The 908,349-nt window shown below is 64.3% G+C and carries 830 protein-coding genes, 15 tRNA genes, 10 pseudogenes and 5 riboswitches (1 of these 860 cut by a window edge); of the genes and pseudogenes, 405 read left to right on the top strand and 450 right to left on the bottom strand.

The genetic code is table 11. The features are described 5' to 3' along the window. Both AC2TZ7_RS11925 and AC2TZ7_RS11920 read right to left on the bottom strand, forming a co-directional pair. Positions 1-923, bottom strand: partial view of an NUDIX domain-containing protein gene (locus AC2TZ7_RS11925; RefSeq protein WP_489864391.1) — the 5' portion only. It extends 211 nt beyond the left edge of the window; 923 of the gene's 1,134 nt are visible here — the first part of the coding sequence; its start codon is at positions 921-923; the stop codon falls past the left edge of the window. Positions 924-1,010: 87 nt separating this feature from the next. Next, positions 1,011-1,496 carry a TrgA family protein gene (locus AC2TZ7_RS11920; RefSeq protein WP_489864390.1) on the bottom strand — a complete coding sequence of 162 codons (486 nt, stop codon included), beginning with the start codon at positions 1,494-1,496 and terminating at the stop codon, positions 1,011-1,013. A 760-nt stretch (positions 1,497-2,256) separates the two neighbouring features. Here AC2TZ7_RS11920 and AC2TZ7_RS11915 point away from each other — a divergent pair. The 3 genes from AC2TZ7_RS11915 to AC2TZ7_RS11905 all read left to right on the top strand — a co-directional run bounded on the left by AC2TZ7_RS11915 (position 2,257) and on the right by AC2TZ7_RS11905 (position 5,470). Next, positions 2,257-3,252 carry an ABC transporter substrate-binding protein gene (locus AC2TZ7_RS11915; RefSeq protein WP_098410880.1) on the top strand — a complete coding sequence of 332 codons (996 nt, stop codon included), beginning with the start codon at positions 2,257-2,259 and terminating at the stop codon, positions 3,250-3,252. A gap of 114 nt (positions 3,253-3,366) precedes the next feature. Beyond that, positions 3,367-4,410 (top strand): ABC transporter permease, encoded by a 1,044-nt coding sequence (locus AC2TZ7_RS11910; RefSeq protein ID WP_489864389.1) that lies wholly within the window; start codon positions 3,367-3,369, stop codon positions 4,408-4,410. A gap of 10 nt (positions 4,411-4,420) precedes the next feature. Then, positions 4,421-5,470, top strand: a complete 1,050-nt coding sequence (locus AC2TZ7_RS11905) for a quaternary amine ABC transporter ATP-binding protein (protein ID WP_098410879.1) — start codon at positions 4,421-4,423, stop codon at positions 5,468-5,470. A gap of 299 nt (positions 5,471-5,769) precedes the next feature. Here AC2TZ7_RS11905 and AC2TZ7_RS11900 read toward each other — a convergent pair whose 3' ends face one another. From AC2TZ7_RS11900 to AC2TZ7_RS11880, 5 genes are all read right to left on the bottom strand, one after another. After that, positions 5,770-6,186 (bottom strand): universal stress protein, encoded by a 417-nt coding sequence (locus tag AC2TZ7_RS11900; protein WP_078520990.1) that lies wholly within the window; start codon positions 6,184-6,186, stop codon positions 5,770-5,772. 199 nt (positions 6,187-6,385) lie between these two features. Next, positions 6,386-6,562 (bottom strand): ThuA domain-containing protein, encoded by a 177-nt coding sequence (locus tag AC2TZ7_RS11895; protein ID WP_489864388.1) that lies wholly within the window; start codon positions 6,560-6,562, stop codon positions 6,386-6,388. A 71-nt stretch (positions 6,563-6,633) separates the two neighbouring features. Next, positions 6,634-8,280, bottom strand: coding sequence for a BCCT family transporter (locus tag AC2TZ7_RS11890; RefSeq protein ID WP_489864387.1), 1,647 nt, complete (start codon positions 8,278-8,280; stop codon positions 6,634-6,636). 160 nt (positions 8,281-8,440) lie between these two features. Next, the gene (locus AC2TZ7_RS11885) at positions 8,441-10,951 is read right to left on the bottom strand and encodes a CoA transferase (RefSeq protein ID WP_489864386.1); all 2,511 of its coding nucleotides are present in this window, start codon (positions 10,949-10,951) and stop codon (positions 8,441-8,443) included. A gap of 37 nt (positions 10,952-10,988) precedes the next feature. Further along, entirely contained in the window at positions 10,989-12,653 is a 1,665-nt protein-coding gene (locus AC2TZ7_RS11880) for a GMC family oxidoreductase (RefSeq protein WP_489864385.1), read from the bottom strand. 185 nt (positions 12,654-12,838) lie between these two features. Here AC2TZ7_RS11880 and AC2TZ7_RS11875 point away from each other — a divergent pair, with 185 nt between their 5' ends. After that, positions 12,839-13,744, top strand: a complete 906-nt coding sequence (locus AC2TZ7_RS11875) for a LysR family transcriptional regulator (protein WP_489864384.1) — start codon at positions 12,839-12,841, stop codon at positions 13,742-13,744. Positions 13,745-13,938: 194 nt separating this feature from the next. Here AC2TZ7_RS11875 and guaB read toward each other — a convergent pair whose 3' ends face one another. Further along, on the bottom strand, positions 13,939-15,387 hold the full coding sequence (gene guaB / locus AC2TZ7_RS11870) for an IMP dehydrogenase (protein ID WP_489864383.1): 1,449 nt from the start codon (positions 15,385-15,387) through the stop codon (positions 13,939-13,941). A gap of 301 nt (positions 15,388-15,688) precedes the next feature. Further along, complete coding sequence (locus AC2TZ7_RS11865) at positions 15,689-16,651, bottom strand: SLAC1 family transporter (RefSeq protein WP_489864382.1); 963 nt, start codon at positions 16,649-16,651, stop codon at positions 15,689-15,691. 107 nt (positions 16,652-16,758) lie between these two features. On the opposite strand from AC2TZ7_RS11865, the gene speB (AC2TZ7_RS11860) reads away from it, so the two are divergent. Continuing rightward, on the top strand, positions 16,759-17,748 hold the full coding sequence (gene speB, locus AC2TZ7_RS11860) for an agmatinase (RefSeq protein ID WP_489864381.1): 990 nt from the start codon (positions 16,759-16,761) through the stop codon (positions 17,746-17,748). A 38-nt stretch (positions 17,749-17,786) separates the two neighbouring features. On the opposite strand, the gene AC2TZ7_RS11855 is transcribed toward speB (AC2TZ7_RS11860), so the two are convergent. Beyond that, positions 17,787-18,680, bottom strand: a complete 894-nt coding sequence (locus AC2TZ7_RS11855) for a GNAT family N-acetyltransferase (RefSeq protein WP_489864380.1) — start codon at positions 18,678-18,680, stop codon at positions 17,787-17,789. 489 nt (positions 18,681-19,169) lie between these two features. Here AC2TZ7_RS11855 and AC2TZ7_RS11850 point away from each other — a divergent pair, with 489 nt between their 5' ends. From AC2TZ7_RS11850 to AC2TZ7_RS11820, 7 genes are all read left to right on the top strand, one after another. After that, complete coding sequence (locus tag AC2TZ7_RS11850) at positions 19,170-20,264, top strand: hypothetical protein (RefSeq protein WP_489864379.1); 1,095 nt, start codon at positions 19,170-19,172, stop codon at positions 20,262-20,264. Between the two features lie 118 nt (positions 20,265-20,382). Next, positions 20,383-21,288 carry a DMT family transporter gene (locus AC2TZ7_RS11845; protein WP_489864378.1) on the top strand — a complete coding sequence of 302 codons (906 nt, stop codon included), beginning with the start codon at positions 20,383-20,385 and terminating at the stop codon, positions 21,286-21,288. 50 nt (positions 21,289-21,338) lie between these two features. Then, positions 21,339-22,193 carry an ATPase gene (locus AC2TZ7_RS11840; protein ID WP_489864377.1) on the top strand — a complete coding sequence of 285 codons (855 nt, stop codon included), beginning with the start codon at positions 21,339-21,341 and terminating at the stop codon, positions 22,191-22,193. Between the two features lie 54 nt (positions 22,194-22,247). Then, positions 22,248-23,168 carry a homoserine O-succinyltransferase gene (locus AC2TZ7_RS11835; RefSeq protein WP_489864376.1) on the top strand — a complete coding sequence of 307 codons (921 nt, stop codon included), beginning with the start codon at positions 22,248-22,250 and terminating at the stop codon, positions 23,166-23,168. After that, positions 23,143-24,126, top strand: coding sequence for an alpha/beta fold hydrolase (locus AC2TZ7_RS11830; protein ID WP_489864375.1), 984 nt, complete (start codon positions 23,143-23,145; stop codon positions 24,124-24,126). The genes AC2TZ7_RS11835 and AC2TZ7_RS11830 overlap by 26 nt, the downstream gene beginning before the upstream one ends. 135 nt (positions 24,127-24,261) lie before the next feature. Beyond that, entirely contained in the window at positions 24,262-25,158 is an 897-nt protein-coding gene (ppk2, locus tag AC2TZ7_RS11825) for a polyphosphate kinase 2 (protein WP_489864374.1), read from the top strand. Next, complete coding sequence (locus tag AC2TZ7_RS11820) at positions 25,151-25,759, top strand: TetR/AcrR family transcriptional regulator (RefSeq protein ID WP_489864373.1); 609 nt, start codon at positions 25,151-25,153, stop codon at positions 25,757-25,759. Before ppk2 (AC2TZ7_RS11825) ends, AC2TZ7_RS11820 begins: the two co-directional genes overlap by 8 nt. Before the next feature lie 100 nt (positions 25,760-25,859). Here AC2TZ7_RS11820 and AC2TZ7_RS11815 read toward each other — a convergent pair whose 3' ends face one another. After that, positions 25,860-26,453, bottom strand: coding sequence for an outer membrane protein (locus AC2TZ7_RS11815; protein WP_098410863.1), 594 nt, complete (start codon positions 26,451-26,453; stop codon positions 25,860-25,862). Positions 26,454-26,702: 249 nt separating this feature from the next. Between AC2TZ7_RS11815 and AC2TZ7_RS11810 the strand changes: the two genes are divergently transcribed. The 3 genes from AC2TZ7_RS11810 (at position 26,703) to AC2TZ7_RS11800 (ending at position 29,059) form a co-directional block, all read left to right on the top strand. Then, entirely contained in the window at positions 26,703-27,449 is a 747-nt protein-coding gene (locus AC2TZ7_RS11810) for an SDR family oxidoreductase (protein ID WP_489864372.1), read from the top strand. Between the two features lie 109 nt (positions 27,450-27,558). Continuing rightward, positions 27,559-27,648: transfer RNA gene (locus tag AC2TZ7_RS11805), tRNA-Ser, on the top strand. A 139-nt stretch (positions 27,649-27,787) separates the two neighbouring features. After that, positions 27,788-29,059, top strand: a complete 1,272-nt coding sequence (locus AC2TZ7_RS11800) for a DUF6538 domain-containing protein (RefSeq protein WP_489864371.1) — start codon at positions 27,788-27,790, stop codon at positions 29,057-29,059. A 626-nt stretch (positions 29,060-29,685) separates the two neighbouring features. Here AC2TZ7_RS11800 and AC2TZ7_RS11795 read toward each other — a convergent pair. The 3 genes from AC2TZ7_RS11795 to AC2TZ7_RS11785 all read right to left on the bottom strand — a co-directional run bounded on the left by AC2TZ7_RS11795 (position 29,686) and on the right by AC2TZ7_RS11785 (position 32,270). Continuing rightward, positions 29,686-31,356, bottom strand: coding sequence for a hypothetical protein (locus AC2TZ7_RS11795; protein ID WP_489864370.1), 1,671 nt, complete (start codon positions 31,354-31,356; stop codon positions 29,686-29,688). Beyond that, complete coding sequence (locus AC2TZ7_RS11790) at positions 31,353-31,700, bottom strand: plasmid mobilization protein (protein WP_489864369.1); 348 nt, start codon at positions 31,698-31,700, stop codon at positions 31,353-31,355. The genes AC2TZ7_RS11795 and AC2TZ7_RS11790 overlap by 4 nt, the downstream gene beginning before the upstream one ends. A gap of 324 nt (positions 31,701-32,024) precedes the next feature. Next, positions 32,025-32,270: a hypothetical protein gene (locus AC2TZ7_RS11785; protein WP_489864368.1), complete on the bottom strand. Its 246-nt coding sequence runs from the start codon at positions 32,268-32,270 to the stop codon at positions 32,025-32,027. 139 nt (positions 32,271-32,409) lie between these two features. Between AC2TZ7_RS11785 and AC2TZ7_RS11780 the strand changes: the two are divergent. The 4 genes and pseudogenes from AC2TZ7_RS11780 to AC2TZ7_RS11765 all read left to right on the top strand — a co-directional run. After that, positions 32,410-33,164 (top strand): annotated as a pseudogene (locus tag AC2TZ7_RS11780) (IS5 family transposase); the annotation flags it as partial. Positions 33,165-33,314: 150 nt separating this feature from the next. Continuing rightward, positions 33,315-34,550, top strand: a complete 1,236-nt coding sequence (locus tag AC2TZ7_RS11775; RefSeq protein WP_489864367.1) for a metallophosphoesterase family protein — start codon at positions 33,315-33,317, stop codon at positions 34,548-34,550. Further along, positions 34,550-37,987 carry an ATP-binding protein gene (locus AC2TZ7_RS11770; protein ID WP_489864366.1) on the top strand — a complete coding sequence of 1,146 codons (3,438 nt, stop codon included), beginning with the start codon at positions 34,550-34,552 and terminating at the stop codon, positions 37,985-37,987. The genes AC2TZ7_RS11775 and AC2TZ7_RS11770 overlap by 1 nt, the downstream gene beginning before the upstream one ends. Positions 37,988-38,014: 27 nt before the next feature. Next, positions 38,015-39,355 (top strand): anti-phage deoxyguanosine triphosphatase, encoded by a 1,341-nt coding sequence (locus tag AC2TZ7_RS11765; RefSeq protein ID WP_489864365.1) that lies wholly within the window; start codon positions 38,015-38,017, stop codon positions 39,353-39,355. Positions 39,356-39,556: 201 nt separating this feature from the next. Here the strand turns inward: AC2TZ7_RS11765 and AC2TZ7_RS11760 are convergent, their stop codons facing one another. Both AC2TZ7_RS11760 and AC2TZ7_RS11755 read right to left on the bottom strand, forming a co-directional pair. Next, positions 39,557-40,180, bottom strand: a complete 624-nt coding sequence (locus tag AC2TZ7_RS11760; RefSeq protein WP_489864364.1) for a transmembrane anchor protein — start codon at positions 40,178-40,180, stop codon at positions 39,557-39,559. Between the two features lie 13 nt (positions 40,181-40,193). Then, complete coding sequence (locus tag AC2TZ7_RS11755) at positions 40,194-40,886, bottom strand: HupE/UreJ family protein (RefSeq protein WP_489866810.1); 693 nt, start codon at positions 40,884-40,886, stop codon at positions 40,194-40,196. Between the two features lie 529 nt (positions 40,887-41,415). Between AC2TZ7_RS11755 and AC2TZ7_RS11750 the strand changes: the two genes are divergently transcribed. Beyond that, positions 41,416-41,673 carry a metal-sensing transcriptional repressor gene (locus AC2TZ7_RS11750; RefSeq protein ID WP_489864363.1) on the top strand — a complete coding sequence of 86 codons (258 nt, stop codon included), beginning with the start codon at positions 41,416-41,418 and terminating at the stop codon, positions 41,671-41,673. Positions 41,674-41,680: 7 nt separating this feature from the next. Next, on the top strand, positions 41,681-43,000 hold the full coding sequence (locus AC2TZ7_RS11745; RefSeq protein WP_489864362.1) for an MFS transporter: 1,320 nt from the start codon (positions 41,681-41,683) through the stop codon (positions 42,998-43,000). Between the two features lie 2 nt (positions 43,001-43,002). Here AC2TZ7_RS11745 and AC2TZ7_RS11740 read toward each other — a convergent pair whose 3' ends face one another. Beyond that, entirely contained in the window at positions 43,003-44,379 is a 1,377-nt protein-coding gene (locus AC2TZ7_RS11740; protein ID WP_489864361.1) for an ATP-binding protein, read from the bottom strand. Continuing rightward, on the bottom strand, positions 44,376-45,101 hold the full coding sequence (locus tag AC2TZ7_RS11735; RefSeq protein ID WP_489864360.1) for a response regulator: 726 nt from the start codon (positions 45,099-45,101) through the stop codon (positions 44,376-44,378). The genes AC2TZ7_RS11740 and AC2TZ7_RS11735 overlap by 4 nt, the downstream gene beginning before the upstream one ends. Before the next feature lie 173 nt (positions 45,102-45,274). On the opposite strand from AC2TZ7_RS11735, the gene AC2TZ7_RS11730 reads away from it, so the two are divergent. From AC2TZ7_RS11730 to AC2TZ7_RS11720, 3 genes are all read left to right on the top strand, one after another. After that, entirely contained in the window at positions 45,275-45,802 is a 528-nt protein-coding gene (locus AC2TZ7_RS11730) for an EF-hand domain-containing protein (RefSeq protein WP_489864359.1), read from the top strand. Between the two features lie 57 nt (positions 45,803-45,859). Then, positions 45,860-46,348, top strand: coding sequence for a cytochrome b (locus AC2TZ7_RS11725; RefSeq protein WP_489864358.1), 489 nt, complete (start codon positions 45,860-45,862; stop codon positions 46,346-46,348). Positions 46,349-46,425: 77 nt separating this feature from the next. Further along, positions 46,426-46,854, top strand: coding sequence for an EF-hand domain-containing protein (locus tag AC2TZ7_RS11720; RefSeq protein ID WP_489864357.1), 429 nt, complete (start codon positions 46,426-46,428; stop codon positions 46,852-46,854). Between the two features lie 336 nt (positions 46,855-47,190). On the opposite strand, the gene AC2TZ7_RS11715 is transcribed toward AC2TZ7_RS11720, so the two are convergent. From AC2TZ7_RS11715 to AC2TZ7_RS11670, 10 genes and pseudogenes are all read right to left on the bottom strand, one after another. Beyond that, positions 47,191-48,927, bottom strand: a complete 1,737-nt coding sequence (locus AC2TZ7_RS11715) for a UvrD-helicase domain-containing protein (protein WP_489864356.1) — start codon at positions 48,925-48,927, stop codon at positions 47,191-47,193. Beyond that, complete coding sequence (locus AC2TZ7_RS11710; protein ID WP_489864355.1) at positions 48,924-50,981, bottom strand: ATP-dependent nuclease; 2,058 nt, start codon at positions 50,979-50,981, stop codon at positions 48,924-48,926. Before AC2TZ7_RS11710 ends, AC2TZ7_RS11715 begins: the two co-directional genes overlap by 4 nt. Before the next feature lie 257 nt (positions 50,982-51,238). After that, positions 51,239-51,679: pseudogene (locus tag AC2TZ7_RS11705) on the bottom strand (integrase core domain-containing protein); the annotation flags it as partial. Between the two features lie 38 nt (positions 51,680-51,717). After that, the gene (locus AC2TZ7_RS11700) at positions 51,718-52,320 is read right to left on the bottom strand and encodes a plasmid pRiA4b ORF-3 family protein (protein ID WP_489864354.1); all 603 of its coding nucleotides are present in this window, start codon (positions 52,318-52,320) and stop codon (positions 51,718-51,720) included. After that, positions 52,317-53,942, bottom strand: a complete 1,626-nt coding sequence (tnpC, locus tag AC2TZ7_RS11695) for an IS66 family transposase (RefSeq protein ID WP_489864353.1) — start codon at positions 53,940-53,942, stop codon at positions 52,317-52,319. Before tnpC (AC2TZ7_RS11695) ends, AC2TZ7_RS11700 begins: the two co-directional genes overlap by 4 nt. 60 nt (positions 53,943-54,002) lie before the next feature. Continuing rightward, positions 54,003-54,353: an IS66 family insertion sequence element accessory protein TnpB gene (tnpB, locus tag AC2TZ7_RS11690; RefSeq protein WP_009803441.1), complete on the bottom strand. Its 351-nt coding sequence runs from the start codon at positions 54,351-54,353 to the stop codon at positions 54,003-54,005. Beyond that, the gene (tnpA, locus tag AC2TZ7_RS11685; RefSeq protein WP_489864352.1) at positions 54,350-54,775 is read right to left on the bottom strand and encodes an IS66-like element accessory protein TnpA; all 426 of its coding nucleotides are present in this window, start codon (positions 54,773-54,775) and stop codon (positions 54,350-54,352) included. Before tnpA (AC2TZ7_RS11685) ends, tnpB (AC2TZ7_RS11690) begins: the two co-directional genes overlap by 4 nt. Before the next feature lie 57 nt (positions 54,776-54,832). Then, positions 54,833-55,503, bottom strand: a pseudogene (locus tag AC2TZ7_RS11680) (transposase); the annotation flags it as partial. A gap of 372 nt (positions 55,504-55,875) precedes the next feature. Then, positions 55,876-56,343 carry a DUF2269 family protein gene (locus tag AC2TZ7_RS11675; RefSeq protein WP_489864351.1) on the bottom strand — a complete coding sequence of 156 codons (468 nt, stop codon included), beginning with the start codon at positions 56,341-56,343 and terminating at the stop codon, positions 55,876-55,878. Next, positions 56,340-57,635, bottom strand: a complete 1,296-nt coding sequence (locus AC2TZ7_RS11670) for an SDR family oxidoreductase (protein WP_489864350.1) — start codon at positions 57,633-57,635, stop codon at positions 56,340-56,342. The genes AC2TZ7_RS11675 and AC2TZ7_RS11670 overlap by 4 nt, the downstream gene beginning before the upstream one ends. 457 nt (positions 57,636-58,092) lie before the next feature. On the opposite strand from AC2TZ7_RS11670, the gene AC2TZ7_RS11665 reads away from it, so the two are divergent. From AC2TZ7_RS11665 to AC2TZ7_RS11655, 3 genes and pseudogenes are all read left to right on the top strand, one after another. Continuing rightward, a protein-coding gene (locus tag AC2TZ7_RS11665) for an IS3 family transposase (RefSeq protein WP_489864349.1) occupies positions 58,093-59,246 on the top strand; the annotation gives its coding sequence in 2 pieces (ribosomal slippage) (positions 58,093-58,345 and positions 58,345-59,246; 1,155 coding nt in all). Between the two features lie 126 nt (positions 59,247-59,372). Then, on the top strand, positions 59,373-59,822 hold the full coding sequence (locus AC2TZ7_RS11660) for a hypothetical protein (RefSeq protein ID WP_489864348.1): 450 nt from the start codon (positions 59,373-59,375) through the stop codon (positions 59,820-59,822). Positions 59,823-59,895: 73 nt separating this feature from the next. Then, positions 59,896-60,063 (top strand): annotated as a pseudogene (locus AC2TZ7_RS11655) (transposase); the annotation flags it as partial. 267 nt (positions 60,064-60,330) lie between these two features. On the opposite strand, the gene AC2TZ7_RS11650 reads toward AC2TZ7_RS11655, so the two are convergent. After that, the gene (locus tag AC2TZ7_RS11650; RefSeq protein WP_489864347.1) at positions 60,331-60,858 is read right to left on the bottom strand and encodes a GNAT family N-acetyltransferase; all 528 of its coding nucleotides are present in this window, start codon (positions 60,856-60,858) and stop codon (positions 60,331-60,333) included. Between the two features lie 294 nt (positions 60,859-61,152). Here AC2TZ7_RS11650 and AC2TZ7_RS11645 point away from each other — a divergent pair, with 294 nt between their 5' ends. Then, positions 61,153-61,710, top strand: coding sequence for a nucleotidyltransferase family protein (locus AC2TZ7_RS11645; protein ID WP_489864346.1), 558 nt, complete (start codon positions 61,153-61,155; stop codon positions 61,708-61,710). A 49-nt stretch (positions 61,711-61,759) separates the two neighbouring features. Here AC2TZ7_RS11645 and AC2TZ7_RS11640 read toward each other — a convergent pair whose 3' ends face one another. Further along, positions 61,760-62,371 carry a LysE family translocator gene (locus AC2TZ7_RS11640; protein ID WP_489864345.1) on the bottom strand — a complete coding sequence of 204 codons (612 nt, stop codon included), beginning with the start codon at positions 62,369-62,371 and terminating at the stop codon, positions 61,760-61,762. A gap of 239 nt (positions 62,372-62,610) precedes the next feature. Between AC2TZ7_RS11640 and AC2TZ7_RS11635 the strand changes: the two genes are divergently transcribed. Beyond that, entirely contained in the window at positions 62,611-63,108 is a 498-nt protein-coding gene (locus AC2TZ7_RS11635; protein WP_489864344.1) for a P-loop nucleotide/nucleoside kinase family protein, read from the top strand. 62 nt (positions 63,109-63,170) lie between these two features. Further along, positions 63,171-63,928, top strand: a protein-coding gene (locus AC2TZ7_RS11630) for an IS5 family transposase (protein WP_489864343.1) whose coding sequence is annotated in 2 segments (ribosomal slippage) — positions 63,171-63,492 and positions 63,492-63,928 — 759 coding nt in all. Because the reading frame shifts where the segments join, the coding sequence is not laid out codon by codon here. Between the two features lie 438 nt (positions 63,929-64,366). Here AC2TZ7_RS11630 and AC2TZ7_RS11625 read toward each other — a convergent pair. Both AC2TZ7_RS11625 and AC2TZ7_RS11620 read right to left on the bottom strand, forming a co-directional pair. Then, positions 64,367-64,933, bottom strand: a complete 567-nt coding sequence (locus tag AC2TZ7_RS11625; RefSeq protein WP_489864342.1) for a hypothetical protein — start codon at positions 64,931-64,933, stop codon at positions 64,367-64,369. Positions 64,934-65,558: 625 nt separating this feature from the next. Beyond that, positions 65,559-65,750: a ribbon-helix-helix protein, CopG family gene (locus AC2TZ7_RS11620; protein ID WP_489864341.1), complete on the bottom strand. Its 192-nt coding sequence runs from the start codon at positions 65,748-65,750 to the stop codon at positions 65,559-65,561. A 122-nt stretch (positions 65,751-65,872) separates the two neighbouring features. Between AC2TZ7_RS11620 and AC2TZ7_RS11615 the strand changes: the two genes are divergently transcribed. The 11 genes from AC2TZ7_RS11615 to AC2TZ7_RS11565 all read left to right on the top strand — a co-directional run bounded on the left by AC2TZ7_RS11615 (position 65,873) and on the right by AC2TZ7_RS11565 (position 80,944). Then, the gene (locus tag AC2TZ7_RS11615; RefSeq protein WP_489864340.1) at positions 65,873-66,364 is read left to right on the top strand and encodes a hypothetical protein; all 492 of its coding nucleotides are present in this window, start codon (positions 65,873-65,875) and stop codon (positions 66,362-66,364) included. A gap of 127 nt (positions 66,365-66,491) precedes the next feature. After that, positions 66,492-67,487: a GIY-YIG nuclease family protein gene (locus tag AC2TZ7_RS11610; protein ID WP_489864339.1), complete on the top strand. Its 996-nt coding sequence runs from the start codon at positions 66,492-66,494 to the stop codon at positions 67,485-67,487. Between the two features lie 78 nt (positions 67,488-67,565). Further along, positions 67,566-69,641, top strand: a complete 2,076-nt coding sequence (locus AC2TZ7_RS11605) for an AAA family ATPase (protein ID WP_489864338.1) — start codon at positions 67,566-67,568, stop codon at positions 69,639-69,641. A gap of 736 nt (positions 69,642-70,377) precedes the next feature. Then, positions 70,378-71,481, top strand: a complete 1,104-nt coding sequence (locus AC2TZ7_RS11600; protein WP_489864337.1) for a transporter substrate-binding protein — start codon at positions 70,378-70,380, stop codon at positions 71,479-71,481. Further along, the gene (locus AC2TZ7_RS11595) at positions 71,478-72,086 is read left to right on the top strand and encodes an ANTAR domain-containing response regulator (protein ID WP_489864336.1); all 609 of its coding nucleotides are present in this window, start codon (positions 71,478-71,480) and stop codon (positions 72,084-72,086) included. Before AC2TZ7_RS11600 ends, AC2TZ7_RS11595 begins: the two co-directional genes overlap by 4 nt. Then, complete coding sequence (locus AC2TZ7_RS11590) at positions 72,064-72,951, top strand: ABC transporter permease (protein ID WP_489864335.1); 888 nt, start codon at positions 72,064-72,066, stop codon at positions 72,949-72,951. Before AC2TZ7_RS11595 ends, AC2TZ7_RS11590 begins: the two co-directional genes overlap by 23 nt. Next, positions 72,951-73,871, top strand: coding sequence for an ABC transporter permease (locus tag AC2TZ7_RS11585; RefSeq protein WP_489864334.1), 921 nt, complete (start codon positions 72,951-72,953; stop codon positions 73,869-73,871). The genes AC2TZ7_RS11590 and AC2TZ7_RS11585 overlap by 1 nt, the downstream gene beginning before the upstream one ends. An 81-nt stretch (positions 73,872-73,952) precedes the next feature. Then, positions 73,953-75,584: an ABC transporter substrate-binding protein gene (locus AC2TZ7_RS11580; RefSeq protein ID WP_489866809.1), complete on the top strand. Its 1,632-nt coding sequence runs from the start codon at positions 73,953-73,955 to the stop codon at positions 75,582-75,584. A gap of 6 nt (positions 75,585-75,590) precedes the next feature. Continuing rightward, on the top strand, positions 75,591-76,550 hold the full coding sequence (locus AC2TZ7_RS11575; protein ID WP_078523181.1) for an acetamidase/formamidase family protein: 960 nt from the start codon (positions 75,591-75,593) through the stop codon (positions 76,548-76,550). Positions 76,551-76,555: 5 nt separating this feature from the next. Further along, positions 76,556-78,370 carry an ABC transporter ATP-binding protein gene (locus AC2TZ7_RS11570; RefSeq protein WP_489864333.1) on the top strand — a complete coding sequence of 605 codons (1,815 nt, stop codon included), beginning with the start codon at positions 76,556-76,558 and terminating at the stop codon, positions 78,368-78,370. 354 nt (positions 78,371-78,724) lie between these two features. Next, a complete protein-coding gene (locus AC2TZ7_RS11565) occupies positions 78,725-80,944 on the top strand; it encodes a choice-of-anchor F family protein (protein WP_489864332.1) in 2,220 nt (739 codons plus the stop codon). A 111-nt stretch (positions 80,945-81,055) separates the two neighbouring features. Here AC2TZ7_RS11565 and AC2TZ7_RS11560 read toward each other — a convergent pair whose 3' ends face one another. Then, a complete protein-coding gene (locus tag AC2TZ7_RS11560; protein ID WP_489864331.1) occupies positions 81,056-81,916 on the bottom strand; it encodes a polysaccharide deacetylase family protein in 861 nt (286 codons plus the stop codon). A gap of 12 nt (positions 81,917-81,928) precedes the next feature. Continuing rightward, positions 81,929-82,561 (bottom strand): TetR/AcrR family transcriptional regulator, encoded by a 633-nt coding sequence (locus AC2TZ7_RS11555; protein ID WP_489864330.1) that lies wholly within the window; start codon positions 82,559-82,561, stop codon positions 81,929-81,931. A gap of 137 nt (positions 82,562-82,698) precedes the next feature. Between AC2TZ7_RS11555 and AC2TZ7_RS11550 the strand changes: the two genes are divergently transcribed. The 7 genes from AC2TZ7_RS11550 to AC2TZ7_RS11520 all read left to right on the top strand — a co-directional run bounded on the left by AC2TZ7_RS11550 (position 82,699) and on the right by AC2TZ7_RS11520 (position 90,078). After that, on the top strand, positions 82,699-83,760 hold the full coding sequence (locus AC2TZ7_RS11550) for an ABC transporter substrate-binding protein (RefSeq protein WP_489864329.1): 1,062 nt from the start codon (positions 82,699-82,701) through the stop codon (positions 83,758-83,760). 58 nt (positions 83,761-83,818) lie between these two features. Continuing rightward, positions 83,819-84,619, top strand: coding sequence for an ABC transporter permease (locus tag AC2TZ7_RS11545; RefSeq protein ID WP_098410854.1), 801 nt, complete (start codon positions 83,819-83,821; stop codon positions 84,617-84,619). Positions 84,620-84,621: 2 nt separating this feature from the next. Continuing rightward, complete coding sequence (locus tag AC2TZ7_RS11540) at positions 84,622-85,416, top strand: ABC transporter ATP-binding protein (protein ID WP_489864328.1); 795 nt, start codon at positions 84,622-84,624, stop codon at positions 85,414-85,416. Next, a complete protein-coding gene (locus AC2TZ7_RS11535; RefSeq protein WP_489864327.1) occupies positions 85,413-86,180 on the top strand; it encodes an SDR family NAD(P)-dependent oxidoreductase in 768 nt (255 codons plus the stop codon). The genes AC2TZ7_RS11540 and AC2TZ7_RS11535 overlap by 4 nt, the downstream gene beginning before the upstream one ends. Beyond that, positions 86,177-86,908 (top strand): SDR family NAD(P)-dependent oxidoreductase, encoded by a 732-nt coding sequence (locus AC2TZ7_RS11530; RefSeq protein ID WP_489864326.1) that lies wholly within the window; start codon positions 86,177-86,179, stop codon positions 86,906-86,908. The genes AC2TZ7_RS11535 and AC2TZ7_RS11530 overlap by 4 nt, the downstream gene beginning before the upstream one ends. 13 nt (positions 86,909-86,921) lie before the next feature. Further along, complete coding sequence (speB, locus tag AC2TZ7_RS11525; RefSeq protein WP_489864325.1) at positions 86,922-87,890, top strand: agmatinase; 969 nt, start codon at positions 86,922-86,924, stop codon at positions 87,888-87,890. Positions 87,891-88,116: 226 nt separating this feature from the next. After that, positions 88,117-90,078: an acyltransferase family protein gene (locus AC2TZ7_RS11520; protein ID WP_489864324.1), complete on the top strand. Its 1,962-nt coding sequence runs from the start codon at positions 88,117-88,119 to the stop codon at positions 90,076-90,078. 53 nt (positions 90,079-90,131) lie between these two features. Here AC2TZ7_RS11520 and AC2TZ7_RS11515 read toward each other — a convergent pair whose 3' ends face one another. Continuing rightward, positions 90,132-90,488 carry a hypothetical protein gene (locus tag AC2TZ7_RS11515; protein ID WP_489864323.1) on the bottom strand — a complete coding sequence of 119 codons (357 nt, stop codon included), beginning with the start codon at positions 90,486-90,488 and terminating at the stop codon, positions 90,132-90,134. A gap of 547 nt (positions 90,489-91,035) precedes the next feature. On the opposite strand from AC2TZ7_RS11515, the gene AC2TZ7_RS11510 reads away from it, so the two are divergent. Further along, a complete protein-coding gene (locus AC2TZ7_RS11510; RefSeq protein ID WP_489864322.1) occupies positions 91,036-91,455 on the top strand; it encodes a CBS domain-containing protein in 420 nt (139 codons plus the stop codon). A gap of 77 nt (positions 91,456-91,532) precedes the next feature. On the opposite strand, the gene AC2TZ7_RS11505 is transcribed toward AC2TZ7_RS11510, so the two are convergent. Next, a complete protein-coding gene (locus tag AC2TZ7_RS11505) occupies positions 91,533-91,949 on the bottom strand; it encodes a c-type cytochrome (protein ID WP_489864321.1) in 417 nt (138 codons plus the stop codon). A 533-nt stretch (positions 91,950-92,482) separates the two neighbouring features. Between AC2TZ7_RS11505 and AC2TZ7_RS11500 the strand changes: the two genes are divergently transcribed. From AC2TZ7_RS11500 to AC2TZ7_RS11490, 3 genes are all read left to right on the top strand, one after another. After that, positions 92,483-93,361, top strand: coding sequence for a Crp/Fnr family transcriptional regulator (locus AC2TZ7_RS11500; protein WP_489864320.1), 879 nt, complete (start codon positions 92,483-92,485; stop codon positions 93,359-93,361). A 160-nt stretch (positions 93,362-93,521) separates the two neighbouring features. Next, positions 93,522-93,956: a hypothetical protein gene (locus AC2TZ7_RS11495; protein ID WP_489864319.1), complete on the top strand. Its 435-nt coding sequence runs from the start codon at positions 93,522-93,524 to the stop codon at positions 93,954-93,956. Between the two features lie 158 nt (positions 93,957-94,114). After that, positions 94,115-96,073 carry an ATP-binding protein gene (locus AC2TZ7_RS11490; protein WP_489864318.1) on the top strand — a complete coding sequence of 653 codons (1,959 nt, stop codon included), beginning with the start codon at positions 94,115-94,117 and terminating at the stop codon, positions 96,071-96,073. Here AC2TZ7_RS11490 and AC2TZ7_RS11485 read toward each other — a convergent pair. From AC2TZ7_RS11485 to AC2TZ7_RS11445, 9 genes are all read right to left on the bottom strand, one after another. Further along, complete coding sequence (locus AC2TZ7_RS11485) at positions 96,066-96,761, bottom strand: response regulator transcription factor (RefSeq protein ID WP_176535995.1); 696 nt, start codon at positions 96,759-96,761, stop codon at positions 96,066-96,068. The two genes, AC2TZ7_RS11490 and AC2TZ7_RS11485, sit on opposite strands and share 8 nt — an antisense overlap. A gap of 130 nt (positions 96,762-96,891) precedes the next feature. Continuing rightward, positions 96,892-98,172, bottom strand: a complete 1,281-nt coding sequence (locus AC2TZ7_RS11480; protein WP_489864317.1) for a hypothetical protein — start codon at positions 98,170-98,172, stop codon at positions 96,892-96,894. A gap of 52 nt (positions 98,173-98,224) precedes the next feature. Continuing rightward, complete coding sequence (locus AC2TZ7_RS11475) at positions 98,225-99,262, bottom strand: helix-turn-helix transcriptional regulator (RefSeq protein WP_489864316.1); 1,038 nt, start codon at positions 99,260-99,262, stop codon at positions 98,225-98,227. Positions 99,263-99,498: 236 nt separating this feature from the next. Beyond that, entirely contained in the window at positions 99,499-99,900 is a 402-nt protein-coding gene (gene csgH, locus AC2TZ7_RS11470) for a curli-like amyloid fiber formation chaperone CsgH (RefSeq protein ID WP_489864315.1), read from the bottom strand. Positions 99,901-99,973: 73 nt separating this feature from the next. Continuing rightward, positions 99,974-100,387: a hypothetical protein gene (locus tag AC2TZ7_RS11465; protein ID WP_489864314.1), complete on the bottom strand. Its 414-nt coding sequence runs from the start codon at positions 100,385-100,387 to the stop codon at positions 99,974-99,976. Positions 100,388-100,480: 93 nt separating this feature from the next. After that, a complete protein-coding gene (locus AC2TZ7_RS11460) occupies positions 100,481-100,837 on the bottom strand; it encodes a hypothetical protein (RefSeq protein ID WP_489864313.1) in 357 nt (118 codons plus the stop codon). 686 nt (positions 100,838-101,523) lie between these two features. Continuing rightward, complete coding sequence (locus AC2TZ7_RS11455; protein ID WP_489864312.1) at positions 101,524-101,898, bottom strand: hypothetical protein; 375 nt, start codon at positions 101,896-101,898, stop codon at positions 101,524-101,526. A 106-nt stretch (positions 101,899-102,004) separates the two neighbouring features. Then, positions 102,005-102,439 carry a host attachment protein gene (locus AC2TZ7_RS11450; protein ID WP_489864311.1) on the bottom strand — a complete coding sequence of 145 codons (435 nt, stop codon included), beginning with the start codon at positions 102,437-102,439 and terminating at the stop codon, positions 102,005-102,007. Positions 102,440-102,447: 8 nt separating this feature from the next. Then, positions 102,448-103,287 carry a universal stress protein gene (locus AC2TZ7_RS11445; protein WP_489864310.1) on the bottom strand — a complete coding sequence of 280 codons (840 nt, stop codon included), beginning with the start codon at positions 103,285-103,287 and terminating at the stop codon, positions 102,448-102,450. A gap of 203 nt (positions 103,288-103,490) precedes the next feature. Here AC2TZ7_RS11445 and AC2TZ7_RS11440 point away from each other — a divergent pair, with 203 nt between their 5' ends. The 3 genes from AC2TZ7_RS11440 to AC2TZ7_RS11430 all read left to right on the top strand — a co-directional run bounded on the left by AC2TZ7_RS11440 (position 103,491) and on the right by AC2TZ7_RS11430 (position 104,543). Continuing rightward, a complete protein-coding gene (locus tag AC2TZ7_RS11440; protein ID WP_489866808.1) occupies positions 103,491-103,577 on the top strand; it encodes an Hsp20 family protein in 87 nt (28 codons plus the stop codon). A 79-nt stretch (positions 103,578-103,656) separates the two neighbouring features. Then, positions 103,657-104,079, top strand: coding sequence for a c-type cytochrome (locus AC2TZ7_RS11435; RefSeq protein WP_098410836.1), 423 nt, complete (start codon positions 103,657-103,659; stop codon positions 104,077-104,079). A gap of 38 nt (positions 104,080-104,117) precedes the next feature. Beyond that, positions 104,118-104,543, top strand: a complete 426-nt coding sequence (locus AC2TZ7_RS11430; protein ID WP_489864309.1) for a DUF2267 domain-containing protein — start codon at positions 104,118-104,120, stop codon at positions 104,541-104,543. Between the two features lie 13 nt (positions 104,544-104,556). Here the strand turns inward: AC2TZ7_RS11430 and AC2TZ7_RS11425 are convergent, their stop codons facing one another. Next, entirely contained in the window at positions 104,557-105,228 is a 672-nt protein-coding gene (locus tag AC2TZ7_RS11425) for a phosphoribosyltransferase (RefSeq protein ID WP_489864308.1), read from the bottom strand. A 356-nt stretch (positions 105,229-105,584) separates the two neighbouring features. Here AC2TZ7_RS11425 and AC2TZ7_RS11420 point away from each other — a divergent pair, with 356 nt between their 5' ends. After that, positions 105,585-106,322, top strand: coding sequence for a sulfite exporter TauE/SafE family protein (locus AC2TZ7_RS11420; RefSeq protein ID WP_489864307.1), 738 nt, complete (start codon positions 105,585-105,587; stop codon positions 106,320-106,322). On the opposite strand, the gene AC2TZ7_RS11415 is transcribed toward AC2TZ7_RS11420, so the two are convergent. From AC2TZ7_RS11415 to AC2TZ7_RS11405, 3 genes are all read right to left on the bottom strand, one after another. Then, on the bottom strand, positions 106,323-107,021 hold the full coding sequence (locus AC2TZ7_RS11415) for a DUF2927 domain-containing protein (protein WP_489864306.1): 699 nt from the start codon (positions 107,019-107,021) through the stop codon (positions 106,323-106,325). Between the two features lie 62 nt (positions 107,022-107,083). Beyond that, entirely contained in the window at positions 107,084-107,521 is a 438-nt protein-coding gene (gene aroQ / locus AC2TZ7_RS11410; RefSeq protein WP_489864305.1) for a type II 3-dehydroquinate dehydratase, read from the bottom strand. 222 nt (positions 107,522-107,743) lie between these two features. Further along, positions 107,744-109,402, bottom strand: coding sequence for a BCCT family transporter (locus AC2TZ7_RS11405; protein ID WP_489864304.1), 1,659 nt, complete (start codon positions 109,400-109,402; stop codon positions 107,744-107,746). Positions 109,403-109,748: 346 nt separating this feature from the next. On the opposite strand from AC2TZ7_RS11405, the gene AC2TZ7_RS11400 reads away from it, so the two are divergent. Then, on the top strand, positions 109,749-110,951 hold the full coding sequence (locus tag AC2TZ7_RS11400; protein ID WP_489864303.1) for a M24 family metallopeptidase: 1,203 nt from the start codon (positions 109,749-109,751) through the stop codon (positions 110,949-110,951). A gap of 121 nt (positions 110,952-111,072) precedes the next feature. On the opposite strand, the gene AC2TZ7_RS11395 is transcribed toward AC2TZ7_RS11400, so the two are convergent. Continuing rightward, positions 111,073-111,162, bottom strand: a tRNA-Ser gene (locus AC2TZ7_RS11395). A 179-nt stretch (positions 111,163-111,341) separates the two neighbouring features. On the opposite strand from AC2TZ7_RS11395, the gene AC2TZ7_RS11390 reads away from it, so the two are divergent. The 7 genes from AC2TZ7_RS11390 to AC2TZ7_RS11360 all read left to right on the top strand — a co-directional run bounded on the left by AC2TZ7_RS11390 (position 111,342) and on the right by AC2TZ7_RS11360 (position 118,329). Then, positions 111,342-112,442: an AI-2E family transporter gene (locus AC2TZ7_RS11390; protein ID WP_255266445.1), complete on the top strand. Its 1,101-nt coding sequence runs from the start codon at positions 111,342-111,344 to the stop codon at positions 112,440-112,442. Positions 112,443-112,511: 69 nt separating this feature from the next. Next, entirely contained in the window at positions 112,512-113,942 is a 1,431-nt protein-coding gene (locus AC2TZ7_RS11385) for a protein adenylyltransferase SelO (protein WP_489864302.1), read from the top strand. Between the two features lie 27 nt (positions 113,943-113,969). Continuing rightward, complete coding sequence (locus AC2TZ7_RS11380; RefSeq protein WP_078523140.1) at positions 113,970-114,689, top strand: endonuclease/exonuclease/phosphatase family protein; 720 nt, start codon at positions 113,970-113,972, stop codon at positions 114,687-114,689. 64 nt (positions 114,690-114,753) lie between these two features. Further along, positions 114,754-115,650: a DMT family transporter gene (locus AC2TZ7_RS11375; RefSeq protein WP_489864301.1), complete on the top strand. Its 897-nt coding sequence runs from the start codon at positions 114,754-114,756 to the stop codon at positions 115,648-115,650. A 104-nt stretch (positions 115,651-115,754) separates the two neighbouring features. Further along, positions 115,755-117,029 (top strand): phosphopyruvate hydratase, encoded by a 1,275-nt coding sequence (eno, locus tag AC2TZ7_RS11370; protein WP_098410826.1) that lies wholly within the window; start codon positions 115,755-115,757, stop codon positions 117,027-117,029. Between the two features lie 200 nt (positions 117,030-117,229). Further along, positions 117,230-117,904 carry a haloacid dehalogenase type II gene (locus AC2TZ7_RS11365; protein ID WP_489864300.1) on the top strand — a complete coding sequence of 225 codons (675 nt, stop codon included), beginning with the start codon at positions 117,230-117,232 and terminating at the stop codon, positions 117,902-117,904. Then, positions 117,901-118,329 (top strand): cupin domain-containing protein, encoded by a 429-nt coding sequence (locus AC2TZ7_RS11360; protein WP_078541337.1) that lies wholly within the window; start codon positions 117,901-117,903, stop codon positions 118,327-118,329. The genes AC2TZ7_RS11365 and AC2TZ7_RS11360 overlap by 4 nt, the downstream gene beginning before the upstream one ends. Here AC2TZ7_RS11360 and AC2TZ7_RS11355 read toward each other — a convergent pair whose 3' ends face one another. Continuing rightward, complete coding sequence (locus AC2TZ7_RS11355; RefSeq protein ID WP_489864299.1) at positions 118,330-118,776, bottom strand: DUF4405 domain-containing protein; 447 nt, start codon at positions 118,774-118,776, stop codon at positions 118,330-118,332. Positions 118,777-118,854: 78 nt separating this feature from the next. Continuing rightward, positions 118,855-119,964, bottom strand: coding sequence for an anhydro-N-acetylmuramic acid kinase (locus AC2TZ7_RS11350; RefSeq protein WP_489864298.1), 1,110 nt, complete (start codon positions 119,962-119,964; stop codon positions 118,855-118,857). Between the two features lie 59 nt (positions 119,965-120,023). Between AC2TZ7_RS11350 and tyrS the strand changes: the two genes are divergently transcribed. The 3 genes from tyrS to AC2TZ7_RS11335 all read left to right on the top strand — a co-directional run bounded on the left by tyrS (position 120,024) and on the right by AC2TZ7_RS11335 (position 121,749). Then, positions 120,024-121,271 carry a tyrosine--tRNA ligase gene (gene tyrS / locus AC2TZ7_RS11345; RefSeq protein ID WP_489864297.1) on the top strand — a complete coding sequence of 416 codons (1,248 nt, stop codon included), beginning with the start codon at positions 120,024-120,026 and terminating at the stop codon, positions 121,269-121,271. Between the two features lie 74 nt (positions 121,272-121,345). Beyond that, entirely contained in the window at positions 121,346-121,528 is a 183-nt protein-coding gene (locus tag AC2TZ7_RS11340; RefSeq protein WP_078523133.1) for a DUF4169 family protein, read from the top strand. Beyond that, positions 121,525-121,749 carry a ribbon-helix-helix domain-containing protein gene (locus AC2TZ7_RS11335; protein ID WP_078523132.1) on the top strand — a complete coding sequence of 75 codons (225 nt, stop codon included), beginning with the start codon at positions 121,525-121,527 and terminating at the stop codon, positions 121,747-121,749. The genes AC2TZ7_RS11340 and AC2TZ7_RS11335 overlap by 4 nt, the downstream gene beginning before the upstream one ends. On the opposite strand, the gene olsA is transcribed toward AC2TZ7_RS11335, so the two are convergent. The 3 genes from olsA to AC2TZ7_RS11320 all read right to left on the bottom strand — a co-directional run bounded on the left by olsA (position 121,725) and on the right by AC2TZ7_RS11320 (position 123,674). After that, positions 121,725-122,552, bottom strand: coding sequence for a lyso-ornithine lipid O-acyltransferase (olsA, locus tag AC2TZ7_RS11330; protein ID WP_489864296.1), 828 nt, complete (start codon positions 122,550-122,552; stop codon positions 121,725-121,727). The genes AC2TZ7_RS11335 and olsA overlap by 25 nt on opposite strands. After that, a complete protein-coding gene (olsB, locus tag AC2TZ7_RS11325) occupies positions 122,549-123,325 on the bottom strand; it encodes an L-ornithine N(alpha)-acyltransferase (protein ID WP_232621755.1) in 777 nt (258 codons plus the stop codon). Before olsB ends, olsA begins: the two co-directional genes overlap by 4 nt. Before the next feature lie 169 nt (positions 123,326-123,494). Continuing rightward, positions 123,495-123,674, bottom strand: a complete 180-nt coding sequence (locus AC2TZ7_RS11320) for a DUF3553 domain-containing protein (protein WP_093477165.1) — start codon at positions 123,672-123,674, stop codon at positions 123,495-123,497. 25 nt (positions 123,675-123,699) lie between these two features. Here AC2TZ7_RS11320 and AC2TZ7_RS11315 point away from each other — a divergent pair, with 25 nt between their 5' ends. Next, entirely contained in the window at positions 123,700-124,314 is a 615-nt protein-coding gene (locus AC2TZ7_RS11315) for a histidine phosphotransferase family protein (RefSeq protein WP_489864295.1), read from the top strand. A gap of 25 nt (positions 124,315-124,339) precedes the next feature. Here the strand turns inward: AC2TZ7_RS11315 and AC2TZ7_RS11310 are convergent, their stop codons facing one another. The 11 genes from AC2TZ7_RS11310 to AC2TZ7_RS11260 all read right to left on the bottom strand — a co-directional run bounded on the left by AC2TZ7_RS11310 (position 124,340) and on the right by AC2TZ7_RS11260 (position 133,152). After that, complete coding sequence (locus tag AC2TZ7_RS11310) at positions 124,340-125,605, bottom strand: glutamate-5-semialdehyde dehydrogenase (RefSeq protein ID WP_489864294.1); 1,266 nt, start codon at positions 125,603-125,605, stop codon at positions 124,340-124,342. After that, the gene (locus tag AC2TZ7_RS11305; protein WP_098410819.1) at positions 125,602-125,862 is read right to left on the bottom strand and encodes an RND transporter; all 261 of its coding nucleotides are present in this window, start codon (positions 125,860-125,862) and stop codon (positions 125,602-125,604) included. Before AC2TZ7_RS11305 ends, AC2TZ7_RS11310 begins: the two co-directional genes overlap by 4 nt. Before the next feature lie 80 nt (positions 125,863-125,942). Then, a tRNA-Asp gene (locus AC2TZ7_RS11300) sits at positions 125,943-126,019 on the bottom strand. 28 nt (positions 126,020-126,047) lie between these two features. Continuing rightward, positions 126,048-126,124, bottom strand: a tRNA-Asp gene (locus tag AC2TZ7_RS11295). Between the two features lie 360 nt (positions 126,125-126,484). Then, positions 126,485-127,426, bottom strand: coding sequence for a pirin family protein (locus AC2TZ7_RS11290; RefSeq protein WP_489864293.1), 942 nt, complete (start codon positions 127,424-127,426; stop codon positions 126,485-126,487). A 135-nt stretch (positions 127,427-127,561) separates the two neighbouring features. Continuing rightward, positions 127,562-127,637 (bottom strand) — tRNA-Val (locus AC2TZ7_RS11285). Positions 127,638-127,679: 42 nt separating this feature from the next. Further along, positions 127,680-128,393, bottom strand: a complete 714-nt coding sequence (locus AC2TZ7_RS11280) for a dimethylsulfonioproprionate lyase family protein (protein WP_489864292.1) — start codon at positions 128,391-128,393, stop codon at positions 127,680-127,682. 137 nt (positions 128,394-128,530) lie between these two features. Further along, positions 128,531-128,605 (bottom strand) — tRNA-Val (locus AC2TZ7_RS11275). A 14-nt stretch (positions 128,606-128,619) separates the two neighbouring features. Continuing rightward, entirely contained in the window at positions 128,620-129,081 is a 462-nt protein-coding gene (locus AC2TZ7_RS11270; protein ID WP_489864291.1) for an HU family DNA-binding protein, read from the bottom strand. Positions 129,082-129,192: 111 nt separating this feature from the next. Then, positions 129,193-131,607: an endopeptidase La gene (lon, locus tag AC2TZ7_RS11265; protein ID WP_098410815.1), complete on the bottom strand. Its 2,415-nt coding sequence runs from the start codon at positions 131,605-131,607 to the stop codon at positions 129,193-129,195. Positions 131,608-131,817: 210 nt separating this feature from the next. Beyond that, entirely contained in the window at positions 131,818-133,152 is a 1,335-nt protein-coding gene (locus AC2TZ7_RS11260) for an ATP-binding protein (protein WP_489864290.1), read from the bottom strand. A 36-nt stretch (positions 133,153-133,188) separates the two neighbouring features. On the opposite strand from AC2TZ7_RS11260, the gene AC2TZ7_RS11255 reads away from it, so the two are divergent. From AC2TZ7_RS11255 to AC2TZ7_RS11240, 4 genes and pseudogenes are all read left to right on the top strand, one after another. Then, complete coding sequence (locus tag AC2TZ7_RS11255) at positions 133,189-134,061, top strand: MBL fold metallo-hydrolase (RefSeq protein ID WP_489864289.1); 873 nt, start codon at positions 133,189-133,191, stop codon at positions 134,059-134,061. Positions 134,062-134,132: 71 nt separating this feature from the next. After that, a tRNA-Asn gene (locus AC2TZ7_RS11250) sits at positions 134,133-134,207 on the top strand. A gap of 148 nt (positions 134,208-134,355) precedes the next feature. Continuing rightward, positions 134,356-134,544, top strand: a pseudogene (locus AC2TZ7_RS11245) (DUF6538 domain-containing protein); the annotation flags it as partial. Positions 134,545-134,638: 94 nt separating this feature from the next. Next, positions 134,639-134,791 carry a hypothetical protein gene (locus AC2TZ7_RS11240; RefSeq protein ID WP_489864288.1) on the top strand — a complete coding sequence of 51 codons (153 nt, stop codon included), beginning with the start codon at positions 134,639-134,641 and terminating at the stop codon, positions 134,789-134,791. Positions 134,792-134,819: 28 nt separating this feature from the next. Here AC2TZ7_RS11240 and AC2TZ7_RS11235 read toward each other — a convergent pair whose 3' ends face one another. The 3 genes from AC2TZ7_RS11235 to AC2TZ7_RS11225 all read right to left on the bottom strand — a co-directional run bounded on the left by AC2TZ7_RS11235 (position 134,820) and on the right by AC2TZ7_RS11225 (position 137,200). Continuing rightward, positions 134,820-135,227 (bottom strand): DUF4345 domain-containing protein, encoded by a 408-nt coding sequence (locus AC2TZ7_RS11235; protein ID WP_489864287.1) that lies wholly within the window; start codon positions 135,225-135,227, stop codon positions 134,820-134,822. 35 nt (positions 135,228-135,262) lie between these two features. Beyond that, positions 135,263-136,090 (bottom strand): NAD(P)H-binding protein, encoded by an 828-nt coding sequence (locus AC2TZ7_RS11230; protein ID WP_489864286.1) that lies wholly within the window; start codon positions 136,088-136,090, stop codon positions 135,263-135,265. 105 nt (positions 136,091-136,195) lie between these two features. Then, positions 136,196-137,200 carry an AraC family transcriptional regulator gene (locus tag AC2TZ7_RS11225; RefSeq protein WP_489864285.1) on the bottom strand — a complete coding sequence of 335 codons (1,005 nt, stop codon included), beginning with the start codon at positions 137,198-137,200 and terminating at the stop codon, positions 136,196-136,198. Between AC2TZ7_RS11225 and AC2TZ7_RS11220 the strand changes: the two genes are divergently transcribed. Beyond that, entirely contained in the window at positions 137,192-137,467 is a 276-nt protein-coding gene (locus AC2TZ7_RS11220; RefSeq protein WP_489864284.1) for a response regulator transcription factor, read from the top strand. The two genes, AC2TZ7_RS11225 and AC2TZ7_RS11220, sit on opposite strands and share 9 nt — an antisense overlap. Before the next feature lie 71 nt (positions 137,468-137,538). Here AC2TZ7_RS11220 and ppsA read toward each other — a convergent pair whose 3' ends face one another. Continuing rightward, a complete protein-coding gene (ppsA, locus tag AC2TZ7_RS11215) occupies positions 137,539-139,926 on the bottom strand; it encodes a phosphoenolpyruvate synthase (protein ID WP_489864283.1) in 2,388 nt (795 codons plus the stop codon). 191 nt (positions 139,927-140,117) lie between these two features. Then, the gene (locus AC2TZ7_RS11210) at positions 140,118-140,660 is read right to left on the bottom strand and encodes a flavin reductase family protein (RefSeq protein WP_489864282.1); all 543 of its coding nucleotides are present in this window, start codon (positions 140,658-140,660) and stop codon (positions 140,118-140,120) included. Between the two features lie 284 nt (positions 140,661-140,944). On the opposite strand from AC2TZ7_RS11210, the gene AC2TZ7_RS11205 reads away from it, so the two are divergent. After that, positions 140,945-142,774, top strand: a complete 1,830-nt coding sequence (locus tag AC2TZ7_RS11205) for an SLC13 family permease (RefSeq protein WP_489864281.1) — start codon at positions 140,945-140,947, stop codon at positions 142,772-142,774. 54 nt (positions 142,775-142,828) lie between these two features. On the opposite strand, the gene AC2TZ7_RS11200 is transcribed toward AC2TZ7_RS11205, so the two are convergent. From AC2TZ7_RS11200 to AC2TZ7_RS11180, 5 genes are all read right to left on the bottom strand, one after another. Then, positions 142,829-143,071, bottom strand: coding sequence for an acyl carrier protein (locus AC2TZ7_RS11200; RefSeq protein ID WP_489864280.1), 243 nt, complete (start codon positions 143,069-143,071; stop codon positions 142,829-142,831). Beyond that, positions 143,068-144,249: a dihydrolipoamide acetyltransferase family protein gene (locus tag AC2TZ7_RS11195; protein ID WP_489864279.1), complete on the bottom strand. Its 1,182-nt coding sequence runs from the start codon at positions 144,247-144,249 to the stop codon at positions 143,068-143,070. Before AC2TZ7_RS11195 ends, AC2TZ7_RS11200 begins: the two co-directional genes overlap by 4 nt. 4 nt (positions 144,250-144,253) lie before the next feature. Next, entirely contained in the window at positions 144,254-146,251 is a 1,998-nt protein-coding gene (gene pdhA / locus AC2TZ7_RS11190; protein WP_489864278.1) for a pyruvate dehydrogenase (acetyl-transferring) E1 component subunit alpha, read from the bottom strand. Continuing rightward, positions 146,248-147,987, bottom strand: coding sequence for an acetate--CoA ligase (gene acsA, locus AC2TZ7_RS11185; RefSeq protein ID WP_489864277.1), 1,740 nt, complete (start codon positions 147,985-147,987; stop codon positions 146,248-146,250). Before acsA ends, pdhA begins: the two co-directional genes overlap by 4 nt. A 119-nt stretch (positions 147,988-148,106) precedes the next feature. Beyond that, positions 148,107-150,743, bottom strand: a complete 2,637-nt coding sequence (locus tag AC2TZ7_RS11180; RefSeq protein WP_489864276.1) for a cation-translocating P-type ATPase — start codon at positions 150,741-150,743, stop codon at positions 148,107-148,109. Positions 150,744-150,977: 234 nt separating this feature from the next. On the opposite strand from AC2TZ7_RS11180, the gene AC2TZ7_RS11175 reads away from it, so the two are divergent. The 10 genes from AC2TZ7_RS11175 to nrdF all read left to right on the top strand — a co-directional run bounded on the left by AC2TZ7_RS11175 (position 150,978) and on the right by nrdF (position 161,316). Beyond that, on the top strand, positions 150,978-152,237 hold the full coding sequence (locus AC2TZ7_RS11175; protein ID WP_489864275.1) for an ABC transporter substrate-binding protein: 1,260 nt from the start codon (positions 150,978-150,980) through the stop codon (positions 152,235-152,237). Positions 152,238-152,266: 29 nt separating this feature from the next. After that, positions 152,267-153,148, top strand: coding sequence for a carbohydrate ABC transporter permease (locus AC2TZ7_RS11170; protein ID WP_098410785.1), 882 nt, complete (start codon positions 152,267-152,269; stop codon positions 153,146-153,148). Then, positions 153,145-154,038, top strand: coding sequence for a carbohydrate ABC transporter permease (locus AC2TZ7_RS11165; RefSeq protein WP_098410784.1), 894 nt, complete (start codon positions 153,145-153,147; stop codon positions 154,036-154,038). The genes AC2TZ7_RS11170 and AC2TZ7_RS11165 overlap by 4 nt, the downstream gene beginning before the upstream one ends. 2 nt (positions 154,039-154,040) lie before the next feature. Then, a complete protein-coding gene (locus AC2TZ7_RS11160; protein ID WP_489864274.1) occupies positions 154,041-155,162 on the top strand; it encodes an ABC transporter ATP-binding protein in 1,122 nt (373 codons plus the stop codon). Between the two features lie 172 nt (positions 155,163-155,334). Then, a riboswitch (cobalamin riboswitch) is annotated at positions 155,335-155,537 on the top strand. A 126-nt stretch (positions 155,538-155,663) separates the two neighbouring features. Continuing rightward, a complete protein-coding gene (locus AC2TZ7_RS11155; RefSeq protein WP_489864273.1) occupies positions 155,664-155,969 on the top strand; it encodes a hypothetical protein in 306 nt (101 codons plus the stop codon). 131 nt (positions 155,970-156,100) lie between these two features. Further along, positions 156,101-157,150 (top strand): homocysteine S-methyltransferase family protein, encoded by a 1,050-nt coding sequence (locus tag AC2TZ7_RS11150; RefSeq protein WP_489864272.1) that lies wholly within the window; start codon positions 156,101-156,103, stop codon positions 157,148-157,150. Between the two features lie 77 nt (positions 157,151-157,227). Beyond that, a riboswitch (cobalamin riboswitch) is annotated at positions 157,228-157,422 on the top strand. A gap of 95 nt (positions 157,423-157,517) precedes the next feature. Next, positions 157,518-157,739, top strand: a complete 222-nt coding sequence (nrdH, locus tag AC2TZ7_RS11145; RefSeq protein ID WP_489864271.1) for a glutaredoxin-like protein NrdH — start codon at positions 157,518-157,520, stop codon at positions 157,737-157,739. 15 nt (positions 157,740-157,754) lie between these two features. Continuing rightward, positions 157,755-158,177, top strand: a complete 423-nt coding sequence (nrdI, locus tag AC2TZ7_RS11140) for a class Ib ribonucleoside-diphosphate reductase assembly flavoprotein NrdI (RefSeq protein ID WP_489864270.1) — start codon at positions 157,755-157,757, stop codon at positions 158,175-158,177. Next, positions 158,159-160,318 (top strand): class 1b ribonucleoside-diphosphate reductase subunit alpha, encoded by a 2,160-nt coding sequence (gene nrdE, locus AC2TZ7_RS11135; protein ID WP_489864269.1) that lies wholly within the window; start codon positions 158,159-158,161, stop codon positions 160,316-160,318. The genes nrdI and nrdE overlap by 19 nt, the downstream gene beginning before the upstream one ends. A gap of 8 nt (positions 160,319-160,326) precedes the next feature. Continuing rightward, positions 160,327-161,316: a class 1b ribonucleoside-diphosphate reductase subunit beta gene (gene nrdF / locus AC2TZ7_RS11130; RefSeq protein WP_489864268.1), complete on the top strand. Its 990-nt coding sequence runs from the start codon at positions 160,327-160,329 to the stop codon at positions 161,314-161,316. A gap of 79 nt (positions 161,317-161,395) precedes the next feature. On the opposite strand, the gene AC2TZ7_RS11125 is transcribed toward nrdF, so the two are convergent. Together AC2TZ7_RS11125 and AC2TZ7_RS11120 are read right to left on the bottom strand one after the other, a co-directional pair. Beyond that, on the bottom strand, positions 161,396-161,914 hold the full coding sequence (locus AC2TZ7_RS11125; protein ID WP_489864267.1) for a hypothetical protein: 519 nt from the start codon (positions 161,912-161,914) through the stop codon (positions 161,396-161,398). Positions 161,915-162,128: 214 nt separating this feature from the next. Beyond that, on the bottom strand, positions 162,129-163,034 hold the full coding sequence (locus AC2TZ7_RS11120) for a LysR family transcriptional regulator (RefSeq protein WP_078545613.1): 906 nt from the start codon (positions 163,032-163,034) through the stop codon (positions 162,129-162,131). A gap of 225 nt (positions 163,035-163,259) precedes the next feature. Here AC2TZ7_RS11120 and AC2TZ7_RS11115 point away from each other — a divergent pair, with 225 nt between their 5' ends. From AC2TZ7_RS11115 to AC2TZ7_RS11070, 10 genes are all read left to right on the top strand, one after another. Continuing rightward, complete coding sequence (locus AC2TZ7_RS11115) at positions 163,260-164,048, top strand: 5-oxoprolinase subunit PxpA (RefSeq protein WP_489864266.1); 789 nt, start codon at positions 163,260-163,262, stop codon at positions 164,046-164,048. A 12-nt stretch (positions 164,049-164,060) separates the two neighbouring features. Further along, complete coding sequence (locus AC2TZ7_RS11110) at positions 164,061-164,294, top strand: acetyl-CoA carboxylase (RefSeq protein WP_078540022.1); 234 nt, start codon at positions 164,061-164,063, stop codon at positions 164,292-164,294. A 4-nt stretch (positions 164,295-164,298) separates the two neighbouring features. Beyond that, entirely contained in the window at positions 164,299-165,672 is a 1,374-nt protein-coding gene (locus tag AC2TZ7_RS11105; protein ID WP_489864265.1) for an acetyl-CoA carboxylase biotin carboxylase subunit, read from the top strand. A gap of 9 nt (positions 165,673-165,681) precedes the next feature. Beyond that, positions 165,682-166,557 (top strand): 5-oxoprolinase subunit B family protein, encoded by an 876-nt coding sequence (locus AC2TZ7_RS11100; protein WP_078540024.1) that lies wholly within the window; start codon positions 165,682-165,684, stop codon positions 166,555-166,557. After that, entirely contained in the window at positions 166,547-167,515 is a 969-nt protein-coding gene (locus AC2TZ7_RS11095) for a 5-oxoprolinase subunit C family protein (RefSeq protein ID WP_489864264.1), read from the top strand. The genes AC2TZ7_RS11100 and AC2TZ7_RS11095 overlap by 11 nt, the downstream gene beginning before the upstream one ends. Before the next feature lie 82 nt (positions 167,516-167,597). After that, complete coding sequence (torT, locus tag AC2TZ7_RS11090) at positions 167,598-168,668, top strand: TMAO reductase system periplasmic protein TorT (RefSeq protein ID WP_489864263.1); 1,071 nt, start codon at positions 167,598-167,600, stop codon at positions 168,666-168,668. Between the two features lie 65 nt (positions 168,669-168,733). Further along, complete coding sequence (locus AC2TZ7_RS11085; protein WP_489864262.1) at positions 168,734-170,260, top strand: sugar ABC transporter ATP-binding protein; 1,527 nt, start codon at positions 168,734-168,736, stop codon at positions 170,258-170,260. Continuing rightward, positions 170,257-171,264, top strand: coding sequence for an ABC transporter permease (locus AC2TZ7_RS11080; protein WP_255266439.1), 1,008 nt, complete (start codon positions 170,257-170,259; stop codon positions 171,262-171,264). Before AC2TZ7_RS11085 ends, AC2TZ7_RS11080 begins: the two co-directional genes overlap by 4 nt. A gap of 281 nt (positions 171,265-171,545) precedes the next feature. Further along, the gene (locus tag AC2TZ7_RS11075; RefSeq protein ID WP_489864261.1) at positions 171,546-172,958 is read left to right on the top strand and encodes an efflux RND transporter periplasmic adaptor subunit; all 1,413 of its coding nucleotides are present in this window, start codon (positions 171,546-171,548) and stop codon (positions 172,956-172,958) included. Continuing rightward, positions 172,955-176,098 (top strand): efflux RND transporter permease subunit, encoded by a 3,144-nt coding sequence (locus tag AC2TZ7_RS11070; protein WP_489864260.1) that lies wholly within the window; start codon positions 172,955-172,957, stop codon positions 176,096-176,098. Before AC2TZ7_RS11075 ends, AC2TZ7_RS11070 begins: the two co-directional genes overlap by 4 nt. 31 nt (positions 176,099-176,129) lie before the next feature. Here the strand turns inward: AC2TZ7_RS11070 and AC2TZ7_RS11065 are convergent, their stop codons facing one another. Beyond that, on the bottom strand, positions 176,130-177,029 hold the full coding sequence (locus AC2TZ7_RS11065; protein WP_489864259.1) for a LysR family transcriptional regulator: 900 nt from the start codon (positions 177,027-177,029) through the stop codon (positions 176,130-176,132). Positions 177,030-177,132: 103 nt separating this feature from the next. Between AC2TZ7_RS11065 and AC2TZ7_RS11060 the strand changes: the two genes are divergently transcribed. From AC2TZ7_RS11060 to AC2TZ7_RS11030, 7 genes are all read left to right on the top strand, one after another. Further along, positions 177,133-178,308 carry a cytochrome P450 gene (locus AC2TZ7_RS11060; RefSeq protein ID WP_489864258.1) on the top strand — a complete coding sequence of 392 codons (1,176 nt, stop codon included), beginning with the start codon at positions 177,133-177,135 and terminating at the stop codon, positions 178,306-178,308. Between the two features lie 40 nt (positions 178,309-178,348). Further along, the gene (locus AC2TZ7_RS11055) at positions 178,349-178,672 is read left to right on the top strand and encodes a 2Fe-2S iron-sulfur cluster-binding protein (RefSeq protein WP_098410769.1); all 324 of its coding nucleotides are present in this window, start codon (positions 178,349-178,351) and stop codon (positions 178,670-178,672) included. After that, positions 178,669-179,844: an NAD(P)/FAD-dependent oxidoreductase gene (locus AC2TZ7_RS11050; protein ID WP_489864257.1), complete on the top strand. Its 1,176-nt coding sequence runs from the start codon at positions 178,669-178,671 to the stop codon at positions 179,842-179,844. Before AC2TZ7_RS11055 ends, AC2TZ7_RS11050 begins: the two co-directional genes overlap by 4 nt. A gap of 63 nt (positions 179,845-179,907) precedes the next feature. After that, on the top strand, positions 179,908-180,897 hold the full coding sequence (locus AC2TZ7_RS11045) for a TRAP transporter substrate-binding protein (RefSeq protein WP_489864256.1): 990 nt from the start codon (positions 179,908-179,910) through the stop codon (positions 180,895-180,897). Then, positions 180,897-181,409 carry a TRAP transporter small permease gene (locus tag AC2TZ7_RS11040; RefSeq protein ID WP_489864255.1) on the top strand — a complete coding sequence of 171 codons (513 nt, stop codon included), beginning with the start codon at positions 180,897-180,899 and terminating at the stop codon, positions 181,407-181,409. Before AC2TZ7_RS11045 ends, AC2TZ7_RS11040 begins: the two co-directional genes overlap by 1 nt. Beyond that, the gene (locus AC2TZ7_RS11035; protein ID WP_489864254.1) at positions 181,406-182,704 is read left to right on the top strand and encodes a TRAP transporter large permease; all 1,299 of its coding nucleotides are present in this window, start codon (positions 181,406-181,408) and stop codon (positions 182,702-182,704) included. The genes AC2TZ7_RS11040 and AC2TZ7_RS11035 overlap by 4 nt, the downstream gene beginning before the upstream one ends. A gap of 83 nt (positions 182,705-182,787) precedes the next feature. Then, positions 182,788-184,236, top strand: a complete 1,449-nt coding sequence (locus AC2TZ7_RS11030) for an aldehyde dehydrogenase (protein WP_489864253.1) — start codon at positions 182,788-182,790, stop codon at positions 184,234-184,236. Positions 184,237-184,329: 93 nt separating this feature from the next. Here the strand turns inward: AC2TZ7_RS11030 and AC2TZ7_RS11025 are convergent, their stop codons facing one another. Together AC2TZ7_RS11025 and AC2TZ7_RS11020 are read right to left on the bottom strand one after the other, a co-directional pair. Beyond that, positions 184,330-185,013, bottom strand: a complete 684-nt coding sequence (locus AC2TZ7_RS11025; RefSeq protein WP_489864252.1) for an SDR family oxidoreductase — start codon at positions 185,011-185,013, stop codon at positions 184,330-184,332. A 66-nt stretch (positions 185,014-185,079) separates the two neighbouring features. After that, complete coding sequence (locus AC2TZ7_RS11020; protein WP_489864251.1) at positions 185,080-185,763, bottom strand: type 1 glutamine amidotransferase domain-containing protein; 684 nt, start codon at positions 185,761-185,763, stop codon at positions 185,080-185,082. Between the two features lie 143 nt (positions 185,764-185,906). Between AC2TZ7_RS11020 and AC2TZ7_RS11015 the strand changes: the two genes are divergently transcribed. Beyond that, positions 185,907-186,815: a LysR family transcriptional regulator gene (locus AC2TZ7_RS11015; protein ID WP_489864250.1), complete on the top strand. Its 909-nt coding sequence runs from the start codon at positions 185,907-185,909 to the stop codon at positions 186,813-186,815. 94 nt (positions 186,816-186,909) lie between these two features. On the opposite strand, the gene AC2TZ7_RS11010 is transcribed toward AC2TZ7_RS11015, so the two are convergent. The 8 genes from AC2TZ7_RS11010 to AC2TZ7_RS10975 all read right to left on the bottom strand — a co-directional run bounded on the left by AC2TZ7_RS11010 (position 186,910) and on the right by AC2TZ7_RS10975 (position 195,566). After that, positions 186,910-187,389: a GNAT family N-acetyltransferase gene (locus AC2TZ7_RS11010; protein WP_489864249.1), complete on the bottom strand. Its 480-nt coding sequence runs from the start codon at positions 187,387-187,389 to the stop codon at positions 186,910-186,912. Between the two features lie 254 nt (positions 187,390-187,643). Then, the gene (locus AC2TZ7_RS11005; RefSeq protein WP_489864248.1) at positions 187,644-188,087 is read right to left on the bottom strand and encodes a GNAT family N-acetyltransferase; all 444 of its coding nucleotides are present in this window, start codon (positions 188,085-188,087) and stop codon (positions 187,644-187,646) included. Positions 188,088-188,246: 159 nt separating this feature from the next. Then, positions 188,247-189,290: an ABC transporter ATP-binding protein gene (locus AC2TZ7_RS11000; protein WP_489864247.1), complete on the bottom strand. Its 1,044-nt coding sequence runs from the start codon at positions 189,288-189,290 to the stop codon at positions 188,247-188,249. Between the two features lies 1 nt (position 189,291). After that, positions 189,292-190,560 carry an MGH1-like glycoside hydrolase domain-containing protein gene (locus AC2TZ7_RS10995; RefSeq protein ID WP_489864246.1) on the bottom strand — a complete coding sequence of 423 codons (1,269 nt, stop codon included), beginning with the start codon at positions 190,558-190,560 and terminating at the stop codon, positions 189,292-189,294. Between the two features lie 6 nt (positions 190,561-190,566). Then, entirely contained in the window at positions 190,567-191,781 is a 1,215-nt protein-coding gene (locus AC2TZ7_RS10990; RefSeq protein ID WP_489864245.1) for a carbohydrate ABC transporter permease, read from the bottom strand. Then, positions 191,778-193,013 (bottom strand): carbohydrate ABC transporter permease, encoded by a 1,236-nt coding sequence (locus tag AC2TZ7_RS10985; protein ID WP_489864244.1) that lies wholly within the window; start codon positions 193,011-193,013, stop codon positions 191,778-191,780. Before AC2TZ7_RS10985 ends, AC2TZ7_RS10990 begins: the two co-directional genes overlap by 4 nt. Positions 193,014-193,094: 81 nt before the next feature. Further along, complete coding sequence (locus tag AC2TZ7_RS10980; protein ID WP_078520997.1) at positions 193,095-194,456, bottom strand: ABC transporter substrate-binding protein; 1,362 nt, start codon at positions 194,454-194,456, stop codon at positions 193,095-193,097. Positions 194,457-194,486: 30 nt separating this feature from the next. After that, the gene (locus AC2TZ7_RS10975; RefSeq protein ID WP_489864243.1) at positions 194,487-195,566 is read right to left on the bottom strand and encodes a LacI family DNA-binding transcriptional regulator; all 1,080 of its coding nucleotides are present in this window, start codon (positions 195,564-195,566) and stop codon (positions 194,487-194,489) included. A 519-nt stretch (positions 195,567-196,085) separates the two neighbouring features. On the opposite strand from AC2TZ7_RS10975, the gene AC2TZ7_RS10970 reads away from it, so the two are divergent. Next, a complete protein-coding gene (locus tag AC2TZ7_RS10970; RefSeq protein WP_489864242.1) occupies positions 196,086-197,393 on the top strand; it encodes an MATE family efflux transporter in 1,308 nt (435 codons plus the stop codon). A 467-nt stretch (positions 197,394-197,860) separates the two neighbouring features. Beyond that, positions 197,861-198,115, top strand: a complete 255-nt coding sequence (locus AC2TZ7_RS10965; protein ID WP_489864241.1) for a hypothetical protein — start codon at positions 197,861-197,863, stop codon at positions 198,113-198,115. A gap of 65 nt (positions 198,116-198,180) precedes the next feature. Here AC2TZ7_RS10965 and AC2TZ7_RS10960 read toward each other — a convergent pair whose 3' ends face one another. Both AC2TZ7_RS10960 and AC2TZ7_RS10955 read right to left on the bottom strand, forming a co-directional pair. Further along, positions 198,181-198,963 (bottom strand): lysophospholipid acyltransferase family protein, encoded by a 783-nt coding sequence (locus AC2TZ7_RS10960; RefSeq protein ID WP_489864240.1) that lies wholly within the window; start codon positions 198,961-198,963, stop codon positions 198,181-198,183. Further along, positions 198,953-199,222 (bottom strand): DUF982 domain-containing protein, encoded by a 270-nt coding sequence (locus AC2TZ7_RS10955; protein WP_489864239.1) that lies wholly within the window; start codon positions 199,220-199,222, stop codon positions 198,953-198,955. The genes AC2TZ7_RS10960 and AC2TZ7_RS10955 overlap by 11 nt, the downstream gene beginning before the upstream one ends. A 1,162-nt stretch (positions 199,223-200,384) precedes the next feature. On the opposite strand from AC2TZ7_RS10955, the gene AC2TZ7_RS10950 reads away from it, so the two are divergent. Then, positions 200,385-200,546: a hypothetical protein gene (locus AC2TZ7_RS10950; RefSeq protein ID WP_176535989.1), complete on the top strand. Its 162-nt coding sequence runs from the start codon at positions 200,385-200,387 to the stop codon at positions 200,544-200,546. A 191-nt stretch (positions 200,547-200,737) separates the two neighbouring features. Here the strand turns inward: AC2TZ7_RS10950 and AC2TZ7_RS10945 are convergent, their stop codons facing one another. Continuing rightward, on the bottom strand, positions 200,738-201,685 hold the full coding sequence (locus AC2TZ7_RS10945) for a 1-phosphofructokinase family hexose kinase (RefSeq protein WP_489864238.1): 948 nt from the start codon (positions 201,683-201,685) through the stop codon (positions 200,738-200,740). 121 nt (positions 201,686-201,806) lie between these two features. Then, positions 201,807-202,997 carry a kynureninase gene (kynU, locus tag AC2TZ7_RS10940; protein WP_489864237.1) on the bottom strand — a complete coding sequence of 397 codons (1,191 nt, stop codon included), beginning with the start codon at positions 202,995-202,997 and terminating at the stop codon, positions 201,807-201,809. 175 nt (positions 202,998-203,172) lie between these two features. Here kynU and AC2TZ7_RS10935 point away from each other — a divergent pair, with 175 nt between their 5' ends. The 4 genes from AC2TZ7_RS10935 to AC2TZ7_RS10920 all read left to right on the top strand — a co-directional run bounded on the left by AC2TZ7_RS10935 (position 203,173) and on the right by AC2TZ7_RS10920 (position 208,942). Further along, positions 203,173-203,985 carry an alpha/beta hydrolase gene (locus AC2TZ7_RS10935; protein ID WP_489864236.1) on the top strand — a complete coding sequence of 271 codons (813 nt, stop codon included), beginning with the start codon at positions 203,173-203,175 and terminating at the stop codon, positions 203,983-203,985. A 150-nt stretch (positions 203,986-204,135) separates the two neighbouring features. Further along, positions 204,136-205,281 (top strand): alpha/beta fold hydrolase, encoded by a 1,146-nt coding sequence (locus AC2TZ7_RS10930; protein WP_489864235.1) that lies wholly within the window; start codon positions 204,136-204,138, stop codon positions 205,279-205,281. Beyond that, a complete protein-coding gene (locus AC2TZ7_RS10925; protein ID WP_489864234.1) occupies positions 205,262-207,670 on the top strand; it encodes a plasma-membrane proton-efflux P-type ATPase in 2,409 nt (802 codons plus the stop codon). Before AC2TZ7_RS10930 ends, AC2TZ7_RS10925 begins: the two co-directional genes overlap by 20 nt. Positions 207,671-207,697: 27 nt before the next feature. Beyond that, positions 207,698-208,942, top strand: coding sequence for an MFS transporter (locus tag AC2TZ7_RS10920; RefSeq protein WP_489864233.1), 1,245 nt, complete (start codon positions 207,698-207,700; stop codon positions 208,940-208,942). A 54-nt stretch (positions 208,943-208,996) separates the two neighbouring features. Here AC2TZ7_RS10920 and AC2TZ7_RS10915 read toward each other — a convergent pair whose 3' ends face one another. Then, positions 208,997-210,730: an AMP-binding protein gene (locus tag AC2TZ7_RS10915; RefSeq protein WP_489864232.1), complete on the bottom strand. Its 1,734-nt coding sequence runs from the start codon at positions 210,728-210,730 to the stop codon at positions 208,997-208,999. 242 nt (positions 210,731-210,972) lie between these two features. On the opposite strand from AC2TZ7_RS10915, the gene AC2TZ7_RS10910 reads away from it, so the two are divergent. The 7 genes from AC2TZ7_RS10910 to AC2TZ7_RS10880 all read left to right on the top strand — a co-directional run bounded on the left by AC2TZ7_RS10910 (position 210,973) and on the right by AC2TZ7_RS10880 (position 217,507). Continuing rightward, complete coding sequence (locus AC2TZ7_RS10910; protein ID WP_489864231.1) at positions 210,973-211,278, top strand: hypothetical protein; 306 nt, start codon at positions 210,973-210,975, stop codon at positions 211,276-211,278. 188 nt (positions 211,279-211,466) lie between these two features. Further along, positions 211,467-212,390: a histone deacetylase family protein gene (locus tag AC2TZ7_RS10905; RefSeq protein ID WP_489864230.1), complete on the top strand. Its 924-nt coding sequence runs from the start codon at positions 211,467-211,469 to the stop codon at positions 212,388-212,390. Between the two features lie 64 nt (positions 212,391-212,454). Continuing rightward, entirely contained in the window at positions 212,455-213,444 is a 990-nt protein-coding gene (locus AC2TZ7_RS10900; protein WP_489864229.1) for an MBL fold metallo-hydrolase, read from the top strand. Between the two features lie 137 nt (positions 213,445-213,581). Next, the gene (locus AC2TZ7_RS10895; protein WP_489864228.1) at positions 213,582-214,220 is read left to right on the top strand and encodes a TetR/AcrR family transcriptional regulator; all 639 of its coding nucleotides are present in this window, start codon (positions 213,582-213,584) and stop codon (positions 214,218-214,220) included. Then, a complete protein-coding gene (locus tag AC2TZ7_RS10890) occupies positions 214,217-215,521 on the top strand; it encodes a phenylacetate--CoA ligase family protein (RefSeq protein ID WP_489864227.1) in 1,305 nt (434 codons plus the stop codon). Before AC2TZ7_RS10895 ends, AC2TZ7_RS10890 begins: the two co-directional genes overlap by 4 nt. Next, positions 215,518-216,279 (top strand): enoyl-CoA hydratase/isomerase family protein, encoded by a 762-nt coding sequence (locus AC2TZ7_RS10885; protein ID WP_489864226.1) that lies wholly within the window; start codon positions 215,518-215,520, stop codon positions 216,277-216,279. The genes AC2TZ7_RS10890 and AC2TZ7_RS10885 overlap by 4 nt, the downstream gene beginning before the upstream one ends. A 151-nt stretch (positions 216,280-216,430) precedes the next feature. Further along, entirely contained in the window at positions 216,431-217,507 is a 1,077-nt protein-coding gene (locus AC2TZ7_RS10880; protein WP_489864225.1) for a site-2 protease family protein, read from the top strand. A 21-nt stretch (positions 217,508-217,528) separates the two neighbouring features. Here AC2TZ7_RS10880 and AC2TZ7_RS10875 read toward each other — a convergent pair whose 3' ends face one another. Both AC2TZ7_RS10875 and AC2TZ7_RS10870 read right to left on the bottom strand, forming a co-directional pair. Then, positions 217,529-218,269, bottom strand: a complete 741-nt coding sequence (locus AC2TZ7_RS10875) for a sulfite exporter TauE/SafE family protein (protein ID WP_489864224.1) — start codon at positions 218,267-218,269, stop codon at positions 217,529-217,531. A 4-nt stretch (positions 218,270-218,273) separates the two neighbouring features. After that, positions 218,274-218,939, bottom strand: a complete 666-nt coding sequence (locus AC2TZ7_RS10870; RefSeq protein ID WP_489864223.1) for a TetR/AcrR family transcriptional regulator — start codon at positions 218,937-218,939, stop codon at positions 218,274-218,276. Between the two features lie 64 nt (positions 218,940-219,003). On the opposite strand from AC2TZ7_RS10870, the gene AC2TZ7_RS10865 reads away from it, so the two are divergent. The 7 genes from AC2TZ7_RS10865 (at position 219,004) to AC2TZ7_RS10835 (ending at position 224,774) form a co-directional block, all read left to right on the top strand. Continuing rightward, the gene (locus AC2TZ7_RS10865; protein WP_489864222.1) at positions 219,004-220,323 is read left to right on the top strand and encodes a flavin-containing monooxygenase; all 1,320 of its coding nucleotides are present in this window, start codon (positions 219,004-219,006) and stop codon (positions 220,321-220,323) included. After that, positions 220,320-221,222 carry a bile acid:sodium symporter family protein gene (locus tag AC2TZ7_RS10860; RefSeq protein ID WP_489864221.1) on the top strand — a complete coding sequence of 301 codons (903 nt, stop codon included), beginning with the start codon at positions 220,320-220,322 and terminating at the stop codon, positions 221,220-221,222. The genes AC2TZ7_RS10865 and AC2TZ7_RS10860 overlap by 4 nt, the downstream gene beginning before the upstream one ends. Beyond that, complete coding sequence (locus tag AC2TZ7_RS10855) at positions 221,219-222,157, top strand: SDR family oxidoreductase (RefSeq protein ID WP_489864220.1); 939 nt, start codon at positions 221,219-221,221, stop codon at positions 222,155-222,157. The genes AC2TZ7_RS10860 and AC2TZ7_RS10855 overlap by 4 nt, the downstream gene beginning before the upstream one ends. Next, a complete protein-coding gene (locus AC2TZ7_RS10850; protein WP_489864219.1) occupies positions 222,154-222,924 on the top strand; it encodes an SDR family NAD(P)-dependent oxidoreductase in 771 nt (256 codons plus the stop codon). The genes AC2TZ7_RS10855 and AC2TZ7_RS10850 overlap by 4 nt, the downstream gene beginning before the upstream one ends. Before the next feature lie 253 nt (positions 222,925-223,177). Continuing rightward, positions 223,178-223,468: an ArsR/SmtB family transcription factor gene (locus AC2TZ7_RS10845; protein WP_078570415.1), complete on the top strand. Its 291-nt coding sequence runs from the start codon at positions 223,178-223,180 to the stop codon at positions 223,466-223,468. Continuing rightward, positions 223,465-224,526 (top strand): permease, encoded by a 1,062-nt coding sequence (locus AC2TZ7_RS10840; protein WP_489864218.1) that lies wholly within the window; start codon positions 223,465-223,467, stop codon positions 224,524-224,526. The genes AC2TZ7_RS10845 and AC2TZ7_RS10840 overlap by 4 nt, the downstream gene beginning before the upstream one ends. A gap of 11 nt (positions 224,527-224,537) precedes the next feature. Further along, positions 224,538-224,774 carry a thioredoxin family protein gene (locus tag AC2TZ7_RS10835; RefSeq protein WP_078546966.1) on the top strand — a complete coding sequence of 79 codons (237 nt, stop codon included), beginning with the start codon at positions 224,538-224,540 and terminating at the stop codon, positions 224,772-224,774. Positions 224,775-224,853: 79 nt separating this feature from the next. On the opposite strand, the gene AC2TZ7_RS10830 is transcribed toward AC2TZ7_RS10835, so the two are convergent. From AC2TZ7_RS10830 to AC2TZ7_RS10805, 6 genes are all read right to left on the bottom strand, one after another. Further along, entirely contained in the window at positions 224,854-225,924 is a 1,071-nt protein-coding gene (locus AC2TZ7_RS10830) for a TRAP transporter substrate-binding protein (protein ID WP_489864217.1), read from the bottom strand. 30 nt (positions 225,925-225,954) lie between these two features. Beyond that, positions 225,955-227,244, bottom strand: a complete 1,290-nt coding sequence (locus AC2TZ7_RS10825; RefSeq protein WP_489864216.1) for a TRAP transporter large permease — start codon at positions 227,242-227,244, stop codon at positions 225,955-225,957. Then, positions 227,244-227,831, bottom strand: coding sequence for a TRAP transporter small permease (locus AC2TZ7_RS10820; protein ID WP_489864215.1), 588 nt, complete (start codon positions 227,829-227,831; stop codon positions 227,244-227,246). Before AC2TZ7_RS10820 ends, AC2TZ7_RS10825 begins: the two co-directional genes overlap by 1 nt. Before the next feature lie 82 nt (positions 227,832-227,913). After that, entirely contained in the window at positions 227,914-228,435 is a 522-nt protein-coding gene (locus tag AC2TZ7_RS10815; protein WP_489864214.1) for a flavin reductase family protein, read from the bottom strand. Beyond that, on the bottom strand, positions 228,432-229,322 hold the full coding sequence (locus tag AC2TZ7_RS10810) for an aldo/keto reductase (protein WP_489864213.1): 891 nt from the start codon (positions 229,320-229,322) through the stop codon (positions 228,432-228,434). Before AC2TZ7_RS10810 ends, AC2TZ7_RS10815 begins: the two co-directional genes overlap by 4 nt. Beyond that, the gene (locus tag AC2TZ7_RS10805; protein WP_489864212.1) at positions 229,322-230,476 is read right to left on the bottom strand and encodes an LLM class flavin-dependent oxidoreductase; all 1,155 of its coding nucleotides are present in this window, start codon (positions 230,474-230,476) and stop codon (positions 229,322-229,324) included. Before AC2TZ7_RS10805 ends, AC2TZ7_RS10810 begins: the two co-directional genes overlap by 1 nt. A 92-nt stretch (positions 230,477-230,568) precedes the next feature. Here AC2TZ7_RS10805 and AC2TZ7_RS10800 point away from each other — a divergent pair, with 92 nt between their 5' ends. From AC2TZ7_RS10800 to AC2TZ7_RS10755, 10 genes are all read left to right on the top strand, one after another. Further along, on the top strand, positions 230,569-231,285 hold the full coding sequence (locus tag AC2TZ7_RS10800; protein ID WP_489864211.1) for a GntR family transcriptional regulator: 717 nt from the start codon (positions 230,569-230,571) through the stop codon (positions 231,283-231,285). Positions 231,286-231,295: 10 nt separating this feature from the next. Further along, complete coding sequence (locus tag AC2TZ7_RS10795) at positions 231,296-232,420, top strand: Gfo/Idh/MocA family protein (protein WP_489864210.1); 1,125 nt, start codon at positions 231,296-231,298, stop codon at positions 232,418-232,420. Between the two features lie 133 nt (positions 232,421-232,553). Next, complete coding sequence (locus AC2TZ7_RS10790) at positions 232,554-233,069, top strand: DUF2946 family protein (protein WP_078603664.1); 516 nt, start codon at positions 232,554-232,556, stop codon at positions 233,067-233,069. 111 nt (positions 233,070-233,180) lie between these two features. Beyond that, positions 233,181-233,795 carry a nitrous oxide reductase accessory protein NosL gene (locus AC2TZ7_RS10785; RefSeq protein WP_078570514.1) on the top strand — a complete coding sequence of 205 codons (615 nt, stop codon included), beginning with the start codon at positions 233,181-233,183 and terminating at the stop codon, positions 233,793-233,795. 65 nt (positions 233,796-233,860) lie between these two features. After that, entirely contained in the window at positions 233,861-234,445 is a 585-nt protein-coding gene (locus AC2TZ7_RS10780; protein WP_489864209.1) for a nitrous oxide reductase accessory protein NosL, read from the top strand. Then, positions 234,445-234,768 (top strand): hypothetical protein, encoded by a 324-nt coding sequence (locus tag AC2TZ7_RS10775; protein ID WP_489864208.1) that lies wholly within the window; start codon positions 234,445-234,447, stop codon positions 234,766-234,768. The genes AC2TZ7_RS10780 and AC2TZ7_RS10775 overlap by 1 nt, the downstream gene beginning before the upstream one ends. Beyond that, positions 234,765-235,907 carry an ABC transporter permease gene (locus tag AC2TZ7_RS10770; protein WP_489864207.1) on the top strand — a complete coding sequence of 381 codons (1,143 nt, stop codon included), beginning with the start codon at positions 234,765-234,767 and terminating at the stop codon, positions 235,905-235,907. Before AC2TZ7_RS10775 ends, AC2TZ7_RS10770 begins: the two co-directional genes overlap by 4 nt. A 10-nt stretch (positions 235,908-235,917) precedes the next feature. Beyond that, the gene (locus AC2TZ7_RS10765; protein WP_347429545.1) at positions 235,918-236,616 is read left to right on the top strand and encodes an ABC transporter ATP-binding protein; all 699 of its coding nucleotides are present in this window, start codon (positions 235,918-235,920) and stop codon (positions 236,614-236,616) included. Beyond that, positions 236,613-237,611: a hypothetical protein gene (locus AC2TZ7_RS10760; protein ID WP_489864206.1), complete on the top strand. Its 999-nt coding sequence runs from the start codon at positions 236,613-236,615 to the stop codon at positions 237,609-237,611. Before AC2TZ7_RS10765 ends, AC2TZ7_RS10760 begins: the two co-directional genes overlap by 4 nt. 105 nt (positions 237,612-237,716) lie before the next feature. Next, positions 237,717-238,412, top strand: coding sequence for an SDR family NAD(P)-dependent oxidoreductase (locus tag AC2TZ7_RS10755; protein ID WP_489864205.1), 696 nt, complete (start codon positions 237,717-237,719; stop codon positions 238,410-238,412). A 12-nt stretch (positions 238,413-238,424) separates the two neighbouring features. Here the strand turns inward: AC2TZ7_RS10755 and AC2TZ7_RS10750 are convergent, their stop codons facing one another. Then, positions 238,425-240,101 (bottom strand): thiamine pyrophosphate-binding protein, encoded by a 1,677-nt coding sequence (locus AC2TZ7_RS10750; protein ID WP_489864204.1) that lies wholly within the window; start codon positions 240,099-240,101, stop codon positions 238,425-238,427. A gap of 109 nt (positions 240,102-240,210) precedes the next feature. Then, on the bottom strand, positions 240,211-241,125 hold the full coding sequence (yghX, locus tag AC2TZ7_RS10745; RefSeq protein WP_489864203.1) for a YghX family hydrolase: 915 nt from the start codon (positions 241,123-241,125) through the stop codon (positions 240,211-240,213). A gap of 317 nt (positions 241,126-241,442) precedes the next feature. On the opposite strand from yghX, the gene AC2TZ7_RS10740 reads away from it, so the two are divergent. Together AC2TZ7_RS10740 and AC2TZ7_RS10735 are read left to right on the top strand one after the other, a co-directional pair. After that, on the top strand, positions 241,443-242,510 hold the full coding sequence (locus AC2TZ7_RS10740; protein WP_489864202.1) for an HlyD family secretion protein: 1,068 nt from the start codon (positions 241,443-241,445) through the stop codon (positions 242,508-242,510). Between the two features lie 12 nt (positions 242,511-242,522). Beyond that, positions 242,523-244,511 (top strand): glycosyltransferase family 2 protein, encoded by a 1,989-nt coding sequence (locus AC2TZ7_RS10735; RefSeq protein WP_489864201.1) that lies wholly within the window; start codon positions 242,523-242,525, stop codon positions 244,509-244,511. 18 nt (positions 244,512-244,529) lie between these two features. Here AC2TZ7_RS10735 and AC2TZ7_RS10730 read toward each other — a convergent pair whose 3' ends face one another. Continuing rightward, positions 244,530-245,108, bottom strand: coding sequence for a hypothetical protein (locus tag AC2TZ7_RS10730; protein WP_489864200.1), 579 nt, complete (start codon positions 245,106-245,108; stop codon positions 244,530-244,532). 300 nt (positions 245,109-245,408) lie between these two features. On the opposite strand from AC2TZ7_RS10730, the gene AC2TZ7_RS10725 reads away from it, so the two are divergent. Further along, positions 245,409-246,530 carry a cache domain-containing protein gene (locus AC2TZ7_RS10725; RefSeq protein ID WP_489864199.1) on the top strand — a complete coding sequence of 374 codons (1,122 nt, stop codon included), beginning with the start codon at positions 245,409-245,411 and terminating at the stop codon, positions 246,528-246,530. A 69-nt stretch (positions 246,531-246,599) separates the two neighbouring features. On the opposite strand, the gene AC2TZ7_RS10720 is transcribed toward AC2TZ7_RS10725, so the two are convergent. After that, positions 246,600-247,166, bottom strand: coding sequence for a PAS and helix-turn-helix domain-containing protein (locus tag AC2TZ7_RS10720; protein WP_244176527.1), 567 nt, complete (start codon positions 247,164-247,166; stop codon positions 246,600-246,602). A gap of 94 nt (positions 247,167-247,260) precedes the next feature. Between AC2TZ7_RS10720 and AC2TZ7_RS10715 the strand changes: the two genes are divergently transcribed. The 3 genes from AC2TZ7_RS10715 to AC2TZ7_RS10705 are packed head-to-tail and all read left to right on the top strand — an operon-like array spanning position 247,261 to position 250,729. Further along, complete coding sequence (locus AC2TZ7_RS10715; protein ID WP_489864198.1) at positions 247,261-248,427, top strand: acetyl-CoA acetyltransferase; 1,167 nt, start codon at positions 247,261-247,263, stop codon at positions 248,425-248,427. After that, positions 248,424-249,926, top strand: coding sequence for a class I adenylate-forming enzyme family protein (locus tag AC2TZ7_RS10710; protein ID WP_489864197.1), 1,503 nt, complete (start codon positions 248,424-248,426; stop codon positions 249,924-249,926). Before AC2TZ7_RS10715 ends, AC2TZ7_RS10710 begins: the two co-directional genes overlap by 4 nt. Continuing rightward, on the top strand, positions 249,926-250,729 hold the full coding sequence (locus tag AC2TZ7_RS10705) for a 3-hydroxybutyrate dehydrogenase (protein ID WP_489864196.1): 804 nt from the start codon (positions 249,926-249,928) through the stop codon (positions 250,727-250,729). Before AC2TZ7_RS10710 ends, AC2TZ7_RS10705 begins: the two co-directional genes overlap by 1 nt. Before the next feature lie 107 nt (positions 250,730-250,836). On the opposite strand, the gene AC2TZ7_RS10700 is transcribed toward AC2TZ7_RS10705, so the two are convergent. The 3 genes from AC2TZ7_RS10700 to AC2TZ7_RS10690 all read right to left on the bottom strand — a co-directional run bounded on the left by AC2TZ7_RS10700 (position 250,837) and on the right by AC2TZ7_RS10690 (position 253,849). Then, on the bottom strand, positions 250,837-252,375 hold the full coding sequence (locus AC2TZ7_RS10700) for a tripartite tricarboxylate transporter permease (RefSeq protein ID WP_489866807.1): 1,539 nt from the start codon (positions 252,373-252,375) through the stop codon (positions 250,837-250,839). Positions 252,376-252,384: 9 nt separating this feature from the next. Beyond that, entirely contained in the window at positions 252,385-252,816 is a 432-nt protein-coding gene (locus AC2TZ7_RS10695) for a tripartite tricarboxylate transporter TctB family protein (RefSeq protein ID WP_078599173.1), read from the bottom strand. 67 nt (positions 252,817-252,883) lie between these two features. Further along, positions 252,884-253,849, bottom strand: a complete 966-nt coding sequence (locus tag AC2TZ7_RS10690) for a Bug family tripartite tricarboxylate transporter substrate binding protein (protein WP_489864195.1) — start codon at positions 253,847-253,849, stop codon at positions 252,884-252,886. Positions 253,850-253,964: 115 nt separating this feature from the next. Here AC2TZ7_RS10690 and AC2TZ7_RS10685 point away from each other — a divergent pair, with 115 nt between their 5' ends. Genes AC2TZ7_RS10685 through AC2TZ7_RS10675 form a run of 3 tightly spaced genes read left to right on the top strand, consistent with a single transcriptional unit; the run spans position 253,965 to position 257,099 of the window. Continuing rightward, entirely contained in the window at positions 253,965-254,645 is a 681-nt protein-coding gene (locus tag AC2TZ7_RS10685; RefSeq protein WP_489864194.1) for a response regulator transcription factor, read from the top strand. Beyond that, a complete protein-coding gene (locus AC2TZ7_RS10680; RefSeq protein WP_489864193.1) occupies positions 254,632-256,050 on the top strand; it encodes a sensor histidine kinase in 1,419 nt (472 codons plus the stop codon). The genes AC2TZ7_RS10685 and AC2TZ7_RS10680 overlap by 14 nt, the downstream gene beginning before the upstream one ends. After that, positions 256,047-257,099, top strand: a complete 1,053-nt coding sequence (locus AC2TZ7_RS10675; RefSeq protein ID WP_489864192.1) for an ABC transporter substrate-binding protein — start codon at positions 256,047-256,049, stop codon at positions 257,097-257,099. Before AC2TZ7_RS10680 ends, AC2TZ7_RS10675 begins: the two co-directional genes overlap by 4 nt. A 7-nt stretch (positions 257,100-257,106) precedes the next feature. Here AC2TZ7_RS10675 and AC2TZ7_RS10670 read toward each other — a convergent pair whose 3' ends face one another. Genes AC2TZ7_RS10670 through AC2TZ7_RS10660 form a run of 3 tightly spaced genes read right to left on the bottom strand, consistent with a single transcriptional unit; the run spans position 257,107 to position 259,822 of the window. Next, the gene (locus tag AC2TZ7_RS10670) at positions 257,107-257,580 is read right to left on the bottom strand and encodes a flavin reductase family protein (RefSeq protein WP_078519234.1); all 474 of its coding nucleotides are present in this window, start codon (positions 257,578-257,580) and stop codon (positions 257,107-257,109) included. Beyond that, the gene (locus AC2TZ7_RS10665; RefSeq protein ID WP_489864191.1) at positions 257,567-258,196 is read right to left on the bottom strand and encodes an FAD synthetase; all 630 of its coding nucleotides are present in this window, start codon (positions 258,194-258,196) and stop codon (positions 257,567-257,569) included. Before AC2TZ7_RS10665 ends, AC2TZ7_RS10670 begins: the two co-directional genes overlap by 14 nt. A 60-nt stretch (positions 258,197-258,256) precedes the next feature. After that, complete coding sequence (locus tag AC2TZ7_RS10660; RefSeq protein WP_489864190.1) at positions 258,257-259,822, bottom strand: 4-hydroxyphenylacetate 3-hydroxylase N-terminal domain-containing protein; 1,566 nt, start codon at positions 259,820-259,822, stop codon at positions 258,257-258,259. A gap of 159 nt (positions 259,823-259,981) precedes the next feature. Between AC2TZ7_RS10660 and AC2TZ7_RS10655 the strand changes: the two genes are divergently transcribed. The 4 genes from AC2TZ7_RS10655 to AC2TZ7_RS10640 all read left to right on the top strand — a co-directional run bounded on the left by AC2TZ7_RS10655 (position 259,982) and on the right by AC2TZ7_RS10640 (position 263,637). Then, positions 259,982-260,728: an IclR family transcriptional regulator gene (locus AC2TZ7_RS10655; protein WP_158522059.1), complete on the top strand. Its 747-nt coding sequence runs from the start codon at positions 259,982-259,984 to the stop codon at positions 260,726-260,728. 129 nt (positions 260,729-260,857) lie between these two features. Next, a complete protein-coding gene (locus AC2TZ7_RS10650) occupies positions 260,858-261,727 on the top strand; it encodes a dioxygenase family protein (protein ID WP_489864189.1) in 870 nt (289 codons plus the stop codon). 88 nt (positions 261,728-261,815) lie between these two features. Beyond that, positions 261,816-262,997 (top strand): muconate/chloromuconate family cycloisomerase, encoded by a 1,182-nt coding sequence (locus AC2TZ7_RS10645; protein WP_489864188.1) that lies wholly within the window; start codon positions 261,816-261,818, stop codon positions 262,995-262,997. A gap of 4 nt (positions 262,998-263,001) precedes the next feature. Continuing rightward, positions 263,002-263,637: a glutathione S-transferase family protein gene (locus AC2TZ7_RS10640; protein ID WP_489864187.1), complete on the top strand. Its 636-nt coding sequence runs from the start codon at positions 263,002-263,004 to the stop codon at positions 263,635-263,637. A 27-nt stretch (positions 263,638-263,664) separates the two neighbouring features. Here AC2TZ7_RS10640 and AC2TZ7_RS10635 read toward each other — a convergent pair whose 3' ends face one another. The 3 genes from AC2TZ7_RS10635 to AC2TZ7_RS10625 form a co-directional block, all read right to left on the bottom strand. Then, the gene (locus AC2TZ7_RS10635; protein WP_489864186.1) at positions 263,665-264,552 is read right to left on the bottom strand and encodes a LysR family transcriptional regulator; all 888 of its coding nucleotides are present in this window, start codon (positions 264,550-264,552) and stop codon (positions 263,665-263,667) included. Positions 264,553-264,729: 177 nt separating this feature from the next. Next, positions 264,730-265,344, bottom strand: a complete 615-nt coding sequence (locus AC2TZ7_RS10630; protein WP_489864185.1) for an acetylating acetaldehyde dehydrogenase — start codon at positions 265,342-265,344, stop codon at positions 264,730-264,732. A 22-nt stretch (positions 265,345-265,366) separates the two neighbouring features. Continuing rightward, complete coding sequence (locus AC2TZ7_RS10625) at positions 265,367-265,819, bottom strand: fumarylacetoacetate hydrolase family protein (protein WP_489864184.1); 453 nt, start codon at positions 265,817-265,819, stop codon at positions 265,367-265,369. A 581-nt stretch (positions 265,820-266,400) separates the two neighbouring features. Between AC2TZ7_RS10625 and pcaD the strand changes: the two genes are divergently transcribed. Next, the gene (pcaD, locus tag AC2TZ7_RS10620) at positions 266,401-267,183 is read left to right on the top strand and encodes a 3-oxoadipate enol-lactonase (protein WP_489864183.1); all 783 of its coding nucleotides are present in this window, start codon (positions 266,401-266,403) and stop codon (positions 267,181-267,183) included. Positions 267,184-267,359: 176 nt separating this feature from the next. Here pcaD and pcaF read toward each other — a convergent pair whose 3' ends face one another. Genes pcaF through AC2TZ7_RS10605 form a run of 3 tightly spaced genes read right to left on the bottom strand, consistent with a single transcriptional unit; the run spans position 267,360 to position 269,960 of the window. Further along, on the bottom strand, positions 267,360-268,565 hold the full coding sequence (gene pcaF / locus AC2TZ7_RS10615; protein ID WP_489864182.1) for a 3-oxoadipyl-CoA thiolase: 1,206 nt from the start codon (positions 268,563-268,565) through the stop codon (positions 267,360-267,362). Next, positions 268,558-269,241, bottom strand: coding sequence for a CoA transferase subunit B (locus AC2TZ7_RS10610; RefSeq protein ID WP_489864181.1), 684 nt, complete (start codon positions 269,239-269,241; stop codon positions 268,558-268,560). The genes pcaF and AC2TZ7_RS10610 overlap by 8 nt, the downstream gene beginning before the upstream one ends. Beyond that, complete coding sequence (locus AC2TZ7_RS10605; protein ID WP_489864180.1) at positions 269,238-269,960, bottom strand: 3-oxoacid CoA-transferase subunit A; 723 nt, start codon at positions 269,958-269,960, stop codon at positions 269,238-269,240. Before AC2TZ7_RS10605 ends, AC2TZ7_RS10610 begins: the two co-directional genes overlap by 4 nt. Positions 269,961-270,064: 104 nt before the next feature. On the opposite strand from AC2TZ7_RS10605, the gene AC2TZ7_RS10600 reads away from it, so the two are divergent. Continuing rightward, positions 270,065-270,826 carry an IclR family transcriptional regulator domain-containing protein gene (locus AC2TZ7_RS10600; protein ID WP_489864179.1) on the top strand — a complete coding sequence of 254 codons (762 nt, stop codon included), beginning with the start codon at positions 270,065-270,067 and terminating at the stop codon, positions 270,824-270,826. A 3-nt stretch (positions 270,827-270,829) separates the two neighbouring features. Here AC2TZ7_RS10600 and AC2TZ7_RS10595 read toward each other — a convergent pair whose 3' ends face one another. From AC2TZ7_RS10595 to AC2TZ7_RS10585, 3 genes are all read right to left on the bottom strand, one after another. Continuing rightward, positions 270,830-271,591 carry a DeoR/GlpR family DNA-binding transcription regulator gene (locus AC2TZ7_RS10595; protein WP_489864178.1) on the bottom strand — a complete coding sequence of 254 codons (762 nt, stop codon included), beginning with the start codon at positions 271,589-271,591 and terminating at the stop codon, positions 270,830-270,832. A gap of 96 nt (positions 271,592-271,687) precedes the next feature. Further along, positions 271,688-272,323: a DUF3047 domain-containing protein gene (locus AC2TZ7_RS10590; protein ID WP_489864177.1), complete on the bottom strand. Its 636-nt coding sequence runs from the start codon at positions 272,321-272,323 to the stop codon at positions 271,688-271,690. Between the two features lie 156 nt (positions 272,324-272,479). After that, positions 272,480-273,703 carry a M20 family metallo-hydrolase gene (locus tag AC2TZ7_RS10585; RefSeq protein WP_489864176.1) on the bottom strand — a complete coding sequence of 408 codons (1,224 nt, stop codon included), beginning with the start codon at positions 273,701-273,703 and terminating at the stop codon, positions 272,480-272,482. 102 nt (positions 273,704-273,805) lie between these two features. Between AC2TZ7_RS10585 and AC2TZ7_RS10580 the strand changes: the two genes are divergently transcribed. Further along, positions 273,806-274,561 carry a FadR/GntR family transcriptional regulator gene (locus AC2TZ7_RS10580; protein WP_098410692.1) on the top strand — a complete coding sequence of 252 codons (756 nt, stop codon included), beginning with the start codon at positions 273,806-273,808 and terminating at the stop codon, positions 274,559-274,561. 40 nt (positions 274,562-274,601) lie between these two features. On the opposite strand, the gene AC2TZ7_RS10575 is transcribed toward AC2TZ7_RS10580, so the two are convergent. After that, the gene (locus AC2TZ7_RS10575) at positions 274,602-275,309 is read right to left on the bottom strand and encodes a DUF1028 domain-containing protein (protein ID WP_489864175.1); all 708 of its coding nucleotides are present in this window, start codon (positions 275,307-275,309) and stop codon (positions 274,602-274,604) included. A 101-nt stretch (positions 275,310-275,410) separates the two neighbouring features. On the opposite strand from AC2TZ7_RS10575, the gene AC2TZ7_RS10570 reads away from it, so the two are divergent. From AC2TZ7_RS10570 to AC2TZ7_RS10555, 4 genes are all read left to right on the top strand, one after another. Next, positions 275,411-277,000 carry an ABC transporter substrate-binding protein gene (locus AC2TZ7_RS10570; protein ID WP_489864174.1) on the top strand — a complete coding sequence of 530 codons (1,590 nt, stop codon included), beginning with the start codon at positions 275,411-275,413 and terminating at the stop codon, positions 276,998-277,000. A gap of 77 nt (positions 277,001-277,077) precedes the next feature. Next, positions 277,078-278,025, top strand: a complete 948-nt coding sequence (locus AC2TZ7_RS10565; RefSeq protein WP_489864173.1) for an ABC transporter permease — start codon at positions 277,078-277,080, stop codon at positions 278,023-278,025. Beyond that, positions 278,022-279,908 (top strand): dipeptide/oligopeptide/nickel ABC transporter permease/ATP-binding protein, encoded by a 1,887-nt coding sequence (locus AC2TZ7_RS10560; protein ID WP_489864172.1) that lies wholly within the window; start codon positions 278,022-278,024, stop codon positions 279,906-279,908. The genes AC2TZ7_RS10565 and AC2TZ7_RS10560 overlap by 4 nt, the downstream gene beginning before the upstream one ends. Further along, positions 279,905-280,867 carry an ABC transporter ATP-binding protein gene (locus AC2TZ7_RS10555; RefSeq protein ID WP_489864171.1) on the top strand — a complete coding sequence of 321 codons (963 nt, stop codon included), beginning with the start codon at positions 279,905-279,907 and terminating at the stop codon, positions 280,865-280,867. The genes AC2TZ7_RS10560 and AC2TZ7_RS10555 overlap by 4 nt, the downstream gene beginning before the upstream one ends. 149 nt (positions 280,868-281,016) lie before the next feature. Here AC2TZ7_RS10555 and lipA read toward each other — a convergent pair whose 3' ends face one another. Beyond that, on the bottom strand, positions 281,017-281,967 hold the full coding sequence (lipA, locus tag AC2TZ7_RS10550; RefSeq protein ID WP_489864170.1) for a lipoyl synthase: 951 nt from the start codon (positions 281,965-281,967) through the stop codon (positions 281,017-281,019). A 264-nt stretch (positions 281,968-282,231) separates the two neighbouring features. Between lipA and AC2TZ7_RS10545 the strand changes: the two genes are divergently transcribed. Beyond that, on the top strand, positions 282,232-282,780 hold the full coding sequence (locus AC2TZ7_RS10545; protein ID WP_489864169.1) for a peroxiredoxin: 549 nt from the start codon (positions 282,232-282,234) through the stop codon (positions 282,778-282,780). Between the two features lie 54 nt (positions 282,781-282,834). On the opposite strand, the gene AC2TZ7_RS10540 is transcribed toward AC2TZ7_RS10545, so the two are convergent. Together AC2TZ7_RS10540 and AC2TZ7_RS10535 are read right to left on the bottom strand one after the other, a co-directional pair. Continuing rightward, a complete protein-coding gene (locus AC2TZ7_RS10540; protein WP_489864168.1) occupies positions 282,835-283,728 on the bottom strand; it encodes a LysR substrate-binding domain-containing protein in 894 nt (297 codons plus the stop codon). A 291-nt stretch (positions 283,729-284,019) separates the two neighbouring features. Next, positions 284,020-285,143: pseudogene (locus tag AC2TZ7_RS10535) on the bottom strand (DUF6456 domain-containing protein). A gap of 215 nt (positions 285,144-285,358) precedes the next feature. Here AC2TZ7_RS10535 and AC2TZ7_RS10530 point away from each other — a divergent pair. Beyond that, positions 285,359-285,775 carry a DUF6477 family protein gene (locus AC2TZ7_RS10530; protein WP_489864167.1) on the top strand — a complete coding sequence of 139 codons (417 nt, stop codon included), beginning with the start codon at positions 285,359-285,361 and terminating at the stop codon, positions 285,773-285,775. On the opposite strand, the gene AC2TZ7_RS10525 is transcribed toward AC2TZ7_RS10530, so the two are convergent. Further along, positions 285,762-287,342 (bottom strand): helicase HerA-like domain-containing protein, encoded by a 1,581-nt coding sequence (locus AC2TZ7_RS10525; RefSeq protein WP_489864166.1) that lies wholly within the window; start codon positions 287,340-287,342, stop codon positions 285,762-285,764. The genes AC2TZ7_RS10530 and AC2TZ7_RS10525 overlap by 14 nt on opposite strands. A 562-nt stretch (positions 287,343-287,904) precedes the next feature. On the opposite strand from AC2TZ7_RS10525, the gene AC2TZ7_RS10520 reads away from it, so the two are divergent. Further along, positions 287,905-288,606, top strand: coding sequence for an invasion associated locus B family protein (locus AC2TZ7_RS10520; RefSeq protein WP_489864165.1), 702 nt, complete (start codon positions 287,905-287,907; stop codon positions 288,604-288,606). 72 nt (positions 288,607-288,678) lie between these two features. On the opposite strand, the gene AC2TZ7_RS10515 is transcribed toward AC2TZ7_RS10520, so the two are convergent. From AC2TZ7_RS10515 to AC2TZ7_RS10500, 4 genes are read right to left on the bottom strand one after another with little or no spacing between them, the layout of a single operon-like run. Further along, on the bottom strand, positions 288,679-289,884 hold the full coding sequence (locus tag AC2TZ7_RS10515; RefSeq protein ID WP_489864164.1) for a beta-ketoacyl-[acyl-carrier-protein] synthase family protein: 1,206 nt from the start codon (positions 289,882-289,884) through the stop codon (positions 288,679-288,681). Then, complete coding sequence (locus AC2TZ7_RS10510) at positions 289,884-290,165, bottom strand: acyl carrier protein (RefSeq protein WP_078519276.1); 282 nt, start codon at positions 290,163-290,165, stop codon at positions 289,884-289,886. Before AC2TZ7_RS10510 ends, AC2TZ7_RS10515 begins: the two co-directional genes overlap by 1 nt. 8 nt (positions 290,166-290,173) lie before the next feature. Continuing rightward, positions 290,174-291,274: a UDP-3-O-(3-hydroxymyristoyl)glucosamine N-acyltransferase gene (locus tag AC2TZ7_RS10505; protein WP_489864163.1), complete on the bottom strand. Its 1,101-nt coding sequence runs from the start codon at positions 291,272-291,274 to the stop codon at positions 290,174-290,176. Between the two features lie 56 nt (positions 291,275-291,330). Next, complete coding sequence (locus AC2TZ7_RS10500; RefSeq protein ID WP_489864162.1) at positions 291,331-292,971, bottom strand: L,D-transpeptidase family protein; 1,641 nt, start codon at positions 292,969-292,971, stop codon at positions 291,331-291,333. A gap of 369 nt (positions 292,972-293,340) precedes the next feature. On the opposite strand from AC2TZ7_RS10500, the gene mepK reads away from it, so the two are divergent. Next, entirely contained in the window at positions 293,341-293,895 is a 555-nt protein-coding gene (mepK, locus tag AC2TZ7_RS10495; protein WP_098410680.1) for a peptidoglycan L,D-endopeptidase MepK, read from the top strand. 146 nt (positions 293,896-294,041) lie between these two features. On the opposite strand, the gene AC2TZ7_RS10490 is transcribed toward mepK, so the two are convergent. Together AC2TZ7_RS10490 and AC2TZ7_RS10485 are read right to left on the bottom strand one after the other, a co-directional pair. Beyond that, a complete protein-coding gene (locus tag AC2TZ7_RS10490) occupies positions 294,042-294,692 on the bottom strand; it encodes a cytochrome b/b6 domain-containing protein (protein ID WP_098410679.1) in 651 nt (216 codons plus the stop codon). Next, positions 294,685-296,406, bottom strand: a complete 1,722-nt coding sequence (locus tag AC2TZ7_RS10485; protein ID WP_489864161.1) for a tetrathionate reductase family octaheme c-type cytochrome — start codon at positions 296,404-296,406, stop codon at positions 294,685-294,687. The genes AC2TZ7_RS10490 and AC2TZ7_RS10485 overlap by 8 nt, the downstream gene beginning before the upstream one ends. An 84-nt stretch (positions 296,407-296,490) precedes the next feature. On the opposite strand from AC2TZ7_RS10485, the gene AC2TZ7_RS10480 reads away from it, so the two are divergent. Continuing rightward, positions 296,491-296,622: a hypothetical protein gene (locus tag AC2TZ7_RS10480; RefSeq protein WP_489864160.1), complete on the top strand. Its 132-nt coding sequence runs from the start codon at positions 296,491-296,493 to the stop codon at positions 296,620-296,622. Positions 296,623-296,723: 101 nt separating this feature from the next. On the opposite strand, the gene AC2TZ7_RS10475 is transcribed toward AC2TZ7_RS10480, so the two are convergent. The 6 genes from AC2TZ7_RS10475 to AC2TZ7_RS10450 form a co-directional block, all read right to left on the bottom strand. Beyond that, complete coding sequence (locus tag AC2TZ7_RS10475) at positions 296,724-297,077, bottom strand: cytochrome o ubiquinol oxidase subunit IV (protein ID WP_078539402.1); 354 nt, start codon at positions 297,075-297,077, stop codon at positions 296,724-296,726. Then, positions 297,077-297,691, bottom strand: coding sequence for a cytochrome c oxidase subunit 3 (locus AC2TZ7_RS10470; protein ID WP_165756923.1), 615 nt, complete (start codon positions 297,689-297,691; stop codon positions 297,077-297,079). The genes AC2TZ7_RS10475 and AC2TZ7_RS10470 overlap by 1 nt, the downstream gene beginning before the upstream one ends. An 8-nt stretch (positions 297,692-297,699) precedes the next feature. Continuing rightward, positions 297,700-299,763, bottom strand: a complete 2,064-nt coding sequence (locus AC2TZ7_RS10465; protein WP_489864159.1) for a cbb3-type cytochrome c oxidase subunit I — start codon at positions 299,761-299,763, stop codon at positions 297,700-297,702. After that, entirely contained in the window at positions 299,760-300,617 is an 858-nt protein-coding gene (locus AC2TZ7_RS10460; protein WP_078519285.1) for a cytochrome c oxidase subunit II, read from the bottom strand. The genes AC2TZ7_RS10465 and AC2TZ7_RS10460 overlap by 4 nt, the downstream gene beginning before the upstream one ends. A 601-nt stretch (positions 300,618-301,218) precedes the next feature. Then, positions 301,219-301,779: a Crp/Fnr family transcriptional regulator gene (locus tag AC2TZ7_RS10455; protein WP_489864158.1), complete on the bottom strand. Its 561-nt coding sequence runs from the start codon at positions 301,777-301,779 to the stop codon at positions 301,219-301,221. 301 nt (positions 301,780-302,080) lie between these two features. Further along, complete coding sequence (locus tag AC2TZ7_RS10450; RefSeq protein WP_489864157.1) at positions 302,081-302,809, bottom strand: Crp/Fnr family transcriptional regulator; 729 nt, start codon at positions 302,807-302,809, stop codon at positions 302,081-302,083. 418 nt (positions 302,810-303,227) lie between these two features. Here AC2TZ7_RS10450 and AC2TZ7_RS10445 point away from each other — a divergent pair, with 418 nt between their 5' ends. Both AC2TZ7_RS10445 and scpC read left to right on the top strand, forming a co-directional pair. Continuing rightward, entirely contained in the window at positions 303,228-303,614 is a 387-nt protein-coding gene (locus AC2TZ7_RS10445) for a response regulator (protein WP_489864156.1), read from the top strand. Between the two features lie 205 nt (positions 303,615-303,819). Next, on the top strand, positions 303,820-305,337 hold the full coding sequence (gene scpC / locus AC2TZ7_RS10440) for a succinyl-CoA:acetate CoA-transferase ScpC (protein ID WP_489864155.1): 1,518 nt from the start codon (positions 303,820-303,822) through the stop codon (positions 305,335-305,337). 275 nt (positions 305,338-305,612) lie between these two features. Here the strand turns inward: scpC and AC2TZ7_RS10435 are convergent, their stop codons facing one another. Beyond that, complete coding sequence (locus tag AC2TZ7_RS10435) at positions 305,613-306,533, bottom strand: manganese-dependent inorganic pyrophosphatase (RefSeq protein ID WP_489864154.1); 921 nt, start codon at positions 306,531-306,533, stop codon at positions 305,613-305,615. 141 nt (positions 306,534-306,674) lie between these two features. After that, positions 306,675-307,676 carry a TraB/GumN family protein gene (locus AC2TZ7_RS10430; protein WP_489864153.1) on the bottom strand — a complete coding sequence of 334 codons (1,002 nt, stop codon included), beginning with the start codon at positions 307,674-307,676 and terminating at the stop codon, positions 306,675-306,677. A 198-nt stretch (positions 307,677-307,874) separates the two neighbouring features. Between AC2TZ7_RS10430 and groES the strand changes: the two genes are divergently transcribed. The 18 genes from groES to AC2TZ7_RS10340 all read left to right on the top strand — a co-directional run bounded on the left by groES (position 307,875) and on the right by AC2TZ7_RS10340 (position 324,637). Further along, positions 307,875-308,162 carry a co-chaperone GroES gene (gene groES, locus AC2TZ7_RS10425; RefSeq protein ID WP_075774612.1) on the top strand — a complete coding sequence of 96 codons (288 nt, stop codon included), beginning with the start codon at positions 307,875-307,877 and terminating at the stop codon, positions 308,160-308,162. A gap of 65 nt (positions 308,163-308,227) precedes the next feature. Next, complete coding sequence (groL, locus tag AC2TZ7_RS10420; protein ID WP_078519292.1) at positions 308,228-309,871, top strand: chaperonin GroEL; 1,644 nt, start codon at positions 308,228-308,230, stop codon at positions 309,869-309,871. Between the two features lie 177 nt (positions 309,872-310,048). After that, positions 310,049-311,188 (top strand): DUF8173 domain-containing protein, encoded by a 1,140-nt coding sequence (locus tag AC2TZ7_RS10415; RefSeq protein ID WP_489864152.1) that lies wholly within the window; start codon positions 310,049-310,051, stop codon positions 311,186-311,188. 75 nt (positions 311,189-311,263) lie between these two features. Next, the gene (locus AC2TZ7_RS10410; RefSeq protein WP_489864151.1) at positions 311,264-311,932 is read left to right on the top strand and encodes an HAD family hydrolase; all 669 of its coding nucleotides are present in this window, start codon (positions 311,264-311,266) and stop codon (positions 311,930-311,932) included. A 5-nt stretch (positions 311,933-311,937) separates the two neighbouring features. Then, positions 311,938-312,885 (top strand): sugar-binding transcriptional regulator, encoded by a 948-nt coding sequence (locus AC2TZ7_RS10405; protein WP_083075274.1) that lies wholly within the window; start codon positions 311,938-311,940, stop codon positions 312,883-312,885. Between the two features lie 137 nt (positions 312,886-313,022). Continuing rightward, positions 313,023-314,342 (top strand): ABC transporter substrate-binding protein, encoded by a 1,320-nt coding sequence (locus tag AC2TZ7_RS10400; protein ID WP_489864150.1) that lies wholly within the window; start codon positions 313,023-313,025, stop codon positions 314,340-314,342. Between the two features lie 88 nt (positions 314,343-314,430). Then, complete coding sequence (locus AC2TZ7_RS10395) at positions 314,431-315,303, top strand: carbohydrate ABC transporter permease (protein WP_489864149.1); 873 nt, start codon at positions 314,431-314,433, stop codon at positions 315,301-315,303. 4 nt (positions 315,304-315,307) lie between these two features. Continuing rightward, the gene (locus tag AC2TZ7_RS10390; protein ID WP_274962219.1) at positions 315,308-316,138 is read left to right on the top strand and encodes a carbohydrate ABC transporter permease; all 831 of its coding nucleotides are present in this window, start codon (positions 315,308-315,310) and stop codon (positions 316,136-316,138) included. A gap of 12 nt (positions 316,139-316,150) precedes the next feature. Beyond that, entirely contained in the window at positions 316,151-317,146 is a 996-nt protein-coding gene (locus tag AC2TZ7_RS10385; RefSeq protein WP_489864148.1) for an ABC transporter ATP-binding protein, read from the top strand. After that, positions 317,143-317,907, top strand: coding sequence for an L-iditol 2-dehydrogenase (locus tag AC2TZ7_RS10380; RefSeq protein ID WP_489866806.1), 765 nt, complete (start codon positions 317,143-317,145; stop codon positions 317,905-317,907). The genes AC2TZ7_RS10385 and AC2TZ7_RS10380 overlap by 4 nt, the downstream gene beginning before the upstream one ends. 1 nt (position 317,908) lies before the next feature. After that, positions 317,909-319,375 (top strand): mannitol dehydrogenase family protein, encoded by a 1,467-nt coding sequence (locus tag AC2TZ7_RS10375; RefSeq protein WP_489864147.1) that lies wholly within the window; start codon positions 317,909-317,911, stop codon positions 319,373-319,375. Positions 319,376-319,502: 127 nt separating this feature from the next. Beyond that, the gene (locus AC2TZ7_RS10370) at positions 319,503-320,648 is read left to right on the top strand and encodes an acyl-CoA dehydrogenase family protein (RefSeq protein ID WP_489864146.1); all 1,146 of its coding nucleotides are present in this window, start codon (positions 319,503-319,505) and stop codon (positions 320,646-320,648) included. Further along, entirely contained in the window at positions 320,645-321,691 is a 1,047-nt protein-coding gene (locus AC2TZ7_RS10365) for an enoyl-CoA hydratase/isomerase family protein (protein WP_489864145.1), read from the top strand. The genes AC2TZ7_RS10370 and AC2TZ7_RS10365 overlap by 4 nt, the downstream gene beginning before the upstream one ends. After that, positions 321,688-322,560 carry a 3-hydroxyisobutyrate dehydrogenase gene (gene mmsB / locus AC2TZ7_RS10360; protein WP_078519304.1) on the top strand — a complete coding sequence of 291 codons (873 nt, stop codon included), beginning with the start codon at positions 321,688-321,690 and terminating at the stop codon, positions 322,558-322,560. The genes AC2TZ7_RS10365 and mmsB overlap by 4 nt, the downstream gene beginning before the upstream one ends. A 101-nt stretch (positions 322,561-322,661) precedes the next feature. Continuing rightward, positions 322,662-322,859 (top strand): YgaP family membrane protein, encoded by a 198-nt coding sequence (locus AC2TZ7_RS10355; RefSeq protein ID WP_078519305.1) that lies wholly within the window; start codon positions 322,662-322,664, stop codon positions 322,857-322,859. A 176-nt stretch (positions 322,860-323,035) separates the two neighbouring features. After that, positions 323,036-323,461, top strand: a complete 426-nt coding sequence (locus tag AC2TZ7_RS10350; protein ID WP_489864144.1) for an excinuclease ABC subunit A — start codon at positions 323,036-323,038, stop codon at positions 323,459-323,461. A 244-nt stretch (positions 323,462-323,705) separates the two neighbouring features. Further along, the gene (locus tag AC2TZ7_RS10345; protein WP_489864143.1) at positions 323,706-324,053 is read left to right on the top strand and encodes a hypothetical protein; all 348 of its coding nucleotides are present in this window, start codon (positions 323,706-323,708) and stop codon (positions 324,051-324,053) included. 140 nt (positions 324,054-324,193) lie between these two features. Beyond that, complete coding sequence (locus tag AC2TZ7_RS10340; RefSeq protein ID WP_489864142.1) at positions 324,194-324,637, top strand: hypothetical protein; 444 nt, start codon at positions 324,194-324,196, stop codon at positions 324,635-324,637. Between the two features lie 36 nt (positions 324,638-324,673). On the opposite strand, the gene uvrA is transcribed toward AC2TZ7_RS10340, so the two are convergent. After that, positions 324,674-327,535, bottom strand: a complete 2,862-nt coding sequence (uvrA, locus tag AC2TZ7_RS10335; protein WP_489864141.1) for an excinuclease ABC subunit UvrA — start codon at positions 327,533-327,535, stop codon at positions 324,674-324,676. A 288-nt stretch (positions 327,536-327,823) separates the two neighbouring features. On the opposite strand from uvrA, the gene AC2TZ7_RS10330 reads away from it, so the two are divergent. Both AC2TZ7_RS10330 and htpX read left to right on the top strand, forming a co-directional pair. Then, on the top strand, positions 327,824-328,192 hold the full coding sequence (locus AC2TZ7_RS10330; RefSeq protein WP_098410661.1) for a rhodanese-like domain-containing protein: 369 nt from the start codon (positions 327,824-327,826) through the stop codon (positions 328,190-328,192). 131 nt (positions 328,193-328,323) lie between these two features. Beyond that, a complete protein-coding gene (gene htpX / locus AC2TZ7_RS10325) occupies positions 328,324-329,265 on the top strand; it encodes a zinc metalloprotease HtpX (RefSeq protein WP_489866805.1) in 942 nt (313 codons plus the stop codon). A 219-nt stretch (positions 329,266-329,484) separates the two neighbouring features. Here htpX and lpdA (AC2TZ7_RS10320) read toward each other — a convergent pair whose 3' ends face one another. From lpdA (AC2TZ7_RS10320) to AC2TZ7_RS10300, 5 genes are all read right to left on the bottom strand, one after another. Further along, positions 329,485-330,879, bottom strand: coding sequence for a dihydrolipoyl dehydrogenase (gene lpdA / locus AC2TZ7_RS10320; protein WP_078539426.1), 1,395 nt, complete (start codon positions 330,877-330,879; stop codon positions 329,485-329,487). A gap of 36 nt (positions 330,880-330,915) precedes the next feature. Next, positions 330,916-331,500, bottom strand: coding sequence for a DUF924 family protein (locus tag AC2TZ7_RS10315; RefSeq protein ID WP_489864140.1), 585 nt, complete (start codon positions 331,498-331,500; stop codon positions 330,916-330,918). An 86-nt stretch (positions 331,501-331,586) separates the two neighbouring features. After that, positions 331,587-332,918 carry an MFS transporter gene (locus tag AC2TZ7_RS10310; protein ID WP_489864139.1) on the bottom strand — a complete coding sequence of 444 codons (1,332 nt, stop codon included), beginning with the start codon at positions 332,916-332,918 and terminating at the stop codon, positions 331,587-331,589. A gap of 88 nt (positions 332,919-333,006) precedes the next feature. Beyond that, positions 333,007-334,068 (bottom strand): tRNA preQ1(34) S-adenosylmethionine ribosyltransferase-isomerase QueA, encoded by a 1,062-nt coding sequence (gene queA, locus AC2TZ7_RS10305; protein ID WP_489864138.1) that lies wholly within the window; start codon positions 334,066-334,068, stop codon positions 333,007-333,009. Positions 334,069-334,076: 8 nt separating this feature from the next. Continuing rightward, positions 334,077-337,469, bottom strand: a complete 3,393-nt coding sequence (locus AC2TZ7_RS10300; protein ID WP_489864137.1) for a YhdP family protein — start codon at positions 337,467-337,469, stop codon at positions 334,077-334,079. A 177-nt stretch (positions 337,470-337,646) separates the two neighbouring features. Between AC2TZ7_RS10300 and AC2TZ7_RS10295 the strand changes: the two genes are divergently transcribed. The 3 genes from AC2TZ7_RS10295 (at position 337,647) to AC2TZ7_RS10285 (ending at position 340,365) form a co-directional block, all read left to right on the top strand. Further along, positions 337,647-338,150, top strand: a complete 504-nt coding sequence (locus AC2TZ7_RS10295) for a peroxiredoxin (protein WP_489864136.1) — start codon at positions 337,647-337,649, stop codon at positions 338,148-338,150. Between the two features lie 363 nt (positions 338,151-338,513). After that, positions 338,514-339,830: a DUF5930 domain-containing protein gene (locus tag AC2TZ7_RS10290; protein ID WP_489864135.1), complete on the top strand. Its 1,317-nt coding sequence runs from the start codon at positions 338,514-338,516 to the stop codon at positions 339,828-339,830. Beyond that, on the top strand, positions 339,820-340,365 hold the full coding sequence (locus AC2TZ7_RS10285; protein WP_078519318.1) for a bactofilin family protein: 546 nt from the start codon (positions 339,820-339,822) through the stop codon (positions 340,363-340,365). Before AC2TZ7_RS10290 ends, AC2TZ7_RS10285 begins: the two co-directional genes overlap by 11 nt. Before the next feature lie 324 nt (positions 340,366-340,689). On the opposite strand, the gene AC2TZ7_RS10280 is transcribed toward AC2TZ7_RS10285, so the two are convergent. The 5 genes from AC2TZ7_RS10280 to AC2TZ7_RS10260 all read right to left on the bottom strand — a co-directional run bounded on the left by AC2TZ7_RS10280 (position 340,690) and on the right by AC2TZ7_RS10260 (position 347,082). Next, entirely contained in the window at positions 340,690-342,078 is a 1,389-nt protein-coding gene (locus AC2TZ7_RS10280; protein WP_098410656.1) for a TRAP transporter large permease, read from the bottom strand. A 3-nt stretch (positions 342,079-342,081) separates the two neighbouring features. Next, on the bottom strand, positions 342,082-342,765 hold the full coding sequence (locus tag AC2TZ7_RS10275) for a TRAP transporter small permease (RefSeq protein ID WP_489864134.1): 684 nt from the start codon (positions 342,763-342,765) through the stop codon (positions 342,082-342,084). Positions 342,766-342,879: 114 nt separating this feature from the next. Continuing rightward, positions 342,880-343,890, bottom strand: coding sequence for a TRAP transporter substrate-binding protein (locus AC2TZ7_RS10270; RefSeq protein WP_489864133.1), 1,011 nt, complete (start codon positions 343,888-343,890; stop codon positions 342,880-342,882). A 220-nt stretch (positions 343,891-344,110) separates the two neighbouring features. Then, entirely contained in the window at positions 344,111-345,337 is a 1,227-nt protein-coding gene (locus AC2TZ7_RS10265) for a sigma-54-dependent transcriptional regulator (RefSeq protein ID WP_489864132.1), read from the bottom strand. Further along, complete coding sequence (locus AC2TZ7_RS10260) at positions 345,334-347,082, bottom strand: ATP-binding protein (RefSeq protein ID WP_489864131.1); 1,749 nt, start codon at positions 347,080-347,082, stop codon at positions 345,334-345,336. The genes AC2TZ7_RS10265 and AC2TZ7_RS10260 overlap by 4 nt, the downstream gene beginning before the upstream one ends. Positions 347,083-347,202: 120 nt before the next feature. On the opposite strand from AC2TZ7_RS10260, the gene AC2TZ7_RS10255 reads away from it, so the two are divergent. Next, positions 347,203-348,393, top strand: a complete 1,191-nt coding sequence (locus tag AC2TZ7_RS10255; RefSeq protein ID WP_489864130.1) for a cytochrome P450 — start codon at positions 347,203-347,205, stop codon at positions 348,391-348,393. 4 nt (positions 348,394-348,397) lie between these two features. Here the strand turns inward: AC2TZ7_RS10255 and AC2TZ7_RS10250 are convergent, their stop codons facing one another. Next, on the bottom strand, positions 348,398-348,859 hold the full coding sequence (locus AC2TZ7_RS10250; protein WP_078519325.1) for an Lrp/AsnC family transcriptional regulator: 462 nt from the start codon (positions 348,857-348,859) through the stop codon (positions 348,398-348,400). 141 nt (positions 348,860-349,000) lie between these two features. Here AC2TZ7_RS10250 and cobA point away from each other — a divergent pair, with 141 nt between their 5' ends. The 6 genes from cobA (at position 349,001) to AC2TZ7_RS10220 (ending at position 353,811) form a co-directional block, all read left to right on the top strand. Further along, a complete protein-coding gene (gene cobA / locus AC2TZ7_RS10245) occupies positions 349,001-349,753 on the top strand; it encodes a uroporphyrinogen-III C-methyltransferase (RefSeq protein ID WP_274963803.1) in 753 nt (250 codons plus the stop codon). Beyond that, positions 349,750-350,052, top strand: coding sequence for a DUF2849 domain-containing protein (locus AC2TZ7_RS10240; RefSeq protein ID WP_489864129.1), 303 nt, complete (start codon positions 349,750-349,752; stop codon positions 350,050-350,052). Before cobA ends, AC2TZ7_RS10240 begins: the two co-directional genes overlap by 4 nt. Positions 350,053-350,055: 3 nt before the next feature. Then, positions 350,056-351,723: a nitrite/sulfite reductase gene (locus AC2TZ7_RS10235; RefSeq protein WP_489864128.1), complete on the top strand. Its 1,668-nt coding sequence runs from the start codon at positions 350,056-350,058 to the stop codon at positions 351,721-351,723. Then, entirely contained in the window at positions 351,692-352,480 is a 789-nt protein-coding gene (locus AC2TZ7_RS10230) for a phosphoadenylyl-sulfate reductase (RefSeq protein ID WP_489864127.1), read from the top strand. Before AC2TZ7_RS10235 ends, AC2TZ7_RS10230 begins: the two co-directional genes overlap by 32 nt. Then, complete coding sequence (locus AC2TZ7_RS10225) at positions 352,477-352,848, top strand: DUF934 domain-containing protein (RefSeq protein ID WP_489864126.1); 372 nt, start codon at positions 352,477-352,479, stop codon at positions 352,846-352,848. Before AC2TZ7_RS10230 ends, AC2TZ7_RS10225 begins: the two co-directional genes overlap by 4 nt. Before the next feature lie 144 nt (positions 352,849-352,992). After that, positions 352,993-353,811: a ferredoxin--NADP reductase gene (locus AC2TZ7_RS10220; protein WP_489864125.1), complete on the top strand. Its 819-nt coding sequence runs from the start codon at positions 352,993-352,995 to the stop codon at positions 353,809-353,811. 36 nt (positions 353,812-353,847) lie between these two features. On the opposite strand, the gene AC2TZ7_RS10215 is transcribed toward AC2TZ7_RS10220, so the two are convergent. Then, positions 353,848-354,525, bottom strand: a complete 678-nt coding sequence (locus AC2TZ7_RS10215; RefSeq protein WP_489864124.1) for a hypothetical protein — start codon at positions 354,523-354,525, stop codon at positions 353,848-353,850. 169 nt (positions 354,526-354,694) lie between these two features. On the opposite strand from AC2TZ7_RS10215, the gene trhA reads away from it, so the two are divergent. After that, complete coding sequence (gene trhA / locus AC2TZ7_RS10210) at positions 354,695-355,357, top strand: PAQR family membrane homeostasis protein TrhA (protein WP_489864123.1); 663 nt, start codon at positions 354,695-354,697, stop codon at positions 355,355-355,357. A 7-nt stretch (positions 355,358-355,364) separates the two neighbouring features. Here trhA and tgt read toward each other — a convergent pair whose 3' ends face one another. Continuing rightward, entirely contained in the window at positions 355,365-356,492 is a 1,128-nt protein-coding gene (gene tgt, locus AC2TZ7_RS10205) for a tRNA guanosine(34) transglycosylase Tgt (RefSeq protein ID WP_078519331.1), read from the bottom strand. A 124-nt stretch (positions 356,493-356,616) separates the two neighbouring features. Here tgt and AC2TZ7_RS10200 point away from each other — a divergent pair, with 124 nt between their 5' ends. Beyond that, a complete protein-coding gene (locus tag AC2TZ7_RS10200; RefSeq protein WP_489864122.1) occupies positions 356,617-357,432 on the top strand; it encodes an MBL fold metallo-hydrolase in 816 nt (271 codons plus the stop codon). Between the two features lie 3 nt (positions 357,433-357,435). Here the strand turns inward: AC2TZ7_RS10200 and AC2TZ7_RS10195 are convergent, their stop codons facing one another. From AC2TZ7_RS10195 to AC2TZ7_RS10185, 3 genes are read right to left on the bottom strand one after another with little or no spacing between them, the layout of a single operon-like run. Continuing rightward, entirely contained in the window at positions 357,436-357,975 is a 540-nt protein-coding gene (locus AC2TZ7_RS10195) for a GNAT family N-acetyltransferase (protein WP_489866804.1), read from the bottom strand. Between the two features lie 5 nt (positions 357,976-357,980). Then, entirely contained in the window at positions 357,981-358,439 is a 459-nt protein-coding gene (locus tag AC2TZ7_RS10190; protein WP_078519333.1) for a DNA polymerase III subunit chi, read from the bottom strand. 10 nt (positions 358,440-358,449) lie between these two features. Beyond that, the gene (locus tag AC2TZ7_RS10185) at positions 358,450-359,919 is read right to left on the bottom strand and encodes a leucyl aminopeptidase (protein ID WP_489864121.1); all 1,470 of its coding nucleotides are present in this window, start codon (positions 359,917-359,919) and stop codon (positions 358,450-358,452) included. A gap of 180 nt (positions 359,920-360,099) precedes the next feature. On the opposite strand from AC2TZ7_RS10185, the gene lptF reads away from it, so the two are divergent. The 7 genes from lptF (at position 360,100) to AC2TZ7_RS10150 (ending at position 368,230) form a co-directional block, all read left to right on the top strand. After that, entirely contained in the window at positions 360,100-361,245 is a 1,146-nt protein-coding gene (gene lptF / locus AC2TZ7_RS10180) for an LPS export ABC transporter permease LptF (protein WP_489864120.1), read from the top strand. Beyond that, complete coding sequence (gene lptG / locus AC2TZ7_RS10175) at positions 361,242-362,360, top strand: LPS export ABC transporter permease LptG (RefSeq protein ID WP_489864119.1); 1,119 nt, start codon at positions 361,242-361,244, stop codon at positions 362,358-362,360. Before lptF ends, lptG begins: the two co-directional genes overlap by 4 nt. Then, positions 362,360-364,588: an LPS-assembly protein LptD gene (locus tag AC2TZ7_RS10170; protein ID WP_489864118.1), complete on the top strand. Its 2,229-nt coding sequence runs from the start codon at positions 362,360-362,362 to the stop codon at positions 364,586-364,588. Before lptG ends, AC2TZ7_RS10170 begins: the two co-directional genes overlap by 1 nt. Positions 364,589-364,680: 92 nt before the next feature. Next, a complete protein-coding gene (locus AC2TZ7_RS10165; RefSeq protein ID WP_176535983.1) occupies positions 364,681-365,910 on the top strand; it encodes a peptidylprolyl isomerase in 1,230 nt (409 codons plus the stop codon). Then, complete coding sequence (gene pdxA, locus AC2TZ7_RS10160) at positions 365,907-366,929, top strand: 4-hydroxythreonine-4-phosphate dehydrogenase PdxA (RefSeq protein ID WP_489864117.1); 1,023 nt, start codon at positions 365,907-365,909, stop codon at positions 366,927-366,929. Before AC2TZ7_RS10165 ends, pdxA begins: the two co-directional genes overlap by 4 nt. A gap of 9 nt (positions 366,930-366,938) precedes the next feature. Beyond that, positions 366,939-367,784 (top strand): 16S rRNA (adenine(1518)-N(6)/adenine(1519)-N(6))-dimethyltransferase RsmA, encoded by an 846-nt coding sequence (gene rsmA / locus AC2TZ7_RS10155; RefSeq protein ID WP_489864116.1) that lies wholly within the window; start codon positions 366,939-366,941, stop codon positions 367,782-367,784. Further along, positions 367,781-368,230, top strand: a complete 450-nt coding sequence (locus AC2TZ7_RS10150; protein ID WP_489864115.1) for a GNAT family N-acetyltransferase — start codon at positions 367,781-367,783, stop codon at positions 368,228-368,230. Before rsmA ends, AC2TZ7_RS10150 begins: the two co-directional genes overlap by 4 nt. Positions 368,231-368,303: 73 nt before the next feature. Here the strand turns inward: AC2TZ7_RS10150 and AC2TZ7_RS10145 are convergent, their stop codons facing one another. The 3 genes from AC2TZ7_RS10145 to prfA all read right to left on the bottom strand — a co-directional run bounded on the left by AC2TZ7_RS10145 (position 368,304) and on the right by prfA (position 371,266). Then, positions 368,304-369,086, bottom strand: a complete 783-nt coding sequence (locus tag AC2TZ7_RS10145; protein WP_489864114.1) for a DUF4167 domain-containing protein — start codon at positions 369,084-369,086, stop codon at positions 368,304-368,306. A gap of 270 nt (positions 369,087-369,356) precedes the next feature. Then, complete coding sequence (gene prmC, locus AC2TZ7_RS10140; protein ID WP_489864113.1) at positions 369,357-370,214, bottom strand: peptide chain release factor N(5)-glutamine methyltransferase; 858 nt, start codon at positions 370,212-370,214, stop codon at positions 369,357-369,359. Further along, the gene (gene prfA / locus AC2TZ7_RS10135) at positions 370,211-371,266 is read right to left on the bottom strand and encodes a peptide chain release factor 1 (protein WP_489864112.1); all 1,056 of its coding nucleotides are present in this window, start codon (positions 371,264-371,266) and stop codon (positions 370,211-370,213) included. The genes prmC and prfA overlap by 4 nt, the downstream gene beginning before the upstream one ends. Before the next feature lie 381 nt (positions 371,267-371,647). On the opposite strand from prfA, the gene AC2TZ7_RS10130 reads away from it, so the two are divergent. From AC2TZ7_RS10130 to AC2TZ7_RS10075, 12 genes are all read left to right on the top strand, one after another. Beyond that, positions 371,648-372,013: a DUF59 domain-containing protein gene (locus AC2TZ7_RS10130; RefSeq protein WP_093476840.1), complete on the top strand. Its 366-nt coding sequence runs from the start codon at positions 371,648-371,650 to the stop codon at positions 372,011-372,013. A gap of 209 nt (positions 372,014-372,222) precedes the next feature. After that, the gene (locus AC2TZ7_RS10125) at positions 372,223-373,296 is read left to right on the top strand and encodes an alkene reductase (RefSeq protein WP_489864111.1); all 1,074 of its coding nucleotides are present in this window, start codon (positions 372,223-372,225) and stop codon (positions 373,294-373,296) included. Between the two features lie 81 nt (positions 373,297-373,377). Further along, positions 373,378-373,983 carry a MarR family transcriptional regulator gene (locus tag AC2TZ7_RS10120; RefSeq protein ID WP_489864110.1) on the top strand — a complete coding sequence of 202 codons (606 nt, stop codon included), beginning with the start codon at positions 373,378-373,380 and terminating at the stop codon, positions 373,981-373,983. Further along, on the top strand, positions 373,980-374,723 hold the full coding sequence (locus AC2TZ7_RS10115; protein ID WP_489864109.1) for a DUF3307 domain-containing protein: 744 nt from the start codon (positions 373,980-373,982) through the stop codon (positions 374,721-374,723). Before AC2TZ7_RS10120 ends, AC2TZ7_RS10115 begins: the two co-directional genes overlap by 4 nt. 24 nt (positions 374,724-374,747) lie before the next feature. Then, positions 374,748-375,119, top strand: coding sequence for a HesB/IscA family protein (locus tag AC2TZ7_RS10110; protein WP_078519348.1), 372 nt, complete (start codon positions 374,748-374,750; stop codon positions 375,117-375,119). Between the two features lie 88 nt (positions 375,120-375,207). Beyond that, positions 375,208-375,951, top strand: a complete 744-nt coding sequence (gene tpiA, locus AC2TZ7_RS10105) for a triose-phosphate isomerase (protein WP_489864108.1) — start codon at positions 375,208-375,210, stop codon at positions 375,949-375,951. Positions 375,952-376,101: 150 nt separating this feature from the next. Beyond that, positions 376,102-377,226, top strand: a complete 1,125-nt coding sequence (prfB, locus tag AC2TZ7_RS10100; RefSeq protein WP_078539462.1) for a peptide chain release factor 2 — start codon at positions 376,102-376,104, stop codon at positions 377,224-377,226. Between the two features lie 6 nt (positions 377,227-377,232). Next, complete coding sequence (locus AC2TZ7_RS10095) at positions 377,233-377,778, top strand: AAA family ATPase (RefSeq protein ID WP_489864107.1); 546 nt, start codon at positions 377,233-377,235, stop codon at positions 377,776-377,778. Between the two features lie 36 nt (positions 377,779-377,814). Then, positions 377,815-378,561, top strand: coding sequence for an SDR family NAD(P)-dependent oxidoreductase (locus AC2TZ7_RS10090; RefSeq protein ID WP_489864106.1), 747 nt, complete (start codon positions 377,815-377,817; stop codon positions 378,559-378,561). Positions 378,562-378,667: 106 nt separating this feature from the next. Further along, the gene (locus AC2TZ7_RS10085) at positions 378,668-379,441 is read left to right on the top strand and encodes a DUF2189 domain-containing protein (RefSeq protein WP_489864105.1); all 774 of its coding nucleotides are present in this window, start codon (positions 378,668-378,670) and stop codon (positions 379,439-379,441) included. Positions 379,442-379,534: 93 nt separating this feature from the next. Continuing rightward, positions 379,535-380,770, top strand: a complete 1,236-nt coding sequence (locus AC2TZ7_RS10080) for a putative DNA modification/repair radical SAM protein (protein WP_489864104.1) — start codon at positions 379,535-379,537, stop codon at positions 380,768-380,770. Continuing rightward, positions 380,770-382,194: a UdgX family uracil-DNA binding protein gene (locus AC2TZ7_RS10075; RefSeq protein ID WP_489864103.1), complete on the top strand. Its 1,425-nt coding sequence runs from the start codon at positions 380,770-380,772 to the stop codon at positions 382,192-382,194. The genes AC2TZ7_RS10080 and AC2TZ7_RS10075 overlap by 1 nt, the downstream gene beginning before the upstream one ends. Before the next feature lie 4 nt (positions 382,195-382,198). On the opposite strand, the gene AC2TZ7_RS10070 is transcribed toward AC2TZ7_RS10075, so the two are convergent. Beyond that, positions 382,199-382,942, bottom strand: a complete 744-nt coding sequence (locus tag AC2TZ7_RS10070; RefSeq protein WP_489864102.1) for a cytochrome c biogenesis CcdA family protein — start codon at positions 382,940-382,942, stop codon at positions 382,199-382,201. 94 nt (positions 382,943-383,036) lie between these two features. On the opposite strand from AC2TZ7_RS10070, the gene AC2TZ7_RS10065 reads away from it, so the two are divergent. The 3 genes from AC2TZ7_RS10065 to AC2TZ7_RS10055 all read left to right on the top strand — a co-directional run bounded on the left by AC2TZ7_RS10065 (position 383,037) and on the right by AC2TZ7_RS10055 (position 384,412). Continuing rightward, positions 383,037-383,264: a sulfurtransferase TusA family protein gene (locus AC2TZ7_RS10065; protein WP_083075169.1), complete on the top strand. Its 228-nt coding sequence runs from the start codon at positions 383,037-383,039 to the stop codon at positions 383,262-383,264. After that, positions 383,264-383,713 (top strand): GNAT family N-acetyltransferase, encoded by a 450-nt coding sequence (locus tag AC2TZ7_RS10060; protein ID WP_489864101.1) that lies wholly within the window; start codon positions 383,264-383,266, stop codon positions 383,711-383,713. Before AC2TZ7_RS10065 ends, AC2TZ7_RS10060 begins: the two co-directional genes overlap by 1 nt. 36 nt (positions 383,714-383,749) lie before the next feature. Then, positions 383,750-383,896, top strand: a riboswitch (FMN riboswitch). Positions 383,897-383,977: 81 nt separating this feature from the next. Further along, positions 383,978-384,412 carry a 6,7-dimethyl-8-ribityllumazine synthase gene (locus AC2TZ7_RS10055; RefSeq protein ID WP_489864100.1) on the top strand — a complete coding sequence of 145 codons (435 nt, stop codon included), beginning with the start codon at positions 383,978-383,980 and terminating at the stop codon, positions 384,410-384,412. Between the two features lie 72 nt (positions 384,413-384,484). On the opposite strand, the gene AC2TZ7_RS10050 is transcribed toward AC2TZ7_RS10055, so the two are convergent. From AC2TZ7_RS10050 to purC, 7 genes are all read right to left on the bottom strand, one after another. Continuing rightward, positions 384,485-387,448 carry an Rne/Rng family ribonuclease gene (locus tag AC2TZ7_RS10050; protein ID WP_489864099.1) on the bottom strand — a complete coding sequence of 988 codons (2,964 nt, stop codon included), beginning with the start codon at positions 387,446-387,448 and terminating at the stop codon, positions 384,485-384,487. Between the two features lie 445 nt (positions 387,449-387,893). After that, positions 387,894-388,394, bottom strand: a complete 501-nt coding sequence (locus tag AC2TZ7_RS10045; protein ID WP_489864098.1) for a hypothetical protein — start codon at positions 388,392-388,394, stop codon at positions 387,894-387,896. Further along, positions 388,391-389,722 (bottom strand): sigma-54-dependent transcriptional regulator, encoded by a 1,332-nt coding sequence (locus AC2TZ7_RS10040; RefSeq protein WP_078539470.1) that lies wholly within the window; start codon positions 389,720-389,722, stop codon positions 388,391-388,393. The genes AC2TZ7_RS10045 and AC2TZ7_RS10040 overlap by 4 nt, the downstream gene beginning before the upstream one ends. Positions 389,723-389,725: 3 nt before the next feature. Continuing rightward, positions 389,726-391,468: an ATP-binding protein gene (locus tag AC2TZ7_RS10035; RefSeq protein ID WP_134333011.1), complete on the bottom strand. Its 1,743-nt coding sequence runs from the start codon at positions 391,466-391,468 to the stop codon at positions 389,726-389,728. Positions 391,469-391,585: 117 nt separating this feature from the next. After that, positions 391,586-392,254, bottom strand: a complete 669-nt coding sequence (gene purQ / locus AC2TZ7_RS10030; protein ID WP_078519362.1) for a phosphoribosylformylglycinamidine synthase subunit PurQ — start codon at positions 392,252-392,254, stop codon at positions 391,586-391,588. A gap of 129 nt (positions 392,255-392,383) precedes the next feature. After that, positions 392,384-392,623, bottom strand: a complete 240-nt coding sequence (gene purS, locus AC2TZ7_RS10025; protein ID WP_078519363.1) for a phosphoribosylformylglycinamidine synthase subunit PurS — start codon at positions 392,621-392,623, stop codon at positions 392,384-392,386. Positions 392,624-392,637: 14 nt separating this feature from the next. Then, entirely contained in the window at positions 392,638-393,399 is a 762-nt protein-coding gene (purC, locus tag AC2TZ7_RS10020) for a phosphoribosylaminoimidazolesuccinocarboxamide synthase (RefSeq protein ID WP_098410619.1), read from the bottom strand. Positions 393,400-393,669: 270 nt separating this feature from the next. On the opposite strand from purC, the gene AC2TZ7_RS10015 reads away from it, so the two are divergent. After that, positions 393,670-393,987, top strand: coding sequence for a DUF1476 domain-containing protein (locus tag AC2TZ7_RS10015; RefSeq protein WP_098410618.1), 318 nt, complete (start codon positions 393,670-393,672; stop codon positions 393,985-393,987). A 187-nt stretch (positions 393,988-394,174) separates the two neighbouring features. Beyond that, positions 394,175-395,197 (top strand): betaine--homocysteine S-methyltransferase, encoded by a 1,023-nt coding sequence (gene bmt, locus AC2TZ7_RS10010; protein ID WP_489864097.1) that lies wholly within the window; start codon positions 394,175-394,177, stop codon positions 395,195-395,197. Positions 395,198-395,317: 120 nt separating this feature from the next. Here the strand turns inward: bmt and AC2TZ7_RS10005 are convergent, their stop codons facing one another. Next, positions 395,318-396,412, bottom strand: a complete 1,095-nt coding sequence (locus AC2TZ7_RS10005) for a PA0069 family radical SAM protein (protein ID WP_489864096.1) — start codon at positions 396,410-396,412, stop codon at positions 395,318-395,320. A gap of 169 nt (positions 396,413-396,581) precedes the next feature. On the opposite strand from AC2TZ7_RS10005, the gene AC2TZ7_RS10000 reads away from it, so the two are divergent. The 4 genes from AC2TZ7_RS10000 to AC2TZ7_RS09985 all read left to right on the top strand — a co-directional run bounded on the left by AC2TZ7_RS10000 (position 396,582) and on the right by AC2TZ7_RS09985 (position 399,851). After that, positions 396,582-397,283, top strand: coding sequence for a corrinoid protein (locus AC2TZ7_RS10000; protein ID WP_078599260.1), 702 nt, complete (start codon positions 396,582-396,584; stop codon positions 397,281-397,283). Positions 397,284-397,400: 117 nt separating this feature from the next. Continuing rightward, positions 397,401-397,559 (top strand): hypothetical protein, encoded by a 159-nt coding sequence (locus AC2TZ7_RS09995; RefSeq protein WP_165756922.1) that lies wholly within the window; start codon positions 397,401-397,403, stop codon positions 397,557-397,559. Then, positions 397,556-398,233, top strand: a complete 678-nt coding sequence (locus AC2TZ7_RS09990) for a DUF1638 domain-containing protein (protein ID WP_489864095.1) — start codon at positions 397,556-397,558, stop codon at positions 398,231-398,233. The genes AC2TZ7_RS09995 and AC2TZ7_RS09990 overlap by 4 nt, the downstream gene beginning before the upstream one ends. 139 nt (positions 398,234-398,372) lie before the next feature. After that, complete coding sequence (locus AC2TZ7_RS09985; protein ID WP_489864094.1) at positions 398,373-399,851, top strand: SulP family inorganic anion transporter; 1,479 nt, start codon at positions 398,373-398,375, stop codon at positions 399,849-399,851. A 177-nt stretch (positions 399,852-400,028) separates the two neighbouring features. Here the strand turns inward: AC2TZ7_RS09985 and AC2TZ7_RS09980 are convergent, their stop codons facing one another. The 3 genes from AC2TZ7_RS09980 to AC2TZ7_RS09970 all read right to left on the bottom strand — a co-directional run bounded on the left by AC2TZ7_RS09980 (position 400,029) and on the right by AC2TZ7_RS09970 (position 402,146). Beyond that, positions 400,029-400,628, bottom strand: coding sequence for an HNH endonuclease (locus AC2TZ7_RS09980; RefSeq protein WP_078539481.1), 600 nt, complete (start codon positions 400,626-400,628; stop codon positions 400,029-400,031). A gap of 226 nt (positions 400,629-400,854) precedes the next feature. Further along, positions 400,855-401,517 carry an alpha/beta hydrolase gene (locus AC2TZ7_RS09975; RefSeq protein ID WP_489864093.1) on the bottom strand — a complete coding sequence of 221 codons (663 nt, stop codon included), beginning with the start codon at positions 401,515-401,517 and terminating at the stop codon, positions 400,855-400,857. Next, positions 401,514-402,146 (bottom strand): DNA-3-methyladenine glycosylase family protein, encoded by a 633-nt coding sequence (locus AC2TZ7_RS09970; protein WP_489864092.1) that lies wholly within the window; start codon positions 402,144-402,146, stop codon positions 401,514-401,516. Before AC2TZ7_RS09970 ends, AC2TZ7_RS09975 begins: the two co-directional genes overlap by 4 nt. A gap of 65 nt (positions 402,147-402,211) precedes the next feature. Here AC2TZ7_RS09970 and AC2TZ7_RS09965 point away from each other — a divergent pair, with 65 nt between their 5' ends. Continuing rightward, positions 402,212-403,435 carry an MFS transporter gene (locus AC2TZ7_RS09965; RefSeq protein ID WP_489864091.1) on the top strand — a complete coding sequence of 408 codons (1,224 nt, stop codon included), beginning with the start codon at positions 402,212-402,214 and terminating at the stop codon, positions 403,433-403,435. A gap of 257 nt (positions 403,436-403,692) precedes the next feature. Here AC2TZ7_RS09965 and AC2TZ7_RS09960 read toward each other — a convergent pair whose 3' ends face one another. Further along, complete coding sequence (locus AC2TZ7_RS09960) at positions 403,693-404,193, bottom strand: Lrp/AsnC family transcriptional regulator (protein WP_078519374.1); 501 nt, start codon at positions 404,191-404,193, stop codon at positions 403,693-403,695. 168 nt (positions 404,194-404,361) lie between these two features. On the opposite strand from AC2TZ7_RS09960, the gene trxB reads away from it, so the two are divergent. Genes trxB through AC2TZ7_RS09945 form a run of 3 tightly spaced genes read left to right on the top strand, consistent with a single transcriptional unit; the run spans position 404,362 to position 406,394 of the window. Continuing rightward, on the top strand, positions 404,362-405,312 hold the full coding sequence (gene trxB, locus AC2TZ7_RS09955) for a thioredoxin-disulfide reductase (RefSeq protein WP_134332097.1): 951 nt from the start codon (positions 404,362-404,364) through the stop codon (positions 405,310-405,312). Beyond that, positions 405,309-405,788, top strand: a complete 480-nt coding sequence (locus AC2TZ7_RS09950; protein ID WP_489864090.1) for an RES family NAD+ phosphorylase — start codon at positions 405,309-405,311, stop codon at positions 405,786-405,788. Before trxB ends, AC2TZ7_RS09950 begins: the two co-directional genes overlap by 4 nt. Before the next feature lie 60 nt (positions 405,789-405,848). Then, entirely contained in the window at positions 405,849-406,394 is a 546-nt protein-coding gene (locus AC2TZ7_RS09945) for a VOC family protein (protein ID WP_489864089.1), read from the top strand. 14 nt (positions 406,395-406,408) lie between these two features. On the opposite strand, the gene AC2TZ7_RS09940 is transcribed toward AC2TZ7_RS09945, so the two are convergent. The 8 genes from AC2TZ7_RS09940 to AC2TZ7_RS09905 all read right to left on the bottom strand — a co-directional run bounded on the left by AC2TZ7_RS09940 (position 406,409) and on the right by AC2TZ7_RS09905 (position 414,007). After that, positions 406,409-407,458: a threonine aldolase family protein gene (locus AC2TZ7_RS09940; RefSeq protein WP_489864088.1), complete on the bottom strand. Its 1,050-nt coding sequence runs from the start codon at positions 407,456-407,458 to the stop codon at positions 406,409-406,411. Continuing rightward, on the bottom strand, positions 407,455-407,904 hold the full coding sequence (locus tag AC2TZ7_RS09935; protein WP_075774736.1) for a YcgN family cysteine cluster protein: 450 nt from the start codon (positions 407,902-407,904) through the stop codon (positions 407,455-407,457). Before AC2TZ7_RS09935 ends, AC2TZ7_RS09940 begins: the two co-directional genes overlap by 4 nt. A 262-nt stretch (positions 407,905-408,166) precedes the next feature. Next, positions 408,167-409,105 carry a bifunctional riboflavin kinase/FAD synthetase gene (locus AC2TZ7_RS09930; protein WP_489864087.1) on the bottom strand — a complete coding sequence of 313 codons (939 nt, stop codon included), beginning with the start codon at positions 409,103-409,105 and terminating at the stop codon, positions 408,167-408,169. Between the two features lie 29 nt (positions 409,106-409,134). Beyond that, a complete protein-coding gene (locus AC2TZ7_RS09925; protein ID WP_075774735.1) occupies positions 409,135-409,578 on the bottom strand; it encodes a MaoC family dehydratase in 444 nt (147 codons plus the stop codon). Between the two features lie 141 nt (positions 409,579-409,719). Then, positions 409,720-410,598, bottom strand: a complete 879-nt coding sequence (locus tag AC2TZ7_RS09920; RefSeq protein ID WP_489866767.1) for a TIGR01459 family HAD-type hydrolase — start codon at positions 410,596-410,598, stop codon at positions 409,720-409,722. A 112-nt stretch (positions 410,599-410,710) separates the two neighbouring features. Beyond that, positions 410,711-411,562 (bottom strand): CpsD/CapB family tyrosine-protein kinase, encoded by an 852-nt coding sequence (locus AC2TZ7_RS09915; RefSeq protein WP_489866766.1) that lies wholly within the window; start codon positions 411,560-411,562, stop codon positions 410,711-410,713. Positions 411,563-411,578: 16 nt separating this feature from the next. Continuing rightward, positions 411,579-413,087 carry a GumC domain-containing protein gene (locus AC2TZ7_RS09910; RefSeq protein WP_489866765.1) on the bottom strand — a complete coding sequence of 503 codons (1,509 nt, stop codon included), beginning with the start codon at positions 413,085-413,087 and terminating at the stop codon, positions 411,579-411,581. Then, positions 413,087-414,007, bottom strand: a complete 921-nt coding sequence (locus AC2TZ7_RS09905) for an ExeA family protein (protein WP_489866764.1) — start codon at positions 414,005-414,007, stop codon at positions 413,087-413,089. The genes AC2TZ7_RS09910 and AC2TZ7_RS09905 overlap by 1 nt, the downstream gene beginning before the upstream one ends. Before the next feature lie 249 nt (positions 414,008-414,256). On the opposite strand from AC2TZ7_RS09905, the gene AC2TZ7_RS09900 reads away from it, so the two are divergent. Then, positions 414,257-416,773, top strand: coding sequence for a tetratricopeptide repeat protein (locus tag AC2TZ7_RS09900; protein WP_489866763.1), 2,517 nt, complete (start codon positions 414,257-414,259; stop codon positions 416,771-416,773). A gap of 80 nt (positions 416,774-416,853) precedes the next feature. Next, the gene (xrtD, locus tag AC2TZ7_RS09895) at positions 416,854-418,434 is read left to right on the top strand and encodes a VPLPA-CTERM-specific exosortase XrtD (protein WP_489866762.1); all 1,581 of its coding nucleotides are present in this window, start codon (positions 416,854-416,856) and stop codon (positions 418,432-418,434) included. Positions 418,435-418,440: 6 nt separating this feature from the next. Here xrtD and AC2TZ7_RS09890 read toward each other — a convergent pair whose 3' ends face one another. Next, positions 418,441-418,710: a hypothetical protein gene (locus AC2TZ7_RS09890; RefSeq protein WP_489866761.1), complete on the bottom strand. Its 270-nt coding sequence runs from the start codon at positions 418,708-418,710 to the stop codon at positions 418,441-418,443. A gap of 183 nt (positions 418,711-418,893) precedes the next feature. Next, positions 418,894-420,090 carry a glycosyltransferase family 4 protein gene (locus AC2TZ7_RS09885; protein ID WP_489866760.1) on the bottom strand — a complete coding sequence of 399 codons (1,197 nt, stop codon included), beginning with the start codon at positions 420,088-420,090 and terminating at the stop codon, positions 418,894-418,896. A 223-nt stretch (positions 420,091-420,313) separates the two neighbouring features. Between AC2TZ7_RS09885 and AC2TZ7_RS09880 the strand changes: the two genes are divergently transcribed. Beyond that, the gene (locus AC2TZ7_RS09880) at positions 420,314-421,003 is read left to right on the top strand and encodes a metallophosphoesterase (protein ID WP_255266432.1); all 690 of its coding nucleotides are present in this window, start codon (positions 420,314-420,316) and stop codon (positions 421,001-421,003) included. 77 nt (positions 421,004-421,080) lie between these two features. Here the strand turns inward: AC2TZ7_RS09880 and AC2TZ7_RS09875 are convergent, their stop codons facing one another. Continuing rightward, positions 421,081-421,764: a sugar transferase gene (locus AC2TZ7_RS09875; protein ID WP_489866759.1), complete on the bottom strand. Its 684-nt coding sequence runs from the start codon at positions 421,762-421,764 to the stop codon at positions 421,081-421,083. A gap of 410 nt (positions 421,765-422,174) precedes the next feature. On the opposite strand from AC2TZ7_RS09875, the gene AC2TZ7_RS09870 reads away from it, so the two are divergent. Further along, positions 422,175-422,489 carry a TM2 domain-containing protein gene (locus tag AC2TZ7_RS09870; RefSeq protein ID WP_075774515.1) on the top strand — a complete coding sequence of 105 codons (315 nt, stop codon included), beginning with the start codon at positions 422,175-422,177 and terminating at the stop codon, positions 422,487-422,489. On the opposite strand, the gene AC2TZ7_RS09865 is transcribed toward AC2TZ7_RS09870, so the two are convergent. Both AC2TZ7_RS09865 and AC2TZ7_RS09860 read right to left on the bottom strand, forming a co-directional pair. After that, complete coding sequence (locus AC2TZ7_RS09865; protein WP_489866758.1) at positions 422,486-423,301, bottom strand: heme-dependent oxidative N-demethylase family protein; 816 nt, start codon at positions 423,299-423,301, stop codon at positions 422,486-422,488. The two genes, AC2TZ7_RS09870 and AC2TZ7_RS09865, sit on opposite strands and share 4 nt — an antisense overlap. A 52-nt stretch (positions 423,302-423,353) precedes the next feature. Continuing rightward, positions 423,354-423,764 carry a DUF6314 family protein gene (locus tag AC2TZ7_RS09860; RefSeq protein WP_489866757.1) on the bottom strand — a complete coding sequence of 137 codons (411 nt, stop codon included), beginning with the start codon at positions 423,762-423,764 and terminating at the stop codon, positions 423,354-423,356. Between the two features lie 71 nt (positions 423,765-423,835). On the opposite strand from AC2TZ7_RS09860, the gene purB reads away from it, so the two are divergent. From purB to AC2TZ7_RS09825, 7 genes are all read left to right on the top strand, one after another. Beyond that, a complete protein-coding gene (gene purB, locus AC2TZ7_RS09855) occupies positions 423,836-425,140 on the top strand; it encodes an adenylosuccinate lyase (protein WP_489866756.1) in 1,305 nt (434 codons plus the stop codon). A 100-nt stretch (positions 425,141-425,240) separates the two neighbouring features. Beyond that, complete coding sequence (locus AC2TZ7_RS09850) at positions 425,241-425,393, top strand: chitin-binding domain-containing protein (protein WP_098410593.1); 153 nt, start codon at positions 425,241-425,243, stop codon at positions 425,391-425,393. Positions 425,394-425,528: 135 nt separating this feature from the next. Next, positions 425,529-426,566, top strand: coding sequence for a flagellar motor switch protein FliG (locus AC2TZ7_RS09845; RefSeq protein WP_489866803.1), 1,038 nt, complete (start codon positions 425,529-425,531; stop codon positions 426,564-426,566). 178 nt (positions 426,567-426,744) lie between these two features. Further along, positions 426,745-427,746 carry a type I glyceraldehyde-3-phosphate dehydrogenase gene (gene gap / locus AC2TZ7_RS09840; RefSeq protein ID WP_078519392.1) on the top strand — a complete coding sequence of 334 codons (1,002 nt, stop codon included), beginning with the start codon at positions 426,745-426,747 and terminating at the stop codon, positions 427,744-427,746. 31 nt (positions 427,747-427,777) lie between these two features. Next, positions 427,778-427,921: a glyceraldehyde-3-phosphate dehydrogenase gene (locus tag AC2TZ7_RS09835; RefSeq protein WP_078546665.1), complete on the top strand. Its 144-nt coding sequence runs from the start codon at positions 427,778-427,780 to the stop codon at positions 427,919-427,921. A 107-nt stretch (positions 427,922-428,028) separates the two neighbouring features. Beyond that, positions 428,029-429,030, top strand: a complete 1,002-nt coding sequence (gene gap / locus AC2TZ7_RS09830) for a type I glyceraldehyde-3-phosphate dehydrogenase (protein ID WP_489866755.1) — start codon at positions 428,029-428,031, stop codon at positions 429,028-429,030. 243 nt (positions 429,031-429,273) lie between these two features. Further along, positions 429,274-430,074 (top strand): YfdX family protein, encoded by an 801-nt coding sequence (locus AC2TZ7_RS09825; RefSeq protein ID WP_489866754.1) that lies wholly within the window; start codon positions 429,274-429,276, stop codon positions 430,072-430,074. Here the strand turns inward: AC2TZ7_RS09825 and coaD are convergent, their stop codons facing one another. From coaD to AC2TZ7_RS09810, 3 genes are all read right to left on the bottom strand, one after another. Continuing rightward, on the bottom strand, positions 430,075-430,572 hold the full coding sequence (gene coaD / locus AC2TZ7_RS09820; protein WP_098410590.1) for a pantetheine-phosphate adenylyltransferase: 498 nt from the start codon (positions 430,570-430,572) through the stop codon (positions 430,075-430,077). Between the two features lie 90 nt (positions 430,573-430,662). After that, positions 430,663-431,097 carry a CBS domain-containing protein gene (locus AC2TZ7_RS09815; protein WP_098410589.1) on the bottom strand — a complete coding sequence of 145 codons (435 nt, stop codon included), beginning with the start codon at positions 431,095-431,097 and terminating at the stop codon, positions 430,663-430,665. 90 nt (positions 431,098-431,187) lie between these two features. Further along, a complete protein-coding gene (locus tag AC2TZ7_RS09810; RefSeq protein WP_078519397.1) occupies positions 431,188-432,087 on the bottom strand; it encodes a LysR family transcriptional regulator in 900 nt (299 codons plus the stop codon). Between the two features lie 114 nt (positions 432,088-432,201). On the opposite strand from AC2TZ7_RS09810, the gene AC2TZ7_RS09805 reads away from it, so the two are divergent. Next, positions 432,202-433,704, top strand: a complete 1,503-nt coding sequence (locus AC2TZ7_RS09805; protein WP_489866753.1) for a CoA-acylating methylmalonate-semialdehyde dehydrogenase — start codon at positions 432,202-432,204, stop codon at positions 433,702-433,704. 97 nt (positions 433,705-433,801) lie between these two features. Here the strand turns inward: AC2TZ7_RS09805 and AC2TZ7_RS09800 are convergent, their stop codons facing one another. The 7 genes from AC2TZ7_RS09800 to AC2TZ7_RS09770 form a co-directional block, all read right to left on the bottom strand. Continuing rightward, positions 433,802-434,152, bottom strand: a complete 351-nt coding sequence (locus AC2TZ7_RS09800; protein WP_078546656.1) for an H-type lectin domain-containing protein — start codon at positions 434,150-434,152, stop codon at positions 433,802-433,804. 106 nt (positions 434,153-434,258) lie between these two features. Then, positions 434,259-434,660, bottom strand: a complete 402-nt coding sequence (locus AC2TZ7_RS09795; RefSeq protein ID WP_078519400.1) for a F0F1 ATP synthase subunit epsilon — start codon at positions 434,658-434,660, stop codon at positions 434,259-434,261. 9 nt (positions 434,661-434,669) lie between these two features. Next, entirely contained in the window at positions 434,670-436,088 is a 1,419-nt protein-coding gene (gene atpD / locus AC2TZ7_RS09790) for a F0F1 ATP synthase subunit beta (RefSeq protein WP_098410587.1), read from the bottom strand. Positions 436,089-436,109: 21 nt separating this feature from the next. Continuing rightward, a complete protein-coding gene (locus AC2TZ7_RS09785; protein ID WP_078570272.1) occupies positions 436,110-436,988 on the bottom strand; it encodes a F0F1 ATP synthase subunit gamma in 879 nt (292 codons plus the stop codon). 21 nt (positions 436,989-437,009) lie between these two features. Further along, entirely contained in the window at positions 437,010-438,539 is a 1,530-nt protein-coding gene (gene atpA, locus AC2TZ7_RS09780) for a F0F1 ATP synthase subunit alpha (protein ID WP_083075114.1), read from the bottom strand. After that, complete coding sequence (locus AC2TZ7_RS09775) at positions 438,540-439,100, bottom strand: F0F1 ATP synthase subunit delta (protein WP_078519403.1); 561 nt, start codon at positions 439,098-439,100, stop codon at positions 438,540-438,542. It lies immediately after the preceding gene. A gap of 402 nt (positions 439,101-439,502) precedes the next feature. Continuing rightward, the gene (locus tag AC2TZ7_RS09770) at positions 439,503-440,261 is read right to left on the bottom strand and encodes a class I SAM-dependent methyltransferase (protein WP_078539508.1); all 759 of its coding nucleotides are present in this window, start codon (positions 440,259-440,261) and stop codon (positions 439,503-439,505) included. A gap of 62 nt (positions 440,262-440,323) precedes the next feature. Here AC2TZ7_RS09770 and gloB point away from each other — a divergent pair, with 62 nt between their 5' ends. Beyond that, a complete protein-coding gene (gene gloB / locus AC2TZ7_RS09765; protein ID WP_489866752.1) occupies positions 440,324-441,094 on the top strand; it encodes a hydroxyacylglutathione hydrolase in 771 nt (256 codons plus the stop codon). 3 nt (positions 441,095-441,097) lie between these two features. Here the strand turns inward: gloB and AC2TZ7_RS09760 are convergent, their stop codons facing one another. From AC2TZ7_RS09760 to AC2TZ7_RS09750, 3 genes are all read right to left on the bottom strand, one after another. Further along, a complete protein-coding gene (locus AC2TZ7_RS09760; RefSeq protein ID WP_489866751.1) occupies positions 441,098-441,730 on the bottom strand; it encodes a LysE family translocator in 633 nt (210 codons plus the stop codon). Positions 441,731-441,792: 62 nt separating this feature from the next. Further along, positions 441,793-443,592 (bottom strand): tetratricopeptide repeat-containing sulfotransferase family protein, encoded by a 1,800-nt coding sequence (locus AC2TZ7_RS09755; RefSeq protein ID WP_489866750.1) that lies wholly within the window; start codon positions 443,590-443,592, stop codon positions 441,793-441,795. A 133-nt stretch (positions 443,593-443,725) separates the two neighbouring features. Beyond that, entirely contained in the window at positions 443,726-445,519 is a 1,794-nt protein-coding gene (locus tag AC2TZ7_RS09750) for a tetratricopeptide repeat-containing sulfotransferase family protein (protein ID WP_489866749.1), read from the bottom strand. A 207-nt stretch (positions 445,520-445,726) separates the two neighbouring features. Here AC2TZ7_RS09750 and AC2TZ7_RS09745 point away from each other — a divergent pair, with 207 nt between their 5' ends. The 3 genes from AC2TZ7_RS09745 to AC2TZ7_RS09735 all read left to right on the top strand — a co-directional run bounded on the left by AC2TZ7_RS09745 (position 445,727) and on the right by AC2TZ7_RS09735 (position 450,672). Continuing rightward, on the top strand, positions 445,727-447,112 hold the full coding sequence (locus AC2TZ7_RS09745; protein ID WP_489866748.1) for an HPP family protein: 1,386 nt from the start codon (positions 445,727-445,729) through the stop codon (positions 447,110-447,112). A 261-nt stretch (positions 447,113-447,373) separates the two neighbouring features. Then, positions 447,374-449,692, top strand: a complete 2,319-nt coding sequence (gene clpA, locus AC2TZ7_RS09740; protein WP_134332065.1) for an ATP-dependent Clp protease ATP-binding subunit ClpA — start codon at positions 447,374-447,376, stop codon at positions 449,690-449,692. Between the two features lie 56 nt (positions 449,693-449,748). Then, entirely contained in the window at positions 449,749-450,672 is a 924-nt protein-coding gene (locus AC2TZ7_RS09735; RefSeq protein WP_489866747.1) for a M23 family metallopeptidase, read from the top strand. Positions 450,673-450,675: 3 nt separating this feature from the next. Here the strand turns inward: AC2TZ7_RS09735 and AC2TZ7_RS09730 are convergent, their stop codons facing one another. Then, on the bottom strand, positions 450,676-452,556 hold the full coding sequence (locus AC2TZ7_RS09730; RefSeq protein ID WP_489866746.1) for a cation:proton antiporter: 1,881 nt from the start codon (positions 452,554-452,556) through the stop codon (positions 450,676-450,678). Positions 452,557-452,840: 284 nt separating this feature from the next. Between AC2TZ7_RS09730 and AC2TZ7_RS09725 the strand changes: the two genes are divergently transcribed. Then, positions 452,841-454,424 (top strand): DEAD/DEAH box helicase, encoded by a 1,584-nt coding sequence (locus AC2TZ7_RS09725; protein WP_489866745.1) that lies wholly within the window; start codon positions 452,841-452,843, stop codon positions 454,422-454,424. Positions 454,425-454,558: 134 nt separating this feature from the next. Here the strand turns inward: AC2TZ7_RS09725 and AC2TZ7_RS09720 are convergent, their stop codons facing one another. The 31 genes from AC2TZ7_RS09720 to AC2TZ7_RS09570 all read right to left on the bottom strand — a co-directional run bounded on the left by AC2TZ7_RS09720 (position 454,559) and on the right by AC2TZ7_RS09570 (position 484,042). Then, a complete protein-coding gene (locus AC2TZ7_RS09720; RefSeq protein ID WP_489866802.1) occupies positions 454,559-456,181 on the bottom strand; it encodes a ribonuclease J in 1,623 nt (540 codons plus the stop codon). Positions 456,182-456,228: 47 nt separating this feature from the next. Continuing rightward, positions 456,229-457,005, bottom strand: coding sequence for a type III pantothenate kinase (locus AC2TZ7_RS09715; protein ID WP_078599292.1), 777 nt, complete (start codon positions 457,003-457,005; stop codon positions 456,229-456,231). A 16-nt stretch (positions 457,006-457,021) separates the two neighbouring features. Then, positions 457,022-457,774 (bottom strand): biotin--[acetyl-CoA-carboxylase] ligase, encoded by a 753-nt coding sequence (locus AC2TZ7_RS09710; protein WP_489866744.1) that lies wholly within the window; start codon positions 457,772-457,774, stop codon positions 457,022-457,024. Continuing rightward, positions 457,764-459,203, bottom strand: a complete 1,440-nt coding sequence (gene nuoN, locus AC2TZ7_RS09705; protein ID WP_489866743.1) for an NADH-quinone oxidoreductase subunit NuoN — start codon at positions 459,201-459,203, stop codon at positions 457,764-457,766. The genes AC2TZ7_RS09710 and nuoN overlap by 11 nt, the downstream gene beginning before the upstream one ends. A gap of 11 nt (positions 459,204-459,214) precedes the next feature. After that, positions 459,215-460,753 carry an NADH-quinone oxidoreductase subunit M gene (locus AC2TZ7_RS09700; RefSeq protein ID WP_098410570.1) on the bottom strand — a complete coding sequence of 513 codons (1,539 nt, stop codon included), beginning with the start codon at positions 460,751-460,753 and terminating at the stop codon, positions 459,215-459,217. Beyond that, complete coding sequence (gene nuoL, locus AC2TZ7_RS09695; protein ID WP_489866742.1) at positions 460,753-462,942, bottom strand: NADH-quinone oxidoreductase subunit L; 2,190 nt, start codon at positions 462,940-462,942, stop codon at positions 460,753-460,755. The genes AC2TZ7_RS09700 and nuoL overlap by 1 nt, the downstream gene beginning before the upstream one ends. A gap of 6 nt (positions 462,943-462,948) precedes the next feature. Then, positions 462,949-463,254, bottom strand: a complete 306-nt coding sequence (nuoK, locus tag AC2TZ7_RS09690) for an NADH-quinone oxidoreductase subunit NuoK (RefSeq protein ID WP_098410568.1) — start codon at positions 463,252-463,254, stop codon at positions 462,949-462,951. A gap of 49 nt (positions 463,255-463,303) precedes the next feature. Then, on the bottom strand, positions 463,304-463,912 hold the full coding sequence (locus AC2TZ7_RS09685; protein ID WP_489866741.1) for an NADH-quinone oxidoreductase subunit J: 609 nt from the start codon (positions 463,910-463,912) through the stop codon (positions 463,304-463,306). After that, entirely contained in the window at positions 463,909-464,319 is a 411-nt protein-coding gene (locus AC2TZ7_RS09680; RefSeq protein ID WP_078519420.1) for a carboxymuconolactone decarboxylase family protein, read from the bottom strand. Before AC2TZ7_RS09680 ends, AC2TZ7_RS09685 begins: the two co-directional genes overlap by 4 nt. After that, positions 464,316-464,807, bottom strand: a complete 492-nt coding sequence (gene nuoI, locus AC2TZ7_RS09675) for an NADH-quinone oxidoreductase subunit NuoI (protein ID WP_075774482.1) — start codon at positions 464,805-464,807, stop codon at positions 464,316-464,318. The genes AC2TZ7_RS09680 and nuoI overlap by 4 nt, the downstream gene beginning before the upstream one ends. Positions 464,808-464,810: 3 nt before the next feature. After that, positions 464,811-465,848, bottom strand: coding sequence for an NADH-quinone oxidoreductase subunit NuoH (gene nuoH / locus AC2TZ7_RS09670; RefSeq protein WP_098410566.1), 1,038 nt, complete (start codon positions 465,846-465,848; stop codon positions 464,811-464,813). Between the two features lie 15 nt (positions 465,849-465,863). Continuing rightward, a complete protein-coding gene (locus tag AC2TZ7_RS09665; RefSeq protein WP_208409817.1) occupies positions 465,864-466,274 on the bottom strand; it encodes a hypothetical protein in 411 nt (136 codons plus the stop codon). Positions 466,275-466,288: 14 nt separating this feature from the next. After that, positions 466,289-468,322, bottom strand: a complete 2,034-nt coding sequence (nuoG, locus tag AC2TZ7_RS09660) for an NADH-quinone oxidoreductase subunit NuoG (protein WP_489866740.1) — start codon at positions 468,320-468,322, stop codon at positions 466,289-466,291. Between the two features lie 53 nt (positions 468,323-468,375). Beyond that, positions 468,376-468,681 carry a hypothetical protein gene (locus AC2TZ7_RS09655; RefSeq protein WP_489866739.1) on the bottom strand — a complete coding sequence of 102 codons (306 nt, stop codon included), beginning with the start codon at positions 468,679-468,681 and terminating at the stop codon, positions 468,376-468,378. Then, entirely contained in the window at positions 468,678-469,178 is a 501-nt protein-coding gene (locus tag AC2TZ7_RS09650; RefSeq protein WP_489866738.1) for a DUF3291 domain-containing protein, read from the bottom strand. The genes AC2TZ7_RS09655 and AC2TZ7_RS09650 overlap by 4 nt, the downstream gene beginning before the upstream one ends. Then, positions 469,175-470,470: an NADH-quinone oxidoreductase subunit NuoF gene (gene nuoF, locus AC2TZ7_RS09645; RefSeq protein ID WP_078539526.1), complete on the bottom strand. Its 1,296-nt coding sequence runs from the start codon at positions 470,468-470,470 to the stop codon at positions 469,175-469,177. Before nuoF ends, AC2TZ7_RS09650 begins: the two co-directional genes overlap by 4 nt. Positions 470,471-470,480: 10 nt before the next feature. Next, positions 470,481-470,696, bottom strand: coding sequence for a DUF5337 family protein (locus AC2TZ7_RS09640; protein ID WP_078570253.1), 216 nt, complete (start codon positions 470,694-470,696; stop codon positions 470,481-470,483). A gap of 10 nt (positions 470,697-470,706) precedes the next feature. Next, entirely contained in the window at positions 470,707-471,591 is an 885-nt protein-coding gene (locus AC2TZ7_RS09635; protein ID WP_489866737.1) for a helix-hairpin-helix domain-containing protein, read from the bottom strand. Between the two features lie 50 nt (positions 471,592-471,641). Continuing rightward, on the bottom strand, positions 471,642-472,868 hold the full coding sequence (locus tag AC2TZ7_RS09630; RefSeq protein WP_489866736.1) for an NADH-quinone oxidoreductase subunit E: 1,227 nt from the start codon (positions 472,866-472,868) through the stop codon (positions 471,642-471,644). Continuing rightward, on the bottom strand, positions 472,868-474,112 hold the full coding sequence (locus AC2TZ7_RS09625) for an NADH-quinone oxidoreductase subunit D (RefSeq protein WP_134332052.1): 1,245 nt from the start codon (positions 474,110-474,112) through the stop codon (positions 472,868-472,870). Before AC2TZ7_RS09625 ends, AC2TZ7_RS09630 begins: the two co-directional genes overlap by 1 nt. Continuing rightward, positions 474,109-474,720, bottom strand: a complete 612-nt coding sequence (locus AC2TZ7_RS09620; RefSeq protein WP_098410559.1) for an NADH-quinone oxidoreductase subunit C — start codon at positions 474,718-474,720, stop codon at positions 474,109-474,111. The genes AC2TZ7_RS09625 and AC2TZ7_RS09620 overlap by 4 nt, the downstream gene beginning before the upstream one ends. A 12-nt stretch (positions 474,721-474,732) precedes the next feature. After that, a complete protein-coding gene (locus tag AC2TZ7_RS09615) occupies positions 474,733-475,257 on the bottom strand; it encodes a NuoB/complex I 20 kDa subunit family protein (RefSeq protein ID WP_075774728.1) in 525 nt (174 codons plus the stop codon). Then, positions 475,257-475,622 (bottom strand): NADH-quinone oxidoreductase subunit A, encoded by a 366-nt coding sequence (locus AC2TZ7_RS09610; protein WP_078519432.1) that lies wholly within the window; start codon positions 475,620-475,622, stop codon positions 475,257-475,259. Before AC2TZ7_RS09610 ends, AC2TZ7_RS09615 begins: the two co-directional genes overlap by 1 nt. Before the next feature lie 297 nt (positions 475,623-475,919). Further along, complete coding sequence (locus AC2TZ7_RS09605) at positions 475,920-476,702, bottom strand: crotonase/enoyl-CoA hydratase family protein (protein WP_274962648.1); 783 nt, start codon at positions 476,700-476,702, stop codon at positions 475,920-475,922. Continuing rightward, complete coding sequence (locus tag AC2TZ7_RS09600; RefSeq protein ID WP_489866735.1) at positions 476,695-477,558, bottom strand: hydroxymethylglutaryl-CoA lyase; 864 nt, start codon at positions 477,556-477,558, stop codon at positions 476,695-476,697. Before AC2TZ7_RS09600 ends, AC2TZ7_RS09605 begins: the two co-directional genes overlap by 8 nt. Continuing rightward, a complete protein-coding gene (locus tag AC2TZ7_RS09595) occupies positions 477,551-478,219 on the bottom strand; it encodes a glutathione S-transferase family protein (RefSeq protein WP_489866734.1) in 669 nt (222 codons plus the stop codon). Before AC2TZ7_RS09595 ends, AC2TZ7_RS09600 begins: the two co-directional genes overlap by 8 nt. Next, complete coding sequence (locus AC2TZ7_RS09590) at positions 478,216-480,132, bottom strand: acetyl/propionyl/methylcrotonyl-CoA carboxylase subunit alpha (protein ID WP_489866733.1); 1,917 nt, start codon at positions 480,130-480,132, stop codon at positions 478,216-478,218. Before AC2TZ7_RS09590 ends, AC2TZ7_RS09595 begins: the two co-directional genes overlap by 4 nt. 130 nt (positions 480,133-480,262) lie before the next feature. Continuing rightward, entirely contained in the window at positions 480,263-481,867 is a 1,605-nt protein-coding gene (locus tag AC2TZ7_RS09585; RefSeq protein WP_489866732.1) for a carboxyl transferase domain-containing protein, read from the bottom strand. Beyond that, positions 481,864-482,328 (bottom strand): lysozyme inhibitor LprI family protein, encoded by a 465-nt coding sequence (locus tag AC2TZ7_RS09580; protein ID WP_489866731.1) that lies wholly within the window; start codon positions 482,326-482,328, stop codon positions 481,864-481,866. The genes AC2TZ7_RS09585 and AC2TZ7_RS09580 overlap by 4 nt, the downstream gene beginning before the upstream one ends. A 47-nt stretch (positions 482,329-482,375) precedes the next feature. After that, positions 482,376-482,882, bottom strand: coding sequence for a lysozyme inhibitor LprI family protein (locus AC2TZ7_RS09575; protein WP_489866730.1), 507 nt, complete (start codon positions 482,880-482,882; stop codon positions 482,376-482,378). Beyond that, a complete protein-coding gene (locus AC2TZ7_RS09570; protein ID WP_098410551.1) occupies positions 482,882-484,042 on the bottom strand; it encodes an isovaleryl-CoA dehydrogenase in 1,161 nt (386 codons plus the stop codon). Before AC2TZ7_RS09570 ends, AC2TZ7_RS09575 begins: the two co-directional genes overlap by 1 nt. Before the next feature lie 190 nt (positions 484,043-484,232). Between AC2TZ7_RS09570 and AC2TZ7_RS09565 the strand changes: the two genes are divergently transcribed. Together AC2TZ7_RS09565 and AC2TZ7_RS09560 are read left to right on the top strand one after the other, a co-directional pair. Next, positions 484,233-485,474: an FAD-dependent oxidoreductase gene (locus tag AC2TZ7_RS09565; RefSeq protein ID WP_489866729.1), complete on the top strand. Its 1,242-nt coding sequence runs from the start codon at positions 484,233-484,235 to the stop codon at positions 485,472-485,474. 25 nt (positions 485,475-485,499) lie between these two features. Then, positions 485,500-486,423 (top strand): ornithine cyclodeaminase family protein, encoded by a 924-nt coding sequence (locus tag AC2TZ7_RS09560; RefSeq protein WP_489866728.1) that lies wholly within the window; start codon positions 485,500-485,502, stop codon positions 486,421-486,423. A 3-nt stretch (positions 486,424-486,426) separates the two neighbouring features. On the opposite strand, the gene AC2TZ7_RS09555 is transcribed toward AC2TZ7_RS09560, so the two are convergent. Genes AC2TZ7_RS09555 through AC2TZ7_RS09545 form a run of 3 tightly spaced genes read right to left on the bottom strand, consistent with a single transcriptional unit; the run spans position 486,427 to position 489,558 of the window. Then, positions 486,427-487,605 (bottom strand): DegT/DnrJ/EryC1/StrS family aminotransferase, encoded by a 1,179-nt coding sequence (locus tag AC2TZ7_RS09555; protein WP_489866727.1) that lies wholly within the window; start codon positions 487,603-487,605, stop codon positions 486,427-486,429. Then, positions 487,605-488,828 carry a TCR/Tet family MFS transporter gene (locus AC2TZ7_RS09550; RefSeq protein WP_489866726.1) on the bottom strand — a complete coding sequence of 408 codons (1,224 nt, stop codon included), beginning with the start codon at positions 488,826-488,828 and terminating at the stop codon, positions 487,605-487,607. Before AC2TZ7_RS09550 ends, AC2TZ7_RS09555 begins: the two co-directional genes overlap by 1 nt. A 58-nt stretch (positions 488,829-488,886) precedes the next feature. Continuing rightward, positions 488,887-489,558 carry an HAD-IA family hydrolase gene (locus tag AC2TZ7_RS09545; RefSeq protein ID WP_489866725.1) on the bottom strand — a complete coding sequence of 224 codons (672 nt, stop codon included), beginning with the start codon at positions 489,556-489,558 and terminating at the stop codon, positions 488,887-488,889. A gap of 107 nt (positions 489,559-489,665) precedes the next feature. On the opposite strand from AC2TZ7_RS09545, the gene glmU reads away from it, so the two are divergent. Genes glmU through AC2TZ7_RS09530 form a run of 3 tightly spaced genes read left to right on the top strand, consistent with a single transcriptional unit; the run spans position 489,666 to position 493,678 of the window. After that, a complete protein-coding gene (gene glmU / locus AC2TZ7_RS09540; RefSeq protein ID WP_489866724.1) occupies positions 489,666-491,012 on the top strand; it encodes a bifunctional UDP-N-acetylglucosamine diphosphorylase/glucosamine-1-phosphate N-acetyltransferase GlmU in 1,347 nt (448 codons plus the stop codon). Between the two features lie 3 nt (positions 491,013-491,015). Then, positions 491,016-492,830 (top strand): glutamine--fructose-6-phosphate transaminase (isomerizing), encoded by a 1,815-nt coding sequence (gene glmS, locus AC2TZ7_RS09535; protein ID WP_489866723.1) that lies wholly within the window; start codon positions 491,016-491,018, stop codon positions 492,828-492,830. Continuing rightward, the gene (locus AC2TZ7_RS09530) at positions 492,827-493,678 is read left to right on the top strand and encodes a DNA alkylation repair protein (RefSeq protein WP_078570236.1); all 852 of its coding nucleotides are present in this window, start codon (positions 492,827-492,829) and stop codon (positions 493,676-493,678) included. Before glmS ends, AC2TZ7_RS09530 begins: the two co-directional genes overlap by 4 nt. On the opposite strand, the gene AC2TZ7_RS09525 is transcribed toward AC2TZ7_RS09530, so the two are convergent. The 3 genes from AC2TZ7_RS09525 to AC2TZ7_RS09515 all read right to left on the bottom strand — a co-directional run bounded on the left by AC2TZ7_RS09525 (position 493,673) and on the right by AC2TZ7_RS09515 (position 496,347). Then, complete coding sequence (locus AC2TZ7_RS09525; protein WP_489866722.1) at positions 493,673-494,362, bottom strand: D-lyxose/D-mannose family sugar isomerase; 690 nt, start codon at positions 494,360-494,362, stop codon at positions 493,673-493,675. The genes AC2TZ7_RS09530 and AC2TZ7_RS09525 overlap by 6 nt on opposite strands. A 26-nt stretch (positions 494,363-494,388) precedes the next feature. Then, the gene (locus AC2TZ7_RS09520; RefSeq protein WP_078546578.1) at positions 494,389-495,162 is read right to left on the bottom strand and encodes a gamma-glutamyl-gamma-aminobutyrate hydrolase family protein; all 774 of its coding nucleotides are present in this window, start codon (positions 495,160-495,162) and stop codon (positions 494,389-494,391) included. A gap of 123 nt (positions 495,163-495,285) precedes the next feature. After that, entirely contained in the window at positions 495,286-496,347 is a 1,062-nt protein-coding gene (locus AC2TZ7_RS09515; RefSeq protein ID WP_489866721.1) for a Hint domain-containing protein, read from the bottom strand. A 207-nt stretch (positions 496,348-496,554) separates the two neighbouring features. On the opposite strand from AC2TZ7_RS09515, the gene AC2TZ7_RS09510 reads away from it, so the two are divergent. Next, positions 496,555-496,791, top strand: a complete 237-nt coding sequence (locus AC2TZ7_RS09510; RefSeq protein WP_098410540.1) for a hypothetical protein — start codon at positions 496,555-496,557, stop codon at positions 496,789-496,791. An 11-nt stretch (positions 496,792-496,802) separates the two neighbouring features. Next, positions 496,803-497,147 (top strand): hypothetical protein, encoded by a 345-nt coding sequence (locus tag AC2TZ7_RS09505; RefSeq protein WP_489866720.1) that lies wholly within the window; start codon positions 496,803-496,805, stop codon positions 497,145-497,147. Positions 497,148-497,488: 341 nt separating this feature from the next. Here AC2TZ7_RS09505 and AC2TZ7_RS09500 read toward each other — a convergent pair whose 3' ends face one another. From AC2TZ7_RS09500 to AC2TZ7_RS09385, 24 genes are all read right to left on the bottom strand, one after another. Further along, positions 497,489-498,727 (bottom strand): aminopeptidase, encoded by a 1,239-nt coding sequence (locus tag AC2TZ7_RS09500; RefSeq protein ID WP_489866719.1) that lies wholly within the window; start codon positions 498,725-498,727, stop codon positions 497,489-497,491. Between the two features lie 80 nt (positions 498,728-498,807). After that, a complete protein-coding gene (gene galE, locus AC2TZ7_RS09495) occupies positions 498,808-499,779 on the bottom strand; it encodes a UDP-glucose 4-epimerase GalE (protein WP_489866718.1) in 972 nt (323 codons plus the stop codon). Next, complete coding sequence (locus AC2TZ7_RS09490) at positions 499,780-501,084, bottom strand: tetratricopeptide repeat protein (RefSeq protein ID WP_489866717.1); 1,305 nt, start codon at positions 501,082-501,084, stop codon at positions 499,780-499,782. It lies immediately after the preceding gene. Between the two features lie 20 nt (positions 501,085-501,104). Continuing rightward, positions 501,105-501,584 (bottom strand): A24 family peptidase, encoded by a 480-nt coding sequence (locus tag AC2TZ7_RS09485; RefSeq protein WP_489866716.1) that lies wholly within the window; start codon positions 501,582-501,584, stop codon positions 501,105-501,107. Continuing rightward, on the bottom strand, positions 501,581-502,306 hold the full coding sequence (locus AC2TZ7_RS09480; RefSeq protein ID WP_489866715.1) for a helix-turn-helix transcriptional regulator: 726 nt from the start codon (positions 502,304-502,306) through the stop codon (positions 501,581-501,583). The genes AC2TZ7_RS09485 and AC2TZ7_RS09480 overlap by 4 nt, the downstream gene beginning before the upstream one ends. Positions 502,307-502,684: 378 nt before the next feature. Beyond that, positions 502,685-503,686, bottom strand: coding sequence for a type II secretion system F family protein (locus AC2TZ7_RS09475; RefSeq protein WP_489866714.1), 1,002 nt, complete (start codon positions 503,684-503,686; stop codon positions 502,685-502,687). A 16-nt stretch (positions 503,687-503,702) separates the two neighbouring features. Next, on the bottom strand, positions 503,703-504,674 hold the full coding sequence (locus AC2TZ7_RS09470; protein WP_489866713.1) for a type II secretion system F family protein: 972 nt from the start codon (positions 504,672-504,674) through the stop codon (positions 503,703-503,705). A 3-nt stretch (positions 504,675-504,677) separates the two neighbouring features. Next, on the bottom strand, positions 504,678-506,108 hold the full coding sequence (locus tag AC2TZ7_RS09465) for a TadA family conjugal transfer-associated ATPase (protein ID WP_489866712.1): 1,431 nt from the start codon (positions 506,106-506,108) through the stop codon (positions 504,678-504,680). Positions 506,109-506,121: 13 nt separating this feature from the next. Next, positions 506,122-507,021: a CpaE/TadZ family protein gene (locus AC2TZ7_RS09460; RefSeq protein ID WP_489866711.1), complete on the bottom strand. Its 900-nt coding sequence runs from the start codon at positions 507,019-507,021 to the stop codon at positions 506,122-506,124. An 18-nt stretch (positions 507,022-507,039) separates the two neighbouring features. Further along, a complete protein-coding gene (locus AC2TZ7_RS09455) occupies positions 507,040-507,690 on the bottom strand; it encodes a TadE/TadG family type IV pilus assembly protein (RefSeq protein ID WP_489866710.1) in 651 nt (216 codons plus the stop codon). Continuing rightward, positions 507,687-508,196: a TadE/TadG family type IV pilus assembly protein gene (locus AC2TZ7_RS09450; protein ID WP_489866709.1), complete on the bottom strand. Its 510-nt coding sequence runs from the start codon at positions 508,194-508,196 to the stop codon at positions 507,687-507,689. Before AC2TZ7_RS09450 ends, AC2TZ7_RS09455 begins: the two co-directional genes overlap by 4 nt. 5 nt (positions 508,197-508,201) lie before the next feature. Next, complete coding sequence (locus AC2TZ7_RS09445) at positions 508,202-509,737, bottom strand: pilus assembly protein TadG-related protein (protein ID WP_489866708.1); 1,536 nt, start codon at positions 509,735-509,737, stop codon at positions 508,202-508,204. 12 nt (positions 509,738-509,749) lie between these two features. Beyond that, on the bottom strand, positions 509,750-510,556 hold the full coding sequence (cpaB, locus tag AC2TZ7_RS09440; protein WP_489866707.1) for a Flp pilus assembly protein CpaB: 807 nt from the start codon (positions 510,554-510,556) through the stop codon (positions 509,750-509,752). 67 nt (positions 510,557-510,623) lie between these two features. Continuing rightward, positions 510,624-510,842 (bottom strand): Flp family type IVb pilin, encoded by a 219-nt coding sequence (locus AC2TZ7_RS09435; RefSeq protein ID WP_489866706.1) that lies wholly within the window; start codon positions 510,840-510,842, stop codon positions 510,624-510,626. 430 nt (positions 510,843-511,272) lie between these two features. Next, positions 511,273-512,670, bottom strand: a complete 1,398-nt coding sequence (gene murD / locus AC2TZ7_RS09430) for a UDP-N-acetylmuramoyl-L-alanine--D-glutamate ligase (RefSeq protein ID WP_489866705.1) — start codon at positions 512,668-512,670, stop codon at positions 511,273-511,275. A gap of 243 nt (positions 512,671-512,913) precedes the next feature. Beyond that, on the bottom strand, positions 512,914-513,504 hold the full coding sequence (locus AC2TZ7_RS09425) for a hypothetical protein (RefSeq protein ID WP_489866704.1): 591 nt from the start codon (positions 513,502-513,504) through the stop codon (positions 512,914-512,916). A 178-nt stretch (positions 513,505-513,682) separates the two neighbouring features. Continuing rightward, on the bottom strand, positions 513,683-514,765 hold the full coding sequence (mraY, locus tag AC2TZ7_RS09420) for a phospho-N-acetylmuramoyl-pentapeptide-transferase (protein ID WP_078539566.1): 1,083 nt from the start codon (positions 514,763-514,765) through the stop codon (positions 513,683-513,685). Next, a complete protein-coding gene (locus AC2TZ7_RS09415) occupies positions 514,765-516,213 on the bottom strand; it encodes a UDP-N-acetylmuramoyl-tripeptide--D-alanyl-D-alanine ligase (RefSeq protein ID WP_489866703.1) in 1,449 nt (482 codons plus the stop codon). Before AC2TZ7_RS09415 ends, mraY begins: the two co-directional genes overlap by 1 nt. Then, the gene (locus AC2TZ7_RS09410) at positions 516,213-517,694 is read right to left on the bottom strand and encodes a UDP-N-acetylmuramoyl-L-alanyl-D-glutamate--2,6-diaminopimelate ligase (protein ID WP_489866702.1); all 1,482 of its coding nucleotides are present in this window, start codon (positions 517,692-517,694) and stop codon (positions 516,213-516,215) included. Before AC2TZ7_RS09410 ends, AC2TZ7_RS09415 begins: the two co-directional genes overlap by 1 nt. 134 nt (positions 517,695-517,828) lie before the next feature. Continuing rightward, positions 517,829-519,643, bottom strand: coding sequence for a peptidoglycan D,D-transpeptidase FtsI family protein (locus AC2TZ7_RS09405; RefSeq protein ID WP_489866701.1), 1,815 nt, complete (start codon positions 519,641-519,643; stop codon positions 517,829-517,831). Further along, the gene (gene ftsL, locus AC2TZ7_RS09400) at positions 519,643-520,020 is read right to left on the bottom strand and encodes a cell division protein FtsL (RefSeq protein WP_078519471.1); all 378 of its coding nucleotides are present in this window, start codon (positions 520,018-520,020) and stop codon (positions 519,643-519,645) included. Before ftsL ends, AC2TZ7_RS09405 begins: the two co-directional genes overlap by 1 nt. Then, positions 520,017-521,024, bottom strand: coding sequence for a 16S rRNA (cytosine(1402)-N(4))-methyltransferase RsmH (gene rsmH / locus AC2TZ7_RS09395; protein WP_489866700.1), 1,008 nt, complete (start codon positions 521,022-521,024; stop codon positions 520,017-520,019). The genes ftsL and rsmH overlap by 4 nt, the downstream gene beginning before the upstream one ends. A gap of 3 nt (positions 521,025-521,027) precedes the next feature. Beyond that, the gene (gene mraZ, locus AC2TZ7_RS09390) at positions 521,028-521,513 is read right to left on the bottom strand and encodes a division/cell wall cluster transcriptional repressor MraZ (RefSeq protein ID WP_098412458.1); all 486 of its coding nucleotides are present in this window, start codon (positions 521,511-521,513) and stop codon (positions 521,028-521,030) included. 728 nt (positions 521,514-522,241) lie between these two features. After that, positions 522,242-523,330, bottom strand: coding sequence for an Mrp/NBP35 family ATP-binding protein (locus AC2TZ7_RS09385; protein ID WP_489866699.1), 1,089 nt, complete (start codon positions 523,328-523,330; stop codon positions 522,242-522,244). A gap of 339 nt (positions 523,331-523,669) precedes the next feature. Between AC2TZ7_RS09385 and AC2TZ7_RS09380 the strand changes: the two genes are divergently transcribed. Together AC2TZ7_RS09380 and AC2TZ7_RS09375 are read left to right on the top strand one after the other, a co-directional pair. Further along, positions 523,670-523,873 carry a DUF1127 domain-containing protein gene (locus tag AC2TZ7_RS09380; RefSeq protein WP_078519474.1) on the top strand — a complete coding sequence of 68 codons (204 nt, stop codon included), beginning with the start codon at positions 523,670-523,672 and terminating at the stop codon, positions 523,871-523,873. Between the two features lie 683 nt (positions 523,874-524,556). Next, the gene (locus AC2TZ7_RS09375; RefSeq protein WP_489866698.1) at positions 524,557-525,339 is read left to right on the top strand and encodes a 23S rRNA (adenine(2030)-N(6))-methyltransferase RlmJ; all 783 of its coding nucleotides are present in this window, start codon (positions 524,557-524,559) and stop codon (positions 525,337-525,339) included. On the opposite strand, the gene mntR is transcribed toward AC2TZ7_RS09375, so the two are convergent. Beyond that, on the bottom strand, positions 525,322-525,747 hold the full coding sequence (mntR, locus tag AC2TZ7_RS09370; RefSeq protein ID WP_098410516.1) for a manganese-binding transcriptional regulator MntR: 426 nt from the start codon (positions 525,745-525,747) through the stop codon (positions 525,322-525,324). The genes AC2TZ7_RS09375 and mntR overlap by 18 nt on opposite strands. A gap of 203 nt (positions 525,748-525,950) precedes the next feature. On the opposite strand from mntR, the gene AC2TZ7_RS09365 reads away from it, so the two are divergent. From AC2TZ7_RS09365 to AC2TZ7_RS09350, 4 genes are all read left to right on the top strand, one after another. Further along, positions 525,951-527,252, top strand: coding sequence for an Nramp family divalent metal transporter (locus tag AC2TZ7_RS09365; RefSeq protein ID WP_489866697.1), 1,302 nt, complete (start codon positions 525,951-525,953; stop codon positions 527,250-527,252). A 102-nt stretch (positions 527,253-527,354) separates the two neighbouring features. Then, positions 527,355-528,950 (top strand): peptide chain release factor 3, encoded by a 1,596-nt coding sequence (locus AC2TZ7_RS09360; protein ID WP_078539575.1) that lies wholly within the window; start codon positions 527,355-527,357, stop codon positions 528,948-528,950. Continuing rightward, positions 528,947-529,414, top strand: a complete 468-nt coding sequence (locus AC2TZ7_RS09355; RefSeq protein ID WP_078539576.1) for a DUF6869 domain-containing protein — start codon at positions 528,947-528,949, stop codon at positions 529,412-529,414. The genes AC2TZ7_RS09360 and AC2TZ7_RS09355 overlap by 4 nt, the downstream gene beginning before the upstream one ends. A gap of 98 nt (positions 529,415-529,512) precedes the next feature. Continuing rightward, the gene (locus AC2TZ7_RS09350) at positions 529,513-530,229 is read left to right on the top strand and encodes a C40 family peptidase (RefSeq protein ID WP_489866696.1); all 717 of its coding nucleotides are present in this window, start codon (positions 529,513-529,515) and stop codon (positions 530,227-530,229) included. Between the two features lie 87 nt (positions 530,230-530,316). On the opposite strand, the gene AC2TZ7_RS09345 is transcribed toward AC2TZ7_RS09350, so the two are convergent. Beyond that, on the bottom strand, positions 530,317-530,646 hold the full coding sequence (locus tag AC2TZ7_RS09345; protein WP_078519481.1) for a HesB/IscA family protein: 330 nt from the start codon (positions 530,644-530,646) through the stop codon (positions 530,317-530,319). A 93-nt stretch (positions 530,647-530,739) separates the two neighbouring features. Here AC2TZ7_RS09345 and AC2TZ7_RS09340 point away from each other — a divergent pair, with 93 nt between their 5' ends. Both AC2TZ7_RS09340 and AC2TZ7_RS09335 read left to right on the top strand, forming a co-directional pair. Continuing rightward, complete coding sequence (locus tag AC2TZ7_RS09340; RefSeq protein WP_098410508.1) at positions 530,740-531,951, top strand: deoxyguanosinetriphosphate triphosphohydrolase; 1,212 nt, start codon at positions 530,740-530,742, stop codon at positions 531,949-531,951. Positions 531,952-532,011: 60 nt separating this feature from the next. After that, the gene (locus AC2TZ7_RS09335) at positions 532,012-532,434 is read left to right on the top strand and encodes an OsmC family protein (protein WP_489866695.1); all 423 of its coding nucleotides are present in this window, start codon (positions 532,012-532,014) and stop codon (positions 532,432-532,434) included. Between the two features lie 69 nt (positions 532,435-532,503). Here AC2TZ7_RS09335 and AC2TZ7_RS09330 read toward each other — a convergent pair whose 3' ends face one another. Next, on the bottom strand, positions 532,504-533,193 hold the full coding sequence (locus tag AC2TZ7_RS09330; protein WP_489866694.1) for a glutathione S-transferase N-terminal domain-containing protein: 690 nt from the start codon (positions 533,191-533,193) through the stop codon (positions 532,504-532,506). 34 nt (positions 533,194-533,227) lie between these two features. Further along, positions 533,228-534,145, bottom strand: coding sequence for an alpha/beta fold hydrolase (locus AC2TZ7_RS09325; protein ID WP_489866693.1), 918 nt, complete (start codon positions 534,143-534,145; stop codon positions 533,228-533,230). 208 nt (positions 534,146-534,353) lie between these two features. On the opposite strand from AC2TZ7_RS09325, the gene AC2TZ7_RS09320 reads away from it, so the two are divergent. The 3 genes from AC2TZ7_RS09320 (at position 534,354) to AC2TZ7_RS09310 (ending at position 539,363) form a co-directional block, all read left to right on the top strand. Further along, entirely contained in the window at positions 534,354-535,529 is a 1,176-nt protein-coding gene (locus AC2TZ7_RS09320; RefSeq protein ID WP_078546520.1) for an aminotransferase class I/II-fold pyridoxal phosphate-dependent enzyme, read from the top strand. Positions 535,530-535,626: 97 nt separating this feature from the next. Then, a complete protein-coding gene (gene folE2 / locus AC2TZ7_RS09315) occupies positions 535,627-536,721 on the top strand; it encodes a GTP cyclohydrolase FolE2 (protein WP_489866692.1) in 1,095 nt (364 codons plus the stop codon). Between the two features lie 191 nt (positions 536,722-536,912). After that, a complete protein-coding gene (locus AC2TZ7_RS09310) occupies positions 536,913-539,363 on the top strand; it encodes an ATP-dependent helicase (protein ID WP_489866691.1) in 2,451 nt (816 codons plus the stop codon). A 663-nt stretch (positions 539,364-540,026) separates the two neighbouring features. Here the strand turns inward: AC2TZ7_RS09310 and AC2TZ7_RS09305 are convergent. The 17 genes and pseudogenes from AC2TZ7_RS09305 to AC2TZ7_RS09225 form a co-directional block, all read right to left on the bottom strand. Continuing rightward, a pseudogene (locus tag AC2TZ7_RS09305) lies at positions 540,027-541,028 on the bottom strand (recombinase family protein); the annotation flags it as partial. A 497-nt stretch (positions 541,029-541,525) separates the two neighbouring features. Further along, positions 541,526-541,840 carry a ribosomal subunit interface protein gene (locus tag AC2TZ7_RS09300; protein ID WP_078601416.1) on the bottom strand — a complete coding sequence of 105 codons (315 nt, stop codon included), beginning with the start codon at positions 541,838-541,840 and terminating at the stop codon, positions 541,526-541,528. A gap of 357 nt (positions 541,841-542,197) precedes the next feature. Next, complete coding sequence (locus AC2TZ7_RS09295; RefSeq protein WP_489864691.1) at positions 542,198-542,815, bottom strand: ABC-type transport auxiliary lipoprotein family protein; 618 nt, start codon at positions 542,813-542,815, stop codon at positions 542,198-542,200. After that, positions 542,812-543,714 carry an MlaD family protein gene (locus AC2TZ7_RS09290; protein WP_489864690.1) on the bottom strand — a complete coding sequence of 301 codons (903 nt, stop codon included), beginning with the start codon at positions 543,712-543,714 and terminating at the stop codon, positions 542,812-542,814. The genes AC2TZ7_RS09295 and AC2TZ7_RS09290 overlap by 4 nt, the downstream gene beginning before the upstream one ends. Next, a pseudogene (locus tag AC2TZ7_RS09285) lies at positions 543,714-544,019 on the bottom strand (ATP-binding cassette domain-containing protein); the annotation flags it as partial. The pseudogene AC2TZ7_RS09285 and the gene AC2TZ7_RS09290, both read right to left, overlap by 1 nt. 37 nt (positions 544,020-544,056) lie before the next feature. Further along, positions 544,057-544,659 carry a plasmid pRiA4b ORF-3 family protein gene (locus AC2TZ7_RS09280; protein ID WP_098410084.1) on the bottom strand — a complete coding sequence of 201 codons (603 nt, stop codon included), beginning with the start codon at positions 544,657-544,659 and terminating at the stop codon, positions 544,057-544,059. After that, positions 544,656-546,281 carry an IS66 family transposase gene (gene tnpC / locus AC2TZ7_RS09275; protein ID WP_489864353.1) on the bottom strand — a complete coding sequence of 542 codons (1,626 nt, stop codon included), beginning with the start codon at positions 546,279-546,281 and terminating at the stop codon, positions 544,656-544,658. The genes AC2TZ7_RS09280 and tnpC (AC2TZ7_RS09275) overlap by 4 nt, the downstream gene beginning before the upstream one ends. A 60-nt stretch (positions 546,282-546,341) precedes the next feature. After that, positions 546,342-546,692 (bottom strand): IS66 family insertion sequence element accessory protein TnpB, encoded by a 351-nt coding sequence (gene tnpB, locus AC2TZ7_RS09270; RefSeq protein ID WP_009803441.1) that lies wholly within the window; start codon positions 546,690-546,692, stop codon positions 546,342-546,344. Further along, positions 546,689-547,114, bottom strand: coding sequence for an IS66-like element accessory protein TnpA (gene tnpA / locus AC2TZ7_RS09265; protein ID WP_489864689.1), 426 nt, complete (start codon positions 547,112-547,114; stop codon positions 546,689-546,691). The genes tnpB (AC2TZ7_RS09270) and tnpA (AC2TZ7_RS09265) overlap by 4 nt, the downstream gene beginning before the upstream one ends. A gap of 58 nt (positions 547,115-547,172) precedes the next feature. Then, positions 547,173-547,649: pseudogene (locus AC2TZ7_RS09260) on the bottom strand (ABC transporter ATP-binding protein); the annotation flags it as partial. After that, positions 547,649-548,725, bottom strand: coding sequence for an MlaE family ABC transporter permease (locus tag AC2TZ7_RS09255; RefSeq protein ID WP_489864687.1), 1,077 nt, complete (start codon positions 548,723-548,725; stop codon positions 547,649-547,651). The pseudogene AC2TZ7_RS09260 and the gene AC2TZ7_RS09255, both read right to left, overlap by 1 nt. 8 nt (positions 548,726-548,733) lie before the next feature. Next, on the bottom strand, positions 548,734-548,925 hold the full coding sequence (locus tag AC2TZ7_RS09250; RefSeq protein WP_489864686.1) for a Thivi_2564 family membrane protein: 192 nt from the start codon (positions 548,923-548,925) through the stop codon (positions 548,734-548,736). Between the two features lie 1,179 nt (positions 548,926-550,104). Beyond that, positions 550,105-550,440 carry a hypothetical protein gene (locus AC2TZ7_RS09245; RefSeq protein ID WP_489866690.1) on the bottom strand — a complete coding sequence of 112 codons (336 nt, stop codon included), beginning with the start codon at positions 550,438-550,440 and terminating at the stop codon, positions 550,105-550,107. A gap of 107 nt (positions 550,441-550,547) precedes the next feature. Continuing rightward, the gene (locus tag AC2TZ7_RS09240) at positions 550,548-550,988 is read right to left on the bottom strand and encodes a hypothetical protein (RefSeq protein ID WP_489866689.1); all 441 of its coding nucleotides are present in this window, start codon (positions 550,986-550,988) and stop codon (positions 550,548-550,550) included. Positions 550,989-551,099: 111 nt separating this feature from the next. Then, entirely contained in the window at positions 551,100-551,588 is a 489-nt protein-coding gene (locus tag AC2TZ7_RS09235; protein ID WP_489866688.1) for a hypothetical protein, read from the bottom strand. Between the two features lie 729 nt (positions 551,589-552,317). Further along, positions 552,318-553,049 carry a DUF6602 domain-containing protein gene (locus AC2TZ7_RS09230; RefSeq protein WP_489866687.1) on the bottom strand — a complete coding sequence of 244 codons (732 nt, stop codon included), beginning with the start codon at positions 553,047-553,049 and terminating at the stop codon, positions 552,318-552,320. Further along, on the bottom strand, positions 553,046-553,705 hold the full coding sequence (locus AC2TZ7_RS09225; protein WP_489866686.1) for a nucleotidyltransferase family protein: 660 nt from the start codon (positions 553,703-553,705) through the stop codon (positions 553,046-553,048). The genes AC2TZ7_RS09230 and AC2TZ7_RS09225 overlap by 4 nt, the downstream gene beginning before the upstream one ends. 1,072 nt (positions 553,706-554,777) lie before the next feature. Here AC2TZ7_RS09225 and AC2TZ7_RS09220 point away from each other — a divergent pair. After that, the gene (locus tag AC2TZ7_RS09220) at positions 554,778-555,671 is read left to right on the top strand and encodes a 3'-5' exonuclease (protein WP_489866685.1); all 894 of its coding nucleotides are present in this window, start codon (positions 554,778-554,780) and stop codon (positions 555,669-555,671) included. Here AC2TZ7_RS09220 and AC2TZ7_RS09215 read toward each other — a convergent pair. Both AC2TZ7_RS09215 and AC2TZ7_RS09210 read right to left on the bottom strand, forming a co-directional pair. Further along, positions 555,668-556,297, bottom strand: coding sequence for an SLATT domain-containing protein (locus tag AC2TZ7_RS09215; RefSeq protein ID WP_489866684.1), 630 nt, complete (start codon positions 556,295-556,297; stop codon positions 555,668-555,670). The two genes, AC2TZ7_RS09220 and AC2TZ7_RS09215, sit on opposite strands and share 4 nt — an antisense overlap. Further along, entirely contained in the window at positions 556,294-557,880 is a 1,587-nt protein-coding gene (locus tag AC2TZ7_RS09210; RefSeq protein ID WP_489866683.1) for a reverse transcriptase domain-containing protein, read from the bottom strand. Before AC2TZ7_RS09210 ends, AC2TZ7_RS09215 begins: the two co-directional genes overlap by 4 nt. A gap of 569 nt (positions 557,881-558,449) precedes the next feature. Here AC2TZ7_RS09210 and AC2TZ7_RS09205 point away from each other — a divergent pair. Next, positions 558,450-559,196, top strand: a complete 747-nt coding sequence (locus AC2TZ7_RS09205; protein WP_489866682.1) for a hypothetical protein — start codon at positions 558,450-558,452, stop codon at positions 559,194-559,196. 424 nt (positions 559,197-559,620) lie between these two features. Here AC2TZ7_RS09205 and AC2TZ7_RS09200 read toward each other — a convergent pair whose 3' ends face one another. Both AC2TZ7_RS09200 and AC2TZ7_RS09195 read right to left on the bottom strand, forming a co-directional pair. Next, entirely contained in the window at positions 559,621-559,758 is a 138-nt protein-coding gene (locus AC2TZ7_RS09200) for a hypothetical protein (protein ID WP_489866681.1), read from the bottom strand. 266 nt (positions 559,759-560,024) lie between these two features. Further along, positions 560,025-561,308 (bottom strand): DUF4238 domain-containing protein, encoded by a 1,284-nt coding sequence (locus tag AC2TZ7_RS09195; protein WP_489866680.1) that lies wholly within the window; start codon positions 561,306-561,308, stop codon positions 560,025-560,027. A gap of 307 nt (positions 561,309-561,615) precedes the next feature. Between AC2TZ7_RS09195 and AC2TZ7_RS09190 the strand changes: the two genes are divergently transcribed. From AC2TZ7_RS09190 to AC2TZ7_RS09180, 3 genes are all read left to right on the top strand, one after another. Continuing rightward, positions 561,616-562,905, top strand: a complete 1,290-nt coding sequence (locus tag AC2TZ7_RS09190) for a plasmid recombination protein (protein ID WP_489866679.1) — start codon at positions 561,616-561,618, stop codon at positions 562,903-562,905. A gap of 97 nt (positions 562,906-563,002) precedes the next feature. Continuing rightward, positions 563,003-563,416, top strand: coding sequence for a hypothetical protein (locus AC2TZ7_RS09185; RefSeq protein WP_489866678.1), 414 nt, complete (start codon positions 563,003-563,005; stop codon positions 563,414-563,416). 310 nt (positions 563,417-563,726) lie between these two features. After that, on the top strand, positions 563,727-565,031 hold the full coding sequence (locus tag AC2TZ7_RS09180; protein WP_489866801.1) for a DUF3422 family protein: 1,305 nt from the start codon (positions 563,727-563,729) through the stop codon (positions 565,029-565,031). On the opposite strand, the gene ybaK is transcribed toward AC2TZ7_RS09180, so the two are convergent. From ybaK to AC2TZ7_RS09160, 4 genes are all read right to left on the bottom strand, one after another. Beyond that, positions 565,025-565,504: a Cys-tRNA(Pro) deacylase gene (ybaK, locus tag AC2TZ7_RS09175; RefSeq protein WP_489866677.1), complete on the bottom strand. Its 480-nt coding sequence runs from the start codon at positions 565,502-565,504 to the stop codon at positions 565,025-565,027. The genes AC2TZ7_RS09180 and ybaK overlap by 7 nt on opposite strands. 8 nt (positions 565,505-565,512) lie before the next feature. Further along, complete coding sequence (locus tag AC2TZ7_RS09170; RefSeq protein WP_489866676.1) at positions 565,513-566,340, bottom strand: aldo/keto reductase; 828 nt, start codon at positions 566,338-566,340, stop codon at positions 565,513-565,515. Between the two features lie 131 nt (positions 566,341-566,471). Then, entirely contained in the window at positions 566,472-568,016 is a 1,545-nt protein-coding gene (gene betC, locus AC2TZ7_RS09165; RefSeq protein ID WP_489866675.1) for a choline-sulfatase, read from the bottom strand. 81 nt (positions 568,017-568,097) lie between these two features. Next, a complete protein-coding gene (locus AC2TZ7_RS09160; RefSeq protein WP_489866674.1) occupies positions 568,098-570,248 on the bottom strand; it encodes a Hint domain-containing protein in 2,151 nt (716 codons plus the stop codon). Positions 570,249-570,925: 677 nt separating this feature from the next. Between AC2TZ7_RS09160 and AC2TZ7_RS09155 the strand changes: the two genes are divergently transcribed. After that, positions 570,926-572,079 (top strand): IS3 family transposase gene (locus AC2TZ7_RS09155; protein ID WP_489864349.1). Its coding sequence is split into 2 segments (ribosomal slippage): positions 570,926-571,178 and positions 571,178-572,079, totalling 1,155 coding nucleotides; the frame shifts between segments, so codons are not numbered across the junction. 43 nt (positions 572,080-572,122) lie between these two features. Here the strand turns inward: AC2TZ7_RS09155 and AC2TZ7_RS09150 are convergent. Beyond that, on the bottom strand, positions 572,123-573,004 hold the full coding sequence (locus AC2TZ7_RS09150) for a DMT family transporter (RefSeq protein ID WP_489866673.1): 882 nt from the start codon (positions 573,002-573,004) through the stop codon (positions 572,123-572,125). Between the two features lie 84 nt (positions 573,005-573,088). Beyond that, positions 573,089-573,248, bottom strand: a riboswitch (FMN riboswitch). Positions 573,249-573,424: 176 nt separating this feature from the next. On the opposite strand from AC2TZ7_RS09150, the gene AC2TZ7_RS09145 reads away from it, so the two are divergent. Beyond that, entirely contained in the window at positions 573,425-573,871 is a 447-nt protein-coding gene (locus tag AC2TZ7_RS09145; RefSeq protein WP_489866672.1) for an NUDIX domain-containing protein, read from the top strand. Between the two features lie 2 nt (positions 573,872-573,873). Here AC2TZ7_RS09145 and AC2TZ7_RS09140 read toward each other — a convergent pair whose 3' ends face one another. Then, positions 573,874-574,212, bottom strand: a complete 339-nt coding sequence (locus AC2TZ7_RS09140) for a hypothetical protein (RefSeq protein WP_489866851.1) — start codon at positions 574,210-574,212, stop codon at positions 573,874-573,876. On the opposite strand from AC2TZ7_RS09140, the gene AC2TZ7_RS09135 reads away from it, so the two are divergent. After that, positions 574,129-574,392, top strand: a complete 264-nt coding sequence (locus AC2TZ7_RS09135; protein WP_489866671.1) for a GNAT family N-acetyltransferase — start codon at positions 574,129-574,131, stop codon at positions 574,390-574,392. The genes AC2TZ7_RS09140 and AC2TZ7_RS09135 overlap by 84 nt on opposite strands. Positions 574,393-574,598: 206 nt before the next feature. Further along, on the top strand, positions 574,599-575,261 hold the full coding sequence (locus AC2TZ7_RS09130; protein ID WP_489866670.1) for a DUF2268 domain-containing putative Zn-dependent protease: 663 nt from the start codon (positions 574,599-574,601) through the stop codon (positions 575,259-575,261). A gap of 336 nt (positions 575,262-575,597) precedes the next feature. Here the strand turns inward: AC2TZ7_RS09130 and AC2TZ7_RS09125 are convergent, their stop codons facing one another. The 5 genes from AC2TZ7_RS09125 to AC2TZ7_RS09105 all read right to left on the bottom strand — a co-directional run bounded on the left by AC2TZ7_RS09125 (position 575,598) and on the right by AC2TZ7_RS09105 (position 580,513). Next, the gene (locus AC2TZ7_RS09125) at positions 575,598-575,801 is read right to left on the bottom strand and encodes a DUF6525 family protein (protein WP_489866800.1); all 204 of its coding nucleotides are present in this window, start codon (positions 575,799-575,801) and stop codon (positions 575,598-575,600) included. A gap of 47 nt (positions 575,802-575,848) precedes the next feature. Further along, complete coding sequence (locus AC2TZ7_RS09120; protein ID WP_489866669.1) at positions 575,849-577,045, bottom strand: GTP-binding protein; 1,197 nt, start codon at positions 577,043-577,045, stop codon at positions 575,849-575,851. A gap of 388 nt (positions 577,046-577,433) precedes the next feature. Continuing rightward, positions 577,434-578,654 (bottom strand): amidase family protein, encoded by a 1,221-nt coding sequence (locus AC2TZ7_RS09115; protein ID WP_489866668.1) that lies wholly within the window; start codon positions 578,652-578,654, stop codon positions 577,434-577,436. A 175-nt stretch (positions 578,655-578,829) separates the two neighbouring features. Then, positions 578,830-579,426 carry a LysE family translocator gene (locus AC2TZ7_RS09110; RefSeq protein WP_489866667.1) on the bottom strand — a complete coding sequence of 199 codons (597 nt, stop codon included), beginning with the start codon at positions 579,424-579,426 and terminating at the stop codon, positions 578,830-578,832. Between the two features lie 229 nt (positions 579,427-579,655). Beyond that, on the bottom strand, positions 579,656-580,513 hold the full coding sequence (locus tag AC2TZ7_RS09105; RefSeq protein WP_489866666.1) for a LysR family transcriptional regulator: 858 nt from the start codon (positions 580,511-580,513) through the stop codon (positions 579,656-579,658). Between the two features lie 86 nt (positions 580,514-580,599). On the opposite strand from AC2TZ7_RS09105, the gene AC2TZ7_RS09100 reads away from it, so the two are divergent. From AC2TZ7_RS09100 to AC2TZ7_RS09070, 7 genes are all read left to right on the top strand, one after another. After that, the gene (locus tag AC2TZ7_RS09100; RefSeq protein WP_489866665.1) at positions 580,600-580,980 is read left to right on the top strand and encodes a tautomerase family protein; all 381 of its coding nucleotides are present in this window, start codon (positions 580,600-580,602) and stop codon (positions 580,978-580,980) included. 608 nt (positions 580,981-581,588) lie between these two features. Further along, complete coding sequence (locus AC2TZ7_RS09095) at positions 581,589-582,362, top strand: DeoR/GlpR family DNA-binding transcription regulator (RefSeq protein WP_489866664.1); 774 nt, start codon at positions 581,589-581,591, stop codon at positions 582,360-582,362. Next, positions 582,359-583,417, top strand: a complete 1,059-nt coding sequence (locus tag AC2TZ7_RS09090) for an ABC transporter ATP-binding protein (protein ID WP_489866663.1) — start codon at positions 582,359-582,361, stop codon at positions 583,415-583,417. The genes AC2TZ7_RS09095 and AC2TZ7_RS09090 overlap by 4 nt, the downstream gene beginning before the upstream one ends. A gap of 89 nt (positions 583,418-583,506) precedes the next feature. Continuing rightward, the gene (locus AC2TZ7_RS09085; RefSeq protein WP_489866662.1) at positions 583,507-584,790 is read left to right on the top strand and encodes an ABC transporter substrate-binding protein; all 1,284 of its coding nucleotides are present in this window, start codon (positions 583,507-583,509) and stop codon (positions 584,788-584,790) included. Positions 584,791-584,861: 71 nt separating this feature from the next. Beyond that, positions 584,862-585,737 carry a carbohydrate ABC transporter permease gene (locus tag AC2TZ7_RS09080; protein WP_489866661.1) on the top strand — a complete coding sequence of 292 codons (876 nt, stop codon included), beginning with the start codon at positions 584,862-584,864 and terminating at the stop codon, positions 585,735-585,737. After that, positions 585,734-586,543: a carbohydrate ABC transporter permease gene (locus tag AC2TZ7_RS09075; protein ID WP_489866660.1), complete on the top strand. Its 810-nt coding sequence runs from the start codon at positions 585,734-585,736 to the stop codon at positions 586,541-586,543. The genes AC2TZ7_RS09080 and AC2TZ7_RS09075 overlap by 4 nt, the downstream gene beginning before the upstream one ends. Positions 586,544-586,553: 10 nt before the next feature. Beyond that, on the top strand, positions 586,554-587,372 hold the full coding sequence (locus tag AC2TZ7_RS09070; RefSeq protein ID WP_489866659.1) for a sugar phosphate isomerase/epimerase family protein: 819 nt from the start codon (positions 586,554-586,556) through the stop codon (positions 587,370-587,372). A 31-nt stretch (positions 587,373-587,403) separates the two neighbouring features. Here AC2TZ7_RS09070 and AC2TZ7_RS09065 read toward each other — a convergent pair whose 3' ends face one another. Continuing rightward, the gene (locus tag AC2TZ7_RS09065) at positions 587,404-588,879 is read right to left on the bottom strand and encodes a pyruvate kinase (RefSeq protein ID WP_489866658.1); all 1,476 of its coding nucleotides are present in this window, start codon (positions 588,877-588,879) and stop codon (positions 587,404-587,406) included. A 416-nt stretch (positions 588,880-589,295) separates the two neighbouring features. Beyond that, a complete protein-coding gene (locus tag AC2TZ7_RS09060) occupies positions 589,296-590,117 on the bottom strand; it encodes an SDR family oxidoreductase (protein WP_489866657.1) in 822 nt (273 codons plus the stop codon). Positions 590,118-590,154: 37 nt separating this feature from the next. On the opposite strand from AC2TZ7_RS09060, the gene AC2TZ7_RS09055 reads away from it, so the two are divergent. Further along, the gene (locus AC2TZ7_RS09055) at positions 590,155-591,042 is read left to right on the top strand and encodes a LysR family transcriptional regulator (RefSeq protein WP_152844903.1); all 888 of its coding nucleotides are present in this window, start codon (positions 590,155-590,157) and stop codon (positions 591,040-591,042) included. 103 nt (positions 591,043-591,145) lie between these two features. Here AC2TZ7_RS09055 and AC2TZ7_RS09050 read toward each other — a convergent pair whose 3' ends face one another. Continuing rightward, complete coding sequence (locus AC2TZ7_RS09050) at positions 591,146-592,045, bottom strand: LysR family transcriptional regulator (RefSeq protein ID WP_489866656.1); 900 nt, start codon at positions 592,043-592,045, stop codon at positions 591,146-591,148. A 116-nt stretch (positions 592,046-592,161) separates the two neighbouring features. On the opposite strand from AC2TZ7_RS09050, the gene AC2TZ7_RS09045 reads away from it, so the two are divergent. After that, positions 592,162-593,025: an SDR family oxidoreductase gene (locus AC2TZ7_RS09045; RefSeq protein WP_489866655.1), complete on the top strand. Its 864-nt coding sequence runs from the start codon at positions 592,162-592,164 to the stop codon at positions 593,023-593,025. Positions 593,026-593,304: 279 nt separating this feature from the next. Further along, complete coding sequence (locus AC2TZ7_RS09040; protein WP_489866654.1) at positions 593,305-593,751, top strand: GNAT family N-acetyltransferase; 447 nt, start codon at positions 593,305-593,307, stop codon at positions 593,749-593,751. Between the two features lie 254 nt (positions 593,752-594,005). Here AC2TZ7_RS09040 and AC2TZ7_RS09035 read toward each other — a convergent pair whose 3' ends face one another. Beyond that, on the bottom strand, positions 594,006-595,070 hold the full coding sequence (locus AC2TZ7_RS09035; protein WP_489866653.1) for a reverse transcriptase family protein: 1,065 nt from the start codon (positions 595,068-595,070) through the stop codon (positions 594,006-594,008). Next, positions 595,048-595,383 (bottom strand): helix-turn-helix domain-containing protein, encoded by a 336-nt coding sequence (locus AC2TZ7_RS09030; RefSeq protein WP_489866652.1) that lies wholly within the window; start codon positions 595,381-595,383, stop codon positions 595,048-595,050. The genes AC2TZ7_RS09035 and AC2TZ7_RS09030 overlap by 23 nt, the downstream gene beginning before the upstream one ends. Before the next feature lie 871 nt (positions 595,384-596,254). Here AC2TZ7_RS09030 and AC2TZ7_RS09025 point away from each other — a divergent pair. Beyond that, on the top strand, positions 596,255-598,096 hold the full coding sequence (locus AC2TZ7_RS09025; RefSeq protein ID WP_489866651.1) for a TniQ family protein: 1,842 nt from the start codon (positions 596,255-596,257) through the stop codon (positions 598,094-598,096). A gap of 153 nt (positions 598,097-598,249) precedes the next feature. Here AC2TZ7_RS09025 and AC2TZ7_RS09020 read toward each other — a convergent pair. Next, a tRNA-Ile gene (locus tag AC2TZ7_RS09020) sits at positions 598,250-598,326 on the bottom strand. 135 nt (positions 598,327-598,461) lie between these two features. On the opposite strand from AC2TZ7_RS09020, the gene purM reads away from it, so the two are divergent. From purM to rnd, 4 genes are all read left to right on the top strand, one after another. Continuing rightward, on the top strand, positions 598,462-599,508 hold the full coding sequence (purM, locus tag AC2TZ7_RS09015; RefSeq protein ID WP_489866650.1) for a phosphoribosylformylglycinamidine cyclo-ligase: 1,047 nt from the start codon (positions 598,462-598,464) through the stop codon (positions 599,506-599,508). Continuing rightward, positions 599,505-600,092, top strand: coding sequence for a phosphoribosylglycinamide formyltransferase (gene purN / locus AC2TZ7_RS09010; protein ID WP_489866649.1), 588 nt, complete (start codon positions 599,505-599,507; stop codon positions 600,090-600,092). Before purM ends, purN begins: the two co-directional genes overlap by 4 nt. A gap of 94 nt (positions 600,093-600,186) precedes the next feature. After that, positions 600,187-600,939 carry an acetyltransferase domain-containing protein gene (locus AC2TZ7_RS09005; protein ID WP_489866648.1) on the top strand — a complete coding sequence of 251 codons (753 nt, stop codon included), beginning with the start codon at positions 600,187-600,189 and terminating at the stop codon, positions 600,937-600,939. A gap of 121 nt (positions 600,940-601,060) precedes the next feature. Continuing rightward, positions 601,061-602,224 carry a ribonuclease D gene (gene rnd, locus AC2TZ7_RS09000; RefSeq protein WP_489866647.1) on the top strand — a complete coding sequence of 388 codons (1,164 nt, stop codon included), beginning with the start codon at positions 601,061-601,063 and terminating at the stop codon, positions 602,222-602,224. Between the two features lie 257 nt (positions 602,225-602,481). On the opposite strand, the gene AC2TZ7_RS08995 is transcribed toward rnd, so the two are convergent. Continuing rightward, complete coding sequence (locus AC2TZ7_RS08995) at positions 602,482-602,979, bottom strand: hypothetical protein (RefSeq protein WP_489866646.1); 498 nt, start codon at positions 602,977-602,979, stop codon at positions 602,482-602,484. A 138-nt stretch (positions 602,980-603,117) separates the two neighbouring features. Here AC2TZ7_RS08995 and AC2TZ7_RS08990 point away from each other — a divergent pair, with 138 nt between their 5' ends. Further along, on the top strand, positions 603,118-603,546 hold the full coding sequence (locus AC2TZ7_RS08990) for a SufE family protein (protein ID WP_489866645.1): 429 nt from the start codon (positions 603,118-603,120) through the stop codon (positions 603,544-603,546). Positions 603,547-603,793: 247 nt separating this feature from the next. Here AC2TZ7_RS08990 and AC2TZ7_RS08985 read toward each other — a convergent pair whose 3' ends face one another. From AC2TZ7_RS08985 to AC2TZ7_RS08970, 4 genes are all read right to left on the bottom strand, one after another. After that, positions 603,794-605,227: an NAD(P)(+) transhydrogenase (Re/Si-specific) subunit beta gene (locus AC2TZ7_RS08985; RefSeq protein WP_489866644.1), complete on the bottom strand. Its 1,434-nt coding sequence runs from the start codon at positions 605,225-605,227 to the stop codon at positions 603,794-603,796. A 15-nt stretch (positions 605,228-605,242) separates the two neighbouring features. Beyond that, complete coding sequence (locus AC2TZ7_RS08980) at positions 605,243-606,817, bottom strand: Re/Si-specific NAD(P)(+) transhydrogenase subunit alpha (RefSeq protein WP_078546494.1); 1,575 nt, start codon at positions 606,815-606,817, stop codon at positions 605,243-605,245. A 287-nt stretch (positions 606,818-607,104) separates the two neighbouring features. Continuing rightward, positions 607,105-607,551 (bottom strand): methyltransferase family protein, encoded by a 447-nt coding sequence (locus AC2TZ7_RS08975; RefSeq protein ID WP_489866643.1) that lies wholly within the window; start codon positions 607,549-607,551, stop codon positions 607,105-607,107. Positions 607,552-607,561: 10 nt separating this feature from the next. Next, complete coding sequence (locus tag AC2TZ7_RS08970; RefSeq protein WP_489866642.1) at positions 607,562-608,047, bottom strand: D-galactarate dehydratase; 486 nt, start codon at positions 608,045-608,047, stop codon at positions 607,562-607,564. 133 nt (positions 608,048-608,180) lie between these two features. On the opposite strand from AC2TZ7_RS08970, the gene moaA reads away from it, so the two are divergent. The 3 genes from moaA (at position 608,181) to AC2TZ7_RS08955 (ending at position 610,112) form a co-directional block, all read left to right on the top strand. Continuing rightward, the gene (gene moaA / locus AC2TZ7_RS08965) at positions 608,181-609,188 is read left to right on the top strand and encodes a GTP 3',8-cyclase MoaA (protein ID WP_489866641.1); all 1,008 of its coding nucleotides are present in this window, start codon (positions 608,181-608,183) and stop codon (positions 609,186-609,188) included. Further along, the gene (locus tag AC2TZ7_RS08960) at positions 609,185-609,640 is read left to right on the top strand and encodes a hypothetical protein (protein ID WP_489866640.1); all 456 of its coding nucleotides are present in this window, start codon (positions 609,185-609,187) and stop codon (positions 609,638-609,640) included. Before moaA ends, AC2TZ7_RS08960 begins: the two co-directional genes overlap by 4 nt. Positions 609,641-609,704: 64 nt before the next feature. Next, positions 609,705-610,112: a universal stress protein gene (locus AC2TZ7_RS08955; RefSeq protein ID WP_098410480.1), complete on the top strand. Its 408-nt coding sequence runs from the start codon at positions 609,705-609,707 to the stop codon at positions 610,110-610,112. A 3-nt stretch (positions 610,113-610,115) separates the two neighbouring features. Here AC2TZ7_RS08955 and AC2TZ7_RS08950 read toward each other — a convergent pair whose 3' ends face one another. The 7 genes from AC2TZ7_RS08950 to AC2TZ7_RS08920 form a co-directional block, all read right to left on the bottom strand. Then, entirely contained in the window at positions 610,116-611,288 is a 1,173-nt protein-coding gene (locus tag AC2TZ7_RS08950; RefSeq protein ID WP_489866639.1) for a M20 aminoacylase family protein, read from the bottom strand. A 57-nt stretch (positions 611,289-611,345) separates the two neighbouring features. Next, positions 611,346-612,188, bottom strand: a complete 843-nt coding sequence (locus AC2TZ7_RS08945) for an energy transducer TonB family protein (RefSeq protein ID WP_489866638.1) — start codon at positions 612,186-612,188, stop codon at positions 611,346-611,348. Then, a complete protein-coding gene (locus AC2TZ7_RS08940; RefSeq protein ID WP_489866637.1) occupies positions 612,185-612,598 on the bottom strand; it encodes an ExbD/TolR family protein in 414 nt (137 codons plus the stop codon). Before AC2TZ7_RS08940 ends, AC2TZ7_RS08945 begins: the two co-directional genes overlap by 4 nt. Next, positions 612,595-612,978, bottom strand: a complete 384-nt coding sequence (locus AC2TZ7_RS08935; protein WP_489866636.1) for an ExbD/TolR family protein — start codon at positions 612,976-612,978, stop codon at positions 612,595-612,597. Before AC2TZ7_RS08935 ends, AC2TZ7_RS08940 begins: the two co-directional genes overlap by 4 nt. Before the next feature lie 10 nt (positions 612,979-612,988). Next, entirely contained in the window at positions 612,989-613,678 is a 690-nt protein-coding gene (locus AC2TZ7_RS08930) for a MotA/TolQ/ExbB proton channel family protein (RefSeq protein ID WP_489866635.1), read from the bottom strand. 36 nt (positions 613,679-613,714) lie between these two features. Further along, a tRNA-Thr gene (locus tag AC2TZ7_RS08925) sits at positions 613,715-613,790 on the bottom strand. Positions 613,791-613,838: 48 nt separating this feature from the next. After that, a complete protein-coding gene (locus tag AC2TZ7_RS08920; protein WP_489866799.1) occupies positions 613,839-615,437 on the bottom strand; it encodes an ABC transporter permease in 1,599 nt (532 codons plus the stop codon). Between the two features lie 242 nt (positions 615,438-615,679). Between AC2TZ7_RS08920 and AC2TZ7_RS08915 the strand changes: the two genes are divergently transcribed. Continuing rightward, on the top strand, positions 615,680-616,555 hold the full coding sequence (locus AC2TZ7_RS08915) for a hypothetical protein (protein WP_489866634.1): 876 nt from the start codon (positions 615,680-615,682) through the stop codon (positions 616,553-616,555). A 48-nt stretch (positions 616,556-616,603) separates the two neighbouring features. Here the strand turns inward: AC2TZ7_RS08915 and AC2TZ7_RS08910 are convergent, their stop codons facing one another. Continuing rightward, positions 616,604-616,855: a DUF2312 domain-containing protein gene (locus AC2TZ7_RS08910; protein ID WP_078519510.1), complete on the bottom strand. Its 252-nt coding sequence runs from the start codon at positions 616,853-616,855 to the stop codon at positions 616,604-616,606. Positions 616,856-617,061: 206 nt separating this feature from the next. Between AC2TZ7_RS08910 and AC2TZ7_RS08905 the strand changes: the two genes are divergently transcribed. Further along, entirely contained in the window at positions 617,062-617,277 is a 216-nt protein-coding gene (locus tag AC2TZ7_RS08905; protein ID WP_075774390.1) for a hypothetical protein, read from the top strand. 29 nt (positions 617,278-617,306) lie between these two features. On the opposite strand, the gene AC2TZ7_RS08900 is transcribed toward AC2TZ7_RS08905, so the two are convergent. Together AC2TZ7_RS08900 and AC2TZ7_RS08895 are read right to left on the bottom strand one after the other, a co-directional pair. Continuing rightward, positions 617,307-619,328, bottom strand: coding sequence for an enoyl-CoA hydratase/isomerase family protein (locus tag AC2TZ7_RS08900; protein ID WP_489866633.1), 2,022 nt, complete (start codon positions 619,326-619,328; stop codon positions 617,307-617,309). A gap of 131 nt (positions 619,329-619,459) precedes the next feature. Continuing rightward, positions 619,460-619,798 (bottom strand): TraR/DksA family transcriptional regulator, encoded by a 339-nt coding sequence (locus AC2TZ7_RS08895; RefSeq protein ID WP_489866632.1) that lies wholly within the window; start codon positions 619,796-619,798, stop codon positions 619,460-619,462. A 194-nt stretch (positions 619,799-619,992) separates the two neighbouring features. Between AC2TZ7_RS08895 and AC2TZ7_RS08890 the strand changes: the two genes are divergently transcribed. Together AC2TZ7_RS08890 and AC2TZ7_RS08885 are read left to right on the top strand one after the other, a co-directional pair. Further along, positions 619,993-620,418 carry a YeeE/YedE family protein gene (locus tag AC2TZ7_RS08890; RefSeq protein ID WP_078519514.1) on the top strand — a complete coding sequence of 142 codons (426 nt, stop codon included), beginning with the start codon at positions 619,993-619,995 and terminating at the stop codon, positions 620,416-620,418. Continuing rightward, the gene (locus AC2TZ7_RS08885; protein ID WP_078539606.1) at positions 620,418-620,918 is read left to right on the top strand and encodes a DUF6691 family protein; all 501 of its coding nucleotides are present in this window, start codon (positions 620,418-620,420) and stop codon (positions 620,916-620,918) included. The genes AC2TZ7_RS08890 and AC2TZ7_RS08885 overlap by 1 nt, the downstream gene beginning before the upstream one ends. A 44-nt stretch (positions 620,919-620,962) precedes the next feature. On the opposite strand, the gene AC2TZ7_RS08880 is transcribed toward AC2TZ7_RS08885, so the two are convergent. From AC2TZ7_RS08880 to AC2TZ7_RS08855, 6 genes are all read right to left on the bottom strand, one after another. After that, positions 620,963-622,189, bottom strand: coding sequence for a FliM/FliN family flagellar motor switch protein (locus AC2TZ7_RS08880; protein WP_489866631.1), 1,227 nt, complete (start codon positions 622,187-622,189; stop codon positions 620,963-620,965). 90 nt (positions 622,190-622,279) lie between these two features. Then, positions 622,280-625,006, bottom strand: coding sequence for an ATP-binding protein (locus AC2TZ7_RS08875; RefSeq protein ID WP_489866630.1), 2,727 nt, complete (start codon positions 625,004-625,006; stop codon positions 622,280-622,282). 1 nt (position 625,007) lies between these two features. Beyond that, a complete protein-coding gene (locus AC2TZ7_RS08870) occupies positions 625,008-625,346 on the bottom strand; it encodes a hypothetical protein (RefSeq protein WP_255266426.1) in 339 nt (112 codons plus the stop codon). Then, entirely contained in the window at positions 625,346-625,741 is a 396-nt protein-coding gene (locus tag AC2TZ7_RS08865) for a response regulator transcription factor (RefSeq protein WP_098410468.1), read from the bottom strand. The genes AC2TZ7_RS08870 and AC2TZ7_RS08865 overlap by 1 nt, the downstream gene beginning before the upstream one ends. Before the next feature lie 51 nt (positions 625,742-625,792). Further along, complete coding sequence (locus AC2TZ7_RS08860) at positions 625,793-627,151, bottom strand: short-chain fatty acyl-CoA regulator family protein (protein WP_489866629.1); 1,359 nt, start codon at positions 627,149-627,151, stop codon at positions 625,793-625,795. A 74-nt stretch (positions 627,152-627,225) separates the two neighbouring features. Next, positions 627,226-627,393 (bottom strand): hypothetical protein, encoded by a 168-nt coding sequence (locus AC2TZ7_RS08855; protein ID WP_176535975.1) that lies wholly within the window; start codon positions 627,391-627,393, stop codon positions 627,226-627,228. 171 nt (positions 627,394-627,564) lie between these two features. On the opposite strand from AC2TZ7_RS08855, the gene AC2TZ7_RS08850 reads away from it, so the two are divergent. Continuing rightward, positions 627,565-628,728 (top strand): mechanosensitive ion channel family protein, encoded by a 1,164-nt coding sequence (locus tag AC2TZ7_RS08850; protein WP_489866628.1) that lies wholly within the window; start codon positions 627,565-627,567, stop codon positions 628,726-628,728. 44 nt (positions 628,729-628,772) lie between these two features. Here the strand turns inward: AC2TZ7_RS08850 and AC2TZ7_RS08845 are convergent, their stop codons facing one another. The 8 genes from AC2TZ7_RS08845 to AC2TZ7_RS08810 all read right to left on the bottom strand — a co-directional run bounded on the left by AC2TZ7_RS08845 (position 628,773) and on the right by AC2TZ7_RS08810 (position 636,223). Beyond that, positions 628,773-629,237: a hypothetical protein gene (locus AC2TZ7_RS08845; RefSeq protein ID WP_489866627.1), complete on the bottom strand. Its 465-nt coding sequence runs from the start codon at positions 629,235-629,237 to the stop codon at positions 628,773-628,775. Between the two features lie 108 nt (positions 629,238-629,345). Then, positions 629,346-630,332, bottom strand: a complete 987-nt coding sequence (locus tag AC2TZ7_RS08840) for an ABC transporter substrate-binding protein (protein WP_098410464.1) — start codon at positions 630,330-630,332, stop codon at positions 629,346-629,348. Positions 630,333-630,403: 71 nt separating this feature from the next. Continuing rightward, entirely contained in the window at positions 630,404-631,252 is an 849-nt protein-coding gene (locus tag AC2TZ7_RS08835; RefSeq protein WP_078519524.1) for an ABC transporter permease, read from the bottom strand. Then, positions 631,249-632,112, bottom strand: coding sequence for an ABC transporter permease (locus AC2TZ7_RS08830; RefSeq protein ID WP_489866626.1), 864 nt, complete (start codon positions 632,110-632,112; stop codon positions 631,249-631,251). The genes AC2TZ7_RS08835 and AC2TZ7_RS08830 overlap by 4 nt, the downstream gene beginning before the upstream one ends. A gap of 93 nt (positions 632,113-632,205) precedes the next feature. Beyond that, positions 632,206-632,994: an ABC transporter ATP-binding protein gene (locus tag AC2TZ7_RS08825; protein WP_489866625.1), complete on the bottom strand. Its 789-nt coding sequence runs from the start codon at positions 632,992-632,994 to the stop codon at positions 632,206-632,208. After that, positions 632,991-633,413 carry a VOC family protein gene (locus AC2TZ7_RS08820; protein WP_098410463.1) on the bottom strand — a complete coding sequence of 141 codons (423 nt, stop codon included), beginning with the start codon at positions 633,411-633,413 and terminating at the stop codon, positions 632,991-632,993. The genes AC2TZ7_RS08825 and AC2TZ7_RS08820 overlap by 4 nt, the downstream gene beginning before the upstream one ends. A 6-nt stretch (positions 633,414-633,419) precedes the next feature. Continuing rightward, positions 633,420-634,871 carry a dihydropyrimidinase gene (gene hydA, locus AC2TZ7_RS08815; protein ID WP_489866624.1) on the bottom strand — a complete coding sequence of 484 codons (1,452 nt, stop codon included), beginning with the start codon at positions 634,869-634,871 and terminating at the stop codon, positions 633,420-633,422. Between the two features lie 101 nt (positions 634,872-634,972). Continuing rightward, complete coding sequence (locus tag AC2TZ7_RS08810; RefSeq protein WP_098410462.1) at positions 634,973-636,223, bottom strand: Zn-dependent hydrolase; 1,251 nt, start codon at positions 636,221-636,223, stop codon at positions 634,973-634,975. Between the two features lie 127 nt (positions 636,224-636,350). Between AC2TZ7_RS08810 and AC2TZ7_RS08805 the strand changes: the two genes are divergently transcribed. Further along, a complete protein-coding gene (locus tag AC2TZ7_RS08805) occupies positions 636,351-637,013 on the top strand; it encodes a TetR family transcriptional regulator C-terminal domain-containing protein (RefSeq protein WP_489866623.1) in 663 nt (220 codons plus the stop codon). Between the two features lie 4 nt (positions 637,014-637,017). On the opposite strand, the gene AC2TZ7_RS08800 is transcribed toward AC2TZ7_RS08805, so the two are convergent. Continuing rightward, positions 637,018-637,869, bottom strand: coding sequence for a hypothetical protein (locus AC2TZ7_RS08800; RefSeq protein ID WP_489866622.1), 852 nt, complete (start codon positions 637,867-637,869; stop codon positions 637,018-637,020). Between the two features lie 173 nt (positions 637,870-638,042). Here AC2TZ7_RS08800 and AC2TZ7_RS08795 point away from each other — a divergent pair, with 173 nt between their 5' ends. After that, positions 638,043-638,642, top strand: a complete 600-nt coding sequence (locus AC2TZ7_RS08795) for a VOC family protein (protein WP_489866621.1) — start codon at positions 638,043-638,045, stop codon at positions 638,640-638,642. Positions 638,643-638,875: 233 nt separating this feature from the next. On the opposite strand, the gene aptA is transcribed toward AC2TZ7_RS08795, so the two are convergent. Continuing rightward, the gene (aptA, locus tag AC2TZ7_RS08790) at positions 638,876-640,201 is read right to left on the bottom strand and encodes an omega-aminotransferase AptA (protein WP_489866620.1); all 1,326 of its coding nucleotides are present in this window, start codon (positions 640,199-640,201) and stop codon (positions 638,876-638,878) included. A gap of 202 nt (positions 640,202-640,403) precedes the next feature. Here aptA and AC2TZ7_RS08785 point away from each other — a divergent pair, with 202 nt between their 5' ends. Together AC2TZ7_RS08785 and AC2TZ7_RS08780 are read left to right on the top strand one after the other, a co-directional pair. Next, positions 640,404-641,054 carry a TetR family transcriptional regulator C-terminal domain-containing protein gene (locus tag AC2TZ7_RS08785; protein ID WP_489866619.1) on the top strand — a complete coding sequence of 217 codons (651 nt, stop codon included), beginning with the start codon at positions 640,404-640,406 and terminating at the stop codon, positions 641,052-641,054. Between the two features lie 112 nt (positions 641,055-641,166). After that, the gene (locus AC2TZ7_RS08780; RefSeq protein ID WP_489866618.1) at positions 641,167-641,808 is read left to right on the top strand and encodes a hypothetical protein; all 642 of its coding nucleotides are present in this window, start codon (positions 641,167-641,169) and stop codon (positions 641,806-641,808) included. A 10-nt stretch (positions 641,809-641,818) separates the two neighbouring features. On the opposite strand, the gene preA is transcribed toward AC2TZ7_RS08780, so the two are convergent. Both preA and AC2TZ7_RS08770 read right to left on the bottom strand, forming a co-directional pair. Beyond that, positions 641,819-643,120: an NAD-dependent dihydropyrimidine dehydrogenase subunit PreA gene (gene preA, locus AC2TZ7_RS08775; RefSeq protein WP_489866617.1), complete on the bottom strand. Its 1,302-nt coding sequence runs from the start codon at positions 643,118-643,120 to the stop codon at positions 641,819-641,821. Between the two features lie 3 nt (positions 643,121-643,123). Next, positions 643,124-644,467 carry an NAD(P)-dependent oxidoreductase gene (locus AC2TZ7_RS08770; RefSeq protein WP_489866616.1) on the bottom strand — a complete coding sequence of 448 codons (1,344 nt, stop codon included), beginning with the start codon at positions 644,465-644,467 and terminating at the stop codon, positions 643,124-643,126. 294 nt (positions 644,468-644,761) lie between these two features. Here AC2TZ7_RS08770 and accB point away from each other — a divergent pair, with 294 nt between their 5' ends. Further along, positions 644,762-645,268, top strand: a complete 507-nt coding sequence (gene accB / locus AC2TZ7_RS08765) for an acetyl-CoA carboxylase biotin carboxyl carrier protein (RefSeq protein WP_098412453.1) — start codon at positions 644,762-644,764, stop codon at positions 645,266-645,268. 10 nt (positions 645,269-645,278) lie between these two features. Further along, a complete protein-coding gene (gene accC, locus AC2TZ7_RS08760; protein WP_098410454.1) occupies positions 645,279-646,622 on the top strand; it encodes an acetyl-CoA carboxylase biotin carboxylase subunit in 1,344 nt (447 codons plus the stop codon). Positions 646,623-646,667: 45 nt separating this feature from the next. Here accC and AC2TZ7_RS08755 read toward each other — a convergent pair whose 3' ends face one another. Next, a complete protein-coding gene (locus AC2TZ7_RS08755; RefSeq protein WP_489866615.1) occupies positions 646,668-647,378 on the bottom strand; it encodes a DUF1698 domain-containing protein in 711 nt (236 codons plus the stop codon). Positions 647,379-647,449: 71 nt separating this feature from the next. Between AC2TZ7_RS08755 and aat the strand changes: the two genes are divergently transcribed. Then, a complete protein-coding gene (aat, locus tag AC2TZ7_RS08750) occupies positions 647,450-648,088 on the top strand; it encodes a leucyl/phenylalanyl-tRNA--protein transferase (RefSeq protein ID WP_489866614.1) in 639 nt (212 codons plus the stop codon). Here aat and AC2TZ7_RS08745 read toward each other — a convergent pair. The 6 genes from AC2TZ7_RS08745 to AC2TZ7_RS08720 form a co-directional block, all read right to left on the bottom strand. After that, complete coding sequence (locus AC2TZ7_RS08745) at positions 648,052-648,462, bottom strand: DUF2155 domain-containing protein (RefSeq protein WP_098410451.1); 411 nt, start codon at positions 648,460-648,462, stop codon at positions 648,052-648,054. The two genes, aat and AC2TZ7_RS08745, sit on opposite strands and share 37 nt — an antisense overlap. Further along, positions 648,459-648,929: an outer membrane lipid asymmetry maintenance protein MlaD gene (gene mlaD, locus AC2TZ7_RS08740; RefSeq protein ID WP_098410450.1), complete on the bottom strand. Its 471-nt coding sequence runs from the start codon at positions 648,927-648,929 to the stop codon at positions 648,459-648,461. Before mlaD ends, AC2TZ7_RS08745 begins: the two co-directional genes overlap by 4 nt. Before the next feature lie 12 nt (positions 648,930-648,941). Continuing rightward, a complete protein-coding gene (locus AC2TZ7_RS08735; RefSeq protein WP_489866613.1) occupies positions 648,942-649,316 on the bottom strand; it encodes an NADH:ubiquinone oxidoreductase subunit NDUFA12 in 375 nt (124 codons plus the stop codon). Positions 649,317-649,387: 71 nt separating this feature from the next. Continuing rightward, the gene (locus AC2TZ7_RS08730; protein ID WP_489866612.1) at positions 649,388-650,458 is read right to left on the bottom strand and encodes an acyltransferase family protein; all 1,071 of its coding nucleotides are present in this window, start codon (positions 650,456-650,458) and stop codon (positions 649,388-649,390) included. Positions 650,459-650,589: 131 nt separating this feature from the next. Next, positions 650,590-651,855: an ATP-dependent Clp protease ATP-binding subunit ClpX gene (gene clpX / locus AC2TZ7_RS08725; RefSeq protein ID WP_489866611.1), complete on the bottom strand. Its 1,266-nt coding sequence runs from the start codon at positions 651,853-651,855 to the stop codon at positions 650,590-650,592. Positions 651,856-651,973: 118 nt separating this feature from the next. Continuing rightward, positions 651,974-652,603, bottom strand: a complete 630-nt coding sequence (locus tag AC2TZ7_RS08720; RefSeq protein ID WP_489866610.1) for an ATP-dependent Clp protease proteolytic subunit — start codon at positions 652,601-652,603, stop codon at positions 651,974-651,976. A 221-nt stretch (positions 652,604-652,824) separates the two neighbouring features. Here AC2TZ7_RS08720 and AC2TZ7_RS08715 point away from each other — a divergent pair, with 221 nt between their 5' ends. Then, positions 652,825-655,431 carry a methyl-accepting chemotaxis protein gene (locus AC2TZ7_RS08715; RefSeq protein ID WP_489866609.1) on the top strand — a complete coding sequence of 869 codons (2,607 nt, stop codon included), beginning with the start codon at positions 652,825-652,827 and terminating at the stop codon, positions 655,429-655,431. 42 nt (positions 655,432-655,473) lie between these two features. Here AC2TZ7_RS08715 and AC2TZ7_RS08710 read toward each other — a convergent pair whose 3' ends face one another. Together AC2TZ7_RS08710 and uraH are read right to left on the bottom strand one after the other, a co-directional pair. Beyond that, positions 655,474-656,772: a urate hydroxylase PuuD gene (locus AC2TZ7_RS08710; protein ID WP_489866608.1), complete on the bottom strand. Its 1,299-nt coding sequence runs from the start codon at positions 656,770-656,772 to the stop codon at positions 655,474-655,476. 122 nt (positions 656,773-656,894) lie between these two features. Next, positions 656,895-657,251, bottom strand: a complete 357-nt coding sequence (gene uraH / locus AC2TZ7_RS08705) for a hydroxyisourate hydrolase (protein ID WP_489866607.1) — start codon at positions 657,249-657,251, stop codon at positions 656,895-656,897. 326 nt (positions 657,252-657,577) lie between these two features. On the opposite strand from uraH, the gene AC2TZ7_RS08700 reads away from it, so the two are divergent. The 5 genes from AC2TZ7_RS08700 to AC2TZ7_RS08680 are packed head-to-tail and all read left to right on the top strand — an operon-like array spanning position 657,578 to position 662,296. Continuing rightward, positions 657,578-658,381 (top strand): UDP-2,3-diacylglucosamine diphosphatase, encoded by an 804-nt coding sequence (locus AC2TZ7_RS08700; RefSeq protein ID WP_098410443.1) that lies wholly within the window; start codon positions 657,578-657,580, stop codon positions 658,379-658,381. Beyond that, positions 658,378-659,517, top strand: a complete 1,140-nt coding sequence (locus tag AC2TZ7_RS08695) for a ceramide glucosyltransferase (RefSeq protein WP_489866606.1) — start codon at positions 658,378-658,380, stop codon at positions 659,515-659,517. The genes AC2TZ7_RS08700 and AC2TZ7_RS08695 overlap by 4 nt, the downstream gene beginning before the upstream one ends. A 4-nt stretch (positions 659,518-659,521) precedes the next feature. Then, a complete protein-coding gene (locus AC2TZ7_RS08690) occupies positions 659,522-660,097 on the top strand; it encodes a DedA family protein (protein WP_098410441.1) in 576 nt (191 codons plus the stop codon). Beyond that, positions 660,094-660,837, top strand: a complete 744-nt coding sequence (locus AC2TZ7_RS08685) for a glycosyltransferase family 2 protein (protein ID WP_489866605.1) — start codon at positions 660,094-660,096, stop codon at positions 660,835-660,837. The genes AC2TZ7_RS08690 and AC2TZ7_RS08685 overlap by 4 nt, the downstream gene beginning before the upstream one ends. Positions 660,838-660,871: 34 nt before the next feature. After that, complete coding sequence (locus tag AC2TZ7_RS08680; protein ID WP_489866604.1) at positions 660,872-662,296, top strand: dihydrolipoyl dehydrogenase; 1,425 nt, start codon at positions 660,872-660,874, stop codon at positions 662,294-662,296. Here the strand turns inward: AC2TZ7_RS08680 and AC2TZ7_RS08675 are convergent. Next, positions 662,293-663,045: a beta-keto acid cleavage family enzyme gene (locus AC2TZ7_RS08675; RefSeq protein ID WP_489866603.1), complete on the bottom strand. Its 753-nt coding sequence runs from the start codon at positions 663,043-663,045 to the stop codon at positions 662,293-662,295. The genes AC2TZ7_RS08680 and AC2TZ7_RS08675 overlap by 4 nt on opposite strands. Then, complete coding sequence (locus AC2TZ7_RS08670; RefSeq protein ID WP_489866602.1) at positions 663,042-664,364, bottom strand: aspartate aminotransferase family protein; 1,323 nt, start codon at positions 664,362-664,364, stop codon at positions 663,042-663,044. The genes AC2TZ7_RS08675 and AC2TZ7_RS08670 overlap by 4 nt, the downstream gene beginning before the upstream one ends. A 141-nt stretch (positions 664,365-664,505) precedes the next feature. Between AC2TZ7_RS08670 and AC2TZ7_RS08665 the strand changes: the two genes are divergently transcribed. From AC2TZ7_RS08665 to AC2TZ7_RS08650, 4 genes are all read left to right on the top strand, one after another. After that, complete coding sequence (locus AC2TZ7_RS08665) at positions 664,506-665,369, top strand: MurR/RpiR family transcriptional regulator (protein WP_489866601.1); 864 nt, start codon at positions 664,506-664,508, stop codon at positions 665,367-665,369. Positions 665,370-665,426: 57 nt separating this feature from the next. After that, a complete protein-coding gene (locus AC2TZ7_RS08660; RefSeq protein WP_489866600.1) occupies positions 665,427-666,401 on the top strand; it encodes a TAXI family TRAP transporter solute-binding subunit in 975 nt (324 codons plus the stop codon). Positions 666,402-666,509: 108 nt separating this feature from the next. Then, positions 666,510-669,125: a TRAP transporter permease gene (locus tag AC2TZ7_RS08655; protein WP_489866599.1), complete on the top strand. Its 2,616-nt coding sequence runs from the start codon at positions 666,510-666,512 to the stop codon at positions 669,123-669,125. Then, the gene (locus AC2TZ7_RS08650) at positions 669,122-669,553 is read left to right on the top strand and encodes a universal stress protein (protein ID WP_489866598.1); all 432 of its coding nucleotides are present in this window, start codon (positions 669,122-669,124) and stop codon (positions 669,551-669,553) included. Before AC2TZ7_RS08655 ends, AC2TZ7_RS08650 begins: the two co-directional genes overlap by 4 nt. Positions 669,554-669,624: 71 nt before the next feature. Here AC2TZ7_RS08650 and AC2TZ7_RS08645 read toward each other — a convergent pair whose 3' ends face one another. Together AC2TZ7_RS08645 and AC2TZ7_RS08640 are read right to left on the bottom strand one after the other, a co-directional pair. Then, on the bottom strand, positions 669,625-670,290 hold the full coding sequence (locus AC2TZ7_RS08645) for an acyl-homoserine-lactone synthase (RefSeq protein WP_489866597.1): 666 nt from the start codon (positions 670,288-670,290) through the stop codon (positions 669,625-669,627). Between the two features lie 73 nt (positions 670,291-670,363). After that, on the bottom strand, positions 670,364-670,939 hold the full coding sequence (locus AC2TZ7_RS08640; protein ID WP_489866596.1) for a helix-turn-helix transcriptional regulator: 576 nt from the start codon (positions 670,937-670,939) through the stop codon (positions 670,364-670,366). Between the two features lie 126 nt (positions 670,940-671,065). Between AC2TZ7_RS08640 and AC2TZ7_RS08635 the strand changes: the two genes are divergently transcribed. The 5 genes from AC2TZ7_RS08635 to AC2TZ7_RS08615 all read left to right on the top strand — a co-directional run bounded on the left by AC2TZ7_RS08635 (position 671,066) and on the right by AC2TZ7_RS08615 (position 676,162). After that, a complete protein-coding gene (locus tag AC2TZ7_RS08635) occupies positions 671,066-671,497 on the top strand; it encodes an autoinducer binding domain-containing protein (RefSeq protein ID WP_098410431.1) in 432 nt (143 codons plus the stop codon). Positions 671,498-671,813: 316 nt separating this feature from the next. Then, complete coding sequence (locus tag AC2TZ7_RS08630; RefSeq protein WP_489866595.1) at positions 671,814-672,866, top strand: UDP-glucuronic acid decarboxylase family protein; 1,053 nt, start codon at positions 671,814-671,816, stop codon at positions 672,864-672,866. Continuing rightward, positions 672,863-674,674 (top strand): glycosyltransferase family 2 protein, encoded by a 1,812-nt coding sequence (locus tag AC2TZ7_RS08625; protein WP_489866594.1) that lies wholly within the window; start codon positions 672,863-672,865, stop codon positions 674,672-674,674. The genes AC2TZ7_RS08630 and AC2TZ7_RS08625 overlap by 4 nt, the downstream gene beginning before the upstream one ends. A 32-nt stretch (positions 674,675-674,706) precedes the next feature. Further along, entirely contained in the window at positions 674,707-675,618 is a 912-nt protein-coding gene (locus tag AC2TZ7_RS08620) for a glycoside hydrolase family 26 protein (protein ID WP_489866593.1), read from the top strand. Between the two features lie 253 nt (positions 675,619-675,871). After that, a complete protein-coding gene (locus AC2TZ7_RS08615; protein ID WP_489866592.1) occupies positions 675,872-676,162 on the top strand; it encodes a hypothetical protein in 291 nt (96 codons plus the stop codon). Positions 676,163-676,210: 48 nt separating this feature from the next. Here AC2TZ7_RS08615 and AC2TZ7_RS08610 read toward each other — a convergent pair whose 3' ends face one another. The 13 genes from AC2TZ7_RS08610 to AC2TZ7_RS08550 form a co-directional block, all read right to left on the bottom strand. After that, positions 676,211-677,017 (bottom strand): efflux RND transporter periplasmic adaptor subunit, encoded by an 807-nt coding sequence (locus AC2TZ7_RS08610; RefSeq protein ID WP_489866591.1) that lies wholly within the window; start codon positions 677,015-677,017, stop codon positions 676,211-676,213. Positions 677,018-677,029: 12 nt separating this feature from the next. Next, positions 677,030-679,024, bottom strand: a complete 1,995-nt coding sequence (locus AC2TZ7_RS08605) for a preprotein translocase subunit SecA (RefSeq protein WP_489866590.1) — start codon at positions 679,022-679,024, stop codon at positions 677,030-677,032. After that, positions 679,017-681,167 carry a peptidase M50 gene (locus tag AC2TZ7_RS08600; protein WP_489866589.1) on the bottom strand — a complete coding sequence of 717 codons (2,151 nt, stop codon included), beginning with the start codon at positions 681,165-681,167 and terminating at the stop codon, positions 679,017-679,019. The genes AC2TZ7_RS08605 and AC2TZ7_RS08600 overlap by 8 nt, the downstream gene beginning before the upstream one ends. Position 681,168: 1 nt before the next feature. Beyond that, entirely contained in the window at positions 681,169-683,010 is a 1,842-nt protein-coding gene (locus tag AC2TZ7_RS08595) for a GAF domain-containing protein (protein ID WP_489866588.1), read from the bottom strand. Positions 683,011-683,169: 159 nt separating this feature from the next. Further along, complete coding sequence (locus AC2TZ7_RS08590) at positions 683,170-721,872, bottom strand: matrixin family metalloprotease (RefSeq protein WP_489866587.1); 38,703 nt, start codon at positions 721,870-721,872, stop codon at positions 683,170-683,172. A 337-nt stretch (positions 721,873-722,209) separates the two neighbouring features. Next, positions 722,210-725,623, bottom strand: a complete 3,414-nt coding sequence (locus tag AC2TZ7_RS08585) for an error-prone DNA polymerase (protein WP_489866586.1) — start codon at positions 725,621-725,623, stop codon at positions 722,210-722,212. Continuing rightward, the gene (locus tag AC2TZ7_RS08580) at positions 725,620-727,095 is read right to left on the bottom strand and encodes a Y-family DNA polymerase (protein WP_489866585.1); all 1,476 of its coding nucleotides are present in this window, start codon (positions 727,093-727,095) and stop codon (positions 725,620-725,622) included. The genes AC2TZ7_RS08585 and AC2TZ7_RS08580 overlap by 4 nt, the downstream gene beginning before the upstream one ends. A 96-nt stretch (positions 727,096-727,191) precedes the next feature. Beyond that, a complete protein-coding gene (locus AC2TZ7_RS08575; protein ID WP_489866584.1) occupies positions 727,192-728,418 on the bottom strand; it encodes a glycosyltransferase in 1,227 nt (408 codons plus the stop codon). Further along, a complete protein-coding gene (locus AC2TZ7_RS08570; protein WP_489866583.1) occupies positions 728,415-730,025 on the bottom strand; it encodes an ABC transporter ATP-binding protein in 1,611 nt (536 codons plus the stop codon). Before AC2TZ7_RS08570 ends, AC2TZ7_RS08575 begins: the two co-directional genes overlap by 4 nt. Next, positions 730,022-731,134, bottom strand: a complete 1,113-nt coding sequence (locus AC2TZ7_RS08565) for an ABC transporter permease (protein ID WP_489866582.1) — start codon at positions 731,132-731,134, stop codon at positions 730,022-730,024. The genes AC2TZ7_RS08570 and AC2TZ7_RS08565 overlap by 4 nt, the downstream gene beginning before the upstream one ends. Further along, entirely contained in the window at positions 731,134-732,291 is a 1,158-nt protein-coding gene (locus AC2TZ7_RS08560) for a microcin C ABC transporter permease YejB (protein WP_078539650.1), read from the bottom strand. The genes AC2TZ7_RS08565 and AC2TZ7_RS08560 overlap by 1 nt, the downstream gene beginning before the upstream one ends. A 32-nt stretch (positions 732,292-732,323) precedes the next feature. Further along, the gene (locus AC2TZ7_RS08555) at positions 732,324-734,189 is read right to left on the bottom strand and encodes an extracellular solute-binding protein (RefSeq protein ID WP_489866798.1); all 1,866 of its coding nucleotides are present in this window, start codon (positions 734,187-734,189) and stop codon (positions 732,324-732,326) included. Between the two features lie 203 nt (positions 734,190-734,392). Then, positions 734,393-734,941, bottom strand: coding sequence for a c-type cytochrome (locus AC2TZ7_RS08550; RefSeq protein WP_489866581.1), 549 nt, complete (start codon positions 734,939-734,941; stop codon positions 734,393-734,395). 204 nt (positions 734,942-735,145) lie between these two features. Between AC2TZ7_RS08550 and AC2TZ7_RS08545 the strand changes: the two genes are divergently transcribed. Continuing rightward, positions 735,146-736,003, top strand: coding sequence for a prephenate dehydratase (locus AC2TZ7_RS08545; protein WP_078519578.1), 858 nt, complete (start codon positions 735,146-735,148; stop codon positions 736,001-736,003). Between the two features lie 11 nt (positions 736,004-736,014). Here AC2TZ7_RS08545 and AC2TZ7_RS08540 read toward each other — a convergent pair whose 3' ends face one another. Both AC2TZ7_RS08540 and nudC read right to left on the bottom strand, forming a co-directional pair. Further along, a complete protein-coding gene (locus AC2TZ7_RS08540) occupies positions 736,015-736,482 on the bottom strand; it encodes an SRPBCC family protein (protein WP_098410420.1) in 468 nt (155 codons plus the stop codon). A gap of 64 nt (positions 736,483-736,546) precedes the next feature. Then, complete coding sequence (gene nudC / locus AC2TZ7_RS08535; protein ID WP_489866580.1) at positions 736,547-737,578, bottom strand: NAD(+) diphosphatase; 1,032 nt, start codon at positions 737,576-737,578, stop codon at positions 736,547-736,549. A 233-nt stretch (positions 737,579-737,811) separates the two neighbouring features. Here nudC and AC2TZ7_RS08530 point away from each other — a divergent pair, with 233 nt between their 5' ends. The 9 genes from AC2TZ7_RS08530 (at position 737,812) to AC2TZ7_RS08490 (ending at position 745,149) form a co-directional block, all read left to right on the top strand. Beyond that, positions 737,812-739,728, top strand: a complete 1,917-nt coding sequence (locus tag AC2TZ7_RS08530) for a 5'-nucleotidase C-terminal domain-containing protein (protein ID WP_489866579.1) — start codon at positions 737,812-737,814, stop codon at positions 739,726-739,728. A 174-nt stretch (positions 739,729-739,902) separates the two neighbouring features. Next, entirely contained in the window at positions 739,903-740,916 is a 1,014-nt protein-coding gene (locus tag AC2TZ7_RS08525) for an ABC transporter substrate-binding protein (protein WP_489866578.1), read from the top strand. A 73-nt stretch (positions 740,917-740,989) separates the two neighbouring features. Next, positions 740,990-741,778, top strand: a complete 789-nt coding sequence (locus tag AC2TZ7_RS08520) for an ABC transporter ATP-binding protein (protein WP_078546376.1) — start codon at positions 740,990-740,992, stop codon at positions 741,776-741,778. Then, positions 741,778-742,539, top strand: coding sequence for an ABC transporter permease (locus AC2TZ7_RS08515; protein ID WP_078519584.1), 762 nt, complete (start codon positions 741,778-741,780; stop codon positions 742,537-742,539). The genes AC2TZ7_RS08520 and AC2TZ7_RS08515 overlap by 1 nt, the downstream gene beginning before the upstream one ends. A gap of 420 nt (positions 742,540-742,959) precedes the next feature. Next, positions 742,960-743,034: transfer RNA gene (locus AC2TZ7_RS08510), tRNA-Gly, on the top strand. Between the two features lie 22 nt (positions 743,035-743,056). Next, positions 743,057-743,131, top strand: a tRNA-Gly gene (locus tag AC2TZ7_RS08505). Positions 743,132-743,258: 127 nt separating this feature from the next. After that, positions 743,259-743,846 carry an imidazoleglycerol-phosphate dehydratase HisB gene (gene hisB, locus AC2TZ7_RS08500; protein ID WP_489866577.1) on the top strand — a complete coding sequence of 196 codons (588 nt, stop codon included), beginning with the start codon at positions 743,259-743,261 and terminating at the stop codon, positions 743,844-743,846. Beyond that, positions 743,846-744,484: an imidazole glycerol phosphate synthase subunit HisH gene (gene hisH / locus AC2TZ7_RS08495; RefSeq protein ID WP_489866576.1), complete on the top strand. Its 639-nt coding sequence runs from the start codon at positions 743,846-743,848 to the stop codon at positions 744,482-744,484. Before hisB ends, hisH begins: the two co-directional genes overlap by 1 nt. After that, positions 744,484-745,149, top strand: coding sequence for a Dph6-related ATP pyrophosphatase (locus AC2TZ7_RS08490; RefSeq protein WP_489866575.1), 666 nt, complete (start codon positions 744,484-744,486; stop codon positions 745,147-745,149). Before hisH ends, AC2TZ7_RS08490 begins: the two co-directional genes overlap by 1 nt. A 52-nt stretch (positions 745,150-745,201) precedes the next feature. On the opposite strand, the gene AC2TZ7_RS08485 is transcribed toward AC2TZ7_RS08490, so the two are convergent. Next, positions 745,202-745,588 carry a DUF2147 domain-containing protein gene (locus AC2TZ7_RS08485; protein WP_098410354.1) on the bottom strand — a complete coding sequence of 129 codons (387 nt, stop codon included), beginning with the start codon at positions 745,586-745,588 and terminating at the stop codon, positions 745,202-745,204. A gap of 145 nt (positions 745,589-745,733) precedes the next feature. Here AC2TZ7_RS08485 and hisA point away from each other — a divergent pair, with 145 nt between their 5' ends. Then, positions 745,734-746,453, top strand: coding sequence for a 1-(5-phosphoribosyl)-5-[(5-phosphoribosylamino)methylideneamino]imidazole-4-carboxamide isomerase (gene hisA / locus AC2TZ7_RS08480; protein ID WP_489866574.1), 720 nt, complete (start codon positions 745,734-745,736; stop codon positions 746,451-746,453). Between the two features lie 102 nt (positions 746,454-746,555). Continuing rightward, a complete protein-coding gene (locus AC2TZ7_RS08475; RefSeq protein ID WP_489866573.1) occupies positions 746,556-747,008 on the top strand; it encodes a hypothetical protein in 453 nt (150 codons plus the stop codon). 67 nt (positions 747,009-747,075) lie between these two features. Here AC2TZ7_RS08475 and AC2TZ7_RS08470 read toward each other — a convergent pair whose 3' ends face one another. Continuing rightward, a complete protein-coding gene (locus tag AC2TZ7_RS08470) occupies positions 747,076-747,663 on the bottom strand; it encodes a TetR/AcrR family transcriptional regulator (protein ID WP_078539730.1) in 588 nt (195 codons plus the stop codon). A gap of 114 nt (positions 747,664-747,777) precedes the next feature. Between AC2TZ7_RS08470 and AC2TZ7_RS08465 the strand changes: the two genes are divergently transcribed. The 4 genes from AC2TZ7_RS08465 to glpX all read left to right on the top strand — a co-directional run bounded on the left by AC2TZ7_RS08465 (position 747,778) and on the right by glpX (position 750,856). Then, positions 747,778-747,981 (top strand): hypothetical protein, encoded by a 204-nt coding sequence (locus AC2TZ7_RS08465; protein ID WP_489866572.1) that lies wholly within the window; start codon positions 747,778-747,780, stop codon positions 747,979-747,981. A 100-nt stretch (positions 747,982-748,081) separates the two neighbouring features. After that, positions 748,082-749,383: a homoserine dehydrogenase gene (locus AC2TZ7_RS08460; RefSeq protein WP_489866571.1), complete on the top strand. Its 1,302-nt coding sequence runs from the start codon at positions 748,082-748,084 to the stop codon at positions 749,381-749,383. Between the two features lie 4 nt (positions 749,384-749,387). Next, on the top strand, positions 749,388-749,789 hold the full coding sequence (locus AC2TZ7_RS08455) for a VOC family protein (RefSeq protein WP_489866570.1): 402 nt from the start codon (positions 749,388-749,390) through the stop codon (positions 749,787-749,789). 101 nt (positions 749,790-749,890) lie between these two features. Continuing rightward, a complete protein-coding gene (gene glpX, locus AC2TZ7_RS08450) occupies positions 749,891-750,856 on the top strand; it encodes a class II fructose-bisphosphatase (RefSeq protein WP_098410349.1) in 966 nt (321 codons plus the stop codon). Positions 750,857-750,938: 82 nt separating this feature from the next. On the opposite strand, the gene gcvP is transcribed toward glpX, so the two are convergent. From gcvP to gltX, 4 genes are all read right to left on the bottom strand, one after another. Further along, the gene (gene gcvP, locus AC2TZ7_RS08445) at positions 750,939-753,779 is read right to left on the bottom strand and encodes an aminomethyl-transferring glycine dehydrogenase (RefSeq protein ID WP_489866569.1); all 2,841 of its coding nucleotides are present in this window, start codon (positions 753,777-753,779) and stop codon (positions 750,939-750,941) included. Positions 753,780-753,784: 5 nt separating this feature from the next. Then, positions 753,785-754,144 carry a glycine cleavage system protein GcvH gene (gene gcvH, locus AC2TZ7_RS08440; RefSeq protein WP_489866568.1) on the bottom strand — a complete coding sequence of 120 codons (360 nt, stop codon included), beginning with the start codon at positions 754,142-754,144 and terminating at the stop codon, positions 753,785-753,787. 22 nt (positions 754,145-754,166) lie between these two features. Further along, positions 754,167-755,270 (bottom strand): glycine cleavage system aminomethyltransferase GcvT, encoded by a 1,104-nt coding sequence (gene gcvT / locus AC2TZ7_RS08435; RefSeq protein WP_489866567.1) that lies wholly within the window; start codon positions 755,268-755,270, stop codon positions 754,167-754,169. Between the two features lie 156 nt (positions 755,271-755,426). After that, positions 755,427-755,517: riboswitch (glycine riboswitch) on the bottom strand. 166 nt (positions 755,518-755,683) lie between these two features. Beyond that, positions 755,684-757,012: a glutamate--tRNA ligase gene (gene gltX / locus AC2TZ7_RS08430; protein WP_489866566.1), complete on the bottom strand. Its 1,329-nt coding sequence runs from the start codon at positions 757,010-757,012 to the stop codon at positions 755,684-755,686. 97 nt (positions 757,013-757,109) lie between these two features. On the opposite strand from gltX, the gene AC2TZ7_RS08425 reads away from it, so the two are divergent. Further along, a complete protein-coding gene (locus AC2TZ7_RS08425) occupies positions 757,110-757,526 on the top strand; it encodes a metallopeptidase family protein (protein ID WP_078520024.1) in 417 nt (138 codons plus the stop codon). Between the two features lie 97 nt (positions 757,527-757,623). Further along, entirely contained in the window at positions 757,624-758,556 is a 933-nt protein-coding gene (locus tag AC2TZ7_RS08420; RefSeq protein WP_489866565.1) for an MBL fold metallo-hydrolase, read from the top strand. 132 nt (positions 758,557-758,688) lie between these two features. Here AC2TZ7_RS08420 and AC2TZ7_RS08415 read toward each other — a convergent pair whose 3' ends face one another. Next, positions 758,689-759,687: a DUF6976 family protein gene (locus AC2TZ7_RS08415; protein ID WP_489866564.1), complete on the bottom strand. Its 999-nt coding sequence runs from the start codon at positions 759,685-759,687 to the stop codon at positions 758,689-758,691. Between the two features lie 19 nt (positions 759,688-759,706). Beyond that, positions 759,707-759,916 carry a hypothetical protein gene (locus AC2TZ7_RS08410; protein WP_078599473.1) on the bottom strand — a complete coding sequence of 70 codons (210 nt, stop codon included), beginning with the start codon at positions 759,914-759,916 and terminating at the stop codon, positions 759,707-759,709. 116 nt (positions 759,917-760,032) lie between these two features. Between AC2TZ7_RS08410 and AC2TZ7_RS08405 the strand changes: the two genes are divergently transcribed. From AC2TZ7_RS08405 to AC2TZ7_RS08360, 10 genes are all read left to right on the top strand, one after another. Continuing rightward, positions 760,033-760,980: a 1-phosphofructokinase family hexose kinase gene (locus AC2TZ7_RS08405; RefSeq protein ID WP_489866563.1), complete on the top strand. Its 948-nt coding sequence runs from the start codon at positions 760,033-760,035 to the stop codon at positions 760,978-760,980. 62 nt (positions 760,981-761,042) lie between these two features. Continuing rightward, the gene (gene hisF, locus AC2TZ7_RS08400; RefSeq protein ID WP_098410342.1) at positions 761,043-761,804 is read left to right on the top strand and encodes an imidazole glycerol phosphate synthase subunit HisF; all 762 of its coding nucleotides are present in this window, start codon (positions 761,043-761,045) and stop codon (positions 761,802-761,804) included. Further along, on the top strand, positions 761,801-762,112 hold the full coding sequence (locus AC2TZ7_RS08395) for a phosphoribosyl-ATP diphosphatase (RefSeq protein ID WP_078519676.1): 312 nt from the start codon (positions 761,801-761,803) through the stop codon (positions 762,110-762,112). The genes hisF and AC2TZ7_RS08395 overlap by 4 nt, the downstream gene beginning before the upstream one ends. A 182-nt stretch (positions 762,113-762,294) precedes the next feature. After that, the gene (locus AC2TZ7_RS08390; protein ID WP_489866562.1) at positions 762,295-763,326 is read left to right on the top strand and encodes an NADP-dependent oxidoreductase; all 1,032 of its coding nucleotides are present in this window, start codon (positions 762,295-762,297) and stop codon (positions 763,324-763,326) included. Between the two features lie 72 nt (positions 763,327-763,398). Next, positions 763,399-763,842 (top strand): tellurite resistance TerB family protein, encoded by a 444-nt coding sequence (locus AC2TZ7_RS08385; RefSeq protein WP_489866797.1) that lies wholly within the window; start codon positions 763,399-763,401, stop codon positions 763,840-763,842. A gap of 163 nt (positions 763,843-764,005) precedes the next feature. After that, positions 764,006-764,800: an amino acid ABC transporter ATP-binding protein gene (locus tag AC2TZ7_RS08380; RefSeq protein ID WP_134331839.1), complete on the top strand. Its 795-nt coding sequence runs from the start codon at positions 764,006-764,008 to the stop codon at positions 764,798-764,800. Between the two features lie 32 nt (positions 764,801-764,832). Continuing rightward, positions 764,833-765,555 carry a transporter substrate-binding domain-containing protein gene (locus AC2TZ7_RS08375; RefSeq protein ID WP_098410339.1) on the top strand — a complete coding sequence of 241 codons (723 nt, stop codon included), beginning with the start codon at positions 764,833-764,835 and terminating at the stop codon, positions 765,553-765,555. 55 nt (positions 765,556-765,610) lie between these two features. Next, positions 765,611-766,489: an ABC transporter permease gene (locus tag AC2TZ7_RS08370; protein ID WP_098410338.1), complete on the top strand. Its 879-nt coding sequence runs from the start codon at positions 765,611-765,613 to the stop codon at positions 766,487-766,489. Beyond that, on the top strand, positions 766,486-767,313 hold the full coding sequence (locus AC2TZ7_RS08365; RefSeq protein ID WP_489866561.1) for an ABC transporter permease: 828 nt from the start codon (positions 766,486-766,488) through the stop codon (positions 767,311-767,313). The genes AC2TZ7_RS08370 and AC2TZ7_RS08365 overlap by 4 nt, the downstream gene beginning before the upstream one ends. 3 nt (positions 767,314-767,316) lie before the next feature. Beyond that, on the top strand, positions 767,317-768,648 hold the full coding sequence (locus AC2TZ7_RS08360) for a glutamine synthetase family protein (RefSeq protein ID WP_489866560.1): 1,332 nt from the start codon (positions 767,317-767,319) through the stop codon (positions 768,646-768,648). Positions 768,649-768,742: 94 nt separating this feature from the next. Here AC2TZ7_RS08360 and AC2TZ7_RS08355 read toward each other — a convergent pair whose 3' ends face one another. The 5 genes from AC2TZ7_RS08355 to AC2TZ7_RS08335 all read right to left on the bottom strand — a co-directional run bounded on the left by AC2TZ7_RS08355 (position 768,743) and on the right by AC2TZ7_RS08335 (position 771,918). Next, positions 768,743-770,050 carry an MATE family efflux transporter gene (locus tag AC2TZ7_RS08355; RefSeq protein ID WP_489866559.1) on the bottom strand — a complete coding sequence of 436 codons (1,308 nt, stop codon included), beginning with the start codon at positions 770,048-770,050 and terminating at the stop codon, positions 768,743-768,745. Continuing rightward, positions 770,043-770,567, bottom strand: a complete 525-nt coding sequence (locus tag AC2TZ7_RS08350) for a PaaI family thioesterase (RefSeq protein WP_489866558.1) — start codon at positions 770,565-770,567, stop codon at positions 770,043-770,045. The genes AC2TZ7_RS08355 and AC2TZ7_RS08350 overlap by 8 nt, the downstream gene beginning before the upstream one ends. Further along, positions 770,564-771,022, bottom strand: coding sequence for a PaaI family thioesterase (locus AC2TZ7_RS08345; protein ID WP_489866557.1), 459 nt, complete (start codon positions 771,020-771,022; stop codon positions 770,564-770,566). The genes AC2TZ7_RS08350 and AC2TZ7_RS08345 overlap by 4 nt, the downstream gene beginning before the upstream one ends. A 65-nt stretch (positions 771,023-771,087) precedes the next feature. Then, a complete protein-coding gene (locus AC2TZ7_RS08340; RefSeq protein WP_489866556.1) occupies positions 771,088-771,363 on the bottom strand; it encodes a peptidase in 276 nt (91 codons plus the stop codon). A 105-nt stretch (positions 771,364-771,468) separates the two neighbouring features. Continuing rightward, positions 771,469-771,918: a nucleoside deaminase gene (locus tag AC2TZ7_RS08335; protein WP_078599482.1), complete on the bottom strand. Its 450-nt coding sequence runs from the start codon at positions 771,916-771,918 to the stop codon at positions 771,469-771,471. Positions 771,919-772,041: 123 nt separating this feature from the next. Between AC2TZ7_RS08335 and AC2TZ7_RS08330 the strand changes: the two genes are divergently transcribed. From AC2TZ7_RS08330 to AC2TZ7_RS08305, 6 genes are all read left to right on the top strand, one after another. Further along, positions 772,042-773,676, top strand: coding sequence for a pseudouridine synthase (locus AC2TZ7_RS08330; protein WP_489866555.1), 1,635 nt, complete (start codon positions 772,042-772,044; stop codon positions 773,674-773,676). 253 nt (positions 773,677-773,929) lie between these two features. Further along, the gene (locus AC2TZ7_RS08325; protein ID WP_489866554.1) at positions 773,930-774,841 is read left to right on the top strand and encodes a 5-bromo-4-chloroindolyl phosphate hydrolysis family protein; all 912 of its coding nucleotides are present in this window, start codon (positions 773,930-773,932) and stop codon (positions 774,839-774,841) included. A 61-nt stretch (positions 774,842-774,902) separates the two neighbouring features. Further along, positions 774,903-776,081: a toxic anion resistance protein gene (locus AC2TZ7_RS08320; protein ID WP_489866553.1), complete on the top strand. Its 1,179-nt coding sequence runs from the start codon at positions 774,903-774,905 to the stop codon at positions 776,079-776,081. Positions 776,082-776,086: 5 nt separating this feature from the next. Then, on the top strand, positions 776,087-777,046 hold the full coding sequence (locus AC2TZ7_RS08315) for a DUF2927 domain-containing protein (protein ID WP_489866552.1): 960 nt from the start codon (positions 776,087-776,089) through the stop codon (positions 777,044-777,046). Positions 777,047-777,068: 22 nt separating this feature from the next. Then, positions 777,069-778,196, top strand: coding sequence for an SPFH domain-containing protein (locus AC2TZ7_RS08310; RefSeq protein ID WP_489866551.1), 1,128 nt, complete (start codon positions 777,069-777,071; stop codon positions 778,194-778,196). Between the two features lie 4 nt (positions 778,197-778,200). Further along, positions 778,201-779,334, top strand: a complete 1,134-nt coding sequence (locus AC2TZ7_RS08305; protein WP_489866550.1) for a TFIIB-type zinc ribbon-containing protein — start codon at positions 778,201-778,203, stop codon at positions 779,332-779,334. Between the two features lie 5 nt (positions 779,335-779,339). On the opposite strand, the gene AC2TZ7_RS08300 is transcribed toward AC2TZ7_RS08305, so the two are convergent. Continuing rightward, positions 779,340-779,516 carry a hypothetical protein gene (locus AC2TZ7_RS08300; RefSeq protein ID WP_158522074.1) on the bottom strand — a complete coding sequence of 59 codons (177 nt, stop codon included), beginning with the start codon at positions 779,514-779,516 and terminating at the stop codon, positions 779,340-779,342. Between the two features lie 68 nt (positions 779,517-779,584). On the opposite strand from AC2TZ7_RS08300, the gene AC2TZ7_RS08295 reads away from it, so the two are divergent. The 7 genes from AC2TZ7_RS08295 to AC2TZ7_RS08265 all read left to right on the top strand — a co-directional run bounded on the left by AC2TZ7_RS08295 (position 779,585) and on the right by AC2TZ7_RS08265 (position 784,267). Beyond that, a complete protein-coding gene (locus tag AC2TZ7_RS08295) occupies positions 779,585-780,037 on the top strand; it encodes a thioredoxin domain-containing protein (RefSeq protein WP_078569482.1) in 453 nt (150 codons plus the stop codon). Between the two features lie 86 nt (positions 780,038-780,123). Next, a tRNA-Ala gene (locus AC2TZ7_RS08290) sits at positions 780,124-780,199 on the top strand. Positions 780,200-780,483: 284 nt separating this feature from the next. Beyond that, positions 780,484-780,987 carry a type III secretion system chaperone family protein gene (locus AC2TZ7_RS08285; protein ID WP_078519694.1) on the top strand — a complete coding sequence of 168 codons (504 nt, stop codon included), beginning with the start codon at positions 780,484-780,486 and terminating at the stop codon, positions 780,985-780,987. A 27-nt stretch (positions 780,988-781,014) separates the two neighbouring features. Continuing rightward, on the top strand, positions 781,015-781,827 hold the full coding sequence (gene proC, locus AC2TZ7_RS08280) for a pyrroline-5-carboxylate reductase (RefSeq protein WP_489866549.1): 813 nt from the start codon (positions 781,015-781,017) through the stop codon (positions 781,825-781,827). Continuing rightward, positions 781,824-782,159, top strand: a complete 336-nt coding sequence (locus AC2TZ7_RS08275) for a tRNA-binding protein (protein WP_078519696.1) — start codon at positions 781,824-781,826, stop codon at positions 782,157-782,159. Before proC ends, AC2TZ7_RS08275 begins: the two co-directional genes overlap by 4 nt. Next, entirely contained in the window at positions 782,159-783,106 is a 948-nt protein-coding gene (locus AC2TZ7_RS08270) for a 2-hydroxyacid dehydrogenase (RefSeq protein WP_489866548.1), read from the top strand. The genes AC2TZ7_RS08275 and AC2TZ7_RS08270 overlap by 1 nt, the downstream gene beginning before the upstream one ends. A 42-nt stretch (positions 783,107-783,148) precedes the next feature. After that, positions 783,149-784,267, top strand: a complete 1,119-nt coding sequence (locus AC2TZ7_RS08265; protein WP_489866547.1) for a beta-ketoacyl-ACP synthase III — start codon at positions 783,149-783,151, stop codon at positions 784,265-784,267. Positions 784,268-784,270: 3 nt separating this feature from the next. On the opposite strand, the gene AC2TZ7_RS08260 is transcribed toward AC2TZ7_RS08265, so the two are convergent. The 7 genes from AC2TZ7_RS08260 to AC2TZ7_RS08230 all read right to left on the bottom strand — a co-directional run bounded on the left by AC2TZ7_RS08260 (position 784,271) and on the right by AC2TZ7_RS08230 (position 793,159). Next, positions 784,271-784,852 (bottom strand): thymidine kinase, encoded by a 582-nt coding sequence (locus AC2TZ7_RS08260; RefSeq protein WP_078519699.1) that lies wholly within the window; start codon positions 784,850-784,852, stop codon positions 784,271-784,273. A 51-nt stretch (positions 784,853-784,903) separates the two neighbouring features. Continuing rightward, the gene (gene dtd / locus AC2TZ7_RS08255) at positions 784,904-785,353 is read right to left on the bottom strand and encodes a D-aminoacyl-tRNA deacylase (RefSeq protein WP_489866546.1); all 450 of its coding nucleotides are present in this window, start codon (positions 785,351-785,353) and stop codon (positions 784,904-784,906) included. Beyond that, entirely contained in the window at positions 785,350-786,273 is a 924-nt protein-coding gene (locus tag AC2TZ7_RS08250) for a carbohydrate kinase family protein (RefSeq protein ID WP_489866545.1), read from the bottom strand. The genes dtd and AC2TZ7_RS08250 overlap by 4 nt, the downstream gene beginning before the upstream one ends. 73 nt (positions 786,274-786,346) lie before the next feature. After that, on the bottom strand, positions 786,347-788,488 hold the full coding sequence (locus AC2TZ7_RS08245) for a hypothetical protein (protein ID WP_489866544.1): 2,142 nt from the start codon (positions 788,486-788,488) through the stop codon (positions 786,347-786,349). Next, positions 788,485-791,226, bottom strand: coding sequence for a DUF4159 domain-containing protein (locus tag AC2TZ7_RS08240; protein WP_489866543.1), 2,742 nt, complete (start codon positions 791,224-791,226; stop codon positions 788,485-788,487). The genes AC2TZ7_RS08245 and AC2TZ7_RS08240 overlap by 4 nt, the downstream gene beginning before the upstream one ends. Continuing rightward, positions 791,226-792,146, bottom strand: coding sequence for a DUF58 domain-containing protein (locus tag AC2TZ7_RS08235; protein WP_489866542.1), 921 nt, complete (start codon positions 792,144-792,146; stop codon positions 791,226-791,228). Before AC2TZ7_RS08235 ends, AC2TZ7_RS08240 begins: the two co-directional genes overlap by 1 nt. After that, positions 792,143-793,159 (bottom strand): AAA family ATPase, encoded by a 1,017-nt coding sequence (locus tag AC2TZ7_RS08230; RefSeq protein WP_489866541.1) that lies wholly within the window; start codon positions 793,157-793,159, stop codon positions 792,143-792,145. The genes AC2TZ7_RS08235 and AC2TZ7_RS08230 overlap by 4 nt, the downstream gene beginning before the upstream one ends. A 73-nt stretch (positions 793,160-793,232) precedes the next feature. Between AC2TZ7_RS08230 and AC2TZ7_RS08225 the strand changes: the two genes are divergently transcribed. Further along, positions 793,233-793,826: a DUF1285 domain-containing protein gene (locus AC2TZ7_RS08225; RefSeq protein WP_489866540.1), complete on the top strand. Its 594-nt coding sequence runs from the start codon at positions 793,233-793,235 to the stop codon at positions 793,824-793,826. Position 793,827: 1 nt separating this feature from the next. Next, positions 793,828-794,580, top strand: a complete 753-nt coding sequence (locus tag AC2TZ7_RS08220; protein ID WP_489866539.1) for a hydroxypyruvate isomerase family protein — start codon at positions 793,828-793,830, stop codon at positions 794,578-794,580. Between the two features lies 1 nt (position 794,581). Here the strand turns inward: AC2TZ7_RS08220 and AC2TZ7_RS08215 are convergent, their stop codons facing one another. After that, on the bottom strand, positions 794,582-795,556 hold the full coding sequence (locus AC2TZ7_RS08215; protein WP_489866538.1) for a cation diffusion facilitator family transporter: 975 nt from the start codon (positions 795,554-795,556) through the stop codon (positions 794,582-794,584). 267 nt (positions 795,557-795,823) lie between these two features. Between AC2TZ7_RS08215 and AC2TZ7_RS08210 the strand changes: the two genes are divergently transcribed. Continuing rightward, on the top strand, positions 795,824-796,060 hold the full coding sequence (locus tag AC2TZ7_RS08210) for a DUF2798 domain-containing protein (RefSeq protein ID WP_489866537.1): 237 nt from the start codon (positions 795,824-795,826) through the stop codon (positions 796,058-796,060). Here the strand turns inward: AC2TZ7_RS08210 and polA are convergent. After that, positions 796,054-798,879, bottom strand: a complete 2,826-nt coding sequence (gene polA, locus AC2TZ7_RS08205) for a DNA polymerase I (protein WP_489866536.1) — start codon at positions 798,877-798,879, stop codon at positions 796,054-796,056. The two genes, AC2TZ7_RS08210 and polA, sit on opposite strands and share 7 nt — an antisense overlap. 393 nt (positions 798,880-799,272) lie before the next feature. On the opposite strand from polA, the gene AC2TZ7_RS08200 reads away from it, so the two are divergent. Continuing rightward, positions 799,273-799,431, top strand: a complete 159-nt coding sequence (locus tag AC2TZ7_RS08200; RefSeq protein ID WP_176535967.1) for a hypothetical protein — start codon at positions 799,273-799,275, stop codon at positions 799,429-799,431. Positions 799,432-799,453: 22 nt separating this feature from the next. On the opposite strand, the gene AC2TZ7_RS08195 is transcribed toward AC2TZ7_RS08200, so the two are convergent. Beyond that, positions 799,454-799,897: a globin domain-containing protein gene (locus AC2TZ7_RS08195; protein ID WP_489866535.1), complete on the bottom strand. Its 444-nt coding sequence runs from the start codon at positions 799,895-799,897 to the stop codon at positions 799,454-799,456. Then, complete coding sequence (locus AC2TZ7_RS08190) at positions 799,884-800,090, bottom strand: zinc-finger domain-containing protein (RefSeq protein WP_078519710.1); 207 nt, start codon at positions 800,088-800,090, stop codon at positions 799,884-799,886. Before AC2TZ7_RS08190 ends, AC2TZ7_RS08195 begins: the two co-directional genes overlap by 14 nt. Before the next feature lie 80 nt (positions 800,091-800,170). On the opposite strand from AC2TZ7_RS08190, the gene AC2TZ7_RS08185 reads away from it, so the two are divergent. Then, entirely contained in the window at positions 800,171-801,103 is a 933-nt protein-coding gene (locus AC2TZ7_RS08185; RefSeq protein ID WP_489866534.1) for an ABC transporter ATP-binding protein, read from the top strand. Here the strand turns inward: AC2TZ7_RS08185 and AC2TZ7_RS08180 are convergent. Together AC2TZ7_RS08180 and AC2TZ7_RS08175 are read right to left on the bottom strand one after the other, a co-directional pair. Beyond that, positions 801,100-801,957 carry an urea carboxylase-associated family protein gene (locus AC2TZ7_RS08180; RefSeq protein WP_489866533.1) on the bottom strand — a complete coding sequence of 286 codons (858 nt, stop codon included), beginning with the start codon at positions 801,955-801,957 and terminating at the stop codon, positions 801,100-801,102. The genes AC2TZ7_RS08185 and AC2TZ7_RS08180 overlap by 4 nt on opposite strands. A gap of 82 nt (positions 801,958-802,039) precedes the next feature. Beyond that, a complete protein-coding gene (locus tag AC2TZ7_RS08175; protein ID WP_489866532.1) occupies positions 802,040-802,615 on the bottom strand; it encodes a TetR/AcrR family transcriptional regulator in 576 nt (191 codons plus the stop codon). Between the two features lie 100 nt (positions 802,616-802,715). Between AC2TZ7_RS08175 and AC2TZ7_RS08170 the strand changes: the two genes are divergently transcribed. After that, positions 802,716-803,180: an MAPEG family protein gene (locus AC2TZ7_RS08170; protein ID WP_489866531.1), complete on the top strand. Its 465-nt coding sequence runs from the start codon at positions 802,716-802,718 to the stop codon at positions 803,178-803,180. A 69-nt stretch (positions 803,181-803,249) separates the two neighbouring features. Here AC2TZ7_RS08170 and AC2TZ7_RS08165 read toward each other — a convergent pair whose 3' ends face one another. The 10 genes from AC2TZ7_RS08165 to AC2TZ7_RS08120 all read right to left on the bottom strand — a co-directional run bounded on the left by AC2TZ7_RS08165 (position 803,250) and on the right by AC2TZ7_RS08120 (position 810,229). Then, the gene (locus AC2TZ7_RS08165) at positions 803,250-803,426 is read right to left on the bottom strand and encodes a hypothetical protein (RefSeq protein ID WP_158522076.1); all 177 of its coding nucleotides are present in this window, start codon (positions 803,424-803,426) and stop codon (positions 803,250-803,252) included. A 190-nt stretch (positions 803,427-803,616) separates the two neighbouring features. Then, positions 803,617-804,393 (bottom strand): succinate dehydrogenase iron-sulfur subunit, encoded by a 777-nt coding sequence (locus tag AC2TZ7_RS08160; protein WP_075776181.1) that lies wholly within the window; start codon positions 804,391-804,393, stop codon positions 803,617-803,619. 17 nt (positions 804,394-804,410) lie between these two features. Continuing rightward, the gene (locus AC2TZ7_RS08155; protein ID WP_078539772.1) at positions 804,411-804,698 is read right to left on the bottom strand and encodes a hypothetical protein; all 288 of its coding nucleotides are present in this window, start codon (positions 804,696-804,698) and stop codon (positions 804,411-804,413) included. Then, on the bottom strand, positions 804,698-806,503 hold the full coding sequence (gene sdhA / locus AC2TZ7_RS08150) for a succinate dehydrogenase flavoprotein subunit (protein WP_472157654.1): 1,806 nt from the start codon (positions 806,501-806,503) through the stop codon (positions 804,698-804,700). Before sdhA ends, AC2TZ7_RS08155 begins: the two co-directional genes overlap by 1 nt. A gap of 13 nt (positions 806,504-806,516) precedes the next feature. Continuing rightward, positions 806,517-806,909 (bottom strand): succinate dehydrogenase, hydrophobic membrane anchor protein, encoded by a 393-nt coding sequence (locus AC2TZ7_RS08145; protein WP_075776184.1) that lies wholly within the window; start codon positions 806,907-806,909, stop codon positions 806,517-806,519. Positions 806,910-806,920: 11 nt separating this feature from the next. Continuing rightward, complete coding sequence (sdhC, locus tag AC2TZ7_RS08140; RefSeq protein ID WP_075776227.1) at positions 806,921-807,310, bottom strand: succinate dehydrogenase, cytochrome b556 subunit; 390 nt, start codon at positions 807,308-807,310, stop codon at positions 806,921-806,923. A gap of 255 nt (positions 807,311-807,565) precedes the next feature. Then, complete coding sequence (locus tag AC2TZ7_RS08135) at positions 807,566-808,600, bottom strand: MaoC family dehydratase (protein WP_489866530.1); 1,035 nt, start codon at positions 808,598-808,600, stop codon at positions 807,566-807,568. Beyond that, positions 808,600-808,803 (bottom strand): DUF1737 domain-containing protein, encoded by a 204-nt coding sequence (locus AC2TZ7_RS08130; RefSeq protein ID WP_098410303.1) that lies wholly within the window; start codon positions 808,801-808,803, stop codon positions 808,600-808,602. Before AC2TZ7_RS08130 ends, AC2TZ7_RS08135 begins: the two co-directional genes overlap by 1 nt. A gap of 1 nt (position 808,804) precedes the next feature. Beyond that, positions 808,805-809,356 (bottom strand): NnrU family protein, encoded by a 552-nt coding sequence (locus AC2TZ7_RS08125; protein ID WP_489866529.1) that lies wholly within the window; start codon positions 809,354-809,356, stop codon positions 808,805-808,807. Positions 809,357-809,368: 12 nt separating this feature from the next. Further along, on the bottom strand, positions 809,369-810,229 hold the full coding sequence (locus AC2TZ7_RS08120) for an HpcH/HpaI aldolase/citrate lyase family protein (protein ID WP_489866528.1): 861 nt from the start codon (positions 810,227-810,229) through the stop codon (positions 809,369-809,371). Positions 810,230-810,405: 176 nt separating this feature from the next. Here AC2TZ7_RS08120 and AC2TZ7_RS08115 point away from each other — a divergent pair, with 176 nt between their 5' ends. Then, positions 810,406-810,738: a hypothetical protein gene (locus AC2TZ7_RS08115; protein ID WP_489866527.1), complete on the top strand. Its 333-nt coding sequence runs from the start codon at positions 810,406-810,408 to the stop codon at positions 810,736-810,738. A gap of 9 nt (positions 810,739-810,747) precedes the next feature. On the opposite strand, the gene AC2TZ7_RS08110 is transcribed toward AC2TZ7_RS08115, so the two are convergent. Then, positions 810,748-811,491 (bottom strand): sulfite exporter TauE/SafE family protein, encoded by a 744-nt coding sequence (locus AC2TZ7_RS08110; RefSeq protein ID WP_489866526.1) that lies wholly within the window; start codon positions 811,489-811,491, stop codon positions 810,748-810,750. Positions 811,492-811,716: 225 nt separating this feature from the next. On the opposite strand from AC2TZ7_RS08110, the gene mdh reads away from it, so the two are divergent. Continuing rightward, on the top strand, positions 811,717-812,679 hold the full coding sequence (gene mdh, locus AC2TZ7_RS08105) for a malate dehydrogenase (RefSeq protein WP_078539780.1): 963 nt from the start codon (positions 811,717-811,719) through the stop codon (positions 812,677-812,679). Between the two features lie 150 nt (positions 812,680-812,829). Beyond that, positions 812,830-814,008, top strand: a complete 1,179-nt coding sequence (locus tag AC2TZ7_RS08100; protein ID WP_489866525.1) for a hypothetical protein — start codon at positions 812,830-812,832, stop codon at positions 814,006-814,008. Here AC2TZ7_RS08100 and AC2TZ7_RS08095 read toward each other — a convergent pair. Continuing rightward, on the bottom strand, positions 813,995-815,059 hold the full coding sequence (locus AC2TZ7_RS08095) for a glycosyltransferase family protein (protein WP_489866524.1): 1,065 nt from the start codon (positions 815,057-815,059) through the stop codon (positions 813,995-813,997). The two genes, AC2TZ7_RS08100 and AC2TZ7_RS08095, sit on opposite strands and share 14 nt — an antisense overlap. A 235-nt stretch (positions 815,060-815,294) precedes the next feature. On the opposite strand from AC2TZ7_RS08095, the gene sucC reads away from it, so the two are divergent. The 7 genes from sucC to AC2TZ7_RS08060 all read left to right on the top strand — a co-directional run bounded on the left by sucC (position 815,295) and on the right by AC2TZ7_RS08060 (position 825,077). Beyond that, positions 815,295-816,488, top strand: coding sequence for an ADP-forming succinate--CoA ligase subunit beta (gene sucC, locus AC2TZ7_RS08090; protein WP_489866523.1), 1,194 nt, complete (start codon positions 815,295-815,297; stop codon positions 816,486-816,488). A gap of 5 nt (positions 816,489-816,493) precedes the next feature. Then, the gene (gene sucD / locus AC2TZ7_RS08085; RefSeq protein WP_075776193.1) at positions 816,494-817,381 is read left to right on the top strand and encodes a succinate--CoA ligase subunit alpha; all 888 of its coding nucleotides are present in this window, start codon (positions 816,494-816,496) and stop codon (positions 817,379-817,381) included. 573 nt (positions 817,382-817,954) lie between these two features. Beyond that, on the top strand, positions 817,955-820,912 hold the full coding sequence (locus AC2TZ7_RS08080; RefSeq protein WP_489866522.1) for a 2-oxoglutarate dehydrogenase E1 component: 2,958 nt from the start codon (positions 817,955-817,957) through the stop codon (positions 820,910-820,912). A 4-nt stretch (positions 820,913-820,916) separates the two neighbouring features. Then, positions 820,917-822,449: a 2-oxoglutarate dehydrogenase complex dihydrolipoyllysine-residue succinyltransferase gene (odhB, locus tag AC2TZ7_RS08075; protein WP_098410295.1), complete on the top strand. Its 1,533-nt coding sequence runs from the start codon at positions 820,917-820,919 to the stop codon at positions 822,447-822,449. A 111-nt stretch (positions 822,450-822,560) separates the two neighbouring features. Then, complete coding sequence (locus AC2TZ7_RS08070) at positions 822,561-822,953, top strand: MAPEG family protein (protein ID WP_489866521.1); 393 nt, start codon at positions 822,561-822,563, stop codon at positions 822,951-822,953. A 49-nt stretch (positions 822,954-823,002) separates the two neighbouring features. Continuing rightward, positions 823,003-824,391, top strand: a complete 1,389-nt coding sequence (lpdA, locus tag AC2TZ7_RS08065; RefSeq protein ID WP_078599512.1) for a dihydrolipoyl dehydrogenase — start codon at positions 823,003-823,005, stop codon at positions 824,389-824,391. Between the two features lie 167 nt (positions 824,392-824,558). Then, entirely contained in the window at positions 824,559-825,077 is a 519-nt protein-coding gene (locus tag AC2TZ7_RS08060; RefSeq protein WP_489866520.1) for a hypothetical protein, read from the top strand. On the opposite strand, the gene AC2TZ7_RS08055 is transcribed toward AC2TZ7_RS08060, so the two are convergent. The 3 genes from AC2TZ7_RS08055 to AC2TZ7_RS08045 all read right to left on the bottom strand — a co-directional run bounded on the left by AC2TZ7_RS08055 (position 825,062) and on the right by AC2TZ7_RS08045 (position 828,848). Beyond that, positions 825,062-825,565, bottom strand: a complete 504-nt coding sequence (locus AC2TZ7_RS08055) for an acyl-CoA thioesterase (protein ID WP_489866519.1) — start codon at positions 825,563-825,565, stop codon at positions 825,062-825,064. The two genes, AC2TZ7_RS08060 and AC2TZ7_RS08055, sit on opposite strands and share 16 nt — an antisense overlap. Before the next feature lie 72 nt (positions 825,566-825,637). Continuing rightward, complete coding sequence (hrpB, locus tag AC2TZ7_RS08050) at positions 825,638-828,124, bottom strand: ATP-dependent helicase HrpB (RefSeq protein ID WP_489866518.1); 2,487 nt, start codon at positions 828,122-828,124, stop codon at positions 825,638-825,640. Beyond that, a complete protein-coding gene (locus AC2TZ7_RS08045; protein WP_489866517.1) occupies positions 828,096-828,848 on the bottom strand; it encodes a DUF3108 domain-containing protein in 753 nt (250 codons plus the stop codon). The genes hrpB and AC2TZ7_RS08045 overlap by 29 nt, the downstream gene beginning before the upstream one ends. A gap of 130 nt (positions 828,849-828,978) precedes the next feature. Between AC2TZ7_RS08045 and meaB the strand changes: the two genes are divergently transcribed. After that, on the top strand, positions 828,979-829,965 hold the full coding sequence (meaB, locus tag AC2TZ7_RS08040; RefSeq protein WP_078539792.1) for a methylmalonyl Co-A mutase-associated GTPase MeaB: 987 nt from the start codon (positions 828,979-828,981) through the stop codon (positions 829,963-829,965). Positions 829,966-829,987: 22 nt separating this feature from the next. Here the strand turns inward: meaB and AC2TZ7_RS08035 are convergent, their stop codons facing one another. The 5 genes from AC2TZ7_RS08035 to AC2TZ7_RS08015 form a co-directional block, all read right to left on the bottom strand. Next, positions 829,988-830,548, bottom strand: coding sequence for a copper chaperone PCu(A)C (locus tag AC2TZ7_RS08035; RefSeq protein ID WP_489866516.1), 561 nt, complete (start codon positions 830,546-830,548; stop codon positions 829,988-829,990). A gap of 39 nt (positions 830,549-830,587) precedes the next feature. Then, positions 830,588-830,941, bottom strand: coding sequence for a hypothetical protein (locus tag AC2TZ7_RS08030; protein ID WP_274962756.1), 354 nt, complete (start codon positions 830,939-830,941; stop codon positions 830,588-830,590). Positions 830,942-831,053: 112 nt separating this feature from the next. Then, the gene (gene rpmB, locus AC2TZ7_RS08025) at positions 831,054-831,341 is read right to left on the bottom strand and encodes a 50S ribosomal protein L28 (RefSeq protein ID WP_098410287.1); all 288 of its coding nucleotides are present in this window, start codon (positions 831,339-831,341) and stop codon (positions 831,054-831,056) included. Between the two features lie 182 nt (positions 831,342-831,523). Continuing rightward, on the bottom strand, positions 831,524-832,180 hold the full coding sequence (locus AC2TZ7_RS08020; protein WP_489866515.1) for a GntR family transcriptional regulator: 657 nt from the start codon (positions 832,178-832,180) through the stop codon (positions 831,524-831,526). Between the two features lie 31 nt (positions 832,181-832,211). Then, on the bottom strand, positions 832,212-832,907 hold the full coding sequence (locus AC2TZ7_RS08015; protein WP_098410286.1) for a M48 family metallopeptidase: 696 nt from the start codon (positions 832,905-832,907) through the stop codon (positions 832,212-832,214). Between the two features lie 143 nt (positions 832,908-833,050). On the opposite strand from AC2TZ7_RS08015, the gene AC2TZ7_RS08010 reads away from it, so the two are divergent. Continuing rightward, entirely contained in the window at positions 833,051-833,377 is a 327-nt protein-coding gene (locus tag AC2TZ7_RS08010) for an FYDLN acid domain-containing protein (RefSeq protein WP_098410285.1), read from the top strand. Positions 833,378-833,623: 246 nt separating this feature from the next. Then, positions 833,624-833,699: transfer RNA gene (locus AC2TZ7_RS08005), tRNA-Ala, on the top strand. A 409-nt stretch (positions 833,700-834,108) separates the two neighbouring features. Here the strand turns inward: AC2TZ7_RS08005 and AC2TZ7_RS08000 are convergent. Beyond that, a tRNA-Arg gene (locus tag AC2TZ7_RS08000) sits at positions 834,109-834,185 on the bottom strand. Between the two features lie 146 nt (positions 834,186-834,331). Next, a complete protein-coding gene (locus AC2TZ7_RS07995; protein ID WP_489866514.1) occupies positions 834,332-835,756 on the bottom strand; it encodes a sensor histidine kinase in 1,425 nt (474 codons plus the stop codon). Between the two features lie 306 nt (positions 835,757-836,062). On the opposite strand from AC2TZ7_RS07995, the gene rpmH reads away from it, so the two are divergent. The 8 genes from rpmH (at position 836,063) to yihA (ending at position 843,058) form a co-directional block, all read left to right on the top strand. Continuing rightward, positions 836,063-836,197, top strand: a complete 135-nt coding sequence (rpmH, locus tag AC2TZ7_RS07990; protein WP_075776231.1) for a 50S ribosomal protein L34 — start codon at positions 836,063-836,065, stop codon at positions 836,195-836,197. 130 nt (positions 836,198-836,327) lie between these two features. After that, positions 836,328-836,756: a ribonuclease P protein component gene (rnpA, locus tag AC2TZ7_RS07985; protein WP_098410283.1), complete on the top strand. Its 429-nt coding sequence runs from the start codon at positions 836,328-836,330 to the stop codon at positions 836,754-836,756. Then, positions 836,753-837,043, top strand: coding sequence for a membrane protein insertion efficiency factor YidD (yidD, locus tag AC2TZ7_RS07980; protein WP_489866513.1), 291 nt, complete (start codon positions 836,753-836,755; stop codon positions 837,041-837,043). The genes rnpA and yidD overlap by 4 nt, the downstream gene beginning before the upstream one ends. Continuing rightward, positions 837,036-837,917, top strand: coding sequence for a tRNA 2-thiocytidine(32) synthetase TtcA (gene ttcA, locus AC2TZ7_RS07975; protein ID WP_078539799.1), 882 nt, complete (start codon positions 837,036-837,038; stop codon positions 837,915-837,917). The genes yidD and ttcA overlap by 8 nt, the downstream gene beginning before the upstream one ends. Positions 837,918-838,091: 174 nt before the next feature. Beyond that, positions 838,092-839,618, top strand: coding sequence for an EAL domain-containing protein (locus AC2TZ7_RS07970; RefSeq protein WP_489866512.1), 1,527 nt, complete (start codon positions 838,092-838,094; stop codon positions 839,616-839,618). A 178-nt stretch (positions 839,619-839,796) separates the two neighbouring features. After that, positions 839,797-841,644, top strand: coding sequence for a membrane protein insertase YidC (yidC, locus tag AC2TZ7_RS07965; protein WP_489866511.1), 1,848 nt, complete (start codon positions 839,797-839,799; stop codon positions 841,642-841,644). Further along, positions 841,641-842,408: an MOSC domain-containing protein gene (locus AC2TZ7_RS07960; protein WP_489866510.1), complete on the top strand. Its 768-nt coding sequence runs from the start codon at positions 841,641-841,643 to the stop codon at positions 842,406-842,408. The genes yidC and AC2TZ7_RS07960 overlap by 4 nt, the downstream gene beginning before the upstream one ends. After that, positions 842,408-843,058, top strand: coding sequence for a ribosome biogenesis GTP-binding protein YihA/YsxC (gene yihA / locus AC2TZ7_RS07955; protein WP_489866509.1), 651 nt, complete (start codon positions 842,408-842,410; stop codon positions 843,056-843,058). Before AC2TZ7_RS07960 ends, yihA begins: the two co-directional genes overlap by 1 nt. A 21-nt stretch (positions 843,059-843,079) precedes the next feature. On the opposite strand, the gene argF is transcribed toward yihA, so the two are convergent. From argF to AC2TZ7_RS07940, 3 genes are all read right to left on the bottom strand, one after another. After that, entirely contained in the window at positions 843,080-844,006 is a 927-nt protein-coding gene (argF, locus tag AC2TZ7_RS07950) for an ornithine carbamoyltransferase (protein ID WP_098410278.1), read from the bottom strand. 88 nt (positions 844,007-844,094) lie between these two features. Then, positions 844,095-845,273: an aspartate aminotransferase family protein gene (locus tag AC2TZ7_RS07945; RefSeq protein ID WP_489866508.1), complete on the bottom strand. Its 1,179-nt coding sequence runs from the start codon at positions 845,271-845,273 to the stop codon at positions 844,095-844,097. 221 nt (positions 845,274-845,494) lie between these two features. Then, positions 845,495-846,241 (bottom strand): ZIP family metal transporter, encoded by a 747-nt coding sequence (locus AC2TZ7_RS07940; protein ID WP_489866796.1) that lies wholly within the window; start codon positions 846,239-846,241, stop codon positions 845,495-845,497. A gap of 154 nt (positions 846,242-846,395) precedes the next feature. Here AC2TZ7_RS07940 and AC2TZ7_RS07935 point away from each other — a divergent pair, with 154 nt between their 5' ends. After that, positions 846,396-847,559 (top strand): alpha-hydroxy acid oxidase, encoded by a 1,164-nt coding sequence (locus AC2TZ7_RS07935; protein ID WP_098410276.1) that lies wholly within the window; start codon positions 846,396-846,398, stop codon positions 847,557-847,559. On the opposite strand, the gene AC2TZ7_RS07930 is transcribed toward AC2TZ7_RS07935, so the two are convergent. Then, a complete protein-coding gene (locus AC2TZ7_RS07930; RefSeq protein ID WP_489866507.1) occupies positions 847,550-848,428 on the bottom strand; it encodes a bifunctional helix-turn-helix transcriptional regulator/GNAT family N-acetyltransferase in 879 nt (292 codons plus the stop codon). The two genes, AC2TZ7_RS07935 and AC2TZ7_RS07930, sit on opposite strands and share 10 nt — an antisense overlap. A gap of 185 nt (positions 848,429-848,613) precedes the next feature. Between AC2TZ7_RS07930 and AC2TZ7_RS07925 the strand changes: the two genes are divergently transcribed. The 3 genes from AC2TZ7_RS07925 (at position 848,614) to pth (ending at position 850,527) form a co-directional block, all read left to right on the top strand. After that, positions 848,614-849,249: a 50S ribosomal protein L25/general stress protein Ctc gene (locus AC2TZ7_RS07925; protein WP_098410274.1), complete on the top strand. Its 636-nt coding sequence runs from the start codon at positions 848,614-848,616 to the stop codon at positions 849,247-849,249. Positions 849,250-849,438: 189 nt separating this feature from the next. Further along, positions 849,439-849,729: a hypothetical protein gene (locus tag AC2TZ7_RS07920; RefSeq protein ID WP_489866506.1), complete on the top strand. Its 291-nt coding sequence runs from the start codon at positions 849,439-849,441 to the stop codon at positions 849,727-849,729. An 87-nt stretch (positions 849,730-849,816) separates the two neighbouring features. Continuing rightward, positions 849,817-850,527 (top strand): aminoacyl-tRNA hydrolase, encoded by a 711-nt coding sequence (gene pth / locus AC2TZ7_RS07915; RefSeq protein WP_489866505.1) that lies wholly within the window; start codon positions 849,817-849,819, stop codon positions 850,525-850,527. On the opposite strand, the gene AC2TZ7_RS07910 is transcribed toward pth, so the two are convergent. Continuing rightward, positions 850,528-850,962, bottom strand: a complete 435-nt coding sequence (locus tag AC2TZ7_RS07910; RefSeq protein WP_078519753.1) for a VOC family protein — start codon at positions 850,960-850,962, stop codon at positions 850,528-850,530. It abuts the gene before it with no gap. 154 nt (positions 850,963-851,116) lie between these two features. Here AC2TZ7_RS07910 and thyX point away from each other — a divergent pair, with 154 nt between their 5' ends. From thyX to AC2TZ7_RS07895, 3 genes are read left to right on the top strand one after another with little or no spacing between them, the layout of a single operon-like run. Continuing rightward, on the top strand, positions 851,117-852,031 hold the full coding sequence (gene thyX / locus AC2TZ7_RS07905) for an FAD-dependent thymidylate synthase (RefSeq protein WP_489866504.1): 915 nt from the start codon (positions 851,117-851,119) through the stop codon (positions 852,029-852,031). Then, positions 852,028-852,831 (top strand): capsular polysaccharide synthesis protein, encoded by an 804-nt coding sequence (locus AC2TZ7_RS07900; protein ID WP_489866503.1) that lies wholly within the window; start codon positions 852,028-852,030, stop codon positions 852,829-852,831. Before thyX ends, AC2TZ7_RS07900 begins: the two co-directional genes overlap by 4 nt. 8 nt (positions 852,832-852,839) lie before the next feature. Next, a complete protein-coding gene (locus tag AC2TZ7_RS07895; protein ID WP_489866502.1) occupies positions 852,840-853,253 on the top strand; it encodes a DUF1810 domain-containing protein in 414 nt (137 codons plus the stop codon). On the opposite strand, the gene AC2TZ7_RS07890 is transcribed toward AC2TZ7_RS07895, so the two are convergent. From AC2TZ7_RS07890 to AC2TZ7_RS07850, 9 genes and pseudogenes are all read right to left on the bottom strand, one after another. Next, complete coding sequence (locus AC2TZ7_RS07890) at positions 853,242-854,153, bottom strand: ABC transporter permease (protein ID WP_078539814.1); 912 nt, start codon at positions 854,151-854,153, stop codon at positions 853,242-853,244. The genes AC2TZ7_RS07895 and AC2TZ7_RS07890 overlap by 12 nt on opposite strands. A gap of 12 nt (positions 854,154-854,165) precedes the next feature. Continuing rightward, positions 854,166-855,446 (bottom strand): ABC transporter permease, encoded by a 1,281-nt coding sequence (locus AC2TZ7_RS07885; RefSeq protein WP_078519758.1) that lies wholly within the window; start codon positions 855,444-855,446, stop codon positions 854,166-854,168. 17 nt (positions 855,447-855,463) lie between these two features. Continuing rightward, positions 855,464-855,955, bottom strand: a complete 492-nt coding sequence (locus AC2TZ7_RS07880) for a YegJ family protein (RefSeq protein WP_489866501.1) — start codon at positions 855,953-855,955, stop codon at positions 855,464-855,466. Between the two features lie 68 nt (positions 855,956-856,023). Beyond that, entirely contained in the window at positions 856,024-857,100 is a 1,077-nt protein-coding gene (locus AC2TZ7_RS07875; RefSeq protein WP_489866500.1) for an ABC transporter substrate-binding protein, read from the bottom strand. Positions 857,101-857,215: 115 nt separating this feature from the next. After that, on the bottom strand, positions 857,216-858,316 hold the full coding sequence (locus tag AC2TZ7_RS07870) for an ABC transporter ATP-binding protein (RefSeq protein WP_078519761.1): 1,101 nt from the start codon (positions 858,314-858,316) through the stop codon (positions 857,216-857,218). A gap of 109 nt (positions 858,317-858,425) precedes the next feature. Beyond that, entirely contained in the window at positions 858,426-858,755 is a 330-nt protein-coding gene (locus AC2TZ7_RS07865; protein ID WP_489866499.1) for a Hint domain-containing protein, read from the bottom strand. 70 nt (positions 858,756-858,825) lie between these two features. After that, positions 858,826-861,069: pseudogene (locus AC2TZ7_RS07860) on the bottom strand (Hint domain-containing protein); the annotation flags it as partial. Between the two features lie 403 nt (positions 861,070-861,472). After that, positions 861,473-861,559 (bottom strand) — tRNA-Leu (locus tag AC2TZ7_RS07855). Between the two features lie 142 nt (positions 861,560-861,701). Continuing rightward, on the bottom strand, positions 861,702-863,360 hold the full coding sequence (locus tag AC2TZ7_RS07850) for a peptidoglycan-binding domain-containing protein (protein ID WP_489866498.1): 1,659 nt from the start codon (positions 863,358-863,360) through the stop codon (positions 861,702-861,704). A 146-nt stretch (positions 863,361-863,506) separates the two neighbouring features. Here AC2TZ7_RS07850 and lipB point away from each other — a divergent pair, with 146 nt between their 5' ends. The 4 genes from lipB to AC2TZ7_RS07830 all read left to right on the top strand — a co-directional run bounded on the left by lipB (position 863,507) and on the right by AC2TZ7_RS07830 (position 867,367). Then, entirely contained in the window at positions 863,507-864,235 is a 729-nt protein-coding gene (lipB, locus tag AC2TZ7_RS07845) for a lipoyl(octanoyl) transferase LipB (RefSeq protein ID WP_489866497.1), read from the top strand. 114 nt (positions 864,236-864,349) lie between these two features. Next, the gene (locus AC2TZ7_RS07840) at positions 864,350-864,781 is read left to right on the top strand and encodes a c-type cytochrome (protein ID WP_078599890.1); all 432 of its coding nucleotides are present in this window, start codon (positions 864,350-864,352) and stop codon (positions 864,779-864,781) included. A 286-nt stretch (positions 864,782-865,067) separates the two neighbouring features. After that, a complete protein-coding gene (gene ctaD, locus AC2TZ7_RS07835; RefSeq protein WP_098410264.1) occupies positions 865,068-866,738 on the top strand; it encodes a cytochrome c oxidase subunit I in 1,671 nt (556 codons plus the stop codon). A 92-nt stretch (positions 866,739-866,830) separates the two neighbouring features. Then, entirely contained in the window at positions 866,831-867,367 is a 537-nt protein-coding gene (locus tag AC2TZ7_RS07830; RefSeq protein WP_134331767.1) for a DUF2244 domain-containing protein, read from the top strand. Here AC2TZ7_RS07830 and AC2TZ7_RS07825 read toward each other — a convergent pair whose 3' ends face one another. The 3 genes from AC2TZ7_RS07825 to AC2TZ7_RS07815 all read right to left on the bottom strand — a co-directional run bounded on the left by AC2TZ7_RS07825 (position 867,368) and on the right by AC2TZ7_RS07815 (position 868,580). Further along, entirely contained in the window at positions 867,368-867,784 is a 417-nt protein-coding gene (locus AC2TZ7_RS07825) for a hypothetical protein (protein WP_489866496.1), read from the bottom strand. Positions 867,785-867,847: 63 nt separating this feature from the next. Beyond that, the gene (locus AC2TZ7_RS07820; RefSeq protein WP_078519769.1) at positions 867,848-868,033 is read right to left on the bottom strand and encodes a DUF3008 family protein; all 186 of its coding nucleotides are present in this window, start codon (positions 868,031-868,033) and stop codon (positions 867,848-867,850) included. An 82-nt stretch (positions 868,034-868,115) separates the two neighbouring features. Beyond that, complete coding sequence (locus AC2TZ7_RS07815; RefSeq protein WP_078519770.1) at positions 868,116-868,580, bottom strand: GatB/YqeY domain-containing protein; 465 nt, start codon at positions 868,578-868,580, stop codon at positions 868,116-868,118. 170 nt (positions 868,581-868,750) lie between these two features. Here AC2TZ7_RS07815 and carA point away from each other — a divergent pair, with 170 nt between their 5' ends. Together carA and AC2TZ7_RS07805 are read left to right on the top strand one after the other, a co-directional pair. Then, on the top strand, positions 868,751-869,914 hold the full coding sequence (gene carA / locus AC2TZ7_RS07810) for a glutamine-hydrolyzing carbamoyl-phosphate synthase small subunit (RefSeq protein ID WP_489866495.1): 1,164 nt from the start codon (positions 868,751-868,753) through the stop codon (positions 869,912-869,914). Positions 869,915-870,019: 105 nt separating this feature from the next. Then, the gene (locus AC2TZ7_RS07805) at positions 870,020-872,074 is read left to right on the top strand and encodes a glycosyltransferase family 2 protein (RefSeq protein WP_489866494.1); all 2,055 of its coding nucleotides are present in this window, start codon (positions 870,020-870,022) and stop codon (positions 872,072-872,074) included. Here the strand turns inward: AC2TZ7_RS07805 and AC2TZ7_RS07800 are convergent, their stop codons facing one another. After that, positions 872,075-872,728, bottom strand: a complete 654-nt coding sequence (locus AC2TZ7_RS07800; protein ID WP_078519773.1) for a GntR family transcriptional regulator — start codon at positions 872,726-872,728, stop codon at positions 872,075-872,077. Positions 872,729-872,824: 96 nt separating this feature from the next. Between AC2TZ7_RS07800 and AC2TZ7_RS07795 the strand changes: the two genes are divergently transcribed. The 3 genes from AC2TZ7_RS07795 (at position 872,825) to AC2TZ7_RS07785 (ending at position 875,285) form a co-directional block, all read left to right on the top strand. Beyond that, a complete protein-coding gene (locus AC2TZ7_RS07795; RefSeq protein WP_489866493.1) occupies positions 872,825-873,526 on the top strand; it encodes a pyrimidine 5'-nucleotidase in 702 nt (233 codons plus the stop codon). A gap of 114 nt (positions 873,527-873,640) precedes the next feature. Then, entirely contained in the window at positions 873,641-873,868 is a 228-nt protein-coding gene (locus AC2TZ7_RS07790; protein WP_078519775.1) for a hypothetical protein, read from the top strand. A gap of 205 nt (positions 873,869-874,073) precedes the next feature. Continuing rightward, the gene (locus AC2TZ7_RS07785) at positions 874,074-875,285 is read left to right on the top strand and encodes a UbiH/UbiF family hydroxylase (RefSeq protein ID WP_078599542.1); all 1,212 of its coding nucleotides are present in this window, start codon (positions 874,074-874,076) and stop codon (positions 875,283-875,285) included. On the opposite strand, the gene AC2TZ7_RS07780 is transcribed toward AC2TZ7_RS07785, so the two are convergent. The 5 genes from AC2TZ7_RS07780 to ppk2 (AC2TZ7_RS07760) all read right to left on the bottom strand — a co-directional run bounded on the left by AC2TZ7_RS07780 (position 875,282) and on the right by ppk2 (AC2TZ7_RS07760) (position 879,758). Then, positions 875,282-876,640, bottom strand: coding sequence for an MATE family efflux transporter (locus tag AC2TZ7_RS07780; protein ID WP_489866492.1), 1,359 nt, complete (start codon positions 876,638-876,640; stop codon positions 875,282-875,284). The genes AC2TZ7_RS07785 and AC2TZ7_RS07780 overlap by 4 nt on opposite strands. A 103-nt stretch (positions 876,641-876,743) precedes the next feature. Next, on the bottom strand, positions 876,744-877,340 hold the full coding sequence (locus tag AC2TZ7_RS07775) for a cytochrome b/b6 domain-containing protein (protein ID WP_489866491.1): 597 nt from the start codon (positions 877,338-877,340) through the stop codon (positions 876,744-876,746). A 6-nt stretch (positions 877,341-877,346) separates the two neighbouring features. Then, positions 877,347-877,790: a c-type cytochrome gene (locus tag AC2TZ7_RS07770; protein ID WP_078519779.1), complete on the bottom strand. Its 444-nt coding sequence runs from the start codon at positions 877,788-877,790 to the stop codon at positions 877,347-877,349. 262 nt (positions 877,791-878,052) lie between these two features. Further along, complete coding sequence (locus AC2TZ7_RS07765; RefSeq protein WP_489866490.1) at positions 878,053-878,655, bottom strand: SAM-dependent methyltransferase; 603 nt, start codon at positions 878,653-878,655, stop codon at positions 878,053-878,055. 92 nt (positions 878,656-878,747) lie between these two features. Beyond that, the gene (ppk2, locus tag AC2TZ7_RS07760) at positions 878,748-879,758 is read right to left on the bottom strand and encodes a polyphosphate kinase 2 (protein ID WP_489866489.1); all 1,011 of its coding nucleotides are present in this window, start codon (positions 879,756-879,758) and stop codon (positions 878,748-878,750) included. A gap of 140 nt (positions 879,759-879,898) precedes the next feature. Between ppk2 (AC2TZ7_RS07760) and AC2TZ7_RS07755 the strand changes: the two genes are divergently transcribed. The 6 genes from AC2TZ7_RS07755 to AC2TZ7_RS07730 all read left to right on the top strand — a co-directional run bounded on the left by AC2TZ7_RS07755 (position 879,899) and on the right by AC2TZ7_RS07730 (position 885,634). Then, entirely contained in the window at positions 879,899-880,558 is a 660-nt protein-coding gene (locus tag AC2TZ7_RS07755; RefSeq protein ID WP_489866488.1) for a glutathione S-transferase family protein, read from the top strand. Positions 880,559-880,771: 213 nt separating this feature from the next. Continuing rightward, positions 880,772-881,113 (top strand): hypothetical protein, encoded by a 342-nt coding sequence (locus tag AC2TZ7_RS07750; protein WP_489866487.1) that lies wholly within the window; start codon positions 880,772-880,774, stop codon positions 881,111-881,113. Between the two features lie 122 nt (positions 881,114-881,235). Continuing rightward, entirely contained in the window at positions 881,236-883,191 is a 1,956-nt protein-coding gene (parE, locus tag AC2TZ7_RS07745; RefSeq protein WP_489866486.1) for a DNA topoisomerase IV subunit B, read from the top strand. Next, a complete protein-coding gene (locus AC2TZ7_RS07740) occupies positions 883,184-883,645 on the top strand; it encodes a hypothetical protein (protein ID WP_489866485.1) in 462 nt (153 codons plus the stop codon). Before parE ends, AC2TZ7_RS07740 begins: the two co-directional genes overlap by 8 nt. A gap of 637 nt (positions 883,646-884,282) precedes the next feature. Further along, positions 884,283-885,134, top strand: coding sequence for an aldose 1-epimerase family protein (locus AC2TZ7_RS07735; protein ID WP_489866484.1), 852 nt, complete (start codon positions 884,283-884,285; stop codon positions 885,132-885,134). Then, entirely contained in the window at positions 885,131-885,634 is a 504-nt protein-coding gene (locus AC2TZ7_RS07730; protein WP_489866483.1) for a gamma-glutamylcyclotransferase family protein, read from the top strand. The genes AC2TZ7_RS07735 and AC2TZ7_RS07730 overlap by 4 nt, the downstream gene beginning before the upstream one ends. On the opposite strand, the gene pdeM is transcribed toward AC2TZ7_RS07730, so the two are convergent. Both pdeM and AC2TZ7_RS07720 read right to left on the bottom strand, forming a co-directional pair. Further along, positions 885,607-886,254, bottom strand: coding sequence for a ligase-associated DNA damage response endonuclease PdeM (gene pdeM / locus AC2TZ7_RS07725; protein WP_489866482.1), 648 nt, complete (start codon positions 886,252-886,254; stop codon positions 885,607-885,609). The two genes, AC2TZ7_RS07730 and pdeM, sit on opposite strands and share 28 nt — an antisense overlap. Further along, positions 886,251-888,656 carry a ligase-associated DNA damage response DEXH box helicase gene (locus AC2TZ7_RS07720; protein ID WP_489866481.1) on the bottom strand — a complete coding sequence of 802 codons (2,406 nt, stop codon included), beginning with the start codon at positions 888,654-888,656 and terminating at the stop codon, positions 886,251-886,253. The genes pdeM and AC2TZ7_RS07720 overlap by 4 nt, the downstream gene beginning before the upstream one ends. A gap of 227 nt (positions 888,657-888,883) precedes the next feature. On the opposite strand from AC2TZ7_RS07720, the gene ilvD reads away from it, so the two are divergent. Next, positions 888,884-890,719: a dihydroxy-acid dehydratase gene (gene ilvD, locus AC2TZ7_RS07715; RefSeq protein WP_134331738.1), complete on the top strand. Its 1,836-nt coding sequence runs from the start codon at positions 888,884-888,886 to the stop codon at positions 890,717-890,719. 54 nt (positions 890,720-890,773) lie between these two features. Here ilvD and AC2TZ7_RS07710 read toward each other — a convergent pair whose 3' ends face one another. The 12 genes from AC2TZ7_RS07710 to AC2TZ7_RS07655 all read right to left on the bottom strand — a co-directional run bounded on the left by AC2TZ7_RS07710 (position 890,774) and on the right by AC2TZ7_RS07655 (position 907,937). Continuing rightward, the gene (locus AC2TZ7_RS07710) at positions 890,774-891,604 is read right to left on the bottom strand and encodes a fructosamine kinase family protein (protein WP_489866480.1); all 831 of its coding nucleotides are present in this window, start codon (positions 891,602-891,604) and stop codon (positions 890,774-890,776) included. Positions 891,605-891,946: 342 nt separating this feature from the next. Next, positions 891,947-893,662, bottom strand: a complete 1,716-nt coding sequence (locus tag AC2TZ7_RS07705) for a thiamine pyrophosphate-dependent enzyme (protein ID WP_489866479.1) — start codon at positions 893,660-893,662, stop codon at positions 891,947-891,949. A 1-nt stretch (position 893,663) separates the two neighbouring features. Further along, on the bottom strand, positions 893,664-895,319 hold the full coding sequence (locus AC2TZ7_RS07700; RefSeq protein ID WP_489866478.1) for an FMN-binding glutamate synthase family protein: 1,656 nt from the start codon (positions 895,317-895,319) through the stop codon (positions 893,664-893,666). A gap of 25 nt (positions 895,320-895,344) precedes the next feature. Further along, entirely contained in the window at positions 895,345-895,530 is a 186-nt protein-coding gene (locus AC2TZ7_RS07695) for a PLDc N-terminal domain-containing protein (RefSeq protein WP_078519794.1), read from the bottom strand. Positions 895,531-895,702: 172 nt separating this feature from the next. Then, positions 895,703-898,789, bottom strand: a complete 3,087-nt coding sequence (locus AC2TZ7_RS07690) for an efflux RND transporter permease subunit (RefSeq protein WP_489866477.1) — start codon at positions 898,787-898,789, stop codon at positions 895,703-895,705. Positions 898,790-898,796: 7 nt separating this feature from the next. Next, positions 898,797-899,993, bottom strand: a complete 1,197-nt coding sequence (locus AC2TZ7_RS07685) for an efflux RND transporter periplasmic adaptor subunit (RefSeq protein WP_489866476.1) — start codon at positions 899,991-899,993, stop codon at positions 898,797-898,799. A gap of 339 nt (positions 899,994-900,332) precedes the next feature. Further along, positions 900,333-902,300, bottom strand: coding sequence for a bifunctional 2',3'-cyclic-nucleotide 2'-phosphodiesterase/3'-nucleotidase (locus tag AC2TZ7_RS07680; protein WP_489866475.1), 1,968 nt, complete (start codon positions 902,298-902,300; stop codon positions 900,333-900,335). A gap of 150 nt (positions 902,301-902,450) precedes the next feature. Continuing rightward, on the bottom strand, positions 902,451-903,464 hold the full coding sequence (locus tag AC2TZ7_RS07675) for an oligopeptide/dipeptide ABC transporter ATP-binding protein (RefSeq protein WP_078539849.1): 1,014 nt from the start codon (positions 903,462-903,464) through the stop codon (positions 902,451-902,453). Beyond that, positions 903,461-904,438, bottom strand: a complete 978-nt coding sequence (locus AC2TZ7_RS07670; protein WP_078604030.1) for an oligopeptide/dipeptide ABC transporter ATP-binding protein — start codon at positions 904,436-904,438, stop codon at positions 903,461-903,463. The genes AC2TZ7_RS07675 and AC2TZ7_RS07670 overlap by 4 nt, the downstream gene beginning before the upstream one ends. Before the next feature lies 1 nt (position 904,439). Further along, the gene (locus AC2TZ7_RS07665) at positions 904,440-905,363 is read right to left on the bottom strand and encodes an ABC transporter permease (RefSeq protein WP_098410238.1); all 924 of its coding nucleotides are present in this window, start codon (positions 905,361-905,363) and stop codon (positions 904,440-904,442) included. A gap of 1 nt (position 905,364) precedes the next feature. Beyond that, entirely contained in the window at positions 905,365-906,288 is a 924-nt protein-coding gene (oppB, locus tag AC2TZ7_RS07660) for an oligopeptide ABC transporter permease OppB (RefSeq protein WP_098410237.1), read from the bottom strand. 65 nt (positions 906,289-906,353) lie between these two features. Beyond that, positions 906,354-907,937 (bottom strand): peptide ABC transporter substrate-binding protein, encoded by a 1,584-nt coding sequence (locus AC2TZ7_RS07655; protein WP_489866795.1) that lies wholly within the window; start codon positions 907,935-907,937, stop codon positions 906,354-906,356. Positions 907,938-908,349 lie beyond the last annotated feature (412 nt).

The following is a 908,349-nucleotide window of genomic DNA, read 5'->3' as shown; positions in this document are numbered from 1 at the left end:
GAATAGACGAATTCGCTTTTCGCACCGGGCGACGGGTAATAGCGCGGCGCCTCGATCAGGCGCGCAATCGTGATCCCGGCCTCCTCGCCCGCCTCGCGCAGCGCCGCCTCTTCGGGGGTCTCGCCGGGATCGACCCGGCCCGCGATCGCCTCGATCATCCACGGGTTCGGCTCGCCGCGCGCCAGCGGCCCGGTGCGGATCTGTTCGATCAGCATCACCCGGTCGCGCACCGGATCGTAAGGCAGAACGACGCTCGCATCGCCCGAGACGAAAGCCGCCCGGTCGAGCTTGGCGCTCATCCCGCCCGCGAAAAGCCGATGTTCCAGTTTATAATCCTCGACTGCGAAAAACTTCGCATAAGCAGTCTGTTGCGCGTCGATCTTGATGTCGCCTTCATGCAGATCCCGGCGCAAATGCTGCGCCATCGGGGTCGCGCGCGCGCGTAAGGTAGAAGCCGCGCGCACGAGGATCGCGTGATAGCGCGCATTGGCGGCGTCGGGCCCCACGGCCTGCGCCTCGGCGATGAAGAGCCGCGCGGCCTCGGTCTTCAGAGCGGCCCATTTCGGCGCCCAGTCTCCGAGGGTCCACGCGTCGCCCGCGTCCCAGCGCCCCGCTTTCGGTAGCCACAGCTTCGCCTCGCGCGGCCCCGTTCCGGTCTCGAGTTCCCGGAAATCGGCGTCATAGCCATCCTCGTACCATGCGATGCGCTCGGCCTCGGCCTCGGTCAGATCGGCCACGACGCCGCGCGTCACTGCGCCGGGCGTCGCGATCAGGATCGGAAAGCCCAGGCCCTGCCCATCGCGACAGGCCTCATGCGGGGCGAAGCCTTCCAGCCGCGCCGGAACGAGCTGCGGCACACGTCCGATGACCGCCTCCAGCAGAGGCGGATGACACAGCGTGCCGTAAAAGAAATGTGGTTGCATGACCGTCCCCGCAGCTTGGCGCATCATGCGCCTCAACCTGCAAGGCAGGCGCGCGATGTCAAGCGGAGGGAATGGTGAGACCGGCGATCAGCGGCCGAAGCGGCGATGCGCGAACTCCGACAGGAGCCCCGCCCCCACAGCGCCCAGGCCCAGCGTCGCGACCGGCATGATCCCGAGCGACGCGACCCCGATCGCCGCGCCCTGCCCGATGACGTCGGTCACCGCGGAGAGCACATCGTCATAGCGCATACGCAGCGCCAGTTTCAGCATCTGCATCGCGCCGAGGAAGGAGAAGGTCCACAGCAGGACGTAAATCCCGCCGCGCAGCCCGTCATTGATCGCATCGACCCAGCGTCGTCCCGCCGACAGGCCCACGACGCGCCAGCCGACCAGAAGCCCGAAGGAACCCATGATCAGCCAGAGCTCTTTCGCCCCGTCGACACCGGCCGGGATCGCAGGCGTGATCTGTTGCGCCGCGAAGACCCCGGTCGCCCCAAGCGCCAGCGCCGCGAAAAGCTTCGCGAGAGTTGGGATTTGCGCCTGAGAATTGCGCACCGCGATTCGTTGCATCATGCCGGGCCTCCATCTCGAAACCGTCGAGGGCTGAGGGTGATCCCCTCTGGTTAACGCCGGATTACGGCGAAACTATGAAAAGATGACGTTGCGTAACGTGCGACAAAACCGACCCACGCGCCCCCAATCCGCCGCGCCCGAGAGCACGGATTGCCACCCCCGGTGAGAGCTTTGCCGATCTACTACGATCCGCGTGGCGCCCGCAAAGCCTGATTTCCGCGAAAACAGTGGCACGGTGACACGTCGAAAACAGGGCCGGTTTTTCGCGCCTCGCTTCCCTGCCGCCGCGCCGAAGCTGAGTTCTCGAAAATGACCGCATTGGAGGAACTTGAGGACTGGTGACCTGTCGCAAAGCCGCAGATCGAAGCGATGTAGCCCGTCGCAAAACCCGAGCCGGGTGATGCGCCCGCACCCCCAATCAGACGCCGTCGCGAGGGGCAAGCCGTCGCGCCGCTCGATGGTCGACGTCGCGCCGCGATTAACAGGTTTTCCTTAAGTATTCATTGGGTTCCATGACGCTTTTCTCAAATTAATGTGACTGGCGGACGATTGCTGATCGGGGATGCGGACGATACCGTTTGCGGCAATCGTCGAGAGGGCGCATTCGCGTGCACTGCGCAACCTGAAGATCGACGATGAGCCGCGACGCTCCCCCGGGTGGATGCACGCCCGCGCGAGGAGGTCTGACGGTCTTATCACGCGCAACGCGAATGCGATCCGAGCACGATCGTAAACAATCCAACGGATGAGAGGAAAACATATGCGGAAGACGACACTTCTCGCGGTCGCCGGTGCGACGGCTATGGTGACTGGCTTTGCGGCACAGACGGGCACCGCCCGCGCTGCCGAGCAATGCGGTGACATCTCGATCGCCCAGATGAACTGGGCTGCCGCCGAGGTCACCACCAACATCGCGAAGTTCATGCTGGATCAGGGCTATGGCTGTAACACCAGCCTCGTCAAATCCGACACGATTCCCGCGATCACCTCGATCGCCGAAAACGGCCGCCCCGACGTCGTCACCAACCTGTGGCTGAACTCGGCCGGCGACGCCTACAAGAAGCTCGAGAGCGAAGGCAAGATCAAGCGCGTCGCCAAGACGCTGCAGCCGGGTGGCGTCGAAGGCTGGTGGATCCCCACCTACCTCGCCAAAGAGCACCCCGAGTTGAAGACCATCGAGGGCGTCATGGCGCACCCCGAATGGGTCGGCGGCACGTTCAACAACTGCCCCGACGGCTGGGGCTGCCGCGTCGTGAGCGACAACCTGATCAAGGCGCTCGATCTCGAGAGCTCGGGCATCAAGGTGTTCAACCACGGCTCCGGCCAGACGCTCGCCTCGTCGATCGGTTCGGCCTTCGCCGACAAGAAGCCGTGGTTCGGCTACTACTGGGGCCCGACCGTGGTCATGGGCAACTACGACATGACCCGCGTGAAGCTGGGTGATTACGACAAAGCCAAGTTCGACAATCTCCAGAACAAGGACGCGTCGAACCCGCAGGTTTCGGACTTCCCGGCCGCTCCGGTGCTGACCTCGGTGACGAGCGACTTCGCGAAGACCCACCCGGCCGAGACCGAGTTCTTCTCGAAGATGAGCTTCAAGACCGACACCATGTCGAAGCTGCTCGCCTGGCAGGACGAGAACAAAGCCTCGGGTGAAGAGACGGCGGTCTACTTCATCAAGAACTACCAGGACACCTGGAAGAACTGGCTCGATGCCGATGCCCAGAAGAAGCTTTCGAAGCTGATCGGCGGATGATCGTGACGCGCGCCTGACGCGCAACACATGGACGGGGCCGGGACAGGCCCCGTCCTTTTTCGATCAATCACGCAACAATATGGGACGGGTCTCGCTGAGCGACCCGGAAAACCAATGGCAGCTTACGAGAATTTCTTCAACGCGGTGGGGCTGAAGGACTGGTGTTCGGCCGGCGGCGACGGTGGCGGCGGCATGACGTCGATGGCCGACCTGATCGCGCAGACCGACGGCACCACGACGCAGGGCCCCAGCCTCTGGAACTGGCCCTTCCCCTCGCTCGACGCACTCAACAAGGCCTGCGGGGCGATCCCGCCCTCGCGCGATGTGACGCAAGGCCTCGAGGACGGGTTCCTCGCGATCCGTGGCGGGCTGCGCGCCGTCGTGGACCCGCTCACCCAGCCGCTGAGCTGGGCCCTGCGCGACATGCTCTGGATCATGACCAACACGCCGTGGTGGCTGATGGTGCCGATCCTGATGCTGATCACCTGGCTGGTGACGCGGTCCTGGAGACTGGTGGTCTTCGTGCTGGTCTCGATCGCCTTCCTCGCCTTCATCAATCACTATGAGGCGGCCATGCAGACGCTGGCGATCATCTTCGTCTGTGCCTTCATATGCGTCCTCTTCGGGGTGCCCATAGGCATTGCGATGTCGCGGAGCGACCGGCTCCAGCGCACCGTGATCCCGATCCTCGACATGCTGCAAACGCTGCCGCCCTTCGTTTACCTGATCCCGTTGATCTTCCTGTTCTCGGTCACCGAGCCGAAGCTCTACGGCATCGCGATCATCCTCTATGCGATCGTGCCCGTGGTGCGCCTGACCGATCTCGGTATCCGTCTGGTCGATCCCGACGTGATCGAGGCGGCCGACGCCTTCGGCATGACCAAGCGCCAGAAGCTCTTCGGCGTGCAGATCCCGCTCGCGCTTCCCAACATCATGGCCGGCGTGAACCAGACGATCATGATGAGCCTCGCCATGGTGGTGATCGCCTCGCTCGTCTCGGCCCCGGGTCTGGGCGTGCTCGTGCTGCGCGGCATCCGGTCGCTCGAACTGGGCACGGGTCTCGTGGCTGGCTTCGGCATCGTGATCCTCGCGATCCTGCTCGACCGCGTGACGAAAGCGTCGCTTGCACGCATCGACACCAGCAAGAGCCGGAAGTGAGGAGACAGGCATGACGAAAGATATCAAAGTCTCGATCCGACACCTCTACAAGATCTTCGGGTCGGATCCGCAAGCGGCGCTCGAAGACGTCAAGGCGGGCATGGGCAAGCCGGAACTGCTCGAGAAGCGCAATCATGTGCTCGGGCTCAACGACATCAACGTGGACATGAACGAGGGTGAGATCACCGTCATCATGGGGCTTTCGGGCTCGGGTAAATCCACGCTGATCCGGCACCTCAACCGGCTCATCGAGCCGACCGCGGGGGAAGTTCTCGTCAATGGCGAGAACATCCTCGACTATAACGAGGCGCAGCTGCGCACGTTGCGGCGCGAGCGGATGTCGATGGTGTTCCAGAAATTCGCCCTTCTGCCCCACCGCACGGTGGCGGAGAACACGGCGATGGCGTTGGCCACCCGCGGCTTCCCGGCCTCCGACTATGTCGCGGAGGCCGAGAAATGGCTCGACCGCGTCGGGCTCGGGGGCTACGGGGATCACCACCCGCACCAGCTCTCGGGCGGGATGCAGCAGCGTGTGGGCATCGCCCGGGCGCTGGCGTCGAACTCGGACATCATGCTGATGGACGAAGCCTTCTCGGCGCTCGATCCGCTGATCCGGACCGACATGCAGGATCTGCTGCTCGAGCTTCAGGCCGAGCTGCACAAGACCATCATCTTCATCACCCACGATCTGGACGAAGCGCTCAAGCTTGCCGATCACCTGGTGATCCTGAATGACGGTCGGGTGGTCCAGCAGGGCGAGCCGCAGGAGATCCTGCTGAACCCGGCGGATCCCTACATCGAGGACTTCGTGGCCGACATCAACCGCGCCCGCGTGCTGCGCGTGCGCTCGGTGATGGAGCGCGGCGCGCCGGAGGGCGAGATGTCGGGCGACATCGACGGCAACGACAACCTCGAGAGCGTCATCGCCAAGGCCGAAGGGGCGCTCGACCGCCGCTACCGCGTGGTGATGGGGGGCGAGCCGGTGGGCAGCCTCACCATGCCCTCGATCATGCGCGCGCTTGTGCCCGCGCAGTCCTCGGGCGAGACCGCCAAGAGGTAAAAAGAAACGGATCCGCCCCTGCATTGGGGCGGGTCCGACCCGCCGCGCGACAGGCGCGGGCTTTTCCCCAAATATCAGCTTGAGCTGCCGCAGGAGCGGGGCGCGCGCCGGTCCGTGGGATGGCGCAACGAGAGGGCAGCGCCCGACCTCGGGTGGGCGCATATTCCCGACCTAGGTGGTCTACGCTTTATCCCGCCGCCCCCTTCCGACATTCATCCGCGCGCAGGTGGCGCAAAAGCGCCCTCCCGGGGGGAGGTCGGGCGCTGCCCGGTGTGCTGGTCGCACCCCGAGCCGTGTCCTTAGCTGCGCACGACGTAGACCGAGCACTCCGCATGGGTCACGACATGGGACGCCGTGGTGCCGAGAAGGTAGTCCTGCACCTTCGGGTTGGCCGCTTCCATCACGATCAGGTCCACCTTGCGCTCATCCGCCAGCTTGACGATCTGACGATGCACCGCGCCCTTGCGCACGACCATCTCGACCTCGGTCACCCCGCTGGCTGGATTGTCGTTGAGGAACTTGCGCAGCTGCTGACCCCAATAGGTATCCGAGTTGTAGATGTTGAGGTTACGCTCGATCTCGGGTGCGATCGTCGCCACGATCAGCTTCGCACGGCGGCGCCGCGCCATCTCGACGGCTTCCATATAGGCATGATGCTCGACCTGAGCGTGGCGCAGGTTGATCGGGCAGAGGATGAGCTTTGTCTGGCGTGCCATGATGGCCTCCGGGGGAAATTCGAAGCGGAGAATGAACCGCGTGGCGGCCGGGCGCAAACCCGGATTGAAGATGCCCCGCCCCTACGACGATTTTTAGCCCTCCAATCGAGCACATACGTCGCTCCAATGCCTCGATGCGACATCGACGAGCGCGTATTCCCGCAGCGCATAGCACGGCTCTGGCCCGGCTTGCTCCGGGTCAGATCGGTTGTGCAGACCCGCGCGCCGCCCACCGCATCCCGCGCCGGATGATCTCGGTCACCTGATCGACCCGCAGATCGTCGAGCGTGTGGCCGATCGAGCAATAGAAGATGCGTCCCTTGTCCCAACGCCGTTTCCAGACGACCGGGATCACCGTGCCCACGGTCCGGAACACCCTGCCTCTTTTGACAATCGCCCGCCGCGCCGATCTCTGGTCTGGCGTAGTGCGGCGGGCGATTGCGGTGCTTAGCTTGCTAGGTGGATGCTCTGCACCCCGTTTCTTTCGCGGATGCCGTCCCGGATCACCGCTTTGACGAGCGCGATGCACATCAGGAACATCACGAAGCTGAACGGCAATGCGCCGATCACCATCGCCGTTTTGATCGCCTCGAGCCCTCCGACAAGAAGCAAGGCGCCCACGACGAAGCTGAGCGCGACGCCCCAGAAGACGATATGACCACGGCCTTTCGGGCTTTCCTCACCCGCGGCATTGATCGTGTTGACGATCAGGATCGCCGAGTCCGCGGTCGTCACCAGATAGGTCAACAGCAGGACCACGACGATCAGGGCCATCGCCCAGGCCACGCCGCCATGCAAGATCAGGTCGAGCATCACGAAAAGCTGGCTTTCCTGACCCGCGCTGGAAATCGCGTCGCCTGCGGTGCCGTTCAGCGTCATGTCGATCGCCGTGCCGCCCACCAGCGTAAACCAGACGAAGCACATCAGAGACGGCACGATGACCGCGCCCATCACATACTCCCGAATGCTTCTGCCGCGCGAGATCCGTGCGAGGAAGACACCGACGAAGGGCGCGAAGGCGATCCACCACGCCCAGTAGAAGACCGACCAGCTGCCCTGCCACGCGGCCAGCGCATCCCCGGTCTTGGTGCCGTCGGGATGCCAGACGGTGAAGAGCAAGCGCGGAAGCTGTTCCACATAGGCAAGCAAGCCGGAGAAAAGCGCATGTAGACCGAAGAAGGTCGACCCAAAGAGGATGAAGAAGGCCAGCAGGAAGAAGCTGAGGCCCATGTTCAGGTTCGACAGCCATTTGATGCCCTTGCCGACCCCCGAGAGTGCGGAAAGCGTCGAGGCCCCGAGAATGATGACGAGGGCGACGACAATGCCGGCGGTGCTGGGGCTCCCATCCGCCTTGAGGATCCAGCTGCCAAAGCCCACGCGATCGAGACCGGCGACGAATTGCTCGACGCCGAAGCCCAGCGTCTGCGCGACCCCAAGGATCGTCGCGACCACCGCGACCACATCGACGAAATGGCCGCCAAAGCCGGACAGCCGCGAGCCGAAGAGCGGCGTCAGCGCGGAGCGCACGGTCAGCGGCAGGTTCCGACGATAGGAAAAATAGGCCAGACACAGACCGACGAGCGCATAACAGGCCCATGCGGAAAAGCCCCAGTGCAGGAAGGACCAGACATAGGCGGCCGTTACGTTATCCGCACCCGAGCCGGTGGTCTGGCCCGTGATGACATTGGGGTTGTTCGCGAAATGATACATCGGCTCGGCGGTGGCGAAGGTGAGCATCCCGATCCCGATGCCCGCCCCGAACATCATCGAGAACCATGAGAACCGCGAGAATTCCGGCTCATCGCCCGGCCGTCCGAGCTTGAGCTTGCCGGTGGATGGCATCAGCGCCAGACCGACGCACAGGATCAGGAAAGAGGCCGCGACATAGATATACCAGGTCGCGAAACTCTTCAGGATAGCCCCGTTGAGCGCATTGAGAACCGCGTCGGCAGTCTGAGGCACTGCGAGCGCCCAGACGATCAACGCGCTGACAAGAATCTTCGACGGGATCGCGACGCTTTTGGAAAAGCCCGAATAGAACCCGCTGCTCGCGGTTGGGATATGCAAATCCATCAATGGGGGTGTCTTGGCCATGTTTCCTCCGTTCTGGCACTTGAGGTCCGGGCAGCCTCCTCCGTTTGCTGAACCTGCGTTCAACATGACCAACCCGAACAATTGTAAAACGTCCCTTTGCGCTCAGCTTCTTAGAGCGCAAAAAAGAGGCGCCCTTCGAGCGGACGCCTCTGAGCTGCCCTTAGCTGGGCAGGTATTCCTCACTCCAGCTTTCGCTGAGCTGACCGGATTTCAGCATCCTCTCCACAGCGGAATCCGAATAGCCCAACTCATTGAGAATCTGCCGCGTGGACGCCCCGAATTTCTCCGTCGGCGCCAAGGCGAAGACACGGCCGCGCGTGGGTCTCACCGCGTAGGGATCGAGTTGGATGACCTGATGGCCGCTCGGGTGATCGTCATAGAGCGAGAAGGAATAGCTGCCCCGGTCGGTGCCCGGCGTCCCATCGGGCTCGCGCAGGTTCTCGGCGCGAAGCGCGTCGATATTCTGGCAGATCGCACAGCCGATATCCGCTGCGCGCAGACGCTCGATCCATTCGGTCGCCGGAAGCGACTGGAAGGCGCCCGCGAGGAATGCAGCGCGCTCTTCCTCGGGGACATCCGGGAAGTCCTCGAGCCCTTCGACATTGCGAAAACGCGGCAGATCCGTCTCGTAGGCGCTGAGCAGGATATAGATACCCGATGCCGTGCTGTAGAACCGGCTAAGCGGATCGTAGCCGTTGACCTCGGGGCCCGAGGGTTCGTCGAAAAGCCCCCGCCCCCGGAAATCATAGGCGAAGGGGATCTGCAGCAGCCCGCTATTCGCGCTGAGCGACGTGCGCCCCCGCCCGATCCGGCCAAACCGGTGTTTCTGGTAGAGCGCCGCGGCCACGGCCAGCGCCCCGCCAAAGCCGCACATCACGTCGATCGTGCCGACATGCGCGTGCTCTTCGGGCCGGTCCATAGCCCCGCCGAAGCGCAGCATGATGCCGGTGGTCGCCTGCACCAGATCGTCATAGCCGATGTAATCGCTGCGCACCCCGCGCCGCACGCCGCTGAAGCAGTCGAGCTTGCAGAAGATCGCCTCCGGGTTCAGCTTGCGCAGACTGTCGGCATCCAGACCCATCCGCTTGATCTGGCTGTCGGGCGCGTTCCAGAAAATGACGTCGACGGATTTCACCAGATCTTCGAAGGCCTTGCGTCCATGCTCGGATTTCACATCGGCCAGGATCGACCGTTTGCCGCGCCCCTGGCTCAGGCCATAGACCACGGTGTTCCAACTATCATAGAGCGGATGGGCCGGATCGATCTTGATCACCTCCGCCCCGAAGCGCGCAAGATAGCTGGCCGCATGCGGCCCTGCGATCACGTTGCACATATCCAGCACGCGCACGCCCGACAGCCAGCCCTCCTGAGCGATGCCGTCCTCGGGGTCAGGAATGTCGGTGCGCAGCTTGCGCAGCACCTTCAGCGCCTCGTCGAACTCCACCCACCGGCGCGGCTCGGGGGTCAGGGCTTCCTCGCCGCTCTCCTCCATCCAGACCACCGGGCCGGGCTGGGTCATCTCGCCATATTCGGGATCCCAGACGTCGATCATCAGCCCGGAAGCCTCCGCGAATTCGTCGTTGATCCACTCCTGCAGCCAACGCTGCGGCGCGCCCGGCACCCCGGCCCGCCCGAACATGCGCTTCCACTCATGCGAGGTGCGGGTCATGAACACCTCCTTCATCCGCGCGGCGAGCTTGTCGGCCCAGAACTTCGGCATCGGATAGACGCCAAGCGAGGTATCGGTCTTCCACTCCGCCTGCGGCTTGTAGGTGTTTTCCTCTTCCTGCAGGCCTTCGGCGATCATCTCCTCGTAGATGCCCAGAACCTCGAGGCAGCGGCGCGCGTGGTTCTTGTGGCTGGGGCAGACGACGTAGAACATGCGCCCGTCCTTGCACATGTAGCTGCGGAAGAACGGGTCGAGCAGTTCCTGAAGGTCCTCGTAAGAGACGTTCATCGGCAGGCCTTCGATCCGGCGCCGTTCGATCTCGTTCTCGCGCTGGGTGAGGTAGCGCTTGGGCATGTCGGAGACCTGAATGGAGTTGTAGCACAGACCCTCCATCACCGCCGCCGCGAGCGGCACCTCGATCTGATCTCCGAGCCCCGTCAACTGGCGCGACTGCAACGCCAGAACCGTCGCGGAGGCGGCGATCTGCGCCGCATAGGACGACGACAGTGGCAGTGGCGAGAAGGACGGGTTCAACCCCATCAGAACCCGGTTGAGCCCCATGTCGGTGAACACGCCCGAGCTGGCCGCCACGACGCTCTCGAAGGCGCGCTGCTCGCGTCGAAGTTCGTCATTCGAGGCAAAGCCGGGAATGGAAATCGTGATCAGCTCGGGCCGCTCTTCGCGCATCGCGGCGAAATCGATCCCGAGTTTCGCAAGCTTCCCGGGGCGGAAGTTCTCGACGATGATATCGGCCTCGGCACAAAGCGCGCGCGCCTTTTCCAGACCGTCTTCGGATTTCAGATCCAGATTCACGATCAGCTTGTTGCGCATCAGCGCGGCATTGGCCGGGCTGTCCCACATCGGGCCGTCGGGCGGGTCGATATGCACGACCGTGGCCCCCAGATCGCCCAGCAGCATCGCGACTGCGGGCCCCGCTATATACTGCCCGAAATCGACGACTTTGACGCCGGTCAGAGGCAGATTGGAAAACGATTTACGCATGTTCTCTCCAGAGGGCAAAAAGACGCAAGGCAACGGCCTATCGGCCGGCAAGAACCCAGCGGGCCGCTTTTTCGGCGATCATCAGGGTCGGGGAATTGGTGTTACCGCTGGTGATCTCGGGCATAACACTGGCGTCGACGACGCGCAGACCGGTGACGCCTTTGACGCGCAGATGCGGATCGAGCACCGCGGTTTCGTCATCTGCGCGCCCCATCTTCACCGTGCCGACCGGGTGAAAGATCGTATTCGCGATGTCGCCGGCCAGTTTGGCGAGCTCTTCATCGCTTTGATATTGCGGCCCGGGTTTGAATTCCTCGGGCTCGTAGGCCTTCATCGCGGGCTGCGACATGATCTCGCGCACCTGCCGCAGGCTGTCGGCGGCAACCTTACGGTCATCCTCGGTGGCGAGGAAATTGGGCGAAATCATCGGCGCATCCCGGAAATTCGCCGACCGGATGCGCACATGGCCCCGGCTCGTCGGGTTGAGGTTGCACACGCTGACCGTCATCGCCGGGAAGTCATGCAGATCCTCGCCGAAGGCTTCGAGGCTGAGGGGCTGCACGTGATATTCGAGATTGGCGTGGCTGCGCTCGGCATCGGAGCGCGTGAAGGCGCCAAGCTGGCTGGGCGACATGCTCATCGGTCCGGAGCGTTTCAGCAGATATTCCGCGCCGATCATCGCCTTGCCCCAAAGGTTTCCGGCGAGGGTGTTGAGCGTGCGCGTGCCTTTGACCTTGTAGACGGCACGGATCTGCAGGTGGTCTTGCAGGTTCTCTCCCACAGGCGCATCCCGCAGCACCTCGATCCCATGCGATTGCAGCAGTTCCGCGGGCCCGATGCCCGACAGTTGCAGGATCTTCGGCGAATTGATCGCGCCTGCCGACAGCAGCGTTTCGGTCTTCGCGCTGACGGTCGTGCTCTGCCCGTTCCGATTGACGCGGGCGCCGGTGCAGCGCGGCGTGCCGTTCGCGTCGTTTTCGAAGGTGAGCTTTTCGACCTGCGCCTCGGTCCAGACCGTCAGATTGGCGCGGGCTTTCGCAGGTCTCAGAAAGGCTTTCGAGCTGTTCCACCGCCAGCCCGAGCGCTGGTTCACGTCGAAATAGCCGACGCCCGCATTGTCGCCGCTGTTGAAATCGTCCGTCTTCTCGACCCCGGCCTCGACCGCCGCATCCGCGAAACTGTCCAGCACGTCCCAGCGCAGGCGCTGCTTCTCGACGCGCCATTCCCCGCCATGGCCGTGCATATCGGAAAAGCGGCCATTCTCTCCGGTCGCCGGATCGGCACCGTCATCGAGCTTGCAATGATCTTCATGGGCCTTGAAGTCGCGCAGCGAGGCCTCCCAGCCCCACTCCTCCTCACCGCTCAGCCGCGCCCAGTTGTCATAGTCACGCGACTGGCCGCGCATGTAGATCATGCCGTTGATCGACGAGCACCCGCCCAGCGTCTTGCCGCGCGGATACCGCAGGATACGTCCGTTGAGCCCCTTGTCGGGCTCGGTGTTATACATCCAGTCGGTGCGCGGATTGCCGATGCAATAGAGATAGCCGACCGGGATATGGATCCACGGATAGGTGTCCGCTTTCCCCGCTTCGAGCAGCAGCACCCGGTTGGCCGGATCCGCGCTCAGCCGATTGGCCAGAAGACATCCCGCAGAGCCCCCACCGATCACGATGTAGTCAAACTCCGTCTGAGTATTCGGCATGGCTATGTCCTCCTGGTCTGTCCCGCAGCACCAGAGATGACAGGACACCCGGAAAAACGCCCTGCACGCAGGGGCCTTTCGAGTGCCATACGCTCCTCCCAGCGCAGCAACTTCGCAAAGGCCTAAGAAGCTTATGTGGAATTAGCTAATGACAAATTTTTCAGCGTGATATTAGGTTTCCTAATATGGAAAGATTCTCGAACCTAAACAGTATTCTGGCCTTCGCGACGGTGGCCCGCGAGGGCAGCGTCTCTCGCGCGGCGGAGGTGCTCAACCTCACGCAGCCAGCGATCAGTCATCAGATCAAGCGACTGAGCGAAGAGACCGGCATCACGCTGTTCAAGCGCACGCCACGCGGTCTGGACCTCACTCCGGACGGAATCGCGATGCTGCCAAAGGCCGAACAGGTGCTGAACGCAATGGCCGAGTTCCGCCGCTGCGCCAGCAAGCAGTGCGGTCAGGTGTCGGGCAAGCTCAAGATCGGCACCATCGTCGATCCGGAATTCATTCGCCTCGGTCGCCTGCTAAGCCGTCTTGGCGCAGAGCACCCCAATATCAGCACGGAACTGATACATGGGGTCAGCGGGGAGGTCCTCGAGAAACTGACGCGTCAGCAGATCGATGTCGGTTTCTACCTGACCTCGCCCGACGCGGTGGACAGCATCCCCGCAGAGCGACCGCTGCATTCCAGAAAACTGGCTGACTTCGACTACCGCGTCATTGCGCCGGTCGGGTGGGACGCGCGTGTCGCCGGTGCAGACTGGGCTCAGCTGGCCAGCCTGCCTTGGATCGGCACCTCCCCGACGTCGGTGCATAATCGGCTGCTGAAACGAATTTTCGACGCGCATGGCTGCGTGCAGAATTCGGTGGCGATGGTCGATCAGGAAGCCTCGATGCTCGAGATGGTCCGCTCGGGCGTCGGACTGAGCCTGTGCCGAGAGTCGGTCGCCTTGCATCAACGGCAAACTTTCGGGCTCGCCGTGTGTGAGGAACTGCGCGTCCCCGCGTGTCTCGTCATCCAAACGTTGGAAGACCGAAAGGATCACCCGGTAATTGCCGCCCTCTTCGAACAGCTTTCGAGCGTTTGGTGATGGCTGCGCAGAGGACGGCGCATCCGAGCCGTCCTCCATCGCTGTAAGATCGCATTTCGCAAAACTGATGCAGACGTCCCAACGCCGCATCAGCTTGCTTCAGTGACTGCCGCTCTGTTCCGGGCATCTCCCTCTTCAAGGCGACAGCCGAAACTGACGCCCCGAGAGGAGGTTACCCTTCCGCAATCGACCCCTTAGCCGATCCGGTAATTCGGGCTCTCGCGGGTGATCGCGACGTCGTGGACGTGGCTCTCCTTGAGGCCCGCGCCGGTGATGCGGACGAAATTGCAGTTCGTGCGCATCTCGGCGACCGTCGCGGAGCCGGTATAGCCCATCGCCGCGCGCAGACCGCCCACGAGCTGGTGGACCACCGCGCCTGCGGGGCCTTTGTAGGGCACCTGCCCTTCGATGCCTTCCGGCACGAGCTTGTCGTTCGCCGCATCCTTCTGGAAGTAGCGATCCGCCGAGCCGCGCGCCATCGCGCCCAGAGAGCCCATGCCGCGATAGGATTTGAACGAGCGGCCCTGATAGAGGATCACTTCGCCGGGGCTCTCGTCGGTGCCCGCGATCATCGAGCCGACCATGGCGCAGCTTGCGCCTGCCGCGATCGCTTTCGCGAAATCGCCCGAGAATTTGATGCCGCCATCGGCGATGATCGGCACGTCGCCGGCAGCCGCCACGCAATCCATGATCGCGGTCAGCTGCGGCACGCCCACGCCCGCGACCATCCGCGTCGTGCAGATCGAGCCCGGGCCGATGCCGCATTTCACCGCGTCGGCGCCCACGTCGATCAGAGCTTTGGTGGCGTCGGCGGTGGCCACGTTGCCCGCGATCACCTGCACGTCGTTCGACAGTTGCTTGATGCGTTTCACCGCGTCGATCACGCCTTGGCTGTGACCATGTGCGGTGTCGACCACGACGATATCGCAGCCCGCGTCGATCAGCGCCTCGGAGCGCTCGAAGCCCGCATCGCCCACAGAGGTCGCAGCGGCCACGCGCAACCGGCCCAGATCGTCCTTGCAGGCGGTCGGGTTGAGCACGGCCTGCTCGGTGTCGCGCAGTGTCAGCAGGCCCGTCAGCTTGCCTTCGTCATCGGTCACCAGCAGCTTCTCGATCCGGCGCTCGCGCATCATCGCGATGGCTTGGGCGCGGTCGGCGGGCTCTTGCAGGATCGCGAGACGGTCGGTGGTCATCATCACCGAGACCGGGGTCTCGTCCTTCTGCGCGAACCGCATGTCGCGGTTGGTTACGATGCCCACGACGCGGCGGTTTTCATCGACGACCGGGAAGCCGGAGAAACCGTAGCGCTCGGTCAGAGCCTTCGCATCCGCGAGCGTCTGGTTGGGGCGCAGCGTGATCGGGTTGTAGACGATGCCGCTCTCGAAGCGCTTCACGCGGCGGACCTCGTCGGCCTGCTGCTCGACGGTGAGGTTCTTGTGGATCACGCCCACGCCGCCCGCCTGCGCCATCGCGATCGCCATGCGCGCCTCGGTGACGGTGTCCATTGCGGAGGACAGAAGCGGGATGTTGAGCCGGATTTTCTTCGTCACCTGGGTCGAGACATCTGCGGTTGCAGGAAGCACCGAAGAGGCTGCGGGAAGAAGAAGAACGTCGTCGAAGGTGAGCGCCTCGCGAATCTGCATGGGGGGTCTCCAGTGTCCAGATGCGTTTGGCAGTTTGCTGTTTCACGCAATGGACGCGAAGGCAACCCCTCGCGGACGCGAGCACAGGGCGCTGTGCGCAAACGAGGGGTATAGCGCCATCGTGTCAGCCTCCTACGGTGGCGCGGGGCGACCAGCCCCGGGCCGCGCCCGACCCTCCCCCCGGGAGGGCGCATTGGCGATGTCAGCGCGGGAACGACCGACTTACGGGCTTGCGAGATAAAGCACCCAGCCCCCTTTGCCTGAAAGCGCCCACCCGAGGCTCGGGCGCGGCCCTCTCGCCTCACGCAATCGCGGCGTTGGTCTTCATCGCAAGCTGCCCCTTCGCCCAAAGCTGCAGCACTTTCAGCGCAATCGGCACCACGATCAGCGTCGCCGCCGTCAGCATCAGCGCGCCGGGCAACGCCCAGACTCCGCCAAGCGCGAGCCAGCACCCCGCCGTCGCCGCTGCCGGGAATGTGAACGCCCCCCAGAGCGGCGAGAAGCCTCCTGCGAGCAGCCAGCGTATCGACACGACGAGCGCCAGAAGAAAGGCCGCCGCGAGGATCGCCATCGCCTGTGCGATCCCCATCGCGCCGAACGCGCTCGCCACGGTGCCGATCAGCGCGGCTGGCGCTAGGTGAATGGCGAGCAGCGGACGCAGCGGTGCAGGCACGCGCTCGCGGGAGAATTGCTGCAGCGAGATCATCCAGATCACGACCGCCGACAGCATTGCGACCCAGAACATCACCAGCGCCACCATATCGAGCCCGAGGATCACGCCCGCCACTGCGCCCACGATCCAGCCCGAGAAGGTCAGCTGCCATGTCGGATTGACGCGGCGCTGCTCCGCCGGGCCGGTTGCGAGCGTGTAGATCACCGCCGCGATCAGCCCCAGATGGACGACCACGCCCAGCCAGAAGATGATCGCTGCCAGCCCACCATAAGGCGCAAGCGAAGCCGCGATCAGGTAGATCGTCAGCGTTCCCGCGGCGAGCCCCGCACGCCCCGGCAGCACGCGCAGATCCTCGAACACCACGCCCGGACGCCGCACGACCTTCGCGCCGTAGGCTATCAGCGTGAACAGCGCGAGCAGCGTCACCGCGCCCAGGAACAGCTCCGCCAGATCGGGCGGCAGCGCGAATTGCCCGACGCCGCGCCGCCACGCGACCCCGAGGCCCATCAGCCCCAGCACGGGCGGGAACATCGCGGGCGGGGTGCGGCGAAACAGGCCCTTGGGCGTCATCTTGGGCGGGGCGAAGGACATGCGCTCTCCTCGGGCAATCGGCAAATCATTTCGGTCGCGCAGAAGCTTGCAATATTTCGCGCGCGGCGAAAAGCTGTCCGAGGTGCGACAGGGTGTCAGGAGGCAAAATGGCGGGACATGGATATGAATCGGGGCGGCTGAACCTGCCCTTCGTGGGGATCTCCACTTTCGGCAAGCGCGCATACGTAGCCGACTGGGATGCGATCGAGGCGGATGTGGCGGTGATGGGCGCGCCCTTCGATTTCGGCACGCAGTTCCGCCCCGGCGCGCGGTTCGGGCCGCGGGCGGTGCGCGAGGCCTCGACCCTGTTCTCCTTCGGTCATGCCGGGGCTTACGATCACGAGGACGACGCGACCTATCTCGGGCCGGAGGTCACCATCGTCGATATCGGCGACGCGGATATCGTGCATACCGACACGGTGAAGAGCCATGCCAATATCGAGACCGGCGTGCGGGCGATGCTGAAGGCGGGCGCACTGCCGGTGGTGATCGGCGGCGATCACTCGATCAATATCCCCTGCATCCGCGCCTTCGAGGCCGATTGCGCCGAGAAGGGCCCGATCCATATCCTGCAGATCGACGCCCATCTCGATTTCGTGGACGAGCGCCACGGCGTGACCGAGGGCCACGGCAACCCGATGCGCCGCGCCGCCGAGAAAGGGTATGTCTCGGGCATCACCGCGCTCGGCATTCGCAACGTCTCCTCAACCTCGAAGGAGGGCTATGACGCCGCCCGCGCGATGGGCGACGATTTCCTGAGTGTGCGGCAGGTGCGCAAGCTGGGGGCCGAGGGCGTGCTGGCCCGCATCCCGGAAGGCGCGCGGATCTATGTCACGATCGATATCGACGGGTTCGACCCCTCGATCGCGCCCGGCACCGGGACGCCGAGCCATGGCGGGTTTCTCTATTACGAGGTGTTGGAGATCCTGCAGGGCGTGGCGAAGACGCACGAGGTGGTGGGCATCGATCTGGTCGAGGTCGCCCCCGATTACGACCCCACCGGCTCGACCCCGATCCTCGCGGCGCAAGTGCTGCTGAATTTCCTCGGCTTCATCTTCCACACGCGACAGTCAGGCGGTGCGCCTGCGGCGGGCTGAGAAGCCGCCGGCGGGGATATTTTCCTCAAGGGGAAGGGTTAACCGGGCAGCACCCACAGGGTCGCCCCGAGGCTATGCGGCTGCGCGCCGGTGCCCAGCTTGAAGCGCATCCGCCCTGCCCCGTCCTCGCTATCCACCGCACCCAGATCGAGCTGTCGGATGCCGCGCGCCTTCAGCCGCAGCGCCGCGTGCCAGAGCATCAGATTATGCGCGCCCGAAGCGCGCCCCTGCGGCCCGGTCCAGCCGATATGATAGCTCGCCCCGTCGCCATGAAGCAGGAAGATGCCGCCTGCGAGGCGCTCTCCCTTGGCATCCTCGATGCGCAGCGCGAGGAGGTCATCCGGACTGCGATCTGCCCAGGCGCGGGTGAAGCCGGGCGGCAAGGCGCGGTAGCCACGCGCCCGTTGCTGCGCATGATCGGCGGCGAGGAGCCAGTCAATCTCGGGGTCAAAACTCACCTGAAGTCCCGCGCGCTCCGCCGCCGCCAAGCGATTGCGCCATTTCCCCGCCAGCCCGGCGCGCAGCGCCTTCGTCTCGGGCTGCAAGGACCAAAGTGCGTGGTGGCGGGGCGTGATCAGCGGGACCAGCCCGATCCCGGTCAGCGGCGCGTCCGGCGTCGCGAGGATGATCCCCCATCGGCGCGCAATCCGGCGCAGCACCGCGATTTGGAGAGAGCGACCAAGGCCCGGAGCGAAGACCGGCCCGCGCGACAGAAGCCACAGCCCGCCGCGCCCGATCATTTGGGCCAGTGCGATCCGCCTGCCCGCCTCCGTGATCTCGAGCCGCAGAACGCGCCGCCCCCGCGCGGCAGCAAGCGTCCCATAGAGCGCCGCTTGCTGAAAGGCTGGCGGGCGCCCCGGCGCAAGCGCGCGCAACGCCCGATCCCAGCCCGCATCGGGGCCTGACAATTGCGTGAGACGGACAGGTTTCATCGCCGCCATTAAGGCTTGCTTTACCTAAGCTGGGGTTAATGAAGACGCGAAACATGACAACCCTGAGGCGAAATGACCCGCGCTCCTGAAAATCCCCCGCGTGCAAAGCGCAGACAGCCTCTGCCTGCCGGGAAATCGTTGCAGGCGCGCAAGACCGACGGGCCGCCACATCTGCCAGCTCCGCACGCCACGCTTTGGAGTGCGTTTTTGGTCGCGCTTTTCGGCGCGGCTCTCTGGCTCGGCCTTCTTGCGATTCTCAAGTTTTCCAACGGCTTCTAAACGCTTCAGTTCAGAACTTGACGCGAACGTCACCTTTGAGTGGCTCCGAAGACACGTTTTTGATGGCAAGCCGGCAACAGAACGTGACGTCACCGCGATGCGCCGATTGATTTACACCTTCCGGGTGATAGCGTCTTCAAAAGGAATTCCTTCGAGACGTTTGTATCTCTTTTGGATCTCCTTCGGGACACGTTAGGGAAGAGGAACATTATGAAACGTGTGATGACTTCGATGGCCGCACTCGCGATTGGCGCAGGCGCGGCCCATGCGGGCGGCGTGGAGCGCTCGACGCAATCGGTCGGCATCCTGTTCGAACAGGGCAATTACGCAGAATTCAGCGTGGGCGGCTTCAACCCGGATGTGTCGGGCACCTACCCGCTCAACAACTCGAACTCGGGCGACATGGCTCCGGGTTACGGCACGGTGAGCCTTGGTTACAAGCAGCAGCTCAACGACCAGTGGGATCTCGCGGTCATCTTCGACCAGCCCGTCGGCGCGAAAGTGAACTACCCCGCAGGCGCCACCGGCATTCCGCTTGCAGATTACCCGATCGCAGGCTCGAAGGCCTCGATCAAATCGTCCGCAGTCACCGCCCTCGTGCGCTATAAAATGCCGAACAACGTCTCGGTTTATGGCGGCCTGCGCAGCGAAAGCGTCCAGGGGCACGTGACCCTGCCGGCTCTCGGCTACTCCATGTCCACGTCGGACGAGACCGATTTCGGCTATGTGGTCGGTGCGGCTTGGGAGAAGCCCGAGATCGCCGCCCGCGTGGCGCTGACCTACAATTCGAAGATCGAGCACGAGTTCTCCGTGACCGAGAATGGCTCGCCGAGCGCCCCCTTCACGACGACGGTTCCGGAATCGGTGAACCTCGAGTTCCAAACCGGTATCGCGAAAGATACGCTGGTTATGGGCTCCGTGCGCTGGGTCCATTGGAAGCAGTTTGACATTACCCCTCTCGGTTATTTGGGTACGACCGGCGACCCTCTAGTCAGTTACAACGACAACACGATCACCTACAACATCGGCCTGGGCCGCCGCTTTACCGACCAATGGTCGGGCGCGATCATGTTCGGCTACGAGAAGCACCAGGGCGGCACCGTCGGCAACTTGGGCCCGACCGATGGTTACAAATCGGTGTCCTTCGCTGCGAGCTATCAGGCGACCGACAACATCAAGATCACTGGCGGTCTGCGCTACGTCGATATCGGCGACGCGAAAACCACGCTTCCGCCGGGCGTCCAAACCGACTTCTCCGGCAATGACGGCTGGGGCGCGGGTCTGCGCGTTGGCGTTAGCTTCTGATCGCAAGCCTCTGATACTTCAGGAAAAGCCCCGCCTCGTGCGGGGCTTTTTCTTTGGGCCTCGGCAATGCCGCAAGTTCCGGGTGGTGCGCGTCGCTGCCGCCCGCTAGATCGAAGCGATGAAACACGCACCCGCCCCTTTATCCCTCACCCCGCTCGCCTGGGCGCTGCTCGCGGCGCTGGCGCTGATCTGGGGCTCGTCCTTCCTGTCGAACCGCGCAGCGTTGGAAGGCGCGGGCGTCTTTACCGTGGTCTTCCTGCGCGTGGCCTCGGGAGCGGTGCTGATCTGGGCCTATGTCGCGCTGCGCCGCATGCCGGTGCCGCGCCACCCGATCTATCTCGGGCATTTCCTGATCATGGGGCTGCTAAACAACGCCATTCCCTTCTCGCTCATCGTCTGGGGGCAGAAGCATATCGATAGCGGGCTGGCCTCGATCCTGAACGCCTCGACCGCGATCTTCGGGGCGCTGGTCGCGGCTGTTGTCTTCACCGACGAGCGGCTGAGCGCGCGCAAGGCCACCGGCATCGCGGTGGGCTTTGCGGGCGTCGTCGTGGCGATCGGACCGGATGCGCTGAAAGGGTTCGACCTGACTTCGGCGGGCCAGCTCGCCGTGCTGGGCGCGGCGCTGAGCTACGGGTTCGCCGGAGCCTATGCGCGCTTTGCAATCAGGGGGTTACGACCCGAAGTTGCCGCGGCCGGGATGCTCACCGGCGGCGCGATCTGGACCCTGCCGATCCTGCTTGTCACCGAAGGCGTGCCGAGCTTCGATTACGCGCCCTCGGTCTGGATCGCGATGCTCTGGCTCGGCTTCGGCTGTTCGGCGCTGGCCTACCTTCTCTATTACCGCATCCTCGCGCTGGCGGGGGCGGCCAACCTCGCGCTTGTGACGCTTCTAATCCCGCCCGTCGCGATCCTCGCGGGCTGGGCGGTCTATGGCGAACGTCTGGGCTGGGCGGAGGCCTTGGGCTTCGCGATCCTCGCCCTCGGCCTGATGATCCTGAACCGCCGCCCCAAAACCCCGTGACGCGCGCGCCTTGCCGGGCTACACCGGGGCGAAAGACCAATGGGGACCACATGATCTATTCCAATCGCGCCGAGTGGCTGGCCGCCAAATCGAGGAAGGTTGCGCTGTTCGGCATGTCCGGCCTCGGCAAGACCTGGGCTGCGAACCTCCTGCGCGACGGGGGCTGGTTCCACTACTCCGTCGATTACCGGATCGGCACGCGCTACATGGGCGAATATATCGCCGACAACTTCAAGCGCGAGGCGATGAAGAACCCGTTCCTGGCGGAGCTTCTGCTGTCGGACTCGGTCTATATCGCGTCGAACATCACGTTCGAGAACCTCGCGCCGCTCTCGACCTATCTCGGCAAGCCGGGCGATCCGGCCAAGGGCGGGCTGCCCTTCGAGGAATATCTGGAACGGCAGAGCCAGCACCGCACGGCGGAGATGGCGGCGCTGCTGGATACGGCGCATTTCATCGACCGCGCGAAGCAGATCTACGGGATCGAGAATTTCCTGTGTGATTCCGGCGGCTCGATCTGCGAGGTGGTGGACCCCGACGATCCCGAGGATCCGATCCTGACCTCGCTGTCGCAGAACCTTCTGATGGTCTGGATCGAGGGCTCCGAGGCGCATACCGAGGAGCTGATCAACCGCTTCTCGCGCGCGCCGAAGCCGATGTATTATCAGCCCGAGTTTCTGGCCGCGAAATGGGCCGAATATCGCGATCTGAAAGGCGTGGCGGAGGCGCAGGTCGACCCCGATGATTTCGTGCGCTGGACCTACGCACAGGCGCTGGCGCATCGTCAGCCGCGCTATGCAGCGATGGCGAAAAACTGGGGTGTGACGATCCGTGCCGAGGATCTCTACCTTGTCCGCGACGCGAAAGATTTTACATCGCTGATCGCTGATGCTTTGCCCGCGTGAGACGAGACGCTTCGCGCATCACTTTAACTTCGCCTTGTAAGAGATTGAGAAACAATGCCGATCAAGCTTCCTGAGAACCTCCCCGCCTTCGACATCCTGTCGCGGGAAGGCGTGATGGTGATGTCGCCCGAGCGCGCATCCCGGCAGGAAATCCGCCCCATCCGGATCGGTCTTCTCAATCTCATGCCGAAGAAAATCCAGACCGAGAACCAGTTCGCCCGGCTGATCGGGGCGACGCCGCTGCAGATCGACTTCCAGCTGATCCGCATGAGCGAGCACCAGACGAAGAACACCGCCGCCGCGCATATGGAAGAGTTCTACCGTCCGTTCGAGGAGGTCGAAGCCACCGGCGAGAAGTTCGACGGGCTGATCATCACCGGCGCCCCGATCGAACATTTGCCTTTCGAGGACGTGACTTACTGGGAAGAGCTCAAGCGGATCTTCGACTGGACCCAGACCCATGTCTTCTCGACCTTCGGCGTGTGCTGGGGCGGGATGGCGATGGCCTATTACTTCCACGGCGTGAACAAGCATATGCTCGATCACAAGGCGTTCGGCTGCTTCCGGCACCGCAATTGCGCGCCTGCCTCGCCCTATCTGCGGGGCTTCTCGGACGATCTGCTGATCCCGGTCAGCCGCTGGACCGAGATGCGGCGCGACGAGCTGGAAGCGGCGGGCATGACGACGCTGATCCATTCCGACGAAACCGGGCCCTGTCTGGTCGAAGATCGCGCCCATCGCGCGCTCTATATCTTCAACCATCTCGAATATGACAGCGGCACGCTGAAGGAAGAATACGATCGTGACGTCGCGTCGGGGAAACCAATCAACGTCCCCGCGAATTACTATCCTGAGAACGACCCGAGCCGGGTGCCGACCAACAGGTGGAAAAGTCACGCCCACCTGCTTTACGGCAACTGGATAAACGAGATTTATCAGGAAACGCCGTATGATCTGGCCGAGATTGGTAACTAGCCTTGTCGTGCTGCTGCTCATCTTGGGCGGCGCGACATGGGGGTTGGAGAGCTGGCGGGCCCGCATGGCTGAGCAGCGCTATCCCCCCAACGGCATCTTCGTCGATGTCGGCGACCAGCGCGTTCATATGGTCATCAAGGGCGATCACGGCCCGGCGGTGGTGTTGATCCACGGCGCGTCGGGCTCTGCCCGCGACCTGACCTTCGATCTCGCGCCGGAACTGGCGAAACGCTATCGCGTCTTCGTGCCCGACCGTCCGGGCTTCGGCTATTCCGACCCGCTGCCGGCGGATCAGGACACGATCGAAAATCAGGCCAAGCTGCTTCAGGAAGCGACCAAGCTCGCGGGCGCGGACGATCCCATCGTGCTTGGCCATTCCTATGGGGGCGCGGTGGCGATTGCCTGGGCGGTGTATCAGCCCGGCACGCTCTCGGGTCTGGTGCCGGTCTCCGCGCCTTCGCATAGCTGGGATAGCGGGCTGCCGCTTCTCTATGAGATCACTTCGCCGCCGCTGGGTCAGGCGGTTGTGGTGCCGCTGATCTCGGCCTGGACCCCGCCTGCGATCATCCGCTCCGAGGTCGAAAGCGTCTTCACGCCGCAGGAGATGCCGATCGGCTATCTGCACTGGTTCGGCCCCGGCATGACGCTGCGGGTGGAAACGATGCGGGTGAATGCCCGTCAACGCGCCAGCCTGAAGCCGGAAATTCAGGCGATGATCCCGCATTACCCCGATCTCGACCTGCCGGTGATCTCGGTCCATGGCACGGCCGATACCATCGTGGGAGAGCAGATCCACGCGGTGCCGTTCACGAAAGAGGTGCCGGGGGCGGAGCTGATCTCGCTCGACGGGATCGGTCATATGGTCCCGCATGTCGCGTTGCAGCAGACGGTCGCTGCGGTAGATCGTGTGGCCAAGCGCGCGGGCTATTCGATCCCGATGCGCCCGGCTGCGGAATGAGGGCCGCCTGAGCGCCCGCCCCCCGGCTTTGCACGCAGATCACAGACGCGCGGTCGCCGCCCCTTGCGGATGCGGCGCCGCTTGCACCGCCTCGGCCCGCACAGCATACTGCCGTGAAACGACAAAAGGCAGATCATGGCCAAGGACAAGAGCGACCCGCCGTTCGACATCCCCTTCGTGGGCGACATCACCCGCTACCTTGAAACCGAAGCGCCCGACGCCGTGCGCGAGGCGATCGAAGAGGCGGGCAAGGATGACATGCTCTCGCCCTCCTACCCCTATGACGAAGAGATGAAGCGCAAGAAATACGACCGCCAGATGGAGGCGCTTCAGGTCGAACTGGTCAAGATGTTCTGGGACGCCAAGGAAACCGGCAAGCGGATCGCGGTGATCTTCGAGGGGCGCGACGCGGCGGGCAAAGGCGGCACGATCGGGCGGATGCGGCAGAACCTGAACCCGCGCTCGGCCTATGTCGTGGCGCTGCCGAAACCCACCGAGACCGAAGCCACGCAGTGGTATTTCCAGCGCTATATCGACTGGCTGCCCGCAGCGGGCCAAATCGCGATGTTCGACCGGAGCTGGTATAACCGCGGCGTGGTCGAGCATGTCTTCGATTTCTGCACGCCCCAGCAGCGCGAGCATTTCTTCTACCAGCTTCCCGATTTCGAGAAGATGCTGGTCGATGACGGGGTCATCCTCGTGAAGCTCTGGCTGAACGTGGACCGCGCCGAGCAGCTGCGCCGCTTCCTCAAGCGCGAGAAGGACCCGCTCAAGCAGTGGAAGCTGAGCTGGATCGACGTCGAGGGGCTCAAGCGCTGGGATGCCTATTCCGAGGCGATTCAGGAAACGCTGGAGCGCTCCGACACCGACCATGCACCCTGGACCGTGATCCGCTCGGACGACAAGAAACGCGCCCGGATCGCCGCGATCCAGACGGTGTTGAACGCGGTCGATTACGCGCATAAGGACCCCGAGGCGATTGGCGAAATCGACGAGAAAATCTGCGGCGGCATCGACGTTCTGAATGTCTAAGCAAGGCTATCATCACGGCAATCTGCGTCAGGCGCTCGTCGCCTCCGCGCTGGAGCTGATCGAGGAGAAGGGCCCGACCGGGTTCACGCTCTCGGAGGCGGCGAAACGCGCAGGCGTGACCCCGGCTGCGGTCTATCGCCATTTCGAAGGGCGCGAGGACCTGATCGCGGAATGCGCGCGTCAGGGCTATCTGATTTTCGGCGATCTTCTGGATCATGTGTGGAACGGTGGCAAACCCTCGGCGCTGGCGGCGTTCTCGGCGGTGGGCCGGGCCTATCTCGCCTTCGCCCGGAAATATCCGGGGCACTACATGGCGATGTTCGAAAGCGGCATCTCGCCCAACCGCTCGCCCGATCTGGCAGCGGTGGCGAGCAAATCGAGCACCGCGATGGAACGTGCGACGCGCGCCCTGATGGAACATGTGCCGCCGGAAAAACGCCCGCCCGTCGCGATGGTCGCAGCGCATGTCTGGGCGATGAGCCACGGTGTGGTGGAGCTCTATGCGCGCGAGGGAAACCGCTCGCCCTATGCCCCCGAGGATCTCTTGGAAAGCGGCATCGGCGTCTATCTGCGCGGCCTCGGCCTGATCGCCCCGGATTGAACCGCCCTGCCCCGATTTTGCCGCGCCGCGGCATGCCCCCTGCATAGAAAAACGGGCGGAGGTTTCCCCCGCCCGCGTAGATCAGACGATCCGCCTGAGATCAGAACTTGTAGGACGCGGTAAGGTTCAGCGTCGTGGTGTTCAGATTGTTGGTGGTGCCGTCGAAGTTGTTGCCGTCACGATAGTCGAGCTCGGTCCCGACGGTCCACTTCGGGTTGATGGCATATTTCATGCCGATGCCAACCAGCGGAACGGTGTCGGAATAGCCGTTGCCCGCGCCGTCTTCGGCGTCGACATAGGACGCACCGAGCGTGCCGTAGAACAGCATGTTGTTGTAAGGCGCACCGGCGATCATCTTGAGGTCGGTCATCGAGTTGACCTTCGCACCGGAGTTGCTGTCGTCGATATTCGCAGCGTTATAGGCCAGCTCGCCACCGAGGACATAGTTGCCGAAGTCATAGAGGTAGCCAGCGTGGGCACCACCGACGACGCCGTCGCCGTCGATCGACTCGTTCGCTTTGCCGTAGCCGAGCTGAACACCGGCGTAGAAGCCGTCCCAGCTGAACTGCGCGGGCGCCACTGCGACCGGAGCCGGGGTGACCTCGGGGGCCGGTGCCGGGGTGGTGTAACCGCCCGCCATTGCGGCGGAGCCAGCGAGTGCCAGAATGCTCGACGTAACGATAATACGTTTCATGTTTCTCTCTCCTGTCTTGGGGGTTCATCCCCCGTTGAGACGTTTTGGATCAGATCCGTTGCCCGGACCTATGCCCCCTGAATGCGAAATCAATCCGGTTGGTTCCAAGCATGAGCGGCGCTTTGCCGAACATGTCGCAAGACGTGATCGAAGCGACAAATGCTGCAGGCGCAAAATGCATTGGCAAGACTAGACAAAGCGGGGGTTCCTTTGGTTAATGAACACACGTTCATTTCCAGGGAGGATCACATGGAGTTGAGTGAAATTCGTGCCGTCATCACCGGCGGCGCCTCGGGTCTCGGGGCCGCGACCGCCCGGCACTTCATTGAGTCGGGGGCGCAGGTGACGCTCTTCGACCGCGACCGCGCGGGCGGTGAGGCCTTTGCCGCCGAGATCGGCGCGACCTTCGCCGAGGTCGACGTGACCTCCGAGGACAGCGTCGCCGCCGGGATCGCCACCGCCGTCGAAGCGATGGGCGGCATCAATGTCGCCGTCAATTGCGCGGGCATCGCCACCGGAGAGCGCGTCGTGGGTCGCGAAGGGCCGCACCGGCTCGAGAGCTTCGCGCGCACGATCGACATCAACCTCGTGGGCAGCTTCAACGTCGCCCGCCTCGCCGCCGCCGAAATGGCCCGCAACCCCGGCCCCGAGCGCGGCGTGATCGTCAACACGGCCTCCATCGCCGCCTTCGACGGGCAAAAGGGCCAGGCGGCCTATGCGGCCTCGAAAGGCGGTATCGTCGCGATGACCCTGCCGCTGGCCCGCGATCTCGCCAGCCAGGGCGTGCGCTGCTGCGCGATCGCGCCGGGCATTTTCGCGACGCCGATGATGAAGGGCCTGCCGCAAGAGGTGCAAGACAGCCTTGCCGAGGAAGTGACCTTCCCGAAACGGCTCGGCGATCCGTCGGAATACGCGAAACTCGCCGGTTTCATCGTCCAGAGCGGCTATCTGAACGGCGAAGTGATCCGCCTCGACGGGGCGCTGCGGATGCGTTGACCTCACGTTTATGAAGGCTTTGCGAAGGATCTGAAAAAATCCGCGAAAAACGGGTTGCAAGGGCGCGCGAGGGCGGCTAAATCCCGCCCTACAAGACGACCCCTGATGCGGAGAGGTGGCAGAGTGGTCGAATGCGGCGGTCTCGAAAACCGTTGTCGGTGAGAGCCGACCCAGGGTTCGAATCCCTGTCTCTCCGCCACTTCCCTTGGATGTCCACAGGGAATTTTGACGTTTAATCAACGCCTTAAGCAAAACCCCTCACTAAGTAGCTGGCATCTGCGTCGTGTTTTGCACCACAAAATGATACACGTTTTGCACCACAGCGAAGGGTGCGCTCTATGACGATCTCCAAACGCGGGAAGGTATGGCACCTCAGACGGCGCGTGCCTGCAGCCTATGCTTCGGTAGATAAACGCCGAGAAGTTGTATTGTCGTTGAAGACCGACTCCGAGACGATCGCGCGGCAAAAGGCTGCAACCGTCTGGCAAAGTAAGATCGAAGCTTGGGAGGCGAAGCTCGCTGGTGACAGCGCAGATGCGGAAAAACGCTTCGAGGCAGCCAAGCGGCTTGCCAGTGCGCGCGGCTTCCGCTTCTTGGAGGCACCCCGGGTCGCAGACCTTCCTTTGGCCGAAATTGTCGACCGCGTGGAAGCCGTTCCGGAGACTGCAGGACAATTCGACCAGGAAGAAGCGCGCGCCATGCTTGGCGGAGCCGTCGCACCTGCCATTACGGTGACGCGCGCTCTGGATCTGTTCTGGGAGTTGGAGCGTGACCGCGTTCTTGGCAAGAGCCACGACCAGAAGCGCCGCTGGAAGAATCCGCGCCGGAAAGCCATCGCGAACTTCATCGCCGTAATCGGCGACAAGCCTATGCAGGAGATCACCCGCGACGACATGCTGGAATTTCGCGATTGGTGGATGGAGCGCCTTGAAACTGAAGGGCTGACCGCAAACAGCGCCAACAAGGATCTCACTCACCTCGGCGACATTCTCAAAAGCGTGAATGCGAAGAAAAAGCTTAAGTTGGATCTTCCGCTTTCCGATCTGAAATTTAAGCAGGGCAAGGCGCGAGAGCGCCCTCCATTCTCCGATAGCTGGATCCGGGAAAAACTTCTGGCCGAGGGCGCCTTAAACGGTCTCAACGATGAGGCGCGAGCAATTTTTCTGGGCATGGTAAACACTGGGATGCGCCCGAGTGAACTCGCCGCCCTTCACCCGGAAGAGATCGTGCTGTCGGCTGACATCCCTCATCTGAACCTGCAACCGCTCGGCCGTGCGCTGAAATCGAACAATGCCGAGCGGATCATCCCGCTGCTCGGCGTCTCGCTTGAGGCCATGAAGGAGTTTCCTGACGGGTTTCCGCGCTATCGTGGCGGCTCGGCTTCGCTCAGCGCGACCGTCAACAAGTTCCTGCGTGAAAACGGTCTTCTTGAAAGCACGGAGCACACACTTTATTCGCTTCGGCACAATTTCGAGGATCGGATGCTCGAAGCCGATATCGATGAGCGAATCCGGCGTGACATCATGGGGCATGCACTTGGGCGACAGCGTTACGGCAAGGGCGGTCGGCTATTGAAGATCAAGCGACTGCTTTCCCCGATCGCCTTCTGAGCAACGATCGCCCTCGCTCTCTCCAGCGGGTCCCCGGATTGACGCGCGCGTTCGAGAGCAACTTCCCGATCCAGCCTAGCGAAGATCGGCGCATAAACGGGATCCTCTGCAACCATCAACGCGACCTTGTCGCGCGCCGCGACCAGCCGCGCAAGCCAGCGCGCGGCATCGCTCGGCGAGCGAAGGGCCTGACTGGGTATGTGGTGCGAGGTAGGCACTAGGCAACAGTTCTCGGTGCCGCGCGAGCGCAAGCTCGGCGGAGGAAGGGTTTTGCGGCCCGATTGGGTTCGCGGCTGGTGATACCAAGTATAGGGAGCGTGACGCCGCAACTCACGGCAAACCGCGCCGTAATCCACAGAAAACTTAGACCGGAAGCGCTCTAACCGACTATAATTGCGCATTTTTGTCCGGTTCCGGACGAGAGCGACTAACATCCTGCGATAAGTCAGGCTTTTTTGAAGCCGGCGGGCTGATGGCTCACGCCACCCAACGGGATGTTCCGAAAGCTCCATCGATACCAAAGCCGTGAACAAATCATTCGCTGGCTCGCTTGCAGGCGCGAATTTGGTCCGCCCCTCAGGTCTGGCCATTCAGTGCGAAGGCTAGCGCGCAGACGCCCGAAGCGCTCACGGCCCGTCGGGTAGAATTTCGTGGTAATCCTCGGACGCGCCGATCTCTGCCGGCTCGAGCGCGTCTTCGACCCTTTCATCCTCATCACCCTTGGAACCCCCAAGGCGGTCGAGAAGCGCTTTGATCCGCAGGTCCAACTCGTTCAGCCCACACGCCGCAAGCGTTCGTGCACGAGTGCCATCAATTCGATGACCTCCATCTCTCGTTTCTCGCGTTTCTGCGCGTCCTTTTGAAACGCTTCGATCGCGTCGCTCATCATACCCGCGGCTCCCGCGATCTGCTGCGATATTGCGCTGAGATCCTCGATCATCTGGTCCAGTCGCTCGACGACCCCACGGTCTTTCTCGATGGCCAGGAGCGCTTGGAGGTCTGGAATGAGCGCTGCGATACGTCTGTTCGACTCGATCAGATCCAGGATGTCCTGACGTTTCACTTGGTTCGTGTTGCTTTGTGTATCGGGCATTCAGGGCCTCCAATTTTTTGCGTGCTTCGAAGAAGAGATTTTCGGGAAGTGCGGTGACGAGACGCGCGACGAGCCCGCCCATCAGGTGCTCGGTTACAAGACGATGGAGCAGACCGGCAATCGGCCTCAGCCCATGCGTCGTTCGGCGAAAAACCGTAGGTCGAGGCCTTGGCATCGCCTCGAGAAACTCGGAGAGATCATAGAATTTCTCGGGCGCCTCGAAACGGTGCCGAGCTGACATATCTCGGGCAACAGATAGCCAAAGCTCTTCCAGTTTGGCAGGCGCCTTCGCCAGCTGGATTTTCCGCTCTCGTCCGATCCCGTTAAAGCGCTGGAAAAGTTGCTCGAACTGATCTGTCATCAGGGGACCGCGAAGCGTGACACTGCGTTGAGTTTCACCATTCCGAAACCGGAAAGTCGTGCCGTTTGCGGTGGCGGTCTCAAAGGTCAAACCAAACTGCTGCGCCAAGGGGCGCAAGCCCTCGAGCAAAACATCTCGCTTTGGAATGCCGGGCTTTGCGAGCAAAATACCCGCACGGACCTCCGCAGCCTCCACAAACGCCTCCAGCGGCTCAAAACGGGACAACTGATTGTTCCTCCGTGCCTCTGCGATCTCCTTGAGAACTGCGTCCGGTGATTTGATCAGACGCATCCGCTCAAAAGCGCCCGGGTCATCAAATCCGAAGGTCATGTTGATCGTATCGACGAAGGCCCGCCAAAGTTCGGTCGCGCGCCTGCCGGGTGGGCTTGGGTTGAAAGCGCGAACCGATCCATCAGGCCGGATCACGCAGCGCGGAATTGCGAAGTTCAGCTCCAGCCTGTTCGTGTGAGTGTGGGTCGAGACAAGAATAGCGGGCCTCTTCTCGACCGGCACACCCGGAAAAGCGAGCGCGAGCGCGAAATCGAGGATACGGCTCACTTTCTCGCGCTCCTCGGAACCGCCAGCGTTGAACTCCCGAACCGAGATATCTGCCTCGGTGAAAGTCAGTGTTAAGGCGGTCAACCTGTGCCGCTGCTCAAGGTTCTCGATAGTTCGAATGACTCGTGTCGGGCACCCCATCAGAACTTCCGGCGCGGGGTATCTGCGCACCGAAATGTATTTCCCGTTCACCAGCTTAGGGACTTCCTCGGCGACGAAGTAGTCCACGACATTCTCGTAGTCGGCCTTTTCCTTTTTCTTGAACCGTGTCCAGCCGAGGATCATTTTTTCCCCTCTCCGAACAGTGCGTCATACATCCGGTCGAGCTTGGCTTCGACCGTAGCGATCAACCGCAGATCATCGGGAGCGACAGTTCTTCGCCAGACCACTTCCGTTGCGATCAAGCGCAAGCTTTTCTCGATGAGATTGAAGGCGGACAACACCTGCACTGCGGCATCTTCTTTCTTGGTCGATCCATCTGACAGATCCAAATGAAAGGCGCAGCGGCGGACAAACTCGGAAACCGGAACGCCCAACTTGTCGGCCGCCGATTTGATCACCTGCCACTCAGCGTCGGTCGCCTGAATTTCTCGCCGTTTTCTCCGCTCGGCTTTCGTCTTCCTTGCCATTCTGATCCGCTCCTCTCCGCGCGTTTGCGGGACTTTGGGTAGACTTGATGGGAGGAGTATGGAGACCGGACCTGAAAAACCGGCAGACAGAATCACACAAAATGAAAAGCTGGCCGTTGATCGAGAAAAGCCTGTGCCTCGCCCTGCCCCGGACACGCACCCAATTGCGCCTTGCACTGGAACCGGCGAAAGAACATCCTGTTCGCGAATTTCGAGGGATCCATGAGCAACAACGACATCAAAGGCTTAAGCAGTTTTGTCGGGTCAATTGGCAGAGAAACGACATCAACCAACCCGGTCAGCAGGCGCCACGATTAGCTTAAATTACGCCGGATTCTGTCCAATGATCGAGGAGTAGCTCACATTGCCCAGACTATCCGGATGACCATCGATGGAAGACGGCCAGTAGTGTGCAACCTTGACCTGACGTGCCTCCAACACCGCAACATCGTCCTGCAGGAGATGGCTGATACCGTGCTCTTTAGGACTGTTGCTATTGCGAGCGCCGATCACAAAGGCAGCTCCGCCTGTTAAGCTGCCGTTCGCTGTGGCTGGCATGCAGGTCAGCATTGCACCCCAAAGCCGCCGCTCGTGTGTCGCGCGGCACCTCTCGCCGGCCTAGGCTCAGTCAGGCATAAGGTGCCTAGGTTCAGGACCCATTGATTTCAGCAGAAGGGCATGATTCACCGCACGAAAACAGAGCGGTGACATGTCTGATCTATTCTGGCTGAGCGATGCGCAGATGGCGCGTCTGGAGCCCTACTTTCCGAAGTCCCATGGTAAGCCGCGCGTCGATGATCGGCGCGTCCTGAGCGGTATTATCTTCATCAATCGTAATGGGTTGCGATGGCGAGATGCGCCGAAGGAGTATGGCCCCCACAAGACGCTCTATAACCGTTGGAAGCGTTGGAGCGACAAAGGCATCTTCGCGAAGATGATGGCCGGACTGGCTGCCGGGCATGGCGAGAAGAAGACCGTGATGATTGACGCCACTTACCTGAAGGCCCACCGCACGGCGTCCAGTCTGGGCGTCAAAAAGGGGGGCGCGGCCGCCTGATCGGACGGACCAAGGGCGGGATGAACACGAAACTGCATGCCATCTGCGACAGCCAGGGACGCCCTCTCAACCTGTTCGTAACGGCAGGACAGGTCAGCGATTACATCGGTGCCCGGGCGCTTTGCGACAGTCTTCCGGATGTCGACTGGCTGCTCGGGGATCGCGGTTACGACGCCGACTGGTTCCGCGAAGCGTTGAAAGACAAGGGGATACGCGCCTGCATCCCGGGCCGTAAGCAGCGGAAGACACCGGTGAAGTATGACAAGCGCCGCTATAAACGCCGCAACCGGATCGAGATTATGTTCGGCAGACCCAAGGACTGGCGGCGGGTAGCCACGCGATACGATAGGTGCCCGAAGGTCTTCCTCTCGGCCATCGCTCTCGCCGCCACGGTCATCTACTGGCTATGTGTCCTGAGCCTAATGTCCGGTGGCAGAAATCGTGTTTCAGAAACTTCACCATCGGCCAGCGACATTCATCTGAACACAAAGCGAGGTTTTCCCTGTTGTTCAGAACGTAAAATCTTGGTTCATTTGATATAAGTAAGGGGTTCGATATTGATCAAAATTCTTCACACCGCCGACGTCCATTTGGATTCACCTCTTCGATCTCTCGCCTTGCGAAATTCTGAGCTTCGCGACATAATTGCAGCAGCCTCTCGGTCCGCTTTCAGCCAACTTGTCGATCTCGCCATTTCCAAAGAGGTCGCCGCAATTCTGATTGCCGGAGATCTCTTCGACGGGAAAGAACGCAGCGCCAGAACGGGCGCCTTCCTGACGAGTGAGCTAGAACGCCTCGGCAAAGCCGGGATCAAGGTATTCTACATAAGGGGCAACCATGACGCGGAGAACCCGATCACCGGGACGCTCGATCTGCCCTCCCACGTTCACGTCTTCGATGCACGCGGAGGCAAGGAACAGTTGGCCGACGATGTCTGGATTCACGGTGTCAGCTTCGCAGACCGCCACGCGCCCGACAGCCTTCTGCCACGCTTCAAGGCGCCGGTCCAAGGCGCGCTGAACATCGCCATGCTGCATAGCTCGCTTGGCGGTGCGGCCGGCCATGACATCTACGCCCCCTGCAGCGTCGCAGATCTTGCCGGCATGGGCTTCGACTACTGGGCGCTCGGGCACATCCACAAACGGCAGGTCCATTCGCAAGCGCCATGGGTTGTCATGCCGGGCATTCCGCAGGGGCGCGACATCGGCGAGTCCGGACCCAAGTCCGTGACACTGCTGACGATCGAGCAAGGCGTGATCGAGGTGACCGAAGTGCGCACTTCGATTGTTGAATTCGCCCAGTCCGAGGTGGACGTCACAGACGCGGACAGCGACGAGGCCCTTCGCGGGACGCTGAAGCGCCACCTGACCGCGATGCGCAGCAAGATCTCTGCGCCTGTCGGCGTGATCCGTTTGACCATGACTGGCAGGCCGGTGCGCCATTGGCAATTCCTGAGGGATCGGGATTTCTGGGTCGAACAGGTGAACGAACTCGCCCGTGCCGCCGGTGATCTCTGGCTCGACAAGCTTCTGCTCGACCTTTTGCCGCCGGAAGCGGACGAAGACGCAAGCGGCGCCGCCGATGAGCTGGCGACAACGATGGCAACGATCCGCGGAGAACCCGGTTTCGCTGCCTTGGCCCGGGAAGAGGTCGAGTCCGTCATGCAAGATCTGCCAGTTGGACTGCGCGACAGGTTGATGGCGGACGAGGCCGCGCGAGATGCACTGGTGAACCGGTTGACCAAGGCTGGTGCCGATCTCGTCTTGGCGCAGATGAAGGGGTCCGGAAACTGATGCGGATCCAATGCCTCAACCTAGAACGTTTCGGTCAATTCACCGACAGGGCGTTCGACTTTGGGTCCGCGGGCGACGGCCGTGACTTCCATATCATCTACGGCCCGAATGAAGCTGGGAAGACGACCACGATGGAAGCAGTCCTGCGGCTCTTCTATGGCTTCCCGCTGCGCGAGGGTTACGCCTTCAAACACCCGCGCAACAATCTTCAGGTCTCCGCCACACTGGATGTCGACGGCGCCATGCGCAGCTTCACGCGCCTGCCCACGCGCAGCGGCTCTCTGGTCGATGAGACGGGTAATGCGCTGCCGGAGGCCGCCCTTTCCGCACATCTCGCGGGCTTTTCGGAGGAGGACTACCGTCGCCTTCTTTGCCTGGACGATGTGACGATCGAGCGTGGCGGTGAAGAGATCGCGAATGCCGAAGGAGACATCGGCCGCCTTCTCTTCTCGGCCGCAGCAGGCGTCGCCGACCTCAGTGGCGTTCTGGACGGCGTTCGCGAGCGAGCCGACGAGCTCTGGAAGAAACGTGGGCGAACAACCCGCGTCGCAGAACTGAAGCGCGACCTTGCCGAGGTGGAAAGAGAGATTAAGGACCTCGATATCACTGCCAGCGCCTGGAAAGCCCTCAAGCGGGATCTGGCGAAAGCGCAGAAAGCCGAGTGGGTCGCCCGCACGGGGCGAGATGAACTGAACACGGCCAAAACGCGCGCCGAAGCGCAAAGGCGCGCGTTGCCGCTGATGGCTGAAATTTTCACCCTCGAAGCGGCGATTGCCCCCTTCTCGACCTATCCCGATCAACTCGATTTCGATCCAGAGCGTCTGATCGAGCTTCGCAGCGATCGGGGTATCGCCACACAGAATGTCGAGCGCCTGACCAAGGAGATCGCGGGACTTCAGGATGAGCGCAAAGGAATCTCCATCGATCCCAGGTTCCTTGATCTCTCGACAGCGCTTGATGTTCTCGAGGACCTCAGTGCGAGGGATCGTAGCGCACAACTCGATCTCGGCAGACGTAAGGACGAACAGCTGGCGGCAGAGGCGTCCATGAAGCAGGCCGCGCTAGACCTTGCCGTCGACTCGCCGGACGTCGAGCTGCAAAGCCTAGTTCTGTCGACCGCAGATATCGCTACACTGGAGGGCGCCAGGGAGACCCTAGGTGCGGCCATTTCCCACGTGGAATCCGAAGCCCGAGAAGTCTCTGAGCTGCAGGACAAGGTGACGGTAGCGACAGAAGCCGTGCAGGACAGTGCGCCCGCGGCGAATGGTGCCCCGCGGGTTGCAGATGTCCTGCTGCGCTTCGATGCGGATCACCTGGCCCCCGCCCATGCTGCTGCGCTTCAGGCCATCGAGGCCGCGAAAATCAAGGCCGACCGGTCTCTGGCGGCGCTCTCCGTAGGAGGCGTCATCTTCGACCATTTGCCCGCCTGCCCCACGTCCCGCGTTCAGGCTACAGGCTGGGCCGAGCGCCACCAGGAGGTGGTCGGCGATCTGCGCACAACGACGGATAAACGCGACGAGCATCTGGAGGCCATGGCGGCGCGCAGCGCACAGGCCGAGGCGCTGGCCAAGGGCGCGAAGATCGTCTCCGACACCGAAGCCTCGGACCTGCTTGCCAAGCGCGATGCTCGGTGGTCAGAGCACCTGACAGCCCTGGACACCCGGACCGCCACCGCCTTCCACGAGGCGTTGCGCCAACACGACACCGCTGCAGAGGCGCGCCTAGCCCAGTCCCGCGAACTGGCGCAGCTGCGCGAGATCGGGCAAGCCGAAGCCGAAGCCCGCGCACGGGCCGCTCAGGCAAACCAGCGCCTCGACGCCCTACAGCAGGAACGCAACGGCATAGAAGCCTTGGTAAGCGCGGCGGCCGCGCAGGTCGGGCTGCCGACAAGCATCCCCCCAGCCGCGTGGCTAGAGTGGGTGCTCCGTCACGAGGCGGCCGACGATGAGGCGCTGGCTCTGCGCGAAACAGACGAGGCTCATCGTTCGATCCTCCAACGCGCCGACGCCTTGCTGGCCGAGCTTGCGGGGCTCTTGCCCTATCAGCCGACAGACCTGGGCAGTGCCCTGAACGCGGCACGGCGCGCTGCCGAAGAAGAGCGCAAGCAGGCAGACACCCGAAAGAAGGCCGAGGACTCCCTGCGACAGGCGCAGCGAGATCTCGCCCGGCGCGAAGACCGCCACGAAGAAGCGCTGAAGGCCAGGAACGACGCAGACACGGCCTGGCAAGAGCTGATCCACGAGCTTCTCGGAGCGGCGCTTTCGCCCGAGCGCCTAGTGGCCTCGCTGGAGCCGCTACGCGAGTTGCGCGAACACGAAAAGACACGCGCCGCCGCGGAGCGCAGGGTCAACACGATGCAATCAGACCAGGAGCAATTTGCCCGCGAGGTCGACGCCTTGGCACGTGCCCACGACCTAGAACCCCAGGCGACGGCTGCCCAGACATATGCTGCTCTGAAGACCTTGGCAGAACAGGCCCGCGCGACCCGGGAGGCGGTCGAGAAGCTCGACCGGGCGATCGAAACGGCCAACATCGAGAAGGTCCGAAACAAGGAGAAGCTGCAAGGCATCGACCAGGAGATAGACGCGATCGCCGCGAGCTTCCCAAACGCTGGCGCCCTCAGCGACATCGACGAACTGCGCCAGGTCGCAACCAAGGCTCAGCAGGTCATCGAGGACCGCGTCTCGCTCGACAAATTTAGGCGCAATGTCCTGTCCGAGTTGAACCTCGATGACATCGCCTCGGCCCGGGAGCAGTTGGCGAATCTCTCGGCAGCCGCGCTGGATGCCACTCTCGAGAGCATTCGATCGGATCTCACCCACGCAGAGGAGAATCTAACCCAAGCGATCCAGACCCGCACCACGGCTGAGCATGCACTTTCGGACGTCAAAGGGGATGACCAGGTTGCAGCGCTAGTCGAGCAGAAGGCGACGTTGGAGTTACAACTCGAGGAGGTTGCCTTGAAGCACCTCGAGCTTTCCCTGGGTCATTCCCTCGCCTCCGACGCCATTCGGCGCTACCGCGACAGCCATCGCAGCGGGATGTTGACGGCGACGGAAGGCTGCTTTGCGAGCCTTACTAAAGGGGCCTACCCGTCGCTGAGCACCCAGATCGAAAAGGACGCCGAGGTCTTGCTGGCTGTAGACCGGAACGGCGTTAGCAAGCGCGCCGCCGAGATGTCGAAGGGCACGCGGTTCCAGCTCTACTTAGCCCTGCGCGCAGCAGCTCATGAACAGCTAGTCGCCCAAGGCACGAAGCTCCCGTTCTTCTGCGACGACATCTTCGAGACCTTTGACGAGGCGCGCACCAGCGCCGCCTGCCGCGTGATGGAAACCATCGGTGGTCGTGGACAAGCTATCTACCTTACTCACCATCTTCATGTGGTCGAGATCGCTAAGAGTGTCTGCGATGCGCCCCCTATTATTCATGAGCTTTAAAAGATTGTACCACCGAGGAGACCTGGCTTGAACGAATGGAACGCTCGCCGAGAGGCTTGGAATCCGCAGGGGGAAGACGCCCGGGATATCGGGGATGTCGACTATGGCCGGGTGATCCATTCGGCATCATTCAGACGGCTGCAGGGCAAGACCCAAATCCTGAATCTCGGAGACAGTGACTTTTACCGCTCCCGCTTGACACATTCTCTGGAAGTGGCTCAGATCGCGGGAGGGCTCGTGATCCAGCTCGCTAGAAGTTTCACCGATCACCCCGCCACGGCCGTTCTCCCAGACCGTAGCCATATCCATGCCATTGCCTGCTCACACGACCTAGGCCATCCCCCCTTTGGTCATGGCGGCGAAGTTGCGCTGAACTACTGCATGCGCGATGCACATGGGTTCGAGGGCAACGGTCAGACCTTGCGCCTATTGGCGCGGCTCGAGAACTTCTCTGCCGCTGCAGGTGCGAACCTGTCTCGGCGCTCCATGCTTGGCGTCCTGAAATACCCTGTCGCACTATCAGGGTTGCTGAACTCCGAGCTGCGCCCTCAGTTGCAGGATGGGCTTTCGGTTGTGCCGACCATTGACCTGAAAGCCTCGACACCGCCCAAGGGCTATCTTGATTGCGAAACAGATGTGGTTGACTGGATCTTGGATCCCCTAACCGATCCTGATCGGAAAGAGTTCACCCGCATCGAGAAAAGTGAAGGCAAACACGCCCGAACCCTGCACAAGTCGCTCGACTGCAGCATTATGGATCTCGCAGACGACATCGCCTATGGGGTTCATGATTTGGAAGACTCGATTGCCCTGCGGCTCGTTACGGAGCATCAGTTCAGGAAGCGAGTTCCCGAGGACGCCTGCGGCAGCTTTGTCGAAGAGCGGCGTCGGAAGGCCCAGACCGATAGCAATGCCCCTTATGAGGCCATGGTGGACGGGCTGTTTGGCGACAGTAATACACGCAAACGCTGGATCAGTCGGTGGGTAAACCATCTGATCACTGCCGTCAGATTTGTCGAGACGCCTGAATTCCAAGAGCCGTTGCTGCGCTGGCGCGTTGAGTTGCCGGAATATCATGCTCGCTTCCTGAGCGCTCTAAAGGATCTTGTCATGCAGGAGGTCATTCGCAGTCCGAGTGTGCAGCATTTGGAATTCAAGGGACAATCCATGGTCGTCTCGGTGTTCGAAGCAATGCAATCGGACCCGGAGCGATTACTGCCAATCGATGCCAATGTGGGTTTCCAGGCGTCAGGTGGCGACCTGCGCCACATCAGCGACTTCGTGGCAGGCATGACGGACACCTATCTGCTCAAGACCTATGAAAGGCTGTTCGCGCCAAGGATGGGCTCTGTGTTCGACAAACTCTAAGGCCTTCTCGTCCGCTTTCCGCCCATCGTGTCGATCGAGCGAGTTCCGGTCTCGGTTCCCGGCTGAATGTCCGCTTCCACGGCGCGGCCGGGATGCCTTTGCCACCGCGGCGGACGATCGCTTCCCGCCCTATTGGGCAGAAGAACGTTCTCGGCCCAAAGCTGCCATTCGCCGCTGATCGCGGGAATGGCAGCTCTTGGTTTAACTCGCGTCGATCAGTTCGGCATATTCGCCGCGCAATTGAAGCTTCACCGTCACGGGGCTTCCATCGCGGTTACGCCAGAACCAGCCGTGTTGGCCGTCGAAATCTGCGAGGATGCCCCCCTCTGATCCTGTCGAGCCACGTGCTTTCTCGTAGGTCGCCGACTCGCCCGAACCATGCCCGTGCATGTCGAAGTTCACGCGGCCACCTTCGACGATCATCCGGTATTGCGCGGTCTGCCCCTTGGTCATCAGCAGCTTCCACTCGGCCGACTGCCCGGGCTCCAGAGTGAAACTGATTTCGTCGCGCCATGGTTCGGCCTCTTCTGCATATGCCGCGCTCACGAAAAGGCCGAGAATACCGTCGATTAGGTTCGACTGGTCCTCGACGGCCGGGACCATGATGCGGTCCGCTTCGGCTTCTTCAGCCAACTGGGTCTTGATCTCTCCCATCTCGGTCAGTCCCAGCAAGCGTCCTGCACGGGTCGGATCGATCCCATATTCTGCCGGCAGGACGACGGTCACCAGAATGACCACGGCGGAGATGCCCGCGATGAGAGACGATTTGAGGAGCTGAGCCGAGCTCGGCAGCTCTTCGAGGGAAGGTCGATTTGAATTGAACATGTCAGGTCTCCTTTCAGGCGACGAAATAGCCGGTGATCTGGTAGCCCATGAGCACGAAGCCCAGGGTCATCATCACGACGTTTGCGGTGTAGGCTTGGCGCAGGAAGGCGGGGCTGCGACGCCAGTAGCCCATGACGATAAGGATCATGGCGAGCGCCATGATTTGGCCGATCTCGACCCCGACGTTGAAGGCGAGCAGATTGGGCAAAAGCCCGTCTTGCGCGATGTCATAATCGAGAATCTTCGTGGCGAGCCCGGTGCCGTGGAAGAAGCCGAAGATCAGCGTGGCGAGCTTGGTATTCGGCTGGAAACCGAACCAGCGCTGATAGGCGCCGAGATTGTCGAGCGCCTTGTAGGCCACCGAAAGCCCGATGATCGCATCGACGACATAGGCATTCACGCCCCAACCAAACCACACGCCCAGCAGCATCGTCGTCGAATGACCGAGGGCGAAGAGGCTCACGTAGAGGCCTACGTCTTTCATCCTGTAGAGGAAGAACACGACGCCGAGCAGGAAGAGGATATGGTCATATCCGGTCACCATGTGTTTGGCGCCCAGATACATGAAGGGGATCAGGTTCACGCCCCAGATTTCCTGGATATAGCCCGCGTCGCCTTCGGTGACGTTATGGGCCGAGGCAGCGCTCGCCCAGAGGCTCAGAGCCAAGTGGGCCGTAAGGATGGCGGTCGCGCGCCCTATGCGCATACGTCCGTCATCCGCAAAAGCGGAAGTCATTTCAGTCTCCTTGGATTGTCCGCGTTGTCAGTTAGGGATGGCCCGCGAGGAGCCAGCCTCACGCCCGCGGCGGACGATCCAGTCGGAAAACCGGTGGCGACCAATGAGACCGCGCAATCCCGCGCCAGGTCGCAAGGCGCGTGTGCTCTAATTGGCTGGAAGGACCACTCGGCAGAACGGCGTGACCGTGATCATGGTCAGCGCCCTCATGGTCATGGCCATGCAGAGCCCATGCGAGATCTTCTTCGAATCCGTGCGAGTGGCCGTGCTCTGCGATCATTTGCGCGTGATCTTGCAAGGTCTCGACGATCCTGGGGATGTGAGAGGCGCTCGGCATCACTGTCCAGAGGACGAGAGAAAGGCAAGCAGCCACGGCCGCAAGCCGTGCCGCGATGCGCGCTCCTCTTTCTTTCCAGCTCATCTTCGACGCTGCCTCACTCTGCCGATGCATCTTATGCGATGTCTTGCACTATCCTCCCGGGGAGGTTAGCCCATTGCTATGACAGAACCGCACCTCCACGCAAGTCATTCGAAAGTCGTAACCCGGCTGAAACGCGCCGAAGGGCACTTGCACTCGGTCATCAGCATGATCGAAGACGGGCGGCCTTGCCTTGAGCTTGCCCAGCAATTGCAGGCTGTAGAGCGTGCAATCCGGAGCGCCAAGCAGGCTCTGATCCATGATCATCTGGATCACTGTCTCGACGCAGAGGACGAAGCAGAGCGGGCGGAACGCAAGGCCATTTCCCGATATCTATGAGTGCCCCATGCTCTCCATCCTCGCTGACAGAACCTATCGCCATCTCTTCGCCGCGCAGATCGTAGCGCTTCTGGGCACCGGGCTCGCCACGGTGGCGCTCGGGCTGCTCGCCTATGATCTTGCAGGGGACAAGGCGAGTATGGTGCTGGGCAAGGTCTTTACGATCAAGATGGTTGCCTATGTCGGCATCGCGCCGGTCGCGGGGGCGTTTGCCGACCGGGTGAACCGGCGGGCGCTGCTCGTGACGCTCGATCTCGTCCGCGCCTGCGCGGCACTGGCACTGCCCTTCGTGACTGAAGTCTGGCAAGTCTACGTGTTGATCTTTCTCCTGCAATCGGCCTCGGCGGCCTTCACTCCGACGTTTCAGGCGACGCTGCCGGATGTGCTGCCGGAGGAAGAGCGCTATACTCGCGCGCTGTCTCTTTCCCGACTGGCTTACGACCTCGAGAATATCGTCAGTCCCACTCTCGCCGGGCTCCTCCTCGCGGTGATGAGCTATAACAGCCTGTTTCTCGGCACGGTCGCGGGGTTCGTAGGCTCGGCGCTGCTGGTCGTGTCGGTGATCCTTCCGAGCCCACAGGCTGCGACTCGGCGTGGTATCTACGATCGGACCACGCGCGGCATCCGGATCTACCTTGCGACGCCCCGGTTGCGGGGGCTTCTGGCTGTGAACCTGGCCGCGGCAGCAGCGGGCGCGATGGTGCTGGTGAACTCGGTGGTTCTGGTGCGCGGTGGCCTCCACCTCTCGGAAAGCGATCTGGCGTGGACGATGTTCGCCTTTGGGGCGGGGTCGATGCTGGCGGCTCTCGGCCTGCCGCGCCTCCTTGATCGTGTGGCGGATCGCCCTGTGATGCTGTCCGGCGCAGGAGTGATGATCGGCGCGCTCCTCGGCCTTGCCTTGGCCATCTCGGCGGTCGGGCTGAGCTGGCCCTTGCTTCTCGCCGCATGGCTGGCGACGGGCGTCGGATATTCAGCGGTGCTGACACCGTCGGGCCGACTCCTGAAGCGCTCGTCGCATTCCGAAGACCGTCCCGCGCTCTTCGCCGCGCAGTTCGCGTTGAGCCATGCCTGCTGGCTGGTGGCCTACCCGCTGTCGGGCTGGCTGATGACCGAATTCGGCGCGGTCCCGGCACTGCTCGGGCTGGCGGGGCTGGCAGCGCTTGGGCTGATCGTGGCGCTGCGGGTCTGGCCCTCTGGCGATCCGGTCACGCTGGAGCATCGCCACGACAATCTCGCGCCGGATCATCCGCATCTTCAGGGCCAACGCACGCATAGCCACGCGCTGGTGATCGACGACCTTCACCCGCATTGGGGCACCCGGTTCTGAGCTCAGGCGGCCTCGAGCGGCAGTTGCACGCGGGCGCGCAAGCCTCCTTCGACGCGGTTCTCCAAGGTGACATCGCCGCCATGAGCGCGCAGGATCGCCCGCGCGATCGACAGCCCCAACCCTGTGCCGCCGGTCTCGCGTGAGCGCGACGCCTCGAGCCGCGTGAACGGGTCGAAAACGCGCTCGAGGTCCTCGGGCGGTATTCCGGGACCGTCATCCTCGATGACGATCTCGATGGACTTGCCCATCGGGCGCAGCGTCACCTGCGTCGCACCGCCATAGCGTTGCGCATTCTCGATCAGGTTGCGCAAGGCACGCCGCAGCGGCGTGCGCTTGATCTCGGCGCGCAAGGGCGCGGCCTGTGTCAGCTGCACCTCCGGCCCCTGCGCGGATAGATCGCGCACCAGATCCGTGAGCAGCTCCGACAGGTCCACGCTTTCCAGAGGTTGGTCAGGGGAGACACCGCGTGCATAGGCCAGGGTCGCCTCGACCATCTCCTGCATCTCGTCGAGCGCCACCACCATGCGCTCGCGGGTCTCATCGTCATCCACCATCTCGGCGCGTAGGCGCAGCGCGGTGATCGGCGAGCGTAGATCATGGCCGAGCGCTGCGAGCATTCGAGTCCTGTCCGCGATCATCGCAGACAGCCGCGCCTGCATGCGTTCCAGCGCTTCCGAGAGCGCCTGAACCTCGCGCGGGCCATCGCGCGGCATTTCGGGCGGGGCCGCGTCGAGCCCGAACCCATCCGCGGCGGTTGCGAGCCTGCGCAGCGGGTCGGTGATCCGGCGCAGTCCGAACCAGAGCGCGGCAAGGATCAACAGGAGCGACAGGAAGGTGGTGCCGAGGATCACGGGAGGAAGCTGGAAATCGGGACGCTGAAACTCGGCGCGGGTGTTGAGCCACTGGCCGTCCGACAAGGCGATTGAGATCCGCAACTCCTCGGGCGCGATCCCGGCCGCCATCATCCGGTCGCGCAGCCAGGACAGCGCCTGAGGAGGCTCGGAGCGGCGCGCGCCATGGGGTGAGAGCGCCACTTCCTCGACTTGCAGGTTTCGATCCGTCCCGACGAGTTGCGTCAACTGGTTTGCCAGCGTTGGGGCGTTGCCGCGCGTAGCAAGCGGCGCGGGATCGGTGCTGAAGCGCACCAGCCGCGAATTGGCTGCCGCGAGAATGCCCGCGCGGCTTTCCTCTTGCGCGGCCTCGATGGCGTCCAGCACCACCGCGCTGCGTTCGAGAATCTCGGCCTGCTGCGCCGCCCGAACCGCCGCGCCGCGCTCGTCGGCGAAAAGCCAGAGGCTGAGCACCTGCGCCGCGACGAAGGCCACGATCACGAGCAGCGCAAGCTGACCGGTCAAAGATTTCGGACGGGGCGGTCTCATGTCACCTCGTGCACGTCGGCAGCAAGGCTGTAGCCCCCGGCGCGGATCGTCTGGATGATCTGCGGATGGGCCGGGTCAGCCTCGATCTTGCGCCGCAGCCGGCTCACCTGATTGTCGATGGTGCGATCAAAGACATCTGCCGTGCGCCCGCTCGTGATGTCGAGCAACTGATCACGCGAAAGCACGTAGCGGGGACGTTCGAGAAAGGCGGTGAGCAGCTTGAACTCGGCTGTCGTGAGCGAAACCGGATCGCGCCCCGCGCTATGCGTCAGCGCGCGCGTATCGGTATCGAGCACCCAGCCTGCGAATTCCAGCTTGCGCCCGCCAAGGCTTCCCGCCATCGGCTGGGCGCGCTCGGAACGGCGCAGGATCGCCTTTACTCGGGCCAGCAATTCGCGCGGATTGAAGGGCTTGGGCAGGTAGTCATCGGCCCCAATCTCGAGCCCGATGATGCGGTCAGTCTCTTCGCTGAGTGCGCTGAGCATCAGGATCGGCGGACCACCCGCTGCCGAGAGCCTGCGCGCGGCCGACAGCCCGTCCTCGCCCGGCATCATCACGTCGAGGATTACGAGGTCGAAGCGCCCGGCCTTCAGCGCCGCGTCCATCTCGGTCACGTCGCGCGCGGCCTGCGCGCGCATCCCGTTGCGTTCGAGATAGCGCGTGACGGCATCGCGGATCTCACGGTGATCGTCGACGACGAGGATATGGGGTTGCTCGCTCATGGCCCCGTCATAGCGCGATTTTGGACGCTGAGGTAAGGATTTGCGTCACGCTTCGTCGCAGGCGGCAGGTTTTGCGACAAACGGATACAAATCTCCCCCCGAACTGGCACACCCCTGCGACAGAGCTGCCCCATCTTGGCCTCATCGAAACGCGAAACCGAAGAGGCAAGACGATGAAACGCAAGACGATCCTGACCCTTGGTGCTGCCGCCACCGCCGCCGTGATCGGCGCCCTGTCCATCCCCGCCATAGCAGGGGGTTTCGGCCCGAACGGCAACTGGGGCCCTCAGCAGATGATGCGCATGATGCATGACAAAGGCGGTCCTGCGATGATGCAGCGCGCATCGTTCGGAAGCCACGGCCCGATGGGCGGCAATCCGATGACCGATAGCGCGCTCTACAAGTCTTTCGACACCGATGCCGACGGCGCGGTAAGCCCCGAGGAAGCCAAGGCAGGCATCGCCGCACTGCAGGCCAAGCATGACGCGGATGGCAATGGCACGCTGTCGCAGCCCGAGTTCGAGGCCCTGTTCGCCGAGGCGACCCGCGGCGTTGCCGAGCGCCCCTTCGCCATGCTCGACTCCGACAAGGACGGACAGCTCTCGGCCGAGGAACTGACCTTCCCGGTGCAGATGATGACCCGGATGCAGGCGATGCAGGCGTCCATCGCCGCGCCGACAGCTCCTGAGACCGCGCAATAAAACACCCTGAGAGCGGGCCGGATTGGCCCGCTCCACGGCTCAGAGAGGATGTGAAAGATGACAGTCAAAGGCTATTCCGTCACCCAGATCGCGCTCCACTGGGGCGTGGCCGCGCTGATCGCGGGGCAATATATCTTCAAGGACTCCATCGCAGGTGCCTGGAGCAAAATCCGCCAAGGCATCAGCTATGACTTCGAGCCGCTGATCCTCGCGCATGTCGTGGGTGGCGGGCTGATCCTCGCGCTGGTTGTCTGGCGTTTCGGGTTGCGGCTCAAGCGTGGCGCACCGCCCCCGCCCGAAAACGAACCCGGTCCGCTCAAGACCCTGTCGCATCTCGCACATTGGGCGTTCTACGCCTTGATTGCGGCAATGTCGGTCACCGGTCTTGCCGCTTGGTTCGGCGATATCGTCGTGGCCGCGCAGATCCATAACGTGCTCAAGGTCGCGCTGCTCGCGCTGATCGTCCTGCATGTGCTTGCGGTGCCGTTCCACCGCCTCGTTCTCAAGAACAACGTGATGGCGCGGATGATCCGTCCCGCACTCTGATCCCGACGACGCCCGTGCCCTCCACGCAGCGCTGTGGCGCGGGCCAATTGCCCCTGAAAAACAAAGGACACTTCCCCATGAAACTCCCGCTTCTCACCGCGACTTTCCTTCTTGCCGCAAGTGCAGCCCTCGCCCAGACCACGCCCGGCGATCAGTTCATGCAAGCCTGGGATCTCGACGGCAACGGCACCGCCACGCTCACCGAACTGCAAGAGATGCGCGGCAATGTCTTCACCAGCTTCGACGCCAATGATGATGGCGCTCTCGATGCCGAGGAATATGTGCTTTTCGACGAGGCGCGCGCGGCGGACGTTGCAAATTACCAGAACGCGCAACGCGCTCAGATGCAGAAAGTCGCCGATGGGATGAGCCTGCCGAACAGTGACCTCGACGGCGATGGCCGTGTCAGCCGTGACGAGTTTCAGGAGGGCACGAAGGCCTGGTTCGTGAAACTGGACAAGAACGGTGACGACGGCATCACGCTCTCGGATTTTGGGATAAAGTGAATGCCGAAGACGGGGCGAGCGCCAACACTGACGCACAGGCGCTCCCTCCCGACTTTAGCTCGAACCGGACTTTCGAGGCGAGCGCAGCGAATGTCCGGTTCCCGCCCTGAGCCGACCTTTAGCCCTGGATCAGAATGTTGCAGCGCAGCTGACCTGCCTCGTGTTCCGCCAGGGCGCACAGCCCGATACTCTGATGCCAGTCGAGGCATTCAGATTAACAGCTTAACCCGAGCAGATCCCGATGGGCGATACAGCCCCGCCGGCCCCAATAGTTATAAAGGCTGGCGGTTTCTGCCCGCCAGCCGCTTTGCCGCTAGTCTCGGTCCGGCGCTTGCCTCAGACCTCAAAAGGCAATCCTAATACCATATCTGTGGTGAAGAGGCTTTCGGCTGCACATAGTGCGTCCGCGTTCAACTCTTGCGTAGCGAGAACAGCTAGACGCTTCTTCGGTCGCGACAGCGCGACGTATAAGAGGTTGCGGGCGCGGTAGTAACCGGCTTGCTGCGCCGGTGGAATCTTGCCTGTATGGATTTGTTCAAGCAACCTAGGCCAGTTGTACTGGTTCCAGCCACCGCTCAAGATTACAAGAACATTTGTAAACTGTGCTCCCTTGACGCTGTGCTGCGTCGCGAATGGTGTCGAGCCACTCACATACCGTTCAACCGCCAAGATTTCTGAGTAGCTTGTGTTACGAAGTTCCCGCTGCCGTAGCGAGGAGGCGGATTCTTCTTCCTCTCCATCGGGATCGAATTCGTTCAACGCGTTCTCTTTGGCAATAATCTTATCATTGAGACGCGGGCGACGCGTTTCCTTCAGGTGGTCTAGGACTTGACCGACTGTTCCATGCTGCCTCAGGGCGATCAATGTCTCCATGTCATTGCGCCAAGCTTCTTTGTCAGCAACCGATTGGATGGTGGGAGCCTTCCCCAAGAGACGAAACATTTCGCCAAAACGACGCTCGGAAAATGAAACGCAAAGAGGTTCAACAACATCAATTAAAAAGGAAATAGTAGCATCTTCTTTCTTGGCGAAAGCTTCGTTTCTTTTAAATATGCGTGCTATATTTGGATAACCCTGCTTTGCTGCAATTGAATTGTGCGTGAGCATCAAAACCTTGGTGGTCTTAGGAGAAAAATCCCAGCCTTCTTTGATGAGCATTGCCCGCACTCTCTCAATGGCCTGAGCGTGTTCTTCTTCTGGAAGTTCGTTCTTCGCGTGAGCTGAACTCACGCGATCGCCAGTGTAGCCGTTGCAATGAAAGAAGCGCGCCTCTCCGGTCGCTTGCGGGTCTTCCACCTCTTGAGCCAATTCCGGACGGAGGCGGTTAAGAACGTTGACGATAGGAGGCACTGATCTGAAGTTTGACTTCTTATCAATACCCACAACATTTTCGAATTCAGCGAGCTCGAAGTCCTTCCTATAAATCGTCTGCCAGTGATCGCCGAAAAGGCCGACAATCGGGCCCGATCCGACCTTGAAGAAGTTCTCCGACAGTGACTCCATTATTGCAGGATCGGTGTCCTGATATTCATCTATAAATAGGATTGGGTAGTTGCTCTTGAAAATCTTCTTCGTCTTTTCATTGCTGAGGATAGCCGCGAGGAGCCGCGGAACGTCGTCGTGACTTAGCATGATTTTTTCGTCATCAATGCTGAAAAAGCCAAAGCTGTAGTCCACTCGCTGCCCGGATATCCCCCCGGCTTCCTCGATCGCTTCCTGGCGCTCAGGCAGCGCTGCGACGAGAGACCGAAGCTCCTTTTGAAAGCGCGATATGAACGACCAGCCAAAACCATGGATGGTGTTCACCAAGATTGCCGGGTGTTCCGCGATGTCTCGCGCAATCTCGTCCCTTGCGACCTCTGTATATGTAATACAAGCAACCTGTTGCCCGGCTTGTATGAGGGATTTGCCTCGCTCGGAGATGATCTTCTTGAGCGCTTCCACTAAGGAATAGGTTTTACCCGCACCTGCGCCGGCTTCGAGGCGAAAGCTTCGTTTCTCTTCCAAGCACTGTTCGACGCGCGCCTGCGCTTCTTGCGCCGCCTTAACCGCGGGTGACAGTTCTATGGTCATGCCACTTCCTCTTCCGCTCGCGGAACTTCTTGAGGCTCGGCAGCGGGAGGTGGGGGCAAGGCGAGCCAAGCGAGGCCGTCTCTGATATACTTAGGTATCGCCCAATCGACCTCCATGAGTGCGAAGCGGATGGCCTCTTCCGATTTTCCGAAGCGTTTCGCTTTGTCCCACGCATTGGCAGCGGCATGCTCATCATCGGCGATCGCGAACTGCTCCAAATTCGCCAAAATGAGAGCGTCTTCATAGCTTCTTGCGCAGTGCTCGGAGTCATCTTCCGGGGTTTGGTACGCAATACGGTAGAAAGCTCGAGTTTTTTCTTCTGGTGTTTTGGAGAGGAGCTTTGCTACGGAAATTTCATTGTCGCCAAACCAGTTTTTAAGCGAACTGTTGGAAGTCCTCTCGCCCTCAATACAAAGACATTTTCGATATTTACTGTCTTCTAGACGGACTGCGTCGATATCCGTTATTATCAAAGACTTAAGCTCCAAGTACTCTATGAGCGGGAAGAACTTTTGTGCATACGCTCCGCCAATTTCCATCGTCGTGATGTATTGGCTTCCGAGCTTAGCGGATTCTTTCGCGCCCTTGTCGGTCATTTCAATAATGCGGGGCATAAGGATTCGCTCAGTTGCACCTTCAACAAGAATGGCTTTGTCAGCAAAGTAGAGATCGCATTTTGTAAGCGTCATGTACTGCTGTAGGAACTTTCTATCGTCCGCAGGTATCGTATTGGCGCCTTTACGAAAATCCTTTACTTTCGTGCGGCGGAAACCGTCAGTGTCAGACGGTACACTCAGGAAATAACGAATTGCGTCAAACTGGGCGGCGTTTGCCAGGTGAGAGGAGTGTGTCGAGACGATAAACTGAACCTGCCACGCAGGTTCTTCAGGGAACTTTTTCGAGAGCTCTGATACTGCCTCATTCAACTTGGCGATGAAGACTTCTTGCATCTGTGGATGCAAGTGGGCTTCAGGTTCCTCGATGAACACTATGTGCGAAATCGGTCTAGTGGGGGTCGCCCGGTAGGATTTGTGAAGTGCTTCGAGCTGCAAGAGGATATAGATGAGGTTGCGGGTTCCCAAACCATTGTAACCCTCTGGCAAGTGTACGCCGTCGGCCCCAGTGTAGAGAATCTTAGTGTTGTCGGTGAGCAGCTTTTCAGCATCGATACTGGTCTGAGGCATCAGTTCGGTATCGTTTAGGCTTGGGAATCCAAAGAGACTCAGAGCCGGAAGTAGACCTTTGAGTTGCGTGTCGAAGCCGCCTTGAACCGCTCCCTCGAGCTTGCTGACCGAAGCCTTGAGTTGGGCAACAATGTCCTTGTCATCCTGCGATGCTTCGAGGTGACTAGCTGTTTTGAACAGTTGGCTCAGCAGCTTCCCGATTACGTCGGGGTCGTGCTTCGTCGTCACATCAAGAGTGCGTTGTGCCTTGACGAAACCAGCTTGAATTAGCTGTGCGAGAGCAGATGTATTTTCGAACTTTCGTACATTGGTGTCGTCTGTCGGATCTACAGCAAACACTTGGATCGAATACGCGACAGAAATCGCGTCGCGCAAATGGCTGAATAGCGCAACAGTCGCACTCTTTTCTTCGGCTTCAGCTTGCTCAATTAGCGGGGCGGGGACATCCAAAAGGTTAGTAGAGGTCGCTAGACTGGCAGAGTAGACGATTCGAACAATCGAAGTCGTGCAGGCCGGATCGAGATCAATAATAAACGGAGATAGTGGGCCGAGGTCGCCATCATGGTTCTCGTAATTGAAAACAAGCTCTAAGGTGATACTTGGCAGAGCGTTGAGGATATCAACCGGTTGGGATTGTCCCTCGTCGTAGAGGCGTTTGGCTTCAGTGAATTTTGATCGCAAAGCGCCTGAAAAGTCTTCAAGTCGAAACTGACCTGCGCTGTTTCCCAAAAATTTTTCAAAAATTTCGGTTAGTGAAGTCTTCCCGCTGTTGTTCCTTCCCACAATCACAGTCGAACCAGATTCAACGGCAATTTCGGCGTCTTCGAGGAGCCGGAAACCTTGTACGCGGATATTTGAGAGCTTGATCATAAAAACCATCCAAATTTTGTCCCGGCAGAATTGCAGCCCGACACGATGCATGTCACCCCTGAGCTGTTAGGTTTCTGCAGCCTTCTTGCAGTGAGGGTTTATGGATGTGGTTCTGATGCAACACCGCTCTTGGCATGGAGAGCGCAGTGCTACTGACCTGCCCCCCTTGGGTCCCTCGTTCATAACGAGAGTCTGCAGGTTTGTGTGCTCCGCTCCCCAAGGTTGGATCACCGGAAGCTAGAATTTCCCGGCTCTGATCACGATGGCGGGCTGGCTGCGCCATCGGGAAAATGCATGGCGATCGGGACGTTGTATCCGATCGCGCTGTGAGGTCGGTCCTCGTTGTAGTGTCGACGCCAATCCTCCAGCTTTTCGCGGGCGTCGGCAAGGCTCATGAACCAGTGGGCATTCAGGCACTCCGCCCTGAGCTTGCTGTTGAATGCCTCGATGAACCCGTTGTCGGTGGGTTTGCCGGGCCGCGAGAAGTCCAGAATGACCTCGTTGGCATAGGCCCAGAGATCGAGGTCGCGGGAGATGAACTCGCTGCCGTTGTCGACCCGGATCGTCCTGGGATAGCCGGTGCGGGCACAGACGCGTTCCAGGGTCTGGACAACGTCCTCGCCGCGGTAGGCGAAGCGGGGATCGGTCGCCGGACTGAACCTCGAATGGGTGTCGACAATGGTCAGGATGCGGAGCTTCGTAACCATCCGGCGTGGACCGCACATGGGAGCAATTCTCAGGTCGTGCCCTTGGGGGCTTTGGGTTTGCGGGCCCGCGGGGCCCATTTCTTGGCAAGCCGGTTGAAGCGTTCAAGGATGCTGTCGATCCCGGCATCTTCGGCGTCGAAGTCCCCACCGGACCAGTGGAGCATGTCCTCGTGTTGCTCGTGATCGGGATCGGCGAGGGCTTCGAGGAACTCCTCGTAGCCCCAGGCACCGCCGACGTCCTCGGGTGGACAGGCACCGGTCTCCTTGAGAAGCCGTGGGTAGATCATGCCGGGGATGGCCTCGTAGACCCGCTCGATACGGATGCTGTGGTCCCAGTCATCGCCGAAGTCATAGATATACTGGATCGTCCTGGCACCGGTGTCCTCGAGCACCTTTTCCAACGTCGTCTTCTTCGCGTCCATGGGGCCGTCGTAGAACCCGTCCGGGTCGGGCACGCCCCAACCGGCATCACCGGCGCGGAACTCGTAGAGGTGGGTATCTGTCCAGCCCATGGCAGCCTGTATGACCGCATGCAGCCGGTCGAGCCTGATCTTCAGCGGCACCTCGATATGGCGCATCGGCTGCGGGTCGACGTCGTTCAGGATGATCCGGAGGCGGGCGATCAGGGTCATGCGGCTATCCTTTGCTCAGCCCGGGCCCAGTTCCAGGGCAATAGATCCGGCACCCGGGAGGCGGTCGTGCCAGGCAACCGGACGAGGACATCGGCGAGCCAGGCCTGAGGGTCGACATCGTTCATCTTGGCGGTGACGATCAGGGAATACATGAAGGCGGCGCGGTCCCCGCCGCGCTCGGAGCCGGCGAAGAGCCAGGACTTGCGGCCAAGGGCGATGCCGCGCAGCGCCCGCTCCGCGGCATTGTTCGTCAGGCAGATCCTGCCGTCCTCGAGGAACCCGGTAAAGGCTGGCCAGCGCTCCGCCTTGAACATGTAGTCGATCGCCTTGGCGACCGGGTTGTGCTTCGACAGCCGGTCGCGCTCGGCACGCAGCCAGTCATGAAGCTCCTCGACCAGAGGCCGGGACAGCTGGTGCCTGGCCGCCTGCCGTTTTGCAGCCGTCAGCCCGTTGATTCCGCGCTCGATGCCGAAGATCGCGTCGATACGGGCCACGGCCTCCAGCGCGACGGGGGAGATGTCATGGGCCGGCTTGCCCTTCCGGGCGTTCCCCTTGATATCGGCGAGCTCGAAGAACTTGCGCCGGGCGTGGCTCCAGCATAGCGCAGACTCGACCGGCCCCGGGTCACGGTCGGCGCGGTAGAGGTCGTTGTAGCCCCCATAGGCATCGGCTTGCAGGATACCCTGCCATCCGGCGAGATGCCGGTTCGGGTTGGTCATTCCTCGGTCGCGGGAGAACTGGAACAGCGCGGCAGGTGGAGCCCCGCCGCCGAAGGGTCGGTCATCCCTGACATAGGTCCAGAGCCGGGCGGTTTTTGTCCCGCCCTTCGCCAACAGCGGCACTGTCGTATCGTCGCCATGCAAGCGGTCGCCATCCAGAACATGGGCACCGATCAACGCATGGATCGGCTCCAGCGCGGCGGCGCAGGCGCCAACCTGGTCGGCGAGCGTCGACAGGCTGAGATCGACGCCTTCCCGGGCATAGCGTTCGGCCTGGCGATTGAGCGGCTGATGCTGTCCGAACTTCTCAAAGAGGATCGTCGCCAGCAGGTTCGGGCCAGCCCATCCGCGCGGCGTGGCGTGGAAGGGCGCCGGCGGTTGGCTGATCTTCTCGCAGGTCCGGCAGGTGAACTTCTCGCGGACGGTCTGGATCACCTTCCACTGCCGCGGGATCACCTCCAACGTCTCGGTGACGTCTTCCCCCATCTTCACGATGCGATCCGAGCCGCAGCAGGAACAGGCCGTGGGCGCCGCGATCACCACGCGCTCGCGCGGCAGATGCTCCGGGAAAGGCTTGCGCGCCGGGCGGCGACGTTTGAGCCCCGCGACGATCGTGGTCTTCGCCAGCTTCTCGGCGGCAATCTCGTCTTCGGTGGCCGCGGCTTCGAGTTCCTCGAGCTGCAATTCCATCTGGTCGATCAGTCGGGCGCGGCGTTCCGAGCTGTGGCCGTATTGCTCGCGTCGGAGCTTGGCGATCTCGAGCCGGAGATGCTTGATCATCGCCTCGGAGGTCGAGACCACCGCCCGGGTCTGCGCTAGCTCGCTCTCGGCGGCCTCGGCACGGGCCTCGGAGGCCGCGAGCGCGGCGCGCAATCTGGCAATCTCGGAAGCGTTGTTCGACATGGCCAAGACCTACCATGCCGGCATCGGAAAGCCCATGCAAATAGGGTCGATGAGGCCAATTTATCCCGCCTTTGCAGGGCGTTGGGTCCAGCGTGGATTGCGCCAGTCGATCCCCTCCAGAAGATAACCGAGCTGGGCCGCGGAGATCTGCACCGCCTCGCCGCTTCCACTGGTCGGCCAGATGAACTTCCCCGCCTCCAGCCGCTTGGTATAGAGCGACATGCCCACCCCGTCGTGCCAGAGAAGCTTGACCAGGTCGCCCTTGCGCCCGCGAAAGCAGAAGATCTCGCCGGCATGCGGATCGCGCCCCAGACCCTGCTGCACCGTCAACGCCAAGGTGTTCATACCGCGCCGCATGTCAGTCACTCCGCCCGCGATCCAGACGCGCACCCCCGCCGGGAACGCGATCATGACGGATCCAGGGCTTGCACGAGGCGCGCCAGCACCATCGGGTCAATCGTGGCCGCCACAGACAGGCGACGGCCATTCGCGAGGGTAATATCTGCCATCAGGACCTCGGCTGTCTCTGGCGTCGGAACCGGTGCAAACGGTCCGCCTTGATCCTCAGCTCCCTCAGGAGCGGCGATGGCCAACGGTGTGAACTGCGGTCGTGCATCGCCGCTCGTCAGCCTGCCTTCGCGGTATTGGCGACGCCAGCGCACCAGCAGGGTGCGGCCAATATCATGACGTCGGGCTGTCTCGGCGACACGCCCTCTACCGCCAAAGCTTTCTTCAACGATGCGCACCTTCTCTTCATCCGTCCAACGCCGACGGCGCCCGGTATCGGTGACAGAAAGGATCTCAATGTCGGGTCTGTATCTATGGTCGGACATAGCTCCGGACCTACGCCGCCTGCCTCAAGTCCGAAAGACGGTCCTCCCCGGAGCCTTACGGAGCTTCTTGCCCATGGCGAGTTGGTCGTGGACGAAATCCATCGCCCAGACATCGTTCGGGCCGACGGCTTCCTGACGGTCCTCGCGCAGCTTTGCCTTCACCCGCCGCTTGGGGCGCTTGTTGCGGAGCTGAAGCCCCAACTCGTTGTAAATCCTGCGGGTCTTCTTGATGTTCACCTGCCAACCCTCCCGGCGCAGCAGCACATGCACCCGTCGATAGCCGTAGCGAATACGGGTCTCGCAAATCTCCTTGATCCGTCGTTCGAGGCCGGCCTGTCCGGTGCGGCGGGATTTGTAATGGTAGGTCGAGGTGTCGAACCGCAGAGCCCGGCAGGCCCGGCGGATCGACACGCCCCAATCGACCAACATCCCGTCGACCAGCTGTCGCTTCCGGACAGGCCTCAGAGCTTTCGGCGGATGACGTCCTGCAACATCTCGCGGTCGAGCGTCAGGTCGGCCACGATCTTCTTCAGCCGGGCATTCTCGTCCTCGAGCTGCTTCAGCCGCCGCATCTCGTCCGGCAGTAACCCGCCGTATCGCTTCTTCCAGTTGAAGTAAGTCGCCTGACTGATCCCGGCCTTGCGGCAGATCTCCGCGACCGGCGTGCCTTCCTCGCCCTGCTTCAGGATGAACGCCTTCTGCGCCTCCGTGAACTTCGATGCCTTCATGCGATTCCGCTCCTCTCCCAGCCAGGAAAGATTAGCCGAAAACTCCAGCTTCAAACGATCCAGTTTTCAGGGGGCAGAGCAACCTCGAGACGCATATTTTTGTATCCTGCGGACTTGAGGCAATATGCGTGCTCTTCACTGGACCAATTGCGTGGGAAAAGCTGCGCTTTGGCAGTGGTAGTTAAAGGCTCGTAGCAGACTTGCGGCAGCGCGGCGTACTGGAGGCCCAGGTGAGTGGGGTTGCCCGGCATAGACGGTCCATTGCGGCCATTCACATGCAGTCTGGCAAATGGCTGGAACTCGCTCAATCTGCCCCTCATGCACGTGCGTGCGCATCAGTTTCTCTTGGGCACGGCGCGGTCCAGACACCTTTCAGGCGGACGGCTTGGTCAGCATCAGCCAGATGATCGCGAGCACTGCCGCGAATGCAGGGAAGCCGAAGGCAAACCACCAGCGATAGAGGCGGTGGTAGAGCGCGGGCAGCGGCGCGCCGGCATCACGCGCAGTGATCGCAAGATCGCGCATCCGGATCTGCATCCACACGACCGGTAGCCAGAACAGTCCGACGAAGACATAGAGCGCGAGCGACCAGGCGACCCAGCCCTGCAGGATTGGCCAGCCGGTCTCGCGTGCTAGAAGGTAGCCGGTCATCGGCTGGAAAAGCGCCGCGGTCGCGGTGAACACGGTGTCGGCAAGCACCACGATCCCAGCGACATGGGCAATCAGCCGCGCATCCTTGCTGCGGTTGGAGATGACCATGAAGAAGGCGATCCCCGCCCCGGTGCCAAGCAGGACCGTCGCACCGATGACATGTAGGAACCGGAGGAGGTCGTAGGTCACCTGTCCTCCATCAGCAGCCAGACCAGCACGGCCAGCGCCATCCCGGGAAGAACCTTGACCATCGGGCCCAGGGGATCGGCCCAGAGATCGGGCGCAACGACAAGGCTGCCGACCAGATAGGTGCCGGAGAGCGCCAGCATCCCAAGAGCGGCCGGTTTCGTCCAGCGCCGCCAGAGGATCGCGAGGCCGAGCGCAAGGTCGGCCAGCGCGCCGCCGTATACCGTAGCGCCCGAGAGCCAACCCGAGATCGCGCGCTCCTCAAGGACCGAGATCGCGTGCGACGGCTCAAGAAGCGTGACCAGTCCCGACAGGCACCAGAAGACGGCGAGTGTCCCGATGGCCAGAGGCAACCCGAGATAAGCCCGCGCGAAGAGCCTTTCCTGCCGTGTCGCGGTCAGGTTTGCGAGCGTCTGTTCCAACGATTGGCAGGGCGCGCCTCCCGCCCTCTCCCAAGATGTGGGATCACCCCGGATGCCGTCCGCAAGGGCCCGCAATGCCGTCGTCCTGAGCGGCGAACGCCATCCCAGATGGCCGAGAAGATCCGCGCCCTTGCCAAGGGCCGAGACCAGGAGCGCAGGAATGGCCGGGTGAAAGACTGCCGGCGCCCACCCCTGCCAGCGCCGAACCTTGGTAAGAAGCTCGGGGAAACTGCGCGCCTCGTGTTCCGTTAGATCCGCGACGGTGCCTGAAGGCACCTCTCCCCTGGCTGCGGTCACGACGGCGGAGGCGACATCGCCGACATTCACCGTCTGGACCTGTGCGTCGGGAAGGATCCGGGGCAGGATCAGGGGCAGAGCCGCCGCGGCGCGTAGCAGAGCTGTGCCGCCATAGGCGTCCGGCGACAGCACCAGCGTCGGGCGGAGAATGATCCAGTCCTCTGCACCAGAGGAAAGGATCTCGTCCCCCCGCGCCTTGGTGCGGAAGAAGGCCGTCGAGGCCGATTTTGAGACGCCCGCGGCAGAGATCTGGACGATCCGGACCGGCCGTCCAGCGGCAGCCTCGACAAGACGCGAGATCATGGTCACATGGATGGCCTCGAGGTCATCCCGAGCGCCGTCCTGCAGCGCGCCCGAGGCGTTCACCACGACATCGACGCCAGTGAGTAGCGCGCGCCATTCGTCCGTCGTGATCGTTGGAATGTCCCGGATTACCCAATCGGCAAAGGGGGCTGCTGCCATGGCGGCCTGACGTGATCTTCCGACTCCTACGACCTCGAAACCGGCATTTGCCAAGGCCCGCATGCACGTGGATCCGATGAGACCATAGCCACCAAGAACAACCGCCTTCGGCACACCAATTCACCCTGCATCCGTTGCCACTTGAAGAGTATTCCGAATGCTTCCCGGGTGCGACCCCCAATCGGACGGTGCTCAGAACAGGGTAGAAAGCGCCGAGGCAGGTCAGTTCGCATACACATAATTGAGCGAGGGCAGATCACGCCTATAAAAGAAATCATGAACACTCACAGCAAAGATAGCCCGGAGGGACACAATTGAAACTTCGACTGACGCTTGGGTTTCTCCTTAATTGGGGCCTCACTGCTTCTGTCTCCTTTGCGGGAACTGTTAGTGAATGCCCACCTCCACGCGTAATCATCGACGCGGCCCCTCTGACCTACCAAGTCGACAATTTCCGTGTGCGAACGTGCTATAACCGATACAGAAATTTCTGAGCTACCCCCTGAAATTCGGACACTGACATAAGCTACGATTTGCAGTCTGCTGATCTTCGACGAGAAGGAGATCAGAGATGTCGAAACGCAAGCAGCACGCGCCCGAGTTCAAGGCAAAGGTCGCGCTGGAAGCCCTGAAGGGTGAAGAGACAGCGGCCGAACTGGCGAGCCGGTTCGGGGTGCATCCGACGATGATCCATCAATGGAAGCGGGCCCTGCTCGAAGGCGCGTCCGGCGTGTTCGAGCGCGGGGGCCGCAAGAAGCCCGAGATCGACGAGGAGCAGGTGAAGGAGCTCCACGCCAAGATCGGGGAGCTGGCGGTGGCCAACTCTTTTTTGGAACGAAAGCTGAAGCCCTGGGGCGGGAAGTGAGGCGCGGCATGATCGAGCCTCACCACCCGGACCTGTCGATCGGCCAGCAGTGCAAGCTGCTGTCGATCGCGCGCTCGTCTTTCTACTACACCCCCAAGGGCGAGACCGAACAGAACCTCGGCCTGATGCGACGGATCGACGAGCAGTTCCTGGAGACCCCGTTCTTCGGCGTCCGGCAAATGACCTGGCATCTGCGTAACGACGGACACTTGGTGAACGAGAAGCGGATACGGCGACTGATGCGCCTGATGGGGCTGATGCCGATTTACCAGAAGCCCAACACCAGCAGGCCCGCAAAGGGCCACAAGACCTATCCCTACCTGCTGCGAGGTCTGCGAGTGGATCGCCCGAACCAAGTCTGGTGCTCGGATATCACCTACCTGCCCATGAGGCGCGGATTTCTATACCTCGTTGCGATCATGGACTGGCACACGCGAAAGGTCTTGGCCTGGCGGATCTCGAACACGCTGGAGGCCGACTTCTGCGTCGAAGCGCTGAACGAAGCCGTCCACAAGTTCGGCCCGCCCGAGATCATGAATACCGATCAAGGGTCTCAGTTCACGTCCTTCGCCTGGACGGACACGCTGCGTCGATCCGGCGTGCGCATATCGATGGATGGGAAAGGCCGCTTCCTGGACAACATCTTCATCGAGAGGCTGTGGCGCACCCTGAAATACGAGTGCGTCTACCTGCACGCTTGGGAGACAGGATCGGAGACGAAGGCGGCCATCCGGAAATGGATGACCTTCTACAACCACCAGCGCCCTCACTCAGCCCTCGGCGGCAAGCCACCGGCGCTGGTGTATTGGCAGAGAAATGATATCAACCAACCCGGTCAGCAGGTGCAACGAGTAGCTTAATTTACGTCAGATCCTGTCCAAGAGATGGGGAGTAGCTCATTCACCGGGCCTATAGACTCTACCCTGATCTTTGCGAATCCTGAGGCCATCCCTGACCTTGGCGAGGCAGAGATCCCTCTTAGAGGAATGTTTTTTTACGCAGATAGAGGCTTTGAACTGCCCCCGCCGTGGAACCTTGATGGTTTCCTCGGCCCAGTTGTGGGCACGGAGATCGCAGGAAGTGTCAAGTTTGACATCCGTTTCAAGGGCGCGCCGTCACAATCCGTTTACTGGCTGTCGGACGATCCACCGATGCGTGTTGCCTTCAGTTTCACGACCGTCCCAGATCCTTTGAAGGCAGACTACAACCACGTTTCCTACATCAACATTCAACAACCTTGGAAAGGTGGAGTGATTGCCTTTATGTTCAATTTTCCAGGAAAGAGCCCATATTTTAAAGGCGATGCGTCCCGTCGTGCTCGAGCAATCGGAGCCACTGAGGCTGCGCTAGATATGCGACGGCTGATGAACTGGGCGGATTTGACCGAGACACTGAACGATGAGAAGGATTTTGAATCCGGCTCCACGAAGCCCTAGGGACTGGACCCATTGATTTGGCTGCGATTGACCTCGGCTGCATGTTTCACGCTCCCGAACTGATGGGGGCATGATGGGCAATCTTTTCTGGCTGACCGACGAACAGGTGGCGCGGTTCCGCCCGTTCTTATCCACAAGTCATGGCAAGCCGAGGGTCGATGACAGCCGCATGGAAAGCGGCACTATTTTCATTAATCGCAATGGGTTGCGATGGCCCGAAGTGCCCAAGGAGTATGGCCCGGTGACCTGCCGCGGGTCTTTCATCCAGCCGCGACCGAAGCCCGGTTGGTGTTGCTCTGCCTACGTTTTTTAGACCGCCGGACGTCGGAGTTTCCGGCCCGGAGCTGCCGTTTATCATTGACGCCTTTGCCGCGATGCAGCTTCACCAAATCAGTCATTCGTGCATCGCGCAGCATCTTCGCATGGGGAAGGTCAGCAGTGCGGACAAAGCTGCCGGATGCAGGGGTTCTGACCGGGGACCGATGATCGGCGGTCGAGTCGCATAGACCTACGCGTGGTTGGGAGCCTCACGCAGTCGACCCATGACGTTTGCGTCAATCAGCATGCCGTCTCTCATGGCGTCGCCCCGCTTGGTCCCCTCAACTTCGAAACCGTGCTTCTTGTAGAGGTGAATGGCGGCAACGTTGTCCACGTTAACGTCGAGTTCTAACCGCCTAAGCCCGAGCCAGTTGTCCGCGATATCAAGAAGAGCACGAAGAATGGCGCCACCATATCCCCGGCCGAGATGATCGTCGTGGACAATGAGAAATACCTCTCCCACGTGAGCGCGGCGCCTTTCACCGGGCGAAAGCCCGCCATAGGCAACGATTTTCTGTTCGTTCTCTTGAAGTTGGAGCCAGCCAACCAGAAGATGTTCACGCGTGTTCTCGGAGATTCGATGTCCCACCCTTTCGCTCGAAGCGTAGGGCATCTGTAAGGTTCCTCGACGCACGTTTGGCAAGTTGACCATCGCGGTAATGGCTGAGGCGTCTGCGGGTTCCGCCGCGCGGATATGTAGAGGAGGGGCTATTGTCATTGTTCATACTTAGTGGATATGGCGAATACCGCAAATGGGGGCCGTCGAGCCTTCGGGAGTGATCATAAATGCCTCGAAGCCGACGACCAACTGCCGCGGCGACACGCTATGATGCTCGGATTATCTCTGCCGATCGCATACCCGCCAGCGGAGATTGTCCGCGCATCGTAAACCAAGTGTCGCGCAGAGGTCAGCGTTGAGCCCACTAAGGACATGCATCCTGTTGCGAAGGTTGGAGCGTCATAAATCTTGGCCTAACTTGGCTGAGTGAGCCGGAATACCGCGAGGGCATCAGTGCTTCAGTCCGACGACATCGCTTCTCTCCTGCGCGAGAACCGACAGCGATGGGAGCTTCTTGAGTTGGTTGAATCACTCAATCTGCTTCAGGGAAGCATCGGTGCGGGCTTTGTCCGAAACTTCGTGTGGGACGCCCTTCACGGTCGGGCTTCGGATTGCAAAGATGAGGATATAGACGTTCTCTACTTCGACGATAAAGACCTCGATCCAGCGTCGGACGAAGCTTTTGAGCATTGGCTTCAGCAAGCAGCGCCGGAGTATCAATGGTCAGTGAAAAACCAGGCGAGAATGCACCTGCGAAACGGAGATTCACCATATTGTTCAGTGGCAGATGCAATGCGCTACTGGCCAGAAACGGCGACGGCAGTCGCGGCCCAAAGGTCGGGGTCAGATTGTCGGATCCTTGCACCCTTCACGCTCAACGACCTCTGTTCAATGATTTTGCGCCCAACATCGAGCCTGCCACATAAACGCGAAGCCTTCCGGACCAGAGTACAGAGTAAAGGTTGGCTGGAACGATGGCCACTGGTGCGGGTAGTAGAAATGTCCGCATAACGGACTAAACCGCCGTCCAGCCAAATGCTGAGAATGTCTGCTCGCGGCGCTAAGCGGCCTTTTCCGTTCGCGCAAGAAGAAGCGCGGCGGTCCCCATCAGACCAGCCGAGGCGCGGTTGATGATCCTGCGCCGAAGAGGGGTAAGGGCACGCGCTCCGACCAGAGTTCCTGCCGACACCCACAGAAGCGCGGCCACGCCTTCGACCAGCAAATAGAGGGTGCCGAGTACAAAGAGCTGCGGCATTAACGCAGCGCCATCATTCACAAATTGCGGAATGAAAGCGGTGAGTAGGAGGTAAGCCTTGGGATTACCCATCAGCGTGAGAAATTCCCGACGTATCAGCATCGAAACCTCGGGAGCTTCGATCTCGGTCGAGACATCCGCAGTCCAGAACTGCCACGCGAGGTAAAAAAGATACGCAACGCCGACCCACTTCAGCGCGACAAAAGCGAGTTCGGAAGTGCGGAGCAAGACATCGAGGCCCAGAGAGACCAACACAACAAGGACTGCCCACGCGGCCAGACGACCGAAAATACCCTTAGCGGTCCGCAACCAACCGGCCTTGGTTGCAGAAATGAAGGCCAGAAGGTTATTGGCTCCCGGTGAGGCACCTAGAAGCAGCGCCGCCGGAAGGAAGATCAGTAGCTGTTCTAGCGTCATTGGCGCCCCTTTCTGTCTCTAAGGTTAGTATAGGGCATATCGCCCGAAAGGCATCGTTTTGCCAAAGCCGACATTCATGCGTCGCGCAGCATCCGTTAGAATGGGCTCGAAGCGGACCTGCGGCGTCGCGGAAATTTTTGGGGGTGTCCGCAAAACGTGTTGGTCAGCTATGCGGGACTTTTCGGTCATTCAGCCATTGGCTAAATGAACACCATCAACAGTTAGTAACAGGCCCAATTTTGGCTACTCTCATTTCGTTCGCAGGCTTGCCGGGGACTGGTAAAAGCACAATTTCACGCGCGCTGTCGGTCGCGACAGGGGCCGTATATCTGCGGATTGACGAGATCGACGCCGCGATCTGGGCGATTGATCCTGACCGGGACATAGGCCCGGAAAGCTACCATATCGCAGCAGCCCTTGCGGCCTCAAATCTTGATCTGGGGCATACGACAATCATCGATTGCGTGAACCCTTGGGAGATCACTCGCGAGATTTTCACGGCTGCAGCAAAGCGGTCCAAGGCGAGTTTTCTTGGCGTTGAAGCCATTTGCTCTGACCCGGTGACGCATCGGGCGAGAGTTGAAGGGCGCGAGATGGATGTGCCCGGCCTCGAAAAGCCTGATTGGCAAAAGGTGCTGTCGCGCGACTACACGCCATGGGCTGCAGCAGATGTGAAGCTCGACATGGCGAGGCTTCCTGCCTCAGACGCTGTGGCAGAAATCGAGCGGCATCTCTAGGTTCAGGACCCATTGATTTCAGCAGAAGGGCATGATTCACCGCACGAAAACGGAGCGGTGACATGTCTGATCTATTCTGGCTGAGCGATGCGCAGATGGCGCGTCTGGAGCCCTACTTTCCGAAGTCCCATGGTAAGCCGCGCGTCGATGATCGGCGCGTCCTGAGCGGTATTATCTTCATCAATCGTAATGGGTTGCGATGGCGAGATGCGCCGAAGGAGTATGGCCCCCACAAGACGCTCTATAACCGTTGGAAGCGTTGGAGCGACAAAGGCATCTTCGCGAAGATGATGGCCGGACTGGCTGCCGGGCATGGCGAGAAGAAGACCGTGATGATTGACGCCACTTACCTGAAGGCCCACCGCACGGCGTCCAGTCTGGGCGTCAAAAAGGGGGGCGCGGCCGCCTGATCGGACGGACCAAGGGCGGGATGAACACGAAACTGCATGCCATCTGCGACAGCCAGGGACGCCCTCTCAACCTGTTCGTAACGGCAGGACAGGTCAGCGATTACATCGGTGCCCGGGCGCTTTGCGACAGTCTTCCGGATGTCGACTGGCTGCTCGGGGATCGCGGTTACGACGCCGACTGGTTCCGCGAAGCGTTGAAAGACAAGGGGATACGCGCCTGCATCCCGGGCCGTAAGCAGCGGAAGACACCGGTGAAGTATGACAAGCGCCGCTATAAACGCCGCAACCGGATCGAGATTATGTTCGGCAGACCCAAGGACTGGCGGCGGGTAGCCACGCGATACGATAGGTGCCCGAAGGTCTTCCTCTCGGCCATCGCTCTCGCCGCCACGGTCATCTACTGGCTATGAGTCCTGAGCCTAAGCCGACATTCAGGCTTAGAGCAGCGTTTGCTCGGCCCCAACTTCGACGCTGACGATTCAGTGTTCAATTTATGAATTCTGCGAAAATCAAAAAGCAGACCACCAAGCCGAGAATAGAAATCAACAGGCTTTGCATAAATCTTTTTGCAGTAAACATTTCCAGATACCATGTCTCATACCACCATCTCAAGTATCTCTTAAGCAAGCCATCCTCCCCATTTCCGAATTATTCCTCCGCGCACTGACAGCGCTACTATTCTCGTTATCCCCAAGTAGCGAACGGCACATCAACATGCCCACATCTTGTATCGCATGAAAACATTTGCACGCCTAGTAAAAGTCATAAAACTTACTTATAAAATTAAAAACAGCAAACGACTGCCGGGAATTCATCACGGAGCAAAATAAATCATGCACATCAAATCCCTATACATTCATGCTTTCCAAAACTAACTTCGGCTTTCTAATCGCAACGAACAAGACAGAAGGCAAGGCAGACCACATACATGTCGTAATTAGCATCACCCACCAAAGGGGCATTCCGCGGAATCTGCGATCAGAATTAGCAAAGCTCGAATGAGCGTCGGAAAGCATAAAATAAGATCCCAACACTATTACGAAACCGGCGACAAAAAAGAACTTGACGCTCAGTCGATCTTTGCTCGCAAACACCCGAGATCTAATCAAAACCTCTCGTATGGCGGCGACTAAAAATAGAAAAATTGAAACAAGCATGTAAAGAAATGAAATAATCATATGCCCCGCATATGACTCCGCGACATTACGCATGCTGGGATTTTCGCGGAGAAGTAAGACATCGTTAAAAAAACCAACGCCAGAAAAAAAATCTACGATTGATGCCGGCAATAAATGAAATCCCGCTGAATGAAACACGAGACTTCCGAACCAGAACGCGACCACCACTCGATGAAATGTAATTTCTGATCTCTTTAGAAAAACGGGATCATTCTTCAAGCTTGATACATCACTCATAGTCAATTCCTACTTTCAAGAAATAGATCAGCCTCTTCCGTGTTTTAACATCTTGCCATCTTTCTTATGCTGTATATCATTCTAAAAATAAAAACTAGCGGCCACAACAATAGAAAAATCAGCATCCCGTTGGTAAACCTTGATGGCTCAGTCTGCCTCATGAATGCTAAGTAAAGAAGCAAACCAACAGCCCAAGGAACCAACTCTTCACGATGCTTCTTCCAAGCGGTCGAGGCTGAATTCGAAATGCATCTTCTCTTCACCACCTAAATCCTCTGAGCAATGCCCTTGATGATCAGTAAATATTACCGAATTCAAGCTTAATTGACAGCATTCATGCATCAACAAAAAATTTCGTTCATGTATCGCAAAACGTGTTGCACTGCTCTCCGCCCTTCCAGCTGCGAGGCTGAAAAACAGCAGAAAGCCGACATTCGGCAGAAGCGCAGCGAACGACTGCTCTCCGCCCTTTCGGCAGCAAGGCTGGAAACGGCTGGAACCGGCCCTTCGCCAGGCCTGATGGGGACGACCGCCATTGGCCGTTCGCTACATCCAGCGAGTCTCCCGGACCGTCAGGCTCTTGCTAATTCGCCGGATTGCCGCTTCTTGACAGAACAGCAGCCCACTATTCGCCGCGCTCTTTCATTTTCTTGTCCAAGTATGCCTCGACCGCCCGCCGAATTACCTCGGGTCGTGTCGGCAAGTCTTCCGCGATGCGCCGATAGGCGTCGATCGCTTCGACCATTTCGTGGGTCATGCGGACCATGACGGGTTCCGTGCCCGCAGGCGGTCGGCCCATCTTTTTCTTCTCTGACATGAAAACTCCTCACAAAGGGGATTGACTTTGTGATTACACAATTACATGTTATGCGAGCGAAGGCAAGAGTTGCAGCTCCCGCCAACGCTCTGACCACAGCCATCTCGGACAAGGAGACAACCATGGCTACTTTCCCGCTTATCATGCAGCTTCTGGCAAAAGAAGATGCGACCGACGATCAGAATCCGCGGATCCTGACCCTCTTCCCGCAGTTCTTCGAGGCCCTCACCGATTTCCTCGACTACGAACACGACCTGTCCCGCACCGAGAGCTGGGATCCGTCATTCGCGGGCTGGCAGAGGGCCTCCGACGAAGCCCAGGGCACGATGCTGGAACTGCAGGATCAGATCCTAGAGCTTACGCCGCGCGTGCCGGTCGAGAAACCGCTCAAACTGCTCACTTTCGGCATTCGCCTCGCGCTTCTGGACGAGGTCGGCGAACACCGCGAACGCTTCCGCGACCTCGTGCGGCGGCGCGGGTGCGACCTTCTCGTGCCCGAAGTCTTCGACACCGATCGCGAAGTGAATTTCCTGCTCAAGCGGACGCTGATCCTTTTCGATCAACTGCTCGACCTCTATACCGACGAGCCGGTCGAAGCCTCCGCGACACTCTGAGCCGATTGCATTCCCGGCGCTATTCCGGACCGGGATGCATGCCTCTCTCAACCAGAGATCCCACGAAAATGCCGAGCGCGGGTCACCGCGCCCGTTTCCCCCTGCACGTTCACAAGGAGGGTCGACCATGACCCAGCATCAACCGATCATTCTGCACATTCGCGGCGAAGACCATTCAGTTCAACCAGGCCAAATCCACGCGCACTGGCGCGAAGCCGCCGAGGCAAAGGGTTATAGCATCGTCGCGCGGGTGAAGGACAGATACAGCCTCGCGCTCGAATGCAAGAGCTGCGGTGGTCTTCACGTCAGCCGTTTCTATGTCGTGCTGAACTTCCAGCCAGAATGCCCGCATTGCGTCGAGGCGCGCTGGCGCGAGACCGCGAAACGCGCCGGGCTTGAACTGCTCCGCCGCGATCCCGGTGATCGAAAATACGCTTTCTACCGGGCGCCCTGCGGTCACGAAATCCGTCGCCAGTTCGAACTCGTCGAGCGCATGGCGCAGGGCGAAACCGGCGTGCGCTGCGAGATCTGCCACCACGCGCGAGAACAGGAAGAAGCGGCATTGGAGGGCTGGGAGCTGGTCGGACCGGACCCGCAGGGCAATCAGAACTATCGGCTCTATCGCCATGCCGAAGGGTGTGGAGCCGAGGCGCGAATGGCCCGTGTCAACATGCAGACCGGGCGTTTCACCTGCCCCGGTTGTGGCGAGAGCTGGTCAACAGGGCCGAGCTTCCTGTATGCGATGAAGCTCAAGCTCGAGACCGGGACCACGGCAATCAAAGTTGGCTTCTCGCGCAACCCGGACTCGCGCTTGAAATACCAGCTTCACCGCCAACCTGAGCTACCGCGCGAGCTGCTCCTAAAGGTGCCGATGCGAACCGGGCGTCACGCGCAGCGCGTCGAGAAGCGTTTGCACAAGTGGCTCATGGCCGAATTCCCCGACGAACTGGTGGCACCGGAGGAGTTCACCGATCTGCTTAAGGTCAAGTCTGAGCTTTATCGAGCCGGTCTCGAAGAGACGATCCTTCGCCAGATGCATCGCATCGCGCGGAAGGAAAACCGCGCGGCCCAACGCAGCCGGACCCGCAGCCGGTCGCGATCCAAGCGCATGCGCAAGACCTGAACCACGCCGACAGCTCATCGCGACACAGCTTCCCGCTCCGGTGGGAGGCCTCCCCTACCCCTTCAAAGGACTGATCCTATGACACTCCCTACTCTTACACCCAGTTGGGGTCCGCTCGCGCGCTCCGCCATCCGCCGCCTTCAGGAACAAGCCGCTGCAAACGTGCGATCGGCCAAGGCCTCAACTCCTACTCGCAAACGTAAAATGAGTGACTATGGCGATGTCTTCGACGATTTCGATGCCTTCGAGGCGGCCGAGGCGCTAGTCGATGCTGATCTCAGCGCAGATGAGGAAGCGGCTCATGAGGCGCTCGCCGCCCTGCCCGGCGCGATCCTTCCCGCCCGAGACCTGAGCCTGGCGCTGCAGCTCGCCGCTACCTTCGAGAGCGCCGAACGGATCGACGCGCTTTTCGCGCCGAAAGCGCTCACGATCCTCGAGGCCCCGCCTGAGATGATCGACCCGCTCGCGACGGTCATCCGAAACGGCTTCATCCCCGCGCATGTCACCTGTCTGGGTCGCAACATGGACGCGAGCCGCTCCGGCTCAAACCTGCGCATCGTCACGCTCACGGACCGCTCCGATCTCTCGGACTTGCTAGCAAAGCCCGAACCGATCCTTCTGCTCCTCGCCCAAGGGAAATCGGCGCCGCCCAATCTGAGCGGAACGACCCAGCTAAGCCTCGCCTTTTTCGATCGCCAAATCGCTGTCGCACAGGTTCTGATGACCTATGCCGATACCCTGACCGTCTCGGCCCTATTCTCTGCTCTGCACGACGACGCAACGCTTGCGGAAATCTCCCCGCTCGCCTGGGCCTTTGCTTTTCGCGCACCCTCCGCCGACGAAGCCTTGAGCCGCCTCGATGCCGCCCTGCCCCGCCCCGTCGCGGGCGCCCCTTCGCTCGACTCGATCCTAGGTGAAGGCATTGCCTTGCGCACAGCACGGCGCATGGTCGCAGACCTTCAGCTTTGGAAAGACGGGAAGGTCGCGTGGAGCGAACTCACAAGATCTTTGCTCCTTTACGGCGCGCCCGGCACCGGCAAGACCCATCTGGCCCGCGCGATGGGCGTGAGCGCCAACGCGCCTTTCTTCCAAAGCTCGCTTGCAGAATGGCAAGCGGCCGGACACCTGGGCGATATGCTTGCAGCGATGCGCGAGACATTCGCAAAGGCCTGCGCCGCCGCTCCTTCGATCCTGTTTCTAGATGAGATCGACGCCGCTGGCTCGCGCTTCGATCGTGACCGGCATGGCCGGACGTATCACCGTCAAGTCGTGACAGGCCTTCTCGAAGAAATCGACAAGGCCGCCCGCACCGAGGGCGTGTTGTTGATCGGCGCGACGAACGATCGTGCAGCGATCGACCCGGCGCTGCTGCGCCCCGGACGCTTCGATCTTCATCTCGAAATGCCTCTGCCTGATGCAGAGGCGCTGCTCGGCATCCTGCAGACCCACTGCGCTCACGACGAGGCCGATTTGCGCCCTCTGGCCCGACAGGCGGTCGGGCTAAGCGCGGCCGATCTCGATGCCGCGATCCGTGCTTCCCGGTCCGAAGCGCGCGCGAATGATCGCCCTTGGCAGCCCACCGACCTGAGCCCGCATCTGAACCACGCTTGCGCCACACCCGATGCTGATCGCCGCATCGCGCTTCATGAATGCGGCCACGCGATCGTCTTCGATGTGCTAAAGCTCGGCAAAGTCGAGCGCATCCTGATCCGACACGGCGATGGCGGCGAAGTGCATACCACCGCAACTCGCCCGATCCACACGGTCAGCGACTATGACGATCAAATCGCCTACATGCTCGCCGGGCGCGCCGCCGAGGCTCTGATCCTCGGCGAGGTCTCGAGCGGCGCGGGCGGCACACAAGCTTCAGATCTTGCCCAAGCAACGCGATTGGCTATCGCCATCGAAACCCGCCTGGGCCTCGGCCATCACGAACAGCTCTGGCTGGATCAACCCGACCATCTCACGCTTCAGAACCAGACCGTCTACGCGAAGGTGCGCCGCCGCTTGAGCAAGGCGGAAGCCCGCGCCGCGCAAATCCTCAACGAGCGGCGTGAGGTGTTGGAAGCGATGGCGCGGACCTTGGTCGAACAGCTGGAATTGGATGAACGCCAATTGCATCGAACATTTGGCTTGCTCAAAGCGATGCCATAATGATGCTGACCAAGATGAGAGATATCGAATGAAGGAGCTCCCGTTTTTGATACACAATTTGCTACACAATTTGCCCCGCCGAATTTCCTCTAGATATTGTTTTTATTATGCTTTAAGTCAGATACCGAAAGCAATGCCGGACTGTCTCTCCGCCACTTTCCCCTAACTGGGGCGTGGGCAAAGTTTCCAAAGAAATCAGTATCGCTTAGCTTGATGCGGGATGTCAGCTGTCCTTTTGCGCCGGTTTTCTGCGTCTTCGACTTTAGACGCGGAAACAGGTCCGCGGGCCGTCACGCCCGGGCGGGAGAGCGCCCTTTCCCTGACCGGTGGACGAAGGGCGCCCAAACGCCGAACGTCACCGTCGAGACCGTGACACGCTCAGACCAGGCAACCTGCCCCGTCAGAGGATGCCTCACCATCGGCCCTCACGCGCCGCCATGTCCGAAGACACCGCCCGGTTCATCACGGACGATTCTCACCACCCCGTGAGACAAACACGCCCTCCAATGACGCATTTGTGCTTAATTTTTATGCACGCCACCCCGAAAATCCCGTTCTGACTCCCGATCCCGGCGTGGTTTCGCAATTTGCGCTTGTCGGCTGACGGGCGCGCTGCAAACCTTGAGACACATCGGAATAACCCGAACGGCATTCGCGCCTCGCTTTGACACCGCACATCCGCGGCAAGTCAGCGGGGCGTTTTGCGTTTTGGCTCAAAGGGTCTGCAAGAGTGGAAATGAAGAAACGGATCGAACTTGGCCTACTGTATTCCCGCTCGGGAAGCTACTCGCTGATCTCCGAGGCCTGCCGGACCGGGGCGCTCAGCGCGATTGCCGAGATCAATTCGATGCCCGATCTCCCGATCACCTTCGCCCCGATCGAACGCGACCCGCAGGGCAATATCGACGCCTATGGCCCGCTCTGCGAGGAAATCCTGCGCGACAGCGACGCGCGCCATGTCGTCGGCTGCGTCACCTCGTGGAGCCGCAAGGAGGTGATCCCGACGCTCGAGAAAGCGGGCGGGACGCTTTGGTATGCGGTGCCCTATGAGGGGTTCGAGGCGTCCGATCACGTCGTCTACACCCATGCCTGCCCGAACCAGCATCTGCTGCCGCTGCTTGGCTGGGCCTTTGCGCGGCTCGGGCGGCGGGGCTTCCTGACCGGCTCGAATTACATCTGGGGCTGGGAGATGAACCGGCTTGCGCGGGACGTGATCCTCAGCGCCAGCGGCGAGGTTCTGGGCGAGCGTTACCTGCCGCTCGGTTCGCTGGATGTCGAGCGGATGATCAATGAGATCCGCGCGACCCGGCCCGATTTCATCCTCAACAACCTGATCGGCCCGTCGCAATACGCCTTCCTCGAAGCCTATCACAAGCTCGGACAGGAAGACGCGCATTTCCGCCCCGAGACCTGCCCGATCCTGTCGTGCAATCTGACCGAATGCGAGCTGCCCGCCATTCACCCGGACGCGGTCGAGGGGCTGGTCGCCGCCGGGCCCTATTTCCGGGGCGCGACCGGCTGGCCGCAGGCACAGCGCAATTTCGGCTCCTCGCATGAAGCCGCCGCGTGGTCGTCGGTCTATCGCCTCGCGATTTTGCTGTCAGGGCATGACGACGCCGCCGAGCAGAGCCTCGCGCAGCTGTTGCACGATGCGCCGCAGGGCTCGGAAGGGATCGACCTGTCGACCCATCACACCGCCCTGCCCGTCCTGATCGCGCAGGTCGAGAATGGCGCTTTCGCGGTCCGCGAGCGGTTCGAGGCCGTCGCGGGCGATCCCTATCTCGCACGCGGTCGCAATCCGATCGCGCCCGGTGCGCCCCGGCTGAAGGTGGTCTCATGAAGCGCAAGATCCGCATCCCCGATCTCGGCGGCGCGCGCGCCTATATCCTGCATCGCCCCCACGCGACCGTGCAGGCGCTCGAGCGGCAGTTGCGCGCCATCGGCCTGACGGTCGTGCATTGCTGGCCCGAACTGCCTGCCGAGGCCCTGTCGGGGGATTTCGTCTTCTTCGACGCCGATCAGGGCTATGACGAGCAATTCCCGTGGAGACCGGGCGAGAGCCCGATGCCGATGATCGCCTTGATCGGCACCGAAGCGCCCGGCCGGATCGAATGGTCGCTGGAGGCCGGCGCGCATGCGCAGATCCTCAAACCCGTGGGCGATGGCGGGGTCTATTCGGCGCTGCTGATCGCGCGGATCGCCTTCGAGGCGCGGGCGCAGCTCTCGGGCGAGATCGCGGATCTGCGTCGCAGGCTCGACGAGCGCCAGACGGTGGTGCGGGCGGTCACGCTGCTGGCCGCGCGCGGCAAGAGCGAGGCCGAGGCCTATGACCAGCTGCGCCAGATGGCGATGGCCTGGCGCGTGAATTTCGAAGATGCCGCGCGCCGCATCGTCGCCAACCATGACGAACAAAGGAAGACCGATGACCGACGCGACCTTGGCTGAGGGGCCGGCCCGACCGCAAAGCGCCCTGCGCCGCCTGATGCGCCGCAAGCTCGCGCTTCTGGGCTTTGCGATCATCGCGATCGTGACGCTCGGCGCGATCTTCGCGCCGTGGATCGCGCCTTTCGAGCCGCAGGAGCAGATGTTCGACGGGCTGTCGCTGCTGGGTGCGCCGATGCCGCCGGGCGAGAAGTTCTGGCTGGGCACCGACCTGCTGGGCCGCGACCTGTTCTCGCGCATCCTCTATGGCGCACGGACCTCGCTGATCATCGGCGTCGTCGCGAACGGTCTGGCGCTGATCATCGGCACGCTGATCGGCGTCACCGCGGGTTATTTCCGCGGCTGGATCGGCGCGGTACTGATGCGCTTCACCGATCTGATGATGGCGTTTCCGGCGCTTCTGCTGGCGATCTGCCTTGCCGCGATCTTCACGCCTTCGCTGTGGATCGTCGCGATGGTGATCGCGCTGGTGAACTGGGTGCAGACCGCCCGCGTGGTCTTCACCGAGACCTCCGCGCTGGCCGAGCGCGAATTCGTCGCCGCCGAGCGCACGCTGGGCGCAGGCACGCTGCGCATCCTGTTCCGCCATATCCTGCCGCACCTGGTGCCGATGATCATCGTCTGGGGCACGCTGGGGATTTCGACCACCGTGCTGCTGGAGGCGACGCTGTCCTATCTCGGCGTGGGCGTTCAGCCGCCGACGCCAAGCTGGGGCAACATCATCTTCGAGAACCAGACCTATTTCCAGGCGGCCCCGTGGCTCGTCTTCATCCCGGGCGCCGCGATCTTGCTGCTGGCGCTGTCCTTCAACCTCGTGGGCGACGCGCTGCGCGACGTGCTCGACCCGACGCAGAGAGGGCGTGAGTGATGCTGGCCTATCTGATCCGCCGCCTGATCCAGGCCGCCCTGATCCTGCTGGGCGTGTCCTTCATCACCTTCTTCCTGCTCTTCGTGCTGCCGGCCGACCCGGTGCGCCAGATCGCGGGCCGCTCGGCCACGCCCGAGACGGTGGCCAATATCCGCCACCAGCTGGGCCTCGATCAGCCCTTCATCGTGCAATACTGGCACTATCTGACCGGGCTGGTCCAAGGCGATATGGGGCGCAGCTATCTGCAGAAGACCGAAGTCGCGACCCTGATTGCCGCGCGTCTGCCCGCTACGCTTCTTCTGATGCTGGGCGCGATCGTGGCCGAGCTGATCATGGGGCTCACGCTGGGGATCGTGGCCGCGATCCGCCGCGGGGGCGCGCTCGATCAGTCGCTGATGATTACCTCTTTCGTCGCGGTCTCGGCGCCGCAATTCGTGGTCGGCCTGCTCCTGCTTTACGTCTTCGCGGTCAAGCTGAGCTGGTTCCCGATCGGCGGCTACGGCAGCTTCTCGAACCTCGTGCTGCCCGCGCTGACGCTCGGGATCATGGGCTCGGGCTGGTATAGCCGGATGATGCGCTCGAGCATGATCGACGTGCTGCGCTCGGACTATATCCGCACCGCGCGCGCCAAGGGGCTGCGCCGCTTCCGGGTGCTGGCGCTGCACGCGATGCCCAACGCCATCCTGCCGATCATCGCGATGATCGGGATCGATATCGGCATCTTCATGTCCGGCATCGTCGTGGTGGAAAGCGTCTTCGGCTGGCCCGGTATCGGGCAGCTCGCCTGGCAGGCGATCCAACGCGTCGACATTCCGATCGTCATGGGCGTCACGCTCGTTTCCGCCTGCGCCATCGTGCTGGGCAACCTGCTGGCCGACCTGATCACCCCTTTCATCGATCCGCGCATCAAGCTGCGCTGATCGCAATCAGATACCCCGGGCCAACCGGGGAGCGAACCAAAAGAAAAGTCCAACTGACGGAGAACACCTCAAATGAGCCTGATGAAAAACATCCTTGCCACCAGCGCACTGTCGCTCTCGCTGGGCCTCGCCAGCTTCGCCTCGGCGCAGGACTACCAGCCTGACCCGAACGCCAAGCCCGGCGGCAACATCATCGTGACCTACAAGGACGATGTGGCCACGCTCGACCCGGCGATCGGCTATGACTGGCAGAACTGGTCGATGATCAAATCCGTCTTCGACGGTCTGATGGATTACGTCCCCGGCACCACCGAGCTGCGCCCCGGTCTTGCCGAGAGCTACGAGATTTCGGACGACGGCACGACCTTCACCTTCAAGCTGCGCGAGGGTGTGAAATTCCACAACGGTCGCGAGATGACGGCCGAGGACGTGAAATACTCGCTCGACCGCGTCACCACCCCCGCGACCCAGTCGCCGGGCGCTGGCTTCTTCGGCTCGATCAAGGGCTATGACGCGATGGCGGACGGCTCGGCCAGCAGCCTCGAAGGCGTCACCGTCGTCGATCCCTACACCGTCAAGATCGAGCTTTCGCGCCCCGACGCGACCTTCCTGCACGTGATGGCGCTGAACTTCGCCTCGGTCGTGCCAAAGGAAGCGGTCGACGAATACGGCACCGATTTCGGCAAGCATCCCGTGGGCACCGGCGCGTTCAAGCTCGCCGACTGGACCATCGGTCAACAACTCGTGCTGGAGAAGAACGCCGATTACTGGCGCTCGGGCGTGCCCTATCTCGATAGCATCACCTTCGAGGTCGGTCAGGAGCCGATCGTGGCGTTGCTGCGCCTGCAGAACGGTGAGGTGGACGTGCCCGGCGACGGCATTCCGCCCGCGAAGTTCAACGAGGTGATGGGCAATCCCGACGAGGCCAAGCAGGTCGTCGTGGGCGGCCAGCTGCATACCGGCTACATCACGCTGAACGTCCAGATGGAGCCCTTCGACAAGGTCGAGGTGCGTCAGGCGGTCAACATGGCGATCAACAAGGATCGCATCGTGCAGATGATCAACGGCCGCGCGACGCCTGCGACCCAGCCGCTGCCGCCGTCCATGCCGGGCTATACCGAAGGCTACGAGGGCTATCCCTTCGATCCCGCCAAGGCCAAGGAAATGCTGGCCGAAGCCGGTCTGCCCGACGGGTTCGAGACCGAGCTCTACGTGATGAACACCGACCCGAACCCGCGTATCGCGCAGGCGATCCAGCAGGACCTGTCGCAGATCGGCGTGAAGGTCGACATCAAGGCGCTGGCGCAGGCCAACGTGATCGAGGCGGGCGGCACGCCGAAAACCGCGCCGATGATCTGGTCGGGCGGCATGGCGTGGATCGCCGACTTCCCCGATCCGTCCAACTTCTACGGTCCGATCCTGGGCTGCGCGGGCGCGGTCGAGGGCGGCTGGAACTGGTCGTGGTATTGCAACGAGGAACTCGACGCGATGGCCACCGAGGCGGACTCGATCACCGATCCGGCCATGCAGGACGAGCGCCTGCAGAAATGGTCCGACGTCTACATGAAGGTCATGGAAGACGCGCCGTGGGTCCCGGTGTTCAACGAGAACCGCTACACCATGAAGTCGGGCCGTATGGGCGGCGAAGATGCGCTCTATGTCGACCCGGTCTCGATCCCCGTGAACTACGACTACGTGTACGTGACGGAGTAAGCGCGCATGTGCAAAGCCTGTGACTATACGATCCATGGCGCACAGCACCATTTCGGCTGGGACAACTCGTTTGTCCCGGCCGAGACGGTGGCCCCGGGATCGACCATCGAATTCCACTGCCACGACAGCTCGGCCGGACAGCTCGGGCCGTCCTCGACGGTGGAAGACGTCAAGACGCTCGATTTCGGCAAGATCAATCCGGTCTCCGGCCCGATCTATGTCGAAGGGGCGAAACCCGGTGACGTGCTGAAGGTCACCATCGACAGCTTCACCCCGCGCGAGCAGGAAGGCTCCGCATGGGGCTGGACCGCGAATATCCCGGGCTTCGGCCTGCTGGCGGATCAGTTCGAAGATCCGGCACTGACGATCTGGAAATACGACGCGGCCTCGCCCGACAAGGCGCTTTGGGGCAGCGAGGGCAAGGTCGGCCTCAAGCCGTTTTGCGGCACCATCGGCGTCGCCCCGGCCGAAAAAGGCCTGCATTCCATCGTGCCCCCGCGCCGCGTGGGCGGAAATCTCGACATTCGCGATCTGGCGGCGGGCACCACGCTCTATCTGCCGGTCGAGGTCGATGGCGCGCTGTTCTCCGTAGGCGACACCCATGCCGCCCAAGGCGATGGCGAGGTCTGCGGCACCGCGATCGAGAGCCCGATGAACTGCGTGCTCAGCTTCGATCTGATCAAGAACGAGACGCTGAAATTCCCGCGCTTCACCACGCCGGGGCCGGTCACGCGCCATCTCGATACGGCGGGCTACGAGGTCACGACGGGCATCGGCCCCGACCTGATGTCGGGCGCGCGCGATGCGGTCTCGGGCATGATCGACCTTCTGTGCGCACAGCGCGGCATGTCGGCGGTCGACGCCTATATGCTCGTCTCGACCTGTGGCGATCTGCGCATTTCCGAGATCGTCGATATGCCCAACTGGGTCGTCAGCTTCTATTTCCCGAGAAACGTGTTCGAATGATCGAAATGCAACAAACGCAAGCCGGGGCCGTCACGGCCCCGGAGCCCGCCCAGCCGGTGCTGTCCGTCGAGGGTCTCACGATCTCGGTGCGCTCCGAGGGGCACGAGCGGGCGCTGGTCAGCGATCTGAGCTTCACGCTCGCGCGCGGCGAGACCATCGCCATCGCGGGCGAGAGCGGCTCGGGCAAGTCGCTCACCTCTCTGGCGATCATGGGGCTGTTGCCGCCCCCTGCCCTGCGGGTCAGCTCCGGCGCGATCCGCTTCCATGACGAAGACCTCACCCGCCTGCCCGAAAGCCGGATGCGCGCCATTCGCGGCAACCGGATCGCGATGATCTTTCAGGAGCCGATGACGTCGCTCAACCCGGTGCTGACGATCGGCCTGCAACTCTCCGAGGCTATCCGCGCGCATGAGCCGGTCTCGAAACGCGAGGCCCACGCCCGCGCGCTCGAGGCGCTGCGCCGCGTGCGCATCTCCGAACCCGAACGCCGGATGACCCAATATCCGCACGAGCTATCCGGCGGTATGCGGCAGCGTGTGATGATCGCAATGGCGCTGGCGCTGCGCCCCGACGTGTTGATCGCGGACGAGCCGACCACCGCGCTCGATGTGACGGTGCAGCGCGAGGTGCTCGACCTGCTCCGCGATCTGCAAAGCGAGATGGGCACGGCGATCATCCTGATCACCCATGACATGGGCGTCGTGGCCGAGATGGCCGAGCGCGTCATCGTCATGAAACAGGGTCAGGCGGTCGAGACGGGCGCTGTCTCGCAGATTTTCACCGCCCCGCGCGAGGCCTATACGCAGGACCTTCTGGCCGCGGTGCCGCGTATGGGCGATGGCAGCGGTGCTGCGGGCGCGTCCCCGGATGCGAAACCCGTGGCGCGGCTGCGCGACGTGAAGGTTCATTTCGACATTCGCGGCGGGATCCTGTCGCAGGTCACCCATCGCGTCCACGCGGTCGAGGGCGTCAGCTTCGACATCATGGAGGGCGAGACCTTCTCGCTGGTGGGTGAAAGCGGCTGCGGCAAATCCACCATCGCGAAGGCGCTGACCGGCCTCGTGCCGCATCAGGGCCGCATCGAGGTCGCGGGCCACACGATGGGCGGGCTGAGCGGCGCGAAGATGAAAGAGATGCGCCGCGATGTGCAGATCGTGTTTCAGGACCCGATGGCCGCGCTCGATCCGCGGATGCGCGTGGGCGATCTGGTGGCCGAGCCGCTGGTGATCCACGAAATCGGCACGCCCGAGGAGCAGCGCGAGAAGGTCGCGGGCCTGTTCGAGCGGGTGGGCCTCACCCGCGATCAGCTCGACCGTTATCCGCATGAGTTTTCGGGCGGTCAGCGTCAGCGGATCTGCATCGCCCGTGCGCTGGCGCTGCAACCCAAGCTGATCGTCGCGGATGAAAGCGTCTCGGCGCTGGATGTGTCGGTGCAGGCGCGGGTGCTGGACCTGCTCGAAGCGCTCAAGCGCGAATTCGGCATCGCCTATCTGTTCATCAGCCATGACATGGCGGTGGTCGAGAATATCTCGGACCGGATCGCGGTGATGTATATGGGCCAAATCGTGGAGATGGGCACCCGCGCGCAGATTTTCGGCGCGCCGCAGCATCCCTACACCAAGCGCCTGATGGCTGCCGTGCCGGTTCCCGACCCCGACAAGGTGCGCGAGCCCACCCCGCGCCTGTCCGGCGAGGTTCCGAGCCCGGTCTACAAGCTGGGCACGGGACCGCAGCGCCTGATGCTGCGCAATCTCGGAGACGGGCATCTCGTGGCGGATAGCGACCTTCCCGCGATGCCGACCGAGACGGCGGCTGAATAACCCGAAGTCGCGCACAGGGCGGGCGGAATTCTCCGCGCCGCCCTGTGCTTTCAGGGCCGGTTTCGCCCCCGAAACCCACCGCTCGCGCGCGAGGACGCGCATCCGCGAGAGAGCAAAAGCGACATCTACTCCGTAGCTTTTCCGCAACACCCCAAACACCCCACCAACTCATTGATGCAAATCAAAGAAAGCATCCGGGCAGACGTTTAGCGCGGGAGCTGAAGTCCGTGCGAGGGAACTTCAGAAACGCGCCGAGGCAAACGCACGGACATTTCGTCAGTACGATCGAGTGAAGAGTCGCTTGTTTCGCGTGCGAAATTTATCGTGGCGATCGCCTTGGGAATGGGACAAAAAATGACACATACTCTGCTCACCAATTTGAAAAGAACCGTAGCGCCGGCGGCTTTGCTGCTGTGCCTCGGGAATCCGGCCTGGTCGGGCACATTTGATGACGCGCCCGTCATCAGCGTGACCGGCGACGGGCTTATCTTCTCCGATCCGACGGAAGGTGTCCTGCCTCCCGGGCTCAAGGCCGTGACGGGCGATATCAACGCCGACTTTCCCAACACGAACAATCCGAAGGACATCACCAACTGCCTGATGTCGAACACGCCGGACTTCACCTGCACGGCCCCTCCCGGCTCGGGCAAACGGGTGAAGACGCAGCTGACCGGCCCGACGCCGATGGATATCATGCTCTCGACGCAATCGAGCAGCGGCACCACCGAATACTACACCTACGGCAAAACCTCGAACCTCACCGGCGCCCGCATTCTGGCCTTCAAGGTCCAGCTCGGCACTGGCTCGGGTGACAGCTTCACCCCCTTCGATACGGCCGAACCCGCGACCGCAGCGCTGTTCGATCAGGATTACAACTCGAAATTCAACCTGCCCGACGGGCTCTTCGGGGATGGCGGTCAGGAAGAGGCGGGCATCGGCTTCTTCGACAGCACCTCCGCCGAGATGACCATTGCGAACACCGACAACACGCTCGACGCGACGAACCTGTCGAACAGCGTTCTGGCCACCTATTTCGGCGAGTCGCTGATCGACAACAGCATGCTGCCGAAAGCCTTCTTCTGGGACGCGACCGGCACGCCTGTCGCCTCGGACGAGGCCCAGCTCATCGCGTGGTACAACCTGAGCGCCGGCCAGTGGCAGTATGGCAATCTGGGCGTCGACAGCTCGACCTATCTGGATGACAAGCTGCAGGCGATGGCCGACTCGCTGGGCGTGACGGTCGCGGATCTCGGCTATACCGGCGGCGGCGCCGTGCCTGCCGATATCGTCGCGGCGATGCAGGCCAATGGCCTCTATACGCAGGACGTGGTCGAGGATCTTCGCAACCTGAACCTGAACTACATCATCGATCTCGGCGATGTTGCGGGCAACAACGTCACGATGCGCATCGCGCCGATCTTCGCGCCGATCGTCGAGCAGACCGCAACCTCCTACCAGTTCGCAACCGCCGGGCGCCTCGATGCGGCCGCCAACATCCCCTATCTCGATATCGGGAACGCGGCGACCTATCAGACCGCGATCAGCGACATCATGGCGATCACGGATCCGGTCGCGCGCAACGACATGCTCGAGACGACGGGCTACAGCTTCCTGCCCGCCTTCAGCGCTGTCGGCTTCGAGTTCGGTCAGAACATCACGAATGGGATCGGTCGTCCGGTTGCGCAGAAGCAGAACGGATCGGTCACGCTTTCGACGATGGGCGGGCCGACCTCGTGGAAGATCGGCGACGACACCTATGCCTTCGTCTCGGCGGGTGCGCAGAAAGCCAATTACGACCGCACCACCAATGCGATCGGCTATGACGTCAACTCGCATTACATGATGGTCGGCGGCGAGAAATTCGTCGACAATCAAGTCTCGGTGGGCGTCTTCGGCGGCTACTCGGACGGCACGTCCGACGCCGATCAAAACCGTGGCAGCGTCGATGGCTCCGGCGGCTTCGTCGGTGGCTTCGCGCGGACGGCCTTCGGCAATGGCGGCGCGGCGCAGTTCATGATCGGCTATCAGGATCTTTCCTACGACATGAGCCGCAATGTCATGGGATCGACCGCACGGGCGAGCACGGATGGCCATCAGGTCTTCGGCGCGGTCGATGCCGAGTACATGTTCGGACAAGACCGCTTCCGCTACGGTCCGACCGGTTCGTTCGAACTGTATCACCTCTCGGTGGACGGCTTCGACGAGACCGGCGCGGGCGCGTGGAACCTGTCCGTCGGGGATCAATCCGGGACCGTGATCGTCGCCTCCGCCGGGATGCGTGGCCAATATGCGCTGTCTTCGAGCGCACAGGCCCCGACCCTGTCCGGCGCGATCAAGTACAACAAGGTCAGCGGTGACGATCAGCTCGTTCAGACCGCCTTCGTCGGGCTGCCTTCCAGCGCAACCCCGGTCGACGGCTTCAACATGAACTGGGTGACTGCGGACCTCGGGATCGATGTGCCGCTCGGCCAGACCGGGAAATTCTCCTCCAGCCTGCATGCCGGGATCTCGGGGACCTTCTCGAACAATTATGAGAGCCACGCGCTGCAGGTTTCCTTCAACGCGAAGTTCTGAGCGCGAATCTCTGAGCGCTCATAGCCTAAACAAAGACACCGCGGCGCTTTTCGGCGCCGCGGTGCATTTATATTCGCAGGTCGATAACGGGTATCCCGCACCGAGCGGGCGTTACCCCTCCATCCCGATCCGTTCCCGGCGCAGCGTCGACGCCCCGGATTTCGCATGGCTGGCGATCTCTTCCATCGGCGCGAACCAGACGTCGCCCGCTTCCACGGCACGCTCCAGCAGACGCTCCATCTCGCGCCAGCGCGCCAGACGGCCCGTCAGGAACGGGTGCAGCACCGGCATCCAGAACCCGCCCGCCTCGTGCATCGCGTCGAATTCCTCGGCGAAGGCGCGGATGCCATCGGAGGGCGCGCGGATCGGCATCAGGTAGTCGATCTCGCCGAAATGCGCGAAGGGCGGCCAGTCGTCAGTGCCCCAATGCGGCGGGACCTCGATCAGGCTGCCTTTCGGCGTCTCGACCAGATAGGGCAACTCGTCGGCCATCATCGAGCTGTCATAGAGAAAGCCGTGCTCGATCAAACGGTTGAGCATCGCAGGCGTGAAGGAATAGACCGGGGCGCGATAGCCGCGCGGCTTGCGCCCGGTCATCGTGACATGGACATCGAGCGCGCGTTCGAACAGCTCCGCCTCGCGGTCGTCGGAATGCTCCATCGGGTCTTCGTGCATCCACGAATGATGCCCAATCTCGTGCCCCGCTTTCAGGATCGTCTCGACCGTCTCGGGGTAATTCTGCATCACCCAGGCGGGCATGAAGAAGGTCTGGGTCAGCCCCAGACGGCGATAGGTCTCGAGGATGCGCGGCACGGCGACCGTCGGACCGTAGCGGCCCATCGAGATCGGCTGCAGACGCAGCTCGGCGTCCTCGGGCCGCGCCGTGCGGATCAGCGAATCCGCGTCGATATCGAAGGTCACGCAGGCGGCGCTGCGCTTGCCCTCGGGCCAGGTGATCGGGTTGAGAAACATGTCACTCTCCGCTCAGGAAGGATCGGCGGGCACCGGGAGCATCACCGAGAACAGCGCCACGAGATCGTTGCGCAGCCAGGTCTCGATCTCGTCCCGGCGCGCGGCGTCGGTGGAAATGAACTGGATGAAACGGGCGTTTTGCAGCTGGAACAGCGCCCGGCCCAGGTGAAGCGGGTTCAGATCGGCGCTGAGCCGCCCGTCCCGCTGCATCGCCTCGATCCGGCGCACCAGCACCGAGGCGAGCTGTTCGTCGAGCTTGAAATAGGCCTTGGAGAGCTGCGTTCCCGCCTCGATCGTCACCGCCGCGATGACCTGACGCCAGATGTCTTTCTCCAGCGTCTGCATCGCGTGAACCATGATCTCGTGCGCGAAGGCCACCGTCAGCTCGACGAGCTCGGACTCTGGCCCGGGCAACGTCGAATCGAGCCGCTCCAGCAGCTGTTTGTCGCTTTCGATCACCAGCGCGAGCAGCACCCCGGCCTTGGTTCCGTAGTAGTTATGGACCGTCACGCCCGAGACGCCGGCAGCCACCGCGATCGCCTCGATCGTCGTCTTGTCATAGCCCTTCTCGCGAAAAAGCTCTTTGGCCGATGTGACGATGCGGTTGCGACGGTCTTGTTTTTGTTGGGCGCGCAGGTTGCTCACTGAGTCCTCCTAGGGTTGCGAACAGTTTTCGGCGATGGGTCGTTTTTGGTCAAGACAAATTTTTATTGCATAAAAGTTTTTATCGAATAAAGTTTTTGCACAAGATCAAGAATTCATACCAACAGCGAGGTCCGCATATGCGCTCCGTACTCAAACTCGCCGCCGCCTCCGCGGTCGCCCTCTCCGCGGGCAGCCTCTCCGCTGCCGCCGCTGAAACCGTCAACGTCGGGGTCTGCGTCTCCTGGCCGGGCTATGCCATGCTCGAAGTCGCCAAGGAAAAGAACCTGATCCCCGATTACGACCTGAACATCACGATCTTCGAAGATCCGCTGGGCGGTCATGCCGCCCTCGCCGCGGGTCAGCTCGACGTCTATGGCTGCACCGCCGATTACACGCCTCTGGTCGTGGATCGCGGCACCGATGTGGTGAACGTGGCCCAGCTCAACCCCTCCTACGGGGTCGATCACGTCATTCTCGCGCCCGACACCGAGCCCGCCGACCTGCCCGGCAAGAAGGTCTCGGCCCCGCAGGCCTATATCGGTCAGCTGCTGATGGGGATCTGGCTCGATTCCGAAGGCATCACCCCCGATCAGGTCGAGTGGGTGAACCTCAATGCCGATGAAGCCGTCGGTCCGATGATGTCGGGCGATCTCTCGGCTGCCTACATGTACGAGCCGTGGATCTCCAAGGTCCTCGAAGCCAAGCCCGGCGCGCGCTCCATCGTGAACACCGCCGATCCGGAGATGCTGAAGACCGGGATCTTCATGGACGCGCTCTACATGAACAAGAACTTCATCGCCAATGACCGCGAGGCGGCTCTGGCCGTGCTGAAGGCGCGTTGGGAAGGGCTGGCCTACTGGAACCAGAACACCGAGGAGACCAACAAGTTGCTCGCGTCGTTCCTGCAGTGGCCCGAGGAAGATATCGGCTACGTCATCGGGACCAACGGCAAGTCCTTCGAGGGCGGCATCTACATGATGGACTTCGACGAATCCGCCCGCCTGTGCGGCGTGCTCGACGGCGAAGGCCCGCTCGGCATGGCCAACGGTTCGATGGTCGACTCGATCGCGATGACCAATGACTGGTGGATCAAGCTCGGTCTGATGGAAAACAAGATCGACGCGTCGAAAGGCATCGACTGCTCGCTTATGGGCGATCTGGTCGAAGCCGGTTACCGCCAGAGCCTGAGCGCTCACTAAACCCTTCGGGAAGCGCCGATCCCCGGCGCTTCCCTTTCCCCAAGCCGGAGCATCTACCTTGAGCGCCCGACCCACCCCCTTTCTCCAGCTGCGCAAGCCCGTGAGCCGCCGTCAGAAGCTGCTTTCCGCGCTCGCCATCTGGGTGCTGTTCTTCGGCATCTGGATCGTCGCCTCGGCCAGCGGCTTGGTGAACCCGCTTCTCGTCCCTGCCCCGCAGCAGGTCTTCGCGACCACGTTCGATCTGTTCTTCAGCCGTGCCTTTGGCGGAGACGTCCTGATCTCCATCAGCCGCGTGCTGATCGCCTTCGCGCTGGCCAGCGCCGTGGCGGTGCCGCTGGGCGTGATGATGGGCTCCTTCCCCGCGATCGAGGCCTTCTTCGCCCCCTTCGTCTCGGCCTGGCGCTACCTCCCCGCGCCGTCCTTCATCCCGATCCTGCTGATGTGGTTCGGGACCGGCGAGGCGCCGAAACTGGCTCTGCTGTTCCTCGGCGTGATCTTCTTCCTGATCACCCTGATCATGGATCACACCAAGAATGTGCGCGAGGAACTGGTCGAGACCGCCCTGACGCTGGGCGCGCCGCGCCACAAGGTCGTGGCCCGGGTGATCTTCCCCGCCGTGCTGCCCGATATCGTCACCGCGATGCGCCAGATGCTAGCGATGACCTGGACCTATCTGGTGATCGCCGAGATCGTGGCCTCCACCACCGGTATCGGCGCGATGATGATGCGCGCGCGGCGCTTCCTGAACACCGATGAGATCCTGTCGGGGATCGTCGTGATCGGGGTGCTGGGGCTGCTCTTCGACCTCACTTTCTCCGCCCTGCACCGCTGGGCCTTCCCCTATCTGAGAAAGGCGTGACCATGAGTGCCGAAACCGCATTGGAAATCCGCGAAATCTCGAAGGAGTTCGAGCTCTCGGGCGGGCGCAAGCTGGTCGCCGTCGAAGGCGCGGGCTTCACCGTCGAACGCAACTCCATCTGTGTCCTGCTCGGCCCGTCGGGCTGCGGGAAATCGACGATCCTGCGCATGATCGCAGGGCTCGAGACCCCGAGCGGCGGCGAGATCGTCATCGGCGGCCGCCGCGTCGAGGGGCCGGGCCGCGACCGGGGCATGGTCTTTCAGGCCTATACCTCCTTCGACTGGCTGACGGTGCGCAAGAATGTCGAGTTCGGGATGCAGATCAACGGCGTCCCGGCCGCCGAGCGCCGCGAAAGCGCGGAACGCTTCATCAATCTCGTGGGGCTCGGGAAATTCGCCGAGGCCTACCCGTCGCAGCTCTCGGGCGGGATGCGCCAGCGCGTGGCGATCGCGCGCACGCTGGCCAACGACCCGGAAGTGCTGCTGATGGACGAGCCCTTCGGCGCGCTCGATGCCGAGACCCGCTGGCTGATGCAGGAGCTGATGATCGACGTCGCCGAGAAGACCAACACGACGATGGTGATCGTCACCCACGATCTGGAGGAGGCGATCTTCCTCGCCGACAAGATCGTTTTCCTGTCGAGCCATCCGGGTCGCGTGAAAGAGGTGATCGTGCCGGAGTTCAAGCAAGGCGCACGCATCGCCGACAAGGAAAGGGCCGTGAAACTCGACGGCTATTCCGATCTGGAGGCCCATCTGATGCGGCTGATGCGAGAGGAAGGACGCGGCAAGGAATGAGCGTGACATTCGACTTCACCGGCAAGACCGTTCTGGTCACCGGCGCTTCGAGCGGGATCGGCTACGGCATTGCCGAAGGTTTCGCGCGCGCCGGCGCCGATCTGATCATCCTGTCCGAGACCGAGACTATCTATGAGGCTGCCGAAAGCCTGCCCGGCAAGGTCCGCGCGATCCGCTGCGACATCGCAGACGCCGCGATGGTGACCGAAGCGCTGGCCGAGATCGAACGCGTCGATGTGCTGGTGAACAATGCAGGCCTCGAACGTCCCACCCCGCTCAACGGTGCGAACCCGTTGGGCAATACGACCTTCGAGCGGATCGTGGCGATCAACATCACCGGCACGCAGAACGTGACCGACGCGCTGATCTCGCGCATCCCCGAAGGCGGGCGCATCCTGAACACGGCCTCGATCTGGGCACGCACCGCCGTGCCGGGCTTCTCGGCCTATGTTGCCAGCAAACACGCGCTTCTGGGCCTGACCCGGACATGGGCGCAGGAACTGGGCCCCCGCGGCATCCGCGTCAACGCGATCTGCCCGGGCTGGGTGAAAACCGGACCGGCGGCCAATTCGCTGCGGGAACTGGCGGAGTCCAGCGGCCGCAGCGAGGCCGAGGTCGAGGCCGAGATCATGGCCGCGCAAGCGATCGACGGGCTGATGGTGCCGGCCGATATGGCCGACCCGTATATGTTCCTCGCGTCCGAGGCAGGCGCAAATATCACCGGTCAGGCGCTCAACGTCGACCGCGGCGAGGTAATGTCATGAGCCTTCAGGGGAAAGTCGCACTGGTCACCGGCGGCTCGCGCGGGATCGGGCGCGCCATCGCGCTGGCGCTCGCCGAACAGGGCGCGAAAGTCGCCTTCTGCCATCCCAACGACGCGCAGGCGCACGACACGCTGGCCGAGCTTCAAAAGCTGACCGAGGCGGAATCCCTACCCGCCGATGTTTCCGACGAGGCGCAGGTCGAGGGGATGTTCGACGCCGTCATGTCCCGGTTCGGGCGGCTCGACATCCTCGTGAACAACGCGGGCATCCTGCGCGAAGGCCCGATTGCCGAGACGAAGATCGACGAATTCGACCGCGTGATCGCGGTGAACCTGCGCGGCACGTTCCTCGCGTCGCGCGCCTTCGTGCGCCGCACCGAGGAAGGCCGCATCATCAATATCGCGAGCGATCTTGGCTATCTCGGGCGCGAGGAAATGTCCGCCTATACCGCCTCGAAAGGCGCGATCATCGCGCTCACCCGGACGCTGGCGCGCGAGCTGGCGCCGAAGATCCTCGTCAACGCCATCGCGCCGGGCTCGATCGAGACCGATATGACGAGCCCCGCCTCGATGAGCCCCGAACAGCTGGCAATCGATATGGCGACGCCGCTCGCCCGGTTCGGCCAGCCCGAGGATATCGCCGCGATGGCCTGCTATCTCGCGGGCCCGCAGAGCAATTTCATCACCGGTCAATGCTTCGGCGTGAACGGTGGCAGCGTCATGACCTGACAGGAGCGACCCCATGTCCAGCGATCCCCTTTTCCACCCGGTTTCCGGCTTCGATCTGCCGCGCTTCGCGGGCGTGCCGACCTTCATGCGCCTGCCGCATGTCGAACTCGACGACCCGCGCCTGAAGGATGTGCAGGTCGGGTTCATCGGCAGCCCCTGGGATTCCGGCACCACCAACCGTCCCGGCCCGCGCCACGGGCCGCGCCAGCTGCGCGATCTCTCGACGATGATCCGGGCGCAGAACGGCGCGACCGGCGTGCGCCCCTTCGAGATGGTCAACTGCGCCGATCTCGGCGATGTCGCCCCGAACCCCGCCGACATTCAGGATGCGATGGACCGGATCACCCGGTTCTTCGAGACCGTCCGCGCCCATGGCATCCGCCCGATCACGGCGGGCGGCGACCACCTCAATTCGCTGCCGATCCTGCGCGCGCTGGGCACGCCCGAGCCGCTCGGCATGGTGCATTTCGACAGCCATACCGACCTGTTCCACAGCTATTTCGGCGGCAACATGTACACCCATGGCACCCCATTCCGTCGCGCCATCGAAGAAGGCCTCCTGGACCCGAAACGCGTGGTGCAGATCGGCATTCGCGGCTCGACCTATGACAGCGAGGACCGCGATTTCGCCGATAGCGTCGGCGTGCGCGTGATCCCGATCGAGGAATTCCATGCCCGCGGCGTCGAGGATGTGATGGCCGAGGCGCGCGAGATCGTCGGCACCAAGCCCACCTATCTCTCCTACGATATCGACTTCATCGACCCGGCCTTCGCCCCCGGCACCGGCACGCCCGAAGTGGGTGGCCCGAATTCCTATCAGGCGCTGCAGGTGATCCGCCTGCTCGACGGGGTGGAAATCGTCGGCGCCGATCTGGTCGAGGTCTCCCCGCCCTTCGACCCGTCCGGCGCGACCGCTTTCCTCGGCGTCTCGGTGATGTTCGAGATCCTGTGCCAGATGGCGGTGCGCATGACGCGCGGGTGACGGACTTCGTTCAAATCCCCAATAAACAAACCTTCGGCAGCGCGTAATTTCTATTCCGCGCTGCCGAAGAAATCAGCGCGAGCCAGCCCGCCTGGGAAATGGTGTCCGGATTTCCTCACCTTTTCTTGCTGCACCGCAGCATCCCCATTGACCCAGCGTTATCAACTCCAAACCCTGACCTTGGGGTCTGTCGGAGCATGTCCGGCGCAGCACCGGGGGCAGATATATGGGGCCACGCTTCGGGGTAGCGAGGTCGCTGCACAGCGATAAATATCGTCCGGATATCGACGGATTGCGCGCGGTCGCAGTCACCTCAGTCGTGATCACGCATGCCTTCCCGGAACTCTGGCCTGCGGGCTTCATCGGGGTCGATATCTTCTTCGTCATTTCCGGCTATCTGATTTCGACGTTCCTGATGCGCGATCTCGCCGAGGGCCGCTATTCGATCGCGCGTTTCTACCAAAGGCTCATCCTGCGGATTTTCCCGGCGCTGATCGTGGTGCTTGCCGCGATCTTCGCGATCGGCTGGTATCTTCAATTGAAGAGCGAGTTCGCCTCGCTCCTGAAACACATCCTCGCGTCGATCTTCTTCTCGGAAAACCTGCTGCTCTGGAGCGAGGCGAGCTATTTCGACATCTCCTCCGCCTTCAAGCCGACGCTGCATTTCTGGAGCCTCGCGGTCGAAGAGCAATTCTACATTGTCTGGCCGCTACTGCTCGCTTTCATCTGGCGCGGGCGTGGGAGCCTGCCGCTCGTTCTGGCAGGGCTGACGCTCGCCTCTTTCGCCTATGGTCTGTTCGAAACCTACCGCGATCCGACCGCCGCCTATTACTCGCCCTTCGCGCGCGGCTGGGAGCTGCTGATCGGCGCGGGTCTCGCCTATCTCAAGCGTCATCACGCCGCCCTCACCGCACGTCACACTCATCTGCAATCGCTGATCGGGGCGGGACTGATCGCGGTGGCCTTCATCTTCATGGAAGACGGCAGCCCGTTCCCCGGATGGTGGGCGCTGTTCCCGGTGCTGGGCGCAGCCTTACTGATCTCTGCCGGTAGCGAAGGGATGGTCAACAAATACCTGCTCTCGCTCAGAATTCCGGTCTGGATCGGGGTGATCAGCTATCCGCTCTATCTCTGGCACTGGGTGTTTCTGAGCTACATGCACATCACCTTCCGCCATGTCTATTTCAAGATGGGTCTGGTCGCGATCGTGCTGTCGCTGATCGCGGCCTGGGCCACCTTCCGCTTCGTGGAATTGCCGATCCGGCGCAAAGGGCGTGACCGGGATAAAACGCGGGCGCTGGGCCTCGCAATGGGCGGCTTGGCGGGGTTTGTGTTGCTCGCCGCGCTCATACAACTGCCCCCACGGTTCCGGATCGACCTGCCGATGCCCGACAAGACCGAATGGTCCTTTCTGCTGAGCAAGATCGACGCGCCCAAACCGAACGAGACCGGCATCTATCGACTTGGCCCCGCAAGCGCGCAGGAGGTTCTGTTCATCGGCGACTCGCATGTCGCGCAATATGCGACGCGGATCGAGAAGCTCGTCTCCGCGGGCGAAAAGCCAATCGGCGCGACGCTTGCGATCGGGAGCGGCTGCGCCCCGATCCCCGAAATCAAGACCGAAGCCCCCAACCGGGCTCCGTGTCGTAACAACACGGTCAATGCTTGGCGGCTCGCGAGTCTGCCGCGCTATCACACCGTGGTCATTGGCGGCGCGTGGAATTTCTACGCCGGAAGCCCGGCCTTCTATGTCGAGCGCGCCGACGCGCGCGTCCCGCTCGTCGAAGCACCGGGGCGCCGCGCCGCTTTGTCACGCCTCGCTGAATCTGTCCGCGAACTCAGCGCCGCCGGAAAGAGCGTATTCGTTCTTCTCGACAACCCGCGCCTGCAGGATTTCACCAATATCGCGCCGGAGATGCGTCTTGGATGGGGGCCGGTGTCGGATGCGCACGCCTTGCTACGCGAGCAACCGATCCCCGCGAAAGACAAGGCGCTGACGGAAGAGATGAAAAACGTCTTGGCAAAGTCCCAAGCGGTTGTGATCGATCCAGCATTTGCCTTCTGCTCCGACGACCACTGCCGCGTCCGCGAACCGGATTTGACGACCGTCTACAAGGACAACAACCATTTCAACCCGGATTGGGTGGCGCAACACGCGCGCTTCCTCGATCCGATCTTCGCGAAATAGGCTGTGATGTGCGCGGGACCGCCTTGAAGGGCAGCCCGCGCCCCCCGATCGTCTCAGCCCACGTGGCGGATCGCATCGAGGCGATAGACCGGGGTCATGTTGTTGACGAGGCTCGCACCGAGATCGAGCTCCACGCTTTTCAGCCGCATCACCTCCTGCAGGGCGAGGCCGAGATAGCGCGCGATTTCCCGCGTCGAGAGGCCGAGATCGAGCAGCGCCGAAACCTCCAGCGCACGATCCGGACCCGTCGTCGGAGCGCGTGCGCCCCGGGGGACCGCCGTGGTGCAAGGCTGGGCCTGCGCGCTCGACAGTGGCCAGGGAACGGTCTCCGGCGCGAGGCCGTCATCCTCTGCCTTTCGCGGCAGCGGGAGAAGGTCAGGATTGTTTTTGGGGGTGATCCAACGAAACATCCGCACACTCCTTCGATGCGTGGCTATGACGTCCGAACAGCTAAACCGCATTCGGCCCGCCGCGCCATTGATCTCCGTCAATGAGACGCGCACAAAGCCTCTCGGGCGCGCGATCTGAGCAGGCATTCGCCAATCCTGACAAGGCGGCGGTCGGCACGAGAGCGTGGTCAAACTTGCGAGACTGCATGTGATCCGAGCGGGCCGGACCCGCCACGCAGATGCTCGGAAAATGGCGAAGGGCCATCGCCCGAAATGCGAATTCCGCGTTTTCACATCGCAATTCGCACAGCAACGATGACCCTTCGATCGATGGAGCTCTCCGTGTCACGGCGGGCCGACCATCGGGCAGCAGCGCGCAGCACATCCATATGGCGCTCACCGTTTCGACTCCTCCCATCGATCTCACCAACCTGACTGAATTTTCCCGCGCCGCATTGACCGGCGACAATCGCGCGGGCGTCCAAAGGCTGGCAAAGGCTGATTGCGGTCAATGCGCACCTGCGCGGATCGGGCAGACTGAGACGATGTCTACACTCGGGAGGATGCCATGAAGATCAGTGACGCGATGCACAAGCCAGCCGCATGGGTCGATGCCGATACCCCTGTGAAGGAGATCGCGGACCAGATGAGCAAGGACGATATCGGCGCGGTCCCGATCGGCAAGGATGACAAGCTCATCGGGATGATCACCGATCGCGACCTCGCGCTGCGGGTGGTGGCGCAAGGGCTCGACCCGGCCAAGACCCGCGCCGAGGAGGTGATGACTCCGGGGATCGTCTATTGCCGCACCGATGAGACGGTGGAGGATGCGGTGCACCTGATGGATCAGCGCAAGATCCGCCGCCTGCCGGTTCTCGACGACGAAAAACGGTTGGTCGGGATGCTCAGCCTCGGGGACGTGGCCCACGGAACCTCGCTCGAACTCGTGGGAGAGATGACGCGCGCCGTCGCCAATCACCACCGGTGAGCTGCGCCACCTTCGACGCGTCTGGTCTTCGCGTCTTCGCGCCGCCCGACCCGCTCGGGCCAGGCGGCGCGGGTCCGTCATTGCTGCAAGGTCCCGACATGCTCCGCGATGGCCAGCATCCGCCCGCGGATCAGCGCCTCGGTTCCGAACCGCCCAACCATCGGCTCCAGCTCGTTGCGGAAAAGCGCACCGAAGACCGGCATCGGCCCGCCATGCCCGCGCACTTCCGTCCGCCCGTCGAGGATCTGGATCACGTTCAGCAACGGGAACTCCCCGTCATTGGCCGCCGCCAACCCGGTGAGCGAAGGAATGTCCTGAATGAACGCATCCGCGAGCGGGCCATCGCCCTGCCCGCTCATGCCGTGACAGGCGGCGCAATTGTCCGCGTAAAGCTGCGCGCCCATCTCGTCGGATGTCATGGCGTCCTGCGCCGCGAGCGGCCCCGCCGCACCGATCAGGAAAAGCGCGAGCAGGAAAGGTCGATACTGTGTCATTTGGTGTCCTCCGATGTCCATGACCCAGCTTTCCCGCGGCGCGCCCCGGCGGCATTGTCGGCGGTCAATGCCACCGCGGCCGAAAGCGGGCGGCGCAGGGTGTTCCGGCGGGTCCCGGAGCCACCGCCCGCGCGCGCGATCTTTGCCGCGATTGACGCCCGATAATGGCACGGGGGCGGTTCGGGCGTATCATTTGGGCATTCGCGGACGTTCGGGTGACCTCACCCACTCGACCGTGGTCGAAGAGCGTTTCGCGATACCCGTCGGCCACCGCGCGCCTGTCCTCAAGGTGTGGTCGGCGGGGCCATATCCACCCCGTTTCAGGGGTTTGACGGCACTGCGCCAAACGGCCTGTGACCGCAAAAAACACCCGCGAAATCGCCGGGCGCGCCCCCGTTTCACCTGTCAAAGGTCACATTTCTCTACAATTTGCCGCCTGACAGACGCGCTCCGAGACGGCAAGCTTCCTTCAGTCACGCTATGCGACCGTTCCCCGAACGTTGCCAGAGCTCGGGGAACTGAAGGGGGGGAACATGTTCAATTCACAGGGTTTTCGGCTGGAATATGACGCGAAATGCGAGGATTGCGTTGCGCGCCAGACCGGACTTTGCAGCGCTTTCGGCGGCGGGGCGCTCCTTGATTTCGCCCATCAAAGCTATCGCGAAAGCTATCACCAAGGGGCCGAGATTGCGGCTCAGGGCGAGGTGGCGGAGCGGGTCGGGATCGTCTCCTCGGGGCTGGTCAAGGTCGTCGTGCTGACCGAGGGCGGCGACGAATACGTGCTGCAGATCCTGCGCGCGGGCCATCTGATCGGCGACCCCGACCGCGAGGTGAACGGGTTCTCGAGCGAGGCCGCCACCGACACCGCGATCTGCTGGATGCCACGCTCGACATGGCACGGCTTCCTGCAAACGCATCCGCAGATTTTCCGGGGCTGCCTGTCGGCGCTGAACCGTCAGTTCGAGGAGCTGCAGTTGAGCGTCGTGAAGATGCGCGGGCGCAGCACCGTGCAGCGGCTCGCGCTTTGGCTGATCGAACAGCTCCCCGGTGCGCCCGAGGACAGCACGCCGCAAATCCGCATCGTACTGACCCGGCGCGATCTCGCCTCGCTGTTGGACATGACGGTGGAGACCCTGTGCCGCGCGCTGCACCAGATCGAAGAGCGCGGCGCGATCCGCCTGATTGCGCCCGATCATCTCGAGGTCAGGGATCTCGGTCGGCTGCGGCGGCTTGCGAAATACCAGAACGAGCGGATCGGTGCGGCCCTCGCCCAGCCCGATCCCGCACCGCGCCTGTCCGAGCGCGACGGGTGGTCCGGGGGCGCGAAAGCTTCCGGCACGCGCACGTCGCGCTGGCAAACCGACGAGCAAACGCCCGCCACCACAACGCGCGCCGCATCAGGCCGGACTTGAGACGCGCGTTTCGGGCACAAGGCAACACGAAGCCTGAACACCCCGTGATCGCCGCCGATCGGAGCGGCATGAAACCGCGCGCATTGACCTCCATCAATGCATCCGGCCCCGCGCGCGACAAAGGTCGGGACGATATCATCGCAACTCATGGGAGGCCCAGATGCCCAGCAAGACAGACGCGACCGCGCGCACCAGCGCGGGCTATGCCGAATTGGTGAAACGCCTGCTTCCTTCGGACGGGCCGGACCCGGCGATGCTCGGCCCGTTCGTTGCACTTCACACACAGGCGGCGGATCGGGTGTTGCAACACAATCAGGAATGGCTGCGCTTCACCGCCGATCGGATCACCTGCGACCGGGCCCTGCTCGCCAATCTCTCCAATCCCGGCGATCCCGCCGCGATCGCCTCCGCCTGGTCGGAGTTCTTCTCCGGTGCGATCGACGATTATTCCGCGCTCTATCGCCGCCTCTGGGGGCAATATGCCGAAGAGCTGACGGCGGCGGTGTTCGACAGCCAGAAACAGGCGCAGGACTTCTTCATGACCGCGATGCAAGGCGGGGGTTTCGGCGAGAAACGCCACGCGACGCCGGTCTGAGCGACCGCGACGAAAGGCCGGATCTGCCGCCAATGGTTGGCCCGGCATATATAGTTTTGTGCGATTTTTCGTTTTTTCCTCCACTGCCGGACACGAAACCGAGTATGATTTCCTGATTGATGGGGGCGTGGTGCCAAGCGCGAAATGAGGTGGCGCCAGTGGTGAATTCCGAACGCGAAGAGACCGGACCGAAGACGCATGCCTGCCGCGCAGCGCTCGCCGACGGTCTGGAGGACATGATTGGCGTGATGCCGATCCCGGTCGCGGTGTTCGACACTGCGGCGCGCTTGGTCATGGCCTCCGCGACCTTTCAGGAGAGTTTCGGCGTCGACATCTCCAGCGCCAATAAGCCGGGTGACTGTGACCTGCTGCCGTGGTTGCCAGCGGGCTTCCCCGCCGCCCGCGACAAGGCGCTTACCGGTGAGACCGTGCAATGCGACGAGAGTCAAACCACGCTCCCCGACGGGCGCGTGATCTGGAACCGCTGGCTCACCGCGCCGATCCGCCATGAGGGCCGCGTCGCGGGGGTCATCCTGATCATCGAGGATATCAGCGCCGAGAAAGACTTGCCGCAACCTGCCGAACTGCGTGCGGAGCGGGTCGTCGAGGCGATGGATGCCGCCGGGATCGCGCTCTTCGAGATGGATTTCGACCGCGACACGTTCTTTTCGACCGAGTCCGCCCGGCAGCTTCTGGGCACCGATGACGTGCCCGACAGCTACGAGAAATGGATCGCCCTCGCCGCCCCGGAGGATCGCGCGCGGCTCAAGGAGGTGCATCGCGCGGCAATCGATCCCGCGGGCAGCCGGAAGTTCTCGATCGAGTTCAAGCTCGCCGACAGTAGCGAGCCCAAAGTGATCGAGTTGCGCGGCGATATCCGGTTCGACGAGACCTACGAGCCGCCCCGTCCACAGGGCGCGCTCGGCGCGCTCCTCGACCGCACCGAGCGCGCGCAGATTGCGGCGGCTCTGGTGCGGGCGCAGCGACTGGAGACCGTGGGCCGGATGGCGGGTCTGATCGCGCATGATTTCAACAACCTGCTGACGGTCATCCTGTCCAATCTGGAACTGGCCTCGCGCGCCGAGATGGCCGAGGTCGCGCGCGACCATCTGAAACGCGCCATCGACGCGACGCGGATCGGCGCGGGGTTCAACCAGCGACTTCTGGCGCTGGCTGGCGCGCGGACGCCCAAACCGGTGTGCTTCGACCTCGATGCCCAGCTTGCCGAGACATGGACGCTGCTGGAGCGGGTCTTGGGCGAACAGGTGCATCTGCGGCTTCTGCCGGGGGCGGGAGAAGGCCAGATTTTCATGGATCGCGGCGAATTGGACGGGGCGTTGCTCAATCTCGTCATCAATGCGCGCGACGCGATGGCGACCCCCGGCACCGTCACCATTGCGACCGGTCGTGCGCAGCTCGACGCGCATCAGGCCACCGAGATCGACGGGGCGCGTCCGGGCCGCTTCCTGACGGTGCGCGTGAGCGATACCGGGCAAGGCATGACCCCGGACGTGCGCAAGCAGGCTTTGGACCCGTTCTTCACGACGAAGGATGCGCGGGTCGGGAGTGGGCTCGGACTGACCAGCGTCGAGAGTTCGGTGGCGCGCGCGGGCGGGTTCTTACATATCGACACCGCGCCGGGACAGGGTACGACGATCACGCTCTATCTGCCCGAGACCGAGGGAGAGCCTGCGCCCGCGCCTGCCGACCACCGCGCCGCGCTGCGGATGGGCGATGGGCAGCTCGTGCTGGTGGTCGAGGATGATCCCTTCGTGCGCGAGGCGGTGCTCGACCGGTTGGAGGCGCTCGGCTACGCGGTGATCGAGGCGGGGAACGCGAGTGAGGCGCTGGAACAGATCGAAGCGGGCGAGCCGGTCGATTTGCTGTTTTCCGACGTGGTGCTGCCCGGCTCCAGTTCGGGGTTCGACCTCGTCGATCAGGCCCGCGCCCGCGATCCCGCATTACCGGTGCTTCTGACATCGGGCCACGCGTCGGAACATTTCGCCCAGCGGCCCGAGGCCGAGCGTGAGGTGGAACTGCTGATGAAACCCTATTCGCTTGCGACGCTGAGCGCGGCGGTCGCGCGCGCGCTCAAGCCCGACGCCCCGCCTATGTGATCTGCCCGGTGAAGACATAGCCCACGCCGCGCACGGATCGGATCATCCGATTGGCATCATCCGACGGTTCGATCTTGCGCCGTAGCCGGGCGATATGGGTGTCGATGGTGCGGTCATAGGGCGACCAGTCGCGCCCGTGCAGCGCCCGGTTGATATCATCGCGCGAGAGCACCTGCGCCGGGCGGCTGAGGAACAGTTCGAGCAGCTTCGCCTCTGTTCCGGTCAGATCCTCGCGGCGACCGTCGCGATGCTCGATCACGCCCTGGCGCAGGTCGATGCTGCTGTGATCGATGCGCAGGCGGTCGAGCGGGACATTCCGCGCCCGGTAGCCATCGAGCACCCGGCGCACGCGGATCGCCACCTCGCGGGTGTCAAAGGGTTTGACGATATAGTCATCCGCCCCCGCCTCCAGACCGCGCACGCGGTCGAGCGGCTGGCCATGCCCGGTGATGAAGATGACGGGGATATTGCTGCGCCGTCGCATGACGCGCGCCAGCGCCAGCCCGTCATCGGCCCCCAGCCCCAGATCGAGGGTCACGAGGTCGATGCCGCCCGCCTCAATCTGCTGCATCATGCCAGCCGCGTCCTGCGCCTCGCGCACCGCCCAGCCTTCCGCCTCAAGGCAGTCCCGCAGCGCCTCGCGCACGTCCTCATGATCCTCGACGACGAGAATTGTCTGCTGTTCCAAGGCGCGACCTCCTTGCCCCTCCGCACCTATCGGGGCGCCGTGCGGTGACGCTGCCGACGTCACAAAGCGCTGTCCCGAAGTATGTCATGATCCAATTTCTCTGTCCGCTCTGTCTTTGACGGCGATCAAACTAGAAAAGATGGACGAAATTGACCGAGATCGTCCCCTCAAACCCGTGCCGCCATCGGATTTCGTCATGCCGGACGGTCTCGCCCGTGCTCGAAAGCGTGGCGCCGGATGCCGATGCAGAGCCGAGCGCCGCCTGTCCTGACAGGCGCGAGACGAGAGCGGTTTGCCCCGTTTCCTGCACTCCCAGAGAGAGCGCGAAGAAGCTGTTTTGGCCGAGGCGCTCCTCGAACACCATGCCCGCGCGCAGGATCGGTTCCAAAGCGGAAAACCGTGACCGCTCGGGCGCGCTGCTGGCCGAGGCGAGCCCCGGGATCGAGAGTACCTCCTCACTGCGCCCGCTTGCCGACACCGCCTTCGCGCCGAGGTCGAGATAGAGGCCGAAGGACAGGTCCTTTGACAGCAGCCGCCGCCCGCCCAGCCCCAAGGTGAGGCTCTCGCTGCGCGCGTGCAGGCGCGTGCGGCGGGTGGTCTCGATGGCCGGAAGCGCCCTGCTCGCCGTCAGGGACGCCGTGGTCGTGTAGGTTTCGCTCGTGTGGCGCGAGAGGTCCCCGAGACCGAGCCTTGGGCCCCAGCTCCAGTCGTGGCTACGCCCCAAGGGGCTCGCGATCACCCCGCCCAGCTCGCGCACGCGGCTGTGGGTGCTGACCCGCTGCTCCACCCGCGCGCTGTCCGGCGCACCGAGGCCAATGACGGAAAACCCGCCCGGATCGAACACCGCCGCCAAGGCCGATGCCGTGCCCGTCGCCCCGTCGAGGCTAAGCTCCGCGAGACCGCCCCCGCCTGCAGCGGGCGAGAACGCATAGGTCTCGATGCGATTGCCGGTGACAGCGGGCGAGAAGGACTGTTGCGCGATATGGAGGGTGCCGCCCTGCCCGTCCGGGATGGTCAAGGAGGCGGCCGCATGCGCGCCCGAAAGCGCGCCTCCCGCGCCGAGCGCCGGGCTGAGGTCGACCGAGATATCGCCGCGCCCCGCACGCGGCCCGGTCATCACGAGCGGGCCGGACTTGGGCAGCCCCGAGACAGCCTGCGCCTGCCCGAAACCGGAGCCGCGACCGAAATTCAGACCAAGCTGAGGTCGCGCCGAGAAATCCGGTATCCAGCCCGCCTGCGGCAACAGCCCAAGCGGACGCACGGGCCCGAGCAACCCGAAGTCCAGACCGCGCCCGTCCTCTCCTCTGATCGGCGTCCCAAGCCCCGGCAGGAACGGCCCGCGCGGCTGCCGCGCGAGCGACCAGCCTTGCCACGCCACAGGCGGCTGAGCCTGTGCCTGCGGCGCCAGCATAGTAAGCGCGACCAGCCCGCCAAGCGCACAGCAGAAAGCGCGACCTATGGGGTCACGCCGTCGCATTGAGCGTGGCAAGGCGGCCGAGAAGGGCGACCAGCTCCTGTTGGCGCGACGTCTCGGTCTTGCGCATCACCGCCGCGAGCTGATTGCGCAGGGTTTCCTTCGACATCCGCCGGCGCGAGGCCAGCTCGCCGATCGACTCCCCTGCCAGCAGCGCCAGGGCCAGATCGGCCTCCTTCGCGTTCATGCCAAAGAGCCGCCAGAGCAGATCCTGATCCAGTTCGAGCGGCATATCGAGGTCTTCGTAGATCACCGCGAAACTCGGCCCGCCGCCCGGCAGACCGATCGCCTCGCCCGCGGCCAGCCGGATGACGGTGAGGATTTCACGCGTCTCGCCGCAGGTTCGCGGCACGGTCATGATCGCGACGCGCTGGCGCAGGCTGCCTTGCAACGACTGGAGGAGCGTCGCGAATTCGTCCTCTGCCACGGGATCGGAGAGCCGCAGCGTCCCGTCGGGCGAAACCTGCAAGGCGCGCCCGTTGCGCAGGATCGCCCGCGCCCGCCCGTTCATCCGCGAGACGTTGCGCCGCTCGTTGCACAGCACCACCGAGAAGGGCAGAATCTCCAGAAGGTTGCCGCTGAGCCGTTCCGCCGCATCGAGCCGCCGGCGCAGCTCCATGATCCGCGTCGCCACATCGAGCTGCCGCGCGAGCCGGGTCAGAAACTCCTTCAACGGTCGGTGCAGCTCCGCCTCCAGATGGCGCGGATAGCGCAGTTCGATCCCCATGAGGTGACGCTCGCCGCGATCGAACAGCACCCCGGCGAGACAGGTCCTGGGCGGGCGCGTCCGGCGTAGCACCTGACCCAACGGCCCGCCAGACACCGCATCCGCCCCCAGATCGCCATCGTCATAAACCCGGCCGATCTCCTGCTCGCGCAGCCGGTGCGCCCAACCTTCGGGGGCGCGCATTTCCTCGGCGAAAGCCCGTCGCAATTCGGGATCCGGCACGTCGAGCAGCATGAAATTCCCCGCCCCCGGCGCGGCTTCCAGACCGACGATCATCGCCGTCGCTTCGGGAAAATTCATCGAAACGACCGCGAGCACAGACCGAAATAGATCCCCTTCGATAGCAGATGTGAAAATTTGTTCGACCGCAGCCCCGTTCTCAGCATGCGTGTTCCAAGACATGGCACACCCCTTGATTTCCCAATGCCGGAAATCCTCTGCCTAGGGGCGATGTGGACAATGACAGCCGTCAAGGCTGCCTATGCGCGCCGACAATGAACGGCGCGCGCAATGGAGGATTCACGCAGTCCGGGCGATCACTTTGTCGCGTGACAGGTCAAGCCGCCCTCGCCTTCGACCTCCAGCCGGGCCGAGACGACCGCACCCGCGCCGGCGGAGACATAAACCTTGGACAGGATCTGCGCCGCGTTCGCGCGGGTGGTGAAAGCGCCGCCCTGTGTGGTGCTGGAGGTTCCGCCCGCGCCGCTCGAGATCACGGTGAAGGAGTAGCGTCCGCGCATCGCGCGCGCCGATTGCACCCGCGCGGTCAGTTCCAGCTGCGGGTCGACCGTGCGCTCTGCGATCTCGCAGCTAAGAGAGGCTGCGCCTTTCGCGTTTTGCGCGGTCATTGCGAGCGCCATGCCGACGGGCGTGCCCCCGGCGACGACAAGCAATGCGCCGCCGCACAGATAATCGAGGAGTTGCAGCTTCCGAGGCATGGCGTGCCTCCTTTCTCGTCTCCCTGCCCCGCACGCGGTACGACGGGCGGGGCTGCACGGACGGCTATCGGTTTCATTTCAGCTCGAATTGAATACCGATCGAGCCGTTTCCGCCGGTACGGCTCCCGCTTCGGGTCACGCCCAGCCGGGTCTCGCCCTGGAAATGGGTCTCGGTCTGGTTGTTACCGATCTGCGAGATCGAGCTGCTGAAACCAGAACCCGCTTGAACCGTTCCCGCGACATTGTTCTGGCCGCTCTGCGTGGTGGAGGCGTCGTTATAGCTGCCCTGCTGCTGCGTGACGGCCACATTGCCGCGTGAAGGCTGCGGGGCGATAGATGCAATGGGTGCGCTGCTCGGATCATAGAAAGGACGGCTCTGCGCCGCGGCTTCCTGAGTGAACATGCCCAATGCGAGAGCGGCCAACACCCCGAACGCGAGGATCGCGGGGCGCGCCGCTGCGGGTCTCATCTGTGTTGCGATACTCATATCCCTTCTCCTTGTTGCTATCGCGACTGCGCAGCAGCCGTATTCGGGTCGTGGATCGGGCGGGTCGCGACCCGCCCGATCATCCATTGGAAGTCAGTTCTGAATGGTGCCCGACACGTTGCCGACGCCGGTCTGGATCGTGGACGACGAGTTGCCGACATGGCCCTGAAGGGTGGTCGAATAGTTCCCGTGGCCCAACTGGTCGGTGATCGACGAGTTGAAGGCGCCGGTCTGGCCGGTGCCCGAGAAGTTGGCACTCCCGCGCTGAACGGTGATGCTGGAATTGGCCAGATCGCGCTGCACGGTGATGGCCGCGTTATTGTGGCCAAGCTGCGTCGTGCTCGACCCGTTGAACCAGCCCATCTGGTCGGTGACCGAGACGTTGCCGCCTGCGAGGGCGGCCCCGGCGCCGGAGAGAACGACAGCGGTGGCGAGAAGCAGATGTTTCATGGTGATGGTCTCCAGGCTAAAGAAGTTGACCGATCAGGATCCGCGCCCTGATCGTGCCACCACGCTACGCCGGAGCTGCGCGGGGATCGGCACCGCAAACGCAACCGAATCTGGCCCATTCGCCATCACCCTCGGTCTGAAAGTCGCCCGGACGGCACTGCCAGACCGCGCGCCGCCCGGGATCGCCCGCCCGCCGACGCAAGTGGCGCATCAGACGCGAAATCCTTGCCCGGTGCGCGCGGATGGCCATGCGGGTGACCCGAACGGGCCATGTCCTGCCCCTCGCAGGCAAAGGAGCGCGACGCTTGGGGCGCGGCGCGTGCCGGTCGCGCTTGCGCCCGCGCAATGACGGGCGGCATTATCCGGGGGACTCAGGCCGAGATGTGGGCGGGCATCCGGTGGCAAGCGCCTCCCCGCGGGGTGACGCATTACCCCACCGGGAGAAAGCCACGTCGGATCTGCACTTCGGAGATCGGGAAACCTGACCGCACAGGGCGGCTCGGGCGAGACCGCTGCAGGGCGCGTAACAAGCTGCGACGAAACGCGGGGTGCGAGAATGTGCAACGCGCGCTCCCGCTCGATGCGGAAACGCGCGCTGCTCCCCCCGACAGACCCTGCGAGCGGCGTCTTTTATCGACCCCAACCGCTCATGCGGCCTGCCCCCACACTCGTACCAATGGCGATCGTCAACTGCGCCGCTCCATCAACAGAGCGACGAGGAGCCCTGCCCCGACCATACCCAGAATAGCCCCGGCCCACGGCACCGGATGGCTGCGCACATTGCGGCTCAGCTCATGCTCGGCCTCGCTCAGCGAGCGGCGCATTTCCAGAACCGCGTCGCGGGTCTCATCCACGAAATCATGCCCACGCCGCGACGCTTCTGCGCCCAGATCGGTGGCGCGCAGACGACCGTAACGCTGCACCGCCTGCGCCAAGGCTTTCACATCGTAGCGCAACTCCTCGAGATCGGTCTGGATTGCCTCCGCGGCCTTACGCTCGCGCTCCTTGAGGGCGGACGTATCGACATGCTCGGAACCGACGGTGCTGGATGCATGGCTCATGGATTGTCTCCTGTGATCAGGTTGGACTCCGTTCGACTGGTCCAGAATGCGAAGCCCCGAAGCGGATCGCATTGACGGCGGTCACTGCAGGCGAAAATTGCACCGCTCAGGTCACCTTCAGCGCCTCTTGCAGCTTTTCGCGGAAATGGCGCGGCGAGAGGCTCGCGAGATTGGAGTGGATTTCCCGGCTCACCCGCGCCGCCAGCGCCGCGGGCATCGCCTCGCGCATCGCACCCAGCATGCGCGGCGGCGCAACGAGGACGAGCGCGTCGAACTCCCCTTGCCCAAGACTGCGTTCGAGACGTTCGCTCAGATCACGGGCGAACGCGATTTCCTGCGCGTGATCGGGATCGCCATGCGGTGCCATCGCGGCGCGCCGCCCCGGCGACCCGGTCGCAAAACTCCGCCCGGCCCGGTCGCGCGGGGTTGGATGCGGCGCTTCCAGCTCGAAGACCATTGCACTCGCATCCGCATCCGCCAGCACATGCGCGCTGGCGGCGTTCATCACAACGATCCATTCGGTTTTCTTCGGCTGTGGCATCGGCTCACCTATTTTGAGAACAGCACCGGCAGATGGGATTTTTCCAACAGGCGCGTGGTCACCGCGCCGATCACGAAGTCATAGAGCCGCGAATGGCCATAGGCGCCGACCGCGATCATCTCGGCCCCGCGTTCGCGCGCGGTATGGAGCAACGCATCGCCCGCTTCCGAGGTCGTCTTCATCCGGTCCAGAAGCGTCACGTCGAAGCCGCGCCGGTCCAGCGCCGCCGCGAGGTCGTCGCGCAGATCGTCCACGGCCTCCCGCTCTCCCTCTGAGGGTGAAACGGAGAGCAGATCGATCCGCGCGCCGTGCGCCGCAAGATAGAGCATGTCATGCACCGCCCGCATCGCCTCGCGGCTGCACGAAACCCCGACGAGGATATGCTGTGCGGGCTTATTGAGTTGCGCAGCCTCGCTCACCACCAGCACCGGACGCCCGGCCTGGCGGATCAGTTGCTCTTGCATACGCAGATCGCCCGCGCGCCCGGCATGGGTCGGCACCTGCGCGGACAGGACGAGATCGGCGGCGCGGCAGCTATCGACGAGGAAATCGATCAGCGCGTCGCGCACACCGCTCGGGCTGCGGAACGCGCCCTGAACATCCTCGGCCTTCAGCGCATGCTCGAAGGTCTCGCGGATCGCGGCCGCCTCCTTGCGTTGCCAATCGACGAATTCGGGATAGACGATCGGATCGCTCGCAAGATCGCCGCCCAACAGCGGCAGCGGCTCGACGCCATGCGCTCCGATCAGATGCGCCTCGAAGCGGCGACACAGCGCGGCCGCCATCGGGGCGAGCCAGCGCGCTTCATCTGTGTCGAGAAAGGCAGCGGCGAGGGTGCGCGGAATCATCTTGGGGCTCCTGAGTGGGTGGCATCGCGCCAAGACTGCGCCGCTGCGCACGCGGCGGCATTGATCACGCGCAACGTCCAAGCGGTTCATGCGCCTCGGGCCGCTGGTCGCCGCTATGCGCGCCGTCAATGCGGGTGTCGCGCCGGTCGTGAGAGGCTTGAACTCGTTCCACCGAGACCCTTCGCACGGGAGATCCAGCATGTCTGAGCGACGGGGTCCTGACCGTGACCCTGCCGAAAACCGCCGAAGCGCGCGAAAAAGATCGCCGCATCGACGTCAAGGCGCGATGAGCGCGCATCAACCGGGCGGCCCTTCGCGCCCCGAACTTTCAGCGCGACGGACCGCCCCCTGAACCGGAAGAACAGTCCGATGACCAGAGCCATTCTTGCAACCCTCGCAGCCCTCGCATGGGCCTTGCCCGCCAGTGCGGAAGAGGCCTCGAGCAGCCCGATGACCGCGGCGCAGATGGGGGCCGATCTTTACCAGAATTACTGCGCCACCTGCCACGGCAAGAGCGCGGCCGGCGACGGGCCGCTCAGCGAATATTTCACCACTCAAGTGCCGGCGCTGACCCAGCTTTCGGCGAATAATAACGGGGAATTTCCGCTCGCGCGGGTCGTGCATCTGATCGACGGGGGCCAGCAGATGCCCTTCCACCGGGGCGCGATGCCCAGCTTCGGCTCGACGATGATGGAGGAGACCGCAGGCACGGTCGGCGCGCTCAACGCGGAGGTCTACACGCGCGGGCAAATCCTGCTGATCGCGGAATATCTCGCAAGCATCCAAAGCTGAGGCAGCGTCCTGAGCAATCCATCCGGGAGGTATGACCGATGAAAGTGACCGGCCTGAGTGCCATCGACCACGCCCCGCAGATCGTGGCGGAATGGCTCAACGATCTGGAATATCGCTTGGACAACAAGGACCGCAGCCACGCCTATCTGCTGCTGCGCACGACCTTGCACGCGATCCGCGATTTCCTGACCACCGCGGAAGCTGCCGATCTCGGGGCGCAACTTCCGGTGCTGCTGCGCGGGATTTACTACGACGGGTTCGTGCCCTCGCGCCAGCCGGCCCATCCGCGCAATCGCGACGCCTTTGTGGGACGGGTCAACGAGGCGTTTGGCGACCGACCGCTCGACGATCCCGAAGCGGAAGTGGCGGCGGTGTTCGATCTGCTGCATGAACGGATTTCCGAGGGCGAATATCGGCAGGTGACGCAGGCGATGCGCCATTCGTTGCGCAGCCTGATGGCCTGACCGGGCGGGGCCGCTAGGCCCGATCCTTGCGCGACGGTCGCGCCTGCGCCGTGGCGAGGATTTGTGCGACCTCCGCATCGGGAACCTGCCCGAAATAGGTGTAATAGGCCCCGACCGCCCCAAAATACGACGGCACCAGCGGGCAGATCACGCGGTCGGCCTCGGTGCGGATCGCCTCCAGAGCGTCCTCTGACGCGACCGGGATCGCGCAGACCAGCTCTTCGGGACCGGCGGCCCGAACCGCCCGCAGCGCCGCGCGCATCGTGGCCCCAGTCGCCACCCCGTCATCCACGATAATCGCGACCCGCCCGGCGAGCGGCAGTCCCGGTGCGCCGTAGCGCTTGATCCGGTCCGCGATCACCTCGCGCTCGCGGGTGGCAAGGCCCTCCAGTGTCGCCTCGTCGCAGCCGCTGGCGCGGATCACATCGGCATTGCGCACCAGCACCTCGCCACGCAGCCCGGCGATCGCTGCAAGCGCCACTTCGGTATTGCTGGGCGCGCCGAGCTTGCGCACGAAGACAAGATCCAGCGGCAGATCGAGGCGCTCCGCCACCTCCCACGCGACCGGCACCCCGCCACGCGGCAGCGCAAGAACCACCGCATCGCGCCCGCGATAGGCGTCAAGCTGACGCGCGAGGACGACCCCCGCCTCGGTCCGGTCGGTATAGCCTTCGAGATCGCTCATGCGGGCCTCCCCTGCCCATGGGTGCAGTCGGAGGCCAGCGTGCCGTGCCATAGAGGGCGCGGCATTGATCGCGAACAAGTCCGAGGCGACGGCTTTCGCCCCCAAGCCCCTGCCCGCTCCCCAGATCGTGAAAAGAAATTCGGGACCGTCGCGCGGGCGGCCCTATGTCGACTTCAGGCGGTCGCCGCATGGCTGAGCGCAGCGGGCCAGAAGCAGGAGATCAGTGCCATGAGCTTGAAAGACAACCGTATTCTCGTCGTGGGTGACGGGTGCCACGCGCTGTCCGACACTGCGGCCGAGCGTCTGCCCGTGGGCGGTTGCGCCCGATCCTCCCCTCCCGACCGGACCCCGTTTACATGTATGAAATCGTTTTGCTGATCGTGGCGGCCCTGATCGTCGGGATGTCGAAGGGTGGGCTGTCGACCGCCGCGGCCATCGCGGTGCCGATGCTGGCGCTGTTCATGAACCCGGTTAAGGCGGCGGCGACGCTGCTGCCGGTCTATATCGTGACCGATTGGGTGGGCGTCTGGCTCTACCGCCACCATTTCTCGAAGCGGAACCTGTTCATCCTCGTGCCTTCGATCCTCGCGGGCGTCGCAATCGCGACCCTCATCACGCCCTACACACCCGAATGGGCGCTGCTGATCTTCACCGGGTTGATCGGGATCTGGCATGTCGCGCGGGCCTGGCTGAAACGCCATGACGAGAGCCAAGCCGAGGCCCGTATCGTACCAGGGCTGTTCTGGGGCACGCTGACCGGGATCGCGAGCTTCATCACCCATTCCGGCGCGCCGCCCGTGCAGGCTTACCTGTTGCCGCAGAAGCTGCCCAAACTGGAATTCGCGGGCACCATCGCCATTGCTTTCGCGATCGGCAATATCGTGAAACTGCCCGCCTATTGGGTGATCGGTCAGCTCGACGGGTTGAACTGGTCGCTGGTTGCGGGGCTTGCGGTGGCAGGCATCGCGGGCACCGTCGCGGGGCGCTGGCTGACCGCGCGGCTGTCGCAGCAGCTCTATATGCGGGTCATCCAGATCATGCTGGCGGTACTGTCGGCTCTGCTGCTGATCCGCGGCGGGATGCAGGTGATGTGATCAGCGCGGCGGGTAATGGCTGCGCAGGGTCATCGCATCCTGCCCGATCAACCGCGTGACCGAATTCCCGTTCTCCGAGAAGATCGAACTTTGCGTATAGTACGGGTCTTCCAGATCGGTCGAAAAGCCCAGCGACTGCACGATTTCCTCCAGCACGACCGAGCGGATATCGCGCATCTGGATGTCCCGGCTGAAGGCGATATCGGCATCGGTGATCCGGCCCGTATGCGTCTGCCAGTAGAAGGTCACTTTCGCGACCGTGCCCCGACCGAGCCGCCTGCCGTTGAGGCGGTGCGAGGGCGTTCCCCGCACGGTGCCGCCCACGGGCGTGTCGGTCAGATAGAGATTGATATCCGCGGGACGCGCCCCGGCATAGCTCAGGTGCAGCGCGGCGCCGGTCTTGTTGATCTGCTCGATCGCTGCGCGGGCGGCCTCTTCGATGGCATGGGCGCGCTTGGCGGGGAAATGCTTTGAGCGGAAGGCGAGGCCCACCGTCAGATCGCGGCACTTGCTGGCGGCCCATCGGCGATAGGGCAAGGTGCAGGCGCCCCCGGGACGCGCGGCGCAGGCCATCGCCCGGTAGAAGTCGCGATCGCTCATCTTGCCGGAATTGGCGATGTTGCGATCAGCGCCGGTGTCGCGCGCCTGCGCGGGGAGCGCGACGCTCAGCGCAAGCGCGATACTGGCTGCACCGGACATCACCCGGCGAGAAATTCCTATTACCTTTTCAGACCCTTGCAGACCGATCTTAAAGCCCTCTCTTAACTCAGAACCGAACAGGCGCGGCGGGTGGCGAGGGCGTAACCCTCTATCCCGAAGCCCGCCAGAACCCCCTCCGCCCGCTGCGAGATGAAGGAATGATGGCGGAAGCTTTCGCGTTTGTGAACATTCGAAATATGCACTTCGAAGACCGGCCCCTCGAAGGTGTTGAGCGCATCGAGGATCGCGACGGAGGTGTGGGTATAGGCGCCGGCATTGATCACGATGGCGCAGGCCGCGTCGCGCGCGCGGTGGATCTGTTCTACGATCTCGCCTTCGAAATTCGACTGAAACAGCGCGACCTCGAAGCCTCGGGGCTGCGCCTCCTCGCGGCAGATCCGCTCCACATCCTCGAGCGTGTCCGAGCCGTAGATCTCGGGCTGGCGCTTGCCCAGAAGGTTCAGGTTCGGGCCGTTGAGGATATGGATGGTCTTCGACATTCTGCGCTCCGGATGGCGCGTGGGGCGGGCGCGCCCTGCCCCCAGCGCGGATCATTTCCTCAAGCTATAGGGCCTTGCGCGGGTTCGCGTCCAGCAAAAGCGGGGCGATCCTCGACCAACTCACCGCGATCAAGACATCCCGGACGCTGCCTCACCCCGGTCTTTCCCGCATGAAAAGGCCGGGCACTGTGGCCCGGCCTTCTCTCGTCTTCGGTCTTGCGATCACTCCGCAGGGTTGGCTTGCGCGCCTTGCGGCGCCGGCGGCGGGGTCGGATCGGCCCCGTAGAGATCGCCCGGCAATTCGGAGGGCATCGCGTTATCGGCCTCCTCGTCGCTCCGGTAGCGCTGGTTGTGGCGATAGAGCATCAAGGGGTCCCATCGCAGCGCTTTCAACAAGCCGATGAGGATGAAGAAGCACACGATCGCGAAGGGAAAGCCCGCGACGACCGCCGCGGCCTGCAGCGCGTTCAGCCCGCCTGCAAGCAGCAGCACCGAGGCCACCGCGCCTTCCGTGATCGCCCAGAAGATCCGCTGCACCTTCGGCGGATCGGCATCGCCCCCCGCGGTCAGCATGTCGATCACGAAGGAGCCCGAATCCGAGGAGGTCACGAACCACATCACGATCAGGATCACCGCGAAGCCCGAGGTCAGGCTCGCCAGCGGGAAATGCTCGAGCAGCGCGAACATCGCATCGCCATAGGCGTTCTTCGTCGCGTCCACGATGGTGCTGTCACCGCCGAGCGAGATGTCGAGCGCGGTGCCCCCGAAGGCGCAGAACCAGAAGAACATGATCGTCGTCGGCAAGAGCATCACGCCGACCACGAATTCGCGGATCGTGCGCCCTTTCGAAATGCGCGCGATGAAGACGCCGACGAAGGGCGACCAGGAAATCCACCACGCCCAGTAGAAGATCGTCCAGCTATTCTGCCACGAGCCGTCCTTCTGCCACGCCTCGGTCCAGGAGCCCCAGCTGACGAGCTCCGCGAAGTAGTCGCCATAGCTCTGGACGAAGAGGTCGAAGATGAAGACCGACGGGCCGACGATCACCATGAAGGCGAGGAAGACGATCGACAGGCCGATATTGAGGTTCGACAGCCGCTTGATCCCACCATCGAGACCGGCCACGACCGACAGGGTCGCAGCCGCGGTGATGCAGGCGATGATGATGATCTGCACGGTGGTCGACTGACCGATGCCGAAGACGGTGCCGAGGCCCGAATTGATCTGCATCGCACCAAGGCCCAGCGAGGTCACGATGCCGAACATGGTGCCGAACACCGCGAGGATATCGACCGCAGAGCCCCACGGCCCGTAGATCTTCTCGCCCAGAAGCGGATAGAGCGCCGAGCGGATCGTCAGCGGCAGGCCCTTGCGGAAGTGGAAATAGGCCAGCGCCAGCGCCACGACCGCATAGATCGCCCAGGCCTGAAAGCCCCAATGCATGAAGGCGATGGTCATCGCTTGCCGGGCGGAGGCCGGGGTTTCCGCCTCGCCGATGGGTGGGGCGAAGAAGTGATAGAGCGGCTCCGCCACGCCCCAGTAGATCAGGCCGATCCCGATCCCGGCGGAGAACAGCATCGCCGTCCATGAAAAAAGCCCGTAAGCGGGCTTGTCGGTCATGCGACCCAGTCGGATATCGCCGTAAGGCCCGAAGGCGAGAAAGACGGTCGCGGCGAGGAACAGGTTCACCTCGACGATCAGCGCCCAGCCTAGATTGGTCGCAAGCCAGCCCTGCAGCCCGGTGAACAGCGCCTTGGCCTGATCGCTGAACATCGCGCCGAAGACGATGAACCCGACGATGAGGACCGCCGAGACGAGGAACACCGTCTTGTGGACCTTGGGGAATATGAACAGCCGTTCTTGCGGCATCTTATCGTGCATTGGTCTCCCTTTCTGAGGGCGCGGCGGCGCGTCGATTGACGCAAACGGGGCGCCTGCTCCTCACAGTTTCCGGCGAGGTTCCCTCGGATCGATCAATGTTCCACGCGTGCGCCGGGTTCCGCCGATCGGGAAAAAGAGCAAATCGCACGCAGCTGAATGTAAGGACTTGGCAGTGGCGACATTTTCGCCCAATCTGCCGCGCAGGGCTTGAGGCGATGGCGTCGCCGGCGCGTGGCGCGCCCGCCCGATCACCCATCCTGCACGCCGGGATCTTGCTTTGTCGTAGCGCGCGACGGGGGAAGATCGACCCTCGGCGCGGTACGGCCTCTGAGAAGGAAGAGTGCCGATGGACCGTCCTGCTTTTTACCGATTTCACCAAGGCGAGCGCATCCTGCCTTTCGCCGCCACCGAATACGAGGCGCGGCTCGCGGGTCTCCGCGCGGCGATGAGCCAAGCGGGCATTGATGCCTGCCTGTTCACTTCGATGCATAACATCGCCTATTACTCGGGCTTTCTATACTGCGCCTTCGGGCGGCCCTACGCGCTTGTGGTGACGCCAAGCGACAGCGTGACGATCTCGGCGGGGATCGATGCCGCGCAGCCGTGGCGGCGCTGCCATGGCGACAACATCACCTATACCGACTGGGCGCGGAACAATTACTGGCGCGCGATTGCCTCGGTGACAGGCAAGCGCCGCGTGCTGGGCGTCGAATCCGATCACCTGACGCTGGCGCAGGCGGCGCTCTTGCAGGATTTCCTCGAGCCGTCGGTGACCCATGACATCGCCCCCGCCACGATGCGGCAACGGATGCACAAATCGCCCGCCGAGATCGCGCTGATCCGGCAAGGCGCGGCGGTCGCCGATGTGGGTGGCTACGCGATCCGCGAGGCGATCCGCGAAGGCGTGCGCGAGATCGACGTGGCGATGGCGGGTCGCGACGCGATGGAGCTGGAGATCGCCAAGCGGTTTCCCGAGGCCGAGTATCGCGACACCTGGGTCTGGTTCCAATCGGGTATCAACACCGACGGCGCGCATAACCCGGTGACGGGGCGCGTGTTGCAGCGTGGCGATATCCTGTCGCTGAACACCTTCCCGATGATCTCCGGCTATTACACGGCGCTGGAACGGACGCTGTTCGTGGGCGAGGTCGATGACGCCTCGCGCGCAATCTGGGAGGCGAATGTCGCCGCCCATGAATACGGGATGAGCCTCTTGAAGCCGGGCGCGAGCTGCGCCGACGTGACCGAGAAGATCAACGCCTTCTTTGCCGAGCTCGATCTGCTGCAATACCGCACCTTCGGCTATGGCCACAGCTTCGGGGTGCTGTCGCATTACTACGGGCGCGAAGCGGGGCTGGAGCTGCGCGAAGATATCGACACGGTGCTGGAGCCCGGCATGGTGATCTCGATGGAGCCGATGCTGACGATCCCCGAGGGCCAGCCCGGCGCAGGCGGCTACCGCGAGCACGACATCCTCGTGATCACCGAGGTCGGCAATGAGAACATCACCGGCTATCCCTACGGGCCCGCGTTCAACGTAGTGGGCTGACGTGACCGACGCGCGGGCGGCCTTGCTGCCCGCGTGACTACCTGCCCGCATGGACATGACCGAAAAGAGATCGCGCGCGGCCTGCGCAAAGCGGGTATTATTGGCGAATGCTGGGGAATTGTGGCGGAGCGGAAGGGATTCGAACCCTCGAGACGGTTCCCCGCCTACACACTTTCCAGGCGTGCGCCTTCGACCACTCGGCCACCGCTCCGCCGGCGGGTTTATCCGCAAATCCGGGCGGGATGCAAGACCCGATCCGGAATAATGCGCAGGTCATGAAAAAGCCCTGAAATCACGCGGGTTCGGCGCTTGCGCGCCTGCGCGGCGGCTCCTAGCATAAGAAAAACCGGTTACGACCCCGTCAGGGTCAGGCACAGGAAGATGATGAAGATGAAGGACACTCCCGATGAGGGCCGCCCTGCCCTGATCGATGGGCGCGCGTTCGAGCCGCGTGCGCTCACCAATGTGCTTCTGGGCATCATCGCCTTTGCGCTGGCGCTGTTCCTGATGGTGCAGGCGAAGTTCATCCTGATCTCGCTGGCCATCGCGATCATCCTGTTCTCGCTGACCTCCGAGGCGATCAACGCGGTCGGACGGCTGCGCATCGGGCCGGTCTCGATTCCGCCGCGTCTGGCCTCGCTGGTGGCGCTGGCGCTGATCGCGGGCAGCCTTCTGACGCTGAGCGCGGTGCTGATCTCTCAGGTGAACACGGTCGTGACGATGGTGCTCAACTATGCGGGCCCCGCGCAGCAGGCGATCGCGCAGCTCTTCGGCTGGATGGGCCCCGAGGTCGAGCAATCGGTTCTGGAATCGATGCAGAGCATTCAGGTCGCGGGCTATCTGACCACCTTGGCGGGTCAGGCCTCGAACCTGCTGTCGGCCACGATCCTGATCATTCTCTTCGTGGGCTTCCTCTTTGCCGAGCGGATCTGGTTCGACGCCAAGCTCAACTCGCTGATGGGTGATTCCGAGAGCGCCGAGCGGATCGCGCGGATGGTCGGCACGATCATGCGCCGGGTGAACCACTACCTTCTCGTGAAAGCCATCGTCAGCGCGGTCACCGCCGTCGCGGTCTATGGCGTGTTCACCGTGGGCGGGTTCGATCTGGCGCTGCCGGTCGCGATCATCACCTTCGCGCTGAACTTCATCCCCTCGATCGGCTCGATCATCGCAACCGTCATCGCGACGCTCGCGGTCTATGTGCTGACCCAGAACCCCTATACTGCGGGCACGGTGCTGGTCGCGGTCGGCATCCTGCAATTCGTGATCGGCAACGTGATCGACCCGATGCTGATGGGCCATGCGCTGCGGCTGTCGAGCTTCGGGATCATCATCTCGCTCGCCTTCTGGGGCGCGGTCTGGGGTCTGCCGGGGATGTTCCTCGCCGTGCCGATCATGGTGGCGCTGATGATCATCTGCGCGCAAAGCCCGCGCCTGAGGCCCCTGGCGGTGCTGCTATCGCGCGAAGGTCTGCCCGATATGGACCATTGAGGGCTGCGGGTCATGCGCAGGGATTGGATTGACCGGCACATGGCTTAGATAGGGAGGCAAGGAGACCCCATGACCATTCCCTTCGACAACAGCTATGCCCGCCTGCCCGACTGCTTCTTCGAGCGTCAGCCGCCCCAACCGGTGAAAGCGCCGGAACTGGCGCTGCTGAACCGCGACCTTGCCGAGCGTTTGGGCTTGGATGCCGATTGGCTGGAAAGCCACGAGGGGCTCGCGATGCTTGCGGGCAACACGATGCCCGAAGGCGCCGAGCCGATCGCGCAGGCCTATGCAGGCCACCAGTTCGGCGGCTTCGTGCCGCGTCTGGGCGACGGGCGCGCAGTGCTGCTGGGCGAGATCGTGGCGCCGGACGGAGCGCGGTTCGATCTGCAATTGAAAGGCGCGGGGCGCACGCCGTTTTCGCGCGGCCGCTCTGACGGGCGGGCGTGGATCGGCCCGGTGCTGCGCGAATATGTGCTCAGCGAAGCGATGGCGACGCTGGGCGTGCCGACGACGCGCGCGCTGGCCGCCGTGCGCACGGGCGAGACCGTGGTGCGCGATGCCTCGGGCCGCCCCGGCGCGATCCTGACCCGCGTCGCGCGCAGCCATATCCGCGTCGGCACCTTCCAGTATTTCGCGGCGCGCAACGACCGCGATGGATTAAGAACGCTTCTCAACACATTGATAGAGCGTCACTATCCAGATTGCGAAACGCCGCTTGAGGTGCTGCGCGCGGTCGCGGCGAAGCAAGGCGAGCTGGTCGCGAAATGGATGGCAATCGGCTTCATCCACGGCGTGATGAACACCGACAATATGGCGCTTTCCGGGGAGACGATCGATTATGGCCCCTGCGCTTTCATGGACCATTACCATCCGGGGCGCGTGTTCTCTTCCATCGACCAGCAAGGGCGTTATGCCTATGCGCGCCAGCCACAGGTGGCGGTCTGGAACCTCGCGCAGTTCGCGACCTGCCTGATGCCATTGATCGGTGACGACGATGCCGCCATCGAGCAGGCGAGCGCTGCGGTCGACAGCTTCATCGGGGTCTATCAGCGCGAATGGCTGCGGCTGATGGGTCGCAAGATCGGCATCGCGGAGGCGACCGAAGACGATCTGCCCCTGATCGAAGACCTGCTGAACCGCATGTCGACCGAGAAAGCCGATTTCACGCGCGTCTTCAGTGCGTTGCGGCGCGATCCTAAGGCAGCGGGGCAGGAATTCACCGAGCCGATGGCCTTCGATCTCTGGCGCGAGGGTTGGGAAAAGCGGATCGCCAGCGAGGACGATCCGCGCTCCGTCATGGCCGCCGCGAACCCGCTGCGCATCCCGCGCAATCACCGGATCGAGGAAATGATCGCGGCGGCGGTCGAGGGCGATGACGGCCCGCTTCACACGCTCATGGCCGCGCTTGCGGACCCCTATGCAGACGATCCGCGTTACGCCGCGTATGAAGCCGCGCCGAAATCCGATGAGCGGGTTTTCCGCACCTTCTGCGGCACATGAAGACCACCCTGTAAGGCACTCAGAACAATGACACTTCGGATCGCTTCCTACAATCTGCACAAATGCGTGGGGACCGACCGCAAGCACGATCCGGCGCGGGTCGTGAACGTCATCAATGCGCTGCATGCCGATGTGATCGCCTTGCAGGAGGTCGACAAACGCATGGGCGAGCGGCCGGCTGCGCTGCCGCAGAAGCTGATTGAGGAAGAGACCGACTTCATCCGCCACGACATGCCGCGCACCACCGCCGCCTCGCTGGGCTGGCATGGGCAGGTCGTGCTGGTGCGGCGCGGCTCGCGGGTGCTGGGGGTCGAGCCGGTCACCCTGCCCGGCCTCGAGCCACGCGGCGCCATCGCGGTGAATATCGCCCCCGACAGCGGCGCGCCCTTCCTGCTGATCGCCGCGCATCTGGGACTGCGGCGCACGGATCGGCGCGCGCAATGGGCGCGGATCGCGGAGATCATGGCCGGGGTGAAACCGCACCCCGCCCTCGCCATCGGCGATTTCAACGAATGGCGCGCGCGGCACGGGTTCGAGGCGCTGACCGGGTTTCACATCCACGCGCCGGGCGCGACCTATCCTTCGCGCGCGCCGATCGGCCAGCTCGACCGGATCGTGACTTCGCCGGGGCTGCGGGTGGTCCGCAAGGGCGTGCTGGATACGCCGCTGGCGCGGGTGGCCTCGGATCACCTGCCGATCTGGGCCGATATCGGCGGTATCGTCACCCGGGCGCATCCCAGTTCGTGACGCGCCTTGAAGGCCGATCACGCGCGCGCTAGGTGGGCTCTGACCACCCGGTCAGGAGCGCCCTATGACACCCGATACCAGCGAAAACGACAACCTGCGCGGCTCGATGCTGATGATCCTCGCGATGGCGGGGTTCGCGCTGGAGGACATGTTCATCAAGATGCTCGCGGGCGACTGGCCGGTGGGGCAAATTCTCGCCGCGGTGGGGCTTGGCGGCGCGACGATCTTCGCGGTGCTCGCCAAGCTGAAGGGAGAGCGCATCTTCACCCGCTCGCTGCTGTCGCGGGCGCTGTGGCTGCGCAATCTGGGCGAGATCGTCGGCACCGGGTTCTTCGTCTCCGCCGTGGCCTTCACGCCGCTGGCCCAGGCCACCGCGATCCATCAGGCGACGCCGCTTGCGACCACGCTTGGCGCGGCGATCTTCCTCAAGGAGAGGGTCGGCTGGCGCAGGCTCTCGGCCATTCTGATCGGCTTTCTGGGCGTGCTGGTCGTGATCCGCCCCGGCACCGAGGAATTCTCGATGCTCTCGCTTCTCGCGGTCGGCGCGGTCATCGGCCTGTCGATGCGCGACGTCACCACGCGACGCGTGCCGCGCGACGTGACCTCGCTGCAGGTGGCGACGCTCGGCTTCTTCTGCGTGTTGCCGCTGGGGCTGGTTTTGCTGGCCGTGCTGCCCGAGCCGATCGTCACGCCCGCGCCGATGGATTGGCTCTACCTCGCTGGGGCGCTCGCAATCGGGCCGGTGGGCTATTACGCGCTGATCGCCTCGGTGCGGCTGGGCGAAATCGCGGTCATCATGCCGTTCCGATATTCGCGCCTCGCTTTCGCCGTCGTGATTTCGACCGTCGTTTTCGCCGAGCCGCCGGATCGCTGGACACTGATCGGCGGGGCGGTGATCGTGGGCTCTGGCCTCTACGCGCTGTGGCGTCAGGCCAAATTGCGTCGTGAAGGCCGCCGTTAGCGGTAACATTTCTTCCAGAAATCGCCCTTACGGCCTTTTCGCAGGCGCAGCACGGGTGTATGCACCTAGCCAAGCATCAACCGGAGCCCGAGGAGAGCGCCCCCATGAGCACCATCATCGACATCCACGCCCGCGAGATTCTCGACAGCCGTGGCAACCCCACCGTCGAAGTCGACGTGATCCTCGAAGACGGCACGATGGGCCGGGCGGCCGTGCCGTCGGGCGCCTCCACCGGCGCGCATGAAGCGGTCGAGCGCCGCGACGGCGACAAGGCCCGCTACATGGGCAAAGGCGTTCTGGAAGCGGTGATGGCCGTGAACGGCGAGATCGCGGAGAACCTCGTCGGCGAGGACGTCACCGAGCAGGTCGAGATCGACCGCGCGATGATCGAACTGGACGGCACCGAGAACAAGGGCCGCCTCGGCGCCAACGCGATCCTCGGCGTCTCGCTCGCCTGCGCGAAAGCGGCTGCCGATTTCTCGACCCTGCCGCTTTATCGCTATGTCGGCGGCACCTCGGCCCGCGTCCTGCCCGTTCCGATGATGAACATCATCAATGGCGGCGAGCATGCCGACAACCCGATCGACATCCAGGAATTCATGATCATGCCGGTCTCGGCGGGCAATATCCGCGACGCGGTGCGCATGGGTTCGGAAGTGTTCCACACGCTGAAGAAAGAGCTCTCGGCGGGCGGCATGTCCACCGGTCTGGGCGATGAGGGCGGCTTCGCGCCGGAACTCAGCTCGACCACTGCCGCGCTCGACATCATCCTGAAGTCGATCGAAAAAGCGGGCTACAAACCGGGCGAGGACATCTACCTCGCGATGGATTGCGCCTCGACCGAATATTACAAGAACGGCAAATACGAGATGACCGGCGAAGGCCTGTCGCTGACCTCGGAAGAGAATGTCGACTATCTCGAAAAGCTGCTGGGCGCCTATCCGATCATCTCGATCGAAGACGGTATGGCCGAAGACGACTGGGAAGGCTGGAAGCTCCTGACCGAGCGTCTGGGCGACAAGGTGCAGCTGGTGGGCGACGATCTCTTCGTGACCAACCCGACGCGTCTGGCCGATGGCATCAAGCAGGGCGTCGCGAATTCGATGCTGGTGAAGGTCAACCAGATCGGCACGCTGACCGAGACACTGCAGGCGGTCGATATGGCGCATCGCGCGGGCTACACCAACGTGATGAGCCACCGTTCGGGCGAGACCGAAGACGCGACCATCGCCGATCTCGCAGTCGCCACCAACTGCGGTCAGATCAAGACCGGCTCGCTGGCACGTTCGGACCGGCTCGCGAAATACAACCAGCTGATCCGTATCGAGGAATCGCTGGGCGAGACCGCGGAATATGCCGGGCGTTCGATCCTGCGCTAAACGCGTCTTGACGTGAGACACCCAAGCCCCCGGCGGAGCACGCGCTTCGCCGGGGGTTTTCTTTTGCACCTCGCCCGGATCAGCCGCACAGCGGCCCGGGCAGCGCCCACCCGGCGGTCGCGCGCAGACCTCGATCACAGCATCTGGCGCGAAGATGCGGAACGATTGCGCTGTGCCCTAATCCGGGTCAGTGTCGGGCCATGATCAAGGCTCTGATTTTCGATGTGTTCGGCACCTGTGTCGATTGGCGCAACTCGGTCGCGCATGAGGTGGAAATCGCCTTTCCCGGGATCGAATCCCTTGCCTTTGCCGATGCGTGGCGCGCCGAATACGATCCCGCGATGCGGCGCATTCGCGACGGCGGGCGCGGCTATGTGGCGCTCGACGATCTGCATCGCGAGAACCTGTACCGGGTGGCCAAGCGCTTCGCGGTCTCGGCGCCCGATAGCCTCTCGCATGTCTGGGAGCGGCTGAACCCGTGGCCCGATGTGGTCAGCGGTCTTCACGCGCTGCGGCGCCATGCGATCATCGCGCCATGCTCCAACGGGTCCATCGCGCTGATGACGCGGCTTGCGCGCCATGCGGGGCTGCCGTGGGATTGCATTCTCGGCGCGGATATCGCGCACGACTACAAGCCCAAGCCAGAGGTCTATCTGGCCTCCTGCGCCGCGCTGCGCCTGCCGCCCGAAGAGGTGATGATGGTGGCCGCGCATAATGACGACCTCGCAGCCGCCCGGGCGCTGGGGCTGCAGACCGCGTTCGTGCCGCGCCCCACCGAATACGGGCCCGCTCAGGACAAGGACCTTTTGCCGAGCGAGGAATGGGATGCGATTGCGCCCGATTTCGAGACGCTGGCGAAGGAGCTTTTCGCATGAGTGAGGCCGACGCAATCATCGAAGCCCTCGGCCTCGCGCCCCATCCCGAGGGCGGGCATTACCGCCAGACCTGGGAGGCGGAGGCCGCAGACGGCGCGCGCCCTTCGGGCACCTGCATCTATTTCCTGCTCAAAGCCGGCGAGCGCAGCCATTGGCACCGGGTGGACGCGACCGAGATCTGGCATTTCCACGCAGGCGCGCCGGTGCAGCTCGATATCGCGCCGCAGGAGGCGGGGCCGGTGCTGGAATTGCTGTTGGGCCCCGACGTGCTTGGCGGCGATCAACCGCAGGGGATCGTGCCCGCGGGCCAGTGGCAATCGGCGCGCTCGACCGGGGCGTGGAGCCTCGTCAGCTGCACCGTCTCGCCGGGCTTTCGCTTCGAGGGGTTCGAGCTGGCCCCGAGAGGATTCGACATCCCCCGCTGATCACCAGAGCCCGATGCTCGCCCAGCGGGCCAGCTGATCGAGCCAGCTGATCGGCGGCCACCAGAGCAGCGTCAGCACGATCACCGCGCCCACCAGCCCGACCGCCAGCGCCAATTCGCGCCGGTGACACAGCGTCTGCGCCGCCGCGGACCACAGCAGGTTGCGGATCACCGGCCAGTGCAGCTTGATGTGCCAGATACCGGCGAAGATGAAGAGCACCCCCATCGCAAGGTGCAACAGCTCCCAATTGGCGCGGTTCAGCGCGAGGAGCGACCAGTCGATATCCCGCGCCACCCGGCCCGAGGGCGCGATGCTGACGACGAGGCCGGAGACGACCATGACGACGAAGCTGAGCCCCGCGAGGAAGACCGCGGCGGCCCGGTTCGAGAACGGGGCCTGCTTGCGCGCCTGCGGCGTGGGACAGGGATCGGTTGGAGTTTCAGACATCGGATACCCCTCTTCAATGAGGCCGATCCTAGCGCCCCGCGCCGCGGCGCGGCATGATCGGCATCAAGTGATGTGAATTTAGCCGGGGCGCGAGACCTTGCCGCCGCCGATCAGCGCCGGAACCCCGGTCGTGGACGGCCCGGAGGTCGCCATGCCGCGCGCGACCCGCACCGCGAGATAGGCGAAGGCCTGCGCCTCAAGCATGTCGCCGTCGAGCCCGAGATCCTCGACCGGCTGCACCGGCACGTTCATCCGCCGCTGCAAAGCCACCATCAGCGCGGTGTTGAGCCGCCCGCCGCCGCAGACATAGATCGCTTTCGGCGGCGTCGGGTAATGCTCGCCCGCGCGCGCGACCGAGGCTGCCGCACAGGCCGTCAGCGTCGCCGCCGCATCCGCATCATCGAGTTCCGCGACGCGGGTCAGGATGTCGTGGAAATCGTTCCGGTCGAGCGATTTGGGCGGCATTTTCAGGAAATAGGGATGCGTCAGGAAGGCCTCGACCACTGCGTCATCGACTTTACCCGCCAGCGCCAGCTCCCCGCCCGCATCGAACTCGGCCTTGCGCCGCAGCCGCATCAGGTCGTTGATCGGCGCGTTGGCGGGGCCGGTATCGAAGGCCAGAACGGCGCCGGGCACTTCTGCCGAAGGCTGGCGCGGATCGACCCAGGTGACATTGCCGACGCCGCCGAGGTTCAGAAACACAGCCGGCGCATCGAGCTTGGCGTATTTCGCGCAGGCGAAATGGAAGAACGGCGCGAGCGGCGCGCCCTGCCCGCCCATCTCCACATCGGTGGAGCGGAAATCCCAGACCACCGGGCGCGACAGCACCTCGGCCAGAACCGAGCCGTCGCCTGCCTGATGGGTGCGGCGCGGGCCCTGCATCCCGTAGGGATCATGGGCGAGCGTCTGGCCGTGAAACCCCACGACCTGCGCCTCTCCCAATCCGCTGAGCAGTTCCGCATGGGCGGTCTCGACCACCTCGCAGGCCTCTTCCACACCGGGCTCTCCGGGCCAATGCCCAAGAGCTGCGTGAAGCGTCGCGCGCTCGGCCTCGGTATAGGGGCGGTAGTCGCTGCGGCCGAAATCGAGAATGCGGGTTCCGTCGGTCAATACGAGCGCCGCGTCCACCCCGTCCAAGGACGTGCCCGACATGGCGCCAACTGCCCAGACCGGCCCGGATTTCAACATGGCTTCCCTCTCGTCGCCTGCCCCGATATACGCACGCTCAGACGAAAGGAACAAGCACGATGACCTACCATCCGAAATCAGACTTCATGCGCGTGATGATCGAGCGGGGCTTTCTGGCCGACTGCACGGATTATCAGGGGCTGGACGAGGCTTTGGCGAAGGGCACCGTGCCGGGCTATATCGGCTTCGATGCGACGGCGAAGTCGCTGCATGTCGGCTCGCTGATCCAGATCATGATGCTGCGCTGGCTGCAAAAGACCGGCCACCAGCCGATCACCCTGATGGGCGGCGGCACGACGAAGGTGGGCGACCCCTCCTTCCGCGCCGATGAACGCCCGCTGCTGACGCCCGATCAGATCGACGACAATATCGCGGGCATCAAGCAGGTCTTCGCGAAATACCTCGATTACGAGGCCGAGACGCCGGCGCTGATGCTGAACAATGCGGAATGGCTCGACGGGCTGAACTACCTCGATTTCCTGCGCGATATCGGGCGGCATTTCTCGGTCAACCGGATGCTGTCCTTCGAGAGCGTGAAATCGCGGCTCGATCGCGAGCAGAGCCTCAGCTTCCTCGAATTCAACTACATGATCCTGCAGGCTTATGACTTCCTCGAACTGAACCGCCGCTACGGCTGTCTGCTGCAGATGGGCGGCTCGGATCAGTGGGGCAATATCGTCAACGGGATCGACCTGACGCGCCGCGTGCTCGATTCCGAGATCTTCGGGCTGACCTCGCCGCTCTTGACCACCTCGGACGGCAAGAAGATGGGCAAATCGGCCTCGGGCGCGATCTGGCTGAACTCCGACATGCTGAGCCCTTACGAGTTCTGGCAGTTCTGGCGCAACACGACCGATGCCGATGTGGGCCGCTTCCTGAAGCTCTATACCGAGCTGCCGGTGGCGGAGTGCGAGCGTCTGGGCGCGCTGGAAGGCTCCGAGATCAACGAGGCGAAGGTGCGTCTGGCCAATGAGGTCACCGCACTCTGCCACGGCTGGGACGCCGCGCATGCCGCCGAAGCGACCGCGCGCGAGGTCTTCGAAAAAGGCGGCGTGGGTGACGATCTGCCGACACTCACGCTGACGGTCGAGGAACTGGGCGACGGGATCAGCCTCGCGCAGCTCGTGGTGCGCTCGGGCCTTGCGAAATCGGGCAAGGACGGCAAGCGGCTGATCGCGGAAGGTGCGCTCAAAGTCGACGACGAGACCTGCGCCGATCCGGGCCGCATGTTCACTGCCGCCGATCTGGAGACCCCGGTGAAGCTGAGCGCGGGCAAGAAGCGCCACGCGCTGGTCGAAGTCGAGTAAACCTTTCGGGCGCGCCTCATGCGGGCGCGCCCAAGCCCCTTTCCCGAACCGATCGGCTGTGGCACTCTTTGCTTATGAGCAAGGTCACCAATCTCAACCAATTCCGCAAGCAGCAGGCCCGCGTGAAGAAACGCGAGCAAGGCTCTGTGAACGCTGAGAAATTCGGGCGCAGTAAGGCCGAGAAAACGCTGCAGGAAAGCCGCGCCACGAAAGAGCGGCGCGATCTCGACGGGCATCAGCGCGAGCACGACGAATGAGCCGACCGAAGAAACGCTCCCTGACGCTGGGCGGGCACCGCACCTCGGTCACGCTGGAGGATGAATTCTGGCGTGCCTTCCGCGACATCGCGACCGAAAAAAACCTTGGCCTCAATGAGTTGGCGGCCGAAATTGATGTGGATCGCGGCACCGAGACGGGCCTTGCCACGGCAATCCGCCTCTATGTTCTGGCCTATTACCGGGCGCGCGCGATCTCGTAAGGCAGGCCGCGGCGCACGGCGCTTTCCGCCGCCCAAGCCAGCTCCTTGCGCGAGCGATAGTCGGAGACCGAGAGCGGCGTGTGGAACACCACCTCGACCGCGCCCTGCCGCTTCTGGGCCAGCACCTTAATCAGATGCGGCCCGAAGCCCATATCGCCCCACCAGCCATAGAACCGCACGTCCTCGCCCGCAGGGGGCGTGTAGACGACGGTGACCGGCTGGATCTGCATCACGCGCTCCAGCCCGTGACTGTAGAAGGCCTGAAACAGCGTCGGCTTGAAGGGCATCACCCGGCGCGCATCGGTCGAGGTGCCTTCGGGGAAGAACAGCAGGTGATGGCCCGCGCGGATGCGATCTTCGAACAGCCCCTGCTGGGTCTTGGCCTCGCGCGGATCGCGCTTGATGAAGACGGTGCCGGTGGCCCGTGCGAGCCAGCCGACGAAGGGCCATTTGGCGACCTCGGCCTTGGAGACGAAATAGACCCGCTGGCAGGCGTTGAGCGCGAAAATATCGAGCCACGACCCGTGATTTGCGACCACCGCGCCGATCTTGGTCATCGGACGCCCGGTGACGCGGTAGGAGATCCCGAGGATCGGGAAGCTCATCCGACACACCACCTGCGTGATCCACGGCGTCCAGGGCCGCGCCAGGCCGTGAGCCGGGCGCTCTACCAGACGCACCAGAAGCAGCACGATCAGCCCGATCAGCAGCATCAGCCCCCAGATCAGACCGCGCAACACAGCCCGCGTCCAATCGAGCGCGCCAAGCGGTTTGGGATCGGGCTCGTCCTCGATCCAGCTCACGCGCGGCCCTCGAAACGGCGGGTGTAGAAGCTGCGATGCTTGTCGCTCATCGCCTTGGTATCCATCAGCAAAAGGACATCGGTGGTGTTGAAGGGACGGTCGATGAAGGCCCCCTCGCCCACGAAGCCACCAAGCCGCAGATAGGCCTTGATCAGATTGGGCATCTGAGCCAGCGCCGCGCGCCGATCCAGCGCGTCCTCGGGCACGAGGTCCATTGGCTGATAGGCTTCGGGCCGTGCGCGCGGGCGCATATGTTCGGGCGCAAGGTGATGGTGATGCAGCCAGGAGAGCGGCGCTTTCAGCGTCTCGGCATCGGTGCCGTGGAAAGAGGCCACGCCGAAGAGAATCTCGATGTCATGGGCGAGCACGTAGTCGGCGAGCGCGTTCCACAAAAGCAGCATCGCCGCACCGCCGCGATAGTCCGGATCGACGCAGGAGCGGCCCAGCTCCAAGAGCTTGCGGCCCGTGCCGATCAGCGGCGCGAGGTCATATTCGCTGTCGCAGTAAAACTGCCCCGCCCGTTCCAGCCGATCCGAGGGCAGAAGCCGATAGGCCCCCACCACATGCTCGCCTTCCGCGCGTGCCGGATCGACCAGCAGCAGGTGATCGTAGACCGGATCGAGCCGGTCGCTTTCGAGACGATTTTCATGATCGACCGTCTCACCGCCGCCGCCGAGCTCTTCGACGAAAACGCGGTAGCGGAGCCGCTGCGACGCCACGAGATCGGCGGCATCACGGGCCAGCCTGATTTCGAATGCGGCGCTGTCGATCACGGGCGTCCTCCTGCCGATCTTCGCTGGCCCGGTTTAGAAAGCCGCGCCCGGATTGGCAATATCGCGCGGCGCGACCGGTGGCATCGGCACCAGGAGCGTGACGGGAAAATATCACACCCTGAAGTTGCAAGTTTTTCTCCTGCCATTCGAAGAAGATGTTAACCTTTCATCAACTTTGTTCAGAGAAAACCAATTCCAGCGCTACCCGTCGACCGTCCAGGACAAGCTTGCCTTGATGCTCAAAATTTACCGTCACTTTTTCACCGATACGCGATTGCACCTGTCCGGTGCCCCAGTCCGGCTGGGCCGGGTTTCTGACCAGCATGCCGGGTTCGAGAATTTCATAGATCACATTTCACCTTTTGGAGATTTTAATGCCATTCGAGACCGCCAATGCGGCTACGGACGACGATGATTTGACCGCCCTTGTGGGCTCGCGCCTGTGTCATGACCTTATCAGCCCGATCGGGGCGATCGGCAATGGGGTCGAATTGCTCTCCATGACGCGCGATACGCCCGGCCCCGAGCTCGAGTTGATCACCCAAAGCGTGGCGGCGGCGAATGCGCGCGTCAAGTTCTTCCGGGTGGCCTTCGGGCGGGCCGGCGCGGAACAGCAGCTTGGCGAGGCGGAAGTCGCCGGAATGTTGGGCGAATTATCGGCGCAGACCCGTCTGGACTACGAGTGGAAAGTGCCGGGCGATGCGCCGCGCACCGAGGTAAAATTGGCGTTTCTCGCGATGCTCTGCCTGGAGACCGCGCTGCCCTTCGGCGGCACACTGCGCGCGTTGCCCTGCGGCGATGGCTGGATGATCACCGCGCGCTCCGAAAAAGCACGGCCTAATCGGGAGGTTTTCGCCGTACTCGACGGCGCCCAGATGGAGCTGACGCCGGCGCGGGTGCAATTCGCAATGCTGCCGCGCGAGGCGGCCCGGCAGGGCCGCAGGCTCGACTGGTCTGTCGATGCCGAGGGCGGCACGATCGCGTTCTGAGCGCTTCGGGGTGGTCGGGTGCGCCTTAGGGGCGCACCGTGCCCTGCCCTGTCACCAGATATTTGAACGACGTCAGTTGCTCGGCGCCCACCGGGCCACGCGCATGCATCTTGCCGGTCGCGATCCCGATCTCGGCGCCCATCCCGAACTCGCCGCCATCGGCGAACTGGGTCGAGGCGTTGCGCATCAGGATCGCGCTGTCGAGCCGCTCGAAGAAGCGGTCGGCGGCGGCGTCATTCTCGGTCAGGATCGATTCCGTGTGCTGGCTGCCATAGCGGCGGATATGTTCGATCGCGCCATCCACGCCATCCACGATTTTGGCCGCGCAGATCATATCGAGGAATTCGCGCCCGAAATCTTCCGCGCTCGCCTCGGTGACGCCCTCGATCGACAACAGCTCGCCGGTGCCGCGCACCTCGACTCCTGCCTTCAGCAGATCTTCGATCAGCACGCCGCCATGGGTGTCCCAGAAAGCGCGGTCGATCAGCAGACATTCCATCGCACCGCAAATCCCGGTGCGCCGGGTCTTGGCGTTCACCACCACGGCCCGCGCCTGTTCCAGATCGGCGGCCCCGTCGGCATAGATATGACAGATGCCCTCGAGATGGGCGAAGACCGGCACGCGCGCCTCGGCCTGCACCAGCCCGACGAGCCCCTTGCCCCCGCGCGGCACGATCACGTCGATGAATTCGGTCGCACGCAGCATCTCGGCCACGGCGGCGCGGTCGCGGGTGGGCACAAGCTGGACCGCCGCTTCGGGCAGGCCCGCGGCGCGCAGCCCTTCGAGCAGGCAGGCATGGATCGCGCGGCTGGAATGGAAGCTCTCCGAGCCGCCGCGCAGGATCACCGCATTGCCCGATTTCAGGCACAGCGCGCCTGCATCCGCGGTCACGTTGGGCCGCGATTCATAGATCACGCCGATCACGCCAAGCGGCGTGCGCACGCGTTTGATATGCAGCCCCGAGGGCATGTCCCATTCCGCGATCGTGTCGCCCACCGGATCGCGCTGCGCCGCCACCGCCCGCAGACCTTTGGCGATCGCCTCGATCCGCGCGTCGTCCAGCATCAGCCGGTCCATCATCGCGGGGCTGAGCCCCTTCTCGGCGCCGTAGGCCATATCCTCGCCATTGGCGGTGATGAGCTCGCCCTTGCGCGCGAGCACCGCATCGGCGGCCGCTTCCAGCGCCTTTTGCTTCACCTCGGCGCTGGCGAAGGCCAGCTCCGCGCTCGCCGCGCGCGCCGCCGCGCCCATCGTCTCGATCAGCCCCTTGGCGTCCATGTCGTCTTTCATTGCGCACCTCTACCGGATTTCCCGGTCTGTCCCGTCTTCACCCATTGCGCCAGCTTCACCGCCAGCACGATCCACGGCAGCCCGTGCATCACCAGATCGAACCAGTCGATCGGACGCACCAGCGTGCCCGCCACCAACATCTTCAGCTTTTCCCAGATATGTGGCTCTGGGGTGAATGGCGCGAGACCGAGCAGCGCTGCCAAAAGCACCGCCTGCAGAAGGGTGATGTGGTCGAAAACCTGTTTGATCCAGCGCATGCGCTCCTCCCGAAACTTCGCCCGGATATAAGCGATGGGAGCGCGGTTCACAAACGCAACTTTACCGTAAAAGGGGAAAGTGGCGCGGTTGACGGGGCTCGAACCCGCGACCCCCGGCGTGACAGGCCGGTACTCTAACCAACTGAGCTACAACCGCGCATCTGCGCTCGGGGCGATCCGGATGATGGCGCGGTTGACGGGGCTCGAACCCGCGACCCCCGGCGTGACAGGCCGGTACTCTAACCAACTGAGCTACAACCGCTCGCATCATCTGCCCGGATCGCCGTCCGAGCGTGGGGAGGGTATTACGCGGGCGACCTGCCCCCGTCAAGCGGCCTAAGAGCAAAAAACCGACGAATTTTCACCTGCCGTTCGGGCAAGCAAATCGCGGCTCAGCGACGCACGACCGCAGGAGCCTCCGGCGGGGATATTTGGAGCAGTTGGAAGGGTGCGCGCTCGGCTCTTCCAACTGCATGAAATATCCCGGGGGCGACCGAAGGGCGGGGGCGGAGCCCCCTCTTTTTTCGTTTTGTCACCGTCCGGCGACGGGGGCAGCGCCCCCTCTTCATTTAGTTTTGTCGCCATCCGGCGACGGGGGCAGAGCCCCCTCTTCACTCCGAAATCAGCGTTCGGGAGCAGGAATGAACTCCGCATCGTCTGCGGGCGGGAGCTGGAATCGGCCATGTGCCCAGTCGCCCGCGCGCCATGCCTCTTTCGCGGCGTCGATCTTGTCGCGTGAGGAGGCCACGAAGTTCCACCAGATATAGCGCGGCCCGCCCATGGTCGCACCGCCCAGCACGATCAGCCGGGCACCCTGCCCGCCCGCCTTCAATGAGACCCGGTCGCCGGGGCGGAACACGAGCATACGGCCTTCCTCATAGATCTCGCCCGCCACCGTGACAGAGCCGTGCAGCACATAGACGCCGCGATCTTCGTGATTGTCGGGCAGCGGGAGCTGCGCGCCCGGGTCGAGATTCGCGTCGGCGTAGAACATCTCGGAGGGCAGATCGATCGGCGCATGCGCGCCCCAGGCATCGCCCAGCACGAGCCGCACGGTCTTGCCCTCGGCCTGCAGTTCGGGAAGCGCCTCGGCGCCCACATGTTTGAACGCCGCCTGCCCCTCTTCGCGATCCTCGGGCAGCGCGACCCAAGTCTGGATGCCCGCGAGATGCTGGCCGGTGTCGCGCACCTTGCCGTCGGTGCGCTCGGAATGGGTGATGCCGTAGCCCGCATTCATCCAGTTCACCGCGCCCGGCGTGATCCACTGATCGGTGCCCAGCGAATCGCGGTGATGCAGGCGGCCCTGCAGAAGGTAGGTCACGGTCGCGAGGCCGATATGCGGATGCGGGCGAATATCGATGCCACGGCTTCCCGAGAGGAATTCCACCGGGCCGATCTGGTCGAAGAAGATGAAGGGCCCGATCATCTGCCGCGCGGCCGAGGGGAGCGCGCGGCGCACCTCGAATCCGCCGAGGTCACGCGCCCGCGGCGCGATGACGGTCTCGATGGCGTCGACGGCGTCGCCGATCGGAATTTCGGGGTCGAGGGCGGGGTTCCAGCTCATCAGGGCGCTCCTATCCTGTGGTTGAGGGAAAGTTAGCATCGTGGCGCGCATATCATAGAGCCATGCGCGAACAGAGTCTGAGCGCGGCCGCGCAACGAGGCGCAAGACTTTGATATCGTTATACTTAAGGGAGACTGGTGGGCGGTGAGGGGCTCGAACCCCCGACATCTTCGGTGTAAACGAAGCGCTCTACCAACTGAGCTAACCGCCCCCGGCCCTTCCTCTAGCCTCGCCTTGCGCGGGGATCAAGACCTCAGATACCCTCGCGCATCCGCACCTTGCGGGTCGAGGAAAGTTTCATCCCCGGTGCAGTCAGCCGCGACTCCGGTCCGACCCAGGCATAGGCCAGCAGGCAGGGATCGAGATCGGCGGTGGTGATGCGGTGTTCGTGATCGGGACGGTTCAGGATCAGCGAGCCCGGCGCATGCACGGCAGTGTCATTTTCCGACCATGGGCCCGCGACCGAGATGTAGCTCTCCTCGATCTCCTTATGGCTGTGCTGCGGATAGGTCGTGCGCGGCGCGAAGAGGACGAATCCCAGCACCAGCCGATCCGAAGCCACCGGCCCGCGCGGGCCCAGCACCTCGCAATAGGCGTATTTGCGCGCCAGCGCCTTCGGCACTTTCTCGTAACCGTATTCCCAAGTCAGCTGCCCCGTCACGCGCGAGAGCGCCCGCGCCATGCCCGCGACCGCGCCGCGCTCTCCAAGATCGAGCGCGCGCGACAGATGCGCCGTCACCGGTTTCGGCTGCGGCTGGCGCGGCGTCACCGGGGGATTGGTGTCGATGATCTGCGAGAGCGTGTCGCGCACCCGTTTGCGATGGCTGCGGATCAGGCGGCTGCCACCTGCGGAGCCGTGCCGGTAGAGCGTGTCGAATTCGCGCAGCAGATACAGCCAGTCCGGGCAATCGGAGACGCGCAGCCCCTCGTCGGGCCGGGCGTCGGACATCGGCGTGGTCTCGGTCATCGCATCCTCCGCATCTTGCGCATGGGGCGCGCATCTCTGGCATGCTGTCTGGCTCATAATCTGACGCCGGAGGGCGCAGAAAACCAACCGGAAAACGACAAAGGCGCGTCTGTTCAAGACGCGCCTTCGTAGGAAGATGGTGGGCGATGAGGGATTTGAACCCCCGACATCATCGATGTGAACGATGCGCTCTACCACTGAGCTAATCGCCCTCCGTGGCGGGCTTTTAGCGCCCCTCTTCTGGCTCCGCAAGAGGGTTTTCGTCGAAATCTCCACCGTCCTGCGCAGGGTCATCTCCACCCGCTTTCGTCTCTGCCGCGACCGCTTCGAGCATGCCCGAGGGGCGGCGCAGTTTGACCACGAGAATCTCGTCTCCGTTCTTCTCGAACTGGCGGTTGATCTTCAGCTTGCCGAGCGGCGGGATGCTGAGTTCCTCGCCTTCCGAGAGCGCCTCGCCCAGAACCTTGAGGACCGCTTCCGACATGGCCTTCGCCTCGCCGCGCTTCACTCCGGCCTCGACCATCACCCGATCCACGAAGCTTTTCTTGCGCACGAGCGCCTTCGCCTCGCTCGGCTCAGGTGCCAGGTCGGGCGCGGCAGGCGTGAGCGTCGCGGCGGAGGCCGGCGGCGCCTCGGGCGAAGCGACGGGCGGCTTGCGGGTCGATTTCGGTTTCTGGCTCTTGGCCATAGCGGCTCCTTTTTTGACCGTAATAAAAGGAGGTTACGTGCAAATGCCCTCAGATGCAAAAACGCCCGCCGCGATATGCGACGGGCGTTCTCGTTTTCGATCTCAAGACGATCAGTGCGCGGTTGCGCCCTGCCCGTCCGACTTGGCCGCGGCGGCGGCAGCGGCTGCTGCCTCTTCGGCCTCCTCGTCCCAATCGACCGGCTCGGGCTGGCGAACCAGCGCGCGGGCGAGGACTTCGCGAACGTGGGTGACCGGCACGATCTCCAGCCCCTCCTTCACGTTGTCCGGGATATCCGCGAGGTCTTTTTCATTCTCCTCGGGGATGAAGACGGTCGTGATCCCGCCGCGCAGCGCCGCGAGGAGTTTCTCCTTAAGACCACCGATCGGCATCGCGTTGCCGCGCAAGCTGACCTCGCCGGTCATGGCGATATCCTTGCGCACCGGAATACCGGTCAGCACCGACACGATGGAGGTCACCATCGCCAGACCCGCAGAGGGGCCGTCTTTCGGCGTCGCCCCGTCGGGGACGTGGACGTGGATGTCCCACTTCTCGAAGCGCGGCGGCTTGATGCCGAATTGCGGCGCAACCGAGCGGACGTAGCTGGACGCCGCGTCGATCGATTCCTTCATCACGTCGCCCAGCTTACCGGTGGTCTTCATCCGACCTTTACCCGGCAGGCGCAGCGCTTCGATCTGCAGCAGGTCGCCGCCCACGGAGGTCCAGGCGAGGCCGGTCACGACGCCCACCTGATCTTCCTTCTCGGCCAGACCGTAGCGGTGCTTCTTGACGCCCAGATAGTCGCCCACCTTCGCCTCATCGACGGTGATGTGCTTGATCTGACCCTTCGACTTGATGATCTCGGTCACCGCTTTCCGGGCGAGCTTCGCGATATCGCGTTCGAGATTCCGCACGCCCGCCTCGCGGGTGTAGTAGCGGATCACGTCGGTCAGCGCGCCATCGGTCAGTTCGAACTCGTTCTTCTTGAGCCCGTGACCCTTGATCTGCTTCGGGATCAGGTGCTGCTTGGCGATCTCGGCCTTCTCGTCCTCGGTGTAGCCTGCGAGCGGAATGATCTCCATCCGGTCCAGAAGCGGGCCCGGCATGTTGTAGGAGTTCGCCGTCGTCAGGAACATCACGTTCGACAGGTCGTATTCCACTTCGAGATAGTGGTCCACGAAGGTCGCGTTCTGCTCGGGGTCGAGCACTTCAAGCATCGCCGAAGCCGGGTCGCCACGGAAGTCCTGACCCATCTTGTCGATCTCGTCGAGCAGGATGAGCGGGTTCGTGGTTTTCGCCTTCTTCAGCGCCTGAATGATCTTGCCGGGCATCGAGCCGATATAGGTCCGACGGTGGCCACGGATCTCGGATTCGTCGCGCACGCCGCCCAGCGAAATGCGGATGAATTCGCGCCCCGTCGCCTTGGCGACAGACCGGCCGAGCGAGGTCTTACCCACGCCGGGCGGACCGACGAGGCACATGATCGGGCCTTTGAGCTTGGCCGAGCGCGCCTGCACCGCGAGATATTCGACGATACGTTCCTTGACCTTCTCGAGACCGTAGTGATCGGCATCGAGCACGGCCTCGGCCTTGCTGAGGTCTTTCTTCACGCGGGATTTGGTGCCCCACGGGATCGACAGCATCCAGTCGAGATAGTTGCGCACGACGGTGGCTTCCGCCGACATCGGCGACATCGACTTGAGCTTCTTCAGCTCGGCCTCGGCCTTTTCCTTGGCCTCTTTCGAGAGCTTGGTGTTCTCGATGCGCTCTTCGAGCTCGAGGATCTCGTTCTGGCCGTCTTCGCCATCGCCGAGTTCCTTCTGAATGGCCTTCATCTGCTCATTCAGATAGTACTCGCGCTGGGTCTTCTCCATCTGCGTCTTCACGCGGGATTTGATCTTCTTCTCCACTTGGAGAACCGAGACCTCACCCTGCATGAGCCCGTAGACCCGCTCCAGCCGTTCGGAGACGTCGAGCGTTTCCAGAAGCTCCTGCTTCTGGGCCACTTCCAGCCCCAGATGGCCCGAAACGAGATCGGCCAGCTTGTCCGCTTCGGTCGCATCGGCCACGGCCGACAGCGCCTCTTCGGGGATGTTCTTCTTGATCTTCGCGTAGCGCTCGAATTCCTCGGCGACCGAGCGCAGCAGCGCGCGGATCGTCTCCACATCGCCTTCGGTCTCGATCAGCGGTTCGGCATTCGCTTCGAAATAGTCGTCATTCTCGACGAAATCGGTGATGCGCACGCGGCTCTTGCCCTCGACCAGCACCTTCACGGTGCCATCGGGCAGTTTCAGCAGTTGCAGCACGTTGGCGAGCACACCAACGCGGAAAATTCCGTCCGTATCGGGGTCGTCTTGCGACGGATCGACCTGGCTTGCGAGCAAGATCTGGCGATCCTCCGCCATCACCTCTTCCAGTGCGCGCACGGATTTCTCGCGCCCGACGAAGAGCGGCACGATCATGTGGGGGAAAACCACGATGTCGCGCAGCGGCAGGACCGGATGGGTGACAGAGCTAAATTCGGTCATCGGCGTTCCTCTCTTGGCAGGAGGGTCCGGCCCCGTTTTCGGCGACCACGTCCCTCCCCTGTTCAACCCAATATCTAGGAGCCGTGAAGCATCCGTTCAACTAGGGCATGTCACTCACCCGTCACAATGCGTGGCCCCGGGACAGGCCGCAAGGGGCGATCTCGCTGCCGTGAGCAGTTCGTGCGCGCGCGTGAACGAACGTGTAGCCGCTCAGCGCGGCAGGATCATCTCGGCCATCAGGCCGCCAAGCCGTTCGGATCGCCCGAGTTTCAGCGATCCACCGTGGCGCCGCAGGATGTCGGCGGTGATCGAAAGCCCCAATCCGACGCCCTGCCCGCGATCTTGATTGCGCGCCGGGTCGAGCCGGGTAAATGGCCGGATCGCCTCTTCGCGGCGCTCGGGCGGGATGCCCGGCCCGTCGTCATGCACCGCGATTCGCCACCCCGTGCGCGCGATCGAGACGGTGATCTCCGCGCGCGTGCCGTAGCGCACCGCATTGCCGATCAGATTCGCCAAGGCGCGCTTGAGCGCATCGGGGCGGAAGGTCGCCTCCTGTTCGCTGTCGCAATCGACCAGCGTCACATCGCGCCCCATCCGGCGCATGTCTTCCACCACGCCCGCGACGAAGCCGCAGATCGGCAGCGTCTCCGGCTCGCCATGCGACGCCCCGTCGCGCGAGAAATCGAGAAACGCATCGACAAGGCGCCCCATCTCGTCGACGTCACGCTCCATCGCGCGGACCTCGTCGTTTTCCTCCATCATCGACAGGCCGAGCCGCAGACGCGTGAGCGGCGTGCGCAGATCGTGACTGACACCCGAGAGCATCAGCGTGCGCTGTTCGATCTGCCGCTCGATCCGGTTGCGCATATCGAGGAAGGCGCGGCCCGCGGCGCGCACCTCCGTCGCCCCCGAGACGCGGTAATTCAGGTTGCGCCCCTTGCCGAATTCCTCCGCCGCGTGGCTCAGCCTGCGGATCGGACGCAGCTGATTGCGCAGGAAGATATAGGCGATCAGCGTCATCAGAATGGAAACAAAGACCATCAGAACGAGCAATTGGTGCGGATTTGACGCCGAAACCCGGCTGCGCCCGAAGGTCACCGCCAGCGGCCCTTTCGGCGTCTCCTGCACCACGCGCACCGTGTTCGTGTCATTGTCGAGATCGATGGAGCGGATCTGTGACAGGTTCGCCCGCAGCGTCGAGATCACCACGATCCCGGTCAGATCGAAGAAACTGCGCGCATCGCCCCGCTGCGACGCAAGATCCGTGGGCGCGGGAAATTGCGAGGTAAAATTCAGCGTCTTGTCGAGCACATCGAGCCGTTCGCGTGCAACCTCTGTCGTCGGCGCATTGGTCGCGACCTGATCGAGCAGCGCGATCTCGCGCACCATCCCTTCGGTCATCTGCTGCGTGACGCGTTCGAAATGGCGCTGAATGAAGACGATCGAGACCACGAGCTGGATCGTCACCACCGGCAGAATCAGGATCAGCGCGGCCCGCCCATAGAGCCCGCGCGGCATCATCTGTTTCAGCCAGCGAAATTTCATGCCAGAACCCTAACGATGGCCGCGATGGAGGGAAAGATGGAAGAATTGCAGCCCGGCTTGCGCCGGATCATCGCACCGAACCCGTCCCCCATGACCTATACCGGCACCTGCACCTATGTCATCGGCACGGGCGAGGTCGCGGTGGTCGATCCCGGTCCCGCCGATCCGACCCATCTGCAAGCGCTCCTGGACGCGCTCGCCCCCGGAGAGCGCGTCAGCCATATCCTCGTCACCCATGCCCATCTCGACCATTCCCCCGGCGCACGGCTCTTGGCCGAGGCCACGGGCGCGCCGATCCTCGCCTTCGGCCCCCCCGAATCCGGGCGCGCGCCGGTGATGGCTGAACTCGCGGCGCGCGGCCATGCGGGCGGCGGTGAAGGTGTCGATCATGCGTTCGACCCGGACATCCTCATTGAGGATGGAGAGACGCTGAGCCATGGCGACTGGTCGCTCACCGCGCTGCACACGCCCGGCCATTTCTGCAACCATCTGAGCTTCGCGCTCGGCGATGCGCTTCTGACCGGCGATGTGGTGATGGGCTGGTCCTCGACGCTGATCTCGCCACCCGACGGCGATCTGGGCGACTATTACCGCTCGCTCGCGCGGATCGAGGCGCATCGCCCGCGCATCCTATACCCCGGCCACGGCGACCCGGTGACCGACCCCCAGGTCCTGATCGCGAGTCAGCGCGCGCATCGCGACGCCCGCACCGAGCAGATCCGAAGCGCCCTCACCGAGCGCCCCGCCACCCCGCAGGGCCTCACCCGCGCGATCTACACCGACGTCCCCGCAGCCCTCCTGCCCGCGGCCGAACGCAACGTCTTCGCGCATCTCGTTGAAATGTCAGTGCAAAACCAAGTCATCGCCGCGCCGGACCTGCGCCCAGAGGCGCTATTTTCGCTGACGTGACGAAAGCCTGAAATTTTTCGCCAGAACCCTCTGGACATCCCAATTTGAGATTCATATACACCCTCACATGTTCCGGCGTAGCTCAGCGGTAGAGCAGTTGACTGTTAATCAATTGGTCGTAGGTTCGATCCCTACCGCCGGAGCCAAATCTCTCGCAAGAGACTGATTTCAAAGAGAAAAGCCCAGAGTTCGCTCTGGGCTTTCTTTTTCCGGCTTCCCGAAGGCACAAACGCGGCACGCTCCGAGGCACATTTGGGGCACGGACCGACGGAGCCGCGCCCGGGAGACGGAGCGATGAGCAGACGGAGCGGCATTCCATATCTCGAATATCGAAGCGGGGGATTCTTCTGGCGCAGGCGCGTCCCGAGCGACTGCTACAGGTTTGACCTAACTTTCCTACTTCGATTTTCCATGCATACACATGACCCAGCTATCGCGAGACCGCTGGCCCTGCTCATCACACGGCTGACGGATCTCGCATTCGAATTCGCGAGGGTCAGTCCGATGCTTCACACGGACATGGAACAGGTAGTCACGGGGATCGTGCAGTGGAAACTGCGCGACGAAGACCGGCGCCGTGCAATCGGCTTGCCGCTATCGGGTGCAGGCGGCAGCCCAGCAAAGCCAGGTGCCGATCATCTTCGCCCTGTCCTCCCTCGTTTTGCTGGTGACGCTGCCGCTTCTCAGCGCGATGTTCTGGCTGCTGTTCGTGCGGCTGAACCGGACCTGACTGTCCGGCCTCCCGCCACGGCCCTAGGTCAGCCGAGAGACACGCGGGCCCGCACACCCGCGCCGGGCCGGAAAGCGAGGACGCAGAGCGCGGCGATCACCAGTTCGAGGACAAGCGCCACAAGGATGCCGCTCGAGGGCATCCCGTCCGCGACGATCCCCAGAATGCGCCCGACCGGAAAGGCGAGGAAGACGGTCAGCGCCGCCACGACAGCGGCTTGGCTCATAGCCGGTCGGATGATGCCGAGAAGCATGACCACACCAAACCCCGCGAGACCGGCACCGGGGGCACGCTGCTCGCTCAGAAGGCTCGGATCGGGCCCGAGCGCGATGCCATAGCTCGCGTAGAAGCTCTGCGGGGTGGTCAGGATGAGAGCGCCGATGCTGATTGCGGTGACGCCGGAGATGGCCAGCGCAAGTTTCTGAAAACGTGTCATTGGATTTCCCTTTTCGTTGAGATTTCGCGCGGAACTCACGCGGCGGCGCGCCATGCGCCCGCCGTGGCCGCGGCGCGAGCGAAGTCGGCGAAATCGCGCGGGGGACGACCGAGGGCGCGCTCGACGCCGTCGGTGACATGGGCGTTGCGCCCGTCCAGTGTCTCGCGGGCGATTGCGGTGAAGACATCGGCCACGAAATCCCCGCCGACACGGGCGATTTCGGCATGGAATGCCTCGAACGAGATCGGAAGGTGCTGGATGGGTCGACCGATGGCCGGCGACAGGTCTGCCGCCATGTCGGCGAAGGACATCAGCCGCGGCCCCGTCACCTCATAGAGCGCCCCCTTGTGGCCCTCTTCGGTCAGCGCGGCCACTGCGACATCGGCAATATCGTCGATGTCGATGATCGGCTCGACGATATCGCCTCCGGGCATCGGCAGGACACCGGCGAGGATGGGATCGCGCAGATAGCCTTCGCTGAAGTTCTGCGCGAACCAGGCCGCGCGCACGATGGTGAAATCGACGCCGGAGCTGCGGACGACCTCCTCCCCGAGACGGGCGTGATGCTCGCCACGGCCCGAGAGCAGGACGAGGTGGGAAAGCCCCGCGCTCTTCGCGGTCGCGCAGAGCGTGTCCAGCTTATCGACGGCGCCGGGAAAGGCGAGGTCCGGGAAATAGGTGACATAGGCCGCGCGGGCGCCTTCGAGCGCGGGGGCCCAGGTCTCGGGCGCGTCCCAGTCGAAGGGCGTTGCGGACTGCCGCGAGCCACGGCGCACCGCATGGCCCTTGGCGTCCAGCCGGGCGGCGACGCGCGCGCCGGTCTTGCCGGTGGCGCCGATGACGAGGATGGGATCGGGGTGCATGGGGCTTCCTCCTTGGTTCGGATGTGACCCAGAGGATAGGCCGCTGAAAACAGCCCGGTCTTGACCGGCGCCGCCACGGTTTTGACCGAGCCTGCCAATTGGCGGTCAGCGCACCGAGAGGTCCTTTCGGCAACTGGCCGGGGTCCGCCCGACCCAGCGTTTGAACGCACGGGTGAACGAGCTTTGCTCGGAGAACCCGGTCAAGAAGGCGATCTCGGCGAGCGAATAGCGCGCGTCGCGCAGGAGCCCCTCGGCCAGTTCCCGGCGGGTCTCTTCCGTGAGGGTCTGGAAGCTCATGCCCTGTTCCGACAGGCGCCGGTGAAAGGATCTCGCGCTCAGGCCCAGACCGCGCGCGACATCTGCCATCCGTGGCGTGCCTTCACTCAGCGACTGTGCGATCGCGTCCTTGGCCTGCGCCACAAGGGACACTTCGTCGGCGATCTCTGACAGTTCGGCATCGAGATGCGAGATCAGGTAACTCGAGATCCCCGCATCGCCGAGGATGTTGGGTTGCGCCAACGTCTCGGGCGACAGCAAAAGCGCATCCAGCTCGGCATCGAACCGAACCGGGCAGCCGAACCAGTCCTCGTGGGCGGCCACCGATCGCGGTGCGCGATGCCGGATCTGCACCTCGAGCGGCGCGAAGGGCACCGGGCAGACCTGCCGGGCCAGCGACACCGCGCTGGCGAGCGTCGCCTCGTTCGACAGCCGCATCCCCAGTCGCCGTTCCCCCTCCCGGTGCAGGATGAACAGGATGCCACGCGGATCGGGGCGCAACTCGTAGCGAACGACGCTCGTCCAAAGCCGCGAATAGCGCTCCACCCGCGAAAACGAGCCGCCGAGGTCGATCGCGGCCTTCCAGGCAAGCCCGAGCGCGCCGTAATCGTCGCACCGCATGGACGCCCCTCCGCGCACCGGAAGATCGGTCACGTCGGTCTGCTCGGCGATGCGTTCCAGCATGTCGTAATAGATGGTGGCGGGGATCATCACCTTCGGATCCCAGGCGTCATCGGGATCCAGCCCCGCGCCCGCCAGAAGCGCGCGCGCATCGACAGCTTTCCCCGCTGCGGCAACCATCTTTCGGGCAAAGAGCGATGTGACATGTCCCATACCATCAGCTTAGGCAGGACCGTCGCGATGTCCATGCGGGTGTGGCGCTATCAGCGCGGCGTCTGCTGGCGCCGAGTTGCCGTCAATCGGGAACGCGGCAAGACCAACCGCGAAATCGCCAAGCGGCTCGCGATCAGCGAGAAGACGGTGAAGTTCTACATGACGAATATCATGCAGAAATATGGGGTGAAGAACCGGCTGGAGGCGGTGATTGCGCATCGTCAGGCGCATGAGCGCGCACTCTCCGGGCAGGCGCGCCTGTCATAGGCGCCACTGGCCCCGAACGCGCAAAGGCGATGTCGGGGATCTGTCGCGGTCAGATCCCCGACGAAACACCGTCACTTTTTCCCTTCGGCCTCCGCGACGTGGCCTTTGACCTTCAGGAAGCTGTCCGGCGTCACCGAGATGGAGTCGATGCCGAACTCCACCAGCCTTCGGGCAAACTCCGGGTAGTTCGACGGCGCCTGACCGCAGAGCCCGACCTTCGCGCCCACGCCATGCGCTCTTTCGATGACGGTTCGGATCATCCACTGAACGGCGGCATGCCGTTCGTCGAACAAGGGCGCGAGCCGGTCGCTGTCGCGGTCGATACCCAAGGTCAGCTGCGTCAGATCGTTCGACCCGATGGAGAAACCGTCGAACCGCTTGGCGAATTCCTCGGCGAGGATGACATTCGAGGGCACTTCGCACATTACGTAGATCTGCAGCCCGTTCGATCCGCGCACGAGCCCTTCTTCGGCCATCACCGCCAGCACGCGGTCGGCTTCCTCTGGCGTGCGACAGAACGGAACCATCACCAGCACATTGTCGAAGCCTGCCTCTTCGCGCAGCCGCCGGATCGCCCGGCATTCAAGCCGGAACCCCTCGACATAGGCGGGATCGTAATAGCGCGAGGCCCCGCGCCAGCCGATCATCGGGTTGGATTCCACCGGCTCGAATTGCCGCCCGCCCAGGAGGTCTGCATATTCGTTCGTCTTGAAATCGCTCAGCCGCAGGATCATCGGGTTCGGATAGGCCACGGCGGCGATCCGGGACAGCCCGAGCGCCAATTGATCGACGAAATACTCGGCCTTGTCCTCGTATCCCCTTGTGAGCGTTTCGATTTCCTCCCGCACCTCCGTCTCCCGGATATCGGAGAAATGCAGAAGCGCCATCGGATGGACCCGGATCGTGTTCGAGATCACGAATTCCATCCGCGCCAGACCGACACCGTCGATCGGCAGCCGCCACCAGCGCGCCGCAATGGCCGGGTTGGCGAGGTTGAGCATGACCTTGGTCTTGGTCTCCGGTACCGCGTCAAGGTTCAAGTCTTCGACCGAGAACTCGGCAAAGCCGTCATAGACGAGACCTTCATCCCCTTCGGCGCAGCAGACGGTCACCTCCTGCTCATCATGCAGCACATGGGTCGCGTCGCCACAGCCGACGATGGCGGGCACGCCCAACTCGCGGCTGACGATGGCGGCGTGGCTGGTTCTGCCGCCGTGATCGGTGATGATGGCCGAGGCGCGTTTCATCACGGGCACCCAATCGGGGTCCGTCGTCGAGGTGACAAGGACCGATCCGTCCACGAAATCGTCGATATCCTTGACGTCTTCGATCAGGCAGACCCGCCCGGTCGCGATCTGCTCGCCGACCGACAGACCGCTGACGACGACCGGACCGTGCGCGCCGATGGTATAGCGCCGCAGTGACCCAGCGGAGACCCGCGACTGCACGGTTTCGGGGCGCGCCTGCACGATGAACAGCTTCCCCGTGACGCCGTCTTTCGCCCATTCCATATCCATCGGCTGGCCGTAATGCGCTTCGATGGTCGCCGCCTGCTGCGCGAGGTCGAGCACCTCGTCATCCGACAGGACGAACCTCCCGCGCTCGGCTTTCGATGTCGGCACGTTGCGCACCGGGTTCGGCGCGTCCGGCCCGGCATAGATCATCTTGATCTCTTTCGCCCCGAGCTTCTTCTCGATAATCGGTTTGACGCCCGCCTTGCCAAGGAACGGTTTGTAGACCTGAAACTCGTCGGGCGTGACCGCGCCCTGCACGACGTTTTCGCCCAAGCCCCAGGCCGCGCTGATCAGCACGACCTTGTCGAAGCCGGTTTCCGTGTCGATCGAGAACATCACCCCCGACCCGCCAATATCGGAGCGCACCATCTGCTGGACGCCCACGGAGAGCGCGACATCGAGGTGATTGAACCCACGGAGCTTGCGATAGGTGATCGCGCGGTCGGTAAAGAGCGAGGCGTAGCACTTGCGACACGCCGTCAGAAGCTCCTCTTCGCCCGCCACGTTGAGATAGGTCTCCTGCTGACCGGCAAAGCTGGCATCGGGGAGGTCTTCGGCCGTCGCGCTCGAGCGCACGGCGACGGAAACCTCGGGCACCCCTGCCCGCTTCGACAGATCGCGGTAAGCCTCCCGGATCGCGGCCTCGGTCGAGGCGGGCCAGTCCCCGGCCACGATCGTGTCGCGAATGCTCTGCCCCGCGACGTGAAGGCTGATCTTATCGGCATCGTAATCCGCGAGATAGCCCGCGATGGCCTCGGTCAGATTGTTTTCCTCGAGAAACATCCGATAGGCGTCGGAGGTGGTGGCGAAGCCCGGCGGGACCTGAATGCCCTTGGCGCCAAGTTCCTGCACCATCTCGCCAAGCGAAGAGTTCTTGCCGCCCACAAGCGCGACGTCCTCTCGGCGTAAACTATCGAAAGGAATGACTTCTTTCTTCGTGGTCATGGGCTCGCCTCCCCTGTTTGCTCCTGCGGGCACTCTATCTGAGGGGCGCGTTGGAGCCTTGATCTCTGTCAACGCGGATCGTCGGAGGTGGTGCGCCGTGTTCACAAACCGGAGAATGGAGTGCGGAACGCTGCCGGAGGGCACGCAAGCCGGGCGGAGCCTGCCGCAAGGCGACATCGGTTCGCGTCGGCCTAGAGCCCGGCGGGGAGTTTTCCGCGCATCGCCGCGCTTCGGTCGAACCGCTCGCCATCTGCGATGAAGGTCCCGTCGCCCACCGCATGAAGCAGGCGCGTGTCCTTGCGGTCGATGTCGATATGGGCATCGACGCCCTGCAGCAATACGAGGTTGAGACGGTCGACGATCTCCTCGACGCGGCATTCGATATTGGCGAGACATTCGCCGATCAGCGGCGCACGGACATGATGCGCGGGCAATGGGGTAAGACCGAAACGCGCGAATTTGTCGGTATCGGCCCCCGAACACATCCCGATGCCGACGACCGTGTCGATCATGTCGGCCGTGGGAATGGCGAGGACACAGTCTCCGGTCTCGCGCAACGCGCTCCAGGAATGGTTCCACGGCCCGGTCGTGAGCGCGAAACTGGCGTCGAACCCACGGACCATCGTCCAGGTGATGGTCATGATGTTGGGCTTCGTCCCGTCATGGGTCGTGACCAGCACCACCGGTCCCGGTTCGATCAAGGTGAAAGCGCGCGAAAGCGGTAGCGGGGTCATCGGCATCTTCCTTTCCGTCCTCAAAACCTTAGTCCCGCTGACGAATTTGACCACCTGAAATGCCGCACCCTGCCCCGCGAAAGCTCCGCCGGTGAAAAGGGAACCGACGCGTGCTGGTTTTTTCTCCTCACAGGCGCTCCGACAGGCTCGATGTGCTCAAAACCTGATCCGTTAGGGTCCCGAGCTAACGGTCTCGTCATGTGACCTTTCATCTGCTCGCCAAGATTTGCAGTATGGGCGCGAATAGACCCTGCCTGCCCATTGGAAGTGATCTTGGAAACCGAATGACATTCGAGCTCGCCTCCGTTCTCGTTCTTCTCATTGCATCGCTCGTACTGTTCGTGCTGGGCAAACCGCGCATGGATGTGGTTGCGGTGATGCTCGTCATCGCGATGCCGTTCACCGGGCTGATTTCGGTTTCCGAAGCGCTCAAAGGGTTTTCCGATCCGAGCGTCATTCTCATCGCGGCGCTGTTCGTCGTCGGCGAAGCCCTCGTGCGAACGGGTGTGACCCAGTGGATCGGCGATCAGCTCAGTCTCCGCTCCGGCGGCAGCGAGGCCAAGATGCTCGTGCTCTTGATGCTGTTTGCCGCCGGGCTCAGCGCCTTCATGAGTTCGACCGGCGTCGTCGCGATCTTCATTCCGATCGTGCTGAGCGCGGCGCGCAAGATGCATATCCGGCCGAACCGGCTGATGATGCCACTCTCGATCGCGGCGCTGATCTCGGGGATGCTCACGCTCGTCGCGACCCCGCCGAATATGGTGCTCAACGCCGAGCTGATCCGGCAAGGCTATGACGGGTTCGGCTTCTTCGAGTTCTCGCTTTTCGGCGTGCCGGTCCTGATCTTCGCGATCCTCTACATGCTGTTCATGCGGCGTTTTCTCGGGCCCGGCGAACAGGCCGCCACTGCCGACAGCCTGCGGCCGAGATTTCCAAACCTGCTCGAACGCTACGGGCTGACGGATCGCATCGCGCGCATTGCCGTTCCGGCGGGCAGCAACGTCACCGGGCAAAGGCTCGATGAACTCGGGCTTTTCGCGCGCGACGGTGTCGCCATCTTCGCGATCGAGCGACGCACACGGCATGGAAGCGAGTTTCTGCTCCCCCAAGCCCATGAGCCGATCGTCGCGAATGATCGTCTCATCGTCATCCTGTCCTCGCCCTCCTTCGACATCGACGGCTACATGGCGGTGCATGATTTACAGCGATGCGCCCCCATCAAGACTTCCACCCCGCTTCCGAACCGCGACGTGGGGCTCGTCGAAGCGATGGTGCCGCCGAACTCGCCTCTGGTCGGCAAATCGCCGGTCGAGGCGCAGCTCCGGACGATTTCGGAATTGAGCGTTCTGGGGATATGCCGCAGCCAGCAACCGCTAACCGGCGACGTCGCGGATACGCAGATGAAAGCCGGGGACACGCTGTTGCTGAGCGGGCCGTGGACGACGATCCAGCGCCTGCAGGGGCATCGGCGCGATCTCGTCCTTCTCGAGCTGCCGGAGGAAGCCGAAGACTATGTGCCCGAACGCAAACGGGCGAAAACCGCCATCGCCATCCTCGCCGCGATGGTGCTCGCGATGACATTCGGAGTTCTGCCGAACGCGCAGATCGCGCTGATCACCTGTGTCGCCCTCGGCGTTTTCGGCTGCATCGATCTTCAATCGGCCTATCGTGCGATCAACTGGCAGACCTTGGTGCTCATTGCGGGCATGATCCCCTTCGCCTTGGCGCTCGAACGCGCAGGCGGTGTCGATCTCGCCGCGACGACCGTCCTCGACACCTTTGGAGAGAGCGCCCCACGCGTCGTTCTGGGAACGCTGTTTCTGGTGACGATGACACTGAGCCTCTTCATGTCCAATACCGCGACCGCCGTGCTGATGGGCCCGATCGCGCTCGCCATCGCCAAGGGGATGGGCGCCTCGCCCGAACCCTTCATGATGTGCGTGGCATTGGCCGCCTCGACGGCCTTCATGACCCCCGTCGCCTCGCCGGTGAACCTACTCGTGTTGAACCCCGGCGGATACCGGTTCGTCGATTTCCTGAAAATCGGGGCGCCCCTCGCGCTTTTCACGATGATCGTCGCGGTCGGGCTTCTGCCCATCGTCTATGCGTTCTGACCGCGCCCGCCAGCCATCAGGCGGCGCCCACCGAACCAGACCGGTCGCGCCCCGTCACATTTTCTGCGCGAGAAACGCCGCCGCAAGATCCGGGGTGGCGATCTGGGGATAATCCGCCTCGGCAATCGCGACGCCGAAGCGCTGGTTGAGCGCGATCACGAGGTTCAGGATATCCATCGAGTCGAGCTCGAGATCGTCCTGAAGATGGTCCGATCCCGCGATTTCGGCGGGATCGAGATCAGGGGCGACGCGCACGAGTTCCTCGATATAGGCGCTGCGGATTTCGTCTTCGGTCATAGCTCCTCCGGGGTTTGCAGCTTCGCGTCGATCGCGGTCAGGAATTTCGAGCCCAGCCGCCCGTCGCTCACGCGGTGATCGGCGGCGAGGGTCAGCGTGACGGCCTGCGCGGCGATCACCTTGCCGTCGCGCACCAGCGGTTGCGGGCCGGGCGCACCGGCGGTGACGATGGCTACCTGCGGCGGCACGATGATCCCGGCCATCGCCTCGACCCCGCTTTCGCCGAGCGCCGAGAAGGTCAGCGTCGCCATGCTCATCTCCGAGCTTTTGAGCCGCCCGGCACGGGCGCGCATCGTGAGGTCGCGCATCGCCTCCATCAAATCCTGCAGGCGCTTCTTGTCGGCATCGAGGATCGCGGGCGCGACAAGCCCGCCGCCCCGAAGCGCGATGGCGAGCCCGAGATGGATCGCCGCGGAGGGCGTAAACCCATCCTCGCCATAATGCCCGTTCACCGCCTTTTCCTCCTGTGCCGCCAGCGCCATCGCCTTCATCAAGAGCGCGCCCATCAGGATGCGCTCTTCGGGCGGGCGGTCCGCATTGGCGGTGCTCAGCCAATCGCTCGCGGCGCTGAGGTCGACCGTGTGGGTGACGTAGTAATGCGGGATCTCACGTTTCGACCGGGCCATCGCGGCGGCGATCGCCTTGCGCATCTCGGCGAGATAAGCACCGCGATCTTGCGCCGGGGTGGGTGCAGCGGCGGGCTTCGCCGCCCCTACATCGGCCAGAACGATCGCACCGCCCGGACCGCTGCCGGTGATATTCTCCAGCGCGATCCCCAATTCCGCCGCGCGCGCCTTGGCTGCGGGTGATGCGGCGATCCCCGACGGGGTCGCTGCGGGCGGAGCACTTGGCGGCGCCGCTTCCGCCACAGGCGCGGCAGGTTCGGTCGCGGTCTGCGGCGCAACTGGTGGCGCTTCCTCCGTGGGTTCCGCCCGCGCCTCCCCCGGCGCCTGAATAACGGCAAGCGGCGCGCCGACGGGCAGGTCTTGCCCAAGCTCTGCCACCAGCTTTTCGACCACGCCATCCTCGAAGACCTCGATCTCAATCGCGCCCTTCTGGGTCTCGACCACCGCGACGATATCGCCGTGCTTGACCGTATCGCCGGGCTTCACCAGCCATTCGACCAGCTTGCCCGCCTCCATATCCGCGCCGAGCGAGGGCATCTTGAAAACGGCCATCGCGTCACCCTTTCCCGAGCGCCGCCTTCACGGCGGCCACGATGGCGGGCACCTGCGGAATGGCGGCGTCCTCGAGATGTTTTGGATAGGGGATCGGCACCTCGGCCGAGCACACCCGCCCCACCGGCGCATCGAGATGCCAGAAGGCCTGCTCGCCGATCCGGGCCGCGATCTCGGCCGAGAGCGAACCGGACCGCCAGCCCTCGTCGACGATCACCGCGCGGCGTGTGCGCGCAAGCGAGGCCATGATCGTCTCGTCATCGAGCGGCCGCAGACAGCGCAGGTCGATCACCTCGGCCTCGATCCCCTCGCCTGCCAACCCCTTGGCGGCCTCCAGCGTCTTCCAGAGCGATCCGCCATAGGTGATCAGGCTAATATCTTTGCCCGCACGCCGGATCGCGGCCTTGTCGATATCGACCGGCCCGGCATTCGCCGCGATCTGCCCGGTCATGTTGTAGAGCATGACATTCTCGAAAATCAGCACCGGATCGGGATCCGCGATCGCGGTCCAGAGCATCCCGCGCGCATCTTCAAGCGTGGCAGGCGCGAGGATGCGCAGCCCCGGAATATGCGCGTACCACCCTTCAAGCGAATGGGAATGCTGCGCCGCCAGTTGCTTACCCGCGCCGGTCGCGAGCCGGATCACCACGGGCGCGCCGAACTGCCCGCCCGACATGTGCCGGATCGTGGCGGCGGTGTTCATGATCTGGTCGAGTGCGAGCAGCGAGAAATTCACCGTCATCACCTCGACGATGGGCCGCATCCCGGCCGCCGCAGCGCCAATCCCCGCCCCGGTGAAGCCGGACTCCGAGAGCGGCGTGTCGCGGATACGGTCTTCGCCGAATTCGTCCATCAACCCTTTCGAGACCGCGTAGCAGCCGCCGTAAGCGCCCACATCCTCGCCCATCAGGAAGACCCGCTCATCACGGGACATCGCGTCGCGGATGCCCTGCTTGACCGCCTCGCGATAGGTCATCTCGACGGTCTCGGCGCCGGGTTCGGGCGGCGCGGGCGGCGCGGGGCGCTCCTCGGCCATGACATGGCGGGTGAGCGTCTCGAGCGGCTCCCACTCGCTCGCCTCGGCATAGGCCACGGCGGCGGCGATCTCGTCTTCAACCCCGGCCTCGATCTGCGCGACCTCTTCGGGATGCATCAGCCCGGTCTCGTAAAGCCACGTCTGGAACCGCACGATCGGCCCCTTCTCGCGCCACGCGGCCACCTCGTCCTTGTCGCGATAGAGCTGGGCGTCGAACATCGAATGCGCCCGGAACCGATAGGTCAGACATTCGAGGAAATAGGGTTTGCCGGTCTCGCGGATCGCGGCGAGCGCGCGGCGGGTGGCCGCCTCGACCGCGACCACATCCATCCCGTCCACCTGTTCCGTCACCGTGCCATAGGCCGCCGCCTTGCGCCTTATGTCGGTCTCGGCCTCGGTCCGCGCCAGGGCCGAGCCCATCGCGTAGCCGTTATTCTCGCACACGAACAGCACCGGCAGCGACCAGAGCTGCGCGAGGTTCATCGACTCGTGGAATTCACCCTCGGCCACAGCCCCTTCGCCGAAGAAACAGGCGGTGACATTGGGCGCACCCATCATCAGGTCGCGCAGCGCGAGGCCCACGGCCAGCGGCAGCCCGCCCCCCACGATCGCGTTGCCGCCGTAGAAATTACGCTCGGCGTCGAAGATATGCATCGAGCCGCCCCGCCCGCCCGAGGCGCCGGTGGCCTTGCCATACATCTCGGCCATCACGCGTTCCATCGGCACGCCGCGCACCAGCGCGTGGCCGTGCTCGCGATAGGTCGTCACCACGCGATCCTCGGGGCCAAGCCGCGGGATCACGCCCGAGGCCACCGCCTCCTCGCCATCGTAGAGATGGAGGAAGCCGCGGATTTTCTCCTGCGTGTAAAGCTCGGCGCATTTATCCTCGAAATGGCGCACACGGATCATCGCCGTGAGCAATTCGCGGATGTGGTCATGGGTCAGGTGCGGTTTGTCGGCAGTCATGTCTCGTCACTCTCCAGCGTCGAAATATCGCCTTCCGGCAGGCCCAGCTCGCGCGCTTTCAGCAGACGGCGCATGATCTTGCCCGAACGGGTCTTCGGCAGGGTTTTGCGGAATACCACCTCGCGCGGGGCGACCGCCGCGCCGAGTTTCTTGCGCGCGAGGCCCCGGATGTCGCGTTCGAGGTCTTCCGATGGCTCGAAGCCCGGATTGAGCGCGACATAGGCCTTCACGACCTCGCCCGCGGTCTCGTCGGGCAGCCCGATCACGGCGGCCTCGGCCACAGCCGGGTGTTCGATCAGCGCGCTTTCGACCTCGAAGGGGCCGATCAGATGCCCGGAGGATTTGATCAGATCATCGGCGCGACCGACGAACCAGAAATAGCCCTCGCTATCGCGCATCGCGAGATCGCCCGAGAGATACCAGCCATCCACGAAACACTTCTTGTAGCGCGCCTCTTCATGCAGATAGGCGCGCATCATCGAGGGCCAGCCGGGGCGCAGCGCCAGTTCGCCGATCTCGCCGGGCTTGCAGTCGCGCAGCCCCTCATCGACACGCTCGACGATCCCCGCCTCGATCCCCGGCAGCGGCTTACCCATCGAGCCGGGATGCACATCCATCGCGCGGGTATTGGCGATCATGATCCCGCCGGTCTCGGTCTGCCACCAGTTGTCGTGGAAGGGCTTGCCGAAGACCTCGTTGCCCCAGACCACGGCCTCGGGGTTGAGCGGCTCGCCCACCGAGGCCATGAAACGCAGCGTCGAGAAATCGTAAGGCTCAGCCGCCTCCTTGCCCGCGCGCATCATCATGCGGATCGCGGTGGGCGCGGTGTACCAGACCTCGATCTGCTCGCGCTCGAGAATGCCATACCAGCGGTCGAGATCGAAATCGGCCTCGTCGATGACCATCCGCACCCGGTTCACCAGCGGCGAGATGATCCCGAAGGACGTGCCCGTCACCCAGCCCGGATCGGCGGTGCACCAGTAGCGCGTGCCCGGCGTCAGTTCGAGCGCGTAGCGGCCTGCGGCGGCATGCATCACCACCGCATTATGCACATGCACCGCGCCTTTGGGGCGCCCCGTGGTGCCGGAGGTGAAATGGATCAGCGCGGGATCTTCGGGGGCCGTGCGGACCGTCTCGAATTCTTCGGAGGCCGCCGCCATCGCGGGACCGAGGGCTACGCAATCGTCGGGCGCCTCGTCGCCGATGATCAGAACCAGCTTCAGCGACGGGATTTCGTCCCGCCAGGCGGCAATCTTGCGGCGATAGATCGAGGCGGTGGTGATCAGCGCATTGGCCTCGCCGATCTCGAGCCGGGTGCGCAAGGGCTCAGGCCCGAAGGCGGAAAAGAGCGGCGAGAAGATCATCCCCGCTTTCAGCGTGCCCAGCGCGGCTACGTAGAGATCGGGCACACGCCCTGCAAGACCGAAGAGCCGGTCGCCCGGTTCCAGCCCGTGGCTTGTCAGCACATTGGCGAAGCGCGCGGTCCGGGCGGCGAGGTCACCATAGCTCAGGCTTTCTCGCGCGCCGTCCTTGCCGAGCCACAGGATCGCCTCGTCTGCCCCATGGCCCGAGGCGACATGGCGATCCACCGCCTCATAGGCGATGTTCAACCCGCCATCGGGAAAGCCGTCGAGCATCGCCCGCGCGGTGTCCCAAGTGAACGCCTCGCGGACCTCATCGGTCAGCGTGGCGGCTGCCCGTTCGGCGGCCGGCTTCCGGATAATCGCCCAAGTCATCACGCCTCCTCCCATGGTGATGCCAGTCGATGGGCCGCCCCTGTCACGAACGGCCATGACCTTCCCTAGGCGAAGACAGGAGGCAGTTTCATTGATGTGGCTCAACGCGGGAGCGGAAATTATCTGCGGGTTGCGCGCGATACGACCAGATGCCCCAGCAGCGGCGGCAGCAGGCTCATCGCCCCGGCGAGCGCCAGCCCCGCGATACCGGGCGACGGCAGCTGCAGCACATCGGAGAGCCCCGGCAGCCACAACGCCCCGGCGATCAGCACGAGACATAGGACAAGCGCCCCCCAGACATAGGGGTTGCGCGTCACATCGTTGCGCAGGGCGTGGGTGTCGGCCTCGCGCATGTTGAACACGTTCCACAGCTGGCCCAGCGCGAGTGTGACGAAGGCCACGGTGACGGCGGCGGCGGGATCAAGCCGCAGACCGTAGAGCGCGCCCCCGAAAGCCAGCATCGTCGCCAGCGTGACGATCGCCCCGAGCGCCACGATACGGCCCCATTCCCTGCGCGCGAGGATCGGCTCGGCGCGGTCGCGGGGCGGGCGGCGCATCTCATGGCCGTCCCCATGCCCCAAGCCGAGCGCCAGCGCGGGGAAGACATCGGTGACGAGATTGAGAAACAGGATCTGCAGCGGCAGGAGCGGTGAAGGAAGCCCCACTCCGACGGCGATCCCGACCACAAGGATCTCCGAGAGATTGCACGACATCAGGTAGACGATGAATTTGCGAATATTGCCGAAGATCACCCTGCCCTGTCGCACCGCCTCGACGATGGTCGCGAAATCGTCGTCCTTGAGCACCATATGCGCCGCCTCGCGGGCGACCTGGGTGCCGCGCTGTCCCATCGCGATGCCGATATCGGCTTTCTTCAGCGCCGGCGCGTCATTCACCCCGTCGCCCGTCATCGCGACAGTCTCGCCCTCGCGCTGATAGAAGCTGACGAGGTCCAGCTTCGTCGCCGGAGCCACGCGGGCGAAGACGCTGGCCTTGCGCAGGCGGTCGAGCGTTTCCTCCGGGGCGTTTCCCAGATCGAGCCCTGTGAGGTCTCGCCCCTCGATCGCCACCGCACCGTTTCCGCTGATCCCGGCATCCTTCGCGATGCGTGCGGCGGTCTCGGCATGATCGCCCGTCAGCATGATCACCCGGACCCCCGCGCTCTGGCAGGCCGCGATCGCGGGGGGCACATCCTTGCGCAAGGGATCGGCAAGGCAGGCAATCGCGACAAGCGTCAGCTCCTCATAGGGCGCGTCCTCCGCCCCGTCCGTCCGCTTCATCGCGAGGCCGATCCCACGCAGCCCCTCGCTCGCGGCGTCCGCGTTCCGCGCGATCCAGTCGGCCTTGTCTTCGGCGCTCAGAGGGCGCGGGCCTTCCGGTCCCAGAACCTCGGAGCAAGAGGCGATCACCGCCTCGGGGGCGCCCTTCACCGCATAGAGCGCGCCCCCGTCCGGCAACGCATGGACGGTCGCCATCATCAGGCTGTCGCTCTCGAAAGCATGTTGGAGCAGGCGTGGCTCCGCTTCTTCCTCGGTCACCCCCGCCTGTCGCGCGGCACTCAGCAAGGCCAGTTCGGTCGGGTCGCCGATCCGGCCCTCATCGCCGTCGCCCAGCTCGGCATTGTTGCACAGCATGCCGATCTTCAACGCGGCGCGCAGACGGTCCTCCGCGAAAGCGGTCTCCGGCCCATCCAGATCCACGCTCCCCCCATCGAGCAAGACCTGCACCACGCTCATCCGGTTCTCGGTCAGGGTCCCGGTCTTGTCCGTCAGGATCAGCGTCGTCGCCCCGAGCGTCTCGACCGAGGACAGGCGGCTGATCAGGGCATTGCGCTGCACCATGCGCCACATCCCGCGCGCAAGCGACAAGGTGGCCACGACGGGGATGCCTTCGGGGATCGCCGCCACGGCAAGGGCGACCCCGGTCTGGATCATACTGGTGAGCGGGTGGCCCTGCGCCAGCCCCGTGACGATGATCGCGACGGCAAGAACGATCGTCAGCCAGACCAGTCGCTGCCCGAGCCGCGTCAATTGATGTTCGAGCGGTGTGGGTTCCGTGCTGGCCGCCATCGCAAGCTGGCTGATCTTGCCGATCTCGGTCTCCATGCCGGTCCGCACCACCACGCCGGTCCCGGCTCCCCGCGTGACGGCCGCGCCCTTGAACGCCATATTGGTGCGATCCCCCAGCACCGCATCGGATAGCAGCGGTTCGGTGGTCTTGAGCACCGGAAGGGACTCGCCGGTCAGCACTGATTCGTCGCAATGAAGCCCCGACGCCTCGACGAGCCGCAGATCGGCGGTCACCACATCGCCCGCTTCGAGCATCACGAGATCGCCCGGCACGAGATCGCGGGCATCCACCTCGATCAGCACCCCGTCCCGACGGACGCGGGTGCGGACCTCGGCGACGCTGAACAGCGCCTCCATCGAGCGGGTGGCGCGCAACTCGGTGAAAAACCCGATCGCGCCGTTCAAGAGCAGCACGACGAGGATCGCCAGCGCCTCGACGATATCGTTAATGACCAGCGAGAACACCGTTGCCAGAACGAGAAGCGCGACGATCACCCCCTGAAACTGATGCAGCAGGATGCGCAATGCGCTTCGGGGCTTGGGACGTCGCAGAGCGTTCGGGCCGTGGCGCGCGAGGCGCGTGGCGGCCTCCTGAGCGCTCAGCCCGTTCGGAAAAGGGACGGACAGACGCGCGATCACCGCCTCGGCGGTTTCGGCAAAAGCTGGCGCGGCGTCGGTATCCTGCATCACGGGGCCTTCAGTCATCCCGCGGCGATGGTAAGCCTTTCGGCAGGCAGCGCAATCGCCCGGACTTGGGTAAGGATGCCGCGGGTCAAACTCGCCTCTGTGCCCGTCCGCCTCACCCGTGATTCACAAATCGTTGATCGAGATCAATGACGTTCTGCGCCTGTCGTCTCAGCCTAAATCTCGTGTCGGGCTGCGATCATGGACCGCGAACTCGACCGGGAGGAGGAGGAAAACATGCACATTTGTAAAGCCATGATGGCGGCGGCAAGCGTCGCCGGCGCGCTCTGTGCGAGCGCGGCGCGGGCGGATGGCACGGTCGAGGTCCTGCACTGGTGGACTTCGGGCGGCGAGGCCAAGGCCGTCGGAGAACTGAAGAAAGCCTTCGAAGCCGAGGGCGGCGAATGGATCGACTCGCCGATCGCGGGCGGTGGCGGCGATGCCGCGATGACGGCGCTGCGCGCCCGCGTCGTGGCCGGCAATCCGCCGACGGCTGTCCAGCTCAAGGGGCCGGGCATCCAGGAATGGGCCGAGCAAGGCGCGCTCAACGACGTCCAGTCCGTGGCGGATGCGGGCAACTGGGACTCGGTGCTGCCGCCGGCGCTGGCCGAGATCATGAAGTACCAGGGCAAATACGTCGCCGCGCCGGTCAATATCCACCGCGTCGACTGGATGTGGGCCAACCCAGAGGCGCTGAAGAAGGCAGGCGTCGAGGAGATGCCCACGACTTGGGACGAGTTCAACGCCGCCGCCGACAAGCTGCAGGCGGCGGGCATCGTGCCGCTCGCCCATGGCGGTCAGCCGTGGCAGGACGCGACGCTGTTCGAAGACGTCGTGCTCGGGATCGGCGGCGCCGATTTCTTCCGCAAGGCGTTGGTGGAGCTCGACCCGGAGGCTCTGACCTCGGACATGATGGTCAAGTCCTTCGACCAGCTGCGCAAGTTGCGTGGCTATGTCGATCCGAACTTCTCGGGGCGTGACTGGAACCTCGCGACCGCGATGGTGATGCGTGGCGAGGCCGGTTTCCAGATCATGGGCGACTGGGCGAAGGGCGAATTCCTTGCCGCCGGTAAAGTACCAGAACAGGATTTCCTGTGCTGGCCCACGCCGGGCAAGGGCTTCGTGCTGAATTCGGACAGCTTCACCTTCTTCAAGGTGGAGGGCGAAGACCGCATCGAGGGCCAGAAAGTGCTCGCACGACTGATCATGTCGCCCGAGTTCCAGAAGGTGTTCAACCTCGCCAAGGGGTCGATCCCGGCGCGCACCGACGTGCCGCTCGACGATTTCGACGCCTGCGCCAAACGCTCGCATGCCGATCTGCTGGCGGCGATCGAGAACGACACGCTGGTGCCGTCGATGGCACATGAGATGGCGGTGCCGCGCTCGGTGCGGGGCGAGTTCCTCGACGTCGTGACCGCTTTCTTCAACTCTGACATGAGTTCCGAGGACGCGGTCAAGCAACTCGCAGCCGCGATCAAGCGCGCGCAGGAAAACTAGGGCCTGCAATGCCCGGAGGCACGGGGCCCATGGCAAGGTTCGGGCGGGCGCTGGAACGGCGCCTGCCCGCGATCGTGGTCTCGCCGCTTTTCGCGGCGAGCCTGTTCTTCGTTTACGGCTTCATACTCTGGACAGCCTATATCTCGCTGACCCGGTCGGGGGTGATGCCCAACTACCAATTCGACGGTGTGAGCCAATATGTCCGGCTCTGGGAGACGCCACGCTGGTATGTGGCGATCCGCAACCTCTTCGTCTTCTCGGGCCTGTTCATCTCGATCTCGATGGCGATCGGCATCCTTCTGGCGATCCTGCTCGACCAAAAAGTGCGCATCGAGGGGGTGATCCGCACGATCTACCTCTACCCGATGGCGCTCAGTTTCATCGTCACCGGCACGGTCTGGAAATGGATGCTGAACCCCGGCCTCGGGCTGGAGCGGCTGATGCATCAGGCGGGCTTCGAGAATTTCAGTTTCGACTGGCTGGTGAACTCTCATTACGCGATCTACACGGTGGTGATCGCGGCCGTCTGGCAAAGCTCCGGCTACGCGATGGCGCTGTTTCTGGCCGGGCTCCGCTCGGTCGATGACGAGGTCCTGAAAGCGGCGGCGATCGACGGCGCGGGGCTGTGGCGCACCTATACCGGCATCGTGCTGCCGATGCTGCGGCCGGTGTTCCTGTCCACCGTCATCATCCTCGCCCATCTCGCGATCAAGAGCTTCGATCTGGTGATCGCGCTGACCGGCGGGGGGCCGGGCTATGCCACCGACATGCCCGCCACCTTCATGTATTCCTTCGCCTTCCAGCGCAGCGAGCTGGGCGTGGCGGCGGCGAGCGCCACGATGATGCTGATGACGGTCATAGCGATCATCGTGCCCTATCTCTACTCGGAACTGAGGAAGACAAGCGGATGAGCGGGCGGAGCAAAAGCGGGATCGTCCAGCGCCGGGGGCTGCATCACAGCCTGATGCGCGCCGTACTGTTCGCCGTGCTCGGGGTGTTCTGCATCTACTACCTGATCCCGCTTCTGGTGATGATCTCGACCTCGCTGAAATCGCTGGCCGAAATCCGGGAAGGCTCGCTGATCAGCCTGCCGAAAGAGTTCGACTTCAGCGCCTGGGAGAAGGCGTGGAACGGCGCCTGCGTGGGCGTGCGCTGCAATGGGCTCGCGCCCTATGTCTGGAACTCGGTGATGATGACCGTGCCGGCGGTGGCGATCTCGACGATACTGGGGGCGCTGAACGGTTACGCGCTGACCAAATGGCGCTTTCGCGGCGCCGACACGATCTTCGCGTTGATGCTGTTCGGCGCCTTCATCCCGTTTCAGGTGATCTTGCTGCCGATGGCGCGGGTGCTGGGCCAGCTTGGCCTTGCGGGCACGATCCCGGGGCTGATCCTCGTGCACACGGTCTATGGCCTCGCCTTCACCACACTGTTCTTTCGCAACTTCTTCATCGGGGTTTCCAGCGGCATCATTCAGGCGGCGAAGGTCGACGGGGCGGGCTTCTTCGGCATCTTCTTCCGGCTCGTGCTGCCAATGTCGCTGCCTGCCATCGTCGTCACCGTGATCTGGCAGTTCACCCAGATCTGGAACGACTTCCTGTTCGGCGTGGCCTTCACCATCGGGGACAGCAACCCGGTGACGGTGGCGCTCAACAACGTGGTGAACACCTCGACGGGGGTGAAGGAATACAATGTCGACATGGCCGCGGCGATCATCGCGGCGCTGCCGACGCTGGCGGTTTATGTCGTCGCCGGAGCCTGGTTCGTGCGCGGGCTCTCGGCCGGAGCGGTGAAAGGGTAGCAATGGCAGCGGGAATTTCCCTTCAGGGCGTGCGCAAACGCTTCGGGACGAACGAGGTGATCAAGGGCATCGACCTCGAGATCGAGGCGGGCGAATTCATCGTCCTCGTCGGGCCTTCGGGCTGCGGCAAGTCCACCCTGCTCAACCTGATCGCCGGACTCGAGACGCTGAGCGACGGCCATATCGAGATCGCCGGGCGGCTGGTGGACGACACCCCGCCGCGCGACCGCGACATCGCGATGGTGTTCCAGTCCTACGCGCTCTATCCGACCAAGACGGTGCGCGAGAACATCACCTTCGGGATGCAGACTCGCCACGTCCCGCGCGCCGAACAGGCCACCGCGGTCGAGGAGTTCAGCACGCTTCTGCAGATCCATCCCTATCTGGACCGCAAGCCCGGTCAGCTTTCGGGCGGCCAGCGCCAGCGCGTCGCGATGGGCCGCGCGCTGGTGCGCAAGCCCGAGGTCTTCCTGTTCGACGAGCCCCTTTCGAACCTCGACGCCAAGCTGCGGATCGAGATGCGCACCGAGATCAAGAAGCTGCACCAGCGGCTCGGCAAGACCGTCGTCTATGTCACCCACGACCAGATCGAGGCGATGACGCTGGCGACCCGGATCGCGGTGATGGATAACGGCCATATCCGTCAGGTCGCCGAACCCGGAGAGATCTACGACGATCCGGTGGACCTCTTCGTCGCGAGCTTCATGGGGTCGCCGTCGATGAACATGCTGCCCGGCGCCCTGCGGCGCGATGGGCAGACGGGCGCGCTGTCGGTGGAGGTGGCCGAGGGCACGGCGGGGGCGCTTCGCTTCCCCCTGCCCGCGCGGTTCACCGAGCGGGTCACAGCCCCCGACGGGCACAAGGTCGTTCTGGGGCTCCGGCCCGAGGCGATCTTCATGGCCGGGACCGAATTGCCCGGCCCCGACCGTTTCGTCTTCGAACGCCCGGTCGATCTGGTCGAGCCGACGGGCCCCGACACGATGATCGTCTTCGCCCTTGGCGAGACCGAGGTGATCGCCCGGGTCCGCCCGGAAGACGCCCTGCCCCCGGGCGCTCCGTTCAGCTTCGAGGTCGATATGGGTAAGGCCAAGGTCTTCGATGCCGAGACCGGCCTGCGGCTGTAAGGCTGTACGGCGGAAACGCGGGACATCGCCGGGCCTCTTGTCCGGCCGCGGGTTGGAGACGGGCGCGCTCTGTTTGCGGGCAAGCTCAAGCCCCCTCCCGACCGACACCAGCGCCGCCACATCTGCATCTTCGTCTCTCCCCCAATCCGATCTGGACAGGGCCGGATTTTCCTGCGATCAAATCCGGGATGGTGTCCGGCCCCAAAGGGTCGGCTGAAAAGGGAACACGGTGCGGGCGATGCCCAACTCCGTGACTGCCCCCGCAACTGTAAGCGGCGAGCGCCACCGGAAACGCCACTGACCTGCAAAGGTTGGGAAGGTCCGGTGAAGCCACGACCCGCGAGTCAGGAGACCTGCCATCTCGGATGCGCGCCCGCGCGCATCTCGGTCACCTTAAACCCGGGCGGGGTGCCTTGGGACGGAGAGACGAGAGATGGACCAGATCGGACCTCGCATATCGCCGTGCCGCGACCACTTCCGCCCTTTTGCGCGGAGGGCGCGATGCTTTTGGAACGAACGCTTTCACTCTTACAACTCGATATAGGACCGATCTCGCCGCTGCGTGCGCGTGAGCTGGGCACGCTGGGCTACATGGAATGGCTCGGCGGACTGCCGGGCGACATGCCCTATGCGAAGGCGGCGATCATCGCCCATACGCAGGCCTATCCGTTCGGCGCAGCCTCGCCTGCCGTCGCGGTGTTCTGCGAGTTGCTGCTGGACTCCCTGAGCCCGCAGCCTTTCGCCCTGCCGATCGAGATGCCCCCGCCGCTCCGGCGCGGCGGGGCACGCGCCCGGCGCGGCCTCTGAGCCTGTTTTTCGTCTTGCGGTCGCATCCTGCGGCCCGGCCGAGGACCATTGCAGCAGGGAACGGCAGCCCCGTTCCCTGTGAGGCTCGGCACTCCAAACGATGGTCATGGATGAACTGAGAGGATCTCTCCATGAATGACAACAAACTGACCCGTCTGCTCGACGCGCGCCCGGTGATCTGCGCCGAGGGCTTCCTGTTCGAACTGGAACGGCGCGGCTATCTGACCGCCGGGGAATTCGTGCCCGAGGTGGCGCTGGAATACCCGCAGGCGCTGCGCAATCTGCATGTCGATTTCCAGCGCGCCGGCAGCGATATCGTCGAGGCCTTCACCTATAACGGCCACCGCGAGAAGATGCGCGTGATCGGCAAGGAAGACCTGCTGGAGCCGCTCAACCGTGCGGCGCTGAAGATCGCCCGCGAGGTCGCCGATGCGAAGACCGGCAACCTTATGGCGGGCAATATCTCGAACACGAACATCTGGGATCCAGCCGATCCGGCGCGGCAGGCCGAGGTGCGTGCGATGTTCGACGAGATGGTCGGCTGGGCGGTCGAGGAAGGCGCGGATATCCTCATCGGCGAGACCTTCTACTATGCGGGCGAGGCGCTGTGTGCGCTGGAGGCCGCGAAGGCGTCGGGACTGCCGGTGGTGCTGACGCTGGCGCCGATGGCGGCCAATGAGATGATGGACGGGGTCGGCATCGTCGAAACCTGCCAGCAGCTCGAACAGGCGGGCGCCGATGTCGTCGGGCTGAACTGCTTCCGCGGGCCGCAGACGATGATGCCGTGGCTGCGCAAGGTGCGCGCGGCGGTGAGTTGCCATGTCGGCGCCCTGCCCGTGCCCTACCGGACCACGAAGGAGGAGCCCACCTTCTTCAACCTGTCCGATCACAACGGCTGCACCTGCCCCTCGCCGCATGGCCGGACCTTCCCGACCGCGCTCGATCCGCTGGCGTGCAACCGCTACGAGATCGGCGCCTTCGCGCGTGAGGCGCAGGCGATCGGGGTGAATTATCTCGGCGTGTGCTGCGGGGCGAGCCCGATGCATATCCGCGAAATGGCCGAGGCCGTGGGGCGCGAGACCGAGGCCAGCCGCTTCTCGGAACGCATGGAAAACCACTTCATGTATGGCCAGAGCGCCCGCCTCCCGGCGCATATCCGTGCGCTTGGCGACGGCGCCTGAGGCAAGACACGCTCCTGTCGCGCGAGAGTTTCGTGCGGCAGGGCAATCTATATATTGACACCACTACACCCTGCATCCCAATATGATGTTGCTTTGGTTCCTGCGAGTCACTCCGCAGGCGAAGAGGGAAGCCGGTGAGATTCCGGCGCTGCCCCCGCAACTGTAAGCGGCGAGCCTTAGGTCCGAATGTCACTGGTGCGATGCGCCGGGAAGACGGACCCCGAGGCGCTCGAGCCGCGAGCCAGGAGACCTGCCAGAGCAGATAGACGACGACCGCGGCGGAGGGCCCGGGCGCGTGGCTATGTGCTGCGGCACCTTGCCCACGAGCCTTGTCCCGCGCTGCCGACAGCAAACAAAGGGACAGAACATGACCATCACCGTCTATTCGAAACCGGCCTGCGTGCAATGCACCGCGACGACCCGCGCGCTCGATGCCAAGGGGATCTCCTATGACGTGATCGACCTCACCGAGGACGCCGCCGCGATGGAGATGGTGCAGGATCTCGGCTACCGGCAGGCGCCGGTCGTGATCGCGGGCGAAAATCACTGGGCGGGCTTCCGGCCCGACATGATCGGACAGCTCAGCTGAGCGCGGGCCCGGATCATGGGACAGGCACGGCTGATCTATTACTCCTCGGCATCGGGCAACACGCAGCGCTTCGTGGAGCGGCTGGGCCTGCCCGCGCTGCGCTTACCCGTCTCGGCGGAAGCAGAAATGCCAAGCCCGCCCGGCCCCTACGTCCTGATCTGCCCGAGCTATGCCGACGGCAAGGGGCGCGGCGCGGTCGCGAAACCGGTCATCGCCTTTCTCAACAATCCCACCCGCCGCGTGGGTCTGCGCGGCGTGATCGCCAGCGGCAATCGCAATTTCGGCGCGCTCTTCGCCTGCGCGGGCGATCTGCTGGCGCGCAAGTGCAATATCCCCGTGCTCTACCGGTTCGAACTGGCGGGCACGGACAGTGACATCGACCGCGTGCGCGCGGGTCTCGAAACCTTCTGGAGGCAGGAATGCTCGATAGCGACGTGACACCGAGCGGGGCCGCGGCCTCGGAATTCGCGGGGCTTGATCACCACGCGCTCAACGCGATGCTCAATCTCTATGACGCGGAGGGCAATATCCGCTTCGACGCCGACCGGATGGCGGCGCGGCAATATTTCCTGCGCCATGTGAATCAGAACACGGTGTTCTTCCATTCGCTGGATGAAAAGCTCGGCTATCTGGTGGAGGAAGGCTATTACGACGCCGCCGTGCTCGATCAGTATTCGCGCAACTTCCAGCGCGCGATCTGGGAGGCGGCCTTTGCCGCCAAGTTCCGCTTTCCGACCTTCCTCGGCGCGTTCAAATATTACACCTCCTACACGTTGAAGACCCGCGACGGGCAGCGCTATCTCGAGCGCTACGAGGACCGGGTGGTGATGGTGGCGCTGACGCTGGCGCGCGGCGACGAGACGCTCGCGATGCGGCTGATGGAAGAGATGCTGGCAGGCCGCTTCCAGCCAGCGACGCCCACCTTCCTCAATTCGGGCAAGACAGCACGGGGCGAGTTCGTCTCCTGTTTCCTGCTGCGGCTGGAAGACAACATGGAAAGCATCGGGCGCGGCATCAACTCGGCGCTGCAACTGTCCAAACGCGGCGGCGGCGTGGCCCTGATGCTGACCAATATCCGCGAATATGGCGCGCCGATCAAAGGGATCGAGAACCAGTCCTCGGGCGTGATCCCGGTGATGAAACTGCTCGAAGACAGTTTCAGCTATGCCAACCAGCTGGGCGCGCGGCAGGGCGCGGGCGCGGTCTATCTGCACGCCCATCACCCCGACATCCTGCGCTTCCTCGACACCAAGCGCGAGAATGCCGACGAGAAGATCCGGATCAAGACGCTGAGCCTCGGCGTGGTGATCCCCGACATCACCTTCGAGCTCGCGAAGAAGAACGAGGAGATGTATCTCTTCTCGCCCCATGACGTGGAGCGGGTCTATGGCTGCGCCTTCTCGGAGATTTCGGTCACCGAGAAGTATCACGAGATGGTCGACGACGCGCGCATCCGCAAACGCAAGATCAATGCCCGCGCCTTCTTCCAGACACTGGCCGAAATCCAGTTCGAGAGCGGCTATCCCTACATCATGTTCGAGGACACGGTGAACCGCGCCAACCCGATCGCGGGCCGGATCACCATGTCGAACCTGTGCTCGGAGATTCTGCAGGTGGCCGAACCCTCCGAGTTTGACGAGGATCTGGGCTACGCGCGGATGGGCACGGACATCTCGTGCAATCTGGGCTCGCTCAACATCGCCAAGGTGATGGATGGCGGAGATCTGGGCGCGAGCGTCGGGGCCGCGATCCGCGCGCTCTCGGCGGTGTCGGAGATGAGCGCGATCAACGCCGTCCCGTCGATCCGCAAAGGCAACGAGGAAAGCCACGCGATCGGTCTGGGCCAGATGAACCTGCACGGCTTCCTCGCCCGCGAGCGCATTCATTACGGCAGCCCCGAGGGGATCGAGTTCACCTCCGTCTATTTCGCCGCCGTGGCCTATCACGCGTTGGCGGAATCGAACCGGCTGGCCGCCGAGCACGGGCGCAGTTTCAAGGGGTTCGAGGCGTCTGCCTATGCCGATGGCAGCTTCTTCGAGAAATACGTCACCCGCGACTGGCAGCCTGAGAGTGAGGCCGTGGTGGCCCTGTTCGAGCGCTTCGGGATCACCCTGCCCTCGCGCGCCGACTGGGCCGCCCTGCGCGACCGGGTGATGGAAACCGGCCTGTGGAACCGCAACCTGCAAGCCGTGCCGCCCACCGGCTCGATCAGCTATATCAACAACGCCACCGCCTCGATCCACCCGATCACCGCGAAGATCGAGATCCGCAAGGAAGGCAAGATCGGCCGGGTCTATTACCCCGCGCCCTACATGACGAACGACAATCTCGAGTTCTACCGCGACGCCTATCAGATCGGCCCCGAGGCGATCATCGACACCTATGCGGCGGCGACCGAGCATGTCGATCAGGGCCTGTCGCTGACGCTGTTCTTCCCCGCCGAGGCCACGACCCGCGACATCAACCGCGCCCAGATCTATGCATGGCGGCGCGGCATCAAGACCATCTACTACATCCGCCTGCGCCAAGCGGCCCTTGAGGGGACCGAGGTGCAGGGCTGCGTTTCCTGTTCCCTGTGAGGCCCGCCATGAAAGATCTGCACACGCCCCGCCCCGTACCCCGGCCCGTTCCGCGCGCCGTCAACTGGAACCGCCTTCAGGACGACAAGGATCTCGAAGTCTGGAACCGGCTCACGTCGAATTTCTGGCTGCCCGAGAAGGTGCCGCTGTCGAACGACATTCAAAGCTGGTCGCAACTGACCGAGGACGAACAGACCCTCACGATCCGGGTCTTCACCGGGCTGACGCTTCTGGACACGATCCAGAACACGGTCGGCGCGCCCGCGCTGATGGCCGATGCCGCGACGCCCCATGAGGAAGCCGTGCTGTCGAACATCGCCTTCATGGAGGCGGTGCACGCGCGCAGCTATTCGTCTGTCTTCTCGACACTGTGCAACACCGCAGAGGTCGACGAGGCTTTCCGCTGGTCGCAGGAAAACCCGCATCTGCAGGCGAAATCGCGGCTGATCCTCGACGAATACGACGCGACGGCGAGCCCGCTGAAGCGCAAGGTGGCGAGCGTCTTCCTCGAGAGCTTCCTGTTCTATTCGGGCTTCTACCTGCCGATGCACTGGTCGAGCCGCGCGCGCCTGACCAACACCGCCGACCTGATCCGCCTGATCATCCGCGACGAGGCGATCCACGGCTATTACATCGGCTACAAGTTCCAGCGCGCGCTGGAGCGGGTGAGCGAGCCCGAGCGCGCCGAGATCAAGGATTTCGCCTTCTCGCTGATGTTCGACCTCTATGACATCGAGGGCCGCTATACCGAGCAGCTCTATGACGGTCTGGGTCTGACCGAGGATGTGAAGCACTTCCTGCATTACAACGCCAACAAGGCGCTGCAGAACCTCGGCTACGAGGCGCTGTTCCCTGACGAGGCCACCCGCGTGAACCCAGCGATCCTCGCCGCCCTCTCGCCCGGATCGGACGAGAACCACGATTTCTTCTCGGGCTCGGGGTCGAGCTACGTGATCGGCAAGGCCGTCGCGACCGAGGATGAGGACTGGGCGTTCTAAGAGCGCGCCTGCCACAGAAATGCGAAAGCCCCCTGCCGCGTGCGACAGGGGGCTCCGGGACGATCCGTTTCAAAGGCGATCAGGCTTGGCCGTCGACCACCACGACCAGATTGCCGTCGGCGTCGATATAGGCGGCGGCGACATCCTCGGCCGTGTAGCCGGTGCCATCGAAGACGCTGCTGGGAAGCTGGCTGTAATCGGCATCCACGTCAGCGCTCATCGCGTTTTCGAGCGCGGCGGAGCCGTTCTCTGCGCCTGCGCCTTTCAGGTCGGAAAGCGCGACGATCTCGGCATTGCCATCGGTGCCCACTTCATAGTCGGCGAACTGCTCGGTGGAGGCTTCTCCGTTTGCCTTCAGGCCCGCGATGAGCTGCCCATAGGTCGTCACCGACCCATCTTGACCCATGTCGGCATTGGTTCCGGCATCTGCCGAAGCGCCCATATCCGCGCTCGCGCCGACCTCAGCGCCTGCACCTTGTGCCGCAACCGATGCGGCGCCGTTCGTTTCCGTCGAGACGTCAGCCTGAGCGAGGGCCGCAACGGGCGCGGCACCGGCCAGAAGTCCTGCGATGGCGATCGACTTGATGGTGTAGGTCATAGTGTTCTCCTTCCATTATATGCGCCGACCGTCGGCCGGCAGACAGAGAACACCGCGGGGTGAGGACCGTTCCTGAGCCTTCGCGGGCTCGGAGAAACCCCGCTCAAAGGTCGAAAATCCTGCGCACGATCATGCCGGGGAACCGGGCGGCACTCTGTTTGGCAGGAACAACTTCCGGAGCCGCGATTACGCGCGGCCCCTCGATCGCCTTGGCTCAGCTGTTCAGCGTCAGCGAGCTGTCGAAGGTCAGCCGGAAATAATCGTAGAGCGCGACGGCGCCCGGAGACAGCTCGGCCCCGCGTCGCCAGGCCAGACCGACATCCATCGTCGGAACCGGCGGATCGGTTTCGACCGTCACGATGCGTTTGCCCTCGAGAGACCAGGGCCGATAGACCATGTCGGAGAGCACGGTCACCCCCTGTCCGTTCGCCACGATCGAGCGCACCGCCTCGATCGACGAGGTGCGCAGCTTCACGCGCGGCTGGGTCGAACCGAAGTTCCAGTATTTCATCGTCGTGTTCGCCGCCTCGTCGACGGTGAGCATGATATAGTCCTCGTCGGCGATCTCCTTGAAATCGACGCTGCGCAGGTTCGCCAGCCGATGGCCCTGCGGCAGCCAGAGCCTGCGGGGCGAGCGCATCAGCGTCTCGCTCTCCAGTTCCGGGTTCATCACGTTCGAGGTCAGCACGATCGCGATGTCGAAGCGGTTCGACAGCAGCCCTTCCTCCACCGCCTCGCGGTTCAGCTCGTGGAGCTGAATATCGAGATTGGGATGCAGCCGCGCCAGCCGCCCCAGATGATAGGGCAGGAAATACCCGATCACCGTGTAGGTGGTCGCGACGAGAACCCGCCCGGTGACGCCGGAGCTGCGCTCGCGGATATTCACTGCTTCGTCGAGCTTGGTGAGGATATCGTAGGACAGGCCCAGCAACTCGCGCCCCGACTGGGTCAGCTCCATCCCGTGCGAGGTCCGGGTGAAAAGCTCGGTATCCATCTCGGCCTCAAGCTCTCGGATCGCGGTCGTCACCGAGGACTGCGAAATCGAGAGTTCGTTCGCCGCCCGGCTGACCTGACCGGTCTCGGCGGTGGCCACGAAATACTTGAGCTGACGGAAGTTCATGCCGCCTCCTTTCGGTTTTTCCGATAATGGCATCCCGTCATTTCAGATACCCAACGTTCGCAATCTGCTCAGCACAAAATCAACGTTCTATTTTTCAATGGGTTACGCCTGACGTCGCGACCCACCTTTATCGGATAACACGATAAAGCTGTCGGTGATATTAGAATTTTACATGTCGTTCACATTATCGAAAGCTGATCTTGCAACAGAGATCTGGAAAGAGACATGCCGAAACTCATCGACCTGAACTGTGACCTCGGAGAAGGCTTCGGCCATTGGGGCATGGCTGGCGCGCCGGATGATCAGCTGATGCCGCTGATCTCCTCGGCCAATGTCGCGAACGGTTTTCACGCCGGTGACCCGATGCAGATGAACCGGGTCGCGAAGCTCTGCCATCAGCATTCCGTCGGTCTCGGCGCACATCCCGGCTATCGCGATCTCGTAGGCTTCGGGCGCCGCCACATCAACGCGAGCTCCGAAGAGCTGGTGAACGACATCATCTACCAGGTGGGGGCGATGCGCGAATTCGGCCGCCGCTACGGGGTGCCGCTGCAGCACGTCAAACCGCACGGTGCGCTCTACATGGAGGCCGCGCGCAACGAGGACCTCTCGCGCCATCTGGTCGAGACGCTGCAACGCTACGCGCCGGGGCTGATCCTGTTCTGCATGGATATCTCGAAGACCTACGCGGTCGCCAAGCGCCTCGGTCAGCCGGTCGTGCGCGAGTTCTATGCCGACCGTGACTATGACGACAGCGGCTCGATCGTCTTCGCCCGCCACGTCTCCGCCCCCGACCCCAAGAAGCTCGCGGCGAAATGCGTGCGCGCCTGCCTCGAGAACACCGTCGAGACGGTCACCGGAAAGACGATTACGGTGGAGTTCGAGTCGATCTGCTTCCACTCGGACACGCCCGGTGCGCTGGAAATCGGCCACGCGATCAAGACTGCACTGCAAGAAAACGGCGTTACCATTGCCCCCGCGGCGATGGTTCTCGCTGAAAATGAAAAGACCTGACAGGAGAGAGCCATGACGGATATCGTTTCCCCGCTTCCCGGAACTTTCTACCACAAGCCCGACCCGAATTCGGCGCCGTTCAAATCCGCGGGCGACGCGGTCGCGGTCGGCGACACGATCGGGCTGATCGAGGTGATGAAGACCTTCATCGAGGTGAAAGCCGAGGCCGCGGGCACCTTCTCGGACTATGTCGCGGCGGATGCGACGCCGGTTTCGGCGGGCGATGTGCTCGCGAAGATGGGCTGATCCAATGGCGATCGAAACTCTCTTCATTGCAAACCGGGGCGAGATCGCCGTGCGGATCATCCGCGCTGCGCAATCGCTCGGCATCAAGACGGTGCAGGCCTATTCCGAGGCCGATGCCGAGATGCTGGCGGTCAAGCTCGCCGACGCGGCGGTCTGCGTCGGGCCCGCCCCGGCTGCGAAATCCTACCTGAACATCCCCGCCGTCGTGGCGGCCGCGAAAGACGCGGGCGCCGATGCGGTCCATCCGGGCTACGGGTTTCTCGCCGAGAACGCCGATTTCGCCCGCGCCGTGGAAGACGCCGGGATGATCTTCGTCGGCCCCAAGGCCGAGACGATCGAGCGGATGGGCGACAAGGTCGCCGCCCGGATCGCCGCAAAAGAGGCGGGCGTGCCGACGGTGCCCGGCTCTGACGGGCGCATCACGGCCGACGAGGCGCTGAGCGTGGCGGACGAGATCGGCTACCCGGTGATGATCAAGGCCGCCGCCGGTGGCGGTGGGCGCGGCATCCGGATCGCGCAGGACGCGGCCGAGCTGGCCCGTCTCGCCCCGCAGGCCCGCGCCGAGGCCGAAGCGGCTTTCGGCGACGGTGGCCTCTATCTGGAGAAGGTGATCGTCAATCCGCGCCATATCGAGGTGCAGATCCTCGGTGACGGCACGGGGGCCGCGGTCCATTGCTACGAGCGCGAATGCTCGCTGCAGCGCCGCCGCCAGAAGGTCTGGGAAGAAGCCCCCGCTTTCGGCCTGCCGGACGCCACGCGCGAGGCGATGTGCAACGCGGCGGTCGCGCTGGCCGAAGCCGTGAACTATCGCGGCGCGGGCACGATCGAATATCTCTACGATGCGGCCGCTGATGAATTCTACTTCATCGAGATGAACACCCGCATTCAGGTCGAACATCCCGTGACCGAGATGATCACCGGGCTCGATCTGGTCGCGATGATGCTGCTGATCGCGGGCGGCGAGACGCTGCCTGTCACGCAAGATCAGATCACCTGCACGGGCCATGCGATCGAGGTGCGCCTCAATGCCGAGGATCCGCTGATGCAGTTCCTGCCCTTCCCCGGCAAGGTGGCCTCGCTGTCGATCCCCGAAGGCAACGGGCTGCGCTTCGATCACTTCCTCTATGAGGGCTATCAGATCCCGCCCTTCTACGACTCGCTTCTGGGCAAGATGATCGTGCATGCGCCGACCCGCGAGGCCGCGATCGACCTGATGGCCGAGACGCTGAAAGACCTGGAAATCGGCGGTCTGAAGACCACCACGCCCCTGCATCTGGCGCTTGCCGCCGATCCGGGCGTGCGCGCCGGCGACTTCCATACGCAATGGCTCGAGCCGTGGCTCGATGCCGGCAACCTCACCGCAACCGACGCAGCATAGGAGATCCCCATGAAGACAAGGTATTCCTTTGGCGGCGACGAGCACGTCTATGTCGAGGTCGACGAGGAGATGTCGCTCGAAGCCTTCTTCGTAGCACTGTCGCTGCGCAACGCCGTGGCCGAGGCGAACATTCCCGGTGTGACCGAGATCTGCCCCGCCAATGCCAGTTTTGAAGTGCGCTTCAACCCCGACGTGATCTCGCCCGACGAGATGATGGCGCGGATCAAGGAGCTCGAGCACAAGGCCGAGGCCGGCGAGAAGCGCCTCGACACGAGGATCGTCGAGGTCCCGGTCTATTTCCAGGACCCCTGGACCCACGAGACCCTGATGCGGTTCCGCGAACGCCATCAGGACCCGGAGGCAACCGATCTCGAATATGCCGCGCGGATCAACGGTTATGACAGCGTGGAAGCCTTCATCGAGGCCTATCACTCGCAGCCGTGGTTCGTCTCGATGGTGGGTTTCGTGGCGGGCTTGCCCTTCCTTTACCAGCTCGTCGAGCGCGAGAAGCAGATCGAGGTGCCGAAATACCTGCGCCCCCGGACCGATACGCCCAAGCACACGGTCGGTATCGGCGGCTGCTTCGGCTGCATCTACTCGGTGCGCGGCGCGGGCGGCTACCAGATGTTCGGCATCACCCCGATGACGATTTTCGATCCGACCCAGACCGTCTCCTATCTGCAAGACTTCATGGTCTTCTTCAAACCCGGCGACATCGTGAAGTGGAAACCGATCGACCGCGCCGAGTTCGACCGGATCGAGGCCGCCGTGAAAGACGGCACCTATACCCCCCGCATTGCCGAAGTGACCTTCGATCTCGAAGCGTTCAACGCCGATATGGCGGGCACCAATGCGAAACTGATGGAGGCCCTCAATGGCGTTTAAGGTTGTCAAACCCGGCCTGTCGACGACGATCCAGGATCTTGGTCGTCCGGGCTATTTCCATCTCGGCATTCCCGAAGGCGGCGCGATGGATCGCTTCGCGATGCGGGTCGCCAACATGCTGGTCGGCAATGACGAGGCCGAGGCCGGTCTGGAAGCCGTCTTCATGGGCCCGGAACTGACGTTCGAGGATGACACGCTCGTGGCCGTCACCGGTGGCGAGATGCCGATCATGGTCGATGGCGAGCCGCGCGAGAACTGGTCCTCCTTCGTCGTGAAGGCCGGTCAGACGCTGAGCTTCGGTTTCCTGAAATCCGGCGCACGCATCTACATCGCCTTCGGCGGCGGGATCGACACGCCGAGCGCGCTCGGCTCGCGCTCGACCTATCCGATCGGCGCACTTGGCGGGGTCGACGGCCGCGCCATTGCGGCAGACGACGTGATCCCGGTCGGCAAATCCAAGGACATGACCGAGCGCACGCTCGACAAGGCGCTGCTCGCCCCGGTCGAGACGCCGGTCAGCCTGCGGGTTCTCCCGGGCCTCTACTGGCACCGGCTGACCCCGGCGTCGCAGGCGCAGTTCTTCGCCGACGAGTGGACCGTCGCCCCCGAGGCAGACCGGATGGGCTATCGCTTCCGCGGTGGCGCGCCGATGGAATTCGTCGAGCGTGAACAGCCCTTCGGCGCGGGCTCCGACCCGTCGAACATCGTCGATGGCTGTTATTCCTACGGCTCGATCCAGGTGCCGGGCGGACAGGAGCCCATCGTGCTCCATCGCGACGCGGTCTCGGGCGGGGGCTACTTCACCCTCGGCGCGGTGATCTCGGCCGATATGGACCTGATCGGGCAGCTGCAACCCAACACCAAGGTGCGCTTCGTCGAAGTGACCATGGAACAGGCACTGGCCGCGCGCACCGCACGCCGCGAACGGCTCGACAAGATCCGCGCCGCGCTCGGGTAAATCCCGGGCGCCCCGCGCCGAAGCTATTCCACAAGCGGGGACAACCCGCGATCAAACCAAGCAACAGAGAGGTCTCTGAACAATGAAACATGTCCTGACATCCGTCGCGCTTCTGGGCGCTACGTGTGCCGCGTTCCCGGCCATGGCCGAGGATGCGTGGTTCCCCTACCCCGCCGAAGAGGTCGTCCCGGCCTTCTCCGCCGACGGCACCGCCCAGCCCATCGAATATGAGGCGCTGGCCAAGGCCGACAAGGATTACAAGATCTGCGTCTCCTTCCCGCATATGAAAGACGCCTATTGGCTGGGCGTCGATTACGGCGTGACCGAAGAGGCCAAGCGCGAAGGCGTCAGCCTGAACGTCGTCGAGGCCGGTGGCTACACCAACCTCGCCAAGCAGATCAGCCAGATCGAGGACTGTGCCGCCGGTGGCGCGCAGGCGGTCATCATCGGGGCGATCTCCTATGACGGTCTGAACTCGGTCGTGAAGGAACTGGCCGACAAGGACATCCCGGTCATCGACCTCGTCAACGGCATGTCCTCGCCCGACCTCGCGGCCAAGTCGCTCGTCTCCTTCGAGACGATGGGTCGCGAAATCGGTGCCTACCTCGCGCAGAAGCACCCCGAGGGCAGCGACGAAGTGACCGTCGGCTGGTTCCCGGGCCCGGCAGGCGCAGGCTGGGTCGAAGCCGCGAACAAGGGCTTCATGGAAGCCGTGAAGGGTTCGGCCGTCAAAGTGCTCGAGCCGCGCTATGGCGATACCGGCAAGGAAGCCCAGCTCAAGCTCGTCGAAGACGTGCTGCAGGCGAACCCGGAAGTGAGCTACATCGCGGGCACCGCAGTGACCGCGGAAGTGGCACAGGGCCTGCTGCGCGAGCGCGGCCTGACCGACAAGGTCGGCAACCTCGCCTTCTACCTGACGCCCGGCGTCTATAGCGGCATCCAGCGCGGCTTCATCGAGGCGGCCCCGGCAGACTCGATGGTGATCCAGGGCCGGATCGCGGTCGATCAGGCGGTGCGGATCCTCGAAGGCAAGGACTACGTGAAGCATGTCGGTCCGAAGATCTTCGTCATCACCAAGGACAATATCGAAGACACGCCGCGTTCCGCGGTGCTGCCCCCGGACGGCTTCCAGCCGGTCTTCTCGGTGAACTGACGAAGCGCGGCGCCGGCCCTCCCCCTTCCGCCGGCGCCGCCAATTCCTGCCCTGGGAGACAGCAAATGACGAGCAAACCGCTTCTACAGGCGCATGGGCTGAGCAAGGCCTATCCGGGCGTCCTCGCCCTCGATGCCGTCGATTTCGACCTCTATGCGGGTGAGCTGCATGTGCTGTTCGGTGAGAACGGCGCGGGGAAATCGACGATGATCTCGCTGCTGGCGGGCGCCAACACCCCGACCTCCGGCACGATCGAGATGCGCGGCGGGCCGGTCCAGTTCGCCTCGGTGGCCGATGCGCAGGCCAAAGGCATCCATACCGTTTTTCAAGAATTCTCGCTGATCCCGACGATGAGCGTGGCGCAGAACATGTTTCTGGGCCACGAGCCCGGCGTCGGCCCCTTCCTGTCGCCGCGCGCGATGCGCCAGCGGGCAAAGCAGATTCTGACCGATCTGAACTTCGACATCGACCCGGACCTGACCGTGGCGCGCCTGTCGCGGGCGCAACAGCAGATGGTCGAGATCGCCAAGGCGATGCAGGGCGATCTGTCGGTCCTTATCCTCGACGAGCCCACCGCCTCGCTGACCGATCGCGAGGTCGATCAGCTGTTCGAGGTGATCGGGCGGCTCAAATCCGAGGGCGTGGGGATCATCTATATCTCGCATCGCGTGCACGAATTCGAGCGCATCGCCGAGCGCGTCACCGTGCTGCGCGACGGCGCGCATATCGGCACCGCGCCGATGGCCGAGATGACCGAGCAATCTCTCGTGGACATGATGGCCGGGCGCGAGATCCGCGACATCTACCCGACGATCGCCCATAAGCCCGGCGAAGTCGTCCTCGACGTGCAAAACCTCAGCGCCCCCGGCATAGATCACGCCTCCTTCGAGGTGCGCCGGGGCGAGGTTCTGGGCGTCGCGGGCCTCGTGGGCTCGGGTAAATCGCGGCTGTTCCGATCGGTGATGGGGCTCAACCCGACCCATGCCGGACAAGTGCGCTTCAAGGGCCGGGACGTCACCGGCGCGCAGACCCGCAAGCTGGTGAAAGCGGGCGCGTGGTATCTCTCGCCCGACCGCAAGCACGAGGGCCTGATCCTCGCCGAGACGCCGCGCGGCAATCTGGTGATGGACCTGATGGCCGAGGGCGGCCCACTGCTGCGCTCGCGTCAGCTGAGCACCCGCGCGGGCGAAATCTTCGGCCATGTCGAACTGCACGAAAGCTACCGCGCGCGTGTCGTCGGCAAGCTCTCGGGCGGCAATCAACAGAAGGTTCTGTTCGGCAAGGCTTTCGGGCATGAGGCCGATCTCTACATCTTCGACGAGCCGACCGTGGGCGTCGACATGGGTACCCGCGCGGCGCTCTACCGGCTGATCGCGGAACTGGCCGAGGCCGGAAAGGCCGTGGTGGTGATCTCGTCGGACCTGCCTGAGGTGATGAACCTCGCCCACCGCGCCATCGTGCTCGCCAATGGCAAGATCACCGCCGAGCTGCCGCGCGAGGATCTGCGCGAGGACATCGTCCTTCGCTATTTCTTCGACCAGCCCGGCGCCTCCCAACTGACACTCCAAGACACAGAAGGAAGCCCCGCATGATGCAGGCCAATTCCAAGCCTTCGCTGGCGGCGCTGCCGCTGCGTATCTTCATCAAGCTCGGCGTGCTGCCGTTCTTCCTCATCGCGGCCGTCGTGATCTTCACCCTCGCCGCGCCGAACTTCCTGTCGCCGCAGAACTTGATCAACGTGGCACGGCAATCGGTCTATCTGGTGCTCGTGTCGCTGGGCCAGATGCTGGTGCTGATCTCGGGGGGCTTCGACCTTTCGGTGGGCACGGTGATCGCGCTCAGCTCCGTCGTCTCGGCGCTGGCGATGACATGGGCCGCGCAGATCTTCCCCGATGCGATCTGGCTCGTGATCCTGATCGGCGCCTTCGCAGGCTTCGCGGTCGCGCTGATCGTGGGCGCGGTGAACGGGATCGGCGTCGCGCTGTTCGACGTCTCGCCCTTCATCATGACGCTGGGTGTCTCGTCTGTCGGCACCGGGCTTGCGCTGTTCCTGACCGGGGGCGTGCCGGTCTCGGGCCTGCCCTTCGCCTTTGGCGACACGTTCGGCTTCGGTCGGGTGTTCGGAGTTCCCGTGCCCGTGGTGATCGCCGTGATCGCCATCATCGTGATGTGGGTGCTGATGGCGCGCACCCGCGTCGGCGCCCGGATCTATGCCGTCGGCGGCAACATCAAGGCGGCGCATCTGTCGGCGATCAACACCCGCGGCACACTGATCCTCGTCTATGGGCTTTGCGCCGTGATCGCGGCCCTGACCGGCCTGCTGCTGACCGCGCGCGTCGAGAGCGGCGATGCGAACCTTGGCGGCACGATCGCAATGGAGAGCATCGCGGCCTGCGTCATCGCCGGGGTCTCGCTGCGCGGCGGGATCGGCCGGGTGGAGAATGTCGTGCTCGGCGCGTTCTTCATCATCCTGATGCAAAACGGGATGAACCTCGCGCAGGTCAGCTCCTACATGCAGATGGTTCTCATCGGCCTGTTGCTCATCTTCGCGGTGATCTTCGACCAGCTGCGCTACCGGATGATCGTGAAAGGCTAAACCGCCTTGCCCCGCCGGGTGCGCGTCCTGCGCGCCCGGTTTTTCCTTTTCCGCCTCGGCGGCCCTTTCCCAAACCATGATCGACGCACGCCAAGCAGGCGCCCGCAGAACGCCTGCGCCAGAGCGCCCCCCCCCCCGTGCGAAGCCGTCTTCCCGGAAAACACTGAAAGCCAACAAAGTTCGCCGCATATGGGCGCGATCCCCCCTGCGTCACATTTGCGCTAGCTACCGGCGCTCAGGTTTGCAAAAGTAGTCAAAAGACATGCGCGAAGAGGGACGTCATGGTTGGAATTGGAACGGGCCTCGCACGGCTCGCGATGGTGGCGGTTCCGACCGCACTCGGTGTTGCCGCGATCGTTTTCGCGGGCGATCTGAAATCTCTGCCCAGCCCGAACGAGGCGAACCGCCCCGCTGCGCTGGTGCGGGTGATCACGCTCGCCCCGATCGAGATGATCCCGCGCGTCACCGGCTATGGCACGGTCGCGCCGGTGCGCGAATGGCGCGCCGTCGCCCGGATCGAGGGGGAAATCCGCGACATCGCCAAGCCGCTCGCGCCGGGCGATATCGTGGCCAAGGACACGCCGCTTTTCACCATCGACGACAGCGATCTGAAGTTGCAGCGCGCCAGTCTCGAGGCGCAGGTCGCGGCCTCCAAGGTCAAGGATGAGACGGTGCGCACGAGCCTTGAACTCGCGCGGTCCGATCTCGCGCTCGCCCAGGACGAGCTCGACCGCCAGAAGACGCTGCACGATCTGGGCCGGATCACCCAGCCCCAGCTCGACGCGGCGCGCCGCCAGCAGCTGACCGCGCAGACCAAGGTGACCGATCTCGAAAGCCAGCTGAAGCTGAACGAGGCCGAACGCGAGGTGCTCGATACGCAGGCGGCGACGATCGACCGCTCGATCGGGCTGTCGACGATCACCGCGCCCTTTGAGCTGCGGGTGAACGCGCTCGACGCGGATCTCGGCCAATATGTCAATCGCGGTCAGGTTCTGCTGAGTGGCGAAGGCGTCGCGGCGGTCGATATTTCTGCGCAATTCCCGATCGGGCGGATGGGCCCCCTGCTCCGGCTCGCGGGCGACGGCACCGAGGTCACCGATCTAAAGGCGCGCGTCACCCTGCCCGAGCCCGAGCACCCCATTGTCTGGAAGGCCAAGGTCGAGCGGATGGGCGAGGCGATTGACGAGACCACGCAAAGCGCGCCCGTCGTGGTGCGGGTCGACGATCCGCTGGGTCAGGCACAGGCGGGCGAGCGCCCGCCCCTGCGGCGCAACATGGTCGTCGCGGTGGAACTCGCCGCGCCGAAGCAGAGCCTGCTCGTCGTGCCCGCCGAGGCGGTCGCGGGCGGCACCGCGATGGTGGTGTCCGAGGATGGCACGCTGGAGAAGCGCGCGGTGAAGACCAGCTTCGTCTCCGGCGATCTGGCGGTGATTGCGCAGGGCCTCAAGGCGGGCGACAAGCTGGTCGTCACCGATCCCTCCATCGCCGTGCCGGGCATGACGGTCAAGGCGGCCGAGGATGAGGCGCGCAAGGCCGAGATCGCCGCCGAGGCGCTTGGCCAGACGGCCACCAGCCCGCAACCGGGCAGCGGTGGCGGTGGCGGAGGTGGCGGCGGCGGCAAGGGCACCGCGCCCGAAGGCGACGCCGCACCGAGCGGAGACAGCGCCACCAAGCCCGCGGGAGATGCGCAATGATCGCGCTTTTTGCTGGTCATCGCACGGCGGCCAATATCGCGATGATCGCGATTGCGGGCCTCGGGCTGATGGCGCTGCCGAGCCTGCAGCGCGACACCTTCCCGGCGACGCCGCCCTCGGATGTCTCGGTCCGCATCACCTATCCCGGCGCCGCGCCTTCGGAGGTCGAGACCGGCATCTGCACCGTGACCGATCCGGTCCTGACGCGGGTCGAGAACCTTGCGAAACTGACCTGCCTTGCGCGCGACAACAGCGCCCAGATCACCGCCGAGATGATCGAGGGCGCGGACATGACGCGCTTCTACAACGACATCAAGGATGCGGTGGACGGGATCAATTCCTTCCCCGACAAGGCCGACGATCCGGTGGTGCAGATCGTCGAGCGCACCGCCTCGGTCTCGTCGGTGGCGGTGACCGGGCCGGACGATCCGGCGGTGCTCTACGCCTATGCCCAGAGCTTCGCCGATCAGCTGCGCGCCGATCCCGCGATCTCGCTGGTCTCGGTGAACGGCTTTTCCGACCGCGAGATCGCCATTGAGTTCGACCGCGCCGCGCTGGAGCGCTTCGGGCTTAACCTGAGTTCCGTGGGCGCGACGCTGGCGCGCTACAGCCTCGATATGCCCGCAGGCTCGATCGAGGGGCGGTCTGGCGAAGTGGCGCTGCGCTTCCTCGGCGAAAAACGCACGCCCGCCGAGCTGGCGCAGATCCCGATTGCGGGAAGTGCCGCGGGCGGCGAGGTGCGCCTGGGCGATGTCGCCAAGATCCGCGAAGGCTTCGCCGACCCCTCGCAGGCCACCTATTTCGACGGCAAGCGCGCCGCCATCGTCACCGTACAGAAGACCGCCTCGCAGGATGCGCTGCGGGTGCGGGCCGCGCTCGACCGCGAAATGGCACAGGCGCAGGCCGAGGCGCCGGGCAATATCCAGCTCGCGATCTCGGCGGATTCCACGCGCAACATCGTCGAACGCCTGCGCATCATCGGGGTCAACGGGCTGCAGGGCCTGATCCTCGTGCTCGTCGCGATGTGGCTGTTCTTCGGGCTACGCATGTCCTTCTGGGTCGCGATGGGCCTGCCGATCAGCTTCCTCGGCGCGATCTTCGCGATGCAGATGCTGGGCTACACGATCAACATGATGACGATGGTGGCGCTGTTGGTCGCCACGGGTCTGTTGATGGACGATGCGATCGTGATCTCGGAAAACATCGTGCGCAGGCGACAATCGGGAGAGCCCGCCCGTGTCGCCGCCGTCAAAGGCACCATGCAGGTCTTTCCCGGCGTTCTGGCGTCTTTCTTGACCACGGCGATGGTGATCGGGCCGCTCAGTTTCCTGACCGGCAATATCGGCGCGCTGCTGAAATACATTCCGATCGTGCTGCTGATCACGCTGACGGTCAGCCTGATTGAGGCCTTCCTGATCCTGCCCGCCCATATGCGCCACTCGCTCAAACACGACATGCGCCCCGGCCCCGTGCAACGCGCGGTCAACGGCGCGTTCGAGCGGCTGCGCGACCGTGTCATCGTGCCGCTTGCCGGGGTCGCGCTGCGCTGGCGCTACCTGACGCTGGGGCTCGCGATCTTTGTCGTGGCGCTCTCGGTCGCGCCCTTCACCGGGGGCTTCCTGAAATACCAGAGCTTCCCGACGCTGGAGAGCGACACGGTCGAGGCGCGGCTTCTGCTGCCCGCGGGCGCGCCGCTCTCGCTGACCGAGGCGCGGGTGAGCAAGGTCGTCAAGGCGCTCAAGGAGATGGATGCCGAGCTGAGCCCCGCTCAGCCGGACGGCCAGCCCCTCGTCAGAAGCTACACGATCACCTATGGCAGCAATGCCGACAGCCCGACCACGGGGCCGAACATGGCCACGGTGAGCGCCTCGCTGCTGCCTGCAGGGACCCGCACCACCGAGGTCGGCACGGTGCTCGATCGCTGGAAGCAGTTGGTCGGCAAGATGCCCGACATGGCCGCCTTCCGGATCACCGACAAGGAGCGCGGCGCGGGTGGCAAACCGATCGACCTGCTGGTGACCGGCCCGGATCTTGCCGATCTGGCGACCACCGCGCGCGAGCTGCGCCGCTTCTTCCGCGGCTTCGACGGGGTGCGTGACGTGACCTTCGATCTGCAGCCGGGCAAGCCCGAGCTGGTGGTGCGGATGAAACCGGCGGTCGCCAACCTCCTGGGTGTGACGCCTGCCGCGCTGGCGGGTGAGCTGCGCGCGGCCTTCCGGGGCGACAGTGCCGTCAGCTTTGCCGATGCGAGCGGTCAGGTCGATATCGTGGCCCGGCTCGCGCCCTCCGAGCGGCGCGCTATCGGCGATGTTCTGGCGCTGCGGGTGCCCGGCAAGAACGGCGCGCTGGTGCCTCTGTCTGCAGTGGCGACGGTCAGCGAGACGCGCGGTTACACCACGATCACCCATGTGAACGGGCAGCGCGCGGTCTCGGTGCAGGGCACGATCGACCCGACGCGGGCCAATTCGCGCGAGCTGATGGCGGCGATGCGGGCGGATTACCTGCCCGAACTTGCGCAAAAGCGTCCCGACGTGAAGGTGCAGGTTCTGGGCGAGGAACAGGACACCGCGACCACCGGCGCCTCGCTTGCGCGCTTCATGACGACGGGCGCGCTCGGGGTCTACCTGTTGCTGGCCTTCTACATGGGCAGCTTCATCCGCCCCATCGCGGTGATCGCTACGATCCCGCTCAGCCTGATCGGAGTGATGTGGGGGCATGTGCTGCTTGGCCTGCCGCTCTCGCTGCCGAGCCTCGTGGGGCTGGCGACGCTGGCGGGCGTGGTGGTGAACGATGCGATCCTGCTCGACGCCTTCATCGGAGAGCGGCGTGCGACCGGAACTCCGATGCTCGAGGCCGGAAAGGAGGCCGTGCGCGACCGCTTCCGCGCGATCTTCCTGACCTCGCTGACGACGGTGGTCGGGCTTGGCCCGCTCCTGCTGGAGACCTCGACGCAGGCGCAATTCCTGCGCCCGATCGTGGCGAGCCTCGCCTTCGGTCTGAGCGCGGCGACGGTGCTGTCGCTCTTCGTGACCCCGGCGATCCTCGCCGTGCTCGAAGATTTCGGCATCCGCACCGCCGAGCCCGAGCCCGAGGAGACGGCCCCCTCAGTCGAGCACCCCGCCGACGCCATGCGCGTCTGAGGCCCGCCCGCGCCGGGGCGGCGCGGCGGTCCTATCCGCGGCAGGTCTCGACGATCACCTCGCGCAGCCAGCGATGGATGGCGGAGTCGTTCTTGCGCGCGGTCCAGACGACCGACAGGTCGAACGGACCGGGAAACGGGCTTTCGTTGAGCACGAGCCCCTCCATCGTCTTGCCGAGGCGAATGGGCATCGTCGCGACAAGGTTCGACTGGGCAAGCAGCGAGGCCAGCCCGGCCGGGCTTGGCACCGTGATCGTCGGCCGCAGCGAATGGCCTGCGGCTTCGAGTTCATGGATATAGGCCGATTTCCAGCCGCCGCCGTAATTGATGTAGACATGGTTGAGCGCAAGGTAGCTGTCCACATCGAGCGCCCGCCCCGCCATCGGATGCCCCGGATCCATGAAACAGGCATATTCCTCGGTATAGAGCCTGCGCGAATGGAATCCGGACTCGCCGCGCGCGAAAGGTCCGACCAGAACATCGGCCTCGCGTCGCAGAAGCCGCAGATGGCCGTCGCCCAACGCATTCACCACCCCGACCTCGAGATGCGGCGCCTGTTTGCGCAGGGCCGAGACGATCTTCGGGATCATCAGGATGCGCTCGTAATAGTTGCAGGCGATCGTGACCTTGGCGCGCGACTGCGCGGGATCGAAATCCTCCGGCTGCGCGATATCGTCGAGCTTCTCGAGAATCTCGATCACCTGCTGGAGGATATGTTCGCAGCGCTCCGTCGAGACCTGCCGCCCGCCCTCGCGCACGAAGAGCGGGTCCTGAAAATAGTTGCGCAGCTTGGCGATCGTGTAGCTCACCGCCGACTGGTTCACGTCGAGCTTTTCGGCCGCCGCCGTGAAAGAGCCCAATTCATGCACGAGCCGCAGCGTCTCGAGCGCGGCGATATCGATCCTGCCGGTGAACGTGGTTGATTGTGACATGAGGCCCATCAAATTATTTGATGATATATACTAAGTTCATCTTATTGTTACAAGTTGCTGCGGCCTTTAGTCAGGACCCCGGAGGAGATTTCGGGAGGAAACTATGGCGCTCGCACCGCTGGACGAGGAGATTACGCTCGCGCAACTGACGACGGATCCCTATCCGATCTATCGCAGATTACGCGCTGAAAGCCCGGTTCTGCGGGTCGCCTCTGCCGGGCGCACATTCCTGACGACGGCAGAGCTGACCAAGCAGGTGAAGGACAATCCGACGCTGTTCAGCAGCGACGATCCCAACACGCCGATGAAGCCCGCCTTCCGGGCGCATACCCTGATGCGCAAGGATGGCGAGGAGCATCTGCGCGAGCGCATGGCGATCGCGCCGGCGCTGACGCCCAAGAAAATCCAGTCGGACTGGGGGCCGCTCTACCAGAAATTCGCCGAGGAATATGTCGGACGGCTGCCGCGTGGCGAGACGGTCGATCTGTTCTCAGAGCTGTGCGGTCCTCTGGCCGCGCGCATCCTCGCCCATGTCCTCGGCATCCCCGAGGCCAGCGACGCGCAAATGCAGCGCTGGTCGCAGCACCTGATCGACGGGGCGGGGAATTTCGGCTGGCAGCCCGAGCCCTTCGCGATCTCGGACAAGGCCAATGACGAGATGGACGCGCTCTTTACCGAGCTGCGCGAGAAGCGGATCGCGGAGCCCGACGGCTCGGCCTATTCGGTGATGCTCAATGCCGAGAACCCGATCCCGATGAGCCAGATCTGGGCCAATATCAAGATCGCGATCGGCGGCGGCATCAACGAGCCGCGCGACGCGCTGGCCACGATCCTTTACGGGCTGCTGACCAATCCCGATCAGCTGGAACAGGTCCGTGCCGAGGGCGCGTGGAGCAAGGCTTTCGAGGAAGGCGTGCGCTGGGTCGCGCCGATTCAGGCCAGCTCGCGGCTGGTGACAGAGGATACCGAGCTTGGCGGCTTCGAGATCCCGAAAGGCGATACGGTGATGACGATCCAGGCCTCGGCCAATCGCGACGAGAGCATCTTTGAGAACGGCGAGGAGTATTTCGTCTTCCGCGACAAGAACCCCCATCAGGCCTTCGGCAACGGTCCCCACCATTGCGCGGGCGCCCATATCGCGCGGCGCACGGTGGGCAAGATCATCCTGCCGCTGCTGTTCGACCGCTTCCCCGATATGCGCCTGCCCGACCCGGACGCGGTGATCTGGCGCGGCTTCGGGTTCCGCGGGCCGATCAACCTGCCGGTGGAGCTGAACTGACCCGACCCCACGCGGATCGGAGAGAGGAGGAGGAATTTCTATGGTTAAAGTGACTTACGTCGCACAGGACGGCACCCGCACCGATATCGACGCTGACGAGGGCGACAGCGTGATGCATGCGGCGGTCTCGAACGATGTCGACGGGATCGTCGGCGAATGCGGCGGCTCGATGATGTGCGCGACCTGCCATTGCTATGTCGACGAGGCATGGGCGGACCGGGTCGGACCGCGCAGCAGCGGCGAGGAGGACATGCTCGAAGGCGCGGCCTCGGAAGTGACCGACCGGTCTCGCCTATCGTGCCAGATCAAGCTGACGCCCGAGCTTGACGGGCTCGTGGTCCATCTGCCCGAGGAACAGTTTTGACCGCCGAGAGCGTCACGATAATCGGCGCGGGCCAAGGCGGTCTGCAGGCGGCGATCAGCCTGCGGCAGAACGGCTTCGAAGGCGCGATCACCCTGATCGGCGACGAGCCGGGCCTGCCCTATCAGCGCCCGCCGCTTTCGAAGGTCTATCTGCAGGACGGCAAGGCCGAAGCGCTCTACCTGCGCCCCGAGAGTTTCTTCGACACCAAGCGGATCGACTACCTGCCGGGCGCGCGGGTGGAGGCGATCGACCGCGTGGCGCAGCGGCTGAGCGTCCTGCGCGACGGGGCCGAACACTCCCTGCCCTATGACCATCTGATCCTCGCGACCGGGACGCGCAACCTGCGCCCGCCGATCGAGGGGATCGCCCATGCCTGCGACCTGCGCACGCTGGCCGACGCGCAGCGCCTGCGCGAGAAACTCGACCAGCCGACCCGCATCGCGGTGATCGGCGGCGGTTTCATCGGATTGGAATTCGCAGCCGTCGCGCGCAAGCTCGGCCATGAGGTCGCGGTCATCGAGGCCGCCCCGCGCCTGATGGCCCGCGCGGTGTCGCAGCGGATGTCGGAGCATTTCGCCGACCTGCATCGCGGCTGGGGCAATGCGCTTTATCTGGGCCAGCCTGCCGTGGCAGTGGAGCCGACCGGCGTGACGCTGGCCGACGGGACCGGGATCGCCGCCGAATTCGTGCTGGTGGCAGCTGGCGTGCGCCCGAATGTGGAACTGGCCGAGGCGGCAGGACTCGCGATAGACAATGGGGTAAAGACGGATGCCCGGCTTCTGACCTCGGACCCTGCGATTTCGGCGCTCGGCGACTGCGCGAGCTTCCCCGATCCGCGCGGCCGTGGACATATCCGGCTCGAAAGCGTGCAGGCCGCGACCGATCACGCGCGGCTCATCGCGAAGCGGATCGCGAAAGGCGACACCGACGTTTACGGCGCGCTGCCATGGTTCTGGTCGGATCAGGGCACGTGCAAATTGCAGATCGCAGGCTATGCGACCCCCGATGCGGCGGAGGAGGAGATCGCCGCGGGGATCGTGGGCCGGTTCGACGAACGCGGGCTTGCCGCGATCGAGACCGTCGACAACGCGCGGGCCCATATGCGAGCACGCAAACTCATCGCGTCGCCGGAGCCGGTGACGCGCGCAGATCTGGAGGAGATCGCCGCCTAGCGCGGCACATGAACGACAGGCCCTCGGAGGAGGGGCTCAAACGGTCCAAAGGGAGGAGAGACCATGAAACACACGACCCTTAGCGTCGCCACCGCCATCGCGGTCGGTGCCACGATGAGCATCGCGACTGGCGCTGGCGCGCAGGAGCTGAAATACGCGAACTGGGCGCCGCCGACCCACACGATCAACGCGGCCCAGATCGAGCCTCTGGCCAAGGCGCTCTCCGAGGGCACCGACGGGGCGGTAACGCTGCGCGGCTATCACGGTGGCGAGCTGGGCGCGGGCCCAGCCGATCAATATGTGCGCGTGCTGCAAGGCACCGCCGATATGGGCTGGGGCGTTCAGGGCTATACCTCGTCGCAATTCCCGAAAAGCCTGATTGCGGAACTGCCGGGCGCGCTGCCGCTGGATGCGCCGGGCTACAAGGCGCTCTGGCAGGGCTTCGATCAGATCAAGGGCGAATACCCGCAGACCGAAGTGATCGCGCTGTGGGGCTCAGAACCCAACGTCCTGATGATGCGCGACAAAGAGGTGCGCACGCCTGCCGATCTGAAGGGCCTCAAGATCCGCGTCGCCGGGTCGATTTCGGCCGCCGCGATGGAGGCGCTTGGTGCAACCCCGGTGCAGATCCCGATGACACAGGTCTATAACGGGCTGCAAACCGGGTTGATCGACGGCGTGGTCAGCGGCGCCTCGATCCTGTCGGATTTCAAGCTCAACGAGGTCGTGGGCAGCGTGACGACGGGTCCGAACCTTGGCCGTCTCACCTTCTACACGGTGATGAACAAGGCGGCCTATGACGGGCTGTCGCCCAAGGCCAAGGCAGCGCTCGATGCGATGAAGGGCGAGAAGATCTCGAAGATGACCGAGGAGGCGTGGATCGCCACCGCGAACAAGGCGCTGGAGGCCGCGCGGGCCTCCGACAGCACCACGGTGATCGATCTCGACGCGGCTGGCTCGAAACCCTTCGACGACGCGCTTGCCGACGTGACCGACACCTATGTGAGCAAGGTCGGCGGAGAGGCGACGCTCGCCGCGATGCGGGGCGAGTGATGCTCGCGCGCGCGCAGAAACTGGCGGACAGGCTGATCGGCCTGTCCGCGATCATCGGCACGACGGGGTTGATCTTCGTCGTGGCCGTGATCGTCATCGACGTGATCGGGCGCAATTTCGGCACGCCGCTTTACGGCTCGCAGGACCTGCTCACGATGACGATGGTGCTGATCGTCTTCGGCGGCATGGCGCTTTGCGATCGCCGCGACGGCCATATCGTCGTCGACATCTTCGAGAGCGCCTTCCCCCCTGCCCTCAACCGCGCGATCGACATTTTCTCGGCGCTCCTGGGCGTCGCGATCTTCGTGCTGATCGCGGTGACGGTCTACAAGAGCGCGCAGCTGAGCCAGATGCTCAACCTCTCGACCAATCTTCTGAACCTGCCCAATGCGTGGTTCCAATATGCGCTTTGCGTGCTCTCGCTGGTGGGCGCGCTGACGATGGTCCTGCGCGCGCTGCGGCTCATGTCGCGCCACGGCTATGAGCATCACTCCGAAAGGGACGTAATATGACCCCCGCTCTCACCGGATCGGTCGGGCTCGCGCTGCTTCTCGGCATGCTCCTGATGCGCGTGCCGGTGGCCTTCGCGATGTTCGCGGTGGGCTTCGTCGGCATCTGGATCCTGAACGGGCTGCAGGCCGCGACCGGGCTTCTGGCGTCGGAGACCTTCTCGCTCGCGTCGAATTCCGAGCTGATCGTGGTGCCGCTCTTCATCCTGATGGGCAATGTCGCGAGCGTCACCGGCATGAGCCGCAAGCTCTATGACGCGGCCTATGCGACCGTGGGCCAGGTGCGCGGCGGTCTGGCGCTGGCGACGGTCGTGGGCTGCGGCGGATTTGCGGCGCTCTCGGGCTCTTCGGTCGCCTCGGCGCTGACGATGGGCCGCACCGCGCTGGCCGAGATGGACCGCTACGCCTATAGCCCGCGCCTCTCGACCGGGGTCGTGGCCGCGGGCGGCACGTTGGGCATCCTGATCCCGCCCTCGACCGGCTTCGTGATCTACGCGATCCTCACCCAACAAAGCATCGGGCGGCTCTTCATGGCGGGCATCCTGCCGGGCCTTCTGCTGCTGAGCGCCTTCATCCTGACCATCGCGATCCTCTGCGTGCTGCGCGCCGAGATGGGACCGAAAGGCCCCGCGACCAGCGCCGCCGAGAAAGGCCGCGCATTCCTCGGTGCGATCCCGATCCTCATGGTGATCGTGCTGACCATCGGCGGCATCTATTCGGGCCTGTTCTCGCCCACCGAAGCGGCGGGCGTCGGCGCGGCCTTCGTGATCGCGATCGGGGCTTTCAGCGGCACGTTGAGCCTGCGCAGCTTCTGGCGCGCCGCGCAGGACAGCATCGTGACCACCGCCTCGGTCATGCTGATCCTGATCGCGGCGCATCTGATCAACCCCTTCGTGGCGCTGAGCCACCTGCCCGCCGAGGTGAGCGACCTTCTCGTCTCGCTCGATCTGGGACGTATCGGCACGCTGGTCCTGATCCTTGCGATCTACATGGTTCTCGGCTGCTTCCTCGAAGGGCTCGCGATGCTGGTGCTGACCCTGCCGATCTTCCTGCCGGTGATCCTCGATCTCGGCATCGACCCGATCTGGTTCGGGGTGCTGGTGGTGCTGACGCTCGAAATGGGGCTAATCTCGCCCCCGGTGGGGATCAACGTCTTCATCGTGAAATCGGTCGCGCAGAACGTGCCGCTGATCGAGATCTTCCGCGGCGTCCTGCCCTTCTGGTTCGCGATGTTTGTGACCCTTGCAATCCTCGTCGCGGTGCCCGGAATATCGCTGTGGCTGCCCGGGATGATGTGAGGCACAAAGGTCTGGAACGGTGCCGATCCGGCACCCGCCGCGCCGCGTCACGCAAGAGCGAACACTCAAAGGGAGGACATTTCATGAAAGAGATCGGATTGCTGCTGGACGGGGCCTCCGCCCCCGCCGCTTCGGGCGCGAGTTTCGACCGGATCGATCCGGTCACCGGCGCGGTCGCCACCCGCGCCGCCGCGGCGGGGCGTGACGATGTCGAGACGGTCGTGGCTTCCGCCGCGCGCGCCTTTCCCGGCTGGTCCGCGACCGGGCCGAACGGGCGACGCAAGATCCTGTCGAAAGCAGCCGACGTGATGGACGCGCGCGTCGACGATTTCATTCAGGCGGTTATTGCCGAGACCGGCGCGACCGGGCCCTGGGCCGGGTTCAACGTGCATCTCGCCGCGGGCATGATCCGCGAGGCTGCGGCAATGACCACCCAGATCGGCGGCGAGATCATCCCCTCCGACAAGCCCGGCACGATGGCGATGGGCGTCGCGCGCGCCAAGGGCGTCTGCCTCGGCATCGCGCCGTGGAATGCGCCCGTCATCCTCGGCACGCGCGCGGTCGCGATGGCGCTCGCCTGCGGCAATACGGTGGTGCTGAAAGCCTCGGAAATGTGCCCCGCGACGCATCGCCTGATCGGGGAATGTTTCGCGGAAGCCGGGCTTCCCGACGGCGCGCTCAACGTGGTGACCAACGCCCCCGAAGACGCGGCCGATGTCGTCGAGGCGCTGATCGCGCACCGGGACGTGAAGCACGTGAACTTCACCGGCTCTTCCGCCGTCGGCCGTATCATCGGACGGCTTGCGGGCGAGCATCTGAAGCCCTCGCTGCTGGAGCTGGGCGGCAAGGCGCCGCTGATCGTGCTCGACGATGCCGATCTCGACGGGGCGGTGAATGCCGCGATTTTCGGCGCCTTCATGAACCAGGGCCAGATCTGCATGTCGACCGAGCGGATCATCGTCGACGAGAAAGTGGCCGACGCTTTCGTCGAAAAGCTCGCCGCGCGCGCCAGTGCCCTGCCCGCGGGCGACCCGCGCGGCGAGGTTGCGCTGGGGGCGCTTGTCTCTGAAGCGGCGGCCGAGAAGATGGATGCGCTGATCGCCGATGCCACCGGGAAAGGTGCGAAGCTGGTCGCGGGCGGGTCGCGCGAGGGGACGATCGTTGCGGCGACGCTGCTCGACGGGGTCTCGGAAAGCATGCGCATCTATGCCGAGGAGAGCTTCGGCCCGGTCAAGTCGATCATCCGCGTGAAGGGCGACGAAGAGGCGCTGAAAGTCGCCAATGACACTGAATATGGGCTATCGAGCGCGATCTTCAGCGCCGATGTCTCGCGCGCGATGGCGCTGGCCAACCGGCTCGAGACCGGGATCTGCCATATCAACGGCCCGACCGTCGGCGACGAGCCGCAGATGCCCTTCGGCGGGGTCAAGGCCTCGGGCTACGGGCGGTTCGGCGGGCGCGCGGCCATTGCCGAGTTTACCGATCTGCGCTGGATCACCGTCGAGGACCCGAAACAGCATTACCCGATCTGAACCGGGCTCTCAGAGGATCGAAACAGCAAGGAGCCGGCCCCGATGGGCCGGCTCCTTTCAATGTCGGATCGCCGCAGAGGCGGCCCACCCGGATCAATCCGTCTTCGGTTTGGGATAGACCGGCAGATGCGGGATCAGAACGTGATCGGGCTGGTCGATCGCGAAGAGGAAGGCCCGCGCGACATCGTCGGGGCGCAGCGCATCCGGTTTCGCCTCGTCGAAGAACGGCGTGTCGACCATGCCCGGATGCAGGCAGGTGACGCGGCCACCGGCCTCGCCAAGTTCCTCGCCGAGATTGTCGGCATAGCCGCGGATGAACCACTTGGTCGCCGAATAGACCGAACCGAACATCGCGCCCTGCGACGCCTTCGAGCCGGTCAGCACCATATGCCCCTTGGAGGCGCGCAGATGCGGCAGCGTGAATTTCGCGGTGTAGGTCACGGCAAGGCAGTTCACCTCGATCATCTTCTGGAAGCTCTCGACCGATCCGGCCTCGGTCCCGCGCGCCGAGGCGCCGACGCCCGCATTGGCCAGCACCACGTCGAGACGTCCGTAATGCTCGACCGCGCGCGCGACCATGCGTTCCTGAGCGTCGGGGTCGGTGACATCGGTGGGCAGCGCGAGGGCGTTGTCGGTGCCCAGATCCTTGACCAGCGCTTCGAGCTTGTCCCCGGAGCGCGCGGCCAGCGCCACTTTGTGACCCGCTTCGACCGCATGGCGCGCACAGCTCTCGCCGATGCCCGTGGATGCGCCGGTGATTAGAATGACTTTCGACATGTCAGCCTCTTTGAATTTGGTGGGAACGAAGACGGCGCCGCCCGGACTGGGCGGCGCCTCTCGATATCAGCCCAGCAGAGCCAGCACTTCTTTCGCAGCCGCCTCGGACGACGCCGGGTTCTGGCCCGTCACCAGACGCCCGTCGGCCACGGCATGGGGCTGCCAGTCGTCGGTGCTCTCGAACTTCGCGCCCAGTTCGCGCAGGCGGGTTTCCAGAAGGAAGGGCACCGCGTCTGCAAGACCCACGCCACGCTCTTCGCTATCGGTGAAGGCAGAAACCTTGCGGCCTTTCACGATGGGATCGCCGTTCTTGTCCACGACCTTGTCGAAGGCTGCGGGACCGTGACAGACCGAGGCGACCACCTTGCCGCTATCCCATGCCGTACCGATCGCCTTGGCGGAGATATCGCTCTCGGCGAGGTCATACATCGCGCCGTGGCCGCCGGGGATGTAGAGCGCGTCATAGGCGGTCACGTCTTCGTCCTCGATCCGCGACGGGTTTTCCAGAACCGCCTTGGCCTCCGCATCGTCGCGGAAGCGGGTGACCGAGGCCGGGGCGTCATCGCCGGTCACGTCGGAATTCGGGTCGATCGGGATCGCACGACCGCCGATCGTGGCCACTTTCACCTCGTGGCCTGCGTCGAGGAAGGCGTAATAGGGCGTCGCCAGTTCCTCATACCAGACGCCGGTCTTTTTGCCGGTGTCGCCCAGAGCGTCGGCTGCGGTCGAAAGAATAAGAATACGTGCCATGGGTTTGGCCTCCTTCGTCATGAATGTGAGGGCATTTCCGGCCCTGTTCGTCTCGGGCCGTCAACGCGTCCCAGCAGAGATAGGTTGCGTTTACTGATCGAGAAATTGATACAGACAACGTCAGAAATCGATAATTCAAAGACATGACACCCGATATCTCGCTTCTGCGCGTGTTCCATGCGGTCATGGAAGAACGCAATGTCACCGCCGCGGCCCAGCGGCTCGGCCAATCCCAGAGTACCGTGAGCGCGGCGCTGTCACGTCTGCGTGCGGCGCTGGGTGACGAACTGTTCCTGCGCGCCCGCTACGGCGTGGAGCCGACCGAGAAGGCGCTTGAGATCGCACCCGACATCGCCGCCGGGCTGGAGCGGCTGGAACAGGCCTTCCGCGCCGCCGAGCCCTTCGATCCCGCGCGCACCACGCGCCGCTTCCGGCTGTTGCTGGGCCCCTATGCCGAGATCGTTCTCGCGCCGGAACTCGCGGCGGCCTTTGCGGACAGGGCCCCGTCGGCCCGTCTCGAAATCTCGCCGATCGGGCCCGATCTGGACCCCCGCGCGCTTGCCGGGCGGGCCTTCGATCTGGCGGTCGGGCGGTTCGACGCCCCGCCCGAGGATCTCGTGGTCTCGGACCTGTTCGAGGACGGGTTCCGCTGCATCGTCGCGCCGCAGGCGCTACCCGAGGGCGTGTCGCTCGACCGGAACCTCTATGAGACCCTGCCGCATGTCGTCGTCGCCCCGCCCGGCAAGTGGCGCACAGGGGTCCATAAACGCACCGAGGCGACGGGGTTGCACCGGAATACGGCTGTCGTGGTCACGCATTTCCTGACCGCCGCACCTGCGGTCGCGCGTCTGGGCGGCATCGCCACGGTGCCCGCGCGGGTCGCCGCGATGACCGCCGGACCTTACGGCCTGCGCAACGCGCCCGTGCCGATAGACCTCGGAACCTTCCCCAGCCAGATCGCGTGGCACCCGCATCTGCGCCGGGATCAGGGCCATGTCTGGCTGCGCGAGCTGATCCGCGAAGTCGTCGCCGGGTTCACCTCGCCGGGCTGACTGGCGCATACGACGGAAAGGCGGGCGCAAAAGGGCGTTGGTTCGCTGTGCAGGACTGATCGGACTTCGTTGCCCCACCAAAGCGCGTATAGCGCTACGTGCGTTCTATCGGCTTTCGCATGTTGATGCCTGTCGGAGCGAAACCCGCCGACAGGTATAGGTTCTTTGCAATACTGTTGCCTGCTGCGACACGGAGGCGAAATTCGACAAACTCGGTTTCTGAGAACCACTCATTCAGCGCTGCCAATGCAAGACGCGCAAACCCTTTCCCCCGAAAGGGCAGCAGAATGCAGAAGTCGCTGATGAACACGGTTTGATTGTCCGCGTTCGGCTGGCACCAGAAATACCCGACCAGAGTGTCCGCCCCGTCCCGTTCTGCGACGATGCATAACAAGAGCTGACCGGGCGTTTCGACGCCCTGTGCCAAGCTATCCGCAACCGCCTGCTCGGCTCGTTTCGTGGCGGTCTGGATATCCACGTCATAATTTGCAGAGATGTCTGCGGCATAATCCGGAACGAAATAGTCAACGTAGGCTGGAAATTCGTCAGCCCTCATTCTCCGAAGCTTAACCATCGTAGTGCCAATCTCCTGTAGAATGAGCGCGCCGTAGGGGCAGCGTTGGTCGTGAAAACCGACTACGTGCCGCACGCTGTCGGTTCAAGTTCAAAACAGAATCCAAATGTCGTGGGCGGGCTATAACAGACTTACGACAGCGCGGCTCGCGCGAAAGGGATCGCGCTCGAATGACGCCAGCAGACAATCCGTACCTCTTGGAACGGGCTTCGTGGCAGCCAGTTGTCCGCGCCGAGCCCTTTAGAGCCCCGCAACTACAGGGATTTCGAGAGCAGGTGCGCGTCACCGTCTCCTGACCGGAAGCCGCAGCCTTCGTAGAATGATCGGGCCGTAACGGTGCTTTCCAAACGGCAGCGCCGGATGCCACGCGCGCGCAAGACGTCCTCCAAGCCTGAGAGAATAGCTTTGCTGACGCCACCAAAGCGGACATCGGGATGGACATAGTTCAAGAGGATGTCACCGCTCAGGCTGGCCATCCCGACCCCTAAGATCTTCCTGTCCCGCTCGGCCACCAGCACCACGGCGTCATCCCGCGCGATCCACTGTCGCCAGGTCTCGACCGTCTTGTTGCCAAGCCAGTCTTCGATTTCGGACGGATCGTTCTGATGATCTGCAACACAGAGTTCGGTGATCGAGCGACGCAGGGTGTTTACCGCCTCGACAGGATCGGCATCTATCGCTTGCCTGATCTCGATCATGCTTCCTCACTCTCCGCCTCTAGCTTACCGACGCCGCGTTTGTCCGCAACAGCGGCTTTGTCCGCTTAACCGACCAACAGGCATTGCGCCCTCCAAACGAAAAACGCCCGACCGGGATGCGGTCGGGCGTTGTCTGGGTGGGTCTTCCGGCGCTCGGGATCACACCGCCATGCCGTCGGCGTCGAAGAAGACCGTGCGCTCGGCCTCGAAGCTCAGCCCCGCCACATCGCCCGGACGCAGATCGGTATCGCCTGCGACGCGCACGTTCACGGCGCCCAAGGGGCCGCAATCGAACAGGATGAACGTGTCCGCGCCGAGGAATTCCACCACGTCGACGCGCCCGTCGCATTGCCCCTCGCCCTCGGCCACCAGCGAGATGTGCTCGGGCCGGATGCCAAGCTGCGTGGCTTGCGGCGCAGGACAGGCCCCGCCGCGCCCGCCTTCGAGGCTGTAGCTGTCGCCCGAGACCGCGCAGGGCATCACGTTCATCTTCGGGCTGCCGATGAATTGCGCCACGAACAGGTTCGCGGGTTTCTCGTAGAGCTCGCGCGGGGTGCCGACCTGCGCGATCCGACCGTATTCCAGCACCACGATCCGATCGGCGAGCGTCATCGCCTCGACCTGATCGTGGGTGACGTAGATCATCGTGCGCTGGAGGTTGCGGTGCAGCCGCGCGATCTCCAGCCGCATCTCCACGCGCAGCGCCGCATCGAGGTTCGACAGCGGCTCGTCGAAGAGGAACGCCGTCGGGTCGCGCACGATCGAACGCCCGATCGCGACGCGCTGACGCTGGCCGCCCGACAGGTCCTTGGGGCGCCGGTCGAGGAAGCTCTGCAGCTTCAGGATATCGGCCGCCTCGTCGACCTTGGCGCGCCACTCGTCCTGCGGCGAACCGGCCATCTTGAGCGAGAAGCCCATATTCTCGGCCACCGACATATGCGGGTAGAGCGCATAGGACTGGAACACCATCGCGAGACCGCGCTTGGAGGGCGGCTGATCGGTCACATTCGCGCCGTCGATCTCGATCGCCCCGCGCGAGGTATCCTCAAGCCCGCCGATCATCCGCAGAAGCGTGGACTTGCCGCAGCCCGAGGGCCCCACAAAGACGACGAATTCGCCATCCTTGATCTCGAGGTCGATGCCCTTGATGACCTGGACGTCGCCGAACCACTTCTCGACACCGTTTAGCGTGATCGAACCCATTTCACCCCTCCTTGCCGGCCCAGGCGAGCCACACGGCCGCCGTCCAGGTAAATGCCTTGCCGCCCGCGGCCGCGCCCGTCATCGGGTCGAAATACTCGACGAAGCCGTAGCGCCCGATCACCTCGCGGGTGCGCTTGCGCACCTCCTCGCCAAGCGCGACGCCCCGCTCGGAGGCGCCCTCGCCGATCATCATGTTCATCATCCCCCAGGTCGGGCCGCGCCAGTAGCGCTTGGCGTCGAACCGCGGATCGAAAGGCGCGAGCGAGGGCACGCCATAGGGGGCTGCGTCGAGCACTCGGGCCAGATGCTGCTCCATATGCGGCGCGTCGAGCCCGCCGAACCAGCACAGGAAGGAGGCGTTGCTCAGCGCGTTCGACCAGATGCCGTTGTTGCAGTTGTAGCTGTCGTAATAGCCCATGCCGGAGTTCCACAGCGCGTCTGCACCGGCTTCCAGCTCGGCCAGCTGCGTGGCCATATCGCCGGTGTCGAGATCCTGCGCCTCGCCAGCCGCCAGCAGGTCGCGCAGGCCGCGCATCAGGATGAAATGCATGGTCGGATCGGCCACCTTGAACGGGTTGCCCTCGGCGACTTTCGCATCGTCCCAATCGAGCGCCTTGGCGCGCTGCACCAGCCAGATATAGCGGTCGTAATCGTATTTCGTCGGGCGCATCGAGGCGTCGACATGCTGGGTGTCGCGGCGCTCGTAATGGCCCACGTCCTGCGGGTCGATCCCGCTCATCGCGTCATCCCAGTCAGGCGCGTTGTCACGCCCCGATTCCCAGGGATGGATCACGAAGATCGCGCCCTTCTCGTCGCGGCGCCATTTCAGGAACCACTCCGCCCATTTGCGCATCTTCGGATAGAGCGCCGCGAAGCGGGCCGCGCCTGCCTCCGGGTCAGCCGCCAGAAGCCGCGTCGCGAAGCTGAGTGCGACCGGCGGCTGGGTGATGCCCGAGGACGCGATCGGCCCGTTGCAGCCCCAGACGTCGGGGCCGGGGAAATAGCCCGGATCGGGCTTGTGGAAGATGATATGCGGGACCATGCCGTTGTCCCATTGCCCCGAGAACAGAGTCTCGATCTCCTGCCAGGCCCGGTTCAGGTCGAACTCGGCGAAGCCGAGGCTCGCGAAGGCGCTGTCCCAGTTCCACTGGTAGGGATAGAGGCCGTCGGTCGGCACCGTATAGCCGCCCCGGTCGTTCTGGGTGAGAATTTCGCGCGCCGCGGCATCCCGGTCGGAGAAGTCGTCTGCGGCAGCCAGAGTTTCGGTCATCATATCTTATCCTTTCACCGCGCCGGCCGTCAGGCCGCGGGTCATGAAACGTTCTAGCCCGAGGAACAGCGCCATGATCGGCACCGTCGCGATGACGGCGCCCGCCATCAGGTGCTGGCGCGGGATCTCGGAGGAGTTGAGCGAGGCGATGCCCCGCGTGAGGGTGAATTTGCTGGGATCGTCGAGCAGCATGAAGGCGAGCAGGAACTCGTTCCATGCGATCATGAAGACATAGAGCCCGACCGAAGCCATCGCGGGCAGCGCCAGCGGCAGCGTGATCTTCCAGATCACCTTGAGCCGCGAAAGCCCGTCCATCAGGCCCGCCTCCTCGACCTCGACGGGGAGGCCGCGGAAATAGCCCTGCAGCATGTAGAGCGCGACGGGGATCGTGGTGACCGGGTAGATCATGACGATCCCGAGGATCGAGTTGCGCAGACCGACCATCGAGTAGGCGATATAGATCGGCAGCGCGAGCACGATCATCGGCACCATGTAGATCAGCAGGATGCCGCGCGAGAACACTTTCTGCCCGCGGAAGCGCAGCCGCGCCACCGCATAGGCGCCAGGCACCGAGAACAGAAGCGTCAGCAGAACGGTGAGCACCGAGACATAGAAACTCGTCCAGAGGTAGCGGCCGAAATGGAACCGCGTCATCAGCTCGTAATAGCTGTCGAACAGGTGCCAGCCCCGGCTTAGGTCGATGGTGAAATCGAGCGGGTTGAGCATCAGCTGCTGCTGCGACTTCATCGAGGTCATGACCATCACGTAGAACGGGATGACCACGATCGCGGTGAAGAAAATATAGCCGAAGCCGGTGAGGAAGCGGATCACCGCATCCTCGAACTGGTGGCGCGTGAGCGCGCCGAACTGCAGCTCGCGCAGGATCGAGCGGAGCGGGATCGAGACCGTTCCCGCCAGAACCACGCTGAGCACGACACGCGCAACAAAGCTGAAGCTGTCGTCGAATTGCAGCGCGCCGAGGCCCACCAGCATCAGTGCAAGCGCCACGACCACCGCCACCGCATCCGCAGCCCAGCGATTGGCGATGCGCACGCGGGCAAACCCGGTCGCGAGCCCGAGGATCAGCGACCCGATCAGAGCGGGCTTGGCCGCAGCGCCGGTGGCAAAGGAGATCGCAACCCCCAGCGTGACCGAGATGACCAGCGCCCAGAGCGCTCCGATGATCGGCCCGGTGAGATAGCCTTTATGCAGGATTTTCATAGCCCTTCCTCCCGGCTCATGGTGCGGAAGAACAGCCCCGAGAAGACCAGAAGGCAGGCGAAGATCACCACGGCGACCGCGGCACCCGCACCGATATTCGACACCGCGAAAGCCTGTTCGTAGACATTGACCGTCAGGACCCGCGTGCCGGCATTACCGCCGGTGAGCAGGAAGATGTCGTCGAACTTGTTGAAGGTCCAGATGAAGCGCAGCAGGAACAGGACCGACAGGATCCCCAGCAGCTGCGGCATCGAGAGATACCAGAATTTCTGGAACGGCGAGGCCCCGTCCATATCCGCCGCCTCATACATATCCGTGTCGATGCTCTGCATCCGCGCGAGGATGAAGAGGAACGAGAGCGGGAAATAGCGCCAGATCTCGAACACCGTCACCATGATGAGTGCGAGCGGCTTGGCCCCGAAGAAGTTGATCGCCCCTTCGCTCACGCCCATCTGCACCAGCAGCGCGTTGGCGGAGCCCGAATAGGGGTCGAACAGCGTGATCCATGTGAAGGCCACGGCGATCACCGGGGCCACATAGGGAAAGAGATAAAGCCCGCGCAGGATGCCCTGCCCGCGGAAGCTCTTGTTCAAGAGCAGCGCCGCGAACAGCCCCACGACCAGCGCGCCCAGCGTGCCGAAGACCGTGTAGAACAGCGTGACACCCAACACGCTCCAGAACTCGCTGCCCGAAAAGAGCTGGCGGAAGTTGTCGATCGTGAAGGTGGAATTCGTCAGAACGTTCGAGACGTGACCGGTCGCTTTGACCTCGGCGTCACGCATCGCGCGCTCTGCCTCGCGGGTGTCCCCCGTCACCTGCGCATCGACGCGGAAGCGTTCGTTCGAGCCGGGCTCGAGCGTGCCGAAATCGCAAGACAGGTCCTGCCCGTCCATCGCGCAGCCCTGCGGCAGATCGCCGGTCAGCGTCACGCCCTCGGGCAGGGTCACGTTCAATCCCGCCTTGGTCATCTCCTGCTCGCGCGAGGGGTTGATCACGCGCAGTTCAAGAAGCGCCTGATCGCCGCGGTCGCGCAGCGCCACCCGCGTGCGGATCTCGGCCGGACGCAGATCGCCCAGCGTCACTGGCTTCACGGAGATCCAGAAGATCGCCAGCAGCGGCACGATCACGACAAGCGCCACGATCGCGATGGTCGGGAACAGCAGGCCCCAGGCCAGACGCGCTTCGCGACGGGCAAGCGCGCCGCGCCCCTTGGGCGGCGATATGTCAGTCATGACAGTCTCCAATCCATGCAGTCAGAGCGGGCTTTGGTCCCGGGGCAAGGCGCAACCGCCCTGCCCCGGCCAGAGGTCGGATCAGTTGATCTTGCCCAGCTCGTCGTTCATCTTCGCGACCGCATCCTCGGCCGAGATGTTGCCGTCGATGAAGTCGCGCACAACCCGGTTGATGACCTGGCTGTTGAGCATCTTCGAGGCCAGCGCGAGCTGCCCGTCCTTCACACCCCAGCGCTGCGCGGTGTCGAGACCCTTGGTGATCTCGTCGACCACAGCCGGCGCGTAGAGATCCTTGAGCGGCGCCTTGCGATCCACGCCCACCGGCAGGGTCGCCCAGAGCTTGGTGAACTTCTCCGGATCCGCATCGGTGCCGCGACGGGTCGGGAACTTGCCCTCCGGCGCGATCGACAGCGTCTGCTCGTAGCCGTCATTCATCGAGTAATCGACGAATTGCTCGGCCGCTTCGGTGTCGGCATCGGCGGTGATGGTGAAGTAACGCAGGTCCGCCCAGCTCGCACCGTCGGGGTTCGACGGGCCCGCGAGGTTGGTCACGACGCCGGTATCCTTCGACAGCTCGGTCGAGGTCGGATCGTCGTTGATCATCGGCGGAGCGCTGTCACGCAGGCCGGCCAGCTCGTCGAGGATGAAGGGCGACCACATGATCATCGCCGCCTTGCCCGCGAAATACAGCTCGCGCGACTGCTTCCAGTAGTTCTCGCCGGGCGGGGAAGCGTCGGCCAGCTTCTTGTAGAAGTTCAGCACTTCGACCGTCTTCTTCTCGTCGAGCGGCTTGAAGCCGTCCGGTCCCACCGGCGAGACGCCGTTGGCGAGGAAGATCTGCTCGAGAATCTGGCTCATGTAGTTCTCGTCGACCTTGGTCGCGGCGACGAAGCCATACATGCTCGGCGGATTGTTGAGTTTGTCGAGCGCGGCTTCGATCGACTTGAAATCGGTCGGCGGCGCGAGACCCGCCTTGTCGAACAGATCCTTGCGATAAAGGATCATCTGCGTCCAGCCATCGACCGGCACGGCGGCGTAATCGCCATCCGTCTCGACCATCTTCAGCGCGCCGGGCGCGAAGGTCGCCGGATCGAGCTTGTCGACCACATCGGTGCTTGCCAGCGTGTCGACGATGCCCGCATCGGTCCAGGGCAGCACGTTTTGCAGCGGCGTGTAGATCACGTCGGGCAGATCGCCTGCCGCGAAAGCCGCGGTGGCGCGCTGGTTCAGGTCGCTTTCCGTCACCGGGATCACGTCGACGGTGATGCCGGTCTTGGCCTTGAAGTCGTCGGCCATCTGCTGCTGCTTGGCCAGACGCTCGGGCTGTTCCTCGGTGGTCCAGAACTTGATCGTCTCGGCCTGCACCGCGACGGCGCCCGCCATCAGCGCCAACACGGTCGAGCCCATCAGCATCGCCGTTTTATGTCCTCGAATTAGCTTCATTTACTTTCCTCCCAGTAGATTGCGTTTCTCTTATGGGTCGACCGGCGGCCCGTCGGAGCCTCCCGGTTCCAGTTGCGCCGCCACCAATTCCGTCAGCTCTCCGGGCGGCGCACCGCGGAGCTGCGCGATCAGCAGTGACGCGAGACGCGCGCCCGCGTGCTGGCTGTCGACTGCAAATGTCGTGAGGGGCGGATCGACCATCCGGCCCTCGGGAATACCGTCATAGGAGATGATCGACAGGTCGCGCCCGATCGTCAGCCCCCGCTCGCGCGCCACGTCATAGGCCCCCAGCGCGGTCGCGTCGGTGGAATAGACGATCGCGGTCGGGGGATCGGGCAGATCGAGCAGATCGCGCGCCGCCTGCGCCCCTTCCGCGCGGTCGGAAATCTCCATCAGCTCGAGCGCGGGATCGAAGGGCAGACCGGCCTCTTCCAGCCCCTCGCGGTAGCCGTCCCGGCGCAGCAGCGCGAAATTGTAGCTCGCATGCGACCCGGCGAAGGCGATGCGGCGATGACCGAAGCCCGCCAGCCGCGCGACCGCGGCGCGCATCGCGCCCTCGCCATCCACGTCGTACCACGACAGGCCCGGATCGGGCTGACCGTGACCGGTGCGGCCGAACAGCACGAAGGGCACGTGTTTCGCCTGCAGGAACTTCACCCGCGGATCCACGACCTGCGTCCGCGGCAGGATGAAGCCGTCGACCTTGTGCTCCTGCAAGAGCCGCGTGACCGTGTCCTCCATCTCCTCGCGCGAATTCGACGAGGCGATCGTCAGGGTCCAGCCTTCGAGCGAGGCTTCCTGCGTGATCCCGCCCAGGAAATCCGTGAGAAACGGCCCGTAGCGGTCCGGCGCGTCGAGTTCGAGCACCAGACCCAGCGCCCGCACCCGCCCCGTGCGCACAGCCTGCGCATAGGGCATCGGCGCATAGCCCATCTCGGCCGCCACCCGCGCCACGCGCTCGCGGGTCTCGGGAGAGATGTCGGAATAATTGTTGAGCGCCCGCGACACGGTGCTCTTGGTCAGCCCCAGCGCCTGCGCAAGATCAGAGATCCGCACCCGGCGCGGCGCCGGTTCGGACGGTTGCTGATCGGTATCGCGAATCTCCTCCATGGCCAGAGACTAGGCCTGCGAAACCGGTTTCGTAAAGCCGAAACCGGTTTCGAAACACCGAACGGCGGTCAAGACGCTGTGTGCCGCACCGCGGCATCGCGCGCGCAGCCTCACCCGACCGGGGCCGTCGCATGTCGGAAAATGTGAGAAAAACTGGGATTCGGGCGCGGCTCGCGCGCCCCGCCACTGGCCGGGCTTTGCGCCGTCGCCATTGGGCATCCCGAAACCGAAATCTCGCGGGACCGCCCTCATACCGTATTGCCCGAGCAGTTTTTTTCTCGTAACGACCGGGACAGGTGCCGGGCACCTGCCGCCTGCAGACGCAAGTCACGGTGAAGCCCGGAGCGATACGACATCTCACCCTCGAAGCATTTCGCAGGTGGGCAATGCAGGCTCCCCCCAATTCGAAATGCCTCTCCGGAGGAATGAGCGATGTCTGTTGGACCCGCCTCAAATACTGTTGAAAACCGCTTTTTGACCCGCCCAATCGGGCGATTGTTCCTGTCGAATGCGCTCCCGATGGCCGTTGTGATGTCCACGGGCGGCCTGCTGAACGTGATCGACGGCATCTTCGTCGGGCGCTTCATTGGCGCTCAGGCGCTGGCTGCGGTCAGCCTGGCCTTTCCCGTCGTCATGTTGCTCACCGCGCTGACCGCCCTGAGCGGCGGCGGCATGTCGAGCCTGCTCGCCCGGCATCTGGGGGCCGGGCAACGCCGGGAAGCCGGCGCCGTCTTCGCAAGAGCCCACGGCCTGGCGCTCGCCCTGAGCGCTGTGCTGATCATCTTGGCGCTGACGGTCGGCCCTGCCCTCATCTCCACCCTCGCCGCCGGGAACGACGCGGTCGCGGGTCCGGCGCAGAGCTATCTGCTGATCCTGATCCTTGGCGCGCCGGTCCAGTTCGCTCTGGGGCTGCACGCCGATGCCCTGCGCAACGAAGGGCGCGCCGGGCTCATCGCCGCGCTCTCGGTGCTCGTGAACCTGCTCAATATCGGGGCAAATTACGTGGCCATCGTGCTTCTGGGGCTCGGCGTGGCGGGCTCCGCCCTCGGCACCGTCAGCGCACAGATCCTCGGCCTGACGCTGGTGCTGGTCGTGCGCGCGCGGGACCGCGAGCTTCTGCCGGTTGGGGCGCTTTGGCAGTCCAGCTGGCTTTCGGGATGGGGTCGTATCCTCGCGCTCGGGCTGCCCCTGTGTCTGAACTTCATCGGGATGGCGCTGGTGAGCAGCACGGTCCTTCTCGTCATCGGCACCACCGCCGCGGGGCATGCGAGCTATATCGCCGCCTACGGGGTGGTGACGCGCCTTCTCGGGCTCGCCTATCTGCCGCAGATGGCGATCGCGCTGAGCACCCAGAGCATCACCGGCAACAACGCCGGTGCGGGCCGCATGGATCGCGCCAGCGCGGCCCTGCGGATGGCCATCTCCGTCGCGTTTCTGTGGTGTGCCGGCGTGGCGCTGACCTGTCTCGTCGCGGGCGGCGCGCTCGGGGCGATGTTCTCGAAGGACCCCGAGGTCGTCGCGGCGGTCGCCACGATCTTGCGTCCGATGGTGGCTCTCTACGTCATCACCGGACCGATCCTTGTGCTCGCGATGCATTTTCAGGCGATGGGGCATCCGCTTCGGACCGCGGCGCTGACCTTGGTCAAGCCGTGGCTGCTGGTGCCTGCCCTGCTCGTCCTCCTGAATGCGCTGGCGGGGATCGAGGGCTTGTGGTTCGCCTTCCCGATTGCGGATGCGGTGCTGCTCATCCTCGCCCTGACGCTCATCTTGCGGGGGCGCCTGATCGCGCCTGTCTCGGCAACACCCGCTGCGGAGAAGGCGGCCTGAGATATTCGCCCCTCACACGCGGCGCCCGGTAAAGCGCGGCGTCCGGTCGGAGCCGCCTGCACCTGCGGGCGGCTCCGTCGCGTTCACGATGCTTTGCCAGATGAAATCTCTATGGAACGAGGCGTTGCAGGACGCGTTTTCTTCGTAGACATGACGACCCTCGCGTGCAGCACCGCACGGGTCTCACGCGGGGGCTCGCTTTGAACGAAGGAGGCCCAACATGTTGACCAGACTACTTCTTGCCGCTTCGGCCCTCGGCGCCTTGGGGTATCTCCTCAGGCAGCGCCGCGCAGCCGGCACGCATCATGTGCGCCCTGCAGGGCCCGGGCAGATGCGGAACCCGCCCCGGCAATGGGACCGCGTCGACGAGGAGATGGACCAGAGCTTTCCCGCGAGCGACCCGCCCGCGAATTACTGACCTCCCCAGCCCAGGCCCCGCAACGGAAAGAGGCGAGGAGAGCGACCAGATGAGCTACCTGGACGAGACATTGATAACGCTGGAGGCGCGGCTGATCGCGCAACGCCGCATTCTGGCACGGCTGGTTACGGAGATGCCGCCAGAGCGGCGCGAGGCCCTTCTGGCGTGGATCGCCGAGCGCGAGGTGATGCATGACGGGCAGGAAGATCCCGGGGCCGTGCCGGACGCGACCGACACGCTGCCGCTGAGCATCGCCGACGAATTCCGCCAGATCGCCGCGCTCGCGCGCCGCAACGCAGCTTGATCCGCGCGACCTGAGTGGCGCAGGGCAAGCTGTGGGCGAGCTGTGCGCATTGGCGGCGCAGGCTCTCAGAGGTGGACGGGCGGCAGCCGGTCTTTCTCGACATTGAGAAGCGCTTCGACCTGCGCGCTCACCTCCGCGCCCGGAAGACCGGGCGGGATTGCCGGGAAATAGGCGACGGTGATCGTGCCGCCGGTTTTCACGTCCTTGCGCCAGACATGGCCCGCGTTGTGCGCGACCGGCACGATCGGCAGGCCCAGCTTGCGATAAAGCGCGATGAGACCCGGCTGGAATTCGCAGCGATCGGTCACACCGACCCGCGTGCCTTCCGGGAAGATCAGGATCGAGCGGCCTTTGGCGGCCTCTTCGCGCGCCTGAGTGATCATCCCGGCAAGGGCACGCCCGCCGCCGCTGCGGTCGATCAGGATCATCGGCGAATGTTCGAGGAACCAGCCGAAGATCGGGATGCGCCGCAATTCGCGTTTCGCGATGACGCAGACATCGGGCACGAGCTGGTTGAAGGCCAGCGTCTCCCAGGTGGATTGGTGGTTGCAGACATAGATGCAGGGGCTGTCGAGATGTTTGTTCTCGAGCCCTTGTTCGCGCACGCGCAACCGCAGGATCCCACGTGCGAGCGCGAAGACCCCGCCTGTCCAGACCCGCACGGCGGCGCGTACGAGCCGGGGGCGCCGCGCCAGTGCAAGGACCGGGATCATCGGCGCTTGCAGAGCCGTCCACGCCCCGAAGGCCGCGTCGAAGAGCTTCGAGCGCAGGCCCTCGAACCGCGGCGTCGACCGGGCCTGTTCGCGTCGCGCGCGCGGCGCCGTATGTGCTGTATGATCAGGCTGCAATCGAGTGATCCATTGTGTCAGATGGCGAGAAACCGGCGGTGGTCGCGGCTGCGAGGAACGCACGACGCGCATCGCCCACTGTGCCCAGACACTCCATCGCCGCTTCGACGCGGTCAATTGCACGGATCCGTGCGGTGTCACTGACCGGCCATTTCTCGCGCAGCCAGTAATGCACCTGTTCGATGGTGCTGAAGGTTTTCACGTCGCCGTCCGGCGACACGACGAGGGAGATGGGTTTGCCCCAGTAAATTTCGATCAAGGTTCGTATCTTTCTAAGCGTTCGTGACGGCTCCGATTTGGACGGTTGCGCGATCACGGAGGCATAGTGCGGGCCACGCCGCTACCATGCGGTGAATTGGGTCTGCGCGCGCGGGCGCGCCGGTCTGGTATCCCGAGCGGATCGCGAGGCGTCAGCGTCCATGCGCGCGGATCGCGGTCCGGTCCCTGAGGCATACGAAGCTCCGTGGAGGTCGCTCGGGACAGAAATTGCGGTATCGACCAGTTCAGCCCGGTAGGAGGGTTGAGGGGTTGGTCTGCTCGAACGGTGTCACGGCACGATGGGCCGATATGAGGCTCCTTTTCCTTAGTGCCGCCTTTGAAAAGCTGCGGCCCGACAAAGCTCAAGATCGTCGCTGAGCCGGGAGGAACAGGGTCCGAGAATTAAGATATGCGAGTGCAGACATAAGGGTTTTGCACCGAAATTACGAGGATTTTGCAGACGCAGGCCGGAGTTTTCGCGCAACGGCTTGATTGTGCGCGATATAAACCCTGTGCGCCCGCAGGCGGGGTCGCGGGCGCCGATCTCACAGCGCTTATTTCCTTTGCAAAACGGGCCGAGTTCGCGTAGGAAGACCGGACTACGCTATTCCCTTCTGCAACCTGTTCCCTTTGTCGGCTTCCGTCAGACGATTGAATTGACCGAGCCTGACTGCCGCATTCTGCGGGTGGGATATTCTCGTCCACATTTCGGACCTTGCGCGCGCGGGCATCTCGCAGCGCGAAGACGGACAGGCCGTCACCTACGAATTCGAAGCCGGCCGCGACGGGCGCAAGCCCGCCTGCGATCTGGCACTTAACTGATTTGAATGGTTCCGGGTCCGGCTCCAAAAGGCCGGTTCCTGCGAACAGCGAGGGCCTGTGCCCCGCAACCACGACTTGGGCGGCGTCTTCCGTGACCTGCCCCCGAGAGCCGCGACGGCTCAGGAAAAGTCGACTGCCGCAATGCGCCTCATTCGCGAGGCCGACACCGGGAAACGAGCGCTCTGACCGCCAGTTTGCGCGCGGCACGATTGGAACGGAACGCGGGCGAACGCACCGCAAAACCGCCTTCTCCCAAGGAGAAGCCGGGACGCTGGCCGGAGATTTCGGTCATTCAGAGGAATTTCCCGAATATCTCTCGGGACAAAAATGGAGGGCCGAACATGGCTGTCGAAAAAATGCCAACGGGCAAGAAGCCCCAGACGAATGAAATCGCGAACAACAAGGGCCATGCCGCCCTCGCCTGGCCTCATTTCTTCCGGACTCTGACCGAAGAGAAAGCTGCGAACGCGGAAAGCACAGCGCCGCGCAGCGCCCAGAAATAGTCCTTACCCGAAGATCGGGATCGGAATTCCCGGCATGAAGGCTGAGCGATGTGAGGTTCCACGCGAACCGGCCGACGCTCGCCACACGACTTGCCGGGAGGCGAAGCGGCAGGAGGAAACTCCTGCCGTTTCTCTTTGAGAGGGCCGCGCTGCCGATCTCGGCCATCGGCGCAACGCACGCGGCTTTCTACCTAGCAAATCTCCAACCTGCATTGGGGTATCAGGGCTTCGGTCTCGGGCGCGTCGAGAAGCGCCGTTCCCTCTGTCCCGACTGTCGCAGCCGCCGCAGCGACGCCCCATGTGAGGGCCTGCTCGGGCGCCTCGCCCCGCGCAAGCGAGAGCGTGAAAGCGCCGAGAAACGCGTCCCCTGCCCCGATCTTGCTGCGCACCGGCACCTTGGGCGCATGACAAAAGACCCTCTGATCGCCCGCGACCATCGCGGACCCCTCCGAGCCATGACCGGAAATCACGATCCGCGCGACGCCGCGGCGCACAAGCTCGTCCGCGAAGGCAAGGCTGTCTGCAATCGACCGTATCTCGCGACCGGAGGCCGTCTCCATTTCGCCGCGATCGAGCCGCAGGACATCCAAAGGGGCCGCGGGGCGATGGATCAGGTGCTGAAGCGGCGCCTTGGAGGTGTCGACGACCAGACGCCCGTTTCGCTCCGCGACCACCGCCTGCACCTGCTGCGGAAAATCAACGGGAAGCCCTTTCGGGACACCGCCGCTCAGCACGACGAAACCGTCCTGCGGCACGGCCTGCGATATCCGCTCCAGGATCATGCGGGCGTCGGTGTCGCTTAGCGGCCCGCCCGGCAGGGTGAACCGGAACTGCTCGCGCGTCTCGGCATCGGTCACCGCAAGGCTGTACCCCGTCTCCGCCGCCACCCGACCTTCCAAGACAGGGACGTTTTCTGCCGCCAAGAGTGACAATAGACGATCTCCCATGGTCCCGCCGACCACGACAAACGCGCGCACCTCTCCGCCCAGCTTCGCGATCGCGCGCGCGACATTGACGCCCCCTCCGCCCGGATCCATCCGCGGTTCGCGGCAATAGAGTTTGGGACCGGCCTCGACATGGTCGGTCGCGGTTGCGTAATCGACGGCAGGTTTGAGCGTGATCGTCAGAATGTCCGGCATGACGCACCTTTTCCGCAAATCAGTCTTCCGCCCTATTCTAGACGACAGCGATGCCTTGGTGGAAATTGACCTTTGCGACCGCCTCGCCCTTAGCCCTCATTCCCGCGATGGCATTGCCCGGTCAAGTCACCCGCCCGCGCGCCTTGAAGGCGGGCGTGTCCCAAGCCCGCTGCGCCATCACATCGCCAAGGATTTCGGCGGCGCGGATCACGTCGCTTTCATCGAGATAAAGGGGCGTGAAGCCGAAACGCATCGCGTCGGGGGCGCGGAAATCTCCGATCACGCCGCGCGCGATCAAGGCCTGAACGACGGCGTAGCTATCTGCGAAACCGAACGACACCTGACTGCCGCGGGCCTCCGGGTCGCGCGGACTGAGCAGCGTGAGGTCTGGGCAGCGCGCCTCGACCTCGCGGATGAAGAGCTCCGACAACTCGACGGAGCGCTTACGCACCTCCGCCATCGTCAGCCCGTCCCAGACCTTGAGCGCCTCTTCCAGCGCGGTCATCTGCAGGACCGGCGGCGTGCCGACGCGCATCCGCTCGACCGCGCGGCCGGGGCGATAGTCGAGATCGAAAGCGAAGGGCGCCTCATGGCCGAGCCAACCGCTGAGTGCCGGGCGCACCGTGTCAGCGATGTCGGGGCGGACATAGATGAAGGCCGGAGCGCCGGGGCCACCGTTGAGATATTTGTAGGTGCAGCCGACGGCGAATTCGGCCCCGTTCGCCGTCATGTCCACCGGCACCGCGCCCGCGCTATGGGCGAGATCCCAGATCATCACCGCCCCGACCGCGTGGGCCTTGCGGGTGATCGCCTCGAAATCATGCATCCGTCCGGTGCGGTAATCGACCTGCGTCAGCATCACCACCGCCACCTCTTCGGTGATCGCGTCGGCCACATCCTCGGGGGCGGGCGTGCGCAGCTCGTGCCCGCGACCTAGCGAGCGGATCAACCCGTCCGCCATATAGAGATCGGTCGGGAAATTGCCCTTGTCCGACAGGATCACCTTGCGGTCGGGCCGCATTTCCAGCGCCGAGGCCAGCGCCTGATAGACCTTGATCGAAAGCGTGTCGCCCAACACGACCGAGCCTTCGGGCGCGCCGATCAGCCGACCGATCCTATTGCCGACGCGGGCGGGCTGATCCATCCAATGCGCCTCGTTCCAGCCCCGGATCAACATCTGCCCCCATTCGTCGCGCGCGCAGCTCTCCAGCCGCTCCGCCACGCCGCGCGGCAGCGGCCCGAGCGAGTTCCCATCGAGATAGATCACCCCCTCGGGCAGATCGAAAAGATGCTTTCTCGGCAGGTTCGTCATGGTTCACTCCGTCAGATAATCGCGGCCTTGTCGGCGCGTCTCGAAACCCGGCAATCGGCTGATGGATCACGAGAGTTTCGGCTCCGGCGCACGCTACCCGCGCAACCATGCCCTCGCAATATCCCGCGGGATATGCTCTGTCTCCGAATGGGACGCGAAACGAGCGGGAGGGAACATGGAAGACCTGAGCGGGATCGACTGGGAAGACGCTTTCGAGAACGGCGGCTATATCGAGAATGGCAGCAGCTACCCCGATCTCTGGGCCAAGCGCGCCGCGGAATTCCGGTCGCGCCATGCCGATCGAATGAGCGAAACTGCTTATGGCGATGCGCCGCGCGAAAAGATCGACCTCTTCCGCCCCGAAGGCGCGTCCAAGGGGCTCGTGGTCTTCGTCCATGGCGGCTACTGGCTGAAATTCAGCAAGGACATGTGGTCCCATCTGGCAGAGGGCGCGCTGTCTCAGGGCTGGACCGTCGCCCTGCCCGGCTACACGCTCGCCCCCGAGAACAGCATTCCCGGCATCGCGCAGCAGATCGCGCGGGCCATCGATCACGCAGCAGAGCTGGTGGAGGGCCCGATCCATCTCGTCGGCCATTCCGCAGGCGGGCATCTCGTGACGCGGTCGGTGTCGCAGGGCAGCGCGCTCTCCGACGAAACCGCGGCGCGCATCCGGCGGGTGATCTCGGTGAGCGGCGTGCATGATCTGCGCCCGCTGCAGATGCATTCGATGAACGCGCGGTTGGGGATCACGCCCGAGATCGCCGCGAGCGAGAGCCCCGCGCTGCTGAAGTTGCGCCCCGGCGTGAAAGTCACCGTCTGGGTCGGCGCGGCGGAACGTCCGGAATTCCTGCGTCAGTCCTCCCTGCTCGCCGAGCACTGGCCGGAGGCAGATCTGGTCGCGGCCTATGGGCGGCACCATTTCGACGTGATCGAGGAGCTGTCCGACCCATCCAGCGCGCTGGTCACGGCGCTTCTGAGCACGGCTTAAGAAAGCGTCACCCGCCGCCAAAACCGCCTCACCGCTCCACACATCACCTTCACGTTCGCGCGCTCGGGCTATGCTGCGCTTGCATTCTAACTGGCCTTGGGGTCTCAAAAGAGTGCATCTGTGCACCAAAGCGTCTTGCGAGTGTCGAACATGAGCGATGCCAAAAACACCTACGAACACAGCGTTCCCTTCTTCTGGCCGATGGCGGCGGCGATGGAGTGGCAGAAGATCGGGCTCGACGCGGTCGAGAAGGGGCTGACCTATCTCGACGAGGCGGCGAAGATCACGCACCCGCCCGACCCGGACTGGGCCACGAAGAACGACGTTCTGCTCGATCTCGACACGATGCGGCTGCGCGATTTCGGCGGCACGGGCGGCGGCATTCCGGTGATTGTCGATGCGCCCTATGCCGGGCATTCCTCGACCATCGCGGATTACGCCAAGGGCCAGAGCCTGATCGAGACGCTTCTGGAGGCAGGTCTCGGTCGCGTCCTTTGCACCGACTGGAAAAGCGCGACGCCCGAGATGCGCGATTTCGACATCGACAAATACCTCGCCGAGATCAATGTCGCGGTCGATGAGCTCGGCGGGCGGGTGATGCTGGTGGGGCTGTGTCAGGGCGGCTGGATGTCGGCGATGTATGCCGCGCGTTTCCCCGAGAAGGTCGCGGGTCTCGTGCTGGCGGGCTCGCCCATCGACACCGATGCCGGGCACGGTCCGATCCGCAAGCTCGCCCATGAGATGCCGCTTTCGGCCTATCAGGAAATGGTCGAGGCCGGTGAGGGCCGGATGCCGGGGCGGTTCATGCTCACCGGCTGGAAGAACATGCATGCCGATCAGCAGTATTTCGGCAAGTTCGTCGATCTCTACGAGCATATCGACGACCGCAATTTCATGAAGCGCACCGAGCGGTTCGAGAGCTGGTACGAGAACCCGATCGACCTGCCGGGGCGCTATTACCTGCAGGCGATCGACCTGCTGTTCAAACAGAACCTGTTCGCCAAGGGCGAGTTCGTGGGCCTCGGGCGCAAGCTCGATCTGGGCGCGATCACCTGCCCCGCCTTCCTGCTTGCGGGCAAGGCGGACAACATCACCACGCGCGAACAGGTCTTCGCCGCCGAGACGCTGCTCGGCACGCCGCGCAAGGATATCGTGAGCCGCCTCGTCGAGGGCGGGCATATCGGCCTCTTCATGGGCAGCCGCACCCTCTCGAATGTCTGGCCGGAAATCGGCCAATGGCTCGGAAAGCTCGGGGCCAAAGCTGGAGACACGAACAATGGACCAGACCGTCGCTGAACCGATGACGCAGGATGTGCCGCAAACGGACCGCAAGACAGGTCTGAGCGCGGCAGAGGCGGCACAGAGGCTCGAGCGATACGGTCCGAACGCGCTCCAGAGCGACGAAAAAACCCTGCTGCAACGGATCGCGGGTTATTTCTGGGGGCCGATCCCGTGGCTGATCGAGCTTGCGGCGCTGTTGTCGCTCGTGCTGCGCGACTGGTCCGATTTCGCGGTGATCTTCGTGATGCTGCTGCTCAACGCCGCCGTTGGCTTCAAGGAAGAGAGCAAGGCGAGTTCGGCCATCGCGGCGCTCAAGGCGCAGCTGGCCCCAAATGCCCGCGTCAAACGCGACGGGCAATGGCAGGAGATCGCCGCGCGCGATCTGGTGCCCGGCGATATCGTGCGCCTCTCGATTGGCCAGATCGTGCCGGCTGATCTGACGCTGTTCGAGGGCAAATATCTCTCCATCGACGAGGCGGCGCTGACGGGGGAGTCCCTGCCCGTCGACAAGGCGGTCGGTGACAGCGCCTATTCCGGCTCGGTCGTTAAGCTGGGCGAGATGACCGGCGAGGTCACGGCGACCGGGATGGAGACCTATTTCGGGCACACCGCCTCGCTCGTGCAGAGCACGAATGGCAAATCGCATTTCCAGAAGGCCGTGATGCAGATCGGGAATTTCCTGATCGCGGCGGCGCTGGTTCTGGTGGCGATGATCGTGATCGTCTCGTTCCAGCGGCACAACCCGCCGCTCGAGGTGATCCAGTTCGCGCTGATCCTGACGGTCGCGGCGATCCCCGTCGCGCTGCCCACGGTTCTGTCGGTGACGATGGCGGTGGGCGCGGAACGGCTTGCGCGGATGAAGGCGATCGTCTCGCGGCTGGTGTCGATCGAGGAACTGGCGGGCGTCGATGTGCTGTGTTCGGACAAGACGGGAACCTTGACCCTGAACGAGTTGACGGTCGAGGACCCGCGCCCGGCAGAGGGCATCGCGGTCGACGATCTGCTGCGCGCGTCGGCGCTTGCCTGCGACCGGGACGCGCCCGATGCGATCGACAAGGCGGTGCTGGCGGCGGCGGAGGGCATTGCGCTCGACGCCATCGAGACGCTCAGCTTTACCCCCTTCGATCCGGTGAGCAAACGCAGCGAGGCGGAGGTCCGGCAGGAGGCCGATCACTGGCAGGTCGCGAAAGGTGCGCCGCAGGTGATCGTGGAGCTTGCAGCCCTCACAGATGACGCGCGCAAGGCGGTGGAGGACGAGGTCGAAACCCTTGCGCAACAGGGCTACCGTGCGCTCGGGGCCGCGCAAAAACGTGCTGGGCAGGATTGGGAATTCCTCGGCCTGCTACCGATCATCGACCCGCCGCGCCCCGATGCCGCCAGCACCATCGCAGAAGCCCGCAACATGGGGATCGACGTCAAGATCATCACCGGCGACCACGAGGCCATCGCGCGCCAGATCGCGGGCAAGCTGGACCTCGGACAGAAAATCTATCCCGCGGGCCAGTTGCTCGATGGCGACCCGGCGACGGTGGAGGCCAATGTCCGCGCCGCCGACGGCTTCGCGCGGGTCCTGCCCGAGCACAAGTTCCGCATCGTCGAGGTGCTGCAGGCCGGGCATTCCATCGTCGCGATGACCGGGGACGGGGTGAACGACGCCCCTGCCCTGCGCAAGGCCGATGCCGGGATCGCGGTGAGCGGGGCGACCGATGCCGCGCGTGCCGCCGCCGATCTGGTGCTGACCGACAAGGGGCTGTCGATCATCACGACCGCCATCGAGGAAGCGCGGCGGATATTCGAGCGGATGACGAGCTACGCCACCTTCCGCGTGGCCGAGACGATCCGGGTTCTTCTGTTCATGACGCTCTCGATCCTGATCTTCGATTTCTACCCCGTCACCGCGATCATGATCGTGCTGCTGGCGGTGCTCAACGATTTCCCGATCATGATGATCGCCTATGACAATGTCTCGGTCTCGCCACGCCCGGTGCGCTGGGACATGCGCCGCGTGCTGACGGTGGCGGCGACGCTGGGCGTGACCGGGGTGATCGAGACCTTCGTGCTGTTCTGGTTCGTCGATGCCTATCTGGGTCTTCCGCGCGAGCAGATCCAGACGATCATCTTCCTGAAGCTGTTGGTTTCAGGGCATATGACGCTGTTCGTGACGCGCCACCAAAGCTGGTTCTGGCGCCGCCCCTTCCCGGCGCTGCGGCTGTTTGCGACAACGGAGGCCACGCAAGTGCTGGGCACGTTGATCGCGGTTTACGGGCTCTTCGTGACGCCGATCGGCTGGGGGCCCGCGCTGCTGGTCTGGCTCTATTGTCTCGTCTGGCTCCCCCTCGAAGGGGCGATGGCCTTGCTCATACGCGCGCTTTATGATCGCAGGACACAGGCGCGCGGGCACTGAGCCCCTCACGGCGCACGCAGGAGGCACATGACGGACGACGCGCAAGAGGCACAGGACACGCCAGCGGGCAAGTTTGGACGCGGATTGCCGGTGGGCATCTGGGCGCTGGGGTTCGTCTCGCTTTTCATGGATATCTCCTCCGAGATGATCCACGCGCTGCTGCCGGTCTATCTGATGACCGGGCTCGGCGCGACGGCGCTGGCGGTGGGCGTGATCGAAGGGATCGCCGAGGCTACCGCCGCGATCACCAAGGTTTTCTCGGGCGCGCTGTCGGACCGGATCGGGCGGCGCAAGGAGCTGGCCGCGCTCGGTTACGGGCTGGCGGCGGTGACGAAACCGATCTTTCCGCTCGCCCCGACATTCGACTGGCTGGTGGCCGCGCGATTCATCGACCGGGTGGGCAAAGGCATCCGCGGTGCGCCGCGCGATGCGCTGATCGCCGATCTCGCGCCGGGCAAGATGCGCGGTGCAGCCTTCGGGCTGCGGCAATCGCTCGACACGGTGGGCGCCTTTATCGGGCCGCTCGCCGCGATCGGGCTGATGTGGCTGTTCTCGGATGATTTCCGCTCGGTCTTCTGGGTCGCGGTGATCCCCGCCTTCCTGTCGCTCGGGCTGATCCTGTTCGTGGTCAAGGAGCCCGCCCATCCCCGCACGCAACGCCGCGTGCGCAACCCGCTCGCCCGTTCGGAACTCAAGCTCCTGGGCCCTATGTTCTGGTGGGTCGTGGTGGTCGCCACGCTCTTCACCATCGCGCGGTTCAGCGAGGCCTTCCTGATCCTGCGCGCCAATGACGACGGCATCCCGGTGATGCTGGTGCCGCTGGTTCTGGTGGGCATGAACGCGGTCTATGCGCTGATCGCCTATCCGGTGGGCGCGCTCTCCGACCGGGTCGGGCGCGTGGGGCTACTGCTGGTCGGGCTGGGCCTGTTGATCGCGGCGGACCTGACGCTGGCGCTGGTCGGCGGGATCGGCGGGCTTGCGGTTGGCGTGCTGCTCTGGGGGATGCATATGGGCTTCACCCAGGGGCTGCTGGCCGCGCTGGTGGCCGAAGCGGTCCCGGCAGAGCTGCGCGGCACCGCCTTCGGCATGTTCAACCTCGTGACCGGCGTGGGGCTGCTGATTGCAAGCGTGCTTGCCGGGGCGCTCTGGGAAATCGGCGGCGCGCAATGGACGTTCCTGGCCGGCGCGGGTTTTGCGACGACGGCGGCGCTGAGCCTGCTGCCACTGCGCTCGCGGTTCAATGGCACGCATAAACCCAAGGACGCGGCCTGACGCAGAGAGCGCCGCGCGGAGCCCCCGCGCGACGCTCGCAACGCTTGAGACGGCTCAGGCGGTCGCCTCGACCTCCAGTTCCAGCTCCTCGATCATCGCATCGCGCATGACGAATTTTTGCGGCTTGCCCGAGACCGTCAGCGGCAGGCTGTCCTTGAAGCGGATCACCGCCGGGACCTTGAAATGCGCGATCTCGTCGCGGCAGAACGCGCGGATAGCGTCCTCGGTCAGCTCGGCGCCGTTGCGCGGCACGATCCATGCGGCGACGATCTCGCCGAACTTGTGATCCGGGATGCCGAAGACCTGCGCCTGACTGATATCGGGATGGGTGTAGAGGAACTCCTCGACCTCGCGCGGATAGACGTTCTCGCCGCCGCGCACGATCATGTCCTTCACCCGGCCCGTGATGTTGCAATAGCCCTCGCTGTCGATCCTGGCGAGATCGCCCGTATGCATCCAGCCGTCGGCATCGAGCGCCTCATCCGTGCGCTCGGGCTCGCCCCAATAGCCGCACATGACCGAGTAGCCGCGCGTCAGCAGCTCGCCCTGCTCGCCCACATTGGCAAGCGAGCCATCCTCGCGCACGATCTTCACCTCGAGATGCGGCTGCACCAGCCCCACAGAGGAGACACGTTTTTCCAAAGGCGTATCGGTGGCCGACTGGAAGGACACCGGCGCCGTTTCGGTCATGCCGTAAGCGATGGTCACTTCGGACATGTGCATCTTCGACTGCACCTGCTTCATCACCTCGATCGGACAGGGCGCGCCCGCCATGATGCCGGTGCGCAGCGAGGACAGATCGTGGTTCGCGAAATCGGGATGCTCCAGTATCGCGACGAACATGGTCGGCACGCCGTAAAGCGCGGTGCAGCGCTCGGCGGCGACGCATTCCAGCACGCTCTGGGGATCGAAGCCTTCGCTGGGGACGACAATGGTCGCGCCCTTGGTGACGCAGCCCAGCGTCCCCATCACCATGCCGAAACAGTGGTAGAACGGCACCGGGATGCAGACGCGGTCCGCTTCGGTCGCCAACATCGCGCCGGTCACGAAATGCGCGTTGTTGACGATGTTGCGATGGGTCAGCGTCGCGCCTTTCGGCGACCCGGTCGTGCCGGAGGTGAACTGGATGTTGATCGGCTCGTTCGGGTCCAGCTGTGCGGTGATCGGATCGAGCGCGCTACGGTCCTGCGCCTCGCCCAGCGCCTCGACATCCGAGAAGCGATGGCACCCGGGATGCTGGGTCTCTCCCAGAGTGATGATGTCGCGCAGATCGGGCAGCTTCATGGTTTCCAGCTGTCCGGGTTCACTCTTCGCAAGTTCCGGCAGCAGGCGCTGGATCATCGACAGGTAATCCGAGCTCTTGAAGGTCTCCGCCAGCACCAGCCCCCGGCAGCCCGTCTTGCGCAGCACGAATTCCAGCTCGTGCAGACGATAGGCCGGGTTGATGTTCACGAGGATCACCCCGATCCGCGCCGTCGCGAATTGCGTCAGCAGCCATTCCGAGCGGTTGGGCGACCAGATGCCGAGCCGGTCGCCATGCCGCAGACCGAGCGCGAGCAGCCCCGAGGCGAGCCGGTCGACCCGTTCCGCGAACTCCGCCCAGGTCCAGCGGATTCCTTCCGAGGTAAAGATGGCGGCCTCGCGATCGGGCCAGCGCGCGGCGGTGCGCTTGAGCACGGTCGGGATCGTGTCCTCGATCAGCGGGGTATCGGTCGGCCCGGCGACATGGGCCAGACCGCGTTTCGGGGCCACACCGAGTTCAGGGTGCGGGTTCGTCTCGCTATGCATGATTTCCTCCTCTGACACCCCATCGCCGGCAAATCGGGCCAACGATCCTCCATGGGGGCGCTCATATTAAATGAACGATGGTTCATTTAATGCAACCCTAAAGCGTCGAGACAAGGAATTCCTGCCCTGCTCGCGAAACCGTGTTCGAGACGGTGATCGCCGCGGAGCCCAGCAAAATCTGACGACTCGCCGCGTTTCTGCTATAATCAAAAGACGTCGAATCTTCTGGGGGAGGAGAGAAAATGCGACCGGAACTCACGACGCGCCGCCGCGCCTTGCGTCTTGCGTTCGAGCGTTACATCGAGGCGGACAGAGCGTGGCGAGACGCGCTTGTGGCCTTGAACGACTGGTTTCCGCCAAGCGCGGACCGCCGTCCGGGAATGATCGGAAATCCCGGTTCACCGATACGGCGGCTCTATGACGCGCGCAGCCGGGCGCTGGTGCGCCTCGAGGTCACGCAGGTCAAGCTGGCCACCGCGAAACAACGGCTGGCAGAGCGCCGCGCGCGCGAGATGCCGCCCGTGTTTCTTATCGGGCCGCCCTGCTGACAGCAATGCGCCGCGTCTAGGCGACGTCTCTTCAAAGTCACGGCGGACGCGCGTTTCCTCCGTCGGGGGTGCTTGTCATTTCCCCAAGGCTGACGCAGCTTCGCAACGGGCAGCACCGGACTTGCAACGGTGCGGCGGGGTCCGACTCGCGCCTATAGCCCCGATACGCCCCTTCTCTGGAGAACTTCATGAGCAGTTTCGTCACGATCACCCATGCGGATTGCCTCGGTCACGATACCGGGCCTCATCATCGCGAACGTCCGTGGCGGCTGGAGACGGTGCGCGGACTGATCGACGAGATCGAGCTGCCCGTCATCGAGGCACGCGAGGCCAGTGACGAAGATCTCCTGCTGGGCCATGATCCGGCCTATCTTGCCGCACTCGAAGAGGTCTTTGCGCGGCAAGAGCATGCCGATCTCGACTCGGACACCCACGTCTCGCCCGGCTCGCGCCGTGCGAGCCGTCTGGGCGCGGGCGGAGCCTTGCAGGCCGTCGACCTTGTCCTGTCGGGCGAGGCCAAGCGCGTCTTCGTCGCGACCCGCCCGCCGGGGCACCATGCGACGCGGACGCGGGCGATGGGGTTCTGCATCTATGGCAATACCGGGCTTGCGGCACTGCATGCGCTTGAACGGCATGGCCTGTCGCGCGTCGCGGTGCTCGATTTCGACGTGCATCACGGCAATGGCACGCAGGATATCCTCTGGGACGAGCCGCGCAGCCTGTTCATCTCGTCGCATCAGGAGCCCAAATCGCTCTGGCCGGGCACCGGGGCGCGCTCGGAGACCGGGGCGCATGACAACGTGCTCAATCTGCCGCTGGCCAGCGGAAGCGGCGCCTCCGAGATGAAGGTGGCGTGGGAGGACGGGCTGGCGCGGCTCGAGGCGTTCAAACCGGAGCTGATCATCGTCTCCGCCGGGTTCGACGCGCATCGCGAGGACGATATCTCCGGGCTGCTCTGGACCGCGGGCGATTACTGGTGGCTGACCAATGCGATCCGGGGCGTCGCGCGCCGCTGTTGCGACGGGCGCCTCGTCTCCTGTCTGGAGGGCGGCTATAACCCGACCGCGCTTGCAGAGGGGGCCACCGCCCATCTCGAGGCCTTGGCGCGCTGATATCCCGGGACGCGACAGGTCGGGTCCGGTCCGCTCCCCCCCGAAAGACAAAGGCAGGCACGAGATGGCACGTAACCGCTACTATTCCGGCCCGGTCACCGACCATTTCGACGGCGAGCGTTTTCACCCGCATGGCCAGCCCTCTACCGACCGCTCCTTACGCGACATTCTGAAATGGCACCGCGAAGGGCAGCGGGCGCGCTGGCCCAAGCATGTCCCCATCGAGCCGAGCGTGCCGCCGGAGCGTAGCGACACGGCGCGGCTGACCATGGTCGGCCATGCCTCGGTTCTCATTCAGGTCGCGGGGCTCAACCTGCTGACCGATCCGGTCTGGTCGGAGCGCGCGAGCCCGCTGCGCTTTGCCGGGCCCCGGCGGGTGACCGCGCCCGGTATCGCCTTCGACAAGCTCCCGCCCATCGACGCGGTTCTGATCAGCCACAACCATTACGACCATCTCGACACCGTGACGCTACGCAAGCTGCACGCCCGCCACCGCCCGAAGATGGTGATGCCGCTGGGCACGGATGCGACGGTGCGACGGGCGGTCCGCGGAGCGCAGATCGAGACCGGGGATTGGCACGACCGCATCGCGCTGGCCCCCGGTGTCACCGTCACGCTGACGCCTGCGAACCACTGGTCGGCACGGGGTCTCGGGGATCGGCGCATGGCGCTCTGGAGCGGTTTCTGGATCGACACACCGCAGAGCCGAATTTGGTTCGCTGGCGATACCGGCTATGGCGACGGGGCGCTCTTTCGCGATATCCGCGCCCGGCACGGCGCGCCGGACATCGCGGTGATCCCGATCGGGGCCTATGAGCCGCGCTGGTTCATGCAGCCCCAGCATGTCGCGCCCGAAGAGGCCGTGCGCATCTTCACCGATATCGGCCCCACGCAGGCGCTTGGCTGTCATTGGGGGACGTTCCAGCTGACCGACGAGCCGCGCGAAGAGCCGCCCGCCCTGCTGGGGCGCAGCCTTGCGGCCTCCGGGATCGCGGCGGAGCGCTTCCTCCCCTTTGCCCCCGGCGAGGTCTATCTGGCGCCCTCTGGGATCTGAGGACGCCACCCCGACGAAACGCAGAGTCACGCCAGCGTTGACGGGTTCGCTTTCCCTAAATATAAAACTGACGTCAGTTTCATTTTTGGAGCAGGAACGTGAAGCCCTCTCTCGCAAATGCGTCGCAGGACGCCGCCATGTTCTCTTTCCCGGAGCATCTAGCCACGACCAGCGCCGGACGCCCGAAGGGAGAGCGCACCCGCGCCCAGCTGCAAATCGCCGCCTGCAAGGTTTTGCAAGACGGCGGGCCGCAGGGGCTGACCGTCGCGGAGATCTGCAAGGAAGCCGGCGTCTCGAACGGCACGTTTTACCTTTACTTCAAGGATCGTAACGCCCTGCTCGACAGCCTGCTTCGGGGGTTCGTGGCCTTCCTTCAACTGGCGATGAGGGCGGCGAGCGAGCGCGAAGGCCATGATGCGCCACGCGCGGCGACCCGTGCCTATCTCCGTCTGTTCGAGCAAAATAGCGGGTTGATGCGCAGCTTGATCCACCCGACCGACGGCTTCCCCGAGGCGCAGGCGGCGTTTCAGACGCTCAACCGGGAATGGATCGAGGCGGTGGTCGCCTCCGTGGAACGCAGGCAGCGGCAGGAGGGCAAGACGGCACCCTCGCGCGACGAATTGCTGCGCCGCGCCTATGCGCTGGGGGGCATGGTCGATCAATACCTCTCCAACCTTCTGCTGGCGAAGGACCCGGCCGTGATCGAGATATCGCAGGACCGCGACGCGGTGCTCGAGACGCTCTCGCTCCTCTGGGACCGGGGGATGACGGCATGACCACCATTCCCGGCGCCGAGAGCCTCTCCCGCGCGGAGCTGCAGCCCGAGATCGAACGCCGCTGGCAGGCGCAGCGCGCCCATGTCGCCGCGCATTCTGCCTTCTACCAAAGGCTCTGGCAGGGGCGCATGCCGCCCGAGGACCTGCGCGACCTGCCCGAATTGCCGCTCTCCGACAAATCCCAGCTGCGGATCTCGCAGGCCGAGCATCCGCCCTTCGGCGACTACCTCGCCGCCACGCGCAGCACCGCCAACCGCCTGCATCGGACGTCGGGCACCACCGGTCAGGCGATGAACCTCGCCCTGTCGGCCCGCGACGCGTTGGTGACGCAGGAGGTCGGCGGGCGCTGTCACCGCTCTGCAGGGCTGACGCCCGAGCACACGGTGGTGCATTGCCTCAATTACCAGATGTGGATGGGCGGGCTGACCGATCACATGACGCTGGAGGCGACGGGCGCGCTGGTCGTGCCTTTCGGCGTCGGCTCGACCGAGTTGCTGATCCAGACGATCCGCGAGGTCGGCATCACCGCGATTTCCTGCACGCCTTCCTACCCTTCCGTGCTCGAACGGGTCATCGCCGAGAAACACCCCGGACTGACGCCACGCGATCTGGGCCTCAAACTGGGCTTGTTCGGGGGCGAGCCGGGCCTTGACGACACCGCCTTCCGCGACCGCCTGCGCGAGACCTGGGGAATGGAGCCGCGCAACGCGAATTACGGCGTCTCGGATGTCTTCTCGAACTTCGCGGCGGAATGTCCGCATGACACGAAGCTGCATTTCATGGCCGCCGACGTGCTGCATCCCGAGCTGATCGACCCCGATACCGACGCGCCGATCCCGCTGGAGGCCGGGGCGCGCGGCGAATTGGTCCTGACCCATCTCGTGCGCGACTGCCAGCCGCTGGTGCGGTTCCGCACGGGCGACATCATCACCATCGGCGAGACCGAGCCCTGCGCCTGCGGCTGCACCGGGTTCCGTTTCTCGGTCGTCGGGCGCTCCGATGACATGGTGGTCGTGCGGGGCCTGAACATGTTCCCTTCGATGGTCGCCGCCGTGCTCAACGAAATCCCCGAGCTTTCGGGCGACTATCGCATCACCCTCGACACGCCGCCGCCCTATGACACCCTGCCCGTCAGCGCGGAACTGGCGGAAGGCGAGCACGCCACGCCCGATCTTGCGCGCAAGGTGGAGCAACGGATCAAGTCGAAACTGGGCGCGACGGCGAGCGTCACCCTCCTGCCCGCCAACAGCTTCCCGCGCACCGAGGGCAAAACGAAACGCGTCATCCGGAGTTTCCAATGAGCCATTTCAGCTACGACACCGTCCTGAGCCAGCTTGGCGCCAAGGGCGTGCGCACGATCACCCTCAACCGCCCCGAACGCCTCAACGCGATGAACCGGCAGCTGGTCGTCGATGTCGCGCGCGCTTTCGAGGACGCCAATGCCGACCCGGCCACCAAGGTGATCATCTTCACCGGGGCGGGCAAAGCGTTTTGTGCGGGCGATGACCGCAAGGCCCATACCCATCCCGAGACCGAGGAAGAGGCGCGCGAGATCGTGCACGCGATTCAGCGCGCGACCCATGCGATTACGCTGGGCGCGAAGCCGGTGGTCGGCGCGATCAACGGCTGGGCCGTCGGCGGCGGCTTGGAATGGGCGATCAATTGCGACTTCCCGATCTGGGCGGAGAGCGCGAAGGGCTTCTTCCCCGAGGTCTCGCTGAACCTCTTCGTCACCGGGGCCGTCACCTCGCTCCTGCCCGCGCTGGTCGGGCTGAACAAGGCGCGCGAGATGCTGATCTTCGGCGACCGGTATTCCGCGCAGGAGATGGGCGAGATCGGCGTGGCCTGGAAGGTGGTCGACGATGCCGCGCTGATGGCGGTGGCCGTCCAGACCGCCGAACGGCTCGCCGATCTTCCCGTCCTGTCGGTGCGCGCGATGAAACGCGTTCTCAATCACGCCGCGGTGCCGGATCTGCACCGCGCGCTGCAGCTCGAGACCGATGCCACGGTCGCGGGGTTCCTCGACCCGGAGACGACGCGGCGCGTGACCGAGTTCTGACCTGCGCGGGCAGAAGCTTTTTCAAACTCCGTCACTTATTGGGATTGCTTCCTTGTGGTGACCGGGACGAAGGGTCAGATTGAGGGCGGCGGACATCCATGTGCCGCGCCCCGCTTTCGGGGCAACCGCACGGCGGAAAGAGAGGGATGAAATGAGCTGGTCCTATTCACTCGGCAAGATCGGCGGCACGGTTCTCAGGGTGCATGTCACCTTCGTTCTGCTGATCATCTGGATCACCGCTTCCGCCTGGGCGGCGGACGGGCCGCAGGCCGCGCTGATCAACATGCTCTTCATCCTGTCGGTCTTCGCCTGTGTCGTGCTGCATGAATTCGGCCATGCGACGATGGCGGCCCGGTTCGGCGTGCGCACCCCCGACATCACCCTTCTGCCGATCGGCGGTCTGGCGCGGCTGGAGAGGATCCCGGAAAACCCCAAGCAGGAAATCCTGATCGCGGTGGCAGGTCCCGCCGTCAATGTCGTGATCTTCCTGATCCTGACGATCTTTCTTGGCGGCAGCGGCTGGCTGAGCGACCTGCAATCGCTCGACAATCCGGGCCAAAGCTTCTGGGGCCGGCTTGCGCTGGTGAACGCGCTTCTCGTCGCGTTCAACCTGATCCCGGCCTTCCCGATGGATGGCGGGCGGGTGTTTCGCGCCGTGCTTGCGCTGTTCATGGACCGGGTGAAAGCCACGCAGGTCGCGGCGCGGACCGGGCAGGTCATCGCCGTGCTCTTCGCCTATTGGGGGCTGACGAGCGGCAACCCGATCCTCGTGCTGATCGCGGCGTTCATCTTCTTCGCGGCCGGGGCGGAAAGCTCGGATGCGGCGATGCGCGGCCTCGCCCATCGTTCGGCCGCGCGTGACGCGGTCATCACCTCCTTCGTGTCGCTGACGCCCGACGATACGCTCGACACCGCCGCTCAGGCGATCCTGCACAGCTCGCAATCGGAGTTCCCCGTGCTCACGCCGGACGGGCAGTTCGTGGGCTTCGTCACCCGCGAGAGCGTGCTGGCCCGGCCCGACCCCGAGTTCCGCCAGCGCCCCGTCTCCGAGATCATGTTCGACAATGTGCCCGTCGTGTCGCTGAAGACGGGGATGGACGATGTGCTCGACGCGTTCGCGAAAGGGCGCATTCCGGCCGTGGCGGTAATCGGCAAGACCGGCAATTTCGTGGGCTTCATCAATCGCGAGAATATCGGCGAGTGGTTCATCCTCGCCCGCGGCAGCTAAGACGGGCGCTCGCGCCCTGCCCTAGAGATAGACCGACAGCCCCCGCCAGCCCGCCAGCACCGCCGAAATCGCCATGACCACGATGGCGATCGTCCGGTATTGGGCGTTGTCGAGCCGCGCGAAGGCCGTGGTCCCCGCCCATGTCCCCAGCGCCAGCGCAGGCACCGAGACCAGCGTCAGCCAGAGCGCGTCGCCATTCACCGCGCCCGCCCAGATCAACCCCGGCGTCGCCAGCAGCGAGGCCACGAAGAAGAACAGAAGCAAAGAGGCCCGCGTCTCCACCGCGGTGGTGCCCGCGCCCAGATAATAAGCCACCGCAGGCGGGCCCGGCATCGCCGCCAGTCCGGAAAACGCCCCCGAAGCGACGCCCGCCAGCAGCGCGAGCCCGCCATGAGGATGCGGGCGCGCAGGCTTGTAGCGCAGCAGCAGCGCCAGCCCCGCCAGAACGGCGAGCGCGATCATCATCCGCGCGGCATCGGCGCTGACGGCAGTGAGCGCGAAAATCCCGACCGGCGTTCCGACAATCGCGCCCAGCGACAGCCGCGCGAGCGAGGGTTTGTGCACATGCCCATGCAGGGTGAAAAGATCGCGGCACCCGACCACGACCTGCAGCAGCACCGCCAGCGTCACTGCCTCTATCGGCGGCACCATCAGCGAGACGATCGGCACCGCAGCCAGCGCGAAGCCGAACCCCGCGATGCCGCGCAGGAAGGCGGAGAAGAACACGGCGGTGATGACCAGCAGGGTCGTTGTGCTCAACATCCGGTCACGTCTCGGCCTGCGCGATCCGCGCCGCACAGCCCGCCGCGCAGAAGGCGACCAGCCCCTCGATCGAGGCTTGCGCATCGGACTGCGAGGCCAGTGCCGCGATCCGCCATTCCGAGGTCAGGAAGGCCAGAAGGGCCGCGACCGAATAGACGAACCCTTCGGCGACGACCGCCCGGCTGACCTTGGGATGCAGCGCGCAGATCTCATCCATGAACCGCTGCGCGGTCGGGTCGAACAGATCGGTCGAGATATCCGCCCAGGCCGGATCGGCCGAGACCATCGCCACGAGCCGCGCATAGGCCAGCCATTGCGGATCGCTGCCCGCCGCCTTCGCCAGATAGGGCCGGAAGAAACAGCCGAGGATCGCCGTCAGATCAAGCGCCCCCTGCCCCTTCGCCTGCGCAAGCGCCTCGAGACGCAGACGCGCCAGCTCTTCGGCGCGCCGCTCCACCACTTCGCGAAACAGCGCCTCTTTCGAGCCCCCGTGATGGTTCACCAGACCCAGCGGCACTTCGGCCAGCGCGGCGATGTCGCGCACCTTCGCGCCTTCGAATCCGTCCCGTGCAAAGACGGTTTCCGCCGCATCGAGAATCCGTGAACGACTCGCGAGAGAGCGCTTCGACGGCGCTCTAAGCCTTTGTTTCTCGGACGTCTTTTTCGTCATCAGATCGGGGCTTGCTTATTTTGAACAATGGTTCAATTTAAGAATGTCTGGGAGGAGACGCAACATGACAAATACGAAGGGCACGTTCGCCCTGATCGGTGCGGGCCCGATGGGTCTGGCCGCAGCCAAGGTGCTGGGCGAACAGGGAGTGGACTATCAGGGCTTCGAGCTGCACAGCGATGTGGGCGGGCTCTGGGATATCGAGGGCGCGCATTCGACGATGTATGAAAGCGCGCATCTGATTTCCTCGAAACGGATGACGGAATTCACCGATTTTCCGATGCGCGACGAGGTGGCGGAATATCCCAGCCACCGCGAGATGGCGCAGTATTTCCGCGATTTCGCCGATCATTTCGACATTCGCCGCCATTACCGTTTCGGCGCCGAGGTGACGAAGGTTGAACCGCTGGGCGGCGATGGCGAGGGTTGGCGGGTCAGCTGGCGCGATGGCGAGGGCGAGCATTCGGAGGTCTATGCCGGCGTTCTGATCGCCAATGGCACGCTTTCCGAGCCGAACATGCCGGACTTCCCCGGCCAGTTCGACGGCGAGCTGATCCATTCCTCGGCCTATCGCGATCCGTCGCAATTCGCGGGCAAACGGGTGCTCGTCGTGGGCGCGGGCAATTCGGGCTGCGACATCGCGGTGGACGCGATCCACCACGGCAAGAGCTGCGATCTCTCGATGCGGCGCGGCTATTACTTCGTGCCGAAATACGTCTTCGGCAAACCCGCCGACACGCTGGGCGGGGCGATCAAGCTGCCGATGTGGCTCAAACGCAAGATCGACGGCGCGCTGCTGAAATGGTTCGTGGGCGATCCGCAGAAATACGGGTTTCCCAAGCCCGATTACAAACTCTACGAGAGCCACCCGATCGTGAACTCGCTGGTGCTGTTCCACGCAGGCCACGGCGATCTGAAAGTGCGCCCGGATATCGAACGGCTGGACGGTAAAACGGTGCATTTCAAGGATGGCACGCAGGCCGAGTATGACATGATCCTCGCGGCCACCGGATACAAGCTGCATTACCCGTTCATCGCGCCGGAGCTGCTGAACTGGCAGGGCGATGCGCCGCATCTGTACCTGAACGCGATGCATCCCAAACGCGATGATCTCTTCGTGCTGGGAATGCTCGAGGCGAGCGGGCTTGGCTGGCAGGGCCGTCACGAGCAGGCAGAAATGGTGGCGCGCTACATTCGCGGGCTGCGCGATGGCGCCGAGGCCGCGAAGCGCCTGCAGGCGAAGAAGGCCGAAGGGTTCGAGCGTGCGACCGGCGGCATGGCCTATCTCAAGCTCGCGCGGATGGCCTATTACGTGGACAAGGCGACCTATCGCAAGGCGGTCACCGGCTGGATCAAGGCGCTCGGCGGGAAGGCGGCGGCATGACGGGGCTCGACGCGGTCCGGCTGAATTTCAGCCCCGGCGCCCTGCATCTGCTCAATGCGATCCTCGGCATCGTCATGTTCTCGGTCGCGATCGACCTGTCCCCGCGCGATTTCCGCCCGCTGGTGCGCAGGCCCTGGGCGCTGATCGTGGGGTTCACGTCGCAATTTCTGGTGCTGCCCGCGCTGACCTTCGGGCTGGTGCTGGCGCTGAAGCCGAGCCCCTCGATTGCGCTGGGGCTGATCCTTGTGGCGGCCTGCCCGGGCGGGAATGTCTCGAACTTCTTCACCCATCGGGCGGGCGGGAACACGGCGCTGTCGGTCTCGCTGACCGCCTTCGCCACGGTGGCGGCGATCGTGCTGACACCGCTCAATATCGCCTTCTGGGGTAGCCTTTATGAACCGACGCGGGCGCTGCTGCACGAGACCCATATCGACCCGGTGAGCGTAGCGATCACCGTGGGCGTCATGCTTCTACTGCCGCTGATCGCCGGGATCGCGCTGAACCATTACCGCTACGATCTGACCACGCGCCTTCGCGATCCGCTGAAATGGATCTCGATGGCGATTTTCGTGGCGTTCGTCGCCCTTTCGCTGAGCGCCAACTGGCAGTATTTCGTGCAATTCGTCGGGCTGATCGCGGGGATGGTGGTACTGCATAACGCGCTGGCCTTCGCGGGCGGCTATGGCACCGCGACGCTTGCGCGGCTGTCGCCCTTCGACCGGCGCGCGATCACCGTCGAGACCGGCATCCAGAATTCGGGCCTCGGCCTCGTGCTGATCTTCGCCTTCTTCGGAGGTCTGGGCGGCATGGCGATCGTCGCGGCTTTCTGGGGCATCTGGCACATCATCGCGGGATTCGCGATCTCGACAATCATGAGACGAAAGGAGGCCGCGCGATGACCCGGATCCTGATCACTGGTGCGGGCGGCATGATAGGCCGCGTACTCACCGCCGAACTGTCTGAGAGCGGCCATGAGGTCATCGCGACCGATCTCGCGGCCCCCGATACGCTCCCCGAGGGCGTGCGCTTCGTGGCGATGGACGTGACCACCGACGCCCCCGGCAAAGTCATCGCGCGGGAGCGCCCCGAGGTGATCGTCCATCTCGCCTCCATCGTGACCCCCGGCCCCGGCATGGGGCGCGAGTTGGCCTACCGGGTCGATGTGGAGGGCACGCGCAAGGTGCTGGATGCGGCGCTGAGCACGGGAGTACGGCGGCTCGTCGTGACTTCGTCGGGCGCGGCCTATGGCTATCACGCCGACAATCCCGTGCCGCTACGTGAAAGCGATCCGGTGCGTGGCAATCCCGAGTTCGCTTATGCCGATCACAAGCGGCAGGTCGAGGAGATGCTGGCCGAGGCGCGCACCGCCCACCCTGCCCTCGAGCAAGTCGTGCTGCGGGTCGGCACGGTTCTGGGCAAGGGCACCGACAACCAGATCACCGCGCTTTTCCGCAAGCCGCGTCTGCTCGCACTGAGGGGCTGCGAGAGCCCCTTCGTCTTCATCTGGACCCGCGATCTCGCGCGCATCCTGATCCGCGCCGCGACCGATGGGCCGCCGGGCATCTTCAACGTAGCGGGCGACGGCGCGCTCGGGGTGACGGATCTCGCACGACGTCTGGACAAACCCGTGCGCCGCCTGCCCGCGCTTGGCATCAAGGCCGCGCTGGCCCTCGCCCATCCGCTGGGGCTGAGCCGCTACGGGCCCGAGCAAGTGCGCTTCCTGCAATACCGCCCCGTTCTGGCGAATGACGCGCTGAAGGAGGTGTTCGGCTACACGCCCGAGCTGACCAGCGCCGAGGTCTTCGATCTCTGGGCCCGCGAGGCCGGACTATGAGCGCGCACGTCGCGGTGATCTCGGGCGGCGCCGGGGGGCTTGGGCAGGCGCTCTCGGCGGGGCTGCGCTCCGAGGGCTGGCAGGTCGTGCTGCTCGACCGGGAGATCTCCGGGCTCACAGCCAAGCCGAACGAAGAGGCCATCGCCTGCGACCTGACCGACGCGGATCAGCTTGCCAGCGCCTGCAAAGACATCCTGTCGCGTTACCCCAGTATCGATCTGGTGATCTATAACGCAGGCGTCACCCAGATCGGGCCGTTCTCCGCGCTGACCGAAGCGGCGCATCGCAAGGTCTTCGAGATCAACTATTTCGCGGCGACCGCGATGGCGCGGCATTTCCTCGAACCCGTGCGGGAAAGTCACGGCACGCATCTGGCGATTTCCTCGGTCGCGGGGTTTTCGCCGCTCTATCACCGCACGGCCTATGCGGCGTCGAAACATGCACTGGAAGGGTTCTTCAAATCATTGCGTTCGGAGGAAGCGCCGCATGGCGTGCGCGTGCAGATCGCAGCCCCCTCCTTCGTGGCGACCAATATCGACCGCGCCGAGCGGCAATCCGACGGCATCGCGCGGCCCGGCGCGGCTGCGGACGGCGTGGATTACATGACGCCCGAGGCTGCCGCACAGGTGATCCTCGCCGGGCTGAAACGCGGCCGCCCGATGATCCCGGTGGGCCGCGTCGCGCGGCTCGCGTGGTGGATCAACCGCGCCTCGCCCCGGCTGTTCCAACGGCTGATGGAGCGCAACATCGCGAAGGGCCAATCCTGACGACCGGCACCGCGACCTTTCGCCAAAAATATCTCGAAAAATCGCGCCCGATTTGATCGAGCGCATTGAAGCGACTCGTCCCCTCAGCGCTAATCTGGCCCCGATCCCGTGAAGGTCGGAGGCCCGTGATGCGATCAGTCTTATCGATAGATTCCCGCACCCCGGAGGACGGGTGCGACCGAATGCTCCACCTCGGGCGCGTTGACTCCATTTGCGCGAATGCGCATATGCGAATTCAGAAATGGAGGCACCGATGATCGTAACTATTCTTTCCGCACTTGCCGAACCCACCCGGCTGGGGGCGATGCAGCTTTTGCATGATGGGGGCGAGCATTGCGCCTGCGAGTTGATGGCGCGTCTGGATGCCACCCAGTCGCGCATGTCGCGCCATATGGGCGTGCTGAAAGCCGCCGGGCTGGTGGTCGACCGGCGCGATGCGCAATGGGTCCGGTATCGGGTGAACCCCGACCTCTCCCCGGAAATCCAGCAGATCCTGAGCGCGGTCATGAAAGCCAGCGCCAACACGGAAAGGACCGCGGCATGAGTGTGACGCAGCATGAAACCCCGCATGGCGGGATGCCCGGCTGGGCATGGAGCGCAGTCGTCGCGGCAGGCCTCGTCGCTTGGTGGGTGGTCTACCACCAGCTCCCGGCCCTCTCCGAATGGATCGTCTCGCTGCTGCCGGTCGCCCGCGACACCCATACCGGCGAGGCGCTGGCCTTCTTCTTCTACGACGTGCCGAAAGTGATGATGCTGCTCACCCTGATCGTCTTCGCGATGGGGGTCGTGCGCAGCTTCTTCAGCCCGGAAAAGACCCGCGCGCTTCTCTCGGGCAAGCGCGAGGGCGTCGGCAACGTGATGGCGGCGGGCTTGGGCGTCTTGACCCCGTTCTGCTCCTGCTCGGCGGTGCCGCTGTTCATCGGCTTCGTCTCCGCGGGCATCCCGCTGGGCGTCACTTTCTCTTTCCTGATCGCCGCCCCGATGGTCAACGAAGTGGCGCTGATCCTGCTGGTCGGCCTCGTCGGCTGGTCCGTGGCGCTGGTCTATCTCGCCTTCGGCCTCGCCATCGCGATCGTCGCGGGCTGGGTGATCGGTAGGCTCCATGTCGAGGGTTGGCTGCAGGACTGGGTGCGCGACATCCATTCCGGCGCGACCACGCCGGGCGCGGTCGAGAGCGACGATCTGAGCATGACCGACCGCTATCGCCTGGGCCTCGAGGCCGTGCGCGAGATCTTCGCCAAGGTCTGGATCTGGATCATCATCGGGATTGCCATGGGCGCGCTGATCCACGGCTATGTGCCGCAGGACCTGATGGTGCGCATCATGGGCTCGGGCACGTGGTGGTCGGTGCCGGCAGCCGTGCTGATGGGCGTGCCGATGTACACCAACGCCGCCGGCGTCATCCCGATCGTCGAGGCGCTTCTGGGCAAGGGCGCGGCGCTCGGCACGGTTCTGGCCTTCATGATGTCGGTGATCGCGCTCTCCATGCCCGAGATGATCATCCTGCGTCAGGTCCTGAAACTGCGCCTGATCGCGGTGTTCATCGGGGTCGTCGCCAGCGGCATCCTCGCCGTCGGCTTCCTGTTCAACGCATTGTTCTAAGGAGAAAAGAGATGAAGGACGTCAAGGTTTACGGCCCCGGCTGCAAGCGCTGCGAAAAGACCGAGGAGATGGTCAAGGAAGCGGCCGCCAAGCTCGGCATCGAGGTCTCGGTCGAGAAGGTGACCGATCCCCGCGCCATCGCCATGGCGGGCGTGATGTCGACCCCGGGTGTCTCGGTCGACGGGAAGCTGGTCCACACGGGCGGCCTGCCCGACAGCGGCAAGCTCGAAGGCTGGCTGTCGGCCTGAGCGGCCCCCACCGAAAGTTAGCTAAAAAGAAGACCCCGCGCCGGGTGGCGCGGGGTCTCGCATTTCAAAGCGCCAAGGCTCAGTTCAGCTCGCTCGCGCGTTCCGCATCGACGGTCTTCGAGGCCTGATCGACCGCAGATTGCAGGTCGTCGAACACTTCGCCACCGTTCTGGACGTTGTCCTTGAACCAGCCATAGACCGGCTTCGCCGCATCCTGAAACGCCTGCTTCTGCTCGGGCGTGGGCACGTAGATCTCGCCGCCGTCCTTCTTGAACTCCTCATAGGCGGCGATGGATTTGCGCTTGGGCGAGGCGAAAGTCGCCTGCTGGAGCGCCGCGAACCCATCCACGATCACACGCTGCATGTCGGGCGACATCTCCTTGAACTTCTGGTTGTTCATCCACCACAGCGCCGCCATGTAGGCATGCCCGTCGAGCGTCACATGCTTCAGCCCGGCCTCGGGGAATTTCATGTTCATGATGTCGGTGATGCCGTTCTTGGTGCCGTCCACGACGCCGGTCTGCAGCGCGGTGAACAGTTCCGGCCACGGGATCGGGGTCGGCGACGCGCCCATCGCCTTCACCAACTCCTGCGGCAGGTCGGCGACGATGGTGCGGATCTTCATGCCCTTCAGATCGGCAGGCGTCTTCACCGTCTTCTTGGTATTGGCGAAGTTGCGCCAGCCGCCAGTGTTTCCGATCGTCATCAGGCGGATCATGTTGTCGCTATCGGCGAGCGCCATCTTGCGCAGTTCGGAGGTGAAAGCGGTATGGGTCAGCACTTCTTCGGCGACCCGGTCGTTCGGCATCAGATACGGCAGGTCGAGCACCTGCACGTAAGGGAAGATCCCAGCCGCGCCGCCCGAGGTCGAGATGTAGATATCGAGCGAGCCATCCGCGATGCCCTGCAGGCACTCCGCCCCGTTCGAGCAGAGCTGCGTGCCGATGAAAAGGTCGACCTTGATCTTCCCGTTGGAGGCATTCTCGACATAGTTCTTGAACACGACGAGACCGTCGTAATCCTCGTCATTGGTGTTGGAGTTGGCGACCGCGCGCAGCGTGATCGTATTGTCCTGAGCCTGCGCGGCCATGCCGAGCCCCGAGGCCAGCACGGCCCCCAGCGCAAGCGATTTCACAAAAGTTCTGAGCATCGTTTCCTCCCTATATGCTTCAGTCTTGTCTTAGTTGGCGAACCCCGTCAGGCGGGGGATGGTCATCGAAATCGCGGGGAAATAGGTGATCAGGAAGATCACGGCCACTTCGACCGCAAGGAAGGGCAGGATCGCGCGGGCGATGGTCTCGACCCGCTCCTTCGACACGGCGGCGGCGACGAACAGCACCAGCCCCATCGGCGGCGTCGCGAGGCCCACGGTCAGGTTCACGCTCATGATGATCGCGAAATGGATCGGATCGACGCCGAGCCCGGTGAAGATCGGCGCGAGGATCGGCCCCAGCACGATGATCGCGGGGCCTGCGTCGAGGAACATGCCCACGATGAACAGAAGGATGTTGATCAGGAACAGCAGGATCAGCGGGTTCTGCGACAGGCCGAGGATGAACTCCGCCAGCGCCTCGGGGGCGTGCGACAGGCTCACCACCGTCTTGAACGCCATCGCCGCACCCACGAGCAGCAGCACCACCGAGGAGGTCAGCCCCGCCCGCATCAGGATATGCGGCAGGTCGCTCCAGCGCAGCGTGCGCAGGATGAAGAGACCGACGATCAGCGCATAGGCCACGGCGATCGCGGCGGCCTCGGTGGGCGTGAAGACACCGCCCAGAATACCGCCAAGGATGATCACCGGCGTCATCAGCGGGAAGAAAGCGCGCAAGCTCGCCTGCCCCCGCTCGGGCCATGTATGTTTCTTCGAGGCAGGCGGGAAGCCATGCTTGTTGGCCATGAACTTGACCATCAGCATCAGCCCGATACCGACGAGCGCCCCCGGCACGATCCCCGCGAGAAACAGCGCCGCAACCGACTGGCCCATGACATAGGCGTAGATGATCATGATCCCTGAGGGCGGGATGATCGGGCCGATCACCGAACTGGCCGCGGTGATGGCGGCTGCGAATTTGCGCGTGTAGCCCTGCTGCTCCATCGCCGGAATCAGCATCGAGCCCAGTGCCGATGTGTCGGCCACCGCCGAGCCCGAAAGCCCGGCGAACAGCATCGAGGACAGGACGTTCACATGCGCGAGCCCGCCGCGCAGATGGCCCATCATCGCTTCCGAGAACTCCACGAGACGGCGCGTGATGCCGCCCGAATTCATCATCTCGCCCGCGAGCATGAAGAACGGGATCGCGAGCAGCGGAAAGCTGTCCATCCCGTTGTAAAGATTGCGGTAAAGCAGCGCGAAATCGCGCTCTTGCCCGTTCAGGAGCAGCATCGCGCCCGGCGCTGCCAGAAGCGCGAAGAAGATCGGGAAGCCGATCAGGATCAGGACGAGGAAAAGGGGCAGGAACCAGACCAGCATCACTCGGCCCCTCCGGCCACGGACCAGACCGGCGGCAGAGGATCGTCCCCCGTGCGGAAGGCCAGCAGATTGCGCAGGATCAGCTCGATATTGACCAGCACCAGAAGCGCGAAGCCCACCACGAGCGAGGCCATCATCCAGCTGCGCGGCACGCGGATCCAAGCGTCGAGGGCCAGATTTTCCGGCACCCAGAGCGAGGCGGTCGCGAATTTCCCGCCAAAGCCGGTGATCCCGGCCCAGCCGAGTTTCAGTGCCGCGACCGAGACCAGCAGCGAGAACACCCAAAGCACCAGCGTCAGTGTGCGCCCCACCAGCTTCGGCAGCATCACCGCCAGCATGTCGATCGCCACGAAGCCGCCCGAGCGAAACGCCGAGGGCGCCATCAGCCCCGCCATCCACAACATGCAGAACCGTGCCGCCTCATCGGGCCAGGGCAGCGCACTGTTGAGCACATAGCGGAACCAGATCTGGATCAGGATCGCGATGACCATCGCCGCCACGGCGAAAACACCCGCCCACCGACCGATGGCGAGCAGTATGTCGTTCAGCCGGACCAGCGGTCTGGCCAGAATTGTCAGCAGGGTCATGCGCGCGTTTCCTCCCTCGCGATCCCTTGAAGGCCCGGCGCCACGCTCCTCCTGCGCGGTCCGGGCCGGATATGTCAGCGCCTCAGTTCATCTCGATCCGCCGCACCTGCCCGCGGAAAAAGGCCAGCGCATCGCCATCGTCGCGCATCACCGCGCGCTCGACCTGTCCCAGCACCAGCAGGTGATCGCCGCCCTCGTGGCAGGCAACGCGATGACACTCGAACCGCGCAAGGCAGCCGTCGATCAGCGGCACACCGTGATCGTTGAGGTGATAGGCGTGATCGAGCAGCGCATGAGCGTTCTTCGTCGTCGCGAAACACAGATCGTCCTGATCGGCGGCCAGCACGTGGATCGCGTAATGCTCGGCCTTTTCGAAATGCACGAAGCGGCGCGAGTTGCGATCCGGCGCCCAGATCACCAGCGGCGGATCGAGCGAGACCGACGAGAAACTGTTCGCCGTGATCGCGACCGGGCCGTTCTCGCTGGCGGCGGTCACGATGGTGATCCCGGTCGCAAAGCGCCCGAAGGCGTCACGCAGCAGGCGGGTATTCTCCGGCCCCGGCACGAAGGTGCGCGGCGTGAACTGGCGGGTTGCGTTCATCATGGGACCTCCTGACCGAGCCCCGCCTCGTAGAGGCGGAACCACGTCTCCCTGTCGATCTGAACCTTCAAAGCATCGGAGAGCTTCGCGATCCGCTCGAGGTTATTCGTCCCCATCACCGGGATGATCCGCGCGGGATGCGCCAGCAGGAAGGCCGTCGCGACAGCCGCCCGATCCACGCCCTGCGCCTGCGCGATCTCGTCGAGAACGCTCTGCACCCGGCCCTCTCCCGTCATCAGCGCGCCGCCGCCCAACGGCGACCACGCCATCGGGGGCTGCGCCTGCCGCTGATGGAAGGCCAGATCGCCATTGGTGAAGGGCTGCAGGCAGCCAAGGCTGATCTCGATCTGGTTGGTCACCAGCGGCGCCTTCATCCCCGATTGCAGCAGCTCCCAGTCCCACGGGCGGAAATTCGACACGCCGACCGCGCGCACCTTGCCCGAGGCAACCAGATCGTCGAGCACCGCTCCCGTCTCGTGGTGATCCATCAGCGGATCGGGGCGGTGGATCAGCAGCAGATCGATCCGGTCGGTCGCCAGCTCCTTCAGCGAGGCCTCGACCGAGGCTTCGATATGCGCGCGCGAGGTGTCGTAATGCTTCACCTTGCGATGCGAATGACGGCCCGCCGAGACGATGATGTCGCATTTTGTGACGATCTCCATCTGGTCGCGCAGCGACGGGTCCTCGCGCATCGCCGCGCCGAAGACCCCCTCCGCCGTGTAGCCGCCATAGATATCGGCATGGTCGAACGTGGTGATCCCCTGCGCCAGACAGGCGTCGATCTTGGCACGCACATGGGCGGGCGAGGTATCGGCATCGTCGGCCAGCCGCCACATGCCATAGACGATCCGGCTGAGCGCCACGTCGGAGGTGAGATCGATCTTTTCCATTAGCGACGTTCCCCTTCTGCGAGCGGTGTTGCGGGCGATCCCATCGGGACGCGGCCGTAGATTTCGGGCAGCGAGACCGTGTCGAGATGCGGCATCACGAGACGGCCGAACTGGCGAGCCTCGTCGATATGCGGATAGCCCGACAGGATGAAGGCGCGAATGCCCATCTTGCGATATTCTTCGAGCTTCGAGAGCACCTGATCGGCCGAGCCCACCAGCGCCGCACCGCAGCCGGAGCGCGCGCGCCCGACCCCGGTCCAGAGGTTCGGCTCGACATAGCCGCTCTCATCCGCGATCTCGCGGTTGCGCGCCTGTTTCGACACGCCGAGCGAGCCCGCATCATGCGCCCGTTCGCGGATCTTGCGCCCCTCTTCATCGTCGAGCTTGGACACCAGTTCCTGCGCGTATTCCTTCGCCTCTGCCTCGGTGTCGCGCACGATCACATGGACCCGCAGCCCGTAATCGAGCACGCGCCCATGCCGCTCGGCCGCCTCGTTGACGACCTTCATCCGGCCTTCCAGCTCGTCCTTTGTCTCCGGCCACATCAAGTAGACGTCGCAATGCTCGGCACACAGCTCGACCGCAGCCGGGGAATAGCCGCCGAAATAGAGAAGCGGGCCGCCCTGCTGATAGGGCTTCGCCGGATCGGTTGTGAGGTCTTTGAAATTGTAGACCTGACCTTCGTAATTGATCTCGTCTTGGGTCCAGGCCTGCTTGAGGATCTCCACCACCTCGCGCGAGCGCTGGTAGCGGAACTCACTCTCCTCCTTTTCGCCCGGGAAGTCGGACGAGATGATATTCACCGTCAGCCGCCCTTCGAGCATGTGGTCGAGCGTAGCGATGGTGCGCGCCAGCATGATCGGCTGCATCTCCCCGCAGCGCACCGCGGCGAGGAAATTCATCCGGTTGGTGATCTGGCTGGCGCCGGCGACGAAGCTCAGCGTGTCTTGTCCCACCTGATAGCTCGACGGGCACAGAATGTTGCGAAAGCCTTGCCGTTCGGCCTCACGCACGATGTCGGAACAATGCGCCCAGCTCGAGCGCAGATCGCCCTCGGGCTGGCCGAGATAGCGGTAATCATCCGAACACAGGGCAGAAAACCAGGACACCTCCGCGGCATCGAGATCACCCGATCTCACCGGCACAACAGTCATGCGTTCCTCCCTCGCGATTCCCGTTCGATTTCCCTTCACTTAGCAGCCGCCTTGATATAGATCAATGATGTATCAATTTTTGAGGCGACCAAGTGACACAGGCAAATCAAGGATCAGAGCGGACCGGACTGCCGATCTATCAGCAGGTTTCCGAGATGCTGATTCGAGATATCGCGGCGGGCCGATTGACCGATGGGGAACGCCTTCCCCCGGAACGCACGATGGCCGCGCAGTTGACGATCGCCGTGGGCACGCTGCGCCGCGCGCTGGAGGATCTGGAAGAAAAAGGCCTGCTGGAGCGCGTGCAGGGTTCGGGCAACTACATCCGCACCCGCAACCTGCGCGACCATTTCTACTCCATGCTGCGGATTGAACTGCTCTCGGGCGGCGGCTTTCCGAATGCGCGCATCCTCTCGGTCGATGTGATGGACAAGCCTGCCGACCTGCCCGAATTCGGCACGTCTACCCGCGCAAGCCGGGTGCGCCGCCTGCGTTTTCTCGACGAGACGCCGGTCGCGGCGGAGGAAATCTGGCTCGACGCGTCGAAAGGCGAGGTGAAGGCCGAGGATCTCGAAGACTCGCTCTACGCCTATTACCAACGCGCGCTTGGCTTCTGGATCGCGAGCGCCGAGGACCGGGTCAGCTTCGCGCCGATGCCGGACTGGGGACCGTCGGAACTCGCCTGCCGCCCCGGTGAGACCGCAGGCTATATCGAGCGCTTCAGCTGGGCCGACGGCCCTGCCCCGGTCGAATTTTCGCGCACATGGTTCGACACCAGCCGCGCACATTACGTTCAACGCATGAGATGAGGAGGCTCGGATGAGCGCCACCAAGACAGGCCCCGTTCGCTACGGCATGATCGGCTGCGGCATGATGGGACAGGAACATCTGCGCAATATCGCGCTGCTCGACGGGGCCGAGGTCGCCGCGATCTTCGAGCCCGACGCGGAGATGGCGCAGGCGGCGCAGGCGCTCGCCCCCGGGGCGCAGATGGTGGGGTCGGTGGCGGAGTTGCTGGCGGTTGAAGCGCTCGATTGCCTCGTGATCACCAGCCCGAATTTCCGCCATCTCGAACAGCTCGAAGAGATCGCATCGACCCGCCCGCTGCCGGTGCTCGTGGAAAAGCCGCTTTTCACCGATCCGACCCATGCGGACCGGCTGCAAGCCTTCCGCGACAGCTATCCGGCCCCGGTCTGGGTGGCGATGGAATATCGCTACATGCCGCCGATCGCAGCTTTCCTTGATGAGGCCGACGCGGCAACGGGCGGGATCACGATGCTCACCGTGCGCGAACACCGCTTCCCCTTCCTGTTCAAGGTCGGCAACTGGAACCGCTTCAACCGCTACACGGGCGGCACCTTCGTCGAGAAATGCTGCCATTTCTTCGACCTGATGCGGCTTACCCTGAAATCCGAGCCGGTGCGCGTCATGGCCTCCGCCCCGCCCCCGGTGAACCACGTCACCGAGGCCGACGCGCCCGATATCCTCGATGCGGGCTTCGCCATCGTTGAATTCGAAAACGGCGCACGGGCGATGCTGGAACTGTGCATGTATGCCGAGGGCGCGCGCTATCAGGAGGAGGTCACTGCGGTCGGCCCCAAGGGCAAGATCGAGGCGCTGGTGCCCGGCCCGACCCGCTTCTGGCCAGCGCATCTTGGCGCGCCGCCGGTACCGAAACTGGTGATCTCTCCGCGCGATCCAAAAGGCCCGGTGGAGCGCGAACTGCCCGTCCCCGAGGAACTGCTCGCCGCGGGCGATCACAACGGGTCCACCTATCACCAGCATGTTGGCTTCCTCGCCCTCGTGCGCGGGGACCGAGCCGCGCCGGAGGTCACCTTGGAAGACGGCTGGGCGGCGGTTGCGATCGGTCAGGCGGTGCAGCGCTCGATCGAGACCGGCGAGGCCGTACGCTTTCCCGCACAACCTTGGCGGCGCGTGGCCTGAGGGCAAAGGGTCAGGTCGGGCCGTGGCCTGACGCCCGCGCTCTGGGCGCGCGGGACTGCGACGCTGAGTCACCCCTCAAGCGTTTGACGCGGATCAATTCTCGGCTCACCCTCGTGTGATACGAGCTTGAGTGATGACCCGACCCCAACGCGCCTCCAGAGCCTTTGACGGCAAGATCGACCGCGGCCCGCGCCTGCACGCGCCGCGCTTCGCTGGATTGCGCCGCGCGCAATCGGCGCTGCTGACCGCGCTCGTCGCGATTCTGCTGCAGGTCGTCCTGCTGACCGATCATCTGGGCGCGGCCGCCATCGCCGCCACCGGCCGGGCCGCGCCCGGCGCTCAGATGGGGCTGCTGCAGATCTGTACCGGCGAGGGCATCGTCTACATGACCCCGCAGGGCGAAACGGTCGCCGCGCCGGATGGGGCCGCGCCCCTGCCCGGCCAGACCGCACCCACGGGTCAGGTCCACAGCCAATGCGCAGTCTGCGGCTCGGCCTCGGTCTGCGCGTTTGAGGCCCCCGACACCATCGTCACCCCGGCCCGTCTCGACCGCGAGATCGCCCCGCTCCACGCGTCCCTTGAGCGGCTCTCTCTCCCGGTGCAGACCGCGCCCCGTTTCCGGCACGCCCGCGCCCCTCCTGTCGTCTGAGTGCGTCCCTGCACGTCGATCCGGACGTGCCTTTTTCCAAACCAGACACATGGCTCGCGACTGCGCCCGTCTCTCGATGGCGGTGCGTTGCGATATGACAGGATGTTCCCAATGAAACGACGCGACTTTCTTCTGACCTCTTCGACCGGCCTCGCGCTGGTGGCTTCCGGCGCCGCTGCCGAGGATATGAAACCGATGGACGGCATGCCGATGTCGCCGATGGACTGGACCGACCAGAACGGGCTGACCCGCTTTCTCAAGACCGACACCGCGCCGCTCGAGAACGAGTTCGAGAAATACCCCCGCTGCCCCTATTGCGGCATGATGCGGCAGATGTTCAGCCAGACGCGCCACCTGATCGTCTATGACAACGACACGGTCGACGGCACCTGCTCGCTGCATTGCGCGGCGATCAGCCTCGCGCTGAACGTGGATGCGGGCCCCAAGACGATCTATGCGGGCGATGCGGGGGCCACCGCCAAGGTCAAGCCGCTCGCGGTGGTCGACGACATGACCTATGTGATCGACGCGAAAAAGCCCGGCACGATGACCGGCACGTCGAAATACGCCTATGCCGATCCGGCCAAGGCGGATGCGGCGGCCAAGGACGGGGGCAAGCTGGCGAGCTTCGACGAGGCGCTGGTCATGGCCTATGCCGATATGGCGCGCGACACGATCAACATTCGCAAACGCCGCGCCGAGCGTCGCGCCCGCGCCGGTCAGTGATCGCCTCAAGGCGGGGCCCGCGCGGCCCCGTCCTTTCCGACCTCTATTCAAGGAGTTGCAAGACGATGTGCAACCATCCCTGCCATCACGGGGGCACGCCCGCACGCCCCCCGGCGCGCCCCCAGTCGCGCCCGACGCGCCGCCAGATGCTCCAACGCGCGGCAGGCCTCGCCGCTGCCCTCTCGCTCGGCCCGGGGCTCAGCGCTGCGCGCGCCGATGCGCCCACGCTCGACCTGCCCCCGCCCGGCCCCGGCGACACCTGCCCGGTCTGCGGCATGTTCGTCTACAAATATCCCGAATGGGTCACCACGGTGCTCTACGCGGATGGCTATGCCGATCATTTCGACGGCGCCAAGGACTACTTCAAATACATGTTCGACATGGAGAAATACGCCCTTGGCCGGACCGCCGATCAGATCACCGGAATGGGCGTGACGGAGTATTACGGGCTCAAGCTGATCGACGCGCGCGAGGCGCTTTATGTCGTGGGTTCGGACGTTCTGGGCCCGATGGGCCATGAGCTGGTGCCGCTGATGAACGCGGTCGATGCGCAGGATTTCATGCGCGACCACAAGGGCCAGAAGCTGCTGCGCCATGACGAGGTCACGCCGGAGCTGCTCGACGCGCTCGATCAGGGCGGCCCGTTCTGATGCGCCGTTCGAGTTATGTATTTGCGGGGCTGGGCGCCCTGACGCTGCTGCTGGCGGTGGAGCTTTATTACCCCGTCTTCGCGCGTCCCCATCGTGATGGGCGTCTGCTGGAGGAGCGCACGTTGGTCGCGCGGCTGGGGCTGACCGATCCGGCGCTGTTTACCGAGGCGCGCTACACCCGCAACCCGAGCCTCGCCGATCTGAACACGCCGTTTCAGGACCACCCGGGCAGCTTCGACCACTTCCCCTCCGGCACCTTCGTGCCGCCCCCCGCCACGCCCGGCAAGGGCTGGCTCCTCTTCCAACCCGAGGCCGCGAAATGACCCCATTCCTGCGCCGCCAGCGCGCGCTGGCCGATTTCACCCTCGCCGCTCTCGCCCGCCGCAAGGGCAAGAATATCGCCCTGATCGCGGTCTATTCCGTGGTGGTCTTCGTGCTCGCCTCGGCGATGTTCTTCGCCGCCAGCCTGCGGTTCGAGACCACGACCGTGCTCGAAGGCGCGCCCGAGATCACCGTGCAGAAGATCACGCTGGGCCGTCAGGACCTGATCGACGGATCGGTCGCGGACGAGATCGCCGCAATCCGCGGTGTGACCGAGGCCCATCCCCGGCTCTGGGGCTATTATTACGACCGGATCAATGGCGCGAATTACACCGTCATGGTGCCCGACGACCCCGAGATGATGCCCGACCCCGGTCAGATCGCGATTGGCGAGGGCATCCCCCGCACACGCGGCCTCGAATGGGCGGGTGCGCCGGTTTTCCTGTCGCGCTACGAGGGCGATCTGAAGAAATTCGATGTCGCCAGGATCTTCAGCCGCGACTCCGCGCTGATGACCTCGGATCTGATGCTGATGAACGAGGCTGATTTCCGCGACTTCTTCGACATTCCCGAAGGCCGCTACACCGATGTCGTGGCGCGCGTGCGCAACCCCAACGAGGTCGCCACGATCGTCCAGAAAGGCTCGAACGCGCTGCCGCAGATGCGATTCGTCACCCGCGCCGATATCGCGCGCACCTATCAGAAACTGTTCGACTGGCGCGAGGGGCTGCTGACGGCGCTGGCCTTCGCGGGCATCCTCGCCTTCGTCATCTTCGCCGCCGAGAAAGCCAGCGGGCTCTCGGCCGAGGAAGCGCGCGAGATCGGCATCCTCAAGGCGGTGGGCTGGAACACGCGCGACGTGATCGCGATGAAGATGTGGGAAGGCGGGCTGATCTCGCTCGCGGCCTACCTGATCGGCACCGTCGCGGGCTTCGCCCATGTGTTCTTCTTCGGCGCCCCGCTCTTCGCGCCGATCCTGAAGGGCTGGGCGGTGATCTATCCCGATTTCCCGCTGAGCCCGCATGTGGACGGTCTGCAATTGCTGACGCTCGCGCTGCTGACCACCCTGCCCTATATCGCCGCGACCGTGGTGCCGATCTGGCGCACGGCCTCGGCCGATCCCGATGCCGTGATGCGCTGAGGAGGCCCCAATGATCACTCTGCAATCCGTGACCAAGACCTATAATGCGGGCCGCCCCAATGCCGTGACCGCGCTGGACGGGATCGACCTGACCATCGAGGGCCGGGCCGTCACCGTGCTCAAGGGGCCGTCCGGCTCGGGGAAATCCTCGCTCCTGTCGGTCGTGGCCTGTATGGCGCGCCCCTCCACGGGCCGCGTCAGCCTCGATGGCGAGGTCGTCTCGGGCCTGCCCGAGCACTTCCAGACCGAACTGCGGCGCGAGCGGTTCGGCTTCATCTTCCAGCGGTTCAACCTCGTGCGCGGCCTGACCGTGCTGGAAAACGTAATGCTGCCGGCCGCGCCGCTGGGTCAGCCCTTCGGAGAGTTGCGCGCGCGTGCGATGGACCGGATCGAGGCGCTGGGTCTGGGGCCGCGCGCCCAGACCCGGATCGAGCTGCTCTCGGGCGGCGAGGCGCAGCGCGCAGCGATCGCGCGGGCGCTGATCAACGATCCCCCGATCCTGATCGCGGACGAGCCCACGGCCAATCTCGACAGCGCGCTCTCCGAGACCTTCCTGCAGATCGTCGCCGAGGAGAAAGCGCGCGGGCGCACCGTCATCATGTCGAGCCACGACCCCCGCGTCTGGGGCGCGGACTGCGTCGACCGGGTGGTTTCGATGCGTGACGGGCGGATCGAGGATGCGCCTGCCCAGCAGGAGCCGCAGCCATGATCTTTCAAACGCCGATCATGGCCCTGTTGCTGGTGGCGGGTCTGGCCGCGCTGACGGCCCTCTGGGCGGGCGGTTTCGCCGTCACCGTGCTGCGCCGCTGGGATCTGACCGACATGGGCGCGCGCCAGCTGCGCATGGAGCGGATGACCGAGCTGGTCTCGACCCTCTTCGCCGCCGTCATGCTGGCCGAGCTCGCCGCGCTTTTGCTCTTCGTCTTCAATGCCGACCGGATGTCGTCGCTCTTCGTCGGCGCGATGTGCGCCGTCGGCACGCTCAACGTGAACGATTACGGCTTCCCCGCGCTCTATCTCAAGATCGGGGTGTTCTTCGCCGCCGTGATCTGGCTGATCCTCGACCGGGCCGACAGGCTGGGACGGGACTACCCGCTGACCCGCGTGAAATACGCAGCCCTTCTCGCGATCACGCCGCTGATCCTTGCCGATGGCGCGGTGGAGCTGAGCTATTTCCTCGACATGCAGACCGATGTCATCACCTCGTGCTGCTCGAAGCTGTTCACGCCGAACAACCCCAATCTCGCGAACCAGATGGCGGGCGTCGGCGAGGCGCAGGCGCTCTGGCTGCTTGGCCTCACCGCGCTGATCGCGTTGGCTGCGGGGATCGCGGCGCTGATCCGCAAGCGCGGCTACGGGCTATACGCGCTGGCCTCGGCGCTGATGTTCGGGATGGGGCTGACCGCGATCGTCGCCACGATCTCGCTCTATATCTATGAAAACCCCAACCATCATTGCCCGTTCTGCATCCTCAAGCCCGAATACGGTTATGTCGGCTACGCGCTTTATGTGCCGCTGTTTCTGGCCACCGCAGCCGGGCTTGGGGCGGGCGCACTCAGCCCGTTTCAAAAGCGCGCCTCGCTGGCGGGGCCCCTGCCGGGTCTGATGCGGCGTCTGCTGATCTGGTCGATGGCCGGGTTCGCAAGCTTCGGGATCGTCTGCCTGATCGTGATCTGGCGCTCGCATCTGATCCTCTTCGGCTAAGCTGTCCGCGATGCGGGCAGCCCCGATTTGGGCCAGTGTCGCGCCGGGCTATGTCGTAAGGCATCCGCGCCGGGCGCGGGAACGCGAACTGGAGGAGGACAGACCATGAGCAAGGCACAGGCGGTGATTATCGGAGTGGGCGACGGGCTTTCCGCCGCAGTGGCGCGGGAGCTCGCGCCCGATTATGACCTGACGCTGGCGGCCCGCAGCGCCGAGAAGATGCAGGCACTGGCCGAGGAGACCGGCGCGCGCATGGTGCAGCTGGACGCAACCGACGAGGCCGCGATTGCCGATCTGTTCGATGCCCTGCCCGCGCCGCCGCGCGTCGTCATCTACAACCCGTCTGGCCGGGTGCGCGGCCCGGTGGCGGAACTCGATGCCGACGAGGTTCGCGCCGCCGTCGAGATCACCGCAATCGGGGCGTTTCTTACCGGCAAGCACGCCGCGCGGCGGATGCTCGAATCCGAGCCCGCCGAGGGCACTCGCGGCACGATCCTCTTCACCGGGGCCTCCGCCGGGGTGAAAGGGTTTGCACGCTCCGCCCCTTTCGCGATGGGCAAATTCGCGCAGCGTGGACTGGCCGAAAGCATGGCGCGCGAGTTGCACCCGCAAGGCATCCATGTGGCTTGGGTGAATATCGACGGCATGATCCTCAATCCGGGCCGCAGCGAGGCGCCCGACAAGCCCGGCTCGATGCTGCGCCCCGCGGCGATTGCGAAAACCTATCGCCAGCTGATCGAGCAGGATCGCAGCGCCTGGACGAACGAGATCACGCTGCGCCCCTGGGTCGAGACGTTCTGAGGCGGCGGGCGCTCAGCGCCCCTTGCCCGCCTCCAGCGCCGCCGCGCGCATCGCCGAGAGCGACTGCCGCGGGGTCAGCGCCTCGGGCGAGATCACGAGATCCAGCACCGCGCCGGTCTCGGACGCCCGCGCACGTTCAAATGCGGCTGCGAAATCCTCCGTCCGCTCGACCCGTTCGCCGTGGAAGCCATAGGCCTTCGCCAGCGCCGAGAAATCCGGGTTCACCGCCATCGAGGTGCCCGACACGCGGGTCGGATAATTGCGCTCCTGATGGGCGCGGATCGTGCCGTAAATCCCGTTATTGAGGATCAGGATGATCGGCTGCGCGCCCGCCTGCGCGGCAGTGGCAAGCTCCTGCGAGGTCATCTGGAAATCGCCGTCGCCTGCGAAACAGACCACCGTCTTCTCGGGCTGCGCCACCTTGGCCGCGATGGCCGCCGGCACCCCGTAGCCCATCGCGCCCGATTGCGGTGCAAGCAGCGTGGCGTTCGGCCCGAACCGGAAGAACCGCCCCGGCCAGACCGCGAAATTGCCCGCCCCGTTGGTCAGGATCATGTCCTCGGGGAGTTCCTCGCGCAGATAGGCGCAGACCTTGCCCATATCGACCGGCGAAGGCAGATCGGGCAGATCGAAGCCGGCCTCATAGGCCGCGCGACCCGCGGCCCGCCAGTCGGCCCAATCGCCCTGAACCGGCTCCAGCGCGCCGAGCGCTGCCGCAAAGGCGTTCGGTCCGGCTTGGATGCCCAGTTCGGGACGGTAGATCTTGCCGATCTCCAGATCCGAGCCGTGGACATGGATCAGCCGCTGCGCGGGCTGCGGCACGTCCAGCAGCGTGTAGCCATCGGTCGTGTTCTCGCCAAAGCGCGCATTGATCGCGAGGATCACGTCGGCCTCGCGCATCAGGCGCTTCACATGCGGCGCCATCCCGACACCCGCATCGCCGCAAAAGACGGGCGAATTATTGTCGAACTGGTCCTGATAGCGAAAGACGGAAAGCACCGGAATATCAGAAGCTTCCGCGAAGGACTTAATGTGCGCAGTGCCGTCCCCGCGCCAGTTGCACCCACCATAGAGGATCAGCGGACGCTTGGCCCCGGCCAGCATCTCGCGCAGCTCGCCCATCGCCGCCGGATCGGGCTGCGGCTCGGTGATCCGGACGGGCGCGCCAAGCGGCGCGACCTCGGTCATCGCGGTCAGCATATCCTCGGGCAATGCCACCACGACCGGACCGGGCCGCCCGCTCACCGCCATCGTCCAGGCGCGCGAGAGGATTTCGGGGATGCGCTCGACCCGGTCGATCTCGACCGCCCATTTCGCCATCGTGCCGAAGACCGCCTTGTAATCGAGTTCCTGAAACGCCTCGCGGCCCTTCATATCGGTGCCGACCTGCCCCACGAAGAGGATCATCGGCGCGGAATCCTGCATCGCCGTATGCACCCCGATCGAGGCATTGGTGGCCCCGGGGCCGCGCGTGACCATGCAAATGCCGGGCTCCCCGGTCAGCTTGCCGTAAGCGGCGGCCATGAAGCTCGCCCCGCCTTCCTGACGGCACAGCACGAAATCCAGCGTGCCTTGCGTGTCGTGCAGCGCGTCGAGCACCGCGAGATAGCTCTCCCCCGGCACCCCGAACGCCTTGCGCGCACCAAGCCCCACAAGGCTTTCGACCAGAACCTGACCACCGTTTCTCATGCGCGTGCCTCTCTCCCCTCGTGCCGCACCGCGATCGGCGCGGCGCTTTCGAGAGGCCTAGCACGCGCCCAATCCGAGCGCACCCCCGGCAGGTCGCGAGCGCGCCAGATCACCCGGCGAGATAGGTCCGGAACCACGCGATCATGCGCTCCTCGGCCAGCTTGGCGGCGGCCTCGTCGTAGCGCGGCGTCGTGTCGTTGTGGAACCCGTGGTTCACGCCAGGATAGATATGGGCCTCGTAGCGCTTGTCGTTCTCCTCGAGCGCCTTCTGGAACTCCGGCCACATCGCGTTGATCCGCTGATCGAGCGCTGCGAGCTGGATCATCAGCGGCGCCTCTATCATCGCGACCTGCGCAGAGTCGGGGGCAGCCCCATAGAATGGCACGCCCGCGCCCATCTCGGGATAGGCGACGGCGAGCTTGTTCACCACGCCCCCGCCATAGCAAAACCCGGTCGCGCCGACCTTGCCGTTGGTGCCGTCGAGCGTCTGGAGATACTCGAACCCGGCGAAGAAATCATTGAGCAGCGCGCCCTGATCGAGGCTGCGCTGCATCGTGCGCCCCTCGTCATCATTGCCCGGATAGCCCCCTAGCGAGGACAGCCCATCGGGCCCCATCGCCACGAAGCCCGCCTTGGCGAGTCGCCGTACCACGTCGCGAATATAGGGGTTGAGGCCGCGGTTCTCATGCACGACGAGGATCGCGGCTGGCGGGCGGTCCGGGTCGATCTGGGTTGGGCGCACCAGATAGGCGGTGATCTCGCCGGTGCCGTTCGGGCTGGAATAGCTGATATCCTCGCCCAGAATGTCGGGATCGTCTTCGGCCACCTGCTGGGCCAGCGCATAATCGGGCGCGAGCGCCCCGAGTATCGCCAGCGCGGTCACGCCGCCCACTGCCCATTTCCCCGCCCGATCAAGAAATTCGCGTTTCGAGATCTTGCCATGGACATAGTAATCGTAAAGATCGAGAAGTTCCTGGTCGAAATCGGCCGCCGTCAAGCGACGCGCATTGGCTGGGTCGGTCATGGTGAATCCTCCTCTTGAACTGGAGGAGTATATCACGAGCGCGCGCGTTTCCGTTGCGTTATCGACGGACCTCTCGGGCGCGGTGCAGGGCCCGAAACCGCCACGTCCAACACGGGCCGCTCCGCATCACAAACCAATTTTTCGACCTTGGTCCCCGGGTTGTATCTTGCAATTAAGGTACGTTTATAGGTTGTTTAAAATCTAGGCCCCGCCGCCCGGAAACGTGCAATCTCGAGGAGCTCAAATTGAAAACTGTTCGCCCTGTTATCGGTATTGTTTTGGTTGCGGGCGCTCTTTGGGTGATCGTCGGAGAGCAGATGTCGGGCGTCAGCGCGGATGCCGTGGTCAATGCGCCCGTGGTCACGGTGCGCAGCAGCACCGCCGGCAAACTGTCGATGCCGAAACGACCGCTTGGCGCCCATGTCGACAAGGGCGAGCGGCTGGCCACCGTCGATGATATCCTCGTGGACACGATCCGTCTCAGCGATTTGCGGATGGAACAGACGAATGCAGAAGCAAATGTCGCGCGGATCAAAAGCGACCTCGCTGCCAAACGCACGCAACGCGACGCCTATAGCGCGCGCAGCAAGCTCTATCGCGCGCATCGCATCGCCGAAATCGAGACGAAACTGAAATTCGCCCGCGCGCGGCTCGACCGGCTGCAGCCCGATGCACAAAGCTCGGAAACGAGTGCCACGAAAGTGGCGCAGACCGCCCCTGCCGCCCCGGCGGAGAATGGTCCCGTGACGCAGGCGCGCGAGGACGTGGCGCTGCTTGAAAACGCGCTCGATGCCGCCAAGTCCGGCGTCTATCTGGGCGACGGCTATAACGACGCCCCGAGCTCCGAACAGCGCGGCGCGCTTCTCGACGAGGAGATCGCCTCGCTCGAGGCGGACCTCACCGAGGCCGAGGCCCGCGTCAAGACGCTCGACGCGCGCCGGTCAAAGGAACAGACGCGGGTGAACACGCTGACATCGAGCCAGGTGACATCACCTGCGAACGGGATCTACTGGGAGACCCTTCAGGCGGATGGCGTGACGGTGCAGCGGGGCGACCCGATCATGTCGATTGTCGATTGCGATGTCTCGCTCGTGACCGCCTCGGTAAGCGAAGGCGTCTATAACGGCCTCAAGGTGGGCGATTCCGCGACCTTCAAGCTGGCCTCGCGCGACAGGATCTACGACGCGACGATCGCCCGGCTCGCGGGAACCGGTGCGGCGCGGATCTACCAGAATCTCGCCATCGCGCCGAGCCAGAAACATCTCGAGCGCTACGATGTGACCCTTCTCGTCCCGGACCTGAAATCCGATCCCGATCTCGATTGTCCCGTGGGGCGGACCGGGCGGGTGTTCTTCGAGCACCGCCCCCTCGACTTCCTGCGCTGAGGGCGGGGCGGCATGTCCTACTATCCGCAACTGGGAGGGCTTGGCTCGGCGGCGATGCAGCTCATCCTCGTGGTGGGTATCACCGCCATTCTGCCGAGCTTCGTCAAACCGCGGCGCAACTGGCACCGTGCGGTGCTGCTGGGGATCGGTGCGGTGCTGGCGCTGCGCTATATCTGGTGGCGCGCGACAGAGACCCTCGCCCCGCCCGGCCTGACGCTGGATGCCCTGGCGAGCTGGTCGCTCTTCGGTCTCGAAGCCTTCACCATGATCGGCTCGCTCAGCGCCTTTCTGGTCCTGTCGCGGATCAAGCTGCGCAGCGAGGAAGCGGATCAATACGCCAATCTCCCGACCGAGAAAGAACCGCTCGTCGCGATCCTGATCGCCACCTATAACGAGGATCGCGACGTTCTCGAACGCACCATCGTCGGCGCGAAATTCCTGCGCCATCGCAACAAGATGATCATGGTCTGCGACGACAGCCGCCGCGACTGGCTGCGCGATTTCTGCGAGACCAAGGGCGTGCGTTACATGCGCCGGGCCGACAATGAGGGGCAGAAGGCGGGCAATATCAACCACGCGCTGGACCGGCTGGCCGAGGAAGAGGTGCAGCCCGATTTCGTGGCGATCCTCGATGCGGATTTCGTGCCCCATCGCGGCTTCATCTCGCGCACGCTGGCGCTGTTTCACGACCCCGAGGTGGGCCTCGTGCAGACGCCGCAGCATTTCTTCAACTCCGACCCGATCCAGCACAATTTCAAGCTCGACAGCTCCTATCCCGACGAGCAGCGCTTCTTCTTTGACCAGATGCAGCCCGCACGCGATGGCTGGGGGATCGCCTTTTGCTGCGGCACCTCCTCGGTCTGCCGCTGGAGCGCGCTGCGCGAGATTGGCGGCTTCAACACCGAGAGCGTGACCGAAGATTTCATGCTGACGTTGGCCTTGCAGAACGCAGGCTGGCGCACCGTCTATCTGGCCGAGCCGCTGACCGAAGGGCTCGCCCCGGAAGGCCTCAAGGAATACATCACCCAGCGCGCCCGCTGGTGTCTCGGCCTGATGCAGATCGCACGGTCCTCGCTCGGCCCGTTCTCGAAAAGCAATCTGCGACTGCGCGACCGCTGGAGCGTTATCGACTCGATCTTCTACTGGACCACGACCTTCCCCTTCCGGATCGCGGCGATCTGCTACCCCCTGCTCTACTGGTATTTCAACATCACGGTGGTGAATGCGGGCCTCGCGGATGTGTTGAGCTATTTCGGGGTCTATTACCTGTGGAGCCTGATGACGCTGAACAGGCTCAGCCGCGGCATGGTCGTGCCGCTCCTGAACGACGTGAGCCAGCTGATCGGCGCGATCCCGATCGCCCGCGCCGCCTTCACCGGCTTGCTGCGCCCCCATGGCCACCCGTTCTCGGTGACCGCGAAAGGTGGGGATCGGTCAAAAGTCGTCGTGCAATGGCGGATCATGATGCCGTTCCTGATCCTGTTTTTCCTGACGCTGGGTGGCCTTCTGATCGGGATCATCTGGGACCGCTTCGCCTATTTCGACGCGGGCGACGGCAAATGGGTGATCCTGTTCTGGACGATCTATAACCTGTTCCTTCTGGCCGCGACTTGCCGCGCCTGCGTCGAGCTGCCCCGGCGCGAAATCCATGTGGCCGATGAGCCCGAGCGGATTTCCTTCGAATCCGACGGCACGGAATACTGGGTCTGGATGACCTCGTTCACGATGGACACGGTGCGCCTGCGCGGCCTGACTCTGCCGGAACAGACCCGCGGGATGCTGACGATCGACCAGATCACCGACCCGATCGAATGCTACGTCATCGCGAAGACCCGCGACGGCGCACGGCTCCAGCTTCTGCCGACCGAGGAGCAGCGCGAAGAGTTGTTCGTGCGTTTCTATGCCGAAGGGAACGAGCCGGGCGTCAGCCATGTTCGCCCGGGCGCGCTTCTGCACGACATCTACCGCCGGTTCTTGCCGAAATTCTCCTCGGACGAGTGAGCCTGCGGGCGCCGCGAATTAATAGGTGTTAATGGAAAGGCCGACGAAGGCTTCCTTGGCCAAGGCGCGCCAGCCCGCCCGGATCGAGACCGGCCCGCCGTCGATTTTCTGGGTCACTGCGATGGTGCGCTCGGAATAGGTGTCGCTTCCGCCCGCCGACAGTTCCAGCCCCAGCCCGGAGCGGTTCCCGGCCTGAAACAACGCAAACCAGTCCTGATCGATCGTGTTGTATTGCCCCAGCATGAAGACATGCCCGAAGCTGGTCGGCGTATAGCGCTCCAGCCCCACGCGCGCGCCGAGTCGCCAGTTATCGTCCGCCAAGGTGCGACCGATGCTGGGGCCGAGTTTCAGCGTGCCGATTCCCTCGAGCGCGAAGTCCCGCGTCACGGCCGCGCCGGTGGACCAACCGCCTTCGTAGTCAGAGAAATTCGCGCTGAAACTCACCTTCCCGCGCGACATCGAAAAGACCGTGTCGGAGGTGTTCTTCGCCGCGTCGAACTGCAGAAAAGTTCCGTCCGCGCGAGCCTGCGACCCCGCCCCCAGCGTTAGTGCCAGACAGGTCGCGATCGCGACGCTCACCCCGTAATTCTTGTGCATTTAGCGCTTCCTGTAAGCCTGTACCTAGACCTTTGCGGCCTTCATTTTCTGCTCTGCTTTTCCGCGCCGCGGCGCAACCGGTTCATACTGCCACGCCCCGAAATTCGCGGGGCGTCCCTGTCAGCGCGGAGCCTCAAAATCGAGTGTTCGGCATCGCCCTGGACTTTGCAAGCGCGCCCCGTCCCGGCATCAGCAAAATTTAACCAAGAAGTGGGCGCCCACCATTTTCTCGCCGTATTTACTCAGTAACCATGATTTAAATCGGACCCCTTCTACAATTAGCGTAGGATTGAAGCGAAGATGACCATTCGGCGACAACACAATCTCGGGGGCATTTTCCGACGCACCGCTCTGGCGATGGTGCTCGTCGTGGCAGCGACGGCCGTCTTCGTCGCCAAGGTTGTCTCGGATCAGGCCCATGAATTTCAGTCCGCGATCGAGCACAAACTGGTCCTCAGAGGCTCCGACGCGATCGCGCTCAGCTTCAACACGGCCCTGATGCGCGAATGGGACAGTATGCATGCCGTTGCGCGAAGCATCGGCACCGCGTCGCAAGACGACATCAACAAGTTCATGGACGCCGTCGCCCGCACCGGGGGTCAGGTCGCCTGGGCAGGCTTCGCCGCGCCCGATGGCACGATCATCTCCGGCTCGAACGGCTATGAGGTCGGCAAGAATGTCAGCTCCAAGCGGTGGTTCCGCGATGGTATCCGCGTGCCGTCGGTCGACTCGATCACCGAGACGGCTACGAATGCGCAGACCGGCAAGATGGAGTATTTCCTGAACCTCTCGACGCCCGTGAAGGGCGCGAACGGCCAGAAGATCGGCGTGCTGGTCTACCGCGTGCGGATCGCATGGGTGCGCAGCTTCCTGTTCGAGGCGAGCAAGGAGCTTGGCATCGACGTGGTCGTGCAGGACATCAACGGCGACACCGTCATCGACACCCGTCACGAGACCACGCCCCTGCCCAAAAGCCTGACGTCGAGCGCGAGCCTGCGCAGTAAGTCTTCCGGCGTCTTCCACCTTGTCGACGGCAAGGACGGCGGAACCTATGCCTTTGCGCCGGATTTCGTCTGGAACAAGCTGCCCAACTTCGGCTGGCGCGTCTTCGCGGTTCTGCGCCGCGACAACATCTCGAACGATCTGCCGGTTTTGACGCAAGTGACGCTGGCGACGGTCGCTGCCGCGGCGCTGTGCCTGCTCGCCGTGACGCTCGTGTTCCTCAAGCTGCTGCTGCGCCCGGTCGAGCGGCTGGCGGAGGATGCCAAGAGCATCGCGAGCGGCAACTACGTCTTCCCCGAAGAAGCGACGAGCTCTCAGGAAGCCGCCTCGCTGTCGAGCGCGCTCGCGATCATCCAGAGCAAGCTCACCCCGCAGCGTAGCGAGCGGCCGCCTCGGTCGACACCTGAGCCGCATTCGTGATCTGGGCCAGACCTGGAAATGAGACAAGAAGGGGCGCATCGGCGCCCCTTTTTCCTTGCGGCGACGCGTCTAGAGCGGCAGCCCCGTCAGCCGCGCCACCAGTTCGGCGGTGTTGCGCGCGCCGAGTTTCGCCTGCAGCCGCGCGCGATGCGCCTCTGCCGTGCGCGGTGACAGTTCCAGCACCCGCGCGATCTCCTTGTTCGTCTGCCCCTCGGCCAGAAGGGCCGCCACCTGCCGCTCGCGTGCGGTCAGATCGACGACGGGCCGCAATTCCGAAAGATCGGCAAAGCTCCAGACAGCGCGCGCAAAGGGGTCGTCGGGCGTCAGCGATTGCCCCCGCACCCGGCACCAGAACAAAGACCCGTCGCGGCGCTGCATGATCCGCTCATCCGCGTAGCGCCCGGTCTCGCGCATCCGCCGCAACCCGATCTCCCCGATGCGCAGAAACTCTTCCTGCGACGGGTAAAGCACTGCGAGCGAGCGCTGCGGCAACTCGTCTTCGCGGTAGCCGAAACTCTCGCAAAACCGCGCGTTGCACCGCTCGATCACCCGGTCGCGGGTGACCGCCAGCCCGACCGGCGCATGCTCGAACGCCAGCAGCGCCATCTCATCGCTGTCCAGCAGATCCTGCTCCATCCTCTTCTCCCGATAGCGTAGTTCTACGAATAGAGGTCGTGCCGCCCCTGCGCTAGTCTCCCCCGCAACGGAGGATCATTGGGAGGAGACCCGCATGGACGCGAAGATCGTCGGCTGGGGCCATACGAAATTCGGCAAGCTGGAAGAGCGCACGCTCGAGGATCTGGTTCTCGAAGCGGGCGGCGGCGCGCTGGAGCACGCAGGGATCGACCCGGCGGAGATCGACGGGATCTGGCTGGGGCATTTCAATTCCGGACTGGTGCCGGACGGGTTCGCAAGCTCGCTGGCGCTGGGGATCGACGACAGGCTGCGCTTCACGCCTGCGACCCGCGTCGAGAACGCCTGCGCGTCGGGCTCGGCTGCGATCTATGCTGCGCGCGACGCGATCCGTTCGGGCCGGGTGAAGGCCGCGCTGGTGATCGGGGCCGAGAAGATGACCGCGAAGGACACCGCAGGCGTGACCGAAGCGCTCGCTGGGGCGTCTTACCAGATGGAGGAAGCGGGCGTTTCCTTCCCGCAGATTTTCGCACGGTTTGCGCAGGCCTATTATCAGGCGCATGGTGACCGTTCGGCCGCGCTGGCCCGGATCGCGGCGAAGAACCACCACAATGCGCTCGCCAATCCGCTCGCGCAGATGCGCAAGGATGTGGGCTTCGAGTTCTGCAACACGGTCAGCGACAAGAACCCGATGATCGCCCCGCCCCTGCGGATGACCGATTGCTCGCTGATTTCCGACGGGGCGGCGGCGCTGGTCATGGTCGCCGACGACCGCGCGGGCGATTTTGCCAATTCCATCGCTTTCCGCGCCGCCGAGCAGGTCAGTGACTACCTGCCGATGTCGCGCCGCGATCTGCTGGCCTTCGAGGGCCCGGCAGAGGCCTTCCGCCGCGCCTATGCGGCGGCAGGCGTGAGTGTCGACGATCTCTCCTTTGCCGAGGTGCACGACTGTTTCACCATCGCGGAATTGCTCGTCTACGAGGCGATGGGGCTTGTGCCGCAAGGCGCGGGCGCGCGGGCCATCGACGACGGGCTGGTGCTGCGCGACGGGCGTCTGCCGGTGAACGTCTCGGGCGGGTTGAAGGCCAAGGGTCATCCCGTGGGCGCGACCGGCGTGTCGATGCATGTGCTGGCCGCGATGCAGCTCACCGGTCAGGCGGGCGAGATGCAACTGCCCGGTGCCGAGCTGGGCTGCGTGTTCAACATGGGCGGCTCGGGCGTCGCGAATTACTGCTCGATCCTCGAAGCGGAGCGCGCGGCATGAACCCGGCGGAGTGGCTGATCCGCAGCGCGGTCCGCACCCCCGACGCCCCCGCGCTGCTGCAGGGCGAGGAGTTGCGCGCCACCTATGCGGAGTTCGCCGACCGCGCCGCCCGGATCGGGGCCGCGTTGGTCGCGAAAGGGATCGCGCCGGGCGACCGCGTGGCGATGTTCGCCAAGAACTGCCCCGAATATCTCGAGGCGATCTATGGCATCTGGTTCGCAGGCGCGGTGGCGGTGCCGATCAACGGCAAGCTGCACCCGCGCGAGGCCGCATGGATCGTTGAGGCGTCTGAGGCGAAGCTCGCCTTCACCGGCGATCCGAAGACCGATCTGGGCGTCGAAACGGTGGACCTCAAAGGCCCGGCCTATGCCGATCTTCTGCGCCATGATCCGATGCCCGCCCCGGTCGAGGTCGCTGAGACCGAGACGGTCTGGCTGTTCTACACCTCTGGCACGACCGGGCGACCCAAGGGCGTGTGCATCACCTCGGCCAATGTGCAGGCGATGTGTCTGGGCTATTTCTCGGATGTCGACAGCGTGGAACCGCAGGACGCGATCCTCTACGCCGCGCCGATGTCGCATGGCGCGGGGCTTTACAACTTCGTCCATGTGATGCGCGGGGCGCGCCATGTGGTGCCGCGCTCGGGCGGGTTCGAGGCCGACGAAATCCTCGACCTCGCGCCGAAGCTGCAACATGTGTCGATGTTCGCCGCCCCCACGATGATCCGCCGTCTGGTGGACCGCGCCCGCGCCACGGGCCAGACCGGCGAGGGCATCAAGACCATCGTCTATGGTGGCGGGCCGATGTATGTCGCCGATATCATCGACGCGGTCGAGGTGATGGGGCCGCGCTTCGTCCAGATCTACGGCCAGGGCGAGAGCCCGATGACGATCACCGCCCTGTCGCGCGAGCTGGTCGCCGACCGCACCCATCCGCGCTGGCGCGAGAGGCTGGCCTCGGTCGGTCAGGCGCATAGCCCGGTCGCGGTGCGCATCGCCGACAGCGAGGGCCGCGCCCTGCCCGCGGGCGAGACCGGCGAGATTCTCGTGCGCGGGGCCGCGGTCATGGGCGGCTACTGGCAGAACCCCGAGGCGAGCGCGAAGGCGCTTCGCGACGGCTGGCTCTGGACAGGCGATCTGGGCACGATGGATGCGGACGGCTTCGTCACGCTGCAGGACCGCTCGAAGGACGTGATCATCTCGGGCGGCACGAATATCTACCCGCGCGAAGTCGAGGAGGCGCTGCTGCTGCACTCTTCGGTCCACGAGGTCGCGGTGGTCGGAAAGCCCGATCCGGAATGGGGCGAGAGCGTCGTGGCCTTCGTCACGCCCGCGCCGGGATCCGAGATCGACCCCGCCGCCCTAGACCAGCATTGCTGCGAGCAGATCGCGCGGTTCAAACGCCCCAAGGCGTATCGCGTGGTGACGCAGCTTCCCAAGAACAATTACGGCAAGGTCCTCAAGACCGAGCTGCGCAAGAAAGTGACGGAGGAGGACTAATGTCGCGACTGGATGGAAAGACGGCTCTGGTAACGGGTTCGGTGCAAGGCATCGGGCTGGCTATCGCGAAATCGCTGGCCGAGGCGGGCGCGCGCATCGCGCTGCATGGGCTGGCCGATGCGGCGCAGGTCGCCGAGGCGACAGCGGTGCTGGAGAAGGCCGGTTCGCCCGAGGTGAAGTTCTTCGACGCCGACATGGCCGATCCGGCGCAGATCGATGCGATGATGGATGCGGTCGCGGATTGGGGCGGCGCGGATATCCTCGTGAACAACGCAGGCATCCAGCGCACGGTCAGCCTCGCCGAAGCCACGCCCGAAATCTGGAACGCGGTTCTGGCTGTGAACCTGTCGGGCGCGTTCCACACGATGCGCCGCGCGATGCCGGGCATGGCCGAGCGCGGTTATGGCCGTGTCGTGAATATCGCCTCGGTGCATGGGCTCGTGGCCTCGGCCAACAAGGCGCCCTATGTCGCCTCGAAATTCGGCCTCGTCGGCATGAGCCGGGTCGCCGCGCTGGAATATGCGCAGGCGGGCACGCGCGAGGCGGGCGGCGTGACGGTGAACTGCATCTGTCCGGGCTGGACCGAGACCGACATTCTCGGACCCCAGATCGCGGAGCGCGCAGCAGCGCATGGTGGCGACCGGGCGGCAGGGATCGCGGATCTTCTGGCGGAAAAGCAGCCCACCCGGCGCATGTCCGACCCCTCCGAGATCGGGGCGCTCGCGCTGTGGCTCTGTGCGCCGATCGCGCACAACGTGACCGGCACGTCGATCCCGGTCGATGGGGGCTGGACCACGCAATAAGGCTCGGAGGTAAGAAAGGGGCGGCGGATTGACCACCGCCGCCCCTGCCTTCGATCCGGCGCAGGCCCCGCTTGGGAGGAGCGGGGCCTGCGTTTGGGGGTGCGGTCTCAGTCCGAGATCGCACCCTCGTCATCGCGGCGCTCATGCATCCGCGCCTTCACGAAGCGGCTCAGGAACAGCGGCAGGATGAAGCCCACGATCGCCACGGTCCACAGACCGATCGCCAGCGGGCTGCCGACCAGCGTCCAGTAATCGCCGTTCGAGATCGTGACCGCCCGGCGCAGGTTGTTCTCCATCGTATTGCCGAGGAGCGTGCCGAGAATGATCGGCACCAGCGGCACGTCGAGCTTGCGCAGCACCCAGCCCATCACGCCGAAGCCGATCATCACCAGCAGATCGAAGCTGGAGCCGGAGATGCCGTAGATCCCCACGAAGGACACCATCGCGACGATCGGCATCAGGATGCGCGGCGGGATCATCAGCACGCGGGTGAAGATGCCCACCATCGGGATATTCATCGCGAGCAGCATGAAGTTGGCGATAAACAGCGCCGCGATCAGGCCCCAGACCACGTCGGGGTTGTTCTGGAACAGCAGCGGTCCGGGCGTGATGTTGAGCGACAAAAGCACCGCCAGTAGCACCGCCGTGGTGCCCGAGCCCGGCACGCCAAGCGCCAGCATCGGCACAAGCGCCCCGCCTGCGGCCGCGTTATTGCCCGCCTCGGGGGCGGCCACACCACGCGGATCGCCCGTGCCGAAGGTGTTCTTGCGGTCCACCAGCTTCTTCTCCATCGAGTAGGAGATGAAGGAGCCCAGCGACGCCCCTGCCCCCGGCAGCACGCCCGCGACGAAGCCGAGGAAGGACGAGCGCAGCATCGTCGGCGTCGTCTCTTTCACCATCTTCCACGGCGGCGTGATACGCCCGACCGAGACCTTGTGACCCGCGCCGGTGGCCGAGCCGTGGCGGTGCTCGAGGAAGATGAACACTTCCGACAGCGCGAAGAGGCCGACGATGGCGACGAGGAAATCGAGCCCGTCATAGAGGTGGACCTCGCCGAAGGTCAGACGCGGCACGCCGGTCTGGGTATCCACCCCGATCACCGACAGGCCGAGGCCCAGCATCGCGGCAAAAGCCGATTTCGCCTGATTGGTCGAGGAGACCCCGCCCAGCGTGGCAAAGGCCAGCGCAAACAGCGCGAAATACTCCGCCGGTCCGAACAGCAGCGCGAATTTCACCAGCTGCGGCGCCAGCAGGATCAGCCCCCAGGTCGCGAAGAAGGCGCCCACGAAGCTCGCGATGCCCGACAGCGACAGCGCCTCGCCCGCAAGGCCCTTCTTGGCCATCGGATAGCCGTCGAGGCAGGTCATCATCGCAGGCTCATCGCCCGGAATGTTCAGCAGGATCGAACTGATCCGCCCGCCATACATCGCCCCGTAATACACGCTCGTCAGCAGGATCAGCGAAGGCGTGGCCCCCAGCCCCAGCGTGAAGGCCAGCGGGATCAGGATCGCGACGCCGTTAGACGGCCCGAGACCGGGCAGTGCGCCCATCATGGTGCCGAGGAACGTGCCCAGCAGGGCGAGCAGCAGGTTCTCGAAGGTCAGAGCGGTGTGAAAACCGTCTGCGAGTGACATTAAGGTGTCCATCATTTCACCTCAGAAACCGAAGGGGCCGCTGGCGAGCGAGAGGCCCAGAACCAGCTTGAAAATTACGTAGATACCGATCGAGGTGGCGACGCCGACGACGACGGATTGCAGCGGCCCTGTGCCCAGCCGCCAGGTCAGGTAGGCGCTGGCAAAAGCGGTCGCGATCAGGAAGCCCACGACGGGCAGAAACTCGGCATAGAGGATCATCACCACAACGGCGGCGAGGATTTCGGCGAGCCGGGCGAGGCTCGGCCAGACCGGGTCGGGATCGGGGCGCAGCAAGATCACGAGCGAGGCCAGCCCGAGGATCACCGCGATCACCAGCGGGAAGGTTTTGGGCCCCACCGCATCCGACAGGAAACTTTCTTGGATTTGCAGCGTCGCCCAGCCGTAGAACAGCGCGAGGCACAGGCCGACGGCGCCGAAGATGCGATCACTCATGATCCCCTCCCTTGGTATGAAGGCGCGGCGGCGCTCGAAAGCCCGCCGCGCGCATGGGTTGTCTCGCTTACTCGATGATGCCGATCTGGCGCGAGATATCCTGAATCTGCTGGACCGAGTTCTGCACGAAGCTCTCGAATTCAGCGCCCTGCAGGTTGAGCGGGGCCAGACCGTTGGCCGCCATCACCTGCTTCCACTCGTCGGAGGCGTAGAGCTGGCCGACCTTGTCGACCCAAGCCTGATAAGCCTCGTCGGACATGCCGCCCGGCGCGTAGAAACCACGCCAGTTCGCGCCGATCGCATCGATGCCCTGCTCTTTCGCGGTCGGGAATTTCGAGAATTCACCCTCCAGGCGCTCGGGCGCAAGCACCGCGATCACGCGGATATCGCCGGAGTCGACGAAGCCCTTGGCTTCCGACAGATCGCCGGTGAAGGCCTGCACCGAACCGGCCAGAAGCTGGGTCACCGCTTCGCCGCCACCGTCGAAGGCGATGTACTTGACCTGACGCACATCGTCGATGCCGTACGCGTCCGCCGCGATCAGCACCTTGAGGTGATCCCAGCCGCCCACGGCCGAGCCACCCGCGACCGAGACGCTGGTCGGGTCGGCCTTGATCTTGTCGAGCAGTTCGGGAAGCGTCTGGATGTCGCTGTCGGCTGCCACGGCGATCACGCCGTAATCCGCGCCGATCGAGCCGATCCAGCGGACCTGATCCATCGAGTTGCCCGGATAGGCGCCTTGGGCCAGACGGGTCGCGGTGGCCGAAGAAGCCGCAACGATCAGGTTGTCGTCGTCATTGCGCTTGTTCACCACTTCGGCGAAGGCCACGCCACCGCCGCCACCGGCGAGGTTCACGACCTGCATGGTCGAGTCGATGAGGCCCAGATCCTGCATGGATTTGCCGACCTGACGGCAGGTGAAGTCCCAGCCGCCGCCGGGGTTCGCGGGTGCGATACATTCTTGCGCCGAGGCGCCGGTCGCAACGGTGAGCGCCGCGGCAGCAATCGCCGCGCGCATGAGTTTAAAAGCCATGATATGTCCTCCACTGTCTGCCCGTTGCCTCCCGCAGCGGGCTATGGACCGGGGTTTTACCGCTTGAACCTGTCACGAACCTGTCACAGGCTCAGAGCCGGAATAGGGAGGACGGATGCGGCTCTTGCTTGTCGAAGATGCCGAGGAGCTGGCCGAGGCCACGCAGCGCAGGCTTGCGCGCTCGGGCATGGCCTGCGATCTCGCCGCCACCGTCGAGGAAGCGCGCGACTTTCTGGAGGTGCAGGCCTATGACGCGGTGATCCTCGACATCAACCTGCCCGATGGCACCGGCACCGACCTCTTGCGCGAGATGCGCGCGCAGGCCGCGATGATGCCGGTGTTGATGCTGACCGCGCAGTTCTCGGTCGATGACAAGATCTCCGCCTTCCAGCTCGGGGCGGACGACTATCTCGTAAAACCCTTTGATCACCGGGAGTTGGAGGCAAGACTTCATGCGATCGGGCGGCGGCAGACGGCGGATCGCTCCGCCGATCTGGAACTCGGCCATCTGCGCTACAACGCGACGGCGGGCAGCGCGACGGTCGGGGATCAGCCGCTGAAACTGACGGGGCGCGAATTCGCGCTTCTGGGCCTGCTGATGCGCAATGCGGGGCAAGTGATGTCGAAGGACCGGCTGCACGAGGGACTCTACGCCTTCGACGATGCGGTGCCGGGCGACAATGCGATCGAGCTTTATATCGCGCGGCTGCGCAAGAAGATCGCGGGCAGCGGGGTGGAGATCGAGACCCTGCGCGGACGCGGCTACCGTCTGGCGGCGCGCGATGGCGATGTCTGACGGCGCGCGCTCCCGCGAGATCGGCATTTCCGCCACGCGCTCGCTGACCGCGCGGCTTGTCACCGGGCTGTCGGGGCTGATGATCATCGGCGGGTTGATCCTCGCGCTGGCGGCCTTCGCCTATGGGCGCGCAGCGGCGCGCGACGCCTTCGACCGGCTGCTGGTGGGCGCGGCCAATGACATCGCCGCCTCGATCTCGATCCGCGACGGCGCGCCGGTGGTCGATCTGCCGGTCTCGGCCTTCGAGCTGCTGGCCCTCGCCCCCGACGACCGCATCGCCTATCAGGTCAGCGGCCCGAAAGGCGCTGTGCTCACGGGCTACAAGGACCTGCCCCGCCCCGGCACGACCGCACAGGATTCCGAGCTTTACGATGCCCGCTTCAAGGGAGAGCCCGCGCGCTACATCCGGGTCACGCGCCGTTTCGCGGAACGCCAGTTCTCCGGCACGGTGGAGGTGATCGTCGGCCAGACCCTGCGGGCGCGCACCCAGCTTGCGCTCAGCATCACCCGCAACGCGCTTGGCGGGCTGGCGGTCGGCGGCATTGCGATGCTCGCCTTCGCGATCATCATCGTGCATAGCGCTCTGCGCCCGCTGGAGCGGCTGGCCCATCGCATCTCGAAACGCGATCCGCAGGACCTCACCCCGATCCGCGCCGCCGTGCCGCGCGAGGTCGATGTGCTGGTGCAGGCCACGAACGGGTTCATGGGGCGGCTGGACCGGCAATTCGCCACGATGAAAAGCCTGATCTCGGACACCGCGCATCAGTTGCGCACCCCCGTTGCGGCCCTGCGCGCGCAATCCGACCTCGCCGCCGAGGAAGACGACCCGGCGCAGCGCGCGCAGATCGTCGCGAAGATGCATTCCGGCACGGTGCGGCTGAGCCGCCTGCTCGATCAGATGCTGTCGCGCGCGCTTGTGATCCACCGCGCCGACAGTGCGCGGCGCGCGCGGGTCGATCTGCGCAACATTGCCTTGGATATCTTCGAGGAAGGCGATCACGCGGCCCTCGCGCCGGGGAGCGAAATCCAGCTGGAGATCGCCGAGGCGGAGGTACCCGTGCTGGCCGATGAGCTTTCGCTGTCGGAGGCCGCGAAGAACCTGCTGGGCAATGCGCTGTCGCATGGCGAGGCCCCGGTCACGATCGGCGCAGAGTTGCGCGACGGGCGCGCCCGGCTGTGGGTGCGCGACGCAGGCCCCGGACCCACGCCCGAGCTGCGCGCGCGTCTGGGCGAGCGTTTCGCGCCGGGACACCCGGACACGCGGCGGCGTGGTGCGAGCAGCGGGCTGGGCCTCGCCATCGCGCAATCGGTGGCGGAAACCTATGGCGGCACGCTCGAGATGGAGAGCGATGCGGCAGGCTTCACCATCGCGATCACCCTGCCCCAGGCCGAGGAGACCACATGATCCGCGCGCTCCTGTCCCTGACGCTCTGGCTGAGCCTGAGTGCCGCCCTCGCGGCCGCCGAGCCCGAAGCCGTCCGCACCTTCGGCCCCGATCAGCCCGCGCGCGAGATCACCCTGCGCACCACGACCGATGTCGGCATCCTCGCCCCCGCCGTCGAGGCGTTTCTGGACACCCAGCCCGGCCTCGCGATCCGGTTCGAGCAATGGGGCTCGAACGATCTCTACGAGATTTCCGAGGCCGATTGCGCGTCCGGCAAACCCGGCGCCGATCTGGTGATCAGTTCCGGCGTGCAGCATGTGGTGAAGCTGGTAAACGACAATTGCGCCGCTACCTGGGTCTCGCCCGAGACCACGGCGCTGCCGAAGGAGCTGCGCTGGCGCGATCAGGTCTGGGGCATCTCGCGCGAGCCTGCGGTGATGATCTACAACCGCGCGCTGGTCCCGCCCGAGGACGTGCCGCGCACGCGCTTTGATCTGGTCGACCTGCTGCGGCCTGCGCAATCGCCCTACAGGGGCAAGGTCGCGACCTATGATATCGCGGATTCCGGGCTGGGCTTCCTCTTCGCCTTTCTCGACAGTCAGGAGGCCAGCACGTTCGGCGCGCTGATGGAGGCCTTTGCGCGCTCCGGCGCGGTCGCCACCTGCTGCTCAGCCGAGATCATCGACGGCGTGGCGGGCGGGCGCTACCTGATCGCCTATAATATCCTTGGCTCCTATGCGGCGCAGGCGGCGCGCGACAATCCCGATCTGGGCATCATCGCGCCTGCCGATTACACGCTGGTTCTGTCGCGTGCAGCCTATCTGCCGGGGCGCGAGCCCAATCCCACCGCCGCGAAACTGCTGGATTTCCTGCTCTCGCCCGCAGGCAAGCGGGCGCTGGCGGAGACCAAGCTGATCGACCCGATCACGCGCGACGGCGGCGGTAGCGACAGCGACGAGACGCTCGCGCTGCAACGCCTCATCGCGCTTGGCCCGCCGCTTCTGGTCGCGACCGACACGATGAAAGCCGCGCGTTTCCTCGAACGCTGGCGGGACATCTTCGCGCAATAGCGTTGGCCTAGCTCGCCAGCGCGCCGAACTTGCCGCCGCAGAACAGAAGCGGCCGGGCCTCCAAATCGCGCTCGATCTCGACGACCTTGCCGATGAAGAGCGTGTGATCGCCCGCCTCCACCTCCTGCGCGACCTCGGTCACGAAAACGCAGGCAGCCCCCGGCACCACGGGCATCCCGGCGCGCTCGATGAAGGGATCGTTATGCGCCGGATCGTGGCGGCCCGCGAAATGCATCGCCAACCCTTCCATCTCGTGATTGAGCACCGAGACCGCGTAGCGCCCCGAGGCGCGCACCTTCTCGCGCAGCTTGCAGTTATGATCGAGCGAGATGGTGATCAGCGGCGGGTCGAGAGAGACCGACATGAACGCATTCGCCGTCATTCCGTGATCGCCATCTTCGGTGCGCGTCGAAATCACCGTCACGCCGGTTGCGAAACTGCCGCAAGCGTCGCGCAGATCGCGCGGATCAATTCCGGACATCGAATTCCTCCCCAAATCTCATATCCTGTGTCAGAAGCGCGCCGGACATCAGTGCGGCGGCATCCGTCGAGCCTTGAAGCGCCACGGCCTCGCGCGACCGGCCTTCGGCGCGCAGGCCCCGGATGCGCGTCGACGAGATGACCTCGCCCCCTTCGCACAGCACCGCCGGCGCCAGCGTCACGTCGAAGCGCTCGGCCAATGTCGTCACGCAGCCCGCCTGTTTCGCGCCGAAGCGGAAATCCGCGCCGACATGGATGCGGGCCGGGTTGATCCGCGCCAGATCGTCCAGAAAGGCTTGCGGGCTGCGCGCCGCGTAGCTTTTGCAAAACGACGCCAGCACGATGTAATCCGGCCCGAGCCGCGCGATCCGCGCGAGTTTCTCCGAGACCGGCGACAATTGCTTGGCGCGCCCGAAGAACGCTTTCGGCGGCGGATCGAAGGTCCAGACGACCGACGCCACGCCTGCCGCCCGCGCCTCGGCCACGGCGCGCGAAATCAACGCCTGATGGCCGCGATGGACGCCGTCGAAAGCGCCGATGGTGAGGACGCTCGCGGGCAGCGCGATCTGATCGTCGCGCAGTACCTGCGTCTTCATCCCTGTGAAATCCAAACTCATGGGGCTCCTCCTTCCCCGGGGTCGTGGGCCGCGCGAGGATCCCGCGCAGCCCCTTCAGTCTCAGGCCTGGAACCCGCCCTTGAGGCGGTTCACGTCCCAGGGGTTCACGAGATCCTTCGACACCCAGCCGTCGAGGTCGTATTCGCTCATGAAATTGTCGACGAGGCCGCGCATCATATCCAACTCGCCCGTGGCCTGAGCGGTGAACATCGTCTCCATGCGGATCGCTTCGTAATTGCCCGCATAGTTGCTCTCGTAGAGCTCGTGACGGCCACCGAATTCCGAGCCGATCGCGTCCCAAAGAAGCTTCAGCAGCTTCACCCGGTCCACCGCGACCATCCCGTTCGAGCCGCGCACGAAGCGGTCGAGATAGGGGCGCACGTCTTCCGATTGGAAGTCGAGCGTCGAGGACGGCAGGTAGATCAGACCCGAGGCCACGTGGCGCTCGATCAGTTCCTTGATCCGGGAATAGGCCATCGGCGCAAAGACGCGGTAAGCCATCGCCGAGGACGATTTCGGCGCGAGATAGCCATCGGTGCCGACCCAGTCGTCGGGGTTCATGACCATCGCGTCCGAGAGCCCCCAGAACAGGTTGCGCCAGCCGATCACCTCGCCCACCGCCGTTTGCGGGCCGCGGAAGCCGCCTGCCCCGGTCGCGTCCAGCGCCTTGGAGAACAGACCCGCGATGAAGTCGAGCTTCACCGCCAGACGGGTGCAACCATGCAGCGTGAAGCGCGGCACGAAGCCGGACGCCGGGAAGAAGCCATTCACCTTCTCGATATCGCCATAGAGGAACAGGTTTTCCCACGGCACGAGCACCTTGTCGAAGACGAGGATCGCGTCGTTCTCATCGAGGCGCGAGGACAGCGGATAGTCGAAGGGCGTGCCCATGACGGCGGCGTTCAGCTCGTAGGACGCGCGCGAGATCAGCTTCACGCCGGGGCTGTCCATCGGCGCGGTGAAGGTCAGCGCGAACTTCTTGTCTTTGATCGGCACGCCGTAATAGCCGATGAAGTTGTAATGCGTCAGCGCCGAGCCGGTCGCGACCACTTTCGCGCCCGAGACCACGATGCCCGCATCGGTCTCCTTCTCGACCTGCATGAACACGTCGCCGGTCTCCTCAGCCGGCAGGTGACGGTCGATCGGCGGGTTGATGATCGCGTGGTTCCAGTAGTCGAGACGCTCCTGCGACTTGGCATACCAGTTCTTCGCGTTCTGCTCGTATTCTCCGTAATAGCCGGAATTCGCGCCCAGCGTGCCAAGGAAGGCCGCCTTGTAATCCGGCGCCCGGCCCATCCAGCCATTTGCGACGCGCTGCGTCTCTGCGATGGCGTCGCGGCCCGCGATCAGGTCTTCCTTCGTCTTCGCGCCCTTGAAGAACGGGTGCGTCCATCCGCCCGAGCCGGTATCGGTGGGCCGCCCGATCGTATCCTTCTCGGCATGGAGCTTGTCATACCAGCGCGCCACCATGCGCGACGAGTTGCGAAACGCCGGGTGCTTGGTGACATCCTTGACGCGCTCGCCATGGACATAGACCTCACGGGCGTCCTGCAGACTGCTGAGATATTCGTCACCGGTATAGGGGGTCGTGACGCCGCTCTGGGCGTCTTTCACTTGGTCTTTCATGGTTCCTCCTCCATCAGGTCGGATGAACGAAAGACATGTCCGACCTGTCCCCTTCACGGTGCCGGAGCCGGGCTGATACCGAAAGGTATCGACAAATACCGCGACTTTTTCCGGCAATACCGGAATTCTGAGACCCGAAATCACCGCGGGAGGGTCCAGATGAAGACATTACGCAAGGTCGGGGAGCTTTTGCGCCAGTTTACCGCCGCTCAGCCGGAGCATTCGGTCACGGATCTGTCGCGCGCGATCGGCAATTCCGTGAGCGGCACGCATGACCTCGTGAACGGTCTGGCGCGAATCGGATTGCTGCGAAAGGTCGAGCGCGGGCGCTATCGGCTGGGTCCGCTGGTCGCGACGCTGAACCGCGCGCTGGAAGATAGCTCGGCGCTGACGGAGGCCGCGCGGCCCGTGCTGGCGGCGCTCTGGCGCGACTATGGCGAGACGCTGCACCTGACCTTGCACGATCACGGGCGGCTTCTGGTGCTCGACGCGCTGGAGGGCACGCAGGCGCTGCGGGTCTCGCGCGAGGCGCTGGGGTCGTGGATCGCGCTGCATGACAGCCCGCCGGGGATGCTGCATCTGGCGCAGTTCTCCCCGGCCCAGCTCGATGAATATCTCGACCGGCACACGCGGCCCGGCTCGCGGCTGGAGGATCGCGCACGCCTGCGCGCGGAGTTGGATGCGCTCGCACGCGACGGGTTCAACGCAGGCGCGCCGAAGGACGAGGCGGATGTGATCTGCGTCTCGGCGCTGATCCGCGACCACATCGCCCAGCCCGTCGCGGTGCTGGTCATCTCGGTCCCCCGCTCGCGCCACGAGGTCCAGCCGCGCGCTTTCCGCAATATCGCCCTGGGCGCCGCACGGACGATTTCCGAACGCCTAGGGTATGAACTTCGGCCAAACTGAACCTTTGAGGTATCACAGGATACCGCGCACCCGTCTGGTCCAAGCCGCGTGCGCCATGCAAATCTCTCCTTATCGAATTGAAGGCGCCGCCCGGAGGAGGGCCGCCCACCGCATCCGAGGAGGAGACTTATGCGCAACGTAACCGTGGATAATGTGACCGATGTGGTCATCGACTCGCTGGGCCAGCACGCCACGCTCGAGCCGCGCCAGCGCGAGATCATGGAAAGCCTGATCAAGCATCTGCACGGGTTCTGCAAAGACGTGAACCTGACCCATGACGAATTTCTCTATGCCTGCGACTATCTCGGCCGCGCCGGTGCGCTGTGCTCGGATAAGCGTCAGGAATTCATCCTGCTGGGCGACATCCTCGGCGTCGAAGTGCTCGTCGACATGCTCTCGAACCCGATCTCGGGCGACGAGACCGTCTCGACCGTGCTGGGGCCGTTCTTCCGCGAGAACGCGCCGGTGATGCCGAAAGGCGCCTCGACCATTCAGAAGAACTTCGAGGGTCAGGAAACCGTCTATGTCGAGGGCTATATCCGCGACAACAAGGGCAACCCGATCCCCGGCGCGATCATCGACGTCTGGGAAGACGCGCCGAACGGTCTCTACGAGAACCACGACCCCGATCAGCCCGAATATAACCTGCGCGGCCGTTTCGAGAGCGACGAGAACGGGCATTACGCCTTCACCGCGATCCGCCCCGTGCCCTACCCGATCCCCGGCGACGAGACCGCGGGCGAGCTGATCCGCTACATGGGCCACCACTGCATGCGCCCGGGCCATATCCACATGATGGTCACGCGCGAGGGCTACCGCCCGCTGATCTCGCAGATCTACGACGCCGATAGCGATTATCTCGACAATGACTCGGTGTTTGCCGTGAAAGAGGACCTGATCGGCAAGTTCGAGAAGGCGCCCGAAGGCTCGGACACCGATCTGGTTCTGCGCTTCGACTTCACGCTGGGCAATCAGGCTCAGGCGATGGCCGCGGAATGATCCCGATGATGTAACGAGTTCCCGGCGCCGCAAGCGCGGCGCCGGATTTACCTTGAAGACCAATGACATATTTCGAAGGACAGAGCCGATGACTACGCCCGGCGTTGCGAAACTCGCAGATCATTTTCAGGGCGCGGACGCCCATGCGGGTCGCCAGATCGCGAAGATCGAGACTATGATCGTCGATTGCCCGACGACCCGGCGTCACAAGCTGTCCAACACGGAAATCAACTTCCAGTCCTATGTGATCGTGCGCGCCGAGCTGGCCGACGGATCGGTCGGCTGGGGCGAGGCTTCGACGCTGGGCGGTCCCCGTTGGGCCGAGGAGAGCGTCGAGGCGATGAAGGCCAATATCGACACCTATCTCGCTCCGGCGCTGGCGGGTGCGAATGCGCTCGATTTCGAGCTGAACGCCGCCAAGATGGCCAAGGCCGCGAGCCGCAACAACGCGGCGCGCGCCGCGGTGGATGCTGCGCTTTACGATGCGGCCGGGCACTCGCTCGACCTGCCGGTCTCGGTCCTGATGGGGGGCGCGGTGCGCGACAAGATCGAGGTGATCTGGGCGCTGGCCTCGGGCGATGCCGATCAGGAGATCGAGGAAGCCAACCGCAAGTTCGACGCACGCGAGCATCGCCGCTTCAAGATCAAGCTAGGCTTCAACACCCCCGATCAGGACATGATCCGCCTGCGCAAGATCGTCTCGGCGCTGGAGGGCAAAGCCACCGAGATCATCGTCGACGTCAATCAGGGCTGGACCGAGGCGGTCGCGATCCGCTACCTGCCGCAGCTGGCCGAGATGGGCGTGTCGCTGATCGAACAGCCGCTGCGCCCGGGTCTGATTGCGGCCACCGCGCGCGTGGCCGCGCGCGCCGCAATCCCGATCATGGTCGACGAAGCCGCCTTCACCGGCCCCGATATCATCGCCAACGGCATCGCTGCAGCCGGTTCCGTCTATTCGCTGAAACTGGTGAAATCGGGCGGTCTGAACGAGATCAAGCGCGCCGCCGGGATCGCGCAGGCCTGCGGGATGGAGCTGTATGGCGGCTGCCTGATCGAAAGCGGCATCGGCGCCGCGGCGCATCTGGCGGTTTTCTCGACCCTGCCCCGGCTCGAATGGGGCTGCGAGCATTTCGGCCCGAAGATCCTGAAAACGGACCTCACCGGCGGAGAGATCGGCTTCGCCGATTTCCACGTCCATTGCCCGGCCGGCCCCGGCCTCGGGATCACGGTGAACGAGGACGTGCTGGCCTCCGTCGCGCGGAAAGGCTGAGCCGATGCCGATCCTGCACTGGTCCCCGCGCTCGCCTTACGTCCGCAAAGCAATGGTCGCGCTGCATGAGAAAGGTCTCGCCGATAAGGTCGAGACCGTGCGCACCCATGCCGATCCGGTGATCCCGCATGAGGGGCTGATGGCGATCAACCCGCTGTCCAAGATCCCGACGCTGGAGCTGGAAGACGGCCGCGTGCTGTTCGACAGCCATGTGGTCTGCGAATGGGCCGATCTGGAGAGCGCAGACGGCCCGCAGCTTTTCCCCGCCGATCCCGCCGCGCGGCTCGAGGCCGAGCGCGACGAGGCGCTGGGAACGGGGCTTCTGGATGTCGCGCTGCCGTGGCTGGTGGAGCTGAAGATGCGCCCCGAGGAACAGCGGTCCGAGCAGATGCTCGCCGTCTACCGGACCAAGATGAACCGGGTTGCGGATTGGCTGGAAGGTCATGCCCCGCGGCTGACCGAGCGCCCCTTCGACATCGGTCATCTGAGCATCGGCGTCGCGCTGTGCTATCTCAATTTCCGCTTCGACGGTGAGGGCTGGCGCGAGGGGCGTCCGGAGTTGGCCAATTGGCATGCGGGCTTTGTCGAACGCCCCTCCGTGCAGGCCACGACCTTCCGCGACGACCCGCGTCCGACTTAATGCATCGCTTTAACTTCGCGCCGCAACCTACTGTTTGCGCGCGAATTTCCGTGTCACTTCCAGAAAGTGCATCACCTGCGGCGCGCGATTGTCGAGCCGCGCATGCACGGTCAGACCGGTCCCCGGATTATAGCCCTTATAGGGCCGGAAGATCACGCCGGGGCGCTGCGTGCGCGACACCGATTGCGGCACAACCGCGATCCCCACGCCCACTGACACAAGACTGATCGCGGATTGGAAATCCTGCGCCAGATCGACGGCCTTCGGCTTGAACCCTTCGCGCGCGCAGATATCGAGCACGACATCGGCATAGCTGGGCCGGGGCTTGCGCGGATAGAGCACGAAGGTCTTGTCGGCGAGGTCGGCGAAATGGATCTCGGCGCGGGTGCCGAGGTCGGAATTGTCGGGCAGTGCGAGGATCAGCGGCTCGGTGCAGAGCGGCTCGCGGCGGAACTCCTCGTCGTCGAGGATCGGCCGCGCCACCGCGATGTCGATCTCGCGGCTCACAAGCGCAGTATGAAGCTCGGCATTGTTCATCGCCGAGAGCTGCAGCTCGACCTCCGGATAGAAGGATCGGTAGGATTTGATCAGCGTCGGCAGCACCCCATGCGAAGCCGATCCGACAAAGGCGATCCGCAGCCGCCCGCCCGCACCGGAGCCCACCATCTTCGTCTCGCGATAAGCCGCATCCAGCCGTTCGAGCAGTTGCCGCGCGTGATCCTGCAACACCTCGCCCGCCTGCGTCAGCCGGATCTGACTGCGCGAGCGGTCGAAAAGCTGCACCTCCAGCTCGGCCTCCAGCGCCGCGATCTGGCGCGACAGCGGCGGCTGCGCGATATCGAGCCGGTTCGCCGCGCGTCCGAAATGCAGTTCCTCGGCCACTGCGAGGAAATATCTGAGCCGCTTGAAGTCCATTCCCACGCCTCCTCCCGTTGATACCATATAGGTCATAACGGAACCCTCCTCACTATCGCAAAAGGTATTGGATAATGCCGGGCACGAATGAGGGCTCGCGCCCGGCCGGGGAGGATCAGAAGACCTTCAGGAAACGCAGCTCCGCGACCACGTCGTTGCGGAACCCGCCATCGCTGTTCACGTCCTTCGCCAGCATCCCCTGCACCTGGACGGTCGGGGTGACGAAGGTATTGGCATAAAGGCGGAGCTGATCGCGTTCGAGGTGGTGAAGGTGAACTCGTCGAGGTTCGCCCGCGTGCCCGGCCCGATGGATTTCGAGCTGAGCGAGGCGATGATCTCGGCATATTCGACCGTTTGCACCGCGCCCACCGCCGAGACGATCGGGATCGTCGCCTGACCCGCGCAGGAGATCATGTTGACGTTCATCGGCGTGGCCTTGGCCAGATCGCCAAGGTTCACCGGCGGCACGCAAAGCGGGCCGATCGCGGCGGGCGTCAGGTCGACCATGAACACGCCCACCTCGTTGATCTTGCGCGAGTTTTCGGCGCGGACATAGGCCGAGGTGGCATCGAATGCGATCTGGATACCGTCTGCCTCGACATGGGGCAGCAGCCCGTCGACGCCTTCATGGGTGACCTTCAGCCCCTTGTCTTTGGCCCGCTTGAGGCCGTCGGAATTGGGATCGATCCCGACCATCCAGACCGGCTCCAGCACCTCCGAGCGCAGCAGCTTGAACATCAGGTCGGTGCCGATATTGCCCGATCCGATCAGGGCACATTTGATCTTGTTCATCTTGAACCTCCTTGGCTCGGGATCACTCGGTGAAACTCACCGTGATCGAGCCCATCTCGTAAAATCTCGCGGTGATGGAATCGCCGGGTCTGACGACCACGGCGGCGGTGATCGCGCCGGCCATCACGAAGCTGCCCGCGGGCAGAACCTCGCCCATGTCGTCCAGAACGCCGACCAGCATCGCGATCGCCTCGGCGGGGTGGCCCAGCACCTCGGCGCCCGCGCCGATCTGGGCGATCTCGCCGTTATGCTCCAACACGACACCCACGGTCCGCAGATCGAGCGCATCGGGGCGGATCATCCGCCCGCCCGGCACGTAGCGGGCCGAGCTGGAATTATCGGCCAGCACCGTTTCCAGATCGAACTTAAACCCGGTGAAGCGCGAGTCGATCACCTCCAGCGCGGGCTGGACGTAATCGGTGGCGGCCAGCACCTCGTCGCGCGTAACCTTGCCCGACAGTTCCTTGTTGGTCACGAAGGCGACACCGGCTACCTGATCTTCGATCCGGACTGGAAGACGCTGACCTGGGACGAGAGCAACTTCTTCAACGGCGGCGGCGTCTGGTTCGGCGGCGAGCTTCCGCAGGACTTCTTCGTCTATGGCACGCCCATCGTCGAGGCCGCGATGGCCGAGGCGGAGACCAAGGACGAAGTGGCCGAACCGGCCGAGTAATTCCTCTCCGCAGTTTCGGAGGCTGGCCATCCCCTCGGGGGTGGCCTTTTTGGTTTTGGGGATGGCGCCGACCTCAGGTCCCGTCCGGGGCGACCAGCCCCGGGCAGCGCCCGACCTCCCCCCGGGAGGGCGCTTTTGCGACGCCACTGCGCGCACCGATCACTCTCGGATCTTGCGAGATAAAGCGCGGACCACGACCGTCGTCACGCGCCCACCCGAGGTCGGGCGCCGCCCTCTGGCGCGGCCCGGGGCTGGTCGCCCCGCGCCAAGTAGCTCCCGGCGCCCCCACTTCAGGTATCACCCGGGTAATCCCCGATACCTCCGCGGTATGTTTTCCTTCCCCCACCTCGCGCGCTACAACCTCCTGCAAAGAGGAGGCTTTCATGCACGCACTGACCCATGACGGGGTGACGCTCCACATTCTCGACCAGGGCCCGCGCGACGGGCGCGTGGTGATGTTCGGCAATTCTCTGGGCAGCGATCTGCGGCTCTGGGAGACGCTGATCCCGCATCTGCCCGAGGGGCTGCGGCTGATCCGCTTCGACAAGCGCGGGCATGGGCTGTCCGACTGTCCGCCCGGCCCCTACAGCATCGAGGACCTCTCGGGCGATGCCGCCGCGATCTGCGATACGCTCGGGCTTCGGGACGTGACCTTTATCGGCCTCTCGATCGGCGGGCTGATCGGCCAGAGCCTCGCCGCGCGCCGTCCCGATCTTCTGCGCGCGCTGGTCCTGATGGACACCGCCGCCAAGATCGGCACGCCCGAGATGTGGAACGAGCGGATCGCCAATGTGCGCCGCGACGGCATCGCGAGCATCTCGGATGCGATCCTTGCACGCTGGTTCGCGCCCGGTTTCGCCGAAGCCCACCCTGCGGAGTTCACGCTTTGCCGCAACATGCTCGAACGTGGCCCCGACGAGGGCTATGCGGGCTGCTGCGCGGCGATTGCCGGAGCCGATCAGACCGAGGCGACGCGGGCGCTGACGCTGCCAGTGATGGCGATGACGGGTGCGGATGACGCCTCGACCCCGCCCGATCTGGTGCGCGCCACGGCGGAGCTGTGCGGCGCCGAGTTCCACGAGATCGCGAATGCGGGCCACCTGCCCTGTTACGAGCAGACCGAGGCTGTTGCGGCGCTGTTGAAGGATTTCTTGGACAGGACCTGAGCCAAGCAGGGCGCGCGCCGGTCCGTGGGATGGCGCGTGCCCCTTATCCGCTCAAGCGATTGATGCCTGCCACGCCCCTCCATCAGTGACGCGGCGTGCCCGGTTGCAGATGCGCCAGCCCGTCGGGACGGACCGGCGCGCGCCCTGCGCCTTCGGCGCGTAGCGGGCGCAGCTCTCTAGACCGCCTCCAGCGCCACGGCGATACCCTGACCCACGCCGATGCACATCGTGGCAAGCGCCCGTTGGCCCTTGCGGCGCACCAGCTCCAGCGCCGCCGTGCCGGTGATCCGCGCGCCCGACATGCCTAGCGGATGGCCAAGCGCAATCGCGCCGCCATTGGGGTTCACGCGGGCATCGTCATCCGCAATGCCAAGGTCGCGCAGCGTGGCCAGACCTTGGCTCGCAAAGGCCTCGTTGAGCTCGATCACGTCGAAGGCGTCCTGCGTCAGCCCCAGCCGCGCCATCAGCTTCTTGCTGGCAGGCGCGGGCCCGAAGCCCATGATCCGCGGCGGCACGCCCGCTGCGGCCCCGCCGGAGATCTTCACCAGCGGCGTCAGCCCGTGTTTGCGCACGGCGTCCTCGGAGGCGATGATCAGCGCCGCTGCGCCATCGTTCACGCCGGACGCGTTGCCCGCCGTGACCGTGCCGTCAGGCCGCACGATGGGGCGCAGTTTGGTCAGCGCGTCCAGCGTGGTGCCGGGGCGCGGGTGTTCGTCAGTGTCGACCACGACCGGCTCGCCCTTGCGCTGCGGGATCGTGACCGGCGTGATTTCCTCGGCCAGACGGCCCGCTTCCATCGCCTTGGCCGCAGCTTCCTGCGAGCGCAGCGCGAACGCGTCCTGATCTGCGCGGCTCACGCCGAAATCGTCGGCCACGTTCTCCGCCGTCTCGGGCATCGAGTCGACGCCATGAGCCTCTTTCATCAGCTTGTTCACGAAGCGCCAGCCGATCGTCGTGTCGTAGACCGCATTGGCGCGGCTATAGGCGGCCTCGGCCTTGGGCATCACGAAGGGCGCGCGCGACATGCTCTCGACACCGCCCGCGATCATCAGATCGGCCTCGCCGGCCTTGATCGCGCGGGCGGCGGTGACGATGGCATCCATCCCCGAACCGCAGAGCCGGTTGATCGTGGTCCCCGGCACGTTCACCGGCAGACCCGCGAGCAGCGCCGACATGCGCGCCACGTTGCGGTTGTCCTCGCCCGCCTGATTGGCGCAGCCGTAGATCACGTCCTCGACCGCCTCCCAATCGACGCCCGTGTTGCGCGCCATCAGGGCTCTCAAAGGGATCGCCCCCAGATCGTCGGCCCGGACGGGCGCCAGCGCACCGCCGAAACGGCCGATCGGGGTTCGGATATAGTCGCAGATATAAGCGTCACGCATCGGCCAACTCCTCGGGACAGATCAGGTCACCCACCGCGCCCTCGATATGCAGGGTCGCACCGGTGATGGATTGCAGCTCCTCCATCGAAATCGCGGGGAGCTTTTCGCGCAGGACGAAGCGGCCATCCACCACATCCACCACGGCGAGCGAGGTATAGACGCGGGTCACGCAGCCCACACCGGTCAACGGGAAGGTGCAGCTCTCGACCAGCTTCGGCTGGCCCTTCTTGGTGACGTGATCGGTGATGACGGCCACGCGCTTCGCGCCATGCACGAGGTCCATCGCCCCGCCCACGGCGGGCACGCCCTTCGGCCCGGTCGACCAGTTCGCCAGATCGCCCGTTTCGGCCACCTGATAGGCGCCTAGGATCGCCACGTCGAGATGCCCGCCGCGCACCATCGCGAAGCTGTCGGCATGGTGGAAGAAGGCGGTGCCGGGCTTCAGCGTGATCGCCTTTTTCCCGGCATTGATCAGGTCCCAGTCCTCCTGACCGGGCTCGGGCGCGCGGCCAAAGCCGAGCACGCCGTTTTCCGTGTGGAAGATCGCCTCGCGGCCTTCGGGCTGGAAGCGCGCGACCATCTCGGGAAAGCCGATCCCGAGGTTCACATAGGCGCCATCCTCGATGTCCTGCGCGGCGCGCCAGGCGATCTGTGCATTGCTCAGTTTCTGGGTCATGGGTGATGGGCTCCGGCGCGGTTCAACTCTTCTTCCTGGGCGGGATTGGCGACCTCGACGATCGCATCCACGAAGATGCCCGGGGTGACGATGACTTCCGGGTCGATCTCGCCCGGCTCCACCGCTTTCGTGACCTGCACGACGACCCTTGAAGCCGCCGTCGCCATCAGGGGCGAGAAGTTGCGCGCGGCCATCCGGTAGGTGAGATTGCCAAGCGCGTCGCCCTGCTCGGCCTTGATCAGCGCGTGATCGGCCTTGAGCCAGCGCTCCATCACGTAGTCGCGGCCATCGAATTCCTGCACCGGCTTACCCTCGGCCAGATCGGTGCCAACGGAAGTCGGCGTAAAGAAGCCCGGAATGCCCGCGCCGCCTGCACGGATACGTTCGGCCAGCGTGCCTTGGGGCACCAGTTCCAGCTCGATCTCGCCCGCAAGGTAGCGTTCGGTAAACACCGTCGGGTCGGCCGAGCGCGGGAACGAGCAGATCATCTTCTTGACCATACCCTGCTCGATCATCGCGGCGATGCCGACATGGCCGTTGCCCGCGTTGTTGTTGATCACGGTCAGCCCCTTGGGCGATCCGGTTTCGAGAAAGCGGTCGATCAGGGCGTGGATCAGTTCGATCGGGGCCCCCGAGCCGCCAAAGCCGCCGATCATCACCGTGGCGCCGTCTTGAATATCGGCCACGGCCTCGGTCAGCGAGGAAAGTCTCTTGTCCATTTGCGGTCCTCCTGAGGCCTCGGATTTAGACCTGAGTGGGACGGCTTTCCACGGATTTCGTGCGCATCTTGACATTTGTTCGCATCGCGAGAAAACCTGTTCGCATGTTGAACAAACCGACCGATTTCATCGCCTCTTTCGCGAAAGGCCTGCGCGTCATCGAATGTTTCGGGGCGGAGACGCCGCGGCTCTCGATTGCCGAGGTGGCGCAGGCGACGGGCTTCGACCGGGCCACCGCGCGGCGCTGCCTACTGACGCTGAACGCGGAGGGCTATGCGGAATACGACGGCAAGTTCTTCACGCTGACGCCGAAGGTCTTGCGGCTCGGGATGGGGGCGCTGGCCTCGCTGCCGCTGCCGCAGATCGTGCAGCCGTGGCTCGACCAGCTGACCGACCGGATCGGGCAAAGCTGCTCGGTCTCGATTCTCGACGGGACCGAGATCGTCTATCTTGCGCGGGCGGCCCAACGCCGGGTGATGTCGATCGGGCTGATGCCGGGCTCACGGCTGCCCACGCATTGCACCTCGATGGGGCGCGTGCTGCTGGCCGCCCTGCCCCCGGAGGAAGCCCGCGCGGCGGTGGAGGCCTCGGATCTGACGCCACGCACGGCCTATAGCCTGACCGATCCGGGCGAGATCCTCGCGCGCATAGATCAGGTGCGCCGCGACGGCTATGCGGTGATCGATCAGGAGGTGGAGATCGGGCTGCGCTCCATCGCGGTGCCGCTTTACGATATGCATGGCCGGGTCGTGGCCGCGCTCAATACCGGGATGGCGGCGAGCGCCGATCCGGCGGAGACGCTGATCGAGACCTATCTGCCGGAACTCACGCGGGTGCAGACCGGGCTGCGGCGGGTGCTGCGCTGAGCCTCACTCCGCGACCGTAATCTCGGTATCCCATTGCGCGCAAAGCGCCATGAGCGCGTCCGGCAAGGGCTTGTCGATGAAAACCCGGTCGATATCGGAGAGCGAGGCGAGCCGCACCGGCGCGGAGCGTTCCAGCTTCGACGCGTCGGTCACCAGAAAGCTCTGCCGAGCCTGCCGCAAGATCCGGCGGCTCACGCGCACTTCGGCCAGATCGTAATCGAGCATGTCGCCGTCGGAATCGAGCGCCGACGTCCCGATCACCGCGAAATCGGCTTTGAACTCGCCCATGAAATCCGCCGTCAGGTCGCCCACCAGCCCGCCATCCGAGCGGCGCAGGTTGCCGCCCGCCACGAGAATATCGCAGCTCTCATTGGCCATCAGGATATTGGCGACATTGATGTTATTCGTGACCACGGTGATGTTGCGATGATGCAGAAGCTCGCGCGCCACCGCCTCTGTCGTTGTGCCAAGCGTCAGCACGATCGAACTGTTGTCGGGGATCGCCTGCGCACAGGCCCGCCCGATCGCCGCCTTCGCCGCCTCGTTCATCCGGCGACGCTCTTCATAGGCGAAATTCACCACGCCGGTGCGGATCACCGCCCCGCCATGCACACGTTCCAGATGCCCCGCCTCGGACAGCTCTGTCAGGTCACGCCGGATCGTCTGGACCGAGACATTGAAGCGTTCGGCCAAGGCCTCGACCACGACGCGGCCCTCGTCGCGCGCGATTTCGAGAATTTCGGACTGTCGGAAATTGAGCGCCATCCTGCCCCCCTTTTGGGCCTTGCTGCCACAGGTTACCGACAAAGTCATGTCTTGGCAGTGTTTTTGTGTGAAATCACCGGGGACGGTGTGGCGCGGTCAGTTCAGGCTCAGCCCCTCGATCCGGGCGCGGATCGCGCTGTCGGTGTCGTCGCTGTCTCCTGACAGAGCCAGCCCCACAAGCTGCGTCGGCTGCCCCCCGAAAGCGCGCTGGTAGTCGCGCGCCAGATCAACGCTCTCGGAATGCGATCCAGTGCCCGCCGGGCGCAGCACCACCGTTTTGCCGCGCGCGCCCAGATAGGGCGAGGGCAGCAGCGCCCCGCGCCCATGTGCGCCACCCCAGACATACATCAGCACGCGCGCTTCCTTCACCGCGAGGAGCTTGCGGATGCTGGCCCCTTCATTGGCGCGGGCGACGGCCTCGGGCATGAAGACGAAATAGAGCGACAGATCGCGATCGTCCCCGCCCTTGCGGTCGAGCGGCGTCGGCGGGACGCTCTGGCTGACCGACCATTGCCACGCGGCCTTGCGCGTGCCCCAATCGGCGCGCGGTAACGCCCGCCAGATCAGCGACACCGAGCCGTCCGAGCGCATCTCCACGCCATCGCGGGACTGCTGCCAGTCGTTTGAGGAAAACAACGAAAACCGCTGCTCAGCCCAACCGCCGAAGATCGAGGCCGCGGCGAGGCCCGGCATCGCCCCCGACAGGATCAGCCCCAAGATCAAACCACGCATCATTCCTCCTCCGGTCGCCATCAGCTCCCATGACCTACGAAGCGGCGCGTTGCTGCGGATCACTCGCGTCAACGAGGTTCTGCGCCGCTTTGCCAGTCAGCCAGAGACTCGGCGGCGATGTCAAAGACCCCCAATCGCCACTTTGGCAACCCCGTCTCAGGGCACGTAGCGCTCGAGGAATTCCGCGAGCGCCGAGACCGCGGCGCCCATATCCGCCCCATTCGCCTCTTCTGCCGGATTATGGCTGACCCCACCCTTGCAGCGGACGAAGAGCATCGCAATCGGGCACAGATCGGCCATCGCGGAAGCGTCATGCGTCGCCCCGGAGGGAAGCTCGATCGCGGGGGCGCCGGTGGCGGCTTCGACAGCCGCTGCGAGCCGCGCACGGAGATCGGGGTCGCAGGCCTGCGCAGGTTGGGAATAGGTCTTTTCGATCTCGATTTCGGTGAGCGTTTCGACTGCGATGCCGGTGCAAAGCCCGCCGAGCGCCGCACCGACAGCATCGCGCGCCGCGTCTTCGGCGGCACGGATCTCGATCGTCAGATCGACCCGCGCTGGGATTGCATTGACCACATTGGGCGAGACTGTCAGCTGACCGACGGTCGCGCGAATGCCTGCCGCGCGGGCGCGATCATGCACGCCGCGCACGAGATCCGAGGCTGCCAGCAGCGCGTCATGGCGCATCTCCATCGGCACCGTGCCCGCGTGCCCCGCCTCGCCGGTGATCGTGACGCGATGCCGCTCGATCCCGGAAATCGCCGTGACGACGCCGAGCGGCGCATCGGCGGCTTCCAGCACCGGACCCTGCTCGATATGCAGCTCCAGATAGCCCGCGATCTCATCCGGGTTTCGGGCGAGCATGGTGGCCTTTTTCGGATCGCCCCCGAAGGCCCGCAAGGCCTCCCCGAGGCGTTCGCCTGCCCTGTCGGTCATCTCGAAGACCTTCGGATCGAGCGTGCCCGCCAGCGCACGCGGACCGATCAGCGCGGTGGGGAAGCGCACGCCTTCCTCGTCGGCGAAGGCCAGAACCTCGACAGCGAAGGGCAGCTCCTGCGCGCCAAGGGCTTCGAGGGCGAGACAACCCAGAGCCACGCCCATGATCCCGTCGAACGCCCCGCCCTCGCGCACCGAGTCCTGATGCGAACCGATCAGCAGCGTGGGCGCACCGGGCGGTCCCTCGCGCCGCCCGATCAGCGTCCCCGCCGCATCGAGCGACACGGAACAGCCCGCGCGTCGCATCCACTCCGATATAAGGTCCAGCGCCGCCTCGTGCTCCGGACCGAAGGGCAAACGCGTCACCCCCGGCCCCGGCTCGGACGCCTTGGCGATCGCGCTCAGACGTTCGCTCGCCATCGCGCCCCAGTCCTCATTCGCAGTCATTCGGATCGACCCCGTCTATTTATAATGATAAATAGGTATCTACTCTTTCACCCGGTTTTGGTCTAGGAGAAACTCTCCAGGAATTTCCCTCGCAGAGGTCAGATGCGCCCGAAACCCTCCACCGAACCCAGACGCAGCCGACCGGCGCGCGTCGCCGATCAGATCAAGGACTGGGTGGTCGCGCAGCGCCTGAAGAAGGGGGACCGCCTTCCGGGCGAGAGCGAGATGATCGCCCGCTTCGGCATGGCGAAAGGCACGATCCGCGAGGCGATGCGGCTGCTGGAGGCGCAGGGGCTGGTCACGACACGCACCGGCCCGGGCGGCGGGTCCTTCGTGGGCGAGGTCAGCGAGGAGCGCGCCCGGGCGCTGTTGGGAAACTACTTCTATTTCAAGGACCTGACGGTCGCCGACATCTACCAGATCCGCCGCGCGCTGGAGCCCGAAGTGGCTGCGAGCCTTGCCGGAAAGCTCTCGGAGGCGGATCTCGCCGAGCTGGAGGCGCTGGTCTCGCAATATGCCGCCCCCGCCGCGACGCCCGAGGAAGAGCGCGAACAACATGTGGATTCCCTGAAATTCCATGCGGTGCTGGCGCGGCATTCCGACAATGCGCTGCTGGCCTTTCTGATCCGCTTCATGGCGCAGATCCTGTCGGACCTGACGGTCTATCGCAAACTCTACGCGCCCCATAACCGCGAGCTGTGGGAGAGCGGGCGCAACCACCAGATCGCCCTGATCGCCGCGCTGCGCGAGGGCCGTGCCGAGGATGCCCGCACGATCATGGCGGATCACATGGCCACCGCCCAGCGCTTCATGGAGGCGCAGGAGGCCGAGGTGATGAAACGCTTCATCGCCGAATGACTACCGTCACACTTCGTTGGAAAGAGAGGGCGTGCCCAGGCTACTCCGTCCCGGTCTCGGGCAGCGGGAGCGCTTCGGGTTCCACCAGATCGGGCGCGCGATAGGGATCGTCGAGGGTCGGCACGACGCGGGTCCAGCCGTAATAGGGCTCGGCCCGGGCGGCGGCGAGCAGGTCGGCCAGATCCTCGAGCGGTTTGGCGGAGCGGTCGATGCGCAAGGTGAGCGGCGTGGCAGCACGCGAGGCCACCAGCAGCGCCGCCGAGAGAAGCCCACGGCTGTCGCCCCCCGCCTGCGCGCCCGCCACCAGCGCCGCCATCAGCCGGTCGGGCATCGGGCCCTGTGTGGACAGGTAGGTGTCGCGCACCGCCTCGATCACCGACCAATCGGCGAGCATATTGCCCGAAACCACGACGCCCGGCCCTTCCAGCGCACCGCAGACCGGCACCGACATCTCGCCGGTGAAATGGCCCGTGCGCCCGCGCAGGTCGATGGCGGCGAGTTGCCGGTGGGCGCGTCCGGTATCGGGGCCTGTCACCTCGGCCACGGCATCGGGCGCGGACATACCCGCCTTCATCTTCGCCAGCACATCTTCGCCCCAAAGCGTGGAGGGCGCGGTGCCCTGACTGGCCGACAATCCCGATTCGGCCCCGCCGCGCAGCACCCAGCCGCCGACGCAGAGGCTGCCGGTCATGGCCGCCCCGCCAAAGACGCCTGTTTTTTCGTCATATGCCAGAATTGATACCGTCACGGCGGAACTCCGTTAATCTACGCTCTTGCATTTATCATGATAATTTGCCCTCATGCAATCATCACCAATAAAAATCAGCCATGCTGAACAGGAGAGGTAAAATGACGAAACTCACCCTTACGCGGCGCGGACTTCTGATCTCGGGCGTGGCTGCGGGCGTCCTGATGGGAACCGGTCTGCCCTCGATGGCGGCGACCCCGCCCGGCGTTCTGGTCGTCGGCCAGATCGCGGAGCCCAAGGCGCTCGACCCGGCGGCGGTCACCGCCGTCAACGACTTCCGCATCCTGATGAATCTCTATGACGGGCTGGTCCGCTACAAATCCGGCACGCTCGAAGTCGAACCGGCCCTTGCCGAGAGCTGGGACATCTCGGATGACGGCAAGACCTACACCTTCCACCTGCGTCAGGGCGTGAAGTTCCATGACGGGTCCGCTTTCGACGCCGAGGCCGTGAAGTTCAACTTCGAGCGGATGCTCGACGAGAACCACCCCTATCACCACACCGGCCCCTTCCCGCTCGCCTTCTTCTTCTCGAGCGTGGACACGATCGACGCGAAAGACCCGCAAACCGTGGTCTTCACGCTGAAAGAGCCCTATGCGCCCTTCCTGTCGAACCTCGCCTATCCGACGGGGCTGATCGTCTCGCCGACGGCGGTGAAGAAATTCGACAAGGATTTCGGCCGCAACCCGGTCGGCACCGGCCCCTTCACCTTCAAGGAATGGCGCGCGAACGAGGCCGTCGTGGTCGAGGGCAACCCGGATTACTGGGACACGCCCACCTCGCTCAAGGCGGTGATCTTCCGCCCGATCACCGACGCCAATACCCGCGTGGCCGAGATGCTCGCGGGCGGGATCGACCTGATGGTCGAGGTGCCGCCCGTGGCGCTCAAGGAGTTCCAGAACGACAAGTATCACCTTGTCGAGCAAGCGGGTCCGCATCTGTGGTTCCTGATCCTCGATTGCGCCAAGGGGCCGTTCAAGGACAAGCGCGCCCGTCAGGCCGCGAACTACGCGATCAACAAGAAAGCGATCGTCAACGATGTGCTCGAAGGCACGGCCACCGTGGCCAACGGCCCGACGCCTGCCGCCTTCGCCTGGGCGCATGACGATAGCCTCGACCCCTATCCCTACGACCCGGAGAAAGCCAAGGCGCTGCTGAAGGAGGCCGGCGTGGCCGAGGGCACGGAAGTGACTTTCTACGTCACCGATGGCGGCTCGGGGATGCTCGACCCGGTGGCGATGGGCACGGCCATTCAGGCCGATCTGAAAGCGGTGGGGCTGAACGCCAAGATCGAGACCTTCGAGTGGAACACCTTCCTTGGCAAGGTGAACCCGGGCCTGGATGCGAACGGCCAGCATGTCGACATGGCCGAGATGGCGTGGATGACGAACGATCCCGACACCCTGCCCTATCTCGCGCTGCGCACCGATGCCTGGCCCGACAAGGGCGGCTTCAACTCGGGCTATTACTCGAACCCCGAGGTCGACAAGCTGCTGGAAGAGGCGCGCACCGCGACCGATCAGTCCAAGCGCGCCGAGCTCTACAAGAAGATGCAGCAGATCGTGCATGACGACGCGCCCTGGGTCTTCGTGGCGAACTGGAAGCAGAACGCGGTGACGAACGACAAAGTGTCGGACTTCACGCTGCAGCCCTCGTTCTTCCTGCTCCTCAAGGACGTGACGAAGGCCTGATCCTTCCGGGTGCGCGGGCCGCGACTGGCCCGCGCACTCTTTTTTTCATCATTTGCGCGTCACCCAAAGGGAGACCAATGGGAAGCTATATCCTCAAACGGCTCTTGCTGGCGGTGCCGGTGATCCTCGGGATCACGGTGATCGTCTTTCTGATCATGGCGATGATCCCGGGCGACCCGGCAACCGCTATCCTGGGAAGCTATGCCACACCCGAAAACGTGGCGAAGCTGAACCGCGATCTCGGCCTCGATCAGCCCTTGGTGGCGCGCTATTTTATCTGGCTGTGGAACATGCTCCACGGCGATTTCGGCCAGAGCTTCTCGCTCAACCGCCCCGTGATCGACGAGGTGCTGGAGCGGTTCAACAACACGCTGATCCTTGCGGGCACCTCCTTCGTTCTCTGCACGGTGTTCGGCATTCTCGCAGGCGTGGTCTCGGCCGCGCGTCAATATGGCTTCGCCGACAAGGCGATCACCTTCGTGGTGCTGCTGGGCATCTCGATCCCGTCCTTCTTCCTCGGGATGATGATGATCCTGATCTTCGCGGTGGACCTGCAATGGCTGCCGGTTTCCGGGATGTATGCGATCTATGGCGGCGGCGACCTGCCCGACCTGCTCCATCACCTGACGATGCCCGCGCTGGCTTTGGCGGTGGTGGCGACCGGCGTTGTGGCGCGGCTGTCGCGCTCGGCCATGCTGGAAGTGCTGCGGCAGGATTTCATCCGCACGGCCCGCGCCAAGGGTGTGAAAGAGGGCCGCGTGATCTGGGGCCATGCGCTGCGCGCGGCAATGGTCTCGATCATCCCTGTGCTCGGCATTCAGGCGGGCTTCGTGCTGTCGGGCGCGGTCTATATCGAGATCGTGTTCCAGTGGCCCGGCATCGGGCGGATGCTGGTCGATGCGATCTTGCAGCGTGACATCCTGCTCGTCCAAGGCGGCGTCGTCTTCGTCGCGGCCTGCTACGTCATTTTCAACATCATCGTCGATGTCGCCCAGAGCCTTCTCGACCCGAGGATCAAGACATGAGCGCGTTCTTCAAACTTCTCGCGCGCAACCGGCTGGCGCTGGGTGGGCTGATCGTGATGGGGCTGGTGGTTCTGCTGGCGCTGATTACGCCGCTGCTGCCGCTCGTCGATCCGGATGCGACGAATACCGCGAACCGCTTCCTGCCGCCGTTCTCCGATGGCGCGCTGCTGGGCACCGATGCGCTGGGGCGCGATCTGCTCTCGCGGCTTCTGTGGGGTACGCGGCTGTCGCTCGCCGTGGGCTTTGCCGCCGCTCTCTTCGCGGCTGTCGCGGGCGCGGCAGTCGGCATCATCGCGGGCTTCTATGGCGGGCGGACGGACAACATCATCATGCGCGCCGTCGATATGCTGATGGCCTTCCCCTATATCCTTCTGGCGCTGGCGATCGTCGCCGCTCTCGGCCCCGGTCTCGTGAATGCGCTGATCGCGGTGTCGGTGGTCAACATCCCGTTCTTCGCGCGCAACATTCGCGGCATCACCGTGGGGCTTGCCAATAAGGAATTCGTGGATGCGGCGAAGCTTGCGGGCATGTCCAATGCGCGCATCATCACCTCGGAAATCCTGCCGAATGTGGTGCCCGTCATCGTGATCGCGATGTCCACCACGATCGGCTGGATGATCCTCGAGACGGCGGGCCTGAGCTTCCTCGGCCTCGGCTCGCAGCCGCCGCAGGCCGATCTCGGGAGCATGCTGGGCGAGGCGCGCTCGGCACTGATCACCAACCCGCATACCTCGGTCATCCCCGGCATCATGATCCTGATCATCGTGATGAGCATCAACCTGCTGGGCGACGGGGTGCGCGACGCGCTCGACCCGCGGCTGAAATCGGGCGCGCTGAGCCGTCCGATGGCCGCGACCCGCGTGGACCGCAAACACACCCCCGCGCCGGAAGTCGCGACTGACGGCATTCTCAGCCTCGAGAACCTGCGCACCGAATTCCACGTCAAGGACCGCATCTACAAGGCGGTGTCCGGTGTCTCGCTCTCGGTCAAACCCGGCGAATGTCTCGGCGTGATCGGCGAGTCCGGCTCGGGCAAATCGGTCACGGCACTGTCGGTCATGGGGCTCGTCGCCTCCCCGCCCGGCGTCATTACCGGCGGGGCCGCGCGACTTGAGGGCCGCGACATGATCGGCGCGCGCTATGGCGATCTGAGAACCCTGCGCGGGCGCCGCGTCGCCTATATCTTCCAGGACCCGCTGGCGACGCTGCACCCGCTCTACAAGGTCGGCGATCAGCTGGTGGAGGCGATCTCCAGCCATCGCTCGATCTCGAAATCCGAAGGTCGTGCAAAGGCCATCGAGTTGCTGAAATCCGTTCGCATCCCCAACGCAGAGGAGCGCGTGGACAGCTACCCGCACGAGATGTCGGGGGGCATGCGTCAGCGCGTCGGCATTGCGATGGCGCTGGCCAACGATCCCGACGTGATCATCGCGGACGAGCCGACCACGGCGCTCGACGTGACGGTGCAGGCGCAGATCCTCTCGCTGCTCGACGATCTGCGGCGCGAGCGCGGGCTCGCCATCATCTTCATCACCCATGATTTCGGCGTGGTGGCGCAGCTGTGCGACCGCGTGGCGGTGATGTATGCGGGCCGGATCGTCGAGGAAGGCCCGACGATGGAGATCCTGCGCGCCCCCGCCCATCCCTACACCGCGCGGCTGATCGCCTGCGTGCCCGAACTGGGCGCGGGCAAGCGCAAGCTGGAGGCGATCCCCGGCCTGCCGCCCTCGGTCGATGCGCTGCCCGCAGGCTGCGCCTTCGCCGATCGCTGCCTGAAGGCGCAACCGGATTGCCAGCAAAGCGAGATCGCGCTTGAACGGGCCGGTGCCCGCGCGGTGCGCTGCCTGCATCCCGAAACCACCCTGGCGGAGGAAACCGCATGAGCATCGCCCTGCAAGTCACCGGTCTGTCGAAGACATTCCCCTTCGGCAAGAAGCTCTTCGGCGGCACCACAGGGGCCGTGCAAGCCGTCCATCCGATAACGCTGGAAGTGCAGACCGGCGAGACTCTCGGCGTCGTCGGGGAGTCGGGCTGCGGCAAGTCCACGCTTGCACGAATGCTGGTGGGGCTGCTCCCCGCAACGACAGGCACGATTGAAATCGAGGGGTCGGCGCTCGACAACGCCGACCCGGCCGAGTTCGGCAAGCGCATCCAATATGTGTTTCAGGACCCGATCTCTTCGCTGAACCCGCGCAAGACGATCCGCCAGATCATGGATGCGCCCTTGAAACTGCTACACGGGATGGACCGCAAGGCGCGCGAGAAGCGCATCCTCGAGATTTTCGACAGCGTGAACCTGCGCGCCGATTTCCTCGACCGCTACCCGCATGAGTTCTCGGGTGGTCAGGCGCAGCGCATCGGCATCGCGCGGGCGCTGGCGGCGCAGGCGCGCATCCTGATCCTCGATGAACCCGTCTCGGCGCTCGATGTGTCGGTGCAGGCGCAGGTGCTGAACCTGCTGGCCGATCTGAAGCGCGAATTCGGCCTGACTTACCTGTTCATCAGCCATGATCTCGCGGTGGTCGAGGCGGTCTCCGACCGGATCGCGGTGCTCTATTTCGGCTCGGTGGTCGAGGAAGGCCGCGCCGAGGAAATCTTCGCCCATCCGCGCCACCCCTACACGAAACTTCTGGCGGAAAGCGCGCCGGTCGTGGGCCGTGCGCTGTCCGACCCCGAAGACGGGCACGCGGAATTGCCGAACCCGCTCGACCCGCCGAAGGGCTGCGCCTTTGCGATGCGGTGCCCCTACGCGACCGATAAATGCCGGAACGCGGCTCCCGCGCTAGAGCAGATCGGCGACGATCAACGGGTCGCCTGCTTCCATCCTCTGCCCGCGCGCTAAGGCACAGAGCCGGAGCGCAGCAGCCGCGTGCGTCTCGCTATCTCACGCGGCGTGGCACCGGCGGGAATGGCGCGCTCGCGTCTCATCGCTCCAGAAATGAAAAACCCGGCCGCTGAGGGCCGGGCTCATTCAGATCGCTTGGGGCGCGCTCAGCTCAGGCCGAGCTTCGCCAGCCGGTTCTCGCGGAGCCGCGCAAAGTCGTCGCCCGCGTGATAGCTCGAGCGGGTCAGCGGCGTCGCCGACACCATCAGGAAGCCCTTGCCGTAAGCCGCCTTCTCATAGTCGCGGAACTCTTCCGGTGTCACGAAACGCATCACCGCGTGGTGCTTCGGCGTCGGCTGCAGATATTGCCCGATGGTCAGGAAATCGACATCGGCGGAGCGCATGTCATCCATCACCTGACGGACCTGCGGCGCCTCTTCACCCAGACCCACCATGATGCCCGATTTGGTGAACATCGACGGGTCCAGCTCTTTCACGCGCTGCAGCAGGCGCAGCGAGTGGAAGTAGCGCGCGCCGGGGCGCACGCCGGGATAGAGGCCCGGCACGGTTTCGAGATTGTGGTTGAAGACATCGGGGCGCGCCTCGACGACCTTCTCCAGCGCGGCGGGCTCGCATTTCAGGAAGTCCGGCGTCAGAATCTCGATCGTGGTGTCGGGCGAGCGGTGACGGATCGCGCGGATCGTCTGGGCGAAATGCTCCGCCCCGCCATCGTCCAGATCGTCGCGGTCGACCGAGGTGATCACGACGTGGTTCAGGCCCAGCGTCTCGACCGCATGTGCGACGCGGCCCGGCTCGAACACGTCGAGCGCGTCGGGGCGGCCGGTGGCCACGTTGCAGAAGGAACAGCCACGGGTACAGATCTCGCCCATGATCATCATGGTGGCGTGACCTTGGCTCCAGCATTCGCCGACATTCGGGCAGCCTGCCTCTTCGCAGACGGTGACCAGCTTGTTGGTCTTCAGAATGTCGCGCGTCTTCTTGTAGCCTTCCGAGACCGGCGCTTTCACGCGGATCCAATCGGGTTTCTTGGGCTGGGCGTTGTCGGCGCGATGCGCCTTTTCGGGGTGGCGTTCACCGGGCATCTTGAGATCGCGCATGATCCATCCTTTCGGAGTGCGGTTGATGGTCACATAAGCCGATTGCGCCCCGGATGCAAATGCGCAACCCCGAAGGCAGCCTTGCACATCGCGCGCGGCTGACCCGAGCGGAAGCGACGCTCAGGCCACCATCAAGACAAAGACTGCAAAGTCGCACGGGCGGATGCTGCATCTGCAAAGTCAGCGATTGTGACCGAAAGGGACATCCGCTAGTCAGGACATTCTCCAAACCGCAACCTCCCCAACCGATAAAGGAGACCTCCCATGCTTCCCGGTTCGAAACTGCCCGAAGTGACCTTCCACACCCGCGTGCGCGACGACAGCATCGAGGGGCCGAACCCCTTCCGCTGGGAGGACAAGACCACCGCGGATTACTTCGCGGGCAAGCGCGTGGTGCTGTTTGCGCTGCCCGGCGCCTTCACCCCCACCTGCTCGACCTACCAGCTACCCGGCTTCGAGAAAGGCTTCGACGATTTCGCCGCGCAGGGCGTCGACGAGATCTACTGCCTGTCGGTCAACGACGCCTTCGTGATGAACCAGTGGGCCAAGGCGCAGGGCCTCGAGAACGTCAAGGTGATCCCCGACGGTTCGGGCGAGTTCACCCGCCGCGTCGGCATGCTGGTGCGCAAGGACAATCTGGGCTTCGGTCTGCGCTCGTGGCGCTATGCGGCCGTCGTCAATGACGGCGTGATCGAGGCCTGGTTCGAGGAGCCGGGCCTTGAAGACAACCATGGCGCGGATCCCTATGGCGTGTCCTCGCCCGAGACCGTCATGAACTGGCTGGTCAACGCCAAGGCCGAAGCGGCGGCGTGACCCTATGCCGGCCCGTTATCGGGCCGGCTTACGAGGGACCGGGGCGCGCGGCGATCAGAAGCGTCTGCGCGCCTGCGCGACCAGCCCCTCGCCCGCTTTTTGCAAGACCTGCGTGAGCGGGTCGAACCACGCCTCGGCATCGGAAACTTCGCGGGCGCGGACCAGCCTTACGGTCCGTGCCGGCTCCTCATCGAACCGACTGAGCGCGAGCGTCGGAAAAGCGCGGGTTTCCTGTAGGCTTGCGATCTCGGGCACCAGCGTCAGCCCCATCGCCTGCCCGGCCAGCGCGCAAAGCGTGGTCAGCGAGGACGCCCCCAGATCGATGCGCTGCGCCGCCCGCGTCAGCCCGCACAGAGCCAGCGCCTGATCGGCGAGGCAATGTCCTTCGTCGAGCAACAAGAGCTGATCCGGGTCGATCGCCTGCGGGCTGAGGCCGCGCACCATGGTCAGCTGATCCGGCGTCCCGGCCAGCAGGAAGCGATCCTCGAACAGCGGTGTCTCGAACAGTTCCGGCGCGGGCGTCGCGATGATCGCGGCATCGAGGCGCCCCTCGGCGATCTCGGCCAGCAGCGACTCGGTCGTGGCCTCGCGCAGCCGCAGCCCCCCTTGCGCGCGCAGCCCCGCCAGAGACGCAGGCAGCAGATAGGGCGCAATGGTCGGGATCACGCCGAGATTGACCTGCCCCAGCCCGCGCCGCGCCTCGGACTGCAGATCGCGCAACTCGCCCGCGACCCGCTCGGCGGTCTCCAGCACCCGCCGCCCCGCCCGCGTCAGCCGCACATCGCGCGGGCGGCGCTCGACCAGCGGCTGCCCCACCTGCTCCTCCAGCTCACGGATTTGCACCGAGAGCGCGGGCTGGCTGACATGGACGATCTCAGCGGCGCGCGAGAAAGAGCGTGCCTGACCGAGCGCCCGCAGATAGGTGAGTTGGCGAAGTGTGATGTTCATAATTTTCGATTATCGCCACACGGACAAATTTACAACTTCGCGTTATATCATTTTCGCATGGGTCGCTCATACCAAGAAGGAATCCGTAAGGGTGCACGCCAAGGTCGGCAGGACACGGAGCAGCGAAAAAAGGAAAGGGCGCGAGGAAAGCTCACGCCCTTTCTTGCGTTTTATCAGAGTCTTGCAAAGCAAAGCTAAGGTGCCGCCTTAACTTTTACGGACTGTTAGGCATTGAGGATTTGGCCGCGTGAGAGCGTCCGGGTCGCTCTTGCAGAACGCCCGGACCGCCACTCACCCAATCATCGGACTGGCCCCGCCATAGGTGTCGTCGTAATGCCGCTTGAGACGTTGCAGCGCGATGCGCAGGACGATCTTGCCCGAGCGCGCCGACCAGCCGAGCCGCTTCTCCGCCGTCTCCAGCCCTTCGAGGAAGCAGCAGCAGCGCAGCGCCATGTCACCCAGTCCCGGCCCCAGATCGCGCAGCGCCAGCGCCACCCGCTCGCGCGCGGTGTCGGAGCCGCCACCCATCGCCAGCTCGGGGCGATACTGCCCGCGCCCGCCACCGCCGGTCAGGAACCGCTCCCAGTTCTGCCCCACGCGCGGGCCCATCTGCGCCAGTTCGAAATCCTCGCGCAGACGCTCCCCTGCGGCGACGAGATCGGCGCCGAGGAACGGCCGGCCCTGTTTGTCACGCCGCCGCGCCAGCACCGCGAGTGGGCTTTCGGCCAGATTGGCGCGCACCCGACGCTGATGCCCGTCCTCGTCGGCACGCGTCTCGTGGACGAACTCGCCATGTTGCGCGGCGAAGGGATTGGCGGCGGTCTCGCCGCGTGACGCGGCCTCTTCCTCCAGCACCCGTTTCAGCGCCGCGCGCCCCGCCTGCGTGATCTCGTAGCTGGTGACGCGCCCCGCATGGGCGACCTCGATCCAGTCCTTGAGCGCGAAAGCCTGCGCCACCGCGCGCTCCAGCACGGCCGTGCGCACCGTGCCGCGCAGCACCACGCCTTGTCCATCTCGCGCCCCACGATCAGGAGCGCGCCCGGCTCGGACAGGCGGCGCAGGATGCGGCGCGTCTCGCGGCGCAGCTGGTCTTCATCGGCGGGCGTCTCAGAGGGGCGGAAAGCAGCGGTCATGGGCGTGTCCTTTTGGAGCACGGTCGTCATCGGAGCCTCGGGATAATTGGCGGCGCCCGGCCCGGCCGCGCGGCCAAGACGTTCGAGCGCCTCATCGAACAGCGGATCGTCCCGCCGCGCCTCGATCCGGCGCACGCGGCGCAGGATCGTCGAGGCCGCGCACCCTTCCGCCCGTGCCAATGCCCGTATCGGAACGCCTTCTTCGACATGGCGCAGATAGAGTCGGGCATGTTCGGGCAGCCAGGCGGGAAGCTCCGCCGGGGCCGGTGCGATCGAAGTCATATTGTCCCCCAGATTGCGCCGCGAAACGCGCGACGAGTCCGTCCGGTAACAACCGTGAGTTGCTTTGGTTACCCGTTCGTTAATAAACGGGACGCCAGCAAGAATTCCTTAAACTTCCTAAACAAAGCTTTGCGGGGCGCGCGCTTCAGGACGAAATCGCGCAACACCGCCTGAGGCTGGGTAACGCTCGGGACTTCACCTCAAGGGAGTTTCCGATGACCTTCGCATTTCGCCAAAAGCCCACGCCCGTTTTCCACGCTTCGTCGCCGCTGCGCCTCGTCGAACCGGCCGCAGCCGACAGCGTCGCCCCCGATCTCGATCCGGTCACCGCCTTGGCAAAGCTGCGCCGCCCGCGCCTGTTGATCCGCGCGGCCCGGCACGGGCTGAGCGATTACAGCCGCAAGCGCGACCTCAAGCGGGTGATGCGGATGAGCGAACTGCCGCGTCCGGGAGCGGCCCTGCGCGCGCTGATGACCGAGGAAGCGGCGCTCGATCAGGCGCGGCGCGCGGGCGAGGCGACCTATTCGGTCGCCCGGCATATCGAGCTGCTGATCGCGCTTCTGGCGGAGGCGCGGCTGGCGCCGCAGCCGTCAGAAGCCCGTGCGGGCGCCCCCTCGCTCAGCGCGACTTGAAGAGCGAGCCGAGAACGCCGCGCATGATCGTCTGGCCCGTCTTGGTGCCCAGCTGACGCGCAAGGCTCTTGCCGAAGGTTTCGAGGATCGTATCGGACCGGCGCGAGGATTTGCGCGCCGGTTTCGACTTCGCCGTCGGATCGTAGCGCCGTGCATTGTTGAAATTGTCAAAGCCCTCATCGAGCTCGGAGCGGCCCGCGGCGGTCTTGGCCGCCTTCTCGCGCACCTCGGCCTCCGCAGCCTCACGCGCAGCCAGTTCGGCACGCTTGGCGAGGATTTCCTGCGCCGACTCGCGATCCACGGGCGTGTCGTATTTGTCGCCCAGGCCGCTTGAAGCGATCACGGCGGCGCGCTCGGTATCGCTGAGCGGGCCGAGGCGCGATTGCGGCGGGCGGATCAGCGTCCGCTCGACCATGCCCGGCACGCCTTTCTTCTCGAGGAAGGAGGTCACCGCCTCGCCGGTACCGACCTCCTTGATCGCGATCTCGGTGTCGAAGCTCGGATTGGCGCGGTAATTCTCGGCCGCGCGGTGCAGGTCGCGCTGATCCTTTGCGGTGAAGGCGCGCAGCGCATGTTGGACGCGGTTGCCAAGCTGGCTGAGAATGCCGTCGGGCACGTCGCCGGGGTTCTGCGTAATGAAGAACACCCCCACCCCTTTCGAGCGGATCAGCCGCGCCACCTGCTCCACCTTGTCGACCAGCGCCTTGGGCGCATCGTCGAACAGCAGATGCGCCTCGTCGAAGAAGAACACGAGCTTCGGTTTGTCGGGGTTGCCGACCTCGGGCAGTTCCTCGAACAGTTCCGAGAGCAGCCACAGCAGGAAGGTCGCGTAAAGCTGCGGGCTGCCCATCAGCTTGTCGGCGGCGAGGATGTTGATCTGGCCCATGCCGTTTTCGTCGGTCTGGATCAGATCGCCAAGGTCCAGCGCGGGTTCGCCGAAGAACTGCGCCCCGCCCTGGTTTTCCAGCACCAGCAGGTCGCGCTGGATCGCGCCGATCGTCGCGGTTCCGACATTGCCGTATTCCAGCGCGATCTCGTCCGCGCGCTCGCCGATATGGCGCAGCATGGCGCGCAGGTCGTCGAGGTCGAGCAGCGCCAGCCCCTCCTTGTCGGCGATGTGGAAGGCAATGTTGAGCGCGCCTTCCTGTGCCTCGGTCAGCCCCAGAAGACGGCTCAGCAGCAGCGGCCCCATCTCGGAGACGGTCGTGCGCACCGGGTGCCCCTTCTCGCCGAACATGTCCCAGAAGACCGTCGGATAGGAGCGGTATTGCAGATCGAAACCGATGGTCTGCGAGCGCTCCATGAAGGCGTTGTGCAGCTTGGCCTCGGCCGAGCCGGTGGCCGCGATGCCCGACAGATCGCCCTTCACGTCGGCCATGAAGACCGGCACGCCCGCCTGCGAGAAGCCTTCCGCGAGGATCTGCAGCGTCACCGTCTTGCCGGTGCCGGTCGCGCCTGCAACCAGCCCGTGACGGTTGCCGTATTGGAGCTTCAATTCCTGCGGGCTTGCGTAGCCTTCACCACCGCCCCCAACGAACACACCCTCTTCGGTCAGAACACCGGTCATTTCGCCCTCGCCAAACAAATTCCGGCTCCGACCATACTACCTTAACCCTTTTGCGCCAGTCTGATCCTGCCCCCGGAGTGCGCTTTTGCACGGATGGGGGCGCTTCCTCCCTGTTGAACTGGCCGCGCCACGCTTGGCGCGGTCTTTTTCTTCTGTGCCAAGGGATTGCGTCCCGGAGTTCATCGCCTCACCGCCTGTCACACTTCCTCAACTTTGCCTGTTGACCTGTGAAAAATTACGGCCTAGCGTACCGGCAATGACGAAGTCGGCCAGTCCGACAGGGGGAATAAGGAAGGGGTCCTGAACGGGCCCCTTTCGCTTGGAAAGCCCAGCTTTCGCGCCCCCGGAACACCCGATCCGGCCCGCGCGAGACGCGGCTGAATCGCCCCCGGCCTTTCCGCGAAATCCCCCGCCTGCGCCAGCGCCGATGCAGGCCGTCGAACGGCTCACGAAACTGTGGCAGTTTGCCGCCGATCCGTGAGCGCCGCTGCGGAATTCGCCACTGACAGTGGCCCGGACCCGTGTTAAGCCTTCGCCCAATACGTTTCAGGAGAAGAGTAATATGTCTCAACTGACGAAACCGCTCGCCCTCGCACTGGCCCTCGGCCTTGCAAGCGGGGCGTGGGCGCAAGATACCACCTCGAGCGACACGACCACGACCCCCTCGGCGGATGCGGGCGCGACGGCCCCGGCGGCGGATGCGACCAGCACCGATCAGGCGCCTGCGACTGGCGCTGACGCCACGCCGACGATGCCCGGCGCCGACCAGCAGGCCCAGAAGCCGCAGGAGCCGCAGACCTACATCAAGGCGACCTACGACGACTGGCAGCTGCAATGCGCCAAGTCGCCCGACGGCAAGGATCCCTGCCAGATGTATCAGGTGATCAAGGACCAGAATGGCGGCAACGTGGCCGACATCTCGGTGATCGGCCTGCCCGATGGCAGCCAAGCCGCTGCTGGCCTCACCATCATGGTGCCGATGCAGACCCTGCTGTCGCAGAACCTGGTGCTGCAGGTCGATGGCGGCAAGCCGATGGTCTACCCCTATTCCTTCTGCGACCCGCGCATGATGGGCTGCTTCGCCCGCTTCGGCGTCAGCAGCGCCGAGCTCGGCTCGCTCAAGAAGGGCAGCAAGGCGACGATCACGATCACGCCGCTGGCCAACCCGCAGCAGAAGGTGAAAGCGGATATCTCGCTCAAAGGCTTCACCAAAGCCTTCGACGAAACCGTGAAAACCAACAAGGAAAACGGCGTTCAGAAGTAAGCTGGATGGATGAGCTTCGGCTCGCAACCGTTTGAAATTTAAGACGCCGCGCCCCAACCGGGCGCGGCGTTTTCATATCGCGCGCAAGGCCAGAACCGCGTTGAGCCCGCCGAAAGCGAAGGCATTCGAGAGCGCCGCGCCGACCTGCTGCTTGCGGGCCGTGTTCGGCACATAATCCAGATCGCAGTCGGGATCGGGGGTGGCGTAATTCGCCGTCGGCGCGATCATCCCGTCGCCAAGCGCCATCAGGCAGGCGATCAGCTCCACCGCCCCCGTGCCGCCGATGCAATGGCCGTGCAGCGCCTTGGTCGAGCTGACCGCGACCTGATCGGCCGCTGGGCCGAGCGCCGCGCGGATCGCGGCGGTCTCGATCCGGTCATTGGCCGCCGTGCCGGTGCCGTGGGCGTTGATATAGCCGACCTCGTCGGGCGCCATGCCCGCATCGCTCAGCGCGCCGGTGATCGCGGCGGTCGCGCTGTCGAGCGACGGCATCACGACATCACTCGCATCGGAATTCATCGCAAAGCCCGCAATCTCGGCCAAGGGCTGCGCGCCACGCGCCTCGGCGCTCTCCAGCGTCTCGATCACGAAGACTCCCGCGCCCTCGCCCTGCACCATGCCATTGCGATCGGCGGAGAACGGGCGGCAGCCATCGGGCGACATCACCCGCAGCCCCTCCCATGCTTTCAGCCCGCCGAAATTGAGCATCGCCTCAGAGCCGCCCGCAAGCATCCCCTCGGCCATGCCGGACCGCACCATCTGGAACGCGAGGCCGATGGCGTGGTTGGAGCTGGCGCAGGCGGTGGCGACGGCAAAGCTCGGCCCCTGCAACCCGTAGCGGATCGAGAGATGCGACGGCGCGGCATTGGCCATCAGCTTGGGCACGGTCAGCGGATGCACGCGGTTCTTTTGATCTGCGAAAACAGCGCGATAGGCGTTATTCGCGGTGGTGTGCCCGCCGCCTGCGGACCCGATGATGCAGCCCCAGCGCGCGGGATCGGGAGCTGCCTCCAGCCCCGCCTGCGCCATCGCCTCCGCGCCGGAGATCAGCGCGTATTGGGTGAAGGGGTCGTATTGCGCGAGCTGCGCCGAGGTGAAGCGGTCAGACGCGTCATAGCCGCGGATCTGACCGCCGATGCGGATGCTCAGCCGCTCCACATCCTGGAAGCTGAGCGGGCCGATGCCGCTGCGCCCCTCCGCCATGGCCGCCTTGGTTGCCGCAACGCCCTCACCGAGCGCGTTGATCGTGCCCGCGCCCGTGATGACGACGCGCCGCATCAGGCGACGGCGGTCGAAGGCTTGCCGCCCGAGACGAGACGCTCCACCGCGCCCACGATCGCCCCGATCGAGGACATGTCGAATTGCGAGGCGGCGGGCTCGTTGGCGTTGAACGGCACCGAGACGTCGAAGGCCTCTTCGATGGCGAAGATCACTTCGACGAGGCCGAGGCTATCGAGCCCCAGTTCGTCGAGCGTCATCTCGGGCGAAAGTTCGGAGGGCTCACGAAGGGCTTCGCGGGCGATGATCGAGAAAACCTGGTCTTGCACGTCTGGCCTCATATCTGGGGTTACTCCGTGCCGCCTTTTTGCGTGAGTTTCGTAACAGTTTCTCGAAGCTCGGCCATTTGCGCAAACAATCTCGGCAATCTGCGGACAGATTTGTTGATCTCCAACTGCGTTTCCATCTTCACCGCCGGGCTCCCCCAGATCGTGCGGCCTTTGGGGACGTTGGTGTAGATGTTCGTCCCGCCCGCCGCGATCACGTCATCGCCCACGGTGATATTGTCCGAGACGCCGCATTGCCCTGCCAGCACCACGCGGTGCCCGATCCGGGTCGAGCCCGCGATGCCGACCTGACCGCAGAGCAGGCAATCCTCGCCCACCTGCACGTTGTGACCGATATGGACCATGTTATCGAGCTTGCTGCCCGAGCCGATCGCGGTCGCGCGCACCGTGCCGCGGTCGATACAGGCATTGGCGCCGATCTCGACATCGTCGCCGATCTCGACCGTGCCGAGCGAATGGATGCGGAACCATTTCTGCTCGGTGATCTCTTCGCGCTGCTCCAGCGTGTGACGGATTTCCTCGACGCCGGAGGGATCGGGCGTCACGAAGGAGAACCCGTCCGAGCCGATCACCGCGCCGGGCTGACAGACCAGCCGGTCGCCGATCAGCACCCGCGCGCCGATCCGCGCGCCGGGATAGATCAGCGCGTCAGCACCGATCTGCGCGCCTTCCGCGATGGTCACCTGCCCCACGATCCGCGCGTTCGGGCCGATCTTCACCTCCTTGCCGATCACGGTGAAGGGGCCGATTGACGCGTCCGGCCCGATGATCGCGGTCGGGTCGATCACGCAGGTCGGATGGATGCCGGGCTCGACGATGGGACCGGGATCGAAGGCTTTCGACAGCCCCGCCATGGCGAGACGCGGGCGGGTCACGAAGACCGCCGCCTCCAGCCCGAGCGCGCGCCAGTCGGCGCCTTCCCACAGAAGCGCCGCGCGGGCCTTACCCTCGCGCAGCCCTTCGGCGTATTTCTCGCTCATCGCGAGGGCAATCTGGTCGGGCTCCGCCGTCGCAGGCTCGGACGCACCGGTCACCTCGATCGACAGGTCGCCTTCGGCGCGGGCGTTGAGCGCCTGCGCGATATGCTCGATTGTCTGGGACATGGCCGATCCTCTCATGGTCGCATGAGGGCGCGCTTGCCGCCCCCGCTGCTAGAGATTTAGCTGTCCTGCGTGCCCAATTCTACCCCGGCCTTTTGCAAGGCGTTGAAGAGGATCGCGTCACGCCCATAGACGTCGCGGCGATACTCGACATGCCCCGACGCGGTCGGCCAGGCGGTGAAGTAGGTCAGATGCACAGGCACGTGCTTTTCCAGCGGCACGATCGTCTCGCGCCCCGAATTGAGGATGCGCTTGAACTCCGCTTCGGGATTGTCGCTTTGCGCGCCCAGAAGCGTGTAGGCCAGATCGAAGGGGTCGCCGACGCGCACGCAGCCGTGGCTGAAGGCCCGCGTCTCTTTCTTGAAGAGCGATTTCGACGGCGTGTCGTGCAGGTAGATGTTCCAGCGGTTCGGGAACAGGAATTTCACCAGCCCCAGCGCGTTGCGGTTCGACGGCGGCTGCTTCATCGCGAAGGGGAAGTTGCGCGCGTTATAGGCGGCGAAATCCACCGCCGAGCGCGGCACCACCCGGCCCCGGCTGTCGATCAGCTGAAGCTGGCTCGCCGCGTTCGGATTGCGCTGCATCTGCGGCAGGTATTCCTTGGTCACGATCGAGCGCGGCACATGCCAGGCCGGGTTGATGACCATCCGCTCCATCTCGTCGGAAAACTCCGGCGTGCGGCGGTCCGAGCTGTTCTGCCCGACCACCGTGACCGAGCGGAAGATAGTCTTGCCGTGATCGACCACGCGCACCGAGAAATCGGTGATGTTGACCCAGACGTAGCGGCCCGAGAAATCGATGCCATTCATCCAGCGCAGACGCTCCATCGCGACGAGGATGGCTTTCATCCGCGCCTCGGGGCTCTTGTTGATCTCGCCCAGCGTGCTGGGCCCTGCCACGCCATCGGTCGCGAGCCCCTGATCGGTCTGATAGGCCTGCACCGCCTTTTGCATTTCGGCATCATAGGTCGCGCTGGCAGAGCGGCCCAGATAGCCCATCCGCTGCAGCCGGTCGCGCAGCGCCACGACATCCGGCCCGCTATCGCCGGGCTCGAGCTTGGTGCCGGGCACCGTCGGCCCCCAGCCGCCCGCTTCGATCTGATGCTCCAGATCGAGGCGCGCTTTCACCAGCTGCGCATATTGCGGCATTTGCGGCGCCAGCTCGCGCAGGAACAGCGCCGGGTTGGTCGAAGCGGCGAAGGCCGTCATCCGGGCTTCGGGATCGGCGCGTTTGGGTTCGCGCTTGATATCGGAGATGACGCTATGCGGGTCGAGCACGCCATGCGACAGGTCATGGGCGTAATCGAGGAAAATCCGGCTCATCTTAACTTCGAGCAGCCCGCGCTGACGCTCGGACTGGACGGCAGCGAAGGCGACGCGCAGCCCCTCGGGGTCGTAATGCGCCGTGGGCAGCCCCTGCATCGCCGACAGATCGAGCGCGCGCATGAAAGCCGCGCGGCGGCCCGCATCCTCGGCGGCGGTCCAGATCGGGCGGTAATCGCGGGCGGCATAGAAGGACGCCAGAGCGGGATTGTCAGCCGCGGCTTCGGCCACGGCCTGGGTGAAGCCCGAAAGCTCGACCCCCGCCAATGGCGACATGGCCCCTTGCGCTGCAATCTGGGCAGTGCCTTGCGCCTGGGCGCCGGCGGCGAGCGTAGCTAGCGCGAAGGCCAGCCCTATCTTACGGAAATTGCGCGTCATAGCGTCTAAACCCCTGCCCGGACCTTATCGTTCCAGATGTTCCAAACTTACCCCCATCTGTCCAGCAAAGCGTTGCGCGTGCGCAACGATAGGAGACGAGGCGCGATCAACGATGCAGGGGTGCAACAGCGCCTTTCCGCCGTCTCTCGCCCCGCACGCACGCCGCTCCCACAAGGCCGTGAGCGTGTTTTTACTACCGGCAGGCGATTTTTTGCCGACCCGGCCCCTTATGGCAAAGATGCATCAGTTCCGTTCTTTATCGGTTAATAGGTCTATGCCATAAGGAGTAAGAAGTTTGGGTCTACCATCCCTCAACCGCCCGAAACAGGGCGGGGAAAATCGAGAGACAGGCGAACACAGGAACTTGCTATGACGACGATTTCCCGGCGCGGCCTTCTGGGCGCATTTGCTGCGACCATGGTAACGGCAGCCCCCACCATGAGTAACGCTTTCGGTCTACTCAAGGGCGCAGGGGACATCCGACGGATCAAGATGTATAACGGTCGTACCGGCGAGACGCTCGACACCGTTTACTGGATCGAAGGCGAGTATATCCCCGACGCGCTGAAAGAGATCACTTACTTCGCCCGCGACTGGCGCACCAACCAGCTGAAAAACATCGACGCGCGCACCGTGGATATCGCGGCCGCCGCGCATAACCTGATGGATTCGCGCGAACCCTACATGCTGCTGTCGGGTTACCGCTCGCCCAAGACCAACGCCATGCTGCGCGCCCGCTCGAAAGGCGTCGCGAAGAACTCGCTGCACATGCAGGGTCTGGCGATGGACCTGCGGCTGAAGTCGCGCTCGGTCAGCCAGATGTACAAGGCGGCCGCCGCCTGCCACGCCGGCGGCGTTGGCAAATACTCGCGCTCGAACTTCGTTCACATGGATTGCGGCCCGGTGCGGCACTGGGGCTCCTGAGCCTCGCGCAGCTCGCCGCACCAACCCGAACGCCGCTTTCCCGAGCGGCGTTTTTCTTTGCCTGCCCTGCCCGGGGCTGCCCCCGAACTGCAGACAGCAAAAGCCCCCCGCGTGGGGGGGCCTTGATCAGTCATGTGTCGCGATGCTCAGTCGAGCACCCTTCCCTGCTGGCGGAAATAGGCCTCTGCCTCCGGGGTCAGATCGACCTTCTCATAGCCCGAGACCATGGGCCGCACATGCTGGCGGAAGCCGTGGCCGATGGTGAGCAGGTAGACATGGACCACCACGAAGCTCGCGATGGCGAAGGCCGCGAGGACGTGGAAATTCGCGATGATCTCCAGCCAGAACGAGCCGCCGTCGAGGTGATCCCAGAACCCGTAGCTGAGATAGGCCAGCCCCGAGATCCAGATCGCCGGGAAGAGCATCATCTTGAGCGCGAAATAGGCCGCTGCCTGCAGCGGGTTGTGCCGCCGCTCGTAGCTCTTCACATAAGGATGCTCCTCGCCCTTGAAGACGCCATAGGCGTAGAAGCGGCTGACCTCCCACATCCCCTGCATGCGCGGGATGAACTGCTTGTAGCCACCCGTGGTGAACAGCCAGAAGGTCGCGAAGGCCCAGAGCAGGAGCAGCGCCAGCGCGACGACCGTGTGGATCAGCACCGCCGCCCCGAAGGGCAGGATCGGATGCAGCCCCAGAAGCCGTGCACCGGTGAAGAACAGCAACATGATCGAGGCGACCTGGCTCCAGTGCCAGAGACGGTTGAAGCGCGAATAGACCTTTACGCAATGCTCAGCCATGGTGGCCTCCCTCCTTCTTGCCGCGGTTGATCAGGCGCAGCGCGCCATGGCCCAAGGCCCCCAGAAGCGCCATCAGGAACATCGCGAGCCCCAGCTTGCCGCCGAGATTGATTTCCGAGCCGGGAACGTAGATCCCCGCCAGATCGGCCATCCGACCGCCCTGCGTGTGGCAGCTTTCGCATTGCAGCGCATCGTCGGCGGGCGCGACCATATGGGTGATCGGCCAGTACATGTAGGTATGGACGAAATCGAACTCGCCCGAATACTCCACACCGGCATAGTCCATGCCCGCCTTGAGCGATTTCTCCCAGTCGTAATAGGACCAGAGCGCGGTGCCGTTGCCGGGGCCATAGACGTTGTTATAGGCCAGTACATTGCGCTGTACGTCATAGGCCTGCGTGCCGACCATCCGCTTGAAGGGGAAGATCCGGCTGTCGGGCTGACCGGGATTGCCGCCGATCTTGTTGATCTCGACCACCTGCGTCGGGTCGATCTCTTCCTCCGGCAGGGTGAAGGTCATCTCGCCGTTGGACCATGCGTAATAGGGCGTGACGTTCTCACCCCATTCGAAATTGCCCTTTTTCGACATGTAGGTATGCAGGTGCTTGCCGTCGGATTGGGTGAAGCCCTCTTCCACGATCGGCTTGCCGTCCGCGTCGAGCTTGCCCGCCGTGGACCAGTCCCAGACGGTCTTGGTCGCCACGCCGCCCCGCGCGAAGCTGGGGATGTGGCAGGTCTGGCAGGCCAGCGTGTCGGTGTGATCGTTGAGCTTCGCCGCGATCAGCGGGTTCGGCCCTTCATGCGGGCTGTCCGTGTGGCAGGACTGGCAGGCGGCCGCGTCATGCGCGGTGCCCGCCATGCGATCGGGATGCGGGTCGATCACGTCGGTCTCGTAGCGCGAGCCCTCGAAGACGTGCTTGTCCGAGACGTGGCAGGTCTCGCAGGTGAAGTTCTGACCGTCGGGCGACATATGGACATCGACGTCGCGCGGCGGGTTGAACAGCGCCGAGCTGAGATCGCCATGCTTCACGTTATCGCCGCCACCGCCGTAGAAGTGGCAGTTGCCGCAATTGTCGCGACCGGGCGGTGCGCCCACCGATTGCGCGGCCTCGGCCAGATCGACGGGCCAGGCGGCAGCGCCGGTGATCGTTTTCGCGCCCGCGGCCACCGGCTCGAGCGGCGGCTCGCCCGCGAGGTTGTCCTGCTTGGTGTACTGGCCGGATTTGTCGTGACAGACGAGGCAGTCGACCTTGGTCGGATCGTCAGGCATCGGCTCGCGCACGTCCGTCCAGCCATAGCCCGTGTGGCACGAGGTACAGCGCACCTCATTCGAGGCCACATTGCCGCAAAACGCGTTCATCTCATGCGCTTTGCCGAGCGTCTGGCCCGTGGCCTCGTTCTGGTATTCCCAGGTCCAGTGGACCGAATGCATCACCTGATTGGAGGCCTCGGTGTGGCACGACAGACAGGCTTCCGTTACCTCGGAACCTGACGCGAACGGCCCCTTGAGCTGATCGAATTTCGAGTGGTCGGCGGTGAGCTCTTTCACCGGATCGCTCATATGGGCGGCCTTCGACGCGCCTTGCGCGACGGGTGTCGATTGCGCGCCGATTGCGGGCGTCTCCTCCGGGGTCGCGTCCTGCGCGTAGGCGGGAAGCTGGCCCAAAATCACGGCTGAGACGAATGCCGTGATCCGCAATGCACTCTGTGTCATCGATGCTCCGACTGGCTCACTACTGGTTACTCACATTGCTTAGCGTGAACCCGCCGATCACGGGGATGCGACATTTCGTGAGTTTTGCGTGACTTACTGTCGCATCAGATTTGGCACGCGTGGGGGCGCGCGCTTTACGTCTGCGGACAGGCGCTGGCGGCGCTGGCGGCTGTCCCGGTGCTGGAAAGCCAAGGCTACCAGCTCTTCCCGATGTGATCGCCCCTGTCAGGCGGACATGAAAAAACGCGGGCAGTTTGCGCTGCCCGCGTTTCTTTTTTCTTGGCGGAGCGAGGCCCGAAGGCCCCTGCCCCTTCGGCTTACATGCTGCCGGCGCCCATACCCATGCGGCTTGCCAGATCGGCCAGCACCCAGACAGTGCCCGCAGCCATCAGGATGATGAGCAGGAAGGTGAAGAGCACCAGATACAGGTCCGGACGCGCCTCTTTCGAGAAGTCGAGGTGCATGAAGGCCCAGAACTGGATCACCAGCTGCGCGATGCCGAGGATGCCCACGATGGACCATGCGAGGCCCGTCGAGAACACGCCACCTGCGACGATCACGACGCCTGCGAGCGTCAGGACCACCGAGAGCGCGAAGCCCCAGACATAGCGCGCCATGTCGTGCTTGTACTCAGCCGAGTCCATGCCGACGTCGGAGTTGATATAATCCATCACAGCACCCCCATCAGGTAGACTTTCGTGAAGAGCGCGATCCAGACGATGTCCAGCATGTGCCAGAACAGGCCCAGACGCACGAGACGCGACTTGATCAGGTCGTTCATCCCGAAGGTCTTCATCTGAACCATCAGCAGGATGCCCCAGATGATACCCGAGGTGACGTGCAGACCGTGCAGCCCCACCAGCGAGTAATAGGCGGTCAGGAAGCCCGACACTTGCGGCGTGTTGCCCTCGGTCCAGAACTCGTGGAATTCGTAGAGTTCGATCCCGAGGAAGATCGCGCCAAGCGCCAGCGTCACGACGAGCCAGCCCACCGTGCGCTTCATCGACGCGCCGTATTTCATCCCCAGCGTGCAGATGCCGAAGGTGAAGGTGGAGATCAGCAGCGCCATCGTCTCGATGGTCGGCAGGCCGAGGCTGAACAGCTCATGCGGGCTCGGCCCGTTCGCGATGCCGTGCCATTCGGCATCGGCGTAGTTGGCGATCATCAGCGAGAAGGCGATGAGGTCCGACATCAGGAAGATCCAGAAGCCGAAGATCACCGTGCCCGTCTTGTCGTGATGGCCGTGATCGTGGGAGGCAGCGTGCGCTGCCCCCGTGTTGCTCATAGTTGCACTCATACCTGCGTCTCCATGATCAGGCCGCGGTTCTTGGTGGTGAACTCATCGTCGAGCCGGATTTGCGGCGTGGATTCGACGACGCGCTTATGGGCTTCATAGCCCTCGCGCAGTTCTTCCGCGGTGACGGTTTCTTCCCAGTCGGTGTCGTAGGAGCGGATCAGCACCAGCACCCACATGGCCACGAAGCCCACCGCCGCGATCAGCCACATCTGGAAGATCATGGCGAAAGCGAAGAGGGTCGCGACGAGGCCCACCAGGAACGGCATACCGGTCGGTTTCGGCAGGTGGATGTCGACGAACTCGGTCGGATCCATGACCCGCTTGCCCGCTTCCTTCGCATCGACCCACGGCTCGCGCGAGGTCATCGCCGGGATGGTGGAGAAGTCGTATTCCGGCACCGGGCAGCCCAGCGACCATTCGATACCACGACCGTCCCAGGGATCGCCCGCCGGCACCATCAGGCTCTCACGGTTCTTGACCGAGACCCAGACCTGAATGATCTGCGCGGTCAGACCCGCCAGCACGCACAGCGCGCCGAGCATCGCGATCACCAGCCACGGGAAGTATGCCGGCTCGGTGAAGAAGGCCATGCGGCGCGGTGCGCCCATCAGGCCGATCGCATAGAGCGGCATGAAGGCCCCGTAGAAGCCGATCATCCACAGCCAGAAGCTACGACGGCCCCATTTCTCGTCCAGGCGGAAGCCGAAGCAGAGCGGGAACCAGTAGTTCACGGCCGCGAACATACCGAACAGCAGGCCCGGGATGAGCATGTTGTGGAAGTGCGCCACCAGGAACAGCGAGTTGTGGGTCGCGAAGTCGATCGTCGGGTTGGCGAGCATGACGCCCGTGATGCCGCCGATCACGAAGGTGAAGATGAAGCCGGTGGAGAACAGCATCGCGGTCGAGAACCGCAGCTTGCCGCGCCACATGGTCAGCATCCAGTTGAAGACCTTAACACCGGTCGGCACACCGATCGTCATCGTCGCGATGCCGAAGATGGCGTTGAGGTGGGCGGTCTGACCCATGGTGAAGAAGTGGTGCACCCAGACGGTGAAGGACAGCACTGCGATGGCAATGGTGGCCCACACGAGCGAAGTGTAGCCGTAGATCTTCTTGCCCGAGAAGGTCGGGATGACTTCCGAGAACACGCCGAAGGCCGGCAGGATCAGGATGTAGACTTCCGGGTGCCCGAACAGCCAGAACATGTTGGCGAAGTTCATCATGTTCCCGCCTTGGGTGGCGGTGAAGAAGTGGAAGCCTGCCTGACGGTCAAGCGCCAGCATCAGCGAGGCCACGGTCAGCGGCATCATCGCGAAGATCATCAGGACCGCGGTGCAGAGCGTCGCCCAGGCGAAGATCGACATGTCGAACAGCTTCATGCCGGGGGCACGCTGCTTGTAGATCGTCACGAGGAAGTTGATGCCCGAAAGCGTCGAGCCGACCGAAGTCAGGCCCAGCGACCAGATCCAGTAATCCACGCCCTCGTTCGGCGACAGCTTGATGCCCGTATAGGGCGGGTAAGCGGTCCAACCGCCGGTCTCGAAGTGACCGACGACGAGCGAGGCCATCACGAGTGCCGCGCCGCCGATCGACAGCCAGAGCGAGACCGCGTTCATGAAGGGGAACTCCATGTCGCGCGCACCGATCTGGAGCGGCATGACGACGTTGATGACGCCGGTCAGGAAGGGCATCGCCACGAAGAAGATCATGATCGTGCCGTGGGTCGAGAACAGCTCGGCGTGGTGTTCGACCGACAGGAAGCCCGGTGCGGGCGAGACCTGCTGGGCGCGCATCACGACCGCCTCGAGGACACCGCGGATCAGCATGATCAGCGCCAGAACGATGTAGATGACACCGATCTTCTTGTGATCGAGCGTGGTGATCCAGTTCGACCAGAGCGGTTTCCACCAACCTTTGATGGTCAGGAGCACCATGACCGCGAGCGCGCCGAGGACGACGATGCCGCCCGCGCCTGCTGCGATCCCGGTGGACAGAGACGGATCCGTGAAGAAGGGAACGATGAAAATATCGTTCCAATCGAGACTACCAAGAATACTCATTGAGCGTCCCCTTGATGTTGGTTTTGCGAGACATGCAGTTCTTCGCGGATCGCGTCATCGATCTTCTTCTGCTCGGGCGCGTGGTCGGGCAGGATCGCTGCGCCGCCATCGGACAGCATGTCAGGGTTCATCATTACTTTGCCCCAGTAGCCTTTCTCCGGCGGCTCGAAGAGCTCAGGCCCCGACCAGGTCGCGGTCTTCTTGAAAGCTTTTTCGAGCTGGGCGAAGGGGTGCTTGGGTTCTTGCAGGAACGCGTCGAACTGCTCCTGGCTCACCACGTCGACCTCAAACTTGTTGAGCGGGAAAGCCGCGCCGTTGAACTGGCTGTTGAAGCCATAGGTCTGCGACGGATCTTCCGAGGTGGTCAGGTTCATCTTCGTGCCCATGCCGGGCATTGCGTAGATCTGGCCGGCAAGACGCGGAATCCAGAAGCTCTGCATCGCGCCGGTGGCGGTGATGTCGAACTCGACGGGGGTGTTCTCGGGCAGGACCAACCGGTTCACGGCGGCGACCTTGCCGGGATAGATGAACATCCATTTCCATTCGGACCCGATGACCTTCACATGCATCGGTTCTTTGCCCGTTGCCTTGTAGGGATCTTCGCCCATCACGTGGCCCCAGGTGAGCCAGCCGACGATGAGGAAGGTGAGCGTGGCACCGCCCCAGATCACGACTTCGGCGGCAACCGAGTGCGACCAGGTCGGATCATATTTGCCTTTCCCACCCTGACGGCGATAGCGCATCGCGATCCACGGCGTGCCGATCAGGATCGGCAGAGAAATGGGCAGCATCCAAAGGAAGAAGCTGATCAGGTGAGCGCGTTCCCCGGCCGCCACCGGGCCGAGCGGGGTCATGACCCCGTTCTCCGCGCAACCTGACAGCCATGCAGCCGCAACGGTCAACAGGACCGGGGCAGCGAGGCGGCTGGGCCGCTTGTAGATTTTTTCAAACAACACGGAAATACCTTTCCTATTCCCTCTTCTTGGCGCGGGGGCATAGGGGTCTCTCGGGGGAGGCCGCGAGGGCTCCCGTCCCGCGCGATGCCTCCCACTCTAGGGCAGCGCCCGCGAGGTCAATCGGTGTTGACAAATTGTCGCAGGAGCAGGCGTAACCGACTGAAAATTATGCACAAATATCATCACACACCTGCGACGCACGAAAAAATAATCAATAAATAAAGGGGGTTGGTCTTGAACGGGGGCGCCCGAATACAGGGGTAAACGGGCCCATCTCTCGCGCTTGTGATAGGGCAGTGAGCGATCCGTGAGCAAAATGAGCAACTTAGCCGATCACGGACGCTTGAGGTCACGCGGTTCGTGAGGGGTGTTATCCGCCCGGTGTCCCTGCGCGACCGGCCTTGAAGGGAACGGGCAGCGCCCTCCCCCGGCGCTTCACAAACCAACGCCGCGGAAACCCCGCGGCGCACCGTCAGAGAGGGTTACCGGAAAGGAGCGGTCAGAGCGCCGCGGCCCGGCGCAGCGCCGGGAGCGACGAGATCCGCACACGCCCGCCGGCAATCCGGAACAGGCCCTGATCGCGCAGACGGCGGATCGTCTTGTTCGTATGCACCAGCGACAGCCCAAGCGAATCCGCCACGACCTGTTGGGCGAAGGGGAACGGCGCGCTGTCCTTCTCGATCAGCCCGACCGCCTCGGCACGCTCCCATGCGTGCATCACGAACCACGCGATCCCCTCATTGGCGTTGCGCTGCCCGACTGAGGCCAGCCAGCCCGACAGCCGCGTCAGTTCGCGCGTCATCAGCCACACGAGCGTCGTGGTGCGATCGGGACCATCTGGCAGAGGCTTATGCAGATCGGCCGGATCGAAGCTCGACAGCATCATCGGCGTGAGCGCCTCGTAATAGCTCGCCCCCGGACCGTAGAGCACGCTCGTCAGCCCGCACAGATCGCCCGGATAGACCAGCGCTTCGACCTGCCTGCGCCCGTCTTCGAGAAGCGTATAGCGCATGGCGATCCCGCGTTCGATCCGCACGATCAACGGCGTGGACTCGGGCAAAAGCGCCGCCCCCCACGGGAATGGCGCGTTGCGATTGAGACAGTGCCGCCAGATAGGCGAGGTCAGGTTTTCGAGACAGGTTTTCCAAGCTTGCTCGGTTCCGTTTTGTTAATTTCTGCGAAGAAACCAGCATCTGCCGCGAAAGCGCTAAGCGCGCTACGTCATAGGACAATGATGCAGGTCTTTTCCGATATTCCTCGGCGTCACCCGGCGGAAAAACGCTTTTCGCCTATGTGAAAAGCTTTAAGAATCGGTGTGCTACTACGGCGTTACTGAGGAATTCCGCCACTCAACCGCGCCACTATAAATAGTAGCGCGGTGGCCCGGCCCCGAGCTCGACGACTCCTATATCGGCAAGCTTTTCGAGATCGGGCAGTTCGAGAGTCCCCTGCGTCCATCTGACGAGCCCTTCGGACCTCAGACGGGCAAGCGTCTTGTTGGTGTGAACGAGCGATAGCCCGAGCGCATCCGCGAGATCCTGCTGCCGGACCGGGAACGGCATCTTGCCGTCGCGCACCAGCCCGGTCTGCGATCCGCGCTCAAAGAGAGTGACGAAGGCCCACGCGAGCGACTCACGCGCCGAGCGCTGCCCGACCGTCACCAGCGCGTCGCTCAGGAAATGCTCCTCGCGCGCCACCTGCCATGTCAGCATCATCGCGCGCTGCGGCATTTTCGCGAACAGGTCCCACACATGTTTACGGTCGAAAACACTGAGCTTTAACGGGGTCAGCGCCTCGGTCGTATGCGAAGCCTCTCCCATCATGACCGCGTCGAGACCGATCAGATCGCCGGGAAAGAGAAAATTGAGGACCTGACGCCGTCCGTCCTCCAACATCCGATAGCGCATCGCTTGGCCCTCTATCAGGGTAAAGAAGCGTTGCGGCTCGTTGCCTTCCATCACGACGGTCTGCCCTGCGGGCATCCGTAGCTCGCCCGCGCGGGCGGCTTCGGCGATTGCTTCCTCGTGCGCATCGGGCGCCATGAAGGCGGGATTATCGACGAAGGGACAATTTCTAAAGTTGCGTGTCATGCCTTGGCTCACTTTTACGTCATAAGGCAACGCGGAGGGCCGTGGCAGGTTCCTTTCAAATTTCGTGGGGGTTTCCGTATTTCCCCTTATTTCCCTCACTATCTGCGCCCCACCTGTTCACGATCGCTTGTGTAACAGGCAGCCCTGTGCGATTCATGCCAGCTAGACGCTTTGCAACAGTATGTCATAGTTAAATGACCCCGGAGATTACGAGGTGCAGGAAGGCTCAAGAGGCCTCTCAGTGCACCGACAATCGGGCTGAAGCCTAAATCGTTATACTGACGTCGGATCGACCACGATCCTATCCCCCTCCAGATGCAGTAATCTGCAAGGACAGGAAGCTGATGCCCCGGAATCTCCAACACGAACGAAGCGAGAGCCGCGTAAGCGGTGCCCGCCTCGCGGCTAGGCGGTCCTCGTGACACTTTGTTCCCCCCCTCGGATCGACGGCACCGCGCTGGTGCTCGAAGACGCGATGATCGTGGCCTATGATGCGGCCGCGATGCTCAGCGAATTCGGCGCACGCGATGTGGTCATCTTCGGCACTGTCGAAGAAGCATTGCTCCATATCGCTGGCGGCAATGACATCTCGATGGCGCTGCTCGACATCAATCTTGGCGACGAAACCTCGCTGGAAGCCGCCAAGGCGCTGCGCGAACGTGCAGTGCCGATCCTCTACTCGACCGGATATGATGAACAATCCGTGATGATGGACGGGTTTCCCGAAGGCAAAATGCTGATCAAGCCCTTCACCAATGACGATTTCGCCAATGCCCTGATTTCGATGGGTTTTGCCGAATCCTGATTTCTGCGCCGCTGGCGCTGAGATCGACATGCCATGCGCCGGGTGACATCATCCATGCACACAGCGCATACCTGCCAAACATGGACATCCCGCGCAACCTCGCGTTCCTCGTCACCGGAACACCAGGTCGCGCGGCCATGCGGGGCAGAGAGGAGCCCCGTTCCGCGCCAGCGCGACCGAACCATCGCGAAGGAGGCGCTTGCTCATGAACCATACGATCCGAAAAGCCCATGCCGGGCTCGCCGCCAAGGTCATGTCGGCCGAAGAGGCCGCAGAGCTGATCGACAATGGCGCGACGATCGGTATGTCGGGATTCACCGGCTCGGGCTATCCCAAGGCGGTGCCGATGGCGCTGGCCGCGCGGATCGAGGCCGAGCACGCGGCGGGCCGTCCCTTCAAGGTGAAGATCTGGTCGGGCGCCTCGACGGGCCCCGAGCTGGACGGCGCCTTGGCCAAGGCCGACGGGATCGAATTCCGCCTGCCCTACAATTCCGACCCGATCGCGCGCGAGCGGATCAATGCGGGCCAGATGAAATATTTCGACATGCACCTGAGTCAGGTCGCGCCGATGGCGTGGATGGGGTTCATGGGCAAGCTCGACACGGCGGTGATCGAGATTTCCGGCATCACCGAGGATGGCAAGCTGATCCCGTCGAGCTCGGTCGGCAACAACAAGACCTGGCTCGATTGTGCCGACAAGATCATCCTCGAAGTGAACCGCTGGCAATCGCCGCTGCTGGAAGGGATGCATGACATCTATTACGGCACCGCCCTGCCCCCGAACCGCGTGCCGATCCCGCTGGTGAAGCCTGACGACCGGATCGGGCAGACCTATTTCGAGGTCGACCCCGACAAGGTCGTGGCCGTGGTCGAGACCGACGCCCCCGACCGCAACGCGCCCTTCAGCCCGCCGGATGCGGTGGCCGAGGCGATTGCCGGTCATATCCTCGACTTTCTCGGCAACGAGGTGAAACAGGGCCGCCTGCCGCGCGGGCTGCTGCCGCTGCAATCCGGCGTGGGCAATGTGCCGAACGCGGTGATGGCCGGGCTGATCGAGGCGCCCTTCGACCAGATGACCGCCTTCACCGAGGTCATTCAGGACGGGATGCTCGACATGATCGAGGCGGGCAAGCTGCGCATGGCCTCGGCCACGGCGTTTTCGCTCTCGCCCGAGAAGGCGCAGTATTTCAACGACAACGCCGCCTATTTCCGCGACAAGCTGATCCTGCGTCCGCAGGAAATCTCGAACCACCCCGAGCTGGTGCGCCGTCTGGGCTGCATCGCGATGAACGGGCTGATCGAGGCGGATATCTATGGCAACGTGAACTCGACCCATGTGATGGGCTCGAAAATCCAGAACGGCATCGGCGGCTCGGGCGATTTTGCGCGTAACGGCTATGTCTCGATCTTCATGACACCTTCGGTCGCGAAGGGCGGCAAGATTTCCGCGATCGTGCCGATGGCCGCCCATGTCGATCACATCGCGCAGGATGTGCAGGTGATCGTGACCGAACAGGGTCTGGCCGATCTGCGGGGGCTGTCTCCGAAGCAGCGCGCCGAGACGATCATCGAGACCTGCGCCCATCCCGCCTATCGCCCGATGCTGCGGGACTATTTCGAGCGCGCGAAGAAAGGCAGCTTCGCCAATCACGCCCCGAACCTGCTGGGCGAGGCGCTGAGCTGGCACCAGCGCTTCGTGGAAACGGGGACGATGGAAGAGTGAGGCGCTAAGGGCAGCGCCCGAGCCTTGGGTGGGTGCTTCGATCGATGGGTGGCTTGGCGGTTTATCTCGAAAGCCCGAAGGTCGGTCGTGCCCGCACTGACATCGCCAATGCGCCCTCCCGGGGGGAGGCTCGGGCGCTGCCCGGGGCTGGTCGCCCCGCGCCGGAGCAAAATGCTCCCGCTTTGCGATTGCGGCCGATGCGCGTCCTGCTCCGCAACCAATAAGAAAAAGGGCGCCCGACCGGACGCCCCTTCCCTATCTCAATCCCCGAAAGCTCAGACCTTGAGCGACGGGATGATCTGCTTTTTCCGGCTCATCACGCCGGGCAGCACCACAGTATCGCCCTCGACCGTGGCATCGAAGCTCTTCTCGGCCACGCCTTTCACCAGATCGTTCGGCACCAGCAGCGTCGCCTCTTCCTTAAGGATGTCGATCACGAAGAGCAGCACCTGATCGACGCCGTCTTCCTTCGCGACCTCTTCCATCGAGGACATCAGCGAGGCTTTGCGGTCCAGCACCATTTTCGGCGCGGTGGTCTCCAGCACCGAGACGCGGAAACTCGTGCCGTCGACCGGGTATTCCTTGGAATCCATCCGCAGCAGTTCCGCATCGGTGAAGGCGGAGACGTCCGATTTCGCTTCGAACATCTTCTCGGCCAGCTCGTGCATGTCGATGCCCAGATCGCTCGCCAGCGCGTCGCAGACGGCCCGATCGTGATCGGTGGTGGTCGGCGAGCGGAATTCCAGCGTGTCCGACAGGATGCAGCTGAGCATTGCGCCCTTGATGCCGCGCGGCGCTTTCGCCACGTCCTCGCCCATCAGATCGTAGAGGATGGTCGCGGTGCAGGCGAGCGGGCGCATCGTGATGTCGATCGGGCCCTTGGTCTCGATCCCGCCGGTCAGCTTATGGTGGTCGATGATCTGGATGACGTTAGCAGCGTTGATGCCGCTCGGCAGCTCGGCGGGGTTGTTGGTGTCGACGACGACCACGTCCTCGCCTTCTTCCACGTCAGAGATGATCTCGGGCTTGTCGAGACCCCAATGTTCGATGACGAAAGCGGCCTCGGTGTTGGGCTCGCCCAGCAGGCAGGGCTTGGCCGGAGTGCCTTTGACATCATTGAGATACCACGCCCAGGCGATGGGCGAGCCGGTGGAGTCGGTGTCGGGAGCCTTATGGCCAAAAACCTTGATCGTCATGGGGAGATCCTCTCGGATAATCATCTGTCGGCGCAGGTTATAGGCGCTGTGTCTGGGCTTGTCACCTAGGGGTCTGGCGATGCGGAAAGGGGCGCGCCCGAACCTTGGACGGGCGCCCCGCAAAGGCTGTATTTCAGCTGATCAGCTATCGAGCCGCTTGATCGTCCAGCCGTCTTTCTCGAGCAGCCGCAATAGCCCCTCTTCACCGGACAGATGCAACGCGCCCACCGCCACGACGACCGGACCATCCTCTGCCGCCGCCTCGATCTCGGGCAGCCAGTTTTGGTTGCGCGCGACCATCAGAAGATCCTCGGAGAGCTTCATCTGACGCTCGACCTCGTCGGCATCCATGCCCGCCGCGACCGCCTGATAGCGCGCCAGTTCCCAGATCAGGCGCGGCTCGCCCCGGAAATAGAGATCGCCCATCGTCACGCCCATATCGTCGGCCAGGGGCGCGCCGATCACCGCCGCGCGCAGCATCTCCAGCGCTTCGGTCTCGGTGATCCCGTTGAAGAGCTTGAAGACGGTATCCCACGGCTCGAGCGCCTCGACCGGCACGCCATCGGCCTCGGCCGCGGTCATCACCTGCAGGTCCAGCCCTCCCTGCCCCTTCGCAAGCTCGGCCGTCGCACAAGGCGGAAGCGAGAGCGTCATCGCGACGAAAGCAGGCCGCATCTTGGCCGCAAGGAAGGCGGGCATCCCGTGCGCGGCGAGCGCCGCCTTGGTCATGTTCCAGTCCTGCTCCGACATCATCTGCGGCAGCGTCTTGCCGGTCGAAAACATCAGCGTCGGATCGGTCTTGATCGCATGCTCCAGCTTCCCCTGCTCGTCCGGACCGGCCTCCACCAGAAGCCGCGACGCATCGTCGAGCGCCTTCGAGAGCGCGCCCACGAGCGTGTCATGGCGCGGATCGGGAAGGTGGTAAGTGCCAGCCAGCGTGATCTTTTCCTCGCCTTTGGTTGCAGAGAACAGCAATCCGCGAGAGAAGGGCGCGGAATCGGCCTTGGCGGTCAGCGCCGCCTGCTCGGCTGCGGGCAGCGCGTCGAAAATATTCGTGCCCCGGCACTCGGCCCATGCGGGCAGTGCGAGGCAGAGCGAAAGCGCGGGGGCCAGCAGCGGCCGAAGGAGCTTGGCGAGTTTCATGACGGCGAGAGTGCCACGCGATAGGCGTTCCGCATAGAGGCGAAAACGCCGCGCCCGGATCACTCGGATTGACGCAAAAATTTCGTCACTCGGTTATTGACACCCGCCCGCCCCAATGACTAACTCCGCCATCGTTAGCACTCACCAGTGACGAGTGCTAAAAGTTTTCGAACCTGGAACCTTTAGGGAGTGACCCAGATGGCATTCAAACCGCTTCATGACCGTGTGCTGGTCAAGCGCGTGGAGAGCGAAGAAAAAACCAAGGGTGGCCTGATCATCCCCGACAGCGCGAAAGAAAAGCCCGCAGAGGGTGAAGTCGTCGCAGTGGGTGACGGCGCGCGCAAGGAATCGGGCGAGCTGATCGCACCGGGCGTCAAAGCTGGCGACCGCGTTCTCTTCGGCAAGTGGTCGGGCACGGAAGTGACCCTCGACGGCGAAGAGCTGCTCATCATGAAAGAAAGCGACATCATGGGCATCATCTCGTAAGGCGCCCTGCCCTTACCGAGACCCCCTGATTTCCCAAGAACAACTCAGTCAAGGAGCCAACAAACATGGCAGCCAAGGACGTGAAATTCTCCACCGACGCCCGCGATCGTATGCTCGACGGCGTCAACATCCTCGCCGACGCGGTGAAGGTCACGCTGGGCCCGAAAGGCCGCAACGTCGTGATCGAAAAGTCGTTCGGCTCGCCGCGCATCACCAAGGACGGTGTGTCGGTCGCCAAAGAGATCGAGCTTTCCGACAAGTTCGAGAACATGGGCGCGCAAATGGTGAAAGAAGTCGCCTCGCGCACCAATGACGAGGCTGGCGACGGCACCACCACCGCCACCGTGCTCGCTCAGGCGATTGTCAAGGACGGCCTGAAAGCTGTGGCCGCGGGCATGAACCCGATGGACCTCAAGCGCGGCATCGACCTCGCGACCTCGAAAGTCGTCGACGCCATCAAGAGCGCTGCTCGCCCGGTCAAGGACTCGGACGAAGTCGCTCAGGTCGGCACCATTTCTGCCAACGGCGAAGAAGCCATCGGCAAAATGATCGCCAACGCGATGCAGAAAGTCGGCAATGACGGCGTCATCACCGTGGAAGAAGCCCGCGGCATGGAGACCGAAGTCGAAGTCGTCGAAGGCATGCAGTTCGACCGCGGCTACCTGTCGCCCTACTTCGTGACCAACCCCGACAAGATGGTCGCAGAACTCGAAGACTGCTACATCCTGCTCCACGAGAAGAAGCTCTCGTCGCTGCAGCCGATGGTCCCGCTCCTCGAGCAGGTCATCCAGTCGCAGAAACCGCTCCTCATCATCGGTGAAGACGTCGAAGGCGAAGCGCTCGCGACCCTCGTGGTCAACAAGCTGCGCGGCGGCCTGAAGATCGCAGCCGTGAAAGCACCGGGCTTCGGCGACCGCCGCAAGGCCATGCTGCAGGACATCGCTGTTCTGACCGGCGGCCAGGTGATCTCGGAAGACCTCGGCATGAAGCTCGAGAACGTCGGCATGGACATGCTGGGCACCGCCAAGAAGGTGACCATCACCAAAGACGACACCACCATCGTCGAAGGCGCTGGTGACAAGGCCGAGATCGAAGCGCGCGTCAGCCAGATCCGCACCCAGATCGAGGAAACCACCTCGGACTACGACCGCGAGAAGCTGCAAGAGCGTGTCGCGAAACTGGCCGGTGGCGTTGCTGTCATCCGCGTCGGCGGCATGACCGAAGTCGAAGTGAAAGAGCGCAAGGACCGTGTGGACGACGCTCTGAACGCGACCCGTGCGGCCGTTCAGGAAGGCATCGTCGTCGGCGGTGGCGTCAGCCTCGTGCAGGGCGCGAAAGTGCTCGCCGGTCTCACCGGTGCGAACTCCGACCAGGAAGCTGGCATCGCGATCGTCAAGCGCGCTCTCGAAGCGCCGCTGCGTCAGATCGCCGAGAACGCCGGTGTGGACGGTGCTGTCGTGGCCGGTAAGGTCCGCGAGAGCGACGACCTGAACTTCGGCTTCAACGCGCAGACCGAAGAGTACGGCAACATGTTCGAGTTCGGCGTGATCGACCCGGCCAAAGTGACCCGCACCGCGCTCGAAGACGCGGCCTCGGTTGCTGGCCTGCTGATCACCACCGAAGCGATGATCGCCGAGAAGCCGGAGCCGAAAGGCGCTGGCGGTGCCCCCGACATGGGCGGCATGGGCGGCATGGGCGGCATGATGTAATCAGCCGTTCCCGCTTCAGGGATCTATTGGGAGGGGCGCTCCGAAAGGGGCGCCCCTTTTCGCATTTGTGCGGCGCAGCTGGCAAATATCCCCGCGCGCATTGAGCTATGTCACGTCGCCGCGAGTGAATGGCGCTATGCTTCCCCCCAACGTCAATTTCGCTGGAGGGCCCCGGTCATGTTGCGCAGTTTCCTCGTCAAATCCCTCGCCTGCCTTGCCGTCGCGCTGACCGCCTCGGTCGCAATGGCCGAGGAGTCTCAGGACTGGCGCTTCGGCGGCGACGCCTATCTCGCGGGCCGCACCGTGAGCGCCACGGGCGAAAACATCCACGATCTCTTCGCCGCCGGTCAGCATGTGACATTGGGCAGCCCGATCACGGGCGCGGCGCATCTGGCGGGCCAGAACATCGTGATCGGCGCGCAGGTGGGCGGCGATCTCTACGCGGCGGGACAGGATATCGACCTCGACGCCCCGGTGGCGGGCGCGGCCACGCTCGCGGGTCAGGCGCTCACCATCAAGGGCCCGATCTCGGGCAACTTGCGTGCGATGGGCCAGCAGGTCCGGCTTGAGGCCCCGGTCGCGGGCAGCGTGATCATCGGCGCCGACGACGCGCAGATCGATACCGAGATCTCGGGCGATCTGGTGCTGGGGACAAAGACCGTCACCTGGGGCGACGGCGCGACGGTCACAGGCAAGGTGCAAGTCTATACCGACACGCCCGGCGAGGTGAGCGTGCCCGCCAGCGTCGCCCCGGCCGATCGGGTCAGCATCCATGAGGCGAAGGAGTTCGAGCAGGCGAAGACGCGCGCAGCCCCGGAGCGCAATTACCTCATCGAGACCCGCGACTGGCTGGGCGGCGTGCTCGTGGTCGGGATCGTGACCACGCTTCTTGCCGTCTTCGCGCCGGGTTTCATGGACCGGATGCGCCAACGCAGCCTCGCCCATCCTTTGCGCGCAGGGCTTGCGGGCTTCATCGGGCTTTCGGCGCTGGTCGGGTCGATCTTGCTGCTCGCGATGACAGTGATCGGCATCGTGCTTATTCCGTTCTCGCTGCTCGGGGTGCTGGTGCTGGGCTTTGGCGGCTACATCGTGGGCATCTGGGTCATCGGCGCCTGGGCGCATGATCTGGTCGGGCGCGGCCATCCCGTCACCAATGGAGAATGCGCGCTGGCGGCCTTCGGCGGTGCGGTGATCGGCGCGCTCATCTGCATGATCCCCTGGGTCGGTTGGCTTGGCATGATGGCGATCTTCCTGTTCGGCGCGGGCGCAATCGTGCTGCGCGTGACCGGGATCGGCGCGCAAGGCGCCGCAGCCTGACCGTCCGTCCCTCCCCGCCTCTGGCCATCCCTGCTTTCGCGCGCTATCGCTGCGCGAAGGACAGGGGGAGGAACCATGACCGAGCTGGTGATTTTCGACTGCGACGGGGTGCTGATCGATTCCGAGATCATCTCGGCGCAGATGCTGATCGACGAGCTGGCCAAGCTGCGGGTGTCGATCGACCTCGACTATGTCGCGCGGCATTTCCTCGGACGCTCCTACCCCACCGTGATGAAGCAGATCCGCTACGAATTCGGGCTCGATCTGCCGGAGGAATTCGAGGCGCAATATCGCGCGCGGTTGCTGGACGCGTTCGAGCGCGAATTGCAGGTGATGCCGGGCGTGGCCGATGTGATGGAGAGGCTGGACGTGCCGTGGTGCGTGGCCACCTCGTCGAGCCAGCCGCGCGCGGAACGCTCGCTGGAAATCGCGGGGCTGCGCGAACGGGTGGGCGACCGGCTGTTCACGGCAAGCGAGGTCGCGCATGGCAAGCCCGCCCCCGATCTGTTCCTCCATGCGGCAAAGAAGATGGGTGCGGCCCCGGCCCTCACGCTGGTGATCGAGGACAGTCTCAACGGCATCCGCGCCGGGCTTGCAGCCGGAATGGAAGTCTGGCGCTTCACCGGCGGCAGCCATCTGGCCGGGCGCGATCTGACCCCGCCCGAGGACGCGCAACCGCATCGCGAATTTGCGCATTTCACCGAGTTCTTCCAGAATGAACCGACTAGGGAGAAAGATTCGTGAACCGTATGAGTGACGCCGAAACCTCGCGCGATGACGAGGCGGCACGGGCCGGATGGCTCTATTATGTCGGCGGAATGACGCAGGACCAGATCGCCGCCGAGCTGGGCGTCTCGCGCCAGCGCGCGCAGCGGCTGGTGAGCCGCGCGGTCTCCGAGGGGCTGGTGCGGGTACGCATCGAGCACAAGATCGGGGCCTGTCTAGAACTGGAAGCGGCGCTGATCCGGCGCTTCGGGCTGCAGACGGCGCGCGTCGCGCCCTCGCTGGGCCAACGGGGCGATCCCGCCACGGCCACCGCTGCGTTCGCTGCCACGCTTCTCGAACGGATCCTCGCACGCTCCGAGCCGCAGGTCATCGCCTTCGGCACCGGGCGTTCGCTCTCGGCGATGGTGAACGAGGTGATGCAGCGCCCCGCGACCGCGCACAAGATCGTCTCGCTGATCGGCAACATCGCGCCCGACGGCTCGGCTTCGTTCTATGACGTCATCATGCGCATGGCCGACAAGCTGCGCCTGCCGCATTACCCGATGCTTGTGCCGGTGATCTCGGAGACGGTGGAAGAGCGCGCGATGTTCGACAAGCTCAAGCCGGTGCAGGCGGTGCAGCGGCTTGCGGCGGCGGCGGATGCGACCTTCGTGGGCGTCGGCCAGTTGGGCGAGGACGCGCCGGTGCACAAGGACGGCTTCGTCACCCTTGCCGAGCTGGAAGAGCTGCGCGCCGCGGGCGGCGTGGGAGAGCTCGTGGGCTCGTTCTACGATGCGCAGGGCAATTACATCGCCACCCCCACCACGGCGCGGTTCGGCTCGTTCCGGATCGAGCCCAAGCGCGAGGCGCCGGTGATCGGCATCGCAGCCGGCCCATCGAAACTGGTCGCGATTCGTGCAGCCCTCGATGGCGGGCTTCTCAACGGGCTCGTGACCGATGAGCCGACGGCCCAATCCCTGTTGGAAGATTGACGCCGAAACAAGGCGTTACTGTCAGCGTTAACAATTCATCAAGACATCGCAGTAATTCTGGATTGACAGTTTAGATCGTGTTTGTGAATATTTTCTCACAGTTTGGGCATATGCTCAGACTCCAAGGGAGGAAATCTATGACTTATACGATCCGGGCGCTTCTGGGCGCCTGTGCTCTTGGCGCGCTTGCGACTGCGGCGGCTGCCGAGACCACCATCACCGTCGCAACCGTGAACAACGGCGACATGGTCCGCATGCAGGGCCTGATGAACGACTTCTACAAGCTGCATCCCGACATCAAGGTCGAGTGGGTCACGCTGGAAGAGAACGTCCTGCGCCAGAAGGTCACGACCGACATCGCCACCAAGGGCGGTCAGTTCGACGTGCTGACCATCGGCACCTACGAGGTTCCGATTTGGGGCAAGCAGGGCTGGCTCGTGCCGCTCGACGACATGCCCGACAGCTACGACGTGAACGACCTGCTGCCGCAGATCCGTTCGGGCCTGACGGTCGACGATCACCTCTATGCCGCGCCCTTCTACGGCGAAAGCTCCTTCGTGATGTATCGCAAGGACCTGATGGAAAAGGCCGGGATGACCATGCCCGAGAAGCCGACCTGGTCCGATATCGAGAAAGCCGCCGCGGCGATGACCGACAAGGACAACGAAGTCTACGGCATCTGTCTGCGCGGCAAGGCCGGCTGGGGCGAGAACGCAGCCTTCCTGAGCGCGATGGACAACTCGATGGGCGGCCGCTGGTTCGACGAGAACTGGACCCCGCAATTCGACACAGCGCCGTGGAAAGAGACCCTGACGCGTTATCTCGACATGATGAACAAATACGGGCCTCCGGGCGCCTCGTCCAACGGGTTCAACGAGAACCTCGCGCTGTTCCAGCAGGGCAAGTGCGGCATGTGGATCGACGCGACCGTGGCGGCGTCCTTCGTGACCAACCCGCAGGACTCGACCGTGGCCGACAAGGTGGGCTTCGCGCTCGCGCCGAACAAGGAAGGCGTGGACAAGCGCGCGAACTGGCTCTGGGCCTGGTCGCTGGCGATCCCGGCGGGCACCCAGAAGGAAGAGGCTGCCAAGACCTTCATCGAATGGGCGACCTCCAAGCACTACACCGAGCTGGTTGCCGAGAAAGAAGGCTGGGCGAACGTGCCCCCGGGCACCCGCACCTCGCTGTATGAGAACCCGAAATATCTCGAAGCGGCGCCCTTCGCGAAGCTGACGCTGGACTCGATCAACGCAGCTGACCCGAAGAACCCCTCGGTCCAGCCGGTCCCCTATACGGGCGTCCAGTTCGTCGCGATCCCCGAGTTCCAGGCGATCGGCACCGCTGTCGGTCAGCAGTTCTCGGCGGCTCTCGCAGGCCAAGTCTCGGCCGATCAGGCACTGCAAAGCGCACAAAGCCTGACCGAGCGTGAGATGAAGAAGGCCGGTTACATCAAGTAATCTGGCCCCTCCCTGGCCGGGGCGGTCATTTTGGGTCTGACCGCCCCGCGCCTTTTTACTGCAACTCCCGATAACCGGAGCCGGACCGATGTCCACGCAAGCCTCGCGCGCTGCCGCGCGTCTCATGATTTCGCCATCCGTCATCTTGCTGTTTTTGTGGATGGCCGTGCCGCTGGGCATGACGATCTGGTTCTCGTTCCAGCGCTACAACCTGCTGATGCCCGGTCAGGGCGGTTTCGTGGGTTGGGACAATTACTATTACTTCCTCACCGATCCCGCTTTCTTCACCGCGCTGAAGAACACGCTGGTGCTGGTGGGCGGCGTGCTGCTGATCACCGTGATCGGAGGCATCCTGCTGGCGCTGCTGCTCGATCAGCCGATCTTCGGCCAAGGCATCGTGCGGGTTCTCGTGATCGCGCCCTTCTTCGTCATGCCGACTGTGTCCGCACTGGTATGGAAGAACATGCTCTACAATCCGGTGAACGGCATATTCGCCTATCTTGCCAAGGCGATAGGGCTGCAACCTTATGACTTTCTCGCCCATGCGCCGATGCTCTCGATCACCATTATCGTGGCATGGCAATGGCTGCCGTTTGCGACGCTGATCCTGCTGACCGCGCTGCAATCGCTCGATTCCGAGCAGCTGGAGGCCGCCGAGATGGATGGCGCCGGTGCGCTGTCGCGGTTCTTCTACATCATGCTGCCGCACCTCGCGCGCGCCGCGACCGTGGTGATCCTCATTCAGACGATCTTCCTGCTCTCGACCTTCGCGGAAATCCTCGTGACCACGAATGGCGGCCCAGGCAACGCGTCCACCACCCTCACCTACCTCGTCTATGTCCAGTCGCTGCTGCAATTCGACGTGGGCGGAGGCGCAGCTGGCGGTGTGATCGCCGTGATCCTCGCAAATATCGTCGCGATCTTCCTGATGCGGATGATCGGCAAGAACCTGGAGGCGTAATCCAATGGCGCGCAAAGTATCAAACCGCCGCCGCGTGATCATGTCGGTGATCGCATGGGCGCTGGCCTTCGTGATCTTCTTCCCGATCCTCTGGACGATCATCCTGTCGTTCAAGACCGAGGGCAACGCGATCAAGGCGCCCTGGGACGTGCTGACCTCGTCCTGGACGTTCGAGAGCTACCACGTCGTGCAGGAGCGCTCGAACTACTTCCGCCACTTCATGAACTCGGTGGTGATCTCCTTCGGCTCCACCCTGCTGGCGCTGGTCATCGCGATCCCTTCGGCCTGGGCCATGGCCTTCGTGCCGGGCAAGCGCACCAAGGACGTGCTGATGTGGATGCTGTCCACGAAGATGATGCCTGCGGTGGGCGTGCTCGTCCCGATCTACCTGATGTTCCGCGACTGGGGCCTGCTGGATACCCGGATCGGTCTGGTCATCGTGCTGTGCCTGATGAACCTGCCGATCGTGATCTGGATGCTGTTCACCTATTTCAAGGAAATCCCGAAGGACATCCTCGAGGCCGCGCGCATGGACGGGGCGACGCTGGGGGGCGAGATCCTTTATGTGCTCACCCCGATGGCCGTGCCCGGCATCGCCTCGACGCTTCTGCTCAACGTGATCCTCGCGTGGAACGAAGCCTTCTGGACGCTGAACCTGACGGCGGCGAAAGCCGCCCCCCTCACCGCTTTCATTGCCGCCTATTCCAGCCCCGAAGGGCTGTTCTACGCGAAACTCTCTGCCGCCTCGACGCTCGCTATCGCACCGATCCTGATCCTCGGCTGGTTCAGCCAGAAACAGCTGGTGCGTGGCCTGACCTTCGGCGCCGTGAAATAAGGAGCTAAACCCATGGGACAGATAACCCTCAAGGGCGTCCGCAAGGCCTTCGGCGATGTCGAGGTCATCCCGCCGCTCGATCTGGAAATCAACGATGGCGAGTTCGTCGTCTTCGTCGGCCCCTCGGGCTGCGGCAAATCCACCCTTCTGCGCCTGATTGCGGGTCTGGAAGACGTCTCCGGCGGTGAGATCGAGATCAACGGCCAGCCGTCGAGCGAACTGCCCCCCGCCAAGCGCGGTCTGGCGATGGTGTTCCAGTCCTATGCGCTCTACCCGCATATGTCGGTACGCAAGAACATCGCCTTCCCGCTGAAGATGGCGAAGCTCGATCCCGCGGCGGCCAAGGAGAAGGTCGACAATGCCGCGCGCATCCTCAACCTGACCGACTATCTCGACCGTCGCCCCGGCCAGCTCTCGGGCGGTCAGCGTCAGCGGGTCGCGATCGGCCGCGCCATCGTGCGCGAACCGGCGGCGTTCCTCTTCGACGAGCCGCTGTCGAACCTCGATGCGGCGCTGCGCGTGAACATGCGTCTCGAAATCTCGGAGCTGCACCAGAAGCTCGAGACCACGATGGTCTATGTGACCCACGATCAGGTCGAGGCGATGACCATGGCCGACAAGATCGTGGTGCTGCAGGCCGGTCGGATCGAGCAGGTCGGCTCGCCGCTGGAACTCTATCGCACCCCGCGCAACAAGTTCGTCGCGGGCTTCATCGGCTCGCCGAAGATGAACTTCATCGAAGGCGACGAGGCCGCGAAATATGGCGCGGACAGCATCGGCATCCGCCCCGAACATATCGAGGTCTCCACCACGGAAGGCGCGTGGAAAGGCACCGTCGGCGTCTCCGAGCATCTGGGCTCCGACACGTTCCTGCATGTCGACACCGAGTATGGCCTGATCAACGTGCGCGGCGGCGGCGAGATCGGCCTGCATGCGGGCGACACGGTCTACCTGACGCCCGATCTGAGCCAGCTTCACAAATTCGACGCGCAAGGGCAGGCAATCTGATGCGACTGACAGGAAAACGCGCCCTGATCACCGGGGCGGCGCGCGGGATCGGCCGCGCCTTCGCGGAGAAATATATCGCGGAAGGCGCGGAGGTCGTGATCGGCGATATCGACATGGCCCGGGCCGAGGATACGGCGGCCGAGATCGGCGCGGTGGCGCTCAAGCTCGACGTGACGGACCCGGCCAGCATCGACGCCGCGATGGAGAAGATGCGTGCCTCGGGCGGCATCGACATCCTGATCAACAATGCCGCGATCTTCACCGCCGCCCCGCTCGTGGAGATCACCTACGAGGATTACGCCCGCGTCTTCAAGATCAATGTCGAAGGCACGCTGTTCATGATGCAGGCGGCGGCGAAGGAGATGATCGCGCAGGGCCGTGGCGGCAAGATCATCAACATGGCCTCTCAGGCCGGGCGGCGCGGCGAGGCGCTTGTGGCGGTCTATTGCGCCTCCAAGGCAGCCGTCATCAGCCTCACTCAATCGGCGGGGCTGAACCTGATCGAACACGGCATCAACGTGAACGCGATCGCGCCCGGCGTGGTCGATGGCGAGCATTGGGACGGCGTCGATGCGTTCTTCGCGAAATACGAGAACAAACCCTTGGGCCAGAAGAAGAAAGAGGTGGGCGAAGCCGTCCCCTTCGGCCGCATGGGCACCGCCGCCGATCTGACCGGCATGGCCGTTTTCCTCGCCTCGGACGAGGCCGAATACATCGTCGCCCAGACCTACAATGTCGACGGCGGAAACTGGATGAGCTGACATGACACTTTCCAACGACACCCTCTCCGAGCTTCCCGCAGACGTGGCGCGCCCCGGTTACGACCGTGCAGCACTCACCCCCGGCATCGTTCATATCGGCTGCGGCAATTTCCACCGGGCGCATCAGGCGGTCTATCTCGACGATCTGTTCAACCTGGGCGAAGGCCATGAGTGGGCGCTGATGGGCGCGGGCGTGCGCGCGGGCGACGCGAAGATGCGCGAGGCGGTGCTGGCGCAAAACGGTCTGTATAGTGTGATCGAGCTGGACCCGGCGGCGAAATCGGCGCGCGTGATCGGCTCGATGGTTGGTTTCGCCGAGGTCGCTTCGGGCAATGCGCCGCTGATCGCCGCGATGTCGCAGCCCAGCGTGCGGATCGTGTCGCTCACCGTGACCGAAGGCGGCTATTATATCGACCCGAAGACCGGGACGTTCAGCCCGACGCACCCGGACATTCAGGCCGATGCGGCCAATCCCGACACCCCCGAGACCGCCTTCGGCGCGATCATCGCGGCGCTGAAAGCACGCCGTGCCTCGGGTGTGCCGCCCTTCACCGTGATGTGCTGCGACAACGTCCCCCATAACGGCCATGTCACGCGCGACGCGGTCTGCGGGCTTGCGGAACTGTCGGACCCGGAACTGGCCGCATGGATCAAGGCCAATGTCGCCTTCCCGAACTCGATGGTGGACCGGATTACCCCCGCCACCGGCCCGCGCGAACGTGCGCTGGCCCAAAGCTTCGGGATCGACGATGCCGCCCCCGTCACCTGCGAGCCCTTCGGGCAATGGGTGATGGAAGACAACTTCCCCGCAGGCCGCCCGGCGCTGGAAAAGGTCGGCGTGACCTTCACCGATGCGGTCGACCGGTTCGAGACGATGAAGATCCGCATCCTCAATGGCGGGCACGCGATCATCGCCTATGCCGCCGGTCTGCGGGACATCGAATACGCGCATGAGGCGATGGAGGACGATCAGATCCGCGCCTATCTCGACAAGATCGAGACGACCGAGATCCTGCCCATCGTGCCGCCGGTGCCGGAGACAGATCTCAATGATTACAAGCAGCTGATCCTCGATCGCTTCTCGAACCCGGAAGTGGCCGACACGATCCGCCGCCTCTGCCATGACGGCTCGAACCGGCAGCCGAAATTCATCATCACCTCGATCAACGACTGTGTCGCGCAGGGCCGCGATTGCACCGGGCTGATCCTCGAGAGCGCGCTGTGGTGCCGCTATTGCTATGGCACCAGCGAGACGGGGGCCGAGATCGCGTCGAACGATCCGAACTGGGATCGCCTCGTCGCGCAGTCGAAGCTCGCGAAAGAGCGCCCCGCCGCGTGGCTAGAAATGTCGGAGATTTACGGCGATCTGGCCGAGAATGCCGAGGTCGTGGCGAAATTCACCGCGCTCCTCGACGATGTCTGGGCGCGCGGCTCGCAGGCAGTGATCGCGGATTATCTGGCGGGTTGAGCACCCGCCCCCTTCCGTCCCAGCTCTCCCCTTGCAAAACTCTCGCAAGGATTCGAAATTAAACGGGTGTTCAATTCATCCGGTTGAGGTCGAGCCTTTGCCGAAAGTGAGCTCGGGGAGGAGTTTCATGGATTACGCGCTCAGCGAGGAACAGCAGGCCATTTTCGATATGGCTTACGCCTTCGGGCAAGACGAGATCGCCCCCCATGCCGAGGCGTGGGAAGAGGCCGGCACGATCCCGAAAGAGCTCTGGCCGAAAGTGGCCGAGTTGGGTCTGGGCGGCATTTACGTCTCCGAAGACTATGGCGGATCGGGGCTGTCGCGCCTCGATGCCACGCTCGTCTTCGAGGCGCTGGCGATGTCCTGCCCGGCCGTGGGCTCGTTCCTGTCGATCCACAACATGTGCGGCGGCATGATCGACAAGTTCGGCTCGGACGAGGACAAGGCGCGCTGGCTGCCCGATCTGGTCAGCATGAAGAAGGTCTTCTCCTACTGCCTGACCGAGCCGGGCTCGGGCTCGGACGCGGCGGCTCTGCGCACCAAGGCCGAGCGCTCGAACGAGGGCTGGGTGCTCAACGGCACCAAGGCGTTCATCTCGGGCGGCGGCTATTCGGATGTCTACGTGACGATGGTCCGCACCGGCGATCCGGGGCCGAAGGGCATCTCCACCGTGGTCGTCGAGGACGGCGCAAAGGGGCTCAGCTTCGGCGGGCTGGAGCGCAAAATGGGCTGGAAAGCCCAGCCGACCGCGCAGGTGCAATTCGACGATTGCCACATTCCGGCGGAGAATCTGCTGGGCGAAGATGGCAAAGGTTTCAGTTATGCGATGGCAGGCCTCGATGGCGGGCGTCTCAACATCGCCGCCTCTGCCCTTGGCGGCGCGCAGGCCGCGCTGACCAAGACGCTGGCCTATATGGGCGAGCGCAAGGCCTTCGGCAAATCGCTCGACCAGTTCCAGGCGCTGCAATTCCGCCTCGCCGAGATGGAGATGAAACTGGAATCCGCGCGCACCTTCCTGCGTCAGGCGGCGTGGAAGCTCGACAACAAGACCCATGATGCGACGAAGTTCTGCGCCATGGCTAAACTCTATGTGACGGATGCCTCATTCGATGTGGCAAACCAATGCCTGCAATTGCATGGTGGTTACGGCTATCTTGCCGATTACGGGATCGAGAAGCTCGTACGCGACCTGCGCGTGCACCAGATCCTTGAAGGCACGAATGAAATCATGCGGCTGATCATCAGCCGCGCGATGCTGGCGGAGCGTGGATGACCGAAGAAACGATGATCGCACGAAAAGAAGGTCGCGCCGGACGGCTGACCTTCAATCGACCCAAGGCGCTCAACGCGCTCGATCACGACATGGCCATGGCGATCGAGGCGGCCCTCGATCAATGGCGCGACGACCCGGAGGTCGATCTTGTCGTGATCGACGCGGTGGGCGATCGCGCCTTCTGCTCGGGTGGCGACATTGCCGCCGTCTACCGGGCCGGGATCGCCGGCGATTACGCGCCGGGGCGCGATTTCTGGCGCGACGAATACCGGATGAACGCCAAGATCGCGGAATATTCCAAACCCATCGTCGCCTTCATGCAGGGCTTCGTGATGGGCGGCGGCGTCGGCGTCGGCGGCCATGCCAGCCACCGGATCGTGGGCGAGAGCACGCAGGTGGCGATGCCCGAAAGTGGGATCGGGCTGATCCCGGACGTAGGTGGCACGCTGTTGCTGGCGCGCGCGCCGGGCCATGTGGGCGAATATCTCGGCCTGACCGGGGCGCGGATGAACGCGACCGACGCGCTCTATGCGGGGTTTGCCGACATGTTCGTGCCCGAGGCCGACTGGGAAGAGTTGAAGACCCGGCTCATCGAGACCGGCAATATCGACACCCTGCCCCATCCGCGCACCCCGCCCGAAGCCGGCAAGCTGGAGGCCCTGCGCCCCGAGATCGACCGCATCTTCTGGGCCGAGAACCTCAGCGCGATCGTCGCCAAGCTCGAGACCTCGGGCAGCGAGTTCGCCGAGAAGACCTACAAGACGGTGCTGCGCAGCTCTGCGCTCTCGATGGAAGCGACGCTGCGCCTGATCCGAATGACCCGCGCCGAGAACACCATCCGCGCCGCCCTCACCCATGAGTTCCGCTTTACCTGGCGTGCGGCGGAGCTAGGTGATTTTCTCGAGGGCGTGCGGGCGCAGATCATCGACAAGGATCGCAATCCGCAATGGAAATACGCTCTGGATGCGCTGCCGGAAGAGGCGGTCGCGCAGATGCTGGAGCCGCTCGGCCCCGAATGGGCCATCTGGGAGGAGACACCATGAAAATCGCATTTATCGGGCTTGGAAACATGGGTGGGCCGATGGCGGCCAATCTGGTCGCCGCGGGTCACAAAGTGATCGGCTTCGACCTCACCGCCCCGCCGCCCGAAGGCGTGGGTCAGGCGACGACCGCAGCAGCGGCCGCGCAGGAGGCCGAGGTTGTCATCACCATGCTGCCCAACGGCCAGATCCTGCGCGACGTCGCCAAGGAAGTGATCCCGGCGATGCAGGAAGATGCGGTGCTGTGCGATTGCTCGACCGTCGATGTCGATAGCGCGAAAGCGGTCGCGGCGATGGCGGCGGAGCGCGGCCTCGGGTCGCTCGACGCGCCGGTCTCCGGCGGCGTGGGCGGCGCGACCAACGGCACGCTGACCTTCATGGTGGGCGGCGACGCGAAAAGCTTCGACATCGTGAAGCCGCTCTTCGACGTGATGGGCCAGAAGGCCGTGCATTGCGGTGAAGCGGGCGCGGGCCAGTCGGCCAAGATCTGCAACAACATGATCCTTGGCGTGACGATGATCGCGACCTGCGAAGCCTTCGCGCTGGCCGACAAGCTGGGCCTCGACCGCGAGAAGATGTTCGACGTGGTCTCGACCTCTTCCGGCCAAAGCTGGTCGATGAACACCTATTGCCCCGCGCCGGGCGTCGGGCCGCAATCGCCTGCCGACAACGACTACAAGCCGGGCTTCGCGGCGGAACTGATGCTCAAGGACCTGCGGCTGAGCCAGCAGGCCGCCGAGAGCGCCGATGCCGACACTCCGATGGGCAAGCTCGCCTCCGCGCTCTACGCGGCTTTCGTGGAAGCCGAAGGCGGCAAGGGGCGCGATTTCTCGGCCATGCTGCCGCGTTTCGAGAAGCGCTCGCGCAGCTGAGCGGGGGCGCGTCACCGCGCCTCCCGCAGTTAATCCTTGCCGCTTGAGCTTGCGTAACAGTATCAAGATCAAAGGAAACTGCGCCACCGAAAGGGCTTTGCATGTTCAAGAACAATGTCGGCGGCATCGACCGCACTCTGCGCATCGTGATCGGGCTGGCCCTGATCATCGGCTTCTTCGTCACCCCGCCCGGCCCCTATCACTGGCTGTACTGGATCGGGTTGATCCCGCTTGCGACCGGGTTGCTGGGCACCTGCCCGCTTTATTCGATGCTGGGCGTCAATACCTGCAAGAAGTAACGCCTAAGACCTGATCTCGCCCTCGAGCGAGCCGGACCCCGCCGAAGAACCGTGTTTCTTCGGCGGGGTCTTGCTTGTGAGAAGGTATGGTATGATTCCGTAATGGAACGGCCCGGCAGGTATGGCCATTTATATCCCGAGACGCGCCTGAGGCGCTTATGGAAAGGAGAGGTCACATGAAACGCCTGACCCAGCTTACCCTCGCCGCCGCCCTCGGGGCGAGCCTTCTGCCCGGTGCGGCCCTCGCCGAAGGGAATGGCCACGGCAAGTGGAAGAACGACCGCGGCCACGCGGAGCGCAATTACAAGGGCTGCCCGCCGGGGCTGGCCAAGAAGAACAATGGCTGCCGCCCGCCGGGTCTCGCCAAGAAGAGCTATCGCCATGACGACGAGCGCGATGACGCATGGCGGGACGCCGACCACCGCTGGCGTCGCGGCGACCGGATCATTGGCGATTACGTCCTGATCCGCGACCCGAATCGCTACGGGCTGAACGACAATCGCACCTACTGGCGTTCCAACGGATACGTCTATCAGGTCGACCGTCAGACCGGTGAAGTGCTCGCATTGATCGGTCTTGCGCGCTCGATCCTCGGGAACTGATCGCGCAAACGCAGAAACGGCGTTCAAAATGCCGTTACGAAAAGTGAAGACCCGCGCAGGTTTGCGCGGGTCTTTCACATTTTCTGAAATGACCATTAGATTTTATTTAAGCATTTTCAGCGCCCTAGCAAAACCTCCGGCACACAATCGCACACAAACGCGTGCATAGCGGTAATGCGGATTCTGCAATGGACCTTCTCGCCGCAATGCGGCATTTGGTCCACCAAGACGAAAGGAAACGCGCATGACTTATCTTCCCCGTATCGCGCTGATCGCGGTGATCGGCGCAGCTCTTACCCCGATGGCAGTTCTCGCAGATGGTCCGATGAGCGCCGCAGGTTCGAAACTCGCATCCAGCGTCTCGGTCGCGAACCAGGCACATGCTGAAAAGCCCTCGGTCCGGAACGATCTTCTGTGGCAGGTTGGCCAGCAGATCACCGAGAGCCACGTTCGCCTCCGCCAGCCCGACGCGTTCGGCCTGAAGGCTGACGCGACCTACTGGCGCTCGTTTGGCTACATCTACGAAGTCAGCCCCGAGAGCGGCGAAGTGATCGCCCAGATCGGCAAAGCTTCGGACGTCGTCGGCTTCTGAGCCACAGTCCAGACGGAAAGTTACGAACGGGCGGAACCACTCCGCCCGTTTTTTCTTGTCCTCAAAAGCTTGGAGGACAGAAACATGCGTCGATTCTCAATTTCATTGCCCGATGGCATCTGCGTGGCTAGGCTTTCGTGATGAGGATCGTGACACGCCCGCTCGCCCTGATCGCGCTGATCTGCGCCCTGCCCGCCCTCGCCGCCGCCGAAGGATCGGCGCAAGGGGTCCAAGTGATGCGCGGCGGCAAGATCGACATTAACAGCCCGGCGAGCGCGAACACCAAGACCGCCGCAAAGGCCGCGCCTGAGTGCAAGACCCTCACGACGGGCGACACGTTCTGCAAGGTCGCCACGACCAACGGAACGGCGCGCTGGGTGCTGCAAGGCCAGATGGAGCCCGAGTTCACCGTCGGCGACGTCTTCCCGGTCTATCAGCACTCGATGATCCTGAACCTGCGCCGCTACGACCTGCCGATCGTGACCGGCGCCTGGCGCTACTACAGAGTACGCGGCGTGATCTACAAAGTGGGCGCGGAAGACCACAAGGTCATGGAGGTCCTCGGCCGCAGCGCGCGGCGCTGAGCCTGCGGCCACGGTTCAGGTAATCGGCGCGGCGGATCACTCCGCCGCGACCTTCACTCCCAGCATCTGAGCAAGGTAATGGCCGGTATGACTGCGCGGATTTTCAGCGACCTGCTCGGGCGTGCCGACCGCCACGATCTCACCGCCGCCATCGCCGCCCTCGGGGCCGATATCGATGATATGATCGGCGGTCTTGATGACGTCGAGATTGTGTTCGATCACCACGACCGTGTTGCCCTGCTCCACGAGACTGTGCAGCACCTCTAGCAGTTTTCGAACATCTTCGAAGTGCAGACCGGTCGTCGGCTCGTCCAGAATATACAAAGTGCGACCTGTGGCGCGTTTCGAAAGTTCCTTGGACAGCTTCACCCGCTGCGCCTCGCCGCCCGACAGGGTCGTGGCCTGCTGGCCGACCTTGATATAGCCGAGGCCCACCTCCATCAGCGCGTCCATCTTCTCGCGGATCGAGGGCACCGCCTTGAAGAACTCCTGCGCGTCCTCGACCGTCATGTCGAGCACATCGGCGATGGACTTGCCCTTATACTGGATCTCCAGCGTCTCGCGGTTGTAGCGCTTGCCCTTGCAGGTCTCGCATTCGACATAGACGTCGGGCAGGAAGTGCATCTCGATCTTGATGACGCCATCGCCCTGACAGGCCTCGCAGCGCCCGCCCTTCACGTTGAAGGAGAAGCGCCCCGGCTTATAGCCACGCGCCTTTGCCTCGGGCAGACCGGCGAACCAGTCGCGGATCGGGGTGAAGGCGCCCGTGTAGGTCGCCGGGTTCGAGCGCGGCGTGCGCCCGATCGGGCGCTGGTCGATATCGATGACCTTGTCGAGATGCTCCAGCCCCTTGATCGTGTCGCAGGGCGCGGGCGTCTGACGCGCGCCGTTGAGCCGCATCGAGGCGGTTTTGAACAGCGTCTCGATGGTGAGCGTGGACTTGCCCCCGCCCGAGACGCCGGTGACGCAGACGAACTTGCCCAGCGGGAACTCGGCCGTGACGTTCTTGAGGTTGTTACCCGTCGCGCCGACCACCTTGAGCTTCTTCTTGTTGCCCTTGCGCCGTTCCGTCGGCACCGCGATCTCGCGCTTGCCGGACAGATATTGCCCCGTCAGCGAGGCCGCATCGGCGGCAATCTCGTCGGGCGTGCCGCGCGCGATGACCTGACCGCCATGGACGCCCGCACCAGGGCCGATATCGAAGACGTAATCGGCATGGCGGATCGCATCCTCGTCATGCTCGACCACGATCACGGTATTGCCCTGATCGCGCAGGTTTTTCAGCGTCTGGAGCAGACGGTCATTGTCGCGCTGGTGCAGACCGATCGAGGGCTCGTCGAGCACATAGAGCACGCCCGTCAGCCCCGAGCCGATCTGCGAGGCCAGCCTGATCCGCTGGCTCTCGCCGCCCGACAGCGTCCCCGCCGCGCGGCTCATGGTCAGGTAATCGAGCCCCACATTCACGAGGAAGCCGAGGCGTTCGCGGATTTCCTTGAGGATCGCCGTCGCGATCTCGTTCTTCTGGTGCGACAGGCTGCCCGGCACGGTGGCGACCCAGTCATGGGCCTCCTTGATCGACATCTCGACGACATGGCCCACATGCTTGCCGCCGATCTTCACGGCCAGCGCTTCGGGCCGAAGGCGGTAGCCGCCGCAGGCGTGACAGGGGCGGTTGTTCTGATAGCGCTCCATCTCTTCGCGCGACCAGGCGGAGTCGGTCTCGCGGTAGCGGCGCTCCATGTTCGGGATGATCCCCTCGAAGGTGCGGCTGACCTCGTAGACGCGGCCGCCCTCGTCGAAGCGGAACTTGATCTCCTGATCGCCCGAGCCGCGCAGGAACAGCTCCTGCACAGTCTCCGGCAGGTCCTTCCACGGCTTCTTCGGATCGAAGCCGTAATGTTTCGACAGCGCTTCGATCGTCTGGGTGTAATAGGGCGATTTCGTCCGCGCCCAAGGCGCCAGCGCCCCGCCCTGCACCGAGAGTGTCACATCGGGCACCATCAGGCGCTCGTCGAAGAACAGCTCGACGCCGAGGCCGTCACAGACCGGACAGGCCCCGAAGGGCGCGTTGAACGAGAAAAGGCGCGGCTCGATCTCGGGGATGGTGAAGCCCGAGACCGGACAGGCGAAGTTTTCCGAAAACGTCGTGCGTACCGGCTCGCCCTCGCCTTCGCGCGGGGCGCTTTCGAAGATCGCGATGCCGTCGGCGAGATCGAGCGCGGTGCGGAAGCTGTCGGCCAGCCGCGTCTCCATCCCCTCGCGAACGACGACGCGGTCCACGACCACGTCGATGTTGTGGCGAAATTTCTTGTCGAGCGTCGGCGGTTCTTCCAGCTCGTAGAATTCGCCATTGACCTTCACGCGCTGGAAGCCCTGCTTGCGCAGCTCGATGAATTCCTTGCGATATTCGCCTTTGCGGTCGCGCACGATGGGGGCGAGCAGATAGCCGCGCGTGCCCTCCTCCATCTGCATCACGATATCGACCATGTCCTGCACCTGCTGCGCCTCGATCGGCTCGCCGGTGGCAGGCGAATAGGGCGTGCCCGCGCGGGCGTAGAGCAGACGCAGGTAGTCGTAGATTTCGGTCACGGTGCCGACGGTGGAGCGCGGGTTCTTCGACGTGGTCTTCTGCTCAATTGAGATCGCAGGCGACAGGCCCGAGATGTGATCGACGTCGGGTTTGCCCATCATGTCGAGGAACTGGCGCGCATAGGCGCTCAGACTTTCGACATAGCGGCGCTGCCCTTCGGCATAGATCGTGTCGAACGCCAGCGAGGATTTCCCGGAGCCCGACAGCCCCGTGATCACCACGAACTGGTCGCGCGGAATATCGACATCCACGCCCTTGAGATTGTGCTCGCGCGCGCCGCGCACTTCGATGAACTTCAGTTCAGCCATCCACGCCCCCTTTATCACCAGCCCTAGATAGGTGTTTCCGGGCGAGTCTCCAATCCAAATCTGCGAACGAAATGTGAACTTTTGACTCTGCGCGGATGTCACGCGCTTTGCGCGCGCCGCCTGCCCGCCTCGCAGCACGATCAAAATCGTGGCAGATCGGCATTAAATTCCATTTCTTGAATGTATTTTCGCTCCGTTCCGCGCTAATACTCTTGAAAGCCTCCCGGCATTTGCCACATGAGGCGGGAAACGGATCTTTCGGGTCCAGCGAACGCAAGAGGTATTGAGATGCTGAACTTCCTTCGTCCTTCCGGCGGTGGCCGCGTGGAAAAAATCTCGGCGAAAGACGCCGTGGCCAAGGCGAAAGCCGGCGAACTGACCGTCGTCGACGTGCGCGAGGGCATGGAAGTCAAAAGCTCGGGCAAGGCCAAGGGCGCGCTGCATATCCCGCTCGCGACGATCCGCATGAAGGCCGACCCGTCGAGCCCCGAGAAGCATCCCAAGCTGGACACGTCGAAGCCGGTCGCTCTGTACTGCGCCTCGGGCGCGCGTTCGGCCGGTGCGGCGCAGATGCTCGCCCAGCTGGGCTACGAGCATGTCTACAACCTCGGTGGCCTGCATGACTGGCACGCGGGCGGTGGCGAGATCGAACGCTGATCGCGCGCTGCATCGCATGATTTTGAAGGGGTCCCGCCGGGGCCCCTTTTGTTTTGCGCGCCCCGCGGAATTGCGTGGCCGCGGCGCGTGCCTATATCGAGACCGAGTGTTTTCGCGTGGAGATGGTCACGATGGGATATGCCAAGACTGCGATGCTGATGGCGGCGATGACGGCGCTGTTCATGGGGTTGGGCTACCTGATGGGGGGCGCGACTGGCATGGTGATCGCGCTGATCTTCGCCGCCGGGATGAATGTCTATTCGTGGTGGAATTCGGACAAGATGGTGCTGCGGATGCATAACGCGCATCTGGTGGCGCCGGGCGACCGCGCGGGGCTGAACGCGCTGGTGGGCCAACTGGCGAAGAATGCCGACCTGCCGATGCCCGCCGTCTATCTGATCGACACGCCGCAGCCCAACGCGTTCGCCACAGGTCGCAACCCCGAGAATGCCGCCGTGGCGGTGACCGCCGGGTTGATGCAGAGCCTGTCGCGCGAAGAGCTGTCCGGCGTGATCGCCCACGAGCTGGCCCATATCAAGCACCGCGACACCGCGATCATGACGGTGACCGCAAGCTTCGCCGGTGCAATCTCGATGCTGGCGAATTTCGCGCTGTTCTTCGGCGGCTCACGCGAGCGGATGGGGATCATGGGGACGCTGGCGATGATGTTCCTCGCCCCGATGGCGGCGGCGCTGGTGCAGATGGCGATCTCGCGGACCCGCGAATATGCGGCCGACAAGGAAGGCGCTGCGATCTGCGGCAATCCGCTCTGGCTCGCCTCGGCGCTGCAGCGGATCGAGGCGGGCGCGCGCCGGGTCGAGAATGTCGCCGCCGAGCGCAATCCCGCGACCGCGCATATGTTCATCATCAACCCGCTGAGCGGGCATGGCGCGGATAACCTGTTCGCCACCCACCCCTCGACCGAGAACCGCGTGGCCGCGCTGCGTCAGATGGCGGGCGGTACGGGTGTGCGTCGTGAGCGCGCAGCCCCCGCGCCGGCTACGGGCGATTGGAGCGGCGCGCGCTCGATGCCGAAGGTGCGGCGGAAGGGCAAGAACGGGCCTTGGTCATAACCGGCACGGGGCGACCAGCCCCGGGCCGCGCCCGACCCTCCCCCCGGGAGGGCGCATTGACGATGTCAGCGCACGCACATCCGACTTGCGGGCTTGCGGGATAAACCGCTCGGCCACAGGCGACGCGCAGCGCCCACCCGAGGCTCGGGCGCGCCCCTTACCACGCAACGAAAAAGGCCGGGGTCTCCCCCGGCCTTTCGCATCTCTCGGCACATCCGATCAGAAGTGGATCGCGCGCCCGTAAGCGTCGAGCACCGACTCGTGCATCATCTCCGACAGGGTCGGGTGCGGGAAGACGGTGTTCATCAGGTCTTCCTCGGTGGTCTCGAGCTGACGACCCACGACATAGCCCTGGATCAACTCGGTCACTTCCGCGCCGACCATATGCGCGCCCAGCAATTCGCCGGTCTTCGCGTCGAACACGGTCTTCACCAGACCTTCGCTCTCGCCCAAGGCGATCGCCTTGCCGTTGCCGATGAAGGGGAAGCGGCCGACCTTGATGTCGTAGCCCGCCTCTTTCGCCTTCGCTTCGGTCATGCCGACCGAGGCGACCTGCGGCTGGCAATAGGTGCAGCCCGCGATCGAGCCCGGCTTGACCGGATGGGCGTGCTTGCCCGCGATCAGCTCGGCCACCATCACGCCCTCATGGCTCGCCTTGTGGGCCAGCCACGGCGCGCCCGCGATATCGCCGATAGCATAGAGCCCGTCGACGCCGGTGCGACAGTATTCATCGGTCACGACATGGGTCCGATCGACCTTCACGCCCGCCTCTTCAAGGCCCAGATCTTCGACATTGCCGACGATGCCCACGGCGGAGATCACGGTATCGACCTCCAGCGTCTCGGTCTTGCCGCCCTTGTCGAGCGTCGCGATGACCTTGTCGGCCTTGCGGTCGAGCTTGGTCACGGTGGTCTTTTCGCGGATCGTCATGCCCTGCTTCTCGAACTGCTTCTTGGCGAATTTCGAGATTTCCTCGTCTTCGACGGGCAGCACACGATCCATCACCTCGACGACAGTCGTCTCGGCGCCCAGCGTATTGAAGAAGCTGGCGAATTCGATGCCGATCGCGCCGGAGCCGATGACCAGCAGTTTCTTCGGCTCATGCGGCGGGTTGAGCGCGTGCTTGTAGGACCAGACGCGCTTGCCGTCAGCCTCGAGCCCCGGCAGGTTGCGCGCCCGCGCGCCGGTGGCCAGCACGATATTCTTGGCGGTCAACTCTTCGCTACCCTTGTCGGTTTTCACCGAAACCTTGCCTTTGCCGGCCAGTTTCGCGGTGCCCATCACGACATCGACCTTGTTCTTCTTGAGCAGATGGCCGACGCCGGAGGCGAGCTGCTTGGCCACCCCGCGCGAGCGTTTCACCACCGCGTCGAGGTCATAGCCGAACTTCTCGGCGCTGAGACCGAAATCCTTCGCGCGCTCCATCAGGTGGAACACCTCGGCCGAGCGCAGCAGCGCTTTCGTGGGGATACAGCCCCAGTTGAGGCAGATGCCGCCCAGATGCTCGCGCTCCACGATCGCGACCTTGAGGCCCAGCTGTGCGCCCCGGATGGCGCTGACATAGCCCCCCGGCCCTGCCCCGATCACAATCATGTCGTAGCTTTTCGATGCCATGTCTTCCCTCCGGTCAGAAACTGGTTTGGCATTAAACTATTTTACGGACAGCTTCAACTCATCCGCATCCGCAAGCGCCTTGCGGTAGCCGCCCTGTTCCATATATGCCTGTTCCTCGGGCGTCGTTTCGCGATCTAGCGCAGAATTGCGCCAAGGGAAGCGCCCGAACCGTTCGATCACTGAACGATGTGCGCGCGCATGGCGCAGGTTGTCCTCCGAGCGCCAGCGCTCGGCGAACAGAGTGACCGCCCGATCCTGATCGGATAGCTCCTCGGAATGCATGAAAGGCAGGTAGAAGAACTGCTGCAGCGGCGGGCCGATCTGCAGGTCGAACCCTTGGGCGATCGCACGTTCGGCATGGCGCCGCGCCATCGGATCGGTCTGAAAGGCGCGCGGGTCCTCGCGGAACATGTTGCGCGGGAACTGGTCGAGCAGCAGCAAAAGCGCCAGCGCGCCCTCCGCGTTGCGCTCCCATTCACTCAGCGCACCTTGCGCGCCCACCTGCCAGAGCGGCGCATAGCGGCGCCGGATCGCGGCGTCGATCTGCTCGCTCGACTGATACCAGTATTTCTCGCCGACCTCGATACGCCAGAAGCGTATAATCTCGTTTGTGCGATCCATGGTGACGGCCCTCCCCTGCCGTGCCTGCCCCGCCTGTCGTCAGATCATGGTAGGGCAAGCGCAGAGGCAGGCAAAGGGGGCTTGCGTCAGCCGGTGGTATCCGTGCGCTTGTCGGCCTCGGAGTGATCTTCCGCTTCCGCCTCGGCTTCCGCATCTGCCTCGGCTTCCGCTTCGGCTTCGGCTTCCGCTTCTTCCTGAGCGACTTCGAGACGAGCCTCGACCGCAACCGCCGTCGCCGTCGGCGAGAGCAGCGTGTAGGAGCCGGTCTCGTCCGCCGAAGGCGCTTCGCGGCGCGTCATCCGCCATGCGGCATAGCCCGCGATCCCGGCACAGAGCACCCCGATATAGAGGAAGAAGCCGCCCGGCCCCATGACGCTCATCAGCCAACCGGTCACGAGAGGCCCCGCCACCGCACCGAGCCCGTTGATGAACATCAGCCCCGCCGAAGCGGACGCCATATCGGAATAATCGAGATAGTCGTTCGTATAGGCGATCAGCAGCGAATAGAGCGGGTTGGCCACACCGCCGATCAGCGTCGCTCCGATCAGCAGCACCCAGAAGGGCGGGTTCATCACGAAGATCGCGAAGGTCACCACCGCGCCTGCAAGCGCCGCCCCCATGATCACGCGGCGCCGGTCCATCCGGTCCGAAGCCCATCCGATGGGATATTGCAAGAAGAGGCCGCCCACGTAGATCGCCGCCACGAAGGCCGAAATCTGCTTCACGTTGAGCCCTTCGGCGGTGCCCCAGACCGAGGCCATACCGAACATCGCCGAGATGATGCCGCCCAGCAGGAAAATCCCCACTATACCCAGCGGCGAGGCTTCCCAGAGCCGCCTGAAGGTCATGCGCTGGATCGTCTCGAAGCTGGGTGCGGGCGAGGCCGCGAGCAGGATCGGCGTGAAGGACAGCGACACCAGCACCGAGGGGATCACGAAGAGCAGATAGCCCGCCGGGTCGCCCACGTTCAGCAGCGCCTGCGCCGTCACGATGCCGAACATCTGCATAATCATGTAGAGCGACAGCGCCTGACCGCGCGTCTCGTTGGTCGAGCCCGCGTTCAGCCAGCTTTCCGCCGTGATATACACGCCCGAGAAGGAGAAGCCGATCAGCACGCGCAGCGCCACCCAGGAGGGCCAGTTCGGGAAGGCGGCATAAAGGACGAGGATCGCCGAGATCAGCGAGCCGAGCGCCGCGAAGACCCGCACGTGACCGACGCGCGCAATCATCTCCGGTACCATGCGCGACCCGAACAGGAAGCCCGCGAAATAGGCCGACATGACGAGCGACATGTAGAAGGTGTCGATACCCTCGATCTTGCCGCGGATACCAAGCAGCGTGCCCTGCATCCCGTTGCCGACCATCAAGAGCATGATGCCCAGCAAAAGCGGCCATGTCTGGCGCAGCACTAACAACATGTCTTGGACTCCCGGGGACTGATTTGGATTGCGTCGTGTCGCGGCATCTAGTCCGCAGCGAAGACATTTCCAAGCCCTGAAAGCGACTCTACGGAATTAGAAGCGACGCATCGCCGTAAGAGAAGAAACGATAGCCCGTCTTAACCGCATGATCGTAAATTTCGCGTATACGATCTTGGCCCATCAAAGCCGAGACCAGCATCAGCAGCGTCGATTTCGGCAGGTGGAAATTCGTCATCAGCGCATCGGTGATGCGGAACTCGAAACCGGGATAGATGAAGATGTCGGTGGCGTCGCCGAAGGGCACGATATGGCCCTTCGCACCGCCTTCGGCACGCGCGGCGCTTTCGATCAGGCGCAGCGCGGTGGTGCCGACGGGAATGACGCGGCCGCCCGCTTCCTTGGTCGCGTTGATCTCGGCCGCCGCCTGTTCGCTCACCTCGCCCCATTCGGCATGCATCTTGTGGGTGGTGACGTCTTCGACCTTCACCGGCAGGAAGGTGCCCGCGCCGACATGGAGCGTGACTTCGGTGAACTCCACGCCCTTGGCGGCCAGCGCCGCCAGCAGCTCGCGGGTGAAATGCAGGCTGGCGGTCGGGGCCGCGACCGCACCGGAATGGCGCGCGAAGACGGTCTGGTAATCGCGCTTGTCCTCGTCATCGGGGGCGCGCAGCGCCGCGATATAGGGCGGCAGCGGCATCGCACCGGCCTCGGCCAGCGCCGCGTCGAAATCCTCGCCCGACAGGTTGAAGCTGAGCCGCAGCTGGCCGCTCTCGATCGTCTCGACCCTGGCCGAGAGCGCATCAGAGAAGACGATCTCCTCGCCCTCCTTCACCTTGCGCAAAGGCTTGGCGAGCGCCGACCATTCGCCGCCCGGTGCGGGCTCCAGAAGCGTCACCTCGACCTTCGCGACCACCTCGCCCTGCGCGCTTTGTCGGGTCCGCGTGCCCGCCAGCCGCGCCGGGATCACCTTGGTGTTGTTGAGCACCAGCCGGTCGCCGGGCCGGAAGATGTCGATCAGATCGCGCACATGGCGGTCATGGATCGCATCGCCCTCGGCCAGCAGCAGCCGCGCCGCATCGCGCGGGCGCGCAGGCCGCGTCGCAATCAGCCCCTCGGGGAGCTCGAAATCGAAATCGTCTAGCTTCATCGTCAGCCTTATTCGCTCAGCACCTTGGGCGGTCCCGCCCGGAACAACTCGCGCAGACCGCCCGGCGCGAGCACCGAGAGCGGATTGATCGAGACCTTCGGCGCATCGGAGCTTCCGCGCAGCGAGTAGTTGAACCCGAAAAGCCCCTCGCCCTGCTTAGAGATGACCTGACCGATCCCGTTCACGAGATAGAAAGGCGAGATCACGCCCTTCATGTTCAGCGTCTTCGATTGCGGGTAATAGTTGCCCGTCATCGTCACCCCCATAGAGGCCCCCACGGCGGCGCCCCGTGTGACACTCACCCCGTTGGGCGTCAAGCGGAAGGCGCCCTCGACGGAGCTGAACAGGATGCCCTCGCCGCCGAGTTGCTCGAGCAGACCGACGCCCGAGGCCGCAGACAGCAGCGAGGCCAGAACCGGCGCGTCCTTCACCCGCAGGTTGGCGACCGTGAGCTTCCCGTCATAGCTTTTCTGTCCAAGCGGGGTCAGCACCAGCGCGCCCTGCCCGCCGCGAGCCTTGGTGAAAATCCCGGTCGCCGCCAGCGCGCGGCCTGCGTCGCGGGTTTGCGCGCGCACCGCGACGCGCCCGCCCGCCGCCGGGATCACCGTGCCGTCGATCGGCGCGCTGCCGTTGAGCTGCCCCTGGAACCGGCCCGAGAGGCCGCCCCGCGTGCTGAAATCGCCCCGGAAGCCTGTCAGCGCGATGCCATCCGTGATCTGCAGCCGGTCGAGCGACGCGCTGATCGCCGTGCCGGCACCGCCCGCGCTGGTGCCCGCACCGCCGCCCAGATCGGCTTTAGCGAGGTCCAGCCTACCCGAGGTGACATTCACTTTCGGCGGGCGCGCCTTGCCCTGACCGACCAGATCGACGCTGCCGGTGAACCAGTTGCCGACGCTCAGGCTCGAGAACCGCGCCCGGTTCAGCCCGCCGCCCTTGTTCAAGGTGATGTCGCCCTGCGTCTTCAGCCCCGCCGCGCTCAGCGACAGGCTGTCGACCTGCGGCGGCGCGCCGAGCGTGCCGGACATTTTCAGATCGCCCGCGCTGCCCGGCGGTTTGCTCCAGCCGATTTCCGGGATCGACAGCCGAATCCCGTTCAGCGCGCTCGCGAAGGTGAACCGCGTCGGTTGATCCTTGCGCAGGTCGAGCGCGATACGCCCCTTGCCCGCGCCGCCCACCATGCCGTTGGGCAGCGCGATCCCCAGCCGGTCGAGCCCATCGGGGCTGACATCGACCGTGCCCGCGACCTCCGAGCGCCCCTTGTTCTCCGGCCCGAATTTCTGCGTCCAGGCGGCATCGAACCCGACACCGGACAGAGTGCCCTTGCCCGAGATCGTCATCCCCTTGGGATCGGCCTTCAGCGTCAGCAAATCGGACCGTAGCGGCCGGTCGGGCACCAGCGTGTCGCTCTTCACCTCGGTCAGCCGGGCGGTCACGTCGAAATCGATCTCGTCCTGCGGCACCTTGGGCTTCAGCGGCAAGCGGATGACCGAACGCGCCTCGGCCCAGCCCTGCGCCACATCGGTGCTCATGCCCGCCTTGCTGAGAAACTCGAACGGCGGCTGGTCGAGCAGCGACAGAGCCGCCGGGATCGGCGAGCGCGTCATCAGCGTGACCTTCGCCGGGGCGGGCTTGATGCGGATATCGGGCACGATGAGAGATGAGCCCGTCACCTCGATCCGCCCGCCCGACGGCGCGGTCACATGCCCCTCCTCGACCTTGAGCGCCTGTCGCGTATCGATGATCGTCGCAAAGCCCCGGCCCTGCTGAACGGGCGGCAGCGTCTTGATGATCCGCACATCCGCGCCCCGGAACTCGTAGCCGAGCGCCAGTTTCGGCTGCGCGCCCGGCACGAGCCGCAGCGCCACGCGGGCATTGCGCAACTGGCCCGTGGTCACGTTCTTCTCGAGCCATTCGCGGGTCTTCGGCACCACCGCCGGCGGCCAGAGCGCGAGCAGCTTCGTCTGGTCGATCTGGTCGATCCCGGCATCGAGCGCGACTTTCCAGCCGTCCTTCTCGGCGCTGACCTTGCCGCGCGCCGAGATTGTCGTGTCGCCCTGATCGTTGAGTTCCAGCTGGCCGATATCGATGCGGAACGGATCTAGGTTCAGCCGGAAATCGACCGCGCCCTGCGCGAATTGCACCGGGCTCTCGAACAGCCCCGCCGGATCGAGCTGCAGATCGGAAATCGCGATCTGGCCGAGGATCTTCTGCGGCACCCCGCCTTCGAGATCGCGCAGATAGGTGTGGCCCGCCGCCTTCAGGCGCAGCGCCCGGCTGTTGAGCGAAAGCGTCGAGACCTCGACGCGCTGCCGTTTCGGGTCGTAGTTGAGATAGAGCTTGCCGTTCTCGATCGGGATCGGGTTCACGCCCTCATTGGGCCGGATCGCGCCGCGCCCGATCTCGAGCATCGCGTTCATCCCGGTCAGCTCGCCCTTGTCGTTGAGCCCCGAGCGCAGCGCCCCCGAGATCGGCGCATCGAGCACTCCGAGCGCCGCGAGCGCCGGGGCCTGCACCGCCAGATCGCGTGCCGGAAGCGCGGTCACCGCGGCCCCGAAACTGGCTTCTCGGCTGGCTTTCTGCGTGGTCATCGACAGCGCGACCTGCGCCGGTTTCGTCTGCCCGCTGCCCAGATCGAACCCCAGCGCGACCGAGATTTCACTCTCGCTCTGGGTTAGCTTGAAGCGGCCATCGGTGACCTTCCAGAGCCGGTCGAGCCGCTCGTCCATCAGACGGATCTGCAGGTGCTCGGCGCTGATCTGCTGCAGCCGGGACAGCGCCGGAACCTCTAGGGTTTTCTCAAAGGCTTCAATGACATCTGAGGCGTTGTTCAAGTCGATATTGGCGAAGCGATTGCCGCCGAAATCGAGATCCAGATTGCCGTCGGGCAGACGATGCAGCGACAGGCTCGCCCCGCGCAACCGAAACGAGCGCGGCTCCACCCGCCCGCGCAGCAAAGGCTCCGCCCAGAGCGTCATACGCAGTTCTGGCAGGACCGCGATCGGCAGACCCGAGGGCCGCTCCAGCCGCACCGTGTTCAGCCGGATCCGGGGGCGGATGCCATCGTCGATGTAAAGGTCGATCCCGCCGGACAGCCGGACCCGCATCTGGCCTTGCAAGGCGTCATTGGCGCGGGTCTCGATGCGCGAGACGATCCATTGCGGCACGGCGACCGCGCGATGGGTGATGACGAGAAAGGCGCCGGCAGCCACGACCCCGAGAAACAGGAAACTGAGAACAAGGAGCAGACCGGTGCGGGCACGGCGGCCGCGGCTCACCGGGGTCGCTGCCCCGGGCTGGGTCTCGGCCTCGGATTTGGGCGTCTCGGCATCGCTCAACGACGCATCGCCCGCCCTCTCGGGCGCGCCGGACGTTTCGCGATTATCGGGACGCTGTCTCTCCATACCGTTCGTCTTGCGCCCGTTGGCTCGGGGCTTTTTCTCCCTCGGCGGCGGCGCGTGCCGACCCCGTCTCTTATGCCGGACTCACCGCGCGGTCTTGCCCGGGTCTCCTGCCTCGTGGTTAAGTCTCGCGCAAGCGGACGCGGAAAGTAAGCCCCGAAACTGCAAGGAGGTTCCCCAATGATCGAGACAGGCGAAAAAGCGCCGGAGTTCACCCTGCCCGCCACGGGCGGCAAGAGCTTCGAAACGCTCGGAAATCCGATCACGGAAGACGGCAACCTGACGCTGTCGGCCTTTGCCGGCCGTCCGGTCGTGCTGTATTTCTACCCCAAGGACAACACGCCCGGCTGCACCACCGAGGCGCTCGATTTCACCCGGCTTGCCCCGGATTTCGCCGAGGCTGGCGTCGTCGTTATCGGCATCTCGAAGGACAGCCTGAAGAAGCATGAGAATTTCTGCGCCAAGCATGATCTGGGCATCTACCTCGCCTCGGATGATGGTGGCGAGACCTGCGAAAGCTATGGGGTCTGGGCGGAAAAATCCATGTATGGCAAAACCTTCTGGGGCATTGTTCGTGCAACCTTCCTGATCGGTGCGGACGGCAATGTCGCGCGGGCCTGGCCGAAGGTGAAAGTCAAAGGCCACGCCGAAGATGTGCTCGAAGCCGCCCGCGATCTGGGCTGACCGCCACGCGAGCGCAGCGCCCCGCATGGCACCCCGGCGGGCGACGCATCTCGCGCCGCGGGGGCGTTGTGTGGCGCGCGCCCGGCGGCAAGCGTGGATCACACCAACGTGACGCAGACATGACCGGCGGGACCGAAACCGCCGGGCAACGCGGCCTTTTGGGCAGAAAACCGCTCATACCGCGCGCGCGAGGGAACCGTGACCAAATGTGCAGGGGAAAGAGGTTGCCGGGACCTGCCCCCCTTGGTAATCCCTTGGCTCGAGGGCGGAGGACTTATCCACAAGCAGGACGGGTGCGCCGCCGCAAGTGACGTGCGGCCCCGTGGCCGCGCTTGATCCGAAACAAACACAGGACCGACCGGCTTGCCTAGACGCATTCTCGACCGCCTGAACACCCGTCTCGAGCGCATCCTGCCCGAACAGCGGCTGTTTCTGAAATCAGACAGCGCCACGCGGTTCGTCCGACTGCGCCCCCTCACCCAAGCGAGTGTACTGGCGATCGGCGCAGGCGTATTCGTGTGGTCGATGGCCGCGACCTCGATGCTCTTCATCGACGGGATTTCTTCGGGCGGGGCCGAGCAGAACGACAAGGTCGCGAAACTCGCCTTCGAGCGCCGCCTCGACGCGCTCTCGCAAGAGCGCGACGCCCGTGCCGCCGAAGCCCTTGCCGCACAGGACCGCTTTCAGACCGCCCTTGAGCAGGTCTCGAAGATGCAATCCACGCTGCTCGCCTCGGAAGAGCGCAAGCGCGAGCTGGAAACCGGGATCGGCGTGATCCAGGCCACCCTGCGCCGCACCATGGACGAGCGCGACAAAGCCCGGCTCGCCTTGGCGAAAGCCGAGGGCAAGGGCCCCGATGCGGGTCCGACCCCGGTCGCGCGCGCCGAGGATATGGAGAAGACGGTCGATATGCTGTCCACCGCGCTCGGCGAGACCGCGAAGGAACGCGACACCGCCGACGCCAACGCCAAGACGGCGCAGCTGCAGATGGACAAGATCGCCCTGCAGAAGCGGCTCATGGAGCAGCGCAACGACGAGATTTTCACCACGCTCGAAGGGGCGGTGAAAATTTCGATGGAGCCGCTCGACAAGGTCTTCAAGCAGGCCGGCATGGACCCCGATCACGTCCTCAAGGAAATCAAGCGGGGCTATTCGGGTACCGGCGGGCCGCTCTCGCCGATCTCGCTCTCGACCAAGGGCACGGCAGATCTCGATGGCGACACCGCGCGCGCCGAGAACATCCTGCGCAAGCTCGACGAGATGAACATGTATCGCATCGCCGTCGACAAGCTGCCCTTCTCGATGCCCGTGAAGGCGCATTTCCGCTTCTCGTCGCCCTTCGGCTGGCGTTGGGGCCGGATGCATGAGGGCGTCGATATGGCCGCCCCGATCGGCACCAAGGTCTACGCGCCCGCCGATGGCGTCGTGATCGCCGCCGAACGCGAACGCGGCTACGGCAATATCGTCAAGATCCGCCACGAGTTCGGCATCACCACCCGCTACGGCCACCTCAACAAATTCCACGTGAAAGTCGGGCAAAAAGTGTCGCAAGGCGAGTGGATTGCTGATATGGGCAATACCGGACACTCCACGGGACCGCATCTGCACTACGAGATCCGGCTCGGAGGCAAGCCAATTAACCCGATGACCTTCATCAAGGCTGGTAAGAATGTTTTCTAAATCGAAAATCCATGAACCGGGCCCCAAGGCCGACGGCGACAAGCCCAAAACCGGTGAGAGCTCGACCGCTCCGAGCCGCCCGACGTCCAGCTCGAGCGACTACACGCCGAGCGCCGCGCCGCGCTCGAAGCCCGCGCCCTCGGTTCTCTCCTCGGACCTGACCATCACCGGCAACGTCAAGACGACCGGCGACATCCAGATCGAAGGTACCGTCGAAGGCGACATCCGCGCCCATCTGCTGACCGTCGGCGAAAGCGCCACGATCAAGGGTGAGATCATGGCGGACGACGTCGTGGTCAACGGCCGCGTCGTGGGCCGTGTGCGCGGCCTGAAGGTGCGCCTGACCTCGACCGCACGCGTCGAAGGCGACATCATCCACAAGACCATCGCGATCGAGAGCGGCGCGCATTTCGAAGGCTCGGTGCAGCGTCAGGACGACCCGCTGCAAACCGGTCAGGGCACGCGGAAACTCGCGCCCCCGGCCTCCGAGACCGCCGCAGCAGCGCCGGCGCCGACGGGTTCGGAACAGAAATAAAATCAGGCGATAGCCAGAGCAGGAGGGGCGGCCGATCGGGTCGCCCTTTTATTTTGCGCCGGTGCCATGTCCCGGGCGGGCAACAGGGGCGCTGCCCCTCTTCGCATTCGCGAATTCACCCCGGGATATTTCGGCCAAGCCGAAAGATGACGCCGTGCTTTCGCCTTGGGTGAAATATCCCGGGGGGCGCGCGCAGCGCGGGGGGCGGAGCCCCCCCCCAGACCTGCCCCCAAAGAAAAGCGCGCCGCGTGGGGGTGCCACGGGCGCGCCAGGTCAGAATGGCGGGGCGACCGGGCCGGGTTCGGCCCCTGCGCCCCGCGCGGTTTATTTCACGACCGTCTCCGGCCCCATCGCCATCGTCGGCAGCCAAGTCGACAGGAATGGCACATAGGTGACGAGGATCAGGAAGACGAAGAGCACGGCGAGGAAGGGCGCGGCCGCTTTCACGACCCGCATGATCGGCATCCCCGCCACGCCGGAGGTCACGAAGAGGTTCAGACCCACCGGTGGCGTGATCATCCCGATCTCCATATTCACCACCATGATGATGCCGAGATGGATCGGATCGACGCCCAACTCGATCGCGATCGGGAACACCAGCGGCGCAACGATCAGGATCAGGCCCGAGGGCTCCATGAACTGACCGCCGATCAGCAGGATGATATTGACGATCACGAGGAACATGATCTTGCCGAGGCCTGCGCCGAGAAGCGCTTCGGTGATCTTTTGCGGGATCTGCTCGTCGGTCAGCACGTGCTTGAGGATCAGCGCGTTGGCGATGATGAACATCAGCGTGATGGTCAGCTTGCCCGCCTCGAACAGCGTGTCGCGCGTGCCCTTGTGCCAGACGGCGGTGATCAGCGCCTGCGGCTTTTGCCAAAGCGCGATCTTCTTCTCGCCCTGATCGAGCGGCCCCATGTCGCGATAGATGAAGTTCGCCACGAACCACGCATAGACGGCGGCGACGGCGGCGGCCTCGGTGGGGGTGAAGATACCGCCCGTGATGCCGGGGATGCCGTAGAGGCCGACCATGATGATCGCGATCAGCATCAAGCCCCAGAACGCGTCGATGAAGCTTGCGGCGACCTCGCCCCAGCCCTGCCACTCGCCTTTCGGCAGGTTGCGCTTGATCGCGAAGAACAGGATCGTGGCCATCAGCATCACGCCCGCCATCAGGCCCGGAATGACGCCCGCGAGGAACATCCGGCCCACCGACACGTCGGTCGCCGAAGCATAGACGACCATCACGATCGACGGCGGGATCAGGATGCCCAAGGTGCCCGCGTTACAGATCACGCCGGCGGCGAAATCCTTCGAGTAGCCCACCTGACGCATCGCCGCGATGACGATGGAGCCGATGGCGACCACGGTCGCGGGCGACGAGCCCGAGAGCGCGGCAAACAGCATACAGGCGAAGACGCCCGCGATGGCCAGACCGCCCGGCAGGTGGCCCACCACGGCGATGGCGAAGCGGATGATGCGCTGCGCCACCCCGCCCGTCGACATGAAGCTCGACGCGAGGATGAAGAACGGGATCGCCAGCAGGGTCGCGTGATTGTCCATCGCGTCGTAGAGCGACTGCGCGATCGAGGCGAGCGAGGCATCCGAGAAGATCAGCAGGAACAGCGTCGACGCGAGACCCAGAGAGACCGCGATCGGCACGCCGATCAGCATGAAGCCGATCACCATCACGAAAAGGAACAGGATATCCATGCCTCAGTCACCCTTGTTGATATGGGCCACATCGGCCACTTGGTCTTCGGCTTCGTGGCTCACGATCAGCGCCGAACGCTTGCCGCCGGCGACCCCGATTGCCGCCTGCACGAAGCGGATCAACAGAAGCGTCACGCCGATCGGCAGGATCACGTAAGGGATGAAGCGCGGCAGCTTGTCATAGGCCTCGCCCATGTTGAACCGGTCGCCCAGCCAGACGGCGAGCCAATCCGCGATCGGCACCTGATCGGTCTCGTAGAAGGCGCGGTCGCGGGTGTCCTGAAAGCCCGTCGGGAACCAGCGGCCCGAGGTCTGATCGAAGCCCGCGAAGGGGGCCCAGTAATCCCATGCGCCTTTCAGAAGCAGCACCGCGTAGAGAATGCACAGGCCGGCGGCCACAAGGCCCAATGCCTTGCGCGGGCCGGGGCGCAGCATGTTGATGATCGCATCGACGCCCAGATGCGCGGTCACTTTCACCGCGTAGCTCATGCCCAGCAGCACCAGCCATGCGAAAAGGATCAGTGTCGTCTCAAGCCCCCAGATCAGCGAAGAGTTGAAGACATAGCGCAGCACGACATTGACGAAGGTGATCACGGTCATCGTGCCGAGGATCAACGCGATCAGCGTCTCCTCCAGATTGTGGATCGCCCGCGAAAACCCGTTGCGCGGCTCATAGCGCTGGCTCATGGCTCACTCCTGCCTCAGGTCGAGAGGTGAAAGGGGCGCGCGCGGGTGATGTGGGGGGCCGCGCGCGCCGTGAGATCGGGCGACAGGTGGGGTCCGTCGCCCGTCCGTTCCGGATCAGTGCTTGGCGTTGATCGCCTGCGCTGCGTCGATGTTTTCCTGACCGACGTCATCCTTGAACTGGTCCCAGACCGGTTTCATCGCATCGACCCATTGCTGGCGCTGTTCGGGCGTCAGTTCGCGGATCGTCGCGCCGGCATCGAGGATCGCCTGACGGTTTTCCTCGTTCACCTGGTTGATCGCGGCGTTACGCTCTTTGGTGACCTCGTCGAGGATCGACTTGATCTGGTCGCGCATTGCCGGGTCGAGGCTGTCCCACCAATCGACCGAGGTCACGACCATGTAGTCGAGCAGGCCGTGGTTGGTCTCGGTGATACCGTCCTGAACTTCGTAGAACTTCTGACCGTAGATGTTCGACCAGGTGTTCTCCTGCCCGTCCACAACGCCGGTCTGCAGCGCGCCGTAGACTTCCGAGAAGGCCATCGGCTGCGGCGAGGCACCCAGCGCTTCCATCTGCGCGATCAGCACATCGGAGGGCTGCACGCGGAACTTCAGGCCCTTGGCATCGCCCGGCACGAGCAGCGGCTTGTTGGCCGAGAACTGCTTGAGGCCGTTATGCCAGAAATCGAGGCCCAGCAGACCGCGGCGCACCATCGCCTCTTTCATATTCTGACCAATGTCGGAATTCTGGAATTCGTCGACGGCGGCCATGTTCTTGAACATGAAGGGCAGATCGAAAATGCGGTATTTCTTGGTAAAGGTCTCGAACTTCGACAGCGAGGGCGCGGCCATCTGCACGTCGCCCTGCAGCATCGCCTCGAGCACCTGGTCATCGTTGTAGAGGGTCGAGTTCGGGTAAACCTCGACGCAGGCCTTGCCGTCCATCTCTTCGTTCACGCGCTTGGCGAACAGCGCCGCCGCGATCCCTTTCGGGTGCTTGTCGGTATTGGTGACGTGGCTGAACTTGATGACCATTTCGCCTTCGTCGCAGCCCGTCGGATCGGCCATAGCGACCGAGGCCGAAGCCATGAGGGCGAGCGCCGAAACGGCGGCGGTAAATTTCTTCATAATGTCCTCCCGGAATTCATGTCACGCCGGTCCTCCCCGGCATTGGGGTCAGCAGAAAGCCGCCGAGAGATCCGATCAACTGTTTCGTGAGGGTTATGTGACGAAGACCTATAACCACGCAAAATCAGCGCCTTAATGGACAATCTTCATCACGAGGCGGAAAAGCATGTGCGGAAACCCGCACAGATCGAACCGGCTCAGTGCGAATCCTCGCCCGCCGCTAGTCCCGATAATCCTCGGGCCGCAGCCCGTGGCGCGCGAGCTTGTCGTAGAAGGTCTTGCGCGGCAGTTTCAGCGCGGAGGCCGCCTCGGTCGCATTGCCGCCCGCGCGGGTCAGCGCCTCGGCCAGCAGCGACTTCTCCACCGCCGCCATGCGCTCGGACAGACCCAGCTCCTCCGGCGGCTCTCCCGCCTCCAGACCCATCGCGAAGCGCATCGCCTCGGACATCAGCGCGCGGGCATTGCCAGGCCAGTCGCGCGCCATCAGCTGCGCGGTCATCTCGGGCGGGATTTCGGGGGTGCGCAGATTGGCCTGTTCGCAGGCGGTGGCGACGTAATGGCGAAACAGCGCGGGAATATCCTCGGGGCGCTCCGACAGCGAGGGGATGCGCACCTTCAGCGCCTCCAGCCGCCAGTACAGATCGGGGTGGAAGCGCCCGGCCCGCGCCTCGCCCGGCAGGTCGCGATAGGTGCCCGCGATGAGGCGCGTGGCGGGCCGTGTCTCCAAGAGTTCGATCAGCGCGAATTGCGCGGGACGCGGCAGGTCGGCCACCTCGTCGAGGTAGAGCGTCCCGCCTTCGGCCTGCGCGAAGCCTGCCTCCAACGCCGCGACGTCGAGGCCCGCTGCGGCGAGCTTCACGAAGGGACGCCGCGCATTGGTCGAGAGCAGGTGGATCACCTCGGCGAGCTTGGAATTGCCCGCCCCCGGCGCGCCGGTGATCAGCACCTCGGCGCCCGAGCGCGCGGCGCGCCGGGCGGCCTCGCGCAAGCCCTCCGCCACCGGAGAGCTACCGACCAACATCCGCGCCGCCGCGTCGCCGCGCTTGCCCGCAGCCCGCGAGAACCGCGCCTCCATCACCCGCGCGCGGGTTTCCAGCGCCTTCTCGACGACGGCCAGCAAGTCTTTTCCCGTGCAGGGCTTTTCCAGAAAATCGAACGCCCCCGACGCCATCGCGCGCACCGCCATCGGCACATCGGCCTCGCCGGTCAGAAGCACCACGGGTAGCTCCGCATCGGCCTTCTGCACGAGATCGAGCAGCGCGAAGCCGTCCTTGCCCGGCATGCGGATATCGGTGACCACGATCCCCTCGAACTCGGTCGAGATATGGTCCTTCGCCTCGATATAACTGCCCGCGAGCGTCGGTTTCAGCCCCGCCAGTTCCAGCGTCTGGCCCAGCGCCTCGCGCACCGCGCGGTCGTCATCGACAAAGAGAACCCGGCGCATCATGTCTCCACCTCGATCGGTTTGGGTTGGGCCGTGGCCTCGCGCAGCTCGATGGTGAAACGCGCACCGCCGCCGGGCGCATTCTCGCCCCGCAGGGTGCCGCCGAACCCTTGCACCAGCCCGTAAGAGATCGAGAGGCCGAGGCCAAGCCCCTCCGCCGATCCCGCCTCCTTGGTCGAGTAGAACGGATCGAAGATGCGGTCCGGATCGGCGATGCCCGGCCCGGTGTCGCGCAGGCTGAGGCGGATCATGCCATCCGCGCGCGCCATGCGGATCGTCAAGCGGCGCTCGGACTGGCCTTCCATCGCCTCGATCGCGTTCGAGATCAGGTTGATGACGACCTGGCTCAGCCGCACCTCGCCGCCCATCACGATGGCGGGGAAGTCGGGGCGCTGCCAGTCCACGGAGACACCCGCGCGCCGCAGTCGCTCGTCGAGCATCTCCAGCGCGCTCTCCACCACCGCCGCGAGACCCACGCGGGTCGCGGGCTCGCTCTCCTGTCGCGCAAAGGCGCGCAGGTTGCGGATGATGCGCGCCATGCGATGCGCCATCGCGCCGATCTTGCCCAGCGTCTCGCCCGCCTCCTCGGCCCGCCCCCTGTCCAACAGCAGTTCGGCATTCTCGGCATAGGAGGAGATCGCCATCAGCGGCTGGTTCAGCTCGTGACTGATCCCCGCAGACATCTGGCCCAGCGCCGACAGCTTGCCCGCCTGCACGAGTTCGGCCTGCGTTCGGCGCAATTCCTCGTTCGCGGTGGACAGTTCCGCCGTGCGCTCCGCCACGCGGGCCTCGAGAGCGGCATTGGCCTCCGCCAGCGCGCGCCTGCGCTCCCACAATGCGAAGATCACCGCCCCCACGGCCAGAAACCCCGCCGCCGTCGAGAGCGCCGCAAGCCGCGCCGCGCGCAGCACCGGATCGGCGGCAGCGAGCGCATGGCCCTCCATCTCGATCACCGGCAGGGCGCGCGAGACGTCCAAGGCAGGCCCGGCAAGCGAGCCGTCGCCCGAGACCAGCAGACGCCCCGCAAGGTTACGCTCGCGCAGACGCAGCTCTCCGGAAAGCGACCCCGCCGGATAGGTCGCGGGATCGGGCTTCGCACCGGGTTCGGACAGCAGCACCAGATCGGTGCGGTTGGTCAGGAAACTCACCCCGTCGGCATCGGTGAACCAGACGGGCACCGGGTTGCCGCGCCCCTCGGCTTCGACATCCTCGGCATTCAGCCGCAGCAGAACGATGCCCGCGACACGGCCGCCGGAGGCAAAAACCGGGGCCGCGAAGACGAACAGCCGATCGCCGGTGTCGGGGTCCACGAAATGCTCGGAGCCGGTCGCGCCTTGCGCCGCCCGCGCCAGCGCCCGGTTCATCGTGACCCGGTCGGGGCTTTCCGCCGGGCCCGCCAGCACCGTGCCTCCCGGCGCGATCAGCCAGATGTCGCGCGCGCCCGCATGATCGGCGAGGCGCTGAAGCGTCAGGCTCACCGCCGCATCGCGCCATGTGCCGACCGCCTTGCCCCCTTCGGCGAAACGCGCCGCCAGCGCCACGACGTCGGGATGATCGGCGGCGAGCACCGCCACCTCGCGAAACTGCAAAAGTGCTGCCACCAGACGATCCGAGGCCAGCCGCAGATCGGATTGCCCCTGCGCTTCGATCCGCGCCAGACCCTCGCGTGCCGAAACCCGCCACACCCCGATAGAGGCGGCGAGCGTCAGCGCGATCCAGATCAGCAATATGGCGACACGGCCCAGCATCAGCACTCTCCTACCCCTTTCCTTGCGCCTACTGCGCGGCAATGCAAGGCAGCGCGTCACCTTGGTCTTGCATCGCGCGACGCCTTCTGCCCAATCTGACCCCGAGTAACCGGAGCGCCGATGCAGACCCTTTCCCAATCCCCGCTCGATCCAGACTTCGTCCAGAACCCCTACCCGTTCTATGACCGGGTGCGGCAAGGCGGGCCGTTGGTGCAATGGCCCGAATACGGGTTTCGCGTCACCGGGCGGGCCGCGATCGTCGGCATGGCGCTGCGCGACCGGCGGTTGGGACGCGAGGCCCCGCCCGAGCAGGCGGTGGATATCCCCAAGCACCTCGAACCCTTCTACGCCATCGAGCGCCATTCGATGCTGGAACTGGAAGCCCCGACGCACACCCGGCTGCGCAAGCTGGTGACGAAGGCCTTCACCCCGCGCCGGATCGCGAGCATGCAAGACGAGATCGCCGCGCTCTGTCACCGGCTGATCGACGAGATGCCCGAGGGCGGCTGCGACCTGTTGGAGCATTTCGCCAAACCCCTGCCGGTGATCGTGATCGCACGGCTTCTAGGCGTGCCCGAAAGCGACGCGGACAAGCTCTTGGCGTGGTCGAACGCGATGGTGCAGATGTATCAGGCACGCCGCGATATCAGCCTCGAGGAAGACGCGGCACAGGCCTCCGCGGACTTCGCGGCCTATCTGGGCGATCTGATCGAGACCCGCCGCAAAGCGCCCGGGGAAGATCTGATCTCGGAGCTGATCGCGGTCGAGGAAGAAGGCACCCATCTGACCCGCGACGAGCTGATCTCCACCGTGATCTTGCTGCTGAATGCTGGGCACGAGGCGACCGTCCACCAGATCGGCAACAGCGTGAAGACGCTGATCGAACAGACCGTCGCCCCGCATTGGCTGGAGCCCGCGCGGATCGACGGCACGATCGAGGAGCTGTTGCGCTTCGATCCGCCGCTGCATCTCTTCACGCGCTGGCTCTATGAGGACATGGAGTTTCAGGGGCAGGTGCTGCGCAAGGGCGAGCGGATCGGGTTGTTGCTCGCCGGTGCGAACCGCGACCCGTCGGCTTGGGACGATGCGAGCGTCTTCGATCCGTCGCGCCCCGTGCGCACCAATTTCAGCTTCGGCGCGGGGGCGCATTTCTGTATCGGTGCGCCGCTGGCGCGTCTGGAGCTGAAGCTCGCCCTGCCGATGCTGATGGAAAGGCTACAGGGGCTCGATCTGCCGCGCCGCCCCTATTACGCGGATCTCTACCACTTCCACGGGCTGGAGAAGCTGCAGGTCACCTATACCAAGCGCTGAGCCTTCAAAGCGGCAGCGCAGTGGTGGATTTCAGCTCCTCCATCGACAGAAGCGCGGTCACGTTGTGGATTTTCACTTCCGAGATCAGCGCCTGATAAAAGCGGTCATAGGCGCGCGCATTCTCGACCCGCACTTTCAGGATGTAGTCGATATCGCCCGCCAGACGGTGCGCCTCCATCACTTCGGGGCGCGCGCGCAGGGTGGCGAGGAACTTGTCCTGCCACTCGGCCTCATGCTCGGAGGTGCGGATCAGCACGAAGAAACAGGCATCGAAGCCAAGCGCCTCGGGATCGAGGATCGCGGTCTGCTTTCCAATCACCCCCGCCGCACGCAATTTGCGAATCCGGTTCCACACCGGGGTCTTGGAAGACCCTGTTTTCCGCGCGATTTCGTCGAGCGACTGGCTCGCATCGTCCTGTAGCTCCGCGAGGATTTTCCGATCCAGCTCGTCGATTTGCACCGCCATTCCGATTTCCCTCCGCTTGTTAGGAGATTGTCATTCCCTCCAAATCCATAAGGAACGAACGTCCTTATTGGCAAGGGTATATGGTCAAAAACCGGAATAATTTCCTATATTCACGCTCAAGACGCAGACGAGGAGCGTGACATGGAAACTCTCGAAACTCAGACCCGGGTGACCCTTGCCGGGGCCGGTCCGGGCGATCCGGACCTGCTGACCGTGGCGGTGCTGCGCGAGATGATGTGCGCCGACGTCATCCTGCACGACACGCTGGTGAGCGCCGAGGTGCTCGCGCTCGCGGGTCCGCAGGCGCAGCTGATCGAGACCGGCAAGACCGGTTTCGGGCCCTCGATGAAGCAAGGCGACATCTCGTCCCTGATCGTCCGCCTCGCGCAGGAAGGCCAGCGCGTGCTGCGGCTGAAATCGGGCGATCCGGGCGTGTTCGGTCGGCTGGGCGAGGAGCTGGACGCGCTCGACGCGGCCGGGATCGCCTATCGGGTGCTGCCGGGCATCACCGCCGCCTCTGCCGCCGCTGCATCGCTCGGCCAGAGCCTGACCGAACGCGGCCGCAATCGCGAGCTGCGCCTGCTCACCGGTCATGACGCCGACGGGCTGGCCGAACAGGATTGGGCGGCACTGGCTCGTCCCGGCGCGGTCGCCGCGATCTACATGGGCAAACGCGCAGCACGCTACGTGCAGGGGCGCCTGATGATGCATGGCGCCTCGCCCGCGACCCCCGCCTGTGTGGTCGAGAACGCCTCGCGCGCCGATCAGGTGATCCGCCCCGCGACGCTCGCCACCCTGCCCACCGTTACCGCCGAGGCCAAAGGCCCCGCCGTGATCCTTCTCGGGCTCGCCCCGCGCGACGCCCGCACCGCCCTCAAGGAGGCCGTGCTATGAGCAAGAAATTCATCCCCGGCGTGATCAGCGCCAATGACCTGCGCGAAGGCCATGTCGTCTACATGAACGACGCGGGCCAATGGGTGCTGCGCCTCAAGGACGCCGCCTTCCTCGACGATCCGGTGATTGCCGAGATGTGGCTCGATCTGGCCAATGCCCAGCCCGAGAAAGTCGTGGGCGCCTATCTCGCGCCTGCCACGCTCGGCCCGAACGGCCCCGAGCCCGCGCATTTCCGCGAGGCCTTCCGCGCCTCAGGCCCCTCCATCGAGCTACCCAACAACACTCTGGTCAGGAGCTGATCCATGTTCCAACCCAGCGACTTCGACCGCGCCGCCGTCCGCGCGCGCGCCGAGCAGTTTCGCCATCAGGTCGCGCGCCGCCTCGACGGCAGCCTGACCGAAGACGAGTTCAAGCCGCTGCGCCTGATGAACGGGCTCTATCTGCAGCTGCATGCCTATATGCTGCGCGTGGCGATCCCCTATGGCACGATCGAAGCCCGGCAGATGCGCCAGCTTGCCAAGATCGCGGACGCCTGGGATCGCGGCTACGGGCATTTCACGACGCGCCAGAACATCCAGTTCAACTGGCCGAAACTGGTCGATGTGCCGGATATGATCGACGCGCTGGCCGATGTGGGCATGCACGCGATCCAGACCTCGGGCAACGCGATCCGCAACACGACGACGGATGCCTTCGCGGGCGCTGCCGCCGACGAGATCGCCGATCCTCGCCCCTATGCCGAGTTGATCCGGCAATGGTCCACCGACCATCCGGAATTCCAGTTCCTGCCGCGCAAGTTCAAGATCGCGATCAACGGCGCCGAAGCCGACCGGGCCGCGATCCGCGCCCATGACGTGGGCCTGCAGCTGGTCGAGCGCGATGGCGAGATCGGTTTTCAGGTCTTCGTGGGTGGCGGTCTGGGCCGCACCCCGATGATCGGCAAAGAGCTGCGCAGCTTCCTCCCCGCGGCCGATCTGCTGCCCTATCTGGAATCGATCGTGGCGGCCTGGAACCTCGCCGGACGGCGCGACAACAAGTATAAGGCGCGCATCAAGATCACCGTGCACGAACTTGGAATCGATACGTTTTCCGAGATGGTCGAGGCCGAGTTCCCGGCCCGGCGCGCAGCCTTTAGAGGCGCAGATCAGGCGATCCTCGCCGGTCTCAAGGCGCAATTCGCCCCGCCCGCGCTGCCCGCTCGAGAGAGCGAGAGCTACGACACCGCGCTCAATGTCGATGCGCTTCTGCGGGACTGGGCCGCGCGCTCGGTCTCGCCCCATCACAACCCCGACTACGGGGTCGTCACGGTCAGCCTCAAGGATCACGGCGCGCCTCCGGGCGATGCCACGTCCGACCAGATGCGCCTTCTGGCGGAGCTTGCCGAACGCTACGGCCAGTCGGAGCTGCGCATCAGCCACGAGCAGAACGTGATCCTGCCGCATATCGCGAAGGCCGATCTGCCCGCGCTGTTCGAGGCGCTGCGCAAGGGCGGCCTCGCCACGGCGAATATCGGGCTGACCTCGGATATCATCGCCTGCCCCGGCATGGATTACTGCGCGCTGGCCACGGCCCGCTCGATCCCTCTGGCGCAACAGATCTCGACCCATTTCCGCGATCTCGGGCTGGAGCAGGAGATCGGTGCGCTCAAGATAAAGATCTCGGGCTGCATCAATGCCTGCGGCCATCACCATCTCGGCCATATCGGCATTCTCGGTCTCGATCGTGCCGGCGTGGAGAACTACCAGATCACGCTCGGCGGCGACGCGAGCGAGACGATGGCGCTTGGCGAACGGGCTGGTCCCGGCTTTGCCTATACGGAGGTGATCCCCGCGCTGGAGCGTCTGCTGCGCGCCTATCTCGAGCTGCGTGAAAGCGCCACCGAGAGCTTCCTCGACGCGCTGCGCCGCCTTGGCCCGGACCCGTTCAAGGAAGCGCTCTATGCAGAGGCTCAACGCCATGCCGCTCAGTGATGGAACGGATATCGCCCCCCGCGTCGCCGGGCTGAACGAACGCTACCGCCACCACGCCGCAACCGCGGTGATGGAGCGGGCGTTGCGTGACCCGGATGTGGGCGAGGTCGCGCTGGTCTCCTCCTTCGGGGCGGAGTCGGTGGTGTTGCTGCACATGGTCTCGGTGATCGCGCCCGGTACGCCGGTGCTGTTCATCGACACGCAGATGCTGTTTGCCGAAACGCTCGCCTATCAGCGCGACGTCGCGGCCAAGCTGGGCCTGACCAATGTGCAGGTGATCCAGGCCGACGAGGCCGCGATTGCCCGCGACGACCCGGACGGCACGCTGCACCAATACAGCACCGATGCCTGCTGCACCCTGCGCAAGACGGTGCCGCTGGAGAACGCGCTCTCGGGCTATGACGCCTGGATCACCGGGCGCAAACGGTTTCAGGGCGGCCAACGCGCGGCGCTCGATTTCTTCGAGATCGAGACCGACAGCCGGATGAAGATCAACCCGCTCGCCCATTGGGACAAGCAGGACGTGCAGGATTACATGATCGAGAACCGCCTGCCGCGCCACCCGCTCGTGGCACAGGGCTACCCCTCGATCGGCTGCGCGCCCTGCACCTCGCCGGTGAAACCGGGCGAAGACGAACGCGCGGGCCGCTGGCGCGGTGCCGCCAAGACCGAATGCGGCATCCACTTCATCGGCGGCAAGGCCGTCCGTGTGAACAGTGAGGGCCAAGTGATTGAGAACAAGGAGAATGTGGCATGAGCGTGATCGTTCGCGACGACGGCTTCCACGAGGATGATTTCACCGGGGCGAGCCTCGATATCGCGCCGGAGACCGATGCGGGCTACCTGCCTGCGCTGATCGACGGCGTGGAGATGATCCGTGTCCTGTTCCCGACCTTCTCGGACGGCCGCGGCTTTTCGCTGGCGCGCCGCATCCGCGCGCTCGGCTATACCGGGCGTCTGCGCGCGGCGGGCCCGCTGATCGCGGATCAATACGCGATGGCGCGGCGCGTGGGCTTCGACGAGGTCGAGATTCCGCCGGAACTGGCCGAGCGCCAGCCGCAGGCGCAATGGCTCTTCCGCGCCGATTGGGCCGCGCATGACTACCGCGCGCGGCTCGCCGGCTGAGGCTTTCACCCGTCCGCGATATCCGATAGACCATAACGAAACCGGCAATTGAGCCAGATCAAGGGCCAGCGCTCACGCAAGCTGTATCCGATCTGTATATTTGCCAGACCGAGGCGCCTGCCCCGGCCCGAGAGAGATGTGACAATGAACGAGAGCGCCGTGACCGAGATCCCCAAGGTGAAGACCCTGCCCGACGCGCAGACCGTGACCGAAGTGACCCATTGGACGGACCGGCTGTTTTCCTTCCGCGTGACCCGGCCGCAGACCCTGCGCTTCCGCTCGGGGGAATTCGTGATGATCGGGCTGATGGGCGACAATGGCAAACCGCTGCTGCGCGCCTATTCCATCGCCTCGCCCAACTGGGACGAGGAGCTGGAATTCTACTCGATCAAGGTGCCGGACGGCCCGCTGACCTCGAAGCTGCAGCATATCAATGTGGGCGACCAGATCATCCTGCGCCCCAAGCCCGTGGGCACGCTGGTCCATGACGCGCTGCTGCCCGGCAAGCGGGTGTGGTTCCTCGCCACCGGCACCGGCATCGCGCCGTTCGCCTCGCTGATGCGCGACCCCGAGACCTACGACAAGTTCGACGAGGTCATCATGATGCATACCTGCCGCACGGTCGAGGAACTGGAATATGGCCGCCAGCTGGTCGAGAACCTGATCAACGATCCGCTGATCGGCGAGATGGTGGACGGCAAGCTGAAATACTACCCGACCACGACCCGTGAGGAATTCCATCACATGGGCCGGATCACCGACAATCTCGAGAACGGCAAGGTGTTCAAGGATCTCGGCCTCGAGCCGATGAACCCCGAAACCGACCGCGCGATGGTCTGCGGCTCGCTCGCCTTCAACAAGGACGTGATGGCGGTGCTCGAAGGCTTCGGACTGCGCGAAGGCGCGAATTCCGAGCCGCGCGAATATGTGGTTGAGAAGGCCTTCGTCGGCGACGGTATCTGAGCGCGGGCGAAAGAGCGGATTTCGGAAAGGGGCGCGTCAGACACGCGCCTCTTTCTTTTTGCCGAGGTCGCGCACCAGCTTTCCGGAAAGCGCCGCGGTCAGGTCGATCTCGGAATAGGTATTCACGAGGATGGCCCGCGTGTCATTGAACCGCGCGTGATCCAGTCCGGGTTTCAACCAGGGCTCGGAGCAGAGATGCTCCCAGGTTTCGAGAAAGCGCAACGCACCGAGCGTGGGGCGGAACGCGATGCAAAGCGCCGCCTTCGGGTTTCTCTCCGCATGGCGGCTGTTGTCCAGCGTTCCGACATCCCAGCCCCCGCCGGGCAAGTCGATCGGCCCGGTGAGAACAGCGTCGGCATCAACCCAGACCACCGGGCAGTTATGGGTGAGCAGCTTGAACTTTATGAAGCTCGGCTTGAACAGGCAGGCATTGGCGCGTCCGCACGGGGGGATCGTATCGATATCGCTGGCGATGCCCTCACCGCTGCAGGACTGGCGCAGGCGCTCGGCGTAGAGATCATATTCGCCATCGCGCGTGCCGTAGGAGATGACGAGGGGCGGCGCGTCCTCGGCGGGCGCCGTTCCAGTCGCGGGAAGAAGAAAATCGAGGCGTAGATTGGGTGCCGGAGCGATCAGAAAACGGCCGCCTGCGCGCTTGGTGACTTTACGCCCCTTGCTGTTGAGCGCCTGAAGGCTGCGGATCAGTTTCTTCATGGCACCCCCGGGGAAGCGGCTGGTCCGCGTCGTCCTCGCGCGTAGCATCGGTTCCGGAACCGCTCAACGGCGACCACTTCACAAACACGTGAGTAGCGTCGCGCCTCTGACGAAACGTCACAGGGTGGTCACGCTTGGGAGATCGCCTCATCGTTGCTATCTTAGAAGGATGACCAAGGGGATCACCACGATGACGCGCCACCAATTGAGCCACAGCTTTCGCGAACATGTCGCCGATGGCGTCGTCCATGTGCTGGGCGTCGTTTTCGCCGTGGCAGGGGTCAGTGCGCTGATCGTCTGGGCCTCGCTGGCGGCGCCGGAAGGCCGGGTCTGGCCGCTCGCGGTCTACTCGGTCGGGCTGATCGCCTCTTTCTCGCTCTCGGCCGCCTATAACCTGACCCTGCATGCGCCGACGCGCGCAGTGCTGCGGCGCTTCGATCACGCAGCGATTTATCTTCTGATTGCGGGCACTTACACGCCGATGGCGCTGATCGGCCTCGGCGGGGTCGCTGGCTGGGCGCTGACCGCGACGGTCTGGGCGCTCGCGACCTTCGGCATCGTGATGAAGCTCGGCTTCTTCCACCGCGCGGAGCGCACGGGGTTCTGGCTCTATCTGGCGATGGGCTGGCTCGGGATGATCGCGATGTGGCCGCTGATCGTGTCCCTTCCCCTGCCCGCGCTGATCCTGCTGGTCGTGGGCGGACTGACCTATACGGTCGGCGTGATCTTCTACCAGACCGAGCGCATCCCCTTCTCGCGCGCGATCTGGCACGGCCATGTGCTGGCCGCGGCCGCGACGCATTACGCCGCGGTGATCGTGATCTCGCACTGAGCGGGGGTCAGAGCGGCTCGATATCGCCCATCGCGCGGGTCTCATGGAATTCCGAGACGAAGCGCGCCAGCGCCCCCTCGTCGATCGCCGCGCGCAGGCCCGCCATCAGTTCCTGATAGTAATGCAGGTTGTGCCAGGTCAGCAGCATCCCCGAGATCATCTCGCCGGAGCGGAAGACGTGGTGCAGATAGGCGCGAGAGTAGTTTTGGCAGGCCGGACAGGTGCAGGCCTCGTCCAGCGGGCGCGGATCGTCGGCATGGCGGGCGTTCTTGATATTCACCTGACCGCGGCGGGTCCAGGCCTGGCCTGTGCGCCCCGAGCGCGACGGCAGCACGCAATCCATCATGTCGATGCCGCGCTCTACCGCGCCGACGATATCATCGGGCTTGCCGACGCCCATCAGGTAGCGCGGCTTGTCCTGCGGCAGCATGCCCGGCGCATAGTCGAGCACGCCGAACATCGCTTCCTGCCCCTCGCCCACGGCGAGACCGCCGACCGCATAGCCCTCGAAGCCGATTTCCTTGAGTTTCTCGGCACTTTCCTCGCGAAGCTCACGCGTCACGCCGCCCTGCTGGATGCCGAACAACGCATGGCCGGGACGGTCGCCGAAGGCATCGCGCGAGCGTTGCGCCCACCGCATCGACAGGCGCATCGACTTCGCCACTTCTTCCTCGGTCGCGGGCAGCGCGGGGCACTCGTCGAAGCACATCACGATATCCGAACCCAGCAGCTTCTGGATTTCCATCGAACGTTCGGGCGAGAGCATATGTTTCGAGCCGTCGACATGGGAGGCAAAGGTCACGCCTTCCTCGGTCAGCTTTCGCAAAGACGCGAGGCTCATCACCTGAAACCCGCCCGAGTCGGTCAGGATCGGCTTGTCCCAGTTCATGAACTTGTGGAGCCCGCCCAGACGCGCCACCCGCTCCGCGCCGGGGCGCAGCATCAGGTGATAGGTATTGCCCAGCAGGATATCCGCGCCGGTCGCGGCCACCGATTCCGGCATCATCGCCTTCACGGTAGCGGCGGTGCCCACGGGCATGAAGGCCGGCGTGCGGATCTCGCCGCGCGGCGTCGAGATCGTCCCGGTGCGGGCCGCGCCATCGGTGGCCTTGAGGGTGAAGCTGAACTTGGTCATCTGGGGCTCTCCTTCGGCCCCGGCTGATAGACCCAAAGCGGCGCGAAGGGAAGGCCACGCAAGGCGCAAGGGCATGGACCGGAATCGCTTTTTGGCCTTACGCTAGGGCAAAAGGAGGCTCGCCATGATCCGCGCCATTCTTCTCGCCCTCTGTGCCGCGTCTGCGCCACTCGCGGCTGCCGCGCAAAACCAGCGCATCAGCCATTGCATCGCGATCGCCGATGCGGCCCCCGGGATCGAATACCTGCATAAGGCCAGTTGGTCCGACCCGGTGCCGGAGCAATCGGTGCGGTTGCATTACATCGACCATTCGATGGTGCTGTTGCAGACCGAGGGCGGGCTATCAGTCGTGACCGATTTCAACGGCTGGACCGGCGGGGCGCGGTTTGCGCCCGATTACGTCACGATGAACCATGCCCATTCGAGCCATATGACCGATATGATCCCGGACGGGACGGTGGCGCTGAAGGGCTGGTCGGATCAGTTCGGCGTGGCGGCCGAGCATCATCTGGATCTGGGCGAGATGCTGATCCGCAATGTGCCCACCGATATCCGCAGCTGGGGCGGGGTCGAGGAGAACGGCAACTCGATCTTCGTCTTCGAGGTGGCGGGGCTCTGCATCGGCCATCTGGGCCATCTGCATCACGAGCCCGATCCCGCGCAATATGCGGCGCTGGGGCGGCTCGATGTGGTGATGGCGGCGGTGGACGGGTCCTACACGGTCGATCAGCCGACGATGATCCGCATCCTGAACCGGCTGCGCTCGCGCATCGTGATCCCGGTCCATTGGTTCGGCGAGCCGACCCTGCAGAGCTTTCTCGACGGGATGGAAGGCGTCTTCGCGGTCGAGCGGCCCGGCGTGAGCGAATTGGTCGTCTCACTCAGGACCTTGCCGCGCGAGCCGACGGTAATGGTGCTGGAGCCCGACCGGCTGCGGTAGGGCTCACCAGATCTCAGGTCGTTGGAAAGCCGCCACGCAATGCGGCCTCCCCGCGATGGCGCCAAGCGGCGTGGGTGTCAGGGATTGACCAAGCCAGCCCTGCGGCATCGACAGCGGATAGGGCGCGGCGATGGCGGCTTCGGCAATCGGCGCAAAGCCCACCCGTCCGTAATAGGCCGGATCGCCATAGGTCAGCACGGTCTCGACGCCCGCCGCTGACAGCTCTGCGAGGGCATGACGGATCAGCCTCTGCCCGACGCCCTTGCGTTGCTGCGCCGGGGCGACCGCCATCGGCGAGAGCAGGAAGACGCGGCGCGGATCGTGGTCATAGCGCAGGCGGGTGAAGCAGACCGCGCCGATCAGCGCCTCTCCCTCCCGCGCGGTGAAACAGTGCAGATCGCCGGGATCGGTCCGCGCGAGGATGTCGCGCACGAGCGCCCCGATCAGCGCGCCTTCGTCGGGGCCTTCGGACGCCGCGAAGCTCTCGGCGAAGAGATCGGCGAAGCGATCCGCGTCTCCGGCATATCCTGCGCTGATGTCCACCCGGCTCAACTCTCCGCCTTCTTCTCCCAGCGGCCGCCCTCTTCCGACCAGTAGATCGCCTTCGCGCCCGCGCCGGTCAGGGTCTTCCACTGTCCGCGCGCATGTTGCACCGCCTGCGGGTCGTTGCCGTCGAACAGGATCCAGACGCGTTTATGGGCGTCGGTCTCCTCCGCCGCGACCTCGGCGCCGTCCACGGCCATCATCGCCTCGCGCCCGTCGCCTGCGGGCGCGGTGCCCAGCAGGATCGGCTGCAGCGCGTCATGCGGACCGCCTGCGAGCCCATGCGGCAGGAAGCTCGCCTCGTTGCCCATCAGCCAGAGCCTCTGGTCGAGCCAGTCGAGCCGCGCGGAATCGGTACCGCGCAATTCCACCTTCCAACCCTGCTCCACCGCCCGGGAGGCGAGGTTCAGCACCACCTCCTCGAGGCTGGAGCGGGTCAGATGGTAGAAATTGACTTGCCCCATCCTGGGCTCCTCAGGCTTCGAACTTGTCGCGGATCAGGCGGTCGAGCATGCGCACGCCCCAGCCGGTCGGCCCTTTCGGGGCCAGCGTGGTCTCCGAGGGCGGCAGAGCCACGCCCGCGATGTCGATATGGCACCACGGCACCTCGTCCTTCACGAAGCGCTTGAGGAAAGCGGCCGCGGTGATCGCGCCGCCCCAGCGGTTGCCGACATTGCGCATATCGGCCAGCCGCGATTTCAGCGCCTTGTCATAGGCGGGCTGCAGCGGCATGTGCCACGCGCCCTCTCCCTCGGTTTTCGCCGCTTTAAGAATGTCGGCTACGAACTTGTCGTCATTGGCGAAAAGGCCCGCGTTCTCGTGGCCGAGGGCGACGATCACGGCCCCGGTCAGCGTGGCGAGATTGACCATCGCCTTGGGCTGGAACCGGTCCTGCGCATACCAGAGCACATCGGCCAGAACGAGGCGGCCTTCGGCATCGGTGTTGATCACTTCGATCGTGTCGCCCTTCATCGAGGTCACGATATCGCCGGGGCGTTGCGCGCGCCCGTCGGGCATGTTCTCGACCAGCCCCACGAGGCCCACGACATTCGCCTTGGCCTTGCGCAGCGCGAGCGTGCGCATCACGCCCGAGACGACGCCTGCGCCGCCCATATCCATCGTCATCTCTTCCATGCCCGCGCCGGGCTTGAGCGAGATGCCGCCCGCGTCGAACACGACCCCCTTGCCGACGAGCGCGAAGGGGGCCTCGCCTTCTTCGCCGCCCTTCCACTGCATGACGACCAGCTTGGAGGGCATTTCAGAGCCCATGCCGACGCCCAGAAGCGCGCCCATGCCGAGCTTCTTCATGTCCTCCTCTTCGAGGATTTCGACATCGAGGCCCAGCTCCTGCATCGCGGCGAGGCGGGCGGCGAAATCGTCGGTGGTCAGGATGTTGGCGGGCTCGTTGACCAGATCGCGGGTGAAGAACACGCCCTCGGCCAGTGCGGCATGCGGGGCAGCGGCGGCGGCGACCTCTTCGGGCTTGTCGACCATGATCGTCACCGGCCCGTAAGCCTTCTTGTCCTCGCCGGTATGATAGTCGAAGCGATAGGCGCGCAGCGCGAGACCCAGCGACAGATCGGCGGCGCGCGGATGGTTCTGCGCCACCACGAGCGCGCCCGCCTCCCCCAGTTTGGCCCCGATCGCAGCGCCTGCCTTGCGGGCCTCGTCGGCGCTGGCCTTGCGATCGAGCCGCACCAGCTGCACCGCTTCGGCGGCGATCGCGGCGGGCCAGCTCAGCTCCATCGCCTCGCCCGCACCAAGACCCGCGAAGGCTTCCGAGTCCACCGCGCGCTTGATCGCGCCCTTCATCGCCCGATCCAGCTTGCGCCCGGCCTGCCCCAGCTTGCTGTCACCGCCCACGACCAGCGCGATCCGCCCGCTTTGGGTGGCGAAACCCTCCGGATCGGTTTCCTTGAAGGCGATAGCAACAGGTTGGGTCATGTGGGGTTCTCCGAAGATGAGACCGGCGCGCGCGTCGGCGGTGCTCGGTCGCGATTGGCATCAAATTGCGCGCGAGCCTAGCCCTGCCTCCGGAAAATGAAAAGCACCCCCGCTGTGCCCTTCCCTCACTTCGCCCGACAGGCTAGAGAAAGGGAAATATTCGGGGGTATTGAGAGGGTCGTGACGCAACTGGACAGATATGTTTTGTCCAAATTGATGGCGCTGTTCGGGTTTTTCGCGCTCGTGCTGGTCTCCGTCTATTGGGTCAACCGGGCTGTGATCATGTTCGACAGCCTGATTTCGGACGGCCAGACCGCAACGGTGGTGCTGGAATTCACCGCGCTGACCTTGCCTTACGTCATCCGCATCGTGCTGCCGGTCGCCGCCTTCGCCGCCACGATCTACGCGTTCAACCGGCTCGATCAGGACAGCGAATTGGTGGTGATGCGCGCCACTGGCACCTCGAACTGGCGGCTGGCGCGTCCGGTGCTGGTCTTCGGGCTGATCGCCTCGGTGATGATGGCGCTTCTGGTGAATTTCCTCGTCCCCGCCGCGAAAGCCCGGCTGGCCGAGCGCCAGCAGGAGGTCGCGCAGAACCTGACCGCGAAATTCCTCACCGAAGGCACGTTCCAGCATCCCGCGCCGGGCATCTCGATCTATATCCGGCGCATTTCCGATCTGGGGGAGTTGCAGGACATCTTCGTCTCCGACAGCCGCTCGGCGCAGACGAGCACGATCTATACCGCCGACAAGGGCGTGATCGTGAAGACCGAGACGGGGCCGAAACTGATCATGTTCTCGGGCATGGCCCAGACGCTGCGCAAACCCTCGGATCGCCTGTCGGTCACGCGGTTTGCCAATTTCACCTATGATATCGGCTCGTTCCTGAAGGCCGGTAAGGCGCGGGCGCCGAAGATCGACGAGATGACGACGCCGCGCCTCGCCGCGATGATGGCCGGGACCGGTCTGGACGCGACACCGGGCGCGAATAGCGCCAAGGCCGCCCGCGACGCGCTGCGGCTGGAGCTTGCCCGGCGGATCACCCAGCCCCTGCTGGCCCCGATCGCGGCGCTGATCGGCTTCTCGGCGCTGATGATGGGCACATTCTCGCGCTTTGGCATGTGGCGGCAGATGTCGCTCGCCATCGGCGGGCTGATCGTGGTGCAGGTGCTGCAAAACGCCGCCGAGACCAGTTCCGGGCGCGACCCCTCGCTTTGGCCGAGCCTGATCGCGCCGACGCTGGGCGGGATCGTTATGGTGCTGTTCATGCTGTGGTGGTCGGGGCGTCCGCGTCGTATCCGGCCCAAACGGGAGGCTGCCGCGTGACGCTTGCCCTCTATCTTGCGAAACGGTTCCTCCGCAGCTTCCTGATCGTCGCGGCGAGCTTCTGGGGCATCCTGTTCCTGATCGACGTGGTCGAGGAAATCCGCCGCTTCTCCGATCAGGGGCTGAGCCTGCTGCAGCTCTCGGTGCTCTCTGCGCTCAACATCCCCGAGACGATTTACACCATCCTGCCGCTGATCGTGATGCTGTCGGCGGTGGCGCTGTTCGTCGCACTGGCGCGCAGCTCTGAACTGGTGGTGATCCGGGCCGCGGGCCGGTCCGCGCTGCGGATGCTGGCCGCGCCGATCGCGGCGGCGCTGGTGCTTGGCCTGCTGGCGCTGCTGGTGGGCAACCCGCTCGTCTCGGCGACCTCGAAGCGCTACGAGACGCTCGTCGATCACTACACGTCCGGTGGCGGCTCGACCGTCTCGATCGGGCGCGAAGGCGTGTGGATGCGGCAAAGCGCAGGCCTCGCCTCCGACGGCAAGTCGCTGGCGCAGGCGGTGATCCATGCCGAGCGCGCCAATGGCGATGCCACGACCCTGCATGGCGTGACCTTCCTGATCTTCGACCCTCAACGCGGCCCGGTGCGCCGGATCGACGCGAAGACCGCGACGCTGGTACCGGGCGCGTGGCAGTTGCAGGACGTGAAGGACTGGCCGCTGGGCGAGTCCACCAACCCCGAGCGCGACGCCACAACCCAGGACAGCCTCTCGCTGCCCTCCGATCTGACGGTCGCCAGCATCCGCGACAGTTTCGGCAAGCCCTCCGCGGTGCCGATCTGGCAACTGCCGAGCTTCATCGCCTCGCTCGAAGATGCGGGCTTCTCGGCGCGCCGCCATATCGTGTGGTTCCAGATGGAGCTCGCGCTGCCGGTTCTGCTGGTCGCGATGGTGCTGATCGCGGCGAGCTTCACGATGGATCATGTGCGCTTCGGGGGCATCGGCGCGAAGGTTCTTTTGGCCTTGGCCGCCGGTCTGGGCTTGTTCTTCCTGCGCAATATCGCGCAAGTTCTGGGCGATAACGGACAGATTCCCGTTCTGCTCGCGGCCTGGGCGCCGCCGGTGATCGGGTTGATGCTGCCGCTGGCGCGGCTACTGCACCGGGAGGATGGGTGATGCGGCGGCAATTCGGCGCCTTGGCAGGACGGGCGAGCGCCTTGGCGCTGATCGTCGCGCTTGGCGTGACGGGCCCGCAGACGGTGCGCGCGCAAGACGCTACCGCGACAGCCTCCACCCCCACTACGCAGGACGCGCCGATCCCGTCGTCGGACGAATTGGCGACGCTGCTGGCCGACCGGGTCTCGATCCGCAATCAGAACGAGCTGGTCGCCGAGGGCAATGTCGAGGTCTTCTACAAGTCCAACCGGCTTTCCGCCAAGCGCGTGGTCTATGACCAGAAGGCGGACAAGCTCTACCTCGAAGGTCCGATCCGGCTGGTGCAGCCCGGCCAGTCGCAGGCGGTGATCCTCGCCTCGCAGGCGGAGCTATCCTCGGATCTGCAAAACGGCATCCTGCTCAGCGCCCGGATGGTGATGGCGCGCGAGTTGCAGCTCGCCGCCGCCCGGATCGAGCGGCGCGACGGCGCGATCACGATCATGGACAAGGTCGTGGCCTCGTCTTGCGAGGTCTGCCGGACCAACCCGACGCCGCTTTGGGAAATCCGCGCGAGCCGCGTCGTGCATAACGCGACCACGCGGCAGATCGTCTTCGAGGATGCGCAGTTCCGCGCGGCAGGCGTGCCGATCGCCTATCTGCCGCGGCTCCGCCTGCCCGCGCCGGGCGTGCGGCGGATGACGGGATTCCTCGCCCCGCAATTCCGCACCACGAGCGGCCTCGGGCCGGGGCTTCTGGTGCCTTATTTCATCGCGCTCGGGCCCAGCCGCGACCTGACGGTGACGCCCTATTTCGCGACCTCGCGCACCGAGACGCTGAACCTGCGCTACCGGCAGGCCTTCAACTGGGGCAAGATGGAATGGTCGGGCGCGCTGAGCAAGGACGACATTCGCAGCGGCACGCGCGGCTATCTCTTCGGCGATCTCGAGGCGAAACTGCCCCGCGAATTCCGTTTGACCGCGCAGCTTCGGCTGGTCAGCGACGACAGCTACCTGCTCAATTACGGGCTCGGCGACGATGACCGGCTGTGGTCGGGCGTCACGCTCGAACGGGTGCGCCGCGACGAACTGATCTGGGCCCGCGCCGGCAATGTCCACTCGCTGCGGGCGGGCGAAAGCAACTCGACAGAACCGATGCTGAGCGGCACCGGCGAATGGATCCGCACATTCCGCCCCGCCGCAATCGGCGGACAGGGCAGCCTGCGGTTTTCCACCTTGGCGACGCGGCGCGCCTCGAATTCGACGCTCGATCTCAACGGCGACGGACGGCCCGACGGGCGCGACATGGTGCGTGGCTCGCTCACCGCCGACTGGCGGCGCAACTGGCTGTTCGGGCCGGGTATGCTGGGCTCCATCGAGACGCAATTCGCGGGCGACATCATCGAGACCAATCAGGATTCCGCCTTCAGCGACACGATCCTGCGCGGCCAACCCACCGTCGCCGCGGAAATCCGCTGGCCCTGGGTGAAGACGAGCGGCCGCGCCGCCTATGTGATCGAGCCGGTGGCGCAGATCGTCTGGGCGCCCGATCATCTGGCGGACGCCTCCAACGAGGACAGCCAGCTGCCCGAATTCGACGGCGGCAACCTGTTCTCGCTGACCCGCTATCCGGGCGAGGATGCGCGCGAGACCGGCCTGCGCGCCAATGTCGGGCTCGGCTGGACGCGCTATGACAGCTCCGGCTGGTCTCTGGGCGTCGCGGCGGGCCGCGTGTTCCGCCAGCGCGATCTGAGCCAGTTTTCGCAGGGCACGGGGCTGTCGGGGACGAAATCGGACTGGCTCCTCGAGACTCATCTGACCACCGCGAACGGGCTGACCCTGTCGAACCGCGCGCTGTTCGACGATAACCTCTCCGTGTCGCGCGACGAGTTGCGGCTGTCGCGGGTCGGTAATGACTTCAACGTCTCGGCAGGTTATCTCTGGCTCGAGAAGAACCCCGCCGAAGGGCGCGACGACAACATGTCGGAACTGATGCTCGACACGGGATGGCGCTGGGGCAACGGCTGGTCGGGCACGCTCAGCACACGTTACGATTTCACCGCCGAGCGCGCCGCACGCGCCAAGCTCGGCCTGCGCTACCAGACCGAATGCATCGCGGTTGATCTTTCCCTCTCGCGCCGCTTCACGTCATCCACTAGTGTAGCCCCGGAGACCGATTTCGGCCTTTCCGTCCAACTCGTCGGCTTCGGCGCGAGTGGCGGTGCGCCCGCGCGGCGAACCTGCGGAGGGTAAGGCTGGGGATCGCAACGCGGCCCAGCGGGCCCAGAGGATCAACGAGGCCCCAAGGGCCAAGACTGAACGAGACGAAACGGACAGACACGCTCATGACGATGATGACCCGACTGCTCACCCTTCTGGCGCTGATGCTCGCCCTGCCTTTCGCCGCAGGGACGGCGCAGGCGCAATCGGGCGGCAGCTTCGCGCCCGTCGTCACCGTCAACGGGCTGGGCGTGACCGATTACGAAATCAGCCAGCGCCAGCGCTTCATGCAGCTGCTCAATGCCGGCGCGAACTCCCGCGAGGATGCCGAGAAGGCGCTGATCGAAGATCGCCTGCGCATCTGGGCCGGCAACCGCATCGGCATCAAGCTCGACGAGGCCGCGATCCAGAAGGGCATGGACGAATTCGCGGGCCGCGCGAACATGACCGGCGAGCAATTCGTGCAGGCGCTGCAGAAGGAAGGCGTCGATCCGAACACCTTCCGCAATTTCACCGAGGCTGGCCTCGTCTGGCGTCAGGTGGTCCGCGCGCGCTTCGGGCCGCGGGTGAACATCACGAAAGCTGACATCGACCGCGCGATGATGCCCGAAAGCCAGACCGGCAAGGGCGTGAAGGTGCTACTCTCCGAAGCGATCATTCCCGCGCCTCAGGGCAACGCACGGGCCGCGATGGGTCAGGCGCGTCAGCTTTCGGCCGCACAGGGCGAAGGCGCGTTCGCAGCGCTCGCCCGTCAGTATTCGGCCGCTCCCTCGCGGGATCGCGGCGGGCGTCTGGACTGGATGCCGATCGACAAGCTGCCGCCGCAACTGCGCGGCGTGGTGCTCAAGCTCAAGCCGGGCACGGCGACCCAGCCGATCGAACTTCAGGGCGCGGTCGCGGTCTTCCTGCTGCGCGCGATCGGTGACGGCGAGGCCCCGTCGGGCCCGCAGACGCTGAGCTACATGACCTTCGCCATCGGCCAGACCGGCTCGCAGCAATCGGCAAAGGTCCAGAGCCAGGTGGCCGCGGCGCGCCAATGCAACCAGCTCTACACGATCGGCAAGGGCTTCCCGGCGAGCGCGCTCACCATGCATGAGGACGTGGCGCAGGCGCAGGTGCCGACCAATGTCGGTCTCGCGCTGTCGCATCTCGACGTGGGCGAGAGCGAAGTGATCCCGCAGGGCGCAAACGACCTTCTGGTGATGCTCTGCGATCGCAAAGTGGCACCCGAGGGCGACCAGTCCGCCCCCGACCGCGATCAGGTCCGCGCGGCACTGGAGAGCAAGGCGCTCGAAGCCTATGCCAACGGCTACATGGCCGATCTGGAAGCCGACGCGGTGATCGTGCGCAAATGAGCGCCCAGCCGACCGATCGCACTGCGGCCCGTGCGCCCGACCGCCCCGTGATCCTCAGCTGCGGCGATCCCTCGGGGGTTGGCCCCGAGATCGCCGCCCGCGCCTGGGAGCATTGCGGCGCGAAGCTGCCTTTCGTCTGGATCGGCGATCCCGCGCATCTGCCGCGCGGCACGAAGATCCGCGAGATCGACCGCCCCGCCGATGCGCTGCGCCATGCCAGCGCCGGGCTGCCGGTGCTGCCCCACCAGTTCCCCGCCGCCGCCCTACCGGGCGAGCCGGACCCCGCCAATGCGAAAGCCGTGATCGACGTGATCGCGCGCGGCGTCGATCTGGTGATGCGCGGCGAAGGCACCGGGCTGACCACCGCGCCGATCAACAAGAAAGCGCTTAAGGACGGGGCAAAGTTCACCTTCCCCGGCCACACCGAATATCTGGCCCATCTCGCGGGCGTCGAGCGGGTGGTGATGATGCTGACCTCGTCGCGTGTCGACCCGCCGCTGCGCGTGGTGCCCGCCACGATCCATGTCGCGCTGTCCGAGGTGCCGAAACTCCTGACCCCGCAGCTTCTGCGCGAGACGGTGCGGATCACCTATGAAGGGCTGCGGCGCGATTTCGGCTTCTCCGCCCCGCGGATCGCCGTGGCGGGGCTGAACCCGCATGCAGGCGAAGGCGGCGCGATGGGCTCCGAGGAAGGCGACTGGATCGCCGACACGCTCGACGGTCTGCGCGAAGAGGGCTACGCCGTCGCGGGGCCGATGCCCGCCGATACGATGTTCCACGCCCGCGCCCGTCAGACCTACGACGCGGCTATCTGCGCCTATCACGATCAGGCGCTGATCCCGATCAAGACGCTCGATTTCGACGGCGGGGTGAATATCACGCTCGGCCTGCCCTTCGTGCGGACCTCACCCGATCACGGCACCGCCTATGACATCGCGGGCCAAGGCCGCGCCAACCCCGCCTCGCTGATCGCGGCGCTGGAGATGGCGGCCCGGATGGGAGCCGCGCGTCATGACTGAGGCTGCGTAATGGCGACGATCGACGGGCTGCCGCCGCTGCGCGAGGTTCTGCAGACGCATGATCTGGTGGCAAAGAAGAGCCTCGGGCAGAACTTCCTGCTGGACCTGAACCTGACCGCGAAGATCGCGCGCTCTGCGGGCGATCTGACGGGCGCGGATGTGCTGGAGGTCGGCCCCGGCCCCGGCGGTCTGACCCGCGGGCTTCTGGCCGAAGGGGCGCGCAAGGTCCTCGCGATCGAGAAGGACACGCGCTGCCTACCTGCCTTGGCCGAGATCGCCGAAGCCTATCCGGGGCGGCTCGAGGTCATCAATGGCGACGCGCTGCAGATCGACCCGCTCGCGCATCTGACGCCGCCGATCAAGATCGCCGCGAACCTGCCCTATAACGTGGGCACCGAGCTGCTGGTGCGCTGGCTGACGCCGAAAGAGTGGCCGCCCTTCTGGGAGAGCCTGACGCTGATGTTCCAGCGCGAGGTGGCCGAGCGGATCGTGGCCAAACCGGGCAGCAAACATTACGGTCGGCTCGCGATCCTCGCGCAGTGGCGTGCCGAGGCGAAGATCGTGATGAGCCTGCCGCCCGAAGCCTTCACGCCCGCGCCGAAGGTCCATTCGGCAGTGGTGCATCTAAAGGCCCTGCCCGAGCCGCGCTATCCGGCCGATGCGGCGACGCTCAGCCGGGTCGTGGCCGCGGGCTTCAACCAGCGCCGCAAGATGCTGCGCGCCTCGCTGAAAGGCGTGGCCCCCGATATCGAGGCGAAGCTGGAGCAGGCCGGGATCGCACCGACCGAGCGCGCCGAACGCGTGACGCTGGAGCAATTCTGCCGGCTCGCACGCATCGTCGCGGGTCAGGAATGATCCGCCCGGCGCGCGAGGACGACCTGCCGCGCATTGCCGAGATCGCCGAGGCCGCCTTCTCCCGCTACATTCCCCGGATCGGACGCCCGCCTGCTCCGATGCTCGCCGATCATGCCGCCGAGCAGCCGCATCTCTGGGTCTGCGAGGGGGAAAGCGGACTCGCGGGCTATATCGGGCTCTTTGCGGATGACGGCACGCCGCCCCGGTTGCAGATCGAGCCCGTCGCCGTCGACCCGGCCGCACAAGGGCAAGGCATCGGGCGGCAGTTGATGGCGTTCGCCGAGGCGCGCGCCCGCGAGATCGGCGCGGAAAAGCTGTGGCTTTTTGCCAATGCCGCGATGGAGGAGAGCCGCGCGGTCTATGCGCGGCTCGGCTTTATCGAGCGCGACCGCCGGATGGATGGCGGCTATGACCGGGTATTTCTGGACAAAGACCTGACCGCCTGAGTGCCGCCCCTGCCCCAACATGCAAAAAGGCCCGCCGATCCGGCGGGCCTTTTGCTATCTCTTGTCCGAGGCGTTACTCGCCCGAAGCTTTGGGCATCTCGGCGCTCGCCTCTGCCTTTTCAGCCTTGTCGGCTTTCGGGGCGCGCGGCTTGCGCGGGGCGCGCGGACGCTTGGGCTTTTCGGCCTTTTCCGCTTTCTCGGCCTTTTCCGCTTTCTCGGCCTTCTCAGGCTGTTCCCCGGTTTTCGGCGCCTCTTCGCTGCTGCGGCTTTCCGGCGTCTCGACGAGGGTGGAATCCTCTTCGAGCTCGAGCTGCGGCATCGGCGGCATCATCTCGGGGCTTTCGGCGCGCTTGTTGCGACCGGAGGATTTCGCCTCGCTGCGCTCTTCGCGACGCTCGGACGTGGTGTTGTCCTGAGCTTCCCCCTTCGAGGCGGCCTCGTTCTGGCTGTCGCCCTGCTGGCCATTGTTCTGGCCGCTGTTTTGACCGCCCTGCTGACCGTTACCGCCTTGGTTCTGACCACCGTTATTCTGGCCACCATTGTTCTGGTTGCCGTTATTCTGGTTGTTCTGCTGGCGCTGCTGGTTGCGGGCCTCTTGCTCGCGGGCCTGTTCTTTCTGCGCCTCGCCCAGCATTCGCGTGTAATGCTCTGCGTGCTGCAGGAAGTTCTGCTCGGCCACGCGGTCGTTGCCGAGCTGTGCATCGCGCGCAAGCTGAAGATATTTATCAATGATCTGCTGCGGCGTACCGCGCACCTTGCCTTCGGGGCCGGAGCTGTCGAAGACGCGGTTGACGATATTGCCCATCGACCGTTGACGGTTCGACTTATTACGCGAACGGGATTTCGAAGATCTCATGGCTTTCGTTTTCTTGGCCCGTTGTCACGGGCTTTTCGGAAATGGCCGCTAATGCGTGGCCTGCGGGCTGAACTGTCACGCTGGGCATACCTGCCCGGTTTCGTTCCTAACACCCGCGCTGTGAAGCTGAGCCGTGCGGGGGATTACTATCCGCCCTGCACAGGCTTGACTAAACATGCGGGGGGCCACCTTTCAAGTCAGAAAATCGGTCAAATCCGCGATTTCCGCCGATTCGCGGTGTTTTCCCCAAGATTTTGCGCGATTTTGCGCTCAAGACGCGCCGCAATCCGCCGGATCGCCGGATTTATGCGCCAAAACGACGCGGTCACGCCCATCGAGATCTTGGCGCGTCTCGATCTGCTCGAACCCCTGGGCGGCGAAGAGATCGCTGACCGCCTGCGCCTGTGTCGGACCGATCTCCACCGCGAGACGACCGCCCGCCAGCAGCCGCGCCCCTGCCCCGAGTGCAATCGCGCGATAGGCGTCGAGCCCATCGCCGCCGGGGGTCAGCGCCGAGAGCGGCTCCCAGTCGCGCACATCCTGCGAGAGCCCCGCCATCTCGTCCTGGGCGATATAGGGCGGGTTCGAGACGATGAGGTCGTAGCGCCCCGGCACATTGGCAAACCAGTCTGAAATCAGGAACTTGGCGCGTTTGGCCACGCCGAGCGCCTCGGCGTTGCTTTTCGCGACCTCCAGCGCGGCGTCCGACAGATCGGTCCCCGTCCCCGCCGCGAAGGGCATGGATTTCAGCAGCGAGATCAAGATGCAGCCGGTGCCCGTGCCAAGGTCGAGCGCGTGGACGAAGGGCCGCTCCAGCGCCACCTCGACCAGCAGTTCCGTCTCGGGGCGCGGGTCGAGCGTGTCGCGGGTGACGCGGAATTCGTGCCCCCAGAACAGCCGCTTGCCGGTGATCTGGGCGACGGGCTGGCGCGCCGCGCGGGCGGTGAGGGCCGTCTCGAACCGGGCGGCAGCGTCATCGGGCAGCGGGTCTTGCAGCGCGAGCGTCAGGCGGTCGGGTGCCACCTGCAACGCATGGGCCAGCAGCCTGCGTGCGTCGGTCTGCGCGCCCTCGATCCCGGCTTCGCGTAACCTCCGGGTTGCAGCGACCAGCGCATCCTGCGCCCTCACGCTTCCATCTCCGCGAGCTTCGCCGCCTGATCGTCGGCAATCAGCGCGTCGACCACCTCGTCGATCTCGCCTTCCATAACCTTATCAAGGGAATAGAGCGTAAGATTGATGCGGTGATCGGTCAGCCGCCCTTGCGGGAAATTATAGGTGCGGATGCGCTCCGAGCGGTCGCCGGAGCCCACCTGAGACTTCCGCGTCTCGGCGCGCTCGGAGGCCGCGCGGTCCCGTTCGGCCTCGAACAGCCGCGCGCGCAGCACCGCCATCGCATTGGCGCGGTTCTGGTGCTGAGATTTCTCCGACGAGGTGACGACGATCCCGGTCGGGATATGGGTGATGCGCACCGCCGAGTCCGTGGTGTTGACGTGCTGGCCGCCCGCGCCGGAGGCCCGCATCGTGTCGATCCGGATGTCATTGGCAGGAATGTCGATATCGACCGCCTCGACCTCGGGCAGAACGGCCACGGTTGCGGCCGAGGTGTGGATGCGCCCGCCGGCCTCGGTTTCCGGCACGCGCTGCACGCGGTGGACGCCGGACTCGTATTTCAGCCGCGCAAAGACGCCCTCGCCCTCGATCCGGGCCACGGCCTCCTTGACGCCGCCCAGCTCGGTCTCGGTCAGCTCCATCATCTCAAACCGCCAGCCGTGTTTCTCGGCGTATTTCTGATACATGCGCAGCAGGTTACCCGCGAAAAGCGCCGCTTCCTCGCCGCCCGTGCCGGGGCGGATCTCCAAAATCGCGGGGCGCGCGTCAGCGGCATCCTTGGGCAGAAGCGCCACGCGCAAAGCCTGCTCCATCTCGGGGATACGGGATTTGAGGCGCGGCAATTCCTCCTCGGCCAGATCGCGCATTTCCGGATCGGTGAGCCAACCTTCGGCCTCTGCCAGATCGGCACGCGCCTGACGCCAGGCTTCGATCTGGGTCACGACCGGTTTGAGTTCGGAATATTCGCGGCTGATTTCGGCGATCTTGGCAGGTTCCGCGCCAGCGTTGAGCAGCGCCTCGAGGTACTCGAAGCGCGCGAGGATCTGGTCGAGTTTCTCTTCGGGCAACATGGGATCGGTTTGGCGCGAAGCGTGCGGGGCGTCAAGGCAGGAGCGTTGGGAGGAGTGCGCCGCTTCCTCCCTTCGGTCCGGGGCGACCAGCCCCGGGCCGCGCCCGACCCTCCCCCCGGGAGGGCGCATTGGCGATGTCGTCGCAGGCTCAAGCGTCCGCCGGGCTTGCGAGATAAAGTGCCCGGCGACAGGCGACGCCACGCGCCCACCCGAGGCTCGAGCGCGCCCCTTCTCAACCAACGTGTCATCATGGACGCCACCTCATCACATATCAGCCGGTGGCCCACGCCTCCCTTTACGGCTCGGGTCCTATCACCTAGATAAACAGTCGAGTAATTCGATAGGCGCCCGCGCGCGCCCCCGCCGATGAAAGAGGCTTCCATGACCGCCACGCCCGAAGAGCCGCTTGAAGGCACCCCGCTGATCAAGCCCTCGACGACCGATCACCCGCTCTACGAAAGTGTCGTGGAAGCGTGCCGCACCGTCTATGACCCGGAAATTCCGGTGAACATCTACGATCTCGGCCTCGTCTACACGATCGAGATCAGCCCCGAGAATGACGCGAAGGTGATCATGACGCTCACCGCGCCGGGCTGCCCCGTGGCGGGCGAGATGCCGGGCTGGGTTCACGATGCCGTGGCCTGCGTCGGCGGTCTGCGCGATGTCGATGTCGAGATGACCTTCGATCCGCAATGGGGCATGGACATGATGTCCGACGAGGCGCGGCTGGAACTGGGCTTCATGTGAGGCCCGGAGGGGGCTCTGCCCCCGCACCCTGCGGGTGCCCCCCGGGATATTTCGGACCAAGAGGAAGGGAGCCACGCGGCTCCCTTTTTGCTTCCTCGCATTTGCGCACAGCGACGTCGCGCATGCCGCCACCTTGTCCCTAGCGCCGTGCGACCCATCTCATGGCGCCGAATGTCAAACCCGATGAGAGGCCCGACTAGATGACCGACATGGCTGATACGCTTTTCTCCCCCACGAAGCTTGGCGCGATCGAGATCGCCAACCGCTTCGTGATGGCGCCGCTGACCCGCAACCGCGCGCCCGACCTGCATCCGACCGACATGACGGTGGAATATTACCGCCAGCGCGCAGGCGCGGGGCTGATCATCACCGAAGGCACACAGATCTCGCCGATGGGTCAGGGCTATGCCTGGACGCCCGGCATCTATAACGACGCGCAGGTCGCTGGCTGGAAGAAAGTCACCGAGGCCGTGCATGGCGCGGGCGGCAAGATCGTCGCGCAGATCTGGCACGTCGGCCGGATTTCGGTGCCGCAGCTTCTGGATGGACGCGATCCGGTCGGCCCCTCGGCGATCTCGGCCGAGGCGAAAACCTTCGACGGTGAAGGCTTCGTGGCGACCACCACGCCCCATGCGCTGACGGTCGAAGAGATCGCCGCCACGGTCGAGGATTACCGCAACGCGGCGCGCAACGCGAAAGCCGCGGGCTTCGATGGCGTCGAGATCCACGCCGCGAATGGCTACCTGATCGACCAGTTCCTGCGCGACACTTCGAACAAACGCGAAGACGCATATGGCGGCTCGATCGAGAACCGCACCCGCTTCCTGCGCGAAGTGGTGGACGCGGTGACCGATATCCTCGGCGCAGAGCGCGTGGGCATCCGCCTCTCGCCCTGGTCGAACGCGAATAACGTGGGCATCGACAGCAACACGGCGGAACTGTTCGGCGCGGTGGTCGACTTCCTCAACACCAAGCCGATGGCCTTCGTGCATTTCGTCGAAGGCCAGACCGGCGGTCCGCGCGAGTGGCCCGCGGACGGGATCGAGACGCTGCGTGCGAAGTCGAAAGCGCCCTATATCGCGAATAATGGTTACGACAAGGCGATGGCCGAAACGGCGCTGAAAGAGGGCGCGGCGGCGGTGGCCTTCGGCAAGCTGTTCATCGCGAACCCGGACCTGCCGACGCGCTTCGAGAAGGACGCGCCGCTCAACGCGCCGAACCCGGACACGTTCTACGGCGGCGGTGCTGAGGGCTATACGGATTATCCGTTCCTCGTTGAGTGATGCAGGCTATTTCGCCTGCTAAATAGAAGATGCAGGTATTTTTACTTGCATATTGTTATGCGCAGGCATTATAACCTGCGCATGGCTTATTTTTGTGTCCTCACCGGCGATATCGTCGCCTCGACCCGTCTCTCGGCCTCCGAGCTGAGCGCGGCGCTCGATGCGATCGAGGGAGCGGCGGAAGCGTTGCGGCCCTCACTGGGCGACACGGCTTTCGCCCGCAATCGCGGCGATGGCTGGCAGATAGCGATCACCGAGCCGCGCTATCAGGCAAGGCTGGCCGTGCTGATCGAGGCCGAGTTGCGCGCTCTGGGCGAGGCATTCTCGACCCGGATCGCGATTGCCGAGGGTGATGGCGCCCTGCCTGCGGATGGCGACCTGAACGGAGCGTCGGGGCCGGTCTTCACTACCTCGGGGCAACTGCTCGATAGCCTCGAAGGTCCGCGCATCGCCCATGCGGCAGGCGGGGCGCTTGGTGCGGCGCTGCGGCTGTTCGACCATCTCTCGGAGGAATGGACGCCAGCGCAGGCGCGCGCGATCGCGCCGATGTTGCGCCTTAAACCTCCGACCCAGACCGCCGCCGCCTCCGAGATCGGCATCACCCGGCAATCGCTGGCACAGGCCTTGGCAAGCGCGGCTTACCCGGCCATCGTGGAGGCCTTAGCGATGATCGAGGAGACCCCATGATCGAGACTTTCGCGGCACTTCTCTTCGCCCATACCTTCACCGATTTCGCGTTTCAAAGCAGCGACATGGCGGAGAAGAAGGCCAGGCGGGACGGAGCGGCTCTGGCCACGCATATCGCGATCCTCGCGGGGCTGACGCTGTTGGTGGGGCTGCAGCTGAGCTGGGCGCTGATCGGGGTGCTGGCGCTGGTCGCCCTCAGCCATCTCGTGATCGACATCGCCAAGAGCTTCGCGCCCAAAACGCATCCCCTCGCCGCCTTCCTCGGCGATCAAGCGGCCCATCTGGCTGCGACCGCGCTCATCGCCGCCACCTTCCCGACATTTTGGAACAATTCGCTCTGGGCGGGCCTCACTTGGCTCCCCGGTGCCCTGACGCTCGCCACCGGCCTCCTGATCACCACCCGCGCGGGCGGCTTCGCGGTGGGACTGCTGATGGCGCAATATGAAAACGACGCCCCGCCTGAGGGGCTGCCCCAGGGCGGGCGGATGATCGGGCTGCTCGAACGCGGGCTGATTATTCTTCTGGTTCTGGCGGGACAACCCTCCGGCATCGGCTTTCTGATCGCGGCGAAATCGATCCTGCGCTTCGAGGCGGTGTCAAAGGACGGGGCGAATCCGAAATCCGAATATGTGATCATCGGCACGCTGGCCTCTTTCGGCTGGGCGCTCGCCGCCTCTTACGCCACGCTCGCGCTTTTGGGACAGCTTCCGCCCCTTGGAATCCTGCCCGTCCCCGACTAAATTACTCGGTGAAGGAGAGCCCCCATGTTCAACGTCCCCGGACAAGATCCCGTCACCCTGACCGACGCCGCCGTCGCGCAGATTGCCAAGCTTATGTCGCGCGAGGATGCGGCTGGCTTCCGCATCGGCGTGAAGAAAGGTGGCTGCGCGGGCATGGAATACACGATGGAGGTCGCGGCCGAGGCTGGGCCGATGGATATCGTCGTCGAGAAGGGCCCCGCCCGTGTGCTGATCGCGCCGATGGCGCAGATGTTCATGCTGGGCACCGAGATCGACTACGAGACCGGCCTTCTGGAATCGGGCTTCAAGTTCCGCAATCCGAACGTGGTCGATGAATGCGGCTGCGGCGAGTCGATCAAGTTCGCCGATATGGAAGCCCCCCAGAGCAACGGCTAAGTCGCGTCCCCGCGCCAATTTGCCCTTTGCGAGCCTGCGCCCCCTGCCCTAATGTCAGGCCCAACGACATCAGGGAGAATAATCGCACATGCGCAAGAAACTGGCCGCCGGCAATTGGAAGATGAACGGGCTCAAGAGCAATCTGGGCGAGGTCTCGGCGCTGACCGAAGCGCACCCCGCGCCCGCCTGTGACGTGCTGCTCTGCCCGCCCGCGACGCTGATTGGCGCGATGGCCGAGGCGGCTGGCGGCAAGCTCGCGGTCGGCGGACAGGACTGCCACATGAACGAGAGCGGCGCGCATACCGGCGACATCTCGGCGCAGATGATCGCGGATGCGGGTGGCTCTTATGTCATCGTCGGCCATTCCGAGCGTCGCGCGGACCACCACGAAAGCGATCTCATCGTGCGCGCCAAGGCCGAGGCGGCGATTGGCGCAGGTCTGATTGCGGTGATCTGCGTGGGCGAGACAGAGGCGCAGCGCGACGGCGAACAGACGCTCGACGTGATCGGCGAACAGCTTGCGGGCTCCGTTCCCGATGGTGCGACGGCCGCCAATTGCGTGATCGCCTATGAACCCGTCTGGGCGATCGGCACGGGCCGCACGCCGACGCTGGAGCAGATCGCCGAGGTGCATGACTTCATGCGCAACACGCTGGTCGCGCGCTTCGCGGCCGCGGGCAACGGGATGCGCCTGCTCTATGGCGGCTCGGTCAAACCCTCCAACGCGGAAGAGATTTTCGCGACTTCCAATGTCGATGGCGCGCTTGTGGGCGGGGCCTCGCTCAAGGCCAGCGATTTCGGCGCGATCATCGCGGCGCTGGAGGCAAGCTGAGCCACGCCTCGCTCCGCACCACGGAGACCATAGACACAAGGGCCGCGCGGCTTTTCAACGCCGCGCGGCCCACGCAATTTCCCCCGCGCCGCCTTGCGGGCGCCGCCCCGATCTCGTATCACGCGGGCCAAGCTTTCAAGAGGATGACAGATGCGCGCCGAGACGCAGAACACCGTCGAACAGATCCGCAAGTCCCTGACCTTGCTGGGCCAGCGGATGGACCTCGAGACCGCGCCGCACCGGATCGAGGAATTCAACGCGATGATCGAAGACCCCACCCTGTGGGACGATCAGGCGCGCGCGCAGAAACTGATGCGCGACCGGCAGCAACTGATGGACAAGTTCGAAACCTATAACCGGATCAAGCAGGATCTGGAGGACAATGTCGAACTGATCGAGATGGGCGAGATGGAAGACGACGAGGAAGTCGTCTCCGAGGCCGAGGCCTCGCTGGCCGCGCTGAAAGAGACCGCCGCGTCGAAAGAGCTCGAAGCCCTTCTCGATGGCGAGGCGGATGCGAATGACACCTTCCTCGAGATCAACGCAGGCGCGGGTGGCACGGAGGCCTGCGACTGGGCCTCGATGCTGCAGCGGATGTATGTCCGCTGGGCCGAAAAGCGCGGCTACGAGGTCGAGCTGCAATCGGAAGAACCGGGCGCCGAGGCCGGGATCAAATCCTGCGCCTACAAGATTTCCGGGCCCAACGCCTATGGCTGGCTGAAATCGGAATCGGGCGTGCACCGCCTCGTGCGGATTTCGCCCTTCGGCAAGGGCACGCGCGAGACCTCGTTTGCGTCGGTCTGGGTCTATCCGGTCGTCGACGACAATATCGAGATCGAGGTGAACCCCGCCGATATCCGCATCGACACGTTCCGCTCTTCGGGCGCGGGCGGTCAGCACGTCAACACGACCGACTCGGCGGTGCGGATCACCCACCACCCGACCGGGATCGTGGTCACCTCGTCGGAGAAGTCGCAGCACCAGAACCGCGACATCGCGATGAAGGCGCTGAAATCGCGCCTCTATCAGATGGAGCTGGAAAAGCGCACCGCGGCGATCAACGAAGCCCACGAGAACAAGGGCTCGGCCGGTTGGGGCAACCAGATCCGCTCTTACGTGCTGCAGCCCTACCAGATGGTGAAGGACCTGCGCACGCAGCACGAGACCTCGGATACGCAGGGCGTGCTCGACGGCGATCTCGACGGGTTCATGGCGGCGACGCTGGCGCTTGGCCTCGAAGGCAAATCCCGCGCCGACGCGCAAGCGGAGAGCTGATCGCGAATGGCGGCGCGGGTTCATATTACCGGCGCCGCGGGTTCGGGCACATCTTCGCTGGGACAACGTCTGGCCGACCGGCTGGGCGTCACCCATCTCGACACCGACCAGTTCTACTGGGCCGAGAGCGACCCGCCCTACACCGTCAAGCGCCGCCCCGCCGAGCGGCTGGCGCTGATGGAAGAGGCGAAGGAACCGGAGGGCTGGGTAATCTCCGGCTCGCTCGACGGCTGGGGGGAGCCCGCAATCGCAGGCGCCGATCTGATCGTCTTTCTCACCGCCCCCACACCGATCCGCCTTGCGCGCCTGCGCAAGCGCGAGGCGGCGCGCTTCGGCACCCGTATCCGCAAGGGCGGCGACATGGAGGCCAATCACGGCTCCTTCCTGACCTGGGCTGCGGGCTATGACGATCCCTATTTCTCGGGGCGCTCGCTCAGCCGCCATCACGAATGGCTGGCGGGCCGGTCCGAGCTGGTGCTGGAGCTGTCGGGCACGCGACCGCTCGACGAGTTGCTGGCCGAGTGCGTTGCCGCGCTTGGAATGAAACCCTGAACGGTTTTGGCGCGTATCCTCTCCAGTAGCGAGAGGATGAGCACCGTGGACTTCAACGACAAACGCATCTGGATCATGGGCGCGAGCTCGGGCATCGGGCAGGCGCTGGCGCGCGAATTGGCCGCGCGCGGGGCGCGGCTGGTGCTCTCGGCCCGCTCGGTCGAGCCGCTGGACGCGCTAAAGGCGGAGCTCGGTCAGGGCGAGGTCGTGCCCTGCGACGTCTCCGATCCCGAAAGCCTCGACGATGCGCGCGGCGAGATCCTCACCCACGGGCCGCTGGACGCGATGATCATCACCGCGGCGCTCTACGATCCCGGACGCGTCGATGAAATGGAGCGCGATGCGGCGCGCAAGCTGGTGGAGGTGAACCTGCTCGGCACGCTGTGGTTCGCGCAGGCCGCACCGGGATTGCTGCGCGAGGGCGGGCAGCTGGTGATCTTCGGCTCGGTCGCAGGCATCTTCGGGCTGCCGAAGGGGCAGCTCTATTCCGCCTCGAAAGCCGCCGTGATCAACCTCGTCGAGAGCCTGCGCGTGGAATATGCCCCCCAGATCGACGTGCGCCTGATCTCTCCCGGCTTCGTGAAGACTCGCCTGACCGAGAAGAACGATTTCGCCATGCCCTTCGTGATCGAAGCCGATGAAGCCGCCCGCCGCATTGCCGACGGGCTGGCCAAGGACCGCTTCGAGACCCACTTCCCCCGCCGCCTCACATGGCAGCTCAAGCTATTGAAACGACTGCCTTATGCGATCTCTCTGCGACTGACCAAACGGATGGGCGGCTGAGTCTCGCGGCGACGCAGCAAGCAATTCTCTGGACAGATCACGCCCGCGTGACGCAACGTGAAGTTGCGGGCCTTGGGGAGAGGGCCCTCAGTCAGGGAGAAGAAACATGCAAACTGTCGCGTCGCCGCCTTCCGAGGTGCCGCATATCCGCGACCTTCAGGTCTCGGAAATACCAGATATCCTGAAAGCAGGATGGAACGATTTCAAACGCGCCCCGGCCTTCGGGCTGATGTTTTCGGGCTTCTACGTGCTCGGCGGCATCGTGCTCTGGACCGTGTTCGCAGCCCAGGGCGAGGAATGGTGGCTGATCCCCTTCGCGCTCGGCTTTCCGCTGCTCGCGCCCTTCGCGGCGATGGGGCTTTATACCGTCTCGCGCAAGCTGGAGGCGCAGGAGCCGCTGGAATGGCGTGAGGTGATCGCCTGCTGCGTCTCCGAGAAGGACCGCCAGACGCCCTCGATGGCGATGCTGATCCTGATGATGTTCATGTTCTGGGTCTTCGTGGCCCACACGACCTTCGCGCTGTTCATGGGATTGTCGGCCTTCACCAACATCTCCAGCTCGCCCGAGATCCTGTTCACCGGAAACGGGCTGACGATGCTGGCGATCGGCTCCGCGATCGGGGCGGCCTTCGCGGCGATCCTGTTTTCCTTCACCGTGGTCGGACTGCCGCTGATCATGGATCGAGAGATCGACATCATCACCGCCATCCTCACCTCGATGCGGGCGGTCGCGGCCAACCCGGTCTCGATGGCGATCTGGGGCATGGTGATCGCGGCAAGCCTGTTCATCGGGATGCTGCCGGTCTTCCTTGGCCTGTTCATCGTGTTGCCGGTTCTGGGCCATGCCAGCTGGCATATGTATCGCCGCCTGACGGCCTGAAACCGAGGCGACGTTTTCCGGAGGGGCGCGATTTTCGCGCCCCTTTGTCATGGATTTATTGAAAGGCGAAAAATGTGAACATATAGTGAACACATGGCAAGAATGAACCTCGATCAGAAACTGGCGATCCTATCGGATGCGGCGAAATACGATGCCTCCTGCGCGTCGACCGGGGGGCAGCGGCGCGTCTCCAAGGATGGCAAGGGGATCGGCTCGGTCACCGGGTCGGGCATCTGCCACGCCTACACGCCAGACGGGCGTTGCATCAGCCTGCTGAAGATCCTGATGACGAATTTCTGCATCTACGATTGCGCCTATTGCGTGAACCGGGTCAGTTCGAACACCCCTCGCGCGCGGTTCTCGCCCGAGGAGGTCGTGACCCTCACCCTGGAATTCTACCGCCGCAACTATATCGAGGGGCTGTTCCTCTCCTCCGGCATCATCCGCTCGCCCGACGACACGATGACCGACATGGTGCGGATCGCGAAACTCTTGCGGGTGGAGCATAATTTCCGAGGCTATATCCATCTGAAAACCATCCCCGATGCGGCGCCCGAGCTGATCGAAGAAGCGGGGCTTTACGCCGATCGCCTCTCGATCAATGTCGAACTGCCGACCGACCGCGCGGTGCAGGATTACGCCCCCGAGAAGGATCCCGCCCAGATCCGCCGCGCGATGGGCGATGTGCGGCTGTTGCGCGACGCCCGAAAGGAGCGCAGCTTCACCGGCAAGCGCCCCCCGAAATTCGCGCCTGCGGGCCAGTCGACCCAGATGATCGTCGGCGCGGACGGGGCGAATGACACGACGATCCTGAAGACCTCGACGCGGCTCTATTCGAGCTATGCGCTCAAGCGGGTCTATTACTCCGCCTTCTCGCCGATCCCGGACAGTTCCGCCGCCCTGCCGCTGGTCAAGCCGCCCTTGATGCGCGAGCATCGGCTCTATCAGGCGGATTGGCTGCTACGCTTCTACGGCTTCGACGTGGACGAGATTTCGCAAGGCACCACCGATGGCAATCTCGATCTGACGGTCGATCCCAAGCTCGCCTGGGCGCTTGCGAACCGGCATCTGTTTCCGCTCGACGTGAACCGGGCCGAGCGCGAGATGCTGCTGCGTGTGCCGGGGCTGGGGGTGAAGACGGTGGGGCGGGTGCTGGCGACGCGCCGCCACCGGACGCTGCGCTACGAGGATCTGCGGCGGATGGGGGCGAACCTGAAGCAGGCGAAGCCTTTCATCACGCTCTTGGATTGGCATCCACGTGCGCTGACCGATGCGGCAGACCTGCGCGCCCGTTTCGCCCTACCGCCGCAGCAGTTGCGGCTGTTGTGATGCGCACGATCACCCTGCCCGAGATCGGCACGTTCGAGGCGTGGCGAGATGAGGCCCGCGCGGCCTTGGGCGCTGGCATCCCACCCGAGGAGCTTCTCTGGCATCGCGGGGCGGCGGAGGCCGATCTCTTCGCCCAGGACGCCCCTGCCCACACAGGCGGCGCTGTGAGCGTGCCGAAGGGCTTTGTCGAGCTCGCGCGCCTCGTGGTCTGCCATCGCGACCCGGAACGCTTCGCGCGGGCTTACGCGGTGCTCTGGGCGCTACGATCCGACAAGCGCCTGCTGGAGGACCGCGCCGATCCGCGCATCGACCGGCTCAACCGCATGGCCAAGGAGGTCTCGCGCGACCGCCACAAGATGACCGCCTTCGTGCGCTTCCGCGAGATCGGCGATCCGGGCGCGTCCCGCCGCCGCTTCGCCGCGTGGTTCGAGCCCACGCATTACATCTGCGAGCTGACCGCGCCGTTCTTCGTCAAACGCTTCGGCGATATGGACTGGTCGATCTTCACCCCCGATCTGACCGCGCATTTCGAAGCGGGCAAGCTGCGCTTCGACAAGGGTCAGCCGCGCCCCGATCTGCCCGAGGATGCCACTGAGGACCTCTGGCGCACCTATTTCCGCAACATCTTCAACCCGGCGCGACTGAAGGTCGGCGCGATGCAATCCGAGATGCCACGGAAATACTGGCACAACCTGCCCGAGGCCGGGCTGATCCCCGAGATGATCGCCAACGCGCAGGCGCGCGCCGAGGAGATGGCCGCAAACGCGCCTACGCTCGCTCCGGCCCGTGCGGTCAAGATCACCGAGCGGCTGGCGCGCGAGCGCGCCACGCCGCCACCCGTGGGCGACCACGCAGACGTGCTGGCCGGGCTGAACGCCTGCCGCCGCTGCCCGCTTTGGGAGAATGCGACGCAGGCTGTGCCGGGCGAAGGGCCGCTGGATGCGTCTCTGATGATCGTGGGCGAACAGCCGGGCGATTTCGAGGATCTCGAGGGCCGCCCCTTCGTCGGCCCCGCCGGGCAGCTTTTCGACGAGGTGGCGGCGCGGGCGGGCCTCATCCGCGAGCGCACCTTCATCACCAATGCGGTCAAGCATTTCAAGTTCACCCCGCGCGGCAAGCGGCGCATCCATCAGTCTCCCGACCGGCAGGAAATCCATCACTGCCGCTGGTGGCTCGATCAGGAGCGCGCTCTGGTGAAGCCGAAGGCGATCCTTGCGATGGGCGCGACGGCGCTGGAGAGCCTCACGGGCGACCGGCGGGACCTTCTCAAACGGCGCGGCTCGGTGGAGATACTCGAGGACGGCACGCCGATGCTGATCACCGTGCATCCGTCCTACCTGCTGCGCCTGCCCGACATGGAAAAGCCCGCGATGATGCGGGCTTTCGAGGCGGATCTGGCCCGCGCAGTGCAGATGGCGGCGTGAAGCCTCAGCCCAGCCTGGCGAGCGACGGGAAGGTCTCCAGCAGCCAGAAGCTGATCGCCGAGAACGCATTGGTCAGCAGCAGGATCCCGACGACGACCAGAAGCGCGCCCATCGTCTTCTCGATGATCCCCATATAGGCCTTGAGCCGGTTCATCACGCCGATCGCGCGCTGGATGAACAGCGCGGCCAGCAGGAACGGGATGCCCAGCCCCAGCGCATAGACCGCCAGCAGCGCGGTGCCCCGCGCCTGATCGCCGCCCTGAGCGGCCAGCGACAGGATCGCGCCCAGTTGGGGGCCGATGCAGGGCGTCCAGCCGAAGGCGAAAGCAAGGCCCAGAACATAGGCGCCAAGCGAGGAGCCGCCCCGGTCGCCCGCATCCAGCCGCGCCTCGCGGTCGAGGATCGCGATCCGGAAAACCCCAAGGAAATGCAGGCCGAGGATCACGATCACCCCGCCCGCGATCCGTCCGAACAGCACCTGATTGGTCAGGAAGAACCGCCCGAAGGTCGAGGCGGCGAACCCCATGAACAGGAACACCGTCGACAGGCCCAGCACGAAGAACAGCGCCGGGACCACCGCCGAGCGCTTGCCCTCGCGCAGATCGCCCATGCTCACCCCGCCCATATAGGCGAGATAGGGCGGCACGATCGGCAGCACGCAGGGGCTGAGGAATGACAACAGACCCGCAAAGAGCGCCACGAAGGCGGCGGGCAGGAACGCAGCGGAGACGAGATCGATTCCAAACATGTTCCTCCTCTACCCCATTCCTCGCGCGCGGTCACCGGGTCGTGAGATAACAACAGCGTGGACAAATCAGCGCGGGCGCGCGAGAACCTCCGCCATGACGCCCGATATCGAAATCGACGCGAAGGGGCTGCTCTGCCCCCTGCCCGTTCTGCGCCTGCGTAAAGCGCTCGAGTCGGCCGCCCCCGGCGCACTGGTTCAACTGGTCGCGACCGACGGGGCGAGCTGGATCGACGTGCCGCATTTCTGCGCGCAAACCGGGCACGAGCTGGTCGAGGCAGAGGATTGGGAAGGCGTGAAAGTATATCTGGTGCGCAAGAGCTGATGACCGTCACGCTGCGCCCGGCCCGTGACACGGATCGCGACACGATTGCCGATCTCTGGCATCTCAGCGCGAGCCTGCCCGGTGTCGGTCCGCCGGTGATGCCCAGCCGCACCGCCCTGCGCGCCCGCGTAGACGAGGAAATGACTGCTGGCTGGCAGGTGACCCTCGCCGAGGATCAGGGGCGGATCATGGCGTTTCTCGCATTGAAACCGCGCGAGGCGATCCTGGCCGAGCTTTTCGTCCATCCCGACTGGATCGGGCATGGGATCGGCTCGAGGCTCATGGCGCAGGCCAAGGCGGCGCTGTCGGAGGGGTTCCGGCTCTACACGAGCGAGACCAACAGCCGCGCGCAGGCCTTTTACCTGCGTCACGGGATGGAGCGCCTGCAGACCGACACGCATCCGCGCAGCGGGCACGCGATGGTCTGGTATGGCTGGCCCGGCAACTAAGCCCCTTGCCGAGCGCAAAAGCGCGTGCCAATCTCCGGCCATTCTCAGGGCGGGGCGAAATTCCCCACCGGCGGTATGCGGCGAAATCCGCGAGCCCGCGAGCGCCTCGCCGTCGTGCGAGGGTCAGCAGATCAGGTGCGAGGCCTGAGCCGACGGTTACAGTCCGGATGGAAGAGAATATGCAGCCGACCCCGTGCCTTGGCGCGTGGGCGCGGACTGCATGTGATCGCCTTGGGTGACGTGTCGCTATGCAAGGAGATTACGATGACACACACCCGTTACGCTTTTATCAAGGCCAATTGGCACGCCGATATCGTCGACCGTGCGCTCGAGGGGTTTCTCGAAGAGATCCCGGAGGCGCAGGTCGATGTCTTCGACGTGCCCGGCGCGTTCGAGCTGCCGATGAAGGCGCAGGAACTGGCCCGCACGGGCCGCTATGGCGCGATCGCGGCCGCGGCGCTGGTCGTCGATGGCGGGATCTATCGCCATGATTTCGTGGCGCAGGCCGTGGTGAATGGCCTGATGCAGGTGGGGCTGGAGACGGGCGTGCCCGTGCTGTCGGTCTCGCTGACCCCGCATCAGTTCCAGGAGACCGATCACCACCGGGCGATCTTCGGCAGCCATTTCGTCGAGAAGGGCCGCGAGGCGGCGCGGGCGGCGCTGCAACTGACCCGCCCGGCACAGGAACTGGCTGCCTGAGCGCGGCAAACCCAATATGAAAACGAAAAAGGCCGGGCGCTCTGCCCGGCCTTTCTCAAATCTGAAGGTGCCTCAGCGGCTCCACCAGCCCCGTTTCTTGGGCTTGGGCGCCTCTTCGGTCATCGTCTCGCCCTCGGCCTCGGTCTCGGCGAAAGCCGGACCACCGGGCAGTTCGACCGGCGCATCGGGCTGCGGCGTTTCCGGCGGCTGCTCGAACGGGGTTTCCGGTTCGGGCGCGGGCGGCGCTTCCGGCGGCACGTCGACAGGAGTTTCCTGCGGCGCGGGCTCGGGCGTCTCGACCGGTGCGTCGGGCTGCGGCGTCTCCTGCGGCTCGGTGGGCGCGTCGGGCTGCGGGGTTTCCGGCGGCTCGGGCGTGTCGGGCGTCTCTGCGACGGGTTCCTCGACCTTCTTGCGCGAACGGGAGCGACGCTTCGGCTTGGGGGCCTCTTCGGCTGCCTCTGCGGCGTCGGCCTTGACCTCTGCGGCGCTGCCTTCGACGGCGGCTTGCGCATCGGCCTCCGCGTCCACCTTCTTGCGCGACCGCGTGCGACGCTTCGGCTTGGGCGCTTCTTCCTCGGCCTTGGCCTCGGAGCCCTCAGCGGGGGCCTCCGCGGTCTCGGCTTCGGGTTTCGGCTCTTCGACCTTCTTGCGGGCGCGCGAGCGGCGCTTGGGCTTCGGCGCCTCTTCCTCGGGCTGAGCCTCAGTCTTCGCGTCGGTTTGCGCCTCGGTCTTGGCCTCGTCTGCCGGAGCTTCCGCCGCCTGCGCGGGTTCGGCCTTGGCGGGCGCTTCCTGCCCTTCGGACGCCTCAGAAGGCTGCTCCTTGGCGGGCTGGTCGTCCGACGACTGATCGCCGTTCTCCGCGGAGTCGTTATTCTCGCCGTTCTCGCCATTCGACTTCCGGCGACGACGACGACGACGGCGCTTCTTCTTCGGCTGCTCCTCGGCTTCGGTCTCGACCGTCGCGGTCTGCTCCTCGGTCTCGGCTTCAGCTTCGGTCTCCGCCTCGTCCTCCGCGTCGTCGATCTCGGCCATCAGGCTGGCCGACGCCGACACCACGGGGCTGTCCACTTCCGCGACATTGCGCGTCGCGGTCTTGAACTTCTCGATGGTGAAATCGGGCGAGACGAGTTCCGGCGCGGCTTCGATGCGCACGGACATGCCATAGCGCGCCTCGATCACCGCCACATGCTCGCGCTTGGCGTTCATCAGGTAGTTGGCGACCGCGACGGGCGCACGCACCAGAACCTCGCGGGTCCGTTTGCGGGTGCCCTCTTCCTCGATCGCGCGCAGGACGCTCAGCGCGAGGCTGTCATCGGAGCGGATCAGGCCGGTGCCGTGGCAATGGGCGCAGGGCTGCGTCGTGGATTCGATCATGCCCGGACGCAGACGCTGGCGGCTCATCTCGAGCAGGCCGAAGCCGGAGATGCGGCCGACCTGAATGCGCGCGCGGTCGGTCTTGAGACGCTCCTTCATGCGCTTTTCGACGGCGTTGTTGTTCTTACGCTCGTCCATGTCGATGAAGTCGATCACGATCAGACCGGCGAGGTCGCGCAGGCGCAGCTGGCGGGCCACTTCGTCGGCGGCTTCCAGGTTGGTCTTGAGCGCGGTTTCTTCGATCGAGCCTTCCTTGGTCGCCCGACCCGAATTCACGTCGATGGCAACGAGCGCTTCGGTGACGCCGATCACGATGTAGCCGCCGGACTTGAGCTGCACGGTCGGGTTAAACATCGAGGCGAGGTAGCTTTCCACCTGATGGCGCGCAAACAGCGGCAGCGATTCCGAGTAGTGCTTCACGTTCTTGGCGTGGCTCGGCATGATCATCTTCATGAACGCCTTGGCCGCGCGGTAGCCACGCTCGCCCTCGACGAGAACCTCGTCGATATCCTTGTTGTAGAGGTCGCGGATCGACCGCTTGATCAGATCGCCTTCCTCGTAGATCGGCGCCGGCGCGACGGATTTCATCGTCAGGTCGCGGATCTGCTCCCACAGGCGCATCAGGTATTCGTAGTCGCGCTTGATCTCGGTCTTGGTGCGCTGCGCACCCGCCGTGCGCACGATCAGGCCCGCGCCCTTCGGCACGTCCAGCTCGCCTGCGATTTCCTTGAGCTTCTTGCGGTCGGCGGCGTTGGTGATCTTGCGGCTGATGCCACCACCGCGCGCGGTGTTGGGCATGAGCACGCAGTAGCGGCCTGCCAGCGAGAGATAGGTGGTCAGCGCCGCGCCCTTGTTGCCGCGCTCTTCCTTGACGACCTGCACCAGCATGATCTGGCGGACCTTGATCACTTCCTGAATCTTGTAGCGGCGCGGACGCGGCTTGCGGGCCGGACGGATTTCTTCTTCGACATCCTCGTCGGCGACGGACTCGATGCCGCTATCGGCCTCGGCAGCGTCATCGCCCGCGTCGTCGTCATCGTCGTCGGAGTCGTCGCTGTCATCCTCGTCGGAGGCGGTCTCGGCCGCAGCGGCGGGCGTCGAGGCGGCTTCCTGAGCCTGCGCGGGAGCGTCCTCGGCCGGAGCCTCGGTGCTGTCGGTCTGCGCTTCGGCCTTGGTCTCGTCGGCGGGCGCGTCGGCAGTCTCGCCAGAGGTCTCGCCTTCGGCTTCCGGATCGACGACGCCCATGCCCGGGATCTCGTCCGAACTAACAACCGCCTCGTCCTGCTTGGCCTTCTCCGCCTTGTTCGACGACCGGCGCGAGCGGCGGCGGCGCGAAGATTTCGGCTTGTCCTCTTCCGCGGCCGCGGCTTCGGCGAGCTGACGCTCTTCTTCCAGCAGCGCTTCGCGGTCGGCGACCGGGATCTGGTAGTAATCGGGGTGGATTTCCGCGAAGGCGAGGAAGCCGTGCCGGTTTCCGCCATAGTCGACGAAGGCCGCCTGCAGGGACGGTTCGACGCGCGTTACTTTCGCGAGATAGATATTTCCGGCGAGCTGCCGTTTGTTGATGGTCTCAAAGTCGAATTCTTCAACCTTGTTGCCGTCCACCACCACGACGCGGGTCTCTTCCGCGTGGGTGGCATCGATAAGCATCTTCTTTGCCATGTAAATCCAATAGGTCAGCCCTTTGCGACCTGCCCGGGGGCGCGGCGCTGTCTTGGGCTGAAACTGTCCTTGAGGCGAGGGTGCGGACATGCGCGCAGACGGCGGTGGCGTGGAGCCTGCCCGTCCTCATCTGCGATATCCCGTCACGCATCATCGCGGTTCTTTCCAAGGCGCGGTCGGCCTTAGCCGCTTGGCGCCCAATTAACGGCCTCCGTCCCGTCTAATGCGGAAGAGGGAGACAAACTTGCGGCCTTTCGGCCAATCGGTTGAGCCGGGGCCCCTTGCGCATCATCTGCGCCGGATCGGCCAAGGCATCAGCGAATTTCGGTGGCTTCATACTTATGGTGTGAAACCGACTGGTTCTGACCATAGCGGCACAGCCTACGGGAACACAATCGAATTTTCGTAAGGGAAGGGTTAATCACACCCCGGATTCTCGCGATGTTCAGCGATTGGGCAGGCCGTTTCTCGTGCGCTCGCGGCGAATTGCTTCCGCTTGAGCGGGAATTCCGTCGCGCAACCCGTCCAGCCCGCGACGCACCTGCGCGCATTCGGGGCCGTCAGCTTGCGTCATGCGATACGGATCGGGATGCGCCGCGTCATAGGAAAGCACCTCTCCGAGCAACCGATGCACCATTTCGGGATCGCCGAAGGCCCATTCGTTGAGCGGCCGCCCGACCACCTCGGAGAGCGAACCAAACAGTGCCGGATCGCCCGTCGGATCAATCCCCGGATTGGCGGCAAGCAGGCAGCGCCAGTGCAACTGCCCGAGATAGAACAGGAAAACCGCGTCTTCCTTGCGGCCTTGCGAGAAAAGCTGCGAGGCGGTCTCGTAATATTTCGACGGGTGCTGGCCCTGCAATTGCGCGGCCTCCGGCGGCGCGCCCTCCGCCTGCGCCATCAGGGGCGCAAGCGCGAGGGCCGCAGCCAGAAGCCCTGCCCTCACAGATAATCCGCGCGGGCGAGGCCGTATTTGGCCATCTTCTCGTTCAGCGTCCGGCGCGGCAGGCACAGCTCCTCCATCACCGCCGAGATCGAGCCCTTGTGGCGCCGCATCGTATTGTCGATCAGCATCTTCTCGAAGCTCTCGACATATTCCTTGAGCGGCTTGCCCTCGGTGGTGATCGCCGCCGGCCCCGTCTCTTCGTCATCGGTCATCAGAAGCGACGCGATCGAGCCCGAGCCACGGCGCGATTGCAGCACCGCGCGTTCGGCCACATTGATAAGCTGTCGCACATTGCCCGGCCACGGGGCCTGCAGCAGTTGCGCGGCTTCCTGCGCGGTCACCTCCGGCACGTCGCAGCCATATTCGTCGGCGAATTGCTCGGACATGCGGTTGAACAGCGTCAGGATATCCTCGCCGCGCGCCCGCAGCGGCGGCAGGGTGATCTTCAGCGCGGCCAGACGATAGTAGAGATCGGGACGCAGCGCGTCCTCGACCGTCTTGCCTTCGCCATGCGTGTTGCAGATCGCAACGATGCGCGTCTCCGCAGGTGCGCCCTGATCGTTGATGAATTGCAAGAGCCGCGCCTGCAGCGACTGGCTCAGCGCCTCGACATCCTCAAGGCAGAGCGTGCCGCCGCGCGCTTCTTCCATCAGCGGCAGACCGCCCTCTTCGACCGGACCGAACAGCTTGGCCGAGAGCGCCTCTTCGGTCAGCGCGGCGCAGCTGACCACAACGAATTTCTTGCCCGCGCGCGGGCCCGTCGCGTGCAGCGCATGGGCTACCAGCGTTTTGCCGGTGCCGGTCTCGCCGTCGATCAGAACGTGACCATCCGCCTGAGACAGATCGAGAATATCTTCGCGCAGACGCTCCATCGGCTCGGAGGTGCCGATCAGCTTGCCCATCACCTTCTCGCCCTCGGCCAGATCGCGGCGCAGCGCGCGGTTGTCGAGCGTCGTGCGCCGCGCCTGCGTGGCGCGCTTTGCCAGCTCGGTCATCCGATCCGGCGAGAACGGCTTTTCCATGAAGTCCATCGCGCCGAGGCGCATCGCCTCGACCGCCATCGGCACATCGCCGTGGCCGGTGATCATGATGACCGGCAGACCGCTATCGATGCCCATCAGCCGCTTGAGAAAGGCCATCCCGTCCATGCCGGGCATCCGGATGTCGGTGATGACCACGCCCGGCCAATCGGGGCCGATCACTTTCAGCGCGTCTTCGGCGCTGGCATAGGTCTCGGCGTCGAAGCCCGACAGCGCCAGCCACTGGCTGACGGATTGCCGCATATCTTCCTCGTCATCGACGATCGCTACCTTCATTAGTCTTGCCATGTCTTACTCCGCGGCCTTTATGGCCCTGTTCTTGTCCGCCAGGAGGGGCAGCTGCACTTCAAAGACGGCTCCCCCGCTTTCGGAATTATGGGCGGTCAGGCGACCCCCGAAATCACTGATGATGGAGGACGAGATCGCGAGGCCCAGCCCCGTCCCTTCCCCCGGCTTCTTCGTGGTCCAGAACGGCTCGAACAGCTTGTCGAGATCCGAAATTCCGGGACCGTTATCACGCACGCTCAGCACGGCCGTCTCACCCGAGGTAAGCAACAACTCCACTTGCGGTTCCTCCACCGACTTGGTGGCGTCGAGTGCATTTCGCAACAGGTTGATGATCACCTGCTCCAGCCGGATGCGGTCTGCCATCACCATGACAGGGCTGCGCGGCATGGTGCGCGAGATGTGCAATTTGCGAATTTTCAGCTGCGGCTCCATCATCGAGAGCGCTTCCGACAGCGCCACCCGCAGGTCCACCGGCTCGAACGCCTCGCCGCCCTTGCGGGCATAGGATTTGAGCTGCCGCGTGATCGCGCCCATGCGGCCGATCAGGTCGTCGATGCGCTGGAAGGACGACAGCGCCTCCTCGACCCGGGCGCGCTGCAGCAGGAGTTTCGCGCCGGCCAGATAGGTCTTCATCGCGGCCAAGGGCTGGTTCAATTCGTGGCTCACCGCCGCCGACATCTCGCCCAGAGCCGCAAGTTTCGAGCTTTGCGCGATCGTCTGCTCGGCCACGGCCAGATCCTGCTGCGCCTTCTCGCGCTCGGCGATCTCGCGGCTCAACCGGGTGTTGAGCTGGCGCAACTCCGCCGATTCCGCGCGCAACTCCTGACTTTGCCGCCGTGCGCGCCGCGACAGCGCGTAGAAGACCAGCGCCAGCAGGATCGCGAAACCCATGATCTCGAGCGCAAGCACCGCATTCACCCGCTCGCGCACGGAATCGTAGCTGGTAAAGGCGATCATCTTCCAGCCGCGGAAGGGAATCCGCGCCTCGGTGCGCATCACCGCGCGGCCCTTGAGATAGGCGTCGGGCGCGTCATTGGCCCAGTCCGCAGTCGCCTGCAGCGCGCGCTCGATCGCGGAAGGGGCCGAGCGCGCAGCCAGCGCCTCCGACATCGTCACCCCGCGCCAGCGCGGCTCGGTCGTAAGGATGATCTTGCCCTCGCTGTCGACCACGGCCAGCGCATCGGAAATCCCGGCCCAGGCGCGTTCGAATTTCGACAGATCCGCCTCGACCACGATCACGCCGACGGGCTTGTTGTTCTGGATGACGGCCCGCGAATAATCGAACTCGGTGCCGCCCGCCTCGGGCTCGTTGAGCGAGAAGATCGTCCCGCGCGAGCGGGTCGCATCGACGAAGAAGGGCGCATTCGGGAAGGGCGTGCCGATCTGCGTGCGATTGGTCGACGCCACCACCCGGCCCTGCATGTCCAACAGCCGGATCGAGGCCACCGCGACCTCTTTCTTGGCCGTGATAAGCTGCGCCGAAGCGGTGGAATAATCCGTGGTATCAAGGGCTTGCGTCAGCTCCGGATCGCGCGCGAGCAACAGCGGCACAACGGATGTCCGCTGCAGCTCCGACATGATGTTGCCGGTGTAAAGCGCAAGCCGCAGCTCGGTGCGCACGCGCGTCGTCTCGGTGAAACGCTGGGTCAGCCATTGGTTGGTGATCCACATCACCGTCCCCGCCAGCGCGAGGATCAGCACCACAGCGACGCGCAGCAGCCAACGGGCGCGTGGCGAGCGTGCCATCACGCCGAGCCCGCCCTCATTCTCGGGCGGCTCTTCAGGTAAAATCGTCGAACGTGTCTGCACGTGCGTCATGCGCGAAGTCTAAGCCAAGGCCCAGAGCGCAACAAGCGCGCGAGATCAGGCGGTTGCCAGCATCCCGCTCAACGCGCGGAAAAGCGCCGCCCCATCGGCGCCACCCTGCGCAGCCTCGATCGCGCGCTCGGGGTGAGGCATCATGCCCAGCACCCGGCGGTTCTCGCTCAGCACGCCCGCGATATCGTCGACGGAGCCGTTGGGGTTCTCGACATAGCGGAACGCCACGCGATCCTCGCCTTCGATGCGGGCAAGGCCTTCGGGATCGATCTGGTAATTGCCGTCATGGTGGGCGACCGGGATCACGATCTCCTGCCCTGCCTCATAGCCCGAGGTATAGGCGCTGTCAGTCGTGGCGACGCGCAGGGCCAGCGGTTTCGAGACGAATTTCAGCCCTGCATTACGCATCAAGGCGCCCGGCAGCAGCCGCATCTCGGTGAGCACCTGAAAGCCGTTGCAGATGCCGATGACATAGCCGCCCTTGCCTGCGAAATCGGCCACCGCCTGCCCGATGGGCGAGCGCGAGGCGATCGCGCCGCAGCGCAGATAATCGCCATAGGAGAACCCGCCCGGCACACCGATGATGTCGATGCCTTCGGGCAATGCGGTTTCCTTGTGCCAGACCTTGACGACATCCGCCCCGGCTGCCGCGAAGGCCATGCTCAGGTCGCGGTCGCAATTCGATCCGGGGAAGGTGATGACGGCGGCTTTCATGGGTGCAAACTCCTGGCCTTGAGGGTCGAACCTGTCGGGTAAGGCCTGTTCGGCCTTCGGCTTGGTACAAATATCCCGGGGGGAATTGGCCGGCAGGCCAAGGGGGGCAGCGCCCCCACCCGACCCGGATCAGGCGATCTCGATGGTGTATTTCTCGATCACGGTATTGGCGAGCAGCTTCTCGCACATCTCCTTCACCTCGGCCTCGGCAGAGGCTGCATCGGTGGCGCTCAGGTCCAGTTCGATCACCTTCCCCTGACGCACGCCTTCGACACCGTCGAAGCCCATATGGCCCAACGCGTGGCGCACGGCCTCGCCCTGCGGGTCGAGCACCCCATCCTTCAGCATCACATGAACGCGGGCTTTCATCACGAGCGGTCCTTTCAGTTGATCAGCGTCGGTTTGATCGGCTGGGTATTGGTCGGCAGCACGCCAAGGCGCTTGGCGACTTCGGTATAGGCATCGGTCAGGTTGCCCAGATCGCGGCGGAACACGTCCTTGTCGAGCTTCTGGCCCGTCTTGACGTCCCACAGGCGGCAGCTGTCGGGGCTGATCTCGTCGGCCACGATCAGGCGCATGAAATCGCCATCCCAGACGCGGCCGATCTCGATCTTGAAATCGACCAGCTTGATGCCGACGCCGTAGAACACGCCGGTCAGGAAGTCATTCACGCGCAGCGCCAGCGCCACGATGTCGTCGAGGTCCTGCTGGCTCGCCCAACCGAAGGCGATGATATATTCCTCGGGCACGAGCGGATCGCCCAGATCGTCGTTCTTGTAGCTGTATTCGACGATCGGACGCGGCAGCGGCGTGCCCTCTTCCATGCCCAGACGCTTCGCGATCGAACCGGCGGCGAAGTTGCGCACGATCACTTCGAGCGGCACGATCTCCACCTGACGGATCAGCTGCTCGCGCATGTTGAGCCGTTTGATGAAGTGGTTCGGCACGCCGATATTGGTCAGGCCAGTCATGAAATACTCGGACAGGCGGTTGTTGAGCACGCCCTTGCCCTCGATCACGTCCTTCTTCTGCGCGTTGAAGGCGGTCGCGTCGTCCTTGAAATACTGGACCAGCGTTCCGGGCTCGGGGCCTTCATACAGAACCTTCGCCTTGCCTTCGTAGATCTTCTTGCGCCGGGGTGCCATCGCGTCTCCGTTCTCACTTGGCGCGGCGGTGCCAGGGCCTGCGCCGCATACCGTCGGGAATGCCGCGCCCGCCCCTGCGCGCCGTCCGCGAAAGGGTGTTGCCCGCCCTATAGGACAAGCCCGCGAGTCTCGCAAGGTAAAGCGCACGCCACTTCACGCAGATGCACAGCCCCGTCAAACCGGCCAAAACGCGGCCCTTTCCTCTTGCGGCGCACGCCGTGCATGTGCATATCGGAGGTAACGGAGACTTTACCGGGAGGGACGTGGGCCATGACCACCTTCGACGATCGCGAAAACGCCTATGAGAACAAGTTCGCGCATGATGCCGAGCTGCAGTTCAAGGCCGATGCCCGCTGCAACAAGATGCTGGGCCAATGGGCAGCAGAGCTTCTGGGCAAAACCGGCCCCGAGGCCGATGCCTATGTCCGCGAGGTCGTGACCTCCGATTTCGAGGAAGCGGGCCACGAAGACGTGTACCGCAAGCTCTCGGGCGATCTCGGCGACAAGGCCGATGAACAAACGATCCGCGCGAAGATGGCCGAATGCATGGCCGACGCGCGCCGTCAGGTGATCGACGAGGCCGAGTGAGCCCTCGCCGATGACGCAGATTGAAAGGCCGGATGCCCCGCGCGTCCGGCCTTTTGCATTTCAGCCCGAGATTGCAGCGCCTTCATCAAGAACATGAAGGAAACGAATTTGCCAATTCCTGCCTGTCATGGCAGGACAAACCCAACCGCCGCGCCCGACGCGGCCCTTTGCATTTGACGAGGCCCTTATGACCGCCCCGAAAACCGACGCGCTGAGCCGTCTTCTGGAAACCCGCGATTGGCTGATGGCCGATGGCGCGACCGGCACCAACCTGTTCAACATGGGTCTGGCCTCGGGCGATGCGCCGGAACTGTGGAATGCCGACGAGCCTGCGAAGATCGAGAAGCTCTATTCGCTGGCCGTCGATGCGGGCTCGGACCTGTTCCTGACCAACAGCTTCGGCGGCAATGCCTCGCGGCTGAAACTGCACAGCGCGCAGAACCGCGTGCGCGAGTTGAACCGCCTCGCCGCCGAGATCGGCCGGGATGTGGCCGACAAGCAGTCGCGTCCCGTGATCGTTGCGGGCTCGATGGGCCCGACGGGCGAGATTTTCGCGCCGATGGGCACGCTGACGCATGAGTTGGCGGTCGAGATGTTCCACGAACAGGCCGAGGGGCTGAAAGAGGGCGGCGCGGATATCCTCTGGGTCGAGACGATCTCGGCGCAGGAAGAATACAAGGCCGCCGCAGAAGCCTGCCATCTGGCGGGGATGCCCTGGTGCGGCACGATGAGCTTCGACACCGCAGGCCGCACGATGATGGGCCTGACCTCGCAGGCGATGGTCTCGATGGTCGAAAAGCTGGCTCACCCGCCTCTGGCCTTCGGCGCGAATTGCGGCGTCGGCGCGTCCGACCTGCTGCGCACCGTTCTGGGCTTTGCCGCGACCGGGACCGAGCGTCCGATCATCGCCAAGGGCAATGCGGGCATCCCGAAATATGTCGACGGCCATATCCACTACGACGGCACGCCCGAGCTGATGGCGGAATATGCGGTGATGGCGCGCGATTGCGGCGCGACGATCATCGGCGGCTGCTGCGGCACGATGCCCGAGCATCTCGTGGCGATGCGCGAGGCGCTGGAGACGCGTCCGCGCGGAGAGCGCCCGACGCTGGATCAGATTTCCTCGGTGCTGGGCGGGTTCTCGTCGGAAGATGACGGGCTGAGCGGCGATGCGCCCAAGCGCGAACGCCGGGGCCGTCGCCGCAGCTAAGCGCGGTTTGAGGGGCTCTGCCCCTCGGCCTGACGGCCTCACCCCGGGATATTTGAACCAAAACGAAGGAAGGGCCGGGTTTTTCCCGGCGGATGGAGCATGCGCGCGTCTCAGACGAGATCAGAACAGTTCGAGCTGATCGCCCGGCCGGGGCGGCACGCGGAACTGCGTCACGTCGAGATCGGGCAGATGACGCGAGAAGCCCAGCCGCTTGCAGCTCAGCTTGAACCGCTGCTGCAACAGTTCGGCCATCTCTCCCTCGCCCTTCATCCGCGCGCCAAAGCGCGGATCGTTGAGCTTGCCGCCGCGCATGTCGCGGATCCGGCCCAGCACTTTCTCGACCTTGCCGGGGTGATGCCGCTCCATCCAGTCGGCGAAAAGCGGCGCCACCTCATGCGGCAGCCGCACCGGCATCATAGAGGCGGCCTTGGCCCCTGCCCTGCGCGCCTCGGTCAGGATCGCCTCCAGCTCGTGATCGGTGAGCCCCGGGATCATCGGCGCGGCCATCACGCGCACCGGGATACCGGCGCGCGAGAGTTCGCGGATCATGCGGATACGGGTCGGCGGGCTGGGCGCGCGCGGCTCCAGATCGCGGGCGAGTTTGGCGTCGAGCGTCGTGACCGAGACGCCGACCTGCGCCAATCCGGCCTCGGCCATCGGCGCGAGGATGTCGAGATCGCGCAGAATGGTCGAGCCGCGGGTGACGATGGAGACCGGGTGGCGATAGGCCTGCAGCACTTCCAAGACGGCGCGCATGATCTCCATCTTGCGCTCGAGCGGTTGGTAGGGATCGGTATTCGTGCCGATGGCGAGCACGTTCGGACGGTAGCTTTTCTTGCGCAGCTCGTCTTCGAGCACCTGCGGCGCCTCGGGGCGTGCGATCAGCCGGGTCTCGAAATCCAAGCCAGCCGAGAGGCCGAGATAGCCGTGGCTGGGCCGCGCGAAGCAGTAGATGCAGCCATGCTCGCAGCCCCGATAGGGGTTGAGCGAGCGCTCGAAGGGCACATCGGGCGACTGGTTGCGGGTGATGACGGAGCGGGGACGCTCCACCGAAACCTCGGTGCGGGTCAGGCGCTCCTCTTCGGGGATGTCCCAGCCGTCATGCTCTGGCGCGCGGGCGAAGGGCTCGAACCGGCCCACGGGGCGCGCCGCGGCACCGCGCGCGCGCAGACGCTCGGACGGGGTCGCGGGGGGAAGGTCGAATGGCAGACTCATGCCCGGAATTTAGAACGAAATGGGAACATTTGCCAAGTAGAGTCCCCATATCCATTCGCCAACACCATGCGAGGTCGGACAAAACACCGCGCATGTCGCAAATCGCCAAGACTTGACGGGGCCACGGCCTCACCACAGGGTAACACCGGCTAGCAGGAGACTATTGGACATGGCCGAAGACGACGACGATATCATCCTCTCGGAACTCGACGACGACGAGCTCACCGCGCAGATGATGGATGACCTCTATGACGGTCTCAAGGAAGAGATCGAAGAGGCTACCCACATCCTGCTCGATCGCGGCTGGACGCCGTATGACATTCTGACCAAGGCCCTCGTCGCGGGCATGACCATCGTGGGCAACGACTTCCGCGACGGTATCCTGTTCGTGCCGGAAGTGCTGCTGGCGGCGAATGCGATGAAGGGCGGCATGGCCATCCTGAAGCCGCTGCTGGTCGAGACCGGCGCGCCGCGCATGGGCAAGATGGTCATCGGGACGGTGAAGGGCGATATCCACGATATCGGCAAGAATCTCGTTGCGATGATGATGGAAGGCGCAGGTTTCGAGATCGTCGATCTGGGGATCAACAACCCGGTCGAGAACTACCTCGAAGCGATCGCCCGCGAAGAGGCCGACATCCTCGGCATGTCCGCGCTGCTGACCACCACGATGCCCTATATGAAGGTCGTGATCGACACGATGAAGGAACAGGGCATCCGCGACGATTACATCGTTCTGGTGGGCGGTGCGCCGCTCAACGAGGAATTCGGCAAGGCGATCGGCGCCGATGCCTATTGCCGCGATGCCGCCGTGGCGGTGGAAACGGCGAAGGATTTCATCGCCCGCAAGCACAACCAGATGAGCGCCTGATCGCCGATCGCGCGCGCATCTTGGCTGATATGTATGGAGAAGGCCCCGATTTTTTCATCGGGGCCTTTTCATGTGCGCTTCCCAGCCCCATACTTGGAGAGAAGGGGGAAACGCGAAATGCCGCTGCCACATTTTCTGCTGCTGATCCTGTTTGTGATCGTTCTGGCGGGCTTGACGATCTGGGCCTTTGCCGCATCGGGCGTGCCGATGGCGATGCTCGGGCTGATGGTTCTCGTCGCAGCAGGCGTTGCCCGGATGATGGCACGGGTGGAATGACCGCCCAGAAAGCTGCCTCGCTTCCCGGCGACACGACCTTATCCGAAAATGGCTTAGCTCCCGAGGGGTCGGGGCGTCTTCTGCTGATCGCCTGTGGGGCGCTGGCGCGGGAGATTCTCGCGCTCAAGCGGATCAATGGCTGGGATCATATCGATCTGACCTGCCTGCCCGCCAATCTGCACCTATACCCCGAGAAGATCACCGCCGCCGTCGAAGAGGCGGTGCTGCGCTATCGCGACCAATACGACGATATCTTCGTGGTCTATGCCGATTGCGGCACGGGCGGGCAATTGTTGGAAAAGTGCAAGTCTTTGGGGGTCGAGATGGTCGAAGGCCCCCATTGTTATTCGTTTTTTGAAGGCAATGCGGCCTTTGCCGAGACCGCCGAGGACGAAATCACGGCCTTCTACCTCACCGATTTCCTGACCCGTCAGTTCGACGCTTTCGTCTGGAAGCCGATGGGCTTCGACCGCCACCCCGAGCTGATTCCGATGATGTTCGGCAATTACGACCGGCTGATCTATCAGGCCCAGACCGACGATCCCGCGCTCGACGCGAAGGCGCGTGAGGCCGCAGAGCGGCTCGGCCTGCGCTATGAGCGGCGTTTTACGGGCTATGGCGATCTGGCCACCAGTCTCGCGAAATTTGCCGCGAAATCGGGCAATCCGGCTTAATCCTCTTTGAATTTTTCTTAAAACCCGACCTGCGGGGCTTGGCATCGCTACGTCACCCGGGTATTGGCTTCGCCAAATCTCACATCCCTCCGGCCCGCCCCTCCCCGGTCGCGGGCCTTTCTAATTGCAGGACAACCGTATGACCTTGTCGCAATGGCGCAGCCAGTGGACTGGCAACTACCGCGCTGACATTCTTTCCGGTCTCGTGGTGGCGCTCGCGCTGATCCCCGAGGCCATCGCTTTCTCCATCATCGCGGGTGTGGACCCGAAAGTGGGCCTCTACGCCTCCTTCATGATCGCCACGATCACCGCTTTCTTCGGTGGCCGCCCGGGCATGATCTCGGCCGCGACCGCCGCGACCGCCGTGCTGATGGGCACATTGGTGCGCAGCTACGGGCTCGACTACCTGCTGGCCGCGACGGTGCTGGCGGGCGTGTTGCAGGTGATTGCCGGGGCGCTGAACCTCGGGACCGTGATGCGCTTCGTGTCGAAATCGGTGATGACGGGTTTCGTGAACGCGCTCGCCATCCTGATCTTCATGGCGCAATGGCCCGAGCTGAACCCGACCAATGTGCCGGTGGTGGCGACCTATGCGCTGGTGGCGCTCGGCCTGGCGATCATCTACCTGCTTCCGCGCTTCTTCCGCGCGATCCCCTCGCCGCTGATCGCGATCCTCGTGCTCAGCGCGATCTCGATGGGGTTGGGGCTCGACGACGTGCACACCGTGGCCGATATGGGCGCCCTGCCCGATCAGCTACCCTCGCTCCTGATCCCCAACGTGCCGTTCAATTTCGAGACGCTGCAGATCATCCTGCCCTATTCGGTGGGCGTGGCGGTCGTCGGTCTGCTGGAGAGCCTGATGACGCAGAACATCGTCGACGAGATGACCGACACCCGCTCGGACCGTCGTCAGGAATGCTTCGGTCAGGGCATCGCCAATTTCTGCACCGGCTTCATCGGCGGCATGGCGGGCTGCGCGATGATCGGCCAGTCGGTGATCAACGTGACCTCGGGCGGCCGTACGCGCCTGTCGACGCTGACCGCGGGGATCGCGCTCCTGATCTTCTGCGTGGTGCTGGGCGAATGGGTGGGCCGCATCCCGATGCCCGCGCTGGTGGCGATCATGATCATGGTCTCGATCGGCACGTTCAGCTGGGCCTCGCTGGGCCAGCTGCGCACGATGCCAATGTCGTCCAACGTGGTGATGCTGGCGACCGTCGCCTTCGTCGTCGCCACCCATAACCTCGCCATCGGGGTGCTGGTGGGCGTGCTGCTCTCGGGGATCTTCTTCGCGGGCAAGATCGCGCGGATGACCGAGATCACCTCGCGCTACAACGAGGCGCATCACCTACGGACCTATTACATCAAGGGCCAGATCTTCTTCGCGACCGTGGAAGAGTTCAACCGCGCCTTCGACTTCCAGGAGAAGCTCGACCGCGTGGTGATCGACCTGACCCACGCCCATATCTGGGACATCTCTTCGGTCTCGGCGCTGGACCGGGCCGTGGGCAAGTTCCGGATGTCCGGCACGGATGTGAAGGTCGTGGGCATGAACCACGCGACCGAGACGATCATCGACAAGCTGTCGAATGGCGGTCAGGTCGCGGCGGGGCACTGAGACGCTCGGCGGGGGCTCTGCCCCCCGTCGCCGGAGGGCGACATTTAACCAAGCGTCGCCGGAGGGCGACATTCGACCACGCCAGAGGGGGCTCTGCCCCCGCTTGCTGCGCAAGCCCCCCGGGATATTTTCACCAATACGAAGACGGGCGTGCCGGATGCGGCGCGCCCTTTTCCTTTAGGCTTCCAGCTCGGTGTCCCAATAAAGGAAGTCCATCCAGCTTTCATGCAGATAGCCCGGCGGGAAGCGACGCCCGATGCGCAGCATGTCCTCGGGCTGGGGCTGGCGCGCGGGTTTGAGAAGATGCATCCCCGAGCGTTCCAGCGGCTTGTTGGCCTTGCGCAGATTGCACGGCGCGCAGGCGGCCACGACATTCTCCCAGCTGGTGATTCCGCCACGCGAGCGCGGGATCACATGGTCGAAGGTCAGATCGCCCCGCTTGCCGCAATACTGGCACTTGAATTCGTCCCTCAGAAAAAGATTGAAGCGCGTGAAAGCCACGCGCTTCTGGGGTCGGACATATTCTTTGAGGACGACGACGGAGGGGATTTTGAAGGCCTGCCTCTGGCTGCGCACCACCTCTTCGTATTCGGCGAGGATCGTCACCCTGTCGAGGAAAACCGCTTTTATCGCCTCCTGCCAAGGCCATAGCGAGAGCGGGTAATAGGAGAGCGGCCGGAAATCGGCGTTGAGCACCAGCGCCGGGTGCTGTCTCAGCGCCGCCGGTTCGCGGGTGAATTGCGTTCTGAAATCGGTCCTGTCGCACTCGTCCAGCATGGGTGACTCCGTCCTCGCCCTGTCGCCTGCCTCGGCTCAGGGGCGGGGTCCGCCCCTGCCTTATCCATGACTATATATGGCGTTCGCAATCTGGCAAGCCTCTTGATGTCGCGATTGCTGCCATGCGGCATAGCTAGCAAACCGCCATGACAGAGAAATGACGGCTTGGGACGGAGACTGGAGCGAAGCGGCGCGGCAGTGCGGCATGACTGCCGCACGGTGCCGATCAGCCGGGCAGCTTGTCTTGCAGGAAGGAGAGCGCCACCGACAGCCCGTCGGGCGCGATGCCGTGGCCGGTGCCCTTCATCACATGGGCATAGGTGTCGAACCCCGCCGAGACCAGCGCATCGCCCGCCTTGCCCATATCGGCGAAGGGCACGACCGGGTCCTGATCGCCATGGATCAGCAGAACCGGCGGCTTCGAGATCGCCTCGTTGCCCAGGGCTTCCGGGCGCAGGAGGCGGCCCGAGAAGGCCACCAGCCCCGCGACAGGCTCGGCCCGGCGCGGCAGCACTTCGAGCGCGGTCATCGTGCCTTGCGAGAAGCCGATCACGGCGAGCTGCGCGGGTGTCAGCCCCTGCTCTTCCAGCACGGAATCGAGGAAGGCATCCACGTCGGCCGCAGCGTCCTTGAGACCTTGAGCGGATTCCGCTTCGCTGGAATTGTCGATCCAAGGAATCGGGAACCATTGCCGGCCATAAGGGGCCGCGCGGCAGGGCTCGGGCGCGTCGGGCGCGAGGAACAGCGTGTCGGGCATGTGCTGGCCCAGCGGATCGGCGAGGCCCAGCAAGTCCGCCCCGTCCGCACCATAGCCATGCAGGAACACCACGGCGGATTTCACCACCCCCGATTGCGGCTCTCTGCGTCCGGCTTCCAGCTTGCGGGTCATGGGGCAACTCCTTCACGATCTTTACAGGCCGCGTAATAGGCCCAGAGGCCGCGCGCCGCAACCGCGCGCCACGGCGACCAGGCTGCCGATAGCTCATTGAATTGTTTGCGCTTGGGCCGCTCGGGCAAATCGAACAGGAGCCGCGCCCCTTCGGCCAGCGCGAGATCGTCCACCGCGAAGACATCGGCGCGGCCGAGCGCGAAGATGAGATACATCTCCACCGTCCAGCGCCCGATGCCGGGGATCGGCAGAAGCTGGGCGACCACCTCCTCGTCGGGCATCGCGCGCAGGCCCTCGAAATCGACGCCGGAATTGGAGAGCGCCTGCAGGTAGCGCACCTTCTGGCGCGAGAGGCCACAGGCGCGCAGGTCCTCTTCCGAGGCGCCCGCGATGGAGACCGGATCGCCATAGCCCGCGCCGATCACCTTGTTGCGGATGGAATTGGCGGCCGCGACCGAGACCTGCTGACCGATGATCGCATCGCGCAGCGCCTCGAACCCGTCCTCGCGGCGGCGCAGAGGCCACGGCCCCGTCAGCGCGCAAACCTCGGCAAAACGCGGCTCGGTGCGGCAGAGAAAGTCGGTGCCTTCAGCGATATCGTCTTCGCAGGTAATGATACGTCCAACCATGCGCGACACCCTGCCTCATGCCGCGCCCGCTTGCCAGCCCCCAATCGCCACGCTAGCAAGCTCTCATGAGTGACATGACCGCCCCTCCCGCCTCTCGCGAAAAGCGCAATACGATCGTGCTGGTTCTGGCCCAGGCGCTTCTGGGCGCGCAGATGCCGATGATCTTCACGGTGGGCGGCCTTGCGGGCCAGATGCTCTCGCCCAATCCCTGCCTCGCGACGCTGCCCTTGTCGCTGATCATTCTGGGCTCGGTCCTCTCGGCGCAGCCGATGTCGGAATTCATGGCCGCGAAGGGCCGCCGCGCGGGCTTCATCCTCGCCAATGCGATGGGCGCGCTGGGGGCTGCGATTGCGGCCTATGCGCTCTATCACGGGTCGTTTGCGCTGTTCATGCTGGGGTCGTTCTTCACCGGCACCTATATGTCCGCGCAGGGGTTCTACCGGTTCGCGGCTACCGATACCGCCAGCGCGGAGTTCCAGCCCAAGGCGATCTCCTATGTGATGGCAGGCGGGCTCGTCGCCGCGATCATCGGCCCTCAGCTGGTGAAGGTCACGAGCGAGGCAATGGTCGTGCCCTTCATGGCGACATATCTCGCGATCATCGCGATCAATGCGCTCGGGCCGATCCTGTTCTCCTTCCTCGACATCCCGGCTCCGGGACGGCGCAAGAAGCACGAACATCACGAGGGCCGCACCCGGCGCGAGCTGCTGAAAGACCCGGTGATCCTCGTCGCGATGATCTGCGGCATGGTCTCCTACGCGCTGATGAACCTCGTGATGACCTCGACGCCGCTGGCCGTGGTCGGCTGCGGGTTCGAGCAGGGCGACGCGGCCAATATCGTCTCGGCCCACGTGCTGGCGATGTATCTGCCGAGCTTCTTCACTGGCCACCTGATCGCGCGCTTCGGCAAAGAGGTGATCGTGGGCACCGGACTCGTGATTCTCGCGGCCTCCGGCGCGGTGGCGCTGACCGGGGTCGATCTGGACCAGTTCTACATCGCCCTGATGCTGCTGGGGCTGGGCTGGAACTTCGGCTTCATCGGCTCGACGGCGATGCTCGCCTCGGCCCATAGCCCCGACGAGCGCGGCCATGTGCAGGGGATGAACGATTTCGTGGTCTTCGGCGGTGTCTTCCTCGCCTCGCTCTCCTCGGGCGGGCTGATGAACTGCGCCGAGGGCGGCAATGCCCAAGCGGGCTGGCAGGCGGTCAATCTCGCGATGATCCCCTTCCTGACGCTGGCCGGGGCAGCGCTGATCTGGCTGATGCTGCGCCCGAAAGAGACGCGCTGAGGGGGCGCCGCCCCCTTCGCCAGAGGCGAAAAATATCAAGAAAGAAGGGGGCGCTGCCCCCGTCGCCGGACGGCGACAAATATCAAAAAAAGGAAGGGGGCTCTGCCCCCGGCCTGCGGCCTCCCCCGGGATATTTCGAGCAGTTGGAAGACGGGAGAGTTCCGCATCCAACTGCGTCAAATATCCCGGGGCGGGAATTAGCGACAGCGAAGGGAGGGGCAGCGCCCCTCCGACAACGGTTCAATTCAGAGTAAGGCTCAGGCTAGCTTGGCGATGCGCTCTTCGAGCACGTCGAAGGGCACGCCCGGCTCGTCCTTGGCGCAGCGGATCACCAGCGAGGTCTTCACGCTGGCCACGTTCTCGGCGGCGGTGAGCTGGCCGGTCAGGAAGCTCTGGAAGCTCGAGAGGTCGGGGGCCACGCATTTCAGTACGAAATCGATCTCGCCGTTGAGCATGTGGCACTCGCGCACGAGCGGCCATTCGCGGCAGCGCGACTCGAAGTTCGACAGGTCCGCTTCGGCCTGGCTGTGCAGGCGCACCATCGCGAAGACCTGCACTTCGAAGCCCAGCTCGCGCGGGTTCACGTCGGCATGGTAGCCACGGATGTAGCCCGCCTCTTCGAGCGTGCGCACGCGGCGCAGGCAGGGCGGGGCCGAAATGCCCACACGCTTGGCCAGTTCGACATTCGTCATCCGCCCGTCCGCCTGCAGTTCAGCGAGGATTTTACGGTCGATGTCGTCGAGCCGGGAGGTGGGCATGTTGAAACAATCCTTCGTGGGTTGCGGCAGAACTTACCGCTGGAAGAGAGGATGCGCAATAATATTTCGCGGACCGCTCCGCAAGTGCTATTTGTCGCGCAAAGCGGGGGCTTTTCGGCGGGCCTCGCTCCGACTATATCCGTCGGGCAGATTTCCAAGGAGGCGGGCATGTCCGAGACGAAGAAAACCAAGGTTCTGATCATCGGCTCCGGCCCTGCGGGCTACACGGCGGCGGTCTACGCGTCGCGTGCGATGCTCGAGCCGGTTCTGGTGCAAGGCATGCAGCCGGGCGGCCAGCTGACCATCACCACCGAGGTCGAGAACTGGCCCGGCGAGAGCGAGATTCAGGGCCCCGACCTGATGGTGAAGATGGAAGAGCATGCCCGCGCGATGGGCACCGAGATCATCATGGATATGATCACCGAGCTGGACACCTCGAAGCGCCCCTTCGTCGCGAAAGGCGATTCGGGCACGACCTACGAGGCAGCGGCGGTGATCCTCGCCACCGGGGCGCAGGCGAAATGGCTGGGTCTACCCTCGGAAGAGAAGTTCAAGGGCTTCGGCGTCTCGGCCTGCGCGACCTGCGACGGGTTCTTCTATCGCGGCAAGGAAGTCGTGGTGATCGGCGGCGGCAACACCGCCGTGGAAGAGGCGCTGTTCCTGACCAATTTCGCCTCGAAGGTGACGCTGATCCACCGCCGCGACACGCTGCGCTCGGAGAAGATCCTGCAGGATCGCCTGTTCAAGAACCCCAAGGTCGAGATCGAGTGGAATCACACGGTCGAGGAAATCCTCGGCGACGAAAACCCGCTCGGCGTGACCGGTGTGCGGGTGAAATCCACCGCCGACGGCTCGGAGAAGGTCATCCCCTGCGACGGGTTCTTCGTGGCGATCGGGCACGCGCCCTCGTCCGAACTCGTGAAGGACAGCCTGAAGATGCAATCGGGCGGCTATGTCTGGGTGGAGCCGGGCTCGACCCGCACCTCGCAGCCGGGCATCTTCGCGGCCGGTGACCTGACCGATCACACCTATCGTCAGGCCGTCACCTCGGCCGGCATGGGCTGCATGGCCGCGCTCGACGCCGAGAAATTCCTCGCCGAGCAGGGCGAAGCCGAGTGATCCCTTTCCACGGCACGGTCTGGCGGATCCTCTCTGCCGACCGTGCCGACGAGGCTTGCGAACCGGCCCGCCATCCGGAGGGCCGGTTTCATTATTCGGGCCAAGTGGCGCTGTATGCCTCGCTGAGTGCCGAAGGCGCTGCCGTCGCGCTGCGGCGCTATGTGCGCGCGGGCGATCCGCCGCGGCTGATCGTGCCGCTGGAGATCACGGCGCAGGCGATGGACGATCTGCGCGGCACAGACGATCAGGCGCAGGCCTCGGTGGTCTGGCAGGACGATCGAGAAACGGGAGCGCCGTCGCCCACATGGCGCCTCTCGGATCGGTCGCGGGCGCGCGGCGCGCAGGGGCTGATCTACGCCTCGCGCTCACGCCCCGACCTGAGCCATCTTGTGCTCTTCGAAGTCTCGCCTGCGACAGTGCGGCAAGCCGGGCCTGCGCAACCGTGGCACCCGCCCTACCCGATCCCGTCTGCGTGAGGCGTCATTGCACCGTCGCGCGGCTCCTCTAGGGTTAAGATCATCAGGAGGAGGCCGCTCATGCGCTGGCGCGGGGTCAATCACGTCGAATTCTCGGTGCTCGACTATGACAGGTCGATCGGCTTCTACGATGCGATGTTCGGATGGCTTGGATATAAGAGCTTCTGGACGCTCGATATCGGCTATCGCTCCACCTATTACATGGCGCGCTTCCCGATGCCGCATTCCTATATCGGTATCCAGCCTGCGCACTCGGGCGGGAAACTGGACCACGCGGCGCGGGCCGTGGGCATCCATCACATCGCGCTCTGGGCGAAATCACGCGCCGAGGTGGATGCGTTTCACCGTGATTTCCTGATCCCGCGGGGGCTGTCGGTCACGGACGCCCCGCAGGAATACTCCGTTTATGCGCCGGGCTATTACGCGGTGTTCTTCGACGATCCGGTCTGCGGAATTCATTGGGAGTTGGCGCATATCCCGCGCATTCCCGGCCTTGGTGCAATCCGCAGGTTCCGCGCGGCCTTGAGAGCCGCGCAGAAAGAGCATCCGGAATGGGACGGCCCGCCCGAGAAGATCGCGTTTCGCGACCTGCCCGGGCGGCGTTGAGGGAACGGCGCTGATTACGCCAGATGGCCGAGGAAGGCGTCGATTTCCTCGGGCGTCGTGGCCCAGGAGCAGACCAGTCGCGCCGCGAGAAGCTCGTCCTCGGGACCTTCCAGCGACTGGTCGAACGGCCAGAGGTAATAATAGGCCCCCGCTGCATTCGCGCGCTTATGCGCCCCGCGCGGCAGGGCGGCGAAGACCGCGTTGGCCTGCGTCGGGTGAATCAGCTTCGCGCCCTCGATCTGGCCGATGCCTTCCGAGAGTTTGCGTGCCATTTCATTGGCATGGCGCGCGGTCTTCAACCAAAGATCGTCGGCCAGATAGGCCTGCATCTGGGCCCCGAGGAAGCGGTGCTTCGAGAAGAGATGGCCGCCACGCTTGCGGCGCAGCTCGAATTCCCAGGCGCGTTTGGGATCGAAGATCACCACCGCCTCGACGCCCATGCAGCCATTCTTCGTGCCGCCGAAGCTGAGCACGTCGACGCCCGCCTTCCAGGTCATCTCCGCCGGGGTGCAGCCTGCGGACACCAGCGCATTGGCGAAGCGTGCGCCGTCCATATGCACAGGCAGATGGAAGCGGCGGGCGACATCGCTCAGGGCTTTCACCTCCTCGGGCGAATAGACCGCGCCCGCCTCGGTCGAGTTGGTGATCGAGACCATGCCGCGCTGTACGTTATGGATGCCGCCGCGCCCGGTATGGGCGATGGTGCGCGCGAGCGCGTCGGGGTCCATCTTCGCGTCCGGCCCGTCGACCAGAACCAGCTTCGAGCCGCCGGTGTAGAATTCGGGAGCGCCGCATTCGTCTTCCTCGATATGGGCGTTGCGATGGCAGAAGATCGCGCCCCAGGGCTGGGTCAGCACCGCGCAGGAGAGCGCATTGGCCGCCGTGCCGGTCGCGACCAGATAGACGCGCGCCTCGGGGGCCTCGAAAATCTCGCGGATCTTCGCCTGCACGCCTTCGGTGATCGGGTCGTCGCCATAGGAATGCACATGCCCCTCATTCGCGGCCATGAGGCCCTCGAGAATGGCGGGATGGGCGCCGGAAGTGTTGTCGGAGGCAAAATTCATGAGAGATCCTCGATCGTGTATTCGTCCCACTCGTCTTCGGGCACTTCGAATTCGGGTACGGTCCAGCCGCGCACGCTTTCCCCGGCCTCGTGGACCGTCTCGCGCGAGCCCGAGATCAGGTAGTGCCAGTCATGCAGCGGCTTGTCTTCGAAGCGCAGCCGGTAGGCGCAGGTCGCGGGCATCCAATAGGCGATCTTGTGGATCGTCTTGGGGCTGAGCGTGACGCATTCGGGAACGAACTGGTGGCGAATGTCATATTGCGTGCAGCTGCAGCTCTCGCCATCGAGTAGCCGGCAGGCGACGCGGGTGAAGACGACCTCGCCCGTATCCTCGTATTCGAGCTTGTTCAGGCAGCATTTGCCGCAGCCATCGCACAGCGCCTCCCATTCGGGGGCGGTGAGCTTCTTCAGCGGCAGTTTCCAGAACTCGGGGCGCAGTTTGGTCATGCGGCGGAAAATGGGGCAGCGGCAGGGAAATGGAAAGGGCAGATCGGCGGATCGTGAGCGGATCTGCGATTTGGACATGGCGGGACGGGCAGACCGATGGCCCTTGGCGCGGGGCGACCAGCCCCGGGCCGCGCCCGACCTCCCCCCCCCCGGGAGGGCGCATTGGCGATGGTATCGCGAGTTCAAGCGTCATCCGGGCCTTCGAGATAAAGCGCCCAGCCACAGGCGACATAAAGCGCCCACCCGAGGTCGGGCCCGCCCCTCAGCGCTCGGTCAAGATCTCCCGCGCGCGGGCACAATCGGCATCCATCTGCGCGACCAGCGCCTCTACGCCTTCGAACTTCATCTCGGGACGCAGGAATTCGACCAGCGCGACCGAGACATGCTCGTCGTAGAGATCGCCTTTGAAATCGAAAACGAAGGTTTCGAGGTTCGGGGTGTTCTCGCCGAACATCGGGCGCACGCCGAGGCTCGCAGCCCCGGTATAGCTGCCCTTATGCGGCCCGGTCAGCACGTCAAACTTTACCGCGTAAACCCCGAGCTTGGGCAGATGCAGCCCGGCCATCGACATATTCGCCGTCGGATAGCCCAGATCGCGGCCGCGCTTGTCGCCATGCAGCACCGCACCCTCGATCCGGTGCAGGTGGCCCAGCATCGCCGCGGCATCCTCGGGTCGGCCTTCGGCAAGTGCGGTGCGGATCGCGGTCGAGGACGCCTCCACCCCCTCCACATGCAGAAGCGGCGCGACAGTGACCTCGAAGCCGTATTTCGCGCCCAGCTCCGTCAGCATGGCCGTGTCGCCCTCGCGCCCCTTGCCGAAGCGGAAATCGCCGCCCACGGCGACATGGGTCACGCCGAGCCCCTCGGCCAGCACTTCGCGGGCGAAAGCGTCGGCGCTCATATCGGCCAGCTCTTCGTTGAAGGGCAGCTCATAGAGCCGCTCGACCCCGAGCTTGGCGAGCCGGTTGGCCCGCGCCTCGGGGTTCATCAGCCGGAATGGCGGCAGGGTCTTGCCCGCCCGGGCTGCGAAGAATTCGCGGGGATGCGGCTCGAAGGTGATGACGCCCAGCGGCGCATCTTTCCCACGTGCCTGATCGATCACCGATTGATGGCCGAGATGGATGCCGTCGAAATTGCCCATCGCGACGGAGGCCCCGCGCGCGGATTTCTCCAGCGATTTCCAAGTGGTCAAGCGTTTCATCCACCCCGCCCTCCGGCGAGGTCGCCGGGTCAGTCGAACTTGCGCGAGGGCGCCAGAACCAGCGCCTCGCCTTTCACGACCACCGTATCGCCCACCGCGCAATGGGTTTCAAGCGTGACACGGCGACGCGAATGGTCGATCGCCGTCACCTTCACCTCGGCATAGACCACATCGCCGGGGCGCACGGGGGCCATGAATTTGAGCGACTGGCCCAGATAAACCGTGCCGTGACCGGGAAGCTGTTCGCCGATGACCGCCGAGATCAGCCCCGCGGTCAGCATGCCATGCGCGATTCGACCCTCGAAAATGGTGTCTTGCGCATAGGCATCGTCCAGATGGACCGGGTTATGGTCGGTGGAGACCTCCGCGAACATCTCGATGTCGCGGTCGGTGACCTCCTTGCGGAGGTAGCGCACCATGCCAATTTCCAGATCTTCGATGCAGATCGTGCCACGGGGCAGGTTGTCGAGCATATCCATAGGTCCCAGCCGGAAGTTTATGTTGCACTGCGGCATAGCACATGCGGCAGAGCACAGGCAAGATGCCTGCGCAACTTTTTTACCCTACCGCGACAAAAGGCGCAACAAAGTTACCGCCTGAATTTTCCGCTCCGCTCAGGTCAGCTGACCCATCGTGTAGAGCGGGTCGCGCTGACGCGCCTCCAGCCAGGTGCGCAGCAATTCGGGATTGGGGTTCTGCGGATCGGCCCCGAACTGATCATGCGCCAGACCGCTGGAGATGAAGAGGCAATCGATCCCCTCCCCCGCAGCGCCGGCCACATCGGTATTGATCCCGTCGCCGATGGCGAGGATACGCGCATCCTCCGCGCCGCCCAGACGACTCAGCTTGCGCCGCGCAAGATCGTAGATCGGCGGATGGGGCTTGCCGAAATACATCGCCTCGCCGCCCATTTCCTCGTAGAGCGCGGCCAGCGCGCCGGCGCAGTAGATGCGCTTGTCGCCCAGATCGACGACGATATCGGGGTTCGCGCAGAGCATCGGCAGCTCGCGCATCTTCGCGAGCAGGAACTTCGGGCGATAATCCTCGGGGACTTCGTTCACCTCGTCGAAGGGACCGGTGCAGACGATGCCCTCGGCCTCGTCGAAATCGACGCGGGTGATCTCGGCCTGCCCCTGCCATTCTTCCGGCACCTCGGTGAAGAACCCGTCATCCTTGGACGGGCCGAGATGCCAAACCTTCTTGCCCACGGCGCCCGCGAACATCGCATCCTGCGCGGCATCGCCGGAGGAGACGACGAGGTCATAGGCGTCACGCGGACAGCCCAGCCGATCCAGCGACTCCATCACGAATTTGGCGGGCCGCGGGGCGTTGGTCAGAAGCACGACCTTGCCGCCCTTCGCACGAAACGCCTGCAGCGCCTCGACCGCCGCGGGAAATGCCTTAACCCCGTTATGCAGGCACCCCCAGAGGTCGCAAAACAGCGCGTCATAGGGGGCGGAAATCTCGGACAGCGAAGAGATGATGCGGGTCATGGCGGCCTTTCGTCAGCAGGGTTTGGCGCGGTCAAAGCCCCCGCAGGCGGGGGCCGCGCGCTTACCGAAGCTATATGGCACGGGCGTGACCGAAGGCAAAGCGGCCGGCCGCTCAGTCCTCCTCCGTCGCGGCCCCGTAGCCGTAGCCATAGGCGTAGCCATATTCGGGGGCGGCGAAGCGGAATTTGTTGACCACGACGCCCATCACATTGGTGCGCTCAGCCAGCTCGCGCTCACAGATATCGATTTCCCGAATCGTGGTCTCTTCGGTCGCGGCGATGATCAGCACGCAATCGACATGGGCGGCGAGCGAGAGCGTATCGTCGCTGACCAGCACAGGCGCGGTATCGAAGATCATCAGGTCGGGGGCGTAGATCGTCTCGATCCGCTCCAGCGCTTCAGCGGCGCTGCGCGACTGGATCAGTTCGGCCGGGGTCTCCACCGGCTTGCTATTCGCGCCAATCGCGAGGTTTCCGCCCAGACGCAACGCGTGATCGGCAAATTCGGCCGTCCCGCCAAGCACCTCGGAGATCTGCGGCCCGCGCGGCGCGTCGAGCAGCTTCAACAGCGAGGGTTTGCGGAAATCGGCTTCGATGAGCAGCGTGTGCCGCTCTTGCTGTCGTGCGAGGCTCAGCGCGAGATTGAGCGCGACGGTCGATTTCCCGCAGCCCGCCGAGGGCGAGGTGATCGCCAGCCGCCGCCAGCCATTGGCCCGCATCTGCTGCACGATCTTGGTGCGCATCAGGTCGATCGGGGCGCTCTCGGCGCTGCCATCGGGGCTGACGATGCGTTTGCCGCGCAGCCGCCCCAAATTCGGGGCGATCGGCGTCAGCGCCTGCCACGCGCCCGCCGTGATGCCGTTGCTGCCGGGGGCAACCTGCGCCCGGACCGAAGGCTCGGAGGCTGCGCGGCCCGTGCGGGCGGCGCGGGCCTTGGCAATCGCGTCTCGCAATCTTTCCGCCATCTCTCGCCTCCTTGCCTCAGAACAGCCGGTCGAGCGGCATGTAGAACGCGCCGAACAGCACCACGACCGCGACGAAAGCCGCGCCGACCATCGAGCCGGAGACCAGTACCTTGCGGCGACGACGGCGCGCGTCTTCGGGCGTGCTCAGATAGGGCAGCGTCGCGAAGGCCGAGATCCCCAGATGGCGCTGCAGGTCTTCGGGGCGACGGATTCCGGTGCTGAGCAATTCCTTGAGTGCGACCGCCACGAGACCGAGCAACAGCCCTGCCCCGACGCCTGCCAGCGCGAGCGTCTTGCGATTGGGCTTCACTGGCTCTCCCGGTGCGACTGCCTGATCGATCACGGTCAGTTTCTCGCCCTTGGCCAGCGACTCGATCGTATCGCCGGTCTCGGCCACGGCGCGCGCTTTCACGGCGCTGTCGTACTGATCGGCGAGATTGTCGTGGTCGCGGCGCAGCGCCTCGAGCGCCGATGCGTTGGCGGGCACTTTCGCAATCGCCTCGCGGAGTTGCGCGATTTTCAGATCGGCGGCATCGCCTGCGGCCTGCGCGACGAAAAGCGTATCGGTCAATTCGCGCAGACGGCTCTCGAAGGCGGAGTTGGCTTTCGGCAGCGGCAGCGCCACCTGCTGCGACAATTCCTGAATCTGCGCGCCCAGCGCCGCAAGGCGTGCATCATCGGCGGGCAGCAGCGGTTTGAGCGCGTCGCGCTGCGCCTCGAGCCGGGACAGTTCACGCGAGGCGGGCGGATAGATCGCGTCTCGGTCGACCACACGTCCCGCCGCTTCGCGCAGCCGGACCAGCCGGTCGATCTCCGTCTCGGTCTCGTTCACATGCGCGAGCCGGGTTTCCGCGCCCGCCTGCACGGCAGCGAGACGATCGCGCAGCAGCGGCAATTCCTCGGGCAGCGCGTCGCCGTTCTCCTGCCTGAACTGCAACATCGCGCTGGAGGATTTCGCCAGCTCGCCTTCCAGCCGATCCACCTCGCGCGAGAAGAAATCGAGCGTGTCGCGCGCGGCCTTTGTGCGGATGTCGCTGTCTTCCTTGAGGATGCGCGTCACCAGCTCATTCGCGACCCGCGCAGCACGGGCCGGAGCCCCGGCGCGGAAGGACACCGTCATGAAGGTCGCGTCTTTCGGGGCGGAGCGCGACTTGCTCTGCTCGGAGATCTCGATCTCGACCGAGTTCTGCAGCGCCTCGAAAACCGCATCGGCATCGCGCGCGCCGGACTCGGTGCGCAGGTCTGGGAACAGCGCCATCCGCCGGGCCATGTCGAGCAGGCTCTCGCGCGAGAGCACCCGCTTGCGGATCACCTGCAGCTTGGCATTCGTGTCGGTGCGCACGGTCGAGGCCGCGAGACCGTCGGGGATGCGATCGCCCTCGACGACGAGAAGCGCATTGGCCTCGTAGATCGGCGTGATCATCCGCCCCGCCGCCAGACCGACAAGCGCGCCCAGCAGCACCGCCAGCAAAAGCCAGTGGATCCGCCGGGCAAACAGGGCAGTATAGAAGCGGAGTTCCCGCATCAGCGCCCTCCCCTGTGGAGGAAGGCGGGCGCGGCCTCGGCGGTCACTGCAGTGTCCGGCGCGGGCGCGATCACGCGCGGCTTGGCGCGCTGGGTCTCGACCGGCAGGTAGAAGACGTTGTCCTCGATCACCCTGTCGATGATCTCGCCGGTGACGATCTCCGCACGCGCCGAATAGGCATAAACCATGCCCAGATCGGCCAACTGGTTCATCAACCGCGGAAGGCCGCCGCAATGGGCGTGCAGTTTCTGCGCGGCTTCGGGGGTGATTATTTCGCGCGTCGCACCTGCGACCTGCAGGCGATGGGCGATATAGGGCTGCGCGCAATCGGCGGGCATCGGCCCGAGATGGAAGCCGGAAGACACACGCTGCGCGAACTGGCGCAGCTCTGGCCGTGCGATCAGATCGCGCAGTTCCGGCTGCCCCATCAGGATCAGCTGCACCAGCTCGTCCTTGTCGGCGTTGATATTGGTGATCATGCGCAGCTCTTCGAGCACGCCCGCATCGAGGTTCTGCGCCTCGTCGATCACCACCACGACGCGCCGCCCGGCGGCATATTCCTGGATCAGAAGCTGCTGGAACCGGTCGTAGATCAGGACGTAATCCTCGCCCGCCTCCACCCGCTGGCCGAGCGACAGCATGATCCAGCGGATCACGTCATCGCGCGAGCCGCGCGCGTTCGACACCAGCGCGATCGTCACGTCCTCGGAGATCGTCGCCATCAGGTGACGCAGAAGCGTCGTCTTGCCCGCCCCCACCTCGCCGGTGATCAGCGTGATCGGCGCGCGCGAGAACAGCCCGTATTCGAGCATCGTGGCCGCGTGCTTATGCTCTGGAGACCAGAACAGAAAATCGGGATCAGGCAGCAACGAAAAAGGACGTTCTGCCAACCCGAAGAATTCGGTGTAGATTTCGTTCATGCCTGTACCGGGCCTTTGGCCTCTGGGATTTCTTTGCGCCAGTAAGCGGCATCTCCCCGATTTACGCAAGAATTCGTGAGGAATTCGCGAGTGGCTGAGGCCAAACTGTCGCAAAAACGCGTCTATTCCTAGGAAAACTGGCTATTTAGACAGGGGGGCGCCGTTCAAATCTCTTTATAGATGACGTCGGAGCAGCTAGCCTTTCTGCCAAGCGCCAGTCAGAGCGCAGTAGCAGAGCAGGCAAGACAGATGCCCCGATACCAGTATGCGCGCGCGAGCTTTTTCGCGCTTTGCGCGGCGCTCGCATTGAGCGGCTGCAAGAGCGACGCAGACAAGGCCGAAGCCCATTACCAATCGGCCGAGACCCTTCTGGCCGAGGGCGATCCCGTCCGCGCGATGGTCGAGCTGCGCAACGTCTTCGAATATGACGGCACCCATAAGGCCGCGCGGCGCGCCTATGCCGATCTGCTGCTGGCGCAGGGACGCCTGCAGGAAGCCTTCAGCCAATATCTGCGTCTGCTCGAACAATATCCCGAGACGGTCGAGGTGCATCGCATCCTTGCGGAGCTGTCGCTGCGCACGGGCAACCTGCCGCGCGCGCAAAAACAGGTCGACGCGGTACTGGAACTCGCGCCCGACGATCCCGGCGCGCAGGCGGTGCAGCTCGCGCTCGATCTGCGGAAGGCGAGCCTGTCGCGCGACACGGGCCGCCAGTCCGAGATCGCGGCGCAGGCCGAGGCGCTGACCGCGGCGCATCCCGAGATACCGACCGGCTGGCATGTGCTGATCGACGCGCGCAACGCCCAGGGCGACGACGCCGCGACGCTGGCCGCGCTCGATGCGGCGCTGGCCCGCGATCCGGCGCAATACCGGTTGCAGGTTCTCAAGCTGGAGCTGATCTCGAAGCGTGGGTCGAGCGCAGAGATCGGCGCGCAGCTCGAAGTGATGCAGGGGCTGTTCCCCGAAGACCCGAAAACCCGCACCGCCCTCATCGCGTGGTATGTGCTGCGCGACGATCCGGCGGGGGCGGCGCGTTTTCTGCGCAAGCTTGCGACCGACCGCGAGCAGCAGACGGGCGGCTATCTGGAACTCGTGCGTTTTCTGGCCCGCGCGAAAGGCGCCGAGGCCGCGCGGGCGGAACTCGACTCGCTCATCGCGCAATCGAAGGGCGCGGCGAATGAGGCGATCTTTACCGCGATGCGGGCCGATCTGGATTTTCAGGCCGGAGATCGGGCGGCGGCTTTGACGCGGATGCAGGCGCTGATCGAGAGCCATCCCGACAGCGAGGAGATGCGACAGCTGCGCTCTGCTTACGCCCGGATGCTCGACCATGACGGGCAGCGCGATAAGGCGAAGACCGAGATCGCGGCGATCCTGAAGACCGATCCGACCAACGTCCCGGCCCTGCAGCAGCGCGCGGCGTGGCGGATCGAGGAAGATCGCCTCGATCTGGCGATCACCGATCTGCGCAGCGCGCTGCAGCAGGCCCCCGACAATCCGCAGACCCTGACCCTGCTGGGCGAGGCCGATCTGCGCGAGGGTGCGCCCGATCTGGCGATGGGCCGCTTCAGCCAAGCCTATGATGCGGCGGGGCGCGCCGCGCCCGAGGCGATCCGCTATGTCGATTTCCTCTTCGCGCATGACCGCGCCAGCGCCGCGCGGACGGTTCTGGCCGAGGCCGTGGCGGTCACCCCCAACAGCCCCGGACTGCTCAAGCGGCAGGCCGATCTGGCGCTGGCCGATCGCGACTGGATGCTCGCTCATCGTATCGCCGACCGGCTCGACACATCGTCGGCCCCGGGCACGGAGGCGCTGGCGCAGTCGATCCGCGCCGCGATCCTGATGGGGCGCGGCCGCAGCGAGAGCGCGATCGAGACGCTGAAAACCCTGGTGCAGACGCCCGGGACCGGCGAAGACGGCGTCACCACCGCCCCTGTGGTCTCGGCGGCGGCGGTCTCGGCCGTGGTGCAGGCGCAACTGGCCTCCGGGCGGGGCGGCGAGGCGCGCGCCTATCTCGAGGCGCAACTGGACGAGCAGCCCGACAATCGCGGCTTGCGGCTGCTGGAGGCCAATCTCTGTGCAATTCAGGGCGACACCGACCGGGCCGAGACCGGGCTGCGCACTCTGATGTATGAAGACCCGGCCGATCCGCGCCCGGCCCGGCAGCTTTATCGCCTGCTTGCGGCCCAAGGGCGTGAAGGCGACGCGCTTGCGGTGATCCAGACCGCGCTCGAAAAGGCGCCGCAGGCCGATCCGCTGCTGCTGCTCTACCGGGCGCGCTCGGAAGAGAAATCGGGCCGGTTCGACGCCGCAATCGCGACCTATGACGATCTCTATACGCGCGACAGCGGCGACCTGATCGTGGCGAATAACCTCGCGAGCCTGCTGAGCACCCATCGCGACGACCGGCCCAGCCTCGAGCGTGCGGCGCAGATCGCCAAACGCTTCCGCGAGCGGCCCGAACCCGCCTTCAAGGACACCTACGGCTGGGCGGAATATCGGCTGGGCAATTACGGGGCCGCGCGCCCCCTGCTCGCCGCTGCCGCCGCCGGATTGCCGGAGAACCCGCTCGCGCAATATCACTACGCCGCCGTGCTGATCGCGCTGGAAGAGACCGATCTGGCCGAAGCGGCCCTGCGCGACGCGCTGCGTCTTGCCGGCGAGCCCTTGCCGCCCGCGATGCAAGGCGCGAAGGCGCAGCTTGCTACCCTGACCGGAGAGGGCTCGTCGGGCAACACCCCGCGTCCGGCCCCGGCCCAACGCTGATTTTGTCTTTGGATCAAAGCTCTCGCAGGGTAAGCTCATGTTAAGCGCCGCGTCAGACGGCCTATGAGCGAGCAGTCGAGATGATCACCACGAGCCCCCCTCTGCGCGAGGTGCGTGCCCTGCCATGGGGCACGCTTGGCCTGCTGACGCTGGCCGTCCTCTCCTATCCGTTCTTCGCATTGGGGCTCGCCAGCCTCGGGGCCGCATGGTCCACGCCGGAATACAGCCACGGGCCGCTGATCCCACTGATTTCGCTCTATCTATTCGCGCGCGAATTGCATCACGCACCGCTCACGCTGGAGGACCGCCCGCAGCGCTGGCAAGGCGTCGCGGTGATGGCACTCGCCCTCGCCCTCGCCGTCTTCGGCACCCGCGCGCAGATAGCCGATTTCGTGACCTATGCGCTGATTATCTGGATGATGGGCGCGGTGCTGCTGAGCATGGGCTGGCAGGCGGGCAAACGCCACTGGAAGCCGGTGCTGCATCTGATCTTCATGCTGCCGCTGCCGCAGATCCTCTACTGGAAACTCACCATCGCCCTGCAGCTCGTCTCATCGGAGCTGGGCGTGATGCTGGTGCGCGCCGCGGACATCCCGGTACATCTGAGCGGCAATGTGATCGATCTGGGCGTCTACAAGCTGCAGGTGGCCGATGCCTGTTCGGGCCTGCGCTATCTCTTCCCGATCCTCAGCTTTTCCTACCTGTTCGGCATCCTCTATCGCGGACCGTTCTGGCACAAAGCCGTTCTGTTCGCGATGGCCGCGCCGCTGACGGTTCTGCTGAATTCGCTGCGCATCGGTATGGTCGCGATCCTCGTCGACGCTTACGGGATCGAACAGGCCGAGGGCTTTTTGCATGTCTTCGAGGGCTGGGTGATCTTTGGGGCCGCGATCGCGATCCTCAGCCTCACCGCGATCGGGCTGCAGCGGCTGGTGGCGGAGCCGAAACCGCTCTCGGAGGCGCTCGATCTGGACTATCGCCGTTTCGCGCCTGAGGCGCGGCGCTTGCGCAACCTCGCGCCGTCGCGCGATCTCGGGCTGGCGGTCATCCTGACGGGGGTCGCGCTGGCGCTCTGGTCGGGCCTGCCGCAGATGACGACGCTTCCGCCCGAGCGCGCGCCGCTGTCGTCTTTCCCGACGCAGATCGATGGCTGGGAAGGCACGCGCCGCCCGCTGGAGCCAGCCACGGAAACTGTGCTGGCAGCCAGCGATTATCTCAACGCGGTCTATGCCGATCCCGCTCAGGACGCGCCGGTGAACCTGTTCGTCGCGTGGTATGCCGATCAGAGCCAAGGCGACGGCATCCATTCCCCCGAGGTCTGCCTGCCGGTCGGCGGCTGGGAGGTCAGCGCTTTCCGCCCGCATCGCATCGCCCTGCCCCACCGCGCGCCCTTCGAGGTCAACCGCGCGATCATCACCAAGGGGCTCAACAGGCAACTGGTCTATTACTGGTTCGACGGGCGTGGCCGCGCGATGACGAGCGACTGGCGCGCGAAGCTGTCGGTGATCGTGGATGGGATCACGCGCGGGCGAACCGATGGCGCGCTGGTGCGCTATGTCACGCCGATCCGCCGCGACGAGGATATCCGCGCAGCCGATCGGCGCCTGACGCGCTTCATCGGGCAGTCCCTGCCCCGGCTGAGCGCCTCGATTCCGGATTGAGCGGGCTTACGAGCCCAGCGCGACGGTCCCGCCCCAGCAACCCGGGATCGGGTTGCGCGTGTCGAAGACAAGCGGGCAGGTTTCCACGGCTTTGATCGCACGATCGACGCGCGCATCGGCCATCGCCGGTGTCAGCCCGGTCGCGAGCGCATGGGCGACCGGATCATAGAGCGCGCGGCCCGTCAGATCAGCGGCCGCATGAGGCATGGTTTCGCGCAGATCACCCGCGAAGGCAGAGCTGGACACACCGGTCACAACCAGTGCGGTAAACGCCACCGCCGATGTCCTCCAATGCGCCATATAAGTTCCAAGCCGAATGCTTAACGATATAGGGCGAACCGTCTCCCTGTCCGCCCCTTGAGTTTGTGGCGCGAATGGGGCGGCGCGCAACTGGAATCTTGGCGAAACTTGAGCAAAAAGAACGATTTATAAGAAACAATTCCGCGCAATCAGCAGGCTTTATTTCCCCAGCTTGGAGAATATCCGATCATAGGCCGCAAGGAGCTGTCGGGCCGAGAAATCCCAGGACAGCGCATCGAGCACCCGCGCCCGGCCCAACCGCCCCATCGAACGCGCGCGTTCGGGCGCCTCGATCAGGGCCGCGATCCGGGCGGCGAAGTCCTTCGGATCGTTGGCGCGGGCGTAGAGCGCGGCCTCCCCCGCAGAGGCTCGCCCTTCGGTCAGTTCGAACTGCACCAAGGGCTTCTCGAGCGTCATGTATTCCATGACCTTGTTCATCGTGGAGATGTCGTTCATCGCGTTTTTCGGGTCGGGCGCGACGCCGATATCGATCGCGTTCATCGCCGCCAGCATCTCCTCGCCGTAGAGCGGGCCGGTGAAGGTGAAATAACCGCTCAGGCCGCGCGCCGCGACGTCGGCCTCCACGGTAGGCAGTTCGGGGCCGAAGCCCACGATCACCACATGCAGATCGCTGTGGCCGAGCTTGCGCACCAGATGCTCGACCGCCTGCACCAGAAGGTCCATCCCCTCCTGCTGCCCGATCACGCCGATATAGCCGAGCACCGTCTTCGCGCCCTTGCGATAGGCCGGATCGCCGGGTCCGGGCAGGAAGGTCTCGACGCGCGGGGCGGAGCGGACCACGAAGACATCCTCGGGCGCCATGCCGCCGCGGGTGATCGCGATCTTGCGGAAGCTCTCATTCGTGGCCATCGACACCGAGGCGCTGGCGAAGGTGATCCGCTCCCAGATGCGCATCACGGCCCAGAGGAGCCCCTTCTTGCCGAACTTTGCCTCGAACAACTCGGGGCAGACGTCGTGATGGTCGAACATGTAGCGCACGCCCGACAGCCGGTAGCGCCAGGCCAGAAGCCAGATCAGATCGGGCGGGTTGCAGCCCTGGATCACGTCGAAGCCGCGCTCGCGCCTCACCTGTTTCGCCAACCGGAACCATGCCTTGATCGCATGCCAATATTCGCGCGCATAAGCCACCGCGCCGGAATGGGCTTCGGGCGGTGCGGGGTGGCGGTAGATATGGATGCCCTCGATTTCCTCGTAAGCCGCGTCCCAGCCGCGCCCCATCGGACAGATCACCGAGACCTCGTAGCCCGCCGCGCGCAACGTCGTGGCCTCCAGCCAGACCCTGCGATCCAGCGGCACCGGCAGGTTCTCCACCACGATCAGAATGCGTCTCGCCATACCGCTTAAGACCCGCCCTTGCCACGGGGGCGGTTTGCCGCCCATTTTTAAGTGAGCCCCTTTCGCTCACGTCTTACGACGGTTATGTCGCAGCCACGCGTTGGTTTCCACCCCGCATAACTCCGGATTTCCCCATATGTTGCGCTCTCTACTCTCCCGTCTCAAACCAGAGACCGCTCCCTCGGCACCCAATGGTCTGCCCCGTCCGGAGGCGCCGATCTGCGTGATCGGGGACCTTCACGGCCGCGCCGATCTCTTGGGCAAGATGTTCGAGCGGATCGGGCAGGAACCGCAAGGCGCAAAGGCCCGGATCATCACGCTGGGCGACATGATCGACCGCGGCCCGAATTCGGCGCGGGTTCTGGCGACGCTGCATGCCGCGCAGCTTGCCAATCCCTCGCGGATGATCTGCCTGATGGGCAATCACGAGCGGATGATGCTCGATTTCCTGCTGTCTCCCGATGCGCGCACCGCCGGCTGGCTGCGCGTGGGCGGATTGCAGACGCTGCAAAGCTACGGCATCGCGCCGCCCGATCCGCGCGAGACGGACCCGGAGGTGCTCGACGCGCTGCGCATGGATCTCGCCCGCGCGCTGGGGCCGGACCTGCTGGCATGGCTCGATGCGCGCCCCGCAATGTGGCGCGAGGGGCGCTTCGCCGCGACCCATGCGGGGGCCGACCCCTATCACCCGATGGAGCGCCAAAGCCGCGATGCGCTGCTCTGGGGCCATCCCCGGTTCGGGCAGATGACGCGGCGCGACGGGGTCTGGATCGCCTTCGGCCATTGGGTCGTGGACCAACCGGTCGCCGATCAGGGCCGCATCGCGGTCGATACCGGCGCCTATGAGACCGGGCTCTTGAGCGCGGCCTGGCTCGACAAGGGCGGGCTGCGCTTCCTGCAAGTCGAAGGCTGAAAGACGATGGGCGCCCCCCGAAGGGAGCGCCCGTTGGCAGGTTACAAGCCGTCTCTCTCTCGCAACCGGTGTTGGAATTACTTGCCCGTCTGGCGCAGCACTACGGCGACGGTCATCACGCAGAGCCACAGATCGTTCAGCAGCGACAGTCTCGCGTAATAGCGTTCGTCGAAGCGCACGCGGTCCACGAAGGCGGTGGTCGAACGTCCGGCGACCTGCCACAGCCCGGTGATGCCGGGGCGCATCTTGTAATAGGCCCGGCCCATCGCACCTTTGTAGCTGGCTTCCTGATCGAGCATGAAGGGGCGCGGCCCCACGAGGCTCATCGTCCCGCAGAGCACGTTGAAGAACTGCGGCAACTCGTCGAGGCTGGTGCGGCGCAGGAAACGACCGATGCGGGTGATGCGCGGATCGTCGTCGAGCTTCTGGTTCACCGACCATTCCAGCGCGAGCGCGGGGTTCTCGTTGCACAGACGCACGAGCTGCGCCTCGGCATCGACATGCATGGTGCGCAGCTTGTAGCAGCGGAAGCGCTTGCCGCCCTGCCCGACGCGGATCTGCGAATAGAAGGCGGGACCGCCATCGGCGCGCACCGCCAGCGCCAGAAGCGCGATCAGCGGCAGCAGAACCGGAAGGATCGCGATCACGGCGAGAATGTCGAACAGGCGCTTGCCCATGCCCTCATAACGCAGAATGCGCGCCCGGTCCCGGCTGGTACTCGTTACACTTGCAAGCTCGAAATTGGTCGAGAGATCCGACATTTTCGCCCCTATTACCCTACCTCAGAGCGCGAACTTTCAAGCCCGCTTTTCTTTAACCCGGTTTTTACTTTTGATTCGTCCATAATTGTGACCAAAGCCGACAATTGTTGCGGCTCGGGGCTATAAAGAGATCACGGCAAAAAATCACAAGCCGCCGATCAACGTTATTTATCTTGTTGTTTTATTGGCAACATTTTCGACGTATTGAGGAAACCCGCAGGATTACGACACTCGCCCATAAGGCGATTAGCGCCAATCTTCCCCTAGGTAACTTTGGGTTAACGCCTTATGAAATCGGACGCCTGCGCACGCCCTCGATATGGTGTATTTTCGGCCCCTCCTGATCGCGACCCTCTTGATCGCGGGGCCCGACTGCCCATATCGATCGGGAAGATGTTATGGAGATTAACATGACCCGAGACGATGCCCGCGCCCTCTATATCGAGCAGCGCGTCGCGAATGAGAAGAAATCGGCCCTGCTTGGCTATGTGCTGTGGTTCATGCTGCCTATGCTCGGCGTGCACCGGATGTATATGGGGCGCGTCTTCTCCGGCGTGGTGATGCTGGCGCTGACCGGGATCGGCACGCTCCTGTCGCCCATCCTGATCGGCTTCATCCCGCTTGGCCTCGCAGGCCTGTGGTGGCTGATCGACGCGCTTCTGATCCCCGGCATGGTCTCGCAGGATATGGCCGAGACGCGCTGGCGGCTGATGCAGGAAGCTTAATCCGCCTGCCGGATCGGGTGCTCGGCCAAGGCCTGCGCCTGATCCGGGCTCAGGCTTTCGGGCAGCACTACTTGGGTGTGGATCGAGAAGATCACGGCATTCGTGCGCGGCAGGCGGAACAGGCATTGCCGCTCCACCCGTATATAAGGGGCGTCGGCGGGCGCGTGGGCGAATTCGTATTCCGAGCGCGGATCATGCAGATGCGCGGCAGAGCGCGAGGCGGTGCCACGCATCAGCCCCCTGCCCTCACGTACGCCATCGAGCAAGCGCTGCACCCGTTTGCCCAGATCGTCGGTATAGATCTCGATCGGTTCGTGAATGCGCATCATCGGGCGCATGAATTTCTCGCGTAGCGTCCAGCCCGAGGGAAAACACAGCACGCCGCCGGTCAGCACATGCTCGGCATGGCCGAACGCGGCCTCATCGGCTTCCATCAGGCACAGATCGCATTGCAGCAGCCGCCCGAGCGTGGCGAGCGGGTCCGTGCGATCCAGCGCAACCACCGCCCCATCGGGCCGTGTAACCGTCCCCGCGCTGCAGGCAAACCCCAGCGCCGGAAGCATCGGCAGCACCAGATCGTAAAGCTCTTCCGCCGCAGGTCGCCCGTGATCCGACAGGCCCAGCACCAGTTCGCGCGCCTCCCCGATCAACCGGTCGCGCAGGCCCATCTGCGCGGCATAGGCATCATCGACCTCCAGCCAATCCTCATAGGTGACCGGGATCACCCCCGGCAGCCGCCGGGTGCGCGGGTCGGCCCAGGGCGCGAAGCTCAGGCGGTTTTGCAGGATCGGTGTGGCGACAAGGTCTTTCATCCCCGCAGATTGCCGCGCGTCCCCGCCCGCGACAAGAGCGTCCGCGTCAGGGCTACCCCGCGCTGCGCACATAGTCGGAGATCATCTCGTAATCCTTGCGCGGCCCCTGCACCCGCCAGATCGCCCGCCAGCGGGGCCACGCGTCGAAGTCATAGCTCACCCGGTAATCGTCGGGATCGCACCAATGGCTCGCGGCCGGGCTCAGCGGATCGAAACTGTGAAAGGGCCGCCCATCCTCGAAGGCCACAGCGATCTGCCCGCCCTCGGCCCGCCAGAAATAGCTGCGCTCGGCATGGAAGCTCTGCCCGCCCGGCATCACCAGCTCGCCGGTCTCGCGATAATGCAGCCCGACCCCTTCCGGCGCGAAGCAGGCATGACCGTCGAAACGGGCCTCATTGCCATCCGCATGCAGGATTTGGCGCGTCAGCACCCAATTCCCCTCGAAATCCGACAGCTGCGGCATTGGCTCTCCCTTGCCCCAAAGGCAGGTGCAGTCTAACAAGCGCGCAACCACACGCAATCAAGAGGCCGCCGATGATCCCGCGTTATGCCCGCAAAGAGATGGTCGACATCTGGGAACCCGCCACCAAGTTCAAAATCTGGTACGAGATCGAGGCGCATGCCTGCGACGCTCAGGCCGAGCTGGGCGTGATCCCGAAAGAGAATGCCGAGGCCGTCTGGAAGGCCAAGGGTGTCGAATTCGACGTCGACCGCATCGACGAGATCGAAGCCGTCACCAAGCATGACGTGATCGCGTTCCTCACCCATCTGGCCGAACATGTTGGCTCGGAAGAGGCCCGTTTCGTCCATCAGGGCATGACCTCGTCGGATGTGCTCGACACCTGCCTCAACGTGCAGCTGGTGCGCGCCGCCGACATCCTTCTGACCGATCTCGACAAGGTTCTGGCGGCGCTGAAGAAGCGCGCCTACGAGCATAAGGACACGGTTCGCGTGGGCCGCTCGCACGGCATCCATGCCGAGCCCACCACGATGGGCCTGACCTTCGCGCGCTTCTACGCCGAGATGGATCGCAACAAGGCGCGCCTTCAGGCCGCGCGCGAAGAAGTCGCGACCGGCGCGATCTCGGGCGCCGTCGGCACCTTCGCCAATATCGATCCGCGCGTGGAAGAGCATGTCTGCAAGATGCTCGGCCTCAAGCCGGAGCCGATCTCGACGCAAGTCATCCCGCGCGACCGTCACGCGATGTTCTTCGCCACGCTGGGCGTCATCGCGTCGTCGATCGAGAACGTCGCGATCGAGATCCGCCACATGCAGCGCACCGAAGTGCTCGAAGGTGCGGAATTCTTCTCGATGGGCCAGAAAGGCTCGTCGGCGATGCCGCATAAGAAGAACCCGGTCCTGACCGAGAACCTCACGGGCCTTGCGCGCCTCGTGCGGATGACCGTGATCCCCGCGATGGAGAACGTGGCACTCTGGCACGAGCGTGACATCTCGCACAGCTCGGTCGAGCGTGGCATCGGCCCCGACGCGACCGTGACGCTCGATTTCGCGCTGAACCGTCTGGCCGGCGTCGTCGACAAGATGATCATCTACCCCGAGAACATGCTCGCGAACATGAACAAGTTCCCCGGTCTGGTGATGAGCCAGCGCGTTCTGCTGGCGCTGACGCAAGCCGGCGTGTCGCGCGAAGACGCCTATGCGATGGTGCAGCGCAATGCGCTCAAGGTCTGGGAAGACCGCGTCGATTTCCGCGAACAGCTGCTCGCCGACAAGGATGTCGTGGCCGCTCTCGGCGTCGACGGCATCAACGAGAAGTTCGACATGGGCTACCATACCAAGCATGTCGACACGATTTTCGCCCGCGTTTTCGGCGAATAATCGACAAACAAGCCCGTTCCGCGCCGCCTATGTCAGCCGACTATAGGCGGCGCGTGCGATTCGGGCTTACCCTAGGGCATCTAGCAAAGGGAGATTGCAGATGACCCGAACCATCCTTGCAGCCGCCGTGCTGATCCTCGCACCTCTGGCCGCGTCGGCCGAGTGCTTTAGCGGCCATCAGGCTTCCATGTCCTGCCCGCAGGGCCAGGTCTGGGACAAGGACGCGAGTGCCTGCGTCCTGCAGTCCAGCTGACCGCTGAGACGGTAATCCCGTCTTAACGGCCTCCGTGCAAAGCTGACCGCGAAACCGCATTGGCCGCCCGCGCGGCCGGTGCCCAGCACGGAGGTTCTCGCGGTGAATGCGATCGCGCCCATGGCGCTCGGTCATATGGCCGGGTCCGACTCGGCTGGCGACAAATCCGCCCGGCCAGGACCGCTTACGCGGCGCCAGAAAGCTGCGATCATCGTGCGGCTGCTCGCCTCCGAAGGGCTGAAATTGCCACTGACGGAGCTGAGCGACGATCAACAGACCGAACTGACCGAGACTGTGGCGCAACTGCGTCTGGTCGACCGCTCCACCATCACCAGCGTGGTGGAAGAGTTCTGCGAAGAACTGGAGGCTGTCGGCATCGCCTTCCCCGGCGGGCTGGAAGGCGCGCTCTCGCGGCTCGACGGACAGCTCTCCCCCTCGGCCTCGAACCGCCTGCGCAGGCTGGCCTCCAGCTCCTCGCGCGCCGACCCGTGGCAGCGGATCGCGGGCCTCACCGCAGAGGTGCTTCTGCCCGTGCTGGAAGGCGAAAGCGTCGAAGTGGGCGCGGTGATGCTGTCGAAACTGTCGGTCGCGAAATCTGCCGAGCTGCTCGGGCTGCTGCCGGGTGAGAAAGCGCGGCGGATCGCCTATGCGGTCTCGCTGACCGGGAATGTCGCGCCCGAAACCGTGCTGCGGATCGGGCAGGCGCTCGCAGCGCAACTGGATGCCACCCCGCCCAAAGCCTTCGATTCCGGGCCGGTGGAACGGGTGGGCGCAATCCTGAACTACTCGGCTTCGGCCACCCGCGACGCGGTGCTCAAGGGGCTGGAGGAAGAGGACAAGTCCTTCGCCGACGAGGTGAAGAAGGCGATCTTCACCTTCGCCAATATCCCCGCCCGCATCGACACACGCGATATCCCGAAAGTGCTGCGCGTGGTCGATCAGACGCAGCTGACCGTCGCGCTTGCCGGGGCGACGGGCCCGTTGCAGCCCGCGGCGGAGTTCATTCTCGCCAACATGTCCCAGCGCATGGCGCAAAGCTTGCGCGACGAGATGGCGAATCTGGGCAAGGTGAAAGAGAAAGACGCCGAAGAGGCGATGAGCGCGGTCGTCGCCGCAATCCGGGAGATGGAAGCCGCGGGAGAGATATTCCTCGTCGCAGAGGACGACGATTGAGCGAAAGATTCTGTCGCTGCGCCCCGTTCGGCGCCACTCTTCGCGCCAAAGCCGCGCCCTGCCCCGCAATGTTATCGCAAACACCGCGTGTTTACGCTAACATACTGTTTCAAAACCTTTTCCCGAATTGCATGCAATGGTATCCAACGCCGAAATCACGCGCTTCGGAGAGATCATCATGACCGTCACCATCGGGATCAACGGCTTCGGCCGCATCGGGCGCTGCACGCTCGCGCATATCGCGGAAGCCGCGCGCAACGACGTGCAGGTCGTCAAGATCAACGCCACCGGCCCGATCGAGACCAATGCGCATCTCCTGAAATACGACTCCGTCCACGGCCGGTTCGGCGGGCAGGTGAAGGTCGCGGGCAACACGCTCGACCTCGGGCGCGGCCCGATCGACGTGATGTCGACCTACGACCCGGAAGAACTCGACTGGGACGGCGTCGATGTCGTCCTCGAATGCACCGGCAAGTTCAACGCCCGCGACAAGGCCGCCGTCCATCTGGGTCGCGGCGCGAAGCGGGTTCTTGTCTCCGCCCCTGCGACCGATGCTGACAAGACCGTGGTCTACGGCGTGAACCATCGCGAGCTGACGCCCGCGCATCACGTCGTCTCGAACGGGTCCTGCACCACGAACTGCCTCGCGCCGCTCGCCAAGGTGCTCAACGACACGATCGGCATCGAATCGGGCGTGATGACGACGATCCATTCCTATACCGGCGATCAGCCCACGCTCGACCGTCGCCACAAGGATCTCTATCGCGCCCGCGCCGCGGCGATGGCGATGATCCCGACCTCCACGGGCGCCGCGAAAGCCCTCGGCGAGGTGCTGCCCGAGCTGCAAGGCCGCCTCGACGGCACCGCACTGCGCGTCCCCACCCCCAATGTTTCCGCGGTCGATCTGACCTTCGAGGCGCGCAAGACCGTCACCCGTGACGAGGTGAACGAGATCGTCCGCGAAGCCGCCGCCGGCTACATGGGCATGGTGCTGGGCTACGACCCCGAACCGAAGGTCTCGATCGACTTCAACCACACGCAGCAATCCTCTATCTTCGCGCCGGACCAGACCAAGGTCGTGGGCAAGCTTGTCCGCGTTCTGGCCTGGTACGACAACGAATGGGGGTTCTCCTGCCGCATGGCCGATGTGGCCGGGGCGATGGGGCGACTCGTGCACTGACGCGCCAAACAAGGGCGCGCGAAGGGGATAGATGACCAATCGGATCGCGCTCTGGCTTGGGGCCCTCCTCATTTTGCTTATTTTGGCGGATGTGTTTGCCGATGACGGCCGCATCCTGCTGTTTCTGGCGAAAAAAACTGCCGATCTCGTTCAATATGTCGCGTTCTGGCGCTAGCATCTGGCTGCACCCCGTTGACCTTCGGCGCTGAACGCGCTTGTTAGCGTTAACGGAAGACCTGCCCGTGCAACTCCCTGCCGGGCAGCCAGCCAGAGGAGACGGATATGACGGTTAAAGTTGCCATCAACGGGTTCGGTCGCATCGGCCGCAACGTGCTGCGCGGGATCATCGAGTCGGGGCGCACCGATATCGAAGTGATCGCGATCAACGATCTCGGCCCGGTCGAGACGAACGCGCACCTGCTGCAATTCGACTCCGTGCACGGCAAATTCCCGCATGAGGTCACGACCGGCGAAGACTGGATCGATGCCGGCCGCGGCAAGATCAAGGTCACCGCGATCCGCGACCCGAAGGAACTGCCCTGGGGCGATGTCGATGTCGCGCTGGAATGCACCGGCATCTTCACCGCGCGCGAAAAGGCGGCCTTCCACCTCGAGAACGGCTCGAAGCGCGTTCTGGTTTCGGCCCCTGCCAGCGGTGCCGACAAGACGATCGTCTTCGGTGTGAACGACGGTGCGCTGACCGCAGACGACCTCGTCGTCTCGAACGCGTCCTGCACCACGAACTGCCTCTCGCCCGTCGCCAAGGTTCTGAACGACGCGATCGGGATCGAGAAGGGCTTCATGACCACGATCCACAGCTACACCGGCGACCAGCCGACGCTGGACACGATGCACAAGGATCTCTACCGCGCCCGCGCCGCCGCGCTGTCGATGATCCCGACCTCGACCGGCGCTGCGAAAGCCGTGGGTCTGGTACTGCCGGAGCTCAATGGCAAGCTCGACGGCGTCGCGATCCGCGTGCCGACCCCGAATGTCTCGGTCGTCGATCTGGTCTTCGAGGCTGGCAAGGACACCAGCGTCGAAGAGATCAATGCCGCGATCAAAGCCGCCGCTGACGGCCCGATGAAAGGCATTCTCGGCTATACCGACAAACCCAACGTCTCGAGCGACTTCAACCACGACCCGCATTCGTCGATCTTCCACATGGATCAGACCAAGGTCATGGAAGGCCGCATGGTCCGTATCCTGAGCTGGTACGACAACGAATGGGGCTTCTCGAACCGCATGGCGGACACCGCCGTCGCGATGGGCAAGCTGATCTGAGCGTGATCGGGGCACCGCCCTGCAGATTGCGAAAAAGCCAAAGGGGCGGTCCATCTTGGGCCGCCCTTTTCGCGCTCACCCCTCACACACGGCTCGCAGAGCATGCACGCGCCCTCTCACCCGCGCCGCGAGCCTTGATGCATGGTGATAGAACCCTTTGAAATCCGGGACGTTTCAGGGCCATGGAGCGCGCCGCCCGGCGCCTCCGCCTTAGCTGAACCCCATCACGAAAGGGAATATCCCATGGAACGCAGCAAGAAATTCCTCGCCCTCGCCCTCTCCTCCGCGCTGATCGCGGGCCCCGCGAGCTTCGAGATGGCCAATGCCGCCACCACCAACGCCAACAGCAACTCAAGCGGCACCGCGATGCAGAGCGCCCAGAGCCAAGGTAATGACGCGGTCTCGCAGACCACGGCAAGCTCGACCGACAAGGACTTGCTGACCACGGTCAATGACGCCTACACGGCGATGCGCGAAGTGCGCGCGGCGCGTCTGGCGATCTTCGACGGCAATACCGACATGGCGACCAAGATGACCAAGGACGCCACCGCGAAAATGCAGGCCGCCGAGAAGGCCGAGAGCAAATGGGGCGTGCCCTCGAAAGCGGGCAAGAAAGGCGTGACTTACCTGCCCTTCGACAGCTCCATCGCGCTTGGCGAAAGCTTCACGGTGACGCCGGATAACCAGAAAGCGGTCGGCAAGGCCAATGAGCAGATGGCGAAAGGCAATGCGAAAGCCGCCGCCAAGACGCTGAAGGACAACGATATCGACGTGTCGATCTCGGCGGCGATGGTGCCCGCGAAAGCGTCGCTCGTCCATCTGCAGGACGCGTCGAAGCTCATCAAATCGGGCAATTACTACGAGGCGAACCTTGCGCTGAAAGGCGTCGAGGATTCCGTCGTGATCGACCAATGGGGTCTCGACAACCTGCCGCAGCAGGCGGGCAACGCCACGAAATCCTCGGCAAATGCGAGCGGCAGCACTCAGATGAAGCAGAAATCGCAGCAGAGCGGCACGTCGGGCAACGCCGCCTCGAACGGCTGATCAGGCCTTGGCGTAAGCCTTGACCAAGGCATCGCGCACGGCGGGGGTAACGAATTTCGAGACATCCCCGTCGAGCCGCGCGATTTCCTTCACCAGTTTCGAAGCGATCGCCTGACGCCGTGCATCGGCCATCAGGAACACCGTCTCGACCGAGGAATCGAGTGCGCGGTTCATCCCGACCATCTGGAATTCATATTCGAAATCGGCCACCGCGCGCAGGCCGCGCACGATCACGCTCGCGCCGACATCCTTGGCGCAGTCGATCAGCAGGTTTTCGAAGGGATGGACGACGATCTCGCCGCCGCGGCGGTCGGTGATCTTCGCGCATTCGTCCTGAAGCATGGCGACGCGTTCCTCGAGTGAGAAAAGCGGCCCCTTGTCACGGTTGATCGCGACCCCGATCACGAGCCGGTCCACCAGAGCCATCGCGCGCTCGATGATATCGAGGTGGCCCAGCGTGACCGGATCGAAAGTTCCGGGGTAAAGACCGATCCGCATGGCATCCTCCCTCGTCGCCCGCCAAAAAGGTTAGCGCACGCAACTATATTGCGTGGCTAATTGCAAGCGGGAAGATGCCGCATTGCGGCATCAGTTGCCCATGATCATGCCCTGAAGCGACTCTTTCTCCATATGGAGCTCGTTCAGACGCGCCTTGACCACGTCCCCGATCGAGATCACGCCGACCATCTTGCCGTTCTCGCGCACGGGCATGTGGCGGAAGCGGCCCTCGGTCATCAGGCTCATCACCTCTTCGGTGCTGTCCATCGGGGCGCAATGCTTGACGTCGCGGGTCATGACGTCACCGGCGGTCATCACCAGACAATCGGCACCGCGCCGGGCGATTTCACGAACGACATCGCGCTCCGAGACGATCCCGTCGACGGTTTGCCCATCCTGCGAGACGATCACCGCACCGATGCGTTTGGAAGAAAGCAGGGCGACGACCTCGCTCAGCTTCATGTCGGGGGCGACGGTGAAAACTTCCATCTCGCCCTTGTTCTTGAGAATCTGCATAACCTGCATCGGCGTCTCCTTGAAAAACGTCGTCTAAACTCAAGCGTCCCACTGCTTTCATAGATTTGTCAACGGCTTTGCGGTTCACGGGGCCGCCAATTATATTTCAACCGCAGCGTGTTCAAGCCGCGCAACCTCGTCGCGCAACCCCTGCCCCAGCGCTTCGGCGAAGCGGGTCAGGCGCTCGGATCGGCGGTCATCGGCATGGCGGATCAACCAGAAGGCGCGGTTGAGCCGTATCTCGTCGCCCAGCACCCGTTGAACGCCCGGCGCGAAGGGGATCGCGAAATCATGCACGATGCCCACGCCCGCGCCCGCTTCGATCATCCGGGTCTGCACGGCGGCTGAATTCGAGGCGAGCCCCATCACCTCGGCCTCGGTCTCGGCGAAGTAATCCAGCTCCTTGTCGAAGATCATGTCGGGGATATAGCCGATCATCCGGTGATGGCGCAGATCCTCCTTGCAGGTGATCGGAGGCGCCTTCGCGAGATAGTCGCGATGGGCGGCGAGGCTGAGGTGATAGTCGCTCAGCTTCTGCACGGTCAGGCGGCCTGCGGTCGGGCGTGACACTGCGATCGCCATATCCGCCTCGCGTTTCGAGAGGTTGAAGACCCGCGGTAGGGCGACGACCTGGATCTCCAGCCCGGGATTGTCCTCGGCGATCTTCGCGCAGACCTGTGGCAGAAGGTAATTCGCGCAGCCATCGGGCGCGCCGATCCGCAATTGCCCCGTCAACTGGCCCGCGATGCCGGACAGCTCTTCATCGGCGCCCGCGAAGACCTGCTCCGCCGCCTCGGCATGCGGCAGGAGCCGGTCGCCCGATTCCGACAGTGCGTAGCCCTGCGGCGATTTCACGAAGAGCTTCGCGCCCACCCCCTCTTCGAGCCGCGCGATGCGCCGTCCCACCGTGGCCGCGTCCAGCTTCAAACGCCGCCCGGCGCCCGACAGGCTCTCGGCCCTTGCGACGGCAAGGAAAATCCGCAGGTCGTCCCAGTCCATATCGCGCCCCTCTTTGCAAAAATGCAAAACGCTTTTGAACTACTTCCCCTTTTATGCTCATTTTCGCAAGGCTAGAGTGCGCCCAAGCCAAGTTATCTGTAGGAGGAGTGTCTCATGGAAGAAATCGGTCACTGGATCAACGGCAAGCGCGTCGCGGGCACGTCCGGCCGCTTCGGCGAAGTCTTCAACCCCGCCACCGGCGAGCAGATCGCCAAGGTCGCGCTGGCCACCCCGGCTGAGCTCGACGCGGCAACCGCCGACGCCGCGAAAGCGCAGCTGGAATGGCAGAAGGTCAACCCGCAGCGCCGCGCCCGCGTGATGATGAAATTCGGTCAGCTGATCGAGCGCGACATGGACAAGCTCGCCGAGGCTCTCTCGAAAGAGCACGGCAAGACCATCCCCGACGCAAAAGGCGACGTGCAGCGTGGCCTCGAAGTGATCGAGGTCTGCATGGGCGCGCCGGCGATGCTCAAGGGCGAATACACGGGCGACGCAGGCCCCGGTATCGACCTCTACTCGATGCGTCAGCCGCTGGGCGTCGTGGCCGGCATCACGCCGTTCAACTTCCCCGCCATGATCCCGCTGTGGAAAATGGGCCCGGCGCTCGCTTCGGGTAACGCGATGATCCTCAAGCCGTCCGAGCGCGTGCCGACCACCGCGATCATGCTCGCGGAACTGGCGCAGGAAGCTGGTCTTCCCGATGGCGTGCTGCAGGTCGTCAACGGCGACAAGGAAGCCGTGGACACGATCCTCGATCACGAGACGATCCAGGGCGTGGGCTTCGTGGGTTCGACCCCGATCGCGCAATACATCTACGGTCGTGCGGCCACCAACGGCAAGCGCGCGCAGTGCTTCGGCGGTGCGAAGAACCACATGATCATCATGCCCGACGCGGACATGGACAAGGCTGCCGACGCGCTGATCGGTGCGGGCTACGGTGCTGCTGGCGAGCGCTGCATGGCGATCTCGGTTGCGGTTCCGGTGGGCGACGGCACGGCGGATGCGCTCGTTGAGCGTCTCGTTCCGAAGATCGAGAAGCTGAAAGTCGGCCCCTATACCGGCGGCGACGACGTGGATTACGGCCCCGTCATCACCAAGCAGGCACAGGAGCGGATCAAGTCGCTCATCAATTCGGGTGTCGATCAGGGTGCGAACCTCGTCGTCGACGGCCGCGACTTCTCGCTGCAGGGCTATGAGGACGGCTTCTTCGTCGGCCCGTCGCTCTTCGACAACGTCACCCCCGACATGGACATCTACAAAGAGGAAATCTTTGGCCCGGTCCTGTCGATGGTGCGCACGAAGACCTATGACGAGGCGCTCGATCTGGTTGTCGACAATCCCTATGGCAACGGCACCGCGATCTACACCGCCGATGGCGACGTGGCGCGCGACTTCGCGGCAAACGTGAATGTCGGCATGGTCGGCATCAACTTCCCGATCCCGGTTCCGCTGAGCTACTACACCTTCGGCGGCTGGAAGAAGTCGGCCTTCGGCGACCTCAACCAGTACGGTCCCGACGCCTTCCGCTTCTACACCAAGACCAAGACCGTTACGGCGCGCTGGTTCTCGGGCATCAAGGACGAAGGTGCGGCGCTGAACTTCAAAGCGCTCGACTGATCTTTCGGCGGGGCGGTTTGCGAACCGCCCTTCCCCACACAAAGGAAAACGCCCCGCCGATCGGCGGGGCGTTTTTCATGGGAACTGTCGGCGCGGATCAGTCGATATCCCAGTCGTCCTCATGCGAGACGCCCCCCAGTGCCAGCCAATCCGCGCGCACCCGCGCCACACGGCTGTCGCCCCAGGTGCGGAAGACGATCACGAAGCCCTCGGGCGTGACGCCGTCGCTGGAGATATCCATCCGCGAATTGTGCTTACCGTCCACGTCCCACATCGACAGCGAGACCTGCACCATCGGCGTCGCGCGGAACGGCTCGGGGAAGGCAACCTTCTTGCGCAGCTCGCGCGGGCCCTCGCCCGTCCACATGGCGCCGCCATCCTGATAGTCGGAGAACAGCACGAGCGAGCCGCGTTGCATCCCCAGACGGTGGCTTTCGATCGTGATCATCGAGACAGGGCCTCTTTCTTTCAGCCTGAGGCAGAGCTTACCGCAACTGCGGACAATAAAAAGCCCCGGAAAATCCGGGGCTTCCTAAATCTTTTCGCGAGAGGTCTCAGCTCAGCATATGCGAGCCGAGGGCCTCCATGTCAGCCAGCAGCTTCGCGGTCATGTCGGCCACCGAAGGATGCGCCTCGTCATGGACGCGGCGGGCTTCCTCGATCAGGCGATCGTGGACTTCCTTGGTGAACTCTTCCGCGGGCAGCGAACGCTCGGCCAGAACCGTGATCCCCTCGGGGGTGATCTCGGCGAAGCCACCCGTCACCGCGTAGCTCTGGGTTTCCGACCGCGTCACCATCGTCAGCTTGCCGGGACGCAGCGTGGTCAGCATCGGCGCGTGGCCGGGCATGACCGTGAGGTCACCATCCGCACCAGGCACCATGACCTCGACCGCCGCCTCTTCCGAGGCCAGCTTGCGCTCGGGCGCAACGAGATCGAATTGCATCGTGTCGGCCATAATGCCTCCTTACGCCGCAGCGGCGAGTTTCTCGGCTTTCGCTTTCACGTCCTCGATGCCGCCAACCATGTAGAAGGCTGCTTCGGGCAGGTGATCGTATTCGCCTGCAACAACCGCCTTGAACGACTCGATGGTGTCTTCGAGCGGAACCTGAACGCCGTCCGAACCGGTGAACACTTTCGCAACGTCGAAGGGCTGCGAGAGGAAACGCTGGATCTTACGGGCACGTGCCACGGTCAGCTTATCCTCTTCGGACAGTTCGTCCATACCGAGGATGGCGATGATGTCCTGCAGAGCCTTGTAGCGCTGGAGGATCTCCTGCACCTGACGGGCGACCTTGTAGTGCTCTTCGCCGACGATGCCCGGATCGAGGATACGCGAGGACGAGTCCAGCGGGTCCACAGCCGGGTAGATGCCGAGTTCCGAGATCGCACGCGACAGAACGGTCGTGGCGTCAAGGTGGGCGAAGGTGGTGGCCGGAGCCGGGTCGGTAAGGTCATCCGCGGGCACGTAGACGGCCTGGATCGAGGTGATCGAGCCAGCTTTCGTCGAGGTAATACGCTCCTGCATCGCACCCATGTCGGTGGCCAGCGTCGGCTGGTAGCCCACTGCCGAAGGGATACGGCCCAGAAGTGCCGACACCTCGGAACCTGCCTGCGTGAAGCGGAAGATGTTGTCCACGAAGAACAGAACGTCGGTACCCGACTGGTCGCGGAACTGCTCGGCCAGGGTCAGACCGGTCAGAGCAACACGCGCACGCGCACCCGGAGGCTCGTTCATCTGACCGTAGACCAGAGCCACCTGCGAGCTCGACAGATCGTCGGGCTTGATGACGTTGGATTCGATCATCTCGTGGTAGAGGTCGTTCCCTTCACGGGTCCGCTCGCCCACACCGGCGAACACGGAGTAGCCCGAGTGCACCTTCGCGATGTTGTTGATCAGTTCCATGATCAGAACGGTCTTGCCGACGCCAGCGCCGCCGAACAGGCCGATCTTACCACCCTTGGAGTAGGGTGCGAGCAGGTCGATGACCTTGATGCCGGTCACGAGGATTTCCGACGCAGTCGCCTGGCTCTCGAAGTTCGGCGCGGGCTGGTGGATGGCGCGGGTTTCGTCCGCTTCCACGGGGCCCTTCTCGTCCACGGGCTCGCCGATCACGTTCAGGATGCGGCCGAGGGTCGCGTTGCCGACCGGCACCGAAATCGGCTTGCCGGTGTCTTTCACTTCGGCGCCGCGCACGAGACCTTCGGTCGCGTCCATTGCGATGGTGCGCACCGAGTTTTCGCCGAGGTGCTGAGCCACTTCGAGAACGAGGCGCTTGCCGTTGTTCTCGGTTTCCAGCGCGTTGAGGATCGCAGGCAGCTCGCCGTCGAACTGCACGTCGACGACGGCGCCGATGACCTGGGTCACTTTACCATTGCTTGCCATGTCTGTTTTTCTCCGGTTCCGTCAGAGCGCCTCGGCGCCCGAAATGATTTCGATGAGTTCCTTGGTGATCGCGGCCTGGCGCGTGCGGTTGTATTCGATCGTCAGCTTGTCGATCATATCGCCCGCATTGCGCGTCGCAGAGTCCATCGCAGACATCCGCGCACCTTGTTCCGAGGCACCGTTTTCCAGCAGAGCCGTGAAGATCTGCGTGGCGACCCCGCGCGGCAGCAGATCCTCGAGGATTTGCGTCTCGCTGGGTTCGTAGTCGTAATTGACGCTCGGCGTTTCTTCGCCCTCTTCCGGTTCATAGGAAGCGGGGATGATCTGCTTCGCGGTCGGGCGCTGCGCGATCACGCTCTCGAAGATCGAGAAGAAGATCGTCGCGACGTCGAACTCGCCATTGTCGAAGCGACCGATCAGGTCGCGGGCGATCTTCTGCGCGTCGTCATAGCTCAGGCGCTTGACGTCGCTCAGATCGACGTGGCCGATGAAGTACTCGCCGTATTCACGGCGCAGCGCATCGCGGCCTTTCTTGCCGACGGTGAGGATCTTCACCTCTTTGCCCTCGGCCAGCAGCTTGTCAGCCGTCTGGCGCGCGAGCTTCGCAATATTGGCGTTGAAGCCACCGCACAGGCCGCGTTCGGCGGTCATGACCACCAGAAGCTGCACCTTGTCCGAGCCGGTCCCCGAGAGCAGGCGCGGCGCATTGTCCGAGCCCTGCACCGAGCCCGCGAGCCCGGCCATCACGGCATGCATCCGTTCGGCATAGGGGCGCGCGGCCTCCGCCGCCTCTTGGGCGCGGCGGAGTTTCGCGGCGGCGACCATTTGCATCGCCTTGGTGATCTTCCGCGTATTCTTGACGCTTCCGATCCGGTTTTTAAGGTCCTTAAGGCTGGGCATGTCCCTGTCCTTTCAGGCCAATCACGCGTAGGTCTTGGCGAATTCGTCGATAGCGGCTTTCAGCTTGTCGGCCGCGTCACCCTTGATCTTCGGATCCTCGTTCGTGAGCCAGTCGAGGATGTCCTTGCGCGAGTTGCGCAGGTAATCCAGCAGACCCTGTTCGAACTTGCCGACCTCGGAGACCGGGATGCCATCGAGGAAGCCGTTGGTGCCGGCGAAGATGACGGCCACGATTTCCGCGTTGGTGAGCGGCGAATACTGCGGCTGTTTCATCAGCTCGGTCAGGCGCGCACCACGGTTCAGCAGCTTCTGAGTTGCGGCGTCGAGATCCGAGCCGAACTGAGCGAAGGCCGCCATTTCGCGATACTGTGCCAGTTCCAGCTTAACCGGGCCTGCCACGGTCTTCATCGAGTTCGTCTGAGCCGACGAACCAACGCGCGACACCGACAGACCGGTGTTCACGGCGGGACGGATACCTTGGTAGAACAGTTCCGTCTCGAGGAAGATCTGACCGTCGGTGATCGAGATCACGTTGGTCGGGATGAAGGCCGACACGTCGCCGCCCTGGGTTTCGATGACCGGCAGAGCGGTCAGCGAACCGGCGCCGAAGTCTTCGTTCAGCTTCGCCGAACGCTCCAGCAGGCGGGAGTGCAGGTAGAACACGTCGCCCGGGTAAGCTTCGCGGCCCGGCGGGCGACGCAGCAGCAGCGACATCTGACGATAGGCGACAGCCTGCTTCGAGAGGTCATCATAGATGATCAGCGCGTGCATGCCGTTGTCGCGGAAGTATTCCGCCATCGCGGTCGCGGTGTAGGGCGCGAGGTACTGCATCGGCGCGGGGTCCGAAGCGGTCGCGGCGATCACGGTGGTGTATTCGATCGCACCGGTCTCTTCGAGCTTCTTGACCAGCTGCGCCACGGTCGAGCGCTTCTGGCCGATCGCGACGTAGAAGCAGTGCAGCTTGTTAGACGGATCAGCGTCGTTATACGACTTCTGGTTCAGAATGGTGTCGAGCGCGATTGCGGTCTTACCGGTCTGACGGTCGCCAATGATCAGCTCGCGCTGGCCACGGCCGATCGGGATCATGGCGTCAACCGACTTGAGGCCGGTCGCCATCGGCTCGTGAACCGATTTACGCGGGATGATGCCCGGAGCTTTCACGTCGGCGACGCGACGCTCTTTCGCTTCGATGGCGCCTTTGCCGTCGAGCGCGTTGCCGAGACCGTCGACCACGCGGCCGAGCAGCGCTTCACCGACCGGCACGTCCACGATGGAGTTCGTGCGCTTGACGGTGTCGCCTTCTTTAATGTCTTGGTCCGAACCGAAGATCACGACACCGACGTTGTCGGTCTCGAGGTTCAGTGCCATCCCGCGGATACCACCGGGGAATTCAACCATCTCACCGGCCTGGACGTTGTCGAGCCCGTAGACGCGCGCGATACCGTCGCCAACCGACAGCACGCGACCGACTTCGGCCACTTGGGCGTCCTGCCCGAAATTCTTGATCTGCTCCTTGAGGATCGCAGAAATCTCAGCTGCTTGGATGCCCATTTATCCGACCTCTTTCATGGCGTTCTTGAGAGAAGCGAGCTTCGAACGGATCGACGTGTCGACCATGCGCGAGCCCAGCTTTACGATCATGCCACCGATGAGGCTTTCATCGACGGCGGTGTTCAGTTTGACGGTCTTGCCCGTCTGGTTTTTCAGCACTTCGGCGAGCTTCTTGGCCTGTGCGGCGCTGAGCTTGCTGGCCGAGGTGACATCTGCGGTCACTTCGCCCTTCTCGTCCGCGATCAGATCCGACAGCGCCTTGAGCAGCTGCGGCAGCACGAAGAGACGACGCTTGGCGCCCATCAGTTGCAGGCCGTTCTTCATCGGGTCCGACAGGCCCATCTTGCCTGCCAGAGCGCCGATTGCAGCTGCCTGCTGGTCGCGCGTGTAGACCGGCGATGCAATCACCTCACGCAGCTCGTCAGAGCCAGCCAGCGCCTCCGACAGCGCGGAGACATCGGCTTCGAGCGCGGCGAGGGCATTTGCTTCGCGCGAGAGTTCAAAAATGGCCAGCGCATAGCGGCCGGCGATGCTTGCGGAAATCGAAGCTGGTTCGGACACGTCCACCCTTCCGATGCGTTTTGCCCCGACCCGGAACAGGCCTTGGGGCGCTCCCCCGGCGCGCTTGAGACATGCCCTCCGCGCCGCTTATCGGGGAGGTCACTAGCAGAGCAATCCCCCCCTCGCAACCATCTTGAGCACGAGAATGTGAGCAGAAGGCCTCCAATCTGCCCTTCGTCGCGGGAAGGTGACAGGGAGGGGAGGATTTTGTGGGCGCTAACAGGAATTTGGACCAGTTGATCACGGAATGCCGCGCGGGGGTGATTCACCTCAATACGCGTTGGCGGTCGGAAAATTATTCGCCGCCCGCGACGGAACGCAGGAGAGTTGCGCTAAGGGCGATACGCGAACGTGATTGTTGCGTGGCGACGATCTGACGCGCATGCAGAATTAACTTCGGTGTCAGGCCGGGTCCGTCGCCGGTTTCACCGCCCCTTCGAGAATCGACAGCGGTTTGCGGACCCGCGCGCCGAGGCCGGAATCATGGCGCGCATGGACCTGCTTGGAGACTTCGAGCATCACCACGCCCGCCGCCAGCACGCCCGCCGCCTTGGTGCCCAGCCGCTCCCACATCGCGGCCGAGCGCAGCCAGAAGCGGCGATGGCTCGGCGGGATGTAGAGCGCGCCGGTATGACGCTCGGGAACGAAGCCGGACCGCCGTGCGAGCTGGTCGAGCTGACCCAGCGTGTAGGGCTTGCCGAACCCGAAGGGCGTGGTCTCGCGCGGCGCCCAGAGCCCGGCGCGGTTGGGCACGATGAACAGCGCCCTGCCCCCCGGCCCCAGCACCCGCCAGCATTCCTGCATCAAGGCTTCGGAATTGTCGGAGGTCTCGAGCCCGTGCATCACGATCAACCGATCAACCCGGCCCGTCTCCAGAGGCCAGCGCGCCTCGTCGCACAGCACCGAGACATTGGGCATCCCCGCAGGCCACGGCATCACGCCCTGCTCGGCTGGCATCAGCCCGATCACCCGGCGCGCAGGCTCCAGATAGGGACGCAGCAGCGGCACCGCGAAGCCGTAGCCCGCCACCGTCTGCCCCGCCATCTTCGGCCCCGTCGCGGGCCACATGGAAACAACCCGATCCCGGATTGCCCGCTGCGCCGCACGGCCTAGCTGCGTTCGGTAGTAGAAATTCCGCAGGTCGAGTACGTCGAGATGCATTGCGCCTTTCGCTTCCTTCGGCTTAGCTATGTGCCAAGATAATCAAAGCGGTAGAAAACACCATGGCCGTTGAGCTTCTCATCATTCCCTGTCTCGCCGACAATTATGCCTATGTCGTGCACGAGGCGGCGACGGACACAACCACCGTGATCGACGTTCCCGAAGCGCCGCCCGTTCTGAAGGCGCTGAACGAACGGGGCTGGAAAGCAAACCTGATTCTGCTGACGCATCACCACGCCGATCACATCGATGGCGTTCAGGCATTGTCAGCGGCAACGGGGGCAAAAATCGTGGGGGCCAAGGCGGATGCGCATCGTCTGCCCAAGCTCGATCAAGAGGTCAGCCCCGGCGAAAAGCTCGCGATCGGGATGGAGCATGTCGAGGTTCTGCCCGCCGATGGGCATACGGTCGGCCATATCGCCTATTACTTCCCCGAGGGCGGTCTGCTGTTTTCCGGCGACAGCCTGATGAGCTGGGGCTGCGGACGTCTCTTCGAGGGCTCGGCGCAGCAGATGTATGACACGTTGTCGCGGTTTAGCGAGTTGCCCGACGAGACGTTGGTCTGTTCGGGGCATGAATATACTGAGGCAAATGGTCGCTTCGCGCTCTCGATCGAACCGGAGAACCCGGACCTCTTGGCCCGGATGGAGAATGTCCGCGCCATTCGCGCTCAGGCCCGCCCCACCGTTCCGGTCGAACTGGGACTGGAGAAGGCGACCAACCCGTTCCTGCGCGGCGACGATCCGAAACTGCGCGACGCGCTCGGCCTGCCCGAAAGCGCGACGCCGGTCGAGGTTTTCACTGAAGCGCGCGCCCGCAAGGACCGGTTCTAGGCCTCACCGCCGCGCATCGCGCAACACGCTCAGCGCCAGCGCGGCGAGCACCGTCCCCATCGCCCAGCGTTGCACCCGCATCCAGAGCGGACGCGTCGCGAGGAACTGCGCCAATGCGCCGGCGCCCATCACGATTGCAGCATTCACGCCCACCGAGATGACGATCTGCACCGCGCCCAGCGCCAGTGACTGCGCCAGCACCGATCCCGCCGCGGGCTCGATGAATTGCGGCAGCAGCGACAGATACATCACCGCGATCTTCGGATTGAGCAGGTTGGTGACGAAGCCCATCGCGAACAGCTTGCGCGGCCCGTCGACCGGCAGATCGCGGGTCTCGAAGGCCGAGCGCCCGCCCGGTCGCACCGCCTGCCATGCCAGCCAGAGCAGATAGAGCGCCCCGGCAATCCGCAGCGCGTCATAGGCATACGGCACGGCGAGCACGATCGCGGTAATCCCCAAGGCCGCACAGAGCATGTAGACGACGAAGCCCAGCGCCACCCCGCCCAGCGAGATCAGCCCCGCGCGCCGCCCCTGACAGATCGTGCGCGAGACCAGATAGATCATGTTCGGACCGGGGCTCAGCACCATAGCCAGCGCCACGGCACCGAAAGCGAGGATATGGGACAGGTCGGGCATCGGAGGGCTTTCTCAGTGGTCCGTGCAAATTAGCGTAGCGCCTGCGCGCCGCAAGCCCGCGCTCAATCAAGCTTCGCGAAGGTTGCTTCCAGATAGGGGGCGTATGTCTCCCAGTCCTGCGAGCTGCCCTTGTAGATCGGTTTGCGCACCTGCGTGTTCGACGTGGTCGCAACCGTGCGGGCGTTGTCCTGAGGGCGCAGGCAGGCATCCTCCCACGGCAGTCCGAGGGCCTCGATCAACGCGCGGCTGCGCGCCTCGGGGTCTTCCGTCAGCGCCTCGTAGTCGCAATCGACAATCGCACCGGGCTGCGCCGCCCAATGCGCCATCAGTTCGCGATAGAGCCCGTGATAGGCCACGAGATCGTCCAGATCATGCGCGTAGCCATTCCCCGCGCTGGAAAAGAAGTTGCGATAGATCGACCAGAGCGTCGCGCGCGCATCGCGATGGACATGCACGATGAGCGCGCGCGGGAACAGCGCCCGGATCGCGCCGATCCAGCGGAAGTTGAGCGGCATCTTGTCGGTCACGAAGGGTTTGCCATCGGCCAGCCCGGCAAGCGTCTCGTAATAGGCGGCTCGGATCCGCCCCGCCTCCCGGGTCAGGGCCTCCGGGTCGCTCCAGTCGAGCGTGCTCATCTCGCGATCCAGCGTGACGATCTCATCACCGGGCGCGACCTGACTGTGCTGGGTGACGATCTGCTCGACCAGCGTCGTACCCGAACGCGGCAAGCCCAGCAGGAAGATCGGCACCGGGGCGGAGCGATCCGCCTCGGTCTCGGGGATCGATGGCTGGGGATCGGCGAACCTTTCGCGCAGCTGCGCAAACAGCTTGCGGTCCTGTGCGATGTCATAGCCCAGCTCGGCCTTGCGCCGCGCATTAGCCGAGTGCCAGAGCGCGAAGGCCCGCTCGGTCCCGCTGACATCATGCTGTGCCTTGGCGAGCGCGAATTCGAGCAGCATCTGATCTTTGTCCGAGCGCCCCTTCGCCGCAAACTGCGCTTCCAACTGTTCGAGCAACGGGTCGCCGGGCGCAAAACGATGCAGGCGCGACAGGTTCCACCAGGCTTCGGCATAGGTCGGGTCCGCGCTCAGCGCCGCCTCGAACCGCGCCCGCGCCCCGGCCATATCGCCTTCCGCCAGCAGCACATTGCCGAGGTTGTTCAGCGCGAAGACATGGCGCCCATCGACCGACAGCCCCTTTTCCAACCGGGTCCGCGCCGCGGCGAAATCGCCCTGAGACAACATCAGATTACCGAGATTGTTGAGCATATGCACATCGTTCGGCGCGGCCTCGAGCGCGGACTCGAACCGTTTGCGCGCCTCGGCCTCGCGTCCGAGCGCGAGCAGCGCATTGCCCTGATTGTTCAGCGCGACCGGATCGCCCGGACGCAGCGCCAACACGCGCTCGAACTGAGCGATTGCGTCTTCGTGCTGGCCCAGCTCCATCAGCTCATTGTCCAGATTGCCATGCGTGTCGGCGTGATCCGGACGCAAGGCGATCAGGCGGCGATAGGTCTCGGCCGCCCCGGCATGATCGCCCAGCGCCCCCTGCCCCGCCGCGCGGAATTCGAGCAACAGGGCGGTGTCGGGAAACATCCCCAGCGCCCGGTTCGCCTGCTGGACCAGCTCGCGATTGCGCCCCGCCTGCATTAGCCCCATCAGCTGCTGAATCAGCGCGCGCGGTGGCCCCGCGGCGGGCTTCGCCTTGCTGGCCTGCGCAAGCGTTTCAAGCCCGGCCTTCGCGCGCTTGTTGCCGGGAAAGCGCGCGAGCACCTCGCGGTAGAGCGCCTCGGCCTGCGCGATTTCCCCGCGCTTTGCGTGACCGCGCGCGGCAAGCAGAATCTTGTCAACGGACCCGGCCATTGGCTCTCCTTCGCAAAAACGTCCCGACCATAGCGAGCACCCGCACGATGACAAGCACGGCTAAAGGCCGGTCGCAGCACCCTGGCAAAAAAACCGCCGGAACTAGCGGGCCCTCCGCACGGCAAGCCCAAACTCAGTCGAGCTTGGCGAAAGCTGCTTCCAGATAGGGGGCGTATTTCTCCCAGGCCTGCGAGCTGCCCTTGTAGATCGGCTTCGACACCTGATCGCGCGAGGCGGTGCGGGCGATGCGCTTGTTGTCCTGCGGACGCAGGCAGGCCTCGTCGAAGGGCAGTTCGAGATAGTCGAGCAAGGCGCGGATCTCCGCTTCCGGGTTCTCCACCAACTGCGCGTAGCTCAGATCGTAGATCGTCTCGCCAAAGAGCGATTTCCAATGCGCCATCAGGTCCTGATGCAGCGCCCGATAAGCCACGAGATCGTCGAGGTCGTGGGCATAGGCATTGCCGTCGGAGCTGAAATTCAGCCGGTAGATCGACCAGATCACCGCGCGCGGATCGCGCTGCAGTTGGATGATCTTAGCCTCGGGAAACAGCGCCCGGATCGCCCCGACCCAGCGGAAATTGAGCGGCATCTTGTCGGTCACGAAGGGCGCGCCTTTCGCGTGGTCGCGCAAAACCTCGCGGTACTCGGCGCGGATTTCATCGGCCTTGGCGTGGAAGTCTTCCGAGGTCGACCAGTCGAGTGCGGACATCGCACTACTTAGCTCAGTCAACTCACCGCCTGGTTCAACCAAGGGATGGGCGCTCACAATCTGTTCGGTCAGCGTCGTGCCTGAGCGCGGTAGGCCAACGATAAAGATCGGCTCGGGTCCACTCTGTGGCGCCTCGGTGATTTTGTCAGGCGCGGCCGGGAAGGCCTGCTTGATCTGCGCGAAGAGCGTTTCGTCCTGCTCAATCGTGTAGCCCAGCAGCTTTTTGCGCCGCGCATTGCCGCGCGCATAGTAAGCGAAGGACTTTTCGGTCTCGCCAATATCCTCGTAAGCCTTGCCAAGCGCGAATTCGAACCGGACCCGCTCCCTATCCGAATGATGCGGTGCCTCAAGCGAAGCCTCGAGACGCCCGATGACAGGATCGCCTTCAGAAATACGCGTCGCATTTATAAGTGAAGCCAGCGCCTCGGCATGCGCGGGATCAATAGCAAGCGCACGCTTGTAATAATCGATCGCGCCCGGTTTATCGCCCAGATCACGCCGGACATCGCCCATGGTAGTCAAGGCCCGGAAATTGTCCGGCAGCTTGGCCAGAACTTCCGACAGATGTCGTTCGGCCTCCTGCGATTTGCGGTTCACGACCAGAACGTTCGCGAGATTGAGCTGTGCCTCGACGAAATCGGGTGCGGCCTCATGAGCGGCACGATACATCTCGAGCGCTTCGTTTTGCTCGCCCGCGCGGCGCTTGGCATTGCCAATATTGTTTAGCGCAACCGGATCGCCAGGCCGCAACTCCAGAACGCGTTCGAATTCAGTAACCGCCTCGTCGTCGCGAAAGAGCGCCATCAATTCGTTGCCATAGCTGCCGTGCGCGTCAGGCGCGTCGGGGAACATGCCCACCAGTTCGCGATAGAGCACTGCAGCCCCCGCGTGATCGCCCAAAGCCGAGAGCGCCGCTGCACGCACTTCCATTGCTGCCGGCGCACGCGGGAATTCCTTGAGAACGCGGGCGGCGGCCTCGGCAGCCTCACGGTCACGGCCCGACTTCTTGAGCCCGAAGAGCTGGTTGATTACCGGGCGCGGCGGGTTCATCGGACGGGTCGCGCGCGACTGCGAGATCTCGGCCAGCCCGGCCTGCGCGCGCTTGTTGCCGGGGAACTTTGCCAGCACCTCGCGATAGAGCGCCTCGGCCTCGGCAAAGGCTCCGCTTTTCGCATGGGCCTTCGCCGCGCGCAGCGTCTTGTCTATCGGTCCGGCCATCGCGCTCTCCCCGTTTTGCGTCCCGCCTGTAAAGTCGCGCCGCACCATAGAGGCACCGCACATGATGGCAAGGTGCCAGACGCCCTTGCGGTAGTCACCCAGCCCCGAACTCGCGACGCCGGGCCACTGCGCCCTCACCGCCCCCGCGCTTGCATCCGCGCGTGGCAGGCGCGATACCTGTCGCACCTTTTTCAACCCAGAGAACCGATGCCGATCTCACACCTGCCCAAGAATGTCCGCCGCCAGTTGCGCCGCTTCGGTCCCTCCATGGGGCGCAGGCCCGCGGTCGACATTCTGCGCGGCGCGGTCGGTGCGGGGGTGGCAATCCTCGTCGTGACCTTCATCGTGGCCACTCTGCCCCATTCGCGACAGGCCGGGATCTACCTCGTCTCCAGCTTCGCCTCTATGGCGGTGCTCTTGTTCGTTTTGCCGAATTCGCCTCTGGCGCAGCCGTGGTCCGCGATGATGGGGATGATAATCTCCGCGGTGGTGCCGGTCGCGGTGCTGATGGTGACCCCGCCGCCCTATGCGGACGGGCTGGCGGTCGGTGGGTCGATCGCGGCGATGATGGCGGCGCGCGCGCTGCATCCGCCCGCAGCCGGGATCGCGCTGCTGGTGGTGCTGGAACATGAGGCGGGGCGACGGCTCGGCTTCGAGTTCGCGATTTTCCCGATCGCGGTGATGACCGTGCTGATGATCGGGTTCGCGATGATCTGGAACCGGCTGTTCGGCATTTCCTACCCGACGCGCCCGCTCGCCTATCATCCGGCCCATGTCGGACGCGCGCGTGGCCCGGCCCGCTCGCTGAGCCAGCGCGACCTTTCGAACCTGCTGGTAGAGTTCAACCAGTCGGCCAATATGGACCCCGCCGATCTGGCGCGGCTGATGGCGGTGGCCGAACACCGCGCCGCCGAGTCGCTTCTCGCCGATACGCATGTGCGCGATCTGATGACGCAGAACCCCGTCACCGTCAGCCCCGAAGCGCCGCTGTCCGAGATCGTGCGCAAGATGACCGCGCTCAACGTGCACACGCTGCCGGTGGTCGACAATTCCGGCTATTATCTGGGCGTGGTCGATCAGCACGATGCGCTCGACGAGCTGTTCAAGGAATTCGACATCCTGCGCCGCCCGCTGCGGTTCCGCGCAGCCCCACCCGAGGCCGAGGTCCGCGCGATCTTCCATACCGATATCGAGACCGTCGAAGGCGACACGCCGGTGGGCGAATTGCTCGAACGGCTGGCCCGGCGCGAGGCGCGCGTCGTGCCCGTGACCGAAAGCGGACGGCTCGTGGGCATTCTGACCCGGACCGACATCATGGCGCTGCTCTTGGAACATTCGCCTGCCGCCCATACCGAGGCGGAGCTCGACGAGGAAGTCTACGACGACGAAGAGGACGATACCTCCGCTGAGGAGCCCTCGACCAAATCGACACCCGCCGCGAGCGCCGAAGACACGCCTGCGCGCGCGGGCAACACTGATCCCGAAGAGGCCGAACTGGCGGCGGAATTGCAGCAAAGCACCGCGCGCCGTCCGCCGGTCTTTGAGGACACGCAACACGACACCGCCCAAAGCCGCAGCGAGTCGCCCAAGTAACCGGCAATACGCTTGAACGCGCGAAAACCCTCCCCATATGGGAGAGGACACACGCAACCCCCCTAGATATTGCGCGCCTCATCGGTATCCCTGCACCGTTGCGCCCGTTAAATGACCGTTTTTTCCGCACGAATCGGAGTCCGGTCGGATTTTGGGCATGAAAAGACTTGAAGCGCGGCGATTTCCACCGAACTTTAATCTTATAGGGCAACACTAGGCTGGGTATCCTCCCGCGCCGCCCTCCGAGGAAAGGAGCAGATAATGCCGTCGTTTTCCAATACGCTCGAACAGGCAATCCACGGGGCGCTGGCGCTCGCCAATGCCCGAAAGCATGAACTCGCGACGCTAGAACACCTGCTCCTCGCCTTGATCGACGAGCCGGACGCCGCGCGGGTGATGAAGGCCTGCGCCGTCGATACCGACGAATTGCGCCAGACCTTGGTGGAGTTCATCGACGATGAGCTGTCCACCCTCGTGACCGAAATCGAAGGCTCGGAAGCCGTGCCGACCGCCGCCTTCCAGCGCGTGATTCAGCGCGCGGCCATCCACGTCCAAAGCTCGGGCCGCTCGGAAGTGACCGGGGCCAATGTGCTCGTCGCGATCTTCGCGGAACGCGAAAGCAACGCCGCCTACTTCCTGCAAGAGCAGGACATGACCCGCTACGACGCGGTGAACTTCATCGCGCATGGCGTGGCGAAGGACCCCGAGTTCGGCGAAACCCGCCCCGTTTCCGGCGCCGAGGAAGAGGCCAAAGCCGAAGGCGCGACCCAGGCCGAAGCCAAGGATTCCGCGCTCGAGAAATACTGCGTGAACCTCAACGCGAAATCCGAGAAGGGCGATGTCGACCCGCTGATCGGGCGTGAGCACGAGGTGGAGCGCTGCATTCAGGTGCTTTGCCGCCGACGCAAGAACAACCCGCTTCTGGTGGGCGATCCCGGCGTGGGCAAGACCGCAATCGCGGAAGGGCTCGCGCTGAAGATCACGCGTGGCGAAACCCCGGAAATCCTCGCCAATTCGACGATCTACTCGCTCGATATGGGCGCGTTGCTCGCGGGCACCCGCTATCGCGGTGACTTCGAGGAGCGTCTGAAGGCTGTCGTGAAGGAGCTCGAAGAGCATCCTGATGCGATCCTCTTCATCGACGAGATCCACACCGTGATCGGGGCCGGCGCGACCTCGGGTGGCGCGATGGATGCCTCGAACCTGCTGAAGCCCGCGCTTCAGGGCGGCAAGCTGCGCACCATGGGCTCCACCACCTACAAGGAGTTCCGCCAGCACTTCGAGAAGGACCGCGCGCTGAGCCGCCGATTCCAGAAGATCGACGTGAACGAGCCGTCGGTGCCGGATTCCATCAAGATCCTGATGGGTCTGAAGCCCTATTTCGAGAAGCACCACGACATTCGCTACACCAACGACGCCATCAAGACGGCGGTCGAACTGTCGGCGCGCTATGTCCATGACCGCAAGCTGCCCGACAAGGCGATCGACGTGATCGACGAGGCGGGTGCGGCCCAGCATCTCGTGGCCGAAAGCAAGCGGCGCAAGACCATCGGCCCGAAAGAGATCGAGGCGGTCGTCGCCAAGATCGCACGGATCCCGCCGAAATCGGTCTCGAAGGACGATGCCGAAGTGCTCAAGGATCTCGAAAAGACTCTCAAGCGCGTCGTGTTCGGTCAGGACAAGGCGATCGAGACGCTGTCCTCCGCGATCAAGCTGGCCCGTGCGGGTCTGCGCGAGCCGGAGAAGCCGATCGGCAACTACCTCTTTGCGGGCCCGACCGGCGTCGGCAAGACCGAGGTCGCCAAGCAGCTCGCCGATACGCTCGGCGTGGAACTGATGCGCTTCGACATGTCGGAATACATGGAGAAGCACGCGGTCTCGCGTCTGATCGGGGCGCCTCCGGGCTATGTCGGCTTCGATCAGGGCGGCATGCTGACCGACAGCGTCGACCAGCACCCGCATTGCGTGCTGCTCCTTGACGAGATCGAAAAGGCCCACCCGGATGTCTACAACATCCTGCTGCAGGTGATGGATCACGGGAAGCTCACCGACCATAACGGCCGGACCGTCGACTTCCGCAATGTGATCCTGATCATGACCTCGAATGCGGGCGCCGCCGAACAGGCGAAGACCGCAATCGGCTTCGGGCGCGATCGGCGCGAGGGCGAGGATACGGCCGCGATCGAGCGGACCTTCACGCCCGAGTTCCGCAACCGTCTGGACGCGGTGGTCAGCTTCGCGCCGCTGCCGCGCGAGGTGATCTTGCAGGTGGTCGACAAGTTCGTGCTGCAACTCGAAGCGCAGCTCATCGACCGCAACGTCCATATCGAGCTTACCCCGGCCGCCGCGAACTGGCTCGCCGAGAAGGGCTACGACGACAAGATGGGCGCGCGTCCGCTGGGCCGGGTCATTCAGGAGCATATCAAGAAGCCGCTCGCCGAAGAGCTGCTCTTCGGGAAGCTCACCAAGGGCGGCGTCGCCAAGGTCTCGGTCAAGGACGACAAGATCGTCATCAAGGTCGAGGAACCGGGCAAGAAGCGGATCTCCGGCTCCAAGCCGCGCCTGCTGACCGCCGAATGATCGAATCCGTGCTCCGCGCGGTATTTATAAGCCTACTCGTCCCGGCCGTGCCCTGCATGGCCGGGACTTTTCTATCCGACGCGCCGAAGCTGCAGATGCCGGTCGAGTGCACGCTTGGCCAGGACTGCTACATCCAGAACTACGTCGACCGCGACCCTGGCCCCGGCGCGCGCGATGCGGGCTGCGGCGGGCTGACCTATGACGGACACAAGGGCACCGATTTCGCGCTGCTGACCGAGGCGCAGATGCAGGCGGGCGTGCAGGTGATCGCCGCCGCCCCGGGCCGTGTCATTGCTACCCGCGACGGAGAACCCGACGGGGCTTTTGCCACCGGCCAGACGGTCGAGGGAAAGGAATGCGGCAACGGGATCACCATCGACCTCGGCAACGGCTGGCAGACCCAATATTGCCACCTGCGCGAAGGCTCCATATCCGTGACCCGCGGCGATCAGGTGGCGGCGGGCGCGCCGCTCGGCCTCGTCGGACAATCGGGTAAAGCAGCGTTTCCCCATCTGCACCTTTCGCTGCGCCACGACGACATGGTGATCGACCCGTTCGATCCGGAGATGCAGGACGCCTGCGCGACGCAGACAACTCAGACGCTCTGGTCCGCCCCCATCACCTATCGGCCGAGCGGTTGGCTCGAGGCCGGGGTTACCGCCACCTTGCCACGTTTCGAGACAGTCTTGGCTGGCGCTCCCCTGCCCCCGCCCCGCGAAACCGGCCCCGCGCTTGTCTTGTGGGGCTACGGCTTCGGCCTGCGTGCGGGGGACACGATCGGGTTCGAGATCACCGGCCCGGACGAGATCCGCATCAGCACGACCAGCGAGGTCGACGCGTCCAAGGCCCGGTTCTTACGCTATGTCGGCAAGAAAGCCCCGCCGGACGGATGGCCGAAGGGGCACTACGAAGGCCAGATCACGCTCAGCCGCGATGGCGCGGTGATCGCCCGCCGCACCCTCACCGCCCGGATCGACTAGGCCTCACGGGATTCGCGCGGCAGGCCCCTGCTGACCCGAGGGCTTCTCCCCGGCCTTGGCTTTCTGCGCGGTTTCTTCCTCGAACGCCTCGGGCGGCAGGAGCGAGATCAACCGCCCGCCCGGTTCGACCTTCATCTCGGCCGCATCGATCACGAAGCGCAGATCGCCGCTTTTCGCCACGACCATCACGGGCTTCGCCTTGGGCCGCTTCTTGCGCCAGTCGGGCAGCCTGTATTCCTCGGTGATCCGGGTGACGCGGAACCGCCAGCCCTCCGACAGCAGCTTCTCCCAATTCTCCAGCGTCCGCCCCTCGCCAAAGCGGCGCCCACCGAGCTGCGTCGGCAGCGCGTGACGTTCGCGGTCGTCCTTCTGGCGCGGCACCTGCCAGACCTTGTCGCGGCCCAGCTCGGGCGCGAGATCGGTCGCGACGAGCGTGTTGTAGGCGTCGTTATCGGTGGCAGCGAGCAGGGTCGAATAGGCCATCAGCTCGACCTTGTCCTCCGCCGCCTCGCCCAGAATGTCGCCGTAGAAGGTCTTGAGCCCATTGGCGCGCGGGCGGATCAGATGGGCATGGTTCGGGTCGGTGATCAGCACCGGCACCTCGGCCTTGTTCAGCGTCTCGGCCAGCGCCGTGGTGAAGCGCGAGCCGCCCACGATCAGCAGGCCCGGCTTGTCGGCATTAGCCAGCCCCAGCTTCCGCGCCAGCGGCGCCAGCGTGAAGCCGTGCACGATCACCGTGACCAGCACCAGAACGAAGGCCAGCGGCCCGATCCGCAGCCCGTCCGCGACGCCGATCTCGGCCAGACGCTGCCCGAAGAGGCCCGCCACCGCGACCAGCACCACCCCGCGCGGGCCGGTAAAGGCGATCAGCAGCCGCTCGTTGCGCGGCAGTGCCGTCCCGATCAGCGAAATCAGCACCGTCAGCGGCCGCGCCACCAGCACCACGAGAATAACGAAGAGGAGCGCGTGCCAATCGAGCGCGGCAAGCTGGTCGATTTCGATATTCGCGGCGAGCAGGATGAACACGCCCGAGACCAGCAAGACCGTCGCGTGCTCCTTGAAGCGGCGCAGTTCCTCGTAGGACGGCAGGTCGGCATTGCCGATCACCAGCCCCATCACGGTGACCGCCAGCAGCCCGCTTTCATGCAGCACGTGATCCGTCACCGCGAAGGTGCCCAGAAGCGTCGCGAAGAGCACCGGCACCTTCATGAATTCCGGCACCCACCCGCGCGAGAAGCTGCGCGCGATGCCCCAGCCGATCGCACCGCCGATCGCAGCCGCAAAGCCGATGCCGAGCGCGAGATGCCCGACCGCCTCGCCCATCGGCAGGTTGGAGCGCAGCGTGAACACCACCTCGAAGGCCAGAACCGCCGCCAGCGCGCCGATTGGGTCGTTCACGATGGCTTCCCATTGCAGCAGGCGCGCGGGCCGGCGGGCGAGTTTCGCCGTGCGCAGAAGCGGCGCGATCACCGTGGGGCCGGTGACGACCATGATGCCGCCGAAGACCGCCGCGCTCTCCCAGCTGAGCCCCGCCCCCCAGACGAGCGCGAGTGCCGAGAGCAACCAGCCCAGAGGCGCGCCGATGAAGACCAGCCGCCGGACCCCGGTTTTCGCATCGCCCAAGCGGTGGAAATCGAGAGAGAATCCCCCCTCGAACAGGATCACGGCCACCGCGAGCGCGATCAGCGGGCTCAGCAAGTCGCCGAAATCCTGGCTCGGGTTCAAAAGCCCCGTCGCGGGCCCCGCGATGAGCCCTGCGACCAGCATAATCACGATGGCGGGCAGGCGCAGACGCCAGGCCAGCCATTGCGCCCCAACACCGCACACACCCACCAGCGCAAAGGCCAATACCGGGCCGAGACCCGCCGATTCCGCAATTGCCATACCTGTCCCTCGTCACGCTTCGGGATCAAACCCCGCTCAGGAGGTCAGGTTCCGTGCCCTTTTGCAAGAGGCCGAATATCGCGCAGGACCGCGCTATGTTCCGCGCGCAGCCCCGGGTCACCCCCTGAAAAGATTGACCTTTGCGTCGCAATCCGGTAGGGCGCAGTCAAGCTCCGTAATCCGGCGGAGCTTCTCCTGGGCGCCCGGTTCCTAAAGCGCCCGACAGCGGCCCCGCCCGATGCGGGTCGCGACAGGACGCGATCAAAGGTAAACCAAGGAAACCCATGACTAAATTCACCGATCTGAAGCTGGACCCGAAAGTCCTTTCCGCCGTTGTCGATGCTGGCTACGAAGAGCCCACGCCCATTCAGGCTGGCGCCATTCCGCCCGCGCTCGAAGGCAAGGACGTGCTCGGCATCGCGCAGACGGGGACCGGCAAGACCGCCAGCTTCACCCTGCCGATGCTGACGCTGCTGCGTCGGGGCCGCGCCCGCGCCCGGATGCCGCGCTCGCTCGTGCTCTGCCCGACCCGCGAACTGGCAGCCCAGGTCGCCGAGAACTTCGACCTCTACGCCAAGAACACCAAGCTGACCCGCGCGCTGCTGATCGGCGGCGTGTCCTTCGGCGAGCAGGACAAGCTGATCGACAAGGGCGTCGACGTGCTGATCGCGACGCCGGGCCGCCTGCTCGACCATTTCGAGCGCGGCAAGCTGATCTTGACTGATGTGAAGGTCATGGTGGTGGACGAAGCCGACCGGATGCTCGACATGGGCTTCATCCCGGATATCGAGCGCATCTTCCAGCTGACGCCCTTCACGCGCCAGACGCTGTTCTTCTCGGCCACGATGGCCCCGGAGATCGAGCGGATCACCAACACCTTCCTGCACGCGCCGACGCGGATCGAAGTGGCGCGTCAGGCGACCACGGGTGCCAACATCACGCAGAAGCTGATCCAGATCGAACCGGCGCGCCGCGACCAGACGGCCAAGGCCAAGCGCGAATTGCTGCGCGCGGTGATCGCAGCCGAGGGCGAGGCCTGCACCAACGCGATCGTCTTCTGCAACCGCAAGGTCGATGTCGATATCGTCGCCAAGAGCCTGCAGAAATACGGCTTCGACGCCGCGCCGATCCACGGCGATCTCGACCAGAGCCAGCGCACGCGTACGCTCGAGAATTTCCGCGATGGCAAGCTCAAGCTGCTGATCGCCTCCGACGTGGCCGCCCGCGGCCTCGACGTGCCCTCGGTGAGCCACGTCTTCAATTACGACCTGCCGATGCATGCCGAGGATTACGTCCACCGGATCGGCCGCACGGGCCGCGCGGGCCGCAAGGGCACGGCGATCTCGATCGCGGTCCCGTCGGACGAGAAATTCCTCGGTCAGATCGAAAGCCTCGTCGAACAGGAAATCCCGCGCGCCGAGCCGCCGGAAGATTTCGAACTGTCCGAAGGCGCGAAGCAACCGGCGCGCAAGCGCGAAGACGCCAAGGGCGGTCGCTCGCGCGGCGGGCGCAGCCGGGATCGTGGCGGGCGTGGGTCGAAACGCGACCAGCGCAGCGAAGAGACGCAGCAGCCGCAAAGCGCCGCTCCGCAGGAGCAGCAGGAGCAGGAGAAGGCCCCCAAGAAGGCCGAGGCTCAGCCCGAAGAAGCCCGCAGCGAAGCCCCCGAGGCCGCGAGCGCTCCGAAGCCGCAATCGCGCAGCCAATCTTCCGACGAGGGCGGCAATGCCCGCCGGTCGCGCGGTGGCCGCAACCGCCGCGAGCGCGACAACGAAGTCGTGGGCATGGGCGATCACGTCCCGGACTTCCTCACCGTCTCCTTCCGCCCCGGCGCGATTGAGGAGACCGCCGAGGACAAAGCGGACAGCTGACGCTCTCATATTGGTAAAAATATCCCCGCCGGAGGCCTCCTCCGGCGGGGTTTTTCTTTGTCTTCAAGGATGGGGCGCCCCCCTGCCCGCTTGCGCTTGGGCGATCCGCGCCCTTTTGGGGCGCGGAGCCGCGCTCAATCGGTCAGGCGGCTGGTGACGACGATCACTTCGGGCTTCTTGCCGATCTCTTCCATCGAGACCTGACGCGCGATGCGACGCAGGCTCTCGTCGATCTTGTCGTCATTGTTGAGGACCTTGATCGAAGCGCGTTCGAGATATTGCGTCATCTCGTCTTCGATCGTCTCGGCCAGCGGCGCGCCCGAGCGGCCCAGTTTCGGCAGGCCGTTCAGCTCGACCCAGGGCTCGCCCAGCGGCTGGTCCTGCTCGTCGAGGATCAGGGTCACAAGGCACAGCCCGTTCAGCGCCATGCGCATCCGGTCACGCACCACGCCGTCCATCGCACCAATCTGCACCGAACCGTCGAGGTAGGTGCGGCCCGCTTCGATATATTCGACGACTTTCGGCGCCTTGCCGGTCAGGTCGATCATCGTGCCGTTCGTCGCGACCTCGGACGGGATACCCTTATCCGCGGCCAGCTTCGCGTGTTCGCGCAGGTGGCGATGCTCGCCATGCATCGGGATCAGCATCTTCGGCGCGAGCAGCTCATGGACCGCTTCCAGATCGGGGCGGTTCGCGTGGCCCGAGACGTGATAGAGCCCGCCGTGATCGTCCACCACGTCGACGCCCATCTCCGAGAAGGCGTTCATGATGCGGATCACGCCGCGCTCATTGCCCGGGATGGTCTTCGAGGAGAACAGGAACGTGTCGCCCTCTTTCAGCTCGAGACCCAGATATTTGCCACGGCTCAGCTGGGCCGAGGCCGCGCGGCGCTCGCCCTGAGAGCCGGTCACGATCAGCATCAGGTTCTGGCGCGGCACGTCGCTCGCCTCTTCCGCCGAGATCGTGCCGGGCATGCCCTTGAGCACGCCGGTTTCTTCGGCGACCGAGACCATGCGCTTCATCGCGCGGCCCAGCAGGCAGACGGAGCGGCCCGCGGCCTTGCCCGCCTCGGCGAGCGTCTTCAGGCGCGCCACGTTCGAGGCGAAGGTGGTCGCGACGACCATGCCGGTCTGGGCGCGGATCAGCTCCGAGATCGGCTCGGCCAGCGTGGCCTCCGACCGGCCCGGCAGCGGCGAGAAGACGTTGGTGGAATCGCTCACCAGAACCTTCACACCGTCGCCTTCCTTGGCGATGGCATGCCACATCTCGGGCTCGAAGGGCTCGCCCACGATCGGGTTGCCGTCGAGCTTGAAATCGCCCGTATGGACGACGCGCCCGGCGGGCGTGTCGATGATGAGGCCGGAGCTCTCGGGGATCGAGTGCGAGATCGGCACGAATTGCACCTTGAAGGGACCGGCCTCGATCACGGTCGGGCGCGGCTCGACGATCTGGATCGTCTCGGCCGGGATGCCCGCCTCTTCCAGCTTCAGCTGACCGATGCGGCCGGTGAAGGCGCGCGCATAGACCGGCTTGCGCAGCTTGTTCCAGACATGGGCCAGCGCGCCGATATGGTCTTCATGGGCGTGGGTGATAAAGATCGCGTCGATCCGGTCGGCATTCGCTTCCAGCCATTCGAGATCGGCAAAGATCAGATCGACGCCGGGCGTGCTATCCATATCCGGGAAAGTCACGCCCAGATCGACAACGATCAGCCGCTCTTTCCCCTCTGGGCCGTAGCCGTACACATAGGCGTTCATGCCGATTTCGCCGGCACCGCCGAGGGGGAGGTAGATCAGTCTGTCACTCACGCGGGAAGGTCCTTGTTATAGTCGTTGAGGAGGCGAAGGCCGTGCATGGTAAGGTCGTAATCGACACTGTCAAAGAGGTCAAAGCCCTGCGAGAACAGTTCGGCCAGACCGCCGGTCGCGATGACTTTCATCGGGCGGTCGCGTTCGAGCCGGATTTGGCGCACGACGCCTTCGACGAGGCCGATATAGCCCCAGAAAACGCCCGATTGGATACAGGCGACGGTATTCGTGCCGATGGCCTTTTCGGGCATCGTCACATCGACATGAGGTAGGGCGGCAGCGGAGGCGTGCAACGCCTCGAGCGAGAGGTTGACGCCGGGCGCGATCACCCCGCCGATATAGGCCCCGTCGGAGGCCACCACGTCGAAGGTGGTCGCGGTGCCGAAATCGACGACGACGATGTCGCCGCCATGCCGGTCATAGCCCGCCACCGTGTTCACGAGGCGATCCGGCCCCACGGTCGTGCCCGGATCGACGCGCGGCTCGACCGGCAGGCGGCATTCGGGCTTGCCCACCACGAGCGGCCGACAGTTGAAATACCGGTTCGACAGGACCCGCAGGTTGAAGACGACCCGCGGCACGGTCGAGGAGATGATCACCTCGGTGATTTCGCCCGCGATCTCCTGCACGCGCATCATGCCCGACAGCCAGAGGAAATATTCGTCCGCCGTGCGCTGGTGGTTCGTCTCCATCCGCCATGTGGCGACGAAATCCGTCCCGTCCCAGACCGAAAAGACCGTATTGGTGTTGCCGCAGTCGATGCAGAGAAGCATGGCTCCCCCTTTCCGCTCAGAAAAAGATATCCGCTGCCGAGATGGCGCGACGGCCCTCGGGCGTGGTCAGGATCAGCGCGCCGGTCTCGTCGATGGTCTCGAAGGTGCCGCGATAGGTCTCGCCGCCGACCCGGGCGGTGATCTCCTCGCCTAGACGCGCCGCGCGGGCGAGCCACGCATTGCGGATCGCGTCGAAACCGTAATCGCGGAACTGCCGGTCGTAATGATCGAAGGCCTGCGCCAACATCGGCAGGAACTCCGCCGGGGTGATCTGCATCCCGGTCTCGCCGATCAGGCTGACCGGGGCCATCGCCTCGGGCTCGACCTCGCTGCGGTCGGGCGCCTGCGCGAGGTTCACACCGATGCCGATCGCGATCTGCTCACCGCCCCGCAGGCTCTCCAGCAGGATGCCCGCGATCTTGCCACCGCTCAGCAGCACGTCATTGGGCCATTTGATCGAGAGCCGCGCATGCGGGCCCCCGACATGGGCGAGCGCCGCTTCGAGCGCCAGAGCCGCGACGAAGGAATAGAGCGCCGCCTGCCCCAGCCCGCCCTCGGGCCGCATCACCAGCGTCGCCGAGAAATTGCCCGTGGGCGCGCGCCAGGCACGGCCGCGCCGACCGCGGGCCGCGGTCTGCTCATGCGCAAAGATCCACGCTGAACCGGAGAGGCCCGGCGCTAGCCGGGCCGCTTCATCCATGGTGCTATCGACCGAGGGCAGGACGTGTCGCGCCACGCCCTCGGGCCAGTCATCGCGCTCAGTTGACAAGAGCCGCCGCCGCAGCCTGGGCCGCGCCCTCGATGCCGAAGAGGTTGAAGATACCAACCAGCATCGCCAGCGCGGAGACCATCAGAAGCCCCCATTGGATCGCGGGCATCCGGTTGTCGAGCGGGTCCGTCTCCTTGCCGAAATACATGTAGAACACGATCCGCAGGTAGTAGAAGGCCGCCACGACCGAGGCGATCACGCCCAGCAGCACGAGCCAGATATAGCCCGCATGCAGCGCCGCCTGGAGCACCGCGAACTTGGCGAAGAAGCCTAGGAACGGCGGCACGCCCGCAAGCGAGAACAGCAGCACCAGCATCGCCAGCGCCTTGGTCGGATCCTGACGAGCATATTGGTTCAGCGACTTGATATCGGTCACCGGCTGGCCGTCACGCTCCATCGAGAGCATGAAGGCGAAGACGCCGACATTCATCGTCACGTAGATCGCCATATAGGTCAGCATCGCCTGCACGCCCTCGGCGGTGCCCGCCGAGAGGCCCAGCAGGACGAAGCCCATATGGGTGATCGAGGAATAGGCCATCAGGCGTTTGATGTTCGTCTGACCGATCGCCGCGACCGAGCCCCAGACCATCGACAGGCCCGCGAGCAGCGCGAGGATCTGCCCCCACTCCGCCGGCACCTGACCGAAGGCGTCGAAGAGGAGCCGTGCGATCAGCGCCGTCGCCGCCACTTTCGGCGCGGTGGCGAAGAAAGCGGTGACCGGCGTGGGCGAGCCTTCATAGACGTCGGGCGTCCACATGTGGAACGGCACCGCCGAGACCTTGAAGGCGAGACCGGCGATCAGGAAGACCATGCCGAACAGCAGGCCGATCGGCAGGTGACCTTCTTGAACCACTTCGATGATACCCGCGAATTGCGTGGTGCCCGCGAAGCCGTAGGTCAGCGACGCGCCATAGAGCAGGATGCCCGAGGACAGCGCGCCGAGCACGAAATACTTCAGACCCGCTTCCGAGCTCTTCTCGCTTTCGCGGCGCAGCGCGGCCACGATGTAGAGCGCGAGCGATTGCAGCTCGAGGCCCATATAGAGCGACATCAGGTTGCCCGCCGAGACCATCATCATCATGCCGATGACGGCCAGCGTCGCGAGGATCGGGTATTCAAAGCGCAGCAACCCGCGGCGCTGCATGTAATCGGTGCCCATCGCGAGAACCAGCGCAGCCGAGACCAGGATCATCACCTTGGTGAAGCGCGAGAACGCGTCGTCGATGAAGAGGCCACCGAAGGCCTCATGCGACCCTACCTCGGCCAGACCGATCCAGGCCGCGATCACCAGCATGACGCCGGAGGTGATCCACAGCAGGGTCGGCGCAAGCTTGTCCTTGCCGAACCACACACCCGCGAGCAGCGCCACCATCGCGTAGACGGCGAGCAAAAACTCCGGAAGGACGATCGAGAAATCCGCAGAAGTCATCCCTCAGCTCCTCAGTGTTCGACCAGGTCGGACAGAAGGTTGTCCGGCAAGGCATCGTGATAGTTCTGGACAAGGTTCGTCACCGACGGCCCGATGATGTTGGTCACGAGATCAGGATAGACCCCGAGCAACAAGGTCATCGCGACCAGCGGCGCGAAGATCCATTTCTCGCGCGTGCTCAGGTCGGTGATCGCACGCAGGCTCTCTTTGATGAGATCGCCGAAGACGACCCGGCGATAGAGCCAGAGCGCATAGGCCGCCGACAGGATCACGCTCGTCGTGGCGAAGACCGCAACCCACGTATTCACCTGGAAGACGCCCACGAGGATCAGGAACTCGCCGACGAAATTGGCGGTGCCGGGAAGGCCGACATTGGCCATCGTGAAGAACATGAAGATCGTCGCATAGGCAGGCATGCGCTTCACCAGGCCGCCATAGGCCGAGATCTCGCGCGTATGCATCCGGTCGTAAACCACACCCACCGCGAGGAACAGCGCCGCCGAGGTGAAACCGTGCGCGACAACCATGAAGATACCGCCCTCGATACCCTGCTGCGTGCCCGAGAAAATCCCGAGCAGCACGACGGCCATGTGCGCGACCGAGCTATAGGCGATGACGCGCTTGATATCGGTCTGCACCAGCGCCACCAGCGAGGTCCAGATGATCGCGATCACCGCGAGCCACATCGCCCAGGGCCCGACCACGAGGTTGCCCACCGGGAACATCGGCAGCGAGAAGCGCAGGAAACCGTAATCGGCGAGCTTCAACAACACCGCGGCGAGCACGACAGAACCGGCCGTCGGCGCCTGCACGTGCGCGGCAGGCAGCCAGGTGTGCACCGGCCAGAGCGGCATCTTGATCGCGAAGGAGATGAAGAAGCCGAGCCAGAGCAGCGTTTGCACCCCGCCGGGGATCGTTATCCCGAGTATGTGCACCGGTGTGTATGGGAACTCGTAGACGAGCAGCCCCGGCATATCCGTCGTTCCGGTGTGGAAGTAGATGTAGATGATCGACACCAGCATGAAGACCGAGCCGAAGAAGGTGTAGAGGAAGAACTTGAACGCGGCGTAGACGCGCTGCTTGCCCCCCCAGATACCGATGATCAGGAACATCGGGATCAGGCCCGCTTCGAAGAACAGGTAGAACAGCACCAGATCGAGCGTGACGAAGGTGCCCACCATCAGCGTCTCGAGGACGAGGAAGGCGATCATGTATTCCTTCACGCGGTCGGTGACGTTCCAGCTGCCGACGATCACCAGCGGCATCATGAAGGTGGTCAGCATCACGAAGAGGATCGACAGGCCGTCGACACCCACGCGGTACTGGAACCCCATGATCCAGGTGTATTTCTCCATGAACTGGAAGCCGGTGTTGGACGGGTCGAACCCGGCCAGCAGGAACAGCGAGATCAGGAAGGTGACCGACGTCGCGGTCAGCGCCACCCATTTCGCGTTCCGGTCCGCCTCGGGCGAGCCGCCGCGCAGAACCAGCGCGAGGATCAGCGCCGCCACGGCGGGCGTGAAGATGACGATGGAAAGCAGGTGTTGCATCAGTTCGCCCCCCCGTTGAGGACGACCCAGAGCATGAGACCGACAATCCCGATCACCATGGCGAAGGCGTAGTGGAACAGATAGCCCGATTGCATCCTGTTAAGGAACCTCGTGAATGTCGGGACGATGCCAACGGCCATGCCGTCGATAACTCGGTCAATCGAGCCCTCGTCCCCTTTCTTCCAGAATTGATAGCCGAACCAGAGCGCCGGGCGCACGAAGATGCGCTCGTACAGCTCGTCGAAATACCACTTGTTGAGCAGGAAGCGGTACAGGCCAGGCTGCGCCTCGGCGAGCCGCTTCGGCAGGCTGGTGTCCTTGATGTAGAACAGCCATGCCACGAGAAGCCCGCCAAGCATCGCCACGAAGGGCGAAACCTTGACCCAGGCCGGTGCGTGGTGCGCCTTGTCGATGACCTCGTTTTCCTGACCCATGTAGATCGCACCCTGAGGGGCGACGCCCGGATACTTGATCACCGCCGTCGAGACGCCGACATCCGGCGAGGTCTTGGCCTCGTCCATCAGCTCGGCCTCGGCCTGCTGCTCGGTCATGGTCGCATCCGGCACCGGCGGCTCTGCGCCATGGGCGCCCTCACCGGTCTGCGCAGCCTCGCCATTCGTCGCATGACCCGCATCCGCCGTTTGCTCGGCATGGGCGGGAAGCCCGAAGAACTTCACCAGCTTCGCGTGATCGCCGAAGAAGACGTTGTACCAGATCATCCCGGCGAAGATCGCGCCGAAGGACAGCACCACCAGCGGCACGGTCATGACCCACGGGCTTTCCTTGGCGTGATCATGCGCATGATGATCGCCGCGCGGCTTGCCGAAGAAGGTCATGAAGATCAGGCGCCACGAGTAGAAGGACGTGAAGGCCGCCGCGATGACCAGAAGCCAGAAGGCATAGCCTGCGCCGGAGCCGCCCCAGACGCTCTCGATGATCGCGTCTTTCGAGAGGAAGCCCGCGAAGCCGAGATGGGTGAAGGGAATGCCGACCCCGGTGATCGCCAGCGTACCGAAGATCATCGCCCAGAAGGTCAGCGGCACCTTTTTGCGAAGGCCGCCATAGTTCCGCATGTCCTGCTCGTGGTGCATCGCGGTGATGACCGAACCAGCCGAAAGGAACAGCAGCGCCTTGAAGAACGCGTGGGTCAGCAGGTGGAACATCGCCACCGAGTAGACGCCGACACCCGCTGCCGCGAACATGTAGCCCAGCTGCGAACAGGTCGAATAGGCGATGACGCGCTTGATGTCGTTCTGCACCAGACCCACGGTCGCGGCGAAGAAGGCGGTCGAGGCGCCGATCACGACGATGAAGGTCTGCGCATGCGGAGCGTATTCGTAGACCGGCGACATGCGGCAGACGAGGAACACGCCCGCGGTCACCATGGTCGCGGCGTGGATCAGCGCCGACACAGGCGTCGGGCCTTCCATCGCGTCCGGCAACCATGTGTGCAGGAAGAGCTGCGCCGATTTACCCATCGCACCCACGAAGAGCAGGAAGGCGCAGAGCTCGACCGCGTTCCAGGACCCCCAGAGGAAGTCGAGATTGGTCTCTGACAAGGCCGGCGCCGCCGAAAAGACGTCGTCCAACTGCAGCGAGCCGGTCATGTAGAACAGGCCGAACATCCCCAGCAGGAAGCCAAAATCGCCGACACGGTTGACGATGAAGGCCTTCATCGCGGCCGCGTTGGCCGAGGGTTTCTTGTAGTAGAAGCCGATCAGCAGGTAGGAGGCGACACCGACGCCTTCCCAGCCGAAGAACATCTGCAGCAGGTTGTCCGAGGTCACCAGCATCAACATGGTGAAGGTGAAGAAGGACAGGTAGGCGAAGAAGCGTGCCTTGTAGTTCTCGCCCTTCCCCTCGTCGAAATTCTCGTCATGGGCCATGTAGCCCCACGAGTAGAGATGCACGAGCGAGGAGACCGTCGTCACCACGATCAGCATGATCGCGGTCAGTCGGTCCATCCGGATCGCCCAGGAGACATCCAGTTCCCCCGAGGTGATCCAGTTCAGGACGTGAATGTGCTGCGTCTGATCGCCCAGCGTGAGGAACACGATCCAGCTGAGCAGAGCGGCGAGGAACAGAAGGCCCGTGGTCAGGACCATCGCGCCCTTTTCGCCGATCACCCGCCAGCCGAAGCCACCAAGGATCGCACCGATCAGCGGCGCAAAGAGAATGATCGTTTCCATCGTCCCTTATCCCTTCATCACGTTGACGTCTTCGACCTCGATCGAGCCGCGGTTGCGGAAGAAGACCACGAGGATCGCAAGGCCGATCGCGGCCTCGGCTGCCGCAACGGTCAGCACGAAGAGGGTGAAGATCTGTCCGACGAGGTCCCCCAGATAGGCCGAGAAAGCCACCAGGTTGATATTCACCGCCAACAGCATCAGTTCGATCGACATCATGATGACGATCACGTTCTTGCGGTTCACGAAGATCCCGAAAATGCCGATCACGAACAGCGCGGCAGCCACGCCAAGGTAATGTTCCAATCCGATCATGCGTTCACCCTCGTTTCCGAACTCGCGTTTTTCGCTTGCTTTTGTTCGCTCACAGCCCCTGCCCCGGTTTGACGTCCACCATTTCCATCGTCTTGGACGGATCGCGATGCATCTGCGCGATGACGTTCTGGCGCTTGACGTTGGTGCGATGGCGCAGCGTCAGAAGGATCGCCCCGATCATCGCGACCAGCAGGATCAGGCCCGCCGTCTGGAAGAGGTAGAGGTATTTGTCATAAACGAGCAGGCCGATCGCCTGCGCGTTGGTCATGCCCTCGGGCACCGGATCGGCACGCAGGCTTTCCGCCATGTCCGAGGTCTGCCATGCGCCGAAGGCGATGCCCAGCTGCACCAGCATCACGACCCCGATCAGGAGGCCCAGCGGCATGTAGCGCGCCAGCTCCCCTTTCAGCGCGGCGAAATCGACATCGAGCATCATCACCACGAAGAGGAAGAGCACCGCGACCGCGCCGACATAGACGATGATCAACAGCATCGCGACGAATTCCGAGCCCAGCAGCACGAAAAGCCCCGCTGCCGACAGGAAGGTGAGGATCAGCCAGAGCACCGAATGGACCGGGTTCTTGGAAATCACCACCATGAAGCCCGCGACCACCGCCGTAATGGCGAAAAGGTAGAAGGCGAAAGCAAACACCGTCATTCGTTCTCTCCCGAATTCTCGTCGAAGACCGATTGCGCGATCTCGAGCGCGCGGGTCATGGCGGGCACCCCGCCGAACATGCTCATCTGAAAGATCACCTCGGCGATCTCGCGTTGCGTGGCCCCGGCCTCGAGCGCGTGGCGGATCGTCAGGCGCAGCTGCGAATCCGCTTGCGCGCCCAGCACCGTGAGCGCGGCGATCGTCACCAGAAGCCGCGTCCGGCTGTCGAGCCCTTCGCGGTTGAAGGTCTTGCCGAACCACATCTCCATCATGTCCTTCGACATGGTGGGGAAGAGTTTCTCCATCGCAGCCGGATTGAAACTTTCCAGCGCCGGATTGAACAGCCGCGCCATCTCGGCCGACTGCTCCATCATGTTGCTAAAGAGTTTCGAAAAATCGTCGGTCATCTGTAAGGCGCATCCAGTTCGAGGTTGCGGGCAATCTCGGCTTCCCAGCGGGCCCCGTTCTCAAGGAGCTTCTGCTTGTCGTAGAACAGCTCCTCGCGGGTCTCGGTCGAGAATTCGAAATTCGGACCTTCGACGATCGCATCCACCGGGCAGGCTTCCTGACAGAAGCCGCAATAGATGCATTTCGTCATGTCGATGTCGTAGCGCGTCGTGCGGCGCGAGCCGTCGGCGCGGGGTTCCGCGTCGATCGTGATCGCCTGCGCCGGGCAGATCGCCTCGCAAAGTTTGCACGCGATGCAGCGCTCTTCCCCGTTGGGGTAGCGGCGCAGGGCGTGCTCGCCCCGGAAGCGCGGCGACAGCGGGCCCTTCTCGTGCGGGTAGTTCAGCGTGGGTTTCGGCGCGAAGAAATAGCGCATCCCCAGGCCGAAGCCTTTGATGAAGTCCACCAGCAAGAAATACTTGGCAGCGCGGTTATAGTCGAAAGCCATCTATCAGCTCCCCATCGCCCAGCGGGCCCAGAAGTGCCCGAAGATTTCGAATTTCGCGAGGAAGGAGATGATCACCACCCACGCCAGCGACAGCGGCAGGAAGACTTTCCAGCCAATCCGCATGAGCTGGTCGTAGCGGTAGCGCGGCACGATCGCCTTCACCATCGCGAACATGAAGAAGAAGAACACCATCTTGGCGAACATCCACAGCACCCCGTCGGGCAGACCCGGGATCGGGGACAGCCAGCCGCCGAAGAACAGGATCGACATCAGCGCGCACATCAGCCAGATCGCGATATATTCGCCGGCCATGAACAGCAGATACGGGGTCGAGCTGTATTCCACCATGAAGCCCGCAACGAGTTCGGATTCCGCTTCCGGAAGGTCGAAGGGCGGGCGGTTGGTCTCGGCCAGCGCCGAGATGAAGAACAGCGCCACCATCGGCAGGTGGGGCAGCCAGTACCAGCCCAGAAGGCCCCAGCCGGTATCCTGCGCGCGCACGATGGTCGACAGGTTCATCGAGCCGGTCGAGATGATCACCCCGATGATGATCAGGCCGATCGAGACCTCATAGGAGATCATCTGCGCGGCCGAGCGGAGCGAGCCGAGGAACGGGTATTTCGAGTTCGACGCCCAGCCGCCCATGATCACGCCGTACACCTCGAGCGAGGAGGCCGCGAAGACAAACAGAAGGGCGACGTTGATATCGGCCAGCACCCAACCGTCGGCAAACGGGATCACCGAGAAGGTCAGGAGTGCGAGCACGAAGCTCAGGATCGGGGCGAGGAAATAGACGAACTTGTCGGCGCCCGCCGGCACGACGATTTCCTTGACCACATATTTCAGCGCATCCGCGAAGGTCTGCATCAGGCCCCAGGGCCCGACGACGTTCGGTCCGCGACGCATCTGCACGGCAGCCCAGATCTTACGGTCGCCATAGACCAGCCAGATCATCGAAAGCATCACGAAGGCGATAACCGCCAAGCTCTGCAGCACGATCAGCAGGAAGATCCCGAAAGGTGTCGCGAAGAATTCAGCCATGATGTCCCACTCTCTTCATACGGTCGGAATGCCGCGATCCTTGCAATCGGCGACGGTTACTTCCGCGTCGATCGTCTTGAGTCCCTGCGGCAAGGCGGGCGAGATGGTGTAGACCGCATCTGCCCGCCAGATGCCACCCTCTTCAGTCACATTCGTGCGCACATGGCGCGCAAATCCATAGCCACGCACCAGCGCATATTGCGCGGCTGCGCATTGGGCATAATCGGTCGCCGCTTTCTCGCTGGCGCCCTCGCCCGAGACGCGCGCGCGGATCTCCACCAGATCGCTGTCGAGGAGCCGTGTTTCGGTGCCCCGATAGTCCGGTTTGACCGCGCTATCCCCCTGCGCCCCGCCGGTCGGCGTGCACGCCGCCAGACCGGCCAGAAGGCCGGGGGCGAGCGGTGCGATATTGGGCAGGGTCTGCATCATCCGTCTCAACCTCACTCGGCGGCGACCGGCGCTTCGGCCCGCGCTTTCGCGAGGCTCGCGCATTCGCCCATCACGACGGAGGCCCGTGCGATCGGGTTGGTCAGGTAGAATTCGTGGATCGGCAGACGGAAGGTCGCCTTGCCCATGTCGCGCGGCTCGATCGCCTGCACTTCGTTCTCCACAACTTCATCGACCTGCGCCAGATGCGGCACTTCCGCGACCATCGCGCGGCGCAGACCGGCCAGCGTGTCCCAGGGCTGCTTGGCGTCCAGCTCGGCCGAGAGCGCGCGCAGGATCGCCCAGTTCTCTTTCGCCTCGCCCGGCGGGAAGGCCGCGCGGAAGGCAAGCTGCGGACGACCCTCGGTGTTCACGAAGAGGCCGTTCTCTTCCGTATAGGCCGCGCCGGGCAGGATCACGTCGGCGCGGTTGGCCCCGCGGTCGCCGTGGCTGCCCTGATAGATCACGAAGGGACCGCCCTCGGCGCGCGGGGTGATCTCCACCTCGTCGGCGCCCATGTTGTAGATCACCTCGGCCCCGTCGATGGCCGCGAGCAGACCGCCCTCGGTCACAGCGCCCACATCCATCGCGCCGACACGGGCGGCGGCGGTGTGCAGCACCATGAACTTGGCGTTCGAGTTCTCAGCCAGCTTCATGGCATGGGCCAGAACCGCCTCGCCATCGGCTTCGTTCAGAGCGCCCTGCCCGATGATAACGACGGTGTTCTTCGCCTTCGTCTCGTCCGAGATCGTCTTGCCCGACAGTTCGGCCAGAGCGGCGCGGTCGGTGCCGACATGGACGTAGTCATAGGTCAGATCGCAGGCTTCGCCGACGAGACCGACAGTCGCGCCCTTGGCCCAGGCCTTACGGATGCGCGCGTTCAGAACGGGCGCTTCCACCGCCGGGTTCGCGCCGATGATTTGCACCATCTCGGCGTCATCCAGATCGGCGATCGTCGCGTTGCCGACATAGCCGTAGCGGTTACCGATCGGCAGACGGGCACCATCGGTGCGGCATTCGACCGTGCCGCCCAGCCCTTCGATCAGCTGCTTGAGCGAGAAAGCGGCCTCGGTGGAGACCAGATCGCCCACCAGACCGGCGACTTTCTTGCCCTTCATCGCCTCGGCGGCGGCGCTCAGCGCCTCGCCCCAGCTTGCGGGCTTCAGCTTGCCGTCGACGCGGACGTAGGGCCGGTCGAGACGCTGGCGGCGCAGGCCGTCCCAGACGAAGCGGGTCTTGTCGGAGATCCACTCCTCGTTCACGTCGTCATTGTTGCGCGGCAGGATGCGCATCACTTCGCGTCCCTTGGTGTCGACGCGGATGTTCGAGCCCACGGCGTCCATCACGTCGACGGTCTCGGTCTTCGTCAGCTCCCACGGACGCGCGGTGAACGCATAGGGCTTCGAGACCAGCGCGCCCACCGGGCACAGGTCGATGATGTTGCCCTGCATGTTCGAGTCGAGCGTCATGTTCAGGTAGTTCGCGATCTCCGCATCCTCGCCCCGGCCGGTCTGACCCATCTGGGTGATGCCCGCGACTTCGGTGGTGAAGCGCACGCAGCGGGTGCAGGAGATGCAGCGCGTCATATGGGTCTCGACCAGCGGGCCGAGGTTCAGCTCGGTCGCGGCGCGCTTGGGCTCGCGGTAGCGGCTGAAGTCCACCCCGTAAGCCATTGCCTGGTCTTGCAAATCGCATTCGCCGCCCTGGTCGCAGATCGGGCAGTCGAGCGGGTGGTTGATGAGCAGGAACTCCATCACCCCCTCGCGGGCCTTCTTGACCATCGGCGAGTTCGTCTTGATCACCGGCGGCGCGCCTTCCGGCCCCGGGCGCATGTCGCGCACCTGCATCGCGCAGGAGGCAGCCGGCTTCGGCGGGCCGCCCACGACTTCCACCAGACACATCCGGCAGTTGCCCGCGATCGACAGACGCTCGTGGTAGCAGAAGCGCGGGATCTCGATCCCCGCCTGCTCGCACGCCTGGATCAGCGTGAGGTTCGGATCGACCTCGACCTCGTTCCCGTCGATGATGATCTTTCTCAGGTCAGCCATGGCTATCCGTCTCGTCTCTTCGGGCGCGAGGTTGCCCCCGCGCGGGTTTTAGGTCAGGCCGCGTGTCCGCAGCCCATCGGGAAGACCCAAGCGCCGTCCCGGTATGTATCGTCGATTGACGAGGCCACGGCCCCGCCGCAGATGGCGTTCGCGGCCCGCTTGGCCTCGGCGCCCTCGTCATTTCCAAAGGGCGCAGCCTGCCGGATCACGACCAGCGCGCCACTCGCGTCATAGGCCGCCGTGTAGCCCTCAACCGCCGCCAGACGGCGCGGCCCTTTCGAGGCCTCGTTGCCGCCCGGAGTGCCCATGCAGCCACCAAGCGCCAGCGCGCAGCCCGATATGATCACCGCCCGCATCATGCCGCCTCCGCCGCGCAGGCGCGCGTCTTCCACAGCGTGGCTTGCGGCAGGTCTTTCCAGCCGAAGGCACGCTCGGACGCGCCATTCGCGCGCAGGTCTTCCAGCCGTTCCAGCGCCTCGTCGAGCGTGGGTTGATGGCCCGCGGGCACCCACCACATGACGAAATGCTGCTGACCGAGAAGTTCGAACCACTCCGCGCGGCGCTCGTAGAAAGCGCGATGCACGGTGTTCCAGACGAATTTCTCGAGGCTTTCCACGTCTTCCCAGACCGTCAGGTTCGAGACGAAACAGGGATCGCCGCCGATCTTGGCCTCGGTATTGCCGGTGCCGGGCTCGCCCGAACCTTCCATCATCCAGACGAACCCGTCCGACCGCTTGCCAATGCCGTTCACCGCGTCGAGGGCCTTCATGAAAGCCTCCAGACGCGGGTCGCCCGGTTCGGCAACCAGTCGGCCGATATTCAGCTCGGCCAGGTGATATCCGGCGGGTTGCTTCATTCCGCAGCCATCGCCCCCATGCGGCCAGTCTTGCGGGCCTTGATGCGGTCTTCGATCTCTTCGCGGAAGTGACGGATCAGGCCCTGGATCGGCCAGGCGGCTGCGTCGCCGAGCGCGCAGATCGTGTGGCCTTCGACCTGTTTGGTCACGTCGAACAGCATGTCGATTTCTTCGATCTCGGCCTCGCCGCGCACCAGACGGTCCATCACGCGCATCATCCAGCCGGTGCCTTCGCGGCACGGCGTGCACTGGCCGCAGCTTTCGTGCTTGAAGAATTTGGACAGGCGCCAGACGGCTTTGATCACGTCGGTATTCTGATCCATGACGATCATGCAGGCGGTGCCGAAGCTGGATTTCAGCTCGCGCATGCCGTCGTAATCCATGATCGCGTCTTCGCATTGATCGGCGGGCAGGATCGGACAGCTTGCCCCGCCCGGGATCACCGCCTTGAGGTTCTTCCAGCCGCCACGCACACCGCCGCCATGCTTCTCGATCAGTTCCTTCATCGAGATCGACATGGTCTCTTCGATGACGCAGGGCGTGTTGACGTGGCCCGACATCGCGAACAGCTTCACGCCGGTATTGTTCGGACGCCCGAAGCCCGCATACCACTCCGCGCCGCGACGCAGGATGGTCGGGACAACGGCGATGGATTCCACGTTGTTCACCGTCGTCGGGCAACCGTAGAGGCCCGCGCCTGCCGGGAACGGCGGCTTCATCCGGGGCATGCCCTTCTTGCCTTCGAGGCTTTCCAGCAGCGCCGTTTCCTCGCCGCAGATATAGGCCCCCGCGCCATGCGACAGGTAGACGTCGTAATCGTAGCCGGAGCCGCAGGCGTTCTTGCCGATCAGCCCGTCTTCATAGGCCTCGTCGATCGCGCGCTGCAGCGCCTCTTTCTCGCGGACATATTCGCCGCGGATGTAGATATAAGCCGCAGCGGCCCCCATCGCGAAACCGGCGATCAACGCGCCTTCGATCAGCGTATGCGGATCGTGGCGCATGATTTCGCGGTCCTTGCAGGTCGCGGGCTCGGATTCGTCGGCATTGATCGCGAGGAAGGCCGGACGCCCGTCGCTTTCCTTCGGCATGAAGGACCACTTGAGACCCGTCGGGAAGCCTGCCCCACCGCGCCCGCGCAGGCCGGAGGCCTTCACTTGCTCGATGATCCAATCCTTGCCTTTCGACAGGATCTCGCCAGTGCCGTCCCAATGCCCGCGCATCTTCGCGCCCTGCAGAGAGCGGTCATGCATCCCGTAGAGATTGGTGAAGATCCGGTCTTGATCCTTCAGCATATCGCTTCCCTCACTTGCCGGATTTCCGGCGCCAGATGCGCCAGACGAGTGCCAGCGCGTAGATATAGGCGGCTATCGCCGCAAGATCGCCGATCAGCGCGACCTGCGCCGACCAGCCCTGTTGTTGTCCGATCCATTGCAGGAGGAGCCAGAGGATCGTGGCGACGGCAATGATAAGGGCGGCTTTACGCCCCAACGCCCTGTCGTGCTCGTCGATCTGGCTCATTCACCCCCGCTCAGTAATCGTTCGTCTTCGCCCGTTCGAGGAACGCATCCATGCCTTCCTCAACGATGATCTTCGCCTGGCTGACCCACTTGTCGCGGGTGCAGCGGCCTTTGAAACGCGGCACGTTCTGGTCCGCATAGGCAATCTCTTCGGGGCCCCATTTCGCGATCTGGTCGTAATGGTAGATGCCCCAGCCGTTCAGCACTTCTTCGAGCTTCGGCCCGACGCCTTCGATCTTCTTGAGATCGTCGGCGCCCGCCTTGCGCGGCTGCTTGAGACCGCGCGGCTTCTTGCCGTCGCCCTCGGCGGCCTCGGGTTGGCCCCCGGCATTGGCGGCGGGCTTGTCCGCGACCTGCGCCGACATCGCGGAGAGCGGCGTGGTCGCGTCAGCCTCGGGCTCGGCCTCGGGCTCGGCCTTGGGCTCTTCCGTCTTCGGCTCGGCCTTGGGCTCCTCGGCCTCTTCCGTCGCAGGCTTGGTCGTCGGGCCGGGCTCGGGCTTGTCAGCCTCGGGCGTGGCCGCTTCGTCCTTGGGCGTCATGGTGTCGGCACGCGTCACCTCGCGCTCGGCTGCGGGCGTCGGTGCCGCCGCTGCCGCCTGCGCTTGCGCCGCGACCCCTTCGGGAGAGGAGGCATTGAAGGTTTCGACTGGGCTTTCGGGAATAGCGGAATCGTCGGTGGAGGCGCCGGTGCCGTCCGCCGCGCCCGGCGCGCCATGTTCGGAGCAGAATGCCCAGATCAGGAAGGCGCCGAAGAGCAGCACGGTCAGGAGACCGAGGAACACAGCCACGAAGAAGGGCTCATGCGCCACGACCATCAGGAATACGGCGACCACAAGCCCCGTAATACCTGCCCAGATACCCGCTTTGCCGCGGCACCCTTGTGTCTGATCACCCATTCCCGTTTCTCCATTCACTCCGCCGAACGGCGGTCTCTACCCTGTTGCGCTTATTCGTAAATGCCGTCTTTCTTTGCGCGCGACGAGAATTCGGTCTCCGCCCCGCTGGCCAGTTTCTCTGCCTGACCTTTCCAGTCGTCACGCGTCGCGCGACCTTTGAACCCTTCGAGATTGCTGTCGACCCAAGCGAGTTCCGCATCGGTCCAGCCAGCGATCTGGTCGAAGTGATAGATGCCCATCGAATGCAGAAGCGTCTCGAGCTTCGGCCCGACGCCCTTGATCATCTTGAGGTCATCGGCCCCACCGTCGCGCGGCGCGTCGAGCAGCTTGGGCTTCTCGCCCGCCTCTGCCTCCGCGGCCTCAGCCTCGGTGCCTTCGGGCTCGCGCTTGGACGCCGGGCGAGCCTTCGAGGTGGCCTGCGCTTCGGATTTCGTCACGCCGGTCTTGTCGGCGGGCGCGTCCTTGGCGGGCTTGGCCTCGGTTTTCTTGGCGGCCTTGCGCGCCTCGTCCTGTTGCGCGGCAGAGCGCGGACGCTCCTGCCCCATCGTGCCGATTGGACCGCGCTGGCCCGAGCTTTGCCACGGTGCGGCGAGCGGCACTTCGGTGCCGTCGATGCGCTTGATCGTGTCGCCGATATCGACCGCGAGATCGACCGAAGCGTTGTACTCTTCCTTGTCGCCCTTGCTCTCGGTGAGCGCGGTCAGGCCCGAAGCGGGCTCGGACGAGAAGCGGCCGGTCTGCGAGCCGGGCTTCGGCACGTCGCCCTTGCCCATCTCGTCGATCAGCTCCGCGAGGCGCTCTTCGGTCAGGTCTTCGTAGTAATCCTTGCCGACCTGCATCATCGGGGCGTTCGCACAGGCGCCGAGGCATTCGACCTCTTCCCACGAGAACTTGCCATCGTCCGAGAGCTGGAACGGCTCGGGCGCGATCTTTTCCTTGCAGACCTTCATCAGGTCTTCCGCGCCGCAGATCATGCACGAGGTCGTGCCGCAGATCTGTAGGTGGGCGACCGAGCCGACCGGGGCCAGCTGGAACATGAAGTAGAAGGTCGCGACCTCGAGCGCCCGCATATAGGGCATGTCGAGCATCTCGGCGACGTATTCGATTGCCGGACGGCTCAGCCAGCCTTCCTGTTCCTGCGCGCGGAACAGCAGCGGGATGATCGCCGAGGCCTGACGGCCGACCGGGAACTTGGTCATCTGGGCCTTGGCCCATGCGAGGTTCTCGGGCGTGAACTCGAAACTATCGGGTTGTTCCGGGTAAAGACGGCGAAGCATTAGCGGTCAACCTCCCCGAACACGATGTCCATCGTGCCGATGATTGCAGACACGTCGGCGAGCATGTGCCCCTTGGCGACGTGATCCATGGATTGCAGATGCAGGTAACCCGGAGCGCGGATCTTCGCGCGATACGGCTTGTTCGTGCCGTCGGCCACCAGATAGACGCCGAACTCGCCCTTGGGCGCTTCGACGGCGGCATAAACCTCGCCCGCGGGGACGTGGAAGCCTTCGGTATAAAGCTTGAAGTGGTGGATCAGCGCTTCCATCGAGCGCTTCATCTCCGACCGCTTCGGCGGGGTCACCTTGCCACGGGCGAGCACGTCGCCCTGATTTTCCGGCATCCGCAGCTTCTCGATCGCTTGCAGGACGATCTTGGTCGACTCGCGCATCTCGGCCATCCGGCAGAGGTAGCGGTCGTAGCAATCGCCGTTTTTGCCGACCGGAATCTGGAAGTCGAACTCGTCATAGCACTCGTAGGGCTGCGCGCGGCGCAGGTCCCATGCAAGGCCGGAGCCACGAACCATCACGCCGGAATAGCCCCATTGCTGGATCTCCTCCTCGGAGATGACGCAGATATCGACGTTGCGCTGCTTGAAGATGCGGTTCTCGGTCAGCAGCCCTTCGATATCGTCGAGCACTTTCGGGAACTCATGCGCCCATGTCTCGATATCGTCGAGCAGCTTCGGCGGCAGGTCCTGGTGGACGCCGCCGGGCCGGAAATAGGCCGAGTGCAGACGCGCGCCGCAGGCCCGCTCGTAGAAGACCATCAGCTTCTCGCGCTCTTCGAAACCCCAGAGCGGGGGCGTCAGCGCGCCCACGTCCATCGCCTGCGTCGTGACGTTGAGCAGGTGGTTCAGGATGCGCCCGATCTCGGAATAGAGCACGCGGATCAGCGAGCCGCGACGCGGCACTTCCACGCCGGTCAGCTTCTCGATGGCGAGGCACCACGCATGTTCCTGGTTCATCGGCGCGACATAGTCGAGGCGATTGAAGTAAGGCAGGTTCTGCAGATAGGTGCGGCTTTCCATCAGCTTCTCGGTGCCACGGTGCAGCAGCCCGATATGCGGGTCGGCGCGTTCCACCACCTCGCCGTCCAGCTCCAGCACCATGCGCAGCACGCCGTGGGCGGCCGGGTGTTGGGGACCGAAGTTGATGTTGAAGTTACGGATGCGCTGCTCGTCGGTCAGCGTGTCCCTCGAGCCGTCATCATAGACATTGTTGCGGATATCGCCGTCCATCATTTCGCCTCCTCGCCCTTCTCGTCACCGGGAAGAATGTATTTCGCGCCTTCCCATGGCGAGAGGAAATCGAACTGCCGGTATTCCTGCGTCAGCTTCACCGGCTCATAGACGACGCGCTTGAGCACTTCGTCGTAACGCACTTCGACATAGCCCGTCGTCGGGAAATCCTTGCGCAGCGGATGGCCGCGGAACCCGTAATCGGTCAGCAGACGGCGCAGGTCCGGGTGGCCCGAGAACAGGATGCCGAACATGTCGAAAATCTCGCGCTCGAACCAATCGGCACAGGGGTGCAGCTTGGTGATCGAGGGCACCATGTCCTCTTCGCGGATCGCCGCCTTAATGCGGATGCGCTGGTTGCGATACATCGACAGGTAATGCCAGACGACATCGAAGCGCTGCGGGCGTTCGGGCCAGTCGATGGCGGTGATGTCCACGAGGTTCGTGAAGCGGCAATTCGGATCGTCGCGCAGGAACTCGGTGAAACCGGGAACGGATTGCGCGGTGATCGTGACCGTCAGCTCGTTGAAGGCGATCTCGGTGGAGACCACGTCATCGGGGCGCTTCAGCTCGATATGGCCGGCCAGTTCGCGAAGGGCAGTATCGTCCATCTCTCGCTCTCCTCAGCGCACCAGCGTGCCGGTGCGGCGGATTTTGCGTTGCAGCTGAAGGATGCCGTAAAGCAGCGCCTCCGCCGTGGGCGGGCAGCCCGGAACGTAGATATCGACCGGCACGACGCGGTCGCAGCCGCGCACCACCGAATAGCTGTAGTGGTAATAGCCACCGCCATTCGCGCAGGAACCCATCGAGATCACGTAGCGCGGCTCGGGCATCTGGTCGTAGACCTTGCGCAGAGCGGGCGCCATCTTGTTGGTCAGGGTGCCGGCGACGATCATCAGGTCGGACTGTCGCGGGCTTGCGCGCGGCGCGGTGCCGAAGCGCTCGAGGTCGTAGCGCGGCATCGAGACCTGCATCATCTCGACGGCGCAGCAGGCGAGGCCGAAGGTCATCCAGTGCAGCGAACCGTTGCGCGCCCAGTTGATGATGTCTTCGGTGGAAGTCAGCAGGAAGCCTTTGTCCTGCAGTTCCTTGTTCAGTGTCTGCGTCGCGACTTCGCGATCCGCACCGGCGGTATTGGCAGAGGTCATCACGCCCATTCCAGCGCCCCTTTCTTCCACTCATATGCGAATCCTACGGTCAGAACCGTCAGGAAGACCATCATCGACCAGAATCCGACCATGGAAAGCTGACCGAAGGCCACCGCCCAAGGGAAGAGGAAGGCCACTTCGAGATCGAAAATGATGAAGAGGATGGAAACGAGGTAGAAACGAACGTCGAACTTCATCCGGGCATCGTCGAAGGCGTTGAAGCCGCATTCGTAGGCCGACACCTTCTCAGGGTCGGGATTGCGGACCGCCACCACTGCCGCGGCGAGCATGAGCACAAGGCCCAACACGATCGCCATGGCGAGAAAGATGAGGATGGGAAGATATTCGCGCAGCATGTCATGCATGGGCTTGGCTCCCTAACATCGCGACGACTTGTCGCGCAGGTTCTGGCTAGGCGAGCAATAGCCTTGCGCCCCATTGGGGTCAACCGAGAGCAGGCCGGAAAATCATGCAAATGCGGGCCACGGGCGCTTTTTGCATACGAATGTATGCGAAATTTTCGTGCTCCGAATGGCGCTCAGAGCCTGCCCGTGTTGGACTGCGCCGCTTTTGCCGCAGCGCAGCCTTTGATCAAACTTAACGGTGGTTTGAATTTTCGGAATATTCGCCCTGCGCGGTGCGGGGCGCTGCGTAAGGCTGCCTTAAGCTTTCCATGCCGGATCGCGCTTCTCGAAAAACGCGGTGATTCCTTCATCCGACTCGGCGGATTCCCAGCGAGTCACCAACGCCTCGATCGTCATGTCGATCACGCTCTCGTCGATCCGCGGCCCCAGCGCGCGGACCAGGGCCTTGGCCTCGCCCACCGCCCCCGGCGCGCAGGCGAGATAGGGCTCAGCCTCGGCCATCACGGCGCGCTCCAGCACCTCGGGCAGGACCACCTTGGCCAGCAATCCGAGATCACGCGCCTCGGCGGCCTCGAAGATCCGCGAGGACATGAAGACGCGGCGTGCCCGCGCCTCGCCCATGCGCGCGACGACATAAGGAGAGATCGTCGCGGGCGTCAGGCCCAGCCGCGTTTCGGTCAGCCCGAATTTCGCGCCCTCGACGCCGATGGCCACGTCACAGACCGACATCATGCCGATGCCGCCGCCGAAGGCGTTGCCCTGCACCGCGCCGATCACCGGCTTCGGGCAGGTGTTGAGCGCCTGCAGCATCCCCGCGAGCTTGCGCGCCGCCGCCGCACGCTCTTTCGCGCCCGCCGCGATCTGGCTCTGCATCCATTTCAGATCGCCACCCGCGCAGAAGCTGCGCCCTTCGGCGGCGAGGATCACCACGCGCACGGCGTCGTCCGAGCCAAGCTGGCCGATCGCCGCGGTGATTTCCTCCATCATCTGCTCGGAGAGCGCGTTATGCTTCTCCGAACGCGCCAGCGTGAGCCGCGCGATGCCACGCGCATCGGTCTCGGTCTTGATCGTCTCAAACATCGCCCTGCCCTTTCATCTTCTTCGCCATCGCGGCGGCCTCGGCCAGAACAGCCGTATCCAGCCCGGTCTCGTAGCCCAGAGCCGCGAGACGCGCCTGCACCGCTTCGGTCGCAACATTGCCAGCCGCGCCGGGCGCATAGGGACAACCGCCCAGACCGCCGACGCAGGCGTCGAATACCCGCAGGCCCATCGCCAGCGAGGCTTCGATATTCTCCAGCGCCCGCCCGGAGGTGTCGTGGAAATGCCCGGCGAGCTTTTCCGCCGGGACCTCTTCCAACACCGCGCGCAACATCGCCGTCACGCTTTCGGGCGTGCCCTGCCCGATCGTGTCGCCGAGGCTGATCTCGTAACAGCCCATGTCGCGCAGTTGCGCTGCGACCCGGGCCACGTTCTTCGGCGGCGTTTTCCCGTCGAAGGGGCAATCCGTGACGACAGAGATGTAGCCGCGGACTTTCATATTATCGACTTTCGCAGCCTCCATGATCGGCGCGAACCGCTCCAGGCTTTCACTGATCGAACAATTGAGGTTCGCGCGCGAAAATCCCTCGGAGGCAGAGGCGAAGATCGAAACCTCATCGACCTTGGCCGCTTTCGCCGCCTCATAGCCCTTCATGTTCGGCGTCAGCGCCGCGTAGGAAATACCGGGGCGGCGCGCGATCCCGGCGAAGACCTCCGCCGAGTCGGCCATTTGCGGCACCCATTTCGGGCTGACGAAAGACCCCACCTCGATCCGGCGGAACCCGGCCCGGCTCAGGCAATCGACCAGCGCGATCTTGTCGGAAAGCGCGATCTGCCGTTTCTCGTTCTGCAGCCCGTCACGCGGGGCCATCTCGAAGATTTCGACACTCTCAGCCATTGGTTTGCTCCATCGGGGGCAGCTCGTAGAAATCCTGCGCATACATGCTCGCCCCGCCCTTCGCGACCGCGCGCTGATAGGCGGGCCGCGCCTCGATCCGGTCGCGATAGGCAGAGATGTTCGGGAAGCCCTCGCGCGGCACGAAGCGGAACATCGCGTCGATATTGAACCCCATCATGCAGTCGGCCGCCGAGAACGTCCCGATCAGCCAATCGCGCCCGGCCAGATGCGCCTCGAGCGCCTTCATCGTCACGCCGAGCCGCTTCGTCTCGAGCGCCATCATCGCGGGCGAGCGCGCCTCGGGCGGACGCAGGAAGATATGCTGAATGTTAAGGCTTTGCAGGATGTTGCCCTGCGTCTCCGCGAAATGCACCCATTCGAGGAAATCCGCGCGGGTGGGCTCTCCCGGAACCGGGGCCAGCCCTGTCTCGGGCCGGGTCTCGGTCAGGTATTCGATGATCGCGCCGCTCTCGAAGATCGACCGCCCGTCGATCTCCAGCGCCGGGATGCGCCCGGCGGGCGAGAGTTCGCGAAACTCCGGGCTGCGCAGCGAGCCATCGGTGAGCGACCATGTCTGAAGCTCGTAATCGAGCCCCATCTCCTCCAGCAGCCACAGCACCCGCATCGAGCGCGCGCCGGGGATGTGATGCAGTCGGATCATGCCTCGTCCTCCAGCCGGATGAGCGCAGCGCCCGCTTCGACCTGTGCGCCCTCAGTCACCAGCACCTCGGCCACCACACCGTCGCGGGCTGCGCGCATCGTGTGTTCCATCTTCATCGCTTCCATGATGGCAAGCCGATCACCCGCCGCCACCGTGTCGCCGGCAGAGACGAAGACCGCCTTCACCAGCCCCGGCATCGGCGCCAGCGTCAGATCGGAGGCGTCGGCATCCGCCCCGCGCGCCAGCGGGTCGGGGATGTCGAAGCGATGCGCGCCATGCAGGAAGATGGTGATCGCCCCGTCCGACTGCGCCATCCGCGCGCCGGTCTTCGCACCATTCACCCGCCAGCCATCCTCGGCCAGCTCGCACGTATGAGCCTCCTCGCCCAACTCGACCGTGACTTGGCCCGGCCCATGCACCCGGATCGCGGCCTCTTCCTCGAAGGGCACGGCGCGGCGCGGCGACTGCCAGAGGCTGAAGCCGCTCGCATCGCCGTCCCAGAGCCCGGCAGCGGCGATCACGGCGAGCGCTTTCGCGGCAACCGGCGTCTCGGTCGGGGCGGCGAGCGCGTCGATCTCGCGCCCGATCAGCCCGGTATCGACCTTGCCCTGCGCGAAGCCCTCGTGCCGCGCGAGCCGCGCGAGGAAGGCGAGGTTGGTCACCGTGCCCGCCACTTCCGTCTCTTCCAAGGCACGTGCGAGTTGCCCCAGCGCGGTCGCCCGCGTCGGCCCATGGGTGATGACCTTGGCGATCATCGGATCGTACCACGGGCTGATCGTGTCGCCCGTGCGCACCCCGGTATCGGCACGGCACCCATCGGCAAAGCGCAGATGCGAGAGCGTCCCCGTCGCAGGCAGGAAGCCCGCGGGCACGTCCTCGGCATAAAGCCGGGCCTCGAACGCATGGCCGGTGATGCTCAGATCGCCTTGGGCGCAGGGCAGCGGCTCACCGCTCGCCACCCGCAATTGCCACTCGACCAGATCGACCCCGGTGATCGCTTCGGTCACGGGATGCTCGACCTGCAGGCGGGTGTTCATCTCCATGAACCAGAACCGATCCGGGCGCAGCCCGTCCGAGCCGTCCACGATGAACTCCACCGTGCCCGCGCCCTTATAGCCGATCGCTTCCGCCGCGCGGGTGGCCGCCTGCCCCATCGCGTCGCGCATCTCGGGCGTCATGCCCGGCGCCGGGGCCTCTTCGATCACCTTCTGGTGGCGGCGCTGGAGCGAACAGTCGCGCTCGAACAGATGCACCGCTTCCTCGCCATCGCCGAAGACCTGCACTTCGATATGGCGCGGCGAGCCGATGAATTTCTCGATCAGCACGGCGGGATTGCCAAAGGCGGTCTGCGCCTCGCCCTGCGCGGAAGCCAGTGCATCCGCGAAGTCGGACGGCGCCTCGACCAGCCGCATCCCCTTGCCGCCGCCGCCCGCGACCGCCTTGATCAGCACCGGGTAGCCGATCGTGTCGGCCGCGCCCGCGAGATGCTCGGGGTCCTGATTGTCGCCGTGATAGCCCGGCACGACGGGCACGCCCGCCTTTTCCATCAGCGCCTTGGCCGCGTCCTTGAGCCCCATCGCGCGGATCGCCTTGGCCGAGGGGCCGATGAAGACCAGCCCCGCCGCCTCGACGGCGTCCACGAAATCGGGGTTCTCCGAGAGGAACCCATAGCCCGGATGGATCGCCTGCGCGCCGGTCTGTTTGGCCGCGTCGATGATCGCATCACCGCGCAGATAGCTGTCTTTGGGCGCGGGGCCGCCAATGGCCACCGCCTCGTCGGCCATCGCCACATGGCGCGCCTCGCTGTCGGCTTCGGAATAGACGGCAACGGTCGCCAGGCCCAGTTTGCGTGCGGTCTCGATAACGCGGCAGGCGATCTCCCCGCGATTGGCGATCAGGATCTTGGAAAACATGTCGGTCTCCCCTTTGAGAGCGTCGGAGGGGGCGCTGCCCCCGCTCCTGCGGAGCCCCCCGGGATATTTCGGCCAAGTCGAAAGTTTGCGTTTCGCCTTGGTCCAAATATCCCCGCCGGAGGCATGAAAGTTACATCCGGAACAGGCCGAAGCGGGTCGGCTCGATCGGAGCGTTGAGCGCGGCGGAGAGCGAGAGCGCCAGCACGTCGCGAGATTTGCGCGGATCGATGATGCCGTCATCCCAGAGCCGCGCCGAGGCGTAGAGCGGGTGCGACTGGCGCTCGAACATCTCGATGGTGGGGCGCTTGAACTCGGCCTCTTCTTCCGCCGACCACTGCCCCCCCTTGCGCTCGATCCCGTCGCGTTTGACGGTGGCGAGCACGCCTGCGGCCTGTTCGCCGCCCATCACGGAGATCCGCGAGTTAGGCCAGGTCCAGAGGAAGCGCGGGGAATAGGCGCGCCCCGCCATGCCGTAATTGCCCGCCCCGAAGGAGCCGCCGACCAGCATCGTGATCTTCGGCACCGAGGTGGTGGCGACGGCGGTGACCATCTTCGCGCCATGACGCGCGATGCCCTCGTTTTCATATTTGCGCCCGACCATGAAGCCGGTGATGTTCTGCAGGAAGACCAGCGGGATCGAGCGCTGCGAGCACAGCTCGATGAAATGCGCGGCCTTCTGGGCCGCTTCCGAGAACAGCACGCCGTTATTGGCGACGATGCCGACGGGGCAGCCTTTCACATGGGCGAAGCCGGTGACGATCGTCTCGCCGAAGCGCGGCTTGAACTCGTCGAAGCGCGAGCCGTCCACGAGACGCGCGATGACCTCGCGGATGTCATAGGGGGTGCGCAGGTCCGCCGGGACGACGCCGAGGATTTCCTCGGGGTCGTAGGCGGGCTCCTCGGGCGATTGCCAGTTCACCGTCGAAGGTTTCGTGCAGTTGAGATTACCGACCGCGCGGCGCGCCAGCGCCAGCGCATGGGCGTCGTCTTCAGCCAGATAATCGGCCACGCCGGAGAGGCGCGTATGCACATCGCCGCCGCCGAGGTCTTCAGCGGTGACCACCTCGCCCGTCGCGGCCTTCACCAGAGGCGGGCCCGCGAGGAAGATCGTGCCCTGCTCCTTCACGATGATCGTCACATCCGACATCGCGGGCACATAGGCGCCACCTGCCGTACACGACCCCATCACCACGGCGATCTGGGCAATGCCCTTCGCGGACATCCGGGCCTGATTGTAGAAGATGCGCCCGAAATGGTCGCGATCGGGGAAGACCTCGTCCTGATTGGGCAGGTTCGCGCCGCCCGAGTCGACGAGGTAGATGCAGGGGAGATGGTTTTCCTCGGCGATTTCCTGTGCGCGCAGGTGCTTCTTCACCGTCAGCGGGTAATAGGTGCCGCCCTTCACGGTGGCGTCGTTGGCGACCACCATGACCTCTTGGCCCTGCACCCGGCCGATCCCGGCGATCACGCCCGCACAGGGCGCGGCATTGCCATACATGTCATGCGCCGCCGTCGCGCCGATTTCCAGAAACGGCGAGCCGGGATCCAGGAGCCCCGCCACCCGTTCGCGCGGCGCCATCTTGCCGCGCGACAGGTGCCGCTCCAGCGCGGCGGGGCCGCCGCCTGCGGCGGCCTGCGCGGCCGCGTTTTCGATCTGCGACAGCGCGTCGAGATGCGCCTTGCGATTGGCCTGAAAGTCCTCCGACGAGGTCAGGGCCTGCGATAACAGTTTCATTCCATCCTCCCCAAATCGCGCAGTTCCAGCGCGCGTTGCGCCGTACGCTCGAGGTAGCATTGCGACGCCACGACCGTGCGGATCGTGCCGTCCTTCCAAATCTCGTAGAGCAGCCCGCAATCGGCGTCGCGATACTGTCCCCACGCGCTTTGCGCATCGAGCAGCTTGTTGGCGAGTTCCGTGCCGCCCTGCTCCAGCAGACGGGCGCGCGCCGCCTTGTATTGCGACTTCGCGATATCGTCCCAGACCTGCGCCTCGCCTTGCAGGCAAGCCGAGATGCCGAGTGTCGTATCGCCGCCCGGCTGACCCTGACAGGCGGCGGCCGCCTCGCCGATACAGGCGGGATGGGTATCCTTCGCCCCGTCGAAACAGGCGCGCACCGCGTCCGGATCGACGCTCGGCTCCTGCGCCAAGGCGGGCGCGGCGAGCAGGAGACCGCCCAGCAACCATGCCAATTTCATCGCGCGTTTCCTTTTCTCAGAGCGCCCGTGAAGGCGGAGTGTCCGTGTCATGGGCGCGCCTCGCCAGCCAGCGATCCGGCCCAGTCCTGCAGTTCGATCGCATGTTCCGCGGTCTTGCGCATCAGGCAGCGCGCCTCCTCCGCCCCTGCGCCCTCGCCCTTCAGCGCGGCCCCATAAGCGCAGGCGCCATCGCGGTAGCGCGCCCAGGCGGCTTCCGCCTCACCCAGCTGCGCGCCTTGCAATCCCGACGGTGACTTGCCCGCCACGATTTGCGCCGCGTCACTGGCCGCCGCCGCCCGGCGCAAGCTGTCGAGGGCTGTCGCCGCCCGGTCGGACCAGAGGGCGCGCTCGGCATCATAGCAGGCGCGGCGGTCGGTGACGCTTGCATCACCGCCGATGCAGTGCTCCGCCGCTTTGCCGATGCAGGACGCAGGGTCGTCGGCACTCGACAGGCAGCTCTCCAACGGGGCCGGATCGAAATCCGCCCCTGTCCCTTGGGCCTGCGCCGCCAGAGGCGCTGCAAGCCCGATCAGGAGGAGAGCGCCCGCCCGCATCAGACGGCTCCCATGATCTCGCGACCGATGAGCATCCGGCGGATTTCCGAGGTGCCCGCGCCGATCTCCATCAGCTTCGCGTCCCGGAACAGGCGCGAGACGTTGGAGTCGTTGAGGAACCCGGCGCCGCCAAGGGCCTGCACCGCCTGATGCGCCTGCACCATCGCCTGCTCGGACGCATAAAGCACGGTGGCCGCCGCATCCTGACGCGTCACGGCGCCACGATCACAGGCCTTCGCGACCTCGTAAGTGTAGGCGCGCGCGGTGTTCATCGCGACATACATATCGGCAATCTTGCCCTGCATGAGCTGGAAATTCCCGATCGGCTGGCCGAACTGCTCGCGCTCCTTGCAATAGGGCACGACCTCGTCGAGGCAGGCCATCATGATACCGGTGCCGATGCCCGAAAGCACCACGCGCTCGTAATCGAGGCCCGACATCAGGACGCGCACGCCGCGCCCCTCTTCGCCCAGCACGTTCTCGAAGGGCACTTCGCAATCCTCGAAGAACAGCTGCGCCGTGTTCGAGCCGCGCATGCCGAGCTTGTCGAAATGCTTGGAGGTCGAGAAACCCTTGAAATCCTTCTCGACGATGAAGGCGGTGATGCCCTTGGAGCCCGCCTCCGGGTCGGTCTTGGCATAGACCACGAGCGTATCGGCATCGGGGCCGTTGGTGATCCAGTATTTATGGCCGTTCAGCACGTAATAGCCGTTACGCTTCTCGGCTTTGAGCTTCATACCCACCACGTCGGACCCCGCGCCGGATTCCGACATTGCCAGCGCACCGACGGACTCGCCCGAGATCAGCCCGGGCAGGTATTTCTTCTTCTGCGCGTCCGACCCGTTCAGCTTGATCTGGTTCACGCAGAGGTTGGAATGCGCGCCGTAGCTGAGCGCAATCGAGGCCGAAGCCCGCGCGATTTCCTCGGTGGCCACGACATGGGCGAGATAGCCCATCCCCGCCCCGCCATATTCTTCCGACACGGTGATCCCGAGCAGGCCAAGCTCGCCCATCTCGGTCCAAAGCTCGTTCGGAAACTCATTATCCAGATCGGTTTTGGCCGCGATCGGGGCCACACGCTCGGACGCCCAACGGCGCACCATATCGCGCAGTGCGGCGATATCCTCGCCCAGATCGAACTCCATCGAACCTGCGAACATCGGATCTCCTCCCCCGGTTTATTGAACGCACGTTCATTTATGCGCAATTGCCGAGTCGGGTCAAGGCCCGTGGCCCGGCCCGCGCCCGGATGGACGCAGCGGCACGGGGCCACACGGCGCAGGGGCTGGTCACTTGCGGCGATTGCCGCCACAAAGAGGCCTGAGAGCTTGGAAACCGACGGGAGCGAAGATGGGCCAGCCACGTCATATCGTGATCGGAGCGGGGATCGTGGGCACGATGACCGCATGGGCGCTGGCTCGCCGGGGGCTGGACGTGACGGTGATCGACCGCCTGCCCGGCCCGGCGGAGCTGTGTTCGCGCGCGAATGCCGGGATCGTCTCGATCGGCCATGCGAGCGCCTGGGCGGGGCCGGATGCCTTGCCGCAACTGCTGCGCGCGATGGCGGGGCGCAATCCCGGCGTGAAGCTGACCGCGCCCTTCGATCCGGCGCTGTGGCGCTGGGGGACGACTTTCCTGCGCAACTGCACCGGGGCCGCGCAGGCGCGCAATACCGCGCGGATGATGCGGCTGGCCGAGACCGCCCGCGCCGCCCTGCCCGAGATGGCGCAGGAGCTCGGACTGGAGGCGCTCATCCGCTTCGAGGGCGGGCTGTATCTCTATAACGCCGCGGCCGAAATCGACTCGCATGACGACGGGCGACTGACGCGGATCGGCCCGGACTGGCTGGCCGAGAACGATCCGCTGCTCGCCGAGGCGGGTTTCGCGGGCGGGTTCCTCTCGCCGATGGATGCTGCTGGCAATTGCCACGAGGTGACCCGCGCCGCCGCCAAGACCCTTACCGCCAAGCACGGCGTGCAGTTTCGCTACAACAGCGCGGTGACCGGGTTCACGCAGGCTCATGGCAAGATCACCGGGGTCAACCTCGCCGATGAGACGCTGCCTGCGGCGCAGGTGATCCTCGCCGCAGGGATCGAGACGCCCGATCTGGCGCGACCCTTAGGCTTTGCGCCGGATATCTACCCGGTGAAGGGCTATTCGGGGACATGGGAGGTGCGCGACCCAAACCGCCTGCCCCTCCATCCTTATATCGACGAGGCGACGATGCTGGCCGTGGCCTCTTACGGTGGTGTCTTGCGGGTGACCGCGATCGCCGAATTCGCCGGGCGCGACCGGACGCTGCGCGAGGATCGCACCAAGGTGCTGACCGATTATGTCGCCGCGCGCTTCGGCGATGCGGTGAGCGATGCGCCGCCCGTGCTGTGGACCGGGCTGCGGCCCTCGACCCCGCATGGCCCGCCCTTCCTTGGCCGGGTGAAGTCTTACGAAAATCTGTGGGTCAATGCGGGCCACGGCCAACTGGGCTGGACGCTTTCGGCGGGCTGCGGCGCGCTACTGGCCGATGCGATCACCGGGACCGCCAACGGGCCGCGCGAGGTGTCGGCCCCGGCGCGCTGGCTGGCGCCTCTGTGACGCCCGAGACAATGAAGGAGACGGCATGAGCCCGAAGATCATCCCCTATGACATCGCCGAGAAGCTGGACTGGCCGGGCGCAATCGCGGCGCTGCGCGCGGGCCATACGCGCCCGAAGGCGGAGCTGGGCGATACGTTTCTCGGGCCCTCTGACGCGGTGCTGCTGAGCCGCGCGGCCTATATTGCGGGGCTGGGCTACGGGGTGAAATCCTTCACCGTTTGCGACGGCAATGTGCAGGCGGGGCTGCCGACGGTGCAAGGCGCGATGGTGGTGTTCGAGCCCGAGCACGGCCAGCCCACCGCGATCGTCGATTGCCCGCTGGTGACCGAGTTCAAGACGGCCGCCGATTCCGTTCTGGGCGCGCAGCTTCTCGCCCGCCCGGACAGCCGTCGTCTGTTGATCGTGGGCGGGGGCCGGGTCGCGCGCTCGCTGATCGCGGCCTATGCGGCGGGCTTTCCGGGGCTGACGGAGATCACGCTCTGGACGCGCCGCCCCGAGCAGGCACAGGAACTGGCCGCTGGCCCCGCCCCCGAAGGTATCAGCCTGCGCGCAGTGAGCGATCTAGCCGAGGCGGTGGCGGAGGCCGATATCGTCAGCAGCGCCACGATGGCGCGCGCGCCGGTCCTGCAAGGCGCATGGGTAAAGCCCGGCACCCATGTCGATCTGATCGGGGCCTATAAGGCCGATATGCGCGAGGCCGACGATGCGCTGATCTCGACCGCGAGCCTCTTCGTCGACAGCCGCGACACCACGCTGGGTCATATCGGCGAGCTGCTGATCCCGATCCGCGAAGGGGTGATCACGCCCGAGGCGGTGAAGGCCGATCTCTACGATCTGATCGGCGGCGCGCGCGGGCGGGAAAGCGCCGAAGAGATCACGCTTTACAAGAATGGCGGCGGCGCGCATCTCGACCTGATGATCGCCGACTGGATCTCGCGCGCCGGGTGAAGGTCAGGCCTCGGCCTCTTCGCGCAGGATACGCGCGATCTGGGCGGCGTCATCGATCGAGAAGGTCAGCGGCAGGCGCAGATCCAGCAGCGTCGCCAGCACCGCATCGGTGCGCGGCAGGTTCTGCGCCTCGGCATAACGCCAACTGTCATGGCGCGAGGTGAAACCCGCAGGCTCATCCGCGCCGAACCATTTCAGCTCGACCCCGCGGGCCGCAGCCCGGGCAACGACATCCAGCATCTCGGGGGCGGAGCGTCCCGGCAGGCGGAACTGGAAGGACGAGCCGACATAGCTCTCGGCCTCGGGGCGCTCGATCAGCGCGATCCCCTCCGCCCCGGCAAGCCCGGCCTCGACCTCACGGTAAAGCGCATTCCAGCGCGCCACCCGATCCGCCAGCGTCGACAGCTGCGGACGCAGGATCGCGGCGCGCAGATGGTCCATCCGGCCCGAGACATTGGGCGTGTCGTATTTCAGCCCCTCGAACACCTCCGGGCCGGGCGCAGCGCGGTGCCGCTCATAAAGCATGTAGCTCCCCGACAGCAGGATCATCCGCGCCGCCAGCTCGGCATCGTCGGTGACGATCAGCCCGCCCTCGCCCGAATTCATGTGCTTGTAGGTCTGGGTCGAATAGCAGCCGATCGCGCCGTGCCGCCCCGAGTGAACCCCGGCCCATGTCGCCCCCATCGTATGGGCGCAATCCTCGATCACCGTCAGATCATGGGCGCGCGCGATCTCCATCAGCGCATCCATGTCGCAGATATGGCCGCGCATATGCGACAGCATCAGCACACGCGCCTGCGGGGCTTTCGCCGCCAGATCGTCGAGATCGATGGTCAGCTGGTCGGTGACCTCTACCAGCACGGGCTTGCCTCCGACCGCCGCGATGGCGCCGGGCACGGGGGCGAGCGTGAAGGCATTGGTCAGCACCGGATCGCCCGGGCCGACGCCCACCGCGCGCAGCGCGCAGCCCAAGGCATAGCCGCCCGAGGCCACCGCAAGGCAATAGGGCGCGCCGGTCAACCCGGCGAATTCTTCTTCCAGCAGCGCCACCTCGCCCGGCTCTGCGGGCAGCGTGTTGTAGCGATGCAGGCGGCCCGAGCGCATCACCTCGACGGCGCGTTCAATCGCGTCTTCGGGGATCGGCTCCTGCTGGGTGAAATTGCCTTTGAAAACGTCGGACATCACTCAACCTTTCTTGCACGCACGAACAGCGCCAATGCCACTAGCAGGATCACCGAGGCCACATAAAAGGCCATGTCCGGCGTGCGGATCGGGGCGTTCTCGGCGAGGAATATCCCGAACACTTGGGTGAAGAACAAGGTGCCCGCCAGCATCGCGAGGTTCATCAGCGCGGATATGCCACCCTGCAGCGCACCTTGGGCGTCCTCGGGCACCGCGTTGGACATCAGCGAGGCGATCATCGGATGCACCAGCCCCTCGATCCCGGTGATCAAGAGGACGATCAGCACCATCACGAGCGAGGTCGAGAGCCCCAGCGCGATGGTCATGCCGATCCCGACGATCAGCCCGATCACCACAACCCGCGCCTCGCCCAGACGGGACGCGAGCGGCCCCGCCAGCCCGCCCTGAAAGATCGCCGCGACGACCCCATAGCCTGCGAGCGTCAGCCCCACCGTCCCCTCGGACCAGCCGAATTTCGCCATCCCCCAATAGGGCCAGATCGCGGGATAGACGGCGGAGGCGAACAGATAGACGCCAAGGGCGGTGCCCATCGGCAGCACGCCCGGATAACGCGCGAAGACTTTCAGCGTGCCGAGAGGATTGCAGGCGCGCCAGTTCACCGGACGGCGCAGGCCCTGCGGCAGGCTTTCGGGCAGCACGATCAGCCCGTAGATCAGGTTCAGCCCCGACAGCGCGGCCGCCACGAAGAACGGCACGCGCGGGCCAAGCTCGCCCAGAAACCCGCCAAGCGCAGGCCCCGCGATGAAGCCGAAGCCGAAAGCCGCCCCGATCAGGCCGAAAGCGCGGGCGCGCTCGGCCGGTGGGGTGATATCGGCGAGATAGGCGTTCGCGATGACATAGGACGCACCGCAGATGCCCGCGACGATCCGGCCCACGAAGAGCCAGAGCAGCGTCGGCGCGAAGGCGTGAAACAGGTAATCGACGCCCAGACCGCCGATCGCGAGCAGCAAAAGCGGGCGCCGTCCGAACCGATCCGAGAGATTGCCCATCAGCGGCGCGAACAGGAACTGCGCGAGACTGAAGGCCGCGAACATCCAGCCGCCGATCCGGCTCGCCTGCGCCAGATCGACATGGCCCACATCCGCGATCAGCGAAGGCAGCACCGGGATGATCAGGCCAAACCCCACCATGTCGAGAAACACCGCGATCAGAACGAAGGCGGTGGCGTGAAAGCGCGAAGGACCGATGGGCGCTGCGGTCATGGCCGTCGGTGGGCGCGTCTGAGGGGTGGTTCGGGGCGGCGCAGCCCCGCCGAGGCGATCACCCGAGCATCCGCGCGGCAAGCGCGGGCAGATCGTCGAAATGATCGAGCAGCGCCTCGGGGGCGAGCCGTTCGATGCCGCGCCCCTCCGGTCCGAAGGTCACCAGAACGCAGGGCACGCCAACGGCGCGCGCGGTCTCGCGATCGGTATTGGTGTCGCCCACCAGCAGCGAGGCTTCCAGCTTGCCCCCCGCCCGCTCGACCGCCGCGAGATAGGGATCGGGCGAAGGTTTGCGCAGCGGTAGCGTATCGGCGCCGATCAGCGCATCGAAAAGCGCAGTGATCCCGAGCCGGTCGATCAGATCACGCGCGAGACCTTCGGGTTTGTTGGTGCAGACAGCCGTCGCAAAGCCCTGATCGCGCAGCGTTTTCACAGCTTCCTCCGCGCCGGGATAAAGCCGCGTATGGCGGTCGATATTCTCGCCGTAATGCGCAAGCAGCGGGTGATAATCGGCCTCGACCAGCTCGGCGATCTCCGCCTCCGGCAGCCCCAGCCGCCCATAGCCGGTCTTGAGCATCGCGCTGCCGCCGTGGAAGGCGATCAGCGCGTCTCCCGCCGGATCGAGAAGCGGCGCATGACCGCGCGCCGTAAAGCAGGAATTTGCCGCCGCGATCAGGTCGGCGGAGGTATCCGCCAAGGTCCCGTCGAGGTCGAAAACGACTGTGCGCATTGCCTGTTGCTCCTTCCGTAACACCGCGAAAGGAAGCGTGAAGACGCACCACTTGCGGCAAGCAAGCCAATGGTTAAAACGGGGCCGAGCAGAAGAAAAGGTTTCTAATGGCGATTGCATTGATCACCCTCGCGGCGGGACAGGGCACCCGCATGAAATCCGACTTGCCGAAGGTGCTGCATCAGGTGGGCCGCGCGCCGCTGGTGGCGCATGCGCTGGCTGCCGGACGTGCGCTCGAACCCGAGACCGTGATCGTGGTCGCAGGCCACGGCGCCGACAAGGTGAAGAAAGCCGTCGCGAAGGTCGATCCCGAGGCGCAGATCGTGCTGCAGGAAGAACAGCTCGGCACCGGCCACGCGGTTGCACAGGCCCTGCCCGCGCTCGACGGGTTCGATGGCCGCGTGATCGTGCTTTACGGCGACACGCCCTTCATCCGCCCCGAGACGCTGGAGCGGCTGGCCGCGTCCGATGCGGCGGTGACCGTACTCGGTTTCGAGGCCGCCGATCCGGGCCGCTACGGGCGTTTGGTGGCGCAGGGCGACACGCTGGACCGGATCGTGGAATTCAAGGATGCTACGGATGAAGAACGCGCCATAACCCTCTGCAACTCCGGCGTTATCGCCTGCGACGCGGTGCTTCTGACCGAACTCGTCGCGGGGCTGTCGAACGAAAACGCGTCGCAGGAGTACTACCTCACCGATATCGTCGAAGCCGCGCGCAAGAAGGGCCTGACCGCGCAGGTCGTGACCTGTGACGAGGCCGAGACGCTGGGCATCAACACCCGTGCCGAGCTTGCCCGCGCCGAGGCCCTATTCCAGGAGCGGATGCGCGCCGAGGCGATGGAAAACGGCGTGACCATGGTGGAGCCCACCAGCGTCTGGTTCGCGCTCGACACCTATATCAGCCGCGATGTCGTGCTGGGCCCGAATGTCGTGTTCGGCCCCGATGTCACCATCGAATCCGGTGCGGTGATCGAGGCTTTCTGCCATCTCGAAGGCTGCCACATCTCGCGGGGCGCCACGATCGGCCCCTTCGCCCGTCTGCGCCCCGGCGCGGAACTCGCCGAGGACGTGCATATCGGCAATTTCGTCGAGGTGAAAAACGCGATCCTCGCCGAAGGTGTGAAAGTCGGCCATCTGACCTATCTGGGCGATGCCGATATCGGGGAGCATACGAATATCGGCGCGGGCACGGTGACCTGCAACTACGACGGGGTGATGAAGCATCGCACCACCATCGGCGCGAATGCGTTCATCGGCTCGGACACGATGCTTGTGGCCCCGGTGACGGTGGGCGACGGCGCGCTGACGGGCTCGGGATCGGTGATCTCGAAAGACGTCCCTGCCGAGGCGATCGCGATCGAGCGCTCCGAGCAGGTGAACCGTCCGGGCCTCGCTACGAAGCTATTTGCGAAACTGCGCGCGGAGAAAGCGCGTCGCATGAAGAAAGATTGATAAATGTGCGGAATTATTGGCGTTCTGGGGAAGCACGAGGTTTCCCCCTGGCTCGTTGAGAGCCTCAAGCGATTGGAATATCGCGGCTATGACAGTGCCGGGATCGCGACGGTAAATGCAGGCAAGCTGGACCGCCGCCGTGCGGTGGGCAAGCTGTGGAACCTGTCCGATCTGCTGGTGCACGAGCCGCTGCCGGGCAAGTCGGGCATCGGCCATACTCGCTGGGCGACCCATGGGGCCGCGACCCAAGGCAATGCGCATCCGCATCGCTCGGGCCCCGTCGCGGTCGTGCATAACGGCATCATCGAGAACTTTCGCGAGCTGCGGGCCGAGCTGGCCGAGGCCGGGATCACCCCGGAGACGCAGACGGATACCGAAACCGTCGCGCTGCTGACCCGGATGTTCATGGATCGCGGCATGGATGCGCGCGAGGCCGCCGTGGCGACGCTCGGCAAGCTCGAAGGCGCGTTCGCGCTGCTGTGGCTCTTCGACGGTGAGGACGATCTGCTGATCGCGGCGCGCAAGGGCTCGCCGCTCGCGATCGGGCATGGCGATGGCGAGATGTTCGTGGGGTCGGACGCGATTGCGCTCGCGCCGATGACCGACCGGATCACCTACCTCGAAGAGGGCGATTACGCCTTCGTCACCCGCGCAGGCGCCGAGATTTTCGACGCCGAGGGCCGCCGTGCGAACCGCGACGAGAGCCGCATCGATCTGGGTCAGGCGCAGGTCGAAAAAGGTGGCTACAAGCATTTCATGGCGAAGGAAATCGCCGAGCAGCCCGTCGTGCTGGCTGACGCTTTGCGACATTATCTGCCCGAAACCGGGCTGAATCTGCCCGCGGACTTGGACTTTTCCAACATCGACCGGATTATCCTGATCGCCTGCGGCACGGCGCATTATGCCTGCGCGGTGGCGAAATACTGGTTCGAGACCTTCGCCCGGATCCCGGTCGAGATCGACGTGGCCTCCGAATTCCGCTACCGCGAGCCGCCCCTGTCCGAGCGCAGCCTCGCGGTCTTCGTCAGCCAGTCGGGCGAGACCGCCGATACGCTGGCCGCGCTGCGCTATTGCTCCGAGCGCGTTGCGAAGACCGTGGCCGTGGTCAACGTGCCCACCTCCTCCATCGCGCGCGAAGCCGACATCATGTTGCCGATCTTCGCGGGCGTCGAGGTCGGCGTGGCCTCGACCAAGGCGTTCACCGCGCAGCTGCTGGTTCTGGCGGTGATGGCGCTGAAAGCGGGCCGCGACCGGGACGAGACCGACGGGCCGACGCTGGGCAGCCATGCCGATACGCTGCGCGCCCTGCCCGGCCTGCTCAATCAGGCGCTGTCGATTTCGGAGCCGATCGCGCATCTCGCAGAGCAACTCGCAGAGGCGCAGGACATCCTCTTCCTCGGGCGCGGCGCGATGTATCCGCTGGCGCTGGAAGGGGCACTGAAGCTCAAGGAAATCAGCTACATCCATGCCGAAGGTTATGCCTCGGGCGAGCTGAAGCACGGGCCGATTGCGCTGATCGACCGCACCGTGCCGGTGATCGTTATGGCGCCCTATGACAAGCTCTTCGACAAGACCGTGTCGAACATGCAGGAGGTGATGGCGCGCCACGGGATGGTGCTGCTGGTTTCCGATGCCAAGGGCATCAGTGCGGCGCAGGACGGCACCTGGGGTACGTTGCAAATGCCTGATATTGCGGAACCTTTCGCGCCGATCCTTTACGCGGTTCCGGCGCAGCTGCTAGCCTATCACACGGCGGTCGCGAAAGGCACCGACGTGGACCAGCCGCGCAACCTCGCCAAATCGGTGACGGTCGAATGAGCCGCAAGCGGGGCAAGAAACGCGTCGCCCGGCCGCGCGCGGCGGATTACGCGCCGCTCGACCCGGCGGAGGACGCCCGGCTGCGCGCAGAGGCCGAGGCCTATGCGGCCTCGGATGCGGAATATGAGGCCTTCGCCGAGGAAGAGGACGCCGACGCGCCGCTCGGGCCCCCGCCCACGCTGGAAGACGCGCTTTTCGCGCTGGAAAGCTGGGCGGATGCCGAGAAAGCCGCCGAGATGGCCGCTTATCACAAGGCGGAGCGGCGCTATCTGGGCATTGCCGTCCCCGCGATCGAGGACATGGTCGCGCTGTGGCGTGGCCAGCTCGACGTGCCGGGACGGGTCGAGCTCGCCCGCGGGCTTTGGGACAGCGACATTCACGAGGCGCGGATCGCGGCGGCCAAGCTGCTGACGCAGGCGCGGCTGCGCCCCGACGGTGCCGCATGGGACTTGATCGCGAGCTGGGTGCCGCAATTCGACGCCTGGGCGATTGCGGATCACGCGGCCAAGGCGGGCTCGAAGCGGCTTCAGGCCGAGCCCGCGCGGCTCGACGAGGTGGCGGACTGGGTGCGCTCGGATCACATGTGGACGCGGCGCGCGGCCTTCGTCTTCACCCTACCCTGGACCAAGCAACGCAATCCCAAGCCCGAGGACGAGGCGGTGCGCGACGAGGTTCTGGGCTGGGCCGCGCAACTGGCCGAGGATCGCGACTGGTTCATCCAGAAGGCCATCGCGTGGTGGCTGCGCGAGCTGAGCAAGAAAGACCCCGCCCGCGCACAGGCCTGGCTGGCCGAGCATGGCGAAAGGCTGAAGCCTTTCGCCCGCAAGGAAGCCAGTAAATACTTATGAATACAGGAACTTGTCGTAGTCGCTGACCAGCAGGTGGCGCGGCGCTTCGTCTTCCTCGATCTCGGAGAACCGCCCGATATCTTCGCGGAAGATATTGTCGGTATTGTCGTCGTTGACGGTCGAGACCTCGCCGATCAGAACGTCGCCGCCCTCGCCCCAGAAGGCATGCCAGTCACCGGGCCGCAGGGTCACGCTCTCGCCGGGGCGCAGGATCAGAACCTCGCCGGGCTCGTAATTGCGTGGGACGCCGTCGCACATCACCTGCCCGCCTGCGCTCTCGTCGAATTTGCCATCCGCGTCGGAGCCATAGAGCTCGATCGCGAGGTCAGCGCCGCCGCGATTGATGATGTCCTCGGCCTTGATGATATGGGTATGCATCGGGCTGATCTGGTCCTTGCGCGAGATCAGCAGCTTCTCGGCATAGGCCATCCCGTGGCCCGCCTGAAGATCGCGCAGATCGCCGTTGCGCAAGGTGAAGAGGAACAGACCCAGCTTGTCGAAATCGCCCTGCCCGTAATCGGTGATGTCCCAGCCCATCGCGGCGTCCACGATGCGCTGTGCCTGCGGCAGGCGCGCCTTGAACTCGGCGGGGCTCCACCATGCGAAGGGCGGCAGGCGGAAGCCGAATTCCTGGATCATTTCCTCGGCCGCGGCCATGATTTCGTTCACGCGCGAGCGTTTCATCTGTCTCTCCGTTTTGTCTTTGCGGCTCAGGCGACGCAGGCGGCGGGCCGTTCGCCGCGCGCCCAAGCACGCACCGCATCGCCGAATGCCTCAAACAGAGGGCGCGAGACCGGATCTTCCGCCGCACGCCATTCGGGATGCCATTGCACCGATAGGGTAAACCCCGGCGCGTCCTTAACATAGATCGCCTCGGGCGTACCATCGGGGGCGCGCCCTTCGATCACAATCCGGGTACCGGCGGTGCAGACGCCCTGCCCGTGCAGCGTGTTGGTCTCGACCTCATCCGCGCCGAAGAGACGCGCAAACCGGCCGCCGGGGGTGAGCGTGACCATGTGGCGGTTGGAGAATCCTTCTTCGAGCGTCCCCTCGGGGGGCATCCGGTGGTTCAGCCGGCCCGGAAGCTCGCGGATCTCGGGATGAAGCGTGCCGCCCATCGCGACATTGACCTCCTGAAAGCCCCGGCAGATGCCAAGGAAGGGCTGCCCGCTTTCGACACAGGCGCGCACCAGCGGCAGGGTAATCGCGTCGCGGGCGCGGTCGAAAGTGCCGTGCTTCTCGGTCGGTTCCTCGCCATATTCATGCGGATGGACGTTCGGCCGCCCGCCGGTCAGCAGGAAGCCGTCGCAAACCTCCATCAACTCCTGAACGGAGACATATTCGGGATCGGCGGGGATCAGCAGCGGGATGCAATCGGAGACCTTGCTCACCGCTTCCGAGTTGAGCTGCCCGCCTTCGTGGACGGGGTAGCGGTCACCTACGAGGCCTCTATTGCCGATGATGCCGACGACGGGTCTGGTCATTGATATCTCCTTTGTCCCGAAGCTAAGGCGACGTCCCGGCAGAGAAAAGGCGCAAAATGCGCACGAAGCCGTGCATCTGACGCACAGCCCAAGCCAGCGGCGATTTCCAGCGGATTTGCCCGTTCAGGCGGCCAGATCGTGGCGCAGGATCGCGGCCTCGGAGGGCTTGAGCGCGCGGCGCGCGAAGGCCCCATAGCTGAGCGGATTTTTCTCGACCTCGGGCACCAGCGCCTCGAGCCCGGCGCGCTGGTCGCGGGCGATCATCTCGAGCCGGGTGGAGGCCGGGTGGAAGCTTTCGGTCTCAAGCCCGTTCGCGGTCAGCACCTGATGGCGTTCGAACATCAGGTGGATGTAGCTGAGGCCGCGCAGCGCGCCCTCGAAGCGGATCTGGCGGCCATTCACCAGATCGCAGGCGCGCACCAGCACCTCGTCCTCGGCAAACAGCGCCTGCGCCGCGCGCCCGCGCACCAGCATCCGGTGCTGCGGCGACACGATCAGATCGCGATCGGGTCGTGCGATGCCAAACGCCCCTGCCGAGATCCGCACCGGGCGCAGATGCGGCATCGCATGGAGCCGCGCGCCCGAGATGTCGCGCCGCCCGATCCAGCAGATCGGCTGCGCCCCGTCATCGCGGGTCAGCACGCGGTCGCCCTCGCGCAGCGCCTCGACCGGGCGGCGGCCCTGGTCGGTCTCGATCAGCGTGCCGGGGGTGAAACAGATGACGCCCGCAGGCCCCTGCCGCGCCGCTTTCGAGCGTAGATCGAGCGCCCGGTCGACCACCCACAGATCGCTGTCCACCGGCGGCATCCGACCGGCGAACACCAGGATGCGCGTGCCGCTTTCGGGCAGCTCGATCAGGGTGACGACATAGGCGTGATAGCCATCGGTCACGGTAAAGCTTTGATTGGGCGTCTCGGACTCGTCGGGATCGTCGAGGGTTCGCGGATGCCCCACGGCCTCGCCCAGCAGGCGACGCACCGCGCGGGCGGCTTTCGTGCGCCGCTCCGCCTCGCCGCGCGCATTGTGCAAGATGAGCCGATCATTGGGCCCGTCCACGCAGATCGCCTGCCCCGTCCATCGCCAACATGCGCCCACGGTCACGACCTCAAGCGGCGGCACCGGTGTGCCGTCGATTTCCGTCTGCGCCCATGAAATGACGAAGGTGCCCTGATAGCCCGCCTTCATTGCCTCGATCCTGCCCGTATTTTTGCGAGAGCTTATGTCTGCCCTCTGCGTGTTAAAAGTTACGGTATCATGATGAATTCGCGATGTGAATCCCCATCTTGACGCATAGGGCAAGCAGTATTCACCGAAACTTGCGCGCGCCTGCGCTTGTCCCGCGTTCACGTAACTGCATCTTCCTTTAGGAAGAGCCGTCAGAGGAGACTCATGATGAAATCTATCGCCCTGATCGCCGCCCTCGCCTGCGCCGCGCTGCCGTCGCTGGCCGCCGCGCAGCAACAGCCGCTCAACGCGCTGGAAATCCAGCGCGTCCACGCTCTGGTCGGGAACGTCGATCTGTCCAACCTGACCGACCGCCAAATCGTGCAGATCAAGGATGCGCTGGTTCAGAATGTCGACCGAACCGCGCGGGAAACCCTGATCCGCATGGCTCTGAAGAAGAAATGAGGAAACTGCCTATGACCACCCGTTTTACCGCTTCGGCTCTTGGTTGCAGCCTTGCAGTGGCGCTTGGCCTTGGGGCCGGGATCGCGCAAGCCGGCGCGGCGTCGCAACCGCCCGGCGGCCTCGGGCCGGAAGCGCCCAAACAGAGCTCGAGCGGCCCCAACCCGGCCTATTTCATGCCCGCCGATCCGCATCTCAGCATGCTCGACCAAGCGCGGGCTGCGAAATTCGCAAAGGGCAAATCACTCGACACTATCGGCTTCACGCAGGTCGCGGCGATCGAGAATGCGCTGATCCATCCCTCGCTGGCGCAGAGCCGTGAGAAGCTGATCACGAAAAGCCTCAATACCGGCCGTTAAGTCAGGCAAGACTTCGGTTTCGCTGGTCAGGCTGGGCACCGCCCGGCCTGAACGCGTTTTCGGGGAGGAGGATCGAAAATCTGCGTCGGCCGGGCGGCCCTTCACACAGCGCAAGGGTGCGCGAGTTGCCCAAGAGGGTCGGCCAAGCCCGACCCGTATATTCAGATTTCGCCCAGTTGCCGCTTTCGTCAAGATGCGCCCGCGCTCCGCGGTGCCTTGCGACGTTGGGCGCATCGAACTGCGCGGGATGAGGCGAAACTCCTCACATCTGCACAAAAAACAAGCGCCCGACGCACCAATCGGCGCGTCGGGCGCTCACCATTGTCAGGTCTTGCGGCCTATCAGGCCCATTCGCCCTTGCGGAAGACCGGGACGCGGGCGCCGTCGGGCTTGATGCCGTCGATATCGGTCTCGGGGCCGCCGATCATCCAGTCGACATGGATCATCGAGCTGTTGCCGCCCTTCGCCGCGACCTCCTCTTCGCTCAGTTCGCCGCCATTGATGAAGCATTTCGAATAGCACTGCCCCATCGCGATATGGCAGGCCGCGTTCTCGTCATAGAGCGTGTTGAAGAACAACAGCCCCGAAGCCGAGATCGGCGAGCCATGCGGCACCAGCGCGACCTCGCCCAGACGGCGTGCGCCCTCATCCGTGTCGATCAGCTTCTGCAGCACCGCCTCGCCGCGGCTGGCTTTCGCCTCGACCACTTTGCCACCCTCGAAGCGCATCTCGATATTCTCGATCAGGCTGCCTTGATGCGACAGCGGCTTGGTCGCGCGAACGACCCCGTCGACGCGCTCGGCATGGGGCGTGGTGAAGACCTCTTCGGTCGGGATATTCGGATTGCAGACGACGCCGTTATTGGCCTCGGAGGCACCACCGCTCCATTCGTGATCGTCGGCGAGGCCCACGGTCAGATCGGTGCCGCCACCGGTGAAATGAAGCGCCGAGAAGCGCTGCTCGTTCAGCCAGTCGCGACGCTTGCGCAGGGCCGCGTTATGCGCCTCCCATGCGGCGACGGGATCGGGTTGATCGGCGCGCGAGGCGGCGAAGATCGCGTCGGCCAGTTTGCCCACGGCCTCGTCTTCCGGAAGATCGGGGAAGACCCGCTTGGCCCAGGCCACGGTCGGGTAGCTTACGATCGACCAGTTGATCTCGAAATTCGAGATTTTCTCCAGCGCCGGTTTATAGGCGATGGAGTTGGCCTTGCCGGCGCGCGAGACTTTCTCAGGGTCCTGTTCGGACAGCAGCATCGGGTCTTCGCCGACGATCGCCATGCGGGCCGCGCCGCTTTCGTAAGCCTTCGCCATGCCCTGATAGAGCCAGTCGGGCGCGCGGTCGAAGCTTTCGTCCTTCGCGTTCTCGAACCGGGCCAGCGTGATCTGACCATCGCTGAGGATCGGGGTGAAAGTGCCTGCGCCCGCGCGATAGGCTTCGGCGGCGATCCGGCGCACCAGCGGCAGCGCCTCGACGGGCGCGGTCAACACCAGATCCTGACCGTCTTGCAGGTTCAGCCCCACCTGCACGGCAACCTCGGCCAGCCGGTCGAGAAGTTGCGGATCGATTGCGTCGCTTGCCATGAGAGCCTCCTGAATTGCGTTGAGCCGCAAGATAGATGGCTGGGCGGCAGGCTCAACCCCGGCAGAGCGCGAACCCGAGGTCAGAGGCCGAACCACGGGGCGGCATGGGACACGATCTCGTCAAGTTCACGGTAACGCGCGCTAAAGCCCAGAGCGTCGCGCGCACGGGAGGGATCCGCCACCAGTTCCGCCGGATCGCCGGGGCGGCGCGGGGCGTCCTCGAAGGGCACCTTGCGCCCCGTCACCCGCTCGACCGAGGCGATCACCTCGCGGATCGACGCGCCCCGCCCGGTGCCGAGGTTCAGTTTCAGGCTGTCGCCGCCGCCCTGCAGATGATCGAGCGCCAGAAGATGCGCGCGGGCCAGATCGTCGACATGGATATAGTCGCGGATGCAAGTGCCGTCGGGCGTCGGATAATCCGTGCCGAAGACCTTCACCGCCGGGCCCTGCCCCGAGGCCGCGCGCAGCACCAGCGGGATCAGATGGGTCTCGGGATCGTGCCGCTCGCCGATCTCGCCGCTGGGATCGGCGCCGCTCGCGTTGAAATAGCGCAGGGCCGCGAAACGCAGATCGGTCGCGGCGGCGGCATCTTCCAGCATCCATTCGCAGATCAGCTTGCTGCGGCCATAGGGGTTGATCGGGTGTTGCGGCGTGTCCTCGGAGATCGGCAGCGTCTCGGGCGTGCCATAGGTGGCGCAGCTCGACGAGAAGACGATCTTGTCGAGCCCCACCGCCTGCATCGCGCTCAGAAGCGCCGTCATCCCGCCCAGATTGACGTCGTAATAGCGGGTGGGCTCGGCCACGCTCTCGCCGACATAGGCCAGCGCCGCGAAATGAATCACGGCGTCGATCCGGTGCTCCTTGAGCGCTGTCTCCACCAGATCCCGGTCGCGCAGATCACCCTCGACCAGAGGCCCCCAGCGCACCGCATCAGCATGGCCGCGCGACAGATCGTCGAGGACCACAGGAGCGTGCCCCGCCTCGGCCAGCGCCTTGCAGCAATGCGACCCGATGAAGCCCGCGCCGCCGGTGACCAGAACCTTCGATGTCACTTACGAGCCCCACCCTTCGCGCAGCATCGCGCCGACGATCTCGGGCGCCAGAACCCCGTCGAGGCAGGCCATATCGCCCGGCATCTTGCCACAGGCACGCTCCATCGCGCGCAGCGTTCCGCGCCCGGCGAACCCGTCGAGCGGGCCGCGATACAGACCCTGCTTGGCGAGGTCTTTTTGGATCAGATAGACCGCCAGCCGCGGATTGGCCTTGAACAGGTCACGCGCCTGCGCGGCGTTCATCTTGGCCCGGGCCGGCGCGATCTCTCCTGCAAGCGGCGCGAAATCGGCATCGTGCCGATGCCTCGCCACACGGATCGTCATCGCATAATTCTCACGTTCTTCGGGCGTGAAGAGATCGCGATGCGCTTCGAGGAAGTCCGACGCCCCTTTGGGATCGCGCCGGACGTTGTAGGAGTTGCCGTCGCGCAGGAGACCGACGAGATAGCGCGCCGCGGTCTTGTTGCCCGCCTCGGCAGCCTCGCGCAGTTGCGCCACCGCCTGTTTGCCATCGCCGCGCATCGAGATGCCCCAGATGCGGCGTGTGGCGTCGAGCACTTCGATCCGTTCGTTTCCGGCCGCGCGGGCGGCCTTGGCATAGCCGTCGAATTTCGCCCGTGAGGTGGAGCCGCCGCCGAGATAGCCATACATCGCGCCCTCGGCCAGTGTCGCATAGGCGCCGTCCACGCCCGCCGCGCCTGCGCGTTCGAGAAACGCCTGCGCTGTCTTCGGATCGCGCTGCGACCACATCAGAGCCTCGCCGTATTTCCACAATCCGGTCGCGTCGCCCGCCTCCGCCGCGGTCTCGAACAGGTCGCGCGCCTTGGCATAATCGCGCGGCAGTCCCGTTCCGTAGAGATAGGCCTCGCCCAAGATCAGCGCCGCTTTCGCATCGCCCTTTGCGATCTGCGTCTCAAGCAGGTCGACCCCGCGCGCAGTGTCGCTTGGCAAAGCCCAGCCGCCGATCAGTTGCTTGCCCAACAGACGGTGCGCATCCCAGCTGCCCGCTTCGACTGCCTGTTCGAGATAGCCAACGGCGCGATCGCGATCCGCAGCGACAGGACCGCCCCAAAGGAGCAGGTTACCTGCGGCCAAAGCCGCTTCGGGATCGCCTTGCGCCGCGGCGTCCTCCAACATCGAGAGCCCGGCCTGTGGATCGGGTTTCACATAGCCAGAGCCCCAGACGAGCGCCTGCGCGCGTTCGGTGACGTCGGGCTTCGTTTCGTCGGCGAGGAGTGGTGCGCTGACCGTGCACAAAGCCAGAGCGACCACTCCGAGCGACTTGGTCCAAACCTTGCGTGACATAGGTCCTCCCTTGGCGGGGCCTACCCGCCGACCAGATAAGGCAAAGCCAGACCCGCAAGCGCGATCGAGACGCCCATCGGGAGCTTTCCCCGTGCGTAACAACTTTTCCAACCCAAGCGGGGCCCAAGCCGCGTCGCTACCGGCGCGCTTTGCAGCCCCATCGTCAGCGCCGAGCCCGCAAAAAGCGCGACGGAAAAGGCGATCAAAAACTCCCCCATCGCCGCAGAGGGTACGAATAGCATCAGGGCCGCGAGAAATTTCACGTCCCCGCCCCCGAAGGCGCGCAGCACGAAAAAGACGTAGCCGACCAGGAAGGTGATCGCGCCTGCAGCAAGGCGCAGGCTCAGCTCGTGCAGGCCCAGAAACGGGGCGCAGAGCGCAAAGAAGCCAAGCGTGATCAGCACGATCTTGTTCGGGATGCGCATCTCGCGCAGATCGCTGAGCGCGACCCAGATCAACACCGGGGCCAGCGCCGCCAGCGGCAGGAGCTGCCCGGTCATGCGACCCGTCCGGCTCTGGCGCCGGCGAGCTCGAAGGGCAGTTCGGAGACAAGCTGGAAGGTCAGTTCCGCCAGATTGCGCGCGCCGGTCTTGGCGTAGAGATTGCTCAGATGGGTGCGCAGGGTGGATTCCTTGATCCCCAGCTCCGCGAGCATCTGATCGGGCGACTGGCCGTGGCGCAGCAGCAGGCAGACGCGATATTCCGAACGGCTCAGACGCGCCGGGTTATCCGCGCTCAGGATCGGCGAGCCGATGAGCGGCGTGGCCTGCTTGGCGGCGGATTTCAGCAAGGTCTCGGTGAACATGCCCCGGGCGCGGTTGTGCCAGGTGCGGCTCAGCGTATCGCCGAGCGTGGTCAGCACCGCTTGCTGATACTGGCGCAGCTTCTCGGTGAAATGCAGCTCCAGCGTATCGACCCAGCGATCGCTGATCTCGAGCGGAATGACGACCATTTCGACGAGGTTCCGGCGAGCCAATGTTGAGGCGACCGCTTGCGGCACATCCTCGTCCTGCATCGAGCGATACCAGGTCGAGCCGCGTTTGGCCTTGTCGAGATAATCGCCAAGCAGATCGGCCGCGAAGCTTTGCTCCAGCGGGATCCGGCAACCGGATCGCGCCCTGTCATGGACCAACGCGCGGGCCGGTGCGCCCGCATCTCGCGGATAGCGCGCCAATATGACGGCCTCGGCCCCGATACTGTCGGTCAGATATCTTAACGCCATGCGCAGCGGGTTCGTCCCGTGCAAACACTCACACCACTGTGCAACGGCCCCAATCATGCCCGCTTCGATAGCGCGCTCTTGCCCGGGCGAAGCCCCGGCTGTCCCATAGTCTCGCATGGTCCCCACCATCCCCAGAAACTATTATATGTGCCCCACTTATGTGCGTGACAGCGCGTGGGCCATCTCTAAGCGTAACCCCTAAATGCGTTAATTCCTAAGCTAGCCATTTGGACTATATCCACAGACCCCTGTGGATGATTCTATTGATACCCACTGCAATCAAAGGTTGCATATTCGGCATTTAAGTCGACATTTCGGCCTAAAATATTGTCCGTAAACAATGCCTTGGGAAAAGAGCGGATTTGGAAACGATTCGATTTACTGCACGTAATTCACGAAATAGCGAATCACCACGGGCCCAACCGCGATCAGAATGAGCGCCGGAAGCATTAACGACGCCAGTACCCCGGACATCTGCACCGGCAGGCGATTGGCCTTTTCCTGCGCGCGCATCTCGCGGATGCCGCGCAGATCGGCGGCATAGGTGGTCAGTGCCTGCGCCATCGAGGCCCCGAAGCGCAGCGACTGGCTCGCGACATTGGCGAAGGCGCGCACGGTCTCGACCCCGGTCCGGTCGGCCATGTCGCGCAGAGCTGCCTCGCGCTCGCGCCCGGCCTGGACCTGACGCTGCACCGAGAGGAACTCGAAGGAAATCTCCGGCGAGGTGTCCGCCAGCTCGTTGCCCACGCGGGTCATCGCCGCATCGAACCCCATGCCGCTTTCAATCGCCACCTGCATCAGATCGAGCGCGTTCGGGAAGCTCTCTTCGATCCGCAGCCGCCGCTCGCGCATCCGGCTGTTGAGCCACATCAGCGGCAGCAGATAGCCGCCTGCGACGAGCCCGGTCAGGATCTGATAGGTCGCCATTCCGCTCAGGCTGCCGAGACGGGCATCCAGCCCCATCGGCAGGCCGATCTCGGGGCTGCGTGCGGCAAACAGAAGCCCCATGAAAATGCCCGGCAGGCCGACGCCCAGCGCGATCCGGACCAGGGTGAAACGGCGCAAGGCGCTGGCCTCGGAAAGCCCGGCCTGCGCGAGTTTGCGTTCCAGCTTGGAGCGGGTCTGGCGGTCGGCGGGCACGAAGGCCTTCAGAATCTGGCCCGGACGTGCCTCCGGCGCCTTGAGATAGCCATGCTCGGCGCGCCCTCCCGTTTTCTGCCCGCCGATGGCCGCGATGCGCTCGGCGGCGCGGTCGCGCTGGAAGGCGGCCTGAAGTCCGACGATCAGCAGCAGGAGACCGAAGCCGATCCCGGCGGCCAGAAGCGTCTCGGGCGCGATGCCCATCCGAAGTGCGAAATCCTCGATCCGTGTCATCAACATGGTCTCTCTCCCCGGCTCAGATCCGGAACTGCACCAGACGGCGCAGCACCACGGCGTTCAGGATGATCAGCGTGATGACGAGGATCGCCATCGAGCGGAACATCGGTTCATCGGCGACCTCGCCGTAGTAATTCGGCGAAATCAGCGAGGTGAAGCCGAACATGATGAACGGCAGCGCGGTCAGGAACCACGCCGAGGCGCGCCCCTCCGCCGAGATCGCGCGGATCTTGCGCCGCATCGAAATCCGGCCCCGCGTCGTCGCCGCCAGCACTTCGAGCACGCGGGCGAGATCGCCGCCCGTGCCGTGCTGGATACCGATGCTCGCCGCGAGATAGTCGGCGTCTTCCAGCCCCACCCGCTCGGCGAATTCCAGCACCGCGTCGGGCAGGTCTTCGCCATAGGTCACCTGATCGAAGATGATGCCGAATTCCGTGCCGATCGGATCGGGCATCTCCTCGGCCACGGCGCCGATCGACATATTCAGCGGGTGGCCGATCTTCAGACCTCGCGCCAGCATATCGAGCGCATCAGGCAACTGGCTCGTCAGCACTTTCATCCGTTGCGTCGCCCGCGAGCGCAGAACCATGAAGGGCAGCACCAGCCCGATCGTCAGCGCCGCAGAGGCCGTCCGCAGCGGACCAAACGGGGCCAGCGCCAGCACGAAGCTCCCGATCGCAAGCGCGGCGCAGATCAGCAGGAATTTGTCCGGCCCGATCCGAAAGCCCGCGCGATGCAGCAGGCGCGGCAGGTCGAAGCGCTTCGGCAGCCGCGCGATCCAGCCCTTGCGCGGGTTGGGTTTGAGCAGGGCAAGCATCTCCTCGGTGTCGCGCCCCTTCGCGATCATCTTCATCCGGCGGCTCTTGGCCTCACCGCTGGTCTCGGTGCGGTTGAGCAGGTGCAGGCCGCCCGTCAGCGCCAGCAGAACGCCAAGCGCGATGCCGCTATAGGCGACATAGGCGGCGAGGTCCTTTTCGATGATCTCCCACATGGCTCAGTTCCCCCGCATCTTGAAATCGGACGGATCGACCGCGACGCCCGCCGCGATCAGGTCTTCGAGGCAGCGCGGGCGCAGGCCGGTGGCGGTGAACTCGCCCTCGATCACGCCATCGGCGGAGGTGCCGGTTTTGCGGAAGGTGAAGATGTCCTGCATCATCACGATATTACCTTCCTGCCCGGTGATCTCGGAGATCGAGAGCACCCGGCGGCGACCGTCGGACATGCGCGCGATCTGCACGACGATGTCGAGGCCGGAGGCGATCTGCGAGCGGATCGCGTTGAGCGGCATGTCGAGACCGATCATCGTCACCATCTGCTCGATCCGCCCCAGAGCGTCGCGCGCGGAATTGGCGTGCACCGTGGTCATCGAGCCGTCATGGCCCGTATTCATCGCCTGCAACATGTCGAAGGCTTCCGAGCCGCGCACCTCGCCGACGATGATCCGGTCGGGGCGCATCCGCAGCGCGTTCTTCACCAGATCGCGCTGGATCACCGCGCCCTGCCCGTTCGGATTGGACGCGCGGGTTTCCAGCCGCACAACATGCTCCTGTTGCAGCTGCAATTCGGCGGCGTCCTCGATCGTCACGATCCGCGTGCGCGGGTCGATGGCGGCCGAGATCGCGTTCAAAAGCGTCGTCTTGCCCGAACCGGTGCCGCCCGAGATCAGGATATTCTTGCGGGCATGCACCAGCCCGTGCAGGAACCGCGACGCAGCTCCCGTCATCATCCCGGTCTCGACAAGCCGCTCCATCGTATAGGGTTGGCGCGCGAATTTGCGGATCGACAGGCTCGGCCCGTCAATCGCACAGGGCCGGATGATCGCGTTCACGCGGCTGCCGTCTTCGAGCCGCGCATCGACCCAAGGGTTGCTCTCGTCGATTCGGCGCCCCACCCGCGAGACGATCTTGTCGATGATCCGCAGCAGGTGGCGCTCGTCGCGGAAGCGTACCGCCGTGCGCTCGAGGACGCCGTGGCGCTCGACGAAGACGCGGTTGCAGCCATTGACGAGAATGTCGTTGATCGACGGGTCGGCCAACAGCGGCTCCAGCGGGCCGAGCCCCAGCACCTCGTTGAGAAGCTCATCGACCAGCGTCTTGAATTCTTCCGCGCGCAGCGGGGTTTTCGCGTCGCGCAGCTCTTCGCTTACCAGCGCCGCCACTTCGCGGCGCAGCTCCTCGGGCACGACCTTGTCGAGCATCGACAGGTTGAGCCGGTCCAGAAGCGCGTCATGCAGGCGGCTTTTGAGTTCCAGCGCGCGACGCTGCGCGTCTTCGTCGACCTCTGCCACGGGCGGTTTGGGCGCAACCTGTTGTGCGGCCATCTCGCGCGCGTCTTTCGGCGGGCTGCCCGCATAGGGCTTGCCGAGCGGGATCACCTTTTCGGTCTCGGTCGGTTTCGACCCGCGATCCGTGAAATTGCGAAACATCTCGTGCTCCCCCTCAATTCATCCGGGCTGCGCTCTGTGCGAGCCGCCCCTTCGCCAAACCGGCAATCGCTTTCGACAGCGCAGAGCGCCGCCCGATCCGCGCAAGAGGCACGCCGCGATCGGCAGCCTCCTTGGCGGCACGCGGGTCGTCGGGCAACCAGTGGCTCAGATCGCGATCGAGCGCCTTCGCCGCCTCCTGCTGCACCCGCGAGCGCATCAGCGGACGGCTTTGATGGTTCACGACCACCTCGATCTCCAGCGCGAGGTTCTCCTCGTGATAGGCGTCGATCAGCCGGCGGGCCTGCTGCAGCGAAGGCACCGCGAGATCGGTCACCAGATACATCAGGGACGCGCGTGCCAGCACCGGTGAGACCCAGTCGATCAGCGCATGTGGCAGATCGACGACGACGTAATCGCAGCGCGCCTGCATCAGCGTGATAAGTTCGGTGACCTGATCGGCCCCGAGCGCCCCGAGCGGCGCGAAAGCGGCGGGGGCACAGAGCACTTCCAGCCCGTCTTTCGAATGCTGGATCGACTGATCGAGGAAAGTCTCGTCCGGCACCGCCCCGCTGCGCGCCATGTCGTAGAGCGCCGGGCTCGGATCGAGATCGAGGAAGCCCGCGACCATGCCGAATTGCAGATCGAGATCGATCAGCCCGACGCGGCGCGGCGCCTGGCCTTTCTTCACCCCTTGGGCGGCCAGTTGATGGGCGAGATTCACCGCCAGCATCGTGGCCCCGATCCCGCCGCGGCTGCGCGCCACCGCGATCACCTGGCCCTCCTCGTCGGGCGCTCGCGCATGCGTCAGACGCTCGGCCTCGGCGGAGAAGGTCAGCCGGCGCTTGGCGGGCGCGGCAAGGTCGCGCGCGCTCGACTCGGGCACCAGGAATATCGGTTTGGTTCTACGGGTCATTTCATGTCTCCCCTTGCTTTAGCTACCCGCGCCCTGCGCGAGGTCCTCGCCCGGCATCGACGTGCTCATGCTCGGGAAGGCGATATCTGCATCAAGATCTTCATCGGCAGTGCCGGTCACGAGCCCCACCAGCGCGCCCAGCGGCGTCGCGAATTGGAAGCTCACATTCTGCAATTCGACGGTGACCATCGGCACATAGGGCCCGCCGAGGAATCCAAGCTCGGAATCGTAGGAATAGCTGAAGGACAGGTTCGCAGCGGTCGAGCCCGTGGGCAGCGCCGGGGCGACGATCGGCCAGATCTCGGCCACGGTCGCATTCGTCGTCGCGCCCGAGCAGCTCACCGTGGCGGGCGCCGCGCAGACCCAGCTCTTGGCGCTGCAATTCGTGCCGAATTGCGGCTCGGTCTCGTCTTTCGGCGTCACGCCGCGCTCATTCATCTCCGGCACGCCGGCACATGCCGCCGGGCGCACCGCTGCCAGCCGCGCCGCGACCTGCAACCCGCGCTGCATGTTCACGTAGTGAAAGGCCAGACGCCCGAAATCCAGAAGCCCGAAGAACACCAGAAGGTAGAGGCCGAAGACCAGCGTGAACTCGACAAGGGTCGCGCCCTCCTCGTCGCGCAGGAAGCGGCGCAGTGCGCGCGCTTGATATGCGAGAGGCCCGGTCATGAGCCGAAGACCCGGTTCTGGTCGGCGATCGTCGTGGTGACGGTGCCGAGCGTCGTGGGTGTGATCAGGGTGAAGAGACCGGCGAAGGGGAAGGTGATCGTGACATTCGCCGCCACTTCGACGATCGGCGCATCGCCGAAACGATAGCTGCCTTCGATACAATCTAGGCTCGGCTCGACCGTCGTGACGGTGATCCCGCCCCCCAGAACGCTGCCGCCGGTGATCGCATTGCCGACGATCCCGGCGAGCGTCGCCGCCTGATCATCGACGCTGCCGCCGGTTTCGCAGATGCTGCGCGGGGTGATCCGGGCGAGGTAACGGCTTGCATCGCGCACCCCGCCGATCACCGTCTGATAGGCGAGAAACATCCGCCCGCTCTCGATGATCGCCGCGAAGAGGATGAGCATCAGCGGAAGCACCAGTGCGAATTCCACCAGCTGCGCGCCCTCGTCGTTGCGCCAGATGCGGCGCGGGGCGCGGAGGCGATATGCGCGAAACCACCCCATCGCGCTCACCGGTAAAGCTGGACGACGTCGCGGACCATGCCGCCCGTGCCCAGCTTCTCTTTGTCGCCATTGCTGGCGGACCCGATCACTTCGCCCCAGATATCCATCGTCGGCGGGGTCGATCCGTCCTCGCCCACCGGTTCGGTCAGGAAGACTTTGACGAATTCCTTGACCGGCACATTGGTGGCCGCGCCCTTGATCTCGGTGCCGGTCTCGGCACTGCAATCGATGCCCGCGACGATCAGCACGCGGCGGTCGGCATTGGGGGCGGCCGCGGGCGCGCAGCTCGGCAGGCCCGTCTCGGCGCGCCCCGAGAGGATGTCGCCGCCAGCCGCCGCCGCGATCTCGGCAAGATAGAGGTCATAGCGGGTGTCGGCATCCGCGAAAGGATCCGTCGCACCCTCTGCCGTGATGTCGATGCCGTAATTCGTCTGCATGTAGGTGATGCGGCCCTGCGACCAGTCGCCATCGCCGAAGCGCGTGCAGGGCTCGGCCGCGCCCGGCATGAAGCAATCGTCACGCGGCAGACCCACCGTGTCGGGCGAGAGTTCTTCATTTTCCTTGATGCAGGCGTTCTTGCCGTTGCCGGTGGTCTTGGTGGCATCGCCGTCCTTGGCGCTCGGATCGGCGGCGACGATCCCCTTGATGACATTGGGCGCGGGCGCGTAGTTGGGATCGTTGCTCAGCCCGTTCATGATCGACTGATACATGTCGAAACGCACGTTGAAGATCGCCGCGTTGCGCCCTTCCTTCTGGCCCGGCTCGAGATCGACGCCGCGCTGGTTGAAGCATTGGGTGATCTTGCTGACCGCGCCGAGCAGGCAGGCGTCGAGCTGCGCGCCGGATTTCTTCGCGCAAGGCCCCTCGTCGTCGATTTTCGCGCCATTCGGATCAAGGAACCCGAAATCGCCCGGTCCCCAAGCGGCATCGCCACCCCCGCCCGAGCGCAGCAGGATCATCTGTCCGATATCCTTTTCCGCATCGAAACCGGGCGGCACGCAGAACATCAAGGGCGTGACATCGCAGGCCAGGATTTCGAGCCCCGCCACCGCCTGCGCCGTGGCCGAGCCGTCGAACGCGTCATAACCGCCCATCGTCGTGAAAGCGGCTGCGAAAACGCCCTGAACTTCACGCTCATCGACATCGACGCGCACAAAGGCGGCCTTCGCCGGATCGGTGGTGACCGCGTTTGTCGCGTCATTGTCGTTTGCCGGGAGCGCGCTGAGATAGGTCAGGGTCACATCGTTTGCAGCCCCAAGGGTGCGCGCGCCGCTCGCGAAGCTCTGGCTGTCGACGATGAGCTGCGCAGCCGCATCGGCGCGGGTGATCGCGTCGGAATTGCCGTCAAGTTCGCCCGCCGCCGCCAGCGCCACCGAATCCGCGAAGGATTGCAGCTCCGAGCGGGTGCTACCAAGCCGGCCCAGATCGAAGGAGAGCGCGACCAGACCGAGCACCACCACGAGGCTTGCCCCGAAGAAGACGAGGATCGTCCCGTCTTCCTCTCGGGCGAAACGCCGGATGCTGTTCTGGATGCGCCCCATCGACCCCGAGCCTCATTTGATCGTCGTATGGGTCACTTCCGTGCCGCGCCGGATCGTCACCGTGCGCACGGGCGTGGGTTCGAGCTTGTTCGCGGACCGCTCGCTGAGAATATCGGCCAAGCCGATCGAGGGCAGCGGATCGCTCTCGGCCTCGTCGAGCGTGCGCAGCGTCAGGCTAAGCGTGCCCGCCTTCTGCGCCAGCGCGAGGCGTTGGCCCTGATCGGGCGAGACCTCGACCGTGACGGTGCGCGCCACGCCGGGGGTTTTCACCTTCTCATCGGCCTCCTGATCGACCCCGATGACGCGAACGTCCTGCAGAATCGTCACGGTCTTGAGCGAATCGTTGCTTCCGCGCGTCATCATGACGTCGACACGGTCGCCCGGCGTTACGAACCCCCCGACCCCAGATGCAGCATTGACTTGGATTGCCATCGCGCGACTGTTCGGGCCAAGGGTCTGAACAATGGTGACCTTCTCACCGTAATTCGAGACCTTGGAGGCGAGGATCAATTCGCCCTGCGCAATCTCGGCGCGGGCACGGCGCGGCTCCCCGCCCGCTGCGGGCAGGAGGGCTGCGTAATCCGTGAAGACCCCCGGGGGCAGCGCCACCTTCGGCCAGGAGATCGAGGTCAGCTTCTGCGCCTCGATGGTCTGGCCGAAGGGAATGTTCTGAGCGGCGGCAAGCACTTCAACGAGGCCTTCGCGTTCGGCGGCCACGTCGCGCTTATATTTCGCCTCGAAGAAATCGCGCGCCAGGTAGGCCGAGCCACCTGCCACGGCGAGTCCTGCGGTGAAAGTCAGCAAAGATGCGATACGCATGACAGTTTCCTTTCGAGGGTCAGGGCTGCCAGACAGAGCTCAATTCGCCTGGCAGCCGCTCAAGGGTTCAGGTCGCGTTCGGATCTACGGCCGTGGCATTAACGGCGGCTCCGGGCATCAGCTGGCCAGCAGCATCCATCGCGCCAGCGATTTCATTGCCGAGGTTTTGGTAGACGACAGTTCCGATGCCCAATGCGACCGCCAAAGCGATGCCGTATTCAACAACCGTGACGCCCTCTTCGTCATTCTTCAGACGACGCAGCGAGGCGAGTTTGAACAGCTTCATGGTCTTTCTCCGTTTCTAAAATGCCGGCCCACCCCGGCGTTTAAATCTGGCCCCGTGTCCCCTGTTGAGCCGGGCAGCCAATTTCAGATTGCGAGCGTTTTGACGTGGCGGCATCGGTTCAACGTCGCGAAATAACAACCAGAAGCTGTATTTCTTGGCACAGATGCCGAAATCTGGACGCCAGATACGCCGTTTGGAGGAGCGATGACCCGGCAGGGCCGCTCTCGCGACTCGGCTTGAGGCGCGCGATTTTCGTCTTGTTTCGGAGGTTTGACGCGTGCGGAGGAACGGTGCGGTCTAGGACGCTACACCGTCCGAGCTACAGGCCGAGCACGGCTTCGGTGACAGAGGCACCGGAATCTTCGGCAGCCCCGAAACGGGACTGCCGTTTTCGCGAGATGTGAGAGCGGACGGCGTAGACGCTCAACCCTCAGCCGGGCAGCGCGTCCACGAGCTGGGCGAAGTGATCGCCGCGTTTCTCGAAATTCGGATATTGGTCGAAGCTGGCCGCTGCAGGCGCCAGCAGCACCGTGTCGCCCTCTTCCGCATCGCGGACGCAGGCGGCGACGGCGGCTTCCATCGTCTCGCAAATCTCATGCTCGACGGCCAGTTCCAGCGCGAAATCGCGCGCGGAGTGGCCGATGAAATAGGCTTTCTTCACCGCACCGAGATGTTCGGAGAGCGAGGCCACCCCGCCCTCTTTGCCCAGACCGCCCGCGATCCAGCGGATGTTCGGGAAGGCCTCGAGCGCCTTCGCGGCGCTGTCGGTGTTGGTCGCCTTGGAGTCGTTGACCCAGCGCACCCCACGCTTCTCCGCGATGGTCTGGCTGCGATGCGGAAGACCGGCGAAGGTATGGAACGCCTGTTCGATCACCCGCGGCGCAATTCCCAGCGCGCGCACGGCGGCATAAGCTGCGCAGGCGTTCTGGTGGTTATGCGCGCCGGGCAGTCCGGTCACGTCGCGCAGATCGATCGAGGCCACCTGCTTGCCCTTGCGCCATTCCGAGAGGAACCCTTTGCGCGCAAAGACCGACCAGCCCCAGTCGCCTAGCTTGCGCGACGCGGACACCCGGATCAGCCGGTCATCATTGCGGCCCATCATGATCTGATTGGCAAGATAGACGCCTTCAGGCTCGTCGACGCCGATCACCGCGCGATCCGGGCCGCCTTCCGCGAAAAGACGACGCTTGGCCGCGAAATAGCCGCCCATGCCTGCGTGGCGATCCAAATGGTCCGGCGAGAGATTGGTGAAGACCGCGATGTCGGGCGTCAGCGCGCGCGCCAGATCGGTCTGATAGGAGGACAGCTCCAGCACCACCACTTCGCCATTCTCGGCAGGCTCCAGATCGAGCACGCCGCGCCCGATATTTCCCGCCATCTGCGTCGGTCGCCCGGCCTCTTCCAGAATGTGATGGATCAGCGCCGTCGTCGTGGATTTCCCGTTCGAGCCGGTGACGCAGATCGTGCGCGGCGCCTGATCGTAGCGCATGAAATCATCAGTGGCCCAGGAGGCGAAGAACAGGCCGATATCGTTATCGACGGGCACGCCCGCCTCCATCGCCGCCGAAATCACCTGGTTGGGTTTGGGATAGAGATGCGGGATGCCGGGAGAGACGATCAGGGCCGCGACCTCCTCGAAAGCGCCGTGACGCGTCAGGTCGCGGCAGCTATAGCCCGCTTCCTCGGCGCGGGCGCGGCCTTCGGGGCTGTCATCCCAGCATAGCGGCTCGGCCCCGCCTGCGCGCAACGCGGCCGCCGTCGCCAGACCCGAGCGCCCGAGCCCGAGCACCGCCACCTTCTGTCCGTCAAAGCCCTGCACCGGGATCATGGGTCTCTCCTGTCGCCTCGCGCAAGGGCAGCGGGGGCCACCTCGCGTCTTCGCCGTTCTATCACGTCGTCTTGTCACGTCGTTCTATATCGGGGGCCAGCCCCCGTACCCCCGGGATATTTGAACCAATACGAAGGGGAAAGGGGGAACGCAGCGCGCAAGTCGCCGGACATGTAAAAACGGCGCGCACGGAGGGGAGGAACCGTGCGCGCCGAAAAGTGTCGTCTAAGAGAGGTCGTTAGATTACGACTTCTGGTCTTGCTGCTTTTCGAGCGTCGAGAGAATGTCCGACAGGCTCGCATTCAGCGTCAGCTTGCCCGAGCCGACTTCAGAGGCCGGAACGGTGATCTTGAACATCGAAACGGTCGTGTCGAGCGTGTCGTCGGTGCGGACATAGACTTCGTCGCTGTCGCCCATGTTCATGACTTTCTCGATCGTACCGACCGCAGCGCCATCCGAGGACACAACGGCATCATCGACGCCAGTCTGGACTTCGTTGCCGACGATGCCAGCCTGCTTCTTCAGCTGGTTCTCGGCCGGGATCGAGTCTTCGCCGTTCGAGGTCTGGTCAGTCGATGCAGCGCCGACTTTCTTGCCAGCGATACCGGCAGTGTTGTTCACGTCGCTCCCGGTGGTGACGTTAACCGCGGGCGGCGTACCGTTCGAGGTCTGGTCATTCGGCACGATCTGCATCTTGTAGTCGATCAGGCCGTACTGGCCGTTTTCAGCATTGCCGCCCTGGGTCACGCCACTTGCAGAACTGGCAACGGCGCCGAGCGAAAGCGAAGCGGCAAGAGCGGTCGTCGACAGAATGATGTTGAACTTGCGGGTCATCGGGTTCTCCTCGTTAAAACTTTGCGACGTCTCGTGTCGCGGTTCGGGGAGACAACCAGTGGTTTTCGCTTTGGTTCGCTCAAATGATTTTGAGAGAAACCAAGGCGCACCCTGAGGAACCAGGGCGCGCCGAGAGAGCTTCACGCGCGCGGCTGCGCGCTTAGTAAAGAGGTGTGGTTTAGCGGATTTTCAGCGTCGCCAGACCGATCAGCGCGAGGATCAGCGAGATGATCCAGAAGCGGATGACGATCTGCGGCTCCGACCAGCCCTTCTTTTCGAAATGGTGGTGGATCGGAGCCATCAGGAAAACCCGTTTCCCGGTGCGCTTGAAATAGGCGACCTGGATGATCACCGAAAGCGCCTCGACCACGAAGAGGCCGCCGACGATACCAAGGACAATCTCGTGCTGGGTGCAGACCGCGATCGCGCCGATTGCGCCGCCAAGCGCAAGGCTGCCCGTATCGCCCATGAAGACCGCGGCCGGCGGGGCGTTGTACCACAGGAAGCCCAGACCGCCCCCCATCAGCGCCGCGGTGAAGATCACCAGCTCGCCAGAGCCGGGCACGAATTGCACGCCCAGATATTCGGTGAAGTCGGTACGGCCCACGACATAGGCGATGGCGCCCAGCGTGCCTGCGGCGATCATCACCGGCATGATCGCGAGCCCGTCGAGCCCGTCGGTCAGGTTCACCGCATTGGCCGCGCCCACGATCACGATCATCGCGAAGGGGATGTAGAAATAGCCCAGATTGAGGACGAGGTCCTTGAAGAACGGGATCGACAGCCGCCCTTCGAGATCGGACGGGTGCAGATACCACGTCAGGAGCGACGCGAGGAGCGCGAGCAGAAACCCGAGCGCGAGCCGCGCCTTGCTGCTGACGCCTTTGGTGTTCTGCTTCGACACCTTGGCGTAGTCATCGGCGAACCCGATCGCGGCATAGCCATAGGTGACCATCAGCACGACCCAGATATAGCCGTTGTCGAGCCGCGCCCAGAGAAGAGTCGACACCAGAAGCGCCGTCAGGATCAGGATGCCGCCCATCGTGGGCGTCCCGGCCTTGGAGATATGCCCCTCCGGCCCGTCGTCGCGGATCGGCTGCCCCTTGCCTTGCGTGCGGCGCAGGATGCCGATCAGCCAGGGGCCGAAGATGAACCCCACCAGAAGCGCCGTGAAGAAGGCCCCGCCTGCGCGGAAGGTGATGTAGCGGAACAGGTTGAAGACGCCCCCGCCATCGGAGAAGTCGGTCAGCCAATACAACATTAGTCTTTTCCCTTATGGGCCTCGGCCGCGCCGGGCTGGCCGAGTTTTTTCAATACGCTCACGACGACGCTCACCTTGGAGCCTTTGGATCCTTTGACCAGAACGACGTCGCCGGGGTCGATCAGGTGGCGGGCGCGCTCTGCCAGCTTGTCCGCCTTTTCATACCATTCGCCGCGTTTGGCGCGCGGAAGCGCTTCGCGCAGCGAAGCCATGCGCGGTCCCGCGAGATGCACGAGATCGATCTTCGCCATGGCCGGGTGATCGGCAATGGCCGCATGCAGCGCCGCTTCGTCGTCGCCCAGCTCCAGCATGTCGCCAAGGATCGCGATGCGGCGTCCTTTTGCGGTGCGCCCCACCCCGTCGCGCGGTTTGGCGCCCGCCAGAACCTCGAGAGCTGCCGCCATCGAGGCCGGGTTCGCGTTGAACGCATCATCGAAGAGATCGAAGCTCTCGGCCTCGTCCACCACATCCATATAGACCCGTTCGCGCTGGCCGCGCCCGGCGGGGGGCTGCCAGTTGCCCAGATCCATCGCGGCGATGGTCGGATCGCAGCCCGCGGCTTCGGCCAGGGCCAGCACGCCGAGCGCATTGTTCGCGAAATGCCGCCCCGGGGTCATCACCTTGAACAGGATCGACGTGCCGTGGTGATCGGCCTGAACGACGGTCGCGTCGCCCGCGATGCGGGCCTCGATCAGACGGTAGTCCGAGCCCGGCTCGGGACCGAAGCTGACCATGGTTCCGGCCTGCTGGGCGGCCTTGCGCAGAATGTCGGAGACCTCAAGGCCGGACGGCACGATCGCGATGCCGCCGTCGACGAGCCCCTCGAAGATCGACGCTTTCTCATGCGCGATGCCCTCGATACTGTCGAAAGCGGCCAGATGGGCTGGCGCGACGGTGGTGATCATCGCGGCATGTGGCTGCGCCATCTTCGCCAGCGGCGCGATCTCGCCCGGGTTGCTCATGCCGATCTCGATCACGGCGAAATCGGCATCCTGCGGCAGGCGCGCCAGCGTGATCGGGACGCCCCAGTGATTGTTGAAACTCGCCTCGGCGGCGTGGACGGTGCCTTGGGCCGAGAGGACGGCGCGCAGCATCTCTTTGCTCGACGTCTTGCCGACCGAGCCGGTCACGGCGAGCACGCGGGCGCGGGCCCTCGCGCGCCCTGCCCGTCCCAAAGCCTCTAGGCCTGCGAGCACGTCATCCACGATGAGCAGCGGATCGTCCTTCGAGCAGCCCTCGGGGATGCGGCTGACCAGCGCCGCGGCTGCGCCCTTGTCGAGGGCCTGACGCACGAAGTCATGGCCGTCGCGCACATCCTTGAGCGCCACGAAAAGATCGCCCGGATGAATCGTCCGGGTGTCGATGGAAATTCCGGTCGCGGCGAAGGGTTGCGTGGCTTCGCCACCGATCGCGGCGGCTGCGTCGCTCGAGGTCCAGAGCACGGCCATCAGATTTTTCCGTCCAGCGCGGCGACAGCGACCGAAGCCTGCTCGGCATCGTCGAACGGATAGGTATCAGAGCCGATGATCTGGCCGCTCTCGTGGCCCTTGCCCATCACCAAGAGCGCATCGCCCGGCTGCAGCAGATCGACGCCGCGCAGGATCGCCTCGGCCCGGTCGCCCACTTCCATCGCCTTGGGCGCGCCTTCCAGCACGGCGGCGCGGATCGTCGCGGGATCTTCGGAGCGCGGGTTGTCGTCGGTGACGATGACGATATCGGCGTTCTCAGCCGCCGCCTGCCCCATCAGCGGGCGCTTGGTCGCGTCACGATCCCCGCCCGCGCCGACGATGGCGATCAGGCGGCCCATCACATGCGGGCGCAGCGCCTTGAGCGCGGTCTGCACCGCATCGGGCGTATGGGCGTAATCGACGAAAACCGTCGCGCCATTGTCGCGGGTAGCGGCCAGCTGCATCCGGCCGCGCACGGTGGAGAGCTTCGGCAGCGTCGAGAAGACGTCCTCGGGGTCGGCACCGCAGGCGATGGCGAGCGCCGCCGCCGTGAGCACGTTCATCGCCTGGAAACCGCCGATCAGCGGCAGGCGGGTCATCTGCGTCCAGCCTTCCCACGAGAAGCGCACATCCTGCCCGGTCGCATCAAATCGCTGGCCGAGGATCTGCATCTCGCATTGCTCGGTATGGCCGATGCCGATCAACTCCTGACCGCGCGCAGTGATGTAGCGCGCCAGTTCCTCGCCCTTGGGATCGTCGAGATTGATCACCGCCGCCCCGTCTTCGGGCAGGACACGGGTGAAGAGCCCGGCCTTGGCGGCGAAATACTCCTCAAAACTCGCATGATAATCGAGGTGATCTTGCGTGAAATTCGTAAACGCGGCCGCCGAGAGCGTCACGCCATCCAGCCGGCGCTGCGCCAGCCCGTGCGACGAGGCCTCCATCGCGGCATGGGTCACGCCGACGGCCGCCATATCCGACAGCAGGCGATGCAGGGTGATCGGCTCGGGCGTGGTATGCGGCGACGGGGCGGAATAGCTGCCTTCCACTCCGGTCGTGCCGATATTCGCGGCCTCGAAGCCCATAAGCTGCCAGATCTGGCGGGTGAAGGTGGCCACCGAGGTCTTGCCGTTGGTGCCGGTCACCGCGATCAGGGTCTCGGGCTGGCGCTCGAACCACAGCGCCGCCGCGAAGGCCAGCGCCTGACGCGGATCTTGCGTGATGACGATGGCGGTGTCGGTACCTTCAAGCGCCTCGCGCGCGGCTTTCTCGCCCGTGCGATCGGTCAGCACTGCGGCTGCGCCCATGCGCAATGCGTAGGGGATGAACTCGGCGCCGTGGATCTGCGTGCCCGGAAGTGCCGCGAAGAGATGGCCCGGCTTGACCTGCCGGCTGTCGACCGACAGCCCCGAGATTGCGCAGTCTGCGCCCTGCAGCGGCGTCAGCCCCAATTCGCTCAGCATTTTGGTGCCCGCAGCCATCGTATCCGTCCTTCATTCAGCTTGCCGCACTTATCCGGCGACGCGTCTGCGAGGTCAAGGCGACAGGCCCTGCCCCCTGTCTCTTTGCGCGGGTTCATGCACGTGGCGCGAGACCCGCTGACAGCCCGGAAAGGTCAGTCTTTCTTGACCAGACTGATGCCGTCGAGCGTGTCGGGCGTGGTCGGTTCGGGGCGCAGGCCCAGAAGCGGCGCGACACGGCGGATCGTCTCGGCCGCGACCGGCACGGCGGTCCAGCCTGCGGTGCGGCGCGGCGTGTCGCCGGAGGTATCCGTCGGCTCGTCCAGCGTGAGAACCAGCACATATTCGGGGTTGGTCACCGGGAAGACGCCCGCGAAGGTCGAGATCACCTTCTTGTCGTAATAGCCGCCCTGCGGATCGGGCTTGTCGGCGGTGCCGGTCTTGCCCGCGACCTGATAGCCCGCGACATTGCCGTAGCTGGCCGTGCCGCGCGTCACCACGGCGCGCATCATCGCCAGCGCCTTGCGGGCCACCGCCGGAGACACGACCTGCGCGCCTTCGGGGGCCCCGAATTCCTGCTTATGCGGCTTGCGCGGGCCGCCTTTGGCAATCAGCGTCGGCAGCACGCGCCGCCCGTCATTGGCGATCGTCGCATAGGCCGTCGCGAGCTGCAGCGGGCTGTCGGAAAGACCGTGACCGTAACCGATGGTCATCGCGGACAACTCCGACCAGTTCTTCGGCAGAATCGGGCGACCCGTCGGCGCCTCGATCAGCTCCACCGGCGAGGGCTCCAGAAGGCCCAGCTTGCCGAGGAATTCCCGCTGCTTCTCGGGGCCGATCTTCTGGACGATCCGCGCAGTGCCGATATTCGAGCTGTGCACGATCACATCCGTAACCGACAACTGCTTGCCGTAATTGTGGAAATCGTGGATGCGGAACTTGCCCCAGCGCAGCGGCCCCTTGGTGTCGATCATCGTCTCGGGCGTGACCAGACCGTCCTGCATCGCCTGGCTGACCGCGAAAATCTTGAAAGTGGAGCCAAGCTCGTACATCCCCTGAACCGCGCGGTTGAACAGCGGGCTGTCAGAAGGGTCGCCCTTCAGAAGCGGCGCGGGCCGGTCGTTGGGGTCGAAATCGGGCAGGCTTGCCATCGCGACGATCTCGCCGGTCTGAACCTTCATCAGCACCGCCGTTGCGCCCTTGGCATTCATCAGCTTCATGCCGCCCGAGAGCACGTCTTCGAGCGCCGTCTGCACCGTCAGGTCCAGCGAGAGCTTCAGCGGCTGCCCACCATTGGCCGGATCGCGCAGCCACTTGTCATATTCCTTCTCGATCCCCGCCACGCCGAGGATCTCGGCCGAGTTCACGCCCTCCGTGCCGTAGCGCGCGCCGCCAAGGATATGCGAGGCGAGGTGGCCGTTGGGATAAAGCCGCATCTCGCGCGGGCCAAACAGAAGGCCGGGATCGCCGATATCATGGACTGCCTGCATCTGCTCGGGGCTGATGCGGCGCTTGATCCAGACGAATTTGCGGTGACCGGTGAAATCCTTCTTCAGCCGCTCGCGGTCGAGATCGGGGAAGATCTTCACCAGCTTGTCCACGGTGCCCAGCGGATCGATCATCATAGGCGGCTGCGCGTAGAGCGAGTGAGTCAGCAGGTTGGTCGCGAGCACCCTGCCCTTGCGGTCGACGATGTCGGCGCGTTGGGCGTGGATCTGCTCGGTCGTGGAATCGGTCTGCGGCTCTTCGGGGCGCGCGGCGGCGAAGGAGCCCATGCGCAGCCCCACCGTCAGGAAGGCCGCGAGGAAAATCACCGACATGACCAGCAGGCGGCCCTCGGCGCTTTGACGCGCCTTGTCGCGGGTGGCTTCACCGCGCAGACGACGGTTTTCGCGTTCGATCGCGTCGGGGTTCTCGCCTTTTTCGCGGGCGTCGAGGATACGGGCAAGCGGACGAAGGGGCGTGCGCATCAGTTCCCTCCCTCAGGATCGGCCTTGACCTCGATCGGGTCGGAGAGGCCGGACAAATCGGCGTTCGACGCGTCGGCATCATCGGCCTGCGGAGTCGGATAGGCGATCTGCGCCACGGTCCCGAATTGCTCCGGCGTCATCGGCAGGAGACGCAGCGAAGTGAAGTTGAGATTGACCAGTTCGCGCAGGCGCTGCGGGCGGTTGAGATAGGCCCATTCGGCGTTGAGCACGGACAGCCCCTCGTTGAGCGAGGCGATTTCGCGGTTGAGGTCGCGCAGCTCGTCGATCCGGTCCTGCGTGTCGTAGTTGACGTGATAGGCCCAGAAGGCGAGCGCGAGGACACAGGCGGAGGCGGCAAGATAGGCAAGCAGTCTCAACGGCGTTTCCCCTTCTTTTCCCCGGTGACGAGCTTCGGAAGCCCCAGCTGCGTGCGATCGGCCTTGCCGGCGGGCGCCTCGGTGCGGCGCCCCACCCGAAGCCGGGCCGAACGAGCGCGCGGGTTTTCAGCCAGTTCCTCTGCGTCGGGCCCGTCGCCCTTCACAGTGATTTCGAAAGCGGGATCAAGGGTTTGCTGAACCGGCGCGTGGCGCGAACCGCCCCCGCCCGTCGACGAACGCGCGGCAAAGAAGCGCTTCACCACCCGATCTTCGAGCGAATGGAAGCTGACCACGGCCAGAAGCCCGCCGGGTTTCAGCGCGCGCTCCGCGGCTTCCAGCCCCTCGATCAACTGGCCAAATTCATCGTTCACTGCGATGCGCAGGCCCTGGAAGCTGCGCGTGGCGGGATGGCTCTGCCCCGGTTTCGGACGCGGCAGGCAACGCTCGATCACCTTGACCAGTTGCTGCGTGGTCTCGAAAGGTTGGGTCTTGCGCGCCTCGACAATGGCCTTGGCGATCCGGCGCGAGGCGCGCTCTTCGCCATATTGGTACAGGATATCCGCGAGTTCGGCCTCGTCCGTCTCGTTCACCAGATCGGCCGCCGAGGGCCCTTCCTGCGACATCCGCATGTCGAGCGGCCCGTCGCGCATGAAGGAAAAGCCGCGATCCGCCTGATCGAGCTGCATGGAAGAAACGCCAAGATCCAGCACCACCCCGTCCAGCAGTTCGTCGGAATAGGTATCGAGTTCGGAGAACGTGCCTTCGACCAGTTCCAGCCGGTCGCCATACTCGCCGCGCCACGCTTCGGCCATCTCGAAGACCGCCGGGTCGCGGTCGACGCCGATCACCTTGTCCGCGCCCGCCTCCAGCAATCCGCGCGCATAGCCGCCCGCGCCGAAGGTTCCGTCAAGCCAAATCCCAGAGACAGGCGCGACCGCCCGAAGGAGCGGCCGCAGCAAAACCGGGACATGAGGGGCGTCTGGCAGGGCGTCCCGATCTGACATGGCTCACCCCTGCGACAAAAGACTGAGCGGGTCGAAATCTTCGCCCTGCTCCTCGATCCACTGATCGATATTGGCTTCATCGGCAGCGGCGAAGGTCGCGGGGTTCCAGATCTCGAAGGTCTCGCCCACGCCGGAGAAATAGGCCTCCTTGTCGAGACCGATCTTCGTGCGCAAAGCCGCCGGGAGAACCAGGCGGCCATCGGGATCGACTTCGGTCGGGTGCGATTTGGACAGAACCATCCGCTGCAGGATCGTGCGCTGCTTCGAGCCGCGCGGCAGCGCCGCGATATCGGCGGCCAGCGCCTCGAAGGCGGCCTGCGTGTAGATCTGAAGCATTTTCTGGGTGTCGGCACCGTAGACGATGACCATGCGGGGGCGATCTTTGTTCGGGCGCTCGGGATCGCCCTCTTCCAGCTCACGACGAAACAGCGCGGGGATCGACACGCGACCCTTACTGTCCACCTTGAAGGTGTATTCGCCTATGAACATGCCCGCCAAAGCGCGCTCCTATCACCTGTCCCGCCGGGCGGGGCCCGGAATGAAAACGGCGGATTGGGCTGCTGCCACTGCCCAATCCGCCGCCCTCGTTCCCATCACTGGGTATGTCCGACTGCACGCGCCACCTGGGGGGGATGGGGATATCTGCTCGCTCGCGCGCCGGATCTCTTTGTTTTCGTGAAGCGATGGCCTGTATGAAACCTGCATTTCGCCGTGAGGTCTTAGTGCCTCTATTTGTCTTCGCTTCCGATGAATTAGGGATGCCATGGGAATTCATGGTACGCAAGAAAAAATTTACCAACGAACGGGAAGATATGGGACGCGAATAGCGCGCTCCGCGACGAGATTCGCAGACAGACACATACAATTAGCACAAATCAGAGAGACGATCACCATATATGGTGCAGACAGAGGGCCGCCCAGACTTTCCCACAAAATCCCAAAAATTTTGCTCCAACACGGAACCTGTGATTTTTAAGCCGCAATTTGGGCGTCGAAACCCATCGACTTCAACCATCACCGCAGCGTGATTTTGCGCGAACCCGCGTGATTGCGGCGTGATTCCGCCCAGTTTCATGGCGAATCTCCGCTCACCTACCTTCTACGCTCCCGTGAAGTTCCATGAAAGGTGCCATGATTTCCCATAACACCCCTGTGACCAGAAAAAAGGCGCCCGATCCGGGCGCCTTTCTTAGCGTGAGCTTGGTCTAGAGCTGAGATCAGAGCAGATCGCGATCGACCAGCCCCTGCGCAAGAGCGGCATAGCCCTCGGCCGCCGGCCCCTCGCCCGCCGCGACCGGGGTGCCCGCATCGCCGGCGAGCCGCACATCCAGATCGACGGGCAGCGCACCAAGGAAGGGCAGCCCCAGCGCCTTCGCCTCCGCGGCGACCCCACCATGGCCAAAGAGATGCGCCTCGTGGCCGCAATTGGGGCACACATAAGAAGACATGTTCTCGACCAGCCCGTGGATCGGGGTCTTCAGCCGCTGGAACATGTCGATCGCCTTCTTCGCATCGAGCAGCGCGACATCCTGCGGGGTCGAGACGATGATCGCCCCGTCCAGCTCGGTTTTCTGGCACAGCGTGAGCTGCACATCCCCCGTCCCCGGCGGCAGATCGATCAGCAGTACGTCGAGCGGGCCGTATTCATCCCATTTCACCTGGAAAAGCATCTGCTGCATCGCGCCCATCAGCATCGGGCCACGCCAGATCACCGCCTCGCTCTCTTTGAGCATGAGACCGACCGACATCAGCGTGACGCCATGCGCCTGCAGCGGCAGGATCGTCTGGCCGTCCGGCGAGGCGGGGCGCTTGCTCGTGCCCATCATGCGCGGCAGCGAGGGGCCATAGATATCGGCATCGAGCAGACCGACCTTCTTTCCCGCGCGCGTCAGCGCCACGGCGAGGTTCGACGCGACGGTGGATTTGCCCACGCCGCCCTTGCCCGACCCCACGGCGATGATCTTTTTCACGCCCGGCACCTTTTGCGGACCCTGCTGGGGCTTGGGATGGCCGCCGATCGCGGGGCCGCGCTGTTGCGATTGCTGCGCGGAGCCGCCAAGACCGCGCGGCGGCCCCGATGGCACGACCACCGTCACACTCGTCACCTCGGGGAGCGCCTTGATCGCCGCTTCCAGCGCGGGGCGCATCGCCTCCAGTTCGGGCTGCGGCGCGCCTTCGAGCACGAAGCGCACCACACCGTCTTGCACCGCGAGCGCGCGCACGAGATCGCGGCTGATAGCGGTCCCGCCGCCCGGCACTTCCACCGATTGCAACGTCGCAAGAACCGTTTCCTTGCTCAGAGCCATGCAGATTCCTCCATTCCCGGGTCCGTCCTTGGCCCGACTGCTCGTGATTTGGCCGGAACTGTGGCGTTTTTGCCGCGCAGTTCAAGTCGAGAACTGCCCAAATGGTCAGGAATCCCCCAAACGCCCCAAGGCAAGCGCACATATCTTGCGTCTGCATCGCAAAAATGGGTCAGAATCATTCATGCATTTTCTGCATGGCGGCAATGAGGCCTCCCGGCATTGTGCAGTCGCAGCATTAGCGCCATCTTTAGCCCAACGACGGAACGCAAAGTAACGAATTCGGGTCGACAAGCTGGAACCGGCAGCGGCCCTCGCAAGTAGAGAGATGAGGCTGAAACGATGGCACTCGTACAAGACATCCAACTGAACGAAGGCGGCTTCGCCGCGCTGAAATCGAAACTGACCGAAGCCCTGGCCCGCCGCAAGGTGTACCGCCAGACGCTCAACGAACTGCGCTCGCTCAACAGCCGCGAGCTGAACGACCTCGGGCTGCACAGCTCGATGATCACCCGCGTGGCCTACGAGGCCGCATACGGCAAGTAATTCTCTTCCCGAGCCCCTCTCCTCCTCCCTGGGGCTCAGGACTGCGGCGGCGCTCTCTCTCCTCCTCCCTGAGAGCGCCGCCACACCAAACATACCGGCCCCAAGCGGCGCGACGCCGCGATGCCGGATCCGAGCTGCCCGGATCTCTCCTCCTCCTCCCTGAGAGAGCCGCGCCGAGCAGGCGGCGACCTCTCTCCTCCTCCCTGAGGTCGCCGCCTATCATCGGCAAAGCTGCGACAGGCTGTCGCATGCTGCAGTGCAGCACTTGATATCCGGGCCGACAGGCCCAAACTGTTACGAAAGGCCCTCTCCTCCTCCCTGGGCCGATCGTTTCGGCGGCACTCTCCTTCCTCCTCCCTGAGGGTGCCGCCACAAAATACCGAGGGTCCTCTCCTCCTCCCTGGACCCGAGGGTGTGACGCCGCTTCCTCCTCCTCCCTGAAGCGGTGTCGACAGTGCCGAAGGGTCTCTCTCCTCCTCCCTGAGACCTGACGGCAGAAAAGAGACGGCGGCGCCCCTCCTCCTCCCTGGGCGCCGCCGTTTTCTTTTACTCTCCGACAGGCTGACCCGATGGAGGGGCGCTGCCCCGCGCGCTTTGCGCGCCCCCGGGATATTTCTCTCGAGAAGAAGAGCATTGCCCTCGCGCGCGCCGACCGGCAGGAAGGGCGCAAGGAGACCGAACCGATGCTGTCTTACCAACACGCCTATCACGCCGGAAATCTGGCCGATGTGCACAAGCACGCGCTGCTTGCCTCTGCGCTCGATTACCTGACGCGCAAGGACAAGCCGCTGAGCTATCTCGAAACCCATGCCGGGCGCGGGCTTTATGCGCTTGACGGGGCCGAAGCGGCGAAGACCGGCGAAGCGGCGGCCGGGATCGCGCGGGTGGAAGGCTTGGGCTGGTTCGCCGCCGATCACCCCTATATGCGCGCGCTGACCGCCGTGCGGGCGCAGCACGGCGCGCAGGCCTATCCGGGTTCACCCCTGGTGGCACAGGCGCTGTTGCGTCCGATGGACACGATCCAGCTTTGCGAACTGCACCCGCAGGAGTTTTCCGCCCTGCGCAGCGCCACGCGGCGCAGCGGCGCGGTGCTGCATAAGGCCGACGGGCGCGAAATGGCGCTGGCGCTGACACCTCCGACGCCACGTCGCGGGATGATGCTGATCGATCCGAGCTTCGAGGAGAAGGCCGATTACGCAGCGATGCCGAAACTGATCGGCCATATCGCGAAGAAATGGAACGTCGGCATCATCGCGCTCTGGTATCCGATGCTCGCTTCAGGCGCGCAGGAGGCGATGGTGCGCACGCTGCGCCGCGATTTCCCCGACGCGCTGAGCCATGAGGTACGTTTCCCGCCCGCGCGCGAAGGACACGGCATGATCGGGTCGGGGATGTTCATCGTGAACCCGCCTTGGGGTCTTGCCGGCGAGGCCGAGCGGTTGTCGGAGCTATTTGCCAGCCTTTGACGCGAGGAAAGCCTCGAACGCCTCCAGCGTACGGGACGAGACATGGTGCTCGATCCCTTCGGCGTCGATCTCCGCGACCTCTTCCGGCACGCCCACAGCGCGCAACAGGGCCACAACGGTCCGGTGGCGCTCGCGCACCTGGGCGGCCAGCGCCTCCCCCGTCTCCGTCAGAAACACCCCGCGATAGGGCCGCGAAACGGCCAGTCCCTCGCGTTTGAGCCGCGCCACGGCTTTCGTCGCCGTCGGATGGGCCACTCCGAGTCGCGCGGCGATCTCGGTGATCCGCGCCTCGCCGAATTCCGCCGTCAGATCGGCGATCATCTCGACATAGTCTTCCAGGAGCGCGCGCGCCGCACGCTCTCGGGCCCGGTTGAACCCCTTGATCTGGGAGGGATCGGTGTCAGTCATTCGCCTGCCTTGACGGTCGTGGTCTCGGTACCAGTCGGGGGCCTGTCGGGCGCCATTTCCGGAGCGGACCGGATAACCTGTCACGCCCGATATGCCAAGCAAAGCTTCGCGCGGCGCCTGTTGTCCTGTCAACGAAAATTAGCCACTTGCGAATCTTGTAGCCGAGGCTACATTTCGCAGCAGCAGCATCGACGAGGACCCCCATGACTGAACTGACCCGCAAGGAAAACATGACGAGCCGCACCCGCACGGCGATGGAGGCCGTGCTGTCGGGCAACCGGCGCGGCGGGTATCTGTTGTTCTTCGGGCCAGCCGTCATCGCCTCGGTCGCCTATATGGACCCGGGCAACTACGCGACGAATATTCAGGCGGGCGCGGGCTATGGCTATGCGCTGTTGTGGGTCGTGCTGGGGGCGAACCTGATCGCGATGCTGTTTCAGGCGATCTCGGCGCGCGTGGGCATCGTCACCGGCAAGAACCTCGCGGAACTCTCGCGCGAGAATTTCTCGAAACCCGTGACGATCGCGATGTGGATCGTCTCGGAGATTGCCGCGATGGCGACCGATCTGGCGGAGTTTCTGGGCGGCGCGCTGGGGCTTTCGCTCCTGTTCGGCTGGCCGCTGATCTGGGGGATGGGCGTCACCGCCGTCGTCACCTATGCGATCTTGATGTTCGAGCGCGGCGGCTTCCGCCCGATGGAGATCGTGATCGGCGCGCTCGTGGCGCTGATCGGGGCGTGTTACCTCGCGGAGATGTTCGTGGCGCCGGTCGACTGGTCCGGAGCCGTGGCGGGGATGTTCGCGCCCTCGATGCCCGATGCGACGGCGCTGACGATCTCTGTGGGCATCATCGGCGCGACCGTGATGCCGCATGCGATCTTCCTCCATTCCGGCCTGACGCAGAACCGCGCCCTGACGCGTGACCCGGTGCAGAAGGCGCGGCTGGTGAAGTTCTCCAATCGCGAGGTGATCATCGCGCTCGCGATTGCAGGCATGGTCAATATGGCGATGGTGATCATGGCGGCCTCGGCCTTCCATGCGGGCCATTCCGAAGTCGCCGAGATCGAGACCGCCTATCACACGCTGACGCCGCTCCTGGGCGGGTTTGCAGCAGCTGCCTTCCTGACCTCGCTGATCGCCTCGGGGGTTTCCTCGTCGGTCGTCGGCACGATGGCGGGCCAGATGATCATGCAGGGTTTCATCCGCCGTCGAATCCCGGTCTGGCTGCGCCGGGTCATCACGATGGCGCCCGCCTTCGTCGTCGTCTGGCTGGGGGTGAACACGACCGACGCGCTGGTGATGAGCCAGGTGGTGCTGTCGATCGCCCTGCCCGTCCCGATGATCGCGCTGCTGATCTTCGCGCGGCGCGGTGACATCATGGGCAAATTCGCCCTGCGCGGGCCGATTCTGTGGCTCGCGGTGCTGGGCGCGCTCATGGTGCTGGGGCTGAATTTCGTGCTGCTCTGGCAATCGGCGGGGCTGCCGGTACCGGGTCTGGTGAGCTAAACCAGACGGAGCGAGGGGGCGGAGCCCCCATTTGCATGGCCCACCCCGGAGCCCCCATCGCCGCGATTGCAAGGCGCGCGCGGGCAGGCTAAACGAGCGCGCATGATGAACCGTCCCGCGCTCCCGCCCGAAATCGCCCGTCGCCGCACCTTCGCGATCATCTCGCACCCGGATGCGGGCAAGACCACCTTGACCGAGAAGTTCCTGCTTTTCGGTGGCGCCATTCAGATGGCGGGACAGGTGCGTGCCAAGGGCGAGGCGCGGCGGACGCGTTCGGACTTCATGAAGATGGAGCAGGATCGCGGGATTTCGGTCTCGGCCTCGGCCATGTCCTTCGAGTATCGCGACTTCCGCTACAACCTCGTAGATACGCCCGGCCACTCGGATTTCTCGGAAGATACCTACCGGACGCTGACGGCAGTCGACGCGGCGATCATGGTGATCGACGGCGCGAAGGGCGTGGAAAGCCAGACCCGCAAGCTCTTCGAGGTTTGTCGTTTGCGCGACCTGCCGATCCTGACCTTCTGTAACAAGATGGACCGCGAGAGCCGGGATACGTTCGAGATCATCGACGAGATCCAGGAAAACCTCGCGATCGACGTGGCCCCGGCAAGCTGGCCGATCGGGATGGGCCGGGATTTCCTCGGCTGCTACGACATGCTGCACGACCGGCTGGAGCTGATGGACCGCGCCGACCGCAACAAGGTGGCGGAATCGATCAAGATCAGCGGGTTGGACGATCCGAAACTGGCCGAACATGTGCCCGCCGATCAGCTCGAAAAGCTGAAAGAAGAGGTCGAGATGGCGCGCGAGCTGCTGCCCGCTTTCGACCGGCAGAGCTTCCTCGAGGGTCACCTGACGCCGATCTGGTTCGGCTCGGCGATCAACAGCTTCGGTGTGAAGGAGCTGATGGACGGGATCGGCGAATTCGGGCCCGAGCCGGAGGTTTTCAAATCCGCCGGGCGCGACGTGGCCCCCGAGGAGAAGAAGGTCGCGGGCTTCGTCTTCAAGGTGCAGGCCAACATGGACCCCAAGCACCGCGACCGGGTGGCCTTCGTGCGGCTCGTCTCGGGCCATTTCACGCGCGGGCAGAAGCTACTGCATGTGCGCTCGAAGAAGCAGATGGCGGTGTCGAACCCGGTTCTGTTCCTCGCCGCCGACCGCGAACTGGCCGAAGAGGCCTGGGGCGGCGACATCATCGGTATTCCGAACCACGGCCAACTGCGCATCGGTGACGCGCTGACCGAAGGCGAGGCGCTGCGCTTCACCGGCATTCCGAGCTTCGCGCCGGAACTGCTGCAATCGGTGCGTGCGACCGATCCGATGAAGGGCAAGCACCTCGAGAAGGCGCTGATGCAGTTCGCCGAAGAGGGCGCGGCCAAGGTGTTCAAGCCCGCGATCGGCTCGGGCTTCATCGTGGGCGTCGTCGGCGCGCTGCAATTCGAGGTGCTGGCGAGCCGGATCGAGCAGGAATACGGCATCCCCGTGCGGTTCGAGGCCTCGCAATTCACCTCCGCCCGCTGGGTGCTCGGCGACAAGGCGGCGGTCGAGAAGCTGGTCAACGCCAACAAGCAGCACATCTCCTACGATCATGACGGCGACGTGGTGTTCCTCACGCGCCTGCAATGGGACATCGACCGGGTCGAACGCGACTATGAGGGCGTGACGCTGTCGGCGACCAAGGAAATGATGCAATGACGACCCCGCTGCCCCCCGAACTTGTCTCGATCCTGTGCAATGAGGCCAGTGCCCCGGAAGACGTGCGCACGGTCGAGGCGCTGGTCGATCTGTGGCTCGCCGACAATGCCGAGGAGCCCGAGGGCGAGGAGTTCCCGTGGTCGGTTCTGTGCGTCTTCGAGCTGCGCGAATATCCCGAGGTGCTCTGGACCTTCATCCGCAAGGCGCTGACGGGGGCGACGACGATCTGGCAGGTGGTGATGCTCGCCGCCGGGCCTCTGGAGGATCTGGTGGCGGAACATGGTGCGGAGTTCATCGACCGGATCGAGCGCGAGGCGCGCCATTCCGCGCGCTTCCGCTTTGCGCTGACGGGCGTCTGGCCGCAGGGCGAGGAAGACCCCACGCTTTGGGCTCGGATCGAGAAGGCGCGCGCGGCGGCGATGGATACCGGGCTCGATATGGGTGGGCCGCTGCCGCCGAAATGAGCGCAGGCGCATCGCGCGCCAATTAACGAAAATCACATCTCTGCGCCTGAGCTGTGCAGCAGTGCGCGCCGGACCTACCTCTGAGCAAGGAGGAGATCATGGCACAGCTGTCTCGGGTATCTGGCAAGAGAATGGCGCGGTTTTTGCAAAAGCAGACCCGTTTCTACCAGCCCTTCGGCGTGATCCCGACCCGCGCGCTGCGCGCCACGCTGCGTCCGGGCGATGTGCTTCTGGTCGAGGGCGACCGGCGGATCTCGGCGGCGATCAAATATCTCACCCATTCGACATGGTCCCATGCCGCCTTCTATTCGGGCGGTCCGCCCGGCGGCGAACTGATCGAGGCCGATCTGGAGGCGGGCGTGCGGATCGCTGGGCTTGCGGCCTATGCGCATCTCAACACCCGCATCTGCCGCCCTGTGGGGCTTGGGCACGATCGGTTGGAGGAGGTGATCGACTACATGCAGAGCGCGGTCGGGCGGCAATACGACCTGAAAAACGTTGTCGACCTCGCGCGGTATTTACTGCCGCGCCCGCCCGTGCCGCATCGGTTTCGGCGGCGGATGCTGGCTCTGGGATCGGGCGATCCGACGCGGGCGATCTGTTCGACCGTGATCGCGGAGGCGTTTCACGCGGTCCACTATCCGATCCTGCCCGATATCGAGATGGGCAGCGCCGACAGTCAGGGCGAGATCCTGCATATCCGGCACTCGTCCCTGTTCACGCCGCGCGATTTCGATCTCTCGCCCTATTTCGACGTGATCAAGCCGACGCTGGAAGACGGGTTCGATTTTCGCAAATTGCCACTGGCGGAGTGACGCCGGAAGTGGGGTGCCTCCGGCGGGGATATTTATATCAAGAAGAAGCGAGGATGCGCCATTTGGCCGGGCGCATCGTCTGCGTCGTTACATCGCAAAGGAGACGCCGCAGCCGCAGGAACTGGATGCGTTCGGGTTCTCGATCACGAAGCGCGCGCCGATCAGTTCTTCGGTGAAGTCGATCGTGGCGTTCTCGAGGAAGGGCAGCGAGACCGGGTCGATCAAGACCTTCTGGCCCGCGCCTTCAAGCACGATGTCGTCGCCCGCAGGCGTCTCTTCGAGCTTGATATCATACTGAAAACCAGAACAGCCGCCGCCCTCGACGGCCACGCGCAGCGCCTGCGGCGCCTCGCGACCTTCATTGATTTCCGCCAGACGCGCAAAGGCGCGCTCGGTCACTTTCGGAGGGAGTTGCATCGGATTGGCCTTCCTGACCCCACGGGGCCTGTATTTCCGTCACATCCGAGATATAGGAGGGCCGAAGCGTGCCGACAAGACGAGGTTTTACCAGTGCTCAAGCCCTATGCCTGCCAGCCCGGCGAGAGCCGCGGGCGGCTTCACCCCGAAAGCATGTCCACTTTCCGCTCCCCGTTCCAGCGCGATCGGGACCGGATCATCCATTCCTCGGCCTTCCGACGGCTCAAGCACAAGACGCAGGTCTTCGTCGAACATGAGGGCGATTATTACCGCACGCGCCTGACCCATACGATCGAAGTGGCGCAGGTCGCGCGCACCATCGCGGGCACGCTGGGGCTGAACACCGATCTGGCCGAGGCGGTGGCGCTGGCCCATGATCTGGGCCATCCGCCCTTCGGGCATACCGGCGAGGACGCGCTGGCCGAGCTGATGGCGCCTTACGGGGGCTTCGATCACAATGCGCAGGCTTTGCGGATCGTGACCAAGCTGGAGAAGCATTACGCGGGTTTCGACGGGCTGAACCTGACCTGGGAGACGCTGGAAGGCATCGCCAAGCACAATGGGCCCGCGATTTCCGACAAGGGCGGCTCGCACAGCTTCCCGAGCCGGGAAGAGCTGCCCTATGCGCTGGCCGAGGTCGATGCGGCCTGGGATCTGGAACTGGAGACCAATGCCTCTGCCGAGGCGCAGGTGGCGGCCGTGGCCGATGACGTGGCCTATAACCACCACGATCTGCATGACGGCCTGCGCGCGGGGCTCTTCGACGAGGACGATCTGTGCGAATTGCCGGTGATCGGGGCCTGTTTCGCCGAGGTCGACAAGCTGCATCCCGGTCTCGACCGCACGCGGCGCCAGCACGAGGCGCTGCGCCGGGTCTTCGGTGTGATGGTGGAGGACGTGATCGCGGTGGCCGAGAACCGTCTGACCTCGCTCGGGCCGCAATCGGTCGATGATATCCGCCAGATGGACGGGCCGATCATCCGCTTCTCGAAGCCGCTTTATCAAAGCCTCAAGGTGCTCAAGCAGTTCCTGTTCGAGCGCATGTATCGTGCGCCCTCCGTGGTGGTGGAGCGCAAGCGTGTGACCGAAATGATCAACGCGCTCTTCCCGCTGTTCATGGAACGCCCGGAGCTTCTGCCCGAGGAATGGCAGGAGGAAGTCTCCCGCGCGCGCATCCTTGGCGGCGACTGCACGCGGCCCGAATCGAAGCAGGCGCTGGCGCGGGTCGTGCTCGATTACGTGGCCGGAATGACCGACCGCTTCGCCATCCAGGAATATGATAGGCTGGTGGGGCGCGGGCGCTGAGGCGGAACAACTGGCCCTCCGTCTCGTTGTGCTCGCGAAGGCAACGCATAGGAGGGATTCATGATCCGCAAGCACGCATCGGCCCATTGGGAAGGCACCATCAAGGGCGGCAAAGGCACGATTTCGACCGAGAGCGGCGCGCTTGACGCGCAACCCTACGGTTTCAACACCCGGTTCGAGGACGCGCCCGGATCGAACCCGGAAGAGCTGATCGGCGCGGCCCACGCGTCCTGTTTCTCGATGGCGCTGTCGCTGCAGCTCGAAGAAGCGGGCATCTCGGACGTGACGATCGACACCAAGGCGGAAATCTCGCTCGACAAGGAAAGCGACGGCTTCGCGGTGAAGAAATCGGCGCTGACCGCCACCGTGAAGGGCACCGGTGACCAAGATGCCATCCGCAAGGCCGCCGAGGGCGCCAAGGAAGGCTGCCCGATCTCGAAGCTTCTGAACTGCGAGATCACGCTGGACCTGACGATCAACTGATCCGGTCCCGATCGACCAAAGCAAAAGGGCGCCCGGTGAGGCGCCCTTTTCATGTCTGGGGTCTGGCGATCAGCGCTTGAAGAGGTTCTTCTGCGCTTCGCGGCTCGAATTGTCGCTGCGCTCCTCGGCAGACAGCGCCCGTCCCGCTTTGACGGCGGGGCGTTCGCCGACTTCGTCGAGCCAGCGCTTCAGGTTCGGCTTGTCGTCGAGTGTCTGCTCCTGACCTTCCCAAAGCGAAGCCCAGCCCCAGGACGCCATATCTGCGATCGAGTAGAAATCGCCCGCGAGGTAGCGGGTCTCGGCCAGACGGCGGTCCATCACACCATAGAGCCGCCCCGTTTCGGCGCGGTAGCGATCCTTCGCATAGGGCAGGTCCTGCGGCAGCTCGAGCTTGGGTGCGTATTTCAGGAAGTGGTGCGCCTGACCGGCCATCGGGCCGAGCCCGCCGACCTGCCAGAACAGCCATTCGTCGACCGCGATCCGGTCGCGCTCGGTTTTGCCGTAGAACTGGCCGGTCTTGCGCGCGAGATATTGCAGGATCGCGCCGCTCTCGAAGATCGAGACGGGTTCGCCATCCGGGCCGTCGCGGTCGATGATCGCGGGCATCCGGTTGTTGGGCGATATTTTCAGGAACTCGGGCGCGAATTGCTCGCCCTTGCCGATATTCACCAGGTGGGTCTCGTAGGGCAGGCCCATCTCTTCGAGCGCGATGGAAATTTTCCAGCCGTTCGGCGTGGGCCAAAAGTAGAGGTCGATCATGGGGTCTCCGTCAGGTTAGGCGGCGGGTTCCGTTCTACTTTGCTGCTCGCTGGAACGAGGGCAATGCGAAACCCGATGTGCGCGGACGCGCAAACAGGCGCGACCAGCGGGGGTCTTGCGCCTTGGGGAGTGCTTCCGCGAGGAAGGGAAGCGGCAGCCGGTCGGGCTGGCGCAGCACTTGGCGATAGAGGTCGAACAGCCCCTCGCGCATGTAGCAGGCGAAATGGCAGACGCGTTTCGCGGGCGGGGCGACGGGATATCCGAGATCTTCGAGAACCCCGATCACCTCGGGCGCGTCGATCTGCAGATCGAGCCAGTTGCGCATGGGCTGCGACAGGCCATTTCCCAAAGACCGCTCGCGCCCGCCCGCGACGCCCCACTCGAACAGGAAATCGAACAGGTCATTGTCGCGGCTGGTGACGTTGAGCACCTCGCAGCTGCGGCCCGCCGGGCTCGCCATCGCCTCTTCGGCGCGGCTCTGGAATTCGGCGGCGGCCAGAAGCACCATCCGCGCGACTTGACCGGCATGGGCATGGCGTAGGGCGCGCAGCGCGACCCGCGCGCCCATCGAATGGCCGATGATCCCCACCGGACGCCCGGTCGCGGCATGAAGCGCGCCGATCAACCGTGCAAGGCGCTGGGCGGCGATCTCAGCCATGTCGTAGATCCGGGTGAGACGTCCCGCGGATTGCCAGCTGAATGCGATGCCCAGCCCTTCGCCCGGATTGCTGCCGTCGAAGCCGAGCGCGCGCGGCCAGCTGATCGCGGTGTGCAGATTGAAGCTCGGCTCCATCGCGAAGATATGCTGATAGGGATCGCGCCCCTCGACGCCCGCCGCATAGCCATAGCTGTGGATCATCACCACGACCGGAGCGCCGTCGGGCAGGGCGCGGGCCTGAGCGATGACATCGGCGGGCAGCTCGGAGCTGGCATGGACTTTGAGAAGCGGCATTGAGGCCTCGGAGGAGGGGCGCAGGCGCGGGTTGATGTTTTAATCCGAACGCGGCTTTTCGTCGGAAAGTTCCCACGTCCTCACGTGAGCAGCGCCGGTGGCACGCTTTCGTTTCGTGCGAATGGGACATCACCGCTATGCGTTGACCCTACGCCGCCTGCGCGCTATCGCAGCCCAAAGCCGCGACAGACCGCCGCAGGAGGCCCCGATGACCGAGCGCAAGACCCGCACCAAACTCGTCCATGACGGCATTCGCCGCAGCCAATATGGCGAGCTGGCCGAGGCGATGTTCCTGACGCAGGGCTTTGCCTATCCCTCGGCCGAAGCCGCCGAGGCACGGTTCCTCAACGCCTCCGATGACGAGTTCATCTATGCGCGCTACGGCAACCCCACCACGCGCATGTTCGAAGACCGGATGGCCTCGATCGAAGGGACCGAAGACGCTTTCGCCTGCGCCTCCGGCATGGCCGCGATCAACGGCGCGTTGACCTGCCTCGTGAAGGCGGGCGATCACATCGTGGCCGCGCGCCAGATGTTCGGCTCCTGCCTGCATGTGCTGAAAGTGCTGCAGGGCTTCGGCGTGGATGTGACGCTGGTCGACGGCACCGATCTCGACGCGTGGCGCGCCGCGATGCGCCCCGAGACGAAGGTTTGCTTCTTCGAGAGCGTCTCGAATCCCGGCCTCGAAGTGATGGATGTCGCGGGCATCGTGAAAATCGCCCATGAGGGCGGCGCGACGGTGGTGGTCGACAACGTCTTCGCCTCGCCGATTTTCTCGCGCGCGGTGGAACTTGGCGCAGATGTGATCGTCTATTCCGCGACCAAGCATATCGATGGCGGCGGGCGCGTGCTTGGCGGTGTCGTGCTCGGCTCGAAGGAATATATCCGCGGCCCGCTGGAGACCTATGTGAAGCACACCGGCGGCGCGATGAGCCCGTTCCACGCCTGGGTTCTGCTGAGCGGGTTGCAGACGCTCGACCTGCGGGTGCGCGCACAGGCGGCGAATGCGGCTGCCGTGGCCAGCGCCGTTGCGGGCCATGAGAAACTCGCCCGTACCGTCTATCCCGGGCTGATGGATCATCCCCAGCATGCATTGGCGATGGAGCAGATGGGCTCGGGCGGCACGATGCTGGCGCTCGATCTGAAAGGCGGCAAGGAGGCGGCGTTCCGCTTCCTCAACGCGCTGCAGATCGTGTCGATCTCGAACAACCTCGGCGATGCGAAATCCATCGCGACCCATCCGGCGACGACGACCCACAAGAATCTGTCGGAAGAGGAGCGGGAGGCGATCGCGATTACCCCCGGTCTGATCCGCATCTCGATGGGGATCGAGGACGGGGGCGACCTGATCGCCGACATCAAGGGGGCGCTCGACGCGGCCTGAACGGGGTGAACCGATTGCCGCGAACCGGCGTATTGTCTTGGACATCGCCCTCAAAAACCCCATATCTGGCGGGACCGGGCGCACCGGAGGACAGGATATGAACGTGCAAGGCAGGATCGAGACCCCCGACAATGAAGACGCCCGCGCCGCGCTCGACGTGCTGCGCGCATGGGCGGCAAAGGCCGACCCGGTCGAGGTCGCACAGCTCGATCCGGCGATCGCGCGGCTGCTGCCGGGCCACGAGGTCTCGAACTATCCCGATCTGAGCCGCGACTATGACGCGGATTTCGAGGCGGACGAGACCTACAAGGCGACGATGCCCGACCTGCAGAACGGCCCGTCCTCGCTGATCGTGGGCGCCCATACCCGGATCGAACATGTCGGTATCTCGAATTTCCGCCTGCCGGTGCGGTTTCATACCCGCGACAACGGCGATCTGACGCTGGAGGCCTCGGTCACCGGGACGGTCAGCCTCGAAGCGGAGAAGAAGGGCATCAACATGTCCCGCGTGATGCGCAGCTTCTACGTCCACGCCGAGAAGACCTTCTCCTTCGAGGTGATGGAAGCCGCGCTCGACGATTACATGGATGATCTCGAGAGCTTCGACGCCCGTCTGATGATGCGGGTCTCTTTCCCGGTGAAGCGGCCCTCGCTGCGCTCCGGGCTGGAAGGCTGGCAATATTACGATATCGCGCTGGAACTGATCGAGACGGCCGGGGTGCGCACCAAGGTAATCCATCTCGATTACGTCTATTCCTCGACCTGCCCGTGCTCGCTGGAACTGTCGGAGCACGCCCGCGCCAGCCGTGGCCAGCTGGCCACGCCCCATTCGCAGCGCTCCGTCGCGCGGATCTCGGCCGTGGTCGAGCCCGGCGAGGTGCTGTGGTTCGAGGATATGATCGATCTCGCCCGCGCCGCCGTGCCCACCGAGACTCAGGTCATGGTCAAGCGCGAGGACGAACAGGCCTTCGCCGAATTGAACGCCGCCAACCCGATCTTCGTCGAGGATGCCGTGCGCGCCTTCGCCGAACGCCTTCTCGCGGATGCCCGTATCGGCGATTTCCGCATCGTGGCCAGCCATCAGGAAAGCCTGCACAGCCATGACGCCGTGGCCCTGCTGACCGAGGGCGAGACATTCGCATCGGCCAGCGTCGATCCGAAGCTGTTCGCCACGCTGATCCATCAGGGCTGAGAGCGGCTGACGGGCGCTGTCGCGGCGCGCGTTGACGCGCGTCGCAGGGGGTGAGGGGGCGCTGCCCCCGCCCTCCGGGCCCCCCGGGATATTTTCACAAGAGCGAAGAGAGGCGCGGAAGCTCACGTCAGGCGAACATATGCTGAACATGCCCCTTTCCCTCTGAGGGCCGAACCGCTAGATTGCCTCCCATGAATTGGGCTGATGACGACGATCCGTATGAAGGGGCTGCGAGCCTGTCGCAACGTGCCATGGCGGGCGCCATGCAAGCGCGGAGCGCGCCGTATCTCGAGAAACTGAATCCCCAGCAGCGCCAGGCCGTCGAGACGCTCGACGGGCCGGTCTTGATGCTGGCAGGCGCGGGCACGGGCAAGACCTCGGCGCTGACCGCGCGGATCGCGCACCTGATCCACACCGGCCGCGCGCGCCCGAACGAGGTGCTGGCGGTGACCTTCACCAACAAGGCTGCGCGCGAGATGAAAGAGCGTGTGGGTCGCCATCTGGGCGGTGCGATCGAGGGGATGCCGTGGCTCGGCACCTTCCACTCGGTCTGCGTGAAGCTGTTGCGCCGTCATGCCGAGCTGGTGGGGCTGAAGTCGAATTTCACCATTCTCGACACGGACGACCAGATCCGGCTGCTCAAACAGCTGATCGTGGCCGCGAATATGGACGAGAAGCGTTGGCCCGCGCGGCAATTGGCGGGGCTGATCGACGGCTGGAAGAACAAGGCGCTGACGCCCGAGAAGGTCTCGGGGCGCGAGACGGCCGCTTTCGACAACCGTGGTTCCGAACTGTACGCCGCCTATCAGGCGCGGCTGAAGACGCTCAACGCGGTCGATTTCGGCGATCTGCTGCTGCACATGGTCACGATCTTCCAGACACACGGGGATGTGCTTGCGCAATATCAGCGCTGGTTCAAATACATCCTCGTCGACGAGTATCAGGATACCAACGTCGCGCAATATCTGTGGCTGCGGCTTCTGGCGCAGGGCCACAAGAATATCTGCTGCGTGGGCGATGACGACCAGTCGATCTATGGCTGGCGCGGTGCCGAAGTGGGCAACATCCTGAAATTCGAGAAGGATTTCCCCGGCGCCGCGGTGATCCGGCTGGAGCAGAATTACCGCTCGACGGCGCATATCCTCTCTGCCGCGTCGGGGCTGATCACGGCCAATGAGGGCCGTCTGGGCAAGGAGCTCTGGACCGAGGCTGAGGGCGGCGAGAAGGTGCGCCTGATCGGCCATTGGGACGGCGAGGAAGAAGCCCGCTGGATCGGCGAGGAGGTCGAGGCGATCCAGCGCGGCACTCGAGGAAACCCGCCGATCAGCCTGAATTCGCAGGCCATTCTCGTGCGCGCCTCGCATCAGATGCGCGCCTTCGAGGACCGGTTCCTGACCATCGGTCTGCCTTATCGCGTCATCGGCGGCCCGCGCTTCTACGAGCGGCTCGAGATCCGCGACGCGATGGCCTATTTCCGCCTCGTGACCTCGCCCGATGACGATCTGGCTTTCGAGCGGATCATCAACACCCCCAAGCGCGGCCTTGGCGACAAGGCGCAGCAGCGCATTCAGGTGGCCGCCCGCGAAAACGGGCTGAGCCTGCTGGACGGCGCGCGGCTCCTGGTGGCCGAAGGCGCGCTCTCGGGCAAGGCGGGCGGGCAGCTGCGGCTGTTCGTGGAGAATGTCGCGCGCTGGCATGAGGAGGTCGTGCAGGCCTCGCCCGCCACCGCCGTGACCCGGGCCGAAGATGACGACCTGCTGATCGAGCCCGCCGAGGATGGTGTGGCGCCCGCGAATGACCTCAGCCATGTGCGTCTGGCCGAACGGATCCTCGAGGAATCCGGCTATGTCGAGATGTGGCAGAACGACAAGACGCCGGAAGCGCCGGGACGGCTCGAGAACCTCAAGGAACTCGTCAAGGCGTTGGAGCAGTTCGACAATCTGCAGGGCTTCCTCGAACACGTCGCGCTGATCATGGACAACGACAAGGCCGAGACCGAGGAGAAGGTCTCGATCATGACGCTGCACGCGGCCAAGGGCTTGGAATTCCCCGTGGTCTTCCTGCCGGGTTGGGAGGATGGGCTGTTTCCCTCGCAGCGCTCGATGGATGAAAGCGGGTTGAAGGGGCTCGAAGAAGAGCGGCGTCTGGCCTATGTCGGCATTACCCGCGCCGAGGAGCTGTGCACGATCTCCTTCGCAGGCAACCGCCGTGTCTACGGCCAATGGCAAAGCCAGATGCCCTCGCGCTTCATCGACGAATTGCCGCCCGCGCATATCGACGTTCTGACGCCCCCGGGCCTCTATGGCGGCGGTATGAACGGGGGCGGCTTCGGCGGGGCCAGCGCGATGGAAGACCGCGTCTCGCGCGCCGATGTCTACAATTCTCCCGGCTGGCGGCGGCTGCAAAACGCGCAAACGCGCGGGACCAGCCAACCGCGCGAGGCGCGCCATATGGTGATCGACGCCAAGGGCGAGAGCGATTACGAGATCGGCGACCGCGTCTTCCATAAGAAGTTCGGCTATGGCGAGGTGATGGGCTCGGAAGGCGACAAGCTCGTCGTGGAGTTCGACAAGGCGGGCGAAAAACGTCTGCTGTCGAGCTTTGTCGTGCCCGCTGCCGATGCCGACGACGTGCCGTTTTAACCCTTCGCCCTTCGCCTTGGCCAAAATATCCCGGGGAATCTCCGGAGGAGATGGGGGCAGCGCCCCGTGCCTGACCGATAGTTGCCGCTTGGCACTGAAAATATCGACGATGCTCGGCGTAACGCCCCCCGCAGAAAGCAAAGCGCCGAGATCAGAAACGATCTCGGCGGCAAGCGCATCGGGTGCATCAGGGTCGGGTCTCAACTCGACCAGCCTTATGAGTTCTCGCAAATGTTCGTTGGCCTGGTGAACGAGCTCTGGGTCGGCGAGCAGTGTCTCGAGTTCCTGCACGGCGCGCGCAAAGAGCGCGGCACTGTCGGTCGGAAGTTGCGGCAGAACTGCGCGGGTCTTTTGATGCTGATCCAGCTCGGCTTCAAGATCGGAGATCTCACGTTCGAGCTCTTCCGCGCGCGTCTTGTAAGCACTGTAGGGCGCGCCTTGCTCGATGGCATCGAAGATCCGCTGGCGGCTCGTACGCGCTTTCTTAAGACGACGCTCGAGCCGCGTTGCGGTATCTGCGCCCTGGGCGCTCGCCAGCGCCTTGTACTCAGCCTTAAGCGCGGCGTCGAAGCTCGCGGCCAGTTCCGGCGTCAGAAAGGTGCCCCGAAGCTTCGCGAAGACACGCGTCTCAATCCGGTCGCGGTGGATGGTCGTCTTGTTTTTGCACGCCCCCTTGCGGGCTTCGCGGCAGCCGAAATGGGTTCGGCCGACTTTCACATAGGTCGCGCCGCAGCAGCCGCAGACCAACAAACCGCTCAACAGGTGCTTGCTGCGCCGGGCCCCGACGGGGTTGCCTTTGCTTCGGGTCTTCGAGGCTTGGATCGCAAGCTGCCCCTCCACTCGCTCCCACAGTTCTTGATCGATGATCCGGAGGGCCGGAATCTCGATCTCCGCGGCCGCGCTCGGGGTTTCGTAGACTTCTTTGCTGCCGGTTTCGGGATGATAGCGGCGTGACGTCTTCGCGACGCTTGCAATGCCGATGTAAAGACGATTGCGCAGCATGCCTTCGAACCGTGCCGGGTTGCCACGGATTGTGCTGATGTCCCAGGTGCCACCGCGCGGCGCCGGAATACCGTCTTGGTTCAGCCGCTTTACGATCGCCTGCGTCGAATGCCCGTCGGCAAACTCACGAAAGATGCGGCGCACGATCTCTGCTTCCTCGGGATCGATCTCGCGGTTTAGCCCTTCGTCACCGTCACGCTTGCGGTAGCCGTATGCGCTCGTGTGAAGCCGTTTCCGGGTGAGCCCCTGCACCATGCCACGGCGCGTGTGTTCGCCGATCATCTGCGCGTAAAGCTGCGCGCCGAGCGCATTGATCAGAACTTTGAAGAAGTCTTGCTGACCCTCGGCAACCGAATAGAGCTCGGCCTGCTGGAACTGGAACAGCTCGTAGTGATTGAGCGCGTCGGCGATCTTGCGTGTCAGACGATCCACGGCTTCGATGACGATCGCATCGACCTGCCGCGCGTTGACAGCAGCACACAGCGCCTGAAGTCCCTCGCGGCGCGTGTTGCGGCCCGATTTCTCATAATCCGTGAAACGATGTGTCACCACCCATCCGTGCTCGGCCGCGAAACGCTCCGCCATCGCGATCTGATCGTCGATCGAAGTCTGCTTCTGGAGACCTGAGCTGTAGCGAGCATAGATCGCGACACGTTTCGTCATTGTGCTTCGTCCTTTCGAGGCGCGGTAGGGCTGTTGGCGGGGATCGTATTCGCGAGATCCCGGACAACAGCGCGCGCCAGCAACCGTGCGATTGCGCTGCAGGCTGGTGGCACTGTCGTCGATTCACCAAGTGTATCGTTGGCGGCGGTGATATGGGCGGATGGCATGAAAAGCTCCTTAGTGTCGGTGTCCTACTAAGGAAGCTGGGTTCATCTGTCAGAGCGCGGAAACGCGATCACGAAGAAACTGAAACTCGCGATGGGAAAAGGTTGGCATGAAGCTCAAGTTCATGGCGAACGAGCCCGCCCTAGCGTTCGCCTCAGGAGCGGACTCGCGCTCAGTTGGGGAAGATCCGGTACACTCGCTGCGGCGAGCCGCGACGTCCGGTTCTGTTCTCACCGTTCCGAAAAAGTCCGCGCTGTAACGCGGTCCAAAAGCGAAGGCAGTGCAAGTTGGGTCTGGCCTAATCGATGGTGACCGAAAAATCCCGTGGCGGGTCAGCGGCGTGCTAGCTTTCCGAATTCGCTATCCAAAAGGGTCCGGAGCTTTTTCGCTGCACCGTGCATGGCAGCTTTGGCATTCGCATCGCTATGGGTGACGGCCAGCGGCTTCATCCCCTCGGGGCGCGCCTCAATGGTGCAACGAATGTCGTCGGCCCCGCCTTTTGCACCATTTACATCGGCCAAGTGCACCTCAAGCCGGGACAGACGATGAGCCAAGTGTCCTAGCGCGGCAGTGACAATCTTCTCGGCGTCATCAACCAAATGTCGATCGCCATGAATGTCGGAACCTGTGTTCATTTGAAACTGCATATCACCTCTCCTTTTTTGCATTTTACCAAAGATTTTCGTCGCGATAATTGACACAGAACAAGCCAATCGCGGCCGCAAGGTCTTCTCGCGAAACTGGAAGCTCAAGTGCTGCGCTGTCGGTCACATTCTCGAGGAGACCGGAGACCAACTCTTCAACTTCACCCGCCTTGACGCTTCGCAATGAAAATCGGCAAGGACCACCAACGCGTTAGAGTGCCTGAACGGAGCCAATTTCACCTGCCGCGAGCTCTCCGCCAAAAAAAATCCTGCGACCTTCTAGACACGATCCACATCGACCCATCATCGAAGACGTGGCTGGCGCGTTGACGCCCAACCTGCTGTATCGAAGATGCCATATCAAACCGAAGCCTGCACCCAACCGACGGCATTGCCGAGCACCGATTGCATGACCGCATCGATACCTGCGATCAGGACGACCGTAGTGTCCGACGCTACAGACCTCGTGGTGTCGAAGCATCGCGTTCCAATAATCTGGCGGTCAGCTTCGCCGATTAGGGTCATCTGCAAGGCGAGATGGACCTGGGCCGAGGTCGGGTCGGGGCCGATCAGTTCGGCTTGGAACGCCTGTATCTCGCACATCAGCGTGAAATCAGGCATAAGCCCTGCCCCCACCCTGCTGACCAGCCGGAACCCGCCTCGATTGAGAAACGAGTTAACGAGAAGCGTCTGCACCATGGCCGGAGTTGGCTCGGACCAACGAGCATCGGGCAGATACTCGGCCTGAAGTGGAGACACCTTGATCAGGACACGGTCGGTGGCGAGCTCGCCACCGACCGTCGGCATCTCGACGACCAAGTGGTGCGAGCCTCCGGGCCGCGTCTGTGTCGGAGCGAGCGGCGAGAGCGTATAGGTGTCAAGCGGTTCGCTCGCCCTCGAGACCGCAGACACGGCGCTGCATCCCGCGAGGCCAGCCATGGCAGAAAGCGATAGAAGGTTGCGACGCGAAAGGGTCATTGGGCTCTCCTGTAGTCCGGTGTCTTGTTGCCGAGAAGAAAACGCCCCGGATCGCTGCCGATCTGGCGAGCGAGAGCGTCAAACCGCGCGATCACCGCACGTGCGTCCGCGATCAGGCCGCTGATCTGCATCGAAAGGCGCGGCAGGTCATTTCGGGTCGCGCCTCGCAGGCCATCCATGGCCCCCGCCGTACTGTCGACAGCTAATTGCAGGCCCGCGACCAGCGCGGGTATGTCACGCTCCAGCAGGTCATCACCGGAAGCAAGGATCGTCTCGACTGCGTCCAGCGCCGTATCGAGTTGGAGGAGCGTTGTCTCGGCTCGGGTGGCGAGCGCATCTACCCGCCCGGTGGCGTTCTGCAGGTTGGCGAGGATTCCCGCGATCGCATCGCGGTTCTCGGGCGTGGCAAAACTCCGAATCTGAGAAATAAGCGCGGTCGCCTCGGCCAGCAGCTCGGGGCCGCTGGTCATCAGGTCCTGCACGACCGATTTCTCCGACCGGATCACCGGGACCTCTGCCGGAGGCTCCACCGCCAAGCGCGCCGCCGTGGCGCTGCCGCCTTCCAGCGCAACGAAGGCGACCCCTGTAACCCCTTGGGAGGCAAGAGTAGCGATGGTGTCGGTGCGCACCGGCGTGTTCGCGAGGATCTCGATGCGCACCCTCACCAGCGCGGGATCGTCGCGATCGAGAGCAATGGTCAAAACCCTTCCGACATCGACGCCATTGTAGCGCACGGTAGCTGTCTGGTTCAGTCCCGTGACGGTGCCGAAGAGGACGTCGTATTGCGCATAGGTCCGGTCGAGATCGACCTTGGCCAGCCACAGCATGAACCCGAGCGCAGAAAGAAATCCAAAGATGGTGAACAGACCGATCAGAATGAAGCGCGCACGAGTTTCCATCAGTCTTCCTCCAACCCTAACGGCACATGGGCGCGCGACCCGTGAAAATAGGAATGGACCCAAGAATCGTCGAAGTCCCGCATCTCAGCGAGAGTGCCAGTCACCAGCACCCGTCGCTGCGCCAGCACCGCGATCCGGTCGCAGGTGGCCTGCAAGGTGTCGAGGTCGTGGGTCACCAGAAACACCGTTAGGCCCAAGGCTTCACTCAACGAATTCAGGAGCCCATCGAAGGCGGAGGCGCCGATCGGATCGAGGCCCGCCGTTGGCTCGTCCAGAAACAGAATCTTCGGATCTAGAGACAGGGCGTAACCATCCGGCGTGGACCGCACATGGGAGCAATTCTCAGGTCGTGCCCTTGGGGGCTTTGGGTTTGCGGGCCCGCGGGGCCCATTTCTTGGCAAGCCGGTTGAAGCGTTCAAGGATGCTGTCGATCCCGGCATCTTCGGCGTCGAAGTCCCCACCGGACCAGTGGAGCATGTCCTCGTGTTGCTCGTGATCGGGATCGGCGAGGGCTTCGAGGAACTCCTCGTAGCCCCAGGCACCGCCGACGTCCTCGGGTGGACAGGCACCGGTCGCCTTGAGAAGCCGTGGGTAGATCATGCCGGGGATGGCCTCGTAGACCCGCTCGATACGGATGCTGTGGTCCCAGTCATCGCCGAAGTCATAGATATACTGGATCGTCCTGGCACCGGTGTCCTCGAGCACCTTTTCCAACGTCGTCTTCTTCGCGTCCATGGGGCCGTCGTAGAACCCGTCCGGGTCGGGCACGCCCCAACCGGCATCACCGGCGCGGAACTCGTAGAGGTGGGTATCTGTCCAGCCCATGGCAGCCTGTATGACCGCATGCAGCCGGTCGAGCCTGATCTTCAGCGGCACCTCGATATGGCGCATCGGCTGCGGGTCGACGTCGTTCAGGATGATCCGGAGGCGGGCGATCAGGGTCATGCGGCTATCCTTTGCTCAGCCCGGGCCCAGTTCCAGGGCAATAGATCCGGCACCCGGGAGGCGGTCGTGCCAGGCAACCGGACGAGGACATCGGCGAGCCAGGCCTGAGGGTCGACATCGTTCATCTTGGCGGTGACGATCAGGGAATACATGAAGGCGGCGCGGTCCCCGCCGCGCTCGGAGCCGGCGAAGAGCCAGGACTTGCGGCCAAGGGCGATGCCGCGCAGCGCCCGCTCCGCGGCATTGTTCGTCAGGCAGATCCTGCCGTCCTCGAGGAACCCGGTAAAGGCTGGCCAGCGCTCCGCCTTGAACATGTAGTCGATCGCCTTGGCGACCGGGTTGTGCTTCGACAGCCGGTCGCGCTCGGCACGCAGCCAGTCATGAAGCTCCTCGACCAGAGGCCGGGACAGCTGGTGCCTGGCCGCCTGCCGTTTTGCAGCCGTCAGCCCGTTGATTCCGCGCTCGATGCCGAAGATCGCGTCGATACGGGCCACGGCCTCCAGCGCGACGGGGGAGATGTCATGGGCCGGCTTGCCCTTCCGGGCGTTCCCCTTGATATCGGCGAGCTCGAAGAACTTGCGCCGGGCGTGGCTCCAGCATAGCGCAGACTCGACCGGCCCCGGGTCACGGTCGGCGCGGTAGAGGTCGTTGTAGCCCCCATAGGCATCGGCTTGCAGGATACCCTGCCATCCGGCGAGATGCCGGTTCGGGTTGGTCATTCCTCGGTCGCGGGAGAACTGGAACAGCGCGGCAGGTGGAGCCCCGCCGCCGAAGGGTCGGTCATCCCTGACATAGGTCCAGAGCCGGGCGGTTTTTGTCCCGCCCTTCGCCAACAGCGGCACTGTCGTATCGTCGCCATGCAAGCGGTCGCCATCCAGAACATGGGCACCGATCAACGCATGGATCGGCTCCAGCGCGGCGGCGCAGGCGCCAACCTGGTCGGCGAGCGTCGACAGGCTGAGATCGACGCCTTCCCGGGCATAGCGTTCGGCCTGGCGATTGAGCGGCTGATGCTGTCCGAACTTCTCAAAGAGGATCGTCGCCAGCAGGTTCGGGCCAGCCCATCCGCGCGGCGTGGCGTGGAAGGGCGCCGGCGGTTGGCTGATCTTCTCGCAGGTCCGGCAGGTGAACTTCTCGCGGACGGTCTGGATCACCTTCCACTGCCGCGGGATCACCTCCAACGTCTCGGTGACGTCTTCCCCCATCTTCACGATGCGATCCGAGCCGCAGCAGGAACAGGCCGTGGGCGCCGCGATCACCACGCGCTCGCGCGGCAGATGCTCCGGGAAAGGCTTGCGCGCCGGGCGGCGACGTTTGAGCCCCGCGACGATCGTGGTCTTCGCCAGCTTCTCGGCGGCAATCTCGTCTTCGGTGGCCGCGGCTTCGAGTTCCTCGAGCTGCAATTCCATCTGGTCGATCAGTCGGGCGCGGCGTTCCGAGCTGTGGCCGTATTGCTCGCGTCGGAGCTTGGCGATCTCGAGCCGGAGATGCTTGATCATCGCCTCGGAGGTCGAGACCACCGCCCGGGTCTGCGCTAGCTCGCTCTCGGCGGCCTCGGCACGGGCCTCGGAGGCCGCGAGCGCGGCGCGCAATCTGGCAATCTCGGAAGCGTTGTTCGACATGGCCAAGACCTACCATGCCGGCATCGGAAAGCCCATGCAAATAGGGTCGATGAGGCCAATTTATCCCGCCTTTGCAGGGCGTTGGGTCCAGCGTGGATTGCGCCAGTCGATCCCCTCCAGAAGATAACCGAGCTGGGCCGCGGAGATCTGCACCGCCTCGCCGCTTCCACTGGTCGGCCAGATGAACTTCCCCGCCTCCAGCCGCTTGGTATAGAGCGACATGCCCACCCCGTCGTGCCAGAGAAGCTTGACCAGGTCGCCCTTGCGCCCGCGAAAGCAGAAGATCTCGCCGGCATGCGGATCGCGCCCCAGACCCTGCTGCACCGTCAACGCCAAGGTGTTCATACCGCGCCGCATGTCAGTCACTCCGCCCGCGATCCAGACGCGCACCCCCGCCGGGAACGCGATCATGACGGATCCAGGGCTTGCACGAGGCGCGCCAGCACCATCGGGTCAATCGTGGCCGCCACAGACAGGCGACGGCCATTCGCGAGGGTAATATCTGCCATCAGGACCTCGGCTGTCTCTGGCGTCGGAACCGGTGCAAACGGTCCGCCTTGATCCTCAGCTCCCTCAGGAGCGGCGATGGCCAACGGTGTGAACTGCGGTCGTGCATCGCCGCTCGTCAGCCTGCCTTCGCGGTATTGGCGACGCCAGCGCACCAGCAGGGTGCGGCCAATATCATGACGTCGGGCTGTCTCGGCGACACGCCCTCTACCGCCAAAGCTTTCTTCAACGATGCGCACCTTCTCTTCATCCGTCCAACGCCGACGGCGCCCGGTATCGGTGACAGAAAGGATCTCAATTTCGGGTCTGTATCTATGGTCGGACATAGCTCCGGACCTACGCCGCCTGCCTCAAGTCCGAAAGACGGTCCTCCCCGGAGCCTTACGACAGGGCACGTGCCAAACCCGCACGCTTTCGCATCCCGCCCGACAACTCGGCCGGATAGAGGTCGCCCGCCTCTGGCGGCAGGCCAACCATCGCGATTCTAAGATCGGCCAATGCCGCGCGGGTGTCGGGGTCGATCGCCAACCGCTCGCGCATCGGCGCCTCGACATTCTCGCGCACGGTAAGCGCCGAGAATAGCGCACCGTCTTGAAACATCACGCCGGTGCGCGTGCTTACCCTCGCCCGGTCGGCCGGGTCCGCTCCAAGCACATCCGTGCCAAGCAAGTTGATCTGACCAGCACTTGGCGTCTGTAGCCCCACAATACTGCGCAGAAGCACCGATTTGCCACTGCCCGAGGCGCCGACGACCCCCAGCACTTCACCCTGCATCACGTCGAGCGACAGGTTCTCGTGGACGACGGTGGTGCCGAACCGGTTGGTCAGCCCGCGGATCGTGATGACGGCCTCGCCTTCCATCACACCCCCGAGAGACCGAAAAAGACTGAAAAGAGCGCATCCACCACGATCACCAGGAAGACCGCGATGACCACGGAACGCGAGGTCCGCATGCCCAGAGACTCTGCATCGCCCTTGACCAGGAAACCCTGCTGGCAGCCGACCAGTGCGATGATCACCGCAAAGACCGGGGCCTTGGATAGGCCCACCATCGCCTGGCTTGCGCCGACATTCGCCAGGAGTTGTGTCCGGAATTGGCTGGGCGAGATACCAAGCTCGAACCAGGCCATGAGCCCACCACCAACCAGTCCGGCGAGATTGGCGACGAAGCCCAGGACCGGCAGCAGGATCACCAGCGCCAGAAGGCGAGGCAGCACCAGCAATTCGATCGGATCAAGGCCCAGCACACGCATGGCGTCGATCTCCTCGCGCATTTTCATCGACCCGATTGCGGCAGTAAAGGCCGAGGCTGAACGCCCCGCGACGATGATCGCGGTCAGAAGGATACCAAGCTCTCGCAGGATCGACACCGCGATGAGGTCCACGACAAAAACCTCCGCCCCGAACTGGCGTAGCTGCGTGGCTCCCTGGAACGCCAGCACGACGCCGATGAGAAACCCCATCAGCGCCACGATCGGCACGGCGTTCAGCCCGACGTCCTGCATGTGATGGACAAGCGCGGTCAGCCGCAGCCGGCGCGGACGCACCAGCGTCATCGCCAGCCGGGCTACGATCAACCCGGTGAAGCCGATGCCTTGCGCGCTCGTTAAAATGAAACCGGCGACCCTCGCGCCGACGTCCGCCAGCACGTCGCCTGGCTGGAGCCGCGCCTCTCGCTGTTCAGACTTGCGCGGGGGCGGCATTGCGGCCTCAACCCTGCGCAACAGAAGGTCCTGCGCGGGGGCTGCTGCCTCGATGCGCATCCCTTGATGACCGAGCAGCAACCAGGCCCCGGCAGTGTCGAGAGCCGTAACCGCCGAGAGATCGACATGGGACACGGTTTCGGCGCCGCAAAGTAGGGCACGCACCTCATCAAGCGTGTCAAGCGTCACCGACCCTGAGAGGGCCAGCACCGAGGACGGCACCGCGTCAGCCATGTGTGCCCTCAGTCATAGGTTCTCATTGCTCCGAGCCCTTCCAGCAGGCCGAAGCTGCTAGACAGCCAAAGCACGACGACGATCACGACAAACCCGTTCAGGATCGTCTTTATCTTTTGATCCATCGGGATGTAAGTGTTCACTGCCCAGAGGGCGATGCCGACGACGACCAGCGTGATGGCCAGGTTGATGAGTGACATGATAGGTCTCCAGCCAGAAGATCCGAGGTATGGCGCGCAATGCGCTGTCCTGTTTTGGGCTGTGTAAGGACAATGAAACCCGTCGCGACCCAAAGGAGGCGGAACCAAGCGCCTTGCCAACAATATATGCGGAATTCTTCGCTTGGCGCGCTCACATGGATCAGTTTCGGAGGTGGAATGACAGCTCGTCACCGCGAAATCAGGTATTCCGCCTCACCACATGTCGACCGAGACCTCTCAAACTCAACGTGCGATACGATTGCCTATCTCGAAAAGTTTGCCGCTCATCTGATCATTTGGGGCAAAAGATCCTGATCCGGAACAGTGAGCGTTGCGAGATCAGCCGGGCAAGAGCTTCGAACAGCTTCTCGGCTTCCTGGGTGATCACGCGCGGGGCACGATCGATGACACGAAGCGTACCCCCAGAAACAATTGTCGTTGCGAATGGTCGGCAACGAGATAAAGATTGAAGTCCCGTATTGCAGCTGCGTCTGGGGACCGCGGATAATCTCGCTCGCTTCGACATCAGCGACAGAAATGGTCGATCGGCATCTGCGGACCTCCAAACATCTCGTCGATGCGAGTTAGGGTTCGAGCCATTCGCCAATTTTTGTCTAAGTCAGACTTGTTGGTGAGCGAACATGCAGGGGCACTCCGCCATCTGCCGGACGCTCCCAGTCACAGCCGACGCACGAAAATCCCGCCTGCGATGATTCTGCGGATCTGCTCTGCCGCGGCAAGAACCAGACGCGCCTCGCCCTCCGTGAGAAAGCCGCGATCACTCATCGCTAACACCGGCGTTATATCTTTCACAATCAATCCGTTGCGGCCGTGCAAATCGGGTAGAATCCGAACTTCACCTAACTGAAATTGCTGCGCTTGGTAGCCAACGGCAGGTCACCTGCACCGCAGTGATCAGGATCATAGTCAATATCAGCTCAAGGCAGACATCGACGTCTCGGTCAACAGGGCCGCGCGAGTTAAATTCGTCGATAAAGAGCCTATTACAGCTCAAGCACCGCAACGCTGCATGTCCTGAGCGCAGGACAGCTTGGGTTCAAGAAACTTTGGGCGCGCCGGTTCCGGTTGAGTTTGGAGCATATGCGGAAAGGATTTGTTGGCGCGCCCAGGCGGATTACCACCGCCATCTCTTCGACGCCGTTCGGCGTCATATCTTCATCATGCGGCTCGCTGGATGCTGCTCGCGTGCTCCGCACCGAAAGCAACGGCCATGCTATAGGAGGCATTGATTGTGTCCCGCAGTCGACGCATCGCGCTGTCGAGTTCGCGTGCAAATCGTTCTTCGGGTTCAATCCGCGCGAGGTGACGCAGGATCTCCGCGCCCGCCTCCCGGAAGTCCTCGCCGATCACCTCGCCGTTGATCACAAGTCGCTCGCAAAAATCGCGATCCAACTCTGAGCCCCGAAGAGCGTCAGCCGGAAGCGCTTCGAGAGCGTCGATTGCCACGCTTGCCAGCTTGTTCACATCGTCAATCAGGTTCGGTTGTTGAAACATCTGACATCCTTTCAAAGCTGAACTGCGGGCGCTGCGGCCCTCATCGAGGGGCCGCAGCGGTTGCGGTTCAGCCGATCCCGTCAGGATCATTTCTCGCAAATTCGCGATCACGCATCGCAGCGCATCTCGCCGAGCGCATCGAGCGCCTTCTGCGCCCAATATGCTTGCCCCTCGAGCTGCGTGCGGATCCCTCTCAGATCTGTCGCGACGGCTCGCATCGCGAGATGCGGCGGGGACTCTTCGACGGAGAAACGCGGTCCGAGGCGCATGTATCCGTCTTCGAGATAGACCCACTCGAGATCGTCATCGAGCGCGATGAGAGCTCGCGTGATCAGCTTTCGGGTTCGACCGTTGGCTTCCGTCAGGCGGCCAAAGAGCGAGATGTCTTCGAAGCCAGTGAAAAGCATCCAGTCTTCGAGAAGCGGCGCGTTCTCGAGATCTTTCGGGGACGGCTTCGCGGTCGCTCCGTGAACGACGTTTGCGAGCACATTGCGCTCTTTGCGAAGCTCTTCGGCGGTGAGTTCGGTGGGGTGTTTATCGTGGGTCATGTGTGATCTTTCGAAGAAATTGAGGGGGTCAGGAGACGAAGCAGGGCTGCAAGATCCGTCCGCCTCGGTGAGAAGGCGGACGGACGCTGCAGCCCCGATCGGAGGCGCGCTTTAAGGTTGGATGAGAGGTTTCGGGCGGTAGATCGCGACACGCGGCCTCAGCCGCGACCGGACTTCGCGCCGTGCAGTTGCGAGCAGCTTCTCGACCGCCTCGAATTGTTCGCGCTGCGCGGGTCCGATGCGCCCGATACGAGCATTGCGCTCGAACAAGTCGGACCCGGTCGCGATGAAGAGCCGATGCGATGCGCGAAACATCGTGGGACGATAGAGCCCACAGGCAGCCGCCTGGTCGGCATCGGCGATGACGATATCATCTTCGCACAGCAGCCGGCCCTCCGGGCTGACACCGGGCGCGACGATGTTCATGGGAGCATCACCGATAAGCCCGCGTGAGAGGAGCAAGCAAGGACGCGTGCCAGGCGGGATGTCGAACTCGCCATCACGTTTGCGGTCGGAGCCATAAGGGAAGCGCATCAGGAAGATATCGCCGGGTTTGAGCCGTCCACCCGGGAGCAGGCGAAGGTATCGGTCGTGGAGCATGAGTGCCTCGTGTCGTTGATAAGAAAAACGACGCGCGAAACCTCACCAACGAACCCCGATACGCGGCCTCGGGGCTTGGCTTGATTGCGTGCGTCAAAGACGCTGCACGCAAGCAAGACATGCGCCGTGGCCTGCCCTCCCGCGACCCATTGATCGCCCGTCTGCGGGCAGATCACGCGGGTGCCGGGGAGAGCGTCGAGAGGGGTGACATCCCTCTCGACCCGCCGGGGGCGCCGGGAGAGTTCGGAGAGGGTGGCGCGCGCCTCTTCGATCCGTCGGAAGGACGCCGAGAGGGTCCGGGGAGATTGGCGAAAGTCTCCCCCGGTCCGCCGGATGGGCGCCTTAGGGTGCAGGGAAAGTGGCGAACGATCCCTGCCCTGGGGGTTTGGGGGATGTGGAGCTTCCCCCATGCGGCGCGCAGCGGCGCCGGGTCTGGGGCTGTGCCCCAGCGAACGCACGGGACGCGCTATCGGCCGAAGGACGATTGCGCGGCCTGTCTAGTGAGTAGAGGACCCTGCGCACCGGTTGCGTGAAGGCGTTTGGAATTGGGGAGTGCTATGCAGCTGCGGCTGGAGTGGATAGCGAGCGAACGATCCAGTCGTCGGGAAGCTCTAACCGGCGTGGATTATCATCGGGAGCAGACCTCATCGATCACCCTATTCCGGCCGTCTTCACTCAGCACCGAACACTCCGGTCGCAGCCTCCAATTCAGACATTAAGCGGCGGCTCTCAAATATCGAGCCATTTGCTGTAAGCCCTTATGTCCATCATTGGAACAGTGCCAAGAGATTGCAATTGAGCTATCAACTCAAAGAGAAATTTTGTGGTGGCCGACGACGATGTGAAGCGCTCGTGAATCGCAGCTTCATTGTCAAATTTGAAAATGCCGTGCGCTGCCACGCAGCCGAGGTCTAGTCGTTTCAAAACGTCCCGATCAGCATCCAATTTCGCCTGAAGCGCATCGCCCAGCGGCGGATTTTTCCAATCACTCTCCAGCGCAACCAACCCACCGATAATGTGCTTCGGCGGCACCGGCTCAGCAGGACCGTTAGCCGTTGGGATAGGCATACTTGTTCTGCTAAGCGATCGAACCGTCGCCACCTTGTCTCTAGCGTAGTCGATCATCGATGCATTGATTGATTGCTTCGCTTCAAATACGGCATACACGCTTTCAGCTGGAACCACTTTTGCGCCGAGAAAATCGAAAACGAATGGCGAATACTGTCGGTCAAAAACAACAATATCAATTTGATCGCTAAAAACGCCGTCACTATCCACAATATGTGCACTGCACACACGGTATCGCTCCGGAAGGTACTGTCGCAGCAAGCCAATCCATATCGCTTCTGAGGTGTCACCTTTCGTTCCCGGATGATTGAGCGCCTCGCGGGCTACACCCAGCTCAGTATCAATTTTGCGATGCAGGCTGGCGAAGAGTTTAGGAAGTGACCATTCACTCATCTTACAAAGCGCTCCCAACTACCTATCAGAGCTCTCTGCGCAGCAGCGGCAACTGCCTGCTTGCCCGTGATTGATAGCTCATCAGATATCACATTGTTTGTGTTGGCTGGGTCAACGATACGTGTGACAGTCAGGCGATCTGCGAAGTACCTCAATACATCGGCGACGTTTTCAGGTAGTCGCCCGATCGGCCTTCCATGCAGTGCTTCCAGAGTTGCTAATTCAAGGTAGATTGAGGGAAATTCCAAACCCCATTGGTCGCGCCAGAGCTTAACAACTCGGATTTCTTCAGTGCGGCGGCTGCCTCGCACCAGATTGATATGAGTTTTAATATTAGTCTTAGTCCAAGTGTTGGCTTTTTTTCGAAAAAGGCTGTGATCAGTACCATATTGCCCCTGACGTTTACCTGGCACCAAATCAACCTGATTGCCAGCTACATTGATACCAAGAGAAACGTTTTGATCGCGATACTGATAACCATACTGATTGAGGCAATTACCGAGGGAGCTTCGTATCTGTGCCAGTGTCGCAGGCGTACTACTGGACAACGTCAAAAAGAGATCAATATCTGTGCTACTTTGATTAGCCGTACCCTTTGCGAACGATCCGCTGGGCTCGATAGCAAGAAGGTACCCACTACCCCAATGCTTGAGCATCGGCGAAAGCGTAGCAGCTACGGCGCGCACTGGCGAAAACGGGCCAGTGCCCACTTGCTCACGAGCTAAGACACTTCGAAGATAGTTTCCAGGCGACACTACACGAGACCTAGTAATTTTTAAAAGATACCTTCACTACATAACCTACTCTCGACGACAATTCACCTACTGTCGTTCGAGAATTTTGGAAGGACCGGCGCAATACCGTACGGATCACGTAATCCTTTAGGCAATCGGACTGTGAGGATGCGGACATACCAGCAGCGTCGTCGCAAGACCAAGCCTTGCAGAGGCAGTTTAATCGAACGTCTACGTTTGGCTTCTCCGGAGCATTCTTAGTATGTGCTGCTAATGTCCACTCCCCCTCCCTCCAGCAGGAAGACTAGAAACGACCCTCTCCGGACATTCGCCAAGCTGGCTCCGCTTCAGCGCAGCTTCCCCAAACCGGCCATCCGTGGCATCGTGCAGCAAGGTCTGGCACGCCAAGGTCGGCTCCGCGGACCTAGTTGCCATTGCAAGGTAGACGCTATCTCAATTGAATTATGTTCTGTGTATGGACAACGAAAGAAAAAGAACAAGCGAAGACAGATCTGTATCTGAGAGATGCGGCCCCTGCCAACGGGCCGTTTGTGCCGTGGCTGGAAGAAGTTTGTATGAAGGAATACGCAGTTGCTCTTTGGGGCGAGTGGCTGCAATTAGCGACATGTGACAAGATTGATCTTGCCGGAAGTAGCGAACTTGCCGTCCGTCAACAGCGCGGCTCGCAACCGCCTCAAGCCGCGCTTTGCTCAGATAGCTCTACATCGTTCGACGTGATGGCGGTTCACAACGTTCGGAGCTGAGAGCCAAGCGATTTCGACTCCTTTCTCACTAAATAACTACAATGAACTATCCTGGAACGTCGCTGAATTTGCCAAGATCGCGCCAATAGCTGGCATCATCTGCGATAAGTCGTAAGAGGCGGACTGGAGCGCGACTGTAAAGGTTGGCAGGGGTGTTGGAAAACGATAATGCAGGCATATTGCTGTGGGACGTCAAGTCCCTCTAAGCACGCGATCGACGAAAGACGAACATGTCAGATACCAAGCCCATTTTGCCAGAGCTCGAAGCATGCGCGACTAAGCTGGAAGCAAGCGACAGCTATAAGGTTCTTCGGAAAGTTCCCGAACCAAAGAAAGCGAAAATTCGTACAAACGATGAATTGCGCTATGCAATGATCGTCGACACCGAGACGACGGGACTCGATCTTCGCACCGATGAGGTGATCGAGTTTGGTTTTCTTCTGGTGGCTTACAAAGATCACGACCTCAAGTACGTAAAAGACTTCGGGAACGAAATGAGGGAGCCAGATCGCAAAATTCCTGAGCAAATCCAATATTTGACCGGCATCACGCCTGAAATGGTAAAGGGGAAGAGGCTATCTAAGGAGAAGATACTTGGAGCACTTTCTCTCGCCAATATTGTGATCGCACATAACGCAGCCTTTGACAGGCCGATCTGCGAGCGGCTTTTTCCGGAGTTTGGGGACAAGCCTTGGGCCTGCTCATTGACGGAAGTACCGTGGAGAAAGTACGGCTTCGAAAGCGCGAAGCTCAAGTACCTCCTTCTGGAAAATGGCTATTTCTTTGAAGGTCATCGTGCCCTTGATGACTGCGCAGCGCTAGAAACTCTTCTAAACCTTGCATCTCCGAGCGGGAGGTCGTTTTTTGAAGAGCTTATGGAAAGTGCTCGACAGCCCAGCTTTGTCTTTCGTGTCCAAGCGCCTTATGAGTTGCGTCAAAAAATGAGAGATTTTGGTTTTCGTTGGTCGCCATTTGAAGAGACAGCAGGCGGAGAATGGCTAAAGACCGTTAAGTCGGAAGATTTTGAATCTGAAAGAAAGCGCATTGAGAAGATGGAGCGTGAAGGCGCACGGCTTAACTATATCGAACAGGACGCATTCACTCGCTACCGGCTTCGGCCTTAAAGGCAAAGAACGACCCCAATCGTTGAAGCGAAAATAAGAAATAGTATGGCAATCTGGAAGATCATTACGGAAGTGAAGTTGAAAACCTGGAGAGTCTTGGAATGGATCCAAATTCTAACTGCTTGACAGCGGCTCGAGGCATGTTCTTTTTGAAGCTTCCAGAGTTTAAAATCTTGACTGGTATGATTGACGCCCACACCGTGAACGCTTTCTTCATACCGAGCCGCAAGTTTTGAAATAACGGAGTAGTCGGGGTGTGCTTTTGCCAGCTCTCTTTCAGTCTCTCGCAAAATTCCCGTTATCGTGAATGCGTTTTGTAACATTTTTTCTGCGTAAACAGACCTGCCTGCCGCAAAGTCAAATAGTGAGATGACGAGCAGAGATACTGACGCCACAACGGAGATCAGGCTTAGAGCGCGAGTTTGAAGAGACGAGAACATCTCCGGGAAAAGGCTCCCTGCCAATGACCATCCAGCTAAGTACACTGATAGCAGCGCTATAGTGGCTATGCTGAATTTCTCCTTCCTTTGCTCGCTCTCAGCGACGGAGAAGCGAACACCTCTAGTCGTAAGCATTATGCCGACCAAGTGGGTGTAATAGCCGCGTTCATCAATTTCACCAGTCATGAGTAACTGTACCCCACTCCCACTGCATCTACGCCTCCGAGTCCATGTCTCATTAGGCTCTTTCTACTTGCACGCCATGCGCTGAAAAAGCTCGGCGCATTAGTTTCCATTATTGGAGTTTTTCTCTTGTACCAAGAACCGTCAATTAACTGATCTTTTGTCACGGCTTCGTGTAGCTTCTTTGCTGTGGTCGAACGCACCAATCGAGCGCGTTCAGAGATGGCGCGATGGAGTACGTCAATCAACCAACCATCTAGTGCTCGGAATTGCTCTCCAGATTCAACTAGGCTAAAATAAGACACTGCGCCTTGGACGTTTTTAAGACTTATGTCACCATCAAGATAGAGATCTATCGTACTCTGCTTCAAATTTCCATAAATATACTTTCGAAGTTCGTTCATACACGTGACGAGATCCCAATCATAAAAATCGCCCCCAATCCTTTTGGGCGAAACTTTTCTCGCCCTGCGAGGGTGAAGTAATAGATGCATATAAATAATTTTCGCGCATCTCACCTTGATTGCTCTGATCGATTTGTCGCTCACGAACACTTTTCGGGGAGTGAATTTATAGCTGAGGAATGTAAACTCACTTATGTGGCGCATCTCGGAGTCGACTTCCGAGAGGATGCGAATTCCCGTAGACTTTTTCTCATTAATTTCGACGCCGCTTGCCTGCGAAAAACTTCTGTACGCCTCGGCGCATTTTAGAGCATCCTCGTAGTTAAAGTTTACTACGACGCTGTCGTCCGCAAATCGCGCAAACGAACCACTAATCTTACTAAGCTCCATATCTAATGTGTGGGCGGCTAAGTTGGAAACAAACAAAGATATGCTGTTCCCTTGGGGCGTTCCGACTGACCGCTCCTCTATAATTCCATCAATGGAATATTTGTGCTTTAGGATGGAGCGAATTACCTGCCTCTCCATATGCGTGGTCTGAAATGGGCTGCTCTTCTCGAGCAAAGTTTCGATATGCTTATGGTCGATATTGTCGAAGTATTTACTGAAGTCATACTGGCTAATAAATATTTTCTCAGCTCCCAGTATCGAGCGAACCCGCAAAACCGCATCGAGAGGTGTCTTTCCCTCTTGGTACGCAAAGCTACTATCGGAGAATACTTTTGCGTTTCTCCGCCTCAGGTTCTTAATGAAAATAGAGGCAATTACCGCGTCAGGTATACTGAACGCGTCGATATTACGTATGCCACCGTCAGGCTTGGGATATCTATGACGCAAAGCTGGGCGCGGCTCGTAGTCTCCAAGTTGCAGACTGTTCCAAAGGCCCCGAGCGATAAACTTAGAGTGATTGATGCAGTACCTAGGGTCAAAGTGTTTATCAAACTCCCACGATTTTGGCGTGGATATTTTTGGCTTCTTTGCTCTCTTCCCGGTTCGCTTTTTGTAGATGCCTCGGTATCTGTGGGCATAGAATGCGTTCTGAGAGTGCTTACCTAGCCGCTTCCTTGCTTCAGCTATAATCTCGCGCTCAATCAGTCGTAGCATTCTAATCCCGTCTTTTATTGCCAGCGGATAGCGATAGTCAGGGGCCGTTGCGAAGGTGAATGCTGGTTCGCCCAGCATCCGGCATGGTGAAATTGCTAACCGCTGGCTAGTGCTTCTCGCACATGCGTTAATAGATCAATGACTTTCCCGTTCGCCGCAAGCCAAATCTGTGGTACTCGCATCTGGCACCAACTCGAGAGGGGTTAGTGCAACAATTCCATCCATCTCACTGAATGACCTTGAGCGTTGTGAGCGCCTCTCCCAGCTAGCGTGGCTGCGATCACTTTCAGATTGGGCGCTCGTGTTCCAAGCTGGCTCGGTTTTGGGACTTGATGGAGACAGTGCTTTTGGCGCCCGACAGGTTGGTGTTCGCTAGGCCAAGAAGGTGCGCTTCTGCGCACCGCTGACGTTCGTCCTGGACTCAGCGAATGGCGGCTCCCCGCTCTTCCGGCTTGGGCGCAGTGAACGGGCCAAAGCGGTCGTTCAGCCGCCATCAAGCACATTTCCGCTCCCGGCGGAAAGCCGCCATAAGCCCCATGCATGAACGAGGCGCCTGCCGGGCGAAAATGCTGTGATCGCTGCCAATCATCTAAACGGGCTTCCCTCAAAACTGCTACGTTGTGCGCTCTAACAAACAATGGTTTTCTGTGAAGATGGAAGCCCTCAAAAACCTCCTGCAATTGCCCTACCAGACCCTTGCCATCTTGGTTGCGGGCTATCTGTCCTATCGTCTGGCCTACACGGGCCGCGACACGACGCACCGGACACTGGACACACTTGCCATAGCGCTGGTGTTTTCATTTGTGGCACAGGCCGCGTCAGCGGGTCTCTTGATCCTCTACAACTGGAAATATCCGGTCCCATCGGGCGGCGAATTGCCGTTATGGGTGGGCTACGGAGCAAGCGTTGGTGGGATCATTGTTGCTCTATCGGCGGCTGGAGTATGGCGGCGGGCGAGCGTGAGCGCCGTTCCTGAGCTTCTGCGAAGTGCAGGCATATCATCGGCGGATAGAAATACCGCTGCATGGGAAACCGTCATTAGTCGCGAAGACTCCGGCCCCTCTCAAATAACGGTTGCTAAGAAAGACGGCACGACGTTGCAATGTGAGCGGCTGGACGATTTCAAGAAAGCGCCGTTCGGCCCCATGATCCTGGGGCAAGACGGCTCCATTGCAATGTATGTGACCGATTATCGCGCGACTGACTCAGATGAATGGGAAAAAGTGGACCCATCGCATGGCGATTGGGGACCGGAAATCACAATCATTCCGGCGGGCGAAATCTCCGAGGTTCGGATACGGCACGCCCCTTCACTTCTTGGGCGGCGGCGGCGAAGCCGGAGCACTGGGGATGGGTCTGGCGTTGTCGGGGATATAGACGGGTCCGACACCTGACTGCGCTTGAACGCCTGACTGCGCTTCAAATGGCATAGCTTTACCTCTTGGGTGGCGGTGGCGAAGACGGGGTCGCAGGCATAGGGCGGGTGTTCGTCTCCGGGATCGGACGCGACGGCGGCGTTGTAGGACGCGGCGGCGTAGGCGGTGCGGACGGTTTTTTAGTCATTGCATTACCTTTTCGGCTTAGGAGGTGGTGACGATGCCGGCTTGCTGGCAACAGGTTTCTGTGATCTTTCAACGACAACTCTAGCAGTGGACGGCTTAGGGGGCGTGTTGGGCATGCTCTACCTTTTTGGTTTGGGTGGTGGTGGTGTACCCGGTGCAGCAGCACGGGGCTGTTGCGATCCTTGCACCCGAACCTCTCCCCGCTGACGCGGGACAGGTTTGGGCTTTGGCGGTGGCGTAGGTTTCTTTGCCATACTCAGCGCTTCGGTTTAGGCGGCGGTGGTGCGGAAGGTGCGCTTGCCATCGGTTGTTGAGACTTGATCGAAATGCGCGAGTAATCCGGCTTTGCAACCATCCTCTCAATTTGCTCAGTCTTGATTTCTTCTTTGCTCATCTTCGCGCCCCTCTGACTCGGTAGTTTGCCAGAACATAAGAAAAACATGGCTTCGCTTCTAGCATGCACTGACGTGGGGACACCTGACTAGCACAAGATGTTGCGTGTTGCCATGCTGTTGGGAGACTGGAGGCCGCCTAGCGGTGGACGCCACCTTTTCATTTATTGCGCCAAGGGCGCTCGAAATGCAGTCTTTCTATAACGAAGAAATATTTTCGTGCTTTCGGTGCGCGGCCATCGTTCGAGATAGTTTGCCTCACGGAGGTCTAATCTTTCAAGCCTGATGAAGCCCGCTTCAACCGTCGCCGCCGCGCTTTCTCCCCCGGAAGCCTAAGGTACTCTTTATCCCGTTCGCACTCTGACTTGTGATAGTCATTGCCCATTGACCAGCGAACTTCACGGGCGCCGTAATCAAATTTGACTCCTCGATAGCATGGCCCCATTTCAGCCGACCATTCCGCCTTGAATTTCTGCATGGTCTGCCATTCGTGTTCTTCCAGCTTCTTATCCTCATACCCCTCTTGCCAAGGCTTGCGACCGTAAGCGTCCCATCCGTCGCTACCGCCACCTTCAAAGCCGACGAGAGTCGTTCCTCCGCCATGGATATGGCGCGGGTCTGGCATGAATAGATATCCGTCTCCCAGCTTTCGCCAGTGTGTCGAGCGTAGACGCTTCTCAGGAAACAGCCATTCTTTGACCGGAGAAGCGATGTACCGAAAGGCGCTCCGTTTGGTGACGTAATTGATTTCGACAACTTCTTCCTCGGAGAGATGCCGACAGTGCTGAATATCCATCATATTGAAAAGCGCCGCCGGTCGAAAATACTTCGGGTTTGGCCTCAGCTTGAAAGCGTTCTGGAACGGGTCGCGCACCCATGTAAGATTCGTGAGGATGAGAAGCTTATCCGGCGATAGCGGGAAGTATGTGTGAGTTGCGACCATGCGGATATCGGGATCATTGTAGCCCGCGCACCATTTGGACGCCGGGAAGCATTCGCGGTTGTATGCGACCACGGGATGGTCAGAAATAATGAATTTCGTTGGCGATTTGCTGGCATCCGCAATCTGCCAGACAGCTTCGCCCCAGATGTTGCAGAAGATGTTTTGAATCCGCTGCATTTCATGGAGGGTTCTGTTTTTGCTGATACCGCCAAGGATGGATCGAAGCCATCCCAACCCCTTTGGCGTGCGAAGTTTCTGGACACTCATGTATGGCAGAAGCGTATTGAATGCGTCACCTGACTCGGAGTTGAATTCAAAGTCTGCAAAGTGTGCGACTGCGGCGGGAGCGCTGCTATCAAGCTGTCCGAAAAAGAAACGCTCAATGTCGCGGTTTTCGATGCTGCCCCATCTGGTCGTATAGAGGTCGTCTTGCGCGAAACACTTGGCAGGCCCCCAATGCAACTGCGCACGCCGCGTGTAGGAGCGGCCATTGTTTGTCACACGATCCGGGCGCAGATCCAAATACCATTGCTTGTGCTGCCCCACCGGAAGGAAGCGCTTCTGATACCATTCAGGTACGTAGTGGTTGTGCTTGTAGTCCTGCTTCATGGTGCGCCTGTACACGTCGCTGAACGGTTCTAGGTAAGCGGTAAGTACATGATACGTTCTTCCCCCCTTACAGGTCACGTACCCCAACCGCAGCGTACTTCCGCTTTGCCGGCCCTCGATGACTTTCGACCATACCACAGCGAATGGCAGATCCCCGACCTTTATGGCTGAGCCTCCCATCGTCGCTTGAGCATCCCCGACGCTCTCCTATCAAGCACCTCCCGGGTAGATAACGGGGGAAATTCACAGCGATTTCCGCGCAAAATGACATGAACCCACATCGATCTCACAAGCACGGAGATCGACTATGTCATCAGCAACGAAAACCCACTACCCAATCGTCATGCGCATGCAAGGCATGCACCCCCGCAATCTTGCCGGTTACGAGAAGCACCGGATGCGCCGTGGGGGCGACCACGGCCATTGCGAACGCACTCTCATGGCGCAAAACCGGCGCCTCATCGGCTCCGAGAGTTGGGCGCAAGATGCTTGGGACGAGATCCAAGACATGCGCCATGCAAACCATCTCCTCGAATTGGAGCAACTGCGCCGGCGGCGTCGGAAGACGGAGCTTAAGAACGCGCTTTTTCGGGGGCCGCGCGACCCTTGGCGCGCAACCCGACACGGTCCGCTGCGCGAAATCATTCTGACCGTAAATAAGGAATGGTTCGACAAAGACCTCACCGAGTTTTTCGGGGAGAGCGGACCGACGCGAGAAATGCAATTCGAGACGCGGGCCAAGGAGTGGCTCGTGACGAACTTCGGCGATGACTGCGTTCATGCACGCGCCGATCTCGACGAAACAGCATATCATATCCACGCCGTGATCATTCCCCGCGCAGTGACAAAGGATGGTCGGCGTATGCTGCAGCCGGCGGTCCACCCGCTGATCCGCAGTTACGAGAAGGCGCAAGATAGCGTCGGCGCATGGTTCGAGGAGATCGGGCTCCAGCGCGGCGAGCGTCGCAAGCAAGCCCTGCGTGAGGCTCTCAAGCACAACAGGAAAGTCCGCGAAGCGCGCGCGAATGGGGCGGCCGATCCTGGAGCCGAGGTCGCGTTGCCAAACCATCGCGATCACGTCAGTCCAAGAAAATGGCGCGAGCGTCAGGAGATTGAGCTGGCCAGCCGCGACAAGGCGGTGAAGCAGACTGAGGAAACCCTCGCTGCCGAAAAATCGGCGCTTGCAGATCAAGTGCGTACCGTCACCCAGCAGCAACATGACGCACAGTCCGTGCTCGATGTCGCGGCTGCCGTGGCTGAAGGCCGCGTGGATATTGTCCCCGACGCGGACGAGACGGCGCCACAGGCCGCTCAAGCCGAAACACTAACGCCGGTGCTGCGCCTATTCGGGCGTGCGCTCGAGGTCCTGCGACAACGAGCACGCAAAGAAGCACGCGCCGAACTCGATGATGAGTTCACCCAGATCAAGGCGGCGGACGCAGCACTTCTTGAGATCGCGAAAACGCTGCCCGACAAAGCCCGGGAGCGCCTCGCACAAGCGCGCAGATCGCTTTCGTTGCCGCTGAATGCGCTTCGCCGCCGCTTGTCGCGCGCCCACTCGGACGACACCGATCGAGGCCCTACCGAGAAAACGTGAAAAAGTTCGCGAATTCGATTTCCGCGCTCAGCGCGATGAACCCACCTCCTGAACAGCGTCCGAGAAGCCCCGCGACAGGCGCGAGGCGGACGCTGCAATGACCGCCAGAAAAGGATTGGACTACATGGCACAGAAAAACCGGCATCCTGTCATCGACTGGAACCGCATGACCGACCGCCAACGGCAAATGAAAGCGCGGGCGGAAAACCTCACGGCGCAGATCGCTCTTGATCAGCACCGCGAACATGACCGCGCGAATAAAGCCCTTTTCGCAAGCCTCGAGAGCGTCTTGGCACAACTTGCAGGTACGCCCAAAGCAGTCGAGTTCTTCCGCATGTTCAGCGAAACCGCCACGCTCGCCAACGCCAAACGGATCGCAAATCATCCCGACTGCCCGGATCGCGTGCGCGACGAAATCGCGCAGCGGATCGAGAAGGCTGGTGCCGCCCGTAGCCACGAAGGCGTTGCACGCGCTGCGCTCGGGAAGCCGGACAACGCCAGCGAAGGCTAACGGGGCTTAAATCATCCAAGACGAACAGAAAGGGCGCGGTGTATTCCGCGCCCTTTTCTCGTTATCACGGGCCTCATTGGCTGATCAGCAATCGGAACGTACCGGCGCAGTCCGGTACCATTAGCCAGTTAAGCACTGCAGAGGCACTCCGCTAACAACTATCGGTCGGGTTAGGCCCCCTGCCCCGTCGCGGTCCGCGCGGCGCTGTGGCAGATTTGCCCGGTATTCCGATGCATGCCGTCAAACGCTTGATCAGCGGGGAATTTCGCCGCAGCTAGAGGGTAACACCCGCGTGAGCGAGACCTATGAGATGACCGCCGATCCAAAGCCCCACCTGCCCGACCATCCCCAGCGCTATGCGCTTGTGAACGAACTGCACGCCCGCCCCTATCCGAAACTCGGCGTGCCGGGACATGCGGTCTATGTCGCCTTCAAGGAGCCGCGCGATGCCGCCAATCGCGACCGCAGCAAGGATCACGATCACCTCGTCGACCTTCTGACGCGTCATGGCGCGGCGCAGCCGAAGGCGGGGATTACCCATTACGGCGGCAAGATCGGGCGCCACGAGGTGAAATGGGAAAGCCATACCGAATTCACCACCTATCTCGCTTTCGGCAAGGGCGTGTCGTCGCGCGCCTTCGACCCGGCGGAGACCGAAATCTACCCCGATAGCTGGATCGATGCCGCGCCCGGCGGGCGGATCGCCGCGGTGCAGATCCGCATCGAGGAGCTGCCCGAGAACCCCGACGACATATCGCCGCTGCTGGAGCAATGGTTCGTCACCGAGAGCCTCGTCTGCACCTGGGTGCTCGACGGGGCGGCGGTGGTCGCGGGCGATTTCCGGATCGACCCGAACGGGCAGATGCGCTTTGCCGTCTTCGCGCGGCCCGGCACTGGACCCGGGCGGATCGGACGCACGGTGCAGCGGCTTTGCGAGTTGGAGACCTATCGCGCGATGTCGATGCTGGGGCTTGCGCGGGCGCGCGACCTGTCGAAGCGGCTCAATGCGCTCGATCCACGCCTGACCGAGATCGTCGACGGGATGGGCAATGACGCCAATTCCGCCGAAGAGACGCTGCACGACCTGCTGGAAATCTCGGCCGAGTTGGAGAGCCTCGCGGTGCAGCATTCCTTCCGCTTCTCCGCGACCGGCGCCTATGAGGCGATCGTGCGCGAGCGGGTGGAGGCCCTGCGCGAAAGCCGCTTCGAGGGGCGTCAGAAGCTGAGCGAATTCATTGCGCGGCGCTACGACCCGGCGGTGCGCACGGTGAATTCGGCCGAGACGCGGCTCCGCCAGATGGTGACGCGGGCGGCGCGCGCGGGCGAACTGCTACGCACGCGGGTCGATGTGGAACGCTCGGCGCAGAACCAGAAAGTGCTAGAAAGCATGGATCGCCGCTCGGACCTTCAACTGCGCCTGCAGCACACGGTCGAGGGGCTGTCGGTGGTCGCGATCAGCTATTACGCGATCTCGGTCGCGGGCTATCTCGCCTATCCGCTCTCGAAGAAGATCGGGCTAAGCAAAGAGCTGATGATGGCGGGGCTGACGCCGATCGTGATCCTCGCGGTCTGGGTGATGATCCGGCGCATTCGCAAGGGGATGGGCGGTCACTGATCGGCGATGAGGGGCTTTGCCTCGGCCCGCGCGGCTGACAGCGCCGCAGCGGGACGAAGTTCGATCATCAGCCCGCGCTTGCCGCCGTTCAGGATGATCGTCTCGTAGCCAAGCGCGCTCTGCTCGAACGCCACCGGGCTTGCGCGTTTCTGCCCGAAGGGGCTGATGCCGCCGGTGCGAAACCCGGTCAGCTTCTCGGCCTTGGCGGGCTCCATCATCTTCGCGGATTTACCCCTGAAGGCCGCAGCCACCTTCTTCATCGACAGCGTCGCGTCAGACGGGATCACCGCGCAGGCAGGCTTGCCATCCACCTCGACCATCAGGGTCTTGAGAACCCGCGAAGGCTCCACTCCGAGCGCACTGGCCGCATGGAGGCCGATCTTCTCCTGACCGGCCTCATAGGCATATTCGTGCAGTTCGAAGGCGAGCTTGGCGCGGGTCAGCGCCTGTGTCGCCGGGGTGGCATGACCCATCGGCCCTCTCAGAAATCGGCGGTGGCGGGGTCCGGCCCGATGCGGCCTTCTGCAGCGTCGATATCCTTGATCTGCGCCATCTCTCCCTCGGTCAACTCGAAATCGAACACGTCGATATTCTCGCGCATCCGCTCGTGATTGGCGGATTTCGGGATCGTCACGCAGCCCAGCTGCACCTGCCAGCGCAGGATCACCTGCGCCGCCGATTTGCCGTAGCGCGCCGCGATCTCGGTGAGGATCGGGTTCGAGAGCGCCTCGCCCTGCCCCAGCGGCGACCAGCATTCGGTGGTGATGCCGAGCTTCTCATGCACCTCGCGCTGCGCAGCCTGCTGGAAGCGCGGATGCAGCTCGATCTGGTTGATCGCGGGCGCCTCGCCGGCCTCCTCGATCAGCCGCTCGAGATGGTCGGGCAGGAAGTTCGACACCCCGATCGCGCGGATGCGGCCTGCGTCGCGCAGCTCGATCAGGGCTTTCCACGCCTCGACATATTTGTCCTTCGCGGGCATCGGCCAGTGGATCAGGTAGAGGTCGAGATAGTCGAAGCCCAGCTTGCCCATCGTCTCGTCGAAGGCGCGCTTGGTCTCGTCATAGCCCTGCCGGTCGTTCCAGAGCTTCGAGGTCACGAAGATATCTTCGCGCGCCACGCCGCTTTGCGCGATGCCGCGGCCCACGCCCGCCTCGTTGCCGTAAGCGGCGGCGGTGTCGATATGGCGATAGCCCGCGTCGAGGGCGTTTTCGATGATGGCGGGCGTATCGGCATCGTCCATTTTCCAGACGCCGAGGCCGAGCTGCGGGATCTTGATGCCGTCATTGAGGGTGAGGGTCGGAACGCTCATGGTCGATCTCCTGTCTGCCTGTTGGGTTGGACAACAGCTTAGGGCGGCGCGGCGTTCCGGAAAGGCGCTCACGGGGTAGTGAAAGGCGCCAGGGATTGGCCCGAGGCTGGCACGCCCCGGACCGTGCGCCCTTACTCACCGCGCGGGAAGCGTTTGTTTTCTTCCAGCACGTTAAGGTCCATGTGATTGCGCATATAGGCCTCGGAGGCTTTCTTGAGCGGCTGGTAATCCCACGGGTACTGGCCGCCCTGGCTGAGCGCCTCGTAGACGACCCAGCGGCGCGCCTGACTGGCCCGGACGTCCGCGTCGAAACGATCCAGATCCCAGCGCGCGGCGGCTTCGGCCTTCAGCGCGGCATAGGCCTCGGCATGGGCGGGGTCGCCCGCGAGGTTGGTCAACTCATGCGGATCGGCTTCGACGTCGAAAAGCTGATCGGGATCGAGGTTGCACAGGTTCAGCTTGTAGCGCCCTTTGCGCAGGCTCACGAGCGGCGCGTAAGAGGCCTCGGCGGCATATTCCATCGCCACCGCCTCTTTGCGGGGCTCGCGCTTGGCCTGCGGCAGCAGGGTCTGCCCGTCGATCCACGGGGCGATCTCGTCCATCGAGATGCCCGCCAGATCACACAGCGTCGGCGTGACGTCGATCGTCGAGACCGGATCGGAGACTAGCCCCGGCTCCAGCCCCGGCGCCGAGATCATCAGCGGCACGCGCGCCGAGCCCTCGTAGAAGCTCATCTTGAACCACAGCCCCCGCGCGCCCAGCATGTCACCGTGATCGGAGACGAAGAGGATCGTCGCCTCTTGGCGCGTGTCTTCCAGCACCTGCAGCAGCTCGCCGATCTTGTCGTCGAGATAGGACAGGTTCGCGAAATAGGCCCGGCGCGAGCGGCGGATATCCTCGGTGGTGATGGTGAACTCGCGCCAGTCATTGGCATCGAAAATCCGCTTCGAGTGGTTGTCCTGCTCCGCGTAGGGGATGGTGCCGACCTCGGGCTCGAGATGGTCGCAATCCTCGTAGAGATCCCAGTATTTCTTGCGCGCGACGTAGGGGTCGTGCGGATGGGTAAAGCTGACGGTGAGCATCCACGGGCGCGCATCGTTGCCCCGCGCCAGATCGTAGAGCTTCATCTTCGCTTCATGGGCGACGTTGTCGTCATATTCCATCTGGTTGGAAATCTCGGCAACGCCGGCGCCGGTGACGGACCCCATGTTGTGATACCACCAGTCGATCCGCTCGCCGGGTTTGCGGTAATCCGGGGTCCAGCCGAAATCGGCGGGGTAGATATCGGTGGTCAGGCGGTTTTCGAAACCGTGAAGCTGATCGGGGCCCACGAAATGCATCTTGCCCGAGAGGCAGGTCTGGTAGCCCGCGCGGCGCAGGTGGTGGGCATAGGTCGGAATGTCCGAGCGGAACTCGGCCGCGTTGTCATAGACGCCGTTGCGCGAGGGAAGCTGTCCCGACATGAAGGCCGCGCGACCGGGCGCACAGAGCGGCGAGCCGGTATAGGCATTCTCGAACCGCACCGAGCGTTCCGCCAGCTTGCGCAGGTTGGGCGTGTGCAGCCACTCCGCCGGACCGTCGGGAAAGAGCGTCCCGTTGAGCTGATCGACCATCAGGATCAGGATGTTCGGGCGCGGCTTGCTGTCGTCCTTGGCGGCGGTTTCGAGGTCAGGCATTGCGGCGCGCTCCTATTATTGATCCACGGGTCAATAACCCCTGTAGCGATCCGGAGCGGGGAAACGCAAGGGCGCGCCGGGTCAGGCGGCCGCGATGATCCGGGCCTCATGGCGTTTCAGGCTGGGCCGCGCGGCGAGGTAGCTCTCGACTTCGCCGTCCAGTTCCGGAAAGAGCGCGAGCAATTCGGCCCGCTGCGCCTGATCCATCTCGTTCATCGTCGCCTGCCCCGGCTGGAAGCTTTCGGTCCAGAGCCCGTCGGAGAAAACGATCTCGTGATTGTCGAACATCACGTGGATATAGGTGACCGCCTCGGCCTCCTCGTCGATCTCGATCCCCGGCAGCCCGACGAGGTGGCGCGCTGCGGCCAGCACCTCCGGCTCGCCCGCGATCAGCTGCGCGCGCGGCCCGGTCAGCAGGATGCGGTGCTGCGGCGAGACGCGCATCTCGCGCTCGGGCTGGTTCGCGCCCAGCGCACCCGGTGCGATCTTGATCGACCGGAATTCCGGCTTGGCCAGCAGTTCCGCAGCGCTGAGCGCGCGGGTACCGATCCAGCGGATGGGCTGGAAGCCGCTGTCGCGGGTCAGGATGCGGTCGCCGACCTGCAGGCTTTCGACCGCGCGCTCTCCCTTATGCGTCGCGATCAGCGTGCCCGGCGTGAAGCAGGGGATGACCTTTTCGATATTCGAGAAACTGACCGTGCCGACGACCGCGCCATTGCCATCATAGAAATCGATCGTGCCGTTTTCCGGGTTCGCCGCGTCACGATGCACGGCGACATTGTCCCAGCCCCAGTCGCTGAGGTCGATGATGTCGAAATCGTCGCCCGTCTCCGAGCCGTCGATCGTGTCGCCGGGGACGAGGTCGATGAACCTGTCGGCATCCGCGCCACCAACGAGAGTGTCGCCGCCACCGCCCGAGAGCGTGTCATTGCCCGCGCCGCCATAGAGCTGATCACTGCCTGCGTCGCCCTGCAGGACGTCGTTCCCGTCGCCACCGAACAGCGTGTCATTGCCGGTGCCGCCAACGAGGCTGTCATTGCCTGCGTCGCCGTAAAGCGCGTCATTGCCCGACCCGCCCAGAACGGTGTCGTTACCGGTGCCACCGTAGAGGATGTCATCCGCGCCCGCGCCGTCGATATAGTCGTCGCCGCCATTGCCGTAGAAGACGTTGGTGTAGCCGTCCGTCGGGTCCGAGGAGGCGCCGTCGAAGCCGATCAGCGTGTCGTTGCCCGCCGAGCCGTAAATCCCGTCGACGCCGCTGAGCGTGTCGCCCGTCGCATCGCCGCCCGTGGCCCTGCCCGCGCCGAGGTTGATGTCGACCGGGCTCGCGGAGTCCGAATAGTCGACATAATCCATCCCCGTGCCGCCCGAGAGGATATCGCCGCCCGCACCGCCATGCAGCGTGTCGTTGCCCGTGCCGCCGTCGAGCGTATCGGTCCCCGCCCCGCCATCGAGCGAGTCGTTGCCCGCGCCGCCGATCAGCGAGTCGTTGCCCGACCCGCCGTCGATCGAATCGTCGCCCGTGCCGCCATCGACCGTGTCGTTTCCGAGCCCGGCCAGCACGGTATCGTTGCCGCCATAGGCGCGGATGTAGTCGTCATTTCCGCTGCTGCCCGCGAGGCCCGCATCGTTATTGTCCACGCGATCCGAGCCATTCGCGATCGACTCGACGTAGTTCACGTCGATGCGGTCCGCCCCGTCGGTGCCGTCGACGTAGCCATCGTCGAAACCGGTCTGGAGGCGATCCGTCCCGAAGTTGGTCGCCGTATACGTTTCCGCGTGATCCAGCCGAATGGAAACGATCGGGCCATATTCGTAAGCAGCTGTGTCAGCCACGCTTTGCGACGTGGACAGGTTCATTTCGGGTGCAAGGAACATGTGTCCTTGATTGTCCTGCACGATGACAGCGTTCACTTGCTGCGACGTGCCGTCAGCATAAGTCAGTGTGGCGGTGTAGACCGCGATGCCGTCGAATGTGTAGGTTTGAACACCGTCACCAATATCGGTGCTGAACTGATCGTTCGTCGCGTAATTATCTGTATCGAGTGCGCCGGGATCCCCCCCGCGGTCGATCATCGTCGCCGCAGCGATGTTGTTGTGCAGTGGATCGGTAGTCGATCCGAAAACATCGCCTTCAAAGTAGCGCGCGTACTCCGAATCCGCATCTCCCTCGAACGGGTCGAGAGAGAGGTTGCTAGTTCCGAGATATATCCAGTTGAACGTCGTGGCCATGTCGCCGCTGCTTTACCTTGTTACTGTCGGACAGGCCCGCGAGGGACCGGTCTCCGACTTTCGAAGACTGTGCAAAAATATCGGGGCCTATGACGTGGCTGCTCGATTTTTATCGTTACTGATACTCTAACAAGGCCCTCATTTGGCGCGGGTTCGTGATCGTCTCACGGCGCAAATTGGGCGAAATGGGGGCTTTCCGGGCGGAGCGACACGCATAAGGAGAGTCGTGTCAACGCGGCCACGAAGCTGCGGAAATTCCGGCTGTCGGTCACACCATGTCTTTTCGGCAGAACCGAACTCTCACCATTGAATTCATTATGAAATTCCAAATCGAGTCACAGCAACCGCTTTCCAAATTACACAATCTGCTTTCCAGGCTCTCCTTGTTGTGGGGCGTCGGCTCCACGCTTCCGGCGGAAGCAACGAAAAGCCTCGGCTTTTACAAGCCGAGGCGCAGATCGCGTATTCTGGATGTGATCGAGAGAAGTCGTCTATTGTTTAGTCGGAAGCCATCAACGCTCCGACATTGCAAGCTTGGTAGTCTTCCCTAAGAAAGACGTTTTGCCCGACCGTGCATCCTGTATTTCGCTCGTATTGTGAGCTACCCCCTGAAATTCGGACACTGACATAAGCTACGATTTGCAGTCTGCTGATCTTCGACGAGAAGGAGATCAGAGATGTCGAAACGCAAGCAGCACGCGCCCGAGTTCAAGGCAAAGGTCGCGCTGGAAGCCCTGAAGGGTGAAGAGACAGCGGCCGAACTGGCGAGCCGGTTCGGGGTGCATCCGACGATGATCCATCAATGGAAGCGGGCCCTGCTCGAAGGCGCGTCCGGCGTGTTCGAGCGCGGGGGCCGCAAGAAGCCCGAGATCGACGAGGAGCAGGTGAAGGAGCTCCACGCCAAGATCGGGGAGCTGGCGGTGGCCAACTCTTTTTTGGAACGAAAGCTGAAGCCCTGGGGCGGGAAGTGAGGCGCGGCATGATCGAGCCTCACCACCCGGACCTGTCGATCGGCCAGCAGTGCAAGCTGCTGTCGATCGCGCGCTCGTCTTTCTACTACACCCCCAAGGGCGAGACCGAACAGAACCTCGGCCTGATGCGACGGATCGACGAGCAGTTCCTGGAGACCCCGTTCTTCGGCGTCCGGCAAATGACCTGGCATCTGCGTAACGACGGACACTTGGTGAACGAGAAGCGGATACGGCGACTGATGCGCCTGATGGGGCTGATGCCGATTTACCAGAAGCCCAACACCAGCAGGCCCGCAAAGGGCCACAAGACCTATCCCTACCTGCTGCGAGGTCTGCGAGTGGATCGCCCGAACCAAGTCTGGTGCTCGGATATCACCTACCTGCCCATGAGGCGCGGATTTCTATACCTCGTTGCGATCATGGACTGGCACACGCGAAAGGTCTTGGCCTGGCGGATCTCGAACACGCTGGAGGCCGACTTCTGCGTCGAAGCGCTGAACGAAGCCGTCCACAAGTTCGGCCCGCCCGAGATCATGAATACCGATCAAGGGTCTCAGTTCACGTCCTTCGCCTGGACGGACACGCTGCGTCGATCCGGCGTGCGCATATCGATGGATGGGAAAGGCCGCTTCCTGGACAACATCTTCATCGAGAGGCTGTGGCGCACCCTGAAATACGAGTGCGTCTACCTGCACGCTTGGGAGACAGGATCGGAGACGAAGGCGGCCATCCGGAAATGGATGACCTTCTACAACCACCAGCGCCCTCACTCAGCCCTCGGCGGCAAGCCACCGGCGCTGGTGTATTGGCAGAGAAATGATATCAACCAACCCGGTCAGCAGGTGCAACGAGTAGCTTAATTTACGTCAGATCCTGTCCAAGAGATGGGGAGTAGCTCACCCTTCACGCTTCGCCCCGTTCGCACCAGATAAGAAACAGCGAGCCACCAACAATCATCAGCGCGCCGATCCACAATGTCCCCGGCGGAACGAAGCCGAATGCGGCAAAGCCTAATACGACGTTGAGCGGCAGCTTCATATGGTCGAAAGGCTGAAGAAAGCTTGCATCGGCCATGCCGTAGGACGAGACAAGAGCGTATTGCGCCAGCGCGGTCAGTAAGCCGATAGCGATTAGCAGCTCCCCCGCCGGTCCGAAGTTAACCGCCAAGCCGGCTCTCATTGCGAGGACTGCGTTAACCGGTGTGAGGAGGAGGAGCAGATAAACAGTGAGCGTTTCAGGGCTTTCCGTGCGCGTCATGCGCTTGGTGAGCAGGGAGGACGCGGCCCAGAGTGCGGCGCCCCCGACTGGAAATAGCGAGTAGGCGCTAAAGGCATCGGACCATGGGGCAAGGATCACCATTCCTCCCGCGAAACCCACCGTGACCGCGATCCAACGCGGCGCGGTCGGGCGTTCACGCAGAACGACGGCTGCCCCTAAGGTGACAAAAAAGGGCGAGAGCATCACCAGCGCAATAGCCTGCCAGATCGGAACATGGGCCAGGCCTATCGCCCACAGCTGCACCCCACCCGCCGCAAGGGCCACACGCAGGATGTGCTGCCATGGTATGCCGGTTCGCAGCGCTAGCCGACCCTTGGTCGCAAGCCACGGAACGGCAAACAGCAGCGCGAACGCATACTGCCAGAAAGCGACCCGGGAGGGCGGAAGCCCCTCGACCATAACCGCTTGCTGAACAAGGGTGTTGACCACGGCGAACAAGCCACCGGCCAGCACCATGAGGAAGGCCCCTGCGAACGCCGGGGCGGGATATAGGGATCGAAGAGTCATGGCGTCATCCTTTCATCTGCGCTCACGACTCAAGGCAGACAGGACGACGGCACACCGCACCCGCAGGGATGCGCTACGCCTCCTTCCCGTTCTCTTCCATCCGGACTGTCACCGTCGGCTCAGGAGTTGGCCCGAGGCGGGCCGCACCTGATCTGCTGACCCCCGCCAAGGCGAGGCGCTCGCGGGCTTGCGGAAATTTCCGCCTACCGCCGGTGGGGAATTGCGCCCCGCCCTGAGAACGAAGACACAATGGGGCGTCGGGGGGGGATGTGCAAGTTGGATCGGATGAGCTGATGCAATAGCCAGCGCTCTGCCAGCAGACGTGATACGAGGCTCATAGAAAGATTCTGACGATGGCCTATGTCACACCAAAATCCATTCTGCCTTTCAGAACGCACTCAAGAGAGTTTAATTCCTTCTATGACTGCAAGTTCTTACATCTCGACGTTGAGAACAAAGATTGGCGACGACCTTCTCTTGATTCCGAGTGTGGCGGCACTCATTCACGATCGGCACGGACGGCTGCTTCTTCAAAGAAAAGCTGGCCCGGAAGGTTGGAGCCTTCCGGCTGGAGGTATTGAGCCTGGCGAAACTCCGAACGATGCCCTTCGGCGCGAAGTGCTCGAAGAAACTGGCGCGGAAGTCCTCAAGGCTGACCTCGTATCAGTATTGGGAGGTGAAGCATTTCGTTACCGATACCCCAACGGGCATCTGGTGGAATATACGGTGATCGTCTTCAAATGCGTAGTGGCACCGACGGATTCTCCCTGCATTGACTCAGAGACCGAGGAGCTTCGATACTTTTCGGGAGCTGACATGCCAATACTTGCGCTCCCCTATCCCAAGGCGCTCTTGTTTTCGGGGTAACGTCAATCCACTGAGCAGGACGACACGCGGTTGCGGGTGAACGCGGCATCGGCAATCGACAGCAAGAGTGAGGTAACATGATTGAGATAAGGCAAGCGACGGATGCCGATGCCGATGAGGCCGTCAGCACCCTGCGCCGCTCGATCACCGAACTCTGCGTTGCAGATCATCAGAACAATCCGGCCGAGATCGAAGACTGGCTGAGCAATAAGACAGTCGGGACCTGACGGCAGTGGATCGCGCGGGTTGACGCCATCGTGCTGGTGGCCGAGCGAGATGGGAAGGTCACCGGGGTAGGCATGGTCACCCTGAGCGGCAACATCCTCTTGAACTATGTCCATCCGGGCGCACGTTTTAGCGGCGTCAGCAAAGCTGTCCTCTCTGGTCTGGAGGGAGTTTTGCGCTCGCGTGGCATCCAGCGCTGCCGTTTGAAAAGCACTCTTACGGCCCGATCATTCTACGAAAGCTGCGGCTTCCGGTCAGAAGGCAGTGACGCGCTATTGCTCTGGAAATCCCTGTAGCTTCCGGAGTTATAAAGGGTTCGGAGTCGACAACTGGCTGCCGCGAAGCGTGTCCCAACAAGCACGGGGCTGCCTCAGCTGACGTCATCCGAGCACCAGACCGCTTCACGCGAGTAGACTTCGCGTCGCCGCAATCTCTCTCGAGCCCTCTTTGACCTTCCGAAAGATCACAAGTAGCGTTTGCCACCTTCAGGACGAGGAACCACATGAGGCCTTGGTCGATCCACTTCCTCAATGCCCGGGGAGAACTTTCCGAACAGCTCGATTGGCTGCAACAAGAGGTTTGGGCAACAAAGGAGCTTATCGAGGAATCTGCGCCTAGCTTGGCTTTGGACATTGTGGTCCGTGCGTCAGACCATCCTATGCCGCCTTCACTCATCGTGGCGGGGGCAGCACTTGGCCCCGGCAGAATCGAACTGATGATTGATCTACAGAATACCTTGGGAACGCCGGGGCCGACCGAGCATCTTCGGCGGACACTTATTCACGAATTTCATCACGCAATGCGATGGGATGGTCCTGGCTATGGCCGCACACTCGGCGAAGCGCTGGCGAGTGAAGGGCTCGCTCAGCACTTCGTGCATGAAGTGGTTTCATGCCCGCCTGAGCCTTGGGAAACCGTAGTGCCTGATGAGCAATTGCCTGCCCTGGCGCGGAGGGCGGAGCCTGAATTTGATGACCCGGGATACTCTCATCCAGCATGGTTCTTCGGTAACGCAGATTTACCGGTTTGGGCCGGTTATACTCTTGGCCGAGCAATGATTAGCACACATCTGAAGCTTTCCCGGCATGAAACGGCTCTTTCCCTCGCCCTTTGCCCTGCTAGCCTATTCCGGAAGGCGCTATCAGATATAGCTAAGGGAAGCTGATACCGCTGCGTTGAATAGCCGACTGATCCGCTCCCCAGGCTTCTACCGCCCCTAGGCAGAGTTTCTGGTCTTTGTCGCGACCGCGGGACGGTCGGCTAGGGAGGGCACCATGACACTCCCGGCCCACAGGCGACCTTGGCCCCACGTTCCGAATGCTGCGGTGCGGCCCGTCGAAGCAGCCGTTCGCGCATCGCGCAGCATTTTTTCGACTAAAACGTCGGTGTGCGGACTTTGCAGCCTTTCGCTGCAGCTGCGCCGTTTCCACCGCAAACGCCGGCAGTCGGTAGGAAGGTCAGCCCATACTGCTCGCCATTGAGAATGGCTGTTTAGCTCTGTTCACTTCGAGGGTATCTCACGCATCCTGTCCCGCGAGAGCATTCTTGCTTCCGTCGCGTCGAGGCGCATGATTGCGGCCTCTTCGCTGCCTGTCTCATGCAGAGCGCGCCTCCATATCCGCGATACCGACGCCGCCGACCAAGGCAGCGCGGCCTGAGTAACCCAGGCGCGTGCCAAGGGCGGCAGTCGGTCATGCGCCTCCATCGGGTTCACCCGGCCACGTCTGCGCAGCCGGGTGACGAGGTTCTTTCTCATGCCGCACGGCCCCATTGCGGAAAGGGATCGACGAGATCAGTCCACGCCTCGGGTGCAAATCGGGTCTCGGGGACGAGACAGCGCTCCAGCATCGTCTCGATTCGGGCGCGGCTCATCTCGCCCAGCATCCCGATGAAGACCATCTCCTGGCGCCGGTCGCCGAATTCCTGCGCCACCCGCGCGGCCATATGCTCCCGTGCGGCTTCGGGCCAATGCTGCTCGGGCACGGCGGACCACCACAGGCCAAGACCTCGCACCTCCATCATCGGACCTGCCATCGAGAATTCCCCCGCCCAATCGGGCCGCGTGGCGAGCCAGAAATGCCCCTTCGCACGGATCACGCCCGGCAGAGGCGTATCGAAGAATTCTGCCAGCTTTGCCGGATCGAAAGGACGCTCGGCGCGGAACACGAAAGAGGTAATGCCGTATTCTGCATCCTCGGGCGTGTGATCGTCATAGCCGTAAAGCTCCTGCACCCAAGTCGGATGGCGATGCGCTTGTTCGAAGGAAAACCGTCCAGTTCCCAGTATCTCGCGCGGGGCCACCTTACCGTAATCGGTCTCGACAATCTTCGCGTCGGCATTGAGCGCGCGAATGATCGCGCGTGCGGTTTCGCGCTCGGTCGCACTGGCCGAGCCGATCTTGTTGAGCACGATCACGTCGGCAAATTCGATCTGCTCGGTGAGCAGTTGCACGAGGCTGCGCTCATCCTCTGGGCCAAGCTCGACTCCGCGATCGGCGAGGAAATCCTCCTCTGAGAAATCGCGCGTGAAGTTCGCGGCATCGACCACCGTGACCATCGTGTCGAGCTTGGCGATATCGTCGAGCGCCTCGCCCTGCTCGTCGCGGAACTCGAAGCTCGCGGCGACGGGCAAGGGCTCCGACACTCCGGTCGATTCAATCAGCAGGTAGTCGAAACGTCCCTCTTCCGCGAGGCGGCGCACCTCGATCAGAAGGTCCTCGCGCAGAGTGCAGCAGATGCATCCATTGGTCATCTCGACGAGCTTCTCCTCGCCACGCGTAAAGCTGCCGCCCGCGCGGATCAGATCGGCGTCGATATTCACCTCGGACATGTCATTGACGATCACCGCGACGCGCAAGCCGTCGCGATTGGCCAGAACGTGATTGAGAAGCGTGGTCTTTCCGGCGCCGAGAAAGCCGGAAAGAACGGTTACGGGAAGACGTTCGGCCATAAGAATCTCCTGTTATGTTATAATATAAGTTATAATGTAACATTCTTGGGGTGCAAGGAGACCTCTACCTGTCGAACCCGATTTTTGGAGGAATTGGCTCCCGTCTCCTTGGCGTCTGGTCGGGCTCTATTGCGCTAACGGATGTCGGTGGAAGTCTCTTCGCTCGGAGCGAATGGTTGCAATTGGCAGGTCCTGACGATGCTCATCTTCTGAGAGGCCACTAACGCAAATGCTGGTCAGCTTTGTGTCGAAGCGAACATATCGGCGGGCCAGCCGCGCTTCCCACGTTTGGCGTGCCACCCATCGTAGCGAACGGCCCATTGCGGGCCTTGACACCACTCGCGGTGTAGGTCCGCGGACGGTTGTAGTGATCAGCTCCGAATAGATCTCAACTGTGCTGCGGCACCAAAAGCTCCGGCAGTGCCCCAAGAAGAGCTTCGTCCTGATAGTGCCCGGCGGCGAAAGAAAGGCCGACCGGGCTACCTTGGACTGTCAGCTGCGGGGCCGAGATCTCGGGAAGACGGGCTACCCCGGAGAACGCCGTGAGGGCCATCGTGGGATCGTAGAACGCCGCCACCGCCTCGAGAGTATTGAACGAGCCTTTTGGTGGTGCGATGGAGGGGGTGGTCGGGAAACAGATGATCGTGCCCGCGGGAAGCGCCGCGTTGATCTGCTCGAAGAGCCGCTCACTTCGCGCCAGGTTTTCCAGCGCTGCGATTCGATCAAAACGGCGCACATTGTCATAGGCCATGGAGAAGGCAAAGCCGAGTTCGGGCCGGGCGACCTCGATCCAGTTACCGACGGTGCTTTGGAATTCCGCCGTCTGGAGATCGCGCAGCGCCTTCAGGTTGCAGACGCTCAAAGGCAGGTCTTCACCAACGAGCTGCGCGAAGCTGATTGGCTCCACGTCGAGGCAGGTGCGCTGTGCTATGTCGTCCAGAGCCGCGCGCACACGTTGCTGCACGGCGGGGGCGGCGAGCTCGACCGCGTCGGTCAGCACCAGCAGGCGGTTCAAGGATGCGACCGGCCGTGTCCCGCTGCGCAGCAAAACACGCGCCACGGCCTCAAGCAGCGGGAGGTTCGCCGCGAGGATACCCACCGTGCTGACGCTCGGCATGAAGGGCAGCACCCCAGCCTCAGAGATGCGGTGTAACGACGGGCGCATGCCCCAGATCCCACACAGGCTCGCCGGAACCCGCACCGAGCCGCCAGAATCCGTGCCAAGCGAGAAATCGGCCAGCCCGTTGGCGACGGAGGCTGCCGAACCGCTCGACGATCCCCCTGGGATTCGATCTGGTGCCTTGGCATTGCGTGGTGTGCCGAAGAACTGGTTTTCGCCATCGAGGCTGTAGGTGAACTCATCCGCGATGGCCTTGCCCACGCAGCGAGCCCCGGCGGCCAGCAGCTGATCGACGCAGAGAGCGTTGTGGACCGGCGCGGGATGGGCATCCCGCCAGGACGGGCTGCCATAAGAGGTGCGATGTCCGGCGATATCGATATTGTCCTTCACCGTGAAGCGCGTGCCGCTCAGAGGACCGTCTTTCAGTGGTGGCAAGTCGAGCCGCTCCACGAGAGCGTTGAACGGGTCGGGAAAAAGGGCCGGAGACATATCTATCCGGTAACATGACACGTCCGCAGAACCAAGCGGCAGCGCTTCATGGACGGCCCGATGCAGTCTTCTGTCATTCGCCGAACGCTGCAGTGCGGCTTCCCTAAAACGGCCATTCGAGTAGGCACATAGAGTCTAGAGCCCGCTGAGCGTTAGCCATGCGGACAACGTGACCCTATGAAAAAATCATCCATACCGCTACGGCCGCCAGAGTCGCCCCAAATATCAGATTGAGTTTTCGAGCGCTGTTCGGCGACCTGAAAAATCCTGCGACGGTATCGCCCAGCAATGTCCATACCAAAAAGGCTAGCAGGTTGTTTATGGTGAACACGGAGGCAATCAGCAAGACAGAGCCCCAGAGGCCCGTAGTCGATGCCTCCAGGAACTGGGAGAACATGAGAGTGATGATTACATAAGCTTTCGGGTTGAGAAGGAGCAGAAGTATGCCATCGATAAGCGTGGCCGGTTTCGCATTCTCAGCTCTGTCCAAAGCGCCTGCTTTGAGCATTTTCCACGCGATCCAAAGGACATACAATGAACCTAGGATCTTCAGGATGGTGAAGAGTTGAGGAAACCTTTCGATCGCAGCGAGGAAGCCGAAGCCGATCGCGACAGTGACGATCCAAGTCGCGACATGATACCCTGCATTGGCCGGTATTGTTGCCAAGAAGCCGAACCGGGCGCCATTCGCTGCGAAGAACATGTTTCCTGGACCCGGGCTGTAGGCCAGAGGAAACAAAAACAAGACTAGTGCGAGAGTTGTCTGAAGCATTTCGATGATCCAATGAAAGGTGAGACATTGGACTACGCGCTGCAATTTCCGAGCCACCCGGTTCTTGCGAGAAAACGCCACTGCGGCAGGTTTGGCCTCGAGGCTTGCATGCGGTAGCGCGGCTTGGATTTGCTGGCATTCTCAACCGTGATTGACGCAACCGGCTCTCACCGGTGAGGATCTGACTTTAGGAAAGAAGGTTGCGCCCCATGGCTCTGTGCTGGGGATCTTAGTCCTGAACTGCACTCCTGAAAGCGGCGGACAAAGCAGTCAACGCCTCGCGCGAGCGGTGATTGCCGTCCCGCGAATGAAGCACCACCGGCAAGCGCGGCAGCTCAGGAAGGCCGAGTCTAGGTCCGACATCCACGGCGCCGAATGGCAGCATGCGGCGAGCCAACGCTGAAACGCCAAGGCCAGCCATTACTGCGGCGGAAACGGCTGTGACTCCCCCGCCAGAAAAAGCTTCGATCCAAGGCACATCGGCCTCGTCAAGCAGTTGCCCCGCCAACAGGCGCACGCCGCAAGGTTCCGGCATCGTTGCAAGAGGTAGGGGCTCGCCTGCGCGAGGGCGCCATTCTGGTGCTGCGAACCAGCCGAATTGTTCTTCTGCAATGACCTTTCCGTCGTCTCGCCCATGGTGCTGACGCACGATGACTGCGTCGCATTCCCGCCGATCAAAGCTGCGCAACAGATCGCCCGAAGATCCGATCCGGATATCTATCAGCAAACGGGGGGCCTGCGCATTCATACGCGCTATCAGCATGGGCAGCTCTGGCCCGGCAACATGATCACTGATGCCGACAATCAGACGCTGACGAGATTCAGAAAACACATTGATCGCGCGCTCATGCGCACTCAGTAGCGCGCGCGCGTGCTCAAGGAACGCCGCCCCTTGCGCCGAAAGCTCGACGTGCCGCGGAGTTCTGTCGATCAAACGGCAGTTCAGGCGATCTTCTAGACGCTTCAGCTTTAAACTTACAGCCGACTGCGTCGTCTGCGAGAGCTCCGCCGCGCGCGTGAAGCTGCCGAGTTCGGCAATGCGCACGAAGGTTTGGATGGAATCCAGATCAAGAGGACGGTCGGTCATTTGAGGCCCATATCACAGCTATTCATAGCCACAAATAAGCGAAATGTCTTAGCATTGCTGCAAACTTCTACCGGAAAGGATACGCGATGCCCCTCGTCACCATCTCACTGCGGGCCGGAAAGCCGGAAAGTTACCGGCAGGCCATCTTCGACGGCATTTATCAAGCCATGCGTGACACGTTCAACGTCCCGGAAGACGACCAGTTCATGACCATTACTGAGCACGACCCAGCGAACTTTCGCTATGGTGCGTCCTATCTCGATATCGAGCGCAGCGCTGATCTGGTGTTCATCACGATCAGCGCGATGAACACCCGCACCGCAGAACAGAAAAAGTGCCTCTATAGCCGGATCGCCGAATATCTCGGGAATGAGCCGGGGATCCGATCAGAAGATGTGTTCGTGAACATAGTTGAGGGTTTGAAAGAAAACTGGTCACTCGGCAATGGCCTCGCACAATACGCCTGAAATTCGATCCGACCGAGAGCCAGCGTGGTCATGGCGCTCCTCGCGTGAATATTGCGAAGCCGATCGGCCACTCTTGAATCAATCTACTTAGAACTCTGAAGTTGCACTGAGGTAAAAATGCATGGAGCAAGCTCAGAGAGAGCGGTTGACCTGCCACGGTTCTTTCATCCAGCAGCGACCGGAGCCCGGTTGGTGTTTACGCCGATCGGCGCAGAGCTTCGAGCCACGCACGAATAGCCTCTCGTGATGCGCCGGACAGTTTGGCGTCATCCAGCTGGGTCAGAACCTCGTCGACCTCTTGCCGCGCCGTTCCGACCGGGCGCGGCGAACGCACGCCGCGCCCGGCTCGCCAGAGGGCAACGATTTTCCCATCACCATCTGTTTCCGCAATGAAGCTAACCAACTGAGGCCTCGTCACTCGTTTCCAACTGAGCCTTGGCTTAGCCGAGAGCTTCAAGCCTTGGCGATAAGTAACCTCAGGTCAAGAAGATCCCACGAGGCCTGTTTGAGCGAATGATCCGTCACCATAGTTTCACACGAATGCAATCGTGGTTTCATTTGAATGGACAAACTGCAGCACGGAACGAAACCCGCCATGCGGATCCGAAATGGAACAAGTGCTCTCAGATCGTCAGAAATCGATTCTCGACCAAGTCCGCACCCGCGGGCAGATCGGCATCGAAGAGCTGTCGAATATCTATGATGTCTCGCCCCAGACGATCCGGCGCGATGTAAACGAGCTCTGCGCGATCGGTGCCCTACGGCGCGTGCATGGGGGCGTGGAGTTGCCTAGCTCCGAGAACCTTCTCTACACCTCGCGGCGCATGATGAACGAGAGCGCCAAGCGGGCAATCGGCACCGTATTCGCCGAGATGATCCCGTCGGGCGCCTCGCTCGCGGTCTCGATCGGCACCACGCCCGAAATCGCGATCCAGTCGTTGAGCGCGCGCTCCGACCTGATGGTGGTGACGAACAATCTCAATATCGCGCTGATCGCCTCGGACCGCGCGGATTGGAGCGTGCGTATCCCCGGCGGCGCGGTGCGCCCGGGCGATCGCGATGTGCTTGGCCCGCAGGTCGAGGCTTTCTTCGCGCGCTATCAGGTCGATTTCGGCGTATTCGGCGTGGGCGGAGTGTCCGAGGATGGCAGCCTGCTCGATTTCACCGAAGAAGAAGTTGCCGCTCGAATGGCGATCCTGCGCAATTGCCGCCGCTCGGTGCTGCTGCTCGATCATACGAAATTCGGCCGCTCCGCCCATGTGCGCGGCGGTCATCTGCGCGATCTGGACGTGGTGATCTGCGATCGAGCGATTCCCGCGCATCACGCAACGGCGCTGACCTCGCGCGGCGCGCAACTGGTCATCGCGGAGGAAATAGCATGAACGGCGGCGCGATCACCCTGAAGGGCATTTCGAAAAGGTGGGACAACACCCTCGCACTCGACGGGATCGACATCGAAGTGCCCGCAGGCAGCTTCACCGCGCTTCTGGGGCCCTCAGGCTGCGGCAAGTCCACGCTTCTGAGGATCGTTTCGGGGCTGGAAGAGGCGAGCAGCGGGCGGGTCGGGATCGCCGGACAGGACGTGACGCAGCGCCCCGCCGACAAACGCGATCTGTCGATGGTGTTCCAGTCCTACGCACTTTTCCCGCATCTTTCGGTGGCCGAGAATATCATCTTCGGGCTGCGCACCCGCCGCGTGCCGAAAGCTCAGCGCACCGAGCGACTGGAAAAGGTGGCGGAGCTCTTGGGCCTCACCGATTACCTCTCGCGAAAGCCCGGCCAGCTCTCGGGGGGGCAACAGCAGCGCGTGGCTCTGGGGCGCGCCGTGATCTCGGAACGCCCGGTCTGCCTGATGGACGAACCGCTCTCGAATCTCGACGCCAAGCTGCGCCACGCGATGCGGGTGGAACTGCGCGCTCTGCAGCAAAGCCTTGGCTTCACGATGCTCTACGTCACCCACGATCAGGTCGAGGCGATCACGATGGCTGATCAGGTCGTGCTGATGAACGGTGGCCGCGTCGAGCAGGTGGCCGATCCCAAGACGCTCTACGAACACCCCGAGACCGTCTTCGCCGCGCGCTTCATCGGCACACCGCCGATGCAGATCCTGCCCGCAGGCGCGCTAGGAGAGATCGGCGCGCGGGCAGAGGCCGCGACGTGGCACAAGCTGCAATTTGGCATCCGCCCCGAGGCCCTGTTCGAGACACCGGAGGGTCCGTTCGAAATGCAGGTGACGGGCGGCGAATATCTTGGTGCCGACGCGCTGGTCTCGGGCCGGATCGGCGGCGCGGAGGCGCTGATGCGGGTGCCCGGGCGTGCCCTGCCCGCCCCCGGCGTCTCACTGCGGCTCGGGCTCGCGCCCGATGATCTTCACTTCTTCGACGCGGAGACTGGACTGCGGGTCACCCCGCCCTCCGGCTTCGTGCCGTTCCCCTGACCGGACAGCCCGGTTCAACCCTGCGGCGCACAAGCGCCGTTCAACAGACCCGGCGCGGCTGCGCCATCTAACAGGAAGGATGACTGACAATGCTTGCCAATTTCCTCAAAGGGTCCGCGGCTGCCGCTGCCCTTTCACTGATCGCAGCGCTCCCCGCGAGCGCGGTGGACCTGCAATTCTACTTCCCCGTCGCCGTCGGCGGTGGTGCAGCGAACACGATCGAAAGTCTGGCCGACCAATACATGAAGGACCATCCGGACGTGAAGATCGACCCGATCTATGCCGGCTCTTATCAGGACACGATCACCAAGGTGATCACCGCCGCGCGCGGCGGCAACGCGCCTCAGATCGCGGTGGCGCTGTCGACTGACATGTTCACGCTGCTCGACGATGACCTGATCCTACCATTCGACGATTACGCCAAGGGCGAGGACGGCAAGCAGTGGATTTCGGGCTTCTACCCGGCCTTCATGGAAAACAGCCAGTTCGACGGCAAGACCTACGGTATCCCGTTCCAGCGTTCGACCCCAGTGCTCTACTGGAACAAGGACGCGTTCAAGGAAGCGGGCCTCGACCCCGAAACACCGCCCGCGACCTGGGCCGACATGGTCGAGATGGGCAAGAAGCTGACCAAGACAGACGCGTCGGGCAACACCACTCAATGGGGCGTGCGCATCCCTTCTTCGGGCTTCCCCTACTGGCTGTTTCAGGGCCTCGTGATCGAGAATGGCGGCAAGCTCGCCAATGCCGAAGGGACCGAGACCTATTTCGACAGCCCCGAGGTGATCGAGGCCGCTAAATACCTCGTGGACCTGTCGACCAAGGACAAGGTGATGGAGCCCGGGATCCTCGACTGGGGTGCGACGCCCAAGGACTTCTTCGAGGGCCGCTCGGCGATGGTCTGGACGACCACCGGCAACCTGACCAACATGCGTGACAACGCGCCCTTCCCCTTCGGCGTGGCGATGCTGCCCGAGAAGGTGCAGCGCGGCGCGCCGACGGGCGGCGGCAACTTCTATCTCTTCAAGGGCAGCTCGGACGAGCAGCTCGAAGCGGCGGTGAAGTTCATCGAATGGATCACCGCCCCCGAGCAATCGGCCATCTGGACCAAGGCCACCGGTTATGTCGCCCCGCGCCCGGCCACCTGGGACACCGAGACCATGAAAGACTATGCCAAGGGCTTCCCGCAGGTCCTCGTGGCGCGTGACCAGCTGCAATACGCTAAGGCGGAGCTGTCCACCCACGAGAACCAGCGCGTGACGCAGTTCCTCAACGATGCGCTTGCCGCCGCGTTCACCGGCCAGAAGCCGGTCGCGGAGGCGCTGAAAGAAGCGCAGGCCAAAGCCGATCAGGTGCTGGCCGCCTATCGCTGATCCCCGATTGGGGAACTCCCGGGGGTGGGCTGTAAACGGGCCCGCCCCAACTCAACCAAGAGAGACCGAGCATGAAGATCAAACGCGACTGGATCTGGGGATGGGCCCTGATCGCGCCGGCACTGGCGCTGATCTTCCTGTTCACGCATATCCCGGCGCTGATGACGCTCTGGGGATCGCTGTTCTCCACCCCGCGCGGGAAGAAACCGTCGCAGTTCGTGGGGCTGGCGAATTACGAGCGACTGATCCACGATCCGACCTTCTGGAAGGTGCTCGGCAATAACGCTATATATGCGCTCGGCACGATCCCTCTCTCAATGGCGCTGGCACTCTCGATGGCGCTGTTGGTCAACCGGCCCTTCAAGGGCCGGGCGCTGGCCCGGATGGCTTATTTCACGCCAACTGTGCTGCCGCTGATCGCGGTGGCCAACATCTGGCTCTTCTTCTACACTCCCGGCTTCGGCCTGATCGATCAGGTGCTGGGGCTCTTCGGTGGCGGGCAAAGCAATTTCCTCGGCAATGCCTCGACGGCTCTCCCCGCGATCATGGTGGTCGCGATCTGGAAAGAGGCCGGGTTCTTCATGATCTTCTACCTCGCAGCCCTGCAGGCGATCCCGCCGCAACTGGCCGAGGCCGCGAAGATCGAGGGCGCGGGCCCGTGGACGATCTTTCGCCGCATCACCCTGCCGCTTCTTATGCCGACGACGCTGTTCGTCTCGATCAACGCGGTGATCAACGCCTTCCGGCTCGTCGATCACATCTTCATCCTCACCGGGGGCGGACCGGACAATGCCTCCTCGCTGCTGCTCTACTACATCTACGAGACCTCGTTCCGGTTCTGGGACACCGCCTATGGCGCGACGCTGAGCGTGGTGCTGCTGGCGCTGATGTGCCTGCTGGCGATCGGGCAGTTCTTCCTCTTCGACCGCAAGGTGCATTACAAATGAGCGCGTTCGACCGATATCTGTGGAATGGTGGCGCAGCGTTTCTGGCCGCGCTCTGGATCGCGCCGCTGCTTTACGCGGTCTGGACGGCGTTTCACCCCTCAGCCTATGAGGCGCATTTCACCCTGACCGCGCCGCTCACACTGGAGAATTTCGTCAAGGCGTGGAACGCAGCCCCCTTCGCGCGCTATTTCTTGAACACCTTCATCCTCGTGACTGGGATCACGGCGGCACAATTCGTGCTGTGCTCTCTCGCGGCCTATGGCTTTGCCCGCTTCTCCTTTCCGGGCCGCGATCTGCTGTTCAGCCTGGTGCTGCTGCAACTGCTGGTGATGCCCGACATCCTGATCGTCGAGAACTACAAGATTATCCACGCGCTAGGTGCCGTCGATACGCTGCAGGCCATCGCCCTGCCCTATATCGCCTCGGGCTTCGGAGTATTCCTGATCCGGCAGGCCTTCATGACGGTCCCGCGTGAGCTCGACGATGCTGCGCGGATCGAAGGCGCGGGCCCGCTGTCAATCCTCTGGCGAGTCTATGTGCCGCTCGCGAAACCCACTTATCTCGCCTTTGGGCTGGTGTCGGTCAGCTATCACTGGAACAATTTTCTCTGGCCGCTGATCGTGACCAACTCGGTCGAGACCCGTCCCGTCACTGTCGGCCTGTCGGTCTTTGCCACGACCGATAGCGGCACCGAATGGTCGGTGATCAATGCGGCCACTCTGATGACTTCGGCGCCCTTGCTGATCGCCTTCCTGCTGTTCCAGCGCCAGTTCGTCCAGAGCTTCATGCGCGCCGGTATCAAATGAGGACTTCCCCATGACCCTTCCGCTTCTGGGCGCAGCCATCCAGCGCCGCGATCTCGACACCCTGCGCGACTGGATCTTCGAACCCGCCCGCGCGATCGAGATCCAAGATTTCGTGATGCCCGAGGTAATCGCGGGCGACCCGACCGATCTCATATCGAGCTACAAGGTTGCGCTCGAGGGCCATCGCGGCCCGCGCGGTATTCACGGACCGTTCTTCGGGCTCGACCTGTCGAACCCCGACAGGGACATCCGCGCGGTGATCCAGCGCCGCCTGCTCAAGGGGCTGGAGATCGCCGAGGCTCTAGGCGGCAGCCATATGGTCGTGCATTCGCCCTTTACCTATTGGCATGTGCTCAACCGCGACAATTATCCGGGCATTGCGGATCAGATGCTCAATGCGATGACCGACTGCCTCGCGCCGGTGCTGGTGCGGGCGGGAGAGATCGGCTGCACCCTGATGCTGGAGAATATCGACGACACCGATCCGTCGGCGCGCGTGCGGGTCGTCAGCGCGATTGCTCACCCGCAGCTGCGCGTCTCGATCGACACCGGGCATGCGGCGCTGGCCCATGGGCGCTACGGCGCGCCGCCCGTGGTGGATTACATCGCGCAGGCCGGGGCTCTGCTTGGCCATGTCCATCTGCAGGACGCCGATGGCTATGCGGACCGCCACTGGCACCCGGGCGAAGGCACGGTCCCGTGGGCTGCGGTCTTCGCCGCTCTAGCGCGCAGCGAAGCAAACCCGAGCCTGATCCTCGAAGTGCGCGACCGGCTCGAACGGCTGCCCGCGACGGTGAAGGCGCTGGAAGAGCGCGGCCTTGCCTGCTGAACCGGTCGCGACTTGAGCGCGCCTTCGGTGCCTACCAGCTCTTCAGGGCACGCAGTTGCGGCGTCTTCTTGTTCATATGCGCAGCCATTCGGCCAAAGAGATGATCGAGCTGGCCGATCGCCTCGAAGAGATACGGCCCTTTGTTGAGCATCACGCATTCCGCCCGCGCGCCCATCGCAGCATCGGTCATCTCGCCACGCGTGGGCACGCCCGTCTTGAGGAAGCTCTCAAGAACCTGCGTGGCCCAGATCACAGGAACCTGCGCCGCCTCGCACAGCCACAGGATTTCCTCCTGGATCTCGGCCAGGCGCGCGAAACCGATCTCGACCGCCAGATCCCCCCGCGCGATCATCACCGCAGCTGGCTGGCGCCCCGCTGCACGCACGAGCATGTCGGGAAGATTGCGCACGGCGCGTTCGGTCTCGATCTTCAAAATGAGGCTGAGCTCGTGCCAGTCATCGGGTCGGATCTCGGCAAGGTAGCTCTGCAAAAGCTCGACATCGCGCAGTTCCTGCACGAAGGAGAACTCGATCCCGTCCGCGTGCTCGGCCGCAAAGCGCAGCGCCTGTTGATCCGCCTCGGTGAGCGCGGGAATATTCAACGCGCAATCGGGGAAGTTCAGACCCTTCTCGGGTTTGAGCTTGTAGTCCTTTTCCAAAGGTGCGGCCTCGGCCTGCAATTGCACGCCCCAGTCTTCCAACGAGATCACCCGGGTCGCGAGCTTGCCGTCATCGACAAAGACCCGCTGCCCGAGCGCAAGCGCCTCGAGCGGTTCCGCCAGGCTGCACTCGATCGCAGGCTGACCTGAGGGAACATGCACGAGACTGCCCGGCCGGCAAAGCGCAAGGCTGTCGCCAAGGCGCACGCGTTTTTGCCCTTTCGCGTCGCGCAGCGTCCCTGTTCGGATTTTCGGACCCGCCAGATCCATCAGGACCTTCATCCTCCGCCCGACTGTTTCGGCCGCGCGATCCACATGGGCGATCATCCGCGCCCAGACCTCCGGACCGTCATGCGCGCAGTTGATCCGCACCGCCTCGACACCCTCGATGGCGAGCCTTTCGCAGAAAGCCGGACCATCCGCCGCGAAGCTCGGCATCGTGACCATCAGACTGACCGGCCCATGCTCAGTGAGCGGGCCGAAAATCCGCCCTGAGCGCGCGGCGATCCGCTCCTGTCCGGCGAAGAAAACCGCTTCGGGAGCGGCGGTGAATTCGGCCCCCTCGATCAGCCCTTCGAGAATGGCAATCACCTGGTCGAGCTCGGGGATCACCTTGCTCTCGACACGGCCCAGCGAGGAGAGGCCAAAGCGCATCAATTTTCGCTGGAGGGGCCGGATATCGTTATGGCGCAGGGCAAGGTAATGGGCGAAATTCTCCGCGCTCGGCATGAAATCCGCGCAGGCGATCCAGTCACGCCACGCTGCGAGACGCAGGGCACCGTCGCGCAAGATCGTCTCGCGCAAATCGACAACCTCGCCCCTCAACTCGACCAAACCATCGTTCCGCATCGACCACTCCGTTTTTTCGCGGAGTATCAAGATTAGGATTCAACTGTGTGACCGAGTGGCGGCTTAAGTTGGCTCGCACCCCTTGACCTGCCACCTCAGATTCATCCAGTCGAGACCGGAGCCTCTTTCGTGTTGCTCTGCCTACGTTTTTTGGACCGTCGGACGTTAGAGTATTCGGCCGTTGTCATGACGGCGGGACGGTCGCCCAGGCGTGGCATCATGGCTCTCCCGGCCCTTAGCTGCCATTGACCAGATGTCCAAGTGCTGCATCGCAGCTTCCCCGAAGCAGACATTGACCCGTTTCATTGCTTTCGCTGAAACTACGCAACGTCGGTTTTTGAGAGCCGCTCAACCAAACCTACAGTTAGGCAGATGCGAAAAAGGCGCTATTCTGTTTCAAGTTTGGGGAACCCTGCTCAAAGCAACCCACCGTTGGCACGCAGTATTTGGCCGTTTATCCAACCGCCATCGGGCCCCGCAAGAAACGCCACTACATTGGCGATGTCTTCTGGCGTGCCAAGACGTTCCAATGGCGGCATCTTTGACATTTTCTGAACGAGGTCTTCAGGCTTTCCATCCAGAAACAGGGCGGTGGCAGTCGGTCCCGGAGCAACTGCGTTCACGGTGATGTTACGACCGCGCATTTCTTTGGCCATGATGCTGGTCATCGTCTCGACCGCCGCTTTGAGCCCCGCATAGACACCATATGTTTCCAGCTTGAGGCCAACAACAGATGTGGACAGGTTGATAATGCGGCCACCGTCCGGCAGGCGGGTTGAAGCTTCGCGTAAGGTGTTGAATGCGCCTTTCAAATTCACCGCAACCTGTGTGTCGAACAGGTCGTCGTCGCTGTCTCCGATCTTGGCCAGTTTCATGATGCCTGCGTTGTTTACCAAGACATCGACCCCCCCGAATTTCGTCTCGGCACAATCGAACAGACGCTTTACGTCAGAGGCGTCTGATACGTCGGCTTTTGCAGACATGGCGCGGCCTCCTTGTGCCTCGATCTTACGCACGACACCGGCTGCGGCGACCTCGCTGCCAGCGTAATTGACGACGACGTCGAACCCTTCGCGCGCGAGGCGTGCCGCGATTGCAGCCCCAATGCCACGAGATGCGCCGGTTACGAGGGCCGTTTTGTGTGTCGGATCGGTCATATTCACGTCCTTGTCTGAGAAAGGCACATTGCCTGTCATGCCCGGAATATAGCCTTGAACTTTCTTTCGAAAATCAGGCATAGTTTGACATCACTATTCGATTAGATCGGACAATATGATGGACCGCCTCGACGCGATGAACGTCTTCACCCGCATTGTAGAGGCGCGTAGCTTCACGCAGGTCGCCAGCGATCTAGGGCTACCACGCTCGACGCTCACAGATGCGATCAAGCGGCTGGAGGATCGTTTGGGGGTCAGCCTGCTCCATCGCACCACACGGGTTGTGCGCCCGACGTTAGACGGGGAAGATTTTTACCGTCGCTGCCTGTCAATTTTGTCAGAAATGGAGGATGCGGAATCTGCCTTCTCGGGCGCTAAGCCGAAAGGCAAGCTGCGTGTCCATGTTCACGGCATTCTTGCACGACATTTTTTATTGCCGACACTACCCGATTTTCTGGCGCGGTTCCCGGACATAGAGATCCAGATCGGCGAAGGGGATCGCCTTGTCGAACTCGTCCGTGAAGGTGTGGATTGCGTGCTGCGCGTGGGCGCGCCTGCCGATAGTGACCTGATCATCCGCAAACTCACGAGCCTGGAAGAAGTGACATGTGCATCGCCCGCCTATCTGGACCGGTTCGGCACTCCGCAAACGCTTGCCGCGCTGGACGGTCACCAGATGGTCGGGTTCAGATCCACCGCAACAGGAACGGTCCTGCCACTGGAGTTTGTTCAGCGAGGCGAGCGAAAGACCGTCACATTGCCAACGCCGGTGACGGTGACGTCTGCGGATACACTTGTCGAATGCGCACGCCTTGGGTTGGGGCTCATCCAGAAGCCCCGCTATTCCAGCGCAGATGATTTGGCATCTGGACGGCTCATAGAAGTGCTTAGCAACACTCCGCCACCATCGTCGCCCGTGTCGATCCTATATCCGCGGGCGCGCCACCAGTCTCCGCGGGTTCGGGCCTTTATCGATTGGGCGGAAAGAGCATTTACGGCCGCTTAAAGGCAAGATGTTATATTCAACCCAATGGGCGAGGAACGCCGACCTGCGCAGCAGTGTCAAACACAATAACGTCGCGACGCCGCACCAGAGGTTGGCGTCGCGCTTAGCTTTCACCCTGACATATCTCGATAAACGCCCGCAACGGAGCGGGGGTGAAGCGATTGGGGTAGTAAAGGCGTGGCCCATCCAGCTCAGATCGCCAGTCTGGCAGAACAGGCACAAGGCGTCCTGCGTCAAAATCATCGCCAAGCCAATTATGGAAGGTGTGTATGACCCCCAACCCTGCTTGCGCATATTTTAAGCCGGTGTTGAGGGCGCCGACGCTAAGAATGAGCGCGTTTTTTGGTTCAACACGCACGGAGCGTTCTTTGTTTTGCAGAACCCAAGGCAGCATCGCGCCATCGTCCAACCGATATCGGATCGCATCATGTGCGGTAAGATCTTCTGGAGTTTGAGGCACCCCGCGCGCCTCAAGGTATTCCGGGGACGCGGCACACACCATCTGCTGTCGACGTGGTCCAATCGGAATTGAAATCATATCTTGCTCAAGCACGCTGCCATAGCGAATGCCCGCATCATAGCCCATGGCCACGATGTCGATCAAACCGCTCTCAACGACGATTTCCACCTCAACATTCGGGTGGCGTGCCCGATAGTGCGCGAGCAGCGATGGCAAGATGTCGGGCATCACCGCGCCCGGCACGTTTAGCTTCAGCCGACCTTGCACCTGCGCCCCAAGCGTTGCCACCTCGTGACACGCAGCCTCCAACGCAGACAACAAAGGGCGCACGCGATCCACCAAGAGCTGCCCCGCATCGGTCAGGTGCAGGCTTCGCGTCGTGCGACGCAAAACAGGTGTGCCAAGTTGCGCTTCAATCCGCGTGACGGTGGCGCTGACATTCGAGGGGGCGATCCCGAGCCTGCGAGACGCGGCACGAAAGCCCCCTTCGCGCAGCACCGTCAGCAAGACAGAGAGATCGTCGGGGGAAACACTGTTCTTCACGCAGAACAACCTATTCTCAATTAAGCGGATTATGCGCCTTCAAAAGAACAGTTATTCCATTGAGCATCAACATCCACTGCGCCTTTGGCGCGCAATATTTGTCGGGAGACTGAAGAATGCTGATCGTCACGGGTGCATCGGGAAAATTGGGTGGTCTTGCGGTGGAGGCGCTCTTGCGCATCGTTCCTGTGGCACAAATCGGGGTCAGTGTCCGCGACCCGAAAAAGCTGGCGTGGCTGGCCGCGCGCGGCGTGCGTGTGCGCCAAGGTGATTACGCAGATGCGGATAGCCTACGTTATGCATGGGAAGGGGCACGCCGGGTTTTGCTTGTGTCATCGAATGCGCGAACCTATGGAGAAGATCCGCTCCAGCACCATGAAACAGCCATAAAGGTTGCAAAAGAGCTTGGCGTTGAACGGATATTTTACACCAGCCAAACCGCCAGCAGCGCGCAATCCCAGTTCCTACCGGCACGCGACCACGCCGCAACCGAAAAGATTCTGGCAGCCTCTGGGCTGGCTTGGACCGCGCTGCGCCATGGCTTTTACGCAGAGAGTGCTGTGGGCATGAACGTGCATGGCTTTGCGAGCGGTCGTTTGGTAGGCCCTGCGGACGGCAAAGTGGCTTGGACGACCCACGACGACCTGGCAGAAGTTGATGCGCGTCTCCTGGCCGGGCAGGAAATATTTGAAGGCGCAACACCACCTCTCACAGGCAGTGAAGCCCTTAATCTTGCTGACCTTGCGCAGATGGCGAGCACATTGACCGAAAAGAAGGTAACTCGCGAGACGATCAGTGAAGAGACACTGCTCCAGAACTTGGAGAACGTGGGCGTGCCTGCCCCCGTTAGAAGCGTCATTCAGGGCTATTATCGCGCCGCAAAAGCAGGGGAGTTTGCCGTCGTAGATCCGACGCTCGCACGCATTCTCGGCCGCGCGCCACGCCTGATGCGAGACGTCTTGGCCCGCGCATTGGCATAAAATCGAACGGCGCTGTTGAGTGCGCACATGGGTGACCCAAGGCGGAACTCTTGCAGGTGCAGCTAACGGCAACTCCCCGCCCGGATCACCGAACCCGTCATGATCGGCCCTGAACGGACATTCGCTGTCTTCGTTGGCGGCGCAGCGCGGCTTCGCCGAAGCGGTCGCTCCGAACCCGGCGCAGCATCCTTCTGGCTCAGATGTCAGTTCCGCGGAATTTGCGTTCATTGAAATGGGGCTCAACGCTACTATAGTCGTCGCCTCCAGAAGGAGCCTCCTATGGAAATTCTGATTCGCCAGGGCACGGAAGCGGACGCCTACGCTGCGGTCGACGCACTCCGTCGATCTATTTCAGAACTGTGTGTTGCCGATTATCGGGACGACCCACAGAGGCTTGCAAGCTGGCTGCGCAACAAGACAGAGACTACTTGGATAGCATGGATCAAACGTCACGACGCGGCGGTGCTAGTGGCGGAAACTGCAGGTGGAATTGCCAGTGTCGGGATGGTGGACCACCTCGGCAACATACTTCTGAACTACGTTCATCCGAAGGCGCGGTTTTGCGGTGTCAGTAAGGTGATGCTTGCGGCGCTTGAAGATGAAGCGCGGGCGCATCATGCGGAACGGTGCCTACTTGAGAGCACCAAAACGGCACGAGCGTTCTACGAACGTTGTGGTTATCTGCCGCTAGAGGGCAGCGCCACCCACTTATGGAAATCGCTTTAACGACTGTCCGCAACGGGCTCGAAGCGGCCATACGGCGTTGCGGCAAGTCTTGCCTGCGACCCGCCCGGCGGTATCGACGCGCTCGGCCCAGAGCCGACGTTCGCCAACCGAAAGCTTGCTGCGCTGCAATTTACGCAGAGCGGACATCCGCAACCTCGCCAGACTTGCACACCAAGTCCACGGCCTGATTTTCTAAGATTCTTCTGATGTTGCAATTGTCATGACGTATGCACCAACCAGCCAGTAACCGCTCGTTAGAAGGGGACTTTAGCAATCTCGTCTTTACGGGCTTCTTGCTCCTCCGGCGTTAGCATGCGCGCACCTGAGCTATCCCTTGCCAGCCGCTGTGTGTTCTGGCGAAATGCTTTTTCCCGCTTTTGGCGGATAGAGTTCATTTCGCTAGAAATCTTCTGTCCACGCTTTGAAGACTTACCAACGACGTGTCGAATACCTCCGAGGTGCGCGAGCAGGCGTGTTGAGGCTGTGTCTATCTCGTCAAGGGTATGGGCAAGTTGAAACTCTTTCCAAAGTTCTTTTGAGCGCAACTCTGTCCGCCGAGGAACCACCAAATTGCTACCAACGACCCCGATACCTGTAATGAAGACCACCTTGTTACCGGTTCGGTATCGGAACTTATGTGATTTCAACCCACTAGATGCAATGATTTGGCGGACCCTGGCGGTGAACGGCCCTGGAATCGAGCTCCCAGAGATCGTGATGTCATCGACCCATATACTGTGGTCCAAATCATATTCTGTGCAGAGGTCAGCAATAGCGTCAAACATCGGCCTGTGCACGAGAGCGGCAAGAACGGGGGTCAACGGCGATCCAAAGCACGCTTGATCATCAGCGGTTGCAACATGAGCGATCAGACCGGCGACGTCGCCCTCCATCCGGAACTGATCAATAAGCGATCTTCGGATCATGCCTAAGGTCGTTGAGGGGTAGAATTGTTTGATATCGAGGGTGAGATATTGCTGAGCGTCCAAGTGAGCGGCAGCGTTGTCACGTTGGGACCGATCCTTGCGTGGGCTCATTAGATAGCTGGGCTGAATAATCTTGTTCAGATGGAATTTTAGTCTCTCGTGGATAGCTCGAAGGTCAGCGACGGGATAGACGAGTTTCCGTATCTTTCCGCCGGACTGGATATCTCGTCGAACAAGGAATTCTTCCTTGAACCGAGGAGTGGCAAACTTTCGTAGATCGTCTCTGGTTTCCTTGACGAGTTCAGCGACATCTCTCTGCGTTGGCTTTTGCGCAAAGGGGGAACGCGTCAGGTCGTAGCGTTCATACGATTTACGAGTTCTTCGTCTTGGCAATGTCGAACTCCGCTGGCTTTAGCTTTTCGAGAAGATCAAGTGCTTTCCGAGCTACGATAAGTCGCCCACGCCGAACTGGGGCTTCGCTTTCGATCTCTTCGGCAAAAAACATAAGCTGGGATTTCCTCACTCCCAATACTTCGCTGTACCGGTTCAGAGTTTCGATAGTGACTGCCTTAGAACCACGTTCGATTTCAGACACCATGGCCTGCGACATGCCAAGCATCTCGGCTAATTCCACTTGCGAATAGCCCCAATAGAGCCGCGCAAGCGTCAGCGCCTCGTTAATCATTGGTTTTTTTGTCTCAGGCATGAGACAGCCCTCGGGCTGTGAAAGGGTCACCGCCGCCAACCCGCAATACCTCCGGGATCACTCCCAGAAGTCCCAGTCCATGCTCAACAAGCGAGCAATTGTGACCAGAGCGGTCCAAACGAACCGCCATTTTGAAGGTTTCTTGCGATGCCGCCGCTGGTGCTGAACGTCTTTCTTTCGCATGTCTTTTACTCCTCGATTCCGGCCCAAAGTGGCCCCCGTAGGAATGAGGAAGCAGATCAGCGGCGTTTGACCCTTTACATGCCGCACCCAACCCCGGATGGGTGCGGCGCGCGGCCAGCCCCCGTGCCGAGACGCAGGTGAGAGACGAAGGCACTAAGCCTTCACAGGGCCTCTGGCCCCAGGACTCGTCGGGTTCTGCATACGAAAGGTTCATCACATCAATCGATATAGAGCCTCCGGGCGCGATGCGCAAGTATGATATCACTTTAAGCAATATAAAATCTCTAAGTCTTGTGGGTCTTGGTTCGAGGCTTGGCAAGAATTAGGATGAGGTCGCATAAGCCCTTGTATGTCAGCCTCGGCATTTCGCTAACTCGCCTAGGAAGTGCTTGCTGAAGGTCCGCTCTGTTAGAGGCGTCATGATTGGTTTGCACCCGCAGCGAACGACTGTTTCCCGCCCCTTTCGACCGCGAGCCCTCCTGAACGGCCGCTCTCCAATAGCCACGGTGCCGCGGGGCCGAGCCAACAGTTTATAAGGCGTTTTTCCGAAGTTCCCCCAGATTAAAAAATCTGATTGGAAGTTGATCCAAAGACGCCCGTTCCTTAAGACCTGACGCACCTTCGCCGAAGAAACAGGATCAGAATGAGGCAACCCAAAACCTGCTTTCAGATGAGCAGCTAACACACCGTGACCGCTCTTCCACTCCGCGTAAAACCTGTTTTGCGCGAGACCCTTCCATCGTTTCTGGCGCGTATGGCCGCAGCAAATGGCCTCACCGCGCGGGATTTTGCGATCGACATGGGGTTCTCGCTACGCAAGGCAATCAATCTCGACCCTGCTGCCACTGATCTCTTGGCCGCCAGGGCCGGGCTTGACGCCGAAGCCCTGGCCGAAATGGTCTCTTGGACTGGCAAGCCAATCGGCGATGTCCGGATGGAATTTCGCGGCGAGGTGTTTGTCTCACGCGCCTTACGCAACCCTCAGATGCGCGGCTGTCCGATCTGCTTGCGTGAGGATGCTGAAGCGCATCGGGGTTCACCTGCGGCGCGCCAAGCGATGCGCGGCGACTGGCAATTGCGCGAGGTGAGCCTGTGCGTGCGCCACCGGCATCCTCTGGTGGAGCTTTGGAGAGAGCAGACCCCGACAAAGCGCTACGACATAGGCCCCCGGCTAGCCGATATTCGCGAGGTGATCAGCGACGGCGATTTTGAGCAGCCCCGCGTGGAGCCATCCCCCTATGATATCTGGCTTGATGCCCGACTGGCGACGGGGCGGGATGAAACGTGGCTGGCAAGCTACTCGCTCTACGCAGGAACGACTTTTTGCCGCCTGCTAGGTGCGGAACTTGTCCGGCATGCAGATCCTTCAAACGTCGGAAACCTGCGCGCCGCGCAAGCTGCAGGCTACGAGGTCGCCCGTCGGGGCGAAGAGGCCGTCCGCACGGCACTGAGGGATCTCGCCGAGCGCGCGACCGGAGCGAAGGTCGAGCCACGCGGGGCTTTCGGCGATCTCTACTCGAAGCTCTCTATTGACTATCTTCACGAGGCAGCTTTTGCACCATTTCGAGACCTCCTTCGCGAACGCATTTTAGAGACATGGCCCTTCGCCGCCGGCGAGGTGGTGCTTGGTCAAGAGCTCCCGCGCCGTCTACTGCATTCGATCGCTTCTGCAGAGCATGAAACAGGCATTTGGGCGACAAGACTTGAGGCAGTTCTGATTGAGGCAGGCGGTCTATCTCCAAAGGATACGCGTCCGACAAATAGGAAAACCTTCGATGCCGAGCGCTATTCACCTCTCCTCGCGGAAATGCCGCACTGGACAGGAGTGCGTGAGCTTCGTAATGCGATGGGCGCAACTCGGAATGAACTGGACGCGCTTATCGCAGATGGTGTCCTCGTGCCAGCGACAACGATGCCAACCGTCAGACGGCGGTGGCGTCGGGAGGACGGGCTAGCTCTTGTGAGTGAGCTCACAGCATTGGTCCAATCGGGCACGGTCTCAAACGATGAATGGGAAACCCTGCAGATGGCCAGCGCGCGCTCCGGTCTCCGGGTCGGTGCGATTATCGGAGCGATCCGAAAAGGAAAGCTTCGTCTTAGGGTCCAGATGGAAGTTGAAGGTTATCACGGGCTGGCTGTCCAAAAGGAGGAAATCGATCTTCTCGCATTTCAAGGGAGCCCCGCCGACGCGCAAGGGTTGATACCGGCGACCGAGTTCAGCCGCACGATCAGCCGGCGTGGCAGGGACAGGTTCATTGCGCTTCTTGAGGCTGGGCATTCGCCCTCGGTCCGCAAGACCGCACCGAAAGATGGGGCATACGTTTTTTACCTGCGTGAGTCTGATATCGAAACTTTTCGAGCGCGCTTTGTGACACTTCCTATGCTGATCGACCGTTTTGGCGAACACCGAAATACCATACTTGCGCGGCTTAGAGAGGCGAAGTTGCGCGCCTTTGCGCCAGAGGGCGAGAGCTACGGTCATATCTATCTGCGCGAAGAAGTGGAACGAGGACTGCAGTGTAAGGTTTAGTGTCTGCCGTCACTCGCATGAGCTGCACCCGCGAGAAATCCATTCATTTCAAAATTTTAGCACAGGATGCGGGCTTTGTAGGAACACCGCCGGAAAGCGGATGGTGTGACTCCCGGAAAAGACATGGTGTGACTGACAACACCGGCGGAAAACTGGTAGGCCCGGCAGGACTTGAACCCGCAACCAAGGCGTTATGAGCGCCCTGCTCTAACCAATTGAGCTACAGGCCCACCATTGCGTATTCCTCTAGTCAGGCCGCACGCGCGCGTCAAGAAAGCGCGCACAGCCTGCCCCTTCGACGTTGCGAGGCGCGTGCGGTTACGCTAGGGCTTCGGCCAAGAGTTTACTTGCCGGAGTGCGCCGCGATGACCGAGAAAAAACAGGGCCTCACCTATGCCGATGCGGGCGTCGATATCGACGCGGGCAATGCATTGGTGGACCGGATCAAACCCGCAGCCAAGCGCACGCAGCGCTCGGGCACGATGTCGGGTCTCGGCGGCTTCGGCGCGCTGTTCGATCTGAAGGCGGCCGGTTACAACGATCCGATCCTCGTCGGTGCGACCGATGGCGTGGGCACCAAGCTGCGCATCGCGATCGACACCGGCAATGTCGACACGATCGGGATCGACCTCGTGGCGATGTGCGTGAACGATCTGGTCTGCCAAGGTGCGGAGCCGCTGTTTTTCCTAGATTATTTCGCAACCGGCAAGCTCGAGCTCGATCAGGCGGCGCGCATCATCGAGGGCATCGCGGAAGGCTGCGCGCAATCGGGCTGCGCACTGATCGGCGGCGAGACGGCGGAAATGCCGGGCATGTATTCCAAGGGCGACTTCGACCTCGCGGGCTTCGCGGTGGGCGCGATGGAGCGGGGCACCGACCTGCCCGCAGGCGTGGCCGAGGGTGACGTGCTTCTGGGCCTCGGCTCGAACGGCGTGCATTCCAACGGCTATTCCTTCGTGCGCAAGGTGGTCGAGATGTCCGGCCTCGGCTGGGACGCGGACTGCCCCTTCGCCGACGGCTCGCTTGGCGAAGCACTGCTGGCGCCCACCCGGCTTTACGTCAAACAATGCCTGGCCGCGGTGCGCACGGGCGGCGTTCACGCGCTCGCCCATATCACCGGCGGCGGCCTGACCGAGAACCTGCCCCGCGTTCTGCCCGAGAGCATGGGCGCGACCATCGACCTCGGCGCGTGGAAGCTGCCCGGCGTGTTCCGCTGGCTGGCCGAGACCGCTTCGATGGAAGAGCGCGAACTGCTGAAGACCTTCAATTGCGGCATCGGCATGATCGTCGTCGTCGCAGCTGACAAGGCCGACGAGATCGCCACCCTGCTCGCAGGCGAAGGCGAAACCGTCACCCGCATCGGCACCGTCACGTCCAATGAGGGCATCGCCTACGAGGGCGCGCTGCTGTGATACGTGTCGCGATCCTGATCTCGGGCGGCGGCTCGAACATGGTCCGACTGGTCGAGAGCATGGCAGAGGACCACCCTGCCCGCCCGGTGCTGGTCGCATCGAACGACGCGCGGGCATCGGGGCTTGAGAAGGCCGCACGGATGGGCGTGCCCACCGCCGCCATCGACCACCGCCCCTATGGCAAGGATCGCGCCGCTTTCGAGGCCGAGCTGCTGAAACCGATCCTCGCGGCGAAGCCCGATATCCTCTGCCTTGCGGGCTTCATGCGGGTGCTGACGCCGGACTTCGTGGCGCAGTTCGAGGGCCGGATGCTCAATATCCACCCCTCGCTCCTGCCGAAATATCCCGGCCTGCACACCCATAAGCGCGCGATCGAGGCGGGCGATGCGGTGGCGGGCTGCACCGTGCACGAGGTGACGCCGGTTCTCGATGACGGACCGATCCTCGGTCAGGCGCGCGTTCCGATCGAGCCGGGCGACACGCCCGACGATCTGGCGGCCCGCGTGCTGGTTCAGGAACATCGCCTCTATCCGGCGGTGCTGCGCCGGTTCGCCGAGGGTGACCGCACCCCCGTCCATCTGTAAGCGCCCATTTGTAAGCGTCCACCTGTAAGCACGCTCACGCCGAAATGCGCAGCCCCCGCTTGCGAGCGGCCGTCGCTTCGCGCATGACAGGCGCATGGAAACGACCCCGGATACGGCCCCGCGCGGGCGCATGATCGCCCCCGACCTGATCCGGGCCGTGGCGCTGATCGGCATGGCGATCTTCCACCTGACCTATGATCTGGAGAATTTCGGCTTCCTGCCGCGCGGCACGGTCTTCCACCCCGCTTTTCTCGATTTCGCCCGCGCGGTCGCGAGCACCTTCATCTTCATGGCCGGGCTGAGCCTCGTGCTCGCCCATCGCCATGGCTTCCGTGCCGCCCCGTTCTGGAAGCGGATCGGCAAGGTGGTGGTCGCGGCGGCGCTGGTGAGTGCGGCGACCTATGTGATGATGCCGGACTATTTCATCTATTACGGCATCCTGCATTCCATCGCGGTCAGTTCGCTGATCGGTGCGGCGCTTCTGTTCCTGCCGTGGATACTGCTGGCCGCGCTTGGCGTGATCGCGGTCTGGGTGCATCTGAACTACGCCTTCGAGCTGTTCAATCACCCGTGGCTGTGGTGGCTGGGGCTGTCGACGAAGTGGCGCCCTTCGATGGATTTCGAACCGGTCTTCCCGTGGATCGGACCGTTCCTGATCGGCATGGGCGCGGCGAAACTTCTCGACCGGCTGGGCTATTGGAAACGGGCCGCGCGCTACCAGCCCGATCAGACACGTGGGGTGATGAAAGTCGCGCTGTTTGCGGGGCGTCACACCCTGCCGATCTACCTGATCCACCAGCCCATCCTCTACGGGCTGACCTGGGCCGCGTTCCTACTTCAGCACTGAAACTGGCGCTTCTGCCACGCAAACCGGGCCGTAACACGCGCGACCCTTCCCTTTTGCCCTATGAAGGTCTAGGGAATTTGCACCTGCGCGGGATGAGCCCGCACCGAATTGAAAGCGCGATATGCAGACCATCACCACGACCGAGGCCCTCGCGGCCTTCTGCGAAAAGGCCAAGCAAGAGCCCTACGTCACCGTCGACACCGAATTCCTGCGCGAGCGGACCTACTGGTCCAAACTGTGCCTCGTGCAGATGGCGCTCCCCAATCATGGCGAGACCGAAGGCGAGGCCGTTCTGGTCGACCCGCTGTCCGACGATCTCTCGCTGGAGCCGCTCTACGATCTTTACCGCCACAAGGAGACCGTGAAGGTCTTCCACGCGGCCCGGCAGGATCTGGAGATTTTCTTCACCGACGCGCAGGTCTTCCCCGATCCGCTGTTCGACACACAGATCGCCGCGATGGTCTGCGGCTTCGGCGAGCAGGTGGGCTACGAGACGCTGGTGCGCAAGATCGCCAAGCAGTCGCTCGACAAGTCCTCGCGCTTCACCGACTGGTCGCGCCGTCCGCTGACCGAGGCGCAGAAGAAATACGCCATCGCCGATGTGACCCATCTGCGCGTGATCTACGAATTCCTCGACGAGCAGCTGAAGAAAACGGGCCGCGATGCCTGGGTCGAAGAGGAAGAGGCGGTTCTGCTGAACCCCGAGACCTATATCAACCGCCCCGAAGAGGCGTGGAAGCGCGTGAAGACGCGGACCAATTCGGGCCGCTTCCTCGCCATCGTGCGCGAGCTGGCGCAGTTCCGCGAAGGTTACGCCCAGAACCGCAACATCCCGCGGAGCCGTATCTTCAAGGATGACGCGCTGCTGGAGCTGGCCTCGACCAAGCCCTCTTCGATCGAAGAGCTGGGCAAGTCGCGACTGCTGCTGCGCGAAGCCCGCAAGGGCGAGATCGCCGAGGGCATCCTGACGGCGGTGCGCGAAGGGCTGGACATGCCCAACGAGAAGCTGCCCCGCCCCGACAATCAGGCCCAGCAATTGCAGGTCGACACCGCGCTCGGCGATCTGCTGCGGGTGCTGCTGAAGGCGAAATCGCAGCAGGCAGGCGTCGCCGCGAAGCTGATCGCGACGTCCTCCGATCTGGACCGTATCGCCGCCGGCAAGCGCGACGTGGCCGCCCTGCAGGGCTGGCGTGCGGAAGTCTTCGGCAGTGACGCGCTGCGTCTGGCCAAGGGCGAAGTGGCGCTGACCGCCGATAGCGGCGCGGTGAAGCTGATCGACGTGTGAAGCTGAGCCTCGGACGGAGGGGCGCGCCCGATCCTTGGGTGGGCGCGTCGCCACGCTTTGAGGTCGGCACTTTATCTCGCAAGCCCGCAAGACGCTCATTCGCGCGATAGCATCGCCAATGCGCCCTCCCATGGGAAGGGTCGGGCGCGGCCCGGGGTTGGTCGCCCCGCGCCAGATCCCGGATACAAAGCGCGCAGCCTCGACAAGAAAAAGGCCCGGGTTCTCCCGAGCCTCATCTCAATCAACTGAAGTGACGATCAGCGCGCGACGGACCGCGCGTTGGACACGCCCTGCACGACGATCTTGCGCACGCCCTGCAGCTTGTAATTGCTCAGGAAGGCAGCCGCCGAGACCTCGCGCGACGTCGCGTTCATCACCCGGCGCGCATCGGGGCTGTCGGCGGGCGGCGGCGAGACCATGAAGACATAGGTCACGGTGCCCTTCTCATCCGGTGCGCCATCGTTCAGCGGAACCAGATCGGTATCCCAATAGCCTTGCGTCGGCGGCAGGCCCATTGCGGTGATGATCGCGCCCGAGGGGATCTTTTCGACCGAAAGCGAGGACACCTGCGACACCTGCTGCTGGTTCGGCTTGCCGACCTTCACGGGGTAGCCGCCGCGCGGGGCAAGCGTCTGCACGGGTGCGGCCGTGTCGCGCCCGAACCAATTGAACGGGTTGAGCTTGCTGTCACGGATGGTGCCGCAGCCTGCGGTGGTGAGCGTCAGGGCAAGTGCCGCGATCAGGGCTTTGTTCATGATGGCTCCGATACTGTCCCGGGTCTGGACCCGGATTTGTGGTAGCCCATTGCGGCGCTTTTGAAAAGCCGCGTCTGGACCCTCGGGCGCGAACCCGTTACCCAATAGGCAATTCCCTATCCTCAGGAGCGAGTGACCATGGCGCGCGAAGCCTTTGAAGAGATTGCCGAGACCTTCGAATTTCTCGACGATTGGGAGGACCGCTACCGTCACGTGATCGAGCTGGGCCGCGAATTGCCGCCCCTGGACGATGCGGTGAAAGTGCCTGCGACCAAAGTGGAGGGCTGTGCGAGCCAGGTCTGGCTGCTGCCCCGGATCGAGGGCGAGGGCCCGCAGGCGACATTCGATTTTCAGGGAGAGAGCGATGCGATGATCGTGCAGGGCCTGATCGCGATCCTGCATGCGCTTTATTCCGGCCTGACCGCCGAGGACGTCCTGAAGGTGGACGCGCCCGCCGAGCTGGGCCGTCTGGGCCTGAACGACCACCTCTCGGCACAGCGCTCGAACGGGTTGCGCGCGATGGTGGAGCGGATTCGCAAGCTGGCCGGTGAGGCCGTGGCGGCGTAAGGCCCTAGGTTTTCTACTTAGCGACAGAGGGACGCGCCCGAGCCTCGGGTGGGCGCGTTGCAACGGATGTGGCTGGGCGATTTATCTCGCAAGCCCGGACGACTTCCATGCCCGCGCCGACATCGCCAATGCGCCCTCCCGGGGGGAGGGTCGGGCGCGGCCCGGGGCTGGTCGCCCCGAGCCAGGCTGCACAAACGAAAACGGCCGGTCCATCGACCGGCCGTTTCCAATTTCCCTGCCCTGCCGATCAGTCGATCAGCGGCAGCAGTTGGTTCACCGAGTCCTTGGCGTCGCCATAGAACATCCGGGTGTTCTCTTTGTAGAACAGCGGGTTCTCGATGCCCGAATAGCCGGTGCCCTGACCGCGCTTCGAGACGAAGACCTGCTTGGCCTTCCACACTTCCAGAACCGGCATGCCGGCGATCGGCGAGTTCGGATCTTCCTGTGCGGCGGGGTTCACGATGTCGTTCGAGCCGATGACGATCACCACATCCGTGTCGGGGAAGTCCTCGTTGATCTCGTCCATTTCCAGAACGATGTCGTAAGGCACTTTCGCCTCGGCCAGCAGCACGTTCATGTGGCCCGGCAGACGGCCCGCGACCGGGTGGATCGCGAAGCGGACTTCCTTGCCCTGGCTGCGCAGTTTGCGGGTCAGTTCCGACACCGCCTGCTGAGCCTGCGCCACCGCCATGCCGTAGCCCGGCACGATGATCACGCTATCGGCGTCGCGCAGCGCAGAGGCCACGCCGTCGGCGTCGATCGCGATCTGCTCGCCCTCGACTTCCATCGCGGGACCGGAGGTGCCGCCGAAGCCGCCGAGGATAACGCTGATGAACGAACGGTTCATCGCCTTGCACATGATGTAGGACAGGATCGCACCCGAGGAGCCGACCAGCGCGCCGACCACGATCAGAAGATCGTTGCCCAGCGAGAAGCCGATCGCCGCCGCGGCCCAGCCCGAATAGGAGTTCAGCATCGACACCACGACCGGCATATCGGCGCCGCCGATACCCATGATCAGGTGATAGCCGATGAAGAAGGCCAGAAGCGTCATCACGATCAGCGCCCAGGCCCCTGCCCCGTTCAGGAAGGCGATCAGCAGGATCACCGAGAGGATCGCGGCCGTTGCGTTGAGGATATGCCCGCCCGGCAGCTTGGTGGCTTTAGAGGTCACCTTGCCTGCGAGCTTGCCGAAGGCCACGACCGACCCGGTGAAGGTCACCGCCCCGATGAACACGCCGAGGAACAGCTCGACGCGCAGGATCGACAGCTCGACCGGCGTCTTATGCGCGATCAGAGCGGCAAAGCCCTTCAGCGCGTGCTGCTCTTCCGCGCCCATCGCGCCGACGCGCGCCATCTCGATATAGGCGTTGTAGCCCACGAAGACGGCGGCCAGACCGACCAGCGAGTGCATCGCGGCCACAAGCTGCGGCATTTCCGTCATCTGCACCCGGTTCGCGACGAACCAGCCGATGATGCCGCCGCCCGCGATCAGGATGACCGAGAGAAGCCAAAGACCCGAACCGGGGCCGATCAGCGTCGCCAGAACCGCAAGGCCCATGCCGAAGATGCCATACCACACGGCCCGTTTCGCGCTTTCCTGCCCCGAAAGGCCGCCCAGCGAGAGGATGAAGAGAACTGCCGCGACAACATAGGCGGCGGTCGAGAATCCGTTTTCCATTACGCTCTCCCCCTCTTACGACTTCTGGAACATGGCGAGCATGCGCCGGGTGACCATGAAGCCACCGAAGATGTTGATCCCGGCCATGAACACCGACAGCGCGGCCAGCAGGATCACGAGCCACGAGCCCGATCCGATCTGCAACAGCGCGCCGAGGATGATGATCGACGAGATCGCGTTGGTCACAGCCATCAGCGGCGTGTGCAGCGAGTGCGAGACGTTCCAGATCACCTGGAAGCCCACGAAACAGCTGAGCACGAAGACGATGAAGTGCTGCATGAAGCTGGCCGGCGCCACGAGGCCCACGCCCAGAAGCACGATCGCGCCCACGGCGAGCAGCGTCACCTGATTGCGGGTCTGCTTCTTGAACTCGGCCACCTCGGCGGCGCGCTTCTCTTCCGGCGTCAGCTCCTTGGCCTTTTCCTTCGGCTTCTGCGCCGCGATCGCGGCCACCTTGGGTTTCGGCGGCGGGAAGGTGATCTCGCCCTGATAGGCCACGGTCGCGCCGCGGATCACGTCGTCTTCCATGTCATGGACGACGACACCGTCCTTCTCGGGCGTCAGGTCCGTCATCATGTGACGGATATTGGTCGAGTAGAGCGCGGAGCTCTGCGTCGCCATGCGGCTCGGGAAATCGGTGTAGCCGACGATGGTCACGCCATTGTCGCTCACGATCTTCTGGTCCGGCACGGTCAGTTCGCAGTTGCCGCCACGCTCGGCGGCGAGGTCCACGATCACGGAGCCGGGCTTCATCGCCTCGACCATGTCCTTGGTCCACAGCACCGGAGCGTCACGGCCCGGGATCAGCGCGGTGGTGATGACGATGTCGATATCGGGGGCCAGTTCGCGGAATTTCGCAAGCTGGGCTTCACGGAACTCCGGCGAGGACGGCGCGGCATAGCCACCCGTCTCGGCGCCGTCTTTCGCGGCCTCCTCGAAGTCGAGATAGACGAATTCGGCGCCCATCGACTCGATCTGCTCGGCCACTTCGGGACGCACGTCGAACGCGTAGGTGATCGCACCCAGCGAGGTCGAGGCACCGATCGCGGCGAGACCCGCGACGCCTGCGCCCACCACGAGCACTTTCGCCGGCGGAACCTTACCTGCCGCCGTCACCTGACCCGTGAAGAAGCGGCCGAAATTGTTGCCTGCCTCGAGCACCGCACGGTAGCCCGCGATATTGGCCATGGAGGACAGCGCATCCATTTTCTGCGCGCGCGAAATCCGCGGGACCATGTCCATCGCGATCACGTTCGCACCGGTCTTCTCGGCGGCTTTCAGAAGCTCTTCGTTCTGGGCCGGGTAGAAGAACGAGATCAGGGTCTGGCCGGGCTTGAGGCGCTTGACCTCGGTATCGCTCGGCGGGCGAACCTTGATGACGAAATCCACCTCTTTGAACAGCGCGGCGGCGGTCTTGATGACGGTCACATTCGCGGCCTCGTACGCCTCGTCTGTGAAGCCGGCACGGACGCCTGCCCCGGTCTCGATGAAGCACTCATGTCCCAGCTTTTGCAGCTGCAAAGCCGAGTCGGGCGTCATGGCGACCCGCGCCTCGCCCTCGAAAATCTCCTTTGGAGCTCCGATTTTCACTCTAACTCCCCCTTGGATAGCGGTGCGTTTAGCCGATGGCCTGCGCACCCGGAATCTTGCGTCGTACTCCTTAGCATCGCGCAATAATGTTTCACAAGCACCGATGGGCCGTAAAACCTTGTTAATCGTTCACGGCGCAGCTCACCGGTTCGTGTATACCATTGAATACCGAACATCGGGGCGATTTATGATTTTATATCAGAGTGTTAGATCGTTTATTTCGCGCTGCGACCCGATTGCACCGGCTTCAGCTTTTTTTGCGGGCGCAGCATTATGCCGCGGCCCGATCAGAGCCAGCGGCGGGTCCGGGCGCGGTAGGCGGTGTAAGCGTCGCCGAAATGCGCGGCGATCCGGGCTTCCTCGCCGAGAATGTAGCGCTGCGTGATGAACCACATGAAGACCGGCACCAGCAGAAGCCCCAAAGGCGCGTGCCAGATCAGCGCCAGCCCCGCCAGCACCAGCGCATCGCCGAGATAGATCGGGTTGCGCGACAGCGCGAAGACCCCGGAGGTCACGAGGTCGGACGGATCACGGCGCGGGATGAAGGTGGTGCGATGAAGCAGCATCTGCCCCACCGCTGCGAGCATGAGTGCAAGCCCAAGCGCGATCGCGATCATCCCGAGCGCGCGATCATAGCGAAACGGCATCGGCACGACCTGCCCGAGCGCCCAGACCAGCGCCGCGAACAGCACCAGCCAGAGCGGCGGAATGTCGATTTCGCGCAGAGGGTTCATCGCGAACCGCTCAAAGCTTGTAGACGGTGAGTTCGGGCAGATCGGTCAGCGGAACCTCGAGCAGGCGCAGCGCGGGCAGCGACACTTCCGAGCCCGAGCCAGCCGCCTTGCCTGACGGGATCAGCGTGACCTTCGCGGATTTGCCGGTCTTCGGGTCTTCGATCCGGCCGGGGGTCTCGCTTTTGACCAGCCCGGTCTTCACCCAGAAGCCCGGATCGGCCGGATCGCCAAGGCTCGCGATGGTGGTGCCGAGCTTGGTCTCGCCGCCCACGGGCTTCTTCGCCGCCTCTGCGCGCTGTTCTGCCGTGGTCGTATCGAAGGAATCCGCTGTTTTCGCGCTGGGTTTCGGAACCGGGGTCGCAGTCGCCGCCGCGCCGGGCGCCGCTGCAGAGCTCGGACCTGACGCCTTCGGGCCGTTCAGCCCGAGCGTGGCGCAGCCCGCAATCGGCATCGTCAAAACGAGCGCGAGGATCGGGCGAGCGAGGGTTTTGCGCATTCGAAGTCTCCTTGAATCTCTGCCGAGCCTATGCCCAGTCCGCAGCCAGTGTCACCCCCGCGCGGCCCCCGATCAGCTGCGATCCGCGTGACCACCCTTGCCGCCCCGCCCCCCGCACCTTACTTTCCGCACCATGGATAACACGCCCCTCATCGACCCCTTCGCCCGCCCGATCGACTATTTGCGGGTTTCGGTCACCGACCGCTGCGACTTTCGCTGCACCTATTGCATGGCCGAACACATGCAGTTCCTGCCGAAAAAGGAACTGCTGACGCTCGAAGAACTGGACCGTCTCTGCTCGATCTTCATCCGCCTCGGCGTGAAGAAGCTGCGCATCACCGGGGGCGAGCCGCTGGTGCGGCGTGACATCATGACCTTCTTCCGATCGATCTCGCGGCATCTGGAGACCGGCGATCTGCGCGAGCTGACGCTGACCACCAACGGCTCGCAGCTTGCGAAATTCGCCGATGATCTCGCGGCACTGGGCATGAAGCGGATCAACGTCTCGCTCGATACGCTCGATGCCGACAAATTCGCAAAGATCACGCGCTGGGGGCGGCTCGAACAGGTGCTCAAAGGACTGGAGGCGGCGAAACGCGCGGGCCTCAAGGTCAAGATCAACACGGTCGCGCTGAAGGGCTTCAACGAGGACGAGCTGTTCACCCTGATCGACTGGTGCGCGGCGGAAGGCTTCGATCTGACCTTCATCGAAGTGATGCCGATGGGCGAGATGGGCGACGATCTGCGGCTCGATCAATACTGGCCGCTCTCGGATGTGCGCAAGGCGATGGCCGAGCGCTTTACCCTGACCGATCTGGCGGAATCGACCGGGGGCCCGGCGCGCTACGTCCGGCTGGAGGAAAGCGGTCAGAAGATCGGCTTCATCACGCCGCTGACGCATAATTTCTGCGAGAACTGCAACCGCGTGCGGGTGACCTGCACGGGCGAGCTGTTCATGTGTCTGGGCCAGGAGGACAACGCCGACCTGCGCGCGCCCTTGCGGGCCAACGAGGACGATGCAGCCCTGGAAGCCGCGATCCGCGAGGCGATCTCGCGCAAGCCCAAAGGCCATGACTTCGACTATTCGCGCCAGACCGTCTCGGGCCAGATGTCGCGCCACATGAGCCATACCGGCGGATGAGACCTTCCGAGCGTGCGTCGCGCGCGCTCGGCGCGGGTCTGATCGGCGCAGGGCTCGTGGCGCTCACGCTCTGGGCGCATCTGATGCTCGGAAATTTCGACACGCTCGCAGGGCTTGGCTATGCCGAGCGCGCGCGAGCGGTCACGGGGCTGAGCCTCGCCTTCGATGTCGCAAAGACCAGCGCCGTTCTGATCCTGCCGCTCGCACTTCTCGCCGCGATTTCCGGGCCGTGGCCGCTGCGGGCCCTTCTCGCGGCGCTATTCGCCCTTGGCTGGTATTGGGTGGCCGAACGTGTCTCTGGCGGCTTCGCCTCCGCCACGGGCGGCGGGTGGCTGCCCGGCGAGGCCTTCGCCTCCCTGATCTATCGCCCCGGTCTGACGCCCACGCTCTGGGGCGGAGCGGCTCTCGCCTTCCTTAGCGTCATCTGGCGTCTTTGCCGCCGTCCGAGGTGACTCAAATCAATGCGCAGGGCCAGACCGTCTGGCAGGCTCCCGACAAAGAAAGGGAGCCAAACCAATGTATTCCAACATTCTCGTGCCCGTCGCCTTCGACGAAGATCACAACCCCGATGCCGCGCTCAATGTCGCGCGGGCGCTGGCAGGCGACGGGGCGCGCATCACCTTGCTGCATGTGATGGAAGACGTGCCCGCCTATGCGATCAACTACATGCCCGAGGGCTATGCGGAGGAATTGCGCAAGACGCTGGAGCAAGACCTCGCCACGCGCGCGGCGGAGTTCGACGCGGGCGCCTGGGCGATCGTCGAAGGTCAGCCCGGCCATGAAATCCTCGACTACGCCGAAAATATCGGGGCCGATTGCATCGTGATCGCGTCGCACCGTCCGGGCTTCGGCGATTACCTGATCGGCTCAACCGCCTCGCGCGTCGTACGCCATGCGAAATGCGCGGTTATGGTGATGCGCTAAGGCTCACGCTGGGGGCAGACGCGCTTCGATCATGCCGACGAACCAGCTTGCGCCCGTAGGCAGGATCGCGTCGTTGAAGTCATATTCCGCGTGATGAAGCGGCGCGCTGGGGCCGTTGCCGATGAAGCCATAGGCCCCGGGGCGCACCTCCAGCATATAGGCGAAATCCTCCGCCCCCATCATCGGATCGACGTTGCGATCGCAGGTGCCTGCCACGGTCTCGGCCACTTGCGCTGCGACCTCGGCCGCCGCCGCATCGTTGCGGGTGACGGGATAGCCGCGCCGGTAATCGACCTCAGCCGTCGCCTCATGGGTCGCAGCCACCCCCTGCGCAATCTCGCGCAGGCGGCGCTCAGCCAGATCGCGGGTTTCGGCGCTCATCGTGCGCACCGTCCCGCCAAGGCTCACCGAATTGCCGATCACGTTGAGCGCTTTCGAATCCGTCTCCAGCGTCGTGACCGAGAGCACGATCTCCTCCAGCGGATCGCTCGACCGCGACACGATGCTTTGCAGCGCGAGGATCAGATGGGCGGAAATCGGCACCGGGTCGATCACCTCCTGCGGTTTCGCGGCATGGCCGCCCTTGCCGGTCACCACGATGTCGAAGAAATCCGCCGCCGCCATCATCGCGTCAGGCCGGATGCCGAAGCTGCCCGATTCCATACCCGGCATGTTGTGCAGCGCATAGACCTCCTCGATGCCGAAACGCTCCATCAGACCGTCCTCGATCATCGCCTTGGCCCCGGCCCCACCCTCTTCGGCGGGCTGGAAGATCACCACGGCACGACCCGCGAAAGCCCGCGTCTCGCAGAGGTATTTCGCCGCCGCCAGCAGGGTCGACGTGTGCCCGTCATGGCCGCAGGCATGCATCTTGCCCTCGACCTCGGAAGCATGTTCGGCGCCGGTTTTCTCGCGGATCGGCAGCGCATCCATATCCGCGCGCAGACCGACACAGCGCAGCCCGCCCTGGCGCGCGCCCTGCCCTTCGATCACGCCGACGACACCCGTGCGTCCGATCCCCTCGACCACCTCATCGCAGCCGAATTCGCGCAGCAGTTCGGCCACGCACGCGGAGGTCCGCGGCAAATCGTAAAGCAGTTCGGGATTGCGGTGAAAATCGTGCCGCCATGCGGTGGCTTCCGCGTGCATCTCGGCAAAACGGTTCTTGATCGGCATGCTCGCTCCTTGGTTGCGCGCACCCTGCCTCGCCTTGCCGGCGGGTGCAAGCCGCGCTCAGCGGAAGGCCATCGGCAAGGAGAAGCTGTAGCTGGGTTTGCCCAAGCCTTGCGGCGCAGCCGGGAAACGGCCCGCCCGGCGCACGGCGTCGAGCGCCGCCCGGTCGAGCGCGGCATTGCCCGAGCTTTGCGCAACCGACGCGCCGATGAGCCGCCCGTCGCGCGCGATATTCAGCGCCACGACCACGCGGCCCGCGCCTGCCCCGGAGGGCGTTTGCTTGGCGCGTTCGATCCGGGCGCGGATTTCTCCGCCCCACGATCCCATCAGCGACCGGATCTGCCCAGCCGAGAGCGTCGCCGCCGGGGCCGCGCGCCGGTCGCCCGCGGCTCCTTTGTCGCCCTGCCCCTTCGCCTGCTGCTTGGGTTGGGCCGGGGCGGGCTGCGAGGCCTGTTTCTTCGCAGGTGCTTCGGGATTCGGCTTCGCCGGTTTCGGCGCAGGCGGGGTGGGCTTGGGCTCGGGTCGCGGCATGTCGGGAGGCGCGGGCTCGGCCTGTTCGGGCAGCGCCGCATCGGGTGCAGGTGGCGCGGTCATCGTGGGGACTGCGGCAATCTGCGGCGCGGTCTCGACCGGCTCGGTCGGGGCTTCAGGAGCTTCGGGCGCGGTTGGAGCCTCAGGCTGCGCCGCCGCGATCTCCGTCTCGACCTCGGGCGGGCGCTCCCACTCCGCCACCCGCGCGGCCATGGACGGCGAAGACGGCGCAAGCGAGACGAGCGCCTCGCCCCCGTCGCCCGCCGATTGCGCCCCGCCCGCAGGCGCGGGCTCCCAGACCATCAGCACGCCCGCGTGGACTGCCAAAGCTGCCCCCAGCGCGCCCACGAAGGCCAACCCGCGCAGCGTCATTTGCCCCGCACCACGAGTTTGAGATCGGTGAAGCCAAGGCCCGCCAGCTGCGGCATCAGCTTGGCCAGCGCGTCGCCGGGAAGCTGCCCATCCGCACGCAGGGTCAGGCTGTCGGCGCAATCGCCGCAGTCCGAGCGCGCATCCTGCGCAGCCGCCCCCAGCGCCGCAATCGCGGCATCGCCGCGCGCCTCGCCATAGGCGATCTCGCCCTCGGAATTCGCGAAAAGGACCGGCGCGCCGGGATCGGCCTTGCCCTCGCCCGAAGCCTCGGGCGGGGTGACCTCGAAGGGCGTCGGCTGGGCGAGCGTCGCCGCCAGCAGGAAGAAGATCAGCAGCAGAAAAACCACGTTGATCATCGGCAAAAGCGGCTCGGGCAGACTGCGTCGCGGCGGATCGCTGAAGAGCCTCATGGCACCAGCACCAGATTGCTCAGCCCCGCGCCGCGCAACGCCTCGATCACTTGGGTCAGCGCGGTCAGATCGCCGTCTTTCGGACGTAGCACGACCGGATCGGAAGGCTGTTCCATCAGCGGCTGCAGCGCGCCTGCCAGATCGGAGAGCGCGACCGTCTGCCCGTTCAGACTGACCGTACCGCCGTCGCCCACATCGACCAGACGCGGCGGCCCGGACCACTCCGCGCTCGCCGTGCTGCCGCCCAAGGTCAGGTCCAGCGTGCGCTCTACCCCGAAGCGCGAGGCGAGCATGAAGAACACCAGAAGCAGGAAGACCACGTCGATCATCGGCGTCAGCGCCGGACGGCGGCGGGGGCGCGGTTGACCGAAGGCGAACATCGCGCGCGCCTCACTCGGCGGCGGCGCGGGGCCGCTCGGTGAGCGTGGCGGGCGCGCGGGCGAAGATGCGGGTCGCGGCGTCTTCCATATCGTGGCGCAGGCGGTCCACCACCGCATCGAAGCCCGACAGCGCGATCTGCGCCGGGATCGCCACCGCCATGCCCGCCGCCGTCGTCAAAAGCGCCTCCCAGATGCCGCCTGCAAGCGTCGCCGGATCGGCCTGAACGCCCGCCTCCTGCAAGGCGCGGAAGGCGGCGATCATGCCCGCGACCGTGCCCAGAAGCCCCAGAAGCGGGCCGATCACCACGGCCAGTTCCAGCGCGCGGAGCCCCGAGCGTGCGCGCGCCAGCAGATCGCGCGCGACGCGGCCCGTTTCGGCCTCGGCGCCTGCCCGATCGAGCTGCGGATCGCGCAGGCTCGCCATCGCGGCACGGGCCAGCTGCGCGCGCAACGAGCGCCGCCCGGCCAGAGCCGCCTCGGCCCCGTCGGGATCGCCTGCCGCCCAGGCCGTGATCGCCGCCTGGCTATGCGCCCCGCCCGACCACGCGCCAGCGGCCAGCAAATCCCAGATTTTCCAGATAATCACCGCGAGCGAGATCACGGACAGCGCCGCAATCGCCCACATCGCCGGACCGCCCAGCACGAGCGCATCGAACATGCGCCCCGGAAGAGCTCCGGAAATCTGAGCGGTAGCTTCCATCGCGCCCTCCAATGCACGCCCACAGGCGCGGTGAGGTGGTGCCGGCGGAGGGACTCGAACCCCCGACCCCCTGATTACAAATCAGACGCTCTACCAACTGAGCTACGCCGGCGTGACCGGCCCGCAATAGCGCGGCTTGGAAATTCGTGCAAGACGCCGCTCAGCGGGAACGGGCAAGATCGGCGCGGGCTTGATCTGCACGGGCGAGGATCGCGACCGCGACAAGGCCCACCGCGCAGACCAGCAGTGCGGCGGGCGAGGCATCGCCCAGATTCTCGAGGCTCGCCTTTTCCTGCGTGCGCGTGGCCAGCGTCTCGAAGTTGAACGGGCGCAGCAGCAGCGTCGCGGGCAGCTCCTTCACGCAGTCCACGAAGACCAGAAGCAGCGCCGAGCCGACCGAGCCGCGCATCAGGGGCAGGTAGAGACTGCGCAGGACACCCCCCGGCGTGCGCCCCAGCGAGCGCGCGGCCATCGGCAGCGAGGGCGGCACGCGCCCGAAGGCGGCGTCGCTCGCGCCTTGGGCGATGGCGAAGAAACGCACCACATAGGCGAGGATGATCGCAAAGGCCGAGCCCGTCAGCAGCAGCCCGGGATCGTGGCCGGTGATCGCCAGCACGGCGTCGGCCAGCATGTGATCGAGACCGGCGAGCGGGATCAGGATGCCGACCGCCAGCACCGCCCCCGGCGCGGCATAGCCCAGCGTCGTCAGCGGCAGCACCGCGCGCGGCAGGCGCTGCCCCGACAGGCGCACCCCGTAGACCATGAACAGCGCCAGCGTCACCGTGATCACGGCGGCAGCCCCCCCGGTCAGAATGGTGTGCCACAGCGCGAGCCCGAGGCCCCGGCCGAACCACGCCTCGGGATTGGCGAGCGCATGACTGCCCATCACCGCGACCGGCAGCACGAAGCCCAAGGCGACCGGGAGCACGCAGGCCAGCGTCGCCACCCAGCCAGCCGCGCCTTTCAGACGCTGCGGCTGCACCGGGCGGGCCTGACGCGCGCTTTGGTAATAGTGGACGCGGCGGCGCGAAAGCTTCTCGAGCATAAGAAGCGCGAGGACGATCCCGAGGATCACCAGCGCGAGCTGCGCGGCCCCGCCCGCATTGCCGCCCGAAAGCCATGTCGAGAAGATGCCCGTGGTCAGGGTCTGCACGCCGAAATGATCGACGACACCGAAATCCGCCACCGTCTCCATCATCGCGATCGCGGCCCCTGCGGCGATGGCGGGACGCGCGAGCGGCAGGCCCACGCGCCAGACCATCCCCCATGGGCCAGTGCCGAGGGCGCGAGCGACCTCGTAGCTGGCGCCGGATTGCTCGCGCAACGCTGCGCGGGTGATCAGGTAGATATAGGGGTAAAGCGCGGCCGAGAGCACGACGACCGCCGCCTCGCGCGAGCGGATCTCGGGGAACCAGTAGTCACGCGCAGAGACCCAGCCGAAAGCACCGCGCATCGCGGTCTGCACAGGGCCGGAATAGTCGAGAAAATCGGTGAGGGCGTAGGCGCCGACATAGGCCGGGATCGCGAGCGGCAAAAGCAGCAGCCATTGCAATATGCGATGCCCCGGGAAGCGATACATCACCACGAGCCACGCAGCCCCCGCCCCGATGGCGGAGGCCAGAAGCCCCACGCCGCCCGTCAGCACCGCCGTATTGATCAGGTAGCGCGGCAGCACCGTCGCGATCAGATGCGGCCAGATATTGTCGCGCGGGTCGAGCGCCATCCAACCGACAGCCAGAATCGGGGCCAGCACCAGCATCGCGATCACCACGGCCCCGAGCGACCACAGCCCGCCCCCTGCACGCAAGCGCCCGCGCAGGGCAGGCGCAGGAGGGACCGAGAGGGTTTGGGCGGACTTGGGCACGGGTTTTCCCGATCGGTTTTGTCGGAATTGTCTCGCCCCTCCTACCCCGAAACACATTTGCCTGTCCAGAACGGAGCGGCTAGAGTGAGCGCCAACAATAAAGGCTTGACCGGCCAGACGATATTGAGGCGCGCAGAATGAAAGTCGTTTTCCATCTCGGAGCGCATTCGACCGATGAAGATCGCATCGTGGGCGCGCTCTCGAGCAATGACCGGCTCCTCGAATCTCACCGCGTCGCCGTGCCCGCCCCCCGCAGCTATCGGATGGTGTTGCGCGATGCTTTGGTCTCGCTGAAAGGCGGGCCTGCGCCGCAGGATGTGCAGGACGCGATCATCGAGGCGAGCACCGACGCGCCGGTCCTCGACCGGCTGGTGTTCAGCCACGCGTTTTTCCTGTGCATCCCCGAGCGGGTGATCACCAAGCGCGGCTTCTACGCGATGGCGCCGGGCAAGCTCGCACCGCTCGCGAACCTCTTTCCCGATGCGGAGACCGAGTTCCATCTCGCGCTGATCAACCCCGCGAGCCTGATCCCGCAACTGGTCGCCCGGCTGCCCAAGCGCAGCTACGAGCAGATCATGGAAGGCCACGACCCGCGCGAGCTGCGCTGGGAGCCGCTGATCCGTCAGATGGTGGAAGCCGCGGGCGGGCGGCGTTTCGTGATCTGGTGCAACGAGGATCTGCCGCTGATCTGGCCCGAGGTGCTGCGCTCGGTCGGCGGTTTGCCCGAGGATCAGGCGCTCAAGGGCGACATGATGGTGCTGCGTCAGATCATGCCCGAGGAGGGGATCGAACGGTTGCGCAGCTATTTCGACGCGAACCCGCCGAAATCGGTGCTGCACCGGCGCAAGATCGTGGCGGCCTTCCTCGACAAATACGCCCAGCCCGAGGCGCTCGAGATCGAGGCACCGCTGCCGGGCTGGACCGATGAGCTGGTCGACGAGATCACCGCGCAATACGATGCCGACGTCGCCGCGATCGCGCGGATGCCCGGTGTGGAATTCATCGCACCCTAAGCGAAGGGAGCGGTTCGCGCCGGATCATCGCCCGGCGCGCAGTGGCGCTCAGCCCATCCCCAGCGCGGATTTGTAGATGTCGAGAATCGCTTCTTCCTCGGCCACGTCATCCTTGTCGCGTTTGCGCAGAGCGACGATCTTCTTCAGAACCTTGGTGTCATAGCCGCGGGCCTTGGCCTCGGACATGATGTCCTTCTGCTGCTCGGCGATGTCTTTCTTCTCGGCTTCGAGGCTCTCGAACTGCTCGACAAACTGGCGCAGCTCATCGGCGGTGACATTGTAGGCGGCATCGTTGGGCATGGGCCTCTCCTGCTTGCGAACGGGGGTCGGCGCTCTGACTAGCCCGAGCGTCTGCGCGCATCAAGAGGCGGCGCGCGCGGATCGGCGGGTTATGGAAGGACGCCCGCCCCTCCCGCTTATTCCCGCAACATAGCGGGCACCTGCGTTTTTCTTGCCATACCCCCCGCGACGGGCTAGGCAGGCGCGCGCAACTTTCGGAGGCCGCAATGGAAAATCTGATCTGGGCAGGGGCCGTCGTCTCGGTGATCGGGCTGTTCGGCATCCTGTATTGCATCGTCAAAGTGGCCAGCGCCAAGCGTGCCGGCCTGCCCGATGAAGAGCTGCGCGCACGGCTGCAAAAGATCATCGCGATCAATATGGGCGCGCTGTTCGTGTCGGTGATCGGGCTGATGATGGTGGTGCTGGGCATCTTCCTCGGCTGAGGCGGCCCTGCCCCAACACCCACATCCCCTCAGGCGTCGTCGAGATCGGCGAAGCATTTGCCGTTGCGGATCAACACATCCCATAGTGTGACCGGTTCGGGCGCGCCCTCTTCCGCCAATTCGCGCAGCAACTTGCGCGTCCCGAGAAGCCCCGCGCGGTCGGCGGCGAACATTACGCCGCCCATCTGCGGTGCAAAGCCCAGCACATGGCGCGCCGCGACGTCGATATCGCCCGCCCGATGCGCCTGCGCGTGCTGCAAGAGCCCCGCGCCGCAATTGGCAAGCTCGGCCAGAATCCGGGCGCGGATGCGCGCATTCGACAGACGGCGCGGCATGATCCCGGCCTCGTCGCGCAAAGCCGCCAGCGCCTCGGCCTGATCGGGAACCGGGCGCGGCGCGCCCTCGGACCAATCGTAAAAGCCCTGTTGCCGCGTGCCACGCGCAGCGGCATCGAGCGCGAGCAGGCTGAGAAGCGGGCCGAACGGGCGATGCAGCCGCACGAAATCCTCGAGCACGGCGTCGACGCCCAACCGGTCGGCCAGCTCCAGCGGCGGACGCGTGCCGCCCGCCTCGCGGACCGCCGCATCGACCTGCGCGACCGAGGCCCCGGCCAGCACCGCACGCTCTGCCGCGGCGATATAGGCGACGCGCAGATGATCGGCGATGCCGCCCGCGCCCGGGCCACCGCGCAGAACCTGCGTCCCACCCTGCCGCAGCAGCCCCGCCATCGCGTAGAGATCGGCAGGCACCGCGCCCTCGGGCGCCACGAGTTCACACAGATCGCCGGTGCAGCGCAGCCTGAATTCCTCCGCGCCGTCGGGCAGATCCTCGGCGTTGCGCGCGCTCAGCGGCGCGGGCGGGAATGTCCCTTTGCCCGAGGCGATCAGCGCATCCGCCCCTGACAGCCCCTCGCGGGTCATCGCCGCGCCAAGCCGCGCCCAATCGGCCTCGCGAATCTCGGGCGACAGCGCGCCGGATTGCACCGCGATCTCCTGCTTGCGCGCGATATCGGCAAAGGCCGTCTCGATCGCGGCGGGATCGCTTGCGCCGAAGACGACCTCGTGCCCGGCGGCGAGCAAGCCCCCGGCCATCGCGGCGGGCTGATCCCAAAGGCCGATGCGCAGCGGCGCGGGCGCAGTGGGCGTGCCCTCGCTGGGAAGATGGGCGGCGCGACGCGTGACCCGTGCGGCGTAGCGCAACGCCTGCGACAGCGGCGCCTCGAGCAATTCCTGCAAGGCCACCGCCTCGACATCGAGCGCCTCGTCGAGCGGCAGCAACAGCGCGCCCTCGACCACTTCGAACAGGCGCGCGCCGACCGGTGCAAGCGCGCCGCTGCCCAGCTGCGCGCGCAGCGGCGCGAGATCGTTGAGATAGGTTGCGGGGTCGTCGAGCGCGGTATCGGTGCGCGGCACGCCCTCGGCGATCAGCATATCGAGGGCGGCGGCAATCTGGCTGCGATCGCTCGCGCCCAGCACGAGGTCGCATTGGCCCTGCCCTCGGGCGTGCTCGGCCTCGACCTCCTCACCGGCGGCCACGATCGCAAGCGCCCGTGCGCCGCCGATCCGCCGCGCAAGCCGCACGAGGCCGCCTGCGCCGACGAAGCCGCCAAGCGCGAATTCCGGTGCCGCAAAACAGGTGTCGGGATCGGCGATGCGCAGATCGGCGGCCTGCGCCAGCGCCATCGAGCCGCCCGCGATCCGCCCGGAAAGCCGCGCAAGCACTGGCAGGTCGAGCGCCCCGAGTCGTCGGCAAAGCTCCGACAGGCTCGGCACCTCTTCGCCCTTCGCGGGGCGCGGCGTGATCGCGTCGAAATCGTCCAGCGGATCGGGCGCGCAGGGCCAGCCCGCCGCACCGCCCTGCAGGACCAGACCGCGCAGGCTCTTGTCGCCTTCGACACGGTCGAGCACGCCGCCGATCGCGCGGCGCATCTGGGCCGTGATACCGGCCCGCGCGCCCTGATCGTCAAGCGCTGCGAGCGTCAGCCAAGCCAGCCCGTCCTGTGTGCGAAATTTCACCCGGTTCGCCATCGTCCCCCACTTGTGGCGGGGCATTCCGTGCGATCCACCGCCGCGCGAAGTTTAAAGCGAAGCAGGTTCAAAACAAAAGGGAAATCGCGCATCTCCGGGGGATGCGCGCAGGGGCAATTGACTGCCCCTGCCCGTTTGAAACGATAGGCCCAGGGTTACTGGCGGGCCGCCTTCGCGCCCGGTGCGTGCGCCCGGCAAAACGGCGTTGCGGGCAGCAGATCGAGCCGCGCCTCGTCGATGCGCTCGCCGCAGGTGACGCAATAGCCGTATTCGCCCGCCTCGATCCGGGCCAGGGCGGCGTCGATCGCGCGGATCTCGGACTGCGCCGACTGGCCGAGGTCTTCGAGAACCTCGTCGCTTTCATGCTCGATCGCGGCGTCGTCCCAATCTTTTTCTTCGTGGCTCTCAAGCTCGGATTCGACCTGCGCCATCCGTTCCGAGAGTTGCGCCCGGCGGGTTTCGAGTTCGCTCTTGCGCGTTTCAATCGACTTCATCCTGTCCTCCTTGATCGATACAACCACCTAAACAGGCAAGCATTTCTCCGCTTTGACGCAAATCAACCGGTCGCACTCACGCACATATGCAGATATCAAATTGCTTGCACCATCACGGGCGTGAGGTCTAGCATTACAACTCTGACGGGTCCGGGAGAGCCCGTTCGACACGCAATTGAGCACAGGGAGAGCTCATGCATCAAGATTGGATTTGGGGCCTCGTCGGAGGCCTGATGATTGGCGCGGGCGCGGGCCTGTTTCTGCTGGTCAACGGCCGGATCATGGGCGCAAGCGGCATTATCGGCGGGCTGGTCGACGGCTCGGGCCGCGAGACCGTGTCCGAGCGCGTGGCCTTCCTCGGCGGGCTGATCGCGGTGCCACCGCTTCTCGTGCCGCTTTACACAACAGTCGACACCCATATGACCAGTTCCGTCTGGGTGATCGTAGCCGCAGGCCTGATGGTGGGCCTGGGCACGCGGATCGCGAATGGCTGCACCTCGGGCCACGGCGTCTGCGGCATCTCGCGATTTTCGCTGCGCGGGATCGTCGCCACCGCCTTCTACCTGCTCGGCGGTGCGCTGGTCCTCGTGATCTTCCGGCATTTTCTGGGAGTGATCTGATGCGCAATTTCTTCGCATTCCTGTCGGGTGGACTGTTCGGCGCGGGGCTTCTCGTGGCGGGCATGGTCGACACGAAAAAGGTGCAGGGCTGGCTCGACGTGTTCGGCGATTGGGATCCGACGCTGGCCTTCGTGATGGGCGGCGCGGTGAGCGTGATGTTCTTCGTCTGGATCTTCGCGAAGCGCCGCGAAACCTCGATGCTGGGCTCGCCGATGCCGGGGCCGTTTCCGCGGCTCGTGGATCGCAATCTCGTGCTCGGCTCGCTCCTGTTCGGCGCGGGTTGGGGCCTTGCGGGGCTGTGCCCCGGCCCTGCAATGGGTTCGCTGTCCTTCAATGGCTGGGAGGGCTGGCTGTTCCTGATCGCCATGGGGGTCGGGATGGCGCTCGCACCGCGGGCGAAAGCGTGGCTGAGCCTGCTGGATCGCAGCACGCTGGAAGTGCCGCCCTGCGAGAACGGGACCAAAGAGACGCCCGCGACCTCGGCGACGCGCGGCGCATAAGCCGAGCCGCAGCCTGCATTCGCGCCCCCAAGGCGGGGGTGCAATCACATGCCCGATTGGATCTTGAGCGGCGGCAGCGCGTCGTCGTCTTCCGTCGCGGAGAGCGCATCAAGATCGAGTGGCTCGCCAAAATCCATGTCGGGTTCAAGCCCGTCCAACCCGCGCGGCTCGGGCGCGTGGGCGGCATCGACGCCGTCCTCCGCGTCATAGGCCGGATCGAGCGGGTCGCCGAGGCTGGACAGGCCCGGCACCTCGTCGAGCGTCGGGGCCTGCCCATAGGGCGACGCCCCGGCATCGAAAGTGTCCGCCCCACGGCCAGCGCCATTCGCCGCCTCGTCTTCCTCGCGCAGGCGCAGCGCGCGTAGCCCGTGGCTTTGGCCGAGACGGGCAAGCGAGAGCTTGCGCCGTCCCTGCGCCTCGAGCGTGATCTTCTCCAACGCGTCCTCCGGGATCGGGATCTCTGTGCCGGGGCGCAGCGTCAGCACGGTAGACAGCGGCAGCGTGACGCGGTGCAGGACCGCTTCGAGCTGCGCGGAGGCCGCCAGAATGGAGCGTTCGAACGTATCAGACCAGTCGCGCGCGGGATCTTCGGGCGTGAAGCTTTCCGCCTTGGGCCCTACACCGCCCTCCGGATTTTCGCCCGCAGCCGGGGACGCGCGGCGCATCGCGGCGCCCCGCCCTTCGCGCGGAACCGCCCAAAGGAAGCCGCCGCTGCGTTCGCCCCCGGTGCCGAAGCCAAGCTGCGCCGTCCAGACGCGGTAGCTGACATCTTCCAGCAGTAGGCCAAGCGGCCGGGGATCGTCGAGATGCGAGGCGAAGCGGAAGCCCCCGGCCCAGGAAATCGCAGGGTCGCTGATCAAGCCCTCCTCGATCTCGGCCAGCACCGCATCGACGAAATCGGCGGCGATGGCGGCATCGATCCGGGTGGGTTTGCGCGGGGCAGGCATGGTCTTGCCGAACTGCCCCATCGTCTGCATCTCGATCAGCGTGGCCAGGGTGGCGGGCGGCAATGCGAGGACGCCAAGCGCCTCCCCCGGCCCTTCGATCACCGCGAGCAGCGACAGATCTTCGAGCATCTCGGGTAGATCGGCGAGAGACCGCGTCGCCTCCTCGATCGAGGCGACCTTCAGCGGCAGTTCGAGCATATCCTGCGCGACCTTGGACAGCGCGAGCGTGATTGCGCGCGCAGGCGTGATCGGGGCCGCGCCCGCAACCGCCTTCGCCGCCTCGGTCTTACGCCGCAGCACCGATGTCTCGCGCTCGTGAACCATGGTCTCCATCCACCCGCATTCGGGGTCTCATCGCCCAGCTTTGACAGATCGAGGTTTACAAAGCGTTGAAAATGCCCAGCGTTTCGCGGCTTAGCGCGAAAGGGCCGCGCTTTCCGAAGGCGGGTCGGAGGGCGCGCGCAGATCGCTGCGTCTCAGCGGCAGGCTGATGCGGAACGCGGCCCCGCCCTGTCCCGGCACATAGTCGATCGTGCCACCGAGATTGGTCATGATCTCGCGGCAGATCGCGAGGCCGAGGCCCGCACTGCCGGCGCGGCTTTGATCGGTCAGACGGGCGAATTTCTCGAAGATCAGCTTCTGGCTTTTCTTCGGAATGCCCGCGCCGTTGTCGATGAAGTCGATCTGCACCCGCTTGCCCCGGCGCTTCACCTCTATCCGCAGCACCGCCTTCTCGGCATCGCAATATTTCCGCGCGTTCGAGATCAGGTTGATCATGACCTGCACCAGCCGGTCGGCATCGGTGAAGATCGGCATGTGCTCGGTCGGGAAATCGCGCTCCACCCGGAAGGCGCGGTCGGGCCGGGTCGAGGAGGCCGATTGCACCGCGCGGTTGATCAGGTCGTGCAGATTGGCGACCGAGACATTGAGCTGTGCGCGGCGGTTCTCGAGCACGGAGAGGTCGAGCAGATCATCGAGCAGACGGGTCAGGCGGCGCGCTTCCTCATGGATGATCTCGGCATATTGCGCGCGCATCGAATCCGGCAGATCGGGCTCCATCAGGATTTCCGAGAAGGCGCGGATCGAGGTCATGGGCGTGCGCAGCTCGTGGCTGATCTGGCTGAGGAAGCTGTCCTTCTGCACCGACAGATCCTGCAGCTTGTCATTGGCCTCGCGCAGCGCCCGCGCCACCCGCGCGAGCTCCTCGGATTTCGCCTCGAGCCGCGCGGTGTATTCCTTGGCCTCTGCCGTCTCGCCCGCCACGGCGATCAGGTCCTGCATCGACACGGAGGTGCCCCCGGTCAGCTGCGCGATCATCGCATGCGCCGTCGAGGCCCCGACCGAGCCCGCCAGCTTGCGCTCCAGCCGGGCGAGGAAATCGGGCGTGGTGTCGGGCAAGAACCCGGCCTTGCCCTGCCCCGCCGCCTGCGCCTGGAAGAAATGCTGCGCGGGCTCGGCGCCCAGAATCCGCTGCGACATCGACAGCAGGTCCTCGGCCTCGGCCCCGCCTTGCACCCAAGAGCGCGCGGCGGGGCTTTGATCGTAGATATTCACGAAGGCCACGCCCTGCAGCCGCTCCATCGGGCCGGGGAAGGACAGCATCGAGAAGACCAGAAAGGCGAGCGTGTTGAACAGCAGCGACCAGAACAGCGCGTGCAGCAACGGGTCGAGCCCCGCGATCCCGAACAACGCGTGCGGGCGCAGCCATTCGAACCCGAACAGCCCGTGATCCAGAACGATCTGCGGTATCAGCCCGGCATCGCCCACCGAGGGCAGAAAGAGCGTATAGGCCCAAAGCGCGAAGCCGATCACCAGCCCCGCCGCCGCCCCCACATGGGTCGCGCCGCGCCAGAAGATGCCGCCGATCAGCGCGGGCAGAACCTGCGCCGCGCCCACGAATGCGATCAGGCCGATCGCCGCCAGCGCCTCGGAGCCGCCCGACATCCGGTAATAGGCATAGCCCATCGCTAGCACCACGATGATCGAGACCCGGCGCGAGGCCAGAACCAGCCCGCGCACATCGCCCTGGGCGCGCGGGCCTTCGCGGCGCAGTGCCAGCCATAGCGGCGTCACGATATGGTTCGAGACCATCGTCGCGAGCGCAATGGCGGCGACGATCACCATCGACGTGGCCGAGGAAAACCCGCCGAGGAAGGCCAGCAGCGCCAGCTTCCCCTGCCCCTCCGACAGCGGCAGCGTGAGCACGAACAGATCGGGATTCGTGCCCTCGGGCATCCGCTCCAGCCCCATCACCGCGATCGGCACGACGAAGAGGCTCATCAGCATCAGATAGGCCGGAAAGGCCCAGCTTGCGGTCGCGAGGTGCCGCTCGTCGACATTCTCCACGACGAGCACCTGAAACATCCGCGGCAAGGTCAGGATCGCGGCGGCGGAGACGAAGGTCAGCCCCGCGAAGCGTCCCGGATTGAGATCCCATTCCGCGATCTTCGAGGCGTCGATCCGCGAGAGCATGTCCATCGGCCCGCCGCCCAACCCCCAGACGACGAAAACGCCCACCGCGACCAGCGCGACCAGTTTCACCACCGCCTCCAGCGCAATCGCGGTGACGACCCCGTGGTGACGCTCGTTCGCATCGAGGTTTCGGGTGCCGAAGAGGATGGTGAAGATCGCAAGCCCGCCCGCGATCCACAGCGCCGTCGCCCCTTGGTCGGGCAGCGCCCAGCCCTCGGGCGTGCCCGCGGCGAAGACGCCGAAGCTCAGCGTCACCGATTGCAGTTGCAGCGCGATGTAGGGCGTGGCGGCGGCGACCGACATCAGTGTGACGATGACGCCCAGCGTGTTCGACTTGCCGTAGCGGCTGGAAATCAGATCCGCGATCGAGGTCACGCGATGGGTGCGCCCGATCCGCACCAGCTTGCGCAACACCCACCACCAGCCGACGAAGACCAGCGTCGGGCCAAGGTAGATCGTCAGGAACTCCAGCCCCGAGCGCGCCGCGTAGCCGACCGCGCCGTAGAAGGTCCAGGCGGTGCAGTAGATCGACAGCGAGAGCGTGTAGATCACCGGCGAGCGCAGGAAGCGCAGGCGGCGGCGCTGCGCGCGGCGTTCGGCCACGAACGCCACCGAAAAGAGCACGATCACATAGGTCAGGCAGACCGCGACGAGATTATTGAAGGGCATCTCAGCCCTCCGGCGGCGGCGCGTCCGACGCGCGGCTGGCGGTTGCGGCGTCGGTTGGGCCCTCGGCCTCGCCATTGCCTTCGGGCACGTCCTCAGCGTTGAGCACCGGGCCAAGCCCGCGGGAGATGGCGAAAGCCGCGAGGATCAGCACGATCCAGACCGCAAAAAGGTAGAGCCCGCCGCGCCCGGTATCGGGCACCGGGGTCTGCGCCGGATGCCACAGACCCGGCATCATGATCAGCACCAGCCCGACAATCGGCAGAAGCCGCGCCGCATCCATCAGGCGGCGGCGGCGATAGGAACGGCGGGCAAGAAAGAGCGGCTGGCCCGTCTGCGGCATCAGGCGGGCTCCCGGCGCGCAGCGCCCCCGCCGGTGATCGCTTCGAGCTGGTCGAGCACGTCGCCATTGGCGAATGGCTTGGCGAGGAAAGCCGTCGCACCGGCGCGGGTCGCGGCATCGCGGTCGCGCCCCTGCCCGCGCGCGCTGAGCATCAGAACGGGCAAATCGCGCAGCGCGGCATCCGCGCGCATATCGGCAAGGATTTCGAGACCGGAGCGCCCCGGCAGCATCAGATCTAGGATGATTGCGTCGGGCGGATCGCCGGTGATGCGCGCAATTGCCCGCGCGCCGTCTTCGAGCACCGACACCGTCCAGCCCGCACGCGTCAGGATGAACCGGATCGCTTCCGCGATATGCGGCTCGTCCTCGATCAACAGCACCTGTCTTTGCGCCATAGCCATCCCCCTCACCCGACTATCGCCACCGTGTCGCGCCCTGTCAAACCCTCACGCCCTCCCCGCCGACGCATCCGCGACGATCGAGGGCTCGCGCCGCCCCGGACACTCGCCACGCGGGCAGATTCGGCACGACGCGCCGATCGGGCGCGCAGGCGCATCAGCGCTCTGCGCGGGCGCTGGCAGGATCAGCATGGTGGCGCGCATCAGCACCGGACCGTCGAACCCCGTCGGGCGCGGCTCGGAGACGGCATAGGTCAGGAAGCGTTGCGGCAAGCGCCCCGCCATATCGACCAGCGCCCGGATCGGCTGCATCGGCCGTGCAAGCGCTTCATAGAGCGGCCAGAGCGGACAGGCGGCGGCGAAGCGCGGCAGCAGAAACCCGGGGGCTGCGCGGCGGAAGGTCAGCGTGCCCGAACCGTCGCAGATCACCAGCCCCGGCTGCCCCAGACCCGGCGCACCCGCAGGCAGGGCCGCGAGCCGCCGCAACACCTGCGCGAGCGGCACGGCGAAGCGCGCCGCCAGCGCGCCCGGATCGGGGCCGAGCTCGGCCAGCGCCGCCAGCACCGGATCGAGCGGCAAGGCCTGCGCATCGGCGGCCTGCCACTGCAGATGGCTGCGGGCCAGCTCCCGCGCCGCCGCAGAGGCCAGTTCCGGCGCGCCCGCGATCAGCGCCTCCGGGTCGGTCCCCGCATCCTCCAGTTCCGGGAAATGCCAGCCGCGCGCTTCGAGCCACGCCTCGAGCTGTTCTTGCGGCGAGGACAGGCCAGTCTCGGCGGTTTCCATCTCGTCGAGATAGCCGACCAGCGCCTCCGCCGTTCCCGACAGGCGCAGGCTTTCCTCCTGGATCGTGTTGAGGAAACGCGCGCGCCATTCCGGCTCGATATCCTCGGTCTCGACAAGGATCGCGGCGGTGGAGCGCAGCGAGGTCACCGCCGAGAGGACCTCGTGCAGCGAGGTCAGCAGGAACGGGTCCTGCGCCATGCGCTCGGCATAGGTTTCGACCACGCGCTCCAGCTCGGCCAGCCGCGCCTGACGGTTCACCAAAAGCGCGGCCCATGCAGGAAAGCGGCCGACGAATTCCTCGATGCGGTCGAGATCGGGCGCGGCCTGGCTGGCACTGCCCGTGCCATTGCCGTTACCTGTCTCGGCCAGTTCCAGCGACGCGACCGCTTCGCGCAGCCCGGCGAACAGCGCGCCCTCCGCCCCCTCGCCCAGCGTGACCGGATCGACGCCCATCGCGCCCGCAATCCGCTCGATCAGCGCATCGCTGACCCGGCGGCGATTATGCTCGATCAGGTTGAGATAGGCCGCCGAAATGCCGGAAGCCCGCGCCAGTTCGGCCTGCTTCAAGCCAAGCGCATTGCGCCGCTCGCGAATGCGGGTGCCGGTCAGCGGGGAACGGGCCATGTAAACTCCTCCTGCACCCGTTTTTACAAACAAGTGCAGAAGAAGAAAATAGTTTTACAGCGGTTTACAGGGGCTCAGCAGGGGCCCGTTCCGGAGGGTGTGACCGTGGCCATGCCCGACATGCCCCCGACACCCGGCTCGCATTCCCCGATATCGCGTTCAAGCTGCGCACAGCCTGCAAGCGCGACCAGTGCGACGACGGCTCCAAGCTGTGCGGCGGTTGCGAAAAAGCGGTTTTTCATGGCTCTCTCCAATTCTCGGCATGGGACGATTTTCCCACATGTCATTCTACATTCCCAGCCTGTGCGCTCTATGATCGACGTCAATTCCCGGCCCGATTTGACAGCTCCGCTCGATGCGCCATCATCAATGCGGCAGCGCAGCATTGCGCGCGGAAATTCGCGGAGACCCGGATGGAGCCCGAGACGATCGAGACCGAACTGGCCAGCGCCATCGATACGGCGCAAAAATTCCTGCCGGACTGGGCGGTGGCGCTGATCGCCTATGTGACGGCGGCGCTGATTGCGCTGCTGCTGTTTAGGGTGTTGTTCACGGCGCTCAACCGCGCGGTGGCCGATCGCGATCTGTTCTGGCGCTCGCTGGTTGCACGCGGGGCGCAGCCGATGCGGCTGATCCTGCTGATCGCGGCGCTTGGCTTTGCAAACGGGCTCGCGCCCGCCAGCGCCGCAGTCACCGGTGCAATCACCCATATTCTGTTGGTCGCACTGATCCTGTGCCTCGCCTGGATCGCCTATACCGCGCTTTACATCTGGACGACGATCCACCTGCGCCGCTTCAAGCTCGACGCGGAAGACAACCTGCTTGCGCGCAAGCACGTCACCCAGACCCGCATCCTGATGCGCGTGGCCAAGGTGATGATCGTGATCCTCGCGGTCGCAGCCGCCCTGATGACCTTCCCAGCCGTGCGCCAATATGGCGTGTCGCTTCTGGCCGCAGGCGGGGCCGCGGGTATCGTCGTGGGCCTCGCGCTGCAGCCGGTGCTCAAGAACCTGTTCGCGGGCATCCAGCTTGCCCTGACCCAGCCGATCCGCATCGACGACGCGCTGATCGTCGAGGGCGAATGGGGCAATGTCGAAGAAATTACATCCACTTACGTTGTCATCCGCATCTGGGATTGGCGGCGGCTCGTGGTTCCCTTGAGCTATTTCATCGAGCAGCCTTTCCAGAACTGGACCCGCGAAAGCGCCGATCTCATCGGCACCGTCATGATCTATCTCGACCACACGGCCGACGTCGCCGCGATCCGCGCGAAGGCCGAAGAGATTACCCGCGCCGATCCGCTCTGGGACGGGAAGGTCTTTGCCCTGCAGGTGACCGATTTCCGCGAGCGGGTGATGAAGGTGCGTATCCTCGCCTCCGCACGCAACGGTCCACGCACCTTCGATCTGCGCTGCCACATTCGCGAGGAGCTGGTGGCGTGGATTCAGGCCGAGATGCCCCACGCCCTGCCCCGCACCCGGGCCGATTTGTCGCCTGCGGAGGCTGCATTCCTCGGCGCGTCCTCCGGCGAAGCTGCACCCTCGGAGACACCGTCTGGCGAGATGCCGCCCGCATAAGTGCTTGCCCCATCCGTCTTCCGCGAAGCCTCGGCATCCCGGCGCTAATCGAAGGCCCCGAAATGCGCCCCGTAGTTCACGGCCCGGTTGGAGCAGGCAGCCATCGCGTCGACGAGCCATTGGCGATCTGGCACGGGCCTGCCGATCAGATGATGCCCGAGCGCGTCTTCGCCCTTCGCGATATTGCCCGCGACATCGCCGCTGAAATTCAGCAGGCGTTGCAGCCAGAAATCCTGCGCCTGCGCGATATATCCCCCGCTTCCGCCGCCGGAGAGCCCGCGCACCACGGCAAGGCAATAGGCCGCCTCGATCGGCTGGGTCGGCGTGTCGAAGAGATAGCTTGGCGGGGCCGCGAACTGGCTTTTCCAGGCGAGGAAGAACAACCCTCCCGCGACCCCGATCGCGAGGACCGCATAGAACGCGGTCAGGGCCGGGTGCGTGCGCTGCTGACGCCTGCGGGCCCGTGCGCGAGCCCGCGCACGTTGCGCGGTCATTGATCGATCGGCCATGCGAATGCCTCCTGCCGCTCAGCAAAGCCGATTCCCCTTAAGAAACCCCGAATATGAAAAAGCCCCCCGGCGCACCGGAGGGCTTTCTGTCTCGCGAGAGCGTCTCTCTTATTCGAGGCCGGCCTTGTCGGTCACCTCATGGGTCCAAGCGCCTTCCGGCTTCTTGGTGATGACCGGGTCCGAACCGCCCGACATCAGAACGTCGACCGTGCGCTCGTAATCGGCGGGGTCGAGCGTGCCGTTCGAGCCAGCGGTCAGCTTGGCGACCTCTTCCATCATGCCCTCTTGGTGCTCCATCGTCTGCGCACCGGTCTCGTCATTGTCGAGAATGATCTGCGCAGCTTCCTTGGGATGCTCCTCGGCGTATTTCCAGCCTTCCATCGAGGCCTTCACGAATTTCGCCATCTTGTCGACGAAAGCCGGGTCCTTGAGGTTCTCTTCGAGCACGTAAAGACCGTCTTCGAGCGTCGCGACGCCTTCGTCTTCATACTTGAAGGTCACCAGCTGGTCGGGCTGGATACCCGCTTCGAGCACCTGCAGATACTCGTTATAGGTCATGGTCGAGATACAGGCCGCCTGCTTTTGCAGAAGCGGATCGACGTTGAAGCCCTGCTTGAGCACGGTCACGCCATCGTCGCCGCCCTCGGTCGAGATGCCGAGATGGTTCATCCAGCTCAGGAACGGGTATTCATTGCCGAAGAACCACACGCCCAGCGTATGGCCCGGGAAGTCCTCGGGGGTCTTGATGCCGCTTTCCTTGAGGCAGGTCAGCATCATGCCCGACTTCTTGAAGGGCTGGGCGATGTTCACGAGCGGCAGCCCTTTCTCGCGGGCCGCCAGCGCCGCCGGCATCCAGTCGACGATGACGTCGGCGCCACCGCCTGCGATCACCTGCTCGGGCCCGATATCGGGGCCGCCCGGCTTGATGGTCACGTCGAGACCCGCATCCTCGTAGAAGCCCTTGTCGAGCGCGACATAGTAGCCCGCGAACTGGGCCTGCGTGACCCATTTCAGCTGCAGCGTCACGTCCTCGTTGGCCCAAGCGGCCCCCGCCATGGTGAGGCTTGCGGCCACCCCTGCGATCAGTTTCTTCATCTTTCACTCCACTGTTGGCCCCGGATCTTTACGCCCGGGATTTTAGGTTTTTCTCAGGCTCTTCCTTGCCCTTACGTCCGGGCCCGTTGCGACGGGTGCCAGAAAGTCACCAGCTTCTCGATCAGGGCGACAAGCCCATAGAAGCCCGAGCCCGCGAGGGCCGCAACGGTAATTTCCGACCACACGAGCGGCAGATCAAGCTGCCCCACCGCGGTCGAGATGCGAAAGCCCATTCCTTTCGTCGGGCTGCCGAAAAATTCGGCAACGATCGCACCGATCAAAGCCAGTGTCGTCGCGATCTTCAACCCGTTGAAGAGAAACGGCATCGCCGCAGGCAGGCGCATCTTGAAAAGCCCCTGCCAATAGCTTGCGGAATAGGTCGCCATCAGGTCGCGCTGAAGCGCATTCGTGGCCGCCAGACCCGCCACCATGTTCACGAGGACGGGGAAGAAGACCATGACCACGACGACCGCCGCTTTCGACTGCCAGTCGAAGCCGAACCACATCACGAGGATCGGCGCGATCCCGACGATCGGCAGGGCCGCGACGAAGTTCCCGATCGGCAGCAGCCCGCGTTGCAGGAAGGGCGAGCGGTCGATCAGGATCGCCACCACCACCGCCGCGCCGCAGCCGATGATATAGCCCGACAGCGCGCCTTTCAGGATCGTCTGCACGAAATCCTCGCGCAGCACATCGGTCGAGGCCATCAGGCTCGCCGCGATCTGGCTCGGGGCGGGCAGGATCACCGGGCTGATATTCAGCCCGCGAACCAGACCTTCCCACAGAAGCAGGAGGGTGATGCCGAACAAGGCCGGGATCAGGAAACGCGCCCAACGCTCCGAGCCGTGATGGCGCGCAAGCCAGGTATTGAGGGCCCAGGCCGCCAGCCAGAAGACGATTGCGAAAATAAGCCAGCTCATTGCACCATCCCCATCCGCTTGAGGGTGATTTGTTCGATGATGCCGACCACCACCACAAGGATCGCCGCGAGCGCCGCCGCTGCGAACAGAGCGGACCAGATCTGCACCGTCTGCCCGTAATAGCTGCCCGACAGAAGCCGCGCGCCAAGCCCGCGGGTCGCGCCCGCCGGCAGTTCGGCCACGATGGTGCCGACGAGACTCGCCGCGACGCCCACTTTCAGCGAGGCGAAGAGGTACGGCATCGACGAGGGCAGCCGCAGCTTCCAGAAGGTCGCGCCCTGGCTCGCATTATAGGTCTTCAGCAGATCCAGCTGCATGTGATCGGGCGCGCGCAGCCCCTTCACCATGCCGACGAGCACGGGGAAGAAGCTCAGGTATGCCGCGATGATCGCCTTGGGCAGCAACCCGGTGATCCCGAGGCTCGCAAGAACCACGATCACCATCGGCGCGATGGCGAGGATCGGGATCGTCTGGCTCGCGATTGCCCAAGGCATTACGCTCAGGTCCATCGCCCGGCTATGGGTGATCCCCACCGCCAGCAGGATGCCCAGACCGGTGCCCAGCGCGAAGCCCGCAAGCGTCGCCGAAAGCGTGATCCAACCATGGAAGACAAGGCTGCGCTTGGAGGTGATCTTCTGCCCGGCCACGCCTTCCCAAAGCCCGACAGCCACCTGATGCGGGGCGGGCAGAACGGGACGTTTCTGGCTCAGCGTGTCGGTGACAAGCTCGGAGAACGTGACCTCTTCACCGGCGCGTGCCGCCTGATCGTAGGTCCATTGCGAATTCATCCAGACGGTGGCTGCGTACCAAAGCAACAGGATCGCGGCCAGAACCGTCAGAACGGGTGCGATCATCTTCATCAGACCGCCCTCCCCTTCGGTTTGGCCGAACGCCCCTTTGACGAGGCCCAGAGCGGCGCGCAGGCCCGCCCGGTCCGGGTGTCGGTCATGCGGTCATTCATCATAGGCATGCCCCGCCCGAAGCCCCTCGCGCACCCGGTGCGCGATCTGCAGGAATTCCTCGCTGTCGCGGACGTCGAGCGGACGCGGCCCTTTCGGCAACGTGCTCTCGATCACCTCGTGGATGCGGCCCGGACGGGGCGACATCACCACGATCTTGGTCGACAGATAGACCGCTTCCGGGATCGAGTGCGTCACGAAGCCGATCGTCTTGTTGGTGGCCGACCAGAGCTTGAGAAGCTCCTCGTTGAGCTTGTCGCGCACGATCTCGTCGAGCGCGCCGAAGGGCTCGTCCATCAGCAGGATCTCGGCATCGAAGGCCAGCGCCCGCGCGATCGAGGCGCGTTGTTGCATGCCGCCCGAGAGCTGCCAGGGGAACTTCTTTCCGAAGCCTTCGAGGTCGACCAGCGAGAGCACTTTTTCAACACGCTCTTCCTGCTGCGCCTTGGAATAGCCCATGATTTCCAGCGGAAGTTTCACGTTCCCTGCAATCGTGCGCCAAGGGTAAAGACCCGCCGCCTGGAATACGTAGCCGTAGCTGCGCGCCTTGCGGGCTTCTTCCGGTGAGATGCCGTTCACGGTCAGCGAGCCGCCCGTGGGCGTCTCGAGTGCCGCGATGCACCGCAGGAAGGTCGTCTTGCCACAGCCCGACGGGCCGATGAAGCTCACGAATTCGCCCTTCTCGATATCGAGATCGATATCTTTCAGCGCGTGAACCGAACCGTCCCCCGTCTGAAAAGTCAGATTGAGCCCGCGGGCCTGAATTACCGGTGCTGCCGTCATCCGCGCCTCCACAGGGTTTTATCCGCAATCTCGACGCTGTTGCCCGCCGGGTCGCGCAGGTAGATCGACCGCGCCCCGTTCGGCCAATAGAAGTCGGCCTCAATCTCCACGTTATTGTCCCTCAAATGTCGTTCCCATTCGTTCAGTTGTTCCGCTTCTGCCGCGAGACATACATGCCCCGGTCCGACCGCGCCATGCGGTGGAACGGGCAGCGCCGCCTCCGGGTCGGGTGGCTCCCGCGTGGCCTGAGCGATGAAGGTCAGGATCACGCTGTCGCCACAGCGGAAAAAGACATGCCGCCCGTCGCGACGGGTTAGCCGCTCGAGCCCCAGCAGCCCGCCGTAGAAGGCTTCGGTCGCGTCGAGATCCTCGACATAGACCGCAGCCTCCAAAACGCCGGAACTGACCGGGGCCGCCATGAAGCCTTATACCCCGGTCGCCGGGATACCGCTGCGTTCGACCGGACGCGGCGCGGTGAGCTCTTTCCAGGTGGACAGAGCCTTGGTCACCGGCATGCCCGGATCGCGCGCGACGAATTCGCCATGGCCCTCGGGCGTCTGGATCTTGCCATCGGCCCAGGCCACGACACCGCGGCTGAGCGTGTAGCGCGGCAGGCCCTTGACCTCTTTGCCCTCGAAGACGTTGTAATCGATGGCCGATTGCTGGGTTTTGGCCGAGATCGTCTTGGTCGCTTCCGGATCCCAGACCACGAGATCGGCGTCCGCACCGACCAGAACCGCGCCCTTCTTCGGATAGACGTTGAGGATCTTCGCGATATTGGTCGAGGTGACGGCCACGAATTCGTTCATCGTGATCCGGCCCGTCTCGACCCCATAGGTCCAGAGCATCGGCATCCGGTCTTCCAAACCGCCGGTGCCGTTCGGGATCTTGGTGAAATCGCCCACGCCATAGCGCTTCTGCTCGGTCGAGAAGGCGCAGTGATCGGTCGCGACCACCGAGAGCGAGCCCGACGCCAGACCCGCCCAGAGGCTGTCCTGATGCTGCTTGTTGCGGAAGGGCGGCGACATCACGCGGCGTGCGGCGTGGTCCCAATCCTTGTCGAAATACTCGCTCTCGTCGAGCGTCAGGTGCTGGATCAGCGGCTCGCCCCAGACGCGCTTGCCCTGCATCTTGGCGCGGCGGATCGCTTCGTGGCTCTCCTCGCAGGAGGTGTGCACGACATAAAGCGGCACGCCTGCCATATCGGCGATCATGATCGCGCGGTTGGTGGCCTCACCCTCGACCTGCGGTGGGCGCGAATAGGCGTGACCCTCGGGGCCGTTATTGCCATCGGCCAGCAGTTTTGCGGACAGCTCCGCCACGACATCGCCATTCTCGGCATGGACCAGCGGGATCGCGCCCAGCTCGGCGCAGCGCTTGAAGCTCGAATAGAGCTCGTCATCATTCACCATCAGCGCACCCTTGTAGGCCATGAAGTGCTTGAAGGTGTTGATGCCGCGCTCAGTGACCTGCTTCATCTCGTTGAAGACCTGCTCGCTCCACCAGGTGATCGCCATGTGGAAAGAATAGTCGCAATGCGCGCGGGTCGACTTGTTGTCCCAGCGCTTGAGGGCCTCGAGAAGGCCCTCGCCCGGCGCGGGCAGCGCGAAATCGACGACCATCGTGGTGCCGCCCGCCAGCGCCGCGCGGGTGCCGGATTCGAAATCGTCGCTGGAATAGGTGCCCATGAAGGGCATCTCGAGATGGGTGTGCGGATCGATCCCGCCCGGCATCACATAGCAGCCGGTCGCGTCGATCTCTTCGTCGCCTTTCAGCTTCGGACCGATCTCGATGATCTTGCCGCTGTCGATCAGCACATCCGCCTTGTAGGTCAGATCGGCGGTGACGATGGTTCCGTTCTTGATGACTTTGGTCATTGTTTACCTCCCACGAAGGTCTTCCGCCTTCGATTTGGTTCAAATATCCCGGGGGTGAGGCGCATAGCGCCGAGGGGGCAGCGCCCCCTCCTCCGCCCGTATCAGCTTACGATTTCCGCGGTTTCCAGCACGGCGTGGAACAGCACATCGGCGCCCGCGCCTGCCCAGTCCTTGGAGATATCCTCGGCCTCGTTATGGCTCAGCCCGTCGACGCAGGGGCACATCACCATCGCCGTCGGCGCGACCGCGTTGATCCAGCAGGCATCGTGGCCCGCGCCCGAGATGATGTCGCGATGCGAATAGCCCAGACGCTCGGCGGCGCTGCGCACGGCGCTCACGCAGGCCGGATCGAAGGTGACCGGGTCGAAGCCGCCGGTCTTCTCGAATTCCACCTCAAGGCCCATCTCGTCGCAGATCTTTTTCGCCCCCTCGCGCAGTCGTTTTTCCATATCCTCGATCACGCTCAGATCGGGCGAGCGGAAATCGACGGTGAACACGGCTTTGCCGGGGATCACGTTACGCGAATTCGGGTAGATGTCGATATGGCCAGCCGCGCCCACCGCGTGCGGCTTGTGCGACCAGGCGATCTCGTCGACCAGTTCCAGCACGCGCGCCATGCCAAGGCCCGCATTCTTGCGCATCGGCATCGGGGTGGAGCCGGTGTGCGCATCCTTGCCGGTGATGGTCACTTGAGTCCAGCTGAGGCCCTGCCCATGCGTGACGACGCCGATATCTTTGCCTTCGGCTTCGAGGATCGGGCCCTGCTCGATATGCAACTCGAACATCGCATGCATCTTGCGCGCACCGACCTCTTCGTCGCCGACCCAGCCGACACGCTTCAGCTCGTCGCCGAACTTCTTGCCTTCCGCATCTTCGCGATCGTAGGCCCAGTCCTGCGTATGGATGCCTGCGAAGACACCCGAGGCGAGCATCGCCGGAGCGAAGCGCGTGCCCTCTTCGTTGGTCCAGTTGGTCACGACGATCGGATGCTTGGTCTTGATGCCGAGATCGTTCATCGAGCGCACCGCCTCCAGCGCGCCGAGCACACCGAGGACACCGTCGTATTTGCCGCCGGTGGGCTGCGTGTCGAGGTGGCTGCCCATATAGACCGGCAGCGCATCGGGGTCTTCGCCTGCGCGGGTGGCGAACATATTGCCCATCGTGTCGACGCCCATCGTCATACCGGCGTCTTCGCACCATTTCTGGAACAGCGCGCGGCCTTCGGCATCCGCATCGGTGAGGGTCTGGCGATTATTGCCCCCGGCGACGCCGGGACCGATCTTGGCCATCTCCATGAGACTGTCCCAAAGGCGATCGGGATTGATGCGGAGGTTTTCTCCGGGTGCTGACATTTCATAACTCCCTGTCGGCTGCGTGGGGGTTATCCCCTCTTGCGACGAATCTTTTTCTGACCGTATGGTCAGGTTGAGTGGGCCACGGTCTGACCATTCGGTCAACAAAAATCAGGACGTATTTTGAATGAAAGATGATGAGAGCGGCAAGCGCACAAAAAATGGGCAAGCGAGCCGCGGCAGCCGCGCCGAGGCGCGGCGCGCCACCGAAGAGGCGATCCTGAAAGCCGCCGAAACGGTCTTCGCCGAGGCCGGATTCGGCGGCGCCACGATGCAATTGATCGCGGATGTGGCCGGGCTGCCGAAAGCCAATCTGCATTACTATTTCGAGACGAAAGAGTCGCTCTATCGCCGGGTCGTGGAACGTATCTTCAACATCTGGCTGGAAGCGGCGGATGTGTTCGATGAGGCCAGCGGACCGGCCGAAGGGATCGGGGCCTATATCGACGCCAAGATGGAGATTTCGCGAAATCACCCGAACGGCTCGAAGGTCTGGGCGTCAGAGGTGATGCATGGCGCGCCGGTGATTCAGGATTACCTGGAGACGACGCTGCGCGACTGGACCGAGGGCCGCGCGGTGATCATCCGGCGCTGGATCGCGGAAGGCAAGATGGCCGAGGTCGACCCGCATCACCTGCTCTACATGCTCTGGGCAACCACCCAGCACTACGCGGATTTCTCGCATCAGATCGAGACCTTGAACGACGGGGCGCCGCTGAGTGACGCTCAGTGGGAGGACGCGAAGACCTGCGTGAAAAGCATCGTCCTGCGCGGGATCGGCGTGAGCTGACCGCTCAATTCGCCTTTGGGTCGGCGGTGATATTCGGCGCGCCGACGGGGGCGACATCCGATTTTGCCTCCGGCGCCGGGGCTTGCGAGGCGTCGTCTGACGCCTCGGGCGCGGCAGGCAGCGTCTCGGTCTCGACCGGGCGCAGCGGTGCCCCGGCCACGCCCGCGGGCAGATGTGTTTCGGGCAGTTTCGCGCCCAGGAGCTCCGCCCCATCCGAGGTCGGCTCGACCGGATCGGCCTCCAGCCCCACCGCCTCCGCGCCGGTATCCGAACAGACGTAAATCGCGCCGCCCACGACCACCGCCGTGGCCGCGAGGGCTGGCGCCGAGGCCCCAGCCAGCACGCCAAGCCCCGCATCGCGCAGCTTCTTTTGCAGGCTGTCGGCCTGATCCGAGACGATCATGCCGCCGATTTTCTTGCCCAGAACCTTGCTCGCCGCATCGCCCACGGCGCTTTCGGCCTCGTCGCGCAGATCGCCTGCGGCCTTCGCGGTGCCCTTGATACGTTCGCAGATGCTTTTCGAGGGTTTGCGGCAGAGCCCGTAGGCGTCGCGCTCGCCCCGGTCGTAGCCCAGATAGGTCTCGGCCTCCTTGTCCCATTGCAGACAGAACGGGGCGCGGCTTTCGTCGTCCATCTCGGGCGTCAGCGCGCGCAGGGTGACCAGCGCCGGGCAGGTCACCTCCCCTTTCTCGCCGAACAGCTTCTCGCGCAGCGAGCGGCTTTCCTTCAGCGCCGTGTTCTCCGCGTCATAGACGTAGGAATAGGTCTTGCCGCGAATGGAGGTCTCGCAGGGCACCAGCTCTGCCATTGCGGGCAGCGGGCAGATCAGGGCGAGGAAAAAGGCTAGGCGCAGCATCGCAAGTCTCCGGACATTGCTGCGCAACATAATCGCCGCCCCCGCCACCACAAGATCGAGCAGCTTGGCGTGGCAGCGCTCGGCGGGGTTTCGCGCGGCACCGCACAGATCCTGTTTCTAGACCTGCGCCCAGCATGGGTTAACTTGGTCGCAAGAGAGATAGGGAGACAGACATGCGCAAGATGCAGGTGCAGGGCGTCCATCACATCACGCTGACCGGAGCGGACCGGCAGAGCTCGATCGATTTCTGGGAAGGGCTGCTCGGGATGCCGTTCATCTTCGATCAACCCAATCTGGACAATGCCGACGAGGGGCATCTCTATTTCGACCCGGGCGACGGGCGGCTGATTACCGTTTTCACCAACGAGAGCCGCAAGCCGGTTCATGACCGCACGCCCACCGATCCGGGCTGCGTGCATCACCTCGCCTTCAACGTCTCGATGGCGACGCATCGGCAGGTCGTGGCGCGGCTCGATGCGCGCGGGATCGCGCATTCCGGCGTGAAGGATCGCGGTTTCATGGATTCGATCTATTTCAAGGATCCGCTGGGGCTGCTGATCGAACTGGCGACCTACAAGTTCGAGCCGCCGCGCGGATCATCCCATGCCGAGGTGATGATCGAGGCGCATCGCATCCGGGTCGCGCGCGGCGACGAGGCGATCGGCGAGGAGCATCTGGCCGATGCGATCGAGATGATCGTGGAACGCTCGCAGCAATCGCTGAGCGAGGATCGCGGGGCGAAGAACCCGTATTGGGGACCCCATATTGAGTAGGCGCAGTGAGGGCCGCGCCCGACCTCGGGTGGGCGCGTCGCGTCACCTGTGGTCAGGCACTTAATCTCGCAAGCCCGCAAGACAGATATGCCCGCGACGACATCGCCAATGCGCCCTCCCGGGGGGAGGTCGGGCGCGGCCCTGGGCTGGTCGCCCCGGGCCCTCAGCCACCCGAAATAGAAAACGGCCGCGCAACCCTGCGCGGCCGTCTTGTCATCTCAGCTGGAGCCCGATCACTCGACCTCTTCGAGCACCTCTTTGAGCGTGCCGACCAGCTGATCGATCTGCTCTTTCGAGATGATCAGCGGCGGGCTCATCGCGATGATGTCGCCGGTGGTGCGGATCAGGATGCCTTTCTCATAGGCCTTCAGGAAGGCCGAGAAGGCGCGCTTCGTGGGTTCGCCCGCAATCGGCTCCAGCTCGACCGCGCCGATCAGACCCTCGTTGCGGATGTCGATCACGTTGCGCACGCCCTTGAGCGAATGCAGCGCCTCTTCCCAATAGGGGGCAAGCTCGGCGGCCCTCTCGAACAGGCCCTCTTCGCGATAGGTCTCGATCGTCGCGATCCCGGCGGCAGCGGCGATCGGGTTGCCCGAATAGGTGTAGCCGTGGAACAGCTCGATCATGTGCTCGGGGCCGTTCATGAAGGCGTCGTGAACCTCGGCCGTCGCCAGCACCGCGCCCATCGGGATCACGCCGTTGGTGAGGCCCTTCGCGGTGGTCATCATATCCGGCACGACACCGTATTTCTCGGCGGCGAAGGCCGCGCCCGTGCGGCCGAAACCGGTGATCACCTCATCGAAGATCAGCAGGATGCCGTGCTTCTTGGTGATGTCGCGCAGCTTCTGCAGGTAGCCTTTCGGCGGCAGCAGCACGCCGGTCGACCCCGCGACCGGCTCCACGATGACAGCCGCGATGGTCTCTGCGCCATGCAGCGCGATGATGCGCTCGAGATCGTCGGCCAGATGCGCGCCATGCTCGGGGCAGCCTTTCGACCAGCGGTTCTCCTCGGGCAGATGGGTGTGCGGCAGGTGATCGACGCCCGGCACGAGCGGACCGAAGACCTTGCGGTTGGTGACGATGCCGCCGACCGAGATGCCGCCAAAGTTCACGCCGTGATAGCCGCGCTCGCGCCCGATCAGACGGGTGCGGGCGCCGTCGCCGCGCGCACGGTGATAGGCGATGGCGAGCTTCAGCGCGGTCTCGACCGATTCAGAGCCGGAATTGGTGTAGAAGACATGCGCCATCTCGTCGGGCGCGATGTCGAGGATGCGGTTGGCCAGCTCGAACGCGATCGGGTGGCCCATCTGGAAAGCGGGCGCGTAATCGAGCTCGGCCGCCTGTTTCTGGATCGCCTCGGTGATCTTCGGGCGGCAATGGCCCGCGTTGCAGCACCACAGACCGGCCGTGCCGTCGAGCACCTGACGCCCGTCCGAAGTGGTGTAATGCATATCCTTCGCGCCCACGAACATGCGCGGGTTCTTCTTGAACTGGCGGTTCGCCGTGAAGGGCATCCAGAAAGCGTTAAGATCGTTGGGGGACTTGCGGTCGAGCGCCATGGGAAAAACTCCGGTCGGGCGGCCGGGTCGAGACGCGGCCGGATTGTCTAGTTTGACCGAACGGTCAGACTCACGCTAGCACAGCTTAGGAACCAGTCAAGCGGCCTTCAATGCGCTCTAAAAGCGCACTCTGCTGCCCCGTAGCGATTGATCCCGCAGTAACGCTTCGGTTAACATAAAACACGAACTGGGAGACGAATATTTGGCAGACGACCTCGACCCGCGCGACTTCACCAGCGACGATGACGGCAAGCGCCCGCTGACCCGGATACAGAAGGTCAATCGCGGCAAGATTCTCGAGGCGGCGCTGGACGTGTTCTCTGCGCATGGGTTCCGCGGCGCGACGCTCGACCAGATCGCGGCGGAAGCCGGGCTGAGCAAGCCGAACGTGCTCTATTACTTCCCCTCGAAAGAGGCGATCCACGCGGCGCTGCTCGAAGGGCTTCTCGATATCTGGCTTGCGCCGCTGCGCGCGATTGACCCCGCAGGCGAGCCGCGCGAGGAAATCATGCGCTACATGCGCCGCAAGCTCGAGATGAGCCGCGAGATGCCGCGCGAAAGCCGCCTGTTTGCCAACGAGGTCTTGCAGGGCGCGCCCCGGATGGGCGCGGGATTGTCCACCGATCTCAAGACCTTGGTGGACGAGAAGGCCAAGGTGATCGAGGGCTGGATCGCCGAGGGGCGTCTTGCCCCGGTCGATCCGCATCACCTGATCTTCTCGATCTGGGCGCTCACCCAGCATTACGCCGATTTCGACACGCAGGTGCGTGCGGTGCTCGGCCCGGGCAAGGACCCGATCGAAGAGGCGGCGCCGTTCCTCGATATGCTCTTCGCGCGGCTGCTCGCCCCGTAAGCGGTTAAGCCTTCCGTAACTATCCCCGGATTTTCTGCCTGATCTTAACGGTCCGGTAACGCCCCCGGCGCAGTCTGACGATGCGTGGGGGCGCAGGAATATGGAGCTCGGGATGGACCGGATTTCGGGGTTGATGCCTCAGGTCGGGTGGTCGCCCCTGTTGACGGTGGCGGCCCCGAAGACAGCGCCTGCCAGCACGGTGGAGGCGGCGGCGAATGCGGCCAATACCAACGGCGGCCTCGGCGCGAATGTAGACACCCAAACATCGCAGGATCGCGCGCAGCAGGTGCGCGCCTTGGAAGCGCGCGCGGCGCGCGGCGCCAGCGCGTTGAAGGAGGAAGGGCAGGATCGGGGCACGGAGGATGCAAGCCAACCGTCCCGCTCACTTGGCAAACGCGATGGGGACGCACGTCCCGACCCCGACGCCTTGACCGGCCCGATCCCGACATTCGAGGTCACGCCGCTCGAAGCTCAGGCCGCCGCGCTTTGGGCCGCGCCGGATCTCGTGGACACCTCGGATGCCCCGACCCCGGAGCCCGTGCAGCCCGCCGACACGCTCCAGACCACCGACACATCGGCGGAGGAGCGCGCGGAGGTCAAAGCGCCCGACACCGCCAAGGAGGCGCGCGACGAGCCTGCGCCGCAGGCGGAAGAAAAAAACGACGCGCCCTCCGATCATCGGAGCGGCGCGTCGCAGGAGGGATGGTCTCAGGTTGCCCCGCAGGTCGCGCCGAACCTCGACGTGACCCGCTAGGCCCCTGCCCTTACTCGGCTGCCGTCGCAGCCGAGGGGTTGTTGGGATGGCTCGTCCAGTTGGCGTAATCGCCGACCGTCTCGCCGGTGCGCGGATCCACCTCGCCCTTGTCCATCTTGCGCATCGTGATGCATTCGACCGGGCAGACTTCGACGCAGAGGTTACAGGCCACGCATTCCTCGTCCTTGACCGAGTAGACGCGGTCTTCGGTCACGGCGATCGCCTGGTGCGACGTGTCTTCGCAAGCGGCGTAGCAGCGACCGCATTTGATGCAATCGTCCTGATTGATCTCGGCCTTGGTGACGTAGTTGAGATTGAGATACTGCCAATCGGTCACGTTCGGCACCGCGCGGCCCACCAGTTCGGAGGTCGAGGTGAAGCCCTTGCGATCCATGTAATCGCTCAGCCCCGAGATCATTTCCTGCACGACCTTGAAACCATAGGTCATCGCCGCCGTGCAGACCTGCACATTGCCAGCCCCGAGCGCCATGAACTCTGCCGCATCGCGCCAGGTGGTCACACCACCGATGCCGGAGATCGGCAGACCGGCCGTGTCGGGATCGCGCGCGATCTCGGCCACCATGTTCAGCGCGATCGGCTTCACCGCCGGACCGCAATAGCCGCCATGGGTGCCCTTGCCGTCGATGGTGGGTTCCGGCGCGAAATCGTCCAGATCGACCGAGGTGATAGAGTTGATCGTGTTGATCAGCGAGACCGCATCGGCCCCGCCGCGCTTGGCGGCCTCCGCCGGGCGGCGGATATCGGTGATGTTGGGCGTGAGCTTCACGATCACCGGCAGGCTGCAATATTGCTTACACCAGCGGGTGACCATCTCGATATATTCGGGCACCTGCCCCACCGCAGAGCCCATGCCGCGCTCGGCCATGCCATGCGGGCAGCCGAAGTTCAGCTCGATCCCGTCGGCGCCGGTTTCCTCGACCAGCGGCAGGATCGCCTTCCAGCTATCCTCGTCACAGGGCACCATCAGCGAGACGATGATCGCACGGTCCGGGTAATCCTGCTTGACCGCCTTGATCTCGCGCAGGTTGGTCTGCAGCGGACGGTCGGTGATCAGCTCGATATTGTTGAGACCGAGCAGACGGCGATCCGCGCCATAGATCGCGCCATAACGCGGGCCGTTGACGTTGACGACGGGCGGACCCTCCGAGCCCAGCGTCTTCCACACGACCCCACCCCAACCAGCTTCAAAAGCGCGGCGGACATTGTATTCCTTGTCCGTCGGCGGTGCGGAGGCGAGCCAGAACGGGTTGGGGGATTTGATACCGATGAATTCAGAAGTCAGATCGGCCATCTCTTAGCCCTCCATCAGGAATTGGTGGATTTCTTCAGCCGCATCGCGCCCCTGCGCGACCGCCGTCACGGTCAGGTCTTCTCCGGCATGGGTGCAATCGCCCCCCGCCCAGACCCGCTCGACCGAGGTGCGGCCTGCGCCGTCCACCTTGATCTTGCCGCCCGCGACTTCGACCTTCGGAGGCATGTCGCCCAGCGTCTGACCGATCGCCTTGAAGACCTGATCGGCGGACAGTTTGAAGGTCGCGTCGGTCATTTCCAGACCGTCGGGGCCCTTCTTCGTGTAGGCGAATTCGACCTGACGCACTACGCCGTTGCCATGAATGGCGATGGGGGCGGCGTTCTCGATGATGTTCACGCCATGGGTGAGCGCGTGCTCCTGCTCGACCGTGCTGGCGGGCATCTCGCTGCGCGAGCGGCGATAAACGAGGGTCACGTTCAGAGCGCCCAGCAGCTTCGACTGCACCGCGGCATCGACCGCCGTCATGCCGCCGCCGATCACGACCACGTCGCGCCCGATCGGCAGCTCGGCCAGATCGGAGGCCTGACGCAGCTCCGCGATGAACTCGGTCGCGGGGCGGATGCCGTCTTTGTCCTCGCCCTCGAGGCGCAGCGCGTTCACGCCCGACAGCCCCATCCCAAGGAAGACCGCGTCGTAATCGCCCAGAAGTTCGGCGAGATCGCCGTCCCCTGCGCGGCCCAGCTGCCAGTTCTCGACGATGGTGATCCCGCCGATCTGCATCAGCCAGTCGACCTCCGCCTGCGCGAACCCGCCCGGCGCTTTGTAGCTGGCGATACCGTATTCGTTGAGCCCGCCCGGCTTCGAGCGCGCGTCATAAACGGTGACCTCGTGGCCCTTCATCGCGAGACGGTGCGCACAGGCGAGACCCGCAGGCCCGGCCCCAACGACCGCCACCGATTTCCCCGTGCGCTCGGCGCGGGTGTAGGGGTGGCTTTGCTTGGCCATCAGCGTATCGGTCGCGAAACGCTGCAGCGCGCCGATCTCGACCGGCTCGCCTTCCGAATCCATGCGGACACAGGAGCCTTCGCAGAGATTCTCGGTCGGACAGACGCGGGCGCACATGCCGCCCATGATGTTCTGATCGAAGATCGTCTTCGCCGCGGCTCCCGGCGTTCCCGTCGAGATTTGCCGGATGAACAGCGGAATGTCGATCGCGGTCGGACATGCCTCCATGCATGGCGCATCATAGCAGAAATAGCAGCGATCAGCCGCGATGCGGGCTTCTTGCGTCCCCAGCGGCGGCGCGTGATCGGCGAAATTGGTGCAGTAGCTTTCCGGGTCGAGCCGTGCTGGCGCGATCCCTTCGGTGAGCTGGCTATTGGACACTTGCGGGCTCCCTGTCAGTTTTTCTTGTTCCCTACGCTCGCACAGGATTGAATTTTATCAAGTGGTAAAATATGCCGCAGTGCGGCGGGTCGCCAATTCCCGCCCGATTGCCCGGTAGTTCAGCGCCCCCTACCCCACCCTTGCTCAATTATCGGGCAATCACGAGATCGCGAAACCCTGACATCAGGACGGCCGATGCGGCTTTTCACCGCGCGTTACCTCGCGTATAACCGCCTCCAGCACCAAAGAGCCCCGCAGAATGGGCTCCATTTCAAAGCACCCTTCGAGGACCGCATGACCAAAAATACCCGTGACAACGACGTGGCCTTCATTCAGGCCCTTGCCGAACTGCTCAACGCGAACGAGCTGACGGAAATCGCCGTGACGCGCGATTACGCGCAAGATGACAGCCTGAAAGTGCGGGTGTCGAAACAGACCAACATCGTGCATGCTGCAGCCCCCGCGCCCGCAGCAGCCCCCGCTCCGGCGCCCGCAGCGGCCCCGGCCGCGCAATCCGCAGCCGCCGAGCAATCCGCGCCCGTGCCGGTCGAAGACCCCGCCGATCACCCCGGCGCCGTGGCCTCGCCGATGGTGGGCACCGCCTACCTCTCGCCCGAGCCGGGCGCATCGGCCTTCGTGAAGGTCGGCGATCAGGTCAAGGAAGGCCAGACGCTGATGATCGTCGAAGCGATGAAAACCATGAACCACATCCCCGCCCCGAAATCGGGCACGGTCAAGCGCATCCTCGTCGATGACGGTCAGCCGGTCGAATACGGTTCGACCCTGATGATCGTCGAATAAGGGGGCCGGTATGTTCGACAAGATCCTGATCGCCAACCGGGGCGAGATCGCGCTGCGCGTGATCCGTGCCTGCCGCGAGATGGGGATCGCCTCGGTCGCGGTCCATTCGACGGCGGATTCGGACGCGATGCATGTGCGCATGGCCGATGAATCGGTCTGCATCGGCCCGAATTCCTCGACGCAATCCTATCTCTCGGTGCCCGCTATCGTCGCGGCCTGCGAGATCACGGGCGCGCAGGCGATTCACCCGGGCTACGGGTTCCTGTCCGAGAATGCCGCCTTCGTGCAGGTGCTCGAGGATCACGGCATCACCTTCATCGGCCCGTCGGCCGCCCATATCCGCATCATGGGCGACAAGATCACCGCGAAGGAAACCGCGAAGAACCTTGGCATTCCGGTCGTTCCGGGCTCTGCGGGTGGCGTGCCCGACACCGAGGCCGCGAAGCAGATCGCCGGTGACATGGGCTACCCCGTCATCATCAAGGCCACCGCTGGCGGCGGCGGTCGCGGGATGAAGGTCGCGAAATCCGAAGAAGAGCTCGAGGTCGCCTTCCGCACCGCGCGCTCCGAGGCGAAAGCCGCCTTCGGCAATGACGAAGTCTATATCGAGAAATACCTGCAGAAGCCGCGCCATATCGAGGTGCAGGTCTTCGGCGACGGCAAGGGCCGCGGCGTCCATCTGGGCGAGCGCGACTGCTCGCTCCAGCGCCGCCACCAGAAGGTGCTCGAAGAGGCCCCCGGCCCCTCGATCACCCCTGAAGAGCGCGCCCGTATCGGCAGCATCTGCGCCAACGCGATCGGTGAGATGGGCTATTCCGGCGCGGGCACGATCGAGTTCCTCTACGAGGATGGCGAGTTCTACTTCATCGAGATGAACACCCGTCTTCAGGTGGAACATCCGGTGACCGAGGCGATCTTTGGCGTCGATCTGGTGCGCCAGCAGATCAAAGTCGCAGCCGGCGAGCCGATGGAATTCGATCAGGACACGCTCTCGATCCGCGGCCACGCGATCGAAGTGCGGATCAATGCCGAGAAGCTGCCGAACTTCGCGCCCTGCCCCGGCAAGATCACCCATTACCACGCGCCGGGCGGCCTTGGCGTGCGGATGGATAGCGCGCTCTATGACGGCTATTCGATCCCGCCCTATTACGACAGCCTCATCGGCAAGCTGATCGTGCACGGTCGCGACCGCCACGAGGCGCTGCAGCGTCTGCATCGCGCGCTTGGCGAGCTGATCGTGGACGGGGTGGACACCACCGTGCCTCTGTTCAACGCGCTCCTTCAGGAGCCCGATATCCAGAGCGGCAACTACTCGATCCACTGGCTCGAACGGTGGCTCGAAAAGAACCTCTAATCGGTTCGAGATTTACGAAAACGCCCCCGGTTTCGGGGGCGTTTTTCATTTCGGGGTCAGCAGGCAGGTGCCGCGCTTTTTCTCTTTGTCCTTAGGGCGATAGTAATCCCCGATATGCTGCCGCTGGCCTTGCCCGATCTGGTCCCAATCCAGCCAATGACAGTCGTAGTCGAGCACATCGGCCATCGCACTCATCGCCGGGAAGGAGGGAATGCCGATCAGCGCCTTTTCCTGGCCCTCGATCTGCGGAATCGAGTTCAGCTCGTTATCGGTGCGCTCGCGCATCAGCAGGATCACCGGACCGGGGCGCTGCGCGAATTCGCTGTCCACGATCACCAGTTCCGGCCCCAGTTGCCGCACCAGTTGGAACAGCCGGAAATGGTCCATGACGTGGTAGAGAATACCGAGGACGCCCACGACGTCGAAGCGCTCGCCCGCGTCGATCAGCTTCTGCATCCCGTCGAAGATGTCGTCGCAGATCAGCTTCACCTTCTCGCGCAGATGCGCGCGGGGGAATTGGTCGAAGCGGTCGATCAGTTCCTGCCGGCCTTCGATTCCCACCACTTCCGAGGCACCTGCCGCCGCGAAAGCATAGGCCCAGCGACCGTCATGCGCCGCCAGATCGAGCACGCGCTTGCCAGCGATCTCCTGTTCCAGCGGCTTGATGATCATCTTGTGGCGCAGGTTCATCCGCTCCACCGTACCGGGATCTTCGGCGTATCGGTCGATCTCGGGGAGGAAATCGTAGAAACCCATATTTGCGCTCGGCCCCGCTCTGGTTCATCTTGTTGGCGAGCCTAGGCGTAACGGGAAAACCGGGCAAGATAATGACGGACAGGTTGAGCGCGGAACTACTTTTGGCGGGCTATGCGCAGGGCATCTTTCCGATGGCCGAAAGCCGCGACAATCCGCAATTGCATTGGTTCGACCCGGCTCTGCGCGGGATCGTCCCCTTGGACAAATTCCACATTTCGCGCTCTCTGGCGAAGGTTATCCGGCGCGGGGATTACAGCATTTCAACAAATGCTGCATTTCGTGGCGTGGTCGAAGGTTGCGCCGACCGCGACGAGACATGGATCAACGGCCCGCTGTTCACGCTCTACGATCAGCTCCACGCAGCAGGCTTCGCGCATAGTCTGGAGGTCTGGCAGGACGGTGACCTCGCGGGCGGCATTTTCGGGATCACATTGGGCGGCGCGTTTTTCGGCGAGAGCATGTTCTCGCGGCGGCCCAATGCCTCGAAAGTGGCGCTGACCTATCTGGTGGACCGGCTGCGCCAGACCGGGTTCACCCTGCTCGACACGCAATACATCACGCCGCATCTGGCCTCGATGGGCGCGATCGAAGTGACCCGGATCGAATATCGCGCGAGTCTGGCTCAGGCGCTGACGCGGGAATGCGATTTCACGGAAGGCGCGATCCCCGCGCCTCAGTCGCTTTTGCAGCGGATGACCCAGACGTCGTAACGCGGGTGATCGAGCGCCGAGAGCGCGGGGCTGGACGCGATCATCCAGCCTGCGAAATCGGGCTGCGGCTTGTCCTCTTCGGTCACCGTCACATAGGCATAGGCATCCGAGGACGGATCATCGGCCGGGTAGCGGCATTCGCGCAGCGTCACCGTGATGAACCCGTATTTCACGCTCTGCCCGACATTCAGATTGATATCCGAAGCCACACCCGAGACCTTGTCGAGCCCGCGCAGCATCGCACCCGTGCCATCGGCGAGCCCTTTCGCGGGCTCATTTTGCGGGATCTGGTCATCCGGCGTCGCTGGCGTGAAGTCCTGCGCCGCAGCGAGCCCCGGAACGAGCGCCGCGATCAAAACCAAAGCGCGGATCATTGCGCCCCCTCCCCTGCGCCGTCGCCACTGCCGCCACCTGCAAATTTTAGCATCAGGTTCAGCATCGAGACCGCGCTTTGCGTGTCGAGAATTTCGTCGCCGGGCTTGAGGTCGTCGATCGCCCCGCCCGGGATCAAGTCGATATAATTCGAGCCGAGGAGCCCGTCTTGGGTCACGGCAATCACCGTATCCTCGGGCAGCGCGACGCCGTTCTTCACCGAAATCGTGGTGTCCGCGAAGAAGGTCTTCGGGTTGAGCGCGACATCCGTCACCGTCCCGACCTTCACGCCTGCAAGCCGCACATCGGTGCCGGGCACAACGCCCCCGATCGAGCGGAAGGAGGCATGCAGCGGATAAGAGCCCCCATCGGCGCCGATGCCCATGCCGCGCCCTGCCCAGACCAGAAAGCCCAGGGCCACGACCAGCACGATCGCGCCGGTGATGATCTCGGTGCGGTTTTCGCTCATAGCGGGGTGGCCTTACTCGGGCTGCCAAGCCTCGTAATCGCGGCGCTCGACCGGATACGCGAGGCGAATCGACCCCGGCGGCACATAGGCCGCTTCGGTGCCGGTGTGGTTCTCCTCATGCGGCTTTTCCCAAGGCTTATGGGCCAGCGGCTTGTCGGTCGGCGGCTCGTCATAAGTGAAATGCATCCAGCCATGCCAATCCGGCGGGATACGGCTCGCTTCGCTTTCACCGTTATAGATCACCCAGCGGCGCTTGGCGTCCTTGGTGCGGTAATAGATATTGCCTTGCTCGTCCTCGCCAACTTTCACGCCCTTGCGCGCGGTGAAAAGCTGCGTGCCGACGGTCGAGCCGTTCCACCAGGTGAGAATTCGAAGCAGAAACTTCATGGGGCAACCTCCGCAATGCGTCTCGCCTGTTATATCCGCTGGGGCGTCGAGGTCCAGTGCCCGTGCGGGGATCAGGGCGTCTGCGAAGCGGAATTTGCCTGCGGAATTGGCCTGCGGCGCAGAATTCGCATCGCCGGACGCTCGACCCAGTGCCAAGACAGCACCGCGAGCGCGAGGGTGATCGGCGTGGCGAGCGCGATATTCGAAAGCGGGCCCATCTCGCCCAAGAGCGCCACGACCAGCCCCTGCATCGGGAAGGCGTAGATATAGACACCGTAGGAATAGTCCCCTACCCGGTTGAACTCGCGCAGACGTCCCGAAGGCAGCCCCGCGAGCCAGAGCGCACCGTAGGAGGTGGCGAGTGCCATCGCAGGATACGCCAGAGGGCCATGCGCGGAGATCACCGCCAGAACGACGAGACCAAGGGCAATGATCGCCGAGGCGGGAATACGCGCGCGCATCAGGTAAAGCGCCATGCCAAGGAAGAAGGGCAGCCCCGGATACCAGAGCGAGCGGAGCGCATAAGCGCCTGTAAACTCAAAGCCTTCGGTCTGGCGCAGCGCGAAAAGCCCCACCGCGACAGCCGCCATCAGCGGAAGCGGTTTGCGCAACAGGCCCAGCACCCCGATCAGCGCCACGACCACATAGAGCCGCATCTCGACGGGAAGCGTCCAGAGCGAGCCCTGGACGGTCGGATAGGGATTGCTCTCGAACACGCCGGGCAGATGGTAGTCGAGCCGGAGCAGGCTCACATTGCCAAGCCACGCCCGCCATGTGTCGGTCGAGGCGAGATAGTCCATCGGGGACAGCCGCGTGAGAACCGGCCCCATGATGAAGGTCACCAGAGAAATCGAGATGATCAGCCCGGGGTAGATCCGCGCGATGCGGGCGCGGACGTAGCGCCACGGGCTGCTGGAGCGCTCGAAGCTCGCCGAGATCAGAAAGCCCGAGATCGCGAAAAAGACGAAGACCGCAAGAGCGCCGAGGCTGAAGCCGGTGGCCGCTTCCAGCGGCTCCAGCGCCTGCGGCCCGAGGCTGATCGGCCAGGCATGCGACACGAGCACGCAGAATGCCGCGACCAGACGGATCAGATTTAGATTATTGTCCTGCCCCGTCGCGAGCGGCGCAAAGCTCTGCCTCATGATAGTGCCCTTCTGCGCGGGGAATTGCGCGCGAGATTAGCGTAAACCACGCCGCGCGAGAAGAAACATGTCGTAAAAGCAAAGGGGCGAGCCGAAGCCCGCCCCTTGTCCAATTCTTGGCAGCGCCGCGATCAGCTCGCCGATTTGCCTTCTTTCTTGGCTTCGGCATAGATCAGCAGCGGCTTGGAGACGCTCTGGGTCACGGCCTCCTCGTTGACCACGACCTCTTCGACCTCTTCCATGCCCGGCAGTTCGAACATCGTGTCGAGCAGGATGTCTTCCATGATCGAACGCAGGCCACGTGCACCGGTCTTCCGTTCGATCGCCTTCTTGGCGATGGCGGTCAGCGCATCGTCGGTGAAGGTCAGCGACACGCCCTCGATCTCGAAGAGACGCTGATACTGTTTCACCAGCGCGTTCTTCGGCTCGGTCAGGATGGTCACCAGCGCCTCGGCGTCGAGATCGGTGAGCGTCGCGATGACCGGCAGACGGCCGACGAATTCCGGGATCAGGCCGAATTTCAGCAGGTCTTCGGGTTCGAGATCCTTGAACAGCTCGCCAATGTTGCGGTCTTCGCTGTCTTTCACATCCGCGCCGAAGCCCATTGCCGAGCCCTTGCCGCGCTGCGCGATGATCCGGTCGAGCCCCGCGAAAGCGCCGCCACAGATGAACAGGATGTTCGTCGTGTCGACCTGCAGGAATTCCTGCTGCGGATGCTTGCGCCCGCCCTGCGGCGGCACGGAGGCCACGGTGCCCTCCATGATCTTCAGAAGCGCCTGCTGCACACCCTCGCCCGACACGTCGCGCGTGATCGACGGGTTGTCCGACTTGCGGGTGATCTTGTCGACCTCGTCGATATAGACGATGCCGCGCTGCGCCCGCTCGACGTTGTATTCCGAAGCCTGAAGCAGCTTGAGAATGATGTTCTCCACATCCTCACCAACGTAACCGGCTTCGGTCAGCGTGGTCGCATCGGCCATCGTGAAGGGCACATCGAGGATGCGCGCCAGCGTCTGGGCGAGAAGCGTCTTGCCGCAGCCCGTCGGGCCGATCAGCAGGATGTTCGACTTCGCCAGTTCGATGTCGGTCTTCGTGCCGTGATTGAGGCGCTTGTAGTGGTTGTGCACCGCGACCGAGAGCACGCGCTTGGCATGTTCCTGACCGATCACGTAATCGTCGAGCACCTGGCAGATATCGCGCGGGGTCGGGACGCCATCGGTGGATTTCAGCCCGGCCGATTTCGTCTCCTCGCGGATGATGTCCATGCACAGCTCGACGCATTCGTCACAGATGAACACGGTCGGGCCCGCGATCAGCTTGCGGACCTCATGCTGGCTTTTGCCGCAGAACGAGCAGTAGAGCGTGTTCTTGCTGTCGGAGCCGTTCGAGTTCGCCATCTCTTACCTCTGCTGCCCGGGCTGCCCCCGGGCTTCGTGAATTGGCCTGTCCCATCAAGACTAGGACAGGCCAACCGTCACCTCAATGTCAAAATCGCCCCGAAGTTAAGCCGGGGGATCACTTTTCTCCGTCGTCGCTGGCGCGGCTCTCGAGGATCTCGTCGATCAGACCCCAGGACTTCGCTTCCTCGGCGGACATGAAGTTGTCGCGCTCGAGGCCAGCCTCGATCGTGTCGTAGTCGTTGCCAGTGTGCTTGACGTAGATTTCGTTCAAGCGACGCTTCAGTTTCTCGGTCTCGCGGGCGTGGATCATGATGTCGGTCGCCTGACCCTGATAGCCGCCCGAGGGTTGGTGCACCATGACGCGGCTGTTGGGCAACGAGAAGCGCATTCCCTTTTCGCCCGCGGTCAGCAGCAGCGAGCCCATCGACGCCGCCTGCCCGATCACCAGGGTCGAGACCTTCGGCTTGATGTATTGCATCGTGTCGTAGATCGACAGACCGCTCGTCACCACGCCGCCCGGCGAGTTGATATACATCGCGATCTCTTTCTTCGGGTTCTCGGCCTCGAGGAAGAGAAGCTGCGCGCAGATCAGGGTCGACATGCCGTCATGAACGGGGCCCGACAGGAAGATGATGCGCTCTTTCAGCAGGCGCGAGTAGATGTCGTAGGCACGCTCGCCGCGCGAGGTCTGCTCGACCACCATCGGCACCAGCGTGTTCATGTAAAACTCGTGGGGATCTTTCATCTCGGCCCTTCCTGGTCGTTCGACGCTGTTCATAGCGTGTGATCTTTACAGAAGTCTTAGTGACCGCATCGGGGACCTTCAAGGGCGCTGACCCCGTGCGAAGTGCTGCCGCGGCGCAAATATTGGCGGTTGCGGGTGCGTGTTAATCGCATCGAAAGGGTCTGGACGTAGCGTGTCGGCGATTTTGCGGGAATGCGCCCGTGTGGAAAAATGAGGCGGACATGTCCAAATCCGAGGCTGGTGCAAGCGCCTGGCACACCGTGATGCTCAAATTGCTGATCCTGATCGCGATCGCGGGGATCGTGTTCGCGGCGTTGATGACGCTGCTCACGATCAATTCGAACCATCGTCGCGCCAATGAGGCGGCGCGGGCACATCTCGACCAGATCCTGCCGATGCTCGGCGATTCGGTAACGGATGCGCTGATCACGGGGCGGATCGCGGATGCGACGCATGAGCTAGAGAACGTGCTTACGGGCTCGGACGGCGCTGGCCAATCCGCGATTGCGCTCAACAGACGCGGCACCGTTTTGACCGAGGCTGGCGCGCCCGATCCCGCGCTTGTCGCTCTGGCCCAAAGCGCGCTTGAGGCCAACGACAGGGCGATCTCGGCAGATGGGCTGAGCGAGACGATTCCGCTGCGCATTTCCCCGGAGGATCCGCCGATCGCCGCGATTGCCCTGCGCTGGAGTCCGGCCCCCGCCATCGCTCGCGCGCAGAAGGACATGGTGCGCAACCTCTCTTTCACGGCGTTGATTTTCGCGGGCATTCTCGGCGGTGTGATGCTGGGCGTACGCTGGCTGATCACCCGCCCCCTCACCCGTGTGACGGAGGCGATGCGTTCCGTGGCCGGGGGACAACTCGATACGGACATCCCCGCCACCGGTCGCCGCGACGAAATCGGCGCGATCGCCCGCGCTCTGGGGACCTTCCAGTCCGAGCTCGCGACCGCCGAATCGCATAACCGTGCGGCACGGATGCATAGCGCCGCGCTCGAAAGCGCCACGGTCGCGATCATTCTCACCAACAACGACCACGTCATCACCTTCGCCAATGAGGCGGCCGCGGAATTGCTGCGCCCCTTCGCCGCGGAAATTCGCGCCCACAACCCGGATTTCGATCCCGACAAGCTCTTGGGAACGCGCGCGGATCTCATCTTGCCAGCGGGCACGACAACGGCCGCCGCCCTCGACGATGGCGCGCGCGACACGCTCACGCTCGAAGGACGGATGCGTGCCGGGGCGATTCTCGCCCTCGTCAGCCCCGTCATCGACGAGGCGGGGGAGAAAATCGGCCATGTCTCGCAATGGCGAAACATCACCGAAGAACAGCGAAACGCCTCTCTGATTTCCGCGATCGACGCCAACCTGCTGCGGGTCGACCTGCGCCCTGACGTCACGATCGACTCCGTCAACGACGCATTTGCCGAGGTCTTTGGCGCGCCCCGCGCAAAGATGGAGGGAATGTCCGTCGCCGGTCAGATCACCTTCGAAGGGCAGCCAGTCTGCGAAATTCTCCAGCGCGATCCGCAGCCCTTTGCGGGCATGCTCGTGCTGCGCTGCGCCGACGGCCATCAGGCCTGGCTCGAAGGCTCGGTCAACCCGATCCTCGACACGGACGGCAAGATGGTCATGTTCAGCGTTCTTGCGAGCGACCGAACGCAACAACATCTGGAAGCCGAAGCCCGGCGGGCCGAGCGCAGCGCGATGATGTCCGCCCAACAGAACATCGTGGAGACACTGAAATCGGCCTTGGCCGGGCTCTCTGCCGGGGACCTCATGGCCGAGATCACCACCGAATTCGAAGGCGACTACAAGGCTTTGCGCAGTGATTTCAACAGCGCGATCGGCGATTTGCGGGGCGCGATGCGCAAGGTGCTCGACAATGCCGGATCGATCCGCACCGAAGCGCGGCAAATCTCGTCCAGCTCCGACGACATGGCGCGGCGCACCGAACGGCAGGCAGCCACGTTGGAGGAAACCGCTGCAGCGCTCAACGAGATCACCGCCTCTGTCGAGGCTGCCGCCCGCGCTGCCGGTCGCGCAAACGACCTCGTCGAGACCGCCCGGCGCAGCGCCGAACAAAGCGGCCATGTCGTGTCAGAGGCCGTACAGGCCATGTCGGAAATCGAGCAAAGCTCGGAGCAGATCAGCCGGATCACCAGCGTCATCGACGAGATCGCCTTCCAGACCAACCTGCTCGCCCTTAATGCCGGTGTGGAAGCCGCTCGCGCTGGCGAGGCCGGGCGCGGCTTCGCCGTCGTCGCCTCGGAAGTGCGCGCACTCGCGCAACGCTCCTCTGATGCCGCGCGCGAAATCGCCGAACTGATCGCGAACTCCTCGGCGCAGGTAAAGCGCGGTGTCGGCCTCGTAGGCCAAGCGGGCGATGCGCTCGGCGGCATCCAGTCCTCCGTCTCCGATCTGCTCGCCTATGTCGCGGACAGTGCAAATGCGACGCAGGAGCAAAGCGCGGGCCTGACCGAAATCAACTCCGCCGTAACGCAGCTCGATCAGGTCACCCAACACAACGCCGCCATGTTCGAAGAAGCGCTCGCCGCGAGCCAGGTTCTCGAACGCGAAGCGATGGAACTCGGCGCGGCGATGGGGCAATTCAAACTTGGCGACACCGCTCCGGATGAGGGAGCCGAGAGCACGTCGCCTGCAGAGGAAGCGGCTGCGGTAGAAGCCTTGCCCGAAACATCCGGGCCCACTGCATCCGCGCCGCACCAATCAGCCCGACCCAAATCGACTCAGCAGGTCAGCGTGTCGGGCAACACCGCGCTGGCGGTGCCGCCTCCGCCCACAGATGACGATTGGGAGGATTTTTGAGCGAAAAGGGAAAGAGCCGATCGCCTTGACGCGGGGCGGCAATCAGGACGCGTGGGGATGGGGCGCAGCGATCGTGGCCTCCGCCCGATCCGTCTCGCCTTCGCCTTGCGTCCCGGCCTCGCCCGCACGGAACCAAGCCCGGATGGCGGCACGCTCCTGCGGCTCCATGTAGCTCAAATTCGCGGGGGGCATCGCATCGGTCAGCCCGGCCTGCACATAGATCTGCCGTGCAGCGGCGGCGATTTCGCGCGGCGTCTCCAGCTTGATGCCCTTCGGCGCGTGACCGATCCCTTCATAGCCGGGCTCGTTCGCATGGCACATCGAACAGCGCCCCATGACGATCCCGCTCACCTCGTCGAAACCGGGCGCTGCGGCGAAGCGCTGTTCGAAGGGGGTAAGCATCGCGCTGCCCTCCATGTCCTCACCAGCATCCGCTTTCGGAATCGAGGACAACCAGACGATCGCGACGAACAGCGCCGCGGTCGCCCCCCATGTCCACCACGGTTTCCCCTTATGGGCGTGATGGGTGTTGAAGAAATGCCGGATCGTCACGCCCATCAGGAACACCAGAGAGGCGATCAGCCAGTTATACGCGCTCGCGAAGGCCAGCGGATAATGGTTCGACAGCATCAGGAAGATGACCGGCAGCGTCAGGTAGTTGTTATGCGTCGAGCGCTGCTTGGCGATCTTGCCGTATTTCGGATCGGGCGTGCGCCCCGCCATGAGATCGGCGACCACGATCTTCTGGTTCGGAATGATGATCAGGAACACATTCGCGGTCATGATCGTCGCGGTGAAGGCGCCCAGATGCAGCAGTGCCGCACGGCCGGAGAAGACCTGCGTATAGCCCCAAGCCATCGCGACGAGAATGACATAGAGCCCCAGCATCAGCCGCGTGTTGTTCTCGCCAAAGCTCGACTTGCAGATCAGGTCGTAGAGGAGCCAACCCAGCGCGAGCGAGCCGATCGAAATCAGGATCGCCCCCCACACGGGCAGCTCCATCACCCGCGGATCGATCAGGTAGAACTGCGCCTGTGTCCAATACAGAACCACCATCATCGCAAAGCCCGAAAGCCACGTCATGTAGCTTTCCCATTTGAACCAGGTCAGCCGGTCGGGCATCTGCGCAGGCGCCACGAGATATTTCTGAATATGGTAAAAGCCGCCGCCATGGACCTGCCAGGCCGCGCCATGCACCCCCTTGGGGGCGCCGGGCTCGGGCACCAGCCCCAGATCAAGCGCGATGAAATAGAAGGACGACCCGATCCACGCGATCGCGGTGATCACATGCAGCCAGCGCACCGCGAACTGCACCCATTCCAGAAAAAACGTATAATCCATCCGTCATCCCTCGTTTTGCGCCCAGAGTTTCCCAAGCCACGGCCGAGCGCAAGCGATGGCGCGGCGGAACCGCCCGAATTTTGTCCGGATGCTCAAAACGCAAGCAGATGGAAGCCTCGCGCTCAGCTGCCGCGATAAGTGGAGTAGCCATAAGGCGAGAGCAGAAGCGGCACATGGTAATGCGCCTCGGCGTCATTCATGCCGAAGCGGATCGGGATTTCATCAAGGAAAAGCGGCTCTGCCGCCCCCTGCCCGCTCGCCCTCAAATAGTCGCCCGCGGCGAAAACCAGTTCGAACTGGCCGGTGCGAAACCGCTCCACCGGCAGGATCGGCGAGTCGGTGCGCCCATCGGCATTCGTCACCATCTCGGCCAGCGGCACTCTGCCCGCTTCGTCGAGCGCGAAGAGCGTGATCTTGAGCCCTTCCGCCGGGCATCCCCGTGCCGTGTCGAGCACATGGGTGGTCAGATATCCTGCCATCGCGTTCTCCTTCGCCAATCGTCGAGACCGCGACCACTATGCTTACGGGTGAAACAAACCGCAAGATATCGTGCGCTCACCGGAAGTTGCTTAGTATTTCACATCCTTATGGTTGATCACCGCACAGCTGCCTCTAGGTGACATTACAGGTTCACGTAGCCGTCACATCCATGTCACGTCGAAAGGCGATGGGCAGCGCAGCAACGAGCGGAAGGACCCTATGGGCCATAACATACAGCCTGTGATTTTCCTGACTGTTTCCGCTCCGCTTCTCCGCGCAGGCGCCGGTTGCCTGCCCCTCCCCGCAGATCCACCGGAGATGTGACATGAGCCGATCGCGCCATCACAACAAACAACGCTACCGCAGCCTTTTCCTGTCGGATTTCCACCTCGGCTCGCGCGGGTGCAGCCCCGGCCCGATCCTCGATTTCCTGCAAAGCGTTCAGGCCGACGCGATCTACCTCGTCGGCGACATCCTCGATCTCTGGCATGGCGGGCCCGTGCAATGGAGCGAGATCCATGCCGAGATCATCGAGACCCTCGAAGCCCATGCCGAGGCCGGGACGCGCATCGTCTATCTGCCCGGCAATCACGATGCTGCGCTGCGTGCGCCAGGGATGAATTTTCTCAGCTTCGAGTTGACCGAGACGGCGCTGCATGTCGGCGCGGACGGGCAGCGCTACCTCATCGTGCATGGCGATCAATGCGATGCGCGTATCCTGCGCTGGCACGCGATGACCCGTTTCGGGAGCCGGATGGACGCGCTGTTTCGCGGCATCGATGCGTGGCTGCGCCGTCGCCGCGATGTCTCCGAGACCGAGCGCACCCTGATCCAACTCGCCATCGAAGGCATCAATCAGCTGATCGCGCGCGGCTCGGGCTATGAGCATCGGCTGATCGCGCTGGCCTCCGAAGCCGGGGTCGACGGGATCATCTGCGGCCACTCGCACAAGCCTGCTTTGCGCGATGTCGACGGGCTGACCTATGCCAATTGCGGCGATTGGGTGGACAGCCTGACCGCCCTGGCCGAGGATAGTTCCGGCGCATTGCAACTTCTTCAATGGGGCGCGGAGCCCGCTGCGGTCACCGAGACCGGCACCCGCCCCGCCGTCGCAAAGGTACGCGCATGACGATCGTTCTGCTGTCCCTCGCAGCCCTTCTGGGCCTCACGCTCACGGCGCATCTTCTGAGCGCCGCGATGACCGCGTGGCGCGAATCCCGCCCGCCGAAACCGGTGCCCGACGAGTTGCCCTTTATCGCCCTGATGCGCCCGGTCTGCGGGGTCGATCCCTTCGATGCCGAGACGCTGGGCTCCTCCTTCAACCTCGACTATCCGAATTACGAGGTGATCTTCTGCGCGCCGTCGGAGCGCGACCCCGCCTGTGCGCTGGTCCGCCGCCTGATCGAAGAGAACCCGCAGGTGCGCGCGCGGCTTCTGACGGGGCTCGACGCGGTGTCGGGCAATCCGAAGCTGAACAACCTGCACAAGGGGCTGTCGGCGACCGAGGCGGAGTGGCTCGCGATGGCCGACAGCAATCTGCTGCTACCGCGCGACTACCTGCAGCGGCTGGTGGCGGAATGGCGGCCCGGCACGGGGCTCGTATCCGCCCCGCCGGTGGCCGAGCGGCCGGGCAATCTCTGGGGCGCGGTGGAGGCGGCTTTCCTCAACACCAATCAGGCGCGCTGGCAGGTGACCGCCGACATGATCGGGATGGGTTTCGCGCAAGGCAAATCTCTGTTCTGGCGGCGCGACATCCTGATGGCGGGCGGCGGTTTCGCGGCGCTCGGGCGCAACATGGCCGAGGACGTGGCCTCGACCAAACTGGTGCGCCGTCAGGGCCTGAAGGTGCGGCTGACGCGCCACCTTTTCGCGCAACCGATCGGGATGCGCTCCGCCCGCGCGGTCTGGGACCGCCAGCTGCGCTGGTCCAAGGTGCGCCGCGACGGGTTCGTGATGATCTTCGCAGCCGAGATCGCGCAGGGCCCGTTCCTGCCCTTCCTCGCCGCGCTTGCTCTGGCAGCTTTGGGCGCGATGCCGTGGATCGCCCTGCCGCTTCTGGTGGCGCTGTGGTACGGTGCCGAAGTGTTGCTGGCCCGGATCGCGGGCTGGCCCGCCTCGTCGCGCGACATTGCGGGCTTCGCGATCCGCGACGCGATGCTGCCCGCGCTGTGGCTGATGACATGGTTCGGGCGCGATTTCACCTGGCGCGGCAATGACATGACCCACCGGGACGTCGCCCGCAGTGACGCCCCCGTCACGGAGTAACCCGATGATCGGCCTCGAGACGATCTCCGTATTGATGGCGAAACACGGCCTCGCCGTGCTCGCGCCGATTGCGGTGCTCGAAGGGCCGATCGTGACAGTGATCGCGGCGTGGCTCGCCAGCCAGAACATGTTCTCGGTCTGGTCGGTGGCGATCATCGTGATCCTTGCCGATCTCGTCGGCGATCTGGGGCTCTATGCGCTTGGCCGATGGGGTCTGAACCGGATGCCCAAGAAGTGGCGCGACAAGCTGGGCCTGAGCCGCGCGCGGCTCGTGAGTGCGGCGCGGCACTTCCAGAACAAGGGGATCAAGACGCTGGTTTTCGGCAAGCTGACCCATTCGGCGGGCGCGCCGGTGCTGGTCGCGGCCGGGGTCGCGCGGATGAATGTCTGGGTCTTCCTGCTCACGAACCTGATCGCGACGATCCCGAAATCGCTGGCCTTCGTGGCGCTCGGCTATTGGCTCGGCTCGCATATCGGGAAGATCGACAGCTGGCTGTCGAAAGGCTCGCTGATCCTGCTGGTCGTGATCATTCTCGGCGGCACGATCTGGTTTTATCGCCGCAAGAGGTCGCACACATGACGACGATCACCTGCATTCTGCCCGCCTATAACGAGGCCCCGCGGATCGGCGCTGTGCTGGAGCGTGTGCTGGACCATCGCCAGATCGCCGAGGTGATCGTGATCGACGACGGCTCGAACGATGGCACCGCCGAGATCGCCGAAGGCTATCGCGACGCCCATCCGCATCTGCGGGTGCTGCGCCAGACGCAGAATGGCGGGAAAACCGCGGCTGTGGCTGCCGGGATCGCGGAGGCCGCGGGCAGCCACCTGCTGCTGCTCGACAGCGATCTGCTGGGGCTGACCCATGCCGATCTGGGCGCGCTGATCGCGCCGGTGGCGAGCGGCGAGGCCGATGTCACGATCAGCCTGCGCCGCAACGCGCCGCGCATCTGGCGGGTGATCGGGCTCGATTACATCTCGGGCGAGCGGGTGATCCCGCGCGAGATGCTGGGCGAACGGCTGGAGGCCCTCAACGCCCTGCCCCGCTTCGGGCTGGAAGTCTTCATGAACCGTCTGTGGATCGCAGAGCGCGCCCGGATCGCCGTCGTCTCCTGGCCCGGCGTCGACAGTCCGATGAAATCCGCGAAGCTGGGCAACTGGCGCGCAGGCGTCGCCGCCGACGCACGCATGATCCGCGATATCTTCCGCACCATCGCGCCGCATCGCGCGCTCGGCCAGATCGTAGCCATGCGCAGCCTGCGGGTGCGCGGCGAGGCGCAGGCTTTACCGCGCAAGTGGTTGGAACGTATACCTCGCTGAACGGTTCGGTTCACGACAGATCAGCGGAGGTTTCATGTCACAGCACGCGCGCGTCGTTATCATCGGTTCTGGTTCGGCCGGACTGTCTGCCCTGCGCGAAGTGCGCCATGCGACCGATGACTTCCTGATCGTCAATGACGGCCATTGGGGCACGACCTGCGCCGAAAGCGGCTGCATGCCCTCCAAGGCGCTGATCGAAGCCGCCAACGCCTTCCACCGCCGCCACGATTTCGAGGCCTTCGGGATTTCCGGCGCCGAGGCGCTGCGCATCGATGTGCCGGCGGTGATGGCGCGGATGAAACGGATGCGCGACGGGTTCACGAAATCCCCGCGCAAGGTCCCCAAAGCCCTTGGCGACAAGGCGATCTCGGGCCGCGCGACGCTCCTTGGCCCGAACCGGATCGAGATCGCGGGCCATGGCGAGGTGACCGCCGATGCGATCATCCTCGCGACGGGCTCGTCGCCGGTGCTTCCGGGGCCGTGGAAGACCTTTGGTGAGCGCATCCTGACCACCGACACGCTGTTCACCCTCGACGATCTGCCCAAGCGGATCGCGGTGATCGGCATGGGCGCGATCGGGGTGGAGCTGGCACAGGCGATGGCGCGGATGGGGATCGAGGTCGCAGGCTTCGATGCGTTGGAAAGCGTGGCTGGCATGACCGACCCGGAGGTCGCGGCACTCCTGCGCGACGCGATCGCGGCGGAACTGCCGCTGTATCTGGGCGCCCCGGCGGAGATTTCCGAAGGCAATTCGGGCAGCCTGATCGTGAAAGGCGCAGGCGGCGCGGAATTCGAGGCCGATGCCGTGCTCGCCGCGATGGGCCGCCGCCCCAATATCGCGGGGCTCGGGCTGGAAACGCTGGGCGTGCCGCTCGACGATCACGGGATGCCCGAGGTCGACGCCTCCACCACCCAGATCGGCGATCTGCGGGTATTCCTCGCGGGCGACGCGAATGCGATCCGCCCGATCCTGCACGAAGCCGCCGACGAGGGGCACATCGCGGGGCGCAACGCGGTGACCGAGACCCCGCGCTGCTATCGCCGCCGGACCTCGATGGCCATCGCCTTCAGTGCGCCCAATGCGGTGCGCGTGGGGCAAAGCTTCAAGGATCTGGACGGGCAGGACATCCTGATCGGCAGCGCGGATTTCGCGACGCAATCGCGTGCCCGGCTGGCCGAGGAAGCCTATGGAATGATCCGCATCTATGCCGCGCCCGAGAGCGGCAAGCTGCTGGGCTGCGAGATGGCGCTGCCCGAGGGCGAGCATTTCGCGCATCTCTTCGGCCTCGCGATCCAGTCGGGCATGAGCGCTTATGACATGCTGGCGATGCCCTTCTATCACCCGGTGGTCGAGGAAGGCCTGCGCAGCGCTTTGCGCGACATCGCCCGGCAACTGCCCGAGGAAGACCGGTCGGACCTCTCCGATTGCCCCGAGAAAGGGCATCCGGCGCTCGATTAAAGGGCTGCGATCTCGGCCACGCGCGCAGCATTGTCGGGCGCGGTGGTGCCGTCCGCCATCACCAGCGAGTTCTCGAACCCGACCCGCGCCTTGCCGCCCTTGGCGAGCGCATTGCGCAGGCAGTCGGTCTCGCCCGAGCCGAAGGCGCAGATCGACCAGTCGGGCGTGATCGCCTCGGCCTGCATCCAGTCGAGGAACGGATCGAGCATCGCAGGCGTCGAGACCTGCCCCGCGATATAGCGGCCCATCACGAAGATCAGTTGCAGCTCCGGATCACGCAGCAGGCGGTCGGGCAGGACGCGCGCCAGCGCCTCGGCATCCTCTCGGGAATAGAGGATATGCTGGACCCTGATGCCGCGTTCGGCGGCTTCCTCGTAGAACTTCATCGCCAGCAATTCATGGTCGCGCAGCATCTCGCGCGCCGAGACCGAGACCATCTTAGCGCCCGAGTTCAACGCGACATAGCGCTGATGCCCCGGTTCGTAGCGCCCCGCAGCCTCGGTGGTGATCTGGATCGCCATCTCACCCAAGCGCGGGCGCAGATGGGCCAGCGCCTCGGCATAGGCGCCACTATCGAGCAGATGCCCGCCCGCATCGTCGCGCAGATGCAGATGCAGCGCCCCTGCCCCGGCGTCGCGGCAGGCCAGCGCTGTCTGCGCAATCTCGTCCAAGGTGATCGGCAGCGCCGGGTGGTCGGTCTTCGTCTTGGTCGCCCCGTTCGGCGCGACCATGATATGCGGCAGGCTCACCCGAGAACCTCGCGGATCGCGGTGCCGAGCTTGTCCAGCAATTCGCCGATCTGGTCGTCGGTGATGATGAAGGGCGGCGCGAGCAGGATGTGGTCGCCGCGCTGTCCGTCGATCGTGCCGCCCATCGGGTAGCAGACGAACCCCGCCTCGAAGGCCGCCGCCTTGAGCTTCTTGTTGATGGCGCGGGCCGGGTCCATCGGCTCTTTCGTGGCGCGGTCGGCCACGATCTCGAGCCCGCGGAACATGCCGCGCCCGCGGATGTCGCCGATATTGGGATGCTGGCCGAACGCCTCACGCAGCGCCGCGTCGAGCACCTCGCCCTGCTGCGCCGCCCGCGCGACCAAGCCGCCCTCGGTGAGTTTCTTCACCACGGCATCGCCCGCGGCGGTCGCGGTCGGGTGGCCGATATAGGTATGGCCGTGCTGGAAGAAGCCCGAGCCGTTGACGAAGGCGTCGTAAATCTCGGAGGTGCAGAGCGCCGCCCCGATGGGCTGGTAGCCTGCGCCGAGCCCCTTCGCGATGGTGACGATATCGGGCGCGATCCCGTCCTGCTCGCAGGCGAACAGCGTGCCGGTCCGGCCCATCCCACACATCACCTCGTCGAGGATCAGCAGGATGCCGTATTGGTCGCAGATTTCGCGGATGCGCTTGAAATAGCCCTTCACCGGCGGCACCGCGCCCATCGTGGCGCCGACGACTGGCTCGGCGATGAAGCCGATCACGTTCTCCGCCCCGAGGCGCTGAATCTCGGCCTCCAGCTCGTTGGCGACGCGCAGACCGTATTCCTCGGCGGTCTCGCCTTCCTCGCGCCAGCGGTATTCATGCACGGGTGCGATGTGGCTCACGTCGATCAGCAGCGGGTTGAATTTCTCGCGGCGCCACGCATTGCCACCAGCGGCCAGCGCGCCCAGCGTGTTGCCGTGATAGGACTGGCGGCGCGCGATGAAATGCGACCGGCTCGGCTCGCCCTTCTCGACGAAATACTGCCGCGCCATCTTGAGCGCGCTCTCCACAGCTTCCGATCCCCCGGACGTGAAATAGACGCGGTCGAGGCTCCCCGGTGCGTGAGCGATGAGACGATCGGCCAGCCGTTCGGCGGGTTCGGAGGTGAAGAAACTCGTATGCGCGAAGGCGATATTGTCGATCTGATCCTTGATCGCGGCAATCACGTCAGCGTCAGAGTGACCGAGGCAGGACACCGCCGCGCCCCCGGACCCATCGAGATATCGCTTCCCGTTGGCATCGAGGATGTAGACACCGTCGCCCTTTACCGCCAAGGGCGGATTGGACTTCGTGTGGCGGGGGAATACGTGACTCATATCGGTCCCTCCTTCGGGACAAGAATGCGTGAGGATCGCTGATTGCCCCATGAAACATATGTTTTACACATTGACAATATATGAAACAATTGAAACGGTCACCTCAACGCGATAACTGGTGATGGAACCTGGGGAGGAGCCTTGTCCGGCAGTTTCGAACAGCGATTGGCTGCGCAATATGGCAACCTTTCCACGCGCTTGCGTGAGGCGGGAGACTATATCGCAGACAACCCGGTGAGCATCGCCACCCGTTCGCTGCGCACGCTGGCGAGCGAATCGAACCTTGCGCCCGCGACCTTCACCCGCCTTGCCCATGCGCTCGAATACGAGAATTTCGAAGAGCTGCGCGAGACCATGCGCGACCAGATCGGTCGCCGCGTGTCCCCCTTCGCGGACCGCGCCGATCGGCTGCAAAACGATGCCATCGATCCGCAGAGCGGCTTCCTCAACCGTTATGCCGCGGCCACGCAGGACAATATCGCAGCCCTGACCGCCGCGATCGAGCCGGGACGGCTCGAAGCCGTGGCCGACAAGCTCGCCGCCGCGCGCCGAGTGGTGCTGCTGGGCGCGCTCGGCTCGACGGGGATCGCGGAATACACTGCCTATATCGCCAATTTCCTCGGCGACAACTGGGAGCTGGGCGCGCGCGCGGGTTCGTCGCTGGGCGCCACGCTCGCGGGGCTCGATGAGCGCGACGCGGTTCTGGTGATCACCAAGCCGCCCTTCGCGCGCTCCACCATCCGCAGCGCGATCCATGCCCATGAACAGGGCGCCTATGTCGCGCTGATTACCGACAGCCGCAGCTGCCCGGCGCTGCACGCGGCCGATGAGACCTTCATCGTGCCTACCGACAGCCCGCATTTCTACACGAGTTACGTCGCCACGCTGTTCTTGCTCGAAGCAATTCTGGCGTTGGTGGCGAAGCGCGCGGGACCCCGCGCAACCGAACGGATCGCCGAGGTCGAACGGCGTAACAGGCTTCTCGACGAAGTCTATGTGCGCTGACCGAAGCGAACCGTATTTTTGAACCGAGACCCAAAAACGACCAACGGGAGTTACTCAATGAAAAAGTTCTTCAAACTCGGGGCCATCGCGGCCGTCGCTGGCACGCTGCTCGCGCCCGCGGCGAACGCAGCCGACGAGACCTTCATCACCATCGGGACCGGCGGCGTGACCGGCGTTTACTACCCGACCGGTGGCGCGATCTGCCGCCTGATGAACAAGAGCCACAAAGAAACCGGCGTGCGTTGCTCGGTCGAATCCACCGGCGGTTCGGTCTACAACATCAACACGATCCGTTCGGGCGAGCTCGACTTCGGCATCGCGCAGTCGGACTGGCAGTACCACGCCTACAAGGGCGACTCGAAATTCTCCGATCAGGGTCCGTTCGAGAAGCTGCGCGCAGTGTTCTCGATCCACCCCGAGCCCTTCACCGTCGTCGCGCGTGCCGATAGCGGCATCAAGAACTTCGCCGACCTCAAGGGCAAGCGCGTGAACATCGGCAACCCCGGTTCGGGTCAGCGCGGCACCATGGAAGTGCTGATGGACGCGATGGGCTGGAAAACCTCGGACTTCGCGCTCGCAACCGAGCTGAAAGCCTCCGAGCAGTCGAAAGCGCTCTGCGACAACCAGATCGACGCGATGGTCTACACCGTGGGTCACCCCTCGGGTTCGATCCAGGAAGCCACCACCTCGTGCGACGCGACCCTCGTGAACGTCACGGGTGACGCGGTCGACAAGCTGGTCGCCGACAACCCCTACTACGCGAAAGCCACCATTCCGGGCGGCATGTATCGCGGCAACCCCGACGACACGCAGACCTTCGGTGTGCGCGCGACCCTCGTGACCTCGGCCGATGAGCCCGATGATGTCGTCTACGCTCTGGTGAAGTCGGTCTTCGACAACTTCGACGAGTTCAAGAAGCTGCACCCGGCTTTCGCGCATCTGACGCCGGAAGAAATGGTCACCAAGGGCATCTCGGCTCCGATCCATCCGGGCGCTCTGAAGTACTATAAGGAGCAGGGCTGGATTAAATAAGCCCTGCGTATAACTGGGCGGGCGCGCTTGCGTGCCCGCCTTTTTTAGTTTCAGCTTTATGATCATGCCGGAACAGGCGGACGGCCCTGTGGGCCGCTAGGGGGAACGATGGCGGAAAATCGCGCCTTGAACGAACAGGAATTACAGGAGCTTGTCCAAGCTTCTGACAGCGGGGCGCGCAGCCCCAGAGGTTGGGTCGGGCTCATGGTCGCCGTGGTGGCGCTGAGCTGGTCGATCTTTCAGGTGCTTCTGGCCTCGCCCATCGGGCCGTATGTGCTGCCGGGCGACCTGATCAACAACGCCCGCCAGATCCATCTGGCCTATGCCATCTTCCTCTCGGCGATGGCGTATCCGCTGTTCAAATCCTCACCCAAGGACCATGTGCCGTGGTATGACTGGATCCTCGCGGTCGGCGGTGCGCTGCTCTCGATGTACGGCTATTTCTTCTACCAGAAGATCGTCGACAATGGCGGGCTCGCGGATATGCAGGACGCCTATATCTCCGTCCTCGGCATCATCTTCCTCTTCATCGCAGCCTATCGCACGCTCGGGCCCATCATGGTCCTGCTGGCGATCGTGTTCCTGTGCTACGTCTTCTTCGGCTCCTCCGAGTTCTTCCCCGAACAGATCCGCTGGGCCGGCGCGAGCTTGCGCAAGGCCATGTCGCATATGTGGATCACCTCCGAGGGGGTGTTCGGCATCGCGCTTGGCGTCTCGACCAAGTTCGTCTTCCTCTTCGTGCTGTTCGGCGCGCTTCTCGAGAAAGCGGGCGCGGGCAACTACTTCATCCAGATGGCTTTCGGCGCGCTCGGCCACCTGCGCGGTGGCCCGGCAAAAGCCGCCGTCGTGGGCTCTGCCGCGACCGGCCTGATCTCGGGCTCGTCGATCGCGAACGTGGTCACCACCGGCACCTTCACCATTCCGCTGATGAAGCGCGTTGGCTTCTCGGCTGAGAAGGCGGGTTCGGTCGAAGTGGCCTCTTCGGTCAACGGCCAGATCATGCCCCCGGTGATGGGCGCTGCCGCCTTCCTGATGGTGGAATATGTGGGCATCTCCTATCTGGAGGTCATCAAACACGCCTTCATCCCGGCGATCATCTCCTACATCGCACTGTTCTACATCGTGCATCTCGAGGCGGTGAAGAACCGGATGCCGACGATCGGCGACCGCGTGGTCTCGGTCTGGCGCACGGCCTTTGGCATGTTCGCCTTCTTCGCGGGCTTCGCGGCCCTGTGCTACGCGACCCAATTCCCGGTGCGCCTCATCACCTCGATGGTGCCCGAGGGCGCGGCCTGGGTTCTCGCCCTGCTCGTCGTCGTGGTCTATCTCGGCCTCGTCTGGGTCGCTGCGAAAGCGCCCGATCTGGAGCCGGACGATCCGAATTCGGAGATCGTGAAGCTCCCCGAGATCAAGGACATCTACAAGGCGGGCCTCTACTACCTGCTGCCGATCGTCGTGCTGGTCTATTTCCTGATGATCGAGCGCAAATCGCCGGGCCTGTCGGCCTTCTGGGCCTCGTTCCTGCTGTTCTTTATCCTGCTCACGCAGAAACCGCTCAAGGCGATGTTCCGCGGCGAGAGTGCGCCGATGAGCCGCTTCCGTGAAGGCGTTCTCGACCTGATCGGCGGCATGATCGACGGCGCGCGCAACATGATCGGGATCGGTCTGGCCACGGCCACCGCCGGTATCATCGTGGGCACCGTCTCGCTGACCGGGATCGGTCAGGTGATGGCCGATTTCGTCGAGTTCCTCTCGGGCGGCAACCTGATCCTGATGCTGGTCTTCGTGGCGATCCTGTCGCTGATCCTCGGGATGGGCCTGCCGACCACGGCGAACTACATCGTCGTCAGCTCGCTGATGGTGGGCGTGGTCGTCCATCTGGGCGCGCAATCGGGCCTCGTGGTGCCGCTGATCGCGGTGCACCTGTTCGTGTTCTACTTCGGCATCATGGCGGATGTGACACCACCGGTGGGGCTAGCCTCCTTCGCGGCGGCGGCGGTCTCTGGCGGCGATGCGATCAAGACGGGCTTCACCGCCTTCTTCTATTCGCTGCGCACGGTCGCCCTGCCCTTCGTGTTCATCTTCAACACCGACCTGCTGCTGATCGACGTGACCTGGTATCAGGCGATCTTCGTCTTCATCGTGGCGACGATCGGCATCCTCGTCTTCACCGCAGGCACGATGGGCTGGTTCATCACCCGTTCGAAGATCTGGGAGACGGTGGCGCTGCTTCTGGTGGCCTTCACCCTGTTCCGGCCCGGCTATTTCATGAACATGGTCGAGCCGCCCTATAACGAGGTGCCGCCTGCCAATATCACGCAGCGTCTCGACAAGGCGCCGGTCGGTCGCGAGTTGCGGCTGGTCTTCTCGGGGCCCGATTATACGACGGGCGATCCGAAGGACATGACGGTGCTGGTCAAGGTGCCCGAGGGCGCGACGGGTCAGGACAAGCTCGACAAGCTCGGCCTGAGCTTCACCGAGACCGACGGCAAGATGGTCGCGGACGAGCCGATGTTCGGCACGGAGCTGCAGACCAAACTGCAGGGCTTCGACTTCTACGGCGACAATCCCGTCACCCTGTCCAACGTGAAGGTGCCGAACGATCAGCTTCCGAAAGAGCTGATGTTCATCCCCGCCTTCGCCCTTCTCGCGCTCATCGCTTTCCTGCAATATCGACGCAAGGAAGACGACGACGCGGCCTTTGCTGAAGGAGAACCGGCATGACCAATACCATTCTCTGCGCGATCGACATGAACCGCCCCAAGACCGAGCGCAAAGTGCTCGAATGGGCGGCGCGGCTGGCCAAGATGGAAGATGCACAGCTCGACGTGATCACCGTGGTGCCCGATTACGGCTCGGCGGTGGTCGGGGCCTTCTTCTCGGACGATCACACCGCGAAGGCGAAGGAACATGCGCATGAGCTGCTGCATGATTTCGTCGCCGAAGTGGTCGGACCCGAGGTGAACGCAAAGGTGCGCCACATCGTGGGCGTCGGCACCGCCTATCACGAGATCCTTTCGCTGGCCGAGAAGGACGGCGCGGACATGATCGTGCTCGGGGCGCACCGCCCCGATCTCAGCGATTACCTGCTCGGCCCGAACGCCGCGCGGGTCGTGCGGCACTCGAATTGCAGCGTCTTCGTCGTGCGCTGAGCGCGCGACTGACGCCGAAGATCAGGGCGCGCCCGGGCGATGGGCGCGCCCTTTTTCTATTCCACCCCGCATCACGCGGCGGTGTGCAGCTGGCGCGGGGCCGACTGGGCTGCCAGCACGCAGGCTTCGGCCGTTTCGCGACGCCGCTGGGTGGAGTATTCCGCAGGCATCCGCAGTGCCGCGTATTGGCGCCCGTCCTCGTCGTTGCGATAGGCCGGACCCATCCGGGTCACATCGTAGCCAAGCTGGCGCAGCGCGCGCATCAGGGCGAGCGAGGAGAGGCAGATCAACTCGTCCGCACCGCGCTCCTTGGCGCGCTCAACGAGACCGTCGACGATGAGCCGCAGACAGGTCGCCCGCTCCGCCTGCTTGGTCAGCGCATCGGAAATCACCAGACGCGTGCATTCCCAGACCGTGTCGTTCGCGATCTCGGTCGGCAGAATCTCCGCCGGGATATGCGCCAGCTTCCCCAGATGCGCGTCACGCAGCATGTAGGTATTGGGCCCCCAGATCGCTGCGGTGGACATTGCCCGCGCCCCGCCCACCACCCGCCCGCCCTTCAACACAAGCGAGTAATGCGCCAAGGGCGTATCGTATTGATCCATTTCCACTTCGTCATTATGCGGCACGTCCCATCCGAGCGTGTCGACGAAGACCTCCTTGCGCAGGCGCAGGAAGTCGTAAAAAGCGGTGCCGAAGCGGTGAAGTTGCGAGAATTCGAAAGTGCAGTTCTGCATTGGAGCCTCCTTCTGGATAGCTCCATCGAAACCACGAAATTGTGAAAAATTCACTCTTTCAGGTTGTGCGCGCCTAGATCAATCGCCTTGAAGTCGCAATTGCGAGCATCTCAATCGCGTTGCGCGCGCCCAGTTTTCGGCTCGCAGAAGACAGCCGCGCTTTCACGCCGCTCTCGGAAATTGCGAGCTTCGCGGCGATCTGTTTGATCAAGAGCCCATCGGCGCGGTAGCGGATCGCCTCGAGTTCGGCATCCGTGAGCGAGCGTTGCGAGGCGTCGACATGCAAGGTCTTGAGCATCTGGAAAGCTCCGTGAAGTTCGGCATCGGTGAAGTCGCGATCCGACCGGAACAGGACCGCGTGACTGCGCCGCCCAGCATCGCTTGACGTGTTGTAGGAGATCGTGGCGCCGAAGCGCAGCCCCATCTGCCGCGCCATCTCGACGACGTCGCGGGGATCGTCCTTCAGGTCGGACCAGCGCACGTAACCGACATTGTGGTAGATCCAGTGCATCGACGGATCCTGCACGACCAAACCTTGTTGGGTGTACATGTCGACCCAGTCGTCATTCAGACGGTTGAGTTCGGCTTCGGGGAATGCATATCCAACCCTAAGCGCGAGATAAAACCCGGCAGGGGCGATTTCATTCAATCGCGTTTCACAATCCCTCAGTTCCATAGTCTGATGGTCAATTCACTTGCACTCACTGCGGTCACAGCCTACCGTCGCGCCGGAGGCTGCCGCCCTGCACCAACAACCTAAAGACGAATTCCCGTGATGGAAACAGCAAACCGCAAGGAAATCGCCTGCCTACTCGAGCAGCTCGGTCAAACCTGCGACACCGGTTTCGCCTTCGCTCTGCACATCCGCTTTACCCGTCCGAACATCCTTTATCGAACATATCCCGAACCTTGGATCGAGGAATATAGCGAAAAGGGCATGATGATGGACGATCCCGTCGTGCTGTGGGGCATGCAACATGTAGGCATGGTGCGGTGGGACGACCTCGATGATCCCAAAGGGGTTCTCAAGGGAGCGAGATCCCACGGCCTGCGGAATGGCCTGACCTGCGCGGTTCTGGAGAACGGTTCGCGCTCGATCTCGGGCTTTACCCGCTCCGGCGAGCCCTTCTCGGAGGCCGAGGCGCAGGAGCTGCTGGAGATGACCCGGGAGCTGCATAATCTGACCGAAGGCCTTTCCGACCTCTAGGAAAAGACGGGCCGCCGCGCCCTCCCGCTTCGATTGTCCAAGTCGAATCAAGGGATAGGCGCGAAGACGCGAAGTCGAACCAGAAACGCCACACTCAACCTTAGCGTGTAAACTTCATCTAATGGAAGGTTGGATTTTTTCGGCCTTTCGATTTTCGGTCGAAAAGCTTTGCTTTCGCTTGATCGGCCCGAAAATCGCCCCCTACCCTTTTGAAATATCTGTAATCGGGATCGACGGGCCTGGTCCGGCCCAGAGCGATTAAGTTGACCTGAAACCGGACTAGGCAGTCGTTGCCGTTCTTCTGTGGGGGGAGAACATGACGCAGCTGCCACGTTTCGAGACGAGAGATATCTCCTGGGCGCCGCCGCGCCGGCATAAGGGGCAGTTGCGCTGCCTGGTTGCCGGAGGGGCCGGATTCCTGGGATCGCACCTTTGCGACCGGCTGATCGAGGCCGGTCACTCGGTAATCTGTATCGACAATCTACAGACCGGGCGGACCCAGAACATCGCTCATCTGATGGGGCATCGCGATTTCACGTTCCAGAAACATGACATCATCGCGCCGCTGCAGATCAGTGGCGAGATCGACCGGATCTACAATCTCGCCTGCGCGGCCTCGCCGCCGAAATATCAGCTCGATCCGCTGCACACGTTCCAGACCTGCATCGCAGGGTCGCTGAACCTGCTCAGCCTCGCCGAGCGGACCGGCGCGCGCATCCTGCAGGCCTCGACCTCCGAGGTGTATGGCGATCCCGACATCTCGCCCCAGCACGAGGGCTATCGTGGCCGCGTGAACACCACCGGCCCGCGCTCGTGCTATGACGAGGGCAAGCGCGCGGCAGAGACGCTGTTCCACGACCTTCAGGTCGCGCGCGGCATCGACACCCGCATCGCGCGGATCTTCAACACCTACGGTCCCCGGATGGACCCCGAGGACGGGCGCGTGATCTCGAATTTCGTGACGCGGGCGATCCGTGGCGTGCCGCTCGAACTCTATGGCGGCGGCACGCAGACGCGCTCGCTGTGCTATGTCGATGACCTTATCAGCGGTCTGGTCGCGCTGATGGAAAGCGAGACGGTCGGCCACGATCCGGTCAATCTGGGCAATCCGGGCGAATATACCGTCGCCGAGCTGGCCCATATCGTGCGCGACATGTGCGAGAGCCGGGCGCCGCTCGTCGTGTCGGATCTGCCGCTCGACGATCCGATGCAACGCTGCCCCGACATCACCCGCGCCGAGACCCGGCTGGGCTGGCGTCCGGAAATCGCGCTGCGCAGCGGCCTCGTGCCGACCATCGCCTATTTCCGCGCGGAGATAGCGGGCGCCGAGACCGAAGTCGAAACCCGCACGGCAACGGCTGCCGAATGAGCCTGCGACCCGACATACGGGCCGCAGTCGCGGCAGGGCATCTGGCTCCGATCCTCTCGCCGAAGCAGGCGTTGCGCTATCGGGTGCTGTTTGCGCTGTGGATGCTGGCGACGGTCTATTTCTGGAGCTGGTGGCTCACGCCGTCGCATATCCTCGGCCTCTGGCCGTATCTGCTGGTCACCGTGGTTCTGCTGTGGCTGCTGACCATGCAGATATTCTTCTTCGCGATCTTCCTGAAAGCCCATCGCGCCGCTTCGCCCGATCCCGAACCGGGACAATGGCGCGTTGCGATGATCACGACGAAAACCCCGTCCGAGCCCTTCTCGGTGGTGCGTCGCACGTTGGAGGCGATGCTCGCACAGGACTATCCGCACGACACATGGCTGGCCGACGAAGCGCCGTCGCCGGAGACGCTCGCATGGTGCAAACTGCACGGTGTCAAAGTCTCCAGCCGCCACGGCATCGACGCCTATCATCGGAAAGCCTGGCCGCGCCGGACCCGCTGCAAGGAAGGCAACCTCGCCTTTTTCTACGACCATTGGGGCTATCGCGAGTATGACATCGTCAGCCAGCTCGACGCCGATCACGTCCCGCAACCGGGCTATCTGCGCGAAATCCTGCGCCCCTTCGCCGACTGGAACGTGGGCTATGTGAGCGCACCCTCGATCTGCGGGGCCAATGCCAAGCAAAGCTGGGCCGCGCGCACCCGCCTCTTCGCCGAAAGCGCATTCCACGGAGTCCTGCAATGCGGCTACACCGCGGCGCTCGCGCCGATGTGCATCGGCTCGCATTACGCGGTGCGCACCCGCGCCTTGCGCGATATCGGCGGGCTCGGGCCGGAACTGGCCGAGGATCACTCCACGACGATGATGATGAACGCGAATGGCTGGCGTGGCGTACATGCGATCGACGCGATCGCGGTCGGCGACGGCCCGGCCAACATCTCGGATCTGTTCACGCAGGAATTCCAGTGGTCGCGCTCGCTGCTGACGCTGCTTCTGCGCTACACGCCCGGCTACCTGCCCGGCCTGCCCTCGCGGCTGCGCTTTTCCTTCATCTTCTGCCAAATCTGGTATGTGTTCTTCGCGTTGACGATGGCGCTGATGTATTTCGCACCGATCGTCGCGCTGGTCTTCGACATTCGCTTTGCCGATGTCACCTATCCCGCCTTTATCGGTCACGCGGCGATTGCGGGGCTGCTGCTGATCCCCTTCGTTGCGCTGATGCGGCGCGACGGGCTTCTGCGGCCGGTCGATGCGCCGCTCTTCGCCTGGGAGAAAGAGCTGTTCTCGATGATGCAATGGCCTTGGGTGCTCTGGGGCTGCGCGATGGCGATCTTCGACCGGATTACCGGCAAATTCGTCGATTTCCGGATCACCCCGAAGGGCGAGGCCGCCGCGATCCAACTGCCGTTGCGCGTGACGCTGGTCTATGCCGCGCTCGCCTTGGGAGCGGCGCTCCCTGCCCTGCTGGCCGAGACGACGGTGGCAAGCGGCTTCTACCTGCTATCGCTGGTCAATACGGTTTTCTATTTCGTGGTCCTGGCGATCATGGTCGTGATGCTCGCCCGCGAGGCGGGGCTGAAGTGGAACAGCTGGCCGCGTCAGTTCGCGGTGCAGGTGGCGACGCTGAGCCTGATCGCGATCGTGGCGAGCAGCGCGATCTGGATGCGCGGCACCCAAAGCCTGCACGCGCTGCTGACCGGCCTGCAGCCGATCCAACTGACTAGCTACGAATATACCGTCTCTGGTGCCGGAATGGGCGCTTCGGGACATGCGAAGTTCAACGTCAAGCTGAATTGGCAGTAACGCGGGCTTCGCGCAGAGAGGAGGAAACTGAAATGGCTAATGATTTGATGACCCGTCGAGAGTTGATGGCATGTGCGGCGGCGTTCGGGCTGACAGTTTCAGCGCGACCGGCATTCGCTGCAGATGTCAGCGTGCCACCGGGCAGCTTGCCCTTCGGCGTCTACGATCCCGATGGCGACTTCGCGAATCTGGACGGCGTCGTGATCGAACATCTCTTCCTACCTTGGGAGGACGTCTTCCTGCCGTCGCTCAACGATGCCGACACCTACGCGCTGGAGCGCAACCGCGCGCTTCTCGTCACGCTCGAGCCCTGGACGTGGTCGCGCTCGGAGCGCAACACCGCGCAATATCTGCGCCGCGGGATCGCACGGGGCGAATATGACGCCAACATGATCGCGGTGGCCGATGTGCTGGCAACGCTGAAAAGCCCGGTCACGCTGCGCTTCGCCCATGAGATGGACGACAAGACCGGCCAGTTCATCTGGTCGGACTGGAACCCGAACGACTACATCACCGCCTATCGCCGGATGACCGACATCGCGCGCGACCGGGCCCCCAACATCAACCTGATGTGGTCGCCGCTGGGCGACGAGAATATGGGCGACTATTATCCCGGCGACGACTACGCCGATATCGTCGGCCTGTCGGTCTTCGGCTTGCAGGCCTGGGACCGGGCCAAACTCGGCCGCGACCAGACCTTCGACGACATTCTGGGCCCCCGCTATACCCGCGCGGCCACCTATGGCAAACCGGTCGCGGTGGCCGAGCTCGGCTATGTCGGGGATCAGTCCTACGTCTCGATGTGGCGCGACCGGGTGCGTCAGGAGATGCCGGATTATCCGAACCTCGTCGGCGTCAGCTACTTCAACCAGCGTGAGGTCTATCCGTGGCCCGAGGGCTTTGGCGCGCCGGATTGGCGAATCAAGAACCAGGTCCTGACCTGAGCCACCATAGGTAGTGGCGATTTTTCGCCGACAACACCACTGCTAGACAAGATATTGAAGCTGCGCGGGAATTTCTCCCGCGCAGCCTTTTTGCATTCCGCCACAAATCCGCCTGCTTCCCGCCACGTCACCTGCCAACTTGACCCATAGGCTGGGATCGACCAATCCTGCTGCCATGAGGACGCAATCGGCCCTCTTTCGCGCAGACGGGAGGGGCCAGACCGTAACTTGAGCAGACAGGATTACAGTTCCGATGACGACTTTACCCGTGAAAGCGGCCCGCCTTGTCGTGGCCGGCCTGATCTTTGCAGCCCCTCTCAGCAGCGCGCAGGCGCAGCAGGCAGGCATGCTGGACCTCAACCCGATCCGCGTTTCCGCCAAAAGTACCGCCGGTCAGGGCAGCGCCCGGTTCGACTGGCTCGCCGGTCGCGATGGCCGCGCGCAACCCGCGCCCCGCATCGTGCAGACGCGCTTTCTCGGCAAAGGCAGCTGGATTTGCTCGCCTGCGGGTTTCGGCAAGAAAGCGACCTGCTTCCAGCGCTGAACGCGCAGCACAGGCGTTGAGCGACGGCCCCGCCCGGGACCGTCACGCTCACTCGGCGGCGAAACCCACCGTGCAGTCGATCCCGGCGGGCAGCTTGCCCTCGGGATTGGGCAGCGCGAGGCGCACCCCGAACGTGTCCGACGCCGCATCGAAGACCTTGTCGACGACGCTCACCGTCGCGTCGTATTCGCCGCCCACGGGCGCTGCGGGATAGACTTTCAACACCTGACCCTTCTTGACCCGGTCATACATCGCGGTCGGCAGGAAGACCTCGACATGCAGCGGGTCGATCTGCGCGAGTTGCGCGATCGGCGCTTGCGAATAGACATATTCGCCCGGCCCCATCATCCGCGTGATCACCAGCCCGTCGATCGGCGAGCGGATTTCACGACGCGCCAGCTGCGCCTCCACCCTTTGCAGATCGAGCTTCGCCAGATGCTGGTCCATCTGGGCCGAGCGTAGCTCCAACTGGGCCACTTCGGCATTGGTTTGGGCCTCCTGCACCTGCGCATCGGCCATCACGTTGCGCTTGCCCATCTCGGTCGCGCGGTCGGCGGCCTTTTGCAGCAGCGCCACCTTGGAGCGCGCGATGTCGATCGGCCCCTCGTCCTGCGCACGCTCTCGCGCATAGGTCAGCTGCGCCTCTTCGGCCTTGGATTCCAGTTTCGCGATCGGATCGCCTTTCTTCACCGTATCCCCGCGTGAGACGAAGACCTGATCGATCACCCCGTCCACCGCCGAGCCGATCTCGAGCACCTGCCCCGGATCGATCAGGCAATCGAAGCGCTCCTGATCCTGCGCGAGCGCCGCGCCGGGACCGAGGGCGAGAAGGAGAGTGATGGAAGTAAGCCGCATGGGTGGTCCCTTTCAGTTGCCCCTGCCGCTGAAGGCGAGCAGGTCTTCGAGATTGTCGTCGGCGCGCAGAAGCGCCTTTCGCACGCCGGAATGGCGCGCTTCGGTCGCGCGTTGCGCAAGCCGGGTCACGGGCGCGCCGATCAGCCACGGAACGCGCCCCTTCCCGCTTGAAAACATGCGGGTCAGACCGGAGAGCCGGGTGCCGTAGAAGACCCGCAGCAGATCGTCGTCGAGCGAGACGAAGGTGACGAAACTCCCCGGATCGCCCTGCCGTCCGCAGCGCCCGAACAGCTGGCGGTCGATGCGGCGCGCGTCGTGGCGACCGGTCGCGATGACATGCAGCCCCCCGAGGTCGCGCATCTGCTGATCGATGCGGATATCGGTGCCGCGCCCGGCCATGTTGGTCGCGACCGTGATCCGCCCATGCCCGCCCGCTTCGGCGATGATATGGGCCTCGTGTTCGGTCTCGCGGGCGTTGAGCACGCGATGCGTCAGCCCCTCTTCGGTCAGGAGCGCGCTGATCTCTTCCGAGGCGGCGATGGATTGCGTGCCGATCAGGATCGGGCGACCCGTCATATGGACGCGCTTGGCCTCGGCCAGCACGGCGCGCCATTTCTGATCGGCTGTCGCGTAGTGCCGCTCGCCCAGGTTCTTGCGGCGCGAGCGGCGGTTCGTCGGGATGCGCTTCGTGCGCAGCCGATAGACCGCGCGCAGCTCGCCCGAGACCTCGGCCGCGGTCCCGGTCATGCCCGCCAGCGTCAGGTAGCGGCGGAAGAAGCGTTGGTAAGAAATCCGGATCAGCGTCTCTTGCCGCCCCGTGATCTCGCAGCCTTCCTTCACCTCGATCATCTGATGCAGCCCGCGCTCCCACGAGCGGTCGGACATCACGCGGCCGGTATATTCGTCGACGATCTGCACGCCCGCGTCATCGACGATATAGTGCTTGTCGCGGTGATAGAGATGCAGCGCCGAAAGCGCCTGCCGCGCCAGTTCCTCGCGGTGAATCTCGGTGGCCCAAACGCCGCCGAAATGCGCGCTGAGTTGGCGAAGCCGCGCCTTGCCCAGATCGGTCAGCTCGACCTTCCATTCCTTCTCGCGCACCGTGAAATCGCGCGGCCGGGTCAGTTTGCGCCCGATCTCGACGGCGCGCTGATAGGTCTGCTCCAGCCCCGAATGATCGCCCGCCCGCGTGATGATGAGCGGCGTGCGTGCCTCGTCGACCAGCACACTATCCGCCTCGTCCACGATCGCGTAGCACAGCCCGCGCATCAGCAGCCGCTGGCGCTTCGGATCGGTCTTCGACAGCCCCTCCAGCGCCATATGCAGCGCGCGGGTCTCGCCCTCCAGCACCAGCCGGTCCTTGAGGTAATCGAAGGCCAACTGCTTGTTCGTGCAGTAACAAATATCGCAGGCATAGGCCGCCTGACGTTCCTCGGGGCTGAGCCCTTCGATGATAACGCCAACGCTGAGACCCAACGCCCGATAGAGCGGCCCCATCCATTCCGCATCGCGCGCGGCAAGGAAATCGTTCACCGTCACGATATGCACCGGCACCCCGGACAGCGCCATGATCGCGGCAGGCAACGTCGCAGTCAGCGTCTTGCCCTCGCCCGTATCCATCTCGGCAATCCGCCCACGCAGCATCGCGCGCCCGCCCAGAAGCTGCACATCGAAGGGACGCATCTGCAGCGAGCGTTCGGACTGGATGCGCACCAGCGCGAAGGCGCGGGCGACCAGATCAGCGCGCAGCCCCTTCACCCGCAGCTTCTGCGCGACCTCGACGCGGGCGGCGTTGAAGGCATGCGCCTCCAGCTTCGCCAGCGTCTTCTCCTCTTTCGCGACACGGCGCAAAAAGCCCGCGCCTGCCGCCGATTTGATCGAGAAGAATTGCGACACCCGCCCCACCGCGCTCGCCATCACCCGGTCGAGCGTGCCGAGGCGTTCATCCTCGCGCTCGGGATAGAAGGCGGTCAGCAGACCGGGGCGTTGGACAAGCATCTCAGACATCGTAGAGCCTCAGGAACAGCTGGCGCAGCGCGCGATAGGCCTGAAACCCGATCGGCAAAGTGCCATGCGAGAAGCGCACCTCGACGCGCCGCCCCAAGAGCGGCAGCGCCGCATCGGGGGCCATTTCCAGCTCGAACTCGAAGACCCGTTGCAGCGTGCGCAGCCCCTTGTTGTCGCCCGGATCGACCGGAACCGTGCCGCCGCCCTGCAGCCCCAGCGCGGGCGTCGGCAGGTCGCGGATGCCGCCGGGCACTTCGCGCACGATGGTCGCGGGATAGCTCTGCCCGCCATATTCGACCGGCATCACATCGACGCGGCCCGTCGCGTTGCGCACCAGATCGACATCGTCCTGACCGACCACGACGCGCAGAGCCGCCGTGTCTTCTTCGGTCAGAACGTAGGAGATCACCTGCCCGCGCTTGGCGAACCTTCCCTGCAGGTCCTCGCCATTGGGCACCACGGCCAGACCAGCGCGGGGCGCGCGGATCGACAGCTCGTCGAGCTGCTGGGCGAGCCGGTTGCGGTCCTCGCGGGTCGCGGAAATCTCCGCCGCGATCATCTCCGCCTCGACCCGGTCGGTGCGCACCGCTGCCTGACGCTGCAGCTCCAGCCCCGCCAGTTGCGAGTCCAGCACATCGAGCCGCGCGCTGAGCAGCGGATCGTCGAGCTTGATCATCACCTCGCCCGGCTGCACTGCATCATAGGTCGCGACCGGCACCTCGGTTACGAAGCCGCTAGTGCCGACGCGCACCTGCGCCTGCTCGGAGGGCCATGTCACGCCGCTGACGACGGATCGATACGGCGCGGGCAGGACGAACAGGATCACGAAGAGCGCGGCAAGGATCGCGCTTGTCACAAGGACCGCGCGCGGCCTGTTGGAGCGGAGTTTCGGGCTGGAAGACAGAAAGGACATGGATTTGCCTATGGGCACGAGGATCTGTGTCGTGATCGCCCAAGCCGCCAGCAGCACCCCGATGAAGAAGAAGCGGCCGGCGATATAGGTGATGATCGCGAACATGATGAAGAGGCGATAGATGAAGGCGGCGATCCCGTAGAACAGGAACCAGCGCTTCTCGGCGGGCAGCGAGGTGACGGGCTCCGCCTCCTTCATCCCGAAGAGGTATTTCTGCGCGAGATAGGCGTAATAGCGATTGGCCCGCTGGCCGAGATTGGGGATCTCCAGCCAATCGGCGAAGACGTAATAGCCATCGAAGCGCAAGAGCGGGTTGCCGTTGAACAGAAGCGTCGAGACGCCCCCGATCAGCATCACGTTATAGGCCACAGCATGGGCCGCGCCGGTCTCGGCATTGAGCCAGACGAAGAGCGCGATCGAGGCGAGGAACAGCTCCACCATGATCCCGATGCCGCCGACCAGCATCCGCTGATACTTGTCGCGCAGCGCCGAGGCGGCAGAGGCGTCGACATAAGGCACCGGCACCAGAACCAGCAGCATGATCCCGATCTCATGGACCTCGCCGCCGTTCTTCTTCACCGCGTATCCGTGGCCCAATTCGTGAAATGCCTTCACCACCGGATAGACCAACCAGAGCACGAAGAGGTTCTTCGGCGTCAGCACCCGATCCGCGATATTGTCGGTGATCGCGCCGAAATTGATCGCGGCGAAGATGAAGCCCGCGAGCACGACCAGCACCCAGATCACCGCGAAGGTGCGGGTGAAGAAGGGCCGCACGAAGGGCATGGTCCGGGTCAGGAAAGCGTCCGGGTCCCAGATAGGGATGCGGATCGCCAGAGGCGACCAGATCTTCTGCTTGATCTGCATCGACTGGTGGCGCTGGTAACGGCGGAACAGCTCACGCCCGTCGGGCGGCACGTCGCAGATCAGCGCGTCGGCCGCATGCAACTGCCCCATCAGCCGGATCGCCTCGTCCTGCGTGGGGGCCTTCTCGCCAAGCTGCTCGTTGGTGGTGTTCCACAGCTCGTCCATCGTGCGCTTGCCGTTCATCAGCCCGACCAGCCGCCACGCGGCCGGCGAGATGCGATGGAAGCGCCCCGTCGCAATATCCTGAACCACGAACCAGACGCGCCCGCGATAATCGTGCCGATGGATCGCGACATGCCTGCGCAGGCGCGGTTTGAGATCCTTCACCCGATACCAGGACGGAGAGAAGAGCGAGGTGGCCATGTCACGGCCACCAGGACCAGAGCGTCATGCGCACCCAGAGAACGACCCGCCGGGTCCAGATCCAGACGAGGCGATGTTCCTCGACCTCGATCTTGGCGACCCCTTCCATGCCCGGACGCAGCGCATCAATCGGCCCGTCGGTCACGGAGGCCTCGACGAGGAACTTGTTCGCCCCCGCTTCGGCATTGGAGATCGGCGTGATCCGGTCGACCTGCACCTCGATCGGGGTGTCGGGCAGCGAGGCCAGAATGAGCGCGCCGCTCTCGCCCGCCTTCACATCCTTCACGTCGCGCTCGTCCACGCGCAGCATCACGCGGTAATCATCGAGGGGGGCGACGTGGAACAGAACGTCGCCGCGCTCGATCGGCGCACCCAGCGCCTGCGTCAGATCGCCCGAGACCACGACCCCGTCGAAAGGCGCCTTGATCACCATCCGCCCGATCTCCTGATCGAGCAGTTCGATCTGCGCATCCGCCTGTTCGATCTGGCTTTGCAGGATCAGCGCCTTGGCGCGTTCGCGCTTGGCCATGGCTTGCGAATATTCGCGGGTCTGCTTGGACTTCTGGCTTTCCCATTTCAGCCGCTCGAGCCGCAGGTCGCGGTCATCGAGCTTGGCCATCACCTCGCCCGCCTTCACGATATCGCCCGCCCGCGCATCGGCCTCGGCCAGATAGCCCTCGATGGGGGCCGAGATCGCACGCTGGATGCGGCCCTCGACAGTCGCATCGGCGGTCACGCGATACATGCCCTTGGCGAACCACGCGAAGGCCAGCAAAGCGACCAGCGCAATCGCGGCCAGTTTCAGCGCCGCATGATTGGGGCCGAACAGCGCCTTGAACGTATTGACGCTCGCATCCCATGTCTTCGCGGGCAGCCAGCGATCCTCGCGCCGCTTGATCGCCAGCACTGGCCCAAGCAGCACGCCCGCATATTCCGCCATCTGGATCGTATCGCGCCCGAACGGTTCGCCCGCCGGGCGTTCCAGCACCAGCGCGCCGACCAGCTTCTTGTCCTCGGTCAGCGGCACCGTGCACAGTGTCGCCCCGCCCTCGGTTTCCGACAAGGCCGCATGGGCGCGCAGCACCCGTTCCGAGCCGTCCTCGGGCGGCGGATAGCTCAGCACCGCCTGCTGATCGATCGCCTCGTCCATCGCCGCCTCGATGGCGCGCACGAGGTTGGACCGCTTGCCGAAGCTCGCGGAATTCGACAGCGCCCGCACTCGCGCGTGACGCCCACGGGTCAGACCGATCGCGACCAGTTCGCAATTGAGAACGCCCGCGAGTTCCGAGGCCACCGCAGTCGCGGCTTCGGTGAACCGGTCATGGTGCAGGCTGGTCGCGAGCAGTTCGATCACCGAGGCGAGGCTGTCACCCGAGCCGCCCTGCTTGCGGCGCAAAAACGCCTCGAGCCAGCCCGAGCCCCATTGCAGCTGATCGATCGCAAGATCGGTGCGCGCGTCCGGGTCCGCGCCGATCTGGATCGCCGCCGCACCGCGCAGCTGACCCTCCATACGGATCGGCACCGCGATGGCCGCGCCGCCCTCGCTCAGCGTCTCGATCACCATCCGCTCGGCATGGATCGCGCCGTCGATGGCTGCCATCAATTCGCGTTTCGGCTTGGCGCTTTCGGGCCAGATCGCGGCGGGCTCGAACCGGCTGCGCCCGATCCCGGCCAGCACCACCAACCCTTGTTCCAGACCCGTCACCTGACGCGCCATCGCGGCGAGCCAGGCCTGCGACACCTGCGCGCGGTCTGTCCCCGATTTCAGCCTGCCGAGGGTTTCGGAATCCAGAAATACCGAGCCCGTCGCCTCGCCAGACGCTGTCCCTGCGTGTTGCTGCAAAATTGCTCCCTTGAGGGTGCTCCCCAGCGCCCTTCCCGTGCGTCTATGTCCCTGAAAGTGCCGATTGAACGGCCAAATACGCTCCCTTACCCAAAGTAAACGAGCAGTTCATGCTTCCATCAAGAAAAAACGAGGCAGCTGAACGCATTGGCCCCTGCGTCAGCCTTTTGCATTGCGCGATTGTTTACCGGTATTGCCTGAATTGCCCCGGGTCGGGGTCGTTGTTGCCGGTTCAGGCTCGGTGATCGGCGCGGGGCTCGGGGCTGCGGTGGTGTCGCTGGGCGCAGTGTCCAGCGTGGCCGCGTCGTTCGTCGTGTCGCTTGCGGGACCGATGGCGGTCTCGGGCGCGGGATTGGCCGCGGGCGTGGCATCCTGAGCCGCAAGGATCGGATCCATCCAGGTGGCGGCGTCGCTATCGTCGGCCAGCCCGAGGATATGGCCGAATTCATGCTTGAGCGCATCTACAAGGTTCAGCCCTTCGCTACCATCGAGCGACCAGCCATGCCCTGCCCCATCCGCGTCGAGCGTGATCGCGCCCTCGGCGGTATAGCCCAGAAGCGTGCCGTCGAGCGAAGCGATGGAAATCTGCACAGCTTCCAGCTTGGCAATTTCTTCGGCGGTCAGGCCCAGCTCCTGCGCGATCTCTTCGAGCGCCTGCGCCCGGGCTGCGGCCAGCATGTCACTGTCGAGCACCGCACCTTCCGGCGCCTCCGCGACCGAGACCGCATGGAGCGCCTGCCCCGCCTCGATCGTCAGCGACCAGCTTTCCAGCGTGCCGGTCCTGCGCTTCGCCCCGTCGACGATTTCCAGCGTCCAGACCCCGCCCGACATCTTGCCCTCAAGCGCCGCCAGATCTCCCGCCGGACGATATGTCACGCCGTAAGGTGCCGTGGCGCCGGTGATGCTATCGGCGGCCGCATCGTCGAAGCGCGTGTCGATGGTCGTGCCATCAAGCGCCGCGAACAGCTCGATCCGCGTGCCGTCCGGCGCGATCAGCGTCACGGTCAGGTCGCTCAGCCGCTCATGGGTCAGGCTCAGCGTCACGTCGAGATCGGCGATCACCACATCCGAGCCGACATAGAGGCTCTGCGTGGTCACGCCCTGATCCGCAATCGCGATGGGGCCGGCGGAATTGTAGTCGTAGATCAGCGAGCCGGTGTCGGGCGTGAAATAAGCCGGGTCGTTCGTCGCGAGACGCACATCGTCGAAGCTCGCCGCATCGAAGGCCATCAGACCCACCGCACCATCCGCGACCGGGGCGTAGAAGGCGTGGCCCAGCACTTCGTGGCCGTTGAGCGCGAGGCTGACCGTGCTGCGGGCGAGCGTGATCTCGAGCTTGTTGGACTGGCTGCCGTCGATGGCGATGTCGTAGCTCGCGGTTTCCACGAAGCCGTCGCGATGCGTGTAATAGCCGATCGAGACGCGGTCATTGGCGGCATCGATCACGGCATATTTGTAACGCCCGTCCGTGTAGCTGTCGAAGACGAAGCCCGCACGACCGTTGGTCTCGATCTGGGCTGCAAGCCGCGTCACGGAGGTCTCCGCGATCACCAGATCGGACAGTGCGATGGCGGGCACACCGGTGGGCTGGGCATCCAGCGCGCCTGCATCGATCTGCCAGGCGGTATCGGTGGCGAAACGATCCGCGATCCCGTCCGAGAAGTCCTCGGTCTCGTCGAGGGTGAACTCCGGGGGCAGCACCTGCACCGCGATATTGTCGAGCTTGGTCACCGAGTTCTGCGCGCCGATCCCGACATAGCCCGAGTTCAGCCCGTGGGTGACGCCGTATTGATCGACCCGCGCATCGAAGACATGGGTGAAATATTCCTGCCCGTCGATCACCAGCGTCGCGGTCAGCCCGTTGATCGCGAGCAGCAGGTTATAGGGCGTGTCGGGCTTGGCCTGAACCGGGGTCTGCTCCAGCACGATCCAGCCATCGGCGGTGCGGATGCCCATCTCGAACTTGTCGGTCGAGATGTTCACACCGGCGAATTTGAAGTCGGTCGGCGACTGATAATCGAAGATCAGATAGGCGTTCGACTTCAGGCCCGCCGTGGGCTTGCCGCCGACGATGGTCGCCTTCATCTCGAAATAGCTGGGCAGCGCGTCGCCGATATAGAAGACCGAGACCGCATCGCCGCCGAGCGTTTCCGGGCTCACCGCGAAGGCGCCGCCCTCGACCGTCCAGACCCCGCTATCGGCGGCGAAGCCCTGCGCGTCATTGCCGCCGCCATTGCCGTTGAAGTCGGCCGAGCGCAGCACGTCACGGCGACCGCCCGGGATGTTGCCCGGCTGCGGATCGTTCGGCGCGCCGGTCTGCTCCTGCCACGCATCGTCCTTCTGCATCACCAGCCCCAGCTCGCCCCACGGCTCGCCGTTGCGGTCGGCGTTGTAGTCACCGGTATCGGCCGCGCGGGTCGGATCGGCGCCATCGGAGGCCGAGAGATCGTAGAGATACTCCTGGATCTGCGGCGCCAGCGCGCGGGAGATCGTGAAGGCACCGAAGGGTGCGAAGGGCACGATGTAGCTGTTGAACTCGCCCACCCAGTCGATCAGGCGGTCACCACCAGTATTGCCGATCATGATGTCGCGCCCGGCACCGCCATAGACGATGTCTTCATAGCTCGACGACGTGTCGGGCGTATCGTTCGCGCCCAGCGCCGAGCCATCCGCGTCGCGGGTATGGTCGTCATCGACATCGATCAGATCGTCGCCCCAGCCGCCATAGACATGGTCGCGCCCGGTGCCGCCGACGAGCCAGTCATTGCCCAGATCGCCGAAGATCACATCATTGCCGTCGCTATAGACCGGGCTGCCATCCTGCTCGAGCGTGCCGACCTGCGGCGCACCCGGATCCGCCGGATCGAAGCTCGCGAAGAAGGTCAGGCCGACGGTCGCCTCGGAGAGCGAGACGTAATGGCCAGCGGCGTCGATCACGATCACATCGCGCGGGTTGTATTCGTCATAGGCCGCGAACTCGCCCGCGTAGAAGCCGTTGTAGCCCAGCGCATTGCCCTGCGTGGCCGCGGGATCGGCCGACCAGAACGGCACCGTGTAATCCGAGCGCACCAGCACGCCCGCCACACCCGGCGCCAGCGCGTCGTTCGGATAGGCGAGATACCAAGCCTCGGCCAGCGCCTCGGCGCCCGAGACCAGATCGTCGCCCGCGCCGCCATGCAGGAAGTCATCGCCCAGACCGCCATAGATGATGTCATCGGCATAGACCGGGTTCTGCAGCGGATCGTCGGTCTGGCCATCGGCGGTCAGGAAGAAGGGCGTCAGGTTCACGGCCTTCTTCAGCGCGCCTTGGACGTTGATATCGGCCTGCTGGATCTTGCCCGGGGTCGAGATCGTCTGCGGGCTGACCGGCGCGACACCGTAGAGCGGCTCGCCATAGCCACGATCGTTGCGCGAGGTCCAGATGCGGCCATCGTCGCCCAGCACGCCATCCTGACCCGTGCCGCCCGAGATCCAGTCATGGCCCCAGCCGCCGATCATATCGTCGTCCTGACCTTCGCCATAGAGCACGTCATTGCCGCGCATGCCGTAGATCGCGTCGTCGCCGCCCTCGCCGTGGATCTCATCCGCGTCGCCATTGTCGGCCAGCGCATCCGCGCCCCAGACATCCGGGCCGCCGGTGTGATAATCGAGCAGCTCGACCGCGCGCACCACCAGCCAGGCGTCGGAATGATCCGCGCCGCCGATGACGGTGCCCGAGGTCCGCGCCGGATCGAGCGTGTCGTAGTTGAAGCCGAGGAACCCGGTCGCACCGACCAGACGCAGGATGCGGCCATTGTCGCCAAGGATCACATCGGCGTCGCGGGCATGAGCATTGGCGCCGCTCTGACCGTAATCGTTGCGGCTCAGCGTCACCGGATCGCCCTGCCCGCCGAAGAGCATATCGGCACCGTCGGGACGGAAGGTCTCGTCGACATTCGCCGTGGCCAGCAGATCGAGGCTGAAGCCCTCGCCGGTCGCGCGCGCATCATGGATGTAGAGATCCGAGGAGCCGCCGATGATGTCGTCCTGACCCAGCCCGCCGAAGACGATGTCGTCGCCGCCATTGGCCTCGATGTAATCGTCACCGTCGCGCGCGGCGTCGATGCTGCGGGTCGGGTTCACGCTGAGCGTGCCGTCGGCAAGGCGCGTGGCGTAGCCGTTATCGGTTGCATCATAGGCGGTGGTGAGTGCAAGGCCGCGGAACGTAGCCGAACCATCGCCCTGTATCGCATCGTCGCCGAGCTGGCCGAAGATCACGTCGTCATCCGCGCCGCCTGCGAGGTAATCCGCGCCATAGAGATCGGTCCGGGTCGCCTCGTTCGTGTCGGTGTGATCGAAGAGAGCGATCAGCCGCTCTTCCACGCCGGTCGGGTTGGTCTGTGCCGTGGTCCCTGCATTCGAGCCGGTGCCGTCATCGGCATCGTCATAGATCGTCAGCGTGCCATCGGCGAGCATCCGGAAGCGCAGGCTCTCGGCCGCATCGGTGCGGATCACGATGCCATTGTCGCCAAGGATCACGTCATTGTCGGTGGCGTTCGGGTCGAGCGCCTGCGCGTCCAGATCGAACCAGGCGCTGATCACCGGGCGATCCTCGAACAGCACCGCACCGTTGCCGTCGATGCGGTCCGCGCCGTCATCGCCACCCGGACGGTTATGCCCGCCGATCAGGTCGTCGTCACCGTTGCCGCCATAGATCACATCGGCGCCCTGCTGACCCAGCACGATATCCGCGCCATCCTCGGCGAAGATCATGTCGCGCCCGCCGCCGTCCAGCTCGCTGCGCAGGATCGAGTAGAAGTCGAACTGCGTGGTCAGCTCGGTCAGGTTCAGCGGCAGCAGGTCGGCATCCACGCCACCACCCGGCTGCGCGACGATCCGACCGTGATCGCCGAAGACCAGATCGTTGCCCGCACCCGCGAAGATCGTGTCATCCGCCGTGCCGCCGATGATGAAGTCGCGGCCCGCGCCGGTGGCGATCAGATCGTTGCCGCCGATCATCGCACCGGTCGCCGCGTAACGGTCCTCGGTCGTCGCGATCTCGTCGATATCGGAGGCGTCACCATCGAGGCCGACCCAGTCGATGAAGCCGGTATCGCCGATCACGATATTGCCCGCATCATGCAGCGTGGTCGCCGTGTCGGTCGCGGCATAGACCTCGTCGATCTTCACATTGATCGCGTCGCCGCCAGCCCCGCCCAGCACGATGTCGAAGCCGATGCCCGCAAGGATCACGTCATCGCCGCCGACCTCGGGCGCGGTGGTCTCGATCAGGCCCAGAGTGATCGCTTGGGTGCCGAAGCGCGGCGCGTTGTCCTCGGCGGCCACGATCCGGTCGTTGTCGCCCAGCACGATATTGTCGCCCTGGCTCGCGTTCACGTAATCGCCCGAGATGACGGTCTCGCCATCGCCCCAATCGACGCTCAGAGCTCCGCCGTCGACACCTGCGATGACGATGTCGTCGCCGCCACCGGTCACGATCCAGTCGGCCCCGCCGATCGCCTCGGCTGTCGAGGCGATCTCGTCGATGTCGGAAGCATCGCCATCCGCCTTGACCCAGTCAATATAGCCATTGTCGCCGAGGACGATATTGCCCGCGTCGCGCAGGGTCGCATCGCCCACGGCCACGTCATAGACCTCGCCCTCGGCCACGCGGATCACGTCACCCGCCGTGCCGCCCAGCACGATGTCGAAGCCGATGCCCGCGAGGATCACGTCATCGCCGCCGATCGCGGGCGTGGTCGTCTCGATCCGGCCCAGCGTGATCGGCTGCGTGCCGAAGCGCGGCGCATCATCCGTGGCGGCCACGATCCGGCCGTTATCGCCCAGCACGATATTGTCGCCCTGACCCGCGTCGACATAGTCGCCCGCGATCTGCTGCCCTTCGGCGAGGATCGTCGCGGTGATGGTTTCGCGGTCGCGCGAGCGGGTGCCGTCGATCAGCGCGTCGATGATCGACTCGCCATCCTCACCGGCAAGCACGATATCGTCGCCCAGCCCCGTCACGATCCGGTCGGAGCCGCCATAGGTCTCGGCGGTGGTGGCGATCTCGTCGATATCGGCGTGGTCGCCGTCAGCCGAGACGTAGTCAATAAAGCCGCTGTCACCGATCACGATATCCATACCGCTATCGCTCGCGCCGGCGGTGGTGATCGTGTCGCCGTTGACGCCGCCCAGCACGATATCGTCGCCGCCGAGCGTAGTAATCGTGTCCGCACCGCCGATGGTCGGGTCGATCGTGTAGATCAGCGTCGGCGCGACATCGGTGCCGTCATTGACGTGATCCGGGCCGCCCGAGCCGAGCTTGAGCGCATAGCCCGTGCCATCGGCGGTGAGGTAGTCGATCCGGCCGCGATCGCCGAAGACGATGTCATTCGCGAGACCCGAGGTGATACGGTCGTCGCCCTGCCCGCCGAAGATGATCAGCGGCAGCGTGCTGAGGGCGGCATCGACGATGTCGTCATCGGCGAATTCCAGATAATCGCGGGCATAGCCCCACCCGGGCGCGTAATTCGCATCATGCGGGCCTTGGGTGTTGAGCACGAAGGCCCCGTCCTCGCCCGCCTGCAGATCGACGGTCACGTCGTCATTGCCCAGACCGGTGTTCAGAACCGTCAGCTCGCGGCCGCCTTCGATGTCACGCGCATGGGTGCCGTCGATGGCGATCGCATCCGCGCCAAAGCCGGTCCAGTAGGTGATGCCGCCGAGGAAGTTGCCCGCCGCATCCGCGCCATAGGTGATCGGCGCGGGCGCGATGCCGACGACGAAGATCTCATTAACGCTCGACAGTTCGGTATCGTCGCCCCAAGCGGTGGCGGCTGCCAGCGCGGCGTCGCGGTCATCGGTGATCTCGGCGCGCAGATCGGTGGTGCCATCGCCCTGCACCGTCGCCTCGTCCGAGATCATCAGCTTGTGGCGGCCAGTGCCCGCTTCGATGTTGAGCATGCCTTCGATGTTCAGCAGATGCCCAGTCAGGAAGGTCGTGTCAGTGTCGAGCCCGAAGCCCGCCTCGGAGGAGACATAGACCCGCTCGTCGCCCGCGCCGAGGTTCAGCGTGGTATGGGCCGTGGTGCCGCGCACGTTGATCACGTCGTTGCCCGCGCCCATCCCGATCTCGAGATATTCGACACCGTAGTAATCGACACCGTCCATCCGGGTCTCGAGCTTGGCCAGATCGGTCTGGATGCCCAGCGGGCCGAGCAGATAGTCGAGCGCCGGGTCGCCGCCATTGACCGTGACCGAGATCCGCTCGCCCGAGCGCGAGGTGATCACCAGCACCGTGCCCTCGACATGGGCGATGATATTCGGGCCCTGCGCATCCATGATCTGGGCTGCCAGCGCCGCCGCCACATCCGCCGCCGTGTCGCCCGCCAGAGCGGTATAGGCGAAGCTCGACAGCGCGACGTCGCCCGGGAACGCATCGTCGAAGAGCGGCGTCGCCAGATCGGTCAGATCGATCATGAAGGTGTCGCCCGCGCTTGGCTCGGCGATATCGATGCGCGCTTCCAGCACGTCGCCGGTCAGGCCGCGCGTATCGACAGCCTCGACCGTGGTCTGGGCCAGCGCGCCCTGGAAGGTCAGGTAGATCGTGTCGCCGAAGCGGTCGACCGCGAAGTTCTTGGTGTAGGGCAGGAACGGACGACTGTTATTCGGGTTCAGGATCGGCTCGAGGATCGCGGCGATCTCTTCGGCCGTCGCGTCATAGGCGATCGGGTCGGAGATGCGCAGATCCATGTTGCCGAGCACATCCGGCACCATGAAGGCCAGCGTGAAGGTGCCGCCCTCGGCCGCGATGGTGATCGCCTGCATCTGGTTCAGGCCCGGATCGGTGGTGCCCTTGATGACTTCGGTCACCTCGATATTGGCGGAGGTGTTCGCGTCGCTGGTAATTCCGCTCGCATCGACGATCAGGTCGGGCAGATCGACGCCACCGGTCGGGCCGCCGAAGATGACAGTGTAGATATAGCCGCTATCGGTCGCCTCGACGCTCACCTCGGCATCGGTGCCGTAATCGGCAAAGACCGTGTCGATCGCCGCCTTCATCGCTGCGGCATCCGCGTCGAAGGCCACCGTGACGGGCGTGCCATCCGGCAGCGCCAGCGTGAAGCTGCCGCCGGTGCCGCGGGTCTCGATCTGGATACGCTCGGCCACCGAGGGCATATCGAGCCCGGCCACGCGCGCGCCATCCAGCACGAGGACATTGTCGTTCAGATCGGCGCTGTCATCGAGGAACAGACGGTCATTCTCGCCCGCGCCCATATCGACGATCAGAAGACCGGTGATCTGGTCGACCACGCCCTGATCGGAGCCGACATAGACCTGATCGTCGCCGTTGCCGGTGCGGATGATCGTGTGACCGGCAGTGGTCTTCACATAGATCACGTCATTGCCGTCGGCGCTGTCGATGATGGTCTTACCGCGATGGGTGCTCTCGACCGTGAAGGTATCCACATTGCGACCCAGACGGATGTCGACCACTTCGAGGCCGGTATAGCTGACGCCGCCCGCGATCAGTTCGCCGCCGATATAGGTGTCGCCGCCCATGCCCAGACCCGAGAGATGGTTCTCGGTCAGCACGCCGCTGTCGATGGCCGGGCTCTCGTTGTTGAAGACGGTGAGCGTGTCGATCTGCTCTGCCTCGTCCACGCGCAGGTTCGGATTGACCGGCGCATAGGTGATGAGCGCGCCCGGATCGGTGTCGAACCCTTCGGGCGGCGTGCTTTCCAGAACCATCTGGCTGCCCGAGACGACCGGCGCATAGACCGAGGAAATCCGCGCCGCCAACCCTTGGGTGACCGAGCCGAAGCTGCCATCGGAGGTGACCGACGCCGGCGTGGCCGCACCGTTGATCGTCAGCGCCCAGCTCGCGCCGCTCGCCGGCGGCTGGATCAGGTGGAACGCAGCCGTAGTCCAGTGGATATTCGCGTCGTTATAGAGGCTCTGCACCGGCGCGCCGCCGATGGTCGAGGTCAGGCCCGCATAGGTGGTCACCGCGATGTCGAAGGCGGCTGCATCGGCGCGCTTCACATGCAGGCGGGTCTCGCCCAGCAGGTTCACCGTCGCCACCGCCTCGTATTCGGCCGAGGCGTCGATCAGCGCGGCCAGTTCGCGCAGCACGATCGAGCGATAGGCGTGCTCCGTGTCCGGCGTGTAGCTGAAATCAGTGCCATCGAGCGTCACGGTCACGGTCTCGAAGGCGGTCACGTCGCCCGCCAGATCGACCGAAGCCGTCAGCCAGTCGATCAGCGACAGATCGCTCTGATCGGGGGTGCCGAAGAACCAGACATAGCCCGCCTCGACCGCATCCTGCGCGCCGACCATCAGCGAGAGCGTCATGCCCGCATCGTTGACGAGCGAAAGGATGTCTTCCGAGACGCTCGCGACATCGACACGGCCGCTCAGCGTGCCATCGGGGTCGATGGTCGCGATATCGTAGATCGTGGCGGTGTCGTTGATGCGCGGATCGAAGCCCGGACGCTCGCCGTAATCGCCGTTCACATGGGTCAGCTCTTCGGGATCGATGGTGATCACGGTGCCGCCATTGGTCACCGTCCCGGTCACGCCATCGGCGAGCGGAATGTTCGTCTCGCCCGGCAGCAGCACCGGCACGCGCAGCGACACGTCGGTATCGCTCTCGCCGCCGATGATCGAGACCGGGCCGCGGATCGAGTTCACGCGGTCGTTGAAGGCGCCGAAGACCTGCGCGTCGCCACCATCCACGATCGTATCGTCGATCGCGATCACGGTGACCTGCTGCGGGGTCATCCAGTTGGTCGCATCGAACTCGACGAACTGACGCGCCGCGATCTCGCCCGCCTTCTGACCGCTGACCGAGGCCGAGGCCGCGTAATCCGCCGCCGGATCGGCCAGCTCGCGGATCGAGATCACGCGACCGTCGACGACCACCTCATAGGCGCGCGGATCGCCATTCGCGGTGCTCGCATCGTTCGCGAGATTGATCTTCGCGCCCAATGCGGCGGCGATATTCGACAGCGACTGACCGGCGCTCACGGTATGCGAGAAGCTCTGGCCGTCGAAGTTGAGCGTCCAGACCTCACCCGCCGTAGGCACGCCCATCATCTCGAATTCGAGGACATTGGCGAAGTTGAAGTCCTGCACGGTGCGGGTGTCGATGCTGCCCTGGCTGTCGCCCGCGATGCCGACCTCAACGAAGAAGCGACCGCTCGCAATCGCGATTTCGATCGCGCCATCGGCGGTCAGCGTGGCGTTGTAGCCCGTGACGCCGTTGATCACGGCGATCAGGCCCGCGGCAACCGCATCGAGATCGTCGCCCGCCTGCACGGTGTAGCTGACCGTCTGGGCGCCAGCGCGCAGGTCCACATCGTTGAACAGCGTGACCTGCCAAGTCTCACCCGCGACCGCCTCGCCTGCCAGCGACAGGGCTGCAAGCGGGGCTGCGACCTGAACCTGCACCAGCTCGTTCTCGCCGAAGTTCGCATCCGCGTTGAACGCCTCTTGCGAATTGTAGGTACGGGTGGGCAGCGGGGTGACGTCGACGCGGACCGTGTTGTCGCCGCTCAGCGCGCCGGTCAACACGACCGAGAAGCTGTCCACGACCTGTACATCGCCCGGCGCACGCTCGGCCAGATCGGTCGATCCGCCCGTCTGGATGATCTCCACCGTCGGCGCGTCGTCATCGAGCACGGTGACGTCGAGCGGCGCGGGCGCGAGATTGTCGCCGTTGCTGCCCACGACATAGCTGTAGGGCGTGAACTGCTGCGCGAGGTCTGCATTGGTGATGTTGGTGCCGATCTCATAGGCGAGGCTCGTACCCTCGGGGATGACGATCGGGGTCAGCGGCGCCGCGAAGGCGATGCGGGCAAGCTGCCAATGCGTCTGCGACTTCACCGCATCCGCGCTGACATAGAGGCCGCCGGTCCGGGTGTCCGCCGCGTCGGGGCTCGACTTGCGCAGCACTTCGATCGAGAAGGCCTCGATGCCGCCCGCGCCCGGGGTGCGGAAGATGAAGATCTCGCCCAGATCGTAGCTCGGCGGCGTCAGGCTCGCATCGCTCGCGATTGCGATCGAGGCGTCTTCACTGTCGAGCGGCAGCAGCGAGAAGGCCGTGGCCGAGCTCAGCGTGATCGCGCCATTGGCATCGACCACCGCCGTGATCCCGAGATTGGCCGCGTTGATCTGCGCTGCGAGCTCGTCGGAGATGCCCGCGATCCCGCCCAGCTCGTCGCCCGATTGCGAGGTGTAGCTGATGAGCTGACCGTCGACGAGGATGGTCCAGGTCTTCGACCCGGCATTGGAGTAGATCGCGCCTTCGACCGAGGGCAGCAGCGTCGCTTGCAGATAGCCCGCCGAGGCCGAGTAATCGGCGCCCGCGAATTGCGCGACCAGCTTGTTGACGATGTCGCTCATGGTGTCGCCGAACTCGGCGGTCGCCTGAACCTGCAGCCCGTCGAGCTTGATGATCCAGGTCGCGCCATCGACCAGCGTGCCATCGGCGGCGAGCGTGCCGTCGGCCAGCGACGCACCGAGGCGGAAGGCCACGATGTCATAGGCGCGCTTGCTGGTGGCCGCATCGACGCTCAGCTCATCGCTCGCGAACTCGAAGGCGTCGCCCGAGATCGAGACATAGATGTCGCCGGTGGGCGTGAACAGATAACCGGACGCGGGATCGCTCGTCTCGATCAGGAGCTTGAAGGAGACGCCCGCCGCAGCCGCGATGCTGCGCGTGGCCCCCGTGCCCGTCATCGTCGCAGCCTGCTCGGCGTCGGCGTTCACCAGCGTCGCGAAGGCGTCCGCGATATCCGTGGCGGTGGCGGTCTGATCGAGGCGCGCATCGACGACGATCGTGCCCTCGGTCACGGTCGAGAGATCCGCCACCACCTCGCCGATCCCGACGCCGACCACATAGTCGATGCCGCCCAGCGTGAGCGTGTAGATCTCGGCCTCGGCCGTGTTCGGGCGAAGGATCGTCAGATCGGCCGCGGTATAGAGCACCTCGGCGCTACGCGGCTGGCTGATATCGCGGTTGATATTCGCCGCGACCCCGCCGGCCACATCCGCATAGGTCGCACCAAGGAAGGCGTCGCGGGTGTCTTCGAAGATCGTGGGCTGGATGCGGGCGTAATGCACGCCCTCGTCGGCGCTGTCGTTCACCGCCGTGATCGTCACGAATTTCGCGGTGTTCCAGTCCGAGCCGTCGAAGTTCACGACATTCGACGACAGCGTCACATTGCCATCGACCGCGAAGTTCACCTGCACCGGGCCGGTCGGCGCGCGGCTCAGCATCACGGCGAAGCGGTCATTCGCGGCAAGCGCTGCGGCCTCGGCCACGATGGTGTCGCCCGCGAGATCGATAGCCGAGGAGTTGTCGACCGGGAAGATCAGCAGCTCGGCCACTTCATCGTCGATCACGTCGACCAGCATGTTCGGCACGGCGAGATTGTCGAAGCCGGTATCGTCGGCGCGGCTGTCGCCTTGGGTCACGGTATGGCGCAGTTGCACGATGCCGCGACCCTCGGCCACCAGATCGTTGATCGCGGTGACGGTCACGTATTGCGGCGTATCCCAGTTGGCCGCCGTGAAGTGCAGCACCGTGCCCGAGGCCGAGCCGTTGACCAGCACGCCCTCGGCGCCCGCGGCCACATCGCCCTCGGTGCCCAGCGTCGGCGAGATCGTGATGTAGACGTCTTCGTCCGGCGCGCGCGACAGCGCGATCGCGTAACGGGTGACCGACATGGTCGGATCGGCAGTTGCGGCCTCGAAGACGCGCAGCACGCTGGAGCCCGCCTCGCCATCGGCGTTGAAGAAGACCAGATCGGGCGCGTCATTGTCCTTGATCTGCGAGACCGGATCCTGCGCCCAGATCGCCTGATAGCGCGGATCGGTACTGTCGACCGTGGTCTGGATCAGGCCGCTGTGACCGTTGAGACCGTTCGACACGACGGTGATCGCGCCGCCCTCGGTGACACCGTCGAGATCGGAACCGCCGAGGTTCACGCTATCCGAGCCCAGACCGCCCACGATCTCCAGCAGCACGCTTTCGGAGGTGTTCTCGATGAAGAAGGTGTCGTTGCCCTGCAGCGCGTCGACCACCAGCTTCTCCATGCCGGTGTAGGAGATGAACAGCCCGCCGCCATAGACGCCGTTCTTGGTGATCACGTAGTCGTCGCCCATCTCGGTGCCGATCACGGTCATCGTGTCGAAGCCGTCGCCGCCATCGATACGCACCGGCGCGTTCACCGCATATTGGATGAAGTCGGCGCCCTGCCCGCCATTGATATTGGTGAAGGGCGCGGCCGGGTCGTTCGGATCGACGCGAACGAAGGAGCGGACCTGGAACGTGTCGTCATCGGCCTCGCCATAGAGGAACAGCTCGGCCTTGTTGGAATAGACGGTGAAGCTGTCCTCGCCGTCGCCGCCACGGATCGTGGTGTCGAAGCTGACGCCGTTCGACAGGAAGCCGACGGTGACCTGCGTGGTCTCGTAATAGTCGATGCCGCTCAGGCCGTTATAGGGGTTCTGCTCGTCGCGGAAGGAGGCGAAGAGCTGGCCGATCTGGAACGTGTCGTCGCCCGCATCGCCGAAGGCCTGAACGCCCGCGAGCGTGTCGTCGAAGACGAAGAGGTCATTGCCCGCGCGGCCGAAGACCCGCAGATCGGCGTCAATGGCGGAGTTGTATTCCACGCGCTCGACCACGGTGTTGAGGATCGTGCCGTCCTCGGCGATCGGCAGCGCCGCGACCACGCCCACATCGAGGTCCTGGTTGGCGCGGAACAGGAACAGGTCGCGCCCGTCCGTGCCGCGGATTTCGGCGCGGTCGATGCCGTCGAAGGCGGTGCCGGTGTCGAGGATGCGGATCGTGGAATTGCCCGCGCTCGCCAGACCGATGTCATAGAGGTCGCTGCCCGCCTGACCGTCGATATCCAGCTCGAACCCGTCGATGCCGTTGAGGAAGGTCTGGGTGCCGTCGGCGTAGTAGTTGACCTGAACCAGATCGTTGCCCGCGCCGAGGTTGAGGAAGGTGCGGCCCGAAATCTTCTCGATGGTGATCGCATCCGAGGTGGCATCGCCGGTCGCGGTCTCGTCGCCGGTGTTCAGCGTGGTGATGCCCGCATGGGTGTCGGAGACGTGGAAGCCGTTATTGCCGTTGCTGAGCGACAGTTCCAGCTCCTCGAAGCCCGCATAGACCACGCCCAGCGTCATGCCGAGGCCGACGATCTCGGTGCCGCTCAGATAACCGCCCTGATCGGGCAGCGTGTCGCCCGCATCGGATACGATCAGCGTATCGCCATGGTTCACGATGGTGCCGTCGACCTCGTAGGTGACCGGATCGTTCGCGCCTGCATCGATCGTCAGATATCCGAAGAGGATCGCATTCAGCGTGCCGTCATTGGCCAGCGGCGTGTCGGGATCATCATCGGTGACGGTGACCGCATCGTCGCCCGCGCCGGTGTCGATCGTGGTCGGGCCATTGATCGCGAAGACCTTGATGATATCGGCGCCGTCACGGGTCTCGAGCGTGGTCACGTCGCGCTTGCCGGTCGACTTGAGCGTGACGTCGTTCACGCCGTCGCCCAGATCGACATTGACGTTCTCAAGGGCGATGTAGCGGATGCCCGCGCTCGCGGCGGTGAAGCCATCGACGAAGATGAAGCCCTCGACCGCCGTGCGATCTTCCAGCCCGATCACCCCGGTGGTCGCGCCGGTATTGCCGCTGTCGTCGATGTTGAGCGTGTCATTGCCTCGATCGGCGAGGATCGGGCCGCTATAGGTGTCATAGGCGTCGATCTGGATCAGCGCGGCGATGCCCGAGAGCGTGCCGCCCAGCGGGGCGGTGCTCGGCTCGGACGAGGCGGCGGAGCCGAGGTTGATCACGTCGTCGCCGATGCCGCTGTTGATGTAAATCGGCAGATCGGTCGCGGTAACCGCGATCACGTCGGCGCCTTCGCGGGTATCGACTTCGATCACGTCGAGATTGCTGTGATCGATGCTGACGGCGGCCGCGCCCAGCACCTTGTTCGCCGCATTGGTGTAGCGCGAGGCGGCCATCAGGCCCACCGACATCGCGACATAATCGTCGCCCTGCGAGCCCAGATAGACCAGCTTGTCGGCGTCGGTGGTGCTGCTGTCCGCGATATGGACGGTGAAGCCCGAGCCGAGCGGCGCTGCGATGATGTAATGCTCCAGATCGCCGCTCGCATCCGAGCCCGCATTGTCGAGCGTCACGGTGCCGTTGAAGGCGCTGACGCCGATCGCGAGACCGCCGACCGTGACCGAGCCGCTCAGGTCGTTGACGACGAAGGTGTTGTTGACGCCATCGCCGCCGGTCAGATCGACCGCCTCGAAGATGCCGTTCAGACGCTCCACCGTGGTTTCGCCCGCACCGAGGCCCGAAGTGCTCCACAGATCGGCGTCGCCCGGCACCATCGCGGCGTCGGTCGTCCCGCTCGCATAGGCCGTGGAACCGTCCGTCTGGAAGACCTTGCCGACGAGGAACAGGTTCTCGTAGAGGCCCATATCCTCGCCCGCGAAGACCTCGATCAGCGTGTCGGTCTCGTTGGCCTCATCGATGTCGCGGAAGACATCGAGCCCCTCGCCGCCCGTCACGGTATCCGAGCCTTCGCCGCCATCGATCACGTCATTGAAGGCCGAGCCGATGATCCGATCGTTGCCACCCTCGCCTTCCAGCGTCAGCGCGATCAGGTCATGGGTCAGCGGGGTCGCGTTGGCGGGATCGCCCGCAGCAACGGCCGGGCCCGCGGTGATCTTGTCATTGCCGTCCGCCGCCGAGATGCGCAGCGTGTCGCCCTTGGCGCGGATCGTGTCGTCGAAGGTGACGGTCACGGTGCCGGTCGACCAGGCGGCGACGAGGATGAATTCCTGATCGGCCACCGCGCCCGCCTTCAGCGTGAAGGTATCGACGCCGCTGGTGCCGTTGAAGATCACCGCATCGGCCACACCGTCGCTCGCGCCGTCGATCTCGGCCACATCCTGCGAGGGAACGGCGGATTCCACGACCAGATCGTCATCGATCCGCATCGTGTTCAGATCGGTCTGGCCGAGCGGATTGACCGTCAGCGTATCGGTGCCGCCGAGCAGATGGATGATCAGCCCCTCGACCCCGTCGGCCTCGAAGCCGCTGCCATCGGCGTCGAGCGCCTGCAGGATGCCGGAGTCAGAGGGCTTCTGGCCGATCGTGACCGTGTCGGGGTTCGCCGTGCCATAAAGCAGGATCGTATCGGTGCCGCCGCCACCGTTGATCACCTCGACGCCATCGGAGGCGAGGCTGCGGAAGATACGGTCATCGTTGCCGCCGCCATTGATCGTGTTCGCGCCGCCGCGACCGTCGATCTCGTCGTTGCCGCCCTCGCCGTTGATCACATCAGCCGCCGCGCCGCCGATCAGGCGGTCCGCGCCGGTGCCGCCGTAGATCGTGGCGACGCCCGTGCCGTTTTGCAGCACCACGTCATCGCCGCCGAGCGCGTAGATCGTGATCGGCACCAGCGCATCCGACACGATCCGGTCATTCGCGCCCGAGCCGTAGATGATCGAGCCAACCGCGACGCCGCTGCCGATGCTGATCTGATCGCCCAGATCGCCCGCAGTGCCGCCCTCGGAGGCCGAGTTGATCGTGACCTGACCGTCGCCCTCGTAGGACACGGTATCGACGCCCGCGCCACCCGCGAAGGTGATCGGCACGACCACGCCGTCGCGCACGACCAGCAGGTCATCGCCCGAGCCGCCATAGCCGCGGATTTCATGGACGTGCTCGAAGACCTGCTCGCGGCCCGAATAGATCACGCGGATCGTCTGCGCGCCGTTCACCGCCGGGGTGACGGCTTCGATGATATAGGTCTCGCCCGTCGTGCTCTCACCGATGCCGCGATTGGTGTTCGCGTCGCCCATGTTCAAAACGAGGACCGTCGAGGTGTCGTCCCAATCCTTGTAGGTGCCCGAGTTGACCTCGCCGTTCAGATCCCCCGCGAGATAGATCGGGGTCGGGAATTCGACATAGCCGACGGTGAAGGACATGCTCACTGAGACCTTCACGAAGAGCACCTTCACGCTCGCGCTGGCCGAGATCACGATCGGCACGCGGCCGGTACCGGTCGCGGTGGCCGAGAAGCTGATCGAAACCGTGGCCCAGCTGATGTTGAAGGCGCGCAGCGAGACAGAGGCCGAGCCCGACACACCGAGTTTGTAGACATCAGCCGCATCGTCGAAGAGGTAATAGACCCGGATCGAGAAGTTGCCCGTCAGGCCGAAGCTGTTCGAACCCAGCACGAGGCGACCGCTCAGCGACAGGTCGAAATAGCCGTCCGAGTTGAACCAGCCGTTCACGCTCATCGTGGCGAGACCGAAGAAGTCCATGCTGGCATAGAAGTCCACGCGCCAGTCGTTCCGCACCACTTCGATCCGGAAGCCCGCGTCGAACTTGAGTACCTTCAGGAACTCGACCTTACCGCTGAGATCGAGCACGAAACTGCTCGCCTGCAGCACTCGGCCCGAGATCGTCACGTCGCGGCCAACGGTGTTGAGCATCAGCTTGCCGTTGGCTTCGATGTCGATCACCAGCGCGATATTGGCGTTGATGCTGACATCGAGGAGCAGCGCGAGACCGTCGAGTTCGCCAGTGCTGGAGTTGAAGAACAGCACCGCGCCGCCCGCCGCCGAGACGTTGAGCCCGGCAAGACCGAAGGTCACGTCGAACTCGATCCGGAACTCGCTCGCATTCAGCGCGATATAGACGCGGCCCGAAGCGGTCGCGAGGTTTACGAAGTTGACCGAGCCCACGATCTCGAGGCTGAAGCCCGAGGCCACGGTGACCGAGATCGTGCTCTCCTGCCCGCTGGCATTGATAGTCGGAATTTCCAGAGTGCGCGCGCTGGAGAAGGTATTGAGCTGGAAGGTCGCGTCGCCAGTCACGGTGATGACGCTCGCGAGGTCGAGGTTGAGATCGATCTCGGCATAGATCACCAGCCCGCCATCCGCGATCACGAGACCGCCGGTCAGACCGAATTCGGCCACGCCCACGAGCTTCGCCTGCACATCAAGCGTCGCGACCAGTTCGAAATCGGGCGCGGTGCCGATGCGGAAGGTGAAGACGCCCGTCAGTTCGATCACATCCGAGACGACCAGCGTGCCGGTGACTTTCAGGAACAGCCCGTTCTCGACCGAGATCGTGCCGTAATAGAAGGTGCCGTCGGTCGTTGCGGTCGCATCGCCCGCAGCGACCAGAGCGTTGTATTCGCCCTGCGTGACGATCGTGTAGCGGTCCTGCGTCGTCGCGTAGGTGTTGAATTCGAGCATGATCGAGAGCGACCCGCCGAGGCTGACGCCCGGAAGCTCCAGCCCGCCGACCAGCGACAGCTGCGCCCGCCCGACGACACCCGGATCGCTCGCGCCGATATTCGCTTCGAGATAGAGCATCCCCTCGACCGCGCCGAAGTTCTCGATCCGGCCGGAGACCGTCCCCTGGATCGTCAGGGAGTCGCCCGTGCCCGTCACCGACAGGAAGCCGTTGAGCGTCACCGTATCGAAGAGCGTGACCGAGCCGCTGATCTGGACCGCGAAATAGGGGCCCGCAGATTTCGTCATATCCGGCGTGTCCTGGCCCAGGATCGGCGGACGGTCGAATATCTCGAAGGTCGTGGGCACGTTCGGCGGCAGGAACGGCACGAGCGCGTCGGGCACGTCGAAGGTCTGGGTGATGCTGGTGGTGTTGAAGAGCACCATCACCTCGGCTTCGAAGCGGAAGATATCCTCCGCGATGTTGCCGAAGCTGCCGGCATTGTCCGCCGCGTCCGTATTCTCGCCGCCCGCATCGCCCACGCTCACCTCGAGCGACAGGCTACCCGCGACCCCGAGGGAGCTGCCCGGTGCGGTGCCGAAGTCGATGATAAGCAGGCCGACTGCCTGACCCGAGATCACGTTGAACACATTGGCGCTGGCGGCGACGAAGACTTCGATCCCGTCTTGCGAAATCTTCAGGTAGAAGGCGCCGGTCAGTTCTGCATAGACGTTCACGCCGCTATCGACATCGGGGTCAGTCGCACCGGGGTCGGTCAGCTTGATCGCGCCGCCGATATAGAAGACGACCGAGTTGCGCGTCAGCTCGTAGGTCTGCTCTTCGGAATGCAGCGTCGCGGTGCCGTCGAGGCTCTCGATGAAGTACTTCTTCGCGCCGTCCGTGATCCGCCAGCGCGACTGGGTGTTCAGCTCGCGCACCAGCTCGATCTTGGCTTCCGAGCTGAGCGTGACGCCGAATTCCGCGAAGGTGGCACGGACTTCTGTGCTGACCGCCTGCTTCTCGTAGAAGCCCTCGACCGCCTGGCTCGGCAGCGCGCCCAGATCGGCGACGGCCACCGTGTCGTCGCCGCCGGCAGTGCGCTCGAGCTGATCGCCGAGGATGCCTTCGAGCGACAGGGTCTCGACCTTGTCCTCGCCCGACATGTTGATCATCAGGGTCGCGTTGCCCTTGATCCAGACGCCGTATTCGTTGAGCGCCTCGAAGTTCGGCTGGATCGTGGCCACGCCCCAGAACTGCGGCAGGCCGCTCGACAGACCGCCGGTCTCCAGCACGAAGCGTGCCGCGGCCGAGCCGATATTGCCGAGCTTGTAGACCGTGATCGTGCCCGAGGCTTCGAGCGCGAAGCGGAAGACCTTGGAGCCGTCGGCCTTGATGTAATCGCCGAAGGTCAGTTCGGCCTGCGCGCGCAGTTCGACCAGCGGCTCGTCGAGGATGCCTGCCGAATTCAGCGTGATCGAGCCGGAGACGCGGATGAAGAAGACGCGGGTGGTGGCCGGGTCGGCATCCTCGCCGGGCTGGCCGCCCTCCTGCATTTGGTCGATGACGCGGAAGCTCTGCTGGCTCGCGCCGCCCTCGTTGCCCTGCAGGTCGGACCAGCTGCCCTCGTTGAAGGAAACGGTGACCGTGCCGAGGCCGAATTCGCGCGAGACATAGTAGCGGAAGGTGCCGTCACCCATGTCGGTCGGGGTGAGGTCGAGCAGATCGAGATTGGCCCCGCCTGCCCCGCCGAGGGTGAACTCGTCGCCGTCGATCGTGGCCGCGTCGATCGCATAGAGCGCGTTGAGGCTCGGATCGCCCAGCGTGTCGAAGGTGATGTCGATATAGGAAGCGGTGTCGGTGGGCTTGATCGAGAGCGTCGTCGGATCGATCGCCTCGGAGGCAGCGGCCCCGTAGGTCCATGCGCCCGCCGCATAGGTCAGGGTCAGCACCGCGCCGTCAGCGGCGTCGGCGGAGTCGAAGGTCACAGCGAACTCGCCTGGGGGACCACGGGCTTGGATTCCGGTGATCGTGATCGAGTTGCCGTCGATATCGGTCAGCGTGAAGTCGGAGGCCGCGAGGCTGCTATCGGTCAGCGTCTGGCTGGTGCCGAGCGACAGCGCCACATAGGTCGCCGTCGGCGCGCTGGCGCCCAGACCGATCTGGCCGGTCGTGACCACCAGATCTTCGCTATTGGTCGCGGTGATCGCCTTGATCGTGCCGCCATCGGTGCCGATCCAGTCGAAGCTGCCCGAGATGAATTCGACCGAGACATTGTCGTCGAGGTTCGAGCCCGCGAAGTCGCCCAGATACCAGATGCGGAAGATCGGATTGCCGTTCGCATCGTCGCCCATGTAGGTCGGCGCCTGGCTGTCATCGACTTCGATCGTGAAGCCGGTCGCGCTCAGGATCACCTCGGCACCGGCATCGGTGATGCTCTCGAGATCGACGCCGGTGGCATAGCTCGGCAGCTCGAAGGTGACGTCGATGAAGCCGCGCTCGTTCAAGGGCGCCTGCCCCACCGAGGCGCCTTCGACCGGGTCGGTCAGGCTCGCACCAAGCTGGACGAGGCGGAAGCTCTGGGTCTTCGCGTCATTGTCGTAAGCGCCCGAGCCGAAGCTGGCCGCGGCGTAATCAACCTGCACGGTGCCGGCGGTGAACTTGCCGGTGAGGAAGTAGCGCACGGTCAGCCCGTCGCCCACGACCAGCGCCGAGGCAACGGTGACGCCATTCGCGCCGGTGCCCGAGAAGCTGATCTCGTCGCCCAAGGTGCCGAAGTCGATCTCGTCGCCATAGGTCGGCGTGTAGCGCACGTCGAGGAAGGTGACCGAGAGGGTGCTCGCATCGAAGGAGACCGGGCCGGTCGCATCGTCGGCCGTGCCATCGGCGCGCAGAACGGTCGGCTGATCCTCGACCGTCGCGATGCGCGAGATCGTGGTGTCGGCCGCTGCCGCGCCGGTGGTGAAGTAGCGGAAGATATAGTCGCCCGAGGTCGCCTGCGGGTTCAGCCAGACCGGGGCCAGCGTGTCGTCGAAGGTGATCGAGCCGCTGCCGCCGAAGGTGAATTCCGGGGCGAGATCGGTGATCGATCCGACATCGAGCGCGCCGCCCACCGGGCGCTCGAAATGCAGATCGACATAGCCGCGCCCATTCACGTCACCCAGCCCCGTGCTGCCCTCATTCGCCGGGTCGACTAGATCTCCCTGCGGACCCGAGACGGTGAAGGACAGCGTCTGGACGCGGTTCTTGGCGGCATCGCCGAAGCTGTTCGCGGCCAGCGTCACGTCATGGCTGCCGATCCCGAGCGAGCCGTCTGCGAAGACGCGGATCGTGCCGCCCATATCCATCAGCTCGGTAATGGTCAGGCCGGTCACGGTCACATCGCCGATCGCCAGCTGATCGGTGATGTCCTCGCCATAAGCCCCGCTCAGCGCGATGTCGAAATAGGTGCGGTCGCCCGGCAGGTTCGCGGCGCCGTTGGCGGCGGAGTAGGTCGAGCCGCTCTTGACCACGATGCTCGGGGCGCTCAGCGCAGCTTCCGAGAAGAAGGAGATCGAGGTGATGTCCAGAGTCAGCGTGATTGTCTGCGGATAGAGATCGCCGGTGAGCGAGGCGGGCTGCGCCGGGTCGGCGTCGATGAAGGTCTGCAGCGAGTAGATGAAGGAGATCTGCGTCGGATCATTCGGATCGTTTTGCAGCAGCGCCGGCGCGCCCTCGCCCAGCTCGACACGGAAGGTGCCGTCGCTCAGGCGCGAAGTCTCTACCGTATCTGTCTGCACGGTGAACTCGGCCGCGAGATCGAGCACCGAAGCCGGGTCGAGCGTGTAGCCCGCCGGAATATTGGTGAAGGTGATCTCGACCGAACCCTCGGTGATCTCGAGATTGGCCACCACGCCCAGACCGTCCTCGCCGCTCTTGATCGCCGGGTCGGTGGTCGGGTTCGCGCTGTCGGAATAGCGGTAGGACCAGCCCTGCTCGACCGCCGCGATGGTCAGATCGCCATAGGTCTGGCCGCTGTCGAAGCTTCCGGTCAGCCAGTAGCGATAGATCGGGGCCGCGTCGGTGCCGCCCACGCGGACCGGGGCCACACCATTGTCGATCTGCACCGTGCCGAGCCCCGCACCGCTCAGCGTGAATTCTGCCCCGCCATCGGTGATCGAGGCCGCGTCATAGACGAAATCGCTGTCGGGCACGTCCGGGAACTTGATGTCGATATAGTTGCGACCGTTGAGCAGGTTCACGTCGATCGCAGCGCCCGCACCCGGATCGACCATGATCGCGGTCGCGCCTTCGACGGTGATCACGCTGTAGCCGGTGGCGCCCGCATTGCCCGCCGCATCGGCCCAGGCGCCGGTGAAGGTGAGCGTATAGGTGCCCGGCGCGAAGTCGAAATTCGCGGTCGTGATCTCGTAGGCGAACTGGGTGATGCCCTCTTTCTTCAGAAGCGCATAGAGCTCTGCGGTGTCGGTCGGCAGCGCGTGGTCATAGTCCGCGCTGTCGGAGGCGACGATCCGGCCCTCGGCGTCGAGACCGAGCGTCTTCAGGCTCGCCGTGCCGTCCGCGTTCATGAACATCGCGACCGGAACCGGCGCGTCCGAGATACCGACGGCGGTATTCACCGTGGAGCCATCCGCATCGCCGGTGCGCGTCAGGGTGAACTCGTCATTCGCATCGAGGATCGAGCCGTAATCGAGCGTGCCGCTGCCCGCCGGATCGAAGGTCACGATGATGCGCTGATCGGCATTGGCGAGGTTCACGTCGACCGTGTAGCCGTCGCCGTCCAGCTGATAGGGCGCGCTGAGCGAGGCTTCGGGCTCGACCACCGAGAACACGGCATCCGGCGTCGCGGTGTTGTTCTTGCCGGTCTGCGTGTCGTTGTTGGCCCATGTATCGGCGGTGAAGCGCAGCGTGTAATCGCCGACGGCGAGCTGGTTGTTCGTCAGGTCCGGATCGCTGGTGTCGATGAAGTAACGCACCTTGCCGCCGCCGATCGCGATGGCGCCGAGGAGGTCGATCTCGTCGCCCTCCTCATTGAACAGCTTGAACGGCGCCACCGCATTGGTCGCGATCGCGGCCAGCGTGTCGGCGGTGATCTCGCCGCCGATCTCGGCGATGAACTTGATATCGACCCACGGGCCCGCGACAGCCGGGTCGCCGCTTTGGGTCGTGTTGTCCTCATCCGCATAGACCGTCTCGTTGGTCGCGGTCTCGGTGTAGGACCAGGACTGGAACAGGAAGGTGTAGGTCACCGAATTCAGATCGCCCGAGCCGGTCAGCCAGAAGCGGAACGTGTCGTCACTGACCTGCGCCGGGGCCTGCGTGTTGTCGAGGGTGAAATCGCCACCGGTGATCTCGATTTCAGGCGTCAGGTCGAAGACCGAAGCCGCATCGACCGTCGCGCCATTCACCGTCGGGAAGGTGATGTCGATATAGGCGCGCTCGTTGAAGTTGCCGACGCCTGTTACACCGCCATCGCTCGGCCCGTCGAGGCGCTGCGTGGGCGTCGCGGCCTGTTCCTCGACCACGGCGAACTGCGTCGCCTCGCCGAGGATGTCCTTGAAGCCGAATTGCAGCGAGCCCTTGATCGTCAGCAGATCGAGTTGATCGGGGATTTTCACCAGCAGCAGGATCGTCGCCTCGCCCGAGGCGATCTTCGACAGGTTCGCGTAGAGCCGCGCCGAGAGCGACAGGTTATCGGCTGCGAAGTTGAGCTGGCCGATCACGAGGATCTTGCCGTCGGTCGAGATCTTGATCGTGACCTGACCGTTGAACACCGCCTGCGAGGTGTAGATCGAATAAAGCTTGGCCGAGCCGGTGATGATCATCGGCGAGGTGAAGGCCGCCGCAAACCCGCCGCCCGCCGCCGAGCCGTTCTGGATCGCGATATACTGGTTCACGACCTGCTGCTGCACCGAGTTCAGCCAGTCATCGATCGACACGTTCAGCGGCAGCGCGAAATCGGGGCCGTTGAGCTCGTCTGGATCGGTGATGTCGGGCAGCGACTTGAAGAAGTCCACGCCGCCGGTGAAATCGTTGATCGCGAGGCCCGAATTCGGCTCGAGCAGGATGCCACCCGGCACCGAGCCCGAGACCAGCACGCCGAGCGGTCCCAGCTCCGACAGAGCGAAGCGGATCGTGAAGCCGCCCAGACCCGAGAAGGAGAAGCCCGCCTCGACGCCGATGAAGAAGACGCGGTCTTTCACCGGGCTCGTGAGGTCGAAGGTGGAGAGCACCTGATTGCCCTCACCGATCCGGATGATGCCGCCGATCAGCGCGCCCTCGATCTCGCCGCCGAATGCGTTGCCGCCGATCTTCACGCCGATCGAGTCGATGCCGATGATCGGGAACGCGCCCTCCAGCAGCAGACCCACATCGATGCGGATGCCCTCGACCGTGCCCTCGAAGGTCAGCCCGTCATAGCCCTGCAGCCCGGTGATCGACGCCGAGAGCGTCAGGACGAAATCGCTCGGGTCGGCCTGAATGTCGGGCCATTGCACGCCGATCTCGGTGATCTTGATGGGCAGCCAGCTCGGCCATTTGAAGTTCGCCCCGGAGGCCCCGCCCACGCCGATGAAGACGCCGAAGCCCTGCTTGGTAACGAAGGTGCCGTCGCCGAGGAAGGCGAACTGACGCGCCTCGCCCGAGAGGTTCAGCGAGCCGATCTTCAGTTCCGCGCCGATCGACACGAAGCTGATCAGCTCCTCGTCATCGGCGGCCCCGGTGTCGAGCGACAGGCCCACACCCTTCAGCTTGAGAACCGAGCCGATATTGATCTCGAACGTGTCGAGCTCGAAGATGAAGCCGTCGACCACGCCATCGGTGAAGGTCAGGCCGGCCTTCAGCGCGAGCGTGTCGTTCACATCCTCGCCCGAGACGCGGTCGGTGACCTTGGCGTTGATCGCCTTGCCCGGTGCGAAGGTCGCCCCGCCAGAGCCGACATAGATCGTGCCGTCGAAGGTCACGTCCTGACCGAAGATCAGCGAGAAGTCGGTGACGCCGATGCGCAGATCGTCGAATTCGAGGATCGAGCCGAACTTGATCTTGCCGGTCGCGCCATCGGTGCGCTGGACCGCGCTCGTGCCGGTGCCCGAGCCCGCACCGGTGCCCGAATAGATGATCTCGCCGCGACCGATGCGGAAGCCGTTGTCGTAGATCGTGAGGCCGCGCACGCCCTCAAAGGTCGTGATCTGGCCCGCGATGCCGAATTTCGGGAAGGTGACCTTGATCGTGTCGATCTTGATGATCTCCTGCCCCGCGCCCTCCGGCGTGCCCGCGACCGGGGTTTCGGGCGCTGTCCAGGAAGGATCGTATTCGACCTTGATGCGGTCAGCCTCGAAGAGGACCACATCGGGGATCGAGCCCGTCAGCTTGTCGGCGGTGATCGACCATTTGCCGGTGAGCGAGACGACCGGATCGTCGCCGCCGCCCGAGATCACGCCCATCACGTCGATGCCGATATCGAACTTCACCAGCAGGTTGGTCAGGGTGACCTGGGTTCCGCCGCTATTGGTCTGAGTGCCGTCGGCATTCTGCGTCGCGGTGCCACCGAAGGCGAGCGAAGCGCTTTCCGCTCCGACCGAGATCGTCAGGACCAGCAGACCGTCCTTGAAGCCGAGCTTCGCGAGACCGACCTTCGGCGCGAGGATCGAGACCGGACCGACCTTGATCGGGGTCGCAGCCTCGGCCGCCGGCAGTTCCTGCACCTTGAAGATCTGCACATAGGCGGTTGTCTTCACAGGCGACGCGACCGAACCGTTCTCGCCGCCGAACCAGTAGACGACATCGTCGGCGGTGCTGTTCAGGTCAGTGCCGCGATCGGTGTATTTCCAGGTGCCGGTGATGAACTCGACCTGCACATCGCCCACGTTGAAGGCCGGGTTCGCCTGCGAGGTCGAGGTCGAGGTCGGCGTGCCGACCACGCCCGTGCCGGTGGCGGTCGCGGCGGGCGGTTCGGCAAAGACGTAATAGCGATAGGTCGTCTTGCCGATCTTCTCGACCGTGTAGGTGCCGTTGGTGTTCGTCAGCAGATTGACGTTCGACGCGCCGCCGGTGCGCACGAAGCGGATCTCGTCGCCATTGATCGAGCTTCCATCGAGAATTTCGCCATTGGGCAGCACGAAGGTGACGTCGATATAGCCCTTCGAGTTCAGCATCGACTTGTCGATCACCGCGCCATTGAAGGGCGAGGCCAGCTCGATCGAGGGCGCGGCGGTGATCGTGGTCAGATCCTGCGGATCGGTCGCCGGGTTCGCCGCGGGCGCATTCTGAACCGGCGTCTTGCGGATCGTGAAGCGCTCGTATTCGGCGGCGCTTTGCGCCCCGGCGGCATCGCGCCAGGAGTTGGCGAGGAACTGCACCTCATAGGTGGTGTTCGCGGACAGGCTCACAGGCGTGGTGATCTGGTAGCGATAGGTCGGGCGCGCCGTGCCTTCGACCAGCACCCCTGCCCCGTCGACCGTGATCGCCGCCGTCGTGTCGCCATAGCGCGCGGTGATCGTGAATTCCGGGTCGATATCGGTGATAGAGTCCGGATCGATGCCCAGCGGATAGGCCGGGTAGGCATCCGCATCCAGACGATTGGTGTTGTAGAAGGTGACGTCGATATAGGTGAAGCCGTCGAGATTGATGATCTGGCCATTGAGCGGCGAGGCGATATCGGCGGTCAGCGGGCGCAGGTTCGTCGTCGGCGTCACCGAGACGGTCTCGCCGAAGAGCGTGTAGCCCGTCACCCGCATATCGGTCAGCTGGAAGCCGGTCGCGCCGCCGAAGCTGAACTGGGCCGCGCCTTCGATGCCGAAGCTGTCGGCGCCCGGCGGCGTCACCGTGATCGAGGTTTCGGGCGCATCGACCGAGATCCGGCCATCGGGCGTCTTGTTGAACAGCACATCGGTCGAGCTGATCACCAGCAGATCGCCGGTCTCGGCCACGCCGAAGCTGATCTCGACCGAGCCTTTCACGCGCTCCATCTGCGGGGCGGCGAAGGTGATCGCGACCGGGGTGGCCGAGGTGCCACCTTCGAGCAGCGGGAAGCCCGTAACGGTCGTCGAGAAAGCGGTGCCCGAGGTATTGAGCCACACTTCGACCGTGCCCGAGATATTGAGCCCCGGAATGCCCAGCGCCTGAACCTCGCCCTTCGCATAGACCGCGAATTTGCGGTTGGCGGAAGTACCGAATTCGAAGATCGCGATCGTGGTGTTCGAGATCAGCAGGCCGATATCGTCGCTCGGATCGTTCGGGTCGCCCGCATCGCCGAGGAAGATCGAGATATCGCGGCCCATTTTGCCGCTGGTCGCGCCCGCAGGCAGTTCGGCCAGGAGAATGTCACTCAGGCTGCCTTCGATGGTGAAGTAGGGCTCGTAGCTCAGCTTCACTTCGGCCAGCGCGATCTGGTTCACATTGGCCTGACCCTGGAAGTCGAGAATGTAGGTCGCATCGCCGACATCGACCTCTTCGTAGATATCGGTGCGCGAGGTGGTGTTGATGCGGATGATCGCGCTGGCCGAGACCTCGAAGCCTGCGCCCGAGCCTTGCGCGCTCGCCTCGATCTGCGCGGCGATGCCGTTCTGCGACAGCGTGGCCGAGCCCGAATAGATCAGGATCACGCCCTTCGCGTCTTCGATGGTGAAGCCGTCACCGTTCGAGTCCGTGTAGCCGCCCGTGACCCAGGTGAAGGCAATGGTCATGCGCTTGGTCTGGTTCGGCGCAATCCCGGTCGTCAGCTGCGAGAACATCAACGTGCCGGTCAGGCTGATCTCCGGCGAGGCGCCCACATCGAGCGTGCCGTCATTGTCGGTATCGGTTGCGTTGAAGTCGACATAGAAGGCGGCGTTCTCGACTTCGACCCGCAGGAACTGGCCGCGCGGCAGATCGAGGATATCGCCATTCGCGAACTCGACATAGACCGCCTGAATGGAGGTGTTGATCTCGAGCGTCGCCGTGGTGCCATTGCCGATCTGGTAGGCATTGGTGCCGTCGTCGAACGCGATATCGGGAAGCGTGACCGAGAAGCTGCCCGCCATGCCCTGCGGCATCAGATAGAGCAGCGCGTCGCCGGTGAATTCATAATCGCCGAATGTCAGGGTGATGTCGGTCAGCGAGATTTTCGAGTAGACCGCGCCCGTCGCGCTGGTGGTCTTTTCGAAGGACAGATCGCCGGAGAAGGCAAAATCGGCATCGTCTGCGCTGGTGGGCGTATCGCCCGAGAGGTTCACGAGAAGCTCGATCCCCGTTCCCACCGGATCTCCATAAGCCGAGACCGAAAGGAAAGTGCCCGCATAGCCAAGGTCGTAGAACGCCTGAAGCGGGGTCATATCTGCAAAGGTCGTGGCACCGGGGTCGAGGTCCGTCACCTCCGTAAAGTCGAAGCCCGTGAGGATCGTCTGGGCGCCCGCTCCCGCGGTGCCCGACTTGCCTTGGTTGAGCTTGAGCTCGACGCCGCTCGCACTGATCGCGACGCCCGGAATACCGGCAAGCGCGACCTCTGCGATCGAAGCGTAGAGCGCGGTGTATTTCTCGCCGCCCACCACCGCGACGCCATTGGCATCGATCTGGCTCAGCATGGCGAGACGGAAGGAGAAGTTGGTCAGCACCAGACCCTGCGCGCCCGAGGTATCGACCATCGGCTGCACGACCGGGGTGGCGCCCGAGGTGTCGACCTCGAAATACGGCCCGCCGGTGCCGACGAAGGCGCTGATGCCATCGCCCGAGATTTCGGTCGCCGCGAAAGTCTTCTGGTTCGGCGCGGTGCCCACGGTCAGGGTCGCGCCCTTCTGGAAGGCCACCTGCCCGGCGAGGAAGACGTAATCCTCGAAGCCCAGCACGACGAAGCCGGAGGCCGCGAGGATCGCGCCATTGGCATCGAGCGTCACGGTATCGGTGTCGCTCACCTTCACGTCGAAGCCGCCACCATCGAAGCTCGCGAGGTTCAGCGCTTCCTTGGCCTGCGTGCTCAGGAGCTTGCCCTGGTTCAGCTCGACCTCGAGCCCGTAGCCCGACAGTGTCACCCCGTCGATGCCCACCAACTCGACCGTGCCACCGGCTTTCAGCGCCATGTAGGAAGCCGCCGCCGGATCGGTCGCGGCCAGCGCCACGCCATTCGCGTCGACCGTCTTGAACATGGCGAGCGCGAGATAGGCGTCCGTGATCTTCAGGCCGACCGCATCGCCCTGATCGTCAAAGCTCTTGGTCAGATCGTAGCCGGTGCCGACGAAGATATTCACATGCTGCGCGCCGACCGTCACAGCCTTGAGGTCGCGGCTCGTGCTCGTGCCCGCGACGAGGGCGGAATAAATCTCGCTCGACTGGGTGAAGGCGAACTCGCCCTGGATGAACACATAGGAGTCGAAGCCGATGGTCAGCGAGCCCGACACTTCCAGCGTCGCCACGGTCAGCTCGTCGAAGGTGATCGTCTCGGCGCCGACCGTGATGTCCCAGGTACCGCCCACGCCGCCATAGGTGAAGTCGAGCGTGTTGTAGGGCGTCGTCTCGTTGCCACCGCGGTTCATGATCAGCGTGAGCGAGCCATCGACCGTGACATTGTCGACGCCGATCAGCGAGGCCCCGCCCGTCGCCTTCACGACCATCCAGCTCTTGAGCGGGGTCGCGGTCGGGTTCGCCGGATCGAGCGGCATTTCCTTGACGATATGCAGCCCCATGCGCTGCAGCGAGAGCGCCACGCCCGTCGCATCGGAGGTTGCATCGACCTCGCCATTGGTGATCGTCGGCGTGCCGACCCCGGCGAAGACCACGGCATCCGAGATACCGACCGAGAGCACCGAAGCTTCGAAGGAGGTGGTCGAGCCGACCATGCGGGCTGCGACCTTGTCGGTCTTGGTCAGCGTGATCTGGCCTTCGATATGGACGAAGTTCTCGATGACGATCGTGGCCCCCGCGAAGAGCGAGAAGCCCGACTGGCTCATATCGAGGACCGAGTCAGTGGTGGCAGGGGTGATGCCGTTGCCATTGGTCGCAGCGAGCAGATCCTGACCGGTGATACCGGTGTCGCCATCGGTCCATTCAGTCGAGAGAAGATTGATCGACTGCCCCCAATCGAGCACGTCAATCACGCCGGTCGCATCATTGGCCTTGTTCATCTCGAGCGACAGCGTGTCGAGCGTGATGTCCACCAGATCGACCCCGGTCAGCGAGGCCGAGGCGATATCGGCCTTGAGCGCGGTGAAGGCGCGGGTATCGGTGAGCGGATTGGCCGCCTTGATCGAAGCAAGCAGGATATCGGCGCTCGCGATGGTGATGCCGGGACCATCGGGAATACCGATGAAGAACTTGGCCTCGTAATCCGCCGGGGCGTCGCCGCCATTCGCGGCCTCGTCGGCGGGATCGATGCTCAGGCTGATCCGGGTCAGCACCGCATCGTTCATATCGGTAGCGATGTCGAAGGTGCCGTCGTGGTTCACATCCACATCGACGATATCCTGCGACAGCGTGAATTTAGCGCCCACATCGACGAAGCCGAAAGCGTTGAGCGTCAGATACCCCACGACCTGCGTGCGGTCTGCACTGGCGTCGAAAGTGACCACTTCGTCATTCGGGCCATAGGTGAAGGAGACCGGACCCGCCGGATCGTTCGCGGGATCGCCCAGCGCAGGCGTGCCGTCCAGATCGATCGAATTCCAGTTGAAGAAGGTCGTGGTGCCGTTCCCGGCAGGCTTCGTCGCGTAATAGTCGAGCGAGAAGGCGTTGACCGTCAGCTCCATCCCCTCGGGCAGACCGGCGAGCGTGCCACCCTGGATATTGCCCAGCACCGCCGTCGCCGAGGGCGTGGTGGTCACGGGCAGCGTGCTGTTGGCGGGCGGGGTCGCCTTGATCAGCGCGAGCGCGATATCGGCGGAAGCCACCGACAGGCCCACACCGCCCGGCTGGCCGACGAAGAGGTTCTCGACATGCAGGCCGATCAGCATCAGGCTCGCATCTTCGAGACCCGCATTGGTGCTGTCCAGCTCTGCCTCGATCTGGTTGCGCATCACGATGTCGAACGTGGCCGAGCCGGTAACGAAGCCGAAGATATCCAGATCCAGACCGCCCGAGATCACCAGATCCGTGCCGTCTTCGGGAGCGACCGCATCGACGCCCAGATCCTGAATGATCGGCGCCCAGTCGAGTTGATCGCTATTGGTCGCGTCGCGCCCGTTCAGCGTGAAGTCGAGCGAGGTCACCGTCAGGTCCAGCCCCTGCGGCAGACCGCGCGGCGAGATCGTGTCGGCATGGGCGGACATCGCGGTCCAGCTGCGTGCAACGGCGCTCGGGTTGGCCTGCAGATCGACAACCTCGGTCACCGAGATCAGATCGAAGGCGAGCCCTTCGGCCGCGAAACCCGTGCCCGCATTGGCGACGGCGTCGACCCGGTCGAATTCGTCATAGGTGAACTCGCCGCCCGCGCCCACGAAGACATAGGCGCCGTCGATCGAGAAGGAGAAGGCCTTGGTGCTGATCGTGCCGCCCTGCGGATCGTCGACGGTGAGGTCGCGGATCACACCGGACAGACCGCCCGCCAGCAGGATCGCGCCTTCGATCTGCAATTCGACATAGGCGCCGAATTCGATCCCGAAGCCCGCGTCGAGATTGGTGATATCGGCCAGCGCGTTGATCTGATCGACGTCGGTCGCGCCCCAGTCGAGCTTGTTACCGTCGGCATCCGCGCCGTTCATCGCGAAGTAGAGATCTTTCACCGTCGCGGTCAGCGGCAGGCCCTGCAGACCCAGCTGATCGACGCGCAGCGACAGCGCCATCCAGCTGCGGGCCACGGCGGGCGAGGTCACGGTGGCGGGGTCTTCCGACACCATCACCAGCTCGATCGAGCCGCCCTGCGCCACGAAGCCCATGCCCTGATCGGGGTCGATCGTGCCGTCATTCTTGAGCACACCGTCGACACCGGCGAAGAAGTTCAGATCGCTCAGGGTGAAGATGAGAACCTTCGCCCCGCTCAGCGTGCCATCGGCGTCGATTGCGGTGGCGACCGCGACATCGGCGAGCAGGCTCTTGATCGAGAAGGTGCCCGTCGCGATCACGACGCCAGCGACGTTCAGCTCCGACACGGTGCCGGTCACCGACAGGATCGCGGTCGCGTCATAGCCATCCGTGCTGTCGGTGATCGTCAGGCTCAGATCGAGGCCCTTCCAGTTCATCACCGAGTTGTTGGCTGCGTTCAGCGGGTCGGTGTAGCCGAAGTTGGCCTCGACCGCGACGTCCGAGATCTGCAGCGTGAAGCCGGTAAGGCCCGTCACGCCGACGCTTTGCGACGTCACGAGGATCGCCGACCAGCTCTTGACCGTGCGGGTCTCGACGGTCTCCTTCGTCAGCGGGTTGTCGGCGGTCTGGGTCACCGAGGCGAACTCGATGCCCACGTTATTCGCATAGATGCCGGTGCCTTCGGTGGTGCTGACAGCCGTAATCTTGCCATCGGTGCGGGTGAACACGCCGCCCTGCCCCGCGAAGAAATAGCCGCCGGTCAGCGAGAAGGTCATGATCGACGCGCCCTCGACCGTCAGGCCGTTGCCGTCGTCGATCGTCTCGGTCAGAATCTGGCCCGCCATCGTGCCCGCGACGGTGACGAAGCCGTCGACGGTGAACTCGACATAGCCGCCGAAGGCGATGTTGAAATTGGCGCCCATCTCGGTCACGTCGAACAGATCGACCGAGGCGAGATTGCCGATCTCGGTGACGCCGGTCGCAGCCCAGTCGATCCGCTCGCCATTCACCGCATCAGGGCCGTTGAAGCCGAAATAGAGGTCGAGGCCCTGCACGGTGACCGTGTTCGGCAGGCCCTGCAGGCGCACCTCGGCCACGTCTAGCGCCACGGCCGTCCAGCTGCGCGGCACGGCCGGGAGGGTCACGCTTGCCGGATCTTCCTTCACCAGCACGAGCTGCAGCGAAGCGTTCTCGGCCACGAAGCCGGTGCCCTGATCGGGGTCGATCGTGCCATCGCCCAGAAGCGCACCGCCCACACCCGCGAAGAGATTCAGATCCGACAGGGTGAAGATCAGGATATTCGCACCCGGCACGGTCTCGGTCGTCACGCCCGAGGGCACCGTGATGTCGCTCGTGAAGCTCTTGATGCCGAAGGTGCCCGAGGCCACGATCACGCCCGCCACGTTCAGTTCCGACACCGTACCCGAGACCGAGAACCCGTCGTCGCGGGTCAGGCCGTCGGTCGCATCGGCGAGGCTCAGCGTGTCGAGACCGGTGACTGCGCCCAGCGAGGCCCAGTTCAGGAAGCTGCCATCGAGGGCTGCGAAATTCCCGTCGACCGCGAGATCGGCCAGGGTGATCTGGAAGGCGTCGATGCCGCGCAGACCGAGGCTCGCGACGGTGACGCGCAGCGCGGTCCAACCGATGGTGACGGTCTCGTTATCCCATTGCGTGGTCGCGTTGTTGTCATTGGTCAGCGGATCGTCGGTCAGCACGCCAAGGCGGGTCACCTGCGCGAATTCGAGCGCATCGCCCAGAGCCATCGAGGCGTAGATGCCAGTGCCCTGATCGAGCAGGCCGGTGACCTCGTTCGTTGTCGCATCGCGATCGAACGCCCCGCCCGCACCCACGAAGATCTGCGCGCCGGTGATCTTGAAGCTGGTGATATCGGCGGCGGTCAGGGAGATCACGCCGTCATTGATATCGGCCGTCGAGATCGAGCCGTCGACCGTGCCATAGACCAGCACGAACCCGTCGAGCGCCAGATCGAGTGTGCCGCCGAAGGCGATGCCAGTATCGGCGTTGATCTGCGCGATGCCGGGGTTCGCGACCGGATCGACGATGGCCGACCAGTCCAGCTTGGTCGCGCCCATCGAGGCCGAGTTCATGCGGAAGTAAAGACCGGTGACCCCGAGCGCGAACTGGGCGGGCAGGCCGCGCATCCCGACGTAATCGACCGAGAGCGACAGCGCGCTCCAGCTCTTGGGGGTGACGGTGCCGAGTTTCTCTTTCACGACGATCAGTTCGAGCGTGCCACCCGAGGCAAGGAAGCCCGTGCCCTGATCGGCAATCGCCGTGGGCGCATTTGCGTCATCGAAGGCGCCGCCGACACCGGCGAAGAAGTTCACATTGGTCAGGGTCAGCCGCGTGACCTGCGCATCCGCGATGGCCGCTTGGATTCCGTCGTCGATCGTCTCGGTCGATGCCGAGAAGTCGAAGGTGGCCAGCGCGAAGACCGTCTCGGAGACCTCAATCGACAGCGTCCCGGAGACCGCCAGTTGATCGCCCGGCCCCAGATCGCCAAGTGCCGCGGCCACATCGGTATCGCTCACGGTCGACCAGTCGAGGCGCGGGCCGGTCGGCGCGGTGGTCGAGTTCGATGCCAGCGACATGCCCGACAGCTTGATCTGGACCGCGTCGATGCCCTTGGCCTCCAGCGCGCTCAGCGAGCCGATCACGCCGGTATATTTCACGCCCGCATCGGTCAGCAGGCCGAGCGCGAGATTGCCACCGGCGGCATAAAAGCCCGCGGCATCGCTCGCGAGGGCGAGCGTCGTTGTGCCGGTCGCCTCATCCGTGGTGGTCGATGCACCGGTGCCCGCGAAGAACTCGACATCGCTCAGCGTCACGAAGGTCAGCTTGCCCGCGGTGATATCGAGCAGGTCGAGCGTCTCGGCGCTGCCCGCCTGCGCGGTCACGTCGATCGCCTTCAACCCGAAGGTCGCGCGCAGATAGACGAAATCGCTCACCGTCAGCGTCAGTTTGCCCGAGACCGCGAGGCTCACCGTGTCGGTCACCTCTTCGAGGCCGGTCAGGCTCGACCAGTCGAGATTGGAGAGGTTGGTATCACTGACCGAGTTGTAGAGCACTTTCAGGCTCGCGAGGTCCAGCGTCACGCCTTCGACATTCACCAGGCCGAGGCTTTCGAGGCTCGCCGACACGCCGGTATAGCTGACCGGGGTCAGGCCGGTCGTGGTCAGGATGCCGATGTAGAAATTGCCCCCCGCTGCCGAGAAGCCGATGGCGTTCGAGGGGTCGATCGCGCCGCCGCTGATCGTCGCGCCCGAGCCCGCGAAGAGGCTCAGATCGGTGAGCGTGATGTAGAGCAGATCGCCGGTGACGCCGCCGACCGAGGTGCCCGCGGTCTTCTCGACCGAGAAGCTGCCGGTCAGCAGCACGGTGTCCGAGATGTTCAGCTCGTCGATGGTCGCGCCGATGAAGAAACGCTCGCTATTGTCGAAGCCGTTGGTGCCGTCGGTCAGCGCGAGCGGCGCGCCCAGATCGAGACCCTTCCAGGTCATCACGGTCGGGTTCACCGCGACCATCGCATCGGCGGCGTTGACCTCGACCACAAAATCGCTGACCGCGAGGGTGAAGCCCGGAATGCCCGCGACCTCGACGGTGCCGACATAGAGCTTGATCGCGCTCCAGGCGTTCAGAACGGCGCCGGTCGTTCCATCGACATTCTTCACCGAGGCGAATTCGAACAGCACTCCTTCCGCACCGAAGCCGGTGCCGACCAGCTTGCTGTCGCCGTCGCGGGTCAGCCCGTTGACCTTGCCATTCCCATCGGTGGTGAAGGTGCCGCCGCTGCCCACGAAGATGTAGCCATCCGCCAGCGCGAAGGTCATCACCTGCGCGTCGGTCAGATCGGAGCCAAGCGGATTATCCGCCGCCGCAATGGTCTGCTTTGTCACCGTGATCGAGATATCGCCCGCCAGCAGAACGGTGCTCTTGATCGTGAAGACCGCGCGCACATCGATGGTGAAGCCCGTGAAAGTGCTGTCGAAGCTGAAGCTCGGCCCGCCGACTTGGCTCCAGTCGAAGGCCATGCTCGCATAGGTCACGTCGAGCGCGTCGACCGTCGCGGTGACATCGGTGATCCCGTGCAGCGTGGCTGCGGTCGAGAGTTCCAGCGCGGTGACCTTCTGGCCGAGGTTGGCCCCTGCCGAGGTCACGGTGAACATCGCCAGCGTCAGATCGAGGGTCGGGATCTCGAAGCCGGTGGCATTCGTGAGATCGTAGCTGCCGCCCGAGACCTCGGCGCCGACGCCCGCGAAGAGACGCCCGCCGATGATCGACAGCGTGAAGTAATCGCCATCCACCGTCGCGCCGTCGAAGGTCACGCCGGTCTTGGCCGAGCTTTCCAGCGCGAAGGTGCCACTGACATAGACCGCGTCTTTCACGATCAGCGTCGCGGTGGCTTCGACTTTGGTGAGCGCGCCGCTCAGCGACAGACCCGCATCGACCAGCTTGGCCTGCCCCCAGTTCACCGGGGTGGCCACGCCCGAAGCCGTGTTCACCTGCACCGCGACATTGCTCACCTCGGCGGTCAGCCCGGTGATCCCGACCGGCGTGGCGCTGTCGAGCGAGAAGTCGATGCCGGTATAGGTGGTGCCGCCCGAGCTCAGCACCGCGAAGGTGCCGGTGAAGTTGGTGACCGAGAAACCGAAGGCGTCGGCGATGTCGACGGTGACCGGGCCGCTCGTGTCGAAGACCGCGCCGGTGCCCGCGAAGAAATCGACCGCGTCGAGGTGGAAGACCATCAGGTCGCCAACCGTGTCGGTGGTGCCGATCAGCTCGTCGACGAAGGTCTTGATGAAGCTGAACCCGCCCGCGATCAGAACCTCGCCGCCGATCGCCAGCGTCACGTCGCCCGACACTTTCGCGAGCGGCGCGGTCACGCCCGTCGCGGTGCTGTCAATCTCGGAGACGACGAGCTCGGCGCTCTGCGCATCGAGCGGATCGACCCGTTGCGAGGTCGCCAGTTCCAGCGTCCCGTTCGAGAGCGTCGCGGTCACGTTGTCGACGTTCACGAGACCCAGCGCATCGACGGCGCCATTCGCGATCACCCACTGACGGTCCGTCGCGGTCTCGCGGATCATCGTGATCGAGAAGCTCAGATTGTCGACTGCGAAGCCGACCGAGCTGCTGGGCTGGCCGAGGGTGAAGTAGCCGTTCGCGCCGCTGCCCGCGAAGAACGAGCCGCTGGTGAGCGAGATGGTGGTGACGTCGAACCCGGCGGTGACGGCGGTGGTCGTGCCGGTGCCCACTTCGTAGAGCACACCGTCGAGGCCGGTGTTGGTGGTGTAGCCAATCGGCGAGCCGACGCCGTCACTGGTCGCGAGGCTCACGAAATCGCCGACCGAGATTTCCATCAGACCGGCATTGCCCGCGAAGCCCGAGGTCACGAAGCCCGGCCCGTCGATCGCGAAGGCATCGGCATCGGTGCCCCCCTCGAGACGCTCGACCCCGGTGAAGGTGATGGTGAGGCCGTTCCAGCTGAGCGACCCTTCGTTGATCCCGGTGATCGTCCAGACCGTCGCGGCGTCCGGACCCTCGATCGTGTCGCTGAGGCCGGTCCCTGCCGCGATCGAGGTGATCGGGGCGCCGGGCGTGCCATAGGTCGTGCCGTTGACGGTGACGGTGCCGTCGAGGTTCACGGTGTAGGTCAGGTTGGTGTCGGCGGTGCCGTCGAGCGCGCCACCCGCTTCCGAGATCGCGCCGGCCACCGGAGCGCCGAGGCTCGGGGCCGCGTCGGGAAGACCGATGCGCTCGCCGGTGCCGAGCGTCGCGCTCATCACCGCAGCGTCCGCGTCATGGTCGAGGCCGAGCGCGTGGCCGATCTCATGGAGCAGGACGGTGAAGAGGTCGACGCCCTCGGAGGCCGCACCGTCGGTCGCCACCAGACGGTCGCCTGCGAGCAGATCGAACTCGGTGCTGTCGCCCGGCGTCGCGTCGATGAACCAACCGGCCCCGGCGGCGTCGGCATCGATCTCGATCAGCGTGCCGGTGATCCGGGCGAGTGCGCCGTCCTCGAGATCGGTGATGGTGAAGGTGAGTTGCGACAGGATTGCCGCGTCGGTGCGGCTGGCCCATTGAGCGAGGGCTTCCTGAACGAGGGGGGCGAGCTGTGCCTCGGTGAGATCCGCAGCGCCGGTATCGGTGCTATCCGCGGTGGCAGCGAGATGCAGATATTGCGGCTCTGCGCCCTCTTCAGCCGGGCTATCCCCTTGATTTTCGCTGGCATCGTCGGAGCCAGTAGCGACAAACCCGGCGTCCGGATTGTCAGTATTTTCGTTGTTTTCCAGTGCGTTAGAGGTCGCAGCCGGGGGACCGGTCGCCTCGTGACCCGTCAGGTCCGCCACGGAACTGCCAATCGGGTCCTGCCCTGCATGGGGCATATTTTCCAGCCACGACAGCGCCGATTCCAGCAGCTGCTGCACCTGAACGGCGGTCAGGAAACCACCGGAATGAAGCTGTTCCGCTGCCGTTTCCAGCTGCGCTGCGGCCTGTTCGCGCGCCGGTTCGGCCACCGCTTCGAGCGGTGCCACATCCGGCTCATGCGCCCAATCCTCGGGCCAGGCCACATCGCTTTGCGGGCCTTCCTCGGGATCGTGATCGGCTGCCAATTCGTCCTGCTGATGCAGGTCATCGACGGTCTGAACGAGGGCGGAGAGCCCTTCGATCGGGTCGATTTGATGTGCGGTTGCCGCAACGCGGGCCAATTCGCCGAACACCGGGTCCGCCGAGAGCAAAAGCCGCGGCTCGAGAGCCTCGATGCGGTAATTTTCCTCGCGGTGAAGGGTGTTATCGGCTTCGTGGAGGGCGGTGTCATTGGCCAGACCGACAGCATCCTGCACGTCGGAGCGGGTCCGACGCAGGAATTTGTTCAAACTGGTCAAGCCAAATAAAGACAAGACGCGCCTGAAGCTCACCTAAATCGGCAAGCTCCCTCCCCAAGTTGCGATATGAACGCGGTTCCGCCTTCTGACGAAATTTTGTTCTCTTTTAGGCTGAACTCACGCAGCGATATTGCAACGAAAATAGTATCCACAGGGTGCCGAAATCATATGAAACATATATATTTCAGCGACTTAATAAGATTACTTTGCGTCAACAATGAAACTTATCCACAAGGCTTTCTTGACGTAACGGGAACAATTGCGTCCAAAGCGAGGCGAATCGCCGCACCGGGCAAAGTGTCGCGCGACGGCCGGTAGAGGCCGGATTTCAATGGAAATCCCGGCTCGGGAAAAGCCGTTTCGCCTGCTCGCGCGGATGGCGCGCGGTGGTCTGCGGACGGGGCCTCGGGGCGTCGTCCGCCTGGGGTGTAGTGAGGCCCAGAACGTCGTCGAGCGGGTGCCCCAGATCGGCCAGTCGCGGGGAGAGATCCTCGATCTTTTCGGCGATCAGATGGACCACCACCCCCTCCCGTTCGAGCCGCCCGGAGACCCGCAGAAGACGCCCGCCCATCACCGCCCGGCGAAACCGTTCATAGAGCTTCGGCCAGACCACGACATTGCTCACGCCGGTCTCGTCTTCCAGCGTGATGAAGATCACCCCGGAGGCCGTTCCGGGGCGCTGGCGGGTGATCACGAGACCGCAAACCGTGACCCGATTTTGCCGCGTGCCGACCAGTTCGCAATGCGGCGTGAGGCCGGAAATCGAGGGGCGCAGCAGCTCCATCGGATGGGCGCGCAGGCTCAATCTGAGCGCCACGTAATCCTCCACGACCTCCTCTCCCAGATGCATCGCGGGCAGCTCCACAGCCGGTTCGCGCCCCCCTTCCCCGTCCATCGGATCGGCGAAAAGCGGCAGTGGCGCGGGGGCGCGGATCGCCTTCACGGCCCAGAGCGCATCGCGCCGCGTGAGGCCGATTCCGGCAAATCCGTCGGCCTCGGCGAGGCGTTCGAGCACATGCGGGGGCGTGCCCGCGCGTAGCCACAGGCTCTCGGGATCGGGGTAGCCATTGCCCCGTGCGGCGACGATCCAGCCTGCATCTTCCTCGCGAAATCCCTTGATCTGGCGAAAGCCCAGACGCAGCGCCAGGGTCCCGTCCGCGCGGCGTTCCAGCGAGCTGTCCCAGCCCGAATGGTTGACGCAAACGGGCCGCACTTCGACCCCGTGTTCCCGCACGTCGCGCACGATCTGGGCGGGCGCATAAAAGCCCATCGGCTGCGAATTCAGCAGCGCGCAGGCGAAGATCGCGGGGTGGTGGCACTTCAGCCAAGAGGAGACATAGGTGAGATGCGCAAAGGCTGCCGCGTGGCTCTCGGGGAAGCCATATTCGCCGAACCCCTCGATCTGGGAGAAGCAGCGATCGGCGAAATCGGGCGTGTAGCCGCGCGCCAGCATGCCCTCCACGAACCGGTCGCGGAAGGTGCCGATCGTGCCCATCTTGCGGAAGGTCGCGAGCGAGCGGCGCAGGCGGTCGGCCTCTTCGGGGGTGAAGCCCGCAGCCACCACCGCGATCTGCATCGCCTGCTCCTGAAACAGCGGCACGCCGAGGGTTTTGCCCAGCACGCCTTCCAGTTCCTTCGAGGGGAAATCGACCTTTTCGCGGCCCTGACGGCGGTTGATATAGGGGTGGACCATGCCGCCTTGAATAGGACCGGGACGGACGATGGCGACCTCGATCACGAGGTCATAGAAGGTGCGCGGACGCATCCGCGGCAGGAAGTTCATCTGCGCCCGGCTTTCCACCTGAAACACCCCCACCGCATCGGCGCGGCACAGCATGTCATAGGTCGGCATGTCCTCCTGCGGGACGGTGGCGAGCGACATATCCAGCTTCTCGTGACCCGCCAGAAGGTCGAAGCTCTTGCGGATACAGGTGAGCATCCCGAGGCTGAGAACATCGACCTTCAGGATGCCCAAAGTGTCGATATCGTCCTTGTCCCATTCGATGCAGGTCCGCCCCTCCATCGCGGCATTCTCGATCGGACAGAGCGCGTCGAGGCGGCCTTTCGTGATGACGAAGCCGCCGACATGCTGGCTGAGATGGCGCGGAAATCCGATGATCTCGCCGATCAGTTTCAGCGTCTGCGACAGCCGCCGGTCGGTGGGGTCGAGGCCCAGTTCGCCCATCCGCGCGTGGTCCGGCCCCTTGCCCGAAATCCCCCAGATCTGGCCCGCGAGGCTTGCCGTGACATCGGCGCTCAGCCCCATCACCTTGCCCACTTCGCGGATCGCGGCGCGGGTGCGGAAATGGATCACGGTCGCGCAAAGCCCCGCGCGGTCACGGCCGTAGCGTTCGTAGATCCACTGGATGACTTCCTCGCGGCGCTCATGCTCGAAATCGACGTCGATATCGGGCGGCTCGCCGCGATATTTCGAGATGAAGCGCTCGAAGACCATGCCGATCTGATCGGGGCTGACATCGGTGATGCCAAGCGCCCAGCAGATGATCGAATTGGCCGCCGAGCCGCGCCCCTGACACAGGATACCGCGGCTGCGGGCGAAGCTCACGATGTCATGGACGGTGAGGAAATAGGCGGCGAAGCCCAGTTCGGAGACGAGGCGCAGCTCCTTCTCCAGCAACCCCGCGTGACGTTCCGATATCCCCCCCGGAGAGCGCCGCGCCAGCCCCTCGCGGGCGAGCCGGTCGAGCCGGTCCTGCGCGGGCTCGTTCTGCGCAACCTCGTCGGGATATTCGTAGCTGAGTTCGTCGAGATCGAAGCCGCAGCGCGCCGCGATCTCGCAGCTTCGGCGCAGGGCGGCGGGGTGGCGCCGATAAAGCCGCGCCATGTCCTGCGGCCCCTTCAACCGGCGCTCGGCATTGGGCAGCGCGCGGGTGCCAAGCGCGTCGATGGTGCAACCCTCGCGCAGACAGGTCAGCACATCGGCCAGTTGCCGGCGCGACCCGCGATGCATCAGCACGTCGCCGGTCGCCACCATCGGCGTCGAGGCCCGGAGCGCGAGCGCCGCGCAGGCATCGAACCAGCGCTGATCCGAGCCGTCATAGCGCGGCGGCGCGCCAAGGAAGACCTGTCCCGGAAAGCGCCGCCGCATCTCCTGCAGCGGGCGGTAGGCGCGGGCAAGATCGGCGGGCGGCAGGGCGATCAGGATCATCCCCGCGCAGCCCTCCAGAAGGTCCGCGCGGGTCAGGTGACACTCCCCCTTCCCCGCCCGGCGCTTGCCGCGGGTCAGAAGCTGGCTCAGCCGGTGATAGGCCGCGCGGTCGGTGGGCAGCGCCACCCACTCGACCGGGCAATCGCTCAGCACCAGCCGCGCGCCGACGATCAGCTTCGGCAGTTTCGCGGTTGTGGGTCGGGCCAGATCCTGCGGCGACCCGATGGGCTGGCGGGAGCTTTCGTCGCGCTGGACTTCCGAGCGGATACGCAGCGCCTCACCGATCTCGCGCTTGAGTTCCTTGAGCGCCGAGAAGGCCCGGACCACGCCCGCGAGCGAGTTGCGGTCGGTGATCGCGATGGCCTCGAGGCCCAGCTCGGCGGCGCGCACCATCAGTTCCTCGGGGTGGGATGCGCCGGTGAGGAAGGTGAAGTTGGAGGTGGTGCAAAGCTCGGCATAGGCGAGTGGAATGGCGGGGGTGTTGGCGATGGTCACGACCGTGGAGGGGGCGCTGCCCCCGCGCCCGTCGGGCGCCCCCCGGGATATTTCGGCCAAGGCGAAGGGGGCGATCATGCGAAGACCCCCTCGACATACCAGCCGGGATCCTGCGGCGTGTGGAACATCCAGAGCCGCAGCCCCTGCCCGGTCTCGACGCGCCAATAGTCGCGCATCCCGCGCCGCCAGTTCGGGTCGTCGAACCACCATTCCGGGGTCAGCCGTTCCGGCCCCTCGATCCGTTCCGCGCTGAGCGACTGACGCCGCCAGCGGAAGCGGCGGGGCGGATCGGGGGCGTCGGACATGAGCGGCTCGGGCGGGAACAGCCGCAGCGGACGGGGATGCGGCTGATGCCAGTTGCCCTCGGGCTCGGTGAAGGCGGCGGGCGCGATCAGGAAGCTGCGCTCGGGGATATGGCTGTCGGCGGGCAGGTAGCGCTGGACGTTTTCCAGCCCGATGCGCAGCCCGATCCGGGTGATCAGATCGCCCAGCTTGTCGCGCCGCTCGGTGGCGATAGCGCCGATCTGGCGAACGGGCAGTGCCTCGACCTGCGTGGCGACGAGGCGCATCTGGTCGATCCCGAAGCCCGCGTCGATATCCTCGATGCCGCGCGCGAAGAGGGTCGCGATCCGGGTGGCGTCGCGGAGCGGGGTGGCGAGGCGCAGCTCGACCTCCTGACTGGCCTGATCGACGCGGCGCAGGGTGAGGCAGAGCACCCGCGCGCCGGTCTCGTTTTCCTTGAGTTTGGCGCAGAGCCGGTCGAGCAGCCGCTCGATCCCCGCCGTCACGTCGGCCTGCTGGCCGATCGGTTCGGGCAGGGTCAGGCGGGTGCCGTAATGGGGCGGATCGGCCACGGGCGAGACCTGTTCGGGCAGATCGCCCAAGGCCTGATCGAGCCGCGCCATCAGCCCCGCCCCGAAGCGGCGCACGAGGGGCGCGCGCGGCGTGCGGGTCAGGTCGCCGATCTCGCGCAGGCCCAGCCGCTGCAGCCCCGTGACCGTGTCATGCGGCAGGCGCAGCGCGGCGACGGGCAGCTTGCCCAGAGCCGCGAGCCGCGCGCCCGGCGCGGCCCGGCCGGGGGCGAAATGCGCCAGCGCCCAGGCTGCGCCGCGGGTATCGGCAAGGCCAAGCCGCGCGGTGATCCGGGCGCGCTCCAGCCGGGCGGCCATCTCGGCCATCATCGGCTCCTCCCCGCCCCAGAGGTGATCCGAGCCGGTGATGTCGAGCACCAGCCCCTCGTCCTCCAGCCCCACCCAAGGGCAGTAGCGCGTGGCCCAGCGGCGCAGGGTTTCGAGGAATTGCGCCTCGCGGGCGGGATCGGCGGGCGCGGTCTGCAGCGCGGGGCAGAAGGCGCGGGCCTCGGACAGCGCCATGCCGCGCGCCAGCCCCTGCCCCTCGGCGGCGGCGTTCAGGCAGTGCAGCCGGTCGGTATTGCCCTCGCGCAGGACCAGCGCGAAGGGCCCCTCAACGGGCCGCGCCCGAAGAACCCGGTCGCTCGCCAGCCGGGGAAACCAGAGGGTGAGAATACGCCGTGTGCGCCCGTCGAGCATGTCGCTGAGCCTAGGGTTCGAGTCATTTGTTCGCGCTTTGTTCTTTTTAGATCTCGCAGGCTGCGGAGTCGAGTCCGTCTCGCGGAAGGGCGCGTATCAGGGTGTGGCGATCGCGCCCTCGACGAAGGCGATCAGGCGCGGCAGGCAATGGGTGCGCAGATCGTAACGCGCGCACATATGGGCGCGGGCCGCCTCACGCATCGGGGCGAATGTCTGCGGGGTCGCCAGCCCTTCGGTCAGTGCCTTCGACCAACCGGGGATGTCGAAGAAATCCACCAGCCGCCCGGTCTGCCCGTCGGTGATCACCTCGCGCACCGGCGCGGTATCCGAGGCCACGATGGCGCAGCCGGCGGCCATCGATTCCATCAGCGACCAGCTGAGCACGAAGGGATAGGTCAGATAGGCATGGGTGCGGCTGACATGGAGCATGTCGACGTAATCGCCGTAAGGGATGCGGCCCAGAAAATGCACGCGGCTCATGTCCAGCCGGTCGCGCACCTCGTCCAAGAATTTCTGCTTCCAGCTTTTGGCGTCCTTCGGCGGGGCGCCATAGCTTTGCCCCTCCTCGCCCACGATCAGCACATGCGCCTCTGGCCGCGCGGCGAGCACATCGGGCAGCGCGCGCATGAAGGAGTGATAGCCGCGATAGGGTTCGAGCGAGCGGTTCACGAAAGTCAGAACCTCGTCGCCGGGGCGGAAGGTGAGCGTGGTTTCCGGCACGGTGAAACGCGCCTGCGGGTTCGGCGCGAGGCGGGCGCAATCGACGCCGTCATGGCAGATGGTGAGCTTGGCGCGCAGCTCCGGCGGGAAGGTCTCGGCCTGAAACTCGGTCGGGGCAAGCCCCGCATCGGCCTGAACCATGGACTGGATCAGATGTGCCGAGCGCGCGGTGGTGGAGATCCGGGTCTCGAGGCCGGGGCGCTGGAACTCGGCATCGAAATCCGTGTCCATCCCGGTCGTGCGATACATCAGCTCGGCATAGACCAGAAGCTTCGCCTCGGGCCAGACCTCGCGCAGGAACAGCGTCTCGCCCCAGCCGGAATGGCCGAAAATCACATCCGGCACATAGCCGTGCTTGTCGCGCAACTGCCGGGCGGCGAGTGCAACCTTCGCCCCGCGCGCGGCGCAATCGGCGTAGAGGCGCGTGAGCCGCGAGGACATCTCGACCGGCGCGGGCTTGCGGTATTTCACCACCTTCACCGGCGAGGGGCGCTGGTTCGTCTCGACCGTCAGGGCCAGAATGTCATGCCCGCGCGCGGCCAGAGCCGGTGCCAGATGTACGAACTGGCCCGGGAAGTTCTGGTGAACGAAGAGGATCTTCATGCAATCTCGGGGGTCAGCGAACTCTCCCCCAAGGCGGCCACCATCAACTGACGGGTATAGGCGGTCTGCGGATTGGCGAAGACCGCCGCCGCGTTGCCCGCCTCGACCACGTCGCCGCGCTTCATCACCATGATCTTGTGGCTGAGCGCGCGCACCACCCGCAGGTCGTGGCTGATGAACAGATAGGCGAGCCCGTGGCGTTTCTGCAGATCGCGCAGCAGGTCCACGATCTGCACCTGCACCGTCATGTCGAGCGCCGAGGTCGGCTCGTCCAGCACCACCACCTTGGGACGCAGGATCATCGCGCGGGCGATGGCGATCCGCTGGCGCTGGCCACCCGAGAATTCATGCGGGTAGCGCTCCATCATCGCCGGGTCGAGCCCGGTCTCCTCCATGATCTCGGCCACCATCTCGCGGCGGTTGCGGCCCGGATCGACACCGTGGACAGTCAGCCCCTCGCCGATAATCTGTTCCACCGTCATCCGCGGCGAGAGCGAGCCGAACGGGTCCTGGAACACAATCTGCATGTCGCGGCGCAGCGCGCGCAGCTTGTTCGCCTGCCAGCTGGAGATGTCCTGGTTCTCGTAGATGATCGGCCCTTCGGAGGCGATCAGCCGCATGATCGCGAGCGCGAGCGTGGTCTTGCCCGAGCCGGATTCGCCGACGATGCCCAGCGTCTCCCCTGCCCTCACCGACAGCGAGGCGTCGTTCACCGCCTTTACATGGCCGATGGTCTTGCGCAGCAGACCGCGCTGGATCGGGAACCAGATTTTCAGATGCTCGGTGCGCACCAGTTCGGGCGCGTTTTTGGGCACCGGTTCGGCGCGACCGGTGGGTTCGGCCTCCAGCAGCTTCTTCGTATAGGGGTGTTTGGGGTTGGCGAAGATGTCTTCGGTCTTCCCCTGCTCCACGATCTCGCCGTGCTGCATGACGCAGACCCGGTCCGCGATGCGCCGCACCACGCCGAGGTCATGCGAGATGAACAGAAGGCTCATCCCCATGTCGCGTTTCAGATCGGCCAGCAGCTCGAGGATCTGCGCCTGAATCGTCACGTCGAGCGCGGTCGTGGGTTCGTCCGCGATCAACAGGTCCGGCCCGTTCGCGAGCGCCATCGCGATCATCACGCGCTGGCGTTGCCCGCCCGAAAGCTGGTGCGGGTAATCCTGCAGCCGGTCCGCCGGGTTCTGGATGCCGACCTTGTCGAGCAGGTCGATGATACGTTTCTTGGCCTGCTCGCCCGTCACGCCCTGATGCAGCGCGAGGCTCTCGCCGATCTGCTTTTCCAGCGTGTGCAGCGGATTGAGCGAAGTCATCGGCTCCTGAAAGATGAAGCTGATATCGTTGCCACGCACCTGCATCAACTCGCGCTCGGTCGCGCCGACCATCTCGCGGCCCTCGTAGCGGATAGAGCCTTCGACCTTGGAATTGCCCCCGACCAGCGCCACGGTCGACAGCGCGGTCACCGATTTGCCCGAGCCGGACTCGCCCACGAGCGCGACGGTCTCGCCCGCGTTCACGGTGAAGCTCACGCCTTTCACGGCCGGGGTGAATTTGCCCTCGGAGCTGAAGGCGACCTTCAGGTTTTCGACCTCGAGAACCGGTTTCATCGGAACACCTTTCTGGGATCGAACGCGTCACGGATACCCTCGAAGACGAAGACCAGAAGCGAGAGCATGATGGCGAAGGTGAAGAAGGCCGAGAAGGCCAGCCACGGCGCTTGCAGGTGCTGCTTGCCCTGTAGCGCAAGCTCCCCAAGCGAGGGCGCGGAAGACGGCAACCCGTAGCCCAGATAGTCGAGCGAGGCGAGCGCGCCGATCGCGCCGGTGATCACGAAGGGCAGCATGGTCAGCGTGGCCACCATCGCGTTGGGCAGGATGTGGCGGAACATGATCACCCGGTCCGACACGCCAAGCGCACGGGCGGCACGGACATATTCGAAATTGCGCGCCCGCAGGAATTCGGCCCGGACGACGCCCACCAGCGCGGGCCAGCCGAAGAGGATCGAGACCATGACAAGCAGCCAGAAACTTCGGCCCAGGATCGCGAAGAGGATGATGATGACGTAAAGCGCGGGTGTGGAGGACCAGATCTCCAGAATGCGCTGGAAGAACAGGTCCACCTTGCCGCCGAAATAGCCCTGCACGGCGCCTGCCGCGATCCCGATGATCGAGCCGATCCCGGTCACGATCAGCGCGAACAGCACCGAGGTGCGGAAGCCGTAGATCACCCGCGCCAGCACGTCACGCGCGGTGTCATCCGTGCCCAGCCAGTGATCGGCATCGGGGGCCGAGGGCGCGGTGCCCACATCGTTGATCGTGTTGTAGCTGTAGGGGATCGGCGGCCACAGGAGCCAGCCCTTCTCGATCTTCTCGCCATCGACCTCGCCCGTCTGCAGCGCCTGTTTCGCGAAGGCGTTCGGGTCGTCCGCGTCGAAGCAGCCCTCGGTGCCGCCGGTCTCGATCAGGCACTGCACGGTCGGGTCGCGATAGATCGCCTCGGTGCGGAAATCGCCGCCGAAAGCGGTCTCGGGGTAGAAGTTGTAGATCGGGAAATACAGCTCGCCGCGGTAGCTCACCACAATGGGTTTGTCGTTCGCGATGAACTCCGCGAACATCGCGAGGACGAAGAGCACGGCGAAGATGATCGCGGACCAGAAGGCGCGGCGATTGGCCTTGAAGTTGCGCCAACGGCGTTGGTTGAGAGGAGACAATGCCATCAGCCGGACCTCTTCTCGAAATCGATCCGCGGGTCGACGAAGACATACATCATGTCGGAGATGATGTTCACGACGAGCGAGATCAGCCCGAACATGTAGAGCGTACCGAAGATCACCGGGTAGTCGCGCTCCACCGCCGCCTGGAAGCCCAGCAGGCCCAGACCGTCGAGCGAGAAGATCGTCTCCACGATGATCGACGCGCCGAAGAAGATGCCGAGGAACTGCGCCGGGAAGCCCGCGATCACGATCAGCATCGCGTTGCGGAAGACGTGACCGTAGAGGACCTTCTTCTCGGACAGGCCCTTGGCGCGGGCGGTCATCACATATTGCTTGTTGATCTCGTCGAGGAAGGAGTTCTTCGTCAGCAGCGTCATCGTGGCGAAGCTCGCGATGGTCGTCGCCGTCACCGGCAGCGCGATGTGCCACAGGTAATCGAGCGCCTTGCCGATCATCGTCAGCTGGTCGAAATTATCCGATGTCAGGCCGCGTAGCGGGAATATCTTGAAATAGCTGCCGCCTGCGAACAGCACCATCAGCATCACTGCGAACAGGAAGCCCGGGATCGCGTAGCCCACGATGATCGCGCCGGAGGTCCAGGTGTCGAAGGGCGTGCCGTCGCGTACCGCTTTGCGGATGCCCAGCGGGATCGAGATGATATAGGCGAGGATCGTCGACCACAGGCCGAGCGTGATCGAGACCGGCATCTTGTCGATCACGAGGTTCACGACGCTCTCGTTGCGGAAGAAGCTGTTGCCGAAATCGAAGGTCAGATAGCCCTTCATCATGATCGCAAAACGCTGCCACGCCGGGATCTTCTCCTTGTGGCAGGCCGGGTCCGCCAGATCGGGCGTGCCGGTGAACCCGTCATCGCAGACGATCCGCGCGAAGCCCATCTGCACTTCGAGCTGATTGAGCAGCTCCGGAGAAATACCGCGCGCGCCCTGATAGCCGCTATCCTCGACGCCGCCCTGGTTCTGCGTGCCCGCATCCCCGCCGCCCGAGATATTGCGCATCGAATCCGCCTCGCCCTGCACGCGGGCGATGACCTGTTCGATCGGCCCGCCGGGGACGAATTGCGTCAGCGTGAAGTTGATGATCATGATTCCCAGCAAAGTGGGGATCACCATCAGCAATCGCCGCAGGATATAGGCGCCCATGTCCGGCCCTCTGCTCGTTTATCGGCGGTCGCTCAGAGTGCGCCGCTCGCTTTCAGTTTCTTGGCCTTGTCGGCGTCATACCACCAGAAATCCAGCTCTCCCAGAGCGTAGGGCGGCAAGTTTTTCGGGTGATCGTACATATCGTAGTAAGCGACCGTATAGGTGGGCTTGAACCATTGCGGCACCCAGAAGCGCAGGGCGCGCAGGCTGCGGTCCAGCGCGTGGACGCGCGGCAGCAGCTCTTCTTCGGTATTCGCCTCTTCGACCATGCGGATCATCTTGTCGATCGCCGGATTCTTCAGCCCCATCGCATTGAACACGTCATCGGTCGAGCCCGAGCCGAAATACTGCTGCAGGTTCGAGCCGGGGATTTCGTCCTGCCCCAGATGGGTGGTGATCATGTCGAAGTCGTGGCTGCGACGGCGGTTCTCATATTCGCTGTCATCGACGCGATCCATTCTGGCGTCGATGCCGAGCGCGCGCAGGTTCTGCACATAAGGGTTGATGACGCGGTCGAAGGTCTGGCTGTCGTTGAGGATCGCGACGGTCAGCTTCTCGCCTTCGGCATTGCGGCGCATCCCGTCATCGCCGACGACCCAGCCCGCCTCTTCCAGCAGCTTCGCCGCCTTGCGCATGTTCTTGCGGTCCAGCTGGCGCTTGCCCGAGACAGGCTGGATCACCGCGTCGTCGGTCAGGATGCCGTCGGGCAGGTCCTTGGCGAGCGGCTCGAGGATCTTCTTTTCCTCCGCCGAGGGCTTGCCCTGCGCCTGCAGCTTGGAATTTTCCCAGAAGCTCTCGACCCGGTCATAGAGCCCGTAGAACAGCGTGTCGTTCGACCATTCGAAATTGAACGCCAGATCGAGCGCCTCGCGCACGCGGAGATCGTCGAATTTCGGCTCGCGCAGGTTGATCGCGAAGCCCTGCCCCGAGGCGATGTTGCCGTTGGGCAGTTCCGCCTTCACGACCTCGCCCGTCTGCATCGCCGGGAAGTCATAGGCGGTGGCCCAGATGATCGAACTGGCCTCATTGCGGAAGGTGTAGGTGCCGGATTTGAAGCCTTCGAAAGCCGATTGGTAATCACCGAAATACTCGACGCGGATCTGGTCGAAGTTGGAGCGCCCCTTGTTGATCGGAAGGTCCTTGCCCCAATAGTCGGGGTTGCGCTTCCAGGTGATCGCGCGATTGCTTTTGACGCTGTCGAACACGTACGGCCCCGAGCCGATGAAGGGCACCGGCGAGGTTTGCGACAGGTCGATATCTTCCTTCTCAAACTGCGCCTTGGAGAAGATCGGCAGCGACGCCACCGATTGGATGATATCGCGGCGCGGGTAATCGGGCTGGAACTCAAAACGGATGTGCTTGTCGTCGATCGCCTCGGCCGATTTGACCTGCTGGGCGATCACCGCGCGGAAGGAGCTCAGACCTTTGTCGCGCAGCTGCTCATAGGAGAAGACCACATCCTGCGCGGTCAGCGGCGTGCCGTCGGAGAATGTGATCCCGTCGCGCAGCGTGAAGACGACCCAATCCTTGCTCGGCGGATATTCGAGGCTCTTGCAGAGCAGGCAATACAGCTCCCCCACCGTGTCTGCGGTGCCCTCCATCAGCGATTCCAGCGGAACCGAGGACAGCGCGGCGGCACGGCCCTGAATCGAATAGGGATTGTAGTTGTCGAACCCGCCCGGCGCCCATTCCGAGATTTCGCCGCCCTTGGGCGCGTCCGGATTGACGTAATCGAGATGGGTGTAATCGGCGGGATATTTCAGATGTCCGAGCGTCGCGATCCCGTAGGAGGTGATCGTGTCGCCGCTTTGCGTGCTGTCTTGTGCATGTGCGCCGAAGGCCAGTCCCGCCCAGATCAGACCCGCTGCAACCAGCCCGCTCAGCGCGCGCGGCGCCATCTGCGTCCAATCCGTATCGATCGCTTTACTCGCCACTCGCGCTTTTGCCATGCACACCTGCTCCCTGCTCCAAAGCGTTTTCGCGTCTGCCTAGCTAAAAGCCTAAGTGCGCAGGGAGCAAGTTACGAATCTGTAAAGCAGGGCGGGAAATGCAAAAGGCCGCCCAAAGAGGCGGCCTTGAGAAGATTCGAGAGATTTTTGCCTCAGTTCGAATGCTCTTGCAGATAGGCGATCACGTCGTTGCGGTCTTCGGGCTTCTTCAGACCGGCAAAGGACATCTTGTTGCCCGGAATGTAGTCCTTCGGGTTCTCCAGCCACGAGTTGAGCGCTTCGAGCGTCCATTCGCCGCCATGGCTCTCGAGGGAGCCCGAGTAGGAGTAATCGCCAACCGAAGCGACCGCGCGACCGACCACGCCGTCGAGATGCGGGCCAACGCCGTTCTTGCCTTCCATCGAGTGGCAGGCCTTGCACTTGCCGAAGATCTTCTCGCCCTTGGCCGCGTCGCCGGTGCCAAGCTCGATCTGTGCGACTTCCTCTTCCTGAGCCGCGCCATCGCCTTCGTCATCTGTCGCCAGCAGATCACCGGGGGCTGCGGACATCATGTCCTTCATCTCGTGCTCGCTGCCACCCGAAGCGTCATGGCTCTCGCCAACGGTGTAGAGCGCGCTCGAGGCCCAGGCCGTGAGCAGGAAGAACAGCAACGCGCCCAGAAACGCGCCCGCCGCCTTGGTAAAGGTCATGGTATTGAACATGTCTCGTCCCTGATATGCGTCGTCGTCCCGCGCATCTATCCGCACAGGGACTTTCAGATCAAGGGAACTTTACCAGATGTGATCGGATTTTCAGAGGGTGGATAATGAATGACGCAGCGTGAGCCTCCCGCGCCCCGGCCCTTCCCTTCCGCGCGGGCACGGGCTAGGCAGGGCGCAAGACAAGATCAGTGCGGGGGATTGCACATGAGCCGCCAAGGACAATCGCCGAAAACCGGTCGGATCGCCTTTCAGGGCGAGCTGGGCGCCTATTCGCATCAGGCCTGCCGCGACGCGCGCCCGGACCTCGAGCCGGTCCCCTGCCGCACCTTCGAGGACGTGATCGCCGCCGTGAAGAAAGGCGATGCCGATCTCGCGATGCTTCCGGTGGAGAATTCGACCTACGGGCGGGTGGCCGACATTCACCGCCTGCTGCCGGAATCGGGGCTGCATATTCTCGATGAGGCCTTCGTGCGCGTGCATATCAGCCTGATGGCCCTGCCCGGCGTCGAGATCGAGGAACTGGAAAAGGTCCGCGCGCATCTGGTGCTTCTGCCGCAGGCGGCAAGCTTCCTGTCGCGCTACGGCATCCGGGGCGAGGCGGCCGCCGACAGCGCGGGCGCGGCAGCCGAACTCGTGCAGGCGCAGACCCGCAGCGTGGGCGTGCTGGCCTCCGACATGGCCGCCGAGACCTATGGCCTGAACATCCTCGCCCGCCATATCGAGGATCACGCGCATAACACCACGCGCTTCCTGATCATGGGCACCGAGCCCGACACCCGCCCGCGCGGCGAGAAGATGATGACCACCTTCGTCTTCCGGGTGCGCAACATCCCGGCCGCGCTCTACAAGGCGATGGGCGGCTTCGCGACCAATGGCGTGAACATGACCAAGCTGGAAAGCTACATGGTCGGCGGGCATTTCACCGCGACCCAGTTCTATGCCGATGTCGAAGGTCACCCGGACGATCCGGCGCTGGCGCGTGCGCTCGAAGAACTCGACTACTTCACCAGCTATCTGGAAATTCTGGGCGTCTATCCGGCCGCCCCCGAACGCGACAGCTAAGGATCAGGGCGTCAGGCGCTTTTCTCGTGCTGACGCTCGATATCCTGGGCGAATTGTTCGATCCGCTCCTTGAAGCGGCGTTCCAGATTGCCCTTGCCGAGCTTGGCCGACTGGATCATCAGCCGCGCGCCGAGACTGCGCGGCCTCAGGTCCAGCCCGACCTGCAGACGCGTGCGGGTCTTCGACAGATCGGTCAGATCGAAATCCATCACCGCCTCGAAACTGTTCGACACGCCCTCGTAGATGATCAGTTCCGGCACCTCGAAATGCTTCACATCGGTGATCATCTGGCGCTGCTTGCCGCGAAAGCGAAAGCCGATATCCCAGGACATGCCCGCGCCGGGTTCGCTCAGCGTATCAAGCCGTTTCAGCGTGATCCCGCGCCGCATCGCCACCCGCTCGAAACTGCCGAAATCCGCGAGCCGCTCGAAGACGAAACCGGCGGGCGCGGAAATATCTGTGCGGGTCGACAATTTCATAAAGCGGAGTCCTCAGGGCAGATCGGAGGCCGGGGAGTGGCGCACCGTGCGCGGCAAACTGGCCTCATTCCAGCCGATCTGCAAGCCACTCGCGCATCAGCCATCCGGCAATCGCGCCGTGGCGTGGCGCAGATATCTCAGGATCGCGCCCCGCCACCACCTGCAGCAGCCGCTCGCGGCTGATCCAGCGCGCATCGGCGATCTCGACCGGGTCGATGGTGATCTCGGTGGTGGTCGCCACGCCGCGACAGCCCAGCATCAGCGACGCCGGGAAGGGCCAGGGCTGCGAGGCCACGAGAGAGACCTCGCCCACCTCGACGCCGCTTTCCTCGAAGACCTCGCGGCGCACCGCGGCCTCCACCGTCTCGCCCGGTTCCATGAACCCCGCGAGGCAGGAATACATCGTCTCGGGCCAATGCGGGCCGCGCCCCAGCAAGAGCCGGTTGCCGTGGGTGATCAGCATGATGACCACCGGATCGGTGCGCGGAAAATGGTGCCGCTCGCAGACCGGGCAGCGCCGATGCCAACCCGCCTGTTCGGGTTCGCTCTCGGCCCCGCAGGTGGAGCAGAAGCGATGCGTCCGGTGCCATTCCACGAGCCCGCGCGCGGTGGCGGCGATCTCCGCCTCGACCGGGCTGAGGAAACCCATCCGACCGCGCAGCTCCGCGAAGACGATATCGTCGGGCAGATCGGGATGGCGCTGCTCGGAGGCGTCGAAGAAGGCGGCCCCGTCGGGTCGTTCGCCCTCGGGCTCGAAGGCAGAGACATCGCGGGAAAACAGAGCACGCCCATCGTGACACCCGAGGAAAATCTCCGGTCCCGGCATCGCCTCGATCGCCGCCTCGCCCGCGCGCAGAAGATGCAGCCCCTCGGGTCCGAACAGCGGACGCCCGCGCCAAAGCGCGACCACCCGCGCAGTTTTGCCTGCGCGCAGCTCCGCGAGCCGTTTTGCATCTCCTCGCAGATGGGCCGCGCGCTCCAACGCGCCCGGCGCTTCGGCGAAGGCCAATCCCCGCGGATCGAGCACCCGTCCTTGAGACAGCCGGGCGGGCTGCGATATCGGCTTTGGCGTCTCGGCGTGGGAATCGGGCGGCATAAAAAACTCCTGCGGATCGCCCTACCCATGCCACGGGCCGCCAGCCGGAGACCAGTGCCGATCAGGTGACGCGCAAGCCAGATTCGCAGCGCCGCCTTACCTCGCAATCTCGTTACGTAAATTTAAAACTTGGCAAACGACCGACCTCTACTCTAGGTTGCGTATGGGGACACGCGACCGCCAAAAGGCGGCATTTCAACGATAAAAGGTCAATTACAGGCCAAGGGGAACTCATGGGGAAACTGTCTGACCAGGATTGGCCCGGCCAGTTTTCGGATCAGCGCGTCACGCTCGCGCTGAGGCTTCTTGAGACGACCGATTTGCATGGTCAAGCTCGGGGCTACGATTACTTCAATGACCGCCCTGCCCCGCGCAGAGGCTTGGCAGCGCTGGCGTCGGAAATTGCTCAAGCGCGTAGCGAGGCCCCGAACTGCCTTCTGTTCGATTGTGGCGATTTTCTTCAGGGCACGCCGTTGACGCAGCTCTGGAGCGAGCCATGCAAGATCGCAGGCTGCCACGACGGCGAAAATCCGATGATCGCGGCGATGAACGCTCTGGGCTACGACGCGGCGGCGCTTGGCAATCATGAGTTCGATTTCGGGATCGGGCCGCTCGTCCAAGCGTTGGAAGCGGCGAGGTTTCCGATGCTCTGCGCCAATCTGCGCGCCTCCATCGGCACGCCGATCCGCCCTTGGGCGATGCTCGAACGCAGCCTGCTCGACAGTCACGGCATCGAGCGGACCCTGCGCATCGCGGTGATCGGCGTGCTGCCGCCCCCCAGCCTCGCCTGGCTCGAGACCCGGCCCGGGGCCGAGCTTTCGACCTCTTCGCTTCTGGAGGCGACGGAGGCTCAGCTGCAACTGATCCGAGCCTCGGGCGCCGATCTTGTGATCGCCCTCGCCCATACCGGGATTTCGCCCCTGCCGCCGGGCGACGAGGCATCGCAAGACCCCGAACACTCTGCCGAACGGGCGGCGCTTGCGGTCGCGCGGCTCGACGGGGTCGATGTCGTGCTGGCCGGGCATGACCATCACGGCTTTCCCGATGCCACACGGCCGGCCTTCGCGGGGATCGACCCCGTTCTCGGTACGCTTCACGGCAAGCCCGCGCTCAATGCCGGCGCGCGCGGAACACATCTGGGAGTGCTCGACCTCGTACTGGAGCAGACGCACGACGGCTGGAGGCTCGCGGCGCATCGGGCGGAACTGCGCCCGGCGCAGCAGGAGACCGGGCCGGACAGCGCGGCGGTGCTTGCCGCCTCCGAGCCTACCCATCGCCGTACGCTCGATCACATCCGTCGCCCCATCGGCACCACTGCGGAGCCGCTGCACAGCTATTTCACGCAGATCGCGCCGGACCGGACGCTCGCGCTGATCAGCGCGGCGAAACAGCGCTTCGCCCGCGAACGGCTCGCCGGTCGCCCCGAGGCGGACTTGCCCCTCCTCGGCGCTGCGTCGAGCTTCAAATCAGGCGGCGCGGCAGGCTCTGCCCATTTCATCGACATCCCCCCCGGCCCGCTGCGGATGAGCCATGTCGACGATATCTACCTGTTCAACAATACGGTCGGCGCGGTGGAGCTGAACGGCGCGGAGCTACGCGACTGGCTCGAGCAGGCAGCCTCGATCTACAACCAGCAGCATCCCGATGGGCAGTTGCGGATGCTCTGCGACCTCACCTTCGCGAGCTACCATTTCGACGTGATCTCGGGGATCACCTACGAGATCGACCTCTCTCAACCCCCGCGTTTCCGCCCCGATGGCAGCCTGCGGCCCGCCGCGCCCGGCCGCATCCACGACCTGCGCCATGAGGGCGCTCTGATCGGCAACACCGACCGATTCATCGTCGTGAGCAATGATTTCCGCCTGTCGGGCGGCGGCGGCTTCAAGCGGCGGGGCCGTCCCGTTCCAATCGATCCGGAGCCGGTGTTGGTGCGCGATCTACTGCTCGAAGAGATCGATGCACAGGTGGGACCGCTGCATCTCGACGCGCCACCGATCTGGCGGTTCTCTCCCCTGCCCGGCGCGCGTGCGCTCTACCATACGGGTCCCGGCGCCGCGGACTATCTCTGCGAACTGGAACAGGCGGGGCTGCACGCGTCTCCCGGACCGGTCGACGCGACCGGGTTTCTGCCCCTCGAGATTTCGCTCTGAGCGCTCGCCGATGCCGCGCCTAATTTTCTTGCATTCTTGCAGCGCCCCGCCCAAAACTTAATCACGGGACCGTGAGCACCCCGCCTGTTCGCATGGCGTGCGCGGTTTGAGTTTACCCCCGCGCGCCGCCGGTCAGGATCGGTGCGAAAACGGATTAACGAAGTGAGGGATATCATGCTGCACATCAAACCGGGGCTTTTCGCGGCGCTCGCGCTCGGCCTCTCGGCCACGCTGGCACAGGCCGAAACCAAGATGCCTTTCGCGCTGGACTGGAAATTCGAAGGCCCCTCGGCGCCCTATTTCCTCGCCGTGGACGAGGGCTATTACGGCGAGGCCGGGCTCGACGTCGAGATCGCAGAGGGCAAGGGCTCGCTCGACGCGATCCCGAAAGTGGCGACCGGCGCCTATCCGGTGGGCTTCGCCGATATCAACTCGCTGATGAAATTCCTCGACCAGAACCCCGGCGCGCCCGTGACCGCGGTGATGATGGTCTATGACAAGCCGCCCTTCGCTGTGGTGGGCCGCAAGTCGCTGGGTGTGAACGAACCGAAAGACCTCGAAGGCAAGGTGCTGGGCGCACCGCCCCCGGATGGTGCCTGGGCGCAATTCCCGATCTTCGCCAAGGAGACCGGCCTCGACATGGACAAGATAAAGGTCGAGCCCGTCGGCTTCCCCACGCGCGAGCCGATGCTGGCCGAGGGCAAGGTCGATGCGGTCACCGGCTTCTCCTTCTCCTCGACGCTCAACCTCAAGCGCCTCGGTGTCGGCATGGATGACCAGTCGATCCTGCTGATGGCTGATTACGGCGTGGCGCTTTACGGCAACGCGATCATCGTCAACACCGATTACGCGAAGGCCCATCCCGAAGAGATCACCGGCTTCATCAAAGCCACCGCCGAGGGTTGGAAGGCCGCCGTGGTCGATCCGGGCAAGGCCGTGGACGCGCTTCTCAAGCGTAACCCCGCCGCCGACAAGGATCTGGAGACCGAGCGTCTGCAGATGGCGATCGATGCCAACGTCCTGACTGATCACGTCAAGGAAAACGGCATGGGCGGGATCGACGCGGACCGTATGGCCACCGCGATCGAGCAGACGAAGACCGTCTACGAGTTCCAGAACACGCCCGACGCGGCGCTCTATTTCGACAGCGAATACCTGCCCGACGCGGCAGAGTTGAAGATCGACTGATCCGTCACCGTCTCGGGGGCGGGCGCTGCAGACGCGCCCGCCCCTTTTCTCTGCCTTCTCGCGCCGGACCCTCATGGAAAACCTCATCGACATTCGCGGCGTGACCCACGCCTATCAAACCAAGCATGGCCCCCTGCCCGTGCTCGACCATCTCGACATCCGCGTGCCGCAGGGCGAGTTCTGCGCCGTGGTCGGCCCTTCGGGCTGCGGGAAATCCACCCTCACCCGTCTGGTGGCGGGGCTGATGAAGCCCGATCAGGGCGAGGTCTGGCTGCATGGCGAGAAGGTCACCAGCCCGCGTAAGACCGTCGGCATGGCCTTTCAGAACCCGGTGATGCTGGAATGGCGCTCGATCATCGAGAACGTGATGCTGCCCTTGGAGATCGTGGCCCCGGGCATGGCGAAATCCGAGAAGGTCGCGCGCGCCGAGCATCTGCTGGAGATGGTGGGCCTGAAGGGGTTCGAGACCAAGCGCCCGTCCGAGCTGTCCGGCGGGATGCGCCAGCGCGCCTCGCTGTGCCGCGCCATCGTGCATAAGCCCGACGTGCTGATCATGGACGAACCCTTCGGCGCGCTCGACAATTTCACCCGCGAGGACCTGTGGCAGACGATGCGCGATCTGCGCGCTGCCGAGCCCTTCACCGCCGTTCTGATCACCCATGACCTGCGCGAGAGCGTCTTCCTCGGCGATCAGGTCATCGTGCTCTCGGGCCGCCCGGCACATACGCAATACGTGCTGGATGTGGACCTGCCGAAGGATCGCACGATCGACATTCTCTACGAGCCGAAAGCCGTCGACATGCTGCATTTGCTGCGTGATCAGATCCGGATCGCTCAGGGCCGCGACGAGGAGATGCACTGATGGACTTCAAGAAAATCCTCACCCCGATCCTGTCGATCATCGCCTTTCTCGCGATCTGGGAATTCATCGTCTGGGCGAATGGCTGGCCGAATTACGTCATGGCCTCGCCCTCGGACCTGCCCGCCGCCTATATGCGCTACTGGAACCTGTTCCTGATCGACAGCTGGCAGACGCTGTGGCGCACCGTGGCGGGGCTTGCGATCTCGATCGTCTTCGGGACGTTCCTCGGGATGGTGATGGGCTTTTCGCGCACCGCGCGCGATGCGCTCTATCCGCTGCTGGTGGGCTTCAACGCGGTGCCGAAAGCGACCGTGGTGCCGGTGCTGGCTCTGCTGTTCATCGGCGCGCATGACTTCAACACCGTGCTGATGGCCTTCATGATCTCCTTCTTTCCGATCGCGGTGTCGGTGGGCATCGGCCTGTCCACGCTCGAGCCCGAATATCGCGATATCCTCGGCGCGCTCGGCGCCTCGAAATTCACCATCTTCCGCAAGATCGCCCTGCCGAAAACGCTGCCCGAGTTCTTCGGCGCGCTGAAGGTCTCGGTGACGCTGGCCTTCATCGGCACCAACCTCGTCGAGATCATCTCGCCCCATGGCAAAGGCCTCGGCGCGCTGTTCCTGTCGGGCCAGACCAACGGGGATTACCCGCTGATGTTCGCGGTGCTAATCGCCTTGGCCTTCCTCGGGATCCTGCTCTACTACGCCGTCGTCGCGCTGGAGAAGATCTTCGCAGGCTGGGCGGAACGGCAACCGGGTTAAGGGGCGCTGCCCCCGCTCGCGTTCCGCGCGCCCCCCGGGATATTTCCGCCAAGCCGAAGGCGCGCAACGAAGTCTTAACGGCAATTGCGTTAACAAGGAATCGCGGAACAGGCGGGGACGCCGATGACCGCCCAAGACGAAACGGCCCGGCTCGCCCGCCCTTCTGCGGATCGAGCCGGGCATTTTTCGTTTTCGGCTTGGGTCAAATATCCCGGGGGGCTGGCGCAGCGAGCGGGGGCAGAGCCCCCTCGATTGGCGCATCCTGAGCCTGCTGGCTTGCTGCCCTCTTGCCTCACCAGGTGCTTGCAACGCGGCTCGGCACCGCCTGCCGAAACGTCAGGCAGGAATTTTCCCCTTTGCGCAAAATTTCCTCTTGCAGCCTACGCCGCTATCCCCTAAATCCGCCTCCACCGAACCGGCGCGGGCGTAGCTCAGGGGTAGAGCATAACCTTGCCAAGGTTAGGGTCGGGCGTTCGAATCGCCTCGCCCGCTCCAGTTCGGTCAAATACCCAAGGATGCGGGCGTAGCTCAGGGGTAGAGCATAACCTTGCCAAGGTTAGGGTCGGGCGTTCGAATCGCCTCGCCCGCTCCAATACAAAAAAGCCTCCCTTCGGGGAGGCTTTTGTTTTTCCGCCCCACTGCCCGTCAATCGACATGCCCCCGCTTGAGCGCGCCCCCTGCCCCGGCCTATAAGGCGGTGAGTTTCAAGGAGGCGCCCCATGCGCAAGGCCACCATCAGCCGCAAGACCGCCGAGACCGAGATCAGCGTCGAGATCGATCTCGATGGCACCGGTCAGTATGACAACAAGACGGGCGTGGGCTTTTTCGACCACATGCTCGATCAGCTCGCGCGGCATTCGCTGATCGACATGACCGTGCGCGCGAAGGGCGATCTGCATATCGACGATCACCACACGGTCGAGGATACCGGCATCGCGCTGGGTCAGGCGCTGGTGCAGGCGCTTGGCGACAAGCGCGGCATCCGCCGTTACGGCCATTTCGCGCTGGCGATGGATGACACGCAGGTTTCCTGCGCGCTGGACCTGTCCGCGCGCCCCTTCTTCGTGTGGAATTGCGACATGCCCACCGACAAGATCGGCACGTTCGACACCGAACTGGTGCGCGAGTTCTTCCAGGCGCTCGCCACCCATGGCGGGATCACGCTGCATATCGACCGCGTGCATGGCTTCAACAGCCACCACATCGCCGAGGCCGCGTTCAAATCGGTCGCCCGCGCGCTGCGCATGGCGGTCGAGACCGATCCGCGCATGGGTGGCGTGCTGCCCTCGACCAAAGGGGCGCTTTGATGCTCACAGCACTGGTCGATTACGATTCGGGCAACCTGCACTCGGCCGAGAAGGCGTTTCAGCGCATGGCGAACGAGACCGGTCACGGCACGATCGTCGTGACCTCGGAGCCCGACGTCGTCGCGCGCGCCGACCGGATCGTGCTGCCGGGCGACGGGGCGTTTCCGTCCTGCAGCGCGGCGCTCTATCGCTTCGAGGGGCTGGCGCAAGCGATCGAGGAGGCGGTGACCGTGAAGGGCCGCCCCTTCCTCGGGATCTGCATCGGCATGCAGATGCTGGCGACGCGCGGGCTCGAGTTCCGCGAGACCGAGGGCTTCGGCTGGATCCCCGGCGAGGTGGTGAAGATCGAGCCTGCCGATCCGTCGATGAAGGTCCCGCATATGGGCTGGAACGATCTGGTGGTCGACAACGATCACGCCGTGCTCGACGGGATTTCGACCGGCGATCACGCCTACTTCGTGCATAGCTACCACTTCAAGGTGGCCGAGCCGCAGCACCGTCTGGCCTATGCCGAATACGGGGCCGAGATCACCGCGATCGTGGGGCGCGACAATATCGTGGGCACGCAGTTCCATCCCGAGAAATCTCAGGCGACCGGTCTGCGGCTGATCGCGAATTTCCTCGGCTGGAAACCCTGATGGCGCCCAAGGCGGTTCTGTCGTGGTCCTCGGGCAAGGATTGCGCGATGGCGCTGCATGCTTGCCGGACCGAGGGCCACGCGGATGTCGTGGCGCTGCTGTCGACGACCAACGAGGCTTTCGACCGGGTGGCGATGCACGGCACGCGCAATGAGCTGCTGCGCCGTCAGGCGAAGGCCGCGGGCCTGCCGCTGATCGAGGTGCCGCTGCCCTGGCCCTGCTCGAACGCGGATTACGAGGCGCGGATGGCCTCTGCCATGGATCAGGTGAAGGCGCTTGGCGTCGAGACGATGGTCTTTGGTGATCTCTTCCTCGAAGACGTGCGCGATTACCGGATCGAGAAGCTGAAGCCGCTGGGTGTCGAAGCGCTCTTCCCGCTATGGCAGCGGCCTACGGATCAGCTGGCGCGCGAGATGATCGCGGCGGGGTTCGTCACGCATCTGGTGACGGTGGATCCGAGCAAGCTCGATCCCAGCTTCGCGGGGCGACGTTTCGATGAAAGCCTGCTGGCCGATCTGCCCGAAGGCGTCGATCCCTGCGGCGAGAATGGCGAGTTTCACACCGCCGTCAGTGCGGGCCCGATTTTCGACGCGCCGATCCCGGTGCGGGTGGGCGAGACGGTGATGCGCGACGGGTTCGCCTACGCCGATCTGATCCCCGAGTAAGTCCGGCGAGAAACCCCGGCCCGCCGCGTCATCGCAGGGGCCGGGGATTACATCACTTCACGCGCTGCCAGTCCTGCGACTTGCAGAACAGGCCGCCCGCCACGCAACCGGCCAGCGCCATCGCATTGCCGTTCACGGTGACCTTGCCGAGGTAGATCTTGTTGTTGGACGGGCGCCAGACCTTGCCCTGGTACTTGTTGTTGCCCTTCGGCTCCATCCCGATCACGAGCTGCTTGCCAAGGTTCTCCGACTTGTATTCGCCGCCATCCTTGAAGGTCTTCACGATAGTGCCGCAGAATTTCGCCCCGCAGGGCGCGATGTCCACATAGGCATAGGAGCCGTCATCGGGCTGCGTCTTCCAGGTGCCCTCGATCGGGTCGGCAAGCGCCGCGCCTGCGCCCAGTGCCAAAGTCGCGGCGGCGATCATCAAAGTCTTCATGGCGAATTTCCTCCCTTTTGCCTGCTGGCCGCATCAGGCCATGCAAGAGCGATTCCCGGCAAGACTGACGTGACGTCCGCGTCAGGCTTGGAAAATCCGCGAACCCGTGGCAAGAGGCATCGCGACAGTTCAGGAGTGCCCACAGATGATCCTCTACCCCGCAATCGACCTCAAGGATGGCCAATGCGTGCGTCTGCTGCATGGCGAGATGGACAAGGCCACGGTCTTCGGCGACGACCCGGCAGCGCAGGCGGCCAAGTTCGAGGCGGCTGGCTGCGAATGGGTGCATCTGGTGGACCTCAACGGCGCCTTCGCGGGCGAGCCGGTGAACGCCGCCGCCGTCGAGGCGATCCTGTCGCGCATCAAGGTGCCCGCTCAGCTGGGCGGCGGCATCCGCGACATGGCGACGATCGAGCGCTGGCTGGACAAAGGGCTGGCGCGGGTGATCCTCGGCACCGTCGCGGTCGAGAACCCCGATCTAGTGCGTGAGGCGGCGAAAGCCTTCCCCGGACAGGTCGCCGTCGGGATCGACGCGCGTAACGGCAAGGTCGCGACCAAGGGCTGGGCGGAAGAGACCGATGTGATGGTCACCGATCTGGCGAAATCCTTCGAGGACGCAGGCGTCGCCGCGATCATCTACACCGACATCATGCGCGACGGCGCGATGGGCGGGCCGAATATCGCCGCGACCGAGGCACTGGCCCGCGCGGTCGAAATCCCGGTGATCGCGAGCGGTGGCGTCTCGTCGCTGCCCGACCTGATCTCTCTGCGCGACACGGGCGTGATCGCGGGCGCGATCTCGGGGCGGGCGATCTATGACGGGGCGCTCGATCTGACCGAGGCTCTGGCGGCCCTGCGCGCCTGACACAACGCTGAGGAAATCCACCGCAAGTGACACAAATCATTGCGTCATGTGAATTTCCGCGTGAGGGTCAACCCAGCGTTAACACCAAGTGTGGAGGGTGCCATGAAACGCATGATGACGATTGCCGCGGTGACCGCTTGCCTCGCAAGCGCAGCTGTGGCGAATGATACCAAGGGCTTTGTGGGTCTGAACTGGACGTTCGGCCCGGGCGCGAGCGGCCTCGAAGGGGTGTTCGGCGCGATGAATTACGACCTCGATCCGAATGGCGACATCAACGGGGCGAAGCTTTCACTGCATCTCGGCATGGGTCCAGGGCCGGTTCAGGGCAAGATCAAGCTGACGGGGGTCGCCGGTCAGGACAATGCCATGGCGGAACTGGGCATGGGCTATGGTAGCCGCGGCTGGTTCGGCACGGGCGGGCTGATGGGCGAACATTGGACCGTCGGCGGCGATCTGTTCTTCCAGGGCGGCTGGGAAGGCTTCGGCGGCATTCACAGCCTGCAGTTCGACCGGCCGAAAGCGCCGGCATCGGCACCGCTTCCGCCGGCCAATTAAGCCGTCATCGGCTCAACAGGCCCGAACTGACGATCAAGGGCGGCTTCGGTCGCCCTTTTTCCTTAGCTCAGGCGCCCACCGATTTGCGCACCATATCCCAGTAGATATCGGCGACGGTGGCGCGGCTCAGACGTCCGCCTTCGCGGAACCACGTATTCACACCCGTCAGCATCGCGATGATCGCCATCGTCGCGAGCTTGGTATCGGGGATCAGGAAGACGCCTTCGTCCTGCCCCGCCTTCAGGATCGCTTCCAGCTCGGTCTCGTAGGTCTTGCGCAGCCCCTCGATCACCGCGAAATTCTCCGGGCTGAGGTTGCGCAGCTCCATGTAGCTGAGGAACACCGCCTCCGCCCGTTCGAGGTTGAAGCGAATGTGGAACCGCACGAAACGCTCCAGCCGTGCATGGGCGTCGCCCCCGCCGGGCTCGGCGTGCCACGCGGCGATCAGCTCGTCCATATGGGTCTTCAGCAGGTCGAACAGCAGCGCCTCTTTGTCGGGCGTATAGAGGTAGAGAGCCCCCGCCTGCACCCCCACCGCGCCTGCGATCTGGCGCATCGAGACAGCGGCGAACCCGTGCCGCGCAAAGAGCCTTTGCGCCTCGGCGCGGATCTTCGGGCCGGTAATCTCGGAATGGGAGCCAGTCTTGCGTGCCATGATACCGACGCTAACTGAACGGGCGTTCATTATCAAACCCGATTTGCGGCGCAATCGGCACTGGCAATGGGGCCGTGGGCGCAATAGTTTGCCCCTGTCCCGAGAGGAGAGACCATGCGCACGCCTGCCCTGATCGCCCTGTTTGCCTTGCTGGCTTCGCTCGCCGCCTGCTCGAAGCAGTCGATGGAGGGCTATCCGACGCTGCTGCCGATGGACGAGATCCTGACCGATCAGCCGCTCACCCCCGATCCGGCCCCCGAGCTGGAGGCGCGCGCCGATGCGTTGCGCACCCGCGCAGACGCGATGCGCAGCCAATAAAATCTCGCCATCGAGCGGTTGAAGCCGCACGCCGCGTTGCCCTGCCTGCGCTTTCCCGCTAACAGGGCGCAAACCACCCAGTTTCTCTCATGAGGTCCCTATGTCCGCCGTCTCAGATACCGCACCCTTGCGTCTTGGCATCGCGGGTCTCGGCACCGTGGGCATCGGTGTGGTGAAGATCGTGCAACGCCATGCCGATCTGCTGGCGGCCCGCGCGGGCCGTCCGGTCGAAATCACCGCCGTCTCGGCACGCGACCGCACCAAGAACCGCGATGCGGACCTGTCGAGCTATGCATGGGAAGACGATGCGGTGACGCTCGCGCAGCGTGACGATATCGACGTCTTCGTCGAACTGATGGGCGGCCATGAAGGTCCCGCCAAGGACGCCACCGAAGCCGCGCTGAAAGCGGGCAAGGACGTGGTGACCGCGAACAAGGCGCTGCTCGCGCATCACGGTCAGGCGCTGGCGGAACTCGCCGAAAGCCTCGGCCGCACGATCCGCTACGAGGCTGCCGTCGCGGGCGGCATCCCGGTCATCAAGACGCTGACCGAAGGGCTTGCCGGCAACGGCATCCGCCGCGTGATGGGCGTGATGAACGGCACCTGCAACTACATCCTCACGCGGATGGAAGATGCGGGCCTGCCCTATGACACGGTGTTCGAGGAGGCGCGCGCGCTTGGCTATCTCGAGGCCGATCCGAACCTCGACGTGGGCGGGATCGACGCGGGCCACAAGCTCGCCATCCTCGCTTCCATCGCCTTCGGCACGCAGGTCGCTTTCGACGATGTGACGCTGGAAGGGATCGGGCGCATCTCGATCGACGATATCCGCCGCGCGGGCGATATGGGCTACAAGATCAAGCTCCTGGGCGTTGCGCAGATGACCGGCCGTGGGCTGGAGCAGCGGATGACGCCGTGCCTCGTGCCCGCCACCTCGCCGCTGGGTCAGCTGACCGGCGGCACCAACATGACCGTTCTGGAAGGCGACTCGGTCGGCCAGATCGTGCTGCGGGGCGCAGGCGCGGGCGAAGGCCCGACCGCGAGCGCCGTGATGGGCGATGTGATGGACCTCGCACGCGGGTTGCGGCTGCCGGTCTTCGGCCAGCCCGCCGACAAGCTCGAGGCCCCCACCCCCGCCGTCACCGCGATCCCCGCGCCCTATTACCTGCGCCTGCAGCTGTCGGACAAACCCGGCGCGCTGGCGAAGGTCGCGACCGTTCTCGGCGAGGCGGGCGTCTCGATCAGCCGGATGCGCCAATACGGCCATGCCGACACCTCGGCCCCGGTGCTGATCGTCACCCACAAGACGACGCGCGACGCGATCGACGCCGCGATCGACGCCCTGCCCGCGACCCGCGTGGTCGAGGGCGAGCCGATCGCGATCCGCATCGAAGAGGTCTGAGCCGATGGGGATGCTGAGCCATGTCTCGTTGGGCATCTCCGATCTCGACCGGGCGCTGAATTTCTACGCCCCGCTGATGGAGCGGCTCGGTCTGGCGCTGCGCTTTTCCGAGCCCGCCAAACAGTGGGCAGGCTGGACCTCCGAGGATGGCAGCCGCCCGATCTTCTTTGTCACCCGCCCCTTCAACGGCGACGCCCCCGCCCCCGGCAACGGTCCGATGGTCGGTTTCAATGCGCCCGACCGTGCGACGGTCGATGCGGTACACGCCCTCGCGCTGAAACTGGGCGGCACCGATGAGGGCCCGCCGGGGCTGCGCCCGCACTATCACGCCGATTATTACGGCGCCTATTTTCGCGACCCGGATGGCAACAAGCTCTGCATTGCGTGCCATTTTTCACCGCAATAGCGGCTGGCCCCTCCTGTTAGCGTTCACGGGGTTGCCCTTCGCGCCCCCACAGGCTTTACCTATGCGCGGCCCACAACGCCTAGGCAGACAGGAAGACCCAAATGACCCCTCCGAGTGATTTCAACGACCGCATGCTTTCGCTGGGCCTCGCCCGCGTGTCGGAAGCGGCTGCTCATGCCTCCGCCGACCTGATCGGTCGCGGCGACGAGAAGGCTGCCGACCAGGCGGCGGTGAACGCGATGCGCGATCAGCTCAACAAGCTGGAAATTCGCGGCACCGTGGTCATCGGGGAAGGCGAGCGCGACGAGGCGCCGATGCTCTTCATCGGCGAGGAAGTCGGTCAGGGCGTCGGCCCGGAAGTGGATATCGCGCTCGACCCGCTGGAAGGCACCACGCTGACCGCGAAGGACATGCCCAACGCGCTGACCGTGATCGCGATGGCGCCGCGCGGCACGATGCTGCACGCGCCCGATGTCTACATGGACAAGCTGGCCATCGGCCCGGGCTACGAGAAAGACGTGGTCTCGCTCGACATGACCCCGACCGAGCGCGTTCAGGCGCTGGCCAAGGCGCAAGGCGTCGAGACCAAGGACATCGCGGTCTGCATCCTCGACCGTCCGCGCCATGAGGACATGATCGCCGAGGTCCGCGAGACCGGTGCGAAGATCCGCCTGATCACCGATGGCGACGTGGCGGGCGTTATCCACTGCGCCGAGCCCGATTTCACCGGCATCGACATGTATATGGGCTCGGGCGGCGCGCCGGAGGGCGTGCTGGCGGCCTCGGCGCTGAAATGCATGGGCGGCCAGATGTGGGGCAAGCTGTTGTTCCGCAACGACGACGAGCGTGGCCGTGCGAAGAAGGCAGGCATCACCGATCTCGACAAGGTCTATGCGCGCGACGACATGGTGCGCTCGGACGTGATCTTCGCCGCGACGGGCGTGACCGACGGCTCGATCGTGAAGGGCGTGAAGCGCGAGCCGACCTATATCGAATCCGAGACGATGCTGATGCGGTCGAAAACCGGCTCGCTGCGCCGCGTGATCTACCGCAACCCGGTGAAGTAACCGGCGCGTCTGGATATTTTTATCGAGAAGAAGAGAAAGGCCGGAGCGCGATGCTCCGGCCTTTCTTGATTCTGGCTGGCGGTTACTCTGCCGCGTCGGCGTAGCTCTCGACCGGCGGACAGGTGCAAATCAGGTTGCGGTCGCCGAAGACGTTGTCGACCCGGCCCACGGGCGGCCAGTATTTGTCGACGCGGAAGGCGCCTGCCGGGAAACAGCCCTGCTCGCGGGTATATTTCCGGTCCCAATCGGCCACGAGGTCTTCGACCGTATGCGGCGCATGGCGCAGCGGGCTGTCCTCGGGGGTGATCTCGCCCGCCTCGATGTCGCGGATCTCGTCGCGGATCGACAGCATCGCGGTGATGAAGCGGTCGATCTCGGCCTTGGTCTCGGATTCGGTGGGCTCCACCATCAGCGTGCCGGCGACCGGCCAGCTCATCGTCGGCGCATGGAAGCCGTTATCCATCAGGCGCTTGGCGATGTCGTCCACCGTCACGCCCACCTCCGCGAAGGGCCGCGTGTCGATGATGCACTCATGCGCGACACGTCCCCGGTTGCCCATGAAGAGGATCGGGTAGCCCTCTTTCAGCTTCGCGGCGATGTAGTTCGCAGCGAGGATCGCGACGCGGGTCGCCTGCGTCAGGCCCGGCCCGCCCATCATCAGGATATAGGCCCAGGAGATCAGCAGGATCGAGGCCGAGCCGTAGGGTGCGGCACTCACCGGCCCCTCGTCTCCGCCGGTCTCCGGGTGGCCCGGAAGGAAGGGCGCGAGGTGCGACTTCACCCCGATCGGCCCCATGCCGGGACCACCGCCGCCATGCGGGATCGCGAAGGTCTTGTGCAGGTTGAGGTGGCTCACATCCGAGCCGATCTCGCCCGGCTTCACCAGCCCCACCAGCGCGTTGAGGTTGGCGCCGTCGAGATAGACCTGACCGCCATATTCGTGGGTGATGTCGCAGATGCGCTTCACCGTCTCCTCGAACACGCCATGGGTCGAGGGATAGGTGATCATGCAGGCCGCGAGCTTGTCGCCCGCCTCCGCCGCCTTGGCCTCGAAATCCTCCAGATCCACGTCGCCATTGGGCGCGGAATTCACCACGACGACCTTCATCCCCGCCATATGCGCCGAGGCCGGGTTCGTGCCGTGCGCCGACATCGGGATCAGGCAGACATCGCGCTGATCGTCGCCATTGGCGCGGTGATAGGCGGCGATGGTCAACAGCCCCGCATATTCCCCCTGCGCGCCCGAATTGGGCTGCATGGAGAACGCGTCATAGCCGGTGATCTCGCAAAGCTTCGCGGTCAGATCGTCGATCATCTCCGCATAGCCCTGCGCCTGATCGAGCGGTACGAACGGGTGCAGCGAGCCGAATTCCGGCCAGGTCAGCGGCATCATCTCGGCGGCTGCGTTCAGCTTCATCGTGCAGGACCCGAGCGGGATCATCGCGCGGTCGAGCGCGAGGTCACGATCCGACAGACGGCGCATGTAGCGCATCATCTCGGATTCCGCGCGGTTCATGTGGAAGACCGGATGGGTGAGGTAGTCGCTCTCGCGCAGCAGCGCATCCGGCACCGCCGGTTGTTTGGCCTCGGGCGCGGGTTCGGTGATCCCGAACGCATCGAGCACCTTGGCGACAACGCCCGGATCGCTGGTCTCGTCGAGCGAAATCCCGACCCGGTCGCGGCCCACCTTACGCAGGTTGATCCCGCGATGACGGGCGGCGGCGAGGATGCCCTGCTGGCCCACACCCACCTCGACGGTGATCGTGTCGTAGAAATTCGCAGGCTCCACCAAGGCACCGGCCGCTTTCAAAGCCTCGGCCAGTTGCACGGTCAGCAGGTGCACGCGTTCCGAGATCGCGCGCAGCCCGACGGGGCCGTGGAAGACCGCGTAGAAGCTCGCCATGACGGCCAGAAGCGCCTGCGCGGTGCAGACATTCGAGGTCGCCTTCTCGCGGCGGATATGCTGCTCGCGGGTCTGCAGGCTCAGGCGATAGGCACGGTTGCCGTGGCTGTCGATCGACACACCGACGATCCGGCCCGGCATCGCGCGCTTCATCTTGTCGGTGGAGGACATGAAGGCCGCATGCGGGCCGCCATAGCCCATCGGCACGCCAAACCGCTGCGCGGAGCCCACCGCGATATCGGCACCCATCGCGCCCGGCTCCTTGAGCAGGCACAGCGCCAGCAGATCGGTCGCGACCACGGCCACGGCTTTCGCGGCATGGAGCGCCTCGCATTCGGCGGTGAAGTCGCGGACATGGCCATAGGTGCCCGGATATTGGAAGATCGCGCCGAAGACCTTATCCGCCTCCAGCGCCTCGGGCGCGCCCACGATCACCTCGATCCCGAGCGGCTCGGCGCGGGTCTGGATCACGCCGATGGTCTGCGGGTGGCAGTTCTCGTCGACGAAGAAGGCACTGGCCTTCGATTTCGACACGCGCTGCGCCATCGCCATGGCTTCCGCCGCCGCCGTCGCCTCGTCCAGAAGCGAGGCATTGGCGACAGGCAGGCCGGTCAGGTCCGACACCATCGTCTGGAAGTTCAGAAGCGCTTCAAGACGGCCCTGCGCGATCTCGGGCTGATAAGGCGTGTAGGCCGTATACCAGGCCGGGTTCTCGAGGATGTTGCGCTGAATCGCGGGCGGCGTGACGGTGCCGTAATAGCCCTGGCCGATCAGGCTGGTCATCACGCGGTTCTTCTTCGCGACGCCTTCCATCTTCTGCAGGAGGCCGTATTCGGTCAGCGGCGCCCAGCCCAGCGGCTCGGCCTGACGGATGCTTTTCGGCACCGTCTCGGCGATCAGCGCGTCGAGGTCCGGCGCCCCCACGGCCTTGAGCATCTCCTCCATCTCGGCCGGTGAGGGTCCGATATGGCGGCGATTGGCGAAATCGTAACTGTCGTAAGTCGTGGGGGTGAAGGTCATGGATATTACCCGATGAAGTCTATGTAAGCGGCCTCGTCCATGAAGCCGTCGAGCGCGGAAGCGTCGGTGAGTTTCATCTTGAAGAACCACGCCTTGCCCAGCGGGTCTTCGTTCACGAGGCCCGGATTGTCGGCCAGATCCTCGTTGATCGCGACGATCTCGCCGTCGAGCGGCGCGAGGATGTCGGAGGCGGCCTTGACCGACTCGATCACGCAGATCTCGTCACCCTTCTCGACCGTGTCGCCGACATCCGGCAGCTCGACGAAGACGACATCGCCAAGTTGCTCGGAGGCGTGTCCGGTGATGCCGACGATCACAACGTCGCCTTCAGTTTTGAGCCATTCGTGGTCTTCGGTGAATTTCATGTAACGTCTCCCGATTGGTTGTTCAGCGTTTGTAAGTGGCAGGGCGGAAGGGCATCGGCACGACCTTGGCGGGCAGGCGCTTGCCGCGCACCTCGCCATAGACGGTGGTGCCTTCCTCGGTGCCCGCGGGCAGATAGGTCATCGCCATCGGCGCTTCGATCGAGGGGCCGAAACCGCCAGAGGTCACGCGCCCGATCGGATCGCCACCCTCGGCCTCGGCGAAAATCTCGACGCCTTCGCGCATCGGCGCGCGGCCTTCGGGGCGCAGGCCGAGGCGCAGGCGGCTCGGGCCGTTTTCCAATTCGCTCAGGATGCGATCCGCGCCGGGGAAGCCGCCTTCGCGCTCGCCCCCCTTGCGGCGCACCTTCTGGATCGCCCAGGCGATATTGCCCTCGACCGGGGTCGTGGTGGTGTCGATATCGTGGCCGTAGAGGCAAAGCCCGGCTTCGAGCCGCAGGCTGTCGCGCGCGCCCAGACCGATCGGCTCCACCGCCTCATCGGCGAGCAGCTTGCGGGCGAATTCCACCGCGCGGTCCGCGGGCACGGAAATCTCGTAGCCATCCTCGCCGGTATAGCCCGAGCGCGAAATCCACAGCTCCGCCCCGTTCCAGTGATAGACGCCCACATCCATGAAGCGCATCTTGGCGGTGCCGGGCACCAGCGCCTCCAGCACCCCCTCGGCGGCGGGCCCTTGCAGCGCCAAGAGCGCGCGGTTGGTGAGTTCCTCGACCGCCTCCAGATGCGCCCGCATATGGGCGATGTCGTCTTCCTTGCAGGCCGCGTTCACCACGACGAAGAGATGATCGCCACGGTTCGCCACCATCAGGTCATCGAGAATGCCGCCATTCTCATCGGTGAACATCGCATAGCGCTGGCGGCCCTCTTTCAGGCCCATCAGGCTGACCGGCACCAGCGCCTCGAATGCCTCGGCAGCGCCTTCGCCCGGCACGATCACCTGCCCCATGTGGCTGACATCGAACAGCCCGGCCTTGGCGCGGGTGTGCAGGTGCTCCTTCATCACGCCCAGCGGATATTGCACGGGCATCTCGTAGCCCGCGAAAGGCACCATCTTGGCGCCCAGTTCCACATGCAGATCGTATAGCGGTGTGCGTTTCAACTCGCTCATCGCGGCCTCCCCTTCAGCCGGATGATCCGGCATCGATTCATGAGCCTTCCGGCTCGCCCGATGCCCCCTCTGTCCGTGCCTGCGATGCAGACGCCTGAGATCGTTATCCCTTCGGCGGATGCCGCGATTGCGCGCCGCATCACTCTCCAGAGTCCTTCGTCGGGCACGGTCCTTTTGCCTGAGAGTTTACCGGGGCGGTTGCTCCTTCGGCACCGAGGTTTCCCCCGGATTCTCCCGTATCCGACTTCTCCCGATTACCTGACCGCTCGCGCAACTGACAAGCCCCAATCGCCAAAAGCGCCGCTTTGTCGCCGAAAACGACCTCACGAGGTCGCGAACTGCCCAAACAAAAAGCGCGAGGGATTCACCCCTCGCGCCTCTAGAATTGGTTGTACGAGCCTGCGGCGGAGCCGTCAGCCGCGCGCCGGAACCTTGTGCAGAAGCGGCATCAGCTCGCCCATATCGGGCCCGTGCGCCATGCCGGTCACGGCCTTGCGCAGCGGCATGAACAGCCCCTTGCCCTTGCGCCCGGTCGCTTCCTTCACCTCCGAGGTCCAGTCCTTCCACGTGGTGTCGGAATAGGGCGGCGCGGGCAGCATCGTCATGGCCTGCGCGATGAAGTCGCGATCTTCGTCGTCGATCGACGGCTCCGCACCGTTCAGACACAGATCGGCCCAGCCCTTCAGGTCGTCGAGCTTGTCGATATTCTGCGAAGCGACCTTCCAGAAACGCTCGCGCTGATCCTCGGGGATGCCGAGCTCCGCGATACGATCCGCCACGGCCGAGAACGGGAGGTGCTGGTTGCGCGCGCGGGTAAGCGGGATCAGGTCCGCCGGGTCGAATTTCGTCGGCGCCGAGCCGAAATGGTTCAGATCGAACCCGTCGGCCAGCTCGTCGATCGACATCTTCAGCTCGATCGGCTGGCTCGAGCCCAGACGCGCCATCATCGACAGCAGCGCCTCGGGGGCGATGCCTTCGGCGCGCAGATCGCGGATCGAGAGCGCGCCAAGGCGCTTCGACAGTTCTTCGCCCTGCGGGCCGGTCAGCAGCGAATGGTGCGCGAAGCTCGGAACCTTACCGCCGATCGCCTCGATGATCTGGATCTGCGTCGCGGTATTGGTGACGTGGTCGCCGCCGCGCACGATATGGGTGATGCCCATATCCGCGTCATCGACCGGCGAGGCGAAGGTGTAAAGCACCTGCCCCGAGGCCTTGATCAGCACCGGATCGGACACCGACGCCGCGTCGATCGACAGATCGCCGAGGATGCCGTCTTTCCACTCGATCCGCTCGAGTTCCAGCTTGAAGCGCCAGTAACCTTCCTTGCCGTCCGCGCGCATCGCGTCTTTTTCGGCATCGCTCAGGTGCATCGATGCGCGGTCATAGACCGGCGGCTTGCCCATGTTCAGCTGTTTTTTGCGCTTGAGGTCCAGCTCGGTCGGGCTCTCGAAGCATTCATAAAGCTTACCGTCGGCCTTCAGCTTCTCGGCCACCTCGGCATAGCGGTCCAGACGCAGCGACTGGCGCTCCTCGCGGTCCCATTCGATGCCGAGCCATTCGAGGTCCTGCTTCAGCGCGTCGATATATTCCTGCTTCGAACGCTCCTGATCGGTATCGTCGAGGCGCAGGATGAATTGACCGCCGGTCTTGCGGGCGATCAGGTAGTTCATCAGCGCGGTGCGCAGGTTGCCGACATGGATATAGCCGGTGGGCGACGGGGCGAAACGGGTAACGGTGGTCATCTGGGCAAACTCCTGTTGGCGCCTGCTCTTTCACAAGGCGGCCCGTTTGTCCATATGAGGGGCTATGCGGCGCGTGCAGAGCGGCTTGGAGGGGGCGATGAGCGAGGGTTACGACTGGGCGGAGGTCATGGCGCCGGGCATCGAGGAGATCGAGGCGCTGGCCGAGGCCGCACGCGCGGCGCTTCCGCCGGAATTCGCACGCGCCGCGCAGGGCGTCGCGATCCGGGTGGAAGACTTTGCCTCCGAGGCGATGCTCGCCGATCTCGGCATCGAGGACCCTTTCGAGCTGACCGGGCTTTATGACGGCATCCCGCTGACCGAGAAATCCGTGATGGACCCCGGCGGCCATCCGGACGTGATCTGGCTCTTCCGCCGTCCGATCCTCGACGAGTGGGTCTCGCGCGGAAACGAGCCCCTCGGGTCCCTCGTCACCCATATTTTCGTGCATGAACTGGCGCATCACCTCGGGTGGTCCGACGCGGATATTTCGTCGATCGATCGCTGGTGGGAGTGAACCGAAGCGGCTCACGCAACGTTCACGACTTAGTGGAAGCAGCGCGATGCGCTAGACTTCGACCTGCGAAGATCAACCATCGAGAGGGAGAGACCCGATGACCAGGACCTTCATGACCCGCCGTACTGCCCTGAAAACCGCCGCTTTCCTGCCCGCCGCCCCCACGCTTCTGACCGGGACCGGCGCCGCCGCGCAAAGCTCCAACGAAGCCCCGCCCGCGATCCCGCGCTATCGTCGGATGCAGATGGGCGATCTGACGATTACCACGTTGCTTGCCGGATCGCGCGAGCTGGAAAACCCGCAGACGATCTTCGGCATGAATGCCAGCCCCGAGGATTTCGCGGCCGTCTCGGACGCCGCCTATATCCCCGCCGACAAATCGCTGAACTTCTTCACGCCGACGCTGATCGAGACCGGGTCGGAAAAGATCCTCTTCGACACCGGCCTGTCGCCCGAGGGGATCACTTCGGCGCTCGCCGCAGCCGGGCACGCGCCCGAGGACATCACCCATGTCGTGATCACCCATATGCATGGCGACCACATCGGCGGGCTGATGGGCGATGGCGGCGAGACCTTCGCGAATGCCGCCTATATCACCGGGCAGAAAGAATTCGATCATTGGTCGAATGCGGGCAACGACACGTTCGAGGCCAAGGTCCGTCCGCTGGCCGAGAAGATGAGCTACCTCAAGGGCGGCGATTCGGTCGTCTCCGGCATCTCGGCGGTCGAGGCGTTCGGCCACACGCCGGGCCATATGGCCTTCATGGTAGAGTCGGGCGGCAAGGGGCTGATGCTCGCCGCCGATACCTCGAACCACTATGTCTGGTCACTTCAGCGTCCCGATTGGGAAGTGAAATACGACATGGACAAAGAGATGGCCGCGAAGACCCGCAAGGAGCTTCTGGGCCGTGTCGCCGCCGACAAGCTGGCCTTCATCGGCTATCACATGCCCTTCCCCGGCGTCGGCCATCTGGAGGCGCTGGACACTGGCTTCCACTTCCATCCGATCACCTACCAGCTCAACGTCTGATCCGTGACGCGTGCGGGGCCAACTCGCACGGAGAGTTTCAGGCGCGCGCCCGACCGGCGCGCGCTTTTCTTATGTCACCCCGCTCCGAGCGGCACACGTCTCTTAGGGCCACGACTGGCTGCGCCCCACCCGTCAGGCGGCGGCATCGCCCTCATGAAGTTCCATGCGCACGAGGGTCTGGTTGAGCAGGATATAGGCGATCTCGCCGAACGTGACGGGGCCGGTAAAGCCGCCGGTCCGCTGTCCTTCCAACTCGCCATAGAGATAGTTCAGGATACAGTTGCACGAATATTCGTTGGCGCCTTTGCCCCCCGCGCCTTCAGCGAAGGCCTGCGCGTAGGAGCCCAGCGCCTGCGCCAGACGGTATTCGACCCCTTCGACAACGGGGGCGTAGAATTTCACCTTGCCTGCCTCGGCATCGACCTCCTGGATCGAAACATTGACGAGCGTGCCTGCGTAATTTGCGACCAGAGGCAGGCGCGTGTCGAGCTCATGCTCGGCGATGTAGCGGGCGAGATTGACCTCTTGCCCCTCGACCATCACCGTCTCGGCTTCGAATCCGGCCTTCGGGAAGGTAAAACGTACCGCCTCAGCCTCGCCTTGGGCGAAGATATTGAGGGTGTCGAGATCGGCCGCGACGCCATCGGGCAGCGCGACATGCAGCAACACCGCCCCTTCGTCATGCGCCACGCCCGTCGCGCCGTCGAACACCTTCGGCGCGCGTTTGCCCAGCTCGTCGAGATGCACGCCGGTGATCCAGCCCGCAAGCGGCTGATCGAAGAGACCGGGATAGCCCTGCCCTTCAACCGCAAAGTCGGAATGCGCCACCGAGAAGGCGGGGATCATGATCATGGTGAAGCCATTCTCGGCGTAGCCTTCGGAAATCTTCGGCAGATCGCCCACGTCGATCCAACGCGGCACCGCGCCCGTCGCCCGCTCGAACCGGGTGCAGAACAGCTTGTCACGCACCACCGCCCCGCCCTCTTCGGTGACGAAATAGACGGTGGTACCGCCGATCCATTTGCCGCGCGGGAGCTGCGCCAGAAGCGCCTCGTCCCCCGCCACGACCATGACGTCACCCGCCTCGATCCGCGCGGCGGCCTCGGCCACGCTCAACATCTCATTTTTCATCCCGGATCCCCTCTCGAGCCTAGAACGCCGCGACATCGCCGGCGGCAAAAGCATTTTTCGTCACGAACTCACGCAGCTCCGCGATCTTCTCGCCAAGCGAGGCCGGGCGCGCGGCCACCTCGCGACGCAGGCGCGCAATCAAAATCTTCGTCGCCAGCGACGCTGCACTCAAATCGCTCTGACTCGTCAAAACCCGCTTCCATCGCGGATCATCGGCACCCGGGACCATCCTCACACTCCTTTGAAACAGCACGGGAGATGTCATAGCGCACCATCCCTTAACACTGCGTTGACAGGCGCGAGTTCCGCGCCGCAAAGTCGGGCTCTGGGCCAAAAGGAGACGCGATGACCTCGATCCTCACGATCACGCTCAACCCGACGGTCGATCTGTCGATCGAGACCCCCGAGGTCGCCCCCGAGCGCAAGCTGCGCTGCACGCGGCCGCTCACGGATCCGGGCGGCGGCGGGTTGAATGTCAGCCGCGCGATCGCCGCTCTGGGGGGCAATTCCACGGCTTTCGTGGCCCTTGGCGGAACCACCGGCGACCGGGTGATGCGGCTTCTGGCCGAGGCCGGGATCGCCGTCTTCCCCTTCCCCGCGCCGGGCGAGACGCGGATGAGCCTGACCGCCACCGACCAGAGCACGGGCGCGCAATATCGCTTCGTGATGCCGGGGCCGGACTGGGGCGCACGCGATGTCGCGAAGGCGCTCAGCCGGATCGCGCGGGCCGCGCCTGAAGGTGGGATCGTGGTTCTGTCCGGCTCGCAACCGCCCGGCGTGCCCGAAGACTTCCCCGCGCGTCTGGCGACGAAGATGGCGCGGACCAAAGCGCGGCTTTTCCTCGACACCTCCGGCGAGGCGCTGCACCAGCTGATGGAAAGCGAGGTGCAACCTGCCGATGTGCTGCGGATGGACGAGCTGGAAGCGGAGGGGCTGGCAGGACGCGAACTTCCCGAACGCCGGGATAGCGCCGATTTCGCACAAAGCCTCGTGCGGCGCGGGCTGGCGCATGCGGTGATCGTTGCGCGCGGCTCGGACGGTAATGTGTTGGCCACCAAGGATGCGCGCTGGTTCGCCGTGGCCCCGAAGGTCGACGTGGTCTCCAAAGTGGGCGCGGGCGACAGTTTCGTGGCCGCCTTCACCTTGGCGCTGGCCCGCGGCAAACCCTTCCCCGAGGCGTTGCAGCAAGGCGCTGCGGGCGCGGCGGCGGCCGTGACCACGCCTGCGACCGATCTGTGCTCGGCCGCGATGGTGCGCCGCCTTCTGCCGCATTGCCCGGTCGAGCCGGTCTGAGCACTCTGCCCCTTTGCCTCGCGGCACCTGCGCGTTATGAAAGCGCCAAAGGAGCGCCGCCCATGCTGAAGACCCGCATCATTCCCTGTCTCGACGTCGCCGATGGCCGCGTCGTGAAAGGCGTCAATTTCGTGAACCTGATCGACGCGGGCGACCCGGTCGAGGCTGCCAAGGCCTATGACGCGGCGGGCGCCGACGAGCTGTGCTTCCTCGACATCCACGCGACGCACGAAAACCGCGGCACGATGTTCGATCTGGTGACCCGCACCGCCGAGCAATGTTTCATGCCGCTCACCGTGGGCGGCGGTGTGCGCACCCATGAGGACGTGCGCGCGCTGCTGCTGGCCGGGGCCGACAAGGTCTCGTTCAACTCCGCCGCCGTGGCCGATCCGAACGTGATCACCGAGGCCGCCGACCGGTTCGGCAGCCAGTGCATCGTCTGTGCGATCGACGCCAAGACCGTGGAGCCGGGCCGCTGGGAGATCTTCACCCATGGCGGGCGCAAATCCACCGGGATCGACGCGGTGGAATTCGCGCGCACCGTGACTGCGAAGGGCGCGGGGGAAATCCTGCTGACCTCGATGGATCGCGACGGCACGCGTTCGGGCTTCAATCTGGAGCTGACGAAGGCGATCTCGGACGCGGTGGACGTGCCGGTGATCGCCTCCGGCGGCGTCGGCAATCTCGATCATCTGGTGGAAGGCGTGACCAAGGGCGGGGCCTCGGCCGTGCTCGCCGCCTCGATCTTCCACTTCGGCGAATACACGATCCGCGAGGCCAAGGAGCACATGGCCGCCGCGGGCATTCCGATGAGGCTGCAATGAGCATTCTGGACCAACTCGCCGCGACCATCGAGAGCCGCAAGGGCGCCGATCCCGACACCTCTTGGACCGCGAAACTGCTGGCCAAGGGCCCGGAGAAATGCGCCGAGAAATTCGGTGAGGAAGCGGTGGAAGCGATTATCGCCGCGGCGAAGAACGACCGTGAGAACCTGACCTATGAAGCGGCGGATGTGCTCTATCACCTCTTGGTGATGCTGGCGGCGCGCGACGTGAAGCTGGCCGATGTTCTGGCCGAGCTGGAGCGCCGCGAAGGGACGTCCGGCATCGCCGAGAAAGCGGCCCGCAGCTAAGGGGCGCTGCCCCTCTGCCTTACGGCATTCACTCCGGGATATTTCTCAAGAGCGAAGGCGCGGTCCGTGCCTGTCTTCGCTCTTGCCGAAATATCCCGGGGGTGAGGGCGAAGCCCGAGGGGGCTGGCCCCCTTTCCCTGCGCGAACCGCGTGCTAGCTGGCCCTTCAAACAGGAGGCTTTCATGGCACAGACGCAAGACACCAACCGCAAGATCATCCTCGCCGAACGCCCGAAAGGCGCGCCGAACGAGAACACGCTGAAGCTCGAGACCGAGGCCGTGCCGCAGGCGGGCAAGGGCGAGATGCTGCTGCGCACCGTCTATCTGTCGCTCGACCCCTATATGCGCGGGCGGATGTCGGATGCGAAATCCTACGCGACCCCGGTCGAGATCGGCGGCGTGATGACCGGTCAGGTCGTGGCCGAGGTCATGGAGAGCGATGTCGCGGGCTTCTCGAAGGGCGACTATGTGCTTTCGCCCTCGGGCTGGCAGGACTTCTTCGTCTCGGATGGCACACAAGTGCTCAATCTCGGGCCGGAGCCGGAGAACCCGAGCTGGGCCTTGGGCATCCTCGGGATGCCGGGCTACACGGCCTATGCGGGCCTGCTGAAGATCGGCGAGCCGAAACCGGGCGAGACGGTCGTGGTTGCCGCCGCCTCCGGGCCGGTGGGCGCGACGGTGGGCCAGATCGCCAAGATCAAGGGCTGCCGCGTCGTCGGCGTCGCGGGCGGGGCCGAGAAATGCGCCCATGTCACCGACACGCTGGGGTTTGACGCTTGCATCGACCACCGCGCGGACGATTTCGCCGAGCAATTGGCCGCGGCCTGCCCCGACGGGATCGACGTCTATTTCGAGAATGTCGGCGGCAAGGTGCTCTATGGCGTGCTGCCGCTTCTCAATCCCTTCGCGCGGATGCCGGTCTGCGGCATGGTCGCGTGGTATAACCTGCAAGGCCTGCCCGAGGGGCCCGATCACGGCCCGCAGATCCTCTCGACGATCCTGCGCATGAAGGTGAAGGTGCAGGGCTTCATCATCTTCGACAGCTTCCCGATCGAGCTTTATCAGGAATTCTCCGAGGCGATGACCGGCTGGCTGAAAGAGGGCAAGGTTCAGTACAAGGAGCAGGTGGTGGAAGGCCTCGAGGCCGCGCCGCAGGGGCTCTATGACCTGCTGGAGGGCCGCAATTTCGGCAAGATGGTCGTGAAAGTCGGCTAAAAGCGAGACACGCGCGCAGGGCTTTCGCATCCGTGACTTGCCCTGCGCCGCGCATCGCTTATCTCTATGCCTATGTTTGGACGCCTCTTCGATATGCTCAACGATCCCGCCCCCGATCCGATGGAGGGGGCCGATCGCGAATTGGCGCTTGGCGCACTTCTGGTGCGGCTCGCGCGGTCGGATGAAAACTATACCGAAGAGGAGAAAGCCCGGATCGACCGGGTTCTCGCGCAGCGCAACGGGCTCTCGGGCTTCGAGGCGACCGAGATGCGCAAGCGCGCCGAAGAGGTCGAGGCGGGCGCGCCCGACACGGTCCGCTTCACCCGCGCGCTGAAGGATAAGGTCGCCTATGAGGACCGCACCGGCGTGATCGAGGCGCTGTGGGACGTGGCGCTGGCCGATGGCGTGCGCGATGCCCATGAGGATGCGTTGATCCGCCTCGCGGCGAAGCTTCTGGGCGTCAACGACGTCGATTCGGCGGTGGCGCGGCAACGCGTCGAAGCCCGCCGCACCTGAATTCGACGGGCACCCCGGCGCGGGGCGCGACCGCTCCGCGCCTGTTTTTTCCTCAGATGCTCGTGATTTCGGCCCCTTCCCCATCGTCAACCGGGCAGACGCAGTTGCATTCGGCGGTCAAATCGCGCCAGATTGCGCGGATGGACAAAGAGAAGCTGCCTGCGTGACCCGAAACGAGCCTGCGCCCCAAGACGCGCCCGTCATCGAAATCCGTGACCTTTACAAGAGCTACGGCTCGCTCGAGGTGCTAAAAGGCGTCTCGATCACCGCGCCACGCGGCCATGTGGTGTCGTTGATCGGCTCCTCCGGCTCGGGCAAATCGACCCTCTTGCGATGCTGCAACCTGCTTGAAGACAGCCAGAAGGGCGATGTGATCTTCGAGGGCGAGTCTGTGCATTGGCGTGGCGAGGGGCTCAATCGTCGCCCCGCCGACCGCGCGCAGGTCACCCGGTTCCGCACCAACCTGTCGATGGTGTTCCAACAGTTCAATCTCTGGGCGCACATGACGATCTTGCAGAACGTGATGGAAGCGCCGGTGACGGTGCTGGGCCGCGACAAGGCAGAGGTCGAACCGCTGGCGCGCCAATTGCTCGACAAGGTCGGCATCGGCGACAAATGCGACGCCTGGCCCGCGCAGCTCTCGGGCGGCCAGCAGCAGCGCGCGGCGATCGCGCGGGCGCTGTGCATGGAGCCCAAGGCGCTTCTCTTCGACGAGCCCACCTCGGCGCTCGACCCGGAATTGCAGCAAGAGGTGGTGAAGGTCATCAAGGACCTCGCCGCCGAACACCGCACCATGATCCTCGTCACCCACGATATGCGGCTGGCGCGTGACGTCTCCGACCACGTCGTCTTCCTGCATCAGGGCAAGATCGAGGAAGAGGGCCCGCCAGAGGCTCTGTTCGGCGCGCCGAAATCGACGCGCCTGCAACAATTCCTGTCGGCCACCGCGCCGGCTTGAACCAACCCAAGAATTAACAACGGGGAACCAAGATGAAAAAACTGATCCTGACCGCTGCCATCCTCGGCCTCTCGGCCGGCGTCGCTGCGGCACAGACCGTCCGCATGGGCACCGAGGGCGCCTACCCTCCCTACAACTTCATCGACGATAACGGTGAAGTCGCGGGCTTCGAGCGCGAGCTCGGCGACAAGCTGTGCGAGATGGAGAGCCTCGACTGCACCTGGGTCACCAATGACTGGGATTCGATCATCCCGAACCTGCTCTCGGGCAACTACGACACGATCATGGCTGGCATGTCGATCACCGCTGAGCGCGAGAAGACCATCGACTTCACCCAGGCCTATTACCCGCCGGCAGCCTCGTCCTACATGGCGATGGACCCGGGCGCGGACCTCAAGGGCGGCGTGATCGCGGCGCAGACCGGCACCATTCAGGCGGCCCATGTCGCTGAAACCGGTGCGACGCTCGCCGAATACGCCACGCTCGACGACACGATCGCGGCCGTGAAGAACGGCGAGGCCGACGCAGTCTTCGCCGACAAGGACGCGCTCAAGCCCTTCGCGGGCCAGGACAACCTGGAGTTCGTGGGCGACGACGTGCAGCTCGGCAAAGGTATCGGCATCGGCCTGCGCAAGTCCGACACCGAGCTGAAGGCCAAGTTCAACGACGGCATTTCCAAGCTGAAAGCCGATGGCACGCTCAACGAACTGCTCAAGAAGTATTTCGGCGACGACGCCATGACCTTCAAGAACTGATCCAGAAAACGAGGCCGGGGCGGCATGAGCCGCTCCGGTCCCGACCGGAAGTCCGATGTTCGAAAGCTGTTCCGATCCCTCTGCCCTTCACGGGCTTGGCTGGCTGCTCTGCTACCTGACCACAGGTAAGCAGATCATGTTCTATGGCTCGTTCGGCATCGTGCTGATCCTGCTGGCCGTGACCGCGCCGGTGGCGCTGATCTTCGGCTTCGGCGGAGCCTTGGCCGCCCGGTCGAGCGCCGCCCCGCTGCGCCTTCTCGGACGCGGCTACATCGCGATGGTGCGCGGTGTGCCCGATATCATCTTCTTCCTTTTCGTGCCGATCGCGATGGACCAGGGCCTCGAATACCTGAAGTCACGCGCGGTCTGCTCCGACCCCGGCCCCGCCTGGACGGGCAACGAATTCCACGTCTGTGCCGCGGCGAAAATCCCGCTCGGCACGGCCCCGCAATTCTATCACGAGGCCTATGGCTTTGCGCTGGCCGTGGTGGCCTTCTCCATCGTCTATGGCGCCTTCGCCGCCAACGTGCTGTTCGGCGCGATGCAGGCGGTGCCGCGCGCGCAGCTGGAGACCGCCGAGGCCTACGGCATGACCCGCGCGCAGGTGAACCGCCGCGTGCTGATCCCGCAGATGTGGGCCTATGCGATCCCCGGCCTGTCGAACCTCTGGATGATCCTCATCAAGGCGACGCCGCTGCTGTTCCTGCTGGGCATCGAAGACATCGTCTACTGGGCGCGCGAACTCGGCGCGACCAAGTCGAGCATCTACGCCTATCCGCATCCCGACTGGCGTCTCTATTACTTCCTCGTGCTGCTGGTCTTCTATCTGGTGATGACCAAGCTCTCCGAGATCGTGCTGGCCCGCATCAACCGCCGCCTCGCCTTCGGGCAGGCCACGGCTGCCGGTGAAGCGCTGAGAAAGGCGGACGCATGAGCTGCATTCAGACCATCGCGGATTACGGGCTGCGCTCCGTCGGCATCGGCGAGCGGCTGCTGCCGCGCTCCGATTTTACCATGTGCCAGCAATTCACCCTGATCGGCTCGGGGATGATCTGGAACCTCTATTTCGGCATCCTCGCGCTGCTGGCAGGGTTCTTCCTCGCCACGACGCTGGCGGTCGCCAAGAACTCCGATCGCGCGCTGATCCGCAAACCAGCGGAGTGGTTCATCTTCGTCTTCCGCGGCTCGCCGCTCTTCATCCAGTTCTTCCTCGCCTATGAGGCCTTCGCGATGCTGCCCCGTGCAGGCTTCCCGGTCCTCGGGATCACGATCGAGACGGACTGGATCACGCGGGCCTGGGCAGGCGCGCTGATCGTGCTGTTCTTCAACACCTCCGCCTATGCCGCCGAGATCTTCTACGGCGCGCTGCGCTCGGTGCCGAAAGGCGACATGGAAGCCGCGGACGCCTACGGCATGACCGGCTGGACCAAGTTCCGGCGCGTGACATGGCCCACGATGCTCCGGCTCGGCTGGCCGTCCTACACCAACGAGGCGATCTTCCTATTCCACGCCACCACGCTCGTGTTCTTCTCGGGCTTCCCGGCGTTCCGGCAGGAGGGCGACGCGCTCTATTACGCGAAATATTTCGCGGACAAGACCTTCAATCCCTTCATCCCCTACCCGATCGCGGCGTTCTACTTCATCCTGCTCACGCTCTGCGTCATCGCGGTTTTCGGGGTGATCAACCGCCGCCTGAACCGCCATCTGCCGCAGGAAAGCCGCAAGCGCTTCCGGTTCAGGCCGCAGATAATCAGGTGACACATGAACTGGCTGCACGACCATCCCGACGTTCGCACGATCCGCGTGGCGGCGGCCGATCTCAACGGGGTGGCACGCGGCAAGCGCCTGCCAGCCCGCTTCGCCGATAAGGTCTTCACCGAAGGGACGCGCTTTCCCTATTCGGTGATGAATCTCGACATCTGGGGCGAGGATGTCGAAGACAGCCCGCTCGTGTTCGAATCCGGCGATGCCGACGGGCTTCTGATGCCGACCGAGCGGGGCTTCCTGCCGATGCCGTGGCTCTCGGCGCCGACCGCGCTGCTGCCGATCTGGATGTTCCATATGGACGGCAAGCCCTATGCGGGCGATCCCCGGCAGGCGCTCGCGCGCGTGGTGGAGCGCTACAAGGCGCTGGGGCTGACCCCGGTGGTCGCGACAGAGCTGGAGTTCTTCTTGATCGACGACAGCGGCAAGACGCTGCGCGTGCCGCCCTCGCCGCGATCGGGCAAACGCCGCACCGGCGGCGAGGTCCTCTCGCTCCGCGCGCTCGACGCGTTCGACATCTTCTTCAGCCAGCTCTACGACGCCTGCGAGGCGATGGATATTCCCGCCGATACCGCGATCTCCGAAGCGGGTCCGGGGCAGTTCGAGATCAACCTTTCGCACCAGCCCGACCCGCTGAAGGCCGCCGATGACAGCTGGCTGTTCAAGATGCTGGTGAAAGGTCTGGCGCGCGCGCATGGCTTCGCCGCGTCCTTCATGGCCAAACCTTACGACGAATGGCCCGGAAACGGGATGCATATGCATTTCTCGGTGCTCGACGCCGAGGGCAACAACATCTTCAACGACGGCACGCCGCAAGGCTCGGACCAAATGCGCCACGCGGTCGCCGGGTGCCTCGCCGCGATGGCGGGCTCGGGCCTGATCTTCGCGCCGCATGAGAATAGCTATGACCGGCTCGTGCCCGACGCCCATGCGCCGACCGGCATCGCCTGGGCCTATGAGAACCGCACCGCGGCGCTGCGCATCCCGGCCTCGGGACCGCAGGCGCGCCGGATCGAGCATCGCGTGGCGGGCGGCGACGTGAACCCCTATCTGATGATCGCAGCGATTCTGGGGGCCGCCCTGATCGGGATCGAGGACAAGATGGAAGCGCCCGAGCCGATCAAGGGCAACGCCTATGCGCTCGACCTGCCGCAGATGCCCACCGACTGGGAAGCGGCGATCGACGCCTTCCAGAATTGCGAGATCATGCCGCGCATCTTCGACAAGGACTTGATCACCAATTTCGCCATGACCAAGCGGCAGGAGCTGCATTACATGGCCGAGCTGTCGGATCAGGAACAGACCGAGCTTTACCTGGATACCGTCTGAAGGGGGCGCTGCCCCCTCGGGCTTCGCCCTCACCCCCGGGATATTTCTCCCAAGGCGAAGGGACAGGCCGGGCGCAGGCAGAGGGGCAGCGCCCCTACCCGGCTGCCGCTTTCGCCTCGGCCCTTGGATAGAGCCGCGCCATCGTCAGGCCGCGCGTGGCGTTGAGGATCATCAGCCCCGCCCAGAGCCCGTGATTGCCGAAAAGCGGGATCAGCACAAAAAGCGCGGCCGTGTAGATCGCGACCGAGATCACCATCGCGTTGCGCATCTCACGAGTCAGGGTCGCGCCGATGAAAATGCCGTCGAGCATCCAGGCCGGCCCGCCGATCAGCGGCGCGGCGGCGATCCAGATCAGATAGTCGCGCGCCTCGATGCGGACATTCGGGGCGGTGGTCATCAGGTCGATGATCGCAGGGCCTGCGAGCAGGAAGACCGTGCCCAGCGCGAGCGCGCCGCCGATCCCCCATTGCGAGGACACGATGCTCGCCCGGCGCAGCCGTGCCGCGGAATGCGCGCCCACGGCCTGACCCACGAGGCTCTCGGCGGAGAAGGCGAACCCGTCCAGCGCGAAGGCGGTGATTTGCAGGAATTGCAGCAGCACCTGATTGGCCGCGAGGGTCACATCGCCATGCCCCGCGCCAAGGAAGAGGAAACTGGTGAAGCTCGCCTGCAGCAGGATCGAGCGCAGCATGATGTCGGTATTCACCCGCGCCATCGTTGCCAGTTTCACCCTGTCGAAGATCGCGCGCGCGCGCCACAAGCCGCCTGCGAAGGCCGCGCGACACAGCCACAGCGCCAGCACCACACCGCTGATCTCGGAGATCAGCGTCGCGCCCGCGACGCCTTGCACGCCCCAGCCAAGGCCCAGCACGAAGAGGAGGTCCAGCCCCACGTTCAGCGCGTTCATCGTCACTTGGAGCAAGAGGACACCGCGCGTGCGCTCCAGTGCGATCAGCCAACCGGTGAAGGCGTAAAGCGAGATGGTAAGCGGCGCGCCCCAGATGCGAATCTGCAGGTAGTCGCGGGCAAGGCGCTCGACCTCGTCGCTCGCGGGGGCGAGCTGGAACGCGGCCCAGAACAGCGGCAATTGCAGCACGATGAGGCTCAGCCCGGCGATGCCCGCAATGATCAGCGCGCGCATCAGCCCGGCGGAGACCTCGCCGGTATCGCCCGTGCCATGTGCCTGACTCACGAGCCCGGTCGTGCCCATCCGCAGGAAGCCGAAGATCCAGTAGAGCGAGGACAGGATCACCGCCCCGATCCCCACCGCCCCGATCGGCGCAGGCAGGCCGATCTGGCCGACGACGGCCGTGTCGACCGCGCCGAGGATCGGGATCGTGGCGTTCGAGAGGACGATGGGCAGCGCGATCTTCAGAACCCGCGCATGGGTGATCTCAGCCATTACTAGAGGGCAGATCCCGCGCGGGCATCAGGAAATGGCCGGTCGCTTGGGCAAAGATCCGGGTCCGGTTATCCTGCCACGCCTCGACATGGACGCTGGCGTAACGCCGCCCTGAGCGGTTGACGCGCGCCCGCGCATAGGCGTCGCGCGGCAGGCCGGAGCGCAGGTAATCCACGGTGAAATCAATCGTCTTGGGCAGCCGCGGCAGGCTCTCCGGCGTGAGCGCGTCGAAATCGATCCGCCCGGCCTCGATATCGTCCCACAGGTAAGACCAGCTGAGTTCGATGATCGCGGTAACCTCGAGAAAGGCCGCCGTCACCCCGCCATGAATCGCGGGCAGCATCGGGTTGCCGATCAGCTTGTCGTCATAGGACAGAACGCCGGTCAGCTCATCGCCGCGCCGGTCGAAACCGATGCCGAGGAACTGCGCGTAAGGAATGCCCTCGACGAGCATCTTGAGCGCGCCGTCGCGGCGCTGCTTGACCTGCTGGACGGGTTCGGGCTTGGGACGGTTCATGCTTGCCCCTCCGATTTGGTTTTTTCGGGGCGCGAGACGGTGAAGGCACCGGTGGCGGTCGCCACGGGACGCTCGGCATCCTCGTCATGGGTGGTGGCACGCACGAAGGCCACCGAGCGGGTGACGTGGTAGCATTCGGCCCGCGCGGTGATCCGCTGGCCGGGCGTCGCGGGCCGCATGTAATCGATGCGCAGATCGAGCGTCGCGGTGGAGGCTCCGGCCTGCGGATGGCTCATCACGGCGGCGCTTGCGCAGGTATCCATCAGCGCCGAGACCGCGCCACCATGGATCACGCCAGTGCGCGGATCGCCCACGAAGCGCGTGTCATAGGGCATCGACAGGGTCGCGCAGCCGGGGCGGATCTCGTCCAACTGCATCCCCAGCGCGCGGGAATGCGGGACCGCCTCGATGAACTGGCGGGCCTGTTCGAGTATCTTGTCGTTCTGGTCGCTCATGAAATCATCCCCGAATGTCTTGCGCGACTATCCCCGCTGGCCGACGGGGTTACAAGACCCGCGCCTCAGCCCTGACCCTGCGACACAAGGAAATAGCGCGCGATCCCGTAGAGGTAGAAACCGGTGAACATGATGTTGAGATATTTCAGCTGACGCTCGGTATGGAGCCACGCGTGATAGGCCCAGATCATGCAGAAAGGCAGGCTGAGAAAGAGATTGAGCGGGTACCAGTTCTGCACGATGGCGATGGTCGAGGCGATGCCGAGCCCCAGCGCGATCCATTTCATTTCTTGCTGATAAGCCGCAAGGCCACCTTCGCGCAGACGCAGTGCCGGACGCATGCCCGCTCCTTCTGACTGATACCAATGTCGGGGGTCGCGGCCCTTGGGGCCTGCGATGCGATTGATATGCCACAGGAAAGGCAATCCGTCCAGACGGGCGCGGATCTAGCGGCGCGCGGCGAAGAAATCCTTCAAAAGCGCCTCCGCCTCCGCCGCCCCGATACCGTCGTAGATTTCCGGCACGTGGTGGCTTTGCGGATGCGAGAAGACGCGCGGCCCCTGCGCGACGCCACCCGATTTCGGATCGGCCGCACCGTAATAAAGCCGCGCGATGCGGGCCTGCGAGATCGCCGAGGCGCACATCGGGCATGGCTCGAGCGTGACATAGAGATCATAGCCCGGAAGCCGCTCCGAGCCGATCTGCGCGCAGGCCTCGCGCATCGCGAGGATCTCCGCATGGGCGGTCGGATCGCCCAGCTCGCGGGTGCGGTTGCCAGCCGCGGCCACCACCCTACCGTCAGGGGAGACGACGACTGCGCCCACGGGCACCTCGCCGCGCTTGGCCGCCTCGCGCGCCTCTGCGAGCGCCTGTTGCATGAAAGACCGGAATTCCATGGCTCTTCATCGCTTGCAAATCCGCGCTTATCAAGACGCTTCCCACGCGCAGCAGAAAGGTGTAGATCGCGATCTTTCGCGCCCGAGCGACTCGCGCGCGCCCTCCCCTAGAAGGAACCGGACATGACCGACACTCCCGAAAATTCCGCCCCGAAATCCGCCGAAAAATCCGCTGCGAAAGAACGCGTCGCCAAGGTGATCGCGCGCTCGGGCGTGGCTTCGCGCCGCGACGCCGAGAAGATGATCCTCGCCGGCAAGGTCGCGGTGAACGGCAAGCAGATCGCCTCGCCCGCGCTCGACGTGGCGGCGTCCGACAAGATCACCATCGACGGTAAGCCCATCGACGCGCCGCAGGAAACGCGGCTGTGGCTCTATTACAAGCCGCTGGGGCTGGTCACGACCGAGAAGGACGAACAGGGCCGCCGCACGATCTTCGACGAGATGCCCGAGGGCATGCCGCGCGTGCTGAACGTGGGCCGTCTCGACCTCAACTCCGAAGGCCTGCTGCTCTTGACCAATGACGGCGGCCTCAAGCGCCGTCTGGAGCTGCCCGAGACCGGCTGGCTGCGCAAATACCGCGTCCGCGTGAATGGCCGCCCGACCGAGCAGAGCTTCGAGCCGCTGCGTCAGGGCATCACCATCGACGGCGAGGAATTCCTGCCGATGGAAGTCTCGCTCGACCGTCAGCAGGGCGCGAATGCGTGGCTGACCGTGGGCATCCGCGAGGGCCGCAACCGCGAGATTCGTCGCGCGATGACCGAGATCGGTTTCCAGGTGAACCGCCTGATCCGCATCAGCTATGGCCCATTCCGCCTGATCGACATGAAAGCGGGCGACGTGATGGAAGTGAAGCGCCGGATGCTGCGCGACCAGCTTGGCGGGTTGCTCGACGACAAGCCTGCAGGCGGCGAGGCGAAGCCCGAGCGCAAGGAGCGTGGGGATCGTCCGGAGCGCGGCGAGCGCAAGGATCGGGGCGACAAGCCGCGCTTCAAGCGTGATCGCGATGACGGCGGTCGTGATGAAAAGCCGCGTTTCCGCAAGGATCGTGACGAAGGCGGCCGTGAGGATCGTCCGCGCAAGCCGCGCACGGGCGGCTTCAAATCGCATCGTGACGAAGGCGAGCGCGGTGATCGTGGGCCGCGCTTCTCGAAGGACCGGGGCGACCGCCCGGATCGCGGACCGCGTGGCGACAAGCCGCGCTTCAACCGCGACCGCGACGAGGGTGGTCGCGACGACAAACCGCGCTTCCGCAAGGACCGCGAAGAGGGCGGGCGCGAGGATCGCCCGTTCCGCGACGGGCCGCGCAAGCCGCGCACCGGTGGGTTCAAGTCGCATCGCGATGAAGGCGAGCGCGGCGACCGGGGTCCGCGTTTCTCGAAAGATCGCGGTGACCGTCCGGATCGTGGGCCGCGTGGCGACAAGCCCAGCTTCAACCGCGACCGCGATGAACGCTCCTCGGGCGGGAAGTTCGGCGGCAAGCCCAGCGGGAAGTTCGGCGACAAGTCGCGCTTCAACCGGGACCGCGACGAAGGTGGCCGTGATGACCGTGGCGGCGACAAGCCCCGTTCGGGCGGTTTCAAATCGCATGGCGGAAAGCCGGGCGGCAAGCCGCGCTCGGGCGGGTTCAAGTCCCACGGCGACGCGCGCGGCGACCGGCCCGCACGCTCCGGCGGCTTCAAGTCGCATTCGGGTAAACCGGGCGGGAAACCCGGTGGCAAGCCCTTCGGTGGCAAGCCGCGCGGTGGCAATCGCGACTGACCGGCGAAAACGCGCTTTGAGAGAGGGGAAAACCGCCATGGTTTTCCCCTCTTCTTTTTCCTCGGCGAGTTTACGCGAATTTCACACCGTCTCTCTGGCATAGACCCGCCAGCCTGCTTATAAATTCCCCTGAGGACGTCGAAATTCGCGTCCGATGGCAGGGGCTGGCGATGTCGCGCGAGGCGCAAAAGAGAATCGCTTTCTGGCTGATGATCGCGCTGACGCTGTCGGTCGCGCTCACCGGGAGCGTGTGATGGCTCAACGCTATGGCGGAAAATACTCTCCCCAAGGCCCGACCAGCGGGCCCGACCTGCACGATCCCCGCAGCGTGCCGCCCCATCGTCGTCCCGATGCAAGACACCCCGAGGAAGGCCGTCCGTTCTGGATCGTGGCCGCCGCCCTGCCCTTCCTGCTGGGCGCCTTCGGCGAAGGCCCCTTCGCACTTGCCCGCGCGCTTGGCGCCTTCGCACTGATCGCAGGCGCCGCCTGGACGATCCGCGAGGGTCTGCGGGCCGAATTCGCCTATGTCGCGCGCAGCTCGGCCAAGCGCCCCGCCTTTCCGCGGAAGATTCTGGGCTCGGTCGCTTATGGTCTGGGTCTCGCACTGGGCGCGCAGGCCCCCGAACTGGGCGTGATCGGCGCGGCCGGGATCGGGGCTATCGGCACGGTTGTCTCACTTGTGGCCTTCGGTCTCGATCCGCTGAAAGACAAGGGGATGGAGGGCGTAGACGAGTTTCAGCAAGAGCGCGTCGCTCGCGTGGTCAAGGAAGGCGAGGCCTATCTGGCGGAGATGCGCAAGGCGATCGCGCCCTCGGGCGAGCGCGTTCTGATCGGCCGGGTCGAGCAATTCGCCACCACCGCGCGCGATCTGTTCCGTGCGGTCGAGGAAGACCCCGGCGATCTGGCGCAGGCGCGCCGCTACATGACCGTTTATCTGGAGGGCGCGCGCGACGCGACGATCAAGTTCGCCGATCTATGGCGCAACACACGCGATCACAAGGCACGCGACGATTACGCGGCGCTGCTCGATGATCTGGAGGCGAATTTCACCGCTCGCACCCGCAAGATGCTGGAAGATGGCCGCGAAGGGCTGGAGATCGAGATCGACGTGCTGCGCGACCGGCTGGCGCGCGAAGGGGTCGTGACGACGACCCGCGAGAATTGACGAAGCGTGAGTGGAAGAGTGACACCGGGAACTGCCCCGACAGGCGCAAGGAGGCCCTGAGATGACCGAGACGACCCGCCAAAAGGCAACCGAGCTGATGACCGAAGTGGAAGGCGTCAGCGGTTCGCTGCTGCCTGAGCCGGGCCCGGCAGAGGCGGTGACGCCGCTCGATCAGGCCCCGCCCGAGACCGCCGAGGAAATCCGCAAGCGCATGGCCGAGCTGGACATGGGCGACTCGAATTCGATCGTGCAGTTCGGCTCGCGCGCGCAGGTCGATCTGCAATCGATCAGCCAGGAGATGCTCTCGGGCGTCAAGAACAAGGATGTCGGCCCCGCCGGGGACAGCCTGCGCCAGATCGTCACCACGATCCGCGGCTTCTCGGTCTCGGAACTCGACGTGCGCCGCAAGCGGAGCTGGTGGGAAAAGCTGCTGGGCCGGGCCGCGCCGTTTGGCAACTTCATCGCCCGGTTCGAAGAGGTGCAGGGCCAGATCGACCGCGTCACCGACGAGTTGCTGAGCCACGAGCACAAGCTGCTCAAGGACATCAAATCGCTCGATATGCTCTACGACAAGACCCTGCATTTCTATGACGAGCTCGCGCTCTACATTGCTGCGGGCGAGGAAAAGCTGGCCCAGCTCGACCGGGAGGAAATCCCCGCGAAAGAGGCGGCGATGGAAGCCGCGTCCGAGGATCAGAAAGTGCTCAAGGCGCAGGAAATCCGCGACCTGCGCGCCGCCCGCGACGATCTGGAGCGACGGGTGCATGATCTGAAACTGACCCGTCAGGTGACGATGCAGTCGCTGCCCTCGATCCGGCTGGTGCAGGAGAACGACAAGAGCCTCGTGACCAAGATCAACTCGACGCTCGTGAACACCGTGCCGCTTTGGGAAACCCAGCTGGCGCAGGCCGTCACGATCCAGCGCTCGCGCGAGGCGGCGGGCGCCGTGCGCGAGGCCAACGATCTGACCAACGAGCTTCTGAAATCGAACGCCAAGAATCTGCGCGAAGCCAATGCCGAGATCCGCACCGAGATGGAGCGCGGCGTCTTCGACATCGAGGCGGTGAAGGCGGCCAATGCCGATCTGGTCGCCACGATCGAAGATTCCTTGCGGATCGCCGACGAGGGCAAGCGCAAGCGCGCCGCGGCAGAGCATGACTTGATCGAGATGGAAGACAAGCTGCGCGACACTCTGTCGGCGGCGAAATCCTCCGCGCAGGCCGGCGGGGCTGCGGGATGACACGGATGCGCGCGGCTTTACCGGTTCTTGCAGGGCTGGCGGTGCTGGCCCTTTCGGGCTGCATGCCGGGCTTGGGCGGCTCGCCGCTCGCACCGGATAAGACCGCGCGCCCGCCCAGCGCGCCGGCCGATCTCGATCGCTCGAACGCTACCAAGCAAAGCGCGCTCTCGCGGGAGATGTCGGCCTATTTCGCCAAGACCGCCGCCGAGATGGAAGCGCGCGGCCAGTTGCGCACCGATGTCGCGCCGCGCGATGCGCCGTTCAACCAGCGGCAACTGGTGCAGGACTTCATCCACATCGCGCTCTACGACGAATACGCGGCGCAGGGCGGCGGGTTCGTCGCGCGTCAGACCCCCTCGCGCCTGCGGCGCTGGGACAAGCCGGTGCGGATGGATATCGACTTCGGCGCCTCGATCCCCAAGGCCGACCGCGCCTCGGATATCGCGGAAGTGCGCGCCTATGCGGGCAAGCTCGCGCGCGCCTCGCGCCATCCGGTCAGCGTGGTGAACCGGGGCGGCAATTTCCACGTCCTGTTCCTCAACGAGGACGAGCGCCGTGCCATCGGCCCGCGCCTGCGCCAATTGGTGCCGGGGATCGATGACAGCTCGGTCGAGGCGATCACCAACCTGCCGCTCTCGACCTATTGCGTGGTCTTCGCCTTCTCGCAGGGCGATAGTCCGATCTATACCGATGCGGTCGCGGTGATCCGGGGCGAGCACCCACCCGAACTGCGCACCAGCTGCATCCATGAGGAACTGGCCCAGGGGCTCGGCCTCGCCAATGACTATCCGCGCGCGCGGCCCTCGATCTTCAACGATGACGAGGAATTCTCGCTGCTGACCAAGCATGACGAGTTGCTGCTGCAGATGCTTTACGACCCGCGCCTGACGCCCGGCATGACCGAACGCGAGGCCCGCCCGATCGTCACCACCATCGCCTCCGAATTGCTGGGCGGCGCAAGCTGAGAACCAAGAAGGAACCGCATCCATGGGCATTCTCGATTTCCTCTCCGGCGAATTCATCGACGTCATCGGCTGGACCGACGACACCCGCGACACGATGGTCTGGCGGTTCGAACGCGAGGGGCATGCGATCAAATACGGCGCCAAGCTGACCGTGCGCGAGGGGCAGGCCGCGATCTTCGTCCATGAGGGGCAGCTGGCCGATATCTTCGGGCCCGGGCTCTACATGCTCGAGACCAACAACCTGCCGATCCTGACCACGCTTCAGCACTGGGATCACGGGTTCAAATCGCCCTTCCAGTCCGAGATCTATTTCGTCAACACCACCCGGTTCAACGACCTCAAATGGGGCACGAAGAACCCGGTGATGGCGCGCGATCCGGAATTCGGCCCGGTGCGCATCCGCGCCTTCGGCACCTATTCGATGCGCGTCACCGATCCGGGCAAGTTCCTGACCGAGATCGTCGGCACCGATGGCGAATTCACCTCGGACGAGATCAGCTACCAGCTGCGCAACGTGATCGTGCAGGAGTTCTCGCGCGCCATTGCCAGCTCGGGCATCCCGGTCCTGGACATGGCCGCGAACACCGCCGACATGGGCAAGCTGATCACCAAGGCGATCGCGCCCACCATCGCGAATTACGGGCTGGAGCTGCCGGAATTCTACATCGAGAACGTCTCGCTCCCCGAAGCGGTGGAGGCGGTTCTCGACAAGCGCACCTCGATGGGGATCGTGGGCGATCTGAACAAATACATGCAATACAATGCCGCCGAGGCGATGGGCCAGCCGGGCTCGGGCGCCTCCGCCGGGATGGGCGCCGCGATGGGCGCGGGCATGGGCGCCGGGATGGGCATGGCGATGGGCCAGCAGATGGGGCCGTGGGGGCAGATGGCCCAGCAACCCGCCGCCGCCGCGCCGCCTCCTCCTCCCCCGCCGCCGGTCGAGAAGGTCTGGCATCTCGCGGTCAACGGCCAGACGCAGGGGCCCTTCGGGCGCGGGCATCTGGGGCGCATGGTCTCGGAAGGCTCGCTCACCCGCGACAGCCTCGTCTGGACGCCGGGTCAGAATGGCTGGATGCGCGCCGAGGACGTGACCGAACTGGCACAGCTCTTCACCATCGCGCCGCCGCCGCCCCCGCCTGCTGCGAGCTGATCCGATGCTGGGTTTCCCGAAAGTGGGGCGGAGCGCAGCTGCCGCCCCTGCCGACCCACGCGGCGAGAGCCACTATCACTGCGAAAGCTGCGGCGCCGATCTGCGGTTTGCGCCGGGCCAGACGCGGCTCGTCTGCGATCATTGCGGCCATGTGCAGGACATTCCCTCCGCCACCGGGCGCGGAGAGGCGCGCTTGCGCGAATTGCCGCTCGACGATGCGCTGACCCGCGAATTGCCCGCACAGGAGATGGAGGAGCACCGCACCGTCTCCTGCCCCAATTGTGGCGCCTCGATCGAGTTGCAAAACGGCGAGCACGCGACCGAATGCCCGTTCTGCGCGACGCCCGTGGTGGTCGATACCGGCACGACGCGGCTGATCAAGCCGCAAGGGGTGCTGCCCTTCCAGCTGACCGAGGATCAGGCGCGCGCGGCGCTCTCGAAATGGCTCGGCTCGCTCTGGTTCGCGCCCAACGGGCTGTCGCAATATGCCCGCAAGGGTCGCCGCATGACCGGCATCTACGCGCCCTTCTGGACCTTCGATGCCGCGACCCGCACGCGCTATTCCGGCCAGCGCGGCGACGCCTATTACGTTACGCGCACCGTACAGACCGACAAAGGCCCGCGCACCGAGCAGGTCCGGCGCATCCGCTGGACGCCGGTCTCGGGTCAGGTGGCGCGCGATTTCGACGATGTGGTGATCTACGCCGCGCGCTCGCTGCCGCCCGATTACGTGCAGGCGCTGCGCCCGTGGGATCTGACCGCGCTCGAACCCTACCAGCGCGACTATCTCGCGGGTTTCACCGCCGAGGGCTACACGGTTCAGCTGCAGGAAGGCCATCACGCCGCGCAGGCCGAGATGATCCGCGTCATCCAGACCGACATTCGCCGCGATATCGGCGGCGACGAGCAGCGGATCGGCGCGATGGACCCGCAGTTCTCGGCCGAGACCTTCAAGCATATCCTGCTGCCGATCTGGACCGCCGCCTACAAGTTCCGCGGCCGCTCCTACCGCTTCGTCGTGAACGCCCAGACGGGCCGCGTACGCGGGGATCGTCCGTGGTCGGCATGGAAGATCGCGCTGGCGGTGCTCGCTGCGGTGATCGTCGGGGGGACGCTCTTCTACCTGAAGAGCCGCTGAGCGGGTCAGCCTTTCGCGAGATCGTCCATCCCGAAGGCGATGCCCTGCGGGGCGAGCCATTCTGCGAAGCGCGCGATCTTCTCGTCGAGCGAACAGGTATTGGTTTGCCGCGCCATCTCGATGTCATAGGCGGCGCGAAGGTCCATCTGGCGTTCGGGGCTCAGCTCTTTCCAGCGCGTCATGTCGTCTCCTTGCAAAGCCGAAGTGGGTTTCCGATATATCTTGCAACCCAATGTAAAGGAGGGGTGACATGACCCAATCCTCCAAGACCTATCGTGTAACCTGCCTCGATTGCGGGCAGGCCAACCGCGTCCCCGCCGAGAAGCTGGGCGCGAATCCGAAATGCGGCACCTGCGGCGGCTGGCTCGTCTCGCACAAGGTGACCGAAGTCGATTTCAAGACGCTCGCCAAGGCCGAGAAGGACGATCTGCCGCTGCTGGTCGATTTTTGGGCGCCGTGGTGCGGCCCGTGCAAGGCGATGGCGCCGCAGTTCAACATGGCCGCCGAGAAGCTGACCCCGCATGTGCGGCTGGCGAAGATCAACACGCAGGTGAACCCCACCGCGACCCAGCGCTACCGGATTCAGGGCATCCCCGCCTTCATCCTGTTCGCCAAGGGCCGCGAGGTTGCCCGCGCCGCAGGGGCCCGCCCGGCAGGCGATCTGGTGAATTTCGTGAAGTCGAAAATCTCGGTGCCCGCATAACGCGGATCGGCAGAAAATTTCACGCGCGGCGCGGGTGGGCCGCTTGACAACGCCCGCGCCTTGCGCGAAATACCACGCCACGGTTCGGGGCCTTAGCTCAGCTGGGAGAGCGCGTCGTTCGCAATGACGAGGTCAGGGGTTCGATCCCCCTAGGCTCCACCAAACCGCTTCAAAAAGCGCCCGTTCTTCGGGCGCTTTTTGCGTTTCCGAACAATCTCAAATGCTTAGCGTGTAGCAATCCGCAATCCGCCCCGCGTTGTGGATGAACTATCCCCAGATTTCGTGGGGGCCACCCGGCTTATCCACCAGAAATTGCTTTACACAATAGCAACCTGCCTACACGATATCTTGTAGGGAAAGGCGGCTGCTACCGCCGTTCCTTGTAAAGCCGACAAGCCCTAGGGGAGCTGCACCCCGGGCATCTAAAAAGGCAGGGGGATACGAGCATGGCACTGAGCGAAGACTATCTGTACGCCGAAGAACTCCACCCGATCGACATCGTCGAGACGCTGGCCGAAGCCCATGAATGGGAATTCGACCGGGTCACCGACGACCAGATCGCGATGGCGGTCGAGGGTCAGTGGCGGACCTACTCGATCACCCTCGCCTGGTCGCCGATGGACGAAACGCTGCGGCTGATCTGCACCTTCGAGATGGACCCGCCGCCGGCCCGCGAAGGCGCGCTTTACGAGCTGCTCAACCGCATCAACGACCGGGTCTGGACCGGCGCTTTCACCTTCTGGCCCGATCAGCGGCTGATGGTCTGGCGGCACGGGCTGGTGCTCTCGGGCGGGCAGCTGCCCGGACCGGAGCAGATCGACCGTCTGATCGGCGCTGCTGTCGTGTCCTCGGAGCGGTTCTACCCGGCCTTCCAGCTGGCGACCTGGGGCGAGCGCGATCCTGAAGACGCGATGCAGGTCGCCATTGCGGAGGCCTACGGGCGCGCCTAATCTCCCCCCGAACCAAAAGGGGGAAGCATGAGCTTTGACAAGATTTCCGACCGCGGCCTCGTCATTCTGGGCTGCGGACGCATGGGCGGCGCGATCCTTCAGGGGCTGTTGAAGGGCGGTCTGCCCGCAGCCTCGGTCTGGGTGGTCGATCCGAATCCGTCCGATTGGCTGAAAGAGTCCGGCGTGAATCTCAACGCCGATCTGCCCGAGACTCCGGCTGTCGTGCTCGTCGCGGTGAAGCCGCAGATGATGGCCGACGCGCTGCCGCAACTCTCGGCCATGGCCGAGGGCGATACGCTGTTCGTGACCGTCGCCGCCGGGATCACCATCGAGGGCTACGAGAAGATGCTGGGCAAGCAGGCGCGGCTGGTGCGCGCGATGCCCAACACACCTGCCGCGATCGGCCGGGGCGTGACTGCGATCGTCGGCAATCCGAACGCGACGAGCGACGATCTGGACACGGCGGATGCGCTGATGACCGGCGTCGGTCAGGTCGTGCGACTCGACGATGAAGAACAGATGAACGCCGTGATCGGCGTCTCCGGCTCGGGCCCGGCTTACGTCTTCCACCTGATCGAGGTGATGGCGGCGGCAGGCGAGGCCGAGGGGCTCGATCCCGATCTGGCGCTGCGGCTCGCCAAGGCGACCGTGGGCGGTGCGGGGCAATTGGCCGAGGATAGCGACGAGACGCCGTCCAAGCTGCGCGAGAACGTTACCTCGCCCGGCGGGACGACGGCTGCGGCGCTGGAGGTTCTGATGGACCCCGAGACCGGCATGCCGCCCCTGATGCGCAAAGCGGTCGCCGCGAATATCGCGCGCAACCGGGAGCTGGGGAAATGACCATCTCCTTCGACGACTTCATGAAGGTCGACATTCGCTGCGGCCGGATCACCGAGGCCGAGCCCTTCCCCGAGGCGCGCAAGCCCGCGATCAAGCTCTGGGTCGATTACGGCCCGGAGATCGGCGTGAAGAAAAGCTCCGCCCAGATCACGGTGCATTACGCGCCCGAGGAACTGGTCGGCAAGCTGGTCTTCGGCGTGGTCAACTTTCCGCCGCGCCAGATCGGGCCGTTCATGTCCGAGGCGCTGGTCTTGGGCGTGCCGGATGAGGCGGGCGAGGTCGTGCTGCTGACACCCGACAAGGACGTGCCGATCGGCGGGAGGATGTTCTGATGAAGCTTCTCGTGACCCGCAAGCTGACCGACGAAGTCGAGGCCCGTGTGGCGAAGGAATTCGACGTGACCTTCCGCAACGGGGCCGCGCCGATGACCGAGGAGGAAACCCGCGCGGCGCTGGCCGAGTATGACGCGCTTCTCGTCACGCTTGGCGACAAGGTGACCGCAGCGGCCTTCGAGGGCAGCCCGCGCGCGAAGATCGTGGCGAATTTCGGGGTGGGCTATAACCATATCGACGTGGCTGCTGCCGAGGCGAAGGGCATCACGGTGACCAACACGCCCGGCGCGGTGACCGATGCCACTGCCGATATCGCGATGATGCTGATCCTGATGAGCGCACGGCGGGCCTCGGCGGGCGAGCGGTTCGTGCGGCGCGGCGAGTGGACCGGCTGGACGCCGACGCAATTCCTTGGCCAGCATGTCTCGGGCAAGAAGGTCGGCATCATCGGTCTGGGCCGCATCGGCACGGCGATTGCGAAACGCTGCCATTTCGGCTTCGGCATGGAGGTGGCTTACACCAAGCGCACCCCCGTCGATCCGGGCTTCCCCGCCACGCATCTGAGCCAGGACGAGTTGCTCGCGACTTCCGATTTCGTGGTGATCGCGGTGCCCGCCAGCCCCGCCACGCATCACCTGATCGGCGCGGCGGAGATCGCGAAGATGCAGCCGCATGCGCATCTGATCAACATCGCGCGCGGCGATATCGTCGACGAGGCGGCACTGGTGGCCGCGATGCAGGGCAATGTGATCGCGGGCGCGGGCCTCGACGTCTATGAGCGCGAGCCGGAGGTCCCCGAAGCCCTGCGCGCGCTGGATAACGTCACGTTGCTTCCGCATCTGGGCACCGCCGCTCTTGAGGTGCGTGACGACATGGGCCACATGGCGGTCGACAATCTCATCGCCTTTCGTGACGGCAACACGCCGCCCAATCGCGTGTCGTCTTGACCTTTCACCTCCTTGGCGGGAGGCTCTGCCAAGGAGGATCCGATGCATCAAGCCGTCATTACCGGGACCGGGGTCTATACGCCGGAACACGTCATCACGAATGCCGAACTGGTCGAGGCGTTCAACGCCTATGCCGATCTGTTCAATGCCGAGAACGCAGAGGCCATCGCCGCGGGCGAGATCGAGGCCAAGCCGCATAGCTCGGTCGAGTTCATCGAGAAAGCCTCCGGGATCGAGCAGCGCTACGTGATGGACAAGGAAGGCGTGCTGGACCCCACGCGCATGTATCCGCGCCTGCGCCAACGCTCGGATGACGAGCCGGGCATCATGGCAGAGATCGCGCTCGATGCCTGCAACAAGGCGCTGGAGACGGCCGGGCGTAAAGGCGAGGACATCGACCTCGTGATCTGCGCCGCTTCGAATATGGAGCGCGCCTACCCTGCCGTCGCGATCGAAATCCAGAAACTTCTGGGCGCGGGCGGCTTCGCGTTCGATATGAACGTCGCCTGTTCCTCGGCCACTTTCGGCATTCAGGCCGCCGCCGACATGATCCGCACCGGCTCCGTGCGCCGCGCGCTGGTCGTGAACCCCGAGATCACCTCGGGCCACCTCGAATGGCGCGACCGCGATTGCCATTTCATCTTCGGCGACGTGGCGACCGCGACGCTGATCGAACGGCGCGAGGATGCGCCGCATGGCTTCCTGATCCGCTCCACCCGCTGCGCGACGGAGTTTTCCAACAACATCCGCAATAACTATGGCTTCCTGCGCCGCACCCGGCCCGATGGCGTGGCCGACCGCCGCGACATGCAGTTCATGCAGGAGGGTCGGAAGGTCTTCAAGGAAGTGATGCCGATGGTGGCCCAGCACATCCTCGGCCATCTCGCCGACGCGGAGGTGAAGCCCGAGGATCTGCACCGTCTCTGGCTGCATCAGGCCAACAAGACGATGAACGACTTCGTGGGCAAGAAGGTCTTGGGTCGCGATCCCGAGCCGGGCGAGCAGCCCAATATCCTGCAGGATTACGCCAACACGTCCTCCGCCGGGTCGATCATCGCGTTTTCGAAATATTCCGACGATTTCAAACCGGGCGAGATCGGGCTGATCTGTTCCTTCGGGGCGGGCTATTCGGTGGGCTCAGTCGTTCTTGAGAAGATCTGAGGCTTACGCCTCGCCCATCGCTTTGCGCCAGTGACGGCGGCAGAGGCTGACATAGGTCTCGTTGCCGCCGATCTGCACCTGATCGCCATCGCGCAGCGCCTGTCCGTCCGGGCCCATCCGCACAACCATCGTGGCCTTCTTGCCGCAATGGCAGATCGTGCGCACTTCGCGCATCTCGTCGGCCAGCGCCAGCAGCGCGGCCGAGCCGGGGAACAGCTTGCCCTGAAAATCCACCCGCAGCCCGTAGCACATCACCGGCACACGCAGATCGTCCACCGCGCGGGCGATCTGCCAGACCTGCGTCTCGGTCAGGAACTGCGCCTCGTCCACGAAGATGCAGGCACAGGGGCCATCCGCCAGCCGCGCCTCGATCAGCGCGAACATGTCGGTCTCTTCGGAAAAACAGGCCGCCTCCGCACCGATGCCGATCCGGCTCGCGATGCGCCCGTCGCCTGCGCGATTGTCGAGCCGCGCGGTCACGAGGAAGGTCTCCATGCCGCGTTCGATATAGTTGTGGGAGGCTTGCAAGAGGATCGTGCTCTTGCCCGCGTTCATCGTGGAATAATGGAAGTAGAGCTTGGCCATGGCCTGCAATAGCCCGCGATTTTCAGGGGAGCAAGACTGCCCCCGCGACGCTCAGGGGCGGTCGGCGCTGTCCATCCAGATCGTGACCGGCCCGTCATTCAGAAGCGCTACTTTCATATCCGCACCGAACTCCCCGGTCTGCACCGGCAGGCCCAGCGTTTCGAGGTGCCGGGCGAAATGCTGATACAGCCGCTCGCCGTCTTCGGGCGGGGCGGCTGCGGAAAAACCGGGGCGGTTGCCGCGCGAGGTGTCAGCCGCCAGCGTGAACTGGCTGACCACCAGACAGGCGCCGCCGATGTCACCCACCGCGCGGTTCATCTTGCCCGCCTCATCCTTGAAGATGCGCAGTTTCGAGACCCGCTCGGCCAGTTTCTCAGCGACTTTCTCGTCATCGCCCTGCATCGCGCAGCACAGGATCAGAAGGCCCGGCCCGATCTCGGAGATGCGCTTGCCGTCGACGGTGACCGAGGCCTCGGAGACCCGCTGGATCAGCGCCCTCATGCCAGTTCGTCCGCCCAGGGCGGGTTGGCCCCTGCCCGGCTGACGACCACCGCAGCGGCGGCCACGCCCAGTTTCAGGCAGTCCGAAATCAGCCCTTCCTCGGCGCGTGCGAGCGCGCCTTTGTCGAGCGCCTCGGCGCGGTCCAGCGCGGCCAGAACGCCCGCATTGAACGTATCGCCTGCGCCGACCGTGTCGATGACCTCGACCTTGCGCGCGGGCACGAAGACCTCGCAATGTTTCGAGAAGCCATGCGCGCCGGTCGCGCCTTCGGTGACGAAGACCAGCTTCGGCCCTTTCGCCAGCAGCCCGCGCGCGAGATCGGCAATGGCGCCCGGTCCTTCGATCCAGCGCAGATCCTCGTCCGAGACCTTCACGATATCGGCGACAGTGAACATCCGTTCCAGCCGCGCGCGATAGGCCGCCTCATCGCCGATGAAACCGGGGCGGATATTCGGGTCGATCATGGTGACGCGGCTCTCGGCCTCGCGCAGCATCAGCGCCTCATAGGCCGCGCCGCAGGGCTCGACCGGCAGCGAGATGCCGCCGAAGAACATGGCCTTCACCTCTGCCGGGATCTCGGGCATGTCCTCGATCTTCAGCATCCGGCCTGCGGTGTTCTCGTCGTAGAACGCGTAGCTCGCATGGCCATCGGTGAGCGTGACGAAGGCCAGCGTCGTGGGCCGGTTCGAGCGCACCGCAAGCCCCGCATCGACGCCGCTATCGGAGAGCGAGCGGATCAGCATCTGGCCGAACAGGTCTTCGGACAGCCCCGACAGGAACCCCGAGCGCGCACCGAGCCGCCCCAGCGCAATTGCGGTATTGAACACCGCACCGCCCGGATAGGGCGCAAACGCCGCTTCGCCTTGCGCGCTCTCGCGCGGGAGCATGTCGATCAGGGCTTCGCCACAACTCAGGATCATCGGGGGCCTCCTCATTCCGATACCGCTAACACCTGCTACACGCGAAGCGGTGTCCGGGCAATCCCCGCAGGGATCACGCTGCGGTCGGCCCGCCCTTGTCACCGCCACCGCCGCGCCGGTTGCGCCCTTCGATGAGCCAAGCGCCCACGGTCAGCAGGGCCGCCAGGATCAGCCAGGCCCAGGCGGGCAGCAGCGGCTGCACCCGGATATCGGTGGTGGCCGTGGCACCACGCGGCGTGATCCCGATCCAGCCGCGCCCCGATGTCGGGCGGCCCGCGCGCACTTCGCGGATGGCGGGCACCCCGTCCTCGAGCCGCGTCACGCCGCCGTTCGACGCCTCGACGACGGCGGAGAGGGGATCGCCGCTGGCGATCGTCTGCTCGAACTCGCGCGGGCTGGCCGGCCCCATCGCCACGACCCGCTCCAGATCGCCGTCCTTGAGGCGGTAGAGCCCCGCCTCGGGCGCGGTCCAGCGCGCGGTGAAGCGGCCCGGCGCGGTCTCGGTCAGCGGCACCTGCTCGGTCGAGCCATCGGGCAGCGTCACGGTCACCGGCGGCGCGCTATCCTCCATCGTGCGGCGGATGATCCGCATCGAGAGCGCGCCGGGATCGATCTCGGCATAGAGCGCCTCTTCCTCCAGCTCGGGCTCTTTCATCTCCCAATGCGCGATCCGGCGCAGCAATTCGAGCTGCGGCCCGCCGCCGTCATAGCCGCGATCCCAGAGCCACGCCTGATCCGAGGCCAGCAGCGCCACGCGCCCCTCGCCTTCACGCGAGAGCACCAGAAGCGGCTTGCCCTCGGCGCCGGACATCACGACCTCGCCGGTGGGGTTCGTCAGTTCGATCTGGCGCAGCCAATGACCCCAATGCGGACCGTCCTTTTCGGCGGCTGTATCCTGCTCGCCCTCGGGCGCGGGCGCCCCTTCGAGCCCGGCGGTCACCGGATGGCGCAGACCCAGATCGGTCGGGCGCGGCAGGAAGCTTTCCGACATCACCCGGCCCGTGGGGCGCGCGGGCATGATATCGCCAAGGCTCGTCTGATAGAGGCTCTCGACGGTCGCGAATTCCGGGCCGGCGGCCACGAGGATCGCCCCGCCGCGCTCGACGTAATCCTTGATGTTGTCGAAATAGGCAGACGGCAGGATGCCCCGCGCGCCGTAGCGGTCGAAGATGATCAGGTCGAACTCGTCGATCTTGTCGACGAACAGTTCCTGCGTCGGGAAGGCGATGAGCGACAGTTCCGTCACCGGCACGCCGTCCTGCTTTTCGGGCGGGCGCAGGATGGTGAAATGCACGAGATCCACCCCCGCATCCGATTTCAGCAGGTTCCGCCACGTCCGCTCGCCCGCATGAGGCTGGCCGGACACCAAGAGCACCCGCAGCCGGTCACGCACGCCGTTGATCTGCACGGTCGCCACATTGTTGCGGTCGGTCAGTTCGCCCTCGGTCGGCGACAGCGTGAACTGCACCACGTTCTGCCCGCCATGGGTCAGCGTCAGCGGCAGCTCCAGATCGCGGTCGGTGCGCACCGTGTAGCTTTTCGGATCCTTGCCGTCGATCGAGATGGTCAGATCGGCGGTGCCGCCCGCGCTTGCGGGCACGTTGCCCATATCCTCGACCTTGAGGCGGATATCGGTCTGCTCGCCGATGATGCCGAAAGAGGGCGCAGTCTCGATCAGGATACGCCGGTCCCAGTCGCTGCGCTTGCCGGTCAGCAGCACCTGCAGCGGCGCGGGCAGATCGGGGGCGAGCTGCGCATCATGGGCCTGCCCGTCGGTGACCATCAGCGCACCCGCGACCCGCGCGCGCGGCTCTGCGGCGAGCGCCTCGGCCAGGGTCGAGCCCAGTTCGGTGCCCGCATTGTCGACCCCGTCCGGAACGGTGATCCGGCGCGTCTCGACATTGGGCATCGCGTCGAGCTGTGCCTGCAGACGCGTCAGGGCGGTATCGGTCTGCGCGACACGATCCGAGAGTTTCTGCGATGCGGAGCGGTCGTCGATCAACAGCACGATATTGGACAGCGGCGCGGTCTGTTCGCGCTGCAAGGAGGGCTGCGCGATGGCCGCCAGCAGCACCAGTGCCGCCAGCGCCCGCAGCGCCCAGCCTTTCAGCCCGCGCCACAGCGCCAGCGCCAGCAGCACGACAGCCACCACGCCTGCGCCCGCGATCACAGGCCACGGCAGAAGCGGTGCGAAGATGATCGACATCCCGTTCATTGCCCCAGCCTTTCGAGAAGCGCAGGAACATGGACCTGATCGGATTTATAGTTGCCGGTCAGCACATGCATGATCAGATTCACCCCGAAGCGATCCGCAATCTCGCGCTGACGCTCGCCGGTGCGGCCACGACCCACCGGGAACATCGGCATCCCGCGATCGTCGACGGCCCAGGCCGAGGCCCAGTCATTGCCGCCGATTACCACCGGCGTCACCCCGTCATTGAGGTTGCGAAACGGCATCCCCTCGGCGCGTTCGGCATCGGCGGGCGGGGCCTCGACCCAGATCGTGCCGTCATAGCGGCCGGGGAAATCCTGCAGCAGGTAGAAGGTCCGGGTCAGCACGTGATCGTCCGGGATCGGCGCGAGCGGCGGAATATCCAAGGGGGCTGCCAGCGCCTGAAGGCGTTTGCCTGCGGGCGTGGCCTCGCCGAAGCCCGCGATATCGGCGTCGCGCGTGTCGAACAGGATCATGCCGCCGCCGCGCAGATACCGGTTGAGCTTGGCATATTCCATCGGGCTCGGCGCAGGCTGATCTGCGGTGATCGGCCAGTAGATGAAGGTGAAGACGGCCAGACCGTCGTTCTTGAGGTCGACCATCATCGGCGCGGAGGGCTCGACCGTGGTGCGACGATTGAGGACCTGCGACAGCCCCTTCAGCCCCGCCATGGACACCCGGTCCACCTCGGCATCGCCGGTGGGCATCGCGGCCAGAACCACGTTGGACGCAGCCTCGATCGCGCGGGCCGGATCCATATCCTCGGCATGGGCTTGCGGCGGTGCGAAGCTGGCGAGGATCAGGGCGGCTCCGAAAGCGGCGGCCTTCATCGCGCGCGGCCCCCAAAGCTTGCCCGACAGCGCCAGCGTCGCGAGGATATCGATCAGCAGTGCCGCCAGCGCCGCGCCCAGCAGCCAGCCTTTCAGCGGCATTTCGCGTTGCTCGAAGGCCCCTTCGACGGGGACATTGGCAGGCCAGCTGGCCGGGGAGAGCGTCGCGCCGCGTGGCAGAGCGTTCAGCGCGACCGAGCGATCCTCGGCGGTGTAGATACCCGGGCGCAGCTTCGGCCCCGGCTCGGCCTTGGCCAGTTCCTCGCCCGGAACGCCCGCCGCCGCACCCGCGTCCTGCAGCCGCCCGAACCCGTCGAGCAGCTTCTGCGGCACCCAGGTCTGGCCCGCGAGATCGGCCTCTTCGGGCGCGGCTGGCCGGGCCGAGACCGCGAGCCGCTCCAACATCTGCGGGAACAGAAGCGACAGCGGCAGGGTCGACCATTCGGCATTGGCGGTGACATGGAACAGCACGACCGCCCCCTGCCCCATCTTGGCGCGGGTCACCAGCGGCGTGCCATCGGTCAGCGCAGCGATGGTGTGTTCGGAGAGGTCCGGCGTCGGCTCGGCCATCACCTGCGCCTTCACGGTCACGTCGTCGGGCACTTGCAGCCCGGCGAAGGGCGAGTTCTCCGGGAAGGGCGCCAGCGCGCGCGGATCGCCCCAGCTCATCGTGCCGCCAAGCGAGCGGCCGCCCGCGCGCAGCTGCACCGGCAAAAGCGTATCGGCATCGAGATCGGCATTGGCCATGCGGGGGCCTGCGAAACGGATCAGAAGCCCGCCCTTCTCGACCCAGTCGTGCAGTTTCGATTGCTCGGGCAGATCCGCCATATCGGCGAGGATGATCACATCCGGATCGGCGGTCAGCACATCGGCCAGCGTGCCCTCGATCAGGTCCGCCGTGGGGGCGAGCGCCTGATGCAGGTAATGGGTGGGCGAGAGCAGTTCCAGCCCCTCGCGATCGCGCGCACCCGACAGGATCGCGACCTTGCGGCGCTTCACCGCGTCGTCGGTCAGGCTGACTGCGCCCGCCGAGCGCATGCCGGTGATCTCGATCCGGGTGATGCGGTTGCGCAGCTCGGGCGGCAGATCGAAGCGCAGCTCGGTCTCGCGCGAGTCGGTGAATTGCAGCGGTTGGCTGGCCAGTTCCCGCTCGATCCCCGCCGGGTCGCGCCCGACCGCCGCGACATCGCGCGGACTGGGCGGGATGGTTGAGGCGAGCGCCGGCACGACGAGCGCGCCATCCTCGATCCGGGCCGCCCCCAGCGCCAAGACCGGCAATTGCGGCTGCCAGACCTTGACCGGACCGCGCGCCTCCAGCGCGTTCAGAACCCCGGCGCGGCTGTCGCGGGCCAAGCCGTCCGACAGCCAGAGCGTCTCGAAATTCCCCTCGGGCAGATTGGCGGCGTCGAAGCTCTGCGGGGCCCAGGGCTGCGGCTGGATACCGGGCAGCGACTGGATCAGCGCGCCCGCATCCGTGAAACTCACCTGCGCGGGCGGCGGATCGGCGAGGGAGATCACCGCTGCGGGACGTCCCGCCTGTTGCGCATCCTTCAGCGCCGACGTCATCCGCTCCACCCGGCGCGGCCAGTCGCGCGCGGAGGCCCAGCTCCCGTCGGCCACGATCAGGAGCGGCCCGGTTCCGGGCACGGCCCGCTGCGGGTTCAGGACCGGCCCGGCAAATCCGATGATCGCGGCGGCCAGCGCCAGAAGACGCAGCGCCAGCAGCCACCACGGCGTGCGTGCGGCCTGCACTTCCTCGTCCTTGAGGCCCAAGAGCAGCGCGACGCCCGGAAAGCGCCTGCGGATCGGCGCGGGCGGCACCGCGCGCAGGATCAGCCAGATGATCGGCAAGGCAGCGAGCCCCAGCAAAAGCCAGGGCGCGGTGAAGCCGATGGGGCCGAGCATCCACATCAGCGCCCCCTCTCGAGCGCGGAGTAAAGCCACAGCAGCGCAGCCTGCGCCGGATCGCCCGTGTGATGGGTCGAGAATTGCCAGCCCGCGCTGCGCGCCAGCCGGGCGAGCTGATCGCGCCGCGCGGCCAGCCGGTCGAGATAGCGCGAACGCAGATCGCCCGCCTTGCGCGTTTCATGGACCAGCGAGCCGGTCATCGACTGGAAGATCGTGCGCCCGTCATAGGGGAAGGCCTCTTCGTCGGGGTCGAGCACCTGCATCATAACGCCCGACACACCACGATCGGCCAGACGACCCAGCGCGGCTTCGATCGGGCCGAGATCGCCGAAGAAATCCGACAGCAGCACGACGCGCGACTGCGGCGTGACGCCTGCGATTTCGGGTGCGCCATAATCCTGCCCCCCCGCCTCGCGCGACAGAAGGCCTGCAAGCTCCATCAGCTGCGCGCGCCCTGGACGTGGCGGTGCGAGCGGGCCTGTCAGCCCGACGCGTTCGCCGCCGCGCACCATCAGCACCGCAAGCGCGAGGCCCAGAACACGGGCGCGCTCTGATTTCGTGGCGCGCGCATTGCGCCCGCTCTCGGCCCCGGTGAAGCGCATCGAGGCCGCGTCATCGACCCAGAGATGGACCGATTGCGCCAGCTGCCATTCCCGCTGGCGCACATATTGGCTGTCCGAGCGCGCCGAGCGCCGCCAATCGACGAAGCGCAGTTCGTCGCCCGCATGGGCGGGTCGGTATTGCCAGAATTCCTCACCCGATCCCGCGCGCCTGCGGCCATGCGCGCCCATCTGGACGGTCGCCGCCAGATGCTCCGCCGCGACCAGCAGCGGGGGCAGCGCAGAGGCCGCCCCTTCCGCCTCTCGGCGCAGGCTCAGCGCGGGGGCCTGCCCCGGCGCTGCGGTATCGGAGGTTACGCTCAAGCGGCGGCACCGGCGGCGCGCGGCCCGGTGACCTCTGCCACGGCGCGGTCGATCAGATCGCCCAAAGTCTCGCCACGGGCGCGGGCCGCGAAGCTCAGCGCCATGCGGTGGATCAGCACCGGGCGGGCCATCGCCTGCACGTCTTCCAGCGTCGGCGCGAGGCGGCCATTGATCAACGCACGCGCCCGTACGGTCAGCATCAGCGCCTGCGCGGCGCGCGGCCCCGGCCCCCAGGCCAGCGCATCGCGGATGAAGTCGGGTGCCTCGGCCTCGCGCGGGCGGCACAGCCGCACCAGATCGAGGATCGCGTCGACGACTTTCTCGCCCACGGGCATCTGGCGCACGATCCCCTGCGCCTCGATCAGCTCGGCCGGGGTGAAGACGGTATGCGCGCCTTCCGCCGCGACGCCGGTGGTCGCTAGCAGGATCGAGCGCTCGGTCTCGCGATCCGGGTAGTCAACGTCGATCTGCACGAGGAAACGGTCGAGCTGGGCTTCGGGCAGCGGATAGGTGCCCTCCTGCTCGATCGGGTTCTGCGTGGCGAGAACGTGGAAGGGCGGGCCAAGCGGACGATGCTCGCCCGCGATGGTGACCTCGCGCTCCTGCATCGCCTGCAAGAGCGCGGACTGGGTCCGGGGCGAGGCGCGGTTGATCTCGTCCGCCATCAGCAGCTGGCAGAAGACCGGACCTTCGAGGAAGCGGAACGCGCGGCTGCCATCGGGCGCGGCTTCCAGAACTTCGGAGCCCAGAATATCGGCGGGCATCAGGTCGGGCGTGAACTGGATGCGGTTCGAGCCCAGCCCCATCACGGTGGACAGCGTCTCGACCAGAAGCGTCTTGCCAAGCCCCGGCAGACCGACCAGAAGCGCATGCCCCCCGGAGAGCATCGCGGCCAGAACCAGCTCCACCACCTGGTCCTGCCCGATGAATCGCCGGTCGATCGACGCGCGCGCCTGTGCGAGCTTGCCGCCAAGTCGTTCGATATCTTCCATCAGCTTTTCGGGCTCGGCCATGACATTCTCCCCGTTGATGCCTATCTTTCCCAGCAAAGCAGATATCCACGCTCCGACCAACGGCCAAATTTACATGACGGATCACAAACAGACAGTTTCGACCCCTTCCCCCACGGCAGACGGGCTCGCCGATGCAGCCAAGAAAGCCAGCAAAAAGGGCCCGCCGCCCGTGCATTTGTGGGATCCGCCCTTCTGTGGCGATCTCGATATGGAGATCCGCCGCGACGGGACTTGGTTCTATCTCGGCACGCCGATCGGGCGCGAGGCGCTGGTGCGACTGTTTTCATCGATTCTGAAACTGGAGGACGGGAAATACTACCTCGTCACCCCGGTCGAGAAGGTCGGCATCAAGGTCGAGGACGCGCCTTTCATCGCCGTCGATTTCACTACTGAGGGCGAAGGCGACGACCAGTCGATTCGGTTCACGACGAATGTGGGCGACGTGGTGCTGGCCGATGCGGAGCACGCGATCCGGGTGGAGCATAGCGAAGATGGCGAACCCCGCCCCTATCTGCATGTGCGCCGTGGGCTGGAGGCTTTGATCGACCGCAAGAGCTTCTACCGGCTCGTCGATCTCGCCGTGACGCGCGAGCATGAGGGCGAGGACTGGACCGGCGTGATCTCGGCGGGCAGCTTCTTCCCGATCCTGCGTGCCGCGGAGCTGTAACGTGCCGAAATTCGCCGCGAACCTGACGTTCCTGTTCACTGAACTCCCCTTCATGGAGCGGTTCAAAGCGGCGAAACAGGCCGGTTTCGATGCGGTCGAAGTGCTGTCTCCTTACGACGCGTCCGCGCAGGAGATGCGCCACGAGTTGATCCGCCACGACCTGAGCTTCGTGCTGATGAACGTGCCCCCGCCGAACTATACGGGCGGCGATCGAGGCTTTGCCGCCGTGCCGGGGCTGGAAGACCGCTTCCGCCGCGATTTCGACCGCGCGATGCGCTTTGCCGACATCCTGAAGCCGCGCGTCCTCCATATCATGGCGGGCAAGGCCGAGGGCGCGGAGGCCCGCGCGACCTATATCGCGAACCTGAAATGGGCGGCGGCGCGCGCGCCGAAACGGCGCCTGACGATCGAGCCGATCAACCCGACCGATATGCCGGGCTATTTCCTGAACGATTTCGATCTCGCAGCGGAGATTCTCGATGCGGTCGCAGCCCCGAACCTGCATCTGCAATTCGACGCCTATCACGCGCAGATGCTGACCGGCGATGTGACGGGAGCTTGGGCGAAGCATGGTCACCGTGCGGCCCATGTGCAATTTGCCGATGCCCCGGGGCGCGGCGGCCCCGGTTCGGGCAAGATCGACCTTGCCGGCTTCTTCGCGACGCTCGATGCCGATGGCTATGACGGCTACGCCTCAGCGGAATACACCCCGCAGGCGGAGACGCGGGAAACGCTGGGCTGGCTGCCGCGCTAGCTCAATGCGCCGGATGGCCCGCGTGGCCATGATCTGTGTGCCCATGATCTTCGTGATCGTGATCTTCGTGGTCGTCATGGTCCGGGTGATCGGCGCAACCAAGGCTCGCGCTTTCCGGCTCCAGCGTCGCATGGTGGATGCCGAACTGATGCGCCAGCATATCCTTGGCGCGCGCGATGACCGTGGCATAGTTATGGCCCTCTTCCAGCACCAGATGCGCCTCGACGGAGACGCGCTTCTCGTCGATCTGCCACAGGTGGACGTGGTGGACGCTCGCGACGCCTTCGACCTCGCCCAGCGCGCCCCGCACCTCCGTGCAATCCTTCTCGGGCGGCGCGCCCAGCATCAGGATGCGCAGCACCGGCTTCAGATCGGTCGCGACATGCCACAGGATGAAGACCGAGATGCCGATGGTCAGGATCGGGTCGACCAGCCGCCAATCGTAGAGCAGAATCACGATGCCGCCGACGATCACCGCGACCGAGGCCCCGGCATCGGCGAGGTTATGCAGGAAGGCCGCACGGATATTCAGGCTCTGCTTGGAAAGCGCATAGGTCAGCGCGGCCGTCGCCAGATCGATGATCAAGGCCAGCGTCGCCAGCCAGACCACGATCCAGCCATCGACCTGCGGCGGGTGGATCATCCGCCCCACGGCTTCGACGACCAGCCAGACCGAGATCAGGATCAACGCGATGTAATTGACGAAGGCCGCGATGACCTCGGCGCGCGACCAGCCGAAGCTCATCGCCGCATCCGCCCCGCGCTTGGCCAGCTTGCGCGCCCCAAAGGCCAGCACCAGCGCGGCGGCATCCGAGAAGTTGTGCACCCCGTCCGCGATCAGCGCCATCGAGCCCGCAATCGCGCCGCCCAACACCTGCGCCACCGTCAACACCACATTGACGACCACCGCCCAAAGTACGCGGTTGTCGCTCGTATCGGCGTCGAGATGGTGGTGGTGACGATGATCGTGGGGCATGGGCGCCTTTCTCGGATTTCGGCGCCTGAGGCGCGGTTGGGACGCTCCGCGGGGGATATTTGGACCAAGCCGAATGCAAGGCGCGCGTTTCGACTTGGTCTAAATATCCCCGCCGGAGGCTTCCGCAGTCTCAACATTGCCATGCGGCAGGGTCAATGCGCCTGAGCAGGGCTGCGCGAAGATACACACGGGCTTGTGCGTTGCTCGATCACGCGCAGTTCACCAAAATGCGAGCCTTGCAACTCCCGGCCACATGAGGTGACCCCGATGATCCCCGCCCGCTACGCCCATCTGCTGTTCAGCCTGATCCTCTCGGGGATCATGTCGCTTCTGGTCTCGGGCGTCGCCACTTTCCGCGCAGCTGGGCTGGCCGAGGACTTCGTGGCGCTTTGGGCTTCGAGCTGGATTTCGAGTTGGATACTCGCCTACCCGTCGGTGCTGGTCGTCGCGCCGATCGCGCGGCGCGTGACCAATCTGCTGGTGCGTCAGCCCGCGGCTCAGTGAGCGGCGGCCCAGCTTTCCCCCTGCCCCGCATCGACGACGAGCGGCACCGTGAGCTTCATCACAGGCTCCGCCGCGCCTTCCATCGTGGCCCGGGCGGTCTTGATCAGATCGTCGACGGCCGCATCCTCGACCTCGAAGATCAGTTCGTCATGCACCTGTAGCAGCATCCGCGCGGGAATACCCGCGATCGCCTCGGGCATCCGCACCATGGCACGGCGGATGATATCGGCGGCTGCCCCTTGGATCGGTGCGTTGATGGCCGCGCGCTTGGCGAAGCCCGCCGACGGTCCCTTCGCGCCGATATCCGGCGTGTGGATCTTGCGCCCGAACAGGGTCTGGACGAATTTGTGCTCTTTCGCGAAGGCCACGGTGTCGTCCATGTATTTGCGGATACCGGGGAAACGCTCGAAATAGCGGTCGATGAAGCCCTGCGCCTCGGCACGCGGGATGCGCAGGTTGCGCGCCAGACCGAAGCCCGAAATCCCGTAGATCACCCCGAAATTGATCGCCTTCGCCTGACGGCGGATCTCGGGCGTCATCTGATCCAGCGGCACATCGAACATCTCCGAGGCGGTGGCCGCGTGGATGTCCAAGCCCTCCTTGAAGGCCTCGCGCATCTCGGGAAGGTCGGCGACATGGGCGAGGATGCGCAGCTCGATCTGGGAATAGTCGAGCGAGACGATCGTGCAGCCCTCGCGCGCGACGAACGCCTCGCGGATGCGGCGGCCTTCCTCGGAGCGCACGGGGATGTTTTGCAGGTTCGGATCGGTCGAGGCCAGACGCCCGGTGTTCGCGCCCGCGATGGAATAGGAAGTGTGAACGCGGCCAGTCTCCGGGTTCACATGGGTTTGCAGCGCATCCGTATAGGTCGATTTCAGCTTCGAGATCTGCCGCCAGTCGAGCACACGCGCCGCCAGCTTCGCAGCCTGCGGGTTGGTGTCCTCCATCGTGGTCACGTCTTCGAGCACATCCGCCCCGGTGCCATACGCCCCGGTCTTGCCCTTCTTGCCGCCCTCGACGCCCATCGTGTCGAACAGAATCTCGCCGAGCTGTTTCGGCGAGCCGACATTGAAAGGCTGGCCCGCGATCTCGGCGATCTCGTCTTCGAGCTGCGCCATCTTCTGCGCGAAGGCATTGGACATGCGCGACAGCACCGAGGCGTCGACCTTCACGCCGGCCATTTCCATATCGGCCAGCACCGGCACCATCGGGCGCTCCAGCGTCTCGTAGACGGTGGTGACACGCTCGCGATGGAGCCGCGGCTTGAACTGCTGCCAGAGGCGCAGCGTGATATCGGCGTCCTCGGCGGCGTAGCGTGTGGCCTTGTCGATCTCGACCTTGTCGAAGGTGATCTGGCTCTTGCCGGAGCCGATCAGCTCCTTGATCGGAATCGGCTGGTGGTTGAGGTAGCGATCCGAGAGCGCATCCATCCCGTGACCGTGCAGCCCCGAGAACATCGCGTAGGACATCAGCATCGTGTCGTCGATGGGCGCAACGCGGATGCCGTGACGGGCGAAGATCTTGAAGTCATACTTCATGTTCTGGCCGATCTTCAGGATCGCCGGATCCTCCAACACGGGCTTGAGCAGCGCGAGCGCCTCTTCGAGGTCCATCTGACCTTCGACGCGCTCGGCTCCACCGAACAGATCGCCTTCGCCTTTGCTATGCCCGAGCGGCAGATAGGCCGCCTTCCCCGCTTCGATGGCAAGCGACACGCCCACAAGTTCGGCCTGCATCTCGTTGAGCGAGGTGGTCTCGGTATCGACCGCGACCCAGCCTTTCGCGCGGGCCTCATCGAGCCATTGCGTCAGCGTCTCGGCATCGCGGATGCAGACATAGCTTTCGGGATCGAAGGGCGGCTGCTCGACCTCGGGTGCCGTATCGTCATGGCTGGCGGGCACGTCCGAGACTTCCGGCGGGGGCGGCGGCTCGGCGCCGAATTTGTCGGCCACGCGGCGGGTCAGCGTGCGGAATTCCATCTCGTTGAGGAAGCCCATCAGCGTATCGACATCCGGCTCGCGGATTTCCAGATCGTCGAGCGTGAACTCGATGGGCGTCTGATCGTCGAGCGTCACCAGCTGCTTCGAGAGGCGAATCTGGTCGGCCTTCTCGATCAGCGTCTCGCGGCGCTTGGGTTGCTTGATCTCGGAGGCGCGCTCCAGCAGCGTCTCCAGATCGCCGTATTCGTTGATGAGAAGCGCCGCCGTCTTCACGCCGATGCCGGGCGCACCGGGGATGTTGTCGACCGAGTCGCCGGCAAGCGCCTGCACGTCGATCACGCGCTCGGGGCCGACGCCGAACTTGGCCTCGACCTCCTCGACGCCGATGGCGCGGCTCTTCATCGCGTCGAACATTTCGACGCCGCCGCCGACGAGCTGCATCAGATCCTTGTCCGAGGAGATGATCGTCACACGGCCGCCCGCCTCGCGGCCCTGACGGGCAAGCGTCGCGATGATGTCGTCGGCCTCGTAGCCCGCCAGTTCCTCGCAGGCGATGTTGAACGCCTTGGTCGCGTCGCGGGTCAGCGGGATCTGCGGGCGCAGTTCCTCGGGCATGGCGTCGCGATTGGCCTTGTATTGATCGTAGAGGTCGTTGCGGAAGGTGTGGCTGCCCTTGTCGAAGATCACCGCCGCATGGGTCGGCGCGTCCGAGCCCTTGGCGTCCTCGATATATTTCCACAGCATGTTGCAAAAACCCGCGACCGCCCCGATCGGCAGCCCGTCGGACTTGCGCGTGAGCGGCGGCAGCGCGTGATAGGCGCGGAAAATGAAGGCCGAACCGTCGATAAGATGCAGGTGACAGCCTTTGCCGAATGCCATTGCGAGAGCCCTCCTTCGCGCGTTGGCCCCGGTTGTGCCACAGGGGGGTGCGGAGGGGAAGAGGATCGGGGGGTGAGCCGCGTCTCGGAAGGATTCCAGTGGAAGCCTTCAGCGGCGAACGCGCCGCGCGTCGCGGCGCAGGGGTGGCGATTGAGTTTCGCGACAAGGGCCGCGCCCGAGCCTTGGGTGGGTGCTTCGCTGTGGTCTGGTTTGGGCAGTTCATCTCGCAAGCCCGAAAGACCGCCGGGCCCGCGCGCCATCGCCAATGCGCCCTCCCGGGGGAGAGTCGGGCGCGGCCCGGGCTGGTCGCCCGTGCCCAAGGATATGCGGAGAGCCCTTGCCAGCTTCCCTGAAATCCCCCATCTCAAGCGGCAACCGCAAAGGATCGAACCGATGGATTATTCCAAGATGGGCGGCGCGAAGCCGCCGAAGAACACGCCCAAACATGCCGAGCACAACGCCTATGGCTCCGACAAGACGCCCTACGGGAAGAAAGACCCGAAGGCTGCGCTGCTCGAACGGATGAAAGCGGCGGCGAAGAAGGACAAGTGAGGCGCGGCAGGCTAACCGGCGCCTAGAGTTGATCTTCCAGCGCCGCGGCCCCGGCCATCATCTGCGCCGAGACCTTGCTGAACAACTCGGCCCAGTCGGCGGCCAGTTCGAGCGTCCAGTGATCGCCCAGCTTGGCCGCGAGGCCTGCGATCACCGCCTCTGACAGCCACACGTAATAGTCCGGCTCGGCCCCAAACAGCACATGCATCTGACCGAGGCCGGGCAGTTCCAGTTCCTGTTCCTCGGGTGGATCAAGCGTGGAGAGGATCACCTCCATCATCGCAGCATATTTCAGCTGCTGCCCGCCTTCGCTGTTGGGCAGCAGCTGATCAAGCTCGGGATGGACCGCGAAGAGCCGCGCGAAGGCGTCGCGAAACAGCGACGGGTCTTCGAAGTCGAGCCGCGCCGCGCTGGCTTTCACCCGCGCCGCGCGCTCGGGCGGCAGAAGTGGCTCAGTGATCGTCATGCGCGTGATCGCGGTCGATCACATATTTCTTGTCGCAATAGCCGCATTCGACGAAACCGGTGTCACGCGGGATCGACAGCCAGACGCGCGGATGACCCAACGCCCCCTCGCCGCCATCGCAGGCAACCTTCCAGGTGGTGACGACCTCGGTCTCGGGTGCCTCGGGGGCATTAGGCGAATGGGTGGCAGTCATGGATGCTCCGTCTATATAAGGCACGAAAACCGCGCCCTGAATTTGGGCTTCATTCTAGCAATCGCGAAAGGCGGGGCAAGTTGGAACAGCAGGCAATCGAAGTTACCGGGCTGCGCAAGACCTATGCAGGCGGCAAGAAGCAGGCACCGAAGGAAGCGTTGAAGGGGCTCGACCTGTCGATCCCGGAAGGCTCGATCTTCGGGCTGCTGGGGCCGAACGGGGCGGGCAAGTCCACGCTGATCAATATTCTTGCGGGCCTGGTGAAGAAAACCGACGGGCGCGTCGTGATCTGGGGATTCGATCAGGACGTGAACCCGCGCCAGTCGCGCGCCGCGATCGGGGTGATGCCGCAGGAGCTGAACATGGACCCGTTCTTCACGCCGCGCGCGGCGCTGGAGATGCAGGCGGGGCTTTACGGCGTGCCGAAATCCGAGCGTTGGACCGATGAGATTCTCGAACTGGTGGGCCTGTCGGACAAGGCCGAGGCCTATGCGCGCAACCTCTCGGGCGGGATGAAGCGGCGGCTTTTGCTGGCCAAGGCGCTGGTGCATCGGCCGCAGATCCTCGTGCTGGACGAGCCGACCGCAGGCGTCGATATCGAGTTGCGCGCGATGCTGTGGCGCAATGTGCGCAAGCTCAACGAGCAGGGCATGACGATCATTCTGACGACGCACTACCTCGAGGAAGCCGAGGAGATGTGCGACGAGATCGCGATCATCAACAATGGCGAGCTGATCGTGCGCGACACCACGCCGAACCTGCTCAAGCGGATGGACCGCAAGGCGCTGGTGGTCGAGCCGCGCAATGAGGTTAGCCAAGAGATTCGCCTGCCCGAAGGCGTCACCATGGAAACCCGCCCGGGCGGGCAGATGGCGTTTTCCTACTCGCGCGAGCAGACCTCGGCGGAGGATATCCTCGATGCGCTGCGCGCAGCCGATGTCGAGATTCGCGACATCGCGAGCGAACAGCCCGGGCTGGAGGAAGTCTTCGTCTCGCTGACCTCGAACCGTTAAAGCCCGTGGCTGCGGTCGTAGGCGTTGGGCGCAGGCGGCGTCCATCCTTCGGGCGCTGATTTCGGACGGTAGATCTCGACGTCCAGCGGATAGCAGGCGGCCGTGTCCGAGCTGTGCTCGGACGAGCAATCCCCGCCCGGACAGGCCGAGAGCACGCCCAGCAGATCGGTCTCTGCGAAGAATTCGAGATAATCGCCGGGGCGCACCGGGCTCGCCTTCATGAAATACTGCCCGGTGTCGCGGGTGAAGCCGGTGCACATGAAGACGTTGAGCACGTCATGCACCAGCGCCTCCGCCTCGCGCAGCGGCAGATCGCGCGCCTCGGCCAGCGCGCGGGTCAGGTTGGAATGGCAGCAATGGTGATACTGCCCGCCATCGGACAGCAGGCAATGCGTATAAGGATCGCAGCGCGTGCCGATCACGTCATGGACCGCGCCGCCGAATGCGTCGATGCCATACCAGTCGAGCGTATCCTCGGTGATCGTCGCCAGCGGGCGCATCGTCGGAAAGCCCGACCACATCCGGTCGCCGCGGCTCAGATGCGTGCCATGCAGTGCACGCGTCTTGCCGGAATAGAACCGCTCTGACAGATCTGCCGAGAACAGGTTCAGATCGCCCACCTGCGGCCCCTCGACCGAAGCGATGCGGAAGAAATGCCCGGCAGGCACGTCGAAGGCCAGCGCCTCGCGCGGGGGCACGCGCAGATCGACGATCTTTTCCCAGCCCTCACGCACGGCGCGATAGGCGGACAGGTCCGGCGCAGGCAGCGCATCGGTCGGGTAACAGATCACCGGCGCGATGGCGCGGCGGGCTTCGGCGTCTTCGGGCGCCAAAAACTGGGGCGTTGGGTGCATGGGGCCTCCTTATTGCCGTCACTCTGCCTGTCTGGCGGGAAATGAAAAGGCACCTCCGCGAGGATCGTGTTGAAGACTGGCCTTACTTCGCTCCGGTAAGGCGCGATATCAGCGCCTCCGTCATCTCATCTTGCGAATGTTTCAGTGGATCATCGAGACTGTCTGCAAGCCCGAAGAGCATCACCATCCCCAGAACCGCCGAATGGATCGCAACGGCTTGCTGGCGATCGCCTCCGCAGTGATCCGCAAGCGCGGAATACAGGCGGTCCGTTACGGGGTGAACTTGCGCCACGAACCCGGCCGCTGTCGCGTCCTGCCCGGTCCGCTTCAGGGTCTGAGGCATGAGATACATCGCCCGGAACCGGTCGAGGTCGCTGAAGTGAAACGCCGCGATGGCCCGCACGAATCCTGCGATAGCCGCCCTGCCCTCAGAGGCGGATCGCAACGCCTCCAGACCCGCTTCCGTCTCTGCTTCGAGCCAGGGTAGATACATCGCCGCCAGAAGCGCCTGTTTCGTCGGATACCAGTAGAGCACCGCCTGTTTCGAACGTCCCAACCTGCGGGCGATGGCATCGAAAGATACGCCACCAAGCCCTTCGGTCGCGAGAATGTCGCGCGCGATTTTCAGGATCTCAGCGTCTGTCTTGGGCGTAGCCATGTTCGAATTCCTTGACGGCTTACCAAAGGTAAGCCTATCCTTACCAATGGTAAGCACATTGGTCCACCCCTTCGGATGGCCAAGAGATAAGGAGCGGACCTTGGATCACCTCAGCATGCAAAACCCCGTTCTCGCGACCTATGTCATCGCGGCCGCGCTCATGGTGCTCAAGGTCATGGGCCAAGGCTGGATGACCGTCTATCGCATGCTGAAAAGCAATTCCGGGCTCGCCAGCCCCGAGGATCTGCGCCCCGGCCTCATCAACCGGGCACCGGACCCATCCCAATTGGCGCTCAACGACTACGTCGACCGCTCGCGCCGCATGCATCGGAACGATCTGGAAAACATTCCCGCGTTCTGGGTCGCAGGGTTCCTGTTCGTGCTGATCGACCCTGCCCTGTGGCTCGCACAGACCTTGCTCTACGGGTTTGTCATCGTGCGGCTGGCGCATTTCTGGGCCTATGCCACGGCGCAATCGCATGAAATCCGCGCGACCTTCTACACGGTTGGGTCGCTGATCGTAATCTACATGGCGGCCCATACGCTCGTTGTCGCGCTGACCTGAGCGTCAGACAAAGAAAAACCCCGACCGAAGCCGGGGCAGTCACGACAGAACTCTTCGGGAGGTCACCGCTCAAGCCGCGGTGTAATACTCGTACATCAGCTCAACCGCTTCGAGACCGTCGGTATTTTCGGTCTTCGCGGTCGGGATGAATACGGGCGTGGACTTTTCAGGGGTGTAGTAAGCCAGATGCTCTTCGGCCACCTGGATCGGTTGCGCCCCTTTGGGGAATTTGACGATGTCGACCATGGAACTCTCTCCAGTCACGTTTCGAGTTCCTCCCTGACACCCGATTTAGGGATTTTTCCGCGGATTCAAACCCAAAATGCTGCATGTGCGATATGCATTTGCCGCAACGCAGCAAAAAGGGCGGCTCGCGCCGCCCTTTCCACAAATCGTTGAGGGTGAACCATAGGATCACCCCAATATATACATCAGATCAGACGACCCGGTTGACCTGCATCCGCTTGATCTCGGCAATCGCTTTCGCCGGGTTCAGACCTTTCGGGCAGGTCTTGGTGCAGTTCATGATCGTGTGGCAACGATAGAGCTTGAAGGGGTCTTCGAGCTGATCGAGACGCTCTGCCGTCGCTTCGTCGCGCGAGTCGATGATCCAGCGATAGGCGTGCAGCAGCGCTGCCGGGCCGAGGTATTTGTCGCCGTTCCACCAGTAGCTCGGGCAGGAGGTCGAGCACGAGGCGCACATGACGCATTCATACAGACCATCGAGCTTCTTGCGGTCTTCGATCGACTGACGCCATTCCTTCTCGGGCCGGTTCGTCTTGGTCTCGAGCCACGGCATGATCGACGCGTGCTGGGCGTAGAACATGGTCAGGTCGGGGATCAGGTCTTTCACCACCGGCATGTGCGGCAGCGGGTAGATCTTCACGTCGCCCTTGATCTCGTCGAGGCCGTAGATACAGGCCAGCGTGTTGATCCCGTCGATGTTCATCGCGCAGGAGCCACAGATGCCTTCGCGGCAGGAGCGGCGGAAGGTCAGCGTCGGGTCGATCTCGTTCTTGATCTTCAAGAGCGCGTCGAGAACCATCGGCCCGCACTTATCCATATCAATGAAATAGGTGTCGAGACGCGGGTTCTCCCCGGTATCCGGGTCCCAGCGATAGATCTGGAACTTGCGGATATTCTTGCCATCCGGCTTCGGCCAGGTCTTGCCGACGCGGATCTTGGAATTCTTCGGAAGCGTGAACTGAACCATGGTTGGTCCCCTTTCCGTCAGTACGAATAGAGCGGCCGCGTGGGCATTCGGCCGGATTTTCTGAAAACGCAGGAGTCGTAGGCCGCAGAAGGATCGCCCTGCACATAGGCCCCGACATTGAGCTCGACCTTCATGTTCGAGCGGAAGCCGTCACTGGTCACCCCCATACCCGCCTCGCCCGAGATGGGCGGTTTGGGCGCGAACTGGGCGTAGCACTGGCGCTCTGCCTGCTCGACCGGAATAGGGCCGCAGGCGGCAAGGCCAAGCCCTGCCGCGAGAAGCCCATATGCCGGTGCGTGACGCATCAGTAGACCCGCTTCTTCGGCGCGATCTTCTTGATCTCGATCCCGCCCTGATCCTCGGGGGTCAGCGGGTCCATGTGGACCGGGCGGAAGGTCAGATCGACGTTCGCGCCTTCGACATGCATGATCGAGTGCTTGCGCCATTCGGTGTCGTCGCGATCGGGATAGTCCTCGTGGGCGTGCGCCCCGCGGCTTTCCTTGCGCGCCTCGGCCCCGACGATGGTCGCCAGCGCGTTCGGCATCAGGTTCTCGAGTTCCAGCGTTTCCATCAGGTCCGAGTTCCAGATCAGCGAACGGTCGGTGACCTTGAGATCGTCGAGCTTGGCGGCGACCGCCTTCATCTTCTCGACACCTTCGGCCAGCGTCTTGTCGGTGCGGAACACCGCCGCATCCGCCTGCATCGTGCGCTGCATCTCGTCGCGCAGTTGAGCCGTCGGCGTGCCGCCATCGGCGTAGCGCACCTTGTCGAAGCGCTCGAAGATCGCGTCGATCTTGGCTTTCGGGATGACCGGGTTGGACGCATCCGCGTCGACGACCTTGCCAGCGCGGATCGCAGCGGCACGGCCGAAGACCACGAGGTCGATCAGCGAGTTGGAGCCCAGACGGTTCGCACCGTGCACAGACGCCGAACCCGCCTCGCCCACGGCCATCAGGCCGGGCACGATCGCATCGGGGTCGCCCTCTTTCGGGTTGATGACCTCGCCGTGGTAGTTCGTCGGAATGCCGCCCATGTTGTAGTGAACGGTCGGCAGAACCGGGATCGGCTCTTTCGTGACGTCGACGCCGGCGAAGATCTTCGCCGATTCCGAGATGCCCGGCAGACGCTCGGCCAGGGCTTCCGGCGGAAGGTGGCTGAGGTTGAGGAAGATGTGGTCCTTGTGCTCGCCCACGCCGCGGCCTTCGCGGATCTCCATCGTCATGCAGCGAGACACCACGTCGCGCGACGCCAGATCCTTATAGGTCGGCGCGTAGCGTTCCATGAAGCGCTCGCCTTCGGAGTTGGTCAGGTAACCGCCTTCGCCGCGTGCGCCTTCGGTGATCAGGCAACCCGAGCCGTAGATGCCGGTCGGGTGGAACTGCACGAATTCCATGTCCTGCAGCGCAAGGCCGGCCCGCGCGACCATGCCGCCACCGTCGCCGGTGCAGGTATGGGCCGAGGTGGCCGAGAAATAGGCGCGACCGTAACCGCCGGTCGCCAGAACCACCATCTTCGCGTTGAAGACGTGCATGGTGCCGTCGTCGAGCTTCCAGCAGACGACGCCCTGACACTGCCCGTCATCGGACATGATCAGGTCGATCGCGAAATACTCGATGTAGAACTCTGCGTTGTTCTTGAGCGACTGACCGTAGAGCGTGTGCAGGATCGCGTGACCGGTGCGGTCCGCGGCGGCACAGGTCCGCTGCACGGGCGGGCCTTCACCGTATTCGGTGGTGTGGCCGCCGAAGGGACGCTGGTAGATCTTGCCCTCTTCGGTGCGCGAGAACGGCACACCGTAATGTTCCAGCTCGTAGACGGCCTTGGGGGCGTGACGCGCGAGATATTCCATCGCGTCGTTATCGCCGAGCCAGTCCGAGCCCTTGATCGTGTCGTACATGTGCCACTGCCAGCTGTCCGGGCCCATGTTGCCCAGCGAAGCAGCGATACCGCCCTGTGCGGCGACCGTGTGCGAGCGGGTCGGGAAGACCTTGGTCACGCAGGCGGTGCGCAGGCCCTGTTCGGCCATGCCGAGCGTGGCGCGCAGACCCGAGCCACCGGCGCCGACCACGACCACGTCGTAATTATGCGTTTCGTATTCGTAAGCAGCCATTATCTCGTCCCGTTCAGTTGCCCAGCAGAAGGCCGATGAAGACCATCTTGCCGAGTGCATAGAGTGCGGTCGCCATGATCACGTAAGCCAGCGAATGCATCGCGATCTTGGTCGCCTTTGCGGCGGTGCCGTGGATGTAGTCCTCGATCCAGATCTCGGTGCCCTTCGCGAAGTGGCGCATGCCGACGATCACGACCAGCGCGGTCAGGATGGCCGGAAAGGGCTTCGAGAAGGTCGTGATCACGGTCTGCTGATCGGCGCCGAGCGTGGTGCCGACGATGTAGAGCCAGGTCGGGATCATGAAGGCGAGAGCCACGGCCGAGGCCGACATCCACCAGTGATGCTCGGGGCCGGTGCCCGAGGCGCCCTTGCCCACGGCGCGCTTGCGGTCGGTGAGGTAACGCATGAGGGCCTCCGTCAGAATTGGATGATGATGAGGGTCAGCACGGTCAGCACGACCGAACCGATGGTGCAGATCCAGCCGAGCATCTCGGCGGATTTGATGTCCATGTATTTACCCGCATCGAAGATGAGGTGCCGGATGCCGGCGAGGTAGTGATACCAAACGCCCAGCAACGACAGGGTGAAGACGAGATCGCCGAACCACGAGGTCGCGATCGCGTTCACGAAGTTGAAGTAGTCGGGGCTGGTCGCGGCGGCGAGAAGCCACCAGACGAGCAGCAGCACGCCGACGATGATGCCGTTGCCGGTGATCCGCGTCATGATCGACGAGAAAGACGTCATCTGCGGGCGGTAAATTTGAAGGTGCGGGGAAAGCGGACGCTCAACCTGTTTCGCTTCAGCCATGATCGGTCCCTTTTCGCTGGGCTCGGCGCTCTCGTCGGCCTCTGGAAGAGGCACGCGCTGGCGCGGAGCTGGCCGGAATTGGCTCTTTTACTAGCGCAAAATTCTCCCAAGTCACGGGGGGCAAGCTTGAAAACCTGTCATTTGCGCATAAAGAACGGCGAAAAATTCGCTTTGTGATCACATAAATTCTGTGCGTGATCACATGTTAACGCTCGCGGGCGCTCTGCCCCCGCGAGTGAGTCTCTCGAGCCGGGATCAGATCGGCATCAGTGCCCAGTAGTCGAGATCGAGCAGGACCTCGGGCAGGTATTTGCCGTCTTCTCCCTTATAGGCGAACTCGGGCGCGCCCTGCTTCACGGCGACCAGACGCAGACGGATCGCGCCCACGCCGGGCGCGCCGGTCTCGGCCTTGTCGAGCACTTCCGACCATGCCTTCACCGTGTCGCCCGAGAAGCAGGGATTGGCATGCGCCCCGCCATTGAGCGCCACGATCATCTGTGCGTTAGCCAAGCCGTTGAACGACAGCGCCCGCGCCATCGAGATCACGTGCCCGCCATAGATCAGGCGCTGGCCGTCCTCGCGGAAGGTCGCGTCGAAATGCACCTTGGCGGTGTTCTGCCACAGGCGCGTGGCGATCATGTGCTCGGCTTCCTCGATGGTGACGCCGTCCACATGGTCGATCTTCTCGCCGATCTCGTAATCGCCCCAGCGATGCGGCTCGCCCGCCAGATCGAAATCGTAATCGTCGAAGTTCAGCCCATCGGGAATCACCAAGTCCGCAGGCGCCACGACCGATGCCAGATCGGGCAACACGGTCTCGGGCGCAGGCGCATCCAGATCGCCTTTGCGCACCATCACCCAGCGGACATATTCCAGCACGGTCTCGCCCACCTGGTTCAGCCCGCGGGTGCGGACATAGACCACGCCCGACTTACCGTTGGAGTTCTGCTTGACCCCGATCACCTCGGATTCCGAGCGCAGCGTGTCGCCGGGATAGACCGGCTTCAGCCAACGCCCTTCCGCATAGCCAAGATTGGCCACCGCATTGAGCGAGACATCCGGCACGGTCTTGCCGAACACCACGTGGAAGGCGATCAGATCGTCGATCGGCGAGCCCTCCAATCCGCAGGCCGCCGCGAATTCGTCCGAGGAATAGAGCGCATGGCGCGCAGGATAGAGCGCGTGATAGAGCGCGCGCTCCCCTTCCGCCACGGTGCGCGGGACGGCGTGACGGATCACGTCGCCCAGCTTGTAATCCTCGAAGAAACGGCCCGGATTGGTCTTGCCCATCATTGCTCTCCCAGCTTCATGTCGGGGTGATACTCCCCCTCGATCTCTTTGGTCACGGCCTGCGCACAGCGCATCACACCCTTCGCCTGATCGAAGGCATATTGCGGATCGCCATGCAGCGCCCAGCCTTTCGAGAGCGCGAGGCTCACTTTGTGGCAAAAGGCCGAGGTGTCGTCCTCGGTCAGAAGGCGGTAGATCTGCATATCAGGCTCCGAACGGGTTGTAGCCGAACCAAATGTGGATCGAGGCGATCAGGCCGTAGAGGACCAGCGTGCCGACGATCCCGCCGATTTCCTTGCCCATCTTCACCTCGGGCGTGACCTTGGCGGGCTTCGACGCCTTGTTGATCAGGATGACCTCGACCACCGCCCAAGCCAGCAGGCCGCCGAACAGGATGATCCCCGGCAGGGTCGGATTGACCAGCAGGTGCGCCAAGGCCCAGGTCTTCACGCCGGTCAGCTGCGGGTGACGGATCTTGCCGCTGAGCCAGAGCTTCATGCCCGAAACCGCGAACAGGTAGACCGCGAAGATCATCAGCAGGTTGTTGATCCCCTTGAGCGCCGCGTTCGGCGTCCAGAGGTAGAAGACCGGATCGCTGGCGCGCCAGCCGACGAACATCAGAACGAGGCTGATCAGGACGAGGGCTGCGACCATCGGACGCTCGGCCCCTTTGAGCGCGCGCCGGAAGCCCGGAAAGATCCGTTTTGCCAGATGTGCGAGCGACCAGATCAGGACGCCGAGGATGAGTAGTGCCATTGCGATTGCCTCTTAGCTGCCAAGCGCGGCAATCGCCTCCGCCTTGGCGAGGACTTGCCGCGCGGTGACGATATGCAGATTCTCGACGATCTTACCATCCACGACCGCAACCCCCTGCCCGGCCTTCTCGGCTTCCTCGAAGGCAGCGATCTGGCGTTGGGCGAGATCGATCTCGGCTTCCGAGGGCGCGAAGGCGGCATTACAGACCGCAAGCTGCGCCGGGTGGATCAGCGTCTTGCCGTCGAAGCCCATGTCGCGGCCCTGATCGCATTCGAGTTTGAGCCCCTCGTCATCCTTGAAGGCATTATAGACGCCATCGACGATGATCTTGCCATGCGCTTTCGCCGCCAGCAGGCACAGGCCCAGCCCCGGCAGCATCGGCAGACGGTCGGCGCGGAAACGGCTGCCCAATTCCTTCGCGAGGTCGTTGGTGCCCATCACCATGCCTTCGAGCCGCGGATAGGCCGCGATCTCGCCCGCGTTGAGCATCCCCAGCGCGGTCTCCATCATCGCCCAAAGCGGCACGCCCTGAATGAGATCGGCCACCGCGATAAGATCGGCGGGGGTGGAGACTTTCGGGATCAAGATCGCATCGACCTTGGCGCCGTTACGGATCGCGTCGGCGAAGGCCAGCACGTCCTCGCGACCCCATTCGGTGTCGAGCCCGTTGATCCGCACGATCTTCATGCGCGGACCGTAATCGGCCTCGGTCAGCGTCTTCGCGAGCAGCGCGCGCGCATTGGCCTTCTCGTCGATCGCCACGGCGTCTTCGAGATCGAAGATGATCGCGTCACAGGCAAGCCCGGTGGCCTTCTCCAGCGCACGCTCTTTCGAGCCGGGAATGTAGAGCACGGAACGGGTCGGGCGGGCCATTTGATTCTCCATCTCGCAATTTTCTTTCGCCAAATCGCACGAATGGGACAGAATCGGCAAGCCCCGATTTGCCGCAACGCAGAAAAATCACAGCGCTCAGCGATACGGGGTCGCGACGTAAAGCTTTCTTGACAGCTGACCGGTCACTCTTTGATGATGACCTCAGAGGGATCAAAATGCTGAACAAAACTTATGTGCTAACGCTCGGCCTGGCCGCAGCGATCGGCTTCGCACAGGCTTCTTTCGGAGAGACGCAGGACCCGTCTGATCCGTCGCGCGCCTGTGGCAAGCGAGACGAGATCGTGGCCAATCTCGAAGCGAAATATCACGAGAGCCGCCGCATGGTGGCGCTCTCCTCGAATAATTCCGTGCTGGAGATTTTCGCAGCCGAGGCGGGCAACTGGACGATCATCGTCACACCGGCGGATGGCGTGAGTTGCCTGATCGCCTCGGGCGAAGCGTTCGAGGAGCTCGACGGGACGCTCAAGGGAAAGGACGCGGCGCTCTAGGGGCCGCCCTCACCCGGTGATCGCTTGCTGGATCAGCTTCAGCGAGATCAGCAGAAGCGCCCAAATCACCACCTTGAAGAAAATCTCCGTGGGCATCCGCTTCACAAGCCAGACACCAAGGAACACCGAGGCCGAGGCGGGGATCGCAAGGATCAGCGCGGTGCCGAGGCTGTCAAAGTTCACCTCGCCCAGCGCGATGAAGGGACCGAGCTTCGCGAGGTTTACATAGGAGAAGAGCACCGTCGCCGTGCCCGCGAAGACCTGTTTCGGCAAGTTCAGCGGGATCGTGTAAGCTTGAAACGGCGGCGCGCCCGAATGGCTAACGAAGCTGGTGAACCCCGCGATGGTGCCCCAGAACAGGCCCGGCGCGACTTTCGCCTCCTGTCGCGCGCCATGCCGATGCCGTAACAGCGCGTTCAATGCGAAGACCGCACCGATCACGCCGACCATCAGCGTGACCCACCGCTCGGACACGACCTCGGCGGTGGCCCAGCCGATGCCGATCCCGAGCGTCGTGGCCGGGATCATGATCGCGAGCACGCGCTTGTCGAATTCCTTGCGATAGGCCCAGAGGCCGAACATGTCCGCGATGATATAGACGGGCAGCAAGAGGCCCGCCGCTGCCACCGGAGGCATGACGATCGTCAGGATCGGGACCGAGAGCGAGGCCGCCATCGGAATACCGCCTTTCGACAGCCCCACCATCACCGCCGCGAACAGCGCAAGCGCCCAACCGAGCAGGCTCAACTCCATTCCTGTGCTCCCTTCCCTGCGGGTCACAGAATCGCTCTGCCCCGTCTTGCCCTCTTGCTTGCACGGCACGTGACGAAACGGAACCGTGGGCGGACGCGCGCGGACAGTTTCGGCATACGAGTGCATACAAACAGTGTCGCCGCAGCGCAGCGCCCTTGCCCTTTGCGAGCCAAAGAGCTACTCCACCTGCGATCTATTTTCCAATCCATCCACCCGGAGGACCAAATGGCCAGACCCAAGATCGCCCTTATCGGCGCCGGCCAGATCGGCGGCACGCTCGCCCATCTCGCCGCCATCAAGGAACTCGGTGACGTCGTTCTGTTCGATATCGCCGAAGGCACGCCGCAGGGCAAAGCGCTCGACATCGCGGAATCGGGCCCGTCCGAGGGCTTCGACGGCTCCTTCAAGGGGACCAACGATTACGCCGGTATCGCGGGCGCGGATGTCTGCATCGTGACGGCTGGCGTTCCGCGCAAGCCGGGCATGAGCCGCGATGATCTGCTGGGCATCAACCTCAAGGTCATGAAATCGGTCGGCGAAGGCATCGCAGCCCACGCACCGGACGCTTTCGTCATCTGCATCACCAACCCGCTCGACGCGATGGTCTGGGCGCTGCAGCAATTCTCCGGCCTGCCGGCCGAGAAAGTCGTCGGCATGGCGGGCGTTCTGGACTCGGCTCGCTTCCGTCACTTCCTGTCGCTGGAATTCGGCGTCTCGATGCGCGACGTGAACGCCTTCGTGCTCGGCGGCCACGGCGACACGATGGTGCCGCTCGCACGCTACTCGACCGTTGGCGGCATCCCGCTGCCCGACCTCGTGCAGATGGGCTGGACCACGCAAGAGAAACTCGACGCGATCATCCAGCGCACCCGTGACGGCGGCGCAGAGATCGTGGGCCTGCTGAAGACCGGTTCGGCCTTCTACGCCCCGGCCACCTCGGCGATCGAGATGGCGGAAGCCTATCTGAAAGACCAAAAGCGCGTCCTGCCCTGCGCAGCCTACGTCAAAGGCGCGCTCGGCCTCGACGGTCTCTATGTCGGCGTGCCGACCGTGATCGGCGCCAAGGGCATCGAGAAGGTCATCGACATCAAGCTCAACAAGGACGAGCAGGCGATGTTCGACAAGTCGGTCGACGCGGTCAAAGGCCTCGTCGCCGCCTGCAAGGGCATCGACAGCACGCTCGCTTGATCGAAAGACACGACTGATCCAAACTTGGGGCGCGCCTTTCTCGGCGCGCCCTTTGTTTTGGAGAGTGCCATGTGTTCCGCCCGTCTCGCCCCGTGTCTTGCCGTTCTTCTCGCCCTTTCGCCGATTAGCGCGCACGCGCAGGACGGGCCGGTGACCGCCAAGATCGCGCGAAGCGAGGCGCCTACCGCCGATCCGATCTCGGCGCAGATCGGGGCGGAGGGGATCGCGCCGGTGCTGGCCGGTCTGCAATCGCGGGACGCGCTTTCCCCGAAGGACCGTTTCGCGCTCGGCGGGCTGGAATTCCTCGCAAGTCTTGAAGCGACGATGCGTTGGCAGATGGAAGCGGGCGCTGCCCGTCTCCTGATGCCATTCATCGGCAACGTCCCCGGCGGGCGCGACGCACCGCGCGAAACCTTCACCGCCGATGCGGTCACGCGCCAAAGCGAAGCGCTGATCGCTGGCATGGATCGCGCCAATTCCGCGCTCGACGGGCTGGCCGCTGGGCCGGAATTCGGTCTTGCGATCGACCTGAACGATCTCTGGTTTGACCTGAATGGCAATGGCGCGCGTGACGGGGGCGAAGACGCGGTGACGCTGTTGCGTGGCGCTTTCATGCCCCGCGCACCCGAAGCCGCCCCAGGCGCCTCGCGGATCGTGCGCTTCGACAATGCGGATGCGGCCTGGCTTTCGGCCTATACGCATCTGATCTCGGGCGTGGGCGAACTGACCCTCGCCTTCGATCCTGAACCGGCCATCGCCCGCGTGATGGACACCTATGCGAAACTCGTGGAAGCGCGCGACAGGGCGACGGGCACCGGGCAAGTCACGTCGCTGGACGGGATGATGATGTTCAGCTTCATCGACCCGGCGGCGGCGGTGCTCGACATGCTCCACCAGCAACCCGATCCGACGCGCACCCGTGCCGCGCGCGACCATTGGCTTGCGATGATCGCGCAGAACCGGCAGTTCTGGGAACTGGCCGAGGCCGAGACCGACAATCAGGCGGAATGGATCCCGAGCGACGCGCAGGATCAGGCGCTTGGCGTCGAATTTCCCGACGGTCTGGGCGAGACGTGGCGTGCGGTGCTGAGCGATGGCGAAGCGCTGCTGACGAGCGAGAAGTCCTTCCCCTTCTGGCGCGTGCCGGTCGGGGTCGATCTGGGGGCGTGGCTGGAAAATCCCGCGCCGCTGCCGCTGACCGGGGTGGTTCAGGGCTGGGCGCTCGATCCCTATTTCACCGACACGCCGATGCTGACGCCCGAGAACTGGACGCGTTTTTCGCGATTGGTCGGGCGGCGGACCGGCATGATGATGTTCACGCTGAACTGACGAGCGGCTCCGGGTCGAAACCGAATTCCTCGCGCAGCCGCGCGATTAGCTCGGCCTCGTGGAGGAGCAGCGCGCGATCGAAGGCGGCGGGCGACAGATCGACCTTGTCGCCGAAGAGCGCGCGGGTTTCGTCCGCGATCTTCACGTCTGGCCGGATCAGCAGCTCATGGGCTTCCAGCTCATCGGCCTCGTAATCTTGCATCCCCTGCACCTCCCACCACAGCTTTTTCAGCTCGGCGGGATCGGCGGCGCGCTCGGCAGCCCCGGCGAATTGCGCCTTGCGGGACCCGACATAGGGCACGGGCTGCCCCTGCACCTTCGTCGTGGCGCGGCGCAGCATCTTGAGGAGGAAGTGCAACGGCGTCAGACCGTCGAAATGCATCAGCCGACCGTTATAGCTGGGCCGATAGGGCAGATCGTTTTCCTTGCTGTCCCAGTCTTTGAGCGGGAAATGCACCCCGATCGCGTAGCCGCGCCCAGCCCGCACGACAGGTTTTCCGGCGACATGACCCGCGAGACCCTTCTTAAGAAAGCGCGACCGGAAGCCGTAGAACATCAGCCCGTCGTCCTGAAACCCGTCCCAACGCCGCCGGAACACACCGCCGAAAATATCTGCGCCCGGAGTGCGGTCGAGATAGCAGCGCTCATCGACCTCCAGCCGCAGCCACGCTTTCTGCTCCCCCGTCTTCGCCAGCTCCCATTCGAGCGGGCGCGCGAGGCTCACGAATTCATCCGCGTCGCAATGGATCAGCCAATCGAGCTGTGTTTCGGCCAGCGCACGGGTCGCATTGTATTTCTGGCGACCCTGATGGCGCGCGGGGCGTTTCTTGCGCCAGCTTCGCGCCCAGCCGTCATCGCCGGAATGGTGAATGAACGCGCCGTCGACCGGGGCGAGCAGCGCCTCGGCTTCGGGGTTCGGGCGGTCGAAAAAGACGTGGACCTCGCTCGCGCCGATCGCCAGGTGATGCGCGACATAGGCGGCCACCAGCGCTGCGGGTTCGTCCACCGTCGCCACCACGCCCCAGCGCGGCATATCTTGCCCTTGCGTCATCTAAATCCGATTCCTGCCGATGCCCTCTGCGCAGATAGGTTCAATTAACCGAGTCGTGCCAGTGCTCCCATGCCACAGCGCAGCATTTTCCGATTTGTGATCACACCTTTCCGCGCTGTGATCACGTAAGTCGCTTTTTCCGGGCGAGTGGGGCAGATTGTCGCGATTTCGGTTTGTACGCCCCGCTTAACAGCCTAGAACCCCCTCAAATCGCACCAGCATGGGGTATCCAAGGATGAATATCCACGAATATCAGGCCAAACAGCTTCTCAAGAGCTATGGCGCACCGGTCTCGGACGGCCGTGTCGTCCTCAAGGCCGAAGAAGCGAAGACCGCAGCCAGCGAACTCGATGGTCCGCTCTGGGTCGTCAAGGCGCAGATCCACGCAGGTGGTCGCGGCAAGGGCCACTTCAAGGAAGCCGAAGCCGGCGAAAAGGGCGGTGTCCGCCTCGCCAAATCGGTCGAAGAGGCTGAAACGCTCGCCAAGCAGATGCTCGGCAAGACGCTCGTGACGCACCAGACCGGCCCGGCGGGCAAGCAGGTCAACCGCATCTACATCGAAGACGGTTCGGACATCGAGCGCGAACTGTATCTCGCTCTGCTCGTCGACCGCGTGACCTCGCGCGTCTCGATCGTTGCCTCCACTGAAGGCGGCATGGACATCGAGGAAGTCGCGGCGAACACGCCCGAGAAAATCCTCAGCTTCTCGATCGACCCGGCCACCGGCTACCAGCCGTTCCACGGTCGCCGCGTCGCCTTCTCGCTCGGCCTCGAAGGCCCGCAGGTGAAGCAGATGGTCGGTCTTCTCGGCAAGCTCTACCAAGCCTTCGTCGAGAAGGACATGGAGATGCTCGAGATCAACCCGCTGATCGTCATGACCGACGGCAACCTCAAGGTTCTCGACGCCAAGCTCGGCTTCGACGGGAACGCCGTCTACCGTCACTCGGACATCGCCGCGCTGCGCGACGAGACCGAGGAAGACAGCAAAGAGCTCGAAGCGTCGAAATACGACCTCAACTACATCGCGCTCGACGGTGAGATCGGCTGCATGGTGAACGGCGCTGGCCTCGCAATGGCCACGATGGACATCATCAAGCTCTACGGCGCCGAGCCCGCGAACTTCCTCGACGTTGGCGGTGGCGCCACGAAAGAGAAAGTGACCGAAGCGTTCAAGATCATCACCTCGGACAAGAACGTCAAAGGGATCCTCGTGAATATCTTCGGCGGCATCATGCGCTGCGACATCATCGCCGAAGGCGTGATCGCTGCGGTGAAGGAAGTCGGCCTCGAAGTGCCGCTGGTCGTCCGCCTCGAGGGCACCAACGTCGAAAAAGGCAAGGAAATCATCGCGAATTCCGGCCTGAACGTCATCGCCGCCGACAACCTGTCGGATGGCGCAGAAAAAATCGTCAAAGCGGTGAAAGGCTAAGAATCATGGCAGTTCTCGTCAACGAAAACACCAAGGTCATCTGCCAGGGCTTCACCGGCTCGCAGGGCACCTTCCACTCCGAGCAGGCAATCGCGTACGGCACCAAGATGGTCGGCGGCGTGACCCCCGGCAAAGGCGGCCAAGAGCATCTCGGCCTGCCGGTCTTCAACTCGGTCCACGAAGCGAAAGCCAAGACCGAAGCGAATGCCTCGGTGATCTACGTTCCGCCGCCCTTCGCGGCTGACTCGATCCTCGAAGCGATTGATGCGGAAATGGAACTGATCGTCTGCATCACCGAGGGGATCCCGGTCCTCGACATGATGAAGGTCAAGCGCGCGCTGATCGACTCCAAGTCGCGTCTGATCGGGCCGAACTGCCCCGGCGTCATCACGCCGGACGCCTGCAAGATCGGCATCATGCCCGGCCACATCCACAAGCGTGGCTCGGTCGGCGTCGTGTCGCGCTCGGGCACGCTGACCTATGAGGCGGTCAAGCAGACCACCGATATGGGTCTGGGCCAGTCCTCGGCCGTCGGCATCGGCGGTGACCCGATCAAGGGCACCGAGCATATCGACGTGCTCGACATGTTCCTCGACGATCCGGAAACGGAATCGATCATCATGATCGGTGAGATCGGTGGTTCGGCGGAAGAAGAAGCCGCGGAATTCCTCGCCGAGCAGAAGAAAAAAGGCCGCTGGAAGCCGACCGCTGGCTTCATCGCCGGCCGCACGGCCCCTCCCGGCCGCCGCATGGGCCACGCCGGCGCGATCGTCGCAGGCGGCAAAGGTGATGCGGAATCCAAGATCGAGGCCATGAAGTCGGCCGGTATCGTCGTCGCTGACAGCCCCGCTACGCTGGGCGAAGCGGTGATGAAAGCGATCAAGGGCGAATAAGCTCTCTCGAAACTGGCAGGGTCGCGGCGCACGCGGCCCTGCATCCCGACCAAGGAAAGGACCGGACCCATGTCGCTGCGGATCGCACGGCGCGCCTCCCTCCCCGTTTCGGGGACGGTCGCATGCGCCCTGCTTGAAAGCAGCGACGGGGGCCGGTCTTTTTCTGCGGCTGAGCGCGTCGCGAGCGATGCATGGCTCGCCTCCGAACGCACCGGAAATTCCGCCCCTCGCGGGCTCGTTCCGGTCGCGGCCATCCGCTCATCGGCCGCAATGCAGTCCGCGCGCATCCCTGCCCTGCATGGAAGTCCTGACATCAGCACCTACATCATTGACCCAGAAGGCAATATGCCCGGGACGACTGGTGCCGGTTTCGGAGTATCCGTGATGGCCCCGCGCGCGAAGGAAAGGACCCTACATCATGTCCCGTTCCACCCCCGTATCCGTCGCGAGAGCCTCTGCGCGCCGCGCGACCCCGCCACCACGCGCGCCCAGCGTTTAACCAACCGTTCAATGGGCCGCTGATAAACGTTCGAGTTCCACAGATCCCTGTTTCACCGACCGAAGGTGAGGAAAATGACCGACCAATCCCCCAACGACCAGTTCAATGCCTCGCAGTTCCTGCAAGGCGCGAATGCCGAATATGTCGAGCAGCTCTACGCCAAGTTCGCCGAAGACCCGTCTTCGGTCGATACCGCATGGGCTGCCTTCTTCGCCTCGCTCGGTGATCCCGATCAGGACGTGAAGAAATCCGCCGAAGGCGCAAGCTGGGAGCGTCGCGACTGGCCGCCGGTGGCCGCCGACGACCTGACCGCCGCGCTGACCGGCGAATGGCCCGCCGCCCCTGCCGAGGGCAAGGCCGCTGGCGACAAGATCAAGAAGAAGGCCGCCGAGGCTGGCGTTCCGGTCGATGAGGCCGCGGTCAAACGCGCCGTGCTGGATTCGATCCGCGCGCTGATGATCATCCGCGCCTACCGTATCCGTGGCCACCTCGCCGCCGATCTCGACCCGCTGAACATGCGCGACACCGGCCAGCATCCGGAGCTCGATCCGAAGAGCTACGGCTTCACCGATGCCGACATGGATCGCCCGATCTTCATCGACAACGTGCTCGGCCTCGAGATCGCCTCGATGCGCCAGATCATGGATATCGTGAAGCGCACCTATTGCGGCACCTTCGCGCTGCAATACATGCACATCTCCGATCCCGAGCAATCGGCCTGGCTGAAAGAGCGCATCGAAGGCTACGGCAAGGAAATCACCTTCACCAAGACCGGTCGCCGCGCGATCCTCAACAAGCTCGTCGAGGCGGAAGGGTTCGAGAAGTTCCTGCACGTCAAATACATGGGCACCAAGCGGTTCGGCCTCGACGGTGGCGAAGCGCTGATCCCCGCGATGGAGCAGATCATCAAGCGGGGCGGTCAGCTCGGCCTGCAAGAGGTCGTGGTCGGCATGCCCCACCGCGGTCGCCTCTCGGTCCTCGCCAACGTGCTGCAAAAGCCCTACCGCGCGATCTTCCACGAATTCCAGGGCGGCTCGTTCAAGCCCGAGGACGTGGACGGCTCCGGCGATGTGAAATACCACCTCGGCGCGTCCGCCGACCGCGAGTTCGACGGCAACAAGGTCCACCTGTCGCTGACCGCGAACCCCTCGCACCTCGAGGCGGTGAACCCGGTCGCACTCGGCAAGGTCCGCGCCAAGCAAGATCAGCTGGCCGACCGTTCGGACCGCTCCAAGGTCGTCTCGGTGCTGCTGCACGGTGACGCGGCCTTCGCCGGTCAGGGCGTCGTGGCCGAGTGCTTCCAGCTCTCGGGCATTCGCGGCCACCGTACGGGCGGCACGATCCACCTCGTCGTGAACAACCAGATCGGCTTCACGACCGCGCCGCACTTCTCGCGCACCTCGCCCTACCCGACCGATCTCGCGCTGATGGTGGAAGCCCCGATCTTCCACGTGAACGGCGACGATCCGGAAGCCGTCGTGCACGCAGCCCGCGTCGCGACCGAGTTCCGCCAGAAGTTCCACAAGGACGTGGTCATCGACATCTTCTGCTACCGCCGCTTCGGTCACAACGAAGGCGACGAGCCGATGTTCACCAACCCGGTGATGTACAAGTCGATCAAGACCCACAAAACCACGCTGCAGCTCTACACCGAGCGTCTCGTTGCGGACGGCCTGATCCCCGAGGGCGAGATCGAGGATATGAAAGCCTCGTTCCAGTCGCATCTCAACGAGGAGTTCGAGGCCGGCAAGGTCTTCAAGCCGAACAAGGCGGACTGGCTCGACGGTCGCTGGTCCGGCATGGAGCAGGAAAAGAGCGAATACGAGCGCGGCACCACCGCGATCGCGCCCGAGACCTTCGAAGAGGTCGGCAAGGCGCTCGTGACCGCGCCCGAGAAATTCGCGCTGCACAAGACGGTCGGGCGTCTGCTCGACAACAAGAAGCAGATGCTCGAGACCGGCAAGGGCTTCGACTGGGCGACCGCCGAGGCACTGGCCTTCGGCTCGCTTCTGACCGAGGGCTACCCGGTCCGCCTGTCGGGTCAGGATGCCACCCGCGGCACCTTCTCGCAGCGCCACTCGGCGCTGGTCAATCAGGACAACGAAGACCGCTACTACCCGCTGAACAACATCCGCGAGGGTCAGGCCCGCTACGAGGTGATCGACTCGATGCTCAGCGAATACGCGGTGCTCGGGTTCGAATATGGCTACTCGCTGGCGGAACCGAAGGCGCTGACGCTCTGGGAAGCGCAGTTCGGCGATTTCGCCAACGGCGCGCAGATCATGTTCGACCAGTTCATCAACTCGGGCGAACGGAAATGGCTGCGTATGTCGGGCCTCGTCTGCCTGCTGCCGCACGGTTTCGAAGGTCAGGGCCCCGAGCACAGCTCGGCCCGTCTGGAGCGTTTCCTGCAGCTGTCGGCGGAAGATAACTGGATCGTCGCGAACTGCACGACGCCGGCGAACTACTTCCACATCCTGCGCCGCCAGATCCACCGCGACTTCCGCAAGCCGCTGATCCTGATGACGCCGAAATCGCTTCTGCGTCACCCCAAGGCGGTCTCGACCACGGAAGACTTCACCACCGGGTCCAGCTTCCACCGCGTGCTGTGGGACGACGCCCAGCACGGCAATTCGGATCTGGAGCTGAAGTCCGACGACAAGATCAAGCGCGTCGTTATGTGCTCGGGCAAGGTCTATTACGACCTGCTCGCACAGCGCGACGAACGCGGGCTGGACGATGTCTACCTGCTGCGTCTGGAACAGTTCTACCCGTTCCCCGCGCAGGCGGTCACCAAAGAGCTGACCCGCTTCAAGAATGCCGAGATCGTCTGGTGCCAAGAGGAGCCGAAAAACCAAGGCGCTTGGTTCTTCGTCGAGCCCTATATCGAATGGGTCCTCGCCAAGATCGACGCGAAACATGCCCGTGCGCGCTATGCAGGCCGTGCAGCTTCCGCCTCGCCCGCGACGGGTCTGGCAAGCCGCCACAAGGCCGAGCAGGACGCGCTCGTCAACGATGCACTGGAGGGTTGAATAGATGTCCACTGAAGTCCGCGTTCCCACGCTCGGCGAGAGCGTCACGGAAGCTACCGTCGCCACCTGGTTCAAGAAGCCCGGCGACACGGTGGCCGCCGATGAGATGCTCTGCGAGCTCGAAACCGACAAGGTGACCGTCGAAGTGCCGAGCCCTGCGGCCGGCACGCTCGGCGAGATCGTGGCCGCCGAGGGCGAGACCGTCGGCGTCGATGCGCTGCTCGCGACGATCGAAGAGGCTGGCGCCAGCCCCGCGCCGAAGAAAGATGACAAACCGGCGGAAAAACCCGCCCAACAGCCCCAATCGAACGAGGGAAAAATGACCGACGTGATGGTGCCCAGCCTTGGTGAATCGGTCACCGAGGCAACTGTGTCGACGTGGTTCAAGAAGGTCGGCGACACGGTCGCGGCCGACGAGATGCTCTGCGAGCTGGAAACCGACAAGGTCTCCGTCGAAGTGCCGTCTCCCGCGGCTGGCGTTCTCAAGGAGATCGTCGCCGAAGAAGGCGCGACCGTCGATGCCTCGGCCAAGCTCGCCGTGATCGCCGAAGGCGAAAGCGGTGGCGCCTCCGCCAGCGCCCCCGCGAAGGAAGAGGCCAAATCCGAAGCCCCCGCCGCCAGCGGCAAGGGCGGCAAGGATGTCGAGGATGCGCCCTCCGCCAAAAAGCTGATGGCCGAGAAGGGCATCGACCCGGCCTCCGTTCAGGGTTCGGGCAAGGATGGCCGGATCATGAAGGAAGACGTGGCCAAGGCCGAAAGCGCGCCGAAGCAGGCGTCGGTTTCCGTCGCCTCGACGCCCTCGCAGGCGCCGCGCGGCCCGGTCAACGCCGATGACGCATCGCGCGAAGAGCGCGTGAAGATGACCCGCCTGCGTGCGACCATCGCCAAACGCCTCAAGGACTCGCAGAACACCGCCGCGATGCTGACCACCTATAACGAGGTGGACATGTCGGGCGTGATGAACCTGCGCAACGAGTACAAGGACCTGTTCAACAAGAAGCACGGCGTGAAGCTCGGCTTCATGTCCTTCTTCGTGAAGGCCTGCTGCCACGCGCTCAAAGAGGTCCCGGAAGTCAACGCCGAGATCGACGGCAACGAGGTCGTCTACAAGAACTACGTCCACATGGGCGTGGCCGTGGGCACCCCGAACGGCCTCGTCGTGCCGGTCGTGCGCGATGCCGATCAGATGAGCTTCGCTTCGATCGAGAAGACGATCGCCGAGATGGGCACCCGCGCCCGTGACGGCAAGCTCTCGATGGCCGAGATGCAGGGCGGTTCGTTCACCATCTCGAACGGCGGCGTCTATGGCTCGCTGATGTCCTCGCCGATCCTCAACCCGCCGCAATCGGGTATCCTCGGCATGCACAAGATCCAGGAACGTCCGATGGTCGAGAACGGCCAGATCGTCATCAAGCCGATGATGTATCTCGCACTGAGCTACGACCACCGCATCGTCGACGGCAAAGGCGCCGTGACCTTCCTCGTGCGCGTCAAGGAAGCGCTGGAAGACCCGCGCCGTCTGCTGATGGATCTGTAAGCGACTTAGGACGAAGGCGGCGGCCCCGCCCCTTCGCTCTTGCCAAATATCCTCGGGGGGTCCGGGGGGCAGACAGCCCTCCGGTCCGCCCTCTCCGCCGGGAGCGACCGAATGACCCCCGAACTCACCGTCCTGATCCTCGCCGTTCTGCTCCATCTGGGGCTGATGGTCGGCTATTCGATCAAGGCCAATACCGAGCTGGGCCCGCGCTACCCGCTCTCCCCGCGCGACAAGACGCCGCCGCAGATCTCGACCCTGCTTGGCCGGCTGCAACGCGCGATGAACAACTCCTTCGAGGGGCTGATCCTCTTCGCCCCCGTCGCGCTGGTCGTGGGGCTCACCGGGCAGACGACCGCGCTGACCACCGCGCTGGCCTGGATCTTCCTCGCAGCGCGCATCCTCTACATTCCCGCCTACCTGCAAGGCTGGGTGCCGTGGCGCTCCTATATCTGGAGCGTTTCGTTTTTCGCAATTCTGGCGCTGGCGATTGCCGCGCTGATCTGACCTCCCGGCGCGAGGCCTCCCTCGCGCCCCAACCCAAGGAGCAAGAACAATGGCTGACTATGATGTGATCGTGATCGGCGGCGGCCCGGGCGGCTATGTCTGCGCCATCCGCTGCGCCCAGCTGGGCCTGAAAACCGCCTGTGTCGAAGGCCGCGACAGCCTCGGCGGCACCTGCCTCAATGTGGGCTGCATCCCCTCCAAGGCGCTGCTGCATGCCACGCATCAGCTGCACGAAGCCGAGCACAACTTCGCCAAGATGGGCCTGAAGGGCAAATCGCCGTCGGTCGACTGGAAGCAGATGCTGACCTACAAGCAGGAAGTCATCGACGGCAACACCAAGGGCATCGAGTTCCTGTTCAAGAAGAACAAGATCGACTGGCTCAAGGGCTGGGGTTCGATTCCGGAAGCCGGCAAGGTGAAAGTGGGCGAGGACGTCCATAACGCCAAGTCGATCGTGATCGCCACCGGCTCCGAGCCCTCCTCGCTGCCGGGCATCGAGATCGACGAGAAAACCGTCGTGACCTCGACCGGCGCGCTGTCGCTCAACAAGATCCCGAAGTCGATGGTCGTCATCGGCGCGGGCGTCATCGGTCTGGAAATGGGCTCGGTCTATGCCCGTCTCGGCGCGGATGTGACCGTCGTGGAATATCTCGACGCGATCACCCCCGGCATGGATGGCGAGGTCTCCAAGAACTTCCAGAAAATCCTGTCCAAGCAGGGCCTGAAATTCGTCATGGGCGCCGCCGTGCAGGGCGTCGACGTGAAGAACGGCAAGGCCACGGTGAACTACCAGCTGCGCAAGGATGAGAGCAACGCCTCGATCGAAGCCGAGACCGTTCTCGTCGCGACCGGCCGCAAGCCCTATACCGATGGTCTGGGCCTTGAAGGCGTGGGCGTCGAGATGCTGCCGCGCGGTCAGGTGAAGACCGACGCGCATTGGCAGACCTCCGCGAAGGGCATCTACGCGATCGGCGATGCGGTCACCGGCCCGATGCTCGCCCACAAGGCCGAGGACGAAGGCATGGCCGTTGCCGAAGTCATCGCGGGCAAGCATGGCCACGTAAACTACGACGTGATCCCGAGCGTGATCTACACCACCCCGGAAGTCGCCTCGGTGGGCCAGACCGAAGAGGCGCTCAAGCAGGACGGTCGCGCCTACAAGGTCGGCAAGTTCTCCTTCATGGGCAATGGCCGCGCCAAGGCGGTGTTCCAGTCGGACGGCTTCGTGAAGCTGATCGCCGACAAGGAAACCGACCGCATCCTCGGCTGCCACATCATCGGCCCCGGCGCGGGCGACCTGATCCACGAGATCTGCGTGGCGATGGAATTCGGTGCCTCGGCGCAGGACGTGGCGCTGACCTGCCACGCCCACCCGACCTTCTCCGAAGCCGTGCGCGAAGCGGCGCTCGCCTGCGGCGACGGCGCGATCCACGCCTGATCGGCCAAGGTCCGAGAGAAATGCGAAAGGGCGCCCCGCGGGGCGCCTTTTTTTGTTTGAGAGCTATCGATGAGATCCGCTGAAGCTCCTCGCCTGTCGCGCGCACTTGCTTAGCCTTCGGGGGCTGCTAACCTTCCCGGGCTTTATCTCATTGCTCCATTTTCCGAATGACCCGCAGATTTTTCGTCAACCTGGCGCTCTCCATCGCGATCGGCCTGCCCGTCGGCTACCTCCTGCGAGACGGCTATGCGCGTACCGTTTACGATCCGGCGCACGCCATGCTCGGCATGTTCGAGGAGCGTTGCCTTCCGATGCTGACAGGCGAAAGCGCCGATATCTCAGGCCTGATCGATGCCCCCATGACGACCGAGCACCATGAATACGTCGATCCGAAAAGCCATCTCTCCCTGCTCGCCGATAAGGGGGCTTGCTCGATTTCGGATAGCTTCGCGCCGCTTGATGATGCGCATGTTCAGAACCTGATCCTGCAGTTGCGCGAAAGGATTCCGAAGCTCGTCGGGCTGCCGGAAAGCGACGACATGGCTCCGGTCGGAGACGTTGCGATTGGATGGATGAAAGGAGAGCGGCTCTCGCCCGAACGGTGGGGCGTCTCAATGATCCAGTTCGGCGCGGGAGGCCTGCGTCTGTCGCTTCACCTACCTCCGAACACTCATCCCTCGCCGTGATCCGCCGCCGCGTCCATCTTGGCGGCGAATTCCCGGCGCAGTTCGCGGCGCAGTTCGGCTGCGCGCCAGCGGTGGCGTTCCTCTGCCGTCTCCGGCTCCAGCTTCGGAACCGCGGCGGGTTTGCCGTCGTCATCCACCGCGACCATGGTGAAATAGCAGCTATTGGTGTGCCGCCGCGTGCCGGCTGTGATGTTCTCGGCCTCGACGCGGATGCCGATCTCCATCGAGGTCCGGCCCGTGTGGTTCACGCTGGCGCGGAAGGTGACCAGCTCGCCCACATTGATCGGCTGCTGAAAGGTCACCTGATCGACCGACAGCGTCACCGCGTAGCGCTGCGAGTAGCGCGAGGCGAGCGAGAACGCGACCCGGTCGAGCCAGTTCAGCAGCGCGCCGCCATGCACCTTGCCGGAGAAATTCGCCTGATCGGGCGTCATCAGCACGGTCATCACGAGGCGCTTGCGGTCCTCGAAGCTCAGCGTTTCGGTCATGTTCTTCCCTCGTTACCTCGCGCCATATGCGCGAATGCGCCGCGCGCGGTCAACGCGGTCAAAAGAGCGCAGCTATTTGCGAGGCTTGGCGCGCAGGGTCGGATCGGCCTCGCGCGGGTCTTCCGGCCACGGGTGCTTGGGGTAGCGCCCGCGCATATCCTTGCGCACATCGGCGTAGGAGCCTTCCCAGAAACCCGGCAAATCCATCGTCACCTGAATGGGTTTGTGGCCGGGCGACAGCAGCGTGATCCTGAGCGGCAGGCGTTTCGGGCCGACCGTGGGATGGGCGGTGACGCCGAACATCTCCTGCAGGCGGATCTCGATCCCCGGCGCCTCGCCCGCGTAATCGATGGGCACACGACGGCCCAGAGGGGTCTCGAAATGCGCAGGAGCCAAACGGTCCACCAGTTGCATCTGCTCCCAGTCGAGGGCGGCGCGCAGCGGATCGGTCAGGTCCAGCTTGCGCAGATCGACCTCGGTCCGGGCCTTGCCGAGATAGGGCAGCAGCCAGTCCTCGGCCCTCTCCAACAGCCCCTCATCCGAGAAATCGGGAAGATCGGCCCCCTGCCCGCGCAACAGCTCCACCCGCGCCTGAAGGCGGCGCGCGGCGGGCGTCATCGGTAGCCCGATCTGGCGCAGCCCGGCCAGTGCGCCGCGCGCCAATGCCTCACGCGGGGCGTCTTTCCAGACGCGATCGTCCAGCACCAGCGCGCCGAACCGTTCGTGCTTGCGCGCGACCACCCGGCCCTCGCGCTTGGACCAGTCGCAGACATCGTGCCACGCGATCTGATCGGCGAAGAGGCGGCGGATCTCGGCCTCGGAGATCGCGATGCCTTGGCGCACTTTCGCCTCGCGCGGATCGCCGTCGAGATCGCTCACCACGATCAGGCGTTGCGCGCCCAGCGGATCACCCTCGGCCACCACCGCCCCCTTGCCGCCCGACAGCACGTAGCGCGGCGCATCGCCCTTGCGGCGCAGGCCCACACGGTCGGGATAGGCGAGCGCGAGTTGCTCGGCGGGCGAATAGGTCTCGGGCGTCTCGGGGGCGAGGCGGGCCAGTCGTTTCGCCTCGGAGCGGATACGCTCGATCGTGCCGCGATGGGGCGTGTAGGGGTGGTTCGACTCGAAGCGCTTCGGGTCGCGAATGGCGCTGAGGCGCAGGGTCAGATCGGCGGGCGCCCCGCGCAGCGGATCGCGTTCGGCCAGAAGGGCGGCAAGGGGGGCAGCCTCGGGGCCCGCGGTCAACAGCATATGCCCGAGGCGCGGATGCAGCGGCAGTTTGGCAAGCTTGCGCCCGTGCTCGGTAATCAGACCCGATTTCAGCGCGCCGAGCTCCTCCAGCAGAGCGCGCGCCTCCACCATTGCGGGCGCGGGCGGCGGGGTCAGGAAAGCCAGATCGCCGCCTTCGGTGCCCCAGAGCGCAAGCTCCAGCGCGAGGCCGGTGAGGTCGGCCACCTCGATCTCGGGCGGGGCGAAGGCGGGCAGCGCGCCTTCCGCGCCCTTGGTCCAGAGCCGGTAGCAGATGCCTTCCGCCACGCGACCCGCGCGGCCCCGGCGCTGCTCGGCCTCGGCGCGCGAGACGGGCTCTGTCACCAGCCGGGCCATGCCCGAGCTCGGGTCGAAGCGCGCGCGGCGGGCGCGGCCGCCGTCGATGACGACGCGGATGTCTTCGATGGTCAGAGAGGTCTCGGCGATGGCGGTGGCCAGCACCAGTTTCCGGCCCGACGGCGCGGGCGCGATGGCGGCACGTTGGGCTGAAAATTCCATCGCGCCGAACAGCGGGCGGATCGCGATATCGGGTGCCAAGCGGCCCTTCAGCAGAGCTTCGACGCTGCGAATCTCACCCTCGCCCGGCAGGAAGGTCAGCAGGCTGCCGTCAGTCGCCTCGGCGGCCTCGGCAATCAGCCCGGCCATCGCGGCCTCGAACCGCATCGAACTGTCGACCGGACGATCCAGCCACCGCGTCTCCACCGGATAGGCCCGGCCCTCGGAGACCACGATGGGGGCCGCGTCCAGAAGCTGCGCCACCGGCTCGGCATCGAGCGTGGCCGACATCACCACCAGCGCCAGATCGGGGCGCAGCGCGCCGCGCACCTCCCATGCCAGCGCCAGCCCCAGATCGGCATTGAGCGAGCGTTCGTGGAATTCGTCGAAGATCACGCAGCCGATGCCGGTCAGCTCCGGGTCTGATTGCAGCACGCGGGTCAGGATGCCTTCGGTCACCACTTCGATCCGGGTGGCTTTCGAGACCTTCGCCTCGCCCCGGATGCGGTAGCCGACCGTCTCGCCGACCTTTTCGCCCAAGGTGTCCGCCATACGTTCGGCGGCGGCGCGCGCGGCCAGACGGCGCGGCTCGAGCATGACGATGCGGCCCTCGATCTGATCCAGTAGCGCCAGCGGCACGCGGGTCGTCTTGCCCGCGCCGGGCGGCGCCATCAGCACCGCGCGACCATGCGCAGACAGCGCCGCCCGCAGATCGGGCAGCACCACGTCGATCGGAAGAGAAAAGCGGTCTGTGTTCACCCGCCCCTTATTGCCGAGTGAGACGGCCTTTTCCATAGATCGTATCGGTCTCGATCCGGTCGACCTGCAAACCGCCCTTCGGGCTTGGCTCGTAATAGAGGGTGAAGGCGAAGCGGCTCTTTTCCTTCATGTCCTTTTCCGAGAACCCTTCGAGGCGGCGATATTCCCCCGAACAGACGAGATCTTTGCCATCCGGTTTCGGATCGAAGAGGCGCACCTGAGAGCGCCGTGCGCCGTCATACATTTTCACGTCGAGCTTGCAGGCCTCGTCGCGTGGCACATCGCGCAGCACAGCATAGAGCGCGGTCAGCGGATCGACCGTGCCGCCCTGTTTCGCGGGATCGACATCGCGGGGTTTGGGCTTGCGCGGTGGCTGCTGGCTGACGGAAACGGGCGTGCCGTTATTGTAGATGATCTGGTGCTTGGATTTGCGCCCCGGCGCGTCGTCGACCTCGGAATATTTCATCGGGGTGAAATTCTGGCCGTCATGAAGCCCCGAGACGCTGGCCGAGAACTTGATCTTGCGCAGCAGCCCCACGAGGCCCGCCGTCTGCAACACGCCATTCGCGCCATAGGCCCCATCGGTGATCTTGCCGTTGATCGCCAGCTCGCCCGCGCGGATGCCTTTGAGCACCACGTCGAAGACGATCTTGTCGCTTTGATCGGCGCGCGCAGGCGCGACGCCCAAGGGCGCGATCACCAGCGCCGCTGCAAGCGCGGCGGCCACGGGGCGCGTCGAACGGTTCGAAAGAGATGTCATTGGCATCCTCGTGTCAGGAATTTCCCATTGGCTCTGGACATAGGTCGCAGGGTGCAGGCAAGTAACCGTTAAGTCTTCACGTCTGATGTCATTTTTGACACGAATACCCAAAATCAGCGAAAGCCTGCCGATGACCAAACAAAGCCCCGCCGACCTCGCTCCGCGCATTCTGGCCTCCGATCGCCGCGCCTTGGCCCGCGCGATCACGCTGGTGGAATCGGGCCGGGCCGAGCATCGCGCGCAGGCGGTCGAACTCTTGGATACGCTGGCGGGCGAAGGGCGTCAGGCGCTGCGCATTGGGCTTTCGGGCACGCCGGGCGTAGGCAAATCGACCTTCATCGAAGCCTTCGGGATGATGCTGACCGCGAAGGGGCTGAAGGTCGCCGTGCTGGCGGTCGATCCCTCCTCGGCACGCTCAGGCGGCTCGATCCTCGGCGACAAGACCCGGATGGAGCGGCTTTCGCGCGATCCGAACGCCTTCATCCGCCCCTCGCCCTCACAGGCGCATCTCGGCGGCGTCGCCCGGCGCACCCGCGAGGCGGTGTCTCTGTGCGAGGCGGCGGGCTTCGACGTGGTGCTGATCGAGACCGTGGGCGTCGGCCAGTCCGAGACGCTCGTGGCCGAGATGGTGGACCTGTTCGTGCTGCTGATGGCCCCGGCTGGCGGCGACGAGCTGCAGGGCGTCAAGCGCGGCATCATGGAGATGGCGGACCTGATCCTGGTGAACAAGGCCGATGGCGATCTGAAACCGGCGGCGATGCGGACGGTTTCGGATTACGCCGGTGCGCTGCGCCTGCTGCGCAAGCGGCCTCAGGACCCAGAGGGGTTCCCCAAGGCGCTGCCGGTCTCGGCGATGGAAGAGAACGGGCTGGAGAAGGCCTGGGACGAGATGACCGCGCTGGCCGAGTGGCGGCGCGCGAACGGGCATTTCGATCAGCGCCGGGCGGAGCAGGCGCGCCACTGGTTCGAGGCCGAGGTGCGCGAGGGGCTTCTTGCGCGGTTGCGCCAGGACCCGGAGATCCGCGCGAAGATGCGCGAGCTGGGCGATGCCGTGGCCAGCGGCGAAAGCGCGGCCTCTGCGGCTGCGGCCGAGATGCTGGAGCAGCTGGGCGGCTGAGCGCCGCCCTGCCCGGCCCAGATCACATATCGCTTTCTTTCTTGTCCATCGTGGGCTCGGTATGTTCGGGCTCCCCGTGGGTTATAGCGTCATGCGAAATCTGGGGATCGGCAACCGGCGCGGTGTCCTGCGACGGCGCGACGGGCTGATCGCGGTTCAGATCGACCGGGATGTCCACGACCATCAGCCCCGTCTTCTCGAAGCGCAGGTTGAGCGTGACCATGTCCCCCTGATGGAGCGGCTGAACCAGCCCCATGAACATGACGTGATCGCCGCCGCGCTGCAGGACATGCTCACCCTTCGCGGGGATCTCGAAGCCTTCTTTGACCTCAAGCATCTGCATCTCGCCATTCGGGCCTTGCTTGTGGGTGTGCAATTCGACGCGCGCGGCGACGTTCGAACTGACCGAGAGAAGGCGATCGTCGAGATCGGAGATGTTTTTGATCTCCATGAAGGCCGCCGCCGACTTCGACATCGGCGTGGAGACCCGGACGTAAGGGTCGAGGATCTGAATCGGCTCGGCGGCGAAGGCGGGGAGAGCCGCGGCGATCAGGGCCGCGCTCATCAGGTATTTGCGGATCATGTGCGTCTCCTGTGGGTGTGTTCGTCTGAAAGCTTGGGGTCAGACGGGCACGGGTGGCCCGCGGGCGCGCGGCACCACGACGGCCTGCGCCTGCGCGGTCTCGGGCTCGACCGTCTCGACGCTGCGCCCCTCGCCCTTCGGCGGTGTCGGCAGAGCCGGCGCGAGTGCGACGGCGGCCATCATCGCCAGCACCATGTCGGGGCAGATATGGGCGGGGCCGGTCGGGTTGCCCTCGGCATCGACGCTGACCGTGGTCACGCCATAGCCGGTGCAGAGCACCACCTCGCCCGCGACGCGCGCCTGCCCGCGTGCGACCGCCATCGTCATGCTGGTCATGGCCAGCATGAGCGCCGCGGCGATCCCGATTGGCAGCTTGAAGCGCGTCCTCCACATGGCGCTCACACTAGCGTGACGACGCAGGGAGGGAAATACGGCAGATCGAACCGCATAAGCAAAAACCCCGCGCCGAAGCGCGGGGTTTTCGAAACCGTGGATCCGGAAAGGATCAGGCGGCTGCCTGAGCTTTCGCGATCGCTTTCTTGATCTTCAGAGCGTTCACCGACAGGTCCGCATCCTTCGCCTTGGCGAGGAACGCGTCGAGACCGCCGCGGTGGTCAACCGAGCGCAGGCCGGCTGCGGAAACGCGCAGCTTGAAGCTCTGGCCCAGGGTGTCCGAGATCAGGGAGACATCGTTCAGGTTCGGCAGGAAGCGACGACGCGACTTGTTGTTCGCGTGGCTCACTTTGTTGCCCGTCGTGGGGCCCTTGCCGGTCAGTTCGCAAACGCGCGACATGGCATTCTTCCTTCGTTTCTTACCTGGCCGAAGTTACGCGAATCGCGCGCCCGGCCCCAACATGAAAAGGCGCCGCCCGGCAGCGCCCGAAAATCTGTTGGCGCGGAATACGGGCAATGGCGTCTCGCGTCAAGTCGCCCAAGCCGTTTTTATGCCCCTCACACATCGCTTAAGGAGCGGTTTTACCAGCCACGCTGGGCCAGGTGGCGCAAACCCTGGGTCACATCGGTGCGCACGGCCAATCGCAAAGCCGGTTCGTCGCCCGCGCGCAGAGCGGAAAGAATCATCCGGTGGTGACGCGGCGGCTCGTTGCGCTGCAGCTTGGTGTAGACCGCGCGCATCGTCGGCCCCAGCTGCAGCCAGACGGTTTCGATCACCGCGAGCATCGCGGGCGCCTGCGCGCGCAGATAGAGCGTGCGGTGGAATTCGAGATTGGTGCGGATGTAGCCGACCGCATCCTGTTTCGCGACGACCTCGGCATTGGCGACGTTGATCGCGCCGAGACGGTCGATCAGCGCGAGGTGGGCGCGCGGCAGGGCGCGGGCCGACAGCTCGGGCTCGATCAGTGCGCGCAGCGCCGCCAGCTCCTCGATCCGTTCGTTCGACAGTTCCGGCGTGGCGACGCGGCCCGAACTCGACAGCGTCAGCGCCCCTTCCGCCACCAGCCGCCGCAGCGCCTCGCGCGCGGGGGTCATGGAGACACCGTATTGCTTGCCCAAGCCGCGCAGCGTCAGCGCAGTGCCCGGCAGCAACTCCCCCACCATGATCTGCTGACGCAATGCGCGGTAAAGCCGATCATGGGCGGCGGTCTCGATGGGGCGTGTGGAAATCGTGGTCATGCGCTTTTTGTGATCACGTTAGCAGCCGGGGTCAATCTCGAAACCGGATCGCATGCAGTGCAGAGCCTTCGCGCTTGAGCCAGGCGCGCTCTGTCTTGAAGCTCGGGCGGAGGGCCTCGACGACGCGCCAGAAGGCGGGCGAGTGATTCATCTCCTCGAGATGCGCGACCTCATGGGCCGCGACGTAGTCGAGCACCTCCGGCGGCGCCATGATCAGCCGCCAGCTATAGGAGAGCGCCCCGGTGGAGCTGCACGAGCCCCAGCGCGAGCGCGTATCGCGAATCGTGATCTTGGCGAAGTCGCGCCCGATCTCGGAGGCATAGCGCGTGCTGGCCGCGTGCAGCCGCAGCCGGGCCGCGTGTTTGAAAAAGGTCTCGACCCGCACGCCCAGACGCGCGGGATCTTCGGGCACCAAGAGCCGCGCGCCGTCGATCTTCGGGCTGCGCAGCCGTGCGGGCTCCAATGTCAGCATCTGCCCCTCGAACGGGATGCCTTGCCCGAATCGCACCGCCTGCGCGGGCGGAATCGCCCCGAGGGTCTTGCGCAGCCATTCGGTCTGCGAGCGCGCGAATGCCAAAGCCTCGCGCTCGGACGCACCCCGCGGGATCGTGAGCGCCACCCGGCCGTCCACCCGCGACACCCGCAACGAGAACCTGCGCGCACGCCCGGAGCGGCGCAGAACCAACTCCACCTCAGGCAGTTCCGGAATGGGGGGCGTGCGGGACAGAAGTTTTCTCCGAAAGGTTCGACAGCGAGAGGCGGCCTGCGGGTCGCAGCCCGGCCAGAAAAGGCACGAAAAGGCTTTGACACCCTGCCCGGCATGTGGCAGGTGGCTGCGACTCTGCTGGATTAAGTGCGCAGGAGAATTCCATGCCGAAAGAGGAATGGGGCGTCAAGCGTCTGTGCCCGCATTGCGCGAGCCGCTTTTACGACCTGAATAACGACCCGATGACCTGCCCGGTCTGCAACAACACCTTTACCCTCGAGGCTCTGACCTCGGGCAGCGGTCGTACGCTTACGACCGACAAGACGTCGTCTCAGAAAGAGGATGGCGTCAGTCTCGAAGATGACGATCTCGACACCGATGACGGTGACGTGGATCTCGACGACGATCTGCTCGACGACGACGACGATGACGACAATGTCTCGCTCGATGACATCGCGGATGTCAGCACCGAGGACAAGGAAGACAACTGATCGGCTGGGCCGCTCGGACTACGAATAAGGCGCTACGGGAAACCGTGGCGCCTTTTTCTTTGGCCCGGCGCCCTGCCCCGGCATGCAGCCTCGCGCCCCGTTTCCGGGTGCAGATGATGACTGACGTTCGGGAAGGCGAGAGAGACGAAATTTTCGCGCGGTTCGGGGCGAAATTCCTCTTGCGCCGCCGCGGCGCTTTGCCTATACGCCTCCCCACACAGCGGGGCTACCCGCTGGACCTCCGGTGGGGCCATAGCTCAGTTGGGAGAGCGCTTGAATGGCATTCAAGAGGTCAGGGGTTCGACTCCCCTTGGCTCCACCAATACAAACTTCGCGACGTCGAAAACCCCGCCCCTCGTGGCGGGGTTTCGCATTTCCGAGGGTTCGTTTCTCTGCAAATAGCTGAACCGCACGCCGCTTCCGACAGACGCGCGAGAGGGGCCTGAGGGGGCCTCCAAGCGTATTGCCTTTGGATCCCGCCCGGAGAGGACGCAGAGCGTCGATCAGCGCCCGTAGCCACCCTTTAAACATCTCCGCGGCACCCCAACCCATGCGCGGCCCGGAGCCTCTCTCGCCGCGCAGCGAGAGCCTGCCCGATGAGGCACGCCCAAGGACGCCCGAGAGCCCACAGCTCAACATGCAGGATCGAGAGAGCGCGCAGACCGCAGCAGACAACAGTGCGAACGACAGGCATGGCCTGCGAGGCATTGGTTTTCAACAGGAGGGGAAAATGGCGGACCCGGGACGATTCGAACGCCCGACCCCTTGATTCGTAGTCAAGTGCTCTATCCAGCTGAGCTACGGGTCCGCTTATGTGGGGCGATGTAACGGCCACGTCGGAGCGATGCAAGAGCAAATTCGAGGCAATTTTGGAAAACCGTCAAAATTTCCGGATGCCCTCGCGGCAGCCTCCCGGATGGGCACGCTCCGTGCGGAACGTAACCCCGCGCAGGCTCAGGAAATTGCGCCCGCGCCCTTCTCGGAGGCGCAATCCAGCGCGATATCCGAGGGCAGGAAGATGCGGAACTCGGTGCCGTTGCCATCGGTCCGAACCAGGTCCAGACGCCCGCCATGGCCACGAATCAACTCTGCGGCAATGGCGAGGCCAAGGCCCGTGCCGCCCGCACGGGTGCCGCCGGTGAAGGGCTTGAAGAGGTGTTCGCGCGCGGTCTCCGGCAGGCCGGGGCCGCTATCTTGAACGCGAATCCACCAGCCTTCGGCATTCTCGCCTGCGCCGATCTCCACCGTGCCGCTCTGGCCGGTCGCCTCGATCGCCTGACGGGCGTTGCGCACGAGGTTGTTGAGCACGCGGTAGAGCTGCTCGCGGTCGGCGCGGATCACCAGATTCGGCGACATGTCGGTGACGAAATCGACGAGCGGGCCTTCGCTCGGATGTTCTTCGTTCTCCAGAACCTCCTGCGCCAGCTCGCCGAACATGAAGCGCGACAACGTCGGCGGCGGCTCCTTGGCCTTGCCGAAGGCGAGCGTCGTTTCGCACAGATTGATCGCGCGCTCGATCGAGCCGGTCAGCTTGGGCGCCGCGCGCTTCACGCCGGGATCGTCGGAGCTTTCCATCCGGTCGGCGAAGAGCTGCGCCGTGGTCAGGATGTTGCGCAGGTCGTGGCTGATCTTGGCGACCGCCTGCCCGAGCTGCGCGAGACGCTCCTTCTGGCGCAGCGACGCGGTGAGCTGCTGTTGCATCGAGGCCAGCGCCTCTTCCGCCACGCGCAGCTCCTCGACGCTGGCCTGCGGGGTTATGATGCGCCGCGCATCCTCGGGCGCGTCCGCATAAGAAGACATATGCGCGACCAGCCGCTTGATCGGCACGACCATCAGGCGGCGCACGAGAAGGAACAGCAAAACGGCGGTGATCACGGAGAAGACCGCCGAGATCGACAGCAGCCGCAGCCCGTATTCCACCATCGCGATCCGCATCGGCTCGGTCGCGAGCGTCACCTCGATCACGATACCGCCCTTCTGCACCGGCTGACCCAGCACCCGGATCACGCGATCCCCGGAATCGAAGAGCGCGTGGACCGCGTCGCGAATCCGCGTCCATTCGGTCGAATCGCGCAGGTCGTAGGTTTCGGTCACCGGAGAGGGAATCGGCGAGGACAGCACCAGCTGCCGCGCCGCGTCTCTGCGCAGCACCACGTTGAAGACGCCCGCATTGGACAGAAGCTCTTTTTCCAGATCGGGCGCGATAGTGGTGTCGGTGGTCAGAAGAGCAAGCGAGGCGATCTGCGCGCGCTCAAGTCGCGTTAGAAGATAGTCTTCGCGAAAATTCGCCAAACCCGGCAAAAGGATCAACGCCTCGGCGAGCACCACGAAAACCGTGGTCAGGATCAGAAAACGTCCTGAAAGAGTGTTCACTTTCATCGCCTATCAAACGCAGGGCCGCCCCACAGGGTCGGCCCGTCCCCTTCAATGTCACTCTTGATGCACCGCTGGTCGGGATGCAAGGATGCCGTCCCCGGCGTCAGCCGCGCTTTGCGCACAAGATAGGCGGCTCGCGCAGAAGGCAAAACCCCGTGAGCGGTCACGATCCGTGCGAAGCGACCGGAAAAGCCCGAAAAAACCCGCTTTCGCGAATTGACTTGCTGGGGAGAGGCCACTAAAGACCGGGCTTCGAAATGCTATCTGGCCTCGAATCCTGTTTCTGGGGCCCGAACCGGAGTGAAAACGATGAAACGCACGTTCCAGCCGTCGAACCTCGTTCGCGCCCGTCGCCACGGCTTCCGCAGCCGTATGGCCACGAAGGGTGGACGCCGGGTTCTCAACGCCCGTCGCGCGAAGGGCCGTAAGCGTCTGTCGGCTTAAGGCCGTCACAGCCGCGACTGGCTTTTGACGCCGCCGGATGCTTTTCGCAGGTCGGGCCCTCGGGTCGGATCGGTGAAAAGACCGGCGGCTTCGCTATTTTGCGCGCCGTTTATTCGCCGGAGGTCCCCTGATGGCCGCCATACGCTCAGATGATCCGACTCGCCCGACCGCGGTTCTGCGGCAGCGGGCGGATTTCCTGAAAGCGGCCTCGGCGCAGCGTAAGGGGATGCCCGGCTTCCTGCTGCAGGCGCGCAAACGCCGCGAGGGCGAACCCGTCGCCCCCGATCTGATCCGCGTGGGCTTCACCTGCTCGAAGAAGCTCGGCAATGCGGTGGCGCGCAATCGCGCCAAACGCCGCCTGCGCGAGATCGCACGGCAGGTTCTGCCCAAGGCGGGTCGGCCGGGCTGGGACTATGTTCTGGTCGGGCGCCCCGAGGCGACCGCCACCCGCGATTTCGCCGCCATGCTGGCCGAATTCGAGACCGTGCTCACGGTCATTCACGATTTGCCGATCACCCCGCCGCGCCCGCGCAAACCCAAGGGGAGCAAACGCAAATGAGCCCCCTCGCCCGAATCCTCGCCCTGCCGGTTCATGCCTATCGCTTGCTGCTGAGCCCCTGGATGGGGCATGGCTGCCGCTATCAGCCGACCTGCTCGTCCTACGCGCTCGAAGCGCTCGAACGGCATGGTGCGGTGAAGGGTGGCTGGCTGGCCGGGAAGCGGCTCCTGAGCTGCCACCCATGGGGCGGGCACGGCTATGACCCGGTCCCCGGGGCCGATCCAGATTATGACGCCGCCCATCGTTGCGCCCATGCGCATGACGCGAAGGACACTCCAGATGCTTGACGACGAAGACAGCCCGATCCATCCGCTTTTCGCAGGCGCGCCCTCGACCACCGAGTTCAAGAAGCTGCGCAAACGGATCGTGCGCGAGACCCGCGAGGCGATCGAGAAATACGGGATGATCGAACGCGGACAACGCTGGCTGGTCTGCCTCTCGGGCGGCAAGGACAGCTATACGCTTCTGGCCGTGCTGCACGAGCTGCAGTGGCGCGGACTGCTGCCGGTGGAGTTGCTGGCCTGCAATCTCGATCAGGGTCAGCCGGGGTTCCCCGCGACCGTGCTGCCGGAATTCCTCGAGAAGATGGGGGTTCCGCATCGGATCGAATATCAGGACACCTATTCGATCGTGATGGACAAGGTCCCTCAGGGCCGCACCTATTGCGCGCTGTGCTCGCGGCTGCGGCGCGGCAACCTCTACCGGATCGCGCGCGAGGAAGGCTGCTCGGCAGTCGTGCTGGGCCATCACCGCGACGACATCCTCGAGACCTTCTTCATGAACCTGTTCCACGGCTCGCGCCTCGCGACGATGCCGCCGAAACTGCTGAACGAGGAAGGCGATCTCTTCGTCTATCGCCCGCTCGCCTTCGTCTCAGAGGCCGACTGCGAGAAATTCGCCCGCGCGATGGACTATCCGATCATCCCCTGCGACCTCTGCGGCTCTCAGGACGGGCTGCAGCGCCAGCAGGTGAAGATGATGCTCGACGGCTGGGAGAAGAACGCCCCCGGCCGCCGCAACAAGATGTTCAAGGCGCTGATGAACGCACGCCCCTCGCATCTGTGCGACCCCTCGATCTTCGATTTCGCGGGGCTTGAGCGCCGCGCGGAGGGTGAAGCGGATTTTAACGAAAACGTCCCGGTTTTGCGCGAGCGCGATTAACCGGCTGAACACCATTGACGTCTAGCCTTGCTGGCGAAGGGGGGCCTTGAGGGGCCCGCATGTGCCACGGGGGTAGGTGTCATGGGAAATGACGGGGGCAAGCGCGCCGCCCGCAAATCAGAGCTGCGCGCAAGATATAATGGCAAGCCGGGACCGGTTCTGCTCCGACGCGAGATGATCGCCTTTTTGCCGGCCTGCGGGCTCGCCCTGCTTTGGGTCGGGCCGGAGGCGATGGTGCTGATCGGTCTGACCGCGATTCTGGTGGGCTGGATGACCCGCCCTCTGCCCGTTCCGCTCGAGATCGACGAGGAGGGATGCGACCCCGCGACCGGCCTGCTGCCGCCGAGTGCCGCGATTGCAGAGATGGCCGCCTCCTTGCAGGATTCGCAGCGGCGCAACCGCCCGACCGGATGCCTGATCCTCGGGCTCGACGCCCCCGATCAGGTGCTGCGGCGGTTGCACCCGAAGGAATTCGACCTTCTGCTGCGCCGGATTGGCGAACGACTACAGGCGCAACTGCGCAGCGGCGATGTGGTCACGCGCTGGGACGGCGCGCGTTTCGCGGTGCTTCTGCGTCCGACGCCGAGGCTGGGCCTCGAAGGGATGATCCAGCTTTGCGGCCGCCTTCAGGAAGCGGTGAGCGAGCCTTACGTGATCGCCGAGCAGACGCAGCAGATCACCATGCATATCGGATTTCACCTCGTGGGCCGAAGTACTGCAGCCCCGGCCTATCGCGATGACGCGGCCACGCAGGCCAAGGCTGACGCGCGCGCCAACACAGAGGCGGAGGCGGCTCTCTCGCGCGCCGAGACCGCGGCCAATCGTGCAATGCAATCCGGCCCCGGCGCGATCCGCTCCTCCCGCTCGGACAAGATCGCCATCAAAGAGCCGGGCCCGCATCCGCTCTCCGCCAGTGTGGGAGAGGCGCTCGAAGCGGGCCATATCAAGGCGTTTTTCCTGCCGCAGATTTCCACCGACACAGGCGATATCAGCGGGTTTCAGGCGATTCCGCGCTGGCTTCATGCCCAACGCGGGATTCTGACCGAAAGCGAGATACTCCCCGCAATCGAGGCTGCAGGGCTTGGCGCGCGCTTTTCCGAGGTCATGCTTTACGCGGCTTTCGGCGCACTGCGCGACATCACCCGCGACGGCAGCGATTTCGGCCCGGCCTCGCTTCCCTTCCTGCCCGGGCAGATGAGCGACCCGAAGCTGGCCGAGCGGCTGACCTGGGAATTCGACCGCTTCGAGATCGCCCCGAACCGGCTGCGGCTGATCGTCCCGCAGGCGATGGTGGCGCGGCTCGACGATCCGGTCTGCAGCCATACGCTGCACGCGATCAAGCGCCTCGGCTGCCTGATCGAACTGGCGGGATTCGGCTCCGGTCCCGTCTCGGCGGAGACGATCCGCCAGATCGGGCCGCAGCGGCTGCGCATCCATCGCTCGCTCACGGCAGAGATCGACCACAACACCGAACATCAGCGCCTGACCGCGGCGATCGTGTCGATGGCCGAGGGGCTCGGGCTGGAGACGCTCGCCGAAGGGGTGCCGGGGATCGCCGAACACGCGATGCTGTGCCAGTTGGGCTGCTCGGCGGTGCAGGGCCCGGCGATTGCCGCGCCGATGCCGATCAGCGAATTCCTCGAATGGGCGGAGCGCCATCGCACCAAGCTCGACGCCACGCCGCAAATCGGCAGGCGTTGAGGCCCCCAAAGACCGAGGCGCAGACCGGGCTTTGCGACTGCGGACCCTGGATCCGGACCGAAAGCGTGATGGCAAACCATGCCCGATCCACTGTTTCAAGGGAAAATGGCTTGACCTTTGGCTGCCCCTTCTGTTGAACCCATGCAAGTTTTCGACAGGCTTGTGGAATTAGGGTTTCATGGACAACCAAAACAAGAATCTCATTCTCGCGGTGGTGCTTTCCGCGCTCGTGCTGGGCGTCTGGACCTACTTCTTCCCGCCCACGGAAGACACGACAACAGCACCGAGCCAACCGGTCGCAGAGCAGAGCGCTACGCCCGAAGCCACTGATATCGCACCGAAGACCGCGGCCGGCTCCACGGGCGCACCGGTCGATACGGCGACGATGTCGCAGGCCGCGAGCGCCCAATCCCAGAGCGCCGCGCGCATCGAGATCGACACCCCCGCAGTCGAGGGATCGATCTCGACTCTCGGCGGGCGTTTCGACGACCTCTCGCTCAAGAAATACAAGGAAACGCTGGCCGAGGATTCGCCCGACGTGCGTCTCCTGTCGCCGATCAGCGGCGATACCGGCAATTCGACCCTGCCCTATTACGTCGTCTATGGCTGGCTGCCCGCAGGCGGTCTGCCCGGCGATCAGGTCCCCGGTCCGAACACGGTCTGGACGCAGGTCGGCAACGGCAAACTCACGCCCGACACCCCGGTCACGCTGCAATGGGACAACGGCCATGGCCTGACCTTCCAGCGCGAGATCTCGGTCGACGACAAGTATCTCTTCACGATCAAGCAGTCAGTTCAGAACGGCACCGACGCCGCCGTGAAGCTTGCCCCCTACGGCATCATCGCGCGTCACGGCATCCCGCAGGAGCGCCGCGTCTATGTGCTCCACGAAGGCCTCGTGGCGATGGATGACGGCAATCTCGAAGAGATCAAGTACAAGAACATCACCAAGCTCGACAACAAGGGCGCCGAGGGTCAGGCCGAGATCAAGCAGGTGCAGGACGCCGGCTGGACGGGCTTCACCGACAAATACTGGCAGACCGTTCTGGCGCCGATCTCGGGCCCGTTCACCTCGGTCGTGAAATATTCGGGCGAGAAGTCCGACATCTACCAGACCGAGACCCGCCTGCCGGTGATCGACGTCGCGCCGGGCGCCAAGGGCGACGCGCAGACCCACCTCTTCGCCGGTGCGAAGGAATGGGAAACCCTGCGCGACTATCAGGACAATGTCCCGATCCCGAAATTCGTCGACTCGCTTGACTGGGGCTGGTTCTACTTCCTCACCAAGCCGATGTTCCGCCTGCTGCACTTCCTGCATGGCGCGATCGGCAACATGGGCTGGGCGATCATCGCACTGACCTTCATCATCAAGCTGATCGTCTTCCCGCTGGCGCGGAAGTCCTACATCTCGATGGCGCGCATGAAAGAGCTGCAGCCCGAGATGGAGAAGATGAAGGAAGCCGCTGGCGACGACCGCCAGAAGATGCAGCAGGGCATGATGGAGCTGTATAAGAAGCACAAGGTGAACCCCGCCGCGGGCTGTCTGCCGCTTCTGATCCAGATCCCGATCTTCTTCTCGCTCTATAAGGTGATCTACGTCACGATCGAGCTGTATCACGCGCCGTGGATCGGCTGGATTCACGACCTTTCGGCGCCCGATCCGACCTCGATCCTGAACCTGTTCGGCCTGCTGCCCTTCGCAGCGCCCGATCCGGGCTCGCCGCTCTTCATCCTGTCGCTCGGCATCCTGCCGATCCTGCTGGGTGTGTCGATGTGGTTCCAGCAGCGTCTGAACCCGGCGCCGACGGACAAGACTCAGGCGATGATCTTCGCCTGGATGCCGTGGGTCTTCATGTTCATGCTGGGCAGCTTCGCCTCGGGCCTCGTTCTGTACTGGATCACGAACAACACGATCACGTTCCTCCAGCAGTACACGATCATGTCGATGCACGGGAAACGCCCGGATCTGTTCGGCAATATCAAAGAGAGCTTCCAGCGGAAGAAACCCGCCGAAGAGAAGAAATGAGCGCAACGCTCTCTCGCATCTACCGACATCCGATCAAGTCGATCGGGGTAGAGGAACTAAAGGACGCGTCCCTTGAAGAGGGGCGCGTCTTGCCTTGCGACCGGGAATGGGCGGTGCTGCATGAACGCTCCAAGGTCGGCGTCGGCGCGGAAGGTCGCGCGGATGGCTGGGGCAAGAAGATCAACTTCGTGATCGGGCGCTCGGCGCCGGGGCTGATGGGGGTCACGTCGCGGATGCTCGAGAACGGGCACATCCTGCTGGAACATCCCGAGCAATGGCATCTCGAGATCGACCCCGACCGTGAACTTGACCAACGCAAGCTGCTCGAATGGTTGCGTCCGTTCTGGCCCGAGAGCGCGCCGCGCCCAACCGCGCTGGTACGCGGCCCCGACCGGGCCTTCACCGACGATCCCCTGCCCTATGTCTCGCTGATCGGGCAGGCGTCGCTCGATGATCTCGCGGCGCGGGTGGGAAAGCCGATCGACCGCCGCCGCTTCCGCGCCAATCTCTGGGTCGAAGGCTGGGAGCCTTTCGCGGAGATGGACCTGATCGGCAAGACGGTGCGGATCGGCGAGGCAGAGCTGCAACTGCGCGCCTGTATCGAGCGCTGCCGCGCGACGGACGCTAATACCGAGACGGGCGAACGCGATATCGACATGCTGAGCGAGCTGGAGCGCCATTACGGCCACCATGATCTGGGCGTATTCTGCCTCGTGACGAAACAGGGCCGCATCGCGCGCGGCGACAAGATCGAGGTTCTATGATGGAATTGAAGTTCCCGCTGGCCGAGGCCCCCGACGATTTTTCGCGTGAGCGTGGTCGCAAGCTGTTTGCGGCGCCCGTCGATTTCCTCAAGGGCGTCGTCGCGATGAAGGGGCTGCCGCCTGCCGACCGGATCGAGGTCTGCTTCGCGGGCCGCTCCAATGTCGGCAAGTCGAGCCTGATCAATGCACTGACGAACCGCCGCAACCTTGCGCGGGCGTCGAACACGCCGGGCCGGACGCAGGAGATCAACTATTTCACCACGCAGGACGGTCCCTATCTGGTCGACCTTCCGGGCTATGGGTTCGCGCAGGCCCCTGTCGCGGTGGTCGCGAAGTGGCAGGCGCTGCTGAAGGATTACCTATCGGGCCGCGCGACCCTGCGCCGCGCCTTCGTGCTGATCGACACGCGTCACGGCGTGAAAGCGGTGGACGAGGAAATCCTGACGCTGCTCGACCGTGCTGCCGTCCCCTTCCAGGTGGTTATGACGAAGGCCGACAAGGTCAGCGCGAAGGATTGCGAGAAGGTGCTGGATCAGGTGCGCAAGGCGCTGGCGAAACACCCCGCCGCCTTCCCCGAGATCGTGCTGACCTCGTCCGAGAAGGGCCAAGGGATCGAGACGCTGCGCGCGATCATCGCCGGGCTGGAGTAACCCCCTGCCCGGCTGCTGTCGTTATTTGCCGAGGCAGTAGCGCATCACCGCCTTTTGCGCGTGCAGACGGTTCTCGGCCTCGTCGAAGATCACCGAATGCGGGCCGTCCATGACGCCGCTCGTCGCCTCGTCGTTGCGATGCGCGGGCAGGCAATGCATGAACAGCGCGTCGGGCTTGGCGTGGCTCATCAGCTCCTCGTTGACCTGATAGGGCCGCAGCTGGTTGTGGCGACGCTCTTTCGCGGATTCCGGGTCGTGCATCGAGACCCAGGTATCGGTGACGATCAGATCGGCGCCCTCGACCGCCTTGACCGGGTCGCGCTCGATGGTGATCGGATGGCCCGCTTTCTCGGCCACGTCGAGCCAGGCGCGCTCGGGGTCGAGCGTCTCGGGCCCGGTGAAGGTCAGATCGAAGCCGAACTGCGCCGCGGCATGGGCGAAGCTGGCGAAGACGTTGTTGCCGTCGCCCGACCAGACCACCTTCTTGCCTGCGATCGGCCCGCGCTGCTCTTCATAGGTCATCACATCGGCCATGATCTGGCACGGGTGGGTGCGGTCGGTCAGACCGTTGATCACCGGCACCGAGGCATATTCGGCCATCTCGAGCAGGGTTTCCTCCTCGAAGGTCCGGATCATGATCAGATCGACATAGCGCGACAGAACCCGTGCGGTGTCGGCGATGGTCTCGCCATGGCCCAGCTGCATATCCGCGCCCGAGAGCACCATCGACTGGCCGCCCATCTGACGCACGCCGACATCGAAGCTGACGCGAGTCCGGGTCGAGGGCTTCTCGAAGATCAGAGCGACCATGTGACCGGCGAGCGGCTGCTCGTCATCGGGCGCGCCTTTCGGGCGACCGTTGCGGGCCTGCTTCATCGCGATGCCTTGGTCGATCATGGACCGCAGCGCGGCGGGGTCGGTTTTGTGGATATCGAGGAAATGGTTCATCGGTTTGTCTTTCGTGGAGGGGCCTGAGGGGCTGTCCGCCCCGCTGCGCTCCCGCGCAGCCCCCGAGGATATTTACGCCAAGAGGAAGTCAGGCGGCCTTTTCGAGTTGCGACGCGGCGGCATCGAGGCGGGTCACGGCCTCGGCCAGATCGGCCTCGGAAATGTTCAGCGCGGGCAGAAGGCGCAGCACATTGTCGGCAGCCGGCACGGTCAGCAGGTGCTGGTCATAGGCGGCGCCGACGAGATCGGTCGGCGCGCGTTTGCATTTGAGCCCGAGCATCAGACCGGTGCCGCGCACGCTCTCGAACGTGTCGGGATGCGCCGCGATCAGCCCTTCGAGCTTCTGACGCAGAAAGCCCGCGCGCGCATTCACCTGATCGAGGAAGGCGGGCTCGGAGACGATCTCCATCACCTTGGCGCCCACCGCGCAGCCCAACGGGTTGCCGCCATAGGTCGAGCCATGCGTGCCCGCGACCATGCCAGAGGCGGCCTCCTCAGTCGCCAGCACCGCGCCCAGCGGAAAGCCCCCGCCGATGCCCTTCGCGACCATCATGATATCGGGCGTGATGCCCGCCCATTCATGCGCGAAGAGCCGTCCCGAGCGGCCCACGCCGCATTGCACCTCGTCGAAGATCAGGAGCGCGCCGGTCTCGTCGCAGAGATCGCGCAGCCCCTTCAGGCATTGATCGGGCACCGGGCGGATGCCGCCCTCGCCCTGGATCGGCTCGATCAGGATGGCGGCGGTCTTGTCGGTGACGGCGGCCTTGAGCGCCTCGTGATCGCCCCAGGGAAGCTGGGTGAAACCGGGCAGCAGCGGGCCGAAGCCTTTCACCATCTTTTCCGAGTTCGGCGTCGCCGAGATCGCACCGGTGGAGCGGCCGTGGAAGGCGCCCTCGAAGGTGATGATCTCCACCCGGTCCTCGCCTTTCGAGGACCAGTATTTCCGCGCCATCTTGATCGCGAGTTCAGCGGCCTCGGTGCCGGAATTGGTGAAGAAGACGGTATCGGCGAAGGTTTTCTCGACCAGCGCATCGGCCAGCGCCTGCTGCTGCGGGATCTGGTAGAGGTTCGAGACATGCCACAGCTTGCTCGCCTGCTCGGTCAGCGCCTCGACCAGTTCGGGCGCGGCATGACCCAGCGCGTTCACCGCGATCCCCGCGCCCATGTCGAGATATCGGGTCCCGTCCGCCGTCTCCAGCCAGGAGCCCTCGCCCTTCACGAAGGCGAGCGGTGCGCGATTATAGGTCGGCAAAACGGAGGGGATCATCGGGTCAAACTCCAGTAAGAGAAGGCAAATGCGTGCAACAGTCCCGGGGGTCTGTCAACATTCAGGGGCCTAAGGTCAGCGATTTGGGATAGGGTGTGGCGGCATGCCACGGCAGATCGGACGTCAGGCGCTTCAGCGGCGACGTCGGGGACGGGCGATATATGCGGTCCGAGCGATCATGATTTGCGCTTACGCCGGGGCAGTGCGGAAGTAAAGAGGGTTTAGCCAAGCGTCACGTCGAGGAACATCATCAGGATCAGCCCGAAGAGAAGCCCGGCGGTCGCACGGTTCTGATGCCCGTTGCGGTGGGTTTCGGGCAGAATCTCGTGGCTGATGATGTAGAGCATGGCGCCCGCCGCGAAGGTCAGCCCCCATGGCAGCAGCGCGCCGGAGACCGACACCGCTGCCGCGCCGACCAGCGCGCCCACGGGTTCGACCGCCCCGGTCATCGCGGTGACGAAGAAGGCCTTGCGGCGAGTGTAGCCCTGCCCGATCAGCGCGACGGCCACGGCCAGCCCCTCGGGAATGTCCTGCAGCGAGATGCCGGTCATCACCGAGAAGCCGTTCTCGTTGCCCGCGCCGAAAGCCACGCCGATTGAGAGGCCTTCGGGGAAGTTGTGGATCGTGATCGCGATCACGAAGAGCCAGATCCGCGCCAGTTGCGCCGCATCGGCCCCTTCGCGCCCGGTGGTGAAGTGCTCGTGCGGCAGGGTCGCGTTCAGCCAGGCCACGAAGCTCGCGCCGATGGCGATGCCGATTGCGGCGATGGCGGCGGCGACCCAGACCGAGCCGAACATGGTCTCGGCCACGTCGATACCCGGCAGGATCAGCGAGAAATACGAGGCCGAGAGCATCACGCCCGCCGCGAAGCCCAGCATCGTGTCGGCGGTGCGCTGGCTCATGGAGCGCCCGAGCAGCGCCGGGATCGCCCCGGCAGCCGTTGCGACGCCCGCCACCATGCCGCCCATCAGGCCGAGCCAAATCTCGTTCACGCCGCTCTCCTTTTCGTGTTCGCTTGGCGAGATGGGAACGGATCGCGCATGATTGCAAGCCTTGCGATGGGTGATTGCGCAAATTTCGAGGGATTGGTAAGGAAACTTAACCACGGAGAGAGGAACACCCATGCCCGTCATCACCTCCATCGCCGATCTGAAACGTCTCCATAAGCGCCGCACGCCGAAGATGTTCTACGATTACGCGGAGAGCGGCTCGTACACCGAGCAGACCTTCCGCGATAACACCGAGGATTTCGCGCAGATCCGGCTCAACCAGAGGATCGCGCGGGACATGACGGGGCGCACGACGACATCGACGATGCTGGGTCAGGAGGTCGCGATGCCGGTGGCGCTCGCGCCGGTCGGGCTGACGGGGATGCAGCGCGCCGATGGCGAGATCAAGGCGGCGAAGGCGGCGGAGAAATTCGGCGTGCCCTACACGCTGTCGACCATGTCGATCTGCTCGATCGAGGACGTGGCCGAGAATGTCAGCCAGCCCTTCTGGTTCCAGATCTACACGCTGACCGATGACGACTATAACAAGCGCGTGCTGGAGCGGGCGCGGGCAGCAGGCTGTTCGGCGCTGGTGATCACGGTCGATCTGCAATTGCTGGGCCAGCGGCACAAGGATCTGAAGAACGGCCTCACCGCGCCGCCGAAATTCACCCCCGCCGTGCTGGCGGATCTGGCGACGAAATGGCGCTGGGGCATCGAGATGCTGCAGACCAAGCGACGCTTCTTCGGCAATATCGTGGGCCATGTGGACAGCGCCGCCGACCCGGCCTCGCTGTCGTCCTGGACTGCGGAGAAGTTCGACCAGTCGCTGAATTGGGACCGGATCAAGCAGCTCATGGATATGTGGGGCGGCAAGGTGATCCTGAAGGGGATCCTCAGCGAGGAAGACGCCGAGATGGCCGCCGCGACCGGGGCCGATGCCATCGTGGTCTCGAACCATGGCGGGCGTCAGCTGGACGGGGCGCTCAGCTCGATCCGGATGCTGCCGAAGATCGTCAACGCGGTCGGCGACAAGACCGAGGTCTGGCTGGATTCCGGCATCCGCTCGGGTCAGGACGTGCTCAAGGCGCTGGCGCTTGGCGCGAAGGGCGTGATGATCGGGCGCGCCTATGTCTACGGTCTGGGCGCGATGGGCGAGCCGGGCGTGACGAAGGCGCTGGAGGTCATCCAGAAGGAGCTCGACACGTCGATGGCGCTTTGTGGCGAGCGCCGTATCGAGGATCTGGGCCGGGACGATCTGCTGATCCCCAACGGCTTCTTCGACACCTATTCCTGAGGGCTTAGGCGCTTCTCGAAGAACCGGTCGGGATAGGGATCGTCGTTGAAGCGGTCGATCTCGTCCCAGCCGAAGCGGTGATACATGGCGACGGCCTCGGGCAGTGCGGAATTCGTATCGAGCCGCAGATGCAGCTGGCCCAACTCGCGCGCCGACGCCTCGATCGCCTCCATCAGCTGCCGCGCCAGCCCGAGGCCGCGCGCGGCGGGCGCGATCCAGACGCGCTTCACCTCGGCATAGTCCGCACCGCCCTTCAGCGCCGCACAGCCCACCGGCACCCCGTCGGACAATGCGAGCAGGAAAGTGCCACGGGGCGGGCGCATATCGTCGGCCTCGGGGTCTTTCGACAGGTTCACATCGAAGCCGCCTTCGAACCGAGCGGCAAGCTCCGCGTAATACTGCGCAAGGCAGTCCCGCGCCCGCGGATCGAGCGGATCGCAGGGCACGATCTCGATCTCGGCGCGGGTCAGCGCCGTCGCGATCAGGTCCATCGCCGCCAAGAGCGCGCTCTGGTCGGGATGGCGCGACAGGATATCCGCCGCCTGCGCATCGGAGAGCCGTTCGTATTCCGCGAATTCCGCCTGCCCCGCCTCGGTCAGGCGCGCGATGCGGCGCCGCCCGTCTTCGGGATCGTCCTCCACGACCACCAGCCCTTCGCTTTCCAGCCCGCGCAGCAGACGGCTCATCAGCCCGGAATCGAGCGCCAGCGCCTGACGCAGCTTCGCGACATCGCCTTGCCCGCGCCCGATCGCATTGAGCACCCGCGCAGAGCCCAGCGGCCGCCCGCGATCGAGGAAGGAGGAATTCAGCGCGCCCACCTGCCGGGTGACGGCCCGGTTGAACCGGCGTATATGTGCGATAGCGTCCATGGGAATACCTGACCTGAGTCCGAAATAGTTTCTGACATTAGTCAGATATCCTTCTATAGCAACCCGGATTCCACCGCACCGTCGGTTTCCCCTTGCCAACTCGGCCAATCCCGAGTATCCGCGCGGCTTCATGGGCCCGACACCCTTGGAGGCGGCCCATCACTTTGACAAATTGGAGACCAGTTATGGCAAAAGAGATCGAAACGATCGAAGCCGTGGCGCGTACGGGGACGGGCAAGGGGGCCGCTCGGCAAGCGCGTCGTGAGGGCCTCGTGCCCGGTATCGTCTACGGCGACGGCAAGGACCCGGTTGCAATCAACCTCGACTACAACCGCCTGATCACCCGCCTGCGCAAAGGCCGCTTCATGTCCACCCTCTTCAACCTGAAGATGGAAGGTCAGGAAGATGTCCGCGTGATCTGCCGCGGCGTTCAGAAAGACGTCGTCAAGGACCTGCCGACCCACGTCGACTTCATGCGCACCCACCGCAACTCGCGCATCTCGCTCTTCGTGCATGTCGAGTTCATCAACCACGAGAAGGCGCCCGGCCTGAAGCGCGGCGGCACCCTCGTCGCAGTGCGTCCGGAAGTCGAACTCAACGTTCTCGCCGGTGATATCCCCGAGCAGATCGTGGTCGACCTCGAAGGCAAGCAGATCGGCGACACCATCCACATCTCCGACGTGGACCTGCCGAAAGGCGCCAAGCCGACCATCGACCGTGACTTCGTGATCGCGAACGTCGCGCCCCCGAAAGGCTTCGGTGGCGGTTCCTCCGACGAGGACGAAGGCGAAGAAGCCAGCGAAGAAGCAACCGAAGAATAATCCTTCTTCCGATGAGATTTTCGAGACGGGGCCTTTCGGGGCCCCGTTTTTCTTTGCGCAGAGCCGTGCATCCGGGATGCGCGGCAAACCGCACGCGGGGCCTGCTCACATTTATGTGAACAAAAATTTCCTCGCCTTTTTCTCAAAACGCGATAGCCTCTAAGTTAATACAACCTTAAGGCTAGTCACATGCTGGAGCTTATCGCACTCGTTCTTGCAGCATTCGTGGTGCTACCGCCTAGAATGCTCAGCGCAATTGGTCGCGCCGTTTACGCCGTGCTGCGTCCGGTCCTGCGCCCGTTCTGCCATTTCGCGTCGAGACGACTCCCGCGCAACGGGTACGAAGAAATTGCGAAATGCAATATCGACGAGACCAGCGAGCGCCTCTTCGATGAATTCGCCCTGCCCGACGCGCAAGAGCGCCCGATCGTCTTAGGCGAGTCGGGACGCCCGACTTATGTCGAATACCGCGCGGCTTAAGCGCGACGACCCCCTTTCCCCTGCGCGCCCGCTCACATATCCCTCGGTGAGCAGAGCCTCGACACCGGCGTTCGAAAGGGGAAACGCATGCAGCTTTGGGTGGGCCTGGGCAATCCGGGCGCGAAATACGCAAACAACCGTCACAATATCGGCTTCATGGCGCTCGACCGGATCGCCGAGGATCACGGCTTCGCCCCGTGGCGCGGCAAATTTCAGGGTCAGGTGAGTGAGGGCCGTTTCGGCTCGACCCGCGTTGTGCTGCTGAAACCCGAGACCTTCATGAACCTGTCCGGCCAATCCGTGCGCGCGGCTGCCGATTTCTACAAGGTCGATGTCTCCGACATCACCGTCTTCCATGACGAGCTGGACCTCGCCCCCGGAAAGTGCCGCCTCAAGCAGGGCGGCGGTCATGCGGGGCATAACGGGCTGCGCTCGATCCATCAGCATATGAGCCCCGACTATGCGCGGGTGCGGCTGGGGATCGGCCATCCGGGGCACAAGGACCGCGTGGCGGGCTACGTGCTCAACGATTTCCCGAAGGCGGAGCAGGAGATGCTCGACGACCTGCTGCGCGGGATCTCGGACGGGGCGCCTGCGCTGGCGGCGGGCGACGGGTCGAAATTCCTCAATGCGGTGAGCCTGCGGGTCGCGCCGCCGCGCTCTTCGACCGGGACCAAGGCACCCGCGAAAGCCGACGCCCCCGCCCCGCAAGACACCCCGCAGCCTGCGCCGCAAAAGAAAGAGGCCACGGAAACCCGCAGCCCCTTCGACAAGCTCAAGGATCACTTCCGTAAGTGATCACCAGCTGCCGGTGTTCTCCATGCTCGACCACGGCTCCTGGATCGGCAGCGGCTCGCCCATCTGCAGCAGCTCGATCGAGATATTGTCGGGCGAGCGCACGAAGGCCATGTGACCGTCGCGCGGCGGGCGGTTGATCGTCACGCCATTGTCCATCAGGTGCTGGCACATCTCGTAGATATTCTCGACGCGGTAGGCGAGGTGGCCGAAATGGCGGCTGTCCGAGGGCAGCCCGCTATCGCCGTCCCAGTTCCAGGTCAGCTCCACATCCGCCGTGCCGTCGTCCTGCTCGGGCGGGCACATGAAGACCAGCGTGAAGCGGCCCTTGTCGTTTTCGATGCGGCGGCGTTCCTTGAGACCCAGAAGCTCGTAGAAGGCTTTCGATTTCTCGAGGTCGAGCACGCGGACCATCGTGTGCAGATATTCGATTTTCATGAACGGGCTTCCTTGGAACTGATTGCGGTTAACCGGAGGATAGCCCTTGAGGCGTCAGCGGCAAGCACCCCGGCTTATCCACAGGATATGGCGGTTCCTAGATCGGGCCGAGGTAGATATAGTGGAGGTCGATTCGAGACATCCGGAGGACATCATGGCGCTCACCCCCGAACAGAAAGCCGAGATCGACGCACAGCGCGCCGAGACGCAAATGACCGCGCGGGCGGTCTCGCCGGGGATGGAGAAGCGGCTCTATACCGCCCATGAAGTGCTCGATCACGGGCTGGTCCGGGTCATCGACTATATGGGCGAAGATGCCGCGATCTGTCAGGCCGCGCGCGTCTCCTATGGCCGCGGCACGAAGGCGGTGAGCAACGATACCGGGCTGATCCGCTACCTGATGCGGCACTGGCACTCGACCCCGTTCGAGATGTGCGAGGTCAAGTTCCACGTCAAGCTTCCGGTCTTCGTCGCGCGCCAGTGGATCCGCCACCGCACCGCGAACGTGAACGAATACTCCGCGCGCTACTCGATCCTCGACCGCGAGTTCTACATCCCCGCGCCCGACAAGCTGGCAGCGCAATCGACGCAGAACAATCAGGGCCGCGGTCAGGTGCTCGAAGGTGCCGAGGCCGCCCGCGTGCTCGACATCCTGCGCGACGACGCGATGCGCGCCTATGACCATTACGAGGACATGCTGACGCCCGACGAGGACGCGGGCAAACAGGGCCTCGCGCGGGAACTGGCGCGGATGAACCTGCCCACCAATATCTACACGCAATGGTATTGGAAGGTGGACCTGCACAACCTCTTCCACTTCCTGCGCCTGCGCGCCGACAGCCACGCGCAATACGAGATCCGCGTCTATGCCGAGACCATGTGCGACATCGTCAAGGACTGGGTCCCCGCGGCCTATTCGGCCTTCGAGGATTATAGGTTGGGCGGGGTGAACCTGTCGGGCAAGGCGGTGGAGCTGCTGAAGCGCCGTCTGGCGGGCGAGGAGATCACGCAGGAGACCTCTGGCATGAGCAAAGGCGAGTGGCGGGAGTTTTGTGAGGTTTGGGGGTGAAAATTTACACCATGTGGGAACAAGGCTTCAATGCAGCGCCCTCGATGGTAAAACGAATACACGACATCTGGGTCGCGCAAGAAGGCGAAGGAAAAATTTGCTTCGTTTCCGGAGAAGAGACCAACGATCTACTTTCAGATAGAGGAGTGGACCCAAAGCCGCTCACGGTGCAAATGCGAGCAGATCTCATGCGCCTGGCGCTTCTGAAACGCAACGGCGGTACGTGGATCGATGCGACTCTCCTTCCCTCATCACCACTAAACCATTGGCTGAATGAAAAGCGCGAACCTGCTGGTTTTTTTGCGCACAGCAACCCCAAAATAGATCGCATTGTCGACGTCTGGTTTCTCAGCGCTCTGCCCGGAAACACATTAGTCGGCGCTTGGCATGATGCTCTTTTCGAGTATTTTCAGACACCAAGGCTACCCTACAAGCAAGCACCGAAATGGGATCGCCTAAAGCGAGAAATCCGTATCGCACTCGCACCGGCCTCGTTCGCCAGTGACGCCGTCGCTCGGAAGGCCAAATATTTTCCTTATCACATCATTGCCTATACGCTCGACAATCTCTTGCGTCACAACAAGGCTCTCGCGGCCCAATGGGATAAGATGCCAAAGATCACAGGCGCGCTTGCGGTCGAATTGAAGAGTGAGTGTTTTAAGACGCACGGCAAACTCGATCCAGAGACGCTACAGCGGTTGTTTCACGGATTTCCCCTTCATAAACTCAACTGGCGCGCTGAGCATGCGTTCGACGAGGCTATCGCTCTTGCCGAAAAGAACGTGGGAATAGTGGGGTAGCCTCACCCATGACACAACGCTTCCACGCCCCCCAAGACCACGACTACCCCACCGCCCTCGCGGAGCTGCGCCAAGGGAGCAAGACCAGCCATTGGATCTGGTGGATCTTCCCGCAACTGGCCTCGCTCGGGCGCTCTCCGCGCGCGCGGGAGTATGGGATCGCGGATCTGGCCGAGGCGCAGGCCTATCTCGCCGATCCGGTGCTGCGGGCGCGGCTGGTTGAGGCCTCCGAGGCCGTGCTCGCCCATGCGGGCACGCCCATCGAGGAGATCATGGGGCCGGTCGATGCGCTGAAGCTGCGCTCCTGCGCGACGCTCTTCGAGGCCGCAGCAAAGGAAAAGGGGCCGGTGTTCACCCGGCTCCTTGAGACGTTTTATGAGGGCGAGCGCTGCCCGCTGACGCTGGACGCCTTAGCCCGGTGACATCCCGCGCAGGCGCTCGGAGCGGCGGCGCAGCAGCTCGACCGTGGTCAGAAGCGCAATCGACACGAAGACGAGGATCGTGGCCACCGCAAGGATCGCGGGGCTGATCTGCTCGCGGATACCGTTCCACATCTGGCGCGGGATCGTCTGCTGGTCATAGCCTGCCACGAAGAGCACCACGACGACTTCGTCGAAGGAGGTCACGAAGGCGAACAGCGCGCCCGAGACCACGCCCGGCAGGATCAGCGGCATCACGATCTTGAAGAAGGTCGTGCGCGGATCGGCCCCGAGGTTCTGCGCCGCGCGGGTCAGCGAGTGATCGAAGCCCACCAGCGTCGCGGTCACGGTGATGATCACGAAGGGAATGCCCAAGGTCGCGTGGGCCATGATGATGCCCGGATAGGAATGCGCCAGCCCGGTCTTCGAGTAGAAGAAGAACAGCCCCGTCGCGGTGATGATGATCGGCACGATCATCGGCGAGATCAGCACCGCCATGATGGCGCGGCGGAACGGCATCTCGGGGCGCGACAGGCCGAGGGCGGCCAGCGTGCCCAGTACCGTCGCGAGGATCGTCGAGAAGAAGCCGATGATCACCGAGTTCTTCGCCACGTCGATCCAGGTCGAATGCTGCCAGGCATCCATCCACCACGACCAGCCACGCTCCACCTGCGGCTCCTGCATCCCGAAGGTCAGCAGCAGGTCATACCAGCGCATGGAATAGCCGGAGGGGTCGAAGGAGAGCATCTTCTCGGTGAAGGTGAAATAGGGCTCCGCGTTGAAGGACAGCGGAATGATCACCACGATCGGCGCGATCAGGAAGAAGAAGATCAGGCCACAGATCACGAGATAGGCGTAGTGCCAGGTTCTCTCGAGCGGGCTTGCATATGCGGGAACGGCCATCTGTGTTTCTCCTCAGCCCAGCTTCATGTTGTCGATGCCCACCAGCCGGTCATAGAGCCAGTAGAGGATGATGACGCCGCCCAGCAGCATCGAGGCCAATGCCGCAGCAAGCGACCAGTTGAGCGATTTCTGCATGTGGAAGGCGATCATGTTCGAGATCAGCTGACCGTCTGCACCACCGACAAGGGCGGGGGTGATGTAGTAGCCGACCGAGAGGATGAACACCAAGAGCGCCCCTGCCCCGATCCCCGGCAGCGTCTGCGGCAGGTAGATGCGGCGGAAGGCGGTCCACGAGGTCGCGCCAAGGCTGCGCGCTGCGCGGACATAGCTCGGCGGGATGGTCCGCATCACCGAATAGAGCGGCAGCACCATGAAGGGCAGCAGGATATGTGTCATCGCCACGATCGTGCCGGTCTGGTTATACATCATCTCCAGCCGGTTATCGTTGCCGATCAGACCCGACCAGACGAGCAGATCGTTGATCACACCCTGCTGCTGCAACAGCACCATCCACGAGGTCGTCCGCACCAGCAGCGAGGTCCAGAAGGGCAGCAGCACGAAGATCATCAGAAGGTTCGATTTCGCCAGTGGCAGCGAGGCCAGCAGATGCGCGATCGGGAAGGCGAGGAACATGCAGAGCACGGTAATCACCAGCGACAGGATCGCGGTGCGGATGAACAGCTTGCCGTAGATCGCGCGCTGCGGATCGACGGGCACGATATTGTTGTCCTTGTCGCGGGTGTGGTCGGTCGCGGCGAGGTAGAAATCCACCGTGTAGGGGCTCGACGCCGAGCGCATCGCACGCCACAGGTTCGGGTCGCTCCACCCCTCGTTCACGCCGAGGATCGACTCTTTCCACGGCGGCTCGAGACGTTCGATCTTGCGTGCGGTCGAGGTGAACAGCGAGCGCGTGCCCGCCACGTCATAGTTGATCCGGGTGCCCGCCTCGCCCTGCGTGCGGTTTTCCTTCATCTGCTTGAGGTCCGAGGCGAGCGCGGTATAGGCGCTCTCATCGATCGGCGAGCCCAGAGGGTGTTCGTTGAACCATTGCCCCAGCGCCGGCGCGTTCTTCGAGAACCCGTCATTATAGACCGATTGCAGCAGCATCTGCCCGATCGGAACGACGAAGGTAATCAGAACGAAGAGGAAAAGCGGCGCGACCAGAAGGAAGGCGCGGCGTTTTGCGCGGAGTTGAGATTTCGCGAGGGCGGCCTTCAGCGGCAGCCCGTCGGCGGTCTTCAACTGTGTTGGTTCGGGGCCGTTCAGGCTCGCATCCATCGTTGCGTCGCTCATCGTGTCTCCTTGGCCCCTCAGGGCAGCGGGGCGAGCTGCGCGCGCAAATTCGCGGCTTGCTCGGCGGGAATATCGGGCAGCATCACCCGCGTCGTATAGTTGCCGTGAAGCTTGCCATCGCGGCGAAAGCTCCAGTCGGAAATCTGGTTCGGCGCGAAGGTAATCTCGTCTCCGGCATGCGCTTTGAAATGCACGGGCTCGTTCATCAACGTGCCGGTGATTTTCTGCGCGGAGATCGAAATCGGCGCGATCCAGATATGTTCGAGGCCATTGGCGGGCGTCTCGATCCCCGCCTTGAGCATGAATTGCGAGCCAGACCGGGCGCGCACCGCAGGAATGAAGACGCTTTCATAGGTCGCGCGGGCTTGGCCGATCGCCGTGTTCATCTTCGTATCGCCGGTCTCGTAGCCGACGACCGCATCGTCTTGCGCCTGAGCGTGCAAGGCAGCGGGCAACGACAGGCAAAGACCGATGCACAAACAGGCCAGTGACGACCGGAAAGCTGACATCCGCGGGGCTCCTGACATCGAACAGGTCGAGCCGCGCGACATGGAAATGCCGCGCGGCCCTTGTGGCTTTAGCCAGCGAGCCAAGCGTTGAAGCGCTCGCTCAGTTCGGTGTCGTGGTCAGCCCAGAACTCCGAGTCGTTGACCAGGGCGTTCTTCATGTTGTTTTCCGCGGTGGGCATATGCGGACCCATCTCGGTTTTGCCGTCCTGATACATACCGACCATCGGAGCCGAGGACTTACGTGCCGGACCGTAGGAGATCCACTTCGCCTGGTTGGCGAGCTGCTGGGTCTCGGTCGCGAACTTCAGATATTTCTTCGCGGCTTCCATATGGGGCGCGCCCTTCGGGATCACGAAGAAGTCGAAGTCCATCAGCTGACCGTCCCAGACGATCTTGAAGGGCTGACCCTCGGCGACTTCGGCGTTGAAGATACGGCCGTTATAGGCGGTCGACATCACGACTTCCCCATCGGCGAGGAGCTGCGGCGGCTGCGCACCGGCATCCCACCAAACGACGTCGCCCTTGATCTTGTCGAGCTCGGCGAAGGCCTTGTCGACGCCCTCGGGGGTGCCGAGTACTTTATAGACGTCCGCAGCCGGAACGCCTGCGCCCATCAGCGCGAATTCCAGCGTGCCCTTGGCCGACTTACGCAGACCGCGCTTGCCCGGGTACTTCGCGGTGTCGAAGAAATCGGCGATCGAGGTCGGCTCACCGTCAACTTTGTCCGAATTATAGGACATCACGGTCGACCACACGATGTTCGCCACACCGCAATCGGTGAAGGAGCCATTGATGAAGTCTTCGCTCGCCGGGGTGCCGTCGGGCGACGCGGCCAGATCGGTGTCGGGGTTGATCGGCTCGAGCAGACCTTCGTCGCACAGACGGATCGCGTCGGATTTCTCAACATCGGCCACGTCGACCGACACGTTGTTCGCCTCGACCTGTGCCTTGATCGGGGTCGCCGGGTTGTCGGCGGCTTCCATGTTCACGTCGATGCCGGTCGCTTCCGCGAAGGGCTTGTTATAGGCTTCGACCTGGCTTTTCTCGTAAGCGCCGCCCCAGGAAAGGACAGTGACTTCCTCGGCCTGCGCCGCACCGGCCACGAGGCCGACGAGCGCGGTGCTCAGGATCATTGCTTTTTTCATCTTGGTCTTACTCCCAGTTGGTTGAGCTTTTGTGGTTTCGCGACGTTTTCGCCGCTTGGCCGCTTTTTGCGGCAGTTCGGAGCGTGCGGAGCTTGGGCCGCACGTTCCGCATTCTTTAGAGATCGAGCGCGCGTGCGTCTTGCGGGTGCCAGCCGATCTTGACCGTCTGGCCTTCCGTCAGTCGCACCTGATCGAGCGTATTGCGCGATTTCATGACGAATTCCGGCGACCCGGCAACCTTCATACGGGTGCGCAGGATGTCCCCCATATAGATCACTTCGAGCACGTCGGCGTTGATCGTATGGGCGCCCGAAGGCATCATCTCGGGCTTGAATTCGACCCGCTCGGGACGGATGGAGACCAGCGTCTCCTGCCCCGCCTCGCGGATGTTCACCGCCGTCGCGTCGATGATCTCGCCGGTTTCCAGACGCACCGTGCAGGTGTCGCCATTCAGCGTCTCGACCCGGCCCGGAAGCTTGTTGTTCTCGCCGATGAACTGCGCGACGAAGCTGTTCTGCGGACGTTCATAAAGCTCGTCCGGCGGCGCGAGTTGCTGAATGCGGCCGTCGTTGAACACGGCCACGCGGTCCGACATGGTCAGCGCCTCACCCTGATCGTGGGTCACATAGACCACGGTGATCCCGAGGCTTTCGTGCAGGTGCTTGATCTCGAACTGCATATGTTCGCGAAGCTGTTTGTCGAGCGCGCCGAGCGGTTCGTCCATCAGGACCAGCTCGGGGTCGAAGACCAGCGCGCGGGCCAGTGCGATCCGCTGTTGCTGACCGCCCGAAAGCTGCGCCGGACGGCGATGGATGAAGCTCCCCATCTGCACCATGTCCAGTGCGCGCTTTACCTTGGTTTCGCGTTCATCCTTGCCCATGCCCCGCACTTCGAGCGGGAAGGCGAGGTTCTCGCCCACGGTCATATGTGGAAAGAGTGCATAGTTCTGGAACACCATCCCGATGCCGCGCTTGTGCGGAGGCACCATGTTGATGTTCTGGCCGTCGAGGCGGATCTCACCGTTGGTGGCGGTTTCGAAACCTGCAAGCATCATCAGGCAGGTGGTTTTCCCTGAACCGGACGGTCCGAGCATCGTCAGAAACTCGCCCTTACCGATCGAGAGATTGAGATCCTTCACGACGAGCGTTTCGCCGTCATAGCTCTTCTGCACGCGGTCGAATACGACGAATCCATCGTCGCTAGCTGCGTTGTTCAAAGCGGGCTCCCCGTTGTTTTTTGTCGTTGGTCAATTCCCGTGCATGTGACTAAAGCAAGGGCATTTGCGTTTTTCAACCCGGAAATCAAAAACCCACGTCACCGCCCCATCACAGCACCATTTCGCCTGAAAAATTGCCGTTTTCCGTCACTTGTCGCGCAAGGAGCGACCACGACTTGCATTTGAGGCGATCAAGTTGCCGTGACGTCAGCACCGACCGGACGCGCGGACCGTAGATCGCCTCGGGTGACGCGCCGAGAAAATGGACCTTCGCCAAGGCGGGATGGGCGTGCAGCAGATCGGTCAGATCTGAGGGGGTCAGCGCGCGCAGCGCCTGCGGTCCGGGCCAGAAACTTTCGACCCAGGCGCCCTCGGCATTGACCAACGCATGACGCGGCAGCAGCAGGTGGTGATAGGTCACCTCCCGGCAGCCCCGCATCACCCGCGCCCCGCCCCATCCCGTTGCCGCTAAGTGGCGCGCGCGCGAGGGCGCCTCGCCCCTCCGGCACCCAGACGCAATGTTGCCCGGAGAGGACCAGCGCCTCGCGATTGCCGAAGGCGCCGGGCCGCAGTCGCACCGGGCAAAGCCGCAGATCGGCGGACAGCGCCGCCGCGCCAAACCGGCGACGCGCATGCCACAGCACCGGCTGCGGCGCATCATCCAGCGTCGTGACCAGATCGCCCGGTTTCAGGGTTTCGACCCGGCGCGGCCCGCGCGGCGTCGCAAGCCGCGTGCCTTCGGTGAAACAGGGGATGCCCATCGCGTAGAGCTGCGGCGCCCCTGCCACCTGCGCGGGCGCGATACCGGTCAGCGTCAGACTCTCACCATTGGGAAAGCTGAGGACCGCATTGCCCGCGCCATCGTCGCTGACCGCGACATCCCAGGCATTGACCGGATTGCCGCTACCGTCGGTCAGGTCAGAGACATCGAGCTGATCGAGTGTGAAGCCCGTCCCGTCATCCGTCAGATCGAAATCGGTGACGATGTCCTGCCCGTCGCCATCGCCAAAGCTGAGCGTATCGGCGCTAAGCCCGGTTGTGATCGTGTCGCCCCCCGCGCCGCCATCGATCACATCGCTGCCCGCGCCCGCATCGAGCGTGTCGCCCTGTGCCGAGCCGGTCAGCGTATCGGCGCCGTCGCCCGCCCCGATCGAGACGGCATTCGCGGCGGCAGAGGCGTCGAAGCTCTCCGCATCGGCGGAGCCGCGAACCTCCTCGACCTCCCAGAAATAGGTGACGGTCGTGCCGCCGTCATAGCTGATCGCGCCCGTCTCCCAGCCGGTCCAGGTGACGGTGGCCCCGCCCGGACCTAGCTCGATCACGTCCCAATCGGTGCCGCCTTCACCGCCGAAGATCGTCTCGGCCCCGTCCCCGGCATAAAGCAGGAAGGTATCGGCGTCGTCGCCGCCATGCAGCTCGTCAGCCCCTGCGCCGCCGGTGAGCGTATCGCTGCCGCCCACGCCCTGTAGCGTATCGTCGCCCGCCCCGCCCGAGATCAGGTCGTCGCCGCCCAGCGCCCAGATCGTGTCGTTGCCGTCGCCGCCCGAAAGCGTGTCCGCGCCCGATCCGCCGGTGATCGTGTCGGCGCCGCCACCACCGTCTATCGAGACGCCGCTGGCGTCATTGGTGGCGTCGATCACGTCGCCCTGCTGCGACCCGACGACCCCTTCGATTTCACTGAAGCTCGCCGTGTTTCCGCCTGCGCTGGCCGTGCCGCTCTCTGATCCGGAGAAGGTGACGGCCACGCCGCTTGCCGTGTAATAGGTGAAGTTGAGCAAGTCGAAATCGCTGCCCGTGGTGACCGTCTCGCCACCGAAGACCGTATCGCTGCCCCAGCCGTCGCTCAGGTAGAACGTATCGGCATCGGCATCGCCGTAGATAAGATCACTGCCCCACTCGCCCGTGAGGTGATCGGCCCCGTCCCCGCCCGAGAGCGTATCATCCCCTGAGCCGCCGAAGATCGTATCGGCGCCAGCTTCGCCCAGAAGCGAGTCATTGCCATCATCGCCGTAAAGCGCGTCACTCCCCGCGCCCCCAAGGACCGTATCGTCCCCGGCCTCGCCATGGAGCACGTCGTCATCGGCCCCGCCAAGGACGGAATCCGCACCGCCCCCGGCCCAGATCGTATCGCTCCCGGCCCCGCCGTCGAGCGTGTCATCATAGTCGAAGGAGGTGCCCGGGACGTCATCGATAAGATCGTTGCCATCGCCACCATAGACCAGATCGCCCTCTGCCTGCGTGCTGCCGCCGGCGCCGTAGTTAATCGTGTCGTCGCCCGAGCCACCATCGATCGTGTCGGCCCCGGCCCCGCCGTCTATCAGATCGCTCGACGCGCCCCCTTGAAGCGAGTCATCCAGACTGCCGCCCTGAATCGCGTTGGCGTCGTCGGGGTCGTAGGTTGCGTTGAAGAGCTCGGTATAGGCCGGACCGGTCGAGACGTCGCTGACGGATGTGACCTCATAGGTGACACCGGGCTGCAACGGTTGATCGGCAACCTCGCCGACGATCGTTCCGCCGATCTCGAGAATATAGACGGTGATCGTCGTGCCGTCCGGGGCGAGCAACGTGAACGCGGTCTCGATATAGCCCTGCCCGGAGGCGATAGGCGTGCCAGCGGCATCGGTCACCGAGATCGTTTGCGTGCCGTCGTTGCCGACCTCGTTGTTGAAATTGTCGCCCGAGAGGTTCGCGTCATCGTCGGTGAAGGTGAAGATGCGCCCGCTGGTATCGACGTCCCAGCTCGGGTCGATCATGAGACGGCTGCCGGTGACGACGGTCGATCCGCCACCCTCGATCAGGAAATCCGACCTGAAATACCCATGAAAGACGTAACTCGCCATCGCTCGGTCGCCCGATCAGCCCCCAATACGGCTTCACCCAGGGGCGATCATCGCGCGCATCTCCCAAGGCAGGGTTAACGCACGCGCGAGAGTTCACGCGATTTGAGATAAATCTGTAGGAGTTCAGCCCGGCGCGACCGCGGTGTCGGGCTGCCAAGGTGCGAGGCCGGACGCTGCCGCTGAACTCTGACCTGCACTGGAAACCGTCAAAGCATGGGACGCGCAGACTCGCGCGCGCATCTACGCTGCGACGTGAGATTCTCGATCTGGGGGAATACCCGCCTCGGGTCTGTCAGATTTCTCTTCAGGAGAGAAATGGTGCGGTCGAGAAGACTCGAACTTCCACGGGAGTTACCCCACAGCGACCTCAACGCTGCGCGTCTACCAATTCCGCCACGACCGCACTGTCTAGGCTTGGTGTGGCGCGTATTAGCCAAAGGCTTGGGGGATGAAAAGGGGGTATTTCGGGATTGGCGAGAATTTTTCGCATTCGCGCTCTTGCCGTTGCGACAGGCCGGGCGGTCCCGGCCTGCGCGAGCGATAGATTATTGAGGTGCCGCGGTTTCCACGAGCTCCGCCGCCTTCGCCGCAAAGCTCGGCAGCGCCATCGCGGGCTTCGGCGCGGTGGCGGCGTCGGCGCGACCGTTCATCATCAGGGCCGCCTTGCGGATCAGACCGCTGCGCTCGGGCTGCGCGGGCGCGAAGACCGGCTGCGCCGAAAGCGCGTTCTCATACCAGCCCATCGCGAGATCGGCGCGCTCGGCCGTGCCGATTCCCTGCATCAGGTGATGGCCGACCAATTCGTCATAGGCACCCTCGCCCAGACCGCCCAGAACCAACGCCGAGCCCAGCGCCACATTCATGTCGTCGGTGCGGTAGCCGACCGACAGGCAGACCTTCGCGGTACCCGATAGCTGCGCCGGGCTCATCCCCGAGCCGTCGATGAAGCTTTTCACCTTGGCAAGCGTCGCCTCGCGCGGAGTGGTGCCAACGGCGGCTACCTGCTCGGAGAGAAGCGCGCCGAAATCGCGGCATTGCGCGGCGATCTGCTCGGGCGTGAAGCCCCCGATATTGGCTTCCAGCTCCGCGCCCTCGTCCAGCGCATAGCCGCGTGCGAGGCAGAACTGCTCGCCCAGGGCCTGCCCCGGATCGGTCAGCGAGGACTCGGTGGCGAAGCCGCCATTGGACGAGGTGACGAGGCTGGTCTTGGCGCAGAAAGACGCAAGCGACACCGGCACCGGTTCCGTAACCGGCGCGGGCGCCACGAAGGACGGCATCGCGGGCGCCGGCAGCGAGGCCATCTGCGTCGCGAAGGACGGCGCGGCTGGCGCCGGAGCAGGCGCTGCAGCCGTCACCGGCGCGTTGCTCTGGGCACCCGTATCGGTCTTCTGGCACGCCCCCGCCTGACAGGTGAACATCGCAGGCGTCGCGTTATAGGCTTGGAAGTCGTTGCGCGAGAAACCACTCGGCGTCGAGGCGAAGACCCGCACTGCGCAGCTCTTGTCGTTGCACCAGAAGCCCGGCCCCAGAACCGACGTGTCGAGCAGATAATCGGTGCGCCCGTCATTATTGAGATCGGCCAGCTGCACGAAGCCAGACCGCGCCATCAGCTGCTGCGGCTCCACGTTGGAGCTGCGCGCGATCTCGAACACGGCCTCGGAGATTTGCGGCGGCAAGCCACCGATCGAGTTGCCCGCATAGGCGTCACTCCCCGTGCCCAGCATCTGATCGCGCGTCTGCATCAGCAGCCCGCGCATCCCCTGCGGATGGGTCGAGATCGTCTGCGTAACCGCAGCACCACCCAAGCTCGCCTTCTGATAGGATGTGGTCAGGATGGTGCGCTGAATATCGGTCAGCTCACCCGTGATCGGGAAATCCATGAAGGCCTGATATTGCGAGATGCCCGCGCGCGAGTTGCGCCCCAGCACCCCGTCCGGCGTGCCGACATTCCAGCCGAAGTGGTTGAGCGAGACCTGCACTTCGCGATTGGCCTCGCGCTGCGCCGACGACATGGTCGGCTTCTTGTAATAGGTGCGCTTGGTGACCGTGCGCGGCTGGCGGTTGGCCTCGTTCACGATCGCGCCGCCGATGATCCCTCCGATCACCCCGCCCACGATATCCGAGCCGCCCGCCAGCGCCGGCCCTGCCGGTCCACCCGTAGCGACGGCGAGCGCGAGACCCGCCAGAACGAACTTGTGTTTCATCCCTGAACCCTCCAATCAAATAACTTCCGGTCTTGCCTGTTGCCCCGCAAATTCCATGTTTCTGCACGACAGGACCGGTCGGAATGGGACCGGCGCGGGGGGTGCGCGACCTTACCAATAGGTCAAGTTTGTGCCCCGAATCGGTGATGTGGCAAGGAATATTGACGCTGGGTAAGGTTTTCCGGCGGGTGAGGTTAAAAATGGTCGAATGGCGCGTAAGTGACAGCCCGGTCCCCTATCATGAGGCGCTGGCCTTTATGGAGGACCGCGTGGCCAAGATCGCCGCGGGCGAGGCCGAGGAGATGATCTGGCTTCTCGAACATCCGCCGCTCTACACGGCCGGAACCTCGGCGAAGCGCGAGGATCTCGTCGATCCCGACCGTTTTCCCGTCTTCGAGGCCGGGCGCGGCGGTCAATACACCTATCACGGCCCCGGCCAGCGCGTCGCCTATGTGATGCTCGATCTGAACAAGCGCGGGCGCGACGTGCGCTGCTTCGTGCGCCAGCTCGAGGACTGGGTGATCGCCGCGCTCGACGAGTTCAACGTGAAGGGCGAGATTCGCGACGGTCGCGTCGGCGTCTGGGTCCAGCGCCCCGACAAACCGACAGCGGCGGATGGTAGCCTGCGCGAGGACAAGATCGCCGCGATCGGGGTCAAGCTGCGCAAATGGGTCAGCTTCCACGGCATCTCGATCAACGTGGAGCCCGATCTGTCGCATTTCGAGGGAATCGTCCCGTGCGGGATTCGCGATCACGGGGTGACGAGCCTCGTCGATCTCGGCCTGCCGGTCGAAATGGCGGATCTCGACCTGGCGCTACGTGCGACATTCTGTCGCATTTTTGTGAGTAAACTAAATGCGACCTCAGAAGTTTAGTGGACACATAGGTAATCATGCATGTTAGAACGCCCTTCAAGGCAGCGTGACTGCCCTGTGAAAGCCGGGTCGGGAGGGCCCGAGCTTCGTCTCAAAATGAACAAGGAAGACGCGATGAAACTCAGCCTTATTGCCATGATCACCGCCGTCACCGTTGCGAGCCCCGCGCTTGCGCAGGACGTCGAGAAAGGCAAAAACGAATTCAAGCGGTGCAAGGCCTGTCACTCGATCGTCGCCCCCGATGGCACTGCGATCTACAAAGGCGGCAAGGTCGGCCCGAACCTCTACAACGTCATCGGCCGCAAGGTCGCATCCGTGGATGGCTATAAATACAAGGACGGGATCAAGGAATACGCCGAGACCGGTGCCGTCTGGACCGAAGAGCTGCTCGCCGAATACATCACCGATCCGTCGAAGTTCCTCGAGGAGCAGACCGGCGATCCCAAGGCGAAATCGGGCATGGCCTACAAACAGCGCAAGGACCAGGCAGACATCGCCGCTTACCTCGGTTCGGCAGAAGTGTCGCCCGACGCGCCCGCGTCCTGATCGCGACATAAACGCATCACGCGTTCGTTGGCGGACCCTTTTCGGGGGTCCGCTTTTTTGTGCCAGCGTCGCGGATTCGCAACGCCCGCGCGGCGCCACCCCGACGCTCGCACAGCCTGCCAAGGGCGCGAGATCACGTATCACTCACGCCTGACAGAGCTGCGACATTTTTTCACGGCTGCGTGTGCAGAATTCTTGCCCTGCCATCGAAATATTCATAACCTCCGTTCATTCAGGCCCAAAGGGACGGGAGACCCGGGTCTGACGGGAGAAATGGGAGATCACTATGGCGGACGCAGCCGTTCACGGCGAGGGCGCACATGACTCGCGCGGGTTCTTTACCCGTTGGTTCATGTCGACCAATCACAAGGATATCGGGATCTTGTATCTCTTCACCGCAGGCGCGGTGGGGCTGATCTCGGTCCTGTTCACAGTTTACATGCGCCTCGAGCTGATGGAGCCGGGCGTGCAATACATGTGCGCCGAGGGCGCGCGCTTCATCGCTTCGGCCGAGGAATGCACCCCCGACGGGCACCTCTGGAACGTGATGATCACCTATCACGGCGTGCTGATGATGTTCTTCGTCGTCATTCCGGCGCTGTTCGGAGGCTTCGGCAACTACTTCATGCCGCTCCAGATCGGCGCGCCGGACATGGCCTTCCCGCGGATGAACAACCTCAGCTACTGGCTCTATGTCGCGGGCACCTCGCTCGGGATCGCCTCGCTGCTCGCCCCCGGTGGTGGTGGCGGCACAGGCTCGGGCGTGGGCTGGGTGCTCTACCCGCCCTTGTCCGTGAACGAGGGCGGCTATTCGATGGATCTCGCGATCTTCGCCGTGCACGTCTCGGGCGCCAGCTCGATCCTCGGCGCGATCAACATGATCACGACCTTCCTCAACATGCGCACGCCGGGCATGACGCTGCACAAAGTGCCGCTGTTTGCCTGGTCGATCTTCGTGACTTCCTGGCTGATCCTTCTGTCGCTGCCGGTTCTGGCGGGCGCGATCACGATGCTGCTGATGGACCGTAACTTCGGCACCACCTTCTTCGATCCGTCGGGTGGCGGCGATCCGATCCTCTACCAGCACATTCTGTGGTTCTTCGGACACCCCGAGGTCTACATCATCATCCTGCCGGGCTTCGGCATCATCAGCCACGTCATCGCGACCTTCTCGAAAAAGCCGGTCTTCGGCTACCTGCCGATGGTCTATGCAATGGTGGCGATCGGCGTGCTGGGCTTCGTCGTCTGGGCGCACCACATGTATACGGTGGGCCTGTCGCTGACCCAGCAGAGCTACTTCATGGTGGCGACAATGGTGATCGCGGTGCCAACGGGCGTGAAGGTGTTCAGCTGGATCGCGACGATGTGGGGCGGCTCGATCGAGTTCAAGACGCCGATGCTCTGGGCGATCGGCTTCCTGTTCCTGTTCACCATCGGCGGCGTGACCGGCGTGGTGCTGTCGCAGGCGCCGCTCGACCGGGTCTATCACGACACCTATTACGTCGTGGCGCACTTCCACTATGTGATGTCGCTGGGGGCGGTGTTTGCCATCTTCGCGGGCGTCTACTTCTGGATCGGCAAGATGTCGGGCCGCCAATACCCGGAATGGGCCGGTAAGCTGCACTTCTGGATGATGTTCATCGGGTCGAACCTGATCTTCTTCCCGCAGCACTTCCTGGGCCGTCAGGGCATGCCGCGCCGCTACATCGACTATCCGGAGGCCTTCGCCACCTGGAACTACATCAGCTCGATCGGTGCGTTCATCTCGTTCGCCAGCTTCGTGTTCTTCATCGGCATCGTGTTCTACACCCTCTTCAAGGGCAAGCGCGTCACCGAGAACAACTACTGGAACGAGTATGCCGACACGCTGGAGTGGACCCTGCCCTCCCCGCCGCCGGAGCACACTTTCGAGGAGCTCCCGAAGCGCGAGGATTGGGATCACGCCCACGCGCACTAGTGATCTAGATCTCCTGATAACGAGAACGGCCCCGGAGCGATCCGGGGCCGTTTGCAAAAGGGCGAGGCGTTGCAGGAAGGACCGGGCGGATCATGCCCTATCGCTGGACAGATACCGAAGGCCAAACCATGGAGGCGCCCCGCTCCGAGGCTGCGCCCCTGCCCGATCAGCTGCACCTGTGGCCCTATCGCTCCCTGCCGCGCAAAGGCTTCGTCTTCTTCATCGCGGCCACGGTGGTCATGGTCAGCCTGCCGCTGCTGTCGCTGCTGGGCCATGTGGAGCTGTGGGGGCTGCTGCCCTTCATCGCGCTCGCCATCGCGGGCGTTTGGTGGGCGATCTCGCATAGCTATCGCACCGGGGAGGTACTCGAGGTTCTGACCTTCAACGGGCCGGACCTGCACCTGATCCGCCACGAACCGGGCAAGCCCTCGCGCGACTGGGCGGCCAATCCGCATTGGGTGCAGGCCGATCTGCACGGCAAGGGCGGGCCGGTCGAGGCCTACCTCACCCTGCGCGGCGGCCCGCGCGAGGTGGAGATCGGCGCGTTTCTCACCCCGGAAGAGCGTCGCCAGCTGCACCGCGAACTGGTGATCCGGCTTGCGGCCGCACGCGCGCCCATTACGCCCTGATCACTTCGAAATGCCAACCCCCGGCGCGGCCACGGGCAGGCATTCATACTGCTCTTCGATCTTCAACGCCGCCGCGCGCGCCCAGGCGTCACTGTCCCGGTTGACCTCTTGCGCGGCGGAACTCGCCCCGGTTCCGGCTTCCAGAGCGGAGACCAGCGTCTCGGCGAACCTGTCGCCGTAGCTCTGTATTTCGGCCTCATAGGCGGCATGGGCCTTGCGCGCGCGGGCCTTGGTGGCCCTCGGCGTGTTGCCCGGCGCGCAGAGATAGCTCACCTCGCCACCCAAGGCAGCGGAATTGAAATGATAGAGGGTGCGGTCGGGATAGCTCCGCTTCAGATCCTGCAAGCCCGGCTGCGGGACACATCCCGCCAGCCCGACAACCGTCCCAATCACCGCCAACCCCGAAAGACGCCCCATCAAACCCTCCAAACACATCACTCGTTACGCACTATCGAACGCGGCCCTGACTGGCCGCGGCGTTCAGTCGTCCTTGCTGTCGGGCAGGTCTTCGCGCTTCGTGCTCGCCATCTCGTCGAGCTCGCTCTCGGACATGGTGTCATACATTTCCTTCGACGCGCCCTGAAGATCGCCGACCTTCGCCTCGCCGCGCTTCGCGGCCAAGGCGGCGCCCGCCGCTTTCTGCTGTGCTTTCGATTGTGCCTTCATCGCGAGCCTCCCTGGGACCATCTGAAAAAGAAAACGCCCCGCAAGGGGGCGCTGTTCCCAGTCTCAAGAGACCCAAGTCAGATCAGGAGGCGAGACGATCCTTCACCATCGGGCCAGCCTTCGAGAAATCCATCTGTCCGGTATATTGGCCCTTCAGCTCGCCCATCACGCGCCCCATGTCGCGAATCGACTCCGCGCCGAGTTTCGAGATGGCGGCTTCGATAGCGGCATTGACCTCATCTTCGCTCAGCTGACGCGGCAGGAAGTCCTCGATCACGCGGATCTCGGCCTGTTCCTTCTCGGCCAGCTCCAGCCGACCGCCCTCTTCATAGGCGCGTGCGCTTTCCTGACGCTGCTTCACCATCTTTCCCATGATCGCAAGCACTTCGGCGTCGCCGACAGTGCCCTCGCCCTCGCCTTCGGCGCGCATCGCGATCTCGCGGTCCTTGATGGCGGCGTTGACCAGCCGCAGCGTCGAGAGCCGCTCCTGATCCTTCTCCTTCATCGCCGCTTTCAACGCGGCGGCGATCTTATCGCGCATTTGCATCACATCGTGTCCCTACTTCAGTGAAGGCGTCAGAATAGCGGCATTGCGAAACGCGCACAACATCCGCAAGTCATTGATAAATAAGCAATTCGCAATTATCTCATGGCCTCTTGACCCCCGCGTTCAGCGCGTCTAGGTTCCGGCGAATTTTGACATCGGGGAGTCGCGCCATGCCTGCAAGCCAGTCCGCATCGGAAAAGCCCACTGCGTTGATCGCGCTCGCTGATGGATCGCTGTTTTACGGGAAGGGCTTCGGCCGCCCGGGCGAGACAGTGGCCGAACTGGTCTTCAACACCTCGATGACCGGCTATCAGGAAATCATGACCGACCCGTCCTATGCGGGTCAGGTGGTGACCTTCACCTTCCCCCATATCGGCAACACCGGCGTGAACCCGGAAGATGACGAGACGAACGATCCCGTCGCCGCCGGCATGGTGGTGAAATGGGACCCGACCGAGCCGTCGAACTGGCGCGCCGCCGAGACGCTGGTCGAGTGGCTCGAGAAGCGCGGCCGGATCGGCATCGGCGGCATCGACACCCGCCGCCTGACCCGCGCAATCCGCCAGCAAGGCGCGCCGCATGTCGCGCTCGCCTATAACCCCGATGGCGTCTTCGACATTGAGGCTCTGGTGCGCAAGGCGCGCGAATGGTCCGGGCTCGAAGGGCTCGACCTCGCGAAGGACGTGACCTGCTCGCAAAGCTACCGCTGGGACGAGATGCGGTGGGCCTGGCCCGAGGGCTACAAGAAGGCCGAAGGCAACGATCTGAAAGTGGTCGCCATCGACTACGGCGCGAAGCGGAACATCCTGCGCTGCCTCGCTTCGGCCGGCTGCGACGTGACCGTGCTGCCCGCGACTGCGACGACCGAGGACGTGCTAGCTCTCGAGCCCGATGGGGTCTTCCTGTCGAACGGTCCGGGCGATCCGGCGGCGACCGGGAAATATGCCGTGCCGATGATCAAGGGCGTTCTGGAAACTGAGCTGCCGGTCTTCGGCATCTGCCTCGGCCACCAGATGCTGGCGCTCGCGCTTGGCGCGAAGACGATCAAGATGAACCACGGCCACCACGGGGCGAACCACCCGGTGAAGGACCTGACCACCGGCAAGGTCGAGATCACCTCGATGAACCACGGCTTCGCCGTCGACAGCCAGACCCTGCCCAAGGGCGTGTCGGAAACCCACGTGTCGCTCTTCGACGGCTCGAATTGCGGGATCGCCATGTCCGACCGCCCGGTCTTTTCAGTGCAATATCACCCCGAGGCGAGCCCGGGCCCGCAGGACAGCTACTACCTGTTCGAGCGCTTTGCGACCGCGATGCGCGCGCGCAAGGCGTAAGCGCCCCGGCCACTCGCCCCCTGCAACGCCTTTCCCGGCGCTCAGACAAAGTTAACCCTGCGTTAACCAAGCGCACGCATGCTGCCCTGCGGGACAGATGCGAGGATGAGCATGGGCGGCGCGCGGCGACAGCTTCTCGAGATACCGGCGGGGATCGCCGAACCGGCAGAGCATACGCATCGCGCGCCGGCCGCAAATTCGCCCGGCGCGGTGACGCGCCCTAAGCCCGACCGCCCCGCGCGCCCTCCCTTGGGACAGATCCTGCTCGACCGGGGCGCGATCGATCCGGGCGATCTGTTGAAAGCCCTCGCGTTGCGGCAACGCGAGGATGTGCGACTGGGTGACATTCTTCTTGCGAATGGCTGGGTGCGCGAAGCCGATCTGATGGCTGCGCTGGCGGAGCAGTGGCAGGCTTCGGTTGTCGATCTGCAGGCCTGCCCGCCCGATCCACGTCTGATCGACGCTGTCGGGGCGGAACTGTGCCTGAGGCATGCGATGGTGCCGTGGCGGCGCGTGGGTGGCGTAACCCTCATCGCGACCGCACGGCCCGAGGATTTCGAAGCGCTGCGCGACGCCCTGCCCGCACGCCACGCGCCCTACAGGCTCGTGCTGGCTCCCGAACGCTGCATCCACGAGAGCTTGTTGGCCCGCCGCCAGACCGCCCTGATCCGCCGCGCCGAGATCAAGGTCGACCCGGCCGAGAGTTGCCGCAACTATAACGAACAACGCGCGAGCCGGATCGCGGCGATTTTTATCGCGGTCGTGGGCCTTGGTCTGTGGCTCGCGCCCTCGCTGCTGATCGGTGTCCTCTTCGCTTGGGTGATGCTGACGCTGCTAGGCTCCATAGCCCTCAAGCTCGCCGCCTTCGCGAGCGAGATCACGGTGTGCCGTCGTCCCGCCCCTGACCCTTGCGCGCGTGGCGCGGCGAAGGGACGGCTTCCGATCATCTCGATGATGGTCCCGCTTTTTCGCGAAACGGACATCGCCGCAAGACTGGTCGAACGGCTCGGAAAGCTGCGCTATCCGCGCGAATTGCTCGACGTGATCCTCGTCGTCGAGCAGACCGACGCGATGACTCTGGCAGCCCTTTCCGGTGCCGATCTGCCGCGTTGGATGCGGGTGGTCACCGTGCCCGACGGGCCGATCAAGACCAAGCCACGCGCGCTGAACTACGCGCTGAACTTCTGCCGGGGATCGGTGATCGGGATCTGGGATGCCGAGGACGCGCCCGAACCGGACCAGCTGCAGATCGCCGCCCAACGCTTTCTCGACGCCCCACCCGAGACCGCCTGTCTGCAAGGCATCCTCGACTATTACAATCCGCGCACCAACTGGCTCGCACGCTGCTTCACCGTGGAATATGCGACATGGTTCCGGATGTTTCTGCCGGGGCTCGCGCGGCTCGGCTTCGTCGTGCCTCTGGGCGGCACGACCCTGTTCTTCCGCCGCGACGCGCTGGAGAAGCTGGGCGGTTGGGACGCGCATAACGTGACCGAAGATGCCGATCTCGGCGTGCGGCTCGCGCGACACGGCTACCGCACCGAACTGATCCCGGCCGCCACCTATGAGGAGGCGAACTGCCGCGCCCTGCCTTGGGTCAAGCAACGCTCGCGCTGGCTGAAGGGCTACGCGATGACCTGGGCGGTCCATATGCGCGATCCGGTGCAGCTCTGGCGCGATCTCGGAACGAAACGTTTCATCGGGGTGCAGATCCTGATCCTCGGATCGCTCTCGCAATACGTGCTGGCCCCCGTCTTGTGGAGCTTCTGGTTCGCGCTGTTCGGCCTGTGGCATCCGATCGCGAGCGCCCTGCCCGATCCGGTCTTCACGCTCGTCATGAGCACTTTCATCCTGTCCGAGATGATCGCGGTCATAACCTCGGCCTGGGCCTGCCGCAGCGCGGAGCATCGCCATCTGATCAAATGGGTGCCGACGCTGCATTTCTATTATCCGCTGAGCGCGCTGGCAGGCTGGAAGGCGCTGTATGAGTTGGTCGCGCGACCCTTCTACTGGGACAAGACCAGCCACGGCATTTTCGATGCCAATGGAGCCACGGCGCCGGACAGCGCGCAGCACGGGCTTCTGGATGAGATCGCAGCCGCACAGGCCAAGGCGGACCCGGAACCGCAGCGTCTGGCGCATGCGCCGCTTATCGGCTGATCAGAGCGCCTCGGCCCAATGGCCCGCCGTGCCGTGATGCGCAGCGTCGAGCGTGAGGCGCGTCTCGAAGGCCCGCGAGATATGGGCGCGCAGTGCCGAGGCTGCCGCATCGCCATTGCCCTCGCGGATCGCATCGACAATCGCCTGATGCTCGTCGAGCGCCGCCTCGCCCCGTCCCTTCACCGCAAGCGAGGTCGTCGCGAGAAGCGCCATCGAGCGGTGCACGAGGTCGAGCTGCTGGACGAGGTAACGATTATGCGAGGCGAGGTGAATTTGGTGGTGGAACCGGCGATTTGCCCGGCTCAGCGCCTCCGGATCGTCGAGTTGACCGCGATCTTCGTCGATCATGTTCTGCAGCACGCGGACCTCTTCGGGCGCCGCATGTTTCGCCGCCAGCTGCGCGGCCAGCGCCTCCAGCTCGGCACGCACGATATAGAGCTCCGCCAGCTGGTTGTGATCGAGCGAGGCCACGATCAACGACCGCCCGTCGCGGGCCAGCATTTGCTGGGTTTCCAGCCGTTGCAGCGCCTCGCGTACCGGGGTGCGTGACACTCCGAACCGCTCCGCCAATTCGGATTCGACCAAACGGTCCCCGGGGCGGTAAACGCCTTCGTCGATGGCGTCGAGAATAAGGGTGTAGGCGTCTTTTTGCATGCAACCTGCTTTCGCGTTCTGCCAGAGATTAGGCGCGGGCCGCCCCCGGTGACAAGCAGATTGCACCTGCGCGCCGCGCGACCTAGCTTGCAGCCCATGACAGACAGCTCCGCGCCTGCCCCCGCCTCCGCCACCCCTGCCGACCGCGATCTCGCCGCCGAGTTCGCGCATGTCGACGCCTGGGTGTTCGATCTCGACAACACGCTCTACCCGCCAGAGGCGCGGCTCTTCGACCAGATCGAAGTGAAGATGACCGATTTCGTGATGCGCTCGCTGGGCGTCGATCGCGCGCGGGCCGACCATCTGCGCAATCACTACTGGCAGCTTTACGGCACCACGCTGGCGGGTCTGATGCACGAGCACGATGTGGACCCGGCCCCCTATCTGCACGAGGTGCACGAGATTTCGCTCGACCATCTGGTGGTGGATGAGGCACTGCGCGAAGGCATCGAAGCCCTGCCGGGCCGCAAGATCGTCTACACGAACGGCTCGGCCCCCTATGCGACGCGGGTGATCGCGGCGCGCGGGCTGACGGGGCTCTTCGACGGGGTCTATGGCGTCGAGCATGCCGAGTTCCATCCCAAGCCGCGCGCTGAAGCTTTCGACCGGGTTTTCGCGCAGGCCGGGATCGCGCCCGACCGCGGTGCGATGTTCGAAGACGACGCCCGCAACCTGCGCCATCCCCATGCGATCGGGATGAAGACCGTGCATGTCGCCCCTGCCCCCGCGCCGGAGGATCACATCCACTATCACACTGCCGATCTCGCCGGGTTCCTGCGCAAAATCACGCGCGCATGAAGGGAAAGTGACGGCGCTGCGACAATATGGCACGGCTCCGCATCTTTATCGAAACGAGATGCATCTTTAAATCACGGTGGCCTGTCAGGGAGACAGCAAACGGGAGAATCGATTATGACCATGACGACCGCCGATTCCGGCGTTTCGGCCTATGTGGCCGATCATTCCGAAACCGAGCACAAGCAGATTTCGCCGGCTTTCATGTTCACCCTCGCGCTTGTCGTCGTGGCTCTGGCCGCGGGCATGGTCGCGATCATGGGCCTTGGCGGCCTGATCCTCTGGGCCGTGGGCGCCACCTGGATCATGCTCGCCCTCATCGTGGTGATGACCGCAGGCGGCTGACGTCGCATTAGAAGAATTCTCGCCCTTGGCGAACACGGCCCGGATCCGCGCGATCCGGGCTGTTTCTTTTTGCGCCGCGCGTTGCGGGGACCTGTACGCACCCGGCTTGCGTTTCGCTGTGTCGCCGCGTCGCATCCCGGCGGCGGATCATTGCACCTGCCCGCGCCGGAGGGCAAAGTGGCACGGACATTGACAGAGGCGCCCCATGGCCGAGACCCGCACACCCATCGACACCGATATCCTGATCTCCGGCGGCGGCGTCGCCGGTCTGACCGCAGCCGCGGCCTTCGGGCAGGCGGGCTTCACCACGATCTGCGTCGATCCCACGCCGCCGGTCACGGAAGAGGCGGCAGAGGGCGCGGATATGCGCTCGACCGCGTTCCTGCGGCCGTCGCGCGAGGTGCTGCAGGCTGCGGGGATCTGGGATCGGCTCCTGCCCTATGCCGCGCCGCTGCAGATCATGCGGATCGTGGATGCGGGCGGCGAAAGCCCGACCGCACGGCTGACCCGCGATTTCGACGCGGCCGACCTGTCCGACGAACCCTTCGGCTGGAACTTCCCGAACTGGCTGCTGCGCCGCGAGCTGGTGGCCGCGCTGGCCGACAACCCGCTCGTAGATTTCCGCCCCGGCGTCGCGACGACCGGCCTCGTCACGCGCGAAAGCGGTGCCGAGGTGACGCTGTCCGACGGCACCCATGTGCGCGCCCGTCTCGTCATCGGGGCCGATGGCCGCAATTCCTTCGTGCGCGAAGCGGCAGGGCTTGGCGTCAAGACGATCCGCTACGGGCAGAAGGCGCTGGCCTTCGCGGTCACCCACCCGATCCCGCATGACAATGTCTCGACCGAGATCCACCGCTCGGGCGGTCCGTTCACGCTGGTGCCGCTGCCCGATCGCGACGGCAAACCCTCTTCCGCGATCGTCTGGATGGAGCGCGCTGCCGAAGCCGAACGCCTCGCCGCGCTGCCCACGGAAGAGTTCGAAGCGGCGATCATGGAACGCTCGACCGGGCTTCTCGGGCCACTGAAGCTGGAAACCCGCCGCGCGGTCTGGCCGATGATGACGCAGATCGCGGATCGGTTCTCGGGCCAGCGCGTGGCCCTGATCGCCGAGGCTGCGCATGTCATTCCGCCGATCGGTGCGCAGGGGCTGAACATGAGCCTCGCCGATCTCGCCTGCCTTCTGAAGCTGGCCGAGGAAGACCCGGTGCATCTGGGCGAGGCGAAGATGCTCGACGCCTATCACCGCCGCCGCTGGCCGGAGGTGAAGGCGCGCGAAGTGGGGATCGACCTGCTCAACCGCGCCTCGATGGTCGAAGCCCAGCCGCTGCGCGACCTGCGCGCAGGCGTTCTGGGCGCGCTCTATTCGCTCGGACCGGTGCGTAAGACGCTGATGAAGGCGGGGCTTGGCGTGCGTTAAGCGACTGACTGGCGCGGCTGCAACCACGGCCCGCGCCAGAACCGCCGCATCATCATCGCCCCCGCCGAAGCGAGGCCAAGCACGAGGCCGAGCCAAAGCCCGACGCCGCCGAAATCCAGCGTGAAGGCGAGAAAGTAGCTGGCCGGGATACCGATCAGCCAATAGCTCGCCACCGCCATCCACATCGGCACGCGCGTGTCCTGCACCCCGCGCAGCAGGCCCAGCGCCATCACCTGCATCAGGTCGAAGAGTTGGAAAATCGCCGCGACCATCAGGAAGCGCACGCCGTAAAGGACGATCTCCGGGGTGGCGGGATTATCCGCGTCCAGGAAGAGCCGCGTGAGCCAAGGACCGGCGAAGACGAAAACCGCCACCGTCAGCAGACCGAAGCCCACGGAGAGCCCTGTCACCACCCGCGCCCCGTCACGCAGAAGGCGCGGGTCACGCTTCCCATGGGCCCGGCCCGCTCGCACGGTGGCGGCGTTCGACAGGCCGACATGCACCATGAAGGTGATCGAGGAGACCTGCAGCGCGATCCCGTGCGCGGCGAGTTCAATCGTACCGATCCAGCCCATCATCAGCGCCGAGGCCTGAAACATCGAACCCTCCGCCACCGAGGTCAGCCCCACCGGCAGGCCCATTTTCGCGACGATCCAGAACGCCTCCCAATCGGGCCGCCAGAACCGCTGGAACAGACGGATATGGGTCAGGCCCGGCGCACGCGCGGCATAGATCGCCTGCGCGACAAGGTTCAGCACCATCGCGCTCAGCGAGGCGATGGCCGCGCCGCGCACGCCCAGTTCCGGCGCGCCCCAATTGCCGAAGATCAGGATCCAGTTGACGCCCGCGTTCAGTAGAACAGCCCCCAACGTGATCCAGAGCAGCACCGCCGTGCGCTCCTGCGCGGACAGGTACGAACGGATCACCATCATTGCGAGACCGGGCGCGAGGGCGAAGCCGAGGATGCGCAGGTAATCCTGTGCGAGCGCCGCGATCTCGGGCTTCTGGCCCAGCATCTCCAGCACCGCGCCGGAATTCCAGAACAGCGGCAGCATCGCGACTCCGAACAGGATCGACAGCCAGATCCCCATCCGGGTGTCGCGCCGCGCCTGCACCTCGTCATCCGCACCCAGACTCGCCGAAACGCGCCCCATCACCGCCAACGCGATCCCGTTGCCCAGCATGAAGATCGAGAAGAAATAGGAGGTGCCCAACACCAGCGCCGCCAGCGCCTCGACGCCATACCAGCCCACCATCACCGTATCGGTCACGTTGAGCAGCATCTGCGCGAGGTTGGAGCCGATCAGCGGCAGACCCAAAGTGAAGATCGCCCGCACATGGCGGGCGAGCGGCATCGCTTGATTTTGCGACGGAGGCGGCGGTGCCGCGCTCTGGGATGGGTCGGTGCTCGTCATGGGCGAGCGCTAGCCCCGCCCGACGCGGCGGTCAAGAGAGCGGTTACTCGCCCACTTCTTTCTTACCCGTGATCATCGGCTTCACGAGGTTCACGCCCTTCCACGTCCGGTAATAGACGATGGCCGCGATATGGATACCCACGACGATCAGCAGCAGGGTCGCCACAAATTCGTGGATTTTCGGCGCCCAGCTCGTGCTGATGCTGTCGGGCACGGAGCCCGCAAGGGGACCGACGTTGATGTAATCCTGCGGATCGGAGGTCAGCCCGGTTACGACCTGCACGCTCAGCAGCGCGAGCATGACGAGAACCGACCAGCCGCCCAGCGGATTATGCCCGACATGGCTGGAGCTTTCCTTGGATGGCAGGTGGCGAAGATAATTCGCCACCTCCTTGGGCCCATAGAGGAACTGCGAGAACCGCGCCGTGCGCGACCCCACGAACCCCCAGATAAGACGCACCGCCAGTAGCCCCGCGATCGCGTAGCCAGCATAGAAATGCCACGTCATCTGGTTCGGCCCCCATTCCCCGAGACCCCAGGCGGCGGCAAAGGCCAGCACCAGAAGCCAGTGGAACAGACGCACGACAGGGTCCCAGACCGTGACGGTTTTCTTCGCGGGGGAGGCGGCGGTGTCTTTCATTCTGCGTTACTTCGAACGGAACTCGTCGTGGCAGCTCTTGCAGGTGCCGCCGAGCTTGCCGACCGCCGGCTGCAGCGTCTCGAGGCTGCCTGCCGCATCGGGCATCTCCGCCGCGGCCTGATGGAGGGCGTCCGCCTTTTCCATGAACAGGTCCATGTTCGACCAGATTTCCGACTTCGCGTGGGTCTCCATCATGTCGTCGACCGAGGTGCCTTCGACGAAGAGCGGCGAGATGTCGACCTTCGCGAGGGCTGCGATGTTGTTGGCGGCGGTCTGAGCCTTCGCGGCGTCGAAGTCCATCTTACCCTGCGCCATCGGCGCGAGCACGGCCATCTGGGCACCGAGCAAATCGAAGAAGCCTTGGCGCGCTTCGACAGCGTCTTTGGGCGACTGCGCAAAGGCGGCGCTGGCGGCGAGGGTGAAGGTCAGGGCGAGGAGAGGCTTACGCATGTGGAACTCCAATCTGCGATGGCAAGAAACGTACCGGTTTGATGTTACACGCATTCGTGCAGTTGCGAAGACACTCCTCTGTGCGCAGGCACACATTTTCCCTACTGGGGCTATAGGGACGCACGGGGTCTTGGGCAGGTTCCGGCCTATTGCCGATCGAACGCGCAAATCGCCTAGAAAACGCACTTAAATCGCGACGGAACGTCAGGCACACGGCGTATAAGCCGCGCGAAACCCTGACTTTATGCCGAAATCTGCGGAATCACCGCTCGGGTTTGCGGGCGACGAAATCGATCAGCGCCGCGCGGCCGGAATGGCCCGCGCCCTCGTCGAGATCGGCATCGTAATCGGCCTGATGCAGCACCTCCCAGCGCGGGAAGGCGTCGCGCAGGAGATCGAGATCGTAGAGCTGCTCCACGACCCCCGGTCCGCCCGTGCCGTAGCGCGGCTGGCGGCGCGCGAAGCCGTGGATCAATGCGAGCCCGCCCGGCTTGAGCGCGGTCGCGATGCCGTCGAAAATCTCCGCCCGAAACGCGGTATCGGCGAATTGGATGAAACAGGCGAGAACGGCGTCATATTCTCCGCGCGGCCAGTCATAGCCGCGCAGGTCGGCGTCGATCGTCTGCATCGACACGCCCCGCTCCTGCGCCAGTTCAGCGGCCTTGCGGCGCGCGTTTTCCGACGGCTCGAGAGCCGTGACCTGCACTCCGAGGCTGGCGAGATAGGTGCCGTTGCGGCCTTCGCCGTCGGCGATGCTCAGAAGCCGCGCTCCCGGAGCGAGACGCCACGCCTGACGTGCCACGAAATCCGCCGGGGTCGTGCCATAGAGATACTCGCCTCCGGCGAATCTTTCGTTCCAGCCCATACTCTCCTCCGGTTGTTACCCTTCACATGGAATGCAACCGGCGGAGGGGCAAGCCCCACCGGTCACCGAAATCGCCATCGGCGATCACATGCTCAGGATTTGGTCACGCGGCGCTGATCGGGATGAAGAGATGCGCCAAGAATATGCTCGGACGAATGCACGACATGGCTCGCATGGCCCACGATCAGCGGATCGGGCGGCGTTGCGATCAAAGGGTCCTTATCGGGATAGTCCAGCGTCGACAGGAAATGCTTCATGCAGTTCAGCCGCGCGCGCTTCTTGTCGTTCGACTTCACGATGGTCCACGGCGCATCGGCGGTGTCGGTGTAGAAGAACATCGCCTCTTTCGCCTCGGTGTAATCGTCCCAGCGATCCAAGCTCGCCAGATCGATCGGCGACAGCTTCCAGCGCTTGAGCGGATCCGTTTCGCGCGATTTGAAGCGACGGCGCTGCTCCTCGCGGGTGACCGAGAACCAGTATTTGTACAGACGGATCCCCGAGCGGACGAACATCCGCTCCAATTCCGGGGTCTGGCGCATGAATTCGAGGTAATCGTTGGGTTTACAGAACCCCATCACGCGCTCCACGCCCGCGCGGTTATACCAGCTGCGATCATAGAAGGTCATCTCGCCCGCGGTCGGCAGATGCTCGACATAGCGCTGGAAATACCACTGGCCCTGCTCGGCCTCGGAGGGCTTGTTGAGCGCCACGACCCGGGCGAAGCGCGGGTTGAGATGTTCGGTAAAGCGCTTGATCGTGCCGCCCTTCCCCGCCGCGTCGCGGCCCTCGAAGAGGATCACGAATTTCTCGCCGCTCTCCTGCGCCCATTTCTGGACCTTTAGCAACTCGGCCTGAAGCTGCGCCTTCTCCGCCTCGTAGGCGGGCCGCGCCATCTTCCGACGATAGGGATATTTGCCGGTCTCGAAGGCCAGCCGGACCGCGCTGGGATCGACGCGCGGAAACTGTGTCGGCCCCGCCTCTTTCAGCGAGACATCGACGCCCGCGGGCACCGTCTCCGCCGCAACGGAAGGTCCGTCGACCGGCAGCTTCGCAGTCGCGGATTTGGCGGCCTTATCCTGTTCGGTCGTGACCTGATCTTTCATGCTTATCCCTCCGTTGGCTGAACCTTGCGGAGCATCGCGCAATCCCGCGTGATGTGCCTTGATACGCATCAAAAACCCGTGTCTGCTGGGCCTCCGGCGGCAAAAACGCCACAAAAATCGAGCGAAGCGAAGGAACGGACATGATCACGATCTATGGCAACTATCATTCGCGGGCGAGCCGGGCGCTGTGGTTGCTCGAGGAGCTGGGCATGCCGTTCCGTCTGCGCCGAGTCGTGCAGGCGAACCGCTTCTCCGATCCGCTCGCGCCGGAGGTGCCGCTCAACACCCGCTCGCCCGAGTTTCGCAAGCTCTCGCCGATGGGCGCGATCCCGGTGCTGGAGGAAGACGGGCTGATCTTGACGGAGTCGCTTGCGATCAACCTGCATCTCGCACGCAAGGCGGGCGGGCCGCTCGCCCCTGCGCACGAGCGCGAACTGTCGCAAATGGAGCAATGGGCGCTCTTCGCCGCGACCTGGATCGAGACCGACGCGCTCGCCCTCAGCTTCGTCTATCGCCGCAAGGAGCAGGACACGCCCGAGGGCAAGGCTGAGATCGCGTCTCTCTGCTCGAAGCTCGCCCGGCCGCTGACCACGCTCGAGACCCATCTCGAGACGCATAGCCATATCGTGGGCGGCCGGTTCACCGTGACCGATCTCAATCTCGCGGAGGTTCTGCGCTACGGGCAGGACCACCCGGATTTCCTCGCCCCCTACCCGCGCCTGCAAAGCTGGATCAAGCTGTGCCAGGGTCGGAAAGCCTTCCAGGCGATGTGGGAGAAGCGCGAAGCCGAGGCGTTTTGATTCGGCGAACTCCGCGCCGCGCATAGTTCGAAAGTTATAAGCGAAGACATCACGGCTGTGCGGTCTGCTCAAGCGATGGGCAGGCGCTCAATCCAACTTCGCCTTTCAGTCAGGTCTCCCTGACCAAGTGGTCGGGTTTTCCGCAGCGGGGTGAATTCTTCTTAGCAATGCAGCTTCCCTTACGTCATTTTGTCGGGGTGAAGAGGGTTCGAGGTGACCATGTCTGCTTTGCTTGGATACAGCCTGTGTTTGGGTGCGACGCTGATCGTGATCGCGGGTGATTTCGTTCTGAAATCTGCCGGTGAGAAGGGCCACGCGCTGCATTCGCCGTCTGTCTTCCTAGGTTGCGTGCTTTACGCCGCTTCGGCAGCAGGTTGGGTCCTGGCTATGCGGCATGTGTCGCTGGCACAAACGGGCGTGGCCCCGGCGCTTTTCACATTGATGGCTCTGGTGACGATGGGGGTCGTCCTGTTCGGCGAAAAAATCGCCTTGCGGGAAGTCTTCGGTATCGCGATGGCGGTGGGGTCGATGCTGCTCATGGCGCGCGTCGCGTAAGGGCCGGACGTTTTCGGGGGTGTGGGGCTTTCGAAGCGGATCGGGGCGGTGGGGTGTTCTTGCTCCTCCGCCCCAACCTGCGGTATCTCTTGTTTAGAAAACTACAAGAGAAAGCGAGCAGCATGGCCGACGATCTTCTGACGCCCCAGACCGATTCCTATGACGCCTCCTCGATCGAGGTGCTCGAAGGTCTCGAACCCGTGCGAAAACGCCCCGGCATGTATATCGGCGGCACGGATGAGCGCGCGCTGCATCACATGGTGGCCGAGGTGCTCGACAACTCGATGGACGAAGCGGTGGCCGGTCACGCCAACCGCATCGAGGTCGAACTGCTCGAGGACCATTCCGTCGTCATCCGCGACAACGGGCGCGGCATCCCGATCGACCCGCACCCGAAATTCCCCGGCAAATCCGCGCTTGAAGTCATCCTCTGCACGCTGCACGCAGGCGGCAAATTCTCGGGCGACGCCTACGAGACCTCGGGCGGTCTGCACGGGGTGGGCGCCTCGGTCGTGAACGCGCTATCGGATCTGATGGTGGTGCAGGTCGCGAAGAACAAGGAGCTGTATGAACAGCGCTTCTCGCGCGGCATCCCCGAAGGTCCGGTCGAAAAGACCGGCGCGGCGCCGAACCGTCGCGGCACCACCGTCACCTTCCATGCCGACGAGCAGATCTTCGGCCATCACCGTTTCAAGCCGGCGCGCCTGCTGAAGATGGTGCGCTCGAAAGCGTATCTCTTCTCGGGCGTGGAGATTCGCTGGAAGTCCGAGATCGATGACGGCGAGACCCCGACCGAGGCAACCTTCCACTTCCCCGGCGGCCTCGCCGATTACCTGACCGAGACGCTCAGCGGCGCGAGCACCTATGCCGACCGCCCCTTCTCCGGCAAGGTCGAGTTCCGCGAGAAGTTCAACGTGCCGGGCTCGGTCGAATGGGCGATCAACTGGACGCCCTCGCGCGACGGCTTCATCCAGTCCTACTGTAACACCGTGCCCACCCCCGAGGGCGGCACCCACGAGGCGGGCTTCTGGTCGGCGATCCTCAAGGGCATCCGCGCCTATGGCGAACTGGTGAACAACAAGAAGGCCGCGCAGATCACCCGCGACGACCTGATCACCGGCGGCTGCGCGCTGGTCTCGTGTTTCATCCGCGAGCCGGAATTCGTGGGCCAGACCAAGGACCGTCTCGCCACCGTCGAGGCGCAGCGTCTGGTCGAGGGCGCGGTACGCGACCACTTCGACAACTGGCTGGCCTCGGACACGAAATCCGCAGGCGCGATCCTCGATTTCCTCGTGCTGCGCGCCGAAGAACGTCTCAAGCGCCGGCAGGAGAAAGAGACCCAGCGCAAATCGGCCACCAAGCGGCTGCGCCTGCCCGGCAAGCTGGTCGACTGCTCGGCCACGAACCGCTCGGGCACGGAGCTGTTCATCGTCGAGGGCGACTCGGCAGGCGGCTCGGCCAAGATGGCGCGCGACCGCAAGAACCAGGCGCTGCTGCCCCTGCGCGGCAAGATCCTCAACGTGCTGGGCGCGGCAAGCTCCAAGCTCGGCTCGAACCAGGAGATCAACGATCTGACGCAGGCGCTCGGCGTGGGCCTCGGCACCAAGTTCAACGTCGACGATCTGCGCTACGACAAGATCATCATCATGACCGACGCGGACGTGGACGGAGCCCACATCGCCTCGCTCCTGATGACCTTCTTCTTCACCCAGATGCGCCCGATGATCGATCAGGGGCATCTCTATCTAGCCTGCCCGCCGCTCTATCGCCTGACCCAGGGCGCCAAGCGTATCTACGTGGCCGACGACGCCGAGAAGGACGCGATGCTTGAGAAAGGTCTGGGCGGCAAAGGCAAGATCGACGTGCAGCGCTTCAAGGGTCTGGGCGAGATGGACGCGAAGGACCTGAAAGAAACCACGATGCACCCCGACACGCGCAAGCTGATCCGGGTCACGATCCACGACGACGAGCCGAACGAGACCGGCGATCTGGTGGAAAGGTTGATGGGCAAGAAGCCCGAACTGCGGTTCCAGTATATTCAGGAGAACGCGCAGTTCGTGGAGGAGCTGGATGTTTGACCTGCATTGGACCGAGTACCTCAAGGCGCTCGGTCCAACCTTGATCGCAGGGATCGTTGCCTATGTGGCTTGGCAACAGTGGCGGGTGAACCGCGCGGCACTGCGCGAGAAGCTCTTTGATCGCCGCTGGGACATCTTCAAAGAAACACAGGCTTTTCTTTCTGTGATCTTGAGTGCCGCGAAGGTCCCCGATGATGAGCTGGCGCGCTACTTCGACACGTGCCAACGCGCGAGATTTCTTCTCGGAAAAGAACTGAGCGATTACCTCGAAGAAATTCGAACACGTGCGATCAATATGAGAATGCACGGCAGAAAACATGAGGGCTTAGAGCCCGGCGAAGAGCGTTCAAAACATATCGACGGAGAGTACGACGAACTCAGCTGGCTTACAAATCAGCTTGACGAGATCTTCAAGAAGTTCATGCCATACCTATCCTTCAGCGACATAGAATAATTATCGTTCGGCCCGGGCGACCAGCCCGGGCAGCGCCCGACCCTCCCCCCGGGAGGGCGCATTGGCGATGCAGCTCACAGCCTCCCCGTCCGTCGGGCTTGCAAGATAAACCGCCCAAACCAGACGACAGCACAGCGCCCGCCCAGGGTCGGGCGCTGCCCTCATCTCTCATCACACGCGCCCGTCCGGCCCTCCGCGCGCGCTCCAGGCGTTCGCCGGGCGTCCTTCCACTGGAAGGCCGCTCTTCCCGGCTGCCCCTCCCCCCGAGAGGACGCATTGGCGATGCAGCTCACAGTCTCCCCGTCCTCCGGGCTTGCGAGATAAACCGCCCAAACCAAACGACAGCGAAGCGCCCCCTGCGCCGCGACGCGCGGCGCGTTCGCCGCTGAAGGCTTCCACTGGAAGCCTTCCGAGACGCGGCTCACCCCAAGGGTCGGGCGCTGCCCTCATCGCTCGCCACACGCGCCCGTCCGGCCCTTCGCTCGCGCTCCGGGCGTTCGCCGGGGCGTCCTTCCACTGGAAGGCCGCTGTTCCCGGCGCCGCCCTCCTCACCCGGCACCAAACGGACACGGGCTTGGATCATCGCCGGCGCCGCGATACCAAGGCGCGACACGTCACAACCTCCGGATCCCGACACATGCCCCAGATTTCGTCCCAAAGCCTCAGCGTCACTATCGCCGATCTGGGCGCCGAGATGCAGGGGCTGAGCTATCAGGGGCAGGAACTGCTCTGGGAGGGGGACCCGGCCTGGTGGAGCGGGCAGGCCCCGATCCTGTTCCCCATCGTCGGCCTTCCCGCGCCCGAAGGGGTGACGATCGACGGCACGCCCCACGCGATCACCAAGCACGGCTTCGCCCGCCGCCTGCCCTTCCGCGTGACCGAGCTCACGCAAAGCCGCTGCTGCCATCTGCTCGAACCCTCGCAGGAGACGGCCGCCTATCCGTTCGATTTCCGTCTCGAGATCGTCCACGAGGTCGTGGGGGCGGAACTGAGCGTCACCGCCACGGTCAGCAATACGGGCGATCGGGAGATGCCGTTTTCCTTCGGCTTTCATCCCGCCTTCCGCTGGCCGCTGCCCGGCGCGACCGGCCCGCATCGGATCGAGCTGCGTAACGGGGCGGAGCCTGCCTTGGCGCGGCTCGCGGATGGGATGCTGGGGCGCACGCGGATGCCCTCGCCCTTCACGGCGGGGGCGCTGACCCTCGATCCGGCGCAGTATGAGGACGATGCGATGATCTTCCCCGAAGGCGCGGGCGACGGGCTGCGCTACCGCGCCGACGGGGCGCCGGTGCTCGATTTCCGCTTTTCCAACCTGCCCAATCTCGCGCTGTGGCAGAAACCCGGTGCGCCGTACATTTGCATCGAACCGTGGCACGGGCTGCCTGCCGCGGAAGGGGCCGGGGCGGAGCTGGCCGCGCGGCCCGACAGCATGATGCTGCCGCCCGGCACGCAGGAGAGATTCGCGATGACCTTACAGGTGAGCGGATGATCCCCTACCTCGCCTATGGCTCCAACCTACTGACCTCGCGGCTTGCCGCGCGCTGCCCCTCGGCGCGCGTGCTCGGGTTGGCGGAGGTTCCCGGACATGCGCTCGATTTCTCGAAACGCGGGCGCGACGGGAGCGCGAAGGCCACGATCACCGAAAGCGCGACGCGCACCCAAGGGGTGCTGTTCGAGATCACGGAGACCGACATTCCCGCGCTCGATGCTGCCGAAGGCGCGGGGCTGCATTACGAGAAGATCGCGCTGGTGCTCGAGGATGGCCAGCGCGCCTTCACCTATCGCGCCTTGCAGCGCCGGGACGGGATCGCGCCGTTCGAATGGTATCTGGCGCTGATCCGGGCGGGGCGGCGCGAGCATGGGCTGGGCCTGGACGATCTGGCAGGCGTCACGCCGATCCCCGATCCCGAGCCTGACAGCCCCGGTTTCATCGCCGCCCGCGAGGCGTTGGTCCGCGCGGGCTATCGCGACTGGCGCGCGGCGCTCTGACCGATCGGGCGCACCGGCATGCCCGGCCCGGTCAGCACGGCGATGCCTGCCCCGACCAGCGACGACAGCTCCGGCCCGTCGCAATCCAACCCCCCGGTATAGGTGCCGAAGGCGGGCAGGATCAGGTGATCGGCCCCCACCAGAAACGCCCGATGCGACCGCCGCGCGATCTTGGCTTTCGGGTGGTAATGGCCAGAGAGGTCCGGCCCCTGCCCTGCGAAATGGCGCAGGGTGAGCGGGCCGATTTGCGTCTCCTCCACGGTCTGCCCAAGGCCGATCGGGTCGTGATTTCCCGCGATCCATAGCAGTTCGGTCTGCGCCGCGATCCGGGTCAGACGCCCGGCGATCTCGGGCGCGATCTCTCCCGCCGCGGCATCGTCGTCGAACGCATCGCCGAGGCTGATCAGCCGCGAAGGCCGGAGGCGCAGCACCTCGGCCTCCAGCCGGATCACCGTGTCGAGGCTCTCGAAAGGCGGCAACAGCGCGCCGCCGCGCCGCGCCATCCGCTCGGACTTGCCCAGGTGAAGGTCGGCCACGATCAGCGCGTCTTCGCCGGGCCAATAGAGCGCGCCCGACGGGTGCGCGATGAGCCGCTGCTCCGCGAAGGTGATCTCTCTCATGCCAGCCCCGCCTCGCGCATCATTACCTGCGCCTCTTCTTCCATCAGTCGCGCTTCGCCCGTGCCGCCGCGAATGCCGACCTGCCCGTGTTCCAACAGCAAAGGCGCGGCGAGCGGCGTCACATGCGGGGCGCGGATATGCACGATTCTCTGCCCCTGGGCCAGCATCTCCTCGATCCGCTCGAAATCGACGAGGCCGCGGCTCGCCTCCTCGCGGGTGATGCGCAAGAGCAGGTGATCGGGGTCGTAGCGGCGCAGCGTGTCATAGAGGATATCGGACGAAAACGTCGCCTGTTTTCCCGATTTGCGCTGCCCCGGCAGGTTGCGCTGGATGAGGCCCGCGATCGTGGCAATGGAGCGGAAGGCGCGCTTCATCACCGCGTTGCTCTCGAGCCAGTCGCGCAGCCCTTCCCGCAGCCCATCGGCCGTTAGCAGCGGCGCGGGGTCTTCGACCGGATCGATCGACCAGATCAGCAGCGCGTAATCGGTCGCCACGAAGCCCAGCGGCCCGAGCCCCGACTGCTCCATCCGATGCGTGAGAAGCAGCGCAAGCGTCTGATGCGCGTTGCGCCCGGCGAACCCGTAGAGGCAGAAGAACGCACGCCCGCCGCGCAGGAAGGTCTCGCAGGTCAGCGTGCCGGGCGCGGGCAGCGTGGAAATCTCACGCTGCAGCGCCAGCCAATCGCGGGTGTCGGGCGGCAGCTGGTCCCAGTCCTCGGGCGAGGCGATCAGCCGTTGGACCCGCTGCGACAACTCCAGCGAGGTCGCCATCTTCAGCCCCGAGAAGACGGCGATCTTCGGCTCGCGCGTGGCGGCATTCGTGACCTCGACGACCATCTCGCGCAGGCCCTCGTAGCGCACCACCTGACCGCCGATCAGGAACGTGTCGCCGGGAGTGAGCGACGCGGCGAAGCCTTCCTCAACCTCACCCAGAGGCGTGCCCCCGCGGCGGGACTTGCGGCGGACTTTCAGCTTCTCGGTCTCGGTGATCGTGCCGATATTCATCCGCAGATCGCGGGTCGCGCGCGGATCGCGCAGCTGCCATTTGCCGTCGCGCTGCAACAGCCGCTGCCAGCGGTCATAGGCGCGCAGCGCGTAGCCGCCGGTGGCGCAGAACTCCAGACAGGCATCGAAATCGGCGCGCGGCAGCTGGGCGTAGGGCCCCGCGCGCAGCACCTCGGCATAAAGCGCATCTGCATCGAACGGCCCGGCGCAGGCGGTCAGCAGGATATGCTGGCAGAGCACGTCGAGCGGACCACGCCAGCGCCGCCCGCCGCCGTCCAGATCGTTCTCGCGCACGGCCTCCAAGGCGGCGGCGCATTCAACGATCTCGAAGCGGTTCGCGGGCACGATCCGCGCGCGCGAGGGCTCGTCATAGCGGTGATTGGCCCGCCCGATCCGCTGCATGAGGCGTTTGTCGTTCTTCGGCGCGCCGACCTGCAGCACCAGGTCGACATCGCCCCAGTCGAGCCCCAGATCGAGCGAGCCGGTGCAGACCACCGCGCGCAAATCGCCGCTGGCCATCGCCTCCTCGACCTTGTGGCGGGCCTCGCGCGACAGCGAGCCGTGATGCAGCCCGATCGGCAGAGCGGTGTCGTTCACGTCCCAGAGCGCCTGAAAGAACAGTTCCGCCTGCGCGCGGGTATTCAGGAAGACAAGGCTAAGCCGCGCCTCCTTGATCGCTGCCATCACGTCGCGCGCGGCATGCCGTCCGCCACCGCCCGCCCAAGGTGCGGGGCGCTCGGTCGGCAGCATCTCGATATCGGGGGGCGGGCCGGGGTCGGCCATGATCACCCGCGCGCCACCCATGAACTCGGCCAACGCCTGCGGGGCCTCGACCGTGGCCGAGAGCCCGGTAACGGTGAGGTCCAGCGACAGGCTGCGCAGCCGCGCGACGCCCAGCATCAGCTGATCGCCGCGTTTGCTTTCAGCCAGCGCGTGGATCTCGTCGAGCACCACGCGCTTCACCCCTGCGAAGATCTTCGGCGCTTCCGGGTAAGACAGCATCAGCGCGAGGCTCTCCGGCGTCGTCAGCAGGATCTGCGGTGGATCGACCCGCTGGCGGCGGCGCTGCGTGGCCGATGTGTCGCCGGTGCGATCCTCGATCCGCAGGTCCAGCCCGATCTCGTCCACCGGCGCGCGCAGGTTACGCGCGATGTCCTTGGACAGCGCCTTGAGCGGCGAGACATAGAGCGTGTGCAGCCCCTCATGTCCCTCGGCCAGATCGACGAGCGACGGCAGAAACCCCGCCAGCGTCTTGCCGCCCCCGGTCGGCGCGATCAGCAGCGTATCTTCGCGCGCGGCCAGCACGTCGAGCTGATGCCTGTGAGGCTGCCAACCGCGGCTGGCGAACCAGTCGGCGAAGCGTTGCGGCAGGAGGGGCGTGGCGGCGGTGTCGGGCATCGCGTGAAAGGTAGGCGTGAGGAGCGGATGCGCAAGCTTTGCGGCACCTCTTGGCACGGGCGGCTCGGACGCAAGCGCGCGCCTACCGCCCCTCCCCCAACATCTCGCACCATCGCACAGCCTACCCGCGCGATCTCGCCACTGTTCATCGGGCGATCCATGTTATATTCAGGCCCGCGACAGGAAATTGCCCGAGTCCCCTCGGGCGCGACAGAAACGGAAAACTTATGGCCTTTTATCGTTCCCGTAGATCCACCCATGGCCGCAACATGGCGGGTGCGCGCGGTCTGTGGCGCGCCACCGGCATGACCGATGACGACTTCGGCAAGCCGATCATCGCGGTCGTGAACTCCTTCACGCAATTCGTGCCGGGTCACGTCCACCTCAAGGACCTTGGCCAGATGGTCGCGCGCGAGATCGAGAGCGCGGGCGGTGTCGCGAAGGAATTCAACACCATCGCCGTCGATGACGGGATCGCGATGGGCCATGACGGGATGCTCTATTCGCTGCCCTCGCGCGAAGTGATCGCGGACTCCGTGGAATACATGGTCAACGCGCATTGCGCCGATGCGATGGTCTGCATCTCGAACTGCGACAAGATCACCCCCGGCATGATGATGGCTGCGATGCGCCTGAACATCCCGGTGATCTTCGTTTCCGGCGGCCCGATGGAGGCCGGCAAGGAAGGCGCGGAGATCATCGGTCACGACCTCGATCTGGTCGATGCGATGGTGGCTGCGGCCGACGACAAATATTCCGACGAGGACGTGCTCGCGATCGAGAAGGCCGCCTGCCCGACCTGCGGGTCGTGCTCGGGCATGTTCACCGCGAACTCGATGAACTGTCTGGCCGAGGCGCTGGGTCTGGCGCTGCCGGGCAACGGTTCGATGCTGGCGACGCATGCCGACCGCAAGGAGCTGTTCCTCGAGGCGGGCCGCAAGATCGTCGAGATCACGCGCCGCCATTACGAGCTGGAAGACAAGGGCCTGCTGCCGCGCGAAATCGCGACGTTCGAGGCCTTCGAGAACGCGATGAGCCTCGATATCGCGATGGGCGGGTCCACCAACACGGTGCTGCACCTGCTGGCGATTGCGCATGAGGGCAAGGTCGACTTCACGATGGAAGATATCGACCGCCTCAGCCGCAAGGTTCCGGTGTTCTGCAAGGTCGCGCCGGCGAAGCAAGACGTCCACATGGAAGACGTGCACCGCGCGGGCGGCATCATGGGCATCCTTGGCGAGATGAACCGCGCCGGTCTGATCCATCAGGATGTGCGCACCGTGCACTCAGACACGATGGCCGAGGCGCTGTCGAAATGGGACGTGATGGTCGCCAATGACGACGCCACCGACCAATTCTACCGCGCGGCCCCGGGCGGTGTGCGTACGACGCAGGCCTTCTCGACCGAGAACCGCTACAAAGAGCTCGACCGCGACCGCGAAAACGGCGTGATCCGCACCGCGGAACATGCGTTCTCGCAAGATGGCGGTCTGGCTGTTCTCTACGGCAATATCGCCGAGCAGGGCTGCATCGTGAAAACCGCAGGCGTCGACGACTCGATCCTGAAGTTCTCGGGCCCCGCGAAAGTGTTTGAAAGCCAGGACGACGCGGTGTCGGGCATCCTCACCGGCAAGGTCGTCGAGGGCGAGGTGGTCATCATCCGCTACGAGGGCCCGCGCGGCGGTCCGGGGATGCAGGAGATGCTCTACCCGACCTCCTACCTCAAATCGAAGGGCCTCGGCGCGAAATGCGCGCTGCTGACCGACGGGCGTTTCTCGGGCGGCACTTCGGGGCTTTCCATCGGCCATGTCAGCCCGGAAGCGGAAGAAGGCGGTACGATCGGCCTCGTCGAGACCGGCGATATCATCGAGATCGACATCCCGAACCGCACGATCAACCTCGCCGTGGCCGACAATGTTCTGGCCGCGCGGCGCGAGGCGATGGGGCCGCTGCCGTGGAAACCGGCAGAGCCGCGCAAGCGGGCTGTCTCGACCGCGCTCAAGGCCTATGCGCTGCTGGCCAGCTCGGCGGCGAAGGGCGGTGTGCGCATCCTGCCCGAGTGATCGGCTGACATCGTGACTTGAAACGGCCGCCTCTTTGGGCGGCCGTTTTCGTTCTCAGACGCCGATCCGGTCCAGCAGAGCCGCCACCATTCCGTGATAGCCCGGACCGAACAGGCGCAGATGCACCAGTGCGGGCCAGAGCTGATAGATCGCCCGCCGCGCCTGCCAGCCGGGTTCAAGCGCCCCGTAGCCCGCCGCGAATTCCGGCCCCGGCGCACCGAAGAGATGCAGCATCGCGAGATCGACCTCGCCGTCGCCGTAATAGCAGGCCGGGTCGATCAGCCCGCTCAGATGCCCCTGATCAGCCAGCACATTGCCCGCCCAGAGATCGCCATGCAGCAAGGACGGGAACGGGCGCGGCGGCAGATGCTCGTCGATCTGCGCGGCGAGCGTCTCGACACGGCGCGCAAGCGGCGCGGGCAAGACGGGCAGCGACGGGCGCAGCCGTGCCTCGGCCCAGAACTCGGGCCATGTCGTGCGCGCTGCATTCGGGATCGGCACCGGGCCGAAGGCGTAATCGTCGGGCCAGCCGTAAGGCGTATCATCCGGTGCCTCCGGCGCGCGGTGCTGGCGCCGAAGCGTCTCGCCCAGTTCCAGCCACCCCGCGCCCCGCAGCCCACCGCTCTGCGGCAGGGCCTCCATCACGAGACAGACCCGAGAGGCCGCGATCACCTTCGGCACGCGCGCGCCCGCCTCAGCGAGCGCCCGCAGCATCCTCGCCTCGATCTCGGGGCGCGGACCGCCCTTCACGATCACCCGCTCTCCGGTCGGCAGGTCCAGCGCCAGCACCGGGCTCAGGTCGCCGCCTGCCAGCGGCTCGGCCCGTCGCAGCGTGATTTCCAGCAGGCGCGAAGCCTCAGCCAATATCCGCGCCGTTTCGTCCATGTTGCCCTCCTGTTTTCGGTCGTTTGCCCGTTCATTCGGCACCACAGGCGAATATCCGCTCTGAGCGACAGGATTACGGTTGCGTGACGGGTTCCATCCGTTGCAAATGCCCTTTGTTGCCGTCGATCAGCCTGCCCTTGGCAGGTCAGCCTTCGCGCAGCATAGACATTTGGACGCCTTCGTGCCGAGGCAAAGCGTGCAGCGCGCTCGGGCCGGAGATTTCGTCCGTTTTTGTCCCTCTGGGACAGCACGAGACCCTGATGGAGATTCCCCACACTCGTCTCCGTCGGGCAGCAGCCGCCGCGAACCCCTTGCGGCGGCTGCGTTTAGCCCCGGCCCCGGTCAGCGCAGGAAGTTGTCGCGCATCAGCGAAACCACCTCATCGGCACGCCCGTTGAGCACCGCCTTCACGCCGAAGAGCGCGGTCGAGCCCACCTGTGCCGGTTTGATCTTCGGCGGCATCACCAGCTCCATCCGGTTCACCTTCACATCGAGCAGCGCAGGCCCCGGAGCGGCGAGCCAGTCGCGCACCGCGCCTTCGAGGTCGCTCGCGCTCTCGACCCGCATCCCTTCCATCCCGATCGCCCGCGCCATCGCGCCGAAATCGGGATTGTGCAGCTCGGTGAAGGCGTCGAGCATCCCCTCCACCCGCTGCTCCATCTCCACAAAGCCCAGCGAGGCGTTGTTATAGACCAAGAGCTTCACCGGCAGCTTCTCCTGCACCAGCGTCAGCAGATCGCCCATCAGCATGCTCATCCCGCCATCGCCGCACATCGCGATCACCTGACGCTCGGGGTAGGCCTCCTGAATGCCCAGCGCCTGCGGATAGGCATTGGCCATCGTGCCGTGCAGCAGCGAGGTCAGGAAACGCCGCTCGCCATTGGCACTGAGGTGACGCAGCAGCCAGACCATGGGCGAGCCGCCATCTGCGGTGAAGATCGCATCCTTCGCCGCGAACCGGTCGAGCAGCTCGGTGAGGTGCTGCGGGTGGATGAGGCTCGGGTCGGGTTCTTCCGCGCTTTCCAGATAGCCCTTGAGATCATCGGCATAGCTCTTCAACGCCCGGTCGAGATGTTTACCGGGCTCGCGCGGGGCAAGGCGCGGCAGCAGCGCGTCGATCGTATCGCCGACATCGCCTGCAAGTCCCAGATGGATCGGCGCGCGCCGTCCCAGCCGGGTGGGATCGATGTCGAGCTGCACGATCTTGGCCTTGCCCGGATAGAACTGCGTATAGGCGAAATCGCTGCCCAGACAGAGCAGCAGGTCGCAATCGCCCATCGCCTCCATGCCCGCGCGATTGCCCAGGATCCCGGTCATGCCGACATTGTTGGGCATGTCCGGCTCGATGAATTCCTTCGCCCGCGTGGTATGCGCGACCGGTGCGGCGAGGCGCTCCGACAGCGCCCGGATCTGCGCGGCCGCCCCGCGCGCGCCGATGCCCGCGTAGATCGTGATCCGTTCGGCCTCGGCGATCATGCCCGCCAGCGCGTCCAGTTCCGCTTCCGACGGGCGCATCACCGGCTGCGGGCGATGCACCGCCCATTGCAGATCGTCCGTCGCCGTCTCGCGGAACATGTCGCCATTGACGATGACCACCGCGACGCCGCCCTTGGTCAGCGCCGCCTGTGCCGCCTGCGCGGTGATGCGGCGCGCCTGATCGGGATGGCTGATCCGTTCGCAGAACACCGAAGCCTGTTCGTAGATCTTCTTCTGATCGACCTCCTGCGGGAAGCCCAAGCCCTCCTCCGCGCGCTCGATATTCGAGGCGATCAGCACCACGGGCGCGCCGTTGCGGTGGCTCTCGAAAATGCCGTTCACGAAATGCAGGCTTCCCGGCCCGGTGGTCCCCGCGCAGACCGACAACTCCCCGGTCATGTAGCTCTCGCCACCTGCCGCGAGCGCGCCGACCTCTTCATGGCGCACATGGACCCAGCTCAGGTCCGAGCGGCGCACCGCATCGGTGAAATGATTGATCGTGTCGCCCACGATCCCGTAGACGCGCTGCGCGCCCGCCGAAACGAGGGTTTCGGCGATGATGTCAGATACGCTCTTGCTCATGTCAGGCCTCTTTCAAATCGGCTTTGTGATGCAGGCTGGTGCGCTTGGCATCTAGGTCGATGCGCGGCTTGAAGCTGTCGGCATCGGCCGCTTCCCACCAGTCCGCGTAATCGGTGCTGCCCGGATCGTCGTTGAGGATATTCGCGGGCAGGAAGGGATAGATCTTGTCGATCGTGCGGGCCTCGCGCACGGCAGTGCGGTGCACGATGTGATGGGGCTGCAGCGCGCTCGGATGCTCCAGCCCGGCGGCGGCGACGATGTCGGCGAGCGCCTCCAGCGTCTTGGCATGAAAGCGCGCCGCGCGGGGGCCCTGTACCTCGGGCACGAGGCCGCGCTGGCGGCTCTTGTCCTGCGTCGTCACCCCGGTCGGACAGGTCCCCAAGTGGCACCGCTGCGCCTGAATGCAGCCGATCGAGAACATGAAGGCCCGCGCGGCATTGCACCAATCCGCCCCGACCGCGAGGTTCTGCGCCAGCCCATAGCCGGAATAGACCTTGCCGGACGCCGCCAGCCGCACCTTGTCCTTCACGCCCGCGCCGACCAGCGCGTTGCGCATCAGCACCAGCCCGTCGATCAGCGGCATGCCGACATGATCCGACAGCTCCAGCGGCGCCGCCCCGGTGCCGCCCTCGGCCCCGTCGACGACGACGAAATCCGGATAGATGCCGGTCTTCTGCATCGCCTTCACGACCGCGAAGGCCTCGTGCGGCTGGCCGATGCACAGCTTGATGCCCACCGGTTTGCCGCCCGAGAGATCACGCATCTTCGCCGCGAATTCCATCATCTGCGCAGGCGTCGAAAACGCCTTGTGACCGCGCGGGGACAGGCAGTCCTGATGCGCGGGCACCTTGCGGGTCTCGGCAATCTCCTCGGTGACTTTCGCCGCAGGCAGCAACCCGCCATGGCCGGGTTTCGCGCCCTGGCTCAGCTTGATCTCAGTCATCTTGACCTGATCGCGGCTGGCCTGCTCGGCAAACAGCTCCGGGTCGAAATTCCCCGCATCGTCGCGCGCCCCGAAATAGCCCGAGCCCAGTTCCCAGACGATGTCGCCACCGTGGCCCTGATGATAGGGCGAGAAGCCGCCCTCGCCCGTGTCGTGGTAGAACCCGCCGAGCTTCGCCCCAAGGTTCAGCGCCTCGACCGCATTGGCCGACAGCGCACCAAAGGACATGGCCGAGATATTGAGCACCGAGGCCGAATAGGGCTTCGCGCATTGGTCGTTGCCGACCGTGACGCGGGGGCTTTTATCGGGATGCTCGGCGGGCGCGATGGAATGGTTCACCCATTGGTATTCAGCGCCTTCCACGTCGCGCTCGGTGCCGAAGGGATGGGTGTCGGTCTGCCCGCGGGCTCGCGCATGGACGAGGTTGCGCGCCTCATAGGGGTAGGGTTTGCCCTCCAGATCGCCCTCGACGATATAGGCCCGCAGGAAGGGCCGCAGATCATAGGCGAGCCACCGGATGCGCGCCGCTCCCGGATAGTTGCGCGTGATCGTCCAGTCTTTCTGGAAATAGTCGTAGAGGCTGAGCGCCAGAAGCGGCACCGTCACAAGCAAAAGGATCAGCCACCAAGGGCTGATCCAGACGGCCAGCGCGAGCGCCAGCACAGACATCAAGAGCGAGCCGAGGGGGACGATGTTGCGGATGATGCTGTTCATATCGTCCCTCCCGGCTCTGCGTGGCTCAGACTGTCGCCTTGGCGCCTTTCGGCCCGACGAGCAGCCAGATGATGAAGCCGATAATCGGCAGGATGACGATCAACAGGATCCACAGCACTTTCTTGCCGGTGGATTCGCCCGAGCCAAGGATCGACACGATGGCCCAGATATCGAGGATGAGGACGACGAGGCCCCCGATCATGCTCAGCATAACTTCACTCCTTTATCGGTTTTTCCCGGTACTTACCGGCGTTCCTTGGCAGGGAAACTTGCGCCTTCAGCGCTTTGTTCCCCGCTTTCGCCGTTTCAAGCGGAAGTGATTGATCGCCAAGGCGGCCCCGCGCGTAGCGCCGCCGCCTTGGCTTTGGGGGCAGGTCTTGGCCTCAGCGCCCCGGCGTCAGCTTGCGGATCAGCACGTAGAAGGCGGGGACCATGAAGACGCCGATGAAGGTCGCGGCCGCCATGCCGCCCAGCACGCCGATGCCGATCGCGTTCTGCGCCGACGCCCCTGCCCCGGTCGCAATCGCCAGCGGCACCACGCCCAGCATGAAGGCGAGCGAGGTCATCAGGATCGGGCGCAGGCGCAGCCGGGCCGCCTCGATGGTCGCGGGGATCAGCTCCTTGCCCTCGGCCTCCAGGTTCTTGGCGAATTCCACGATCAGGATCGCGTTCTTCGCCGCCAAGCCGATCGTCGTGAGGATACCCACCTTGAAGTAGACGTCATTCGACTGCCCGAAGACCCAGGCCGAGAGCAGCGCCCCCAGAACCCCCACCGGCACGGCGAGCATCACCGAGAGCGGGATCGACCAGCTCTCGTAGAGCGCGGCAAGGCAGAGGAAGACGACCAGCACCGAGAGCGCATAGAGATAGGGCGCCTGATCGCCGGACTGGCGTTCCTGATAGCTCAGCCCCGTCCAGGCGACCGCGTAGCCGCCGGGCAGGTCACTGACCAGCTGCTCCATCGCATCCATCGCCGCGCCGGAGCTTGCGCTGTCCGAGGCCTGGCCCGAGATCTCGATCGCATTGGCGGCGTCATAGCGCGACAGTTTCGGCGCGACGGAGACCCATTTCGTCGTCGCGAAAGACGAGAACGGCACCATTTCACCGGAGGCGTTGCGCGCATACCAAGTGTCGATATCCTCCGGCTGCATCCGGTAGGGCGCGTCCGCCTGGACGATCACCGGGCGCAGATTTCCGTTGAGGTCGAAGTCGTTCACCGATCTCCCGCTGAAGATCACCGAGAGCATCGAATTGAGATTGCTCAGCGTCAGCCCGAAGCTTTCGGCCTTCTGCTGGTCGATATCGAGCTGCAGCGCCGCTTTGTTCTCGTCGCCGCTGACGCGGACATTGGTCAGACGGCTGTCGGATTGCGCCGCGGCCACGAGCTGCTCGCCCGCCTCCTTAAGCGCCGTCGTGCCATTGTTCCCCTGATCCACCAGATACATCTGGAAACCCGAGGAGTTGCCGATACCGCGGATCGCGGGCGGTTGCAGGAAGAAGACCTGCCCCGCGCGCAGCCCCGCGAAATGCGCATTGGCCCGGCCCGAGATGGCGGCAGCGGTCTGATCCGCGCCGGTGCGGTCGTCGAAATCCTTCAGCTTGGCGAAGACCATCGCGGTGTTCTGCCCGCCGCCGCCAAAGGAAAACCCGAGCGTCGCGAAGACCGAAGACACGTCGGTTTTCTCCTGCGTCAGCAAGTATTGCGTGATCTGATCGACCACATCCGAGGTCTGCGCCGTGGTCGACCCCTCGGACAGGTTCACCATCGCCATCAGCACGCCCTGATCTTCCTGCGGCAGGAAGGACGAGGGCAGCCGTGTCATCACGCCCCACGCCCCCGCCAGCACCAGCACGAGAACCAGCGCCATCAGGAAAGGTTTGCGCACGATACGGGCCACCGCGCTGGCGTAGCTAGCCTGCATCTTCGTGAAGCCCGTGTTGAAGGCGCGCGCAGGCGCAATCGCGCGGCCCGTCGAAGGCCGCAGCAGCTTTGCCGCCAGCGCAGGCGTCAGGATCAGCGCGACCACGGCGGAGAGCACCATCGCGGTGATGATCGTCACCGAGAATTGCCGGTAGATCACCCCCGTCGAGCCCGGGAAGAAGGCCATCGGCAAGAACACTGCCGAGAGCACCAGCGCCACCCCGATCAGCGCGCCGGTGATCTGGGACATGCTTTTCTCGGTGGCCTCGAGGGGGCTGAGGCCCTCTTCCTCCATCACCCTTTCGACGTTCTCCACCACGACGATCGCGTCATCGACCAGCAGGCCGATCGCCAGCACCATCGCGAACATGGTCAGCGTGTTGATCGAATAGCCCGCGACCAGCAGCACCGCGAATGTGCCCAGCAGCACCACGGGAACCGCGACGATCGGGATCAGCGTCGCCCGCCATTTCTGCAAGAAGACGAGGATCACCAGCAGCACCAGCACGATTGCCTCGGCCAGCGTGTGATAGACCTTCTCGATGGAGAGCTGCACGAAGGGCGAAGTGTCATAGGCGTTCTGGAATTCGACGCCTTCGGGCAGCGACGAGGACATCCGGTCCAGCGTCGCGCGTACCGCCGAGGCCGTATCCACCGCATTCGCGCCGTTCGCGAGGTTCACGCCGAAGCCCGCGGCATTCATCCCGTTGAACCTGGAGTTGCTGCCGTAATCCTCCTGACCGATCTCGATCCGCGCCACGTCGCCCAGATAGACCGCCGAGCCGTCGGCCTCGGTCTTCAGAAGGATCTTCTCGAACTGCTCGACCGAGGTCAGCTGGCTCTGCGCGGTGATGGTCGCGGTGAATTGCTGGCCTTCGGTCGTGGGCAGATCGCCGAGCGAGCCGACCGAGACGGTCGTGTTCTGCGCCTGCACGGCCGAGGTCACGTCGGTCGGCGTCAGTTGATATTGCTCGAGCTTGTAAGGATCGAGCCAGACCCGCATTGCGTAGCCCGAGCCGAAGACGTTGATCCCGCCCACGCCCGAGGTGCGCTCAATCGCGCCTTTCACTTCGGTGTCCAGAATATTGCCCAGCTCGACCGTGGAATATTTCCCATCGGTCGAAACCAGCGCGCCGACCATCAGGATATCCGAGGACGAGCGCGACACGCTCACCCCGGAGGTTTGCACCGCATCGGGCAGCGAATTCTCGACCTTGCGGATCTTGGTCTGCACCTCGTTCTCGGCGTCGATCGGATCGACCGAACCGTCAAAGGTCAGCGTCAGCTGCGCAGAGCCCTGATTGGACGTGCTCTCAATGTAAAGCAGCCCGTCGAGCCCGGTCAGCGAGTCCTCGATCGGGGTCGTCACCGAGTTCTCGACCGCCTGAGCGGTGGCCCCGGAATAGCTCGCGGAGATGCGGATCGTGGTCGGCGCGACTTCCGGATATTGCGAGACGGGCAGCCGGGTGATCGCGTAGCTACCGGCGAGCATCGTCACCAGCGCAAGCACGATCGCGAAGACGGGGCGATGGATAAAGAAACGGATCATGTCGGGTTCACTCCGCCTTCGCCGTGTCGGCGGTATTGTCGGAGCTATCCGTGGCATCCTTCACCACGCCCTGCGCGTTGATCGTCACCGGCACCGTCTTGATCTCGGCCCCGTCGCGCAGGTTCTTCAGCCCGTCGAGGATCACCTGATCGCCACTCTCGATGCCGTCGGTCACGATCCATGCGTTCTGATAGGTGCCCGCCGTCGTCAGCGTCACCTTCTTCGCCGCACCATCGGCGGCGATGAAGGCCGAAAGGGTGCCATCCCCTTCCCGCGTGGTCGCGCGTTGCGGCACGAGGATCGCCTGTGTCGTGCCCAGCGTGATCTTCGCGCGCAGGAACTGGCCCGGCAGGATTAGTCGGTCGGGATTGTCGAACTTGAACCGGAAATCGACCGTGCCGGTGGTCGCAGACACCGTCGCGCCGGGGCTGACAAGCGTGCCAGTGCCGTCATATTCCGCGCCGGTCTCGAGCAGCAGCGAGACCTTGAGCTGATCACCGCGCTCGAGCGTGCCCTGGTCGATGCGCTCGCGCACCCGCATGATCCGCGCGGCGCTTTCCGAGACATCGACATAGATCGGATCGAGCCGCGTCACGGTGGTCAGCGCGTCGGACTGGTTCGCCGTAACCAGCGAGCCCACCGAGACGCTCGCCACGTCCGGGTAGCCGTCAATAGGCGAGCGGATCACCGTGCGGTCTAGATTGAGCTGCGCGGTCTGCAGATCGGCCTCGGCGCTCAGCGCGGAGGCTTTTGCCTGTGCGAGCGCGACCCTCGCCGTCTCCAGATCGCTCACCGAGATCGAGGTCCTCTCAAGTTTGGTATAGCGGTCCACTTGCGACTGCGCCGCCTGCACATTGGCGTCGGCGCTCGCCTTCTCGGCCTCGGCTGCGGTCAGTTCGGCCTGATAGGTGTCGTCGTCGATGTGAAACAGCGCGTCGCCCGTCGCGACCTTGTGGCCCGCCTCGTAGTCGATCGAGGCGATGGTGCCCGCGACGCGCGGGCGGATATCGGTCTGCTCATAGGCCACGGCGCGGCCCGGCAGGGTGACGGTATAGGGCACGGATTGGGTCTCGACCTGCAACACGCCCACCTCGGTCGCGCCTTGTGCGCCGCCCGGCATTCCCTGCGCCAGCGCCTGCGTGGCAAACCCGCCCGCAAGCAGCATCCCAAGCGCGGCACGCCGCGTCATCCGACCAATACACATACTGAAACTCCTGTCCGCTGTCCGGTTTTCCCGGCGTTGTTCCGTTTCTACGATAGGTCCGCGCTGTTCTGTCGCCACTCGCGCGCGGCCGAAAATGCAAAGACGAATGCCGCGAGCCGTGAAGTCGCGGGATTGAAAACCCTCCTTACCCATTGTTTTATAAATCTAAATTCTGAAAAATGTAGCCGTGCGAGATTTCTGCGCCGCAATCCCATTGTCAGGTCGCGCTGTTCACGGAGTTCACGTGTTCGCGAGATGCAGGCCGCAGACGGCCTCGCGACCGCAGCGCATGAAAAAGGGGCGCCGGTGGCGCCCCTCTCGATCCCTGTCCGAAGCAGTTCACAGCGTGATGCGATAGAGCGCGAAGCCCCCCTCGCCGTCGCCTGCGGGCTCGATATCCAGTCCGCGCGATTTGACGTCTTCGAGATAGTCCTGCGCCTTGGGCCCGGTCTCGAACAGCACCGTGGCGCCCCCCGCAGGCGCGAAGGACCAGTTGGCGTCGGCCTTCGGGTTGATCGTGCCCTTGTCGTGGATATAGCGCACGATCACGTCGCGGTTGGTGTCGGGCGCGCGGTAGATCACCGTCGAGCCATCCGCACCGGGGAAGCTGCCGCCACCCGAGGCGCGGTAGTTGTTCGTGGCGATCACGAACTCGGCCTTCGGGTCGATCGGCTTGCCGTCATATTTCAGATCGACGATGCGGTTCGTATCGGCGTTCACCACCGCGCCGTCCTTGTCGAACTTGGCAGGCTGAGTGATGTCGATCTGATAGGTCACCCCGTCGATCACGTCGAAATTGTAGGACGGGAAATCGGGGTTGAGCAGCTTGGCATCCTTCGCACCCGGCTCGATCTGGTTGAACATGCCCGCGGAGCGCTCCAGCCAGTCCTTCACCTGCGCGCCGGTCACTTTCACCGCCTGCAGCGTGTTCGGATAGAGGTAGAGGTCGGAGACGTTCTTGATCGCCACCGGGCCTTTGGGCACATCGGTGAAGTAATCCGGGCCGCCGCGCCCGCCCGCCTTGAACGGCGCTGCCGCCGACAGGAGCGGCAGCTTGCCTTCGGGCGTGCCCTCCAGCAGCTTCTTCACGTACCAAAGCTGCGCATTCGAGACGATCTGCACCGACGGATCGTCAGCCACCAGCGCGAAGTAGGAGTAAAGCGGCGCCTCGGTCTCACCGACCTTGGCGCGGACATATTTCAGCGTCTCTTCGTGCACCTGATCGGTGGCGGCGAGGATCGGCTTGTAATCGGTGGTCAGCGGCGTGATCGAACGATCCTCGCCGCGTGCGAAGATCGGACGAATTTCCGAGGTATGGGTGTCGATCTTCCACTTGCCACCGTCGCGGCTCAGCATCAGGTCGATCAGGCCCATATGGTTGCCCCAGAAGCCCGCCTGCACCGCGGGTTTGCCCTGCAGCGTGCCCTTGTCGTTGTCGATGCCGGGGCCGGAGAAATCCTTGCCGGGGAAGTTCAGGTGCTGGTGCCCGGTGATCACCGCGTCGATCCCGTCCACCCCTGCGAGGTAGAAGGCCGCGTTCTCCATCCCGTCGCTTTGCGGGCCATTGTCGATGCCCGTATGGGCGAGCGCCACGATGAGATCGGCGCCCTCTTCCTTGATCTGCGGCACCCAGGCCTTCGCGGCCTCCACGATGTCGCGGGTCTGGTAGTTGCCCTCGAGATGCGCGCGGTCCCATTGCATGATCTGCGGCGGGACGAAGCCGATCACGCCGATCCGGATCGGCATCTTGTTCCCCGCGCCGTCGGTCAGGTCACGATCAAGGATCAGGTAGGGTGGCAGGTAGAGATCATCCTCACGCGGAGACGCCCCGAGCTTATGCGCGAAGTTCGCGCAGACCATCGGGAAATTCGCGCGGTCGTTCACCTTCTTGAGGAAATCCATCCCGTAGTTGAATTCGTGGTTGCCCAGCGTGCCGCAATCGTAGCCCAGCAGGTTCATCCCCGCGATGACCGGGTGGGTGTCGCCCTCTTTCATCCCCTTGGAATAGGCGATGTAATCGGCCATCGGGTTGCCCTGCATGTAGTCGCCATTGTCGAACATCATCGTGTTGGCGGCTTCCGCGCGCACCCCTTGGATCAGCGTCGCGGTGCGCGACAGGCCGACCGTGTCGACGGGCTTGTCGGCGTAATAGTCATAAGGCCGGATGTGGCAGTGAACGTCGGTGGTGCACAGAAGGCGCAGGTGGGCCTGCCCTTCGGCGGCGCGCGCGGTGAACGGGTGGACCATCACGAGCCCGCCCGCAGCGGTGGTGGTAATCAGGAATTGGCGACGCGAAATAAGCGACATAAGGGGGATCCTCCGAGACAATTGGCTCCTTGCCGGAGCGCTCTATCCGAGGATCGTAACAGTGCTTTGACCGTCCGGATAAATATCCCGACGTAAGCTCGCACAAATTGGTGTGAGCGGGCGGGAAAACCCCGCCCGCCGCACAAGATTTCAGCTCTCCGAGAGCACCGCCTGCACTTCCGCGGCAGGGCCGGGATGGTGGCAGAAGACCTGCCGTCCGGCGACCTCTTCGGTGGGCGGGGTAGTGGCGCAGATCTCGCTCGCACGCGGGCAGCGGGTGCGCAGCGGGCAGCCCGATGGCGGGTTGAGCGGGCTCGGCAGATCGCCTTCCAGCGCGATCAGCACCTTGTTGCGCTCGATCTCCGGATCGGGGATCGGCACCGCCGACAGAAGCGCCTGCGTATAGGGGTGCTGCGGTTCGGCGAAGAGCTTCTCGGTCGCGCCCGCCTCCATCATCTGGCCCAGATAGAGCACCATCACCTCATCGCAGACATGGCGCACGACGCTCAGGTCATGGGCGATGAAGATGATCGTCAGGCCCAGATCGCGGCGCAGGTCTTCGAGGAGCGCGATCACCTGCGCCTGAATCGAGACGTCGAGTGCGGAGACCGGCTCGTCGCAGATCAGGAGCTTCGGCTCCACCACCAGCGCGCGGGCGATGCCGATGCGCTGACACTGGCCGCCCGAGAACTCGTGCGGGTAGCGATTGATCTGGTTCGGCAGGAGGCCGACCTTCTCCATCACCTCGCGGACCTTCTCTTTGCGCTCCTTGCGGCCCATCTTCGGGCGATGGGTGCGCAGCGGCTCGGCGATGATCTCGCCCACGGTCATGCGCGGGTCGAGCGAGGCCAGCGGATCCTGAAAGATCATCTGGATGTCGGAGCGGTATTTCAGCATCTGGCGCGGCGAGAGCGGCAGCAGATCGGTCTTGCCCTGCCAGATGATCTCGCCCTCGGCGGGCAGCATCTGGATCAGCGCGCGCGCCAAAGTGGACTTGCCGCAGCCGGACTCGCCCACGATTCCGAGCGTCTTGCCCTGCTCCAGCTTGAAACTCACGCCATTGACCGCGCGCAGTTTCGGCGGCTCAGTCCAAGGCAGGTCCGAGGCGCGGCGGATGTCGAAAGTGACCCGAACGTCGCGGGCCTCGATCAGCGGGGTCGTCATGCGGCGGCCTCCTCGATCGTTTCAATGGAACGGTGACAGGCGCGGGCGCGGCCCGGCGCAAACTCCGCCAGCGGCGGCATCACGTCGGCGCAGGCTTCTTCGACGAAATCGCAGCGCGGGCAGAAAGGGCAACCCTTCGGCGCGCCGGTCATGTTCGGCGGATTGCCCCGGATCGGGGTCATCGCGCGATCCGCATCCAGACGCGGCAGCGCGGCCAGCAAGCCCTTGGTGTAGGGATGGGTCGGGTTTGCGAACAAGGGATCGACGGGCGACTGCTCCATCACCTGACCGCCATACATGACGATCGCGCGCTCGCAGAAGCCCGCGACCACGCCAAGATCGTGGGTGATCAGCACGGTCGCCATGCCCAGCTCGCGGCGCAGCTCGCCCAGCAGGTCCATGATCTGTGCCTGCACGGTCACGTCGAGCGCGGTTGTCGGCTCGTCCGCGATCAGCACGTCGGGTTTGCACAGAAGCGCCATCGCGATCATCACGCGCTGGCGCATCCCGCCCGAGAATTCATGCGGGAAGAGGCGCACGCGGTTTTTCGCGTCCGGGATCTTCACCAGTTCGAGCATTTGCGCAGCTTCGGCCACGGCGGCGCGCTTGCTCAGCCCCTTATGCAGCATCAGCACTTCGGCCATCTGGTCCGAGATGCGCATATAGGGGTTGAGCGCGGTCATCGGGTCCTGAAAGACCATCGAGATCCGGTCGGCGCGCAGCTTGTTCAGCTCGGGTTCGGGCAGGTTCAGAATCTCCCGCCCCTCGAATTTCACCGAGCCCGAGGCTTTCCCATTCGCGGCCAGCAGCCCGAGGATCGAGAAGCTGAGCTGCGACTTGCCCGAACCGGACTCGCCCACGATGCCGAGCGCTTCGCCGCGCTCAAGTGCGAAGCTGACGCCGTTGACGGCGTGGACCTCGCCCTCCTGCGTTGCGAACCGGACGTTGAGGTCGTTGACTTCCAACAATGGCATATCAGCGCTCCTTCGGGTCGAGCGCGTCACGCAGCCCGTCCCCTACGAAATAGAAACCGAACAGGGTGGTGACGAAGAAGAACAGCGGGAAGGCCAGCTGCCACAGCGTGCCGTAGCTCATCGTCCCCGCTCCTTCCGAGATCAGCGCCCCCAGCGAGGTCTGCGGCTCTTGCACGCCGAGCCCGAGGAAGGAGATGAAGCTCTCCGTCAGGATCATCAGCGGCACCAGAAGCGTCGCGAAGACCACCACCACGCCCACGAGGTTGGGCAGGATGTGACGGCGGATGATCGTCGGCGCAGGCACCCCGATGGCGCGCGCGGCCTCCACGTAATCGCGGTTCTTCAGGGTCAGTGTCTGCCCCCGCACGATCCGCGCCATCTCCAGCCAGGATATCAGCCCGACGCCCACGAACAGCATCCCGATCGAGCGGCCATACATGACCAGCAGCAGGATCAGCACGAACATGTAGGGGATCGCCAGAAGGATATCGACGAGGCGCATCATGAAGCCGTCGACGCGGCCCCCGAAATAGCCCGAGATCGCACCGTAGACCGTGCCCACGGAGACCGCGATCAGCGTGCCGATTACGCCCACCAGCAGCGAGATCTGCGTGCCCTGCACGGTGCGCGCGAACAGGTCGCGGCCCAGATCGTCGGCGCCGAAATAGTGGCCGTTGGCGAAGGACGGCGCGGAGGCCGTCGCATCGCCCATCACGTTGTAATCGATGTCGGAATTGTTCCACGCTGCGAGCAGGTTGCCGAACAGCGCAAAGGCCACGACGAAGGCCAGAAGCCCCAGCCCGAAGATCGCGGCCTTGTTGTTAAAGAACCGCCGGCGCGCATCCGCCCAGAGCGAGCGGCCCGCCACGTCTTCGCGGCTCGTTGCCTCGGCGAGCGAGGTCATCTTGGATTCATCTATGACCATGTCAGTACCGGATTTTCGGGTCGATCCATCCGTAGACGATATCGACGACAAGGTTGAACAGGATGGTCAGCGTGCCCAGCAGGATCGTGATCCCCATCATCACCGCGTAGTCGCGGTTGAGCGCGCTATCCACGAAGCTTTTGCCGATCCCACCGGTGGTGAAATACACGTCCACGATCACCGAGCCGGTAATCATCGAGACAAACGCCGGACCGAGATAGGAGATCACCGGCAGCAACGCGGGTTTCAGCGCGTGGCGCATGATGATCTTGCGCTTCGGCAGGCCCTTGGCCCGCGCGGTGCGGATGTGGTTCGAGCTCAGCGTCTCCAGCATGGACGAGCGCGTGATCCGCGCGATCGACGCCATGTAGGAGGTCGAGAGCGCGATCACCGGCATGATCCAGAAGCGCGGGTCGTCGAAGCTCCAGCCGCCGCCGGGCAGCCAGTGCAGGCTCAGCGTGAAGACCAGCACGAGGATCGGCGCCATCACGAAGTTCGGCAGCACCTGCGCGCCGATGGAGATGCCCACGGCGAGATAGTCGAGCCACGAGTTGCGCTTGATCGCCGCGGTCACGCCAAGGGTGACGCCGACCAGAACGGCGGCGATGAAGCTGAGGAAGCCATAGGTCAGCGTGACCGGGAAGCCCTGCGCGATGATGTCGTTCACCGAGCGGTCCTTATACGAGAACGAAGGCCCGAAATCGAAATGGGCGACCACGTTCCACAGATAGGTCGCGATCTGCTTCCATAGCGGCTGGTCGAGCCCGTATTTCGCGTTGAGATTGGCGAGCACCTCGGGCGGCACGGCACGTTCGGAGGTGAACGGCCCGCCGGGCGCCGTGTGCATCAGCAAGAAGCTCGCGATGATGAGCACCAGAAGCGTCGGAATCGCGATGGCGAGACGCTTGAGAATGTAGACGATCATAAGAATGTCCCGAAATAGGTCGGGCGGGCCGATTGCGCGGCCCGCCCGTTATCGTTTCAGCCGGCTTACTTCGCGACCTTGTACATGTTCTTCGCGTACCAGTTCAGCTGGACGTTATCGAACGGGTAGCCCTTGATCTGCGGGTTCAGCAGCATCGGCAGCGAGTAGGCGTAGATCGGCGCCAGCGGCATGTCCTCGGCGAGGATCTTTTCGGCCTTGGTGTAGTCCGCCTGCGGATCGGCCGCCGTCTTCGAGTCCTTCATCAGCTTGTCGTAATCGGCGTTCTTCCACTGACCCGAGTTCTGATCCGACCACGAGGTATTCACGTCGAGATAGGTCGATGCCTCGTTGTAGTCGGCACACCATGCGGTACGCGCCACGTCGAAATCATGCTGACCGTTGAGCTTGTCGAGATAGACCTTCCACTCGTAGTTCTCGAGGGTCGACTTCACGCCGAGCTGCTTCCAGAACTGCTGCACCGCAATCGCGATTTTCTTGTGGTCGGCCGAGGTGTTGTACATGATCCGCAGGTTCAGCGGGTGATCGGGACCGTAGCCGGCTTCCTTCAGAAGCTCCTTGGCTTTGTCCATCCGCTCCTGCTGCGTCATGTCGGCGTAAGCGACGTCCGGCGCCTTGAAGTTCGCGGTCGCCCAGTGGGTCCAGGTGTAGGCCGGTTTCTGGCCGCCCTTGAGGATCTTGTCGACGATGATGTCGCGGTTGATCGCATAGGACAGCGCCTTGCGGACCTTCACGTCCTTGAGCGCCTCGGGGCCGTTCGGGCCGACGTTGAAGCGGTAGGCATAGACACAGGAGCGCGGCGGCGCGTGGGCCGCATCCGGGTATTCCTTCTTCAGGCGCGGATATTGACCGGCCGGGGTCTGCACGAAGTCCAGCTCGCCCGCCTCGTAGCGCGTCAGCGCCTGGTCGTTATCCTGCATCGGGATGAACTTCAGATCGGTCAGCGTGACGTTCGCGGCGTCGTAATAGGCGTCGTTCTTCGTCAGCTCGATCGAGTTGCCGATCTTCCAGCTTTTCAGCTTGTAGGGACCGTTGACGACCATGTTCTCGGGCTTGGTCCAGTCGGAACCGTATTCCTCGACGACCTTCTGCGGCACCGGGAAGGTCGAGGACAGCACGAGCATCTGGCGGAAATAGGGGATCGCGCTGTCGAGCGTCACCTGCAGCGTGTGGTCGTCGAGCGCTTTCACGCCCAGCTCGCTCGGCTTCTTGTCGCCCGCGATCACGTCATGGGCGTTCTTCACCTGCATCAGCTCGATATACCACGAGTATTGCGAGGCGGTCGCCGGATCGGCGAGACGACGCCATGCATAGACGAAGTCCTGCGCGGTGACGGGATCGCCGTTCGACCACTTCTCGTTACGCAGGTGGAACGTGTAGGTCTTCTTGTCGTCGGACACCTCGTAGCTCGTGGCGAGCGCGGGCACGAGATTACCGTGATCGTCCTGCTGGTAGAGACCTTCGAACATCTGCTGAAGAACGTCGTTGCCGTCCTTCGAGGTGCTCAGATCGGGATCGAGCGTCTTGAGATCGTCCTGCATCCAGTAGGTGAAGGTCTGGTCAGCGGCGAGCTTGGTGCCTTCGGGCACTTTGCTCGACTGAGCGAGAACGGGTGCGGCGCTGCCCAGCATCAGGGCAAAAGCGGAAATCGCGGCAATCGACTTCAAGGGATACCTCCAGTTTTCCGGGGTCCGATCGCGCGCAACGCAGAGGCGAGCGCGGGGCCCCGATTTTTCGTTGATGGGGCATCAAGGGCATGATCGGGGCGCGGCGCAAGTCTGACGTCACGGTGCTCACACCCATGTGAGAGCGCATTTCTCGACCTCGGCGAAATCTTTCTGAAACTTGCGTGGCGCCCTAGAATTTTGCAACGAACGCCAAGCTCCGTCGCGTGAGCCAAGGCTCTCTCCCGGCCCTCCGTGACCGAATCTCTCCGCCCGCGACACATCCGTTTGCGCGCCTTTCTTTCTATGTATTTTGACACATCTGCAGGCTGTGCCGCGCGGGCTCGCCTTCGGGCGTGCTATTGACCAACCCCGCCCC

It is taken from the genome of Thioclava sp. ISO4 (assembly GCF_058105145.1).
This window is presented reverse-complemented; position numbering and strand designations above follow the sequence as displayed.

Coding starts and splice junctions, on each gene's coding strand:
- AC2TZ7_RS08330 (WP_489866555.1), top strand. CDS start 772,042: ATGACCGACACTCCCGAAAATTCCGCCCCGAAATCCGCCGAAAAATCC.
- AC2TZ7_RS10145 (WP_489864114.1), bottom strand. CDS start 369,086: ATGAGATCTTCGAAATCCCGTTCGCGTAATAAGTCGAACCGTCAACGG.
- AC2TZ7_RS10370 (WP_489864146.1), top strand. CDS start 319,503: ATGGATTACGCGCTCAGCGAGGAACAGCAGGCCATTTTCGATATGGCT.
- AC2TZ7_RS08850 (WP_489866628.1), top strand. CDS start 627,565: ATGGAGCCCGAGACGATCGAGACCGAACTGGCCAGCGCCATCGATACG.
- AC2TZ7_RS09485 (WP_489866716.1), bottom strand. CDS start 501,584: ATGACCGGGCAGCTCCTGCCGCTGGCGGCGCTGGCCCCGGTGTTGATC.
- AC2TZ7_RS10770 (WP_489864207.1), top strand. CDS start 234,765: ATGACCCCATTCCTGCGCCGCCAGCGCGCGCTGGCCGATTTCACCCTC.
- yihA (WP_489866509.1), top strand. CDS start 842,408: ATGGAATTGAAGTTCCCGCTGGCCGAGGCCCCCGACGATTTTTCGCGT.
- AC2TZ7_RS08540 (WP_098410420.1), bottom strand. CDS start 736,482: ATGAAATTGTCGACCCGCACAGATATTTCCGCGCCCGCCGGTTTCGTC.
- AC2TZ7_RS10125 (WP_489864111.1), top strand. CDS start 372,223: ATGGCTGATACGCTTTTCTCCCCCACGAAGCTTGGCGCGATCGAGATC.
- mepK (WP_098410680.1), top strand. CDS start 293,341: ATGACGACGATTTCCCGGCGCGGCCTTCTGGGCGCATTTGCTGCGACC.
- AC2TZ7_RS11605 (WP_489864338.1), top strand. CDS start 67,566: ATGACACTCCCTACTCTTACACCCAGTTGGGGTCCGCTCGCGCGCTCC.
- tgt (WP_078519331.1), bottom strand. CDS start 356,492: ATGACCAAGTTCAGCTTCACCCTCAAGGCCACCGATGGCGCGGCCCGC.
- AC2TZ7_RS11260 (WP_489864290.1), bottom strand. CDS start 133,152: ATGAAATTTCGCTGGCTGAAACAGATGATGCCGCGCGGGCTCTATGGG.
- AC2TZ7_RS09985 (WP_489864094.1), top strand. CDS start 398,373: ATGACCTTGTCGCAATGGCGCAGCCAGTGGACTGGCAACTACCGCGCT.
- AC2TZ7_RS11235 (WP_489864287.1), bottom strand. CDS start 135,227: ATGACACGTTTTCAGAAACTTGCGCTGGCCATCTCCGGCGTCACCGCA.
- AC2TZ7_RS08160 (WP_075776181.1), bottom strand. CDS start 804,393: ATGGTTCAGTTCACGCTTCCGAAGAATTCCAAGATCCGCGTCGGCAAG.
- AC2TZ7_RS10780 (WP_489864209.1), top strand. CDS start 233,861: ATGTGCAACCATCCCTGCCATCACGGGGGCACGCCCGCACGCCCCCCG.
- AC2TZ7_RS08940 (WP_489866637.1), bottom strand. CDS start 612,598: ATGAGGCTCTTCAGCGATCCGCCGCGACGCAGTCTGCCCGAGCCGCTT.
- AC2TZ7_RS10515 (WP_489864164.1), bottom strand. CDS start 289,884: ATGCGGCGCGTCGTCATCACGGGCGCGGGCACGATCAACGCGCTCGGT.
- AC2TZ7_RS11035 (WP_489864254.1), top strand. CDS start 181,406: ATGACCCCCGCTCTCACCGGATCGGTCGGGCTCGCGCTGCTTCTCGGC.
- AC2TZ7_RS09230 (WP_489866687.1), bottom strand. CDS start 553,049: ATGAGTGAATGGTCACTTCCTAAACTCTTCGCCAGCCTGCATCGCAAA.
- AC2TZ7_RS08670 (WP_489866602.1), bottom strand. CDS start 664,364: ATGAGTCACGTATTCCCCCGCCACACGAAGTCCAATCCGCCCTTGGCG.
- AC2TZ7_RS10275 (WP_489864134.1), bottom strand. CDS start 342,765: ATGAGCCAGCGCTATGAGCCGCGCAACGGGTTTTCGCGGGCGATCCAC.
- AC2TZ7_RS09245 (WP_489866690.1), bottom strand. CDS start 550,440: ATGTTTCAACAACCGAACCTGATTGACGATGTGAACAAGCTGGCAAGC.
- AC2TZ7_RS10950 (WP_176535989.1), top strand. CDS start 200,385: ATGGCTGTCGAAAAAATGCCAACGGGCAAGAAGCCCCAGACGAATGAA.
- AC2TZ7_RS10880 (WP_489864225.1), top strand. CDS start 216,431: ATGAGCTGGTCCTATTCACTCGGCAAGATCGGCGGCACGGTTCTCAGG.
- AC2TZ7_RS10795 (WP_489864210.1), top strand. CDS start 231,296: ATGAGCGCCACCAAGACAGGCCCCGTTCGCTACGGCATGATCGGCTGC.
- glmS (WP_489866723.1), top strand. CDS start 491,016: ATGTGCGGAATTATTGGCGTTCTGGGGAAGCACGAGGTTTCCCCCTGG.
- AC2TZ7_RS08370 (WP_098410338.1), top strand. CDS start 765,611: ATGTTCGAAAGCTGTTCCGATCCCTCTGCCCTTCACGGGCTTGGCTGG.
- AC2TZ7_RS10300 (WP_489864137.1), bottom strand. CDS start 337,469: ATGGAGAGACAGCGTCCCGATAATCGCGAAACGTCCGGCGCGCCCGAG.
- AC2TZ7_RS08240 (WP_489866543.1), bottom strand. CDS start 791,226: ATGTGGATGCTCGGCCCCATCGGCTTCACCGCGCCCTGGCTTTTGCTG.
- AC2TZ7_RS11500 (WP_489864320.1), top strand. CDS start 92,483: ATGTTCAATTCACAGGGTTTTCGGCTGGAATATGACGCGAAATGCGAG.
- AC2TZ7_RS10560 (WP_489864172.1), top strand. CDS start 278,022: ATGAGCGCGTTCTTCAAACTTCTCGCGCGCAACCGGCTGGCGCTGGGT.
- AC2TZ7_RS09200 (WP_489866681.1), bottom strand. CDS start 559,758: ATGAGCAAAGAAGAAATCAAGACTGAGCAAATTGAGAGGATGGTTGCA.
- bmt (WP_489864097.1), top strand. CDS start 394,175: ATGACCGCCCCGAAAACCGACGCGCTGAGCCGTCTTCTGGAAACCCGC.
- AC2TZ7_RS11900 (WP_078520990.1), bottom strand. CDS start 6,186: ATGGCACGCCAGACAAAGCTCATCCTCTGCCCGATCAACCTGCGCCAC.
- AC2TZ7_RS11380 (WP_078523140.1), top strand. CDS start 113,970: ATGACACTTCGGATCGCTTCCTACAATCTGCACAAATGCGTGGGGACC.
- AC2TZ7_RS08575 (WP_489866584.1), bottom strand. CDS start 728,418: ATGAAGATCCTCTTCGTTCACCAGAACTTCCCGGGCCAGTTCGTACAT.
- AC2TZ7_RS10405 (WP_083075274.1), top strand. CDS start 311,938: ATGAGTGACGCCGAAACCTCGCGCGATGACGAGGCGGCACGGGCCGGA.
- AC2TZ7_RS09335 (WP_489866695.1), top strand. CDS start 532,012: ATGATCCGCAAGCACGCATCGGCCCATTGGGAAGGCACCATCAAGGGC.
- AC2TZ7_RS10365 (WP_489864145.1), top strand. CDS start 320,645: ATGACCGAAGAAACGATGATCGCACGAAAAGAAGGTCGCGCCGGACGG.
- AC2TZ7_RS08695 (WP_489866606.1), top strand. CDS start 658,378: ATGACGATCGTTCTGCTGTCCCTCGCAGCCCTTCTGGGCCTCACGCTC.
- AC2TZ7_RS10435 (WP_489864154.1), bottom strand. CDS start 306,533: ATGACGATCAAGGTTTTTGGCCATAAGGCTCCCGACACCGACTCCACC.
- AC2TZ7_RS10385 (WP_489864148.1), top strand. CDS start 316,151: ATGGGACAGATAACCCTCAAGGGCGTCCGCAAGGCCTTCGGCGATGTC.
- AC2TZ7_RS09345 (WP_078519481.1), bottom strand. CDS start 530,646: ATGCAACTCCCTCCGAAAGTGACCGAGCGCGCCTTTGCGCGTCTGGCG.
- AC2TZ7_RS11420 (WP_489864307.1), top strand. CDS start 105,585: ATGTATGAAATCGTTTTGCTGATCGTGGCGGCCCTGATCGTCGGGATG.
- pcaF (WP_489864182.1), bottom strand. CDS start 268,565: ATGCGTGACGCTTATATCTGCGACTATATCCGAACCCCGATCGGCCGT.
- AC2TZ7_RS08755 (WP_489866615.1), bottom strand. CDS start 647,378: ATGGGTTTCTACGATTTCCTCCCCGAGATCGACCGATACGCCGAAGAT.
- AC2TZ7_RS09300 (WP_078601416.1), bottom strand. CDS start 541,840: ATGCAGTTTCAAATGAACACAGGTTCCGACATTCATGGCGATCGACAT.
- AC2TZ7_RS11125 (WP_489864267.1), bottom strand. CDS start 161,914: ATGACCTACACCATCAAGTCGATCGCCATCGCAGGACTTCTGGCCGGT.
- AC2TZ7_RS09715 (WP_078599292.1), bottom strand. CDS start 457,005: ATGCTTCTCTGCATCGACTGCGGCAACACCAATACGGTCTTTTCGGTC.
- AC2TZ7_RS10490 (WP_098410679.1), bottom strand. CDS start 294,692: ATGGCTGAGCATTGCGTAAAGGTCTATTCGCGCTTCAACCGTCTCTGG.
- AC2TZ7_RS10740 (WP_489864202.1), top strand. CDS start 241,443: ATGTCGGGCGTCAGCGCGGATGCCGTGGTCAATGCGCCCGTGGTCACG.
- moaA (WP_489866641.1), top strand. CDS start 608,181: ATGGATAACACGCCCCTCATCGACCCCTTCGCCCGCCCGATCGACTAT.
- AC2TZ7_RS09770 (WP_078539508.1), bottom strand. CDS start 440,261: ATGCATCTCGACGTACTCGACCTGCGGAATTTCTACTACCGAACGCAG.
- AC2TZ7_RS07655 (WP_489866795.1), bottom strand. CDS start 907,937: ATGCTGGGCAGCGCCGCACCCGTTCTCGCTCAGTCGAGCAAAGTGCCC.
- AC2TZ7_RS09730 (WP_489866746.1), bottom strand. CDS start 452,556: ATGGCAATTGCGGAATCGGCGGGTCTCGGCCCGGTATTGGCCTTTGCG.
- AC2TZ7_RS07885 (WP_078519758.1), bottom strand. CDS start 855,446: ATGAGCGACGCAACGATGGATGCGAGCCTGAACGGCCCCGAACCAACA.
- AC2TZ7_RS09520 (WP_078546578.1), bottom strand. CDS start 495,162: ATGACCAGACCCGTCGTCGGCATCATCGGCAATAGAGGCCTCGTAGGT.
- AC2TZ7_RS11070 (WP_489864260.1), top strand. CDS start 172,955: ATGATCGCGCTTTTTGCTGGTCATCGCACGGCGGCCAATATCGCGATG.
- AC2TZ7_RS10825 (WP_489864216.1), bottom strand. CDS start 227,244: ATGCTGGTCTGGTTCCTGCCCCTTTTCCTCGTCCTGATCCTGATCGGC.
- AC2TZ7_RS09515 (WP_489866721.1), bottom strand. CDS start 496,347: ATGAAGGCGGGCTATCAGGGCACCTTCGTCATTTCATGGGCGCAGACG.
- AC2TZ7_RS11535 (WP_489864327.1), top strand. CDS start 85,413: ATGAGCGTGACATTCGACTTCACCGGCAAGACCGTTCTGGTCACCGGC.
- AC2TZ7_RS11040 (WP_489864255.1), top strand. CDS start 180,897: ATGCTCGCGCGCGCGCAGAAACTGGCGGACAGGCTGATCGGCCTGTCC.
- AC2TZ7_RS10340 (WP_489864142.1), top strand. CDS start 324,194: ATGAGGATCGTGACACGCCCGCTCGCCCTGATCGCGCTGATCTGCGCC.
- AC2TZ7_RS11375 (WP_489864301.1), top strand. CDS start 114,754: ATGACACCCGATACCAGCGAAAACGACAACCTGCGCGGCTCGATGCTG.
- AC2TZ7_RS10765 (WP_347429545.1), top strand. CDS start 235,918: ATGATCACTCTGCAATCCGTGACCAAGACCTATAATGCGGGCCGCCCC.
- AC2TZ7_RS08865 (WP_098410468.1), bottom strand. CDS start 625,741: ATGGCGCAAAGACAGGTGCTGTTGATCGAGGACGAGCCGCATATCGCG.
- AC2TZ7_RS09960 (WP_078519374.1), bottom strand. CDS start 404,193: ATGCCCACCTCCCGGCTCGACGACATCGACCGTAAAATCCTCGCTGAA.
- AC2TZ7_RS07840 (WP_078599890.1), top strand. CDS start 864,350: ATGAAACTCAGCCTTATTGCCATGATCACCGCCGTCACCGTTGCGAGC.
- AC2TZ7_RS11460 (WP_489864313.1), bottom strand. CDS start 100,837: ATGAAACATCTGCTTCTCGCCACCGCTGTCGTTCTCTCCGGCGCCGGG.
- AC2TZ7_RS11305 (WP_098410819.1), bottom strand. CDS start 125,862: ATGCGCTGGATCAAACAGGTTTTCGACCACATCACCCTTCTGCAGGCG.
- AC2TZ7_RS08340 (WP_489866556.1), bottom strand. CDS start 771,363: ATGCGTCCGGCACTGCGTCTGCGCGAAGGTGGCCTTGCGGCTTATCAG.
- AC2TZ7_RS08035 (WP_489866516.1), bottom strand. CDS start 830,548: ATGATCCGCAAATACCTGATGAGCGCGGCCCTGATCGCCGCGGCTCTC.
- tnpA (WP_489864689.1), bottom strand. CDS start 547,114: ATGTCCGACCATAGATACAGACCCGAAATTGAGATCCTTTCTGTCACC.
- aroQ (WP_489864305.1), bottom strand. CDS start 107,521: ATGTCGAAGACCATCCATATCCTCAACGGCCCGAACCTGAACCTTCTG.
- AC2TZ7_RS07680 (WP_489866475.1), bottom strand. CDS start 902,300: ATGTCGCTTATTTCGCGTCGCCAATTCCTGATTACCACCACCGCTGCG.
- AC2TZ7_RS11065 (WP_489864259.1), bottom strand. CDS start 177,029: ATGTCACAATCAACCACGTTCACCGGCAGGATCGATATCGCCGCGCTC.
- AC2TZ7_RS11405 (WP_489864304.1), bottom strand. CDS start 109,402: ATGCACGATAAGATGCCGCAAGAACGGCTGTTCATATTCCCCAAGGTC.
- gloB (WP_489866752.1), top strand. CDS start 440,324: ATGGCCGTTGAGCTTCTCATCATTCCCTGTCTCGCCGACAATTATGCC.
- AC2TZ7_RS08295 (WP_078569482.1), top strand. CDS start 779,585: ATGACCCAATCCTCCAAGACCTATCGTGTAACCTGCCTCGATTGCGGG.
- AC2TZ7_RS10200 (WP_489864122.1), top strand. CDS start 356,617: ATGATCCGCGCCATTCTTCTCGCCCTCTGTGCCGCGTCTGCGCCACTC.
- AC2TZ7_RS09755 (WP_489866750.1), bottom strand. CDS start 443,592: ATGGCCGGGTCCGTTGACAAGATTCTGCTTGCCGCGCGCGGTCACGCA.
- AC2TZ7_RS09725 (WP_489866745.1), top strand. CDS start 452,841: ATGACTAAATTCACCGATCTGAAGCTGGACCCGAAAGTCCTTTCCGCC.
- AC2TZ7_RS10890 (WP_489864227.1), top strand. CDS start 214,217: ATGACCACCATTCCCGGCGCCGAGAGCCTCTCCCGCGCGGAGCTGCAG.
- nuoK (WP_098410568.1), bottom strand. CDS start 463,254: ATGATCGGATTGGAACATTACCTTGGCGTGGCTGCCGCGCTGTTCGTG.
- AC2TZ7_RS07765 (WP_489866490.1), bottom strand. CDS start 878,655: ATGGGCTGGAACGAAAGATTCGCCGGAGGCGAGTATCTCTATGGCACG.
- AC2TZ7_RS11080 (WP_255266439.1), top strand. CDS start 170,257: ATGATGCAGGCCAATTCCAAGCCTTCGCTGGCGGCGCTGCCGCTGCGT.
- AC2TZ7_RS08225 (WP_489866540.1), top strand. CDS start 793,233: ATGACGGATCACAAACAGACAGTTTCGACCCCTTCCCCCACGGCAGAC.
- mntR (WP_098410516.1), bottom strand. CDS start 525,747: ATGACTGACACCGATCCCTCCCAGATCAAGGGGTTCAACCGGGCCCGA.
- AC2TZ7_RS10050 (WP_489864099.1), bottom strand. CDS start 387,448: ATGGCAAAGAAGATGCTTATCGATGCCACCCACGCGGAAGAGACCCGC.
- AC2TZ7_RS11625 (WP_489864342.1), bottom strand. CDS start 64,933: ATGAGTGATGTATCAAGCTTGAAGAATGATCCCGTTTTTCTAAAGAGA.
- AC2TZ7_RS07755 (WP_489866488.1), top strand. CDS start 879,899: ATGATCACGATCTATGGCAACTATCATTCGCGGGCGAGCCGGGCGCTG.
- AC2TZ7_RS09435 (WP_489866706.1), bottom strand. CDS start 510,842: ATGAAGCTGTTCAAACTCGCCTCGCTGCGTCGTCTGAAGAATGACGAA.
- AC2TZ7_RS11290 (WP_489864293.1), bottom strand. CDS start 127,426: ATGAGCTGGAACCCCGCCCTCGACCCCGAAATTCCGATCGGCGACGCC.
- clpA (WP_134332065.1), top strand. CDS start 447,374: ATGCCGTCGTTTTCCAATACGCTCGAACAGGCAATCCACGGGGCGCTG.
- AC2TZ7_RS10790 (WP_078603664.1), top strand. CDS start 232,554: ATGACCCGACCCCAACGCGCCTCCAGAGCCTTTGACGGCAAGATCGAC.
- AC2TZ7_RS08650 (WP_489866598.1), top strand. CDS start 669,122: ATGACCAATACCATTCTCTGCGCGATCGACATGAACCGCCCCAAGACC.
- AC2TZ7_RS09655 (WP_489866739.1), bottom strand. CDS start 468,681: ATGATGCGGGCGGTGATCATATCGGGCTGCGCGCTGGCGCTTGGTGGC.
- AC2TZ7_RS09800 (WP_078546656.1), bottom strand. CDS start 434,152: ATGATCACGATCGAAAGCCACCGTCTGGGGATGCAACGCGGCTCGCTC.
- AC2TZ7_RS10700 (WP_489866807.1), bottom strand. CDS start 252,375: ATGGACACCTTAATGTCACTCGCAGACGGTTTTCACACCGCTCTGACC.
- AC2TZ7_RS11715 (WP_489864356.1), bottom strand. CDS start 48,927: ATGACCATAGAACTGTCACCCGCGGTTAAGGCGGCGCAAGAAGCGCAG.
- AC2TZ7_RS08130 (WP_098410303.1), bottom strand. CDS start 808,803: ATGCAGATCTACCGCCTTCTGACCGAGGACGACACCTCGGCCTTTTGC.
- AC2TZ7_RS10410 (WP_489864151.1), top strand. CDS start 311,264: ATGACCGAGCTGGTGATTTTCGACTGCGACGGGGTGCTGATCGATTCC.
- AC2TZ7_RS10735 (WP_489864201.1), top strand. CDS start 242,523: ATGTCCTACTATCCGCAACTGGGAGGGCTTGGCTCGGCGGCGATGCAG.
- AC2TZ7_RS11660 (WP_489864348.1), top strand. CDS start 59,373: ATGTTTTTTTACGCAGATAGAGGCTTTGAACTGCCCCCGCCGTGGAAC.
- AC2TZ7_RS11560 (WP_489864331.1), bottom strand. CDS start 81,916: ATGTTTCTCAACCCGATCACCTGGCCCGAGGGCAAGCGCAGCGCCGCC.
- AC2TZ7_RS11155 (WP_489864273.1), top strand. CDS start 155,664: ATGCTTTTGGAACGAACGCTTTCACTCTTACAACTCGATATAGGACCG.
- AC2TZ7_RS09470 (WP_489866713.1), bottom strand. CDS start 504,674: ATGTGGGAGATCATCGAAAAGGACCTCGCCGCCTATGTCGCCTATAGC.
- AC2TZ7_RS08620 (WP_489866593.1), top strand. CDS start 674,707: ATGGCTAATGATTTGATGACCCGTCGAGAGTTGATGGCATGTGCGGCG.
- AC2TZ7_RS10895 (WP_489864228.1), top strand. CDS start 213,582: ATGTTCTCTTTCCCGGAGCATCTAGCCACGACCAGCGCCGGACGCCCG.
- AC2TZ7_RS09925 (WP_075774735.1), bottom strand. CDS start 409,578: ATGCTCGACAACCTGCCCCGTGGCACGATCTGCATCGAAGATCTGGAA.
- purS (WP_078519363.1), bottom strand. CDS start 392,623: ATGAAAGCCCGCGTTCATGTGATGCTGAAGGATGGGGTGCTCGACCCG.
- thyX (WP_489866504.1), top strand. CDS start 851,117: ATGGCGCTCACCCCCGAACAGAAAGCCGAGATCGACGCACAGCGCGCC.
- odhB (WP_098410295.1), top strand. CDS start 820,917: ATGTCCACTGAAGTCCGCGTTCCCACGCTCGGCGAGAGCGTCACGGAA.
- AC2TZ7_RS11160 (WP_489864274.1), top strand. CDS start 154,041: ATGGCAGCGGGAATTTCCCTTCAGGGCGTGCGCAAACGCTTCGGGACG.
- eno (WP_098410826.1), top strand. CDS start 115,755: ATGAGCACCATCATCGACATCCACGCCCGCGAGATTCTCGACAGCCGT.
- AC2TZ7_RS09560 (WP_489866728.1), top strand. CDS start 485,500: ATGAGCCCGAAGATCATCCCCTATGACATCGCCGAGAAGCTGGACTGG.
- AC2TZ7_RS08930 (WP_489866635.1), bottom strand. CDS start 613,678: ATGGAAGCTACCGCTCAGATTTCCGGAGCTCTTCCGGGGCGCATGTTC.
- AC2TZ7_RS09745 (WP_489866748.1), top strand. CDS start 445,727: ATGCCGATCTCACACCTGCCCAAGAATGTCCGCCGCCAGTTGCGCCGC.
- AC2TZ7_RS07850 (WP_489866498.1), bottom strand. CDS start 863,360: ATGAAACACAAGTTCGTTCTGGCGGGTCTCGCGCTCGCCGTCGCTACG.
- AC2TZ7_RS11220 (WP_489864284.1), top strand. CDS start 137,192: ATGTCCCATACCATCAGCTTAGGCAGGACCGTCGCGATGTCCATGCGG.
- AC2TZ7_RS08485 (WP_098410354.1), bottom strand. CDS start 745,588: ATGAAGACTTTGATGATCGCCGCCGCGACTTTGGCACTGGGCGCAGGC.
- AC2TZ7_RS09795 (WP_078519400.1), bottom strand. CDS start 434,660: ATGGCCGACACGATGCAATTCGATCTCGTTGCGCCCGAGCGCAAGCTG.
- AC2TZ7_RS07795 (WP_489866493.1), top strand. CDS start 872,825: ATGACAGACAGCTCCGCGCCTGCCCCCGCCTCCGCCACCCCTGCCGAC.
- AC2TZ7_RS08055 (WP_489866519.1), bottom strand. CDS start 825,565: ATGACCGAAACGCTGAGCTTCGAGGACCGCAAGCGCCTCGTGATGACC.
- AC2TZ7_RS10710 (WP_489864197.1), top strand. CDS start 248,424: ATGAACCCGGCGGAGTGGCTGATCCGCAGCGCGGTCCGCACCCCCGAC.
- AC2TZ7_RS09120 (WP_489866669.1), bottom strand. CDS start 577,045: ATGGCCGAACGTCTTCCCGTAACCGTTCTTTCCGGCTTTCTCGGCGCC.
- AC2TZ7_RS10055 (WP_489864100.1), top strand. CDS start 383,978: ATGACACACACCCGTTACGCTTTTATCAAGGCCAATTGGCACGCCGAT.
- AC2TZ7_RS10430 (WP_489864153.1), bottom strand. CDS start 307,676: ATGAAACTCGCCAAGCTCCTTCGGCCGCTGCTGGCCCCCGCGCTTTCG.
- AC2TZ7_RS08660 (WP_489866600.1), top strand. CDS start 665,427: ATGAAAAAGTTCTTCAAACTCGGGGCCATCGCGGCCGTCGCTGGCACG.
- AC2TZ7_RS09970 (WP_489864092.1), bottom strand. CDS start 402,146: ATGGTTGGACGTATCATTACCTGCGAAGACGATATCGCTGAAGGCACC.
- AC2TZ7_RS09720 (WP_489866802.1), bottom strand. CDS start 456,181: ATGAACGCCTATGTGTACGGCTACGGCCCAGAGGGGAAAGAGCGGCTG.
- AC2TZ7_RS10640 (WP_489864187.1), top strand. CDS start 263,002: ATGCCGATCCTGCACTGGTCCCCGCGCTCGCCTTACGTCCGCAAAGCA.
- mraY (WP_078539566.1), bottom strand. CDS start 514,765: ATGTTGTATTGGCTGACCGACTTCTCCGATGGCGGGGGCGTCTTCAAC.
- AC2TZ7_RS08325 (WP_489866554.1), top strand. CDS start 773,930: ATGGCTCAACGCTATGGCGGAAAATACTCTCCCCAAGGCCCGACCAGC.
- AC2TZ7_RS08630 (WP_489866595.1), top strand. CDS start 671,814: ATGACGCAGCTGCCACGTTTCGAGACGAGAGATATCTCCTGGGCGCCG.
- AC2TZ7_RS11335 (WP_078523132.1), top strand. CDS start 121,525: ATGAGCCGACCGAAGAAACGCTCCCTGACGCTGGGCGGGCACCGCACC.
- AC2TZ7_RS10295 (WP_489864136.1), top strand. CDS start 337,647: ATGATCGAGACAGGCGAAAAAGCGCCGGAGTTCACCCTGCCCGCCACG.
- AC2TZ7_RS10755 (WP_489864205.1), top strand. CDS start 237,717: ATGAGCAAGGCACAGGCGGTGATTATCGGAGTGGGCGACGGGCTTTCC.
- AC2TZ7_RS08460 (WP_489866571.1), top strand. CDS start 748,082: ATGTCCGCCGTCTCAGATACCGCACCCTTGCGTCTTGGCATCGCGGGT.
- AC2TZ7_RS09625 (WP_134332052.1), bottom strand. CDS start 474,112: ATGATGGACGGCGATATCCGCAACAATGTCTATGATGACGGCTCGAGG.
- AC2TZ7_RS08215 (WP_489866538.1), bottom strand. CDS start 795,556: ATGCCCCACGATCATCGTCACCACCACCATCTCGACGCCGATACGAGC.
- AC2TZ7_RS08175 (WP_489866532.1), bottom strand. CDS start 802,615: ATGGCTACGCCCAAGACAGACGCTGAGATCCTGAAAATCGCGCGCGAC.
- AC2TZ7_RS09530 (WP_078570236.1), top strand. CDS start 492,827: ATGAGCCGCAAGCGGGGCAAGAAACGCGTCGCCCGGCCGCGCGCGGCG.
- AC2TZ7_RS08700 (WP_098410443.1), top strand. CDS start 657,578: ATGAGCCGATCGCGCCATCACAACAAACAACGCTACCGCAGCCTTTTC.
- AC2TZ7_RS09600 (WP_489866735.1), bottom strand. CDS start 477,558: ATGGCTGAGAGTGTCGAAATCTTCGAGATGGCCCCGCGTGACGGGCTG.
- AC2TZ7_RS11720 (WP_489864357.1), top strand. CDS start 46,426: ATGAAACTCCCGCTTCTCACCGCGACTTTCCTTCTTGCCGCAAGTGCA.
- AC2TZ7_RS10040 (WP_078539470.1), bottom strand. CDS start 389,722: ATGGCAAGACTAATGAAGGTAGCGATCGTCGATGACGAGGAAGATATG.
- AC2TZ7_RS09605 (WP_274962648.1), bottom strand. CDS start 476,702: ATGTTTGAGACGATCAAGACCGAGACCGATGCGCGTGGCATCGCGCGG.
- AC2TZ7_RS10185 (WP_489864121.1), bottom strand. CDS start 359,919: ATGACCCAACCTGTTGCTATCGCCTTCAAGGAAACCGATCCGGAGGGT.
- AC2TZ7_RS07930 (WP_489866507.1), bottom strand. CDS start 848,428: ATGGACGCTATCGCACATATACGCCGGTTCAACCGGGCCGTCACCCGG.
- AC2TZ7_RS09995 (WP_165756922.1), top strand. CDS start 397,401: ATGCCGCTGCCACATTTTCTGCTGCTGATCCTGTTTGTGATCGTTCTG.
- AC2TZ7_RS11505 (WP_489864321.1), bottom strand. CDS start 91,949: ATGACACAGTATCGACCTTTCCTGCTCGCGCTTTTCCTGATCGGTGCG.
- AC2TZ7_RS11030 (WP_489864253.1), top strand. CDS start 182,788: ATGAAAGAGATCGGATTGCTGCTGGACGGGGCCTCCGCCCCCGCCGCT.
- AC2TZ7_RS10830 (WP_489864217.1), bottom strand. CDS start 225,924: ATGCTCAGAACTTTTGTGAAATCGCTTGCGCTGGGGGCCGTGCTGGCC.
- AC2TZ7_RS08135 (WP_489866530.1), bottom strand. CDS start 808,600: ATGGGCAAGACCAATCCGGGCCGTTTCTTCGAGGATTACAAGCTGGGC.
- AC2TZ7_RS08345 (WP_489866557.1), bottom strand. CDS start 771,022: ATGAGCGACCAGAACGACAAGATACTCGAACAGGCCCGCCAGTTCATC.
- AC2TZ7_RS10995 (WP_489864246.1), bottom strand. CDS start 190,560: ATGACCGAAACTCTGGCTGCCGCAGACGACTTCTCCGACCGGGATGCC.
- AC2TZ7_RS09065 (WP_489866658.1), bottom strand. CDS start 588,879: ATGCGGAACGATGGTTTGGTCGAGTTGAGGGGCGAGGTTGTCGATTTG.
- AC2TZ7_RS10165 (WP_176535983.1), top strand. CDS start 364,681: ATGACGATGATGACCCGACTGCTCACCCTTCTGGCGCTGATGCTCGCC.
- AC2TZ7_RS11165 (WP_098410784.1), top strand. CDS start 153,145: ATGAGCGGGCGGAGCAAAAGCGGGATCGTCCAGCGCCGGGGGCTGCAT.
- AC2TZ7_RS08845 (WP_489866627.1), bottom strand. CDS start 629,237: ATGGCCGATCGATCAATGACCGCGCAACGTGCGCGGGCTCGCGCACGG.
- AC2TZ7_RS10570 (WP_489864174.1), top strand. CDS start 275,411: ATGACGAAACTCACCCTTACGCGGCGCGGACTTCTGATCTCGGGCGTG.
- AC2TZ7_RS11515 (WP_489864323.1), bottom strand. CDS start 90,488: ATGTTTCGTTGGATCACCCCCAAAAACAATCCTGACCTTCTCCCGCTG.
- AC2TZ7_RS09735 (WP_489866747.1), top strand. CDS start 449,749: ATGGCCGGGACTTTTCTATCCGACGCGCCGAAGCTGCAGATGCCGGTC.
- groL (WP_078519292.1), top strand. CDS start 308,228: ATGGCAGCCAAGGACGTGAAATTCTCCACCGACGCCCGCGATCGTATG.
- AC2TZ7_RS10750 (WP_489864204.1), bottom strand. CDS start 240,101: ATGAGAAACGGTGGTCAGGTTCTGGTCGAAAGCCTTGTGGGGCTTGGT.
- AC2TZ7_RS11005 (WP_489864248.1), bottom strand. CDS start 188,087: ATGATCGAGATCAGGCAAGCGATAGATGCCGATCCTGTCGAGGCGGTA.
- AC2TZ7_RS09490 (WP_489866717.1), bottom strand. CDS start 501,084: ATGTCACGCAAGGTTTGGACCAAGTCGCTCGGAGTGGTCGCTCTGGCT.
- coaD (WP_098410590.1), bottom strand. CDS start 430,572: ATGCGGATCGGTCTTTACCCCGGAACTTTCGATCCGGTCACGCTGGGC.
- AC2TZ7_RS07825 (WP_489866496.1), bottom strand. CDS start 867,784: ATGGGGCGTCTTTCGGGGTTGGCGGTGATTGGGACGGTTGTCGGGCTG.
- AC2TZ7_RS08565 (WP_489866582.1), bottom strand. CDS start 731,134: ATGGCATTGTCTCCTCTCAACCAACGCCGTTGGCGCAACTTCAAGGCC.
- AC2TZ7_RS10630 (WP_489864185.1), bottom strand. CDS start 265,344: ATGAACAAGATCAAATGTGCCCTGATCGGATCGGGCAATATCGGCACC.
- AC2TZ7_RS08120 (WP_489866528.1), bottom strand. CDS start 810,229: ATGGCCCGCCCGACCCGTTCCGTGCTCTACATTCCCGGCTCGAAAGAG.
- parE (WP_489866486.1), top strand. CDS start 881,236: ATGGCCGACGATCTTCTGACGCCCCAGACCGATTCCTATGACGCCTCC.
- AC2TZ7_RS11800 (WP_489864371.1), top strand. CDS start 27,788: ATGACGATCTCCAAACGCGGGAAGGTATGGCACCTCAGACGGCGCGTG.
- AC2TZ7_RS10655 (WP_158522059.1), top strand. CDS start 259,982: ATGAAGACATTACGCAAGGTCGGGGAGCTTTTGCGCCAGTTTACCGCC.
- csgH (WP_489864315.1), bottom strand. CDS start 99,900: ATGCCTCGGAAGCTGCAACTCCTCGATTATCTGTGCGGCGGCGCATTG.
- AC2TZ7_RS11510 (WP_489864322.1), top strand. CDS start 91,036: ATGAAGATCAGTGACGCGATGCACAAGCCAGCCGCATGGGTCGATGCC.
- AC2TZ7_RS11340 (WP_078523133.1), top strand. CDS start 121,346: ATGAGCAAGGTCACCAATCTCAACCAATTCCGCAAGCAGCAGGCCCGC.
- yidD (WP_489866513.1), top strand. CDS start 836,753: ATGAGCCCCCTCGCCCGAATCCTCGCCCTGCCGGTTCATGCCTATCGC.
- AC2TZ7_RS09815 (WP_098410589.1), bottom strand. CDS start 431,097: ATGCAGGTTATGCAGATTCTCAAGAACAAGGGCGAGATGGAAGTTTTC.
- AC2TZ7_RS07670 (WP_078604030.1), bottom strand. CDS start 904,438: ATGCCATTGTTGGAAGTCAACGACCTCAACGTCCGGTTCGCAACGCAG.
- AC2TZ7_RS07730 (WP_489866483.1), top strand. CDS start 885,131: ATGATCCCCTACCTCGCCTATGGCTCCAACCTACTGACCTCGCGGCTT.
- hrpB (WP_489866518.1), bottom strand. CDS start 828,124: ATGGAAAAGGCCGTCTCACTCGGCAATAAGGGGCGGGTGAACACAGAC.
- AC2TZ7_RS10775 (WP_489864208.1), top strand. CDS start 234,445: ATGCGCCGTTCGAGTTATGTATTTGCGGGGCTGGGCGCCCTGACGCTG.
- groES (WP_075774612.1), top strand. CDS start 307,875: ATGGCATTCAAACCGCTTCATGACCGTGTGCTGGTCAAGCGCGTGGAG.
- AC2TZ7_RS08115 (WP_489866527.1), top strand. CDS start 810,406: ATGCTGAACAAAACTTATGTGCTAACGCTCGGCCTGGCCGCAGCGATC.
- AC2TZ7_RS09085 (WP_489866662.1), top strand. CDS start 583,507: ATGCTTGCCAATTTCCTCAAAGGGTCCGCGGCTGCCGCTGCCCTTTCA.
- AC2TZ7_RS09030 (WP_489866652.1), bottom strand. CDS start 595,383: ATGCCTGAGACAAAAAAACCAATGATTAACGAGGCGCTGACGCTTGCG.
- AC2TZ7_RS10505 (WP_489864163.1), bottom strand. CDS start 291,274: ATGTCCCAGACAATCGAGCATATCGCGCAGGCGCTCAACGCCCGCGCC.
- AC2TZ7_RS09860 (WP_489866757.1), bottom strand. CDS start 423,764: ATGCCGCAGCTGTCGGATTTCGAGGGGAATTGGGTGCTGACGCGCCAA.
- AC2TZ7_RS09405 (WP_489866701.1), bottom strand. CDS start 519,643: ATGCGCACGCCCCTTCGTCCGCTTGCCCGTATCCTCGACGCCCGCGAA.
- AC2TZ7_RS11585 (WP_489864334.1), top strand. CDS start 72,951: ATGCTGGCCTATCTGATCCGCCGCCTGATCCAGGCCGCCCTGATCCTG.
- AC2TZ7_RS09810 (WP_078519397.1), bottom strand. CDS start 432,087: ATGGACTGGGACGACCTGCGGATTTTCCTTGCCGTCGCAAGGGCCGAG.
- AC2TZ7_RS08685 (WP_489866605.1), top strand. CDS start 660,094: ATGACGACGATCACCTGCATTCTGCCCGCCTATAACGAGGCCCCGCGG.
- AC2TZ7_RS09455 (WP_489866710.1), bottom strand. CDS start 507,690: ATGACCGGGCCTCTCGCATATCAAGCGCGCGCACTGCGCCGCTTCCTG.
- AC2TZ7_RS09160 (WP_489866674.1), bottom strand. CDS start 570,248: ATGGCCACGACGTTCAACTGGATATATCTCGGAACTAGCAACCTCTCT.
- tyrS (WP_489864297.1), top strand. CDS start 120,024: ATGACCTACCATCCGAAATCAGACTTCATGCGCGTGATGATCGAGCGG.
- AC2TZ7_RS11890 (WP_489864387.1), bottom strand. CDS start 8,280: ATGGCCAAGACACCCCCATTGATGGATTTGCATATCCCAACCGCGAGC.
- AC2TZ7_RS10785 (WP_078570514.1), top strand. CDS start 233,181: ATGAAACGACGCGACTTTCTTCTGACCTCTTCGACCGGCCTCGCGCTG.
- AC2TZ7_RS10545 (WP_489864169.1), top strand. CDS start 282,232: ATGCTTCCCGGTTCGAAACTGCCCGAAGTGACCTTCCACACCCGCGTG.
- AC2TZ7_RS08230 (WP_489866541.1), bottom strand. CDS start 793,159: ATGGCCGAGCCCGAAAAGCTGATGGAAGATATCGAACGACTTGGCGGC.
- AC2TZ7_RS08810 (WP_098410462.1), bottom strand. CDS start 636,223: ATGTCAGCACCCGGAGAAAACCTCCGCATCAATCCCGATCGCCTTTGG.
- AC2TZ7_RS09510 (WP_098410540.1), top strand. CDS start 496,555: ATGAAATCTATCGCCCTGATCGCCGCCCTCGCCTGCGCCGCGCTGCCG.
- AC2TZ7_RS09070 (WP_489866659.1), top strand. CDS start 586,554: ATGACCCTTCCGCTTCTGGGCGCAGCCATCCAGCGCCGCGATCTCGAC.
- purQ (WP_078519362.1), bottom strand. CDS start 392,254: ATGAAAGCCGCCGTCATCACCTTCCCCGGATCGAATTGCGACCGCGAC.
- AC2TZ7_RS07675 (WP_078539849.1), bottom strand. CDS start 903,464: ATGACGACCCCGCTGATCGAGGCCCGCGACGTTCGGGTCACTTTCGAC.
- AC2TZ7_RS10355 (WP_078519305.1), top strand. CDS start 322,662: ATGTTCAAGAACAATGTCGGCGGCATCGACCGCACTCTGCGCATCGTG.
- AC2TZ7_RS08875 (WP_489866630.1), bottom strand. CDS start 625,006: ATGCCCTTCAATAATCTCGTCGCGGTCTGCCTGACCTATGTGATCGTG.
- AC2TZ7_RS10600 (WP_489864179.1), top strand. CDS start 270,065: ATGTTGAACAAACCGACCGATTTCATCGCCTCTTTCGCGAAAGGCCTG.
- AC2TZ7_RS10945 (WP_489864238.1), bottom strand. CDS start 201,685: ATGCCGGACATTCTGACGATCACGCTCAAACCTGCCGTCGATTACGCA.
- AC2TZ7_RS10215 (WP_489864124.1), bottom strand. CDS start 354,525: ATGAAGAAACTGATCCGCAGCCTTCAGGCGCTCAACAGCAAGGGGCGT.
- AC2TZ7_RS08820 (WP_098410463.1), bottom strand. CDS start 633,413: ATGGCGGCCCCGGTCAGTTCCGGCGTTTTGGAGGCTGCGGTCTATGTC.
- carA (WP_489866495.1), top strand. CDS start 868,751: ATGCCTGCAAGCCAGTCCGCATCGGAAAAGCCCACTGCGTTGATCGCG.
- AC2TZ7_RS11230 (WP_489864286.1), bottom strand. CDS start 136,090: ATGCACCCCGATCCCATCCTCGTCATCGGCGCCACCGGCAAGACCGGC.
- AC2TZ7_RS08260 (WP_078519699.1), bottom strand. CDS start 784,852: ATGGCCAAGCTCTACTTCCATTATTCCACGATGAACGCGGGCAAGAGC.
- AC2TZ7_RS08835 (WP_078519524.1), bottom strand. CDS start 631,252: ATGAGCTGGCTTATTTTCGCAATCGTCTTCTGGCTGGCGGCCTGGGCC.
- nuoF (WP_078539526.1), bottom strand. CDS start 470,470: ATGCTGAAGGATCAAGACCGGATCTTCACCAATCTCTACGGGATGCAT.
- AC2TZ7_RS09425 (WP_489866704.1), bottom strand. CDS start 513,504: ATGACCCGCAAGTTCAACATCATTCTGTCGACGACCGCTCTTGCCGCT.
- AC2TZ7_RS11100 (WP_078540024.1), top strand. CDS start 165,682: ATGAAGACAAGGTATTCCTTTGGCGGCGACGAGCACGTCTATGTCGAG.
- AC2TZ7_RS08960 (WP_489866640.1), top strand. CDS start 609,185: ATGAGACCTTCCGAGCGTGCGTCGCGCGCGCTCGGCGCGGGTCTGATC.
- nrdF (WP_489864268.1), top strand. CDS start 160,327: ATGAAAGATCTGCACACGCCCCGCCCCGTACCCCGGCCCGTTCCGCGC.
- AC2TZ7_RS07815 (WP_078519770.1), bottom strand. CDS start 868,580: ATGCAAATGCGCGATAAGATCGCCGCCGCGTTGAAAGCGGCGATGAAG.
- AC2TZ7_RS09280 (WP_098410084.1), bottom strand. CDS start 544,659: ATGACCCTGATCGCCCGCCTCCGGATCATCCTGAACGACGTCGACCCG.
- AC2TZ7_RS10540 (WP_489864168.1), bottom strand. CDS start 283,728: ATGAACATCACACTTCGCCAACTCACCTATCTGCGGGCGCTCGGTCAG.
- AC2TZ7_RS11425 (WP_489864308.1), bottom strand. CDS start 105,228: ATGAGCGATCTCGAAGGCTATACCGACCGGACCGAGGCGGGGGTCGTC.
- AC2TZ7_RS11015 (WP_489864250.1), top strand. CDS start 185,907: ATGACACCCGATATCTCGCTTCTGCGCGTGTTCCATGCGGTCATGGAA.
- AC2TZ7_RS10390 (WP_274962219.1), top strand. CDS start 315,308: ATGGCGCGCAAAGTATCAAACCGCCGCCGCGTGATCATGTCGGTGATC.
- AC2TZ7_RS10285 (WP_078519318.1), top strand. CDS start 339,820: ATGTTTTCTAAATCGAAAATCCATGAACCGGGCCCCAAGGCCGACGGC.
- AC2TZ7_RS10915 (WP_489864232.1), bottom strand. CDS start 210,730: ATGCATAGCGAGACGAACCCGCACCCTGAACTCGGTGTGGCCCCGAAA.
- AC2TZ7_RS10510 (WP_078519276.1), bottom strand. CDS start 290,165: ATGAGGCCAGACGTGCAAGACCAGGTTTTCTCGATCATCGCCCGCGAA.
- AC2TZ7_RS10395 (WP_489864149.1), top strand. CDS start 314,431: ATGTCCACGCAAGCCTCGCGCGCTGCCGCGCGTCTCATGATTTCGCCA.
- AC2TZ7_RS11205 (WP_489864281.1), top strand. CDS start 140,945: ATGACATTCGAGCTCGCCTCCGTTCTCGTTCTTCTCATTGCATCGCTC.
- AC2TZ7_RS10350 (WP_489864144.1), top strand. CDS start 323,036: ATGAAACGCCTGACCCAGCTTACCCTCGCCGCCGCCCTCGGGGCGAGC.
- purM (WP_489866650.1), top strand. CDS start 598,462: ATGACCGAGAAAAAACAGGGCCTCACCTATGCCGATGCGGGCGTCGAT.
- AC2TZ7_RS09665 (WP_208409817.1), bottom strand. CDS start 466,274: ATGCAGACCCTGCCCAATATCGCACCGCTCGCCCCCGGCCTTCTGGCC.
- lipB (WP_489866497.1), top strand. CDS start 863,507: ATGTGGCAAGGAATATTGACGCTGGGTAAGGTTTTCCGGCGGGTGAGG.
- AC2TZ7_RS11740 (WP_489864361.1), bottom strand. CDS start 44,379: ATGAGACCGCCCCGTCCGAAATCTTTGACCGGTCAGCTTGCGCTGCTC.
- AC2TZ7_RS11850 (WP_489864379.1), top strand. CDS start 19,170: ATGAAACGTGTGATGACTTCGATGGCCGCACTCGCGATTGGCGCAGGC.
- AC2TZ7_RS11735 (WP_489864360.1), bottom strand. CDS start 45,101: ATGAGCGAGCAACCCCATATCCTCGTCGTCGACGATCACCGTGAGATC.
- AC2TZ7_RS08010 (WP_098410285.1), top strand. CDS start 833,051: ATGCCGAAAGAGGAATGGGGCGTCAAGCGTCTGTGCCCGCATTGCGCG.
- AC2TZ7_RS09870 (WP_075774515.1), top strand. CDS start 422,175: ATGACCCGAGACGATGCCCGCGCCCTCTATATCGAGCAGCGCGTCGCG.
- AC2TZ7_RS11880 (WP_489864385.1), bottom strand. CDS start 12,653: ATGCCGAATACTCAGACGGAGTTTGACTACATCGTGATCGGTGGGGGC.
- AC2TZ7_RS11360 (WP_078541337.1), top strand. CDS start 117,901: ATGAGTGAGGCCGACGCAATCATCGAAGCCCTCGGCCTCGCGCCCCAT.
- AC2TZ7_RS09115 (WP_489866668.1), bottom strand. CDS start 578,654: ATGTCTCCGGCCCTTTTTCCCGACCCGTTCAACGCTCTCGTGGAGCGG.
- AC2TZ7_RS10705 (WP_489864196.1), top strand. CDS start 249,926: ATGTCGCGACTGGATGGAAAGACGGCTCTGGTAACGGGTTCGGTGCAA.
- AC2TZ7_RS09450 (WP_489866709.1), bottom strand. CDS start 508,196: ATGGGGTGGTTTCGCGCATATCGCCTCCGCGCCCCGCGCCGCATCTGG.
- nuoG (WP_489866740.1), bottom strand. CDS start 468,322: ATGGCTGACCTGAGAAAGATCATCATCGACGGGAACGAGGTCGAGGTC.
- nuoI (WP_075774482.1), bottom strand. CDS start 464,807: ATGGCTTTCGACTATAACCGCGCTGCCAAGTATTTCTTGCTGGTGGAC.
- AC2TZ7_RS10330 (WP_098410661.1), top strand. CDS start 327,824: ATGCTGAACTTCCTTCGTCCTTCCGGCGGTGGCCGCGTGGAAAAAATC.
- AC2TZ7_RS09915 (WP_489866766.1), bottom strand. CDS start 411,562: ATGGCGGAAAGATTGCGAGACGCGATTGCCAAGGCCCGCGCCGCCCGC.
- AC2TZ7_RS11210 (WP_489864282.1), bottom strand. CDS start 140,660: ATGACCCCGCTACCGCTTTCGCGCGCTTTCACCTTGATCGAACCGGGA.
- AC2TZ7_RS10815 (WP_489864214.1), bottom strand. CDS start 228,435: ATGATGAACGCAACCCGCCAGTTCACGCCGCGCACCTTCGTGCCGGGG.
- AC2TZ7_RS11610 (WP_489864339.1), top strand. CDS start 66,492: ATGACCCAGCATCAACCGATCATTCTGCACATTCGCGGCGAAGACCAT.
- AC2TZ7_RS07800 (WP_078519773.1), bottom strand. CDS start 872,728: ATGCAAAAAGACGCCTACACCCTTATTCTCGACGCCATCGACGAAGGC.
- AC2TZ7_RS10015 (WP_098410618.1), top strand. CDS start 393,670: ATGACCACCTTCGACGATCGCGAAAACGCCTATGAGAACAAGTTCGCG.
- AC2TZ7_RS09250 (WP_489864686.1), bottom strand. CDS start 548,925: ATGTCACTCATCAACCTGGCCATCACGCTGGTCGTCGTCGGCATCGCC.
- AC2TZ7_RS11255 (WP_489864289.1), top strand. CDS start 133,189: ATGGAAGAATTGCAGCCCGGCTTGCGCCGGATCATCGCACCGAACCCG.
- AC2TZ7_RS10000 (WP_078599260.1), top strand. CDS start 396,582: ATGGCCGAAGACGACGACGATATCATCCTCTCGGAACTCGACGACGAC.
- AC2TZ7_RS09480 (WP_489866715.1), bottom strand. CDS start 502,306: ATGGCGTTAAGATATCTGACCGACAGTATCGGGGCCGAGGCCGTCATA.
- AC2TZ7_RS10875 (WP_489864224.1), bottom strand. CDS start 218,269: ATGTTGAGCACAACGACCCTGCTGGTCATCACCGCCGTGTTCTTCTCC.
- rsmH (WP_489866700.1), bottom strand. CDS start 521,024: ATGTCAGATCGGGACGCCCTGCCAGACGCCCCTCATGTCCCGGTTTTG.
- AC2TZ7_RS11600 (WP_489864337.1), top strand. CDS start 70,378: ATGAAGAAACGGATCGAACTTGGCCTACTGTATTCCCGCTCGGGAAGC.
- AC2TZ7_RS09225 (WP_489866686.1), bottom strand. CDS start 553,705: ATGCTCAAGCATTGGGGTAGTGGGTACCTTCTTGCTATCGAGCCCAGC.
- AC2TZ7_RS08615 (WP_489866592.1), top strand. CDS start 675,872: ATGACGACTTTACCCGTGAAAGCGGCCCGCCTTGTCGTGGCCGGCCTG.
- pth (WP_489866505.1), top strand. CDS start 849,817: ATGCAGCTTTGGGTGGGCCTGGGCAATCCGGGCGCGAAATACGCAAAC.
- lpdA (WP_078599512.1), top strand. CDS start 823,003: ATGGCTGACTATGATGTGATCGTGATCGGCGGCGGCCCGGGCGGCTAT.
- AC2TZ7_RS08110 (WP_489866526.1), bottom strand. CDS start 811,491: ATGGAGTTGAGCCTGCTCGGTTGGGCGCTTGCGCTGTTCGCGGCGGTG.
- AC2TZ7_RS11915 (WP_098410880.1), top strand. CDS start 2,257: ATGCGGAAGACGACACTTCTCGCGGTCGCCGGTGCGACGGCTATGGTG.
- AC2TZ7_RS10650 (WP_489864189.1), top strand. CDS start 260,858: ATGCGCAACGTAACCGTGGATAATGTGACCGATGTGGTCATCGACTCG.
- hisH (WP_489866576.1), top strand. CDS start 743,846: ATGCTCACAGCACTGGTCGATTACGATTCGGGCAACCTGCACTCGGCC.
- AC2TZ7_RS11430 (WP_489864309.1), top strand. CDS start 104,118: ATGAAAGTGACCGGCCTGAGTGCCATCGACCACGCCCCGCAGATCGTG.
- AC2TZ7_RS08515 (WP_078519584.1), top strand. CDS start 741,778: ATGGACTTCAAGAAAATCCTCACCCCGATCCTGTCGATCATCGCCTTT.
- AC2TZ7_RS08165 (WP_158522076.1), bottom strand. CDS start 803,426: ATGGTCGACATCGTCAAATTCCCCAAAGGGGCGCAACCGATCCAGGTG.
- AC2TZ7_RS10920 (WP_489864233.1), top strand. CDS start 207,698: ATGACGGACGACGCGCAAGAGGCACAGGACACGCCAGCGGGCAAGTTT.
- atpD (WP_098410587.1), bottom strand. CDS start 436,088: ATGGCAAGCAATGGTAAAGTGACCCAGGTCATCGGCGCCGTCGTCGAC.
- AC2TZ7_RS09150 (WP_489866673.1), bottom strand. CDS start 573,004: ATGACTCTTCGATCCCTATATCCCGCCCCGGCGTTCGCAGGGGCCTTC.
- AC2TZ7_RS09445 (WP_489866708.1), bottom strand. CDS start 509,737: ATGGGGCGCATCCAGAACAGCATCCGGCGTTTCGCCCGAGAGGAAGAC.
- meaB (WP_078539792.1), top strand. CDS start 828,979: ATGACCAAACAAAGCCCCGCCGACCTCGCTCCGCGCATTCTGGCCTCC.
- AC2TZ7_RS09310 (WP_489866691.1), top strand. CDS start 536,913: ATGAATTGGGCTGATGACGACGATCCGTATGAAGGGGCTGCGAGCCTG.
- AC2TZ7_RS08885 (WP_078539606.1), top strand. CDS start 620,418: ATGCGCAATTTCTTCGCATTCCTGTCGGGTGGACTGTTCGGCGCGGGG.
- AC2TZ7_RS09575 (WP_489866730.1), bottom strand. CDS start 482,882: ATGCGGGCGGGCGCTCTCCTCCTGATCGGGCTTGCAGCGCCTCTGGCG.
- AC2TZ7_RS10820 (WP_489864215.1), bottom strand. CDS start 227,831: ATGACCCTGCTGACAATTCTGGCCAGACCGCTGGTCCGGCTGAACGAC.
- AC2TZ7_RS10865 (WP_489864222.1), top strand. CDS start 219,004: ATGACAAATACGAAGGGCACGTTCGCCCTGATCGGTGCGGGCCCGATG.
- AC2TZ7_RS11055 (WP_098410769.1), top strand. CDS start 178,349: ATGGTTAAAGTGACTTACGTCGCACAGGACGGCACCCGCACCGATATC.
- AC2TZ7_RS10835 (WP_078546966.1), top strand. CDS start 224,538: ATGAAGGACGTCAAGGTTTACGGCCCCGGCTGCAAGCGCTGCGAAAAG.
- ppk2 (WP_489864374.1), top strand. CDS start 24,262: ATGGCCAAGGACAAGAGCGACCCGCCGTTCGACATCCCCTTCGTGGGC.
- AC2TZ7_RS11445 (WP_489864310.1), bottom strand. CDS start 103,287: ATGATTCCGCGCACCCTCGCCGCTGCCTTTCTCGACACAGATGAAGCG.
- AC2TZ7_RS11315 (WP_489864295.1), top strand. CDS start 123,700: ATGCCATTCGAGACCGCCAATGCGGCTACGGACGACGATGATTTGACC.
- torT (WP_489864263.1), top strand. CDS start 167,598: ATGAAACATGTCCTGACATCCGTCGCGCTTCTGGGCGCTACGTGTGCC.
- AC2TZ7_RS10935 (WP_489864236.1), top strand. CDS start 203,173: ATGGAAGACCTGAGCGGGATCGACTGGGAAGACGCTTTCGAGAACGGC.
- AC2TZ7_RS10520 (WP_489864165.1), top strand. CDS start 287,905: ATGTCTCAACTGACGAAACCGCTCGCCCTCGCACTGGCCCTCGGCCTT.
- AC2TZ7_RS09125 (WP_489866800.1), bottom strand. CDS start 575,801: ATGGAGGCGCATGACCGACTGCCGCCCTTGGCACGCGCCTGGGTTACT.
- AC2TZ7_RS09825 (WP_489866754.1), top strand. CDS start 429,274: ATGGAACGCAGCAAGAAATTCCTCGCCCTCGCCCTCTCCTCCGCGCTG.
- AC2TZ7_RS08520 (WP_078546376.1), top strand. CDS start 740,990: ATGGAAAACCTCATCGACATTCGCGGCGTGACCCACGCCTATCAAACC.
- AC2TZ7_RS11400 (WP_489864303.1), top strand. CDS start 109,749: ATGGACCGTCCTGCTTTTTACCGATTTCACCAAGGCGAGCGCATCCTG.
- AC2TZ7_RS10110 (WP_078519348.1), top strand. CDS start 374,748: ATGTTCAACGTCCCCGGACAAGATCCCGTCACCCTGACCGACGCCGCC.
- AC2TZ7_RS10450 (WP_489864157.1), bottom strand. CDS start 302,809: ATGACACGCAACTTTAGAAATTGTCCCTTCGTCGATAATCCCGCCTTC.
- AC2TZ7_RS10870 (WP_489864223.1), bottom strand. CDS start 218,939: ATGACGAAAAAGACGTCCGAGAAACAAAGGCTTAGAGCGCCGTCGAAG.
- AC2TZ7_RS11595 (WP_489864336.1), top strand. CDS start 71,478: ATGAAGCGCAAGATCCGCATCCCCGATCTCGGCGGCGCGCGCGCCTAT.
- AC2TZ7_RS10170 (WP_489864118.1), top strand. CDS start 362,360: ATGCGGCGGCAATTCGGCGCCTTGGCAGGACGGGCGAGCGCCTTGGCG.
- AC2TZ7_RS07945 (WP_489866508.1), bottom strand. CDS start 845,273: ATGATCCCCTCCGTTTTGCCGACCTATAATCGCGCACCGCTCGCCTTC.
- AC2TZ7_RS08465 (WP_489866572.1), top strand. CDS start 747,778: ATGCGCACGCCTGCCCTGATCGCCCTGTTTGCCTTGCTGGCTTCGCTC.
- AC2TZ7_RS10415 (WP_489864152.1), top strand. CDS start 310,049: ATGTTGCGCAGTTTCCTCGTCAAATCCCTCGCCTGCCTTGCCGTCGCG.
- AC2TZ7_RS11875 (WP_489864384.1), top strand. CDS start 12,839: ATGGAAAGATTCTCGAACCTAAACAGTATTCTGGCCTTCGCGACGGTG.
- AC2TZ7_RS09635 (WP_489866737.1), bottom strand. CDS start 471,591: ATGGGTGATCAGACACAAGGGTGCCGCGGCAAAGCGGGTATCTGGGCA.
- AC2TZ7_RS07740 (WP_489866485.1), top strand. CDS start 883,184: ATGTTTGACCTGCATTGGACCGAGTACCTCAAGGCGCTCGGTCCAACC.
- AC2TZ7_RS09685 (WP_489866741.1), bottom strand. CDS start 463,912: ATGACGGTGTTTGCTTTCGCCTTCTACCTTTTCGCCATTACGGCGGTG.
- AC2TZ7_RS08730 (WP_489866612.1), bottom strand. CDS start 650,458: ATGAGGCAGAGCTTTGCGCCGCTCGCGACGGGGCAGGACAATAATCTA.
- lon (WP_098410815.1), bottom strand. CDS start 131,607: ATGACCGAATTTAGCTCTGTCACCCATCCGGTCCTGCCGCTGCGCGAC.
- AC2TZ7_RS11350 (WP_489864298.1), bottom strand. CDS start 119,964: ATGTTGAAATCCGGGCCGGTCTGGGCAGTTGGCGCCATGTCGGGCACG.
- AC2TZ7_RS11105 (WP_489864265.1), top strand. CDS start 164,299: ATGGCGATCGAAACTCTCTTCATTGCAAACCGGGGCGAGATCGCCGTG.
- AC2TZ7_RS09505 (WP_489866720.1), top strand. CDS start 496,803: ATGACCACCCGTTTTACCGCTTCGGCTCTTGGTTGCAGCCTTGCAGTG.
- AC2TZ7_RS11640 (WP_489864345.1), bottom strand. CDS start 62,371: ATGACGCTAGAACAGCTACTGATCTTCCTTCCGGCGGCGCTGCTTCTA.
- AC2TZ7_RS10725 (WP_489864199.1), top strand. CDS start 245,409: ATGACCATTCGGCGACAACACAATCTCGGGGGCATTTTCCGACGCACC.
- AC2TZ7_RS08995 (WP_489866646.1), bottom strand. CDS start 602,979: ATGAACAAAGCCCTGATCGCGGCACTTGCCCTGACGCTCACCACCGCA.
- AC2TZ7_RS08200 (WP_176535967.1), top strand. CDS start 799,273: ATGGATTATTCCAAGATGGGCGGCGCGAAGCCGCCGAAGAACACGCCC.
- sucC (WP_489866523.1), top strand. CDS start 815,295: ATGAATATCCACGAATATCAGGCCAAACAGCTTCTCAAGAGCTATGGC.
- AC2TZ7_RS08335 (WP_078599482.1), bottom strand. CDS start 771,918: ATGGAATTCCGGTCTTTCATGCAACAGGCGCTCGCAGAGGCGCGCGAG.
- AC2TZ7_RS11475 (WP_489864316.1), bottom strand. CDS start 99,262: ATGAATTTTCCCGAAGCGACGGCGATGATCGTCGGTCTGGAAGCCGCG.
- AC2TZ7_RS10855 (WP_489864220.1), top strand. CDS start 221,219: ATGACCCGGATCCTGATCACTGGTGCGGGCGGCATGATAGGCCGCGTA.
- AC2TZ7_RS10980 (WP_078520997.1), bottom strand. CDS start 194,456: ATGAAGCTAATTCGAGGACATAAAACGGCGATGCTGATGGGCTCGACC.
- AC2TZ7_RS08825 (WP_489866625.1), bottom strand. CDS start 632,994: ATGACGGCAGCACCGGTAATTCAGGCCCGCGGGCTCAATCTGACTTTT.
- AC2TZ7_RS10220 (WP_489864125.1), top strand. CDS start 352,993: ATGAACGAGAGCGCCGTGACCGAGATCCCCAAGGTGAAGACCCTGCCC.
- AC2TZ7_RS10850 (WP_489864219.1), top strand. CDS start 222,154: ATGAGCGCGCACGTCGCGGTGATCTCGGGCGGCGCCGGGGGGCTTGGG.
- pcaD (WP_489864183.1), top strand. CDS start 266,401: ATGCACGCACTGACCCATGACGGGGTGACGCTCCACATTCTCGACCAG.
- AC2TZ7_RS08245 (WP_489866544.1), bottom strand. CDS start 788,488: ATGAACGGGATGTCGATCATCTTCGCACCGCTTCTGCCGTGGCCTGTG.
- AC2TZ7_RS10990 (WP_489864245.1), bottom strand. CDS start 191,781: ATGAAAATCCTGCATAAAGGCTATCTCACCGGGCCGATCATCGGAGCG.
- accB (WP_098412453.1), top strand. CDS start 644,762: ATGACCAAAAATACCCGTGACAACGACGTGGCCTTCATTCAGGCCCTT.
- AC2TZ7_RS09905 (WP_489866764.1), bottom strand. CDS start 414,007: ATGAACGAAATCTACACCGAATTCTTCGGGTTGGCAGAACGTCCTTTT.
- AC2TZ7_RS08915 (WP_489866634.1), top strand. CDS start 615,680: ATGAAAGTCGTTTTCCATCTCGGAGCGCATTCGACCGATGAAGATCGC.
- AC2TZ7_RS11520 (WP_489864324.1), top strand. CDS start 88,117: ATGGGGCCACGCTTCGGGGTAGCGAGGTCGCTGCACAGCGATAAATAT.
- AC2TZ7_RS10930 (WP_489864235.1), top strand. CDS start 204,136: ATGAGCGATGCCAAAAACACCTACGAACACAGCGTTCCCTTCTTCTGG.
- xrtD (WP_489866762.1), top strand. CDS start 416,854: ATGATCACCACGAGCCCCCCTCTGCGCGAGGTGCGTGCCCTGCCATGG.
- htpX (WP_489866805.1), top strand. CDS start 328,324: ATGGGATATGCCAAGACTGCGATGCTGATGGCGGCGATGACGGCGCTG.
- gcvP (WP_489866569.1), bottom strand. CDS start 753,779: ATGACCTTCACCCCCACGACTTACGACAGTTACGATTTCGCCAATCGC.
- AC2TZ7_RS10635 (WP_489864186.1), bottom strand. CDS start 264,552: ATGGACTTCAAGCGGCTCAGATATTTCCTCGCAGTGGCCGAGGAACTG.
- AC2TZ7_RS09920 (WP_489866767.1), bottom strand. CDS start 410,598: ATGACCCGCATCATCTCTTCGCTGTCCGAGATTTCCGCCCCCTATGAC.
- AC2TZ7_RS09290 (WP_489864690.1), bottom strand. CDS start 543,714: ATGGAAACTCGTGCGCGCTTCATTCTGATCGGTCTGTTCACCATCTTT.
- AC2TZ7_RS11790 (WP_489864369.1), bottom strand. CDS start 31,700: ATGGCAAGGAAGACGAAAGCCGAGCGGAGAAAACGGCGAGAAATTCAG.
- AC2TZ7_RS11590 (WP_489864335.1), top strand. CDS start 72,064: ATGACCGACGCGACCTTGGCTGAGGGGCCGGCCCGACCGCAAAGCGCC.
- AC2TZ7_RS08475 (WP_489866573.1), top strand. CDS start 746,556: ATGAAACGCATGATGACGATTGCCGCGGTGACCGCTTGCCTCGCAAGC.
- AC2TZ7_RS08795 (WP_489866621.1), top strand. CDS start 638,043: ATGCGCAAGATGCAGGTGCAGGGCGTCCATCACATCACGCTGACCGGA.
- AC2TZ7_RS11855 (WP_489864380.1), bottom strand. CDS start 18,680: ATGAAACCTGTCCGTCTCACGCAATTGTCAGGCCCCGATGCGGGCTGG.
- AC2TZ7_RS09965 (WP_489864091.1), top strand. CDS start 402,212: ATGAGTGACATGACCGCCCCTCCCGCCTCTCGCGAAAAGCGCAATACG.
- AC2TZ7_RS10470 (WP_165756923.1), bottom strand. CDS start 297,691: ATGAGCAACACGGGGGCAGCGCACGCTGCCTCCCACGATCACGGCCAT.
- AC2TZ7_RS07935 (WP_098410276.1), top strand. CDS start 846,396: ATGCCCGTCATCACCTCCATCGCCGATCTGAAACGTCTCCATAAGCGC.
- AC2TZ7_RS09350 (WP_489866696.1), top strand. CDS start 529,513: ATGGCACAGCTGTCTCGGGTATCTGGCAAGAGAATGGCGCGGTTTTTG.
- folE2 (WP_489866692.1), top strand. CDS start 535,627: ATGAACGTGCAAGGCAGGATCGAGACCCCCGACAATGAAGACGCCCGC.
- AC2TZ7_RS09055 (WP_152844903.1), top strand. CDS start 590,155: ATGGACCGCCTCGACGCGATGAACGTCTTCACCCGCATTGTAGAGGCG.
- AC2TZ7_RS09075 (WP_489866660.1), top strand. CDS start 585,734: ATGAGCGCGTTCGACCGATATCTGTGGAATGGTGGCGCAGCGTTTCTG.
- AC2TZ7_RS11225 (WP_489864285.1), bottom strand. CDS start 137,200: ATGGGACATGTCACATCGCTCTTTGCCCGAAAGATGGTTGCCGCAGCG.
- AC2TZ7_RS08870 (WP_255266426.1), bottom strand. CDS start 625,346: ATGCCGCAGACGGGCCAGCCGCTCTTTCTTGCCCGCCGTTCCTATCGC.
- AC2TZ7_RS07995 (WP_489866514.1), bottom strand. CDS start 835,756: ATGAAAGTGAACACTCTTTCAGGACGTTTTCTGATCCTGACCACGGTT.
- AC2TZ7_RS11725 (WP_489864358.1), top strand. CDS start 45,860: ATGACAGTCAAAGGCTATTCCGTCACCCAGATCGCGCTCCACTGGGGC.
- AC2TZ7_RS11000 (WP_489864247.1), bottom strand. CDS start 189,290: ATGGGTTCGATCACGCTAAACGGTGTCGAGAAGTGGTTCGGCGACGTC.
- AC2TZ7_RS10805 (WP_489864212.1), bottom strand. CDS start 230,476: ATGACTGTTGTGCCGGTGAGATCGGGTGATCTCGATGCCGCGGAGGTG.
- AC2TZ7_RS08900 (WP_489866633.1), bottom strand. CDS start 619,328: ATGCCCCGCCACAAGTGGGGGACGATGGCGAACCGGGTGAAATTTCGC.
- nuoN (WP_489866743.1), bottom strand. CDS start 459,203: ATGACTTCTGCGGATTTCTCGATCGTCCTTCCGGAGTTTTTGCTCGCC.
- AC2TZ7_RS08525 (WP_489866578.1), top strand. CDS start 739,903: ATGCTGCACATCAAACCGGGGCTTTTCGCGGCGCTCGCGCTCGGCCTC.
- AC2TZ7_RS10080 (WP_489864104.1), top strand. CDS start 379,535: ATGGCAAGAATGAACCTCGATCAGAAACTGGCGATCCTATCGGATGCG.
- AC2TZ7_RS10250 (WP_078519325.1), bottom strand. CDS start 348,859: ATGGCGGTGCAAATCGACGAGCTGGATCGGAAAATCCTCGCGGAGCTA.
- AC2TZ7_RS11795 (WP_489864370.1), bottom strand. CDS start 31,356: ATGATCCTCGGCTGGACACGGTTCAAGAAAAAGGAAAAGGCCGACTAC.
- AC2TZ7_RS10680 (WP_489864193.1), top strand. CDS start 254,632: ATGGCGATGTCTGACGGCGCGCGCTCCCGCGAGATCGGCATTTCCGCC.
- AC2TZ7_RS07925 (WP_098410274.1), top strand. CDS start 848,614: ATGGCAAAAGAGATCGAAACGATCGAAGCCGTGGCGCGTACGGGGACG.
- AC2TZ7_RS09385 (WP_489866699.1), bottom strand. CDS start 523,330: ATGGCTCTGAGCAAGGAAACGGTTCTTGCGACGTTGCAATCGGTGGAA.
- AC2TZ7_RS09700 (WP_098410570.1), bottom strand. CDS start 460,753: ATGCAACACCTGCTTTCCATCGTCATCTTCACGCCCGCCGTGGCGGCG.
- AC2TZ7_RS11310 (WP_489864294.1), bottom strand. CDS start 125,605: ATGAAAGACGACATGGACGCCAAGGGGCTGATCGAGACGATGGGCGCG.
- AC2TZ7_RS10130 (WP_093476840.1), top strand. CDS start 371,648: ATGACCGCCACGCCCGAAGAGCCGCTTGAAGGCACCCCGCTGATCAAG.
- kynU (WP_489864237.1), bottom strand. CDS start 202,997: ATGACGAACCTGCCGAGAAAGCATCTTTTCGATCTGCCCGAGGGGGTG.
- mdh (WP_078539780.1), top strand. CDS start 811,717: ATGGCCAGACCCAAGATCGCCCTTATCGGCGCCGGCCAGATCGGCGGC.
- AC2TZ7_RS08420 (WP_489866565.1), top strand. CDS start 757,624: ATGACCAGGACCTTCATGACCCGCCGTACTGCCCTGAAAACCGCCGCT.
- AC2TZ7_RS07705 (WP_489866479.1), bottom strand. CDS start 893,662: ATGAGCAAGAGCGTATCTGACATCATCGCCGAAACCCTCGTTTCGGCG.
- AC2TZ7_RS11270 (WP_489864291.1), bottom strand. CDS start 129,081: ATGGCCAAGAGCCAGAAACCGAAATCGACCCGCAAGCCGCCCGTCGCT.
- AC2TZ7_RS11195 (WP_489864279.1), bottom strand. CDS start 144,249: ATGGCCGTTTTCAAGATGCCCTCGCTCGGCGCGGATATGGAGGCGGGC.
- AC2TZ7_RS11530 (WP_489864326.1), top strand. CDS start 86,177: ATGAGCCTTCAGGGGAAAGTCGCACTGGTCACCGGCGGCTCGCGCGGG.
- AC2TZ7_RS07790 (WP_078519775.1), top strand. CDS start 873,641: ATGACCATGACGACCGCCGATTCCGGCGTTTCGGCCTATGTGGCCGAT.
- AC2TZ7_RS07890 (WP_078539814.1), bottom strand. CDS start 854,153: ATGGCCGTTCCCGCATATGCAAGCCCGCTCGAGAGAACCTGGCACTAC.
- AC2TZ7_RS08545 (WP_078519578.1), top strand. CDS start 735,146: ATGAGCCGCCAAGGACAATCGCCGAAAACCGGTCGGATCGCCTTTCAG.
- AC2TZ7_RS10120 (WP_489864110.1), top strand. CDS start 373,378: ATGGCTTATTTTTGTGTCCTCACCGGCGATATCGTCGCCTCGACCCGT.
- AC2TZ7_RS07960 (WP_489866510.1), top strand. CDS start 841,641: ATGAGCGCAACGCTCTCTCGCATCTACCGACATCCGATCAAGTCGATC.
- AC2TZ7_RS11450 (WP_489864311.1), bottom strand. CDS start 102,439: ATGCCACAGCCGAAGAAAACCGAATGGATCGTTGTGATGAACGCCGCC.
- AC2TZ7_RS09630 (WP_489866736.1), bottom strand. CDS start 472,868: ATGCTTCGCCGTCTTTACCCGGAACAACCCGATAGTTTCGAGTTCACG.
- AC2TZ7_RS10730 (WP_489864200.1), bottom strand. CDS start 245,108: ATGCACAAGAATTACGGGGTGAGCGTCGCGATCGCGACCTGTCTGGCA.
- AC2TZ7_RS08310 (WP_489866551.1), top strand. CDS start 777,069: ATGGGCATTCTCGATTTCCTCTCCGGCGAATTCATCGACGTCATCGGC.
- AC2TZ7_RS09680 (WP_078519420.1), bottom strand. CDS start 464,319: ATGACCGACGATTTTTCGAAACTCTTTAGCAACATGATGGAGCAGTCG.
- AC2TZ7_RS07665 (WP_098410238.1), bottom strand. CDS start 905,363: ATGGTCATAGATGAATCCAAGATGACCTCGCTCGCCGAGGCAACGAGC.
- AC2TZ7_RS09865 (WP_489866758.1), bottom strand. CDS start 423,301: ATGAAAGACCTTGTCGCCACACCGATCCTGCAAAACCGCCTGAGCTTC.
- AC2TZ7_RS10255 (WP_489864130.1), top strand. CDS start 347,203: ATGCAGACCCTTTCCCAATCCCCGCTCGATCCAGACTTCGTCCAGAAC.
- AC2TZ7_RS09235 (WP_489866688.1), bottom strand. CDS start 551,588: ATGCTCCACGACCGATACCTTCGCCTGCTCCCGGGTGGACGGCTCAAA.
- AC2TZ7_RS08950 (WP_489866639.1), bottom strand. CDS start 611,288: ATGCCGATCAAGAACCGTTTTGCCGAGATGCACGCGGAAGCCACCGCA.
- AC2TZ7_RS09005 (WP_489866648.1), top strand. CDS start 600,187: ATGGAAACGACCCCGGATACGGCCCCGCGCGGGCGCATGATCGCCCCC.
- AC2TZ7_RS11905 (WP_098410879.1), top strand. CDS start 4,421: ATGACGAAAGATATCAAAGTCTCGATCCGACACCTCTACAAGATCTTC.
- AC2TZ7_RS09255 (WP_489864687.1), bottom strand. CDS start 548,725: ATGGCTGACGCGGTGCCGTCCTCGGTGCTGGCCCTCTCAGGGTCGGTG.
- AC2TZ7_RS08855 (WP_176535975.1), bottom strand. CDS start 627,393: ATGAAAAACCGCTTTTTCGCAACCGCCGCACAGCTTGGAGCCGTCGTC.
- hisA (WP_489866574.1), top strand. CDS start 745,734: ATGATCCTCTACCCCGCAATCGACCTCAAGGATGGCCAATGCGTGCGT.
- AC2TZ7_RS11415 (WP_489864306.1), bottom strand. CDS start 107,021: ATGTCCGGTGCAGCCAGTATCGCGCTTGCGCTGAGCGTCGCGCTCCCC.
- AC2TZ7_RS10280 (WP_098410656.1), bottom strand. CDS start 342,078: ATGGATATCCTGTTCCTTTTCGTGATGGTGATCGGCTTCATGCTGATC.
- AC2TZ7_RS11455 (WP_489864312.1), bottom strand. CDS start 101,898: ATGAGCCATGCATCCAGCACCGTCGGTTCCGAGCATGTCGATACGTCC.
- AC2TZ7_RS09170 (WP_489866676.1), bottom strand. CDS start 566,340: ATGAGCGTTCCGACCCTCACCCTCAATGACGGCATCAAGATCCCGCAG.
- AC2TZ7_RS10345 (WP_489864143.1), top strand. CDS start 323,706: ATGACTTATCTTCCCCGTATCGCGCTGATCGCGGTGATCGGCGCAGCT.
- AC2TZ7_RS10060 (WP_489864101.1), top strand. CDS start 383,264: ATGACCGTCACGCTGCGCCCGGCCCGTGACACGGATCGCGACACGATT.
- AC2TZ7_RS11820 (WP_489864373.1), top strand. CDS start 25,151: ATGTCTAAGCAAGGCTATCATCACGGCAATCTGCGTCAGGCGCTCGTC.
- AC2TZ7_RS09975 (WP_489864093.1), bottom strand. CDS start 401,517: ATGACCCGCAAGCTGGAAGCCGGACGCAGAGAGCCGCAATCGGGGGTG.
- speB (WP_489864325.1), top strand. CDS start 86,922: ATGTCCAGCGATCCCCTTTTCCACCCGGTTTCCGGCTTCGATCTGCCG.
- AC2TZ7_RS09195 (WP_489866680.1), bottom strand. CDS start 561,308: ATGAAGCAGGACTACAAGCACAACCACTACGTACCTGAATGGTATCAG.
- AC2TZ7_RS10595 (WP_489864178.1), bottom strand. CDS start 271,591: ATGGCGCTCAATTTCCGACAGTCCGAAATTCTCGAAATCGCGCGCGAC.
- AC2TZ7_RS09900 (WP_489866763.1), top strand. CDS start 414,257: ATGCCCCGATACCAGTATGCGCGCGCGAGCTTTTTCGCGCTTTGCGCG.
- rpmB (WP_098410287.1), bottom strand. CDS start 831,341: ATGTCGCGCGTTTGCGAACTGACCGGCAAGGGCCCCACGACGGGCAAC.
- AC2TZ7_RS08350 (WP_489866558.1), bottom strand. CDS start 770,567: ATGAACCGTCCCAAGCCCGAACCCGTCCAGCAGGTCAAGCAGCGCCGC.
- acsA (WP_489864277.1), bottom strand. CDS start 147,987: ATGACTTGGGCGATTATCCGGAAGCCGGCCGCCGAACGGGCAGCCGCC.
- AC2TZ7_RS07690 (WP_489866477.1), bottom strand. CDS start 898,789: ATGATCCGTTTCTTTATCCATCGCCCCGTCTTCGCGATCGTGCTTGCG.
- AC2TZ7_RS10530 (WP_489864167.1), top strand. CDS start 285,359: ATGACCTTCGCATTTCGCCAAAAGCCCACGCCCGTTTTCCACGCTTCG.
- AC2TZ7_RS11200 (WP_489864280.1), bottom strand. CDS start 143,071: ATGACCGAAGACGAAATCCGCAGCGCCTATATCGAGGAACTCGTGCGC.
- AC2TZ7_RS10720 (WP_244176527.1), bottom strand. CDS start 247,166: ATGGAGCAGGATCTGCTGGACAGCGATGAGATGGCGCTGCTGGCGTTC.
- AC2TZ7_RS10090 (WP_489864106.1), top strand. CDS start 377,815: ATGAGCACCGTGGACTTCAACGACAAACGCATCTGGATCATGGGCGCG.
- AC2TZ7_RS08945 (WP_489866638.1), bottom strand. CDS start 612,188: ATGACGCTGCGCGGGTTGGCCTTCGTGGGCGCGCTGGGGGCAGCTTTG.
- AC2TZ7_RS09380 (WP_078519474.1), top strand. CDS start 523,670: ATGGCACTCGTACAAGACATCCAACTGAACGAAGGCGGCTTCGCCGCG.
- AC2TZ7_RS08355 (WP_489866559.1), bottom strand. CDS start 770,050: ATGGCTGAGATCACCCATGCGCGGGTTCTGAAGATCGCGCTGCCCATC.
- tnpA (WP_489864352.1), bottom strand. CDS start 54,775: ATGTCCGACCATAGATACAGACCCGACATTGAGATCCTTTCTGTCACC.
- AC2TZ7_RS11060 (WP_489864258.1), top strand. CDS start 177,133: ATGGCGCTCGCACCGCTGGACGAGGAGATTACGCTCGCGCAACTGACG.
- AC2TZ7_RS11730 (WP_489864359.1), top strand. CDS start 45,275: ATGAAACGCAAGACGATCCTGACCCTTGGTGCTGCCGCCACCGCCGCC.
- AC2TZ7_RS11565 (WP_489864332.1), top strand. CDS start 78,725: ATGACACATACTCTGCTCACCAATTTGAAAAGAACCGTAGCGCCGGCG.
- AC2TZ7_RS10670 (WP_078519234.1), bottom strand. CDS start 257,580: ATGTCCGGAATTGATCCGCGCGATCTGCGCGACGCTTGCGGCAGTTTC.
- AC2TZ7_RS08985 (WP_489866644.1), bottom strand. CDS start 605,227: ATGGAAAACGGATTCTCGACCGCCGCCTATGTTGTCGCGGCAGTTCTC.
- ctaD (WP_098410264.1), top strand. CDS start 865,068: ATGGCGGACGCAGCCGTTCACGGCGAGGGCGCACATGACTCGCGCGGG.
- AC2TZ7_RS08210 (WP_489866537.1), top strand. CDS start 795,824: ATGATCCCCGCCCGCTACGCCCATCTGCTGTTCAGCCTGATCCTCTCG.
- AC2TZ7_RS11085 (WP_489864262.1), top strand. CDS start 168,734: ATGACGAGCAAACCGCTTCTACAGGCGCATGGGCTGAGCAAGGCCTAT.
- tpiA (WP_489864108.1), top strand. CDS start 375,208: ATGCGCAAGAAACTGGCCGCCGGCAATTGGAAGATGAACGGGCTCAAG.
- AC2TZ7_RS11570 (WP_489864333.1), top strand. CDS start 76,556: ATGCAACAAACGCAAGCCGGGGCCGTCACGGCCCCGGAGCCCGCCCAG.
- AC2TZ7_RS10310 (WP_489864139.1), bottom strand. CDS start 332,918: ATGTTGTTAGTGCTGCGCCAGACATGGCCGCTTTTGCTGGGCATCATG.
- AC2TZ7_RS09945 (WP_489864089.1), top strand. CDS start 405,849: ATGCGCTGGCGCGGGGTCAATCACGTCGAATTCTCGGTGCTCGACTAT.
- AC2TZ7_RS08720 (WP_489866610.1), bottom strand. CDS start 652,603: ATGAAAGATCCCCACGAGTTTTACATGAACACGCTGGTGCCGATGGTG.
- AC2TZ7_RS10585 (WP_489864176.1), bottom strand. CDS start 273,703: ATGACTGCGAATGAGGACTGGGGCGCGATGGCGAGCGAACGTCTGAGC.
- AC2TZ7_RS10965 (WP_489864241.1), top strand. CDS start 197,861: ATGAGCTACCTGGACGAGACATTGATAACGCTGGAGGCGCGGCTGATC.
- AC2TZ7_RS08680 (WP_489866604.1), top strand. CDS start 660,872: ATGTCACAGCACGCGCGCGTCGTTATCATCGGTTCTGGTTCGGCCGGA.
- AC2TZ7_RS11010 (WP_489864249.1), bottom strand. CDS start 187,389: ATGGTTAAGCTTCGGAGAATGAGGGCTGACGAATTTCCAGCCTACGTT.
- AC2TZ7_RS07685 (WP_489866476.1), bottom strand. CDS start 899,993: ATGTGTATTGGTCGGATGACGCGGCGTGCCGCGCTTGGGATGCTGCTT.
- AC2TZ7_RS09615 (WP_075774728.1), bottom strand. CDS start 475,257: ATGACCTCTGCCAATACCGCCGGTGCGGATCGCGAAGTCGCGACGCAG.
- gltX (WP_489866566.1), bottom strand. CDS start 757,012: ATGACCACCGTTACCCGTTTCGCCCCGTCGCCCACCGGCTATATCCAT.
- AC2TZ7_RS07910 (WP_078519753.1), bottom strand. CDS start 850,962: ATGAAAATCGAATATCTGCACACGATGGTCCGCGTGCTCGACCTCGAG.
- AC2TZ7_RS09185 (WP_489866678.1), top strand. CDS start 563,003: ATGACCGCCAGAAAAGGATTGGACTACATGGCACAGAAAAACCGGCAT.
- AC2TZ7_RS11175 (WP_489864275.1), top strand. CDS start 150,978: ATGCACATTTGTAAAGCCATGATGGCGGCGGCAAGCGTCGCCGGCGCG.
- AC2TZ7_RS08375 (WP_098410339.1), top strand. CDS start 764,833: ATGAAAAAACTGATCCTGACCGCTGCCATCCTCGGCCTCTCGGCCGGC.
- nuoL (WP_489866742.1), bottom strand. CDS start 462,942: ATGGAAACGATCATTCTCTTTGCGCCGCTGATCGGTGCGATCCTTGGT.
- AC2TZ7_RS07920 (WP_489866506.1), top strand. CDS start 849,439: ATGCTGGAGCTTATCGCACTCGTTCTTGCAGCATTCGTGGTGCTACCG.
- hydA (WP_489866624.1), bottom strand. CDS start 634,871: ATGACCAAAGTCATCAAGAACGGAACCATCGTCACCGCCGATCTGACC.
- AC2TZ7_RS10695 (WP_078599173.1), bottom strand. CDS start 252,816: ATGAGTGATCGCATCTTCGGCGCCGTCGGCCTGTGCCTCGCGCTGTTC.
- AC2TZ7_RS11150 (WP_489864272.1), top strand. CDS start 156,101: ATGAATGACAACAAACTGACCCGTCTGCTCGACGCGCGCCCGGTGATC.
- AC2TZ7_RS08990 (WP_489866645.1), top strand. CDS start 603,118: ATGGCGCGCGAAGCCTTTGAAGAGATTGCCGAGACCTTCGAATTTCTC.
- AC2TZ7_RS10605 (WP_489864180.1), bottom strand. CDS start 269,960: ATGGACAAGAGACTTTCCTCGCTGACCGAGGCCGTGGCCGATATTCAA.
- AC2TZ7_RS08080 (WP_489866522.1), top strand. CDS start 817,955: ATGACCGACCAATCCCCCAACGACCAGTTCAATGCCTCGCAGTTCCTG.
- AC2TZ7_RS10985 (WP_489864244.1), bottom strand. CDS start 193,013: ATGACTGACATATCGCCGCCCAAGGGGCGCGGCGCGCTTGCCCGTCGC.
- AC2TZ7_RS08610 (WP_489866591.1), bottom strand. CDS start 677,017: ATGCGGCTTACTTCCATCACTCTCCTTCTCGCCCTCGGTCCCGGCGCG.
- pdxA (WP_489864117.1), top strand. CDS start 365,907: ATGAGCGCCCAGCCGACCGATCGCACTGCGGCCCGTGCGCCCGACCGC.
- AC2TZ7_RS10240 (WP_489864129.1), top strand. CDS start 349,750: ATGAGCAAGAAATTCATCCCCGGCGTGATCAGCGCCAATGACCTGCGC.
- AC2TZ7_RS08415 (WP_489866564.1), bottom strand. CDS start 759,687: ATGAAAAATGAGATGTTGAGCGTGGCCGAGGCCGCCGCGCGGATCGAG.
- AC2TZ7_RS11920 (WP_489864390.1), bottom strand. CDS start 1,496: ATGATGCAACGAATCGCGGTGCGCAATTCTCAGGCGCAAATCCCAACT.
- AC2TZ7_RS09590 (WP_489866733.1), bottom strand. CDS start 480,132: ATGTTTTCCAAGATCCTGATCGCCAATCGCGGGGAGATCGCCTGCCGC.
- AC2TZ7_RS10610 (WP_489864181.1), bottom strand. CDS start 269,241: ATGACCCAGAAACTGAGCAATGCACAGATCGCCTGGCGCGCCGCGCAG.
- ilvD (WP_134331738.1), top strand. CDS start 888,884: ATGGCCTTTTATCGTTCCCGTAGATCCACCCATGGCCGCAACATGGCG.
- AC2TZ7_RS10150 (WP_489864115.1), top strand. CDS start 367,781: ATGATCCGCCCGGCGCGCGAGGACGACCTGCCGCGCATTGCCGAGATC.
- lpdA (WP_078539426.1), bottom strand. CDS start 330,879: ATGGCATCGAAAAGCTACGACATGATTGTGATCGGGGCAGGGCCGGGG.
- ppk2 (WP_489866489.1), bottom strand. CDS start 879,758: ATGAAAGATCAGGTCACGACCGAACAGGATAAGGCCGCCAAATCCGCG.
- AC2TZ7_RS10260 (WP_489864131.1), bottom strand. CDS start 347,082: ATGCTGGGCCGTGTCGCCATATTGCTGATCTGGATCGCGCTGACGCTC.
- AC2TZ7_RS07785 (WP_078599542.1), top strand. CDS start 874,074: ATGGCCGAGACCCGCACACCCATCGACACCGATATCCTGATCTCCGGC.
- AC2TZ7_RS09220 (WP_489866685.1), top strand. CDS start 554,778: ATGTCAGATACCAAGCCCATTTTGCCAGAGCTCGAAGCATGCGCGACT.
- AC2TZ7_RS11550 (WP_489864329.1), top strand. CDS start 82,699: ATGCGCTCCGTACTCAAACTCGCCGCCGCCTCCGCGGTCGCCCTCTCC.
- AC2TZ7_RS10905 (WP_489864230.1), top strand. CDS start 211,467: ATGAGCAGTTTCGTCACGATCACCCATGCGGATTGCCTCGGTCACGAT.
- AC2TZ7_RS11495 (WP_489864319.1), top strand. CDS start 93,522: ATGCCCAGCAAGACAGACGCGACCGCGCGCACCAGCGCGGGCTATGCC.
- AC2TZ7_RS08860 (WP_489866629.1), bottom strand. CDS start 627,151: ATGGCCCGTTCCCCGCTGACCGGCACCCGCATTCGCGAGCGGCGCAAT.
- prfA (WP_489864112.1), bottom strand. CDS start 371,266: ATGTTGCCCGAAGAGAAACTCGACCAGATCCTCGCGCGCTTCGAGTAC.
- AC2TZ7_RS11650 (WP_489864347.1), bottom strand. CDS start 60,858: ATGACAATAGCCCCTCCTCTACATATCCGCGCGGCGGAACCCGCAGAC.
- AC2TZ7_RS09040 (WP_489866654.1), top strand. CDS start 593,305: ATGGAAATTCTGATTCGCCAGGGCACGGAAGCGGACGCCTACGCTGCG.
- AC2TZ7_RS07780 (WP_489866492.1), bottom strand. CDS start 876,640: ATGCCGCTCGCCCGCCATGTGCGGGCGATCTTCACTTTGGGTCTGCCG.
- AC2TZ7_RS08560 (WP_078539650.1), bottom strand. CDS start 732,291: ATGGGCGCCTATATCCTGCGGCGATTGCTGATGGTGATCCCCACTTTG.
- AC2TZ7_RS11785 (WP_489864368.1), bottom strand. CDS start 32,270: ATGCTGACCTGCATGCCAGCCACAGCGAACGGCAGCTTAACAGGCGGA.
- AC2TZ7_RS09580 (WP_489866731.1), bottom strand. CDS start 482,328: ATGAAATTGGCATGGTTGCTGGGCGGTCTCCTGCTCGCCGCGCCCGCC.
- AC2TZ7_RS10400 (WP_489864150.1), top strand. CDS start 313,023: ATGACTTATACGATCCGGGCGCTTCTGGGCGCCTGTGCTCTTGGCGCG.
- gap (WP_489866755.1), top strand. CDS start 428,029: ATGACGGTTAAAGTTGCCATCAACGGGTTCGGTCGCATCGGCCGCAAC.
- AC2TZ7_RS09330 (WP_489866694.1), bottom strand. CDS start 533,193: ATGATCGACCTCTACTTTTGGCCCACGCCGAACGGCTGGAAAATTTCC.
- AC2TZ7_RS08155 (WP_078539772.1), bottom strand. CDS start 804,698: ATGCGTCACGCACCGGCATATGGGCTTCTCGCGGCAGGGCTTGGCCTT.
- AC2TZ7_RS11755 (WP_489866810.1), bottom strand. CDS start 40,886: ATGCGCATAGGGCGCGCGACCGCCATCCTTACGGCCCACTTGGCTCTG.
- AC2TZ7_RS11280 (WP_489864292.1), bottom strand. CDS start 128,393: ATGACCGAGACCACGCCGATGTCCGACGCCCGGCCCGACGAGGGGCTG.
- AC2TZ7_RS09750 (WP_489866749.1), bottom strand. CDS start 445,519: ATGGCCGGACCGATAGACAAGACGCTGCGCGCGGCGAAGGCCCATGCG.
- AC2TZ7_RS07805 (WP_489866494.1), top strand. CDS start 870,020: ATGAGCATGGGCGGCGCGCGGCGACAGCTTCTCGAGATACCGGCGGGG.
- AC2TZ7_RS08585 (WP_489866586.1), bottom strand. CDS start 725,623: ATGATCGCCCCCTTCGCCTTGGCCGAAATATCCCGGGGGGCGCCCGAC.
- AC2TZ7_RS09105 (WP_489866666.1), bottom strand. CDS start 580,513: ATGACCGACCGTCCTCTTGATCTGGATTCCATCCAAACCTTCGTGCGC.
- AC2TZ7_RS08315 (WP_489866552.1), top strand. CDS start 776,087: ATGCGCGCGGCTTTACCGGTTCTTGCAGGGCTGGCGGTGCTGGCCCTT.
- AC2TZ7_RS11810 (WP_489864372.1), top strand. CDS start 26,703: ATGGAGTTGAGTGAAATTCGTGCCGTCATCACCGGCGGCGCCTCGGGT.
- AC2TZ7_RS10465 (WP_489864159.1), bottom strand. CDS start 299,763: ATGAGTATTCTTGGTAGTCTCGATTGGAACGATATTTTCATCGTTCCC.
- rnpA (WP_098410283.1), top strand. CDS start 836,328: ATGGCCGCCATACGCTCAGATGATCCGACTCGCCCGACCGCGGTTCTG.
- AC2TZ7_RS11385 (WP_489864302.1), top strand. CDS start 112,512: ATGACCATTCCCTTCGACAACAGCTATGCCCGCCTGCCCGACTGCTTC.
- AC2TZ7_RS11770 (WP_489864366.1), top strand. CDS start 34,550: ATGCGGATCCAATGCCTCAACCTAGAACGTTTCGGTCAATTCACCGAC.
- AC2TZ7_RS08880 (WP_489866631.1), bottom strand. CDS start 622,189: ATGGTTCACGAGCGCGAGACATCGGTGCTGCGGCGTAAGACCGAGGCG.
- uraH (WP_489866607.1), bottom strand. CDS start 657,251: ATGGCAGGATATCTGACCACCCATGTGCTCGACACGGCACGGGGATGC.
- AC2TZ7_RS10590 (WP_489864177.1), bottom strand. CDS start 272,323: ATGCGTGGTTTGATCTTGGGGCTGATCCTGTCGGGGGCGATGCCGGGC.
- AC2TZ7_RS11115 (WP_489864266.1), top strand. CDS start 163,260: ATGCCGAAACTCATCGACCTGAACTGTGACCTCGGAGAAGGCTTCGGC.
- AC2TZ7_RS09080 (WP_489866661.1), top strand. CDS start 584,862: ATGAAGATCAAACGCGACTGGATCTGGGGATGGGCCCTGATCGCGCCG.
- AC2TZ7_RS10475 (WP_078539402.1), bottom strand. CDS start 297,077: ATGGATTATATCAACTCCGACGTCGGCATGGACTCGGCTGAGTACAAG.
- AC2TZ7_RS08805 (WP_489866623.1), top strand. CDS start 636,351: ATGAAAGATGATGAGAGCGGCAAGCGCACAAAAAATGGGCAAGCGAGC.
- AC2TZ7_RS10860 (WP_489864221.1), top strand. CDS start 220,320: ATGACGGGGCTCGACGCGGTCCGGCTGAATTTCAGCCCCGGCGCCCTG.
- AC2TZ7_RS08935 (WP_489866636.1), bottom strand. CDS start 612,978: ATGTTCGCCTTCGGTCAACCGCGCCCCCGCCGCCGTCCGGCGCTGACG.
- AC2TZ7_RS10265 (WP_489864132.1), bottom strand. CDS start 345,337: ATGATGCGCCGGGTTCTCTTTGTCGATGACGACCGCGCGGTGCGCGAG.
- AC2TZ7_RS08970 (WP_489866642.1), bottom strand. CDS start 608,047: ATGCGCAAAACCCTCGCTCGCCCGATCCTCGCGCTCGTTTTGACGATG.
- cobA (WP_274963803.1), top strand. CDS start 349,001: ATGGAAACTCTCGAAACTCAGACCCGGGTGACCCTTGCCGGGGCCGGT.
- AC2TZ7_RS11830 (WP_489864375.1), top strand. CDS start 23,143: ATGATCTGGCCGAGATTGGTAACTAGCCTTGTCGTGCTGCTGCTCATC.
- AC2TZ7_RS09180 (WP_489866801.1), top strand. CDS start 563,727: ATGACCGCCGATCCAAAGCCCCACCTGCCCGACCATCCCCAGCGCTAT.
- AC2TZ7_RS09525 (WP_489866722.1), bottom strand. CDS start 494,362: ATGAAACGCTCGCGCGTGAACGAAATCATGGCCGCGGCCGAGGAAATG.
- AC2TZ7_RS08410 (WP_078599473.1), bottom strand. CDS start 759,916: ATGGTCCCGGGTGCCGATGATCCGCGATGGAAGCGGGTTTTGACGAGT.
- AC2TZ7_RS08095 (WP_489866524.1), bottom strand. CDS start 815,059: ATGACGCAAGGGCAAGATATGCCGCGCTGGGGCGTGGTGGCGACGGTG.
- AC2TZ7_RS11095 (WP_489864264.1), top strand. CDS start 166,547: ATGGCGTTTAAGGTTGTCAAACCCGGCCTGTCGACGACGATCCAGGAT.
- AC2TZ7_RS10845 (WP_078570415.1), top strand. CDS start 223,178: ATGATCGTAACTATTCTTTCCGCACTTGCCGAACCCACCCGGCTGGGG.
- AC2TZ7_RS11700 (WP_489864354.1), bottom strand. CDS start 52,320: ATGACCCTGATCGCCCGCCTCCGGATCATCCTGAACGACGTCGACCCG.
- AC2TZ7_RS09145 (WP_489866672.1), top strand. CDS start 573,425: ATGACTGCAAGTTCTTACATCTCGACGTTGAGAACAAAGATTGGCGAC.
- AC2TZ7_RS07940 (WP_489866796.1), bottom strand. CDS start 846,241: ATGGGCGGCATGGTGGCGGGCGTCGCAACGGCTGCCGGGGCGATCCCG.
- aat (WP_489866614.1), top strand. CDS start 647,450: ATGACGGACAGGTTGAGCGCGGAACTACTTTTGGCGGGCTATGCGCAG.
- AC2TZ7_RS11170 (WP_098410785.1), top strand. CDS start 152,267: ATGGCAAGGTTCGGGCGGGCGCTGGAACGGCGCCTGCCCGCGATCGTG.
- hisB (WP_489866577.1), top strand. CDS start 743,259: ATGCGCAAGGCCACCATCAGCCGCAAGACCGCCGAGACCGAGATCAGC.
- AC2TZ7_RS07820 (WP_078519769.1), bottom strand. CDS start 868,033: ATGAAGGCACAATCGAAAGCACAGCAGAAAGCGGCGGGCGCCGCCTTG.
- AC2TZ7_RS10230 (WP_489864127.1), top strand. CDS start 351,692: ATGCAGAGGCTCAACGCCATGCCGCTCAGTGATGGAACGGATATCGCC.
- AC2TZ7_RS10565 (WP_489864173.1), top strand. CDS start 277,078: ATGGGAAGCTATATCCTCAAACGGCTCTTGCTGGCGGTGCCGGTGATC.
- AC2TZ7_RS10925 (WP_489864234.1), top strand. CDS start 205,262: ATGGACCAGACCGTCGCTGAACCGATGACGCAGGATGTGCCGCAAACG.
- AC2TZ7_RS09460 (WP_489866711.1), bottom strand. CDS start 507,021: ATGACCCGTAGAACCAAACCGATATTCCTGGTGCCCGAGTCGAGCGCG.
- AC2TZ7_RS08360 (WP_489866560.1), top strand. CDS start 767,317: ATGAACTGGCTGCACGACCATCCCGACGTTCGCACGATCCGCGTGGCG.
- AC2TZ7_RS10690 (WP_489864195.1), bottom strand. CDS start 253,849: ATGGCTTTTAAACTCATGCGCGCGGCGATTGCTGCCGCGGCGCTCACC.
- AC2TZ7_RS08275 (WP_078519696.1), top strand. CDS start 781,824: ATGACCATCTCCTTCGACGACTTCATGAAGGTCGACATTCGCTGCGGC.
- argF (WP_098410278.1), bottom strand. CDS start 844,006: ATGAACCATTTCCTCGATATCCACAAAACCGACCCCGCCGCGCTGCGG.
- scpC (WP_489864155.1), top strand. CDS start 303,820: ATGAACCATACGATCCGAAAAGCCCATGCCGGGCTCGCCGCCAAGGTC.
- AC2TZ7_RS11710 (WP_489864355.1), bottom strand. CDS start 50,981: ATGATCAAGCTCTCAAATATCCGCGTACAAGGTTTCCGGCTCCTCGAA.
- AC2TZ7_RS11835 (WP_489864376.1), top strand. CDS start 22,248: ATGCCGATCAAGCTTCCTGAGAACCTCCCCGCCTTCGACATCCTGTCG.
- AC2TZ7_RS11885 (WP_489864386.1), bottom strand. CDS start 10,951: ATGCGTAAATCGTTTTCCAATCTGCCTCTGACCGGCGTCAAAGTCGTC.
- AC2TZ7_RS09325 (WP_489866693.1), bottom strand. CDS start 534,145: ATGCCGCTTCTCAAAGTCCATGCCAGCTCCGAGCTGCCCGCCGATGTC.
- AC2TZ7_RS11620 (WP_489864341.1), bottom strand. CDS start 65,750: ATGTCAGAGAAGAAAAAGATGGGCCGACCGCCTGCGGGCACGGAACCC.
- purB (WP_489866756.1), top strand. CDS start 423,836: ATGATCCCGCGTTATGCCCGCAAAGAGATGGTCGACATCTGGGAACCC.
- AC2TZ7_RS11435 (WP_098410836.1), top strand. CDS start 103,657: ATGACCAGAGCCATTCTTGCAACCCTCGCAGCCCTCGCATGGGCCTTG.
- AC2TZ7_RS10525 (WP_489864166.1), bottom strand. CDS start 287,342: ATGACCGGTGTTCTGACCGAAGAGGGTGTGTTCGTTGGGGGCGGTGGT.
- AC2TZ7_RS08745 (WP_098410451.1), bottom strand. CDS start 648,462: ATGATCCGCGCTTTGGTTTTGATCGCGGCGCTCGTTCCGGGGCTCGCT.
- AC2TZ7_RS08145 (WP_075776184.1), bottom strand. CDS start 806,909: ATGCGTTACCTCACCGACCGCAAGCGCGCCGTGGGCAAGGGCGCCTCG.
- AC2TZ7_RS09130 (WP_489866670.1), top strand. CDS start 574,599: ATGAGGCCTTGGTCGATCCACTTCCTCAATGCCCGGGGAGAACTTTCC.
- AC2TZ7_RS09940 (WP_489864088.1), bottom strand. CDS start 407,458: ATGAATTTTGCCTCCGACAACACTTCCGGCGCCCATCCCGCCATTCTC.
- AC2TZ7_RS10660 (WP_489864190.1), bottom strand. CDS start 259,822: ATGAAAGACCAAGTGAAAGACGCCCAGAGCGGCGTCACGACCCCCTAT.
- AC2TZ7_RS07700 (WP_489866478.1), bottom strand. CDS start 895,319: ATGAACAGCATCATCCGCAACATCGTCCCCCTCGGCTCGCTCTTGATG.
- AC2TZ7_RS11075 (WP_489864261.1), top strand. CDS start 171,546: ATGGTTGGAATTGGAACGGGCCTCGCACGGCTCGCGATGGTGGCGGTT.
- sdhA (WP_472157654.1), bottom strand. CDS start 806,503: ATGGCTGCTTACGAATACGAAACGCATAATTACGACGTGGTCGTGGTC.
- nuoH (WP_098410566.1), bottom strand. CDS start 465,848: ATGGCTGAATTCTTCGCGACACCTTTCGGGATCTTCCTGCTGATCGTG.
- AC2TZ7_RS11465 (WP_489864314.1), bottom strand. CDS start 100,387: ATGAGTATCGCAACACAGATGAGACCCGCAGCGGCGCGCCCCGCGATC.
- AC2TZ7_RS08690 (WP_098410441.1), top strand. CDS start 659,522: ATGATCGGCCTCGAGACGATCTCCGTATTGATGGCGAAACACGGCCTC.
- AC2TZ7_RS07830 (WP_134331767.1), top strand. CDS start 866,831: ATGCCCTATCGCTGGACAGATACCGAAGGCCAAACCATGGAGGCGCCC.
- AC2TZ7_RS10070 (WP_489864102.1), bottom strand. CDS start 382,942: ATGTTTGGAATCGATCTCGTCTCCGCTGCGTTCCTGCCCGCCGCCTTC.
- AC2TZ7_RS08265 (WP_489866547.1), top strand. CDS start 783,149: ATGCATCAAGCCGTCATTACCGGGACCGGGGTCTATACGCCGGAACAC.
- AC2TZ7_RS09545 (WP_489866725.1), bottom strand. CDS start 489,558: ATGCGCACAGTCGTTTTCGACCTCGACGGGACCTTGGCGGATACCTCC.
- AC2TZ7_RS09935 (WP_075774736.1), bottom strand. CDS start 407,904: ATGACCAAACTGCGCCCCGAGTTCTGGAAACTGCCGCTGAAGAAGCTC.
- AC2TZ7_RS10685 (WP_489864194.1), top strand. CDS start 253,965: ATGCGGCTCTTGCTTGTCGAAGATGCCGAGGAGCTGGCCGAGGCCACG.
- AC2TZ7_RS09595 (WP_489866734.1), bottom strand. CDS start 478,219: ATGATCCGACTGCATCACATCCCCGGCGCGCGCTCGATGCGGGTGCTG.
- AC2TZ7_RS09360 (WP_078539575.1), top strand. CDS start 527,355: ATGATGAACCGTCCCGCGCTCCCGCCCGAAATCGCCCGTCGCCGCACC.
- AC2TZ7_RS11580 (WP_489866809.1), top strand. CDS start 73,953: ATGAAAAACATCCTTGCCACCAGCGCACTGTCGCTCTCGCTGGGCCTC.
- nrdE (WP_489864269.1), top strand. CDS start 158,159: ATGCTCGATAGCGACGTGACACCGAGCGGGGCCGCGGCCTCGGAATTC.
- mraZ (WP_098412458.1), bottom strand. CDS start 521,513: ATGTTCATAGGCGAATACACCTTCAAGGTGGACAGTAAGGGTCGCGTG.
- hisF (WP_098410342.1), top strand. CDS start 761,043: ATGCTGAAGACCCGCATCATTCCCTGTCTCGACGTCGCCGATGGCCGC.
- AC2TZ7_RS09410 (WP_489866702.1), bottom strand. CDS start 517,694: ATGGCTGCGGGCACCAAAATGCTGAGCGAATTGGGGCTGACGCCGCTG.
- AC2TZ7_RS08580 (WP_489866585.1), bottom strand. CDS start 727,095: ATGCTCGACGGGCGCACACGGCGTATTCTCACCCTCTGGTTTCCCCGG.
- AC2TZ7_RS08045 (WP_489866517.1), bottom strand. CDS start 828,848: ATGACATCTCTTTCGAACCGTTCGACGCGCCCCGTGGCCGCCGCGCTT.
- AC2TZ7_RS09550 (WP_489866726.1), bottom strand. CDS start 488,828: ATGACCGCAGCGCCCATCGGTCCTTCGCGCTTTCACGCCACCGCCTTC.
- tnpC (WP_489864353.1), bottom strand. CDS start 546,281: ATGTCGAACAACGCTTCCGAGATTGCCAGATTGCGCGCCGCGCTCGCG.
- clpX (WP_489866611.1), bottom strand. CDS start 651,855: ATGGCGAACTCGAACGGCTCCGACAGCAAGAACACGCTCTACTGCTCG.
- AC2TZ7_RS09100 (WP_489866665.1), top strand. CDS start 580,600: ATGCCCCTCGTCACCATCTCACTGCGGGCCGGAAAGCCGGAAAGTTAC.
- rsmA (WP_489864116.1), top strand. CDS start 366,939: ATGGCGACGATCGACGGGCTGCCGCCGCTGCGCGAGGTTCTGCAGACG.
- AC2TZ7_RS07735 (WP_489866484.1), top strand. CDS start 884,283: ATGCCCCAGATTTCGTCCCAAAGCCTCAGCGTCACTATCGCCGATCTG.
- AC2TZ7_RS08655 (WP_489866599.1), top strand. CDS start 666,510: ATGGCGGAAAATCGCGCCTTGAACGAACAGGAATTACAGGAGCTTGTC.
- AC2TZ7_RS08645 (WP_489866597.1), bottom strand. CDS start 670,290: ATGCAGAACTGCACTTTCGAATTCTCGCAACTTCACCGCTTCGGCACC.
- AC2TZ7_RS11180 (WP_489864276.1), bottom strand. CDS start 150,743: ATGCAGGATACCGACGCCGCGCCAGCTTTTGCCGAAACCGCCGAGGCG.
- preA (WP_489866617.1), bottom strand. CDS start 643,120: ATGGCCGATCTGACTTCTGAATTCATCGGTATCAAATCCCCCAACCCG.
- AC2TZ7_RS09990 (WP_489864095.1), top strand. CDS start 397,556: ATGACCGCCCAGAAAGCTGCCTCGCTTCCCGGCGACACGACCTTATCC.
- AC2TZ7_RS10315 (WP_489864140.1), bottom strand. CDS start 331,500: ATGGATCGCACAAACGAGATTATACGCTTCTGGCGTATCGAGGTCGGC.
- AC2TZ7_RS10115 (WP_489864109.1), top strand. CDS start 373,980: ATGATCGAGACTTTCGCGGCACTTCTCTTCGCCCATACCTTCACCGAT.
- AC2TZ7_RS10885 (WP_489864226.1), top strand. CDS start 215,518: ATGAGCCATTTCAGCTACGACACCGTCCTGAGCCAGCTTGGCGCCAAG.
- AC2TZ7_RS09475 (WP_489866714.1), bottom strand. CDS start 503,686: ATGTTGATGACACGGATCGAGGATTTCGCACTTCGGATGGGCATCGCG.
- AC2TZ7_RS09110 (WP_489866667.1), bottom strand. CDS start 579,426: ATGCTTCAGACAACTCTCGCACTAGTCTTGTTTTTGTTTCCTCTGGCC.
- AC2TZ7_RS09295 (WP_489864691.1), bottom strand. CDS start 542,815: ATGACCCTTTCGCGTCGCAACCTTCTATCGCTTTCTGCCATGGCTGGC.
- tnpB (WP_009803441.1), bottom strand. CDS start 546,692: ATGATCGCGTTCCCGGCGGGGGTGCGCGTCTGGATCGCGGGCGGAGTG.
- pdeM (WP_489866482.1), bottom strand. CDS start 886,254: ATGAGAGAGATCACCTTCGCGGAGCAGCGGCTCATCGCGCACCCGTCG.
- AC2TZ7_RS10760 (WP_489864206.1), top strand. CDS start 236,613: ATGATCTTTCAAACGCCGATCATGGCCCTGTTGCTGGTGGCGGGTCTG.
- AC2TZ7_RS11575 (WP_078523181.1), top strand. CDS start 75,591: ATGTGCAAAGCCTGTGACTATACGATCCATGGCGCACAGCACCATTTC.
- AC2TZ7_RS08600 (WP_489866589.1), bottom strand. CDS start 681,167: ATGGCCACCTCGCTCTTCTCTCCGTCCTGGTATCGGGTGAAGGATCTC.
- AC2TZ7_RS09365 (WP_489866697.1), top strand. CDS start 525,951: ATGACTGAACTGACCCGCAAGGAAAACATGACGAGCCGCACCCGCACG.
- dtd (WP_489866546.1), bottom strand. CDS start 785,353: ATGAGGGCGCTGATCCAGCGGGTCTCCGAGGCCTCGGTCACCGTCGAC.
- AC2TZ7_RS08060 (WP_489866520.1), top strand. CDS start 824,559: ATGACCCGCAGATTTTTCGTCAACCTGGCGCTCTCCATCGCGATCGGC.
- trxB (WP_134332097.1), top strand. CDS start 404,362: ATGTCCGAGACGAAGAAAACCAAGGTTCTGATCATCGGCTCCGGCCCT.
- AC2TZ7_RS10075 (WP_489864103.1), top strand. CDS start 380,770: ATGCGCACGATCACCCTGCCCGAGATCGGCACGTTCGAGGCGTGGCGA.
- AC2TZ7_RS10005 (WP_489864096.1), bottom strand. CDS start 396,412: ATGAGTCTGCCATTCGACCTTCCCCCCGCGACCCCGTCCGAGCGTCTG.
- AC2TZ7_RS08405 (WP_489866563.1), top strand. CDS start 760,033: ATGACCTCGATCCTCACGATCACGCTCAACCCGACGGTCGATCTGTCG.
- glpX (WP_098410349.1), top strand. CDS start 749,891: ATGACCCCTCCGAGTGATTTCAACGACCGCATGCTTTCGCTGGGCCTC.
- AC2TZ7_RS10460 (WP_078519285.1), bottom strand. CDS start 300,617: ATGACCCCGCTCGGCCCGGTGGCGGCCGGGGAACGCGCTCACCTGATC.
- AC2TZ7_RS08840 (WP_098410464.1), bottom strand. CDS start 630,332: ATGAAGAAACTGATCGCAGGGGTGGCCGCAAGCCTCACCATGGCGGGG.
- AC2TZ7_RS09500 (WP_489866719.1), bottom strand. CDS start 498,727: ATGGCAAGCGACGCAATCGATCCGCAACTTCTCGACCGGCTGGCCGAG.
- AC2TZ7_RS09215 (WP_489866684.1), bottom strand. CDS start 556,297: ATGACTGGTGAAATTGATGAACGCGGCTATTACACCCACTTGGTCGGC.
- AC2TZ7_RS10975 (WP_489864243.1), bottom strand. CDS start 195,566: ATGGAGGAGATTCGCGATACCGATCAGCAACCGTCCGAACCGGCGCCG.
- AC2TZ7_RS08180 (WP_489866533.1), bottom strand. CDS start 801,957: ATGCACCCAACGCCCCAGTTTTTGGCGCCCGAAGACGCCGAAGCCCGC.
- AC2TZ7_RS08800 (WP_489866622.1), bottom strand. CDS start 637,869: ATGCTGCGCCTAGCCTTTTTCCTCGCCCTGATCTGCCCGCTGCCCGCA.
- AC2TZ7_RS08550 (WP_489866581.1), bottom strand. CDS start 734,941: ATGTTCAATACCATGACCTTTACCAAGGCGGCGGGCGCGTTTCTGGGC.
- AC2TZ7_RS11865 (WP_489864382.1), bottom strand. CDS start 16,651: ATGTCCTTCGCCCCGCCCAAGATGACGCCCAAGGGCCTGTTTCGCCGC.
- AC2TZ7_RS09610 (WP_078519432.1), bottom strand. CDS start 475,622: ATGCATGACATGCTGCGCGAATATCTTCCCATCCTCATCTTTCTCGCC.
- speB (WP_489864381.1), top strand. CDS start 16,759: ATGGCGGGACATGGATATGAATCGGGGCGGCTGAACCTGCCCTTCGTG.
- AC2TZ7_RS09850 (WP_098410593.1), top strand. CDS start 425,241: ATGACCCGAACCATCCTTGCAGCCGCCGTGCTGATCCTCGCACCTCTG.
- AC2TZ7_RS08030 (WP_274962756.1), bottom strand. CDS start 830,941: ATGTGGAGGACGCGCTTCAAGCTGCCAATCGGGATCGCCGCGGCGCTC.
- AC2TZ7_RS08605 (WP_489866590.1), bottom strand. CDS start 679,024: ATGTCTGAGATGCTTGTCCAACGCCCCGGTCTGCTGACCGCCTTCTAT.
- AC2TZ7_RS10270 (WP_489864133.1), bottom strand. CDS start 343,890: ATGAAGAAATTTACCGCCGCCGTTTCGGCGCTCGCCCTCATGGCTTCG.
- AC2TZ7_RS08830 (WP_489866626.1), bottom strand. CDS start 632,112: ATGAAGATGATCGCACCCGTTCTGACGGTTCTGGCCGCGATCCTGTTG.
- lipA (WP_489864170.1), bottom strand. CDS start 281,967: ATGCGCGATCTCAAGATGCCCGGTGAACGCCACCCCGAAAAGGCGCAT.
- AC2TZ7_RS10900 (WP_489864229.1), top strand. CDS start 212,455: ATGGCACGTAACCGCTACTATTCCGGCCCGGTCACCGACCATTTCGAC.
- AC2TZ7_RS08385 (WP_489866797.1), top strand. CDS start 763,399: ATGTTTGGACGCCTCTTCGATATGCTCAACGATCCCGCCCCCGATCCG.
- uvrA (WP_489864141.1), bottom strand. CDS start 327,535: ATGGCTGAACTGAAGTTCATCGAAGTGCGCGGCGCGCGCGAGCACAAT.
- AC2TZ7_RS09620 (WP_098410559.1), bottom strand. CDS start 474,720: ATGGACGATACTGCCCTTCGCGAACTGGCCGGCCATATCGAGCTGAAG.
- AC2TZ7_RS07695 (WP_078519794.1), bottom strand. CDS start 895,530: ATGCTGAGCATGATCGGGGGCCTCGTCGTCCTCATCCTCGATATCTGG.
- AC2TZ7_RS10665 (WP_489864191.1), bottom strand. CDS start 258,196: ATGAGTTTGGATTTCACAGGGATGAAGACGCAGGTACTGCGCGACGAT.
- rnd (WP_489866647.1), top strand. CDS start 601,061: ATGCAGACCATCACCACGACCGAGGCCCTCGCGGCCTTCTGCGAAAAG.
- AC2TZ7_RS11750 (WP_489864363.1), top strand. CDS start 41,416: ATGACAGAACCGCACCTCCACGCAAGTCATTCGAAAGTCGTAACCCGG.
- AC2TZ7_RS10235 (WP_489864128.1), top strand. CDS start 350,056: ATGTTCCAACCCAGCGACTTCGACCGCGCCGCCGTCCGCGCGCGCGCC.
- tnpC (WP_489864353.1), bottom strand. CDS start 53,942: ATGTCGAACAACGCTTCCGAGATTGCCAGATTGCGCGCCGCGCTCGCG.
- sdhC (WP_075776227.1), bottom strand. CDS start 807,310: ATGGCTGAAGCGAAACAGGTTGAGCGTCCGCTTTCCCCGCACCTTCAA.
- AC2TZ7_RS08910 (WP_078519510.1), bottom strand. CDS start 616,855: ATGCCCAACGATGCCGCCTACAATGTCACCGCCGATGAGCTGCGCCAG.
- AC2TZ7_RS08320 (WP_489866553.1), top strand. CDS start 774,903: ATGACCGAGACGACCCGCCAAAAGGCAACCGAGCTGATGACCGAAGTG.
- AC2TZ7_RS08285 (WP_078519694.1), top strand. CDS start 780,484: ATGGCACTGAGCGAAGACTATCTGTACGCCGAAGAACTCCACCCGATC.
- AC2TZ7_RS08780 (WP_489866618.1), top strand. CDS start 641,167: ATGGACCGGATTTCGGGGTTGATGCCTCAGGTCGGGTGGTCGCCCCTG.
- AC2TZ7_RS10970 (WP_489864242.1), top strand. CDS start 196,086: ATGGCCGTTGTGATGTCCACGGGCGGCCTGCTGAACGTGATCGACGGC.
- AC2TZ7_RS09060 (WP_489866657.1), bottom strand. CDS start 590,117: ATGCCTGATTTTCGAAAGAAAGTTCAAGGCTATATTCCGGGCATGACA.
- nudC (WP_489866580.1), bottom strand. CDS start 737,578: ATGCCGCCCGATTCCCACGCCGAGACGCCAAAGCCGATATCGCAGCCC.
- AC2TZ7_RS09090 (WP_489866663.1), top strand. CDS start 582,359: ATGAACGGCGGCGCGATCACCCTGAAGGGCATTTCGAAAAGGTGGGAC.
- AC2TZ7_RS08625 (WP_489866594.1), top strand. CDS start 672,863: ATGAGCCTGCGACCCGACATACGGGCCGCAGTCGCGGCAGGGCATCTG.
- AC2TZ7_RS10715 (WP_489864198.1), top strand. CDS start 247,261: ATGGACGCGAAGATCGTCGGCTGGGGCCATACGAAATTCGGCAAGCTG.
- AC2TZ7_RS10190 (WP_078519333.1), bottom strand. CDS start 358,439: ATGGGGCAAGTCAATTTCTACCATCTGACCCGCTCCAGCCTCGAGGAG.
- AC2TZ7_RS08195 (WP_489866535.1), bottom strand. CDS start 799,897: ATGACGATCACTGAGCCACTTCTGCCGCCCGAGCGCGCGGCGCGGGTG.
- AC2TZ7_RS09190 (WP_489866679.1), top strand. CDS start 561,616: ATGTCATCAGCAACGAAAACCCACTACCCAATCGTCATGCGCATGCAA.
- AC2TZ7_RS11745 (WP_489864362.1), top strand. CDS start 41,681: ATGCTCTCCATCCTCGCTGACAGAACCTATCGCCATCTCTTCGCCGCG.
- AC2TZ7_RS07775 (WP_489866491.1), bottom strand. CDS start 877,340: ATGAAAGACACCGCCGCCTCCCCCGCGAAGAAAACCGTCACGGTCTGG.
- mlaD (WP_098410450.1), bottom strand. CDS start 648,929: ATGAGCGAAAACCGCACCGAGATCATCACCGGCGCGATCGTGCTGGTC.
- gcvT (WP_489866567.1), bottom strand. CDS start 755,270: ATGAGCGAGTTGAAACGCACACCGCTATACGATCTGCATGTGGAACTG.
- AC2TZ7_RS10375 (WP_489864147.1), top strand. CDS start 317,909: ATGACACTTTCCAACGACACCCTCTCCGAGCTTCCCGCAGACGTGGCG.
- AC2TZ7_RS09930 (WP_489864087.1), bottom strand. CDS start 409,105: ATGAAACGCTTGACCACTTGGAAATCGCTGGAGAAATCCGCGCGCGGG.
- pdhA (WP_489864278.1), bottom strand. CDS start 146,251: ATGACTGCCGACAAACCGCACCTGACCCATGACCACATCCGCGAATTG.
- AC2TZ7_RS11910 (WP_489864389.1), top strand. CDS start 3,367: ATGGCAGCTTACGAGAATTTCTTCAACGCGGTGGGGCTGAAGGACTGG.
- murD (WP_489866705.1), bottom strand. CDS start 512,670: ATGATCCCGGTGCAGGGCTTTGACGGACAGAAGGTGGCGGTGCTCGGG.
- AC2TZ7_RS10645 (WP_489864188.1), top strand. CDS start 261,816: ATGACTACGCCCGGCGTTGCGAAACTCGCAGATCATTTTCAGGGCGCG.
- AC2TZ7_RS09640 (WP_078570253.1), bottom strand. CDS start 470,696: ATGAGCCAGATCGACGAGCACGACAGGGCGTTGGGGCGTAAAGCCGCC.
- AC2TZ7_RS07875 (WP_489866500.1), bottom strand. CDS start 857,100: ATGAAAAAAGCAATGATCCTGAGCACCGCGCTCGTCGGCCTCGTGGCC.
- AC2TZ7_RS08125 (WP_489866529.1), bottom strand. CDS start 809,356: ATGGCACTACTCATCCTCGGCGTCCTGATCTGGTCGCTCGCACATCTG.
- atpA (WP_083075114.1), bottom strand. CDS start 438,539: ATGGGCATCCAAGCAGCTGAGATTTCTGCGATCCTCAAGGAGCAGATC.
- ttcA (WP_078539799.1), top strand. CDS start 837,036: ATGCTTGACGACGAAGACAGCCCGATCCATCCGCTTTTCGCAGGCGCG.
- AC2TZ7_RS11110 (WP_078540022.1), top strand. CDS start 164,061: ATGACGGATATCGTTTCCCCGCTTCCCGGAACTTTCTACCACAAGCCC.
- AC2TZ7_RS07970 (WP_489866512.1), top strand. CDS start 838,092: ATGATCGCCTTTTTGCCGGCCTGCGGGCTCGCCCTGCTTTGGGTCGGG.
- AC2TZ7_RS09210 (WP_489866683.1), bottom strand. CDS start 557,880: ATGCTGGGCGAACCAGCATTCACCTTCGCAACGGCCCCTGACTATCGC.
- polA (WP_489866536.1), bottom strand. CDS start 798,879: ATGGCATTCGGCAAAGGCTGTCACCTGCATCTTATCGACGGTTCGGCC.
- gap (WP_078519392.1), top strand. CDS start 426,745: ATGACCGTCACCATCGGGATCAACGGCTTCGGCCGCATCGGGCGCTGC.
- AC2TZ7_RS11390 (WP_255266445.1), top strand. CDS start 111,342: ATGAAGGACACTCCCGATGAGGGCCGCCCTGCCCTGATCGATGGGCGC.
- AC2TZ7_RS07865 (WP_489866499.1), bottom strand. CDS start 858,755: ATGCGGGGCTGCCGGGAGGTGACCTATCACCACCTGCTGCTGCCGCGT.
- AC2TZ7_RS09415 (WP_489866703.1), bottom strand. CDS start 516,213: ATGGCCGTGCTCTGGACCTCGAGCGACGCAGCCGCCGCGATCGGTGGC.
- AC2TZ7_RS08715 (WP_489866609.1), top strand. CDS start 652,825: ATGTCCAAATCCGAGGCTGGTGCAAGCGCCTGGCACACCGTGATGCTC.
- AC2TZ7_RS08555 (WP_489866798.1), bottom strand. CDS start 734,189: ATGGCGCCGCGCGCGCTGAGCGGGCTGGTTGCAGCGGGTCTGATCTGG.
- guaB (WP_489864383.1), bottom strand. CDS start 15,387: ATGCAGATTCGCGAGGCGCTCACCTTCGACGACGTTCTTCTTCTTCCC.
- AC2TZ7_RS08710 (WP_489866608.1), bottom strand. CDS start 656,772: ATGGATTATACGTTTTTTCTGGAATGGGTGCAGTTCGCGGTGCGCTGG.
- AC2TZ7_RS09240 (WP_489866689.1), bottom strand. CDS start 550,988: ATGACCCACGATAAACACCCCACCGAACTCACCGCCGAAGAGCTTCGC.
- AC2TZ7_RS10840 (WP_489864218.1), top strand. CDS start 223,465: ATGAGTGTGACGCAGCATGAAACCCCGCATGGCGGGATGCCCGGCTGG.
- AC2TZ7_RS08425 (WP_078520024.1), top strand. CDS start 757,110: ATGAGCGAGGGTTACGACTGGGCGGAGGTCATGGCGCCGGGCATCGAG.
- AC2TZ7_RS09585 (WP_489866732.1), bottom strand. CDS start 481,867: ATGAAACTGTTATCGCAGGCCCTGACCTCGTCGGAGGACTTTCAGGCC.
- AC2TZ7_RS11815 (WP_098410863.1), bottom strand. CDS start 26,453: ATGAAACGTATTATCGTTACGTCGAGCATTCTGGCACTCGCTGGCTCC.
- AC2TZ7_RS08395 (WP_078519676.1), top strand. CDS start 761,801: ATGAGCATTCTGGACCAACTCGCCGCGACCATCGAGAGCCGCAAGGGC.
- AC2TZ7_RS09095 (WP_489866664.1), top strand. CDS start 581,589: ATGGAACAAGTGCTCTCAGATCGTCAGAAATCGATTCTCGACCAAGTC.
- AC2TZ7_RS08270 (WP_489866548.1), top strand. CDS start 782,159: ATGAAGCTTCTCGTGACCCGCAAGCTGACCGACGAAGTCGAGGCCCGT.
- AC2TZ7_RS07770 (WP_078519779.1), bottom strand. CDS start 877,790: ATGCGTAAGCCTCTCCTCGCCCTGACCTTCACCCTCGCCGCCAGCGCC.
- AC2TZ7_RS08570 (WP_489866583.1), bottom strand. CDS start 730,025: ATGAAACCGGTTCTCGAGGTCGAAAACCTGAAGGTCGCCTTCAGCTCC.
- AC2TZ7_RS11540 (WP_489864328.1), top strand. CDS start 84,622: ATGAGTGCCGAAACCGCATTGGAAATCCGCGAAATCTCGAAGGAGTTC.
- AC2TZ7_RS09835 (WP_078546665.1), top strand. CDS start 427,778: ATGACCAATCGGATCGCGCTCTGGCTTGGGGCCCTCCTCATTTTGCTT.
- AC2TZ7_RS10035 (WP_134333011.1), bottom strand. CDS start 391,468: ATGGCACGCTCGCCACGCGCCCGTTGGCTGCTGCGCGTCGCTGTGGTG.
- AC2TZ7_RS08530 (WP_489866579.1), top strand. CDS start 737,812: ATGGGGAAACTGTCTGACCAGGATTGGCCCGGCCAGTTTTCGGATCAG.
- aptA (WP_489866620.1), bottom strand. CDS start 640,201: ATGGCGCTCGACCGCAAGTCCCCCAACGATCTTAACGCTTTCTGGATG.
- trhA (WP_489864123.1), top strand. CDS start 354,695: ATGACCAAGGGGATCACCACGATGACGCGCCACCAATTGAGCCACAGC.
- AC2TZ7_RS09785 (WP_078570272.1), bottom strand. CDS start 436,988: ATGCCCAGCCTTAAGGACCTTAAAAACCGGATCGGAAGCGTCAAGAAT.
- nrdH (WP_489864271.1), top strand. CDS start 157,518: ATGACCATCACCGTCTATTCGAAACCGGCCTGCGTGCAATGCACCGCG.
- AC2TZ7_RS10675 (WP_489864192.1), top strand. CDS start 256,047: ATGATCCGCGCGCTCCTGTCCCTGACGCTCTGGCTGAGCCTGAGTGCC.
- AC2TZ7_RS08735 (WP_489866613.1), bottom strand. CDS start 649,316: ATGAAGTTTCTGCTTCGAATTCTCACCTGGTGGAACGGCTCGACCGTC.
- AC2TZ7_RS08920 (WP_489866799.1), bottom strand. CDS start 615,437: ATGCTGGTGCTGGCCCCGATTCTGGCTGTCGGTTGGATGGCGCTCGAC.
- AC2TZ7_RS09140 (WP_489866851.1), bottom strand. CDS start 574,212: ATGGACATAGTTCAAGAGGATGTTGCCGCTCAGGGTGACCATGCCTAC.
- AC2TZ7_RS09465 (WP_489866712.1), bottom strand. CDS start 506,108: ATGTTTCGCAATTTCACGGATCGCGGGTCGAAACCGACCGAGACCGAA.
- AC2TZ7_RS10555 (WP_489864171.1), top strand. CDS start 279,905: ATGAGCATCGCCCTGCAAGTCACCGGTCTGTCGAAGACATTCCCCTTC.
- AC2TZ7_RS10085 (WP_489864105.1), top strand. CDS start 378,668: ATGCAAACTGTCGCGTCGCCGCCTTCCGAGGTGCCGCATATCCGCGAC.
- AC2TZ7_RS08490 (WP_489866575.1), top strand. CDS start 744,484: ATGGCGCCCAAGGCGGTTCTGTCGTGGTCCTCGGGCAAGGATTGCGCG.
- AC2TZ7_RS10485 (WP_489864161.1), bottom strand. CDS start 296,406: ATGACACAGAGTGCATTGCGGATCACGGCATTCGTCTCAGCCGTGATT.
- ybaK (WP_489866677.1), bottom strand. CDS start 565,504: ATGGGTCATGCCACCCCGGCGACACAGGCGCTGACCCGCGCCAAGCTC.
- AC2TZ7_RS10225 (WP_489864126.1), top strand. CDS start 352,477: ATGAGCGTGATCGTTCGCGACGACGGCTTCCACGAGGATGATTTCACC.
- AC2TZ7_RS08975 (WP_489866643.1), bottom strand. CDS start 607,551: ATGAACCCTCTGCGCGAAATCGACATTCCGCCGCTCTGGCTGGTGCTG.
- AC2TZ7_RS08905 (WP_075774390.1), top strand. CDS start 617,062: ATGGAAAATCTGATCTGGGCAGGGGCCGTCGTCTCGGTGATCGGGCTG.
- AC2TZ7_RS09845 (WP_489866803.1), top strand. CDS start 425,529: ATGGCCGGGTCCGACTCGGCTGGCGACAAATCCGCCCGGCCAGGACCG.
- AC2TZ7_RS11615 (WP_489864340.1), top strand. CDS start 65,873: ATGGCTACTTTCCCGCTTATCATGCAGCTTCTGGCAAAAGAAGATGCG.
- tnpB (WP_009803441.1), bottom strand. CDS start 54,353: ATGATCGCGTTCCCGGCGGGGGTGCGCGTCTGGATCGCGGGCGGAGTG.
- AC2TZ7_RS08955 (WP_098410480.1), top strand. CDS start 609,705: ATGTATTCCAACATTCTCGTGCCCGTCGCCTTCGACGAAGATCACAAC.
- AC2TZ7_RS09555 (WP_489866727.1), bottom strand. CDS start 487,605: ATGTCCGACGTTTTCAAAGGCAATTTCACCCAGCAGGAGCCGATCCCC.
- AC2TZ7_RS08365 (WP_489866561.1), top strand. CDS start 766,486: ATGAGCTGCATTCAGACCATCGCGGATTACGGGCTGCGCTCCGTCGGC.
- AC2TZ7_RS07880 (WP_489866501.1), bottom strand. CDS start 855,955: ATGTCAGCTTTCCGGTCGTCACTGGCCTGTTTGTGCATCGGTCTTTGC.
- AC2TZ7_RS09650 (WP_489866738.1), bottom strand. CDS start 469,178: ATGAAGCAACCCGCCGGATATCACCTGGCCGAGCTGAATATCGGCCGA.
- AC2TZ7_RS08070 (WP_489866521.1), top strand. CDS start 822,561: ATGACCCCCGAACTCACCGTCCTGATCCTCGCCGTTCTGCTCCATCTG.
- cpaB (WP_489866707.1), bottom strand. CDS start 510,556: ATGCGTATCGCATCTTTGCTGACTTTCACCGCAGGACTCGCCGTGGCA.
- gcvH (WP_489866568.1), bottom strand. CDS start 754,144: ATGAAATTCACCGAAGACCACGAATGGCTCAAAACTGAAGGCGACGTT.
- AC2TZ7_RS11480 (WP_489864317.1), bottom strand. CDS start 98,172: ATGCTGGCGCCGCAGGCACAGGCTCAGCCGCCTGTGGCGTGGCAAGGC.
- AC2TZ7_RS11760 (WP_489864364.1), bottom strand. CDS start 40,180: ATGTTCAATTCAAATCGACCTTCCCTCGAAGAGCTGCCGAGCTCGGCT.
- glmU (WP_489866724.1), top strand. CDS start 489,666: ATGGCGATTGCATTGATCACCCTCGCGGCGGGACAGGGCACCCGCATG.
- mmsB (WP_078519304.1), top strand. CDS start 321,688: ATGAAAATCGCATTTATCGGGCTTGGAAACATGGGTGGGCCGATGGCG.
- accC (WP_098410454.1), top strand. CDS start 645,279: ATGTTCGACAAGATCCTGATCGCCAACCGGGGCGAGATCGCGCTGCGC.
- AC2TZ7_RS11845 (WP_489864378.1), top strand. CDS start 20,383: ATGAAACACGCACCCGCCCCTTTATCCCTCACCCCGCTCGCCTGGGCG.
- queA (WP_489864138.1), bottom strand. CDS start 334,068: ATGAAGCTAGACGATTTCGATTTCGAGCTCCCCGAGGGGCTGATTGCG.
- AC2TZ7_RS10095 (WP_489864107.1), top strand. CDS start 377,233: ATGGCGGCGCGGGTTCATATTACCGGCGCCGCGGGTTCGGGCACATCT.
- AC2TZ7_RS08020 (WP_489866515.1), bottom strand. CDS start 832,180: ATGACCACGATTTCCACACGCCCCATCGAGACCGCCGCCCATGATCGG.
- AC2TZ7_RS09320 (WP_078546520.1), top strand. CDS start 534,354: ATGACCGAGCGCAAGACCCGCACCAAACTCGTCCATGACGGCATTCGC.
- AC2TZ7_RS08305 (WP_489866550.1), top strand. CDS start 778,201: ATGCTGGGTTTCCCGAAAGTGGGGCGGAGCGCAGCTGCCGCCCCTGCC.
- AC2TZ7_RS11020 (WP_489864251.1), bottom strand. CDS start 185,763: ATGGCACGTATTCTTATTCTTTCGACCGCAGCCGACGCTCTGGGCGAC.
- yidC (WP_489866511.1), top strand. CDS start 839,797: ATGGACAACCAAAACAAGAATCTCATTCTCGCGGTGGTGCTTTCCGCG.
- AC2TZ7_RS10810 (WP_489864213.1), bottom strand. CDS start 229,322: ATGGAAAAGATCGATCTCACCTCCGACGTGGCGCTCAGCCGGATCGTC.
- AC2TZ7_RS09875 (WP_489866759.1), bottom strand. CDS start 421,764: ATGTCGGATCTCTCGACCAATTTCGAGCTTGCAAGTGTAACGAGTACC.
- purC (WP_098410619.1), bottom strand. CDS start 393,399: ATGGCACCCCGGCGCAAGAAGATCTACGAAGGCAAGGCGAAGGTTCTG.
- AC2TZ7_RS10065 (WP_083075169.1), top strand. CDS start 383,037: ATGACGCCCGATATCGAAATCGACGCGAAGGGGCTGCTCTGCCCCCTG.
- sucD (WP_075776193.1), top strand. CDS start 816,494: ATGGCAGTTCTCGTCAACGAAAACACCAAGGTCATCTGCCAGGGCTTC.
- AC2TZ7_RS09355 (WP_078539576.1), top strand. CDS start 528,947: ATGACGACCCCGCTGCCCCCCGAACTTGTCTCGATCCTGTGCAATGAG.
- AC2TZ7_RS07710 (WP_489866480.1), bottom strand. CDS start 891,604: ATGGACGAAACGGCGCGGATATTGGCTGAGGCTTCGCGCCTGCTGGAA.
- AC2TZ7_RS08390 (WP_489866562.1), top strand. CDS start 762,295: ATGGCACAGACGCAAGACACCAACCGCAAGATCATCCTCGCCGAACGC.
- AC2TZ7_RS11355 (WP_489864299.1), bottom strand. CDS start 118,776: ATGTCTGAAACTCCAACCGATCCCTGTCCCACGCCGCAGGCGCGCAAG.
- AC2TZ7_RS09045 (WP_489866655.1), top strand. CDS start 592,162: ATGCTGATCGTCACGGGTGCATCGGGAAAATTGGGTGGTCTTGCGGTG.
- AC2TZ7_RS08190 (WP_078519710.1), bottom strand. CDS start 800,090: ATGACTGCCACCCATTCGCCTAATGCCCCCGAGGCACCCGAGACCGAG.
- AC2TZ7_RS09570 (WP_098410551.1), bottom strand. CDS start 484,042: ATGTTCGCAGGTTCGATGGAGTTCGATCTGGGCGAGGATATCGCCGCA.
- AC2TZ7_RS09980 (WP_078539481.1), bottom strand. CDS start 400,628: ATGCTGGACGAGTGCGACAGGACCGATTTCAGAACGCAATTCACCCGC.
- yghX (WP_489864203.1), bottom strand. CDS start 241,125: ATGACCGACCCAGCCAATGCGCGTCGCTTGACGGCGGCCGATTTCGAC.
- AC2TZ7_RS10580 (WP_098410692.1), top strand. CDS start 273,806: ATGCGCCCGAAACCCTCCACCGAACCCAGACGCAGCCGACCGGCGCGC.
- AC2TZ7_RS11365 (WP_489864300.1), top strand. CDS start 117,230: ATGATCAAGGCTCTGATTTTCGATGTGTTCGGCACCTGTGTCGATTGG.
- AC2TZ7_RS11045 (WP_489864256.1), top strand. CDS start 179,908: ATGAAACACACGACCCTTAGCGTCGCCACCGCCATCGCGGTCGGTGCC.
- AC2TZ7_RS08300 (WP_158522074.1), bottom strand. CDS start 779,516: ATGACGCGCTGGAAAGAGCTGAGCCCCGAACGCCAGATGGACCTTCGC.
- AC2TZ7_RS08455 (WP_489866570.1), top strand. CDS start 749,388: ATGGGGATGCTGAGCCATGTCTCGTTGGGCATCTCCGATCTCGACCGG.
- oppB (WP_098410237.1), bottom strand. CDS start 906,288: ATGATCGTCTACATTCTCAAGCGTCTCGCCATCGCGATTCCGACGCTT.
- AC2TZ7_RS09885 (WP_489866760.1), bottom strand. CDS start 420,090: ATGGCGAGACGCATTCTGATCGTGGTGGAGAACCTGCCGGTGCCGCTG.
- AC2TZ7_RS08250 (WP_489866545.1), bottom strand. CDS start 786,273: ATGATCCTGAGTTGTGGCGAAGCCCTGATCGACATGCTCCCGCGCGAG.
- AC2TZ7_RS07895 (WP_489866502.1), top strand. CDS start 852,840: ATGACACAACGCTTCCACGCCCCCCAAGACCACGACTACCCCACCGCC.
- AC2TZ7_RS09375 (WP_489866698.1), top strand. CDS start 524,557: ATGCTGTCTTACCAACACGCCTATCACGCCGGAAATCTGGCCGATGTG.
- AC2TZ7_RS08635 (WP_098410431.1), top strand. CDS start 671,066: ATGGAAACAGCAAACCGCAAGGAAATCGCCTGCCTACTCGAGCAGCTC.
- AC2TZ7_RS11120 (WP_078545613.1), bottom strand. CDS start 163,034: ATGAACTTCCGTCAGCTCAAGTATTTCGTGGCCACCGCCGAGACCGGT.
- rpmH (WP_075776231.1), top strand. CDS start 836,063: ATGAAACGCACGTTCCAGCCGTCGAACCTCGTTCGCGCCCGTCGCCAC.
- AC2TZ7_RS11025 (WP_489864252.1), bottom strand. CDS start 185,013: ATGTCGAAAGTCATTCTAATCACCGGCGCATCCACGGGCATCGGCGAG.
- AC2TZ7_RS09565 (WP_489866729.1), top strand. CDS start 484,233: ATGGGCCAGCCACGTCATATCGTGATCGGAGCGGGGATCGTGGGCACG.
- AC2TZ7_RS08470 (WP_078539730.1), bottom strand. CDS start 747,663: ATGGCACGCAAGACTGGCTCCCATTCCGAGATTACCGGCCCGAAGATC.
- AC2TZ7_RS08890 (WP_078519514.1), top strand. CDS start 619,993: ATGCATCAAGATTGGATTTGGGGCCTCGTCGGAGGCCTGATGATTGGC.
- AC2TZ7_RS10500 (WP_489864162.1), bottom strand. CDS start 292,971: ATGACGCGCAATTTCCGTAAGATAGGGCTGGCCTTCGCGCTAGCTACG.
- AC2TZ7_RS07720 (WP_489866481.1), bottom strand. CDS start 888,656: ATGCCCGACACCGCCGCCACGCCCCTCCTGCCGCAACGCTTCGCCGAC.
- betC (WP_489866675.1), bottom strand. CDS start 568,016: ATGCCTGACCTCGAAACCGCCGCCAAGGACGACAGCAAGCCGCGCCCG.
- AC2TZ7_RS11840 (WP_489864377.1), top strand. CDS start 21,339: ATGATCTATTCCAATCGCGCCGAGTGGCTGGCCGCCAAATCGAGGAAG.
- nrdI (WP_489864270.1), top strand. CDS start 157,755: ATGGGACAGGCACGGCTGATCTATTACTCCTCGGCATCGGGCAACACG.
- ppsA (WP_489864283.1), bottom strand. CDS start 139,926: ATGACCACGAAGAAAGAAGTCATTCCTTTCGATAGTTTACGCCGAGAG.
- prfB (WP_078539462.1), top strand. CDS start 376,102: ATGCGCGCCGAGACGCAGAACACCGTCGAACAGATCCGCAAGTCCCTG.
- AC2TZ7_RS09910 (WP_489866765.1), bottom strand. CDS start 413,087: ATGCGGGAACTCCGCTTCTATACTGCCCTGTTTGCCCGGCGGATCCAC.
- AC2TZ7_RS09805 (WP_489866753.1), top strand. CDS start 432,202: ATGGAAGAAATCGGTCACTGGATCAACGGCAAGCGCGTCGCGGGCACG.
- AC2TZ7_RS10910 (WP_489864231.1), top strand. CDS start 210,973: ATGCGACCGGAACTCACGACGCGCCGCCGCGCCTTGCGTCTTGCGTTC.
- AC2TZ7_RS09760 (WP_489866751.1), bottom strand. CDS start 441,730: ATGCCCGACCTGTCCCATATCCTCGCTTTCGGTGCCGTGGCGCTGGCT.
- AC2TZ7_RS08895 (WP_489866632.1), bottom strand. CDS start 619,798: ATGAAGTCGATTGAAACGCGCAAGAGCGAACTCGAAACCCGCCGGGCG.
- proC (WP_489866549.1), top strand. CDS start 781,015: ATGAGCTTTGACAAGATTTCCGACCGCGGCCTCGTCATTCTGGGCTGC.